The organism is Caulobacter sp. (genome assembly GCF_965279145.1).
GTDB lineage: Bacteria > Pseudomonadota > Alphaproteobacteria > Caulobacterales > Caulobacteraceae > Caulobacter.
Window position 1 is genome coordinate 3013223 of sequence record NZ_OZ257139.1, and the last position, 895992, is coordinate 3909214.

The 895992-nt window shown below is 66.7% G+C and carries 826 protein-coding genes, 11 tRNA genes, 1 other RNA gene, 13 pseudogenes and 2 riboswitches (2 of these 853 only partly in view); of the genes and pseudogenes, 490 read left to right on the top strand and 361 right to left on the bottom strand.

Translation table 11 applies throughout. The annotated features are described in order from the left end of the window. Positions 1 to 393: the end of a 2-hydroxyacid dehydrogenase gene (locus tag ACQY9P_RS13970; protein WP_421738678.1), read on the top strand. Its footprint begins 567 nt before the window's first position; 393 of the gene's 960 nt are visible here — the last part of the coding sequence; its start codon lies off the left edge, out of view; its stop codon occupies positions 391 to 393. On the opposite strand, the pseudogene ACQY9P_RS13975 reads toward ACQY9P_RS13970, so the two are convergent. Both ACQY9P_RS13975 and ACQY9P_RS13980 read right to left on the bottom strand, forming a co-directional pair. Then, a pseudogene (locus ACQY9P_RS13975) lies at positions 390 to 688 on the bottom strand (hypothetical protein). The gene ACQY9P_RS13970 and the pseudogene ACQY9P_RS13975 sit on opposite strands and share 4 nt — an antisense overlap. Next, a pseudogene (locus tag ACQY9P_RS13980) lies at positions 651 to 935 on the bottom strand (carboxymuconolactone decarboxylase family protein); the annotation flags it as partial. The pseudogenes ACQY9P_RS13975 and ACQY9P_RS13980, both read right to left, overlap by 38 nt. A 31-nt stretch (positions 936 to 966) precedes the next feature. Between ACQY9P_RS13980 and ACQY9P_RS13985 the strand changes: the two are divergent. The 10 genes from ACQY9P_RS13985 (at position 967) to ACQY9P_RS14030 (ending at position 12632) form a co-directional block, all read left to right on the top strand. Next, a complete protein-coding gene (locus tag ACQY9P_RS13985) occupies positions 967 to 1326 on the top strand; it encodes a winged helix-turn-helix transcriptional regulator (RefSeq protein ID WP_421738677.1) in 360 nt (119 codons plus the stop codon). A gap of 2 nt (positions 1327 to 1328) precedes the next feature. After that, the gene (locus ACQY9P_RS13990) at positions 1329 to 1706 is read left to right on the top strand and encodes a VOC family protein (protein WP_421738676.1); all 378 of its coding nucleotides are present in this window, start codon (positions 1329 to 1331) and stop codon (positions 1704 to 1706) included. 43 nt (positions 1707 to 1749) lie between these two features. Then, a complete protein-coding gene (locus tag ACQY9P_RS13995; protein ID WP_421738675.1) occupies positions 1750 to 2727 on the top strand; it encodes a metalloregulator ArsR/SmtB family transcription factor in 978 nt (325 codons plus the stop codon). Beyond that, positions 2724 to 3683: a methylenetetrahydrofolate reductase [NAD(P)H] gene (gene metF / locus ACQY9P_RS14000; protein WP_421738674.1), complete on the top strand. Its 960-nt coding sequence runs from the start codon at positions 2724 to 2726 to the stop codon at positions 3681 to 3683. Before ACQY9P_RS13995 ends, metF begins: the two co-directional genes overlap by 4 nt. Next, the gene (bla, locus tag ACQY9P_RS14005) at positions 3680 to 4549 is read left to right on the top strand and encodes a subclass B3 metallo-beta-lactamase (RefSeq protein WP_421738673.1); all 870 of its coding nucleotides are present in this window, start codon (positions 3680 to 3682) and stop codon (positions 4547 to 4549) included. Before metF ends, bla begins: the two co-directional genes overlap by 4 nt. Then, complete coding sequence (locus tag ACQY9P_RS14010; protein WP_421738672.1) at positions 4546 to 5625, top strand: homocysteine S-methyltransferase family protein; 1080 nt, start codon at positions 4546 to 4548, stop codon at positions 5623 to 5625. The genes bla and ACQY9P_RS14010 overlap by 4 nt, the downstream gene beginning before the upstream one ends. 2 nt (positions 5626 to 5627) lie before the next feature. Further along, positions 5628 to 6029 (top strand): DUF4259 domain-containing protein, encoded by a 402-nt coding sequence (locus ACQY9P_RS14015; RefSeq protein ID WP_421738671.1) that lies wholly within the window; start codon positions 5628 to 5630, stop codon positions 6027 to 6029. Next, positions 6026 to 8695, top strand: coding sequence for a methionine synthase (gene metH / locus ACQY9P_RS14020; RefSeq protein WP_421738670.1), 2670 nt, complete (start codon positions 6026 to 6028; stop codon positions 8693 to 8695). Before ACQY9P_RS14015 ends, metH begins: the two co-directional genes overlap by 4 nt. Positions 8696 to 8864: 169 nt before the next feature. Beyond that, positions 8865 to 11096, top strand: a complete 2232-nt coding sequence (locus ACQY9P_RS14025) for a putative bifunctional diguanylate cyclase/phosphodiesterase (RefSeq protein WP_421738669.1) — start codon at positions 8865 to 8867, stop codon at positions 11094 to 11096. Between the two features lie 93 nt (positions 11097 to 11189). Then, a complete protein-coding gene (locus ACQY9P_RS14030) occupies positions 11190 to 12632 on the top strand; it encodes a GH1 family beta-glucosidase (protein ID WP_421738668.1) in 1443 nt (480 codons plus the stop codon). A 15-nt stretch (positions 12633 to 12647) separates the two neighbouring features. Here the strand turns inward: ACQY9P_RS14030 and ACQY9P_RS14035 are convergent, their stop codons facing one another. Then, positions 12648 to 13427: a hypothetical protein gene (locus ACQY9P_RS14035; protein WP_421738667.1), complete on the bottom strand. Its 780-nt coding sequence runs from the start codon at positions 13425 to 13427 to the stop codon at positions 12648 to 12650. A gap of 277 nt (positions 13428 to 13704) precedes the next feature. On the opposite strand from ACQY9P_RS14035, the gene ACQY9P_RS14040 reads away from it, so the two are divergent. The 5 genes from ACQY9P_RS14040 to ACQY9P_RS14060 all read left to right on the top strand — a co-directional run bounded on the left by ACQY9P_RS14040 (position 13705) and on the right by ACQY9P_RS14060 (position 17749). Then, entirely contained in the window at positions 13705 to 14400 is a 696-nt protein-coding gene (locus ACQY9P_RS14040) for a TerB family tellurite resistance protein (protein WP_421738666.1), read from the top strand. 149 nt (positions 14401 to 14549) lie between these two features. Continuing rightward, complete coding sequence (locus tag ACQY9P_RS14045; RefSeq protein WP_421738665.1) at positions 14550 to 14843, top strand: hypothetical protein; 294 nt, start codon at positions 14550 to 14552, stop codon at positions 14841 to 14843. A 96-nt stretch (positions 14844 to 14939) separates the two neighbouring features. Further along, positions 14940 to 15230: a putative quinol monooxygenase gene (locus tag ACQY9P_RS14050; RefSeq protein WP_421738664.1), complete on the top strand. Its 291-nt coding sequence runs from the start codon at positions 14940 to 14942 to the stop codon at positions 15228 to 15230. 5 nt (positions 15231 to 15235) lie between these two features. Next, entirely contained in the window at positions 15236 to 16447 is a 1212-nt protein-coding gene (locus ACQY9P_RS14055; RefSeq protein WP_421738663.1) for an acyl-CoA dehydrogenase family protein, read from the top strand. A gap of 210 nt (positions 16448 to 16657) precedes the next feature. Continuing rightward, positions 16658 to 17749 (top strand): NADH:flavin oxidoreductase, encoded by a 1092-nt coding sequence (locus ACQY9P_RS14060; protein ID WP_421738662.1) that lies wholly within the window; start codon positions 16658 to 16660, stop codon positions 17747 to 17749. 37 nt (positions 17750 to 17786) lie between these two features. On the opposite strand, the gene ACQY9P_RS14065 is transcribed toward ACQY9P_RS14060, so the two are convergent. From ACQY9P_RS14065 to ACQY9P_RS14075, 3 genes are all read right to left on the bottom strand, one after another. Beyond that, the gene (locus ACQY9P_RS14065) at positions 17787 to 18698 is read right to left on the bottom strand and encodes an SMP-30/gluconolactonase/LRE family protein (RefSeq protein ID WP_421738661.1); all 912 of its coding nucleotides are present in this window, start codon (positions 18696 to 18698) and stop codon (positions 17787 to 17789) included. A 73-nt stretch (positions 18699 to 18771) separates the two neighbouring features. Further along, positions 18772 to 19191, bottom strand: coding sequence for a VOC family protein (locus ACQY9P_RS14070; protein ID WP_421738660.1), 420 nt, complete (start codon positions 19189 to 19191; stop codon positions 18772 to 18774). Between the two features lie 85 nt (positions 19192 to 19276). Next, on the bottom strand, positions 19277 to 19789 hold the full coding sequence (locus ACQY9P_RS14075) for a dihydrofolate reductase (RefSeq protein WP_421738659.1): 513 nt from the start codon (positions 19787 to 19789) through the stop codon (positions 19277 to 19279). 94 nt (positions 19790 to 19883) lie between these two features. Between ACQY9P_RS14075 and ACQY9P_RS14080 the strand changes: the two genes are divergently transcribed. After that, complete coding sequence (locus tag ACQY9P_RS14080) at positions 19884 to 20906, top strand: zinc-binding dehydrogenase (protein ID WP_421738658.1); 1023 nt, start codon at positions 19884 to 19886, stop codon at positions 20904 to 20906. Here the strand turns inward: ACQY9P_RS14080 and ACQY9P_RS14085 are convergent. The 4 genes from ACQY9P_RS14085 to ACQY9P_RS14100 all read right to left on the bottom strand — a co-directional run bounded on the left by ACQY9P_RS14085 (position 20903) and on the right by ACQY9P_RS14100 (position 23841). Continuing rightward, positions 20903 to 21334 (bottom strand): PaaI family thioesterase, encoded by a 432-nt coding sequence (locus ACQY9P_RS14085; protein WP_428151661.1) that lies wholly within the window; start codon positions 21332 to 21334, stop codon positions 20903 to 20905. The two genes, ACQY9P_RS14080 and ACQY9P_RS14085, sit on opposite strands and share 4 nt — an antisense overlap. Continuing rightward, on the bottom strand, positions 21331 to 22173 hold the full coding sequence (locus tag ACQY9P_RS14090) for a thymidylate synthase (protein WP_421738657.1): 843 nt from the start codon (positions 22171 to 22173) through the stop codon (positions 21331 to 21333). Before ACQY9P_RS14090 ends, ACQY9P_RS14085 begins: the two co-directional genes overlap by 4 nt. Before the next feature lie 97 nt (positions 22174 to 22270). After that, positions 22271 to 23221, bottom strand: coding sequence for an SH3 domain-containing protein (locus ACQY9P_RS14095; protein ID WP_421738656.1), 951 nt, complete (start codon positions 23219 to 23221; stop codon positions 22271 to 22273). Positions 23222 to 23286: 65 nt separating this feature from the next. Beyond that, positions 23287 to 23841, bottom strand: coding sequence for a DUF924 family protein (locus tag ACQY9P_RS14100; RefSeq protein ID WP_421738655.1), 555 nt, complete (start codon positions 23839 to 23841; stop codon positions 23287 to 23289). Positions 23842 to 23946: 105 nt separating this feature from the next. Between ACQY9P_RS14100 and ACQY9P_RS14105 the strand changes: the two genes are divergently transcribed. The 3 genes from ACQY9P_RS14105 (at position 23947) to ACQY9P_RS14115 (ending at position 26892) form a co-directional block, all read left to right on the top strand. Further along, a complete protein-coding gene (locus tag ACQY9P_RS14105; RefSeq protein WP_421738654.1) occupies positions 23947 to 24891 on the top strand; it encodes an RcnB family protein in 945 nt (314 codons plus the stop codon). 253 nt (positions 24892 to 25144) lie between these two features. After that, the gene (gene ilvC, locus ACQY9P_RS14110; RefSeq protein WP_421738653.1) at positions 25145 to 26164 is read left to right on the top strand and encodes a ketol-acid reductoisomerase; all 1020 of its coding nucleotides are present in this window, start codon (positions 25145 to 25147) and stop codon (positions 26162 to 26164) included. 134 nt (positions 26165 to 26298) lie between these two features. After that, the gene (locus ACQY9P_RS14115; protein WP_421738652.1) at positions 26299 to 26892 is read left to right on the top strand and encodes a YceI family protein; all 594 of its coding nucleotides are present in this window, start codon (positions 26299 to 26301) and stop codon (positions 26890 to 26892) included. Between the two features lies 1 nt (position 26893). Here the strand turns inward: ACQY9P_RS14115 and ACQY9P_RS14120 are convergent, their stop codons facing one another. Further along, entirely contained in the window at positions 26894 to 27691 is a 798-nt protein-coding gene (locus ACQY9P_RS14120) for a CAP domain-containing protein (protein WP_421738651.1), read from the bottom strand. Between the two features lie 54 nt (positions 27692 to 27745). On the opposite strand from ACQY9P_RS14120, the gene ACQY9P_RS14125 reads away from it, so the two are divergent. Continuing rightward, the gene (locus ACQY9P_RS14125; protein ID WP_421738650.1) at positions 27746 to 28309 is read left to right on the top strand and encodes a nucleoside 2-deoxyribosyltransferase; all 564 of its coding nucleotides are present in this window, start codon (positions 27746 to 27748) and stop codon (positions 28307 to 28309) included. 6 nt (positions 28310 to 28315) lie between these two features. Here ACQY9P_RS14125 and ACQY9P_RS14130 read toward each other — a convergent pair whose 3' ends face one another. Beyond that, complete coding sequence (locus ACQY9P_RS14130; RefSeq protein WP_421740092.1) at positions 28316 to 28975, bottom strand: tRNA1(Val) (adenine(37)-N6)-methyltransferase; 660 nt, start codon at positions 28973 to 28975, stop codon at positions 28316 to 28318. A gap of 213 nt (positions 28976 to 29188) precedes the next feature. Between ACQY9P_RS14130 and ACQY9P_RS14135 the strand changes: the two genes are divergently transcribed. The 3 genes from ACQY9P_RS14135 (at position 29189) to ACQY9P_RS14145 (ending at position 31296) form a co-directional block, all read left to right on the top strand. Further along, entirely contained in the window at positions 29189 to 30199 is a 1011-nt protein-coding gene (locus ACQY9P_RS14135) for a polyprenyl synthetase family protein (protein ID WP_421738649.1), read from the top strand. Further along, entirely contained in the window at positions 30199 to 30786 is a 588-nt protein-coding gene (locus tag ACQY9P_RS14140) for a hypothetical protein (protein ID WP_421738648.1), read from the top strand. The genes ACQY9P_RS14135 and ACQY9P_RS14140 overlap by 1 nt, the downstream gene beginning before the upstream one ends. A 105-nt stretch (positions 30787 to 30891) precedes the next feature. After that, entirely contained in the window at positions 30892 to 31296 is a 405-nt protein-coding gene (locus ACQY9P_RS14145) for a YccF domain-containing protein (protein WP_421738647.1), read from the top strand. A 7-nt stretch (positions 31297 to 31303) separates the two neighbouring features. On the opposite strand, the gene ACQY9P_RS14150 is transcribed toward ACQY9P_RS14145, so the two are convergent. From ACQY9P_RS14150 to fumC, 5 genes are all read right to left on the bottom strand, one after another. Next, complete coding sequence (locus ACQY9P_RS14150) at positions 31304 to 31612, bottom strand: CcdB family protein (RefSeq protein ID WP_421738646.1); 309 nt, start codon at positions 31610 to 31612, stop codon at positions 31304 to 31306. A 1-nt stretch (position 31613) separates the two neighbouring features. Continuing rightward, complete coding sequence (locus ACQY9P_RS14155; RefSeq protein ID WP_421738645.1) at positions 31614 to 31856, bottom strand: type II toxin-antitoxin system CcdA family antitoxin; 243 nt, start codon at positions 31854 to 31856, stop codon at positions 31614 to 31616. Between the two features lie 14 nt (positions 31857 to 31870). Further along, complete coding sequence (locus ACQY9P_RS14160) at positions 31871 to 32611, bottom strand: AAA family ATPase (protein ID WP_421738644.1); 741 nt, start codon at positions 32609 to 32611, stop codon at positions 31871 to 31873. 172 nt (positions 32612 to 32783) lie between these two features. Continuing rightward, positions 32784 to 33233, bottom strand: a complete 450-nt coding sequence (locus ACQY9P_RS14165; RefSeq protein ID WP_421738643.1) for a GNAT family N-acetyltransferase — start codon at positions 33231 to 33233, stop codon at positions 32784 to 32786. Further along, the gene (gene fumC / locus ACQY9P_RS14170) at positions 33233 to 34624 is read right to left on the bottom strand and encodes a class II fumarate hydratase (RefSeq protein ID WP_421738642.1); all 1392 of its coding nucleotides are present in this window, start codon (positions 34622 to 34624) and stop codon (positions 33233 to 33235) included. Before fumC ends, ACQY9P_RS14165 begins: the two co-directional genes overlap by 1 nt. Before the next feature lie 114 nt (positions 34625 to 34738). On the opposite strand from fumC, the gene ACQY9P_RS14175 reads away from it, so the two are divergent. The 3 genes from ACQY9P_RS14175 to ACQY9P_RS14185 are packed head-to-tail and all read left to right on the top strand — an operon-like array spanning position 34739 to position 36000. Then, a complete protein-coding gene (locus ACQY9P_RS14175) occupies positions 34739 to 35059 on the top strand; it encodes a YbjQ family protein (protein ID WP_421738641.1) in 321 nt (106 codons plus the stop codon). A 3-nt stretch (positions 35060 to 35062) separates the two neighbouring features. Beyond that, positions 35063 to 35602 carry a DUF1697 domain-containing protein gene (locus ACQY9P_RS14180; protein ID WP_421738640.1) on the top strand — a complete coding sequence of 180 codons (540 nt, stop codon included), beginning with the start codon at positions 35063 to 35065 and terminating at the stop codon, positions 35600 to 35602. Next, positions 35599 to 36000, top strand: coding sequence for a RusA family crossover junction endodeoxyribonuclease (locus tag ACQY9P_RS14185; protein WP_421738639.1), 402 nt, complete (start codon positions 35599 to 35601; stop codon positions 35998 to 36000). The genes ACQY9P_RS14180 and ACQY9P_RS14185 overlap by 4 nt, the downstream gene beginning before the upstream one ends. Here ACQY9P_RS14185 and ACQY9P_RS14190 read toward each other — a convergent pair. The 7 genes from ACQY9P_RS14190 to ACQY9P_RS14220 all read right to left on the bottom strand — a co-directional run bounded on the left by ACQY9P_RS14190 (position 35968) and on the right by ACQY9P_RS14220 (position 41383). Next, positions 35968 to 36354: a hypothetical protein gene (locus ACQY9P_RS14190; RefSeq protein WP_421738638.1), complete on the bottom strand. Its 387-nt coding sequence runs from the start codon at positions 36352 to 36354 to the stop codon at positions 35968 to 35970. The genes ACQY9P_RS14185 and ACQY9P_RS14190 overlap by 33 nt on opposite strands. A 67-nt stretch (positions 36355 to 36421) precedes the next feature. Further along, positions 36422 to 38530 carry a serine hydrolase domain-containing protein gene (locus ACQY9P_RS14195; protein WP_421738637.1) on the bottom strand — a complete coding sequence of 703 codons (2109 nt, stop codon included), beginning with the start codon at positions 38528 to 38530 and terminating at the stop codon, positions 36422 to 36424. A 138-nt stretch (positions 38531 to 38668) separates the two neighbouring features. Continuing rightward, complete coding sequence (locus ACQY9P_RS14200; protein ID WP_421738636.1) at positions 38669 to 39451, bottom strand: C13 family peptidase; 783 nt, start codon at positions 39449 to 39451, stop codon at positions 38669 to 38671. A 9-nt stretch (positions 39452 to 39460) separates the two neighbouring features. Continuing rightward, positions 39461 to 39931, bottom strand: coding sequence for a PaaI family thioesterase (locus ACQY9P_RS14205; protein ID WP_421738635.1), 471 nt, complete (start codon positions 39929 to 39931; stop codon positions 39461 to 39463). Between the two features lie 3 nt (positions 39932 to 39934). Next, a complete protein-coding gene (locus ACQY9P_RS14210) occupies positions 39935 to 40414 on the bottom strand; it encodes an SspB family protein (RefSeq protein WP_421738634.1) in 480 nt (159 codons plus the stop codon). Positions 40415 to 40775: 361 nt separating this feature from the next. After that, positions 40776 to 41141, bottom strand: a transfer-messenger RNA (tmRNA) gene (ssrA, locus tag ACQY9P_RS14215). Next, positions 41120 to 41383, bottom strand: a complete 264-nt coding sequence (locus tag ACQY9P_RS14220) for an Atu4866 domain-containing protein (RefSeq protein ID WP_421738633.1) — start codon at positions 41381 to 41383, stop codon at positions 41120 to 41122. Before ACQY9P_RS14220 ends, ssrA begins: the two co-directional genes overlap by 22 nt. Before the next feature lie 335 nt (positions 41384 to 41718). Between ACQY9P_RS14220 and ACQY9P_RS14225 the strand changes: the two genes are divergently transcribed. Next, positions 41719 to 42630, top strand: coding sequence for an AraC family transcriptional regulator (locus ACQY9P_RS14225; protein WP_421738632.1), 912 nt, complete (start codon positions 41719 to 41721; stop codon positions 42628 to 42630). Here ACQY9P_RS14225 and ACQY9P_RS14230 read toward each other — a convergent pair. From ACQY9P_RS14230 to miaA, 5 genes are all read right to left on the bottom strand, one after another. Next, positions 42627 to 43496, bottom strand: coding sequence for a hypothetical protein (locus ACQY9P_RS14230; RefSeq protein WP_421738631.1), 870 nt, complete (start codon positions 43494 to 43496; stop codon positions 42627 to 42629). The genes ACQY9P_RS14225 and ACQY9P_RS14230 overlap by 4 nt on opposite strands. A 12-nt stretch (positions 43497 to 43508) precedes the next feature. Beyond that, complete coding sequence (gene ilvN / locus ACQY9P_RS14235; RefSeq protein ID WP_421738630.1) at positions 43509 to 44060, bottom strand: acetolactate synthase small subunit; 552 nt, start codon at positions 44058 to 44060, stop codon at positions 43509 to 43511. A gap of 40 nt (positions 44061 to 44100) precedes the next feature. Continuing rightward, entirely contained in the window at positions 44101 to 45906 is a 1806-nt protein-coding gene (locus ACQY9P_RS14240) for an acetolactate synthase 3 large subunit (RefSeq protein ID WP_421738629.1), read from the bottom strand. Between the two features lie 258 nt (positions 45907 to 46164). Further along, complete coding sequence (locus ACQY9P_RS14245; RefSeq protein WP_421738628.1) at positions 46165 to 46650, bottom strand: CinA family protein; 486 nt, start codon at positions 46648 to 46650, stop codon at positions 46165 to 46167. Positions 46651 to 46659: 9 nt separating this feature from the next. Next, the gene (gene miaA / locus ACQY9P_RS14250) at positions 46660 to 47550 is read right to left on the bottom strand and encodes a tRNA (adenosine(37)-N6)-dimethylallyltransferase MiaA (RefSeq protein WP_421738627.1); all 891 of its coding nucleotides are present in this window, start codon (positions 47548 to 47550) and stop codon (positions 46660 to 46662) included. A 172-nt stretch (positions 47551 to 47722) separates the two neighbouring features. Here miaA and serB point away from each other — a divergent pair, with 172 nt between their 5' ends. Together serB and ACQY9P_RS14260 are read left to right on the top strand one after the other, a co-directional pair. Continuing rightward, a complete protein-coding gene (serB, locus tag ACQY9P_RS14255) occupies positions 47723 to 48583 on the top strand; it encodes a phosphoserine phosphatase SerB (protein WP_421738626.1) in 861 nt (286 codons plus the stop codon). Further along, complete coding sequence (locus tag ACQY9P_RS14260; protein ID WP_421738625.1) at positions 48580 to 49245, top strand: HAD family hydrolase; 666 nt, start codon at positions 48580 to 48582, stop codon at positions 49243 to 49245. The genes serB and ACQY9P_RS14260 overlap by 4 nt, the downstream gene beginning before the upstream one ends. Positions 49246 to 49387: 142 nt before the next feature. Here the strand turns inward: ACQY9P_RS14260 and ACQY9P_RS14265 are convergent, their stop codons facing one another. Together ACQY9P_RS14265 and ACQY9P_RS14270 are read right to left on the bottom strand one after the other, a co-directional pair. After that, complete coding sequence (locus ACQY9P_RS14265) at positions 49388 to 51745, bottom strand: putative bifunctional diguanylate cyclase/phosphodiesterase (protein WP_421738624.1); 2358 nt, start codon at positions 51743 to 51745, stop codon at positions 49388 to 49390. Positions 51746 to 51753: 8 nt separating this feature from the next. Continuing rightward, a complete protein-coding gene (locus ACQY9P_RS14270; RefSeq protein ID WP_421738623.1) occupies positions 51754 to 52344 on the bottom strand; it encodes a methylamine utilization protein in 591 nt (196 codons plus the stop codon). A 186-nt stretch (positions 52345 to 52530) separates the two neighbouring features. On the opposite strand from ACQY9P_RS14270, the gene ACQY9P_RS14275 reads away from it, so the two are divergent. Next, positions 52531 to 53421, top strand: a complete 891-nt coding sequence (locus ACQY9P_RS14275; protein ID WP_421738622.1) for a DUF3034 family protein — start codon at positions 52531 to 52533, stop codon at positions 53419 to 53421. Positions 53422 to 53432: 11 nt separating this feature from the next. Beyond that, positions 53433 to 53936: a group I truncated hemoglobin gene (locus ACQY9P_RS14280; RefSeq protein ID WP_421738621.1), complete on the top strand. Its 504-nt coding sequence runs from the start codon at positions 53433 to 53435 to the stop codon at positions 53934 to 53936. A gap of 24 nt (positions 53937 to 53960) precedes the next feature. On the opposite strand, the gene ACQY9P_RS14285 is transcribed toward ACQY9P_RS14280, so the two are convergent. The 3 genes from ACQY9P_RS14285 to hflK are packed head-to-tail and all read right to left on the bottom strand — an operon-like array spanning position 53961 to position 56996. Beyond that, positions 53961 to 55001, bottom strand: a complete 1041-nt coding sequence (locus ACQY9P_RS14285; protein WP_421738620.1) for a purine nucleoside permease — start codon at positions 54999 to 55001, stop codon at positions 53961 to 53963. 58 nt (positions 55002 to 55059) lie between these two features. After that, positions 55060 to 55908 (bottom strand): protease modulator HflC, encoded by an 849-nt coding sequence (gene hflC, locus ACQY9P_RS14290; RefSeq protein ID WP_421738619.1) that lies wholly within the window; start codon positions 55906 to 55908, stop codon positions 55060 to 55062. Continuing rightward, positions 55905 to 56996 (bottom strand): FtsH protease activity modulator HflK, encoded by a 1092-nt coding sequence (gene hflK, locus ACQY9P_RS14295; protein ID WP_421738618.1) that lies wholly within the window; start codon positions 56994 to 56996, stop codon positions 55905 to 55907. The genes hflC and hflK overlap by 4 nt, the downstream gene beginning before the upstream one ends. A 100-nt stretch (positions 56997 to 57096) precedes the next feature. Here hflK and ACQY9P_RS14300 point away from each other — a divergent pair, with 100 nt between their 5' ends. Beyond that, on the top strand, positions 57097 to 58209 hold the full coding sequence (locus ACQY9P_RS14300) for a P-loop NTPase (protein WP_421738617.1): 1113 nt from the start codon (positions 57097 to 57099) through the stop codon (positions 58207 to 58209). Between the two features lie 97 nt (positions 58210 to 58306). On the opposite strand, the gene ACQY9P_RS14305 is transcribed toward ACQY9P_RS14300, so the two are convergent. The 3 genes from ACQY9P_RS14305 to ACQY9P_RS14315 all read right to left on the bottom strand — a co-directional run bounded on the left by ACQY9P_RS14305 (position 58307) and on the right by ACQY9P_RS14315 (position 61097). Beyond that, on the bottom strand, positions 58307 to 59608 hold the full coding sequence (locus tag ACQY9P_RS14305; RefSeq protein WP_421738616.1) for an OmpP1/FadL family transporter: 1302 nt from the start codon (positions 59606 to 59608) through the stop codon (positions 58307 to 58309). 232 nt (positions 59609 to 59840) lie between these two features. Continuing rightward, positions 59841 to 60746, bottom strand: coding sequence for an SDR family NAD(P)-dependent oxidoreductase (locus tag ACQY9P_RS14310; RefSeq protein WP_421738615.1), 906 nt, complete (start codon positions 60744 to 60746; stop codon positions 59841 to 59843). Between the two features lie 75 nt (positions 60747 to 60821). Then, positions 60822 to 61097 (bottom strand): metal-sensitive transcriptional regulator, encoded by a 276-nt coding sequence (locus tag ACQY9P_RS14315; RefSeq protein WP_421738614.1) that lies wholly within the window; start codon positions 61095 to 61097, stop codon positions 60822 to 60824. Positions 61098 to 61173: 76 nt separating this feature from the next. Between ACQY9P_RS14315 and ACQY9P_RS14320 the strand changes: the two genes are divergently transcribed. Further along, on the top strand, positions 61174 to 63522 hold the full coding sequence (locus ACQY9P_RS14320) for a heavy metal translocating P-type ATPase (RefSeq protein ID WP_421738613.1): 2349 nt from the start codon (positions 61174 to 61176) through the stop codon (positions 63520 to 63522). A gap of 61 nt (positions 63523 to 63583) precedes the next feature. Here ACQY9P_RS14320 and ACQY9P_RS14325 read toward each other — a convergent pair whose 3' ends face one another. From ACQY9P_RS14325 to ACQY9P_RS14335, 3 genes are read right to left on the bottom strand one after another with little or no spacing between them, the layout of a single operon-like run. After that, on the bottom strand, positions 63584 to 64588 hold the full coding sequence (locus tag ACQY9P_RS14325; protein WP_421738612.1) for an HlyD family secretion protein: 1005 nt from the start codon (positions 64586 to 64588) through the stop codon (positions 63584 to 63586). Between the two features lie 18 nt (positions 64589 to 64606). Further along, on the bottom strand, positions 64607 to 65356 hold the full coding sequence (locus ACQY9P_RS14330; RefSeq protein ID WP_421738611.1) for an ABC transporter ATP-binding protein: 750 nt from the start codon (positions 65354 to 65356) through the stop codon (positions 64607 to 64609). Continuing rightward, the gene (locus ACQY9P_RS14335; protein ID WP_421738610.1) at positions 65353 to 66546 is read right to left on the bottom strand and encodes an ABC transporter permease; all 1194 of its coding nucleotides are present in this window, start codon (positions 66544 to 66546) and stop codon (positions 65353 to 65355) included. Before ACQY9P_RS14335 ends, ACQY9P_RS14330 begins: the two co-directional genes overlap by 4 nt. A gap of 311 nt (positions 66547 to 66857) precedes the next feature. Between ACQY9P_RS14335 and ACQY9P_RS14340 the strand changes: the two genes are divergently transcribed. From ACQY9P_RS14340 to ACQY9P_RS14350, 3 genes are all read left to right on the top strand, one after another. Beyond that, positions 66858 to 67748: an EF-hand domain-containing protein gene (locus ACQY9P_RS14340; protein ID WP_421738609.1), complete on the top strand. Its 891-nt coding sequence runs from the start codon at positions 66858 to 66860 to the stop codon at positions 67746 to 67748. A 330-nt stretch (positions 67749 to 68078) separates the two neighbouring features. Further along, positions 68079 to 69359 carry a NupC/NupG family nucleoside CNT transporter gene (locus ACQY9P_RS14345; protein ID WP_421738608.1) on the top strand — a complete coding sequence of 427 codons (1281 nt, stop codon included), beginning with the start codon at positions 68079 to 68081 and terminating at the stop codon, positions 69357 to 69359. Between the two features lie 194 nt (positions 69360 to 69553). Then, entirely contained in the window at positions 69554 to 70171 is a 618-nt protein-coding gene (locus tag ACQY9P_RS14350; protein ID WP_421738607.1) for a glutathione S-transferase family protein, read from the top strand. A gap of 156 nt (positions 70172 to 70327) precedes the next feature. Here the strand turns inward: ACQY9P_RS14350 and ACQY9P_RS14355 are convergent, their stop codons facing one another. Next, positions 70328 to 70780, bottom strand: coding sequence for a PaaI family thioesterase (locus ACQY9P_RS14355; protein WP_421738606.1), 453 nt, complete (start codon positions 70778 to 70780; stop codon positions 70328 to 70330). Between the two features lie 103 nt (positions 70781 to 70883). Here ACQY9P_RS14355 and ACQY9P_RS14360 point away from each other — a divergent pair, with 103 nt between their 5' ends. The 6 genes from ACQY9P_RS14360 to ACQY9P_RS14385 all read left to right on the top strand — a co-directional run bounded on the left by ACQY9P_RS14360 (position 70884) and on the right by ACQY9P_RS14385 (position 75165). Further along, positions 70884 to 71189 carry a DUF3253 domain-containing protein gene (locus ACQY9P_RS14360; protein ID WP_421738605.1) on the top strand — a complete coding sequence of 102 codons (306 nt, stop codon included), beginning with the start codon at positions 70884 to 70886 and terminating at the stop codon, positions 71187 to 71189. 79 nt (positions 71190 to 71268) lie between these two features. Next, positions 71269 to 71901, top strand: a complete 633-nt coding sequence (locus ACQY9P_RS14365; protein ID WP_421738604.1) for a glutathione S-transferase family protein — start codon at positions 71269 to 71271, stop codon at positions 71899 to 71901. 60 nt (positions 71902 to 71961) lie between these two features. Then, positions 71962 to 72546, top strand: a complete 585-nt coding sequence (locus ACQY9P_RS14370; RefSeq protein ID WP_421738603.1) for a uracil-DNA glycosylase family protein — start codon at positions 71962 to 71964, stop codon at positions 72544 to 72546. Then, positions 72543 to 73580: an alpha/beta hydrolase gene (locus ACQY9P_RS14375; protein WP_421738602.1), complete on the top strand. Its 1038-nt coding sequence runs from the start codon at positions 72543 to 72545 to the stop codon at positions 73578 to 73580. The genes ACQY9P_RS14370 and ACQY9P_RS14375 overlap by 4 nt, the downstream gene beginning before the upstream one ends. Before the next feature lie 60 nt (positions 73581 to 73640). Continuing rightward, entirely contained in the window at positions 73641 to 74702 is a 1062-nt protein-coding gene (locus ACQY9P_RS14380; RefSeq protein WP_421738601.1) for a Leu/Phe/Val dehydrogenase, read from the top strand. Between the two features lie 166 nt (positions 74703 to 74868). Further along, the gene (locus ACQY9P_RS14385) at positions 74869 to 75165 is read left to right on the top strand and encodes a UvrB/UvrC motif-containing protein (RefSeq protein WP_421738600.1); all 297 of its coding nucleotides are present in this window, start codon (positions 74869 to 74871) and stop codon (positions 75163 to 75165) included. On the opposite strand, the gene ACQY9P_RS14390 is transcribed toward ACQY9P_RS14385, so the two are convergent. From ACQY9P_RS14390 to ACQY9P_RS14410, 5 genes are all read right to left on the bottom strand, one after another. Beyond that, entirely contained in the window at positions 75162 to 75782 is a 621-nt protein-coding gene (locus ACQY9P_RS14390; RefSeq protein WP_421738599.1) for an MFS transporter, read from the bottom strand. The genes ACQY9P_RS14385 and ACQY9P_RS14390 overlap by 4 nt on opposite strands. A gap of 10 nt (positions 75783 to 75792) precedes the next feature. Further along, positions 75793 to 76515 (bottom strand): MFS transporter, encoded by a 723-nt coding sequence (locus tag ACQY9P_RS14395; RefSeq protein ID WP_428150319.1) that lies wholly within the window; start codon positions 76513 to 76515, stop codon positions 75793 to 75795. 116 nt (positions 76516 to 76631) lie between these two features. Then, positions 76632 to 77453, bottom strand: coding sequence for a hypothetical protein (locus tag ACQY9P_RS14400; RefSeq protein WP_421738597.1), 822 nt, complete (start codon positions 77451 to 77453; stop codon positions 76632 to 76634). 141 nt (positions 77454 to 77594) lie between these two features. Next, positions 77595 to 77741 (bottom strand): hypothetical protein, encoded by a 147-nt coding sequence (locus tag ACQY9P_RS14405; protein ID WP_421738596.1) that lies wholly within the window; start codon positions 77739 to 77741, stop codon positions 77595 to 77597. Positions 77742 to 77772: 31 nt separating this feature from the next. After that, positions 77773 to 78651 carry a transglutaminase family protein gene (locus ACQY9P_RS14410; protein ID WP_421738595.1) on the bottom strand — a complete coding sequence of 293 codons (879 nt, stop codon included), beginning with the start codon at positions 78649 to 78651 and terminating at the stop codon, positions 77773 to 77775. Between the two features lie 94 nt (positions 78652 to 78745). On the opposite strand from ACQY9P_RS14410, the gene ACQY9P_RS14415 reads away from it, so the two are divergent. The 3 genes and pseudogenes from ACQY9P_RS14415 to ACQY9P_RS14425 form a co-directional block, all read left to right on the top strand. Beyond that, complete coding sequence (locus tag ACQY9P_RS14415) at positions 78746 to 79966, top strand: putative DNA modification/repair radical SAM protein (protein WP_421738594.1); 1221 nt, start codon at positions 78746 to 78748, stop codon at positions 79964 to 79966. Further along, positions 79966 to 81468, top strand: a complete 1503-nt coding sequence (locus ACQY9P_RS14420; RefSeq protein ID WP_421738593.1) for a UdgX family uracil-DNA binding protein — start codon at positions 79966 to 79968, stop codon at positions 81466 to 81468. The genes ACQY9P_RS14415 and ACQY9P_RS14420 overlap by 1 nt, the downstream gene beginning before the upstream one ends. Beyond that, positions 81465 to 81563, top strand: a pseudogene (locus ACQY9P_RS14425) (hypothetical protein); the annotation flags it as partial. The gene ACQY9P_RS14420 and the pseudogene ACQY9P_RS14425, both read left to right, overlap by 4 nt. Positions 81564 to 81597: 34 nt before the next feature. On the opposite strand, the gene ACQY9P_RS14430 reads toward ACQY9P_RS14425, so the two are convergent. Further along, positions 81598 to 82347 (bottom strand): FkbM family methyltransferase, encoded by a 750-nt coding sequence (locus ACQY9P_RS14430; protein ID WP_421738592.1) that lies wholly within the window; start codon positions 82345 to 82347, stop codon positions 81598 to 81600. An 81-nt stretch (positions 82348 to 82428) separates the two neighbouring features. After that, complete coding sequence (locus tag ACQY9P_RS14435) at positions 82429 to 83097, bottom strand: TetR/AcrR family transcriptional regulator (RefSeq protein ID WP_421738591.1); 669 nt, start codon at positions 83095 to 83097, stop codon at positions 82429 to 82431. A 183-nt stretch (positions 83098 to 83280) separates the two neighbouring features. On the opposite strand from ACQY9P_RS14435, the gene ACQY9P_RS14440 reads away from it, so the two are divergent. Beyond that, positions 83281 to 83799: a surface-adhesin E family protein gene (locus ACQY9P_RS14440; RefSeq protein ID WP_421738590.1), complete on the top strand. Its 519-nt coding sequence runs from the start codon at positions 83281 to 83283 to the stop codon at positions 83797 to 83799. Here the strand turns inward: ACQY9P_RS14440 and ACQY9P_RS14445 are convergent. Together ACQY9P_RS14445 and ACQY9P_RS14450 are read right to left on the bottom strand one after the other, a co-directional pair. After that, positions 83796 to 84302: a hypothetical protein gene (locus ACQY9P_RS14445; RefSeq protein WP_421738589.1), complete on the bottom strand. Its 507-nt coding sequence runs from the start codon at positions 84300 to 84302 to the stop codon at positions 83796 to 83798. The two genes, ACQY9P_RS14440 and ACQY9P_RS14445, sit on opposite strands and share 4 nt — an antisense overlap. A 56-nt stretch (positions 84303 to 84358) precedes the next feature. Continuing rightward, positions 84359 to 85354: a glycosyltransferase gene (locus ACQY9P_RS14450; RefSeq protein ID WP_421738588.1), complete on the bottom strand. Its 996-nt coding sequence runs from the start codon at positions 85352 to 85354 to the stop codon at positions 84359 to 84361. A gap of 160 nt (positions 85355 to 85514) precedes the next feature. Here ACQY9P_RS14450 and ACQY9P_RS14455 point away from each other — a divergent pair, with 160 nt between their 5' ends. Both ACQY9P_RS14455 and ACQY9P_RS14460 read left to right on the top strand, forming a co-directional pair. Further along, positions 85515 to 85865 carry a helix-turn-helix domain-containing protein gene (locus tag ACQY9P_RS14455; protein WP_421738587.1) on the top strand — a complete coding sequence of 117 codons (351 nt, stop codon included), beginning with the start codon at positions 85515 to 85517 and terminating at the stop codon, positions 85863 to 85865. 13 nt (positions 85866 to 85878) lie between these two features. Beyond that, positions 85879 to 87273, top strand: coding sequence for a calcium-binding protein (locus tag ACQY9P_RS14460; protein ID WP_421738586.1), 1395 nt, complete (start codon positions 85879 to 85881; stop codon positions 87271 to 87273). A gap of 687 nt (positions 87274 to 87960) precedes the next feature. On the opposite strand, the gene ACQY9P_RS14465 is transcribed toward ACQY9P_RS14460, so the two are convergent. Together ACQY9P_RS14465 and ACQY9P_RS14470 are read right to left on the bottom strand one after the other, a co-directional pair. After that, complete coding sequence (locus ACQY9P_RS14465) at positions 87961 to 89139, bottom strand: vWA domain-containing protein (protein WP_421738585.1); 1179 nt, start codon at positions 89137 to 89139, stop codon at positions 87961 to 87963. 166 nt (positions 89140 to 89305) lie between these two features. After that, positions 89306 to 89824 (bottom strand): GNAT family N-acetyltransferase, encoded by a 519-nt coding sequence (locus ACQY9P_RS14470; RefSeq protein WP_421738584.1) that lies wholly within the window; start codon positions 89822 to 89824, stop codon positions 89306 to 89308. Positions 89825 to 89886: 62 nt separating this feature from the next. Between ACQY9P_RS14470 and ACQY9P_RS14475 the strand changes: the two genes are divergently transcribed. From ACQY9P_RS14475 to dxs, 6 genes are all read left to right on the top strand, one after another. Beyond that, entirely contained in the window at positions 89887 to 90807 is a 921-nt protein-coding gene (locus tag ACQY9P_RS14475; RefSeq protein ID WP_421738583.1) for a histone deacetylase family protein, read from the top strand. Positions 90808 to 90844: 37 nt separating this feature from the next. Then, complete coding sequence (locus ACQY9P_RS14480; RefSeq protein WP_421738582.1) at positions 90845 to 91468, top strand: histidine phosphatase family protein; 624 nt, start codon at positions 90845 to 90847, stop codon at positions 91466 to 91468. A gap of 118 nt (positions 91469 to 91586) precedes the next feature. Continuing rightward, positions 91587 to 91844, top strand: a complete 258-nt coding sequence (locus tag ACQY9P_RS14485) for an exodeoxyribonuclease VII small subunit (protein WP_421738581.1) — start codon at positions 91587 to 91589, stop codon at positions 91842 to 91844. Next, positions 91844 to 92188, top strand: coding sequence for a tRNA-binding protein (locus ACQY9P_RS14490; protein ID WP_421738580.1), 345 nt, complete (start codon positions 91844 to 91846; stop codon positions 92186 to 92188). The genes ACQY9P_RS14485 and ACQY9P_RS14490 overlap by 1 nt, the downstream gene beginning before the upstream one ends. Continuing rightward, the gene (locus tag ACQY9P_RS14495; protein WP_421738579.1) at positions 92185 to 93069 is read left to right on the top strand and encodes a polyprenyl synthetase family protein; all 885 of its coding nucleotides are present in this window, start codon (positions 92185 to 92187) and stop codon (positions 93067 to 93069) included. Before ACQY9P_RS14490 ends, ACQY9P_RS14495 begins: the two co-directional genes overlap by 4 nt. 17 nt (positions 93070 to 93086) lie before the next feature. Then, entirely contained in the window at positions 93087 to 95006 is a 1920-nt protein-coding gene (gene dxs, locus ACQY9P_RS14500) for a 1-deoxy-D-xylulose-5-phosphate synthase (protein WP_421738578.1), read from the top strand. On the opposite strand, the gene ACQY9P_RS14505 is transcribed toward dxs, so the two are convergent. The 5 genes from ACQY9P_RS14505 to flgF all read right to left on the bottom strand — a co-directional run bounded on the left by ACQY9P_RS14505 (position 95007) and on the right by flgF (position 98656). Continuing rightward, positions 95007 to 95477: a hypothetical protein gene (locus tag ACQY9P_RS14505; protein ID WP_421738577.1), complete on the bottom strand. Its 471-nt coding sequence runs from the start codon at positions 95475 to 95477 to the stop codon at positions 95007 to 95009. A gap of 144 nt (positions 95478 to 95621) precedes the next feature. After that, on the bottom strand, positions 95622 to 96356 hold the full coding sequence (gene flgH, locus ACQY9P_RS14510; protein WP_421738576.1) for a flagellar basal body L-ring protein FlgH: 735 nt from the start codon (positions 96354 to 96356) through the stop codon (positions 95622 to 95624). Positions 96357 to 96368: 12 nt separating this feature from the next. Next, positions 96369 to 97112, bottom strand: a complete 744-nt coding sequence (gene flgA, locus ACQY9P_RS14515; protein WP_421738575.1) for a flagellar basal body P-ring formation chaperone FlgA — start codon at positions 97110 to 97112, stop codon at positions 96369 to 96371. A gap of 4 nt (positions 97113 to 97116) precedes the next feature. Then, positions 97117 to 97905, bottom strand: a complete 789-nt coding sequence (gene flgG, locus ACQY9P_RS14520) for a flagellar basal-body rod protein FlgG (RefSeq protein WP_421738574.1) — start codon at positions 97903 to 97905, stop codon at positions 97117 to 97119. 13 nt (positions 97906 to 97918) lie between these two features. Continuing rightward, positions 97919 to 98656 (bottom strand): flagellar basal-body rod protein FlgF, encoded by a 738-nt coding sequence (gene flgF, locus ACQY9P_RS14525; RefSeq protein WP_421738573.1) that lies wholly within the window; start codon positions 98654 to 98656, stop codon positions 97919 to 97921. 224 nt (positions 98657 to 98880) lie between these two features. Here flgF and fliL point away from each other — a divergent pair, with 224 nt between their 5' ends. The 12 genes from fliL to pyk all read left to right on the top strand — a co-directional run bounded on the left by fliL (position 98881) and on the right by pyk (position 115536). Beyond that, positions 98881 to 99504, top strand: coding sequence for a flagellar basal body-associated protein FliL (gene fliL, locus ACQY9P_RS14530; RefSeq protein WP_421738572.1), 624 nt, complete (start codon positions 98881 to 98883; stop codon positions 99502 to 99504). A 30-nt stretch (positions 99505 to 99534) separates the two neighbouring features. Continuing rightward, positions 99535 to 100695: a flagellar motor switch protein FliM gene (gene fliM / locus ACQY9P_RS14535; RefSeq protein ID WP_421738571.1), complete on the top strand. Its 1161-nt coding sequence runs from the start codon at positions 99535 to 99537 to the stop codon at positions 100693 to 100695. Then, entirely contained in the window at positions 100692 to 101237 is a 546-nt protein-coding gene (locus tag ACQY9P_RS14540; RefSeq protein WP_421738570.1) for a DUF6468 domain-containing protein, read from the top strand. The genes fliM and ACQY9P_RS14540 overlap by 4 nt, the downstream gene beginning before the upstream one ends. Further along, complete coding sequence (locus tag ACQY9P_RS14545) at positions 101234 to 102037, top strand: hypothetical protein (protein ID WP_421738569.1); 804 nt, start codon at positions 101234 to 101236, stop codon at positions 102035 to 102037. The genes ACQY9P_RS14540 and ACQY9P_RS14545 overlap by 4 nt, the downstream gene beginning before the upstream one ends. A 7-nt stretch (positions 102038 to 102044) precedes the next feature. Further along, entirely contained in the window at positions 102045 to 104915 is a 2871-nt protein-coding gene (locus ACQY9P_RS14550; RefSeq protein ID WP_421738568.1) for a tetratricopeptide repeat protein, read from the top strand. 244 nt (positions 104916 to 105159) lie between these two features. After that, a complete protein-coding gene (gene zwf, locus ACQY9P_RS14555) occupies positions 105160 to 106614 on the top strand; it encodes a glucose-6-phosphate dehydrogenase (RefSeq protein WP_421738567.1) in 1455 nt (484 codons plus the stop codon). A gap of 2 nt (positions 106615 to 106616) precedes the next feature. Next, the gene (gene pgl, locus ACQY9P_RS14560; RefSeq protein ID WP_421738566.1) at positions 106617 to 107309 is read left to right on the top strand and encodes a 6-phosphogluconolactonase; all 693 of its coding nucleotides are present in this window, start codon (positions 106617 to 106619) and stop codon (positions 107307 to 107309) included. A 5-nt stretch (positions 107310 to 107314) separates the two neighbouring features. After that, positions 107315 to 109126: a phosphogluconate dehydratase gene (edd, locus tag ACQY9P_RS14565; protein ID WP_421738565.1), complete on the top strand. Its 1812-nt coding sequence runs from the start codon at positions 107315 to 107317 to the stop codon at positions 109124 to 109126. A gap of 13 nt (positions 109127 to 109139) precedes the next feature. Further along, complete coding sequence (gene glk / locus ACQY9P_RS14570) at positions 109140 to 110129, top strand: glucokinase (RefSeq protein WP_421738564.1); 990 nt, start codon at positions 109140 to 109142, stop codon at positions 110127 to 110129. Positions 110130 to 110315: 186 nt separating this feature from the next. Next, positions 110316 to 111338: a LacI family DNA-binding transcriptional regulator gene (locus ACQY9P_RS14575; RefSeq protein ID WP_421738563.1), complete on the top strand. Its 1023-nt coding sequence runs from the start codon at positions 110316 to 110318 to the stop codon at positions 111336 to 111338. Between the two features lie 276 nt (positions 111339 to 111614). After that, entirely contained in the window at positions 111615 to 114083 is a 2469-nt protein-coding gene (locus ACQY9P_RS14580; protein WP_421738562.1) for a glycoside hydrolase family 3 protein, read from the top strand. A 22-nt stretch (positions 114084 to 114105) separates the two neighbouring features. Then, on the top strand, positions 114106 to 115536 hold the full coding sequence (pyk, locus tag ACQY9P_RS14585) for a pyruvate kinase (RefSeq protein ID WP_421738561.1): 1431 nt from the start codon (positions 114106 to 114108) through the stop codon (positions 115534 to 115536). Here pyk and ACQY9P_RS14590 read toward each other — a convergent pair. The 5 genes from ACQY9P_RS14590 to ACQY9P_RS14610 all read right to left on the bottom strand — a co-directional run bounded on the left by ACQY9P_RS14590 (position 115533) and on the right by ACQY9P_RS14610 (position 120136). After that, entirely contained in the window at positions 115533 to 116228 is a 696-nt protein-coding gene (locus tag ACQY9P_RS14590; protein ID WP_421738560.1) for a Crp/Fnr family transcriptional regulator, read from the bottom strand. The two genes, pyk and ACQY9P_RS14590, sit on opposite strands and share 4 nt — an antisense overlap. Positions 116229 to 116532: 304 nt before the next feature. Next, complete coding sequence (locus ACQY9P_RS14595) at positions 116533 to 117036, bottom strand: pyridoxamine 5'-phosphate oxidase family protein (RefSeq protein ID WP_421738559.1); 504 nt, start codon at positions 117034 to 117036, stop codon at positions 116533 to 116535. A gap of 138 nt (positions 117037 to 117174) precedes the next feature. Further along, the gene (locus ACQY9P_RS14600; protein ID WP_421738558.1) at positions 117175 to 118314 is read right to left on the bottom strand and encodes an acyl-CoA dehydrogenase family protein; all 1140 of its coding nucleotides are present in this window, start codon (positions 118312 to 118314) and stop codon (positions 117175 to 117177) included. Position 118315: 1 nt separating this feature from the next. Beyond that, complete coding sequence (locus ACQY9P_RS14605; RefSeq protein ID WP_421738557.1) at positions 118316 to 118927, bottom strand: 2-hydroxychromene-2-carboxylate isomerase; 612 nt, start codon at positions 118925 to 118927, stop codon at positions 118316 to 118318. A gap of 3 nt (positions 118928 to 118930) precedes the next feature. Further along, positions 118931 to 120136 carry an acyl-CoA dehydrogenase family protein gene (locus ACQY9P_RS14610; protein ID WP_421738556.1) on the bottom strand — a complete coding sequence of 402 codons (1206 nt, stop codon included), beginning with the start codon at positions 120134 to 120136 and terminating at the stop codon, positions 118931 to 118933. A gap of 194 nt (positions 120137 to 120330) precedes the next feature. Here ACQY9P_RS14610 and ACQY9P_RS14615 point away from each other — a divergent pair, with 194 nt between their 5' ends. Continuing rightward, complete coding sequence (locus ACQY9P_RS14615; protein ID WP_421738555.1) at positions 120331 to 121980, top strand: phosphatidylglycerol lysyltransferase domain-containing protein; 1650 nt, start codon at positions 120331 to 120333, stop codon at positions 121978 to 121980. Here ACQY9P_RS14615 and ACQY9P_RS14620 read toward each other — a convergent pair. Next, on the bottom strand, positions 121977 to 122192 hold the full coding sequence (locus ACQY9P_RS14620) for a hypothetical protein (protein WP_421738554.1): 216 nt from the start codon (positions 122190 to 122192) through the stop codon (positions 121977 to 121979). The two genes, ACQY9P_RS14615 and ACQY9P_RS14620, sit on opposite strands and share 4 nt — an antisense overlap. Before the next feature lie 209 nt (positions 122193 to 122401). Here ACQY9P_RS14620 and ACQY9P_RS14625 point away from each other — a divergent pair, with 209 nt between their 5' ends. The 4 genes from ACQY9P_RS14625 to ACQY9P_RS14640 are packed head-to-tail and all read left to right on the top strand — an operon-like array spanning position 122402 to position 127553. Then, positions 122402 to 125350: a peptidoglycan-binding protein gene (locus ACQY9P_RS14625; protein ID WP_421738553.1), complete on the top strand. Its 2949-nt coding sequence runs from the start codon at positions 122402 to 122404 to the stop codon at positions 125348 to 125350. A gap of 59 nt (positions 125351 to 125409) precedes the next feature. Beyond that, a complete protein-coding gene (locus ACQY9P_RS14630) occupies positions 125410 to 126333 on the top strand; it encodes a sulfite exporter TauE/SafE family protein (protein ID WP_421738552.1) in 924 nt (307 codons plus the stop codon). Beyond that, a complete protein-coding gene (locus ACQY9P_RS14635; protein WP_421738551.1) occupies positions 126330 to 127088 on the top strand; it encodes a TIGR02186 family protein in 759 nt (252 codons plus the stop codon). Before ACQY9P_RS14630 ends, ACQY9P_RS14635 begins: the two co-directional genes overlap by 4 nt. A gap of 3 nt (positions 127089 to 127091) precedes the next feature. After that, the gene (locus ACQY9P_RS14640) at positions 127092 to 127553 is read left to right on the top strand and encodes a DUF3429 domain-containing protein (protein ID WP_421738550.1); all 462 of its coding nucleotides are present in this window, start codon (positions 127092 to 127094) and stop codon (positions 127551 to 127553) included. 51 nt (positions 127554 to 127604) lie between these two features. On the opposite strand, the gene pdeM is transcribed toward ACQY9P_RS14640, so the two are convergent. Beyond that, the gene (pdeM, locus tag ACQY9P_RS14645; RefSeq protein WP_421738549.1) at positions 127605 to 128312 is read right to left on the bottom strand and encodes a ligase-associated DNA damage response endonuclease PdeM; all 708 of its coding nucleotides are present in this window, start codon (positions 128310 to 128312) and stop codon (positions 127605 to 127607) included. Beyond that, positions 128309 to 130873: pseudogene (locus tag ACQY9P_RS14650) on the bottom strand (ligase-associated DNA damage response DEXH box helicase). Before ACQY9P_RS14650 ends, pdeM begins: the two are co-directional and overlap by 4 nt. Before the next feature lie 146 nt (positions 130874 to 131019). Between ACQY9P_RS14650 and ACQY9P_RS14655 the strand changes: the two are divergent. From ACQY9P_RS14655 to ACQY9P_RS14665, 3 genes are all read left to right on the top strand, one after another. After that, positions 131020 to 132006: a tetratricopeptide repeat protein gene (locus tag ACQY9P_RS14655; protein ID WP_421738548.1), complete on the top strand. Its 987-nt coding sequence runs from the start codon at positions 131020 to 131022 to the stop codon at positions 132004 to 132006. Between the two features lie 45 nt (positions 132007 to 132051). Next, positions 132052 to 134865 carry an ATP-dependent DNA helicase gene (locus ACQY9P_RS14660; protein ID WP_421738547.1) on the top strand — a complete coding sequence of 938 codons (2814 nt, stop codon included), beginning with the start codon at positions 132052 to 132054 and terminating at the stop codon, positions 134863 to 134865. Positions 134866 to 135015: 150 nt separating this feature from the next. Then, positions 135016 to 135288, top strand: a complete 273-nt coding sequence (locus ACQY9P_RS14665) for a helix-turn-helix domain-containing protein (protein WP_421738546.1) — start codon at positions 135016 to 135018, stop codon at positions 135286 to 135288. An 82-nt stretch (positions 135289 to 135370) separates the two neighbouring features. On the opposite strand, the gene ACQY9P_RS14670 is transcribed toward ACQY9P_RS14665, so the two are convergent. The 3 genes from ACQY9P_RS14670 to ACQY9P_RS14680 all read right to left on the bottom strand — a co-directional run bounded on the left by ACQY9P_RS14670 (position 135371) and on the right by ACQY9P_RS14680 (position 138151). Then, positions 135371 to 135745, bottom strand: a complete 375-nt coding sequence (locus ACQY9P_RS14670) for a VOC family protein (RefSeq protein WP_421738545.1) — start codon at positions 135743 to 135745, stop codon at positions 135371 to 135373. Between the two features lie 72 nt (positions 135746 to 135817). Next, entirely contained in the window at positions 135818 to 137581 is a 1764-nt protein-coding gene (locus ACQY9P_RS14675) for a response regulator (protein ID WP_421738544.1), read from the bottom strand. A gap of 138 nt (positions 137582 to 137719) precedes the next feature. After that, positions 137720 to 138151 carry a MarR family winged helix-turn-helix transcriptional regulator gene (locus tag ACQY9P_RS14680; protein WP_421738543.1) on the bottom strand — a complete coding sequence of 144 codons (432 nt, stop codon included), beginning with the start codon at positions 138149 to 138151 and terminating at the stop codon, positions 137720 to 137722. A 75-nt stretch (positions 138152 to 138226) separates the two neighbouring features. On the opposite strand from ACQY9P_RS14680, the gene ACQY9P_RS14685 reads away from it, so the two are divergent. Both ACQY9P_RS14685 and ACQY9P_RS14690 read left to right on the top strand, forming a co-directional pair. Beyond that, the gene (locus tag ACQY9P_RS14685; protein WP_421738542.1) at positions 138227 to 139351 is read left to right on the top strand and encodes a PLP-dependent aminotransferase family protein; all 1125 of its coding nucleotides are present in this window, start codon (positions 138227 to 138229) and stop codon (positions 139349 to 139351) included. 335 nt (positions 139352 to 139686) lie between these two features. Beyond that, positions 139687 to 140457, top strand: coding sequence for a hypothetical protein (locus tag ACQY9P_RS14690; protein WP_421738541.1), 771 nt, complete (start codon positions 139687 to 139689; stop codon positions 140455 to 140457). Here ACQY9P_RS14690 and ACQY9P_RS14695 read toward each other — a convergent pair. Further along, on the bottom strand, positions 140454 to 142091 hold the full coding sequence (locus tag ACQY9P_RS14695; RefSeq protein ID WP_421740091.1) for a pectate lyase: 1638 nt from the start codon (positions 142089 to 142091) through the stop codon (positions 140454 to 140456). The two genes, ACQY9P_RS14690 and ACQY9P_RS14695, sit on opposite strands and share 4 nt — an antisense overlap. A 488-nt stretch (positions 142092 to 142579) precedes the next feature. Here ACQY9P_RS14695 and ACQY9P_RS14700 point away from each other — a divergent pair, with 488 nt between their 5' ends. Then, the gene (locus ACQY9P_RS14700; RefSeq protein ID WP_421738540.1) at positions 142580 to 142759 is read left to right on the top strand and encodes a hypothetical protein; all 180 of its coding nucleotides are present in this window, start codon (positions 142580 to 142582) and stop codon (positions 142757 to 142759) included. A gap of 1 nt (position 142760) precedes the next feature. Here the strand turns inward: ACQY9P_RS14700 and ACQY9P_RS14705 are convergent, their stop codons facing one another. From ACQY9P_RS14705 to ACQY9P_RS14715, 3 genes are all read right to left on the bottom strand, one after another. After that, positions 142761 to 143435, bottom strand: a complete 675-nt coding sequence (locus ACQY9P_RS14705; protein WP_421738539.1) for an aspartate/glutamate racemase family protein — start codon at positions 143433 to 143435, stop codon at positions 142761 to 142763. Between the two features lie 11 nt (positions 143436 to 143446). Further along, complete coding sequence (locus ACQY9P_RS14710; RefSeq protein WP_421738538.1) at positions 143447 to 144448, bottom strand: D-cysteine desulfhydrase; 1002 nt, start codon at positions 144446 to 144448, stop codon at positions 143447 to 143449. A 67-nt stretch (positions 144449 to 144515) separates the two neighbouring features. Beyond that, positions 144516 to 144953 carry a hypothetical protein gene (locus ACQY9P_RS14715; protein ID WP_421738537.1) on the bottom strand — a complete coding sequence of 146 codons (438 nt, stop codon included), beginning with the start codon at positions 144951 to 144953 and terminating at the stop codon, positions 144516 to 144518. 239 nt (positions 144954 to 145192) lie between these two features. On the opposite strand from ACQY9P_RS14715, the gene ACQY9P_RS14720 reads away from it, so the two are divergent. The 8 genes from ACQY9P_RS14720 (at position 145193) to ACQY9P_RS14755 (ending at position 151602) form a co-directional block, all read left to right on the top strand. Next, on the top strand, positions 145193 to 145753 hold the full coding sequence (locus ACQY9P_RS14720) for a tetratricopeptide repeat protein (RefSeq protein ID WP_421738536.1): 561 nt from the start codon (positions 145193 to 145195) through the stop codon (positions 145751 to 145753). A 40-nt stretch (positions 145754 to 145793) separates the two neighbouring features. Then, complete coding sequence (locus tag ACQY9P_RS14725; RefSeq protein ID WP_421738535.1) at positions 145794 to 146201, top strand: hypothetical protein; 408 nt, start codon at positions 145794 to 145796, stop codon at positions 146199 to 146201. A gap of 18 nt (positions 146202 to 146219) precedes the next feature. Next, complete coding sequence (gene ypfJ, locus ACQY9P_RS14730; RefSeq protein ID WP_421738534.1) at positions 146220 to 147068, top strand: KPN_02809 family neutral zinc metallopeptidase; 849 nt, start codon at positions 146220 to 146222, stop codon at positions 147066 to 147068. Between the two features lie 183 nt (positions 147069 to 147251). Then, a riboswitch (TPP riboswitch) is annotated at positions 147252 to 147357 on the top strand. Positions 147358 to 147429: 72 nt separating this feature from the next. Then, entirely contained in the window at positions 147430 to 149271 is a 1842-nt protein-coding gene (gene thiC / locus ACQY9P_RS14735) for a phosphomethylpyrimidine synthase ThiC (protein ID WP_421738533.1), read from the top strand. An 81-nt stretch (positions 149272 to 149352) separates the two neighbouring features. Continuing rightward, positions 149353 to 150429, top strand: coding sequence for an Acg family FMN-binding oxidoreductase (locus ACQY9P_RS14740; protein WP_421738532.1), 1077 nt, complete (start codon positions 149353 to 149355; stop codon positions 150427 to 150429). Between the two features lie 94 nt (positions 150430 to 150523). Next, positions 150524 to 150877, top strand: a complete 354-nt coding sequence (locus ACQY9P_RS14745; RefSeq protein WP_421738531.1) for a DUF1428 domain-containing protein — start codon at positions 150524 to 150526, stop codon at positions 150875 to 150877. A gap of 56 nt (positions 150878 to 150933) precedes the next feature. Continuing rightward, a complete protein-coding gene (locus ACQY9P_RS14750; protein WP_421738530.1) occupies positions 150934 to 151335 on the top strand; it encodes an AAA family ATPase in 402 nt (133 codons plus the stop codon). Positions 151336 to 151437: 102 nt separating this feature from the next. Then, a complete protein-coding gene (locus tag ACQY9P_RS14755; RefSeq protein ID WP_421738529.1) occupies positions 151438 to 151602 on the top strand; it encodes a hypothetical protein in 165 nt (54 codons plus the stop codon). 19 nt (positions 151603 to 151621) lie between these two features. Here the strand turns inward: ACQY9P_RS14755 and ACQY9P_RS14760 are convergent, their stop codons facing one another. Beyond that, entirely contained in the window at positions 151622 to 151975 is a 354-nt protein-coding gene (locus ACQY9P_RS14760; RefSeq protein WP_421738528.1) for a SnoaL-like domain-containing protein, read from the bottom strand. Positions 151976 to 152131: 156 nt separating this feature from the next. Here ACQY9P_RS14760 and ACQY9P_RS14765 point away from each other — a divergent pair, with 156 nt between their 5' ends. The 4 genes from ACQY9P_RS14765 (at position 152132) to ACQY9P_RS14780 (ending at position 154397) form a co-directional block, all read left to right on the top strand. After that, positions 152132 to 152917, top strand: a complete 786-nt coding sequence (locus ACQY9P_RS14765; protein ID WP_421738527.1) for a DUF2461 domain-containing protein — start codon at positions 152132 to 152134, stop codon at positions 152915 to 152917. A gap of 129 nt (positions 152918 to 153046) precedes the next feature. Further along, entirely contained in the window at positions 153047 to 153445 is a 399-nt protein-coding gene (locus tag ACQY9P_RS14770; RefSeq protein WP_421738526.1) for a hypothetical protein, read from the top strand. A 71-nt stretch (positions 153446 to 153516) separates the two neighbouring features. Continuing rightward, complete coding sequence (locus ACQY9P_RS14775; RefSeq protein ID WP_421738525.1) at positions 153517 to 153855, top strand: GIY-YIG nuclease family protein; 339 nt, start codon at positions 153517 to 153519, stop codon at positions 153853 to 153855. Continuing rightward, positions 153852 to 154397, top strand: a complete 546-nt coding sequence (locus ACQY9P_RS14780; RefSeq protein WP_421738524.1) for a DUF2239 family protein — start codon at positions 153852 to 153854, stop codon at positions 154395 to 154397. The genes ACQY9P_RS14775 and ACQY9P_RS14780 overlap by 4 nt, the downstream gene beginning before the upstream one ends. On the opposite strand, the gene ACQY9P_RS14785 is transcribed toward ACQY9P_RS14780, so the two are convergent. Then, positions 154394 to 154795: a VOC family protein gene (locus tag ACQY9P_RS14785; protein WP_421738523.1), complete on the bottom strand. Its 402-nt coding sequence runs from the start codon at positions 154793 to 154795 to the stop codon at positions 154394 to 154396. The two genes, ACQY9P_RS14780 and ACQY9P_RS14785, sit on opposite strands and share 4 nt — an antisense overlap. 48 nt (positions 154796 to 154843) lie before the next feature. Then, complete coding sequence (locus ACQY9P_RS14790) at positions 154844 to 155677, bottom strand: flagellin (RefSeq protein WP_421738522.1); 834 nt, start codon at positions 155675 to 155677, stop codon at positions 154844 to 154846. Positions 155678 to 155941: 264 nt separating this feature from the next. On the opposite strand from ACQY9P_RS14790, the gene ACQY9P_RS14795 reads away from it, so the two are divergent. Next, positions 155942 to 157315 carry an MATE family efflux transporter gene (locus ACQY9P_RS14795; protein WP_421738521.1) on the top strand — a complete coding sequence of 458 codons (1374 nt, stop codon included), beginning with the start codon at positions 155942 to 155944 and terminating at the stop codon, positions 157313 to 157315. A gap of 116 nt (positions 157316 to 157431) precedes the next feature. Here ACQY9P_RS14795 and ACQY9P_RS14800 read toward each other — a convergent pair whose 3' ends face one another. Continuing rightward, positions 157432 to 158328: a cobalamin biosynthesis protein CbiG gene (locus tag ACQY9P_RS14800; RefSeq protein WP_421738520.1), complete on the bottom strand. Its 897-nt coding sequence runs from the start codon at positions 158326 to 158328 to the stop codon at positions 157432 to 157434. Between the two features lie 96 nt (positions 158329 to 158424). Continuing rightward, the gene (mdoH, locus tag ACQY9P_RS14805) at positions 158425 to 160428 is read right to left on the bottom strand and encodes a glucans biosynthesis glucosyltransferase MdoH (protein WP_421738519.1); all 2004 of its coding nucleotides are present in this window, start codon (positions 160426 to 160428) and stop codon (positions 158425 to 158427) included. 290 nt (positions 160429 to 160718) lie between these two features. Here mdoH and ACQY9P_RS14810 point away from each other — a divergent pair, with 290 nt between their 5' ends. Next, positions 160719 to 161063, top strand: coding sequence for a copper-binding protein (locus ACQY9P_RS14810; protein WP_421738518.1), 345 nt, complete (start codon positions 160719 to 160721; stop codon positions 161061 to 161063). 156 nt (positions 161064 to 161219) lie between these two features. Here ACQY9P_RS14810 and ACQY9P_RS14815 read toward each other — a convergent pair whose 3' ends face one another. Further along, a complete protein-coding gene (locus tag ACQY9P_RS14815) occupies positions 161220 to 162245 on the bottom strand; it encodes an NADP-dependent oxidoreductase (RefSeq protein WP_421738517.1) in 1026 nt (341 codons plus the stop codon). 118 nt (positions 162246 to 162363) lie between these two features. Between ACQY9P_RS14815 and ACQY9P_RS14820 the strand changes: the two genes are divergently transcribed. The 4 genes from ACQY9P_RS14820 (at position 162364) to ACQY9P_RS14835 (ending at position 167886) form a co-directional block, all read left to right on the top strand. After that, positions 162364 to 163317, top strand: coding sequence for a Gfo/Idh/MocA family protein (locus ACQY9P_RS14820; protein ID WP_421738516.1), 954 nt, complete (start codon positions 162364 to 162366; stop codon positions 163315 to 163317). Between the two features lie 153 nt (positions 163318 to 163470). After that, a complete protein-coding gene (locus tag ACQY9P_RS14825) occupies positions 163471 to 164526 on the top strand; it encodes a sensor histidine kinase (protein ID WP_421738515.1) in 1056 nt (351 codons plus the stop codon). A 964-nt stretch (positions 164527 to 165490) separates the two neighbouring features. Beyond that, positions 165491 to 167227, top strand: coding sequence for a dihydroxy-acid dehydratase (gene ilvD, locus ACQY9P_RS14830; protein ID WP_421738514.1), 1737 nt, complete (start codon positions 165491 to 165493; stop codon positions 167225 to 167227). An 11-nt stretch (positions 167228 to 167238) separates the two neighbouring features. Next, a complete protein-coding gene (locus tag ACQY9P_RS14835; RefSeq protein ID WP_421738513.1) occupies positions 167239 to 167886 on the top strand; it encodes a LysE family translocator in 648 nt (215 codons plus the stop codon). Positions 167887 to 167919: 33 nt separating this feature from the next. Here the strand turns inward: ACQY9P_RS14835 and ACQY9P_RS14840 are convergent, their stop codons facing one another. From ACQY9P_RS14840 to xth, 3 genes are read right to left on the bottom strand one after another with little or no spacing between them, the layout of a single operon-like run. Next, positions 167920 to 168714, bottom strand: a complete 795-nt coding sequence (locus ACQY9P_RS14840) for a hypothetical protein (RefSeq protein ID WP_421738512.1) — start codon at positions 168712 to 168714, stop codon at positions 167920 to 167922. Positions 168715 to 168754: 40 nt separating this feature from the next. Then, positions 168755 to 169303, bottom strand: coding sequence for a hypothetical protein (locus tag ACQY9P_RS14845; RefSeq protein ID WP_421738511.1), 549 nt, complete (start codon positions 169301 to 169303; stop codon positions 168755 to 168757). Between the two features lie 54 nt (positions 169304 to 169357). Continuing rightward, a complete protein-coding gene (gene xth, locus ACQY9P_RS14850) occupies positions 169358 to 170146 on the bottom strand; it encodes an exodeoxyribonuclease III (protein WP_421738510.1) in 789 nt (262 codons plus the stop codon). 36 nt (positions 170147 to 170182) lie between these two features. Between xth and ACQY9P_RS14855 the strand changes: the two genes are divergently transcribed. Further along, entirely contained in the window at positions 170183 to 170524 is a 342-nt protein-coding gene (locus ACQY9P_RS14855) for a hypothetical protein (RefSeq protein WP_421738509.1), read from the top strand. On the opposite strand, the gene erpA is transcribed toward ACQY9P_RS14855, so the two are convergent. Further along, a complete protein-coding gene (erpA, locus tag ACQY9P_RS14860; protein ID WP_421738508.1) occupies positions 170517 to 170849 on the bottom strand; it encodes an iron-sulfur cluster insertion protein ErpA in 333 nt (110 codons plus the stop codon). The two genes, ACQY9P_RS14855 and erpA, sit on opposite strands and share 8 nt — an antisense overlap. A gap of 77 nt (positions 170850 to 170926) precedes the next feature. Here erpA and ACQY9P_RS14865 point away from each other — a divergent pair, with 77 nt between their 5' ends. The 8 genes from ACQY9P_RS14865 (at position 170927) to tatC (ending at position 177520) form a co-directional block, all read left to right on the top strand. Further along, complete coding sequence (locus tag ACQY9P_RS14865) at positions 170927 to 172111, top strand: deoxyguanosinetriphosphate triphosphohydrolase (protein WP_421738507.1); 1185 nt, start codon at positions 170927 to 170929, stop codon at positions 172109 to 172111. Positions 172112 to 172281: 170 nt separating this feature from the next. Further along, positions 172282 to 173097, top strand: a complete 816-nt coding sequence (locus tag ACQY9P_RS14870) for an SPOR domain-containing protein (protein ID WP_421738506.1) — start codon at positions 172282 to 172284, stop codon at positions 173095 to 173097. Continuing rightward, on the top strand, positions 173094 to 174119 hold the full coding sequence (gene nagZ / locus ACQY9P_RS14875; protein ID WP_421738505.1) for a beta-N-acetylhexosaminidase: 1026 nt from the start codon (positions 173094 to 173096) through the stop codon (positions 174117 to 174119). The genes ACQY9P_RS14870 and nagZ overlap by 4 nt, the downstream gene beginning before the upstream one ends. Beyond that, positions 174116 to 174952 carry a segregation and condensation protein A gene (locus ACQY9P_RS14880; RefSeq protein ID WP_421738504.1) on the top strand — a complete coding sequence of 279 codons (837 nt, stop codon included), beginning with the start codon at positions 174116 to 174118 and terminating at the stop codon, positions 174950 to 174952. Before nagZ ends, ACQY9P_RS14880 begins: the two co-directional genes overlap by 4 nt. Then, positions 174949 to 175602: an SMC-Scp complex subunit ScpB gene (scpB, locus tag ACQY9P_RS14885; protein WP_421738503.1), complete on the top strand. Its 654-nt coding sequence runs from the start codon at positions 174949 to 174951 to the stop codon at positions 175600 to 175602. The genes ACQY9P_RS14880 and scpB overlap by 4 nt, the downstream gene beginning before the upstream one ends. Before the next feature lie 115 nt (positions 175603 to 175717). Beyond that, positions 175718 to 175942, top strand: a complete 225-nt coding sequence (locus ACQY9P_RS14890) for a twin-arginine translocase TatA/TatE family subunit (RefSeq protein ID WP_421738502.1) — start codon at positions 175718 to 175720, stop codon at positions 175940 to 175942. 91 nt (positions 175943 to 176033) lie between these two features. Further along, positions 176034 to 176624 carry a Sec-independent protein translocase protein TatB gene (gene tatB, locus ACQY9P_RS14895; protein WP_421738501.1) on the top strand — a complete coding sequence of 197 codons (591 nt, stop codon included), beginning with the start codon at positions 176034 to 176036 and terminating at the stop codon, positions 176622 to 176624. Beyond that, complete coding sequence (gene tatC / locus ACQY9P_RS14900) at positions 176621 to 177520, top strand: twin-arginine translocase subunit TatC (protein ID WP_421738500.1); 900 nt, start codon at positions 176621 to 176623, stop codon at positions 177518 to 177520. Before tatB ends, tatC begins: the two co-directional genes overlap by 4 nt. A gap of 95 nt (positions 177521 to 177615) precedes the next feature. Here tatC and ACQY9P_RS14905 read toward each other — a convergent pair whose 3' ends face one another. After that, entirely contained in the window at positions 177616 to 178086 is a 471-nt protein-coding gene (locus ACQY9P_RS14905) for a hypothetical protein (RefSeq protein ID WP_421738499.1), read from the bottom strand. A 359-nt stretch (positions 178087 to 178445) separates the two neighbouring features. Between ACQY9P_RS14905 and serS the strand changes: the two genes are divergently transcribed. From serS to ACQY9P_RS14925, 4 genes are all read left to right on the top strand, one after another. Then, positions 178446 to 179741 (top strand): serine--tRNA ligase, encoded by a 1296-nt coding sequence (gene serS / locus ACQY9P_RS14910; protein WP_421738498.1) that lies wholly within the window; start codon positions 178446 to 178448, stop codon positions 179739 to 179741. 5 nt (positions 179742 to 179746) lie between these two features. Further along, on the top strand, positions 179747 to 180541 hold the full coding sequence (gene surE, locus ACQY9P_RS14915; RefSeq protein WP_421738497.1) for a 5'/3'-nucleotidase SurE: 795 nt from the start codon (positions 179747 to 179749) through the stop codon (positions 180539 to 180541). Continuing rightward, complete coding sequence (locus ACQY9P_RS14920; protein ID WP_421738496.1) at positions 180538 to 181197, top strand: protein-L-isoaspartate(D-aspartate) O-methyltransferase; 660 nt, start codon at positions 180538 to 180540, stop codon at positions 181195 to 181197. The genes surE and ACQY9P_RS14920 overlap by 4 nt, the downstream gene beginning before the upstream one ends. Positions 181198 to 181295: 98 nt before the next feature. Continuing rightward, the gene (locus ACQY9P_RS14925) at positions 181296 to 183209 is read left to right on the top strand and encodes a LysM peptidoglycan-binding domain-containing protein (RefSeq protein WP_421738495.1); all 1914 of its coding nucleotides are present in this window, start codon (positions 181296 to 181298) and stop codon (positions 183207 to 183209) included. Between the two features lie 42 nt (positions 183210 to 183251). Here ACQY9P_RS14925 and ACQY9P_RS14930 read toward each other — a convergent pair whose 3' ends face one another. Then, the gene (locus ACQY9P_RS14930; RefSeq protein ID WP_421738494.1) at positions 183252 to 183425 is read right to left on the bottom strand and encodes a hypothetical protein; all 174 of its coding nucleotides are present in this window, start codon (positions 183423 to 183425) and stop codon (positions 183252 to 183254) included. A 257-nt stretch (positions 183426 to 183682) separates the two neighbouring features. Next, the gene (locus ACQY9P_RS14935) at positions 183683 to 184522 is read right to left on the bottom strand and encodes an ATP-binding protein (RefSeq protein WP_421738493.1); all 840 of its coding nucleotides are present in this window, start codon (positions 184520 to 184522) and stop codon (positions 183683 to 183685) included. Positions 184523 to 184638: 116 nt separating this feature from the next. Between ACQY9P_RS14935 and yajC the strand changes: the two genes are divergently transcribed. The 6 genes from yajC (at position 184639) to ACQY9P_RS14965 (ending at position 189405) form a co-directional block, all read left to right on the top strand. Then, on the top strand, positions 184639 to 184947 hold the full coding sequence (gene yajC / locus ACQY9P_RS14940; protein ID WP_421738492.1) for a preprotein translocase subunit YajC: 309 nt from the start codon (positions 184639 to 184641) through the stop codon (positions 184945 to 184947). Between the two features lie 59 nt (positions 184948 to 185006). Next, positions 185007 to 186605 (top strand): protein translocase subunit SecD, encoded by a 1599-nt coding sequence (secD, locus tag ACQY9P_RS14945; RefSeq protein WP_421738491.1) that lies wholly within the window; start codon positions 185007 to 185009, stop codon positions 186603 to 186605. Between the two features lie 11 nt (positions 186606 to 186616). Next, positions 186617 to 187564: a protein translocase subunit SecF gene (gene secF, locus ACQY9P_RS14950; protein WP_421738490.1), complete on the top strand. Its 948-nt coding sequence runs from the start codon at positions 186617 to 186619 to the stop codon at positions 187562 to 187564. After that, positions 187564 to 187926: an Mth938-like domain-containing protein gene (locus ACQY9P_RS14955; RefSeq protein WP_421738489.1), complete on the top strand. Its 363-nt coding sequence runs from the start codon at positions 187564 to 187566 to the stop codon at positions 187924 to 187926. Before secF ends, ACQY9P_RS14955 begins: the two co-directional genes overlap by 1 nt. 85 nt (positions 187927 to 188011) lie before the next feature. After that, entirely contained in the window at positions 188012 to 188623 is a 612-nt protein-coding gene (locus ACQY9P_RS14960; protein ID WP_421738488.1) for a urate hydroxylase PuuD, read from the top strand. Positions 188624 to 188691: 68 nt separating this feature from the next. Then, the gene (locus tag ACQY9P_RS14965; protein ID WP_421738487.1) at positions 188692 to 189405 is read left to right on the top strand and encodes a squalene/phytoene synthase family protein; all 714 of its coding nucleotides are present in this window, start codon (positions 188692 to 188694) and stop codon (positions 189403 to 189405) included. 135 nt (positions 189406 to 189540) lie between these two features. Here ACQY9P_RS14965 and ACQY9P_RS14970 read toward each other — a convergent pair whose 3' ends face one another. Then, positions 189541 to 191625 carry a prolyl oligopeptidase family serine peptidase gene (locus ACQY9P_RS14970; RefSeq protein ID WP_421738486.1) on the bottom strand — a complete coding sequence of 695 codons (2085 nt, stop codon included), beginning with the start codon at positions 191623 to 191625 and terminating at the stop codon, positions 189541 to 189543. 287 nt (positions 191626 to 191912) lie between these two features. Between ACQY9P_RS14970 and lpxC the strand changes: the two genes are divergently transcribed. From lpxC to ACQY9P_RS14990, 4 genes are all read left to right on the top strand, one after another. After that, the gene (gene lpxC / locus ACQY9P_RS14975; protein WP_421738485.1) at positions 191913 to 192809 is read left to right on the top strand and encodes a UDP-3-O-acyl-N-acetylglucosamine deacetylase; all 897 of its coding nucleotides are present in this window, start codon (positions 191913 to 191915) and stop codon (positions 192807 to 192809) included. Positions 192810 to 192912: 103 nt separating this feature from the next. Next, positions 192913 to 193830: an outer membrane protein assembly factor BamD gene (locus tag ACQY9P_RS14980; RefSeq protein WP_421738484.1), complete on the top strand. Its 918-nt coding sequence runs from the start codon at positions 192913 to 192915 to the stop codon at positions 193828 to 193830. A 92-nt stretch (positions 193831 to 193922) separates the two neighbouring features. Further along, complete coding sequence (gene recN, locus ACQY9P_RS14985; RefSeq protein ID WP_421738483.1) at positions 193923 to 195620, top strand: DNA repair protein RecN; 1698 nt, start codon at positions 193923 to 193925, stop codon at positions 195618 to 195620. Positions 195621 to 195724: 104 nt separating this feature from the next. Next, a complete protein-coding gene (locus ACQY9P_RS14990) occupies positions 195725 to 196993 on the top strand; it encodes an NRAMP family divalent metal transporter (protein WP_421738482.1) in 1269 nt (422 codons plus the stop codon). Between the two features lie 684 nt (positions 196994 to 197677). On the opposite strand, the gene lysA is transcribed toward ACQY9P_RS14990, so the two are convergent. The 3 genes from lysA to argH form a co-directional block, all read right to left on the bottom strand. After that, positions 197678 to 198943 (bottom strand): diaminopimelate decarboxylase, encoded by a 1266-nt coding sequence (gene lysA / locus ACQY9P_RS14995; RefSeq protein WP_421738481.1) that lies wholly within the window; start codon positions 198941 to 198943, stop codon positions 197678 to 197680. Between the two features lie 163 nt (positions 198944 to 199106). Continuing rightward, positions 199107 to 199424 carry a hypothetical protein gene (locus tag ACQY9P_RS15000; protein ID WP_421738480.1) on the bottom strand — a complete coding sequence of 106 codons (318 nt, stop codon included), beginning with the start codon at positions 199422 to 199424 and terminating at the stop codon, positions 199107 to 199109. Next, positions 199421 to 200845: an argininosuccinate lyase gene (gene argH, locus ACQY9P_RS15005; protein WP_421738479.1), complete on the bottom strand. Its 1425-nt coding sequence runs from the start codon at positions 200843 to 200845 to the stop codon at positions 199421 to 199423. Before argH ends, ACQY9P_RS15000 begins: the two co-directional genes overlap by 4 nt. Here argH and ACQY9P_RS15010 point away from each other — a divergent pair, their 5' ends adjacent. Together ACQY9P_RS15010 and ACQY9P_RS15015 are read left to right on the top strand one after the other, a co-directional pair. Beyond that, entirely contained in the window at positions 200846 to 201478 is a 633-nt protein-coding gene (locus tag ACQY9P_RS15010; RefSeq protein WP_421738478.1) for a TlpA family protein disulfide reductase, read from the top strand. Between the two features lie 2 nt (positions 201479 to 201480). After that, on the top strand, positions 201481 to 202224 hold the full coding sequence (locus tag ACQY9P_RS15015; protein ID WP_421738477.1) for a GNAT family N-acetyltransferase: 744 nt from the start codon (positions 201481 to 201483) through the stop codon (positions 202222 to 202224). A gap of 2 nt (positions 202225 to 202226) precedes the next feature. Here the strand turns inward: ACQY9P_RS15015 and gluQRS are convergent, their stop codons facing one another. Further along, a complete protein-coding gene (gluQRS, locus tag ACQY9P_RS15020; protein ID WP_421738476.1) occupies positions 202227 to 203069 on the bottom strand; it encodes a tRNA glutamyl-Q(34) synthetase GluQRS in 843 nt (280 codons plus the stop codon). 3 nt (positions 203070 to 203072) lie between these two features. After that, entirely contained in the window at positions 203073 to 203693 is a 621-nt protein-coding gene (locus tag ACQY9P_RS15025) for a TetR/AcrR family transcriptional regulator (RefSeq protein WP_421738475.1), read from the bottom strand. 156 nt (positions 203694 to 203849) lie between these two features. On the opposite strand from ACQY9P_RS15025, the gene ACQY9P_RS15030 reads away from it, so the two are divergent. The 4 genes from ACQY9P_RS15030 (at position 203850) to ACQY9P_RS15045 (ending at position 206077) form a co-directional block, all read left to right on the top strand. After that, positions 203850 to 203960, top strand: a complete 111-nt coding sequence (locus ACQY9P_RS15030; RefSeq protein WP_421738474.1) for a hypothetical protein — start codon at positions 203850 to 203852, stop codon at positions 203958 to 203960. A gap of 214 nt (positions 203961 to 204174) precedes the next feature. After that, positions 204175 to 204654, top strand: a complete 480-nt coding sequence (greA, locus tag ACQY9P_RS15035; protein ID WP_421738473.1) for a transcription elongation factor GreA — start codon at positions 204175 to 204177, stop codon at positions 204652 to 204654. A 48-nt stretch (positions 204655 to 204702) separates the two neighbouring features. Next, a complete protein-coding gene (locus ACQY9P_RS15040) occupies positions 204703 to 205350 on the top strand; it encodes a DNA-3-methyladenine glycosylase family protein (RefSeq protein WP_428150375.1) in 648 nt (215 codons plus the stop codon). 163 nt (positions 205351 to 205513) lie between these two features. Further along, positions 205514 to 206077, top strand: a complete 564-nt coding sequence (locus tag ACQY9P_RS15045; protein ID WP_421740090.1) for an HNH endonuclease — start codon at positions 205514 to 205516, stop codon at positions 206075 to 206077. Positions 206078 to 206101: 24 nt separating this feature from the next. On the opposite strand, the gene ACQY9P_RS15050 is transcribed toward ACQY9P_RS15045, so the two are convergent. Next, positions 206102 to 206410, bottom strand: coding sequence for a hypothetical protein (locus tag ACQY9P_RS15050; RefSeq protein WP_421738472.1), 309 nt, complete (start codon positions 206408 to 206410; stop codon positions 206102 to 206104). A 112-nt stretch (positions 206411 to 206522) separates the two neighbouring features. On the opposite strand from ACQY9P_RS15050, the gene ACQY9P_RS15055 reads away from it, so the two are divergent. Further along, positions 206523 to 206741, top strand: coding sequence for a hypothetical protein (locus ACQY9P_RS15055; protein ID WP_421738471.1), 219 nt, complete (start codon positions 206523 to 206525; stop codon positions 206739 to 206741). Further along, on the top strand, positions 206742 to 206930 hold the full coding sequence (locus tag ACQY9P_RS15060) for a hypothetical protein (protein WP_421738470.1): 189 nt from the start codon (positions 206742 to 206744) through the stop codon (positions 206928 to 206930). It abuts the gene before it with no gap. A gap of 54 nt (positions 206931 to 206984) precedes the next feature. Here ACQY9P_RS15060 and ACQY9P_RS15065 read toward each other — a convergent pair whose 3' ends face one another. From ACQY9P_RS15065 to ACQY9P_RS15085, 5 genes are all read right to left on the bottom strand, one after another. Next, a complete protein-coding gene (locus ACQY9P_RS15065) occupies positions 206985 to 207509 on the bottom strand; it encodes a VanZ family protein (RefSeq protein ID WP_421738469.1) in 525 nt (174 codons plus the stop codon). Positions 207510 to 207607: 98 nt separating this feature from the next. Next, positions 207608 to 209395 (bottom strand): M1 family metallopeptidase, encoded by a 1788-nt coding sequence (locus tag ACQY9P_RS15070; RefSeq protein ID WP_421738468.1) that lies wholly within the window; start codon positions 209393 to 209395, stop codon positions 207608 to 207610. An 84-nt stretch (positions 209396 to 209479) separates the two neighbouring features. Next, the gene (locus tag ACQY9P_RS15075) at positions 209480 to 210040 is read right to left on the bottom strand and encodes a demethoxyubiquinone hydroxylase family protein (protein ID WP_421738467.1); all 561 of its coding nucleotides are present in this window, start codon (positions 210038 to 210040) and stop codon (positions 209480 to 209482) included. Beyond that, positions 210037 to 210663 carry a disulfide bond formation protein B gene (locus tag ACQY9P_RS15080; RefSeq protein WP_421738466.1) on the bottom strand — a complete coding sequence of 209 codons (627 nt, stop codon included), beginning with the start codon at positions 210661 to 210663 and terminating at the stop codon, positions 210037 to 210039. The genes ACQY9P_RS15075 and ACQY9P_RS15080 overlap by 4 nt, the downstream gene beginning before the upstream one ends. Beyond that, positions 210660 to 211265 carry a YqaA family protein gene (locus ACQY9P_RS15085; RefSeq protein ID WP_421738465.1) on the bottom strand — a complete coding sequence of 202 codons (606 nt, stop codon included), beginning with the start codon at positions 211263 to 211265 and terminating at the stop codon, positions 210660 to 210662. Before ACQY9P_RS15085 ends, ACQY9P_RS15080 begins: the two co-directional genes overlap by 4 nt. Before the next feature lie 245 nt (positions 211266 to 211510). Here ACQY9P_RS15085 and ACQY9P_RS15090 point away from each other — a divergent pair, with 245 nt between their 5' ends. Together ACQY9P_RS15090 and ACQY9P_RS15095 are read left to right on the top strand one after the other, a co-directional pair. Beyond that, positions 211511 to 211765, top strand: coding sequence for a DUF3297 family protein (locus tag ACQY9P_RS15090; protein WP_421738464.1), 255 nt, complete (start codon positions 211511 to 211513; stop codon positions 211763 to 211765). A 5-nt stretch (positions 211766 to 211770) separates the two neighbouring features. Further along, positions 211771 to 212199, top strand: coding sequence for a hypothetical protein (locus ACQY9P_RS15095; protein WP_421738463.1), 429 nt, complete (start codon positions 211771 to 211773; stop codon positions 212197 to 212199). On the opposite strand, the gene ACQY9P_RS15100 is transcribed toward ACQY9P_RS15095, so the two are convergent. Next, positions 212196 to 212378 (bottom strand): DUF3606 domain-containing protein, encoded by a 183-nt coding sequence (locus ACQY9P_RS15100; RefSeq protein ID WP_421738462.1) that lies wholly within the window; start codon positions 212376 to 212378, stop codon positions 212196 to 212198. The two genes, ACQY9P_RS15095 and ACQY9P_RS15100, sit on opposite strands and share 4 nt — an antisense overlap. Positions 212379 to 212486: 108 nt before the next feature. Between ACQY9P_RS15100 and ACQY9P_RS15105 the strand changes: the two genes are divergently transcribed. From ACQY9P_RS15105 to ACQY9P_RS15115, 3 genes are all read left to right on the top strand, one after another. Next, positions 212487 to 212753 (top strand): hypothetical protein, encoded by a 267-nt coding sequence (locus ACQY9P_RS15105; RefSeq protein WP_421738461.1) that lies wholly within the window; start codon positions 212487 to 212489, stop codon positions 212751 to 212753. Between the two features lie 84 nt (positions 212754 to 212837). Continuing rightward, positions 212838 to 213638, top strand: coding sequence for a hypothetical protein (locus tag ACQY9P_RS15110; RefSeq protein WP_421738460.1), 801 nt, complete (start codon positions 212838 to 212840; stop codon positions 213636 to 213638). Positions 213639 to 213877: 239 nt separating this feature from the next. Then, the gene (locus ACQY9P_RS15115; RefSeq protein ID WP_421738459.1) at positions 213878 to 214384 is read left to right on the top strand and encodes a MarR family winged helix-turn-helix transcriptional regulator; all 507 of its coding nucleotides are present in this window, start codon (positions 213878 to 213880) and stop codon (positions 214382 to 214384) included. On the opposite strand, the gene ACQY9P_RS15120 is transcribed toward ACQY9P_RS15115, so the two are convergent. Further along, positions 214371 to 215375 carry a P1 family peptidase gene (locus ACQY9P_RS15120; protein WP_421738458.1) on the bottom strand — a complete coding sequence of 335 codons (1005 nt, stop codon included), beginning with the start codon at positions 215373 to 215375 and terminating at the stop codon, positions 214371 to 214373. The genes ACQY9P_RS15115 and ACQY9P_RS15120 overlap by 14 nt on opposite strands. Positions 215376 to 215478: 103 nt before the next feature. On the opposite strand from ACQY9P_RS15120, the gene ACQY9P_RS15125 reads away from it, so the two are divergent. Both ACQY9P_RS15125 and ACQY9P_RS15130 read left to right on the top strand, forming a co-directional pair. Beyond that, positions 215479 to 215563: transfer RNA gene (locus tag ACQY9P_RS15125), tRNA-Leu, on the top strand. A 538-nt stretch (positions 215564 to 216101) separates the two neighbouring features. Then, the gene (locus ACQY9P_RS15130) at positions 216102 to 218480 is read left to right on the top strand and encodes a TonB-dependent receptor (RefSeq protein ID WP_421738457.1); all 2379 of its coding nucleotides are present in this window, start codon (positions 216102 to 216104) and stop codon (positions 218478 to 218480) included. A gap of 6 nt (positions 218481 to 218486) precedes the next feature. On the opposite strand, the gene ACQY9P_RS15135 is transcribed toward ACQY9P_RS15130, so the two are convergent. Then, positions 218487 to 219122 (bottom strand): alpha/beta hydrolase, encoded by a 636-nt coding sequence (locus tag ACQY9P_RS15135; protein ID WP_421738456.1) that lies wholly within the window; start codon positions 219120 to 219122, stop codon positions 218487 to 218489. 107 nt (positions 219123 to 219229) lie between these two features. After that, positions 219230 to 219712, bottom strand: a complete 483-nt coding sequence (gene msrB / locus ACQY9P_RS15140) for a peptide-methionine (R)-S-oxide reductase MsrB (RefSeq protein WP_421738455.1) — start codon at positions 219710 to 219712, stop codon at positions 219230 to 219232. Positions 219713 to 219793: 81 nt separating this feature from the next. Here msrB and ACQY9P_RS15145 point away from each other — a divergent pair, with 81 nt between their 5' ends. Continuing rightward, positions 219794 to 220372: a DJ-1/PfpI family protein gene (locus ACQY9P_RS15145; RefSeq protein ID WP_421738454.1), complete on the top strand. Its 579-nt coding sequence runs from the start codon at positions 219794 to 219796 to the stop codon at positions 220370 to 220372. A 62-nt stretch (positions 220373 to 220434) separates the two neighbouring features. On the opposite strand, the gene ACQY9P_RS15150 is transcribed toward ACQY9P_RS15145, so the two are convergent. Then, complete coding sequence (locus ACQY9P_RS15150) at positions 220435 to 220938, bottom strand: GlcG/HbpS family heme-binding protein (RefSeq protein ID WP_421738453.1); 504 nt, start codon at positions 220936 to 220938, stop codon at positions 220435 to 220437. Positions 220939 to 220958: 20 nt separating this feature from the next. Further along, positions 220959 to 224878: pseudogene (locus ACQY9P_RS15155) on the bottom strand (LamG-like jellyroll fold domain-containing protein). A 21-nt stretch (positions 224879 to 224899) separates the two neighbouring features. Between ACQY9P_RS15155 and ACQY9P_RS15160 the strand changes: the two are divergent. The 3 genes from ACQY9P_RS15160 to ACQY9P_RS15170 are packed head-to-tail and all read left to right on the top strand — an operon-like array spanning position 224900 to position 227885. Beyond that, positions 224900 to 226894 (top strand): acetyl-CoA carboxylase biotin carboxylase subunit, encoded by a 1995-nt coding sequence (locus tag ACQY9P_RS15160; RefSeq protein ID WP_421738452.1) that lies wholly within the window; start codon positions 224900 to 224902, stop codon positions 226892 to 226894. Between the two features lie 42 nt (positions 226895 to 226936). Next, positions 226937 to 227440 carry a DUF805 domain-containing protein gene (locus ACQY9P_RS15165; protein WP_421738451.1) on the top strand — a complete coding sequence of 168 codons (504 nt, stop codon included), beginning with the start codon at positions 226937 to 226939 and terminating at the stop codon, positions 227438 to 227440. Positions 227441 to 227480: 40 nt separating this feature from the next. After that, positions 227481 to 227885 carry a DUF805 domain-containing protein gene (locus ACQY9P_RS15170; protein ID WP_421738450.1) on the top strand — a complete coding sequence of 135 codons (405 nt, stop codon included), beginning with the start codon at positions 227481 to 227483 and terminating at the stop codon, positions 227883 to 227885. Between the two features lie 110 nt (positions 227886 to 227995). Here ACQY9P_RS15170 and lipB read toward each other — a convergent pair whose 3' ends face one another. Continuing rightward, entirely contained in the window at positions 227996 to 228721 is a 726-nt protein-coding gene (lipB, locus tag ACQY9P_RS15175; protein ID WP_421738449.1) for a lipoyl(octanoyl) transferase LipB, read from the bottom strand. A 70-nt stretch (positions 228722 to 228791) separates the two neighbouring features. On the opposite strand from lipB, the gene ACQY9P_RS15180 reads away from it, so the two are divergent. The 5 genes from ACQY9P_RS15180 (at position 228792) to ACQY9P_RS15200 (ending at position 233440) form a co-directional block, all read left to right on the top strand. Continuing rightward, positions 228792 to 229043: a FliM/FliN family flagellar motor switch protein gene (locus ACQY9P_RS15180; protein ID WP_007670373.1), complete on the top strand. Its 252-nt coding sequence runs from the start codon at positions 228792 to 228794 to the stop codon at positions 229041 to 229043. 82 nt (positions 229044 to 229125) lie between these two features. Beyond that, positions 229126 to 229212 (top strand) — tRNA-Leu (locus ACQY9P_RS15185). Positions 229213 to 229370: 158 nt separating this feature from the next. Then, the gene (mgtE, locus tag ACQY9P_RS15190) at positions 229371 to 230825 is read left to right on the top strand and encodes a magnesium transporter (protein WP_421738448.1); all 1455 of its coding nucleotides are present in this window, start codon (positions 229371 to 229373) and stop codon (positions 230823 to 230825) included. A gap of 103 nt (positions 230826 to 230928) precedes the next feature. Beyond that, entirely contained in the window at positions 230929 to 232206 is a 1278-nt protein-coding gene (gene spmX, locus ACQY9P_RS15195) for a lysozyme-family localization factor SpmX (protein WP_421738447.1), read from the top strand. A 79-nt stretch (positions 232207 to 232285) separates the two neighbouring features. Next, positions 232286 to 233440, top strand: coding sequence for an isovaleryl-CoA dehydrogenase (locus ACQY9P_RS15200; RefSeq protein ID WP_421738446.1), 1155 nt, complete (start codon positions 232286 to 232288; stop codon positions 233438 to 233440). Positions 233441 to 233586: 146 nt separating this feature from the next. Here the strand turns inward: ACQY9P_RS15200 and ACQY9P_RS15205 are convergent. The 3 genes and pseudogenes from ACQY9P_RS15205 to ACQY9P_RS15215 all read right to left on the bottom strand — a co-directional run bounded on the left by ACQY9P_RS15205 (position 233587) and on the right by ACQY9P_RS15215 (position 235903). Next, positions 233587 to 233672 (bottom strand): annotated as a pseudogene (locus ACQY9P_RS15205) (hypothetical protein). Positions 233673 to 233765: 93 nt separating this feature from the next. After that, entirely contained in the window at positions 233766 to 233933 is a 168-nt protein-coding gene (locus ACQY9P_RS15210) for a hypothetical protein (protein ID WP_421738445.1), read from the bottom strand. A 188-nt stretch (positions 233934 to 234121) separates the two neighbouring features. Next, the gene (locus ACQY9P_RS15215; RefSeq protein ID WP_421738444.1) at positions 234122 to 235903 is read right to left on the bottom strand and encodes a patatin-like phospholipase family protein; all 1782 of its coding nucleotides are present in this window, start codon (positions 235901 to 235903) and stop codon (positions 234122 to 234124) included. 166 nt (positions 235904 to 236069) lie between these two features. Here ACQY9P_RS15215 and ACQY9P_RS15220 point away from each other — a divergent pair, with 166 nt between their 5' ends. Genes ACQY9P_RS15220 through ACQY9P_RS15245 form a run of 6 tightly spaced genes read left to right on the top strand, consistent with a single transcriptional unit; the run spans position 236070 to position 242761 of the window. Next, a complete protein-coding gene (locus ACQY9P_RS15220; RefSeq protein ID WP_421738443.1) occupies positions 236070 to 237662 on the top strand; it encodes a carboxyl transferase domain-containing protein in 1593 nt (530 codons plus the stop codon). Positions 237663 to 237664: 2 nt separating this feature from the next. After that, a complete protein-coding gene (locus ACQY9P_RS15225; RefSeq protein WP_421738442.1) occupies positions 237665 to 238207 on the top strand; it encodes a GNAT family N-acetyltransferase in 543 nt (180 codons plus the stop codon). Continuing rightward, positions 238204 to 239043 carry an enoyl-CoA hydratase-related protein gene (locus ACQY9P_RS15230; protein WP_421738441.1) on the top strand — a complete coding sequence of 280 codons (840 nt, stop codon included), beginning with the start codon at positions 238204 to 238206 and terminating at the stop codon, positions 239041 to 239043. Before ACQY9P_RS15225 ends, ACQY9P_RS15230 begins: the two co-directional genes overlap by 4 nt. 36 nt (positions 239044 to 239079) lie before the next feature. Continuing rightward, a complete protein-coding gene (locus ACQY9P_RS15235; RefSeq protein ID WP_421738440.1) occupies positions 239080 to 240381 on the top strand; it encodes a DUF3667 domain-containing protein in 1302 nt (433 codons plus the stop codon). 9 nt (positions 240382 to 240390) lie between these two features. After that, positions 240391 to 242352: an acetyl/propionyl/methylcrotonyl-CoA carboxylase subunit alpha gene (locus ACQY9P_RS15240; RefSeq protein ID WP_421738439.1), complete on the top strand. Its 1962-nt coding sequence runs from the start codon at positions 240391 to 240393 to the stop codon at positions 242350 to 242352. A 10-nt stretch (positions 242353 to 242362) separates the two neighbouring features. Next, positions 242363 to 242761 carry a DUF1489 family protein gene (locus ACQY9P_RS15245; RefSeq protein ID WP_421738438.1) on the top strand — a complete coding sequence of 133 codons (399 nt, stop codon included), beginning with the start codon at positions 242363 to 242365 and terminating at the stop codon, positions 242759 to 242761. A gap of 1 nt (position 242762) precedes the next feature. Here the strand turns inward: ACQY9P_RS15245 and panC are convergent, their stop codons facing one another. Beyond that, positions 242763 to 243623 (bottom strand): pantoate--beta-alanine ligase, encoded by an 861-nt coding sequence (gene panC, locus ACQY9P_RS15250; RefSeq protein WP_421738437.1) that lies wholly within the window; start codon positions 243621 to 243623, stop codon positions 242763 to 242765. Positions 243624 to 243826: 203 nt separating this feature from the next. Between panC and ACQY9P_RS15255 the strand changes: the two genes are divergently transcribed. Together ACQY9P_RS15255 and ACQY9P_RS15260 are read left to right on the top strand one after the other, a co-directional pair. Next, positions 243827 to 244663, top strand: coding sequence for a division plane positioning ATPase MipZ (locus tag ACQY9P_RS15255; RefSeq protein WP_421738436.1), 837 nt, complete (start codon positions 243827 to 243829; stop codon positions 244661 to 244663). A gap of 43 nt (positions 244664 to 244706) precedes the next feature. Beyond that, positions 244707 to 245132 (top strand): J domain-containing protein, encoded by a 426-nt coding sequence (locus ACQY9P_RS15260; RefSeq protein WP_421738435.1) that lies wholly within the window; start codon positions 244707 to 244709, stop codon positions 245130 to 245132. 190 nt (positions 245133 to 245322) lie between these two features. Here ACQY9P_RS15260 and ACQY9P_RS15265 read toward each other — a convergent pair whose 3' ends face one another. Continuing rightward, positions 245323 to 246615, bottom strand: a complete 1293-nt coding sequence (locus ACQY9P_RS15265; protein WP_421740089.1) for a serine hydrolase — start codon at positions 246613 to 246615, stop codon at positions 245323 to 245325. Positions 246616 to 246902: 287 nt separating this feature from the next. Between ACQY9P_RS15265 and ACQY9P_RS15270 the strand changes: the two genes are divergently transcribed. The 4 genes from ACQY9P_RS15270 (at position 246903) to ACQY9P_RS15285 (ending at position 249869) form a co-directional block, all read left to right on the top strand. Next, positions 246903 to 247337: a phasin family protein gene (locus ACQY9P_RS15270; protein ID WP_421738434.1), complete on the top strand. Its 435-nt coding sequence runs from the start codon at positions 246903 to 246905 to the stop codon at positions 247335 to 247337. 137 nt (positions 247338 to 247474) lie between these two features. Beyond that, a complete protein-coding gene (locus ACQY9P_RS15275) occupies positions 247475 to 247936 on the top strand; it encodes a RidA family protein (protein WP_421738433.1) in 462 nt (153 codons plus the stop codon). After that, positions 247936 to 248709 (top strand): glycerophosphodiester phosphodiesterase, encoded by a 774-nt coding sequence (locus ACQY9P_RS15280; protein WP_421738432.1) that lies wholly within the window; start codon positions 247936 to 247938, stop codon positions 248707 to 248709. Before ACQY9P_RS15275 ends, ACQY9P_RS15280 begins: the two co-directional genes overlap by 1 nt. Beyond that, entirely contained in the window at positions 248706 to 249869 is a 1164-nt protein-coding gene (locus ACQY9P_RS15285; protein ID WP_421738431.1) for a GNAT family N-acetyltransferase, read from the top strand. The genes ACQY9P_RS15280 and ACQY9P_RS15285 overlap by 4 nt, the downstream gene beginning before the upstream one ends. Here the strand turns inward: ACQY9P_RS15285 and ACQY9P_RS15290 are convergent. Beyond that, positions 249866 to 250354: a pyridoxamine 5'-phosphate oxidase family protein gene (locus tag ACQY9P_RS15290; RefSeq protein WP_421738430.1), complete on the bottom strand. Its 489-nt coding sequence runs from the start codon at positions 250352 to 250354 to the stop codon at positions 249866 to 249868. The two genes, ACQY9P_RS15285 and ACQY9P_RS15290, sit on opposite strands and share 4 nt — an antisense overlap. A 51-nt stretch (positions 250355 to 250405) precedes the next feature. Beyond that, positions 250406 to 250999: a DUF4287 domain-containing protein gene (locus ACQY9P_RS15295; RefSeq protein ID WP_421738429.1), complete on the bottom strand. Its 594-nt coding sequence runs from the start codon at positions 250997 to 250999 to the stop codon at positions 250406 to 250408. 53 nt (positions 251000 to 251052) lie between these two features. Here ACQY9P_RS15295 and ACQY9P_RS15300 point away from each other — a divergent pair, with 53 nt between their 5' ends. Beyond that, on the top strand, positions 251053 to 251484 hold the full coding sequence (locus ACQY9P_RS15300) for an HIT domain-containing protein (protein WP_421738428.1): 432 nt from the start codon (positions 251053 to 251055) through the stop codon (positions 251482 to 251484). Between the two features lie 6 nt (positions 251485 to 251490). On the opposite strand, the gene ACQY9P_RS15305 is transcribed toward ACQY9P_RS15300, so the two are convergent. The 5 genes from ACQY9P_RS15305 to ACQY9P_RS15325 all read right to left on the bottom strand — a co-directional run bounded on the left by ACQY9P_RS15305 (position 251491) and on the right by ACQY9P_RS15325 (position 256596). After that, entirely contained in the window at positions 251491 to 251958 is a 468-nt protein-coding gene (locus ACQY9P_RS15305; RefSeq protein WP_421738427.1) for an SRPBCC family protein, read from the bottom strand. 17 nt (positions 251959 to 251975) lie between these two features. After that, positions 251976 to 252308, bottom strand: coding sequence for an ArsR/SmtB family transcription factor (locus ACQY9P_RS15310; protein WP_421738426.1), 333 nt, complete (start codon positions 252306 to 252308; stop codon positions 251976 to 251978). A gap of 93 nt (positions 252309 to 252401) precedes the next feature. Beyond that, a complete protein-coding gene (gene clpA, locus ACQY9P_RS15315; RefSeq protein ID WP_421738425.1) occupies positions 252402 to 254738 on the bottom strand; it encodes an ATP-dependent Clp protease ATP-binding subunit ClpA in 2337 nt (778 codons plus the stop codon). A 13-nt stretch (positions 254739 to 254751) separates the two neighbouring features. Beyond that, entirely contained in the window at positions 254752 to 255081 is a 330-nt protein-coding gene (gene clpS / locus ACQY9P_RS15320; protein ID WP_421738424.1) for an ATP-dependent Clp protease adapter ClpS, read from the bottom strand. A gap of 258 nt (positions 255082 to 255339) precedes the next feature. Then, positions 255340 to 256596: a DNA polymerase IV gene (locus tag ACQY9P_RS15325; protein WP_421738423.1), complete on the bottom strand. Its 1257-nt coding sequence runs from the start codon at positions 256594 to 256596 to the stop codon at positions 255340 to 255342. Between the two features lie 102 nt (positions 256597 to 256698). On the opposite strand from ACQY9P_RS15325, the gene ACQY9P_RS15330 reads away from it, so the two are divergent. After that, entirely contained in the window at positions 256699 to 257961 is a 1263-nt protein-coding gene (locus tag ACQY9P_RS15330; protein ID WP_421738422.1) for an FkbM family methyltransferase, read from the top strand. A 15-nt stretch (positions 257962 to 257976) separates the two neighbouring features. Here the strand turns inward: ACQY9P_RS15330 and ACQY9P_RS15335 are convergent, their stop codons facing one another. Then, positions 257977 to 258864, bottom strand: a complete 888-nt coding sequence (locus tag ACQY9P_RS15335) for an ROK family protein (protein WP_421738421.1) — start codon at positions 258862 to 258864, stop codon at positions 257977 to 257979. Further along, positions 258861 to 259508 (bottom strand): hypothetical protein, encoded by a 648-nt coding sequence (locus ACQY9P_RS15340; RefSeq protein ID WP_421738420.1) that lies wholly within the window; start codon positions 259506 to 259508, stop codon positions 258861 to 258863. The genes ACQY9P_RS15335 and ACQY9P_RS15340 overlap by 4 nt, the downstream gene beginning before the upstream one ends. A gap of 121 nt (positions 259509 to 259629) precedes the next feature. Here ACQY9P_RS15340 and ACQY9P_RS15345 point away from each other — a divergent pair, with 121 nt between their 5' ends. The 3 genes from ACQY9P_RS15345 (at position 259630) to ACQY9P_RS15355 (ending at position 263138) form a co-directional block, all read left to right on the top strand. Beyond that, a complete protein-coding gene (locus ACQY9P_RS15345) occupies positions 259630 to 260007 on the top strand; it encodes a response regulator (RefSeq protein WP_421738419.1) in 378 nt (125 codons plus the stop codon). Beyond that, complete coding sequence (locus ACQY9P_RS15350) at positions 260004 to 261368, top strand: PleD family two-component system response regulator (protein ID WP_421738418.1); 1365 nt, start codon at positions 260004 to 260006, stop codon at positions 261366 to 261368. The genes ACQY9P_RS15345 and ACQY9P_RS15350 overlap by 4 nt, the downstream gene beginning before the upstream one ends. 84 nt (positions 261369 to 261452) lie before the next feature. Next, positions 261453 to 263138: an alkaline phosphatase family protein gene (locus ACQY9P_RS15355; protein ID WP_421738417.1), complete on the top strand. Its 1686-nt coding sequence runs from the start codon at positions 261453 to 261455 to the stop codon at positions 263136 to 263138. Between the two features lie 192 nt (positions 263139 to 263330). Here ACQY9P_RS15355 and rpmG read toward each other — a convergent pair whose 3' ends face one another. From rpmG to ACQY9P_RS15370, 3 genes are all read right to left on the bottom strand, one after another. Then, positions 263331 to 263498: a 50S ribosomal protein L33 gene (gene rpmG / locus ACQY9P_RS15360; protein ID WP_007673017.1), complete on the bottom strand. Its 168-nt coding sequence runs from the start codon at positions 263496 to 263498 to the stop codon at positions 263331 to 263333. 81 nt (positions 263499 to 263579) lie between these two features. Further along, positions 263580 to 264041 carry a DUF6265 family protein gene (locus ACQY9P_RS15365; protein ID WP_421738416.1) on the bottom strand — a complete coding sequence of 154 codons (462 nt, stop codon included), beginning with the start codon at positions 264039 to 264041 and terminating at the stop codon, positions 263580 to 263582. Between the two features lie 26 nt (positions 264042 to 264067). Further along, positions 264068 to 264796 (bottom strand): NUDIX hydrolase, encoded by a 729-nt coding sequence (locus tag ACQY9P_RS15370; RefSeq protein ID WP_421738415.1) that lies wholly within the window; start codon positions 264794 to 264796, stop codon positions 264068 to 264070. 111 nt (positions 264797 to 264907) lie between these two features. Between ACQY9P_RS15370 and ACQY9P_RS15375 the strand changes: the two genes are divergently transcribed. Together ACQY9P_RS15375 and ACQY9P_RS15380 are read left to right on the top strand one after the other, a co-directional pair. Then, a complete protein-coding gene (locus ACQY9P_RS15375; RefSeq protein WP_421738414.1) occupies positions 264908 to 266203 on the top strand; it encodes an amidohydrolase in 1296 nt (431 codons plus the stop codon). 201 nt (positions 266204 to 266404) lie between these two features. Continuing rightward, positions 266405 to 266899 (top strand): ion channel, encoded by a 495-nt coding sequence (locus ACQY9P_RS15380; RefSeq protein WP_421738413.1) that lies wholly within the window; start codon positions 266405 to 266407, stop codon positions 266897 to 266899. Here ACQY9P_RS15380 and ACQY9P_RS15385 read toward each other — a convergent pair. Then, positions 266796 to 267953, bottom strand: a complete 1158-nt coding sequence (locus tag ACQY9P_RS15385; RefSeq protein WP_421738412.1) for a pyridoxal phosphate-dependent aminotransferase — start codon at positions 267951 to 267953, stop codon at positions 266796 to 266798. The two genes, ACQY9P_RS15380 and ACQY9P_RS15385, sit on opposite strands and share 104 nt — an antisense overlap. A gap of 66 nt (positions 267954 to 268019) precedes the next feature. On the opposite strand from ACQY9P_RS15385, the gene ACQY9P_RS15390 reads away from it, so the two are divergent. Then, complete coding sequence (locus tag ACQY9P_RS15390) at positions 268020 to 269078, top strand: SGNH/GDSL hydrolase family protein (protein WP_421738411.1); 1059 nt, start codon at positions 268020 to 268022, stop codon at positions 269076 to 269078. Positions 269079 to 269225: 147 nt separating this feature from the next. On the opposite strand, the gene rnr is transcribed toward ACQY9P_RS15390, so the two are convergent. Together rnr and ACQY9P_RS15400 are read right to left on the bottom strand one after the other, a co-directional pair. After that, the gene (gene rnr / locus ACQY9P_RS15395) at positions 269226 to 271541 is read right to left on the bottom strand and encodes a ribonuclease R (RefSeq protein WP_421738410.1); all 2316 of its coding nucleotides are present in this window, start codon (positions 271539 to 271541) and stop codon (positions 269226 to 269228) included. A 118-nt stretch (positions 271542 to 271659) separates the two neighbouring features. Beyond that, positions 271660 to 271923 (bottom strand): hypothetical protein, encoded by a 264-nt coding sequence (locus ACQY9P_RS15400; protein ID WP_421738409.1) that lies wholly within the window; start codon positions 271921 to 271923, stop codon positions 271660 to 271662. A 171-nt stretch (positions 271924 to 272094) separates the two neighbouring features. Here ACQY9P_RS15400 and ACQY9P_RS15405 point away from each other — a divergent pair, with 171 nt between their 5' ends. Further along, entirely contained in the window at positions 272095 to 272433 is a 339-nt protein-coding gene (locus ACQY9P_RS15405) for a hypothetical protein (protein ID WP_421738408.1), read from the top strand. 124 nt (positions 272434 to 272557) lie between these two features. Here the strand turns inward: ACQY9P_RS15405 and ACQY9P_RS15410 are convergent, their stop codons facing one another. After that, a complete protein-coding gene (locus ACQY9P_RS15410) occupies positions 272558 to 272923 on the bottom strand; it encodes a hypothetical protein (RefSeq protein WP_421738407.1) in 366 nt (121 codons plus the stop codon). 39 nt (positions 272924 to 272962) lie between these two features. Beyond that, on the bottom strand, positions 272963 to 275665 hold the full coding sequence (gene topA, locus ACQY9P_RS15415; protein ID WP_421738406.1) for a type I DNA topoisomerase: 2703 nt from the start codon (positions 275663 to 275665) through the stop codon (positions 272963 to 272965). A gap of 183 nt (positions 275666 to 275848) precedes the next feature. Here topA and ACQY9P_RS15420 point away from each other — a divergent pair, with 183 nt between their 5' ends. Continuing rightward, entirely contained in the window at positions 275849 to 276019 is a 171-nt protein-coding gene (locus ACQY9P_RS15420; protein ID WP_421738405.1) for a hypothetical protein, read from the top strand. Here the strand turns inward: ACQY9P_RS15420 and ACQY9P_RS15425 are convergent. The 9 genes from ACQY9P_RS15425 to ruvX form a co-directional block, all read right to left on the bottom strand. Beyond that, positions 276016 to 277203 (bottom strand): methyltransferase domain-containing protein, encoded by a 1188-nt coding sequence (locus tag ACQY9P_RS15425; protein WP_421738404.1) that lies wholly within the window; start codon positions 277201 to 277203, stop codon positions 276016 to 276018. The genes ACQY9P_RS15420 and ACQY9P_RS15425 overlap by 4 nt on opposite strands. 75 nt (positions 277204 to 277278) lie before the next feature. Next, positions 277279 to 277902, bottom strand: coding sequence for a hypothetical protein (locus tag ACQY9P_RS15430; protein ID WP_421738403.1), 624 nt, complete (start codon positions 277900 to 277902; stop codon positions 277279 to 277281). Between the two features lie 69 nt (positions 277903 to 277971). Continuing rightward, the gene (gene dprA, locus ACQY9P_RS15435) at positions 277972 to 279069 is read right to left on the bottom strand and encodes a DNA-processing protein DprA (RefSeq protein WP_421738402.1); all 1098 of its coding nucleotides are present in this window, start codon (positions 279067 to 279069) and stop codon (positions 277972 to 277974) included. A 13-nt stretch (positions 279070 to 279082) separates the two neighbouring features. Next, positions 279083 to 279730 (bottom strand): glycerol-3-phosphate 1-O-acyltransferase PlsY, encoded by a 648-nt coding sequence (plsY, locus tag ACQY9P_RS15440; RefSeq protein ID WP_421738401.1) that lies wholly within the window; start codon positions 279728 to 279730, stop codon positions 279083 to 279085. Positions 279731 to 279840: 110 nt separating this feature from the next. Then, complete coding sequence (locus ACQY9P_RS15445) at positions 279841 to 280122, bottom strand: type II toxin-antitoxin system RelE/ParE family toxin (protein ID WP_421738400.1); 282 nt, start codon at positions 280120 to 280122, stop codon at positions 279841 to 279843. Beyond that, positions 280112 to 280366: a type II toxin-antitoxin system ParD family antitoxin gene (locus ACQY9P_RS15450; protein ID WP_421738399.1), complete on the bottom strand. Its 255-nt coding sequence runs from the start codon at positions 280364 to 280366 to the stop codon at positions 280112 to 280114. Before ACQY9P_RS15450 ends, ACQY9P_RS15445 begins: the two co-directional genes overlap by 11 nt. A 63-nt stretch (positions 280367 to 280429) precedes the next feature. Next, the gene (gene pyrC / locus ACQY9P_RS15455; RefSeq protein ID WP_421738398.1) at positions 280430 to 281731 is read right to left on the bottom strand and encodes a dihydroorotase; all 1302 of its coding nucleotides are present in this window, start codon (positions 281729 to 281731) and stop codon (positions 280430 to 280432) included. Continuing rightward, positions 281728 to 282723: an aspartate carbamoyltransferase catalytic subunit gene (locus tag ACQY9P_RS15460; RefSeq protein WP_421738397.1), complete on the bottom strand. Its 996-nt coding sequence runs from the start codon at positions 282721 to 282723 to the stop codon at positions 281728 to 281730. The genes pyrC and ACQY9P_RS15460 overlap by 4 nt, the downstream gene beginning before the upstream one ends. A gap of 821 nt (positions 282724 to 283544) precedes the next feature. Next, positions 283545 to 284036, bottom strand: coding sequence for a Holliday junction resolvase RuvX (gene ruvX, locus ACQY9P_RS15465; protein ID WP_421738396.1), 492 nt, complete (start codon positions 284034 to 284036; stop codon positions 283545 to 283547). Positions 284037 to 284117: 81 nt separating this feature from the next. Here ruvX and gatC point away from each other — a divergent pair, with 81 nt between their 5' ends. Then, positions 284118 to 284405: an Asp-tRNA(Asn)/Glu-tRNA(Gln) amidotransferase subunit GatC gene (gene gatC / locus ACQY9P_RS15470; RefSeq protein WP_421738395.1), complete on the top strand. Its 288-nt coding sequence runs from the start codon at positions 284118 to 284120 to the stop codon at positions 284403 to 284405. Then, a complete protein-coding gene (gatA, locus tag ACQY9P_RS15475) occupies positions 284405 to 285877 on the top strand; it encodes an Asp-tRNA(Asn)/Glu-tRNA(Gln) amidotransferase subunit GatA (protein WP_421738394.1) in 1473 nt (490 codons plus the stop codon). Before gatC ends, gatA begins: the two co-directional genes overlap by 1 nt. 69 nt (positions 285878 to 285946) lie before the next feature. Here the strand turns inward: gatA and ACQY9P_RS15480 are convergent, their stop codons facing one another. Further along, entirely contained in the window at positions 285947 to 286561 is a 615-nt protein-coding gene (locus ACQY9P_RS15480; protein WP_421738393.1) for a hypothetical protein, read from the bottom strand. Between the two features lie 288 nt (positions 286562 to 286849). Between ACQY9P_RS15480 and gatB the strand changes: the two genes are divergently transcribed. Further along, a complete protein-coding gene (gatB, locus tag ACQY9P_RS15485) occupies positions 286850 to 288343 on the top strand; it encodes an Asp-tRNA(Asn)/Glu-tRNA(Gln) amidotransferase subunit GatB (protein ID WP_421738392.1) in 1494 nt (497 codons plus the stop codon). Positions 288344 to 288415: 72 nt separating this feature from the next. Here gatB and ACQY9P_RS15490 read toward each other — a convergent pair whose 3' ends face one another. Both ACQY9P_RS15490 and ACQY9P_RS15495 read right to left on the bottom strand, forming a co-directional pair. After that, on the bottom strand, positions 288416 to 288754 hold the full coding sequence (locus ACQY9P_RS15490) for a proteophosphoglycan 5 (RefSeq protein ID WP_421738391.1): 339 nt from the start codon (positions 288752 to 288754) through the stop codon (positions 288416 to 288418). Positions 288755 to 288946: 192 nt separating this feature from the next. Next, the gene (locus ACQY9P_RS15495; RefSeq protein WP_421738390.1) at positions 288947 to 289456 is read right to left on the bottom strand and encodes an RcnB family protein; all 510 of its coding nucleotides are present in this window, start codon (positions 289454 to 289456) and stop codon (positions 288947 to 288949) included. Positions 289457 to 290046: 590 nt separating this feature from the next. On the opposite strand from ACQY9P_RS15495, the gene ACQY9P_RS15500 reads away from it, so the two are divergent. Next, positions 290047 to 290322, top strand: a complete 276-nt coding sequence (locus ACQY9P_RS15500; protein ID WP_421738389.1) for a sel1 repeat family protein — start codon at positions 290047 to 290049, stop codon at positions 290320 to 290322. 44 nt (positions 290323 to 290366) lie between these two features. Here the strand turns inward: ACQY9P_RS15500 and ACQY9P_RS15505 are convergent, their stop codons facing one another. After that, entirely contained in the window at positions 290367 to 291110 is a 744-nt protein-coding gene (locus ACQY9P_RS15505) for a polysaccharide biosynthesis/export family protein (protein WP_421738388.1), read from the bottom strand. Positions 291111 to 291195: 85 nt separating this feature from the next. Between ACQY9P_RS15505 and ACQY9P_RS15510 the strand changes: the two genes are divergently transcribed. The 4 genes from ACQY9P_RS15510 (at position 291196) to ACQY9P_RS15525 (ending at position 295929) form a co-directional block, all read left to right on the top strand. After that, positions 291196 to 292695 carry a GumC family protein gene (locus tag ACQY9P_RS15510; RefSeq protein WP_421738387.1) on the top strand — a complete coding sequence of 500 codons (1500 nt, stop codon included), beginning with the start codon at positions 291196 to 291198 and terminating at the stop codon, positions 292693 to 292695. A gap of 88 nt (positions 292696 to 292783) precedes the next feature. Next, positions 292784 to 293485 carry a sugar kinase gene (locus ACQY9P_RS15515; RefSeq protein ID WP_421738386.1) on the top strand — a complete coding sequence of 234 codons (702 nt, stop codon included), beginning with the start codon at positions 292784 to 292786 and terminating at the stop codon, positions 293483 to 293485. Then, a complete protein-coding gene (locus tag ACQY9P_RS15520; RefSeq protein ID WP_428150421.1) occupies positions 293482 to 294726 on the top strand; it encodes an O-antigen ligase family protein in 1245 nt (414 codons plus the stop codon). Before ACQY9P_RS15515 ends, ACQY9P_RS15520 begins: the two co-directional genes overlap by 4 nt. Positions 294727 to 294807: 81 nt before the next feature. Continuing rightward, complete coding sequence (locus ACQY9P_RS15525) at positions 294808 to 295929, top strand: sterol desaturase family protein (protein ID WP_421738384.1); 1122 nt, start codon at positions 294808 to 294810, stop codon at positions 295927 to 295929. Here the strand turns inward: ACQY9P_RS15525 and ACQY9P_RS15530 are convergent. From ACQY9P_RS15530 to ACQY9P_RS15545, 4 genes are read right to left on the bottom strand one after another with little or no spacing between them, the layout of a single operon-like run. Continuing rightward, complete coding sequence (locus ACQY9P_RS15530) at positions 295926 to 296699, bottom strand: polysaccharide deacetylase family protein (RefSeq protein WP_421738383.1); 774 nt, start codon at positions 296697 to 296699, stop codon at positions 295926 to 295928. The genes ACQY9P_RS15525 and ACQY9P_RS15530 overlap by 4 nt on opposite strands. After that, complete coding sequence (locus tag ACQY9P_RS15535; protein ID WP_421738382.1) at positions 296699 to 297631, bottom strand: glycosyltransferase family 2 protein; 933 nt, start codon at positions 297629 to 297631, stop codon at positions 296699 to 296701. The genes ACQY9P_RS15530 and ACQY9P_RS15535 overlap by 1 nt, the downstream gene beginning before the upstream one ends. Further along, positions 297628 to 299070 (bottom strand): lipopolysaccharide biosynthesis protein, encoded by a 1443-nt coding sequence (locus ACQY9P_RS15540; protein WP_421738381.1) that lies wholly within the window; start codon positions 299068 to 299070, stop codon positions 297628 to 297630. The genes ACQY9P_RS15535 and ACQY9P_RS15540 overlap by 4 nt, the downstream gene beginning before the upstream one ends. Positions 299071 to 299078: 8 nt before the next feature. Next, positions 299079 to 300557: an exopolysaccharide biosynthesis polyprenyl glycosylphosphotransferase gene (locus ACQY9P_RS15545; RefSeq protein WP_421740088.1), complete on the bottom strand. Its 1479-nt coding sequence runs from the start codon at positions 300555 to 300557 to the stop codon at positions 299079 to 299081. A gap of 215 nt (positions 300558 to 300772) precedes the next feature. Between ACQY9P_RS15545 and ACQY9P_RS15550 the strand changes: the two genes are divergently transcribed. From ACQY9P_RS15550 to terL, 3 genes are all read left to right on the top strand, one after another. Next, positions 300773 to 300863: transfer RNA gene (locus ACQY9P_RS15550), tRNA-Ser, on the top strand. Between the two features lie 484 nt (positions 300864 to 301347). Then, complete coding sequence (locus ACQY9P_RS15555) at positions 301348 to 301794, top strand: DUF5681 domain-containing protein (RefSeq protein WP_421738380.1); 447 nt, start codon at positions 301348 to 301350, stop codon at positions 301792 to 301794. Continuing rightward, positions 301794 to 303266 (top strand): phage terminase large subunit, encoded by a 1473-nt coding sequence (gene terL, locus ACQY9P_RS15560; protein WP_421738379.1) that lies wholly within the window; start codon positions 301794 to 301796, stop codon positions 303264 to 303266. The genes ACQY9P_RS15555 and terL overlap by 1 nt, the downstream gene beginning before the upstream one ends. On the opposite strand, the gene ACQY9P_RS15565 is transcribed toward terL, so the two are convergent. The 3 genes from ACQY9P_RS15565 to dndA all read right to left on the bottom strand — a co-directional run bounded on the left by ACQY9P_RS15565 (position 303263) and on the right by dndA (position 306196). Beyond that, positions 303263 to 304096: a hypothetical protein gene (locus ACQY9P_RS15565; protein WP_421738378.1), complete on the bottom strand. Its 834-nt coding sequence runs from the start codon at positions 304094 to 304096 to the stop codon at positions 303263 to 303265. The genes terL and ACQY9P_RS15565 overlap by 4 nt on opposite strands. Positions 304097 to 304182: 86 nt before the next feature. Further along, positions 304183 to 304875 carry an IS6 family transposase gene (locus ACQY9P_RS15570; protein ID WP_421738377.1) on the bottom strand — a complete coding sequence of 231 codons (693 nt, stop codon included), beginning with the start codon at positions 304873 to 304875 and terminating at the stop codon, positions 304183 to 304185. 172 nt (positions 304876 to 305047) lie between these two features. Then, positions 305048 to 306196, bottom strand: a complete 1149-nt coding sequence (gene dndA, locus ACQY9P_RS15575) for a cysteine desulfurase DndA (protein ID WP_421738376.1) — start codon at positions 306194 to 306196, stop codon at positions 305048 to 305050. A 113-nt stretch (positions 306197 to 306309) separates the two neighbouring features. On the opposite strand from dndA, the gene dndB reads away from it, so the two are divergent. From dndB to ACQY9P_RS15600, 5 genes are read left to right on the top strand one after another with little or no spacing between them, the layout of a single operon-like run. Beyond that, positions 306310 to 307401 carry a DNA sulfur modification protein DndB gene (dndB, locus tag ACQY9P_RS15580; RefSeq protein ID WP_421738375.1) on the top strand — a complete coding sequence of 364 codons (1092 nt, stop codon included), beginning with the start codon at positions 306310 to 306312 and terminating at the stop codon, positions 307399 to 307401. After that, positions 307388 to 308962 carry a DNA phosphorothioation system sulfurtransferase DndC gene (dndC, locus tag ACQY9P_RS15585; RefSeq protein WP_421738374.1) on the top strand — a complete coding sequence of 525 codons (1575 nt, stop codon included), beginning with the start codon at positions 307388 to 307390 and terminating at the stop codon, positions 308960 to 308962. The genes dndB and dndC overlap by 14 nt, the downstream gene beginning before the upstream one ends. After that, entirely contained in the window at positions 308959 to 310953 is a 1995-nt protein-coding gene (gene dndD / locus ACQY9P_RS15590; RefSeq protein WP_421738373.1) for a DNA sulfur modification protein DndD, read from the top strand. The genes dndC and dndD overlap by 4 nt, the downstream gene beginning before the upstream one ends. Beyond that, the gene (dndE, locus tag ACQY9P_RS15595) at positions 310953 to 311339 is read left to right on the top strand and encodes a DNA sulfur modification protein DndE (protein ID WP_421738372.1); all 387 of its coding nucleotides are present in this window, start codon (positions 310953 to 310955) and stop codon (positions 311337 to 311339) included. Before dndD ends, dndE begins: the two co-directional genes overlap by 1 nt. A 5-nt stretch (positions 311340 to 311344) precedes the next feature. Then, entirely contained in the window at positions 311345 to 311902 is a 558-nt protein-coding gene (locus ACQY9P_RS15600) for a hypothetical protein (protein ID WP_421738371.1), read from the top strand. Here ACQY9P_RS15600 and ACQY9P_RS15605 read toward each other — a convergent pair. After that, positions 311899 to 313824, bottom strand: a complete 1926-nt coding sequence (locus tag ACQY9P_RS15605; protein ID WP_421738370.1) for a DNA phosphorothioation-associated putative methyltransferase — start codon at positions 313822 to 313824, stop codon at positions 311899 to 311901. The genes ACQY9P_RS15600 and ACQY9P_RS15605 overlap by 4 nt on opposite strands. A gap of 194 nt (positions 313825 to 314018) precedes the next feature. On the opposite strand from ACQY9P_RS15605, the gene ACQY9P_RS15610 reads away from it, so the two are divergent. The 5 genes from ACQY9P_RS15610 to ACQY9P_RS15630 all read left to right on the top strand — a co-directional run bounded on the left by ACQY9P_RS15610 (position 314019) and on the right by ACQY9P_RS15630 (position 319090). Next, positions 314019 to 315101 carry a class I SAM-dependent methyltransferase gene (locus ACQY9P_RS15610; RefSeq protein WP_421738369.1) on the top strand — a complete coding sequence of 361 codons (1083 nt, stop codon included), beginning with the start codon at positions 314019 to 314021 and terminating at the stop codon, positions 315099 to 315101. A 39-nt stretch (positions 315102 to 315140) separates the two neighbouring features. After that, complete coding sequence (locus ACQY9P_RS15615; RefSeq protein WP_421738368.1) at positions 315141 to 316184, top strand: hypothetical protein; 1044 nt, start codon at positions 315141 to 315143, stop codon at positions 316182 to 316184. A gap of 164 nt (positions 316185 to 316348) precedes the next feature. Further along, a complete protein-coding gene (locus ACQY9P_RS15620) occupies positions 316349 to 317230 on the top strand; it encodes an HNH endonuclease (protein ID WP_421738367.1) in 882 nt (293 codons plus the stop codon). Between the two features lie 27 nt (positions 317231 to 317257). After that, positions 317258 to 318616 carry a hypothetical protein gene (locus tag ACQY9P_RS15625; RefSeq protein WP_421738366.1) on the top strand — a complete coding sequence of 453 codons (1359 nt, stop codon included), beginning with the start codon at positions 317258 to 317260 and terminating at the stop codon, positions 318614 to 318616. A 39-nt stretch (positions 318617 to 318655) separates the two neighbouring features. After that, positions 318656 to 319090, top strand: coding sequence for a hypothetical protein (locus ACQY9P_RS15630; RefSeq protein ID WP_421738365.1), 435 nt, complete (start codon positions 318656 to 318658; stop codon positions 319088 to 319090). Here the strand turns inward: ACQY9P_RS15630 and ACQY9P_RS15635 are convergent. Together ACQY9P_RS15635 and ACQY9P_RS15640 are read right to left on the bottom strand one after the other, a co-directional pair. Next, positions 319087 to 320298, bottom strand: a complete 1212-nt coding sequence (locus ACQY9P_RS15635; RefSeq protein WP_421738364.1) for a DNA phosphorothioation-associated DGQHR protein 1 — start codon at positions 320296 to 320298, stop codon at positions 319087 to 319089. The genes ACQY9P_RS15630 and ACQY9P_RS15635 overlap by 4 nt on opposite strands. An 8-nt stretch (positions 320299 to 320306) precedes the next feature. Continuing rightward, complete coding sequence (locus tag ACQY9P_RS15640) at positions 320307 to 320798, bottom strand: hypothetical protein (protein WP_421738363.1); 492 nt, start codon at positions 320796 to 320798, stop codon at positions 320307 to 320309. Positions 320799 to 321013: 215 nt separating this feature from the next. Between ACQY9P_RS15640 and ACQY9P_RS15645 the strand changes: the two genes are divergently transcribed. The 4 genes from ACQY9P_RS15645 to ACQY9P_RS15660 all read left to right on the top strand — a co-directional run bounded on the left by ACQY9P_RS15645 (position 321014) and on the right by ACQY9P_RS15660 (position 324047). Continuing rightward, the gene (locus ACQY9P_RS15645; protein ID WP_421738362.1) at positions 321014 to 322084 is read left to right on the top strand and encodes a hypothetical protein; all 1071 of its coding nucleotides are present in this window, start codon (positions 321014 to 321016) and stop codon (positions 322082 to 322084) included. A gap of 91 nt (positions 322085 to 322175) precedes the next feature. Further along, positions 322176 to 322637, top strand: a complete 462-nt coding sequence (locus ACQY9P_RS15650) for a hypothetical protein (protein WP_421738361.1) — start codon at positions 322176 to 322178, stop codon at positions 322635 to 322637. Between the two features lie 105 nt (positions 322638 to 322742). Next, positions 322743 to 323507: a DUF4365 domain-containing protein gene (locus ACQY9P_RS15655; RefSeq protein WP_421738360.1), complete on the top strand. Its 765-nt coding sequence runs from the start codon at positions 322743 to 322745 to the stop codon at positions 323505 to 323507. Positions 323508 to 323519: 12 nt separating this feature from the next. After that, on the top strand, positions 323520 to 324047 hold the full coding sequence (locus ACQY9P_RS15660; protein WP_421738359.1) for a DUF4238 domain-containing protein: 528 nt from the start codon (positions 323520 to 323522) through the stop codon (positions 324045 to 324047). Here ACQY9P_RS15660 and ACQY9P_RS15665 read toward each other — a convergent pair. The 3 genes from ACQY9P_RS15665 to ACQY9P_RS15675 form a co-directional block, all read right to left on the bottom strand. After that, entirely contained in the window at positions 323989 to 324681 is a 693-nt protein-coding gene (locus ACQY9P_RS15665) for an IS6 family transposase (RefSeq protein WP_421738358.1), read from the bottom strand. The two genes, ACQY9P_RS15660 and ACQY9P_RS15665, sit on opposite strands and share 59 nt — an antisense overlap. Positions 324682 to 324792: 111 nt before the next feature. Continuing rightward, positions 324793 to 325485: an IS6 family transposase gene (locus ACQY9P_RS15670; protein ID WP_421738357.1), complete on the bottom strand. Its 693-nt coding sequence runs from the start codon at positions 325483 to 325485 to the stop codon at positions 324793 to 324795. A 285-nt stretch (positions 325486 to 325770) separates the two neighbouring features. Beyond that, a complete protein-coding gene (locus tag ACQY9P_RS15675; RefSeq protein ID WP_421738356.1) occupies positions 325771 to 326463 on the bottom strand; it encodes an IS6 family transposase in 693 nt (230 codons plus the stop codon). 122 nt (positions 326464 to 326585) lie between these two features. Here ACQY9P_RS15675 and ACQY9P_RS15680 point away from each other — a divergent pair, with 122 nt between their 5' ends. The 15 genes from ACQY9P_RS15680 to adhP all read left to right on the top strand — a co-directional run bounded on the left by ACQY9P_RS15680 (position 326586) and on the right by adhP (position 353583). Continuing rightward, positions 326586 to 327881: a TetR family transcriptional regulator gene (locus ACQY9P_RS15680; RefSeq protein WP_421738355.1), complete on the top strand. Its 1296-nt coding sequence runs from the start codon at positions 326586 to 326588 to the stop codon at positions 327879 to 327881. Between the two features lie 170 nt (positions 327882 to 328051). Next, positions 328052 to 330316, top strand: coding sequence for a TonB-dependent receptor (locus tag ACQY9P_RS15685; RefSeq protein WP_421738354.1), 2265 nt, complete (start codon positions 328052 to 328054; stop codon positions 330314 to 330316). A gap of 191 nt (positions 330317 to 330507) precedes the next feature. After that, the gene (locus ACQY9P_RS15690; RefSeq protein ID WP_421738353.1) at positions 330508 to 332115 is read left to right on the top strand and encodes an alkaline phosphatase D family protein; all 1608 of its coding nucleotides are present in this window, start codon (positions 330508 to 330510) and stop codon (positions 332113 to 332115) included. Between the two features lie 8 nt (positions 332116 to 332123). After that, positions 332124 to 333695, top strand: a complete 1572-nt coding sequence (locus ACQY9P_RS15695) for an alkaline phosphatase D family protein (protein ID WP_421738352.1) — start codon at positions 332124 to 332126, stop codon at positions 333693 to 333695. 577 nt (positions 333696 to 334272) lie between these two features. Beyond that, entirely contained in the window at positions 334273 to 335313 is a 1041-nt protein-coding gene (locus ACQY9P_RS15700; RefSeq protein WP_421738351.1) for a LacI family DNA-binding transcriptional regulator, read from the top strand. Between the two features lie 145 nt (positions 335314 to 335458). Then, complete coding sequence (locus ACQY9P_RS15705; RefSeq protein WP_421738350.1) at positions 335459 to 338311, top strand: TonB-dependent receptor; 2853 nt, start codon at positions 335459 to 335461, stop codon at positions 338309 to 338311. 112 nt (positions 338312 to 338423) lie between these two features. Beyond that, positions 338424 to 339953: a tryptophan halogenase family protein gene (locus ACQY9P_RS15710; protein WP_421738349.1), complete on the top strand. Its 1530-nt coding sequence runs from the start codon at positions 338424 to 338426 to the stop codon at positions 339951 to 339953. 23 nt (positions 339954 to 339976) lie between these two features. Further along, positions 339977 to 342265, top strand: coding sequence for a beta-glucosidase (locus ACQY9P_RS15715; RefSeq protein ID WP_421738348.1), 2289 nt, complete (start codon positions 339977 to 339979; stop codon positions 342263 to 342265). Next, positions 342265 to 343686: a glycoside hydrolase family 30 protein gene (locus tag ACQY9P_RS15720; RefSeq protein ID WP_421738347.1), complete on the top strand. Its 1422-nt coding sequence runs from the start codon at positions 342265 to 342267 to the stop codon at positions 343684 to 343686. Before ACQY9P_RS15715 ends, ACQY9P_RS15720 begins: the two co-directional genes overlap by 1 nt. Before the next feature lie 294 nt (positions 343687 to 343980). Continuing rightward, positions 343981 to 344472 carry an RNA polymerase sigma factor gene (locus ACQY9P_RS15725; protein WP_421738346.1) on the top strand — a complete coding sequence of 164 codons (492 nt, stop codon included), beginning with the start codon at positions 343981 to 343983 and terminating at the stop codon, positions 344470 to 344472. Beyond that, entirely contained in the window at positions 344459 to 345490 is a 1032-nt protein-coding gene (locus ACQY9P_RS15730) for a FecR family protein (RefSeq protein WP_421738345.1), read from the top strand. The genes ACQY9P_RS15725 and ACQY9P_RS15730 overlap by 14 nt, the downstream gene beginning before the upstream one ends. Positions 345491 to 345560: 70 nt before the next feature. Next, the gene (locus ACQY9P_RS15735) at positions 345561 to 348380 is read left to right on the top strand and encodes a TonB-dependent receptor (RefSeq protein WP_421738344.1); all 2820 of its coding nucleotides are present in this window, start codon (positions 345561 to 345563) and stop codon (positions 348378 to 348380) included. A gap of 9 nt (positions 348381 to 348389) precedes the next feature. Continuing rightward, positions 348390 to 350432, top strand: coding sequence for a phosphocholine-specific phospholipase C (locus tag ACQY9P_RS15740; protein WP_421738343.1), 2043 nt, complete (start codon positions 348390 to 348392; stop codon positions 350430 to 350432). A 672-nt stretch (positions 350433 to 351104) separates the two neighbouring features. Next, positions 351105 to 352496: an NAD-dependent succinate-semialdehyde dehydrogenase gene (locus ACQY9P_RS15745; protein ID WP_421738342.1), complete on the top strand. Its 1392-nt coding sequence runs from the start codon at positions 351105 to 351107 to the stop codon at positions 352494 to 352496. 58 nt (positions 352497 to 352554) lie between these two features. Then, positions 352555 to 353583: an alcohol dehydrogenase AdhP gene (gene adhP / locus ACQY9P_RS15750; protein WP_421738341.1), complete on the top strand. Its 1029-nt coding sequence runs from the start codon at positions 352555 to 352557 to the stop codon at positions 353581 to 353583. A 318-nt stretch (positions 353584 to 353901) separates the two neighbouring features. On the opposite strand, the pseudogene ACQY9P_RS15755 reads toward adhP, so the two are convergent. From ACQY9P_RS15755 to rfbD, 3 genes and pseudogenes are all read right to left on the bottom strand, one after another. Next, positions 353902 to 354575: pseudogene (locus ACQY9P_RS15755) on the bottom strand (IS6 family transposase). Between the two features lie 78 nt (positions 354576 to 354653). Further along, positions 354654 to 355556, bottom strand: a complete 903-nt coding sequence (gene rfbA / locus ACQY9P_RS15760) for a glucose-1-phosphate thymidylyltransferase RfbA (RefSeq protein ID WP_421738340.1) — start codon at positions 355554 to 355556, stop codon at positions 354654 to 354656. Then, a complete protein-coding gene (gene rfbD / locus ACQY9P_RS15765; RefSeq protein WP_421738339.1) occupies positions 355553 to 356440 on the bottom strand; it encodes a dTDP-4-dehydrorhamnose reductase in 888 nt (295 codons plus the stop codon). The genes rfbA and rfbD overlap by 4 nt, the downstream gene beginning before the upstream one ends. 520 nt (positions 356441 to 356960) lie before the next feature. Between rfbD and ACQY9P_RS15770 the strand changes: the two genes are divergently transcribed. Both ACQY9P_RS15770 and ACQY9P_RS15775 read left to right on the top strand, forming a co-directional pair. Then, positions 356961 to 358631: an amidohydrolase family protein gene (locus tag ACQY9P_RS15770; protein WP_421738338.1), complete on the top strand. Its 1671-nt coding sequence runs from the start codon at positions 356961 to 356963 to the stop codon at positions 358629 to 358631. Positions 358632 to 358803: 172 nt separating this feature from the next. Continuing rightward, positions 358804 to 361818, top strand: a complete 3015-nt coding sequence (locus ACQY9P_RS15775; protein WP_421738337.1) for a TonB-dependent receptor plug domain-containing protein — start codon at positions 358804 to 358806, stop codon at positions 361816 to 361818. Positions 361819 to 362090: 272 nt separating this feature from the next. On the opposite strand, the gene ACQY9P_RS15780 is transcribed toward ACQY9P_RS15775, so the two are convergent. Then, positions 362091 to 362164, bottom strand: a tRNA-Cys gene (locus ACQY9P_RS15780). Between the two features lie 383 nt (positions 362165 to 362547). Here ACQY9P_RS15780 and ACQY9P_RS15785 point away from each other — a divergent pair. The 6 genes from ACQY9P_RS15785 (at position 362548) to ACQY9P_RS15810 (ending at position 370290) form a co-directional block, all read left to right on the top strand. After that, entirely contained in the window at positions 362548 to 364944 is a 2397-nt protein-coding gene (locus ACQY9P_RS15785) for a TonB-dependent siderophore receptor (protein WP_421738336.1), read from the top strand. A gap of 70 nt (positions 364945 to 365014) precedes the next feature. Next, entirely contained in the window at positions 365015 to 366319 is a 1305-nt protein-coding gene (locus tag ACQY9P_RS15790; RefSeq protein ID WP_421738335.1) for a CynX/NimT family MFS transporter, read from the top strand. 10 nt (positions 366320 to 366329) lie between these two features. Further along, positions 366330 to 367394, top strand: a complete 1065-nt coding sequence (locus ACQY9P_RS15795; protein ID WP_421738334.1) for an LLM class flavin-dependent oxidoreductase — start codon at positions 366330 to 366332, stop codon at positions 367392 to 367394. Beyond that, complete coding sequence (locus ACQY9P_RS15800) at positions 367391 to 368053, top strand: cysteine hydrolase family protein (protein ID WP_421738333.1); 663 nt, start codon at positions 367391 to 367393, stop codon at positions 368051 to 368053. The genes ACQY9P_RS15795 and ACQY9P_RS15800 overlap by 4 nt, the downstream gene beginning before the upstream one ends. 3 nt (positions 368054 to 368056) lie before the next feature. Further along, complete coding sequence (locus ACQY9P_RS15805; RefSeq protein ID WP_421738332.1) at positions 368057 to 369442, top strand: peptidase M20; 1386 nt, start codon at positions 368057 to 368059, stop codon at positions 369440 to 369442. A gap of 35 nt (positions 369443 to 369477) precedes the next feature. Further along, positions 369478 to 370290 (top strand): TauD/TfdA dioxygenase family protein, encoded by an 813-nt coding sequence (locus ACQY9P_RS15810; protein WP_421738331.1) that lies wholly within the window; start codon positions 369478 to 369480, stop codon positions 370288 to 370290. A gap of 42 nt (positions 370291 to 370332) precedes the next feature. Here the strand turns inward: ACQY9P_RS15810 and ACQY9P_RS15815 are convergent, their stop codons facing one another. From ACQY9P_RS15815 to ACQY9P_RS15825, 3 genes are read right to left on the bottom strand one after another with little or no spacing between them, the layout of a single operon-like run. Beyond that, positions 370333 to 370824 carry a VOC family protein gene (locus tag ACQY9P_RS15815; protein ID WP_421738330.1) on the bottom strand — a complete coding sequence of 164 codons (492 nt, stop codon included), beginning with the start codon at positions 370822 to 370824 and terminating at the stop codon, positions 370333 to 370335. 23 nt (positions 370825 to 370847) lie between these two features. After that, positions 370848 to 371681 carry an oxidoreductase gene (locus tag ACQY9P_RS15820; protein WP_421738329.1) on the bottom strand — a complete coding sequence of 278 codons (834 nt, stop codon included), beginning with the start codon at positions 371679 to 371681 and terminating at the stop codon, positions 370848 to 370850. Between the two features lie 9 nt (positions 371682 to 371690). Next, positions 371691 to 372548: a TauD/TfdA dioxygenase family protein gene (locus ACQY9P_RS15825; protein ID WP_421738328.1), complete on the bottom strand. Its 858-nt coding sequence runs from the start codon at positions 372546 to 372548 to the stop codon at positions 371691 to 371693. Between the two features lie 268 nt (positions 372549 to 372816). On the opposite strand from ACQY9P_RS15825, the gene ACQY9P_RS15830 reads away from it, so the two are divergent. Genes ACQY9P_RS15830 through ACQY9P_RS15840 form a run of 3 tightly spaced genes read left to right on the top strand, consistent with a single transcriptional unit; the run spans position 372817 to position 375714 of the window. Further along, on the top strand, positions 372817 to 374025 hold the full coding sequence (locus tag ACQY9P_RS15830) for an aromatic ring-hydroxylating oxygenase subunit alpha (protein WP_421738327.1): 1209 nt from the start codon (positions 372817 to 372819) through the stop codon (positions 374023 to 374025). Beyond that, complete coding sequence (ygiD, locus tag ACQY9P_RS15835; protein WP_421738326.1) at positions 374022 to 374819, top strand: 4,5-DOPA dioxygenase extradiol; 798 nt, start codon at positions 374022 to 374024, stop codon at positions 374817 to 374819. The genes ACQY9P_RS15830 and ygiD overlap by 4 nt, the downstream gene beginning before the upstream one ends. Before the next feature lie 19 nt (positions 374820 to 374838). Beyond that, positions 374839 to 375714, top strand: a complete 876-nt coding sequence (locus tag ACQY9P_RS15840) for an acetamidase/formamidase family protein (protein ID WP_421738325.1) — start codon at positions 374839 to 374841, stop codon at positions 375712 to 375714. 201 nt (positions 375715 to 375915) lie between these two features. On the opposite strand, the gene xerC (ACQY9P_RS15845) is transcribed toward ACQY9P_RS15840, so the two are convergent. Beyond that, the gene (gene xerC, locus ACQY9P_RS15845; RefSeq protein WP_421738323.1) at positions 375916 to 376947 is read right to left on the bottom strand and encodes a site-specific tyrosine recombinase XerC; all 1032 of its coding nucleotides are present in this window, start codon (positions 376945 to 376947) and stop codon (positions 375916 to 375918) included. Further along, positions 376947 to 380006, bottom strand: a complete 3060-nt coding sequence (locus tag ACQY9P_RS15850) for a CHC2 zinc finger domain-containing protein (RefSeq protein ID WP_421738324.1) — start codon at positions 380004 to 380006, stop codon at positions 376947 to 376949. Before ACQY9P_RS15850 ends, xerC (ACQY9P_RS15845) begins: the two co-directional genes overlap by 1 nt. 135 nt (positions 380007 to 380141) lie before the next feature. Here ACQY9P_RS15850 and ACQY9P_RS15855 point away from each other — a divergent pair, with 135 nt between their 5' ends. Further along, positions 380142 to 380480, top strand: coding sequence for a helix-turn-helix domain-containing protein (locus tag ACQY9P_RS15855; protein WP_421738245.1), 339 nt, complete (start codon positions 380142 to 380144; stop codon positions 380478 to 380480). 757 nt (positions 380481 to 381237) lie between these two features. On the opposite strand, the gene ACQY9P_RS15860 is transcribed toward ACQY9P_RS15855, so the two are convergent. From ACQY9P_RS15860 to ACQY9P_RS15875, 4 genes are all read right to left on the bottom strand, one after another. Next, complete coding sequence (locus tag ACQY9P_RS15860) at positions 381238 to 381591, bottom strand: DUF2293 domain-containing protein (protein WP_421738244.1); 354 nt, start codon at positions 381589 to 381591, stop codon at positions 381238 to 381240. A 979-nt stretch (positions 381592 to 382570) separates the two neighbouring features. Continuing rightward, positions 382571 to 382735, bottom strand: coding sequence for a hypothetical protein (locus tag ACQY9P_RS15865; protein WP_421738243.1), 165 nt, complete (start codon positions 382733 to 382735; stop codon positions 382571 to 382573). Between the two features lie 1300 nt (positions 382736 to 384035). Beyond that, entirely contained in the window at positions 384036 to 385067 is a 1032-nt protein-coding gene (xerC, locus tag ACQY9P_RS15870) for a site-specific tyrosine recombinase XerC (protein ID WP_421738323.1), read from the bottom strand. Then, a complete protein-coding gene (locus ACQY9P_RS15875) occupies positions 385067 to 388126 on the bottom strand; it encodes a CHC2 zinc finger domain-containing protein (RefSeq protein ID WP_421738324.1) in 3060 nt (1019 codons plus the stop codon). Before ACQY9P_RS15875 ends, xerC (ACQY9P_RS15870) begins: the two co-directional genes overlap by 1 nt. A gap of 135 nt (positions 388127 to 388261) precedes the next feature. On the opposite strand from ACQY9P_RS15875, the gene ACQY9P_RS15880 reads away from it, so the two are divergent. Continuing rightward, a complete protein-coding gene (locus tag ACQY9P_RS15880) occupies positions 388262 to 388600 on the top strand; it encodes a helix-turn-helix domain-containing protein (protein WP_421738245.1) in 339 nt (112 codons plus the stop codon). A gap of 757 nt (positions 388601 to 389357) precedes the next feature. Here ACQY9P_RS15880 and ACQY9P_RS15885 read toward each other — a convergent pair. From ACQY9P_RS15885 to ACQY9P_RS15895, 3 genes and pseudogenes are all read right to left on the bottom strand, one after another. Next, a complete protein-coding gene (locus tag ACQY9P_RS15885; protein WP_421738244.1) occupies positions 389358 to 389711 on the bottom strand; it encodes a DUF2293 domain-containing protein in 354 nt (117 codons plus the stop codon). A 979-nt stretch (positions 389712 to 390690) separates the two neighbouring features. Then, a complete protein-coding gene (locus ACQY9P_RS15890; protein WP_421738243.1) occupies positions 390691 to 390855 on the bottom strand; it encodes a hypothetical protein in 165 nt (54 codons plus the stop codon). Between the two features lie 440 nt (positions 390856 to 391295). Beyond that, a pseudogene (locus tag ACQY9P_RS15895) lies at positions 391296 to 391883 on the bottom strand (hypothetical protein); the annotation flags it as partial. A 92-nt stretch (positions 391884 to 391975) separates the two neighbouring features. Here ACQY9P_RS15895 and ACQY9P_RS15900 point away from each other — a divergent pair. The 3 genes from ACQY9P_RS15900 (at position 391976) to egtB (ending at position 395493) form a co-directional block, all read left to right on the top strand. Beyond that, positions 391976 to 392155, top strand: coding sequence for a hypothetical protein (locus ACQY9P_RS15900; protein WP_421738242.1), 180 nt, complete (start codon positions 391976 to 391978; stop codon positions 392153 to 392155). 7 nt (positions 392156 to 392162) lie between these two features. Further along, positions 392163 to 393167 carry a helix-turn-helix domain-containing protein gene (locus ACQY9P_RS15905; protein ID WP_421738241.1) on the top strand — a complete coding sequence of 335 codons (1005 nt, stop codon included), beginning with the start codon at positions 392163 to 392165 and terminating at the stop codon, positions 393165 to 393167. A 154-nt stretch (positions 393168 to 393321) separates the two neighbouring features. Continuing rightward, on the top strand, positions 393322 to 395493 hold the full coding sequence (gene egtB / locus ACQY9P_RS15910) for an ergothioneine biosynthesis protein EgtB (protein WP_421738240.1): 2172 nt from the start codon (positions 393322 to 393324) through the stop codon (positions 395491 to 395493). A 73-nt stretch (positions 395494 to 395566) separates the two neighbouring features. Here egtB and ACQY9P_RS15915 read toward each other — a convergent pair whose 3' ends face one another. Next, the gene (locus ACQY9P_RS15915; RefSeq protein ID WP_421738239.1) at positions 395567 to 395776 is read right to left on the bottom strand and encodes a general stress protein; all 210 of its coding nucleotides are present in this window, start codon (positions 395774 to 395776) and stop codon (positions 395567 to 395569) included. A gap of 332 nt (positions 395777 to 396108) precedes the next feature. Between ACQY9P_RS15915 and ACQY9P_RS15920 the strand changes: the two genes are divergently transcribed. Both ACQY9P_RS15920 and ACQY9P_RS15925 read left to right on the top strand, forming a co-directional pair. Beyond that, positions 396109 to 396747 (top strand): DUF1345 domain-containing protein, encoded by a 639-nt coding sequence (locus ACQY9P_RS15920; RefSeq protein ID WP_421738238.1) that lies wholly within the window; start codon positions 396109 to 396111, stop codon positions 396745 to 396747. A 47-nt stretch (positions 396748 to 396794) separates the two neighbouring features. After that, on the top strand, positions 396795 to 396965 hold the full coding sequence (locus ACQY9P_RS15925; protein ID WP_421738237.1) for a hypothetical protein: 171 nt from the start codon (positions 396795 to 396797) through the stop codon (positions 396963 to 396965). Between the two features lie 662 nt (positions 396966 to 397627). Here the strand turns inward: ACQY9P_RS15925 and ACQY9P_RS15930 are convergent. Beyond that, the gene (locus ACQY9P_RS15930) at positions 397628 to 399094 is read right to left on the bottom strand and encodes an ATP-binding protein (RefSeq protein WP_421738236.1); all 1467 of its coding nucleotides are present in this window, start codon (positions 399092 to 399094) and stop codon (positions 397628 to 397630) included. After that, complete coding sequence (locus ACQY9P_RS15935; protein ID WP_421738235.1) at positions 399091 to 399855, bottom strand: response regulator; 765 nt, start codon at positions 399853 to 399855, stop codon at positions 399091 to 399093. The genes ACQY9P_RS15930 and ACQY9P_RS15935 overlap by 4 nt, the downstream gene beginning before the upstream one ends. A gap of 223 nt (positions 399856 to 400078) precedes the next feature. Here ACQY9P_RS15935 and ACQY9P_RS15940 point away from each other — a divergent pair, with 223 nt between their 5' ends. Continuing rightward, positions 400079 to 400324 carry a hypothetical protein gene (locus ACQY9P_RS15940; RefSeq protein WP_421738234.1) on the top strand — a complete coding sequence of 82 codons (246 nt, stop codon included), beginning with the start codon at positions 400079 to 400081 and terminating at the stop codon, positions 400322 to 400324. A gap of 3 nt (positions 400325 to 400327) precedes the next feature. On the opposite strand, the gene ACQY9P_RS15945 is transcribed toward ACQY9P_RS15940, so the two are convergent. Together ACQY9P_RS15945 and ACQY9P_RS15950 are read right to left on the bottom strand one after the other, a co-directional pair. Continuing rightward, entirely contained in the window at positions 400328 to 401044 is a 717-nt protein-coding gene (locus ACQY9P_RS15945) for an MBL fold metallo-hydrolase (protein ID WP_421738233.1), read from the bottom strand. Positions 401045 to 401117: 73 nt separating this feature from the next. After that, positions 401118 to 402683: an amino acid permease gene (locus ACQY9P_RS15950; RefSeq protein ID WP_421738232.1), complete on the bottom strand. Its 1566-nt coding sequence runs from the start codon at positions 402681 to 402683 to the stop codon at positions 401118 to 401120. Between the two features lie 181 nt (positions 402684 to 402864). Between ACQY9P_RS15950 and hrpB the strand changes: the two genes are divergently transcribed. Together hrpB and ACQY9P_RS15960 are read left to right on the top strand one after the other, a co-directional pair. Beyond that, positions 402865 to 405309, top strand: a complete 2445-nt coding sequence (hrpB, locus tag ACQY9P_RS15955; RefSeq protein ID WP_421738231.1) for an ATP-dependent helicase HrpB — start codon at positions 402865 to 402867, stop codon at positions 405307 to 405309. A 94-nt stretch (positions 405310 to 405403) separates the two neighbouring features. Then, positions 405404 to 405892: a hypothetical protein gene (locus tag ACQY9P_RS15960; protein WP_421738230.1), complete on the top strand. Its 489-nt coding sequence runs from the start codon at positions 405404 to 405406 to the stop codon at positions 405890 to 405892. A gap of 24 nt (positions 405893 to 405916) precedes the next feature. On the opposite strand, the gene ACQY9P_RS15965 is transcribed toward ACQY9P_RS15960, so the two are convergent. Genes ACQY9P_RS15965 through ACQY9P_RS15975 form a run of 3 tightly spaced genes read right to left on the bottom strand, consistent with a single transcriptional unit; the run spans position 405917 to position 409086 of the window. Beyond that, positions 405917 to 406717, bottom strand: a complete 801-nt coding sequence (locus tag ACQY9P_RS15965) for a TrmH family RNA methyltransferase (protein ID WP_421738229.1) — start codon at positions 406715 to 406717, stop codon at positions 405917 to 405919. Positions 406718 to 406722: 5 nt separating this feature from the next. Beyond that, entirely contained in the window at positions 406723 to 407634 is a 912-nt protein-coding gene (locus ACQY9P_RS15970; RefSeq protein WP_421738228.1) for a class I SAM-dependent methyltransferase, read from the bottom strand. A gap of 18 nt (positions 407635 to 407652) precedes the next feature. Next, on the bottom strand, positions 407653 to 409086 hold the full coding sequence (locus ACQY9P_RS15975) for a glycosyltransferase family 2 protein (protein ID WP_421738227.1): 1434 nt from the start codon (positions 409084 to 409086) through the stop codon (positions 407653 to 407655). Between the two features lie 165 nt (positions 409087 to 409251). Between ACQY9P_RS15975 and ACQY9P_RS15980 the strand changes: the two genes are divergently transcribed. The 4 genes from ACQY9P_RS15980 to ACQY9P_RS15995 are packed head-to-tail and all read left to right on the top strand — an operon-like array spanning position 409252 to position 412448. Beyond that, entirely contained in the window at positions 409252 to 409887 is a 636-nt protein-coding gene (locus tag ACQY9P_RS15980) for a TetR/AcrR family transcriptional regulator (protein ID WP_421738226.1), read from the top strand. Between the two features lie 4 nt (positions 409888 to 409891). Next, complete coding sequence (locus ACQY9P_RS15985) at positions 409892 to 410713, top strand: ABC transporter substrate-binding protein (RefSeq protein ID WP_421738225.1); 822 nt, start codon at positions 409892 to 409894, stop codon at positions 410711 to 410713. Further along, positions 410650 to 411696, top strand: coding sequence for a FecCD family ABC transporter permease (locus tag ACQY9P_RS15990; protein ID WP_421738224.1), 1047 nt, complete (start codon positions 410650 to 410652; stop codon positions 411694 to 411696). Before ACQY9P_RS15985 ends, ACQY9P_RS15990 begins: the two co-directional genes overlap by 64 nt. After that, positions 411693 to 412448 carry an ABC transporter ATP-binding protein gene (locus ACQY9P_RS15995; protein ID WP_421738223.1) on the top strand — a complete coding sequence of 252 codons (756 nt, stop codon included), beginning with the start codon at positions 411693 to 411695 and terminating at the stop codon, positions 412446 to 412448. Before ACQY9P_RS15990 ends, ACQY9P_RS15995 begins: the two co-directional genes overlap by 4 nt. A 1-nt stretch (position 412449) precedes the next feature. Here the strand turns inward: ACQY9P_RS15995 and ACQY9P_RS16000 are convergent, their stop codons facing one another. Beyond that, positions 412450 to 414561, bottom strand: coding sequence for a transglycosylase SLT domain-containing protein (locus ACQY9P_RS16000; protein ID WP_421738222.1), 2112 nt, complete (start codon positions 414559 to 414561; stop codon positions 412450 to 412452). A 240-nt stretch (positions 414562 to 414801) separates the two neighbouring features. Between ACQY9P_RS16000 and dapA the strand changes: the two genes are divergently transcribed. Both dapA and smpB read left to right on the top strand, forming a co-directional pair. Further along, positions 414802 to 415686, top strand: coding sequence for a 4-hydroxy-tetrahydrodipicolinate synthase (dapA, locus tag ACQY9P_RS16005; RefSeq protein WP_421738221.1), 885 nt, complete (start codon positions 414802 to 414804; stop codon positions 415684 to 415686). Next, the gene (gene smpB, locus ACQY9P_RS16010) at positions 415686 to 416144 is read left to right on the top strand and encodes an SsrA-binding protein SmpB (RefSeq protein WP_421738220.1); all 459 of its coding nucleotides are present in this window, start codon (positions 415686 to 415688) and stop codon (positions 416142 to 416144) included. Before dapA ends, smpB begins: the two co-directional genes overlap by 1 nt. Before the next feature lie 102 nt (positions 416145 to 416246). On the opposite strand, the gene ACQY9P_RS16015 is transcribed toward smpB, so the two are convergent. The 5 genes from ACQY9P_RS16015 to ACQY9P_RS16035 all read right to left on the bottom strand — a co-directional run bounded on the left by ACQY9P_RS16015 (position 416247) and on the right by ACQY9P_RS16035 (position 419565). Next, a complete protein-coding gene (locus tag ACQY9P_RS16015) occupies positions 416247 to 416579 on the bottom strand; it encodes a hypothetical protein (protein ID WP_421738219.1) in 333 nt (110 codons plus the stop codon). Positions 416580 to 416587: 8 nt separating this feature from the next. Further along, the gene (locus ACQY9P_RS16020; RefSeq protein WP_421738218.1) at positions 416588 to 416791 is read right to left on the bottom strand and encodes a hypothetical protein; all 204 of its coding nucleotides are present in this window, start codon (positions 416789 to 416791) and stop codon (positions 416588 to 416590) included. A 143-nt stretch (positions 416792 to 416934) separates the two neighbouring features. Then, entirely contained in the window at positions 416935 to 417960 is a 1026-nt protein-coding gene (locus ACQY9P_RS16025; protein WP_421738217.1) for a DUF2891 domain-containing protein, read from the bottom strand. Next, complete coding sequence (locus ACQY9P_RS16030) at positions 417938 to 418894, bottom strand: DUF979 domain-containing protein (RefSeq protein ID WP_421738216.1); 957 nt, start codon at positions 418892 to 418894, stop codon at positions 417938 to 417940. Before ACQY9P_RS16030 ends, ACQY9P_RS16025 begins: the two co-directional genes overlap by 23 nt. Continuing rightward, positions 418891 to 419565, bottom strand: a complete 675-nt coding sequence (locus ACQY9P_RS16035) for a DUF969 domain-containing protein (protein ID WP_421738215.1) — start codon at positions 419563 to 419565, stop codon at positions 418891 to 418893. Before ACQY9P_RS16035 ends, ACQY9P_RS16030 begins: the two co-directional genes overlap by 4 nt. 150 nt (positions 419566 to 419715) lie before the next feature. Between ACQY9P_RS16035 and ACQY9P_RS16040 the strand changes: the two genes are divergently transcribed. From ACQY9P_RS16040 to ACQY9P_RS16060, 5 genes are all read left to right on the top strand, one after another. Then, the gene (locus tag ACQY9P_RS16040) at positions 419716 to 420492 is read left to right on the top strand and encodes a class II aldolase/adducin family protein (RefSeq protein WP_421738214.1); all 777 of its coding nucleotides are present in this window, start codon (positions 419716 to 419718) and stop codon (positions 420490 to 420492) included. A gap of 119 nt (positions 420493 to 420611) precedes the next feature. Then, the gene (locus tag ACQY9P_RS16045) at positions 420612 to 421280 is read left to right on the top strand and encodes a hypothetical protein (protein WP_421738213.1); all 669 of its coding nucleotides are present in this window, start codon (positions 420612 to 420614) and stop codon (positions 421278 to 421280) included. Between the two features lie 121 nt (positions 421281 to 421401). Continuing rightward, a complete protein-coding gene (locus ACQY9P_RS16050; protein WP_421738212.1) occupies positions 421402 to 422532 on the top strand; it encodes an efflux RND transporter periplasmic adaptor subunit in 1131 nt (376 codons plus the stop codon). Continuing rightward, positions 422532 to 425669, top strand: a complete 3138-nt coding sequence (locus ACQY9P_RS16055; protein ID WP_421738211.1) for an efflux RND transporter permease subunit — start codon at positions 422532 to 422534, stop codon at positions 425667 to 425669. The genes ACQY9P_RS16050 and ACQY9P_RS16055 overlap by 1 nt, the downstream gene beginning before the upstream one ends. A gap of 14 nt (positions 425670 to 425683) precedes the next feature. After that, a complete protein-coding gene (locus ACQY9P_RS16060; RefSeq protein WP_421738210.1) occupies positions 425684 to 428041 on the top strand; it encodes a transketolase in 2358 nt (785 codons plus the stop codon). On the opposite strand, the gene ACQY9P_RS16065 is transcribed toward ACQY9P_RS16060, so the two are convergent. The 3 genes from ACQY9P_RS16065 to ACQY9P_RS16075 form a co-directional block, all read right to left on the bottom strand. After that, positions 428038 to 428391 carry a nuclear transport factor 2 family protein gene (locus ACQY9P_RS16065; RefSeq protein ID WP_428150467.1) on the bottom strand — a complete coding sequence of 118 codons (354 nt, stop codon included), beginning with the start codon at positions 428389 to 428391 and terminating at the stop codon, positions 428038 to 428040. The genes ACQY9P_RS16060 and ACQY9P_RS16065 overlap by 4 nt on opposite strands. A gap of 2 nt (positions 428392 to 428393) precedes the next feature. Beyond that, positions 428394 to 429128, bottom strand: a complete 735-nt coding sequence (locus tag ACQY9P_RS16070) for a nuclear transport factor 2 family protein (protein ID WP_421738208.1) — start codon at positions 429126 to 429128, stop codon at positions 428394 to 428396. Positions 429129 to 429341: 213 nt separating this feature from the next. Continuing rightward, positions 429342 to 429878, bottom strand: a complete 537-nt coding sequence (locus tag ACQY9P_RS16075; protein ID WP_421738207.1) for a c-type cytochrome — start codon at positions 429876 to 429878, stop codon at positions 429342 to 429344. Between the two features lie 288 nt (positions 429879 to 430166). On the opposite strand from ACQY9P_RS16075, the gene ACQY9P_RS16080 reads away from it, so the two are divergent. The 3 genes from ACQY9P_RS16080 to ACQY9P_RS16090 all read left to right on the top strand — a co-directional run bounded on the left by ACQY9P_RS16080 (position 430167) and on the right by ACQY9P_RS16090 (position 431631). Next, a complete protein-coding gene (locus ACQY9P_RS16080) occupies positions 430167 to 430676 on the top strand; it encodes a GcrA family cell cycle regulator (protein WP_421738206.1) in 510 nt (169 codons plus the stop codon). A gap of 49 nt (positions 430677 to 430725) precedes the next feature. Continuing rightward, positions 430726 to 430938, top strand: coding sequence for a hypothetical protein (locus tag ACQY9P_RS16085; RefSeq protein WP_421738205.1), 213 nt, complete (start codon positions 430726 to 430728; stop codon positions 430936 to 430938). 177 nt (positions 430939 to 431115) lie between these two features. Then, positions 431116 to 431631 carry a MarR family winged helix-turn-helix transcriptional regulator gene (locus ACQY9P_RS16090; protein WP_421738204.1) on the top strand — a complete coding sequence of 172 codons (516 nt, stop codon included), beginning with the start codon at positions 431116 to 431118 and terminating at the stop codon, positions 431629 to 431631. On the opposite strand, the gene arfB is transcribed toward ACQY9P_RS16090, so the two are convergent. The 8 genes from arfB to ACQY9P_RS16130 form a co-directional block, all read right to left on the bottom strand. Then, complete coding sequence (gene arfB / locus ACQY9P_RS16095) at positions 431628 to 432050, bottom strand: alternative ribosome rescue aminoacyl-tRNA hydrolase ArfB (RefSeq protein WP_421738203.1); 423 nt, start codon at positions 432048 to 432050, stop codon at positions 431628 to 431630. The two genes, ACQY9P_RS16090 and arfB, sit on opposite strands and share 4 nt — an antisense overlap. Beyond that, on the bottom strand, positions 432047 to 432496 hold the full coding sequence (locus ACQY9P_RS16100; RefSeq protein ID WP_421738320.1) for a YaiI/YqxD family protein: 450 nt from the start codon (positions 432494 to 432496) through the stop codon (positions 432047 to 432049). Before ACQY9P_RS16100 ends, arfB begins: the two co-directional genes overlap by 4 nt. Positions 432497 to 432577: 81 nt before the next feature. Further along, positions 432578 to 433054 carry a DUF6481 family protein gene (locus ACQY9P_RS16105; RefSeq protein ID WP_421738202.1) on the bottom strand — a complete coding sequence of 159 codons (477 nt, stop codon included), beginning with the start codon at positions 433052 to 433054 and terminating at the stop codon, positions 432578 to 432580. Between the two features lie 56 nt (positions 433055 to 433110). Beyond that, positions 433111 to 433320: a cold-shock protein gene (locus tag ACQY9P_RS16110; protein WP_421738201.1), complete on the bottom strand. Its 210-nt coding sequence runs from the start codon at positions 433318 to 433320 to the stop codon at positions 433111 to 433113. A gap of 306 nt (positions 433321 to 433626) precedes the next feature. Beyond that, positions 433627 to 433962, bottom strand: coding sequence for a hypothetical protein (locus ACQY9P_RS16115; RefSeq protein ID WP_421738200.1), 336 nt, complete (start codon positions 433960 to 433962; stop codon positions 433627 to 433629). Further along, positions 433959 to 435497, bottom strand: coding sequence for a GMC oxidoreductase (locus ACQY9P_RS16120; protein WP_421738199.1), 1539 nt, complete (start codon positions 435495 to 435497; stop codon positions 433959 to 433961). The genes ACQY9P_RS16115 and ACQY9P_RS16120 overlap by 4 nt, the downstream gene beginning before the upstream one ends. A 43-nt stretch (positions 435498 to 435540) precedes the next feature. Continuing rightward, positions 435541 to 437505 (bottom strand): ankyrin repeat domain-containing protein, encoded by a 1965-nt coding sequence (locus tag ACQY9P_RS16125; RefSeq protein ID WP_421738198.1) that lies wholly within the window; start codon positions 437503 to 437505, stop codon positions 435541 to 435543. Continuing rightward, on the bottom strand, positions 437495 to 437863 hold the full coding sequence (locus ACQY9P_RS16130; protein ID WP_421738197.1) for a BlaI/MecI/CopY family transcriptional regulator: 369 nt from the start codon (positions 437861 to 437863) through the stop codon (positions 437495 to 437497). Before ACQY9P_RS16130 ends, ACQY9P_RS16125 begins: the two co-directional genes overlap by 11 nt. Positions 437864 to 438039: 176 nt before the next feature. Between ACQY9P_RS16130 and ACQY9P_RS16135 the strand changes: the two genes are divergently transcribed. Then, on the top strand, positions 438040 to 438498 hold the full coding sequence (locus ACQY9P_RS16135) for a MarR family winged helix-turn-helix transcriptional regulator (protein WP_421738196.1): 459 nt from the start codon (positions 438040 to 438042) through the stop codon (positions 438496 to 438498). A gap of 138 nt (positions 438499 to 438636) precedes the next feature. Here the strand turns inward: ACQY9P_RS16135 and ACQY9P_RS16140 are convergent, their stop codons facing one another. Then, complete coding sequence (locus ACQY9P_RS16140; RefSeq protein WP_421738195.1) at positions 438637 to 438897, bottom strand: hypothetical protein; 261 nt, start codon at positions 438895 to 438897, stop codon at positions 438637 to 438639. 121 nt (positions 438898 to 439018) lie between these two features. On the opposite strand from ACQY9P_RS16140, the gene ccoN reads away from it, so the two are divergent. The 10 genes from ccoN (at position 439019) to ACQY9P_RS16190 (ending at position 449207) form a co-directional block, all read left to right on the top strand. Then, positions 439019 to 440671 (top strand): cytochrome-c oxidase, cbb3-type subunit I, encoded by a 1653-nt coding sequence (gene ccoN, locus ACQY9P_RS16145; RefSeq protein ID WP_421738194.1) that lies wholly within the window; start codon positions 439019 to 439021, stop codon positions 440669 to 440671. 8 nt (positions 440672 to 440679) lie between these two features. After that, on the top strand, positions 440680 to 441423 hold the full coding sequence (ccoO, locus tag ACQY9P_RS16150) for a cytochrome-c oxidase, cbb3-type subunit II (protein ID WP_421738193.1): 744 nt from the start codon (positions 440680 to 440682) through the stop codon (positions 441421 to 441423). Continuing rightward, positions 441420 to 441587, top strand: coding sequence for a cbb3-type cytochrome c oxidase subunit 3 (locus ACQY9P_RS16155; protein ID WP_421738192.1), 168 nt, complete (start codon positions 441420 to 441422; stop codon positions 441585 to 441587). The genes ccoO and ACQY9P_RS16155 overlap by 4 nt, the downstream gene beginning before the upstream one ends. Continuing rightward, positions 441587 to 442456 carry a cytochrome-c oxidase, cbb3-type subunit III gene (ccoP, locus tag ACQY9P_RS16160; RefSeq protein ID WP_421738191.1) on the top strand — a complete coding sequence of 290 codons (870 nt, stop codon included), beginning with the start codon at positions 441587 to 441589 and terminating at the stop codon, positions 442454 to 442456. The genes ACQY9P_RS16155 and ccoP overlap by 1 nt, the downstream gene beginning before the upstream one ends. A gap of 5 nt (positions 442457 to 442461) precedes the next feature. Beyond that, on the top strand, positions 442462 to 443958 hold the full coding sequence (ccoG, locus tag ACQY9P_RS16165; protein ID WP_421738190.1) for a cytochrome c oxidase accessory protein CcoG: 1497 nt from the start codon (positions 442462 to 442464) through the stop codon (positions 443956 to 443958). Next, complete coding sequence (locus tag ACQY9P_RS16170) at positions 443955 to 444461, top strand: FixH family protein (RefSeq protein ID WP_421738189.1); 507 nt, start codon at positions 443955 to 443957, stop codon at positions 444459 to 444461. Before ccoG ends, ACQY9P_RS16170 begins: the two co-directional genes overlap by 4 nt. Next, positions 444458 to 446629, top strand: coding sequence for a heavy metal translocating P-type ATPase (locus ACQY9P_RS16175; protein ID WP_421738188.1), 2172 nt, complete (start codon positions 444458 to 444460; stop codon positions 446627 to 446629). Before ACQY9P_RS16170 ends, ACQY9P_RS16175 begins: the two co-directional genes overlap by 4 nt. Then, positions 446626 to 446796, top strand: a complete 171-nt coding sequence (gene ccoS, locus ACQY9P_RS16180; protein ID WP_421738187.1) for a cbb3-type cytochrome oxidase assembly protein CcoS — start codon at positions 446626 to 446628, stop codon at positions 446794 to 446796. The genes ACQY9P_RS16175 and ccoS overlap by 4 nt, the downstream gene beginning before the upstream one ends. A gap of 63 nt (positions 446797 to 446859) precedes the next feature. After that, entirely contained in the window at positions 446860 to 448254 is a 1395-nt protein-coding gene (hemN, locus tag ACQY9P_RS16185) for an oxygen-independent coproporphyrinogen III oxidase (RefSeq protein ID WP_421738186.1), read from the top strand. Positions 448255 to 448535: 281 nt separating this feature from the next. Then, a complete protein-coding gene (locus tag ACQY9P_RS16190) occupies positions 448536 to 449207 on the top strand; it encodes a helix-turn-helix domain-containing protein (protein WP_421738185.1) in 672 nt (223 codons plus the stop codon). A 29-nt stretch (positions 449208 to 449236) separates the two neighbouring features. On the opposite strand, the gene ACQY9P_RS16195 is transcribed toward ACQY9P_RS16190, so the two are convergent. Both ACQY9P_RS16195 and ACQY9P_RS16200 read right to left on the bottom strand, forming a co-directional pair. Next, positions 449237 to 449312: transfer RNA gene (locus ACQY9P_RS16195), tRNA-Thr, on the bottom strand. A 286-nt stretch (positions 449313 to 449598) separates the two neighbouring features. Beyond that, a pseudogene (locus ACQY9P_RS16200) lies at positions 449599 to 449711 on the bottom strand (hypothetical protein); the annotation flags it as partial. A gap of 536 nt (positions 449712 to 450247) precedes the next feature. Between ACQY9P_RS16200 and metG the strand changes: the two are divergent. Together metG and ACQY9P_RS16210 are read left to right on the top strand one after the other, a co-directional pair. Then, positions 450248 to 451963: a methionine--tRNA ligase gene (gene metG, locus ACQY9P_RS16205; RefSeq protein ID WP_421738184.1), complete on the top strand. Its 1716-nt coding sequence runs from the start codon at positions 450248 to 450250 to the stop codon at positions 451961 to 451963. A 31-nt stretch (positions 451964 to 451994) separates the two neighbouring features. Beyond that, positions 451995 to 453161, top strand: a complete 1167-nt coding sequence (locus ACQY9P_RS16210) for an MFS transporter (protein ID WP_421738183.1) — start codon at positions 451995 to 451997, stop codon at positions 453159 to 453161. Here the strand turns inward: ACQY9P_RS16210 and cysN are convergent. Beyond that, positions 453149 to 455062, bottom strand: a complete 1914-nt coding sequence (gene cysN, locus ACQY9P_RS16215; protein WP_421738182.1) for a sulfate adenylyltransferase subunit CysN — start codon at positions 455060 to 455062, stop codon at positions 453149 to 453151. The two genes, ACQY9P_RS16210 and cysN, sit on opposite strands and share 13 nt — an antisense overlap. Continuing rightward, positions 455063 to 455980, bottom strand: coding sequence for a sulfate adenylyltransferase subunit CysD (gene cysD, locus ACQY9P_RS16220; protein WP_421738181.1), 918 nt, complete (start codon positions 455978 to 455980; stop codon positions 455063 to 455065). Positions 455981 to 456621: 641 nt separating this feature from the next. Here cysD and ACQY9P_RS16225 point away from each other — a divergent pair. Then, positions 456622 to 459273, top strand: coding sequence for a polar localization protein TipN (locus tag ACQY9P_RS16225; protein ID WP_421738180.1), 2652 nt, complete (start codon positions 456622 to 456624; stop codon positions 459271 to 459273). Between the two features lie 12 nt (positions 459274 to 459285). Further along, positions 459286 to 459846, top strand: a complete 561-nt coding sequence (locus ACQY9P_RS16230) for a sugar transferase (protein ID WP_421738319.1) — start codon at positions 459286 to 459288, stop codon at positions 459844 to 459846. On the opposite strand, the gene ACQY9P_RS16235 is transcribed toward ACQY9P_RS16230, so the two are convergent. Both ACQY9P_RS16235 and ACQY9P_RS16240 read right to left on the bottom strand, forming a co-directional pair. Further along, the gene (locus tag ACQY9P_RS16235; protein WP_421738179.1) at positions 459843 to 461279 is read right to left on the bottom strand and encodes a mannitol dehydrogenase family protein; all 1437 of its coding nucleotides are present in this window, start codon (positions 461277 to 461279) and stop codon (positions 459843 to 459845) included. The two genes, ACQY9P_RS16230 and ACQY9P_RS16235, sit on opposite strands and share 4 nt — an antisense overlap. A gap of 11 nt (positions 461280 to 461290) precedes the next feature. Then, positions 461291 to 462799: a UxaA family hydrolase gene (locus ACQY9P_RS16240; RefSeq protein ID WP_421738178.1), complete on the bottom strand. Its 1509-nt coding sequence runs from the start codon at positions 462797 to 462799 to the stop codon at positions 461291 to 461293. Between the two features lie 160 nt (positions 462800 to 462959). Here ACQY9P_RS16240 and ACQY9P_RS16245 point away from each other — a divergent pair, with 160 nt between their 5' ends. The 9 genes from ACQY9P_RS16245 (at position 462960) to ACQY9P_RS16285 (ending at position 475909) form a co-directional block, all read left to right on the top strand. Further along, positions 462960 to 464042, top strand: coding sequence for a LacI family DNA-binding transcriptional regulator (locus ACQY9P_RS16245; protein ID WP_421738177.1), 1083 nt, complete (start codon positions 462960 to 462962; stop codon positions 464040 to 464042). Positions 464043 to 464150: 108 nt separating this feature from the next. Continuing rightward, positions 464151 to 465605: a glucuronate isomerase gene (uxaC, locus tag ACQY9P_RS16250; protein WP_421738176.1), complete on the top strand. Its 1455-nt coding sequence runs from the start codon at positions 464151 to 464153 to the stop codon at positions 465603 to 465605. 17 nt (positions 465606 to 465622) lie between these two features. Beyond that, positions 465623 to 466471 carry a 5-dehydro-4-deoxy-D-glucuronate isomerase gene (kduI, locus tag ACQY9P_RS16255; RefSeq protein ID WP_421738175.1) on the top strand — a complete coding sequence of 283 codons (849 nt, stop codon included), beginning with the start codon at positions 465623 to 465625 and terminating at the stop codon, positions 466469 to 466471. A 135-nt stretch (positions 466472 to 466606) separates the two neighbouring features. Further along, positions 466607 to 467377: a 2-dehydro-3-deoxy-D-gluconate 5-dehydrogenase KduD gene (gene kduD, locus ACQY9P_RS16260; RefSeq protein ID WP_421738174.1), complete on the top strand. Its 771-nt coding sequence runs from the start codon at positions 466607 to 466609 to the stop codon at positions 467375 to 467377. A gap of 165 nt (positions 467378 to 467542) precedes the next feature. Next, positions 467543 to 470269, top strand: coding sequence for a phosphoenolpyruvate carboxylase (ppc, locus tag ACQY9P_RS16265; protein ID WP_421738173.1), 2727 nt, complete (start codon positions 467543 to 467545; stop codon positions 470267 to 470269). A 618-nt stretch (positions 470270 to 470887) separates the two neighbouring features. Further along, a complete protein-coding gene (locus tag ACQY9P_RS16270) occupies positions 470888 to 471562 on the top strand; it encodes a bifunctional 4-hydroxy-2-oxoglutarate aldolase/2-dehydro-3-deoxy-phosphogluconate aldolase (RefSeq protein ID WP_421738172.1) in 675 nt (224 codons plus the stop codon). Continuing rightward, a complete protein-coding gene (locus ACQY9P_RS16275) occupies positions 471563 to 472669 on the top strand; it encodes a PfkB family carbohydrate kinase (RefSeq protein ID WP_421738171.1) in 1107 nt (368 codons plus the stop codon). It abuts the gene before it with no gap. Between the two features lie 835 nt (positions 472670 to 473504). Beyond that, positions 473505 to 475529 carry an ATP-binding protein gene (locus ACQY9P_RS16280; protein ID WP_421738170.1) on the top strand — a complete coding sequence of 675 codons (2025 nt, stop codon included), beginning with the start codon at positions 473505 to 473507 and terminating at the stop codon, positions 475527 to 475529. A gap of 71 nt (positions 475530 to 475600) precedes the next feature. Further along, positions 475601 to 475909, top strand: coding sequence for a hypothetical protein (locus ACQY9P_RS16285; RefSeq protein ID WP_421738169.1), 309 nt, complete (start codon positions 475601 to 475603; stop codon positions 475907 to 475909). A 14-nt stretch (positions 475910 to 475923) separates the two neighbouring features. Here ACQY9P_RS16285 and ACQY9P_RS16290 read toward each other — a convergent pair whose 3' ends face one another. From ACQY9P_RS16290 to ACQY9P_RS16300, 3 genes are all read right to left on the bottom strand, one after another. After that, positions 475924 to 476961, bottom strand: a complete 1038-nt coding sequence (locus ACQY9P_RS16290; protein ID WP_421738168.1) for an oxidoreductase — start codon at positions 476959 to 476961, stop codon at positions 475924 to 475926. Between the two features lie 114 nt (positions 476962 to 477075). After that, a complete protein-coding gene (locus ACQY9P_RS16295) occupies positions 477076 to 478350 on the bottom strand; it encodes an MFS transporter (protein WP_421738167.1) in 1275 nt (424 codons plus the stop codon). A gap of 40 nt (positions 478351 to 478390) precedes the next feature. After that, positions 478391 to 479209 (bottom strand): 2-keto-4-pentenoate hydratase, encoded by an 819-nt coding sequence (locus tag ACQY9P_RS16300; protein WP_421738166.1) that lies wholly within the window; start codon positions 479207 to 479209, stop codon positions 478391 to 478393. Between the two features lie 315 nt (positions 479210 to 479524). On the opposite strand from ACQY9P_RS16300, the gene ACQY9P_RS16305 reads away from it, so the two are divergent. Continuing rightward, on the top strand, positions 479525 to 479893 hold the full coding sequence (locus ACQY9P_RS16305; protein ID WP_421738165.1) for a BlaI/MecI/CopY family transcriptional regulator: 369 nt from the start codon (positions 479525 to 479527) through the stop codon (positions 479891 to 479893). A gap of 30 nt (positions 479894 to 479923) precedes the next feature. Here the strand turns inward: ACQY9P_RS16305 and ACQY9P_RS16310 are convergent, their stop codons facing one another. From ACQY9P_RS16310 to ACQY9P_RS16320, 3 genes are all read right to left on the bottom strand, one after another. After that, on the bottom strand, positions 479924 to 481405 hold the full coding sequence (locus ACQY9P_RS16310; RefSeq protein ID WP_421738164.1) for an alpha,alpha-trehalose-phosphate synthase (UDP-forming): 1482 nt from the start codon (positions 481403 to 481405) through the stop codon (positions 479924 to 479926). Further along, positions 481402 to 482181, bottom strand: a complete 780-nt coding sequence (gene otsB / locus ACQY9P_RS16315; protein ID WP_421738163.1) for a trehalose-phosphatase — start codon at positions 482179 to 482181, stop codon at positions 481402 to 481404. The genes ACQY9P_RS16310 and otsB overlap by 4 nt, the downstream gene beginning before the upstream one ends. Before the next feature lie 63 nt (positions 482182 to 482244). After that, a complete protein-coding gene (locus tag ACQY9P_RS16320) occupies positions 482245 to 484041 on the bottom strand; it encodes a glycoside hydrolase family 15 protein (RefSeq protein ID WP_421738162.1) in 1797 nt (598 codons plus the stop codon). 212 nt (positions 484042 to 484253) lie between these two features. On the opposite strand from ACQY9P_RS16320, the gene ACQY9P_RS16325 reads away from it, so the two are divergent. The 3 genes from ACQY9P_RS16325 to ACQY9P_RS16335 are packed head-to-tail and all read left to right on the top strand — an operon-like array spanning position 484254 to position 486804. Further along, a complete protein-coding gene (locus tag ACQY9P_RS16325; RefSeq protein ID WP_421738161.1) occupies positions 484254 to 485765 on the top strand; it encodes a L,D-transpeptidase family protein in 1512 nt (503 codons plus the stop codon). Positions 485766 to 485820: 55 nt separating this feature from the next. After that, complete coding sequence (locus ACQY9P_RS16330; RefSeq protein ID WP_421738160.1) at positions 485821 to 486435, top strand: DUF882 domain-containing protein; 615 nt, start codon at positions 485821 to 485823, stop codon at positions 486433 to 486435. A 24-nt stretch (positions 486436 to 486459) separates the two neighbouring features. After that, positions 486460 to 486804: a hypothetical protein gene (locus ACQY9P_RS16335; protein ID WP_421738159.1), complete on the top strand. Its 345-nt coding sequence runs from the start codon at positions 486460 to 486462 to the stop codon at positions 486802 to 486804. 75 nt (positions 486805 to 486879) lie between these two features. On the opposite strand, the gene ACQY9P_RS16340 is transcribed toward ACQY9P_RS16335, so the two are convergent. From ACQY9P_RS16340 to ACQY9P_RS16360, 5 genes are all read right to left on the bottom strand, one after another. Continuing rightward, the gene (locus ACQY9P_RS16340; protein ID WP_421738158.1) at positions 486880 to 487920 is read right to left on the bottom strand and encodes a substrate-binding domain-containing protein; all 1041 of its coding nucleotides are present in this window, start codon (positions 487918 to 487920) and stop codon (positions 486880 to 486882) included. Between the two features lie 127 nt (positions 487921 to 488047). After that, the gene (gene arsC / locus ACQY9P_RS16345; protein WP_421738157.1) at positions 488048 to 488473 is read right to left on the bottom strand and encodes an arsenate reductase (glutaredoxin); all 426 of its coding nucleotides are present in this window, start codon (positions 488471 to 488473) and stop codon (positions 488048 to 488050) included. Positions 488474 to 488476: 3 nt separating this feature from the next. Continuing rightward, on the bottom strand, positions 488477 to 489556 hold the full coding sequence (gene arsB / locus ACQY9P_RS16350) for an ACR3 family arsenite efflux transporter (protein ID WP_421738156.1): 1080 nt from the start codon (positions 489554 to 489556) through the stop codon (positions 488477 to 488479). A 24-nt stretch (positions 489557 to 489580) separates the two neighbouring features. Beyond that, complete coding sequence (locus ACQY9P_RS16355) at positions 489581 to 490117, bottom strand: arsenate reductase ArsC (RefSeq protein WP_421738155.1); 537 nt, start codon at positions 490115 to 490117, stop codon at positions 489581 to 489583. Then, the gene (locus ACQY9P_RS16360; RefSeq protein WP_421738154.1) at positions 490114 to 490485 is read right to left on the bottom strand and encodes an ArsR/SmtB family transcription factor; all 372 of its coding nucleotides are present in this window, start codon (positions 490483 to 490485) and stop codon (positions 490114 to 490116) included. Before ACQY9P_RS16360 ends, ACQY9P_RS16355 begins: the two co-directional genes overlap by 4 nt. Before the next feature lie 64 nt (positions 490486 to 490549). On the opposite strand from ACQY9P_RS16360, the gene arsH reads away from it, so the two are divergent. Then, a complete protein-coding gene (arsH, locus tag ACQY9P_RS16365) occupies positions 490550 to 491269 on the top strand; it encodes an arsenical resistance protein ArsH (RefSeq protein WP_421738153.1) in 720 nt (239 codons plus the stop codon). 120 nt (positions 491270 to 491389) lie between these two features. After that, positions 491390 to 492145 (top strand): NTP transferase domain-containing protein, encoded by a 756-nt coding sequence (locus tag ACQY9P_RS16370; protein WP_421738152.1) that lies wholly within the window; start codon positions 491390 to 491392, stop codon positions 492143 to 492145. Between the two features lie 53 nt (positions 492146 to 492198). Here the strand turns inward: ACQY9P_RS16370 and ACQY9P_RS16375 are convergent, their stop codons facing one another. From ACQY9P_RS16375 to ACQY9P_RS16395, 5 genes are read right to left on the bottom strand one after another with little or no spacing between them, the layout of a single operon-like run. Beyond that, positions 492199 to 492954 (bottom strand): nucleotidyltransferase family protein, encoded by a 756-nt coding sequence (locus ACQY9P_RS16375; RefSeq protein WP_421738151.1) that lies wholly within the window; start codon positions 492952 to 492954, stop codon positions 492199 to 492201. Then, on the bottom strand, positions 492951 to 494102 hold the full coding sequence (locus tag ACQY9P_RS16380; RefSeq protein ID WP_421738150.1) for a dATP pyrophosphohydrolase: 1152 nt from the start codon (positions 494100 to 494102) through the stop codon (positions 492951 to 492953). The genes ACQY9P_RS16375 and ACQY9P_RS16380 overlap by 4 nt, the downstream gene beginning before the upstream one ends. Next, positions 494102 to 495163, bottom strand: a complete 1062-nt coding sequence (locus tag ACQY9P_RS16385; RefSeq protein ID WP_421738149.1) for an LptF/LptG family permease — start codon at positions 495161 to 495163, stop codon at positions 494102 to 494104. Before ACQY9P_RS16385 ends, ACQY9P_RS16380 begins: the two co-directional genes overlap by 1 nt. Then, positions 495163 to 496326, bottom strand: coding sequence for an LptF/LptG family permease (locus ACQY9P_RS16390; RefSeq protein WP_421738318.1), 1164 nt, complete (start codon positions 496324 to 496326; stop codon positions 495163 to 495165). Before ACQY9P_RS16390 ends, ACQY9P_RS16385 begins: the two co-directional genes overlap by 1 nt. Before the next feature lie 38 nt (positions 496327 to 496364). After that, positions 496365 to 496802 carry an HIT family protein gene (locus tag ACQY9P_RS16395; protein ID WP_421738148.1) on the bottom strand — a complete coding sequence of 146 codons (438 nt, stop codon included), beginning with the start codon at positions 496800 to 496802 and terminating at the stop codon, positions 496365 to 496367. On the opposite strand from ACQY9P_RS16395, the gene ACQY9P_RS16400 reads away from it, so the two are divergent. Then, the gene (locus ACQY9P_RS16400) at positions 496801 to 497337 is read left to right on the top strand and encodes a DUF2141 domain-containing protein (RefSeq protein ID WP_421738147.1); all 537 of its coding nucleotides are present in this window, start codon (positions 496801 to 496803) and stop codon (positions 497335 to 497337) included. The two genes, ACQY9P_RS16395 and ACQY9P_RS16400, sit on opposite strands and share 2 nt — an antisense overlap. Positions 497338 to 497339: 2 nt before the next feature. On the opposite strand, the gene ACQY9P_RS16405 is transcribed toward ACQY9P_RS16400, so the two are convergent. Further along, positions 497340 to 498233 carry a metallophosphoesterase family protein gene (locus ACQY9P_RS16405; RefSeq protein WP_421738146.1) on the bottom strand — a complete coding sequence of 298 codons (894 nt, stop codon included), beginning with the start codon at positions 498231 to 498233 and terminating at the stop codon, positions 497340 to 497342. A gap of 158 nt (positions 498234 to 498391) precedes the next feature. Between ACQY9P_RS16405 and ACQY9P_RS16410 the strand changes: the two genes are divergently transcribed. From ACQY9P_RS16410 to ACQY9P_RS16420, 3 genes are read left to right on the top strand one after another with little or no spacing between them, the layout of a single operon-like run. Beyond that, the gene (locus ACQY9P_RS16410; RefSeq protein ID WP_421738317.1) at positions 498392 to 499447 is read left to right on the top strand and encodes a CDP-alcohol phosphatidyltransferase family protein; all 1056 of its coding nucleotides are present in this window, start codon (positions 498392 to 498394) and stop codon (positions 499445 to 499447) included. Beyond that, a complete protein-coding gene (locus ACQY9P_RS16415; RefSeq protein ID WP_421738145.1) occupies positions 499447 to 500364 on the top strand; it encodes a diacylglycerol/lipid kinase family protein in 918 nt (305 codons plus the stop codon). Before ACQY9P_RS16410 ends, ACQY9P_RS16415 begins: the two co-directional genes overlap by 1 nt. Next, positions 500361 to 501293, top strand: coding sequence for a hypothetical protein (locus ACQY9P_RS16420; protein WP_421738144.1), 933 nt, complete (start codon positions 500361 to 500363; stop codon positions 501291 to 501293). Before ACQY9P_RS16415 ends, ACQY9P_RS16420 begins: the two co-directional genes overlap by 4 nt. Before the next feature lie 18 nt (positions 501294 to 501311). Here the strand turns inward: ACQY9P_RS16420 and spt are convergent, their stop codons facing one another. From spt to ACQY9P_RS16460, 8 genes are all read right to left on the bottom strand, one after another. Beyond that, positions 501312 to 502529, bottom strand: a complete 1218-nt coding sequence (spt, locus tag ACQY9P_RS16425) for a serine palmitoyltransferase (protein ID WP_421738143.1) — start codon at positions 502527 to 502529, stop codon at positions 501312 to 501314. 2 nt (positions 502530 to 502531) lie between these two features. Beyond that, the gene (locus ACQY9P_RS16430) at positions 502532 to 502783 is read right to left on the bottom strand and encodes an acyl carrier protein (RefSeq protein ID WP_421738142.1); all 252 of its coding nucleotides are present in this window, start codon (positions 502781 to 502783) and stop codon (positions 502532 to 502534) included. Positions 502784 to 502880: 97 nt separating this feature from the next. Next, positions 502881 to 503819 carry an NAD-dependent epimerase/dehydratase family protein gene (locus tag ACQY9P_RS16435; RefSeq protein WP_421738141.1) on the bottom strand — a complete coding sequence of 313 codons (939 nt, stop codon included), beginning with the start codon at positions 503817 to 503819 and terminating at the stop codon, positions 502881 to 502883. A gap of 2 nt (positions 503820 to 503821) precedes the next feature. Then, positions 503822 to 505525 (bottom strand): fatty acyl-AMP ligase, encoded by a 1704-nt coding sequence (locus tag ACQY9P_RS16440; protein WP_421738140.1) that lies wholly within the window; start codon positions 505523 to 505525, stop codon positions 503822 to 503824. Next, entirely contained in the window at positions 505525 to 506883 is a 1359-nt protein-coding gene (locus tag ACQY9P_RS16445; RefSeq protein ID WP_421738139.1) for a lipopolysaccharide biosynthesis protein, read from the bottom strand. The genes ACQY9P_RS16440 and ACQY9P_RS16445 overlap by 1 nt, the downstream gene beginning before the upstream one ends. Continuing rightward, entirely contained in the window at positions 506880 to 508031 is a 1152-nt protein-coding gene (locus ACQY9P_RS16450) for a glycerophosphotransferase (protein ID WP_421738138.1), read from the bottom strand. Before ACQY9P_RS16450 ends, ACQY9P_RS16445 begins: the two co-directional genes overlap by 4 nt. A 19-nt stretch (positions 508032 to 508050) precedes the next feature. Then, positions 508051 to 508602 carry an LPS export ABC transporter periplasmic protein LptC gene (gene lptC, locus ACQY9P_RS16455; protein WP_421738137.1) on the bottom strand — a complete coding sequence of 184 codons (552 nt, stop codon included), beginning with the start codon at positions 508600 to 508602 and terminating at the stop codon, positions 508051 to 508053. 180 nt (positions 508603 to 508782) lie between these two features. Then, positions 508783 to 509544 (bottom strand): FadR/GntR family transcriptional regulator, encoded by a 762-nt coding sequence (locus ACQY9P_RS16460; protein ID WP_421738136.1) that lies wholly within the window; start codon positions 509542 to 509544, stop codon positions 508783 to 508785. Between the two features lie 143 nt (positions 509545 to 509687). Between ACQY9P_RS16460 and manD the strand changes: the two genes are divergently transcribed. After that, positions 509688 to 510899 (top strand): D-mannonate dehydratase ManD, encoded by a 1212-nt coding sequence (gene manD / locus ACQY9P_RS16465; RefSeq protein ID WP_421738135.1) that lies wholly within the window; start codon positions 509688 to 509690, stop codon positions 510897 to 510899. Between the two features lie 267 nt (positions 510900 to 511166). Here manD and ACQY9P_RS16470 read toward each other — a convergent pair whose 3' ends face one another. Continuing rightward, the gene (locus ACQY9P_RS16470) at positions 511167 to 511445 is read right to left on the bottom strand and encodes an HU family DNA-binding protein (RefSeq protein ID WP_035046230.1); all 279 of its coding nucleotides are present in this window, start codon (positions 511443 to 511445) and stop codon (positions 511167 to 511169) included. 222 nt (positions 511446 to 511667) lie between these two features. On the opposite strand from ACQY9P_RS16470, the gene ACQY9P_RS16475 reads away from it, so the two are divergent. Beyond that, the gene (locus tag ACQY9P_RS16475; RefSeq protein WP_421738134.1) at positions 511668 to 513335 is read left to right on the top strand and encodes an MFS transporter; all 1668 of its coding nucleotides are present in this window, start codon (positions 511668 to 511670) and stop codon (positions 513333 to 513335) included. Between the two features lie 104 nt (positions 513336 to 513439). Further along, positions 513440 to 514186, top strand: coding sequence for a FadR/GntR family transcriptional regulator (locus ACQY9P_RS16480; RefSeq protein WP_421738133.1), 747 nt, complete (start codon positions 513440 to 513442; stop codon positions 514184 to 514186). Positions 514187 to 514196: 10 nt separating this feature from the next. On the opposite strand, the gene araD1 is transcribed toward ACQY9P_RS16480, so the two are convergent. Further along, positions 514197 to 515195, bottom strand: a complete 999-nt coding sequence (gene araD1, locus ACQY9P_RS16485) for an AraD1 family protein (protein ID WP_421738132.1) — start codon at positions 515193 to 515195, stop codon at positions 514197 to 514199. A gap of 294 nt (positions 515196 to 515489) precedes the next feature. Here araD1 and ACQY9P_RS16490 point away from each other — a divergent pair, with 294 nt between their 5' ends. Further along, entirely contained in the window at positions 515490 to 517292 is a 1803-nt protein-coding gene (locus ACQY9P_RS16490) for an IlvD/Edd family dehydratase (protein ID WP_421738131.1), read from the top strand. A 14-nt stretch (positions 517293 to 517306) separates the two neighbouring features. On the opposite strand, the gene ACQY9P_RS16495 is transcribed toward ACQY9P_RS16490, so the two are convergent. After that, on the bottom strand, positions 517307 to 518455 hold the full coding sequence (locus ACQY9P_RS16495; RefSeq protein ID WP_421738130.1) for an aldose epimerase family protein: 1149 nt from the start codon (positions 518453 to 518455) through the stop codon (positions 517307 to 517309). A 285-nt stretch (positions 518456 to 518740) separates the two neighbouring features. On the opposite strand from ACQY9P_RS16495, the gene ACQY9P_RS16500 reads away from it, so the two are divergent. Continuing rightward, positions 518741 to 520342 (top strand): MBL fold metallo-hydrolase RNA specificity domain-containing protein, encoded by a 1602-nt coding sequence (locus ACQY9P_RS16500; RefSeq protein WP_421738129.1) that lies wholly within the window; start codon positions 518741 to 518743, stop codon positions 520340 to 520342. 121 nt (positions 520343 to 520463) lie between these two features. Beyond that, complete coding sequence (locus ACQY9P_RS16505; protein ID WP_421738128.1) at positions 520464 to 520826, top strand: acyl carrier protein; 363 nt, start codon at positions 520464 to 520466, stop codon at positions 520824 to 520826. Between the two features lie 51 nt (positions 520827 to 520877). Here the strand turns inward: ACQY9P_RS16505 and ACQY9P_RS16510 are convergent, their stop codons facing one another. From ACQY9P_RS16510 to ACQY9P_RS16520, 3 genes are all read right to left on the bottom strand, one after another. Then, positions 520878 to 523262, bottom strand: a complete 2385-nt coding sequence (locus ACQY9P_RS16510; RefSeq protein ID WP_421738127.1) for a TonB-dependent receptor domain-containing protein — start codon at positions 523260 to 523262, stop codon at positions 520878 to 520880. 59 nt (positions 523263 to 523321) lie between these two features. After that, positions 523322 to 524296 (bottom strand): FecR family protein, encoded by a 975-nt coding sequence (locus ACQY9P_RS16515; RefSeq protein WP_421738126.1) that lies wholly within the window; start codon positions 524294 to 524296, stop codon positions 523322 to 523324. A gap of 100 nt (positions 524297 to 524396) precedes the next feature. Beyond that, positions 524397 to 524918: an RNA polymerase sigma factor gene (locus ACQY9P_RS16520; RefSeq protein ID WP_421738125.1), complete on the bottom strand. Its 522-nt coding sequence runs from the start codon at positions 524916 to 524918 to the stop codon at positions 524397 to 524399. A gap of 185 nt (positions 524919 to 525103) precedes the next feature. On the opposite strand from ACQY9P_RS16520, the gene ACQY9P_RS16525 reads away from it, so the two are divergent. The 7 genes from ACQY9P_RS16525 (at position 525104) to ACQY9P_RS16555 (ending at position 532982) form a co-directional block, all read left to right on the top strand. Next, positions 525104 to 525820, top strand: a complete 717-nt coding sequence (locus tag ACQY9P_RS16525; protein WP_421738316.1) for a thermostable hemolysin — start codon at positions 525104 to 525106, stop codon at positions 525818 to 525820. Then, positions 525817 to 527265: an AMP-binding protein gene (locus tag ACQY9P_RS16530; RefSeq protein WP_421738124.1), complete on the top strand. Its 1449-nt coding sequence runs from the start codon at positions 525817 to 525819 to the stop codon at positions 527263 to 527265. The genes ACQY9P_RS16525 and ACQY9P_RS16530 overlap by 4 nt, the downstream gene beginning before the upstream one ends. 16 nt (positions 527266 to 527281) lie before the next feature. Continuing rightward, the gene (locus tag ACQY9P_RS16535) at positions 527282 to 527950 is read left to right on the top strand and encodes a TenA family transcriptional regulator (RefSeq protein WP_421738123.1); all 669 of its coding nucleotides are present in this window, start codon (positions 527282 to 527284) and stop codon (positions 527948 to 527950) included. Next, the gene (locus tag ACQY9P_RS16540) at positions 527943 to 528695 is read left to right on the top strand and encodes an SDR family NAD(P)-dependent oxidoreductase (protein ID WP_421738122.1); all 753 of its coding nucleotides are present in this window, start codon (positions 527943 to 527945) and stop codon (positions 528693 to 528695) included. The genes ACQY9P_RS16535 and ACQY9P_RS16540 overlap by 8 nt, the downstream gene beginning before the upstream one ends. Positions 528696 to 528709: 14 nt before the next feature. Beyond that, positions 528710 to 529372, top strand: coding sequence for a tetratricopeptide repeat protein (locus tag ACQY9P_RS16545; protein ID WP_421738121.1), 663 nt, complete (start codon positions 528710 to 528712; stop codon positions 529370 to 529372). Between the two features lie 377 nt (positions 529373 to 529749). Continuing rightward, entirely contained in the window at positions 529750 to 531594 is a 1845-nt protein-coding gene (locus ACQY9P_RS16550) for an ATP-binding protein (RefSeq protein WP_421738120.1), read from the top strand. Positions 531595 to 531875: 281 nt separating this feature from the next. Beyond that, on the top strand, positions 531876 to 532982 hold the full coding sequence (locus ACQY9P_RS16555; RefSeq protein WP_421738119.1) for a hypothetical protein: 1107 nt from the start codon (positions 531876 to 531878) through the stop codon (positions 532980 to 532982). Between the two features lie 210 nt (positions 532983 to 533192). Here ACQY9P_RS16555 and ACQY9P_RS16560 read toward each other — a convergent pair whose 3' ends face one another. Together ACQY9P_RS16560 and ACQY9P_RS16565 are read right to left on the bottom strand one after the other, a co-directional pair. Further along, positions 533193 to 533699 (bottom strand): hypothetical protein, encoded by a 507-nt coding sequence (locus ACQY9P_RS16560; RefSeq protein WP_421738118.1) that lies wholly within the window; start codon positions 533697 to 533699, stop codon positions 533193 to 533195. Then, complete coding sequence (locus ACQY9P_RS16565) at positions 533696 to 534859, bottom strand: hypothetical protein (protein ID WP_421738117.1); 1164 nt, start codon at positions 534857 to 534859, stop codon at positions 533696 to 533698. The genes ACQY9P_RS16560 and ACQY9P_RS16565 overlap by 4 nt, the downstream gene beginning before the upstream one ends. Positions 534860 to 535036: 177 nt before the next feature. Between ACQY9P_RS16565 and ACQY9P_RS16570 the strand changes: the two genes are divergently transcribed. From ACQY9P_RS16570 to ACQY9P_RS16580, 3 genes are all read left to right on the top strand, one after another. Next, positions 535037 to 536626 (top strand): toll/interleukin-1 receptor domain-containing protein, encoded by a 1590-nt coding sequence (locus tag ACQY9P_RS16570; protein WP_421738116.1) that lies wholly within the window; start codon positions 535037 to 535039, stop codon positions 536624 to 536626. After that, positions 536623 to 537258: a nucleotide synthetase gene (locus ACQY9P_RS16575; protein WP_421738115.1), complete on the top strand. Its 636-nt coding sequence runs from the start codon at positions 536623 to 536625 to the stop codon at positions 537256 to 537258. The genes ACQY9P_RS16570 and ACQY9P_RS16575 overlap by 4 nt, the downstream gene beginning before the upstream one ends. Positions 537259 to 537333: 75 nt before the next feature. Further along, positions 537334 to 538902 (top strand): tetratricopeptide repeat-containing protein, encoded by a 1569-nt coding sequence (locus ACQY9P_RS16580; protein ID WP_421738114.1) that lies wholly within the window; start codon positions 537334 to 537336, stop codon positions 538900 to 538902. Between the two features lie 69 nt (positions 538903 to 538971). On the opposite strand, the gene ACQY9P_RS16585 is transcribed toward ACQY9P_RS16580, so the two are convergent. Beyond that, positions 538972 to 539643, bottom strand: a complete 672-nt coding sequence (locus ACQY9P_RS16585; RefSeq protein WP_421738113.1) for a Crp/Fnr family transcriptional regulator — start codon at positions 539641 to 539643, stop codon at positions 538972 to 538974. Positions 539644 to 540310: 667 nt separating this feature from the next. Here ACQY9P_RS16585 and ACQY9P_RS16590 point away from each other — a divergent pair. Beyond that, positions 540311 to 541168, top strand: a complete 858-nt coding sequence (locus tag ACQY9P_RS16590) for a DEAD/DEAH box helicase family protein (protein ID WP_421738112.1) — start codon at positions 540311 to 540313, stop codon at positions 541166 to 541168. Then, positions 541168 to 541668 carry a glycerophosphodiester phosphodiesterase family protein gene (locus ACQY9P_RS16595; protein ID WP_428150513.1) on the top strand — a complete coding sequence of 167 codons (501 nt, stop codon included), beginning with the start codon at positions 541168 to 541170 and terminating at the stop codon, positions 541666 to 541668. Before ACQY9P_RS16590 ends, ACQY9P_RS16595 begins: the two co-directional genes overlap by 1 nt. 267 nt (positions 541669 to 541935) lie before the next feature. Here the strand turns inward: ACQY9P_RS16595 and ACQY9P_RS16600 are convergent, their stop codons facing one another. The 3 genes from ACQY9P_RS16600 to ACQY9P_RS16610 form a co-directional block, all read right to left on the bottom strand. Beyond that, positions 541936 to 544719 (bottom strand): TonB-dependent receptor domain-containing protein, encoded by a 2784-nt coding sequence (locus ACQY9P_RS16600; RefSeq protein WP_421738110.1) that lies wholly within the window; start codon positions 544717 to 544719, stop codon positions 541936 to 541938. Between the two features lie 24 nt (positions 544720 to 544743). After that, positions 544744 to 545688, bottom strand: coding sequence for a FecR family protein (locus ACQY9P_RS16605; protein ID WP_428150517.1), 945 nt, complete (start codon positions 545686 to 545688; stop codon positions 544744 to 544746). A gap of 69 nt (positions 545689 to 545757) precedes the next feature. Further along, complete coding sequence (locus tag ACQY9P_RS16610) at positions 545758 to 546321, bottom strand: RNA polymerase sigma factor (RefSeq protein ID WP_421738108.1); 564 nt, start codon at positions 546319 to 546321, stop codon at positions 545758 to 545760. Positions 546322 to 546578: 257 nt separating this feature from the next. On the opposite strand from ACQY9P_RS16610, the gene ACQY9P_RS16615 reads away from it, so the two are divergent. Both ACQY9P_RS16615 and ACQY9P_RS16620 read left to right on the top strand, forming a co-directional pair. Next, entirely contained in the window at positions 546579 to 549461 is a 2883-nt protein-coding gene (locus tag ACQY9P_RS16615) for a TonB-dependent receptor plug domain-containing protein (protein ID WP_421738107.1), read from the top strand. Positions 549462 to 549523: 62 nt separating this feature from the next. Continuing rightward, complete coding sequence (locus ACQY9P_RS16620) at positions 549524 to 550468, top strand: glycerophosphodiester phosphodiesterase family protein (protein ID WP_421738106.1); 945 nt, start codon at positions 549524 to 549526, stop codon at positions 550466 to 550468. A gap of 135 nt (positions 550469 to 550603) precedes the next feature. Here ACQY9P_RS16620 and leuD (ACQY9P_RS16625) read toward each other — a convergent pair whose 3' ends face one another. Genes leuD (ACQY9P_RS16625) through ACQY9P_RS16645 form a run of 5 tightly spaced genes read right to left on the bottom strand, consistent with a single transcriptional unit; the run spans position 550604 to position 555631 of the window. Further along, the gene (leuD, locus tag ACQY9P_RS16625) at positions 550604 to 551212 is read right to left on the bottom strand and encodes a 3-isopropylmalate dehydratase small subunit (RefSeq protein WP_421738105.1); all 609 of its coding nucleotides are present in this window, start codon (positions 551210 to 551212) and stop codon (positions 550604 to 550606) included. After that, on the bottom strand, positions 551212 to 552648 hold the full coding sequence (gene leuC, locus ACQY9P_RS16630) for a 3-isopropylmalate dehydratase large subunit (RefSeq protein WP_421738315.1): 1437 nt from the start codon (positions 552646 to 552648) through the stop codon (positions 551212 to 551214). The genes leuD (ACQY9P_RS16625) and leuC overlap by 1 nt, the downstream gene beginning before the upstream one ends. Before the next feature lie 23 nt (positions 552649 to 552671). Continuing rightward, entirely contained in the window at positions 552672 to 554072 is a 1401-nt protein-coding gene (locus ACQY9P_RS16635) for an FAD-dependent oxidoreductase (protein ID WP_421738104.1), read from the bottom strand. Between the two features lie 9 nt (positions 554073 to 554081). After that, entirely contained in the window at positions 554082 to 555299 is a 1218-nt protein-coding gene (locus ACQY9P_RS16640) for an FAD-dependent oxidoreductase (protein WP_421738103.1), read from the bottom strand. Between the two features lie 44 nt (positions 555300 to 555343). After that, positions 555344 to 555631, bottom strand: coding sequence for a DUF1330 domain-containing protein (locus tag ACQY9P_RS16645; RefSeq protein WP_421738102.1), 288 nt, complete (start codon positions 555629 to 555631; stop codon positions 555344 to 555346). 184 nt (positions 555632 to 555815) lie between these two features. Here ACQY9P_RS16645 and ACQY9P_RS16650 point away from each other — a divergent pair, with 184 nt between their 5' ends. The 10 genes from ACQY9P_RS16650 to ACQY9P_RS16695 all read left to right on the top strand — a co-directional run bounded on the left by ACQY9P_RS16650 (position 555816) and on the right by ACQY9P_RS16695 (position 565806). Then, positions 555816 to 556562: a maleate cis-trans isomerase family protein gene (locus tag ACQY9P_RS16650; protein ID WP_421738101.1), complete on the top strand. Its 747-nt coding sequence runs from the start codon at positions 555816 to 555818 to the stop codon at positions 556560 to 556562. Positions 556563 to 556575: 13 nt separating this feature from the next. Beyond that, the gene (locus tag ACQY9P_RS16655) at positions 556576 to 557490 is read left to right on the top strand and encodes a hypothetical protein (protein ID WP_421738100.1); all 915 of its coding nucleotides are present in this window, start codon (positions 556576 to 556578) and stop codon (positions 557488 to 557490) included. Between the two features lie 71 nt (positions 557491 to 557561). After that, positions 557562 to 558386: an isocitrate lyase/PEP mutase family protein gene (locus ACQY9P_RS16660; protein ID WP_421738314.1), complete on the top strand. Its 825-nt coding sequence runs from the start codon at positions 557562 to 557564 to the stop codon at positions 558384 to 558386. Then, complete coding sequence (locus ACQY9P_RS16665) at positions 558383 to 559030, top strand: isochorismatase family protein (RefSeq protein WP_421738099.1); 648 nt, start codon at positions 558383 to 558385, stop codon at positions 559028 to 559030. The genes ACQY9P_RS16660 and ACQY9P_RS16665 overlap by 4 nt, the downstream gene beginning before the upstream one ends. 156 nt (positions 559031 to 559186) lie before the next feature. Beyond that, on the top strand, positions 559187 to 560287 hold the full coding sequence (locus ACQY9P_RS16670; RefSeq protein ID WP_421738098.1) for a serine hydrolase domain-containing protein: 1101 nt from the start codon (positions 559187 to 559189) through the stop codon (positions 560285 to 560287). A 59-nt stretch (positions 560288 to 560346) separates the two neighbouring features. Continuing rightward, the gene (locus ACQY9P_RS16675) at positions 560347 to 561519 is read left to right on the top strand and encodes a serine hydrolase domain-containing protein (protein ID WP_421738097.1); all 1173 of its coding nucleotides are present in this window, start codon (positions 560347 to 560349) and stop codon (positions 561517 to 561519) included. Between the two features lie 87 nt (positions 561520 to 561606). After that, a complete protein-coding gene (locus ACQY9P_RS16680) occupies positions 561607 to 563016 on the top strand; it encodes a 3-isopropylmalate dehydratase large subunit (protein WP_421738096.1) in 1410 nt (469 codons plus the stop codon). Further along, the gene (leuD, locus tag ACQY9P_RS16685) at positions 563016 to 563669 is read left to right on the top strand and encodes a 3-isopropylmalate dehydratase small subunit (protein WP_421738095.1); all 654 of its coding nucleotides are present in this window, start codon (positions 563016 to 563018) and stop codon (positions 563667 to 563669) included. Before ACQY9P_RS16680 ends, leuD (ACQY9P_RS16685) begins: the two co-directional genes overlap by 1 nt. Then, the gene (locus tag ACQY9P_RS16690; protein WP_421738094.1) at positions 563666 to 564859 is read left to right on the top strand and encodes a CaiB/BaiF CoA transferase family protein; all 1194 of its coding nucleotides are present in this window, start codon (positions 563666 to 563668) and stop codon (positions 564857 to 564859) included. Before leuD (ACQY9P_RS16685) ends, ACQY9P_RS16690 begins: the two co-directional genes overlap by 4 nt. Continuing rightward, positions 564856 to 565806: a hydroxymethylglutaryl-CoA lyase gene (locus ACQY9P_RS16695; protein WP_421738093.1), complete on the top strand. Its 951-nt coding sequence runs from the start codon at positions 564856 to 564858 to the stop codon at positions 565804 to 565806. The genes ACQY9P_RS16690 and ACQY9P_RS16695 overlap by 4 nt, the downstream gene beginning before the upstream one ends. A gap of 6 nt (positions 565807 to 565812) precedes the next feature. Here the strand turns inward: ACQY9P_RS16695 and ACQY9P_RS16700 are convergent, their stop codons facing one another. The 9 genes from ACQY9P_RS16700 to ACQY9P_RS16740 form a co-directional block, all read right to left on the bottom strand. After that, entirely contained in the window at positions 565813 to 567327 is a 1515-nt protein-coding gene (locus ACQY9P_RS16700; protein WP_428150527.1) for a carboxylesterase/lipase family protein, read from the bottom strand. Between the two features lie 220 nt (positions 567328 to 567547). Beyond that, a complete protein-coding gene (locus ACQY9P_RS16705) occupies positions 567548 to 569908 on the bottom strand; it encodes a TonB-dependent receptor (RefSeq protein WP_421738091.1) in 2361 nt (786 codons plus the stop codon). Positions 569909 to 570162: 254 nt separating this feature from the next. Then, a complete protein-coding gene (locus ACQY9P_RS16710) occupies positions 570163 to 571620 on the bottom strand; it encodes an aldehyde dehydrogenase family protein (RefSeq protein ID WP_421738090.1) in 1458 nt (485 codons plus the stop codon). Further along, entirely contained in the window at positions 571613 to 572974 is a 1362-nt protein-coding gene (locus tag ACQY9P_RS16715) for an MFS transporter (RefSeq protein ID WP_421738089.1), read from the bottom strand. The genes ACQY9P_RS16710 and ACQY9P_RS16715 overlap by 8 nt, the downstream gene beginning before the upstream one ends. A gap of 120 nt (positions 572975 to 573094) precedes the next feature. Beyond that, positions 573095 to 573997: a LysR family transcriptional regulator gene (locus tag ACQY9P_RS16720; RefSeq protein ID WP_421738088.1), complete on the bottom strand. Its 903-nt coding sequence runs from the start codon at positions 573995 to 573997 to the stop codon at positions 573095 to 573097. 18 nt (positions 573998 to 574015) lie between these two features. Continuing rightward, positions 574016 to 575104 (bottom strand): class I SAM-dependent methyltransferase, encoded by a 1089-nt coding sequence (locus ACQY9P_RS16725; protein WP_421738087.1) that lies wholly within the window; start codon positions 575102 to 575104, stop codon positions 574016 to 574018. Positions 575105 to 575125: 21 nt separating this feature from the next. Then, complete coding sequence (locus tag ACQY9P_RS16730) at positions 575126 to 575437, bottom strand: hypothetical protein (protein ID WP_421738086.1); 312 nt, start codon at positions 575435 to 575437, stop codon at positions 575126 to 575128. Next, a complete protein-coding gene (locus tag ACQY9P_RS16735) occupies positions 575437 to 576573 on the bottom strand; it encodes a methyltransferase domain-containing protein (RefSeq protein ID WP_421738085.1) in 1137 nt (378 codons plus the stop codon). The genes ACQY9P_RS16730 and ACQY9P_RS16735 overlap by 1 nt, the downstream gene beginning before the upstream one ends. Before the next feature lie 114 nt (positions 576574 to 576687). Beyond that, a complete protein-coding gene (locus ACQY9P_RS16740) occupies positions 576688 to 577905 on the bottom strand; it encodes an FAD-dependent oxidoreductase (RefSeq protein ID WP_421738084.1) in 1218 nt (405 codons plus the stop codon). Positions 577906 to 578081: 176 nt separating this feature from the next. On the opposite strand from ACQY9P_RS16740, the gene ACQY9P_RS16745 reads away from it, so the two are divergent. Further along, positions 578082 to 578780 carry an isochorismatase family protein gene (locus ACQY9P_RS16745; RefSeq protein WP_421738083.1) on the top strand — a complete coding sequence of 233 codons (699 nt, stop codon included), beginning with the start codon at positions 578082 to 578084 and terminating at the stop codon, positions 578778 to 578780. Positions 578781 to 578854: 74 nt separating this feature from the next. Here the strand turns inward: ACQY9P_RS16745 and ACQY9P_RS16750 are convergent, their stop codons facing one another. Both ACQY9P_RS16750 and ACQY9P_RS16755 read right to left on the bottom strand, forming a co-directional pair. Continuing rightward, entirely contained in the window at positions 578855 to 579769 is a 915-nt protein-coding gene (locus ACQY9P_RS16750) for a polysaccharide deacetylase family protein (protein WP_421738082.1), read from the bottom strand. Next, positions 579769 to 580719: a polysaccharide deacetylase family protein gene (locus ACQY9P_RS16755; RefSeq protein ID WP_428150534.1), complete on the bottom strand. Its 951-nt coding sequence runs from the start codon at positions 580717 to 580719 to the stop codon at positions 579769 to 579771. The genes ACQY9P_RS16750 and ACQY9P_RS16755 overlap by 1 nt, the downstream gene beginning before the upstream one ends. A 325-nt stretch (positions 580720 to 581044) precedes the next feature. On the opposite strand from ACQY9P_RS16755, the gene ACQY9P_RS16760 reads away from it, so the two are divergent. Continuing rightward, positions 581045 to 581848, top strand: coding sequence for a helix-turn-helix domain-containing protein (locus tag ACQY9P_RS16760; protein ID WP_421738080.1), 804 nt, complete (start codon positions 581045 to 581047; stop codon positions 581846 to 581848). Between the two features lie 7 nt (positions 581849 to 581855). Here ACQY9P_RS16760 and ACQY9P_RS16765 read toward each other — a convergent pair whose 3' ends face one another. Both ACQY9P_RS16765 and ACQY9P_RS16770 read right to left on the bottom strand, forming a co-directional pair. Then, complete coding sequence (locus ACQY9P_RS16765; RefSeq protein ID WP_421738079.1) at positions 581856 to 582116, bottom strand: hypothetical protein; 261 nt, start codon at positions 582114 to 582116, stop codon at positions 581856 to 581858. Beyond that, positions 582113 to 583180, bottom strand: a complete 1068-nt coding sequence (locus tag ACQY9P_RS16770; RefSeq protein WP_421738078.1) for a class I SAM-dependent methyltransferase — start codon at positions 583178 to 583180, stop codon at positions 582113 to 582115. Before ACQY9P_RS16770 ends, ACQY9P_RS16765 begins: the two co-directional genes overlap by 4 nt. Before the next feature lie 322 nt (positions 583181 to 583502). On the opposite strand from ACQY9P_RS16770, the pseudogene ACQY9P_RS16775 reads away from it, so the two are divergent. Beyond that, positions 583503 to 583969, top strand: a pseudogene (locus tag ACQY9P_RS16775) (IS5 family transposase); the annotation flags it as partial. A gap of 6 nt (positions 583970 to 583975) precedes the next feature. Here the strand turns inward: ACQY9P_RS16775 and ACQY9P_RS16780 are convergent. The 3 genes from ACQY9P_RS16780 to ACQY9P_RS16790 all read right to left on the bottom strand — a co-directional run bounded on the left by ACQY9P_RS16780 (position 583976) and on the right by ACQY9P_RS16790 (position 588226). Continuing rightward, complete coding sequence (locus tag ACQY9P_RS16780) at positions 583976 to 584398, bottom strand: MerR family transcriptional regulator (protein ID WP_421738077.1); 423 nt, start codon at positions 584396 to 584398, stop codon at positions 583976 to 583978. Next, positions 584398 to 586392, bottom strand: coding sequence for an acetyl-CoA carboxylase biotin carboxylase subunit (locus tag ACQY9P_RS16785; protein ID WP_421738076.1), 1995 nt, complete (start codon positions 586390 to 586392; stop codon positions 584398 to 584400). Before ACQY9P_RS16785 ends, ACQY9P_RS16780 begins: the two co-directional genes overlap by 1 nt. Before the next feature lie 301 nt (positions 586393 to 586693). Further along, positions 586694 to 588226 (bottom strand): acyl-CoA carboxylase subunit beta, encoded by a 1533-nt coding sequence (locus ACQY9P_RS16790; RefSeq protein ID WP_421738075.1) that lies wholly within the window; start codon positions 588224 to 588226, stop codon positions 586694 to 586696. Positions 588227 to 588434: 208 nt separating this feature from the next. On the opposite strand from ACQY9P_RS16790, the gene ACQY9P_RS16795 reads away from it, so the two are divergent. The 9 genes from ACQY9P_RS16795 (at position 588435) to ACQY9P_RS16835 (ending at position 598447) form a co-directional block, all read left to right on the top strand. Then, positions 588435 to 589871, top strand: a complete 1437-nt coding sequence (locus tag ACQY9P_RS16795; RefSeq protein ID WP_421738074.1) for a helix-turn-helix domain-containing protein — start codon at positions 588435 to 588437, stop codon at positions 589869 to 589871. A gap of 103 nt (positions 589872 to 589974) precedes the next feature. Further along, the gene (locus tag ACQY9P_RS16800) at positions 589975 to 590622 is read left to right on the top strand and encodes a TetR family transcriptional regulator (protein ID WP_421738073.1); all 648 of its coding nucleotides are present in this window, start codon (positions 589975 to 589977) and stop codon (positions 590620 to 590622) included. Positions 590623 to 590730: 108 nt separating this feature from the next. Next, complete coding sequence (locus ACQY9P_RS16805; protein WP_421738072.1) at positions 590731 to 591126, top strand: Zn-ribbon domain-containing OB-fold protein; 396 nt, start codon at positions 590731 to 590733, stop codon at positions 591124 to 591126. Then, the gene (locus tag ACQY9P_RS16810; protein ID WP_421738071.1) at positions 591123 to 592289 is read left to right on the top strand and encodes a thiolase C-terminal domain-containing protein; all 1167 of its coding nucleotides are present in this window, start codon (positions 591123 to 591125) and stop codon (positions 592287 to 592289) included. The genes ACQY9P_RS16805 and ACQY9P_RS16810 overlap by 4 nt, the downstream gene beginning before the upstream one ends. 41 nt (positions 592290 to 592330) lie before the next feature. Beyond that, positions 592331 to 593182 carry an alpha/beta fold hydrolase gene (locus ACQY9P_RS16815; RefSeq protein ID WP_421738070.1) on the top strand — a complete coding sequence of 284 codons (852 nt, stop codon included), beginning with the start codon at positions 592331 to 592333 and terminating at the stop codon, positions 593180 to 593182. Between the two features lie 22 nt (positions 593183 to 593204). Next, positions 593205 to 594440 carry an NAD(P)/FAD-dependent oxidoreductase gene (locus ACQY9P_RS16820; RefSeq protein ID WP_421738069.1) on the top strand — a complete coding sequence of 412 codons (1236 nt, stop codon included), beginning with the start codon at positions 593205 to 593207 and terminating at the stop codon, positions 594438 to 594440. 63 nt (positions 594441 to 594503) lie between these two features. Continuing rightward, on the top strand, positions 594504 to 595685 hold the full coding sequence (locus tag ACQY9P_RS16825) for an aromatic ring-hydroxylating oxygenase subunit alpha (protein WP_421738068.1): 1182 nt from the start codon (positions 594504 to 594506) through the stop codon (positions 595683 to 595685). Positions 595686 to 595718: 33 nt separating this feature from the next. Continuing rightward, a complete protein-coding gene (locus ACQY9P_RS16830; protein WP_421738067.1) occupies positions 595719 to 597218 on the top strand; it encodes a class I adenylate-forming enzyme family protein in 1500 nt (499 codons plus the stop codon). Between the two features lie 11 nt (positions 597219 to 597229). Then, a complete protein-coding gene (locus ACQY9P_RS16835; protein WP_421738066.1) occupies positions 597230 to 598447 on the top strand; it encodes a cytochrome P450 in 1218 nt (405 codons plus the stop codon). A 73-nt stretch (positions 598448 to 598520) separates the two neighbouring features. Here the strand turns inward: ACQY9P_RS16835 and ACQY9P_RS16840 are convergent, their stop codons facing one another. Continuing rightward, positions 598521 to 599279: a TetR/AcrR family transcriptional regulator gene (locus ACQY9P_RS16840; RefSeq protein ID WP_421738065.1), complete on the bottom strand. Its 759-nt coding sequence runs from the start codon at positions 599277 to 599279 to the stop codon at positions 598521 to 598523. A 171-nt stretch (positions 599280 to 599450) separates the two neighbouring features. Here ACQY9P_RS16840 and ACQY9P_RS16845 point away from each other — a divergent pair, with 171 nt between their 5' ends. From ACQY9P_RS16845 to ACQY9P_RS16860, 4 genes are all read left to right on the top strand, one after another. Next, a complete protein-coding gene (locus tag ACQY9P_RS16845; RefSeq protein WP_421738064.1) occupies positions 599451 to 601898 on the top strand; it encodes a TonB-dependent receptor in 2448 nt (815 codons plus the stop codon). Between the two features lie 63 nt (positions 601899 to 601961). Continuing rightward, positions 601962 to 602279 carry a 2Fe-2S iron-sulfur cluster-binding protein gene (locus ACQY9P_RS16850; RefSeq protein ID WP_421738063.1) on the top strand — a complete coding sequence of 106 codons (318 nt, stop codon included), beginning with the start codon at positions 601962 to 601964 and terminating at the stop codon, positions 602277 to 602279. A 71-nt stretch (positions 602280 to 602350) separates the two neighbouring features. Next, positions 602351 to 603970: a GMC family oxidoreductase gene (locus ACQY9P_RS16855; protein WP_421738062.1), complete on the top strand. Its 1620-nt coding sequence runs from the start codon at positions 602351 to 602353 to the stop codon at positions 603968 to 603970. Continuing rightward, entirely contained in the window at positions 603967 to 604995 is a 1029-nt protein-coding gene (locus tag ACQY9P_RS16860; RefSeq protein ID WP_421738061.1) for an acyl-CoA dehydrogenase family protein, read from the top strand. Before ACQY9P_RS16855 ends, ACQY9P_RS16860 begins: the two co-directional genes overlap by 4 nt. On the opposite strand, the gene ACQY9P_RS16865 is transcribed toward ACQY9P_RS16860, so the two are convergent. Further along, a complete protein-coding gene (locus ACQY9P_RS16865; protein WP_421738060.1) occupies positions 604992 to 606203 on the bottom strand; it encodes an acyl-CoA dehydrogenase family protein in 1212 nt (403 codons plus the stop codon). The two genes, ACQY9P_RS16860 and ACQY9P_RS16865, sit on opposite strands and share 4 nt — an antisense overlap. Beyond that, positions 606200 to 607636 carry an aldehyde dehydrogenase family protein gene (locus tag ACQY9P_RS16870; RefSeq protein WP_421738059.1) on the bottom strand — a complete coding sequence of 479 codons (1437 nt, stop codon included), beginning with the start codon at positions 607634 to 607636 and terminating at the stop codon, positions 606200 to 606202. Before ACQY9P_RS16870 ends, ACQY9P_RS16865 begins: the two co-directional genes overlap by 4 nt. Positions 607637 to 607766: 130 nt before the next feature. On the opposite strand from ACQY9P_RS16870, the gene ACQY9P_RS16875 reads away from it, so the two are divergent. From ACQY9P_RS16875 to ACQY9P_RS16925, 11 genes are all read left to right on the top strand, one after another. Further along, entirely contained in the window at positions 607767 to 608192 is a 426-nt protein-coding gene (locus ACQY9P_RS16875; RefSeq protein ID WP_421738058.1) for a GFA family protein, read from the top strand. Further along, on the top strand, positions 608189 to 610462 hold the full coding sequence (locus ACQY9P_RS16880) for a CoA transferase (protein ID WP_421738057.1): 2274 nt from the start codon (positions 608189 to 608191) through the stop codon (positions 610460 to 610462). Before ACQY9P_RS16875 ends, ACQY9P_RS16880 begins: the two co-directional genes overlap by 4 nt. A 78-nt stretch (positions 610463 to 610540) precedes the next feature. Next, the gene (locus ACQY9P_RS16885) at positions 610541 to 611800 is read left to right on the top strand and encodes an acetyl-CoA C-acetyltransferase (RefSeq protein ID WP_421738056.1); all 1260 of its coding nucleotides are present in this window, start codon (positions 610541 to 610543) and stop codon (positions 611798 to 611800) included. 18 nt (positions 611801 to 611818) lie between these two features. Then, positions 611819 to 612601 (top strand): SDR family NAD(P)-dependent oxidoreductase, encoded by a 783-nt coding sequence (locus ACQY9P_RS16890; RefSeq protein WP_421738055.1) that lies wholly within the window; start codon positions 611819 to 611821, stop codon positions 612599 to 612601. 56 nt (positions 612602 to 612657) lie between these two features. Further along, positions 612658 to 613773 carry an acyl-CoA dehydrogenase family protein gene (locus ACQY9P_RS16895; protein WP_421738054.1) on the top strand — a complete coding sequence of 372 codons (1116 nt, stop codon included), beginning with the start codon at positions 612658 to 612660 and terminating at the stop codon, positions 613771 to 613773. Between the two features lie 4 nt (positions 613774 to 613777). Next, positions 613778 to 614563, top strand: coding sequence for a crotonase/enoyl-CoA hydratase family protein (locus ACQY9P_RS16900; protein WP_421738053.1), 786 nt, complete (start codon positions 613778 to 613780; stop codon positions 614561 to 614563). A 9-nt stretch (positions 614564 to 614572) separates the two neighbouring features. Continuing rightward, a complete protein-coding gene (locus tag ACQY9P_RS16905; protein ID WP_421738052.1) occupies positions 614573 to 615361 on the top strand; it encodes an enoyl-CoA hydratase-related protein in 789 nt (262 codons plus the stop codon). Between the two features lie 2 nt (positions 615362 to 615363). Then, complete coding sequence (locus ACQY9P_RS16910; RefSeq protein WP_421738051.1) at positions 615364 to 616122, top strand: SDR family NAD(P)-dependent oxidoreductase; 759 nt, start codon at positions 615364 to 615366, stop codon at positions 616120 to 616122. Beyond that, positions 616119 to 617027: a crotonase/enoyl-CoA hydratase family protein gene (locus ACQY9P_RS16915; protein WP_421738050.1), complete on the top strand. Its 909-nt coding sequence runs from the start codon at positions 616119 to 616121 to the stop codon at positions 617025 to 617027. Before ACQY9P_RS16910 ends, ACQY9P_RS16915 begins: the two co-directional genes overlap by 4 nt. A gap of 25 nt (positions 617028 to 617052) precedes the next feature. Next, a complete protein-coding gene (locus ACQY9P_RS16920; protein WP_421738049.1) occupies positions 617053 to 618219 on the top strand; it encodes an acyl-CoA dehydrogenase family protein in 1167 nt (388 codons plus the stop codon). Then, entirely contained in the window at positions 618216 to 619271 is a 1056-nt protein-coding gene (locus ACQY9P_RS16925) for a phosphotransferase family protein (protein ID WP_421738048.1), read from the top strand. The genes ACQY9P_RS16920 and ACQY9P_RS16925 overlap by 4 nt, the downstream gene beginning before the upstream one ends. 16 nt (positions 619272 to 619287) lie before the next feature. On the opposite strand, the gene ACQY9P_RS16930 is transcribed toward ACQY9P_RS16925, so the two are convergent. The 3 genes from ACQY9P_RS16930 to ACQY9P_RS16940 all read right to left on the bottom strand — a co-directional run bounded on the left by ACQY9P_RS16930 (position 619288) and on the right by ACQY9P_RS16940 (position 623589). Next, positions 619288 to 620265 carry an NAD(P)H-dependent flavin oxidoreductase gene (locus ACQY9P_RS16930; RefSeq protein ID WP_421738047.1) on the bottom strand — a complete coding sequence of 326 codons (978 nt, stop codon included), beginning with the start codon at positions 620263 to 620265 and terminating at the stop codon, positions 619288 to 619290. Between the two features lie 3 nt (positions 620266 to 620268). Continuing rightward, positions 620269 to 622593 carry an enoyl-CoA hydratase-related protein gene (locus tag ACQY9P_RS16935; RefSeq protein ID WP_421738046.1) on the bottom strand — a complete coding sequence of 775 codons (2325 nt, stop codon included), beginning with the start codon at positions 622591 to 622593 and terminating at the stop codon, positions 620269 to 620271. Positions 622594 to 622911: 318 nt separating this feature from the next. Further along, positions 622912 to 623589: a TetR/AcrR family transcriptional regulator gene (locus tag ACQY9P_RS16940; RefSeq protein ID WP_421738313.1), complete on the bottom strand. Its 678-nt coding sequence runs from the start codon at positions 623587 to 623589 to the stop codon at positions 622912 to 622914. Between the two features lie 139 nt (positions 623590 to 623728). Between ACQY9P_RS16940 and phbB the strand changes: the two genes are divergently transcribed. The 7 genes from phbB to ACQY9P_RS16975 all read left to right on the top strand — a co-directional run bounded on the left by phbB (position 623729) and on the right by ACQY9P_RS16975 (position 631967). After that, complete coding sequence (gene phbB, locus ACQY9P_RS16945; protein ID WP_421738045.1) at positions 623729 to 624457, top strand: acetoacetyl-CoA reductase; 729 nt, start codon at positions 623729 to 623731, stop codon at positions 624455 to 624457. 149 nt (positions 624458 to 624606) lie between these two features. Beyond that, a complete protein-coding gene (locus ACQY9P_RS16950; protein ID WP_421738044.1) occupies positions 624607 to 624966 on the top strand; it encodes a hypothetical protein in 360 nt (119 codons plus the stop codon). A gap of 26 nt (positions 624967 to 624992) precedes the next feature. After that, positions 624993 to 626462 carry an efflux transporter outer membrane subunit gene (locus ACQY9P_RS16955; protein ID WP_421738043.1) on the top strand — a complete coding sequence of 490 codons (1470 nt, stop codon included), beginning with the start codon at positions 624993 to 624995 and terminating at the stop codon, positions 626460 to 626462. Beyond that, complete coding sequence (locus ACQY9P_RS16960; RefSeq protein WP_421738042.1) at positions 626459 to 627529, top strand: HlyD family secretion protein; 1071 nt, start codon at positions 626459 to 626461, stop codon at positions 627527 to 627529. The genes ACQY9P_RS16955 and ACQY9P_RS16960 overlap by 4 nt, the downstream gene beginning before the upstream one ends. Then, positions 627526 to 630306: a ribosome-associated ATPase/putative transporter RbbA gene (gene rbbA, locus ACQY9P_RS16965; RefSeq protein WP_421738041.1), complete on the top strand. Its 2781-nt coding sequence runs from the start codon at positions 627526 to 627528 to the stop codon at positions 630304 to 630306. The genes ACQY9P_RS16960 and rbbA overlap by 4 nt, the downstream gene beginning before the upstream one ends. Before the next feature lies 1 nt (position 630307). After that, positions 630308 to 631429, top strand: a complete 1122-nt coding sequence (locus ACQY9P_RS16970) for an ABC transporter permease (protein ID WP_421738040.1) — start codon at positions 630308 to 630310, stop codon at positions 631427 to 631429. A gap of 97 nt (positions 631430 to 631526) precedes the next feature. Beyond that, entirely contained in the window at positions 631527 to 631967 is a 441-nt protein-coding gene (locus ACQY9P_RS16975; protein WP_421738039.1) for a hypothetical protein, read from the top strand. A gap of 53 nt (positions 631968 to 632020) precedes the next feature. Here ACQY9P_RS16975 and ACQY9P_RS16980 read toward each other — a convergent pair whose 3' ends face one another. From ACQY9P_RS16980 to ACQY9P_RS16995, 4 genes are all read right to left on the bottom strand, one after another. Then, positions 632021 to 633208: a thiolase family protein gene (locus tag ACQY9P_RS16980; RefSeq protein ID WP_428150558.1), complete on the bottom strand. Its 1188-nt coding sequence runs from the start codon at positions 633206 to 633208 to the stop codon at positions 632021 to 632023. 132 nt (positions 633209 to 633340) lie between these two features. Further along, positions 633341 to 634543 (bottom strand): acetate/propionate family kinase, encoded by a 1203-nt coding sequence (locus ACQY9P_RS16985; RefSeq protein ID WP_421738038.1) that lies wholly within the window; start codon positions 634541 to 634543, stop codon positions 633341 to 633343. Position 634544: 1 nt separating this feature from the next. Next, on the bottom strand, positions 634545 to 635963 hold the full coding sequence (locus ACQY9P_RS16990) for a bifunctional enoyl-CoA hydratase/phosphate acetyltransferase (RefSeq protein ID WP_421738037.1): 1419 nt from the start codon (positions 635961 to 635963) through the stop codon (positions 634545 to 634547). A 3-nt stretch (positions 635964 to 635966) separates the two neighbouring features. Further along, positions 635967 to 637727, bottom strand: coding sequence for a PHA/PHB synthase family protein (locus ACQY9P_RS16995; RefSeq protein WP_421738036.1), 1761 nt, complete (start codon positions 637725 to 637727; stop codon positions 635967 to 635969). Positions 637728 to 637985: 258 nt separating this feature from the next. On the opposite strand from ACQY9P_RS16995, the gene ACQY9P_RS17000 reads away from it, so the two are divergent. Next, complete coding sequence (locus ACQY9P_RS17000) at positions 637986 to 639050, top strand: AI-2E family transporter (protein ID WP_421738035.1); 1065 nt, start codon at positions 637986 to 637988, stop codon at positions 639048 to 639050. A gap of 102 nt (positions 639051 to 639152) precedes the next feature. On the opposite strand, the gene ACQY9P_RS17005 is transcribed toward ACQY9P_RS17000, so the two are convergent. The 9 genes from ACQY9P_RS17005 to ACQY9P_RS17045 all read right to left on the bottom strand — a co-directional run bounded on the left by ACQY9P_RS17005 (position 639153) and on the right by ACQY9P_RS17045 (position 646459). Then, on the bottom strand, positions 639153 to 639908 hold the full coding sequence (locus ACQY9P_RS17005) for an SDR family NAD(P)-dependent oxidoreductase (protein ID WP_421738034.1): 756 nt from the start codon (positions 639906 to 639908) through the stop codon (positions 639153 to 639155). A 74-nt stretch (positions 639909 to 639982) separates the two neighbouring features. Then, a complete protein-coding gene (locus tag ACQY9P_RS17010; RefSeq protein ID WP_421738033.1) occupies positions 639983 to 640375 on the bottom strand; it encodes a hypothetical protein in 393 nt (130 codons plus the stop codon). Between the two features lie 204 nt (positions 640376 to 640579). Beyond that, the gene (locus ACQY9P_RS17015; RefSeq protein ID WP_421738032.1) at positions 640580 to 641041 is read right to left on the bottom strand and encodes a CsbD family protein; all 462 of its coding nucleotides are present in this window, start codon (positions 641039 to 641041) and stop codon (positions 640580 to 640582) included. A gap of 420 nt (positions 641042 to 641461) precedes the next feature. Next, entirely contained in the window at positions 641462 to 642058 is a 597-nt protein-coding gene (locus tag ACQY9P_RS17020) for a sigma-70 family RNA polymerase sigma factor (protein ID WP_421738031.1), read from the bottom strand. A 193-nt stretch (positions 642059 to 642251) separates the two neighbouring features. After that, positions 642252 to 643340, bottom strand: a complete 1089-nt coding sequence (locus ACQY9P_RS17025) for a patatin-like phospholipase family protein (RefSeq protein ID WP_421738030.1) — start codon at positions 643338 to 643340, stop codon at positions 642252 to 642254. Between the two features lie 379 nt (positions 643341 to 643719). Beyond that, complete coding sequence (locus tag ACQY9P_RS17030) at positions 643720 to 644319, bottom strand: HdeD family acid-resistance protein (protein ID WP_428150564.1); 600 nt, start codon at positions 644317 to 644319, stop codon at positions 643720 to 643722. Positions 644320 to 644498: 179 nt separating this feature from the next. Further along, positions 644499 to 645155: a hypothetical protein gene (locus ACQY9P_RS17035; RefSeq protein ID WP_421738028.1), complete on the bottom strand. Its 657-nt coding sequence runs from the start codon at positions 645153 to 645155 to the stop codon at positions 644499 to 644501. A gap of 543 nt (positions 645156 to 645698) precedes the next feature. Next, positions 645699 to 645959 (bottom strand): helix-turn-helix domain-containing protein, encoded by a 261-nt coding sequence (locus ACQY9P_RS17040; protein ID WP_421738027.1) that lies wholly within the window; start codon positions 645957 to 645959, stop codon positions 645699 to 645701. Between the two features lie 212 nt (positions 645960 to 646171). Further along, positions 646172 to 646459: a DNA -binding domain-containing protein gene (locus tag ACQY9P_RS17045; RefSeq protein WP_421738026.1), complete on the bottom strand. Its 288-nt coding sequence runs from the start codon at positions 646457 to 646459 to the stop codon at positions 646172 to 646174. Positions 646460 to 646644: 185 nt separating this feature from the next. Here ACQY9P_RS17045 and ACQY9P_RS17050 point away from each other — a divergent pair, with 185 nt between their 5' ends. Then, the gene (locus ACQY9P_RS17050) at positions 646645 to 647466 is read left to right on the top strand and encodes a DUF2285 domain-containing protein (RefSeq protein ID WP_421738025.1); all 822 of its coding nucleotides are present in this window, start codon (positions 646645 to 646647) and stop codon (positions 647464 to 647466) included. A 223-nt stretch (positions 647467 to 647689) separates the two neighbouring features. Next, positions 647690 to 648118, top strand: a complete 429-nt coding sequence (locus ACQY9P_RS17055) for a transcriptional regulator domain-containing protein (protein ID WP_421738024.1) — start codon at positions 647690 to 647692, stop codon at positions 648116 to 648118. Here the strand turns inward: ACQY9P_RS17055 and ACQY9P_RS17060 are convergent. Next, on the bottom strand, positions 648012 to 648491 hold the full coding sequence (locus tag ACQY9P_RS17060; protein WP_421738023.1) for a helix-turn-helix domain-containing protein: 480 nt from the start codon (positions 648489 to 648491) through the stop codon (positions 648012 to 648014). The genes ACQY9P_RS17055 and ACQY9P_RS17060 overlap by 107 nt on opposite strands. A gap of 331 nt (positions 648492 to 648822) precedes the next feature. Between ACQY9P_RS17060 and ACQY9P_RS17065 the strand changes: the two genes are divergently transcribed. The 3 genes from ACQY9P_RS17065 (at position 648823) to ACQY9P_RS17075 (ending at position 652362) form a co-directional block, all read left to right on the top strand. Beyond that, complete coding sequence (locus tag ACQY9P_RS17065; protein WP_421738022.1) at positions 648823 to 649482, top strand: GntR family transcriptional regulator; 660 nt, start codon at positions 648823 to 648825, stop codon at positions 649480 to 649482. A 456-nt stretch (positions 649483 to 649938) separates the two neighbouring features. Then, positions 649939 to 650580: a lasso peptide biosynthesis B2 protein gene (locus tag ACQY9P_RS17070; RefSeq protein ID WP_421738021.1), complete on the top strand. Its 642-nt coding sequence runs from the start codon at positions 649939 to 649941 to the stop codon at positions 650578 to 650580. Positions 650581 to 650583: 3 nt separating this feature from the next. Further along, positions 650584 to 652362, top strand: coding sequence for an asparagine synthase-related protein (locus ACQY9P_RS17075; protein WP_421738020.1), 1779 nt, complete (start codon positions 650584 to 650586; stop codon positions 652360 to 652362). On the opposite strand, the gene ACQY9P_RS17080 is transcribed toward ACQY9P_RS17075, so the two are convergent. From ACQY9P_RS17080 to ACQY9P_RS17095, 4 genes are all read right to left on the bottom strand, one after another. Continuing rightward, on the bottom strand, positions 652315 to 654756 hold the full coding sequence (locus ACQY9P_RS17080) for a prolyl oligopeptidase family serine peptidase (protein WP_421738019.1): 2442 nt from the start codon (positions 654754 to 654756) through the stop codon (positions 652315 to 652317). The two genes, ACQY9P_RS17075 and ACQY9P_RS17080, sit on opposite strands and share 48 nt — an antisense overlap. Positions 654757 to 654807: 51 nt before the next feature. Next, positions 654808 to 657858, bottom strand: coding sequence for a TonB-dependent receptor (locus tag ACQY9P_RS17085; RefSeq protein ID WP_421738018.1), 3051 nt, complete (start codon positions 657856 to 657858; stop codon positions 654808 to 654810). A 195-nt stretch (positions 657859 to 658053) separates the two neighbouring features. Further along, positions 658054 to 659085 (bottom strand): FecR family protein, encoded by a 1032-nt coding sequence (locus tag ACQY9P_RS17090; protein WP_421738017.1) that lies wholly within the window; start codon positions 659083 to 659085, stop codon positions 658054 to 658056. A gap of 13 nt (positions 659086 to 659098) precedes the next feature. Then, positions 659099 to 659635 (bottom strand): RNA polymerase sigma factor, encoded by a 537-nt coding sequence (locus tag ACQY9P_RS17095; protein WP_421738016.1) that lies wholly within the window; start codon positions 659633 to 659635, stop codon positions 659099 to 659101. Positions 659636 to 659746: 111 nt separating this feature from the next. Between ACQY9P_RS17095 and ACQY9P_RS17100 the strand changes: the two genes are divergently transcribed. Together ACQY9P_RS17100 and ACQY9P_RS17105 are read left to right on the top strand one after the other, a co-directional pair. Then, positions 659747 to 659998 carry a helix-turn-helix domain-containing protein gene (locus tag ACQY9P_RS17100; protein ID WP_421738015.1) on the top strand — a complete coding sequence of 84 codons (252 nt, stop codon included), beginning with the start codon at positions 659747 to 659749 and terminating at the stop codon, positions 659996 to 659998. Positions 659999 to 660077: 79 nt separating this feature from the next. Further along, positions 660078 to 660335 (top strand): helix-turn-helix domain-containing protein, encoded by a 258-nt coding sequence (locus ACQY9P_RS17105; RefSeq protein WP_421738014.1) that lies wholly within the window; start codon positions 660078 to 660080, stop codon positions 660333 to 660335. Between the two features lie 282 nt (positions 660336 to 660617). On the opposite strand, the gene ACQY9P_RS17110 is transcribed toward ACQY9P_RS17105, so the two are convergent. The 5 genes from ACQY9P_RS17110 to ACQY9P_RS17130 form a co-directional block, all read right to left on the bottom strand. After that, the gene (locus ACQY9P_RS17110; RefSeq protein WP_421738013.1) at positions 660618 to 660824 is read right to left on the bottom strand and encodes a hypothetical protein; all 207 of its coding nucleotides are present in this window, start codon (positions 660822 to 660824) and stop codon (positions 660618 to 660620) included. 12 nt (positions 660825 to 660836) lie between these two features. Continuing rightward, positions 660837 to 661658, bottom strand: coding sequence for an SDH family Clp fold serine proteinase (locus tag ACQY9P_RS17115; protein ID WP_421738012.1), 822 nt, complete (start codon positions 661656 to 661658; stop codon positions 660837 to 660839). A 128-nt stretch (positions 661659 to 661786) separates the two neighbouring features. Beyond that, positions 661787 to 662146 (bottom strand): DUF6527 family protein, encoded by a 360-nt coding sequence (locus tag ACQY9P_RS17120; protein ID WP_421738011.1) that lies wholly within the window; start codon positions 662144 to 662146, stop codon positions 661787 to 661789. A gap of 2 nt (positions 662147 to 662148) precedes the next feature. Next, positions 662149 to 663528 (bottom strand): ThiF family adenylyltransferase, encoded by a 1380-nt coding sequence (locus tag ACQY9P_RS17125; protein WP_421738010.1) that lies wholly within the window; start codon positions 663526 to 663528, stop codon positions 662149 to 662151. Beyond that, complete coding sequence (locus ACQY9P_RS17130; protein WP_421738009.1) at positions 663525 to 664625, bottom strand: multiubiquitin domain-containing protein; 1101 nt, start codon at positions 664623 to 664625, stop codon at positions 663525 to 663527. Before ACQY9P_RS17130 ends, ACQY9P_RS17125 begins: the two co-directional genes overlap by 4 nt. Before the next feature lie 96 nt (positions 664626 to 664721). Here ACQY9P_RS17130 and ACQY9P_RS17135 point away from each other — a divergent pair, with 96 nt between their 5' ends. Genes ACQY9P_RS17135 through ACQY9P_RS17145 form a run of 3 tightly spaced genes read left to right on the top strand, consistent with a single transcriptional unit; the run spans position 664722 to position 665872 of the window. After that, positions 664722 to 665081: a helix-turn-helix domain-containing protein gene (locus ACQY9P_RS17135; RefSeq protein ID WP_421738008.1), complete on the top strand. Its 360-nt coding sequence runs from the start codon at positions 664722 to 664724 to the stop codon at positions 665079 to 665081. Between the two features lie 9 nt (positions 665082 to 665090). Continuing rightward, positions 665091 to 665258 carry a hypothetical protein gene (locus ACQY9P_RS17140; RefSeq protein WP_421738007.1) on the top strand — a complete coding sequence of 56 codons (168 nt, stop codon included), beginning with the start codon at positions 665091 to 665093 and terminating at the stop codon, positions 665256 to 665258. Then, positions 665255 to 665872: a hypothetical protein gene (locus tag ACQY9P_RS17145; RefSeq protein ID WP_421738006.1), complete on the top strand. Its 618-nt coding sequence runs from the start codon at positions 665255 to 665257 to the stop codon at positions 665870 to 665872. The genes ACQY9P_RS17140 and ACQY9P_RS17145 overlap by 4 nt, the downstream gene beginning before the upstream one ends. On the opposite strand, the gene ACQY9P_RS17150 is transcribed toward ACQY9P_RS17145, so the two are convergent. Next, positions 665841 to 666041, bottom strand: coding sequence for a hypothetical protein (locus ACQY9P_RS17150; RefSeq protein ID WP_421738005.1), 201 nt, complete (start codon positions 666039 to 666041; stop codon positions 665841 to 665843). The two genes, ACQY9P_RS17145 and ACQY9P_RS17150, sit on opposite strands and share 32 nt — an antisense overlap. Beyond that, positions 666034 to 667299, bottom strand: coding sequence for a hypothetical protein (locus ACQY9P_RS17155; RefSeq protein WP_421738004.1), 1266 nt, complete (start codon positions 667297 to 667299; stop codon positions 666034 to 666036). The genes ACQY9P_RS17150 and ACQY9P_RS17155 overlap by 8 nt, the downstream gene beginning before the upstream one ends. 150 nt (positions 667300 to 667449) lie before the next feature. Here ACQY9P_RS17155 and ACQY9P_RS17160 point away from each other — a divergent pair, with 150 nt between their 5' ends. The 10 genes from ACQY9P_RS17160 (at position 667450) to ACQY9P_RS17205 (ending at position 680976) form a co-directional block, all read left to right on the top strand. Next, positions 667450 to 668991: a helix-turn-helix domain-containing protein gene (locus ACQY9P_RS17160; RefSeq protein ID WP_421738003.1), complete on the top strand. Its 1542-nt coding sequence runs from the start codon at positions 667450 to 667452 to the stop codon at positions 668989 to 668991. Positions 668992 to 669110: 119 nt separating this feature from the next. Continuing rightward, entirely contained in the window at positions 669111 to 670133 is a 1023-nt protein-coding gene (locus tag ACQY9P_RS17165; RefSeq protein ID WP_421736430.1) for an IS110 family transposase, read from the top strand. A 539-nt stretch (positions 670134 to 670672) separates the two neighbouring features. Continuing rightward, entirely contained in the window at positions 670673 to 671734 is a 1062-nt protein-coding gene (locus ACQY9P_RS17170) for an ArdC family protein (RefSeq protein ID WP_421738002.1), read from the top strand. A 138-nt stretch (positions 671735 to 671872) separates the two neighbouring features. Continuing rightward, on the top strand, positions 671873 to 673699 hold the full coding sequence (locus ACQY9P_RS17175) for a ParB/RepB/Spo0J family partition protein (RefSeq protein WP_421738001.1): 1827 nt from the start codon (positions 671873 to 671875) through the stop codon (positions 673697 to 673699). A 689-nt stretch (positions 673700 to 674388) separates the two neighbouring features. Beyond that, positions 674389 to 674709, top strand: coding sequence for a hypothetical protein (locus ACQY9P_RS17180; protein WP_428150580.1), 321 nt, complete (start codon positions 674389 to 674391; stop codon positions 674707 to 674709). Between the two features lie 211 nt (positions 674710 to 674920). After that, positions 674921 to 675184 carry a helix-turn-helix domain-containing protein gene (locus tag ACQY9P_RS17185; protein WP_421737999.1) on the top strand — a complete coding sequence of 88 codons (264 nt, stop codon included), beginning with the start codon at positions 674921 to 674923 and terminating at the stop codon, positions 675182 to 675184. Next, positions 675177 to 675698, top strand: a complete 522-nt coding sequence (locus tag ACQY9P_RS17190) for a S26 family signal peptidase (protein ID WP_421737998.1) — start codon at positions 675177 to 675179, stop codon at positions 675696 to 675698. Before ACQY9P_RS17185 ends, ACQY9P_RS17190 begins: the two co-directional genes overlap by 8 nt. Then, the gene (locus ACQY9P_RS17195) at positions 675686 to 676318 is read left to right on the top strand and encodes a lytic transglycosylase domain-containing protein (RefSeq protein WP_421737997.1); all 633 of its coding nucleotides are present in this window, start codon (positions 675686 to 675688) and stop codon (positions 676316 to 676318) included. Before ACQY9P_RS17190 ends, ACQY9P_RS17195 begins: the two co-directional genes overlap by 13 nt. Positions 676319 to 676570: 252 nt before the next feature. Then, positions 676571 to 678559, top strand: a complete 1989-nt coding sequence (gene rlxS, locus ACQY9P_RS17200; RefSeq protein ID WP_421737996.1) for a relaxase/mobilization nuclease RlxS — start codon at positions 676571 to 676573, stop codon at positions 678557 to 678559. 122 nt (positions 678560 to 678681) lie between these two features. After that, entirely contained in the window at positions 678682 to 680976 is a 2295-nt protein-coding gene (locus ACQY9P_RS17205) for a hypothetical protein (RefSeq protein ID WP_421737995.1), read from the top strand. A gap of 243 nt (positions 680977 to 681219) precedes the next feature. Here ACQY9P_RS17205 and ACQY9P_RS17210 read toward each other — a convergent pair whose 3' ends face one another. Then, on the bottom strand, positions 681220 to 682281 hold the full coding sequence (locus ACQY9P_RS17210) for a nucleotidyl transferase AbiEii/AbiGii toxin family protein (protein WP_421737994.1): 1062 nt from the start codon (positions 682279 to 682281) through the stop codon (positions 681220 to 681222). Beyond that, complete coding sequence (locus ACQY9P_RS17215) at positions 682274 to 682867, bottom strand: DUF6088 family protein (RefSeq protein WP_421737993.1); 594 nt, start codon at positions 682865 to 682867, stop codon at positions 682274 to 682276. The genes ACQY9P_RS17210 and ACQY9P_RS17215 overlap by 8 nt, the downstream gene beginning before the upstream one ends. A gap of 312 nt (positions 682868 to 683179) precedes the next feature. On the opposite strand from ACQY9P_RS17215, the gene ACQY9P_RS17220 reads away from it, so the two are divergent. The 15 genes from ACQY9P_RS17220 (at position 683180) to ACQY9P_RS17290 (ending at position 696263) form a co-directional block, all read left to right on the top strand. Continuing rightward, positions 683180 to 685216 (top strand): conjugal transfer protein TraG, encoded by a 2037-nt coding sequence (locus ACQY9P_RS17220; RefSeq protein WP_421737992.1) that lies wholly within the window; start codon positions 683180 to 683182, stop codon positions 685214 to 685216. Between the two features lie 11 nt (positions 685217 to 685227). Further along, positions 685228 to 685638 (top strand): CopG family transcriptional regulator, encoded by a 411-nt coding sequence (locus tag ACQY9P_RS17225; protein ID WP_421737991.1) that lies wholly within the window; start codon positions 685228 to 685230, stop codon positions 685636 to 685638. Then, complete coding sequence (gene trbB, locus ACQY9P_RS17230; protein WP_421737990.1) at positions 685635 to 686636, top strand: P-type conjugative transfer ATPase TrbB; 1002 nt, start codon at positions 685635 to 685637, stop codon at positions 686634 to 686636. The genes ACQY9P_RS17225 and trbB overlap by 4 nt, the downstream gene beginning before the upstream one ends. A gap of 2 nt (positions 686637 to 686638) precedes the next feature. After that, positions 686639 to 686977: a TrbC/VirB2 family protein gene (locus tag ACQY9P_RS17235; RefSeq protein WP_421737989.1), complete on the top strand. Its 339-nt coding sequence runs from the start codon at positions 686639 to 686641 to the stop codon at positions 686975 to 686977. Then, the gene (locus ACQY9P_RS17240; RefSeq protein ID WP_421737988.1) at positions 686974 to 687258 is read left to right on the top strand and encodes a VirB3 family type IV secretion system protein; all 285 of its coding nucleotides are present in this window, start codon (positions 686974 to 686976) and stop codon (positions 687256 to 687258) included. The genes ACQY9P_RS17235 and ACQY9P_RS17240 overlap by 4 nt, the downstream gene beginning before the upstream one ends. Beyond that, a complete protein-coding gene (trbE, locus tag ACQY9P_RS17245) occupies positions 687252 to 689693 on the top strand; it encodes a conjugal transfer protein TrbE (RefSeq protein WP_421737987.1) in 2442 nt (813 codons plus the stop codon). The genes ACQY9P_RS17240 and trbE overlap by 7 nt, the downstream gene beginning before the upstream one ends. Beyond that, a complete protein-coding gene (trbJ, locus tag ACQY9P_RS17250; protein ID WP_421737986.1) occupies positions 689690 to 690418 on the top strand; it encodes a P-type conjugative transfer protein TrbJ in 729 nt (242 codons plus the stop codon). The genes trbE and trbJ overlap by 4 nt, the downstream gene beginning before the upstream one ends. Positions 690419 to 690452: 34 nt before the next feature. Next, entirely contained in the window at positions 690453 to 691802 is a 1350-nt protein-coding gene (gene trbL, locus ACQY9P_RS17255) for a P-type conjugative transfer protein TrbL (protein ID WP_421737985.1), read from the top strand. Positions 691803 to 691805: 3 nt separating this feature from the next. Next, positions 691806 to 692594: a conjugal transfer protein TrbF gene (gene trbF / locus ACQY9P_RS17260; protein WP_421737984.1), complete on the top strand. Its 789-nt coding sequence runs from the start codon at positions 691806 to 691808 to the stop codon at positions 692592 to 692594. Beyond that, positions 692591 to 693574, top strand: coding sequence for a P-type conjugative transfer protein TrbG (trbG, locus tag ACQY9P_RS17265; protein WP_421737983.1), 984 nt, complete (start codon positions 692591 to 692593; stop codon positions 693572 to 693574). The genes trbF and trbG overlap by 4 nt, the downstream gene beginning before the upstream one ends. Then, positions 693571 to 694770 carry a TrbI/VirB10 family protein gene (locus ACQY9P_RS17270; RefSeq protein WP_421737982.1) on the top strand — a complete coding sequence of 400 codons (1200 nt, stop codon included), beginning with the start codon at positions 693571 to 693573 and terminating at the stop codon, positions 694768 to 694770. The genes trbG and ACQY9P_RS17270 overlap by 4 nt, the downstream gene beginning before the upstream one ends. Positions 694771 to 694783: 13 nt before the next feature. After that, positions 694784 to 695005, top strand: coding sequence for a DUF2274 domain-containing protein (locus ACQY9P_RS17275; RefSeq protein WP_421737981.1), 222 nt, complete (start codon positions 694784 to 694786; stop codon positions 695003 to 695005). A gap of 2 nt (positions 695006 to 695007) precedes the next feature. Further along, positions 695008 to 695415 (top strand): DUF736 domain-containing protein, encoded by a 408-nt coding sequence (locus ACQY9P_RS17280; RefSeq protein WP_421737980.1) that lies wholly within the window; start codon positions 695008 to 695010, stop codon positions 695413 to 695415. An 89-nt stretch (positions 695416 to 695504) separates the two neighbouring features. Further along, positions 695505 to 695735, top strand: coding sequence for a helix-turn-helix transcriptional regulator (locus ACQY9P_RS17285; protein ID WP_421737979.1), 231 nt, complete (start codon positions 695505 to 695507; stop codon positions 695733 to 695735). Between the two features lie 27 nt (positions 695736 to 695762). Continuing rightward, positions 695763 to 696263 (top strand): hypothetical protein, encoded by a 501-nt coding sequence (locus ACQY9P_RS17290; protein WP_421737978.1) that lies wholly within the window; start codon positions 695763 to 695765, stop codon positions 696261 to 696263. On the opposite strand, the gene ACQY9P_RS17295 is transcribed toward ACQY9P_RS17290, so the two are convergent. After that, on the bottom strand, positions 696260 to 697339 hold the full coding sequence (locus ACQY9P_RS17295) for a site-specific integrase (RefSeq protein ID WP_421737977.1): 1080 nt from the start codon (positions 697337 to 697339) through the stop codon (positions 696260 to 696262). The genes ACQY9P_RS17290 and ACQY9P_RS17295 overlap by 4 nt on opposite strands. 116 nt (positions 697340 to 697455) lie before the next feature. On the opposite strand from ACQY9P_RS17295, the gene dusA reads away from it, so the two are divergent. Then, positions 697456 to 698472, top strand: coding sequence for a tRNA dihydrouridine(20/20a) synthase DusA (dusA, locus tag ACQY9P_RS17300; protein ID WP_421737976.1), 1017 nt, complete (start codon positions 697456 to 697458; stop codon positions 698470 to 698472). On the opposite strand, the gene ACQY9P_RS17305 is transcribed toward dusA, so the two are convergent. Next, a complete protein-coding gene (locus ACQY9P_RS17305) occupies positions 698469 to 698984 on the bottom strand; it encodes a TIGR02281 family clan AA aspartic protease (RefSeq protein WP_421737975.1) in 516 nt (171 codons plus the stop codon). The two genes, dusA and ACQY9P_RS17305, sit on opposite strands and share 4 nt — an antisense overlap. 258 nt (positions 698985 to 699242) lie before the next feature. Here ACQY9P_RS17305 and ACQY9P_RS17310 point away from each other — a divergent pair, with 258 nt between their 5' ends. Continuing rightward, positions 699243 to 699566 carry a hypothetical protein gene (locus ACQY9P_RS17310; protein WP_421737974.1) on the top strand — a complete coding sequence of 108 codons (324 nt, stop codon included), beginning with the start codon at positions 699243 to 699245 and terminating at the stop codon, positions 699564 to 699566. 2 nt (positions 699567 to 699568) lie between these two features. Here ACQY9P_RS17310 and ACQY9P_RS17315 read toward each other — a convergent pair whose 3' ends face one another. Next, positions 699569 to 699784, bottom strand: a complete 216-nt coding sequence (locus tag ACQY9P_RS17315) for a DUF1289 domain-containing protein (RefSeq protein WP_421737973.1) — start codon at positions 699782 to 699784, stop codon at positions 699569 to 699571. An 85-nt stretch (positions 699785 to 699869) separates the two neighbouring features. Between ACQY9P_RS17315 and ACQY9P_RS17320 the strand changes: the two genes are divergently transcribed. From ACQY9P_RS17320 to ACQY9P_RS17340, 5 genes are all read left to right on the top strand, one after another. Beyond that, positions 699870 to 700208 carry a hypothetical protein gene (locus ACQY9P_RS17320; protein WP_421737972.1) on the top strand — a complete coding sequence of 113 codons (339 nt, stop codon included), beginning with the start codon at positions 699870 to 699872 and terminating at the stop codon, positions 700206 to 700208. A gap of 38 nt (positions 700209 to 700246) precedes the next feature. Further along, positions 700247 to 701128, top strand: a complete 882-nt coding sequence (locus tag ACQY9P_RS17325; RefSeq protein WP_421737971.1) for a nicotinate-nucleotide--dimethylbenzimidazole phosphoribosyltransferase — start codon at positions 700247 to 700249, stop codon at positions 701126 to 701128. Positions 701129 to 701276: 148 nt separating this feature from the next. Next, positions 701277 to 702491, top strand: a complete 1215-nt coding sequence (locus ACQY9P_RS17330) for an acyl-CoA dehydrogenase family protein (RefSeq protein WP_421737970.1) — start codon at positions 701277 to 701279, stop codon at positions 702489 to 702491. A gap of 130 nt (positions 702492 to 702621) precedes the next feature. Next, complete coding sequence (locus tag ACQY9P_RS17335) at positions 702622 to 703767, top strand: acyl-CoA dehydrogenase family protein (protein ID WP_421737969.1); 1146 nt, start codon at positions 702622 to 702624, stop codon at positions 703765 to 703767. 364 nt (positions 703768 to 704131) lie between these two features. Then, positions 704132 to 704269: a hypothetical protein gene (locus ACQY9P_RS17340; protein ID WP_421738311.1), complete on the top strand. Its 138-nt coding sequence runs from the start codon at positions 704132 to 704134 to the stop codon at positions 704267 to 704269. Positions 704270 to 704330: 61 nt separating this feature from the next. Here the strand turns inward: ACQY9P_RS17340 and ACQY9P_RS17345 are convergent, their stop codons facing one another. Together ACQY9P_RS17345 and ACQY9P_RS17350 are read right to left on the bottom strand one after the other, a co-directional pair. Beyond that, positions 704331 to 704630 (bottom strand): CC_3452 family protein, encoded by a 300-nt coding sequence (locus ACQY9P_RS17345; RefSeq protein ID WP_421737968.1) that lies wholly within the window; start codon positions 704628 to 704630, stop codon positions 704331 to 704333. A gap of 69 nt (positions 704631 to 704699) precedes the next feature. Further along, on the bottom strand, positions 704700 to 705308 hold the full coding sequence (locus tag ACQY9P_RS17350; RefSeq protein ID WP_421737967.1) for a TIGR00730 family Rossman fold protein: 609 nt from the start codon (positions 705306 to 705308) through the stop codon (positions 704700 to 704702). A 92-nt stretch (positions 705309 to 705400) separates the two neighbouring features. Here ACQY9P_RS17350 and ACQY9P_RS17355 point away from each other — a divergent pair, with 92 nt between their 5' ends. From ACQY9P_RS17355 to ACQY9P_RS17365, 3 genes are all read left to right on the top strand, one after another. Then, the gene (locus ACQY9P_RS17355; protein WP_421737966.1) at positions 705401 to 706243 is read left to right on the top strand and encodes a hypothetical protein; all 843 of its coding nucleotides are present in this window, start codon (positions 705401 to 705403) and stop codon (positions 706241 to 706243) included. Next, positions 706171 to 708099: an ABCB family ABC transporter ATP-binding protein/permease gene (locus tag ACQY9P_RS17360; protein ID WP_421738310.1), complete on the top strand. Its 1929-nt coding sequence runs from the start codon at positions 706171 to 706173 to the stop codon at positions 708097 to 708099. Before ACQY9P_RS17355 ends, ACQY9P_RS17360 begins: the two co-directional genes overlap by 73 nt. Before the next feature lie 65 nt (positions 708100 to 708164). Then, complete coding sequence (locus tag ACQY9P_RS17365) at positions 708165 to 708602, top strand: VOC family protein (protein ID WP_421737965.1); 438 nt, start codon at positions 708165 to 708167, stop codon at positions 708600 to 708602. 3 nt (positions 708603 to 708605) lie between these two features. On the opposite strand, the gene ACQY9P_RS17370 is transcribed toward ACQY9P_RS17365, so the two are convergent. Both ACQY9P_RS17370 and ACQY9P_RS17375 read right to left on the bottom strand, forming a co-directional pair. Beyond that, complete coding sequence (locus ACQY9P_RS17370; protein WP_421737964.1) at positions 708606 to 708998, bottom strand: hypothetical protein; 393 nt, start codon at positions 708996 to 708998, stop codon at positions 708606 to 708608. A 332-nt stretch (positions 708999 to 709330) separates the two neighbouring features. Then, positions 709331 to 709405 (bottom strand) — tRNA-Asn (locus tag ACQY9P_RS17375). A 314-nt stretch (positions 709406 to 709719) separates the two neighbouring features. Here ACQY9P_RS17375 and ACQY9P_RS17380 point away from each other — a divergent pair. The 6 genes from ACQY9P_RS17380 (at position 709720) to ACQY9P_RS17405 (ending at position 718207) form a co-directional block, all read left to right on the top strand. Further along, positions 709720 to 710292, top strand: a complete 573-nt coding sequence (locus tag ACQY9P_RS17380) for a protein-L-isoaspartate O-methyltransferase family protein (RefSeq protein ID WP_421737963.1) — start codon at positions 709720 to 709722, stop codon at positions 710290 to 710292. A 148-nt stretch (positions 710293 to 710440) separates the two neighbouring features. Next, a complete protein-coding gene (locus tag ACQY9P_RS17385) occupies positions 710441 to 711913 on the top strand; it encodes a TolC family outer membrane protein (RefSeq protein WP_421737962.1) in 1473 nt (490 codons plus the stop codon). A gap of 128 nt (positions 711914 to 712041) precedes the next feature. After that, on the top strand, positions 712042 to 712587 hold the full coding sequence (locus ACQY9P_RS17390) for a DUF2497 domain-containing protein (protein WP_421737961.1): 546 nt from the start codon (positions 712042 to 712044) through the stop codon (positions 712585 to 712587). A gap of 150 nt (positions 712588 to 712737) precedes the next feature. Next, positions 712738 to 715461, top strand: coding sequence for a valine--tRNA ligase (locus ACQY9P_RS17395; RefSeq protein WP_421737960.1), 2724 nt, complete (start codon positions 712738 to 712740; stop codon positions 715459 to 715461). Between the two features lie 609 nt (positions 715462 to 716070). Continuing rightward, on the top strand, positions 716071 to 717822 hold the full coding sequence (locus ACQY9P_RS17400; protein ID WP_421737959.1) for a class I adenylate-forming enzyme family protein: 1752 nt from the start codon (positions 716071 to 716073) through the stop codon (positions 717820 to 717822). Between the two features lie 19 nt (positions 717823 to 717841). After that, on the top strand, positions 717842 to 718207 hold the full coding sequence (locus ACQY9P_RS17405; protein WP_421737958.1) for an iron chaperone: 366 nt from the start codon (positions 717842 to 717844) through the stop codon (positions 718205 to 718207). Between the two features lie 22 nt (positions 718208 to 718229). Here the strand turns inward: ACQY9P_RS17405 and ACQY9P_RS17410 are convergent, their stop codons facing one another. Further along, a complete protein-coding gene (locus ACQY9P_RS17410) occupies positions 718230 to 719717 on the bottom strand; it encodes an amidase (protein WP_421737957.1) in 1488 nt (495 codons plus the stop codon). Positions 719718 to 719816: 99 nt separating this feature from the next. On the opposite strand from ACQY9P_RS17410, the gene ACQY9P_RS17415 reads away from it, so the two are divergent. Further along, positions 719817 to 720548 carry a TlyA family RNA methyltransferase gene (locus tag ACQY9P_RS17415; RefSeq protein WP_421737956.1) on the top strand — a complete coding sequence of 244 codons (732 nt, stop codon included), beginning with the start codon at positions 719817 to 719819 and terminating at the stop codon, positions 720546 to 720548. Positions 720549 to 720634: 86 nt separating this feature from the next. On the opposite strand, the gene ACQY9P_RS17420 is transcribed toward ACQY9P_RS17415, so the two are convergent. Continuing rightward, a complete protein-coding gene (locus tag ACQY9P_RS17420) occupies positions 720635 to 721255 on the bottom strand; it encodes a glycine zipper 2TM domain-containing protein (protein WP_421737955.1) in 621 nt (206 codons plus the stop codon). Between the two features lie 255 nt (positions 721256 to 721510). Between ACQY9P_RS17420 and ACQY9P_RS17425 the strand changes: the two genes are divergently transcribed. The 5 genes from ACQY9P_RS17425 (at position 721511) to ACQY9P_RS17445 (ending at position 726583) form a co-directional block, all read left to right on the top strand. Next, the gene (locus ACQY9P_RS17425) at positions 721511 to 722743 is read left to right on the top strand and encodes a class I SAM-dependent RNA methyltransferase (protein WP_421737954.1); all 1233 of its coding nucleotides are present in this window, start codon (positions 721511 to 721513) and stop codon (positions 722741 to 722743) included. A 7-nt stretch (positions 722744 to 722750) separates the two neighbouring features. Further along, the gene (locus tag ACQY9P_RS17430) at positions 722751 to 723815 is read left to right on the top strand and encodes a class I SAM-dependent methyltransferase (RefSeq protein WP_421737953.1); all 1065 of its coding nucleotides are present in this window, start codon (positions 722751 to 722753) and stop codon (positions 723813 to 723815) included. Positions 723816 to 723872: 57 nt separating this feature from the next. Further along, positions 723873 to 724892, top strand: coding sequence for an acyltransferase family protein (locus ACQY9P_RS17435; RefSeq protein ID WP_421737952.1), 1020 nt, complete (start codon positions 723873 to 723875; stop codon positions 724890 to 724892). A gap of 72 nt (positions 724893 to 724964) precedes the next feature. Beyond that, complete coding sequence (locus tag ACQY9P_RS17440; RefSeq protein WP_421737951.1) at positions 724965 to 725336, top strand: YciI family protein; 372 nt, start codon at positions 724965 to 724967, stop codon at positions 725334 to 725336. After that, positions 725333 to 726583 carry an RNA polymerase sigma factor gene (locus ACQY9P_RS17445; RefSeq protein WP_421737950.1) on the top strand — a complete coding sequence of 417 codons (1251 nt, stop codon included), beginning with the start codon at positions 725333 to 725335 and terminating at the stop codon, positions 726581 to 726583. The genes ACQY9P_RS17440 and ACQY9P_RS17445 overlap by 4 nt, the downstream gene beginning before the upstream one ends. A 52-nt stretch (positions 726584 to 726635) precedes the next feature. Here the strand turns inward: ACQY9P_RS17445 and ACQY9P_RS17450 are convergent, their stop codons facing one another. Together ACQY9P_RS17450 and ACQY9P_RS17455 are read right to left on the bottom strand one after the other, a co-directional pair. Then, positions 726636 to 727187 carry an SRPBCC family protein gene (locus tag ACQY9P_RS17450; protein ID WP_421737949.1) on the bottom strand — a complete coding sequence of 184 codons (552 nt, stop codon included), beginning with the start codon at positions 727185 to 727187 and terminating at the stop codon, positions 726636 to 726638. Between the two features lies 1 nt (position 727188). Further along, entirely contained in the window at positions 727189 to 728274 is a 1086-nt protein-coding gene (locus ACQY9P_RS17455) for a PA0069 family radical SAM protein (protein ID WP_421737948.1), read from the bottom strand. Positions 728275 to 728353: 79 nt separating this feature from the next. Here ACQY9P_RS17455 and ACQY9P_RS17460 point away from each other — a divergent pair, with 79 nt between their 5' ends. Then, entirely contained in the window at positions 728354 to 728845 is a 492-nt protein-coding gene (locus ACQY9P_RS17460; protein WP_421737947.1) for a glycosyltransferase, read from the top strand. A 1-nt stretch (position 728846) separates the two neighbouring features. On the opposite strand, the gene ACQY9P_RS17465 is transcribed toward ACQY9P_RS17460, so the two are convergent. Further along, on the bottom strand, positions 728847 to 730400 hold the full coding sequence (locus ACQY9P_RS17465) for a lytic transglycosylase domain-containing protein (protein WP_421737946.1): 1554 nt from the start codon (positions 730398 to 730400) through the stop codon (positions 728847 to 728849). A 60-nt stretch (positions 730401 to 730460) separates the two neighbouring features. Continuing rightward, positions 730461 to 731279 carry a uracil-DNA glycosylase gene (locus ACQY9P_RS17470; protein WP_421737945.1) on the bottom strand — a complete coding sequence of 273 codons (819 nt, stop codon included), beginning with the start codon at positions 731277 to 731279 and terminating at the stop codon, positions 730461 to 730463. A gap of 166 nt (positions 731280 to 731445) precedes the next feature. Here ACQY9P_RS17470 and ACQY9P_RS17475 point away from each other — a divergent pair, with 166 nt between their 5' ends. From ACQY9P_RS17475 to ACQY9P_RS17490, 4 genes are read left to right on the top strand one after another with little or no spacing between them, the layout of a single operon-like run. After that, a complete protein-coding gene (locus tag ACQY9P_RS17475) occupies positions 731446 to 733119 on the top strand; it encodes an electron transfer flavoprotein-ubiquinone oxidoreductase (RefSeq protein ID WP_421737944.1) in 1674 nt (557 codons plus the stop codon). Between the two features lie 58 nt (positions 733120 to 733177). Continuing rightward, positions 733178 to 734905, top strand: a complete 1728-nt coding sequence (locus ACQY9P_RS17480; protein ID WP_421737943.1) for a tetratricopeptide repeat protein — start codon at positions 733178 to 733180, stop codon at positions 734903 to 734905. Positions 734906 to 734949: 44 nt separating this feature from the next. Further along, positions 734950 to 735837, top strand: coding sequence for a 4-(cytidine 5'-diphospho)-2-C-methyl-D-erythritol kinase (locus ACQY9P_RS17485; RefSeq protein WP_421737942.1), 888 nt, complete (start codon positions 734950 to 734952; stop codon positions 735835 to 735837). Between the two features lies 1 nt (position 735838). Further along, positions 735839 to 736519 (top strand): peptidylprolyl isomerase, encoded by a 681-nt coding sequence (locus tag ACQY9P_RS17490; protein ID WP_421737941.1) that lies wholly within the window; start codon positions 735839 to 735841, stop codon positions 736517 to 736519. 78 nt (positions 736520 to 736597) lie between these two features. Here ACQY9P_RS17490 and ACQY9P_RS17495 read toward each other — a convergent pair whose 3' ends face one another. Together ACQY9P_RS17495 and ACQY9P_RS17500 are read right to left on the bottom strand one after the other, a co-directional pair. Beyond that, complete coding sequence (locus ACQY9P_RS17495; RefSeq protein WP_421737940.1) at positions 736598 to 738124, bottom strand: ammonium transporter; 1527 nt, start codon at positions 738122 to 738124, stop codon at positions 736598 to 736600. A 29-nt stretch (positions 738125 to 738153) separates the two neighbouring features. Further along, positions 738154 to 738492: a P-II family nitrogen regulator gene (locus ACQY9P_RS17500; protein ID WP_035046383.1), complete on the bottom strand. Its 339-nt coding sequence runs from the start codon at positions 738490 to 738492 to the stop codon at positions 738154 to 738156. Here ACQY9P_RS17500 and ACQY9P_RS17505 point away from each other — a divergent pair. From ACQY9P_RS17505 to glyS, 5 genes are all read left to right on the top strand, one after another. Then, entirely contained in the window at positions 738479 to 738772 is a 294-nt protein-coding gene (locus tag ACQY9P_RS17505; protein WP_421737939.1) for a hypothetical protein, read from the top strand. The genes ACQY9P_RS17500 and ACQY9P_RS17505 overlap by 14 nt on opposite strands. Positions 738773 to 738818: 46 nt before the next feature. Beyond that, positions 738819 to 739169: a DMT family protein gene (locus ACQY9P_RS17510; RefSeq protein WP_421737938.1), complete on the top strand. Its 351-nt coding sequence runs from the start codon at positions 738819 to 738821 to the stop codon at positions 739167 to 739169. An 84-nt stretch (positions 739170 to 739253) separates the two neighbouring features. After that, positions 739254 to 739691, top strand: coding sequence for a hypothetical protein (locus tag ACQY9P_RS17515; RefSeq protein WP_421737937.1), 438 nt, complete (start codon positions 739254 to 739256; stop codon positions 739689 to 739691). 86 nt (positions 739692 to 739777) lie between these two features. Further along, on the top strand, positions 739778 to 740677 hold the full coding sequence (locus ACQY9P_RS17520) for a glycine--tRNA ligase subunit alpha (protein WP_421737936.1): 900 nt from the start codon (positions 739778 to 739780) through the stop codon (positions 740675 to 740677). Positions 740678 to 740682: 5 nt separating this feature from the next. After that, a complete protein-coding gene (gene glyS, locus ACQY9P_RS17525; protein ID WP_421737935.1) occupies positions 740683 to 742830 on the top strand; it encodes a glycine--tRNA ligase subunit beta in 2148 nt (715 codons plus the stop codon). 148 nt (positions 742831 to 742978) lie between these two features. On the opposite strand, the gene ACQY9P_RS17530 is transcribed toward glyS, so the two are convergent. From ACQY9P_RS17530 to ACQY9P_RS17550, 5 genes are all read right to left on the bottom strand, one after another. Continuing rightward, positions 742979 to 743710: a DUF2334 domain-containing protein gene (locus ACQY9P_RS17530; RefSeq protein ID WP_421737934.1), complete on the bottom strand. Its 732-nt coding sequence runs from the start codon at positions 743708 to 743710 to the stop codon at positions 742979 to 742981. 11 nt (positions 743711 to 743721) lie between these two features. Further along, positions 743722 to 744567: a glycosyltransferase family 2 protein gene (locus ACQY9P_RS17535; protein WP_421737933.1), complete on the bottom strand. Its 846-nt coding sequence runs from the start codon at positions 744565 to 744567 to the stop codon at positions 743722 to 743724. Between the two features lie 98 nt (positions 744568 to 744665). Then, positions 744666 to 747128, bottom strand: a complete 2463-nt coding sequence (locus tag ACQY9P_RS17540; RefSeq protein WP_421737932.1) for a TonB-dependent receptor — start codon at positions 747126 to 747128, stop codon at positions 744666 to 744668. A 71-nt stretch (positions 747129 to 747199) separates the two neighbouring features. Then, positions 747200 to 748180 (bottom strand): FecR family protein, encoded by a 981-nt coding sequence (locus tag ACQY9P_RS17545; protein ID WP_421737931.1) that lies wholly within the window; start codon positions 748178 to 748180, stop codon positions 747200 to 747202. 97 nt (positions 748181 to 748277) lie between these two features. Next, a complete protein-coding gene (locus ACQY9P_RS17550) occupies positions 748278 to 748826 on the bottom strand; it encodes an RNA polymerase sigma factor (protein ID WP_428151670.1) in 549 nt (182 codons plus the stop codon). A gap of 424 nt (positions 748827 to 749250) precedes the next feature. On the opposite strand from ACQY9P_RS17550, the gene ppdK reads away from it, so the two are divergent. Continuing rightward, positions 749251 to 751935: a pyruvate, phosphate dikinase gene (ppdK, locus tag ACQY9P_RS17555; protein ID WP_421737930.1), complete on the top strand. Its 2685-nt coding sequence runs from the start codon at positions 749251 to 749253 to the stop codon at positions 751933 to 751935. Positions 751936 to 752007: 72 nt separating this feature from the next. Here the strand turns inward: ppdK and wrbA are convergent, their stop codons facing one another. Both wrbA and ACQY9P_RS17565 read right to left on the bottom strand, forming a co-directional pair. Beyond that, the gene (gene wrbA, locus ACQY9P_RS17560; protein WP_421737929.1) at positions 752008 to 752607 is read right to left on the bottom strand and encodes an NAD(P)H:quinone oxidoreductase; all 600 of its coding nucleotides are present in this window, start codon (positions 752605 to 752607) and stop codon (positions 752008 to 752010) included. An 88-nt stretch (positions 752608 to 752695) separates the two neighbouring features. Further along, entirely contained in the window at positions 752696 to 753394 is a 699-nt protein-coding gene (locus ACQY9P_RS17565) for a pirin family protein (protein WP_421737928.1), read from the bottom strand. A 113-nt stretch (positions 753395 to 753507) separates the two neighbouring features. On the opposite strand from ACQY9P_RS17565, the gene ACQY9P_RS17570 reads away from it, so the two are divergent. After that, entirely contained in the window at positions 753508 to 754413 is a 906-nt protein-coding gene (locus ACQY9P_RS17570) for a LysR substrate-binding domain-containing protein (protein ID WP_421737927.1), read from the top strand. Here ACQY9P_RS17570 and ACQY9P_RS17575 read toward each other — a convergent pair. The 5 genes from ACQY9P_RS17575 to ACQY9P_RS17595 form a co-directional block, all read right to left on the bottom strand. Next, complete coding sequence (locus ACQY9P_RS17575) at positions 754410 to 754934, bottom strand: hypothetical protein (RefSeq protein ID WP_421737926.1); 525 nt, start codon at positions 754932 to 754934, stop codon at positions 754410 to 754412. The two genes, ACQY9P_RS17570 and ACQY9P_RS17575, sit on opposite strands and share 4 nt — an antisense overlap. 154 nt (positions 754935 to 755088) lie before the next feature. After that, the gene (locus ACQY9P_RS17580; protein ID WP_421737925.1) at positions 755089 to 756687 is read right to left on the bottom strand and encodes an ice nucleation protein; all 1599 of its coding nucleotides are present in this window, start codon (positions 756685 to 756687) and stop codon (positions 755089 to 755091) included. Between the two features lie 176 nt (positions 756688 to 756863). Beyond that, on the bottom strand, positions 756864 to 758210 hold the full coding sequence (locus ACQY9P_RS17585; RefSeq protein ID WP_421737924.1) for an Hsp70 family protein: 1347 nt from the start codon (positions 758208 to 758210) through the stop codon (positions 756864 to 756866). A gap of 86 nt (positions 758211 to 758296) precedes the next feature. Then, positions 758297 to 758581: a type II toxin-antitoxin system RelE/ParE family toxin gene (locus ACQY9P_RS17590; protein ID WP_421737923.1), complete on the bottom strand. Its 285-nt coding sequence runs from the start codon at positions 758579 to 758581 to the stop codon at positions 758297 to 758299. Continuing rightward, positions 758578 to 758850: a hypothetical protein gene (locus ACQY9P_RS17595; protein ID WP_421737922.1), complete on the bottom strand. Its 273-nt coding sequence runs from the start codon at positions 758848 to 758850 to the stop codon at positions 758578 to 758580. Before ACQY9P_RS17595 ends, ACQY9P_RS17590 begins: the two co-directional genes overlap by 4 nt. Before the next feature lie 78 nt (positions 758851 to 758928). Between ACQY9P_RS17595 and ACQY9P_RS17600 the strand changes: the two genes are divergently transcribed. Next, entirely contained in the window at positions 758929 to 760110 is a 1182-nt protein-coding gene (locus tag ACQY9P_RS17600) for an NAD(P)/FAD-dependent oxidoreductase (RefSeq protein WP_421737921.1), read from the top strand. 135 nt (positions 760111 to 760245) lie between these two features. On the opposite strand, the gene ACQY9P_RS17605 is transcribed toward ACQY9P_RS17600, so the two are convergent. From ACQY9P_RS17605 to ACQY9P_RS17625, 5 genes and pseudogenes are all read right to left on the bottom strand, one after another. After that, positions 760246 to 762513 carry a DEAD/DEAH box helicase gene (locus ACQY9P_RS17605; RefSeq protein WP_421737920.1) on the bottom strand — a complete coding sequence of 756 codons (2268 nt, stop codon included), beginning with the start codon at positions 762511 to 762513 and terminating at the stop codon, positions 760246 to 760248. A 755-nt stretch (positions 762514 to 763268) separates the two neighbouring features. Further along, positions 763269 to 763363: pseudogene (locus ACQY9P_RS17610) on the bottom strand (hypothetical protein); the annotation flags it as partial. A 203-nt stretch (positions 763364 to 763566) separates the two neighbouring features. Beyond that, the gene (gene parE, locus ACQY9P_RS17615) at positions 763567 to 765669 is read right to left on the bottom strand and encodes a DNA topoisomerase IV subunit B (RefSeq protein ID WP_421737919.1); all 2103 of its coding nucleotides are present in this window, start codon (positions 765667 to 765669) and stop codon (positions 763567 to 763569) included. A 227-nt stretch (positions 765670 to 765896) separates the two neighbouring features. Then, on the bottom strand, positions 765897 to 767249 hold the full coding sequence (locus tag ACQY9P_RS17620) for an amidohydrolase family protein (RefSeq protein ID WP_421737918.1): 1353 nt from the start codon (positions 767247 to 767249) through the stop codon (positions 765897 to 765899). Next, complete coding sequence (locus ACQY9P_RS17625) at positions 767249 to 768718, bottom strand: amidohydrolase (RefSeq protein ID WP_421737917.1); 1470 nt, start codon at positions 768716 to 768718, stop codon at positions 767249 to 767251. The genes ACQY9P_RS17620 and ACQY9P_RS17625 overlap by 1 nt, the downstream gene beginning before the upstream one ends. Positions 768719 to 769007: 289 nt before the next feature. Between ACQY9P_RS17625 and ACQY9P_RS17630 the strand changes: the two genes are divergently transcribed. Together ACQY9P_RS17630 and ACQY9P_RS17635 are read left to right on the top strand one after the other, a co-directional pair. Then, positions 769008 to 769238 (top strand): Kazal-type serine protease inhibitor domain-containing protein, encoded by a 231-nt coding sequence (locus ACQY9P_RS17630; protein ID WP_428151672.1) that lies wholly within the window; start codon positions 769008 to 769010, stop codon positions 769236 to 769238. A 111-nt stretch (positions 769239 to 769349) separates the two neighbouring features. Beyond that, on the top strand, positions 769350 to 769649 hold the full coding sequence (locus ACQY9P_RS17635) for a putative quinol monooxygenase (protein WP_421737916.1): 300 nt from the start codon (positions 769350 to 769352) through the stop codon (positions 769647 to 769649). Between the two features lie 58 nt (positions 769650 to 769707). Here the strand turns inward: ACQY9P_RS17635 and ACQY9P_RS17640 are convergent, their stop codons facing one another. The 3 genes from ACQY9P_RS17640 to ACQY9P_RS17650 form a co-directional block, all read right to left on the bottom strand. Further along, a complete protein-coding gene (locus ACQY9P_RS17640) occupies positions 769708 to 771885 on the bottom strand; it encodes a TonB-dependent receptor (RefSeq protein WP_421737915.1) in 2178 nt (725 codons plus the stop codon). Positions 771886 to 772182: 297 nt separating this feature from the next. Continuing rightward, positions 772183 to 773592 (bottom strand): type I glutamate--ammonia ligase, encoded by a 1410-nt coding sequence (gene glnA / locus ACQY9P_RS17645; protein ID WP_421737914.1) that lies wholly within the window; start codon positions 773590 to 773592, stop codon positions 772183 to 772185. A gap of 45 nt (positions 773593 to 773637) precedes the next feature. After that, positions 773638 to 773976, bottom strand: coding sequence for a P-II family nitrogen regulator (locus tag ACQY9P_RS17650; RefSeq protein ID WP_035046431.1), 339 nt, complete (start codon positions 773974 to 773976; stop codon positions 773638 to 773640). A gap of 236 nt (positions 773977 to 774212) precedes the next feature. On the opposite strand from ACQY9P_RS17650, the gene ACQY9P_RS17655 reads away from it, so the two are divergent. From ACQY9P_RS17655 to ACQY9P_RS17680, 6 genes are all read left to right on the top strand, one after another. Next, complete coding sequence (locus ACQY9P_RS17655) at positions 774213 to 775763, top strand: acetyl-CoA acetyltransferase (RefSeq protein ID WP_421737913.1); 1551 nt, start codon at positions 774213 to 774215, stop codon at positions 775761 to 775763. Positions 775764 to 775767: 4 nt separating this feature from the next. Continuing rightward, the gene (locus tag ACQY9P_RS17660) at positions 775768 to 776337 is read left to right on the top strand and encodes a histidine phosphatase family protein (RefSeq protein WP_421738307.1); all 570 of its coding nucleotides are present in this window, start codon (positions 775768 to 775770) and stop codon (positions 776335 to 776337) included. Positions 776338 to 776347: 10 nt separating this feature from the next. Then, complete coding sequence (locus ACQY9P_RS17665) at positions 776348 to 777805, top strand: NAD(P)H-hydrate dehydratase (RefSeq protein WP_421737912.1); 1458 nt, start codon at positions 776348 to 776350, stop codon at positions 777803 to 777805. Between the two features lie 83 nt (positions 777806 to 777888). Continuing rightward, positions 777889 to 777973: transfer RNA gene (locus ACQY9P_RS17670), tRNA-Leu, on the top strand. Positions 777974 to 778163: 190 nt separating this feature from the next. Beyond that, positions 778164 to 779522, top strand: coding sequence for a trigger factor (tig, locus tag ACQY9P_RS17675; RefSeq protein WP_421738306.1), 1359 nt, complete (start codon positions 778164 to 778166; stop codon positions 779520 to 779522). 172 nt (positions 779523 to 779694) lie between these two features. Then, entirely contained in the window at positions 779695 to 780321 is a 627-nt protein-coding gene (locus tag ACQY9P_RS17680; protein ID WP_421737911.1) for an ATP-dependent Clp protease proteolytic subunit, read from the top strand. Positions 780322 to 780395: 74 nt separating this feature from the next. Here ACQY9P_RS17680 and ACQY9P_RS17685 read toward each other — a convergent pair whose 3' ends face one another. Then, on the bottom strand, positions 780396 to 781067 hold the full coding sequence (locus ACQY9P_RS17685; protein WP_421737910.1) for an HAD-IB family hydrolase: 672 nt from the start codon (positions 781065 to 781067) through the stop codon (positions 780396 to 780398). A 349-nt stretch (positions 781068 to 781416) separates the two neighbouring features. Between ACQY9P_RS17685 and clpX the strand changes: the two genes are divergently transcribed. The 4 genes from clpX (at position 781417) to ACQY9P_RS17705 (ending at position 786097) form a co-directional block, all read left to right on the top strand. After that, positions 781417 to 782679: an ATP-dependent protease ATP-binding subunit ClpX gene (gene clpX, locus ACQY9P_RS17690; protein WP_421737909.1), complete on the top strand. Its 1263-nt coding sequence runs from the start codon at positions 781417 to 781419 to the stop codon at positions 782677 to 782679. Positions 782680 to 783070: 391 nt separating this feature from the next. Beyond that, entirely contained in the window at positions 783071 to 785470 is a 2400-nt protein-coding gene (gene lon, locus ACQY9P_RS17695; protein WP_421737908.1) for an endopeptidase La, read from the top strand. A 149-nt stretch (positions 785471 to 785619) separates the two neighbouring features. Further along, positions 785620 to 785898, top strand: coding sequence for an HU family DNA-binding protein (locus ACQY9P_RS17700; protein ID WP_421737907.1), 279 nt, complete (start codon positions 785620 to 785622; stop codon positions 785896 to 785898). Positions 785899 to 786022: 124 nt separating this feature from the next. Next, positions 786023 to 786097: transfer RNA gene (locus tag ACQY9P_RS17705), tRNA-Val, on the top strand. A 3-nt stretch (positions 786098 to 786100) separates the two neighbouring features. Here ACQY9P_RS17705 and ACQY9P_RS17710 read toward each other — a convergent pair. Together ACQY9P_RS17710 and ACQY9P_RS17715 are read right to left on the bottom strand one after the other, a co-directional pair. Further along, on the bottom strand, positions 786101 to 786559 hold the full coding sequence (locus tag ACQY9P_RS17710) for a low affinity iron permease family protein (protein WP_421737906.1): 459 nt from the start codon (positions 786557 to 786559) through the stop codon (positions 786101 to 786103). An 88-nt stretch (positions 786560 to 786647) separates the two neighbouring features. Continuing rightward, positions 786648 to 787898, bottom strand: coding sequence for a glycosyltransferase (locus ACQY9P_RS17715; RefSeq protein ID WP_421737905.1), 1251 nt, complete (start codon positions 787896 to 787898; stop codon positions 786648 to 786650). Between the two features lie 102 nt (positions 787899 to 788000). Here ACQY9P_RS17715 and ACQY9P_RS17720 point away from each other — a divergent pair, with 102 nt between their 5' ends. From ACQY9P_RS17720 to ACQY9P_RS17730, 3 genes and pseudogenes are all read left to right on the top strand, one after another. Further along, entirely contained in the window at positions 788001 to 788891 is an 891-nt protein-coding gene (locus ACQY9P_RS17720; protein WP_421737904.1) for an SPFH domain-containing protein, read from the top strand. A 54-nt stretch (positions 788892 to 788945) separates the two neighbouring features. Beyond that, positions 788946 to 789101: a hypothetical protein gene (locus ACQY9P_RS17725; RefSeq protein WP_421737903.1), complete on the top strand. Its 156-nt coding sequence runs from the start codon at positions 788946 to 788948 to the stop codon at positions 789099 to 789101. A 136-nt stretch (positions 789102 to 789237) separates the two neighbouring features. Next, positions 789238 to 790380: pseudogene (locus tag ACQY9P_RS17730) on the top strand (glycosyltransferase family 4 protein); the annotation flags it as partial. Here ACQY9P_RS17730 and ACQY9P_RS17735 read toward each other — a convergent pair. The 3 genes from ACQY9P_RS17735 to ACQY9P_RS17745 form a co-directional block, all read right to left on the bottom strand. Continuing rightward, entirely contained in the window at positions 790377 to 791381 is a 1005-nt protein-coding gene (locus ACQY9P_RS17735; RefSeq protein WP_421737902.1) for an LLM class flavin-dependent oxidoreductase, read from the bottom strand. The pseudogene ACQY9P_RS17730 and the gene ACQY9P_RS17735 overlap by 4 nt on opposite strands. Positions 791382 to 791493: 112 nt before the next feature. Further along, positions 791494 to 791570, bottom strand: a tRNA-Asp gene (locus ACQY9P_RS17740). A 70-nt stretch (positions 791571 to 791640) separates the two neighbouring features. Then, positions 791641 to 791717, bottom strand: a tRNA-Asp gene (locus ACQY9P_RS17745). A 200-nt stretch (positions 791718 to 791917) separates the two neighbouring features. Between ACQY9P_RS17745 and ACQY9P_RS17750 the strand changes: the two genes are divergently transcribed. The 26 genes from ACQY9P_RS17750 to ACQY9P_RS17875 all read left to right on the top strand — a co-directional run bounded on the left by ACQY9P_RS17750 (position 791918) and on the right by ACQY9P_RS17875 (position 815031). Next, entirely contained in the window at positions 791918 to 792295 is a 378-nt protein-coding gene (locus tag ACQY9P_RS17750; protein ID WP_421737901.1) for an NADH-quinone oxidoreductase subunit A, read from the top strand. After that, positions 792265 to 792870, top strand: a complete 606-nt coding sequence (locus ACQY9P_RS17755; RefSeq protein WP_421737900.1) for a NuoB/complex I 20 kDa subunit family protein — start codon at positions 792265 to 792267, stop codon at positions 792868 to 792870. The genes ACQY9P_RS17750 and ACQY9P_RS17755 overlap by 31 nt, the downstream gene beginning before the upstream one ends. Then, positions 792867 to 793466: an NADH-quinone oxidoreductase subunit C gene (locus ACQY9P_RS17760; protein WP_421737899.1), complete on the top strand. Its 600-nt coding sequence runs from the start codon at positions 792867 to 792869 to the stop codon at positions 793464 to 793466. The genes ACQY9P_RS17755 and ACQY9P_RS17760 overlap by 4 nt, the downstream gene beginning before the upstream one ends. Continuing rightward, a complete protein-coding gene (locus ACQY9P_RS17765; protein ID WP_421737898.1) occupies positions 793466 to 794680 on the top strand; it encodes an NADH-quinone oxidoreductase subunit D in 1215 nt (404 codons plus the stop codon). Before ACQY9P_RS17760 ends, ACQY9P_RS17765 begins: the two co-directional genes overlap by 1 nt. Then, a complete protein-coding gene (locus tag ACQY9P_RS17770; protein WP_421737897.1) occupies positions 794677 to 795012 on the top strand; it encodes a nuclear transport factor 2 family protein in 336 nt (111 codons plus the stop codon). The genes ACQY9P_RS17765 and ACQY9P_RS17770 overlap by 4 nt, the downstream gene beginning before the upstream one ends. 3 nt (positions 795013 to 795015) lie before the next feature. After that, a complete protein-coding gene (gene nuoE, locus ACQY9P_RS17775; RefSeq protein ID WP_421737896.1) occupies positions 795016 to 795702 on the top strand; it encodes an NADH-quinone oxidoreductase subunit NuoE in 687 nt (228 codons plus the stop codon). Continuing rightward, positions 795702 to 795929, top strand: a complete 228-nt coding sequence (locus ACQY9P_RS17780) for a hypothetical protein (RefSeq protein ID WP_421737895.1) — start codon at positions 795702 to 795704, stop codon at positions 795927 to 795929. The genes nuoE and ACQY9P_RS17780 overlap by 1 nt, the downstream gene beginning before the upstream one ends. Beyond that, a complete protein-coding gene (locus tag ACQY9P_RS17785) occupies positions 795926 to 796192 on the top strand; it encodes a hypothetical protein (protein WP_421737894.1) in 267 nt (88 codons plus the stop codon). Before ACQY9P_RS17780 ends, ACQY9P_RS17785 begins: the two co-directional genes overlap by 4 nt. Positions 796193 to 796195: 3 nt before the next feature. Continuing rightward, positions 796196 to 797515: an NADH-quinone oxidoreductase subunit NuoF gene (nuoF, locus tag ACQY9P_RS17790; protein WP_421737893.1), complete on the top strand. Its 1320-nt coding sequence runs from the start codon at positions 796196 to 796198 to the stop codon at positions 797513 to 797515. Positions 797516 to 797520: 5 nt separating this feature from the next. Continuing rightward, positions 797521 to 799581: an NADH-quinone oxidoreductase subunit NuoG gene (nuoG, locus tag ACQY9P_RS17795; protein ID WP_421737892.1), complete on the top strand. Its 2061-nt coding sequence runs from the start codon at positions 797521 to 797523 to the stop codon at positions 799579 to 799581. A gap of 4 nt (positions 799582 to 799585) precedes the next feature. Further along, positions 799586 to 800653 carry an NADH-quinone oxidoreductase subunit NuoH gene (nuoH, locus tag ACQY9P_RS17800; protein WP_421737891.1) on the top strand — a complete coding sequence of 356 codons (1068 nt, stop codon included), beginning with the start codon at positions 799586 to 799588 and terminating at the stop codon, positions 800651 to 800653. Continuing rightward, entirely contained in the window at positions 800653 to 800892 is a 240-nt protein-coding gene (locus ACQY9P_RS17805; protein WP_421737890.1) for a hypothetical protein, read from the top strand. Before nuoH ends, ACQY9P_RS17805 begins: the two co-directional genes overlap by 1 nt. 5 nt (positions 800893 to 800897) lie before the next feature. Then, on the top strand, positions 800898 to 801389 hold the full coding sequence (gene nuoI / locus ACQY9P_RS17810; RefSeq protein WP_421737889.1) for an NADH-quinone oxidoreductase subunit NuoI: 492 nt from the start codon (positions 800898 to 800900) through the stop codon (positions 801387 to 801389). An 83-nt stretch (positions 801390 to 801472) separates the two neighbouring features. Beyond that, positions 801473 to 802090 carry an NADH-quinone oxidoreductase subunit J gene (locus tag ACQY9P_RS17815; RefSeq protein WP_421737888.1) on the top strand — a complete coding sequence of 206 codons (618 nt, stop codon included), beginning with the start codon at positions 801473 to 801475 and terminating at the stop codon, positions 802088 to 802090. Next, positions 802087 to 802392 (top strand): NADH-quinone oxidoreductase subunit NuoK, encoded by a 306-nt coding sequence (gene nuoK, locus ACQY9P_RS17820; protein WP_421737887.1) that lies wholly within the window; start codon positions 802087 to 802089, stop codon positions 802390 to 802392. Before ACQY9P_RS17815 ends, nuoK begins: the two co-directional genes overlap by 4 nt. Positions 802393 to 802400: 8 nt before the next feature. Continuing rightward, positions 802401 to 804449 (top strand): NADH-quinone oxidoreductase subunit L, encoded by a 2049-nt coding sequence (nuoL, locus tag ACQY9P_RS17825; protein WP_421737886.1) that lies wholly within the window; start codon positions 802401 to 802403, stop codon positions 804447 to 804449. Beyond that, on the top strand, positions 804446 to 805948 hold the full coding sequence (locus ACQY9P_RS17830; protein ID WP_421737885.1) for an NADH-quinone oxidoreductase subunit M: 1503 nt from the start codon (positions 804446 to 804448) through the stop codon (positions 805946 to 805948). Before nuoL ends, ACQY9P_RS17830 begins: the two co-directional genes overlap by 4 nt. A gap of 7 nt (positions 805949 to 805955) precedes the next feature. Then, positions 805956 to 807395: an NADH-quinone oxidoreductase subunit NuoN gene (gene nuoN, locus ACQY9P_RS17835; protein ID WP_421737884.1), complete on the top strand. Its 1440-nt coding sequence runs from the start codon at positions 805956 to 805958 to the stop codon at positions 807393 to 807395. 1 nt (position 807396) lies between these two features. After that, positions 807397 to 808158 carry a biotin--[acetyl-CoA-carboxylase] ligase gene (locus tag ACQY9P_RS17840; RefSeq protein ID WP_421737883.1) on the top strand — a complete coding sequence of 254 codons (762 nt, stop codon included), beginning with the start codon at positions 807397 to 807399 and terminating at the stop codon, positions 808156 to 808158. Continuing rightward, positions 808155 to 808940: a type III pantothenate kinase gene (locus tag ACQY9P_RS17845; RefSeq protein ID WP_421738305.1), complete on the top strand. Its 786-nt coding sequence runs from the start codon at positions 808155 to 808157 to the stop codon at positions 808938 to 808940. Before ACQY9P_RS17840 ends, ACQY9P_RS17845 begins: the two co-directional genes overlap by 4 nt. Next, positions 808940 to 810619 (top strand): ribonuclease J, encoded by a 1680-nt coding sequence (locus ACQY9P_RS17850; protein WP_421737882.1) that lies wholly within the window; start codon positions 808940 to 808942, stop codon positions 810617 to 810619. The genes ACQY9P_RS17845 and ACQY9P_RS17850 overlap by 1 nt, the downstream gene beginning before the upstream one ends. Before the next feature lie 113 nt (positions 810620 to 810732). Further along, positions 810733 to 811152: a methylmalonyl-CoA epimerase gene (mce, locus tag ACQY9P_RS17855; protein ID WP_421737881.1), complete on the top strand. Its 420-nt coding sequence runs from the start codon at positions 810733 to 810735 to the stop codon at positions 811150 to 811152. Further along, on the top strand, positions 811152 to 811412 hold the full coding sequence (locus ACQY9P_RS17860) for a DUF1467 family protein (RefSeq protein WP_421737880.1): 261 nt from the start codon (positions 811152 to 811154) through the stop codon (positions 811410 to 811412). The genes mce and ACQY9P_RS17860 overlap by 1 nt, the downstream gene beginning before the upstream one ends. 331 nt (positions 811413 to 811743) lie before the next feature. Beyond that, positions 811744 to 813072, top strand: coding sequence for a proline--tRNA ligase (proS, locus tag ACQY9P_RS17865; protein ID WP_421737879.1), 1329 nt, complete (start codon positions 811744 to 811746; stop codon positions 813070 to 813072). Beyond that, complete coding sequence (locus ACQY9P_RS17870) at positions 813072 to 814352, top strand: lipoprotein-releasing ABC transporter permease subunit (protein WP_421737878.1); 1281 nt, start codon at positions 813072 to 813074, stop codon at positions 814350 to 814352. Before proS ends, ACQY9P_RS17870 begins: the two co-directional genes overlap by 1 nt. After that, entirely contained in the window at positions 814345 to 815031 is a 687-nt protein-coding gene (locus ACQY9P_RS17875; protein WP_421737877.1) for an ABC transporter ATP-binding protein, read from the top strand. The genes ACQY9P_RS17870 and ACQY9P_RS17875 overlap by 8 nt, the downstream gene beginning before the upstream one ends. Before the next feature lie 18 nt (positions 815032 to 815049). Here ACQY9P_RS17875 and ACQY9P_RS17880 read toward each other — a convergent pair whose 3' ends face one another. Both ACQY9P_RS17880 and ACQY9P_RS17885 read right to left on the bottom strand, forming a co-directional pair. Then, entirely contained in the window at positions 815050 to 816291 is a 1242-nt protein-coding gene (locus ACQY9P_RS17880; RefSeq protein ID WP_421737876.1) for a hypothetical protein, read from the bottom strand. 44 nt (positions 816292 to 816335) lie between these two features. Then, complete coding sequence (locus ACQY9P_RS17885) at positions 816336 to 817295, bottom strand: nucleoside hydrolase (protein WP_421738304.1); 960 nt, start codon at positions 817293 to 817295, stop codon at positions 816336 to 816338. A 165-nt stretch (positions 817296 to 817460) separates the two neighbouring features. Between ACQY9P_RS17885 and sidA the strand changes: the two genes are divergently transcribed. The 19 genes and pseudogenes from sidA (at position 817461) to lpxB (ending at position 837078) form a co-directional block, all read left to right on the top strand. After that, positions 817461 to 817550 carry a cell division inhibitor SidA gene (sidA, locus tag ACQY9P_RS17890; protein ID WP_156111316.1) on the top strand — a complete coding sequence of 30 codons (90 nt, stop codon included), beginning with the start codon at positions 817461 to 817463 and terminating at the stop codon, positions 817548 to 817550. Positions 817551 to 817574: 24 nt separating this feature from the next. Then, positions 817575 to 821006, top strand: coding sequence for a DNA polymerase III subunit alpha (dnaE, locus tag ACQY9P_RS17895; protein ID WP_421737875.1), 3432 nt, complete (start codon positions 817575 to 817577; stop codon positions 821004 to 821006). Between the two features lie 16 nt (positions 821007 to 821022). Continuing rightward, positions 821023 to 821373 carry a GFA family protein gene (locus tag ACQY9P_RS17900; RefSeq protein WP_421737874.1) on the top strand — a complete coding sequence of 117 codons (351 nt, stop codon included), beginning with the start codon at positions 821023 to 821025 and terminating at the stop codon, positions 821371 to 821373. A 109-nt stretch (positions 821374 to 821482) separates the two neighbouring features. Further along, positions 821483 to 821848, top strand: coding sequence for a DUF5076 domain-containing protein (locus ACQY9P_RS17905; protein ID WP_421737873.1), 366 nt, complete (start codon positions 821483 to 821485; stop codon positions 821846 to 821848). Between the two features lie 334 nt (positions 821849 to 822182). After that, entirely contained in the window at positions 822183 to 823037 is an 855-nt protein-coding gene (gene rpsB, locus ACQY9P_RS17910) for a 30S ribosomal protein S2 (protein ID WP_421737872.1), read from the top strand. A 95-nt stretch (positions 823038 to 823132) separates the two neighbouring features. Beyond that, a complete protein-coding gene (gene tsf / locus ACQY9P_RS17915; RefSeq protein ID WP_421737871.1) occupies positions 823133 to 824071 on the top strand; it encodes a translation elongation factor Ts in 939 nt (312 codons plus the stop codon). Positions 824072 to 824285: 214 nt separating this feature from the next. Next, on the top strand, positions 824286 to 825023 hold the full coding sequence (gene pyrH, locus ACQY9P_RS17920) for a UMP kinase (protein ID WP_421737870.1): 738 nt from the start codon (positions 824286 to 824288) through the stop codon (positions 825021 to 825023). Positions 825024 to 825046: 23 nt separating this feature from the next. Then, positions 825047 to 825613 (top strand): ribosome recycling factor, encoded by a 567-nt coding sequence (gene frr / locus ACQY9P_RS17925; protein ID WP_421737869.1) that lies wholly within the window; start codon positions 825047 to 825049, stop codon positions 825611 to 825613. A gap of 48 nt (positions 825614 to 825661) precedes the next feature. Then, positions 825662 to 826441, top strand: coding sequence for a polyprenyl diphosphate synthase (gene uppS / locus ACQY9P_RS17930; RefSeq protein WP_421737868.1), 780 nt, complete (start codon positions 825662 to 825664; stop codon positions 826439 to 826441). Further along, the gene (locus ACQY9P_RS17935) at positions 826419 to 827267 is read left to right on the top strand and encodes a phosphatidate cytidylyltransferase (protein WP_421737867.1); all 849 of its coding nucleotides are present in this window, start codon (positions 826419 to 826421) and stop codon (positions 827265 to 827267) included. Before uppS ends, ACQY9P_RS17935 begins: the two co-directional genes overlap by 23 nt. Beyond that, on the top strand, positions 827255 to 828454 hold the full coding sequence (gene dxr / locus ACQY9P_RS17940; protein WP_421737866.1) for a 1-deoxy-D-xylulose-5-phosphate reductoisomerase: 1200 nt from the start codon (positions 827255 to 827257) through the stop codon (positions 828452 to 828454). Before ACQY9P_RS17935 ends, dxr begins: the two co-directional genes overlap by 13 nt. Before the next feature lie 19 nt (positions 828455 to 828473). After that, positions 828474 to 829670, top strand: a complete 1197-nt coding sequence (locus ACQY9P_RS17945) for a M50 family metallopeptidase (RefSeq protein WP_421737865.1) — start codon at positions 828474 to 828476, stop codon at positions 829668 to 829670. 17 nt (positions 829671 to 829687) lie between these two features. Next, positions 829688 to 832053 (top strand): annotated as a pseudogene (gene bamA / locus ACQY9P_RS17950) (outer membrane protein assembly factor BamA). Between the two features lie 2 nt (positions 832054 to 832055). After that, positions 832056 to 832694: an OmpH family outer membrane protein gene (locus tag ACQY9P_RS17955; RefSeq protein WP_421738303.1), complete on the top strand. Its 639-nt coding sequence runs from the start codon at positions 832056 to 832058 to the stop codon at positions 832692 to 832694. A gap of 46 nt (positions 832695 to 832740) precedes the next feature. Next, entirely contained in the window at positions 832741 to 833760 is a 1020-nt protein-coding gene (gene lpxD / locus ACQY9P_RS17960; RefSeq protein ID WP_421737863.1) for a UDP-3-O-(3-hydroxymyristoyl)glucosamine N-acyltransferase, read from the top strand. A gap of 2 nt (positions 833761 to 833762) precedes the next feature. Continuing rightward, a complete protein-coding gene (gene fabZ, locus ACQY9P_RS17965) occupies positions 833763 to 834239 on the top strand; it encodes a 3-hydroxyacyl-ACP dehydratase FabZ (protein WP_421737862.1) in 477 nt (158 codons plus the stop codon). Beyond that, a complete protein-coding gene (gene lpxA / locus ACQY9P_RS17970; RefSeq protein ID WP_421737861.1) occupies positions 834236 to 835030 on the top strand; it encodes an acyl-ACP--UDP-N-acetylglucosamine O-acyltransferase in 795 nt (264 codons plus the stop codon). Before fabZ ends, lpxA begins: the two co-directional genes overlap by 4 nt. Before the next feature lie 9 nt (positions 835031 to 835039). Next, a complete protein-coding gene (gene lpxI / locus ACQY9P_RS17975) occupies positions 835040 to 835882 on the top strand; it encodes a UDP-2,3-diacylglucosamine diphosphatase (RefSeq protein WP_421737860.1) in 843 nt (280 codons plus the stop codon). Further along, positions 835879 to 837078, top strand: a complete 1200-nt coding sequence (gene lpxB / locus ACQY9P_RS17980) for a lipid-A-disaccharide synthase (protein ID WP_421737859.1) — start codon at positions 835879 to 835881, stop codon at positions 837076 to 837078. Before lpxI ends, lpxB begins: the two co-directional genes overlap by 4 nt. Here the strand turns inward: lpxB and ACQY9P_RS17985 are convergent. Next, the gene (locus ACQY9P_RS17985; protein WP_421737858.1) at positions 837053 to 838711 is read right to left on the bottom strand and encodes an ATP-binding protein; all 1659 of its coding nucleotides are present in this window, start codon (positions 838709 to 838711) and stop codon (positions 837053 to 837055) included. The genes lpxB and ACQY9P_RS17985 overlap by 26 nt on opposite strands. Positions 838712 to 839041: 330 nt before the next feature. Between ACQY9P_RS17985 and ACQY9P_RS17990 the strand changes: the two genes are divergently transcribed. Both ACQY9P_RS17990 and ACQY9P_RS17995 read left to right on the top strand, forming a co-directional pair. Continuing rightward, positions 839042 to 840679, top strand: a complete 1638-nt coding sequence (locus tag ACQY9P_RS17990; RefSeq protein ID WP_421737857.1) for a flagellar hook-length control protein FliK — start codon at positions 839042 to 839044, stop codon at positions 840677 to 840679. Then, complete coding sequence (locus ACQY9P_RS17995; RefSeq protein ID WP_421737856.1) at positions 840676 to 840942, top strand: EscU/YscU/HrcU family type III secretion system export apparatus switch protein; 267 nt, start codon at positions 840676 to 840678, stop codon at positions 840940 to 840942. The genes ACQY9P_RS17990 and ACQY9P_RS17995 overlap by 4 nt, the downstream gene beginning before the upstream one ends. 59 nt (positions 840943 to 841001) lie before the next feature. Here the strand turns inward: ACQY9P_RS17995 and gltA are convergent, their stop codons facing one another. Together gltA and gltX are read right to left on the bottom strand one after the other, a co-directional pair. Further along, positions 841002 to 842282 carry a citrate synthase gene (gltA, locus tag ACQY9P_RS18000; protein WP_421737855.1) on the bottom strand — a complete coding sequence of 427 codons (1281 nt, stop codon included), beginning with the start codon at positions 842280 to 842282 and terminating at the stop codon, positions 841002 to 841004. Between the two features lie 66 nt (positions 842283 to 842348). Beyond that, entirely contained in the window at positions 842349 to 843770 is a 1422-nt protein-coding gene (gene gltX / locus ACQY9P_RS18005; RefSeq protein ID WP_421737854.1) for a glutamate--tRNA ligase, read from the bottom strand. Between the two features lie 115 nt (positions 843771 to 843885). On the opposite strand from gltX, the gene ACQY9P_RS18010 reads away from it, so the two are divergent. Further along, a complete protein-coding gene (locus tag ACQY9P_RS18010; protein WP_421738302.1) occupies positions 843886 to 845958 on the top strand; it encodes a ComEC/Rec2 family competence protein in 2073 nt (690 codons plus the stop codon). 61 nt (positions 845959 to 846019) lie between these two features. Beyond that, on the top strand, positions 846020 to 846781 hold the full coding sequence (locus tag ACQY9P_RS18015) for an isocitrate lyase/PEP mutase family protein (RefSeq protein ID WP_421737853.1): 762 nt from the start codon (positions 846020 to 846022) through the stop codon (positions 846779 to 846781). A 4-nt stretch (positions 846782 to 846785) separates the two neighbouring features. On the opposite strand, the gene ACQY9P_RS18020 is transcribed toward ACQY9P_RS18015, so the two are convergent. Together ACQY9P_RS18020 and ACQY9P_RS18025 are read right to left on the bottom strand one after the other, a co-directional pair. After that, on the bottom strand, positions 846786 to 847430 hold the full coding sequence (locus tag ACQY9P_RS18020) for a DsbA family oxidoreductase (RefSeq protein WP_421737852.1): 645 nt from the start codon (positions 847428 to 847430) through the stop codon (positions 846786 to 846788). An 8-nt stretch (positions 847431 to 847438) separates the two neighbouring features. Beyond that, the gene (locus ACQY9P_RS18025) at positions 847439 to 848761 is read right to left on the bottom strand and encodes a diguanylate cyclase domain-containing protein (protein WP_421737851.1); all 1323 of its coding nucleotides are present in this window, start codon (positions 848759 to 848761) and stop codon (positions 847439 to 847441) included. 1006 nt (positions 848762 to 849767) lie between these two features. On the opposite strand from ACQY9P_RS18025, the gene ACQY9P_RS18030 reads away from it, so the two are divergent. Together ACQY9P_RS18030 and ACQY9P_RS18035 are read left to right on the top strand one after the other, a co-directional pair. After that, complete coding sequence (locus ACQY9P_RS18030; RefSeq protein WP_421737850.1) at positions 849768 to 850895, top strand: CaiB/BaiF CoA transferase family protein; 1128 nt, start codon at positions 849768 to 849770, stop codon at positions 850893 to 850895. A 229-nt stretch (positions 850896 to 851124) separates the two neighbouring features. Continuing rightward, complete coding sequence (locus tag ACQY9P_RS18035) at positions 851125 to 852072, top strand: YihY/virulence factor BrkB family protein (RefSeq protein ID WP_421737849.1); 948 nt, start codon at positions 851125 to 851127, stop codon at positions 852070 to 852072. Here ACQY9P_RS18035 and ACQY9P_RS18040 read toward each other — a convergent pair. The 4 genes from ACQY9P_RS18040 to ACQY9P_RS18055 all read right to left on the bottom strand — a co-directional run bounded on the left by ACQY9P_RS18040 (position 852044) and on the right by ACQY9P_RS18055 (position 854073). Beyond that, the gene (locus ACQY9P_RS18040; RefSeq protein ID WP_421737848.1) at positions 852044 to 852277 is read right to left on the bottom strand and encodes a sulfurtransferase TusA family protein; all 234 of its coding nucleotides are present in this window, start codon (positions 852275 to 852277) and stop codon (positions 852044 to 852046) included. The genes ACQY9P_RS18035 and ACQY9P_RS18040 overlap by 29 nt on opposite strands. Further along, the gene (locus ACQY9P_RS18045) at positions 852270 to 853010 is read right to left on the bottom strand and encodes a pseudouridine synthase (RefSeq protein ID WP_421737847.1); all 741 of its coding nucleotides are present in this window, start codon (positions 853008 to 853010) and stop codon (positions 852270 to 852272) included. Before ACQY9P_RS18045 ends, ACQY9P_RS18040 begins: the two co-directional genes overlap by 8 nt. After that, entirely contained in the window at positions 853007 to 853918 is a 912-nt protein-coding gene (locus tag ACQY9P_RS18050) for a class I SAM-dependent methyltransferase (protein WP_421737846.1), read from the bottom strand. The genes ACQY9P_RS18045 and ACQY9P_RS18050 overlap by 4 nt, the downstream gene beginning before the upstream one ends. 65 nt (positions 853919 to 853983) lie before the next feature. Then, a tRNA-Ser gene (locus ACQY9P_RS18055) sits at positions 853984 to 854073 on the bottom strand. Between the two features lie 54 nt (positions 854074 to 854127). Between ACQY9P_RS18055 and ACQY9P_RS18060 the strand changes: the two genes are divergently transcribed. From ACQY9P_RS18060 to ACQY9P_RS18080, 5 genes are read left to right on the top strand one after another with little or no spacing between them, the layout of a single operon-like run. Then, positions 854128 to 855123 (top strand): septal ring lytic transglycosylase RlpA family protein, encoded by a 996-nt coding sequence (locus ACQY9P_RS18060; RefSeq protein ID WP_421737845.1) that lies wholly within the window; start codon positions 854128 to 854130, stop codon positions 855121 to 855123. 54 nt (positions 855124 to 855177) lie between these two features. After that, positions 855178 to 855804, top strand: a complete 627-nt coding sequence (gene tmk, locus ACQY9P_RS18065) for a dTMP kinase (protein WP_421738301.1) — start codon at positions 855178 to 855180, stop codon at positions 855802 to 855804. Beyond that, positions 855805 to 856809: a DNA polymerase III subunit delta' gene (locus tag ACQY9P_RS18070; RefSeq protein WP_421737844.1), complete on the top strand. Its 1005-nt coding sequence runs from the start codon at positions 855805 to 855807 to the stop codon at positions 856807 to 856809. It begins immediately after the preceding gene. After that, positions 856806 to 857594: a TatD family hydrolase gene (locus ACQY9P_RS18075; protein ID WP_421737843.1), complete on the top strand. Its 789-nt coding sequence runs from the start codon at positions 856806 to 856808 to the stop codon at positions 857592 to 857594. Before ACQY9P_RS18070 ends, ACQY9P_RS18075 begins: the two co-directional genes overlap by 4 nt. Further along, on the top strand, positions 857591 to 858397 hold the full coding sequence (locus tag ACQY9P_RS18080; protein ID WP_421737842.1) for an MBL fold metallo-hydrolase: 807 nt from the start codon (positions 857591 to 857593) through the stop codon (positions 858395 to 858397). The genes ACQY9P_RS18075 and ACQY9P_RS18080 overlap by 4 nt, the downstream gene beginning before the upstream one ends. Here the strand turns inward: ACQY9P_RS18080 and ACQY9P_RS18085 are convergent. From ACQY9P_RS18085 to ACQY9P_RS18100, 4 genes are all read right to left on the bottom strand, one after another. Further along, on the bottom strand, positions 858387 to 859313 hold the full coding sequence (locus tag ACQY9P_RS18085; RefSeq protein WP_421737841.1) for a LysR family transcriptional regulator: 927 nt from the start codon (positions 859311 to 859313) through the stop codon (positions 858387 to 858389). The genes ACQY9P_RS18080 and ACQY9P_RS18085 overlap by 11 nt on opposite strands. Then, positions 859294 to 861231: a CocE/NonD family hydrolase gene (locus ACQY9P_RS18090; protein WP_421737840.1), complete on the bottom strand. Its 1938-nt coding sequence runs from the start codon at positions 861229 to 861231 to the stop codon at positions 859294 to 859296. The genes ACQY9P_RS18085 and ACQY9P_RS18090 overlap by 20 nt, the downstream gene beginning before the upstream one ends. Before the next feature lie 100 nt (positions 861232 to 861331). Then, positions 861332 to 864208 carry a TonB-dependent receptor gene (locus ACQY9P_RS18095; RefSeq protein ID WP_421737839.1) on the bottom strand — a complete coding sequence of 959 codons (2877 nt, stop codon included), beginning with the start codon at positions 864206 to 864208 and terminating at the stop codon, positions 861332 to 861334. 247 nt (positions 864209 to 864455) lie between these two features. Continuing rightward, complete coding sequence (locus ACQY9P_RS18100) at positions 864456 to 866039, bottom strand: AbgT family transporter (protein ID WP_421737838.1); 1584 nt, start codon at positions 866037 to 866039, stop codon at positions 864456 to 864458. Positions 866040 to 866185: 146 nt separating this feature from the next. Here ACQY9P_RS18100 and ACQY9P_RS18105 point away from each other — a divergent pair, with 146 nt between their 5' ends. Then, positions 866186 to 867286 carry a CapA family protein gene (locus ACQY9P_RS18105; protein ID WP_421737837.1) on the top strand — a complete coding sequence of 367 codons (1101 nt, stop codon included), beginning with the start codon at positions 866186 to 866188 and terminating at the stop codon, positions 867284 to 867286. 44 nt (positions 867287 to 867330) lie between these two features. On the opposite strand, the gene ACQY9P_RS18110 is transcribed toward ACQY9P_RS18105, so the two are convergent. The 3 genes from ACQY9P_RS18110 to ACQY9P_RS18120 form a co-directional block, all read right to left on the bottom strand. Further along, positions 867331 to 869181 (bottom strand): phosphoenolpyruvate carboxykinase (GTP), encoded by a 1851-nt coding sequence (locus ACQY9P_RS18110; protein ID WP_421737836.1) that lies wholly within the window; start codon positions 869179 to 869181, stop codon positions 867331 to 867333. Between the two features lie 256 nt (positions 869182 to 869437). Beyond that, positions 869438 to 870901 carry a cobyric acid synthase gene (locus tag ACQY9P_RS18115; protein ID WP_421737835.1) on the bottom strand — a complete coding sequence of 488 codons (1464 nt, stop codon included), beginning with the start codon at positions 870899 to 870901 and terminating at the stop codon, positions 869438 to 869440. Positions 870902 to 871040: 139 nt separating this feature from the next. Continuing rightward, the gene (locus ACQY9P_RS18120) at positions 871041 to 872993 is read right to left on the bottom strand and encodes a TonB-dependent receptor plug domain-containing protein (RefSeq protein WP_421737834.1); all 1953 of its coding nucleotides are present in this window, start codon (positions 872991 to 872993) and stop codon (positions 871041 to 871043) included. 139 nt (positions 872994 to 873132) lie between these two features. Then, positions 873133 to 873320, bottom strand: a riboswitch (cobalamin riboswitch). A gap of 251 nt (positions 873321 to 873571) precedes the next feature. Here ACQY9P_RS18120 and nhaA point away from each other — a divergent pair. From nhaA to mazG, 4 genes are all read left to right on the top strand, one after another. Further along, positions 873572 to 874765, top strand: a complete 1194-nt coding sequence (gene nhaA, locus ACQY9P_RS18125) for a Na+/H+ antiporter NhaA (RefSeq protein ID WP_421737833.1) — start codon at positions 873572 to 873574, stop codon at positions 874763 to 874765. Positions 874766 to 874835: 70 nt separating this feature from the next. Beyond that, positions 874836 to 875333: a hypothetical protein gene (locus ACQY9P_RS18130; RefSeq protein WP_421737832.1), complete on the top strand. Its 498-nt coding sequence runs from the start codon at positions 874836 to 874838 to the stop codon at positions 875331 to 875333. A 56-nt stretch (positions 875334 to 875389) separates the two neighbouring features. Continuing rightward, positions 875390 to 876772 (top strand): MFS transporter, encoded by a 1383-nt coding sequence (locus tag ACQY9P_RS18135; protein ID WP_421737831.1) that lies wholly within the window; start codon positions 875390 to 875392, stop codon positions 876770 to 876772. After that, positions 876744 to 877562: a nucleoside triphosphate pyrophosphohydrolase gene (mazG, locus tag ACQY9P_RS18140; protein ID WP_421737830.1), complete on the top strand. Its 819-nt coding sequence runs from the start codon at positions 876744 to 876746 to the stop codon at positions 877560 to 877562. Before ACQY9P_RS18135 ends, mazG begins: the two co-directional genes overlap by 29 nt. Positions 877563 to 877571: 9 nt before the next feature. Here the strand turns inward: mazG and hflX are convergent, their stop codons facing one another. The 8 genes from hflX to dusB form a co-directional block, all read right to left on the bottom strand. Then, a complete protein-coding gene (hflX, locus tag ACQY9P_RS18145; RefSeq protein ID WP_421737829.1) occupies positions 877572 to 878906 on the bottom strand; it encodes a GTPase HflX in 1335 nt (444 codons plus the stop codon). 11 nt (positions 878907 to 878917) lie between these two features. Beyond that, the gene (gene hfq / locus ACQY9P_RS18150; RefSeq protein WP_013079113.1) at positions 878918 to 879166 is read right to left on the bottom strand and encodes an RNA chaperone Hfq; all 249 of its coding nucleotides are present in this window, start codon (positions 879164 to 879166) and stop codon (positions 878918 to 878920) included. Positions 879167 to 879333: 167 nt separating this feature from the next. After that, positions 879334 to 880197 carry a D-amino-acid transaminase gene (locus tag ACQY9P_RS18155; RefSeq protein ID WP_421737828.1) on the bottom strand — a complete coding sequence of 288 codons (864 nt, stop codon included), beginning with the start codon at positions 880195 to 880197 and terminating at the stop codon, positions 879334 to 879336. Beyond that, positions 880198 to 881586: a sigma-54-dependent transcriptional regulator gene (locus ACQY9P_RS18160; protein ID WP_421737827.1), complete on the bottom strand. Its 1389-nt coding sequence runs from the start codon at positions 881584 to 881586 to the stop codon at positions 880198 to 880200. Continuing rightward, positions 881583 to 883823, bottom strand: a complete 2241-nt coding sequence (locus ACQY9P_RS18165) for an ATP-binding protein (protein WP_421737826.1) — start codon at positions 883821 to 883823, stop codon at positions 881583 to 881585. Before ACQY9P_RS18165 ends, ACQY9P_RS18160 begins: the two co-directional genes overlap by 4 nt. 57 nt (positions 883824 to 883880) lie before the next feature. After that, positions 883881 to 885302, bottom strand: a complete 1422-nt coding sequence (locus ACQY9P_RS18170; RefSeq protein WP_421737825.1) for a sigma 54-interacting transcriptional regulator — start codon at positions 885300 to 885302, stop codon at positions 883881 to 883883. 2 nt (positions 885303 to 885304) lie between these two features. Next, positions 885305 to 886420, bottom strand: coding sequence for a two-component system sensor histidine kinase NtrB (locus tag ACQY9P_RS18175; protein ID WP_421737824.1), 1116 nt, complete (start codon positions 886418 to 886420; stop codon positions 885305 to 885307). Continuing rightward, entirely contained in the window at positions 886417 to 887424 is a 1008-nt protein-coding gene (dusB, locus tag ACQY9P_RS18180) for a tRNA dihydrouridine synthase DusB (protein WP_421737823.1), read from the bottom strand. The genes ACQY9P_RS18175 and dusB overlap by 4 nt, the downstream gene beginning before the upstream one ends. Before the next feature lie 99 nt (positions 887425 to 887523). On the opposite strand from dusB, the gene ACQY9P_RS18185 reads away from it, so the two are divergent. Genes ACQY9P_RS18185 through ACQY9P_RS18195 form a run of 3 tightly spaced genes read left to right on the top strand, consistent with a single transcriptional unit; the run spans position 887524 to position 890322 of the window. Next, positions 887524 to 888675, top strand: coding sequence for a bifunctional 2-C-methyl-D-erythritol 4-phosphate cytidylyltransferase/2-C-methyl-D-erythritol 2,4-cyclodiphosphate synthase (locus tag ACQY9P_RS18185; protein ID WP_421737822.1), 1152 nt, complete (start codon positions 887524 to 887526; stop codon positions 888673 to 888675). Positions 888676 to 888712: 37 nt separating this feature from the next. Further along, complete coding sequence (locus ACQY9P_RS18190; RefSeq protein WP_421737821.1) at positions 888713 to 889204, top strand: CinA family protein; 492 nt, start codon at positions 888713 to 888715, stop codon at positions 889202 to 889204. A gap of 2 nt (positions 889205 to 889206) precedes the next feature. Next, complete coding sequence (locus ACQY9P_RS18195) at positions 889207 to 890322, top strand: FUSC family protein (protein ID WP_421737820.1); 1116 nt, start codon at positions 889207 to 889209, stop codon at positions 890320 to 890322. Here the strand turns inward: ACQY9P_RS18195 and ACQY9P_RS18200 are convergent. Continuing rightward, a complete protein-coding gene (locus ACQY9P_RS18200) occupies positions 890319 to 890774 on the bottom strand; it encodes a type II toxin-antitoxin system RatA family toxin (protein WP_421737819.1) in 456 nt (151 codons plus the stop codon). The two genes, ACQY9P_RS18195 and ACQY9P_RS18200, sit on opposite strands and share 4 nt — an antisense overlap. Positions 890775 to 890776: 2 nt before the next feature. Beyond that, positions 890777 to 891754 (bottom strand): lipoyl synthase, encoded by a 978-nt coding sequence (gene lipA / locus ACQY9P_RS18205; RefSeq protein ID WP_421737818.1) that lies wholly within the window; start codon positions 891752 to 891754, stop codon positions 890777 to 890779. 82 nt (positions 891755 to 891836) lie between these two features. On the opposite strand from lipA, the gene ACQY9P_RS18210 reads away from it, so the two are divergent. Beyond that, positions 891837 to 892886, top strand: a complete 1050-nt coding sequence (locus tag ACQY9P_RS18210) for an alpha/beta fold hydrolase (RefSeq protein WP_421737817.1) — start codon at positions 891837 to 891839, stop codon at positions 892884 to 892886. A gap of 102 nt (positions 892887 to 892988) precedes the next feature. Further along, complete coding sequence (locus tag ACQY9P_RS18215; RefSeq protein WP_421737816.1) at positions 892989 to 894542, top strand: AMP-binding protein; 1554 nt, start codon at positions 892989 to 892991, stop codon at positions 894540 to 894542. Here ACQY9P_RS18215 and ACQY9P_RS18220 read toward each other — a convergent pair. After that, positions 894539 to 895992, bottom strand: the 3' portion of a protein-coding gene (locus ACQY9P_RS18220; RefSeq protein WP_421737815.1) for a DUF6880 family protein. It continues 49 nt past the right edge of the window; only the last 1454 of its 1503 coding nucleotides appear in the window; the start codon falls outside the window, past its right edge; its stop codon occupies positions 894539 to 894541. The two genes, ACQY9P_RS18215 and ACQY9P_RS18220, sit on opposite strands and share 4 nt — an antisense overlap.

An 895992-nucleotide genomic window follows, 5' to 3' on the forward strand; every position in this document is an offset into this window, starting at 1 on the left:
CGCGCCGAGAGCCTGCTGGCCCTGGCCCGAGACAGTGACGTGCTGGTGGTCTGCGCCCGGCCCGACACGTCCAACCGGCACATGATCTCCAAGGCGGTGATCGAGGCCCTGGGGCCGCAGGGCCTGCTGGTCAACGTCGCGCGAGGCTCGCTGATCGACGAGGACGCCATGATCGCGGCGCTGAAGGACGGCAGCCTGGGCATGGCGGCGCTGGATGTCTTCGAGCAGGAGCCGGCCCGGCCCGAGCGCTGGGCCGCCGTGCCGCGCACGGTGCTGACCCCCCATACGGCGGGCGCCACGCTGGACAGCATCCCGGCCATGGTTGGCCTGACGCTGGAAAACCTGCGCTGCTATTTCAATGGCGAGCCGCTGGCCTCTCCGGTCGGGGCCTAGTCGATGGGAAACGGCGCGGCGAACGGCTCGGGATCCAGACGCAGGCCGTTCACCAGCAGGCTGACGGTGCGATAGAAACCGGCCAGCATCATCAACTCGATCCGCGCCGGTTCGTCGAAGACGTCCGACAGTCGCGCCCACAGGGCGTCGTCGATGTCGGCGCGGGCGTTTACCGCGTCGCAAAAGTCGATCAGCAGCGCCTCGCGCGGCGACCAGCAGTTGGCGACGCCCGGTGCGACGGTCGCCGCCAACTGAGCGGGGTCGAGTCCTGCCTTTTCGGCGAAGATCGCGGCATGGACGCCCCACTCGTAGGTCGCGCCATTGAGGGCGCAGATGCGGTGGATCACGATTTCACGCTCGCGCAGGGAAAGGCGTCCGGGATCCAGCAGGCCGCCGCCCGTGAAGCGCGAGAACAGGCGCTCGTCGCGGGCCAGGGTGCGGAACAACGACAGGGGCTCGGCGCCCGGCGTTGTGAGCTGCTCCAAGGTTTTCTGGATAGCAGGCGGGTACGGCGCCTGGGCGGGCTGGATGCGGGCGGACATGTCCGTCTCCTTGTGCTACAGAATTTGTATCATGACGTCGGATCGAGTCGCTACAAAAAATGAAGCACCCCTGCCGGGCAGGCCGGTGCGGGGCTCATCGACGGGCCAGCCCATCATGGCGGCGCTGGACCTGCTGGGCCGGCGAGGAAGCCTGCGGATCGTCTGGGAGCTGCGCGACGGCGCCGTCCTGACCTTTCGCGCCTTGCAGGCCGCGGCAGAGCTGCCGCCGGGCACGCTGAACGTCCGCCTGGCCGAGCTGCGCGCGGCCGATGTCGTGGCCGCTGACAACGGCTATCGTCTCAGCCCTCGTGGCGTCGCGCTGTTCGAGGCTCTTGCGCCGCTGCTATCCTGGTCGCAGGCTTGGGCCAACGATCTGGCGGAGGGGGACTGATCATGGCCAGGGTGCTGGGTCTGGGCGGGATATTCTTCAAGGCGGCCGATCCGGCGGCCGTGCGCGATTGGTATGCTCGCGTGCTGGGGTTCGATATCCACGATTGGGGCGGAGCGATGTTCGATCATCCCGACGCCGGCAAGACCACCTGGTCGCCGTTTCCAGCCGACACGAAGTATTTCGAGCCGTCGCAGACGGCCTTCATGATCAACTTCATCGTCGATGATCTGGACGGCGTGCTGGCCAGGGCCGCCGCCGAGGGCGCCCTGCCAACCGGTTTGCAGGACGAGGGCGCCATGGGGCGTTTCGCCTGGCTTCTGGACCCGGCGGGGGTCAAGATTGAGCTCTGGGAGCCCGAGAAGGCCTCTCCTGAGGCATAATTTCAGCTTGCCAAATCGGACATAAAGATATCTTTATGTCCCTATGAAGCTATCAGCCGAACAGGTTGTCGAGGTGCTGCGCGCGGCCGGGGAATCCACCCGTCTGCGTCTGCTGGCGCTGCTCGCCAGCGAAGAACTTTCGGTGCTGGAGCTGTGCGGCATTCTGGACCAGAGCCAGCCCCGCGTCTCCCGCCATCTAAAGCTGCTGGCCGAGGCCGGGCTGGTGGAGCGGTTCCCCGACGGCGCCTGGGTCTTCTATCGCCTGGCGGGCAAGTCGCCGGGGCGCGGCCTGGTCGGGCAGGCGCTGGACCTCATCGACGCCGATGATCCCGCCGTGCGCGCCGACGCCGAGAAGCTGGCTCGGGTCCGGGCTGAACGCTCGACCGGCGCCCAGGCCTATTTCGCCCGCAACGCCGCCCGCTGGAACGAGATCCGGTCGCTGTATGTCGACGAGGCCGAGGTCGAGGCGGCGATCCTGCGCGCGGCGGGTGAGGGCCCCTTCGACGAACTGGTGGATCTGGGCGCCGGCGCGGGTCGCATGCTGACCCTGCTGGGCCAGCGGTCCGGTTCCGCCCTGGGGCTGGACCTCTCCCAGCAGATGCTCAACATCGCCCGCGACGAGGTGGCCAAGGCCGGCCTGCCCCGATGCGAACTGCGCCATGGTGACATCTTCGCCACCGGCCTGCCGGGCGGCTGCGCCGATCTGGTCACCGTCCATCAGGTGCTGCACTATCTGGGCGACCCCGCCGCCGCCGTGGCCGAGGCCGCTCGCTTGGTGGCCCATGGCGGGCTGCTGCTGATCGCCGACTTCGCGCCGCACGGCCACGAGTTCCTGCGCGAGGCGCACCAGCATCGCCGCCTGGGCTTCTCGGACGCCGAGATCACGCCTTGGCTCGAAGCCGCCGGCCTTGTGCTTGAAAGCAACATCGCCCTGCCGCCGTCCTCGGCCGAAGGGCTGACCGTAAAGATCTGGACGGCCCGCCGTCCGGCCGTTCGTTCCGTTGAAAGGAGCGCCGCATGACCCTTCCTCCCACGCGTCGCGTGATCGGTCCCGTCGCCCGCGCCGGCGAGCGGGGCCAAAGCCAGGGCGGTGGTCGGCCGCGCGTCTCCTTCGAGTTCTTTCCGCCCAAGACGCCGGCCATGGAGGAAAGCCTGTGGCAGGCGATCACCCGTCTGGCCCCGCTGGACCCGGCCTTTGTGTCGGTCACCTATGGCGCCGGCGGCTCGACGCGGGAGCGTACGCATCGCACCGTCAAGCGCATCCTGGACGAGACCAGCCTCAAGCCCGCCGCTCACCTGACCTGCGTCGGCGCCAGCCGCGACGAGGTCGACGAGGTGATCCGCGAATACTGGGAGACGGGGGTTCGCCACATCGTTGCGCTGCGCGGCGATCCTCCGCCGACCGAGGGCGGCATCGGCGGCGTCTATGTGCCGCGCGAAGATGGCTACGCCAACGCCACCGAACTGACCCGGGCCGTGCGCGGTATCGCGCCGTTCGAGGTGCTGGTCGGGGTCTATCCCGAGAAGCATCCGGAAAGCCCGTCGATCGCCCACGACATCGAGGTGCTGAAGGCCAAGGTCGACGCCGGCGCGACCCTGGCGATCAGCCAGTTCTTCTTCGACATCGACGCCTTCCTGCGCTTTGTCGACAAGGTGCGCGCCGCCGGGATCACCATCCCGATCGTGCCGGGCGTCATGCCCGTGACCAATTTCAACGGCCTGAAGAAGATGTCCCAGGCCTGCCAGACGGCGGTTCCGACCTGGCTGGCCAATCTGTTCGAGGGCTTGGACAATGACGCCGAGACCCGTCGCCTGATCGCCTGCTCGGTGGCCTCGGAAATGTGCGCCAAGCTGCAGGAACAGGGCTTCGAGGACTTTCACTTCTACACCCTCAACCGGGCCGACCTCGTCTACGCCATCTGCCGTGTGCTGGGCGTGCGGGAGGTTGGACCGATCTCGTCGGAGGCCGCCGCATGAAGATCCTGGCCCTGATCCTCTCGGTGGTCCTGTCCCTTGCGGCCGCGCCGGGCGCGCGCGCCGATGCCTGGCCTCCGGCCTCCTGGATGGCGCCCAACAAGCCCTATCGCGTGGTGGGCAATGTCTACTACGTCGGGTCCCAGGGGCTTTCGTCCTATCTGATCACCTCCTCGGAAGGTCATGTGCTGCTGGACGCCGGCATGTCGCCCGAGGGCGCCAAGCTGGTCGAGGCCAACATCGTCGCGCTGGGCTTCAAGCTGTCGGACGTGAAGATCCTGCTCAACACCCACGCTCACTATGATCACGCCGGCGGCCTGGCCCAGCTGAAGGCCGACACCGGGGCCAAGCTCTACGCCTCGTCGCAGGACAAGCCGGCCCTGGAGAAGGGCCGCCACTTCGGCGACAATGAGAACGGTCTGACGCCGTTTCCGGCCGTGAAGGTCGATCGCACCGTCGGCGAGGGTCAGAAGGTCAAGCTTGGCGAGACCACGCTGGTCGCGCACCTGACGCCCGGCCACACCATCGGCGGCACGACCTGGACGATGTCCGTCACCGAAAAGGGCCGTCCGCTGAACGTGGTGTTCTTCAACTCCATCTCGGTGGCCGGTAACGCCCTGGTGGGCAACAAGACCTATCCGAAGATCGTTTCGGACTATCGCGCCACCTTCGCCAAGCTGAAGCTGATGCCGGCCGATGTGTTCCTGCCCGCCCACGAAGAGCAGGGCGATCTGCTGGCCAAGCGCCAGCGGGTGCTGCGCGGCGACAACAACGCCTTCATCGATTCGACCGAGCTGGGCCGCTTCGTCGCCGCCTCTGAAGCCGCGTTCAACAAGGAGCTGGCGCGCCAGCAGGGAGCGGCCAAATGACCGACCTGACCACTCGAGCCGGCCGCATCGCCGCCCTGAAGGCCGCCGCCAAGGAGCGCGTGCTGATCCTCGACGGCTCCTGGGGCGTGATGTTCCAGAAGAAGAAGCTATCGGAAGCCGACTACCGCGCCGAACGCTTCGCCGACTATGACGGCCAGATGAAGGGCAATAACGACGTCCTGTGCCTGACCCGGCCCGACCTCGTGGCCGAGCTGCATGACGCCTATTTCGCCGCCGGCGCCGACATCTCCGAGACCAACACCTTCTCGGGCACCACCATCGCCCAGGCCGACTATCGTCTGGGCGAGAAGGACGTCTGGGATATCAATTATGAAGGCGCCCGCATCGGCCGCTCGGTCGCCGACCGCTGGCTGAAGGAGCATCCCGAAAAGCCGCGCTTCATCGCCGGCTCGATCGGGCCGTTGAACGTGATGCTGTCGATGTCGTCTGACGTGAATGATCCGGGCGCGCGGAAGGTGACCTTCGATCAGGTCTATGCGGCCTATCGCCAGCAGGTCTCGGCCCTCTACGAAGGTGGCGTCGATCTGTTCCTGATCGAGACCATCACCGACACGCTCAACTGCAAGGCCGCGATCAAGGCGATCCTGGACCTGCGCGACGAGGGCCACGAAGAGCTGCCGATCTGGATCAGCGGCACCATCACCGACCGCTCGGGCCGCACCCTGTCGGGCCAGACGGCCGAAGCGTTCTGGAACTCGATCAAGCACTGCAAGCCGTTCGCCGTGGGCTTCAACTGCGCCCTGGGCGCCGACCTGATGCGGCCGCACATCGCCGAGATGGCCCGCATCGCCGACACGCTGGTGGCGGCCTATCCCAATGCCGGCCTGCCCAACGCCATGGGCGAGTATGACGAGGAGCCGCACCAGACCGGCCACGCCCTGCACCAATGGGCGACGGACGGCCTCGTCAACATCCTGGGCGGCTGCTGCGGCACCACGCCCGACCACATCCGCCACGTGGCCGAGGCCGTCGCCGGCGTCACCCCGCGTCAGATCCCAGAGCGTCCCCGGGCCATGCGCCTGGCGGGCCTCGAACCCTTCGAACTGGTGGGCTGAAGATGACCGCCTGGGCTCCCGGACCTTTCGACAACGAAGAAGCGGCCGACTTCATCGAGGACCTGACCGAGGCGCCGGACTGGCGCATGGTCATGACGCTGATGGAGCACGCCGCCAATGTCAGCGGCTATCTGGAAGAGGCCGACGCCGAACTGGCCGTGGCCGCGGCCGCGGTGGTCGCCTCTTGCGTGGGCGCGGGGTCGGTGCTGCCCGACAACCACGCGGATCTGAAGGCCGCCCTGGGCGCGCCGCCGGAAGGCGCGGCCAACCTCGCCCGCAAGGCCCTGGCCCGCGTGGTGAGCACGGCGTCCGAACTCGACGAACTCTGGCAGGAAGGGGAAGACCACGACGCGTGGCTGACCCAGATCGCTGGTTTGCAATCCCTGTTGAACGGCCAATCATGAGACCTGTCTTCGTCAATATCGGTGAGCGCACCAACGTCACCGGCTCGGCCAAGTTCAAGAAGCTGATCGTCGAGGGCAACTACGGCGAAGCCCTGTCGGTGGCGCGCCAGCAGGTCGAGGCCGGGGCCCAGGTCATTGACGTCAACATGGACGAGGGCCTTCTGGACTCGAAGCTGGCCATGGTCACCTTCCTGAACCTGATGGCGGCCGAGCCCGACATCGCGCGGGTGCCGGTGATGATCGACAGCTCCAAGTGGGAGGTGATCGAGGCGGGCCTGAAGTGCGTGCAGGGCAAGGCCATCGTCAACTCGATCTCCATGAAGGAGGGCGAAGCCAAGTTCATCGAGCAGGCCAAGCTGTGCCTGCGCTACGGCGCGGCCGTGGTGGTGATGGCGTTCGACGAAGTGGGCCAGGCCGACACCGCCGCCCGCAAGATCGAGATCTGCGAAAAGGCCTATCGCATCCTGGTCGACAAGGTGGGCTTCCCGCCGGAAGACATCATCTTCGACCCCAATATCTTCGCCGTGGCGACGGGGATCGAGGAGCACGACAACTACGCCGTCGACTTCATCGAGGGTACGCGCGAGATCAAGAAGCGCTGTCCCTATGCCCGGATCTCGGGCGGGGTGTCGAACGTCTCGTTCAGCTTCCGGGGCAACGAGCCCGTGCGCCGGGCGATCCACTCGGTGTTCCTGTACCACGCCATCGCGGCGGGCATGGACATGGGCATCGTCAACGCCGGCGACCTGCCGGTCTATGACACGCTGGATCCCGAACTGCGCGAGGCCGTCGAGGACGTGATCCTCAACCGCCCGCAGCGGACCAACGTCTCCAATACCGAGCGCCTGGTCGACCTGGCCCCGCGCTACAAGGGCGACAAGAGCCAGGTCCAGACCGCCAATCTGGAATGGCGCAAGGGCAGCGTGGGCGAGCGCATCACCCACGCCCTGGTCAACGGAATCACCGAGTTCATCAACGAGGACACCGAAGAGGCGCGCCTGTCGGTCGAGCGGCCGCTGCACGTCATCGAAGGCCATTTGATGGATGGCATGAACGTGGTCGGCGACCTGTTCGGCTCGGGCAAGATGTTCCTGCCGCAGGTGGTGAAATCGGCTCGCGTCATGAAGCAGGCCGTGGCCTGGCTGGAGCCGTTCATGGAGGCCGAGAAGGCCGGCAAGCCGCGCGAGCAGGCCGGCCGCATCCTGATGGCGACGGTCAAGGGCGACGTCCACGACATCGGCAAGAACATCGTCGGCGTGGTGCTGCAGTGTAACAATTACGAGGTCATCGACCTGGGCGTGATGGTCCCGGCCGATCGCATCCTGGACGAGGCGCGCAAACACAAGGTCGACATGATCGGCCTGTCGGGCCTGATCACCCCGTCGCTGGACGAGATGGTGTTCGTGGCCTCCGAGATGGAGCGCCAGGGCTTCACCATCCCGCTGCTGATCGGCGGGGCCACCACCAGCCGCACCCATACGGCGGTCAAGATCGAGCCGGCCTATTCCAAGGGCTCGACCACCTATGTGCTGGACGCCAGCCGCGCCGTCGGCGTGGTCTCGGGCCTGCTGTCGGCCAGCGAGCGCGACCGCCTGCAGGCCGAGACGCGGGCCGAATATATCCGCATCCGCGAGCAATATGCCCGGGGCCAGACGGCCAAGGCCCGCACCAGCATCGCGGAAGCTCGCCAGAAGAGGTTCGCCATCGACTGGGCAGGCTATACGCCGCCCAAGCCGGCCTTCATCGGCACGCGCGCGTTCGAGCCCTCGCTGGAAGAGCTGGTCCCGTTCATCGACTGGTCGCCATTCTTCGCCAGCTGGGAGCTGATCGGCCGCTTCCCGCAGATCCTCGAGGACGACGTGGTGGGCGAGGCCGCCACCGAGCTCTATCGCGAAGCCCGCGAGATGCTCGACAAGGTGGTCGCCGAGAAATGGTTCGGCGCCAAGGGCGTGATCGGCTTCTGGCCGGCCCAGGCCCAGGGCGACGACATCGTTCTCTATACGGACGACACCCGCACCGCCGAGCTGTCGCGCCTGCACACCCTGCGCCAGCAGATGGACAAGGGGGCCGGCAAGACCAACGCCGCGTTGTCAGACTTCGTCGCGCCGATCGGGCAGGGGGCGGACTATATCGGCGCCTTCGCCGTCACCGCCGGCCACGGCGAGGACGAGATCGTCAAGCGCTTCAAGGACGCCGGCGACGACTACAGCGCCATCATGGCCTCGGCGCTCGCGGATCGCCTGGCCGAGGCCTTCGCCGAGTGGCTGCACTACAAGGCTCGCGTCGAGCTTTGGGGCTATGCGCCCGACGAGACGGGGGACGCCGACCACATGATCGCCGAGACCTATCAGGGCATCCGCCCCGCGCCCGGCTATCCGGCCCAGCCCGATCACACCGAAAAGGGCACGCTGTTTGCCCTGCTCGACGCCACCGAGCAGACCGGCATGATCCTGACCGAGAGCTTCGCCATGAGCCCCGGCGCGGCGGTCAGCGGCCTCTATTTCAGCCATCCCAAGAGCCACTATTTCGGCGTTGGCAAGGTGGATCTGGATCAGGTCGAGGACTATGCGGCCCGCAAGGGCTGGGACCTGGCCAAGGCCGAGAAATGGCTGGCGCCGATCCTCAACTATGATCCCGGCGCGAAGGCGCGGGAGGCCGCGGCATAGAAAGCGGGCAGCCGACTCCATCGTCGGCGCGCCCCGATCCTGGATGTCCACGGGTGAACGAAAATACCGCCAGATCGCGCGGTGATCGGCCAGCGCATCTCTTTTGGCGAACAATGTGCGCCAATACGTCCAGAAACGCCGCTCGGTAAGGAATTCATCAAGAGGTGGTGTGAACGATACGTCCGTCTTCTGGGACGTCCGTATGAACCGCAACAATATCGAGCTGAAGATCTTCGGCCTGATCGTCTGCATGGCGACGGGCATGATCCTGCTTGCCGCCGGCCTGCTGTTCACCGCCACGCGTCAGGCCGACCTGCGCGAACGCCAGTATGAGCAGACCCTGGTCGGCAACGGACTTCGCCAGCGCGGCCGGGAGGTTCAGACCGCCCTCAATCCCTATGTCATCTGGGATGAGGCGATCCACAAGCTCGACAACAATTTCGATCTGGAATGGGCCAGCCAGAATGTGGGCGCCTCGATCGGCGGGGCGCTGGGCTACAGCGTCGTGTTCGTGCTGGACGCCAACAACCAGCCCATCTACGGCCATATCAACGGCACGGACGTCGATCCTAGGTCGTTCGGCGTCTATGCCGCCCAGACCCAGCGCCTGATCGACCAGGTTCGCGCCATCGAGGCCGATCCCGTCAAGGTGGCCAAGCTTCGCGCCGTCCATAAGGGCCGGGTCGAACTGATCGGCGAGGAGCCGGTCATGATCACCGTCTCGCTGGTGCGCCCCGATCTGAAGGCCAAGACTCTTGGGCCGCGCGGACCGCTGATCGTCTCGGGCCTGCCGGTGGCCAGCAGCATCGTGAAGGCGTTTTCAGAGCGCTTTCTGCTGAAGGACGCGCGCATCGAGGTCGTGCCCGCCAGTGAGATCAAGGGCGAAAACGCTCAGGCCCTCATGGGCCGGGCGCCGGACGGCCGCGGCATCGTGCTGCGCTGGACGCCCCGCAAGCCGGGCGGTGACCTGCTGCGGCAGGCTACGCCGATCCTTTGTCTGGCCTTCCTCGCCGCCGCCACTGGTCTGGTCCTGCTGTTCCGGGTCACGCGCCGCGCGGCCAAGAAGCTGCTGCTGAGCGAGGCCGAGGCCAAGCATCTGGCCCTGCACGATCCGCTGACGGGTCTGGCCAACCGCACGCTGTTCACCGACCGTCTGGTCCACGCCCACGCCCTGCTGCGGCGCAAGCCCGGCTATCTGGGCGTGCTGTGCATCGACCTGGACCGCTTCAAGGAAGTCAACGACAGCTACGGCCACGACGCCGGCGATCAGGTCATCCGCGAGGTCGCGCGGCGGCTGAAGCAGATCTGCCGCGAGACCGACACCATCTGTCGCCTGGGGGGCGACGAGTTCGCCATCATCCAGCCCGACACCACCCCGGCTGGCTGCGCCACCCTGGCCCAGCGCGTGGTCGAGGGCCTGTCGGGCGAGCTGGACCTGACCATCGGCCGCGCCGAGCTGTCTTGCTCGGTCGGGGTCGCCGTGGTCTCCGACGCCGAACAGGGCCAGGCCGAGATGCTGCGTCAGGCCGACGTGGCCCTGTATCGCGCCAAGGAAGCCGGTCGCGGCCGCTACTGCTTCTTCGAGCCCGAGATGGACGCGGCCCTGCGCCTGCGCAAGATGCTGGAGCGCGACCTGCGCGCCGCCATCGAGCAGGAACGTCTGACCGTCGCCTACCAGCCGCTGACCGACGCCCGCGGCGTGATCACCGGGGTTGAGGCCCTGGCCCGCTGGCACGATCCGGAGCGCGGCGACATCTCGCCGGCCATCTTCATTCCGTTGGCCGAGGCGACGGGCCTGATCGCCGCCATCGGCCGCTTGGTGTTCCGGCGCGCCTGCTATGACAGCCTGCGCTGGTCGGGGCTGGAGGTGTCGGTCAATGTCTCGGCGCTACAATTGAGCGCCGCGGGCTTCGTCGACGAGGTCGAGGGGATCCTGGCCGAAACCGGGGCTCAGGCCGCGAGCATCGTGCTGGAGATCACCGAGACGGCCCTGCTCAAGGACAGTGACGGCGTCCATGAGGCCCTGCGTCGTCTCAAGCGCCTGGGCTTCCGCCTGGCCCTGGACGATTTTGGCACCGGCTACGCCAGCCTGGCCTATCTGCGCCGTCATCCGATCGACAAGCTGAAGATCGACCGCTCGTTCGTCTCCAACCTCACGCCAGACAGCGAAGCGGCCTCGGTGGCCGCCGCGATCATCAGCCTGGCCCGCTCGCTGGGCCTGAAGACCACGGCCGAAGGTGTCGAGACCCAGGCCCAGTTCGACATTCTGGTGAAGCTGGGCTGTGTCGAGTTCCAGGGCTTCCTGCTCGGACGTCCCATGCCGGCCGACGCCATCGCCGGCGTTCGCGAGCAGCGCTCCAAGCCCAGTCGCGAAGCCGTCTCGACCAAGGCCCGCCGCTAGACTCTACGGCGGGGTAGGGCTGGTCAATCGGCCGTTTCCCACGGCATGCTCGCCTCAACGGAGGCGACGACCTCCGATCGGGAGGAACGTCACGTGGATCATCAAGGCATTAGCCGTCGAGGCCTCGCGGGGCTGGCGCTGGGTGGAGCGGCGCTTGGCCTCAGCGGCTGCGAGGGCAAGCCCGATACGGAGCTTCATCCCCGGTCGCGGCAATTTCCGAAAGACTTCGTCTGGGGCGTGGCCAGCGCCGCCTTCCAGACCGAGGGGGCGCTCGACGTGGATGGGCGCGGGCCCAGCGTATGGGACACCTTTGAGAAGAAACCCGGCGTCATCGTGGACGGATCCGACGCCAGCGTCGCCACCGACAGCTATCGCCGCTACGCCGATGACATCGACCTGATCGCCGGCGCCGGTCTGGACGCCTATCGCTTCTCGATCAGCTGGTCGCGGGTGCTGCCCAGCGGGGAGGGGGCGATCAACTCCGCCGGCCTGGATCACTATTCGCGGATGGTCGATGGCCTGCTGGCCAAGGGGATCACACCTTACGCCACGCTGTTCCACTGGGACCTGCCTCAGGCCCTGCAGGACAAGGGCGGCTGGAAGAACCGCGACACGGCCTATCGCCTGGCCGACTACGCCCACGCGGTGGTCGACAGGCTGGGCGACCGGCTCAAGCGCTACATCATTCTCAACGAGGCGGCGGTGCACACCGTGTTCGGCCATGTGCTGGGCGAGCAGGCTCCGGGCCTGAAGGACATCGGTCAACTGGGGCCGGTGACCCACCACATGAACCTGGGGCAGGGGCTGGCGATCCAGGCGCTGCGGGCGGCGCGAAGCGACCTGAGCGTCGGCACCACCATGGCCCTGCAGCCGTGTCGGCCGGCGGGCGGCGCGCTCTGGAACCGCCTGGCTTCGGACGGGCTGGACGCGTTGTGGAACCGCGCCTGGCTGGATCCCCTGTTCAAGGGCGCCTACCCCGGAGCGATGGACGATTTCCTCAAGGGTGTTGTTCGCGATGGCGACTTGGCGATCACACGCCAGAAGGTCGACTTCCTGGGGGTGAACTACTACGCGCCGGCCTATGTGCGGCTGGATCTGGCTTCAGCCAGCCATATCGCGCCGGCTCAGCCGCCGAAGGGCGCTGAACTGGACGCCTTTGGTCGCCACATCGACCCCTCGGGCCTGTTCGAGGTGCTGGAGATGGTGCGTCGCTACTACGGCAACCCGCCGGTCATGATCACCGAAAACGGCGCGTCGGACCCTTTCGGCAAGGGCCCCGCGATCATCGACGACACTTTCCGGATAAACTACCTGCGCCGGCATCTGGAGGCCGTGCTGGCCGCCCGGGAGGCCGGCTCGCCCATCGGGGGCTATTTCTGTTGGACCCTGCTCGACAATTTCGAGTGGGACTTGGGCTACACCTCGAAGTTTGGCCTTGTGTCGCATGACCGCGCGACGGGCGTGAGGACGCAGAAGGCCTCCTACGCGTGGTTCAAGGCTTTGGCCGCCAGCGGGGCGCTGCCGTCCTCCCCCTGAAGGAGGAGGACACAGTCAGTCCGGCTTGCAGACCAGAACGTCCTTGCCGCCCCGCTTGGCGGGTTCGAGGCGACCGGCGCAGGGCTTGGGATCGGCGAGGTCGATGATGATCTCGGCCTTTGCCGCTGGGGCTTTGATCGGCTTGGGCGCGGGGGCCTTGGCCATCGGCTTGGCCACGGGGGCGGGTTTGGGCGTTTCCGCGACCGGCGGAGCGGCCTGTTCGATCGGGGCCGGGGCGACGGGCTCGGGCGCCGGCTGCGGGGCGGTGTCTGGCGCGGGAGCCGGAGCGGGCGCGGCGTTGTAGATCAGCGCCTTGCCCAGCACGTTGGAGCGTTTCTCAAGGGTCTTGGCGCGGGTCTCGCAGTCGCCCGGCGGAGACCAGCTCATCCACACCTGGGCCAGACGCGCCTTGTTGGTGGCGTCCGAACCCGCCCAGACCGAGCGGCCCTTGTTGATGGCGAGGCGGCCATATTCGGAGATCGGACGCGGGCTGGCCTTTTCGGCGGCGGTGATCGCGGCGGTGTAGGTCTTCAGGTCCATGCGGGCTTGGGCGCGCATTTCCGGATAGACCTTCAGCGAGGCTTCGACGCCCCCCGGGCTGGGGAAGGCCTTCTCGATGCGGGTGACTTCCGGCATCACCTTGTCATAGAGGTCCACATAGCCGCCCAGCGCCCCATAGCACCACGAGACATAGCCGTAGTCGTCAGTCGGCGCCGACGCGGCCGAGGTCGGCGGCGCCGCGGTGGCTGGAGCTTGTCCCATCAGGGCCAGGGCGAGAAGGAGGGCGTTCCCCATGCGGGCGGAAGTCCTTGTGCAGAGCAGTGACGCGTTGAGTAGAGCATTTCGAGGTCGAATGGGACCACAGGATGGCGCCCGGTCGCCCCGAAGCTGCGCCATAACGACTGGCGCGCCGAAAGGCTCCGGTATGAATTCGAGTTCATTCTGCCCCGGGCGGGGTGGGGGTTGCGGCGGAATATGTTAGAAAGCGCCATGGAAGCGTGATCCGTATCGCGCCGCCGCGCGTATCTGCCTTGTCATAACTTAGCCACGCTTCTGGACTTTTCCGCCTTTCATGACCTTCTGGCGCAACATCGCAAGCATCGCCGCGCGCCGGCTCGATCTGGCCGACTGCACGGATTGTCCTTCCGGATTGCCGGGTGAGGATCCGGCGTTCTCGACGGCTGTGACCGCGCTGGGCGCCAAGCTGGCCAAGGCCGACGGCCGCGCCGACGGACACGAGTTCGCGGCCTTCACCGAGGTGTTCCAGCCCGATCCGGCCTCGGAAGGCAATATCCACAGGCTCTACGACCTGGCCCGCCAGACCACGCATGGCTTCGAAAGCTATGCCAAGCGCCTGGCCAAGCGCTATCGAACCTGCCCGATGATCCTCGAGGACGTCGTCGATGGCCTGTTCCACATCGCCAAGGCCGACGGCGTGGTGACCCAGGACGAGCTGGACTATGTCGAGCGGGTCGCCGATCTGTTCGGTCTCTCGCCCTTGGTGTTCCGTCGCCTGCGGGCGGTGCATATGGGCGCGGGTCCCGACGATCCGTACACGATCCTGGACGTTCCCGCCGACGCGGACGACGCCACCGTGCGCAGCGCATGGAAGACGGCTCTGTCGTCGGCTCACCCCGATCGGGCGCGGGCGCGGGGTCTTCCCAATGAGTTCATCGAGGTGGCCGAGGCCAAGTCGGCCGCGATCAACGCCGCCTTCACCACGGTGATGCGCGAGCGTCGCGACCTGGGTCTGGCGACGGCCGGCTAGGCTACTCAAAACCCAGAGACGATATGTCTCGGGCGAAATGGGCTTTTCAGATCGTTCACGCGGGTGTTGAGTTGACCTTCGGCATCCGAGAACCAACCTTGTTGACCATACGTGCTGCTGTGAGGCCTTAGGCCCGGAAGGGACGATCGATGACGGGTTCGACAACGATGGCCGGTGGTTCGGCTCTGCGTAGCCTGGCTTGGCTTGCCGGCGCGCTGGCGACGTCCGCCGCCGTGGTGATCGGCTCGGTGCTCGCCGTCGTCTTCGCCGCCACCGTCGTGGTCATCGGTTTCATGGGCAGCGCGCTGTTCGGCCTTGTGGCCTTGGCCCTTCGGGCGCGTCGCACGGTCAAGGCCAAGACCAGCGATGATCCGACCCTGATCGAGGCCCGCAACGTCGGCGGCCATTCCTGGGTCGCCTACGGCTGGAACGAGCGGCCCTAGCCACCCACACCTGATTTTGACGCTTCCCCAACGTCGCCCTTGCGGCGCGCGTCCGCGTGGTCGATGCTGCTTTCAAACAAGCGTTGGGAGGCGAGCATGATCGGTGTAGTGGCGACCTTGAAGGTCCAGGTCGACAAGACCTCTGAATTCGAAGCGGTGTTCCTGGATCTGGCGGCCAAGGTGAAGGCCAATGAGCCGGGCTGCCTGCTGTACCAGCTGACCAAGTCCAAGACCGAAGCCGGCGTCTACAAGGTGCTGGAACTGTACGCCTCCATGGACGACCTGAAGGCTCACGGCGGCACGGACTATTTCAAGGCCGGCGGCGCGGCGATGGGGCCGTTCATGGCCGGGCGTCCCGAGATCGAATATCTGGACGCGGTGGAGTAGCAGACATGGATCTCGCCTTTTCACCCGAGGATCTGGCCTTCCAGCAGGAAGTCCGCGACTGGATCGCCACCGCCTATGACGACGATCTGCGCCGGCAGATGAGCCAGTCCAAGAACGGCTATCTGGACAAGGCTGGCCAGGTGAAATGGCAGAAGAAGCTGTACGAGCGCGGTTGGGCCGCGCCCGACTGGCCGGTGGAGTGGGGCGGCTGCGGCTTCTCGCCGTCGCAGCGCTACATCTTCAACATGGAGCTGAGCCTGGCGGGCACGCCCAATCCTTCGCCCATGGGCCTGAAGATGTGCGCGCCGGTCATTCTGGCGTTCGGCACCGAGGCGCAGAAAAAGCAGCACCTGCCGCCGATCCTGTCGTCCGACATCTGGTGGTGCCAGGGCTATTCCGAGCCCGGCTCGGGATCGGATCTGGCCAGCCTGCAGATGAAGGCCGAGCGCGATGGCGACGACTATGTGCTGAACGGCTCGAAGATCTGGACCACCCAGGCCCAGTGGGCCGACTGGATGTTCTGCCTGGTGCGCACCTCGACCGAGGGCAAGCCCCAGAACGGCATCAGCTTCCTGCTGCTGCGCATGGACAGCCCTGGCATCCAGATCAAGCCGCTGCCCACCCTGGACGGTCCCGCCGAGGGCGAGCAGGAGATCAATCAGGTCTTCTTCGACAATGTCCGCGTGCCGATCGCCAATCGTATCGGCGAGGAGAACAAGGGCTGGACCTACGCCAAGTACCTGCTCGAGTTCGAGCGCGGCAACGCCTATGCGCCGGGCCTGATGAACATGATCCACAAGGTGCGCAAGATCGCGACGCTGGAACTGGCCGATGACGGCGGCCGCCTGATCGACGATCCGGACTTCCGCTCCAAGATCTCCAACCTGGAGATCTCGGTCGAGGCCCTGAACGCGGCCGAACTGCGGATCTTCTCGGGCAAGAGCGCGGGCAAGGCCGTGGGACCGGCTTCGTCTATGCTGAAGTGCGCGGGCTCGGAGGCCCAGCAGGCGATCACAGAACTGACCCTCGAAGCGGTCGGAAACTATGCCGCCCCGTTTGTTCGCGACACCTGGGCGCCCAGCAATGAGGGCCGCGCGGGCCCCGACTACGCCGCGCCCGCCGCGCCCAGCTATTTCAGCTACCGCAAGGCCTCGATCTATGCCGGGTCCAACGAGATCCAGCGCAACATCATGGCCAAGATGGTTCTGGGGCTTTAGGCCCCGCGTCCTTCGAGGCTCGCCAAGGGCTCGCACCTCAGGATGAGGAAGTTCTGTTCTGATTTCCTCATCCTGAGGCGCCTGCGAAGCGGGCCTCGAAGGACGCACTGCTTCTCAACCCGGCACAGGCTCGGTTGCAGATTTTCTGCATAGTCCACAATCGCAACCCGCCTCATAACATTCCCAACACCGACCTCCTTCGGAGCGCCCATGGCCCTCGACGCCCTCTTCAAGCCGTTTGAATTCAAGTCGCTGAAAATGCCCAACCGGGTGGTGATGGCGCCGATGACCCGGTCGTTCTCGCCAGGCGGCGTGGCGACGGATGACGTTGCCGCCTACTACCGTCGGCGCGCCGAGAACCAGGTCGGCCTGATCATCACCGAAGGCACGGGCGTGGCCCGCGACGCTTCGCTGAACGACGCCAATGTCCCGCGCTTCCATGGCGAGAAGGAACTGGCGGCCTGGAAGAAGGTGGTCGACGAGGTCCACGACGCCGGCGGCCTGATCGCCCCGCAGCTGTGGCATGTGGGCGCCGCCAAGGGCAAGGACGTGCTGGGCAAGATCGATAGCCCCTCGGGACTGTCGAAGCGGGGCGGAACGCCCTTCACCGAGCCGATGACCGATGCCGACATCGCCGACACCATCGCCGCGTTCGCCTCGGCCGCCGCCGACGCCAAGCGCCTGGGCTTTGACGCGGTGGAACTGCACGGCGCCCATGGCTATCTGATCGACCAGTTCTTCTGGGACGGCACCAATGTCCGCACCGACGCCTTCGGCGGTCCGACCATCGGCGAGCGTGGTAAGTTCGCCGCCGAGATTCTCAAGGCTGTTCGCGCCGCCGTCGGCCCTGATTATCCCGTGATCATCCGCCTGTCGCAGTGGAAGCAGCAGGAATATACGGCCCGCCTGGCGACCACGCCCAAGGAAATGGAAGCCTGGCTTCAGCCGCTGGCCGACGCCGGCGCGGATATCTTCCACTGCTCGCAACGCCGCTTCTGGGAGCCGGAATTCGAGGGCAGCGACCTGAACTTCGCCGGCTGGGCCAAGAAGCTGACCGGCGCCCCGACCATCACCGTGGGCTCGGTGGGGCTGTCGGGCGAGTTCATCGCGGCCTTCGGCGGCGAAGGTAGCCAGCCGGCCTCGATCGATGGTCTGCTGGAACGCCTCGATCGCGGCGAGTTCGACCTCGTCGGCGTGGGCCGCGCCCTGCTGCAGGATCCGGAGTGGGTCGTGAAGATCCGCGAGGGCCGCAACGACGAACTGAAGAACTTCGAACGCGAAGCCCTGGGCGTTCTCTACTAGGCTTTCAGTCCTCCCCCTGAAGGGGGAGGACTTTTTGCTAACCGTTGAAGTTCAGCTTCAGCCCGGGCCTCGGCCACCGGGCCTTGTAGAGCTTGCCGGTTCCCGACGCGGTGATCCACGCGTCGCGCATGTCGGCGCCGCCAAAGCAGATGTTGGTGACGATCACGTCCGGGAAGGCGAAATGCTCGGTCGAACCGTCGGGATCAAAGGCGGTGATCCCGCCATTGATGATGGTCGCCACGCAGACCTTGCCACCGGCCTCGACCGCCAGGCTGTCCAGCAGCTGATAGCCCGGCAGGTTGCAGACCACATTGCCGGGCGCGAAGCCGGCGACGGGCGCCAGCTCGCCGGGCGCGGCGATGTCGAACGACCACAGGCGCCCCAGGGTGGTGTCGGCCATGTAGACGGTCTTCTCGTCGGGCGAGAGGCCCACGCCATTGGGCGAGACGAAGTGGTCGCGCCAGCGGGTGATCTTCGAGCCGTCAGTGAGGGCGTAATAGAGCGCGCCGAACTTGCGGCCGTCGGGCGTCGAGCAGCCGTGGTCGGTGAACCAGAACCCGCCCTGCCTGTCGAACACCAGGTCGTTGGGACCGACCAGCGGCTTGCCGTCGCATTCTGTGTAGAGCGTGGTGACCGCGCCGGTCGCGACGTCCACCCGCTGGATCGAGCCGCCGGTGTGGCTGGGCGGCGTGGGACCGGGCACGTTCAGGCCGCCCATGTCGATGAACTGGAAACTGCCGCCATTGTTGGTGACATAGATCGCGCCGTCCGGACCGATGGCCGCGCCATTGGGCCCGCCGCCGGTGTCCGCCACCGTCTCGCGCTTGCCGTCAGGCGTGATGCGGCTCAGCCGCTGGCCCTGAATCTCGGTGAGGATCACCGAGCCGTCGGCCATGGCGATCGGGCCCTCCGGAAACAGCAGGCCTTCGGCGACCAGTTGGATGTCCATGCGTCTCTCCCAAACCGCCTCTGACGGGCGGATGAGAGAGACTATAAACGCGCGTTTGAATGCCGCTAGCGGTTTACGCCTTGGGCGTCGCGCCGATCGACCACACGAAGCCGAACGGGTCCTTCAGCACGCCGTAGCGGTCGCCCCAGAACATCAACTGCACCGGCATGGTCGCTTCGCAGCCGGCCTCGATGGCGCGGTTGAACCAGGCGTCGGCGTCATCGACCTGCAGATGCAGGGTCACGGCGGCGGGCGGCTGGGCGGGGTGGCCATGCTCGGGAAAGCCGTCGCTAAACAGCAGGTCGTCGCGATTGATCGTCACGGCGCAGTGCATCAGCCGCTTGCCGTCCTGGGCCGGTATGCGGCTCTTCTCCTCGGCCGCGAAGGCCTTCTGGTAGAAGGTCGAGGCCGCCGCCGCGCCGGCGCCGCCAACACAGAGATAGGGAGTCAGGCCGCCCGTCGGCCCGCGTTGTTCGGGACTGATGTCTGTCATGGCTATGTCCTCCTGCGGGCCTGCCTTGGCCTTCGCGCCATAGGACGCGCGAGCCTTGGCCGCGCCGACATCGCACTCTGAATTTTTAGCGCCGCTCCAGCACGCGGAAGACGAAGGCGTGATCATCGTCCGGGCCGGCGGGGTGCTCTTCCCGGCGGACTTCGGTCCAGGCGGCTTCGTCGAAGTCGGGGAAGGTGACATCGCCCGCGACCTCGGCGTCCACCTCGGTCAGGTACAGCCGCTTGGCTTTGGGCAGGGCCGCCTCGAACAGGCTGCGGCCCCCGATGACGCAGACCTCGTCGACGCCATCGTCCTCGGCCTGCTCGCGGGCCATCTGCACGGCTTCCATGAAGCTCTCGCAGACCACAGCCTGGGCGGGCTCGAACGAGCCGTCGCGCGACAGCACCACGTTCATGCGGCCGGGCAGGGGCTTGCGGGGCAGGCTGTCCCAGGTCTTGCGACCCATGATGATCGGTTTGCCCAGGGTGTTGGCCTTGAACAGGGCCAGGTCTGACTTCAACCGCCACGGCAGGTCGCCGTCACGACCGATGACGCCGTTGGCGGCGCGAGCGACGACGATGGAAAGGATCGGGATCATGGCTCCTGCTTAGCCTCGCCCTTTGACGGACGCCAGACAAGAGACCTTGCCAGTTATCTGAACGTCGTTAACTTGCGGGTGGGGAGACACCAACATGGCGATATCAGCCTTCGAGATGCACATGGCCCGCACGGGCGGCGTCGAGGTGTTGCAGGGGCGCTCCGTCGTCCTGGATCCGCCCGGCCCGGGCGAGGCGCGGGTGGCGATCGAGGCGGCCGGCGTCGCCTTCGCCGACATCGTCATGCGCACGGGGCTTTATCCGGGCGTCAAGGCGCCGGTGACGCCAGGCTATGATCTGGTCGGCCGGATCGAGGCCCTGGGGCCGGGCGTCGCGGGCTTCTCGGTGGGCCAGCGCGTGGCGGCCCTGACGGTGACGGGCTCCTACGCCGATCGTCGCAATGTTTCGGCCAGCCATCTTGTCGCCGCCCCCGAGGGCGTCGCGGCCGAGGCGTTGGTGGCCGGCGTCCTGAACGGCCTGACGGCCTGGCAGATGTTCCACCGCGTCGCCTCGGCCCAGCCCGGCGAATGGGTTCTGGTCCATGGCGCCGCCGGCGGCGTCGGCGGGCTGCTGCTGGACCTGGCCCGTCTGGTCGGGGTGCGGGCGATCGGCACGGCCTCGGCGGGCAAGCGGGCGGTGGTGGAGGCCAAGGGCGGGGTTTATGTCGACTATCGCGCCGAGCCGGTGGCCGAGCGGGCCAGGGCGCTGTCCGGCGGCGGAGTCGTCGCGGCCTTTGACCATGTCGGTGGCCCGCACCTGAAGACCGCCTCGATCGCCGCCCTGCGCGACGGCGGCACGGCGGTGCTCTATGGCGGCTATGACGCCACGCGTGGCGGCAAGATGCGGCCGGCTGCGATGATCCGCATGCTGCTGGCCGATCGCCTGTCGGCGCTGAAGCTGTTTTCGTCGAGCCAGGGCGTGGTGGGCTACAACGTCACCTCCTGGCGTGACGCGCGTCCCGAGGCCTATCGCCAGGATCTGGCGGCCGTGCTGGCTCTGATCGGCGCGGGCCAGCTCAAGCCTCAGATCGGCGCGACCTTCCCCTTGGCCGAGGCGGCCAAGGCGCAGGACCTGCTGCAGTCGACCGGAGTGGCCGGGAAGATCGTCCTGAAGCCTTAGGGCTGGCCGAATGGAACAATGATCTGCTGCGCACTGGCGCGCGCGATCAGTTCGCCATCGGGCCGGAAAAAGTCGGCCTCGACGTGGATGATCGACTTCGTCTTGGCCACGACCCGGCCCTCGAGACGAAGCGGTTCGGCCTTGCCCACCCGTATGAAGTCGATCTTCAGGTTGCTGGTGCGGAACATCGCGTCCGCCGGCGCCGCGGTCATGGCCGCGAAGGCCAGGATCTGGTCGGCCAGCGCCGCCAGATAGCCACCAAACAGCGAGCCGTCGCTGTTGAGAAGCTCTGGCGAGGGGGTCCAGGTCTTTCTGGCCCACCCCGGGCCCCAGTCATCCAGTCCGCCCAGTTTCAGGGTCTCGACAACAGGCGGCAGGGCCGTGTCGCCGGCCTTCAGCTGATCCAGGCGATCGGTAGCCCAGGTCAGACCGAAACCTCGGCCTTGATGTGCGGGTGGGCCTCATAGCCCTCCAGCTTGAAGTCTTCGTACTCAAACCCGAACAGGTCGCGCTTGTCGGCGATGGTCAGGGTGGGGAAGGGGAACGGCTCGCGGGTCAGTTGCTCGCGGGCCTGGTCCAGATGGTTCAGATAGAGGTGGGCGTCGCCAAAGGTATGGACGAACTCGCCCGGCTCCAGTCCCACCACCTTGGCGACCATCAGGGTCAGCAGGGCATAGGAGGCGATGTTGAACGGCACGCCCAGAAAGACGTCGGCGCTGCGCTGGTAGAGCTGGCAGCTGAGTTTTCCGTCCGCGACGAAGAACTGGAACAGGCAGTGGCAGGGGGGCAGGGCCATGTCCTCGACATCGGCCGGGTTCCAGGCGCTGACGATGTGGCGGCGGCTGTTGGGATTGGTCTTCAGGCCTTCGATCAGGTTCTGGATCTGATCGATGGACTGCCCGTTCGGCGCCGCCCACGAGCGCCATTGCTTGCCGTAGACCGGGCCCAGATCGCCGTTCTCGTCGGCCCACTCATCCCAGATGCGGACGCCGTTTTCCTTCAGCCAGGCGATGTTGGTGTCGCCCTTCAGGAACCACAGCAGCTCGATGAAGATCGAGCGCAGGTGCAGCTTCTTGGTGGTCAGGACGGGGAAGCCCTTGGACAGGTCAAAGCGGATCTGCCGGCCGAACACGCCCCTTGTGCCCGTGCCCGTGCGATCGCCGCGCTCGACGCCGTTATCCAGGATGTCGGCGAGCAGGTTCAGGTACTGCCGCTCGGGATGGTCGGCGGGGGCGGCTTGGGCGAGGATGGGCGAGACGGCGTTCATGGCGACACTGTCCTACGCGAATCGACGTCCTGGCCAATCACAAAAACGCCCCGCAGGAGGGTTCCTGCGGGGCGTTTCGTCGCGCGTGGGATGGAGCCTATTTCGCGGGCTCCAGCCCGGCGTTCAGAACCCAGCCGACGTTGTCGTTCTCGTCGGCCACTTCCCACCACATGTCCTGCTTCTTGCCGGTGGGATAGACGATCGAGCCGGCCGGCAGCGCGCGCAGAAGCTTTCCGCCAGCCACAGGCGTTGCGCGCAGATTGACGACCCGTGTGGCCACGAAGGTCTTCGACGGGGCGGCCTGGGCGGCCGGGACGTCAGATGACAGAAGGCCAAGATCGGTGACGAGCTTGGTGTAGCTGTTGATGAACGAAAGGGTGACGATCCGCCCGATCTCTGTGTCTTCGTAGCCGCCGCCGACAGCGCCGGCGAAGCCGATGCCGCCTCCGACGCCCCAGCCGATGTCGTTCTTCACGGCATAGCCTTCCTGCACGGCCACGGTCTCGGTGGTGCGCACATTGGTCAGCGACAGGACGGTGTTGGCTTCGAGCTTCTTGGTCTTGATGCCTCCGACCAGACCGCCGACGCGGCCGCCGATCAGGCCGCCGATGGCCCCGGCTACGGCGCCGCCGCCGGCGTTGCTGTCACTGGCCTGAACCTCAGCGACCAGCACGTAGTCGGCGGCCTTGATCTGGCCCTGGCCGACATTGGAGCCGCGCTGCAGGCCCAGGTTGCCGCCGATGTTGCGCTCGGTCTGGGCGGCGTTGAGGCCCGCGCCCCGATCGACCAGATTGAAGCAGCCCGACTTCTGGACCATGGCCTTGAGCAGCTTTTGCGGCGAGGCCAGATTGTACTGCATCCAGCCGCGCGTATCGTCGCCGTCGATGATCGACAGGGTGCCCAGCTTGCGCGCGCAGTGCGGGATCTCGGCGACCGCCTGGGTTTGCATCTGCTGGGCCTTGCTGGCCTTGGCCTGGGAGAACGCTTGCGCCGGCGCGATGACCGAAAGGGCGACGCCTAGGGCGGCCAGGCCAGACAGATATTTCATTTTCCAAAGCCCCTGCTGTGTAGCTTCAACCGTACATGGATCGACACGCACGGCCAAGATTTCGATCACCCCGCGAAGCCGCCCTCGTCGAGGAACACCTGCTCCTCGGGCGTCGTCTCTCGGCCCAGCACCGCGTTGCGATGGGGGAAACGGCCGAACCTGGCGATGATGTCGCGATGCTCGAGGGCCCACTTGATGGTGTTTTCGTCGCCGCTGTCGGCCTGCAGGGTGGCGCACAGCTCGACGCAGAATTCCTGGTCGGCCAGCGACTCAGAGTGCTCGAACGGCAGGTAGAAAAAGGGCCGCAGCAGGGGTTCTGTCGCTTGGTCGTGCCCGGCGGCCAGGGCGGCGTGGGCGAACATGCGGGCCAGGGGATCGGTGGCGAAGGCATGGGCCGTGCCGCGATAGAGATTGCGGGGGAACTGATCCAGCAGGATCAGTAGTGCCAGGGCTCCCTCCGGAGTCTGAGCCCATTGGTCATAGCGGCGCTGTGATGCTCTGTAGTGCGTCTGCTCGAACTTCAGGGCGATGATCGAATCGAAGCCGGCGTCCTTGGCGAACCACTTGCGGGGACCGGCCGAGCGCCAGAATCCGACAATATCCAAGGGGTGGGCTGGCATGACAAAGCTCTGGCGTAGTCGTTCAAACGCGGTTCATCGACGTGCGCCGATATTGCCATCAAGGGACAAAGCCGGGGCCGCGCACAAGGCCCCTTGGAGCAAGAAATGAAGCGTCTGATCTCGACCGCCATGGTCCTGTCGCTGTTGGGCGGCGCGGCGGCGGAAGCCGGATCCGCTGGCGCGGTCGCCGCCCAGCGAGACCAGCAACAAGCCCAGCAAGGGCCGCGCGGTGACCGAGGCGGCGAGCGTGGCGACCGTGGCGGCGGTGATCGCCAGGGCCAGGACCGCCAGGGCGGCGGCTGGCAGGGCGGCGACCGGGGTGATCGCGGCGGTGATCGCGGCAATCGGCCCGACTGGAACGGCGGCGGACGCCCCGCGCCGCAACCCCAGGCTCCGCCGCCCGCGCCCCAGCCGCCCCAGGCTCAGGAGCCGCGCCCTCGCGAAGGCGGCGACTGGAATCGCGGTGGACAGGACCGCGGCGGACGCCCGGACTGGAACGGCGATCGCGGCAATCAGGGGCGTCCGGACCAGAACCGGCCCAACCCGGGGCGCCCCGACCAGGGTCGTCCGGGCGGTGACCGCGATGACAATCGCGGCGGCAGGGACTGGAACCGCGACGGCAATCGCGGCGGTCGCGACTGGAACCGCGACCATGGCGGCTGGAACGGCAACACGGGCTGGAACGGCGGGCGCGACAACCCCGGCCTTGGCGACGATCGCGGGCGGCCCGGTCACGGCGGTCAGTATCGCGATCGCGACAATGGTCGGCAGCACTACGACCAGCGCCGTTACCGTCCCAGCTTCCACGCGTCGCAACGCTACCGGGTCGGCGCCTATCGCTACCCGCGCGGCTGGTACGTCAATCGCTGGTCGTTCGGCGACTATCTGCCGGGCGGCTGGTACTCCACGTCCTATTATCTGGACTGGTACCGCTATGACCTGCCGCAGCCCCCGATCGGCTGCGAGTGGGTGCGGGTCGGCGACGACGCCATCCTGGTCGACGTATGGTCCGGTCAGGTGCTGAGCGTCTATTACGACCTGTTCTGGTGATCACGTTCGCCTGATGGCGTCAAAGGGCCCCTCCTGGCGAGGGGCCCTTTTTCGTTGTGATCGCCGCTGGATCGTCCCTGTGGGCGTGGCGCCAAAGCCCCGGGCGCGCTAAAACCTTGGCCGGGTCGCGAGCCAGCGTCGCCAAGGGTGCGCCGCACCTTGACGAAACGGCAAAAAAACGCTCAAACGCCCGGCCTTTGTCGCTTCGCTGTTGCGCGGGGTGGCCAATTTGACCAGTCCTTGGAGAAAAAACATGCGCGTCTATTATGATCGCGACGCCGACCTCGCCCGCATCCTGGACAAGAAGATCGCGATCGTAGGCTATGGTTCGCAAGGTCACGCGCACGCTCTCAACCTCCGCGACTCGGGCGCCAAGAACGTCGCCGTGGCGCTCCGCGCCGGCTCGCCGACCGCCAAGAAGGCCGAAGGCGAAGGCCTGAAGGTCATGACCGTCGCCGAAGCCGCCGGCTGGGCCGACCTGATCATGATCCTGGCGCCCGATGAGCATCAGGCCGCGATCTACAAGCACGACATCGCCCCCAACATCCGCGATGGCGCGGCCCTGCTGTTCGCCCACGGCCTGAACGTCCACTTCGGTCTGATCGAGCCCAAGGACACCATCGACGTCCTGATGGTCGCCCCCAAGGGCCCCGGCCACACCGTGCGCGGCGAGTATCAAAAGGGCGGCGGCGTGCCCTGCCTGATCGCTGTCCATCACAACGCCACCGGCAATGCGCTGGACCTGGGCCTGGCCTATGCCTCGGCCATCGGCGGCGGTCGCTCGGGCATCATCGAGACCAACTTCCGCGAAGAGTGCGAGACCGACCTGTTCGGCGAACAGGCCGTCCTGTGCGGCGGCACGGTCGAGCTGATCCGTTGCGGCTTCGAAGTGCTGGTGGAAGCCGGCTACGCGCCGGAAATGGCCTATTTCGAGTGCCTGCACGAACTGAAGCTGATCGTCGACCTGATCTATGAAGGCGGCATCGCCAACATGAACTACTCGATCAGCAACACGGCCGAGTACGGCGAATATGTCACCGGCCCGCGCATCGTCACCGCCGAGACCAAGGCCGAGATGAAGCGCGTTCTGGAAGACATCCAGTCGGGCAAGTTCGTCCGCGATTTCATGCTGGAAAACGCCGTCGGCCAACCTTCGTTCAAGGCTACCCGCCGCCGCGCGGGCGAGCACCAGATCGAGGAAGTCGGCGCGCGTCTGCGCGGCATGATGCCCTGGATCGCCAAGAACAAGCTCGTCGACGTCACCAAGAACTAACGAACGGTCTCCCAAAGACCCCCAGGAAGAGCCCTCGGCCGCAAGGTCGGGGGCTTTTTCATTTCAGGGTTGCGATCGGCGATGGAGCACAGGAATGTCTGCCTGTCCCGCTTGGGGACGGGAGGGATCGTCCGATGAAGCGCCTGTTTGCCGCCCCGGTGTTCGCTGTTCTGACCGCTTGCGCCGCCCTGGGCGCCGCCGGCCCCAGCGCCGCCGCCGAAGTCGCCTATACGCTCGACCCGGCCCATACCGAGACCACCTTCGTCATCGACCGTTTCGGCTTCAACTCCGTGATCGGCATCTTCGCCAAGTCGGAAGGCACGATCTGGCTGGACGAGGCCGCGCCCGAGAAGTCGCGCGTCGAGGCCACCGTCACCGTCGACAGCCTGCTGACCGCCAACCCCACCCGTGACGAGCACCTCAAGGGCGAGCGCTGGCTGAACGCGGCCAAGAATCCGACCATGACCTTCAAGTCGACTAAGGTCGAAAAGACCGGCGCCGACACCGCCAAGGTCACGGGTGACATGACCATCATGGGCGTGACGCTGCCGGCCACCCTGGACGTCAAGCTGAACAAGATCGGCAATGCGCCCAACAACCAGAAGCGCCAGGCCGGCTTCACCATCACCGGTTCGGTCAGCCGCAAGGCCTTCGGCAGCGCCGGCGCGGCCGGCGTGATCGGCGACAACGTCGCCATCCGCATCGAGGCCCTGGCGGTGGCGCAGTAGGCTAGTCCAGAAAGAACACCGGCCCCCAGGCCACCTGGTAGCGGTGCGCGCCCGACGACAGGTGGGGGCGCAGCTGCCAGGCCCCCGGCGGCAAGACCGAAGGCGGCCGACCCTCGACATAGGTGGTGGTCAGGACGTCCGCGCCGGGCTCGGACACCGAGAACTGGGCGATGGTTGGCGTGGCGCGCGTCAGGGCGGCGGCGATCTGGTCGACCGAGCTGACGCGCAGGGGCGCGGGCCGTTCCAGGCGAGCAGCGACCTCGGCATAGGCCCCCACCGCGATCACGCGCGGGCCCTGGCGCAGAACGCCGTAGCCGGCATGGGTAAACCCCCGGGCCAGGAGGTTGGCGCGGTGGCCGGGACTGGTTCGCCACTGGTTCATGATCTGGTCGGGCGTGACGGGCCCGGATGCGTTGCGGCGCAGGGCGATGTTCTCGCCGGGAGCGCCCACCAGGTCGCGGGCCAGCAGGCCCACGCGTCCGGCCGTGGTGAAGCCGTCGGCGGTGGCATGGTCGAACACGCCGCTCCTGGCCATGTCGACGGCATGGGCCCGCGCCGCCAGCGTCAGGCCGGGGTCTGGAGCAAGCATTGTCAGGCCCTGACGGTCGCGGATCAGGGTGTTCAGGTCCAGCAGGATCTTTTCGAAATCCGCATCGAACTCGCCGCCGGCCGCGTCGTCCAGACCTGCCCGCAGCCGCCGTTCATAGGCCCTCCAGGGCGCGATCGAGGCGGCGAGGGCCGGGTGAGCCAGCAGCAACAGCGGGGCGCCCAGAAAGGCTCTTCGAAGGATTTGCGGCATCGCGGCTCTTAACAGTGATTGACAGGAACCCCCGGGACCCAGCTCTAAGACCTCATGCGTCCCGTGCGTTCCATATGGCTGGCCGGCCCTGAGGTCTGGCTTCCCGATTTCGAGATCCAGGCCTCGCGTCAGCGCGCCCTGTGTCTCGACTCGGGCTTTACCGGTCTGACCCCCGACCCCATCCCGCGCGGCGCGGGCGAGGTGGGGGAGCTGGAAGCGCGGGAACTCTATGCCGCCCGGATGGCGCGATTGCGTCAGGCCGACGCCGGCGTGGTCAACCTGACTCCGTGGCGCGGGCCCTCCGTCGAGACCGGGGCGGCGTTCGAGGCCGGGGTCCTGGCGGGCCTGGGGCGGCCAATCTTTGGCTATTTGAACGTGGCCGACGAGAGTCAGGCCGAATATGTCGACCGCGTCGAATCCGGGGTCGGCGCCCAGCGCGATGAGGCCGGCGTCTGGCGCGATGGCGAGGGCTGCGTGGTCGAGAACTTCGGCCTGCCTGAAACCGTGATGCTGTGGGCCGAGGTCCGGCGGCTGTTCGTGATCATCACGCCCGACCTGACGCACGACCTGACCGGTCTGGAGCTGTGCCTGGACGCCCTGGCGCTCTACGCGGAATAGGGCGGGTCACCACCCCAGATCCGCGTCCCCCCTCAGGATCGCTTCGGCGGCCGCCGAATGCTGTCCGCCATCCCGGTCGTGCAGCACCAGCGCCGGCAGTAGCACCAGCGGCGCTTTGCCGGTCTTGATCGCCCGCACGATCACCCGCTTGGCCGGCGCGTCGGCGAAGGGCTGGACGGGTCTGATTCTAAAGGAGCCGGCCTTGGGCGCCAGCAGGGCCAGGATATCGGCCAGACGGTCGGCGCGGTGGATCATCGTGATGGTCCCGCCCTCTCGAACGGCCTTCAGCAGAAAACCCGTCCAGGCCCCCAGGCCGCCGTCCGCCATCCATGCGCCGGACTTGGCGGGGGCGGGGGCTCGCAGGGTCTCCGGGTCGTCGAAAAAGGGCGGGTTGGACATCGCCGCGTCGAAGACGGGCAGGTCGAGGGCGCGAAAGCCGGCCTGGACGTCGCCGGTGGTGATCTCGACCCGATCGGTCATGGCGTTGAGCGCGACATTGCCCCGCGCCAGGTCCGCGGCCTCGGGATCGCGCTCCAGCCCGTGAAAGAGGGCGCCCGGCCGCCGGGCCGCCGCCGCCAGCAGCGCGCCGCCGACTCCGCAGCCCGCCTCGAAAACTCGGTCGCCCGGGCCCGCGTCACAGGCGGCCGCCAAGAGCGCCGCGTCCATGCCCGCGCGGTATCCGCCGGCCTTCTGGCGCAGCCGGACGCGCCCATTCAGCACGTGATCTTCGGTAAGCGGAGTGTCGTCCAACGTTTCGGGCCTTGTGCTCGCCTTGACCGTGACCTATCCCGCCACCATTGTCCCTCGCAACGGCTGATCCTGCTGGAGGGCGGATGCAAGCCCGGCCGCCTTACGGCGTCGGTCAAGGAGAATACGGTTTTGGACGTAGCCACAGCGACCCTCGCCCGAGCGCCGGGATCGGTGGATCGTCTGGTTCATTTGGCCGCCGTCGACATGGCCGGCGTCGATCAGCTGATCACCGACCGGATGCAGAGCGACGTGCCGGTGATTCCGGCCCTGGCCGAGCACCTGATCGCCGCGGGCGGCAAGCGCCTGCGTCCGCTGCTGACCGTGGCCGCCGCGCGTCTGGTCGGTTCCGACAACGACGCCTGTCTCAAGCTGGCCGCCTCGGTCGAGTTCATTCACACCGCGACTCTGTTGCACGATGATGTCGTGGACGGCAGCCAGCTGCGACGCGGCAAGGTCGCGGCCCACCTGATCTGGGGCGCGGCCCAAAGCGTTCTGGTCGGCGACTTCCTGTTTGCCCGGGCCTTCGAGCTCATGGTGGAAACAGGCTCGATGAAGGCGCTGGAGATCCTGGCCCGCGCCAGCCGCGTCATCGCCGAGGGCGAAGTGCTGCAGCTGATGCGCAGCCACGACCTCAATCTCTCCCAGGCGATCTATCTGGAGATCATCCAGGCCAAGACCGCCGAGCTGTTCGCGGCCGCCTCCGAGGCCGGCGCGGTTTCGGCCGGGGTCGAGGCGGAGAAGTCCGACGCCCTGCGGGCCTACGGGATGAACCTCGGCCTTGCCTTCCAGTTGGCCGATGACGCCCTGGACTATGGCGGCGCGACCGAAACCCTGGGCAAGAACGCCGGTGACGATTTCCGCGAAGGCAAGGCCACCTTGCCGCTGCTGCTGGCGATCGCCCGATCCGGTCCGCGCGAGGCCGAGTTCTGGGAGCGGGCCATCGGCCGTCGCGAGCAGACCGAGGCCGATTTCCGCCGGGCCCGCGAGCTGATCATCGGCTCGGGCGCCCTGGACGCCACCCTGGACCTGGCCGCTGACTATGCCGACAAGGCCAAGACCGCTCTGGCGATCTTCCCGGCCAATGACTGGCGCGCGGCTCTGGAAAGCCTGGCCGATTTCGCGGTCAGCCGGAGAGCCTGATGGCGCGGCGGCAAGAGCCCCTGTTCCTGGGACTGCCCAAGACCACGGACGACCTGCCGCGTCTTGACACCGTCATCGCCACCTCGGCCGCCAATCCCAGCGGCGATCCCAATGTGCGCGCCCACCAGGCCGGTGAGGCCGCGGGCAAGGTGATCGGCGGCGGCGTGGGCGTGCTGGTCGCGCTGGTGCTGATCCTGCTGCTGTTCGGGCCTGTGCTGTGGGCGCCGGTCTGGGCCGGCCTGCGGGTCGCGCGGTGGGTTCCTGGGCCATGGCAGCCCTGGCTGGCGGGGCTGGGGGCCTTCGCGGCCGCGGGCCTTGTGCAGACCCTGCTGTTGGTCCAGCGCAGTCCTGTGCTGCGCTATCCGGTCGTGGCCCTGTTCGCGACGGCCTGGGTGGGCGGTCTGTGGCTGGAACTGACCTCGCCGCGCCATGACTGGGTGACCACGGCGCCGACGCTGCACATGCCCGGTCCTTGGGCCTGGGCCCTGATCGGCGTCGGCACGGTGATCTATGCCGGTCTCTATCTGCTGGCTCTGGGCAAGGTCGGGCAGGCGCGGTGGGCCCGCCGGTGGCAGCTGATCAAGTAGGCTGACGCCGCCCGCCGGGTGAATTCGCCGTAACGCCGGCCGCCCGGTCTCGACAATCGATGCGATCATGGCCACGTCTAGGTCTGGCTTTGGCGGACGGGCGCGATGATCCGACTGATTCTGAATATCCTGTGGTTCATCCTTGGCGGCTGGATTTCCGGTCTGCTGTGGCTGCTGGGCGGCGCGCTGCTGGCCATCACGGTTGTCGGCCTGCCCTATACCGGCGCGGCCTGGCGCATCGCGGGCTTCGCCTTCTGGCCGTTCGGCAAGGAGATCGTCAGCCGCGAGATCGTCACCGGCAGGGGCGACCTGGGCACGGGCCCTCTGGGTTTCCTGCTCAACATCATCTGGTTCATCCTGGGTGGCTGGTACATCGCCCTGAGCCACCTGATGATCGCCTTCGCCGAAGCCATCACGATCATCGGCATCCCCTTCGCCATCAAGGACTTCCAGCTGGCGATCATCGCCCTGGCGCCGATCGGCCGCGAAGTCGTGGTGGTGCGGCGCTAGCCCGGCGTCAGAAGCCGGTGAACAGCCGGTCGAGGGCGCGGCGGATCTCGTCTTCGTGGGGAAGGAGAGAGCCCGCACGTCTCCTCAGTTGGTCTGAGGAGACGCTGAACAGGTCTGAGATGACGAGCACGAGAGGCCTGCCGTCAAGTTCTACCAAAAGCTCGACAACGCCCACGGCGCGGGTGGCGTCGGATATTGCGGGCGCCACGATGACATCCGTCAGGTCGCGCAGATGGTGCGATGACAGCACCACCAGGTACGGCGCAATGTCACGGCTCGTTGCCGAGGGGTTGAGATAGGCGTCGAACTGCCGCAACTCACCACTTCCTGAAATGGTCCGAAATCAGGCCGCGTCTCTCGATGCGCGCGTTGTGGTCCTTGATCGCCTCGGCGTTCTCCTCCGCCCACCGTCGCGCGCGTTCCTCGGCGCCGGCGGGGTCGACCTTCTGCAGATGCAAGCGAAGCTGGGTCTCGCTCATGCCGGCGATCAAGACTCCCAGCCGCTGGGCCTGGGCCAGCAGTTCCGGATCTATGCCGATATCGCCTTCAGGAGCGTCCATGGGGCGGGAGATTATCATTCCTCTTCATCCTCCGACAGCAGCACGTCCAGGAAGGTCTGGCGGCGGTTGAGGAAGCTGCGGGTCACCGTGACGTGGTCGAGGTCTTCGTATTCCACACGCTCCAGCCCTCGCTCGGAGGTCTCGTAGATCCAGGCGTCGGGATAGCCCAGAATGATCGGCGAATGGGTGGCGATGATCAGCTGCGAGCGGGCCAGCACCAGCTGATGCAGCTTGGCCAGGAACGACAGCTGCCGGCTGGGCGAGAGCGCCGCCTCGGGCTCGTCGAGAATGTAGAGACCGTCGCCCTCGAAGCGGTGATCGAACAGATCGAAGAACGCCTCGCCATGCGACCGCTCATGCAGGCCCGCCTGTCCGCGTCGGCTCGTGCCCGAGGTTTCCAGATAGCTCGCGGTGGTGAAGAAGCTCTCGGCGCGCAGGAAGTAGCCGTCTCGGGCCTTAAAGGGCGCTCGGACAGGTCGAATGAAGCGGTGCAGGGGCGAATGCGACTCTCGGGTTGAATACTGATGGTCCTTCGACCCGCCCTCGGCGTTGAAACCCCAGGCGACCGCCAAGGCCTCGATCAGCGTCGATTTTCCGGAGCCGTTCTCGCCGACCAGGAACGTTACGTGGGGATGGAACTGGAGGCTGTCGAGACCGCGCAGAACCGGGAGATTGAAGGGATAGGCCTCGGCGTCCCAGCCTTCTCGCGGTTCAATGCGAGCTTCAATCCAGTAAGGGCGGTCCAGCGCGACCATCGGATGTTCCTGATATGTTCACGCCAAGATTGCATATTCGGTGATGATTGCAACCGAAAGGCTGTGATCTATCTTGAGGGTCGGAACGGCCAGTCGCTGACGCCGCTGGCCCAGAGCGGCGCCCAGATGAACAGCGGCTGCAGCAGGCGGGCGCGGCCTTGGGCGTCCCGGGTCATTCCATGGGAATGCTCCGGCGCAGGGCGTGGGTCCAGGGGCCGGTTGCGTCAGCGGTGAACCCTTGCGCCTCCCAGAACGGTCCGGCGGCCGGCGAGGCGGCGGCGTTGACCGTTAGCAGGCCGACGCTGTCGAGGCCTTCATGGATCAGGGCGGAGGCGAGGGCGGTGGCGACGCCCTGGCGGCGGAAGCGCGGAGAAACGTACAGGCGGCGCAGGCGGCGGGCGGGTTCAACCGCGCCGGTCTCGACCGACAGGCCGCCGATCCCGGCGAGCGTGCCGGCCAGGAACGCGGCGAACAGGGCCTCGCCGTCGCCTTCGAAGCGCTCGCCAGCCTGCCAGCCGTCGGCCAGCAGGGCCGGGTTGCGCACGCCTTCGCCGGAGGCTTCGGCGACGAGGTCGTCGAAGTCCTCCGGCAGGTCGTCAAAGATCCTGACGAGCTGAAGCATCAGCCCGGCGAGATCATCTTCTCCGGCCGCACATATTCGTCGAACTCTTCATTGGTCAGGTAGCCGCCGCCGACGGCTTCCTCGCGCAGGGTGGTGCCGTTCTTGTGCGCGGTCTTGGCGATCTTGGCGCAGGCGTCATAGCCCAGCTTGCCGTTCAGGGCCGTGACCAGCATCAGGCTGTTCTCGACGCCCTTCTTGATGTTGTCGATACGCGGCTCGATGCCGACCACGCAGTTGTCGGTGAAGCTGATCGCGGCGTCGGCCACCAGGCGCACCGACTGCAGGAAGTTGTAGGCCATCACCGGGTTGAAGACGTTCAGCTCGAAGTGACCCTGGCTGCCGGCGAAGGTCAGGGTCGAGTGGTTGCCGAACACCTGGGCGCAGACCTGGGTCAGGGCTTCGGACTGGGTCGGATTGACCTTGCCCGGCATGATCGACGAGCCGGGCTCGTTCTCGGGCAGGGCCAGTTCGCCCAGGCCGGCGCGCGGGCCCGAGCCCAGGAAGCGGATGTCGTTGGCGATCTTGAACAGGCTGGCGGCGACCGTGTTGATGGCGCCGTGGGTGAAGACCATGGCGTCGTGGGCGGCCAAGGCCTCGAATTTGTTGGGGGCGGTGGTGAAGGCCAGGCCGGTGACGCCGGCGATCTTTTCGGCCACCAGCTCGGCGAAGCCGACAGGGGCGTTCAGGCCGGTGCCGACGGCGGTGCCGCCCTGGGCCAGCTGCATCAGCATCGGCAGAGTCATTTCGAGGCGGGCGATGCCGTTCTCGATCTGCTGGGCGTAGCCGCCGAACTCCTGGCCAAGCGTCAGGGGCGTGGCGTCCTGGGTGTGGGTGCGGCCGATCTTGATGATGTCCTTCCACTCGGCGGCCTTGGCGGCCAGAGCCTTGTGAAGGTGTTTCAGGGCCGGGATCAGGTCGTGGACCACCTGTTCGGCGCAGGCGATGTGCATGGCCGTCGGGAAGGTGTCGTTCGACGACTGGCTCATATTGACGTGGTCGTTGGGGTGGACGGGCTTCTTGGAGCCCATCTCGCCGCCCAGCATCTCGATGGCGCGGTTGGAGATCACCTCATTGGCGTTCATGTTCGACTGGGTGCCCGAGCCGGTCTGCCAGACCACCAGCGGGAAGTGGTCGTTCAGCTTGCCGTCGATCACTTCATTGGCGGCGGCGATGATCGTCTCGGCGATCTTCGGGTCCAGCTTGCCCAGCGCCAGATTGGCCTCGGCGGCGGCGCGCTTGACGATGCCCAGGGCGCGGACGATCGGCAGCGGCTGCTTTTCCCAGCCGATCTTGAAGTTGCCGAGGCTGCGTTGGGCTTGAGCGCCCCAATAGCGGTCGGCGGCGACTTCGATCGGGCCGAAGGTGTCGGTTTCGATGCGCGTGGCGGTCATGCGGCTGGGTCCTCAAGGCTGATGGCGCGGTCTACCCCCCGAGGCGATGCTTCGCAACGGCATGGTGCGCCGCAACCGCGTTGGCTATACCGGCCTGACGCAAGGAGAAGCGCCATGCTTGTCGCCACGACCAATGATCTGCCCGGGTATCGCGTCGTCTCTCACATTGGCCTGGTGCGCGGGATCACCGTGCGATCACGAAGCGTGATCGGCAATATCGGCGGCTCTATCCAGTCGATTTTCGGCGGCAACCTGTCGATCTACACCAGCCTGGCCGAGACGGCCCGCAAGGAGGCCTATGACCTCTTAGTCCAGCACGCCCAGGAGCTGGGCGCCGACGCCGTGATCGCCATGCGCTACGACGCCAACGAGATCATGGAAGGCATCACCGAGGTCCTGGCCTACGGAACCGCCGTCAAGGTCGAGCGGCTCTAGCCCATGAGCCCGCACATCGCTCTGCTACGCTCGGTCAATGTCGGCAAGCGCAAGGTCCTCAAGGAAGACCTGCTGGGCCTGGCTAGGGACCTGGGCTTTGACGAGGCCAAGACCCTGCTGGCCAGCGGCAATCTGGTGCTGTGGGGCGATGACCCCGGCGGCGCGGCGCTTGAGCAACGCCTGGAAGACGGCCTGGAAAAGCGCATGGGCCTGCGCACCGACTTCATGGTCCGCTCGCCGGCAGAGCTGAAGGCGATCATCGAGGCTAATCCCTATCCGGAAAAGGCCGCGACCGGCCCCAATCACCTGCTGGTCAACTTCCTGAAAGCGCCGATCGCCCAGGACGATGTCGAGGTGTTGCGCGCGGCGATCACCGGACGCGAGACGGTCGAGGCCGTGGGCCGCGAGCTCTATGTCGTGTTCCCCGATGGCATTGGCGAGTCGATGCTGGATCGCGACTGGAAGAAGACCAAGCGCTATCCCACCGGCACCACGCGCAACTGGAACACCGTGGGCAAGCTGGCTGAGATGGTGGGCCTGTGAGCCTGGATCTCGACGGCGCCGACTGGACCCACCACGGCAAGGTGCGCGCGCGCGAAGGTGGGGGCGAACTGACCCTGGTGGTCGACGGCCTGACCACACAGGGCAAATACTACAAGCCGCTGATCTACGAGTTCTTCCGCAAGGTCTGGCGCGGCGCGCGGCCAGCCTGGGGCGAATTCGAGGTCGACATCTTCATGGAATATATCGGCGAGCCGCCCTGGATGGATCTGGACAATCTGGCCAAGGCGCTGCTGGATTCGATCAAGGGTTACGCCTTCCACGACGACGCCCAGGTCGGCCGGCTACTGGTCGAGCGCCGGCCGGGGGACCGCGAGCGGATCATCATCCTGGTGCGCAAGCGGGCGTCAGGCCTTTTGCGGCGGACGCTCGAAGGCTGAGGCGGCCAGGGCCACGAACAACACCGCCAGGAACGCGCCGTAGCGGCCGATGCTGACCGGGTCGGCCGTGGGCATCAGGGCCTGGAACTGTCCGATCACCAGGGCGCTGCCGACAAGGCCCGGCGCGACGAAGGCCAGCATGGGCAGCGTGCGCCTGCCGCGCCGGATCTGGCGCAGGCGCGCGGTGATGTGGAACACGAAGGTCCCGAACGCCGCCGCCAGGAAGGCGTTGATGGCGTAGAACCAGAAGGCGCTCTCCAGAACGCCGCCTCCGAACGCCGCGTAGAACAGCGTCGCGGCCAGCCACGCCCCCAGCCCGGCGCCGGCGAAAATCAAACCGTCCTGCTTTGACACGTCATCCCTCCCAAAGGACTTGCTTTGGGAGAACGCTGCAATTTCAACGCCGGTGAAAGGCGGCGATTCAGCCGCTCCAGGGCAGCAGGAAGTTCCACAGCAGCAGCAGCACCGCCAGGCCCGTATAGAGCAGGACGGTGTAGGTGAAGGCCAGCTTGCGCAGGGTGGTCCAGCTGTCCACGCGACGACCGCCGCGCCAGACCATGGGGGCCATGACCAGCGTCACCACCGTCAGCACGCTGGCCACCAGGGCGCAGGCCGAGCCGGTCACCAGCCAGCCGCTGGGCCAGCCGAAGAAGACGGCGGCGATGTCGCTGGACTTGGACGCGAACATGCCCACGCAGCCCAGGGAAATGAGCCAGAGCGCCGCCTGGGTGGTCTGCAGAAGGTTGGCGCGGGTCTGGGTGGGCGTCTGGCGGGTCTCGCGACGGTCGCGCATGAACACGCCGGCCAGGGTGGCGATCGAGGCCAGGGCGGCCAGGCTGACAAACCAGGCCAGCAGGCCGGAATTGAACGGGAAACCCACCCGCTCGAAGGCGGCGAAGCCGACGGGCGGGTAGAAGCGCGTGGCGCGGCCGTCCGCCATCTCAAAGACCAGCAGTTCAGGGCCGTTGACGGCCTTGAACACGCCGGGGCGATCGGTGGCGTTCCACAGCGTGGACTTGCTGTCGACCAGCAGGGCCAGCTGGCCGTCGGGCGTGGCGCGCACGCTGGCCGTGCGGATGATGCGGCCGATGAAGCCCTCCAGTCCGTGATAGGCGCGGCGGGTGCCCAGGTAGTCACCTTCGAAGGCCTTGGCCGCCTCGGCGCTCAGCGGCTGGGTCACCGGCACGGCCGGGGGCGGGGAATAGAAGCGCTCGATGATCGCCGACGGCAGGATCGAGGGCAGTTCGGCCCCGGTGTCGGTGTTCACGGCGATGAACACGCCAAGGCCCAGGTCGGGAACCACCACCAGGTTGGAGTGGAACCACAGGGTGTCGCCCAGGTGTCCAAAGCCCCGGCGGCCGCCAGGCAGGGGCACGTCCTGGAACCCGGCGTTCCAGCCCGCCGCTTCCGGCGCCGGGCGGTACATCGAGGTGCGGAAAGCCTGCGCGGTGCGCGGCGAATAGATGGTCTTGCCGTCGATCGTCCCGTCGCCCAGCAGAAGCATCATGTAGCGGCTCATGTCGGCGGCGGTCGAGGAGGCGCCGCCGGCGGGGGCGATCTGGCCGGTCAGTTCGGGCGCCTGTTCGCGCCAGCCCAGGGGCGTCCAGCGGAAGCCGTCCGAGCGGTTGGCGGCCAGGGCCGCGTTCATCGGCGCGGGCAGGTCATCGCGCCACGGGCGCGCGTCGCGGAACGTGGTGTGGGTCATGCCGGCCGGGAAGATGATCTCGTCGGCGACCAGCTGCTCGAACGGCTTGCCTGTGACATTGGCCAGGGCGGCGCCGGCCAGGGCCACGCCGTAGTTGGAATAGGCCGGCAGGGCGCCGGGCTCGCGCACGCGGCGCGGACGCTCCTGGCGCAGATATTCGTTCAGCGGGCGGACGCGCTTCCAGTCGCGCTCGAACAACTGGCCCAGGGCCCGATCCTCGAAACCCGGCGTGTGGGTCATCAGATGACGCAGCAGGATGGGGGCCTGGTTCTTGCCGCGGATCTGGATCGGCTCGGGCAGGTACAGATTCACCGGACCGTCGAGGCGCATCCGCCCGGCCTCGATCTCGTTCATCAGGGCGATCCAGGTGAACGTCTTGGAGATCGAGGCGATGCGGAACAGGGTCTGGTCGGGATCGACGGCGCGGCGATCCTTCAGGCTGGCGACGCCATAGCCCTTTTTCAGGATGACCTGTCCGTTCTGGACGACGGCGATGGTAGCGCCCGCGATGTGGTCTTCAGCCATGCCGCGACGCATCAGGCCGTCGACAAAGGCCTCCAGCTCGGCCGGGGGAAGGGGCGCTACGTTGCGGACCATCGGCGCGGGGACCGGAACCGCAACGACGGCTTTCGCCGCGACTGGCGCCGGGCTGGGCGTGGTGATCTGACGCGCGATCGCCGGACGCGGACGCGGGCGACGTTTCAGGGCCAGGTAGGGGCGGGGACCATCGGACGGCGAGGCCGCCGGCGCCTCGGGCGACGACGACGATGTATCCTGCGCCTGGGCGACGCCCATCGAAGTCAGGAGACCGATCAACACCGCCATCAAGGCGGCTCTGGACGAAAGGCGCGACGTCAAGGACCGACCTCTAGGAGTGAGCAGAGCTTGAGCCGAGTTCTAGGGCGCCTCGCACCGTGTTCAAAGAGCGGCGTGCGTTATCGGTGTCTATTGCTGGGGACGCCTTCAGGGCGCGCGCGATCTGGCGCGGCTGAACGCGTACAGGGGCAGGAACGGGCGCAGGGCCGGCCCGATCCAGACCTGGGGCTCGGAAGCCGGCGCGGCGCCGATGTCCTTCTCCTTGCGTGCGACGCAGGACTGCACCGCCGCGCCCAGGGCGATGAAGTCTTTTGCGCCGGGCGCGGACGACAGGAAGCAGTCATCGAAGAAGGGGTACCTGTCGCTTTCGCCGCAGCCGAACGAGGCCCGGTCCGGGCGGGCGGCGGTCAGCACCATGCGATCGGGCTTCTGCAGCGCGGGAATGAACACGCCGGAGAAGCAGGCCGAGATCACCACCACGGCCGGGCGCGAGGGGCAGGCGTCATCGATCAGGGCGGCCAGCAGCGGCGGGCGCAGGGTGAACTCGCCCAGGATCGCGCCATCCGGCCCGCCGTGGCTGCTGATATAAAACAGGCAACCGGCCCTGGCGGTCTCGGCGCTCTGCTTGAGGCTGAGATGAATGGCCCGCACGTCCGAGAGGCCCGGGGCGTCGCCGGGATAGCGCTCGGGCCGCACGGAGAACTGGTGCACGGCGGCGCGGTCGAAGCCCATGTCGGTCAGGGCGTGGGCGACGTCGCGCCGGGCGTTGTCGAAGGCCTCGGTGGGGCCACCGGAGTGGGCGCGCCAGTCGCCGGCCACGACCACGGCCGACCATTTGGCGAACGGCCCCAGGGACGCGTCCTGGGCGTGGGCCAGCGAAGCGAAGGTGAGCAGGAGAACGCCGACAAGGATGCCCGCCGCGCTCCGCATCGCCGGCTCCTATTTCTTGAACCGGGCGAAGGGCGTGGGGATGGCCGTACCGGACGCCTTGGCCAGCAGACGGCCTTCGCCGTCGTAAAGCTCGCCCTCGGTGAAGCAGACCGTTCTGCCCCACTTCACCACCCGGCCGACGCCGCGCAGGGCGCCCGGCATGGCGGGGCGCAGAAAGCTGGTCTTCATCTCGAGGGTTGGCACCACATGGGTCATGCCCGAGCTGATCATGCCGGCCACCGACATGCATTCGTCCAGCATGGCGCAGACATAGCCGCCCTGGATCTGCCCCATGGGATTGCACAGCAGGTCGGCGCGCGCCTCGAACGCCACCTCGACCTCGCGATCAGCCTGTCGCACGGCCAGCAGCTGAAAGCCCAGGGTGCGCGAGCCCGACGGCGCGTTCTTGGACGCGCGAAAGCGTTCGAGGATCGCCTCGTCGGTGAGAACCTGGGGCTCGTCCGCCGCGACGTCGCTCACGCGCTATTTCTTCCGGAACTGGTCGAGGGAAATGATCTTGGGAGCCTCTTCGCCGCCTTCGGTCGGGGCTTCGGGCTCTGGCTCGACGGTCGGTTCGGGCGGCACGATCTCGGGGGCCTCGAACTGCAGGGCGAACTGCACCGACGGGTCATAGAATCGCGTCACGGCCGCATAGGGCACCGAAAGGCGCTTGGGCTGGCCGCCGAACTTCAGGGTGACCGAGAAGAAGGTCTCGCCCGGCGCCAGGTCCCAGTACTGGTGCTGCAGGATGATGGTCATCTCGTCGGGATACTTGCCCAACAGGTCCTGCGGGCCCGAGACGCCGGCCGCCTGGGTCTTGAAGGTGATGTACAGGTGGTGCGGTTCGGGCAGGCCGCCGGGGGCCGCCGCCTTGCGCAAGGCGGCCTTGACGACGCCGCGCAGGGCGTCCTGGGCCATGGCCTCGTATTGCATAAGGTCTTCAGGCGGATTGGTGGGGGCCATGCGGTCCGTCTAGCACTGGGAACTGAAACAAGGATGTCAGCCTAGCGCGTCACGGCTCTCCGGCAAAGGTGGTGGAACCGCCTGCGCGGGCACAAATTTTGGAAAGGGTTAACGCGCCAGCTTCGGGTGAAAGTGGAGGGATTCTGTTGGCAGGCTCCCCCATTCCTTCTCGAAAGAGAGGAGGGGCCTAGGCTGCCACTTTTGGAAAGTGGAGGGATTCTGTTGGCAGGCTCCCCCATTCCTTCTCGAAAGAGAGGAGGGAGCCTCGGCTGCCACTTTTGGAAAGTGGAGGGATTCTGTTGGCAGGCTCCCCCATTCCTTCTCGAAAGAGAGGAGGGAGCCTCGGCTGCCACTTTTGGAAAGTGGAGGGATTCTGTTGGCAGGCTCCCTCCGGGCCCCGCCTAAGGATCTGAACCCCTAGGACTTAAGGCGCGAATTCACTAGCACCGCATTACGCGGCGATAGCGAACTCTTCAGCGAAGTTATCGTTCGCAGTTAGTTTAGCGGCCCGATACGGTGAGCCACGCCGAGAGAAAGCATTACACCTTTACACGTCTGTCGATGCTGATCGGCCCCATGCAGTCCCGTGATAACTCGGGAGAGTTTGGTGGAGCCGCCGGGAATCGCACCCGGGTCCAGTCCGCTTATTACGTGCGCGTTTATCCCCATAGTCCGGCCGAGACCGGACAAATCCAATATAGGGCGTTAGTGCGCCGTATGGAAGGTGCGTTCCTCCATGGCGCCGATGCTGAGGCGCCCACCGGCCAGGGTTCCGGTCACGACGGCGCCGGAATCCTCGAACAGTTTCAAGGTTTCGCCCATCAGGACATAGACCCCGGTGAACAGGTTGAAAGGCCTGGCGCGGGTTTCGACGAAGCGGCCGTCGGGGCGCAGCTCCAGGCTGATGCCGCCGTCGGGCGAGGTCCAGACGCCAGACACGGGAACGTGGGGAACCATGGTGATGTTCATGGGGCAATCCTCCAGGATGAAGGGGCAGGGGCGGGCGAGGCAGAGGGAAGCATGGCCGTGGCGACAGTCAGCGCGGCCGCGCCGCCCAGCAGGACGGCGACGAACCAGCGCGGAGCCGCCACGCCGCGTCGGGGCGTGTAGCGTCTCATCGTGGAGTCTGATTTTGGGAGTTGCCGCGTCGTGGAGCGGAACCCGGTCACTATGCGGGAGAGGGGCGTCCAGCCGGTAGATCGATGCTCCGACTTGATTGCATGATCCTCCAGAAGCGAACGTCGTCGCGTGACGCAGGATCGTGCAAGGCTTACCAATAGCCTCAAGCAAACAATGGAAATTCCATGAGCACGCGCGAGGCGCTGGCCGCCCTGATTGAACGATTCACGCCGAACGAAGGCCCGCATGACACCTGCTGCGGCCCGCGCATCGGCCTTTATCGCGTAAGTCAGCCCAGCGAACCGATGCACGCCGTGCACGAACCGGCCTTCTGCGTGCTGGCCCAGGGCCGCAAGCGGGTGCTGGTGGGCGACGTCGTGCACCACTACGACGACCGCAACTTTTTCCTGGCCTCGGTCGATGTGCCGGTGGTCGGGCAGGTGATCGAGGCCTCGCCCGAGGCTCCCTATCTCAGCTTCCGCATCACCCTGGACCCGAACATGATCAGCGAGATGATCATGGAGACGGGAATGGCTGCCCGACTGGACGCGTCCGCGCCTCTGGTCGGCGGCATGTCGGCCGGCGCGATGACGCCGGAGCTGTTCGACGCCGTCTGCCGCATGGTCCGGCTGATGGAGGCGCCCGAGCACGCGCCGGTGCTGGCGCCGCTGATCGAGCGCGAGATCCTCTATCGCCTGCTGACCGGCGAGCATGGGGCGCGTCTGGCCCAGATCGCCCGCGCCGACGGCCGGCTGCGCCAGATCAACCGCGCGATCGGCTGGATCAAGCGCAACTTCTCCCAGCCCTTCAGCATCGAGGATGTGGCCGCCGAAGCCCGGATGAGCGCCTCGGCCCTGCACCAGCACTTCAAGGCGGTGACCGCGCTCTCGCCCCTGCAGTATCAGAAGCAACTTCGCCTGCAGGAGGCGCGGCGGCTGATCCTGGTGCAGCGCCTCGACTGCGCCACGGCCGGCCACACCGTGGGCTATGACAGCCCTTCGCAGTTCAGCCGTGAATATGCCCGCCTGTTCGGCGCGCCGCCGCTGAGGGACGCCGCCCGCCTGCGCGAGCAACCGGACCAGATGGTCGGCGCCTAAGGTTTGGGGATTTCCGGAGCGGGCGCGCCTGACGCCGGGTCCCCGGTCTCGTCGTCGGGTGGCGGCGGAACGGCCGGTGGCTGCGGCCGCGCGTTGTCGCTCGGCCTCAGGCGCCCGCCAGAGGCGATCAACTGATCGTAGGCCTGCGTCTGGCGCGACAGGTTCGCGCCGCGCGGAAACACCGCGTCGAAGCGGGCGTCCCGACCGAGCGCCGCGCTCAGGGCCAGGGTCAGGGCGTCGGTGATCGAGCCGACCTCGGCGTCGTCGCAGGCCCGGCGAAGATGCCGCGCCTGTCCGGCGACCAGCAGGGTGATGTCCCACGCCACGCCATCCAGGCAGACCGCCGATACGCCGCCGCCGCCATAGTCGACGGTCACGTCACGCGGCTGGCTCCACATCGCATGGCTGGCCAGGGCCTTGAGGGCCGGGATCCGTTCGCGGGGCAGTTCGGCGTTGATGTCGACTCGCCGGTCGATCTCTGGCGCGCAGCAGCCCAGGCCGGCGCGAGCCTGGACGAAGGCGCGGCCGTCGCGACGGAGGGTGACGCGGATCACCGCCTGCCGCACGCCACGCGCGGGCCTCGCCCAGACCTCGAGGATCATTTCGCCGCGCCGGACAAGCTGGGTCTGGAGCGGCTGCAGGCCCCACAGGCGGTAGAGCAGGGTGTCGACGCCGTTGTCGATCGGTACGGGCGTCTCGTGGCGTCCCAGCCGACGGCCATACAGCGGGTCGGCTTCGGGCGACGGTCTCGGGATTTCGGGCGACCACCAGATCGCCAGATCAGGTGTCGGTGGCGCGGGCGTCACGGGCGGCGCGAGCTGCTGGCCGGCGAGAACAAGTCCCGCGATCAGACCCATCAGGCTCATCGCCGCACTCCGCTACATGCCTTCGACGCCCCGCTCGATGGAAAGCACCCCGGTGCGGGAAAGTTCCACCAGGCCCAGGGGGCGCATCAGGTCCAGGAACTTGTCGATCTTGGACGGCGCGCCCGAGATCTCGAAGACGAAGCTTTCCAGCGTGGTGTCCACCGGCTTGGCGCGAAAGATGTCGGCGATCCGCAGGGCCTCGACCCGATCGGCCCCGGAGCCGCGCACCTTGACCAGGGCCAGTTCGCGCTCGACGCCGTTGGGGTCGCGGGTCACGTCATGAACACGGCGAACGCTGACCACCTTGTGCAGCTGCGCCTCGATCTGGTCGAGGGTGTGGCGCGTGCCGCGCGTGACCACCGTGATGCGGCTGGTGTGCGCCTTGTGATCGGTCTCGGCGACCGTCAGGCTCTCGATGTTGTAGCCCCGCGCGGCGAACAGCCCGACCACTCGATGCAGCACGCCCGGCTCGTTATCGACCAGCAGGGCGAAGGTCGCCGTCTGCTCGACCTGGGAGGCGGTGGGCATGTCGTAGGCGGAGCCTGAGGCGGTTTGACTGGTCATGAATCGCTTCTATGCAAAGAGGAGCCGAAGGGCGAGGGCCTTAGACCAGCCCGGCGCCATCCTCGCCGATGACGTTGCCGATGTCCTCGACGTCGCCCATGATCATCTCGTTGTGGGCCTTCCCCGAGGGGATCATCGGCAGGCAATTCTCGTGCTTTTCGACGCGGCAGTCGAAGACCACGACCTTGTCGCTATTGATCATCTCCAGGATCTTGCCGTCCAGTTCGGCCGGATCCGAGCAGCGGATGCCGACGGCGCCATAGGCCTCGGCCAGCTTCACGAAGTCGGGCAGGCTGTCGGAATAGGAGTGGCTGTAGCGCTCGCCGTGCAGCAGCTGCTGCCACTGGCGGACCATGCCCATCCATTCGTTGTTGAGGATGAAGATCTTGACCGGCAGGTCGAACTGGATCGCCGTCGACAGTTCCTGGATGCACATCTGGATCGAGGCTTCGCCGGCGATGTCGACGACCAGGGCGCCCGGATGGGCCAACTGCACGCCCAGCGCGGCGGGCAGGCCGTAGCCCATGGTGCCCAGGCCGCCGGAAGTCATCCAGCGATTGGGTTCCTCGAAGCGGAAGAACTGCGCCGCCCACATCTGGTGCTGGCCGACTTCGGTGGTGATGTAGACGTCCTTGGCCTTGGTCAGTTCATACAGGCGCTCAATGGCGTACTGCGGCTTGATCGTGGTTTCCGAGCGCCGGTAGTTCAGGCACTGGCGGGCCCGCCAGGTGTCGATGTGGGCCCACCAGTCGGTCAGGGCGGCCTTGTTCGGCTGATGGCCGGCGGCCTTCCAGGCGGCGATCAGATCCTCGAGCACGCTGGCGGCGTCGCCGACGATCGGCAGGTCGACGCGGACGTTCTTGTTGATCGACGAGGCGTCGATATCGATGTGGATCTTCTTGCTGCCCGGCGAGAAGGCGTCCAGCCGGCCCGTGACGCGGTCGTCGAAGCGGGCGCCGACGCAGATCATCACGTCGCAATCGTGCATGGCGTTGTTGGCTTCGAACGTGCCGTGCATGCCCAGCATGCCCAGCCAGGCCGGATCGGCGGCCGGGAAGGCGCCCAGGCCCATCAGGGTCGAGGTGACCGGCGCGCCGGTCAGGGCCTGGAACTCGCGCAGCAACGCGCTGGCGCGGGGACCGGCGTTGATGACGCCGCCGCCGGTATAGAAGATCGGCCGGCGCGCCTGGGCGATCAGCTTGGCGGCTTCGGCGATGCGGCCCTGGTCGCCCTTGGTCTTGGGCGAATAGGCGTGGGTCGAGCCGACCTCGGTCGGGCCATAGTATTCGCCCTTGGCGAACTGGACGTCCTTGGGGATATCGATCAGCACCGGGCCGGGGCGGCCCGTGGTGGCGATCTTGAAGGCCTCGTGGATGATCTGCGGCAAGTCGCGGACGTCTTTGACCAGATAGTTGTGCTTGGTGCACGAGCGGGTCATGCCGACGGTGTCGGCCTCCTGGAAGGCGTCGGTGCCGATCAGGTGCGTGGGAACCTGGCCGGTGATGACGACCATCGGGATGGAGTCCATCAGGGCGTCCATGATGCCGGTAATGGCGTTGGTCGCGCCCGGGCCCGAGGTGACCAGGACCACGCCCGGCTTGCCCGAGCTGCGCGCATAGCCTTCCGCCGCGTGGGTCGCGCCCTGTTCGTGGCGAACCAGGATGTGCTGCAGGCGTGGCTCGTGGAACAGCGCGTCATAGATCGGCAGGACGGCGCCGCCCGGATAGCCGAACAGAACCTCGACGCCCTGGTCCACGAGGCCGCGAACCACGATCTCGGCGCCGGTCATGGCGCGGGAGGCGGTGTCGGCGGGGGCCGGGCTCTCGATGGTCTGGTGGGCGGTCATGGCAGTTGTCCGAAAAGGGGGCGGTCCGTAGGGGGTGCGGAAGGGCTGGGCTGAAAAGAAAAAAGGTCCCGAAGGACCTTTGCGCGCGCGACTGAACTACGACGTGACTTCAAGGTCACATCGCGGACAGCCGCTCCATAAGTACGATCATGGTTTTGCGCACGAGTCTTGCTCCAAAGCTACGGAAAGGGTGATGCCATGCGTTCGGAGGGCCGTCAAGGCAGGGTTGGCGGCAAGGATGTGCCTTTTTGTCCCGATTCAGGCTTCCAGCGTGTCGAGCAGCAGCTTCAGCGCCGCCGCCGCGAAGGCCTGCATGTTGGCGGGCCGGTCGTCGCTGCCGGTTTCCAGGGTGGCGCTGACGGCGGTGTCCTCGCCCGCGACGGCCATGCAGCAATGGCCTGGCAGGTCACCATAGCGGTTGCCGTCCGGCCCGGCCGCGCCGGTTTCCGACAGGCCCCACGTGGCCTTGAGGTTCTTGCGCGCCACACGGGCCAGCAGGGCGGCGTAGGGCTCGCTGGCCGAGCGCAGACCGTCCATCGCCTTCTGCGGAATGTCCATCAGGGTCAGGCGGGCCCGGGCCGTATAGACGACCGCCCCGCCGACATAGAACTTCGAGGCCCCCGGCACCGCCAGGAGGGCGGCCGAGATCAGGCCGCCGGCCGAGGACTCGGCGATGGCCAGGGTCTCGCCGCGTTCGGTTAGGCGGTGGGCGACGCGTTCGGCGAGGGCGTTGAGGTCGGACATTGATGTTCCTTAGGATTGCGGATCAGTCGCCGAAACCCGCGCCCAGTCCGGCGTCTGGTTCCGGAACCAGGTGAGCTGGCGCTTGGCGTAGCGGCGGGTTTCCTGCCGGGCGGCGTCCAGCGCCTGGTCCAGGGTCGTCTCGCCGCGCAGGTGAGCGGCCAGCTCGCGATAGCCGACGGCCTTGAGCGCGGGCAAGGCGCCGTTCAGCCCCCGGGCCTCCATGGCGGCCACCTCTTCCAGCGCGCCGCCCTCGACCATGGTCGAGAACCGGGCGTCGCAGCGGGCGTAGAGTTCGGCGCGCGGCAGATCCAGCACAACCCCCTTCCAGCTGCCCGGCGCCAGGGCTGGACGGGTGTCGGTCTGCCAGGCGGTCAGCGAGCGGCCGGTGGCGACGGCCACCGCGTGGGCGCGGACCAGGCGCTGGCGATCGCCGACCTCGATTCGCTCGGCGGCTTCGGGGTCCAGCCGGGCCAGGGCGTCGCGAAACTCGTGCTCGCCCTGGGCGGCGTAGAGCAGACCGGAAATCTCACGCTGGGTTTCCGAGACCGCCGGCACGTCGGCCAGGCCATGGGTCAGGGCGCGGAAATAGAGGCCGGTGCCGCCGACAATGATGGCCGGGCGTCCGCGATGGTCGATGTCGCGCAGGGCGACCATCGCCGCCTCCAGCCACTTGGCCACCGACCAGCCTTCGGCGGCGTCGACCACGCCGAACAGATGGTGCGGCGCCTGGGCCAGTTCCTCCTGTGTCGGGCCGGCCGTGAGGACGCGCAGGCCGGCATAGATCTGCATGGAGTCGGCGTTGACGATCTCGCCGCCGATCTCGCGGGCCAGCTTCAGCGCCAGGGCCGACTTGCCGCTGGCGGTGGGGCCGGCGATCAGGGTGATGGGCGGTGCGCTCATGGGCCAACCCTTCTTCGGCGAGGGGCGCGGGTCAAGCCGGGCCGCGCCGCCAGAGTCTCGTTTCGCGGCTCGGCCATCGGGTCCCTCGGGTTTCGCGCCGGGCTTGGCCTTAGCATCAATCGACGGTCCGTGAAGGTTGATCTCGACGGCGCGCCGGTCTACGCCCCGCGCCATGGTCCAGATCGTCGTCTTCGTCAGCCCCGACGCCAGCGCCCTGGCGCGCGCCGTCGCTCTCTTCGATCGTGGCCCGGGGGAGGTTCTGGGTCCGGACGCGGTCGAGATCGCGACCGATGGGGATCCCGGCGAACTGCTCGCGGCGGTCGAGGCCGCGACCGAGGGTCTGCCGGTCGATTTCGCGGTGACCTCCGGCGAGAACCGTCGCAAGCGCCTGCTGATCGCCGACATGGACTCCACCATCATCAATGTCGAATGCCTCGACGAGCTGGCCGACTTCGCGGGGGTCAAGGACAAGGTCTCCGAGATCACCGAGCGGGCCATGCGCGGCGAACTGGCCTTCGAGGGCGCGCTGCGTGAACGTGTTGGGATGCTGGCGGGCCTGTCGGTCGACGCGCTGCAGACCTGCTACGACCAGCGCGTGCGCCTCAATCCCGGGGCCAAGACCCTGGTCGAAACCATGGCCGCCCACGGCGCCCGCTGCGCCCTGGTGTCGGGCGGCTTCACCTTCTTCACCAGTCGCGTGGCGGCGGCGGCGGGCTTCCATCTGAACCGCGCCAACACCCTGATCGAAGCGGACGGCAAGCTGACCGGCCAGGTGGGCGAGCCGATCCTGGGCAAGGAGGCCAAGCTGGCGGCCCTCCGCGAAGAGACCGCCGCTCTGGGGTTGACCCCAGCCGACGCCTTGGCCGTGGGCGACGGCGCCAACGACCTGGCGATGATCGAGGTCGCCGGCCTGGGCGTCGCCTATCGCGCCAAGCCGATTGTCGCGGCCCAGGCCCACGCCAAGGTCGACCACGCCGACCTGACGGCCTTGCTCTACTTCCAGGGTTACAAGGCCTCGGAGTTTGTTTCGTGAGCTTTCCCCGCCGCGTCGAGGCGGTGGTCTTCGACATGGACGGGTTGCTGCTGGACACCGAGATCGTCTATCGCGCGGCCATGATCGAGGCCGGCGCGACGTTCGGCATCACGTTCACCGGCGAGATCTATGCGGCGATGGTGGGCAAGACCAACCCGCAAAGCGCCTTGCTTCTGCGCGACCTGTACGGTGTGGACTTCCCGGTCCAGGCCTATTTCGAGCGTGTCTGGGCCGACGTCGAGGACCTGCTGGAGGCCGAGACCAAGCTGAAGGCCGGGGTTGTCGAGATTCTCGACTATCTGGACGATATCGGCCTGCCGCGGGCCATCGCCACCTCGAATGGCATCGCCTCGGTCGAGAAGTATCTGGGCCGCTTCGACCTTCTGGGACGCTTCAACGCGGTGGTGGCCCATGCCGACGTCACCCGGCACAAGCCGCATCCAGACCCCTATCTGGAAGCCGCCCGCCGGATCGGGATCGCGCCGCTGGGCTGCCTGGCCCTGGAGGATTCCCATCCCGGCGTCCGCGCGGCCCATGCCGCCGGCATGATGACCGTGATGGTGCCCGACATCCTCGATCCAAACGAGGAGATGCACGACAAGTGCATCCACATCGCCGACAGCCTGCACGTGGTGCTTGATCTGTTGAAGGCGTCGGCCTGAACGGCTGAGTTTTCAAGCTATCAAAAAGCTTGTCATCCCGGACGGCGTAGCCGATCCGGGACCCAGGGGCAGCCGCGTTACGTTGGCTCCTGGGTCCGGGCTCTCCGCTTCGCTGCGGCCGGGATGACAAGATTGTTTTGGCTTAGATTGCTGACGAGGCTTGCTTGAGCGCGCCGCCTTCGACGTCAGCCGGCAGTTCGATCGACCAGCCGTCGAGGAAGGTCGTCAGCGCGTCCAGCGCCATCGGCCTGGCGATGCGATAACCTTGGGCGATATCGCAGCCCATCAGTTGCAGCACGGCCAAGGCCTCGCGGGTCTCGACGCCCTCGGCCGTGACCTTCATGCCCAGGCTGTGGGCCAGGTCGACGGTCGACTTGACCAGCAGGGCGTCCTTGCTTCCGGCTTGCAGCGACAGGACGAAGGCCTTGTCGATCTTCAACTCGTCGGCGCGGATCTGCTTGAGATAGGCCAGGGACGACAGGCCCGAGCCGTAGTCGTCGATCGAGACCTGGATGCCGGCGGCGTCGAAGCGTTCCAGCACGCCCAGGGCCACGTCCGGATTGCCGATCACGGCGGTCTCGGTGATCTCGAAGCAGACGCGGGCGCCCTCGCGCGCCACCTGTTCAATGGCCCGGTCGGCGAAGTCGGCGTCGTCGATCAGGCGGCCGGAGATGTTGATCGACATCAGCAGGTCCTGGCCGGCGGCGCGCAGCTGCTTCTGGTCGGCGATGGCCTGGGTCAGGACAAAGTCGGTCAGCGCGCGGATGTGGCCGGTTTCCTCGGCCATTTCCACAAACAGGTCCGGGCGCATCATGCCCCGCGTCGGATGGTTCCAGCGGACCAGCGCCTCGACGCCGGTGATCTTGCCCGTGCGCAGGTCGAGCTTGGGCTGGTGGTTCAGGAACAGGGCCCCGGTGCGGACGCCGTCCAGCATCTCGCTCATCAGCGAAAGGTTGGCGGCGGGGTCGCCATAGGCGACGGCGTCGAAGACCATGACCTTGCGGTGCGCCGCGCGGGCCTGGTCCAGGGCGATCAAGGCGCGTTCGATCAGGCGGGCCGCGTCCATCTCGTCGCGCCCCGCGGCGGCCACGCCGTGGGTCATGTGGATGTCGACCAGCTCGCCGCCGACCAGGACAGGGGGCTCCAGGGCCGGGATCAGGTCCTCGATCCGCAGCACCGCCTTGTCGGCGTCATCCACCAGCGAGATCACGCAGAGGATGGAGGTTGTCAGGCGGCCGACCATCAGTCCGGGAGAAATAGTCACCAGCCGCTCACCGATCTTGGCGATGAGGGCGGTGGCCAGCTCATAGCCAATGGCGCTGCGCACGGCGGCGAAGCGGTCCAGGCCCAGGGCCCCGATCACGACCTGACGTCCGGGCGCGACCTGAGCCAGTCGGGCGGTGATCTCGCGCTCCAGGGCCCGGCGGTTGGCGAGACCGGTTTCTTCGTCATGCAAGGCCTGGCGGATCATCGTCGCTTCGCGACCGCGGATCTCCGCGGCCATCAGGTTGAAGCTTTCGGCCAGGCGGCCGATCTCGTCCTGGGTCTGGACCTCGACCCGCACGTCCTCGCCGCGCTGCAGGCGGCGGGCGGCGTCGTCCAGGGCGGCGATGGGGCGGGCCAGGCCGCGTGACAGGGCCCAACTGCCCGCCGCCACCAGGATCGCGCCGATCAGGCCGGCGATCACCACGGCGGCGAACAACGGGCGATACGGCGCCATGGCCTGGGCCATCGGGTAGCGCAGCACGAGAGCGGCCGCGCCATCCTGGCCGAGCGCCTTCAGCGGCTTGACCAGCACCAGATTGCCCTGGCCGCCGGTCTTCAGCAGGCTGGGCTCGCGGATCTTGTCGCGCAGGGCCTTTTCGACATGGGCGCCCATCAGGTCGGGATCAAAGCCCGCGTTGTCGGTGATCCACCGGCTTCCGCGGCGATCGAAGACCTGGGCGTCGAGAGCGATGGCCGACAGGCGCTCCAGCGCCAGCATTTCGGTGTTGTCCAGCTTGGCGGCGAACACGATCCAGCTGGTCAGGGTGGGGGCCATGATCGGCGCGGAGATCACCTGGTAGGGCGCGCCGTTGACGACAAACACGCCCTGCGCGCCGTCCTGGGCGTCCAGCGCGGTCCACAGCTTCTCGACATCCAGCTGGGAGGCGTCGACGCCGACCACGTCGCCGTCCATGCCCACGATGAAGGCCAGATCCAGGCCCATGCGCCGGCGCAGATTGCTGATCGCCGACTCCACGGTCGGCACATCGTGGGTGGCGACGGCGGCGCGGAAGCCGAAGTCGCGTGACAGCAGGTCGGCGCCGTCCTGCAGGCGCTGGGTGCGCAGGGCCCAGACACGGTCGAAGACGGTGCCGCTGGCGGCCAGTTCCTGGCGCACCGCCTGCTGGGCGTTGCCCGCGATCGCCAGATAGACCGCGACCGCGACCAAGCTCAGCGCCAGGGCGAACAGCCCGGCATAGAGAACAGTCAGCTTGGTCTGCAGGCGATGGAACACGGCGATACTCAGTGCGGCGCGGGCGCGCGGATCTCGATGGAGACCGCCTCGCGGGTGTCTGGGCCGACCGAGGTCGACGACAGGGTCTTCTCGTTCTTCATGCCGCGCAGATACGGGTGCCAGACCCGCGCCACGACGGCGCCGTTGGGAATGTCGCGAAGGGTCGCCACGCCGGAGGCGTCGGTCTTGGCCGCATAGGGGGTGTCGACCACCTTGATGAAGCCCACCATCTGATCGTGGATGTTGCAGCCGATCGCCGCCACGCCGACGGCGGGCAGGGTGACGGTGCGGTTTTCCTCGTGGCCGTAGAGCTTCAGCTCGAACTTGTTGCCCGCCGAGAAGGAATAGACGTGATGGCGAACCTTATCGAGGTTCGGGAATGAGACCTCCGCGCCCGCCGGTACGATCAGCACGAACGGCGTGAACTGGATGTTCTGCTGGGCGACGCGGTAGGGCCATGGGAACTTGATCGGTCCCTTGGTGGGCTGGCCGCCCGGATAAGCCGTGACCACGGCGTCAGGCACGGGCTTGCCGTCGGCGCCGCGGACCGTCACGGTCAGGCTGCCTGCCAGGGCGTTTCCGCCCATGAGCGCAACCATGAGAAGTGTCGCGGCGAATTTCATCTCTCAGGACTAACCCGCCTCGGATGAAATCGGCGTTAACAACAGTCTTGCGCCCGTCTGCTTCAGTTGTGTGGCGCTGTTACTCACGAAAGGTTCTGTAAAGTCTTCTCATCGACTCTCCGCCGTCGGCAAGTCAGGCGCCGGGCGGGCGAAGAGGGCGAAATGGAACTTCACCTGAAACAGGCGATCGGGCTGGGCTGCGTCCTGGCCGGCGCCCTGTCGCTCGCCGGGGGCGCCCGCGCGGGCGAGATCCAGACCGGCGGCAAGCTGTTGTTGACCGGCGGGGTCAGCGCCCTGGAAGGCGGCGCGGGCGGCGGCCTTTCGACCTGGGGCGTCATCGCCGGCAACGAAACCCGCGACGGGATCGGCGGCAAGGTGCACGCCACCTCTGTTGATGTTTCAGACTACAAGCTGCGCGCCTATGGCGGCGCGGTTGGTCTCTATGACCGGGTCGAGCTGTCGGCCGCTCGCCAGGAATTCGACACCGGCCCCACGGGCGCGAAGCTTGGCCTGGGCAAGGGCTTCACCTTCAAGCAGGACGTGCTGGGCGTGAAGGTCAGGGTGCTGGGCGACGCGGTCTACGGCCAGGATAGCTGGGTTCCCCAGGTCTCGGTCGGCGCGCAGTACAAGAAGAACAATCAGGACGCCGTCATTCGCGCCGTCGGCGGCAAGAAGGACAGCGGCGTCGACTATTACGTCGCGGCCACCAAGCTTCTGCTGAACCAGAGCCTGGTGCTGAGCGGCGCGGCGCGCCTGACCAAGGCCAACCAGACCGGACTGCTGGGCTTCGGCGGCGATCGGAACGACAGCTACCAGGCCCAGTTCGAAGGCTCGGCCGGTGTGCTGCTGAGCAAGCGCCTGGTGGTCGGCGCCGAGTATCGCACCAAGCCCAGCAACCTCGGCTTCGCCAGGGAAGACGACTGGGCCGACCTGTTCGCCGCCTATGCGATCAACAAGACGGTGTCGGTGACCGCCGCCTATGTCGATCTGGGCGACATCGCCACCTTCAGGAATCAGCGGGGCCTCTACATCTCGCTGCAGGCCGGCTTCTAGGAGCGCGCAGGATGCGTCATTTCACCAAGAGCGCGGCCCTGGCGGCTGTCATGACCCTGGGCCTGTCGGGCGCCGCCCTGGCCCAGGACGTTCCGGCCGGCGAAAAGCCCGTGGATCCCTATGTGCAGTCGTCCGCCAACGCCGGCGCCGCGCCGCTGGCCGACACGGCGACCTTCGACGCCTTCCACGGCAAGGACGGCCTGGCGCGGATCGCCGCCGACCTGGTCGATCGCAGCGTGGTCGACCCGCGCATCAAGGAGATCTTCGCCACCACCGACGTCCCGCGCCTGAAGCGGACCCTGGCCGAGCAGTTCTGCTACGTGCTGGGCGGAGGCTGCGTCTACACCGGCCGCGACATGGCGGCGGTCCACAAGGACATGGGCGTCCTGAACAGGGACTTCAACGCGCTGGTCGAGAACCTGCAGTGGGCGATGGACAAGGAGAAGGTGCCCTTCTTCGCCCAGAACAGGCTGCTGGCCAAGCTGGCCCCGATGCAGCGCAAGGTCGTCGAATAGGCGTCAGACCCGCCGGTGCGCCCGCTAGCGGGTTGCCGGAACCGTATCCGCGTAGCGCGGCCAGTTCTTCGACAGCTCATCGACGACCACGCCGCCGACCTTGAAGGCCGCGTCCAGCGACGACTGCAGGGCCGGCACGCCGGTATGCTCGCCCAGCAGATTGGCCGCAGCGTCGCCGCCGGGCGGCGGGGTGGTGTAGTTGCTGGCTGTGCGCAGCACCAGCACCCGCTTGGGATCGACCCGGCCCACGCGGCCCAGGGCGTCCAGCGCCGCGATCACGCCGGTGTCTTCCATGCCCGTCATCACGAAGCCGTCCTGGTCGCCCGTCCAGTAATTGGCCCAGGCCTCGTAGTGCTTGTTCAGGATCGCGCCGTGCCAGAACGCCTGGCCGCTGACCTCGTCGCCCTTCAGCACCATCGGCGGCGTCTGGGCGCGGGGCAGGCCGGCATAAGGCGCGCGCAGGGCCTTCAGGGCGTCATTGTCGGGGATGGCCGCGCCTTGCGTCAGGTCGAACGCCCAGTCGCGCAGGCCGGTGTTCAGCGGAAACAGGTTCTCGTTGTCCGAAGGCGCGGGCCCTTCATAGGGCGCCTTGCGCTGGAAGGGGATCTGGCCGATCGCCCAGTCCCTGGGGGTCTCGCGCGGGTCGATCGCGTAGCCGAAGTCGCTGTCGATCACCGCGCCGATCCAGGCGGCCGAGCCGACCGAGCCCTGGTTGGGGTTCACCCCGGCGATGGCGGCGACCAGCCAGTAGGCCTTGGAGAGATCGAAACGCGGATCCAGGCCCAGGGCCATGGTCGAGATCGCCGCGCGATTGGTGCCCATGCTGGTCGACAGCAGCAGCGTCTTCTTGGCCGGATCATAGCGCAGGTCGCGGAAGCCCGCCTTGAACGGGATCTTCTGCGGCATGACCTGGGCCCAGGCCTGAAACTCGCCGGCCTTGTCGCCGGTGTCCTCGCCGATTTCGAAGGCGGTGACGATCACCACCCGCACCTCCCGCGGCGCGGCCAAGGCGGGGCCGGCGGTCAGGCAGGCGATAAGGCAGGCGAAGACCGCGAAGCGACGCATGGGGTGTCCTGGGCAAGAAAAAGGGCCGCGGAAGCGAATCCCGCGGCCCCTGATCCTACTAACCCTGCGGGCCCTTCTGGAAGTATTTGAAGAAGGCGCTGTCAGGCGAAAGCACCAGGGTGGTGTCTCCCTGACCCAGCGACGCCTCATAAGCCTGCATCGAGCGGTAGAAGGCCGCGAAGCTGGGATCGCGCCCGAAGCTTGAGGCGAACAGCTCGGCGCGCTTGGCGTCGCCTTCGCCCCGGATCTTCTCGGCCTCTTCGGTCGCGGTGGCGACGATCTCGCGCTTCTGCTGCTCGCCGATGGCGCGCGTCTGGGCCGCTTCCTGCTGGCGTGCGGTCTGCATGCGCTCGAACACCGCCTTCTGGTTAGCCTCGGGCAGGTCGGCGCGCTTGATCCGCACGTCGATGATCTGGACGCCCAGATTGGAGGCGCGGACCTGACGGCCGACCTCGTCGCGGATGGCGGCCATGACGAGGGCGCGCTTGCCGGCGATCACTTCTTCGGAATTGGCGCGGCCGATGGTCTGGCGCAGCGAGGCGTTGACGATCCGCTCCAGCCGGTCATGGGCCACCGTCTCGTCGCGCAGGGTCTTGTAGAACTGGCGCGGGTCGGTGATCCGGTAACGGACGAAGGCGTCGACCACCAGGCGCTCCTGGTCGGCGGCGATCACCTCTTCCTGATCGGCGTTGAGGGCGATGTTGCGGTTGTCGAACTTGATGACGCGATCCAGGAACGGGGCCTTCAGGTGCAGGCCCGGGGCGCGCACGACGCGGATCGGGTCGCCGAAGCGGACGACCAGGGCCTGCTGCCGCTGATCCACCTGATAGATGGTCGAACCCAGCAGGACGAGCAGGGCGCCGGCGGCGACGCCAAGGGTCGCGAGGCGGCTTTGCGGACGGGTCATTGGACAGCTCCGTCGACGGACTTGACGATGGTGGCCGACTTGGGTCGGAAGGCGTCGGGCGGCAGGATCACCGGGGCGCTGGCGCCCTTGTTGTCGATGATGACCTTGTTGGAGTTGGCCAGCACGCGCTGCATCGTCTCGATATAGAGGCGCTCGCGCGTCACGGCCGGCGCCAGCTTGTACTGGTCATAGACCTGGTTGAAGCGGGCGGCTTCACCGGCGGCTTCGCGCACGACCTGCTCGCGATAGCCCTTGGCCTGCTGCACGATCTGGGCGCCCTGGCCGCGCGCGACGTTGGCGGCGGACTGGGCGTTCTGGCTGGCGCGCTGCACGTCGCGGAAGGCGTCGATGACCGGCGGCGGCGGGGTGGCGGTCTGGATCTGCACGCTCTCGACGAAGACGCCGGCGTCGTAGCGATCCAGGATCTGCTGCATCAGCCGCTCGGCCTCGATCTGAAGCTGGGCGCGGCCGGTGGTCAGGATCGGGGTGAGGGCGGTCTTGCCCACCGCCTCGCGCATGGCGCTTTCGCCGACGGCGCGGATCATGGCGTCGGGGTCGCGCACGTTGAACAGGTACTTGGGGGCGTCGGAGACCCGCCACTGCACGGAGAAGGCCAGGTCGACGATGTTCTCGTCGCTGGTCAGCATCAGGCGTTCCTCGCCGCCTTCCGCGCCCGCCGCGCCGATGTCGGTGGTGCGGATCTCGGTGACGGCGACCTTCTCGACCGACTCGATCGGGAAGGGCAGGTGATAGCGAAGGCCCGGACCGGCGACGCGCGAATAGGCGCCGAAGGTCGAGACCACGCTCTGCTGGTTGGGCTGAACCACATAGACGCCCGTCAGGGCCCAAAGAGCCACAACCGCGGCGGCCGCCGTGGCGACGGCGCGCGGACGGTCGGGGCCTTGGAAATGCTGGCGCAGGCGCGCGTTCAGGTCTTCCAGGACCTGATTCAGGTCGATCGGACCCTGGTCCTTTGGACCGCCAGGCGGCCGGCGCGAGCCGGGACCCGGTCGATCAGAGTTGTCCTTGTCGCCAGTCGGCGGCGGAGAACCCCAGGGACCAGGGCCAGCATTGTCGTTCCACGGCATGGGCGGCGTCGTCTTCCCGTCGGCTTGTTTTCAGTGGGGTTGTAAAACATCCCCCACACGCGGATATGAGGACCCCCGCCGCACAAGGCAAGACATAGACATGACCGGCTCTGCTTCCCCCGCCCTCGACGACGCCCGCGCGGCGCTCGATCGCATCGTCGATCCGGTCAGCGGACAGGGTCTGGCGACCGCGGGTCTGGTCCAGGGACTGGTCGTTCGCAACGGTCGCGCCGGCTTCATGCTGGAGGTCCCGGCCGCCAAGGCCGCCGCCTATGCGCCCGTCCGGGAAGCCGCCGAAAAGGCCCTGGCCGCCCTGCCGGGGATCGACGTCGCCCAGGTGGTCCTGACCGCCCAGGCTGCCGAGGGCGCGACCCGGGTGCGCAAGGGCGCCAAGGTTTCGGAAGACCCGCAGGCCCGCATGGTCCCGCCGCCGGAAGCCGAGAAGCCGGCCCACGTGAAGCACGTGATCGCCGTGGCCTCGGGCAAGGGCGGGGTGGGCAAGTCCACCGTCGCCACCAACCTGGCCTGCGCCTTCAACGCCATGGGCCTGAAGGTCGGCCTGCTGGACGCCGACATCTATGGCCCGTCGGGGCCGCGCATGATGGGGGTCGACGGCGAGCCCAGCTTCGAGGACGGCAAGCTGCAGCCGCTCGAGGCCCACGGCATCAAGATCATGTCGATCGGTTTCCTGGTCGACGAGGGCAAGGCGATGATCTGGCGCGGGCCCATGGCCTCGTCGGCCGTCCGCCAGATGATCCACGACGTGGCCTGGGGCAGTGAAGCCCAGCCGCTGGACGTGCTGGTGGTCGACCTGCCGCCCGGCACCGGCGACGTGCAGCTGACCCTGGTGCAGAAGCTGCGCATCGACGGTGTCGTGCTGGTCACCACGCCTCAGGAGATCGCCCTGATCGACGCCCGCCGGGCCGCGATCATGTTCGGCAAGACCGCGACCCCGATCCTGGGCCTGATCGAGAACATGGCCTTCTTCGCCGACCCGACCACCGGCGCCCCGATCCCGATCTTCGGCTCCGGCGGCGGGGTGGCTGAAGCCAAGACCCTGGGCGTGCCGGTGCTGGCGGAGATTCCCATCGAACTGGCCGTCCGCGAAGGCGGCGACGGCGGCGTGCCGGTGGTGCTGGGCAAGCCCGACAGCGCGGCCGGCAGGGCGTTCACGGCGGCGGCGAAAACGCTGTGGGGCGTGGTGAAGAACTGAAGAATCCTTCCCCCTTGATGGGGGGGGGAAGGGAGCACAAGAAAAAGGCCGCCCGGAGTGATCCGGGCGGCCTCTTCATGTCTGGAAGCGATCAGACCTAGAAGCTGTAGCGGGCGCCAGCCGACAGGACGACGCCCGAGCCGGTGGCCTGGGCCTTCAGCGAGGTCGCCGTGGCCGCGGCGGTGCCGGCGTAGAAGGTGTCGTTGCGGGTGATGACGCTGTCGGCGAAGTCGATATAGGTCGCCGCGACGTCCAGCTTCAGGTTCGGCTTGGCGGCCCAGGTCGCGCCCGTCGAGTACATCATGCGGTCGCCGTCCGGAACGCGGGCGGTGCGGCCGACGTCCGGAGTCGGGGTCGGATCCTTTTGCACGCCCGTGCGCAGCGTCAGGCGCGGGCTGTACTGGTAGTCGACGCCCACTGCGATGGTCGTGACGTCCTTGTAGCCCTGCGGGATCACGGTGACGCCGGCGGCCCGGGTGACGCGGATGGCGTCGAACTCGCTCCAGCCGATGCGGCTGACCGAGGCGTTCAGAGTGGTTTTCGGCGTGACCGTCCAGCGGCCGCCGACCGAGGCGACCCAGGGGGTGGTGATCTCGGCTTCGCCGTCGAACGCGCCGTTGCTGGCGGCCAGCAGGCTCAGCAGGCCCGCGACGCCGACTTCACCCTTGAGGGTGTGCTTGATCTGCGAGCGGTAGCTGGCGCCCAGGCTGAGGGTCGAGGTCGGACGATACTGGGCGCCCACGCTCCAGCCATAGTCCCAGCCGTCGCCGGTCAGCGACTGGCGGCCGGTGTCGGGCAGCAGCGGCGAGATCTGCGGCAGCGCGTTGGTCAGGTTGGCGTCCATGTATTCGGCGCTGACGCCGACGCCCAGGTCGAGATTGTCGGTCAGGCGGTAGGCGACGGTGCCCTGGATATCGATCGAGGTCAGGCGCGACTTCAGCGCGTCGTAACGCGCGATGCTGGTCGGGCTGTACTTGGTGGTGAAGTTGAACGGCGCGGCGGTCGACAGGCCGACCACGATCTTGTCGTTCAGGCGCCAGGCGCCGCCCAGGTTGGGCAGCAGGCCGTTCAGGAGCGGATCGATGGCGTGGTTCGTGCCGGACAGGGCGGTGGTCGCCTGGCCGGGACGGGTGATGGTCGAGCCGTCGTTATTGGCGTCGGAATTGATCAGGATGCCGTGCAGGCCGCCATAGACCTCGGCGTGTTCGACGCCGGCGATGGCGGCGGGGTTCCACCACAGGCTGGCGACGCCGGTGTCGGCCACTTCGCCCGAATAGGCCCGGCCCGAGCCGCGGACGGATTGTTCCTGCAGGTAGAAGGCCGAGGCCGAGGCTTGAGTGGCGGCGACAAGCACGCCGAAGGCCACGCCGGCGGCGAGGCTGATACGCGAAATAGACATGAGACTGACGTGACCTTCTTGGGGAGGAGAAGTGCGTCGAGCGTTCATCGCGCCCGAAGTGCGCGGCCTTTAGCGCATTCAGTCAGAAACCGTTGCTATTTATTCGCATAGCGGTGAATTTTGTCGAACTGGTCAAAGAAACGGGGCCTCCAGGGCCCCGTTTCAATCACTGTTCTGTCAGTATTGGTCAGAAAGTGACGTTCAAGGTGTCACTTTCATTGCAAGACTACTGTTAGCCGCCCGCCATCTTGCGGAAGAACTTCTGGCCTTGTTCGCCGCCATTGAAATAGGCCTTCTGGCCGTCTTCGGCGGTGATCTGGGCCCAGTTGTCGCGCACTTCTTCGGCCGACAGCCCGCCTTCGCCCAGATAGACGCCTTCGGTCTCGTAGATGCGCGCCAGGGCGAACACGCCGGCTCCGGCGGTCAGGATCGCGCCCGTGGGCGCTTCGTCCGAGGCCAGATACACGACGCCGGGGGTGACATATTCCGGCTTCAGCTTTTCCAGCACCTCGGGCGGCATCAGGCCTTCGGTCATGCGCGTGGCGGCGACCGGGCTGATGGCGTTGATGTGGACGTTGTTCTTCTGGCCCTCGAGCTTGAGGGTGTTCATCAGGCCCAGCACCGCCATCTTGGCCGCGCCATAGTTGGACTGACCGAAATTGCCGTACATGCCCGACGACGATGTGGTGACGACGATACGGCCATAGCCCTGGGCCTTCATGATGTCCCAGACGGCCTTGATCGGCTTGAACGTACCGAACACGTGGACCTGCATGACCAGCTCGAAGTCGGCCAGTTCCATCTTGGTCAGGGTCTTGTCGCGCAGGATGCCGGCGTTGGCGATCAGGATGTCGATGCGACCCCAGGTGTCCATGGCCGTCTTGACCATGTTGGCGACGCCCGCGTCGTCGGTCACCGAGGCGCCGTGAGCGATGGCTTCGCCGCCGGCCGCCTTGATCTCCTCGACCACCTTCAGGGCCGCGTCGGACGAACCGCCCGAGCCATCGACGCTGCCGCCCAGGTCATTGACCACAACCTTGGCGCCGCGACGGGCCAGTTCCAGGGCGTGCTGCCGGCCAAGGCCGCCGCCCGCGCCGGTCACGATCGCCACCTTGCCGTCAAAACGGATGTCCGACATGCCTAGTCTCCCTCAAACACGTGTTTGGTTTGGCGCGTTTGTGCGGCGCGGGAGGTAAGGCGTCAAGACGTCAGCTCAGCGGCCGCTGCGGCCGAGCACCGCGATCAGCTCGGCGATCTTCTCGCGTTGGGCGTCGGGGTCGCCGCTCTGGATGGCGTGTTCGACGCAATGGGCGATGTGGTCGCGCAGGATCTCTTCCTCCACACGGCGCAGGGCGGCCTGAACCGCCGAGATCTGGGTGACCACGTCGATGCAGTAGCGGTCCTCGTCGATCATCTTGGCCAGGCCGCGCACCTGACCTTCGATCCTGTTCAGGCGTTTTATGGCCGAGGCCTTGGTGTCAGTCTGCATTTTATACCCCATGGGGGTACTTGATGGGGTACCCTAAGGGGGTATATAGCCGGGCGCGGGGTTCAGGAGAATAGTCATGCCCAGCAAAGCCACCCATCAAGGCCAGGCCTGTTGTGGCGGCGCGCACGCCAAGCCGGACGGAACGGTCAAGGATCCGGTCTGCGGGATGGACGTGAATCCAGCGACCACAGCGCACCACCATGTCCACGCCGGCGAGGACCACTGGTTCTGTTCGGCGGGGTGTCAGGCCAAGTTCGTCGCCGATCCCGAGCGCTATCTTGACGCCGCGGCCACACCGCCCGAGCCCGTCATCCCGGGTCGCTTCTACACCTGCCCGATGCACCCCGAGGTCAGGCAGGTCGGCCCGGGCGCCTGCCCGCTGTGCGGCATGGCGCTGGAGCCCGAGGCGCCCAGTCTGGACGACGCCCCCAATCCAGAGCTGCTGGACATGTCGCGGCGGTTCTGGATCGCGCTGGTCCTGACCCTGCCGGTGTTCGTCGTCGACATGGGCGGGCACCTGTTTGGCCTGACGCCGCCCTGGAGCGACCGGACCAACGCCTGGCTGCAGCTGGCCCTGACGACGCCGGTGGTGATGTGGGCCGGGTGGCCGTTCTTCCAGCGGGGCTGGGCCTCGATCCTGGCGCGCAGCCTCAACATGTTCACGCTGATCGCCCTGGGGACCGGCGCGGCCTACCTCTACTCGCTGGTCGCCACCCTGGCGCCGGATCTGTTACCGCACGGCGCCAGGGGGCATCACGGCCAGGCGCCGGTCTATTTCGAGGCCGCCGCCGTGATCATCGTACTCGTCCTGCTGGGCCAGATCCTTGAACTGAAGGCGCGGGAACGCACCGGCGGGGCCATCCGCGCCCTGCTGGATCTGGCGCCCCGCACCGCGCGCCGACTGCGGGACGACGGTGACGACGAGGAGGTCGGCATCGACGCCATCGTCGTCGGCGATCGCCTGCGCGTCCGGCCGGGTGAGAAGATCCCCGTCGACGGCGTGGTGCTGGAAGGGCGCGGTCATGTCGACGAGGCCATGGTCACCGGCGAGTCGATGCCCGTGCTCAAGGAGGCGGGCTCCAGCCTGGTGGGAGGGGCCATCAACCAGAGCGGCGGGTTCGTCATGCGGGCTGATCGGGTCGGTCGCGACACCCTGCTGTCGCGCATCGTGGCCATGGTCGCCCAGGCCCAGCGCTCGCGCGCGCCGATCCAGAGGCTGGCCGACCGGGTCGCCGCCTGGTTCGTACCGATCGTCATGGCGGCTTCGGCCCTCGCCTTCGCGGCCTGGGTCCTGGTGGGGCCCGAGCCCCGGCTGGCCAACGCCCTTGTGGCGGCCGTCGGTGTGCTGATCATCGCCTGTCCCTGCGCCCTGGGCCTGGCGACGCCGATGTCGATCATGGTCGGGGTGGGCCGGGGCGCCCAGGCCGGCATTCTGCTGAAGGACGCCCAGGCCCTGGAGCGGCTGGAAGGGGTGGACGTGCTGGTGGTCGACAAGACCGGCACCCTTACCGAAGGCCGCCCGGTCCTGAGCGCTGTGGAGGCCGTGGGGGTGAACGAGGACGAACTTCTTCGTCTGGCCGCCAGCCTCGAGCGGGGCAGCGAGCATCCCTTGGGCAAGGCCATTGTCGAGGCCGCCGAGGGGCGAAAGCTGGCGCTCGGGGCGGTCACGGACTTCGATTCTCCCGTGGGTCGGGGCGTGACGGGCCTGGTGGACGGTCGTCGCGTCGCGATCGGCGCCGAGCCCTACATGGCCGATCTGGCGATTTCGGTCGGCGCCTTGAGCCAACGGGCGGACGCCCAGAGAGGCGAGGGGGCCACGGTCGTCTTCGTCGCCCTGGACGGCGTCGTCGCCGGGCTACTGGCGATCAAGGACCCGATCCGTGAGACCAGCCGGGCCGCGATCAAGGCGCTCAAGGATCAGGGGGTCAGGGTGCTGATGATGACGGGCGACAACCGCATCACCGCCATGGCCGTGGCGCGCGCGCTGGGGATCGACGAGGTCGAGGCCGGTGTGTTGCCCGATCGCAAGGCTCTGGTCGTCGAACGGCTGAAAGCCGAGGGCGCTTCGGTGGCGATGGCGGGGGACGGGGTCAATGACGCGCCGGCCCTGGCCGCCGCCGATGTCGGGATCGCCATGGGCGGCGGCGCCGATGTGGCGCTGGAGGCGGCGGGCGTCACCCTGCTGAACGGCGACCTGATGGGGGTGGTGCGGGCGCGGTCGCTGTCCCGGGCGGTGATGCGCAACATCCGCCAGAACCTGGCTTTCGCCTTTGTCTATAACGCGGCCGGCGTCCCGATCGCGGCGGGGGTTCTGTATCCTGTCTTCGGCGTGACCTTGACCCCGCAGCTGTCGGCCCTGGCCATGGCCCTGAGCTCGGTCAGCGTCATCGGCAACGCGCTGCGGCTGCGGGCCTGGAAGGCCTAACCCAAAACGAAAACGCCGGGCGGTGTTCCGCCCGGCGTCTGATCGTTTCGCGCGACGCTGACTACTTCTTCTTCGTCATGCCGCCCGCGACGGGCTGAGCGGGCTTGTCGCGCTTCACGCCGGCCTTCTTGCCGGGCTTCATGAACTTGACCAGCACGCGCTGGCCCACCAGCAGCGGGGCGCCGTCGGCGCTGACCACCACCTCGACCACGCGCTCGTCGCTACGCTGGCTGGGATCGTCGGAGGCCAGCTTGCGGGCCCCGAACACGGCGGCGCGGCGCAGGACCTTGCCGATATAGACCTTGTCGGGATCGCTCTCGGGCGTGATCTCGACTTCCTGACCCGTGGCGACATTGGGGATGTCGGCCTCGACGATCTCGGCGCGGACGATGCGCTGGGTGTTGGGCTCAAGATCGAACATCGAGGTGACATTCAGGGTCGAGGCGCCCGAGCCGGGATTGGCGTAGCGGCGGGCGATGCGGCCGTCGGCCGGCGCGCGGATCACCGTCAGTTCCTGATTGTATTGCGCTTGCGAGAGCTGGGCGCTGGTGACGCCGATCGCGGCCCGCTGGGCGCCGATATTGGCTTCGGCCTGGGCGATCTGGTCGCGCGCGGCGTCAAGCTTCTGGGCGGCCACGAAGTTGGACGCCGCCAGGCCTTGCAGGCGCTTGTACTCGCGCTGGGCCGTGCGCAGCTGCACCTGGTACAGCGCCAGCTGGGCCTTGGCCGAGGCCAGGTTGGCCGAAGAGGTCTGCGCCGCCAGGCGGGCGTCGTCGTCCTCCTGCTTGGCCAGGGACTGACCCTTCACGACGGTTTCGCCTTCCTGCACGAAGACTTCGCGCACGATGCCTTGGCGGCGCGCGGCTACCTGGATGACCCCGCCCTCGACGTCGGCCTTGCCGTTGGCGATGGCGGCGTAGGGGCTGGGCTCTTCCTGGGCGGCGGCGGTCTCGAGCTTCTTCTTTTTCTCGGCCGCCTGGCCCTTCATGTAGAAAAAGCCGCCGCCCAGCAGGGCGATGACGACGATGACGATCCAGAACGCGGGACGGCGCAAAAAGCCGGGCATATCAGTCTTCCCCAAAAGTCAGTGGCTGAGCGGCGCGGGATTGGCGTCGGGCGTTCTACGCACGTCGTCCAGGATCCGGCCGTCTTCGATGTGGATGACGCGGTCGGCATAGGCCTCCAACCGCGGGTCGTGGGTGACGCAGATGACGGCCGCGCCGCGTTCGGTGGCGGCGGCGCGCAGCAGCTTGATGACGATCTCGCCGCTCTTGCCGTCCAGGGCCGAGGTCGGTTCGTCGGCGAAGATCAGGTTCGGGTTCTTGGCCAGGGCGCGGGCGATGGCCACGCGCTGCTTCTCGCCGCCCGACAGTTCCGAAGGCCGTTGGTTGACGCGCGGGCCCAGACCCACCGACTCCAGCGCGGCCTGGGCGCGACGCGCGGCCTCGCCAGGACCGATGCTCTGGTACTTCAGCACGGTCATCACCTGCTGCTTGGCCGTCAGGGCAGGGAACAGGTTGAAACCCTGGAAGATGAAGCCGCAGTGATCCAGGCGGAACTTGTCGATCTTGCCCGACGACAGCGACCACAGGTCGGTGGCCTCCAGCGCCGAGACTTTGCCCTCGTCGGGCTTCAGCAGACCCGACAGCGCCGCCACCAGGGTCGACTTGCCCGAGCCCGAGGGGCCCATGACCATGGTCACGTCGCCGTGCTTGGCGTCGAAGTCCACGCCCTTGAGCACCTCGATGAAGGTGCGGCCGGTCTTGAACCGCTTGACCAGGCCCTGGGCGGAAAGAGCGCTCTGGCCGCGCTTGTGGCTGTGATCGTTGCTCATCGCAGCAGGTCCGCGGGTTGGCTGTTCTTCAGGATGCCCAGCGACAGGAAGCCAGACAGGATGGCGATCAGCACCAGGAAGACGGCGACGATGATGATGAGGATCGGCGGGAAATACATCGGCACGCCGCCGGCGCTGGCCAGCAGGGTGACCAGCCAGGTCAGCAGGCCGGCCGCGCCGACGCCGACGATGCCGACCCAGAAGCTCAGTTCCATGACGATGTTGCGCAGGTCGCCCATCGACACGCCCAGGGCGCGCAGGGAGGCGAACTCCTTGATGTTGGCCATGATCGCGCCGCGCAGGGTCTGCCAGGTGATGGCGACGCCGATCAGCAGGCCCAGGAACGCCGAGAAGCCCAGCATGATGCCTATGATCTGGTCGTCCAGCATGGCGCTGGAATTGGCGTCGGCCAGTTCCTGACGGGTCCAGGCGCGAAACTTGCCGTCGGCCTTCTTGTTCAGCTGGGCGGCGACGATCTCGGCGCGGGCCGGGTCGCGGATCTCGACCATCAGCGGGCCGACGCGCTGGCCGGTGTCGGCCTCGCCCAGCATCCGCAGGGTGTCGCGCGACATCACCAGGGTGGGCTGGATGATGTTGGGATAGCCGGTGGTGACCACGGCGATCTCGATGGTCTTGCCGTTATAGAGGGCCTTGTCGCCCTTCTTGACGCCCAGGCGCTTCAGCGCGGTCTGGTCGACGGCCACGGCGTAGGGGCGACGCAGGGCCTCGACCATCGACTGGGTGTAGTCGGTGGGCACGGTGACATAGCCGGGGATGGCGTCGACCACGGTGACGTTGACGAACTCGGTCTTGCGACCGCCGCCGCCGGCGCCCTTGCCGCCCTTCTTGGCGCGGGCCTCCATCTTGGCCTGCTCCTCGGGGGACAGGATGTTCTGGAAGCGTCCGCCGGAGCCGTCGAGCGGCGCGACTTGGGTCACTTCGGGATGGCTGTAGACCAGGGGGATCATGCGGCGCGGCAGACCCGAGGGGCCGCCGAACAGCGCCTTGGCGCCGGGGCCCAGCACCATGATGTCGGCGCGCGCCCGGTCGATCTGGGCCGTGAAGCCCTTGCCGATGCCCACGAACATGCCGACCTGGGCCAGCACCAAGAGCCCCGAGAACGCCAGGGCGACGACGGCCGCCATGTATCGACGCCACTCGTATAACAACGTGGCCAAGGCCAGCGACATGCGAACTATGCTCCCCCAATCAAGGGTTGCAGCAATGAACGGCGATCGACGAACGGCCAAGTTAAATCGGGGTAAGGCTTGTTCCGCGCCGGAAAGCGCCGCTACCGGAGCGCCTTCGCTGCGATCGGCGCCAAAGGTTTCCGCCGTCTTCCATTTCTGCAACCTACTGAAATGTGGAACGTTTCTCGCTCGCTGTCGCCTGCGTCGGGCCTTCCGGCGCGGGCGTTCCAGTCCTTGGACCGGACGCCGTCACCAGAAAGGAGAGCAGGATGACCGTCTCCAGTGTCGGTTCCTCTTCGCTGACGCAGCAAATGCTTCAGCTTCAAAAGTCGATGTTCGCCACGGCGGACGCCGACAGCGACGGCTCGCTGTCGCTTAGCGAGTTCCAGTCCATTGGGCAGAATGTGCAGGGCGGCGAACAACGCCCCTCTCCGCCGCCCATGGGAGGTTCCGGCGGCCCGGGCGGAAATTTCAGCGGCGACACACTTCGCTCGTTGATGTCGGTGCAGATGCTGGGTTCGGACTCCGGTTCGATCCTGACAAGCAGCGACGCCAACAGCGACGGCCTGCTGTCGGCCGACGAGATTTCCTCGGCCCTGTCGGCCAACGCCCCCGAGGACGCCAAGGGGCTGGGCCTCGAAGAGAAGATGGCCAGCGACATGATCTCGGCGCTCGACTCCGACGACGACGGTTCGCTGTCGTCCGACGAGATCGCCGCCGGCCTGTCGGCCGCGTCATCGGCGTCCTCGGCCATGCAGGGCATGCGCGGTCCGCCGCCCGGTCCGCCGCCCTCGGGCGCGCCGCCGTCTGGCGGCGGTGAGGCGGCCTCGACCAGCGCCTCCGGGTCCAGCGGCTCCAGCGGTGTGTTCGAAGAGCTCGACACCAACCAGGACGGCACGGTCTCGGCCGCCGAGCTGGCCGCCGCCAACACCGACGACGCCGACGCCGCCTCGGCCGCCAAGGCGCTGATCTCGGCCAGCGATACCGATGGCGACGGATCCCTGTCGGGCTTCGAGTTCGCCGACATGCTGGACGCGGCCCAGTCGTCATCGACCACCAGCTCCGGCGGCGCCTCGAACCTGTCCAGCCTGCTCTCTAGCTCGACCCTCGCGTCGGACCTGATGAGCAAGCTGCTGGCGCAACTGGACAGCGCCCTGGCGTCCAAGTCGGGCTCGACCTCGACCGTCAACGCGACGGCCTAGCAGCGCTCGACCCTCAAGCGGTGTGCGTGGTCCTCGTCCTTCGACAAGCTCAGGATGAGGACCATGTCGCGGGCCTTCGCAGTAGGGGGCCTCATCCTGAGCTTGTCGAAGGACGGGGCCTTCCACCGTCGTCGGTCGTCGCCGTTCAGGGCGGGGCGATGACTGGCGTTGGTAAGCATCGCCTTACAACGCGGCATAATCGGATTCGTTAGACGTTCCTTTGAGAGCCCCCACGCAAGCCGCTTGCGTCGAAGTGTGAACTTGGTGTCAATCTCGGCCCTTGGCCGACGTCGCGGGGGCGTCGCCTAGTTCAAAGGTTCTTGTCTCTTGATGTTTCGTCCCGAGAACGTTCAGGCCCTCGCGGGCCTGGCGCTCACCCTCGGCCTTTGCTGGCTGGTCTCCGAGAATCGCAAACGCTTCCCGTGGGTGCTGGCCATCGGCGCCATCATCGTGCAGGTCGGGCTGGTGCTGCTGCTGTTCGGCCTGCCCCAGGCCCAGGCGATGATGCGCGGCGTCAACGGCGCGGTCGAAGGCCTGGCCTCGTCGACCCAGGCCGGCACTGCCTTCGTGTTCGGCTACCTGGCCGGCGGTGATCAGCCCTATGCGGTGAGCAATCCGGGCGCGGGCTTCATCTTCGCCTTCCGCGTCATGCCCGTGATCCTGGTGGTCTGCGCGCTGTCGGCGCTGCTGTGGCACTGGAAGATCCTCAAGTGGGCGGCGCGGGGCTTCGGCTTCGTGTTCCAGAAGACCCTGGGCCTGCGCGGCCCGCCCGCCCTGGCCACCGCCGCCACCATCTTCATGGGCCAGATCGAAGGCCCGATCTTCATCCGCGCCTATCTCGACAAGCTCTCCCGCTCGGAACTCTTCATGCTGATCGCCGTCGGCATGGCCTGCGTCAGCGGCTCGACCATGGTGGCCTACGCCACCATCCTGGCCGACGTGCTGCCCAACGCCGCCGCCCACGTGCTGACCGCCTCGATCATCTCGGCCCCGGCCGGCGTGCTGCTGGCCCGGATCATCGTGCCGTCCGATCCGATGGAGAAGGGCTCCGACCTCGATCTCGCCACCGAGGACAAGACCTATGGCAGCGCCATCGACGCCGTCATGAAGGGCACGACCGACGGTCTGCAGATCGCGCTGAACGTCGGCGCCACCCTGATCGTCTTCGTGGCTCTGGCCACCATGGTCGACAAGATCCTGGGCGTCATGCCCGACGTGGGCGGCCAGCCGCTGAGCATTTCGCGCGGCCTGGGCGTGATCTTCGCGCCCCTGGCCTGGTCGATGGGCATTCCCTGGAAGGAAGCGGGCACGGCCGGCGGCCTGCTGGGCGTCAAGCTGATCCTCACCGAGTTCACGGCCTTCATCCAGCTGTCCAAGACCGGCGTCACCCTGCTGGACGAGCGCACCCGGATGATCATGACCTACGCCCTGTGCGGCTTCGCCAATATCGGCTCGGTCGGCATGAACGTGGCCGGCTTCAGCGTGCTGGTGCCCGAGCGTCGCCAGGAAGTGCTGGGCCTGGTCTGGAAGGCGATGATGGCCGGCTTCCTCGCCACCTGCCTGACGGGCTCGCTGATCGGCCTGATGCCCCGGGCGCTGTTCGGGCTGTAGCTCTCTCTCTTCTCCCTTCCCCCTTGATGGGGGAAGGGCGGGGTTGGGGGTGATGCGGCGGGCGATCCCGGGCGCGGCGCTTGAGGCCCGCTCGGCGGTCACCCCCATCCCAACCCTTCCCCCATCAAGGGGGAAGGGCTTTCATTACGTAGGGAAAGCACGGCATCCTTCTGTCAAAACGGGAGGACCTCGCCATGAAGCTCTATGACAGCCGCCGCGCCCCCAATCCGCGTCGCGTACGCTGGTTCATGGCCGAGAAGGGCATCGAGGATATCGAGATCGTCGACATCGATATCTTCGGCGGGCAGCACAAGACGCCCGACTATCTGGGCAAGGCCGGCCTGCCCAACGTGCCGGCGCTGGAGATCGACGAACACACGACGATCACCGAGTCGGTGGCCATCTGCCGCTATCTCGAAAGCGTCTATCCCGAGCCGAACCTGTTTGGTCGCGACCCCCTTGAGACCGCCGTCATCGAGATGTGGACGCGGCGCGCCGAGATGCTGCTGTCGACGCCGCTGATGATGGCCGTGCGCCACGCGCATCCGGCGCTGGCGGCGATCGAGACCCAGGTCCCAGAGATCGCCGATACCAACCGCAAGGCGGCCGAGCGAGCGCTGAAGGTGTTCGACCGTCGGCTGGGCGAGAGTGAATTCATCGCCGCCGATCGCGTGACCATCGCCGACATCCTGGCGGTCACCGGCATCGACTTTGCGCGTATGGTCAAGTTCCGGCCGGATGCGGAGCTGGTGAATGTGGGGCGCTGGCTGAAGGCGATGATGGAGCGGCCGGCGGCCAAGGCTGGGGTCTAAAATCCTCCCCCTGAAGGGGGAGGCGGCCGGAGGCCGGAGGGGGAAGACCGCAGTGAGTCAGCGGCAACTTCCCCCTCCGTCGGCGGAGTTTATCCTCGGGCCGGCCGCTGGCCGGTCCCGGGGGGCGACACCTCCCCCGCCAGGGGGAGGACTTGGCTACCGCGACCGGATCTTCTTGATCACCCCGGAAAAGTTCAGCATCGGCGAACGGCCCGTCGACACCAGCCCGCGCACGAACAGCAGCGAGCCGCCGGCCTTGGTGACCTCGCCGGTCGCCGTGACCAGATCGCCCGGCCGCGCCGGGCCCAGGAACTCGCCGTTCAGACTGACCGTCACCGCGTGCTGGCCGGCCAGCGCCCGCCAGGAGATCGCGAACAGCGAGAAGTCGGCGAAGGTCATCATGCAGCCGCCGTGCATGAAGCCGCCGCCGTTCATGTGGCGGGTCTCGGCCTTGAAGGCGGTAGTCACCAGACCGGCGTCGTCTTCCCTGAAATAGAACGGTCCGGACTGGTCCTCGAACGGGTCCAGGCCCGACCAGGTGCGCCAGCCGGCCCAGTCGCCGGTCTCGACCAGGCGCGGTCCGCCGGGCGCGTCGTTGCCGCCATCCATGTGCTCGTCCCCTTCGTATTATCGTTGATCAGCTAGGACAGCCTTGAAACGCGCGCAAGCCGGACTCTCGCCTCCGCTGACAATCCGTGGCATGGGAGCGCCCATGACGACCCCGATCCAAGAGACCATCCTTTCCCAACTGGCCGGCCTGCCGGAGGGAAAGTCCATCGACCCGATGAATGTCGCCAAGGCGGTGCAGCCCGAGCGCTGGCAGCAGATCCTGGGCCATGTGCGCACCAACGCCATCGAGCTGGCCCGCGCCGGGACCATCGTGATCCTGCGCCACAACAAGCCGGTCGATCCCGAGAAATTTCGCGGCGTCTATCGCCTGCGCACCCGCCTGCCGGGCGATCCGACCAGCTTTGAGACGGCGGTCGAAGACGACGGCGCGGACGACGCCGAAGGCTGATCCGCCGGCCCTCGAAAGTGGGTCTTGAATTGAAACTCAATCGGTGAACTATGAGCTCCAACATTAGGAGAGTTCACCGATGCTCATACATGGTTCGTCGCTGTCGCCGTTCGTGCGCAAGACCATGGCCTTCGCCAACGAGAAGGGCCTGACCTTCGAGAACAAGGTCGCCCGGCCGGGCTCGCCTGATCCCGAGTTTCTGGAGATCAGCCCGTTCAAGAAAATCCCGGGCTTTCAGGACGGTGATTTCCGGATCTCCGACTCGACCGCGATCATCACCTATCTGGAAGCCAAGTATCCCGATCCCAACCTGATCCCCGCCGAGCCCCAGGCCCGGGCCAGGACGATCTGGTTCGAGGAATTCGCCGACACCATCTTCGTCGCGGCGGCCGGCAAGATCTTCTTCAACAAGATCGTCGGGCCCCGCTTCATGGGCGTCGAGGGCGACCTGGCGGCCATCGAGAAGGCCGAGACCGAAGAGATGCCGCCGGTGCTGGACTATCTGGAGAAGATCACGCCCGCGAGCGGCTATCTGATCGAGGACCGCCTGACCCTCGCCGACATCGCCGTCGCCAGCCCGTTCGCCAACCTGATCCATTCCGGCTTCGACTTTTCGCGCTGGCCCAAGGCCAAGGCCTGGGCCGACACCATCCTGGCGCGGCCGTCGTTCGAGTCGGTGATCGCCAAGGAGCGCGGCTTCCTGGGCGGCTGATCCCCCTGTCTCTGGCGCGGCGTCGCTTGGATAAGCGCCGCCGCGCCCTAGATTGCTGCGATGACACTGGACGCCATTCTCTCCGACATCGCCGCCTGCCGGGCCTGCGCGCCGTATGTGCCGCACACGCCCCGGCCGGTGACGCGCGTGCGCCAGGAGACGCGGATCCTGATCTGCGGCCAGGCGCCGGGACGTCTGGTTCATGAGACCGGCCTGCCGTTCAATGATCCGTCCGGCGTGCGCCTGCGCCAGTGGATGGGCGTCGACCGTGAGACCTTCTATGGCCGGCCCGAGATCGGGGTGGCGGCCATGGCCTTCTGCTTTCCGGGGACCAATCCCAAGGGCGGAGACTATCCGCCGCCGCCGCGCTGCGCGGCGCTGTGGCGTCCCCAGTTGCTGGCGCGGCTGCCGAACGTCGAGCTGACCCTGCTGGTCGGCAGCTACGCCCAGGCCTGGGCGCTGGAGGGACTAACCGGCAAGACCATGACCGACACCGTCGCCGCCTGGCGCACGTTCGGTCCCAACATCCTGCCGCTGCCGCACCCGTCGTGGCGCAACACGGCCTGGCTCAAGCGCAATCCGTGGTTCGAGGAAGAGGTCACGCCCTATCTTCGCCAGCGCGTGGCGGGCATTCTGGGCGCATGAACCGCCGGGCTCTCATCTTCACCGCCTCCGCCGCCACGCTTGGAGCCTGCGCGCCCTTGACCCAAAGGCTGGAACTGGGCCCGCTGGGCTTTCGCGGTCCGCGCTTCGAGGGCGACGACTTCGTCAGCTTCGACGGCGCGCGACTGGGCCTGAAGACCTGGCTGCCACAGGGGCGCGAGCCGGACTGGGTGATCGTCGGCCTGCACGGCATGAACGACTATTCCAACGCCTTCCATCTGGCGGGCGAGTGGTGGGCCGGGCAGGGGATCGCCACCTACGCCTTCGACGTGCGCGGCTTTGGCCGCTCGCCCGAGCGCGGGGTCTGGGCCCCGGTCGATCTGGTGATCGACGATGTGCGCACCTGCGTCGACCTGGTCCGTGAGCGCCACCCCGGCGCCAGGGTCGCCCTGGCGGGGGTCAGCATGGGCGGAGGTCTGGCGATCACGGCCATGACCGGCCCCAACCCGCCGGTCGTTGATCGTGTGATGCTGTTCGCCCCGGCCGTCTGGGGCTGGTCCGAGCAGCCTCTGCCCAATCGGCTGAGCCTGTGGATAACTTCGCACGTCGCCGGCGACTGGGTGGTCAAGCCGCCCGAGTGGCTGGTCAGGCACGTCATGCCCTCCGACAATCTCGACGAACTGCGCCGCATGGGCCGCGACCCGAACATGATCTGGGGCGCGCGGTCCGACACCATCTATGGCCTGGTCGGCCTGATGGAGAAGGCCTGGCGGTCGACGGGGCAGATCGCCGTTCCGACCGGCTATTTCTACGGGGCCAACGATCACATCATCCCCAAGGAGCCGACGGTCGAGGCCTCGGGCCGCCTGAAGGCCAGCGACCGCACCGCTTACTACGCCAACGGCTGGCACCTGCTGCTGGTCGATAGCCAGGCCCCTGTCGTCTGGCGTGACGCGGCCAGCTTCCTGCGCGACCCCGCCGCGCCCCTGCCGTCGGGCGCGCCGGCCATCCCCGGCAGCGTCAAGGTCATGGAGGCCATGGCCCCGAAGACACGGCAAACCGCTTCGGGGTTGTGACCGCGCGCCGGTGAGCGTACACCCCGGCGCATTCTTCCTGTCTGAGGCGAGACCTGCGGCATGACCTTGTTCGATTCCCCCGATTTCGAGGGACATGAAGGCGTCCATACCTTCTTCGACGAAAAAACCGGTCTGAAGTCGATCATCGCCATCCACTCCACCGCGCGCGGCCCCGCCGCCGGCGGCTGCCGGATGTGGGACTATGCCAGCAGCGAGGCGGCCCTGACCGACGCCCTGCGCCTGTCGCGCGGCATGTCGTTCAAGAACGCCATGGCCGACCTCGATTTCGGCGGCGGCAAGGCCGTGATCCTCGGCGATAGCCGTGAGCAGAAGACTCCGGAACTGTTCGAGGCCTTCGGCCGCGCGGTCGACAGCCTGAACGGCCAATACTGGACCGCCGAGGACGTCGGCGTCTCGCCGTCCGACCTGGAAAGCACCCGCAAGACCACCCGCTATGTCGCCGGGCTTGAGGGCCACGCCGCCGCCTCGGGCGATCCGTCGCCGGTCACCGCCGAGGGCGTGTTTCGCGGCGTGCGCCTGTGCGTCGAGAAGGCCCTGCAGCGCGACCTGACCGGCGTGCGCGTCGCGATCCAGGGCGTGGGCCATGTCGGCGCCTATCTGGCCGAGAAGCTGCATGCCGCCGGTGCGATCCTGACCATCGCCGACGTCAACCAGGCGGCCCTGAACGCGGTGGCGGCCAAGACCGGCGCGACCATCGTGCCGACCGACGCCATCTTCGATGTCGAGGCCGACGTCTTCGCGCCCTGCGCCCTGGGCGGCGCGATCTCGGCGGCGACCCTGCCGCGCCTCAAGGTCAAGGTGATCGCCGGCGGCGCCAACAACCAGCTGGCCGACGCCATGATCGGCCAGTCCGTGTTTGATCGCGGCATCCTGTATGCCCCCGACTACGTCATCAACGGCGGCGGCATCATCAATGTGGCGGCCGAGATCCGCGCGCTCGAGGCCGGCGGTTCCTTCGACGCGGAGTGGGTGGCGACCAAGCTCGACCGCCTGGCCCAGACCCTGGGCGAGGTCATCGACCAGTCGATCGCCGAGAAGCGCCCCGCCAACCTGGTGGCCGACGAGATCGCCCGGGCCCGCATCGCGGCGGCCAGGGTCTAGGCCCTCCCCCTAGCGGGGGAGGCGATCGCGAAGCGATCGGAGGGGGAAGTCCCGCAGACTCAATGCGGTCTTCCCCCACCGGCCTCCGGCCGCCTCCCCCTTCAGGGGGAGGGTCGTTCTTTCTCGGCGTTTGTGCGTTATCCTGGAGCCACACGGGAGCCGCGCCATGTCCAGCACACATCTCGACGATCTGAAGACGCAGATGGAAGCGGCGGTCGCCGCCCAGGATTTCGAGATGGCCGGCAAGCTGCGCGACCAGATCGAGAGTGTCATGCACGGCAATCTGGTGCGCGGCGTCGAGGCCCCGGCGCAGGCGTCGTACTTCCAGCGTCAGGTGCCGGGCAAGATGGGCCTGGGCACGGACCAGCAGGTCTATGCCCCGCCGCCCGGCTGGGTTCCGCCCAAGAAGCCGGACCCCATGACCGCCGGCCATTCCCGGGGCGCGCGTCGGCGAAAGACCTAGCTCTTTCCGCGCCCGCTGATGCTGGCGCCGGCGTCCTTGTCCAGGGCCAGATACAGCGGCAGGGCCAGCAGGGTCACCGCGCCGACCGCCACATAGGGCAGGGTGAAGCGGTCGGGGGTCAGGGCGCCGTCGGCGCCGCGCGCCAGATGCAGCATGGCGCCGCCAAAGCTGACGCCCAGGGCCAGGCCGACCTGCTGGGCCACGGCCGCCAGGGTCGAGGCCGCCGCGACCGAGCTTTCCGGGACATCGGCATAGGCGATGGTGTTGGCGGCGATGAACTGGTTGGAGCGCCAGAAGCCGCCCAGCGTCATCAGGATCACCATCAGCCAGACGGGGGTGGCGGCGGTGAAGAAACCCGGCGCGGCCGCGAACAGCCCGGTCAGCACCAGGGCCAGGGCCAGGGCGGTGCGAAAGCCCGAGCGTCTCAGGTTCCAGGCGGCGAAGGGGCGGGCGGCCAGCACACCCAGGCTGGAGGCGATGGTCACCAGGCTGGCGTGCAGCGGCGTCCATCCCAGCGCCACCTGCAGCAGCAGCGGCAGCAGGAACGGCCCCGCGCCCACGCCCAGCCGGACGAAGGCGCCGCCCAGCAGGCTGGCGCGATAGGTCGGGTAACGCATCAGGGACAGGTCAAGGATGGGCCTGGGTGAGCGCCTGGCGAGGCGCAGATAGGCCCAGCCGCACGCCAGGGCCAGGGCCAGGATCGACAGCTGCGCGAGCCAGGGCAGCAGGCTCAGGCCCGAGGTCTCGGCCACCACCACCAGGCCGCTGATCGCCGTGGCCGACAGGATGAAGCCCGCCCAGTCGAAGCGGATGTCGGGGGGGGGGCAGGCCCTTGGGCACGAAGCGCATCACCGCCGCCATGCCCAGCACGCCCACCGGCAGGTTCAGATAGAAGATCCATGGCCAGTCGGCGAAGGTCAGCACCAGACCGGCCAGGGGCGGACCGAGCAGAGGGCCCAGCAGGGCGGGGACGGTGAACCAGCCCATGGCGCTGATCAGCTTGTCCTTCGGCGTCGAGCCCACCACGATCAGCCGCGCCACCGGCGTCATCATCGCCCCGCCCAGCCCCTGCACGATGCGCGAAGTCACCAGCGCCTCGAGATCGCGCGACAGGCCGCACAGGGCCGAGCCCAGCAGGAAGACGGTCATCGCGGCCAGGAACACCCGCCGCGCGCCGAACCGCTCGGCCGCCCAGCCGCTGACGGGGGTGAAGACCGCCAAGGCCAGGATATAGGAGGTCAGGGCCAGCTTCAGGTGGATCGGATCGACGGCGAAGGCCCGCGCCAGGGTCGGCAAGGCGGTCGACAGCGCCGTGGCGTCGATGAATTCCATGAACAGCGCGCTGGCCACGGCGATCGCGATCAGACGCGAGGCGATGGGCGAGGGGGACGCCGTCGGGGAGGGTTCTGAGGCCGGCACGCGCCGGGCTTAAGCCCGGCTGGCCTCTGGCTCAAGTCCCGATACGGTCAGCGGCCGTTGAACGACAGGCTGACGCCGTAGACCATGTCGCGGTCGGAATAGCTCTGCGTCCGCAGGGTGCGTCGCGTGGCGCTGAGCGACACCTGCCGGCCTTTCTTGCGCCAGCCCATGCCCAGCTGGTGCGTGCCGAAGCGGGCGATGCGTTCCTCTGCCCAGCCGGCGCCGCGCCAGCCGACGATCGAATCCTTGATCACGTTCAGGCTCAGGGACTTGCCCGAGGTGGCGGCGAACAGGATCCACCGACCCTTGCGGGCGTCGCGGGAGTCGGGCCGCATCTTGCCGATCAGGTTCGAGGCGTCGACCGACACCCCCATGAAACTGGAACGGTCGCCGGGCCCCATGAAGGGACGCATCTCGATATCGTCGATCTTGGCCTTCTGGACGGGCCGCGTCATCGACCGCACCAGGCCTTGGGCCGGCGTGGCGACGCGAATTTCGGCGCCGGTCTCGAGGCGGGCGGTCGCGCGCGGACGAGGCGGGCTCAGGGTCTGGATGGCGGGCTGGGTCGAGGCTTGGGCGAACTCGACAGCCCTGACCGGCGCGGCGGCGATGGGACCACCGGCGAGCGGGGTGGTCGAGGCGCCGCCGGCCAGATCGACGGTGGCGGCGGCGGTCGCGGGACGCCGGGGCGCGTCGCCATAGCGGGCGGTGGCGATGGGGGCGTCAGGATCGACGGCGGTCTCGCCGCCGGCCAGGGTCAGGGTCTGGTCAAACGGCGCGGGCGATTGTGTCGACAAGGCGGTGGCGGCGGTCGCCACCAAGCCCAGGCCGGCCGCGGCCAGCACACATTTCAATACCAAGCCCCGCATCGACCCCATGGCTCCCCAAGTCGCGTTCCCCAACGCGAGCGCCAAGATATGCTTAACCGCGCCCGACCTGTATAGGCCACACGCGCGACGGGAATGTAAATTCAGGTATCGGTCCGGCGACGCGCTCCGGGGCGTGGGCGGTTAGTGGCCGGGCCTGGGCTCGAACGTCCGTCTTTCCTTGATCTTCAGGCATTCCTCGTCGGGCTTTCGACCGTGCTGGGCCTTGGGCTCGGATTTCGGAATGCTGTGGTTGGTCAGGGGATTCTGGTTCTGGAAGCCACTGGTCATGGCCTTTCCTCCCTTCTCTAGGCGCATTTTATCACGCCGCCTCGGTGAGGGCGTCCAGCAACTGGACGTCCACGGAGACGTGAAGACGTGACGCGCCGGGGTCTCCGAGAATGGCGCCCGACACTGGCAGCGCCTGGGCCGGCGTGCGGGTGGCGGCCACGCGGATCAGGTCCGGCGACTCGACCAGCCCGTTGGTGGGATCAAATTCCACCCAGCCCAGGTCGGGCAGGAAGACCTCGCACCAGGCATGGGTCGCCCCCGCGCCGCGCACCCCTCCGACGCCCGGCGAGTAGATGTAGCCGGTGGCGAACAGGGCCGCGTAGCCCAGGCGGCGAACGCCCTCAACCATCAGCCAGGCCAGGTCGCGGCAGGCGCCCTTGCCGCTGGCCAGGGTCTCCCGCGGGCTCTGAACGCCTTCCTCGTAGCGGTTGGTGTAGTCGAACCGCTGGTGGATCGCCGAATTGACCCGAAGCAGAAAGTCCAGCGCCGGCTCGTCCATCGCCCCGCCCAGGCCGCGCAGCCATTTCAGCACCAGGGCGTCCGGATCGTCGGTCACCGGGGCCATGAACGGCGCCAGCGTGGCGTGGTCTTCCCGGTCATAGACGATCGGCGTCAGGGTGTGGGGGTTGTCGATCCGCAGCGGCGACAGCGGGGCCGGAAAGCGGTCGATGACCAGCTCGCTGATGATGCTGAGCGAGGCGGACTGGCCGCGCGGCGAAAACAGGCACACGCAGTTGCCGTTGGCGTCATAGGTCCAGCGCGTGGGGCCGGGCGGGGTCACGTACAGCGAGGCTTCGACGATGCGCAGGGCATGGCTGTCGCGCGGCCGGATCAACAGGCGATGGGCGCCGAATCCGACGGGACGGTCATAGTCGTAGCGGGTTTCGTGGATGATCTTCAGACGCGCCATGAGGCCACTGTAACCCTTGGTGAAATGGCTTCGTTCCCTGGCGGCGCCTCGGAAAGCGTTCGACAGAACAAAAAGAGAACTCTATCGTGCCGTCATGGCTGTTCTCGATCTAAAGCGTAAACTCGCCATCCTCTCCGACGCGGCCAAGTATGACGCCTCCTGCGCCTCGTCGGGCGCGGAGAAGCGCGACTCTCTCGGGGGAAAGGGCGTCGGCTCCACCGAGGGCATGGGCATCTGCCATGCCTACGCCCCGGATGGGCGGTGCATCAGCCTGCTCAAGATCCTGCTGACCAACTTCTGCATCTACGACTGCGCCTATTGCATCAATCGCGTGTCCTCGAACACGCCGCGCGCCCGGTTCACCGTCAAGGAGGTCGTCGACCTGACGCTGAACTTCTACAAGCGCAACTATATCGAGGGCCTGTTCCTGTCGTCGGGGGTGATCCAGACGGGCGACTACACGATGGAAGAGATGGTGCGGGTGGCCAGGAGCCTGCGCCTGGACCACGATTTTCGCGGCTATATCCACCTGAAGCTGATCCCCGAGGCGTCTCCCGAACTGGCGGCGCAGGCGGGACTCTACGCCGACCGTGTGTCGATCAATATCGAGCTGCCGCAGGACGAAAGCCTGACGATCCTGGCGCCCGAGAAGGATCCCGTCGGCATCAAGCGGGCCATGGGCCGGATGCGGGTGTCGATCGAGGATCACGCCGAACCCGCCCGCAAGGCCGGCCGCCGGCGGTTCGCCACCAGCCAGTCGACCCAGCTGATCGTCGGCGCCGACGCCGCCCGCGACGGCGACATCCTGGCGCGCAGCGCCAATCTCTACGGGTCCTACAAGCTGCGCCGGGTCTATTATTCCGCCTTCAGCCCGATCCCCGACGCGGCCTCGCGCCTGCCGTCGGTCCGGCCGCCGCTGATGCGCGAGCACCGGCTGTATCAGGCCGACTGGCTGATGCGGTTCTATGGCTTCACCCAGGGCGAGATCGTCGAGCCGGGCCAGGACCTGGATCTGACCGTCGATCCCAAGACCAGCTGGGCCCTGCGCCATCGCGGCGACTTCCCGATCGACGTCAACACGGCCGATCGGGACACGCTGCTGCGCACGCCGGGCCTGGGCGCGAAAGGCGTCGATCGCATCCTGACGGCCCGTCGCCAGACCCGCCTGACCCTGGCCGACGTCAAGCGGGTCTGCGGCTCGATCAAGCGCGCCCAGCCCTTCATCGTCACCGCCGACTGGACGCCGGGCGGCCTCACCGACGCCAGCGGCCTTAAGGCCTCGCTGGTCGTTCCGGAGCAACTGAGCCTGTTCTGATGCGCGTGGTTCGTCTGGCGTCCGAGATCGATTTCGACGGCTGGCGCAAGGCCGCCCGGGCCCTGCGCGCCGAGGGCGTGGCGCCGGACGCGGTGGTGTGGACGGTGGAGTACGATCTGTTTGAAAGTGCTGTCATTCCGGCGAAAGCCGGGACCACGGCAAGCGCCGGCGTTTCCGGTGGTCCCGGCCCTACGCTGCGCTTCGGCCGGGATGACAACGGAAGGGAGAAGCCCTTCACCGTCCCAAAACCCTTCATCGACCTCGCCGAACAGGTCGTGCTGCACCGGTCGGGCGAACGCTTTGCTCTGCTCTACAAACTGCTGTGGCGGCTGGAGCGCGAGCCCGGACTGATCGACAATCCCGCCGATCCGGACATGACCCGGGCCCGCGACATGGCCAAGGGCGTCAGCCGCGCCGCCCACAAGATGAAGGCCTTCGTCCGCTTTCGCCTGGTCGAGGGCGTCGAGCCCGAAACCTATATGGCGTGGTTCGAGCCGGCCCATCGGGTGACCGAACGGGTCGCGCCCTTCTTCGCCCGACGCTTCACCGGCATGCGCTGGTCGATCCTGACGCCGGACGCCTGCGTGGCCTGGGACGGCGAGGTCCTGAAGGTCTCCGAAGGCGCCGATCCCGCCGACGCGCCGCGCGAGGATGCGCAGGAGGAGCTGTGGCGCACCTACTACGCCTCGATCTTCAACCCGGCGCGGCTGAACCCCCGGATGATGCAGCAGGAGATGCCCAAGCGCTATTGGCGCAACCTGCCCGAGGCGCGGCTCATTCCAGACCTGATCGAAACCGCCCGGCGCAGGACCGACGAAATGGTCGCAGCCCGGCCCAATCCGCCCTCGGAGCGCGTGCTAAAGGCCGCCCTGCGCCATGCCCGCGACGGCTCCTACGGCGAGAACGATCCCCTGACCCTGGAGGACGCCGCCGCCGCGCAGCAGGTCTGCCGCCGCTGCGACCTGTGGCGCGACGCCACCCAGGCCGTGCCGGGCGAGGGGCCGATGCGGGCCAGGATCATGATCGTCGGCGAACAGCCCGGCGACGAGGAAGACCTGTCAGGCCGCCCCTTCGTCGGCCCCGCCGGCCGGCTGCTGGACAAGGCGATGGCCGAGGCCGACTTCGATCGTCGGAAGGCCTTCGTCACCAACGCGGTCAAGCATTTCAAGCACGAGCCGCGCGGCAAGGCCCGCCTGCACAAGACGCCCGACCGGGGCGAGGTCCAGGCCTGCCGCTGGTGGCTGGACGCCGAGCGACGGATGGTGAAGCCCAGGGTGATCCTGGCCCTGGGCGCGACGGCGGTGATGGGCGTCACGGGCAAGTCGATGCCGATCGCGAAGTCGCGCGGCGCGCCGATAGCGCTCGACGGCGGCGTCCAGCTGGTCGTCAGCTGGCATCCGTCCTACCTGCTGCGCGTGCCCGATGCCGACGTCAAGGCGCGGGCCTATGCGCAGCTCGTGGAGGATCTGAGGCTGGCGAAGTCGCTGGGGGGAGGGGGCTGAATGACGCCCCTAAAAAATCTTGTCATCCCGGCCGCAGCGAAGCGGAGAGCCGGGACCCAGGGGCCGCCACGATGCGGTTGCCCCTGGGTCCCGGATAGCCTCTGCGAGGCGTCCGGGATGACAAGGATTTCAGACGTCCGGGATCAGGTGCGCCAATTCGTTGGGAATGCAGATGAAGTCGTCCGACAGGGCGTAGAGCTTGTAGTTCTTGGCGGTGATCTGGTCGGCCAGGCTCTGGCTGTCGGACTTTAGGTGCTCGACCAGCATCAGGGGGCGCCAGGCGTCGATCAGCGCCTCGGCGCCGCGCAGCACCTGCGGCTCCATGCCCTCGACATCGACCTTCAGGATGTCGACCCTGGGGAAGTTGTAGCTGTCGAGCGTGCGCATCTCGACGAATTCCTGCTTGTCGGGATCGCTGCCGCGTTCCTGCGACAGCCGCTCGCGTTGCTGGGCGCCGAACTCGACGCTGCCGAAGTTCAGTTGGCTGTTGTAGTCGAACTGCGGGATCTCGATCGCGCCGGCCTCTTCGCCGACGGCGATGTGGTGGCAGAAGATGTTGCTGTAGCCGTTCAGCGCCACCGATCCGGCGATCATGTTGAACAGGATCCGCTGGGCCTCGAAGCAGTGATAGACGCCGCGTCCGTCCAGCAGACTGGCCAGACCCAGCGAGAACAGTCCGAAATTGGCGCCCACATCCACGACGAAGGGCTCAGGCCCCTTCAACACGGACAGCTTGGCGATCATGTCGGTGCTGTCGTGGCCGTGGGCGCGGCCGGTCTTCAGCAGATGGTTGGTCTGATTGATGTCGTGTCGGCTGACGATCACCGGCCCATAGATGGTGGGCATGACCAGGCCATAGGGCACACGTTCCAGAAGCATGCGCCCTCCAGGCCAGCCGACTCGCCCGCCAATGGTGAGCGCGAAGCTTGTGCGTGGCTAGTGCGCCAAATCGCGCAAGACCTAGGCCGCGAACCCCGCCTCGGCGAAGGCCAGCATGCGGGCCAGCAGGGCCACGACGTCGGCTTCCTGCGTGGCGCCTTCCGACAGCACGTTCAGGCGGTCGAACTCGGCGAAGCGGTTGTTGTGCAGCATGCCCAGGGTGAAGTGCAGGCGCCAGTAGATCTCTTCCGGCGACAGGTCGGGGCGGGCCAGAAGCAGGGCGTCGGAGAAGCGGCGCAGGTGCGAGACGTCGCTCTTCAGCACCTGGCGGATGTCGTCGGTGCCCTCGCTGCGGGCGCGGATCAGGAACTGCAGCGAGATGCGGCGCTCGTGGTCGGGCGCCAGCCAGCGCAGGGGCGGGGTCAGCAGGGCGGCCAGCACCTCGCGCACCGGCGGCTTGCCGGCGTTGCGGTCGTTGGCCTCGTGCAGCATGCGCGCCCGCTCGCGGTTCAGCTCGGCCGTGCGGCGACGGAAGATCTCGAACAGCAGGGCGTCCTTGGAGCCGAAGTGATAGTTCACCGAGGCCAGGTTGACACCAGCCGCCGCCGTGATGTCGCGGACTGACACGTTCTGAAAGCCATGCAGGGCGAACAGACGCTCGGCGGCGACAAAGACCAGATTTTTGGTCGCGGCTTCAGTCTCGGCGGCCTCTGCCTCAAGCGAAGGCGCCGCGTCGGTGGTCGGACTCACTACGAAATTCCCCTTTACCCTCGGGGAAGTCTTACGGCTGTTCGAATTTGGCGCAAGCGTCAAGATGGACCGAGGCCTGATGAAATGCCGCCGCCGCCGCCGGCTTGTCCGCCGCGCGACAGCGACTTTCCTTGGCGGGCAAAGTCTCTAGGGTAGCGCTAACAGGCGACGGAGGACGCGGCGATGATCGGAATGACGACGGCCTTGATGCTGCTCACCGGCCAGGCGACCGCGCCCGCCGCCGCCAAGGCTGACGACCCGTCTAAGGTCGATTCCGTCACCGTGACCGCCAGCGGCAAGACGGTGCGCCTGCCGCCCTGGTCGCGCGAGGTGCGCGGCATCGGCTGGCCCTTCCTGGGCGTGGGTGAGGACAAGATGGTTCTGATGTTCGCCAAGACGGGCCAGACGCCGCCGGGCGCGGCCTATCAGCGGGTCTGGGTGCGCCACGAGTTCCGCCTGCCGCAGACCGAACGCGAGGTCACCCCGCACTTCACCTATCGCTCCGAGCGACTGTCCCAGGATGTCGACTGCGCCGCCCGCGCCTATCGCAGCCTGACGGCCTATCGCTATCCCGACAACAACCTGACCGGCGAGCCGGTGGCGTTTGATTTCGAGAACCGAGACTGGATCAGACCCGAGGCCGGCACCTTCGACGAGACGGTGCTGGAGGCCGCCTGCATGAAGCCCGAGGCGGGGGGCTAGCGCGCCGCGCTTGGCGCCACCGCCAAGGTCCACAGATAGACCTGCCGGGCCCGCGTGCCGGGTGACAGGCGCTTGAGCTGATCGACCTGGTCGGGGCCCAGGCGGATGCGCTGATAGCCCCGGGCCTTGAGGCAGGCGGTCAGGGCCGGTTCCAGCTGCCGGGCGACTTCGCGCCAGGTCTTGCTCATGTGCATCTGCGACTGGGCGGCATAGTCGAGCACGACACGCGGATCCAGGTTCGGATTGGTTGGATCCATCTGCGGCTGGGCGTCGGGCGAGGGGGCGTCGGTCATGAAGCTCAGATCGACCTGGGGAATGCTGACCGAGGCCTTGGTCTCGGCGTCATAGGCGCATTCAACGGCGTCGGTGCGATACTGCAGGAACGAGATCCCGGCCTTGCCCCAGCTTTCATCGCGGCGCTGGGCGGCGGCCGAGGGTGTCGAAAGCGTCGCCATCATGCCCGCGCAGGCGAGAAGGGCGGCGGTCCTGGCGGTGCGGCTCATCACGACGATCCTCTGCCCTCACGGGCGCTCACCGTCGTTCGAACCGGGCCAGATCGTCAAGATGGACGGGTGACCGAAGCCGCGCCGAAGGTCTGGTCAGGCTTGGCGTCGCCGCGTCGGTCGAGGATGTCGCGCAGCAGGGGCCGGGCCACGGCCGTGATCAGGATCAGCGGCGCCAGCACCAGGGCCAGCATCAGGCGGCTCACCGTGTCGGCGCGCTTGAGGAAATAGCGCACCAGCCCGCGGCCCTTGTGCCATTCCACCACCAGCGGGTTCTCGTCGCTGGTCGAGCCCAGGTGGGTGACCCGCGCCTGGGGCTGGAAGATCACGCTGCCGCCCAGGCGGCGGGCGCGCCAGCACAGGTCGATGTCCTCGACATGCAGGAAGAACCCTTCGTCGAAACCGCCCAGCAGACGGAAGTCATGGGCGGTCATGTAGAAGCAGGCGCCAGAGATGGTCGGCACGTCGATCGGATGAGCGGGGGCGGCCTCGTCCTCGCGGTGGATCTCGAAGCGGCGCAAGGCGGGCAGGGCGCCGGCCAGCTTGGTCAGGCTCAGCAGGGTGGTGACCGGGGTGATCTCGCCGCGCCGCGCGCCGCGTTGCTCGCTGCCGTCGACATTCAGCACCCGGGCCCCGACCACGCAGGGGTCGGGCCGGTCGCGTCCCGCCTCGCGCAGCGCGGCGATGGCGCCGGGGGCCAGGAAGGCGTCGGGGTTGAGGAACACCAGTTCCGGCGCCCGCGCGGCCGCCGCGCCCAGATTGGCGGCCCGCGCGAAGCCGATATTGCCCAGGCCCTGCAGCAGGCGGATGCGCGGCTCGCGGCTGGCCAGGTCGCGCAGCCAGGCGGCGACCAGGGCCGGCGAGCCGTTGTCCACGATGATGAACTCCTCGACCCTCGGCTCGGCCAGCACATGGCTGATGGCGTCCGTCAGGACCGGGCCGGTCATGTAGACCACCATGATCAGCGACAGCCGGGGAACCGGTGGACTGGCCACGGGCGTCGCCCGCAAGGCGTCGTCGTCGGGCAGGGGGGAACGGTTCAGGGCGTACATCGCGGAGCCTTCATGGCGGACGGCGGGGTGCGTTCAGGGTTGTTGCGTTAAAACTGTATGTGCGTCCGCTTTCATTCGCAAGACGGTTGTTGCGTTTTAATGTAACGTGTAAGAACGAAGGCGCGTTCCGCTTCGGACGGGCGTTGAGCACGGCTAGACGATGTCACGAACGGCGATGAATCCCGCCAAGGCGGCGCTTACCAAGGACCTGCGGCGCGAGGCCGGCCGGTGGCTGAAGGCCGCCCGCGAGGCGGCGGGCCTGACCCAGGCCGAATTGGCCGACAGGATCGGCCTGCGCTACTACACCTTCGTCTCGCAGGTCGAGAACGGCGTCGGCCGCGTGCCGATCGAGACCCAGGCCGCGTGGGCCGAGGCGGTGGGCGTCGAGCCCGGCCAGTTCGCGCGCGTCCTGCTGCGCCACTACGAACCCGAACTGCACCGCCTGCTGTTCAGCGGCGCCGACGATGACGCCGGGGAGAGCCCTGTCGTCGTCCTGAAGGCGCAGGCCTGAGCGGGGCGCGGCAATGAACAACGTCCTGCCCTTCACCCCGAAAGTCACGGCTGGCGACTGGACGGCGGGCGAGCGCGCGCAGCTGCTGGATCTGGCCGAGCGCCTGGCCCAGGTGCGCGGGCCGGTCGAGGGCGTGTTCGGCCAGACCGACGCGGGCGATCCCTGGTACGTGGTCACCGACGCCTGGGACGAGGTGCTGGTGCATGTCGCGCGGATCGACGGCGGGTTCGTGATCCATGACGCGGCGGTCGATGTTTTCCGTCAGGTCGGCAGCCTCTGGAGCGCCGTGCGCCAGGTTCTGGCCGGCGGCGTCGGCGAGGATCGCGGCGGTGTCGTCGTGACCCTCAATCCCCAGGGGCGCGAGGCCCAGTCCTTCCTGTCGCTGGTCATCGCCGTGGGCCTCTATCTCGAGATGCGCGGCATGGGCCTGGGCAATGCGGCGCTGTGGAGCGGCGATGACGTCCATCGCGAGGACCGTTCGGCCAGCCTGGCGCCAGTCTCGGGCCTGATCGCGGCCTTGAGCCAGGATGCCGAAGGCGCCGCGGCGCATGGCGCCGTCGCCGGACCGGTGACGCATGAACCGACGACCGCCGCCTCCGGCAAGGCGGCCCCGCCTCACGGGGTGGCCGACGCGCCGGTCGGCACGGCCGAGCCGCCGGTGATGGCGATCTTCAAGGGTGTGGCCTGGACGCCGCTCGTCCCGACCAGCGCGCCCAGCGGGGCGGTGGCTCTGCAGGCGCCCGCGCCCAGCACGCCCGGCGATGTTCCCGGACTGACGGCGACACGGACCGTGCAGGACGGCACGGCCGGCGACGACGTGCTGGTCGGCGGATCCGGCGGCGACACCCTGCGCGGCGGCGCGGGCGACGACTATCTGGACGGCGCGGGCGCCAGGCCCGGCGAAGTCGACCGGCTGGAGGGCGGCGCGGGAGACGATCGCATCGTCATGGGCGAGCGGGTCATGGCCACCGGCGGCGCCGGCGCCGACACCTTTCTGCTCGCCGCGACGGCGCCGTCGAAGGTCACGACCGCGCTCGGCGTCGTGCTCGACTTTTCGGTTCGCGAGGGCGATCGCCTGGCCTTCGACGCCAAGACCCAGGTCACGATCGTCAATGTGGCGAGCGTCGCCGATGTGCTTAGCCAGACGACGGTCACGATCGCGGCGTCCGGCCCGACCCCGGCCGGCGAGCCTCATGTCGCGGTGGCGGGGACGCGGGTCGGTTTCGATTTCGACAGCGACGGCGCCGAGGACGCCTTCATCCTGCTGGGCGGGGCGACGGTTTCGGCCTTCAGGATCGGGCCGGTGACGGCGGCGACCGACACCGCGCACGCCGGGCCGGTGGTGATCGAGCTGGTCGGGCTGGCCGGCCATGCCGCCGCGCCCGCCACGGCGAGCGATCCAACCTAGCCGCCCGCGGGCCGCGGCAACGGGGATAAACCGCGCTCGATCCCCGTGCTTTCGAGGGCAAACTTCAAGCCATTCAATGCGCTAAAAATAAAACGAGCGCGCCAATCCTCCGCGCTGAAACTGCCCGCATAATGATCTCACCCCAAGGCAAGGGAAGGGACGTCGGCCGGCGACCTGATGGGCCTGGGGTGTGGTCGAGCGGGAAGCTCAATCGATGGCGGGAGGAGTGCGTTGTGCTCTGGGCCGTCAACCTCGTTGTTCTCTGGCGGCGGTCGGCCGTGGAAAACTAAAACGACGTGACTGCGAGGGTCGTGCGAGCAGCAGGCGGGTTCGGAAGAACCCGCAGTCCGGGCGGGGGAACGCTATCCCGTCCGCCCGTCGGAGGCTTCAAGGCGGCGAGGCCCGAACAGGGCTCGAGCGCCGCGCGCTTTCGCCAGAACGGTCACGCGGAGCGGACGGCTTCGTCGAAACGGTATTTGTCTAACTCACATCCGGACGTGGTCCGGGCGCTCCGCGACCCTTCCCATCACCATCGCAGCGAAAGCGCGAGGTCGCTGACACTTGCCCCCTACGGATCGCTTCGCGATCGTCTTCCCCCGGAGGGGGAAGATGAGGTCGGCGCGTTTCATCTTCCCCCTCCGGGGGAAGACGGCTGCGTAGCAGCCCGTAGGGGGCCAGTGGGCGGGACTACCCCCGCACCAGTTCCCGCATCGCCTTGTCCAGGCCTTCGATCGTTAGCGGGAACATGCGGTCGTTCATCAGGGTCTTCATCACCCCGATCGACTGGGTGTAGTCCCAGTGCCGTTCGGGGGTCGGGTTCAGCCAGATGCAGCTCTGGTAGATGTCGGCCACGCGTTCCATCCAGATCGCGCCCGGCTCCTCGTTCCAGTGTTCGACGCTGCCGCCCGGGTAAGTGATCTCGTAGGGGCTCATCGTCGCGTCGCCGACGAAGATCACCTTGTAATCGCTGGGGAACTTGTGGAGCACGTCCCAGGTCGGGATCTTCTCGACCTGCCGGCGGCGATTGTCCTTCCAGACCGCCTCATAGAGGCAGTTGTGGAAATAGTAGAATTCGAGGTTCTTGAACTCGGTCTTGGCGGCGCTGAACAGCTCCTCGCAGAGCTTGATGTGGCCGTCCATCGAGCCGCCGATGTCGAAGAAGATCAGCACCTTGATCTTGTTGCGCCGCTCGGGGCGCAGCTGGATGTCCAGATAGCCCTTCTCAGCCGTGCCGCGGATGGTGCCGTTCAGGTCCAGCTCCTCGGCGGCGCCTTCGCGGGCGAACTTGCGCAGGCGGCGCAGGGCCACCTTGATGTTGCGGGTGCCCAGTTCGACGCTGTCGTCGAGGTTCTTGTATTCGCGCTTGTCCCAGACCTTCACGGCCCGGCCGTGCCGGCTCTTGTCCTGGCCGATGCGGACGCCTTCGGGATTGTAGCCATTGTTGCCGAACGGGCTGGTGCCGCCCGAGCCGATCATCTTGTTGCCGCCCTCGTGGCGTTCCTTCTGTTCCTTCAGGCGCTCCTGCAGGGTTTCCATCAGCTTCTCGAAACCGCCCATGGCCTCGATCGCCGCCTTCTCCTCGTCGGTCAGGAACTTCTCGGTCAGGGCTTTCAGCCACTCTTCCGGGATGTCGGAGGTGATGCCGTCGTTGACGGTTTCCAGGCCCTTGAAGACGTGGCCGAACACCCGGTCGAACTTGTCGAGGTTCTTCTCGTCCTTCACCAGGCTGGCGCGGGACAGGAAATAGAAGTCCTCGACCGAGCGGTCGATGACGTCCTTGTCCAGGGCCTCCATGAGCATCAGGTACTCGCGGAGGCTGACCGGCACCTTGGCCTGGCGGAGCTCGGAGAAGAAGCGAAGGAACATCGGCGCGGACTTTCGAACAGATGTTCGGAGTGTGGAGGGTTCTTAAACGAGACGCAACTACCTGATCCTCCCCCTGAAGGGGGAGGCGACCGAAGGTCGGTGGGGGGAGACCGCAACGCCCCAGCGGTCACTTCCCCCTCCGTCGGCTGCGCCGACGCCTCCCCCGCTAGGGGGAGGATCGCTTCAGAACAAACTCCAGATCCCGTGTCTCCCCCACCGGGAAGAAATACTCGCCCACCTTCGCAAACCCCATCCGCTCGTAAAGCCGCTGCGCCCCGAAGTTCTCCGACCAAACCCCGATCCACAGGGGGCGTGGCCCGTCTCGCTCCAGCCATTCCAGCGCCGCGTTCAGCAGCATCGAGCCCTTGCCCCCGCCCTGATGCTCTTTCAACACATAGATGCGCTTCAGTTCCCCGTCGCCCGGCCTGACCTCGTCGTGCGGCAGGTCGCAGGGACCGGCCGAGGCGTAGCCGATCGCCTCGCCGTCGTCCTCCAGCAGCCAGGTGGCCTTGTCGGGATGGGCCAGGCTGTCGCGGGTCTTCTCCAGGCCGTAGGCCGAGGCCAGGAAGGTCTCCAGATCCTGCGGCGGATAGAGATGCCGGAAGGTCTGGGCGAAGGTCCGGGCCCCCAGGCTGGAGACCGTATCGGCGTCAAGGGCGGTGGCGCGGCGGAGCAGAAGAGTCATGCCGGCTTGATAACCGCGATCGCCCGGTTTCGTCCAATGGCCGTCCGCGATAGCGTGCGGCCATGAGTGTTTCGCTGTTCACCCACGCCGACATGCTGGATCACCGACCGGACGACGGTCATGCCGAGCGACCGGAACGGCTGCGGGCCGTGATCGACGCCCTGGACGACGATCCCAACCTCGACCTGGAGACCCGCGAAGCGCCCTTGATCGATGTGGCCGATCTGGCCCTGGTGCATCCACAAGCCTTCATTGAACGGATCTTCGCTGCGGCGCCCAGCGCCGGTGAGCACGCGCTGGATCCCGACACCATCCTGACGCCGGGCAGCCTGCGGGCCGCGCGGCTGGCGGCGGGCGCCGCAGTTTCGGCGGTCCGGAGCGTGGCGGCCGGGCAGGGGACGCGGGCCTTCTGCGCGGTGCGACCGCCGGGCCATCACGCCGAACCGGCTACGGCCATGGGCTTCTGCGTGTTCTCCAATGTGGCGATCGCGGCGCGAGTGGCCCAGGCGTCGGGGCTGCGGCGGGTGGCGATCGTGGATTTCGACGTCCACCACGGCAACGGGACCCAGGCGGTGTTCGAGCACGACCCGACGGTGTTCTTCGCCTCGATCCACCAGTCGCCGCTGTATCCAGGCACCGGCGATCCGTCAGAGACGGGGCTGGGCAATATCGCCAACGCCACGGTTCCTCCAAACGCCACGGCGGCGCTGTGGCGCGCCCGGTTCGAGGGGCTGATGGATCAGGTCGACGCCTTCTGCCCCGACCTGATCCTGGTCTCGGCCGGCTTCGACGCCCATGTCCGCGATCCCCTGTCGGCGCAAAGCCTGGAGGCCGACGATTTCGCCTGGGCGACCCGGGCGATCGTCTCCGTCGCCAACGCCCGGTCGCGGGGCCGTATTGTTTCCTCGCTCGAGGGCGGCTACGACCTACATGCGCTGGGACGTTCAGCCGCCGCGCATGTGAGCGCTCTGCAGGAGGGATGAAGGGACCGCGCGGCCAGACCGTCGGTCTCTCTGGAACATGGCCGACGCAAGCAACGCCGACCACATCCTCGCCGGGGCCAGGCCTGCGCGTCCCGGGGTCATCACCCTGGCGCGCCACGGCGAGCCGGCGCTGTCGCGCAAGGTGCGATTCAATTGCGCCGCCTATGGCGAATGGTGGGAACGCTACGAGGTCGGCGGGCTCAAGCCCGGCCAGACCCCGCCCGCCGCGCTGGTCGAGACCGCGCGCCAGGCCGGCGTCGTGATCGCCTCGACCCGCCGCCGGTCGATCGAGACCGCCCAGGCCGTGTGCGGAACCCGCGCCTTCGCCACCGACCCGCTGTTCATCGAAGCCCCGCTGCCGCCGCCGCCCTGGCCGTCGTGGATCAGGATGAAGCCCAGCCATCTGGGATTCTTCGCCCGCTTCTGGTGGTGGTTCTTCAACAATCACGCCGGCCAGGAGACCAAGGCGCAGGCCGAGCTCCGCGCCGATCAGGCCGCCGACCTGCTGATCGATCTGGCCGCCAGCGGCCAGGATGTGCTGGTCCTGGCCCACGGCTTCTTCAACTGGATGATCGCCCGGTCGTTCAAGAAGAGGGGGCTGAGGATGCTGGTCGATGAGGGGCACGGCTACTGGAGCGTCAAACGCTTCACCCTGGCCTGATCCTGGCCGGAAAGTCTTCCTGCCGCCTTTCGCGCTTTCCTTAACCAACGCCTCGTTCTAGGCCGTTGCCCGCTTGTCCCCGCCCCACTAGGGTGCGGCTATTCTCCTCGGAGTTGAAATGACCGACGCCTCGAAAGCCCTGGATGGAGATCTCGCCGGTCTGAGCTTCGAGCAGGCCCTGGCCGAGCTTGAGAAGATCGTGTCGGAGCTCGAGTCCGGCCAGGCTCCGCTGGAACGGTCGATCGACATCTATGAGCGCGGCGCGGCCCTGAAGGCCCACTGCGAGAAGAAGCTGGAGGCCGCGCGCCTCAAGGTCGAGAAGATCGTGCTGGGGCAGGGCGGAGCGGTCGGCGCGGAACCGGCGGAATTCACCTGATGGGGTCGGCCGTCATCACCTATGACGCGTTCGAGAAGGTCGATATCCGTATCGGGACAGTGACCCGGGCCGAGCCGTTTCCGGAAGCGCGCAAGCCTGCCTACAAGCTGACCATCGATTTTGGCCCGGCGATCGGGATCAAGCGCTCTTCGGCCCAGGTGACCAAGCACTACGCGCTGGGTGAACTGGTGGGACGCCGGGTGGCGGCCGTGGTCAATTTTCCGCCACGCCAGATCGGTCCGGTGATGTCTGAAGTTCTATGTCTGGGCTTTCCGGACGCCGAAGGTGATGTGGTGCTGCTCAGTATTGACCGCGCGGCGCCGAACGGGGGGAAGCTGTTTTGATGGATCTGGAACGGCGCATCGTTCAGGCGGCCGACATCGTCACCGTGGCGCTCGACGAGCTGCTGCCGCGCGCCGATGGCCCCGAGAGCCGGCTGACCGAGGCCATGCGCTATGCGGCCCTGGGCCCGGGCAAGCGGCTGCGGCCGTTCTTCGCCCTGGAAACCGGCAAGATGTTCGACCTGCCGGAACGGCCGGTGCTGCGCGCCGCCTGCGCCCTGGAGTGCATCCACGCCTACAGCCTGGTGCACGATGACCTGCCCGCCATGGATGACGACGACATGCGTCGCGGACGTCCGACCGTGCACATCCAGTATGATCAGGCCACCGCGATCCTGGCCGGCGATGCCCTGCAGACCGCCGCCTTCGAGATCATGGCCCACCCGGACACCCACGATGACGGCAATGTTCGCTCCGAACTGGTGCGCAAGCTGGCCATCGCCTCGGGCGCCAAGGGCATGTGCGGCGGACAGATGATCGACCTGCTGGGCGTTCGCGACGACCTGGGCGCCGTGGCCCGGATGCAGCGACTCAAGACCGGCGCCCTGATCGCCTTCGCCTTTGAAATTCCGCTGATCATCGCCCGGGCAAAAGATTCCGAGCGCGCCGCCCTGATGGGTTTCGCCCAGGATCTTGGGCTGGCCTATCAGATCGTCGACGACATTCTGGACGCCGAAGGCGACGAAGCGGTGCTGGGCAAGGCCGCCGGCGGCAAGGACGCCGCCAAGGGCAAGGCCAACTATGTCACCCTTCTGGGCCTGGATTCGGCCAAGGAGCGCGTGACGCTTTTGGCCGCCCAAACCAAGTCGCACCTCGATATTTTCGGCGAACGCGCCGATCATCTGCGCCGCAGCGTTGATTTCGTGCTGGACCGGCGCAACTGACCGCGCTTTCTTCGGACATGCCTTCCGTGACTCCACTCCTCGACAAGATCGCTTCGCCCGCCGACACGCGCGGCCTTTCCGTGGCGGAACTCAAACAGCTGGCGACAGAAGTGCGCGCGGCGACCATCGACGCGGTCTCCGTGACCGGCGGCCACCTGGGCGCGGGCCTGGGCGTGGTCGAGCTGACGGTCGCCCTGCATCACGTCTATGAGACGCCCAAGGATATCCTGATCTGGGACGTCGGCCACCAGGCCTATCCGCACAAGATCCTCACCGGCCGGCGCGACCGCATCAAGACGCTGCGCCAGGGCGGCGGCCTGTCGGGCTTCACCAAGCGGGCCGAGAGCGAATACGATCCGTTTGGCGCGGCCCACGCGGCCACGTCGATCTCGGCGGCTCTGGGCTTCTGCGCGGCGCGCGACGCCAAGGGCGGCGACAACAAGGTCGTGGCCGTAATCGGCGACGGCTCGATGAGCGCCGGCATGGCCTATGAGGCGATGAACGCGGCGACCGACACCACCAAGCAGCTGACCGTCATCCTCAACGACAACGACATGTCGATCGCGCCCCCGGTGGGCGGGATGAGCGCCTATCTGGCCAATCTCGTCTCGGGCGGCGCTTACCGCAAGGCGCGCAAGCTGGGCAAGACGGTGGTCGAGAAGCTGCCGACGCCGATGCGCGAAGCGGCCCGCAAGGCCGAGGAATACGCACGCGGCATGGTGACGGGCGGCACCTTTTTCGAGGAGCTCGGCTTCCACTATGTCGGCCCGATCGATGGGCACGACATGGAGGCCCTGGTCTCGGTGTTGAAGAACGCCCGCAACTTCGAGGACAAGCCGGTGCTGGTCCACGTCGTCACCCAGAAGGGCAAGGGCTATGCTCCGGCCGAGGGCGCCGACGACAAGCTGCACGCCGTGGTCAAGTTCGACGTCGTGACCGGCCAGCAGCACAAGGCCGCCGCTGGCCCGCCCAGCTACACCAAGGTGTTTGCCCAGGAGCTGGTCAAGCAGGCCGAGCATGATCCGAAGATCGTGGCGATCACCGCCGCCATGCCCTCGGGAACCGGCCTGGACATCTTCCAGAAGGCGTTCCCGGAGCGCACCTTCGACGTCGGCATCGCCGAGCAGCACGCGGTGACCTTCGCCGCCGGCCTGGCCGCTGACGGCATGAAGCCCTTCGCGGCGATCTATTCGACCTTCCTGCAGCGCGGCTACGATCAGGTTGTCCACGACGTGGCCATTCAGCGCCTGCCGGTTCGCTTCGCCATGGACCGCGCCGGTCTGGTGGGCGCCGATGGACCCACCCACGCCGGCACCTTCGACGTCGGCTTCATGGGAGCCCTGCCGGGCATGGTCCTGATGGCCGCCGCCGACGAGCTGGAACTGGCCCGGATGGTCGCCACCGCCGTCGAGATCGATGACCGTCCCAGCGCCTTCCGTTATCCGCGCGGCGAAGGCCTGGGTCTCGACATGCCTGTCGGCCGCGCCGACCCGCTTGAAATCGGCAAGGGACGCATTGTTCGCGAGGGGACCAGCGTCGCCATCGTGTCGTTTGGCACGCGCCTGACCGAAAGCCTCAAGGCCGCCGACCTGCTGGGCGCGCGCGGCCTGTCCGCGACGGTCTGCGACGCCCGTTTCGCCAAGCCCCTGGATATCGACCTGCTGTTGCGGCTGGCCCGCGAGCATGAGGCGATCATCACGGTGGAGGAAGGCGCCATGGGCGGCTTCGGCGCCTTCGTGCTGCAGGCCCTGGCCGAGCATGGCGCTTTGGATCGCGGGCTCAAGATCCGCACTCTGGTCCTGCCCGACATCTTCCAGGATCAGGACAAGCCCGAAGCGATGTACGCCCAAGCCGGGCTGGACGCCGAAGGCATCATGCGCGGCGCGCTGGCGGCCCTGGGTGTCGACAATATCAGCGCGGCGGGACGCCGGGCCTGATCAGGCGGCGCAGCGTCTGAAGAACGCCTGGACCTGACCGCGATCCTCTCGCGTCACGTCCAGCCTGTGGCGTTCGCCGTGGCTCAACACCGCCAGCTGGCCCGTCAGCTGGAAGCCCGCCAAGGCCGGCGCGCTCATCTTGCCGCGCGCCTCCAGCAGTCCGCTTTCAACGAGGCCGCCCTCGGCCCTGTCGGCGGGGAAGCGGCTTTCGGCGCGATCCGAGGCCAGGACGATATCGCCGCCGCTGAGGCCCACGGCCGATATCCGGACGCTGTCAGCGCCTGGCGAGCAGCTCAGCATGAGCACCACGTCATCGCTGGCCGGCAGGCCATAGGCTAGGCGCGGCGCTTCGCCGGCGTCGCTCACGAACGCCCATCTGTACCCGTCGGTGGCGATCTTCTCGTGCGCGCAGCCCGTCAGGCCTGCGGTCAACAATCCCAGAGCGATGAGCTTGGCGGTCGGACGTCCCATGGCGTTCTCCTGTAAGGAGGAACGCAAGGGCGGCGCGGTGGTTTCGCCGCGATCCATAAACGGTTCAGGCGCGACCCCCGAGGGCGCCGCGCCTGAAAGACGTACTGGGAATGAGCGGCTCGGTCCTGAGCCGCCCGTTCAGGTTCAGAACGGCGAGAAGCGCTCGACCAGGGCCTGGCCGGCCGGGGTCTTCTGCACGCGGCTGATATCGCCTCGGCCGCCGTAGCTGATGCGGGCTTCGGCGATCTGGGTGTGCTTGATCGTGTTGGCCGAGGAGATGTCCTCCGGACGAACGATACCGGCCACGGTCAGTTGGCGCAGTTCGGCGTTGGTGCGCACTTCCTGCGTGCCCTGGATGACCATGTTGCCGTTGGGCAAGACTTGGCTGACCACGGCCGCGATCGTCAGGCTGATCTTCTCCGAACGGCTGACGCTGCCGCCGCCGGCGTTCTTGAACGTCGAGTCCGTGCCGATGGCGTTGGCGGGATCAAAGCCGCCGGGCAGAACCTTGCCCAGGCTCGATTCCAGACCCAGGAAATTGCTGACGCCCGCCTTGGTGCTGGAGGTGCGCGAGCTGGCCGTGTCGTTCTTGGTGCTGGCGCTGTCGTCGATGTCGATCTGGACGGTCAGGATGTCGCCGATCTTGCTGGCGCGCTGATCGTTGAAAAAGGCCCGCGCGCCGACCCGCCAGAGCGAATTGGCCGAGGCCGCCTGGGGCATCGTATCGCGGTTGGAGACATATTGCTGGGTCATCGGCGCCAGTTGGGCAGGGTAGCCGACGGGCGCCAGTTCGGGGCCGCGCACGGCCTCCATGGCGGTCGAGCAGGCGCCGAGCGGGGCGAGGGCGATGGCGGCGAGGGCGAGCAGGGGAAGACGCATGGCGAGTGACCTCTAGCGAGCGGCGTAGCGGATGGGGGAGCGGCTGGTCTTCAGGCGCTGGGCCTGGGGGCCGACAATGGCGGAGCCGGGGCCGGTGGCGACGGCCTCGATGATCTTCTTGGACAGCACGTTCTGGACGGTGACGCTGTCGCCGATGGCGGCGGCGCTCATCGATTTGCCCTGCAGGGTCAGGGAAATGCCCCCGTCCTCATAGGTGACGGCGACCAGGTCGCCGTTCTTGATGACCTGCGCGGCCGAGACGTCGCGCATCGAGGCCACGGCGCCTTCGCGCAGCGGGCGCTTGGCGCTCATGCCGATCACGGCGTCGGCGTCCTGCGGGGCGTCGGTCGGCGCGGCGGCGACCTTGGTCCAGATCAGGTCCTGCGGTTGCACGATCTCGCCGGCCGCCAGGCTGCGGGCGTAGGCAAGAACTTCCACATTGCCCTTGGCGCGGACCGCCGCAGGGCCGCCCTCCAGGCCCTGACGGACGATGATGCGGCGAACGCCCTGTGAATTGTTCCAGTCCAGGCCCGCGCGGCGGGCCGCCGACTGGATCTGGCCGGCGTCCAGCACCACGGTCGGGCCGGTGCGCATGGCGACCAGCACGTCCGACGCCGCGCCGGCGTCGTCGAACAGGTCGCTCAGGGTGACGCGGCCGTCGTTGTCGGTCGTGTCGTACTTCAGCGACACGGCCTGTCCGGCGAGGGCGGGCCCCGCGAGGGCCAGGGCGCAGACAGTGATCAGGAAGCGCTTCATGAGCCTATGACCTCAACTGCGAGGTGGCCTGCAGCATCTGGTCGGCCGTCGTGATGACCTTGGAGTTCATCTCGTAGGCGCGCTGGGCGACGATCAGGGCGGTGATTTCGCTGACCGAGTCGACGTTGCTGGCCTCGGTGTAGTTCTGCAGCAGGTTCCCGAAGCCGGGCTGACCGGGCGCGGCGATGTTCGCCGGGCCGGAGCCGCCGCTTTCCAGGAACAGGTTGTCGCCGATGGCTTCCAGGCCGCCTTCATTCATGAAGTTCGCCAGTTCCAGCTGGCCGATCGTCTGCGGCGCGGTCTGGCCCGACAAGGTCACCTGCACCAGACCGGTCTTGCCGATCGTGATGGCGGTGGCGTTCTGCGGGACCGTGATGCCCGGCTGAACCGTGTAGCCGTCCTCGGTGACGATCTGGCCCTGGTCGTTGGTCGAGAAGTTACCCGCCCGCGTATAGGCGGTCTCGCCCGACGGCATCAGGATCTGCAGATAGCCCTTGCCCTGGATGGCCACGTCCAGCTCGTTGTTGGTCAGGGTCGGGGTGCCCTGCTCGGTGATGCGATAGACCGAACCGGCCTTCACGCCGCCGCCGACCTGAACGCCGGTGGGAACCACGTTGCCGCTGCTGGACGACTGCGAGCCAGCCCGTTCGATGGTCTGGTACAGCAGATCCTGGAACTCGGCCCGCTGACGCTTGAAGCCAACAGTGTTCATGTTGGCGATGTTGTTGGAGATGACCTCGACGTTCAGCTGTTGGGCCGACATGCCGGACGCGGCGGTGCGCAGAGCTTGCATGACCTAGTTTCCCTTAATTGACTTTGCCGAGGCGCTCGACAGCGGAGCGCGTCAGTTCGGCGGTGTTGTCCATCATCTTGGCCATGCTCTCGTAGGCGCGCTGCACCTCGATCAGCTTGGTGATCTGGACGACGGATTGGACGTTGGAGGATTCCAGCATGCCCTGGTGGACGACGGCGTTGGGCGCCTGCTGGAGCGTGGTGTTGGAGGTATTCCGGTAGAGGTTGTCGCCGTCCTTGCTCATGACCGACAGGTCGTCGGCCCGAACAACACCAACCTTGCCAAGCTGCGCGGCGCCCTGGCTGAGCGTGCCGTCCTTGCCGATGTGGACTGGGCCAAGCTTGGGGTCGATCAGGATTTCGCCGCCGCCTTCGTCCAGCACCGGGGCACCGGCCTGGGTCACCAGCTTGCCCTCGGGGCTGGTGGTGAAGCGACCGTCGCGGGTGTAGCGCTCGCCGCCGGGGGTCTGGACCTTGAAAAATCCCTGCCCCTCGATGGCGAGATCGAAATCGCCGTCGGTCTTGGTCATCGCGCCCTGGCTGAAGTCGCGGCTCACGCCATCATCGAGCACGAACTTGACCGGGTTCGTGCCGCCCAGGGTGCGGGCCGGCTTGGCGGGCTCGGTGCGAACCATCAGGTCTTCGGCCTTGAAGCCCGTCGTGTTCGCGTTGGCGATGTTGTTGGCCACGATGTCGAGCTCGCGGCGCAGCGTCATTTGCCGTGAAAGGCCCACATACAGCGCGTTGTCCATGACGAGTTAACTCGGCGGCTGGCGCGACAAATGCGCCGCAGTCCTGATAGCAACCATCGTGCCAAGTCGAAAAGGCCAGCAAAAACAAGGAATAGGAAGGTTAACGGAGGGGTGGTGGTCGGACTCTGCCGGGTGGATTCTGCCTGCGGCGAAATGGCCTCCAAAACACATCGTTAACCATGGTCGCGCATGAGTATGCGTGTAGATTCCAAGGAAACGCGCGCGTGGCCAAGAAACCCCCAAAGGAAGCTCCCGCCCCCGAAGGCGAAGAGGGCGGAGCCGAGGGCGAAGCTCCGGCGAAAAAGAAGCCGCCGATCCTGATCATCGCGATCGCCGCGGGCGTCCTCGTGTTGGGCGGCGGCGGAGCCGCGGCCTTCTTCCTGATGAAGCCAAAGCCCGAGGCTCATGGCGAAAAGGAAGGCGAGCACGGCAAGGAAAAGAAGGAAAAGAAGAAGGAAAAGAAGGAAGGCGAGAAGAAAGAGGGCGAGGCCAAGGGCGCCGAAGGCGCGGCCGGCTCTCCCGTCATCAAGGAAGGCCCCGACGGCGTGGTGTTCTACACCCTGCCCGACATTGTCGTGAACATGCAGACCGCGGACGGCAAGTCGACCTTCCTGAAGCTGAAGCTGACCTTTGAGCTGCCCGATGAGGAAACGGCCGAGGTTCTGACGCCGAATCTGCCCAGGCTGCAGGACATGTTCCAGACCTTCCTGCGCGAACTGCGTCCGGAAGACCTGAACGGCAGTCAGGGCGCCTACCAGCTCCGCGTGGAGCTGCTGCGCCGCGTCAATCTTGTCGCGGCGCCGTCCAAGGTGAACGCTGTCCTGATCGAGGAGATGCTGATCAACTAGCGCCTTAGGGGGCTGGTTGGGCGAACCAACATGGCGGACGAACTCGACGATCAGGCCGCGATGGCCCAATGGGCCTCGCAGAACCCTCCGGGAGGGTTCGACCAGCCGGCTGGCGAGGGCGCGGCGGGAGAGTTCGGCGACTTCAGCGGCGGCATGGGCGGCGGCGGCGGCGGCTGGGACGACGGCGGCGGCGGCGACATGATGGGATCCGAACGGATCCTCAATCAGGACGAAATCGACAGCCTGCTGGGCTTCGACCTGTCTGGCGACGGCAATGACGATCGCACCGGCATCCGGGCGATCATCAATTCGGCCCTGGTCAGCTACGAGCGCCTGCCGATGCTCGAAATCGTCTTCGACCGCCTGGTGCGGTTGATGACGACCAGCCTGCGCAATTTCACCAGCGACAACGTCGAGGTCAGCCTCGACAACATCAGCTCGATCCGTTTCGGCGACTATCTGAACTCGATCCCGCTGCCGGCCATCCTGGCGGTGTTCCGGGCCGAGGAGCTGGACAACTACGGCCTGCTGACCGTGGACTCCAACCTCATCTATTCGATCGTCGACGTGCTGCTGGGCGGTCGTCGGGGCACCGCCGCGATGCGCATCGAAGGCCGCCCCTACACCACCATCGAACGCGTGCTCGTGCAGCGGATGATCGAGGTTGTGCTGGCCGACCTGAAAAGCGCTTTCGAGCCGCTTCACCCGGTCAACTTCTCGCTGGATCGCCTGGAAACCAACCCGCGGTTCGCGGCCATCGCGCGTCCCGCCAACGCGGCGATCCTCGTCAAGCTGCGGATCGACATGGAAGACCGCGGCGGCCGTGTTGAGCTGCTGCTGCCCTATGCGACGCTGGAGCCCATCCGGAAGATGCTGCTGCAGCAGTTCATGGGTGAGAAGTTTGGTCGCGACAACATCTGGGAAGGCCACTTGGCCACAGAGCTCTGGACCACGCAGATGGAGGTGCGCGCTGTGCTCGATGAGCAGCAGCTGCCGCTTTCGCGGGTTCTGAACCTGCAGGTCGGCGACACCCTGATGCTGAACTGCACGCCCGACAGCCTGGTCGAGCTTCGCGCCGGCTCCATCCCGTTGACGCGGGGGCGCATGGGGCGTCGCAATCACTCCATCGCCATTCGCGCGGAAGCGCCGCTGACCCCGGCGGCCAAGAAGGCGGTTCAAAAGCTGAAATGAGCGCCACCGCCCTGATCCTCAACGGCGTGCTCGCGGTCCTGCTGGTCGTGGCCCTGGTGTTCGGCTGGCGGCTGGAGCGCCGGCTGAAGGCCCTGCGCGACAGCCACGCCGGCTTCGCCAAGGCCGTGGCCGACCTGGACGTGGCCGCCGCGCGAGCCGAGCAGGGGCTGGCGGATCTGCGGGCCGCCACGGATGAGGCCTCCGAGGCGCTGGCCGACCGTATCGAACGGGCCACAGCCCTGGCCGCCAAGCTTGACGAGCGGCTGAACCGTCCGATGGTCACGCCGCCGCCCGCCTCGCCCGCGGCCCCCGTCGCCCGGCGGGACGAGCCGGCCGCCGCCAGGGTGGAACGCCGCCTGAAGGCCGAGGACTTCGAGCGCCTTCTGGATCGCGAGGCGCAGGTCTCGCGGCCCGTCGAATCCGGTATTCGGCCCAGTACGCCCAAGGAAACCCCGCGTTCACGGGCTCGGGTTGATGATGACCTCTTCGAGGGGCCGGCCGAACCGCCGAGTCCCGGATCCAGTTTCAGAGCACGGCGATGAAGAACATTCCCCGCATCCTGCCGCTCGTCGGCGTCGCCGTCGGCGGCGTCCTGGCCGTCAATGCGCTGGCGGGCGCCAAGTCGCTGCCCGACATGCTCAACGGGGCCAAGGCGTTCGCCGAAGGTGTCGCCAAGCCGGACGCCAAGGCCAAGCATGGCGAGGAAGCCGCTTCGGCCGAGGGCGCGGGCCAGAACGCCGCCTCGACGGCGCCGCCACCGCGCGTCTGCGCGCCTTCGGCCAACGATCTGGCCAAGGAAGCGGGTCTGTCGCCGGCTGAACTGCATATCCTGCAAAGCCTGGGCGCGCGTCGCGGCCAACTGGACCAGCGCGAGCAGGACATCGACGTGCAGCTGCAACTGCTGTCGGCGGCCGAAGCCAAGCTGGACGCCAAGGTCAAGGCGCTGAACAGCCTGAAGGGTGACATTCAGGGCCTGTTGGGCCAAGCCGACTCGCAGAAGTCGGCGGAGGTCGATCGCATGGTCACGGTGTTCTCGAGCATGAAGCCCAAGGACGCGGCCGCGCGGATGACCATCCTCGATGACGCGGTGCGTCTGCCGATCGCCGCCAAGATGAAGGAGCGCACGCTCAGCCTCATCCTGTCGAACATGGCTCCCGTCGACGCCAAGGCCCTGACCGAGCGCCTCGCCAACCGCTTCGCCAATGACGCTATCGCCAAGGGCAAGGCGGCGATCGCCGAGAACGCTCCCGCCGCGACCGATCCCGCCGCCGCCAACGCGGCGGGCAAGCAGGCCTCGGCGGCGCCGCTGGCCGGCGCGCCGGCGCCCAAGAAGGCCGGATAGACTCTCGATGAGGCTTCGCGCGATCCTGCGGTCCGGCGTCGCGGCGGCTTGCATCGCCAGCGTGGCGGCGCCGTCGGTCCAGGCCGCCGGCCCGGTCGCCGCCTCGCGCGGAAGCCTTGACGTGCGCGTCGCCCAGGCGGCGGATTTCTCGCGGCTGGAATTCCACTGGGTCGGCGGGGCCCGCATGTCGTCCAAGCGCGACGGCCAGACCCTGATCCTGCACTTCAATCGCGACGCCAATCCCAATGTCGCCGGTCTGCGCCTGGCGCCGCCGCGCTGGGTGAAGGCCTTCGATGTCCGGCATGTCGGGGGCGGTCTGGACGTTGTCCTCACCCTCACCGATGACGCCGATGTCCGTCTGGGCAACGCGGACGGCGCTGACTTCGTCAACATCTTCGCTCGAGCGGGCGCGCCCGTCAGCGCGAGCCAGCCCGTCGCGCCTGTCGCCCCGGTAGGTCGCGCCAATCCCATGCCGCCCGGCGGGGTGGTGCGCGCCAGCTATGAAAAGGCCGACGGCCAGGCCCGATTGACCTTCGACTGGGCCGCGCCCGCCGGCGCCGCCGTGTTCCGGCGGGGCGAGGCGGTCTGGGTGGTGTTCGACACCCCCGCGCGCCTCGACATCGGCAAGCTGCCGGCCTCGACCGCGCGCTACACCAAGCTCCAGGTGTTCAAGGGAGCGGACTACAGCGCGCTGCGCATCGTCACCCCGGCCGGCACGCCATACTATGCCGAAGGGCAGGGCGGTTCCTGGGCGATCAGCCTGGGCGCTGGCGCCCAGAGCACGCCGGACGCCATCAAGGTCGCCCGCGACGAGAGCGTCAGTCCCGCCACCCTGACGGCGGTTCTGGCGGGTGTCACCAAGGCCGTCTGGGTCAATGACCCGGCCGTAGGCGATCGTCTCCTGGTCGCGCCGGCCCTGGCGCCGTCCAAGGGTCTGCCGTCGCGTCGTGAATATGTCGAGATGGCGCTGCTGCCATCGGCCCAGGGCCTGGCGGCCGAGACCTATGCCAGCGATCTGATGGTCTCCACCGATGGCGACCTGCTGCGGATCGGGCGACCCAAGGGGCTGGTGCTATCGCCGTTGTCGGCCTCGACGCCGCCCGCTGAAGTGGCCGCCGGCGCGCCGCAGCCGATGTCCATGCCGGCCTTGGTCGACCTGGAGAACTGGCCCAAGACCGGCTCGGGCGGCTTCCTGGCCCGCTACAACGCCCTGCAGGGCGCCATCCCCGCCGCCAGCGAGGGCGAGGACAAGAACGGCGACATCGGCGCTCGCATGGCTCTGGCCCGTTTCCTGATCGGCTCCGGGATGTCGTACGAGGCGATCGGCGTTCTGAACGCCGCCGCCCGCAAGCACCAGACCCTGATGGGCGACGCCGAGTTTCGCGGGCTGCGCGGCGTGGCCCGTGTGATGGCTCACCGCTTCGCTGAAGCCGATACCGATTTCGCCTCGCCCGTCCTGGCCGATGAGCCCTCGTCGGCGCAGTGGCGCGGCTATATCGCCGCCCAGCAGGGCGAATGGGCCGACGCCCGGACCAAGTTCGCCGGCGGTGGTCGCGCCCTCGATCTGTTCCCGGTGATCTGGCGCGCCCGCTTCCTGCACGCTCAGGCTCAGGCCGCCCTGGGGACCGGCGATCTGGTGGGCGCCGCCCGACTGATCAGCGCCGCCCTGGCCCTGCCCAAGGTCCCCGTCGAGGATCAACTCGACATTCGCCTGACCCAGGCGAGGATGTTCGAGGCCAAGGGTGAGAAGACCCGCGCCCTGAACATGTTCCAGGCCATCGCCAAGGCGCCGATCGACCGGCTCGCGGCCCCCGCCATGTTGCACTCCACCCAGTTGCGTCTGGCCAAGGGGCAGATCGACGCGGTGAAGGCCGCCGACCAGCTCAACCAGCTGCGCTTCCGCTGGCGGGGCGACGGCGTCGAGCTTGAGACCATTCGCGGCCTGGGCAAGCTCTACATCGACCAGGGCCGCTATCGCGAAGCGCTGGAAGTGCTGCGTTCGGTCGGAAACGCACAGGCCGACCGTCCCGAGGCGATCGCCCTGCGCAATGATCTCAACAACGCCTTCCGGGCGCTTTTCCTGGATGGTCTGGCCGATGGCATGCAGCCGATTCAGGCCGTGGGCCTGTTCTACGACTTTCAGGAGCTTACGCCCCTGGGGGCGGACGGCGATCAGATGGTGCGCAACCTCGTGCGTCGTCTGGTTGATGTCGACCTGCTGGACGAGGCCGCCAAGCTGCTCAAATACCAGGTCGACAACCGCCTGAACGGCGTTCCCAAGGCCCAGGTCGCCACCGATCTGGCCTGGATCTACCTGATGAACAAGCAGCCCGAGAGCGCGCTGCAAACGATCAATGACACGCGCAGCACCGTGCTGCCGGCCGCCCTGAACGCCGAGCGTCGCCTGGCCACCGCCCGGGCCTATATGGGTCTTGGCCGCTATGACGCCGCCGAGGAAATGATCGAGGGCGACAACAGCAAGGACGCCCAGGAAATTCGCGCGGAGATCGCCTGGAAGGGTCATGTCTGGCCAGCGGCCGGCGGGCTCTATGAAAAGGCGCTGGGGGATCGCTGGAGGGCGCAGGGCGCCCTGTCGCCCGGCGACGAAGCCCGACTTCTCCGCGCCGGCGTGGCCTACAGCCTCGCTGATGACGACGCGGCGCTGGGTCGCCTGCGCCAGCGCTACTCCGGCTTCGTCGAAGGCGCGAACAATCCGGAAGGGCTGCGCGTGGCCCTGTCGGGCATGAATGTCGAATCGTTGTCGAGCGCCGATTTCGGTCGCGTGACGGCGGACAACGAAGCCTTCAGCGGTTGGGTTTCCAAGATGAAGGACCGCTTCCGCGCCGCCAGGCCGGCGGGATCTGGCGCTCGCGGATAGGCGCACGGAATTTTCCAAAACACGTCTGAGAATGGCGCTGTCTCGCAAAACCCGTGCGCGAAACCGGTCCTGGCCGCGTTCACGGACCCCTCGAAAGTCGATTGGTCTTCTGGCGGGACCTGCGCGTTTAGCCTAGTTAGTGCCGCGCCCGACATCCCGGGTGGAACGTTGGTTGACGACGGCTTGCCAAGTTCTTGCAAGCGTGCCATGACAACGTTGTCATAGGGTGGAAGATCTAGTGAATATGACCAACGACGGCGAAAATGGCCGCGAAGTTCTGGTGCTGCTGGGCGGCGCCGGCGACCTGGCGCTGCGAATGCTGCTGCCCTCGCTCTATTTTCTGGAGGTCGATCGGCTTCTGCCTCACGATCTGCGGATCATCGGCGTAGCCCGCGCCGATCATGACGCAGAGGGCTACAAGGCCCTGGTTCGCGAGCAACTCGGCAAGCGCGCGACGGTCGAGGAGGCGGTCTGGAATCGTCTGGCGGCCCGCCTGGACTATATCTCCGTCGACATCACCAAGAACGAGGGAACGGCGAAGCTGGCCGAGCGCATTGGCCCGCACGGCTCGCTCGTCATCTTCTTCTCGCTGTCGCCCAGCCTTTACGGTCCCGCCTGCGCCGCCCTGGAGGCCGCCGGCCTGACGGGTCCCGAGACCCGCCTGGTTCTTGAGAAGCCGATCGGCCGTGATCTGGAAAGCTCGCAGGCGACCAATGCCGCCGTCGGCGCGATCGTCGATGAAAGCCAGATCTTCCGCATCGACCACTATCTGGGCAAGGAAACCGTCCAGAACCTGACCGCCCTGCGGTTCGCCAATGTGCTGTTCGAGCCCCTGTGGGACCGCAACACGATCGACCACGTCCAGATCACCATCGCCGAGACCGAGAAGGTCGGCGACCGCTGGCCCTACTACGATGAGTATGGCGCGCTGCGGGACATGGTGCAGAACCACATGCTGCAGTTGCTGTGCCTGGTGGCGATGGAGGCCCCCTCGGGTTTCGATCCCGACGCGGTCCGCGACGAAAAGGTCAAGGTACTGCGATCCCTGCGGCGCTTCACCAAGGAGTCAGTGGCTCACGACACCGTCCGCGGTCAGTATGTCGCCGGCGTTGTCGAGGGCGGCGCCCGCGCCGGGTATCTGGAAGAGGTGGGAAAGCCCTCCAAGACCGAGACCTTCGTGGCCATGAAGGTGGCGATCGACAACTGGCGCTGGGACGGCGTGCCGTTCTTCCTGCGCACCGGCAAGAACCTGCCGGACCGGCGCACCCAGATCGTCGTCCAGTTCAAGTCGCTGCCGCACAACATCTTTGGCGCCGCCACCGATAGCGATCTTGCCGCCAATCGCCTGGTCATCGACCTGCAGCCCGACGAGAACATCGTACTGACCCTGATGAACAAGCGTCCGGGCCTGTCGGAAGAGGGGATACGCCTTCAATCCCTGCCGCTGTCGCTGTCGTTCAGCCAGAGCGGCGGGCGTCGGCGAATTGCCTATGAGAAGCTGTTCCTGGACGTCTTCCGCGGCGATCGCACCCTGTTTGTGCGTCGCGATGAGGTGGAGCAGGCCTGGAAGTTCATCGACGGCGTTTCGGCCGCGTGGGCTCAGGCCAATATCGAGCCCGCGCCCTATGCCGCCGGAACCTGGGGCCCGAACTCGTCGACCGGGCTGATCTCGCCCGGCGGCCGGTCCTGGAAGGCCTGATCATGAACCCGTCCAGGATCGAGGTTTTTGGCTCGCGCGACGCCCTCTATGACGCCGCCGCGTCGGTGATCGTCTCGGCCCTGACCACGGCCGTCGCCACCCATGGCCAGACCGGGTTCGCGGCGACCGGCGGCACGACGCCGGCGCCGGTCTATGACCGTCTGGCCCGGATGACCGCGCCCTGGGACAGGGTCACGGTCACCCTGACCGACGAGCGCTGGACGCCGCCGTCGCATGCCGCCAGCAACGAAGGGCTGGTTCGCCGCCACCTTCTCTCGAACCAGGCGGGCAAGGCCCAGTTCGCGCCGTTGTACTTCAAGGACATCAGTCTGGACCAGTCCGCGGCGCGAGCCGAAGCTGGCGTCGCCTCGGCCTCGCCGTTCGGCGTGGTGCTTCTGGGCGTTGGCGGGGATGGCCATTTCGCGTCCCTTTTCCCCGGCTCGCCTGTTCTGGCGGAGGGGCTGGATGCGGCGTCCGCCCGTCTGGTGCTGGCTGTGCCGGCCGGTTCGCCCGCGCCGGACATGCCGCGCCTCAGCCTGACCCTGGCCGCCCTGACCAACAGCGACCTGATCGTGCTGCTCGTGACCGGCGAAGCCAAGAAGACGCTTCTGGAAGGGCCCGTTGATCCGGCCCTTCCGATCGCGGCCATCCTCAATCAGGACCGCGCGCCGGTCCGTATCCTCTGGGCGGAGTAAGCGCCATGAGCCTCAATCCCGTTATCGCCAAGGTCACGGCCCGGATCGTCGAGCGCAGCAAGGACAGCCGCGCCGCCTATCTGGCCAATATGGACGCGGCTATCGCCAACCAGCCGGGGCGGGCCAAGCTGTCCTGCGCCAACTGGGCCCATGCCTTCGCCGCCTCGCCGGGCGTCGACAAGGTGCGGGCTCTGGACCCGAACGCGCCCAATATCGGCATCGTCTCGGCCTATAACGACATGCTGTCGGCCCACCAGCCGCTGGAAGAGTACCCGGCGCTGATCAAGGTCGCGGCGCGTGAGGTCGGGGCCACCGCCCAGTTCGCAGGCGGCGTGCCGGCCATGTGCGATGGCGTCACCCAGGGCCGTCCGGGCATGGAGCTGTCGCTGTTCTCGCGCGACGTCATCGCCATGGCCACCGGCATCGCCCTGACCCACGACGCCTTCGACAGCGCGCTGTATCTGGGCGTCTGCGACAAGATCGTCCCGGGCCTGGTGATCGGCGCCCTGACCTTCAGCCACCTGCCGGCCCTGTTCGTGCCCGCCGGTCCGATGACCTCGGGCCTGCCCAATTCGGAGAAGGCCCGGATCCGCGCGCTCTACGCCGAGGGCAAGGTGGGGCGCGCCGAACTGCTGGAAGCCGAGAGCGCCAGCTATCACGGCCCCGGCACCTGCACCTTCTACGGCACGGCCAACACCAACCAGATGCTGATGGAACTGATGGGCTTCCATCTGCCCGGCTCGGCCTTCGTGCATCCCAACACGCCGCTGCGGGAAGCGCTGGTGAAAGAGGCCGCGCGGCGCGCCGCCGCCGTGACCAACAAGGGCAATGAGTTCATTCCCGTCGGCCGCATGATCGACGAGAAGTCGGTGGTCAACGGCGTGGTCGGCCTGATGGCGACCGGCGGCTCCACCAACCTGGCCCTGCACCTGGTGGCGATGGCCCACGCCGCCGGCGTGATCCTGACGCTGGAAGACCTGGACGAGATCTCCAAGGCCACGCCGCTGCTGGCGCGCGTCTATCCCAACGGTTCGGCCGATGTGAACCACTTCCAGGCCGCCGGCGGCATGGCCTTCGTGATCCGCGAACTGCTCAAGGCCGGCCTGGCCCACGAAGACGTCCTGACCATCGCCGGCCCCGGTCTGTCGCGCTACACCCAAGAGCCCGTCCTGGTGGATGGGGAGCTGAGCTGGCGCGACGGCGCGGAAGAGTCGCTGGACACCGCCATCGTGCGTCCGGTCTCCGACGCCTTCAGCCCCGAGGGCGGCCTGCGCATGCTGGGCGGCAATATCGGGCGGGGCGTGATGAAGATCTCGGCCGTCAAGCCAGAGCACCACATCATCACCGCCCCGGCGGCGGTGTTCCAGGAACAGGAAGACTTCATCGCCGCCTTCAAGCGGGGCGAGCTTGATCGCGACGTCGTGGTGGTGATGCGCTTCCAGGGCCCCGCCGCTAACGGCATGCCCGAACTGCATAATCTGTCGCCGTCGATCTCGGTGCTGCTGGACCGGGGCTTCAAGGTGGCCCTGGTCACCGACGGCCGGATGTCGGGCGCCTCGGGCAAGACCCCGGCGGCCATCCACGTGACCCCGGAAGCCGCCAAGGGCGGGCTGCTGGCCTACGTCCAGGACGGCGACCTGATCACGGTCGACGCCACGAACGGCGAACTGAAAGTGCTGGTGGACGACGCGGTTCTTCGCGCGCGCACGCCGGCGAATGTCCCGGCGTCCAAGCCGGGCTTTGGGCGGGAATTGTTCGGCTGGATGCGCGCGGGGGTCGGCCCCGCCGACCATGGCGCCTCCGTGCTGTTTGCTTGAGGAAGCGGTCTTGATGAACGGTTTGAACGGCGTCGGGCTTGGCCTGGTCGGTGATATCGGCGGAACCAACGCACGGTTCGCCCTGGTGGAATTCGATGGCCCGGATCCGCGCCTGATCGAGCCGACCACCTACAAGGGCGAGGACTACGCCACCGCCGAGGACGCCATCGAGCACTATCTGGCCAAGGTCGGCGTGCGCCACCCGGACCAGGCGGTGGTGGCGGTGGCAGGCCCGATCGAGCACGGGTCGGTTCACATGACCAATCTGGACTGGCGGATTTCCGAGGACAGCCTGCGGCGCGCCGGCGGCTTCCGGCAAGCCACGCTGATCAACGACTTCACGGCCCAGGCCCTGGCCGCGCCTCGCCTGTCGCCCAAGGATCTGCGCCAGATCGGCCCGCTGCCGACCTCGGGTGAGGGGGATCTTGCGATCCTGGGCCCGGGAACGGGCTTTGGTGTCGCCGGCATGGCGCGACGTCATGGCGTGAATACGCCCCTGACCACCGAAGGCGGACATATCGCCTTCGCACCGACGGACGAAATCGAGATCGAGATCCTCCGAGCCCTGGTCAAGCAGTTCGGCCGTGTTTCGGTCGAACGCATTCTGTCCGGGCCCGGTATGGAAGACCTGCACATCGCCTTGGCCCAGGCCGAGGGGCGCAAGGTCGATCCCTTGCCCGCCAAGCAGATCACCGAACGCGCCGTCGAGGGCTGCGCCGACAGCTTGGCCACGGTGGATCGTTTCTGCGCCATCCTGGGTTCGACGGCGGGCGACATCGCCCTGGCTCTGGGCGCCCGGGGCGGGGTGTTCATCGCCGGCGGCATCGCCCCCCGGATCATCGACCTGCTGGAAGCCGGCCCGTTCCGCGCCCGCTTCGAGGCCAAGGGCCGGTTTGTCGACTACATGAAGTCGATCCCCAGCCACGTGATCCTGCACCCTCACACCGCTCTCATCGGGGCGGCCGTGGCGATGACCCCGGATGGGCGGGCGTCGATCTCGTAGAAGGGCCTCCACTTACGGGTGCGCGGGGGCTCGCCATGACAAGGCTGTCATGGCTTATTGCGTTCCAAGCCGAAGGAATCGGTAAGAGCGTGGCGGCCGAAACTGGATGCCGCTTTCGGCGCATGCCACGCTCCAACTATCTGATTTGGAGCCTTTTCCGAAAGGCTCCAGGCGCGAGGGGCGGAATTGAGTTCGAAGATCACGATCCACGATGTCGCCCGCGTGTCTGGCGTGTCGATCAAGACCGTTTCCCGCGTCCTGAACCGCGAGCCCAACGTCAAGGGAGACACCCGTGACCGGGTCCAGGCGGCTGTGGCGGCGCTGCGCTATCGGCCCAATATCTCGGCCCGCAGCCTGGCGGGTTCCAAGGCCTATCTGATCGGCGTCTTTTTCGACAACCCCAGCCCTGGCTACATCACCGACGTGCAACTGGGCGCCATCGCGCGGTGTCGGGAGGAGGGCTACCACCTCATCGTCGAGCCGCTGGATTCCACGGCCGACAATGTCGAGGAGCAGGTCGCGCCCATGCTGGCGACCCTGCGGATGGATGGCGTGATCCTGACCGCGCCCGTCTGCGATCACCCTGTGGTTCTGGCGGCCCTGGAGCGGGAACAGGTTCCTTATGTCCGAATTTCGCCGGGCGGCGATCTCGATCGTTCGGCTCGTGTGGGGATGGACGATCGATTGGCCGCTTACGAGATGACCAAGCACCTGATCGGGCTGGGGCATCGCGATATCGGCTTCATCATCGGCCATCCCGATCACGGTGCCTCGCACCTGCGCCACAGGGGCTTTATGGACGCCATGGCCGACAGCGGCCTGACCGTGCGGCCCGGACGGGTGGAGCAGGGCTATTTCTCTTTCCGCTCGGGGTTCGAGGCCGCCGAACGGTTGCTGTCCGGCGAAGATCGCCCGACCGCCATCTTCGCCAGCAACGATGACATGGCCCTTGGCGTGATGGCGGTGGCCAATCGTCTGCGCCTCAACGTGCCCGAGACCCTGTCGGTCGCGGGTTTCGATGACACCCCCGGGGCCAAGGTGGTGTGGCCGCAACTGAGCACGGTGCGCCAGCCCATCGCCGCCATGGCCGGGGCGGCGGCCGACATGCTGCTTACCGGAGTCTCCTGGGAGGAAGGCGAGAAGCCGCCGTTCAAGCTTCTGGACTTCGAACTTGTCGTGCGGGAATCGACCGGCCCGGCGGCTGCCTGAAGCGGTGACTGAGAGGGGAAGAAAGTTGCCGATTGACAGCGCTGTCTGATTACGCTGTCATGACGTCAACCAAGAACGCCGCCCTTGAGACGGCGTCAGGAGGAAACGGGTGATCTCGTCATTTTCAACGCCTCGCCGCGCCTGTCGCTGGCCGCGGTTCCGTCTGGAACGCGCATAGGCGTCCACGCCTTCTCGACGCGGCGAGCCTGCAAGCGCCGCGTCGAGCCTTTTCGTCTTCTCGGCCCCGTGGGCCGGGCCGCCACTACGGGAAACTTCATGTCCGCTCGCCGCCGCTTCGCCCCCGTCTCGGTTCTCGCTCTGCTGCTGGCGGGGGGGCTCGGTGGCGCGGCGCTTTCCCAGACTCCGTCGGCGGTCGCCCATCCCGAACTGTGGCCCAGGGCCGCCAGCCCCGCCGCGATCACCGACGCCAGGACAGAAGCCTTCATCACCGACCTGATGAGCAAGATGAGCCTGGAGGAAAAGGTCGGCCAGACCATCCAGGCCGATGGCGCTTCCATCACCCCGGACGACCTTCGCAAATATCCGCTGGGCTCGGTCGAGGCGGGCGGCAACACCGCGCCGGGCGGTGACGACCGCGCCGCGCCGCGCCTGTGGCTCGACTGGATCAAGGCCTATCGCGCGGTGGCGCTGGAGAAGCGGGAAGGCCACAACGCCATTCCGATCATCTTCGGTATCGACGCCGTGCACGGTCACAACAACATCGTCGGCGCCACGATCTTTCCGCACAATGTGGGCCTGGGCGCGACCCGTGATCCCGACCTGATCCGTCGTATTGGCGCGGTCACGGCCGAGGAGGTGGCGTCGACCGGCGCGGACTGGACGTTCGGGCCCACCGTGGCCGTGCCGCGCGACGAGCGTTGGGGCCGGGCCTACGAGGGCTATGCCGAGGATCCGGAGGTGGTCAAAGCCTATTCCGGCCCGATGACGCTGGGCCTGCAGGGCGAACTGAAGGCTGGGCAGCCGCTGGCTTCCAATCACGTCGTCGGTTCGGCCAAGCACTTCCTGGCGGACGGCGGCACCGCCGACGGCAAGGATCAGGGCGACGCGCAGATTTCAGAGCAGGACCTGATCCGTCTGCACGCCCAGGGCTACCCGCCCGCGATCGACGCGGGGATTCTGACGGTGATGGTGTCGTTCTCCAGCTGGAACGGGGTCAAGCACACCGGCAACAAGAGCCTGCAGACCGACGTCCTGAAAGGCCGCATGGGGTTCGAGGGCTTTGTCGTTGGCGACTGGAACGCCCACGGCCAGGTGGAGGGTTGCGCCAACACCAACTGCCCCCAGGCCTATAACGCCGGCATGGACATGGTTATGGCCCCCGACAGCTGGAAGGGTCTGTTCGACAACACCCTGGCCCAGGTCAAGGACGGTACGATCCCGATGGCCCGGCTGGATGACGCCGTGCGACGGGTGCTGCGCGTCAAGGTCAAGGCGGGTCTGTTCGCCGACAACCGTCCCCTGGAGGGCCGGTTCGAACTGCTGGGCGCTCCGTCCCATCGCGCCGTGGCGCGTGAGGCCGTCCGCAAATCGCTGGTGCTGTTGAAGAACCAGGGTGTTCTGCCGATCAAGAGTTCGGCCCGCGTTCTGGTCGCCGGCGACGGCGCCGACGATATCGGCAAGCAGGCCGGCGGCTGGACCCTGACCTGGCAGGGCACCGGCAACAAGAACAGCGACTTTCCTCTTGGCCAATCGGTCTATGCCGGCATCGCCGAGGCGGTGAAGGCCGGCGGCGGCCAGGTCGAACTGGCGCCCGGCGGCGCCTTCAAGACCAAACCCGACGTGGCCGTGGTGGTGTTCGGCGAGAACCCCTATGCCGAGTTCCAGGGCGACGTGACCAATCTGGAATATCAGCCGGGCGACAAGACAGACCTCGCCCTGATCAAGTCGCTGAAGGCCAAGGGTATTCCGGTGGTCGCGGTGTTCCTGAGCGGCCGGCCGCTGTGGACCAATCCCGAGATCAACGCGGCCGACGCCTTCGTCGCCGCCTGGCTGCCGGGCAGCGAAGGGGGCGGGGTCGCGGACGTGCTGGTCGGCGACAAGGCCGGCAAGCCGCGCCACGACTTCAGCGGCAAGCTCTCATACTCCTGGCCCCGTCGCGCCAATCAGGTTCCGCTCAATCGCGGCGACGCCGGATATGACCCGCAGTTCGCCTATGGATACGGCCTAAGCTACGCCAAGCCAGGGAAGGTGGGCGCGCTTTCGGAAGATCCCGGCGTGGTCTCGGCGGCGGTCAATGTGGATCGCTATTTTATCGCCGGCCGCGCTCCGCCGCCCTGGACCCTCAATGTCGGCGGCGCGGTCGCGGTCAAACCGATCGACGCCGGCGCCCAGGAAAACGCACGCCTGGCCGAGTGGAGCGGGCAGGGCGCGGGCGCGCTGACCGTCATGGGGCAGCCCGTCGACCTGTCTCGCCAGACCACCGGCGACATGGCGGTGATGCTCCGCTACCGCGTGGATGAAGCCCCCGGCAAGCCGGTCTCCCTGGCGATCGCCTGTGGCGAATCCTGCGGGGCGGCGCTAGACGTAACGTCAACTTTCTCTGGCGCGAAAATCGGCGAATGGCGAACGGCCAAGATCAAACTTTCCTGTTTCAAGGCCAAGGGAGCGGACATGACGCATGTTTCGTCCCCCTTCGCCTTGTCGACGTCCGGACGGTTCGCCCTGGCCTTCACCGAGATCAAGCTGGCCTCCAACGAGGGCGACGCCGTCTGTCCCTCGCAATAGCCCAAGCACAAGGAGCGGCCGCATGATCCGCGCGCGTCGTTCCCGCATCGTCGCCACCATTGGCCCGGCCAGCAGCTCGCCGGAAATGATCATCACCCTGGCCAAGGCCGGGGCTGATGTCTTTCGCCTCAATTTCAGCCACGGCGCCCACGAGACCCATGCAGCCGTCTATGCGGCGATCCGGGCGGCCGAGCCGATCGTGGGGCGTCCGCTGGGCATCCTGGCCGACCTGCAGGGGCCAAAGCTGCGCGTGGGCAAGTTCGCCAACGGTCCTGTCCAGCTTCAGGCCGGCCAGGCGTTTCGCTTCGACAGCGATCCGACGCCGGGCGACGAGACCCGCGTCTGCCTGCCGCATCCGGAGATTCTTGTGGCCATGCGCCCCGGCGCCACGCTGCTCCTGGATGACGGCAAGCTGCGGATGACGGTGACCGACGCGGGTCCAGGTTACGCCAACACGCGGGTTGTGAACGGCGGCAAGCTGTCGGAGCGCAAGGGCGTCGCTGTTCCCGACGTCGTCATTCCGATGTCGCCCCTGACGCCGAAGGATCGCGAGGACCTGGCTTTCGCCCTGCGCCTCGGGGTCGACTGGATCGCCCTGTCGTTCGTCCAGGCCCCCGAAGACATGGCCGAGCTGCGCCGCATCGTCGAAGGCCGCGCCGCTGTGCTGGCCAAGATCGAGAAGCCGCAGGCCCTGGAATGCCTGGGCGCGATCATGGATCTCTGTGACGGTGTAATGGTCGCTCGCGGCGACCTGGGCGTCGAGATGGCCCCGGAAGAGGTGCCGGTGGCTCAGAAGGTGATCCTGCGCGCGGCGCGCGAGCGGGGCATTCCGGTGATTGTCGCGACCCAGATGCTGGAGTCCATGACCAGTTCGCCGACCCCGACCCGGGCCGAGGCTTCGGACGTCGCCAACGCGGTCTATGAGGGCGCTGACGCCGTCATGCTTTCGGCCGAGTCTGCGGCTGGCGACTATCCCGAGGAATCGGTGGCGATGATGAATCGCATCATCGAGCGGGTGGAGCGCGATCCGCGCTGGCCCGAACTGATGCAGGCCGAGCAGCCGCACGACGATGACGACGCCGATGTTCTGGTGGTGGCTGCGGCCGGGGCGGCGAAGGCTGGCTCGACCAAGTGCCTGGTGGCGTTCACCACCACCGGCGCCACCGCGCGACGCCTGGCCCGCGAGCGTCCGCTGCAGCCTGTGCTGGCCCTTTCGCCCGAGATCAATGCGGTGCGCCGCATGACCCTGGTCTGGGGTGTGGAGCCGCGTGTCAGCGCTCAGCCCGACAGTCTGGAAGTGGTCACCACCGACGCCGCCAGCCGCGCGCTGGAACTGGGTCTTGTGGCGCCCGGAGAGCGTCTGCTGATCGTGGCGGGGACGCCGTTTGGCGCGCCGGGCGCGGCCAATCTGCTGCGGCTGGCTCACGCCCCGCTGCCGATCCGTAAGCGCTAGCCAAAGGGCGTGGGCAACAGCCGCTCATAGCCGCGCCTGACCGCGCCATAGCATTCGCACGCCATGGATTCGAGGCCGGCGCGGTCCAGGATGTCAACCACGCCGCGTCGATAGCGGATCAGCCCCTTGGTCTGCAGGGAGCCCGCGACGGCGGTCACGGTTGTCCGCTGGACGCCCAGCATGTCGGCCAGAAATTCCTGGGTCAGTTGGACCGTGTCGACGCTGATGCGGTCATGGCACGACAGCAGCCAGCGACAGAAGCGCGCCTCGACGGCGTGCAGGGCATTGCAGGCCACCGACTGGATGGCGTGGCCGAACAGCGCCTCGTTGTGACGGTCGATGAGGCTGCGCAGCACCGGCGCGCGGGGACAGAGATCATGCAGAGCGCCGACGCCGAGCCGCGAGGCCAGGCCGGGCGACTGAACGATCGCACGGGTCAGGGACTGACGGGCGGAGATGCCGGCCATCAGGCCCAGGGCGCCTTCGCGTCCGATGGCGGCGGATTCGATCGCCGCCCCGTTCTCCATCAAGGTCATCAGCGAGATGACGCCGTCGTGGGGGAAATAGATCGTGTCGATCCGATCGCCGGGGTCGTAGAGCAACCGTCCGCGCTCGAGCTCGACCGGCAGAAGGTGGGGCGAGAGGAGGGCGAGTTCGTCGGACGGCAACGCGAGGAGCAGACGGTTCTTCAAGGGGGTTTTTGGCCCTGTCATGGGAGTCGAACGCCGTCGCGCGGCACGGGTTGCAAGCTATAGGTTGGAAGCCAGACCCGCGCGGTCGAGTAGCCGACACAATCCAGTGGGCCGGAAAGCAAATTCAGGGTGTGAGCCCGCACGGATCTAGTTCTGAGAAGACTTCATCTGTCCGCGTTGCGTCGGGTTCCCGACGCACAATGCTTGTCCCGGCCTGCGGTCGTCACCAGGATCGGGGATGCGGAACACTGAAGGCCGCCCAGCGTGAATGGGCGGCCTCCACTGTTCTTGTGTCGTGATGAGGTCAGTTCAGGTCCAGATGAGCCTGAATGCCCAGATCGGGCGCCTTGCCATTGAGATTGGCCTTGGCGATCTCCCACGCCAGTCGCACCGCGCCGCCCTTGGAGATCCATACCTCGGCGTCGCTCACGTCAAACCGCAGCAAGGTCAGATGCGGATCGTCCTTGCCCGCAGGATACCAGGCCGCGACCATCGGGTTCCAGTAGCGGTCTATGCGAGCCTGATCGCGCGTCTCCACCAGCCGACCGTCGATACAACCCTGGAAATCCTGGTCCTTGGACTGCACGACGAACATCGCCTTGTTGTCGCCCTGAGCGACGACCTTCACCAGGTCGGTGTCATCGCTCGAGAAGAACCAGATCGCGCCCTCGTCAGGTTCGGCGAAGGCGGTCATGGGCTGGAAGTGCTGATGGCCGTTGGACAGGCCCAGCATGCCGAAGCGGGCGGCCTCGATCTCTTCCCACAGGCGGCGTTCGGCTTTTTCCTGGTCGTTGATGTCGCGCGACATTGAGTTCTTCCTTGCGATTGCGGATCGCAAGGAAGAACCGATGGTGCGTGCGGAGGTTCCTGAGCTCCAGGTTCGCCCCTTCCGGAGTCGGGTCGGCTGTGACCCTTTCCCTGACTTGAGCGGGATAGGCGCTTGAGGTCAAAAGCCCTGGAGTTTGGCGTAACGGTCGCGATGGAACGACGCGCCGCCAAACAGCGCCTCGGCGACACGAGCGCGCTTCATGTAGAGGCCGGAGTCATGGGCGTCGGTCATGCCGATGCCGCCATGCATCTGGACCATTTCATTGGACGCCAGGTGCAGAACCTCGCAGGCCTTGGCCTTGGCCAGAGAGGCGAGGGCGCGCGTGTCGCCGCCGGCGTCAAAGGCCTCCAGCGCCGCCTCGACGCACGAGCGCGTGGTCTCCAGATCGGTGAACAGCTTGGAGGCGCGGTGTTGCAGCGCCTGGAACGTGCCGATGACCTGGCCGAACTGGGTGCGGGTCTTGAGGTAGTCCAGGGTGATGTCGAAGGCCGCGTTGGCCGTGCCCAGCATCTCGGCCGCCAAGCCCGCATAGGCGCGATCCAGCGTTGGCTCCAGCACCGCCCAGCCCTTGTCGACCTCGCCCAGAACGGCGTCGGCGCCGACCGAGACGTCCTTGAAGGTGATCTGGGCCGCGCCGCGCGAGTCCGCCAGGGCCAAATGCGCCCGGGTCACGCCGGGGGCGTCGCCGGGGACCAGAAACAGGGTCAGGCCATCGGTGTCGCCGGGTTTGCCGCTGGTGCGGGCCACGACGATCAGCAGGTCGGCGGCCTCGCCGTCGATCACGAAGGTCTTGGAGCCGTTCAGGGCGAAGCCGGCGCCGGCGCCGGCGCGGGTCGCCGCCAGAGCGGCTTTGGCGGGGGCGTGGTGCGAGCCTTCATCGACGGCCAGGGTCGCCACGGCCTCGCCCAGGGCGATCTTGTCCAGCCAGGCGGTCTTTTGCGCGTCCGTTCCGGCCAGGGTCAGGGCCGAGGCCGCGATCAGGGCGGTGGAGAGCAGGGGTGAGGCCACCAGGGTGCGGCCGGTCTCTTCCAGCACCAGGCCTAGGCCCAGATAGCCGAAGGCCGAGCCGTTGTGCTCTTCCGGGATAATCACCCCGGCCCAGCCCATCTGGCCCATCTCGGCCCAGGCGGCGGGGTCAAAGCTCTTGCCCGACTTGCTGTCGCGCAGCTTGCGCAGGGCCGCGACGGGGGCGCTATCGGTGGTCCAGCCCTTGGCCGCGTCGCGCAGCATGGTCTGTTCTTCGGTCAGGACGGCCATGTCAGGCGTGCTCCCTCGATTGATGATGGGCGGCCCATTCCAGGGCCTGTTCGAGACGGTCGTTGCCCCAGAAGAGCTCGCCGTCGGCGGTGACGAAACTGGGCGCGCCGAACACGCCCTGGGCGCGGGCGTCGGCGACGTGTTGCTTGAGGCGGGCCTTGACCGGATCGCTGTGAGCGGCGGCAAGGACGTGTTCAGGCGCCGCGCCCACGGCCGCGATCAGCGGGGCCAGGACAGCGGGATCGCTGATGTCGAGGTCGTCGACGAAGTTGGCCTGATAGACCGCCTGGCTGAAGGCCGGCGTCCAGCCGTCCTCAAGACCGACGATCGCGACCCGGGCCGCCAGCAGTCCATTGCGCGGGAACTGGCTGGGGCGGACCAGTGGCAGGCCCTCCCTGTCGCAGACCCGCTGCAAGTCGCGCCACATGTAGGCCCCCTTGACGGGAAAGCTGTTGAACGGGCTGTCGGTCAGGCCCTGCTGTTCGTGAAACAGGGGGCCGATCAGCAGAGGCCGCCAAGCGACCGCCACCCCTGCCTCGGCGGCCAGTCGCTCGATGCGCATGGCCGCCGGATAGGAGTAGGTCGAGGCGAACTCGTACCAGAAGGTCAGCATCGGCTACTGGTGATCCAGCAGGCCGAGGACGCGCTTGGCGACGACGTTGAGATTGACCTCGCTGGTGCCGCCCTCGATCGAATTGCCCTTCGAGCGCAGCATGCCGCGCGTGACGTTCAGTTCGTCCTTGCTGAAGCCTTCGCCTTCCCAGCCCAGACCCTGCAGGCCCATGGCCTCGACCATCAGCTCAAAGCGCTCCTGGTTCATCTTGGCGGCGGCGTACTTGATGATCGAGACGGCGGCGCTGGGGCCCTTGCCTGTCTTCGACTCCTGTTCGGCCCGGCGGACCGTCAGGGCGAAGGCATGGGCGTCCATGCGGTGGGCGGCGATGCGGGCGCGCAGGTCGCCGTCGGCCAGGCGACCGGTCTCGTCGACGCCGATCTCCTTCTTGGCCACGTCGACCAGGTCGAGCCCGCCGCCGCCGCCAAAGCCGCTGGCCGAGATGTTCTGGCGCTCGTACTGGAGCAGCCGCTTGGCGATGTCCCAGCCGCCGTTCAGCTTGCCGACCAGCTGGTCCTTGGGAACCTTCACGTTGTCGAAGAAGGTTTCGCAGAAGGGCGAGGAGCCGCTGATCAGCTTGATCGGGCGCGGATCGACGCCTGGCGTGGTCATGTCGAACAGAACGAACGAGATGCCTTCGTGCTTCTTGGTGGTGTCGGTGCGCACCAGGCAGAAGATCCAGTCGGCCTGGTCGGCATAGCTGGTCCAGACCTTCTGGCCGTTGATCAGATAGTGATCGCCCTTGTCTTCGCACTTGGTCTGCAGGGCCGCGAGGTCAGAGCCCGCGCCGGGTTCGGAATAGCCCTGGCACCAGCGGGTCTCGCCGCGCACGATTCCGGGGATGAACTTCTTCTTCTGTTCCTCGGTGGCGTATTCCAGCAGCACCGGGCCCAGCATCCAGACGCCGAAGCTCATCAGGGCCGGCCGCGCCTTGAGGCGCCGCAGTTCCTGCTCGAGCACCTTGTTCTGGGCCTTGGAGAGGCCGCCGCCGCCATATTCCGCGGGCCACATCGGCGCGGTCCAGCCGCGCTCGGCCATGCGATCCAGCCACAGCTTCGCGTCGGGGTTCTTCCAGACCATCTTGCGACCGCCCCAGGGCGCGTCGTCCTCGCCCATCGGCTCGTGCAGCGACGGCGGATAGTTGGCTTCCAGCCAGGCGCGGGTCTCGGCGCGGAAGGCGTCGAGTTCGGTTCCACCGAAATCGGCCATGGTCGTCTCTCCCTGGGATCTCTCGTCTCGGCGCCTCCGGGACGCCGCTCGCCTCCAGACTACGCGACGGCGCGCGGCGGGCAAGTCGATTCAAACAATCGTTTATCGCAAGGCAGGCGACCCTGTCATGGTTTCGGGGGTATAGGAGCGACTGCCGAGGAATCCCGACTGGGATTCGCCGATCCGGGAACGCGATGTCCGCGCCAGAACTAAGACCCGCGGCCCTGGCGATCGCGCCGACGCTTGCCGCGATCCTCGCCGCCTCCGCCGGCGTCATGCTGCTGGCCTCCGGCGCCACGCCGTCCGAACCGACCCGTTTCGCCTTGCTGCTGGCCTTCGCGCCCGATCTGCTGATCGAGATTAGCCACTTCGTTTCGTCCATCCTGGGCCTTGTCCTGCTGCTGCTGGCGTTTGGCCTGCGCTCGCGTCTGGATGGCGCGTGGTGGGCGGCGGTGATCTCCCTGGCGGCGGCGGCGCTGCTGGCGATCTTCAAGGGTCTGAACTGGGAAGAGACGGCGCTGCTCAGCGTCTGCCTCCTGCTGATCCTGCCCTTCCACGAAGCCTTCCACCGCAAGGCCGCGCTGTTCCGGATGGAGATCACGCCCGGCTGGCTGCTCTCCGCCGCAGCGGCGCTCGCCGGCGCCGGCCTGCTGGGCTGGTGGTCGTTCGCCCATACGGAATTCGCCGACAAGTCCTGGATGAAGGTGCTGGCCGACCATGACGAGGCGGCGCGCGCCATCCGCTCGTCGGTGGCGGCGGCGATCGTCCTGCTGGCCATCGGCGTCTGGCGACTGGTCTCCACGCCCGCCATGCCGGCGGTGGTCGACGATACCGATCCCGATTTCGCCCGCGTACGAGCCATCCTGGTCACGGCCGAGGACGCCGAGCCGGGTTCGAACCTGGCGCTGCTGGGCGACAAGCGCTTCCTGTTCTCGGCCTCGGGCGAGACCTTCCTGATGTTCGGTGTGCGCGGTCGATCTTGGATCGCCCTGGGCCCGCCGGTCGGTCGCAGGGATGAGCGCATGGAGTTGTTCTGGCGGTTCCGCGAACTGGCGGACGCCCACGCGGCGCGCGCCGGGTTCTATGGCCTTGGCCCCGAGGATCTGCCCGACAGCGTCGACCTTGGCCTGGCGATCCAGAAGACCGGCGAAAGCGCCGCTGTGCCCCTGGAGGCGTTTTCGATGGCCGGCCGTCGTCGCGAAGTGCTGCGCCGAAACTGGCGCAAGGCCGGCGAGGGCGGCGCGGCGTTCGAGGTGCTGCCTGTCGGCGGCGCGCTGGCGCTGATGGACGAGTTCAAGACGATCTCGGATTCCTGGCTCAGCCACCATGCGGGGGGCGAAAAAAGCTTCTCGATGGGAGGGTTCGATCCCCGCTACGTGGCCGAGTTCCCGGTCGCCCTGGTGCGCTTCGAAGGCCAGATCGTCGCCTTCGCCACCCTGTGGACCACGGCGCACAAGGCCGCGTTCTCCATGGACCTGATGCGCTACTCCGACGACGCGCCCAAGAACGTCATGGACTATCTGTTCGTCGAGCTGCTGCAGTGGGGCAAGGACGAAGGCTACCAGGCGTTCGAGTTCGGCATGGCGCCGCTGGCCGGCCTGGAAGATCGCCCGCTGGCCCCGATCATGTCGCGCGTGGGTCGTCTGCTCTATGAGCGCGGAGAAGAGATCTACAATTTCCAGGGCGTTCGTCGCTACAAGGACAAATACGACCCTGTCTGGCAGCCGCGCTATATTGCCGCGCCGCACAAGTGGTCGATCCCTTTTCTGCTCGCCGACATCGGTCTGTTGTCTTCCGGCGGCGTCAGCGGCCTGGCCAAGCGCCCGAAACGCGCCGCGACCTAATAGCGCGTCTGGTTGCCCGTCTGCATGCCTAGAAGGTTCAGCAGATGCACGGTCAGCAGCATGATGGCGACCACGCAAAGCATCATCAGCGGACGCCACGGCATGAGGCGCGGGCCCTTTAATATGTTGGGCGGACGCGCGCCGCGCCACCCGCAGAAGACGGCGAGCGCCAGCAGGACGGCGAGGGCGGTGAGGGTGACGGGGATGTCCATGCCCCTCAATGGCCTGCGACAATCGGCCTGGCAAATCGTTAACCTGCGTTAACCCTCTTGCATTTCAGGCACGCTAAACATGGTTAAAGGTGTGTCCTGATTCCTCCACTAATGAATCGTGAACCCACTACATTTAGCGATTTGGTCGCGTTTACACCCCAGGAATCGGTGACTAGCGTTGGTCCCCAAGTGCGGGGAGAACGATTCGTATGACGGCCGCGGCGCCATGGAGCGTAAAGGGGATAGACCCCAAGGCACGTGAGGTCGCGAAAGACCTCGCGCGTCGCTCCGGCATGACGTTGGGCGAATGGCTCAACCGCATGATTATCGAAGGCGAAGGGCAGGGCGGTGACGCTTCGGCCCCGGACGCTTTCGGCGGCGGCGCCCAGGAGCGGTCCTCGCGCCCTTACCTTCATATCGCCAAGGACGATGATGCGCCGCCGCGCATCGAGATCGCCGAGCACCCCGCCGACGAGGTCAGCCGGGTGGCCCTGGCTCTGGACCGCCTGACCGACCGCATCGAGGCGGCCGAGGGCCGCTCGGCCGCCGCCATCTCGGGTATCGACCAATCGGTTCGCGGCGCGCTCAGCCGACTGGGTCAATCCGAACGCGAACAGATCGCCGTGGCCGCCCGGTTCGAGGGCGCTGTCGACGAGATCCGCAGCGAACAGATCCGTTCAGCCGAACGCCTGCGCCGCATCGAATCCGAAGCCGCCGGCCCCCGCTCGGCCGAAGCCCTGCGCGCCCTGGAAGGGGCGTTGGGCAAGGTCGCGGGTCATCTGTACGAGGGTGAAGCCCGCACCCGCGAAGCCATCGCCGCCCTGGAAGCGCGCCTCGACGCGCAACCGGCCACGGCTCAAAGCGATCCCTCGGCCGTCGTCGATGAAGTGGTGGCCCGTTTGGGGCAGCGCCTCGAAGCCGCCGAAACCCGCACCGCCGAGGCGCTGCGCGAACTTGGCGCCTCGTTCTCGGCGCTCGACGGCCGTCTGCAATCGGTCGAGGGCGCGAACCCGGCGACGGGCGTTCAGGAGCGTCTCGACCAACTGGCCGGCGATCTGACCAAGCGCATGGAAGCCGCGCGCCTGGAAATGGCGACCAAGCTGCGCGACAGCGCCGACGGCCGCTTCGATCGCATGGAAAAGAAGCTCGGCGAAATGGCCGCGCACGTGCAGGTCGCCGAGCAGCGCTCGGCCCAGGCCATCGAGCGCATGGGCCGTGAAGTCGTCGGCATGGCCGACGCCTTCAACCGCCGCGTTCAGGCCGCCGAGAGCCGCAACGCCACCGCCATCGAGCAGGTCGGCGGAGAAGTGGCCCGCATCGCCGCGACCGTCGAGCACAAGCTGAACCGCGCCGACAGTGTCCAGGCTCAGGCCCTTGAAAAGCTGGGCGCGGAAATCGCCCGCATTACCGAGAAACTGGCCGAGCGCATCGGCAACGCCGAACGTCGCAACGCCCTGGCCATCGACGATGTCGGCGAACAGGTCACCCGCGTCACCGATCGTCTGAACCAGCGTCACGAACGCTCGTCGCAGGAACTGATCGATCGTATCCGCCAGAGCGAGGAGCGCACCGCGCGCATGCTCGACGAGGCGCGCGACAAGATCGACACGCGCCTGAGCGACGCCCAGCGCAAGCTCGCCGAGCAGGCGGTCGCCCAGCCGGCCGCCGCGCCGGCGCCCGTGGTTCGCGCGCCGGCCTCGCCGTTCGAGAACAGCAACTACTCGTTCGGCAGCGAAGACCCTGTCGAGGAAGACGTCTTCAATACGCCGCCTCCGGTTACTCGCCCGCCTGTGTCATTCGAGGTCGCGGCCTTCCCGGCAGCCGACCCGGAGCCGCCCAGCTTCGACGATGAAGACTATGAGGCCGCCGACGGCTTCGTGGGTCAACAACCGTCCACGGCCGACGCGTCCTTCGCGCCCGCGTCGGATTTCGGAACCTTCGCCGCTCCCGAGGCCGAGGCCTCGCGCCCGTTGTCCACACGCGAAGTGATCGAGCAGGCCCGCGCCGCCGCCCGCGCCGCCGCCGCTGTCGACGCCAAGGTCAAGAAGGACGGCAAGAAGGAAAAGCCCGCCAAGGCGCCGCGCACGTCGCTGTTCGCCGGCTTCGGCAAGCCTTCGACCAAGGCCGCCAAGCGCCGGATGGGTTCGACCGTCGCCACCGCCCTGATGGTGTTCGGCGTCGCCGGCGCCCTGGGCGCGGGCGTTGCCGGCCTGCTGCTGCCCGATCACAGCGACACCCAGGTCCCTGACCGCGTGGCCCAGGCCATCGCCGGCCGCAAGGCCGATGTGGAGGTCAAGACCGGCGAAGCCGACACCACGCCCGGTCAGCCGCGCGCCGCCATCGCCCTCGCGCCGCAACTGATCACGCCGACCACCGTGACCCCGCCGCCGCCCCCGCCGCCGCAGGAAAACGCCCAGGCGCTCTTCGACGAAGGCGTCCGCAAGATCGAGGCAAAGGACCGTTCCGGCGTCGACATCATGAAGCAGGCCGCCAATCTTGGCCTGCCGCGCGCCCAGTTCTATCTCGGCAAGATGTACGAGATGGGCGAGGGCGGCGTGAAGAAGGACCTCGCCGAGGCCCGTCGCTGGACCGAGCGCGCCGCCGCTTCTGGCGATCCGCGCGCCATGCACAATCTGGCGCTCTTCTATTTCAAGGGCCAGGGCGGCCCCAAGAATTCGACCACCGCCGCCACCTGGTTCCGCAAGGCGGCCGACCAGGGTCTGGTCGACAGCCAGTTCAATCTCGCCCAGCTCTATGAGGGCGGTTGGGGCGTCAGCCAGAACCCGGCCGAGGCCTACAAGTGGTACGTGATCGCGGGCCGCGCCGGCGACGCCACCTCCAAGGCGCGCGCCACCGCCCTGCGGCCGCAACTGACCGCCGAGGCCCAGCGCACCGCCGACCGTTCGGCCTATGCCTTCCGCGCCCAGTCTGTGACCGCCATGGTCGCCGCCAATACGTCGACGGCGCCGGGCTCGGCGGGCCTGGGCACGGCCCAGCAGGCGCTCTCGCAACTGGGCTATTACCAGGGGCCTCGCGATGGCGTCGCCTCACCGGCCCTGCGCATGGCGATCGCCGCCTATCAGCGCGATCAGGGCCTGCAGGCGTCGGGCGCCCTGGATACCGAAACCCTGAGCCGGCTTTCGGTCTATACGCGTTGACCGCGCGGGCGGTCGGCGGCAATCAAGGGGTTCGCCCCAAGCCGTTCGGTCCCTGACGCGTGCACCTGTATCTCCCCATCGCCGAAGTGTCGGTGAACGCGCTGCTCTTGGTGGTGCTGGGAGGGCTGGTCGGCTTCATCTCTGGAATGTTCGGCATCGGCGGCGGCTTCCTGATGACGCCGGTGCTGGTGTTCATGGGCATCCCCCCGGTGGTGGCCGTGGCCAGCGAGGCCAACCATGTGGCGGCATCCTCCGTCTCCAGCGTCATCGCCTATAGCCGCAAGCGGGTCGTCGACTTTCGCATGGGCGGCGTTCTGGCCGCCGGCGGGGCTGTCGGATCGTTCGCCGGGGTCGAGATCTTCCGCTGGCTTCGCCTGATCGGGCAGGCCGACCTGGCGGTCTCGCTCTCCTATCTGGTCTTCCTGGGGATCATCGGCGGCCTGATGCTGACCGAGTCCGTCGGCGCCATCCTGCGGCGTCGTCGCGGCGAGACGCCCAAGCCCCGGCGCGAGCGGCGGCCGATGCTGCTCTACGCCCTGCCGTTCAAGGTGCGGTTCCCGCGCTCGCGGCTCTATATCAGCGTCATTCCGCCGATCCTGCTGGGCGTGTTCGTGGGCGTGCTGTCGGCGATCATGGGCGTCGGCGGCGGTTTCATCCTGGTGCCGGCGATGATCTATCTGCTGCGCATGCCCGCCCCCGTGGTGGTGGGCACCAGCCTCTTCCAGATTGTCATCACCACCTCGCTGACCAGCATATTGCAGGCGGGGCGCAACCAGACGGTCGATATCGTGTTGGCGACCCTGCTGCTGATCGGCGGCGTGGTCGGCGCCCAGTTGGGCGCGCGGGCGTCAGGTCGCTTCCGGGCCGAGGAACTTCGGGCCCTGCTGGCCCTGCTGGTGTTGCTGGTCGGCCTGCGGATGGGATTGGGCCTCTTCCTGACGCCCAGCGAGCCGTTCGTGCTGATGATGGGCGCGGCTCGATGACCCCCGTCGCCGCCACGCCGCCGCCCGCCGTCTCCGCAGCCCTGACCGAGACCGAGATCAAGGTCACTTCCGGCTTTCGCGGCGCGAGCATCGTGCTCTATGGCGCGGTCTTCGATCCGGGTTCCAGGCCCAGCGACGTCATCGTCATCGTGCGTGGCCCGGACCAGCCGATCCGTATCGCCCGAAAAAGCAAGGTCGCCGGCCTCTGGCTCAATGGCCGGCCGGTCGTCTTCGAAGGCGCGCCGGGCTTCTATCGCGTGGCGTCCACACGGCCCCTGGGCGAGATCGCCGGCTTTGGCCCCTTGCGCCGACTGGGCGCGGGCCTGGAGCATCTGGCCATCGCCGCGCCGCTGGAGCAGAGGGTCGAGACCCGTTACGGCGTCCGGGACGTCGTGGTCAGCCGACTGGGCGCCGACTATCTGGAATGGCGCCGCGCCGTGCTGCGGCTGAAGAGCCAGGCGGGCCTCTACGCCGCCGACCCCACGGGCGTGCGCTTCGTCGACAAGGGCCTGTTCCGGGCGGGCGTCGATCTGCCCGCCGAGGCCCCGATCGGCCGCTATGAAGCACGCATCATCCTCTTTCAGGATGGAAAACCTGTATCGATCCGTGACAGAAGCCTGATCGTCGAGAAGGTCGGCGCGGAACGCGCGCTCTATCTGTTCGCCAAAGATCGTCCGTGGACCTATGGGCTCGTCTCGGTAATAGTCGCCCTCGGGGCAGGGTGGGCCGCTTCGGCGGCCTTCCGGAGGAGTTGAGTCATGAGCGAGCCCGTGGCGGATCGCGTACCGGCGCCGCCGGCGGTTTGGGTGTTTGGGCTGTCGACCCTGATACCGTTTTTCGTGGCCTCGGGCCTGTTCTGCTATGGCCCGCCGGCCGCGCAGAGCGGCGCGCTGATTTCGCTGCTGGCCTATTCGACGGCGATGGTTTCGTATTTCGGCGGCGTTCGCACCGGGCTCGAGATCGAAAATCCCAGTCCCCGCTGGGTGGTGCTGGGACTTTCCCTGCTGTTTCCCCTGGCCGGTTTCGGCCTGCTGCTGGGCGAGCTTCGGTTTGAGCCCGCGTGGCAACTGTCGGGCTTTCTGCTGGTCTTCCTGCTGCAGTGGGTCTGGGATGTGAACGACCATGACGGGCCGGCCTGGCGACCCAGGATGCGAACCCTGCTGACCTCGGGCGCGGCCGTGTCGCTGGCCTTTGCCCTGGAACAAGCCCTGCACATGTAGACCGGCGTTGTCGTCGACAGCGCCGACCGACTTCGGCGGCCGCTCGAAAGGTCAGTCGGGACGCAGGGAGCGCGGCCCGATCGCGTGAACCTTCTGCTTTCCCAGGGCGGCCGCCAGCAGCGGTCCGCCGAACAGGCCTGAAAAGGCCCGATCCAGAACATTCAGGCCGCCCGTATAGGCGCCAAAGGCCGGCAGGATCAGCCGCGAGCCGTCAGTGACGAAGCAGCGCCGACGCACGCTGCCGCGCCCGCTCGACACCCGGGCCGCCGGATGCAGGTGCCCGGCGACTTCACCGGGCTGCAGCCCACCCTGAGGTTCGTGGCGCAGGACGAGGCCCAGGATCGAGGCCTCGTCTATCACCTGGCCGGGCAGACCTTTCGGGCCGTCCTCGTCATGGTTGCCGACGGCCCAGACCAGGTCGCGGCCCCGCGCGAGGCCGCGCAAGCGCTCGGCGTCGTCGGCCGCCAGCCGGCTCTCGCCGTCGCCGTCGTGAAAGCTGTCGCCCAGGAAGATCAGGCACGTCGGAGTGAGGTCGGTGATCTCGCGATCCAGCCGATCCAGGGTCTCGCGCGTGTCGTAGGGCGGCAGCATCTGGCCGTGGCGAGCGGCATAGCTGCTGCCCTTCTCGAAGTGCAGGTCGGCGACCACCAGGGTGCGTTCGGATTCCAGCCACAGGGCGCCTGACCCGCGCAGCACGACGCTGGCGCCCGACAGCTCGATCCGCAGACCGCCGCAGGCATTGGCTTCGAACCGGGTCACGCCATGGCCTCCGAGATCAGGTCTTCCTCGGCCTCGGCCAGGATCATTTCACCGGCGGCGTCGCCTGGCGCGCGCTCGCGGCCGATCTCCAGCATGATGGGGACGGCGAAGGGCGAGACGCGGTCCAGGCTGACGGCGCGGATGTGGCCCTTCACACGCGCCAGCATGTCACCCAGCCGCGCCACGTCCAGCTGACCCGTGGCGGCGTCCTGGCGGGCGCAGCGCAGCAGCAGGTGGTCGGGCTGGTGGCGGCGCAGGACGTCATAGATCAGGTCGGTCGAGAAGGTGACCTGCCGTCCGGACTTCTCCTGGCCCGGATGCCGACGCTCGATCAGGCCGGAGATCAGGGCGCAGGCCTTGAAGGCGCGCTTCATCATGAAGCTCTCTTCCAGCCAGGCTTCCAGATCATCGCCCAGCATGTCCTGGTCGAACAGCTCGTCCAGATCCAGGTCGTTCATGGGCTTCAGCGACCAGGCATTCAGGGCGTAGTCGTTGCAGACGAAGCCCAGCGGCCCGACGCCAAGCCTGTCCAGTCGGCGGGTCAGCAGCATGGCCAGGGTGGTGTGGGCGATCCGTCCCTCGAACGGATAGCAGACCATGTGGAAGCGCTTCCCGCGCGGGAAGGTCTCCAGCAGCATCTCGGTCTCGTCGGGCAGGGCCGAGCGAACCTTCTGCCAGGCCAGCCATTCCTGCACGTCGGGCGGCAGGGCCAGCCACTCGGTCTCGTCGTGCATCATCTTGCGCACCCGGCTGGCCAGATAGGTCGAGAGCGGGAATTTCGAGCCGCCCCAGCTGGGCATCTTCGGGTCGTCATTGGGCGCGGGGCTGACGAAGGCGTCGGCCCCGACCAGGCTATTGAAGCGCCAGACCTGGCCGGCGAAGATGAAGGTGTCCCCGGGCGCCAATTGCTCGAAATAGCCTTCCTCGGCCTCGCCGATCTTGCGTCCGCCCATCGGCCGCTTGCCGCCGCCGATCCTGACATTGACCGTCGCGGCCGAGACGATCGCGCCGACATTCATGCGGTGGCGTTGCACGGTCTGGGCGTCTCGCGCGCGCCACAGGCCGTCCTGGCCCGGTACGATGCGGCGGAACTTGTCATAGGATTTCAGGGCGTAGCCGCCGGTCGAGACGAAATCGACCACGCTCTCGAAGTCTTCCCATGACAGCTCCGCATAGGGGCCGGCGGTGCGGACCTCTTCGTAAAGGGCCAGCAGGGCGAAGGGCTCGGAGCAGGCGCAGCCCATGATGTGCTGGGCCAGCACGTCCAGGGTTCCGGTGCGCTCGGGCTCGCCGTCCAGATGGTTTTCCAGAATGGCGTCGGCGGCGGCGCGGCACTCCAGCATCTCGAAACGGCTGGCGGGCACGAAGAGGGCGCGGCTGGGCTCGTCCAGGCGGTGGTTGGCGCGGCCGATCCGCTGGACCATCCGCGAGGCGCCCTTGGGCGCGGCCAGCTGGATCACCAGGTCGACGTCGCCCCAGTCGATACCCATGTCGAGCGTCGAAGTGCAGACCACGGCCCGCAACGCGCCCTTGGCCATCGCCGCCTCGACCTTGCGGCGCTGCTCGGCCGACAGGCTGCCATGGTGCAGGGCGATCGGCAGGCCCTCGTCGTTCAGCTCCCAAAGCTTCTGGAAGGCGAATTCGGCCTGGAAGCGGGTGTTGACGAAGACCAGGGCGGTCTTGGAGCTCTTGATGATCTCGTAGACCTCGGCCATCGCGTGCTCGGCGGTGTGGCCCGCCCAGGGCACCCGGCCGCCGGAGACCAGCACCTCGACCACCGGCTGGGCGCCGCCGGAGCCGAGGACGAGGTCGACGGACGTCAAATCCTCCCCCTGAAGGGGGAGGCGGCGCGGAGCGCCGGAGGGGGGAGCCGTCGAGGACGAGAGAAGACTTCCCCCTCCGTCGGCTTCGCCGACACCTCCCCCGTCAGGGGGAGGATGATTCACCCCCAGCCACCGCCGCACCAGCCCCGGGTCATCGACCGTCGCCGACAATCCCACCCGCCGCATCTTCGGCGCGAAAAGCTGAAGCCGCGCCAGATGCAGGGCCAGCAGGTCGCCCCGCTTGGACGGCCAGATGGCGTGGGCCTCGTCGATGATCACGCAGGAGAGATCGGCAAAGTATTCGCGGGCGCCTTCCCAGGCGCAGAACAGGCCCAGTTGCTCGGGCGTGGTCAGCAGGATGTCCGGCGGCTTGATCCGCTGGCGGGCCTTGCGACTCTCGCCCGTGTCGCCGGTGCGACTTTCGGCGACGATCTTCAGCCCCATCTCGCGGATCGGGGTCATCAGATTGCGCTCGACATCCACGGCCAGGGCCTTGAGCGGCGAGATGTAGAGGGTGTGGACGCCGGCCGGGGTGTTGCGCGGCGCGCGTTCAGACAGCTCGATCAGGCTGGGCAGGAAGCCCGCCAGGGTCTTGCCGCCACCGGTGGGGGCGATCAGCAGGGCGCTGCGACCGGCCCGGGCCTTGGCCAGCATGTCCAGTTGATGGGCGCGCGGAGTCCAGCCGCGCGCGGCGAACCAGTCCTGAAAGCGGGGAGGTAGGGCGGAGGCCGCATGCATCGCTCGCGGATATAGCATGTTCCTGTTCCGTTTCCAGACGAACCGCGTTGGCCTTTGCTTGGGCGCCGGAACATTCGCCTCCCAGGCAGCAACGCTTGACGCTGCTCGCTCAGCGACAACAATCGCCGCTGTTGCGTGGGGATGTCATGATCTCGAAGGTGCTCGCGGTCCTTCTGGGGGTGGTCGCGCTGGTCGGGGAACTGCCCGCCCAGGCGCGCCAGGTCGCGCCGGTTTCCGCAGCCAAGACGGCCGAGGATCCCGACTTCTCCGCCCTGCTGAAGCGGGCGCGGGCCGGGGACTCATCGACCTATGTCGATGTCGCCTTTCACTATCTGGACGCCGAGGATGACAAGCGTGACGTCGACGAGGCGTCGCGCTGGCTGTCGGCCGGCGTGGCGGCGGGCGATCCCGAGGCCATGGTCGAGCTGGGCAATCTCTATTTCGACGGCGACGGCTTCCCCGAGGATCACCGAAAGGCGCTGGACCTCTACCGCCGCGCCGCCGACCTCGGAAACCTGGACGGGATCTACAATGTCGGCGTCGTTCATGAGGGCGGCGGCGGGGTGAAGGCCAACCTCGTCGAGGCCCTGCGCTGGTACCGACGCGCGGCCGATGCGGGGTCCGAGATCGGCATGTTCCAGGTCGCCAACGCCTATCAGCATGGGCGGGGCGTACGGACCGACCTGGGCCAGGCCATCCATTGGCTGCGCAAGGCGGTGGAGGCGGGCTCGGCCTCGGCCATGAACGACCTCGGCGCGCTCTATTCGGCGGGCGAGGGCGTGCCGCAGGACGATGTCGAGGCCCTGAAGCTGTTCACCGCCTCGGCGCGCAACGGCTCGGCCATCGCCATGGCCAATGTCGCGGTGGTGCATCACAACGGCGAGGGCGTGCCGGTCGACTATGTAGAGGCTATCCGCTGGTACCAGCTGGCGGCCGACAACGGCTACCTCCCGGCCTTCTATCGGCTGGGCGCCATGTGCGAGGCGGGCGAGGGCATCCGCTATGATCAGGACGTCGCGCTGGGCATGTATCGCCGCGCCGCCGAGAGCGACGATCCGGTGCTTCGGCAAAAGGCCAGGACAGCGATCGACCGGCTGGAGCACGGTGACGACGAGGATCCTCGCGCGGTGTGATCCGTTCGCATTCTGTTTCCGCCGCCAAGGTGCTAACAGACTCGCGTGACCGCCTCGCCGCCGACTCTTGATCTCGCGCCTTCACTCGTCGTCCTGCCCGGGCCCCGCGCCGGCTATGCGGATGGCGGGGGCGAAGGCCGGATGCTGCGCGCGCCCGACGCCCGCGACCTGCTGGAGCACGGCCCCGTGCTGGTCGCCCATGCGGCGATGACGGCCAAACGCCTCAACATGCACGCACCGCCTCGCGGCGGACGGTTGTTCGACGTGCTGGAGCTCTACGCCTTCGTGCGCCCGGCCACCTTCTGCGCGCCGTCGGCCGTGGGCCTGGCCATGGCGCTGGGCCTGCCCGAGCCCAAGGGCGCCGCCGAGCAGGCCGCCAGCCTTCGCGTTTCGGCCGACGCTCTTCTGCGCGAGCTGTGCCTGACGCCCCAGCCCTCGCGCGAGGAAGCCCTGGCCGTCGCCGAGACTATGGCCAAGGCGGGCTGGGCCTGGGGCCCGGCGGTGATCGGCGCGCTGCGCTCGGTTCCGGTCGGCAACCAGTTCCGTAGCTCGGGTCTGGATGTCTGGGCGCGCATCGTCGAGTGGGAAGATCAGGCCCCGGTCGGCGAATCCGGCACGCGGCCGATCGATCCCGACCGTGTGGCCGAGCGCCTGACCGAACTGCTGCAACGCTCGGGTCTGGACGAGGTGCGCGAGGCCCAGGCCACGTTCGCCCGCGAGGCGGCCTACGCCTTCCAGCCCCGCGAACGCGAGGGCGAGCCGCGCATGATGCTGGCCGAGGCGGGCACCGGCGTTGGCAAGACCCTGGGCTATCTGGCGCCGGCGTCGCTGTGGGCCGAGGCCAACGGCCCGTCGGTGTGGATCAGCACCTATACCCGCGCCCTCCAGCGCCAGATCGAGCGCGAGAGCCAGTCGATCTATCCCGACCCCGTCGTCCGGGCCCGCAAGGCCGTGGTCCGCAAGGGACGCGAGAACTATATCTGCCTGCTGAACTTCCAGGAGCAGATCAACGGCGCCCAGCTGGGCAATGGCGACCTGATCGGCCTGGCCCTGACCGCCCGCTGGGCTCGCGCCACCCGCGATGGCGACATGACGGGCGGCGATTTTCCGGCTTGGCTGCCGACCCTGTTCTCGATCGCGCCGTCTATGCAGGCCAGCCCGGCCAACCTCGTCGATCGGCGCGGCGAGTGCGTTCACGCCGGCTGCCAGCACTACCGCATCTGCTACATCGAAAAGGCCGTGCGGGCTTCCAAGCGCGCCGACATCGTCATCGCCAACCATGCTCTGGTGCTCACCCAGGCGGCGTTTGACGGCGCCCGGGCGGCGCGGGGGCTGAAGGGCGACAACGAGACCACGGTGGTCAAGCGCGTGGTCTTCGACGAAGGCCACCACCTGTTCGACGCGGCCGATAGCGCTTTTTCTGCGGCCCTGTCGGGCGCGGAAGCGGCCGAGCTGCGGCGCTGGATCCGGGGGCCAGAGGGGCGCGGGCGGCGGGGCAGGGGGCTTGAGGCCCGGCTGCTCGACATCCTGGGCGATCGCGAGGGTGCGCGTCAGGCCCTGACGGCCGTGCTTCACGCCGCCGCCGCCCTGCCGGGCGAAGGCTGGTCTGGCCGGATCGCGCCGCCGGACGGTCAGGTCAATCCCATCGGGCCGATCGAGACCTATCTGGTCGCGGTGATCGAGCAACTTCGGGCGCGATCCAGCGATCGGGGCGGCGTGGAGCAAGGCCTGCAATGCGCGGCCCGGCCCGCGGTTGATCTAGTCCGCGAGCGCGCCGGCGAGGCCGCCCGCGCCTTGGCCGGGGTCGAGGCTCCGCTGCTGGCCCTGGCCCGTCAGCTGGAAGACGTGCTCGACGAGGACGCCGAGCATCTGGGAACTTCTGAGCGGGCCCGCATCGAAGGCGCGCTTCGGGGCCTGGATCGTCGCGCCCGGATGACGCTGCCGGCCTGGCGCTCGATCCTCAAGGCGATCGACGAGGACGCCGAGGACGACCCCGACTTCGTTGACTGGTTCGAGGCCACCTTCCTCTATGGCCGGGTCGTGGACGCCGCCTGCCGCCGTCACTGGGTGGACCCGACCGAGCCCCTTCGGGCGGCCGTACTTTCGCCCGCCCACGGCGTGCTGGTGACCAGCGCCACCCTGGCCGATCCCGCCCTGGAAGATCCCTTCGCCCTGGCCGAGATGCGCACGGGCGCGGCGCGGATGCCGACCTCGCCCAAGGTGCTGCGGCTGGTCTCGCCCTTCGACTACGCCAAGAACGCCCGGGCCTTCGTGGTCACCGACGTCAACAAGGAAGACGCCCGCCAGGTCTCGGCGGCGATGCGCGAGCTGTTCCTGGCGGCCGGCGGCGGCGGGCTGGGCCTGTTCACGGCCATCCGGCGGCTGAAGGCCGTGCACGAGAAGATCGCCGCGCCGCTGGCCGATCAGGGCCTGGCCCTCTACGCCCAGCACGTCGATCCGCTGGAGGCCGGGGCCCTGGTCGATATCTTCCGGGCCGAGGAGGACGCCTGCCTGCTGGGCACCGACGCCATCCGCGATGGGGTGGATGTGCCGGGCCGCAGCCTGCGGCTGCTGGTCTTTGATCGCGTGCCGTGGCCCCGTCCCGACATCCTGCACAAGGCCCGCCGGGCGCGGTTCGGCGGCAAGGGTTATGACGACTCCACCGCGCGCGCCCGGATCAGCCAGGCCTTCGGCCGCCTGATCCGCCGTGCCGATGACCGGGGCGTGTTCGTGATGCTGGACGCGGCGGCGCCGACGCGGCTGTTTTCCGGCCTGCCGGAGGGCATCACGATCGAGCGCCTGTCCCTGGTCGAAGTGATCGAGGCCACGGCCGCATTCCTGTCCGAAGGTCCAGCTTAGGGCCGAAGAATTCAGCGTGCCCTTCGCTATCGAGGCCTGGGCGCGGACGAGGGTGACGCCGCGCAAGGTCGCCTGCTCGACTCAATGCAGTCGAAATTCCGCAACGAAGCCGGTCTAGAAGGATGCCGGGGTGAGTGACGGAGTGCTTCGATGACCAGAACCGCCCATCCGACGGATCCCGCGATCGACGAGGCCGCCGCGCCGGTCGCCGCCTATTCGGCCCGCGCCCTGGTCAGGGCGGTGCGCTGGCGAACCGGCCTTTCGCAAGGGGCGTTCGCGCGCGCCTTTCACATTGATCATGACCTGATCGTCGCGCTCGAGCATGGCGAAGCGCGCCCCGACGCCGCTCTGACCGCCTATCTGCGAGTGATCGACCACGCGCCCGAGGTGGTGCGAGAGGCCCTGGAGCGCTCCGGGCTGTAGTCGCGAGCCGTGGCTCGACCCGTGTCCGGATCACACGCCGTCGCTGAAGCGATGCGGCGTGTGATCGCGGGGTGGGTTGTGGCTAGCCGAACTTGTACCCGCAGAGCTTGTTGCCATCCAGGTCGCGGAAATAGGCGAAATAGGCGCCCGGCATGCGCTCGCCGGGGCCGCCTTCGTCGGTGGCGCCCAGTTCCAGCGCCTTGGCGTGGAAGGCCATGACCTCTTCGATGGTGTCGAAGGCGAAGCCCGCCATCGAGCCGTTGCCCACGCAAGCGGCGTTGCCGTCATAGGGGCCGAGCACGCCGAACAGGCCGGTGCCCTTGCCCCGATAGAGGCGGCCCCCCGAGGCGTGCTCGTGAACCGGGCTCATGCCGATCGACGCCATCAGGGCGTCATAGAACACCTTGGCGTCTTCCAGCTTGTTGGAGCCCACCGTGAAGTAATTGACCTTGGCCATGCGCAGTCCTCCCGCTTGTTCTTGAGGCGCGAGGCTAGCACGGGGCGGCGCGCCGACAACGCTGCCGCAAGGTCAGGTCCGGGGCCTCTCGACCACGGTCTCGGCGACCCGCGCCAGCAGGGTGAACAGAGCCGCGACATCGATCGGCTTGCGCAGCACGCCATCCGCGCCGTCGGCGAGATAGCTGGCGATGTCGTCGTCGAAGATGTTGGCGGTCAGCATCCAGATCGGCATCCGGGTTCCGGGCGGCTCGGTCCGGCGTATCTCGCGCACGGCGGCCCGGCCATCCAGCACCGGCATGTTGACGTCCATCAGGATGAGGTCGAAGGGCTGTGACCGCCAGGCGTCCAGAGCCTGGGCCCCGTCCTCCGCGAAGGTCAGGGACACCGGCGTCTCTTTCAACAGCAGCGCCAGCACCCGGCGGTTAGCCGCATTGTCTTCGGCCGCCAGGATGCGGATCTGCTCCAGATCGCGCGGCAGGGGCGTGGCGGTGATCAGAGGCGCCGACACCGGGGCGTCGAAGGCGAACCACACCGTCGCCCCGGCCACCGGATCGGAAATCTGCGCCACGACAGGATCATCAAAGCCGATCTCGCCCTCCATCAGGGCCATGTTGCGGGCGCTGATCGCCAGTCCCAGTCCGCTTCCGCCCAGGAGACGTCCGCGCGCGGTCTGGTCAAAGGCTTCGAACAGGCGCGGGCGATCCTGGGGTGGAACGGAGGGGCCGGTGTCGGTGACTTCAATCAGCACGCCGAGGGCCTCGCCCCGAGGCGTTCCGGCCAGCCGCACGGTGACGCGCCCGCCCGCGTTACAGGCGGCCATGGCGTGGGAGATCAGGTTGACCAGGGTCTGTTCGACCCGCGCCTCGTCAGCCTGGACCAGGAAGGAGAGGGTGGGGTCGGCGTCGTGGAAGACGAAGTCCACGCCGATACCCTGAGCGTGGCTCCGCCACACCCGCATCACCGAATGAATCATGCGGCGAAGGTCGATTGGAGCGGGATTTAACCTGGTCTGACCCGTGTCGACATGGGTCAGGTTCAGCATGCCGTCCAGCAGGCGCGTCAGCTGCTCTCCGCCCTCCAGCACCCCGTTGGCCAGCTCGGCCTGGTCCGGCGTCAGAGGCTCGCGATTCAGGGCCTGGGCGAAGCCGAGGACGGCGTTCAGCGGGGTGCGGATCTCGTGACTGGCGACGGCCAGAAGATCGGTCTTGGCGCGGCTGGCCGCCCTGGCCTCGTCGATCGCCTGGGTCAGGGCCGCGTTCTTGCGGGTCAGGTCGCGAAGGGTCTCGGTCAGGGTCCGATCCGTCGCCTGCTGACGCCAGGTCACGATCAGAACGGCGGCGACGAACAACGCCATGGCCAGGGTGTAGTGTTGCGGCGTCAGCGGGCTTTCCCAGTCGATCGCGATCCAGATCAGCGTCCCCGCCGGTGGGGTGACGCCCAGCACATAGCTGAACGGCGTCAGATGCACCCGAAGGGCGGCGAACAGCAGGACGCAGATGGCCAGCAGGGCGGCTTCGACCCGAGCAATCGGCGCGTCGTAGAGGCGAATCTGGATCGCCAGCCAGCAGGCGTTGCTGACCAGCAGGAACATCAGCGCGTCCGACTGCCAGCACAGCCGCTTGAAGGCCTTGATCGGATCGTGATGGCGCGCCGCCAACTCGGCGGCGACAAACAGCAGCAGGTAGAGGGCAAACTCGAGCACTCCCAGCGCTGCCATGCGCCAGGGCGTGAAGAAGGTGAGCAGGATCACAAAACAGGCGACCAAAGCCAGTCGCGACAAGGCCACGCCGCGCGAATATCGAATGTACCCGGCGAGTTGGGTCACATCCTTCATTGGCGCCAGCATCCAGGTCCCTCACCCCAGCTTCCTCTAGGGAAGTTCGCCCCCCGACAAAAGCCATAGACGGACGATTCGCGCTCCTTAGCTCGCCTTTCGCGCGACTGGGGTGTGTCGATCGCTCGGGCGCGTATCTCAGCCCTTGGCCAGCTGCGCCATGACCGCGCGCCAGCCCCGCGCGTCTTCCGGCGCGGCGCGGTCGAGCGCGGCCTGCAGGTGGCGTGTCTGTGCGCCGGTGAGCTCCGCCTCCAGCCTCTGGCCGTCGGGAGTCAGGCGCAGGTTCTTCACCCGGCGGTCCTCGGCGGCGGGAATGGCCGTGACCAGATGCATTTCCAGAAGCTGCCGGAGGGGGGCGTTGAGCGCCTGCTTGCTGACCGCCAGCAGGTCCAGCAAGCCCCGCACAGAGACATCCGGCCGTCGGCCGATGAAGTAGAGAATACGGTGATGCACCCGCCCCAGGCCCCGCCGTTCCAGGATCCGGTCCGGACGATCGGTGAAGCCGCGATAGGCGAAATAGAAGGCCTCGATCACGTCGTGCAGGTCGTCCGGGCGATCTGGGTCAAGCATGTTGACATGATAATCGCGCCGGCTTTACGGTGTCGATAGGTCAATTGGATTGACGCTATTTCGGAGTCCATCGGCATGGCGCGCTTGTCGACGCGAACGGGTGATCTGCATGCCTCGCCGGTGCGGGAGATGCTCAGCATCGCCCAGCGTCCGGGCGTGATCTCGTTCGCGGGAGGGCTGCCGTCGCCGGAGAGCTTCGCGGGTCTGGATCTGCCGCCGCCGCCGCGCGAGCTGCTGCAGTACGGCCCGACCGAGGGCGAGCCCGAGTTGCGCGCCAAGATCGCCGGGGAGTTGAGCGCCCTGGGTATCGACAGCGCGCCCGACCGGGTTCTGATCCTGTCCGGGTCGCAGCAGGGCATCGATCTGGCGGCCAAGCTGGTGGTTGATCCCGGCGCGGTGGTGGCTGTGGAGTCTCCGGCCTATCTGGCGGCCTTGCAGGTGTTTCGCTTTTTCGGCGCGCGGTTCGAGATCCTCGACCGGACCGACCCCGCGGCCACGTGGGACGCCGCGCCGCCGGCCATGGCCTATGTGACGCCCACCTTCCAGAATCCCACGGGCGGATGCTGGAGCGCGACCGAGCGCCGGGCCCTGGCCCAGGCCTGCGACGCTCACGACGTGATCCTGTTCGAGGACGATCCCTATCGCGACCTGGTCTATGAGCCCTGCGAGCGACGGCCGGTCTGCGCCGAGGTGAAGTCGGCCTCCTGGATCTATCAGGGTTCATTCTCGAAGACCGTCGCGCCGGGGCTGCGCCTGGGCTTCCTGACCGCGTCCGAGGACATTTTTCCCTTGCTGGTGCGCCTGAAGCAGGCGGCCGACCTGCATACCAACCGCCTCAGCCAGTGGATGGTGCTGCAATATCTCAACGACCCTGACCGCGCGGCTCGCATGGAACGGGTCGCCGCGCTGTACCGTGAAAAGCGCGACGTGTTCGACGAGGCCCTGACCCGCCATCTGGGCGATCTGGCGACCTGGACTGTCCCGCCCGGCGGCCTGTTCTTCTGGGTGACCCTTGGCGGGGCGATGGATCCCGAGACCCTGCTGAAAAAGGCCCTTGAACGCGGTGTGCTGTTCACGCCGGGCAGCCACTTCCTGGCCGAAGGCGGCGCCTGCCCGGCCATCAGGCTGAACTTCAGTCTGGCCACGCCCGAGGACGCCGAACGCGGGCTCAGGACGCTGGGCGAGATCCTGCGCGGCTAGACGCGGCGTTCAATGCTATTGCCAGTGCGTATCGGCGGATCATGTAATCGCGGTCCTGCTGACAATCTGAGATGACGCGAAGATGCACCGGCCGCGCGCCATGGGTGGGCGCGGCAATCGGTCTGCTTCTCCCAGCTTCGTCACGCGCTAGGCTTTTCTCCCTTGGTGATTTGGTCGGCGGGCTCGTTCGCGCGGGCCCGTTTGGGGGAGTTTCGCCGGGCAGAGCGTGTCGGCGACTTTTTTTGAGTGGGTGCGACGGAACCAGGAAGTTCGAGCGTTTATAGGTCAACCTGCGTCACGCGGGTTGGGTGAGCTACAACTTATGGACGCATTCTATGGCTGACCGGCTGTTCGTCCTGCACAACCCCAAGGCTGGCGGCACGTCGGTGGTGAGCGCTCTGCGCGCGCTCTTCAGCTATGAGCAGCAATGTCCCCGCATCGAGAACGACGCCGCTGAGCACCGTCTGCACGCCGGTCGCTACAGCGCCTATGCGGGCTACAGCTTTTATGCGGGTCACTACGGGCGCGACATCCACGATGCGGTCGGCGGGCGGACGCCCTGTGTCACCAATTTCCGCTGGCCCGTCGCCCGGATCGTTTCGCTGTATCGCTATTTCCGCCTGGTCGTCGAAATCGACGACGCCCAGATGATCGATCCGCGCTTCAGGGCCGTGGCGCTGGCCAAGACCCTCAGCCTGGATGACTTTGTCACCTGTGACGATCCCGCCGTCGAGATCCACACCCGCGACCACCATTTTCGCCAGCTGACCGCCTCGGGTTGGTCGCTGGAAAGCGACGGTGACCTGGCCTCGGTCAAGACCTTCATCGACGCCATGCCGTGGTTCTTCGTCTGCGAGCATCCGCAGGAGTCGATGATCTGGGCGAGTGCCGTGTTCCAGGGCCGGGTCGGGCCGGTGCCGCATCTGAACGAAACCGGCGCCGCCGAAGCCGCCGCGCAGCTCAGCCCCTGGGCCTATCGCGCGCTGGACGCCAAGAACCAGCGTGACCTGGCGCTCTATCGCCACGCGCTTGATGGTCTGCTGCGCGCCGTTTCACCGGCGGCCGACGCCGCCTGGGCGTCGACCGCGATGCGAATGAGCGCCTAGACGGAGCCGATATATTTGATCAGCGCGGTCATGTTCTCGATATAGCCGCCAGTCGAGATGCCGATCTTCGGCGTGTCGGTGATGTAGGGCGAGGTGTCGGTGGCGTCGCCGACCCGGGTCTGGCTGAAGTCGCCGGGCGCGGGGGTGGGCGAGCCGTCGCCGATATAGGGATTGCTGGTCGCCTTCAGCTCGGTGGGCCACCAGCCTTCGGCGTTCAGCGTGGCGATCAGGGCGGCGGCCTTGTCGGGCGCGGCCGCTCCGGCGTCGGCCTTCAGCGTGCCGACATTGAGGTCGGAAACCGAGATGTCGCCGGTGGTGAAGTATTTGGGCAGGGCCTTCAGCCCGCCCTTCAGCGGCGAGTTTTGGCTCGCGACCTCCGGCGGCGTCGCCTTGAGCTTCGCGAGCCGCTTGCGCAGGCCGTCCACGTTCACCGCGCGGAACGACGAATAGTGGATCACCGTGTCGTGCGGGTTCTGGTCGGCGAAGTATCGGCCGTTGACGACATTGCTGCCGGTGCGATGGATGTAGAGCGGCTTGCCCGTGCCGATCTCGATGAAGGTGGGGTAGGGGCGGCCCTTCTGGATTTCGGGCGTGACCTTGATGCTGTCCAGCCAGTCCAGCGCCTCGCCCAGGCGGGCCAGGAACTTGGGGTCGCCGGTCAGTTCGTAGAAGTCCATGCACGCGGCGATATTGCCGCCGGTGGTGTGGCTGGCGAAGGCTTCGGGCTCATAGGTGCGGGCGCCGGCGGGCTTCAGGTCGCTGACCTTGTGCTGCAGGCCCCAGGCGGGCTGAGGCTGCGGCTGCTGGCACAGGACGAAGCAATCCATGGCGCGGCGGATCGGCTCCAGCACGCGTTTGTCGCCCAGGGCCTGCCAGACCATGATCAGGAACTTCAGGTTCTCGCCCGCGACGTCGTCGTTGAACGTGATGTAGCCGGTGTAGTCGGCCCTGCCGTGGTGGTGGAACTCATCCTTCAGCGGGAAGCGCTGGGGCCAACCGCCGACCGGGTACTGGCTGTCCAGACCGAAGGCCAGGGCCCTGTCCAGGGCCGGTTTGAAGCGCTTGTCCTTCTTCTCGACATACAGGCGCAGCAGGAACTGCGAGCTCTCGGCCGTGCCGGCGTCGTCGAAGGTGGCGTTGCCGTAGTAGTGCTGGAATTCCTCGAGCCGCCAGCCGTTCTTGCCGATGGTGTCGTACCATTTCTTGAGCGAGGTCTCGCCCGCCAGGTCGCCCAGATAGTTCCAGCCGCCGGCCGGATGCTGGATGGCGATCAGGGCCTGGGCGGCCTTGCAGGCGGCCTCGTAGTAATAGGCGTCGCCGGTGGCGTGGTAGGCGTCTAGGAACAGGTGGCCCATCGTGGCCGTGCCGGGCGGCTGCACCCAGATCATGGTCGGGAAGGCTTCCATCTCGCCCCAGCGGCGCGAGAAGTCGGGCAGGTAACTCCAGACATAGCCGCCGTTATAGGCGGCCTTCTCGACCATGAAGGTGGTTGCCTTCTTCATCGTCTCCAGCGCGGCGGCCCTGCTGGGCGGCTCCGCGGCGAAGACCTTCAAGGGCGAAAGCGTTCCTGCCGCGGCGAAGGCGGCGGCCGAGCTGGCCATCAGGCGGCGGCGGGAGAGGGGGCTGAGCGGCATGCGGAACTCCGACGGACGATGCTCTCGCCAGGTCCGGTTGAACGCCTGGGTCTGGCTCGAAACGACCGATCGGTCATTGGCCAAGGCCTTCCAGCGTATCCTCCCCGGATCGGACGAGCCGATCTCGCCAGCTTGTCGCGGCGAATTCTTGACCTGTTGTGACACCGGTGTCACTGGTTGGCTAGGCGGTTTTCGCGCAACGATGTTCGATCGGGCCGCCGGCTGCGACACAGGAGCGTCTTGCGGGACGATCCGCGTTCGGTGAATACCGATGACGCCTTTTGAGGCGACGCCGCCGCGCCCGACCGGGATGCGGCGTGACGCCGTCCTGTTGGGGAACAGGACGACATCCCCGGGCGCGGTTGCGTCCGGGGATGTTTTCAAATTTCCGTGTTTTCCCGGCAAATACATGAAATCATTGAATAAGCAGTTGCGTGCGTCCAGCGGTCGCATGGCGGGCAATTTTTACATTCTGTAAACATTCGCCCATGCCAACCCGCACAGACCATTTGCACGAAGCCGAAAGGCTGGAACGCCAGGCCGAGATCGCCGAGAGCGCGCATGCGCGCGCCGCGCTTCGTCGGATGGCCCAGGCTTCGCGCGGCGCCGCCGCCCTTGTCGGGATGATCGAGGCCTGCGGCGACGAAGTGGTTCTCTCGCGCCTCTAGGCTAGGCGTCGTGGGCCAGGCACGCCGCCACACAGGCCCTGGCGAGGACCTCGGTGGCGTCGATGAACGGCACGGCCAGATCTTCGGCCTTCAGGACCAGCGGCGCCTCGGTGCAGCCCGCCACAATGGCGCGCGCGCCCTTGCCGACCAGGCGGTGAGCGAGGCCGGCCATGGCCTCGCGGGAGTCCTGGCCCAGGGCGCCCTTCTTGACGCGATACAGCAGCGCCATGAACTCGACCTGCTCGTGGTCGTCTAGGGTGACGACTTCCAGGCCCTGATGCGCGAACTGGTCGCGATACAGGCTGAGCGCCAGGCCCGTGCCCAGTACGCCCACCTGGGTCGCGCCCGCCGCCCTGGCCGCCTGGCCGGCCGCTTCCAGCATGTCGACCAGGGGCAGGCCGCTGGCGCGAACCTCGCTGGCATAGGCGTGGGCCGTGTTGCAGGCGATGGCCAGAACCTGGGCGCCGTTGTTTTTCAGGCCCGCCGCCATGGCGGCCAGCACCGGGCCGGGATCGCTGTCACTGACATTGCGGTCCGGAACCTTGGGGTTAATGTCGACCAGCACGCGCAGATGGTCCTGCTCGCGCTGGATCGGGGTGGCCGCCTGCAGCTTGGCCAGGAAGTCCAGGGTGGCGGCCGGGCCCATGCCGCCCAGCACGCCGAGGGTCTTGCTCATGTGGGTCACCCTCAGAGAAGCGCCGGTTCCAGCTGGGTATGGTAGCCGAACAGGCCCTGGGCGCCGCCCGTGTGGAGGAACACGACCCGCTCGCCCTTGAAGTCGCCGGCCCGCGCCCGGGCGATCAGGCCCTTCATGGCCTTGCCCGAATAGACGGGATCCAGCAGCAGGCCCTCGGTGCGGGCCGCCAGGGTCAGGGCGTCGATCACGCCCTGGTCGATCAGGCCATAGCCTTCGCCGACATAGTCGCAGTCGGCCACGACCGCCTCGCGCCTGACCCGGCCCGCCGCGCCGATGGTCTCGGCCGTGGCGACGGCCAGGTTGAAGACGTTTTCTTCCTGCTTGGCCTTGGGCGCGCGCACGCCAAAGCCCAGGATCGGCACGTCCACCGACAGGGCGGCGAAGCCGGCGACCAGACCCGCATGGGTGCCGGCGCTGCCGGTGGCGGTGACCAGGCGGTCGATCTTCAGGTCACGTTCGTCGGCCTGGACGATCAGTTCGCGGGCGCAGTCGACATAGCCCAGGGCGCCGACGGTGTTCGAGCCGCCGCCGGGGATGACGTAGGGCTTGCCGCCGCGCTGGCGCACGGCCTCGGCCGAGGCCTCCAGCTCGGCGACCATGTCGGTTCCGCCCGGCACGAAGCGGATCGAAGCCCCCATCAGGCGATCCAGCAGCACATTGCCCGAGCCGACATAGTCATGCGCCGTCGAGCCCGTGCGCTCTTCCAGGATGATCTCGGAGGCCAGGCCAAAGCGGACGCCGGCGGCGATGGTCTGCCGCACGTGGTTGGACTGCACCGCGCCCTGGGTCACCAGGGTGTCGGCGCCCTGGGCCAGCGCGTCGCCGATCAGGAATTCCAGCTTGCGGGTCTTGTTGCCGCCGCCGGCCAGGCCGGTGCAGTCATCGCGCTTGACCCACAGGTCGATGCCCAGCTCGGCGCCCAGGCGGGGCAGGGGCTCCAGAGGGGTCGGGAGGTGAGCGAAGCGGGCGCGGGGGAAACGGGCGAGGTGCATGGAGCTGTCCCTGAACAAGGTCGCCGCTCCGTTAGCACGTTCCCAGGCCTGACGAATACGCCCGGTTCTACGGCTCATTGGCGCGCGCCTGGGCCTCGGCGTCCAGGCGCGCGCCGGCGCGCGCTTCGGCCATCGCGCGGGTCTTGGGATTGCGCAGCCGCGACTTGATCAGATCGACCAGTTCATAGGGCGGAGCCTGTCCGCCGCCGGCTTCGCCACGCATCGCCGCCGTGTCACGCGCCGCTTCAAAATCATACCAGCCCCGCAAGGTCTGGCAGAGTGGCGCGCTGATGCGCGTTCCGGTCGGGGTCTTGCGCAGGCAGATGACGCGATCGGGTTCCTTGACCAGCAGGTCGTTCAGCTGATCCTCGATCACCCGGTCCGACAGCGTGGCCGAGGGCGGCGGCTTGGCCGTCGCCTGCACGGTGACCGACTCGACCTGATCAGCAAGGGGGGCGGACGGCTGCTGCAGCATCAGGGCGGCGATGAACATCATGCTGACCACGAGGACGCTCCGCTCCAGAGCTCAAGGGTTGAGCTTGCCAAACGCTACCCCAGGCTCCGTCCCGGAGCAGCTTAAACCTGTGCAATCTTCCCCGCGCGGCCGCGCCGGAATGCGTGGGGTGAAGGGCGAAACGTGATATAATCATAATGTCACAAGCACGGCCCGGCGCGGGCCGGATCAGGTCGTTCAGGCCTGACCTTTCCGCCGCCAGAAGGACCGGCTGACAATGGGAGGAAGTCATGACTCACGGGAGCCTATTCGGCGTCGCGGTTCTGGCGGCGACAGTTCTGGGCGGCGGCGCCGCCGGAGCCTCGACCCTGGTCATCGGCGGCGGCGCGGCCAAGGATTGTTCGAACGCCGCCATCGAGGGACGGGCCGACAGAAATTCGGTGATCACCTGCACGGCGGCTCTGGAAACCGAGAACCTGACCTTCCGCGACCGGGCCCGCACCTATGTGAACCGGGGCGTGCTGCAGATGCGTCAGCGCGACTTCCCCAGCGCCCGCGCCGACTTCGACGCCGCCGCCAAGATCGATCCCGAACTGGGCGAAGCCTGGGTCAATCGCGGCGCGACCTATGTGGGCGAGGAGCGCTACAGCGAGGGCCGCGAGCAGATCGACAGGGGTCTTGCTCTGGGGGTCAAGGATCCTGAAAAGGCGTGGTTCAACCGGGCCCTGGCCAATGAAGGCCTGGGTGATCTGGCCGCCGCCTATCGGGACTATTCTAAGGCCGCCGAACTCAATCCGGCCTGGGATGCGCCAAGGAGCGAACTGGCGCGTTTCACCGTCAAACGGCCCTGAGCGCCCCGCGCTCCAGGGCTTGGGTAATGGGAGCGCGCCGATGAGCAGGATGGATTGGGCGGCTGGCGTCAGCCTGATCGCCCTCGCGTCGGCCGGCGGCGCCATGGCTCAGGACGCGGGCGCCGCTTTGCGTGAACTCCGCGCCCAGAACGCCGCCGCCCAGGCGGCGGACGCCGCCCGTCAGGACCTCCTGGCGACCCAGCGCGAGATCACCGCGCGGCAGGATCAGGCGCGGACCAACCTGGTGCTGCGCGAACTCGACACGGCGCGCGCGCAACCGCCCGCCGTGGCGGGCGTTGTCGCGCCGCCAGTCGCGCCCATCCTCCCGCCGGACGCCGCCGCCAACAGTTTCGCCGCGCAGATGGACCGCATGGAGCGGCTGACGCAGGATGCGCTGGCGCGGGGTAATGCGCGAATCCGGGCCATCCGCCCCGCCAGCGAACACTAATCGGAGCAAGGTCACCCCATGGAATGGAGAGGCGCCCGCCGCGAGGGCAATATCGAGGACCGTCGAGGCCTCGGCGGTGTCGGCCTGGCGGGCGGCGGCATCGGGGCCCTGGTGCTGGCGGCGGTCGGCTATTTCGTGTTCGGCATTGATCCGCAGACCACGTTGCAGGCCACCCAGCAGATCCAGGGCCAGGCCCAGCAGGAAGGCCAGCGCGGCCAGACCAAGGACGACAACGGCCAGTTCGTCGATGCGATCGAAACGTCCAATACCGATGTCTGGGGCCCGATCCTGGCGCGGCAGGGCGTGCGCTACACGCCGCCCGAGGCGGTGGTGCTGTATGACAACGCCACCCAGACCGGATGCGGCACGGGGCAGTCGGCCATGGGGCCGTTCTATTGTCCCGCCGACCGCAGGGTCTATCTGGACCTGACCTTCTGGAACGAGCTTGAGACCAAGTTCGGGGCCAAGGGTGAATTCGCCCGCGCCTATGTGATCAGCCACGAAATCGGCCACCACGTGCAGACCCTGCTGGGAACCTCCGAAGCCGCTCGCCGCCTGGGCGCGCGCGGCGAGCAGAGCGGCTCGGTGCGGCTGGAGCTGCAGGCCGACTGCTATGCCGGCGTCTGGGCCTCGCACGCCGGCGAGACCTCGAACGGCCAGATCGTCATCAACCCCGCCGACATCGAGGACGGACTGGGCGCGGCGGCCGCCGTCGGCGATGACACCATCCAGTCGAAGACTCAGGGCCAGGTCGTGCCCGACAGCTTCACCCACGGCACCAGCGCCCAGCGCATGCGGTGGTTCACGCGCGGCTATGAACGCGGCGATCCAACGGTGTGCGACACGTTCGGGGCGTCGCGGCTGTAGTCGCTTTCCTTCTCCCCTTGCGGGAGAAGGTGTCATCCGCAGGATGACGGATGAGGGGTCGTGCAGGCTATCCGGACAGGGCTTTCGACCCCTCATCCGTCCGCTTCGCGGCCACCTTCTCCCGCAAGGGGAGAAGGAAGGGGCCAACGACTCTTGACGCAAACGTCAACACGCCTAGTGTCCACCTGTTCACCGGGGGGTCGCTTGCGCGGCTGAGATTGGGCTTTCGCCCTGACCCGTCGAACCTGATCCGGGTCATGCCGGCGAAGGGAGGGAACGCGTTCGGGGCTTTCAATCCGTCCGCACACCGACTCAAGCGAGCACGTCCGGGTCTCCTTATCGCTTGAGGAGCGCCCGAAGAATGAACGTCCAGACCACCATCAAGGCCGTCGCCGAGACCATCTCGACCGGCCCCATCCCCGGCTCGCGCAAGGTCTATCAGGCCGGCGCGCTGTTCCCCGATATCCGCGTTCCGTTCCGCGAGGTGGCCGTCCACCCCTCGGCCAACGAGCCGCCGGTGACGGTCTATGATCCGTCGGGCCCCTACAGCGATCCGACCGCGACCATCGACATCGAGAAGGGCCTGGAGCGCACGCGCGAAGCCTTCGTCGTGGCGCGCGGTGACGTCGAGATCGTGACCGAGCCCCGCGCCGTGAAACCCGAGGACAACGGCTTCGCCCAGGGCAAGCACCTGGCGCCGCAGTTCCCGGCCGTGGGGCGCACCATCTATCGCGGCAAGCCGGGCGCGCTGATCACCCAGTACGAATACGCCAACGCCGGCAAGATCACCGCCGAGATGGAATATGTGGCCATCCGCGAGAACCTGCGCCGCGAGCAGGACCGCCCGTGCGTGCGCGACGGCGACGATTTCGGCGCCAGCATTCCCGACTTCGTGACGCCCGAGTTCGTGCGCCAGGAAGTGGCCCGCGGCCGCGCCATCATCCCGGCCAACATCAACCACGGCGAACTTGAGCCGATGGCCATCGGCCGCAACTTCCTGGTCAAGATCAACGCCAATATCGGCAATTCGGCGGTGCTCAGCACCGTCGCCGACGAGGTCGACAAGCTGGTCTGGGCCACCCGCTGGGGCGCCGATACGGTCATGGACCTGTCGACCGGTCGCAACATCCACAACATCCGCGACTGGATCATCCGCAACAGCAGCGTCCCGATCGGCACCGTGCCGATCTACCAGGCGCTGGAGAAGGTCAACGGCGTCGCAGAGGACCTGAACTGGGAAGTCTTCCGCGACACCCTGATCGAGCAGGCCGAGCAGGGGGTGGACTATTTCACCATCCACGCCGGGGTGCGTCTGCCGTTCATCCCGATGACCGCCAAGCGCGTCACCGGCATCGTCTCGCGCGGCGGCTCGATCATGGCCAAGTGGTGCCTGGCGCACCACAAGGAGAACTTCCTCTACGAGCGCTTCGACGAGATCTGCGAGATCATGCGCGCCTATGACGTGTCGTTCTCGCTGGGCGACGGCCTGCGTCCGGGCTCGACCGCCGACGCCAATGACGAGGCCCAGTTCTCGGAGCTGCGCACGCTGGGCGAGCTGACCAAGGTGGCCTGGAGCAAGGGCGTGCAGGTGATGATCGAAGGGCCGGGCCACGTAGCCATGCACAAGATCAAGGCCAACATGGATGAGCAGCTCAAGCACTGCCACGAGGCCCCCTTCTACACCTTGGGCCCGTTGACCACCGACATCGCCCCTGGCTACGACCACATCACCAGCGCCATCGGGGCGGCGATGATCGGCTGGTTCGGCACGGCGATGCTCTGCTACGTCACGCCCAAGGAGCACCTGGGTCTGCCCGACCGTGACGACGTCAAGACCGGCGTCATCACCTACAAGCTGGCCGCCCACGCGGCGGATCTCGCCAAGGGTCACCCCGGCGCGGCCATGTGGGACGACGCCATCAGCCGGGCGCGGTTCGAGTTCCGCTGGGAAGACCAGTTCAACCTGGCTCTCGACCCGGAAACCGCCCGCAAGTTCCACGACGAGACCCTGCCCAAGGAGGCGCACAAGACCGCGCACTTCTGCTCGATGTGCGGACCCAAGTTCTGCTCGATGAAGATCAGCCACGAGGTCCGCGAATTCGCGGCGGCTCAGGCTCCGAACGAAGCGGCGGCGCTGGGCATGGCCGAGATGAGCGAGAAGTTCCGCGAGCAGGGCTCGGAGATCTATCTGAAGACCGAATAGGCGCATCTGGCCTGGCCTTGATTCGTCTCAAGGCCAGGCTGGGGCGTTGATCCATCATGGGATTTCTGAAGGAGCCCCGTGATGACCACCCGCCGCGCTGTTCTGGGCGCTCTACCGCTGATCGGCGTGGCCAGTTGCGGGGAGGGCGGCGACGCCTATGCCGACGCCGTGACGGCCACCTGGGCCTTGCCCCCGGCGCCGGGGGCGGGGTTGCCCGTCCAGGCGCTGGTCCATGCCGCCACCCTGGCGGCGAGCGGCCATAACACCCAGCCCTGGCGGTTCACGGCCCAGGGGCGCGACCTGATCATCCAGCCGGACCTGTCGCGGCGTACGCCGGTTGTCGATCCGGACGACCATCATCTGTTTGTCAGCCTGGGTTGCGCCGCCGAGACGCTTCTGCAGGCCGCCGCCGGCTATGGCTGGTCAGGGGAGGCCCGCTTCATTGATCCTTCCCAGGGTGTGGCCGTCAGCCTGTCGCCCCGGCGCGTCGCGGAGGGGCCCCTGTTCGCGGCGATCGCCCACCGCGCTTCCACGCGGGGTGACTACGATCCGCGTCCCGTCGCCAGCCAGACCCTGCGCGCCCTAGCCGCCACGGCCGGGCCCGACGTCGCCATCAGCCTGATCACCGATCGCGCGCGCCTCAATCAGCTGACCGACCTGATCGTGGAGGGCGACGGCGCCCAGCTGGGCGATCCGGCCTTCCGGCGTGAACTGGTGTCGTGGATTCGCTTCGACGCCGCCGAGGCCCTGGCCCGGCGCGACGGGTTGTTCACCGGCGCCTCGGGCAATCCGAACGTCCCCCGGTGGATCGGGTCGCGATTGTTCGACACGCTGTTCACGGCCAAGGGGTCGGCCGAGAAGATCGTCCGTCAGATGACCCTTACCGCCGGGGCGGCGGTGTTCACCGGCCCCTCCAATGATCCGGCCGGATGGGTCGCGGCCGGTCGCGCCTTCACCCGTTTCGCCCTGACCGCCACCGCCCTGGGGCTGAAGCTGGCCTTCCTGAACCAGCCCGTCGAGGATCGGCCCGCCCGAGGGCGACTGGCGGCCTGGCTGGGCGCGCCCGACAGACGCCCCGATCTGGTGGTGCGGTTCGGGGCGGGGGCGGCCCTGCCTCGGTCCCTGCGCCGTCCGGTTTCCGCGGTGCTCACGGTCTGAGCATGGGGCCGGCGCGGAATTTTTCGGCGCGCCTGTCGGAACGCTTCGCGCCCAGACGTTCTAGTCTCGTCAATGGAGACAGGGAGGACTTCTCATGGCGTATGTCGACGGTTTCGTGCTCGCCGTTCCGAAGGCCAATATCGAGGCCTACAAGGACATGGCTCGCCTGGGCGGCAAGGTCTGGATGGAGCACGGCGCGCTGTCCTACGTCGAGACGATCGGCGACGACACGCCCTATGGCGAGGTCACCTCGTTCCCGCGCGCCGTTCAGGCGACCGATGACGAGATCGTGGTCTTTTCGTGGATCACCTATGCGGATCGCGCCGCCCGCGATGCGGTGATGGCCAAGGTGATGGCCGACGAGCGCCTGGAATCCTACATGGAAAACATGCCCTTCGACGGCAAGCGCATGATCTTCGGCGGCTTCGAGGCTTTCGTGGATTTGTAGAACTTTCGCGCAAACTCTCGTTATGCGATAGTCGCGCTTGATTGTTGGAGCGCGCCTTGCCGGCCATACTGATCGTCGCCGGCCCAAATGGCGCGGGTAAGACAACTTTCGCGACACGCTGGATCAATACCAGCGCGCCAAACTACGTCTTTGCCAATGCCGATGAGATTGCTCGGCGTTTGACCGAACCGGCGCTCTCATCCACGGAGCGCGACATGCGCGCCGGGCGTGTCATGCTGGAAAATCTAGACGCTTACATCAGCGAACGCGCGGACATCGTTCTGGAAACAACCCTGTCCAGTCGGCGCTATGCCCGGCGCATCCCTCAATGGCGCGAGGCCCGATACAGCGTCGTACTGATCTATGTGCGACTGCCGGATGTCGAGGCGTCGATATCCCGTGTCGCGCACCGGGTCAGCATGGGCGGTCATCCCGTACCGGAGATTGACCTGCGTTGACGCTTTCAGCGCAGTCTCGCCAATCTGGAAATCTACAAGACGCTGGTCGATCGTTGGGAGGTCTGGGAAAGTGGCGACTACCTTGATCGATAGGAGTTCGTCATGACCAAGACGCCAGATCCCGAAAGCATCGCCAAGGCCATGCGAGACGCCGCCTGGATCGCGACCCATGGCACGCGTGAGGAGCGCTCCGGAAAATTCATCGCCTCCAAGCCGGTGACGGATGTCAGCCGACCCGCGAAAAGAAGCGCGGCCGCTCAGCGTTGAGTGACCGCGCTAGCCGTACTCAGTAGAAGAACCGCTCCTCGACGATCTTGCCGTCCTTGATCGTGTAGAGCCCGACCTCGTCCATGGTGACGCGCTCGCCGGTTGATTTGGGCGTGATGTCCATCTTGAAGCCGACCACGAACTGGTCGCCGTTGATGTAGGGTCCGGTGATCTCGGCGCCGTGGACCTCGTGATTGGCGGCCCACCATTCACCCTTGCCGTGGACGGCGGCCTTGCCCTGGATGCGGGCCATGTCGCCCGGCATGGCCTCCAGACTGACCACGTCATCGGCCCAGTATTTCTCGCCGGGCGTGTTGAAGTCACCGGATTTGCACAGAGCCACGAGGTCGGCGGCGATCTCTTGAATGGTCATGGGAGGCGTCCTTGAAAGGCTATCGAGGCGGCGACCATCGACCGGGGTTCAGCCGTGCACAAGTCTGGTTGTTCCCAATATGTTCCGATCCGATCAGGTTGCTGACAGCCGTTGGCAGCAGGGACGCGCGATGAGGATCCACGCTAGGATCGTTGCATGACTCACACCCCGTTCCCCGGCTTTACCGCCGCCGATCTGGCCTTCCTGACCGGCCTTGCCGCCCACAACGACCGCGAGTGGTTCACCGCCCACCGCGCGCCCTTTGACGAGGGGCTGAAGCCCACCCTCGTGGCCCTGATCCTGGCGCTGAACGAGACGCTGGAGGCCAAGGGCCTGCCGCTGGCGGGGCATCCCAAGAACACGGTGTTCCGCATCCATCGGGATGTGCGGTTCTCCAAGGATAAGAAGCCCTACAAGACCCACGTCTCGGCCACCCTGACCCGCGACGGCCAGAAGATGTCGCCGGGCATGCTGTATGTGCACATCGAGCCCGAGGGCGGTACGAAGCCGGCCTTCGATCCCGAGACCATCGACCCGCTGGACCCCACCACTTTTCCGCCGGCCGATGACGGCGACAGTGGCGGCTATGCCGGTCACGGACCCTTCGCGGCGGCGGGGTTCTATCTGTCGGAGCGACCGCACATCGACGCCTTCCGCCGGGCCATCGTCGCCGATCCCAAGGGCTGGGCGGCGGTCGAGGCGGCGCTGGGCGCCGCCGGCCTGGCGCTGGAGCCGGGCGAGCCGACCAAGCGGATGCCCAAGGGCTTCGAGGATCAGGCCGGCGGCCCGCTGGAGGCTGCCCTGAAACGCACCCGCTGGCTCGTTCGCCGGCCGCTGACCGGGGCCGAGATCGGCGACGCCGGCCTGCCCGGGATCATCACGGGCTTCGTCGCCGCCGCCCGGCCGCTGCTGGACTTCGGCTGGAAGGCGCTGCGCCCCTAAGCCGGGGGATATCGCGCGCGGGCCATGCGACGTTGACGCAAGGGGGGCGTGAACACCCTCTTAAGCTGTCGAGCGCACGCTGGCGCGCAGACCCGGTCCTTCCTGAAATCGACCGGGTGGGAGGACGCCATGTCGTCGACCGTCACATCCAGCACCCGTCGTCGGGGGCTTGACCATTTCGAACCCGAGGATGTCGATCCCCAGGTGCAGCGCCGGCTGCGCGGCACGCTGGAGCAGATCGACTATACCGCGTTCGCCTCCAACAAGGCTCTGATCGGCCAGGCCCTGGGCCATGTCGACGCCAATCAGTTCCAGCACATGGCGGTGGCGGCCGCCCAGGCCCGCGCCCAATGGGTGGCGGCGGCCGTCGCCATGACCGAGACCTCCCACACGCCCGCTCCCGAGCAGATCACGAAACTGGCTCAGATGCGCGCCGCCTATCAGGAACTGGTCGAGGCATATGAAGCGCTGCGGCGCATGGTCGAGCGCGGCTACATCACCTTCCGCCCGACGTCTCCGCCAAGCTAGCGCTATATATACCCGGATAATATTTGACTCCTGAATATATCCGGATAAAAAGCGCGCCACAGGAGGCTCCGATGAATGGACGCAAGGCGCTGGTGCGCGACTATCGAGACCGCAAGGTCCAGGCCGGGGTCTATGCCGTGCGTTGCGCGGCCAGCGGCGAGGTCTGGGTGGGCGGCACGCCCGACCTGGCCACTCGCCAGAGCGGCGTCTGGTTCACCCTTCGACACGGCTCGCACACCGAAAAGAGCCTTCAGGCCGCCTGGACGGCCCATGGCGAGGCGGCGTTCAGCTTCGAAGCCCTGGAAGTGATCGACGACGAGGATCTGGGTCCCCTGGGGCGCTCATCGCTGCTGAAGGACCGTCGCGCGGCCTGGATCCAGGATCTGGGCGCCAAGGGGCTGAACCGATGAGCGAGACCTTCGTGGTGTTCGACGGCGTCACGCGCGTCGCGGCGGGATCCAGGCTCGAGGCCGCCCTGGCGGCGCAGGCGCGGGGCGGGGCGGTGCTGATCTTTGATCCGGAAGGCCGACAGGTGGACTTCGATCTGACCGGCGGTCCGGCGGACCTGTCCGCGCGGCTTTCGCCGGCCCCTGAGCCGGAAGAGGCGCCGCGCGGCCGTGGCCGACCCAAGCTGGGCGTCACGGCGCGCGAGGTCACCCTGCTGCCTCGCCACTGGGATTGGCTGGCCGGCCAGCCGGGCGGCGCGTCGGTGGCCCTGCGCAAGCTGGTGGAGGCCGCCCGACGCGAGGGCGAGGCGCCCGACCGCATGCGGCGCGCGCGTGAGGCGACCTACCGCTTCGCCAATGCGGTGGCGGGCGATCTTCCCGACTATGAGGCGGCGATCCGCGCCCTGTTCGCGGGGCAGCGGGCGACCTTCGAGGAGGCCATCTCGGCCTGGCCTGTCGACATCGTTGACCAGATCAGGGTGTTCGCGGCGGACGCCTGGGGCTAGGACGCGGCGCGCTTCGGCTGCAGCAGGTCCCAGCGGTTGCCGTGCAGGTCCTCGAACACCGCGACGCTGCCATAGGCCTCGTGGCGCGGCTCCTCCAGGAAACGCACGCCGGCGGCGCTCATGCGGGCGTGGTCGCCGGCGAAGTCGTCGGTGTGCAGGAACAGCCAGACCCGGCCGCCGCCCTGGTCGCCGATGCGCTCGACCTGGCGCGGCTCGCTGGCCTTGGCCAGCAGCAGGCGCGATCCGGCGTCGCCGCGCGGCGCCACCACCACCCAGCGCTTGTCCGGACCCATGGCGGTGTCCTCGACCAGGGTGAAGCCCAGCTTGTCGACATAGAAGCCGATGGCCTCGTCATAGTCGGCCACCAGCAGGGAGACGAGGGCGATGGACTGGGTCATGGGGACTCGCGACGCTTGAGAGCCTTCCCATAGCACGGCGGCGGATCTCTAGCGGCCGAACAGCTTCAGCAGATAGGCGCTGCCGGAATTGGCGATGGCCAGGGACTTGATGGCCAACTGCTGCTTGATCTGCAGGGCCTGAAGCTTGGTGGATTCCCGGGCCATGTCGGCGTCGACAAGGCGTCCGACCGAGGTCTCCAGGGTGTCTTGCAGCTTGTCGACGAAGCTGATGTGGGTTTCGAGGGCGAAGGACCCCGTGCCCAGCCGGGCGAGGGCGGAGGTGACGTTCTCGATCGCCGAACCCATCGCCTTGAGGTCGCTCCCGGTGACCGGCGTCGTCAGCAGGTCCGCGCGCATCCCCGACAGGGCCGCGCCGCCGGTCGACAGGTCCACATGGTCGATGTCGACGGTATCGCTGGCGTTTGCGTTGGCCAGGGCGCGGATCTGGCCCACGGCGCCCGACGAGATCAGGTTCACGCCATTGAAGTCGGCCGACGCCACCGTGCGGTCGATCTGGCGACGCAGCGACAGGTAGTCCTGATTGAGGGCCGCCAGGCTGCTGGTCGACAGGCTGGTGTCGGCCGCCGCCAGCATCTTCTCCTTCATCTTCGAGAGAAGATCGGTGACCGTCTCGCCCGCCGACATGGCCACGTCGGTGATCGAGCGGCCGCGCTGCAGGGAGTCGCGGACGGCGTCCAGCGAACGGGCTTCGGCGCGCTGGGTCTGGGCGATGGCCCAGACGGCGGGATTGTCCTTGGGGCCGGAAATGGCCAGGCCGGTGCTGATGTGGCGCAGCGTCGTGTCGAGGTCGCGGTTGATCGCCGACAGCGATTGCAGCGCGATCATGGCCCCGGCATTGGTGTTGACGCTGTTGAGCGACATCGTAAGCGCGCTTCCGAGGGCGCGTTTTGCGCCTGGGGAGCAGGTCTAGCCCAATAGCCTTAGCACTCTGTTCACTTGCACCAGAAATTTCGCCGAGTCCGTCCAGACCATCGGTGTGTCCGCCCAAGGGCGCGCGCGATGGGTCCTCCAGGCTGAGACCGGAAAGCCACTCGCGAGAGGGCATGTTTCTGGCGAGGCGGAAGCAGCCTTGCCGCGAGCGGCGCCCTGGGTCACCTTGCCGGCCCTTTCGAAAGGCCCCTGCCCATGCCCCGCCCCGCGGCTGCTCCGGCGCCGCGCGGCGCTCTCCAAGCCGACCTGATCGAGCTGCTGCGGCTATCGGGGCCGGTGGTGCTGTCGCGCCTGGGCATCATGGTCATGGGCCTCACCGACGCCATTGTCGTCGGCCGCCATTCGGCCGAGCAGTTGGGCTTCCACGCCATGGCCTGGGCGCCGTCGTCGGTGTTCGTGACCATGACCGTCGGCCTGCTGGTCGGGGTTCAGGTGATGGCCTCGCGCGCCCTGGGCGCAGGCAGGCCGCACGAGACCGGCGCCGTGCTGCGGCGCGGCCTGGTCTATGGCCTGTGGATCGGCGCCGCCTCGGGCGTGGGCCTGGCGGTGCTGGGCCCGCCGCTGCTGCACGCGGTGCACCTGCCCAAGGCCCTGGCCGATGGCGCCACCGCGCCGCTGATCGTCTTCTCTTTGTCCCTGCCGCTGTACGCGGTGAGCGTGGTGCTGAGTTTCTGGCTGGAAGGCCTGTCGCGGCCGGGGCCGGTGACCATCGCCATGTGGGTGGCCAATCTGGTGAACCTGGCGGTCAACCTGCTGCTGGTGCCGGGGACGTTCGGCCTGCCAGCCCTGGGCGCGGTCGGCGGCGCCTGGGCGACCTTCGTGGCGCGCTTCGCCCTGGTGCTGATGCTGGGCGTCTACGTTCTGCGGCTCAAGGACGCCCGCGCCCTGGGCGTGTTCGACAAGCCGGCGCTCGACCGTCCGGCCTCGATCGAGCAACGGCGGATCGGTTACGGGGCAGGGGCCTCCAACTTCTTCGAGGTCGCGGCCTTCGCCGGCATGAGCCTGGTCGCCGGCTGGGTCGGCGGACTGTCGGTGGCGGCCTGGGCGGTGGTCATCAATGTGGCGGCGGTGATCTTCATGATCCCGCTGGGCATTTCCACGGCCACCTCGGTGCAGGTGGGCCGGGCCTTCGGCTCGCGCGACCCCGCGGGTATGACCCGCGCCGGCTGGGTGGCGTTCGGCGCGACCGCGGTGATCGGACTGATCGCCGCCGTGCTGCTGTTTCCGCTGCGCGACCTCGTCGGCGCGGCCTACACCGCCGACCCTCACGCCCTGGCGATCATCGCCCCGGCCCTGGCCCTGACCTGCCTGTTCCTGGCCCCCGACGCCGTGCAGGTGGTGGCGGCCCAGGCCCTGAGGGCCCGGGGCGAGGTCTGGATTCCGGCCATGACCCACCTGATCAGCTATGGCGCGATCATGGGTCCGCTGGCCTGGTGGCTGGCCCTGCCGATGGGCATGGGCGTCAACGGCATCGTCTGGGCGGTGGTGGTGACCAGCTTCGTCTCGATGGCGTTCCTGCTGGGACGGTTCCGGATGCTGGATTTGAGGGATCGGAGCCTGGCGGGTTAGCACTCGCCCCCTCCTGGCTGCTTCGCAGCCGTCCTCTCCCGTAGGGGGAAGACGCTCTCATCTTCCCCCTACGGGGGAGGAGCGCCGAAGGCGCGGAGGGGGCAAGTGGCTAGACGCTAAGCCCCCAGGATCCAGCCTTCTTCAGCCTGGGCCGCCTCAACCACCTCGGGCGCGGCGTCCTTGGCCGGGCCGAACTGGGCGGCCAGCTTGCCGGCCTCGTCCAGCTTGGCGAAGTGTTCGGCCAGGGCCCGCACCTGCGCCAGGTCCTTGACCTCGCCCGGGGCCGGGACGGCCTTCAGCAGGGACGGATAGACCTCGGCGATCACCAGGGCGACGCCCTCCAGGTCGGCCTCGGTCAGGGCCTTGAAGCCGGTCTCGAACGGCCAGACCCGGGCCGCGTCGCCGCGGGCGTCCTTCAGCCGGCGCGCGGCCGGGATGCCGACGATCGCCTGGCCGCCGACCGAGCCGTTGTAATAGAGCTTCCAGATCGAGTGGGCGCCCTTGGCCGCCTCGTCGGCGTAACGGTACTCGGGCAGGTCATCGGGACCGTGCTCGCGCGAGCGCTTGGGCTGCAGGGTGGTCAGGGTGTCCCGGGGCGGGCAGCCCCAGAACGGGAACGGGCCGCCGGTCAGGCGGCGGTTGATCTCAGAGCCGACGCCGAAGCGGTTGTTGGTGTTGTCGGCCTTGTCCTTGACCATCTTGGCCAGCTGGTCCCAGACCGCGCGCCACGGGTGCTCGCCCGGCAGGCTCAGCGCCTTGGCGAAGCCGCGCGGGAAGCCCAGCGGGAAGTCGAAACCCACCAGGGCCCGCTCGTTGCGCTTCTTCAGGTCGTCGAGGATGGCCGCCAGCTTGGTCTCGGCCTCCTGGCGGGTGGCCGGATTGAAGGACTCGAAATTCAGGCGGAAGCGCACGTCGCGCTTGAGCACGCCGATCCAGACGGAATCCGCGCCGGTGGTCGGCTTGGCGGCCGCGCTCCAGTCGACGATCACATAGGCGCTGAACAGGCGCGACACGGCAGGCTCCGTCGGAAACGAACGAAGCCGCGCTTCTACTCCGGTCCGACCGCCGGGGCCAGCGACCGTTCGCCTGTCGAGCGTATTAGGCCGAGGTTATCCGGCGGCCGTCTTCTCGGCGGCCTGATCAGCCTGCTGGTCCGAGCGAGCGTCGCGGGCGAACCAGCGGGCGGGCGCTTCACAGGCCGGGCCCAGGGCCGCGCGGACGATGGCCGGCGGGCGGCGCTCTTCCGGGGTCATGAACAGGCCATTGGCCTTGACCCGCAGGCCGGCGGCCTTGTGGGCGCCCAGCATGGTCAGCGGCACGGCCAGGATCAGGCCGGCCAGGATCGGCGCGGTGCCGGTCAGCAGGTCGGGCGTGAACCAGAACAGGCCGGCCAGCACGCAGCCGGTGACGGTGATCCAGCCCATGGCGCGGAAGGCTTCCTGGCCGGTCACCTTGTCGGCGTCGCGGCGCTGGGTGGCCCAGCCGCCGACCTTGCCGGCCAGGATCTCGATCAGGGCGCGGGTCTGGGTGAACATCAGCATGGGGGCGACCAGCGCCGACAGCAGCATCTCGACGCCCAGACCGGCCATGATCCGGCGACGACCGCCGAAGCCCTTGATCTCGGCGGGACGCGAGAAGACCAGGATCGAGCCCAGGATCTTGGGGCCGAACAGCAGGACGAAGGTGATGATCATCGCCCAGGCGGTGGCCTGGATCTCGCGCCAGTCGATCAGGGCGTGAGCGGCGGCCTGCAGGTCGGCCATGGTGAAGGCCGCCTTCTTCAGCGACGGCATCAGCAGGCGCGAGACGACGCCGGCCGACAGGGCCATGAACCACAGGGGCGACAGCACATAGCTCAGCACGCCGATCACCAGGTGCATCCGGCTCAGCCAGTGCAGGCCGGGCAGGGCCACCAGCGGGATGTGCTGCACATTGCCCCGGCACCAGCGGCGGTCGCGGGTGGCGAAGTCGAGCAGGTTGGAGGGGCTCTCTTCGTAGGAGCCTTCCAGATAGGGAGCCAGGTGCACGCTCCAGCCGCCGCGGCGCAGCAGGGCGCTCTCCAGGGCGTCGTGGCTCATCACCTCGCCGCCGAAGGGCTTGGGGCCGTCCAGCGAGGGCAGGCCGCAGGTCTCGGCGAAGGCGCGGGTGCGGACGATGGCGTTGTGGCCCCAGAACGAGCTTTCGCTGCCCGACCACCAGGCCAGACCCGTCCAGGCGACGCGGCCATACAGGCGCGTGGCGAACTGCAGGGTGCGGGCGAAGATCGTCTGGCCGTTGATCAGCATCGGCATGGTCTGGATCAGACCCGCGCCGGGGTGGCGTTCCATGGCGTCAGCCAGACGGACCATGGCGTCGCCGGTCATCAGGCTGTCGGCGTCCAGCACCAGCATGTGCTCGTAGGCGCTGCCCCAGCGGGCCACCCAGTCAGCGATGTTGCCGGCCTTGCGGCCCTTGTTTTCCTGGCGGACGCGGTAATAGACGGCGCTGTTGGCCTCGCGGCGGAAGCGGGCGAAGCAGGCCTGCTCGGCCAGGGCCACGGCGGCGTCGCGCGTGTCGCTGAGGATGAAGATGTCGAAGGCGCGGCTGTTGCCGGTCTCGGCGATCGAGGCGTCCATGGCGCGTAGCCGGGCGAAGACGGCGGTGGCGTCCTCGTTGTGCACCGGCATCAGGATGGCGGTGCGGGCCCGCAGCTTGGGCATGGGCTTGGCGCTGTCGATGCCCAGCGGATCCTTGGGCTTGCCCAGCAGGATCACGAAGCCGGCCACGGCGGTGCAGAACCACAGCGACAGGGCCGTGAACAGCGGAGCCAGCAGCACCAGGCAGATGAATTCCAGACGTGTGACGCCGCCCAGGGCGATGGTGTCGAACGTGGCCTTCCAGCCGGCCACGCCCATGAAGGCGGTGGCCAGGAACACGGTCCAGCGACGGGCGGTCATGTTGGCGACCACCTCGGTGGCCCGACGCGCGCCGCCCTGCCAGAACGACAGCGGCTGCACCGGCATGGCCAGCGGGGCCTCGACCGGGATTTCGACCGTGTCGCGGCGCTGGATCGTCGGATCAAAGGCGACGGTGGTCGAGGTGCGGAGGTCGAAGAGGGCGGAGCGGTCGCTCATGTCGTCATCGTCTCGATCTGTCCGGCCGCGGCCGGGCTGCTCCGACCTTATCGCCGCAGGAGGTTCGTGCTTCACGCTTGGCCGGCTGTCCGCTAGGGATCAGCGTTCGGGGCGGGTGACGAATTCATGACGGTCGATTTCCGACGTGGAGAGCCGCCGGTCTCCCTAGAGTAAAACTTCGATCACGAATTCGCTACCAGAAATCACGTCTATTTCGCGGTTGCGGCAAGAAAGCTGGGAACGGTTCTGGGAGAGCCGTGGTCGCCTGGTGCGGGAATTTTTATAACCTAATGAAAAATAACGTTATTTTGCCTATTTTTGTGGCGTTGACGCTGACGGCTTGTGGTCCGGGAAAGCCTAGCGCCGGCGTTGAAAAGCCGCACGCCGAGGCCGTCAGGCCAGCTGAAACGGGTCCTGACTACGACTCGGTCGGTGTGATTTCGTCATTGGAGGGCCGCGTTCTCACGCTCGATCACGAGGGCGCGAGCAAGGCGGGGCTGCCGGCGGGGCGCGATGGCTTCATCGCCTATGCGGATGTCCTGGCCGAGGCGCCGATCACGCCCGGGGCGCGCGTGACGTTCAGGTTTCGGCGGAGCAGCGACGGGCTGGAGCTGACGGCGCTCAAAGCCCGGTAGATCCTCCAGTTAGCCTTCAAAAATAACTTGTCATCCCGGAAGCCTCGCAGAGGCTATCCGGGACCCAGGGGCAGGCGCACTGCGGTTGCCCCTGGGGCCCGGCTCTCCGCTACGGCTGCGGCCGGGATGACAAGATTATTGTGATTGGCGAGGCGCTTAAGCCAGCTTCACCAGCATCTTGCCCATGTTCTCGCCGGCGAAGAGCTTGATGAAGGCGTCGGGCGCGCGCTCGATGCCGTCCTCGACGGTCTCCTTCCAGGTGATCTTTCCGGCCTTGATCCACTCGGCCATGTCCGTGGCGAACTGGGGGTAGAGGTCATAGTGGTTGGAGACGATGAAGCCTTCCAGCCGCAGGCTCTTGCCCACCGCCTGGATGATGTTGGAGGGGCCGGTCGGCGTTCCGGTCTCGTTGTATTGCGAGATCATCCCGCACAGCGCCATGCGGGCGAACGGCCGGGCCGAGCTTATTGCGGCTTCGAGATGCACGCCGCCGACGTTCTCGAAATAGACGTCGATGCCCTTGGGCGCGACCTTGGCCAGTTCGGCCACCACGTCGGGCGTGGCCTTGTAGTCGATGACGTGGTCGACGCCGATCGACTTCAGGAACGCCACCTTTTCGGGGCCGCCGGCCGAGCCGATCACGGTGTGGCCCTTCAGCTTGGCGATCTGGCAGACGATCGAGCCCACGGCGCCGGCGGCGGCCGAGACGAACACCACGTCGCCGTCCTTCAGGGCCGCGATGCGCAGCAGGCCGACATAGGCGGTCATGCCGGTCATGCCCAGCACGCCCAGGAAGGTCTGGGGCGGCAGGCCGTGGGTGTCGATCTTGGTCAGGGCGCCCATGCCGGCGGCGACCAGGGCCTTGGGCGAGGCATTGAACGCCTCGCGCCAGCCGAACATCGAGTTGACGATGTCGCCGACCGCATAGTCGGGATCGTTGGAGGCGGTGACCTCACCGATCGCGCCGCCCTGCATCGCCTTGCCCAGTTCGAACGGCGGCGAGTAGCTTTTGCGGTCGTACATCCGGCCGCGCATGTAGGGGTCGACCGACATCCACAGGTTCCTGACCTGCACCTCGCCCGGGCCGGGCGCGGCCACATCGACGGTCGCCAGTTCGAAGTCGCCATGGGTGGGAACGCCGACGGGGCGGTTCTTCAGGCGGATTTCACGCGATGTGGTCATGGAAGGTCTCCCTTTTCACGTACCTGGGGTACGTTTCTAATTTAAACGGTTGTTTAGCGCGTCCCGACCTCGGGCTCCAGCGCTTCCGGGCCGCGACGAAGCGGTTTAGACAGCGACCATGACCCAAGCGATCCTCAAGGCTCCCATCCTGAAGGCCGGCGTCGTCGGCGCGGGCGTGTTCGGCGGCTATCACGCCAAGAAGTATGTCGAGCTGCCCGGCGTCGAGCTGGTCGGCGTGTTCGACATCGACCTGGCCCGCGCCCGGGCGTTGGCCGAGCCGCTGGGCGCGACCGCCTATGACGACATGGCCGCCTTCCTGGCCGCCGTCGATGTGGTCACGGTCGCCACGCCCGCCGTCCATCACGCCAAGGCGGCGCTGGCGGCGCTGAAGGCGGGCAAGCCGGTCTATTCCGAAAAGCCGCTGGCGGTGACGCCGGAGGACGCCGACGCCATGGTCGCCGCGGCGATGAAGGCCGGCGTGCCGCTGGCCTGCGGCCATCAGGAACGCGTGGTGTTCCAGGCCATGGGCCTGCTGGACATTCCCGAACAGCCGCTGCGCCTGGAAGCCGTGCGACGGGGCACGCCCTCGGATCGCAATCTGGACGTCTCGGTGGTTCTGGACCTGATGATCCACGACATCGACCTGGCCCTGGCCCTGTGCGAAGCCCAGCCGATGACGGTGGACGGCGAGGGGGCCATCACCCGCTCGGACTCGCTCGCCCATTCTCCTTCGCTTGATTGGGTGAAGGTTGAGGCCATGTTCGAGAACGGCTTCACCGCCGTGTTCGACGCCTCGCGCGTCGCGCAGGCCCGCGAGCGGACCATGAAGGTGGTGTATCCCTCCGGCGAGGTCGAGATCGACTTCCTGGCCCGCACCTTCCGCAACACCACGCCGTTTCCGCTGATCGAGGACTTCAACGACACCCCGGCCGGCAAGGACCCTCTGGGCCAGAGCGTGGCCGGGTTCCTGGCGGCGGTGCGCGGCGAGAGCCCGCGGCCGGTGGTGACGGGTGAGGAGGCGGCGAGGGCCCTGGATCTGGCGCTGGCCGTGGAGCAGGCGGCGGGCGGTTAAATATCGCCTCGGACGCGGTAATATCGGCTGTGCCGCGCCACTATGTGGTATAGTTGAGAAGCTGCGCGCTGAAGTTGTTATACCTGCTGTCGCGCGCTTCCACCAATATGGCTTTCGCTGCGCGAGCCTCTTGGCGTTCCTGAAAGGCCCTTGATGGCCGAAGATTTGCTGCCCGTGTTTCCCACCGGGTCAGAACTCGCTTTCGCGCTGATCGAGTCGTCGCAGGCGGCCGCGCTGTTGCTGGATGAAAACTTGACCGTGGTGGCGGTCAGCACGTCGTTTCTGCGGGCCTTCGGGCTGAAGGTCGAGGATGTGGTGGGGCGCGCCGCCCTGGATATCGGCGCGGGCGAATGGGCCGTGCCGCAACTTCGCTCGCTGCTCAACGCCACGGCCTCGGGCGCGGCGTCGATCGACGCTTACGAAATGGATATGAAGGCGGCGGCGGGCCAGCACCGTCGCCTCGTGCTTCACGCCCAGAAACTCGAATACGGTCTGGCGGCCGCGCCGATCCGGATCCTGCTGACCATCACCGACGTCACGGCGGCGCGGGGCGTTGAAAAGCTCAAGGACCAACTGCTGCAGGACAAGGCCATCGCCTTGCAGGAGGTTCAGCACCGGGTCGCCAACAGCCTGCAGATCATCGCCAGCGTCATCCTTCAGAGCGCCCGCAAGGTGAAGTCCGAAGAGAGCCGCGACCATCTTCGCGACGCCCATAGCCGGGTGATGTCCGTGGCCGCGCTTCAGCAACAGCTGTCGACGTCGCGGATCGGGGATGTTGAGCTGCGGCCCTATTTCAAGCAGCTCTGCGACAGTCTCGGCGCCTCGATGATCCATGACCATGAGCAGTTGAGCCTGATCACCGACATCGACGACAGCGTGGTCGAGGCCAACACCTCGATCAGCCTGGGTCTGCTGGTCACCGAACTGGTGATCAACGGCCTCAAGCACGCGTTTCCGGACGGTCGAAAGGGCAAGATCGTCGTGGGCTATCATGGCGACGCCGCCGGCTGGACGCTGTGCGTCATGGACGACGGCGTCGGCATGTCCACCAAGCCGGACGCCGCCAAGCCGGGCCTGGGGACCAGCATCGTTCAGGCCCTGGCCAAGCAACTGCAGAGCGTCGTCGAGGTGGTCGACAACGCGCCGGGCACCAAGGTGTCCGTCACCTGCACGGCGGCGGATCGGCTGAAGGCCCAGCCGGCGGTCTGACGCGGGGCGGGGCTTTCACGGCCAACGCCGCAGGCCCCCTCCTGACCTGCTTCGCAGGTCGTCCTCCCCCGGGGGGGAAGATGAGTTCGCGCCCTTCATCTTCCCCCTCCGGGGGAAGACGGTCGCGCAGCGACCCGTAGGGGGCAAGTACGGGGACAGGGGTGCGTCCATCCCCGTACTTTTCAGAACAAAATCCAACCCGATCAACGGCTTGTAAAATAGTTGATCGCGCCAATCCTCCGCGCTGAAACCGCCCGCATAATGATCTCACCCAGAAGCAGGGGAAGGGACGTCGGCCGGCGACCTGATGGGCTCCTGGGGGTGATCGAGCGGGAAGCTCAATCGATGGCGGGAGGAGCGCTTTGCGCTCCGGGCCGTCAACCTCGTTGTTCTCTGGCGGCGGTCGGCCGAGGAAAACTAAAACGACGTGACTGCGAGGGTCGTGCGAGCAGCAGGCGGGTTCGGAAGAACGCGCAGTCCGGGCGGGAACGCTATCCCGTCCGCCCGTCGGAGGCTTCAAGGCGGCGAGGCCCTAACAGGGCTCGAGCGCCGCGCGCTTTCGCCAGAACGGTCACGCGGAGCGGACGGCTTCGTCGAAACGGTATTTATCTAAACTCTTCCGGGCGAGCCCGGACGCTCCGCGACCCTTCCCATCACCATCGCAGCGAAAGCGCGAGGTCGCTGACACTTGCCCCCTACGGACCGCTATCGCGGTCGTCTTCCCCCGGAGGGGGAAGATGAAACGCGCCGACCTCATCTTCCCCCTCCGGGGGAAGACGGTCGCGCAGCGACCCGTAGGGGGCCAGCGCGGGTGTGATCATGCGTCGCCGGGCCTTGTTCGCGAATGGCTCGCAATGAAATTCGGCTTCAAGCACGCGTGCGGGCAAAAATTGAGCGTCAAACCCTTCCGTCGCGCCGCCGCGTGGGCTAATCCCACCGCTCTTATTTCTAAAGGGCGTGCGCCATGACCAGGAAACCCGACGGAAGCTGGGACAAGTCCAAACTGCCGAGCCGGCACGTGACCGAAGGTCCGTCGCGCGCGCCGCACCGCTCCTATTACTATGCCATGGGCCTGGGCACGCGCGAGATTGCCCAGCCGTTCGTCGGCGTGGCCTCGTGCTGGAACGAGGCCGCGCCCTGCAACACCGCCCTGATGCGTCAGGCGCAGGCGGTGTCCAAGGGCGTCAAGGCCGCCGGCGGCACGCCGCGCGAGTTCTGCACCATCACCGTCACCGACGGCATCGCCATGGGTCACGAGGGCATGCGCTCGTCGCTGGTCAGCCGCGACTGCATCGCCGACTCGGTGGAACTGACCATGCGCGGCCACGGCTATGACGCCCTGGTCGGCGTCGCCGGCTGCGACAAGAGCCTGCCGGGCATGATGATGGCCATGCTGCGCCTCAACGTGCCCAGCGTGTTCCTGTATGGCGGCTCGATCCTGCCCGGTCGCTGGCACGGCAAGGACGTCACCGTGGTCGACGTCTTCGAGGGCGTGGGCATGCACTCGGCCGGCAAGATGACGCTGGACGACCTGTGCGATCTGGAAACCCACGCCTGTCCGTCGGACGGCGCGTGCGGCGGCCAGTTCACCGCCAACACCATGGCCTGCGTGTCGGAAGCCATCGGCCTGGCTTTGCCGCTGTCGGCCTCGCTGCCGGCCCCGTATCTGAGCCGCGACGAATATGCCGTGGCCTCGGGCGAGGCGGTGATGCGCCTGATCGAGACCAATCTGCGTCCGCGCGACATCTGCACCCGCAAGGCCTTCGAGAACGCCGCCGTCGTCGTGGCGGCCACCGGCGGCTCGACCAATGGCGGCCTGCACCTGCCGGCCATGGCCCATGAATGCGGCATCGAATTCACGCTGCGCGACGTGGCCGAGATCTTCAAGCGCACGCCCTACCTCGCCGACCTGAAGCCGGGCGGCCAGTATGTGGCCAAGGACATGGGCGAAGCCGGTGGTATGCCGGTGCTGCTCAAGACGCTGCTGGAAGGCGGCTTCATCCACGGCGACTGCATGACGGTGACCGGCAAGACCATGGCCGAGAACCTCAAGGACGTGAAATGGCGCGACGACCAGGTGGTGATCCGCCCGGTCTCCAACCCGCTGTCGCCCACCGGCGGCGTGGTGGGCCTGTGGGGCTCGCTGGCTCCCGACGGCGCGATCGTCAAGGTGGCCGGCATGCAGTCGCACCGCAGCCATCGCGGTCCGGCCCGTTGCTTCGAGGGCGAGGACGCCTGCTTCGCCGCCGTCGAGGCCGGCGACTATCAGGACGGCGACGTCCTGGTCATCCGCTATGAGGGCCCCAAGGGCGGTCCGGGCATGCGCGAGATGCTGTCGACCACGGCGGCCCTGGCCGGCCAGGGTCGCGGCGACAAGGTGGCCCTGATCACCGACGGCCGCTTCTCGGGCGGCACGCGCGGCCTGTGCATCGGTCACGTGGGTCCTGAAGCCCAGGCCGGTGGTCCGATCGCCCTGATCCAGGACGGCGACATCATCAATATCGACGCCGACGCCGGGATCCTTGATCTCGAGGTCGAGCCCGAGGAACTGGCGCGCCGCAAGGCCGCCTGGGCCCCGCGCAAGACCAACTACAACAGCGGCGCCATCTGGAAGTTCGCCCAACTCGTCGGTCCGGCCCATCTGGGCGCGACCACCCATCCGGGCGCCGATGGCGAGACCCATATCTACGCGGACCTGTAGAAGGAGGGGCCATGCCTCACGCGGCCTGGCCCGTTGATCCGGGGATGATCGTCCCGTTTCTGGCGGCGATCATCCTCATCGAACTGACCCCCGGGCCCAACATGGCCTATCTGGCGGCGCTGTCGGCCGCCCATGGCCGGCGCGCCGGTCTGCTGGCTGTGGCCGGCGTGACCTGCGGCCTGGCGGTCTACATGCTGGCCGCCGTCTTCGGCCTGACCGAGATGTTCCGGCTCTACCGGCCGCTCTATGAGCTGCTGCGCTGGATGGGCGTGGCCTATCTGGTCTGGATGGCCTGGGACGCCTGGCGAGACGGCGAAGAGGCCGAAGAAGCCGTCGACCTGACACCCGCCCCCTGGACGCTGTTCCGGCGCGGGCTTCTGGCCAATCTGCTCAATCCCAAGGCGGCCCTGTTCTATGTCAGCCTGCTGCCGGGCTTCATCAAGACCGGCCATGCCGGGCCGACGGCGCAGGCGCTGATCCTGGGGTCGGTCCACCTGCTGATCAGCATCGCGATCCATGGATCCATCGTTCTGTCAGCCGACCGTGCGGCCGGGCTGCTGGACCGCGCCCAAAGCCGGCGCTGGATCTCGCGCGGGCTGGGCGTCGCCCTGCTGGTCGTGGCGATCTGGGTCGTCTGGGAAACCCGACTGCGAACCTGAGCCCTTCCGGACCGACGCGACCGGAACAGATTTTCAGTCGTCCAGATCGAAGGGCAGGTCGTCCTGGTCGGATCGGGCTTCCCGACGCGCCTTGGAGATCGGCTTGAACACTGGCGCGGCCGGAGGATCGGGATCCCAGGGCGGCTCGTCAAAGGGCAGTTCGGTCTCGACGTCGTCGAAATCATCGTCCGGCGGCGGCAGGGGCGCCCTGGAAGACGGCGCCGGGCGAGGTTCGGGCCTCGGCTCCGGAGGGGGAGGCGGCGGCGGCGGTGGCGCGGCGGCCTCGGGTCGGGGACGCGGCGCCTGCGGACGGCGCACGATCGCCTCGCACCGCGCCAGCCAGCGATTGGCCTCCTGCACGGCGTCGGCCGGCGAGCGGCTCTCGCGGCGCTGCTCGTCGCCAGGCGCCCACAGGTCCAGATCGAAGTCGGGATGGCGCGGATCGTCGAAGATCAGGCGCAGGGTCACCTTGGCGGCCTGCGGCGCCACGTGATCGACCGCGCGGCGGGCCTCGCCTCGGAACACGCGTCCGGCCACCTGGCCGTCGACCAGCAGTTCGGCGCCCATCACCTCGTCGATGCGATAGATCAGGCACCAGGCGCCGCTGTCCCAGGCGACGGCGGCCAGGCCCGTGTCGAAGGAGAAGCCCGCGCCCCGTCCTCGGCCATGGGCCAGGATCACCACCTCGGGCGCGCCGCGCAGCACATGGCGCAGGGCCCGGCGGATGCGTCGGTCCTCGTCCATGAACCAGATGGCCGCGCTGCCCATGAACGTCACCGCCGAACCGGCGATGGCGACAAGCAGCAGGAGGCGGGGGAGTTCGCTCATGGGCCGAAAGCTAGCGAGAGTCCCGTCCGTGCGACAGGGGTCAAGGCTGCGACTCGGCGTCCCTGGCGCAGGGCGTGTTGGGCTGATCGTCCAGGGAAAGCTGAAGCGCTCGTCGCCGGCGCGCATCGGTGGTGCTCATGAACGCCGTGACCGGTCGACCGGCGATCGTGACGCAGAGAAGTTCCTGCCGGAACCTCGCCTTGCCGTCCGGCGAGACCGTCTGACTGTCGGTCAGGGGACGCAACGGCCCCTCGGCGGCCAGCAATTCCAGCACCATGGCGCGCAGCGCCTCGGCGTCACCCTGTTCGACGCTGGTGTAGCAGCCGGGACCAACGAGATGGCTGTCGGACAGGGTGACGCGGCCCGCCCCGGCCATGCGATAGATCCCGCGCTTCTTGTCGATCAACACCAGGAAATGATTGGGACTGTCGGCCAGACGCCCGCGGGCCCGCGTCGCGGCCAGACAACCGTGCGCCAGGGCGTAGCGCGCCGACTCCGTGGGCGAGACGAGGGCGGAATAGGGCGGCGTCGGACTGGGCGGCGCCTTGGGCGACGCGGCGGCGGCGATCAGAAGCGCGGCGAGGAGCATGCAAACACCTCGGTGTGAGCGTTCGCCTACTCAATCAGAGAGCGTTTGGCTCGTCTACAGGTTCAGTTCCGCCACAACGGGAACGTGGTCCGAGGGCTTTTCCTTGTCGCGCTCGTCTCGGTGGATGACCACGTTGTCCAGTTTGTCGCTGGCCTGGGGCGACAGCAGCAGATGGTCGATGCGGATGCCCAGATTGCGGGGCCAGGCGCCGGCCTGATAGTCCCAGAAGGTATAGCCGCCCGGCGCGCCGTCGGCCTGCATGTAGGCGTCGCTGAAGCCCAGGTTCTTCAGGGCCCGGAAAGCGGCCCGGCTCTCGGGCTGGAACAGGGCGTCGCCCAGCCAGGCTTCGGGATTGGCCACGTCCTCGGCTTCGGGGATGACATTGTAATCGCCCAGGATGATCAGGGGCTCTTCATAGGCCAGCAGCGTCCTGGCATGAGCGTGCAGGCGGCGCATCCACGAGAGCTTGTAGTCGAACTTTTCGGTGCCCAGCGGATTGCCGTTGGGCAGATAGATGCCGCAGACCCGGATCGGCGTGGGCGAGGCGATCACCGCCTCGATGTAGCGGGCCTGCTCATCGGTCTCGTCGTCGTTCAGGACGGGCAGGCCGCGCCGGACGTCTTCCATCGGGAACTTCGACAGCAGGGCGACGCCGTTATAGGTCTTCTGACCATGGACGGCGACATTGTAGCCCAACCGCTCGAAAGCCTCGGTCGGGAACTTTTCGTCGACGCACTTGATTTCCTGCAGAACGGCCACTTCGGGAGCCTCGGCCTCGAACCAGGCCAACACGCCTTCGAGGCGAGCATTGACGGAATTGACGTTCCAGGTGGCGATACGCATTGACGGCTCCAGACAGTGCGCGGAAGGCTAGGGCGCATGACGATCACGCTCAAGCCGCGCTTCAAGAATTCGGATCGCGGACAGCTTGTCGCGCTGGTTCTGCTGACCCTGACGTGGCTGGCGGCGGCCGTGATCGGCGCCGTCCTGGCGATCTTCTCGCCGCTGGTGTTCGACGGCGCGGGGAATCTGCGCAATCCGCTGGCGTGGCTGGGCTTCGTGCTGGGCGCGCTGTTCTGGGTCGTCTGCGTGCTCAGCCCGCTGGTCGGCTGGATCCAGTGGCGCAAGGGGCGGCGAACCGAGACCTGGGCGGCCATGGCCGCGCCCGTGGCGTGGGGCGCCGCGACCCTGACCGTCCTGCAGCTGTTGCCGACTAGATAGAGAAGCTGACGCCGCAGCCGCAGCTGGACTTGGCGTTGGGGTTTCGCACCCGGAACTCCGCGCCCGCCAGTTCATCGACGAAATCGATCTCCGAGCCCTTCAGCAGGACCATGGACATCTCGTCGATCAGGGCGGCGGCGCCGTCGCGTTCGATTTTCAGGTCGTCGGCCTCGGCGGTCTCGACCAGGTCAAAGCGATACTGGAAGCCCGAGCATCCGCCCCCGTCCACCGCGACGCGCAGCATGACCGGATGGCCCTCGGTCTGACCGATGGCGTGGATGCGGCGGGCCGCGTTCGGGGAAAGCGTTATGGTTGGTTCGGTCATGGCTGTGGAAAACTCATCCTTGGCCTATATGAGGATATCCGCGCCCCAACGGAAGGGGCGATAGCCGAGAGCCGTACATGTCGTCTTCTCCCTACCTCGTCGCGCGCGCCCCCTATGCCGAAGATCCGGCCAAGTCGCGCGGGCGTCGCTTCAAGGAAGACGAGAGCCGCACGCGCACGCCGTTCGCCCGCGACCGCGACCGCATCATCCACAATTCGGCCTTCCGCCGGCTGAAGGAAAAGACCCAGGTCTTCGTGGCGCACGAGGGCGACAACTTCCGCACCCGACTGACCCACTCGCTGGAAGTGGCGCAGGTGGCGCGCTCGCTGGCCACGGCCCTGGGGCTGGATTCCGACCTCGCCGAGACCATCGCCCTGGGTCACGACATCGGCCACCCGCCGTTCGGCCATGCGGGCGAGGACGAGCTTCAGGCCAAGATGGGCCCGTTCGGCGGCTTTGATCACAACGTCCAGACGTTCCGCGTGGTGACCGAGCTGGAGCAGCGCTATCCCAGCTTCCTGGGCCTGAACCTGACGTGGGAAACCCTGGAAGGCATCATCAAGCACAACGGCCCGGTGACCGAGAAGCTGGGCAAGCCGTCCTGGAAGGCCATCGCCAAGTACGATTCCGAATATCACCTGGGTCTCGACACCTGGGCTTCGGCCGAGGCTCAGGTCGCCGCCCTGGCCGACGACATCGCCTATAACAATCACGACGTCGACGACGGCGTGCAGGCCGGCCTGTTCACCCTGGACGAACTGATGGACGTGCCGTTGATCGGTCCCATCCTGTTCGCGGTGAGGAGCGAGTGGCCCGACCTGGACGCGCACCTGACCCGGCTTGAGGCCGTCCGGCGGATGATCGGCGCCATGGTCGACGACGTCATGGGCGAGACCCTGCAGCGGGCGGCCGCCACCGGCGTCCAGACCGCCGACCAGGTTCGCGGCCTGGATCACGCGCTGGTCGCCTTCTCGCCGGACATGGCCGAGGATCTGGCGCGGTTGCGGCAGTTCCTGCACACGCGCATGTACCGCCACTGGCGCGTCAATCGCACCCGCAGCCAGGCGCGCCGTATTCTCGCCGAGATGTTCGACTTGTTCTTGAAGGAGCCGGACGTCCTGCCAACCGTCTGGTTCGAGAAGTCGCAGAACCGCGACGAGGCCGGACGCGCGCGCGTGGTCTGCGACTACATCGCGGGCATGACCGACCGTTTCGCCATCGAGGAACACAGGAAGCTGTTCCATCTCGACGTCTGGAACTAGGGTCCGGGCTTCGGGGCGGGCGTCCATCCATCGAGACGCGAAGCTGGACGTCATCACAACTGTATCGGGGCGGATGGTTATGGCGGACCAGTCCCTTCGGTAAACTAAGGTCGCGCGCGTGTGATTCGGCGGGTCGAGCCGCGTGCGTTGTAGTCTGGAGCCTAATCGCGATGTCCGATCCTCACCGCGGCGCCTATACGCCGCCGACCGATGCGCCGCTGTCGTTCGACGCGCGTCAGCCGGTGCGCGGTTCCCGCCCGCTGCCCATGACCCTGATCATCAGCGCGGTTGTGCTGCTGACCCTTCTTGTCGCGGTGGTGATGATCTATCGCGGCGGCGTTCGCGGTCCCAACGAGCCGCCCCGCACCGTGGGTTCGCAGGTCGGCGAGCTGAAGACGGCGCCGCCGGCCGGCAGCCAGCCCAGCGATCCCGCCGCCGGTCTGCAGATCTACAAGAACGAGGAATCGGCTCCCTCGCCGACCTACGCGGCCCAGCCGGAGACGCCGCTGCCGCGTCCGGCCGCGCCGATCGACGCCCGGCCGCTGGAGACCGCCGCCCTGCCGGCCGGTCAGGCCAAGCCCGCCCAGGTCGCCACCGCCGTTCCGCCCAAGCCTGTCGCGGCCAAGCCGGCGCCCACCATCGAGACCCTGGCCACCGCCGCCATCGCGCCCCGGCCTGTCGCCGCCAAGCCGGTCGTCGTCGCCACGGCCACGACCCCGGCGCCCAAGCCCGCCGCCTCGACCGGCGGTTCGGCGATGGTGCAGATCGGCGCCCTGTCTTCGCCGGCCCTGGCCGACAAGGCCTGGAGCGACGCCGCGCGTCTGGCCCCCGGCCTGGCCGCCGGCAAGGGCAAGAAGGTCGAGGCGATCGACAAGAACGGCACCACGCTCTACCGCACCTCGGTGACGGGTTTCGCCAGCCGCGAGTCCGCCAAGGCGTTCTGCGATGCGATCTCGGCCGCGGGCAAGTCCTGCTTCGTCAAATGAGCGGCCCCTCCGCCGCGATCCTGGGCTGCGCCGGCCTGACCCTTACGCGCGAGGAAGAGGACTTCTTCCGGCATGTGAAGCCCTGGGGCTTCATCCTGTTCAAGCGCAATATCGACACGCCCGAGCAGGCCCTGGCTCTGAGCCAGGCCCTGCGCGACATCGTCGGTCGGCCCGATGCGCCGATCCTGATTGACCAGGAAGGCGGCCGCGTCGCCCGACTGCAGCCGCCGCACTGGAAACGCTATCCGCCCGGCCGCGCCTATGGCGAGCTGGTGGCCAATGATCCGCTGGTCGCCCGCGAGATCACCCGCCTGGGCGCCCGCCTGATCGCCCACGACCTGCGGGCCATCGGCGTCAATGTCGACTGCGTGCCGGTGCTGGATGTGCCCGACCCCAAGGGCCATGAGATCATCGGCGACCGTGCCTATGGCGACACCCCCGAGCAGGTGGCCACCCTGGGCCGCGCCGCCGCCGAGGGCCTGCTGGCCGGAGGCGTGCTGCCGATCATCAAGCACATCCCCGGTCATGGCCGCGCCATGAGCGACAGCCATCTGGAACTGCCGGTGGTCAAGGCCAAGCTGGCCGAGCTGGACGCCCGCGACTTCGCGCCGTTCCGCGTGCTGTCCGACATGCCGATGGCGATGACGGCCCACGTTGTCTACACCGCCATCGACCGCAAGCGTCCGGCTACCACCTCGCGCAAGGCGATCAAGAAAATCATCCGCGAATCCATCGGCTTCGACGGGCTTCTGATGAGCGACGACCTGTCGATGAAGGCGCTGTCGGGCGACTTCCGGCAGCGCGCCAAGGACAGCCTGTCGGCCGGTTGCGACGTCGTCCTGCACTGCAATGGCGACATGGCCGAGATGAAGGGCGTCATGTCCGGCGTCGGCGGCCTGTCCAAGGAAGCCCGCCGCCGGTCGCAGGCGGTGATGAACCGGCTGGTCAAGGTGGTCGAGCCCTTCGATGTCGCCGAGGCTCGCGCGAGGTTTGACGCGGCCTTCGACGGACGCTTTGCGTGACGACGGGCTTCCAGCCCACGCTCGACTTCGAGGCCGCCAACGAGGCGGCCGAAGACGGCGCGGCGCTGGTTATCGACATCGACGGCTACGAAGGGCCGCTGCACGTGCTGCTGGCCCTGGCGCGCAGCCAGAAGGTCGATCTCCTACAGCTGTCGATCACCAAGCTGGCCGAGCAGTACCTGGCCTTTGTTCAGCAGGCCCGGCGGGTGCGCTTCTCGCTGGCCGCCGACTATCTGGTGATGGCCGCCTGGCTGGCCTATCTGAAGTCCCGCCTGCTGCTGCCCAAGCCGGAACGCGCCAAGGGCGAGGAGCCTCCAGCCGAGGAAATGGCGGCGCAGCTGGCCTTCCGCCTGGCCAAGCTGGACGTCATGCGCAAGGCCGTCGAGGCCCTGAAGGAGCGCTCGGTGCTGGGCCGCGACGTCTTCATGCGGGGCGATCCCGAGGCCGTGCGGATCGTCTCGTCAACGCGGCTGGAGGGCGACCTCTATGGCCTGATGAGCGCCTACATCACCCAGCGCAAGAAAGAGCACAGCCGCCACTACGCCCCGCGCCCACCCACGGCCTATCCGCTGGAAGACGCCCGCGACCGCCTGCGATCGCTGCTGCCCAGGATGGACGACTGGATCACCCTGTCGACCATCGCGCCGATCGAACGCTATCTGGAGGTGGACGATGGTCCGTCGCCGGCTTCCTATCTGGCCTCCACCCTGTCTGCGTCGCTTGAGCTGGTGAAGGAGGGCGTGCTGGAAGCGCGGCAGATGGAGGCGTTCTCCGACATCTATCTGCGGAACCGGGCCGAGCCGCCCGAACCTGAATTCGAGCTTGAAGCGTGACGATCGATCCCCTCCACACCGAGCGCTGCATCGAGGCGCTGCTGTTCGCCGCGGCCGAGCCGCTCAGCGATGTCGATCTGGCCAAGCGCCTGCCCGAGGGCGCCGATATCCAGGCCGGGATCGCCGCGCTGGTGCAGCGCTATGCGGGCAGGGGGATCGAGCTGGTCTGTGTCGCCGGCCGCTGGCGGTTCCAGACCGCCGCCGACCTGGCCTTCCTGATGACCGAGGAGCGCGAGGAGCCCCGCCGTCTGTCGAAGGCGGCCCAGGAAACCCTGGCGATCATCGCCTATCACCAGCCCGTCACCCGGGCCGAGATCGAGGCCGTGCGCGGCGTGCAGGCCAGCCGGGGCACGATCGACGTGCTGCTGGAGCTGGGTCTGGTGCGGATGCGCGGCCGTCGCCGCACGCCGGGCCGCCCGGTGACGTTCGGCACCACCGACGCCTTCCTCGAGCACTATGGCCTGGCGACGCTGTCGGACCTGCCGGGCGTGACCGAAATGAAGGCCGCCGGCCTGCTGGAAATGAACCTGCCGCCGGGCTTCTCGGTGCCCGATCCGCTGGGCCTGCGTCCCGGCGAGGACGAGGACCCGCTGGACGACGGCGACGAGGCCCCCGAGTTCGCTCAGGACTTCCTGGGAGAGCCGGGCTGAAACAGGCGGCAGGACGCCCTTGGCTCCGCGCCTCGCGACCGCCTATATTGTATGAGAGATTGTAACGACACGCCGCAGCGGCTAATGGGCCGCTGTCGCAAGGAGCACCGTCGCTATGGGTAGCATGAGCTGGATTCACTGGGTGATCGTGATCGCGGTCGTAGCCCTGCTCTTTGGCGGTCGCGGCAAGCTGTCGGGAATCATGGGCGACGCGGCCAAGGGCATCAAGGCGTTCAAGGACGGCCTGAAGGACGAGACCTCCGACGAGGTCGCGGCCAACAAGTCGACCGGCGCCCTGCCGCGCACCAAGGCCGAAGAAGAAGACCTGCGTAAGTCGTAAGAACCCGCGGGCGCGCGGGCGGGACCCGTCGCGCGCGTCCCATCCACTTCGCGGCGACGGACCCCGGTCCGAACCGTTCTAAGGCGCGTCCATGCTTCCTGATATCGGCGGCACAGAACTTCTGGTCATCGCCGCGGTCGCCCTGATCGTGGTCGGGCCGAAGGATCTCCCGGTGCTGCTTCGCAAGCTCGGCCAGTTTGTCGCGCGGATGCGCGGCATGGCGTCTGAGTTCCGCGCCAGCTTCGACGAAATGGCCCGCCAATCCGAACTCGACGACCTGCGTCGCGAGGTCGAGGCCATGCGGTCGGGCCAGTACGCCTCGCCGCTGCGCGAAGCCGCCGACCAGGCCAAGGACGCCGGCGTCGATCAGGTGTTCGCCGACATCGACGCCAGCCTCAACAGCGGGACCGTCCAGGCCCATCCCTTTGCCGGCTATCAGCCGGAAGAGCCGTCGATCCTGCCGCCGGAAGTCTCCATCGACCGTCCCGCCGCCAAGCCGCGCAAGCCTCGCGCGCCCAAGGTCGCGGCCGAGACCGTCGTCGAGCCCGTCGCCACCAAGGCCGCGCCCCGCAAGCGCGCGGCCAAGGCCGAGGTCGTCATCGAGGCGCCCAAGGCCGCCCGGGCTCCGCGCAAGCGCACGGTCAAGGCCGGTGGCTCCACCTCTTCGGATATCGTCTCGTGACCCAAGCCATAGGACACGACCCCGAGGACGAGATCGAATCGTCGCGCGCGCCGCTGCTGGACCATCTGGTCGAACTGCGCGGTCGGCTGATCATCTGCGTGATCGCCCTGTTCCTGGGTTTCGGGATCTGCTTCGCCTTCGCCGACAAGATCTTCCTGTTCCTGGTCAATCCCTTCACGGTAGCCCAGCAACTGCTCAGCGTGCAGCAGGCCGGGGGCAAGCATGGTCCGTTCGACCTGCTGCTGGCCCTGGTGGGCCTCAAGGATATCCCGACAGGCGGCACCAAGGCCTTGGGCCTGGTCTATACGGCGGCCCTGGAATTCTTCTTCACCAAGCTGAAGCTGGCCGGTTTCGGCGCTGTCGTCCTGACCTTCCCGGTCCTGGCCTGGCAGCTCTACCGCTTCGTGGCTCCGGGCCTCTACAAGAACGAGCGTCACGCCTTCCTGCCGTTCCTGCTGGCCTCGCCGCTGATGTTCCTGCTGGGCGCGGCGCTGGTCTATTATGTGATGCTGCCGTTCGTGTTGTGGTTCTCGCTGAGCCAGCAGATCAGCACGGCCGGCATCTCGATCCAGCTGCTGCCAAAGGTCAGCGACTATCTGACCCTGGTGACGACCCTGCTGCTGGCCTTCGGCCTGTGCTTCCAATTGCCGGTGGTGGTGTCGCTGCTGGGCCTGGCCGGTATCGTGTCCAGCAAGCTGCTGCGCGAGGGGCGTCGCTACGCCATCGTCGGCGTCTTCATCGCCGCCGCCATCCTGACCCCGCCCGATCCCATCAGCCAGATGACCTTGGCCATCCCGATGTGCCTGCTCTACGAGATCAGCATCTGGTGCGTGTGGTTGATCGAACGCGGCAAGGCCAAGGACGAGAAGAAGCGCAACGAGATCGTTTCGGTCTAAGTCCGCGCTGCTTGAACGGGCCAACAAAAAACCTCCGCCCCGGAAGGAGCGGAGGTTTTTCAGTTCCAGCTGTCCCGAAGGACGGGCTGGAAGCCTTAGGCTTGTTGCTTCGAAGTCACGTTCAGGGCCTGCAGCTGGGCCTTGGCCGAGCGCACGGCGCTGCCGACGCAGGCCTGGTATTCGTTGCGGCTGTTGACGCCCTTGGTGGCCTTGCAGACCGTCTGGGCGGCGACCTTGATCTCGGCGTGGATCTGTTCGGTCGTCTTGCCCTTCAGCGAAACGCGAACCACCGAGACGGCTTCGTGGCGCGTGGCCATCGAGGCCGTGCGGCCCTTGATGATGCTGGCCAGCTGGCGGTTGGCGTCACGGAAGGTGGTCTCGACGCACTCGCGAACGCCGTTCTTTTCGGTGGCGCAGACGGCTTCGGCGGCGGCCTTGATCTCGCTGCTGATCTGGGCGTCGGACTTGCCGGCCAGCGAAACGCGGACCAGCGAGGCGGCGCTGGCGGGGGCGGCGATGGCGGCCGAGACGGTGACGATGGCGGCGAGGGCGGCGAACTTCTTCAAGGTGTAGATCCTGTAAATTGTTTTGGGAGAACGCATGATCACTGAATTGGTGCTTCTTTTTTCATCTGCGGTTTAAATCGAAGTGCAGAAACGCCATTAATCGAAATTATCCACGATCTATGCTTGATGTGCGCTGAGGAGGGGCGCGGTTTTTCGATTCAGTTTAGGGCAATACACAACTCCACGGCGGCGGGAGCGGCTTTACCGGAATAGCGCGGACCGTCATGGGCGAGGGCGCCGGCCCCCCTGGCGAGAGTCCCGGTTCACAGCGTCGTATTGCCGCCCTGAAAAGGTTGGCACCTTAGCCGACGCGCCTTAGAGAGGGCCTCTCCCTACGCATATTTCCGAGCGCTTCTGCGATGCACGACATCAAGGCCATCCGCGACAATCCCGAAGCCTTCGAAGCCGCATGGTCGGCCAAGGGCCGATCGGGCGCGGCCGCCGAGGCCGTGAAACTCGACGCCCAGCTGCGCGCCGCCCAGACGGCCCTTCAGGAATCGCAGGCCAGGCGCAACGAGGCCTCCAAGCGCATCGGCATGGCCAAGGCCAAGAAGGATGAGGTCGAAGCCCAGGCCCTGATGGCCGAGGTCGAGACCCTCAAGGCCCTGATGGCCGACGCCGCGATCCTGGAAGCCGAGGCCGGCTCCCAGCTGAAGGACCTGCTGGCCAGCCTGCCCAACATTCCCGCCGCCGACGTGCCGCCGGGCGAGGACGAGGCCGGCAATGTGGAAATCCGCCGCTGGGGCGATGCGTCGGCGCTGCCCGCCGCCCGCCTGAACGCCCCCAAGGACCACGTCGACCTGGGCGCCGCCCTGGGCGGGATGGACTTCGAGGCTGCCGCCCGCATGAGCGGCGCGCGCTTCGTGGTGCTGAAGAAGCAGATCGCGCGACTGGAGCGGGCCCTGGGCCAGTTCATGCTGGACCTGCAGACGGTGCAGCACGACTACATCGAGGTGTCGCCGCCTTTGCTGGTCAAGGACGAGGCGCTGTTCGGCACGGGGCAACTGCCCAAGTTCGCAGAAGACCTGTTTCGCACCACGGCCGATCACTGGCTGATCCCCACCGCAGAAGTCTCCCTGACCAACATCGTTCGCGAGCAGATCACCGACGAGGCCGAGCTGCCGCTGCGGATGACGGCCCTGACGCCCAGCTTCCGCTCCGAGGCCGGCGCCTCGGGACGCGACACGCGCGGCATGATCCGCCAGCACCAGTTCTACAAGGTCGAGCTGGTCTCGATCACCACGCCCGACCAGTCCGAGGCCGAGCACGAGCGCATGGTCGGCTGCGCCGAGGCGGTGCTGAAGGCCCTGAAGCTGCCGTTCCGCACCGTGCTGCTGTGCACGGGCGACATGGGCTTCGGCGCGCGTAAGACCTATGATCTGGAGGTCTGGCTGCCGTCGCAGAACACCTTCCGCGAGATCAGCTCGTGCTCCAACTGCGGTGACTTCCAGGCCCGGCGGATGGACGCCCGGTTCCGCAAGGCCGGCGAGAAGGGCACGCAGTACGTCCACACCCTGAACGGTTCGGGCCTGGCCGTCGGCCGCACCCTGGTGGCCGTGCTGGAGAACTATCAGGACGAGACCGGCGGGATCGCCGTTCCCGAGGTCCTGGTCCCCTATATGGGCGGCGTGACCTATATCGGCGGGCAGGCCTGAGCCGCATGCGCATTCTCCTCACCAACGACGACGGCATCCACGCCCCCGGCCTCGTCGCGCTTGAGAAGATCGCCCGCGCCCTGACCGACGACGTCTGGATCTGCGCGCCTGAGTACGAACAGTCGGGGGCCAGCCGGGCCCTGACCCTGGCCGATCCGCTGCGGGTGCGACGTCTGGACGACCGCCGCTTCGCCGTCGAGGGCACGCCCACCGACTGCGTGATGATGGCCGTGCAGCAACTGATCGACGGCCCCGCGCCCGACCTGGTGCTGTCGGGCGTCAATCGCGGCCAGAACCTGGCCGAGGATGTCACCCTGTCGGGCACCGTGGCCGGCGCGATCGAGGGCATGGCCCTGGGCATTCGCGCGATCGCCCTGTCCCAGGCCATGAACTACTTCCATGACGAGGTCGTCGCCCACTGGGAGACCGCCGAGACCTATGGACCGGGGATCATCCAGCGTCTGCTGGAGGTGGGCTGGCCCGCCGACGTGATCATGAACGTCAATTTCCCGCCCCTGCCGCCGGAGCAGGTGACCAGCGTCGAGGTCACGCGCCAGGGCTTCCGAGACGGACATTTGCGCCACTGGGACAAGCGCACCGACCTGCGCGGCCGCGACTATTACTGGATGGGATTCACCGCCAAGGCCCAGGCGCCCAAGGACGGCACCGACCTGAAGGCGGTCTATGACGGCAAGATCTCGGTGACGCCGCTGCACATCGACCTGACGCACAACGAGACCGTCCACGCGCTGAAGGGCGTTCTGGGCGGCGCCCCTCCCAAGGTCGGAGGGCGCGCATGAGCGGCAAGGCCAAGACCGCGCCGACCACCGATCTGCCCCGCCTGATGAAGGCGCTGCGCGACCAGGGGATCACCGATCCGCAGGTGCTGGCGGCCATCGAGAAGACCCCGCGCGACCTGTTCACGCCGGACCTGTTCAAGGAACGCTCGTGGGAGGATTCGGCCCTGCCGATCGCCTGCGGTCAGACCATCAGCCAGCCCTATATCGTGGGTCTGATGACCCAGGCCCTGACCATCGAGCCGCGCTCGCGCGTGCTGGAGATCGGCACGGGCTCGGGCTACCAGACCACCGTCCTCAGCCATGTCTCGCGGCTGGTCTATACGATCGAGCGCTACCGGACCCTGATGAAGGAGGCCGAGGCCCGCTTTCACAAGCTGGGCCTGACCAATGTCATCACCAAGTTCGGCGATGGCGGCGAGGGATGGGCCGAGCAGGCGCCGTTTGACCGCATTATGGTCACGGCCGCCGCCGAAGATGATCCCAAACGACTGCTGTCCCAGCTCAAGCCCAACGGCGTCCTCGTGGCGCCGATCGGGAAGGGGCCGGTGCAGAGCCTTCGCCGCTATGCGGGCGACGGCAAGGGTGGCTTCAAGGTCGAGGCGCTTTGCGATGTGAGGTTCGTGCCGTTGCTGGATGGCGTGGCGCGAGACCAATGACGTTTGAATCGAGGGTTCGGCTTCGTCTGGGCGCTCGCATTAATGATTGATTTACCCTGGCGGGGCCGTCTGGACGACCCGTGGGGAGAGGAGAGGCTATGAGGCAGTTGTGGACGCGAGCGGCGGTGATCGCCCTGACGGCTGGAACGCTCGCCGCCTGCGAGACGACCGGGGCCCCGCAGTATCCCGCGCGCGATGGCCTGCCGGCCGCGCCGGCGCCGCGCGCCCAGACGCCCAACTTCCCGATCACCCAGGCTCCGGTCGCCGACACCGCGCCGGCCCAGAGCGAGGTGATCCGCCGCGAACCCATCCCGGTCGAGGCCGCGCCCGCGCCGCCGACCTATAGCGAGCCGCCGGTCACCCGCACCGAGTTGCCGCCGCCCGCCGCCTACACGCCGCCTCCGCCCCCCCCGCCGCCGCCGGTTCAGACCCGTCCGGCCCCGCCTGTGGTCGTCACCAGCGTGACGGGTCCGGTGGTCGAGGTGGCCGGCAAGCCGAAGATCCGCGTGGTCGAGTCCGGCGACGCCCTCGACGCCATCGCCCGCGGCTTTGGAACCAGCCGCGCCGAACTGGTGAAGCTCAACGACCTTGAGCCGCCTTACCGCCTGAAGCTGGGCCAGAAGATCAAGGGGCCGGCCAGCGAGCAGAAGGCCTATGTGGTCCAGACCGGCGACACGATGTTCGCCATCGCCAAGCGCTTCAACGTTACCGCTTCGGCCCTGGCCGACGAGAACGACCTGAAGGCCGGCGCGGCGATCAGGAAGGGCCAGAAGCTGCTTCTGCCGGAAGGCTACAAGGACAAGGGCCCGATCAAGACCACGGTCGCGGCGCCGGCTTCCAGCGCTTCCTCCACGACCACCCAGGCCGTGGCCACGCCCGCCTATCGCCCGGTCGAGGCCCCGCGCGGCGCCACGCCCGCCACGACCCAGCCGGCGGCGTCCTCGCCGTTCGGCGCGTCGGCCAGCACGACCACCACGTCGCTCAGCGTCACCGGTTCGGTGGTCAGCGTGGCGGGGCCCCGTCAGGTCTATACGGTCAAGTCCGGCGACACCCTGACGGCCATCGCCAAACGCTTCGACATGAGCGTCAAGGAACTGGCCGACGCCAACGACCTGGACGCCGACAAGCCGCTGAAGCTGGGCCGCAGGCTCAAGGGCCCCGCGACCACGGCCAAGGCCTATGTCGCCACCAGCGGCGACACCCTCACGGCCATCGGCAAGCGCTTCAATGTCAGCGTCAAGGCGCTGGCCGCCGAGAACGACCTGAGGACCAGCGCGTCGGTCAAGAAGGGCCAGAAGATCCTTTTGCCGGATGGCTACAAGGACAAGGGCCCGATCAAGACCACGACGACGACGCCGGCCGCGCCGTCGCGGACCTATGCCGAGACCCCGACCCCGACCCCGATCCCGACCCAGCCGGCCGTGACCACGCCCGCCGCGCCGATCCCCTACAGGCCCAGCGCCCCTCAGCCCGCCGCGTCGTCGCCGCCGTCCAGCTATCCGCGCCCGACCGGCCCGGTCGCCGCCATGCCGGTCAATCCGCCGCCGGCCTCCACCGCCCGTCCGATCATCGAGAGCAGCGCCGCGCCTACCGAGGCCGAGATCATCGCCTCGGGCAAGGGTCGCTTCGGCTGGCCCCTGCGCGGCGAGATCATCTCCGACTTCGGCGCCAAGGGCACGGGCCAGCGCAATGACGGCCTGAACATCCGCGCCGCCTCGGGCACGCCCGTGGTCTCCGCCGCCGATGGCGAGATCGCCTATGCCGGCAACCAGGTCCCGACCTTCGGCAACTTGGTGCTGGTCAAGCACGCCGACGGCTGGGTCACGGCCTATGCCCATCTCGGCTCGACCGACGTGAAGATGCGTCAGACGGTGGTCAAGGGCCAGCAACTGGGCACGGTGGGCGCCACGGGCGGCGTCAACGAACCCCAGCTGCACTTCGAGATGCGCTATGCGCCGACGGTCAAGGACAAGGCCCGTCCGGTCGATCCAGGTCTGGTTCTGCCGAAATAGTTTTCTGGGAAAGGCCCGCTTCGAGAGAGGCGGGCCTTTTTGCTATTCGCCGCCCCAGCGCCAGCCCCAGGGCTTGTCGCTCTTGAGCCAGACCAGCACCACGAACCCGAAGATGACGCCCAGCTGCAGGGCGACCCAAAGCCGCGTGTGGCTGGCGTCCGTGGACGACAGGCCCGCCAGGATGGTGAAGGCGGCGAGGAACGCTAGGCTGGCCACCCAGCCTTCCCAACTGCATGGCGCTCCCGCGCCGAAACCATAACGCTTGGTCCGAAACCACGGCTTGCCCATGGGGACGCTCCGATTGTCTTCCGGCGTCATTATACGCCTCGGGCGCGGCTGCGGGAATGCGTTGAATTCCTCCCCCTAGCGGGGGAGGTGTCGCCGCAGGCGACGGAGGGGGAAGTGCTGCTGACTCGGTGCGGTCTTCCCCCGCCGGCCTCCGGCCGCCTCCCCCTTCAGGGGGAGGATCCACATCAAGCCGGCAGGCTCTTGCCCAGCTCGCCCGCCAGGTCGCGGATGAACTGCCAGGCCACCCGGCCCGAGCGCGCGCCGCGCAGCTGCGACCACTGCAGGGCCCGACGGTCGAGATTGTCGACCACCAGGTCGAAACGCTCGGCATAGGTTCGGATCGCCTCCAGATAGGTGGGCTGGTCCATCGGCGGGAAGCCGATCCACAGGCCGAAGCGGTCGGAGACGCTCATCTCCTCCTCGGCGTCCTCGGCGGCGGCGATGGCGCCATGGCTCTCGACATGGTCGCGCGGCATCAGGTGGCGGCGGTTGGAGGTGGAGACGAACAGCACGTTCTCGGGCGGACCGGCGACGCCGCCCTCCAGCGCTGACTTCAGAGCCTTGGCCGCCGCCGCGCCGTCCTCGAACGACAGGTCGTCGCACAAGACGACAAAGCGCTCGCCGCGGGCCCGCAGCAGATCGAACAGTGGGGGCAGGGCGGCGATCTCGTCGCGATCCACCTCGACCAGTTTCAGGTCGGGGTGGTCGGCGCTGACGGCCATGAAGGCGGCCTTGGTCATCGAGCTTTTCCCCGTGCCGCGCACACCCCACAGCAGGACGTGGTTGCAGGGCAGGCCGACGGCGAAGCGGGTCAGGTTCTCGACGAAGCGATCCTTCTGGCGTTCGACGCCGACCAGCAGGTCCAGCGCCATCGGATAGTCGGGCGCGGCCACGAAGGCGGCGCCGGCGCGATCATGCCGGAACAGGCGCGCGCCGCTGAAATCCGGGGGCGTCGGCGCGGCCGGCGCCAGGCGCTCCAGGGCGTCGGCGATGCGGGCGAGCAGGGCGTTTTGGTCGTCGATCATGCCCCGGTCCTAACCTCGCCGGCCGCTCATTGCAAAAGACGAGGTGAACGCATAGCTTCCGCCGACTTGGCGCGACCCCATATGGAGGGCGCGACCGCACAAATTTTGGAGTTGTCATGCCTGCTGGCTTGAACGCACAGATCCTACAGATCGCCCCCATCCTGCTGATGGTCGTTCTGTTCTACTTCATGCTGATCCGTCCGCAGCAAAAGCGGGCCAAGGAGCATCAGGTGATGCTCTCCAATCTGAAGCGTGGCGACAATATCGTTCTGTCCAGCGGCATGCTGGGCAAGATCGTCCGCGTCGAGGACAAGGAAGTCGGCGTCGAGATCGCCCAGGGCGTCACCGTCAAGGTCGTCAAGGGCATGATCACCGAAGTCCGCGCCAAGGGCGAACCCGCCCCGGCGAACGATCCGAAGAGCTGATTGACCTAACGCCTAGCTAGAACGGGGCGCCGCGAGGCGTCGTCCAGAGCCCTAAATCCATGCTGACACTGTCCCGCTGGAAGATTTTCGCCGTCACCTTGTCGGTGATCTTCGGCATCCTCTTCACCCTGCCGAACCTTCTTCCGCAGAAGACCCTCGACGCGCTGCCTGGCTGGGTTCCCCACCAGAAGCTGAACCTGGGTCTCGACCTGCAAGGCGGGTCGTACCTTCTGTACGAGGTCGACACCGACGCGCTTCGCAAGGAGCGCCTCACCAACCTGGTCGAAGACGTCCGCACCACCCTGCGCGGCGAACAGATCGAGTTCGGCGAGCTGGGCGAGGCCAACGGCGTGATCAGCGTCCGCATCGCCGATGCGGGCAAGGTCAACAACGCCGCGGCCCTGCTGCGCCGCACCGTCGGCGCGCCGCTGGTCGGCGCGATCGGCGGCCGCGACGTGTCGGTCGCCACCCGGGACAATCAGCGCCTGGAAATCACCTTCGTCGCCGAGGCCGCCAAGGCCGACGCGGCCAAGGCGGTGGAGCAGTCGATCGAGACGATCCGTCGCCGGATCGACAGCCTGGGCACCAAGGAACCGACGATCACCCGCCAGGGTACGAACCGGATCATGATCCAGGCCGCCGGCGAGAGCGACCCGGAGAAGCTGAAGAACATCATCGGCAAGACCGCCAAGCTGACCTTCCAGATGGTCGACGAGACGGTGACGCCGGAAGACATGGCCGCCGGGCGCATTCCCCCGGGTTCGGTCATGGTTCCCAGCGAGGACGGCTACACCCCGGCCTATGTGCTGCGTAAGCGGGCGCTGGTCTCGGGCGACGAGCTGACCAATTCGGCGCAGAGCTTCGACCAGAACGGCCGCCCGGCCGTGGCCTTCACCTTCAATGGCCAGGGTTCGCGCAAGTTCGGCGACGCGACGGCACGCAACGTCGGCAAGAAGTTCGCGATCGTCCTCGACAACAAGGTCATCTCGGCCCCGGTTATCAACGGCGCCATCACCGGCGGCAACGGCATCATCACCGGCAACTTCACGGTTGAGAGCGCCGCGGAGCTTTCGCTGCTGCTGCGTTCGGGCGCTCTGCCCGCGCCGCTGATCCCGGAAGACCAACGCACCGTCACCGCCGAACTGGGCGCCGACGCCGTGCGGGCCGGCACCATCTCGCTGGCGATCGGCGCCGCGGCGATGTTCGTGTTCATCATCCTGGCCTATGGCCTGTTCGGGGTGTTCGCGGCCATCGCCCTGGTCGTCAACGTGCTGATGATCATCGGCATCATGTCGATGACCCAGGCCACCCTGACCTTCCCCGGCATCGCCGGCCTGATCCTGACCCTGGCGGTCGCGGTTGACGCCAACGTGCTGATCTACGAGCGGATGCGCGACGAGGCCAATGCCGGGCGAACGCCCATGTCGGCGGCCGACACCGGCTTCCGCCTGGCCCTGGTCTCGATCCTCGACGCCAACATCACCAGCCTGATCTCTGCGCTGATCATGTTCGGCTTCGGCTCGGGGCCGGTGAAGGGCTTTGCCTGGACCCTTTCGATCGGCGTGTTCACCTCGGTGTTCACCGCCGTCATTATCACCCAAGTTCTCATCGGTTGGTGGTTCAAAGTCGCCAAGCCGAAGAAGCTGCCGATCGCATAGGAGACGCACCCGTGCGCTGGCCCCTTATCCGCTATATCCCTCGCGCCACCCACTTCCGCTTCGTGAAGTGGGCTCCGGTCGCGGCCGTCTTCTCGGCCATCCTGATCCTCGGCTCGGGCGTCTCGCTGTTCACCCAGGGCCTGAACCTGGGCATCGACTTCAAGGGCGGCGTCGCGCTTGAGATCGCCATGCCCCGGCCCGTGCCGCTGGCCGAGCTTCGCAACGAACTCGACGCCACCGGCGCCCATGACGGCCAGGTGCAGGGCTTCGGTTCGCCCAACTCGGCCATCGTCAAGTTCCTGCCGGTCAAGGGCGAGAACGTCAGCGCGGCGTCCAGGAAGGTCGAGGCCGATCTGGTCAAGAAGTTCCCCGACCTGACCGTCAAGAGCCGCTCGGAAGTCGGGGCCAAGGTCTCGGGCGAACTGCTGACCTCGGGCTTCAAGGCTCTGGGCATCGCCCTGCTGCTGATGCTGGCCTACATCTGGTTCCGCTTCCAGCTGCAGTTCGGCCTCGGCGCCGTGGCTGCGGTGCTGCACGACATCGTGCTGACCTTGGGCCTGCTGTCGGTCATGCACATCGAGTTCTCGATGACCGAGATCGCGGCCCTGCTGACCGTGATCGGCTACTCCATGAACGAGAAGGTCATCACCTTCGACCGCCTCAAGGAAAACCTGCGCAAATACAAGAAGACCCCGCTGCGCGACATCATCGACCTGTCGGAGAACGAGCGTCTGTCGCGGACCATCATCACCGGCACCACGGCCCTGCTGGCTCTGGGCGGCACGATGATCTTCGGCGGTCCCGTGCTGTTCCCGCTGGTCTTCACCATGACCTTCGGCATCATCATCGGCACCTATTCGTCGATCTATATCGCCCTGCCGCTGATCCTGGTCTGGGGTGTGAACCGCAATGACGAGGAAGCCACGCCCCAGAAGCTGGGCGCGGCCTCGCGTCCGTAATGGCCGAGCTTCGCCGTCCGCCCTCGATCGACGCCTGGGGCGGCGGCGGCTTTCGGGTCTCCGGCGACTGGCGGCCGGGTTCGCTGCTGGTCATCGACGATCAGCCACGGACCTGGTCGGCGACCGCGCTCTCGAACCTGACGCCTGAGGACTTCGCCGAGGTCTTCGCGGCCGGCGGCGCGGTGGAATTCGTGCTGCTGGGCGGCGGGCTGGTCAACGCCTTGCCCCCGCGCGAGGTTCGCGACGCCCTGAAGGCCGCCGGCATCGGTCTGGAATTCATGAGCACCGAGGCGGCGGCCCGCACCTACAACGTGCTGGCCAGCGAAGGCCGCCGACTGGCCGCCGCCCTGATCGCGGTCTGAGGATCAGTGGTTTTCGGGGCTTTGCCCGACTCCGCGAAGAGGCTTATAGCTGACTGTCAAGCTGGGACTCTTAGGGGGAACTTGGATGTCCGGACTTCTCGCCAATTTTCGTAACACCATCATTGTCAGCGTGATCCTCGCGCTGGTGATGATCGCCGGCTACTACATGCACGCCGGTGGCGGCCTCATCTTCTTCGAAGCGGTGTTCCGCTTCATGCACGTGTTCTTTGGCATCCTGTGGATCGGGCTGCTGTACTACTTCAACTTCGTGCAGATCCGCGTGATGCCGCAGATCCCGGCCGAACTGAAGCCGGCGGTCAGCAAGTATATCGCGCCGGAAGCCCTGTTCTGGTTCCGCTGGGCCGCCCTGGCTACGTGGGTCATGGGTGTGATCCTGGCCATCAGCCGTCACTATCTGCTCGAGGCCGCGACCCTGGGCGTGGCGGGCGGTTACTCGCCCGACACCGACGCCCGCTATACCTTCATCGGCGTGGGCATGTGGCTGGCGACCGTGATGTTCTTCAATGTCTGGGTCTTCATCTGGCCCAACCAGAAGATCGCCCTGGGCATCGTGGAAGCCGACGCGGACGCCAAGGCCAAGGCCGCCAAGCTGGCCATGCTGTTCTCGCGCACCAACACCCTGCTCAGCATCCCGATGCTGGCCACCATGACGATGAACCAGACGCTGTTCGGCTAAACCCCGGACAAATCGTGTAAGGGGAGGGCCCGCCGGGGAATCGGCGGGCCCTCTTTCGTTTGATGACCATGGCCGATACCGAAACCCTCGACGATCTCGTCCGCCGCGTCGATCCCGACCGCTGGCTGGCCAGCCGCTTCATCGCTGATGTGAAGGCGCGCGCCGACGTCATCGCGCTGTACGCCTTCAACTACGAGCTGGCCCGGGTTGCCGGCGGCGTTTCCAACGCCCTGATGGGCGAGATCCGCCTGACCTGGTGGCGCGAGGCCATGGAAGAGCTGGCGGCCGGCAAGACCCCGCGCAAGCATCCCAATGTCGAGGCGATCGCCGGCTCGGGCGTCGATCCCCTGGCCCTGGCCGCGATGGCCGAGGCCCGCTTCGCCGATCTGGACGATGCGCCGCCGGCCGACGAGGGCAGGGCGCTAGCCTATGTCGACGCCACCGCCGGCGCCCTGGCCGTGCTGGCCGCGCGGCGGCTGGATCCGGCCTCCGACCCGCACGCCGTCAAGGGCGCGGCGCGGGCCTATGGCCTGGCCGGGCTGTGGCGGCTGAAGCTGTCGGGCCGCTCGCGTTTGCCTGAGGACTGGACCCCATCCGACCTTGGCCGCCGTGTCGCCGATCAGTTGAAAGCGGCGAGGCGGGAGCTCAAGGGCCTGCCGGTGGCGGCCTTTCCGGCCGTGGCGCCGGCGGCTCTTGCCTCGGCCTATGCCCGGGGGCGTGATCCGAGCGAACTCGAAAAAAAGGCCCGCCTCACCTGGTCGGTGGCGACGGGCCTTCTGTAGATCTTCCGGAGACTTGCCCCCTCCTGACCGCTACGCGGTCGTCCTCCCCCGTAAGGGGAGGACGAAGTGCGCCGACCTCATCTTCCCCCGTAGGGGGAAGAGGGCCGAAGGCCCGGAGGGGGCGAGTATTAGATCCTACTGAGCCTTCTTCGGCGCGGTGTACTTGTCCAGCCAGCCCAGCACCTCGGTGTGCCACTGCACCGAGTTCTGGGGCTTCAGCACCCAGTGGTTCTCGTCGGGGAAGTAGAGGAACTTGCTCTCGATCCCCTGGCGCTGCAGGGCGGTGAAGGTTCCCAGGCCCTGGGTCAGCGGGATGCGATAGTCCTTGCCGCCCTGAACCACCAGCATCGGCTTGGTCCACGCCTTGACGTGATTGACCGGGTTGAAGCGCTCATAGTTTTCCGGCTTGTCGTAGAACGTCCCGCCGTTCTCCCACTCGGTGAACCACAGCTCTTCGGTCGAATAGCCCATGGCGCGCTGGTCGAAGACCCCGTCATGATTGACCAGGCATTTCCAGGGCTGGTTCCAGTTGCCGGCGATCCAGTTGATCATGTAGCCGCCGTACGAGGCGCCCAGGGCGCAGGCGCGGTCGGCGTCCAGGAAGCCGTACTTGCCGGTCGCGAAGGCCCAGCCCTTCTGCAGGTCTTCCAGCGGGCGGTCGCCCCAGTGCTGGCTGATCGCGTCGGTGAAGCCCTGGCCATAGCCGGTGGAGCCGTGGAAATCGACCATCACCACGGCATAGCCGGCATTGGCGTAGACCTGCGGGTTCCAGCGATAGGACCAGCTGTTGTTGAACGAGCCTTGCGGACCGCCGTGGATCAGGAAGGCCACCGGATACTTGCGAGCGGGATCGAAGTTGGCGGGCTTCAGGACGAAGCCATGGACGGTCTCATCGTTCCAGCCCTTGAAGTCGAACTGCTCGGGCTCGCCCCAGGCCACGTCCTTCAGCGCCTCGGCGTTGAGGTTGGTCAGCTGGACGGGCTTGGCGCCCTTCTTCAGGTCCAGAGCGAAGATCTGGGCCGGACCCTTGAGGCTGTCGGCGGTGTAGATCAGGCCTTGGGGGGCGACGTCGAAGGCGCTGATGTGGCCGTCGCCGGTCAACGGCGTGACCTTGCCGCTCTTGATGTCGATCGAGAAGATCTTCACCTGACCCACGTCGCCGGCCAGGGCGTAGATCGACTTGCCGTCCCGGCTGAAGGCGATGGCCTCGGCCGAGCGGTCCCAGTCGGCGGCCAGTTCGCGCACGACGCCGGTGGCCTGGTCGCGCAGCATGATCCCGAAGCGGTCGGCCTCGAACCCGGGGCGCTTCATGGCGCGATAGGCGGCCCATTTGCCGTCGGCCGAGAATACCGGGGCGGCGTCCCAGGCCTTGTTGCCGGCGGTCAGGTTCTGCAGCTTGGTCGAGCCGTCCAGCGCGGCGGCCCACAGGTCGAAATTGGTGGTCCAGGCCTCGTCCTTGCCCGCCACCTTGGCGGAGAACACGACGGTCTTGCTGTCGGGCGCGATGGTGAAGTCATCGTCGCCGCCGAACGGCTTGGTGGGCGAGTCGCCGTCGAAGCCCTGCATCAGCGACACCGGCGCGCCGGCGGCCACGCCCTTGTCATCCAGCTTCACGGCGTAGAGGTGGTTCTGCGTGCCGTCGGCCCAGGTGTCCCAGTGGCTGACGAACAGGCGGTCATGGACGACGCCGCTGTTCTTCTGGGCCTTGCGGGCGTCCAGGCGGGCGGCGGTGCAGCCCAGGTCGGGGCAATCGGGGAACACCGCCTGGCTGACCACCACGGTCTTGCCGTCCGGCGCGACCTTGTAGGCCCCGACGTCGAACGGCATGGAGGTCACCTGGACGGCGCTCTCGCCGGTCAGGTCGGTGCGGAACACCTGGTCGACGCCGCCGGCGCGACCCGAGACGAAATAGATCGCCTTGCCGTCCGCCGACCAGCGGGCCGAGCCGACGCCGCCGGTCGAGACGGCCAGCTTGCGCGGCGCGATCTTGCCCCTGGCGTCGGCGATCCAAAGGTCGTGGGCGCTCTTGTTGGCCACGAAATTGACCGTGCGAAGATCGTAGAGCACCCAGGCGCCGTCGGGCGAGACGCGGGGATCGCTCAAGCGCTCCAGGCTGGCCATGTCCTTGGCGGTGAACGTGTGAGGCGCGGCGACGGCCACGCCGGTGATGGCCGCCGAGAGGGCGATGGCCGAGGCGGCGATGCGCAAGCTGTTGATCATGAAACGCGAAATCCTGGAGGCGCTGGTCCCTTGAGGGAGCGGAGCCTAGACCTCGCTCGCGCGCGACGCCAGAGGCGAGACCGCCAGACCGCGAACCGCGTTCACCCGACGCCGGGTGTCATTTTCGTGACGGAAAAATGTCGAAAAAAGATCGCGATTACAAGGGTTTGAGTGGGTAACAATCCGAAACAGGACTTGCTTTGCCGCGCTGCGGCATAGTCCCTAAATGGTACACGGGGCGTCGAGCGGTCGAGCAGGCCGCTTGTGAGCAACGATAAGGGTTTTGAGTGTCGGCTTCGGCTTATTTTCAGCACACGGTCGCGGGACCGGTGATCTTCGCGGGGATCGGCCTGCACACGGGCGAGCACGTGCGTGTCGCCGTGCGCCCGGCGGCGATCGACGCCGGGATCGTCTTTGTGCGGACCGACATCCATGACCGCGACAACCGCGTGGCCGTGAAGGCCGAGGCGGTCTGCCAGACCCAGCTGGGCACCGTGATCAACAATGCCGACGACGTACGGGTCTCGACGATCGAGCACCTGATGGCGGCTCTGGCCGCCCTGTCGATCGACAACTGCATCGTCGAGATCGACGGCCCCGAGGTTCCGATCATGGACGGCTCGTCCGAGCCCTTCGTGCAGATCCTGGATCGCGCCGGCCGCCGCAAGCAGGAAGCCGCCCGCAAATATATCGAGATCCTGCAGCCGATCCTGGTGGAGGAGGGCGACAAGTTCGCCAGCCTGACGCCGTCCGATCGCTTCGAGGTCGCCTTCGAGATCGCGTTCGGCAGCAAGGCCATCGGCCGCCAGCGCGTCGACCTGACCGTGGACGAGGAATCGTTCCGGGCTGAGCTGTCCAACTGCCGCACCTTCGGCTTCCTGCGTGACGTCGAGGCCCTGCGCGCCATCGGCCTGGCCCGTGGCGGTTCGATGGAAAACGCGGTCGTCATCGACGGCGACCGGGTGCTGAACCCCGAAGGCCTGCGTCGTCCCGACGAGTTCGTGCGTCACAAGGCGCTGGACGCCGTCGGCGATCTCTATGTTCTGGGCGCGCCGATCATCGGCCGCTTTGAAGGCGTTCTGGCCGGTCACGGCCTCAATAACGCCGTGGTTCGGGCGTTGCTGGCTCAGCCGCGCGCCTGGCGCCTGCGCACTCATGCGCCGGTTCTGGCCCAGGCTGTCTGAAGCGCGACCATCGTCGTCAGCCTTCGCATTTGCGCCCAAAGCGGCGTGGTGTAGAAGCCTTGCACGGCGCTGGGGCGCGCGTTTGCTTCGAGGGTGAGACTCCGTGCTGCTTAAATTCCCGGGACGTTCGGCCACCACAGTCGCCGCCCTGCTTATCGCCGTCTCGATGGCGGGCTGCGCCGGCAAGGCCAAGAAGCCGACCCTGGCCTATGAAGAGCGCCCCGTTGAGCTGCTCTATTCCACCGGCGCGGACCGTCTGGACCGCGGCAACTGGAACGAGGCCGTCGACTATTTCCGCGAAGTCGAACGCCAGCACCCCTATTCGGAGTGGTCGCGCCGCTCGATCCTGATGACCGGCTTCGCCCACTACCAGGGCAACCAGTACGCCGACGCCATCGCCGACGCCGATCGCTTCACGTCGCTGTATCCCGGCAATCCGTCGGCCTCCTACGCCTACTATCTCAAGGCCGTCTGCTACTTCGAGCAGATCGTCGACGTGAACCGCGACCAGGCCGCCACCGAGCAGGCCCTGGCCGCCCTCCGCGACGTCGTCCAGCGCTACCCCAACAGCGAGTATGCGCAGGACGCCCGCCTGAAGATCGACATGGTCAACGACCAGCTGGCCGGCAAGGAAATGGCCATCGGCCGTTACTACCTGCGCCAGGGCCAGACCCTGGCCGCCATCGGTCGCTTCAAGACCGTGATCGACAAGCACCAGACCACGTCGCACACGCCCGAAGCGCTGTTCCGTCTGGTGGAATCCTACCTGACCCTGGGCCTGACCGAGGAAGCCAAGCGCAACGGCGCGGTCCTGGGCTACAACTTCCCGGGCGATCGCTGGTATTCGGACGCCTACAAGCTGCTGACCGACCAGGGCCTGCGCCCCGCCGTCGAGCCGCTGACCCCCGGCGCCAAGAAGAACCTGCTGGATCGTCTGGTCCACGAAAAGAACGCCACCCTGGCCCCTCCGGGCGCCAAGCCGGTCAAAAAGGGCGGTATCCGGGGCGTTCTGGGTCTGTAGGGCGGGGCGGTTTCGCCGCTTCGGAACACATGTGGAACATCGCCTTGTCTCGGCGCTTTGAGAAACGGTGATTCTGGGCGATTCTGCGCATCATGCTGATCGGCCTCTCCATCCGCGACGTCGTGCTCATCGAGAGCCTGGACCTGGCCATCGGGTCCGGGCTTACCGCCCTGACCGGTGAGACGGGCGCGGGCAAGTCCATCATCCTCGACGCCTTGGGCCTGGCGACCGGCGCGCGCGCCGACGCCGGCCTGGTCCGCCGCGGGGCGGCGGGCCACGCCTCGGCCACCGCGATCTTCGCCCTGCCGGCCGATCACCCCGCCTTCGCCTATCTCGACGACAAGGGCCTGGACTATCAGCGCGACGAGGATCTGGTCCTGCGTCGCCAGCTTTCGCCCGACGGCCGCTCGCGAGCCTTCGTCAACGACCAGGCCACCAGCGTCGGCGTGCTCAAGGACCTGGGCGGCCTGCTGCTGGAGGTCCATGGCCAGCACGAGACCGTCGGCCTGCTGGATCCCCGCACCCATCGCGGCCTGCTGGACGCCTTCGGCGGCGTGGCCGTTTCGGCCGTCGCCTCGGCCTGGAGCGGCTGGCGCGCGGCCCGCGAGGCGGCGCAGGCCCTGCGCGAGCTGGCCGACCGCGCCGCCGCCGAGACCGAGGAACTGACCCTTCGCCTGTCCGAGCTGGACCGCCTTGACCCGCGCGAGGGCGAGGAAACGGCCCTGGCCGAGGAACGGGCCCTGCTGGGCTCGGCCGAGAAGGCCCTGGCCGACATCGCCTCGGCCCAAGACGCCCTGGGCGGCGACGCCCTGTCGGGCAAGCTGGCCCAGGCCTTCCGCGCGCTGGAACGGGCCCGCGAGCGCGCCCTGCACGCCGGCGCGCCGGCCGACGGCGTGGCCATGACCCGGTTGACCGCCGCCTGCGACGCCGTCGACCGGGCCCTGGTCGAGGCCCAGGAAGCCAGCGCCGCCATCGACGCGGTGGCCGACAGCTTCGAGTTCGAACCCGACCGCCTGGAAAAGGCCGAGGAGCGCCTGTTCGCCCTGCGCGCCATGGCCCGCAAGCTGAACGTCGCCACAGAGAACCTGCCCGCCCTGCGCGCCGAGTTCGCCGCCCGCCTGCAGGCCATCGAGACCTCGAGCGAGGCCCTGAAGGCCGCCGAGGAGGAGGCCGCCTCGGCCCGCGACGGCTACATCTTCGCCGCCGAGGCCCTGTCGGCCGAGCGCCGCGCCGCCGGCGACCGCCTGGCCGTGGCGGTCGAGGCCGAGCTGGCGCCGCTGAAGCTGGAAAAGGCCAGGTTCCGCGTCGCCGTGGAAGCCCTGCCCGAAGATCGGGTGGGTCCGGCGGGCATGGACCGCGTGGCCTTCGAAATCTCGACCAACCCCGGCGCGCCGTTCGGGCCGATGGAGGCCATCGCCTCGGGCGGCGAACTGGCCCGCTTCGCCCTGGCGCTGAAGGCGGCTTTGGCCGGGCGCGGAACCGGACCGCAACCGCTGATGATCTTCGACGAGGTCGACCAGGGCGTCGGCGGCGCCGTGGCTGACGCCGTCGGCCTGCGCCTCAAGCGCCTGGCCGAGAACGCCCAGGTGCTGGTGGTGACCCACTCGGCCCAGGTCGCCGCGCGCGGCGACGCCCACTGGCGGATTTCCAAGTCCGGTGATGACCAGTCGACACGCACCAAGGTCGAGCCGCTATCGCCCGCCCAGCGCGAGGAAGAGATCGCCCGTATGCTGTCGGGCGCCGAGGTTACCGAGGCGGCGCGCGCGGCGGCGCGAGCCCTGATCCACTAGGCGCGACCTCCGGACGGTCTGGGGATTTCGCACGTCGCTTCAATCGGGAGCCTCGCAATGACGAAGATCAAGGCCAGGCTGTCGCGGTGCTCTAAGGCTTGGCTGTGAGCAAGACCAAACCCTCCCGACTGAGTCGGTTTTTCGCCCAGTTGGGGCCCGGGCTTGTCACCGGCGCGGCGGACGATGACCCCAGCGGCATCGGCACGCACAGTCAGGTCGGCGCGGAGTTCGGATACGGGCTGGCCTGGACCTTCGTGCTGAGCTTTCCGTTGCTGGCGGTCATTCAGCAGGTCGCCGCCGAAATCGGCCGGGTGTCCGGGGGCGGCATAGCGCGCAACCTTCGCCGCCACTATCCACGCCCGGTGCTCATTGGCGTCGTGATGCTGCTGCTGATCGCCAACATCATCAATCTTGGCGCGGATCTGAGCGCGATGGGCGCGGCCCTGTCGTTGCTCACCGGCGGGCCCAGCGCCCTCTATACGCTGCTGTTTGGCGTGTTCTGCGTCGTGGTTGAAGTTTTCCTGAACTATGCCCGCTACGCCGCTGTGTTGAAGTGGACCACCCTGTCCCTGCTCAGCTACTTCGCCGTCGTGATGGTCGCCGGGGTGCCTTGGGGCCAGGCCTTGCTGGCCCTGGTCGTTCCTGAAATTCAGTGGAACGCGGCCTATGCCACCGCCTTCGTGGCGATCCTCGGCACCACCATTAGTCCGTATCTGTTTTTCTGGCAGGCCGGCCAGGAGATCGAGGAGCAGCACCGCCATCACGCCAAGCCCCTGTGCGTCACGCCCAAGGAAGCCGGTCCCGAGCTGCGGCGCATCCGCACCGACACCCTGGTCGGCATGTCCTTCAGCACGCTGGTCTCGCTGGCGATCGTCTTCGCCACCGCCGCGACGCTTCACGCGCATGGAATCACGACGATCACGACGTCGGCCCAGGCGGCCGAGGCGCTGAAGCCCATCGCCGGACCGTTCGCGTTCGCGCTGTTCGCGGTAGGCATCATCGGTACAGGCCTGCTCGCCGTGCCGGTGCTGGCGGGATCGGCGGCCTATGCCGTGACCGAGATGGTGGGCGTGGCCGGCAGTCTCGACGCCAAGCCGATGCGCGCGCGCCTGTTCTACGCCACGATCGCGGTGACCACCCTGCTGGGGGCGTCACTCAACTACGTCGGTATCGACCCCGCTCGCGCGCTCTACTGGGCCGCCGTGGTCAACGGTGTGCTGGCCGCGCCCCTGATGGCGGTCATGATGCTGATTGTCCGTAACCCCAGGGCCATGGGCCGGCTTACCCTGTCAAACGGCGAGACGGCGCTCGGATGGGCCGCGACCGCGGTGATGACCGTCGCCACGGTGATCTTCTTTGTGACGGCTCTCTAGGTTCGGGCGGGATCCTGTTGTGGTTCCGGCGCGGAGCACGGGGGACCTGACTTCCTCTTCCCATGGGCGACCCGCAAAGCGTCCGCTTTTGACTCCAGGAGGGCGTCCATCCCCTTGCTCCCAAGAGCATAGCCGCCCCTCACGCCCAGCAAATTCAACGCCCTAAGCCCGCCAACCAGCGTCACGATGCAAAATCGACGCATCACTCCCAAAACCGGCCGCATAATGCTTCTCGCCCCGCCACTGGGGAGGCCGTCCAGCTGGCGACCTGACGGGTGGTGGGGGCGGTCGAGCGGGTCGTGCTCGCGCGCTGTTGTCCGAAGGTCCCGGCGGGATCGGTTTGCGAGGCGTGGGTGGCTCCGAGTGGGTCGTCGGGCGCTTCGGACCGTTGTTGATCCGGGAGCCCCCTTCGGCGACGGCGGCGAGCGCTCCAGGCGCGGGCTGAAATCGCTCGCGCGGTGCGGAAGGGTCGCTTCCCTTCCGCCCGCCTGGGGCCTCTCATCGGGAGCGGGTTAAAACCCCGCGCCCCGAGGGCTCATCGGACAACGATCGCGCGGAGCGCTCCGGCCACGGCCGAAAACGGTACTCCACTCTACAAACCCATCCGGGCTTGGCCTGGACGCTCCGCCGCCTCCCCAACCTTCAGCGGGTCAACCGCGTGAAGCGGCGAACCCGTGTCTGCCTTCAGACCCAGTCCGGGATCAGGTCGCGGGCCAGGATTTCCTCGTAAGAGGGCCGCGCCCTGATGACCGCGAACCTGTCGCCGTCCACCAGAACCTCGGGCACGAGCGGGCGGGTGTTGTATTCGCTGGCCATGGCCGCGCCATAGGCGCCGGCCGACATGAAGGCGACCAGATCGCCCGCCGCCAGCGGCGGCATGGACCGATCACGGGTAAAGGTGTCGCCGGTCTCGCAGATCGGGCCGACCACGTCATAGACCACCTCGCCCTCGCGCCGGGTCAGCGGGCGGATGTCGTGAAAGGCGTCGTACATGGCCGGGCGGATCAGGTCGTTCATGGCCGCGTCGATGACCAGGAACTTGCGACCCTCGGGCCGCTCGTGGACGTGCAGCACTTCGCTGACCAGCACCCCGGCGTTGGCCGCGATCACCCGGCCCGGCTCGAAGGCCAGCTTGACCGGCAGGCCTCTCGTGACCTCACCGACCATGGCCGCGAAGTCGGCGGGCGAGGGTGGGGTCGGCATGTTGAAATAGGGCACGCCCAGGCCGCCGCCCAGATCGAGGCGCTCGACCGACAGGCCTTCGCACAGCAGTTGCTCGACCAGGCCCCGCATCTTGGTGAAGGCGGCGCGCATGGGGGCCAGGTCGGTGATCTGGCTGCCGATGTGGCAGGCCACGCCGACCGGTTCGAGATTGGCGTTGTTGCTGGCGTTAGCGTAGAGGCGCGCGGCCTCGGCGAACGAGACCCCGAACTTGTTCTCGGCCTTGCCGGTGGCGATCTTGGCGTGGCCGCCGGCCGCCACATCGGGATTGACCCGGAAAGCCACCTTGGCGCGCACGCCCAGTTCGGCGGCGACCTCGGCGATCAGGTTCAGCTCGGGCTCGGACTCGACATTGATCTCGGCCACGCCGGCCTTCAGCGCGAATTCGATCTCGCGGCGGGCCTTGCCGACGCCGGAGAACACGATGCGCTCGCCGGGGATGCCGGCGGCCAGGGCGCGGCGCACCTCGCCCTCGGAGACCGTGTCTGCGCCGGCCCCCAGATCGCCCAGCACCTTGAGCACGGCGACGTTGGAATTGGCCTTCACCGCATAGGCGATCAGCGGATCGGCGACGCCGGCGATCTCCAGAGCGTCGCGGAACACGGTGAAATGCCGCTCCAGCGTGGCGCGGGAATAGACATAGACCGGCGTGCCGACCTGCGCCGCGATGCGCGCCAGAGGGACGCCTTCACAGGCCAGGCCCTCGGGGCCGTACTCGAAGTGGTTCACGGGACTCGAAGCTCTCTCATCATAAGCCCCTCATCATCCGATCTTCCCGGCGAAGGCCGGGACCCAGATTCATCCAGAGCATCAGCAGGGCTTCATCTGGATCCCGGCCTTCGCCGGGATGACGGCGTAAGCGGGCTGGGCCGATGAAGTGCGGTGGTCGCCGTCAATTCGGAGTCGCGCCGGGAAAGCCCGCCGCCGAAGGACCGCCGAACGGGTTCGGCGCCGTGCCGGCCAGGGGCGCGGCGCGGACGGTGCGGTTGCTGGACGCCGGATCCATGATCTCTTGCGTGCCGCCGACCCGCGCCGGCTTGTTGGCCGTTCCGGAGGCGGCGCGGCGCTCGGCTTCCCAGGCAGCCTTTTTCTGGGCGTCCCACATCGGCGCGGGACGTTCCAGTTCAGCCTGCTTGCCACAGGCCGACAGGCCGGCGCCGGCCAGGGCGAGGGTCGCGACGGTCAGAAGAGCGAGGGGGCGCAGGGTCATCCGAGCAGTTCCTTCCAACGCGCGATCTGGGCGCGGACCTGGGCGGGGGCGGTCCCGCCGTAGCTGATGCGGCTGGCCGCCGAGGCGGCCGGAGTGAGGACGGCATAGACCTCGGCGGTGATCTGCGGCTCGATCGCCTGGAACTGTTCCAGGGACAGATCGGCCAGATCGACGCCCAGGCCTTCGGCCGTCTTCACGGCCGAGCCTGTCACGTGGTGGGCGTCGCGGAAAGGCATGTTCAGCGTCCGCACCAGCCAATCGGCCAGATCGGTGGCGGTCGAGAAGCCCGCGCCGGCGGCGGCGGCCATCTTGTCGGTGTTGGGCGTCAGGTCGGCGATCATGCCGGCCATGGCCAGCAGGCTCAGCTCCAGCGCGTCGAAGGCCTCGAAGGTCGGGACCTTGTCTTCCTGCATGTCCTTGGAATAGGCCAGCGGCAGGCCCTTCATGACCACGGTCAGCGTGGTCAGCGAGCCCAGGATGCGGCCGACCTTGGCGCGGATCAGCTCGGCGGCGTCCGGGTTCTTCTTTTGCGGCATGATCGAGCTGCCGGTCGTGAAGGCGTCGGTCAGCTTGATGAAGCCGAACATCGGCGTGGTCCACAGCACGATCTCCTCGGCCAGGCGCGACAGGTGCGTGGCGGTGATCGAGGCGGCCGACAGGGCCTCCAGCGCGAAGTCGCGGGCCGAGACGCTGTCCAGCGAATTGGCGGTGGGGCGATCAAAGCCCAGAGCCTTGGCCGTGGCGTGGCGGTCGATGGGGAAGGGCGATCCGGCCAGGGCGGCGGCGCCCAGCGGACACTCGTTCATCCGGGCCCGGGCGTCGCGGAAGCGGCCGGCGTCGCGGCCGAACATCTCGACATAGGCCATCAGATGATGGCCGAAGGTCACGGGCTGGGCCGGCTGCAGGTGCGTGAAGCCCGGCATCAAGGCGTCGGCATAGGTCTCGGCCTGGGCCAGCAGGGCCCGCTGCAGGGCGTCCAGCTGGGCGGCCGAGCGGTCGCAGGCCTCGCGGACCCACAGGCGGAAGTCGACGGCGACCTGGTCGTTGCGCGACCGGGCGGTGTGCAGGCGGCCGGCCACCGGGCCGATCAGCTCGCGCAGCCGCGCCTCGATGTTCATGTGGATGTCTTCGTATTCGTCGCGGAACGGGAAGGCGCCCGTGGTGATTTCGTCCTCGATCCTGGCCAGACCTTCGAGGATTTCCTCGCCATCGCCACTTGCAATCACCCCTTGGGTGATCAACATCCGGGCATGGGCGCGGGAGCCCGCCAGATCCTGCGCCCACAGGCGCTTGTCGAAGCCGATGCTGACATTGATCGCCTGCATCAGCTCCGCCGGTTTGGCCGAGAACCTGCCGCCCCACATGGCTTGACCCTCTCCGCCCTTGGCGGCGTCGGGTTTCTTGGAGGCGTTGTCGGTCATATGAGCGAAATCCAGTCGAACGAGAACGGATCAGACGCTGGCAAGCGCAGTCCGCTGAAGTGGGCGATCGGCGCCGTCATGCTCGTCGGCGTCGCGGCGGTTCTATACGTCATCGTCGCCGCTTCGTTCAAATCCTCAGGCCCGGCCAACCTCAACGAATTCAAGAAGGCCTCTCTGGCCAAGCTGGACGTGCCGACCACGCCGCGCGCCGCGCCGGGCACAACCTTCTTCGACGAGACCGGAAAAGCGGTGACGCTTGCCGACTTCAAGGGGCAGGTGGTGGTGATGAACCTGTGGGCCACCTGGTGCGCGCCCTGCAAGAAAGAGATGCCGACCCTGGCCAAGCTGCAGGGCGCCTATGCGACCCAGCCGCTGAAGGTGCTGCCGATCAGCGTCGATCGGGATTCGGACCTCAACCTGGTCCAGGCCGAGATGGCGGCCAACAGTCCGCTGAAAGTCTATCGCGATCCGTCCTACAAGCTGTCCTTCGATCTCGAGCCGCGCGCCGAGGGCTATCCGACCACGGTGATCTATGACCGCCAGGGTCGCGAGCGGGCCCGCCTGCCCGGTGACGCCGACTGGTCCAGCCCCGAGGCGCGTGGGCTGGTCGAGAAGCTGCTGGCCGAGCGCTAGGCTTGAACGTCGACCCGCTTCTGCTGGAGCCGATCGCTGACCGCGCCTGGCCGGCGCGGGAACGATCGGCCCTGGGGGGCTGGCGCCTGAACGCCGCGGACGGCTGGTCGATGCGGAGCAACGCCTGCTGGCCGCTGGGCGAACCGGACCGGGGCGTCGAGGCGGCCATCGACGCGACAGAGGCGTGGTTCAAGACACGAAATCTCTCGCCGCGCTTCAAGCTGACCGACGGGGCCACCGCGCCGGACGACCTAGCCGAACGCTTGGCGCGGCGCGGCTATGTCGACCGCAAGAAGACCCTGGTGATGGTCGGATCGGCCGTGGGCCGGCTGGATCCTTCGGTCGGTCTTTCCGACACGCCGGACGCAAGCTTCGAGGCCGTGTTCACCGCTTCCGCGGGCGGCAATCTGGCGGATGCGCGTGAGCGGCTGGAGACCCTGGCCCGCCTGCCGCCGCCTGCGCGATTTGCGCGGCTGGACATCGACGGCGCGCCCGCGGCCCTGGGCGCATGCGCCGTCGAGGCTGAGTGGGCCGGGGTGTTCGGCATGCGCACCATGGCCGAGCATCGACGCAAGGGCCTGGCGCGGCGCGTCCTGGGCTCCCTGCTCTTTGAGGCCGCCGCGCTGGGCGCCCGCCAGGCCTATCTGCAGGTCGAGGCCGACAACGCCTCCGCGATCGCCCTCTATGCGGCAGAAGGGTTCAGCGCGGCCTATGCCTATCGCTATTGGGTGCGTCCGGCCGACTGAGCTCAGGTCAGTCCCATCTCGGCCCGCAAGGCTTGCGGCGTCACGCCCGCCGCCCGCAGTTCGCGCAAGGTCTGGGCCCTGTCCCGCTTGGCGTAGCGTCTGCCGTCCGGGCCCAGCAGCAGACGATGGTGGCGGTAGATCGGGGTCGGCAGGTTCAGCAGCGCCTGCAGCAGTCGCTGGATATGCGCCGCCTCGAACAGGTCCTCGCCCCGGATGACATGCGTGATCTCCTGCAGGGCGTCGTCCAGCACGACGGCAAGATGATAGGCTACGCCCACATCCTTGCGCGCCAGGACGATGTCGCCGGCGGTCTCGGGCCGTGCCAGGATTGATCCTGTCTCTCCCCCGGGTCCGGAGCCTTCCTCGGTGAAGGTCAGGGCCTCGAAGCCATCCAGGGCGTCCCTCGCCGCCTCCAGCGAGAGCCTCCAGGCGAAGGCGTCGCCGCGCGCCAAGCGCGCGCTTTCCTCGTCAGGGGGAAGGGGGGCTCCGGTGAAAGGCGCCTGGACGTCATGCGGCGCGCGGCCGATATCCAGTTCCTTGCGGGTGCGAAAGCAGCGGTAGACGAGGCCGCGCTCTCGCAGGGTCTCGATCGTCGCGTGATAGTCGGCCAGATGATCGGACTGACGACGGACGGGCTGTTCCCAGCTGACGCCCAGCCAGGCCAGATCCTCGAGAATCGCCGCCTCGTACTCCGGGCGACACCGGGTGGCGTCGATGTCCTCGATTCGCAGGACGAAGCGCCCGCCAGCGGCGCGGGACGCGTCGAAAGCGGTCAGGGCGGAAAAGGCGTGGCCGCGATGCAGGTAGCCCGTCGGCGACGGCGCGAACCGGGTGACGAAGGCCAAGGCCTAGCCCCGGTCGAACTTCGCGAACATGCCCAGATGCTCGAACACGGCGCGCAGGAAGGCGTCTTCACCGCCCAGCAGGTCCTTGAGCGGCGCGAACTGCTTGAAGCTGATCATCTCGGCCAGACCATGACCGGCGCACCAGGCGGCGATGGTCGCCAGCTCCAGGTCGATGTCCGTCACGTCGCCGCCCGACTGTTCGGAGATGGTGTCGCGCACCTGGCAATAGGCGCCTTCCTCCTTCATCGTTTCGGGCAGGGCGTCCTTGTCGCGCGAGCAGTCGTACATCACCCGATAGAGGGCGGGGTTGTCGCGCGCGAACTGAACATAGGTGACGCCGATGCTGGTCATGCGGTCGCGAGCGTTCTGCGCTGAAGCCCGCGCCGAGGTCAGCGCGCTGTCCAGCGCCACCCAGCCTTCGTGCGCGACGGCCTCCAGCAGTTGGCCCTTGTCCTTGAAGTGGTGGTACGGCGCGGCCGGACTGACGCCGGCCTCCCGCGCCACGGCCCGCAAAGACAGGGCCGCAGGCCCGTCGCTTTCCAGAATGCGACGCGCGGCATCGACCAAGGCGCGGCTGAGATCGCCGTGGTGGTAGGGGCGGGATTCTGTGGCTGCGCTGGTCATCGAACTCACTCTAGCCCCTCCTTTCTAAAATTTCATCCAAACGCTGTAAAGATTATCTTGACGGCGTTTAGATCGATGCTATCTAAGCGCTGTCCAGATTGGACGGGTCTTTGATCGGCAGACGGTCGAGGCCTTGAAACCAGAGGAATTTTCGTCATGCTTCGTTCGCTCACCGCCTTTGAAACCGCTTTCGACCGTTTGGCCGGTGGCTATTTCCTCGTGCTCGCCCTGGCTCTGGCCGGCGCTGTCTCGGGTCTGGCTCTCTAAGGTTTGCTTGTCCGCGAACGGCGGGGCTGGCGCATAGGGCGTAGGCCCCGCCGTCGTGATCGTCGTGCGCCCCAAACCTCTCGCGCTTGAACCAAGTCGCGCCTGAGGCTAGCAGGGTGAGCCGACGCGCACGGGAACAGAGACCGGCGCCGGGAACGTCCCGCCGCTCTCCGGATTTCCTGCCCATGTACAATTCAGTTCAACGACTTCAGCCATGAGTGTCGCCTTCACCAAGGAAGGCGACAGCGAGGCGTTCGCCGCCGACCTTTTGGACCGGCCGATCTCTCCCAATCCCAACCTGGTGACCGCCCGAGGCCTCGCGCAGCTGGACGCTCGCCTGGCGGAAGCCCGCGCGGCCTACAGCGCCGCCCAGGCCACCGGCGGGGTCGCGGAGGACCGCACCGCCATGGCGCGGGCCACCCGCGATCTGCGCTACTATGCGGCCCGTCGCGCAAGCGCCCAGCTGACAGAGCCAGCGGGAACTGGCGAGGTCGTGCATTTCGGTCAGGCCGTCACGTTTGTCCGCGAGGACGGCCGTCGCCAGACCTTCCGCATCGTCGGAGAGGACGAGGCGGAGCCGACAGAGGGTTCTGTGTCCTATGTTTCGCCCCTGGCCCGCGCCTTGCTTGGCAAGACGGTCGGCGACACGTCGATGGTCGCCGGCGGGGAAGTCGAGATCGTCGCCATCGCTTAGCGCAAGGATCGGGTTGCCGGTGTGGAGAGGGGATGGTCTGGTCGGGCCGTGACCTCCGACCTTTCACCCACCGCCGAGCAGATCCAGGCCGCCCGGGCGCATCTGGCGGCCGTCGATCCCGCCCTCGCGGCAATCGAGGCCGTGACCCCTGTATTCCCCTGGCGGTCCGCCGAGCCGGGTTTCGCGGGCCTTCTAAAGCTGATCGTCTACCAGCAAGTGTCGTTGGCTTCGGCCGCCGCGATCTGGAACCGGGTCGAGGCAGGGCTGGGTGAGGTTTCGCCTGGCGCGGTTCTGGCGTTGGACGACCTTGGTCTACAGGGCTTGGGCTTGTCTCGTCCCAAGGTTCGCTATGCCCGCGCCATCGCCGAAGCGCAGGTCTCGGGCGCCTGCGACCTGACTGCTCTGCGTGACTTGTCCGATGATGAAGCCTCCGCCGCCCTGATGGCGGTGAAGGGTATCGGGCGCTGGACGGCCGAGACCTATCTGATGTTCTGCGAGGGCCGGCTGGATGTCTTCCCGGGCGGCGATGTCGCCCTCCAGGAAGCCATGCGGTGGGCTGATCGGGCAGAAGTCCGCCCCAATGAAAAACAGGCCTATTCCCGGGCTGAGGCCTGGAAACCCTATCGCGGGATCGCCGCTCACCTGCTCTGGCGTTGCTATGGTGCGGTCAAGACGGGTGAAATTCCCGCTTTCTGATCGCTTTGGGACAGATGTCTTGGTTCCGTCGCGGAGTTGGATCATCCTTCTCATGCGTTCGGGAATGAATGGCGATTCCCTTTGAATGCGTAGGAAGGAGGCCCGTCTTCAGTCCGATCGCGTATCCGCTTCATGAGAGCCTGTCTGGCTCCAGAGGGAGGCCCTGATGCAGGTGCTGTCCCGTCCCCCATCCGGCATGCCGGCCCTAGTCCTCAATGCCGACTACCGGCCATTGAGCTATTATCCGCTATCCCTCTGGCCGTGGCAGGAGGTGATCAAGGCGGTGTTTCTGGAACGCGTCGACGTCGTGTCGACCTACGACCACGTCGTCCACTCTCCGTCTTTCGAGATGAAGCTGCCGAGCGTGGTGTCGCTGAAGCAGTATGTCCCCCAGGATCGACCGCCGGCCTTCACCCGCTTCAACCTGTTCCTGCGGGACAGCTTCTCCTGCCAATACTGCGGCTCGCCTGATGACCTGACCTTCGATCACGTCATTCCACGATCCCGTGGCGGACGCACGACGTGGGAGAACATCGTCACCGCCTGCGCGCCCTGCAATCTCAGCAAGGGCGGCCGAACGCCGCGCGAGGCGGGGATGAACCCGTTTCACATGGCGCGTCGGCCCAGCATGCATGAGCTGCAGGATCGTGGTCGCCGCTTTCCGCCAGGACACCTGCACGCCAGTTGGCTCGATTATCTCTACTGGGACATCGAACTGGAAGCCTGAGGCGGCGAAAAGCGGCTTGTCACCTCAGGTGATGTGCTTGGCGCTGGGGGGATCGCTGGCGGGGAAGCTCTCTTCGAGGCTTTCGTCGATCAGCGCTTCCTGACGATCCTCGGCGAGGTCGACATGCTCGGCCAGCTGGTCGTGCTTTTCGCCTTCGGGGGTCGGTTCGACCAGACGGCTGCTGGGCGTGTCTTCCTTCTGGAAGGCGTCCTTGACGTCAGTTTCGCTAACGCGGTCTTCTGGATGGCCGGGTTGGCCGAGATCCTGCGCCTGCGACCAGTCGCCCATGACGCCCGGAGCGGATTCCTCTTGCCGTTGCTTGGTATCGGTCATGATCGCGTCCTCTTGCGTGAAGCCAAACAACGTTTGCCAGCCACGCTTGTTCCGGGCGCGTTCGCTAGAACAACGTCTCGCGGTTGGAGGCGGTCTCCTGTACGGTGAGGGCATGACCAATCGTCCCACGACCTTAGAACGGGCCTTTCAACTCGCGCGTTCGGGTGAGTACTCGACCATTTCCGATATTCGGCGACAACTGAAGCAGGAGGGGTTCTCAGACGCGCCCAGCCAGATCAGCGGACCCTCCATGCTGAAACAGCTACGCAAGATCTGCGAAGCCGCCCGCCCGGAAACCGAGACCGCCGAACATGCGCTGGACGTGGGCTAGATGGCTCTCGCTGAAGGCCAGCGCACCGCGCTGAAGAATCTGGCGCGCAAGCACGCCGGAGAAGATGTCGACTGGATCAATATCGCCGACGCGCGCGCCCTGACGGATCTGGGCTATGCGCAGCGCGACCGGGTGGGATGGAAGATCACGCCCGAGGGCATCGCCGCGCTGGCGGCGCTGAACGACTGATCTGACGCCTGGCGGCCTGGCGAGCGTCGAACAGACGGGCTGACCGGCAGAGTTTCAGTCCAGGTCGCGAACAGGGAAACGCTGCGCCGCTCGATCGGCGAAACGCGGGGAGCGCTGGCCGTGCGCTGGCCGGCCGGGTTTGAAAGCCACCTTCACCCGCTTGCGGCTGCGCCGACGATCCATCTTGGAGAGGGTCGCGAAACTGACATTCCCGTTCTCTCGCGCCATCTTGCGCACGCCTTCGATGAGGCTGGAGCCGTAAACCGTCATGATGCCCGCGGCGTCCGCGGCCCAGTCGGCGACGCTAGCGCTGCGACCCGCGTCGAACATCTGAGCCACCTCGACAGCAGCGCCCATGATCAGCGCCGTGCGTACGAGATCCGCGCGCCGCATGCCGGGAAAGGCGAGGAAAGAGATCGCGGTCAGGCCGCCAAACGCCAGGGCGTGGGCGGTCTTGTCGGAGAGATTGAACATCTGCTCCATGCCCTGAAATGGGCCGAGCATCAGGACAGCCGCGACGATGGAGCCGATCAGCAGCACGGCGCGAGCCGCGAACACGATTCGGTTTGGCGTCAGCATGGTGTCGGCCCCTAGTGGAGCCGTTCCATAGCTTCGGCTTCGCATATATTTGGTGAAGGAGCACGGTCAACCAAAGATGACCGACCGCGCCGCCAGGCTCAGGGCTTGGTCGCCTTCGCCGCCTCTTCAGCCTTCTTCTTCGCTTCGGCCTCGGCCTTCGCCGCGTCGTCCTTGGCCTTTTGCCAGGCCTGGAAGGCCTCGACATAAGGCTGGCGGCGGAGGATCTTGCTGGCTGGATCGACGATCACCGGACGGGCATCGCCAACAGAAACCCGACCCGTGCCGTCTGTCATGGGCACGGTGACGATCCTGTCGCCAACCTTGACCTCGACCGGCATCGGGAATGGCTTGTCTTTGGGCGTCTTCCAGCGGAGCGCCAGATCGCCGCCCTCGCGCGTCTCCAGCAACTCCGGCGGCGCGGCCTCATAGAGATAGACGTTGAAGAACCAGCCATAGTCCTTGCCGGTGACCTGGTTCACCGTCTTCACGAAATCCTGGGTGCCGGCATAGCGCGGCGCGAAATTTCCGGGCCTTGGATCGTCCCGACCGTAGACGATGATCCTCACCACCTTGAAGAAGGCCTCGTCGCCGATCAGCGTTCGCAGCGTGTGCATCACGTTGCTGGCCTTGGCGTAGATATCGTTCCCTGGGCCGCGATCAGCATTGTAGACATCGTCTTCGCGGAGTTGCTTGCCCGAGACGATGGGCGACTTGTTCCTGATACCGGCGCGCTGGGCGTTGAGGCGCGCCATGTATTCCATGTCGCCGTGCAGCCACTGTGAGTAGAGGGGTTGCATGTAGCTGCCCAGGCCCTCGTGCAGCCACATGTCGTCGTTGTCGATGTCGGTCAGCTGGTTGCCGAACCACTCGTGCGCGAATTCGTGCTGCAACAGCCAGTCGAAACCATAGGCGTCCTTGGCGTAGTTGTTGCCGTAGGCGTTGATGGTCTGGTGTTCCATGCCGAGGTGGGGGGTCTCGACGACGCCCATCTTCTCGTCGCGGAACGGGTAGGGGCCGACCATCTCCTCGTAGAAGTCGAGCATCGGCGTGAACTCAGCGAACAGGGCCTTGGCCTTCGCCTCCCGACCTTTCAGATACCAGTATTGCATCGGGAAGCTGTCGCCGAACCGGCTTTTGTAGGTGGCCGAGAGCTCTTCGTACGGCCCGACGTCGAGGGCGATCGCGTAGGTATTGGGGGTCTTGGCGCGCCAGTTGTAGGTTCGCCAGCCGCCCTTTTCTGTCATGCCCAGGAAGACGCCATTGGCCGGGGCGATCAGGGGCGCGGGCACCGTGATGTGCAGGTCGACCAGCTTGGGCTCGCCGGTCGTATAGTCGATGCAGGGCCAGAACAGGTCGCAGCCTTCGCCCTGCACGGCGGTGGCGATCCAGGGCTCGCCGGTTTCCGTCTTGCTCCAGACAAAGCCGCCGTCCCAGGGCGCGCGCTTGGCTTCGTGCGGCGCGCCATCATAGGTGATGCCGACGACCACGGTCTGGCCCTTGGCCAGCTTGCGCGGGGGCGTGATGGTCAGGCGACCCTCCGGATTGCTCCAGGCCGACGGCTTCAGGGGCTTGCCGTCGATCGTGATCGACCGGATGGCGAACACCCGGTCCAGATCCAGCACCAGCCTGTCCAGCCTGGATCGCGTTTTCAGGGTGAGGAGCGCCTCGCCCTCGAGATACTTGCGATCCGGAATGATCTTGAATTTCAGGTCGGCGTGCTCGAACGAAAGCGCCGCCTGCTCGGCCGGGATCGCGCCGCCGGTGTCAAAGCTGAGCGCCGAGGTCTCCAGCGCCTTTGCGGGCGCGTCGGCCGCGCGCGCCGCGCCGGCGAGGATGAGCAGAGACGCGGCGCCCAAGGCGGCGAGGGTGCGTGAACGAGCGGGCAAACGAGACTCTCCCGAAACGATTTTCAGGCGGTCATCGGTAAGCGGCGACGCGAAGGACGCCAAGTGGAGAGTGACCCAACCGGGTCAGATCTTCTCGCTGATCTTGATCGCGGCGCGACAACCGGCCTGAATCACGGCGCTCAGCACGGGATAGGCCAGCGCCTCGCGCGCACCTTCCTCAATGGCCAGATCGCGATGTTCCAGCTCGTCGTCGCGGAACTGGGACAGTTCAGCGGCGAGTTCCGGGTCGCGTTCACGAAGCTCCTCGATCTGACCAGCATAATGCTTTTCGATAACGCTTTCGACGGCCTCGGTGCAGGCATGGGCGGCCTTGTCACCCAGCAGCGCGGTGCCTGCGCCCAGGGCGAAGGCCGCAGCTCGCCACAGCGGCGACATCAGGGTGGGCCGCACGCCATGCTCGGTCAGCAGTTCGTCAAAGCGGCTGAGATGGACCTGCTCGTGGCCCTCCATGTCCCGCAACTGGTTCGCCAAGCGTTCGCGGCCTGGGCTGGCGCGCATCACGGCCGCCTGTCCGCGATAGATGTGCACGGCCGCCAGCTCGCCAGCCTGATCGACCCGCAGGATCTCGGCCAGCCGCGCCCTTGCGGCGCCGGCTCCGGGGCGACGGGGTGCGGGCCCGCTCATTTTGCCACCTTCGTGTCACGGAGGCCCGCCGTCAGCGAGGCGACGGCGAAGCCCAGCGAGGCCAGAGCATTCCAGCCCGCCATCGAGAGGCCCAGGAAAACCCAAGCCGCCTTGTCGCACTGGGGAATCGCGACCTTGCCGCCCTTGAGCATGGCGACCAGATCGCCGGCCGCGGCCGCGCCGCCGCCGGTGCAGGTGGTCGGACCGGGCCACCACTTCCACTCCACGCCGGCATGGAATGCCGCCAGGCCGGCGCCATAGAGGAAGATCGCGGCCAGAAGCAGGTTGAAAGGCCGCCGAACCCGCGCCGCCAAGGGCGTGCGATCGGCCACGACGGCGAGCAGGGCGATCGTCCCGGCGACCCAATAGACCTCGCGTTGCTTCAGGCATAGATGGCACGGGGCCAGCTTGCCGAAGGTTTCGAAGGCGTGGGCCGTCGCCAGCATCGCCGCGCTGACCAGGAAGGCGATAGCCGGCCACCAGCGCAGGCCCATGTCGACAATCCAAGCCTTTGGCGCCAACTCAGTTGCTGCCGGCGAGGGCGCGCGCACCGGTTCAGCGGTCGGGATCTCTGTCGAGGCCAGGCCAATCTGCGTGGCCACGGGTGGGTTGGTGTCGGTCATGCCGCGCACGCGCCTCCGCTGTTTCCTCCCAGGAAATGGCTAGCCGCCAGGCCGATGACAAGGAGTACGAACAGGCCGCCGGCGAAAAGCGCCAGCCGACGCTCGATCACGGGCAGCAGGGTCGGGCCAAACTTCTTGACCACGAAGGCCACCAGGAAGAACCGCGCCGAGCGGGTGACCACCGAGGCGATGATGAAGGCCGGGAAGCTGAAGGCCGCGAGGCCCGAGGCGATGGTCACCAGCTTGTAGGGGATGGGGGTCAGGCCCTTGGCCAGGATCACCCAGACGCCGTACTTGGCGTACCAGCACTGGAACTCGGCCAAGCCGCCCGAATGGCCGGTGACCGACATCAGCCAGATTCCAAAGTCCTGCAGGAAGTAGCCGATCGCATAGCCCAGAATGCCGCCCAGCACGGAGGCCAGCGTGCACAGCGCCGCGTAGTGCCAGGCGCGGTCAGGGCGCGCCAGCACCATGGGAGCCAGCATCACATCCGGTGGAATGGGAAAGAACGAGCTCTCGGCGAACGAGACGGCGAACAGGCTAGTCGGGGCGTGGCGCGAGGCAGCCAGACCCATGACCCAGTCGTACAGGCGACGCAGCATGCGAGCTCCAGTGAAATGACGCCCGTTGCTAGCAGGGGAAGCGGAACTTGTCCCCGACGATGATCTCGGCGCGGGCTAGATCGTGCCTGTCGACCTTGATGACGGATGGATTGGGGCATCTGATAGGACCCGGGAGGCGCCGAAGCGGCCGCTGCGGCGCAGCGGCGCTTGGATTTACGGGCCGGGGTGGTTATCACCGCCGTTCCAAAGGGCGAGCGCCCACCGAAAATTCGAAAGCCGATCCGATGAGCGATACGCCTCCCGACCGCCTGGCCACCAATCCCGACAGCCCCTTCTACAACGCCGAACTGCTCGAGCGCGGCGTGGGCATCCGGTTCAAGGGCGTGGAGAAGACCAATGTCGACGAATACTGCGTCAGCGAGGGCTGGGTGCGGGTGACCGCCGGCAAGACACTGGACCGCAAGGGCAATCCGATGACCATCAAGCTGCAGGGCGAGGTCGTCCCTTACTTCCGCGATATCGCTGAAACCGAAGCCTGATCATTATGGCCGCGCCGCTTCGTCGTTTGATTGATCTGCCCGGTTTCGCCGACCTGGAACACCGGGCCCTGATGAAGCCGGCCTTCGCCGATCCCGAGGCGCGGCGCGAATTTCCCGAGATCGACCAGCTGGCGCGTGACACCTTCGGTCTCACGGCCGATGAGGCCGCCGTCATCCCTGACCCCGAGGGATGGGACGGGATCGACGTGCGGTCGATGCGCGAGCAGGCCGATCAGTTCGAGCGGGAAGGCTGGGACGTCACGGACGACAAGCGTCGGCCGCTACGGATCCTGGGTCATTTCAGCCACCCGCTGTGGCTGGCCCTGCGCGGCGTGGCCGGGAGCCTGCCGTTCTTCCCTGAGCCGGAAGAGGCCGATCCCGCCATGTCGTCCCTGGCGGCCGAGGCCAAGGCGTTCCAGCGGGACAAGCGCTAGCGTTTCTTTCCGAGCTCGGCGCCGATGTCCTTGATCGAATTGCCCACCTTGCGGTGAGCGGCGACGATCTGGTCCTTGGTCACGCCCCAGCGCTTCATCCAGTATTCCACCTGGTGGCGCTCTCGGGGATCCAGCCGGTCTTCGTCGCGAAAGTCGCGCTTGCCCTTGGGAATGCCCATTGTCGTCTCCTGCGTCTCAGCGCGGCCTATCCTGCGCGCGGGACGTTGTCGAGGCGACGCCGAAAACGCTCACTCTTGTTGCAATGAAGACAGGACATACGCGCATCCATGAGCGATCCGGACCTTGAAGCGATGGCGGCCGACGAACTGTCGCGCGCCATGACCCTTACTTGGCGTGATCTGTCCAAGGTCGTGCCCTGGGGCGATACGTTTGAAGGCATCTCGCCGGGCGGTCGCGATGTCGAGGTCGAACGCAACTATCTGTGGGCCGGCGACCCCGACGGCGACATCCTGTGCGAGGTCGCCGTCTATGGCGGCCAGACCCGCTATGATCAGGGCGCCCGTGTTCGCGGCGTGATTTACCGCAAGCGGTGACAACCTTCGCCGTGCAAGTGGTCTCCGGTTGCGTTAACCATAGCGCGCGCCATCATGTTGGACGCGAAGCGCGGGGAGGGGTGGGTGTACCAGTCAGAGTTTCCGGTCGACCAGCCCGTGCCGATCTTCGATCCGACGCTGTTGGTCGGATTGATCCTGGCCGCCGTGGTGATCGCCATCATGGCCTTCGCCGCTGGCCGTTTGCTCGGCCGAAAGGACAAGGGCGAGCGGTACCGCGATGTGCCCAAGACCATCCATGACGCCATCAAGGCCAAGTGCGTCGCCGCCACCAGCGCGCCGTCGGGCGAGCTGATCTCCAAGACCCAGGAACTCGTCGAGGAAATTCAACGCCGGATTGGTCCGATCGTCCAGTTTGGCGGTCCGTGCGCCAAGGCTCTGAAGGGGCTGAACGAAGCGCTCAAGGGCGAGCCGCCTCCCGAGGAGAAGGACAAGGGCGGCAAGGACGCACACGGCAAAGGACATGGACACGGCGCTGGCGGTCATGGACCGAGCGGCGACCATGGATCCCATGGCGCTCACGCGGCTCCGTCCGGCCATGGTGGGCATGATCCTGGCTGTCGGTGCGATCAGTGCTCGGTGGCGGTGCTGGAAACAGCCGCGCCGAACGTGACGATTCTCGGCCCCAGGATCGGCGGCCAGACGGTCGTGATCGCCAATCCCCCAAAGCCCCCCGAACCCCATCATGAAGAGCCGGCGGAGAAGGTCTTGGATCACAAGGACTTTTCGCGCCAGGTTCGGATGGCGGTGGTTGATTTCTCCGATTTCTGGAGCCGTGGCGACTGTCTTCTGGAGCTTGAGCGTTGTCAGAAGGCGCTTACCGAAACAGCGCCGCTTCCCAAGCTGAAAGCGCTTCAGATCGACTAGCTTCGTCTCGGCGCCGCTCTGGCGTGCGCGACGTGGCCGCTATGCACAACCGACGGGCGAAATGGCGGGTTTCTGCAGATCACGGGGCAGGATGGTTGAGGCTGTCACACGTGGCGCGCCACATCGCCTAGCGTGGAGCGAACCACTCACGACCGGTTTGTGCTAAGACGCGTAGGATTGGCGAAAAGGTCGTCCTCTAGATGGCGGCCACGCCCCGGGAGGACGAAAGGAAACGGGCCATGACCGCAACGGTCTCTCCCTTGACGACAGCGTTGCCCGATGCCGCCGAGGACGCGCTAAGTCTCGCCGACTATGTGCCCTATCGGTTGTCGACGGCCGCCAGCGCGGTCAGCCGGCTGATCGCCAGGGCCTACGAGGATCGGTTCGGACTGACGATCCCGCAATGGCGGCTGATGTCCGTGCTCGCCGAAGGCGGGCTGACCCAGAACGCGGCCGTGGCGCGCACCGCCATGGACAAGGTTCGCGTCAGCCGCGCCGCCCAGGACCTGGTGGAGCGCCGCCTGGTCAACCGCACCACCGTGCGCGCCGATCGCCGCTCTCATCGGCTGGAGCTGACGGCCGCCGGGCGACGCCTCTACGCGGAAATCGCGCCCCTCGCCCTGGCCTATGAAGCGGCGCTGCTATCGGGTCTGGCCCCCAGCGAGGTGGCGACGTTGAAGCGCCTTCTCGGGCGCCTGGAAGCTGCGGCCACCCAGTTGGCGGGCGGGGAGACTATGATTCCGTGAACGCTCGCGCTTCGTAGACCGCCCGGGCGATCGCGCGGGCCAGACAATCGGCGGCGGCCGATCCGAATCGCGAAACCTCCACCGGTCGCTGTGGTCCAGCGCCCAGCGCGATGGCGCCGGAGGCCAGCGCGAACACGACATCGCCATCAAACGCGGTATGCGCCGGTCTCACGGCGCGACCCATGCCGTCATGGGCCATGATCGCCACCCGCTTGGCTTCCGCCGTCGACAGGTCCGCCGTGACCGCGACCACGGCCAGGGTGGTATTGGCTCCAGCCCGCAACCGTCCCGCCGCGCCCAGTTTTGACTCCTGGGGCAGGGGGTCTGTCGCCGAGACCGGCCCCGTCGGAAAGCGGCCGCCGAATTCGCCGTCGATTTCGAACGGCCAGGCCCAGAATGTCTCGCCGTCGGGCATGTAGACCGAGCCGACGGGATTGGCCGCGACCAGGGCGCCCACCACCAGGCCGCCACCCAGGTCGATCGAGGCCGAGCCCAGACCGCCCTTGATCAGCCCCGCCATCGCGCCACGACCCGCGCCGACCGCACCCAGCGGGAAGTCCTGGCCGGCCGCCGCCACCGCCTTCACGCCCAGCGCGCGATAGGGCGGCTCCAGATCCCAGGCCTTGTCGCCGCCGTTGCCCAGGTCATGCAGCACCGCGCCGGGCACGATCGGGATCGCCGGCGACTGGGGCGATAGCCGGATGCCGACATTGTTCACCGACAGGGCGCTGACCACGCCGTCGGCCGCGCCAAGGCCGAAGACCGAGCCACCGGACAGGCAGATGGCGTGGGCCTTGCTGAAGCTGTTCTCGGGCGACAGGGTTTCGGTCTCGCGCACCCCCGGTCCGCCGCCGCGCACATCGACGGCCGCGCTCCAGCCCTCCGGGCACAGAACGACCGTGACGCCGGTGCGGACGTCATCGTCCTGCACGCTCCCCACCGTCAGTCCAGGAACATCGGTAATCAGGTTGCGTGGGCCCGGCCGCGGCATGTGAGAATCTCCTGCGCGCGACGACTCTAGACCTGTCGCCTCGCCACTGGAATTCGCCGCCGACGCCTGCTAGAGAGACCACCCTTCGCGATGAGCGAAGTCTGCGGGCGTGGTGAAACTGGTAGACGCGCCGGACTCAAAATCCGGTTCCGAAAGGAGTGTCGGTTCGACCCCGACCGCCCGCACCAGAAAATTATCCGATATCGGCGGCGCGGCGTGTTCGTGATCGCGCCACGGCCCTTACCGAAGTCGCAGATCATCCGCGCTTTGACGTTTCGCCTATTTTTCGCGCTTCTCCGCAAAGCAGGAAGACGCCTTTCCCGCGCTCCTCCGACGTCATGCTTTTGGCCGACGCATGGCGCGCCGGCGCTTGAGGCCTTCACGATCGTGAATCAAGTCGTTGAATAGGTTGGTAAAGCCCCTTTTGGCCTAACACCGGCAATGACTGGAAGACGGCCTTGCCGGGCCTGGTCCTAACAGGCTGAAACTTCACCTCAGCCGCACGGGTAGTTGTCGTGGCCGGGGCTGCCGGCCTTGTCGCCTAATATTGGGGCGGTCGATGCGACTGATCGGTCTCATGTCGGGCACTCAGCGGACAGTCGAGCTCCTGGCGCCTTTCCTGGTCGGCGCTTCGCCGGAAATCATCCTCTCATCCATCGTCAGTCTTAGGACCAAACAGGATCTCGCTCGACCTCCCCGTCGCGGCGAGACCAAGAGGGGATAGTCATGAACACCATGCCGAGAAGCGCTTCACGTCGCCTGAAACAGGCGCTGCTGACCGCCACGATCCTGGCCGTCGGGACGCCGGTGCTGGCTCAGCAGGCCGCGCCCGCCGACCAGGTCGATATGGTCGTCGTCACGGGCAAGCGCGTGTCGGAAGCCAGCATCGCCATTGGCACCGACCAGGCGACCGCAACGGTCTCCATCACGCGCGAGGCGCTGTTGTCGGCGCCGGCCGGCGTCACGGGCCTGAAAATGCTGGAGTCCCTGCCGGGCTTCAACGTCCAGGCCAACGACGCCCTGGGCATGTACGAGTTCGGCAACTCGGTCTCGGTGCGGGCCTTCAACTTCCAGCAGATCGGCTTCCTGCTCGACGATATTCCCATGGGCCGCAGCGACCAGTTCGGCGGCAGTCCGATCTATCGCTATGTCGACAACGAGAACCTGCTGCGGGTCACCGCCTCGGCCGGCGCCGGCGATGTGGCGCTGCCCAGCTACGCGTCGCTGGGGCCGATCGTCGACTACTTCACCCAGGCGCCCAGCCAGACCGCCGGCGGCTCGGCCAGCTACACGCGCGGCAGCGATGAACTGAAGCGCACCTTCCTGCGGCTGGAGAGCGGCAAGGTGGGTCCGTTCTCGGGCTATGTCAGCGGCTCGTGGATCAAGGGCGACCTGTGGCGCGGGCCGGGCACGATCGACCGCAAGCACTATGAGGGCAAGCTGCGCTGGGACATCGGCCCGGCGTCGAGCCTGACCTTCCAGACCGTTCACAACGACTATTTCGACTACGACTCGCCGTCGATCACCAAGGCTCAGTACAACGGCTCGGCAGGCGACATCTTTGGTCGGTCGGGTCGCGACTTCGCCTATCTGGGCTATGTGCCGGTTCCGGGCGCGGTGGGTTCGGCCGCGACGGCGACCTCGCTGCCGATGACGGTGGCCGGGGTCCCGTACTCCAACGCCAACTACAACCAGTACTACAAGTTCGCCGTGAACAAGCGGAAGGATCATCTCTACGGCCTGACCTTCAAGACCGCGATCGGCGAGAATATCAGCCTGACCAGCACGGCCTACTACGAGGACAAGGCCGGCTATGGCGTCTCGCCAGAGGCCTACGCCACGTCGCTGGCCAGCTACAACGCCGAGCGGCTGATCGTCGCCGGCCTGACCGCGCCCAAGGGCCTGCAGTACGGCCTGTCGGGGGTCGACGGAAAACGCAAGGGCGTGACAGCCAAGGGCGAATGGTACGTCGGCATCAATACCTTCGCGGCCGGCGTCTGGCTCGAGGACGATGACTATCACCGCACCCAGGCCCGCTATAACGTCGCGAACGGCGATCCGGACGGAACGCCGCTGCTCAACGAGCCGGTCCACCTGCAACGCAACTACACCTCGACGCGCCAGACGACGCAGTTCTTTCTGAAGGATACGCTTAGCCTTCTGGACGACGACCTGAAGCTGGAGGTGGGCTTCAAGACACTGGATGTTGACTACGAGATCAGCGGCTACCGTAACCCGGCCGACTACATCAACAGCCGCAAGCCGTCGATCAAGACCAACTGGTCGGACAGCTTCCTGCCGCAGGTGGGGATGGTCTATTCGGTCGGTCCGCGCGACCAGATCTTCGCGTCCTATTCGCAGAACATGGCCCTGCCGCGCGGCGCGGACGACGTGCTTTCGGCCGCCAGCCCGACCGTTACGCCGCCCGACGCCGAGACCTCGACCAATATCGAACTGGGCTACCGCGCCAACCGGCCAACGTTCAACGCCTCGTTCGTGGTCTACAAGACCGAGTTCAAGAACCGGCTGCAGCAGTTCAACACCATCGTGCCCGGCAGCACCACGGTGGAGAGCTTCTTCCAGAACGTAGGAGCCGTCGAAGCCTCGGGCGCCGAGTTCAGCGGTCAGTGGAAGCCCGAACTTCTGGCCGGCAAGGTCTATTTCAACACCAACCTGTCCTACAACAAGGCCGAGTTCCAGGATGACATCCTGAACTATCGCGCCAGCGCCACGGCCTCTCCGGCGATTCTGGCGATCAAGGGCAAGAAGCTGCCGGACTTCCCTGAATGGATCTTCCAGGGCGGCGTTACGGTCGAGCCCACCGACGGTCTGGTCTTCAACCTGTCCGGTCGCCTGATCGACAACCGCTTCACCAACTTCATCAATAACGAGAAGGCGGGCGGCTACATGATCTGGAACGCCTATGTCGACATGGGCGACGGGTTTGGCTTCGGCCCGTTCGAGCAGGTCAAGGCGCGGGTCAATGTCGATAATATCTTCGACACCGACTATCTGGGCACGATCGGGACGACGGTGAACACCGCCGCCACCTTCCGTCCGGGCTCGCACCGGACCATCCAGTTCACCCTTTCGGCGGACTTCTAGGCTCTTCTAGAACGGGGGCCGCTCGCCGCCTTCCGGCGCGCGGGCGGCCTCCACCTCCCGGATCAGGTCGGCCAGCAGGGCTCGGCCCTTGACCCACGCACCGTGGCCGGACGCCACATTGATGTGTCCGGCGCGGCCAAGATCGACGAACCTCGAACCCCAACCCCGCGCGAAGGCCTCGGCCCGCTCGATCTCGACATAGGGATCGTCGCGACTGGCCACGACCAGGCTGGGAAAGGGCAGTCGCTGGCGGGGGATCGGCGAGAAGCCGGTCAGCAAACGACCGGCCGGCCCCTCGCGATTGACGTCCGCCGGGGCCACCATCAGGGCTCCGCCGATACCCCGTCCGCCCGTGACCTGCGTCAGGTGCGCGACCAGGGCGCAGCCCAGGCTGTGGGCGACCAGGATGGCGCCTGGATTCTGACGCACCGCTTCCGCCAGACTGATGGTCCAGTCACCAAGCGCGGGACGTTCCCAGTCGGTTTGTTCGACACGCTCCGCGCCCAGGGCCCGTTCCCAATGGGTTTGCCAGTGGTCCGGCCCGGAGTTGTAAAGCCCCGGCACGATCAGGATTGGCGGACCCTCGGCGCCCTGGCGGGAGGGCGGCTCGGCGCGAAAACCAGAAGCTTCGGAATAGATCATGACGGGATGCTCGGACGCGCTGCGCGTAGGGCGACCAAAGCCCGCTCCGCGCGATCCGTTCAAACCAGATCGATTTAGTAGAATTATAGAGAAGCTGAAGCCGCCGCTCAGTCGACGGTTGGGTCGCCACGATGCAGCGGGTCGGGCAGGGGATCGCCAGCCTTCACGAACTGCAGCGACACCGAGTTGATGCAGTACCGCAGACGTGTCGGCGCGGGACCGTCAGGGAAGACATGGCCCTGATGGCTGTCACAGCGGGCGCAACGGGTCTCGATGCGGGTCATGCCGTACGAAGTGTCCTTGATCGCCTTGACGTGATCCTCGGCGAAAGGCGCGTAGAAGCTGGGCCAGCCGGTGCCGCTTTCGAACTTGGTCTGATGGCGGAAGAGGGGCAGGCCGCACAGCCGGCAGCAATAGGCGCCGGGGCTTTTTTCGCCCAGCAGGCCGCCGCAGAAGGGCGCCTCGGTGCCGTGCTGTAGCAGCACGCGGGCCTCTTCGGCCGTCAGATCGGCCTCAAGGCGTTCGCGTTCGGCCTCATTGGGGGCGGTCAGGTCGAAGCCGGTGGTCGAGCGTGTGGCGATATCGGTCATGACGACAATGTAGGACGGCTTGCGGCAATCCGGTAGACCGGGCGCCGAGAGTCACCCGTCTTGTTTCCGCAGGAGATCCCCATGACCGTCGCCGTTGCCTTCTTCCAGCCGGGCTGGGCCGACTGGGAAGCGGGATCGGTCCTGGCCCTGCTGCGCGAGCACCTGGGCGTCCAGATCGAGATCGCGACGCCGGATGGCGAGCCGCAGACCTCGATCGGCGGGGTGCTGGCCGCGGCGGACTACAAGTTCAGCGATCCCGTGCTTTCCGACGCCGACGTCTTCCTGTTGATCGGCAGCGACGCCTGGGTCGGGTTCAGGGATGAAGCGGTGTTTGGCCTGCTGCGCCAGGCCGTGGCCGACGGCAAGATCGTCGGCGCGATCTGCGCCGGCACGGTGGCGGCGGCGCGGGCTCGGCTGTTCGAGGGGCGGGCGCACACCTCCAACGGTCAGGACTGGCTGCTGGAACAGGAAGCCGGATATGCAGGCGCGGACGGCTATGTGGACACGCCCAGGGCCGTGACAGCCGGCAAGGTGGTCAGCGCGTCTGGCCTGGCGCCCATCACCTTCGCGGCGGCCATCGGTCGGCTGATCGCGCCCGAGTCAGAGCAGATGCTGGCGGGCTACGAGGCGATGTTCGCCAAGGAATTCTCGGCGGCCTAGACCTGAACAAAGCTTGTCATCCCGGCCACCGCGGGGCGTCCGGGATGACAAGAACCGGAAGGCTATTTCAGCGCGGCCACGCCGGCCCGCGCCACGATCCCGTCCTGAACGGCCGAACCGCCCGAAACGCCGATCGCGCCGACGATCTTGCCATCGACCAGCAGCAGTTCGCCGCCCTCGACCGCTGTGGCGCCGGTGAAGATCGAGTTCAGGGTCCCGGACTTCACCGCGTCCTGGAAGTATGAGGACGGGCGGCGGAAATTGGCCGAGGTCTGGGCCTTTTTCAGCGCAACCTCGTTGGAGCCGTACTGCGTGCCATCCATCTTCTCGGACAGCACCGGCTGGCCGTTCGATTCCAGCACGACAATGACCATGGTCCAGCCATTCTTGCGCGCCTCGGCCTCCGCGGCCGCCGCGATGGTCTTGGCCTCGGCCAGGGTGACGACGCGGGCTGAGTAGGGGGGCTGCACCGCCGCCGGCGCGGCCGGAGCCGGCGCTGTCTGGGCGAGAGCGCTGCCGCTGGCCAGGAAGAGGCCGGCGAGGATCGCGGCGGAGGTCTTCTTCATTGTGGTCTCCTTGAAGCGGATCATGGCAGCACGACCTCGTCATTGAGGGCGGTGTTCTGGGGCTGGGCGGTGACGATCCGAACGCGCAGGCCCATCGCCTTCAAGCCGCCCGGGATCTTTAGCTTCACCGAGGCGACCTTGGGCAGCAAGTCCGTCGGCGCCTTCAGGGCCGGTATCGGCGCGCTGTCCAGAACCTTGCCCGAGGCGTCGATCAGCTCGAGCTTGGCCGCAGCCGCGTTCTGAGCGCCCAGGCTGTGGACCTTGGCGGTGATCGCCGAACCCTTCACCGTGACATCGCCGCGACCCACGCCCAGATCGGCGCGCCTGGCCGGATCATCACCCGCCGGGGTCAGGGCCATGTCGACCACTGTCGTCTGGCGCGGAGCCAGGGTCAGGGTCACCGACCGGGTGCGCTCGAAGGCGACCGAGCGCTTTTCGCCGGCGCCGTCGATGGCGTCGTCGCCATTGGCGTCGAGGCCCTGGGTCAGGCTCCACTGGCCGGGCGAGACGCCCCAGCCGGTCATGGTGGCGACCACGGGCTTGTCGGTCAGGTTATAGGCCACGACCTTGAAGGCCTTGCCCGCGCCCTTGACCAGGATCGCGACGTCTTCGCTCCTGGCTCCGCCTTCGAACCGCCAGCTGACGGTATGGCCCGGCGTCATCTGGGCGCGCTTGTTGGCGATGCCGCCCAGGCGTGAACGCTGCAGGCTGTCGCTGGGGATCTCCACCCGATCCGACCACCAGTGGCCCTCGGTGTGCATGTACATGTGCTGCGAGGCCCACTGGATCTCGTCTGCGTACAGGGTTTCCAGGTAGGTCTTGTCGCCCGTGAGGGTCCAGGCGGCGTAGCGCTCCAGCGTCCCGCCCTTGGCCGCCGTCTTCAGGATGGCGTCCTTGTTGGCGGTGTCGAGTTTCAGGGCGGCGAGCGCGTTTTCGTTGATCTCCTGCAACGACTTGATGCCGTTCTTTGAGATCCGCCACTCGATCGGCTTCAGGTATTTGGCGTCGCCGGTCAGCTTCCAGGCCGACCAGAACACCTGGAACGGACCGCCCGCGCCAGAGCCTTGCAGCACCGTGCCGCCACGCTCGGCGTCGGTGCGCCAGTTGATCTCGTTGGGATAGGAGCCGTCCGCCTTGACGTGGGCCAGATAGCCGTCGGCGACGCCGGTAACGAGGCCGCGCGCGGTCGGGTCGTTATTGTAGTCGCCGATCAGGATCGCGGGGTGGACCACGCCGAACGAGTACGGCTTTTGCCACTCCCATGGCCCTTCGCGATAGGATAGCGCGCCGCTGTACCAGTTGGTGTTGAAGTGCATGTGGCCGGCCGGGTTCCTGTCGATGATCCGGGGCAGGGCCTTGACCGTCGTGAACAGCCGCTCGACCGCCAGCGGGTCGCCATAGTCGAGATACATCGCCTCGGCGTTCGAATTGATGCCCTCCTCGTAGGCGTGCAGTTCATCGGTCACGATGGTCGACAGGCCGTTGGTGAACATGCCGTTGCGGTACGAGGCGTCGGTCAGGCGGTTCAGCGACTCCTTCACCTTGTCGGGATCAACGCCCATCAGGGCCAGGCCCGGCCACTGCTGGGTCAGGTCGCTGTCGTCCGAGATACCGCCCCCGAAGTCGCCGTAGTCGACCTGGCGCTCGTCGATCCACCAGTTGATGAACTTGCTGACCAGCTTCAGGTCCTCGACCTGGCGGAAGGCCCACAGCGGCGTGTCGTCGGTCGGCTTGGGTTGGGCGAAGGTCGGCCAACCCTGGCTGCCATAGGTGATGTCGCCCCAGTATTCGCGGCCGATCTGGTTGTCGGGATCCACCTTCAAAAGGTCGCTGATGTCGGCGTAGAGGCGGCGATACAGGCCCTGGCGCTTGGAGGTGGTGTGCTCCTCGACCAGGAAGGCCCAGTTGTCCTTCACCTGGTTCAGCCGGTCGGCGATGTGCTCGGCCTTGGCGGCTTCGCGGTCCTTCAGCACCAGCCGGATCCTGGTCCCGTCCAGCGCCTTGGGGCCAAAGCTCGTGCTGTCGGCGGCGAGGGTCAGGTACAGGCTGTCGGGCGTCAGGATGCGGTCGCGCAGGTCGAGCCACACGGTGCGCGCCTCGCCGGGCTTCACCGAGACGCTGACGTCGATCATGTTGCGCCCAGGCCAGATCGGGTCCTTGACCTGGATGTTCAGCGGGATCAGCGCGCCGTCGGCCGCGCCGGGTAGGGCGGGTATGTCGATGGCGATCCCGTCAAGACCGTCGCGAGCGTTCTCCCAGCCATAGGCCCAGTTGCGGGCGAGCGGCTGGGCGGCGGGGGCGTCGCCGAAGCCCGACGGGATCAGCACATGGACGATCGGCAGGCCTCTGGCCTCCAGATCGCCGGCAGGGCGCTTTCGGACCGGAGCGCCCTCGGCCAAGGCCACGACCGTGGCGCGCTCGCCGGCCGGGTGGCGGCCGACGATATAGGCGTTGAGGCTGGCCAGGTTCAGATAGTCCGGCGCGGCGTCGGCGCGGACTGTATAGCTCATCTTGAACGCGTCCTTGGGCTCGGCGCCGGCGGTGACGTTATAGGCCCACAGCTCCTGGATCGGGGTTTCCTGGTCGGTGTTGGTGAAGGTCAGAACACCGCCCGTCAGGGGCTGCGCCAGAGTGTTGACGGTGCGGGCCTGACCCTTGGCGCGCGATCCGAGCTTGCTTGCCTGTCCGCCGGTCGGGGTCCACGTCAGGTCGCCATAGGCCGCGCCCTGAATTTCCAGGCGGTTGATCGGTTCGTTGGGCAAGGACAGCTTCAGCGCCTTGCCGCCCTCGACATAGGTGTTCCAGTCGGGAAGCTGAAAATAGTCGTTGCGGCCCTCCAGGCGCGAGCGGTTGTAGACCCCCGGCCAGGTGGTTTCGGGGATGCCGTCATTGGCGCGCCACATCCATTCCTTCAGGTCCTTGGCGTCGGTGAACTCGACCTTGCGGATCGAGGTCGACGGCGCTGACAGGTAGGGCGGCAGGTCCTTGTCGCGGTTCCACCCATAGCGCAGGCGCCAGGCGGCGTGGGTGGCCGGGTCGTCCAGTGTCGCGACGGGGGCGGCGGTTTCGGTGGGCGCATTCCTGGCCAGGGCCGCGATGGCGGCCGCATCGAGCGCGCGGTCGTAGATCTTCAGTTCATCCAGATCGCCGCCGCGCAGGAAGTTGTAGCGGCTCTGCACCTGATGGGGCGCGACCACGCGGGCGGCGACGCCAAATTGGTCGAGGCCCGCGTCATAGACCGCCCTGGTCTCCTTCTTGGCCGCCAGCTTGCCGTCGACGAACAGCTGGACGCCGGTGTTTTCGTCCCAGGTGAAGGCCAGGTGGGTCCAGGCGTCGGCGGCCGGCGGCTTGTCCAGCTTGAAGGATACGCGGGTGCGGGCCAGACCGTTGTCGGTGACGAAGGCGTCGAAGCCGTGGCCGTTCCAGTCGATCCGCAGGAAGGCCATGTCCCAACTGGTGTGGTCGGCATAGCCGACGCGGAAAATCACGAACGGCGCGACGCCGACCGGGTATCCCGACCGCCAGAAGAAGGAGAGGGAGCCTCGCTGGGCCTGGATGTTGCCTGGCGCGTTCCAGGACACCACGCCGTCGTCCTCGGCGTGCAGGCCCTTTCCATGGGCGCCGTTGGCGATCGGGGTCACCTTGTCGGCGAAGTTGGGGATGGGGTCGCCTCTCGCGAGGTCAGCCACGAGCCCCTTTTCGCCGGAGACGTGGAAGAGGAGCGCCGGCTCGCCGGCGGTCGCGGCATGCGCCGCGCTGGCCAGGATCAGGAAACAGGCAGAACCCAGAAACATCGCCTTGGTCACCAACGCATCTCCCTACGATCGTGTGATGGGCATTGTTCTTGGTAACCGGTGTCATGCCCTGTCCCCCGCTTTAGCGCCCTAGGGGCAAGGTTGCAAACATGCCCGGGCCTGATAACCGGTGTCCAACGAGACAATAGGCCCGCAGGGGAAATCGCATGTTCACCAAGATCCTCATCGCCAACCGAGGCGAAATCGCTGTGCGGGTCATCAAGACGTGCCGACGGCTGGGGATCGCGACGGTGGTGGTCTATTCCGACGCCGACGCCGGCAGCATGGCGGTGGAGATGGCCGACGAGACGGTGCACATCGGCCCGTCGCCCGCCAACCAGTCGTATCTGGTGGCCGACAAGATCATCGACGCCTGCAGGCAGACCGGCGCCCAGGCCGTTCACCCCGGCTTCGGCTTCTTGTCGGAGAACGCGGGCTTCGCCCAGCGCTGCGCCGACGAGGGCATTGTCTTCATCGGTCCAAACCCCGGGGCCATCTCGGCCATGGGCGACAAGATCGAGAGCAAGAAGTTCGCCCAGGCCGCCGGGGTAAGCTGCGTGCCCGGACATATCGGCGAGATCGACGACACCGCCCACGCCATCAAGATCTCGGAAGAGATCGGCTATCCGGTGATGATCAAGGCGTCGGCGGGCGGCGGCGGCAAGGGCATTCGGGTCGCCTGGACCCAGCAGGATGTCGAGGAGGGCTTCCCGGCCGTTCGCGCCGAGGCCAAGGCCAGCTTCGGCGACGACCGGATCTTCATCGAGAAGTTCATCGTCAGCCCGCGTCACATCGAGATCCAGGTGCTGGGCGACAAGCACGGCAACGTGGTTCACCTGTTCGAGCGCGAATGCTCGATCCAGCGCCGCAACCAGAAGGTCATCGAGGAAGCCCCTAGCCCCCTGCTCGACGAGGCCACTCGCAACGCCATGGGCGCCCAGGCCGTCGCCTTGGCCAAGGCGGTCAACTACGACAGCGCCGGTACGGTCGAGTTCGTGGCCGGCCAGGACAAGAGCTTCTTCTTCCTGGAGATGAACACCCGCCTGCAGGTCGAGCACCCGGTCACCGAACTGATCACGGGTCTGGATCTGGTCGAGCAGATGATCCGCAGCGCCTGGGGCGAGAAGCTGGCCTTCGAGCAGAAGGACCTGAAGATCAACGGCTGGGCCATCGAGAGCCGCATCTACGCCGAGGATCCCTACCGCAAGTTCCTGCCCAGCATCGGCCGGCTGGTGCGGTACGCGCCGCCGGCTGAAGGTCAGCATGACGGCTATGTTGTCCGCAACGACGCCGGCGTCCGCGAGGGCGACGAGATCTCGATGTTCTATGACCCGATGATCTCCAAGCTCTGCACCTGGGCCCCGACCCGCATCGCGGCGGTGGACGGCATGGGCCGGGCGCTGGAGGACTTCCACATCGAGGGCCTGGGCCAGAACATCCCGTTCCTCAACGCCGTGATGGACCAGGAGCGGTTCCGCTCGGGCAATCTGTCGACCAACTACATCAAGGACGAGTTCCCTGACGGCTTCGCCGGGACCGAGCCGACGGCGACCCAGGCCGACATCCTCACCGTGGTGGGCGCGGCCATGCAGCGGGTTTATGCGGCCCGGGCCCGCACCAATGTCGCCGGCCTCAACGGTCCGGTCCGCGACGCGTGGGTGGTCGCTGTCGGGCACGCCAAGCGCAGGGTGAAACTGGCGGGCGAAGAGACCCTCACGGTCGAACTGCTCGACGAAGGCCGCACCCTGACCCTCTCGGATATCGCCTGGCGCCCAGGCCAGCCGACCTTCCGGGGGCGTCTGGATGGACAGGCCTTCACGGTCCAGGTCGCGCCGGCCGCCGAAGGCTTCACCATCCGCCACCGCGCGGCCAAGGCCCGGGTGCTGGTGCTGACCCCGCGCTCGGCCGAGCTGCATGACAAGCTGCCCGAGAAGCAGGCCGCCGACACCTCCAAGCTGGTGCTGTCGCCGATGCCGGGCCTGGTGGTCTCGATGGACGTCACCGCCGGCCAGCAGGTCCGCGAGGGCGAGGTGGTCTGCGTGCTGGAAGCCATGAAGATGCAGAACATCATCCGCGCCGAGCGCGACGGGGTGGTCAAGGCCGTCAACGCCAAGGGCGGCGATCCTGTCGCAGCGGATGAAGTGCTGGTGGAGTTCTCTTAATTTAGGGTTGTCTGCGCCTCAAGGTTGTTCCAACCATGAGGCATGGCAAGGTTTTCGATCAAAGATGTACTAGGCGTCTATTTCAGCCTGAAGGGACGCATAGGCCGAGGCGATTTCTGGGCCTACGGCGTGGCCTTGACGGTGTTCACCTTGCTGGTCATGGCGGTGGGGCAATTGGCCTCCTCCATGGCGGGCGCGATCATTCAGATGACGGCGATCGTCTTGATGCTGTGGGCCTATATGGGCCTGTTGGTTAAGCGCGGCCATGATCGGGGCCGACCAGCTGTGTTTTCGATTGGCGTCCTGTTGCTGCGTGTCATCGCCAATTCAGTTGGCGAGGCATCGAGCCTCTCGATGTGGGCGCTGGCCGTAGAGGTCGTTCTTGGCGTGTATGTTTTCATCGACTACGCCCTCATAGCGGGCAAAGGCGGTTCCAACCGCTACGGGCCGTCGCCGTCTGGTCCGGGGGTAACTAAGCCGCTGGTTCTGGGCCCGGGCGACGCCCCTGAAAGCTCTGCTCTTCCGACCTCGCCCCCGAACGCCTAGATTGCGCCTCGCGGCGCGTTAGCCGACTCGGAGTCAGGGCATGAACGGTCGGAGTGAATGGGCGGAGTTGTTCTTCTCGTCCAATGGGCGGCTGTCGCGCACGCCGTTCCTGATCGCCGCCGCCGTGCTGATCGGTTTCGGGGTTCTCTATGACGCCGTCGCGCGGGGGCCGCTTCACCTCCTGACGGGATGGTTCGTCTATCCCGTCCTGCTGTTCTCGGGCACGTGCGTTCTGTCCAAGCGCCTGCATGACCGGGGACGGTCCGGCTGGTGGGCGATGCTGCTCATCATCGCCATAGTCGCTGTGTGGCCGCAGCCCGAGCACTTCCTCGACTTCGTGTTCTCGATCGTCATCCTGTGGGCGATGGTCGAACTGGGCGTCATGGGCGGCGAGCAGGGCGCCAATCGGTATGGGGCCAATCCGCTGAAAGCTATTTCGATCTAGTACGGTCTGTCATCCCGGCCGAAGCGCAGCGAAGAGCCGGGACTACGGCAAACGCCAGCGCTTTCGACGGTCCCGGATCGGCCCTCGGCCCTCCGGGATGACGGCAAAACCTAGACCGGCGCTTCGCCGTCTTCGACCGCCCCGAATACCCGCTGAAAGCTGGCCTTCAGCGCCGCGTCGGCTTCATCCATCGTGACGGGCAGGCCCAGGTCCACCAGGCTGGTGACGCCGTGCTCGGTCTGCCCGCAGGGCACGATACCCGAGAAGTGGGAGAGGTCGGGCTCGACGTTCAGACTGATCCCGTGGAAGCTGACCCACTTGCGCAGCTTCACGCCGATGGCGGCGATCTTGTCTTCGCGCGACCAGCCTGGGCCCTTGCGCTCGACCCAGACGCCGACCCGGCCCTCGCGCATCTCGCCGACCACGTTGAAGGCCGCCAGGGCGTCGATGATCCAGGCTTCCAGGGCCGCGACAAAGGCCCGCACGTCGCGGCCGCGCCGGGTCAGGTCCAGCATCACATAGACCACCCGCTGGCCGGGACCATGATAGGTGTATTGCCCGCCGCGCCCGCTCTCGAACACCGGGAAGCGGTCGGGCTCGATCAGGTCCGCGCCCTTGGCCGATATGCCGGCCGTGTAGAGGGGCGGATGCTCCAGAAGCCAGACCAGCTCGCCCGCCGTTCCGTCGGCGATGGCGGCCGCCCGGGCCTCCATGGCGGCAACGGCTGCCGGGTAGGGGACGTATCCGGTCGAAACCGCCCACTCAACGGACGCGTCGTCGCCGCGTCCCAGAAGGCGGTTCCCTTTATTTTCAACGCTTAACGGGCGATCAAGCATACGGCCCTATTCTTGCAAACTCGGCATGGCGACCAAGAATGGTCGAGAGTCGATTCAGGGGCCTTAGTTCGTGAGCCAGGTCAACGCCGTCAATGTCGAGATCTCCGTTCTTTTGGGGCGATCGATTCTACCCATGCAGCAACTGCTGCGCATGGGCCGCGGCGCGGTGATCCCGCTGGACGCCAAGACCAATGACGAGGTCTGGATCCTCGCCAACAATCATCCCATCGCCCGCGGCGAGATCCAGATCAGCGACGATCGCATCGCCATCCAGGTGACGCGCGCCGCCGACGTCTATGACTACATGGCCGGCGGCGTCTGATGCGCTCCAGATAGTTCGCTTTCCGGCAACTCAGCCCTTTCCAAACCAGATTCAGTTTGCTACCTGCCGCCCCTCACCACGTGCGGTCGTGGCGGAATTGGTAGACGCGCAGCGTTGAGGTCGCTGTGCCCGAAAGGGCGTGGAAGTTCGAGTCTTCTCGACCGCACCAGGTGAGATCTAGGACTAGAGCGCGTTTGGCGAAATCGGTTTCCGACTCGCTGGACGCGCTCTAATCGTTTCTGGGTCTGGTTTTGCTTGCGGAAAGCAGGCCTCGCCGCCCATCGCAACACGCCAGGACGCCGCGCCCTCAGAGCTCAGGAGGCCCCCATGACCCGGGACATCGCCGATCTGACCGAGGAACCGCTAGACGACGTCCCGTTTCCCGCGGCCGCCACGCCCGAGGATCTCGAAGACCTCGCCCTGGGCGACGACTACGCGCTCAATCCCGAATATGTGGAAATGGTCGTCGACGCGGCCGACAGTGGCAATACCGAACGGCTGCGTGAGCTGGTCGGAGCCCTCGAGCCCGCCGACGTCGCCGACCTTATGGGCTTTCTCTCGGCGGCCTACCGCGAGGAGGTGATCCCGCTCCTGGATCCCGAGGCGCTTGGCGAAATCATCGCGGAGCTGGAAGACAACATCCGCGAGGAAGTGCTGGAGGCCACCCCTTCGGTGACCCTGGCGCGCGCGCTGGAAGAGCTGGACACCGACGACGCCGCCGACGTCATCGACGACCTGGACGACACCAAGCGCTACCAGGTGCTGGCCGCCATGGGCGAGACCGACCGCGCCGCCATCGAGACGACGCTCTCCTACGAGGACGAGACGGCCGGCCGCCTGATGCAGCGCGAGTTCCTGGCCGCGCCGGAGTTCTGGAGCGTCGGCCACACGATCGACCACGTGCGCGAGGCCGGCGATGCTCTGCCCGAGCTGTTCTTCGACGTCTATGTGGTGGATCCCACCTACAAGCCGGTCGGCGCCATCCCGATAAGCCTGCTGCTGCGCAGTCGCCGCGAGACACGGCTGAGCGAGCTGATGGAGGCGGTCACCGAAATTCCGGTCGAGATGGGCCAGGAAGAGGTGGCCTATATCTTCGACAAGTATCACCTGATCAGCGCGCCGGTCATCGAGTCCGGCGGACGGCTGGTGGGCCAGATCACGGTCGACGACATCGTCGAGGTCATTCGCGACGAGGCGCAGGCCGACATCCTGGCCCTGGCTGGCGTGTCGGACGCCGGTCGTGACGCCAGCGTCGTCGATATCGTCAAGGCGCGTCTGCCGTGGCTGCTGCTCAATCTGGTCACGGCCACCGTCGCCGTCAGCGGCGTCGCGGTGTTTCAGGCCGAGATCGCCCAGTTGGTGGCCCTGGCCATCCTGATGCCGATCGTCTCGTCCCTGGGCGGCAATGCCGGCACCCAGACCCTGGCCGTCGCCGTGCGCGCTCTGGCCAGCAAGGAGCTGACCACGGCCAACGCCCGGCGGATCGTTCTGCGTGAGCTGTCCGTCGGTCTGGTCAATGGCCTGTGTCTTGCCCTGGTGATGGGGGGGGCGACCTACCTGTTCTTTGGCCCCAAGGACCATCACGAAAAGCTCGCCATCATCGTCGGCCTGGCGCTGGTGACCAACATCTTCACGGCGGCTGTCGGCGGCATCCTCGCTCCGCTGGCCCTTGAGAAGATGGGGCGCGACCCGGCGGTGTCATCGTCGATCTTCGTGACGTTCCTGACCGATTTCACGGGGTTCTTCGCGGTCCTGCTGATCGCCGCCCTGCTGCTGCACTGACAAAAGGCGTTCCCGTCTGACGGGAACATGCGGACCGGCCCCTATCTTGCGGGGAGAGAGCCAAACGCATCCGCGTCTGTCTCAAACTGGGTCATTCTTGGCGATGAAACCGCGTCATCAGGTCTCCCGCGCCGCCGTCGATCTCATCAAGAGATTCGAAGGCTACCGAATGAAAGCCGCTCAGCTGCCCGATGGGCGCTGGACGATCGGCTACGGCCATACGCTCACCGCTCGCGGTGGCGCGACCGTTTCGGAAAAAGACGCCGAAGCCCTCCTTCTGTACGATCTCATCTCGGTGGCCCACGCGGTCAACGAACAGACCTATGCGCCGCTGAATCAGAACCAGTTCGACGCGCTGGTCTGCTTCGCTTTCAACATCGGTCTCGACAACTTCATGCGCTCCGGCGTCCTGCGTCGGATCAACGAAGGCTCGCTGCTGCAAGCCGCCTGCGCCATGGAAATGTGGCGCAAGGCCGACTTCGAGGGCGAGCGCATCGTCATCGACGCGCTGGTCCGCCGCCGTTCCGCGGAGAAGGCCCTGTTTCTGACGCCGCCCGACGGCGTCTGGATCGCCGCGCCCAGTCCCGTGCTTCGACCCAAGGTCGACTACGACGCCAGCTGCGCGGTGCCCAAGCAGACTCCCGCTGCCGTCATGGCCCGGTTCGAAGGTGACCGCGCCACGGTCGAGCGCGAGGAAGGGCCCAAGCCCTTCCTGGTGGTTCCTGACGAGGACGGCCTGAGCGCCAGCGAGCAGGCCGCGGCCGCCGTGGGCGCGCGCCTCGAGGCGATATTCCCCGACGAGGACGCGCCCGCGTCATCGGCGCCGTCCGTCCCGGTTCCGGCGCGCGACGACCTGGTGCTGCCCGAACCGCCGGCCCCCGCGCCGGCCATGGCCGCGCCCGCTCCCGTGATCCACGATGAGCCCGAGGCGGCCCGCACGGCGGCTCCGTTCCAGCTGACGCCGGAACCGCCCCAGCAGTTCGCCCGCATGCCGGTTGTCGAGGTGGTCGAGCTTGGCCCGCCGCCGGCTGCCGAGCCCACCCTGTTCGAGACCGCGACGCGGACCTCGCCCTCGGTGTTCAATCTCGACGGCTTCTCGACCAGCGACGATGTCGCGCTGTCGGCTCTGGACGTGCCGTTCAGCGAATCGGAACAGCCGCGCTTCGGCAATCTCAGCCTTCTGGTGAGTTTGGGCGTGCTGGGTCTGGCCATGTTCGGCGGGGGTGTTCTCTGGATCCTCACCGTGGCCTCGGGCCCCGGCTTCTCCCAGATCAAGATGTTCGGCTACGGCGCCAGCATGATTGGCGCGATCTGTTTCGTGGTGTCGGCCTATCTGCTGCTGCGCAAGCTGGCCGGTCCCGACGAACTCGACGAAGAGTAAATCCGTTCAACCCAGTCTGGTTGGCATGAACGCCCGCGGGTCTCGTTGATCCGCGGGCGCTTGTGCTATGGGACTCGCCATGACGACAAATTCCACACCCTCCATGGACTTCGCGCTGGGCGAGACGGCCGACGCGATCCGAGACGCCACGGCCCGCTTCGCGGCCGACAAGATCGCGCCCATCGCCGCGCGGATTGATGAAACCAACGCATTCCCGCGCGAGCTTTGGGTCCCGATGGGCGACCTGGGCCTGCACGGCATCACGGTCGAGGAAGAGTTCGGCGGCCTGGGCCTCGGCTATCTCGAGCACGTGGTGGCGATGGAGGAGATCTCCCGCGCCTCGGCCTCGGTGGGCCTGTCCTACGGCGCGCACTCCAACCTTTGCGTCAACCAGATCCGCCGCTGGGGCACGCCCGAGCAGAAGCATCGCTACCTGCCCAAGCTGATCAGCGGCGAGCACGTCGGTTCGCTGGCCATGAGCGAGGCCGGCTCGGGCTCGGACGTCGTCTCGATGAAGCTGCGGGCCGAGCTGAAGGGCGATCGCTACGTGCTGAACGGCACGAAGTTCTGGATCACCAACGCCCCGCACGCCGACACCCTCGTCGTCTACGCCAAGACCAGCGATCGCGGCATCACCGCCTTCCTGATCGAGAAGGGCATGAAGGGTTTCAGCGTCAGCAAGAAGCTCGACAAGATGGGCATGCGCGGCTCCGACACCGCCGAACTGGTGTTCGAGGACTGTGAAGTCCCCGAGGAAAACGTCATGGGCCCGGTCGGCGGCGGGGTAGGGGTGCTGATGAGCGGCCTCGACTATGAGCGCGCGGTGCTTTCGGCCGGCCCCCTGGGCCTGATGCAGGCCTGCCTGGACGTGGTGTTGCCCTACGTGCGTGAACGCAAGCAGTTCGGCCAGGCGATCGGCTCGTTCCAGCTGATGCAGGGCAAGGTCGCCGACATGTACGTCGCCCTCAATTCCGCCAGGGCCTATGTCTACGCCGTGGCGCGGGCCTGCGATGCGGGCAAGACCACGCGCTTCGACGCGGCCGGCGCGATCCTGCTGGCGTCTGAAAACGCGGTGAAGACCTGTCTGGAGGCGATTCAGGCTCTGGGCGGCGCGGGCTACACCAAGGAATGGCCGGTGGAGCGCCTGCTGCGCGATGCAAAGCTCTATGACATCGGCGCGGGAACGAACGAAATCCGCCGCTTCCTGATCGGTCGGGAACTGGTCGGATCGTAGTGAGGGCTATCCCGGGTCTTGCTGTGCTCGCACGGGATAGCAGCCTTCAACGCATGAAAAAGGGCCGTCCCGGTTTCCCGGAACGGCCCTCCATCGTCGTGGCCGCAGTTCGCGGCGTGACTAGATCCTAAAGCGATTCAACGCCTTCAGGCGGATACCTCGATCTTCAGGCTCCAGGTCACGACCCGCGACCTCGGTTGGAGACAATGAGACACTGGTCACCTCCTTTCAGTTGTTGAACAACACAAGGAGAGTATGAGCGCGATTTCGACGGCGTGAAAAGCGATTTCCGTGCGACCGGGCGTCGCGCCCGCAGCGCCTGGAATCAGGACGCCAGCAGCTTGATCCCGATGACGACCGCCGCCCAGAACAGCATCGTGGCGCCGACCAGGATCGAACGCTGCAGCGAGAAGCGATGAGCGGGTGATGTGAGGATGTCCGCCGGCTTGACGCGGCGGTCCATGACCATCGTGAATTTGACGGGCTGAAACATTGGCTAGGCGTCCTTCCCTTGGGCTTCTCTATCGGAAGCCTGACTTAACTATAGGGTGAATCGAACGTTAATAAAGGTGCGATTGCACCCCGCGCGCGCTCAACCGCGCGCCATTTGTCGCACCCGTGGAGAAAGGCGCCTTCCTTGATGTCTGGCGGGGGCGCATTCTGGGTTGACCCGAAAGATCATCATCGCGCGGCGAGATTGAAAAGTCCGCGCGCGCGCTCGGCCAGGCTGGGGCGGCGGCGCAGGTCGGCAACGGGACGGTCAAGCCCGTCCAGCGCCAGGGCGGCGGCCATCTTGCCGGCTTGAACCGCGGGGGCGAAGGCTTTCCAGTCGCGGATGTCGATCTTGTCGAGCTTGGGTGTGATCAGCACGTCCGAGGCTTCGCGGCTGGCGGCCAGATCGCGGCCTGTCGACACCGTGGCGGCGCGCATCAACAGGGCGACGATCGGCGGGCCCTTGCGCCATTCGCCCGACCAGAACCAGTTCCAGAGCGACGGGGGCGTGACGACGTCCTCGCCGGTGATGCTGCGGCCGCGCGTGACGTCCACGCCGACGATCGGGCCCAGCTGCATCGAGCGCATGACGTCGGCCGGGAAGTTCTTCATCACCGCGCCGTCCACCAGAACCGCCCCGTCCAGGCAAACCGGCGGCAGTACGCCGGGTAGCGAGATGGAGGCGCGCAGGGCGCTGTGCAGCGGGCCCTGGCGATGCAGGTGATAGGAGCCCGAGGTCAGGTTGGAGGATACGCAGAAGAACGGCAGCCACAGGTCGCTGATCTCGATGTCGCCGAAATGCTCCTCCAGCCGCACGCGGACCTTGTCGCCCCGGGTCATGGCGATCATCGGAAAGGCGATGTCATCGACAGGGCTGGATTCGACGAAGGCCTTGCGGATGCGGGCCTCCATCTCGCCGTCGTCCCAGCCCATGGCCAGACCCGCCGCGATCACCGCGCCCATCGAGGCGCCACCGACGAAGTCGATGGGAATGCCGCGCTCGCGCAGGGCCTCTATGGCGCCGATATGGGCATAGGCCCTGGCGCCGCCGCCCGATAGCACCAGCCCCACCGACTGACCGGTGAGCACTCGAGCCAGGCGTTGCACGTCGGCCATGCCGTTCTCGCGCACATGGAACAGGCGCGCGGCTTGTGTGGCGGTCACCCACGCCGCCGAGCCGCTGGGCTGGCTGAGGTTGGCCGACTGCAGCAGGATCAGGTCGACCAGCCGCTGGGCCTGCAGTGGGCCAGAGGCATAGGACGGGATCGCGGCGGGCGGCGGGCGGTCGCCGCGTCCGATGCGAAATAGGCGGTCCACCTGACGGCCCACCACGTGTTTCCAGGCGGTCTCGTCGGCCTCGGCGACATAGAGGACGAAGTCGTGCTCGCGCTCCACATTGGTGAACCACTCGGTCGGGGCCAGGGCCGACTCGCTGCCTTCAACGGTGACGGAGTAGCCGAGGGCCTCCATGGCGCGGGCGATGCGTTCAACGATCGGTCGGATGGCCTGACCGGCTTCGACGGCGATGAAGCCGAAGACCGAAGGGTCGCCGATCGCCGCGTGGGTCTGGGCCTGGCGCGCGCGACGGATCATCAGCCGCGACAGTTCCAGCATCACCGTGGGGTCTTTTTCGGCCGCCGCGAAGAATTCGGCGCGGGGCAGGGCCAGGATCTCGCTGTCTCGCAAGGCCACCAGATTGGCGGAATGGGGCATGCCGCCGATCAGGGCCATCTCGCCCGCGGGTTCGCCGGGGCGGATCACGCCCAGGAATTGCGGCTCCTGGCCTTCCTCCCGGCGAAATGCGCCGAGCCGACCCGTCCGCAGAAAATAGAGCTGGTCGGCTTCCTCTCCGGGGGCGTAGAGCGTTGCGCCGCCGGGCAATGAGAACCACGTGGCGGCGCCGTCGCGTCGTTCGCGGGCGAACAGGCGCGCCAGGGCTGAGTCGTCGAAGGCGTCCAAAGGCGTTCCCACGTCCGGACGCTAGCGTGAATGGGAAGACTTGACCATCGGGGCGCGATCGGTCCGACTATCGCGCTTTCCAGCGGCGTGATCGCGGAGGGTTTTCGCGGCTTGGCGCGTTATGTGAGGCGAAAATGACCGCCTTTCGAGATTGAATGGAAAAGGCTATCCCTCGCTCATGCCGAAGCTGAACTCCGTTGTCGATCCTTCGGGCGAGACCTTCGCCCGCAACGCCGCCCACAATCGCGGCCTTGTCGAAGAGCTGCGCCAGCGGGTGGCCACGGCCGCCCTGGGGGGATCCGAAGCGACCCGTCAGCGCCATGTAGCGCGGGGCAAGCTGCTGCCGCGCCAGCGCGTCGAGCGGCTGCTGGATCCAGGTTCGCCGTTCCTCGAGATCGGCCAGCTGGCCGCGTGTGACCTCTATGATGGCGAGGCGCCCGGCGCCGGCGTGATCACCGGAATCGGCCGGGTGTCAGGCCGCGAGGTGATGATCGTCGCCAACGACGCCACGGTGAAGGGCGGCGCCTATTTCCCGATAACGGTGAAGAAGCACCTGCGCGCCCAGGAGATCGCCCAGCAGAACCGTCTGCCGTGCGTCTATCTGGTCGACAGCGGCGGCGCGAACCTGCCCCACCAGGCCGAGGTCTTCCCCGACCGCGACCACTTTGGCCGCATCTTCTTCAACCAGGCCCGGATGAGCGCGGCGGGCATCGCCCAGATCGCCTGCGTCATGGGCTCGTGCACCGCCGGCGGCGCCTATGTGCCGGCGATGAGCGACGAGACCGTCATCGTCCGCGACCAGGGCACCATCTTCCTGGCGGGGCCGCCGCTGGTGAAAGCCGCCACGGGCGAGGTCATCAGCGCCGAGGAACTGGGCGGGGCCGATACGCACGGCCGCCGGTCTGGCGTTGTCGACCACGTGGCCAATGACGATGAGCACGCGCTGGAGATCGTCCGCTCCATCGTCGCCAACCTCAACACCACTAAACCGTCCGCACTGGTGATCACCGAGACCCGGGCGCCGCTTTACGACGCCGAGGAGCTGTACGGCATCGTTCCGACCGACGTCCGCGCGCCCTACGACGTGCGCGAGGTCATCGCCCGTATCGTCGACGGCAGCGAGTTCGACGAGTTCAAGGCGCTGTACGGCACGACCCTGGTCTGCGGCTTCGCCCGCATCTGGGGGCAGCCGGTGGCGATCCTGGCCAATAACGGCGTGCTGTTCAGCGAGAGCGCCGTCAAGGGCGCGCACTTCATAGAACTGGCCTGCAAGCGCAAGATTCCACTGGTCTTTCTGCAGAACATCTCGGGCTTCATGGTCGGCGGCAAGTACGAGGCCGGCGGCATCGCCAAGGACGGGGCCAAGCTGGTCACGGCGGTCGCCTCGGCCGAGGTGCCCAAGTTCACCGTGCTGATCGGCGGCAGCTTCGGGGCCGGCAATTACGGCATGTGCGGACGGGCTTACAGCCCGCGCTTCCTGTTCACCTGGCCCAACAGCCGCATCTCGGTGATGGGGGGCGAGCAGGCCGCCAGCGTGCTGGCCACCGTTCACCGGGACGCCGCCAAGTGGAGCGACGAGGAGGCCGAAGTCTTCAAGGCGCCGATCCGCCAGAAGTACGAGGACGAGGGCAATCCCTATCACGCCACCGCGCGCCTCTGGGACGACGGCATCATTGATCCGGCGCAAACCCGCGACGTCCTGGGTCTGGCCATATCGGCCAGCCTCAACGCGCCGATTCCGGAGACGACGTTCGGCGTCTTCAGGATGTAGCCATGATTGCCGCGCCGCATCCTCGTCTGGTTCCCTGGACCGAGGCGCTTTTCCCGGCTTGGGAAGCGCTGAACCGTGATCCAGTGGTCGCCCACTGGCTGGGCGGCGCGATGAGCGCCGCCCACAGCCGCGCCACGTTCGAGCGCGTGGCGTCAGGCCTCGCCGACAACGGCTGGGGAGTCTGGGCGGTGCTGGATGAAGCGGGCGAGGCCGTGGGCGCGGCGGGGCTGCACGCCCTGGACGGCGCCCTGGGCTTTGGTGGCGTTGAAGCCCTATGGCGCCTGAGGTCCGACGCCGTGGGGCGCGGCCTGGTCTCTGGCGTCATGCCGGCGATCCTCGCCGACGGGTTCGCGCGTCTGCCCGTCGAAGAGATATTGGCGTTCACGGCCCGCTCGAACGTTCGGTCCCAGTCGGTCATGCGGCGGCTGGGTTTCCTGCGCGATGAGCCTCGGGATTTCAATCATCCGGGCCTGTCTCAGGACCACCCGCTGCGACCGCATGTGATGTACTGTCTGCCCAGAGTTCAGGAAGGCCCAGACCAATGACCAACCCTATCGCCGATCCGATTGTCGAAGTTCCCGACACCGACGCTGTGAGCCCGCTGGTTCACCTGGAGAGCACGCCCGAAGGGGCGGTGACCGTGTGGATCAATCGGCCCGAAAAGAAGAACGCCTTCGACGCGGCGACCATCGCGGCCCTGCGCGAGGCGTTCGAGACCCTGCACGGCGCCGAGGGCGTCCGGGTGGTGTTCCTGCGCGGCATGGGCGGGGCGTTCAGCGCCGGCGCCGACCTGAGCTGGATGGCCGACGCGGTGGACTGGAGCGAGGACGACAATCGCCTCGACGCCCTTGAACTGGCCCATATGCTTAAGGCCTTGCACGACGTGCCGGCCCTGACCGTGGCCCTGGTCGAAGGCCCCGCCTTCGGCGGCGGCGCCGGTCTGGTCGCGGCCTGTGATCACGCCATGGCCACGGCGGACGCGACTTTCAGCTTCTCGGAGGTCAAGCTGGGCCTGACCCCCGCGACCATCAGCCCCTATGTCATCGCGGCTCTGGGGCCGCGCACGGCCAAGCTGCTGTTCGCCACGGGCCGGGTGTTTGACGCCGATGCGGCCTGGAGCTACGGCTTGGTCGATGAAGTCTTCGACGATGTCGCCGGCCTCGAGGTGGCGCGCGACACCCTGATCGAGGAGATGGCCGCCTGCGCCCCCGGCGCGATCGGCGACGCCAAGGCGCTGGTCAACGACTTTGCTGATCAGAAACTCGACAAGGGTCTGATCGAGGAGACCGCCAAGCGCATCGCGCGCCGCCGCGTTTCCGAAGAGGGCCAAGAAGGGGTGCGCGCCTTCCTCGCGCGTCGTAAACCGGTCTGGTCAATCTAGGCGCGATTCAGAGCGCGGATTCAGGCCGGGGGCGGTATGACGGGTGAACTCGAGGCGGCGGCGGCGGACTCCATCACGGATGTCTTCCGCCCCAGAAGGAAAAAGCCGTTCGACAGGCAGGGCCAGCCCTGCGCGAACTGCGGCGCGCCGCTGGAAGGCTGGTACTGCCATTCCTGCGGCCAGAACGCCGACACTCATCACCGCTCGATCCTGCACCTGATCTGGGAAGCCATCGAGGGGATGTTCCACCTTGATGGCCGCCTGGCCAAGACCCTGCCGCTGCTGCTGTTCAGGCCCGGCGTGCTGGCCAAGGACTATATGGAAGGCCGGATCGCGCGGCACGTGCCGCCGTTCCGCACGTTCCTTGTGGCCCTGCTGTTGTTCATCTTCGCGGCAGAGCACGCGATCCATAAGATCAAGCACCACCAGGAGGTCGAGGCCGAGCACCGCGCCGCTGAGTTGGCCACGCCGCAGGGCCGCGCCAAGGAGGCCGGCAAGCTGCGCGCCGAGGCTGTCGAGACCCGCGATGAGGCCTTGAAGGAGGCCGCGATCGATCGCGACGAGGCGCTGAAGGATCCCGACCAGGACAAGGCCAAGGTCGCCGCCAGCTATGTCGAGGACGTCCAAGAGGTTCAGGACCGCTATGCGGAGAGGATCGCCAAGGCCGACGCTATCGAAAAGGACCCCAAGGTCGCGCAGGAGCTCTCGCGCAAGCTGACGGGCAAGGCGGCCGCCGACAAGATCCGCAGCCTGAAGTTCGAGGATGGGCCAGACGCCCTGGAAGCTCAGGCCCAGGCGATGGCCGAAGACAGTCCGCACGGCAGGCCCGTAACCAAGCCCGCGCTGACCTATTCCGAGACCCAGGCGCACTCCACCAACACCGTCCATTTCCAAAGCTCGGTGGTCAAAGGCAACTGGCTCAAGGAGCGCACGGCCAAGGCCGTTGAGAATCCTGACTACTACCTGCTGGTCATGTTCGGCTGGGCCCACCGCCTGGCGGTGCTGCTGCTGCCGATCATCGGGCTCAGCCTCGCGCTGGTCTATGTGAACAAGCGCCAGTATTTCATTTACGACCATCTGCTGGTGGCGACCAACCTGCTGTCGTTCTCGTTCCTGACCAACGCCGTCGGCATGGTGCTGCCCGCGCCGTTGATCGCGCCCTGGTTTGTGCTGCTGGCATTCTGGACGCCCATCAACCTCTTCCAGACCCTGCGCGGGGGCTATGGCTCCAGTATTTTTGGCGCGCTGCTCAAGACCTTTATTGTCTGGTTCATGAGCGTCACGGCCTTCACGCTCCTGGTGGTCGGCTTGATGATTTTCACCCTCTACCAAATGTAGGCCCAGCCCTTGATCTCTTCCGTCCTCATCGCCAACCGGGGTGAAATCGCCCGTCGGATTATCCGCACAGCCCGTGAGCTGGGCGTGCGGACCATCGCGGTCTATTCCGAGGCCGACGCCGACGCGCCGTTTGTGATGGAGGCCGACAGCGCCATCCTGATCGGGGCGGCCCCGGCGCGGGAGAGCTATCTGGTTCCGGAGAAGATCCTGGCGGCCGCCCGGCAGATGGGGGCCGAGGCGATCCATCCCGGCTACGGCTTCCTGTCCGAGAACGCCGACTTCGCCCAGGCGGTGCTCGACGCGGGTCTGGTGTGGATCGGCCCGCCGCCCTCGGCGATCCGGGCCATGGGCCTGAAGGATGCCGCCAAGAAGCTCATGATCGCGGCGGGCGTGCCCACCACGCCGGGCTATCTGGGCGATGACCAGTCGGTTGAGCGTCTGGGCAAGGAAGCTGACGCCATCGGCTATCCGGTGCTGATCAAGGCCGTGGCCGGCGGCGGCGGCAAGGGCATGCGCAAGGTGCTGGCCGCCGCTGACTTCGCCGAAGCCCTGGCCTCGTGTCAGCGCGAGGCCGCCGCCAGCTTTGGCGACCAGCGCGTGCTGCTGGAAAAGTATGTCACCCGTCCGCGCCACATCGAGGTGCAGGTGTTCGGCGACAGCCACGGCAATGTCGTCCACCTGTTCGAGCGCGACTGCTCGCTGCAGCGCCGCCACCAGAAGGTTATCGAGGAGGCTCCGGCCCCCGGCATGGACGAGGCCACCCGTCAGGCCGTCTGCGCCGCCGCGGTCAAGGCCGCCAAGGCCGTGAACTATGTCGGGGCCGGCACGGTGGAGTTCATCGCCGACGCCAGCGAAGGCCTGCGCGCCGACCGCATCTGGTTCATGGAGATGAACACCCGCCTGCAGGTCGAGCACCCGGTCACCGAGATGGTCACGGGCCAGGATCTGGTCGAGTGGCAGTTGCGGGTGGCCTCGGGTGAGCCCCTGCCGCTGGAGCAGGACGAGATCGAGCTGGACGGTTGGGCCATGGAGGCCCGCCTTTATGCCGAGAACCCCGTCACCGGCTTCCTGCCCAGCACGGGCAAGCTGAAGCATTTCCGCCTGCCCGAGGGCGACGTCCGTGTCGACAGCGCGGTGGAGGAGGGCGGCGAGGTTACGCCCTTCTACGACCCGATGATCGCCAAGCTGATCGCCCATGGCGTCGATCGTGAGGACGCCGCCCATCGTCTGGCCGAGGCCTGCGGCCTGGTCGAGGTGTGGCCGGTCAAGACCAACGCCGCCTTCCTGGCCAAATGCGCCAGCCATCCGGACTTCGTGGAGGGCCTCGTCGACACCGGCTTCATCGAGGCGCGGCTGGACGACTTGGTCGAGCGCACCTTTAGCGACGCCCCGACCCTGGCGGCCATCGGCCAGCGCCTGGAAGGCTTCATGGACGCCGATCAGCCCAAGGCCGATCCGTTCGTCAGCGCGCCGTCGCGTCTGCTGGGCTTCCGCATGAACGCCCCCCGCGCGGCCATGGACCTGCCGATGAGCATCGACGGCCGCAAGGTCCCGTTGCGAGTCGCCCTGGCCGGTGGTCGCGGTGATGACTGGTCCTGGGACATCACCGTCGAGGACGGCCGGGCTCTGGACGATGTCGACGTCTTGCCCGGCGCGCATGGCGATGGCCCCCTGCGGGTGTTCGAGGGCGGCGACGTTCAGGAGTTCGACTTCAGCTATCAGGGCGGCGGCGCCCATTCGGCGGCTTCGGACGGCGCGATCCTGTCGCCGATGCCGGGCAAGATCGTCTCGGTCGCCGTCGAGGCGGGCCAGAGCGTCGTGAAGGGCCAGACCCTGCTCACCCTTGAGGCCATGAAGATGGAACACGCCCTGGCCGCGCCGTTCGATGGCGTGGTGGCCGAGCTCTCGGCGACGGCCGGGGGTCAGGTCAGCGAAGGCGTGGTGCTGGCCCGACTGGAACCGGCGGCCTGATCACCCGACCATGGCTCTGCACATCATCAAGCTGGTCGTCGGCTGCGACACGATCGAAGACCTGCTCGCCTGGCACAGGACCGGCGAGCCGTGGATCATGCATACCCGCATGACGCCCAAGCGCATCGACGAGGTGCTGGACGGCGGCTCGTTGTACCGCGTGTTCAAGGGGCAGGTCCTGTGCCGCCAGAAGATCCTCGCCATCGACACGGTGGGCGAGGGCGCGGCCAAGCGCTGCGAGGTGACGGTCGATCCGCCGATCATCCGCGTGGTCCCGCAGCCGCGTCGCGCCTTCCAGGGCTGGCGCTACCTGCCGCCCGAGGATGCGCCCGCCGACCTCACCGAGAGCGAGGCGGCCGAGATGCCGCTGGATCTGGCGCGTCAGCTTCGCGAGCTGGGCGCCTGGTAGGCTAGACAGCCATGTTGTCGATCAGGCGGGTCTTGCCCAGCCAGGCGGCGACCAGGATGCGGCCTTCCGCGTCGCCGATCGGTCCGGGGCCTAGTTTCGAAAGGTCCGAGGCTTCGCGGACATCCAGATAGTCGATCTGGCCAAAGCCGGCGGCGGTCAGGGCGGCCTTGCCGGCGGCCTCGGCCTCGTCGATCCGTCCGCCTGAAGCGACCGCGTGCGCGGCGGCGCGCAGGGCGTTCGGCAGGGCCACGGCGATCTGGCGCTCCTCGGCGCTGAGATAGGCGTTGCGCGAGGACAGGGCCAGGCCGTCCTCCGCGCGGGCGGTCGGCGCCGAGACGATCTGCGTGGGGAGGTCCAGGTCGCGGGCCAGGCGCTTGATGACCTGCAGCTGCTGATAGTCCTTCTCGCCGAACACCGCGTAGTCGGCCTGGCTCTGGATCAGCAGCTTGGCCACCACGGTGGCGACGCCGCCGAAGAACTGCGGTCGGGCGGCGCCCTCCAGCGGCTCGGAGACGCCCGAGACGTTGATCGCGGTCGAGAAGCCCGGCGCGTACATCTCGGCTGCCGAGGGGGCGAACATCAGGTCGCAGCCGACCGAGGCCAGCATCTCGGCGTCGACGGCCTCGCCGCGCGGATAGGCGTCGAAGTCCTCGTGCGGCGCGAACTGTTTGGGATTCACAAAGACGCTGGCCACCGTGCGGCGGGCCTTGGTCTGGCCCAGCTTGACCAGGGTCAGGTGGCCGTCGTGCAGGGCGCCCATGGTTGGGATCAACGCCACCTGGTCGCCTTGAGCCTTCCAGGCGGCCACGTGGGCGCGCATCTCGGCGACGGTTCGGACGATGATCGGGGACGCTTGGGCCATCGGGGCCTCCTGTACCAGCAGGCGTCGGCTTATGGCCGAGGGGCGCGGCGGCGTCCACCTTGCCGCTCAGGCAGGGCGCGGGTGCGACATCCCCTGCGACAAAAGGTGCTGTGGATCAACGTGATGACCGCTCGGCTGCGCCTTGGACGCTGTGTTAACGTTTCGTTGACCGTGCGAGTCGCGGCGAGAGAAGGAGCGAGCACATGGCCGAAACGCGCGTGATCGTGGTCGGGAACGAAAAGGGCGGGGCGGGCAAGTCCACCATCGCCGTGCACCTCGTGACCGCCCTGCTTTATGGCGGCGCCAAGGTGGCGGTGATCGATCTGGACCTGCGCCAGTGCACCTCCATGCGCTTCTTCGAGAACCGCCGCGCCTGGCTCGAGAACAAGAAGCTTCCGTTGCCCGAGCCGATCCAGATTCGTCTCAGCGAGGACGACATCGCCCTGGCCGCCGCGCCGGAAGCCGAGCAGATCGAGCGTTTCGAGGTCGCCTTCGCGCGCGGCCTGGAAGAAGCCGATTTCGTGCTGATCGACACCCCCGGCGGTGACACCGCCATCTCGCGCCTGGCCCATGGCCGCGCCGACCTGATCGTCACGCCGATGAACGACAGCTTCGTCGACTTCGACATGCTGGGCCACGTCGATCCCGTGACCATGGAGCTGACCACGCCCAGCCTCTATTCCCAGTCCGTCTGGGAAGCCCGCAAGGCGCGCGCCATGAGCGGGCAGCGCCAGGCGCTGGACTGGGTGGTGCTGCGCAACCGTCTGGCCACCACCGAGGCCCGCAATCGCAAGCGTCTTGAGGATCGCCTCACGGCCCTGGCCAAGCGGGTCGGGTTCCGCATGGGACCGGGACTTCGCGACCGCGTGATCTATCGCGAACTGTTCCCGTTCGGCCTGACCATCGCCGACCTGTCGCCGCAGGTTCGCCCGGTGCCTGTGTCGCTGCAGCATCTGGCCGCGCGTCAGGAACTGCGGGCCCTGATGCATTCGCTTGGCCTTTCGGCCTATTCCGGGGAAACTCTGCTCGCTGCCCAATAGGGTCCCGCTTGGGGATTCCCGACGGGCGGTCAGCGGAACCGCGATGATCTATCTGTTGCTTGGCGCGGCCGTGCTGGCCCTGGTGTTCTGGGGCGGCAAGCGGCCGCTGGTGAAGGGGGACGGCTGGCGCGTCGGCGCGGGCGTCGCCGCTTTCGCCGCCTTCGCGGGCGCGGCTTACACCACAATTCGCGGCGGCTGGGGCACGGGCATTGTGCTGGGCGTCGTGGGGCTGTGGAGCGCTTCGGAAGCCCGGCGCCGGCCTTCGGCGCGGAAGGCCGCTCAGCCGACGGTCTCCGGCCCCAGTCTCACGGAAGCCCGCTCCATCCTGGGCGTCGGCCCCGACGCCACCGCCGAAGAGATTCGCTCGGCCCATGCCCGCCTGATCCGTCTGGCTCACCCCGACAAGGGCGGCACGGCCGGGCTGGCGGCGCAGCTCAACGCCGCCCGTGATCGTCTCTTGAAGCGCTAGGCGGCAGCGACCAAAGCTTTTTATTCCGCTCTCCCCGGCGAATGCCGGGGCCCAGATCGAACCCGGAGACGGGGTTGGTCGGGTTGAGTCGGGAGGCGCGTTATCCCCAAACGCTCAGGCTGAATCTGGGCCCCGGCATTCGCCGGGGAGAGCGGGGGTTTGGATAGGCCTGTAGACTAGGCGTCGCGCCTCAGCGCGGCGACAGCACCATGCAGGGCTGGCGCTTGGCCGAGATGGCGGCGCAGGCGCTGCGGGCCGCTTCGGCGGTCAGCCCCTGAAACTGAGCGCGGAAGGATCCGCCGGCGGCGCCTTCCACCGCGCCCTCGGCGTCGGCCACGAACTTGGCGAAGCGGCCGCGAACGATCGACAGCTGCTCCTTGGCCAGCCCCTTGGACTTGAAGGCGCCGACCTGGACGGCCCACTCGCCCTTGGGCGTCTTGGCCTGGGCGGCCTTGAAGCTGGGCGCGACCTTGACCGGCGCGGGCGCGCGCGGGCTTTCGGTAAGCACGATCTTGAGGCTGGACTGGTCGCCATCACCCTGTTCGACCGAGGGGCGCATGATCGGGCCGGCGGGCTCGTCCTCATAGAGGTTGGCGGCGATGGTGGTGCGGTCGCCGCGCGCGCGGCGCTTGAGCACCTCGAAGCCTGTCAGCAGCAGGTCTTCCATGTTGTTGTCACGCCAGGCGGTGGAGGAGCCGCCCAGGACCACGGCGATCAGGCGGCGACCGTCGCGAACGGCCGAGCCGGCGAGGTTGAAGCCCGACGCGTTGGTGTAACCGGTCTTCAGGCCGTCAAAGCCGTCCATGCTGTCGAGCAGGCGGTTGTGGCCCTTGATGTAGTTGCCGCGGAAGGTGAAGCCCTTGACGCTGAAATACGAATAATACTGCGGGAAGTCGCGCATCGTGGCGCGCGACAGGATGGCCAGATCGCGGGCGGTGCTGATCTGGCGGCTGTCGGGCAAGCCCGAGGCGTTCACGAACCGGCTGTTGCGCATGCCCAGTTCCTGACCGCGCAGGGTCATGAGCGCCGCGAAGCGCGCCTCGCTGCCGGCCAGCTTTTCGGCCATGGCGACGGCGACGTCGTTGGCCGATTTGACGGTCATGGCGCGGATGGCTTCGTCCACGGTCAGGCTGTCGCCCGCGGGCAGGCCTAGCTTGGTGGGAGCCTGGGCGGCGGCGCGGGGGGAGATTACGACACGGTCGGTGGGCTTCAGGCGGCCTTCGCTCAACGCCTCGAAGGCGAGATAGAGCGTCATCACCTTGGTCACCGAGGCGGGGTAGCGGGGGCTGTCAGCCCGTTTGTCGTAAAGAACTTCGCCCGAATTCGCGTCGATCACGATCGCCGCATATTTCGGCTCCGCGGCGTTCATCTGCAGATAGGGGATCTGGGCGGCCGCCGTCGTCGGCGCGACGGCGCCGAGGCAAGACAGAGCGAGACCAGCGACAGCGAGCAGGAAGCGGGCGGATCGAAACTTGGCGAACATGCAATGAGCGTCCGTCATTTGAACTGAGCGGTTCCGCACCGCCACACGCGTGAGCCTAGCATGAACTGACCCGCCTTTAGCCAAAGTAAACAACCGGTGAGCGATCGTGTCGCGGGTGCGGAAAAAATGTGCGCGTTGCGGCCAAGCTTCAGCTTACCCTTAGGTCATGGTGCGCTGCACAATTTTCTTGACTGCTGCACTGCAGCATGGCAAATCACCGTTGTCCCAAAGCATGGGGCTGCCTGCTCAGCTTCGCCATGCCCCGCCACATTGCCAGGAGACTCCCCATGGCCGCCGCCGAAACGATGAAGAAGACCGTCGAACAGTTCAGCACCGCTTCCAACCAAGCCTTCAAGGACGGTGTCGAGAAGTCGCTGGCCGCGCTGGCCGAAGCCAACACCCATTCCAAGAAGAACCTGGAAGCCGTCGTCGCCTCGGTGACCGCCGCCACCAAGGGCGCTGAAGCCCTGGGCGCCCAGACCTTCGCCTACTCCAAGAAGGCCGCCGAAGATCAGGTCGCCGCCGTGAAGTCGCTTGCCGCCGCCAAGAGCGTGCAGGAAGCCATGGAACTGCAGACGACCTGGGCCAAGTCGGCTCTGGAAGCCTACATCGCGCAGATGAGCAAGGCTTCGGAGATCGTCTCGGCTTCGATCAAGGACTCGATGAAGCCCCTGAACGAGCGCGCCAGCGCCGCCGTCGAAAAGTTCCAGGCCGCCCGCTAAGGCTGCTCAGGGGGGCGAGCTCTTCGCTGGCCCCCGCGGACTGAAATGAAGGCCCGAACCCGTGAGGGTTTCGGGCCTTTTTTCTTGTGCCCGCCCTTGGCGACGTTAAGCATTGCGCCTCGTGAACGGAGTGCGTGATGTCGAAGATTGAAGACCGCCTGAACGAGCTTGGCGTGGTGTTGCCGCAACCGGTCGCGCCTGTCGCGAACTATGTGCCGTTCGTCCGTTCGGGGAACCTCGTGCACATCTCCGGCCAGATCTCGCTGGACGCGTCCGGCGGCATCAAGGGCACGGTCGGTGTCGACGTCGATCTGGAAACCGCCCAGAAGGCCGCGCGCCTGTGCGGCGTCAACCTGCTGGCCCAGATGAAGGCGGCCTGTGACGGCGACCTCGATCGTGTGGTCCGCGTCGTCAAGCTTGGAGGCTTCGTCCAAGCCGGACCCGACTTCATCGACATTCCCAAGGTGGTCAACGGCTGCTCGGACCTGATGGTCGAGGTGCTGGGCGACGCCGGCCGCCACGCCCGCTCGGCGGTGGGGGTCTATCGCCTGCCTCTGGGCTTCGCGGTCGAGGTCGATGCTGTGGTGGAGATCGCCTGATGCGCCCCCACGAGCGTCCCTCCGCCGAGGTGTTTGGCGAAGCCTGGGAGCGCCTGTTCGAGCCCGCCATCGCCCATCGCGGGCTCTGGACGCCCGGCGGCGCGCCCGAGAACTCGCTCGCCGCCTTCCAGGCCGCCTGCGCCAAGGGCTATGCGATCGAACTGGACGTGCAGCTGACCGCCGACGGTCAGGCCGTGGTCTTTCATGACGACAAGCTGGATCGCCTGACCGGCGTTCAGGGCCGCTTGCGCGACCACACCGCGGCCGACCTTGGTCAGATGGCCCTGTCCGGCACCGACGAAACCATCCCCACCCTGGCCGACACCCTGACGATGATCGGTCATCGGGCCATGGTCTATATCGAGCTGAAGACTCCCTTCGGCGAGGTGGGCGAACTGGAGAAGGTGGTCTCCGAGATCCTGATCGATCACAACGGTCCGACCGCCGTGATCGGCTTCAATCCCTATTCCCACGCCTGGTTCGCCGACCATCATCCGCAAATCCTGCGGGGCCTGGATTCCTACAGCTGGAATGACGACAGCGCCCGCAAGCTGGCGCCGGAGATGCGCAAGTCGCTGGCGGCGCTGGAACAGGTCGAGATCGCGCGGCCCGACTTCCTGGCCTTGGGCCTGGACATGCTGCCCAGCGCGCGCGCCGACGTCTATCGCGCCAAGGGCATGCCGGTGATCGCCTGGACGGTGCGCTCACCCGATCAGTGGGACGCCATCAGCGATCATTGCGACAACCTGATCTTCGAGGGCTTCGAGGCGTGACCTCGGTGAAGGCGGCGGTTCGCGTCCATCGCGAGATCGCCGAGATCGGCCGCGAGGCGTGGGACGCCTGCGCCGCGCCGACCGGCGATCCGTTCGTCAGCTACGACTTCCTGTCGATCCTGGAAGAGAGCGGCTGCGTCGGGACCCGCACGGGCTGGGCGCCGCAACACCTGTCGGTCGAGGATGAGCAGGGCGGCGTCGCCGGGGTGATGCCGCTCTATCTGAAGTCCCACAGCCAGGGCGAATATGTCTTCGATCACTCTTGGGCCGACGCCTATGAGCGGGCCGGGGGGCGCTATTACCCCAAGCTTCAGTGCTCCTCGCCCTTTTCGCCGGTCACAGGCTCGCGCCTGATCGTGCGACCCGATATCGATATCGACGAGGGGCGCTCGGCCCTGCTGGGCGGGGCCCTGACCCTGTGCGAGCGCATGGGAGCGTCGTCCCTTCACGTGACCTTCCCCAAGGCCGACGAATGGGAGTGGATGGGCCAGCGCGGCATGCTGCTGCGGCAGGACCAGCAATATCACTGGGAAAACGCCAGCTACGCGACGTTCGACGATTTCCTGGCGGCCCTATCCTCGAACCGCCGCAAGACCATCCGCCGCGAGCGCCGCGACGCCCAGGCCGGGCTGGAAATCGTCGCGCTGACCGGCGACGAGATCACCGAGGCCCACTGGGACGCCTTCTTCGGCTTCTACATGGACACCGGCAGCCGCAAATGGGGGCGGCCCTATCTGAACCGGAAGTTCTATTCGCTGCTCGGCGAGCGCATGGCCGACAAGGTGATCCTGCTGATGGCGCGCCGTCCGGACGGTCCGTGGATCGCCGGGGCGCTGAACCTGCTGGGCCGCGACTGTCTGTATGGCCGCCACTGGGGCTGCACCGAGGACGTGCCGTTCCTGCATTTCGAGCTCTGCTACTACCAGGCCATCGAGCATGCGATCCGCCTGGGCCTGCCGCGTGTCGAGGCCGGCGCCCAGGGGCAGCACAAGATCGCCCGGGGCTATCTGCCCAGCGCGGTCTATTCCGCCCACTGGATCGCCGACCCCATGCTGCGCGAGCCGGTCGCCCGCTATCTGCAGCAGGAGCGCGAGGCCGTGGAACAAGACATGGAAATGCTGACCGAGGAATATTCCCCGTTCCGGCAAGAGGGGCCTTAGGTCAGTTCCACCTTGGCGACCTTGCCCTCGTAATCCTGCTTGGGATCACGGCCGAGCAGCATCTTCACGCCGGCGAACAGGCTATGCTCGTTCAGCCAGATCTGGGCATGGCCGGGATCGAAGCGCAGCAGGCGCAGCTTGGGATCGTCCTTGCCTTGATACCAGGCCGCGACGAAGGGATTCCACAGGCGCTCGACCGTCGTATGGTCGGTATCGACGGTGATCCGGCCATCGATGGTGGCGAACAGCTCGTGACCCTTTGAAACGAACTGGATCAGGCCCTCACGTTCCGCGCCGCCGATGGACTTCACCAGATCATTGTCGTCCGACGTGAAGACCCACAGCGGTCCGCTGTGGTCGCCCTCGAACTGGACGGTCATGGGTTGCCCCTTGCCGTCCGGATCGTCGGGCAGGCCCAGCATCACGGTGCGGTCGGACTTGAGCGCCTTCCAGAGCTTGGCGGCGAGTTCGGCTTCGTTCGACATGGCGTTCTCCATATGTGGAAAGCCAACGATGAAGCGGGGGCGGATGTTCCGTCAGGACTTTTCCCAGGCCGTTTTCAGCAGCGCCTTGAGGTCATCATCGACGTCGGCCGGCGAGGCCAGGGCGATCCTGGCCTTCAGCCGTTCGGACCAGCCTTCCTTGCCGGGGGCGGAGAGGCGAGGGGACGCCTCGGGCGCTGTCGCCAGCCCCAGCACGGCCGTCCCGCCCTTGACGGGTTTGAGCGCGGCGAACTGGAACTGGTTGGACCAGGCGGTGAAGCCTTTCCGCTGGCCGGTGACCAGGCCCGGGAAATCCGCCACGGCGGCTTCGACGGCTTCCAGGATCGCCGTGGCGGCGGCGTCGGTCCACAGCGCCTTGCGCAAGCCATCGGCGTCTTCCCAGCCCATCTGGGAGGGAAAGGCTTCGGACAGGATGAAGGCCGCCCGATTGGCGCCGATGCCGTGGGTGTCCTTCAGCCAGACGGCCCGGGCGCGGGGCTTGGTCTCGGGGCAGTCGCGCCGCACGATCTCCACCCAGTCAGCCAGGGGCTTGCCTGTCTCCCGTTCCAGATTGTCGCGGATCGACGCGAACCACTTCTCCTGACGTTCGGTCAGGCCCTGGGGCTTGTCGACGGGCCGGCTCGTCATGCTTGCGCGCTCCCCCTGGTTTGCTACGACGGCGTCCCGAACAGGAGACGGCCATGAGCCTTCACGGAACCTACGACCCCGACAACATCTTCGCCAAGATCATCCGGGGAGAAATGCCGGCGGTGAAGGTGTTCGAGGACGATCAGGTCCTGGCCTTCATGGACGTGTTCCCGCAGTCGCGCGGCCACATGCTGGTGATCTCCAAGACCTCCAAGGCCCGCAACCTGCTGGACGCCGAAGCTAAGACCCTGGGCCGCCTGATCGGCGCCACCCAGAAGGCCGCCGCCGCCGTGACCGCCGCCCTGAAGCCTGATGGCGTGATCGTCACCCAGTTCAACGGCGCGCCCGCCGGCCAGACCGTGTTCCACCTGCATTTCCACGTCATCCCCCGCTATGAGGGCGAGGCGCTGGGCCGGCACGGCGAGGGCATGGCGGATGTCGAAGACCTGAAGATCCTAGCCGAGAAGATCGCGGCGGCGCTTTAGAAAACTCTAGGCGCCTTTCAGCGCCAGACTTTCTGCCAGCTTGCCCAGCAGCCACTCCGTGCCTTCCTGGCGGCTGCCGGCGTCGTCGTAGCCGTCCAGGAACGCGCCCTGTTCGGTGAAGATCAGCCGGGTTCCGGCGCCCTGGGCCTTGAACTCAATGGTGGCCAGCGACACCGAGATCCGCGTCTCGCCCAACACCATGTCGTAGGTGTAGATGATGCGCTCGTCGGGGACGATGTCCTGATAGACGCAGTTGAAGATGTGGATCGGGGCGCCGGCTGGACCGCCCGAGCTGATCTCGCGCCCTCCGACCCGGAAATCGAATTCCGCCGGCCCCTTTTCCCACTCGTCAGGCCCTCCGAACCATTTGGCCTTGGCCACGGGGTCGGCGAAGGCCTTGAACACCCGGGCGGGCGAGGCGGCATAGGTTCGTTCGATGGTGAACATGGCGTGGGTGACGGAACGTTGCGTCATGGTGTTTCTCCCTCGTGTCAGTCGTCTTCGCCTCGGGCGAGATAGTCGCCCAGGCGGTCCAGCCGGCGTTCCCAGCCGATGCGGCGGTCATTGACCCAGCGTTCGACGGCCTGGAGGGCGTCGGGATCGATCCGGCAGGTCCGGACGCGGCCGACCTTCTCGGATTTCACCAGGCCGCTGCCTTCCAGGATCGCCAGATGCTGCACGACGGCCGAAAGGGTCATGTCCAGCGGCTGCGCCAATTCGCTGACCGAGGCGGCGCCCCGGCTCAGGCGTTCGACCATGGCCCGCCGGGTAGGGTCGCCCAGGGCCTGGAACATCAGATCAAGGGGCTGCTGATTGTTTAGCATAAACTAAAGTATCAAGGCGACGGGCGGACGCAAGCCTGAATCGAAAGAGGCCCGGATTGCTCCGGGCCTCTCGCTTGGTCTGGGGGTCGGGTTCTACTCGACCAGGGCCGGCTCGGCTTCGGTCTCGGTGGCGGCCGAGCCCTTGGCGGGCTTTTCCGGCGTGCTCTCGATCTCGAAGTCGATCTTGCTGTCCTTGAGGATGATCTTGACGTGGCCGCCCCGCACCAGACGTCCGAACAGGATGTCGTCGGCCAGGGGCTTCTTGATGTGCTCCTGGATGACCCGGCCCAGCGGACGGGCGCCATAGAGCTCGTCGAAGCCGTTCTTGGCCAGCCAGTCGGCCGCATCGTCGGTCAGTTCGATCGTCACGTTCCGGTCGGCCAGCTGGGCCTCCATCTGCATGACGAACTTCTGCACGACCTGACGGATGATGTCCGGCGTCAGAGGCTTGAATTGCACCACGGCGTCAAGCCGGTTGCGGAACTCCGGCGTGAACAGGCGCTTGAGGGCGGCCTCTTCCTCGCCAACCACCTTGTCGCGACCAAAGCCGATGGACTGGCGCTGGGCGTCCGAGGCACCCGCATTGGTGGTCATGATCAGGACCACGTTGCGGAAATCGACCTTCTTGCCGTTGGAGTCGGTGAGAACCCCATGATCCATGACCTGCAGCAGGATGTTGTAGACGTCCTGGTGAGCCTTCTCGATTTCGTCGAGCAGGACCACCGCGTGCGGGTGCTGGTCGACGGCGTCGGTCAGCTGGCCGCCCTGATCATAGCCGACATAGCCGGGAGGAGCGCCGATCAGGCGGCTCACGGTATGGCGTTCCATGTATTCGGACATGTCGAAGCGGATCATCTCGATGCCCAGCGTCAGGGCCAGCTGCTTGGCGGCTTCGGTCTTGCCGACGCCGGTCGGGCCGCTGAACAGGAACGAGCCGATCGGCTTGTCCGCGTCGCGAAGACCGGCGCGGGCCAGCTTCATGGCCGAGGACAGCTGCATGATCGCGTCGTCCTGACCGAACACGGCGCGCTTCAGATCCGTTTCCAGCTCCTTCAGCGCCTCGGTGTCGGACTTGGAGACCGACTTGGGCGGGATGCGGGCGATCTTGGCTACGACGGCCTCGATCTCCTTGACGCCCAGCACCTTCTTGCGACGGTTCTCGGGCAGCAGCATCTGGCCCGCGCCGGCTTCGTCGATCACGTCGATCGCCTTGTCGGGCAGCTTGCGGTCGGTGATGTATTTCGCCGACAGCTCGACGGCCACCTTGATGGCGTCGTTGGTATATTTCAGCTTGTGGAAGTCCTCGTAGTAGCTCTTCAGCCCCTTGAGGATCTTGATGGTGTCTTCCACGGTCGGTTCGTTGACGTCGATCTTCTGGAAGCGACGGACCAGGGCCCGATCCTTCTCGAAGTGCTGACGGAACTCCTTGTAGGTGGTCGAGCCCATGCAGCGCAGGCTGCCTGAAGCCAGGGCCGGCTTCAGCAGGTTCGAAGCATCCATCGCCCCGCCGCTGGTCGCGCCGGCGCCGATCACGGTGTGGATCTCGTCGATGAACAGCACCGCGTTGGGGTGGTTCTCGAGTTCCTTGACCACCTGCTTGACGCGTTCCTCGAAGTCGCCGCGATAGCGGGTGCCGGCCAGCAGCGCGCCCATGTCGAGCGAGAAGATGGTGGCTTCCGCCAGGACCTCGGGGACCTGATGGGTGATGATCTTGCGGGCCAGGCCTTCGGCGATGGCGGTCTTGCCGACGCCGGGCTCACCCACCAGCAGGGGGTTGTTCTTGGTGCGGCGGCACAGGATCTGGATCGCGCGTTCCACTTCGTTCGCGCGGCCGATCAGGGGGTCGACCTTGCCCTGGCGGGCCTTCTCGTTGAGGTCGACGCAATAGGCTTCAAGAGCCTCGCCACCGGTCTTGGTGTTGGGCTTTTCGGCGTCGTCTTCGGTCGTGCTGTTGCTGGCGCCCTTGACGGCCTTGGGCTCGGACGCGCCGGCCTTCTTGGCGATGCCATGGGCGATGAAGTTCACCGCGTCATAGCGCGTCATGTCCTGCTCTTGCAGGAAGTAGGCGGCGTGGCTTTCGCGTTCGGAGAAGATGGCGACCAGCACATTGGCGCCGGTGACTTCCTCGCGGCCCGACGACTGCACGTGGATCACGGCGCGCTGGATCACGCGCTGGAAGCCGGCGGTCGGCTTGGCGTCTTCCTCGTCGTCGACGACCAGCGAGGCCAGTTCGACGTCGAGATAGTTGGCCAGGCTCTTCTTCAGCGCGGCGAGATCGACGTCGCAGGCGCGCATCACCCCGGCGGCGTCATCGTCGTCGGTGAGGGAGAGGAGCAGATGCTCCAGGGTGGCGTACTCGTGCTTACGCTGGTTGGCGTAGGCCACGGCGCGGTGGAGGGATTCTTCGAGAGGGCGAGAAAACGAGGGCAAGGGGGGAGGCTCCTCAGTCTTTTTCCATGGTGCACTGCAAGGGATGCTGATGACGTCGCGCCGAGTCTATGACCTGCGCAACCTTCGTTTCAGCAACTTCGTAAGTATAAACGCCGCATACGCCGACACCGTGCTGGTGAACGTGCAGCATTATCCGGGTCGCATCTTCGCGCGACTTGTTGAAAAAGCGCTCGAGTACGTACACGACGAATTCCATCGGCGTGTAGTCGTCATTCAGAATCAGTACTCGATAGAGCGAAGGCTTCTGTGTCTTCGGCTTCACCTCTGTGACGACCGAAGATCCAGATCCGTTGTTTTGTCCGCCTTGCTTTCGCTCGGCCATTGACCGTTTTCTCCCGACGGGCCGAACCACCCGCCTTACTAGGATTAGATATGGAAACGCGCGGGCTTTGGAAGAGGCCGACGCGATAGTGCGCCGCTTTAACACAGGGGCGCCCTGTAAAATGACTTCACGATTGGGAGAACGGAGGCCGTGCGATGACGGTTTCCTGGGCGAGGAGCCGAAATGGTGCGCGGCGATGCGTCGCGCAAGGGGTGGGCGTGTACGGACCCGCGCCCGGGCTGGGTGGAAGGGGGCGACTCACCGGCTCTTGAGCGCGCGTCCGGTCATGACAGCTCCCGCGCCGAATTTGCCGCGCAGGACGTCGATGGTCTGTTCGTTTTTCAGCGCCCGGCGCTCATCGCTGGCGAAGAAGTCATCGGCCGCGCCCTCGGCGGGGACGAACTCGGTCAGGCCCGCGCCGATCAGGCGGTAGTAGGTCCCGCCTGGTTCGGCGGCCAGCAGCTCGCGAGCCACCTGGAACAGCGTGCGCGCCGTCTGGGTCGGCACCGCCAGGGTGCGGCGGCGGGTGTGGACCTTGAAGTCGGGCGTGCGCAGCTTCAGCGTCGCGACCCGCCCGGCCACGCCCTCGGCCCGGGCCTGACGCGCCACCCGCTCGCAGAGCGGCCAGAGTTCGTCCTCCAGATCGTCGCGCTTGAAGAGGTCGTCATTGAAGGTGGTCTCGGCGCTGATCGTCTTGCGCACCTGATCGGGATCAACCGCGCGGGCGTCCTGACCGTGGGCCAGGCGATGCAGGCGCAGGCCGCCGGAGCCCAGAACGGCGGCCAGGTGCTTGAGGTCGGCGGCGGCGATGTCGCCCACGGTGCGAAAGCCTTCGGAAGCCAGGGCTGTCACGGTGGCGGGGCCCACCCCGGGCAGGATCGAGACCGGCTTGCTGGCCAGAAAGCTCTGGGCCTCGGCCGCGCCGATGGCCGAGAAGCCGCGCGGCTTGTCCAGTTCAGAGGCGATCTTGGCCAGGAACTTGTTGGGCGCCAGGCCGATCGAGACCGTCAGGTTGATCTCACTTTCGATCTCCGCCTGAAGCCGCGCCAGCATCACCGCCGGCGGCGCGCCATGCAGCCGCTCGGTCCCCGACAGGTCGATCCAGGCCTCGTCCAGCGACAGGGGCTGGACCAGCGGGGTCAGGGCCGAGAGCTTCTCCATGATCCGCCGGCTCTCGTGCTTGTACTTGGCGAAGTTGGGCTTGATGACCACGGCCTCGGGGCACAGCTTCAGCGCCTTGTACATCGGCATGGCCGAGCGGGCGCCGCTCATGCGGGCGATGTAGCAGGCGGTGGTGACCACCCCGCGCTTGCCGCCGCCGATGATCACCGGCTTGTCGCGGATGGACGGATCGTCGCGCTTCTCGACCGAGGCGTAGAAGGCGTCGCAGTCCAGATGCGCCATCGACAGCGCGCCCAGTTCCTCATGGAAGACGACGCGTGGAGAGCCGCAGACGGGGCAGCGTCGCGCCCGGTCCTCGCCCGTCCAGAAACAATCGCGGCACAGCGCCTTCATTCTCAAGTCTGTCTCTTCGCCGGCCCGAAACGCAAGGCGAGCCTATCGCGAATCGACGCGAGAGCGTCAGCTTCGGCGGCGGCTGTCAGCGGGATAACTCCATTGGACCTCAAGCTCTTTCAACGCCTGCGTCTGCAGGGCTACATGCCGGCCACGGTGCTGGATATCGGCGCCAATGTCGGAATGTTCACCTGGTCGTTCCTGCAGGTGTTCCCGTCGTGCAAGCCGACGATGATCGAGCCCAATCCCCATTGTGAGGAGAGCCTGGCCAAGCTTCCCTTTGAACGGCACATGGTCGCCGCGTCGAACGAGAACGGGGAGGCCGAGCTTTTCCTGACCCGCGAATGGCTGCAGTCGACCGGCAGCTCGCTCTATCGAGAGAATTCGGAGCACTTCCGCGACGAGGTCGTCATTCGCGAGGCCGTGCCCAAGGTCCGTCTCGACGACTTGCTGGCCGACCGTCAGTTCGATTTCGTGAAGATCGACACCCAGGGCGCGGAACTCGACGTTCTGCAGGGCGGGCGCGAGGTCATCGCCAAGGCCGACTATGTGATGATCGAGATCTCGCTGGCCGACTACAATCCCGGGGCCGGTCGCGCCGAGGAGATCATCGAGGCGCTGGCGTCGATGGGCTTTGTCACCACCGAGACCCTGGCGCTGTTCCGCTGGCAGGGCGAGCCGGACGGCAAGGTGGTGCAGATCGACTGCATCTTCGAGCGCCGCGTGCCGCGCCCCTCGCAGGGCGGCATGTTCGCTCCAAAGGGCTCAACGGGAGAGCTCGTCGCCTTCCTGCAGGACCAGAAGCAGCGGAACTGGAACTTCAGCGTCCTGCGGATCGGCGCGGCGTCACCCGATCTGAGCGGTCTTGCGACGGTCTCGATCGGTGATCCCGAAGGCGGGGCGGCGACCCATTTCACCGGCGACCTGAACAGCGAGAGCACCTGGCGGCCGCTGCTGGATCACGTGGCCCGGCACGGGCGGTTCTCCTATGCGCTTTGCGATCACGTGATCCAGCGGATGACCGATCCCGATCTGCTGCTGCGCATGCTGCCTCTAGTCGCCGAGGCGGGCTTCCTGTCCGCGCCCGGCCGCTACACGGAGGTCAGCAGGCCCGAGGGGCCCTATCGCGGCGTCATGGATCATCGATGGATCCTGGATCAGTTCAATGGTCAGCTGACCCTGGCGCCGAAGCTGGGCCTGCTGGAATACATGGCCCTGGAGAACGAGAGCGCCTTCGCCGACTACGTGGCGTCGGAATACCAAGTGACCTGGCGCGGAGGGCTGGATGTGCGTCACCTGCTGGAGCCGGGACTGGATCGACAGGCGCTGATCGAGCGCTACAGCGCCTTTCTGGATCGCCCCTGATCTGGGTCCCTTGATCTAGGATAGCGGCCACAGCCAGGCCGCGCCGCGAACGCCGGAACTGTCGCCGTGGATCGCCTTGCGCACCGGCGTCTCGAAGGTGTCGGAAAAGACGTGCGGGGCAATGGCGGACGGCAGCCGGTCATACAGAGCCTCGACGTTCGACATGCCGCCACCCAGCACGATCACGTCCGGATCGATCAGATCGCACATCGCCGCCAGGGCGCGGCTCAGCCTGTCGACATAGCGGTCCAGCGCCGCCGCAGCCGAGGTGTCGCGGGACTCGACGGCGGCCATGGCGGCCTGACCGCTGGGGTGGCCGGCGTCGCGCGCGAAGGCCGGGCCGGCGATCCAGGTTTCCAGGCACCCCTTGCGGCCACACCAGCAGGCGGGGCCGGGATATTCCTCTGGCGCGGGCCAGGGCAGGGGCGTGTGGCCCCATTCGCCGCCGATGCCGTTGCGGCCCTCGATGATCCTGCCGTCGACCACCAGTCCGCCGCCGCAGCCGGTGCCCAGGATGGCGGCGAACACCACGCCCGCGCCGGCTCCCGCGCCGTCGGCGGCTTCCGACAGCGCCAGGCAGTTGGCGTCGTTGGCCAGCCGGACGGGGCGTTCCAGGCGAGCGGTCAGGTCCTGCTCGAAGGTCCGTCCGTTCAGATAGACGCTGTTGGCGTTGCGGATCAGGCCGGTTCGCGGCGAGATCGAGCCGGGAATACCCATGCCCAGGTGCGTCGCCTTGGCGCCGGCCATGCATTCGGCGTCGACCAGCAGGTCGGCGACCACGCTCAGGGCGTCATCATAGTTCCCGGGATTAGGCTTGCGGACGCGGGCCACGAAACAGCCATCGCCGTCCAGGGCGGCGGCTTCGATCTTGGTGCCGCCGAAATCGACGCCGAAACGGATCATGCGAACAGTCGCGCCTCGATCGCCGTCTTCAGGGTTGGCCAGTGGTCTATGCGGGTGTGGCGGTCAGGCGCGGTGGGGGCCAGCGGGCGGAGGCGCTCGTCGGTCACCATCTGGAAACGCCCGACGCCCGGGGCGCTGGCCGCCACCGATTCCAACTGCGGCAGCAGGTCGTCAATGAACACTGACGGACCGGTCGTGCGCCCCGCCAGCCCCGCAGCGGGCGGGCCTTTGGGGCCGCTGTTGATAATCAGCGGATAGTCGAAGCCGTGCGTCTTCAACCATCGGGCCCGCGCCACGCGGCCATGTTCGGGCGCGTTGGTCAGGATCACGACGCCCGCGCGGGTCGAGAGGTCGGCCAGGGCGTCGGCCGCGCCCTCGGCGGGCGCCAGGTCGTCTGCCCCGTCGCGGAAGAAGTCGTCGAACAGCACCTTGCCGGCGATCAGGTCCAGGTGATCGGTCTCGCCGGGGCGATAGATGTTCTGGAACAGGGCGAAACGGTCGACCCGAAGTTCGAAGCCGTGACGACCCACGAACGCGCCGAAGCCGCGCATGAACTGGGCGAGAACCTCGTCGACATCGACAATCACCAGCGGCGCGGCGGGATCGATGGCAAAGGCTTCACTGTCGGAGTAACTGAGTTCCATGATCTGCGATTGGCCGGTGTTAACGCGATTAGCGCGGGCTTAAGGATATTCGTGCGATCTGGAAGACAGAAGCGACGCGAATCCCTCAGGCGTCGCCACGGACCGTATGGTCGGGGTCAGGATGACGAAGAAGGTCCTCATCGTGGAGGATAATGAGCTGAACATGAAGCTCTTTCATGATCTGCTCGAAGCCCAGGGTTACGAGACCCTGCAGACCCGTGAGGGTTTGCAGGCGCTGTCGATCGCCCGGGATAACCGCCCCGACCTGATTCTCATGGATATTCAGCTGCCGGAGATCTCGGGGCTCGAGGTCACCAAGTGGCTCAAGGAAGACGAGGATCTCGCCCATATTCCCGTGGTGGCCGTCACGGCCTTCGCGATGAAGGGCGATGAGGAGCGGATTCGCGAGGGCGGCTGCGAGGCCTATATCTCCAAGCCGATCTCGGTGGCCCACTTCCTCGACACCATCAAGCGGCTGCTCGAGAAGGAGCCGGTATGAGCGCGCGGATCCTCGTCGTCGATGACATCGAGGCCAATGTCCGCCTGCTCGAGGCCAAGCTTTCGGCCGAATATTACCAGGTCACCACCGCCAACGACGGCCCCACGGCCTTGGCCATGGCGGCCAGCGATCTGCCCGACATCATCCTGCTGGACGTCATGATGCCCGGCATGGACGGTTTCACCGTCTGCAAGAAGCTCAAGGAAGACCCGACCACCCGGCACATCCCGGTGGTGCTGGTCACGGCCCTCGATGGTCGCGCCGACCGGATCCAGGGTCTGGAGGCCGGCGCTTCCGACTTCCTGACCAAGCCGATCGACGACGTGATGCTGTTCGCTCGCGTGCGCAGCCTGACCCGCCTGAAGCTGGTGATCGACGAACTGCGCCAGCGCGAGGCCTCGGGCCGTCGCATGGGCGTGATCGCCGGCGCCGCCGCGCGCCTGGACGGCCTGGGCGGCCGGGTGCTGATCGTCGACGACAATGAACGCCAGGCCCAGCGCATCGCCACCGAACTGGGCGTCGAGCACCGTCCGGTCGTCGAATCCGATCCGGAAAAGGCGCGGATCAGCGCCGGCGGACCGGTCGACCTGGTGATCATCAACGCCGCGGCCAAGACCTTCGATGGCCTGCGCTTCGCCGCATCCCTGCGGTCGGACGAGCGCACCCGCCATCTGCCGGTGCTGGCGATGGTCGATCCCGACGAGCGCCACCGGATGGTCAAGGCGCTGGAAATCGGCGTCAACGACATCCTGCCGCGCCCGATCGACCCGCAGGAGCTGTCGGCCCGGGTCAAGACCCAGATCCAGCGCAAGCGCTACACCGACTATCTGCGCAACAATCTTGACCACAGCCTGGAGCTGGCCGTCACCGACCAGCTGACCGGCCTGCACAACCGTCGCTACATGATCGGCCAGCTCGACTCGCTGGCCAAGCGCGCGGCCCTGGGCGGCGATCCGGTGGCGGCGCTGCTGATCGACATCGATCACTTCAAGAAGATCAACGACACCTTCGGCCACGACGTGGGCGACGAGGTGCTGCGCGAGTTCGCCCTGCGCCTGGCCTCCAACGTTCGGGCCATCGATCTGCCTTGCCGCTACGGCGGCGAGGAGTTCACGGTGATCATGCCCGACACCCAGCTGGCCGACGCCATGCGCATCGCCGAGCGGATCCGCATGCACGTGGCCGGCTCGCCCTTCCGGGTGGCCCAGGGCAAGGAACTGCTGACGGTGACCATCTCGATCGGCGTCTCGGCGACGATCGGCGAGCACGACACGCCCGAGGCCCTGCTCAAGCGCGCCGACGAGGGGGTCTATGAGGCCAAGGCCTCCGGCCGCAACGCGGTGGTCGGCCGCGTGGCCTGACGGCTTTTCAAGCCACCGACTCTTTCTTGCCCCTCCGAACGTCTCCGTCCTTGCACGGAGCAAATGATCGGGCATTTTGCGTCGATGAATAAGCTGCTTACTTCCGCCGCGCTGGCCTGCGCCGCGCTCGCGTTCGGCGTTTCCGCCCAGGCTGAGCCGGTCGCCCGCCCTGATCCCAAGCTGGTTGTGGTGATCTCCGTCGACCAGTTCAGCGCCAATCTGTTCGCTCAACACCGGCCGGAGTTCACCGGCGGCCTGGGCAAGCTGGCGCGGGAGGGGATCGTCTATCCCAACGGCTATCAGTCGCACGCCATGACCGAGACCTGTCCGGGACACTCCACCCTGCTGACGGGCAAACATCCCAACAAGACCGGCATCAGCGCCAACGACTGGTACGACAGGGCCACCGGCAAGCAGGTCTATTGCCTGGGCGACGACGACAGCCCGCTGGCCAATGATCCCAAGGGTCGGGCTGTCAGCCCCAAGAATCTCATGGCCAGCACCTATGGCGACTGGCTGAAGGCCGTCTCGCCGGCCAGCCGGGTATTCGGCGTCTCGGGCAAGGATCGTGGCGCGATCACCATGTCCGGCCACCATGCCGACGGCGCCTATTGGTATGTGCCCGGCTTTGGCTTCACCACCTTCGTGCCGCCGGGCGAGACCGCCGAGGCGCGGCTGAAGCCCGTCGCGGCGTTCAACGCCAGGCTGGCGGCCGACCTCAAGAAACATCCCTTCGTCTGGGGCTACGACAAGAAGCTGATCGGCGGCTCGGACAAGCGCTGCAAGGCCCTGGAGGCCGACTACAAGACCGGCGACCGCGCGTGGCGCGCGGCGCTGCCGATCCCGGTCGCGCCCGACGAGGCGGGCAAGCTGCGCGATCTCGGCTCCAGCCCCTTCATCGACCAGGTCTCGCTGGACCTGGCCGCCCAGCTTCGCGACACCTATGGCCTGGGCGACGGACCGCAGGTCGACGTGCTGACCGTCAGCCTGTCGGCCACCGACTATATCGGCCACCGCTACGGCACGCGCGGCCCGGAGATGTGCGACCAGATGGCGCGCCTCGACGCGGGTCTGGGCCAGTTCCTGGACCGTGTCGGCAAGGCCAAGGGCGGGGTCCTGGTGGTCCTGACCGCCGACCACGGCGGCGCCGACTTCGCCGAACGCCTGAACAGCGAGGGCTATGACGTCGAGCGCGTGATCGGCAAGCCTTGGCTGGCCAGGCTAAATGCGCAAGTCCGCGCCGATCTGGGCCTGTCCTGGGATCCGCTGATCGCCGACGGCGGCATCGACCAGATCTATGTCGTCGGCCCCGATCGCCGCACGCCGTCCATCACCGATCGCGCCCGCATCACCGCCGTCGCATTGGCCCTGGTCAAGCGCCAGCCCGAGGTGGCCGAGGCCTTCGACGCCAATGTCCTGCTGACCGCCGAAGCGGTGTCGGATGACGCCTCGCCCGAGGAGCTGTCGGTGGCCGAGCGCATGCGCCGCAGCGTCTATCCGGGCCGCACGGGTGACATCCTGGTGGCCTTCAAGCCCAACCTCGTGCCGGCCACGGCGGGGCCGACCTATGTCTCCACCCACGGCAGCCCCTGGGACTATGACCGCCGCGTGCCGGTCCTGTTCTGGTGGAAAGGGAGCGCGCCCCGCGAACGGGTGCTGCCGCTCGACACCGTGGACATCGCGCCGACCATCGCGGCCGTGACCGGCGTCAAGCCGCCGGCGGATGTGGACGGGCGGTGCCGGCCGCTGGGCAGCGGGCACGATTGTTAGGCGTGAGATCCTCCCCCTGAAGGGGGAGGTGGTCGCGAAGCGACCGGAGGGGGAAGTGATGCGGAGCTTCCGCTGATCCTTCCCTCTCCGTCGCCTGCGGCGACACCTCTCCCGTCAGGGAGAGGATGGAATCAAAAACGCCCGGCTATCGCTAGCCGGGCGTTTTCGTGTGTCGTACCTGTCAGGCAGATCTTACTTGATCTTGCCTTCCTTGAATTCGACGTGCTTGCGGATGACCGGATCGTACTTCTTCAGCACCATCTTTTCGGTCTTGGTGCGGGCGTTCTTCTTGGTCACGTAGAAGAAGCCGGTGTCGGCGGTCGAGTTCAGGCGGATCTTGATTGAAGCCGGTTTGGCCATGATAGAATCCCTGCGGTGTCGCGCAGGGTACCCGCGCGTTGGAAATGAGAGGCGCGGAACATACTCATCAACTCGCCAAAGTCAATTGCCGGCGGGGCAGCGCGTGTAGGGATAGTCCACCGCACGGGCCAGACCGCCGATATTCCCCTCGATCCGGGCGATCAGCGTGGTCGCATCCACGCGCTTGTACAGAATCCGCTGGGGAAAATCGTGGGTTGGGTCCTCGAACACCACCAGATCGTCGGTGACCTCCTTCAGCGGGAAGCTGGCCTCGGCCTGGCCTGAAGGCTTGGCGATGAAGGCCAGCCGACCGTCCGATCCGGGCGCGATTCGCAGGAATTCGTATTCGCGGAGCTTGCCGTCCTTCAGGGTGCGGCTCATGCCCAGCATCATGCCGCCGCCGGGCGCCAGCCATTGCTCGTCGACCCGTCCGTTGGAGCGGACCTGCATCCAGCAGCCGCTCATCCAGCCCAGACGCGCGACATCGGTTTCAGCGGAAGGCGTCGCGGCGGCCATGGACGCCGCCAGGAGCAGGGCCAGCATGTCGTTCTCCCCCGGAATGCGGCGGATCAGACGTAGGTCAGATTCCGCGCGCCGTTCAGGAAACGCATGAAGGGCGCGGGGCGTCCAGCATCCTTGAGCCGCTGGCCGATCTCCTGAACCACGAACCGCGTGATGTTGGGCAGATCCAGGGCAAGCGCCTCGGTAAAGTCCACCCAGGCGATCTCGTCCAACTCGCCGCAGTCGGGCTGGCGCTCCAGGCTCAGCAAGGCCTCGGCTGGGGCCATGAAGAAGCGGGCGTCGAAGCGGCGCGTGCGATAGGGCGGGGTGATGGCTCGGGCCACGAAGGCCAGCGGCGCCAGGTCGGGCAGGGCGCCCTGGGCCAGGAAGGGCCGCCACGCCCCGGCGGCCGGCCGTGGAGGCGTGGGGCGGGCCAGCAGCAGGCCTGTCTCCTCGAAGGTCTCCCGCACCGCCGCCATGGCCAGGGCGCGGGCTAGGGCGGCCGGGCTGGGATGGCGGGGCTGGTGGGTCAGGCGCGCGGTGACCTCCGGCGACAGTTCGGTGGCCGCCGGCGCGCGATAGTCGCCGCGATCCACCCGCCCGCCCGGAAACACCCACTTGTCGGGCATGAAGGCGTGGCCGCCCGCCCGGCGTCCCATCAGCAGGCGCGGCTTGGCCGCGTCGGTTCTGACGATGATCAGGGTCGCGGCATGGCGCGGCTTGAGTACGCCCGTGCCCGGGTCGCGCACGGCCGCGTCGTTGATCGTGTCGAATTTGGCGTCAATCGGCTCGTCCATCCCGCAAGGTTAGTCCGATTGCGCCATTCGCAAAGCCGCCCCTTACGTCAGCTTGACCGGTCTTGGGCAAGCACCCCACAGTCCGCCGGCTTTTCAGAGGGATTTACGGGCATGCTTGGACGGGTTTCGACGCTGGCGATCATGGCCGGCCTGGCTTTTGGCGCGCCGGCCCTGGCGGCCCCTTCCGCGAAGGTCGAAGCCGCCGCCAAGGCGGTGCAGCCCAAGGTCATCGCCTGGCGTCGCGACATCCACGAGCATCCCGAACTGGGCAACCAGGAGGTTCGAACCGCCGCCATCGTCGCCAAGGAGCTGAAGGCCCTTGGCTTTGAAGTCCGCGAAGGCGTGGGCAAGACCGGCGTCGTCGGCATCCTGAAGGGCGGCAAGCCGGGCAAGGTGGTCGCCCTGCGCGCCGACATGGACGCCCTGCCGGTCGAGGAAAAGACCGGCGAGCCCTTCGCCTCCAAGGTCACCGCCACCTGGGAAGGCAAGACCGTCCCGGTCATGCACGCATGCGGCCACGACACCCATGTCGCCATGCTTCTGGGAACCGCGACGGTGCTTGCCGGGATGAAGGCCGACATCAAGGGCACGGTTGTTTTGATCTTCCAGCCCGCCGAGGAGGGCCCGCAGGCCGGCGAAGAAGGCGGCGCCAAACTGATGATCCGCGACGGCGCTCTGGACCAGCCCAAGGTCGACGCCATCTTCGGCGTGCATATCGGCCCGGCCGACGCCCATGTGCTGAACTACCGGGCCGGCGGCTTCTATGCGGGGGCCGATCGCTTGACCATCACCGTCAAGGGCAAGCAGACCCATGGCGCGCGTCCCTGGGCGGGCGTCGACATGGCCAGCGTCTCGGCCGACATCATCCAGGCCATCAACCAGATCGCCGCGCGCCAGGTCGATGTCGGCGTCTCGCCCTCGGTGGTCACCATCGCCACCATCAACATGGGCCTGCGCAACAACATCATCCCCGAAGACCTGAAGATGGAAGGGACGATGCGAACCTTCACGCCCGAGCGTAAGGCCGAGCTGATCGACAAGGTCACCAAGGCTGTCACGTCGATCGGCGATCGCTATGGCGCCAAGGCCACGGCGGTGTTCAGCCAGCCCTATCCGGTGACCTACAACAATCCCGAACTGTCCAGCTGGGTGAAGGCCAGCTTGCTCAAGGCCTCGCCGGGCAAGGTGGACGATCAGGCGCCGCTGGTGACCGGGGCGGAGGATTTTTCGCTCTACGCCCTGAAGGTTCCGGCCGTGTTCGTGCAACTGGGCGGCCGCCCCAAGGGCGTCCCCGCCGCCGGCGCGCCGGCCAACCACTCGCCGTACTTCACCGTCGACGAGGACGTGCTGGAGACCGGCGTGAAGGCCGAGCTGTTCATGGCGCTGGATTATCTGGAGCGGAAGTAGCGGGAGGATCCTCCCCCTCTGGGGGAGGTGCCCCGAAGGGGCGGAGGGGGCAGCGCGGCCAAGGCCGAGAAGGCCCCCTCAGTCGCTCCGCGACAGCTCCCCCAAGAGGGGAGCATCCTGCCCCGCGATCACAGTTGGGCCTGAATGGCGCCGGCATAGGCTTTCGCGAGCGACCGGCTCGCGCGCGTGAAGGAGCAGATCATGGCGGATTTTTACGCCCTCGCCCTGGCGCTGGCGCTCATCTCCGCCGCCGTGCTGATCCACTTCCAGGCGCTCCGCGCCCTGTCGCAGGGCCAGGACCGACTGGCGGTTTCAGGTCACTTGAAGATCCTGCTGGTGATCTTCGGCCTGATCATCGCCCACGGGTTGGAGGCGGCCGTGTTCGCGGGCGGCTACGCCCTCGGCGAGCGGGTGTTGAAGTTGGGCAGCTTCGTGGGCGCCTCGTCGATGAGCGCCAGCCAGTTCTTCTATTTCTCGATCGAGACCTTCACCACCCAGGGGGTCGGCGATGTCTATGTGATCGGCCCGCTGCGCCTGATCGCCAGCCTGGAACCCCTGGCCGGCCTGATCCTGATCGGCTGGTCGGGATCCTTCACCTTCCTGGCGATGCGACTGGACTGGCGGCTTGCGCCGCAAACCACGGAACCAGCCGACGAACCGCTTCCTCGACCTCGGCCGTCGACACCGCGAAGCTGAAGCGCATGAACCGGTGGCCTTCCGCCGGGTCAAAGTCGATGCCGGGCGCGGTGGCGACGCCCGTATCGCGCAGAAGCTGCTGGCAGAACGCCATCGAGTCGTTCGTCAGGTGTCCGATGTCGGCCCAGATATAGAAGGCCCCGTCCGGCGGCGCGATGCGGGCCAGGCCCAGCGAGGGCAGGGCGTCCAGCAGCAACTGACGGTTGGTCCGATAGACCTCGACATGGCCGTCCAGCTCGTCGGCGCAGTCCATGGCCACCAGGCCCGCGTGCTGGCTCAGCGACGGAGCGGTCAGGAACAGGTTGCCCATATAGGCCCGCGCCCGGTGTACGTGGTCCATCGGCGACAGCAGCCAGCCCAGACGCCAGCCAACCATGCTGAAATATTTCGAAAAGCTGTTGACGATCAGGGCGTTGGGCTCGAACTCCAGCATCGAACGGACCGGGCCGATATAGCTGAGGCCGTGATAGATCTCGTCGCTGACGATGCGAATGTTCCGCTCGCGACAGACTGCGGCGATGGCGGCCATCTCGTCGTCGGCGATGATCGTGCCGGTCGGATTGGCCGGACTGGCGACAATGACGCCGGCCGGGGCGGGGTCCAGCGCCGCCAGATGCGCGGCGGTCAGCTGGTAGCGATCCTCGGGACCACAGGCGATCTCGACCGGAACCAGGTTCAGGGCTTTCAGCGTGTTGCGATAGGCCACATAGCCCGGGCGGGCCAGGGCCACCCGGTCGCCGGCCTCGAACGATGAGGCCAAGGCCATCACCAACGCCGGCGACGCGCCGCAGGTCAGGATGATCTGTTCCGGATCGACCTTCACGCCGTGCAGGTCGTCATAGCGCCGGGCGATGCGGGCCTTCAGCGCGGGGCTTTCCCAATAGCCCAGGCCGTCGGTGTCCAGCACGTGGTGCGCCCGTGCGATGGCGGCCTTCGGCGCGCCGGTGGAGGGCTGGCCGAACTCCATGTGGATGATCGAGCGGCCCTCGGCCTTCAGCTGATGGGCCAGGCGGCTGATGGCGATGGCGTGGAAAGGGTCGAGATCTGGGCGCATGATTTCCTGTTAGCCGGGATCGTCCGGCTATGACAGATGGGAGCAGCCTGTCCGTCGGAGTCGACCATGCGATCCATCCTTCTCGCCGCGTTGGGCGCCCTGACCCTCTCGACCGCCCCCGCCGCCGCCCAGGTCGCCGCCCAGACGGCGCTGGTCCCCCATGTGGGCGGTCGAGTCGCTCCGGCGCCGGACGGCGGCCTGGCGTTCGGTTGGCCGGGCGTCTATTTCGAGGGACGCTTTTCCGGTCCGTCGGTGACGGTGGCGGTCGACACCGGCTCCGAGCATCTGGCGGTCAGCATCGACGGCCAGGTCCGCGCCGAGCTGCGCAAGCCGGGCCTTGCCCGCCTGACCTTCGACCATCTGGCGCCCGGCGAGCACGTGGTGCGGCTGGACAAGCTGACCGAAAGCCAAACGGGCGCCGCGCGGTTCATCGGCTTCTTCGTCGGCCCCGAGGGCAAACCGCTGGCGCCGACCGCGCGGCCGCGCCGCATCGAGTTCATCGGCGATTCCTACACCGTGGCCTATGGCGTGCGCTCGACCCATCGCGACTGCACCCAGGACGAGGTCCACGACCTCACCGACACCAGCCAGTCCTTCGCGCCGATCCTGGCGGGGCGGCTCGACGCCGACTACCGCATCATCGCCTTCTCTGGTCGCGGGGTGGTGCGCAACTACAGCGGCCTGGCGCCCGGCGAGCCCTTGCCCGCCCTCTATCCGCGCCTGATCCCGGGGCAGGCCGAGCCGCATGTCGATCCGACCGAGTCCTGGAAACCCGACCTGATCGTCGTCGGCCTGGGCACCAACGATTTTTCGACGCCGCTGAAGGCCGGCGAGGCCTGGCCGGACGAAGCCGATCTGCGGGCCGACTATCGCGACGCCTATGTCGCCTTCGTCGCCGCCCTGGCGCGCCGCGATCCGCAGGCGCGGTTCCTACTGCTGGCCGGCGACACCTTCGCCGACGATGTCGCGCAGGTCGCCGGGCGGCTGAACGGCGCGACGGCGAACCTGGCGACGCCGGTGCGGGTGACCGGCATGGAGCGCACCGCCTGCCACTCCCACCCCTCCGCCGCCGACGAGCGGATGATGGCCGATCTGCTGGAGAAGGCGATCAGGGGGCTGAAATAGATGGATCTCCCCCTCTGGGGGAGGTGGCCCAGAGGGCCGGAGGGGGCAGAGCGGTGTTCGCCCAGATCGCGCCAGGTATTGCCGACGCCGGCGCTGCCCCCTCAGTCGCTCCGCGACAGCTCCCCCGGAGGGGGAGCACCTACAAAATCAGCGCCGCTTGCCGCGCCGGACGCCCTTGGGCAGGCCGCCGCGCGGCTTGACCGCCGCCTGGCGCCGCGCGCCGAGCCGGGGCAGAGGGGCCCTGGGGTCCGCCGGCAGCGGTTCGGTGATCATCTCGAACAGCAGGCCGCCGGTGACGGGCGTCGCCTCGACCAGCTTGACCTCGACCTGCAGGCCCAGCGGCCAGCGCTTGCCGGTGCGCTCGCCGACCAGGGCGTGCATCCGCTCGTCATGGACGAAGAACTCCGCGCCCAGGGTCGAGACAGGCACCAGGCCGTCGGCGCCGGTGTCGTCCAGCTTCACGAACAGGCCAAAGCGGGTGACGCCGGTGATGCGGCCGTTGAACGTCGCGCCCACCCGGTCGGACAGGAACGCGGCGATGTAGCGGTCGGTGGCGTCGCGCTCGGCGGCCATGGCCCGGCGTTCGGCATAGGTGATGGTCTCGGCCGTGTCCTTGATCTGGCTGACGTCCTGGTCGGTCAGGCCATCGTCACCCAGGCCTAGGGCGCGGATCAGGGCCCGGTGAACGATCAGGTCGGCATAGCGGCGGATCGGGCTGGTGAAGTGGGCGTACTTGGCCAAGTTCAGGCCGAAATGGCCCAGGTTGTCGGCGCTGTAGTGGGCCTGCATCTGGGTGCGCAGCACCACCTCGTTGACGATGGCGGCGTGCGGGCCGTCGCGGGTCTCGTCCAGCAGCTTGTTGAAGCGCGAGGTTTGCGGGGCCTCGCCCTTGTTCCACTTGATCTCCAGCGTCGCCAGGAATTCGGCCAGGTTCTGGACCTTCTCCTGGCTGGGTGTGTCGTGGACGCGATAGATCAGCGGCGTGCGCTTGGCTTCCAGGCTCTCGGCGGCGCTGACATTGGCCTGGATCATCATCTCCTCGATCAGCTTGTGGGCCTCGAGGCTGGCGCGGCGGTTGATCGAGGCGATCTCGCCCTCGCGGGTGATGACGATCTTGCGCTCGTCGCTTTCGATGGCCAGGGGCGAGCGGATCTCGCGGCCCTTGCCCATCAGGCGGAAGGCTTCCCACAGCGGCCGCAGGATCGCATCCAGCAGCGGCGGGGCCTTGTCGCCGTCCTGGCCGTCGGGCGGGATCACGCCGTCGATGGCGGCCTGGGCCTGCTCGTAGGAGAGCTTGGCGGCCGAGCGCATCAGGCCGCGCACGAAGCGGTGGCTCTTCTTGCGGCCGGCGCTGTCGAACACCATCCGCACCGCCAGGGTGGCGCGGTTCTCGCCTTCACGCAGGCTGCACAGGCCGTTGGACAGCACCTCGGGCAGCATCGGCTCCACCCGGTCGGGGAAGTAGACGCTGTTGCCCTTTTCGCGGGCCTCGCGGTCCAGGGCCGAGCCGGGGCGCACATAGGCGGCGACGTCGGCGATGGCCACCCACACTACCCAGCCGCCCACATTGCCGGCCTCGGGATCGGGATGGGCGTAGACGGCGTCGTCGTGGTCGCGGGCGTCCACCGGGTCGATGGTCACGAACGGCAGGTCGCGCAGGTCGTCGCGGCCTTCCAGGGTCGGCGGCTTGGCGGCGGCGGCTTCGGCCTCGGCGGCTTCGGAGAAGCCCACCGGGATGCCGTGGCTGTGGATGGCGATCAGGGAGGCGGCGCGCGGATCATCCTCGCTGCCCACCACTTCCAGCACCTTGCCCTGCTTGGGACCATAGCGGCCGGCGGGCGCGCCCACCGAGGCCAGCACCAGATCGCCTTCCTTCAGGTCCTTGGCGTCCAGTTCCGAGAGGACCAGCACTTCCTTGGACTTGCGATCGACCGGTTCAACCCGGGTTTCGCGGCGATGCTTGCGGATCACGCCCAGGATCTTGTGAGCGCTCTGGCCCAGCTTCTTGATCAGCCGGGCTTCCATCTCGCCGTTTTCGAGGCGCTCGAAGCGCACCAGCAGGCGGTCGCCCATGCCCGGCGCGCCGCCGGCGTCGGCATTGCGGGCCGGAGACAGGCGCACGATCGGCGCGTCGTCATCAGCCTTGGTCAGCTTGACGAACATGTCGCCGTCGTTGTCGCGGTCAACCACATCCACCACGCCCACGGGCGGCAGAGAGCCGGCCTCGGCGAAGCCCTTGCGGCCGCGTTTGCCCAAAGCCCCCTGGGCCTCAAGCTCGCGCAGCATTTCGCGGAGGGCCCGGCGATCGGCGCCCTTCAGGCCGAAGTGGCGGGCGATGTCGGCCTTGCCGCTCTCGCCCGCGCTGCGCAGGAAGGCGAGCAAGGTGTCGCGATCCGGCAGGCCGGCGGGCGGCTTTGCAGCGGTGGGGAACTTGGACGACTTGGGCGTGCGCGGTTTGGCCATGTGCTGGGATAACCCGGCAGCGGGGACAAAGGCCAAGGGAAAGACGATCAAACCCGCCGCGATCTGATCGGCGGGCCGCCCTCAGGCGGCAAGTCTGGCCCAAGCAGACGTCTGAAGACTATTTCGAATAGACGACCCGGCACTCACCCTCGACCGTCGTGTAGCGGCCATTGGCGGCGTCGACGAACGAGATTCGACCGCCCTCGTCATATTCGACCTTGCCGGTCGAGCGGCCGGCGAAGGTCTGCGCGCCATAGCTCCAGCAGACGATGTCCGCCGGCTTGTCGCCCCAGGTCGCCTCGCGGCTGGCGCGCTTGCTGTCGGTGCAGGCCCCCGTGGCGACCGTGGCGAGGATGATCGAGGCGGCTACGGCAAGGCGCATGGGGAGGGTCTCGGAGACAAAGGCCCGGCTGGCGGGCGGTGAAGGGGTTTGTCTCGCGCCAAACCTGGATTGGACAGGGCGCAGGTTGCGCTATATTTTCAACCTATGGTCGCTTCAACGCTCAAGGTAACATTAAGGGGTGCTCTCAGCATTCTATTGGCGCTGCCCACGATGGCCCATGCGGCCCAGGCTGAACTTCCCGAGGTCCCAGGGGCCGCCATCGAATATGCGAGCGTATCGGATGCGCGGGAAGCCTTGAAAGTCCGTCCAGGCGTCGTTTTCACCGTCATCAACGGCTGGGACATCGCGACCGACAGGGCCGCCCGGACGATCTGGTCGTTTTCGCCTGATGATTATCCGGCCTACCCAGCTGTGGTGAAGCGACAGGTCGTGAAGGATGGGGGTAAGGTCTTCGTCAAGATGAGCGTCCAGTGCGAGGCGTCAAAGGCCGTTTGCGACGACCTTGTCCGAACCTTTGCCAGCATGACGGGCCTCGCGTTGCCGCGATAGTCTGGAGGTTGTTCGCGGTCAAAGCCGAGTACGAGTCTTTCTTCCCTTGTGGGAAAAGGAGCTCAGTCCGCCATATTACCGAAGATCAGAAGGTCCGCTCTGGGCGCTGACGAGGGGCGCGGGATCAGTACAGATCCTCGATCCGCGTCGGTGGCGGGGTCGGCGCGACCTCGGGCTTCTTTTCAGCCGCCGCATCAGCGGCGGCCGGCGGCGCTTCGATCACCGCGACCGGAGCCTCGGCTTCCGGCGTTGTGACCTCGACGGCTTTGACCTTGGGCTTTTCAGGCGGCGGCGGCGCGTAGAGCGGCGCGGGGGCCGCGTCCTTGATCGGCGTCCCCGAGACCTCGGCGAGCGGCGCGGTCGAGGCGCGGACGCTCGAGCCGTTGTCCTTCAGCGCGTTGGTCAGGCCCATGGCGAAGCCGAGGCCGCTGATCAGGATCAGTCCGGCGACCACGACATGCAGGGGCAGGGGCCGTTCGAGCGTCGTCATGGGCGAAAGTCTAACCCCGGATCGCGATCATGGGTAGGGTCAGACCTCCGTCCCGGTCGGCGCCTTGGCCGGCTTCTTGGCGACGGCCTTCTTGGGCGTGGCTTTCTTGGCCGGAGCCTTCTTGGCAGGCGCCTTCTTGGCCGAAGCGTCGCCGTCGGCGGCGGCGGCCTTCGCCTTGGCGGGGGCCTTGGCCGGAGCCTTCTTGGCGGCGGCCTTTTTCGCCGGCTTCTTGCCGCCGCCCTTGGCGACGCGTTCGGCCAGCAGGACCACGGCCTCTTCCAGGGTCAGGGCCGCCGGGTCGGCGCCCTTGGGCACATTGGCGTTGGTGTCGCCGTGCTTGATATAGGGGCCAAACCGGCCCGACAGCACCTTGACCGGCTTGCCGTCCTCGGGGTGATTGCCCAACTCGGCCAGCGCCGCGGCCTGTCCGCGCTGCGGACGTCCGCCGCCCGCCCGCTTGTCGGCCAGCACCGCGACCGCGCGGTTCAGGCCGATGTCGAAGACGTCCTCGGGGTTTTCCAGATTGGCGTAGGTGCCCTCGTGCAGCACGAAGGGCCCAAAGCGGCCCAGGCCGGCGGTGATCTTCTTGCCGTCATCCGGGTGCAGTCCGACCTCGCGCGGCAGGGACAGCAGGCGCAGGGCCTTTTCCAGGTCGACGGCGGCCGGGAGCCAGCCCTTGGGCAGGCTGGATCGCTTGGGCTTGTCGCCGCTCTCGGCCGCCGGCGGCTCCTCGACATAGGGGCCAAAGCGGCCGTTCTTCAGCCACACCGAACGGCCGGTTTCCGGGTTGATCCCCAGCTCCTTGTCGGCGGCTTCCGCCTCGCCTTCGCCATCGGAAGACGTGGCGAGCTGGCGGGTGAAGCGGCATTCGGGATAGTTGCTGCAGCCGATGAAGGCGCCGAACTTGCCGACCTTCAGCGACAGCATGCCCGTCCCGCAGGTGGGACAGATGCGCGGGTTGGAACCATCGCCCTTGTCGGGGAAGATGTGCGGACCCAGGGCGTCGTTCAGAGCGTCGAGGACGTTGGTGACGCGCAGCTCGGCGATCTCGCCGACGGCGGCGGCGAAGTCCTTCCAGAAGTCGCGCAGGAACTGCTTCCAGTCCAGCTTGCCGTCCGACACCAGATCCAACTGCTCTTCGAGGCTGGCGGTGAAGTCATACTCGACATAGCGGCGGAAGAACTGCTCCAGGAAGGCGGTGACCAGACGGCCCTTGTCTTCCGGGATGAAGCGGTTCTTCTCCATCTTCACATATTCGCGGTCGCGCAGCACGGTCAGGACCGAGGCGTAGGTCGACGGACGGCCGATCCCCAGCTCTTCCATCTTCTTGACCAGGCTGGCTTCCGAATAGCGCGGGGGCGGTTCGGTGAAGTGCTGGTCGGCGCGGGCCTCGATCACCTTGGCGCTGGCGCCGTCCTCGATCATCGGCAGGCGGGCCGAATCCTCGTCGCCGTCGTCGTCGCGGCCTTCTTCATAGACCGTCAGATAGCCGGGGAAGAGCACGACCTGGCCGGTGGCGCGCAGGCCGGTCTGGCCGTCGTGGCTCTCGATATCGACCGTGGTGCGCTCGATGCGGGCGCTTTCCATCTGCGACGCGATCATCCGCTTCCAGATCAATTCGTACAGGCGGCCCAGATCCGGCTCCAGCCGCAGCGAGCCGGGATTGCGCGACAGGCTGGTGGGGCGGATGGCTTCGTGCGCCTCCTGGGCGTTCTTGGCCTTGACCTTGTAGTAGCGCGGCGTCTCGGGGACGTAGTCCTTGCCATAGACATTGCCGATCACGTCGCGGGCTTCGGCGATGCCCTCGGGGCCCACCGCCACGCCGTCGGTCCGCATGTAGGTGATCAGGCCGACGGTCTCGCCGCCGATGTCGATGCCTTCATACAGCTTCTGCGCCGCCTGCATGGTGCGTTGGGCGCTGAAGCCGAGCTTGCGCGAGGCTTCCTGCTGCAGGGTCGAGGTGGTGAAGGGCGGGGCGGGCGAGCGCTTGCCGGGTTTCTTCTCGACGCCGGCGATCTTGAACACGGCCTTTTCGACCGCCGCCTTGGCGGCCAGGGCCGAGCCCTCGTTGTTCAGGTCGAACTTGGTGAGCTTCTTGCCTTCGTGCTTGATCAGGCGGGCCGTGAACGGGTCGGCGCCGGCCGAGACGTCGGCGTCGACGCTCCAGTATTCCTGGGTCTTGAAGCGCTCGATCTCCATCTCGCGCTCGACGATCAGCCGCAGGCAGACCGATTGCACCCGGCCGGCCGAACGGCTGCCCGGCAGCTTGCGCCACAGGACGGGCGAGAGGGTGAAGCCGACCAGATAGTCCAGGGCGCGGCGGGCCAGATAGGCCTCGACCAGCTCCATGTCGATGTCGCGCGGATTGGCCATGGCCTCGAGCACCGAGGCCTTGGTGATGGCGTTGAACGTCACGCGCTGGACGGTCATGCCTTTGACCGCCTTCTTCTTCTGAAGGACTTCCAGAATGTGCCAGCTGATCGCTTCCCCTTCGCGGTCGGGGTCGGTGGCCAGGATCAGGCGGTCGGCCCCCTTCATCGCGTCAATGATGTCGGAGACGCGCTTGGAAGACTTGGCGTCGATCTCCCAACTCATCGCGAAATCGTTGTCAGGCTCCACCGAGCCGTCCTTCGACGGCAGGTCACGGATGTGGCCGTACGAGGCGAGAACCGTGTAGTCGGACCCGAGATACTTGTTGATGGTCTTGGCCTTGGCCGGGCTCTCGACGACGACGACGTTCATTAGGACTCTGTACCCAGGGGGAAGGATCGCCCGAAAGGCGAGCGCCGGAAAGTGGGGGCGTGACGGGGGGTCTGTCAACGCGGGCTGTGGAAACAGTGGCGTTTGACCTGATTTGGTAGGCGGTTGTTAAGCCTGGCTTGGCATTATTCTAGGCTCAACCCCTGACCCTCGCTGGACCCAGCCTTGGATCTGACCGTCAACAGGATCGCCACCGAGGCCTATGTTTCGCCGATCCGGCCCGTCAGGCCGATCGCGTCGAACGCCGAACGCGCGCAGATCGCTGACCAGCTCAAGCAGGCCGTGCGCGCCGCGCCGGCCCAGGGTACGGGCCTTTTGATCGACCTTTCGATCTAGGCTTTCCGCCGCATCACATACAGACCGCCCCGCGCGACGCCCGCGCCTTCGCGCCGCAGGTCCGTGATTTCGTGTTCCAGAACCTCGAAAGCCGGCGTCGCCAGGTCGCGAACATAGGCGTCGGCGTGCGCGAACCGGCCTGACGGGAGCACGGACCACCCGTCTGCGGCGACCTCGACGCTGAAGGCGAACAGGCCGCCGGGCCGCACCACGGGGCTCAGGGCCTCGAACAGGGGAGCGAGGTCGCCCAGATAGATCAGCACGTCGGCCGCCAGCACCAGGTCGAAGGTCTCGGCCCGGTCACGCAGGAAATCGACGATGTCGGCCTGGATCAGGCGGGCGTAGGCGTTGCGCTCCGCGGCCTTGGCCAGCATCCCGCCGGACAGGTCGACGCCCGTCAGCCGCGCGCCGAATCCGGCGAAGGGCTCCGCCGACAGGCCGGTGCCGCAGCCCAGGTCGAGGATCTCGGAAAACGCGGTCGCGTGGCGGGCGACCATCCCGGCCAGCAGCGAGGGGGCCTGATAGTCCAGAAGGGTCACCAACTGGTGGTCGAACTGGTCGGCGAAGCCGTCGAATTTCGCCGCGACATAGTCGGCCGGGGCGCGGCTGACCGAGGCGTCCGTCAGCACCCGCATCGCATAGGCGTGGACGACGTCGTCGGGGCTGCGCTCCGCCAGCCAGGCGCCGATCGTGCGGGCCGCGTCCAACTGCTCGAAGGCCGAAAACACGGCGAAGGCCTCGCGCGCCACCGACAGCTCTTCCTCGGGATCGGCGCTGTAGAGCGACAGGGCGTCTTCGATCAGGACGCCGTTTATGATGGCCGCCAAGGCGGCGGCCCGGGCGCGCACCTGATCGGCGTTGGCGGGCAGGGGCCCCTGGCAGGCCGCCCGGTCGAACACCTCGACCGCGCCCGAGAAATCGCCGGTCAGGTACAGCGCCTGACCCAGGCAGACCAGCCATACAGCCTCCGCCGCGGGCGACGCCGTCGCGTTGCGCAGCGGCTCGACCGACTCGTTGAAGCGGCGCGCGCCCATCAGGGTCAGCCCCAGGCCAAACTGCGCCTCGGCATGGTTGGGATCGGCGGCCAGTACGGCGCGAAAGCCGGCCTCGGCGTCTTCGCCACGCCCCTCGCCACTGGCCTGTACGGCGCTGTTGAACGTTTCGGCGACGGTCTGCTGGCTCATCTTGATTCCCGAACGTGGCGGCCCGCCGCCATTGCTGGGTATTCGCTCAGCTTGCTGGAAAGTTACAGCCAAATATCAGCGAAGGCGGGTCCGGCCGGTCCTTCTGGGGCTTTTGCCGCGCTCCTCGGTCAGGCCGAAGATCTGCATGAAGCCGACCACGGCGGGCGGCGGCGGGGCGGGCCGCGTGGTCAGGACCGCCAGCGGCGCGGGCGGCGCGACGACCTGCACCATCAGCGGCGCGATGATCCACTGGGCGGGGAACGGCCGCACCTCGGCGTCGGCCTGGGCGCGAAGATGCGGGCAGTGCTCCATCGAGTGCCGCGCGCAGGCCTCGTGCAGCGGCGGGATCGAGCCGGCGTCGATGATGATCTGGTCGTCGGGCAAGGCGGGCGGCAGGTAGCCGCCCAGGCCCTTGGCGCGAAGCGCGGCGGCGGGCTTGCGGTGGGCGATCTGGGTCCAGCGGTCGCCGTCGGGCGTCGGCTCGCCGCACATCGGACAGCGCATCTGGATCACCGCTTCCCGCTGCCGCCGGAAGTGGTTCATCGAATATTGCGGGCGTCCGAAGCCGGGACGTTCGACCTGGCAGACCGCCAGCCGTCCGCCGATGCTGGGGCAGGGACGCACGCCCAGGCCTTCCTCTTCCGACCAACTGGTCATCCAGGGCACATCGACTCCCGGCTTCAGTCTCGACTCGGGCATGGGCGTTCCTTGGCCTGGCGAAACAGCCACAACGCGCCAAACGGCCAGGCGTGGCAATGCAGCGCTGTTTCAGGCGCCCGCCACCAGACCGCCGGCCAGCAGCAGCGCCCGTTCCGCCAGGGCCAGCTCCACCAGCGCCGCCATCACGGCCGAGGTCGGCGCGCCCGTGGCCCGGACCAGTTCGTCGCGCGACACCGGCGTCGGCGACAGCAGCCCGGCGAGCCGCTCGCGCAGGGCGTCGAAATCGACATCGGCCTCGGGTTCGCCGTCATAGGCCCGGTCGCGTTCGCGCAGGTGGGTCTGGCCCGACAGCGAACGCAGCACGTCCTCGGCGCCCTCGCACAGGATGGCGCCCTGGCGGATCAGGTCGTTGGTCCCCCGGGCGCGGGGATCCAGCGGCGAGCCGGGCACGGCGAAGACGTCGCGGCCCTGTTCGGCGGCCAGGCGGGCGGTGATCAGCGAACCGGACTTCAGCTCGGCCTCGACCACCACCACGCCCAGCGACAGGCCCGAGATGATGCGGTTACGGCGGGGGAAGTCCTTGGCCTGGGCGCGGCGGTCGGGCGCGCTCTCGCTGACCACGCAGCCTTCGACGGCCAGGCGGGCGTGCAAGGAAGCATGTTCGGGCGGATAGATATCGCCGATCCCGCCGCCCAGCACGGCCACCGATCCGGTGCGCATCGAGCCCTCGTGGGCCGCGCCGTCGACACCGCGCGCCATGCCCGAGACGATGACATGGCCGGCCTCGCCCAGCTCGGCGGCCAGCTGGCGGGCGAAGCGCTGGCCGCCGGCCGAGGCGATGCGGGCCCCCACGATGGCGACGCTGGGCCGGGGCAGCAGCTCGGCGCGGCCCAGCGCCCACAGCACCGGCGGCGGCGGATCGAGGGCCGCGAGGCGGGCCGGGAAGTCGGGCTCGCAGCCGCACAGCAGCCGCGCGCCCATGGCCGCGCCGGCCTCCAGTTCGCGCTCGATGGTCTCGCGCAGGGGGATGTTCAGCGGCGTGGCGCGACCGCCCCGGCGGGAGAGGTCGGGCAGGGCGGAAAGCGCCCGCTCGGGCGTGCCGAAGCGCGCCAGCAGGTGCTCGAAGGCGACGGGGCCGACCGTCTCGGTGCGCGCCAGCCGCAGCCAGGCCAGGCGCTGGATGTCCGAGAGTCGGCCCAAGGTCATGCGAAAATGGGGGTCATGCGGCGGGAGGCGGGGTCTCCGCCGTCTTCTTCTTGCCGATCTTCGGCTCCTCGCCCTTCAGCAGGCGGGCGATGTTCTCGCGGTGGCGGATGAAGATCAGCACGGCCATGAACAGGGCCAGCAGCAGCATCGGATAGGGCTGGTCGGTGGCCAGGGCGAACGGCGCGGCCAGGGCGGCGGCGGCCAGGGCGGCCAGCGAGCTGATGCGGAACAGGGCCGCCATGGCGATCCAGGTGATCGCGGCCAGCACGCCCACGGGCCAGCAGGCGGCCAGCAGCACGCCGTAAAAGGTGGCCACGCCCTTGCCGCCCTTGAACTTCAGCCAGACGGGGAACAGGTGGCCCAGGAACGCCGCGCCGCCGGCCAGGGCGACGATAGCGGCGGTGTCATGGGTCAGCCAGCGGGCCAGCAGCACGGCCAGCACGCCCTTGCCGGCGTCGCCCAGCAGGGTGATGGCCGCCAGGTCCTTGCGGCCCGAGCGCAGCACATTGGTCGCGCCGATATTGCCCGACCCGATCTTGCGGATGTCGCCGGCCCCGCCCAGGCGGGTGGCGATCAGCCCGAACGGGATCGAGCCGAGGAGGTAGCCTCCGACGACGGTGATCGCGAGCGTGAGATAGACGGCTTGAGCGAGATCTTGCACGTTTCGACCCTAAGGCGAGTTGCGCGCGATTTCAACCGCCGCGCAAGGATTGCTTGTGGAGCTTTGTAGCAGGAGACTCGGCGGGTGAGCAAAACGCGCGGCCGGCCCCTTCAGGGAAGCCAATCCTCGGATCCATGGCGAACGCGCTGGATGAAGATGTCCGCTCCGTCGAGCCTGTAGATGATGATGTGGCTCTTGTAGGAGTGGACGCGTGACGCGCGGCCGAGTTCGGCGCGTTCAGGTGCGGCGCGCGGGAAGTCGGAGAGAAATTCGAAGGTCTGCTGCAATCCGGCGTGATAGCGCTCGGCTTGGTCTTCGCCAAACGCGCCCGCTCCGGTCAGATAGATGTCGAGGATATCCGCCTCGGCCTTGCGACTGAGCCTATAGGCCATCCGCGCTGGCCCGCAGCCGGCGACGCGCCGCGGCGAGGATGTCGTCCATGGAACTGGAGCTGACGCCGCTGTCCTCGGCTTCATCGATCAGACGCTGCATCGCGGCGATCTTTTCGGCGCGTTCCTGGTCTCGGCGGATCAGGTCGCGAACATAGTCGCTGGCATTGCTGTAGCGCCCGGTCTCGGCGCGGCCTTCCACCCAGTCCTTCATGGCGTCAGGCAGGGAAACGTTCATGGTCGCCATCATGCACCTCTGACGGCAGTGAGAGGATTTTGCCAAGGATTGTCAATCCTTGCCATTGCCGGCTTATCCCTCAGCCCGGTGCACCACACGCCCATCCACCAGCGTCATCAGCACCTGACCCTGCAGCCTGCGTCCGTCGAACGGCGAGTTCTTGGACTTCGACAGCAGCTTGGCCGCATCGACGATGATCGGGGCGTCGATGTCACACAGAACCAGGTCCGCCGGCGCGCCGGGCGCGATGCGGCCGCCGCGCAGGCCCAGAAGCTCGGCGGGGGCCAGGGTCACTGTGCGGATCATGTCGACCAGCGGCAGGCGCTCGTCATGGTACAGCGACAGCAAGGCCGGCAGCAGGGTCTCCAGACCGATGGCGCCGGGCGCCGCCTCGTCGAACGGCAGGCGCTTGTCCTCGGCCGGAGCTGGCGCGTGGGCGGACACGACGATGTCGATCAGGCCCGAAGCAAGCGCCTCGATCAGCGCCTGACGGTCGTCCTCGCCGCGCAGGGGCGGGGAGAGCTTGGCGAAGGTGCGATAGTCGCCCACGTCCAGCTCGTTGAACGACAGGTGGTTGATCGACACGCTGGCGTGCAGCCGTAGGCCCTTGGCCTTGCCGCGCGCCAGGGTTTCCAGCGCGCCGGCGCTGGTGATCTGATCCACCAGCAGGCGGCCGCCGGTGGCTTCCAGCAGGGCGATGTCGCGCTCCAGCATGATCCGCTCGGCCATCGGCGAGATCGCGGGCAGGCCAAGGCGCCCGGCGAACTCGCCGCCGATCGCCGCGCCGCCCCTGGCCAGCCACATGTCCATCGGCCGGTGGGCCAGCAGGGCGTCGAAGCCCTTGGCGTAGGTCAGGATACGCTGAAAGACCTTGCTGTCGACGATCGGGCGGTCGGCGTCGGTGATGTAGACGCAGCCGGCCTCGCGCATCAGGCCGATCTCGGCCATCTGCTCGCCCTTCAGGCCCTTGGTCGCCGCTCCGGCGCACAGGATGCGGGCGCTGTCGATGTCGCGGGCGCGGCGCAGAATGAAGTCGACCACGCTGGGATCATCGACCGCCGGATCGGTGTCGGGCTGAACCACGATCGATGTCACGCCGCCGGCGGCGGCGGCGCGCGCGGCTGACGCCAGGGTTTCCTTGGTCTCGGCCCCGGGCTCGCCGGTCTTGACCCGCAGGTCGATCAGGCCGGGGGCCAGCATGGCGCCGCCGCAGTCGACCACGCGCACGCCCTTGCCCAGCTTGCCGAACTCGCGGCCCTTGGCGACGTCGGAGATCACGCCTTCCGAGACGATGACGCCGCCGGGGCCGTCATAACCGCTCTCGGGATCGACCAGGCGGGCGTTGGTGAAGGCCAGGGGCTGGGGCGAATTCATTGGTCGGCCTCCAGCCGTGCGGCCAGGCTGGTCAGCACCGCCATTCGGGCGGCGACGCCCATCTCGACCTGGTCCTGGATCAGGCTGACGGCCGGATCATCGGCCACGTCGGAATCGATCTCCACACCCCGGTTCATCGGACCGGGATGCATGACCTTGGCCCCCGGCGCGGCGCGGGCCAGCTTTTCGCGGTCCAGGCCGTAGAAACGGAAATATTCGCGGGTCGAGGGCACGAAGCCGCCCTGCATCCGCTCCAGCTGCAGGCGCAGCATCATCACCACGTCGGCCCCGGCCAGGCCCGACTTCATGTCGTGGTGCACCGTCACGCCCCAGCGCTCGGCCTGGGCCGGCATCAGGGTGGCGGGACCCACCAGCCGCACGCTGGCGCCCAGGGTGTGCAGCAGGGAGACGTTCGAGCGCGCCACGCGGCTGTGCAGCACGTCGCCGCAGATCGCCACCGTCAGGCCCGAGACCCGGCCGAACGCGCGGCGGATCGACAGGGCGTCCAGCACGGCTTGCGTCGGATGCTCGTGCTGGCCGTCGCCGGCGTTGATCACGTGGCCGCTGACCTTCTGGCTCAGCAAGGACGCCGCGCCCGAGGAGGCGTGACGCACCACCAGCAGGTCGGGGCGCATGGCGTTCAGGGTCACGGCGGTGTCGATCAGGGTCTCGCCCTTGGTGATCGACGAGGTGCGCGGGCTCATATTGACGACGTCGGCGCCCAGGCGCTTGCCGGCGATCTCGAAGCTGGACTGGGTGCGGGTGCTGTTCTCGAAGAACAGGTTCATCAGCGTCCGGCCCTTGAGCAGGTCCAGCGACTTGGAGGTCTGGCGGTTGAAGGCGACGAACGCCTCGGCCAGGTCCAGCAGGTCGGCCGCCTGGGGGGCGTTCAGGTCGCCGGCGGACAGGAAATGGCGCTTTGGGAACGCAAAGGCGCGGGCGCGGATCGCGTCGAGGGCGACGCGGGCGGGATCATGGGGCTTGGCCGTCATGAAACGGTGTCTTAGGCGGCTTTGCCGGGAGAGGGAAGGCGCGACCACGGGGATTGCGATCGCGCCGTCCCCGGATGGGCGCGGGGATCGACGCCCCAAGTCCTCCCCCTGAAGGGGGAGGCGGTCCCCATGCAAATGGGGGGCGGCGGGGGAGCACCGCATTGATTCAGCGGAACTTCCCCCTCCGTCGGCTTTGCCGACACCTCCCCCGCTAGAGGGAGGATCGACACGGGCGTCCAGACAATCGACGCAGCCCTCTTAAAACCTGCCGCATAATCATCGCACCTCGTCGTTGGGAAGGGCGCTAGGCCAGCGACCAAGCGGCGGCGGGGTGTGATCGAGCGGGAAACGCTCTGTCCGATGGCGGGTGAAAGCCGCCAACCTCGTTGTCTCTGGCGGCGGTCGGCCGTGGAAAACTAAAACGACGTGACCTCGAGGGTCGGCAGGGGGGCAGGCGGACTGAAAGGTCCGCGTTCCGGACGGGAGTCGCTCTCCCGCCCGCCCGTCGGAGGCATGGACGAGGAGGCGCCAACACCGCCGAGCCGGAAACGCTTTCGCCAGAACGGTCACGCGGAGCGAACGGCTTCGTCGAAACGGTACTTCTCTAACTCACATCCGGACGTGGTCCGGACGCTCCGCGACCCTTCCCACCAACTCGGCGGTTTCCGCGCGAGGTCGCGAAGTCGTGCGCAACAAGTCCTCTCCCCGAGGGGAGAGGTGTCGGCGAAGCCGACGGAGAGGGAAGTGATGCAGCCTCAGCCCACTTCCCCCTCCGGTCGCTGCGCGACCACCTCCCCCTTCAGGGGGAGGATTTCAGCCGATCAAACCTTGCCCGCAGCTTCCCGTATCCCCCGCATGCGCTCCAGCGCGCCCTGCAAAATCCAGCCGGCGGCCATCTTGTCCACGACCTCGCCGCGACGCTTGCGGTTGACGTCGTGCTCCTCGATCAGCACCCGGGTCACGGCCGCCGTCGACAGCCGTTCGTCCCAGAAGGTGATCGGCACGTGCGGCTGCAGGCGCAGCAGGTTGCGGCCCAGCGCCCGGTTGGACTGGCAGCGAACGCCCTCGGTGCCGTCCATGTTCATCGGCAGGCCGATGACGATCCCGGCCGCCTTGCGGCTGCCCATCAGCTGGAACAGCGTCGCGGCGTCCTCGCTGAACTTGGTCTTCCGGATCAGGGCCAGGGGGCTGGCGACCGTCAGGGTGACGTCGGAAACGGCCACACCGATGGTCTTCTCGCCGGGGTCGAGACCGACGATCGGCAGGTAGTCGGGGAGGGCGGCGGCGAATTCTTCGATGTCGAGTACGGGCATTGCCCCTCTTATCACGGGGAACGACTTGTCAAAGCGCCCCTCGCACGGCTAACCCACGCGCTTGGAATTCAGGAGGCCCCCATGGCCATTGACGTCGCCACAGTGCGCAAGGTCGCGCGGCTCGCGCGGATCGCCGAACCCGAGGAGCGCCTGGAGGCGCTGGCTCAGGAACTGAACGGCATCATGGCGTGGATCGAACAGCTGGCCGAGGTCGACACCGACGGTGTCGAGCCGCTGACCAGCGTGGTCGGCGCCGGCGCGCCGCTGCGCGAGGATGTGGTGACCATGGGCGGCGATGTCACCGCCGTGACCTTTAACGCCCCCAAGTCGATCGACGGCTTCTTCGTCGTGCCCAAGGTTGTCGAATAATGAGCGCCCTGACCTCCCTGACCCTGAAGGGCGCGCTGGACGGCCTGAACGCCGGCGAGTTCACCTCGGTCGAGCTGACCACCGCCCATATCGAGGCGATCGAGGCGGCGCGCGCGCTGAACGCCTTCGTCGTGGAAACCCCGGAACAGGCGCTGTCGATGGCGGCCGCCTCTGACGCCCGTCGCGCCCTGGGCGTCGAAGGGCCGCTGGACGGCGTTCCGCTGGGCATCAAGGACCTGTTCTGCACCAAGGGCGTCCAGACGACGGCCTGCTCGAAGATCCTCGAAGGCTTCATTCCGCAGTACGAATCGACCGTCACCAGCCAGCTCTGGCGCGACGGCGCGGTGATGCTGGGCAAGCTGAACCTTGACCAGTTCGCCATGGGCTCGTCGAACGAGACCTCATATTTCGGTCCGGTGATCAACCCCTGGCGTTCGACCGCCAGCGACAAGGCCCTGACCCCCGGCGGTTCGTCGGGCGGCAGCGCCGCCGCCGTGGCGGCCGGCCTGTGCCTGGGCGCCACCGCCACCGACACCGGCGGATCGATCCGCCAGCCGGCGGCCTTCACCGGCACCGTGGGCATCAAGCCCACCTATGGCCGCTGCTCGCGCTGGGGCGTCGTCGCCTTCGCCAGCTCGCTGGACCAGGCCGGCCCCATCGCCAAGACCGTCGAGGACGCGGCCCTGCTGCTGACCTCGATGTGCGGCCATGACCCCAAGGACTCCACCAGCCTCGACGTCGACGTGCCAGACTTCAGCCTGTTCGTGGGCAAGTCGGTCAAGGGCCTGCGGATCGGCATTCCCAAGGAATACCGCGTCGACAACATGCCCGCCGAGATCGAGAAGCTGTGGGCCGACGGCATCGCGTGGCTGAAGGACGCCGGCTGCGAGATCGTTGAGGTCTCGCTGCCGCACACCAAGTACGCCCTGCCGGCCTACTACATCGTGGCCCCGGCCGAGGCCTCGTCGAACCTGGCCCGCTACGACGGCATGCGCTACGGCCTGCGCGAAGACGGCGCCAACCTGACCGAGATCTATGAAAACACCCGGGCGTCGGGCTTTGGCGACGAGGTCAAGCGCCGCATCCTGATCGGCACCTATGTGCTCTCGGCCGGCTATTACGACGCCTACTACCTGAAGGCCCTGAAGGTGCGTCGCCGCATCGCCGAGGACTTCGACAAGGCCTGGGAAACCTGCGACGCGCTGCTGACCCCGACCGCCCCCTCGGCGGCCTTCGGTCTGGGCGAGAACAGCAACGATCCGATCGCCATGTACCTGAACGACGTCTTCACGGTGACGACCAACCTGGCGGGTCTGCCGGGCCTGTCGCTGCCGGCCGGTCTGGACGCCAACGGCCTGCCGCTGGGTCTGCAGATCATCGGCAAGCCGCTGGACGAAGGCACCGTCTTCTCGGTCGCCGGAGCGCTGGAAAAGGCTGCCGGCTTCACGGCCAAGGCCGCGCGCTGGTGGTGACCGGCCGCTGAGCCTTTGACAAAAGAAAGGGCGGCTCCGGGAGGAGCCGCCCTTTTTCAGTTCAGGGGATTATTGCGGGACCATCGGGGTCACCGGCTCCGGCGTGGGCGCCGGGGCCACGGGGGCGGGAATGACCAGTGGCGCCGGTTCAGCCACGATCACCGTGGGCGCGGCCGGAACGGTGGCGCTCACGTTTGACGAAGCGGCGCTGGCGTCAGGCGCGGCGGCCTGAACCGGAGCGGCTCGGCGGGCTGCCTGAGCGCGGGGCGCGGCGGTCCTGACCGGGGCCGTGGCGCGCGGGGCGGGCGCTTCGACAGCGGCGGTCTCGAAGGGCGTCGGGATCGGCGCGGGCGTCGCTGCGGCCGGCGGAACCGGCGTGGTCAGCGGGGCGCTGTCGACCACGGCCATCTCGGCGGGTTGCTCCGTTCCGGCGGGCGTCTGGGCGGGGGAAGCCATCATCACCCAGGCCATGGCGCCGGCGGCGACCAGCAAAACGGGCGCGCCGACCAGAAGCGGCAGATTGTTGCTCGCCTTGCGCTTGGGCGTCCGGGCATAGACCGGCGTGTTGACGAACATGTCCGAGCCATCGCTGGCGGCCAGCGGAGCGTTGACGGCGGGACGTGCTGCGCGCGACGGGCGCGACTCAATCGGGTCGAGGTTCAAGGTTTGGTTCAGGGCGGTCATGATGTCCTCCTCAGCTTTCCTTATTCACCGAAGTAAACGAGAGGCATGCCGCGAGGTTCCGTAGAGCAAACAATGGCGCCCTTTCCGACAAGAAGGCGCCTTAATCGCCGATCGCTTAAAGCGATTGGTTCGAAGCCTTAGCGTGGCGTATCGAGCGCCCACAGAACAGTGGCTTTGCTCCGCGCAGGGTGCTGGCGCCAACAGGACCGCCCCGCTCGTCTGGCTCGACGATCAAACCCTTCGGCCTAAGGCTTTTCCGGCACGGCGCGCTCGGTGTAAGAGAGGCGCATGACGCAAGAATCCAAAACCATCCAAGGCCGCACCGGTCCGTGGGAAATCGTTCTGGGCCTGGAGATCCACGCCCAGGTCGCCAGCAAGTCCAAGCTGTTCTCCGGCGCCGCCGTCGGCTTTGGCGCGGGCCCCAATGAGCAGGTGAGCCTGGTGGACGCCGCCATGCCCGGCATGCTGCCGGTGCTGAACGGCTTCTGCGTCGAGCAGGCGGTCAAGACGGGTCTGGGCCTGAAGGCCAAGATCAATCTGAAGAGCCGCTTCGACCGCAAGAACTACTTCTACCCCGACCTGCCGCAGGGCTATCAGATCAGCCAGTTCGACCAGCCGATCGTCGGCGAGGGCGTTGTCACCGTCGAGCGCGACGATGGCACGACCTTCGACGTCGGCATCGAGCGACTGCACCTGGAACAGGACGCGGGCAAGTCGATCCACGATCTCAACCCCAACGCCACCTATGTCGACCTGAACCGGGCCGGCACGGCGCTGATGGAGATCGTCTCCAAGCCGCACATGCGCTCTTCGGAAGAAGCGGCGGCCTATGTGAAGAAGATCCGCACGATCCTCGTTTATCTGGGCACCTGCGACGGCGACATGGACAAGGGCAACCTGCGCGCCGACGTGAACGTCTCGGTCTGCCGCCCAGGCGACTATGAGAAGTTCCGCGAGACCGGCAGCTTCAGCCACCTGGGCACGCGCTGCGAGATCAAGAACGTCAACTCGTATCGCTATATCCAGCAGGCCATCGAATACGAGGCCCGTCGCCAGATCGAGATCCTGGAGGACGGCGGCAAGGTCGATCAGGAGACCCGCCTGTTCGACCCGACCAAGGTCGAGACCCGCTCGATGCGGTCGAAGGAAGAGGCGCATGACTATCGCTACTTCCCCGATCCGGACCTGCTGCCGCTGATCCTGGACTCCGAATGGGTCAAGGCGCTGGAGGCCACCCTGCCGGAGCTGCCGGACGCCAAGAAGGCGCGCCTGCAGAGCCAGTACGGCCTGTCGGCCTATGACGCCGGCGTGCTGATCATCGAGAGTGACCGGGCCGACTATTTCGAAGCCGCCGCCAAGGGACGCGACGCCAAGCTGGTGGCCAATTGGGTGACCAACGAGTTGCTGGCGCGTCTGTCGGCCCACGGCCACGAGATCGCCGCCTCGCCGCTGCCGTCTTCGGACATCGCCCAGCTGGTCGAGTTGATCGAGAACGGCACCATCTCATCGAAGATCGCCAAGGAAGTCTTCGAGCACATGTGGGCCGGCGAGGGCCGTCCTGCTGAGATCGTCGAGAAACGCGGCCTGGTGCAGATCAACGACACGGGCGCCATCGAAGCGGCGATCGACAAGCTCATCGCGGCCAATCCCGACAAGGCCGAAGCCGTGAAGGAAAAGCCCCAGGCGATTGGCTGGTTCGTCGGCCAGGTGATGAAGGAGACGGGCGGCAAGGCCAATCCGGCCACCGTCAACGATCTGTTGAAGTCCAAGCTGGGCCTCTAGGCCGCAGGGCTTTCCGCAAGGCAAAGGGCCCGTCGCTTTCGCGGCGGGCCCTTTTTCGGGGCCGGTGTCGACCTAGTTGGGCTTGGGCGCGTCAGGCGACGGCTGCTCTATCGGGCGCTTGTGCTTCTTGGCCTTGGTCTTCGCCGAGGCGTCAGCATCGGTGGCGAGCTTGCTGTCGGAAACGGTCGCGGAGGTTGGGCTCGCCGCCGTCGTGGCGCTGTCCGCCTGCGGCATCGGGGGCGGCGTCGGTTGCGTTGCGGGATCTTGCAGGGGCGCCGGCGGTGTCGGGGCCGGCATATCGGTAGTCATCGTCTGGGCGGGCGGCGGAGCGGTTTGCTGGGCAAGCGCCGCGCCGGCGTAACCGGTGAAGCCAATGACGAGAGCGGCGGCGGAGATACGAAGGGTCTTCATGGGAGCGCCTTGGATTTCTGCGGCGTCGGATTGTGACGCCAGACCTACGCTGGCCCTGGATTGCGGTCGAAATGACTTCGCAATCGGGCGCGTTGGCCAGATCCGCGGCGCTTGAGCGGCGCATGTGGCGGCAAGACGGCGTCCCAGCTATTGGCCAGGACGCCATCCCGCGATTTCAGGAAGAGGCGAGGTCTAGTAGTTGCTGATCACGTCAAAGATAAGCCCCGTGGCGATGGCCGCCAGGACGTAGTCATTGCCTGTTCTGTACCAGTAGTAGCCGCGCGGCGGGTGGCGCAGGCGATAGCGCCCATAGTCATGCACGACGTAACCGCCACCCCGATAATAGGCGGGCAGATAGGCCCCGCGACGCCAGGACTCGTAGCCCGGCCGGTAGCTTGGCCGGCCATAATAGCTGGTCGGCGGCGCGCCGTAATAGAAGCGGTTGTTGTAGTAGTAGCCGTTATGCCGCCCGCCATCCCAGCGGTCGCGGTCCCAGCGGCCTTCGTGCCGGTACCCGTAGCGGTCGTCCCGGTCGCCGCCACGATCGTGATGGTGGCTTCCACGGTCATCCCAGCGATCGTCACGGCGATCATCGCGATGGTCCCAGCGGCCCCGGTCCTGGGCGGCGGCTCCCGTTCCCATCGCGACCATGGGTCCAGCGACCGAAGCGACGGCGGCGATCGTAAGCAACAGGCGTTTCATCTTGCTACTCCTTGTTGTCGGGCGGCCTGAGCACGCCTAGTCCCTCGACCTTGAAAGCCATGCTGGCTCTGACCGGCTGAACCGCGCCTGAATGGAGATGTCAGGTGAGCAGTCTCCGAAGTCGTTCGGGCGCGTGTCCCTGCGAAGGATTGGACGAGCAAGTGGGCAAGTTTTTTATCCGCGGCCTATTGTCCATCGCCCGCTTCCCGGGCTCGTGGTCGTTTGCGCCATGAAAAAAATGCGGCATCCTTTCGACGGAATTCCAGGCGGCGGAGGTCTTGCTTGAGAGCTTGGCCGCCCGCGAAACCTTGCAAAAGGCTTTCGGCTGAAAGCGGAATCGCGGCTCTCCGGGTCTCCTGTGTTGGGAAAAGCCGCTGAAGAGGGCGGAGGGCGCTCTTTGGAAAGCGAGGGCGTTAACTCGCTGTATATAGGCGTTTACGCCTAGTAATAACCGTGAATAATCCCTGTATTCGCAGGCAAGTTCATGATGTTCTCGGGCTTAACTATATATTCAGCGGCGATGGACTTCTCTGCATCCAGACCCGGATCCGGCAGAACGCCGGTGGGGGTTTGAAAGAGGAGATGAAGCCATGATGATGAACATCGAACCGCCTCCGGCCCACGTCCTGCCGTTGCCCACCGCCGAGTCGTCGGGCGACGAACTTTTCCGCATGGGTCTGCTGTATTCGACCGGTCAAGGCGGCGCGCCGCTGGATTATGTCTCGGCCCACATGCTGTTCAACCTCGCCGCCATGCGTGGTTCGGTCGAGGCCAAGGTCTATCGCAAGGAAATCTCGCAGGAGATGGCCAGCGAGGATGTCGCCGAAGCCCAACGCGCCGCTCGCGAATGGCTGGCCCACGGCTGAACCCGATCGTCGGGTTCAGCGCTCCCGCCGATCGCGGGGCGGGCCTACTGGCCGACGCCGTTGATCGCGTAGCTGAAGCTGATGGGCAGCAGGTCACGGAAATACTGCTGCATGAATAGCCCCGTCTCCGCCGCGCCGCTGCGCGGGACGTAGACGATGTCGAACCGGCGAAGCGGGATCAGGTCCACGCCGCCGCCGGGATTGGTCAGCCCCTTCAGCAGATCCGCCGTGCGCATCATGGCGCGACCGTTGGGGCCGCGACGAATGATCACGACCTGACTGCGCTTGGATGTGCTCTTGAAGCCGCCGGCCTGGATGACCGCCCGGAGAGCGTCCACATCGCCGGGCATATCATAGACGCCCGGGTTTCCGACTTCTCCGCCAACGAACACCTTGAGCGGCGTCGCCGTCTTGACCGAAATCTGCACCTGCGGTCTCAACAGCTGGGTGGAATAGCCGGCTGTGACCGCGTCTTCCAATTCATAGATCGTGCGGTCGGCGGCCATTACCGGACCCAGCAGGGGCAGGGCGATACGCCCATCCGGCTGCACGATGGCGCTCTTGTTCAACTCGGGGGCCGACTGCACGTTCACCTCGACCTCGTCGCCTGGATAGAAGCGATAGGACGGCTCGTCGTCGCTCCAGTCGGCATAGCCGATATTCGGGAACGAGCCGGTCGGGCGAGGGGCGGGGGTCAGGGGCTCGCCGTCAACGTGGCCGCAGGCGGTCACGCCGCTGGTCAGGAGCATGAGGGCCAAAGCCGTCGAGAGATGCGTGCGCCTTTGCATGCGGCAACTCTTAACAGGAATGGGTAACGAAGCCTTAAGGGCGGGCGGACCAGTTTGAAGCCGAGATTGAACCCTTCGGATTCGCATGTCGACGACGAGCGCCTGGACCAGTGTGCCGCATGACCCGCCGTCGCAACGCGACTGGGCCACGCGTGCGCGCTACGCGCCTACCGACTTTGTCACTCTGCTGTGGCGCGAACGCGGGCTGATGCTGGCCGTCTTCCTTGTGATCCTGGCGCTGGGCGTCGGATTCTCGATGACCCAGAAGAAGAGCTACACCGCTCAATCCAGCCTCTTTGTTCGCCTGGGCCAGGAGTATGTCTACGAGCCGAAGGCCGGCGATGCTGCCCGCGGCGCCGTCCCCGACGTCGATCAGGTCATCCAGTCGGAAGCCGAGATCCTGGGCAGTGGCGAGCTGCGCGAGCGGGTGATCCGCAAGATTGGGTTCGTGAACATCTTCCCGGCTCAAGCCGGCAAGTATGCTGGCGCGACGCCCGAGGGAAAACGCAAGCTGATCGCCCTGGGGCGCGACAGCATCGCCAAGAGCCTAAAGATAGAGACCGCGCCCGACAATTCGATCATCCGGCTGGCTTACCAGCACCAAAATCCCGACATGGCCGAGAAGGTCCTCAACACCCTTCTGGAAGAATATCTGACCTATCGTCGCGGCCTGTTGATCGGCGCCGATGATCGGGTGTTGCAGCGGCAGCGGGATATCTTCGAGCAAAAGCTGGCCGAGACCGACGCCAGCTATCAGTCGTTCCTGTCGAGCAACGATATTGGCGACTTCACCTCGCAGAAGACCACGCTGACGCAGCTGCAGTCGCAGGTCGAGCAGCAGAAGTATTCGATCGAGGCCCAGCTTCAGGACCGCATCGGCCGGCTGGCCGCTGTCGAGGCGGAGCTGCGACGCACGCCGACCGAGACGGTGCTCTATCGCGACAACGACATGACGGCGCTGGCCAAGCTCACCCAGCTGAAGCTGGATCGCGAGGGGCTCCTGGCGGTCTACAAGCCAGACGCCACGCCGGTGCGCGACATCGACGCCCGGATCGCTCAACTGGAGCAGGGTGTCGCCGCCGGCCGCACCAACGGCGAAGGCGCTCGCCGCAGCGGGCCCAATCCGATCTGGCAGACCCTGCAGACCACACGAAATGACCTGAACGCCGAAGTCGCGGCCCTGCGCGAGTCCCTGGCCGAATACAGCCACCAGGTCATGGATGTGAACCAGCGGCTGATGCGGCTCTCGGAACTTGAGCCCCAGTTCAACGCTCTCACCCGTGATCGCGATGTGCTGTCGACCAACGTCCGCGACTTTACGGTCAAGGAGCAGCAGGACGAGGCTCAGCGCCGGATGTCCTCGGAAGCCAGTGACAATATCCGCATCGTCCAGCGCGCTGTGGCTCCCTCGCAGGGCAAGAGCCTGAAGAAGCCGATCCTGGCCCTGACAATCCTGTTCGCGATGTTCTCCGCAGCCTGCGCCGGTCTGGTTCGGATGTTCCTGCGCCCCGGTTTGCAGACACCCGCCTCGGCCTCCCGCACTCTGGGCCTCCCGGTTCTGGCCACTGCCGGCGTCAAGCGCTGAAGCCCTGGCAGTGAGTGGTTTGGTCGCCTTTCGCCCGTCAGGGGAATGACGCTACCCTGTAACTCTTGAACGCGCGGCGATTCGACGGATGGTGGATTTGAACGCCGAGATGGCGGAGTTGTGGAGCTCACTGGGCGCGCCAGCGCCTGGGCGCCCGCATGTCATCCAGGTGGTCGCCGCCCGGCGAGGCGAGGGGGTCTCGACCGTCGCCCGCGAACTGGCCCGTTTCACGTCCAATCGCGCGGGTCGCAAAACGTGGCTGGTCGATATGGATCTGGCGACCTCCGCTCAGTACCAGGCCATGGCCGCCGATCCCGAGCGCTTCGGCCGGCTGGGTCCCGCCGTCGCGGCCTCGCCCGATGACTCCGCCTTCTTTACGGTGCAGCCACCCGCGCCAAAGCCTGACGGCGGAGTCTGGCCTGACGCCAGGTACCTGTCCGCCCACAGCGTCGGCGGCGCCAGACTGTGGGTCACACGCTTCAATCGCGACGCCCTGCGTGGTCGCCAGAAGGTCCACGTTATCCCCGGTGCTGAATACTGGTCGGCCCTGAGGCGTCACGCCGAGATCGTGATCGTTGATAGTCCGTCGACGGATCGCTCTCAATCCGCGCTCACCGTGGCCCACCATATGGACCAGTCAATCCTGGTGGTTTCGGCTCAGCAGCCCGACGTCCGTCCGCCCGCCCAACTGCGGGACGCCCTGGCCGCGGCCGGCGGCCGATGCGCGGGTCTCTTTTTTAATCAGGCCTCGGTGCAGGCGCCGGCCTTCCTCCGGGCCATCCTGCCGTGACCCCGCAAGGGAGGGCTGGGCCCCTCCTGCCGCAGATCATGATCTTCTGCGCGGCGGTGTTCATGCTGCTGCTCTACAGCGGCGGGTGGGAAATGCCGCTGTTTGGCGAAAAGGCCGATCCTTCGGCCAGCGGCATCATGCGCGTGGCCTATCTGCCGGCCTATGCCGCCGGCTTCCTGCTGATCGCGCTCAATCCGCGTAACCTGTTCCGCGTCGCCATTCGCCAACCCTTCCTGATCTTGGTGATGACCGTCGTGGCGGCGTCCTACTTCTGGTCTATCGCTCCGGATGTCACGGCGCGACGCGGCTTCGCGGTGATCTGCACGACCATCTGCGGACTGGCTCTCGCCTCGCGCTACAAGTGGGCGCAACTGGCCGAGGTGGTGGCCACGACCTTCGCCATTCTCATCGTCGCCAGTTTCATTGTCTGTCTGGCGGTGCCGCGTATCGGTGTGATGGTCGAGCTGTTCCCTGGCGCCTGGAGAGGCCTGTGGCAGGAAAAGAATGCTCTGGGCTCTCTGATGGCTCTGGGCTTCTGTCTGTTGGCGGCGGCGGCCCTGCTGAATCCCCCGCGGGCCAAACTGTGGTGGGGCTTCGCGTTCCTCGCCCTGGTGTTGGTGCTGATGTCGACATCCAAAACCTCGCTGGTCTCGCTGATGCTGGGGGGCGGCGCGATCGTCTTCGTCCTGATCGCGCAGTCCGGCCCCGCCGCAGCCTCGGCGGTCACCTGGGCCGGGGTGACGGGGGTCATGCTTCTGACCACGTTCCTGCTCCTGGCGGCCGATGTCTTCTTCGCGCTGCTGGGGAAGGACGCCACCCTGACCGGCCGAAGCAAGATCTGGTCGGCCGTCATGACCCAGATCGAGGACCGTCCCTGGTTGGGTTACGGCTACGCCGCTGTCTGGGACAACAAGGACGCCTACAGCGCCTTTGCCTGGATCACCAAGGACGCAGGGTTTCAGGCTCACCATGCCCACAACTCGTGGCTCGAGCAGTGGCTCGGCATGGGCTTTTTTGGTTTGATCGGCTGGGGTCTCTTCTACCTGCAGACCATGACGCTGGCTCTGATCTCGGTTTTTCGCGACCGTGGGGCCTTGCTCGCCTTCCCCTTCCTGGTGGTCTACAGCCTCGTCACGCTCACCGAGAGCATAGCTGTTGTTTACAATGACTTCCGTTGGGCGCTGTTCGTGGCCTTCGCCGCCAAGCTCGCCTTCTCCGATCGCCAGCAGGACCAGGCCTAGCCGCACCAACTTTTAACCGCCGCGCTCTATCAGTAAGCCAAGGCTGACGCTGGGTGGCGTCGCGGAAGCGGAGCAACATCGGTGAAACCCGCGACTCTGCAAGGCGATACGGATGCGCGGGTTGGGGCATTCGCCGCGCCGCAAAGCGCGGGCCGGTCGCGCGGTTTTCTGGTTCGCGTGGCGGTGATCCTGAGCTTCCTGATCTATCTGGCGGTCGTCGGCGCGGCTTGGTGGACGGCGCTGAAGGTGACGCCGACCCACTTGGCGTTCACCGTGCTGGGGAGGACGCTCGACACAGACTCCACCCACGAGCATCTCAACAACATCTTCCTGATCTTCATGCTGCTGCCCTCGGCGCTTTGGATCGAGGCCGCAGCCGTCGGCTGGCCAAACTGCTCGGCGCGACAGCTTCTGACGGCGCGGACCGCCTCGCTGAACACCGACCTTGCCTGCTTCGTTCTGGGCCAGGCCCACATCACTGACATCGCCGGCCGCTTCTTGATGCTTGGCGCTTCAATGATCTCTGGCGCCTGGATCCATGACTGGTTGAAGGCGACAACGGGCGTTGCCCTGGGGCCTGCGCCGCTTCCCTTGCCGCTGCAGGTGGTGGTCTATTTCTTCGTCTACACCTTCTTTGACTATTGGACCCATCGCTTCGACCACACGCGCTATTTCTGGCCGTTGCATCGCTACCACCACTCGGCGACGGACTTTGGTGTGATCACCGCCGGTCGCCAGCATCCCGCAGCGTTTACGGGCCTTTTCCTCGTGAACTTGCCGATCGCCATTCTGGGCGCTCCGGCCGACGTGATGATCTACGTCAACGTTCTGGTCGTCGGGATTGGCTTTCTGATCCATTCGAAGATCGACGCGAACTGGGGCTGGGTCGGCCGCTATCTGATCCAGTCGCCCAATCACCATCGTCTGCACCACAAGCTCGACATGAGCCATCCGACCGGCCACTTCGCCATTGCGCCGATCTGGGACCGGTTGTTTGGGACATGGTACGGCGACGCCGACGCTTCGATCGCGATCGGTGTCGATACACCCTACAATCACGGCCTGTTCGTGCCGCGTGACATGGCGCGCGACTACTACCATTTCTGGATCGGTCTCTTCGGAGGCCGCAACGACGGGCCCCGATCCGACGTCAAGATGCCGGATTTGAAGCTGTTCGGGAACAAGACGTCGACCGAGGTCTAAAGGCCGATACGGCGAGCGCCCTCGGCGACGGTGACCACGTCAAAGCCGGCGTTGATCGCGCCGTCCACCAGCCGTTCCAGCGTTCCGATCGAACAGCCCCATTGTGACGGCGTCTCTGAAACATCGTGGGTGTACAGGATCAGCCAAGCCTTGCGGGCATGGGCGCGATCCAGCCACTTCAGAGCGACCTCTTCGCCATCCTCTCCCTCGATGCCGACGGCGGGCGCCTGGTTGAGGTCCGCGCCATTGGCGATCAGGCCGTGGTGCAGCGCGCGAACGGTCTTGAAGCGACAGGCCAGCAGGGTCTTGGCGGCCGAACCGACATCACCGAAGGGGTAGGCGAAGTTGACCGGCTTACCCGCGCCCCAGGTGGCCAAGGCCTCGGCGTTCTGGTCGATATCGGCCAGGGTCGCCTCGCGAGATGCCTGGCCGCAGTCCAGGTGCGAGAAGGTATGGCAGCCGATCTCATGACCCGCCGCATGCAGGCGAGCGGCGTCAGCACCCGTGGCGAAACGACCCATAGGACCGTCGCGCCCCGTTAGTCCCGCGGCGACGTAGTAGGTGCCGCGCAGCCCGCGCGCTTCCAGGATTTTCGCGCCGGCCTCGCAGGCGGTGGCGGGGACGTCATCGAAGCTGAACGACACCATCGGCCGCTCAAGCCGCACGCGCGCAGGACGGCGGTGCGCGAGGCGGATCAATTGCCGGCGCACCTTTCCCTTCAGGGACCGGTCAGGCTCATAGGCGTCAACCTTTTCGTGGGACGCTTGCATCAGACAGCCTCGGCATAGAGGGCGGCGCGATACAGCCGCAGGGCGAAGGCGCGAAGGGGCGTGGGCGCGGCTTCGTTGAGCGCGAAGGTCTTCAGCATGGGCCGCCAGACCTCGCGCCAAGGCAGGCGCTTGAGTATCCGGGCGACCTTGTAGCTGGGATAGGCGCTGACGATCTCACGATGGCTGGAAACGACCCGTGCGAAATTGACGGCCGATTGCTCGTATTTGGCCGCGATGGCCGCGGCGGTGTCGAGCCCCAGATGGCTGGCGGAATTGTCGATATGCAGGATGGGATACAGCTGGCCCACCCGCATGGCCCACTCCACATCTTCCCAGCCCCAACCGGTAAAGCCCTCGTCGAAATCGACGGCGTCGAAGACATCACGACGGACCAGAAGATTTGAAGTGAAGACGTGTTTCTCGGGTTCACGAGCGCGCTCTGGCGCAGGCGTGCAGTCGCCTTTCAGCGCCATGGACCGATGAACGGCGTGCTCCGGCCGCAAGGGGGTCTGGTCCAGCGTGAAGCCGCCGAACGCGACCGGACTGTCCTCGCCCTCGGCCAGGGCCGCCCATCGCGACAGGAAGCTAGGCGGGTCCGGCAGCATGTCGCTGTCCAGAAACAGGAAGTGCCGGGCGCGGGCGTGGCTGGCCAGTCGATTGCGACCCCTGGCCCGCCCCTCATTGTGCGAGAGTTTGATGAAGCGGGCAGGAACGCGCAGGCGTTCGATCCGGCGTGTGATGCGTTCGGCCAGGGCCGCATCTCCGCCGCCATCGTCGAGGACAATGATCTCGGCGCGGGCCGTCGGATCATCCAGGGCCTTGAGCAATGCGGAGGGGTCATCCCGATAGGTCGGAATCAGAACCGACAGGCGCGGTTCCGCCGATGCCCAGGCTGCGTTGTTGATCACGGTCTCGACGACGGGGGAGGTCATGCCGGGCGCGCCTTTCGACGGGCGATACTGAGAATCTTGCCGCGAAGGCCGTCTACATCGAGTCCCAGCACCACGCCGCCATAGATCGCGGCGCCGACGCCGGCCTTGAGGATCAACTCAAGAAGTCCGCCAGGCGAGGGCAGGGCCAGAACGGCGGCGGCCATCAGCAGGCAGCCGCCTCCGGCCTTGGCCAGAGTGTTCCAAGGTATTGGCAGGGGCTGGGCCGATCGACCCAGCAGACACGCCGTCAACGCGCCGACGCCATAGCTGGCGGTGGTCGCCCACAAGGCGCCGTCCAGGCCAAAGCGCGGGATGAGAAGCAGGTTCAACGCCACATTGACGAGCGCCGGAGCGGCCATGCTCGCGATCAGCAGCGGCGTACGGCGGCCCAGGGTGAAGGCCTGCAAGAGATAGTAGGTTGTTACGCCCGATAGCCAGCCGCTGGCGGCGATCCACGGCGTCACGTGCGCGGCCCCGGCATGTAGCGCTTCGCCCACCATCAGTTGGGCCAGCGGCTTTGCGACCAGGGCAAGACCCGTTGCGGCGGGTAGGGTCAGCAACGCCATCAACGAGGCTTGCTCGTGGGCCGCATCCTTCAACGCCGTCGGCCCGCCGCGCTCCAGCGCCGCGACCAGGGCTGGTCCGCCGGCCATGCCCAGCCAGATGAACACCACATCCAGGATGCGACTGCCGAGCGAGTAGCCGGCGTGATAGACGCCCACCGTCGCTTCGCCCAGATAGGCCGCCAGCAGGAACCGGTCGGTGGTCGACAGAACCAGCGCCAGGATCAGCGACAGCGATACCGGCAGGCCGTAGGCGGCATAGTCATGGGCCATGGCGCGATCAAAGTGGCCGCCTTTCATGCGCGCCAGGTCGCCGGGCAGAACGAACAGCAGGCAGATCAGCGATATCGCGCCGGCGCCCAGGAGTGGCGCCGCGCCGCCTAGCCCGATCAGCGCCAGGATCAGGCCCAGGGCGAAAGCGCCGACAGTCTGGACGATATCCATCAGCGCGGCGCCGGAAACCTCGCCGGCCGCGCGTCGGCGCTCCTGCGACAGCTTGGCCAGGCTCTTGACCAGCACCGCCGCGAAAGCCGCGCCCAACGCCAGCTTCATCGGATTGGACAGGGGAATAAGACAGAGCACCGCCGCGGCAATGACCGGCGTTCCGAGCGCGGCGAAGCCCCAGAGCCGATAGATCGTGGCGAAGTGATCGGGCAGTCGACCGTCCTCGACGCGCTTTGCATGGAAGCGGGCCATTGCGGCTTCTGTCCAAGTCAGCAGGACGGTCTGCGTCAAGCTCAGCACGGAAAAGGCCAGGGCGTAGGCGCCATAGGCTTCTGGCGATAGCACGCGCGTGAACAGGACGATGGTCAGCAGGCCGATCACGCCCTGGGCGATGTTGACCGGCAGGTAACCCAGAACGCCGCGCCAGAACATTTCCGGGCTCAACGCACCGTCGACCGATCCCCAAGCAGGCAGGGGATGGTCATGACGATGATGTAGAGGTCCAGCCAGAACGACTGACGTTCGATATAGTCGACATCGAGGGCGACGCGTTCTCTCACCAGCTCTGGAGTATCGACAGGTCCTCGCGAGCCCTTGATGGCCGCCCAGCCCGTGACGCCTGGCTTCATGCGGTGGCGATGGGCGTACTGGGCCACAAGCTTGGCGGATTCCACGTCACCGGTTTTCATCCCGATCGCGTGGGGACGGGGCCCGACGATCGACATCTCGCCGCGCAGCACATTGAACAACTGCGGCAGCTCGTCGAGACTGGTCTTCCGGATAAACTTGCCGACGCGCGTCACTCGGTCGTCATCCGCGCTGACTTGGAGCCTCAAAGCGGTGTCGGTCATGTCATGCCGCATCGAGCGAAATTTCCAGACGAGGATCTCCTCGTTGTTGAAGCCATGCCGGCGCTGACGGAAGAAAATCGGGCCGGGGCTGTCCAGGCGCACCGTAACGGCGACAATAGCCATCACGGGCGCGGCGACGACCAAGCCTGCCAACGTGACCACCAGGTCCTGCAGGCGCTTCACGAAGGCCTTGCGAGCGTCGATCTTGGCTCCGCTCAGTTCGGCGATGGCCGCATCCGCGATCCGGGAGACCGCCGCGTCGCGGTCGGCATCACGTCCGACGTCGATGAACAGGCTGAGCGGGTTTGGCAAGACTTCAAGCTTGCTGACGAGCGCCTGGACACGCGTCTCCGCGGTCGAGGTCACGGCGATCACCACGCGATCCACATAGGGCATGATCCTGTGATCGATCAAAGCCGAGGTGTCGCCCAGGACCGGTACGCCCAGGACCTCGTTCGGCGCGCGCTCCAGCCGATCGTCGAAAATGCCGAGAATGTTGATCTCGCCGGTCCGCATCGCCGCTTCCACAAGATGCTGGGCGTTCGCCGTGGCTCCGACGACGACGACATTGGGTGTGAGGCGTCCTTGGCTGCGGCCGCGAGCAATGATTGTCCACCATGCGGCGTGAAGGCCAAGGAGAACAGACGGCGCCGCCAGCAGGACCCAGAGCGTCTCGCCTTCCAACCGCCAGGAAGAATCCATGACGAGGGGCAGCGTTGTGCCGATAAGCGCCGAGGCGCCGATCGCCGCGGTAACCCGCAGGAGGTGTCTAGCGAGGGTTTCGCGATGGGTGAACGCATAGGCGTTCAGGCAATACAGCGCGAGCAACAGCACGGCGGCAGACAGGGCAAACGGGACAACGGCGCTCAGCTGGCTAGTCGTTCGAGGCGTCAGGCTTGCCGCGATCACGCAGAGCGTCGCCATGACGAGCGCATCGAACAGTCTGAAGGCTTGCGCCAGAGCGCGGGTTTCAAGGCGAGCTCTCGCGGGGATCAGTTGGCCTGGCCGGAACGGTCCTCGCTGCGGGTGCGCGCGTGGCGCGCCCGAGGAGCGGCTCTGAGCGAGCATGGCTCCCGACGCGTCGATCGCCGCCGTCGAGTCCTGTGCGGCAGTCAAATCGGCCTTAGAGTCGCGGGAACGCGTGGGTGACATGGAGCTCTGAACCAGCAAACCAGGGTTCTATCTAGCGTCGCCGTATGAGCTTCACGTTAACGCACCGAATTACGCTAACGCGTCATTGTCATGTCGCCACGAACAGGCTATCCAGCCGCTCCCTCTCAGGAGGAGACGTGGCCGAGAGGCTGAAGGCACCGCTTTGCTAAAGCGGCATACCTCAAAAGGGTATCGAGGGTTCGAATCCCTCCGTCTCCGCCACCCAGTCCAAGCAACAGGTCTCTGTTGCGTCCGGTGCCGTGTAGGCGTCGGACTTTGCGGCACTATTCCCTGAAAATCCGGACTATCGCGCTCGCAGAACAGACGAGAACGCGACCGCTTTCGCGCCAATATCGCGCCCAGTCTCTACACGCCTGGACCGCCGTCCTCTTTGGCCGGCTCGGCGCCCCAATTGCCTGTTCAACGGCGATAAACAGCGAATTTCGCCGAGAAACAGGGAAGGCGAGGGCAGCGCCAGAGCAGATTTCGTCGTCGCGACAACGCTTTGCCTGCTCCAGCGCCATTATTCCCTACACGTCGGAACAGGGAAATTAGTTGCCTGGATCAGGGAGGCACGAGCCACGATCAGCGATCATGAGTGTAATTGGCCAAGCTGCGCCTTGAACCTCAAGCACTCACCCCTATTTCCAGCCTCGCAGCAAGGACTGAGGAGAGCCGATAGAAGCTAAACTTTGGAGATTTTTCTATGTCCAGTAATACGAATTCTTCGTCAACCAAACTTCCACCGGCCAGGGTGCGTACGCGCTCTGCTCCGCAGAACGAGCCCGACTATGATGTCGGCTACGGCAAGCCTCCCAAGTCCCACCGCTTTCAAGCCGGCCGGTCCGGCAATCCAAAGGGGCGCCCCAAGGGCGCCATCACCTTGACGACCGCAGTGTTGAAGGCGCTCGATGCCCCGGTATCGGCGACGATAAATGGGCGTCGCGTGACGATGGCGCGCCGCGACGCGATTGCCACCCGGATCATAGAGAAGGCGATGGCGGGCGACTATCGCGCCGTCGCCACCGTGGCCAAAATCGATGGCGAGAGGCCTGTCGCCGATGAAGTTCAATCGTCTGGACCGGGCCTAACGCGCGAGGAGCATTTGCTGCTTCAACGCCATCTCCAGAAGCTTTCTGGAGGGGATCGATGATGAGCCGCGAGAGCCTAAACGCGCTGCTGAAAGCGAGCTTCCCCTTCTTCCTGAAGCGGGTTTTTCTGCATCTGAACCCGGCCGAAGACCTCAAAGACAACTGGCACTTGGATGCGATGTGCCATTGCCTGAGCGAGGTTCACCGGGGAAGCGTCCGCCGTCAGTTGATCACCATTCCACCTCGCCACCTCAAATCCATCACCGTCTCGGTAGCGTTTCCGGCGTGGGTGTTGGGGCGCGATCCGACGCAGCGGTTTCTGGTCGCCAGCTACGGCAGCGAACTGGCCGCAAAGCTGTCGCGAGATTTCAGATCGGTCGTCGAGGCGCCATGGTATCGCTCGGCTTTTCCCGCCTTCGGGCTGCCAGTCCGCAACGCCGATGGCGAACTGATCACACGCGCCGGCGGTGGTCGTAAGGCTGTTTCCGTGGGAGGGGCCACGACGGGCTTTGGCGCCGACTACATCATCGTCGATGACCTGATGAAGGCGGCGGACGCCAGCGCTCCCACCATGCGTGAGAACGCGATCGACTACTATCAGGGTAGCTTGATCTCTCGCCTGAACGACCAAGAGAATGGCCGGATTATCGTCATCGCCCAGCGCCTACACGAGGCGGACGTGCCTGGCCACTGCATTGAAACCGGCCTGTTTGGGCACTTGAATCTGCCCGCCATCGCCCAGGCGCAGGCCCAAATTCCGCTCGGTCAGGGGAAAATCAAAAGCGTTGAACCCGGTGAGCTTCTGTTTCCACAACACCAGTCTCGTGCTGTGCTCGATCAACTGCGCATCGAGCTTGGTCCGACCGCTTTTTCGGCTCAGTATCTGCAGGATCCAACGCCAGCCGAGAGCAACCTTGTCCGCTGGGAGGATATTCACCGTTACGACACGGCGCCGGCCCGCAACGATTTTCAGCAAGTTGTCCAGAGCTGGGATACGGCCATGGGTCCAGAGCTGACGGCGGACTATTCGGTCTGCACCACCTGGGGCTTCGATGGCGTCGCCTGGCTCCTGTTGGACGTGGAGCGCTTCCGCGCCACGTTCCCGGATCTCGTTGAGCGGGTGCGCGCCAGTCGCGGGCGATGGCGGCCCGAACTGATCCTCATCGAAGACGCCGGCTCGGGGCGGCCCTTGCTTCAGGAGCTCAGATACGAGGCCGTCGTTCGACCAAAGTCGCGCGAGCCGCTCACCTGGAGGGTCTATGGCTACCAACCTCGGGAAGACAAGACGACCCGGTTTGCGGCCCAGGCCGCCAAGCTGGCGGCAGGGCGCGCCATGTTTCCGAAGGATGCTCCCTGGTTGGAGCCGCTCCGAAAGGAGATGACCGGATTTCCCAACGCGCGGCATGACGACCAAGTCGACAGCATCTCGCAGTTCCTTGATTGGAGCGGCTGGGGACGCACCGCGCTTGGGCTTGTGCGCGACGACAGCAGACCGTCTGGGACCGAGCGCCGGAGCTTTCCACGCCTGGCCTAGAGGGCTCTGGCTCTGGGCAGGCGATAGGTGGCCTCCTGTTCGGCCCAGGCCAGCGGGAGATAGCCGACCATCAAGTTCTGCAGGGTCAGGTCTGGCAGGGCCACGCCCTCAAGGACGGCGCGCTTGAGGGCGGGTGAAAGGAAGGCCAAGCGCGTCAAGCGACGGGCGTAGCTGCGGTCGACGCCTTCGGCCGTGTGCAGCCGCTCCAAGCTGTCGGACCCCTGCGTGAAGAGGACGTGCTTCCAGGCCTCGGCCCTGACTAGGGCCTGGACCAAGGTCGGGTCCTGCTTGACGCGCTGGACGGCGGGGAGCCCCTCTGGGCCCAGCGCCAGTTTGACGCCACCGCGCGGCTGCAGCAGCGCGGCGATGGTCAGCCGCAAACCGTCGACGTCGCATTCCGCCCGATCCTCGGCCGGCAGCAGGCGGCCGAACCTTGGCAGAAGTGCGGGAGCGGGATCCCAGGCCAGATCGACGCGGACCGTATCGCGCGACACCTCGATGCGCCGGATCCGGTCTGCCAAATCCCCCTCGCGATCGTGAAGCTCTTCAAGGCGGCTCAGGCGGTCCGCGACCAGTTCCTCCAGCGCCGGCGCCGGGAACCTGGCGAGCGACCCGACTTGGTGCTTGCGACCCGTCAAAAGGGCCGCGGAAACATAGTAGCGATAGCCGTGGCCGCGTCGCTTGCTGATCACCGGCGACATGGGATTGCCGCGATCATCGAACACCCGGCCGGTAAGCTGCATCTCGGCGGTAGTCTTCAGCCGGGCGATCTTGGGCGGGGTGTTGTGCCGCAACAGCCGTTGCGCCCGATCGAAGAGCTCACGCTCCACGATAGGCTCGTGCAGACCCGGATAGCTCTGGGTCGGCGCTGTCAGGTTAACCGCCGCAAGTCGAGAAAGGCCAATACTTGGCCGATTTAGGCCGTGGCCTTCGCCCATGCGCCGTGCGCCTCGGCGCGGAAGCGCCGAAGGGTAGGGCGGCTGATCAGGTGTCGTTGGGTGTAGAAGGTGTTGTACACGGCGGCGTGGGTAGTGAGGAAACGCTGGGCGGACGACTGGCTTTTGAAGCCCTGCATTCGCCGCTCTCGCTGGCGGATGGGCAGATGAGAATTCTCCGCTCTGTTGTTTTCCCTGAGGCGACCCGCCCGATGAAGGTGCTCCAAACCCAGTTCCGCCAAGGCGGCCGGATAGGATCTAAGCCCATCGGTGGTGATCCGTTCGGGCTCGACGGGCTGACGGCATAGCAGCCTCATGAGCAGTTTCTTGGCCGCCTGGGTGTCTCGACGACGCTGGACCAGCAAGTCGAGCACCTCGCCTTCATCGTCGACGGCGCGCCATAGGTACATGCGCTTTCCGCCCACCCTGCACACCATCTCGTCCAGGTGCCAGCGTGGAGAAGGGGAGGGGCGAAGCCGCTTCAGTCGCCTGGCGATCGCCGGTCCGAACTTGTTGGCCCAGCAGCGGATGGTTTCGTAGCTGACCTCTATCCCGCGCTCGGCGAGCAACTCCTCGACGTCGCGAAGGCTCAAGCTGAAACGAAAGTAGAGCCAGACCGCTTGCTTGATGACGTCCGCCGGGAAGCGGTGGCGCTTAAACGAGAGCGGTTTCAAGTCTGGTCTCCGCAAATGGCCCGAATGCCGGGCGAAACGGAGACTTGTTAGCGTTAGACTGACAGCACCGCCGAAGGCTATGCTGTTCGTCGGTCGTCAGCGGCGATACTTTTCGCTACCGAGCGCAAGTAAGGGCCGCCACGACGATTGCCGGCTGCCGCGTCACTGCCATCTATGCGAAGGTCCGTGAAAGACTAAGGCCGCCGATGGTGTCGACCATGGCCCCCCAGTCGGGTTCTCCAGACAGATGGCTCCACGACAGCCTGACCGCGCCGCGAACGACGGGCTTGGGCAGGTCCATGGCCACCAGAACATGGCTTGGCTTGTAGCTGGCCGAGGTGCAGGCCGACCCGTTGGAGAGGGCGGCGCTCTCGCGCAGGGCCAGCATGAGACCCTCTGAATCAACGCCGGCGAAAGCCAGGGCTAGCACATGGGGTAGGGTATGGGTCTGATCGCCGATGAGGGTTGGGTCTAGCGACGCGAAGGCCGCGAGCGCGCGGCTGCGGATCGCCCGATTGGTCGCTAGGCGGCTGACCTGCTGTTCAAGGGCCGCCTGGGCGGCCGCTCCGAAGCCGGCGATCAGCGGCACGGGCAAGGTCCCGGGCCGCAGGCTGCGTTCCTGGCCGCCGCCGAACATCAAGGGCGCTAGAGGAGGGCGGTCGTAGCCCCGGCGACGGGCGATCAGGGCACCGACGCCCTTGGGGCCGTAGAGTTTGTGTGCGCTGACCGAAATCATGTCCACGCGTTTGAGGCGCAACTCGGCCAGGGCCTTGCCGAACCCTTGGGCGGCGTCGACGTGAAGATAGGCCGGATGGCCGGCCAGCCGGTCGGCGATTTCGGCGATCGGCTGCAGGACGCCGGTCTCATTGTTGGCCTGCATGACTGAGACGGCCAGGGTGTCGGGACGTAGGGCGGCGGCCAGGTCGTCGACCGACACCCGTCCGCTGGCGTTGACCGGCAGTACGGTGACCTCAAGGCCCCGTGCGGCCAGGGCCTCAAGCGGTTCGAGCACCGCCTTGTGCTCGATCGCGGTAGTAATGATGTGGCCACGCGCCTGGGCGCGGGCGAAGGGCTCGAGGCCAAGCAGAGCTAGGTTGTTGGCCTCGGTGGCGCCGGAGGTGAAGATGACCTCGGCGGGATCGGCCTCGACCACGGCGGCGACCTGGTCGCGGGCCCGCTCGACGGCCTTTTTGGCTTCGCTGCCGAAGGCGTGGGTGCGGCTGCCGGCGTTGCCGTACTCGACGTCGAAATAGTGCAGCATCGCCGCTCTGGCGCTGGGCTCCAGGGGCGTTGTGGCGTTATTGTCGAGGTAGACAGGCATGGACGAATCCGACCGGAGGTGGCAAAAGTACGTTATCTGTTTGCGATCTTATTTGACAAACAGTTTGTGGTTTTGCAGGAACCGCCGCGTTAAAATCGTGACGGATGAATTCGATGGCCGACACCTTCCATTATGTGTTCCCGGCCATTCGCGGCATCCAGGCCGGCCGGGAATATTATGTTTCGATGTGCCCCCTGCGGCTCATCCCCCGGATCTTCCTTTTCGATGAGGAGGAGCTGACCGCCGAGCTTCGCGCCCAGCGAACGCTGAACAAGGCGCGGGTGCCGGAAATGGCCCGCTACATGACTGATCATCCAGATAGCTACGTGTTCTCGGCGCTCACCGCCTCGGTCGACGCCGACTTGGTCTTCGAGCCTGCGGGGGGCGAGGAGCAGAAGCTGGGCACGCTGCGGATCCCGATGGAGGGCACCTTCATCATCAACGATGGCCAGCATCGGCGCGCCGCCATCGAGATGGCGCTGCGTCAGCGGCCGGAGATGGGTCACGAGACGATCGCCGTGGTGTTCTTCAGCGATATCGGCCTGGCCCGCTCGCAGCAGATGTTCGCCGACCTGAACCGCTATGCCATCCGCCCCTCCACCTCGATCTCGATTCTCTACGATCATCGCGACGACGCGGCTGAACTGACCCGCAGGCTGGTGGCCGAGGCGCTGCCCTTCCGAGATCTGGTCGAGACAGAGCGCAGCAATCTGTCCCTGCGTTCGCGTCGGTTGTTCACCTTCAGCGCCATCTATCACGCTACCAACGCCCTGCTGAGCGAGTGCGAGCCCGAGGACATGGACGCGGCGCTGACGGTCGCGCGCACCTTCTGGGAAACCGTGGCCAGCCAACTTCCCGAATGGGAGCAGGTGCGGCGAGGGCGTATCGCCTCCAGCGAGGTCCGCCAGGACCTGATCCACTCGCACGGCGTGGTGCTGCACGCCTTCGGTAAGGTCGGCGCCACCCTCCTGCGCGAAGACCCCGAAGGTTGGCGAAAACGCCTGGCTGTCCTGGCTGAGATCGACTGGTCGCGCAGCAACCCAGTCTGGGCCGGCCGCGCCGTTGTCCGCGGCAAGCTCTCGAAGGCCACCCAGAACGTCACCCTGACCGCGAACTACATCAAGCAGCAGCTAGGCCTGGCGCTTTCGGCCGAGGACCGCCGGGTCGAGGACAGTTTGCATCGGAATCTCAATGACGCCGCCTGATCGCCCCGCGCGCCGCACCGCCTTCGACCGCGGCCTGGCCGCCACCCTCGACGACATGGTCGCCACCATCCAGGCGCTCTACCTGTCCGACGAGATTCCCTGGGTGGTCGGCTATAGCGGCGGCAAGGACTCCACCGCCGTGTTGCAGTTGGTCTGGACGGCCCTGGCGCAATTGCCCTCGGGTAAGGCGCGCAAGGCCGTCTACGTGATCTCCACCGACACTCTTGTGGAGAACCCCGTGGTCGCCGCCTGGGTCGACCAGTCCCACAAGGTGATGGGCGAAGCCGCGAGCGCCGCCGGCCTGCCGATCTATCCGCACAAGCTGGTGCCCGACGTTCAGAACACCTTCTGGGTCAATCTGATCGGCCGAGGCTACCCGGCTCCGCGCCCGAAGTTTCGCTGGTGCACCGAGCGGATGAAGATCCGCCCCGCTGACGCCTTCATCTCCAACGTCGTCAAGCAGAACGGCGAGGCGATCGTGGTCCTGGGCGTGCGCAAGGCCGAGAGCTCGGGTCGTGCGGCGCGAATGAACGCCAATGGCGAGGGGAGCCGGCGGCAACACCTCAGCGCCCACGGTTCGCTGCCCAACGCCTTCATCTACAGTCCGATCGGCGACTGGTCGAACGACGACGTCTGGATGTATCTGCTGCAGGTCGAAAACCCCTGGGGGCACGACAACCACGACCTGCTCAACCTCTACCAGGGCGCGTCGGCCGACGCCGAATGCCCGATCGTGCTGGACACTTCCACCCCCAGCTGCGGCGACAGTCGCTTCGGGTGCTGGGTCTGCACCCTGGTGGAGAAAGACAAGTCGATGTCGGCGATGATCCGCAACGACGAGGACAAGGAGTGGATGGCCCCGCTTTTGGCCTTGCGCGACGCGTTGGATCAGCCCGACCACGACAAGCGCGACTTCCGGCGCATGAGCGGTGGTGTTCAGCTGATCCGCGAGAAGGCGGCGCACATCCCCGGGCCCTATCTGCAGGCGGTGCGTGAGGACTGGCTGCGCCAGTTGCTGGCCGCGCAAGAAGTGGTGCGCAACCACCCCAAGGCCCCGGCCAGCGTGCGCGGAATCGAGCTGATCACCCAGGATGAACTGGCCGAGATCCGCCGGTTGTGGGTGGTGGACAAGTTCGAGTTGGAAGACAGCCTCCCGACCATCCACCAGGAGGTCACCGGCCGGCCGTTCCACGGCCCCGCGCTCAATGACGCCCAGCCGTTCGGCAAGGCCGAGATGGGCCTGCTCAAGAAGGTCGCCGGCGACGACCAGGTCCATTTCGAACTGGTTCGCGAACTGCTCGAGGTCGAGCGCAGCTACCGGACGACCACGCGCCGCGCCAAGCTGTTTGACCGCCTGGAGGACGCCTTCCGTCGAGGGTTCTACGAGGACGTCGAGGACGCCACCCAACGCGCCCTGCGGCGGCGCACCCTGGGCAAGCTGCTGGACGACATCAAGGACGCGGGGGTGGACTTCAACGACGCGGCCAAGGCCACGAACAAGGCGCTCGGCGTGCAGGGAGCGGCCGAAGATGGCTCGGGCCAAGAAGGGAAAGCCTCGTGATCCTCGATGAGCTGACCCTGCACGATTTCGGGGTCTATCGCGGCGAGCAGGTCTTCCGTCTGACGCCGCAAGGCCCGGATAAGCCGATCATCTTGATCGGCGCGCGCAATGGCGGGGGCAAGACCACTTTCCTGGAAGGCCTGCAGCTGGCCTTTTTCGGTCGCCTCAGTCAGGGTTTCCGCGGCGGGGTGGCTTATGAAGAATATCTGCGCCGGACGATCAATCGCGCGGCCTCGCCCAAGGACGGCGCGGCCATCGAGGTCAAGTTTCGTCGCGTGCTGGATGGACGCGAGCAGGCCTTTCGCATTCGCCGCACCTGGTCGGTTCAGAACGCCGGGGTGCGCGAGAGCTTCGAGGTCTTCGTCGACAATGTTCATGATCGTGTGCTGACCGGTCAATGGGCTGAATATGTCGAGGAGATGCTGCCGCCGCGCATCGCGCCGCTATTCTTCTTCGACGGGGAGAAGATCGAGCAGTTCGCCGATCTGGGTCGGTCGGGCGAGATCGTCGGCACGGCGGTCAGCGCGCTGCTGGGTCTGGATATCGTCGAGCGCCTGCAGACCGATCTGGACGTGTTCGAACGTCGCAAGGCCGCCTCGAACGCCAGCATCAGTGAACAACAGGCTCTGAAGGCCGCCGCCGCCGCCGCCGACGCCGCCGACGCCAGGCTTGGCATCGAACTGACCGCCCTGAGCGGCGCGAAGCGCGATCGCGACCGGCGCATCCTACTGCTTGATCGCGCGCGCACGTCGTTGAAGAACCAGGGTGGTGATCTGTTCCAGGCCCGCCAAGAGATCTTGGCGCAGGAGGTCGAGTTGGCTGGCGCCTTGGGCGCGGTCAATCGCAGCCTGCGCGGTTGGGCCGGCGAGTTGGCGCCGTTGCTGCTGGTCGAGGACTTGTTGGGCGAGGTGGCCCAACAGGCCGAGCGTGAAAGTCAGGCCGATACCGCCAAGGCGGTTCTGGACCACCTGACCAAGCGCGATCGCCAGGTTATTCAAAAGCTGAAGTCGTCCGGCGCCAACGGGGTCATGTTGCATGAGATCGGCGCCTATCTGGACGATGACCGCAAGAAGGTCGCCGCAGAGGCCACGACCCCTCGCTATCTGGACATGCCGCGTCCGGCGCGCGCCCAGCTGGAGACGGTGATCGACCAGGGCTTGCCCGCAGCGCGCGATGTCTATCAGGCCCTGATCACCGACCTCGATGGCCTGACCGCGCGCAAGGACGATGTCGAGCGTCGCGCCGCGGCCATCCCGGCGCCCGAGACGATCGCTCCGTTGGTGGCCGCCGTCGAGGCCGAGACCGACGCCCTGCAGCAGGCCGAGGCCCAGTTCGAGCTAGCGCAACGGACCGCCGAGGCCGCCGACCGCGCCCTGGTGGCCGCCCGCGCGGCCTATAAGGACACCATGGAGCGCCAGGTGAACTCGACCCTGCAGGCCGAAGACGCCCAGCGCATGCTCGAGCATTCGGCTCGGGTGCGCGAGACCCTGGCGCGCTTCAAGGCCGAGGTCATCGGTCACCATGTCCATCGCATCGAGGCCTTGGTGCTGGAGGCTCTGACCCGGCTGCTCCGCAAGGAGGACCTGGTCACCGCGGTCACCATCGATCCCGTGACCTTCGCCATCGGCCTGAGCGGCGGCGGCTGGGACGCCCTGCCTTTCGAGCAGCTTTCGGCCGGAGAACGCCAGCTCTTCGCCATCGCCCTGCTGTGGGCTCTGGCCCAGGCCTCCGGCCAGACCGCGCCCACCGTCATCGACACCCCGTTGGGACGGTTGGATTCTGGTCACCGGCAGAGGCTCGTCGACGGTTATTTCCCCCACGCCGGACACCAGGTCATCCTGCTGTCGACCGACGAGGAGATCGACGCGCGCCACTATGCGCGGCTGGAACCCTTCATCAGCCACAGCATGACGGTGGAGTTCGACCCGGCTCTGCGGTCGAGCCGGGTGAGCGAAGGCTATGATTTCGTGCGTGTCGAGGAGGTCGCCTGATGGCCGTCGAAACCATCCGCATCGACGAGGTCGGGCGCGAGCAGCTTTCCCGGCTCAAGCGCCACACCGGCATCGAGACGATGAACGTGCTGTGTCGCTGGGCCCTGTGCGCGTCGTTGGCCGAACGCACCAAGCCCTCGCCGACGCTCAAGGGGGACACTGCCCTGGAGATCGCCTGGCGTGTCTTCGGCGGGCCTCAGCACGAACTTTATCTGGCCCTGCTCAAGGCGCGATGCCGCCGTGACGGCTACAGCATCGACGAACACACCCTGCACGAACAGCTGCGCCTGCACCTGCACCGGGGCTTGGGCTATTTGGCGTCGGACAAGTCGCTCCGTTCGATTGGCGCCCTGGCCCGCCATGTGGCGCTCGACGAGGCGGCTTAGGAGCGATGGCGCCGGTGGAGGACCTCGACGCCTGGGCGAGCGAGAGCTTCCGTTATCGCGACTTGATCGAATGCGGAGAGACCTGGGCGCGGCTGCGCCCCGACAACTGCCCGCGCCAGGCCGCGACCTATGCGGCGATCGCCTCCTTGGCGCGCGACGTGTTGGATCCCATCGCCAGGGCCCTGGGCGCGCCCGTGCTGACCTATGGCTTCGCCGGCCCGACCCTGACCCGAAACATCGGCGGCCGGATCGCGCCCAGCCTCGACCAGCACGCCGGTCACGAACTGACTGCCCGTGGGGTTCCGATTTGCCCGCGCCTGGGTCAGGCCGTTGACCTGCACGTTCCGGGTCATGACGCTCGGACCCTGGCGGCCCTGATCATCGACCAGACGCCCTTCGATCGGCTCTATCTTTATGGACCCGATCGACCCGTCCATGTCAGCCGCGGACCGCAGGAGAGCCGGTCGGTCGTTCTGATGCGGCCGCTCAGCGGTCGCCTCGTGCCCCTGCGCCTCTCGGGCGAGGCGTTACGCGTCTGGCTGCGGGAACCCGACCGTCACTAGCCGTGGTGCGGAAAGCCGGCCTGGGCCAGGTTCACGCCCAAGGCCTGGCCATTGGCATAGAGCGGCGCTTCTCCTGGCCACGCGGCGAGTAACCGTTGGTCGAAGTCGCGCTGCGCGGCCCAGTCGGCGAGGTCGACCGACATCACCCGCGAGCGCGCCAAAAGCCTCTGGTCCTGGCCGCGATGATTAAATTCTTGGATCCGCTGGCGGGCCAGATCGACCTTGATGCGCGCCGACAGCACCGGCAGCAGGGCTTCGTAGCGCTCGAAGGTCATGGCCGAGACCTTGTCGCCCAGGCGATGCAGCTTGATAAGATGGGCATCCTCCAGACCGCCGTGGTAGCGGCGTGCGCAGCCGGCCAGGCAGCGCAGAGCGGCCGGCGCATGGTCCAACAGTCGGGCGTCGAGGAACAGAGCGCCTTCCTCGTCACGCCATCCCAGCCCTTGCGCATGGGCGGCTGCGAGCGCCGCTCGCATGAGGTCGGGCCGACCCAGAGAGAACAGCAGATCGCGGCCCGCCTCGCTGGCCGGTCCGAAACCGCCGAACAGCGCCTTGACGTCCGCCTGCAGACTGGCGGGCAGATCGCGATAGGCCTGACGGCGGTTGAAGATGTTGAGCGCGAAATAGACCCGCAGATCATCTCGGCGCTGCGTTCGAGCCAGGTCGAGCTCGACCGGGTCGAGGGCCTCGAACGCCCAGCGGCAAGCTTGGCGAAAGGAAACGTTCGCTGCGTCCAGGGCCTCGATCAGGACCGGCTCGACTTCCTCGACCAGTGGCTCGCGAGCCCGGGCCAGAGCTTCGGCCGCCAGCACGTGCAGCTGAGGTTCGATCTTCGCCCGCCGCGCCTCCGCCGCGCGCCACGGCGCCAGGCGAGGACGGCCGGCTGACTGGCGCGTCTGGCGCTGAAGCAGAAAAGCCTGCTCCAGCAGCGGGTCCTTGAACACCAGGTACACGCCGGCGGCGACCCGAAAGGCTTCGCGCTGCAGGCGCGCTTCCAGAAGCGTCTGCAGCTCGGTGTCCGCGTAGAACTTCTGGAACGTGCCACGCCGTGTCACCAGCCCGTCGGCCAGGGGGCGACCGCGATCCCATTGGGCGTTGCTGGCGGTGATAACGGCGATGGCCAAGCAGCCGCGCGCCAGGGCAAAGGCCGAGTCCAGGACCTCAAGCCGTTCCCCCGGTCGCTCGATGACGTTGAGGACGAAGCCGAGATTGACCACGTCGGCGGGACTGCGCGGCGTGTCTGGCGCGTAGTAGGGATCCCAGCCGGAGGCGGCCACGCCCGCCTGGCGCAGGCCTTCGACATCGGAGCCGCGCCCGCAGCCATAGTCGAGAACGCTCGTCCCCGGCCCGATGACGCCGTGGCGTAGCAACGCTTGGATCGGCGCGGAAAACCCGTCGCGGGCGATCGCCGCCAGATGGCGTCGCACGACCGGGACGGCGTCGGATGCATCGTTGACCAGCTGGTGGTCGATGACCCTCACCCCAGCGGCGGCCAGTCGCGCGTCCCAGGCTCGGCGTGTGCCGATGAACCGGGAATCGCGCAGCAGGCCCAGGTCCTCGAGCGCGCGCGTCAGACCGCCGTATCGGGCGCGGCGCGGGTCATCGCGACGCAGGAGCAGCTCCTTGCGATGCAGGACCGGTGGGTTGGTTCGCTTCCGATAGGTTCGGCGGGTCGCCGCGCCAGCCTCCAGATCGATCGTCAGGCTCTCGAGAAGGGCGGGGAAGGGATGCTCGAAGTCTTCATAGGTGAGCAGCGACACGCGTCGCTCACCGCGCTGTAGCTTGGCCACCGACCAGGCCTGGGTCTGCGCGATGTCCTCGGCCAGGGCGAGCACGTCGCGCAGCGGCGCCTCGAGCTCATCGCGCGCGGTGCGGTGAATGTAGAGCGTCTGGCCGACGCGCTTGCCCTGGAGGTGGGCCATGGGGACTCCCGCGTCGTCGATCGCCTCGAACCGCTAGGCGGCAGTCTAAGGCCAGGACCCGGGACCGACGACCCTGGTGCCAGGAAACTCGGCCGATCGGGCTTGAACAATCCGTCGGCTCACGCTCTGCTGACCGCGCCACTCCGCGCGCCGCTAGACGAGGCGGTTCATCCGTCCGCATCGTGAGACTTCCCATGGCCCGCCGCCCCGCGCCGCCCCCTGCCGTCCCCGCGTCGCCGCCCGCCTCGCCGACCGAGCAGGACCTGGCCGTCTACGACCAGAACTCCCAGACCCTCAGGTCGCTCAATCAGCTTTTCTGGCAGATTCCGGTGATTTCGATGTCGCTGACCGGCGGTCTGTGGTTCGGCGTCGCCAAGGCCGAGACCTCGCCTTGGTTTCAGCTGGGACTGTTGGGCCTGGCGTTCGCGGGCAATGGCGTCCTGGTCTTCATCCTGCATCGTCTGCGCTACATCATGGACGAGTACCTTTCTTGGCTTGAACGGTTCGATGCGTCCGGTTTTGTCGCAGCGCCGGGCAAGAGTTGGCGTGACAAGCCCTATCTCGTTCGGACCCTGCTCCAGATCATGTTCAGCCTCGCCGCCGCCTTCAGCTTCGCGATGATGATCCCCAGCGCCCTGGACGCGGCCAAGCCGCTCACCGCCAAGGCGCGCGCCCTGGCGTTCTATGATCGCGGCGCCGAAGACCTAGTCGACCGCTACGAGGCGTTGGATTTCGGTCAGGCCCACCCCTATCTCGCCGCCAAGCTGACCGGCGTTGCGCCCTTAAGCATCCTGGACGTCGGCGCCGGCAGCGGACGCGACGCGGCCGCCATGGCCGGTCTTGGCCACCGCGTTTGGGCGGCCGAACCGTCCGATCGCATGCGCGGCCTGGGACGCGCCTTGCACGGCGCCGACAAGATCCAGTGGCTGGACACGTCCATGCCCAAGCTGCAGGCGCCGGCGCTCGCGGGGCGCCGCTTCGACCTCATCGTGCTCAGCGCGGTGTGGATGCATGTGCCGCCCCGTCAGCGGCGCGAGGCTCTGGAGCGCCTGAGCGACCTGCTGGCGCCGAGCGGAGAGATCTATTTGACCCTGCGCCTCGGCCCCGGCGACGCCGAGCGGGCTATGTATCCGGTGAGCAGCATGGAGCTGGGTCGCCTCGCGCCGCTGGCCGGCCTGGGGTATCGCGCCCTGTGCGACAAGCCGGATCTGCTGGGCCGCAAGGATATCTCCTGGCGCACCGTGGTGTTGATCAAGCCGGCTCCGCTTGCGCACTGAGGTCGCCGCGACCGCCGTCGGCGCGTCGGTCCGCCGACAATGACGACGGCGGGACGCCTGCCGCGGGCCCATCTGCGCGGCCTGCCCAAGCCTGTTCGACTGGCCCACGAATATTGCTTCTTCCTCCATGACGAGACCCTGCGCATGCTGGTCGAGTACGAGGGGGCCAGGGCGCATTTTGTGCGCCACGACTTCGCCGACGCCGAGCAGGCCCAGGCCTATGCGCGGCTCGCCGAGACGCTGCATCCGATCGAGGCTATGCGTCGCCTCGGCTTGGAGGCCCAGGCGCGACGGGTGGTCCTCAACCAGGTTGTGATGGCCATGACCTCCGACGTGTTGCACCACCTCTATGAGGGCCTGCGCTGCCTGGAGAAGCGCAAGTCCATCGTCGCGCTCAATCTGTTGCGCAAGCCGTTGATCGACAATCTGCTCTATCTGTCCTGGATGTGCGGCGACGAGGACGCCTTTTACGAGGCGTTCACGAACGGCGGGCCCCAGGCGCTGCAGCCCAAGGTCCTGGGCAATCACCGGCAGGACATTCTGGCCAAGGCCATGGCCGCCACCGAGATCGCCGGCCTGATCGATCCCGCCTACGTCCACGAGACGATCTTCGACGCCAAGAACCCCTATGGTCTCTACCGTCTGTTCCAGCACGCCGTGCATCTGGTCACCTTCGACCGGCTGGAGCTGCGCACCGAGCCGGAGAACTTCAACCTGATCTTCAAGTCGCCCAGCGACGACGATCTCTACCACGCCGTCTACGAGCAGCTGCCGACCCTGATCCTCTTCCTGGCGCATGTCCTGTCGACCTTGTTCGATCGCATGCGGCCAATGGACAAGGGGGCGCGGACGGCCTTCATGGTCCGCTCGGCGCAGGGCTACTGGCTGACCCAGGGCGGCCAGGCGGCCGAGCAGAGTCGAAGCGATCTGACCAAGATGCTCACGGCCAATTTCCGATGCGGCGACTGTGACACGCCGCTTAAGATGACCGACCACAACATGGCCCGCATCATCCTGGCCGAAACCTGCCGCTGCACGACCTGCGGGATGGTGAGCGGCTTTCCGTTCAGCTGGATTTTCTAGCGGCGAAGCTGCGCCTATGACGCTCCCTCCATGGGGCGCTAGAGTATTTGAGACGGGGGGCGGCGCTTATGGAAACTGCAAGTCCAGGGGCGAGCGTTCCGCCAAGCAAGGCGCCCAGCGCCGGCTTTCTGAGGCTGCAGGCCTTCCTCACCGGTCAAATGTCGATGAGTCACGTCTATCAGCCGCTGATGATCCGCACGATGCTGGCCGGCGGCGGAGCGGCGACCCGACGTCAGATCGCGACCGCCTTTCTAGGCGCGGATCTCAGCCAGCTGGAATATTATGAGGAGATCACCAAGGGCTATCCGCAGCAGACGCTCAAACGCCATCAGCTGATCGAGCATGAGCGCGGCGTCTACAGGCTTGCCTCGGAGGCCGCGCCGTCAAACGAATGGGAAAGGGCGGCCTTGATCGCCGTCTGCGACGCCAAGGTCGCGGACTATATCGCGCGTCGTCAAGACGCGATCTGGCGTCACAGGGCCCAGAACTTCGAGCCGATCCCGGGCACCATCCGCTACCAAGTTCTGGTCCGCGCGCGCGGTCGATGCGAGGCGTGCGGCGTTAGCAATGAAGTCCGCGCGCTGCAGGTCGACCACATCATCCCGCGCACGGCCGGCGGCTCCAACGACCTGTGGAATTTTCAAGCCCTGTGCAGCCTGTGCAACGTCCAAAAGCTCAACAAGGACGCCACCGACTTCCACGCGGCGCATCAGGCCTTCGATCATCGTCAGTCGGGCTGCATGCTCTGTGCGCCCACCGAAGGGGAGGTGTTTGAGGAAAACGAGCTGATGTTCGCCGTCCATGATCCCGACCCAGGCGCCGATCGGATCCTGATCGCTCCCAAGCGCCACGTGATCGATCGGTTCGACCTGTGGCAGCCCGAGATCAACGCCTCGTGGCAGTTGGAGAGCGCGCTAGCCACGAAACTGCGAGCGTCGGACGACTCCATCATTGGGTTCCGGATCGGGTCCGGGACCGACAGAGTCGCCGGCGTCGGTGTCCACTACCGCACGCACCTAACGCCCGTGAGGGCTGACGGCTTGTAGACGACGCGCCTAGGGGAGGGGACATCAATGGATCTCGACGTCTATCGCGATCGCGTGCGCGAGCGGGACCTCGACAATTTTCTCGTCGAGGAACTCCAGGCTTCGGATCCCTTTCGATCCTGGTTCCTGGGGCGATTGGCGGGGAAGATCGCCTGGCCGCCGCAGGCCGAGGTGCGCCTACGCAAATCTCCGCCTCGCGGCGACGGGCGTCAGACCGACGTGGAACTGGGATGGTTCGACGCCGCCGCGACGCTGGTCGCCAGTGTTCTCATCGAAAGCAAGGTCACCGCCGACTTCCAGCCGGGACAGGCCGAGGCCTATGGCGCGGAAGCGCACCGATTGCGCCAGGAACTCGGCGACTCCCGGGCTTGCTGCGTTTTGATCGCGCCGGCCGCGCGCCTGGCGGCCCTCCAGGGCGTCGGTCATTTCGACGCCTGCATCTCCCTCGAGGCGATCATCGAGACCTTGCGGGAACGTCGGATCGGCGGTGTCGGTCCCGAGGTCGATCAGCGCCTGTCGGTTCGGATCAATCTGCTGGAGGCTCTGATCGGCAAGCGGTTGGTGTCGAGCTGGACGCCGGCGACGGTGGCGCAGAAGCGGGATTTCGCTGAGGCCTACGCCGAACTCGCACGTCTGGTGGCGCCGGCCCTGTCGGTGCGGCCGTCCAGCGACGGTCCCAAGGCGTTGACCCGCTTCTTCGACGGCCTGGACAAACCCGCTGACTTTCCCTGTGCGGTGGCACTCAAGCACGAGTTCGGCAACGGCGTTGGCCGCAAGTACGCGAACCTTCAGTTCTCCGGCGCCGGCGAGAGCCTGGAACGGTTGCGAGACGCGTCGGTCGTGTTCGCGGACTGCCCCGGCGATCTGGTGACGGGCGGGAAGGCCTTGTTCGTTCGGATCGACACACCGGCCTTGGATCCCATCGGCGCGACCTTCGAAGCCCAGCGCGACAAGGTCGTGGAGGGCCTGCGCGCGGTCGAAAGTCTTGGGCGCTGGTTCGACGCCCGCAAGGGCGATCTTGCGCCCTTGCTCGCCGCCGTCGCTACGCAAGCTGTGGCGGAGCCCGTGGACAGCGCGCGGTTTGAGCGCGACTTCGAGGTCGCGATGCGCCAGCTTGCCGAGCGCTCGATACGGGAATTTGGCTATCCGCCGCATCTGTTCATCGACATGCTGAACAGGCTCGGCGGACCGGCCACCGCCCACGCCCTGTTGGCGGGCAAGCCCTCGAAGGGGTTCTTCGCCCTGTGGGAGCGGGGCGGCCTTGAGGTGACCGTCGAGGCTTTGGTGGTTCAGGAACCCTGGCGGTCCAGCACGATGTTCTCGCCCGAGGAGATCGCCATAGCCGAACGCCGCCTACACGAGGTGGGGTACGTCGGGCGGGTCTAGAAATGCATCCGCGCGAACGACAGGATCTAAGGACGGTCAATGGGCGATGAAATCGCGCAGGCGCTGATCGGCGCCGTCGGCGCCTTCGGCGGCGCGATGCTGGCGGGGTGGGTGACGTCGCAAATCACCCGCAATACCCTCCTCGTCGATACCGTCGCCACGGAGCGCGCCGAGTGGCGGGCCCCTGCGCGCGGCGGTGGCGGTTGCCAACCGTTAGGTCGTTCGCTCGTCGTCCGCGCTACGGTTTCTGCGCCAATCCAGGGTCAATCCTACACTCGCCCACCTGATGCGATTGTCAAATCGGGCTTTGCTTGTAGGCCGCCGCTAGGCCTGCCGCTCTGCTATCAGTCCCAGTTTTTTGGCTATACGACGGGTCACGGCCCGCATGGAAATCTCCCGCTCGCCGACCAGGGCGCAGGAGGGGAAGATCAGCTCGGTCTTGGTCGGAAGCGGGATGGTGACCGGTTCTTTTAGGAAGGGTTAGGCGGCAAGAGACCCATCGCCGATTCTAGGTGACGTCGGATCGTCGAGCGACCCGAGCCTGACGCGTTTTGGAATTCAACAGCGGAGAAATCGATGTCCTTTGCTGGCTCGAGTAGCCGCGTGAGCGCCGCCTCGCTGGCGTCTCCTTGGCTCAGAAGCTGTGGGACAACCTTGCGAAGGATGTCGAACAGGGCCTGGATCCCCACGGTCTTGATGATGAACGATCCTGGTCGCGCCGCGCTCCACAGCGTGTGGCTGGCCGCTTTCAAGAAGTTCAGCACGATCGCATAGAGCAGTGCGTCGTTGCCATCAATGTAAAGCGCGCGCAGGGGGGTGCGATCACGCGCCTCGGCTAGGGCTTTCCGGGTTTTGGATTTTGACGCCAGCATCGCATTAGTGTCGCGCTTGGGATTGGACGAGTAGAGTCGCATAATCCCTTCGACGATCGTGGCGGTCGACACATGCCAGGTCTGGGACTCGTTCAAGGCCTCCAATGCCCGGTCGCGCTTCGGCGCGACGAGGATGTGGCCCTTCAGGGGAGACTCGTCGCGGGTGTTAAGGCGCCGGGTGAGATAGACGGCGAGCTTGTCCGGCGTCCACCGCTCGGCGGGTTCGTCGGCAATATTATAGCCGAACAACTCGTAGGTCAGGCTCTTGTCCACTTGCTTCTGCGTCGAGTTGATCGTCGCGAAGAGTTGGGCTTGATAGGGCTTGGGCAGGTCCATGAAAACAGAGCAAATCAACTCTGTCTCGCGCCGCCGAGCGTTGCGGACGTGCTGAAAACCATCGAGCCGATGTTGGCCGTCGATAATCGCCGCGAGCTTGGCCTTCGAAGGGATGATCAGCTCCATGCAACCCGGGTGAAGCTCTACGACGCGCCAGGCCTGAGGGTTCTCACCGTCGTCGTCAGGGCTCTCGGTACTGATCAGACCCGTCGCTTGATCGAAGTTGGCCGCCAGGATGATCGAGTTAGGAAAGGCGCTGTCGTCCCGGTCAATATACTCGGCAATCTCGGCGGGGCGGCCACCCTTCTTGCCGCGCTGCGTGCCATCGACGTCATAGCCGTCCTCATCATCTATGCTGGCGCGCATGCGATCGCTGAACGTGACGTCAAGCAACACGTCGGCGGGAATGATCGCTACGTAGTAGACGCCCAGGGGCTGTTCGACTCGAAGCGCTTTGACAGTCACGGGATACATGGACGACCTCAAACCTTCATGCCGCTAAGGTCGCCGGCCAAAGCCGCGTCCGGATTGCCGCCAACGGCGTCGTCGGGGCTTGCTCCGTCGTGGAGCGAGGGGTTGTCAGCGTTGGCGATCCACCAGATCCACAAGGAAGTGAGGCACGCCACGATCGCCCAGAACCACGCCGAGGCTGACGCGGGGCGCGCGTGGGAAATCAGGGCCAAGCCCACGACCAACGACAGCATGAGCAAGCCGATTGAGAAGGCGTGCCACGGCTTGCTTTTAACCTCGAACACCATCTGTACGCACGACGATGCAATGAGGGCGGGAAAAAAGGTCACTAACGCCGTGTAGGTGTTGTTCCAGTCGCGAACCGCAGGCGCTTCGCCATTGACCTGGACCAGTTCGACCCAGCATCCGAGGCCGCCGAGGCCGAGGACGCAGACGATGAAATAAGTCCAGTACGTGAACTCGCGAGCCGGGCGTTTTGTGCGCCGCGCCAATTCATTTCGCACGAGTTGAGCGCCGCTCGTCCGGGTTGGCGCAGATTCCACAGCAGTCAACGCATACACCCCCTGGCAGTTACAAACCCAAACTTAGCCTTAATGACACGCGCGTCACTTGAAAGTTGCACGCACAGTGGCAATTCGCGTTCAGAGCGCGAAACGTTCGACCCCGACCGATCAACTCGAGGCTGGGCGCAAGCCGGGGCGCCGGTTAGCTTCGGCGCATGAGAAAAATCCTCCATGGCGTCGCCTATGACACCGAGGCGGCCGATTTCGTCGCCAGCCGGCCGCATGCCAGCCCGGTGTCCGACGCCGCCGTCTCCCTGTACCGCAAGCGCGACGGCGTGTTCTTTCAGGTCACGGCCGATCATGAGGGCGTTGGCAACGGCCTTTATCCGCTGACTCAGCGTCAGGCCCGCGTCTGGTTGGAGCGCAACGCCAACGCGCTTGTCGAGACCTATTTCGGGCCGGCCCAGGAGTCGGGCGCGCCGCGCTTCTCGCGCGGCACGCGGATCGCCGCGGTCGAGGTGCTGGAGAAAGCGGTGAACACCCACGCCGACCTGACTCGGATGTTTCAGAAGCTCGGCCGCGAGGTCGCGGCGGCCTGCGACGGCGGCAGCATCAGACCGCGCTACAACGCTCTGATCGACTATCTCGACGAGGACGAGGGCTGCACGGTCGAGGACGGCGGCTTCCTGCAGGACGCCATCGTCGAGCTGGCCGTGGCGAGGCTGCCGATCTCCTCCTACGGCGAGCCGCCCTACCATACCGAGCGCGAGGCCGCCCTCGTCCGCCGGCTCTCGCTCGACGGCTTCGTGGTGTCGGACGGGGTCGTGCACTTGGCCGCTCCCGAGGAGCTGCAGCTGCCCGAGGCCCAGGACGAGATCACTCGCTTGCTGGTTAAGCATGGCTTCGGGGTCGCCCGCGAGCACCTTAGCCAAGCGCTGGAGAACCATGGGCGGGGCAATTGGGCCTCGGCCAACAGCCAGCTGCGTTCTTTCGTGGAGGGCCTCTTTGACGCGATGGCCGCGACCCTGGCGCCGAACGGGGTGTCGCCAGGCAAGGGCGTGGCGGCGAGGGACTGGCTCGGCCGCGAGGGCTTTCTCGATCAGAGCCTCGGCGAGTGGGACCCGGCCGGCAAGAGCTTCGTCAATGGTCTGATGAAGCGCCTGCATCCGGAGGGTTCCCATCCAGGCCTCTCCAACGAGGACGACAGCACCTTCCGTCGCCATGTCGTCCTGGTGAGCGCGAAGCTTTGGCTGACCCGGTTCGACGCCGTGCGGGGGTCACCATGATTGGACAGGTATAAATATACTTTCGCCAATGTGTCTTGTCTAATGTCCTGATGTATGAGATACGATTGCGGCATCCATCGGGGAGGCTCACATGAGCGACGTCATATCGGTCCTGACCTATAAGTCGAAGGAATCGATCCTCGCGGCCGGCGGGACCCAGTCCTGGATCCTCGACCGCACGCGCGCGGCGCGCTGCGACTACGTCGTCATCTGCCGCAACGCCCAAACGCGCACGCCCGAGGGGCCAGAGCCGCACGGCTCAGCGTTCCTGGTCGGCAAGATCAAGGACATCGTGCCGTCGACCGAGACCCAGGGGCGCTGGCTTATCCAGATGAGCGACTACGCCGAGGTGGCGGTGGAGAACCAGTGGGCCGGGCGAAACCCGGTCGGCTATTGGAAGGACGAGAGCTTCAGCGAGATCGACTTCAAGGGTCTCACCTACCGGCCGGTGCGCCCCGGGCGGCGGGGCCTCACCATCGCCGAGGCCAAAGCGGGCCTGGCCGAAGGGTTCGGGGTGCCGGAGTCGGCCATCGAGATCGTCATTCGGGCGTGAAGCGGAGCCGATCCGCGCGGGCGCCATCGCGGATCGCCCGTCCTGGGCGCGCAGCAGCAACGATGTCAGGTCGGGTTCCATCCGGCCAATCCTGGCGGAGGCGACATGACTCAGTTTGATATCCGTGGCGCGACTGGTAAGGCCGGGGAGCGCGAGGTCGAGCGGTTCATCGAGAACCAGCTGGGCTACGTCTACCGCAAGATCGATTCCACCGACCTCGGCGTCGACGGGGAGATCGAGATCCTCGATCGTCGGCGCGGGGCGACTGGCGGCCTGATCAAGGTGCAGGTCAAATCGACCCGGGCCGCCGTCACGGGCTCGCGCATCCGGGTAGCGTTGGATGAGGCCCATCTGGACTATTACGCGTCCCTGACCGTGCCGGTGATCCTGGCCTATGTCAGCATGGCAGAAGGCCAGATCTGGTGGCGGCCGATCCACCACAAGTCCCGCCACCGCGGCCCCAAGGGCGGCTTTGTCTTGACCCTGAACGCGAAGAGCGACCGGCTAACCCGTTCGAGCGCCACCCTGTTGTCGTTCATCGGCAACTGTTCGAACGCCACCATGGCCAAGAGCTTGGTCGAGGACGCCGTCGAGGCGCTCGACGACATCGACAGGCACCGGGAGGAGCAAAACTACGATTTCTGCACGCTCGACATCTGGGCCGAAGAGGTCGCTGAGATGGAGAAGCACTTGGCAGAGGCGACCTGCCTGCTGAAATATGAGCGGCGCTATACCGCCCAAATCTCCAGGATCGAGGAAGCCAACGACGAGGCCAGGACCCGGGTCAGCGACCTCAAGGCCTGGTTTCGCCATATCGGATACGGCGACATCCTGGACGAGCGGCTGGGCCGCAACCAGCTGGATGACTAGGACCTCGTGCTGATGGCGCCGTCCAATCCGCCGCGTCGGCACCACTTCATGCCGGTTTTCTATCTCAAGCGTTGGGCGAGAGCGGACGGCTGCCTGGAGCAATTCCGGCGGTTTGCCGGTCGCCAGATCAAGCCTCGACGCCTCGCGCCGACCGCGACGGGATACAGTGACGATCTCTATGCCATGCCCGGGCTTTCGGCCGACCTGGCCCAACAGGTCGAAAAGCTGTTCATGCAGGAGGTCGACAGCCTGGCGGCGGCGGTGTTGCCGGCCCTGGAGTCGGGAGGGGCAATCGCTTGGACCTCCGAGACCCGCACCGCCTGGGCCCGGTTCGTGCGATCGCTGCAGCTGCGCACGCCAGCCGACGTCGCCGGCGTCAAGCAGCGCGCTCAGGACGATTGGGGGGTGTCGATCCCCTTGATCCAGGAGGGAGCTGTCAGGTTAACCGTCGCAAGTCGAGGAAGGCCAATACTTGGCCGATTCAGGCCGTGGCCTTCGCCCATGCGCCGTGCGCCTCGGCGCGGAAGCGCCGAAGGGTAGGGCGGCTGATCAGGTGTCGTTGGGTGTAGAAGGTGTTGTAGACGGCGGCGTGGGTGGTGAGAAAGCGCTGGGCGGAGGCCTGGCTTTTGAAGCCCTTCATTCGCCGCTCTCGCTGGCGGATGGGCAGATGAGAATTCTCCGCTCTGTTGTTTTCCCTGAGCCGACCCGCCCGATGAAGGTGCTCCAAACCCAGTTCCGCCAAGGCCGCCGAATAGGATCTGAGCCCGTCGGTGGTGATCAATTTGGGCTCGACGGGCTGTCGGCCTAGCAGCCTCATGAGCAATTTCTTGGCCGCCTGGGTGTCTCGACGACGCTGGACCAGCAGGTCGAGCACCTCGCCTTCATCGTCGACGGCGCGCCACAGGTACATGCGCTTTCCGCCCACCCTGCACACCATCTCGTCCAGGTGCCAGCGTGGAGAAGGGGAGGGGCGAAGTCGCTTCAGTCGCCTGGCGATCGCCGGTCCAAACTTCTTGGCCCAGCAGCGGATGGTCTCGTAGCTGACCTCTATCCCGCGCTCGGCGAGCAACTCCTCGACGTCGCGAAGGCTCAAGCTGAAACGAAAGTAGAGCCAGAGCGCATGCTTGATGACGTCCACCGGGAAGCGATGGCGCTTAAACGAGAGCGGTTTCAAGCCTGGTCTCCGCAAATGGCCCGAATGCCGGACGAAACGGAGACTTGTTAGCGTTAGACGGCGCTGTCAGGTTAACCGCCGCAAGTCGAGAAAGGCCAATACTTGGCCGATTTAAGCCGTGGCCTTCGCCCAGGCGGCGTGTGCCTCGGCGCGAAAGCGTCGGACTGTGGGGCGGCTGATCAGATGTCGCTGGGTGTAGAAGGTGTTGTAGACGGCGGCGTGGGTGGTGAGAAAGCGCTGGGCGGAGGCCTGGCTTTTGAAGCCCTGCATTCGCCGTTCTCGCTGGCGGATGGGCAGATGAGAATTCTCCGCCCTGTTGTTCTCCCTGAGTCGACCCGCCCGATGAAGGTGCTCCAAGCCCAGTTCCGCCAAGGCGGCCGGATAGGACCTGAACCCGTCGATGGCGATCCGTTCGGGCTCGACGGGCTGTCGGCCTAGCAGCCTCATGAGCAGTTTCTTGGCCGCCTGGGTGTCTCGTCGCCACTGCATCAGCAGGTCGAGCACCTCGCCCTCATCGTCTACGGCACGCCACAGGTACATGCGCCTGCCGCCCACCCCGCACACCATCTTGTCCAGGCGCCGGCGTGGAGAAGGGGCGGGGCGAAGCCGCTTCAGTCGCCTGGCGATTACCGGCCCGAACTTCTTGGCCCAGCAGCGGATGGTCTCGTAGCTGACCTCGATTCCGCGCTCGGCGAGCAGGTCCTCGACGTCGCGAAGGCTCAAGCTGAAACGAAAGTAGAGCCAGAGCGCATGCTTGATGACCTCGGTCGGGAAGCGATGGCGCTTAAACGAGAGCGGTTTCAAGCCTGGTCTCCGCAAATGGCCCGAATGCCGGACGAAACGGAGACTTGTTAGCGTTAGACTGACAGCACCGCCAACCAGTCCAAGCAACAGGTCTCTGTTGCGTCCGGTGCCGTGTACGCGTCGGACTTTGCGGCACTATTCCCTGAAAATCCGGACTATCGCGCTCGCAGAACAGACGGGAACGCGACCGCTTTCGCGCCAATATCGCGCCCAGTCTCTACACGCCTGGGCCGGGAGCTGTCAGGTTAATCGTCGCAAGTCGAGGAAGGCCAATACTTGGCCGATTTAGGCCGTGGCCTTCGCCCATGCGCCGTGCGCCTCGGCGCGGAAGCGCCGAAGGGTAGGGCGGCTGATCAGGTGTCGTTGGGTGTAGAAGGTGTTGTAGACGGCGGCGTGGGTAGTGAGGAAGCGCTGGGCGGACCACTGGCTTTTGAAGCCCTGCATTCGCCGCTCTCGCTGGCGGATGGGCAGATGAGAATTCTCCGCCCTGTTGTTCTCCCTGAGTCGACCCGCCCGATGAAGGTGCTCCAAGCCCAGTTCCGCCAAGGCGGCCGGATAGGACCTGAACCCGTCGATGGCGATCCGTTCGGGCTCGACGGGCTGTCGGCCTAGCAGCCTCATGAGCAGTTTCTTGGCCGCCTGGGTGTCTCGTCGCCACTGCATCAGCAGGTCGAGCACCTCGCCCTCATCGTCCACGGCACGCCACAGGTACATGCGCCTGCCGCCCACCCCGCACACCATCTTGTCCAGGCGCCGGCGTGGAGAAGGGGCGGGGCGAAGCCGCTTCAGTCGCCTGGCGATTACCGGCCCGAACTTCTTGGCCCAGCAGCGGATGGTCTCGTAGCTGACCTCGATTCCGCGCTCGGCGAGCAGGTCCTCGACGTCGCGAAGGCTCAAGCTGAAACGAAAGTAGAGCCAGAGCGCATGCTTGATGACCTCGGTCGGGAAGCGATGGCGCTTAAACGAGAGCGGTTTCAAGCCTGGTCTCCGCAAATGGCCCGAATGCCGGACGAAACGGAGACTTGTTAGCGTTAGACTGACAGCACCGCGGTCGGACAAGCAAGATCGCGCGACCTGCGGAATCTGGCTTACATTGCGCCATGCCCATACGATCAGACCCGCTAGCCGTCACCGCTCCGGATCGCGACGACGCCCGTGCGCGTGCGGTGGCGGCGGCCATGGAGATCGTGGCAGGGCAGGGGTTGGCGTCGCTGTCGGTTCGCGACCTCGCCGCGGCGATCGGCAAGAGCACGACGGTCATCTTCAACCTTTTCCAGTCCAAGGCCGGGGTATTGGCCGCCATGGTCGAAGCGGCCATGGAGGAGGATCTCGCATTCCACGACGCCTTCCTGTCCCAGGTCGACGGACTCGCCCTGGATCAGAGGAGGATGGTCGACATCACCGCGCGCTATGTCTTGGCGCGGGCCCAGCCCTCGGCGCGCTTCGCCCGGATCTGGGAAGAGGTTCTAATTGATCCCGAGGCCGTCCAGGCCGCGCGACAGCCGCTGGCGCGCTGGCTGGCGATGCGACGAAACAAGCTGGGTGGGCTGCTGGCCCATGACGTCCGCCTCGCGCGACTGGGCGCTGTCTATCTGCCCTATCTGTTGATGGAGGAGCTCTACGCCGCAGCCCTGGCGCGGCGGCTCGACTACGAACTGCTGCTGCGCGAGAGCCTAGAGGGGCTGATCGCCATGGCGTACGGCGAGCCGTCCGGCGGCGAGGCCAAGGTGGCGCAATGGTTCACCGACGGCCTGGTGCTGCCCGAGCCGCCGGGCAAACGGTACGCGCCGCAGTCGGTGAAGATGCGTCTGCTGGACATCGCCGCCGACCAGATCCTGGAGCGCGGCATCGGGGCGGTCACCAACCGCACCGTGACCCAGGCGGCCGGGGTCTCGACCTCGACCATCCTCTACCACTTCGCCGACATGCGCTCGTTCCTGGCCGAGGCGATCTGGCACAGCGTGTTTCGCGAGATCCCCGACTATCTGGACACTCGGAGCCCGCGCGACCGCGAACGGCCGACCGACCTGGACGGACTGGTGGCGCTGCTGGGGCCGACCCTGCGGCCGGGATTGCCCGAGGATCCGGGGCGCGCTGGCTTCTACGTGAAGTACGCCCGCCTGATCGCGCAGATCTGCCTGATCGCCCGGCGCGATCCGGCCTTCGAAAACATGGCCATGTTGCTGCGCGGGCCCGAAGGCGGCGGGACTTATGCGCGGCGCGAGGCCGTCTGGCCTCTGGCTTTTGACATGACCCGACTCGGCGCCATGCGCTTTGCGATCTGGATCAAGGGGTCGGCGCTGCTGAGCTCGGCGTTCCCCGAGAGCGAAGGGCGGGGGGCGGAGGCGCGGCTTGGCGCGGCCGCGCTGGCCCTGGTGCCCGTGGTCGCCCAATAGGTCGAGCGAACGATATTATCTCAACCGCCCCATCGACAGCGCCTCCTCCCAAAGGCAGCTGAAAGAGTTCCTTTGTCTAGGCTTCATCAAAGCGACATGGGCCGCTCCTATATCCCCCTGATGTCGAACAACTGATTTTCCGGCCGCTTGTTGTCGGAAGGAGGGGCGTGATGCGTGTACTGCCGAAAGTGAGTTTTGTGGCTCTGCTGATGGGAAGCGCCGCGATCTTCGCGGGACCGGCCATGGCGGCCGACGCGGTCGCTCCGACCACGGACGAGGCCGGCTCCACCCGTCTGGACGAGGTCACGGTGACGGCGCGACGCCGCGCGGAGTCCGAGCAAAAGGTCGCCGCCGCCCTGACCGTGGTCAGCGGCGCCGAACTGGATCGTCGAAACATCCAGACGGTCAACGACCTGGAGAACAGCATCCCGAACCTGGAGGTCACCAGCCAATTGGGCGGCGGCCAGCCGCAGTTCCGCATCCGCGGCGTCGGCCTGACCGACTACGCCGCCAACAACACCGGCACGGTCGGCGTCTATGTCGATGAGGTGGCGTATCCGTACGGCTCGATGACCCAGGGCGCGCTGTTCGACGTGGCCCGGATTGAGGTGCTGCGGGGGCCGCAAGGCATCCTCTACGGTCGCAACACGACCGGCGGCGCGGTCAGCGTCATTACCAACGCCCCGACCCGGGCCTTCGACGCGGGCTTGACCGCTTCTTACGGCCGCTTCAACGCCGCCCATGTCGACGGCTTCGTCTCGGGGCCGCTGACCGACACCCTGTCGGCCCGCCTGGCGATGACCACCGATCAGGGCGGCGCCTGGCAGTATCACCGCGACACCCACGAGGCGCTGGGCGACAAGGATCGCTTGGCCGCCCGCCTGAAGCTGGACTGGAAGCCAAGCGACGTCACCGAGATCGACGGCTCGCTGCGTTACAACCGCGACAAGTCCGACGGCCTTGGCTTGCGCCTGGTCACCCGCGCCTTCCAGTCGCACAACTACGCCCCGGTCGGTAAGCTCTACCCGATCGACACCGATCCCAGGATCACCGGCTGGGGCATCACGCCTTACTTCGCCAATCTGATCGGCGTCTCCACCAACGCCAAGCCGTTCCGCGACAACGAGGGCGTCGGCGCCAACGTCCGTCTGCGCCATGACTTCGGCTGGGCCGCCCTGACGGCCGTGGTTGGCTACGAGACCTTCAAGCGCCGCGAGTTCAACGATTGGGACGCCACGGCCTCGAACGAAGCCGGCACCTTCTTTTTCAACGACATCGACACCCTGTCGCAGGAAGTGCGCCTAGCCTCGCGTGACGATCAGAGGCTCCGCTGGCTGGCAGGCTTCTACCACTCCACGGAGTCCGTAGACGGCGGCTTCAAGTCGGACTTCTCGGAAGCCTCAACGCTGAAGAGCTGGTACTCGACCACCTACAAGCAGGACGTCGAGACCACGGGCGTCTTCTTCAACCTGGACCATGATCTGACCGACCGCCTTACCTTTTCGGGCGGCCTGCGCTGGGAGGACGAGACCCGGGAACTGAAGGGCTTCAAGACCGAGATCATTGCGCCCGCGTACAGACTGCTGGCCAACACCGACAAGGACCGCCACATGGGCGAATGGTCCGGCAAGGTCGGTGGCGAGTACCATCTGACGAAGGGCGTGCTGACCTATGCCAGCGTGGCGCGTGGCGTGAAGTCGGGCGGCTTCACCACCTACAACAGCGGTCTGCCCTCGCAATTGGACCCGTTCGATCCGGAGAAGCTCATCGCCTACGAGGCGGGCCTGCGCTCGGAATTCTTCGACCGCCGTCTGCGCGTCAACCTGGCCGCCTTCTACTACGACTACCGTGACCAGCAGCTGCAGGGCGTGCTCTACACCCAGACCGGTCGCGTCGGCCGGATCATCAACGTGCCCAAGTCGCACATCCAGGGCGGCGAGTTGGAAATCACCTGGAAGCCGACGGCGCGCCTGACGATCAGTCAGTCGCTGGGCTACAAGTACGGCCAATATGACGAATTCTTCTTCGTCAACGGCGCCGCCACCGAGGCGGCCAAGGACCCGGTCACCGGCCAGTACAACACCATCGTCTACAGCGACCGCTCGGGCGAGCGCCTGCCGTTCCCGCGCGCCGACTATAAGGGCGCTGTCAGCTACGTGATGGATGTCGGCGCCTGGCAGGTCGAGGCCGAGACCAACTATAACTACCGCAGCGACATGTTCAGCACGTCGTCAAACTCGGTGATCGGCGACTACTGGCTGTTCAACGCCAGCCTCACGGCCCGTCCGGCCAACGGCAAGTACGCGGTCGGCGTCTGGGTCAACAACGCCACTGACGACTATTTCGAAGAGACCCGCAACGCCTTCATCTCGGCGGCGACGGCTTCCCCGCACGAGCCGCGGACCTATGGCGTTCGGGTCAGCTGGCGCCACTAGACCTTACGACCTGACTGCGTCAGGCCGTAAGGTCTGGCTCTTCGTTTCACCGCATTTTCTGACGACGAACCGGCGTCCACTTCGTCTGAAAATGCTCTCGTCGACGGCCGCTTCCCCTTCGGCCATCGGCCTCGCCGCGGCGCGCGTTACGCGCCGCGGCGAGGTTTCCTCGTTCTGGATAGGAGCTTGTCATGACGGTTGATCGCAGACGGGTCGTGGGGGCGGGGCTGGCCCTGAGCGCGGCGGCGCTGGTCTCCGGCGCCGAAGCGGCCGAGACCGCTTTTCGCCACGGCGTGGCCAGCGGCGAGCCTGGCGCGGACCAGATGCTACTGTGGACGCGGGTCACGGGTTTGGGCGAAGCCGATGGCCGCTGGCGGATCGCGACGGACCCGGCCATGCGGAAGGTCGTTGAAGAGGGGCCCTTCATCGCCCTCGCCGAGCGAGACTTCACGGTCAAGGTCATTGCGCGAGGACTTAAGCCCGCGACCGACTACTGGTACCAGTTCGAGGCCGGTGGCCAGCGCTCCCCGGTCGGCCGCACCCGCACCCTGCCGGTCGGGCGGGTGGACCATCTCGACCTCGTGCTCGCCTGCTGCGCCATGTACACCATGGGCTATTTCCAGGCCTATCGCGCCATCGCCGAGCGGCCGAAGCTGGATGCGGTGCTGTTCGTGGGCGACTACATCTATGAGTACGGCGCCTCGACCTATCCGGGCCTCGACACCCTGCGGCCGGCCGATCCGCCGCGCGACACTGTCACGCTTGAGGACTATCGCCGCCGTTTCGCCCAGGCCCGGTCGGACGTCGATCTGCAGGCCGCCCACCAGCGCGCGCCGTGGATCTGCACCTGGGACGACCACGAGATCGCCAACGACGACTGGATGCACGGCGCCCAGCACCACGATCCGACCAAGGACGGCGACTGGGAAACTCGCAAGGCCGCCGCCGTCCGCGCCTATTACGAGTGGATGCCAATCCGCGATCCTGACCCGGCCGATCCCTACGCCATCCAGCGCGCGGTGGCATTTGGCGATCTGGCCACCCTGATCGTGCCCGAGACCCGGCTGAAGGCGCGCGAGGCGCAGCTGGCCCTGCCGAAGGATCTGGACCGGCTGCCCGACCAGCGCCCAGACCTTGACGGTTTCCGACGCAAGATCGCTGATCCCGAGCGCCGGATGTTGGGCCAGCAGCAGGTGGACTGGATCGCCGGCGAGATGCGCGGCTCGGTGGCCGCCGGCCGACCCTGGGTGCTGTTGGGCAGCGCCACTGTGATGGCCGACTACGTCTATCCGGACATGAGCGGTTGGACTCCAGCCTCGGGCGCCCTGAAGGGCTTCTTCGAGCTGACCAAGCTGGACCTGCCGCTGCTGAACCTCGACGCCTGGTCGGGCTACGCGGCGGAGCGACAACGGATCTATGACGCCATCCGCGCCAGCGGGGCGCGCACCGTGGTGCTGTCGGGCGACAGCCACATGGCCTTCGTCAACGAGCTGCACGACGACCAGGGGCGGGTGGCCGTGGAGCTGTCGACCAGCACCCTGACTGGTCCGTCGCTGGGCGTGGTCCTGGCCATGAAGGACGCGCCGTTCGGCGAACGGGTGGCCCAGCGCAACCGCGACATCGTCTGGTGCGATCACCTGGCGATCGGCTTCGTCGCCGTCCATGTCACGCGCGAGGCGGTCGAGGCCAGCTTCGTCAGCGTCACCAACCCGCGCGTCACGGGCTCGCCCACGCCGGTGCAGCGCCGCGTGCGCGCCGTCGCGGACGCCAAGGGCGTCAGCGGCTGGACCCAGCTCTAGGAGCCGTCATGTCTTCGCTTACCCTGCACCGCCGCGCGCTGCTGTCCGGTCTGGTCGTCGCTCCGGCCGTGCTGCGCTTTGGCCAAGCTCGGGCCGGCGGCGCCTATGTCTTCCCGCTCGGCGTAGCAAGCGGGGATCCGGCGCCAGACGGCATGGTGCTGTGGACCCGCCTTGCGAATGATCCGCTGGCCCCCGACGGTCTGGGTGGCATGGGCGCCGCCGTACACGTGCGTTGGGAGGTGGCCGCCGACGAGGCTTTCCGGCGGGTGGTCATGACCGGCGACGCCATGGCTGAGCCCGCCGCCGCCCACAGCGTTCACGTCGAGGTCGCGGGCCTGCGCCCCGACCGTCCCTATTGGTACCGCTTCACCGCGCTGGGCCAGCAAAGCCCGGTCGGCCGCACCCGCACCGCCCCGGCTCCGAACGCCGACCTCGACCGTCTGCGCCTCGCCGTGGCCTCATGCTCGCACTGGGAGCGCGGCTATTTCAGCGCCTATGGCCACATGGCCGACGAGAACCCGGACCTGACCCTTTTCCTGGGCGACTACATCTACGAATATTCGATGGGGCCGGACCGCAAGGACCAGATCGTCCGGCCCTACGGGTTGGAAGAGGCCACCAGCCTGGCAGGCTATCGCAACCGCTACGCCCTGCACCGCACCGACGCCGACCTGCAGCGCCTGCACCACGTCGCGCCCTGCCTGGCGATCTGGGACGACCACGAGATCCAGGACGACTATTCAGGGATCTGGTCCAAGACGCCCGGCGTCTCTCCGGACGCCTTCCTGCGCCGTCGCGCGGCGGGCTACCAGGCGTTCTACGAGGCCATGCCGATCCGCCGCACGCGGCTGGACGCGCGCTTGCAGATGCCGATCTACCGCCGGATCCGCTACGGCAAGCTGGCCGAGTTTTTCATGCTGGACGGCCGCCAGTACCGCTCGCGCCAGCCTTGCGCCGACGGACCCAACGGCGGCAAGGGCCAGATCGTCAGTGACGCGGCCTGTCCCGACCGTCGCGATCCGGCCCGAACGTTCCTGGGCTTCGACCAGGAGCGCTGGCTGTATGACGGCTTGGCCAATACTCAGGCGCGCTGGACGGTGCTGGGTCAGGACCTGGTGATGGCCGGTCTGCGCTTCGGCGACGGCGGACCCGACACCAAGTTCTGGACTGACACCTGGGACGGCTTCCCCGGCGCCCGCGACCGCCTGGCCCAGGCGATCACGGCGCTGAAGCCGCGCAACCCCGTGGTGCTGAGCGGCGACTACCACTCGTTCTGGACCAACGACGTCAAGCTGAACGCTGCCGATCCGGCCTCGGCCACGATAGCCACCGAGTTTGTCGGCACGTCGATCACTTCGTCGGGGCCGCCTTATGAAGGCCTGATGGCGACCATGCCCAACAATCCCCAGATCAAGTTCTTCGACAGCCGGGTGCGCGGCTACATGTCGATCGACTTGGGACGAGACCGGATGACGACCCGGTACCGGGCGATCTCGGACGTCCGCGATCCCCGCGCCACGGTCGAGACGCTGAACACTTGGGTCGTCGAGGACGGTCGCGCCGGCGCGACCAAGGTCTGAGGTTCGCTCCGAAGTTCACGACTCCTATCGGCGCTGGGAGCCGCCACGCAGGGGCTGTCAGGCAACCGCCGCAAGTCGGGAAGAGCCAATACTTGGCCGATTTAGGTTGTGGTCTTCGCCCAGGCGAGGCGAGGCGCCAACGAGGAGAAGGGGAGGGGCGAAGCGCATTGGCGATGGCCAGTCCAAACGTCTTGGTCCCGCAGCGGATAGCCTCGTGGCTGACCTCGATCCCACACTCTGCGAGCAACTCCTCGGCGGAGGGAAGGCTCAAGCTGAACCGAAAGTGGAGCCAGACCGCATGCTTTGATGACGTCGACCGGGAAGCGGCGGCGCTTAAACGAGAGCGGCTTTAAATCGCATCTCTGGAAATGGCCCGCTCACCGGACGATACGGAGACTTGTTAGCGCTAGACTGGCAGCACCTCTTCCGCCAATCGGCGCCAGACGCGCCCTCACCCGAAAAAGGCAACGGGCCAAAATCGCCGACGGCATCCGGCGGTTCGGGTTGCGTCTCGGAGGCAAGCTGTTGCAAAGCTCTTCAAGACCGGCGCCGCACCGCGCCTTCCTGGGAGAGGCGCTTGAAATCGAAGAAGCCGACCATTGACGATGTCGCCCGGGTCTCCGGCGTGGCGCGCGTCACGGTTTCGCGCGTCCTCAATGGCGGTCCCAATGTCCGCGACGAAGTGCGCGACAGGGTGATGCGGGCGGTCGAAAGCCTGGACTACAAGGTCAATCCCCAGGCGCGCAGCCTGGCGGGCGGCGCCAGCCGGCTGCTGGCCTTCGTGTTCGCGTCCGACCCCGAAAACGAGCCCAATTCCTACTATGAGTCCGCCCTGGAACTGGGCGCCCTGCGGGCCTGTCTGTCCCTGGGCTACCAGGTGCTGATCCAGAACGTCCCGCAGAATACGCCGGACCGTCAGAAACGGGTGATGGACCTGATCACCACCCAGCGATGTGAGGGCTTGATCCTCTCTCCGCCCTACAGCGACGACGTCGAACTGATCGATGCGGCGCTAGCCCAAGGCTGTCGCGTCGTGGCGGTGTCGCCTGGTGGGATGGGGCGGGGCAGGGCGGACGGCGTTGGCATCGATGACGAAGCCGGCGGCTACGACATGGCCCGCGAGCTCCTGCGGCTGGGTCATCGGCGCTTTGGTTTCATCGCGGGTCTGGAGGGGCACCTCTCGGCGGATCGACGCCTGGAAGGCTTCAAGCGGGCGCTGGCCGAGCAGGGGCTCGGGGCCGAGGCCTATGTCGCGCTGCGGGGCGATTTCACCTTCCGATCGGGCACCCGCCTAGCGCCCGAACTGCTGGACCATCCCCTGCGGCCTACGGCGCTGGTCTGCGCCAATGACGACATGGCGGCCGGTGTTCTCTCGGCCGCTCACGCCCGGGGGCTGAACATTCCCATCGACCTGTCGATCACCGGCTTCGACGACGCCCCGGTCGCCGGGATCGTCTGGCCGCCGCTGACGACGGTGAATCAGCCGGTGAAGGATCTTGGCCAGCGGGCCGTCGAGCTGCTTGTCGCCCGCCTGACCGGGGGCAATCTGGCGCCGGAGCCGGTGTTTCATCTGCTCGACCACATGGTTGTCTCCCGGCAGACAACGGCCGCATTGTAAGTTCGTCGCCCGGCGTTCTGGTTTCAAACTTGACAACGTTGTCGCTGAAACGCTTATTGGAAGCGCTTCCAATTTGCCTGAGCAGGGCGGTTGGCGCGAAAACGAGAAGAAGCGCCGCGAAACGGGCGCAGTTCAGGGGAGAGCCATGCGAAACCGCATCACGCGCCGGGCGCGTCCGTCGATCAGCCGATTCTACGCCACCGCCTCCGCCGCCGCGATCACCGTGGCTCTGGCGGCTTCCGGCGCGAATGCCCAGGAGGCCCCGACCAGTCCCGACACGGACACCGTCGAGGCCGTGGTTGTCACCGGCATCAAGGCCGGCATCCAGAACTCGATCAACATCAAGAAGAACGAGACCTCGATCGTCGAGGCGATCTCGGCCGAGGATATCGGCAAGCTGCCCGACGTGTCGATCGGCGAGTCGATCGCGCGCCTGCCAGGTCTTGCGGCCCAGCGCGTCAACGGCCGGGCCCAGGTGATCTCGATCCGGGGTCTCGCGCCTGACTTCACCACCACCCTGCTGAACGGCCGCCAGCAGGCCAGCTCGGGCGACAACCGAGCCGTCGAGTTCGACCAGTATCCGTCGGAACTGCTGTCCAGCGTCGTGATCTACAAGACGCCCGACGCCCAAGTCTCAGGCATGGGCCTTTCGGGCACCGCCGATCTGCGCACGGTGCGTCCGCTGGCCTATGGCCGCCGCGCCCTGGCCCTGAACCTGCGCGGCGAACAGACCGCCGGCAAGAAACTCAACGACGACGTCGCCAATCGCGGCGGCCGGTTCAGCGCCAGCTACATCAACCAGTTCGACGACGACACGATCGGCGTGGCCCTGGGCTATGCCCACCTGGACTCGCCCTCGCAGGTCCGGCACTACAAGGCCTACGGCTATGAAGCGTTTGGCTTCGCCGTCACGCCCGACAGCGCCGACAACGCCCTGATGCTGAACGGTCAGGAGATCTTCGTCACCTCGCGCCTGAACAAGCGCGACGCCGTCATCGGCATCTTCGAGTATCAGCCGAACGACCGCATCCACTCGACGCTCGACCTGTACTACTCGACCTTCAAGCAGAACGAGACCACGCGCGGCGCGCAGTGGTTCTCCAACGGCTGGGCCGACAACGCCACCTTCAGCAACGTCAAGACCAAGCAGCTGGGCGGCTCGAGCTTCGCCGAGAGTGGAACGCTCAACAACGGCGTCCCGATTTTGCGCAACGACTTCAACAAGCGCCAGGATCAGTTGTTCTCGGCCGGCCTGAACAACGAATTCCAGCTGAGCGAGCGCACCAGGCTGCTGGCGGATCTGTCTTACTCGTCAAACAAGCGCAAAGAACAGATCATGGAAACCTACGCCGGCTATGGCCGGGGCGTGGGTGGTGTGACGCCAGGAACTCCGGATGTCGGACGGACCTTTGACACGATCGGCTTCCAGGTGGCTGACAAGGGCTTTTCGCAATATGACGAGGGCCTGAACTACGCCGACGCCACCAAGGTCACCCTTGGCGACCGCGCCCCCTGGGGCGGCTGGGGTCATGATGGCGCGATCCGCTATCCGCACGTGAAGGAAGACGTGTCTGCCCTGGACCTGCGGCTCGAGCACGAGATGGACGGTTTCATCACCGGCGTCGATGTCGGTCTGAACTACACCAAGCGCGAAAAGACCAAGTCCGTCCTGGATAACGACCTGTTCCTCAAGAACGGTCGCCAGCAGGTCTATGTGGACGCCAGCGATCTGGTCGCCCCCACCCAGCTCGGCTTCGCCGGCTTCGGCGGCGTGCTCAGCGTCAAGATCGGGGACGTCTGGAAGAAATACTACAACGCCTCGCCCATCCTCGACGCCAACTATTTCGACAAGAACTGGGCGATTACCGAAGAGGTCACGACCGCCTTCGCCAAGGCCAACTTCCAGGTTGGCGACCTGCGCGGCAATCTGGGCGTCCAGGTGGTCAAGCAGTCGCAGGAATCCAGTGGCGTCGTGATCAACGGCCTGGAGCCAGGCAAGCCGATCGTTCCGACCAAGATCAAGGCCGGGGCCGACTACACCGACGTCCTGCCCAGCCTGAACATGATCTACGACCTGGGCGGCGGTCATCGCATCCGCTTCGCCCTGTCCAAGACCATGGCCCGTCCGCGCATGGACGACCTGCGCGCCAACGTGACGCCGGGCTTCAACTCGCTGGTCTGCAGCGGCCAGCCCTGCGCGCCCGGCACGACCGTCAATCCGTGGTCGGCCAGCGGCGGCAATCCCAACCTGAAGCCCTGGATGGCCAAGGCCGCCGACCTTGCCTACGAGTGGTATGTCAGTCCGGCGACCTATGTGTCCGTGGCGGGCTTTTACAAGAAGCTCGACACCTACATCTACCAGCAGAGCGGCAAGTTCGACTTCACCGGCATTCCGCTGCCGTCGACCGCGACGGCGATCCCGCCGGGGATCGTCATCAGCAATATCGGCCAGATCACCCTGCCGGCCAACGGCAAGGGCGGTGAGGTCAAGGGGCTGGAGTTCAGCGGCGCGGTCGATCTGGGCGAGATCATCGATCCGCTCAAGGGCTTCGGCATGCAGGGCAGCCTGTCGCTGACAAAGTCGAACCTGAACCCCACCACCAGCACCGATCCGACTCAGAAGGTCCGGATTCCGGGCCTGTCGGGCACGGTCTACAACGTCACCGGCTACTATGAGCGCGGCGGCTTCCAGGCCCGGATCAGCCAGCGGTATCGCTCGGCCTTCAAGGGCGAGGTGGTGCAGCTGTTCGCCACGCGGGGCTTCACCGAGATCCTGGCCGACAAGCAGGTCGACGCCCAGATCGGCTACACCTTCCAGGAGGGCCGCCTGGAGAACCTCGGCTTCCTGCTGCAGGTCAACAACCTGACGGACTCGCCCTATCGCACCCGGCTGGGCCTCGACGGCGGCGGCACCACCACCAGCAGCGGCGCCACCCTGCCCGAGACCTACGAGAAGTACGGCCGTCAGATCCTGTTCGGCGTAAACTATCGGTTCTAGTCCTGACGTCGCGCGGACGGCCTTTGGGCTTGGTCCGCGCGTAGGCGAGAACCGGTGAAGGTCGGAGCCGACTCCCCGCGGCCCCGACCTTCAACCTCATGGGAGGCGGGCTATGCAGCCGCTGAAGAAGATCCTGATTGCGGGCGGCGGCTCGGCCGGCTGGATGACGGCCGCTCTCTGCGCCAAGCTCTTTCAGGGACTCTACGAGATCGTCCTGATCGAATCCGAGGAGATCGGAACGGTCGGCGTGGGGGAGGCGACGATCCCCGCCATCAAGAAGTTCAACGAGCTTCTGGGGTTGGACGAGGACGAGTTCCTGCGCGGTACGCAGGGCACGTTCAAGCTGGGCATCCAGTTTAAGGATTGGTGGCGCAAGGGCGAAAGCTATATCCACGGCTTCGGCGTCATCGGCCAGGATCTGGGCTGGTTGCGTTGCCACCAGTACTGGCTGCGCATGCGGGAACTGGGCCGCGAAGGCGAGTTCTCGAATCTGTCGATCAATACCGCGGCCGCGCTGGCCGGCAGGTTCATGCGCGCGCGCCCCGACATGGGCGACTCGCCGATGGGCCATATCGCCCATGCCTTTCATTTCGATGCCGGTCTCTATGCCCGCTACCTGAGCGGCTTCGCCCAAGCGCGCGGCGTGCAGCGGCGCGAGGGCAGGATCGTCGATGTCACGCTGCGGCCCGAGGACGGCTTCGTTCAGTCAGTGACCATGAACGACGGCGAGGTCATCGCCGCCGACTTCTTCGTCGACTGTTCGGGCTTCCGGGGCCTGATCATCGAGCAGGCCCTGAAGACCGGCTATGAGGAATGGAAGCACTGGCTGCCGTGCGATCGAGCGATCGCCGTGCCGTGCGACCGCTCCGACGACTTCACGCCCTATACGCGCTCGACCGCCCGCGCGGCCGGCTGGCAATGGCGCATTCCGCTGCAGCACCGCACCGGCAACGGTCATGTCTATTCCAGCCACTATATCGACGATGATGAGGCCGAGCGCGTCCTGCTGGACAATCTCGACGGCGCCCAGCGCGCTGACCCGCTGCGCATCCGGTTCGTCACCGGCAAGCGTCGCAAGATCTGGAACAAGAACTGCGTCGCCATCGGTCTGGCCAGCGGCTTCCTGGAACCGCTGGAATCGACCAGCCTGCACCTGATCCAGTCCGCGGCCATCCGCATGGTTCGCCTGCTGCCTGACGCAGGCTTCGATCAGGCCGGGATCGACGAGTTCAATCGCCAGAGCGACTTCGAATACGAGCGCATCCGCGACTTCATCATCCTGCACTACAAGGCTACCCAGCGCGACGACACGCCGTTCTGGCGCTACTGCCGCGACATGGACGTCCCCGCCACCCTGCGGCGGAAGATGGATCTGTTCTCGGCCAATGGCCGGGTCTTCCGCGAGGACGATGAGCTCTTCACCGAGGAGAGCTGGATCCAGGTTTTCCTGGGCCAGGGCGTCATCCCACGCGGCCATGACCCGCTGGTCGGCGTCCATTCCGACGACGAGATCGCCCGCTATCTGGCGAATATCGAGACCGTCATCGGCAAGTGCGTGAACCTCATGCCCGGCCACGCCGAGTTCGTCGCCCGGACCTGTCCGGCGCCGCCGCTGGTCCAGCCCAAAGCCCTAGCCCTCTAGATCGTATGCCCCGGAGTATCGCCATGACGACCGCAGCCCAGCCCTTGTCCGCCCTGCGGATCCTGTGCCGGACCACAGCCGCCGTGGCCTTGTTGGCCCTGACGCCGGCCGCCGCGGCCATGGCTCAGGTCATGCCAACCCAGGACAGCGCCCCGCTGGCCCCGCGCGCTGAGGATCCGGCCTGGGCCCGCGCCGACGCCCTAGTCAGGCAGATGACCCTGGACGATAAGATCAGCTACCTGCACGGCCTGTTCCCGCCGATGACCAAGACGGTCGCGGCCGACATGATCCCCTCGGCCGGCTATGTGCCCGGCGTGCCGCGCCTGAAAATCCCGACCCTTCGTCAGAGCGACGCCAGCCTGGGCGTCGCCAACCAGGTCGAGCAGCGCAAGGGCGATGTGGCCACGGCCCTGCCGTCGGGCCTGGCGCTTGCGTCCACCTTCGAGCCGGACCTGGCCTATCGGGGCGGCGCCATGATCGGCGCGGAGGCGCGGGCCAAGACCTTCAACATCCTGCTGGCCGGCGGCGTCAACCTGACCCGCGACCCTTGGGCGGGGCGCAATTTCGAATATCTGGGCGAAGACCCGCTGCTGGCCGGCGAGATGGCCGGTGAGCAGATCCGGGGCGTTCAGAGCAACAATATCGTCTCGACGATCAAGCACTTCGCCCTGAACGCCCAGGAGACCGGCCGCCATGTCATGGATGCGCAGATCGACGAGGCTGACCTGCGCGAGAGCGACCTGCTGGCCTTCCAGATCGCCATCGAGAAGAGCAATCCCGCCTCGGTGATGTGCGCCTACAACAAGGTCAATGGCGACTGGGCCTGCCAGAACGACCAATTGCTGAACAAGGTGCTCAAGCGCGACTGGAACTATCCCGGCTGGGTGATGTCGGACTGGGGCGCGGTGCACAGCACGACCAAGGCGGCGCTGGCCGGGCTCGACCAGCAGTCGGGCCAGGAACTGGACACCCAGATCTTCTTCGGCGACGACCTCAAGGCCGCCGTGGCCAGGGGCGAGGTCACTCAGGCCCGTGTCGACGACATGGTCCGCCGCATCCTGCACGGGGTGATCACCTCGGGCCTGATGGACAACCCGATCTCGACGACCGCCCAGCCGATCGACTACGCCGCCCATGCCCAGGTCGCCCAGGCGGTGGCCGAGCGGGGTTCGGTGCTGCTGAAGAACGACGGCAATCTGCTGCCGCTGGCCAGGACAGCCAGGAAGATCGTGCTGATCGGCGCCCACGCCGATGTCGGCGTGATCTCGGGCGGCGGCTCGTCGCAGGTGCGGTCCGTGGGCGGCGCGCCGGTCGAGATCCCGCTGAACGGCGGGGAGGCGGCTTCGTTCGTCAGGGTGACCTGGCACGCCTCATCGCCGCTGGAGGCGATCCGCGCCGCCGCGCCGAACGCCCAGGTCACCTATGTCGACGGCAAGGATCCGGTCGCCGCAGCGGCGGCCGCCAAGGCGGCCGACGTGGCGATCGTCTTTGCCTGGCACTGGCAGACCGAAGCCCAGGATGCGCCCTCCCTCGTTCTGCCGGAAGGCCAGGACGCCCTGATCGAGGCGGTCGCGGCCGCCAACAAGAACGCGGTCGTGGTGCTTGAGACCGGCGGCCCGGTGCTGATGCCGTGGATCGACCGGGTGGGCGCGGTGCTGCAGGCCTGGTATCCCGGCCAGCGCGGCGGCCAGGCCATCGCACGCCTGCTGACGGGCGAGGTTAACCCGTCGGGCCGTCTGTCGATGACCTTCCCGAAGACCGCCGAGCAGGCGCCGCGCGCCAGCGCTCCGGGCTTCGCCGAACAGGCCGCCATCGACGACGCCCGCCGCGCCGGCCAGAAGGCCGGTCCAATCCAGGGCTTTCCCGTCAAGTACGTCGAGGGCGCCGCTGTCGGCTACCGCTGGTACGCCCAGCAGAAGCTGCGACCGCTCTACCCGTTCGGCTATGGCCTATCCTACACCCGCTTTGACTACGCCAACCTGAAGGTCGAGGACAGCGACGGCCTGAAGGTTAGCTTCGACGTGACCAACACCGGCAAGGTCGCCGGGGCCGACACGCCTCAGCTCTATGTCACGGCCGGCGCCCGCCGCCCGATGCTGCGCCTGGCCGGCTTCCAGAAGGTGGACCTTGCCCCCGGCGAAACCCGGCGGGTCACGCTCGAGGTCGAGCCCCGTATCCTGGCCGACTATGACGCGGCCCAGCCAGGCTGGAAGATCGCGGCCGGCTCATATCCGCTCTATGTCGGACGCCATGCGGGCGACGCCGCGCTGAGCGGCAAGGCGCAGCTGAAATCCTGGTCGAGGAAGCCCTGATGCGCCGCGCGGCCTGCCTTCTCGCGACTTTCGTCCTGACGATCGGCGGCTGCGCGAGCATGCCCGCCCGCGCGCCTTCCCAGGCTCGCATATGGGTGACGACGGGCGATCGGGCTCTGCTGATGGCCGAGCAGCCCCCCTTGGTCCCGTCGCGCGCGGGCGAGGTCGCGGGTCTTCCGGTGGTCACGGTCAATGCCGCCGAACGTCACCAGTCGATGGTCGGCTTCGGCGCCTCCATCACCGACGCCTCTGCCTGGTTGATCCAGACCAAGCTGACGCCGGCGCAGCGCGACGGGTTGATGACCGAGCTGTTCGGGCGCGGCGACGGCGGCCTGGGCTTCAGCTTCACCCGACTGACGATCGGGGCGTCTGACTTCTCGCTCGACCACTACAGTCTCGACCAGGCGCCCGGCGGCGCGGCCGATCCCGAGCTGAAGGCCTTTTCGGTCGAACGCCCGGCGCAGTACGTCTTCCCGACCGTTCGCCAGGCCCTGGCCATCAATCCGGATCTGAAGATCATGGCCTCGCCGTGGAGCGCGCCGGCCTGGATGAAGACCACCAATTCCCTCTTCAAGGGCCAGCTGAAGCCCGAGGCCTATCCCGTTTATGCCGACTTCTTCGCCCGCTACATCAAGGCGGCGGGCAAGGCTGGGGTGCCGACCGACTATCTCAGTGTCCAGAACGAGCCGGATTTCGAGCCCGAGAACTATCCCGGCATGCGCTGGTCGGCGGCGGACCGGGCGCGGTTCTTCGGCGACAATCTGGGCCCGGTGTTCAGGCGCGAGGCGATCAAGACCCGCGTGCTTGACTGGGACCACAACTGGGACCAGCCGCAGCAGCCGCTGACCGTGCTGGCCGACCCCAAGGCGGCGGCCGTCGTCTCGGGCGTCGCCTGGCACTGCTACGCCGGCGACGTGTCGGCCCAGGCCCAGGTGGCGGCGGCGCATCCGGACAAGGACATGTTCTTCACCGAGTGCTCGGGCGGGCAGTGGGCGCCCCAGTTCGACGAGAGCTTCGGCTGGATGATGAGCAAGTTGATCATCGGATCGACCCGGGCCGGCGCACGCGGCGTCCTGATGTGGAACCTGGCGCTGGACGAGGCCCATGGCCCGCACGCCGGCGGCTGCGGCGATTGCCGGGGTGTCGTGACCATCGACAGTCACACCGGCGCGATCGCGCGAAACCAGGAATATTACGCCTTTGGCCACGCCAGCCGGTTCGTGAAACCCGGCGCGATCCGCATCGGATCTCCCGCCCAGGTCGGCGATCTGGAGACCGTGGCGTTCCTGAACCGCGACGGCGGGCGCGTCTTGATCGTGCTCAACGCCGGACAAAGGCCATCCGTGTTCGCCATCGCGGACAGTGATCGCCTCTTCAAGGCGGCTATCCCGCCTCGAGCCGCGGCGACCTTTGTCTGGTGAAGTTGAAAGCCTGGAAGCGCCGCCATGGGTGCTCTCAGGTTAACCGCCGCAAGTCTAGACAAGCCGGTACTGCTGCTGTCGGTCTGACGCTGACAAGTCTCCGTATCGTCCGGTGATCGGGCCATTTGCACACGATCAGCGAATAATTTCCCGCGCCGCGCGGGGGATATCCGTCACGCTGCGTCTTCATACCTTGGGCGGCGCCTCTGACGGCGGGATCCCGGGGAGATGCGACGTGATTGGGGGCAGGCGTTGACGCGGACCGATCGCCAGGGCGCCCCTCTCGCGGCCTCTTTGGCGGGGCTGGCGCAGCTCTACCGCAAGCCCTTGCTGCGGTTTTTCGCCCGACGGGCGATGACGCCGGAAGCTGCCGAGGATTGCGTGCAGGACGTTTTCGTGCGCCTGGCGCGGGTGGCGGAGGCTGACGTCGAGAACACCGAGGCCTATCTTTTCAAGGTCGCCCGCCACGTCCTGATCGATCGCGCCCGCCGCGCCAGCGTCCGGCGGGAGGGACAACACGACTCGATCGCGGACGTACAACTGATCAGCCCCGAAGGGTCTCCCTCGCGGATCCTGGAAGGGCGCGAGGCGCTCGAACAGGCGGCCAAGGCTCTGCGGGAACTGCCCGAACGGACCCGCAACATCTTTCTTCTGAACCGGCTGGACGGATTGACCTACACCCAGTTGTCCGCCCGCTACGCCGTCAACATAAAGGTCATCGAACGCGAGATGGGCAAGGCTCTCAGTCACCTTCGACAACGGCTTGCTGATCATGATCAACGCTGAACGCATCGAGGGAGAGGCCGCGGCCTGGGTCGTGCGGCTGCATTCCGATCAGCGGACCCAGGCGGATCGCGAGGCCTTTAACGCCTGGCTGGACGCGGACGCGGCGCACGTGGAGGCCTTTTCGGCCCACGCGGCGATCTGGGACACCGTGGCAGCGTGGGGCGATGACCGCAAAGCGCGCGAGGTCCTGCAGTTCTCGCCGTTGTGGTCGGGCTTTGGCCGGCGGCTGGCGCAGTGGAGCGTGGGAGTGGGGGGCTTGGCCGCCGCCGCAGTGCTGGCGTTGGTACTGGCCGGCGGGCTGGGCTCCGCCCAGCACTATTCGACCGTGCCGGGCGAGTTGCGCACCATTTCGCTGAGCGATGGATCGACCTTGTTGATGAACACCGACTCAAAGGTCAGCACACGTTTCACCCGAGGCGAGCGGCGGGTGTTCATGGAGCACGGCCAGGCCTATTTTCGCGTGGCCAAGGACACCGCGCGACCCTTCCGGGTGTTCGTCGGCCATGACGAGGTCCGCGCCGTCGGCACGGCGTTCGAGGTGCGGCGGCTGGGAGACCGCGCGGAGGTGGTGCTGGAGGAGGGGAGGCTGGCTATCTTCCATGGAATCGATCCGTCCGGCGGCAAGCCTCTGTCGGCGCGATCCGCCACAGCGCCGGCGCCTAGGCCCGCACTCTATCTGTCGCCTGGGCAGTCGCTGGACCTTGATGTTGTCGCCGCGCCCGTCGTCGAGGCGGCCAACGTCATCCAGTCCAGCGCCTGGCGCTATGGCCGCGTCGTGCTGGACGACGCCCGGCTGGACGAGGCGGTGGCGGACCTCAATCGCTATGGCGGCCCCCAGATCGTGCTGGCCGACTCTCGGCTGGGCGACATCCGGATCAGCGGCGTCTTTCATACCGGGCGTCCCTACGACGTCGTCAGCGAAGTTGTCAGCACTTTCCCGGTTGTGGTGATCAAGGATGACGGAAAGCAGATCGTGCTGGGCGCGGCGGTTAGGGGTGTCGTCAAAAGTTCACGATAAGATTTCAGGGGTAAGGAGACCGCGCTGCGTCTTCTGATTTGCCGGCAAGGACCGGTCGACGGGGATGGTCATGCAGCAGAATTTCTTTCCCGCCCAGTTCATGGGCGGTTCGGCCTTGGCGATTGTCTTGGCCCTTGCGGCCCAGCCAGCCTGCGCTCAATCCCAGGCCCGGTCGTTCGAGATCACCCCGCAGGCGCTGGGCTCGGCGCTGCGCGCGTTCGCGCTGCAGAGCGGCAAGGACATCATCTTCGACCCCAATCTGGTGCGCGGCAAGAACGCCCCCTCGCTCAAAGGCCAATACCTGAACGAAGAGGCCCTGCGGCGCCTTCTGGCGGGATCGGGCCTGACGTTCGAGGGCGCGGCGACGGGCGGCTTCATCATCCGGGGCGAGGCCGCCGCCCAGGGCGGCTCGGCGACGGCGCAGGACGGGACCGATATCGGCGCGGTGGTCGTGATCGGCCGCCGCACCATCGACACGCCGCACGAGCAGATCAAGCGGCTCACTCCAGGGATCTCGGATTCAGTGACGGTCTCCGACATCGAGAACACGCCGGACACGACCCTGCCCGAGGCTCTGGACCGCGTCGTCGGCGTCAGCGCCGACAAATATTACGGCACCAGCGACGGCGGCTACGTGTCGATTCGGGCGTTCGATTCCCGCTACAACAGCATGGACATCGACGGGAACCCGATCTGGTTCAGCAGCCAGAACAATCGCGGCGCGCAGATCGGCGTCTTCCCGTCTTCGATCATCAAGGAAACCAGCGTCTACAAGACGGTGACGCCCGACCAGGACGGCAATTCGGTGGGCGGCCACGTCTCGCTGCGAACCTTGCGCGCCTTCGATGGCGGCAGCCGGCCTTACCTGTCCTTGGGCGGCCGCATCGGTCGCTACGACCAGGACAGCGTCGTCAACTCCGGACCGTCGATGCGCCTCTACGGCGCCGCGAAGACAACCTTCGGCGCTGATCATCAGTACGGCGTGGTCGTCGGCTTCAACGCCCAGCGAATGCGCAACTCCGACAAGTACGGCGGCGTCGACACCTATAGCCAAGTCAATGGCGAGGATCAGGTCAACGCCAGCAATCTCTACAGCAACAGCCTCTACGACAAGGATGTCAGGAACGCAGTCGGCTACGCCAAGGTCGAGATGCGCAAGAACGACGGGCTGTACGCCTTCGTGTCCGGCACGGTCATCGATGACTCGCGCCGCCAGTACCTGGATCGCGAGGGCACCTATATCTACAACACCATCGGCCGCACGACGAACTTCAGCAACGGCGCCGCCGACTTCAACAAGGCGATCGGCCAGACCAAGCAGTATGACTACGATATCAAGCGCAAAGCCAAGATGCTGGGCGGCGGGGTCGACTACCAGGTTGGCGCGAGTGGTGTCTTGGCGGTGCGGGCTAACTACACCGACTTCGAGAACACCATCGTCACCCGCTATCCCGAGACGTTTCAGCTGAGCAACCTGTCGGGCCACTACGACCTGAACGGCGACCTGCCGACGATCCGCTTCGACAACCCAGCGACGTACAACGACCCCGCCAACTGGATCAATCGCAACACCACGGCCTCTTACGTCCGCAATCAGAACCTGCACGACAGGGTCAGCTCGGTTAAGGCCGACTACAGCCAGAACACCTTCGCCGAGGCGCGGGGCCTTGGCTTCGCGGCTGGCGCCAACTGGACGCGGCTGGATCGATCCTACGATCAGGGCCAGGCCAACTACCTGCTGCCCAAGGGCTCGGTGCTGAAGCTGTCCGACGTCGCCGCGCCGGGCGCGACCATGGCCGGCAACGCCGCCATCCAGATGGACTGGGAAAAGTTCTGGACCTACATCTACGCCAACGGGATCAAGACCACCGACGCGGCGCCGGCCTCGGACTACGCCCTGGTCGAGGACGTGTTCGCCGGCCACGCCGAAGCCTATCTGTCGGGTGAGCGCTACCGCCTGATCGCAGGTATGCGTTACGAAACCACGCATGACCAAGACGACACCGGCGACACCGTCGGCGGCGTCTCGACCCCGTCACACCGCTCCAACCGCTACGCCAACTGGATGCCGAATATCCAGGGCAGCTATGACCTGACGGCGCGGCTCAAGCTGAAGGCGGCCTTCACCAAGACGATCGGTCGACCCGACTTCTCGGACATCGCGCCGGGTCGGTCGGTCGGGGTGGACGCCAACGGCAATCCTGTCATCAGCGGGTCCAATCCGAAGCTCGGTCCGCGCCTGTCGACAAACTACGACGCCAGCTTGGAATACTATCTCGCCGACGGCTTCGTCTCGCTGGCCCTATTCCACAAGGACCTAAGCCACGAGACCTTCAACGAGAAGACTCTGACGCTGGACAGCACGGGCGCGGTGATCTCGACCCATACCATGCCGCTCAACAGCGGGAGCGCCCGGGTCACGGGCGTGGAGGCCTCGTTCGCAAAGCGGCGGCTCGACTTTCTGCCCGCGCCGTTCAACCGCCTGGGCCTGAACGCCAACTACACCTATCTGGACAGCCGCTGGACGGTGATCCTGACCGACGGGACGGTGCGCACCATCGACTCGCTGCGCAACCAGCCCAAGTATCTCGGCAACCTGGGTCTCAGCTACGACCTGGGCCCTGTGGACCTGCACCTCGACTATCGGGCTCGCGGTCGGGCCTTCACCACCACCTTTGGCGCCGCCCCGACGGGGGACCAGTGGATCAAGCCGTCCGATCAACTAGACGCCCAGCTCAACTGGCGTGTGGTCAAGGGTCTGCAGTTGACGGTCGAGGCGCGCAATCTGACGGACAGCTACACAGTGATCACCACTGGCGCGACGGACGCCATCTACAACAGCGTCGGCGGCGGGCGGAGCTACTTCGCTGGCTTCAAGTACCGCTACTGAGGCAAGCCGATGACCGCCAAGCAAGACGACGCCTCGCGCCGCGCGTTTCTGCGCGCGGCGATGGGCCTGACCGCGACCGCCGAGCTGTGGCCTGGCGCGATCGCTCGGGCGATGGAAATCCCTGCGGCCCATCGCACGGGCACGATCATGGACGTCGAGCACGTCGTGATCTTCATGCAGGAGAACCGCTCGTTCGATCACTACTTCGGGACCCTTTCTGGGGTGTGCGGCTTTGCCGACCGCTTTCCCGGGATTCTGCCCGGCGGCGGCCCGGTCTGGCGACAGCCGGACGGCAAGGGCGGCGTGACGAGGCCCTTCAGGTTCGACACCAACGGAACCAACTTCCCGGTGATGAAAAGCCTGCGCCACGATTGGGCCACCGGCCACGCGGCCTGGAACGAGGGGCGTTACGACAACTGGGTTCCCGCCAAGGGCGGCCTGACCATGGGCTATCTGGCCCGTGAGGACATTCCCTACCACTTCGCTCTGGCCGATGCCTTCACGGTCTGCGACGCCTATTTCTCGTCGCTGCAGGGACCGACCTGTCCCAATCGCCTCTATCTGATGACGGGATGCGTCGACCATCACGCCAAGGGCGGCGGGCCGGTGATCGAGAACATCGACATCACCCAGAAGCCGGACGGCGTGGTGTTCGGTCCCGGCTGGAAAACCTATGCCGAGCGGCTGCAGGACGCTGGAATCTCCTGGCGCGTCTACCGGCAGGGGACCGATCCCGCCAGCGACGATGACAGCGACGGCGGCATGAACACCCTGATGGCGTTCGAGCGGTTCCACACCGCCCGGCCAGGCGATCCGCTGTATCACGCCGGCGCCGAGCCGCGTCGGCTGGAAGCCCTGAAAGCGGACGTCCAGAACAATCGCCTGCCAGCGGTGTCCTGGATCACGCCGCCCAGGATCTTCTGCGAACACCCGAACTGGCCACCCGCCTACGGGGTGGAATATCTGGCCCGCATCCTGGACGCCCTGACCTCGAACCCCGAGGTCTGGAGCAAGACCGTGTTCCTGGTCATGTACGACGAGAACGACGGGTTCTTCGACCACGTGGTCCCACCCGTTCCGCCGCTGAGCCGCGAGCAGGGGCTGAGCACCGTTCCGACCGCCGACGAACGCCATCCAGCGACCGGCCAGCCCTATGGCCTGGGCATGCGCGTGCCGATGCTCGTGATCTCGCCCTGGAGCCGGGGCGGGTGGGTCTGTTCGGAGGTGTTTGACCACACCTCGGTCATCCGTTTCCTCGAAGCGCGGTTCGGCGTGCGAGAGCTCAATATCAGCAAGTGGCGCCGCACGGTCTGTGGCGATCTGACGTCAGCTTTCGACTTTAAGACGCCGAACGAAGAGCCGCCGCGCAGGTTGGCCACGATCAGCGCCGACCTGGCGCTGCCCGACCAGGCGGCGTTCGACGCCTATAAGGCGGTGGTGGGCAAGCGGCCCAAGCCGGTCGTTCCTTCCACGCCGCCCGAACCAGCGGTGGAGCGCGGCCTTCGCAATTGGCGGCCATTGCCCTACCGGCTGGCAGTCGATCTTCGTTCCGTTGCAGGCGGGGTGGAACTGGCGTTCGTCAATGACGGCGTGGCGGGGGCCAGCTTCTACGTGTCCGACCGCTTGCAGCCTGAGGCGCCGCCGCGCCGGTTCACGGTCGGCGCCAGGCGATCGCTTTCCGATCTGTGGAAGACCACGCAGGGGCGTTACGCGCTGATCGTGGAGGGACCGGCCGGCTTTCATCGCTCCTTACAGGGCGACATGGGAGGTGGTGTCGAGATCCGCCTTAGGACCTCGGCGAGTGGCGGGGTGCGTTTGCATCTGCGGAACAGAAGCGGGCGTCCCCAGGAGCTCGACGTCCGCGACCACTATGGCTTCGCGTCGCAGGTCATATCACTCGCGTCGGGGGCGCGGCTGACCCGATCCATCGACCTCGGGCAAAGCGCTCAATGGTACGACCTGACGATCAAAGGCGAAGGGCTGAGCCATCAGTTGGCGGGACATGTCGAGGCTGGGCGAGCCAGCTTTAGCGATCCCGCTTCGGCCCGCTGACAAACTTGGCAAGTGAGCGATGTCTGCTTGGCAGAATGATCCTTGAGTCCGCCTCTGGCGCGGTCCAGACGGCTATGCAGATCTTCGGATCGGGAGAGAAGGGGAGGCTGGCTCACACCCGCGCCCGCGAAGAGGATCGGATTGATCGAGCGTCAGAGGCGCGAACTAGAGCGTCCGGTTCGTGAGCGCGGAAGTGTTTGGCGAACACAGGCCCCACGACGCGACGCAAAGTTCAGCTTCGCGCCATCGCGCGCGATCTGGGCATAGAAGGCCGGCTGGCCGGAGGTCAACACGCGGCGAAAGTCGAGCTCGGGCAAAGTCACCGGGCAGCGCGGACGCTCCGGGCGACAAGCCCCGAGTGCCTGCCCTTGGCCGTAGCTGCCGCCCGCGTCCGGCGGCGTTTGAAATACCTCGCGGAAACGCCGCGAGATGATCTGTATCAAGGCCGCGCGCTCCGCGAGCGCCCACGGTGACGCGGTCGGCGACGACTCCGCGCACCGCGAACGTCGCTCCTGATCAACGAGATATCGATCCGAGGAGACGTGGGGTGGGCAAGGCCGCGTTGTGATGACGCCAGCCGCCGCCAGACCGGCGCGGTGGGCGGCCGCCCTCTCGGCGACTGACCCGCTGTCTTCCGACAGCCTTGGATCGTAGTCGAGAAAGGAGCCGTTCGTGGCCTACCAAACGACAAATCCCTTCACGGGCGAGGTGCTCAAGACCTTCCCCGACGCCACGGATGCGCAGGTGTCTCAAGCGATCCAAGGCGCGCACACCGCCTTCCTGGCCTGGCGGGACACGGCTTTCACCGAGCGCGCCAGAGTGATGCGGAACGCCGCCAACCTCCTGCGCCAGGACGTCGACGTGTTCGCCGCGATCCTGACCACCGAGATGGGCAAGCTGCTGTCCGAGGCGAAGGCGGAGGTCGAGCTCTCGGCGGAGATTTTCGAGTACTATGCCGCCAACGCCCAAAAACTGCTTGCCGACGAGATCTTGCCCGTCGCTCATTCGGCCGAGGGCCAGGCGCGGGTCACGCACCAACCGCTCGGCGTGCTGCTGTGCATCGAACCCTGGAACTTCCCCTATTACCAGATCGCCCGGATCATCGCGCCGCAGCTGTCGGCCGGCAACACCATGCTGCTCAAGCATGCCTCCAATGTTCCGCAAAGCGCCGAGGCCTTCGAAAAGCTGATGAAGGCCGCGGGCCTTCCCAAGGGCGCTTTCAAGAACCTCTTCGCCACGCGCTCGCAGATTGAGCTCATCCTCAATGACCCTCGCGTACACGGCGTGGCGCTGACCGGTTCGGAGGCGGCCGGATCGATCGTGGCGGCCCAGGCCGGCAAGGCCTTGAAGAAGTCGACCCTGGAGCTGGGGGGCGCGGATGCCTTTGTCGTGCTCGCCGACGCCGATCTCCAGAAGACCGTCGACTGGGCCGTGTTCGGCCGTCACTGGAATGGCGGACAGGTTTGCGTGTCGTCCAAGCGGATGATCATCGTTGATGCGGTCTACGACGCGTTCCTGGACCGCTACCGCCAAGGCGTGGCGGGTTTGGTCGCGGGAGATCCCTTCGACTCCAAGACCACTCTAGCGCCGCTTTCCTCTCAGGGTGCCGCCAACGAGGTGAAGGAAAAGATCGCCGAGGCGATCAAGCTGGGCGCGAAGGCCGAGGCGGTTGGACCCGCAGTTCCCAACCAGGGCGCCTTCGTGCAGCCGACGATCCTCACAGAGGTCGGCGAAGATAACCCGGCGCGCTACTGGGAGTTCTTTGGGCCGGTCTCGATGCTGTTTCGGGCCAAGGACGAGGCCGACGCCATACGCATCGCCAACGATTCCCCGTTCGGGCTCGGCGGCTCGGTCTTCACCGCCGATCCCGCTCACGGCGCGGAGGTCGCCGAGAAGATTTCCACGGGCATGGTGTTCGTCAACCACCCCACCATGGTCAAGGCCGACCTCCCGTTCGGGGGCGTGCGGCGCTCGGGTTATGGGCGCGAGCTCATCGGCCTGGGCATCAAGGAGTTCGTCAACCACAAGCTCATCGACGTCGTTGATATCGACGCGCCGTTCTAACCCAACCCGTCTTTCTTCGACCGCGCGTCAGCGGCCGTTTCCGTCTCCGGAGATTTCCATGGAAAAGACCATGCAAGCGGCTGTCGTCCGCGCCTTTGGCCAGCCTTTGATCATCCAGGAGGTCGAGATTCCCAGACCAGGACGCGGGCAGGTGTTGGTGAAGGTCGCCGCTTGCGGGGTCTGTCACACCGATCTGCACGCCGCCCACGGTGACTGGCCCATCAAGCCGACGCCCCCCTTCATTCCGGGGCATGAAGGGGTCGGCACCGTCGTGGCCGTGGGGGAAGGCGTCGATCATGTGCGGGAGGGCGACCGGGTCGGCGTGCCATGGCTGTTCTCGGCCTGCGGTCATTGCGTCCACTGCCTGGGCGGCTGGGAGACCTTGTGCGAGGCCCAGCAGAACACCGGCTATTCGGTCAATGGCGCCTTCGCGCCCTATGTGGTCGCCGACGCCAACTATGTCGGCCATCTGCCCGACAATATCAGCTTTCTCGACATCGCCCCGATCCTTTGCGCTGGCGTGACCGTCTACAAGGGCCTGAAGGTCACTGACGCCAAACCTGGCGACTGGGTGGCGATCTCCGGGATCGGCGGCCTGGGGCATCTGGCCGTGCAGTACGCCAAGGCCATGGGATTCAAGGTCGCCGCGGTCGACATCGACGACGACAAGCTGGCCCTAGCCCAGCGGCTGGGGGCCTCGGTCACCGTCAACGCCCGCGACGTCGACCCGGGCCCGTTCCTGCAAAAGGAGATCGGCGGCGCCCAGGGCGTGCTGGTTACCGCCGTCTCGCCCAAGGCCTTCGACCAGGCCATGGGCATGGTGCGCCGGGGCGGCACGGTGTCGCTCAACGGCCTGCCGCCCGGCGACTTCCCGCTGTCGATCTTCAACACCGTGCTCAATGGGATCACGGTGCGCGGTTCGATCGTCGGCACGCGCCTGGACCTGCAGGAGGCCCTGGCCTTCGCCGCCGACGGTCGGGTCAAGGCCCACGTCCAAGCGGGAGCGCTGGAGGACATCAACACCATCTTCGACCGCATGCAGCGGGGCGAGATCGAAGGGCGGGTCGTCTTGGATTTTGAGCGCTAGCCCAGGCGGCGCGTTGCTCACGGTTCCCGCTCCTCAAGATCCACCGCGCGCAGTTCATGGACCCGACGGTGTCTCGGGAGGGACGTAGCGCCGCGCTGATCAATCGCGAGCTCTTCCTCTGGCCCGTGGCTGCGCGCTCAAGCTGGAGCCAGGAGCCATAGGAGAACATTGACCTAGAGCGCCGATTTTCCGATCTCAGGGACCGGCGTTGAATGTCGCGTTTCTGGAGTGTTTCTTGAGTCCGGAAAGGCGTTGTCAGGTTAACTGCGGCAAGTTGAGACGAGCTAATACTTGGCCGTTTCAGGCGGTGGCCTTTGCTCAGGCGGCATGAGCCTCGGCGCGGAAGCGCCGAAGGTTGGGTCGGCTGATCAGATGTCGCTGGATGGAGAAGGTGTTGTAGATGGCGGCGTGGGTGGACAGCAAGCGCTGGGCTGATGGCTGACTCTTGAAGCCCTGCATCCATCGTTCTCGTTGCCGGACGGGTAGGTGGGAGTTTTCGGCCCGATTGTTTTCCCGGAGACGTCCCGGCCGATGAAGGTGCTTTAAATCCAACGCTCGCAGCGCCGCCGAGTACGAAGATAGGCCATCGGTTGTGATGTTCTCAGGCCCGATGGGCTGGCGGCGTAATAGCCGTTCGAGGAATTTTCGAGCCGCCGTGGCGTCCCTGCGACGCTGCATCAACAGCTCTAGAACCTCTCCCTCGTCGTCGACCGCGCGTCAAAGATACAGATGTCTGCCGCCAATCCGGCAGACCATTTCGTCGAGGCGCCAGCGGGGCGAAGGGGAGGGGCGAAGCTTTTTCAAGCGCCTCGCGATGGGCGGACCGAACGTCTTGGTCCAGCACCGGATCGTCTCGTAACTGACCTCGATCCCGCGCTCGCGAGCAGCTCCTCGACGCCGCGAAGGCTCAAGCTGAAACGGAAATAGAGCCAGACAGCGTGTCCTATGACGTCGGCGGCGAAGCGGTGGAGCTTAGACGATAGCGGCTTCAAACTCAGTCTCCGCAAATGGCCTGGATCGCACCCTGATGCGGAGACCGGTTAGCGTGAGACTGACCGCGCCCGCTGAATTTATGGCTTTTGAGCCTTGGATACGCTTACATCCTGCAGACGATCGATAACCCTCTTCAGATAGGCGCCATAGTCGGATTTGGCGTACTTCTGCATGAGCTTTGTGGCCTCGTCATAGGTGATGAAGCCATTTGAAAAGGCGATTTCCTCCAGGCAGGCGATCTTGAAGCCTTGACGCTTTTCCAGTGTCCTGACGAACTCTGCGGCCTCAAGCAGGCTGTCGGGCGTGCCCGTGTCCAGCCAAGCATAGCCCCGTCCCATGATCTCGACCGAAAGCTCACCGCGCTCGAGGTAGGCGCGATTGACGTCGGTGATCTCGAGCTCTCCGCGAGCGGACGGTCTCAGATTGGCGGCGATATCAACCACGGCGGCGTCATAGAAATAGAGACCCGTCACCGCCCAGTTGGATTTGGGCTGGGCGGGCTTTTCCTCGATCGCCTGCGCCCGCATCGAGGCGTCGAAGGAGACGACGCCATATCGTTCCGGGTCGGTCACATGATAGGCAAAGACGGTCGCGCCATGGGTGCGGGTCGAGGCCCGTGTGAAGAGTTCGGTCGATCCGTGGCCATAGAAGATATTGTCGCCCAGGATCAGCGCCGAGGGCGAGCCGCCGACGAAATCGGCCCCGATGATGTAGGCTTCCGCCAAACCGTTGGGTTGGGGTTGCACGGCGTATTCGATGCTGCAGCCCCACTGAGAGCCGTCTCCCAGCAGCGCCTGAAACGACGGAACGTCGCGTGGGGTAGAGATGATCAGAATCTCGCGAATGCCGGCCAGCATGAGCGTCGACAGAGGGTAGTAGATCATCGGCTTGTCGTAGACAGGCATCAACTGCTTGGACATGACGAGGGTCATGGGGTGCAGCCGGGTGCCCGAGCCTCCCGCCAGGATGATGCCCTTCATGCGTCATGCCCTTGTTTCAGTTCATTCATGATCTCGCCCAGCGCTGTCTGCCAGGCGCGAGGTCGAATGCCATAGTCTCTCGTCAGCTTGGCTGTCGATAGACGTGAGTTGGCGGGCCGACGGGCTTGCGTGGGATAGTCGGCGGTCGAGATCCCTTCGACCGCCACCGAAGGGCCGCCGGCCCGTGCGTTCAGCGCGAAGATCTCGCGCGCCAGTCCGGCCCAGTTTGTCTCGCCTGAGTTGACGAAATGATAGATTCCGCCAGAGGCGTCCGGCGCGGCCATCATCTCCAGCGTTATCGTCCGCAAGGTCTCGGCGATATCGCGAGCTGAGGTGGGGCAACCGAGTTGGTCCTCGACCACCCTGAGGCTTGATCGCTCGCTCCCGAGACGCAGCATGGTCTTCAGGAAGTTGGACCCATGCGCACTGAGGACCCACGCGGTGCGCAGAACGACCGAGCGACGATTGCCGGCCCTGACCGCCAGCTCCCCCGCCAGCTTGGAGGCGCCGTAGACGTTGACTGGCCCGACTGGATCATCCTCTTGATAGGGATGTTTCGCCTCGCCATCGAAGACGTAGTCGGTGGAAACGTGAATCAGCGGGACGCCCATCGCCCGTGTCAGATCGGCGAGAATGGCGGGGCCCGCGGCGTTGGCGGCGAAAGCCGCCGCGACCTCGCCTTCGGCTCTGTCGACGGCCGTGTAGGCGCCGGCATTGATGACGGCGTCGAACGAGTGTCGCGCGAAGAACGCCTTGACCGATGGGGCGTTGGCTAGGTCGAGCTCGTGACGCCCCGGCATGTGAAGCGCCACGCCTTCGGGCCAATGGACCAGGGCGAGCTCGCGACCGACTTGCCCTGTGCCTCCCGTGACCAGAATGTTCAAAGCGTCGTCTCGTACGTCAAAGGATCTCTCCTTGGCCCTTTTCAGGGTTCGGGCAAGGGGCGCGGCGGACCCTCAGAGTTGGACCGCGTGGGCGGGCGATCTTAGTTCGATGAGGGAGCATTCATAGACGAGTCGATCCTGGCCCGACCGAAATGGGTTGGCTTCATGGGCGGAGGCCAGGCCGCGCCGCCGTTTCGATCGCGCTGACGCGGCTACCCGTAGCCTTCCTCGCTCATTGCGCCGCCTCCGGCCTGATCCGGCCCGAGGATCGCTCGCCGGCCCCCTGAATGGTCAGGCGTCGAAAAAACTGGCGGGCCGGGGGTGCGGAAACGCCGGGCTGGCGCGTCATCAAGGTATCGCCGGTTCGGCGAAGTCGGGAGATCGCATCCAAATGAAGCCTGTCCGGATAAAACTTGGCGGGGCCACGGCCTTGGCCGCGATCCTCGCTCTGAGCGCATTTGGCGCTTCCCGGGCGGCCCGACCCGAGGAGGGAAAGGCGATTGCGATTATCGGAGCCACCGTGTTCGACGCCACGGGCGCTGCTCCGCATCTCGCAAATGTGGTGATCCGGAATGGGCGCATCGCCGAGGTCGGCCCGGAGGTTAAGGCGCCTCGCGGAGCCCGGATCATCGACGCCAGGGGCGAGGCGCTGCTGCCGGGCTTCTACGACCTTCACACGCACTGGACGCCGGGTGGCGTCCCCAGCACCACGCCGCAGATCGCCAGCGCCTACGTGGCGGCGGGCGTCACAACGGTCAGCGACTTCAATGCCGCGCCGGAATCCTGGGCGCCCCGTCGCCAATGGCTCTCGACGCTTACGGCGCCGCACGTGAACTTCGCGGCCCGAATGAGCACCCCTGGCGGCCATGGCGCCGACTGGGCCGATACCGCCACCACCAAGTGGGTCAATACGCCGGAGGCCGCGCGCGCCGCAGTAAGGGCGCTGGTCCCCTACAAGCCTGACCTCATCAAGGCGTTCACCGACGGCTGGCGCTATGGCGCGGCGCCCGACAACACCAGCATGGATGAGTGGACGCTCACGGCCCTGGTCGATGAGGCGCACAAGAATGACCTGAAGGTCTTCACCCACACCGTCAGCGTCGATCGCGGCGAAGTGGCCGGTCGCGCCAAGGTCGATGTGATCACGCACAGTCTGCAAGATCGCCGCCTCGACGCCGAGGCCATCGAGATCATCAAGGCGGGCGGAACGTCCGATACGCCGACCCTCGCGGTCTATGAGCCGGTCAAGCCGGGCCAGCCGGCCCGCGATCCGGAAGATCCCAAGAACCGGCAGGGCTTTCTGAAGTTCGACAACGCTCTGCACAACGCCAAGGCGCTGTACGACGCCGGCGTGACTATCGCCCTCGGCACCGATGCGGGCATGCTTGGCGCCCCGCACGGAGTCTCTACGCTGCACGAGATGGAGCTTATGGTCCGGGCCGGCCTGACGCCCACGCAGGCCCTGATGGCGGGCACCGCCCTGAGCGCCAAGGTGATCAACCAGCTGGCTGATCGCGGCACGATCGAGAAAGGCAAGCGGGCGGACCTCGTTTTGATCAAGGGGGAGCCGTGGAAGACCATCGGCGACGTGCGCAAGACAGACCGCGTGTTCATTGACGGCAAGTTGGTGTTCGGGCCGGGCGCTCCGCCGATGACGACCAACGAAGCCACGACGATGCCCTCCCTTCCGGCCAAGGCGCAGATCGATGATTTCGAGCGGGAAGACGGCCGCTCCAGCCTGGACACCCTGCGCACCGACGACCCCGATGGCGGCCTGGACCGCACGGTGGAAATCAGCCAGGTGATCGCGCGGGGCGATCAGGGCAAGGCCCTGTCGATCAACGCCCGGATGGCCATGAAGGCCAAGCCTTCGGCCGGCGTGATCATCCCTCTCACCCGCGGGTCGATTCAGCCCGTCGACGCCCGCGCCTTCACTGGCGTTCGCTTCGAGGTGCGCGGCGATGGCGACTACGCCTTGGGCGTCAGCACGTCGGGCGGCCGCTGGGCTGCTCCATTCTCGGCCGGCTCGACCTGGAAGACGGTCGAGATTCCCTTCTCGGCCCTCAAGGGCGCCAGCGATCGCAACAAGGGCGAGTGGACCGGCGCCGACCTGACCGAAGTCGAGTTCATGGGCGGTCGAAAGGGCGGCGAAAAGCTCTGGTTGGAAGTCGATAACGTCGTTTTCTATTGAGCTGATTTATCTGGTGTCAGAATATTATGGCACAGATAGCGCCATAACAAGTCAAGGTCGGACTATAATATTTGTGTGACTGCACGTTGTATTTACCAATTTGCTGTCTAACGCGAAAACTTCAAGTGAGGGGACTATCTCTATGAGCAACTCCAGAGCGCTTCGTGCAGCTATGTTCGCTACCTCGGCGCTTTGCGCCGCTTGGGGCGGCCAAGCCTTCGCTCAGACCGCCGCCGCGCCCCAAGACGCCACGGTCGAGGAAATCGTCGTCGTCGGCTCGCGCATCGAAGGCGCCAAGGCCACCGCCGCCCTGCCAGTCACCGTGATTGACGCCAAGCAGCTGGACGCTGTCGCGGCCAGTTCGGGCGATGATCTGTTCCGCTCGATCCCGCAGATGGGCGACGTCAACTACAATTCGAGCTACCTGCCCGGCAGCAGCAACTCGGCGCGGGGCGACATCGGTTCGGTGAACCTGCGCAACCTGGGCTCCGGCAACACCCTGGTGCTCCTGAACGGCCGCCGCGTGGTCGCTCACCCGACCAGCCAGGCCGACGGTTCCAGCCTGGTTCCGACCATCACCTACAACACCAACGCCATCCCCACTTCTGGCCTCAAGCGGCTGGAAGTGCTGCGTGACGGCGCGGCCGCCATCTACGGCACCGACGCCGTCGCCGGCGTGGTCAACACCGTTCTGCAGGATAAGTACGACGGCGTTCAGGTCGAGGTTCAGCACGGCGCGGCGGCCGGCACCCACCTGAAGGAGTATGAGTTCAACGGCCTGTTCGGCCACAATTTCGAGCGCGGCAATGTCACCGCCTTCGTCAGCTACGACCAGCGCACCGCGCTGCGCACGCGCGACCAGGCCTTCACAGCCTCGGCCGACAAGCGCCCGTTGTTCACCGGCACGCGCTTTGACGGCGCGGCTTCGCTGGACGGTCGCGGCACGGTCACGCCGTGGGGCAGCTTCTCGGCGGGCACCGCCGTTCGCCTCAATGGCGTGCTGCTGACCAGCACCGCCGGCGCCTTCCACACGCAGCCGACGACCAACGCCGGCAGCCTCGTGACGCTCGGCTCGGGCGTCAGCCTTGATGACGGCGCGCCGGCGACCTCGGCCGACGACCGCAACCTGCGCTACGACGCCGCAGCCAGCGACCTGTCGCTCATGCCGGAGCTGAAGCGTCTCAACGTCTTCCTGACCGGCAACTACGAGGTCACCGACACCATTACCGCCTTTGGCGAAGTCGGCGTCTACAGCGCCAAGACCCACGCCTTCCAGGCGCCGGTCACCACGACCTCGGCTCAGGTGATCACGGCTCCGGCGTCCAACTACTGGAACCCCTTTGGCCCGACCACCTTCAACGGCGTCGCCAATCCCAACCGCATCGCGGGCACGACGGCTCCCGCCGCCGGCCTGAACGTGACCCTGACCAGCTACGACTTCGTCGACGCCGGCAAGTCGAAGGTTGACGTCACCAACAGTCAGACCCGCTTCCTGGGCGGTCTGAAGGGCGACGCACTGGGCTTCAAGTGGGAGTCGGCTCTGCTGTACTCGCAGGCCAAGGTCAAGGACGTCTCGGACGGCATCAGCGCCACGGCGGCCCAGAAGCAATTGGCCCTGTCGACGCCCGACGCCTACAACCCGTTCAACGGTGGCACGGCTGGCAACCCCAGCGTTGGCGACGCCACGCCCAGCAGCAGCGCCGCGATCGACGCGATCCGGGTAAAGTCCAAGCGCGAAAGCACCAGCTCGCTGACCTCGTGGGATTTCCGCGTCTCGAAGGCTGACCTGTTCACCCTGCCGGCCGGCGATGTCGGCATGGCTTCGGGCGTCGAGTTCCGCCGCGAAACCCAGAAGGACGACCGCGACGCTCGCGTCGACGGCACGATCACCTACACCAATTCGGTGACCGGCGTGGTCTATGGCAGCGACCTGGTCGGCACCAGCCCGTCGCCCGACACCAAGGGTTCGCGCAACGTTGGCTCGGCCTATGTCGAATTCGCCGTGCCGGTGATCTCGCCGGAAATGGGCATCCCCCTGGTGCGCAGCGTCGAGGTGCAGCTGGCCGGCCGCGCCGAGAAGTACAGCGACGTCGGTTCGGTGGCCAAGCCCAAGGTCGCCGTGGCCTGGGACCTGTTCGACGGCTTCCGTCTGCGTGGGTCGTGGGCCCAGGGCTTCAAGGCTCCCAACCTCGAACAGATCAACGCCACGGTGGTCACCCGCGCCAACACGCGCACCGACTATGTGCGTTGCGAGGCCGACCTGCGGGCCGGCCGGATCACCAGCTTCAGCAACTGCTCGCGGTCGCTCAGCGTCCAGGCTCAGCGCTCGGGCAATCCGGACCTGAAGCCGGAAAAGTCGGAAACCTCGGGCTTTGGCCTGGTGTTTGAACCCAAGTTCATCCCGGCCGACTATGGCCGTCTCACCTTCACCGCCGACTACTGGCGCGTGAAGCAGGAAGGCATCGTGGGCTTGTTCGGCGAGGGCAACGCCCTGATCGCCGACTACCTGGCTCGCCAGAGCGGCGGCAGCAATCCTGACGTCGTCCGCGCTGCGGCCACCGCCGATGATGTCGCGGCCTTCGCCGGCACCGGCCTGACCCCGGTCGGCACGGTGCTCTACGTCAAGGACCAGTATCAGAACCTGCTGCCGCAAGAGGCGCGCGGCCTGGACCTGAACCTGCTCTATCGCCTGCACGGCACGCGGTTCGGCGACTTCGACGTCAACGTCAACGGCGCCCACCTGATCAAGTTCTATCAGTCGCCGTCGCCGGCCATCGCCGCCCTGCTGGCCGCGCGCTCGGCTGGTCAGATCAATGCGGGCACCACCATCACCGGTGGCGGCAATCAAGTCCGCCAGAACGGCAGGCCGGAATGGAAGTGGACCACCTCCGTCACCTGGAACCTCAACCATGTCACGGTCGGCGCGTTCACCCAGTATATCGGGGACGTCGAAGACACCGCTCTGCTCGACTCGGCGGGCTCGGCCTGGGTCGTGGACTCCCAGGTCACCGGCAATCTTTATGGCGAGTATGAGTTCACCGAGGGCTGGGCGGCCAATACCCGCGTGAAGCTCGGTGTGCGCAACATTACCGACGAAGCGCCGCCGGTGTCGTCCGACGGTTATCTCGCCCGCCTGTACCAACCCTATGGCCGTTACTTCTACGGCAGCATCCGCAAGACGTTCTAACCAGGAGACCGCGCTCCTTTCGGGGAGCGCGGTCGTCCGACTGCGTGATCGTACATGGCTTCTTGGGCCGGGCGTCGCCTCGGCCTCCAAGGGGGGAGGGCCAGCAATGGTCTTGCCCGCAACTTTCAGGACGCCGCCGCAGGGCCATGCGCGGGGTGATCCTCGACTCAAAGGCGGCCTTTGAGGTCCCCGATCCCCTCTTCATCATCGCGCGTGATCAACGGCGCGGTTCAGCCGGGGTCGAGGCTGGGGGAACCAAGTATCTGAAAAGGTGGAGGCCCGGCCCGGAATCGAACCGGGGTGCACGGATTTGCAATCCGCTGCGTCACCACTCCGCCACCGGGCCATCCGGGTCAACGCAATCGGCGTTGGCGAAGAGGTGGGTTCGATACCGGACGGCGTCGCGCGCCGCAACCTATTCCTTCGTCGGAATGAAGACAGTTTTGGCCTCGCCATGACCGGGCCAAAGCGCCTTGGAACCTCAAGCTTGGGAGGTTCCACGGTGGCGCTTTTGACCGCTAGCCGTGCGCGCTGGATCAATTTTTTTGGTCAGCCCCGTGCGCGGCGCAGGGAAGACTGAGTAAGAAGCGAGCGGTGGAGACATTTCTCTCAAAATGTCAGTCGGCGGTCCGGTCAGGACGCCACCGAAGGGCGATGCTCGTTTTGAGGTTCCGCACCTGGGGATAACCGCCGCAGGCGGTGGGCGCGGCGACCTTCAGCGAGGACGTCATGTCTAAACAACAACTCTTGTTGGCGGGTGCTTCCGCCGTCGTGTTTCTGACCCTCTCCACGGCCGCTTTCGCCGAGGACCCATCGACCGCCGTGGCGGATACGGTCGATGAAGTCGTCGTCAAGGCCCGCGACAAGGCCGGCCTGCTCGAGAAGCAGCCGAGCAACACCGTCTTCGGCATCGACAAGCCGCTGCTGGAAACGCCACGTTCGGCCAGCTTCGTCAGCGACGTGACGCTGCAACGTTACGGGATCGAGAGCATTGACGGCCTCACCGCCGTTTCGCCCGGCACCTACACCGCCAGCTTCTACGGCGTGCCCGGGGCGCTCAACATCCGCGGCACCCTGGCGGAGAACTATTTCCGCGGCTTCAAGCGCATTGAGAACCGCGGCACCTATTCGACGCCGATCGGCGCGGCCGACCAGATCCAGATCGTACGCGGTCCGCCGACCCCCATCTATGGCTCGGGCAAGGTGGGCGGGATGCTCAACTTCATCCCGAAGTCGGGAAAGAACGAGGGCGGCTATCTGACCGAGCCGACCGGCGAGGTCACCGCGACCTACGGCTCGTACAACAAGAAGAACGCCACGGCGCAGATCGGCCTGCCGGTGAACCTGGGTCCGGTCACGGGCGGCGTCTATGCCTATGGCGAGGTCGAGGACAGCCACAGCTTCTACAAGGGCATCTATCCGCGCCGCCAGACGGGCGAGATCTCGGCGGACTTTGATCTTGGCGACGGCTGGAGCACCGCCCTTGGCGGCATGCTGTATCATTCGGACGGCGACGTTCAGACGCCGGGCTGGAATCGCCTGACCCAGAACCTGATCGACAACCAGACCTACACCACCGGCCGTGACACCTCTCTGGTCGACAGCGACAAGAACGGTCGGCTGACACCCAGCGAGATCGGCTACTACCCGTACGCGGCGGCGATGTATCTGGCCTACTACGGCTTCCCCTCGACCGACGCCAAGCACACCCTGGATACCGGCGTCGGTACGACCAAGCTCAGCCCCCGCACGGTCTATATCAGCGGCGCCGACTTCTCGAAGACGCGCACGAACACCTTCTACTACGACCTCGCCAAGGAGATTTCGCCGACCAGCGCGGTGAAGCTGCAGCTCTTCTATGACGACCAGGAGAACAAGCGCTTCGTTTCCTACGGCTATCCGGCCTGGTTCGACAGTTCTGTGTGGGAAGGCCGCGTTACCTATAATTTCGAGCATGATGCGGGCTTCATCACCTCGAAGTCGTTCGTCGGGGCCTCGTATCGCAGCTTCGAGGGCCGTCGCCGCGAGAGCTATAACAGCGGCCTGATCGCGCTGGACCGCCGCGACATCGCCTTCGGGGCCACGGCGACCGACATCATCGGCAGCCCGTTCAACGCCACCGACGGCGTGAAGTGGGAGAACGACAACAAGAGTGACTGGAACCAGATCGGCGCTTTCTTCACCACCGACATCATGGTGGGCGAGCGCCTGAACCTGATCCTGGGCGGTCGCTACGATGACTACCACGTCAAATCCAACGACACCGGCTTCCTCAGCTACACCGTGGCCGGCGAGCAAAAGGACGGCGAGGCGAGGGGCACCTATTCGGCCAGCGCCACCTACAAGGCGCCGCTGGGCGTGATGCCCTACATCACCTACGCCAAGGCCTCGGCGTTGGAGATGAGCCAGGCGGGCGATATCGCGCCAGGCCTGGTGGCCACCGACGCCTGGTTGTCGGATTCCGATCTGGCCGAAGCCGGCTTCAAGTTCCAGTGGCTGAAGGGCACGCTGGTCGGGTCGCTGGCGGGCTATCGTCAGAACCGCACCCAGCTGGTCAACGGCCCGCCGATCAGTGTGCAGGGCACGCGCGCCAAGGGCGTGGAGCTGGAAGTTCGCTGGCTGGCCAGCGAGCACTTCAGCTTCACCTTCTCGGGCAACGCGCAGCACACCACGATCAAGGGCCCCGACACCTCGTTCCAGTATATTCCGGCCTATACAGCCGGCGTTTCGGGTGCCAACGCCTATGGGGGCTCGTATGTGGTTTGGAGTTTCGCCAGCGTCCGCGGCGCCGGCGACTACGACTACACCCTGATCCCCAAGTCGGTGGTCAGCCTGTACGGCGCCTATACCAGCGACGACTACGCTTGGGGCAAGGTGGGCGGCGCGCTGGGCGTCACCCACGTGACTAAGACCTCGGGCACGGTTCCGAACGCGGTGACCTATCCGGACTATGCCGTGGTCAACGCCTCCGCCTACTACGAGAAGGGCCCGTACACCGTGACGGCCAATATCGATAACCTGTTCGACGAGCTCTATTTCACGCCCGACGCCGACTCCTACGCCAACCTCGGCGCCCTGCCGAGCAAGGGCCGGGAATGGCGCGTGACCCTCTCGCGGAAATTCTAGTTCCCATCGCCGCGCGCCGCCGCGAGAGGGCGGCGCGCGGCCAAGCTTAACGCATGGAGGCCCGACGACGATGTCGATGACCCAATGGCGATCCTGGCTGCTGCTCGGGACCTTCAGTCTGCTCCTGTTCCTGATCACCGCCTCGACGTTCTCGTCGCTCGGCGTGGTGCTGCCTTCGATGATCAAGGAGCAGCACTGGAGCTTTGCTTCGGCGTTCCTGGGCTTCACCCTGCTTGGCGCCTTCTGCGGGGCCTCGTCCTGGCTCCCGGCCATCCTCATTCGCAAGATCGGCGTGCGCGCGACCATCGTGGTCGGCTCGGCCGTAATGGTCGCCGGCTTTATTTGCCTCGCGGCGGCGCGCGGATTGCCGATCTATCTGGCGGGCACGGCGCTGCTGGGCGTGGGCTACCAGATGATGGCCCTGATCCCGGGCACTCACGTGTTGGGGATGCTGTTCAAGAAGCGCGCCCTGCCGTTCGGGATCTATTTCACCATCGGCTCGCTGGGGGGCGTCGCCGGACCGTGGATGGCGCTGGCGGGCCTCGCCGCCGCAAACGGCGCCTGGCGACCCTACTGGGCGGCCCAGGCGATCGCCGCGGCCGTGATCGGAGTGTTGTGCGCCGCGCTGGTGGGTGGGCGGGCCTGGCTTGAGGCCGCGGCGGTCGATACCGACAAGGCCGTTGCCGAAGACGCCCTGACGGCTCCGGCCAATGCTCGCGTCTATCGCACCGCCACCGACTGGACGGTGAAGGAAGCGATCCGCACCCCACAGTTCTACGTGATCCTGGCGGCCTATTTCGCGCACCTGCTGGGCGGCGTGACCGCCGTCAGCCTGGCGCCCAGCCATTTTGGAGAGATGGGGGTTGTCTCCGCCGTCGCGGTCAGCGCGCTGAGCCTGGAGTCCCTGATGCAGGTCGTGGCGCGCATGGGCGGCGGCTTGCTTGGCGACCGGGTCGATCCGCGCTGGTTGCTGGCCGGGGCGCAGGGGATGATGGCCGTGGGCCTGCTGGCCCTTGCTCATGCCGCCAGCTGGCCGATGATGATGATCTTCGCCCTGGGCGTCGGCACGGGCTTTGGCATGACGGTGCTGGCTGTCAGCATCCTGCTGCTCAACTACTATGGTCGCCGCAATAACCTGGAGATCTTCTCGCTGGTCTGTCTCGTTGGCGCTGTCTCGGCCTTGGGGCCGGTGATCGGCGGCTACATGCGTGACCAACTGGGTGGCTTCGCGCCGACTTTTCAGGCGTTCGCCGCCGTCATCGGCGTGATCTTCGTTGCGGCGCTGTTCATGCGTCCGCCGATCAAGGTCACCGCCAACGCCACCGAGGCTCCCGTTCCCGAGCAGCCTCCCGTATTGCTTCAAGACGCCGCCTGAGGAGGCCCCCATGTTCCATAGCCCGTCCAAGCACAAGGATTTCGGCGTCTTCATGCCGATGGCCAACGGCGGTTGGATCATCTCGAAGACCACGCCCACCCTCGATGGTCTGTACCCGCAGAACCGCGCGGCTGCGGTGCTCGCCGACGAGATCGGACTCGACTTCCTGATGGCCATGGGAAAGTTCCGCGGTTTCGGGGGCGAGACCAACCACTGGGGCGTGACCCTGGAGTCGGTGACGATGATGGCCGCCCTGGCCGAGGCCACCAAGAACATCCGGGTCTGGGCCACCATCCACCCCTTGCTGCAGAACCCTGCGGTGGCCGCCAAGATGATCGCCACGCTGGACCACATCAGCGGGGGACGCGCGGGCCTGAACATCGTCGCCGGCGCCTACAAGGGCGAGTTCGAGCAGATGGGCGCCTGGGATGACTCGCTGGACCATGATGGCCGCTACCGCCTGACCGAGGAGTGGACCTCGATCGTCAAGCGGCTGTGGAAGGAGGACAGCGTCGATTTCGCCGGCGAGTTCTTCACGATGAAGGACTGCCAGTCCCTGCCCAAGCCGCTCAGCCAGCCGCGTCCCAGCATCATCTGCGCGGGCATGTCCGAGCGCGGCTTCCAGTTCTCGGTGCGCGAGGCCGACGCGGTCTTCATCGGCGGTCGTACGCCCGACGAGCGCCGTGACGCCAGCCTGCGCGCCAAGGCCGCCGCCGAGCGTCTGGGCACCACCATCCGCACCTACGCCATGTGCACCATCGTGCATGGCGAGACCGATGCCGCCGCCGAGGCGACCGCGAAGCGATACGATGAGGGCGCTGACATCGACGCCGTGATCGCCATGCTGGAAAGCTGGGGCATGGGCGGCGGCGATCTGCGCGCCAAGGCCCTGTCGACTGGGGCGTTCATGACGCAGACGGCCATTGGTTCGCCCGCCACCTGCGCGCGGAAGATTCAGGAGTTCGTCGACTACGCCGAGCTGGACGGCCTGATGCTGATCTTCCCCGACTACGTCGAGGGCCTGACCATGTTCGGCTCGGAGATCCTGCCGGGGCTGCGATCGGTGTATTCGTGAACGGGCTGAGCGAGATCGTGGCGGGTGACGAGGGTCTGCGAGCGTGGATAGCGCCGACGCGGACAGCCGTGCTGGTGATCGACATGCAGGTCGACTTCGCCTCGCCGGACGGCCTGCTGGGGCAGTACGGCGTTGACATGAGCGTGGTCCAGCCCGCCCTGGCCGCCGCCGAGCGCCTGGTCTCCAGCGCCCGGTCGGCGGGGGTGCCGGTGGTTTTCGTGGGCCTGTTCACGACCCCCGAAACCGACTCGCCGGCCTGGAACGAGCGCATGCGGCGGCGGGGCGGCGATCCGGAAACGGACGCCGCGCTCTGCCGTCTGGGCGAGGCCGGATCTGAGTTCGTCGGGCCCCGTCCGGAAGCGGGCGAGGTGGTGGTGCGAAAGACCCGCTACAGCGGCTTTGTCGGCACCGATCTCCATGATCGGCTGACCGCTCTGGGAGTCGATACCCTGGTGATGGCGGGTGTGACGACCGAGTGCTGTGTCGACAGCACGGCCCGCGACGCCTTCAATCTGGACTATCACGTCTTCATCGCCGCCGACGCCTGCGCCGCCTACGAGGCCGATATCCACGCCGCGTCGCTGAAGGTGATGGAGCTCAACAGCGCGATCCTGACCGACACGGTCCAGATCGCCGACGCCTGGAAAGGGGCCGCGTAAGCCATGGCCGACGGATTTCCAAATCTGGGGGCGAGCGCGCCCTACGCCGTCACTCAGGCCGATCGCGACGCCATCGCCGCCGCGATCGGCGAGGACGAGATCGTCGAGCTGGCCCTCACGCTCGGCAATATCCCCGCGCCATCGGGCAAGGAGCTCGAGGTCGCCAACTACGTCTATGACTGGATGGCGCGTGAGGGCTTCTCGCCGCGCAAGGTCGGGGCGACGCCCGAGCGGCCCAACATCATCGGTACGCATGGCGGGAAGGGTGTGGGCAAGAACCTGCTGTTCACGGCCCACCTGGATACGGAAGCGCCCACCTGGAACCCGGATCTGGACGCCTACAAGTACGCGCCGGAGACCATCGCCAATCCCGAATGGGAGAAATGCTGGCTGGAGGACGGCAAGCTCTTTGGCTATCCGATCGCCAATGATCGCGGGCCGATGAGCTGCTTCATGATCGCGGCCAAGGCGCTGAAGACGGCGGGCTACGAGCTGGCCGGCAAGATGTACCTCACCGCGTGCCCTGGCGAGATCGGCCCTGAGCCCATCGAGGAGCACCGGGGCGTGGCCTATATGGGCAAGGATATCGGCGCCCACTACCTGTTCCACCACGGCGGCGTCGCGCCCGACTATGCCATCGCCGCCGAGGGCTGTGACTTCGGTCTGACCTGGGTGGGCTGCGGCTACGCGGTGTTCCGCTTCCAGGTCTGGGGGGAGGGCGTCTTCACCCCACTGCTCGACCACCCAGCCACGGCCGCGCAGCATCCCAACCCGATCTACAGGATCGGCAAGCTGACCGACGCCATTCACGCCTGGAGCGGGGAATGGGAGAAGAAAAGCCGCTACGACAGCCCGGGCGGCGTCGCGCAGCCGAAGTCGCAGATCGCCTCGATCCGCGGCGGCATTCCGTTCGCGTTCGGGGCGGGGACCGAGCTGGTCAACCTGTATCTTGAGGTTGGCCTCAATCCCAAACAGCGGGTGGCCGACATCCAGCACTCGCTGGAAGCCATGGTCCGCGACGCCGGCCTGGGTCGGATCGACATCGAGCCCGTCGTCGTGCGCCACGGCTTCGAGGCCGACGCCCGCGAGGTGGCGCCGCTGGTCGGCGCCGTGGACGACGCCACCAAGCTCAGCCTCGGCCATCCCGTGGCTCTGGCCAACCCGGTCTATTCGAGCATGTGGCGCGACCACAATGTCTTCAACATGCATCGGATTCCGGCGATCACCACCGGCTTCCGACGCTGGCGGCCGACGCCCAAGGACCTCGTCGACAGCGCCCTGGTGTACGCGCTCACCGCGCTTGCGGTCTGCGGCCGCGCCACGCCGGATGAGAGCGCCAAACGCCCAGCCTCGGCGGTCTATCCCGACAATCCGTTCGGCAACGAATAGCGCCCGCGCCCTGTAAAAGCTTAGGAGGAGGCCGCATGGCCTATGAAGTTCTGGACGTGAAGCCGATGACCCGCCGGATCGGCGCCGAGATCTTCGGCGTCGACCTTGGTCGTCCGATGTCCAACCGTCAGTTCGAGGAAATGCATCAGGCCCTGACCCAGTATCAGGTGCTCTTCTTCCGCGACCAGGACATGACCCACGAGGCCCACAAGGACTTCGGTCGCAAGTTTGGGGATCTGGCCATCCACTCCGGGGTCCCTGGTCTGCCCGACCACCCCGAAATCGTCGCCATCCACGCCGACGCCAACTCCAAGTTCGTGGCGGGCGAGACCTGGCATTCGGACCTGACCTGCGATCCCGAGCCGCCGCTGGGCAGCATCCTTTATATGAAGGTCCTGCCAGAATTTGGCGGCGACACCTGCTTCGCCAGCATGTACGCGGCCTATGAGACCCTCTCGGACAAGATGAAGGCCTATCTGGAAGGGCTGTCGGCGGTGCACGACGCCAATCCGGTCTACAAGGCGATTTTCCCCGATATCGACCGCAACTATAATTGCTCGACCCATCCGATCGTCCGCACGCATCCGGTCAGCGGTCGCAAGAGCCTGTTCGTCAATCCGTCCTACACCACCCACATCGCCGGTCTGCCGAAGGCCGAGAGCGCGGCGATCCTGGGCTATCTGTACCAGCATGCCGGCAACCCGGACTTTCAGGTGCGCTTCCGCTGGAAGGAAAACTCGGTGGCCTTCTGGGACAACCGCTGCACCTGGCACCAGGCGATCTGGGACTATTTCCCCGATACGCGCACCGGCTATCGGGTGACGGTCGCGGGCGACAAGCCGTTCTGAATAAAAAAGCCCAGGCGTTTGATGCGCCTGGGCTTTTTGCCACTATTCCCTTGTGAAGCTGTCGGGGATGGTCGGGTTCTGTCCCGCCTTGCCCCAGAGCACGATCTCATTGCCCCAGGGGTCGCGGAAGGCGTGGTTGTAGCCGTTGAACTCGGCCCAGTAATGGTCGCGCCACAGCAGCGTCGCGCCCAATTCAACAGCGGTTCCCAGGATGCGGTCGGCGCTGTCGTCGTCGCTGATCAGCACCCAGATGCGCGGCTTGCGGCCCTCGGTGCTGAGGGTGCGGGGCTCGACGCTGGCCGGCTCGGGATGGGGGCGGGCGTTGTCGGCCTTGAAGATCCCCAGGTGCAGGTTGCCGATCTCGCTGTCGGTCCCGTCCGGCTTGGCGAAGAAGCCGCCGGGCACCATGCGGTGATACAGGCCTTCGGGACGGGCGTCGTTCTGCCAGCCGAAGACCTTGGCGTAGAAGTCGCCGGCGGCCGACGGATCATCCGAGGCCAGGTCGACGAAGATCAGGGTGTTGGGCTTGGTCACGGTCGAAATCTCGCGGTGAAGGGTCAGGCGTCAAAGCCGATGGAGAGGGTGGTGGTCTTCCAGGCGTCGATATCGGCCTGGAGGGCGGCGGCGGCGTAGCCGGCGTATTTCAGGGCGTCCTCGCCCAGCAGCAGGTGCATCGGCGGATCATCGACGTCCGCTACCTGCAGGATGGCCTGGGCCGCCTTGGCGGGATCGCCGGGCTCATGGCCGGCGTGGTCGGCCATGATCCGTTCGGCGTCGCGGGCCAGGCCGTCATAGTCGGCGATCTTGGTCTTCACGATGGTCTTGGAGCCCCCGGCGAAGTCGGTCCGCAGACCGCCGGGCGCGACATTGACCACCTTGATCCCCAGTTCCGCCACCTCGGCGGCGAGGGTCTGGGTCAGGCCTTCCAGCGCCCACTTGCTGGCGCAGTAGACGCCGGTGCCGGCCCAGGTCGCCAGGCCCGACACGGAGGTGATGTTGATGATCCGGCCCGCGCGTCTGGCGCGCATGGCGGGCAGCACGGCCTTCAACAGGGATAGGGGACCCAGGACATTGGTCTCGAACTGGGCGCGAACCTCCTCCAGCGAAGCCTCCTCGACCGCTCCGACCAGGCCGTAGCCAGCGTTGTTGACCAGCACGTCAATCCCGTCGGTCATGGCTTCAGCCGCCGCGACGCCCAGGCGCACGGCCGCCTCGTCCGTGACGTCCAGCACCAGGGCATGGGCGCGCCCGGGCGCCATGGCTTCGAAGGCGGCAACCGCCTCGGGCTTGCGCACCGTGCCGACAACAACGTCCCCCCGCGACAGGGCGGCCCTGGCGATCTCGCGGCCGAGGCCGCCGGAGACGCCGGTGACAAGCCAGGTCTTGCTCATCGACCCGCCTCAGTAAGGCTTGTCGCCCTTGACCCACAGCCGGTGCATGGTCCGGAAGTATTTGGTGTCGTCATAGAGCGTGCCTGTGTGCAGGGTGCAGCGGTTGTCCCACATCAGCAGGTCACCGGCCTTCCACTTGTGGCGATAGACGAACTGCTCCTGGGTCATGAACTCGACCAGTTCGTCCAGCAGCGCCAGACCCGCAGGACCGGGCATGCCGATCACCTCGGTAACGGTGCCCGTCGAGGGCCACAGCGCCTTGCGGCCATCGGCGGGGTGGGTTCGGATCAGCGGGTGCTCGACATCGGGGTTGGCGGCCTCCATCTCGGGAGACAGCGTCTGCTTGTCGCCGAAAGCGCGGGTCGCCATGAAGTGCTTGTAGCTGTGGTGCAGGCTCAGGCCTTCCAGCATCGCCTGCTTGTCAGCGGGCAGGGCGTTCCAGGCGGCGCAACCATCGGCCAACAGGGTGTCGGAGCCCTCTTCCGGGACCTCCACCGCATAGAGCATGGTCAGCATGACCGGCTCGGGCTTGTAGCTGTAGTCGGTGTGCCAGCCGACGCCGTCGTTGTGGGCCCCGATAGGCTGACCCTCCACGATCCGGTTGGAGAGGATGAAGATCTTCGGATAGCCGGGCAGGGTGAAGCGGGTCTGGGTATGATCCTCGGGATCACCGAACCGGCCGATGAACCGCATCAGGTCATCCGGGGTCATCTTCTGGTCGCGCAGCACGATTGCGCCGTGTCGGTGGAACGTGGCCACCACGTCGTCGATGGCGGCGTCGGAAGCTGTGGGCAGATCAATACCCTGGATCCGTGCGCCGAAGCCGGGCTTCAGGTCCGTGATGGAGAGTTCGGCGGCGAGCGTCATGGCGTCCTCGAGCGTGATGTCGAAGCGACCCTAGAGGCGTCCGGCGACGCGGTCTTGTCTCAGCGCGCCCCATGCTTTTGCCCGCGGCAGCGCGGGGTGGCGGTTTGGCGCGCCGCTTGCGCGTCTTTTGCTCAAACGCGCCCGAGAATGCGGCGTTGATGGGCGCCAGCCCTGAAGCTGACCAACAGATCGTGCGCGCTGGTGCAAGACCGTGGAGGCGCGCCGCGCCTAGCCTGAAGGTCGAAATTCTTCAGGGAGCGCCTTCGTCATGGGCCTCAATTCACCGGCCGGCCTGCTCACCGACGCCTTCTTCGACGGGCTCTCGCGCTCGATGGAGGGGGTTGAGACGGCTCAGACCTTGCCGCCGTCCTGCTACACCGATGCGGCCTTCTACGACTTTGAGAAGGAAGCCCTGTTCAATCACGAATGGCTTTGCGTGGGCCGGGTGGACTGGGTCAAGGCGCAGGGCGACTACTTCACCACCTCGATCATCGGCGAACCGATCATCGTCACGCGCAACCGCTCCGACGAGATCAAGGCGATGTCGGCGGTGTGCCAGCATCGCGCCATGCTGGTGGCCGAGGGGCGGGGCAATACCCGAGGCTTCGTTTGCCCCTATCACCACTGGGTCTATTCCCTGAACGGTGACCTGGTGAACGCGCCCGCGATGGAGCGCACCTGCGACTTCGACAAGAAGAGCGTCAAGCTGCCGACCTTCAAGGTCGAGATCTGGCTGGGCTTCATCTTCATCAACTTCGACGCGGACGCTCCGCCCCTGGCCCCCCGCCTGGCGACTGTGGAGGCGGCCATCGCCAATTTCGATCTCTCGGCCGCCGAGGGGCTCAGTCCGCCGATGACCGGCCAGTTCGCCTGGAACTGGAAGGTGATGTTCGAGAACAACAACGACGGCTACCACGCCAACAAGCTGCATCGCGGTCCGCTGCACGACTTCATTCCCAGCGAGCTATGCAGCTTCCCCGAGGCCGGTTCCGATGACGCGGGCTTCCTGCGCTTCAACGGCACCCTGCACGCCGACGCCAGTTTCAATCCCACCCAGAAGGCGGTTCTGCCGGTCTTTCCCAAGCTGACCGATGAGGATCGCAACCGCGCCACCTTCGCCAATATTCCGCCGACGCTCTCGCTGGTGATGACCAGCGACATGGTCATCTATCTGATCCTGCGCCCGACGGGCCCCGAGACCATGGAGCAGGACACCGGCGTTCTGGTCGCGCCCGGCGCCACCGAAATTCCCGGCTTCGAGGAGCGGCTGGAGATGATCATGACCTCGGCGGGCAAGATCATCGCCCAGGACATGCACGTGGATGAACTGGTGCAGGTGGGCCTGCGGTCTCGCTTCGCCGTGCGCGGTCGCTACTCCTGGCAGGAGGGGGCCCAGGTCCAGTTCAATCGATGGCTGACGCCGCGCTACCAGAAGGCCTGGGCGACGATGAAATCCGGTTCGGAGGTCGTCGCATGAGCCGGCTTCCCGTCATCTTCTTCGGTCACGGCAGCCCGATGATCGCGCTGGAAACCAACAACACCACCGCGACGTGGCGGGCGATCGGCGATACAATTGGCAAACCCAAGGCGATCCTTTGTGTCTCCGCCCACTGGCTGACCGAGGGGGTCGGCGTCACGGCGATGTCCGCCCCGCGCACGATCCACGACTTCGGCGCCTCCTTCCCCCAGGCCCTGTTCGACGTTCAGTATCCCGCGCCCGGTTCGCCCGAGCTGGCCGAGCGCGTGAGGGCCTTGCTGTCGCCCGAGCCCGTGGTGCTGGACCAGAAGGCCTGGGGTCTGGATCACGGAACATGGTCGGTGCTGTGCAAGGTCTATCCCGACGCCGACGTGCCGGTGGTACAGCTCAGCATGGACGCCAGGAAGCCGCCGGAATGGCACTTCGACCTGGCCAGACGCCTGGCGCCCCTGCGCGACGAGGGCGTGCTGATCATCGGCACGGGCAACATCGTCCACAATCTGCCCGCCATGAACTGGGGCGAGCGCAACTGCGCGCCCTACGACTGGTCGCTGCGGTTCAATGACTACATCAAGCAGGCTGTCGTCGATGACGCGCCCGAGCGGGCGATCGATTTCGCTTCGCAGGGCCAGGACGCCACGCGCTCGGTCCCCACGCCCGACCACTACTGGCCGTTGCTTTATGTGCTGGGCGCCCGCCTGCCGGGCGACCAGCCCACCTTCGCCCCCGATCACATCGAGCATGGCTCGTTGAGCATGACCAGCATCACGCTGGCCGGCTCCGCAAGCCTCTGAAAAGCCCGGAGAAACCAAGATGCCCTTCATCTGCGAACCCGGCCAGACCCGCCCCGACGTGGCGCCCGGCGCTCTGCACACCCTGCCGGCCACGCCCAAGACCGTGCACTGGGGCTATTTCGACCCCGCCACCGCGCCCACGCTGCGGATCAAGAGCGGTGACCTGGTGCAGGCCGAGGCTATCACCCATCACGCAGGCGACGCGCCGGAGCTGATGATGGACGAGGCGGTCACCCGCATCTTCCGCGAGATCCCGGAGGAAGACCGCAATCCCGGCGTCCACATCATGACCGGCCCGATCTATGTGGAAGACGCCAAGCCCGGCGACGTGCTGGAGGTGCGCTATCTGCGCATGACGCCGCGCAACAACTACGGCTCCAACCTCGCCGCCAACTGGGGCTATCTCTACAAGGAGTTTGGCGAAAAGGAGCGGGTCACGATCTATGAGCTGGACCCCAACGCCAACACCGCCAGCGCACTCTACGCCTATGATTTCCCCGGCAAGTATCTGGTGCCGGGCACGATCACCAACTGCCCCGAGTGCGACCGTCAGTCGGCGCTGAAGGGCATTCGCATTCCCGCGCGACCGCACCTGGGCACGGCCGGCGTCGCTCCGGCGATCAATGGTCGGACCAGCACCATTCCGCCCGGCGCCCACGGCGGCAATATCGACAACTGGCGCATCGGGGCCGGGGCGACGATGTACTACCCGGTGCAGGTCGAGGGCGGGCTGTTCTCGATCGGCGATCCCCATGTCAGCCAGGGCGATGGCGAGCTTTCAGGCACCGCCATCGAGTCGTCACTGAACGTTTTGATGCAGATCGTGCTGCGCAAGGACGTCGAGACGCCGGGTCCGTTGCTGGAGACAGAGCCCCCTGACGCGGCCCCGTCGTAACTCGGACGATTTCCCCTTATGCGGCCTGGCTTTGCGGCGGCTCACGCGGGCGATGTTCACCCGGAGCGCCGTTTGGCCCTTGAGGCGGTTTTGGCGGCGCACAGGGCCGCGCGGATTCGGTTTTCAAAGATCGTGGAGACGAGCTTAGCCACGCCCTGGCGGGCGTGCATAGAGGCTGGCTGAGAGGAAGACGCGGGGCGGCTATGCCTGGTCGTCGAGCGTCGTGGCAGCGTCCAGCGCCGCGCGGAGGGCGGCGAGTTGATCGCTCTGAAGGCGGGCGCCGGGGTGAGTGGCGGCGTGGACCTCGGAGAGCTTGCCGATCATCACGCGGGTGTAGATCTGGGTGGTGTCGAGGCTCTCGTGGCCCAGCATCTCCTGGATGAACCGGATGTCGGCCCCGCCCTCCAGCATCAAGGTCGCCGCCGTGTGGCGGAACAGATGGCACGACCCGGTCTTGCCAAGCGCGGCCGCCGTCACATAGCCGCTGATCCGGTCGGAGAGCTTCTTGGGGGCGATGGCCTTGCCGCTGCTGGTCAGGAACAGGATGTCGGGATCTCGCCCGACCACCAGGTGCGGCCGGCCCTTCTCCAGATAGACCTCCACCCAGGCCTTGGCCCGCGCGCCCAAGGGCACGATGCGGTCCTTCTTGCCCTTGCCCTGGCGCACCGCCAGCACCTGGCGGGCGCGATCGACATCGTGCAGGGCGAGCCTCGTCAGCTCGGTGCGGCGGATCGCCGTGGCGTAGAACACCTCCAGCATCGCCCGGTCGCGCAAGCCCACGGGGTCGGAGAGGTCCGGCAAGGCCAGCACCACCTCCACCTCATCGGCCGTCAAGGTCGTGGCCGGCAAGCGCCGCTCCGACCTCGGCAGCTCCAGGGCGGCGGCCGGATCGGCGACGATGTGGTTTTGCGCCGCCAGCCAGGCGAAGAAGCCCTTGATCCGCGACAGCCGCCCGGCCTGCACCCGGAAGGTCAACGGCGCGCCGTCCGCGCGGTTGTGCTGATAGAGGTGGCGGCGATAGCGCTCCAGGATCGGCTTGGTCACGTCGCGCGGCTCGGCGATGCCGCGCTCGTGGCACCACAGGATGAACGTCGCCAGATCCGCCGCCCGCTGGGTGATGGTCTCGGCCGCGTAGTTCCGCACCGCCAGATCGGCCAGATAGCGGCGGCGGAACGCCGCCAAGCTGTCGCGGTCGTCCTCGCCCGGCAACGGCGGGGATTTGACGCCGCGCACTAGGCCCGACCGGCCACGGCCTGCGGGTATGGGTATGATCCCGCGCCGTTCGCCGCGCCTGGATGCGCTTGCGCGGTCTCCAGCTCGGCCGGCGGCGTCGCCAGCCTGACCACGCTGGGTTTGGCGGGGATTTCCGAGGGCCGACCGGGGGCCGACACCACCCCGACCACGCCCCGACCGGGGGCCGCCCGCTGGCCTTCCAGCCCCGCCCGGTTGTCGTCGTACTCGTGGTTTGGGGTCTGGCTCGGGGCCTTCAAGGCCTCGATGTCGATCAGGCCCATGACGAACGGCTCGCCGCCTTCGCCCTCGCGCGCCCAGGCCAGCTCATAAACGAACCGGCCGGCGTCGCGGCGCAGCAGCAGGTATTCCAGCTCCTCCAGACGGCCCAGATGCACCTTGGCCTGGGTGTCGCCCCAGCCGGTCGCCTCGCGCACCTCGCGCCGCGTGAACCGCACCTCCTGGGGCTTGATCCCCGCCGCCTGGGCGCGGGCCTCGACCATCTGGCGCACCAAGCCAAGTAGCCGGCGGGTCTGCGGCGGCAGCTCGTCCAGCGTCACCCCCAACACCGCGTGGGCCAGGTGGTTGGCGGCGGCGATGTCGTCGATCGTCGCCTCGACGTAATCGACCACCTCGCGGCCGGGCCGCACGAGTTGGCGGATCGGCCGTTGATGCTGGTGCAGCAGGGCGATGGCCCGGATCAGACCCAGATATTTGCGATGGTCGCGCCGGGTGCGGGTCTTGTCGTCCAGGAAGGTCAGTTGCTCGGCGAACGGGTTGACCACCTTCAGCGGCCGAAGGAGGCGCTGGGCGTCCTGGTGCAGGGCGACGATCACCGCGCGGTCCTCGCCGGCCGACAGACCCTCAAGGGTCTCCTCGTACCGCTGGCGCTCATGGATGGCCTTCGTCTGCTCGCGGCTTTCGTCGATGGTCAGGACCAGGCAGCGGTTCTTCAGCTCTTCGTCCAGATCGATGGCCGTGGTGGTCATCATCAGGGCCACCGGCCCCTCCACCGTATAGGTCTGGGTCACCAGCTTGCCGCTGGCCGGGTCCTTGCCCGTCGAGGCGATCGTCAGGGTCCCCTGGCTCTGCAGAAGCTTCAAGGCGTAGGAGGCGTGGCGCGCGCCTTCCTCCTCGGCGATGGCCAGGGCCTTGTGCTTGAGATCCCCCTGGCCAAGGTAGAACAGGCTCTGGCCGGTCATCGCCGAGTAGGCCACCGTCTCCTCCGGCGGGGCCAGGGCCAGCACCGCGTCCATCAAGGCGCTCTTGCCCGCCGCGCTGGTCGATTGGATCAGCACCGCCAAGGGCTTTTCCAGCTTGCGGCTGATCACCGCCAGATAGGCCACCAGGGCGTTAGCCGCCTCGCCGACCACGCCGCTGGCCGCCACGTCGGCGGCGATCTGGTCCAGCAGGTTCGGCGACCTCAGCAGCGCCAGGGCGGCGGCCTCGCGTTCGGGCGTCAGGATCGGGGCGGCCGGACCGGAGCTTTCGGCCTTGGCGGCCAAGGCGCGCTCCTCCTGCATCGTCTCGAGCTTCAGCAGGATCTGGCCGAGATCCCGCTTGACCGCCTCGGGCGCCATGTCGATCTCGGCCGCCGCTTCGGCCGCGAACGCGCCCCGGCTGCGGGCGCTGAGCAGGTCCAGGCTGTCGACGTGGAAGGCCTCGCCTCTGCGGACCAAGAGATTGATCTTCAGCGCCTCCAGCGAGACGTTGCGTTCCAGCCCGCGCACCCGCCAAGCCCGGTCGCCCAGCATGATCGTCACGTCGCGCTCGCCGACCTGGGCCTGGATCGCCGGCGACGGTCCCGGCGGGATTGGTCCGGCATGGCTCGGCTCATCCGCCACTTCCATCTTAGCGGCTAAGAGAAGATCGGGACCGGGCGCGGCCTCAACCGGCTCGCCCAGGATCACCCCGTCCTCGTCGATCACCACATGCCGGACCGCCCCGCCGGCCATCCATTCGGCGGATCTGAGCAGCGCGCCCAGGCTGGCGCCGGCCGGGGTCACGGCCAGGGCGTAGGCGTTGGCGTCCATGCCTTTGGGGAAGTTGACCCGATAGGCCCCGAGTCCGGCCGCCGCCAGCCGTTCGGCCACGGCGACGGCGCCCTTGTCGCCAGCCGCGTCGCGGTCGAAGGCGATCAGCACCCGCTTGACCCTGGCCTCGACCAAGGCCGCCAGGATCTCGTCGGTGAAGCCGCCGGCCCCGTAGGCCGAGGTGACGTTCCGATGCCCCGCGCACCAGAAGGTCAGGGCGTCGATCAGCGCCTCGGTCAGGATCACGTCGTCCGCGCCCTGGATACCCGCGCGGTTGAACACCCCGCGATGCGGCCCCGGCAGGTACAGATGCTCGGCCGTGCCCGCCCGAAGGTCGTTGCGGATCTTGCGGCCGTAGAGATTGGCCACGGCGCTTCCGTCCGTGACGGCGTCCGCGGCGGGGATCGGGATCACCAAGGATCCGCGCAGGTGTTCATGGCCGCTCTCGCGCAGCACGCCCAAGGCCTGGAGGCGGCCCCGGACCTCCGCTCCGGCCTTGCGGTTGGCCTGCGGCAGGCGATAGCCCAGGGTCCGGTCGGCGTAGCCCAGGCCGAACGTGTCGATCACGTCCGGATGGGTCAGACCCCGGCGCTCCAGATAGGCCAGGGCCTCAGGCGTGGTCTTCAGCGCGGCGTGGTAGAAGCCGGCGACCTCGCCGAGCAGCGCGGCGTCCTCGGCCGGCGTGGCCAGCGGCGCCAGCTTGGCGACCGTGCTGCGGGTCTTGGCCGGGGCCTCCCCGCTCGGCGCGTAATCGCCTTTCAGCAGCTCGACGGCGTGGCGGAAGCTGACCGCCTCGCGGCGCATCACCCAGGCGATCGGATCGCCGCCCACGTCGCAGGCTCCGAAGCACCGCCACAAGTTCTTGTCCGGCGTGATCACCAGCGAGGGGGTCTTGTCGTCGTGGAACGGGCAGCAGCCGACATGATCGGCGCCGCGCTTCTCCAGCTTCACCCCCGACGCCGCGACGATCCCCACCAGGTCCACGTCCGCCTTCAGCCGCTCGATCTCGCTGTCGGGGATACGGGCCATCGGCGGGGGTCTCGCTAAAACTTGTCAACTGCATAATCGGCCACTACTGTTCATGCGAGTCAGCCACCGATGTCAAGAACCATGATTTCACCCCCGTATGATCCGGCGCACCCCTACTGGCGCCGGATTCTGCTCATGAGCTTTCCCCAACGACTGGCCGCCGCCCGGCACGATCGCAAGCTGAGCCAAGCCCAGCTTTCGCGAGCGACCGGCATCAACCAGTCGCAGATCAAGCGCTATGAGACGGGGCTGACTCAGCCCTCCCTGGAGGCCCTGCGTAAGCTCGCCATGGCCCTGCACATCTCCATCGACGCCATGGTGTTCGATGAGGGCGAGCGAGGCCCTGACGACGATCTGAAGCTGGCCTTCGAGGCCGTCGCCACCTTCGATCCCGAGGACAAGGCGATGGCCACCCGGATCATCCAAGGGCTGATCCTTCAGCACCAGGCCAAGATCTGGTCCAAGGCGTCCTAACGCCCGCGCCGCATCCGGCGGTCACATCGCAGCGCCTACCCCCAGGATCGGCTCTCAGCCGCTCCTATGGCGGAGCCATATTGCTTTTCTAAAACCAGATTCCAGCCCGCTGGCGTCACCAAGGCGGCAGCCGTCCCAAGCGTCGAGCCCTGCGAGTAAGCCCGCGTTGTTGGCCAACAACGCATATCCTGCCTCTCTTCCCACGGCACGGAGCGGAAAGGAGTGCAAATCACCCGCGCTGGCGGCCCGATTTCGCTCCGTTCCGCCGCTTTCCGCTCCTTTCCGCCCCTAGGCGCCAGGCGGCCGTCGACCGCCCCCACAGCGAAGGCGGCGGACGCCTGGGGCCGGCCACCGCGCTGAGGTTGGCCGGGAGAGCTACCCGCTTTTAAAAACGGTCCCACCCAACATATCCTGCCCTAATCCCTCACGCCTCTGGTCGCAGGGTCAGACAGCAGTTTTGCAGCGTGCAAAAAATGTCGCCGGACAGCCCAACTTCGGCGCCCATCCGGTTACACAAAACGCTCCCACCAAACATATCCTGCCCTAATCCCATACCTTCGGTCGCGGACAGGGAGTTTTTGCAGCCTGCAAAAAACAGCCTGCAACATGCCGGCTCGATCAAGCCCTGCGCCGATGTTCCCGATATACCGATCGGGAGGCCCCACACCCTTCAAGTTCGCGGCAAACGCCAGTCCGGCCAGCGCTCTATCGGTATATCGGGAACATGCCCGGCCGCCGCCGATCGCCCCGCGACCGCCTAAAGCGCTGCCAGCCCCATGTCGTCGGCCGCCGGCTCCCCGCCCTTGCTCGCGGGCGGTGTCGCCCAACTGGCGACGATCGCCACCACCTCGGGCCTGACGATCAGCAGGGCCTCTTCGCGCGTCATGCCAGGGATGCGCAGCAGGCGGTCATAGTCGGTCATCGCGTGGCGAACGTGGGCGTGGGACACCAGCCCGAAGGCCTGGCCGATCGTCACCGGCGCGCCCCATTCCCGCGTCGCCAGAAGCTCGACGAAGTGGTCCAGCAACTCGGGCGGACAGAGGCTGTGTCGAGCCTTCAGATGCCCCTCCACCGACGCGCGCGGGAAGCTCTTGAACCGCTTGCGACCCACCCGCGCGACCTCCGCCCACACCCGTTCCGGACAGCATGTTGGCGCAGACGATTCCAGCCCGCAATCGGCTGCGCTTCACCCCGGTGCGCCAATAACCAGCAGCATAGTGGGGTGTAAGAGGCCTGTAAGAGGGCGGGCCTTTGTAAACTATGAGCTTTCAGCCCCGCTCGTAAGATAGCCCGTAAGAGGGTCGACCTTCGCGACCTGTTGATATAGTCAGATTTTCAAGCGCTTAGCTGCACATGACCATGTGCGTATGGTGTATGAGCTAGTTAAGGGCAGCAATCTGGCACTTTTGCTGACAGTCGCACAGGCCCTCCTGTGGGTCCCAACCCTCGTCGATGGCTTGCCCATCGACACACGCCAGCCGACAAGGAGACAGGCGGGCGATCTGGGGTGCAATGGGGTGCTAACGGGTGCAATTTGGGGTGCAAAAGGGTGCTAATTCGCAGCATCCCGGGTGCTAAAGGGTGCAACGGGGTGCAAAATCCCAACCGATAAACACCTAGCACGGCCTTGGATCGCTTGATTGGGTGGCGGGGCGGTTTGGGGGTATTTGGCGAGGGCTTTCTCGCCTCCCGCGCACCCTGCGACTCCCGCCCGCGCACCGCGCTTCTCCGCACCGCCGACCACGTCGATCTGCACGCCGGCCTCTCCGCCCAGCGACGCCCCACTGACGCCCGAGAGCGCCGCGACTAGCCCTCGACAATCGGTCCACGGCGGGTAGCGGAGCCGATCGCGGAGCGCGCCATCCAAGGCGCCGTAGCGAGCGATCGGCGCAGCGGATCACAGGCGCAACCTTCACCGTAGGTGTGCGTGACGTGCCCTTCCTTTCTGCTCCTGTTTGTCGGGGTCGTTTCGGAAGGCTTGGCGGGCTTTGAGATCACCGCTCAGAGCGGTCTTCCGGCACGGGGACAGCTCCCTCGGGTTGGGGCGATGGGCGACGTGTTCGGCGAGCGGATGGAGGGCGTCAGCCGGATCAGCCGGCGACGAGCGCCATGACTGCCACGCCCACCGTGGCGGCCGCCAGCAGGATCAAGACCGAACGATCCATCGCCCGGCCGATCGCCACCGTCTGCGCCTCGATGGCTGCGACGAGGCGGTCGCCAGGTTGGGGCGGGGGCGTGGTTTGCGAAGGCATCATGGGAGAGCCTTTCGTATTGAGAGCGGGCAACTCAACAACAGAGCGCCCCTTTCCCGGGTGCCGATTATTCGAGAGAGCCCAGAAAAAGAGAAATCACTTACGCTTTGATTTCATATAGTTAAGCACCAATTGGAAAGCAATTAGAACGCCCGTCGTAATCCAACCATACAATATTATATTGTGCTCACCCTGACTCACATAAACAACCGCTCCATGTGTGTCATACGGAATCGTATATCCTGAGGTCGGACTACTAATCGCTCTAGTGGTGAGTTTGTCCTTAAATGAAACGAGAAACCATGCCGTCACAACAGCAATCGCCGCCAGCACAAAATTTACGGCCCGCAACATTACAACTTCTCTCTTTCGATTAGCCTGAAATCACAAATTATAAACTTCACTTTGGAACGAGATTCTATCGATACACAGCCTTTAGACACCTATCTGTTACAGATATTAGCCGATCCGGTGTAACAGCCTCCGGTTGTTGAAGGAACTCCACGGGCCGGCGGAATAAAAGTTGTGGTCTGGCCGCCGGACACACTTGCCCCCGCTCCAGGACCCACGCTCACGGCCGTTGAAATCACATCTTGTCCCTTGGCGTTTGTGCCCGTTGATATGCTCGCACCGGTAGGACCGAGCGCTGCTGCTCCAGTGTTGAACGCGCCTTTTTGGTCATCGATGGTACCATTTGCCACCGCAACAGTAACGTGAACTCCACCGCTCGCACCAAGCGTCACGGTCGGCCCCGACACGTTAGTTATCGGCGAAACTCTTCCAGTGTTATCCACCGCAACGCCCGATTCAACTCCGCCATTTACGACACCCTTTGTTGATCCACCGGTCGTAACACTTACGGTCACACCAGGTGCGTTATTGTGTCCTGTTTGTTTAGAGAAATCATCGCGTTGCTTGACGAATTTGGCGTCCGCGTTGTTCGTGTAACAGCCGAAGGCGTTACACTCCTGGGCTTGGTTGCCCGTCGGGTCACCCCGATTCAGCGGGTCGTTGCCGACATAGGCGTACCAGTTGAGGCCGTCATCGTACCCTGTGGGGTCGGTTTGGAGAGACAGAGCCCCCTGACGCGGCCCCGTCGTAACTCGGACGATTTCCCCTTATGCGGCCTGGCTTTGCGGCGGCTCACGCGGGCGATGTTCACCCGGAGCGCCGTTTGGCCCTTGAGGCGGTTTTGGCGGCGCACAGGGCCGCGCGGATTCGGTTTTCAAAGATCGTGGAGACGAGCTTAGCCACGCCCTGGCGGGCGTGCATAGAGGCTGGCTGAGAGGAAGACGCGGGGCGGCTATGCCTGGTCGTCGAGCGTCGTGGCAGCGTCCAGCGCCGCGCGGAGGGCGGCGAGTTGATCGCTCTGAAGGCGGGCGCCGGGGTGAGTGGCGGCGTGGACCTCGGAGAGCTTGCCGATCATCACGCGGGTGTAGATCTGGGTGGTGTCGAGGCTCTCGTGGCCCAGCATCTCCTGGATGAACCGGATGTCGGCCCCGCCCTCCAGCATCAAGGTCGCCGCCGTGTGGCGGAACAGATGGCACGACCCGGTCTTGCCAAGCGCGGCCGCCGTCACATAGCCGCTGATCCGGTCGGAGAGCTTCTTGGGGGCGATGGCCTTGCCGCTGCTGGTCAGGAACAGGATGTCGGGATCTCGCCCGACCACCAGGTGCGGCCGGCCCTTCTCCAGATAGACCTCCACCCAGGCCTTGGCCCGCGCGCCCAAGGGCACGATGCGGTCCTTCTTGCCCTTGCCCTGGCGCACCGCCAGCACCTGGCGGGCGCGATCGACATCGTGCAGGGCGAGCCTCGTCAGCTCGGTGCGGCGGATCGCCGTGGCGTAGAACACCTCCAGCATCGCCCGGTCGCGCAAGCCCACGGGGTCGGAGAGGTCCGGCAAGGCCAGCACCACCTCCACCTCATCGGCCGTCAAGGTCGTGGCCGGCAAGCGCCGCTCCGACCTCGGCAGCTCCAGGGCGGCGGCCGGATCGGCGACGATGTGGTTTTGCGCCGCCAGCCAGGCGAAGAAGCCCTTGATCCGCGACAGCCGCCCGGCCTGCACCCGGAAGGTCAACGGCGCGCCGTCCGCGCGGTTGTGCTGATAGAGGTGGCGGCGATAGCGCTCCAGGATCGGCTTGGTCACGTCGCGCGGCTCGGCGATGCCGCGCTCGTGGCACCACAGGATGAACGTCGCCAGATCCGCCGCCCGCTGGGTGATGGTCTCGGCCGCGTAGTTCCGCACCGCCAGATCGGCCAGATAGCGGCGGCGGAACGCCGCCAAGCTGTCGCGGTCGTCCTCGCCCGGCAACGGCGGGGATTTGACGCCGCGCACTAGGCCCGACCGGCCACGGCCTGCGGGTATGGGTATGATCCCGCGCCGTTCGCCGCGCCTGGATGCGCTTGCGCGGTCTCCAGCTCGGCCGGCGGCGTCGCCAGCCTGACCACGCTGGGTTTGGCGGGGATTTCCGAGGGCCGACCGGGGGCCGACACCACCCCGACCACGCCCCGACCGGGGGCCGCCCGCTGGCCTTCCAGCCCCGCCCGGTTGTCGTCGTACTCGTGGTTTGGGGTCTGGCTCGGGGCCTTCAAGGCCTCGATGTCGATCAGGCCCATGACGAACGGCTCGCCGCCTTCGCCCTCGCGCGCCCAGGCCAGCTCATAAACGAACCGGCCGGCGTCGCGGCGCAGCAGCAGGTATTCCAGCTCCTCCAGACGGCCCAGATGCACCTTGGCCTGGGTGTCGCCCCAGCCGGTCGCCTCGCGCACCTCGCGCCGCGTGAACCGCACCTCCTGGGGCTTGATCCCCGCCGCCTGGGCGCGGGCCTCGACCATCTGGCGCACCAAGCCAAGTAGCCGGCGGGTCTGCGGCGGCAGCTCGTCCAGCGTCACCCCCAACACCGCGTGGGCCAGGTGGTTGGCGGCGGCGATGTCGTCGATCGTCGCCTCGACGTAATCGACCACCTCGCGGCCGGGCCGCACGAGTTGGCGGATCGGCCGTTGATGCTGGTGCAGCAGGGCGATGGCCCGGATCAGACCCAGATATTTGCGATGGTCGCGCCGGGTGCGGGTCTTGTCGTCCAGGAAGGTCAGTTGCTCGGCGAACGGGTTGACCACCTTCAGCGGCCGAAGGAGGCGCTGGGCGTCCTGGTGCAGGGCGACGATCACCGCGCGGTCCTCGCCGGCCGACAGACCCTCAAGGGTCTCCTCGTACCGCTGGCGCTCATGGATGGCCTTCGTCTGCTCGCGGCTTTCGTCGATGGTCAGGACCAGGCAGCGGTTCTTCAGCTCTTCGTCCAGATCGATGGCCGTGGTGGTCATCATCAGGGCCACCGGCCCCTCCACCGTATAGGTCTGGGTCACCAGCTTGCCGCTGGCCGGGTCCTTGCCCGTCGAGGCGATCGTCAGGGTCCCCTGGCTCTGCAGAAGCTTCAAGGCGTAGGAGGCGTGGCGCGCGCCTTCCTCCTCGGCGATGGCCAGGGCCTTGTGCTTGAGATCCCCCTGGCCAAGGTAGAACAGGCTCTGGCCGGTCATCGCCGAGTAGGCCACCGTCTCCTCCGGCGGGGCCAGGGCCAGCACCGCGTCCATCAAGGCGCTCTTGCCCGCCGCGCTGGTCGATTGGATCAGCACCGCCAAGGGCTTTTCCAGCTTGCGGCTGATCACCGCCAGATAGGCCACCAGGGCGTTAGCCGCCTCGCCGACCACGCCGCTGGCCGCCACGTCGGCGGCGATCTGGTCCAGCAGGTTCGGCGACCTCAGCAGCGCCAGGGCGGCGGCCTCGCGTTCGGGCGTCAGGATCGGGGCGGCCGGACCGGAGCTTTCGGCCTTGGCGGCCAAGGCGCGCTCCTCCTGCATCGTCTCGAGCTTCAGCAGGATCTGGCCGAGATCCCGCTTGACCGCCTCGGGCGCCATGTCGATCTCGGCCGCCGCTTCGGCCGCGAACGCGCCCCGGCTGCGGGCGCTGAGCAGGTCCAGGCTGTCGACGTGGAAGGCCTCGCCTCTGCGGACCAAGAGATTGATCTTCAGCGCCTCCAGCGAGACGTTGCGTTCCAGCCCGCGCACCCGCCAAGCCCGGTCGCCCAGCATGATCGTCACGTCGCGCTCGCCGACCTGGGCCTGGATCGCCGGCGACGGTCCCGGCGGGATTGGTCCGGCATGGCTCGGCTCATCCGCCACTTCCATCTTAGCGGCTAAGAGAAGATCGGGACCGGGCGCGGCCTCAACCGGCTCGCCCAGGATCACCCCGTCCTCGTCGATCACCACATGCCGGACCGCCCCGCCGGCCATCCATTCGGCGGATCTGAGCAGCGCGCCCAGGCTGGCGCCGGCCGGGGTCACGGCCAGGGCGTAGGCGTTGGCGTCCATGCCTTTGGGGAAGTTGACCCGATAGGCCCCGAGTCCGGCCGCCGCCAGCCGTTCGGCCACGGCGACGGCGCCCTTGTCGCCAGCCGCGTCGCGGTCGAAGGCGATCAGCACCCGCTTGACCCTGGCCTCGACCAAGGCCGCCAGGATCTCGTCGGTGAAGCCGCCGGCCCCGTAGGCCGAGGTGACGTTCCGATGCCCCGCGCACCAGAAGGTCAGGGCGTCGATCAGCGCCTCGGTCAGGATCACGTCGTCCGCGCCCTGGATACCCGCGCGGTTGAACACCCCGCGATGCGGCCCCGGCAGGTACAGATGCTCGGCCGTGCCCGCCCGAAGGTCGTTGCGGATCTTGCGGCCGTAGAGATTGGCCACGGCGCTTCCGTCCGTGACGGCGTCCGCGGCGGGGATCGGGATCACCAAGGATCCGCGCAGGTGTTCATGGCCGCTCTCGCGCAGCACGCCCAAGGCCTGGAGGCGGCCCCGGACCTCCGCTCCGGCCTTGCGGTTGGCCTGCGGCAGGCGATAGCCCAGGGTCCGGTCGGCGTAGCCCAGGCCGAACGTGTCGATCACGTCCGGATGGGTCAGACCCCGGCGCTCCAGATAGGCCAGGGCCTCAGGCGTGGTCTTCAGCGCGGCGTGGTAGAAGCCGGCGACCTCGCCGAGCAGCGCGGCGTCCTCGGCCGGCGTGGCCAGCGGCGCCAGCTTGGCGACCGTGCTGCGGGTCTTGGCCGGGGCCTCCCCGCTCGGCGCGTAATCGCCTTTCAGCAGCTCGACGGCGTGGCGGAAGCTGACCGCCTCGCGGCGCATCACCCAGGCGATCGGATCGCCGCCCACGTCGCAGGCTCCGAAGCACCGCCACAAGTTCTTGTCCGGCGTGATCACCAGCGAGGGGGTCTTGTCGTCGTGGAACGGGCAGCAGCCGACATGATCGGCGCCGCGCTTCTCCAGCTTCACCCCCGACGCCGCGACGATCCCCACCAGGTCCACGTCCGCCTTCAGCCGCTCGATCTCGCTGTCGGGGATACGGGCCATCGGCGGGGGTCTCGCTAAAACTTGTCAACTGCATAATCGGCCACTACTGTTCATGCGAGTCAGCCACCGATGTCAAGAACCATGATTTCACCCCCGTATGATCCGGCGCACCCCTACTGGCGCCGGATTCTGCTCATGAGCTTTCCCCAACGACTGGCCGCCGCCCGGCACGATCGCAAGCTGAGCCAAGCCCAGCTTTCGCGAGCGACCGGCATCAACCAGTCGCAGATCAAGCGCTATGAGACGGGGCTGACTCAGCCCTCCCTGGAGGCCCTGCGTAAGCTCGCCATGGCCCTGCACATCTCCATCGACGCCATGGTGTTCGATGAGGGCGAGCGAGGCCCTGACGACGATCTGAAGCTGGCCTTCGAGGCCGTCGCCACCTTCGATCCCGAGGACAAGGCGATGGCCACCCGGATCATCCAAGGGCTGATCCTTCAGCACCAGGCCAAGATCTGGTCCAAGGCGTCCTAACGCCCGCGCCGCATCCGGCGGTCACATCGCAGCGCCTACCCCCAGGATCGGCTCTCAGCCGCTCCTATGGCGGAGCCATATTGCTTTTCTAAAACCAGATTCCAGCCCGCTGGCGTCACCAAGGCGGCAGCCGTCCCAAGCGTCGAGCCCTGCGAGTAAGCCCGCGTTGTTGGCCAACAACGCATATCCTGCCTCTCTTCCCACGGCACGGAGCGGAAAGGAGTGCAAATCACCCGCGCTGGCGGCCCGATTTCGCTCCGTTCCGCCGCTTTCCGCTCCTTTCCGCCCCTAGGCGCCAGGCGGCCGTCGACCGCCCCCACAGCGAAGGCGGCGGACGCCTGGGGCCGGCCACCGCGCTGAGGTTGGCCGGGAGAGCTACCCGCTTTTAAAAACGGTCCCACCCAACATATCCTGCCCTAATCCCTCACGCCTCTGGTCGCAGGGTCAGACAGCAGTTTTGCAGCGTGCAAAAAATGTCGCCGGACAGCCCAACTTCGGCGCCCATCCGGTTACACAAAACGCTCCCACCAAACATATCCTGCCCTAATCCCATACCTTCGGTCGCGGACAGGGAGTTTTTGCAGCCTGCAAAAAACAGCCTGCAACATGCCGGCTCGATCAAGCCCTGCGCCGATGTTCCCGATATACCGATCGGGAGGCCCCACACCCTTCAAGTTCGCGGCAAACGCCAGTCCGGCCAGCGCTCTATCGGTATATCGGGAACATGCCCGGCCGCCGCCGATCGCCCCGCGACCGCCTAAAGCGCTGCCAGCCCCATGTCGTCGGCCGCCGGCTCCCCGCCCTTGCTCGCGGGCGGTGTCGCCCAACTGGCGACGATCGCCACCACCTCGGGCCTGACGATCAGCAGGGCCTCTTCGCGCGTCATGCCAGGGATGCGCAGCAGGCGGTCATAGTCGGTCATCGCGTGGCGAACGTGGGCGTGGGACACCAGCCCGAAGGCCTGGCCGATCGTCACCGGCGCGCCCCATTCCCGCGTCGCCAGAAGCTCGACGAAGTGGTCCAGCAACTCGGGCGGACAGAGGCTGTGTCGAGCCTTCAGATGCCCCTCCACCGACGCGCGCGGGAAGCTCTTGAACCGCTTGCGACCCACCCGCGCGACCTCCGCCCACACCCGTTCCGGACAGCATGTTGGCGCAGACGATTCCAGCCCGCAATCGGCTGCGCTTCACCCCGGTGCGCCAATAACCAGCAGCATAGTGGGGTGTAAGAGGCCTGTAAGAGGGCGGGCCTTTGTAAACTATGAGCTTTCAGCCCCGCTCGTAAGATAGCCCGTAAGAGGGTCGACCTTCGCGACCTGTTGATATAGTCAGATTTTCAAGCGCTTAGCTGCACATGACCATGTGCGTATGGTGTATGAGCTAGTTAAGGGCAGCAATCTGGCACTTTTGCTGACAGTCGCACAGGCCCTCCTGTGGGTCCCAACCCTCGTCGATGGCTTGCCCATCGACACACGCCAGCCGACAAGGAGACAGGCGGGCGATCTGGGGTGCAATGGGGTGCTAACGGGTGCAATTTGGGGTGCAAAAGGGTGCTAATTCGCAGCATCCCGGGTGCTAAAGGGTGCAACGGGGTGCAAAATCCCAACCGATAAACACCTAGCACGGCCTTGGATCGCTTGATTGGGTGGCGGGGCGGTTTGGGGGTATTTGGCGAGGGCTTTCTCGCCTCCCGCGCACCCTGCGACTCCCGCCCGCGCACCGCGCTTCTCCGCACCGCCGACCACGTCGATCTGCACGCCGGCCTCTCCGCCCAGCGACGCCCCACTGACGCCCGAGAGCGCCGCGACTAGCCCTCGACAATCGGTCCACGGCGGGTAGCGGAGCCGATCGCGGAGCGCGCCATCCAAGGCGCCGTAGCGAGCGATCGGCGCAGCGGATCACAGGCGCAACCTTCACCGTAGGTGTGCGTGACGTGCCCTTCCTTTCTGCTCCTGTTTGTCGGGGTCGTTTCGGAAGGCTTGGCGGGCTTTGAGATCACCGCTCAGAGCGGTCTTCCGGCACGGGGACAGCTCCCTCGGGTTGGGGCGATGGGCGACGTGTTCGGCGAGCGGATGGAGGGCGTCAGCCGGATCAGCCGGCGACGAGCGCCATGACTGCCACGCCCACCGTGGCGGCCGCCAGCAGGATCAAGACCGAACGATCCATCGCCCGGCCGATCGCCACCGTCTGCGCCTCGATGGCTGCGACGAGGCGGTCGCCAGGTTGGGGCGGGGGCGTGGTTTGCGAAGGCATCATGGGAGAGCCTTTCGTATTGAGAGCGGGCAACTCAACAACAGAGCGCCCCTTTCCCGGGTGCCGATTATTCGAGAGAGCCCAGAAAAAGAGAAATCACTTACGCTTTGATTTCATATAGTTAAGCACCAATTGGAAAGCAATTAGAACGCCCGTCGTAATCCAACCATACAATATTATATTGTGCTCACCCTGACTCACATAAACAACCGCTCCATGTGTGTCATACGGAATCGTATATCCTGAGGTCGGACTACTAATCGCTCTAGTGGTGAGTTTGTCCTTAAATGAAACGAGAAACCATGCCGTCACAACAGCAATCGCCGCCAGCACAAAATTTACGGCCCGCAACATTACAACTTCTCTCTTTCGATTAGCCTGAAATCACAAATTATAAACTTCACTTTGGAACGAGATTCTATCGATACACAGCCTTTAGACACCTATCTGTTACAGATATTAGCCGATCCGGTGTAACAGCCTCCGGTTGTTGAAGGAACTCCACGGGCCGGCGGAATAAAAGTTGTGGTCTGGCCGCCGGACACACTTGCCCCCGCTCCAGGACCCACGCTCACGGCCGTTGAAATCACATCTTGTCCCTTGGCGTTTGTGCCCGTTGATATGCTCGCACCGGTAGGACCGAGCGCTGCTGCTCCAGTGTTGAACGCGCCTTTTTGGTCATCGATGGTACCATTTGCCACCGCAACAGTAACGTGAACTCCACCGCTCGCACCAAGCGTCACGGTCGGCCCCGACACGTTAGTTATCGGCGAAACTCTTCCAGTGTTATCCACCGCAACGCCCGATTCAACTCCGCCATTTACGACACCCTTTGTTGATCCACCGGTCGTAACACTTACGGTCACACCAGGTGCGTTATTGTGTCCTGTTTGTTTAGAGAAATCATCGCGTTGCTTGACGAATTTGGCGTCCGCGTTGTTCGTGTAACAGCCGAAGGCGTTACACTCCTGGGCTTGGTTGCCCGTCGGGTCACCCCGATTCAGCGGGTCGTTGCCGACATAGGCGTACCAGTTGAGGCCGTCATCGTACCCTGTGGGGTCGGTTTGGAGAAACCCCCAAGTGGTGGATCGTCCATGGCTTCAACGAGGACCTCAATGTCGCCATGCGGGACGCGTCACTGAACATGCTGACCCTGCTCAGCGATCATGTCGGCCTGACCAAGAACGACGCCTATTCGCTGATGAGCGTGGCGGCGGACTTCGGCGTCACCCAAGTGGTCGATGGCAAGCAGGGTTGCCATGTGCGCATCCCGCGCGACATCTTCCCCAGGAAGGGCGGTTAGCTCCATCGTGAAGGCCTGGTCGTTCAGCACTGACAGTCACCCCCGCGCCGAACGGGCGGAAGCGTGGCACGAGGCGATGAGCCGCCTGGGCCTGCCGATCGAGGGCCTGTCCGACGCCGAGCCGGCCAGCGCCTCGGTCGTCTGCCTGACCTCGCCGCTGGGCATCGAATTCGCCCTGGTCGAGGCTGGGGCCCAGGCGATCTCCGGTCGCCGCACCGGTCAGCCCGCCGCCGTCTGGCTGGCCGTGCTGCTCAGCGGTCAGGCTCTGCTGGTCACCGAGGATCTTGCCGAGGAGCTTTCGCCTGGCGACATCGCCTATGGCCCCACGGGCGAGGCGGCCGCCCTGCGGCTGGAGACTCGCTGCCGGCTGATGTTCGTCCGCGCCCCGCGCGTGGCTCTGGATCATCGCCTGATCGCGCCGTTCAACCTGCATGTCGGCAGGCTGGACGCCGCCAAGGGCGGGGCGCACATCCTGTCGGCCCTGCTGAGGGCCACCGCCGACGGCCTCGAAGATCTGACCGTCGATCAATTGCGACCGGTCGAGCTGTCCCTGACCGAGTTCCTGGCCATTTGCCTGGTGGAGCGCGGCGCGGCCAGCGGTGAACTGGGCGGTGGCGGAGCCTCAACGGCGCATCTGCAGCGCCTCTGTCAGACCATTGAGACCCTCTTGCCTGATCCCGACCTGTCGCTGCGCCGGGTGGCTGACGAGGAGGGCGTTTCGTCTCGCTATGTCCAGAAGCTGTTCGCCTCGGTCGACGAGACCTTCAGCCACTATCTGCGCACCCGTCGGCTGGAGCGCTGTCGCACCGACCTGTCCAGCCCGCAGCACGCCCGCCTGTCGATCTCCGAAATCTGCTTCCGCTGGGGCTTCAACGGTTCGGCTCATTTCAGCCGCGCCTTCCGCGACCAGTATGGCATGTCGCCCCGCGAGTTCCGGCAGGGCGGGGAAGACGGGCGGCGCGTCGGAGAGGGCGGTATGGGCCAGGCTTCGGGTCTGGGTCTGGCGCCTTGAGCTGATCTGGGACGCCCAAGGCGCCCAAAACCGTCAGCATGCCTCGCGACGAACGAACGGTGCTATTGAAGTCATCGGTCGGAACACCCAAGCTCTAGGGACGTTGTCCTCGGCCGGGCCGTGCGACGCCCGGTCTTGGCCGTCAGGAGAACGCATGAGCCCGGACGACTTGCACGCCGCGGAAACCGTGGGAACGGTGATCGGGCAGGACCTTGAGCGCTATCGCGCTGTCCGGCGACGCACCGAGACCCTGGCCGCTCCGTTGTCGGCCGAGGATCAGGCCGCGCAGTCCATGCCAGACGCCAGCCCGACAAAGTGGCACCGCGCGCATACCACCTGGTTCTTCGAGACTTTCCTGCTGACGCCGTATCTGACGGGCTATCGCGTGTTCGATCCCCGGTTCGGCTATCTGTTCAATTCCTACTACGAGGCGCTGGGACCCCGGCAGCCGCGCCCCGCGCGGGGTTTGCTGACACGGCCCTCGGCCGCCGAGGTGACCGCCTATCGCGACCATGTCGACGCGGCGATGGCCCGCCTGCTGCAAGGCGCGCCGTCACAGTCGGTTCGCGAGCGGCTCGATCTGGGACTGGCCCATGAGGAGCAGCATCAGGAGTTGATCCTGATGGACGTGCTGCACCTGTTGGCCCAATCGCCGCTTGATCCCGCCTATCAGGCCCAGGCGCCGGAGGTCCGGAGCGACGTCGAACCCGAGCGCTTCGTGTCGTTCGAGGGAGGGCTCACCGAGATCGGCGCGGGCGAGAGCGGCTTTGCTTTCGACAACGAGCGTCCCCGCCATAGCGTCTATCTTTCGCCCTACCGGCTCAGCGACCGTCTGGTGACCAATGGCGAGTGGTTGGCCTTCATCGAAGCTGGCGGCTATGCGCGGGCCGAGTTCTGGCTCTCCGATGGCTGGGCCACGGTGGCGGAGGAAGGCTGGGAGGCTCCGCTCTATTGGCGGCGCGAGGACGAGGGCTGGTCGGTCATGACCCTGGCCGGACGGCGGCCCGTCGATCCGGCCCAGCCCGTCACCCATGTGAGCTACTATGAGGCCATGGCCTATGCGGCCTGGGCCGGCCGCCGTCTGCCGACCGAGGCGGAGTGGGAGGCTGCGGCGCGCGCGCCTGGCGCTGGAGGGCTGCGGCAGTTGCAGGGCCATGCCTGGCAGTGGACGTCGAGCGCTTACGCCGCCTATCCCGGCTTCCGCCCGGGCGCGGGCGCGCTGGGCGAGTACAACGGCAAGTTCATGGTCAACCAGATGGTCCTGCGCGGGGGCTGCGCGGCGACCCCGCCGGGTCACACGCGCGCGACCTATCGCAATTTCTTCCAGCCTTCGAAGCGATGGGCGTTTTCTGGCGTTCGACTGGCCGACGATGGCGTCGCCCCTGAAGCCGAAGAGGTCGAGACGATCGACGACGTCTTTCTGAAGGATGTGGTGGCTGGCCTGGGGGCCAGTCCAAAGACCCTGCCCAGCAAGTATTTCTACGACGCCGAAGGCTCCCGCCTGTTCGAGGCCATCTGTGATCTGCCGGAATATTATCTGACGCGCACCGAGATCGCCTTGCTTCGCGAGATCGCGCCCGACATCGCCGCGCGGATCCCCAGCGACGCCGTGCTGGTCGAGTTTGGCAGCGGGGCCAGCGTCAAGACGCGTATCCTGCTGGACGCCGCGCCACAGCTGTCAGCCTACGCGCCGATCGACATCAGCAAGAGCGCGCTCGACGAGGCCGCGGCGGCCCTTGAGGCCGATTATCCCAACCTGCGGATCGCTCCGCTGGTTGATGATTTCACGCGGGCGCTGAGATTGCCCGAGGCGGTGGTGGGGTCTGTCGCGGTCGGGTTCTTCCCGGGATCGACGATCGGAAACTTCCCGCCGGAAGACGCGACGGACTTCCTGCGCCGGGCGGGCGACCTGCTCGGCTCGGGCGCCACGATGGTGGTGGGCGCTGACGTCGCCAAGGGGGCCGATGTGCTGGTCCCCGCCTACGACGATGCCCAGGGCGTCACGGCGGCCTTCAACCTGAACGTCCTCGCCCGGATCAATCGCGAGCTTCGCGCCACGTTCGATCTGTCGGCCTTCTCCCACCGGGCCATCTGGAATGATCGGGAAAGCCGGGTCGAGATGCATCTGGTCAGCCAGCGCGCGCAAAGCGTGTCGATCGCGGGGCGTGTCTTTGATTTCGCGGCGGGAGAGGCCATCCACACCGAGAACTCCTACAAGTACCGGCCGGAGGCCTTCGAGGCGATCGCCCGCCTGGCGGGTTGGAGCGTGGCTCAACGTTGGCAGAGCGCGAAGCCGGCCTTTGGCGTCTACGTTCTGACCCGATAGAGCAGCAAACGTGCGAACGCGCGCTGGACGGGGGAATCCAGCGCGCGCGGCGCGTCGTCAGTTGCGGGTAGGGTCAGAGACCGCCGTCGCCGCGGGGGGGGATTCCACGAGACGAGGAGCCTCCCTTGCGCCCCGCATTGGCGGCGAGGTCGCGGTCCTTGGCGAAGCTTCGCTTCTCGCTGGGAACGCTGGCTCCGCCCTTTCGGGCGATCTCGCGGCGACGTTCGGGGTCCATGGCGGCGAAGCCGCGGCGGCCACGGGGCCGTTCGCTGTCGAGGTCCATATGGTGCTCCTAATCGATACTAGTGCTCACGGGCGAGACGTGCGGGGCGCGGTGTCATACGGACGTTGGTCTCCGGGATCGACCGGCGACACGGGTTCCGGCATTTCATCGGGTAGAGACCCGGGGTCATATTCCGGGGGGGCGGGCTCTACGGGGGGCGGTGCGTCTGGGTCGGTCATGACATCCTGTCCTGCGCGTTCTGAGAGGTAACCGGTGAAGCCGCGTTCGGTTCACCCCAAGGTGTCGCTAAATGCAGCCGCGACGGCGCGGGACGTGCGCAGAGATGGAGTGAAGGCTTGGCCCACAAGGGAATTTCAGCTGTCGGCGTACGGATGGGTTCTTCCCACTGGCGCCTGCTGGTCGGCGCGGCCGTCGGCGTTGCGGCCTGGGCCGGAGCGCTCTGGCTGAACGCGCCCAGAGGCGTCCACGTGCTCCTGGGCTGGGATACGGGCGCCGTGGCCTATCTGGCTCTGACCTGGCGATTGTTCCTGCGCGCCGACGAGGCCGAGGTTCGAGGGCGCGCCGCGCGCGAGGACGAGGGGCGCTCGGTCCTGCTGTTGATCGTGCTGGGCGCGATCGTGGCCAGCCTGGTCGCGGTGGTCGACGCCATGATCGCCGCCAAGACCGCTCCAGACGGCGCCAAGGCCTTCATCGCCGCCAGCGCGGGCGTGACCCTGGTGCTGTCCTGGCTGGTGCTGCAGTCGGTGTTTGTCCTGCACTACGCCCATCGCCATTTCGGCGATGGCAAGGGCAAGGGCGGCATAGAGTTTCCGGGTGAGGCGCCTAGCAGCTACATGGACTTTGCCTACCTGGCCTTCAGCGTCGGCGCGACGTTCCAGGTCTCGGACAATTCGATCCTGACGTCGCGCCTGCGCCGGCTGGTCACCGCCCACGCGGCGACGGCCTATTTCTACAACACCGCCATCCTGGCGCTGGGCATCAACATCATCGCCGGCGTCGTGGGCGGTTAGGGGCGAACCTTGGGGTCTCGTCCCCGACCGTCCCGGGGGGGCTTTGAATGGTCGCGATCCTGGACGGGTGTTCTGGGCAGGTCCTCAAGGCGCAGAACGCCATCCTTGTCCGCGTCGAGCAGCGCGAAGCGGGCCTTGCCGGCCTTAAGCGCCTCATCCCTCGAAATGCGACGATTGAAGTCCGCGTCCGCGCCCATCACGGGCTGGGGTTCCGATAGTAGCGCATAGGGCGCCGCGCCTTGCATGCCGCCACCCGCCTGACCGCCGCGACCGCCCCGCCCGTCGCCGCCAAAATCGCCAAGGCCTCCGCGGGGGCCGCCGCCCGCCGCCGTCCGGACCGCCTCCGCCCATCGCCATGCCTCCCAGGAGGATTTCAGGCGCGATCTTCTTTTCGTAGGTCGAGACCTCGAAGCCGTCGATGACCTCGTCATGATCGGCGTCGAGTACGGCGAAGAAGCGCGCGGCGTCGGCGACGAACTCGTCTCGCGACAAAGCGCCGTCGTGATTGGCGTCGGCGCCGGCGAACCAGGCGGCGACAGGGTAGGGCGCGTCTGCCGGTGCGCGGAACGGCTCGCCCGCGGGACTGATGAAAAGCTGCAGTCGCGGGCGTTGCGGGCCGGGTTCGCCCGGCGGAGGCCCGCCGCGCGCCCGACCCGGTCCTCCCGGTCCTCCCGGTCCTCCCGGCGCTCCCGGCGCTCCTGGGCCGTCTTGCGGGCCATGTCCGCAGGCGGCGAGCGACAGGGCGACCAGGGTCATTGCGGCCAGAGCGCGAGATGTCATGGAGAACTCCTTCCTCACGGCATCAAGCGCGTCTGGATTGCTTCAGAATGTCAGCCGACGGGCGTGGTCTTGCGCTGCCGCAACAAAGCGGCGCCTGACGTTAGATGGGCAGCCGGACGCACACGCGCAGGCCGCCGCCCGGACGGTTGATCAGGATCACGTCGCCACCGTGGGCGCGCGCCAGCGACCGTACGACCGCGAGGCCAAGCCCGATGCCGCCGGTCTCGCGGTTTCGAGAGGGTTCGCCGCGGAAGAAGGGCTCGAACACCCGCTCATGCTCGGCGGCGGGAATTCCAGGGCCGTCGTCGTCGATCTCGATGATGGCGGTGTCACCCTCGGCGAAGACGCTACCGCGCGCGACATGGCCGTATTTGAGCGCGTTCTCGACCAGGTTGGCGACCAGCCGCTTCAGGGCGATCGGATCGCCTTCGATGACGATCTTCTCGGCGCGCTCGACCGTGGCGGCGCCGCCGGTCTCGGCCGCTTCGTCGATCACGCTCTCCAGCAGCGACGCCAGTTCCAGCTTGGTGCGTTCCGCCGGCCGGGTGGTGTCGCGAACAAAGGCCAGCGCGGCCGATATCATCGCCTCCATCTGGTCGATATCGGCGGCCAGTTTTACGCGGACATCGTCCGGTGTGGCCTCGATGCGAAACCGCAGACGGGTCAGGGGCGTGCGCAGGTCATGCGCGATGGCGCCGATCATGGCCGTGCGGTCTTCGACGTAACGACGCAGGCGCTCCTGCATCATGTTGAAGGCCTTGGCGGCGGCGATCACCTCGGCGGAACCCGACAGCTCCAGCGGCGTGGCTCGCGGATCACGCCCCAGGCGCTCGGCGGCGTCGGCGAAGGCTGTGATCGGGCCGGCGAGCCGGCGGGCGAACAGCCAGGCCAGAGGGGAGACGGCGAGGATCGACAGCGCCAGGATCAACAGAATCCGCTGCTGCCAGCTGTCGAGGCGGAAGGTTGGCTTGGGCTCGACCACCACCCAGTGGCCGTCCGCCTGCCGCACGCCCAGTTCGAAGTCGCCAAAGATCAGGGGCTCGTCGCGAGGCGGCGAGGCGCGGGGCCCCCTATCGCCGGTCGGGGTAAGGTCTCGGGTGAAGAACTGATCACGAGGACCGCCCGGGCCACGTCCGGGGGCGCTGGCGCCGTTGGGCGGGGGAGCGCCTTCGCCAGGCGCGCCGTTCGGCTTGGCCGCCGGGCTCTGCCGCAGGCGGCGGACGAAGAACCGCGGGCCATCGTTGTCGGTGACGATCTCGATACGGGTCGGGGCGACGTCGATCGCGCGACCGATCCCGGCCTTGAAGGCCGTGCGTCGCGGGGAGTCGGGACCGCCCGATCGCATGGTCGCACGGTGCTTGATCACCAGCGCGCGGCCGTCACGGGTCTGAACGGTCTCGCCGGTCTTCAGCGCGCGGGTGATTTCCGACAGGCGATAGAATTCGGGCGGCGGCGGCGGCAGGGTGAAGATGACCGCGATGGCCACCACCTGCGCCGCCACCAGGGTCAGGATCACCAGACCCAGCGCCTGGATAAAGAGCGGCGCGCCGCGCTTGCCGTCCGTCATGGCGTGCGGATGACCTTGGCCGTGAACATGTAGCCTTCGCTGCGGATGGTGCGGATCAGCTCGCCGCCGCCTCCGTCGTCCAGCTTGCGGCGCAGACGGCTGATCTGAACGTCGATGGCGCGGTCATAGGCGTCGCTGTCGCGGCCTCGCGCCAGGTCCAGCAGCTGGTCGCGGGTCAGCACCCGTTGCGGGCGTTCGACGAAGGCGCGCAGCAGCGAGAACTCGCCGCTGGACAGGTTGACCACCACCGACTGCGGCGAGCGTAGTTCGCGGCGGACCAGATCCAGCCGCCAGCCGGCGAACTCGCAGGCCGCGCCCATGGCGTCGTCACCGCCACGCGGCTCCTGCCGCCGGCGCAACACAGCGCGGATGCGGGCCAGAAGCTCACGGGGGTTGCAGGGCTTGGGTAGGTAGTCGTCGGCGCCGAGCTCCAGGCCGACGATGCGGTCAGTCTCTTCGCCCATGGCCGACAGCATGATGATCGCCGGGCCGTCCTGGGCCGAAAGCCGGCGGCAGATGGCCAGGCCGTCTTCGCCGGGCAGCATGATGTCCAGCACCACCAGGTCGACCGGTCCCCTGGCCATGACCTGTTCCATGGTGCGCGCGTCCGAGGCGGTGTCGACGCTATAGCCGTGCCGGCCAAGGAAGTCGGAAACGACATCGCGAATGCCGGGGTCGTCATCGACGATCAGAATACGCGGCGTCGCGCCGCGCGGGGCTTCCGTATCGGTCGACAGGCTGCTGTTTTGGATAGTCTCCATGAGACGCTCCTCTCATTTCCCCGTCTCGTCCAGATTTCACGCTTGAAACAGGGACGCAACCCGTTGGCGCGATTTGGGCCGCAATCGGCCGTCGCGACCGAAATCTGGCGGCTTTCAGGGGTATTGCTCCGCGCGGCGACATTTCGGCGCAGGTTGATACGCGCCGGGCCGGGAACGAATAGCCGCCCCGGACGGTATGTCTGGACGCTTGAAGGAGACCGTCATGACCCCCGTCGACAACGATATGGAAGATCCGGATCTGGCCGAGACCTTTGACGAGGACAACCAGAACGTGGCCGGCGAGGGCGACATGAAGACCTTCGAGCAAATGCCGAGGGTTCTGGACGTGACGACGGCCGAGGGCGACGCCGATGACGACGACGCCCTGATTGCCGAAGACCTGGACGATGACGAGATCATCGCGCTCGAGCGCGAGAGCCTTGATGAGGCTGAAGACGGCGCGTCGTAAGCGCTAGCCTGGCGAAGTGTTCTTCGGGATGACGAAATCGGCGCCCTTGATGTTCTGGGCCTCGATGGCGAGGTCGCTGACGTAAGGGTTGCTGCGCCGTTCGGCCGCGAAGCTCGACATCGGGCCGTGGCCAGGCACGAACTTCACATCGCCACCCAGGGGCCAGAGCTTGGTGGTGATGGAATCCAGCAGATCCTGGTGATTGCCGCGCGGAAAGTCGGTGCGCCCGATCGAGCCCTGGAACAGCACGTCCCCCACCTGGGCGAAGCGCGCCTCGCGGTGGAAGAAGACCACATGGCCCGGCGTATGGCCCGGGCAATGCAGGACCTCGAACTGGGTCTCCCCCAGGGTGACCACGTCGCCGTCATCCAGCCAGCGATCGGGAACGAAGATCCGCGCCTCGGGAATCCCGTAGCGCTCGCCGGTCATCTGGATCTGGTCGATCCAGAACTGGTCGTCCTTGTGCGGGCCCTCGATTGGCGCGCCGGTCAGGCGCTTGAGCTCCGCGGCGCCGCCCGCATGGTCCATGTGGCCATGGGTGATCCAGATCTTCTCCAGGGTCAGACCCTGGTCAGCCAGCGCCTTCATCAGGCGTGGAACCTCGCCGCCGGGATCGATGACGGCGGCCTTCATCGTCTTGGCGCACCAGACGATCGTGCAGTTCTGCTGCAAGGGGGTGACCGGCGCGATGACGGCGCGGATTGGCGGCTGATCGCTCATCGGGCGGCTCCAAAAGAAAACGGGCGGGAACCGAGGTCCCCGCCCGTTCGAACTAAGGCTTGTCAGCCGAAGATCAAGACCGTTCCTCGGGCGAGCCCGGGGCCGGAGCGCCCGGCATCGGCGCCACGCCGGTGCCCGGCGCGTCTTCGTCCAGTTCGTGGACTTCCCCGCGCAGGCCGCGACCCACGTGGCTCTTGCGGAAGCCATAGGCGAAGTAGAACACCAGACCGATGGCGGCCCAGATCGGCAGCAACCACTTGGCCATCGGCGGCAGGAACATGAACAGCACCAGGCAGCCGATGATCGCCAGGGGCGCGACGACCCAGACGAACGGCGTCTTGAACGGACGCTTGCGGCCCGGATCCTTGATCCGCAGCATCATCACCGCGATCGCCACCATCAGGAACGCGAACAGCGTGCCCGAGTTGGAGATGTCGGCCAGCTTGCCGACCGGGAAGAAGGCCGCCGCCACCAGCACGATGCCGCCGGTGACCATGGTCACGATGTGGGGCGTCTTGTACTTCGGGTGGACCTTGCTCAGCACGCTGGGCAGCAGGCCGTCGCGCGACATCACAAAGAAGATTCGGGTCTGGCCGTAGATCATCATCAGGATGACCGAGGGCAGGGCCAGGCCGGCCGCGAGGCCCAGCAGGTTGCCGATGGCCGGATGGCCGATCTCGCGCAGCACGTGGGCGAGGGCTTCCTTCGAACACACCAGCGGCATGCCGCCGGCGGCCGTCAGGTCCTTGCATCGCGCCGCCAGTTCGACCGAGCCGGGCGACAGCACTTCGCCGGCCAGGCCGAACACCGGCTGGGCGCCGTACGAGCCGATCGCGCCAGCGGCGACCAACAGGTAGAAGATGGTGCAGATGACCAGCGAGCCGATCAGGCCGATCGGAACGTTGACCTGAGGGTTGCGGGTCTCTTCCGCCGCAGTCGAGACCGCGTCGAAGCCCACATAGGCGAAGAAGATCGACGCCCCCGCGCCGATGATTCCGGCCGTGGCCAGCGGAGCGAAGGGGTGGAAATTTTCCATCTTCATGACCGGCACGGCCAGGAAGATGAAGGCGGCCAGGGCGGTGATCTTGATGGCCACGAGGAAGCCGTTGACGGTGGCGCTTTCCTTGGTGCCCATAACCAGCAGCCAGGTGACAAGCAGCGAGATCAGCACGGCCGGCAGGTTGACGATGCCGCCGGCATACGGACCGGCGGTCAGCATGTCGGGAATGTCGATGTGCAGCAGGTGCTCGAGCAGCCCGACCACGTATCCGGACCATCCCACGGCCACGGCGGAGGCCGCCACGGCGTATTCGAGGATCAGGGCCCAACCGACCAGCCAGGCGAAGAACTCGCCCAGGACGGCGTAGGAGTAGGTGTAGGCGGAGCCGGCGACGGGAACCATCGAGGCCAGTTCGGCGTAGCAGAGGGCAGCGACGGCGCAGACGGCGCCCGCGATAACGAACGAAAGCATCATGCCAGGGCCGGCTTTCTGAGCCGCTTCGGCGGTCAGAACGAAGATGCCGGTGCCGATGATGCCGCCGATGCCGAGCAGGGTCAGCTGCACGGGTCCAAGCGACCGATGCAGCGACTTCTTCTCGGCGGTCGCTAGGATCGCATCGAGCGATTTAACGCGCCACATAGTTCCTCCTGGATACGCACGACTCCCCCCTGGGGGCCGCCCTTGGATAAATTTTGCGGACGGTGACCCTTTTATGAGCATGGGGTCAAGGCCAAGCCGCGAAGGGGCGTAAATGCTCTCCGCGCCGGGACTCGTCCAGTCTGCTTGGCTGCGAAGGCGCTGACCGCTAAAGCCGTTGGCCATGTTGCCCATTTTCCAGGCCCTTCCAGCGCTGAAAGACGCCCTGAGCGCGCGCGAGGCCGCTGTGCTGGTCGCTCCGCCGGGCGCCGGGAAGACGACGGCCGTGCCCCTGGCGCTGTTGGATGAACCGTGGGTGGACGGACGAAAGCTGATCGTTCTGGAGCCCAGGCGACTTGCGGCCCGCGCCGCCGCCGCGCGCATGGCCTCGACCCTTGGCGAATCCGTGGGCGACACCGTGGGTTTTCGTGTCCGCCTGCAGTCGAAGGTTTCGGCCCGCACCCGCATCGAGGTGGTCACCGAAGGCGTCTTCACACGGATGATTCTCGACGACCCGGGCCTGGACGGTGTCGCGGCCGTCCTGTTCGACGAGTTTCACGAGCGCAGCCTCGACGCCGACCTTGGACTGGCCTTCGCCCGCGACGTCCAGGGGCTGCTGCGCGACGACCTGCGCCTGCTGGTCATGTCGGCCACGCTCGACGGAGCCAGGGTCTCGGCGCTGCTGGGCGATGCGCCCGTGGTCGAGAGCCAGGGGCGAATGTTTCCGGTCGACACCCGCTATCTGGGTCGCGACGACCGTCTGCGGCTGGAGGAGCGCGTCGGCCGCGCCGTCGAGCGGGCGCTTGCCGAGGAAACCGGCAGCCTGCTGGTGTTCCTGCCGGGGCAGGGGGAAATTCGCCGCGCCGAGAGCTGGCTGGCCGAGCGGCTGCGCCGTCCCGACGTCGATCTGGCCCCGCTGTACGGCGCGCTGGAGCCCGGCGCCCAGGATCGCGCCATCGCGCCGGCCGCGCCGGGGCGGCGCAAGGTGGTGCTGGCGACCTCGATCGCCGAGACCAGCCTGACGATCGAGGGCGTGCGCGTCGTCATCGACTGCGGTTTGGCCCGCGTGCCGCGCTATGATCCGGCCAGCGGCATCACCCGGCTCGACACGGTTCGCGTCAGCCGCGCCGCCGCCGACCAGCGCCGGGGGCGGGCGGGGCGCACCGAGCCCGGCGTCTGCTATCGCCTGTGGGACGAGCCGGAGACCCGCTCTCTGCCCGCCTTCGCGCGGCCGGAAATCCTTGAAGCCGACCTGTCGCGTCTGGCCCTGGATCTGGCCCGCTGGGGCGCCCGCGACGCGACGGGCCTGTGCTTCATGGATCCCCCGCCCGCCGTCGCCTTCGCGGAGGCGCGCACGCTATTGCAGCGTATCCAGGCGCTGGACGGGCAGGGCGACCTGACCGCGCACGGCAAGGCCCTGGCCGAGATGCCGCTACCGCCCCGTATCGCCCACATGGTGGTTCGCGCCGCCGCCTCGGGTCAGGCGCGTCGAGGCGCCGAGATCGCGGCCCTTCTGACCGAGCAGGGCCTGGGCGGCCGCGAGATCGATCTGCGTCGCCGGCTCGAGAACCTGGGCCGGGATCGCTCGCCGCGCGCGCGCGACGCCCAGGCCCTGGCCGACCGCTGGGCGCGGGCGGCGGGCAGGCCCTCGGGCGCCGCGCCGCTCGATGAGGGCCTGATGCTGGCCGAGGCCTATCCGGAGCGCGTGGCCAGGGCGCGCGGCAAGCCCGGCGAGTTCCAGCTGGCCGGCGGCCGCGGCGTCTATATGGAGCCCACCGACCCTCTGGCCCGCGAGACCTGGCTGGCCGTCGGCGAACTGGGCGGGGGCGACAGTCGGGACCGCATCCTGCTGGCGGCGGCCGTCGACGAGGTCGCGCTGCGCGAGGCCTTCGCCGATCGTCTGACCGCCGAGGATCGGCTGGAAACCGGCGCGGGCGGCAAGGTGCGCGCCAAGCGGCTGCTGCGCCTGGGCAAGCTGGTGCTGGAGGAGCGGCTGATCGAAAAGCCGGACCCGGCGCTGATCGCCAGCGCGTTGATGGATCAGGTCCGATCCGAAGGGCTCTCGGCGCTGCGTCTCGGGGACGGCGTGCAGGGGTTGCGGGCGCGCCTCGCCTTCTTGCGCGATCTGGATGGCGAGACCTGGCCCGATCTTTCGGACGCCGCCCTGCTGGACCGCCTCGGCGACTGGCTGGAGCCGCTCCTGCACGGTCGCTCGTCTTTGTCATCGCTCGACGAAAATACGCTGGATGGAGCGGTCCGCTCGCTGATCCCGTGGGACCTGCAGCAGAAGGTCGACGCCATGTTGCCGGCCCGCTTCAAGGCCCCGACTGGCACGACCGTGGCCATCGACTATGCCGCCGAGGCCGGACCGCGCATCGACATTCGGGTGCAGGAGCTGTTTGGCCTGACCGAGCATCCCAGCATCGCCGGCGGCAAGATACCGCTGGTGCTGTCGCTGCTGTCGCCGGGCCACAAGCCGATTCAGATCACCCGCGACCTGCCCGGATTCTGGAAGGGTTCGTGGCGCGAGGTGAAGGTCGAGATGAAAGGCCGCTATCCGCGCCACGTCTGGCCGGACGATCCCGCCAACGCCGCGCCGACGACGCGGGCGAAGCCGCGTGGAACTTGAATCGATGCTGGAGCGAAAGGGCTTGCGTCCGCTCTTCTGGGTTGCATGAATGCGCCAGGGTCGAGCTTGTCGATCGAAGGTTTCAGGAGATGATATGCGTCGGATCGTGACGTCGCTGGCCCTGGTTGTCGCCTTTTCCGTTCCCGCCTCTTTCGCCAGCGCGGGTGTCTACACCGACGACATGTCCAAATGCCTGGTGCGCTCGACGACGGCCGAAGATCAGGCTGATCTGGTTGCCTGGGTGTTTGTCGCGATGAGCGCTCACCCGTCCGTCAAAGGCTATGTGAACCTGACGGAAGACCAGCGTCTCGGGAAGACCAAGGCCGCCTCCAAGCTGATGGAGCGGCTGATGCTGACCAACTGCAGGAAGGAAACGGTCGAAGCCCTCAAATACGAAGGTCCCTTGGCCATCCAACAGGCCTTCGGCGTGCTCGGGCAGGTGGCGATGCGCGGACTGATGGCCGACCCTGACGTCGCCAAGAACTTCTCGGCGCTGGGCGAGTATGTGGACGAGGCCAAGTTCGAGGAACTGGGCAAGGAAGCCGGCGTCAGCGATCTTCAGGGCTCGCCCAAGAAGAAGTGATCCGCGGGCCTCGCGAGCCTCCGCCTACCCCGTAACCGTATAGATCATGATCCCCGTCGCCACGCTGAGGTTCAGGCTGTCGGCTCGGCCGCGCATCGGGATCTTCACGTTCACATCGCAGGCCGCCGCCAGCTCGGGCGGCAGGCCCTGCTGCTCGTTGCCCATCAGGATCAGAGACGGCTTCACATAGTCGGCGCTCTTGTGATCCACCGTGGCGGTCAGCAGGGTGCCGACCACCGAGCCGGGCCAGGTCTCGCGCCAGGCCAGGAACTCCTGGATGGTGGCCTTGGCGATCTTGACCGCGAAGATCGAGCCCATGGTCGCCCGCACACCCTCGACGGAATAGGGATCGACGCAGTCGCCCACCAGGATCACCCCGCCGCAGCCGGCCGCGTCGGCGGTGCGGATCACGGTGCCAAGGTTGCCGGGGTCTCGCACAGCCTGCATGGCCACCCAGCAGGGCGCGCTTTGCGGCACGATGGCGTCCAGCGACGTGAACACCTGACGGAAGACGCCGACCACGGCCTGCGGATTGTCGCGACGCGAAACCTTCTCAAGGATTTCCCGATTGACCTCAATGACTTCGCCGCCGGCCTTCAGGCAGGCCTGCGAGGCCTTCTGCAGCATCGGATGATCGGCGGCGTCGCGGCCGTACATGATGATCTTGGGCGCGTGGCCGCAGTCGATCGCCTCGATGACGATCTTCAGGCCTTCGGCCAGGAACAGGCCGCTCTCCTCGCGCTCCTTGCGCATGTGCAGGGCGCGGACAGCCTTGACGGTGTTGTTCGACAGCGAGGTGACGGTCTTGGCTTGGGGAGCATTCATCTCTCTCACCCTTCTGACGACCAGCGGGCGAAGAACGACAGCCCGATCTGGCGGTCGCCCTTCTCCTCGACCAGCGAAAGTTCACCCCAGTCGATGACGCCGTTGCGGCCCTCGAGCACCTGGGCCAGCAGGCCCGACATCGCCGCGCCCGAGACGCGCGCCGCATAGGCGTTCATCAGCAGGAACGAGGCGTCGTCGCTGAGCAGTTGCGCGCAATTGCCTGTCAGTTCTGTCAAATCCTCGAACAGGCGCCAGACTTCGCCATCTGCGCCGCGACCGAACTTGGGCGGGTCCAGGATGATCCCGTCATAGACATTGCCGCGACGCACTTCGCGGGCCACGAACTTGCGGGCGTCCTCGACGATCCAGCGGATCGGCTTGTCGTCCAGCCCGGCGAAGGCGGCGTTCTCGCGCGCGAAGCCGACGGACTTCTTGGAGGCGTCCACATGGGTCACCGCGGCGCCGGCGGCGGCGCAAACCAGTGAGGCGACGCCCGTATAGCCGAACAGATTCAGGATCTTCGGCTGGCGACCTGACGTCTTGGCGAAAGCGCGGACGCGCTGGTCCTGCCAGGCCCAGTTGGCGGCCTGTTCGGGGAAGAAGGCCAGGTGCCGGAAGGGCGTGAACTGGCCGTGGAATTTCGCTTCGCCCCAAGCCAGGGGGAACTTCTCGATCGGCTTGCCCTTGAAGCGCCAGCGGCCCGCTTCGTCCTCGTCGGTGGGATCGAACACCGCGTCGGCGCCCTCCCAGGCCGAGGCCGGCAGGCGCGGCGACCAGAAGCATTGCGGCTCGGGGCGCACGACCGTGTAGGGGCCGTAGCGCTCAAGCTTCCTGCCATTGCCGCTGTCCAGCAGAGCGTAGTCGCTCCAGCCGGTGGTGCGCATGACAAGGGGGGCGGGGGCGATCGTCGGGGTCATCGCCTCGCCCATACGCTTTCAGGACGCGGCCCGTCCAGTGCGAGGGGCGTGCGGGGTCTTGTCCCAGCGGTAGGGATCGCACACGAACTGGACGCTGGCCCGCGCGGCCGCCAGGCTCTGCAGGGGCCAATAGATCAGGGTTCCGACCAGATCGCGCAACCGGATCGGTGATCCCGCCCGCCGCAGACCGACCAGTCCCGCCATCGCCGCCGACGCCCAGCCCAGAAGCAGCAGGCTGAGATCCAGCGGGCGCATCGCGGGCGTCTGGTCCGATGTCATCAGGTCCAACAAGCCGATCAGGCCCCAGGCGGCCAACAAGCCATGCAGGTGCGAGGACGCCACCGATAGGGCCAGGGTCAGGATCAGGGCCGTCAGGCTGGCCGGCGTCCGCACGGCCGGGCCCCGGGCGTGAACCGCCAGGGTCTGCATGTGACCTTTCACCCAGCGGGCGCGTTGCGGCAGCCAGTCCCGAAACCGCGTCGGGGCGGGTTCAAAGGTGGGCAGGCCGATGACGTCCAGTCGGCTTCCCGCAGCCGACAGGCGAAAGCCGATGTCCGCGTCCTCGGTCACATTGTACGGATCCCACCCGCCGACGGCGCGCAGGCTTGACGTTCTGAAGTGATTGCTGGTTCCGCCAAGGGGAAAAGGCAGGCCCGCCTTGGCCAGGAAGGGCAGCACAACCTCGAACTGGATGGCGTATTCCAGCGCGAACTGGGCGGGGATGAAACGCGGATCGCTTTCGATCCGCAGCGGGGCCTGGAGGCAGGCCAGATCGGGTCCGTCGGCGGCGAAGCGGGCGGCGGCTTCCCGCAGTTGGCCCGGATGTGGCGCATCCTCGGCGTCGTAGATGACCAGAAACTCGCCGCGCGCCCTCTCCAGGGCCAGGTTGCAGGCGCGCGGTTTGGTCTTGGGCGCGCCCGGCGGGGCGGTCAGCACCTGGATGAAGGCGGGCGGCTCCAGATCCCGAACGGCTTGGTGGGTCTCGTGATCGTCCTCCTCAAGTACGATCAGCGCCTGCAGGCGATCGTGCGGATAGTCCAGTCGCTCCAGCGCCGCGACCAGTTCGCCGACCACCTCGGCCTCGCGGTAGAGCGGCGCTATGACGGTGTAGATCGGCAGGTCGGAGTCATCGAGATCGCGGATGGGCCTTGGGTCCAGCGGCGTGAGCGCGCTCACGAGCTTCAGAAGTGAAGTCGCGGTGAAGCCGCATAGAAGGATGATGGAGATGACGCCCCCACCCCAGTCGCGTCCAAACGCCGTCAGAAGCAGCGCGACCGCCAGAAGTCCGACCAGAACAGCGGTCTGCTGCGGCGCCAGGCGTCGATGCGCGCCGTCACGGCCTGAAACAGCCAGCGGCGCCGCCGCAGGGTGTTCGAGCGCGTCGCTCTCTGAAAGCTGCAGCGTGGAAAGGGCGTGCGGGTGCTGTTGAAGAGTGCTGTCATCACGCGCCATACGATCCCCCCGTTGCGCATATGTTCCAGCGCGCACATAACGAATCTGCAACCCACGGGTGTCAAATGGAAAAATACGCGTTTTCCGCTTTTCCTCGATTGTTGCTACGGCTGAGTGATTCCCGTTTAGTGTCGGGATTCGGGGAAACGCAGGGGAAGCCAAGCCGTGACGCTTGCTTTGAAGAAGCCGCACAAGTCCGCTCGAAAGCCCAAGGGCGACGGGCACTTGCGTCGTGGCGAGATTCTGGCGGCCGCCGAGAAGATCTTTATCGCCGAAGGCTATGCCGGCGCCACGATCCGCAAGATCGCCGATGCGGTGGGCGTGTCTTCGACAGCCCTCTACATGCACTTTCGCGACAAGGACCAGATCCTGCTCGAGATTAGCGACGGCGCGATCGAGAGACTGCTGAACCTCAATATCGATATCGTCGGCCGGAAGATCGATCCCGTCGCGCGGGTCCGGCTGATGCTGGACGCCTACATGCGTTTCGCGCTCGAGAACCCCAACACCTATGAACTGGTGTTCTGCGGATCGGGCGCGAGCATCTCGATGGAAAAACAGGCCGGGACACTGGAGCTTGGCGATCGCTGCTTCGAGGAATTCAGCGAGCCCTTCCGCGAGATCGCCGCGGCGGGCCGCCTGCGGACGGGCACCGCGCAGAGCGCCGCCGAGGTGCTGTGGGCCGGTTGTCATGGCCTGGTGTCCCTGTTGATCACCAAGCCCAACCGGACGTGGTCATCGTCCGACGAGTTGATGGGCATGATGCTGGACGGCTTGCTGCACGGCCTAGTCACGGACTGATCCGATGGTCGTCGCCCGCGCGCTGTGCGCCGTCGCGGCGGCGATGGTCATTGTCCCGATTTCCGCTCGGGCCGAAGGTCACGCGCCACGCGTGATGTCGCTGGATTCCTGCGCCGATCAATATGTTTTGGCCTTGGCGCCGCGCGCCAGCATCGTGGGCCTGTCGTATCGCGCCGGCGCGCCGGATTCCTACATGCGCGCTGCGGCCGTCGGTCTGCCCCGACGGCGAGCCACCTTCGAGAGTCTGGTCTCGGCGCGACCGGAGGTGGTCGTGCGCCTGTGGGGCGGCGACGCCCGGCTGACGGCGGCCCTCGACCGGCGCGGCGTTCGCACGGTGCGTCTGGACGACGCCGCCGATTTCGATGGTGTCCGCGCCAATGTCCGCAGGGTCGCCCAGGCGCTGGATCGGCGAGAGGCGGGCGAGAGGCTACTGGCGCGCATGGACGGGCAGCTCAAGGCCTCGGCGGGGGCCTGGAAGGGCGAGCGCGCGCTTTACCTGACGCCGGGCGGTTATACGGCCGGCAGCGGCACCCTGATCGACGCGATGTTGAAGGCCTCGGGCCTGTCAAACGCCGCCCAGGGGCCGTTCTTCAGCCCCGTGCCCCTTGAGACCCTGGTGATGACGCCGCCGCGCGCGGTCGTGCTGGGCTTCTTCGACCTGACCCGCGCCGGATCCGATCGGTGGGGGCCGGGGCGGCACGCGGCGCTGAAGCGCGCGACCGGTGACCGGACGATCGCCTCCCTGCCGGGCGCCGTGGTGGGGTGTCCCGCCTGGTTCGTGGCCGACGCGACGGCGCAGCTGGCCGGGGCGCGGAACGCCCGATGAGCGTGGCGCGTCTCTGCCTGATCATGGTGCTGGTGTTGGCGATGGCGGCCATCGTCGCGGTGACCTTGGGCGAAACGCCGTTCGCGGCCAGCCAGTACCTCCAGGCCCTGACCCATCCCGGGTCTCCTCCGGGCGAGGTGCTGTGGACGATCCGCGCGCCGCGGGTGGCCATGGCCGCCCTGGTCGGCGCCGCCCTTGGCCTGGCGGGCGCGACCATGCAGGGCCTGTTGCGCAACCCCCTCGCAGATCCCGGCGTGTTGGGCGTCTCGGGCGCTTCAGGCCTGGGCGCCGCGCTGTGCATCGCGGGCGGTCTGGCGGCGGTTCCCGGGGCCGTTGAGCTCGGCGCTCTGGCGGGCGCCCTGCTGGCGGGCGGCGCGGTGGTGGCCATTGCGGTGCGGTTGCGCGAGCCCGAAGCCCTGATCCTGTTCGGCGTGGCGCTCTCCGCCTTCGGCGGCGCCCTGACGGCCCTGGTGTTCAACCTTTCGCCGTCGCCGGTGGCGACCGCCGAGATCCTGGCCTGGCTGATGGGTTCGGTCGAGAACCGCGACTGGACCGACAGCCTGCGGGCCATTGTACCCATGGCGCTGGGCGTCGGGCTTTGCCTGAAGGCCGGGCGAGGCCTCCGGATGTTGACCCTGGGCGAGGAAGCCGCCCGGATGTCCGGGCTCGACATGCCCCGCTTGCGCGCCTTCGCCGTGGCCGGCGCGGCGCTGCTGACGGGCGCCGCCGTCGCGGGCGCGGGCGTTATCGGCTTCGTGGGTCTGGCCGCGCCGCACATGGTGCGAGCCCTGGTCAAGGACGACCCCCGCCGCATCCTGCCGCCCTCGGCGCTCGCGGGCGCTCTGCTGCTGGTGCTGGCCGACCTGGCCGCGCGGCTGGTTCCCACCGATCAGGAGCTGAAGCTGGGCGTCGTGACGGCCCTGTTCGGCGCGCCGGCCTTCGCCCTGCTGGCCTGGCGGGCCGCCCGGAGCTGGCGCTCGTGACCGCCGCATGGACGATCAGCGCCGCGAAGGCGCGGCAGGGCGGCAAGCTGGTGCTGGACGCGGCCAGTCTCATAGCCCAGCCGGGCGAGGTCGTCGGAATTGTCGGACCCAACGGGGCGGGAAAGACCAGCCTCCTGCGCGCGGGCCTTGGCCTGCTGCCCCTGATCGACGGCGCGGCGATGCTGTCTGGCAAGCGGCTGGATCAGCTTGATGCGCCCCAACGCGCGAGCCTGGTCGGCTACCTGCCGCAGGACCGCCGGGTGGCATGGAACCTGCCGGCCGAGATGGTCGCCAGCCTTGGCGCGGTCGATCTGCCTGAAGCCGAGGCGCTGGTGGTGGCGCGGGACCGCCTGGCGAGGGTGGGCGCCGCCGATCTGGCGCAACGCGGCGTGCTCGACATGTCCGGCGGCGAGCGGGCGCGGGTTCTGTTGGCCCGGCTGCTGGCCACTCGCGCGCCTCTGCTCGTCGCCGACGAGCCCATCGCCGGCCTGGATCCGGACGCGCAGCTGCTGACCCTGGAATTGCTGCGCGCGGAGGCCGCCGCCGGCGCCGCCGTCGTCGTCACGCTGCATGACCTGACCCTGGCCGCCCGCTGCTGCGACCGCCTGGCGGTGATCGACAGCGGCCGGGTCGTGGCCGAGGGCGCGCCGGGCGTGGCCCTGTCGCCGGAGATCCTGGCGCGCGTCTTCAAGCTGGACGGCGCGCTGATCGACACCCCGGCGGGCCCGGTGCTGGCCGCCCGGCGGCTCTAGCTCAGGGTTGAGGGGGGGGCGCGTAGGCCTGGGCCACCGACGGCGTGTAGACATAGCCGCCGCGCTTGAGATCCTGCGACAGCGTCAGGGGCGCCGCGCCGCCGTTCAGACGGGCGCGATAGACCATCGTCGTTTCCAGGGTCCGCATCACATAGTTGCGGGTTTCCGAGAACGGGATGCACTCGATGAAGTCCAGCGGGTCGGTGGCCGCGCCGCGCGGGTCGCCGCATAGCGTCGCCCACTGGGCCGGACGCCCGGGGCCGGCGTTATAGGCCGCCGCCGCCATGATGTACGAGCCGCTGAAGGTGTCGACCATGCTGCCCAGATAGGTCGAGCCCAGACGCATGTTGTACGAGGCTTCCGAGAGCCGTTCGACCGAATGGCTCTCGCCCAGTTGGCGGGCGACGATCGCGGCGGTGGGCGGCATCAGTTGCATCATGCCGCGCGCGCCGACGCCCGAGCGGGCGTTGGGGTCGAAATTGCTCTCCTGGCGCGAGATCGAATAGACGAAGGCCGTCTCGGCCGCGCCGGGACCCGGGGTGAAGTGGTGGTCCAGCAGCGGATAGCCGCGCTCGGGCAGGATGAAGCCGCGCTGGGCGGCCGTGCGCACCGCGCGCATGGCCAGATCCTGGTCGCCATAGCCGCGCGCCATGTCGACCAGCAGGGCCGACTCCTCGGCGTTGGGCAGGTTGTCGTCGATGAACAGCACCAGCGAGCGGAACTGATCGCGGGCGCCGATGTCGGCCATCATCCGCGCGGCTCGAACAAGTTCTCGGCCCATGAAGCGGGCGCGGTCGGCCTGGGTGATGGTCGGGTCTCGATCGAGCCGGATTTCGGTCAGGCCCGCCTTCTCGGCCGAAAGCTGACCATAGAAGGTGGTGATGTGGCGCGCGCCCTCGGCATAGAAGGACTGGGCCGCGATCGGGTCGCCTTGCGCCTCGGCGGCGCGACCCTGCCAGTAGAGGGCCCGGCCCTTGGTGATCGGCGAGGCGCCGATGGCGGCGATGGCGGCGAAGTGCCGGGCGGCCTCGTCGGGCCGCTTGAGCTTGGCCAGGGCGATCCAGCCGGCATAGAACTCGGCCTCGGCGGCGTCGGCGCCGGCGCTGAGGCCCGTGTTGTCGGCGGCGGAATAGGCGCCGGCGCTATCGCCGGCCTTCAGGGCCGAAACCACCAGCGCCCGGCGTTCCTTCCAGACCGCGGCGGCGGCCTCGTCGGTCGGGGGCGGCGAGGGGAAATAGGGAACCAGGGCCAGCGCCTGGGTGTCCAGGCCCTTGCGGCGCAGATAGGCCGCGCGCTCGAACGACACCCCGGGCGAAGCCTGATCGGCGGGCGTCAGGGATGAGTAGAGGTCATTGGCGTTGCCGGCGTTCTGGCGGAAGGCGATCCGCGTCCGCGCGGCGGCCTGCTGGTCGACCGGGAGCAGGGCGACGAGGTCGCGCGCCGCCGGACCCTGCTGGCCATACAGCAGGATGTCGGCGCGGCGGGCGTAGTCGTCGGCGGTCAGCATGGTCCCGAAGCGGGCGGCCATGCCGCGCTGGGCGTCGGCCTCGAACACCTTGTCGCGCCAGGTGCGACGGATCAGGTCGATGGCCATCTGGTTCTGGCCCGTCGCCTGATAGGCCGAGGCCAGGGCCATGGCCCCCTCGGCCGTGGCGGGCTGGCCGCCGCTGAACCAGGCGATGATGCGGGCGGGCTCAAGGCCCGAGACGGACAGCTGCTTTTCGGCGGCGCTCTCGCGCCGACCGGCGCGCGGCCAACCGGCGAGGTCGCGGCGGGCCGAATCGAGTTCGAAGAAGCTCATCGCTTCGGCGGAGCTGTCGACCAGCGCCCAGAGAGCGATCTTTTTGGCCAGGGGGTCCTGGAGGGCGCCCATGGCCAGGCGCGCGCGGCTCACGTCGCCGCTCTTCGCCGCGGCCAGGGCCGCGCGCAGGTTCTCCGCCTCGACATCCGACACGGTCCCGGGGATCGCGGTCGGCGGCGTGGTGACCAGCGAGGGACTGGTCGAGTAGGACGGCTGGTACGGAACGGGCCCGTTTGTCTGGGCGTCCGCGACGCCGCAGACCAGCGCGATGCTGGCGCTTCCGAGCACTATCCGACGCAACACTGAAGCCAAAACGCGGTCTCCTTAACTCACTACCGAATCGAACCGATGATCTTGCGATCCAGTAGGTTCGACGACACCTAAGGAACGGTTGTGGCGGCCTTGGGGCTTGACCCCCGCGCCTTGGCCCATCAAACCGCTGCCTGCTTCGACGCACCGGTTGCGGGGCGCCGGGGCGGCGACATACATATGTCCGCCCCAATCGTCCGGCCGCAACCTTCGCGGCGTCCTTCTCACGGCAAATTGCAAGTTATGGTCCATTCTCCGTTCAAGGGCGTCATTCCGGCCCTGGTCACGCCCTTCCGCGACGGCGCGGTGGACGAAGCGGCCTTTGTCGCCCTTGTCGAGCGCCAGATCGCGGGCGGCGTGCATGGCGTGGTGCCGGTCGGCACCACGGGCGAAACTTCCACGCTGAGCCATGATGAACACAAGCGCGTGGTCGAGCTTTGCGTGCAGACGGTCAAAGGCCGCGTGCCGGTGATCGCCGGCGCGGGGTCTAATTCGACCGACGAGGCCATCGAGCTGGCCGCTCACGCCAAGGCCGTCGGCGCCGACGCCGCGCTGGTGGTGACCCCCTATTACAATCGTCCGAGCCAGGAAGGCCTGTATCGCCACTACGAGGCGATCAACAACGCCGTTCAACTGCCTGTTCTCGTCTACAACGTGCCCAGCCGCGCCAGCGTCGACATCTCCAACGAGACCCTGGCGCGCCTGTCTAAGCTGCCCAACATCGTCGGCGTCAAGGACGCGACCGGCGATCTGGTTCGCGCCAGCATGCAACGCATCCAGTGCGGACCGGACTGGGTGATGCTGTCGGGCGATGACCCCACCGCGCTGGGCTACATGGCGCATGGCGGCCACGGGGTGATCTCGGTGACGTGCAATGTCGCGCCCGAAGCCTGCTCGGCCTTCATCAACGCCTGCCTGAACGGCGAGTGGGAGACCGCGCTCTACGGTCAGGACCGTCTGGTCAAGCTGCACAAGGCCCTGTTCCTGGATTCCTCGCCGGCGCCGACCAAGTTCGCCATGGCCCATCTGGGCCTGTGCGAGCCGGACGTGCGCCTGCCGATCGCGCCCTGCGCCGACGCGGTGAAGCCCGCGATCCTGGAGGCCATGCGCGAGGCGGGTCTGGTCTGATGACCAAGCCGATCGCGGAGAACCGGCGGGCCCGGTACGACTACTTCATCGAAGAGACCTTCGAGGCCGGCATCATGCTGACGGGCACCGAGGTCAAATCCTTGCGGGTAGGGCGCGCCAACATCGCCGAGTCCTACGCCTCGGTCGAAGGGCGCACGATCAAGCTGATCAACGCCGACATTCCGCCCTATGGCCACGCCAACCGGTTCAACCACGAGCCGCGCCGCCACCGCACGCTGCTGCTGCACAAGAAGCAGATCGAGAAGCTGATCGGCGCCGTCCAGCGCGACGGCCGGACCATGATCCCGCTCAAGCTCTACTGGAACGAAAAGGGCCTGGCCAAGCTGGAGATCGGCCTGGCCAAGGGCAAGAAGAACCACGACAAGCGCGAGACCGAAGCGGCCCGCGACTGGGCGCGCGACAAGGCGCGCCTGATGAAGGGCGACCGGGGCGACTAAGGTCGCTGGAGAAGCGCCAGACCCAGCGCCAAGCCGAGGGCGAAGGCGCTCGCGGCCAGCAGCAGCACGGCACGCAGGGTGCGAGGGGCGCTGGAGCGGGCCTCAGGCATCGGTCTGTCGCCGCATGTGCCGACTGAAAAAGGCGAGGGCGTCCGGCGCGAGCGCCCAGGTGTCGCCCGCCTGAGCGAGGGCGGGCTCCAGGTCCGCGCCGACGGCGTACTGGCAATGAAGACTTAGGGCGAGGCGCAACTCGCACAGCAAGGCCGGCGAGGCCCGCGGTTCCCCCCGGCGTCGGGCGATCCGGTCGGCGACCTGTTGCCGATCGGCCTCGCCGCCCAGCTCCACCAGAGCTTCGACGATCTCGCCGACGAGGGGCGAGGCCAGGCCATGACGCCTTGAACGGAACCCGCTCGCAAGGCCCAGTTGATCGGTCATCGCGGCGCCTAGCCTTGATGCATCGCGGTCTGGCTCACCCGCGAGGGGATACCCCGTTCGAAAAGTTGGGCGCAGATCGCCAGGGCGGTCTTGTAGGCGATCTCCTCGCTTTCAAAACGGCCCGTGACCTTGCCGGCTTCGGCCACTGTCCAGCCGCTCGGCGCGGGGATGACCTGGATGTCCTGATAAGCCTTGGAGATGTCGCTGTTCATCGGGGGCGCCGCTTTGAGGTTCACTTCCAAGCGTGAACGGAATCGAACGCGGCTTGAAACACGGGTTAACCTTAGTCCGTGGACTGCCGGTTCCAATGTTAACGATTGCAAACTCTCCCGCGGCGCGATTTTTGGCCGCGATGCTACCCGTTCGTGAGTGCCAGCATGGCGAAGGTCGCCAGCCAGTGCTCACCCATATAGTCGCCGGAAACGTGTGGTACGGCGGCTGAGAGATGGTTGAGGGCCGCGTTGACGGCCAGGGGCTTGGCAGGGTCGATCTCGGGCAGGGCGCCGGCCAGGGTCCGCCAGCACCAGGCGCGCGACAGGTTCAGGCCGTCCAGGTGTGCGATCTTGCCGTCGGTGCGATCGCTGACACGGGCGGGGGTGAACAGCGTCGACGGCTGCTTGCGGGCCAGATCGGGCAGGAAGCGCACGAACCAGACGTCGAAGGTGTCCTTGGGCAGCAGCCTCCGCATGGCCTCGGCCTCGATCAGGGCCGGCGACAGGAAGTCGTCGCCCGAAGGCTCCCACGCCTGGCAGGCGGCGTCCTGGCCGTACCAGATGATGGCCCGGGTGGTCAGAAGCTGACGGAACACCGCGTTGCCGGTCATGTCGGCATATTCGCTGGCCAGCACCAGGGCGAAGGCGGTGTTGGTGTGGACGCCGGCGCGCACCGGATAGTCGGCCAGGGGCAGGAAGGCCTCGAAGCGCTCGACGAAGGCGCGGGCCAGGGGCGCGTGGCGCGCGGCCCAGGGGCGATCCCTGTGCCGCATCAGTTCGGCCTGCAGCATCAGGCTCCAGGCCCAGCCATAGGGTCGCTCGAAGCCTCGGCTTTCCGGGCGGTCCAGATAGGCGAGTTCGCCTCCGACCTTGGCGTCGGTGAAGGCGTCGTCGAAGAGGGCGATGATCGCTTCGGCCTCGGGCATGTCAGGGCGGATGCGCAGCAGGGTGGCCAGCAGCCAGTAGCCGTGGACGCACGAGTGCCAGTCGAAGCTGCCGAAGAAGATCGGGTGCAGGTCTCGGGGCGTGCGCGCGTCGCCGTCGCCGCCCATCACATGGTCCAGCTTGTTGGGATATTCGCGGGCGATATGGCCCAGGGCGATCCTGGCGAACCGCGAGGCGGTCGAGCGCGCCAGGCTGGGGGCGCTAGACCCTGAAGGCGAGGACATTCATCAGGACCACGTTGACGACCAGCATGAGGACGGCGGTCGGCGCCTGGGCGCGGATCACGCCGTAGCGGTCCTTCAATTGCAACAAGGCCGCCGGCACAAGGTTGAAGTTGGCGGCCAGAGGCGTCAGCAGGGTTCCGCAGAAGCCCGACAGCATGCCGATCGCGCACACCACGGCCGGATCGCCGCCGAAACGGTGGATCACCAGGGGCAGGGCGATGCCGGCCGTCATCACCGGAAAGGCGGCGAAGGCGTTGCCCATCAGGATGGTGAAGCCGGCCATGCCCAGGCAGTAGGCTGCGACCACGGCGAAGCGGCTGTCGACGGGCGTCCAGGCCGCGGCCAACTCGCCGATGGTCTTGCCGACACCCGCGACGGCGAACACCGCGCCCAGCGCCGCCAGCATTTGCGGCAGCAGGGCGGCCCAGCCGACCAGGTCCATCAGACGGCGACCTTCCTGCAACGGCGCGGCGGCTGGTTGCCGAAACAGCGCCTGGGCCAGGATCGCGGCGACCACGGCGGCGAGGGCCAGCGCGATCAGTGTCGCGTTCTTGGCCTCGACCAGCGGCGCGCCGTGGATCGTCACGGCCTTGAACACGACCGTGCCGATCAGTGTGACGACAGGAATGACCAGGGCGGGCAGGAACAGCCGCGCGCCCAGGCTCCGGGCCATTTCGCGACGCTCATCCGGGGCGGTGGTCGCGGGCGCGCCGACGCCCAGCCGTCCCGTCCCGGCCAGAAGGGCCAGGCCAAGCACCAGAAAGCCGTTTCCCAGGTCGCCCAGATGGTCGCCCGCCAGGAAGCTGATCGCCACCAGGCCCCAGAAGGCGGCGTTGCCCCAGCGTTTGGCGTTGCTTCTGTCGGTGGCGCTGAATACCGCGAAGGCGGCGAACATCGCGCCGGCGATCAGATAGACCAGCGGCAGGCCGATCATGCTCCGGTCTCCGTGCTGGCGGCGGCCAGCCCGCGGTCGAACAGCAGCAGCCGCGCGCCGTGCACCAGGAAGGCGCAGATCGCGCTCGGAATGGCCCAGACCGACAGGTGCAGGGGCTCGACGGTGATGCCGCTCTGATCCAGGAAGCCGACGATCAGCAGGATCGAGCCGATGGCCATGAAGATGTCCTCGCCAAAGAACAGGCCGACATTGTCGGTGGCGGCGGCCATCGCCTTGACCCGTTCGCGGTCAGCCTCGTCCAGCGGCCCAGCGCCCTCGGCGGCGGCCTCGGCCATCGGCGCGACGAGTGGGCGGACCGTCTGGGCCTGTCCGGCGACAGATGTCAGGCCCAGGGCGGCGGTCAGCTGGCGCAGGACCAGATAGGCGATCAGGATCCGCCCGGCCGTCGCCGCCTTCAGGCCCTGGATGGTCATGCGGGCCTTTTCCTGCAGGCCGCAACGTTCCAGCACGCCGATGGCCGGCAGGACCAGCCAGGCGATGGTGACATAGCGGTTGGTGTTGAAGGCCTTGCCGAAGGCGGCCAGCACCTCGAGCGGCGACAGGCCGGCCGCCAGGCCGGACGTCAGGGCGGCCGCGACGACGACCAGCAGAGGATTGAAGCGCAGGGCGAAACCCAGGACGATCACCGCCACGCCCAGAAGGGTCAGCATGCCTGAAGTCTCCCACCCGACGATTCCCCGCAGACCGTCGGGGGTGCGGAGGCGACTGGCAAGGCCCGGGTTCCGTAAAGACGCGGACTTGACGCTCGACGCCCCCGGCGCGACCCTCAACTCAACAACGATAACTTAGGGAGGCCTCCCATGGCCGACGGATCCACGTCCATCAGCACCACCCTCAAGGGTAAGGTCAGCGAAGCCGAGTGGAAGGCCCGCGTTGATCTGGCCGCCCTGTATCGGCTCGTCGCCGTTCACGGCTGGGATGACATGATCTTCACCCACATCTCCGCCCGCGTACCGGGGCCGGAGCATCACTTCCTGATCAACCCTTACGGCATGTTCTTTGGCGAAATGACCGCCTCGTGCCTCGTGAAGGTCGATCTGGACGGCAACGTCATCGACAAGACGCCGTACTTCATCAATCCGGCGGGTTTCACGATCCACTCGGCCGTTCACGCCGCGCGTGAAGACGCTCACTACGTCATGCACCTGCATACCGACCAGGGCGTGGCGGTCTCGACCCATAAGGAAGGTCTGCTGCCGCTGGCGCAACAGGCGCTAATCGTCTTGCCTCAACTCGCCTATCACGATTATGAAGGCATTGCGCTCAATCTTGACGAGCGGGAGCGGCTGGTGGCCGATCTCGGCGACAAGAAGCTGATGATGCTGCGCAACCACGGAACCTTGTCGGCGGGGGCGACGGCGGCGGAATGCTGGATGGGAATGTTCTTCCTGGAGCGGGCCTGCGCCCAACAGGTGATGGCCCTGTCGGCGGGGCGCGACAATGTGATGATGGCGCCGGATCACGCCCAGGCCGAGGTGCGCGGCCAGACGGGCGGTGGTTTGGGCATGATCGCGGGCCTGGCCTGGCCGGGCTGTCTGCGCCTGCTGGATCGTCAGTCGCCGGGCTACGACGACTGACGCCAGGACAGGGTCGAAGATCAGCCGCCGCGATCCCGGTGATCGCGGCGGCTTTCTTTTGCGCTGTCGGCGACGAGGCCCTGGCCGGCGCCTGGCCGATGCCCAGGGGGCGGACCCAGATGATCGGCAAGGTCGAGGCGCAATCGGCGGACCAGCGGTTCGGTGACGATGGCGCGACCGGGGAGATCGAACGACGCGAGGAGAAGACCGCTTCGATCTTCGTCGAGCATGGCGTGACCGATCGCCTGACCCTGCAGGCCAAAGCCGGACTGACCCGCGGCCGGGATGGGTCCTCGCGCTACGAGGGGCGCGGTCCGGTTGAGCTTGGACTGCGCTATGCGGTGCTGAAGCGACCCCGAACCGTCGCGGCGATCTATCTTGGCGCGGCCGAGGCGGGAGACGGTCGCAACGCCGGCTATGCGGCGCCGGGGCAGGGCGAGCTCGATCTGGAGGCGCGGCTGCTTCTGGGGCGATCAGCGACAACCCGCTGGGGAGAAATCTTCTCTGATCTGCAACTGGCCCGTTTGCGGCGATCGGGTCTCGCCGACGAGACACGGATGGACGCGACGCTGGGCTTTCGCCCCGCCCGCGACTGGCTGGTGATGGCCCAGACCTATGCCGGCGAGGCGGACGCCCGGCCTCGAAAATCCAGTTGGGTAAAGGCCGAACTGTCTCTTGTCCGGAACTTCGGCGCCTGGAGCCTCCAGGTCGGATGGCGGGAAACGATCACCGGCCGGGAGATTGCCAGGGATCGCGGCGCGGTATTGGGCATCTGGCGCGGTTTTTGAGTGTTGCAGGACTGAAATGGTCCGTCATCCTGCTGTCACTGGACGCGGCTTTAGGGGGGCGGCATATGTCCCCGCACCTTGTCCCGTCCGCCGAATCCCTTCGGCGATTGGAGTCGCTTCCTTGATCCGCAGGCATTTCTTCCTCCTGGCGGCGCTGGCCGCTGTCGTGCTCATGCTCGTTGTCGGGGGCATGAAGCTGGCGTTCGGCCAAAAGGCCGCTGGTCAGGGTGGTCCCGGCGGGGGCGGCGGCGGACGGGCCACGAGCGTCTCTCAGACGGTCGTCTCGACCAAGACCTTCACCGATCGCATCGAGGTGCTGGGCGCGGCCAAGGGGCTGAAGTCGGTTACGATCACGTCCAACACCGCCGAGATGATCACGGCCGTGCACTTCAGCGACGGCCAGGCCGTTTCGCGCGGCCAGGTTCTGGTCGAGCTGAAGGCCGACTCCGAGGACGCGGGCATCGCCGAGGCCAAGGTTCGCCAGGCCCAGGCCGAGCGCGACTATCAACGCTGGAAGACTCTGGCCGATCGGGGCGTCGCGCCCCGCGTCACGGCCGAGCAGTATCTGGCCGCCCTTGAGACGGCGAAGGCCGGTGTCGCTTCGGCCCAGGCCCAGAAGCTGGACCGGGTGATCCGCGCGCCGTTCTCCGGCCGCGTGGGTATTTCCGATGTCGCGCCCGGCGCCCTGATCAGCCCAGGCACGGCCATCGTCAGCCTTGACGACGTTTCAGTGATCCGCGTCGATTTCTCGGTCCCTGACCGCTATCTGACGACCCTGCGCGAAGGCCTGCCGATTTCGGCGCGGCCTGACTCCCTGCCGGGCGAGACCTTCCAGGGCCGTATCGCCCAGATCGACACCCGCATCGATCCCACCACCCGCGCCGTGAAGGCCCGCGCCGAGTTCCCCAATCCGGGCGGTCGCCTGAAGCCGGGCATGCTGGTCAAGGTTTCGATCGATCAGGGCGTGCGCACGGCGCCCGCCGTGCCCGAGGCCGCCGTTCAGTTCGAAGGCACCCAGGCCTCGGTCTTCCTGATCGCCAAGGGACCAAAGGGCCAGGTCGCGCGTCGCACCAATGTCGAGACAGGGCTGGCCTCAGGCGGCTTTGTCGAAATTACCTCGGGCGTGAAGCCCGGGGACAAGATCGTGGCTGACGGCCTCAACCGCGTGCAGGACGGCGCGCCGATCGGCGGCGGTCCGGGCGGCAAGAAGCCTGGCCAGGGCGCCGGCGCTGCTGGTCGCAAGGCGAACTGATGATTTCGGATCTTTCCGTCCGCCGCCCGGTTTTCGCCGCCGTCGCGGCGATCATCCTGTGCGTCATCGGTCTGGCCGCCTTCACGGGCCTGCCGATCCGCGAGTTGCCCAATGTCGATCCGCCGGTGGTGTCGGTCTCGACCGCCTATCGCGGCGCCTCGGCCGAGGTGATCGAAGAGCGCATCACCCAGGTGATCGAGCGCCAGGTCTCGGGCATCCAGGGCATCGACCGGGTCAATTCCTCGTCGCGCGACGGCCGCTCGCAGATCAGCATCACCTTCACGCTCGACCGTGACCTGGACGACGCCGCCAACGATGTGCGCGACGCTGTCAGTCGGGTGTCGGCCAACCTGCCGGACCAGGCCGATCCCCCGCAGATCGCCAAGGCCACCGCCGACAGCTCGCCGATCATCATCCTGAACCTGACCTCGACCAGCCTGTCGCCGCTGGAGCTGGCCGACTATGCCGACCGCTATCTGGTCGAGCGGATGTCGACGGTGCCCGGCGTGGCCCAGGCCGGCCTGAACGGCCAGCTCTACGCCATGCGCATCTGGCTCAATCCCGACGCCATGGCCGCCCGCGGCGTGACCGTGGATGACGTCGAGAACGCCCTCAACAGCCAGAACGTCGAACTGCCCGCGGGGTCGCTGGAGAGCGACAGCAAGGACTTCACCATCCGGGTGACGCGCAGCTATTCCAAGCCCGAGGACTTCGCCAATCTGCCGCTGCGCGCGGCCAACGCCAGTGGCTTCGTGGTCAAGCTGGGCGACGTCGCGCGCGTGGAGGAGGGGTCCAACGAGCGCCGCAAGATCTTCCGCGGCAATACGGTCAATCAGGTCGGCATCTTCCTGACCCGCCAGTCCCAGGCCAATGACGTCGCCATCTCCAAGGTGGTCGACGCCGAGATCGCGGAAATCAACAAGACGCTGCCGGCCGGCACGAAGCTGATCAAGGCCGTCGACAACTCGATCTTCACCGCCGAGGCGATCCACGAGGTGTGGGTCACCATGGGCATCTCGATCGCCCTGGTCGCGATGGTCAACCTGCTGTTCCTGGGCAGTTGGCGCGCCGCCCTGATCCCCTCGATCATCGCGCCGATCTGTATCCTGTCGACCTTCATCGTCCTGGCGCCGATGGGCTTTTCGCTGAACCTGCTGACGCTGCTGGCCCTGGTGCTGGCCGTGGGCCTGGTGGTCGATGACGCCATCGTCGTGGTCGAAAACATCCAGCGCCGGGTCGACGAGGGCGAGCCGGCGCCGGTGGCCGCCCTGCGGGGCACGCGCCAGGTGTTTTTCGCTGTAGTCGCCACCACCGTCGTGCTGATCTCGGTGTTCGCGCCGCTGATGTTCCTGCCGGGCTATACGGGCCGTCTGTTCGTCGAGCTGGCCGTGGCCATCGCGGCGGCCGTGGCCTTCTCGGCCCTGCTGGCCTTCACCCTGTCGCCCATGCTGGCCTCCAAGCTGCTGCGCCCGGCGGGCACGGGCGGCTGGCTGGCCCGCAAGGTCGACTGGGCGATGGACAAGCTGAAGGACAGCTATCGGCACTCGCTGGAAGGCCTGCTGGCCACTCGATCCGCCAGCTGGGCGACCGGCGCGGTCGTGATTGTCCTGGCCGTGGCGGCTGGCGGTCTTTTTGTGATGCTGCCCAAGGAAATGGTCCCGGCCGAGGACCGCGGCCGCGTCGACATCAACATCAACGGACCCGAGGGCGCGGGCTTTGACTACACCGTCAAGGCGGCCAACGAGGTCGAGCGTCAGCTGGAAAAGTATCGCGCCGACGGCGTTGCGGAACGGACGATCATCTCGGTGCCGCGCTTTGGCCAGAGCCAGTTCAACACCGGCAACGGCGTGCTGGTGCTCAAGGACTGGGGCAAGCGTAAAAAGACCGCTGATGAAGTGGCCGCTGAACTCAACAAGACCCTGAGCAAGATCACCGGCGTCCGCGCCGTGGCCAGCGTGCGCGGCGCCTTCCAGCGCGGCGGCGGTGGCGGCGGCGGCACCAATGTCGACCTGATCGCGGTCGGCAATGACTATGTGGAGCTGGCCAACTGGCTCAAGCCGATGCTGGAAGCCGCCCAGGACAACCCGGGCCTGTCGCGTCCGCGCATCGACTACGAGCCGACCTCGCCCCGCCTGTCGGTGCAGATCGACCGTGACAAGGCCGCCAGCCTGGGCATCTCGGCCCAGTCCATCGGCCGGGCGCTGGAGACCATGTTCGGGTCGCGGCGCGCCACGACCTACATCAAGAATGGCCAGGAATACGACGTCATCCTGCAGTCCACCCTGGAGCAACGCCGCAGCGTCGCCGACCTGGACCAGCTGCAGGTGCGCACCCAGTCGGGAACCCTGGTGCCGCTGTCGACCGTGGTGACCACCCAGCTGCGTGGCGACACGCCTGATCGTCCCCGCGTGGACCGCCTCCGGGCGGTGACCCTGACCACGCAACTGGCGCCCGGCTACACCGTCGAGGACGCCGTGAAGTTCCTGCAGGAACAAGCCGCGTCGCGGCCGACCCCCGGCGTCAGCATCAAGTGGGGCGGCCAGGCCAAGGACTATCTGGAAGCGTCCGGCGCCGTGGGCATCGCGTTCGGCCTGGCCCTGCTGCTGGTCTTCCTGGTGCTGGCCGCGCAGTTCGAAAGCTGGATCCACCCGGCCGTCATCATGATGACCGTGCCGCTGGCGGTTCTGGGCGGGCTGTTTGGCCTGCTGATGACCGGCTCGACCATCAACACTTACAGCCAGATCGGCCTGATCATCCTGGTCGGCATCGCCGCCAAGAACGGCATCCTGATCGTCGAGTTCGCCAACCAGCTGCGCGACGAGGGCCTGAAGGTGAAAGAGGCTGTGATCGAGGCCGCCGCCCTGCGCCTGCGGCCGATCATCATGACCTCGATCGCCACCGCCATGGGCGCCCTGCCGCTGGTGCTGTGGACCGGCGCGGGCGCCGGCAGCCGCAAGACCATCGGGGCCGTGATCTTCATGGGCGCGATCTTCGCCACCCTGCTGACCCTGTTCGTCGTCCCGGTGTTCTACAACCTGCTGGCCCGCTTCACGAAGTCTCCGGAGTGGACGGCGCGGCAGATCGAGGACTATGAAGCCCGGGAACAAAGCGGTGAGGGGAAATCCTCACCGGCATAAACCGGTGAGGAAGCATGCCTGACGGCTCAATGACCGCGAAGCGGCAGGAGATTGCGCTCCTTCGCCGTATCGAGGAACGCATTCTCTGGCTGGCCTCGTGGACGATCCACAACGCCAACCATCTGCGTGAGAGCCGGGACGGTTTGAAGGTCGGCGGTCACCAGGCCTCCTGCGCCTCGATGACCACCCTGATGACGGCGCTCTACATGAAGGCGCTTCGGCCCAGGGACCGGGTGGCGGTCAAGCCGCACGCCAGCCCGGTCTTCCACGCCATTCAGCACCTCTTTGGCCGCCAGAGCCTGGACAACCTCAAGCGCTTCCGCGCGCTGGGCGGCGCGCAGTCCTATCCGTCGCGCACCAAGGATGTCGACGACGTCGACTTTTCCACCGGCTCGGTGGGCCTGGGCGTGGCCATGACCGCTTTCGCCTCGCTGGCCCAGGACTATCTGGCCGCGCGCGGGGCGGTGAAGCCGCAGGACATGGGCCGGATGATCTCGCTGCTGGGCGACGCCGAGCTGGACGAGGGCAACATCTACGAAGCCCTGATCGAGGCCTGCAAGCACGACGTTCGCAACACCTGGTGGATCGTCGACTACAATCGCCAGAGCCTGGACGCGACCACCCAGGACCGGATGTTCACCCGCTATGGCGAGATCTTCGAGGCCGCCGGCTGGAAGGTCGAGACGCTGAAATGGTCCAAGCGCCAGCGCGAGGCCTTCGCCCGTCCTGGCGGCGAGGCCCTGAAGACCTGGATCGAGACCGCTCCCAACGACCTCTATTCGGCTCTGACCTATCAGGGCGGCGCGGCCTGGCGTGAGCGGCTGTCGGCCGACCTGGCCGGCGACGCCGACGCCCTCAGGCTCATCCGCGCTTACAAGGACGTCGACCTCGCCGAACTGATGACCGAGCTGGGCGGGCACTGCCTGGAGACCCTGCTGGAGGCGTTCGAAAGCGCCAGCCAGGACGACGCCCCGCGCTTTTTCATCGCCTACACCGTCAAGGGCCTGCGCCTGCCGTTCCAGGGGCACAAGGACAACCATTCGGGCCTGATGACGCCGACCCAGATCGCCGAGCTGCGCGACCGCCTGGGCGTGGTCGAGGGCGAGGAATGGGATCCGCTGTCGGGTCTGTCGGCCGCCGAACGCACGGCCCTGAAGGGTCTGATCGCCCGGGCGCCGTTCGCCGCCGATGTGGACCGCCGACCCGTCGCGCCGGCCATCGTGACGCCCCGGGCCGATGACCTTCTCGAGGCCGTGGCGGGGGGCGGCGAGCAATCGACCCAAGCCGCGTTCGGCAAGGTGATGTTCGAGATCGCCCGTCGCACCGACGAGTTCTCGGGTCGGGTGGTCACCACCTCGCCGGACGTCACCGTCTCGACCAACCTGGGCGGCTTCGTGAACCGGCGCGGAGTCTTCCATCGCCGCGCGCACGAGGACGTCTTCAAGCGCCGTCGCATTCCCTCGGCCCAGGTCTGGTCAATGGTCGAGACCGGCCAGCATGTCGAGCTGGGCATCGCCGAGAACAACCTCTTCATCGTGCTGGCGGCCCTGGGCCTGACCGCGCCGCTGTTCGGCGAGCGGCTGTTTCCGGTGGGCACGCTGTATGACCCCTTCATCGCCCGCGGCCTCGATGCCCTGAACTATGCCTGCTACCAGGACGCCCGCTTCCTGCTGGTCGCCACGCCCAGCGGCCTGACCCTGGCCCCGGAGGGCGGCGCGCACCAGTCGATCAACGGGCCGGTGATCGGCATGGCCCAGCCGGGCCTGGACACTTACGAGCCGGCCTATGCCGATGAAACGGCCGTGCTGATGGCTCACGCCTTCGACCGGATCCAGGCGCCCGACGGCGCTTCGACCTATCTGCGGCTGTCGACCCGCGTGATGTCTCAGCCCGAGCGCGCCGACGATGCCTGGCGGCAGGGCACGATCGACGGCGCCTACTGGCTCAAGGCGCCCGCGCCGGGCGCGAGGCTGGCCCTGGTCTTCAGCGGCGCCCTGGCTCCCGAGGCCCTGGCGGCGTTCGAGGCCCTGTCGGAAGACATGCCCGAGGTCGGTCTCCTGGCGGTGACGTCCGCCGACGTGCTGCATCGCGACTGGACCGCCTCAGGCCGTTCGCGCTGGACAGGGGAGGGCGTTCGCGCGCCATCCACCATCGAGACGCTGCTGGCCCCTCTGGATCGCGACGCGGGCCTGGTCACCCTGACCGACGGCGCGCCCCTGGCCCTGTCCTGGCTGGGTTCCGTGCGCGGGCAGCGTGTGAGGGCGCTCGGGCTGGAGGTCTTCGGCCAGTCGGGCGACCTGCCGGATCTCTATGGCCGATACCGCCTGGACGCCGACGCTGTGCTGGACGCCTGCGCCGACCTTCTGACCTAGAATCCGTCGATCGGCGTCATGCCCACGATCAACCCGTCGCGAAAGTCGTAGGCCAGGGTCGCGCGAGTGTCGGACCAGAGTTTGCCCTTCAGGCCCCGGACGGCATATTGCAGCTCGGCGATCAGGCGCGCGGGCGGCTCGCTCCGCACCTTGATCAGCCTGGCGTCGGGAACCATCACCTCGAGCTGTCGGGCAAAATAGTCGAGCACGGCCGCCCGGCCGGAGACGACGCCACCCTCAAGGATATCGGGCCACTCGACGTCGGGGTGCAGCGTCAAGGCCATCGCGGCCAGATCGCGACGATTGAACGCCTCGTAGGCTTTGGTGAGCACAGCCCTTTCCGCGCGCAAGTCTAGCCTCCTCGCGCCAGGGGTTCGGCGACATCCATCTCGGCGATCTGCCCGTCCTGGATGCGATAGTCCACCCGCACCGGGCCCTCCCACCAGAAACCACCATCGACGCCGCGCACCTGCACCTGTGAGATCGCCTCGTAGCGGTCCTCCGTCAGGCGTTGCAGCCACAGCAGCGAAGCGGCGACACGTATGGTCTCGAACTGGCGAAGATAGTAGGCCCGAATTTCCTCGCGCCCCGTCATGGTCCTGTGTTCGAGATGGTCCGGGATCGTCGCCCTCGGATGGAACACGGCCATGACCGCTTCGATATCCTGCCGTTCGGTGGCCTCGTCGAGGCGGGTCAGAAGGAGCCCTGGCGGACTGGTCAGTTCGGCCCCGCCGCCGCCCTGCTCGGCGTCCAGGCGCGAGACCAGGCCATCCTTCAACTGGAAGACATGCCGCGCCCGGGTCTTGGACCAGACCGAGCCGTCATGGGTGCTGGTGATGACCTGCTGGACGATCACCGCCACCCTGTCCTCGCTCAGCGCGCGCACGCAGAGGGGCGTATAGGCGGCCCGCAGCGAGGCGGTGTCGTGCAGGATGTAGGCGCGGATGGCGTCCTTGCCGATCAGACGCGTATTGTCCATGTCGTTCGGCCAGTCGGCGTCGGGCGCCAGCCGATCGAAGAAGTCGTCGAAATCCCGACCATTGAAGGCGTCATAGAGCGCCATGATGCGGGCTTCCGCGGACGTCATGATGCGAGGTCCTGCTCCTCGAAGATGTGACATCCATGCGCGAGACGAGCGCGTCGCGCAGCGTGTAAAACTGCCGCACCCAGAGGTTTGCCCCTTGGGCCGGTGGGTCCGCGCGCCATCAGTCTGGCGCGCGGACCTGAGCCGACCACCGCGAGGTCGCGGCGATCATCGGCGTATGGAAGGTCGGTCAGCGGAGTCTCCGCTCGGGCCATGTCAGGGCGCGGGCTTGTAGCCCGTCTCGACCTTCAGATAGGCGATCAGATCGATCCGGTCCTTGGGGTTCTTCAGGCCGGCGAATGACATCTTGGTGCCGGGCATGAAGCCGCGCGGATCGGCCAGCCATTTGTCCAGGTGCTCGCCGTCCCAGATGAAGCCGGCGGCCTTGACCGGCTCGGAATAGGCGTAGCCGGCCTTGGTCCCGACCTTGCGGCCGAACACGCCATACAGATTGGGGCCGGTCATGTCGGGGCCGCCGTCCGTGATCGTGTGACACGAACGGCATAGAGCGAATTTGGCCTGGCCGTTGGCGATGTCGCCCGTGTTGTAGGGCGCGGGCAGGGCGGCCAGGGCGGCGGCCTTCTCGGCGTCCGTCGGCCCCGTGGCGGCGACGGGCGCGGCGGGCGTCTCCTGCGCGGCGGTCGCCTCGGGCGCGGCCGCTGTCGAGGACTTCCCGGCGGTGTCATCGCCCTTCGAGCAGGCGGCCAAAACGATGCAGAGCGCCGCGGCGGCGGCGTAGTTCAGATCACGCATGAAAGGCCCTCAAGCGACGTTTGGACGCAAGCTATGCGACGCCGCGCCACATTCAATTTCAGCCCCGGATCAGGGCCGAAAAAATCTCGTATGGCGATCCTGCGGCGTCAACCTTCGCCACCCGGATTGGGAAACCCCCTGCGACAATTGTTGGTATCTCCGCGATTCAAAACATGAAAGGTGAAATCGCGAACCGTGGGTATGCACATAAATATTTGACGGCTGTTAACCATGATCCTACCCCAGAGAGGCGGGGGGGCTGCCCCGTTCAAGGGTTGGGAAAACGTCATGGACTGGAACGAAGAGCGGACCGCGGTTCTGAAGAAGCTCTGGCTCGAGGGCATGAGCGCCAGCCAGGTGGCCAGGCAGCTGGGCGGCGTCAGCCGCAGCGCCGTCATCGGCAAGGTCCACCGCCTGGGCATCACCGTTCGCGAGACGCCGGTCCGTCAACGGACCCCATCGGTCCGCTCGCCCAGCCGCCTCCAGGTGCGGGCCCGCACGGCCCGTGAGACGATCGCCCTGGCCCCGCGCATCGCCCCGCCGCGCATCGCGCGTCCGATGGACGATCTGGCGCCGACCGCCAGCATCCTGGGTCTTGAGACCCACTCCTGCCGCTGGCCGATCGGCAACCCCGACCAGAATGACTTCGGTTTCTGCGGCCGTGAAAAGACCTCGCGCGGGTCCTATTGCGACCAGCACGCCCAGGGCGCCTTCCGCCGCTTCCAGACGGCCGCCGAGGTGGAGACCTGGAGCCGCCAGACCATCCCGGAAAAGCGGATTCAGCACCGTCTCGCCTGAGACTCGTTCGCCGTCATCAAGTCATCAACGCCTGTTTGAGTAGACTCCCATGAACATGGTCCTCATCGAGAACACCGCCGGCAGCAGCCAGGTGATCACCATCATCGAAGAGTTCGCCGGCCATTCGGTCTCGCGCGATCTGAACCCCGGGGACGCCGCGCGCATCCCGGTCAGCCAGTTCAAGTCGATCACCGTACGCGAGACCTATCCCGACGACTGGCTCAGCCGCGCCCGGGCCCGCAGGGCTTCCGGCGACGCCTGATCGTCCCGTCTTCCGAGACCAAAAAAACCCCGCGAGAGCCGTCTCGCGGGGCTTTTTGCCGCCCGCCATCCGGGGCCAGTGCAAGCGCGCTCAATTTTACGTCGCGACCCCAGCGGGACGATTGCGCGGGCCCGGACCTCATGACATGAAGACGCCCAACGCTGGCCGGGGGGCGAAATGCGGATCCAGGAAACCGGGGAAGACTTCACCTTGCCGCTGCCCAGCTACCTCAGCTACCTGCTCTATCAGACCGAACAGCATCGCCGCGCTTTGGCCGCCGATTGCATCGCGCGGCACGGCCTGAGCTTCCCAAAATGGGTCGCCATGGTCTCGCTGCGCCGTTTCGGCGACTGCTCGATGACCCGGCTGGCCAAGCTGTCGGCCAGCGACCGCACCACCCTGACCCGCTCGATCGACGGCCTGATCCGCGATGGCCTGGTGGCCCGCGAGACCTCGCCCACCGACCGCCGCATCGTGGTGGTGCGCCTGACCCAGGCCGGTCACGATCTCCTGACCGCGATCCGCACCGATATCCGGCCGCTAAACGAGGAAGTCTGCGGCGAACTCACCGCCGAGGAACAGGCCAACATGACCCGCTATCTGCGCAAGATGCTGGGCGGCCTGATCGAGGAGCCTGAATACAAGCAGGACGTCCTGGCGTTCAGCGCCAGGGCCGAGGCGATGACGGCCTAGTCATCGCCCTTGGGCCGACCGCGCAGCGACTTGACGTTGGCGCGCTTTCCCTTGGTTTCCAGCCGCTTGAGCTTGCTGGAATAGGTCGGCTTGGTCGGCCGGCGCGCCTTGGGGCGTTCGGTGGCCTTTCGGATCAGCTCGACCAGGCGGTCGCGCGCCTCCTGCCGGTTCATCTCCTGCGAGCGGCTGCCCTGGGCGAACAGCACCAGCACGCCGTCGAGAGTCATCCGGCTGCCGCCCAACGTCTCCAGCCGCGCCTTGACGTCTTCGGGCAGGGTGGGGGAATTGCGCACGTCAAACCGCAGTTCGATGGCGGTCGAGGTCTTGTTGACGTGCTGGCCGCCGGGCCCCGAGGCGCGCGTCGCCTTCTCGATGATCTCGTCGTCGTCGATCCGCAGCCAGGAGGTGATCTCGATCATCGTCGGCCTCGCGTGGCTTTCACCACCACGGTGTCGAGCGCCTGGAGGAACTTGCTGCGGTCGTTGGGTCCAAAGGCCTTGGGGCCGCCGGTGATCTCGCCCATCGAGCGCAGGTGCTCACCGATCGAGCGCGAGGCCAGGGCCGAGCCGATCATGTCTGGCGTGAAGATCCGGCCGTTGGGCGCGAGCGCCGCGGCGCCGGCCTTCAGCACCCGGTCGGCGAGGGGAATGTCGTTGGTGACGGCCACGTCGCCCGGCTGGGCGCGTTCGGCGATCCAGTCGTCGGCGATGTCGGGGCCGGCGTCGACCACCACCTGCTCGACGGCAGGGGTCAAAGGCACGCGGATCCAGCTGTTGGAGACCACGAAGGTCTTCAGGCCGTAACGGGCGGCGACCTTGTACACCTCGTCCTTCACCGGACAGGCGTCGGCGTCGATGAAGATCACGGGCGGGCGGGGGGCGGTGTCGGTCACGTCCTGCCGATAGCACGGCGGCGGCGGGGTTCAACCCCGCCTCCAGCCTCGGTGCTAGTTGCGGCTCTTGCGGGCCGCGTACTTGGCGTCGCGCTTGGCCTTGGCTTCGGCGGCGCTGAGGGCCTTGCGTTCCTTGCGCTCGCCGCGCTTGGCGGTGAGGGCGTCGAGGTCGAGGGCGGCCTGGGCGGCCAGCTTGGCTTCTTCGCTGTCGGCGATGGCCTGCTTGGCGTCGGCGCGGGCCTGGCTGCGATCAGCACGGACCTGGGCGAGTTCGGCGGCCTTCATCGCTTCACGTTCCGCGAACAGCGGGTCGGTGGCGGCAGCCTTGGGGCGTAGCTTGTCGAGCAGAAGCTTCTTGGCGGCGGCGGCCGTTTCGAGGCGTTTGGAAAAGTTCGTGTCGTGTGGTGCGTTCATGGAGCCTTCGGTAGCGTAGAGGAGAATTTCGGGGCGGGAATGCTGGGCTTCGGAAATCCCGAACCCCGACCCGCACAGGAGAAGCTCCTCGCGCGCCGTCGCACCTTGGGCGCTCATCGGAGCGCCATAGAAAAAGGGCCGGGTAGCTTTCGCCGCCCGGCCCTCTTTAGTCTTTAAGCAGCGGTCAGCTGGCCAGCGGACATCTTGCCGCTGCGCTGGTCGCGCTCGAGTTCGTAGTTGAGCTTCTGACCTTCGTCGAGCGAGCCGAGGCTCGAACGTTCAACGGCCGAGATGTGCACGAACACATCGGCGCCGCCGTCGTCGGGTTGAATGAAGCCAAAGCCCTTGGTGGAGTTGAACCACTTCACGGTGCCGGTAGCCATGTTTTGTATCTTTCAGATCAGGTACGCGCGGACCCGAGATTGGGCCACGAGATCAAATTGTCGGAGAGGATCGTTGGAGGTCCGGAGCTCGATCCGAAGAGCAAGCGAGGAGAGCAGCCGAGCCAGTTCGATATTCAATAAAAATGCTTATGCGCCTCGAATTCGAGAAATGCAATGCAATTCGAAAATTTGGCTCCAAGCTCAGCAATATATGAGCAGAGCGAGGAATAATTTCCGACGGCGTCAGAGTTATTTCGGGAAAAGGCGTCGCATGACAGGACGCGACGCCATTTTATTTTTCGACGTTTAGATCTCCAGCGTCAGCAACGCGAAAAGCGCGCCTTCGGTTTCGGACAACCGCCAGCCGAGATGCACGAACACCGCGCCCGCGCGAAAGTCCCCCGCAACGCGCTGGCGCAGGTCCGGCAGGGTTTCGGGACCGCGTCCGCCGGGGAAAAGGCGCCTGGCCAGGGTCGGGGCGTTGATTCCCGGGTTGAGAGCCAGCCAGGCGCGGCCGATGCGCTCCACCGCGGCCGTATCCAGATCGTCGAAGCCAGTCGTCGGCGCTGCCCTGGCCTGGGCGGGCGCGGCCGCGAGGACGACGAGGGCGGCCAGCAGATCGCGGCGGGCGAGAAGGCTCATCGCGAGACTCCCATCTCAAGCTTCAGATGATCGGCCAGGCGCATGACCAGGGCCAGGATGGTCAGGGTGGGATTGGCGATGCCGGAGGTGGGGAACACCGAACTGCCGGCGATATAGAGGTTGCCTGCGCCATGAACCCGACTGTCGACGTCGACCACGCCCTTTTTCGGATCGGCGTTCATCCGCGTCGTTCCCATGTGATGGCGTGACGCGCTGAAGATCTTCAGATAGTCGGGCCGCTGGATCGGCCAGCACAGCCGTCCTTGTCCGGACGCGCCCAGGGCGTCTCCCAGGCCCGCCGTGCTGCGCTCGAAGCTCTCCCAATCCCGGGCGGAATAGGTCCATTCCAGTCGGATGCGCGGCACGCCCAATGGATCCAGGCGCTCGGTGTCCAGGGTCACGCGGCTGTCGGGATTGGGGAAGTGCTCGCTCATGGCGAAGCAGCCCAGAAGCTGGCCGTCGGTCTGGACGCCGTCGATGCGGGTCGCGGTCTGGCGGATAGCCCTGGTCTCGGCCTGGGTCGGCGAGCCCGATCCCGGCGGGCCGCCGCTATAGAGCGTGAGAGTGAAGTTGCCGGTCTTCATCCGGTCCTGCGCCGGCAGGCCGCCGCCGATCACGCAGTGGGCGCTGGTGCGGCCGGCGTTGAGATACAGGCCCATCGGCTCGGTCCGCGAGACGTTGATCGCCGATCCTTCCGTCTCGGCGTCGCCGTCCATCGAATAGGTCGCGTGCCCCTGGAAGAAACGTCCGACCAGATCACTCTGATTGCCGATCCCGCCGGAGGCCAGCAGCAGGCGCACATTCTCTATCCCGCCCGTGGCCAGCACATAGGTCTTGCCTCGGGCGGTGTGGCGTTTGCCGTTCAGGCAGCCGACATCCAGATCCTCGACCGCGTCGCCCTTGGCGTTCAGTCGGATCCTGGTGACGTTGGCGTTCAGATAGACGGTGATGTTGGGGGCGCTGGTGAAATCGGTGCGGAAGGCGTCGAACGCCGTCTTGTCCCCACCGCCGGAAAAGCGGGTGAACACGCGCGGAGCCGGAAAGAAGCCGTCGCGCGGATCCAGGTCCAGCGGCTTGCGGGCCGGATCGGCGGGCAGGGCGTTGTCGGGGCCAAACCGGGGGATTTCCAGCAGGTCGCAGGCCCGGTCATAGAAGGACTGCATCTGCGCGCGACTCATCGGCCAGCCGCTATGGGGCGCCCAGTCGCGGGCGGCGAAGTCGGCGGGATCCAGCGGCGCGCACTTGCCGCCCCAGACGTGACCCGAGCCGCCATAGGCGCGGATGCGGGACTGGACGGGATAGTCGTCGAACGGCTTGTCGGCATTGCCCGGCGCCCGGACCACGGCCGAGCCGGCGTACAGGGCCTGATTCTCCGTGTCGATTTCCAGGCCGCCGCTTTCCAGGATGGCGACCTTGATCGGCCCACCGGCCAACTCCCTGGCCAGGGTTATGCCCGCCAGGCCGCCGCCGATGATCACCAGATCGGCCTCGATCCGGCTGGCGTCAGGCAAGGTTTTGGCGTCGATGAAAGCCATCGTGTTTCCTGTCTGATTGTCGGGAGGCGGTGAGGGCGCGCGGCTAGGCGCGCGCGCCCTTGGCTTTCAGGTAGGCGACCACCGCGCCGTGGCCGCGCCGTTCGGCCTCGCCCAGGGGGGAGCGGGTCTCGCCGCGATTGGCCGGGACGGCGCGGTTCACGTCGGCGCCCTTGTCGACCAGATAGGCGACGGTCGCCAGGTCGCCGGACTGGGCGGCGTTGATCAGCGGGGTCTCGTCGCCGGGCACGAACGACTCCACCGCGGCGCCGTTCTCGACCAGCACCTTGACGAGATCCAGGCGTCCGCTGCCGGCGGCGGTGATCAGCGGATTGCCGTCGCCGACCACGGACTGGTTCACGTTCGCGCCGTTCTTGATCAACTGGCGAACCGTCGGGAGGTCGCCCGAGCGCACCGCGTTCATCAGCGGATCGCCATCGCCGCGCGCGGCCAGATTGGCGTCCGCGCCATTGTTCAGCAGCAGTTCGACCAGGTCTGTGCGGCCCGCCTGGGCGGCGGCGATCAGGGGCGTGCCGTCGCCGGTGGCGACGCGATTGGTGTCCGCGCCGTTATTGATGAGGAGCTGGACGGTCTTGAGGTCGCCGGAGCGCACGGCGTTGATCAGGGGATCGCCGTCGCCGTGCGCGGCGAGGTTAGCATCCGCGCCGTTGTTCAGCAGGAGCTCGACAAGGTCGGCTCGGCCGGCGCGGGCGGCGGCGATCAGCGGGGTGCCCTCGCCGGGGACCGCGCGGTCCACGTCCGCGCCGTTGTTGATCAGCAGGGCGACGATCGCCAGATTGCCGGAGCGTACGGCGCTGATCAGCGGCGTCGCGTCGCCTTGGGCGGTGGCTTCGACCGAAGCGCCGTCCGCGATCAGCGCCTTTACGGTTTCAAGGCGTCCCGCCGCCGCCGCGAGGACCAGCGGGGGGCTCTTGCTGTTGGCTGCATCATTGACGTCGCCGGCCGCGATCAGGGCGCGAACCTTGGCCGCGTCGCCCTGGCGGATCGCCTGGACCAGGGCGTGGCGATGGTCGTCGCGCGCCTCCTGAACCACGCGCGCCGGCTGGGCGGCCCAGGCGGCGAAGCTCGCGCCCAGGGCCAGGGCGGCGATGGCGCCGCCGCCGGCGAGGCGACGGGCGCGGCTGTGGCGATGTTCCTTCAGCATGACGAACCGCTCCTTGAGTTGGGTGTTGGCCGAGGCTGGCCAGTGGCAGCCGAGCGGCGGCGCGTGGGGCGCCAGTTGGGTCTTCAGCATCGCCTCGCCATAGGCGCGGCGGGCCTCCGGAAAGCGGATCAGGACAGCGGCGTCGCAGGCGATCTCCTGATCGACACGCAGACGGTTGGCGCCCAGGTGGACCAGCGGGTTGAACCAGAACAGGCACTGCAGGACCGTGGTCAGCGCGTTGATCTGGGCGTCGCCGGTCGACAGGTGCGTGCGTTCATGGGCCAGGATCAGGGCCTGTTCCTCGGCGGTGAAGCGCTGGGTGAAATCGGCGGGCAACACCACCTTGGGCGCGAAAGCGCCGATCACGGCCGGACCGACGCCGGCGTGCTGGGCGTGGAAGAGTCCATCCTCACCGCGCAGGCGGCCCAGTGACTTCAGGAACCGCCGCTGACGCTCGGCCTGCGCGCCGATCGCCAGCAGGGCGATGAGCCCCCAGATGATGACGAGGGTGTCGCCAAGGCGCGGGGGCCGAAAGGGCTCAGTGAGCGTGTCGGTGAGCAGGGTTGGCGTGGGGAAGCCCGGTGTTGGTCTCGGCTCTGGCCGAGGCGTCGGCATCGGGGTCGGCGGCGTGCTCGCGGCGATCGTTGGAGGCGACGAAGCGATCATGACGACGCGCGCGGGCAGCAGCACGGCCACGATCGCCAGCGGCGCGACAAGCCAAAGTCCATAGGCGGCGCGCGCGCCGAACAGCGCCCGCACCGGGCGGCGCAGGGTCATGACCAGAACGACGGCGGCGGCCAGCGCCAGGTTCGTGCGAACCAGCAGGGCCAGGATGTCACTTGCCATCGTCGAGGCGCTCCAGCAGGCGGCGCAGTTCGGCCACGTCTTCGTTGCTCAGCTTTTCCCGTTGCGAGAAATGGGCGACCAGCGGCGCCAGTCGACCGTCGAACAGGCGGTCCAGTAGGCCCTGGCTCTCGGCGTGCACATAGTCGCCCTGGGCCACCAGCGGGCGATACAGGAAGCGGCGACCGTCGCGCTCGGCGGCGATGGCTTCCTTCTTCAGCAGCCTGTTCAGCAAGGTCTTCACCGTGGCGTCCGCCCAGTCCTGACCGGCGGGCAGGGCGGCGATGATCTCCTCGGCGCTGAGCGGGCTCCTGGCCCACAACGCCTTCATCACCTGACTTTCAGCCGTACTGATCCGCATGGGAGTTCTCCGTGTCGGACTAACGTTTACGTGCGTAATCGATCGGGTCAATCGACGATTACGGATGTAAACGAAATGTAATGTCCGACGACATCGCCGCGTCTCGGCAGGTCTCCCGCTTGAAAATATTTCGATAGGATGTCATCTAAAAAAGATAGCAACCTATCTATTGGAAAATGTCCCAGTCCCGAATTCGCGATGAAGGCGCCTTCACCGGCTCGCTCCTGCGCCTCGCGCGGGTCTATCGCCGAGAGGTCAACCGCGCCCTGGCCGAGCACGGCATGTCCGACGCCCGGGCCCTTCCGGTGCTGCATCTGGCCCGGGCCGGCGGTGGACTGCGCCAGGGCGTGCTGGCCGAGGCGCTGGGCGTGGAGGGGCCGTCGCTGGTGCGCATCCTCGACCAGCTGTGCGCCGCCAATCTGGTCGAGCGGCGCGTCGATCCCCAGGATGGTCGGGCCAGGACCCTGCACCTGACGGCCGAGGGCGAGACCCTGGCCAAGGTCGTCGAGGATGTGTTGCAGGCGGTGCGGTCGCGGGTCCTGTCCGGTGTCAGCGACGTCAATCTGGCCACGACCCTGCGCGCCTTCACGGCCTTCGAGGCCGCGCTAGCGGCGGTCGCCGCCCAGGCAAGCTAGACGACCCTTCAGGTCAGGCTGGACGGGGACCGGGCGGCGGACCTGGTGATCCGTGGAGTGATCCGGGCGGCCATTCGCGAATCACCGCGACATAACGTCCCCGATTTGGGGCCTGCCGCGTGCGCGGCCCTCAGAGACTCAGCGCGCGCGTTGGCGGGCGAGGACGCCCGTGCGCGCGGCGATGGTCAGTCGGGCCAGGAAGGCCAGGGTCAGGAAGGCGGCGACAAAGCAGGCCGGGCAGTGCCCCGCCAGGGAAAAGGCGTCCTGCGGGCTGCTGCACAGCGGGCCCGCCAGCAGTCTGGGCAAGGCCTGCCATAGCGCGACGCCCCAACTGGCGAGCGCCGCGACAGCGAGGCCCAGCGTGATCTGGTGTTGAGGGCGTTTGAAGGGGATCGACATGCAAAGCTCCCGCGAGATGCGTCATGTTCCGCTAATTGACCCAGCTTGGCTTTGACAAGGATCAAGGTGGCCTTCGGTCAAGCGTGGGACCCAACGGCAAGGTTCGCCGAACGGAGTCCGAATGTCCGCCCCGCCCAACACTACTAACGCCGGCCCTCCCGCGGGAGCTGCCGTGCTTCTCGTGGTCTCCGTGATCGGAGCCTTTCTCGCGATTATGGGGGCTGGTCTGACGACCGATCCCATCTTCCGCCTGCAGGCCGAGACGGTGGCCCTGGCTGGCGTCATCGCCGCCTTCGCCCTCAACGCAGGTCTCTCCAGCGGGAGTCTGGTTGATCATCCCGACCGCTATTCCGATGGCGTGATCAAGGCCGGCGTTATCGCCACGCTGTTCTGGGCGGCCGCCGGCCTGCTCGTCGGCGTGGTCATCGCCGCCCAGCTGTCGTGGCCGAGGATTTTCTATTTCCCCGAGTTCGGCTTTCTGAACTTCGGCCGGTTGCGACCGCTCCACACCTCGGCGGTGATCTTCGCCTTCGGCGGCAACGCGCTGATCGCGACGTCGTTCTGGGTCGTGCAGCGCACCTGCAAGGCCAAGCTGGCCGGCGGCATCGCGCCGTGGTTCGTGTTCTGGGGCTACCAGCTGTTCATCGTCATGGCCGCAACCGGCTATCTGATGGGCGCGACCCAGGGCAAGGAATACGCCGAGCCCGAATGGTACACCGACATCTGGCTGACGATCGTCTGGGTGTCCTATCTGCTGGTCTTCCTGGGCACGATCTGGAAGCGCAAGGAGCCGCACATCTATGTGGCCAACTGGTTCTACCTGGCCTTCATCGTCACGGTCGCCCTGCTGCATCTGGTCAACAACGCCGCCGTTCCGGTCGGCCTGCTGAACCACAAGTCCTACGGCGTCTTCGCGGGCGTCCAGGACGCGCTCACCCAGTGGTGGTACGGCCACAACGCCGTCGGCTTCTTCCTGACCGCCGGCTTCCTGGCCATGATGTACTACTTCGTGCCCAAGCGCGTTGAGCGCCCGGTCTACAGCTATCGCCTGTCGATCGTGCACTTCTGGGCCCTGATCTTCATCTACATCTGGGCCGGCCCGCACCACCTGCACTACACGGCGCTGCCGCAGTGGGCCCAGACCCTGGGCATGACCTTCTCGATCATGCTGTGGATGCCGTCCTGGGGCGGCATGATCAACGGCCTGATGACGCTCTCGGGCGCCTGGGACAAGCTGCGCACCGACCCCGTGGTCCGGATGATGGTCGTCTCGATCGCCTTCTACGGCATGAGCACCTTCGAAGGTCCTGTGATGTCGATCCGCGCGGTCAACGCGCTGAGCCACTACACTGACTGGACCATCGGCCACGTGCACTCCGGCGCTCTGGGCTGGGTCGGCTTCATCAGCTTCGGCGCCATCTACTGCATGGTTCCGTGGCTGTGGAAGAAGACCGCCATGTACTCGAACAAGCTGATCGAGTGGCACTTCTGGATCGCGACCACCGGGATCCTGCTCTACATCGCCGCGATGTGGGTGTCGGGCATCATGGAAGGCCTGATGTGGCGCGAATACACGCCCCAAGGCTTCCTGGCCTACAGCTTCATCGAGACGGTTTCCGCCAAGCACATCGAGAACGTCATCCGCACGGTCGGCGGCCTGATGTACCTGAGCGGCGCCCTGATCATGATCGTCAATGTCTGGCGCACGATCCAGATGCCGTCCGAAGCCGCGTCCGAGCAGACGCCGGCCACTCTCGCTCCCGCGATCGTCTGAGGTCCCCGATGTCTGTCTGGAAGCATCACGCCAAGTTCGAGCGGCATTCACTGCTCCTCGTCATCGGTATCCTGGTTGTCGTCTCGATCGGCGGCCTCGTGGAAATCGCCCCGCTGTTCTGGCTGCAGAGCACGATCGAGAAGGTGGACGGCATGCGGCCGTACACCCCGCTCGAACTGGCCGGGCGCGACATCTATGTCCGCGAGGGCTGCTATCTCTGCCACTCGCAGATGATCCGCCCGCTGCGCGACGAGGTCGAGCGCTATGGCCACTACAGCCTGGCGGCCGAGAGCATGTACGACCACCCGTTCCAGTGGGGGTCCAAGCGCACCGGTCCCGACCTGGCCCGGGTGGGCGGCAAGTATTCCGACTCGTGGCACCGCGACCACCTGACCGATCCCCGGTCGGTCGTGCCTGAGTCCGTCATGCCGCCCTACAAGTTCCTGGCCAAGAAGGAGCTGGATTACAGCGACATCGCCGACAAGATGAAGGCTCAGCACACGGTCGGCGTGCCCTACACCAAGGACGAGATCGCCAACGCCAAGAAGGATCTCGAGGCCCAGGCCGATCCCTTCTCGACGGACGCGGTCGGCCTGCGGGCGCGCTACGGCGCCAAGGTGGTCAATCGCGACTTCGACGGTGATCCCGACAAGATCACCGAAATGGATGCCGCCATCGCCTACCTGCAGATGCTCGGCACCCTGGTCGACTTCAACTCCTACAAGGCCCAGGCCCCGGAGAATCAGCGATGAGCGGTCTCACCTACGAAACCGTGGCGCGGTTCGCCCAACAAGGCGGACTGATCTACTTCGGCCTGATCTTTCTGGCCGGCGTCGCCTATGCCCTGAGGCCTTCCAAGAAGGCTGAATTCCAACACGCCGCGCGCATGCCGCTGGAAGACGAGGAGCTGCTCTGATGGCGCTCGAACGCGAAACCGACGACGTCACCGGCGTCGAAACCACCGGGCATGAGTGGGATGGCATCCGTGAGCTCGACAACCCGCTGCCACGCTGGTGGCTATGGACCTGGTATGCCTGCATCGCCTTCGCGATCGGCTACTGGGTGCTGATGCCGGCCTGGCCGGGCCTGCATGGCTACACCAAGGGCATGCTGCACAAGTCCGACCGGGTCGAGGTCGCCACCGAGCTCAAGGCCCTGGATCTCCAGCGCGGGTCGGGCGCGGCCATGATGCGCAAGGCCAGCCTGACCCAGATCGAACAGGACCCCAAGCTGCAGGCCTACGCCCAGCAGGTTGGCCAGTCGGTCTTCGGCGACAACTGCGCCACCTGCCATGGCATCGGCGGCACGGGCGGCAAGGGCTATCCCAACCTGCGCGACGACGTTTGGCTGTGGGGCGGTACGCTGGAGGACATCCAGCACACCATCACCGTCGGCATCCGTTCCGGGCACCCCGGCGCGCGTCTCTCGCAGATGCCCGCCTTCGGTCGCGACGAACTGCTGGCGCCGGCCCAGATCAGCGACCTGACGGAATATGTCGTGAAGCTGTCGGGCCGTCCGGCCGACGCCGCCGCGGTCGCTCGCGCCGCGCCGGTGTTCGCCGTCCAGTGCGTGGCCTGCCACAACGCCGACGGCCGCGGAAACCAGGAGCTTGGCGCGCCCAACCTGACGGACTCCGATTGGCTCTATGGTTCCGATCGCGCCGCCATCAGCGGTCAGATCTTCGCCGGCAATGGCGGGGTCATGCCCACCTGGGGCGGTCGTCTCAGCCCTGAGACCATCAAGGCCCTGGCCGTCTATGTTCACGCCAACGCGGGTGGTCAATAAGGGCCATGCCCACCCTCATTGACAACACCCGTCCCAAGTCTGACTCCCGGGCGACGGTCTCGGCCGCCGCCCGGGCCAAGGGCAAGGGAGACGCCAAGGGCGGCCTCTACAAGCCGCGCGAGCCGATCTATCCCAAGCTGGTCCATGGCCGCTGGCGCACGGTGAAATGGGCGCTGCTCATCCTCACCCTCGCCGTCTACTACATCACGCCCTGGATCCGCTGGGCCCGGCCCGGCGATCTGCCGCAGCAGGCGGTGCTGGTGGATTTCGCCGGTCGCCGCTTCTACTTCTTCGATATCCAGCTGTGGCCGCAGGAAGTCTATATCTTCACCGGCCTTCTGGTTCTGTCGGCTCTGGCGCTGTTCCTGGTCACCGCGCTGTTTGGTCGCCTGTGGTGCGGCTATGCCTGTCCTCAGACCGTCTGGACCGATCTCTATATCGCGGTCGAGCGCCTGTTCGAGGGCGACCGTAATGCCCGCATGCGCCTGGACGCCCAGCCGATGTCGTTCGACAAGGCTTGGCGCAAGACCGGCAAGCACTTGGTGTGGCTGGGCATCGCCTTCGGCACCGGCGGCGCCTGGATCTTCTACTTCCATGACGCGCCGACCCTGATCCGCACCTTCTGGATCGGGCAGGGGGCCATCACGGCCTATGTCTCCTGCGCCCTGCTGACGGCGACCACCTACATCTTCGCCGGCTGGATGCGCGAGCAGGTCTGCACCTACATGTGTCCCTGGCCCCGGATCCAGGGCGCGATGCTGGACGAGCATTCGCTGCAGGTCGCCTATCTGCACGACCGCGGCGAACCGCGGGGAGCGCACAAGAAGGGCCAGTCCTGGGAGGGACGGGGCGAATGCATCGACTGTCACCAGTGCGTCGTCGTGTGCCCGATGGGCATCGACATCCGCGAGGGCAGCCAGTTGGAGTGCATCAACTGCGGCCTCTGTGTCGACGCCTGCGACGACATTCTCGGACGCCTGGGCCGCCCGACCGGTCTGATCGCCTATGACACCGACTCGGCCGTCGCCGCCCGCGCCTGCGGTCAGAAGGCGACCTACAAGTTCGTCCGTCCGCGCACGATCTACTACGCTGTGGCCCTGGCCCTCGTCTCGGGCCTGACCCTCTGGTCGCTGGTCAGCCGGCCCAAGGCCGATGTCCATGTCATCCGCGACCGCAACCCGATCTTCGTGCGCATGCACGATGGCGCGGTGCGTGACGGCTATACCTTGAAGATCGCCAACCGCACCTTTGAGGATCGTCGCTTCGAGGTCGCGTTCGCGGGCCTGGACGGCGCGCGCCTCAGCCAGCCCGGACACCCGGCCGGCTCCAGCGTGAGCATCCTGGTTCCCGCCGACCAGGTCGTGGCCATGCGGGTCTTCGTCACCGGTCCGCCGGACGCCGACCGACCCTCCAGCCTGCCGGGTCGCTTCGTGATCCGGTCGGGTGATATCCAGACCGAAGCCAAGACCGTCTTCCTTTCCGGAGCCGCGAACCCGCAATGACCCTGGCCGCACCTTCTCCGTCCGTTCCGGTCCCGCCCCCGGAAAAGGGGCGGATCACCGGCTGGCACGTGCTGTTCGCCGTGGTGGCTTTCTTCGCCGTCGTGATCGGGGTGGACACCTTCTTCATGATCAAGGCCTACGGCACCTTCTCCGGTGAGGTCGCTTCCAACCCTTACGAGGCGGGGCTGGCCTTCAACCGCACCCTGGCCCTGCGCCAGAAGGAGGCGGCCCTGGGCTGGACGGCCACGGTCGAAACGCCCCGGCCCGGCGTCGTCGCCCTGCGGATGAAGGACAAGGCCGGCCAGCCGCTGACCACGCTGTCGCTGACCGGAACCCTGGAGCGCCCCGCCACCGAGACGGGGCGTCAGGTTCTTGACTTCAAGCCGACGGGCGACGGCTGGTATCAGGCCAGCGCCAAGCTGGACGGCGCCTGGGACCTGCGGGCCACGGCCCGCAACGCCAGGGACCAGTTCGAGATCGAGACGCGACTGGTGGCGCCATGAACTCGAGCCTGGCCATCCCGCGTGATCTCGAGGCCTTTGTCCGGCGCGACGCGGCGGGCAAGGGTCGTCTTGAGCTTCTGGTCAACGGCGCCCGCTGCGCCGGCTGCATCAGCAAGATCGAGAAGGCCGTGCGGGCTCTGCCGGGCGTCGAAGGCGCGCGCCTGAACCTGACGACGGGCAAGCTGGCCGTCGAACTCCAGGCCACCTCCGCCAATCCGGATCGGGTGGTCGAGGTTGTCGAGGGACTGGGCTATCGCGCCTGCCTGTTCGATCCCACCGAGGCCGCCGCCGCGCAGGACCGCGAGGGCCGCGATCTGGCCATCGCCCTGGGCGTGGCCGGCTTCGGCGCCGGCAACGTCATGATGTTCACGGTGCCCGCCTGGGCCGGGCTGTTTGGCCAGGAGCTGAACGCCTCGACCCTGACGGTGATGTACTGGATGGCGGCCATCGTCGCGACGCCGTGTGCGCTGTTCGCGGGGCGGCCGTTTTTCCGGTCGGCCTGGGCGTCGCTGCGGCGGGGCAAGGCCAACATGGACGTGCCGATCTCGATCGGCGTGATCCTGACCCTGATCGTCAGCTTCTCCGAGACCATCCTGGGCGGGAAACACGCCTATTTCGACGCTGCTGTGACGCTGCTGTTCCTGCTGCTGATCGGCCGCTATCTGGACCATCGCCTGCGCGCCAACGCCCGCTCGGCGGCGCGGGACCTGCTGGCCCTGCAGTCGCCCGTGGCCATGCGCCTCGAAGGCGGGGTCGAGCACGGCGTGCCCGTGGCCGAGGTGCGGGTCGGCGACCGTCTGGTGGTGGCGCCCGGCGACCGCGTACCCGTCGACGGCCGGGTCGAGGCCGGGGTCTCCGAACTGGACAACGCCCTGATCACCGGCGAGACCGCCGTGGCGCCCGTCGGGATCGGCTCGGCGCTGCACGCCGGCGCGCTGAACCTCACCGGCCGCCTGATCATCGCCGTCACGGCGCGCAGCGAGGATTCCACGCTCGCGGCGATCGCGCGTCTGATGGAGGCCGGCGCGCAGAGCCGCTCGGCCTATGTGCGTCTGGCCGACAAGGCCGCCGCCCTCTACGTCCCGGTCGTCCACACGGCCGCCCTGGTCACCTTCTTCGGCGGCTGGGCGCTGGGCCTTGGCCCGCGCGAGGCCCTGCTGCGCGCCGCCGCCGTCCTGATCGTCACCTGCCCCTGCGCCCTGGGCCTGGCCGTTCCCGCCGTGCAGATCGCCGCCAGCAGCCGACTGTTCCGCAAGGGCGTCCTGGTCAAGTCGGGCGCCGCGCTCGAGCGCCTGGCCGAGGTCGATCACGTGGTCTTCGACAAGACCGGCGTGCTGACCGAGGGACAGCCCCGGCTGATCGACGCCCCGCGTCACCTGATCGCCATGGCCGCGCCGCTGGCCCGCGCCTCGCGCCATCCGCTGGCCCGCGCCCTGGCGACAGAGGCCGGCATCGGTCTGGTCGCCGACGACTGCGTCGAAACCCCCGGACAAGGGGTGGAGGGCGTCATCGACGGTCGCCGCGCGCGGCTTGGCCGGGCGGCCTTCGTCGGGGTTCGCGCCGACGGCGCGCGCGAGACCGAACTGTGGTTCGGCTTCGTCGACGACGTGAAGATCCGTTTCACCTTCGAGGACCAGCCGCGTCCCGACGCCGCGGCCACCGTCGCGACCCTTCGGCGGATGGGCCTGGGCGTCGAGATCCTGTCCGGCGACCTGGACGAACCTGTCGGGCGTATCGCGCGCGACGTCGGGCTGGGCGACTCCTGGCGGGCGGGACTGACCCCGTTCGAAAAGGCCGACGTCATCGATCGCCTGAAGGCCGAGGGACGCAAGGTGCTGATGGTCGGCGACGGCCTCAATGACGCCGCCGCCCTGGCCCGGGCCCATGCCTCCATGGCGCCGGGAGCGGCCGTGGACGCGGCGCAGAACGCCGCCGACCTGGTCTTCACCGGACAGGGTCTGGGCGCCGTGACCCAGGCGATCGTCGTCGCCCGCACCGCACGCCGTCGCGCCCTGGAGAACTTCGGGTTCTCGGCGCTCTACAACCTCGTCGCCGCCCCGGCGGCCATGTTTGGCCTGATCAATCCGTTCATCGCGGCCCTGGCCATGTCAGGCTCCTCGATCGTCGTCCTGCTGAACGCCATCCGTCCGGACTGGAGACGCCCGTGACCATCCTGCTGTTCCTGGCGCCCGCCTCGGTCGCCCTCGGCGCCCTGGGGCTGGCGGCCTTCCTGTGGACCATGAAGGCCGGACAGTACGACGACCCCAAGGGCGACGCCGAACGGGTCCTGTACGACCATCTCGAAGATCTTCCCCCGGCGGCCAAGCCGGATTGATCCAGATCAGGGGCAGGCGTCCCGGATCGACAGACAATGCTCCGCCTTCCAGGAGCAAACGCCATGACCGTCGCCCCGGCCCTCGCGCTCGACGCCAATCCCGCCGCCGCCTCCCTGCGCGAGCTGCTGAGCCGTTACGACAGTCGCGCCCCGCGCTACACCAGCTATCCAACGGCCCTGCAGTTTTCCAGCGAGGTCACCGGCGAGCTCTATGGCGACTGGCTGTCGGCGCTGGCCCCGCGCGAGCCCGTTTCGCTGTATGTCCACATCCCGTTCTGCAACCGCCTGTGCTGGTACTGCGGCTGCAACACCCGGGTCGTGAAGAAGCACAGCCTGATCAGCGAATATGTCGATTACCTCATCGCGGAGCTGGCCCTGGTCGAGGCCCGGCTTCCGGGCAAGCTGAAGGCGGGCGCCGTGCACCTGGGCGGCGGCACGCCCAACATGCTGTCGCTGGACGACATGGTTCGGCTGTTCGGCGCCCTGCGCCATGTCTTCCCATTCTCGCCCGGCGTCGAGATCTCGGCGGAGCTGGATCCGGCCATCCTGACCGAGGCCTGGGTCAAGGCCGCCGCCTTTCACGGCCTGACGCGCGCCAGCCTGGGTGTTCAGGACCTGGCGCCGCACGTCCAGGAAGCGGTCAACCGGATCGAGCCCTTCGAGGTGGTGGCCCGCGCCGTGGGCTGGCTGCGCGAGGCGGGGATCGCCTCGATCAATCTGGACCTGATGTACGGCCTGCCGCGCCAGACGGTCGATGACGTGGTCTCGACCCTCGATGCGATCCTCACCCTGCGCCCCGAGCGCATCGCCCTGTTCGGCTATGCCCATGTGCCGTGGGCCAGGCCGCATCAACGGCTGCTGAACGAAGCCGAGCTTCCGGACGCCCAGGCGAGGCTGGCGCAAAGCCAGGCCGCCGCCGAGCGTCTGCTGCGGGCGGGCTATGTGGCCATCGGCCTGGATCACTTCGCCCTGCCGGAGGACGGCCTGGGAACCGGCGCGACCGCCGGAACGCTGCGGCGGAACTTCCAGGGCTACACCACCGATCCTCACCCGACCCTGATCGGGCTGGGCGCCTCGTCGATCGGTCGACTGCCGCAAGGCTTTGTCCAGAACGTCTCGAGCGAGGTGGCCTGGCGCGCGGCGATCAGCGAGGGACGCCTGCCCGTCGCGCGCGGCGTCGCCCTGACCGACGATGACCGCCTGCGCGGCGACGTCATCGAGCGCCTGATGTGCGACTTCACCGTCGATCTGGGAGAGGTCGCGGCCCGTCACGGCGTCGAGCCGTCGGTCTTCGCCGACGACAAGGCGCGCCTGGCGACCCTGGCCGCCGACGGGTTGATCGATCTGGACGGAGATCGCATCACCGTGACGCCGACGGGACGGGCGTTCGTGCGTGTGGCCGCTCGTGTCTTCGATCGCCGGTCCAAGGAAGACGACGGCTTCTCCCGCATCGTCTAGGGCGGATCGACATTCATTTGAGACGTCTGATTTTCAGATCAGAGTGGCCCAAAACACCGCTCATCCCCGCGCAAGCGGGGACCCAAGCTGAGTCTCAGGACAGCCCCGCGCCGTTCTAAAATCTGTAAGCCCCGTTTGGGTCCCCGCTTTCGCGGGGATGAGCGGTGAGACGTATGCCGACCCGCTGAATGTCGATCCCTCCTAGGGCGGCTGCTTGGTCCGGGCGAAGCTTGATCAAGGTCAAGGCGACGCCGTGTTCCAGGCCACAGCATCCCGCCTGCATGACCGATGACGCCGACATAAACCGATTGAGCGCCGTGCCGCTGTTTTCGCCGATGGACGCCACGGCGCTGTCGGCGCTGGGCGAGGCCGGGGAGACGCGCGCCTTCGCCAAGGGGCGGGAGATCGACGTTTACGAGGATGATCGACTGATCGTTCTGCTGAGCGGCGCCGTGGCCCTGAGCGTGCGGGAGGCCGATCGCGTGGCGATCCTGTCGACCGTTCGTGGGCCCCAGTCCCTGAACCTGGCCTGCGTGATGGCGCGGGCCGGCTGCCAGATTCGCTGGCGCGCCCTGGAAGACAGCACCGTGCTGTTGCTGCCCGCCGTCCTGTTCCGGGAAGCCGTGTCCCGCGACCCCGGTCTAGCGGCGAGGGCCTATGCGGAGCTGGCCGTCGCGCATCAGCAATTGCTGTCCGGCGCGGCCGAGCAGCGCCTGCAGAGCACCCAACGCCGTCTGGCCGGCTATCTGCTGTCTTTGGTTCCGCGTCGCAGCGGCCGGGCCAGGGTGCAGTTGCCCTACGAAAAACATCTGCTGGCTTCCCTGCTGGGCATGACCCCCGAGAACTTCTCCCGCGCGCTGGGCCGGCTTTCCGACTACGGCGTGTCGGTCCAGGGTCCGGACGTCGACATCGACAGGGTCGAACGCCTCAGGGCCCGGCTGGACGCGATGTAGGCCGCCGGGCGGCGATCCGTGTGGGGAGGTGGTGCCGGTTGCAGGAATCGAACCCGCGACCTTCGGTTTACAAAACCGCTGCTCTACCAGCTGAGCTAAACCGGCCAATCCATCTCGACATGCGAGCGGGCGCTTTCCTTAGCGTTCGGCCCGCGAACGGGCAATGGGGTAGGGCGCGTTTGACACAGAACGGGGATTGGGATCGCGCTGTCCTCGGATGGGGACGGGGATAGACGCCTCAAGTCCTCCCCCTGAAGGGGGAGGCGGCCGGAGGCCGGTGGGGGAACACCGCATTGAGTCTGCAGCACTTCCCCCTCCGATCGCTACGCGATCGCCTCCCCCGCTAGGGGGAGGACCTGTACGAGCGTCCAGACAATCGACGCAGCCGCGCTCAAACCTCCCGTATTCTGTAGTCACCTCGTCGCGAGGAAAGGGCGCAAGGCCAGCGACCATTGCGGCGGCGGGGTGTGATCGAGCGGGAAGCTCAATCGATGGCGGGAGGGGCGCTTTGCGCTCCAGGCCGTCAACCTCGTTGTTCTCTGGCGGCGGTCGGCCGTGGAAAACAAAAACGACGTGACTTCGAGGGTCGAACGAGCAGCAGGCGGGTCCGGGAGGATCGGCAGTCCGGGCGGGGAGCGCTATCCCGTCCGCCCGTCGGAGGCTTCAAGGCGGCGAGGCCCCAACAGGGCTCGAGCGCCGCGCGCTTTCGCTAGAACGGTCACGCGGAGCGGACGGCTTCGTCGAAACGGTATTTATCTAACTCTTCCGGGCGAGCCCGGACGCTCCGCGACCCTTTCCATCGCCATCGCAGCGAAAGCGCGAGGTCGCGAAGCTGTGCGTCCTTCGAGGCCCGCTGCGCGGGCGCCTCAGGATGAGGGGCTTTGTTCTGATTTCCTCATCCTGAGGTGCGAGCCAGCGGCGAGCCTCGAAGGACGCACGGCTCCACCCGGGACCCACACCGCCGCTTTTGTTTGCGCGTCCGGCCTTCTATATGCGAACGCCTCTGCTCTGATCCCTGACTCCCCGGAAGACCCCGCCTCATGGCTCGTATCCTGATCACCTCCGCCCTGCCGTACATCAACGGCATCAAGCACCTGGGCAATCTGGCGGGATCGATGTTGCCGGCCGATGTCTATGCGCGGTTCCAGCGGGCGCGGGGCAACGAGACCCTGTATATCTGCGCCACCGACGAGCATGGCACGCCGGCCGAGCTGGCCGCCGCCGCCGCCGGCCAGGATGTCGAGACCTACTGCGCCGAGCAGCACATCCTGCAGCGCGATGTCGCGGCGGCCTTTGGCCTGTCGTGGGACTGGTTTGGCCGCTCGTCGTCGCCGCAGAACCGCAAGCTGACCCAGCACTTCGCCGAGGTGCTGGAGGCCAACGGCCTGATCGAGGAACGCGTCGATCAGATGGTCTATTCCATCGACGACAAGCGCTTCCTGCCCGACCGCTATATCGAGGGCACCTGCCCGCACTGCGGCTTCGACAAGGCGCGCGGCGACCAGTGCGACAACTGCGGCAACCTGCTGGATCCGACCGACCTGAAGAACGCCTATTCGGTGATCTCCGGCTCGCGGAACCTGGAGGTGCGCGACACCCGCCACCTCTATCTCCTTCAGACCAAGATGGCCGACAAGATCCGCGCCTGGGTCGACACCCATGGCGACTGGCCCGTCCTGGCCAGGTCGATCGCCTACAAGTTCCTGGATGAAGGCCTGATCGATCGCGGCATCACCCGCGACCTCGCCTGGGGCGTGCCGGTGGTCAAGGACGGCGCGCCGCGTCCGGGCATGGAAGGCAAGGTCTTCTACGTCTGGTTCGACGCCCCGATCGAATATATCGCCGCCACCCAGGAATGGGCTGACGCGCAAGAGGGCCGCGACTGGAAGCGCTGGTGGCGCACCGACGCCGGCGCCGACGACGTCCGCTATGTCGAGTTCATGGGCAAGGACAACGTCGCCTTTCACACCGTCAGCTTCCCCGCGACCATCCTGGGCTCGGAAGAGCCGTGGAAGAGCGTCGACATGCTCAAGGCCTTCAATTGGCTCAACTGGTATGGCGGCAAGTTCTCGACCAGCAACAAGCGCGGCGTGTTCATGGACGCGGCGCTGGAAATCCTGCCGCCCGACTTCTGGCGCTGGTACCTGACGTCGAACGCGCCCGAGAGCAGCGACACCGCCTTCACCTGGGAGATGTTCGCCAGTTCGGTGAACCGCGACCTGGCCGACGTGCTGGGCAACTTCATCAACCGCATCCTGAAGTTCACCGAAGGCAAGTTCGACGGCGTCGTGCCGGATGGCGGCGAGCCGGGTCCGCTGGAAGAGAAGCTGTTCGCCGACGTCTCGGCCCGTCTGGCGGACCTCGCCGAACAGATGGACGCTATCGAGGTGCGCAAGAGCGCCCAGGCGCTTCGAGCCCTGTGGGTGGTCGGCAACGAATATCTGCAGGAAGCCGCGCCGTGGACCGCGATCAAGACCGATCGCGACCGCGCGGCCGTCATCGTCCGCACGGCCCTGAACCTGGCGGCGCTGTACGCCAAGATCTCGGCGCCGTTCATTCCGTTCGCGGCCGGGGAGATCGCCAAGGCCTTCTCTCTGGACGCGCCGGCGGCCTGGCCATCGAACGAGGCGGCGGTCGAGCTCGACAAGCTGCCAGTCGGCCTGTCGGTTCGCGCCCCCGAGGTGCTGTTCAAGAAGATCGACGAGGACATGATCGCCGAATGGACGGCCCGCTTCGGCGGCGCGGAAGAGGCGTGATCCGGGGGCGCGTCAGGCGCGGGCGGCGGCGATGAGCAGCCTGACGCGCCTGAGCGTCTTCTACGTCTCGATCTATCTGGGGACCGGCGTCAGCCTGCCCTATATCGCCACCTTCCTGCGCGATCGCGGCATGAGCGGCGCGGCGATCGGCCTGATCCTGGCCATTCCGATGCTGGCCCGGCCGTTCACCGGCCCGGCCCTGGCCGTGTGGGCCGATGGCTTCACCCTACGCCGCACGCCGATGGTGCTGTTGTCGCTGGGGGCGGGACTGGGCTACGCGGCCCTGCTGATCGCTCCGGGCGCGCTGGGTCTGGCCCTGGCCTGGCTGATCGGCCAGACCCTGTTGTCGACCGTCTCGCCGCTGGTCGATGTGATCACCCTGCGCCGGGCGCGGTCGGAGGGCTTCAACTACGGCCTGCCGCGCGGCACGGGCTCGGCGGCCTTCATCGTCGCCAACCTGATCATGGGCGTGGTCCTGACCTTCGCCGCGCCGAAGATCATTCCGATCTGGATCGCCCTGGCGGCCGTGCTCGCGGCCCTCGCCGCCGCCGTCTTCGTACCGCCCGAGCGGGTCCACGCCGAGGGCGCCAAGCCGCGGGGGGCCGAACGCTGGAAGGGGCTGGGCGTCCTGCTGCGCGACCGCACCTTCATGCTGGCCGTGGCCACCGCCGGCCTGATCCAGGGCGCGCACGCCTTCTACTACGGCTTTTCGGCCATCCTCTGGCGCAAGCAGGGGATTTCCGAGCCGATGATCGGCGTCCTGTGGGGCGTCGGGGTGGCGGCCGAGGTCGGCTTCATGTGGTTCATGGAGCCCTGGCGGCGCAAGATGGGCCCCGAGAAGCTGATGGTGCTGGGCGCTGGGGCGGCCGCGCTGCGCTGGGCGGCCTATGCCTTCTCGCCGCCGCTATGGATGCTGTTTCCGCTGCAGGCCCTGCACGCCCTGACCTTCGCGGCCAGTTTCCTGGCCTCGCTGCGCCTGATCGAAAAACTGACCCCGCCCGCCAACGCCTCGGCGGCGCAGGCGATCAATTCGGCCCTGTCCGGTGGGTTCACCTTGGGCGTGGCGACCCTGTGCGCCGGACCCCTGTTCGACGCGTTCGGGCCCCACGGCTACTGGGCGATGACGGTGATGGCGGCCCTGGGCCTGGCCGGAGCCATCGCCCTGAACCGCCGCACCGGCCATGTTCAGATGTCGTAGTCGATCTCCTGGCCTTCCAGCCAGGCCACGATCTGCTCGGCCGCCTCGACCGGGGTCACGGTCGTGGTGTCGATCCGCAGTTCCGGCGCCTCGGGCGCCTCATAGGGGCTGTCGATGCCGGTGAAGTTCTTCAGCTGCCCTGACCGGGCCTTGGCGTAGAGGCCCTTGACGTCGCGCTGCTCGGCCACGGCCAGCGGGGTGTCGACGAAGACCTCGATGAACTCGCCGTCCTCAAGGATCTCGCGGGCCATGCGCCGCTCGGCGCGGAACGGCGAGATGAAGGCGGTCAGCACGATCAGGCCCGCGTCGACCATCAGCTTGGCCACCTCGGCGACCCGGCGGATGTTCTCGACCCGGTCCTCCTCGGTGAAGCCGAGATTCTTGTTGAGGCCATGACGGACATTGTCGCCGTCCAGCAGATAGGTGTGGCGACCCAGGGCGTGCAGGCGCTTCTCGACCAGATTGGCGATGGTCGATTTCCCGGCTCCCGACAGGCCGGTCAGCCACACGACCTGACCGCGCTGGCTCTTCAGCGCGGCGCGGGATTGCTTCGTGACGTCCGTATGTTGCCAGTGGATGTTGTCGGCCCGCCGCAGGGCGAAGTTCAGCATCCCGGCCCCAACGGTGCGGTTGCTGATCCGGTCGATCAGGATGAAGCCGCCCAGTTCTCGGTTGTCGGCATAGGCCTCGAACGGCACGGGCTGGTCGAGCGAGAGGTTCACGAGTCCGATCTCGTTCAGCTCCAGCCGCTTGGCCGCCGTGCGCTCCAGCGTGTTGACGTTCACCCGGTGCTTGATCTCGGTGACGCTGGCCCCGACGGTCCGGGCGCCAATCTTCAGCAGATAGGCGCGGCCAGGGGGCAGGGGCTCGTCGTCCATCCAGACGACGGTGGCCTCGAACTGGCCGGCGACCGGACTGGGCGCATCGGCGGCGACGATCAGGTCGCCGCGCGAGATGTCGATCTCGTCGGTCAGGGTGAGGGTCACCGACTGGCCGGCCACGGCCTGGGGCAGGTCGTCGGGCAGGGTGACGATGCGGTCCACCTTGCTCTCGCGCCCTGACGGCAGGACGCGGATGCGGTCGCCCGGCTTGACCACGCCCGAGGCGATCAGGCCGGAGAAGCCCCGGAAGTCGAGATTGGGCCGGTTGACCCACTGCACCGGCATGCGGAACGGCTGGGCCTGCAGGTCGTCCTCGACCTGAACCGTCTCCAGCCAGTCCATCAGGATCGGGCCGTCGTACCAGGGCGAGGCCTGGCTCTTGCTGGCCATGTTGTCGCCGCCCAGGCCCGAGATCGGGATCGGCGTGAAGACCGACAGGCCGATCTGGTCGGCGAAGGCGCGATAGTCGGCGACGATGCGGTCAAACACCGTCTGGTCCCAGCCGACCAGATCCATCTTGTTCACGGCCAGCACCACGTGACGGATGCCCAGCAGGCTGACGAGATAGCTGTGACGACGCGTCTGGGTCAGCACGCCCTTGCGGGCGTCGATCAGGATCACGGCCGCGTCGGCCGTCGAGGCGCCGGTGACCATGTTGCGGGTGTATTGCTCGTGGCCGGGGGTGTCGGCGACGATGAACTTGCGCTTGTCGGTGGCGAAGAAGCGGTAGGCGACGTCGATAGTGATGCCTTGCTCGCGCTCGGCGGCCAGGCCGTCGACCAGCAGGGCGAAATCGATCGCGCCGCCCTGCGTGCCGACCCGCCTGGAGTCGGCCTCGAGGGCCGCCATCTGGTCCTCGAAGATCATCTTGCTGTCGTATAGCAGCCGGCCAATCAGGGTCGACTTGCCGTCGTCCACCGAGCCGCAGGTGATGAAGCGCAGCAGAGACTTGTGCTGGTGGGCGACCAGATAGGCGTCGATGTCTTCGGCGATCAGGTCGGAGGGCTTGTAGACGGTCATCTAGAAATAGCCCTCCTGCTTCTTCTTCTCCATCGAGGCGGACTGGTCATGGTCGATGACCCGGCCCTGCCGCTCGCTGCTGGTGGCCAGCAGCATCTCCTGGATGATCTGGGGCAGGGTGGACGCCGTGCTCTCGACGGCGCCAGTCAGCGGATAGCAGCCCAGGGTGCGGAAACGGACGCTCTTCATCTGCGGGACTTCGCCCGGTCGCAGGCGGAAGCGATCATCGTCGACCATGATCAGGCTGCCGTCGCGCTCGACCACCGGCCGCTCGGCCGCGAAGTAGAGCGGCACGATCGGGATGTTTTCCAGGTGGATGTATTGCCAGACGTCCAGCTCGGTCCAGTTCGAGATCGGGAACACCCGCAGACTTTCGCCAGGGTGCTTGCGGGTGTTGTAGAGCTTCCACAGTTCCGGTCGCTGGTTCTTGGGATCCCAGCGCTGCTCGGCCGATCGGAACGAGATGATCCGCTCCTTGGCGCGGCTCTTTTCCTCATCGCGGCGCGCGCCGCCGAAGGCCGCATCGAAGCCGTACTTGGAAAGAGCCTGCTTGAGGCCCTCGGTCTTCCACATGTCCGTGTGCAGGGCGCTGCCGTGGTCGAAGGGGTTGATGCCCTTGGCCTCGGCTTCCGGGTTTTTGTGGACCAGCAGGTCGAACCCGAGATCGGCGGCGACCTTGTCGCGCAGATCGTACATGGCCCGGAATTTCCAGGTGGTGTCGACATGCAGAAGCGGGAAGGGCGGGCGTGACGGAAAGAACGCCTTGGCCGCCAGGTGCAGCATCACCGCGCTGTCCTTGCCGATCGAATACAGCATGACCGGCCGCTCGCACTCAGCCGCCACCTCCCGCAGGATGTGGATGCTCTCGGCCTCCAGGCGCTGGAGGTGGGTCAGGCGGGCCGGCGTGAGGTCGGTCATGAACGGTTCCGGCGGGGCGCTGGGCGCGATCGATGCGAGTTGGGTAGGGGCCAAAACAGGGCTCCGCAAACAGAAAAGGTCCTGATCGTCGCCAAGGTTGGCGGAGCCGGGCCGTGTACCGGCGACCTAGTCAGGGCGGGGCGCGACGGCAACCGTCGGAATTCTGGAGGCGCTGTCAGCTTGGGTGGCGCCGCGCGTTTGATCATGACCAAAAGTTCACTCGGCTTGGATGCGAGTTTGTCGCATAACGCCGCTATCGCATTGTGGGTCGGCCCATGAACTTCCTGGCAGAAATTCTCGCCGTCATGGTTGTCTGGTTGTCCTCCTTGGCGCTGGGCCAGTTTGGCATCGCCGTCGATAAACACGCCCCGCCCAAGCCCGCTCACGAACGTACGGTTTCTCGCTCGCCTCGCGGCTCGGTTCAGCCTCCCGTCGCGGCGGTTCCTCGGTCAACATCCGCGCCGACGGCCTAGGCGGGCGACGATAACGCCCTGCGGCGACGTGAAGCCCTTAAAACTCGCCGGAAGCCGCTTTGCGCGCGAGCTTTTCGCCGCTAGGTTCATTCTCTACGCGAGATTGGGGCAAACGCGCGTTGACTGTTTTCTTGCCCCTCGCTGACCGCCTTGGGACCTTGGCTGTGTATGAAGCCTAAGAAGCGCCAACCGCTCGATTTCTCCACCGTCCCCGTGGAGTCGCCCGCTGAGGAAGCCGTCGCCACGTCCGAAGCCTCGATGTTCGGGGATGACGCGGACATGGAGCCGACCGTGACCGTCAGTCCGCCACGCAGCGAACCCGATTTCGATCTCGATATCGCCGCGCCGGAGCTCTCGTCGCCCCGGGCGCGAGCCGCGTCGCGCCGCAGCCGCGCGGCGGAGCCTGAGGCAAGCGTCTTCGAGCCGCCGCCCATCAGCGCAAGGTCGCTGGCCACCAGCGCCGCGCAACCGCCCGCTCCCGTGCTCGAACCCGAACGCGAGGTCGCGCCAGCGCCGTCCGAGACGCGGGACACGACACCGGACGTCCGTCGCGCCAACGAGGCTTTCGAGCTCCCGACGACCGCTGAACGCGGTCCGATGCCGGCCCTGATGTTCTGGACCTTCGCGGTCGCCGCGGCGTCCCTCTGGGCGTTGGCGCCGATCGCCTTCGCGCTTGGCTATGCGCGCGACGTTCCGGCCTTGAAGGTCGAGGGCTTTGCGCTCGCCGTTTTCATCGGCATGGCCGTTGGCCCGGCCTTGATGACCCTGCTGGGCGCCTATCTCTTGCGTCAGGCTCAGGGCGTTTCGGCCGAGCTCAGGCGCAGTAGAACGCTCACGGATCGTCTGGTCACACCTGCGGCCCTGGCCGCCGCCGGCGCCTCTGGGGCCGTCGAGGCTGTTCGTCACCAGATCGACAATGCAACCGCCGCCGCGGAAGAGGCGCGAGAGCGAATCCTCTCGCTGCGCCAGTCGCTGGCCGAGGAAACCGCCCGGCTCGCCGAGGCGGCGGCGGACTCGGCCCGCATGGCCAATCAACTGGCTCAGGGGCTTGGGCACGAGCGTCAGGCGCTGGAAACCCTGTCCCTGACCCTCGACACGCGGTCCACCGCCGTGGTGGACGCCATCGGCAGCCAGGCCCGAATGGTCGCCGAGGCGTCCGATCTCGCCGAAACCCAGTTGCGCGAAGCCGAAGCCGCCCTGGCCGCTCGCGCCGCCGATCTCGCGGCGGCCGCCGCCGAAGCCTCCGACGCCGCCCGCGTTGGCGCCGAGGACATCTCTCGCCAGATCGCCCGCCTCGAAACGGCGGGGCAGGGTCTGGGCGACCAGATGAACTCGGTTGAAAAGAACCTGGCCCAGCAGCGCGCCGCCCTGGTCGCCGCCAGCCAGACCTTGCGGTCCGAGCAGGAAGACTTCGCCGCCGAGACCGAAACACGGACCGCGCAGCTCACCGAATTCGTCTCCTATACGCGGGTCGGCGCCACCGAACTGAGCGACGTGGCGGCGATGGGCGCCGAGGTGCTGCGCGGCCTGATCGCGGCGGCGTCCGAGCAGTTCAAGGACGTGGCCGAGAGCGCCAAGGCTGAGCGCGAGCGCCTGACCGAGGAGACCGCCAAGGTGCTTACGGCCATCTCTGACGCGGCTGCGGGCCAGCGCGAGGGGCTGGAGATCGAACTCAAACAGGCCATGGAAGCCTTGGCCGAGTCCGCCTTGAAGGCCACGGAAGGCGTGGAGGCGCGCGTCGCCTCCGCCCGCAGCCGTGTGGATCAGTTGAACGAGATCGCCTTCGCCGCGGGGCAGAAGGCCGACACCGTCTTCGAGGCGCGGATGGAGGAGGCTCGCGATCTGATCGAGCAATCCGCCCAGATGGTCGAGCAGGCCGGCGCGCGCACCGCTCAAAAGCTCGCCGACGCTGTGCTGACGGCGCGCGGCACGCTGGGCGAGCTCGAGGCCATGCTCGACGAGGTCGGCCAGCGCACCGCCGACATGCCGGCCGAAGCGCTGCAGAAGGCGCTGGAGGTCCGCGCCTCCATCGAAACGGGCATTCAGGAGATGATGGCCGCCGCCCGTCGGACGGCTGAGGAGACCGCGGCGATCGACCAGGCGTTCCAGGATCGCATGCGCCGCAACTATGACGCCCTGAGCGAAGCCGCCAATTCCATGGGTGGCCCAACGCCGGCGCGGCCGCAACCGGCGATCCCTCGCTCTCGGTTGACGCCTCCGATAGCCCCGCCGCCGGAGCCGCCGCCCGAGGAGCCGGATGACGATCTGCTGGCGGAGGAGCCGGGACCGCGGCCGCGCCTGCGTCTGACTCCGACGGCGACCGATGATGAGTTCCGCTCGGTGTTTGACACGGCGGGCGGCCGTGTTGCTTCGCCTAGCCCGGAGGGCGTTGACGGGCCGGGCAGCGCGGGCTGGTCCTGGCGTTCCCTGCTATCCGGCATCGAGAACAGTTCGCCCGGCGACGCGGCTCTCGGCGAGAAGCTGGCCGCCGAAATCTCGGCCATGGGCATTGATCCCCACGCCCTGCTGCCGCGCGGTCGGATCGATGAGATCGCCGCCGCCATCCAGACGCGTGACGCCTCCGGCGCTCGCGAGGTCGTCAAGCGGCTGGCTCCGGCCGCGATCCGCCGTCTGGTGCGACGCCTGTTCTCGGACGCCGCCTTGCGGGCCAACACAGAGCGTTTCCTCAAGCGCTATGCGGGCATGATCGAGGAGGCCGGCGGACAGGATCGCGAAGGGTTCCTGGTGGCGGCCCTGCTGTCGTCGGACGCCGGGCGCGCCTATTTGCTGCTGGACGCCGCCACCGGCGATCTGGCCTGAGCGTAGGCGATGCTGAAACGCGCTTTCGACCTCGCCGCCGCCGGTGGCGGGCTCCTGGCGCTGCTGGTCCCCTTGGCCGTGCTCTGGCTGGTCGTCAGGCTGACCTCGCCGGGGCCGGTGCTCTACTGGTCGCGGCGCGTGGGGCGAGGTGGGCGGCTGTTCTCGATGCCGAAGTTTCGCACCATGCGCATCGACACCCCCGAGGTCGCCACCCATCTGCTCGAGGATCCCGATCACTGGCTTACGCCGGTCGGCGCGACCCTGCGGCGCTTGAGCCTTGATGAGCTGCCGCAGCTCTGGAGCGTGCTGATCGGCGACATGAGCCTCGTCGGTCCTCGGCCAGCGCTCTTCAACCAGGATGACCTGATCGCGGCCCGCGCCCAGGCGGGTGTCGACCGGCTGCGGCCGGGCGTGACCGGATGGGCGCAGATCAACGGGCGAGACGAGCTGTCGATCACGGCCAAGGTGGCTTTGGACGCGGAATACCTTCAGCGCCGGTCCTTCGCCTTCGACCTCATGATCCTGGCCAGAACCGTCGCCCCGGTCGTCACCGGCCGGGGCGTCACGCGCTAGCTCTCGCCCAATTCGGCATAGGCCTTTTCCACCGCCGAAACGAAGATCGGGTTTGTCGCCAGGGCGGCGGGGAATACGGAACCCAGCGCCAGGAAGGCGGAGACGTCGGTCTTGGCGACGCCCGTGCAGGCGGCCGCTACGGAGACCAGCGTGTCGGCCAGGGGATCGACGATCTTCTCGCCCGTCGACACGCGCAGCCGGACAAATCGCATCCAGGCCGCCAAGGGAACGGCGAGGCGCTCGATCGGGCGTCCAGCCTCCAGAGCCTCCCTCAGCGTGCCCAGAATGCGGAACGGCAGCTTCTGGGAGCCATCCCACGCGATCTGCGCCAGGAGGTGCCGGATCTCCGGGTTGCGGAAACGCTTGAGGATGGCCTCGCCATAGGCTTGCAGGTCCAGACCTCGGGGCGCGGTCAGAGTCGGCGTGATGTCTTCGACCATCAGGTCGTGGGCCAGCTTGGCCAGGACAGGATCGCTCACCGCCTCGAAGACCGTCTCATGGCCGCGAAGGATGCCGGTATAGGCCAGGGTGGAATGGACGCCGTTGAGCAGGCGCAGCTTGGCGCGTTCGAAGCCACGCACATCGTCGGTCAGGGTGACGCCAACGCCGGCAAGGTCCGGCGCGTCTGGGCCCAGGACATCTTCGATGACCCATTGGGTGAAGGCTTCGCGCTGAATGGGCCAGGCGTCCGACAGCCCGGTGGCGGTCAGGACCCGGTCGCGCAGGGCGTCGTCGGTGGCCGGGGTTATGCTGTCGACCATGGTGCGCGGAAAGCGGCCTTCGGCCTCGATCCAGGCGGCGAGTTCGGGATCTATCTTGCTGGCGAAAGCCGTGACGGCCGCCTTCAGGCGCCAGCCATTGTCGGCGAGATTATCGCAGGCCACCACCGCATAGGGCGGCAGGCCGACCAGGAAGCGGCGACGCAGACCTTCGACCAGATAGCCGATGGCGCTGATGGGTTCGCGGGGATGGGCCAGATCGTGGACGATATCCGGGTGGCTCTCATCCAGCCCGCCCTCGCTGGACAGGCAATAGCCCTTTTCGGTCACCGTCAGGGTGACCATCCGCGTCATCGGCGCGGCCAGCCGGGCGAAGACGGCGGGCGGATCCTCGGGGGCGACCAGCACCTCGACGATCGAGCCGATGATCCGGAACGTCGTCTCCTCGTCGAGCTGGGCCAGGGTGTAGAGGCCGTCCTGGGGTTCAAGCGCGTCACGGACGCCGGGGCTCTTCAGGGATACGGCGCAGATCGCCCAGCGCGGGTCCTTGGCCAGGAGCTGGTCGAAATAGAAGGCCTGGTGCGCGCGGTGAAAGGCGCCGGGACCGAGGTGAACGACGCCCACCGTGATCCGATCCCGATCGTAGGCGGGTTGGGTGACGCCGGGCAGGGCGGCGGCGCAACTGGTCGCGCGAAGACGCAGGGCGTTTGACATGGGAAGAGCCGTCACAGGGTCACACCACTTTTCCAGATGGCGATTTCACGCTCGCCGTTGATCTCGGCCTTGGTGGCCTTTCCCGAAGCCGTCTCGACGACCAGGTCCATGAGGGCGTCGGCCGCGTCGTCCATGGACTGGCCCGACAGCACAACCCCGGCGTCGAAGTCTATCCAGCCCGGCTTGCGATCCGCGAGCGCGCTGTTGGAGGCGATCTTCAGGGTCGGCGCGGGAAAACCCAGCGGTGTGCCGCGACCCGTTGTGAACAGGATCACGGTCGCGCCGGCGGCCGTAAGGGCCGTGGACGAGACCGCGTCATTGCCGGGCGCTTCCAGCAGCGTCAGGCCGTGGGGGCCCACGCGCTCGCCGTAGCGGATCACCTCGACCAGCGTCGATCGGCCGCCCTTCTGCACCGCGCCCAGGGATTTCTCCTCCAGGGTCGTGATGCCGCCGGCGATGTTGCCGGGCGAGGGGTTCTCGTGGATGGGCTGATTGTTGTCGATGAAGTAGCGCTTGAAGTCGTCGATCACCCCGACGGCGCTATCGAACACGGCGCGGGTCGCGGCGCGATCAAGCAGCATTTGCTCGGCCCCGAAGACCTCGGGGATCTCGGTCAGCACGGGAGTGCCGCCCGCGTCCGACACCTTGTCGGCGATGCGGCCCACCAGCGGATTGGCCGTCACGCCCGAGAAGCCGTCGGAGCCGCCGCACTTGAGACCCACTACCAGATCGGCGGCCGGGCAGGGCTCTCTGCGGTCCTGTTCGGCGATGGCGATCAGGGACTCGATCGCCGCCAGGCCGTCCTCGAGTTCGTCCTCGACCATCTGCGTGGTGAAGGACCGAAGTCGCGCGGGATCCAGGTCGGGGGCGCTTTCCAGCAGCGCCTTGAGCTGATTGTTCTCGCACCCCAGGCCCAGGATCAGCACGCCGCCCGCGTTGGGATGGGCGGCGAGGCCCGCGATCAGCTTGCGCGTGTGGATCAGGTCATCGCCCAGCTGCGAACAGCCGAAAGGGTGAGGGAAGGCGTGGACGCCGTCGACGCGGCCCGCGAAGCGCGCATTGGCCTTTTCCGCGATCCGGCGCGCTGTGTTGGCGACGCAGCCGACGGTGCACAGCACCCAGATCTCGTTGCGTGTGCCGACCCGGCCGTTCGCGCGTCGATAGCCCATGAACGTCCGGGCAGGCTGCTCCGAAATAACCGCCGCGGAGGGCTGCTTCCAGACGTAGCCTTCAACGCCCGAGAGCTTGGTCTGAACATTATGGACATGGACGTGGTCGCCAATCGCGATGTCGGCGGTGGCGCGTCCGATCGGCCAGCCATATTTCAGTACATCCTCGCCGGCCAAGGCTGAGCGGATGGCGATCTTGTGACCCTTGGGAATATCGGCACGGGACAGGATCTTTCGGCCATGCAGGTCCAGGGTCTCGCCCGCCACGATGTCGCGCAGCACCGTGGCGACGTGGTCACGGGGATCGACGTCGTGAATCGATTCGTCGGGGACTGAGGTCGTTTTGATCATCTAAGCCTTCGCGTAGCGGCGCTTCGTGCCGCAATACGTTCCAAGACGCTAGGGTAACCGGTGTCAGTTTTGTTGCAAACGGCCCTTTCGCCCATTGGTGGCGAGGACCGGACGTGTAGAGTATGACAAAAGAGAGCGCTCGAAGCCGCATGGAAACGTCGTGAACCCTTCAAACCCGCCGCTGACGTCGCCTGGCGACAACGAAACCGAGAGCGGCCTGGAGGGGGGGCGCAAGCGCGCCACGATCAACGATATTGCCAGGCTCGCGGGTGTCTCGAAGAAGACCGTATCGCGGGTCATCAACCAGTCTCCCTTCGTTCGTGACGAAACCCGCGAGCGTATCGAGGCGGTCATCGCTGAGTGGGGCTATGCGCCCGATCCCCAGGCTCGCGGGCTGGCGTTCCGCCGGTCGTTCCTGATCGGCATGATCTACGACAACCCCAATCCTCAGTACGTCGTGAACATGCAGTTGGGCTTGCTGGATGGCATGAGAGGCTCGGGCTTCGAGCTGGTCGTGCATCCCTGTGATCGCTCCAGCCCGACCTTTCTGGCTGACGTTCGCAACTTCGTGGAGCGCCAAAAGCTCTACGGCGTGGTTCTGCCGCCGTCGGTTTCCGAAGACGAGCGCGTCGCCAAGCTGCTGGGCGAGATCGGCTGCGAATATATCCGCATCGCTTCGGTGCCGCTCGACAAGCCCGAGCACATGATCGTTGGTCACGACCGCCTTGGCGGCGAGGCCATGGGCGCGCACCTGATCGAGCTTGGACACAAGCAGATTGGCTTCATCAGCGGTCTGCGAAGCTTCCGCTCGTCCCATGAGCGGAGAGGCGGCTTCGAGGACGCTCTTAACAAGGCCGGCCAGCACCTGGACGACGACTATGTGGTCGAGGGCGCATACACCTTCGAATCCGGTCTGGCCTGCGCTGAGATACTGCTGGCCAAAACGCCGCGTCCGACCGCGATCTTCGCGGGTAACGACGAGATGGCCGCCGGCGTGCTGCAGGCCGCGCGCCGCGCCGGTCTTGACGTGCCCCGAGACTTGACGGTGGTCGGGTTCGACGATTTCCAGATCGCCCAGGCCGTCTGGCCGCCGCTTACCACCATCCACATCCCGACCCGTGAAGTCGGCAGGATGGCCGCCGAGAAATTGATCGGCCTGGAGACGCGCGAAAAGCGTGATCCCGCCAGCACCGTGCCTCACCTTGTCGTGCGAGAGTCATCCGGCCCCGCTCCAAAGGTCTGAGGCCGGCGCTCGGCGTCGCTTGCATATAGCCATGACACCGGTTACCAAGCGCGCGTCAAAAGCGGTGACGCCAAGCCGCTGGCTGGAGAGGAAGCAGGAGAGATCCATATGGTCAGGCCCCTGAATTTCCACGAAGATCGGCTCTTTCCGGCGGATGACCGGACTCGGTCGATCGCACGCGAACTTTATGCGACCGTGAAGGCGCTGCCGATCATCAGCCCGCACGGTCACACCGACCCCAGTTGGTTCGCGACCAATGCGCCGTTTGAAGACGCCACCGACCTGCTGCTGGCGCCTGACCACTACCTGTTTCGGATGCTCTACAGTCAGGGCGTCTCGCTCGACAGCCTGAAGGTGCGGTCCAAGTCGGGCGTCCCCGGGACCGACCCGCGCGAAGCCTGGCGTCTTCTGGCCCAGAACTTCCATCTGTTCCGCGGCACGCCATCGTGGATCTGGCTCAATCACGTGTTCAGCCAGGTGTTCGGCTTTGAGGTGTTCCTCTCGGCCGAGACCTCGGATTTCTATTTCGATGCGATCAATGAAGCCCTGGCGACCGACGCCTTCCGTCCGCGCGCCCTGTTCGACCGCTTCAACATCGAGACCCTGGCCACGACCGAAGGCCCGCATGAGACGCTGAAGCACCACCAGGCCATCCGCGACAGCGGCTGGGGCGGGCATGTGATCACCGCCTATCGTCCCGACGCCGTCATCGACTTCGAGGATGAGCGCTCGCCGCGCGCCTTCGAACGCTTCGCCGAGGTTTCGGGCCAGGACGTCCATAGCTGGCGGGGTTATCTCGAAGCTCACCGCATCCGTCGCGGCGCCTTTATCGAAGCGGGGGCCACCTCGTCGGATCATGGCCATCCGACCGCCGCCACCGCCGACCTGTCCGACGCTGACGCCGAAGCCCTGTTCCTCAGCCTGGTGAAAGGCGAGGTGACCCCAGAAAAGGCCGAACTGTTCCGCGCCCAGATGCTGACGGAAATGGCCAGGATGAGCCTGGACGACGGGCTGGTCATGCAGATCCACCCCGGCTCGCACCGCAATCACAATGTGGGGCTGCTGGCCTCGCATGGCCGCGACAAGGGCGCCGACATCCCGATCCGCACCGAGTACGTGTCGGCGCTGAAGCCGCTCCTCGGCAAATTTGGCAATGATCCGCGCCTGTCGATCATCCTGTTCACGCTGGACGAGAGCAATTACAGCCGCGAACTGGCTCCGCTGGCCGGCCACTATCCCGTGCTGAAACTGGGCCCCTCCTGGTGGTTCCACGACAGCCCCGAAGGGATGATGCGGTTCCGCGAGCAGGTCACCGAGACGGCGGGCTTCTACAACACCGTCGGCTTCAACGACGACACCCGCGCCTTCCTGTCGATCCCGGCCCGCCACGACGTGGCCCGCCGCGTCGACAGCAGCTTCCTGGCCCGCATGGTCGCCGAGCACCGCATGGACCTCGTCGAGGCCCAGGAGCTGATCGTCGACCTGACCTACAACCTGCCCAAGCGCGCCTACAAACTCGACCAACCCCGGCCGACGCCCTCGTCGGCCCAAGCCGCCCAATAGATTTCCGGAGCACCACAATGTTCAGCAAGACCTATCACGCCACCCATCCGGACATGATGTTCTCGGTCAGCAACGACGACCTGCGCGATCGTTACCTGATGGACGGCCTGTTTGAAGAAGACGGCATCGTCCTGCACTACAACCACGCCGAACGCTTCGTGATCGGCGGCGTCGCCCCGATCTCGAAGGGCGTGAAGTTGCCCGACCAGACCGAGCCCGCCTCGGCCGCCGGTCACCCCTTCCTTGAGCGTCGCGAACTGGGCGCGATCAATGTCGGCGGCGGCAAGGGCAAGGTCACGGTCGACGGCGTCGTCTACGACATCGAGCCGCGTGACGGCATCTACGTGACCATGGGCGCCAAGGACGTGGTGTTCGAAAGCCTCGACGCCGCCAACCCGGCCCGCTTCTATCTGACCAGCCTGCCGGCCCACGCCGCCTTCGAAACCAAGAAGCTGGAATTCGCCAACGCCGTTCCGCTGGAGCGCGGCGCGCTGGAGACCTCCAACGAGCGCACCATCTACCAGTACATCGTGCCGACCACCTGCAAGTCGGCCCAACTGCTGCTGGGCATGACCGTTCTGAAGCCGGGCAGCGTCTGGAACACCATGCCGCCCCACCTGCACGACCGCCGCTCGGAAGCCTATTTCTACTTCGGTCTGGGCGAGAACGACCGGGTCTTCCATTACATGGGCGAGCCGGACGAGATGCGTCACATCGTGATCGCCAACGAGGAAGCCGTGATGAGCCCGCCGTGGTCGATCCACATGGGTTCGGGCACCTCGAACTACACGTTCATCTGGGCGATGGGCGGCGAGAACCTCGACTACACCGACATGAACGTGCTGGACATCTGCCAGCTGAAGTAGGGGCTTCGGCCCACGCGCTCTTTGCCTGTCATCCCGGGCGGAGCGTAGCGCAGACCCGGGACCGCTCAAGGCGCTCGCGCTTGCGGCGGTCCCGGCTTTCGCCGGGATGACAGCATTTTCTGACAGGAACACACCATGGCCAATCCGTTCAGCCTCGAAGGCAAGGTCGCGCTCGTCACCGGCGCCAATACCGGTCTGGGTCAGGCCGTGGCCGTGGCCCTGGCCGAAGCCGGCGCCGATATCGCCGCCGCCGGCCGCAGCGAACCCGCCGAGACCAAGGCCGCTGTCGAGGCGACCGGTCGCAGGTTCCTGTCGATCAAGGCCGACTTCGGCTCGATCGAGCCCGTCCAGCGCGTGATCGACGAAACCGTCGCCGCGTTCGGCAAGGTCGACATCCTGGTCAACAACGCCGGCATCATCCGCCGCGCCGACAGCATCGAGTTCACCGAGGCCGACTGGGACGCGGTGATGGACACCAACCTGAAGGTCGTCTTCTTCCTCACCCAGGCCTTCGCCAGGCAGGCGCTGAAGCAGGGGCCGGTCGACGGCGTCGCCGGCAAGGTGATCAACATCGCCAGCCTGCTGTCGTTCCAGGGCGGCATCCGCGTGCCGTCTTACACCGCGTCGAAAAGCGGCCTCGCCGGCCTGACCAAGATCCTCGCCAACGAGTGGGCGACCAAGGGCATCAACGTCAACGCCATCGCGCCGGGCTATTTTGACACCAACAACACCGAGGCCCTGCGCAACGACGCCGACCGCAACGCCTCGATCCTGGCCCGCATCCCGGCCGCCCGCTGGGGCAAGCCCAGCGACCTGGGCGGCGCGGCCGTGTTCCTGGCCTCGCCGGCGGCGGACTACGTCCAGGGGATTACTCTGCCCGTGGATGGCGGCTGGCTGGCGCGCTAGCAGCATAAAATCGCGCAAATATTGGATGGTAGCGGAACCATCGTGCCGTCCGGGTTTTCCCGGACGGCGAAGCGCGGTAAGGGCGCCGTAACGTCAGCTCCATGGGGCAGGGCGTCCAGGTTCATCCTTCTGTAGAGGCGCCATCGGCGTCAGCGGAGCTCGCTCATGCGTAACCCGGCCCTGTCGCTCGGCGGTGATCGTCCCACCAGCCGTCACGTCCGCCAGAACGCCAACCTGCTGAGCGACCTGCTGTCCGAGGCCATCGCCTATCTCGAGGGCGAAGAGGCCGCCGCCCTGGTGACCAAGGCCCGAAAGTCCGCCGTCCGCGACGACGATGGCGGCGAGGCGCCAGGGCTCGACCATCTGTTTTCCGACCTTTCCAACGACCAGGCCGTGTTCCTGGCCCGGGCCTTCGCCAGCCATTCGCTGCTGGCCAATATCGGCGAGGACGTCGCCGGTCGCCGTCGCCACGCCGAGGCCGCCGCCCAGCCGGGCGACGAGCGTCCCCGCACCCTGGTCGATGCGGTCAAGGCGCTGAAGGCCGGTGGCAAGACGGACGCCGATATCTCCCGGATCTTCGCGGCCATGAACGTGGTGCCGGTGCTGACTGCCCATCCCACGGAGGTGCGCCGCCGCTCGATGGTTGACCGCGAGACCGAGATCTCGCGCCTGATGGCCCTGCGCCGCCACCACCTGCCGGCCGACCTGGAAAGCGACATCCGCGAGCGGCTGTTTCGCGAAATCGCCCTGATGTGGCGCACCCGGCTTTACCGACCCGAGCGGATCACCGTGAAGGACGAGATCCGCAACGCCCTGTCGATCGTCCGCACCTCGATCCTGCCGGCGATCATCGACCTCTATGGCGACTGGACCGCCCTGATCGCCCACAACGCCGAGCTGGCGCCGCTGCTGAAGATGGGCTCGTGGCTGGGCGGCGACCGCGATGGTCACCCCGGCGTCAACGGCGAGACGCTGAAGCTGGCCCTGAGCTCGCAGTCGCGGGTGATCCTGGACTGGTATGCCGGCGAAGTTCGCAAGCTGTGGTCCAACCTGGCGATCTCGACGGCCTATACGCCGGTGTCGGACGAGTTGATGGCCCTGGCCGGCCAGGCCAGGGACCCGTCGGTGCACCGCATCGACGAGCCCTATCGCCTGGTGCTGGAGCTGATCTTTGATCGCCTTTCGGCGGTGTCCCAGAAGCTGACCAACCAGTGGGTCGCCTTCGCCAACGGCCGGACGGACGTTGAGCCCTACGCCCATCCCGACGCCTTTGTCGCTGATCTGTCGGTGGTCATCGACAGCCTGGAACGCAATGGCGGCGAGCGTCTGGTCGGAACCGCGCTGCGGACCCTGGTCGAGGTGGCCAAGGCCTGCGGCTTCCACCTGATGAGCCTGGACCTGCGCCAGAACGCCGACGTCCATGAGCGCACCCTGCACGAGCTGTTCGAGCGCGCTGGCACAGGCGTTCGCTACCTGGACCTATCCGAGGCGGATCGCTGCAAGATCCTGATCGACGAGCTGTCGCACCAGCGGCCGCTGGTCTCTCCGTTCACCGCCTATGGCGAGGAGACGAGCCGCGAACTGGCCACCATGGAAGCGGCGGCCCAGGCGGTGCGCGACTATGGCCACGGCTGCCTTGGCGCCTATGTGATCTCCAAGTCGGCGACCCTGTCTGATATCCTCGAGCCGCTGGTGCTGCTCAAGCAGGTCGGTCTGGTCTGGGGCGGCGCCGCGCCGCGCGCCTCGGTCAAGATCAGTCCGCTGTTCGAGACCATCGAGGATCTGGAACAGGGCCCTCGCGTCCTGCGCCAGTGGCTGGAACTGCCGATCAGCCGCACCATCCTGGGTGACAAGCCGGTGCAGGAAATCATGCTCGGCTATTCCGACAGCAACAAGGACGGCGGCTATGTCGCCTCGCGGCGCGGGGTGGCGCGGGGGGCTTCAGCCTTGGCCTTCGAGGCCGACCGGATGGGCGTCGGCCTGCAGCTGTTCCACGGCCGGGGCGGCAGCGTCGGACGGGGCGGCGGCCCCGCCGCCGAGGCGGTGATGGCCCAGCCGGCCGGCACCGTGCAGGGCCGCATCCGCATGACCGAGCAGGGCGAGATGATCGCCCGCCGCTTCGGCGACCAGCCCACCGCCCGCCGCAATCTGGATGGACTGGCCGCGGCCGTGCTGATGGCCAGCGATCGTCCCGTCGTTCGACCTGACCCCAAGGTCGAGGCGGCGATGACCGCCCTGGCCCAGGCCTCGTTCGAGGGCTATCGGGCGCTGGTCTATGATGATCCCGCCTTTGAGGACTTCTTCTGGTCGGCCACGCCGATCGGCGAGATTGTCGGCCTCAACATCGGTTCGCGCCCCGCCAGTCGCACCGCCAGCCGCAGGATCGAGGACTTGCGCGCCATTCCGTGGGTGTTCAGCTGGTCGCAGTCGCGCTTCATGCTGCCGGGCTGGTACGGCTTCGCCTCGGGCGTCGAGCGGGCAGGGCTGTCGGTTGGGCAACTGCAGGATCTGGCCGGAGGGTTCGACTTCTTCGCCTCGCTGCTGTCGAACATGGAGCTGGCCCTGGCCCAGAGTCATATGGACATCGCCGCCCGCTATGTGGCCCTGTCCGCCGATCCCGCCAACGCCAACCGGATCTTCGAGACCATCCAGCGCGAGCATGACGCCGCGCGTCGTCTGGCGCTCGACATTCGCGCCGGGACCAGCCTGCTCGACAACCAGCCGGAGCTGTCGGAGTCGGTGGCGCTGGCTGGCCTGTCGGTTGATCCGCTCAATCACCTGCAGCTTGAACTGCTGTCGCGTCGGCGGGCAGGGGACCAGGACGAGAATGTCCGGTTGGCGATTCAGCTGACCGTGGCCGGGATCGCGGCGGGTCTGCGCAACACGGGCTGAGTCCTCCCTCATTCCGCTCTCCCCGGCGAAGGCTGGGGCCCGGATTCAGCCTGAGCATTTGGGGATGACGCGCCTTCGGTTTCGCTAAGTTCGACACCTCTCTGGGCTCGATCTGGCCCCCGGCCTTCGCCGGGAAGAGCGGGTGTGGGGATGATGTTGTTCATCAGAATACGAATTTCCTTCAATTCCATAGGCTTAAGTCGGAAATTTCTGGCCCCTAGGACGCTTGCCTAAACCGAGGGTTTCTGGTTATCTGCGCAATGACACCGGTGGCATCACGAGCCACTCTCTCAATGACACCGGTATCATCACGTTTCGGAACGACCTGGTCGGCCCGTCTCGTTGCGGCTCTTTTTGAGCTCGCTCCTGCGCAAACTTCGGGGCGTCGAGCCTGGCTCGACGCCCCCACTTTTACGAGGGCGGGTGACAAGGAGGACATTGGGGAAGGAAACAAGGCGGCGCGAACGCGCCTTTGTTTGACGTAGCGGCAGCCACCCAGTGGCGTCGGCTTGCGACGCGGTCTAAACGATCGCCCTGAGCCAATACCGGCGAAATCTTCCACGCGACGGCCTCGCTTAGCGAGCTGGCGCAAGAACGATCCTTTGGGAGGACTATGTGATGGTGAAAGATCGTATGGCGGTTCTGACCGCCATGATGGACCAGGGTGTGATCCCGGTTTTCTATCACCCCGACGCCGAGGTCTGCAAAAAGGTCATCCAGGCCTGCGCCGACGGCGGCGCGCCCTGCATCGAATTCACCAACCGCGGCGACTTCGCCAGCCACGTCTTCTACGAAGTGACCAAGCACTTCGCCACGGCCGATGAGCGCGTGATCATGGGCGTGGGCTCGATCGTCGATGCGCCGACCGCCGGCATCTACATTGCCAACGGCGCGAAGTTCGTGGTCGGCCCGATCCTCAACGCCGACGTCGCCAAGGTCTGCAACCGTCGCAAGATCCCGTATTCGCCGGGCTGCGGTTCGGCCTCGGAAATCTCCTACGCCGAAGAGCTGGGCTGCGAGATCGTCAAGGTGTTCCCCGGCTCGTCGGTCGGCGGCCCGGACTTCGTCAAGGCCGTCCTGGGCCCGATGCCCTGGACCCGCATCATGCCGACGGGCGGCGTCGATCCCGACGAAGCCTCGGTCAAGAAGTGGTTCGGCGCGGGCATCGTCGCCGCCGGCATGGGCTCCAAGCTGATCACTCAGGAACTGCTCGACGCGGGCGACTATGCGGGCATCACCGCCAAGGTCCGCGAGACGGTTGAACTCATCAAGAAGGTTCGTGGGAAGGCCTAAATGACCGACAACATCCTCAACATCCGCCCGGCTTCGGAAACGAAGTGGGATTGCGCGTCCTTCGGTGAAGTGATGCTGCGCTTCGACCCCGGCTTTGGCCGGGTTCGCAACGCCCGCCAGTTCAATGTCTGGGAAGGCGGCGGCGAATACAACGTCGCCCGCGCCTTCAAGAAGTGCTGGGGCAAGCGCTCGACCGCCGTCACCGCCCTGCCGGTGAACGACCTGGGCTGGCTGGTTGAGGACCTGATGATGCAGGGCGGTGTCGACACCTCCCACATCATCTGGCGCGATTTCGACGGCCTGGGCCGCAATACGCGCGTGGGCTTGAACTTCACCGAGAAGGGCTTCGGCGTTCGCCCGGCCCTGGGCTGCAGCGACCGGGGTCACTCGGCCGCCTCGCAGATCCGCCCCGGTGAAGTGAACTGGGAAAAGCTGTTTGGCGAGGAAGGCGTTCGCTGGTTCCACACCGGCGGCATCTTCGCGGCCCTGGCCAGCAACACCGCCGAAGCCGTGATCGAAGCGGTCGAAGTGGCCCGCAAGTACGGCACCGTCATCTCCTACGACCTGAACTACCGCGCCTCGCTGTGGAAGTCGCAGGGCGGCAAGGAAGGGGCCCAGAAGGTCAACCGCCACATCGCCCAGTATGTGGACGTGATGATCGGCAACGAAGAAGACTTCACCGCCTGCTTGGGCTTTGAAGTCGAAGGCCTGGACGAGCACATCAGCGCGATCGATCCGGCCAACTTCAAGAAGATGATCGAGACCGCCGTAAAGCAGTTCCCGAACTTCAAGGTCGCCGCTACCACCCTGCGCAACGCCAAGACCGCCTCGGTCAATGACTGGTCGGCGATCCTGTACGCCGGCGGCGAGTTCTACGCCTCGATGATGCGCGAGAACCTCGAGATCTATGACCGCGTCGGCGGCGGCGACGGCTTCGCTTCCGGGCTCGCGTTTGGCTTCATGGAAGGCAAGGGCCCCCAGGCCGCCGTCGAGTACGGCGCGGCTCACGGCGCCCTGGCCATGACCACCCCGGGCGACACCTCGATGGTGCGCCAGGCGGAAGTCGAAGCCGTGATGAAGGGCAAGGGCGCGCGGGTCATCCGCTAGTCCGTCAAGGCTGTCCTGAAGAGCCCCCGATCGCAGGATCGGGGGCTTTTTCATGGGCGCGCCTCTAGATCCTCCCCCTAGCGGGGGAGGTGTCGCCGCAGGCGACGGAGGGGGAAGTGACTGCTGACCCACTGCGGTCTTCCCCCGCCGGCCTCCGGCCGCCTCCCCCTTCAGGGGGAGGACCTGTCGCGCTGTATCCTCCGCGCTTAGCGAATCGAACTGAGCGAATTCAATCACTTCCAACTTTCTCGCGCTTGCGTATCCCCCGCTCCCAAAACGGGTGGATACTTCTCCTTGTCCCCGTCGCAAGGGGAGGGCGCCTGGTACCGGCCCAAAGCGGCGACGGGTGATGAAGCTGAGCGGGGCCGCGACGCCCTGGGCGGCGGGTCGAAGCGGGCGGACTGTCTCAGAAGGACGGACCGCACGCCGAGGGGCCTGTCGGCCGGGTGAGCGCGGGTCGAAGAGGGCGGGGATCAGAGTCCGCCTATCGCACATCGTCGGCGTCGAGACGGATTAGCCGATCGACAAGATGCGCGCCCGTCCGGGGGCTAGTTGGGAATCAGAGCTGAAACCGACGCTCGTGTGCCCCGATCCTCACGGTCAAGAACAGCTTGGCGAAGCGGACAGGTCGAGCCGAAACGCACAAAACACATCACGGTCATCCGGGTTCGCCCCGGCCGCTTCGCGCCTCCCCACACCAACTCAGCGAGTGATCTCGCTTGAGGCAGAGAGCCCGTGTCCGCCAGACTTGCCGCGCGGTCTTGTCGCACCCCGGATTAACCGCGCCGTAGGCGCGCTCTGACACGCTTACCGACTGTGCATGAGGAGTAGCGTGGTGGGAACTGAACTGGCTCGACTGCGGGCGCTGCTCGACTATCGCGTGCTGGACACCGCGCCCGAGGCCGCCTTCGATCGCCTGACCGCGCTGGCCGCCGACCTGTTCGACGTCCCGATCGCCCTGGTGTCGCTCATTGACACCGAGCGGCAATGGTTCAAGTCGCGGCACGGACTGGATGTTTGTGAGGCTCCGCGCGACCACGCCTTCTGCACCCATGCGATCGCCCTTGAACCGGGCTCGGTCATGGTGGTCGAGGACGCCGCACTCGACCCGCGTTTCGCCACCAATCCGTTGGTGACCGGCGCGCCACATATTCGCTTCTACGCCGGCGCCGTGCTGACCAGCCCCGGCGGTGAGAACCTTGGCACGTTGTGCATTGTCGACACCAAGCCGCGCCGCGAGGGTCTGTCTCTTAGGGAGACGGCTCGACTCCGGGCTCTGGCCGGGGCGGTGATTGACGCCCTGGAGACCACGCGCGCTGGCCGGGAGAGCGCCGAGCAGAGTCGTCTGCTTTCCCTGGCCGAGTCGGTCTCGGGTGTTGGGCACTGGCGCTATGTGATCAAGACGGGTGAGCTTCGTTGGTCCGACGAGGTCTATAGAATCCACGGCGTGTCGCGAGACAGCTTTGACCCGGCCTATAATGACGCGATCGAGTTCTTTGGCCCCGAAGGGCGGGAGACGATCAACGCCTTGGTCAAGCAGTCGCTGGCCACGGGCGACGGCTATCACTTCGAGATGGAACTGCGCCGCGCCGACGGCGAGACGCGGATCGTTGTTTCTCGGGCGGTGTGCGAACTGGACGAGACCGGCGCGGTCGAAGCGATGTTCGGCGTGTTTCAGGATGTCACCGTCCATGTCGAGGCCCTGCGCCAGGCCGAGGCGGCGGCCGTGGCCAAGGCGGAGTTTCTGGCCAATATGAGCCACGAGCTGCGCACGCCCCTGACCAGCATCATCGGCTTCTCCGGCCTGCTCAAGCAGAGCGGGAGTCTGGCTCCGGACGAGCGTCGCTATGCCGACCGCATACAGACGGCAAGCGAGGCCCTGCTGTCGGTCATCAACGACATTCTCGACGTCTCCAAGCTGGAAGCCGGCGGTGTCGAACTGGATCCGCGCCCGTTCTCGGTAATGGATCTGTCGCGTGAGGCGATGGACCTGATCGAGCCCCAGGCTCTCAAGAAGGGGCTGGTCCTGAACATCACGGGCGGGGAGGGCCTGGACAGGCTGCTGCTCGGTGATGGTCCGCGCCTGCGTCAGGTTATGCTGAACTTCCTGAGCAACGCCGCCAAGTTCACGGCCCACGGCTCCATCACCCTGGACGTTCGGGGCGAACCTGATGAAACGGGCGGCGTTTGTCTGGCGGTGACGGTCACCGATACGGGCGTCGGCTTCGCGCCAGAGCAGGCCGAGCGTCTATTCGACCGCTTCGTGCAGGCCGACGGCTCGACCGCCCGCGATCATGGCGGCACCGGGCTGGGTCTGACGATTTCACAACGGCTGATCCAGCTGATGGGTGGCCAGATCGGCGCCATAGGCCGGCCCGGCAAGGGCGCGGCCTTCTGGTTCACGGTTCCGCTGAGTCCCGTGACGACCCTGGTCGCGCCGCCGACCTCGGTCTCGGCTCCATTCTTCGGTTCCGGCCGGGTCCTGCTGGCGGACGACGCCGCCGCCAATCGGGAATTGGTCAGCACGGTGCTGGGACAGTTGGGCCTGCGCGTCGAGACCGTCGAGGATGGCGCGGCGGCGGTGGACGCCGTCTCGCGCGGGACGTTCGATCTGGTGCTGATGGATATCCAGATGCCGGGCATGGACGGTCTGGCCGCGACGCGCGCGATCCGGGGGCTGGGCGGTGATTTCGCTCATCTGCCGATCGTGGCGTTGACGGCCAACGTGCAGCCGGCGCATCTGGCGGCCTATCGGGTCGCGGGTCTGGACGCCCATATCGCCAAGCCCATCGACTTCGCCGCCCTGATCGCGCTTCTGGACGAGTACCTGCCGACAGCCCGCCTGGAGCAATGCGCCTGAGCTCCAAGCTTCACGGTTCGCTCACCACATTCGCCAACTGTTCCTAGACGTCTGCGGCTTAGCTTGGCCGCATGTCGATCGTGGAAAACTATCTCAAACCTCCCGTCGAGCGCCGCGCGGAAAGCCGGCGGGCCTGCCTGCTGCGCGGCGACCTGCTGCAGGCGGGAGGGCGGGCCGAGCCGGTGGCCGTGCTGGATCTGACCGCCGACGGCGCGCGGGTGGCGATGAGACGCTCGCTCTTGCTGCCCACCCGGCTGGTCCTGCGCCTGACCCTGCTGGACGGCTATGTCACCTACGACGCCGAGCTGTTGTGGCGACGCGGGCTGGACGCGGGCCTGGCGCTGTCGGGGCGTCGCGAGCTGGCCGGCGCGGCCCACTAGCGCCGGTCTCCCGGCTAAAGCGCGATCTCCCGTCGCTGCTCGGCGCTGCGCTGGGCCGCGTCGATGACCTCCATGACCCGCAGCGCTTCCTGGGGCGAGACCGGATTGGGCGCTCCGGCGGTGATCGCGTCCCGGATGCCGGCGTAATAGGCGCGATAGTCGGCCGGCAGGGGCTGCACGGCGGTGCTGACCGGCTCGTCGTCTTCCAGCTGGATCAGGACGCCCGGGCGCGGATCCTCGCCATAGCCCGGCGCGCCCGGTTTCATGCCGGCCTTCAGGTGCGCTTCCTGGGCGTCGAGCCCGCTCTTGATGAAGCTGCCGCCGGTTCCGTGAACGGCCATGCGAAGGTTGGTCGCCTGGGTCATCTGGCTGGCGTGCAGCAGCACCCGCAGGCGCGGATAGCGCAGCAGCAGGTGGAAATAGTCGCCGGCCACGCCGCCGTCCTTCTGGACGGCGATGTCGGCATAGACCGCTTGCGGCATGCCAAACAGCACCAGGGCCTGGTCGATCAGGTGTGGCCCCAGGTCCAGCAGCACCCCGGCGCCGGGCTTCTCCCGCCAACGGTCACGGACCAGCGGGCGGAAGCGGTCGAAGTGACTTTCGTATTGCACCACCTGGCCCAGATGGCCTCGATCGATCAGCGCCTGCAGCGTGAGGAAGTCGCTGTCCCAGCGGCGGTTCTGGAACACGCTTAGCAGCAGGCCAGTCTTTTCGGCATGGGCCGTCACCGCGCGGGCCTCCTCAAGGGTGACGGTGAACGGCTTGTCGATCACCACGTGCTTGCCGGCGTCCAGGGCGGCGTGGGCCTGCGGAGCGTGCAGGGCGTCCGGAGTGGCGATCACCACCAGATCTATCGCCGGATCGGCCAGGGCCCGGATCAGGTCGGCGGCGACGACCGGAACGTCGGGAAAGTCCGCCCGCACCTTGGTCGCGTCGCTGGAGACCACCGTGTGCAACTCAAGGCCCGGCGTGGCGGCGATGAGGGGCGCGTGGAAGGTCTTGCCGACGTAGCCATAGCCGACCAGGGCGACCTTCAACGGGGCGGGGGACATGGGCGAACTCCTCGAAGACAGGCTCTGGAAATAGGCCCTGGCCGGAGTGCGGGCCAGAAAAAAGCCCCCGCCGCGAAAGGCGGCGGGGGCTTGGTCGTCAGAAACAGTGAAAACCTAGATTTTCACCGGCTCCATCTTGGGAGTCAGGATGTGGATGACCAGCAGGGCGATCAGATAGGCGCTGCCGGCGACCAGGAAGATCGGTGTGTAGGTGCCGATCTGATCCAGGACCTTGCCGATATATTTCGAGAACACCATGCCCCCGAAGGCGCCCAGCATCCCGCCGATGCCGACCACGGATCCGACCGCGCCCCGCGGGAAGACGTCCGACGGCAGGGTGTAGAGGTTGGCCGAAAAGCCCTGGTGGGCCGCGGTGGCGACGCCGATGATCAGGACGGCCAGCCAGAGGTTGTCGACATTGGCCGCGAAGATGACCGGAACGGCCAGCAGGGCGCAGATCAGCATGGTGGTCTTGCGGGCGCGATTGATCGTCCAGCCCATCTTCATGAACCGCGACGACAGCCAGCCGCCGCCGACACTGCCGACGTCGCTGAGCAGATAGATGGCGATCAGCGGCGGACCGAAGCTCTTGAGGTCCAGGCCATAGCGCTTGCCCAGGAAGTCGGGCAGCCAGAACAGGAACATCCACCAGATCGGGTCGATCAGGAACTTGCCCAAGGCGAAGGCCCAGGTCTCGCGCTTGGTCAGCAGCTTGGCCCAGCCGATCTTCTCGACAGGATCGGCCGGGTCCTGCTCGATGTGCGCCAGTTCGGCGGCCCCGACGCGCTTCTGTTCACGCGGACGGCGATAGACCAGCAGCCAGATCGGCAGCCAGATCAGGCCGGCCAGACCGGTGACGATGAAGGCCATCTGCCAGCCGAAGGCCAGCACGATGCCCGGCACCACCAGCGGGGTGACGATGGCGCCGATATTGGTGCCGGCGTTGAAGATGCCGGTGGCGAAGGCGCGTTCCTTCTTGGGGAACCATTCGGCCACGGCCTTGATGCCGCCCGGGAAGCCGCCGGCTTCACCGATGCCCAGTCCCATCCGAGCCACCGCGAAGCCGGTGAAGCCCCGCGCCAGGGCGTGGCCGATATGGGCCATCTGCCAGATGAAGAACGCGATGCCGAAGCCCCAGCGGGCTCCGATTTTGTCCATGATCTTGCCCCAGGCCAGATAGGCCACGGCGTAGGCAAGCTGGAAGTAGAACACCAAGTCGGCGTAGTGGGTCTCGTCCCAACCGAACTCGGTCGACAGGTCATGCTTGAGCAGGCCGATCGTCTGCCGGTCGACGTAGTTGATGACCATCGCCGCGAACAGCAAGCTGACGATCACCCACCGGTAGCGACCGATCTTCTCGGACACAGCGGGGGTTTTGGGGATGTCCATGGACACGTCTTCCTTGCCCTGAGTTTCTTGCTTGTTGTTCTTACCTGGCCGGGACGGCGACGCACTCCACCTGTCCCAGGGCGCCGAAGCTAACCGTTGCGGTGTCCCCCGCAACCACATCGTGGATGCCGGTGCTGGCGCCGGTCGTGACCAGCATGCCCTTCTTCAGCGGGCGGCCGCGCGAGGCGACGTGGCCCAGCAGGAAGGCGAGGGCGGCGAGCGGCGATCCGGGAATCGAGGCGGCGGTGCCCTTACCGACACTGACGCCGTTGATGATGGTCTCGACGCCCATGTCCTCCCAGGCGATGTCGCGCCAGTTGGCGAGCACCGGGCCCAGGATTTGGCCGTCATTGTTGCCGAAGTCCGACGCCACGACGGGCGGACCCAGGGCGTTGATGGTGGCCAGTGGGCTGCCGGCGATCTCGACGCCCAGAATCAGCTCGCCCACATAGTCGGCGGCTTCCTCGGCGGTCCAGTCGGTCTTGCCCTCGGGTGCGTCCTTGCCCAGGCGGATGATGAACTCGGCCTCGACGGCGGTGAAGCCGCCGCTGATCGACCGGAAGGGCGTCGGCGTCGCGCCGGCGTCCCAGAGGTTTTTCCTGAAGATGCAGCCAGCCAGTCGCTCGGCGCCAAGGCGCTCGCGGTGCTGCGGCGGCACAAGGCCCACCTTCCAGCCGACCAGTTCGTCTGGCCAGCTGTCGATGGCGATTTCCTGAACGGCGTAGCCCTGCGCCATGGTGGTTGGGATCACGCCGCCCGGGTAGCCGGGGACGGAAACGCCGGCCAGGCGGGCCTGAACGAATTGGGGAGCGATGAACGCCGGTGCGAACGTATCGCTCTCGGCCTCAGAAACGGTCACGCCGCTAGTCCTCCCTCGTGCAGCCACAGCCCGTTTAACGGGTTTGGGTCGTCTCTAATGGAAACCGGTGTCATTGACAATGACGACCCGAGACACCGGTGGACATTCATTGTGTCGCCATTTCGGCGCCTGAGGCAGATCTGCCTGAAAGCTCATCAGAGCGGGCGACGTCCTCGCCTCGGGCGGCGCTGGCGAGCCGGATCTATCGCCAGTCGTTGTCGGCGGTCGCGGCGCGTGGCGAGACGCGTGTTGGCCTTCGCTTGACAGCGGCCCGGACCGGTATAGCGTCAGGCTGTATTACGGATGTAATGAGCCATGCATATCACCTCGGCCGAAAGTCACGTCATGGAGGCCCTCTGGCGTCGTGAGCCACTGACCGCCGACGAACTGGTCGCCGAAGTCGGGTCGGCCCAGTCCTGGGGCGAGGCTACCGTCAAGACGCTGATCAATCGTCTTCTGAAGAAGAAGGCCATCAAGTCCGAACGCGCCGACGGCAAGCACGGCTATCGCCCCCTGATCGAGCGCAGCGCCTACGTGCATTCCGAGAGCCAGGGACTGCTCGACCGGCTGTTTGAGGGGCAGCTGGCCCCGATGATCAGCCACTTCGCCCAGCACCGCGAGCTCAAGGCCGAGGAGATCGCCCGCCTGAAGCGCCTCATCGAAGATCTGGAACGCGGCGACTGAGGCAGGCCTTCGATCCGTCGGCTCTTCGCTCTAGGCTCGGATCTCGCGCGCCAGCGAACTCAGGGCCTTGGCGCCGCGCTCTCCGGCCTCAAGGGGCCGTGCGGCCGGCTTCTCCTCCTGATCCGGTCTTTCCGACGTCAGGGCGCTGACGAAATCATCGCGCCAGGCGGTGACATCGCGGGTCTGGACATTGTCGAACAGCGCCTCCCAGCGACGCTTGCGTTCCGGAAGGTCCATGGCCAGGGAGCGACTGAGGGCGTCCGAAATCTCCTCGGGACTGTTGGGGTTGATGATCAGCGCGTCCTTCAGCTGTCGCGCCGCGCCGGCGAAACGCGACAGGATCAGCACGCCCGGATCCTCGGGATCCTGCGACGCGACATACTCCTTGGCCACCAGGTTCATGCCGTCGCGCAGGGGGGTGACTAGGCCCACCTTCGCGGCGCGATAGATCCCGGCCAGCTCGTCGCGGCGGTAGCTTCGGTTGACGTAGCGTATGGGGGTGAAGTCCATCTCGGCATAGGCGCCGTTGATCCGGCCAATCAGGCCGTCGAGGCGTGAGCGGAGATCCTGATAGGCCTCGACCTCGTCGCGCGACAGGGGGGCGATCTGCAGCAGCATGACCTCGCGACGCATGCCGGGATTGTCGTGCAGGAACCGTTCGAAGCCGATCAGGCGCTCTTCCAGGCCCTTGGAGTAATCCAGCCGGTCCACACCGACGACCATCTTGCGAAACACGCTGTGGGCCAGCATGCGGTCATACACCTTGCTGGCGCGGGGACTGTCCTTAATGCGGGCGAAATCGTCTGCGTCGATGCCGATCGGGAAGGCGGCCGCGCGGGTGGTCTTGCCGAACGCCTTCAACTCGCCGCCCTTGGTGCGGCTGCCAGAGACCTCCGACAGCACATAGCCCTCGAAGGCCTGTAGCGACTCCTCCGTCTGGAAGCCCAGCAGGTCGTAGTCGAACATCGCCTCCACCAGCGGCCGGTGGCGGGGAAGGGTGACCACCAGCTGATGGGCTGGCCAGGGGATGTGCAGGAAGAAGCCGATGCGGTTGGTCACGCCCATGCGCCGCAGTTCGCGCGCCATCGGGATCAGGTGATAGTCGTGCACCCAGATGACGTCGTCTGGCTCGATCAGCGGCCGCAGGGTCTCGGCGAAGCGCTTGTTGACCCGGTCATAGCCCTCGCCGAATGAGCGGTCATAGGCGGTCAGGTCCACGCGATAGTGGAACAGCGGCCATAGGGTCTTGTTGGCGTACCCGTTGTAGTATTCCTGATAGTCGCCCTCTTCGAGATCAACCGTCGCCGTCGTGACGCCATCGACCCGTTGCATCGACAGCTGGCCGGTGAACTTTTCGGTGGTCTTGCCGCTCCAGCCGAACCAGATGCCGGAATATTCACGCAGAGCCGCCGCCAGAGCCATGGCGAGGCCGCCGACGCTGCTCTCGCCATCGCCCTGCTCAGGGCTGGGGGGCGGATTGACGCGATTGGAAACAACGATCAGCCGGCTCATGCGGGCGTCAGCGTCACGACGCTCTCCAGCCAGTCGGTGACGGCAGCGGGGTTGTCGAGCCGGTATGACGCCGCCGTTGGGCGCATGGGGCCAACCAGCACGCCATAGCCGCCCAGGCGCGCGGCGGCCGTAAAGCCGTCTTCGTCGGTCAGATCATCGCCGACGAAAATCGGCACGGCGCCGAAGAAGGGCCGTTCGCGCAGGAAAGCCGCGACCGACTGACCCTTGTCCTGTCCTGGCGTACGCAGTTCGACCACCATGTCGCCCAGTTGCAGGACCAGACCGGTGATGACAGCGATACGTTGGGCGGCCTCGACCACCGCCTCTCCCGCGCCGGGCGCGTTGCGATAGTGCAGAGCGACGCTGACCTGCTTGTCCTCGAACTGCAGACCCTTGTCGCAGCGCGCCAAGTCTCGGAGCAGCAGTCGCGCGTCGGCCACGCCGTGGTGAGGCGTCGCCATCGTCACATGGCCCTCGGCGTCGCGCCGCACCAGACCGTGCACGGCGGCGATGGGTGTGACCGCGTGCTCCAGAATGCGATCAAGGTCATCGAGCGCCCGCCCGCTGACCACCGCCACCCGTCCATCCAGGGTGGCGGCGAGGCGCTTCATGAGCATCGCCCGCCTGCGGTCTGGGCCCACCTGCTCGGGGCGGGGCATGATCGGCGCCAGGGTGCCGTCGAGGTCCAGAAAGAGCGCAGCGGAAAGCGGCGGGAACGCTGGAGGCGGCGGTAGATGCTCTGGCGATGGGCTCGCACCTGACCCTTGCTTTGCCATGACAAGACGCCCCTGTTCAAATCGGTACATGAACGCAGAAACGCGTCCGCGCGGGTTTCGATCCTAGCGAACCGACGTCCAGGGTCGGCTCAGCAGCACCGCGCAGTTGATCAGCCCGACAAGCGAATAGGTTTGCGGATAGTTGCCCCACAGTTCGCCATCCGAGAAACCGATGTCTTCCGACAGCAGTCCGGCCGCTGTGCGGCGTGCCAGCATGTCCTCGAACAGGGCGCGGGCTTCTTCGCCCCGTCCTGCCAGATGCATGGCCTCGATCAGCCAGAAGGTGCAGATGTTGAAGGCTGTCTTCGGCTCGCCGAAATCATCGGGAATGGCGTAGCGCAGCAGGTAGGATCCCTTGCGCAGACCTTCCTCGACCGCCGCCACGGTGGCGATGTTGCGGGGGTCGTTGGCGCAGATGAAGCGAAGGTCCACCAGTTGCAGGAGACTGGCGTCCAGTTCGTCGCCGCCGAAGGTCGCCGCGAACCGGCCAAGCCCGGCGTTCCAGGCGCTCTCGTCGATGGTGGCGCGCACCTTCGCGGCTCGGCCGTTCCAGAAGGCGGCGCGTTGGGTCAGGCCCAGCTTTTCCGCCGCGTTGCCCAGCCGGTCGCAGGCCGCCCAGCACATGACCGCCGAATAGGTGTGGACATTGGCCCGGCCCCGGAATTCCCACAGGCTGGCGTCGGGGGTGTCGTGAAGCTGGAACGCCCGCTCGCCCACCGGCTCCAGGGCCTCGAAGTCGGCGATGGTGGCAGGCCGCAGCAGGCGCTCGTCGAAGAAGGCCTGCGTCGTCGACAGCACGATCTGGCCGTAGACGTCATGTTGCTGATGCTCGAAGGCCTGGTTGCCGATCCGCACCGGGCCCATGCCGCGATAGCCGGGCAGGTCGGGGGCGAGGCGCTCGGTCAGCTGCGGCTCGAACCCGACTCCGAACAGCGGCTGGATGTGGCCGCCGGCCGCGCGGTCGACGATGTTGCGCAGATAGCCCAGATAGTTCTCCAGAATGTCGACCGCGCCCAAGCGGTTGAGGGCCTGAACCACATAATATGCGTCGCGCAGCCAGCAGTACCGGTAGTCCCAGTTGCGGCCGCTATCGGCGTGTTCGGGGATCGAGGTGGTCAGGGCCGCCACGATCGCGCCGGTCTCTTCATGCACGCAGAGCTTCAGGGTGATCGCCGCGCGGATCACCGCCGACTGCCACTCCAGGGGGATGGCCAGGCCCCGCACCCATGTCATCCAGTAGACGGTGGTCTCGGTCAGCATACGATCGCAGGTCGAACGGATATCGGCCTCGAAGCCTTCATCAGGGCCCAGGAACAGGGCGATGGGCTGTTCCAGGCGAAAGGCGCGTTCCTCCAGAATATGTGAGACCGGGCAACTGGTGCTGAGCCGCATGGTCAGGTCCGAGCACAGATAGCGAATATGGTTGGAGCCCGAGGTCTTCTCTGCGGATCGCGCGCCCCACTGGGCGGTTGGCCGCAGGCGCACGGTGATCCTCGCCGTTCCCGCCACCGGACGGATCAGGCGAATGAAGGCGGTCGGGCGGAAAATTCGGCCAAATTGCTGGTAGCGGGGAGCGAAGTCGATGATCTCGATCTTCGCGCCGTCGGCGTCGGTGATCTCGGTGCGCAGTATGGGGGTGTTGCGGAGGTAGGCCTGTTCCACCGAGACGGCGCCATCGACGACCACGTCCCAAAGGCCCCGCGCCTCGCCGCTCGCCGGATCGGCATCGCTGAGAAGGGCGCTGAACACCGGATCGGAGTCGACGCGGGGCGCGCAGGCCCACACAAAACGGCCGCTGCGATCGATGAGCGCGCTGACCGCGCAATTGCCGATGGGAAAGAGGTCCAGGGTCTGAGGCACGCCGTCTCCATGTCGAGGCGAGACCTGATCGCCGCCTCGCGCCTGTGTCCAAACCGCCAGTGTGGCTTCACGGTTCCTGCCTGACCGAAAAGAACGGTCCGCGCGCGGCCTTGGCTCGCCTTTCGCGATACTCGCGTTGACGATGGGGGGCGCAACCGGCCATTTGGGGGCGCGCGGTTCACTCGCGCGTGGTCGGACGAGATCCACAAGACGTGAGCGGCTTTTCGAGACGATCTTTTGGGCTGGCCGGTGGCGCGCTGTGGGTCCTTGCCGGCGCGGCCAGGGCGCAGTCTCAGCGTCCGGCGCTGTCAGGTGCGCGACCGGTACAGGTTCCGACCCAGGTCTATGCGCCGCCCGTCGACCCCTATGCCGTGGCCCTGCGCGCCGATCAGGTGGACGTGTTGCGCGGCGTGCTGACCGACGCCCCGACGCACGGCTTCGAACTGGATGCCTTCGTTCCCGACCAGGCCGTCGGCCTGCTGGGCTCCCGAGATGTCGCGGTGCGCCAGACCGGCCAGAACCAACTGATCGCCCTCACCCTGGCCTATGCCAGGGCCGTGCGCTCTGGCCGTCTGCCAGCCGCCAGCTTTCTGACCGACTGGGGGCTGCGCCCGGCGGACTATGATCCTGGCGCCGACTTCGTCCAGGCCGTGGACCAGGACCGCCTGGGGCCGTGGCTGGAAACGCTGCCGCCACCTTACACCGGCTACCAGACGCTGCGTCGCGGCCTGGCCACCTATCGCGCCCTCGCGGTCAATGGGGGCTGGGCCATGCTGCCGGCCGGTCCCGACCTGAAGCTTGGCGCGACCGGCCCGCGCGTCGTCGCCCTCGAAGCGCGCCTGGCCGTCGAGGATCCCACGGTGGCGGTCGATGGCGTCGCCCTGTTCGACGAAGCCTTGGTCCAGGCCCTGATGCGGGCCCAGAAGCGTTTTGGCCTCAATCCCAACGGGGTGCTTGACAAGAAAACCCTGGACGCCCTGAACACCCCGATCGAGCTGCGGCTGGACCAGATCGTCGCCAACATGGAGCGCTGGCGGTGGTTGCCGCAGGAGCTGCCCGCCGACCGCATCCAGGTGAACATCGCCGCCGCCGTGCTGTCGGTGTTTCACCACGACGTTCCGACCCTGACCATGCGCGCCGTCACCGGTCGTCCGGGCGACGAGACGCCGATGCTGTCGTCCAAAATCCACAGCATTGTGCTCAATCCGCCCTGGAACGTGCCGTCCTCGATCGCCGCCCGCGAGCTATGGCCCAAGGAAAAGGCCAATCCGGGCTATCTGGCGCGCAACGACTTCATCGTCATTCCCACCGGCGATGGCGGCTCGCGCCTGCAGCAGAAGGCCGGTCCCAAGGCCGCTCTGGGCCTGATCAAGTTCGACTTCGCCAACCCCTATGGCGTGTATCTTCACGATACGCCCAGCCGCGCCCGTTTCGCCAGCTTCAGCCGTTTGGCCAGCCACGGTTGCGTGCGCCTGGAAAAGCCGCTCGACCTCGCGCGCTCGGTGATGGAGGGCGATCCGGTCTGGACCCCTCAGGCGATCGACGACGCCATCGCCAGCGGCAAGACCGTGCGGGCCCAACTGCCGCAACAGATCGCGGTCTTCCTGCTCTACTGGACGGCCTATGTGACGCCGGACGGACAGGTCAATTTCCGCGACGATCCCTATGGCTGGGATCGTGTCCTGGTGCAGCGTATCGCCGCAGTCCGGACCGGCTCAGCTTGACCTTCCGCCTCGCGTGGGGTGTCCTCCCCGCCGTAGCGTATCGGGGTAGAGCGTCATGATCGCGAGACGGAAGCTGTTTCACCTGGGCTTGGGCGCCGTGGGCGCGGGCCTGCTTGGCCCCTCGGCCTATGCCGGGCCCTCAATCACGACCCGTCCGGTCGTTCAGGTCGCGCCGGAGCCAGAGGCCGACATCATCGGGGCCATCCTGTCGGCGCCGGAGCCGAAATGGCTGGCGCTGCACAACGTCCACACCGAGGAAAAGCTCGAAGCCGTCTACTGGGAGAATGGCGCCTATGTGCCCGACGCGCTGGAAGCCCTGAACAAGGTGCTGCGCGATTACCGGACGGGCGAGGAGCGGGCGATGGACCCGCAACTGTTTGACCTGCTGGGCGCTATCCAAGGCAAGACCGGAACGCGCCAGCCGTTCCAGGTGATCTCGGGTTATCGCTCGCCCGCCACCAACGCGATGCTGCATGAACGCAGTGGCGAGGTGGCCAAGCGGAGCCTGCACATGGACGGCAAGGCGATGGATATCTATCTGGAGGATGTCGCGCTTGATCGACTCCGCGCCGCGGCGCTGGCGATCGGTGGCGGCGGTGTCGGGTACTATCCCGACACCAGGTTTGTGCACGTCGATGTCGGACCTGTCCGGCGCTGGCAGGGATCTTAGCCCGCGAGGGCAGGGGAGCAGGGAATGAGCGCTGAACGTCGCGGCAATCCATTCGGATGGATCCTGCTGGGCTTCGTCGTGGGCGTCCTGGCCACCTTTGGCGCCATTCTGTTCCTGACCGCGGGTATGAGCGGCTATGACGACGGCCCCGAGATGCGGTCCGCCGCCGATGACGCCGCCTCGGCGGCCATGGCGACGCCGAGTTCCACCGCGCAGACGCCTCATCAGGTCGACAGGGTCGAGGTGCCGGTAGAGCCTGCTCCGCCCCCCGCGACCGCATCTCCCGATCGCGCCACACCGCCGATCGACGCCCAGATGGCCGACGACGCGGCCGCGGCCGGCATGACCTCGCGCGCAACCCCGAACTAGGTCGGTTGCTTCACCGTCAGAAAGGCTCCTTCACCCCGGGCGATCTCGCGACCGCCCGGAGGAAGAAGCTTGTGGCTACGACTTCGGAGCCGGCATGGGCGGAGCCGACTGAGCCCTGGCCTTCATGTCCATGTGCAGCTTGGGCGGCAGCGGGATCAGGCCGCGACCCTGCAGGTAACCGCCCCGGCCGGTGGCCGCGTCGGACACGAACTCGGACATGAATTCCTTCAGGCCAGGCGTCACGCCGATCTGGCTCTTCTTGACGTAGATGTAGAGCGAGCGGGACAGCGGATAGGCGCCGCTGGCGATGGCCTGTGCGGTGGGCTTCACGCCGTTGACGCTGGCGGCCTTGATGCTGTTGGCGTTCTCTTCGAGGAAGGAATAGCCGAACACGCCCAAGGCGTTGGGCGTCTTCTGGATGGTGCCGACGATGGCGTTGTCGTTCTCACCCGCGTCGACCCAGCCGCCGTCGGTGCGCATCGGCGAGACCTTGGCCTTGAAGCCGGCCTCGTCGCTGGCCTTCATCTTGGCCAGGGTCGGCAGCTTGGACGCGCCGCCGTCGATTGCCAGCTCGACCCAGGCGTCACGCGTGCCCGAGGTGGGCGGCGGCCCGTAGACCAGGATGCGGGTCTTGGGCAGGCCAGGGCCGACTTCGTTCCAGGTCTTGTAGGGGTTCTTGACCAACTGCGTTCCGCGCAGGCTGTTGTCGGCCAGGCCCAGATACAGCTGCTCGAGCTTGAAATTGTAGTCGGGCGACTTCTTGTCCATGGCCACGACGATGCCGTCGAAGCCGATCTTCAGCTCCACGATGTCCTTCACACCGGCCTTCTGGCAGGCTTGGAACTCGGACTTCTTCATCGGCCGCGAGGCGTTGGCGATGTCGGGATACTTCTCGCCGGCGCCGCCGCAGAACATCTTGATGCCCCCGCCGGTGCCCAGGCTCTCGATCTTGGGCGACTTCTTGCCGGTCTTCTTGGCGTAGTTTTCGGCCACCCGCGTCGAGAACGGAAACACGGTGGAAGAGCCAGCAGCCCAGACATAGTCGCGGGCGGCGTAGGCGTTATCGGCGGCGGCCAGCAGCCCGATAGCGGCGGCGGCTCCAAGGAGCTTGTTCATGAGGCGTGGTCCGGATGTTGGTGCAGGTGTCGAGGGAACGCGTTGAGCGGCAACCCGTTCAGGCGACTTTTATCAAGTTTTCGCGACAGCGCAGGCATGAAATTCTGTGTACGGAGCGGGTCTCGATCTAGATCCGCCGCTCGCTGGAAACCACCTCGCCATCCTCCTTGGTGAAACTGTCCGGAACCTTGTCCAGCAAGGGGAAGACTCTTTCAGACGGGCGGCAGAGGGCGACACCCTTGGGCGTGACCACGATCGGGCGATTGACCAGGATCGGGTGCTCGACCATGGCGTTGAGGATCTGCTCGTCGGTGGCCTCAGGCGCAAGCAGGCCCAGCTCGGTAGCCGGCGTACCCTTGTCGCGCATCAGGTCCCGGAGGGTGACCCCGGCTTCGCGGGCGAGGTCCAGCAGTTGGTCGTGGGTCCATCCAGCCTTCAAGTACTCGATGACCGTGGGGGCGTAGCCTGCGGCCTGCGCGATGGCGACCACGTTACGGGATGTGCCGCAGGCGGGATTGTGGAAGATCACCACGGGAAAGTCGGTGTCGGTCATGTTTCAGTGGTCCAAGGAGGCGGGAAGAGGTCGGCGTTTGGCGGCCACCTTGCGAACGGCCCCGCCGCGCTCATACCAGCCCCGGCTGGCATTCACGATGGCGACGACCGACAGCATGACAGGCACCTCGATCAGAACGCCGACCACCGTGGCCAGCGCGGCGCCGGACTGGAAGCCGAAGATGCTGATCGCCGCCGCCACGGCCAGTTCGAAGAAGTTGCTGGCGCCGATCAGGGCCGAGGGGCCGGCGACGCAATGGGCCTCGCCCGTGAGGCGATTGAGCAGATAGGCCAGTCCGGAGTTGAAATAGACCTGGATAAGGATTGGCACGGCCAGAAGCGCGATGATCATCGGCTGTCTGATGATCTGGTCGCCCTGGAAGCCGAACAGCAGCACCAGGGTCGCCAGCAGGGCGACGATCGACAGCGGCTGCAGCTTGGTCATCAGGGCGTCCAGCGCGGCCTGTCCGCCCGACGCCATCATCGCCTTGCGGATCAATTGAGCGATGATCACCGGAACGACAATATAGAGGCCCACCGACAGGGTCAGGGTCGACCACGGCACGGTAATAGCCGACAGGCCCAGCAGCAGGCCGACGATGGGCGCGAAGGCCACCACCATGATGGTGTCGTTCAGCGCCACCTGGCTGAGCGTGAAGTTCGGCTCGCCCCGGGTCAGGTTGCTCCAGACGAAGACCATGGCCGTGCAGGGCGCCGCCGCCAGGAGGATTAGGCCGGCGATGTAGCTGTCGATCTGGTCGGCCGGCAGCCACGGGCGAAAAAGGTGGGCTATGAAGATCCAGCCTAGGGCCGCCATGCCGAACGGCTTGACCGCCCAGTTGATGAACAGGGTCACGCCGATGCCGCGCCAGTGGTTGCGGACCTCGCCCAGGGCCGCGAAGTCGACCTTGATCAGCATGGGGATGATCATCAGCCAGATCAGGCCGGCCATCGGCAGGTTGACCCTGGCGATCTCGGCCGAACCGATCAGCTTGAAGACCGGAGCGGCCATGTGGCCCAGGGCCACGCCGATGACGATGCATAGCGCCACCCAGAGGGTCAGGTAGCGTTCAAAGATGGACATTCTGATCTCGGACGGGAGGAGGGGTCAGGTGGCGGCGTCTTCGGGCGCGAACGACTTGCCGATCTCGTCTAGGTGTCTCTGCAGCGACAGCCTGTCGATCGAGGCCATCGGCAGGGCGCAGAACAAGGTGATGCGAGCGTTCAGCTGCCGGTAGGCCTCGGCGAAGGCCAGGGCGATTTCGGCGTCCGTACCGGTCGCCGCCGACGGGTCGGGAATACCCCAGTGGGCGGTCATCGGCTGACCAGGCCAGACCGGACAGACCTCGCCCGCGGCATTGTCGCAGACGGTGAAGACGAAATCGAGATCCGGCGCGTCTGGATTGCTGGCCTTTGAGAATTCATCCCAGGGCTTGGAGCGCAGGTCGTCGGTCTTGTAGTTGAGGTGCTGCAAAAGATGGATGGCGTGCGGGTTGATCGTCCCGCTGGGCGTCGATCCGGCCGAATAGGCCTTGAAGCGCCCCGCGCCCACACGGTTCATGATCGACTCGGCCATGATCGAGCGGGCCGAGTTGTGGGTGCAGAGGAAGAGGACGTTCAACGGACGCCGGGCTTGGTCGCTCATGCGGTCTCCAGTTCGGTCAGGCAGGTTCCATCGCAGTGCGCGGCCTTGGAGAGCATGTCGCTCAGCGGGCGGCAGATCTCCGGCGCGCCGTTGCAGCAGTCCTCCAGCAGGAAGCCCAGCAGCCGCTGCATCGCGTCATAGTCGGCGGTGTAGATGATCGAGCGGCCCTCGCGCCGCGCATGCGCCAGTCCGGCTTGGTCCAGGATGGCCAGGTGGCTGGACAGGGTGTTGGGCAGGATGTCCAGTCGGCGGGCGATCTCGCCGGCGGGCAGACCTTGGCTCCCCGCCTGAACCAGCAGACGGAAGGCCGACAGCCGCCCGACGTGGGCCAGGGCGGAAAGGGTTGCAACGGCGGGATATATTTCCATATTTCGAATATAATCGAAATATGCGACGTCGCAATGACGTCTCGCCCGTCGCCCAGGAGTTTCCGTGAACGATCTGCCCGCGCTCGACGCCGCCTATCTGCCTTCGCCCCAGCTTCAAAGATTAGCGCCCGGCGGACCGGACCACGCGCCGCGTATCCTGCTGCTGTATGGCTCTCTGCGGGAGCGTTCGTTCAGCCGCCTGCTGGTCGAGGAAGCCGCGCGGATTCTCCAGCATCTTGGCGCCGAAACCCAAATCTTCGACCCGCGCGGCCTGCCGCTGCCAGACTCGGAGGACGCTGCCCACCCCAAGGTTCAGGAACTGCGGGCGCTGTCGTTATGGTCGGAAGGGCAGGTCTGGTGCAGCCCGGAGCGGCACGGCGCCATCACGGGGGTCTTCAAAAGCCAGATCGACTGGCTGCCGCTGGAGCTGGGCAGCGTTCGTCCCACCCAGGGGCGGACCCTGGCCGTGATGCAGGTCAGCGGCGGTTCCCAGTCGTTCAACGCGGTCAACACCCTGCGCCTGCTGGGCCGCTGGATGCGGATGATCACCATTCCCAACCAGTCATCGGTGGCCATGGCCTGGAAGGAGTTCGAGGACAACGGCCGCATGAAGCCCTCGTCGTATTACGATCGGGTCGTCGATGTGATGGAGGAACTGGTCAAGTTCACCCTGCTGACGCGCGGCCACGCCGACCATCTCGTGGACCGCTACAGCGAGCGAAAGGCCCGAGGAGAGGCTACGCCTTTGAACGAACCCGCTGCCGCCGTGGCGCGGGGCGCATAATGCGACGTCTCGCCCCTCGCCGGGCGAGTGCTGTGGCCCTATATGAGCGCGGCTGTATCCTGTAGTTTCCTGTTCTGAATCAGACGCCGACGCGTGCGGCCAGAAGTGAATCGAGTCGCCGTGGCGCATCCGACCAAAGCCATCATCCTCAGCGCGGGCCAGGGCAAGCGCCTGTCGCCGCTGACGGACACCCGTCCCAAGTGCCTGGTGGAGCTGTCGGGACGCACGGTGCTGCACTGGCAGCTGCGCCACCTGCGTCAGGCTGGTATCACCGAAGCTGTCGTGGTCACCGGCTTCGCGGCCGACACCGTCGAGGCCGAGATCGCCAGCCTGGACCTGCCCGGCATGGCCGTGCGGACCCTGTTCAACCCGTTCTTTGGCCTGACCGACAATCTGGCAACCTGCTGGCTGGCGCGGGGCGAGATGGTCGGCGACTTCCTGCTGCTGAACGGCGACACCCTGTTCGAACCCGCCATCGCCGAGCGCCTGATCGCCGCGCCCGCGGCCCCGATCACCGTCACTATCGACCGCAAGGACGGCTACGACGCTGACGACATGAAGGTGCTGACCGAAGGCCTGTCGCTGCGCGCCATCGGCAAGACGATCGAGGCCTATGACGCCGAGTCGATCGGCTTCCTGCGCTTCGATGCGGAAGGCGCGGCCCTGTTTACCAGCATTGTCGAGGCGGCCCTGCGCACGCCCGAGGGCCTGAAGCGCTGGTATCTCAGCGTCATCAACCAGATCGCCCAGGAGCATGATGTGGTCCGGGTGCAGTCGATCCAGGGTCTGGACTGGGCGGAGATGGACTTCCCCGAGGACCTGCCGCGCAATCGCGAACTGGCGGCGTCGTGGGTTAAGGAACTGGTGGAGGCTTAGGTCTTTTAAAATCCGCTCTTCCCGGCCTTCGCCGGGGAAGAGCGGACAATAGGTTAGGCCGCCTCGACCAGGCTGCGCACCAGATCCAGATCCGCGGGCTTGTCGACATCCACCGCCGCCAGACCATAGCACGACCGCACCACCGCCGCCTTGACGCCGGCCGCGCGGCCCAGCCGCTCAAGCGTCTCGTCCAGGGTCATCAGCCCCAGCGCATAGCGAACCAGCATCACCGGCCCCAGCATGGCCGCGATGCGCCACGGCTGCTTGCGCAAGCTTTCGGCCTTTCGCCAGAAGGCGACGGCGTTCAGGGCGCGCTCGTTCTTCAGCAGGAACAGGTTGCAGCCCGAATAGCCGCCGTCCCTGAACCGCCAGTAGGTGCGCTTGGTCTCCGGCGCGGCGGCGCGGACCACGGCTTCCGGGGCCATCAGCACGGCGATGTCGCAGTCCGCCGGGGCCTTGGCGATGAACTCGGTGATCCATTCCGGCTGGAGGAGGGCGTGATCTACTGTTGTGACCAGTAGCGGCGTGCCCATGATGCTGGCGCCGTCATGCACGCTCTGGCTGGGCCCACCGGCGGCGGGCAGCGGACCGGCTTTGGCCATGCTGGTCAGGGCCGCGATGATCTCGGGATCCGAGGTCGAGACTCCCACCCAGCTCGCGCCCGCCTGATCCACCGCCCGCAGCACCCGCGTCAGCAGGGTCTCGCCGCCCAGGACGATCAGGCCCTTGTGGCGTACGCCGGCATAGTCCGCGACGGGATCGACCCCGCCGCGAGAGCCGGCCAAGACAAGCGCCTGAAAGGCGCTCAAAGCGCCTTCTCGTAGATGCGATAGGTCTTGTAAATCTCAGCGCCCATGGCCTCGGAGATCCGGCGCATCGGCATGTTCTCTTCCAGCACCCACGAGAACTCGAACTTGGTGTAGCCCAGCGCCAGGGACGCATCGCGGCCGGCGTTCATCAGGTGGAACGGAAGCAACTGCCCGCGCATGGTGTCGGCGAACTTGCGCTTTACGCCCATCAGCGGCACCCGCGCCGACTTCAGGCCCCTGACCTTCAACCGCCACAGCAGCTTGGCCCAACCGAACGGCAGAAGCTTGCCCTTCAGGTCGCGGATCGCTTCGTTGATATTGGGCAGGAGCACGATGAAGCCCGCGGGCTCGCCGTCGATCTCGGCGAACAGGGTCATCTTCTTTTCGATGACGGGTTTGAGGGCCTTGGCCAACTGGGCCGTCTCGGCCTCGGTGGTGGGCACGAAACCCCAGTTGCCAGCCCAGGCGTCGTTAAGGATCTCGGTCAGAGACACCACTTCCTGGTCGTAGCGGCTCATGTCCAGCTCGCGCAGGGTGACGCCTGCGGGCAGGCCACGGCGGACGCGACGCACCACCACGGTCGGCAGGTCGGCGGTCGGGTCGCAAAGATAGGCGTAGACGTCCTTGGCCTTGGCGTAGCCCTGCTCCTCGACCCTCTGGCCCGTATAGGCGGGGTCGTGGCCCATCATCACCATCGGCGGGGTGTCGAAGCCGTCCACCAGCAGGCCGACCTCCTCGTTGATCGACAGGTTGAAAGGACCAAGCGCCCGGGTGCATTGGCGGTCGCGCAGCCAATCCTCGGCGGCGCGGAACAGGATCTTGAAGATCTCCGGATCGTTCTCGGCCGCGATCAGTCCGAAATTGCCGGTTTTCTGGCCTTCCGCCTGGGGGGCCAGGGCGTCGATCTGGGCGCTGATCCGGCCCACGTCCCGCCCGCCGCGTACGGCCAGCCAAAGCTGCACCTCGGCGTGCTCGAAGAACGGATTGGTCTTGGGCGACAGCGCCTCCGAACGCTCCATCGTCAAGGGCGTGATCCAGTTGGGATCGCGGGCGTTGAGGCGCGCGGGCAGGGCGATGAACCGCCGCATTTCGGCCGGGGTCCTGACGGGAATGACCGTGAGGTCGGCGTTCTGAGCGTCGAAAGGCATTAGCCCTCCAGGGAAACGAGAGCGGTGATGGCCAGAGCCCCGAAGATCACGGGGCCGCCCCACACCGCCAGAAGGGGCGAGATCGCGCCGCTTTCGCCCAAGGCCGACAGCAGGCCATCGGCGACCAGGAAGATCAGGCCCGAGGCGAGGCCGGTGGTGAGCAGCACCGCGCCCTGGCTGCTGCGGAAGTTGGCCAGGGCCACGGGCGCGCTCAGCAGCAACATGATCAGCGCCCCGAACGGGCCGGCGAAGGCCCCCAGCAGGCGCGTCTCGTAATAGCTGGCCGGACGGTCAGTGCCGCCATTCAGCAGGGCGCGACGGGCCGAGCCGGCGGACGGCGCGGGATTGTCGGAAAACAGGGCTTGCACGTCGACGGGGCGCAGGGGCGAGGTCCAGGTCATCTGGCTGGCGCTGACGGTGTCGGTGCGCTCGCCGGTGAACCGGGCGGTGACGGGGTCGCGCAGTTCCCAGCCCTTGGCGCCCAGGGTCGCCGAAGACGCCTCAATGCGTTCGATTAGGCGGCTGGTCTTGTCGCGGCGATAGATCTTCACTGCGGTCAGGGCGCGGCCGTCGGGCGTGCTGGCGCCAGCGATGACCAGGTCGTCGCCGACCCGGAAGCTGCGCGGGCCTTCGGCCTTCCTGTCGGCAGCCGGCGTGGTGGCTTGCCACCAGGCGTTCAGGATCGGATCGGTGCGAGGAGCGATCACCTGCGCGCAGGCGAAGTCCAACAGCATCACGGCCAACGCGGCGGGCGCAGCCATGGCCACGATGCGATAGGCCGAGATCCCGGCGGCGCGCATGGCGATCACCGCGCTTTCGCGGGCCAGTTGCGAGAACGCGAACAGGCCGCCGGCAAGCACACTGATCGGCGCGATCTGCTCCACCAGGCGCGGCGCGCGCAGGGCGGCGTAGTACAGCACCCCGCCCATGCCCAGACCCCGGTCGAGGATGTCGGTGGTCACTTCCAGCAGGTCCAGGATCTGCAGGATGCTCATCAGAATGACCGCGGCGCCGAGAATGCGCGTCGCGACGACGGTCAGGACATAACGCTGAAGCCTCATCACGCGGCCTGCTTGCTGGGAAGAACCATGCGGACGCAGCGCTTGATCGTGTCGCCGATCGCCCGCACCAGACGGGTGACGGGGGTGTCGCCTGGACGCTTGCGACTGCCCAGGAACATCCAGACGCTGAAGCCCGTGAACACCAGGAACGGCGTCCAGATCGCCACGGCCGGATTGGCCTTGCCGGCCTCGGCCAGGCTCTGACCCAGCTGCAGGGAGTGCTGGAACGCCAGCAGCAGGACGCCGGCGACGATCAGGCCAGGGGTGCGGTTGCCGCGTTTGGCCGCGAGGCCCAGCGGGAAGGCCAGAAGGGGCAGGAACGGCAGGAAGGCGGCGCGGGCCAGACGGCCGTAGAGCTCGGCCAGCAGGGTCGCCCTGGGCAGCACGGAATGGCCCGAGGCCGCCTGCCGGGCCAGTTCGCCCAGGGTCAGCTCGCGCTCGTCGCCGCCGCGCGCGCGCAGCAGGGTCGCCGCGCCGGCCAGCGGCATCTCGGTGACGAACTGGTCGAAGACCAGGGTGCGATAGCCGCCGGCGGCGTCAGCGCCGATCCTCTGGCCGCGCCTCAGCAACAGGGTGACCTTGTCGCCGGCCGCGTCGGCCTGGAGGTCGGCGGTGGCCGCGGTGATCACCTCTTCGCGGCCCTTGGCGTCCAGCCGCCTGATGAAGACGCGGGTCAGGCTCTGGCCGGCCGGATCGGCGTCGTCGGCGGTCATCAGCAGGTTGTCTTCGTCGATGAAGGCCCCGCCCGACAGTCGGCCGTTCCAGCCGGCGTTGACCGCCGCGTGCATCACCGAGCGATAGGCATAGCGGCTGTAGGGCTGGCTGTAGCCGAACAGGGCGACGCTGAAGGCGGTCAGCAGAAGGCCGACACAGACAAACGGAACCGCGATTCGGCTCAGCGACTGGCCGCTGGCCAGCAGAGCGTCGATCTCGGAACCGTCCGACAGCTTGGTGATCACGATGAACAGCGCGACGAAGAAGGCCACGGGCAGGGCCAAGCCCAGATAGTGCGGCACCAGGTTGGCGGCCAGTTCGGTGACATAGCCAAAACGGGCGCTGCTCTGGGACAGGGCGTCCAGCAGTCGCAGGATGCGCTCCAGCAGCAGGGCTACGACGGTGACACCCAGGCAACCGACCATCGGCCAGGCCACCAGCTTGAGCATATAACGATCGATGAGACGCAGGTTGGGCACTGGACTGCTCACACCGCCGTCCATTCCCGGGCCAGCATTCCCGCCAGAGCGGCCGCCGACCCGGCGTCCAGGTCGACGGTCGAGCCAAGAGCCGGCGCAGCGGGCCAGCCGGCGTCCGTGAACGTGCGACCCTCATGGACACGGTCGCCTTCGTAGCGGGGGATGACGTGGAAGTGCACGTCGCGGTCGACCATCATCAGCATCAGGTAGTTGATCTTCTCATAGGCCACGACCTTGCCCAGCAATCGCTCGATTCCGTCGATCGCGACCTTCAAATCGGCAAAGGCGGGGGTGCTCAATTGCGAGAACGCCTCTGCCTTTTCCTTGCATATAAGGACCAGTGATCCAAATGTCGGTTGTTTGGGACGAACCAGAACGAGCCAGTGGTCGGTTTCGGCCACCCTGGTTTGGGGATAGCCAAACGTCGCGGCGGTTGGATTGGTCATGAACAGGCTCGCCTCGTGGCGTTGTCCGCCGCCGATTCACAATAGGGACCCGGCCTTTTTCATGGAAGCAAGATCGGCGTTGTTTGTCGCGGCGCTGGCGGGGCTGCTCGTATCGGCCTCATCCGCGACAGCCGAGGAAGACTGCGCGGGTCGTGACGGCGCGAGCCGGCTCTCTGTCCAGATATCCCAGGTGGCTTCGACCGAGGGGGACGTGGTCGTGACGGTCTATCCGTCAGATCCGCGCCGGTTCCTGGCCCCGCGCGGAAAGCTTCTTCGCCTGCGGGCCAAGGCCAGCGCGCCGACGATGCGAGTCTGTTTCAACCTGCCCGGGCCGGACGTCTACGCCGTGGCCGTCTATCACGACGCTAACGGCAACAGTGACTTTGACCGCAATCGCCTGGGCTTGCCGACCGAGGGATTTGGGTTCTCCAACGACGCCGCGACCAAGTTCGGCGTGCCGTCGTTCGACGCGGTGCGGTTCGCCGTAAAGGCCGGAGAGAACGCTCTGCGCGTGAGGATGCGCTACGGGCGGTGAGATCAGGCCAGCACGTAGCGACCCAGTTCCGTGACCTGTCCCGTCCGCGAATCCAGCCCGCGCGCGATGACGCGAACCACGGTCGCTCCAGCGTCGTCCCGGTCGATCTCGATCGCGTGCCAGCGCGCCGCCGGGTGCTTGCCGCCCCCCATGGCGGAGGCCGAGGGAGCGCCCAGGACCGGGATCGCGGCGCCGGCCGGGCCCGGCATGGTCGACACCAGGCCTTCGTGAGCGTGGCCGTGCAGCACCAGATCGCCGCCGCGTCGCGCCAGGACCTCGCGCAGGGCGTCCTGGTCGTCCAAGGACTTGCGCCTGGAAACCGCCCCCCGGATCGGCGGGTGATGGATCAGCACGACACGGAAGTGATCGCGATGGGCCGGATCGGCCAGCAGGGCGTCCAGGCGCGCCAGTTGAGCCTGACCCAGCCGGCCGGTGGCCAGATGCGGCGCGGTCGGTACGGCCGAGCACAGGTTGAAGATCGCCACCTGTCCCCGCAGGCGCACTTGCGGAAAGGCGGTCGCTCGATCGTCGCCCAGCCAGTCCGACCAGGGCGCGAATCGTTCCGGTCCGGGGCCTTTGACAAGCGCGTCGTGGTTGCCGGGGCTCAGAGTGATCCTATCTGAAGCGCCAAGGGAGCTTAGCCAAAGGCGCGCGGCCTCGACTTCGACGGTCGAGGCGAAATTGGTCAGGTCACCGGTGAGGGCGATGTGGTCGGGCGCATAGGCCTTGATGTCTGCGACGATCGCGGCCAGCACGTCGGGCTGGTGTTCCTTGTGTTTGCGACGCCAGGCAATGCGACTCAGAAGGCGCTTGGACGCGATGTCCCGCCAGCCGAAAGCGCCCTTGGGCGGCGGCAGGTGCGGATCGGACAGGTGAGCAATGCGGAATATCGACAAGTCTCGGTCGCGGATTCTGGTCATAGGCCCGCGAAGCTGCTTATCAATCGCCACGGGTTTCAAGGGGTTCTTGCACATTGACCGGCGGAAGTAATCAAGGCGGCGACGCCAGCCTGGCGGCGGTGACCGTCGGCGAGGCGACGACGCGTATCTGGGGCATGACCTCGGCCCAGCGCCTGTCGCGCATCTATGGCCGCGTTGGCCTCACGGAAGCCGCCGCGCCCAGTGGCTCCGACGCGGTCGTGGTCAACGCCGGCTGGGTGTTCGACGAATCGCTGATCCGCGCCCTTGCCGGACGGCGCGGCGTTGCTCTCGTCGACGGCGAGGGGCGGGTGGTGGCCTATAACCTGCCCCGCGATCGCGCCACCGCCGGCATGGGGGTTTTGGCCGAGGGCAAGGACCTTTCGGTCGTGCTGGGCGACGCCCCGCGCCTGACCGCGATGGAACTGGGCTCGGCCTACAACAGCGAACTGCGCAAGCGCGAGCCGCCGGTGCTGGAGCGCCTGACGCCGGACACGGTGGACGCCGTCGAAAAGCGACTGTTCAAGGGCTCGTATAAGGGCGTCACCGACCTTGTGACCAAGTACGTCTGGCCCGCGCCGGCCCGCGTGGTCACGCGCTGGTGCGCCCTGGCCGGGCTGACGCCCAACATGGTGACCTTCGCCAGTTTCCTGATGGTGCTGGCCGCCTTCTACCTGTTCTGGACGGGTCAATACGGCGCCGGCCTAGTCTGCGCCTGGATCATGACCTTCCTGGACACCGTCGACGGCAAGCTGGCCCGGGTGACCCTGACCTCGTCCAAGTGGGGGAACGTCTTCGATCACAGCATCGACCTGATCCACCCGCCGTTCTGGTGGTGGGCCTGGTTCGTTGGTCTGGGCGCGCTGGGCCTGACCGTGCCGAATGGCGGGCTGCTGCTGGCGATCATTGTCGGCGGCTATGTGGCCCAGCGGATCGAGGAGGGGATCTTCCTGGCCCTCTTCAAGGTGGAAATGCACGCCTGGCGGCCGTTCGACAGCTTCTTCAGGCTGATCACCGCGCGCCGGAACCCCAACCTGCTGTTCCTGACCGCCACGACACTGGTTGGCCGGCCGGATATCGGTTTCGGGCTGGTGGCGGCCTGGACGGCGATCTGTCTGGTGGTGCACGCGGCGCAGATCCTGCAGGCCCTGGTCGCGCCCAGGGGCTCCGTCACCTCCTGGCTGTCGCGCTGATGAAGGTCGGCGTCGTCCATAATCCGCGCAGTCACGCCAATATGGGACGGGATGCGGAGTACTGGGCCCCCGATGACGTGATGCTGGTCAAGCCGGCCACGCGCGAGGCGCTGGAAGTCGATCTTCGGGCCTTCGCGGCGCGCGGTGTCGAGTTGCTGGTGATCGACGGCGGGGATGGCACGATCCGCGATGTCCTCAGTCTGCTGTCGCGCGCCTTTGGTGACCGGCCACCCCTGATCGCCATCCTGCCCTCGGGCAAGACCAACGTCCTGGCCATCGACCTGGGCGTGGCGCGCGACTGGACCTTGCGGGAGACCTTGATCGCCGCGCGCTCGCCCGGGGCGGTGATCAAGAATCGCGCGCCGCTGGAAGTGTCCTGGGACGACAGCCGCCCGACCCTGCGCGGTTTCGTGTTCGGTCTGGGCGCCTTCGTGCGGGCCACCCGGATGTCCAAGAGCGTCAACCGCATGGGGGCCTTTCAGGGGCTGTCCGTCGGTCTGACCCTGGCCGGCGCGGCGGCGGGCGCGTTGTTTGGAGGGGCGCGAGACCACTGGCGCGAGGGCGTGCCGGTCGATCTGTCGATAGACGGCGAACCGGCGCCGAAGGGCCCCCGCTTCCTGTTAATGGCTACGACGCTGAAGCGCCTGCCTTTGGGGATCAAGCCTTTCGGCCCCCCGCGCGAGGGGCTCAAGGCGCTGGACGTCGACGCCCAGCCCAAGCGCCTGCTCAAGGCCCTGGTGACCCTGCTGAGCGGCGGTGACGCCCCCTGGCTGGCGCGGCGCGGTTATCGCCGGGGTGACGCCAGCATCCTGCGGATAGAGACCAGCGAATCCTTCGTGCTGGATGGCGAGATCTACGAAGGGACCGGCGGCATGACCGTCTCGCTGGGGCCCACCCTGCGGTTCCTGGCGTCATGACCAGCGCGGTTACGGCGATGATCGAGGCCGAACTGCGTGCTCCGGCGCCGCCGCACGCGGTGGCGTTCGCCGCCGCTCTGGTCGAAGCCTTCGAGAATCCCGTGGCGGTGCTGTTCTACGGTTCGGTGCTCAGAACCGGTGACCTCGACGGGGTCATGGACTTCTACGTGCTTACGGACGGGCCCCGCCGCGGCTGGCGGGGAGTGCTGGGGCGCACGCTCTGGCCGGATGTCAGCTACCACGAAGCCGAACACCAGGGCCGCACCCTGCGCGCCAAGGTCGCCTCGATGACGCTGGCCCAGTTCGCGCTGGCCGCGCGGGGGCGCGAAATCGACACCACCATCTGGACCCGCTTCGTGCAGCCTTCGGCCCTGGTCTGGTCTTCCGGCGTCGAGGTCGAGCCGGTCGTGATCAACGCCGTCGCCGAGGCCGCCCACTCGGCAGCGCGGTTTGCGGCGGCGCTTGGCCCCGCCGAAGGGGCATCCCAGGCCTATTGGTCGACGCTGTTCCAGCAGACCTACAAGGCCGAGTTCCGGGTCGAGCGGGGCGGTCGCGAACAGTCCATCCTGGCCTTCGACGCCGCGCGCTACGACCTGCTTCTGATCCGGTGCTGGCGTGAACAGGGCCTGCTCGACCTCCTCGCGCCGGGATCGGTCCAGCCCAATCTGACCGAAGAGGCGCGAGCCCGCTTCGCCAGGGCCTGGCGGGTGCGGCGGAGGCTGGGCAAGTCGCTGAACGTCGCCCGTCTGGTCAAGGCCGCCTTCACCTTCGAGGGCGCGGCCCGCTACGCGGCGTGGAAGATCGAACGCCACACAGGCATCGCCGTGCCACTGACGCCGTGGCGCGAGAAGCACCCGGTCCTGGCGGCCCCGGGGGTGTTGTGGCGATTGTGGCGCGTGCAGCGCGCGCGTCGCAAGGCCGAGGCCTGAGGCCTCGGCCCGCGCATATCAGGCCGAAGCGCGCTGACGCTGGTTGTCGATCAGGCCCAGCGCCGCGCCGACTTCCGCGAACACGGCCAGGACCTTGTCGATCTGCTCGTCGGTGTGAGCGGCGCTGACGCTGGTGCGCAGCAGCGGACGGCTGTCGGGCGTAGCAGGCGGCAGGGCCAGGTTCAGATAGACGCCGTTGTGGAGCAGGGTGTTCCACATGCTGATGGCGCTTTCCTGGCTGGGCATGGTGATCGCCACGATCGGGCTGGCGGTCGGACCGGTCTGGAAGCCCAGTTTGGTCAGGCCGTCATAGAGGCGGCGGGCGTTGGCCATCAGGCGATGGCGCAGTTCCGGCGCTTCTTCCAGGCGGCGCAGCGCGACGATGGTCGAGCTGACCACGGCCGGCGGCAGCGACGCGGTGAACATGTAGGGGCGGCAGACGACGCGCATGACGTCGAAGTCGTCCAGGTTGGAGACGCAGAAGCCGCCGATGGCGCCCAGGCTCTTTGAGAAGGTGCCGACCACGAAGTCGACATCGTCCTCGACGCCTTCCAGCTCGGCCAGACCGCGACCGTGTTCGCCCAGAACGCCCATCGAGTGGGCTTCGTCGACCAGCAGATAGCCGCCAAGCTCGCGTTTGACGGCCGCGATTTCCTTGAGCGGCGCGGTGTCGCCCATCATCGAATAGATACCCTCGACCACGATGAGGCGCTCGCCGGGCACATCCTTCATGCGGCGCAGACGCTTGTAGAGGTCCTCGGGGTCGTTGTGGCGGAAGCGGATGACCTCGGCGTGGCCGAGGCGTGAGCCGTCATAGATGCTGGCGTGGCTATCGGCGTCCAGAATCAGGTGGTCGCCGCGACCGACCAGAGTCGACAGCACGCCCAGATTGGCCTGGTAGCCGGTGGTGAACACCATGGCGTGTTTGCGGCGATAGAACTTGGCCAGGGCCTGTTCCAGTTCGACGTGCGCCTCGAAGCTGCCATTGGCGATTCGCGAGCCTGTGGTGCCGGTGCCGCGTTCCTGGACGGCTTTCACCGATGCGGCGATCGCTTCGGCGTCGAAGGTGAGGCCCAGATAGTTGTTGGTGCCCAACAGGATCGTGGGACGGCCATCGATCACGCCTTCGGTCGGCGACATGACGGCGTCGAAACGGACATTGAAGGGATCGGCCCCGGCTGCGCGGATGGCCTGATAGGCGTCGCGGTAGGCGAGGTGCTTGTCGAACAGCCCCATGGTTATCCCTTGTTCCGAAGGTCTTTGATCAAATCAGACAGGTCGCCCGCCGTCTCGACCGAGGCCAGACGATCAAGCGGGATCGAGATGTCGAACGCGTCTTCCAGTTCCATGATGATGTTCATCAGGGCCAGGGAATCGACCTGCAGGTCACGGCTGATATGTGTTTCATCGGAAACCTCCACGGTGCGCCCCAGTACCGTGGACGCAGCGAGACCGATTTCACGCAAGGTAAGATCCGTAACCGCTTTCATGCCGACTCGCCGATACCCCCGTTAGCGGGCCCAATTAACGCACTTAGTAACAGGCCTCTTGTCGGATTCCTGTCAAAATTGAATGCTACTGTCATGTTCACGCAACCAAAAACCCGTTCGTGCGATACCAATGCACGCTGTGGGCGAACCCGGATTCGATCCCGTATCGCGTCGCGATAGTTACGGGCAGCGTTTCGCTGGGCGAAAGACTCCAATCCAAATGGAGCATTTCTCGCGCTTTTCCAGATGTGAAGATCGAAATGTTACCGGTTATCGCCGCGAAATGCTGTGAGAGCCAGGCCAGCCCCCTCAGAATCGACGGTGAAATTCTCATGAGGCGGGGCGTTCGATCCACCGCCCGAGAGACTGCTTCCATGACTTCAGACCAGCTGTAGCCGTCCGTTCGATCGTCCGACAGGGCAAAGACGCCCGGGATATGTTGGCCGGCGGCGGCGGTGATCTGGGCGGCGGCGTCCTCGACGTGGATCATCGCGATCCGGGCGGCGGGATCCAGAACCGGCAGAAAGGGCGCCGTTTGGGCGGCCTTGAACAGCTCCAGCGTTTCCATGTCGCCCGGTCCGTAGATGGCCGGCGGCCGGATAATGGTGAGAGCCTCACCGAACGCCTTGCGCGCCGCGTCCTCGCCAGCCCGTTTGCTGGCGGCGTAGTCCGACAGCGACGGCTCGCGGGCCGTCAGGCTGGACACCACGATCAGTCGCGCGCTCGCTGCCCGGGCCGCCAGGGCGATGCCGCGCGCGCCATCCACATTGGTGCGGTCGAAATCGGCCCGCGAGCGCGCCTTGATCAGTCCGGCCACGTGGATGACGACGGTCGCGCCGGCGCACAGGGTCTGGACCGCCCGCTGGTCCGACAGGCCGCCGATCACGAGCTGGGGTTCGATGTCGGCCCAGTGCGGATCGACGATATCGCGGCGGGCCAGAACGCGCACGGTCCATCCGTCCCTCGCCAGGGCGCTCACCAGCCGCCGACCAAGGAAGCCGGTGCCGCCGGTCACAGCGACGACGCCCTTGGTCATGCTCAGGCGCGTTCGGCGTAGGCGCCAGCCAGGAAGGCGGCCTTGGCCTTGCTGCGGCTCAGCTTGCCCGACGAGGTCTGGGGCAGGGCGTGGGCGCCGACCAGATGCACCTGGGTCTCGACGCTGTGACGCAGGCGCAGGACGGCGGCGACCTGCTCGGCCAGGGCCTTGCGGGTCTCGGGATCGCCGCCGCGCGCTTGCACCAGCACGACCACGACCTCTTCGCCCTCACCGGGTGTCGAGAAGGCCGCGACGTCGCCGCTGCGCAGCGATTCGATCTCGGCCTCGGCGGTCCATTCCAGGTCCTGCGGCCAGATGTTGCGGCCGTTGAGGATGATCAGGTCCTTGCCGCGACCGGTGATGACGATCTCGCCATCGACCAGGTAGCCCAGATCGCCGGTGTCCAGCCAGCCATCGGCTGACAGCACGCGGGCGGTCTCTTCCGGCTGTTCGAAATATTCCCGCATCAGGCTGGGTCCGCGGGCATAGATCCGGCCAACGCCGCGTTCAGGCAGGATCGCGCCCGTCTCGTCGCGGACCTGCAGTTCGTGGCCGGGCAGGACCGGGCCGTTGCGGGCGAAGTCGCGGGCGCGGTCAGCGTCGCTGGTGATGACCGCAAGACCCTGCTCCAGTTGCTCGACGTCCAGCGTCTCGACCTTCAGGCCCTGACCCAGCGGCGACATCGACAGGGCCAGGGTCGCCTCGGCCATGCCGTAGCTGGCGACAAAGGCGGTGTCGGAGAAGCCCACGGCCTTGAACCGGTCGGCGAAAGCCCGCAACGGGCCCGTACGGATCATGTCGCCGCCCAGGCCGGCGCTGCGCCAGCGCGAGAGGTCAAGGTGTTCGATCGAGGCGGCTTCCGCCCGGCGGGCGCACAGTTCATAGCCGAAGGTGGGGCTGTAGCTGATAGTGCCGCCGTTCTTCGTCATCAGGTCCAACCACATCAGCGGCCGGCGCACGAAGGCTCCCGTGGGCATCAGGTCGACCGACATCTGGCTGGTCATGGGGCTGAGCAGGAAGCCGATCAGGCCCATGTCGTGATAGAGCGGCAACCACGAGATCGCCCGATCATCGGGACGCACCTTCAGGCCGTCGCGGGTGATGGCCACGGCATTGGCCATCAAGGCCCGGTGGGTGACCAGCACCCCGGTCGGGAAGCGCGTGCTGCCAGACGAGAACTGCAGGTAGCAGGTGCGGTCAGGCTCGATCACCGGCAGTTCGGCGCCGGCGGCTTCCGGCAGGTCGGCCAGGGTTCCGGCGAAGCTCAGCGTGGTCTTGGCGGCGATCTCAGGTAGCCAGGCCGCCATGGAGGCGGGACCGATCAGCACCGAGGCCTTGGCCGAGGCCAGCATCCGGGCGATCTGCTCGATATAGGCCTCGCGGCCGCCCAGCGGCGCGGGCAGGGGCAGGGGCGCGGGCGGCAGGCCCGCATATTGGCAGGCGAAGAAGGCGCGGACGAAATCGGCGTCGGTCTCGGCGATCAAGCCGACGCTGTCGCCAGGCGTGGCGCCGGCCGCCAGCAGCCTCTGGGCCAGTTCCAGCGCCTGCTCGCGCAGTGTCGCATAGGGCAGCGCCTCGACCAGTTCGCCGCGCAGGGAATACAGGTTCACGCCCGTCTCGCCCTTGGCCGCGAAATCAAGCGCGGCGGTCAGGGTGGGGAAATCGGCGAAGCGTACGGTTCGCGCGGAGCCAGTCGGAGTCATCATCACCTGTCGCCTTTGGCGTCGTTTGCCTCGTCGGCGCAAGAGGGTTCGTTGTCTCTGAGCACTGACGATCGCGCAAGTGTCGTGCGAAGAGTCAGGAACATGCCGATGGCCATGGCCAGGGCGGCGCCGACCAGGGCCGCGCCGGCGCCGGTCAGACCGAAGGTCATCACCAGCGGCGTTGCAGCGAGCAGGAAGGCGGCGCTGACCATCACCCGCACGCGCAGGGCGGCGCCAGCGGCGCGCATCGAGACCAGCATCGGTTCCAGGGGCAGGGCCAGGATGCCGATCGCGGCCGCCGCGACCTGCCAGGTCATCACGCCCGAAGCCGCGCCGGAAGACTTGCCGACGATCAGGATCAACAGCGGCTTGCCGATCAGGGCGGTCAACAGCAGCAGCCCCCCCGCCACAGCGCCGCCCAGCATGGAAATCTGGAGCGCCAGTTTGCGCATGGCGGCGTCACCGCCCTGGGCCCGCATCTTGGCCAGTTCCGGATAAAGCGCCGGAATCATCAGCCGGGCTGGCTTGGCCATGCCGTCGGCGACCTGACGGCCCACCTTCCAGAACCCGGCGTCTGCGGGGCCCAGCAGGCGACCGACCATCAGGGTGATGACGTGGGTGAACGCCACGTCGAGCGTGCTGTTGAAATTGGTCGCCCAGGCGAACTTCCAGACGCCGGGCAGGCCCGCGCCCAGCGGCCCGATCACCCTGAATTCCTCCAGAAGCCTGCGCTGGAGCAGCTCTCGCCACGCGATTGTCGAGATGTAGAGGAACGAGGCCATGGGGCCGGCGGCCCAGGCGATCAGGTAGACCCATAGCGGCGCGTGCGTCAGGAAGGCGATGCCCGATCCGATCAGCCGGACGGTGGAGTTTATCGCCTGCTCGGCGGCGAGGTAGCGGAAGCGGTCGAACAGCCGCAGCAGGCCCACCGAGGTGGCCGAGGTGGTGAAGATCACGGTCAGGGCATAGAGGGCGGCGGCTGGATCGAGCTCGCGCGGCCAACCCAAAAACCAGCCAAACAGCAGGGCTCCGCCCACGCCCAGCAGCAGGCCGATCAGGCTGCTGGACAGGTCCAGGAACAGGGACAGCCGCACCACCTGCTGGAACAGCGTACGGTCGCCCTCCAGCAGGGGTTTGGCGCCGTATTGCAGGATAGTCTGCCAGGATTGAAACTTGACCACCTCCGTCAGGAACTGGGTGAAGGTGGTGATCATCACCAGCAGGCCCAGCCCCTTGTCGCCCAGGCCGTGGGCGGTCAGACCGATATAGCCCAGGCTGACCACGGCGTTGACCGTGCGACCGCCCAGCAGGGTTCCGGCATTGGCCAGCACGCGGCCCAGGACGGATGTCTCGGCGTTCATGCGGCGCGTAGCAGGCGGTCGGCGATGGCGCGGGCGGCGCGTTCCGACGACGGCGTGGCCGTCAGGTCGAAGCTTTCGGCGAAGCCGGTCTTCTGGGCCTGGATATAGTCGCCATGGCCGGCGCGGGCGGCCTCGATCTGGTCGATCAGGCCGTCGACCTCGGTCAGCACCGGCCCGTACAGCCAGTGATGGAAGCTCTCGTCGCCTCGCCAGGCCGCGTGGGTCGGGTTGAGGAACAGGCAAGGCTTGGGCGTGCGCAGGAACTCGTAGACCTGACTGCTGACGTCGCCCAGATAGATGTCGGCCGCGCGGGTATAGGTCATGTCGATGGCGGCCGGACCGCCCAGGTCGATGTGGATGCGCGGGTGGTCGCGGAAGGGTTTGAGGGCGTTCAGCATGACTGGGCTGGCCCCATCGAACAGCCGGATGTGCGGGGCGAAGATCAGGTTGAAGCGGTCGTCCGCAGCAAACTGTTCCAGCACCCTGACACCGAAGCTGGGCCACGAGCCCAAGGTCGCGTGGAAATGTGGATTATAGACGACGATCGGCTTGGCGTCCGGGAAGGTCGGCAGCGGCGAGCCTGGCAGGGCGTCGATAATGTCGAACTTGGGATAGCCGACCATGGCGCAGTTCTCCGGCTTCACCCAGCCGCCCTCGACCATGCGGTCGCGCTGCTTGGGGCCGGCGGCCATGACCAGATCGAACTGACGCAGGCGCGGCTCGAACACGCCGCCCCGATCGCCGGCGCCGTGCTGGGTATAGACCAGCATCGGCTTGCGAACGCCCAGCTTGCGCAGCATGGCGGTGGTGCGTTCGGGTGTGACGATGGCGTCCATCCGGCCCAGGGCCACGGCGTTGGCGGCCAGCATCAGCGCCTTCGGCGGAGTCGAGGCCGCCTTCAGCCTCATGCCGCGCAGCCAGGCCGGCGGCAGCAGGCGCGAGGTGATCGGCGCGCCGCCGAGGGCCGCCAGAAGTTGGCGGGCGTAGTCCAGATGTTCCTGGGTGGTCGCTGCGATCTCGACCTCAAGCCCGGGCCAGCCACGCGCCAGTGCGACGGCGATCGGCAGGCTGTGCAGGATCTGATGCGTCTGGGCGATGTAGAGGAAGCAAACCTTGGGCCGGGATTGGCGGGGCGTCGACGGGATCATGAGCGGGGCGCCGTTCCGCTCAGTGGCCGGGGTTGAGGCGTGAACGCACTCGCCCCTTGAAAACCACCCGGTCGCCCTTGTCGGTGACCGAATAGCTGTCGGCCTGGACCTTGTTGCCTGACACGCCCGAGCCCTGAACACCCGCGTCGCCCATGACCTGGCCGGTTCGGGTATCGATCACGGCCTTTTCCGTGGAGAAGGCGTAGCCCTCGCCATTGTTGATGCGCACGTCGCCGGTCAACAGCAGCGAGCCCTTGGCCTCGTCATAGACGCCTTGCCTGGACACGACCTGGGTCGGAGCGTCGGAGCCATAGCCCCGGGTCAGTTGAGGAGCCTCAAGCGAGACCTTGTTGGGGTCGATCCTGTCGCGGGTCGCGGCCGAGGCGACGATCAGGAATTCACGCCCATCCTTCATGGCTCCCGTGAAGCGTGGATTTTCCATGCGCAGGGACGCGGCGGCGGCGACCGGGCGGGACGACCTGGCCTCGGTCGCGCGCAGGACCGCCTGGGTGATTATGGACACGGTGACCAGACCTGCCAGAGCGGGCAGGACGAGCCGCAACGCGCTCACGGACTTGCGTCGGCGGGGGCGGGTTTTACGCCTTACAGGGGCGGAGGAGGCGGCGATCCGGAGCATGGCGACCAGGGCAGACGGCGTCGGGCCACCGGCTTAATCCGGTCCGGGCCATCTCCCAAGAGATATTCGGAAGCCGTCCGCCACGGCCGATTGGTCAGGCGCAGGGCCTTGAGCCTAGATCCGTGAGCGGCGGATCATTTCCACGCGGCGAGCCGCGACCTCGCTGCGGGCCTGCTCCAGGGCATCGATCTCCGTGGCTGTAAGCAGGTTGTCGATAACCCGGCCCAGGTGCTCGCGCATGGCGTTGCGGGCCGCCTTGGGATCCCGGGCCTGGAGGGCCAGCAAGATTTCCTGGTGGTCATCGATCAGCGGTTGCACGCCCACCTGGCGCGCGCGTTCCAGCATGGCCCGGCAGAGGGGTGACTTGTAGCGCAGGTCCCAGAGGTTCTCGACCACGGTGACCATGGCGCTGTTGCGGGTGGCTTGAGCGATGGCGACGTGGAAACGCCTGTCGGCCAACTCGCCCTTCACGTGGCGATCGTTCTCCTCGACCATGTCGTCCATGATCGCCGCCAGCTGCTTCAACTCGGCGTCAGTGATCGTGGTGGCGGCCAGGGCGCAGCTTTCGCCCTCGATCAGTCGCCGCGCCTCGGTCAGCTCGAACGCGCCGATATCAAGTTCCGGCGCCGTGATCTCGGGCTGGGGGGCCTGGGTGACATAGACGCCGGAGCCATGGCGTGCCTCCACCAGACCGCGGATCTCCAGCGCGATCATGGCTTCGCGCACCGTGGGGCGACTGACCTTGTAATCCTCGGCCAGATCCCGTTCCGAAGGCAGGCGCTGGCCGGGCATGTACTGGCCTTCGCGGATCGACTCGGCGATCGCATTGGCGACTTGCTGGTAGAGCTTGCGGGTTTCAGCGGTCGAAGTGGTCATGGGACTCTTTTGCCTGACTGGCAGGACCGGGGCGAGCGCAAAAATAGTGCGGCAAAAGGGGCTGCGCTATGGCCAAAGGTCTAGCCTTGGTGGTTCGGCCTGCCTAAAGTGGTAAGGCCAATTATCAGCCAACGTTCAGGTTCATGCTCAAGATCATCGACGCCAAGGTCATCGTCACGTGCCCCGGCCGTAACTTCGTCACCGTGAAGATCACCACCTCCGACGGGGTCTATGGGATTGGCGACGCTACCCTGAACGGGCGGGAGCTGGCCGTCGTCAGCTATCTGCAGGACCATATGCTGCCCTGCCTGATCGGGCGCGACGCGCACCGGATCGAGGATATCTGGCAGTTCTTCTATCGGGGTTCCTACTGGCGCGGCGGCCCCGTGGCGATGACCGCCCTGGCGGCGGTCGACATGGCGCTGTGGGATATCAAGGGTAAGGTCGCGGGTCTGCCGGTCTACCAGCTGATGGGCGGCGCCTGCCGCGAGGGCGTTACCGTCTATGGCCACGCCAACGGCGAGACGATCGACGACACGATCCAGGAAGCCCTGAAATACAAGGCGATGGGCTACAAGGCCATCCGCCTGCAGACCGGGGTGCCTGGATTGGCCAGCACCTATGGCGTGTCGGGCGACAAGCTGTTCTACGAGCCCGCCGACGCGGACCTGCCGACCGAGAATCTGTGGTCGACGTCGAAATATCTGAACCACGCGCCCAAGCTGTTCGAGGCCGCGCGCGAGGCCCTGGGCTGGGACGTGCACCTGCTTCACGACGTTCATCACCGGCTGACCCCGATCGAGGCTGCGCGTCTGGGCAAGGACCTGGAGCCATACCGCCTGTTCTGGCTGGAGGACGCCGTGCCGGCCGAGAACCAGGCAGGCTTCCGCCTCATTCGCCAGCACACGACCACGCCGCTCGCCGTGGGCGAGATCTTCAGCCATGTCTGGGACGCCAATATCCTGATCCAGGAACAGCTGATCGACTATCTGCGCGCCACGGTCCTGCACGCCGGCGGCATCACGAACCTGAAGAAGATCGCGGCCTTCGCCGACATGCATCATGTGAAGACGGGATGCCATGGCGCCACCGACCTCTCGCCGGTGACCATGGCGGCGGCGCTGCACTTTGACATGTCGATCCCGAACTTCGGCCTGCAGGAATATATGCGCCACACGCCGGAGACGGACGCCGTGTTCCCGCATGCCTACACCTTCGCCGACGGGATGTTGCACCCGAACGACGCGCCGGGCCTGGGCGTCGATATCGATGAGGCGCTGGCCGAGAAATATCCGTACCGGCGCGCCTACCTGCCTGTGAACCGTCTCGAGGACGGCACGATGTTCAACTGGTAGTCGGGGAGGGCATCAGGTCGACGCGAAGCGTGGCTTGATGTCTCTTTCACATCCACATCTTTGATCGAAACTGGCCTGACCAAATTTCGACTGTCGCTCTGCGGGGCGTGGACGATGAGCCCGTTTCAGGCGTGGCACTGTCGCGGCTTTCCTGACGAACCGGGAGCGCGAGCCCCTGGCGCCGTACTGACCACTGGCCTTGGTATAGCAGACAAGAGAACGGCCGGCGGACCTTGAGCCCGCCGGCCGCCTCACATCCCGAAAGGATTAGCCGTTGACGGCGTCCTTCAGTTGCTTCGCCGGCGTGAACGCGACCTTCTTGGAGGCGGCGATCTCGATGGCGGCGCCCGTGGCCGGGTTGCGGCCGGTGCGGGCCGGCTTGGCCTGGACCTTGAACTTGCCGAAGCCGGGGATCGAGACTTCTTCGCCCTTCACGGCGGCTTCCGTCAGCGACTTGAAGACGCCGTCGATGATCGACTTGGCCTGAGCCTTGGTCAGCTTGTCGTCAGCAGCAACGGCGGCGTCGACGAGATCCGAAACGTTCATGATGTTAGCTCATCTCAAGTGGAATCAAGGAGCCTAGACCCTGACGAACCGGGAAGGATTTGTCACGTCACTCCAGCAAATTGGGGCATTTCTCGATCGTTTGGGGCATGGTCGACCTTCAAACGGCCGTCAGGGTTCGCAAAAATGCCGAACGATCTGATTGTGACCCCTCGTGACGCTCAACTCATGCCATGGTAGCGATAACGAAAACGGGGGAAATGCATGGCCAACGCCAAGAATCTGGGTGCGAAGGACGGTGTGGTGGTCGGCCGCAAGGACGGACTCGTCATTGGCGCGGCGTCGGTGGGCACCGTTTTCGAGTGGTATGACTTCTACCTGTACGGCTCGCTGGCCACCTATATCACCCACCATTTCTTCTCCGGCGTGAACGAAACGACGGGCTACATATTCGCCCTGCTGGCCTTTGCGGCCGGCTTCGCGGTTCGTCCGTTCGGGGCTCTGGTGTTTGGCCGACTGGGCGACCTGTGGGGACGCAAGAACACCTTCCTGGTCACCATGCTGCTGATGGGCCTGTCGACCTTCGTGGTTGGTCTGCTGCCCAGCTATGAGAAGATCGGAATCATCGCGCCCGTGGCGCTGGTGATCATGCGCCTGATCCAGGGACTGGCCCTCGGCGGCGAATATGGCGGCGCCGCGACCTATGTGGCCGAGCACGCCCCGGCCAACCGGCGTGGCCTCTACACCAGCTTCATCCAGATCACGGCCACCTTCGGCCTGTTCCTGAGCCTGATCGTCATCCTGCTGACGCGCAACGTCGTCGGCGAGGACGCCTTCAAGGAGTTCGGCTGGCGGATCCCCTTCCTGATTTCGGTTCTGCTGCTGGGCGTTTCGCTATGGATCCGCCTGCAACTGGCCGAAAGCCCCTCGTTCCTGAAGATGGTCGATGAGGGCAAGGGCAGCAAGCAGCCGCTGACCGACTCCTTCGCCAAGTGGGGAAACCTGAAGATCGTGATCCTGGCCCTGGTGGGCCTGACCGCAGGCCAGGCCGTGGTTTGGTACACCGGCCAGTTCTACGCCCTGTTCTTCCTGGAGAAGATGCTCAAGGTCGATGGCGGGCTGACCAATGGACTGGTGGCGATCTCGCTCCTCATCGGCACGCCGTTCTTCGTGTTCTTCGGCTGGCTTTCGGACAAGATCGGCCGCAAGTGGATCATCATGGCCGGCTGCGTCCTGGCCTGTCTCACCTACTTCCCGCTGTTCAAGACCTTGACCGTCGCCGCCAATCCGCGACTGGCCGCCGCCGTCGCCGGCTCGCCGGTCACGGTGGTCGCCGATCCCGCGGACTGCTCCTTCCAGTTCGATCCTATCGGCAAGACGGTGTTCAATACCTCCTGCGATCTGGCCAAGTCGTATCTGGCCAAGGCCGGCGTGACCTATGCAAACGCCGCCGCGCCCGCCGGATCCGTCGCCGAGGTCCGGATCGGCGCGACGGTGCTGCCCTCCTTCGCCGGGGCCTCGCTCGACAAGGCCACTTTCAAGGCTCGCAAGGCGGCCTGGGAGGCCCAGTTGGGCGCGGCGCTGAAGACCGCCGGATATCCCGCCAAGGCGGACAGCGCCCTGGTCAACAAGCCGCTGGTGGTCGGCATCCTGGCCTTGCTGGTGATCTATGTGACCATGGTCTACGGGCCGATCGCCGCCATGCTGGTCGAGATGTTCCCGACCAATATCCGCTACACCTCGATGAGCCTGCCCTACCATATCGGCAATGGCTGGTTCGGCGGCTTCCTGCCCACAACGGCCTTCGCCATGGTCGCCGCAACGGGAAACATCTACTACGGTCTCTGGTACCCGATCGTCGTCGCCGGCGTCACCGCCGTGATCGGCATCCTGTTTCTGAAGGAAACCAAGGACGTGGATATCGAAGCCTAGACCTGGCGGGCGGCTGGCCGTTGCGCCAGTCGCCAGAGCCTGCCAAACACGGGTGATGATCGGTCACCTGTTGGCCATGGCGATCGCCCGAGGATCCTGAGCGAGTGTCGAAACGAACGAGCGACAGCCTTGAAGGCGACGCCGCGCGAGACGGTCGAACCTCTGTTCGCCTGCACGGGACGATCGCCCGCGATCTCGGCGTGGAGATCGTTTCTGGCCGTTACGCTCCGGGTCATGTGCTGGCCAATGAGGTCGAGGCCAGCGTGCAGTTGGGGGTCTCGCGCAGCGCCTATCGCGAGGCGATCCGCATCCTGGCCGCAAAGGGGCTGGTCGACAGTCGTCCCAAGACCGGCACCCGCGTCAACGCCAGGAGCCGCTGGAACCTGCTGGATCCCGAGGTGCTGGCCTGGATCTTCGAGACCGAGCCCAGTGACGAGTTTCTCAAGGGCCTTTTCGAGCTGCGGATGATCGTCGAACCCTCGGCCGCCGCTTTCGCGGCCGAGCGCCGCAGCGAACAACAGGTTGAGCGCATGCGCCAGGCCCTCATCGCCATGCAGCAGCACACCCTGGCCACCGAGCCGGGCAGGGCGGCGGATCGCGACTTCCATGACTCCGTGCTCGAAGCGACGGGCAATGACGCCCTGATCAGTCTGTCCAGCAGCATCGGCGCGGCCGTGCGCTGGACCACGATCTTCAAGCAGCGCAAGAGCGAACTGGCCCGCGACCCGATGCCCGAACACTGGAAGGTGTTCGACGCCATCGTCGCCCAGCGTCCGCAGGAGGCGCGTCAGGCCATGGAGCGTCTGGTGGGCCTGGCGCTGGAAGACACGCGCGCCGTGCTGAACCGCTAAGGGCCGGCCCTCACAGGCTAGCGATACGAACCTCGACTTTCGCTTCAGCCGCGCCAACGGCGTTGCGCAGCGGATAGTGAAACGGCGCGGCTTCGATCTCGAATACATCGCCGACCTGGGTCTTTACACCGTCGCTGAACGACAGGGTCGCCGTGCCGAAGAAGTGCACATGCACGTCTCCCGGTCGGCGGAACAGATCGTACTTGAAGTGGTGGTGTTCCAGATTGGCGATGGTGTGGCTCATATTGGCCTCGCCCGACAGGAATGGCTTTTCCCACATCACCTTGCCGTCCCGCAGGATCCGGCTTGAGCCGCGCACGTCGGCGGGCAGGGGACCGGTCAGCAGCTCGGGTCCCAGGGCCGCGCGGCGCAGCTTGGAATGCGCCAGCCACAGATAGTTACCCCGTTCAATGACATGGTCCGAGAACTCGTTGGCCAGGCAGAAGCCCAGGCGGTGTGGGGCGCCGTCCGGCCCGATCAGATAGATTCCGGCGATCTCTGGCTCTTCGCCGCCGTCCAGCGCGAAGGCGGGCGAGATCAGCGGTTGACCGGAGGCCACCACATGACCGCCGTCGCCCTTGTAGAACCATTCAGGCTGGACGCCGGTCTCCCCGGGAGCGGGCTTGCCGCCCTCGACGCCCATCAGAAACATCCGCATGGAGTCGGTGGGCTTGTCAGTGGCCTGGGCGGCCTTGTGCATCTTGTCGCGGCCCTCGGCCGAGCCCAGGTGGGTCAGGCCGGTGCCGCTGAGCACCAGGTGCGCCGGATCCGGATGGTCGATCGGGGCCATGATGCGTCCGTCGGCGATGGCGGCGGGCAGGTCGATCTCGTCGCCCAACGGATGGGACTGGGCGCTTTCCGTCAGCGTGCATCCCGCTGCCAGGGCCGCCTGAGCAAGGCTCAGGAGGGTATCTGCGGTCGTGATGCGTCTGGCCTGGCCCGCGTCATTGACGCCCGCCAGCATCCGGTCGCCGTCTTCGCCGCGCAATTGAACGAACCGCATCACCATGGCCGAGCCTCTCGTCGCGGGGAGATATCCGCTTTCACTCGGACAAATATCCGCTGGACCTGACCTGTCAAACCAAAACGCAGACAATTCGAGACGGCTGGAGCCCCGGCAATCGCCACGCGGGCGGCAATGATCCAAACCTTCCGAGCGAAATCCCTTTGCCATGCGTCGTCGAGCTTCGATCACTAAAACTCAGACAAGAGTTCATTTGTGGTAGCAATGGGCGTCGGGGCGCTCTAATTTCCGGTTCGACCACGCTTCGCCGCCCCTTCGGATTTTGAGCTCCAGACCGCCATGACTTCGTCCGCCTCCCAGCCGCCGCGTCTTCGTTCCCGCGCCTGGTTCGACAATCCCGACAATGTCGACATGACCGCGCTCTATCTGGAGCGCTATCTGAACTACGGCCTGTCGCTGGAGGAGCTGCAGTCGGGCAAACCGATCATCGGCATCGCCCAGACGGGCTCTGATCTTTCGCCCTGCAACCGCCATCACCTGGTCCTGGCCGAGCGCGTGCGCGAAGGCATCCGCACCGCGGGCGGCATCGCGCTGGAGTTTCCGGTCCATCCGATCCAGGAAACCGGCAAGCGGCCGACGGCGGGCCTTGACCGCAACCTCTCCTATCTGGGTCTGGTGGAGACGCTGTACGGCTATCCGATCGACGGCGTGGTGCTGACCATCGGCTGCGACAAGACCACGCCCGCCTGCCTGATGGCCGCGGCGACGGTGAACATCCCGGCCATCGCGCTGTCGGTCGGTCCGATGCTGAACGGCTGGCACAAGGGCGAGCGCACCGGCTCTGGCACCATCGTCTGGAAGGCCCGCGAAATGCTGGCCGCTGGCGAGATCGACAAGGCCGGATTCATCAAGTTGGTGGCCAGTTCGGCGCCCTCGACCGGCTATTGCAACACCATGGGCACGGCTACGACCATGAACTCGCTGACCGAGGCCCTGGGCATGTCGCTGCCCGGGTCGGCCGCCATTCCCGCGCCCTATCGCGACCGTCAGCAGAACGCCTACGAGACCGGCTTGCGCATCGTCGAGATGGTGGCCGAAGACCTCAAGCCGTCGGACATCCTGACGCGCGAGGCCTTCCTGAACGCCATCGTCGTGAATTCCGCGATCGGGGGCTCGACCAACGCTCCGATCCATCTCAATGCCCTGGCCCGCCATATCGGCGCGGACTTGGCGCTGGACGACTGGCAGACCCACGGCGAGGAGGTGCCTCTGCTGGTCAACCTTCAGCCCGCCGGAGAGTATTTGGGCGAAGACTATTATCGCGCCGGCGGCGTGCCGGCCGTGTTCGGCCAGCTGATCGGCCAGGGCCTGATCCACGAGGACGCCCGCGCCGTCTCGGGCAAGACGATCGGCGAGCAGTATCGCGGCGTGGAGATCGAGGACGAGGCGGTGATCCGCCCGTTCGACAGGCCGCTGGTTGAACGGGCCGGCTTCGTGGTCATGCGCGGCAACCTGTTCAACTCGGCGATCATGAAGACCAGCGTGATCTCCAAGGAGTTCCGCGACCGCTATCTGTCCAATCCCGACGATCCGGAAGCCTTCGAAGGCGACGCCGTGGTGTTCGATGGCCCCGAGGACTACCACCACCGGATCGACGATCCCTCGGTGGGCATCACGGTCAACTCGATCCTGTTCATGCGGGGCGCGGGGCCGATCGGCTATCCAGGCGCGGCCGAGGTCGTGAACATGCGGGCGCCCGACTATCTTCTGAAGCAGGGCGTGCACGTGCTGCCCTGCCTGGGTGACGGGCGACAGTCAGGCACCTCGGGTTCGCCTTCGATCCTCAACGCCTCCCCCGAGGCGGCGGCGGGCGGCGGACTGGCCCTGCTGAAGAGCGGCGACCGGGTGCGCATCGATCTTCGCAAGTCGCGCGTCGATGTGCTGATCACGCCGCTGGAAATTTCCGAACGTCGCAAGGCGCTCGAGGCCGCTGGCGGCTACGCCTATCCGGAAAGCCAGACGCCCTGGCAGGAAATCCAGCGCGCCGTGGTCGGTCAGCTGGAAACCGGAGCGGTGATCGAGCCGGCCATCAAGTACCAGAGGATCGCCCAGACCAAGGGACTGCCGCGCGACAATCACTGACGCGCGGCCATCGCCTATTTCTCGGTCGTGAGGCGGAAAACCATCGTGTTGCTGTAGGTCTTGCCGGGATCGAGGCGCACCGGCGCGAACTGCGGCTTGTTGGGCGCGTCGGGGAAGTGCTGCGGCTCCAGGGCGATGCCGTCGCCCTGACGATAGATCTTGCCGGCCTTGCCTGAAGTCGTGCCGTCGAGGAAGTTGCCGGCATAGAACTGGATGCCCGGCTGGTCGGTGAGGATTTCCAGGACCCGCCCGCTCTTGGGATCAGACAGTCGCGCGCCCAGTCGCGGCGCGGCGCCTGACTTGCCGTTCAGGACGTAGTTGTGGTCATAGCCCCGGCCCACGACGATCTGCGGATCGCTGGCGTCGCGGATGCGGTCGCCCACGATCCGGGGCTTGCGGAAGTCAAAGGCGCCGCTGGCCACAGGCGTCGTCGCGCCCGTGGGGATCAGTTCCGCGTCGACTGGCGAATAGCCGTCTGCGGCGATCATCAGCACGTTGCCCATGGCCCCGTCGGACGAGCCTTCGCCGGCCATGTTGAACAGGGCGTGGTTGGTCATGTTGATGATCGTCGGCTTGTCGGTCGTGGCGCCATAGGTGACCGTCAGCTGGTTCTGCTCGTCCAGGGCGTAGGTCGCCGTGGCGGTCAGGGTTCCGGGATAGCCTTCCTCGCCGTCGGGGCTGAGATGGGTGAAGGTGACCGAGGCCACGGGGCCCTTCTTGAGGTCGGCGACCTTCCAGATCACCTTGTCGAAGCCTTTGACGCCGCCATGCAGGGCCGCGACGCCGTTGTTGTTGAGCGCCAGCTGATAGGTCTTGCCGTCCAGCGTGAAGCGACCCTTGCCGATGCGGTTAGCGAAACGGCCGACCGATGCGCCAAAATAGCTGGCGTTCTTCACATAGGCGGCGGCGTCGCTGTAGCCGAGCACGATGTCGGCCCTCTTCCCGGCCTTGTCGGGCGCGATCAGGGCCTGCAGCGTCGCGCCGTAGGTGATCACGGTGGCGCTGACGCCATGGCCATTGGTCAGGGTTATGGCCTCGACCTCAGCCCCGTCGGGCGTCTTGCCGAACGATGCGCGCGCATAGTCCGCAGCCAGGGCGGAGACAGGCAGGCAGGCGGTGGCGAGGAGCAAGCAGCCAAGCGAGATACGGAGTCGATAACCCATGGCGTTTCCTCTTGCAGTCGCGCTGGCCAGCGTTCGTGGCTTCTGCGCTCTGATATACTCTGACAATTAAAGTCGTTGCAATCCGGGAGGAGTCCTGGGCCGTCTGGACCGCCGCGCGGGGGGGATTGATCCAGATCACGGTGCGCGACGCACGGATCACGCTCTTGTTTCCGGGCGGCTGTTCGGGCCCGCGCTCGTCATTGCAGTAGCGCCGCTCGGGTCAAGGCTGGACGGCGCGGGCGCGGCGACTTCATTCTCTCGATTAGACAAGAAGAAAGAGATCCCATGGCCGTCAGTCTCACCTTTCACGGCGCGGCCGAATGCGTGACGGGCTTCTGCGCCCGTCTGAGCGGCGAAGGCTTCAGCATCCTCATCGACTGCGGGATGTTTCAGGGCTCCAAGACCCTCAAGGCGCTCAACTACGATCCCTTTCCCTTCGATGTCGACGCCATCGACGCGGTGCTGCTGACCCATGCCCATATCGACCACTCTGGCATGCTGCCCAAGCTCATGCGCGCCGGCTATTCCGGCCCGATCTACGCGACCGCGCCGACCCGGGCGCTGTGCGAGGTGATGCTGGCCGACGCGGGTGAGATCCAGGAGAGCGAGGTCTTCCACCTCAATCGTCGCAATCAGCAACGCGGTCGCCCGCTCGTCGAAGCCGTCTACACCGCCAGGGACGCCGCAAAGACGATGGACCTGTTCGAGACGGTCAAGCTCGACCAGATCGTCGACATCGCTCCGGGCGTCAGGGCCCGGTACTGGAACGCCGGCCACATGCTGGGCGCGTGCTCCGTCGAGGTGATCCTGGGTCCTGACGACGACGCGGAACGGATCCTGTTTTCGGGCGACCTCGGCGCGGGCGGTCAGGATTATCTGCCCGAGCCCACGGGGGCGGCGGGCGTCGATCATCTGGTGCTGGAATCCACCTACGGCAACCGGGAGCGCCAAAGGGTCGACACCCGCGAGCGGCGCCGACTTCTGGCCGAGGAACTGCGTCAGGCTCACGCCGCCGGCGGGCCGCTGTTGATGCCGACCTTCGCGGTCGGCCGCGCCCAGGAACTGCTGCTCGATATCCTGGCGGTCATGGAATCCGGCGACGCGCCGCGCGGTGAGATCTTCCTGGATTCGCCTCTCGCCATCGAAGCGACTGACGTCTTCCTGGCGCGAGGGTGGAACCGCGACACTGAGGCCAACCCCTTCACCAGCCTGCGGCACGCCCCCAACCTTCACCTCTTGATGAAGCCTCAGGAGAGCGATCAGCTGGAAAAGCTGCGAGACTGGCACATCATCCTGGCGGGCAGCGGCATGTGCGACGCGGGGCGTATCCGTCGCCACCTCAAGCGCTTGCTATGGCGCTCGGAGGTGACGGTGCTGATCTCGGGATTCCAGGCGGCCGGAACGCTGGGGCGGTTGCTGGTGGATGGCAAGAAGCTGGTGCGCATCCAGGGCGACGACTTTCAGGTCAAGGCGCGGATTCGCGTGCTGGACGTATATTCGGCCCATGCCGACGCCAACGGCCTGGTGCGTTGGGCGATGGCGCGCCAACCGATCAGGGGGCAGGTCTTCCTGGCGCATGGCGAACCCGAAGCGCTGGCGGGCCTTGCGGAACGGCTCGAGACGGCGGGCTTTCCGGCGGGGCGCATCACCACGCCGGCCTTGGACGACACCTTTGAATTGACCCGTTCCGAGGCGCGCCAGGTCGCGGGGCGGGCGCCCAGACTGGAGCCGGGAAAGGCCTCGGCGCTGGACTGGCATAACCAGCGCGCCGACCTTTTTGCTCGCCTCAACGCCAGGATCCAGGAGGCTCCGACCGAAGAGGCGAGGTCGCGGCTGCTGCGGGCGCTGGAGGCGGCCCTGGACGAGGCAGACGGGTCCACGACCTGATCCGCCGATCACCTCCGCAGCAAGGGGGCGGTGGGCGGATTTCACCATTTTCGCCACTGCCCGCGATCTTCGTTGAGGGCGTTGCTTCAGCTTGTCGTCGTTGGCTCAGGAGGATCTCACCATGGCTCCAGCGCACGACTTCATCTCGGAAAAGACCCTGCTCACCTTCGCGGCCCGAGCGATCGGACCGCTCGGAGACGGGATATGCAGGACGCATCGGCTAGACGCGCTTGATATCTCGACATTCGACTTCATGGCGCTGGTGGGCGCTCTGGAGGATCGATGTGGCGTCGTTCTGGCCGACTGCGAACTCGCGCGTTGCGAGACGCTGGGCGACCTTATCGAACGCTTGCGGGCGCTGGCCGCGCCGAGCGGTCCGGCGCCGCGTGACCCGGTCCAGGCCTGGAGGGTCAAGCGCGTCACGTCGCGCCAGGCCGGCTCTCGGCCGGCCCTGTCCAGCGATCAGGCAGGTTCGGCACTGTGACACGGCTCAGGCGCGAGTGGGCCCCTGAATGGCCGCCGCGACTGCGCCGCCTCAGTAGGTGACGCGGACCCCGAGCGAGAGGGTCCGAGGCCGCAGAGGTGTGACCTGATCGGTTGTCCGCAGCGAGAAGGGATTGCCGTAGGCGAAGGTGTCGCCGCGCGCATTGGTGGGATTGTCCACGGCCAGGGTCGCGCGCCAGCGGGTCGTGGAGAGACCCAGCGCCAGGCGCCCCGTCCCGTAGCCGCCCATGGAGGGCGCGGTCGTCGCATCGAAGGTCAGTCGCGAGTGGCCCACATAGGCGTAGCGACCGTCGAACTCCAGGGTGAGGTCTCGGCCCAACGGCCTTTCGTAGTGCGCCGTCACACCGCCGGCGCGATGGGGCACGCCGGCGAGGGTCACGTCCTTGCGGGCCGGGAAGGCGAGGTTGACCTTTTCAAGTTCGGGCGCGTCGAAGAGCAGGTTCGCGCCCAGCTTCAGCTCGCCCAGGCGATAGGCGCCCTCGATCTCCAGTCCAAGGTTGCGCCCGTCACCGATATTGGCGGTGAAGGGCAAGCCCGAGGGGAGAAGCTCGTCGCTCTGGATGTCCTTCCAGCGAACCTGGAAGGCGGCGGCGCGCAGGCGTAGCCGGCCATCCAGCAACGAAACCTTGCCGCCGGCCTCCAGACTCCAGAGCTCGTCGGCGTCATAGCGGCGGCGCGGTTCGGTCTGACCACTGGCCGAGAAGATCTGTCCGCGTGGTCCGGTCGTGTTGAAGCCGCCGGCCCTGTAACCCTCGGCCGCCTGGACGTAGATCAACGCGGTCGGCGATAGCGTGTAGGACAGCACGATCTTGGGCGCGAAGCCCGACTTTTCCAGGCCGCCCGAGAACGGCGCGACCGCGCCGTCCGCGGACTTGATCTGGCTGGTCACGCGCGTCTTGGACGTGAACAGCCGACCGCCCAGGGTGACGTCGAGCGCCCGCCCGATCGGCGCGGTCGCTTCCCCATAGAGCGCCGCCTCATCGAGTTTGTCCCGTCGGGTTTCGGACAAGGCGTGGGCGGGCGAGTCCGCCAGGCGCGTCAGGGCCAGGTCGATATCCTGATGGGTGCGGGCCAGGAATGCGCCGACCAGCCATCGCACGCGGGCGTCCGCCGGCGAGCTCAAGGAGCCCTCGGTGACCAGGCTGTGGGTGCGATCGTTATCGTCATAGGCCGCTGGCCCCGACGCGAGGGCGGTGGGCGGCGCCGAGGTGGCGTCGTAGCGGCTGGTAATATCGTGATCGACGGCCGAGATCGTCCAGCGCGCCTGGATCCGGCCGATCTCGCCCTTGAGATTCAGGTGGGCCTCGGCGAAATCGTTGTCGTGTGGCTCACGAACCTGGTTGCGGCGGGTGTAGGGAGCTTCGGTGGCCAGGGCGTACTGACTGTCGTCGGAATTGATGAACTGCGCGGCCCCGCCGCCGGTCAGGGTCCAGCCGTCGCCCAGGTCGACCTTCACGTTCAGCCGGACGCCCGAGCGAAGGGAGCGGTTGACGTTCTGGAGGCCCAGGCCGCCGTCGTCGATATAGCCGCCCTGCTGGTCGTGATAGAGCACCGCGCGCGCGGCGCCCCGGCCCTTGAGGATCGGCAGGTTGACCATGCCCGACACGCCCTTCGAGGCATCGCCGCCCTGCGTCGCGCCGACAGTGCTCCCAATCCAGGCCTCGAAGCGGTCGGCTTGCGGAGGCTCGGTGATCAGGTGCAGGACCCCGCCAAGCGAGCCGGAGCCGTACAGCGCGCCCTGCGGCCCCCGCAGGATCTCGACCTGGGCCATGTCGATCAGCAGCAGGTCAGGATCCGGGGCGTTGTAGGTCAGTCGGGTGTCGTCGAGATAGAGGCCGACCATAGACTGGGTTCGACCCGTCAGCGGGCCGTCGGAGAGGCCGCGCAGCATGATCTTGTCACGGCCCGGACCCAGATTGGTGACCGTCATGCCGGGCACGGCGAGCGCGAGGTCATTGGCGTCTCGCAGGCCCTGTCCCGAGATCGCGGCGCTATCGATCGCGCTGACGGCGTAGGCCAGACGATCGGCGGGGGTAGGACGACGGGTCGCGACCACGATCAGCTCGTCGAGCGGGTTCGAGGGGGCCGGGTCGTCTTGGGCTGGCCGCTGACCGGCAGGCTTGGCGGGCGGCAGGCGGACGATCTCGATGGCGCCCGCGTCGATCAGACGAAAGCCGCAACCGGTTCCCGCCAGCAGCCGCGTCAGTCCTTCGCGGGGGGAGAGGCGTCCACGAAGCGGGCGGCTTGTCGGCGCGCAGCCGGCGGCGGCCTGGGTGCTGATCGAGACGCCGGCCTGAACGGCGAAGTCCACCAGCGCCGCCTTCAGCGGCTTGCTCGGAATGTCGAAGGTCACGGGGCGTTGCGCCGCCTGCGCGACGCCGCTCCATCCGACGACGCCTGCGAAGCTGGCAGTCATCGCCCAGCGCCGCCATGCGTCAGCTCGCAACGAAACACCCTCCGACCTTCAGAATGGCGTTACCGTAGTTCGATTTGGCGGTCGGTGCGATGCACGGATGCGGAAAAGTAGCCAGCTAGGCGCTGGACCACCACAGTCTCGTCGCCCAGCTCGATCACGCCTGAGAAGCGTTTGCCGGCCAGGGCGGGCGAGACCTTGATCGGGACCGGATAGCGACGGTTCAGATAGGCCACCATGTCGCCCAGGGTCTCGTTGTCGCAGACCAGCCGGTTCTGGGTCCAGGCGAAGGCGGGGTCGGGATCGGTCGCGGCCTGGATCGAGCGAGTCTCGCCAACCACGTGGCTCAGGCTCTGACCGGCGACGAGGCGCGCGACGGGCGCCGGCCCCTGGTCGGGCTGGCGCACCTCGACGATTCCCCGCCGTACGGTCACCCGCAGGGTTCCGTCGTAGTGGCGGATGTTGAATTCGGTGCCGACCACCCGGACCTGCTGGTCGCCGACCGAAATCAGGAAGGGACGGCCTGGATCCTTGGCGACGTCGAAGGTCGCCTGAGCCTCTGCCATCTCGACGCGACGGGCGCGCCAGCCCAGCCGGACCTTCAGGGTCGAGGCCGCGTCCATGCGGATGCGCGTGCCATCGGCCAGGGCCACGTCGCGGGTTTCGCCGGGCCCAGTCCGGTAGGTCGTGGGCGTTCCCTGATAGCCGCGCCAGACCATCGGGCCGACGACGAGTGCGACCGCGGCCGCCGCCGCGGCGGCGGACCAGACAGGCAGAGCGACGCGGCGTCTGAGCGGTACGATGCGCGGCGCCGTCGTCTTCAGCGCGGGCGCGATCTCGGCGGCGCGTTCGGTCAGTTCAGCGGCGACACTCTCAACCTCTTCAAAGGCGGCCAGATGGTCGCCGGAGGCTTCGAGCCACAGGGTCAAGGCGGCCCAGTCGTCGGCGGTGGCCTGGTCCGACTGGACGCGGACCAGCCACGCGACGGCGTCGTCGCGCAGGCCTGCATTCGCCATCATGCCGTCCACGCCGCTCATGGGTGCTCACCGTTCCCCGAGGCCCAGGCCTCGCTGCTTGCCCCAATGACGCCACAAAGGCCCAGGCGCCTCCAAGCTTTCTTCAAAATAGTTTCGGGCGTCATCGGCCCACCTTGGCGATGATGCGCTTGAGGCTGGTCATGATGTACTTCTCGACGCTGGACCGCGAAACGCCCATGGCCGCCGCTGTCTCGGCGTGGTTGAGGCCTTCCAGCTTGTGAAGGCGAAACGCCTGCTGCACGGCGGGCGGCAGGTCGTTCACGATCTCGACGATCTGCGCCAGGCGCTGGCGGGCGGCCAGGGCGTCGTCGGCCCGGGGCTCGTCGGCTGTATCCCAGTCGATGGCGCTGGCGCCGCCTGCGCCGCGCCACTGGGCGTCACGCTGGCCTGCGCGCCTCTGGGTCTTTATCCGGTCCAGCATCAGGTTCGAGCCCAGCCGGTAGAGATAGGCCGCGGGGTTGTCGATCGGCGTCTCGGGCGGCGGGGTGATCTTCAGATAGATGTCCTGCACCAGATCCTGGGCGGCTTCCTCCGACCGCAGCCGGACGCGGAAATAGCGCACCAGCTCATTCCGCCGTTCCAGGTAGCAGGCGAGCAGGGGATGGACGGTGCTGTCGTCCAAGGACTCGATCGAGGCTCCGGCCGGCAATACGGCGCATCGTCGGGAATCCGACGACCTTCCCAGTGTTTCGTAAGCGATCCCCGGGCGCAATCGCAATCCCTTGAGGAGGTTTGGCGGGCGCGTCGTCTTGGCTGTCGAAGGGCGTCGAGACGCTCGCCAGAGTTCGGAGATCGGTCTTGCTTGAAGTGATGATGCTCGACGACGGCGCGCCGCGCGGCAGCCTCCGGTTCGACGCTGATCGCGTGCGGCGCTTCACCTCGGTGGAGCCCCGGGTGATCTCCATTCACCACCTGATGCAGCCTGAACGTCGCCGGGTGGAAGCCTATATCGAGTCCGCCTACGCCTCGGCCTTCAACGGCACGATCCGGGCGCACTATCCCACCCTGATGAGCGTGCAGGACGGCCAGGGCCGTATCCATGGCGCCGTGGGCTTCCGTCTGGCCGACGATGGCGCGCTGTTTCTGGAGCAGTATCTCGACGAGGCCATCGAGGCGGCCATTGAGCGCAAGTCAGGCGAAGCGGTAGACCGCTCCGCCCTCGCCGAGATCGGCAGCCTGGCGTCGGAAAGCGCCGGCGCCTCGCTGTTTCTGTTCCTGGCCTTGGCGCGTCATCTTCACCAGAAGGGCTGCACCCACGCCGCCGCCACCGCCACCCGCCAGCTGCGGCGCAGCTTCGCCCGGGTCGGTTTCGCCACCCAGGCCCTGACCCGCGCCGAGCCGAGCCGGCTGGGCGAGGGCGCCGCCGACTGGGGTGGCTACTACAACCGCGATCCCGAGGTGATGGTCGGGGCCATCGCGCCGGCCCTGCCGGCCTTGGCCCAGATGCTGATGGTCGAGCCGCCGGAAGTCGCTGACATCCGCCCAAGATTGCATCCCGCCTGGCCTTCGGAGCTGGCGCGATGAGCCGGGTTCTCGACGCCGTCGCCCGGCACGCTGTCGACAAGCCCGCCGCCATCGCCCTGAGCACGCGCAGCCTGTCGCTGACCTATGCGGAGCTCGAGGCCGAGATCCAGCACGCGGCGACGGCGCTCTTCGCTTTCGCGCCGCTGATCCGCCCTGGCGCCCCGGTGGCGGTGCGGCTGGCCAATGGTCCGGCCTGGGTGGTGCTGGACCTTGCCCTGATGCGTCTGGGCTGGCCCAGCCTGCCGTTGCCCGGCTTCTTCACGCCGGCCCAGCGCGAGCACGCCCTGGCCGACGCCGGCGCCGCCCTGGTGGTGGAAGAGGCCGAAGGAAACAGCGCGTTCGAGATTCTGGGCACGGCGATCGCCGTCACCCCCGTCGCGACGGCGCCCGTGGCCCTGCCGACCGGCACGGCGAAGATCACCTACACCTCCGGCTCGACCGGCCAGCCCAAGGGCGTGTGCCTGTCGCTGGAGCAGATGGAGGCCACGGCCGCCGCCCTGGTCGAGGCCATCGGCGCCGACTATGCCGGCCGCCACCTGCCGCTGCTGCCGCTGTCGATCCTGCTGGAGAACGTCGCCGGGCTCTATACGACCCTGCTGGCCGGCGGGCGCTATCACGTCCTGCCCGCCGCCGAACTAGGCCTGGACAACCCCTTCCGCCCGGATCTGGCCGCTCTAGCCGGCGCCATCGCCGCCGAGCACGCCACCAGCCTGATCGTCGTGCCCGAACTGCTGCGGGCCCTGTTGATGGTGATGACCTTCACCGGCGCCCGCTTCCCCGACCTGAACCTGGTGGCGGTGGGCGGCGCCAAGGTGTCGTCGCAACTGCTGAGCCAGGCCGACGGCTTGGGGCTGCCGGTGTATGAGGGCTATGGTCTGAGCGAATGCGCTTCGGTCGTGGCGCTCAACACCCCGTCTGCCCGCAAGGCCGGGGCGGTGGGCAAGCCCCTGTCTCACCTGTCGGTGACCATTGACGGCGAGGGCGAGATCATCGTCTCGCCCCAGCCTTTCCTTGGCTATGCCGGCCGCGAACCGCACCAGGGCGCTGTCCATACCGGCGATCTGGGCAGCCTCGACGCCGACGGCTTCCTGCGCATCGAAGGCCGGCGGACCAACACCATCATCACCGCCTTTGGCCGCAATGTCGCGCCCGAGTGGGTGGAGAGCGAGCTCCTGGCCCAGCCCGAAATCCGCCAGGCGGTTGTCTTCGGCGAAGCCCAGGCCGAGCTCGGCGCGCTGATCGTGCCGCTGATCCCCGACATGGACGAGGCCGCCATCGCCCAGGCCGTGGCCCGGGCCAACCTGGCCTTGCCCGACTACGCCCAGGTCAAGCGCTGGCAGGTCCGCGCCCCCTTCGACCCCGCCCGGGGCGAACTCACCAACAATGGCCGTCCCCGCCGGGCGGTCCTGTTGTCGCGTCACAGCGACTTCATCCAAGCCTCTTGAGCAGGAGCCTTAAGCCTTGACGTTCTTTCCCAAACTGGTCGCCGCCACCGTCGAGGGTCAGCAGACCCTGGCCAGCGTGCCGCAGATCCAGGACGGCCTGACCGGCCAGATCTCGCGCGAGACCTACATCGCCTATCTGACCGAGGCCTATCACCACGTGAAGCACACCGTGCCGCTGATGCAGGCGGCCAAGGCGCGCCTCGACGACGCCCACGACCGCTACCGCCATGCGCTGGACGAATACATCGCCGAGGAGACCGGCCACGAGGCCTGGATCCTCGATGACATCCGCAACTGCGGCGGCGACGCCGAGGCGGTGCGCAACGGCCAACCGCGCGAGGCCACCCAGCGCATGGTCGACTTTGCCTACGACTACATCGCCAAGGTCAATCCGATGGGCTTCTTCGGCATGGTCTTCGTGCTGGAAGGCACCAGCGTTCGCCTGGCCACCCAGGGCGCGGAGGCCGTCGCCAGGAACCTGAACCTGGGTCCGGAATGCTTCAGCTATCTGACCTCGCATGGCTCGCTGGACATGGAGCACCTGGTCTTCTTCCAGAAGCTGATGGACGAGGTCGAGGATCCTGCCGACCAAGCGGCGATCATCGAGGTGGCCTCGGCGATCTTCGAGCGTTTCGCCAACGTCTTCCGCGCCATTCCGCATGACCGGGCGGTGGCCCATGTTTAACGACAAGACCATCCTTCTCACCGGCGGTTCCGGCGGCCTGGGCTCGCTGATCGGCGCGCGACTGATGTCCGAGGGCGCGCGCGTCATCGTGCTGGACCGCGCGCCGCCGGCCGCGTGTTCGGGCTTTCTGCAGCACGACATCTCCACCGCCGAGGGCGTCGAGGCCGCCGCCGCCGCGATCGCCGTTCGGGACTGGGACATCGTCATCAACCTGGCGGGCATCCAGCATTTCGGGCCCTTCGAGTGGCAGGGGCCGGAACATCTGATGGCCAGCTACATGGTCAATCTGATCGCGCCGGTTCGGCTGACTCAGGCTGTTCTGCCCGGCATGAAGGCGCGGGGAAGCGGCCAGATCGTCAATGTGGGTTCGATCTTCGGCTCGATCAACTTCGCCCACTTCGTCACCTATTCCAGCGCCAAGGCCGGGCTTCGCGGTTTCAGCCAGGCCCTGCGGCGCGAGCTGACGGGCACGGGCCTCGACGTCACCTATGTGGCGCCGCGCGCGGTCAAGACGGCGCTGAATACGCCGGCGGTGATGGAATTCGCCAAGCTGACCCAGATGAACATGGATCCGCCCGAAGAGATCGCTCATCGGATCGTCGAGGCCATCCGCGGGCGAAAGAAGGATGTCTATTTCGGCTTCCCCGAGAGCCTGTTCGTCCGCCTCAACGCCATCTTCCCGCAACTGATCGACCGCGCCCTGTCGGCCAACGACCGCAAGGCCGCGGGGCTGTTCGCCAACTGACTGCCGGAGTTTCCATGAAAACGCTTTCGATGCTCGCCCTGGCCGCCGCGGTCAGCGCCCTGGCCCTGCCGGCCTTCGCCGGTGACCCCGCCTTTGACGGACGGGTGGACGGCCTGGCCCGGACCTGGGCCCACGTGAATTACGAGATCAAGGACAAGGCGGCCCAGGCCGCCGAGGCCGCCAGGCTGGCGGCAGAAGCCGACGCCCTGGCCAAGCAATATCCCAACCGCGCCGAGCCTCTGGTCTGGGAGGCGATCTCGACCGCGACCGAAGCCGGCGCCAAGGGCGGCATGGGCGGCCTGGCCCTGGCCAAGAGCGCGCGGGGCATGCTGGAGCGCGCCGAAAAGATCAATCCGAACGCGCTCGGCGACGGCTCGGTCTATACGAGCCTGGGTTCGCTCTATGCCCAGGTGCCGGGTTTCCCGATCGGCTTCGGCGATCCGGGAAAGGCGCGCGCCTATCTCACCAAGGCCGTGGCGATCAGTCCGAACGGCGTCGACTCCAATTTCTTCTACGGTGATTTCCTGATGCGTCAGGGTGACTATGCCGGGGCCGAGGCGGCGCTTCAGCGCGCGCTCAACGCGCCGGCGCGCCCCGGCCGCGATCTGGCCGATCGAGGGCGCAAGGCGCAGGCGGCCGCGCTTCTGGCGACGGCGCGACAGAAGGCCCACGGCTAGGGTCCAGCTCGGTCGCCACCTTCATGCGCAGGCCGGGCGATAGGCGTCACGTGTCGACGCCATGAGGGTGGCTCGCCGGGCTAGGGCGGTCTCCGGCCCTGGTCTGCGCCGCCGTCATGGAGCGCTGGCGTTCAGCGGGCGGTCGGAGACAGGATTACTCAAAACGGGCAGGTAGAGGCGAAGTGTCGCATCTATGATTTCTGCCGCGTTAACAAGTTCACGCAACATTTATTCTGCTCATAGTGGGGAGGTGTGCGCGTGGCGGTAAGGATCAGTGCGACGGCCGCGAGCGGCGCCCCCCGCAAGGAGGCCTTGCAAGGTCCGTGGCGAATCCAGGGGTTCGAGACCCGATGGCGCCAGGTCGAGCGCAGAGCCGCGTGACCAGCAAGCCGGACAATCCGCGGCGTATCCGAGCCGGCGGGGCGTCTCCCGCCCGGCCTGCGTCGGTGGCGATCGCCGCCGCCTATCGCCCGATCGTGCGCGGGTATTTCCTGGCGGCCAGTCTCTACTACGCCTTCATCGGCGCCTCGCATCCCTTCTACGAACAGGGATCTTCACTGCTGGTGTTCGAGGCCCTGGCGATCGCCGCCTGCTTGTCAGGGCTCTATTTCTGGTGGTCGTTCGGCCGGGAAGCGAGAACCGAGCGCTGGCGCCTTGAGCTGGCCGTTCTCTGCATCAACGGGCTCTTCATGGCCAATGTGCTGGCCTACCAGCTGGTCCATTTCGAAGCCCCGAAACTTGTCTATTTCGTGCTCATGGCGCTGGTGTTCGGGACGTCCGCCCCAAGCCTTCGCGTCGCCTATGTCAGCACGGCTTCGGCGATCATCGGCCTGGTGGTCATGGCCCAGCGCGCGCCGCAGGATTTTATTGGCCAGTATGTCTTCATCGGCGTCGCCGCGACGTTCGCCGCCATCGGCATGGCCACCCTGATGCGGGGGGCGATCTATCGCGAACTGAGCGCGCGCCTGGCCTCCGAGGCCCTCAATCGGGACCTGGAGCTCAAGTTGACGGAAATCGAGCGCCTGCGCGCCGAAGCCCAGGCCTTGGCCTCCGAGGCCCAGGCGCTCGCGATCAAGGCCCAAGCCGCCGATCGGTCCAAGTCGGAGTTCCTGGCCACCATGAGCCACGAGATCCGAACCCCGCTGAATGGCATACTGGGCATGGTCGAGGTGATGGACCGCTCGCCATTGCCCCTGAAGCAGAAGGAGCGCCTGACGATCGTCAAGTCGTCCGCCCGATCCCTGCTGCAGATCATCAATGCCGTGCTCGACATCTCGAAGATCGAATCCGGCCGGATGGATCTGGCGCCCTCCGTCTTCAGTCTGGCGGCCCTCACCGATGGGCTCGACCAGCTCTATTCGGGCCTGGCCGCCGAGAAGGGCCTGTCCTTCAGTCTGGTCCGGGAGCCTGATCTGGCCGACAGCCGTTTCGGCGACGAGGTGCGGCTGCGGCAGATCATCAGCAACCTGACGTCCAACGCGCTGAAATTCACGGACACTGGCGGCGTCTCCATCGAGATCCGTGGTGACGCGGAGACGCTGACCGTTCGGGTTCGCGATACCGGACCCGGCATTCCCGAAGCGCTACGCGACCAGGTCTTCGAACGGTTCGTCCAGGTCGACAGCTCCAGTACGCGTCGCAGCGGCGGCTCCGGTCTGGGCCTGGCGATCTGCCGCGAGCTTGTGGGCCTGATGGGCGGATGGATCAGGCTGCTCCCCCCCGACGGAGAGGTTGGAAGCTGCTTTGAATTCCAGGTCAGCGCTCCGGCGGTGGCTGACGCGTGCGGTGCGGTCGAGGCCACGCCCGCCGAGCGACTGACAGCCGATCAGGCGCTGAGGGTCCTGGTCGTCGATGACAACGCCACCAACAGGATGGTGCTCGCCGCGCTGCTGAGTGAGCTGGGCGTCACCGCCTCGCTGGCCTGCGATGGCGTCGAGGCTGTTGACGCCTTCAGGACGCAGCCGTGGGATGTGATCCTGATGGACATCCACATGCCGCGGATGGATGGCCTCCAGGCCTGCCGTGCTATCCGCGACTGCGAGTCCGCCGAAGAGCGCCGCCGAACCCCGATCGTGGCGGTGACGGCCAGCGCGCTGGCCCATGAGACGGAGCAGTATCGAGCGGCGGGCATGGACGGTTGCATTCCCAAACCCATAGACATTCAGAACCTCGTTGTCGGGCTGCAGGCCGCACTGACAAGTCGTGGGCGGAGCGCCGCTTGAAGGGGGCTCCGTCGCCAGGAGCATTTCGGCGTCTGGCCGGAACCGCCGTCGCCGCAGCCCGTCAGCGCGGGGCAGGGCGTTTTTGGTGATCTATGAAGTGTATGCCGTTTCAGGTATTCAGTAATGATTGTATCTGTTGTCCATTGCTTGCATCTATACTCAATATGAGTTCAATATCAATGTATTGGTAATATTTGCAATTCAGGAATTGCATTATGGGTGGCATGGCATGTCTGAGAATCTGTATTGAGCATGGCGCGCGGGAACCCTCTGTTGACGGCGTGACACCAAGTAAGATCGATCGCACCGCCGCTCTCTATGTCGAATCCCGCTGGCCCCCGCCTCGACGGTTTGGTCAGGTCGCGCCCGGCGCCTATGTTCTGGTCGATCCCAACGCCGAGTTTCTTGACGGCGAAGAGCTCAAGCAGATCGCCTCGGAACTTCAGCTTCGATTGTTCGGCACTCAAGGCCGTGATGACCTGTGCATGATCACCTATGAGGGTGACGAGACCGAGGTCCTGCGCTTCTCAAGTCTTCCCGAGACCGAGTTGCTGGCCATGCGAGGCGGAGAGCCGCCACCGCCCGTCGGGCGCACGCGCGTGGTCACCCGCGACGGCGTGCGGGAACTGGCGCCTTGGGGCTCGACGCCCCGCACCGTCGCCAGCGCCTCGACGGGTCCCGCCGAGGGGCCGCGACTGGGATGGCGGGGGGTCTACAACCCGGTGGCCGAGCGCTTCGAGGCCAGCCAGCCGCAGTTCATGCTGCGCGAGCCCGAAAGAACGGTTTTGGAGGACAGCGACTACATGCGGTCGGATGTGACCATGCTGGACGCGTGCGTCGCCGCGCTCGGACGCCGGCCAGACCTCCATGTGCAAGCCGATTTCCGCATGTGGAGCATGGTCCGGGCCAGTCTGCGGGATGCCTATCAGGCCAAGCTGGCGTCCCTGCCGGCGATGGCGGTGAAGCAGTTGAGCGCCCAAGTCTATGACGTGCCTCGCGACTTACCGTTCTCGGCCATCGCCCCACTGCGCGAAATACTCCGGCCGGTGTTTGGTCGTATCGAGCTTCGAACCCACGATCCGGTTTTCAACGTCCAGGCCTTGCCCGCCAATCTGGTGGACGGGGTGGTGCTGCAGTTGTCGGGTCAGGATGAACTTCAGCGCCTGTTGAACCTTCGGCGGTTCCTGTCGATGCGTCGGCTGTATCTGGATCGCAAATTGCGCCAGAGCGTGGCGGGTCTGCGCTCGCGTCGTGAGTTCGAGCTGTGTCGCGAGCTGAGACTGTCTTCGGTGACCGGTCCGATCGTCAGCGCGCCGTATGAAGAGCCGCTCCAGGAAGTCGCGTTCGCCCAGTCGGAACTGCCGCTCAGGACCGTGCTGTCCTCTTAGTCATCGAAGCGCCGCGCCGGGCGGGTGGCGCTTCGACCGCGTCTGCGCCGGTCACCGCCTTGCGGTCGGCCTCCGCCCGCGCCGCCGCCGCCAGCTGTTCGCTGACGGGCGAGGCCGCGTTCGCCCGGACGATACGCGCACCGTGGTGATCTAGAAAAACCTCTTCGTCTCGTTGCATGAGGAGGACGGGAGAGATCGGTCGGCGGTGTGTCAGGGGCGCTTGAGGCCCAAAACGCGGTCGATCAGGGAAAGGACGGTGGAGACGCTCAGCGCGCTGAACGCGATCAGGCCGCCCCATTCCTTCAGGACCTGAGGGTCGTTCACGACGCCCTGGATCGACAGGGCCCAGACCAGGAAGGCGATGCAGGACGCGATCGGCGGCCAGGGATGCGGCCTGAAGGGTTGCGGAGCCTGGCCGGCCTCGATCTCCGCTTCCCGCTGCTTGATGTAGGACAGCGCGAGGAACAGAACGGGCGTCAGGACCGCGAACGTCGCGTACATCACCCATCCCTGTCGCCCATGTCCCCAGGCGGGCACGGCCTTGGGCAGGGAGGCCACGCCGGCCATGGCCGCCGCGAACAGGGTGATGGTCTCGGTCGGCAGATAGCGTGACAGGATATCGAACGGATCTTGTCTGCTGGGCGCCTCCGCGCCCGGCGCGCGCGTGAGGGCGACGGCCCGCGCGGCCTGCTCGGCGGAAAGGGTCAGAAGGCTCATCGCGACGCCGCCATCTCTTTGGTCGTCACGTCACAGCCGGCGACGGCGATCTTTCCGGAGTGGACCGCTTTCATGGTCGTGTGCGCGGTGCGGCAAATCAGTTCGCCGGACGCCAGCACCTTGCCGTTGGAAGGGTCGCTCAGCAGGTAGCCGGCGACGATTCCGCCCGTCAGGGTGATGCTGTTGAAGCCCACCGCCGTCCACACGGTGTTGCGCTTGACCAGGCTGCCGCCGACATGGTCGAGCCCCACGCGCAGCACCAAGGGATTGCCGGCGGACATCGCCTCCATCTGGTAAGCGCGGGCGAGCAGGCTGGGCGCCCCGAGGCTGACCTTGGAGACCTCACCGGTGAACGCGTCGATCTGGGCGAGGCCGCGGTCGAGATTGGCGACACTGGCCTTGGTGGCGTCGGTCTGTTTCTGTCCGGCGACCGCGGCGCGACAGTCGGACAGGCGGGTCTGGGCGCTCTTAAGCCCTGCCCAGGAGGCGGCCAGGGAGCCCGGCGCCGGGGAGGTCTGGCGAGTGATCCGCGTGGCTTCCGACGGTACGATGACCGCGCGGCTGCTCGTGGCGAGCCTGGCCGCCAGGGCGTTGACGAGGACGCGATCATTCAGCGAGACGCTGACGCCCTGCACCTCCGTGTCGACCTTGAGCGCGCCGATCACCGCGCCGAGAACCGGTGCGATCGCGGCCAGGCTCCTGGTTCCGACCTCGGCCTTTGTCGCAGGCGCGCAGGCATTGGCGGAAGTTCGGGTCGCGGCGCCGGCCAGGTCGTCCATATAGGCCGCCAGCGAAACGGGCAGGCTAAGGTTCACCGTCTCGGCGTTCGCGACCAGGATGATCGTGCTGTCCGTTTTGATCCTGGCCGCGATCGCGTCGGCCACCGCATTGGCGGCGGCGGCGGACAGCATCGCGGCTTCCAGGACACCGGCGGTCTCGCCCAGCTTGGTCTCGCCCTTGGTCGCCGGCAGGTTCAGGGCGTCCGCCCGCGCCTTGATCTTCGCCGTCTGGGCGTTGGTGTAGTCGGTTTCGGCCTTCAACTGCTCGGTCCGCGCCTTGACCGCAGCATTGGGATCGGGCGTGTCCTCGGCGTGGGCAAGCGAGGCGTTGGTCAGGGCGCTGGCCAACGCCAGGCCGAGGATGAAGTTGCGATTTTTCATGGTCGTGCTCCAGAGCCACCCCCTGTGGCGGCGCTGAAACTAGGCCCGCGGCGTCTCGTCGCCGCGTGACGGCCGTCACGCGAGGCGAGATGGGCGGGAACACACACGATTACGTTGTATGGGGCGCCAAGCTCTGCCACGCTGCTCGATGAACATTGTTATGCGTGGGGTGGGGCGATGGAACGCGGCGGGGAGCAGGGCGCGACGCGCTACCGCGCTTTCATCAGCTACAATCACAGGGACGCGTTGATCGGCCGTCGGCTGCATCGTCGGCTCGAACGCTACACGCTGCCTGGACGGCTGATTGGTCGCCTGACCGGAAGGGGGACGGTTCCGCGTCGCATCGCGCCGATTTTCCGAGACCGCGAAGAGCTGGCCGCCGCCCACGATCTCACGGCCGAGGTTCGCGCCGCGCTTGCCGCGTCCGCAGCGCTGATCGTCGTGTGCTCGCCCAACGCGGCGGCTTCTCCCTGGGTCGCGCGCGAAGTGGAGCTCTTCCGCGCCCTGCACCCGGATCGACCCATACTGGCGGCCCTCTTCGACGGCGAGCCTGATGCAGCCTTTCCTCCGCCCCTGCGCGAGGCCGGTGACCCGCTGGCCGCGGACTTCCGGCGCGGCGGCGACGGCGAACGTCTGGCCTTCCTCAAGCTGGTGGCGGGCGTGGTCGGCGTGGGCCTGGACGAGATCGTCCAGCGCGACGCCCAAAGGCGCTACCGCGCCGTGATGGCCGTCACGGCCGCCGCCCTGACGGCGGTGCTAGCGATGGGATTGCTCACGGCCTTCGCTCTGAGGGCCAGCGCCGAAGCCGGGCGCCAGCAGGAGCAGTCGGAGTCACTGGTGGATTTCATGCAGACCGATCTGCGCGAGACTCTGAGGGGCGAGGAGCGCCTGGCGGTGCTGGCCAAGGTCAGTCGCCGCGCCCTGCAATATTACGAGCAGCAGGACGTCGAACGTCTGCCGCCGTCGTCGCGCCGTCGCTACGCGCGGGTGCTGCACGCCATCGGCGAGGACGACGAAAGCCGAGGTCATCTGGACCGGGCGATCACCCGTTTCAAAGCGGCCGATCGCGTGACCGGCGCCCTGCTGGCGGCCGATCCGGACAATCCCGACAACATCCTCAACCAGGCGCAGAGTGAATACTGGCTGGGCTATGCCGATTATCGACGGGACCGCTTCGAGTCCGCCAGGGCGCGGTTCACACGCTATCGGGATCTGGCCCAGGCGCTGACGCGGCGGGCTCCAGGGAACGCGGGCTATCTTCGGGAGCTGGCCTATGCCGAGGGCAGCCTCTGCACGGCGGTGCTCAGCCCGCCGGTCGATTCCGGCGCGGCGCTGCGTCACTGCGCTTCGGCCCTGGCGGCGATGGAGACGGCCGCGCGCGGATTGAAGGACGACCCCAGGATCGGGTCGGACCTCATCAACCGGCACGCCTGGATGGCCGACGCCTACGACGCGGCGGGCGATCCTCGACGCGCGCTCGACGAACGGCTGGAGCAGGAGCGTCAACTCGAGGCGTTGATCGCGACCCAGCCCTCCGACGCGGGACGCAAGGCCGACTGGGTCGCCCTTCAGCGCGCGCTGGCCAGCCTGCTGGTGAAGTCCGGCGACGAGGCGGCGGCGCTGGAGCGCCTGCGCAAGGCCAGGGTCGCCGCCGAGAAACTGTCCGAGTTCGATCCCGAAGACGCCCGCGTGGTCCGCATGCTCGACGGGATCAACAAGAGTGTCGCGTACCTGGAAACCCCACCCGCCCAGAGGAGGCGCAAATGAACATTCAAACGCCGATTACGGAGACCCAAACGCTCTCCAGCTTCCGCAACGAGTTCGCGGCGATGCCGCGGGATTCCGCGCCGGCCGACAAGTTCAATCCCCAGTCGATTCTCCATGTGTTGCTGAAGATCGATACGAGCGCCGCGCCCAGGTTGCGGTTCGTGGCCTTGCCGTCGGTGGTTCCGGATCCGCCCGGCGAGATCGAGAGCTACGCCAAGAAGGTCGCGGCGACGGTGGCGTTCCATTCGCAGAGCACGCTGCTGCCTTCCCCGTTCGACGTCTTGGTCACGCAACAATGCTGGCTGATGGTCGAGCTGGATCGCTCCGCGAACTGGCAGTTCACGGAAGGCGAGCTGGGTTGCACCACCAAGGGGAAGACCAGCACCAATAATTTCGGACTTCGGCATGCCTATGCCGATGGAACGCTGGGAGAGCTCGATGAGCCCGTCACGAAGCCGGGGTGCCGCGTGGTGTATTTCGGCGTGGCGCGGCGTGCCGCGGGCAGGCCCGGCCCAGGCAATCCCGGAAGCGAGTTCATGAACTTCCACGTGCAGTTCCTCGCCGACAACGGTGAGCGGCTGAGCGTGATCTTCGATCCCGACATCAAGAACGAGGGGCCCTCCATCCCCTGAGGCCCGGCCAGATCCCGACTTCGTTTCCGTCTATCGAGAGCGTCTTTTGTCCAATCCGTCTATCGAGAGCGTCTTTTGTCCAAGTCACCCGTTCTTTTGCATATCGCCGCCCTCGCGCGGGCGGGCGCCGCCGACCATGCCTGGGAAGTCTTTCAGGCTTCGGGCCTGGCGGCGTCCGCGGCGCCCGCCGACCTCAGCCTCAAGGGACGGCTGCTCAAGGAACTGGGTCGGCGCGCCGAAGGGGATGAGCGGCGGAATTTCTACCACCGGTCAGCCGAGGCCTATCGGTTGGCCGCGCAGCGCGGCGGCGGCGCCTATCCTCTGATCAACGCCGCCACCCTGTCTCTGCTGGCGGGCGACGAGACTTCGGCGCGGCTCCACGCGCTGGCCGCGCTGGCCGCGCCGGAAGAGCAGCACGAAACCCCATACTATCAGGTGGCCACCCGCGCCGAGGCGCTGCTCGTTCTACGCCGATCCCCCGAAGCCCGCGACGCCCTGGCCCAGGCCGTATCCCTGGCGCCGGAGGCCTGGGAGGATCATGCGATTACGCTTAGGCAGTTCGCGCTGGTGCTGGAGACGCTGGGCGAGGACGCCGAGTGGCTGAATGTCTTCAGGCCGCCGCGCACGCTGCATTTCGCGGGCCTGATCGGACTTTCCCCCCACGACGAGGCTCTGGTTCAAGCCGTGGCCCGCGTCGTGGCCGAAGAGAAGGTGGGCTTTGGTTACGGGGCCCTGGCCGCCGGGGCGGACATCGTCATCGCCGAGGCCCTGGCCGCCGCCGGCGCTGAACTTCATGTGGTCCTTCCCGTCGATCCGGTCGCTTTTCGCGCACGCTCCGTGCAGCCCTATGGCGAGGCCTGGGCGTCGCGGTTCGATGCGCTCATGAAGACGGTGGGCGATCGTGTCAGCGTGGTCGCGCCCGGGTGCGGGCCAGCCGATCCCGCCGCCTTGCGGCTCGCGGCCGAGACGGCGATGGGGCTGGCGGTCATGAAGGCGGCCGCGCTTGCCACCGAGCCCCTGCAACTGCTCATCCTGGAAGGCGGAGATCTTGCGACGGCGCCGCCGGGTCTCAGTGTTCAGGCCGGGAAGCTCTGGGCCGCGTGTCACCGTCGCCAGCGGTCGCTGTCGGCCTCGCGCGTCTCGACGGTGGGCGGGCGGATGCATGCCGGCGCGACCACGCGATTGGCGGCTTTCCTGTGCGTCGAGTTCGAGATCGACATCGGGGCCTCGGATCCCGACGGTCTGTTGAGGCATGTCGCCGGGCTCCTTCCTGAAGACGCCGCGCGCCTCGCGCCCCCCGTATGGCTGGGGCGAACGCTGTGGCTTGCCTATGGCGATCTCGAAGCCGCGTCACGGGCTTCACGGGCCATTCTGTCCGCGGGCGGCGACGGTGTTCGGTTGGCGGGGCACTATGGTCTGGCCGTCGCGACGCGGAACCCGTTTGGACCCGGAGCGATCCTGCTGGGACCGGAAGTCGAACGAGCGCGAAGCATCCTCCCCTCCGTTCCTCCGGGTGCGATGCACGGCAGCCTCTGCTTCGCCGCGGCGCTGGTCGCCAGCGGAGCCGCCGTGAGCACGGAGCGCGTGGGCGATCTGACAAGCGCTGACGGAGCCATGGGGCTCTATGCGCTGGGATTCAGCTGACCGGGGTCGTTTTTCATCCTCACCGCGTAGGGCTGGAGCGCCAGATCATCGCGTTGTCTCGACGGCGCTCTAGGCGATCAGGTCCTCAAGGCGATGGGGCGCGATGATCGTCAACGCCTCGCTGGTCCGGCGAACGATGCCGCGTCGCTCCAGGGCGTTGACCGCGCGGGAGACGGTCTCGCGCGTCGTCTGTACGTCGAGCGCCAGGAGCGAGAGGACCGGCGCCGGGCTGATGACGTAGCCGTCGCCCAATTCAGCCAGCCGCAGAAGTTCTGCATGGACGCGCCCGACGGCGCTGAGCGTCGTGCGTTCGACCATGCGCTCGGTGGCCGCGCGCAGCTGTCGCAGCAGCATGCGAGAGAGGGCCAGACCGATACAGCTGTGCCGGTCCATCATGCGCAGGAAGTCAGCCGCCAGGAGCGTGGCGGTGCGTACCCGTTCAAGGGCGACGATGTCGGCGAGGCTGGCGTCCCCGGTCGGATGCGCGGTTGAGCCGAACATGTCGCCAGGAGAAAAGTTCTGCAGCACGACCACCCGTCCGTCGCGGCCGAACGCCAGGGCGCGAGCCCGACCCAGCAGCATCAGGTAGGTCTCGTTTGGCGTGTCGCCCTGCCGCAGGATGACGGCGCCGGCGTCGAAGGCGCGATCGGCGGCGGCGGTCGCGATGGCCAGGGCGACATCGTCGGGGCACGCGAAGACTTCGCGCACCAGGGCTTGCAGACTGGCGCTATCGCTCGACACGGCCGCGGTCCCCGATCCGACGGTTCGGCCGCCATTGTTCGGCCGTCCGGCCTTCGGGCGCAAGGGTGCTGGTGTCAGGGCTTTGCGGGGAAGAACAGCAAAGCAGGCCGTCCGTCCTCGCTCGAAAGGAAGGTTTCGCCTATATGCAGGCGCCCGCGCCGATCAACGGGCGCCAGGCTGACGCGACCTTCACGACCGCCCGGCCTGTATTGGCTGACTGTGCGAAGACAGTCGGCGCAAATCTGAACAGGGTGGCGTATCACGTCGCAAATCGTGCGCGCACCGCCGTCCAACTCTGAAGCCATTGGAAAATGCAACAATTTCAGCCGCATAGATTTTCCGTCGCGCCGATGATGGACTGGTCGGAAGTTTCATAAAAATCAATTGGTTATGACGGCGCGTGTGCGAATTGTGTGCACACGAGTGCGCGTTCTTTTCCGCTTTCGTTCATGCGAAGGCGTTCGCTACGATCGCCGTGCATGCGTGTTGCCTCGCTCAACTCACCAAGGGCATGACCGCGTTCGATACCCTGCGCATTGGCGCTCTCGGTGCGCGGCCTTGAGACTCGCATGCGTGCACCGTAGAACGGAGGCTCTGCAATTCCAGGTAGCGAGCGCGGGGGCGTGAGATGTCCAGGGACTATTCACGCGTTGCGACGCTCGGCGCCTTGATCAGAGAAGGCGAGGGCGGTCACGCCTCTATCGACCTGCCTCCGGCTGCGCGCGGCGAGGTGGCCGAGGCTTATCGAGGCCGGATCGCCGAATTCGAGAAGCGGCCGTTCTGGACGGTGGGCGAGGCGGACTATCGACCCGAGCGGGGGTTGCGATGGCCCCAGCGTCGGGCCATCGCCTTCGCCCAAGCCTACCTGGCCGCTCGCGGCGTTGCCGGTAACGGCGCGGACAAGGAAGCCGCGCTGATCAAGATGCCGACTGGCACGGGGAAGTCGGGAGTAATCGCCGCCCTGGCCTGCGCCTCGCCAGGCGTCGGCAAGACGCTGATCTTGACGCCACGCACCAGCTTGGTGCGCCAGATGGGCGAAGACCTGACGACGCGGTTCTGGAGCAAGCTTGGTGCCCGCTACACCCAGACGGGCCTGGAAGAGGGACTCGATCCCGACGACCTCGCCGAGCTGCCTCCCGAGCCTGCGGACCTGGCGAGCCGACCGGTCCGACGACTCGTCGCCGAGCAGTATGCCCACATCATGAGTGAGGCGGGCAGGGATCGGCAGATATGGGTCGGCACATTCAACGCCCTGCACCTGATACTCGGGATCAAGCCGCCGGCTCACCGCGAGTTCTATCGCCGAGAGGAGCGGGCGCCCGGCGCGACCTTTTCAGAGGGCAAGGATGGCGAGCCAGGCCTCGACCTGGAAGCGTTCCGTGACCTGCTCAAATCGGTCGACCTGGTGATCGTCGATGAAGGTCACCACGAACCGGCCTTTTCCTGGGCTCAGGCCGTCCGCGAGCTGGACAAGCCCACGATCATCTTCACCGCCACGCCCAGTCGTTCTGGCCCTCGACCCTGATGATGTTGCGCAAACTGACGCCGATCAAGCTGATGTTCCTGGTCAACAGCCAGGCGCCGCCCGCCTCGGTTATGGCCGCCAACCACATCGCCAATTGGTCGGACGTCTGGTCGTCCGATGGCCTGAAGCGGATCGCCGCCTTCGCTGATATCGTCGGGCCCGAGACACAAATCATCCTGCCGCGCGACACGGACGGCCGCGGTCTCCCGCCGAGCGCCTTTGTGGCCAACGCCCATGCGGCGGGCTTGTTGGTCCACGTCTGGAGCGTCAATCCCGAGAACCAGGATCTGCCGCTCGACCTGCGCTGCGGCGATCCGGCGGCGCCCACCTTCCCGCACCAGCTTGGCGACGTCGCGACCCAGGCCCGCCGTCTCTTCGCCCTGGGCGTTGACGGCGCGTTCAGCGACGCGCCCGAGGTCCTGGTCAAGGTGCGGTCCGAGGGGGCCTCCGCGTGGGCGACCAGCCCAGGTTCGCCCGGATCGTGCCCATCAGTGCGCTGAGATCTAGGTCAATTCAAACCTCAGCGCAGCGCTCTGCTTGGCCAAGCCCATCAGGATTCGAGCAGATTCACCTGCTGCGAGCAAATTTTCGGCTGTCCGCGACAGGGGCGATTGTCGCCGATGGGTCTTGTCCGAGAGGTCCGGCTTCTGAAGCGATCCCAAGGTCGATCTCGGATGCTGCCTTTTGCGGAAGACGCGACCCGCGTTGCGAAGCGGGGGGCGGATGTTCGACAACCTGGCGACGGAGACGCGCGAGAAGCGTCTGACCTATTGGGCGGAGATATGTCTCGCGCCACTCACTATACGCAAAGACAGCCCCCAGAGACGCGACGTCCCCGGCGCCGATGCTGTGAATCCAAAGCTCTCGCCGATGAAGCCGGCTTCCCGCAGATAGCGCCGATCCAGGAGATTGGTGACGAAGGCGCCCGCGCTCCAGTTCGCGGCGCGTGGCTGGTAGTTCACCCGCAGATCCAGCAGATCATAGCCGCCTTGCACCTCGTCCTGCACCAGATCGCGCATCAATCCGCGGGAGAGTTCGGGGCGATCATTGTCGTCGGAAAAGAAGACCTTCGACTGCCAGCTCCAGGCCGGTAGGACCGTGATCGTTCCGCTCGGAGCGGCGTAGGTCAGTTCTAGATTCAGCGAGACCTTGTGATCCGGGGCAAGGCGAAACTGGTCGCCAGCGAAGGCCCCGCTACGAAGCCTGGAATGGTTGTAGCCGTAAGCGGCGAGCAGGCGGGCCGAGCGCGATAGTTCAAGCTGAGCCTCGGCCTCAAGCCCGGTCGCGTCGGCCCGGCCGGCGTTCAGGGTCTGCAACTGGCCATCGACCAGCTTGGTGGTCTGGAAGTTGACATAGCGGTAGGCGTAGGCCGCCAGGTCCAGGGTCAGGCGTCGATCGAGGCCAACGCCGCGGGTTCCGATTTCCACGGAGTCGATCGTTTCGGCGGGCACGACGCCAAACCGCGCCGGACCCTCGGCCGCCAGCGGCGGCCCGGCGACCAGCACGCTGGGGCGCCGCCCCCGGGCATAGGAGCCATAGGCGCTGAAGGTCGACGACGGGGTGTAGCGCGCCACCAGTCGCCCGCTCCAGCCATCGTCTGACAAGGTGTTGGCGAACTTTTCGCCGTTACCAAAGGTCGGTTGAAACACCAGCGCGTAGTTGGGCCACTGACGGGGCGCGGCGGCGCTGGCGCCGGCGCCGATCGCGCTCAAGGCAGCCAGCAGGCTGGCCCGCTGCGCCGGATAGAGGCCAAAGGCCTGAGCCGCTCCGGCCAGGATCGACGGACCAGCGGGCAGGGCGGTGGCCACGGCGCTGCCCTTGTCGTTGTGGCTGTAGCGCAGGCCCGCCGACAACGCCCAACCTGGACCGGGCGCGAAGGTGACGTCACCGAAGAGATCGACGGCGGTCGTCCGGGCAAAGTTCTGGTTACGCTCGACATAGGCCCCCTTGAGGTTGCCAGCCAGGCCCAGGGCCACGTCCCCCGGGAGGTCGAAGCCGCGCCGCGCGGCCAATTGGCGTAGCGTGTCGGCGACGAGGTCTGGCCGGGTCAAGGTGTCGAGGCCCTGCGGGACCGGCGCGCTCAGGTCGTCGACAAGGCGCGCCAAGAGCAGGCGCTCGTCGATCGTGAAATAGGCCAGCTGGGTGCCGCTTTCGTGGAACAGGCTGACGCCGGCAAAGCCCCGCCAGCGCTCGCCAGCGTCATAGGCCAGGCGCAGATCGGCGTTGTACTGGACGCCCCGGGTCTGCTCTAAAACGCTGATCACCGGCAGGGACAGGCCATCGCCGTCCTGGCGCTCGTCGGCGTAGAAGCGGCGATAGCCCAGGGACGCGCTCAGCTTCAGACCAGGGCTCAGCCGGCGCGCCGCCAGGACTGCGACCGAACCCAGGGTGCGGTCCAGGCCGAGCGCCGCAGGCCTTCCGGTCTCGTCGACGGCGCTCAAGGCCGGCGGGGTGTAGCGGTCAAGATCGCCCAGGGCCGCGCCCGTGACCGGGTCGGTGGGCGCGAAGGTGAAGGACTTGAGCGGCCGGCCGGTGGGACGATCCCGCTGGTAGTTGACGATCAGGTCAAGCCGTTCGTCATCGCTGGCAAGCCAGGTCAGGGAAACCCGGGCGGCGTCGGTGGCGACGGAGTCCAGGCCGTCGCCACCAGCCAGGTTGGGCGTCAGGCCAGCTCGCCCCCGCGAGCGGGCGGCGACACGCACCGCCAGGTCCTGGCCGATCGGCTGGTTGATCATGGCTTCCAGAAGGCCCTGGCCCTGGTCGCCAACCTCGCCATGAAGGTTCCAGGCCGAGGCCCGCGGATCGGCCTTGTGTTGGATGACGTCGAGCGCCCCGGCCATCGCCCCGCGGCCATAGAGGGTGGGCTGGGGACCTTTGGCGATGTCGATGCGATCAAGATCAAAGAGTTCGAAATAGGCGCCGCGCTCCTTGGACGCCGGCATGCCGTCTTGCAGCACCGCCATCCTCGGCTCGCGGCTGGCGTCCCCCGAGGCCTGGGTGATGCCCCGCATCGAGAAGGCCGCCGCGGCCGGGGAGAGGTTGACGACATTGAGGCCCGGCGTCAGCCGTCCGACCTGATCCATGCCAACCACGCCCAGTTGCTCCAGGCGCGCGCCGCTCAGCGTGGTCAGGGCGACAGGCGGCAGGATGCGGGGGGCGGTGACCGTCACGCCCGCCATCTCCGCAGCGGCTTGGGCGGCGGGCGGGCTGGGGCTGAGCCCAGGGGCCCCCGGCGGCCGGTCAGGCAGGATCATCAGGACGCCTCGGCCGGTGCGCTCGGCATGCAGGCCCGATCCGGTCAGCATGCGCGCCAAGGCCTGGCTGGCGGTGTACTGACCGCGCACCGGGCGCGAGACGCGGCCGACCAGCAGGTCGCGCGAGACGATGACCTGGGCGCCGGTCACCAGGTTGAAGGCCAGCAACGCCTGGCCCAGCGGCGCGGCTTTTAGATCAAAGGCGCGGCGCGGTTCGGCGGCGCGGGCCAGGTTCGGCGCCGTCGCCAGAAGCGCCGTCGCGCAGATCCCGTGGGCCGTGACGCGCAAGAACCTCATGCCAAGCGCTCCTCGCGGCGACGGCTAGTCCCCGGCGGGGCGGTGAACCAGCGCGGTGCGCCCGTCGGAGTCGCGTTGCGCCGCAATCGGGAGATAGGCGGTGATCGCATCGACGAAGGCGGCGTTGTCTCCGGACGTGAACACCCCGCTCACCCGTAAGCGGGCCAGGGCTTCGTCGCCCACGCGAAGATTGGCGCCATAACGATTGACCCGCTCGACGGCCTCGGCGAGTGGCGTGTCGTCGAAGATCAATCGCCCGGTCCTCCAGGCCGCAGCCGAACGCACATCGGCCGTCTGGCGCAGGGGCGGGCTTCCAGGGCGCAGCACGGCTTGCTCTCCCGGCGCCAGAGCCACGGTTGGACCCTCGCCCTGGACCGGATGGATGATGACCCGTCCCTCCAACAGGCTGACGATGGAGCGCTGGCTCAGCCGATCGATATTGAACATCGTCCCGGTGGCCACCACGACCTGGTCGCCAACAGTGACCGCGAAGGGCCGCGCCTGGTCGTGCGCGACCTCGAAGCGGGCCTGGCCGCGGGTGAGTTCAAGGTTCCTGGCGTGACGGCCAAACCGCACCGCAACCGCGCCGCCGCCCTCGATTGACAGCCGCGAGCCGTCGGCCAGGGTGAACTCGGCCGGGCCTCCCGTCGGCGCGGTGTAGATCCGTGCGGGTTCGGGGCGGCTCAGCACCGCAAGGCCCGCGAGGCCCGCGGCCAGCGCGCCCGCGCCGATCATCCAGGCGCGCCGCGAAGGGCGCGAGGACGAACGTCGCGCGCCGCCAAGGGGGACAGCGCTAACTTGGCGCTGTTGGCGCAAAGCTTGGAGCTCGGCCGCGTCGTCCTGATCATCGAATGCGGCCATCGCCTTCAGCACCTGGCCGTGGGCGTCCGCGTGGCGCATATCCGCCGCCAGCCAGGCATGCAACCCGGCTTCGTCGGCGTCGGTCCAATCGTCGGAGATCTGGCGCATCCACCAGGCGGCGGCGGCCTCGTGAACGTCTTCGAACGGTGGAGTAGGGGTGGGGAAATTTGTCAAAGTCTACCTGAACCGCCGCGCCAGATGGGCCACGGCCCGAACAACATGTTTTTCCACGGCGCTGACCGAAACGCCCAGACGGGCGGCGATTTCGGTCTGGCGGAGGCGCTCGACCCGAAACAGGATGAAGATCTCCCGGGTGCGGTCGGGCAGTTCGGCCAGGGCGTCGAGGGTTCTTCGAAGTTTCTCCTTACCCATCAGGACGCGGTCGGCTGGCAAATCCTCAGCGGCCAGTTGCAGGGGCTCGGCGGCGGTCTCGCCATCGCCCTGCGGATAGAGGCTGATGTGGCGGTTGGCCTGTCGGGTGATGCGCTTTCTGGCGCGGTCGCGCAGCAGGTTGGAGGCGATGGTGAAGACAAAGCCGTCGGGAGTCTCGATCGCCTCGCCGGCTCCGGCGCGCAACGCCCGCAGGAGCGCCTCTTGGGTCAGGTCCTCAGCTTCGGCGTAGTCGCCGGTGTGACGCAGGAAATAGGTCATCAGCGGCCGGCGATAGGCGTGGCTGATCTGTTCGGGCGGTGGCAGGCGAGGGCGCGCGTTGGCCCGATGGGCGTCGTCCTTCAAGGTCACAAGAGGCTTCCCGAACATGCACAGCGGCGCTGGACGAAGGAACAGTCCGCGACCGAGCGCGCGTCTTCTTCCCACGGATTTGCGACAGTTTTTCTTTCCGAGCGCCGTCGGAAAAAAGGGGTGAGGATCGCGAGGGGGACCACGTCCTAACCCCTTAGACGCCCTCCGCGACAGAGCGGAGGTCACCGTTCAAGGGGATCTAAGTTCCTATGCAGTCAAGAATTTTCGCGCTCTTTGGCGCCGCGTCGACGCTCGCCTTGAGTCTGGCTCACGCCGGGGTCGCCAACGCCCAAGCCTCATCGCCAACGGTGGACGCCGCCACCTCGGTCGAAGAGGTCGTGGTCACCGGATCGCGCATCGCGCGCCAAGACTACACCGCCCAAAGCCCGATCGTCACGATCGGCAAGGCGGTGCTCCAGGCTCAGGGGCCAACCTCGATCGAAAACACCCTCAACCAGCTGCCGCAGTTCGCCGCGACCTCCGGCTCGACCTCGGCCAGTCAGGCCGGCGGCGGGCGGGCCAACGCCAACCTGCGCGGCCTGGGCACGCCCCGCACCCTGGTGCTGCTGGACGGCCGCCGGCTGCAGCCGTCCGACCCGCTGGGCGCCATCGACCTCAACACCCTGGCGCCCAGCCTGATCGACTCGGTCGAGGTGATCACCGGCGGCGCCTCGGCGATCTACGGTTCCGACGCTATCGCCGGCGTCGTCAACTTCAAGCTCAAGCACAATTTCCAGGGCCTGGAGATCGACGCGCAATACGGCCAGACCGAGCGCAGCGATGGCGAGACCGCCGATCTGAGCGCCACGGTCGGCGGCGCCTTCGCCGACGACAAGGGTCACATGATGCTGTCGGCGTCCTACATGGATCGCCAGCGGGTCAACCGAAATTCCCGCGCCTTCTTCAAGGACGGCGGCATCACCTCGGTGCTGCCCAGCGGCCTGATCTACGCCGACGCGGCCAACCTGCCGACCCAGGCGGCGATCAACGGCGTCTTCGCCAAATACGGCGTGACCACCAACGTGCCGCGTAACGCCACCTACAGCCAGAACCTCGACGGCACGCTGTTCACCATCTCCGCGCCGATCCTCAACTACCGCTTCCCCACCGACGGCCCCTACACCATCACCAGCAACGGCCAGGTCGCCGTGCCGCTGGGCGAGGCTGCGCCCCTGCAGCAGCCGCTCAAGCGCCAGACCCTGTTTGGCCAGGTCAACTACCAGCTCAACGACGCCGTCGAGGCCTACGGGCAGTTCAACTACGCCCACTATGTCTCCAACCAGAGCGGCTATGGCCGCAACCAGGCGATCACCCGCGACGTCTACCTGCCGGTCACCAACCCCTTCCTACCCGCCGACCTCAAGGCGATCGCCGCCTCGCGGCCCAACCCGACCGCGCCCCTGCTGTTCTATTTCAACACCGGCCGCTACTCGCCCGACATCGCCCAGCAGACCTATAATGTCGCCCAGGCCCTGGGCGGGCTGAAGGGCCGGTTCGATGTGATCGACGGGACCTGGGACGTGTTCGCCTCCTATGGCCGCACCGAGCAGAACGCCTTGTTGGGCGGCTATATCGACAGGGCCTCGTTCCTGTCGCTGGTCAATGCGGCCGATGGCGGCAAGAGCCTCTGCGACGGCGGCCTGAACCCGCTGGCCCTGTCCGCACCCTCAAAATCGTGCCTGACCTATCTCCTGCGCGAGATGCACGAAACCACGACGTTGCGGCAGACTAACGCCGAGGCCAACGTCCAGGGCCGGGTGCTGACCCTGCCGGCCGGCGACCTGCGGTTCGCCGCGGGCCTCAGCTATCGCAAGAACAGCTACGCCTATTCGCCGGACGCCGCGCGCCTCACCGGTACGGTCCTGACGACGGGTCTGAGCAAATCGACGGACGGGGAGACCCGTTCGAAGGAGGCCTTCCTCGAACTGGCGGTCCCGCTGTTGAAGGACCTACCCTTCATGCGCAAGCTCGACCTGGATTTGGCCTATCGCTACTCCGACTACGACACGGTCGGCGGCGTCCACACCTACAAGGCCAGCGCCGCCTGGGAGATCAACGACGCGGTCAGCCTGCGCGGCGGATACCAGCACGCCATCCGCGCCCCGTCGGTAGGCGAACTGTTCCGACCCTCCGAACAGAGCGGCACCACCGTCGGACGCATTTCCGCCGGCCTGGGCGATCCCTGTGACATCGCCAGCGCCTATCGCACCGGTCCCAACGCCGCCCAGGTCCGCGCCCTGTGCATCGCCAACGGCGTCCCGCTCAGCGTGATCGACGCCCACAAGTTCGCCGGCACCTCGGTGCAGTCGGACGTCGCGGGCAACCCCGATCTGAAGGAGGAAACGTCCGATACCTACACCGCCGGCCTGGTCTGGCGCTCGCGTTTCGAGGCGCCGTTGCTGCGGCGGCTGTCGGCCTCGATCGACTATTATGACATCAAGCTGACCGATGCGATCGGCCTGATCACCGGCGACGTCATCGCCCAGCGTTGCTTCAACGGCCAGGGGGCCGCTAACCCGACCTATGACGCCAACAACTACTACTGCAAGCTGATCCATCGCGGGGCGTCAGGCGGCTTCGCCAGCATCACCACGCCGCTGCTCAATCTCGCAGGCTACCACACCTCGGGCGTCGATCTGCAGGTCGATTGGGGCGCCGATCTGGCGGCGTTCGGTGCGTCCGAGCGGGCGGGAGCGATCACTCTGAATCTCCTGATCTCGAAGATGGACAAGTACGAGATCCAGACCTTGGCCGGCGCGTCCTTCGTCAACTACGCCGGCACAATCGGCAACGGCCAGATCAGCTCCGACGCCATCTCTCACCCCAAATGGAAGGCCATGGCCAGCCTGGGCTATCATATCGGCCCAGCCGATCTGAGCCTGCGCTGGCGCTGGGTCGAGGCGATGGGCAACGCGTCCAATGTCGGATCGGCCACCGCCACCGCCCGTGGCGTTAAGGCCATGGACTATTTCGACCTGAGCGGACGCTACCGGCTGAACGAGACCGTCGAACTACGGGCCGGCGCCCTCAATCTCGCCGACCGCCAGCCGCCAGCCTGGACCGGCGAGAGCGCCACCGACACCGCCCTCTACGACATGCTGGGCCGCCGCTACTTCCTGGGCGTCAACGTCAAGTTCTGACCCCGCCCGCCTTCCCCGGCGCGGGTCGACCGACCCGCGCCACCTTCAAAGAAAGCGCAAAGATGACCAAGATCCTGCTCCGGGCGCTGCTGGCCAGCGCCGCCCTGTTGGCCGCCTCGCCGACGCTGGCCGCCGCCCCGACCTCCGCCGACATGCTGACCGCCGCCAAGGGCCGACTGCCGCAACTGCTGACCTGCCTGCGCCAGCAGAAGGTGGCCCTGGTTGGCGCTCACCGCGGCGGCCCCCTGCCGGAGTTTCCTGAGAACGTCGTCGCCACGATGCAGCGCACGACCGCCCTGGTTCCGGCCTTCATCGAGACCGACGTTCAGCAGACCTCTGACGGCGTGCTGTTCCAGAACCACGATGACGTCCTGGATCGCAACACCACCGGCAAGGGCGCGATCCGCACCCAGACCTGGGCCGAGATTTCCAAGCTGAAGGTGCGCGACACTACCGCCTATCCGACTACCTACGCCCCCGCGTTGCTGTCAGAGGTGCTGGGTTGGGCCGACGGCAAAGCCCTGATCTTGCTCGATGTCAAGCCGCAGACCGATCCCGATCTCCTGATGGCCGAGGTGGACAAGGCCAAGGCCGGCGACCGGGTGTTCTTCCTGTCCTACACGGTCGCTCAGGCCCTGGGGCAACGCCAGCGCCGGCCTGACGCCGTCATCGCCCTGCCGGTGTTCGACCGCGACATGCTGGCCAAGGCCAAGGCCGCCGGCCTGCTCAACGACCACCTCATCGCCATGGTGCGGCCTGGCAAGATGGACGCCGCCTTCATTCCCGAGCTTGAGGCGATGGGCGTAACGGTGATGTCGGGAACCTATGGCGGTCCTGAGACGCCGGACGCGGTCTACCGCACGCCCGCCGACGCCGGGGCTTTCCAGGCGCTGGCTAAGGCCGGTCCGCGGATGATCGTCTCCAATCGTCCGGTCGAAGCCGCCACGGCCCTGCTGGCCGATCCGACCTATGCCCGCAAACTCAAGGCCTGCGGTGTCGGTCACTAGGGGAAAGGTGAAGGGTCGGCGTTAGCCGGCCCTTCGAGCAGGATCATGAACTCAGGTTTGAGCGTCGGGACGCGGCGAAGTGACAGGCCAATCGGCTCAAACCGCGGGCGCATGCGGAACTGGGGGAGGGCTTGGCTAAAGCGCCAGCCAAGGCTGCGCGATCGCCCGCTTGCTTTCATACAGGTCGATATCCGCCCCGTGCATCATCGTCTCGCCGATGGCGTCCAGGCCGCGCAGCATCTTGTCCTTGCGGACCGGGTCGATCTGGAACCCGAAGGTCTTGCCCGACGGCGAGATCACCGTCTGGGCCTCCAGGTCGATGCTGACCATGTGGTTGCCGCCCTTGGCCTCGTCCATCAGGACGGCGATTTCCTCGGGGGCCAGCACCACGGGCAGCAGGCCGTTGTTGAAGCAGTTGTTGTTGAAGATGTCGGCGAAGCTGGTCGAGATCACGCACAGGATCCCGAAGTCCATCAGGGCCCAGGGTGCGTGCTCGCGGCTCGAGCCGCAGCCGAAATTGTCGCCGGCGATCAGCACGCTGGCGCCCTTGTATTCCGGCCGGTTGAGCACGAAGTCGCTGATCTCGTTGCCCTCGCCGTCGAAGCGGAAGTCGTAGAACAGGCCCTTGGCCAGCCCCTCGCGCTCGACGGTCTTGAGGAACTGTTTGGGGATGATCTGGTCGGTGTCGATATTGGCCAGCGACAGCGGGACGGCGCGGCCGTCGAGGCGGGTGAAGGCCTGCATCAGACGGTCTCCTCAAGGAAGGTGCGCACATCGACGAGGTGGCCGGCGATCGCCGCCGCCGCCGCCATGGCCGGCGAGACCAGGTGGGTCCGCCCGGCGCGGCCCTGGCGGCCCTCGAAGTTGCGGTTGCTGGTCGAGGCGCAGCGCTCGCCCGGCGCCAGCTTGTCGGGGTTCATGGCCAGGCACATCGAGCAGCCGGGTTCCCGCCAGTCAAAGCCCGAGGCCTTGAAGATGGCGTCCAGGCCTTCTTCCTCGGCCTGTTCCTTGACCAGGCCTGAGCCCGGCACGACCATGGCCTTGACGTGCGGGGCCACCAGACGTCCGTGCAGGAAGGCTTCCTGCACCACGGCGGCGGCGGCGCGCATGTCCTCGATCCGGCTGTTGGTGCACGAGCCGATGAAGACGCGGTCGATGCGGGCCTCGGAGATCGGCTGGCCGGCGGTCAGGCCCATATAGTCCAGCGCCCGGTGGGCGGCCGAGCGCTTGTCGGGGGTGGCGAAGCTTTCCGGATCGGGCACATTGCCGGTCACCGGGATGACGTCCTCGGGGCTGGCGCCCCAGGTGACCATCGGGACCAGGGTCGAGGCGTCGATCGTCACGGTGCGGTCGAAGACTGCGTCCGGATCGGTGAAGAAGGTCTTCCAGTGGCTTTTGGCCATGTCCCAGGCCGCGCCCTTCGGGGCGGCGGGCTTGCCCTGGATATAGGCGTAGGTCTTGTCGTCGGGCGCGATCAGCCCGGCCTTGGCGCCGCCCTCGATGGTCAGGTTGCACAGGGTCATGCGGCCTTCCATCGACAGGGCCGAGATGGCCTCGCCGGCGAACTCGATGACATAGCCGGCGCCGCCGGCGGCGCCGATCTCGCCGATCACGGCCAGGGCGATGTCCTTGCCGGTAACGCCGGGGCTTAAGCGGCCGTCGACGCGGACCAGCATGTTCTTCGACTTCTTCTGGCGCAGGGTCTGGGTGGCCAGGACGTGCTCGACCTCGGAGGTGCCGATGCCGTGGGCCAGGGCCCCGAAGGCGCCGTGGGTCGAGGTGTGGCTGTCGCCGCAGACGATGGTCATGCCCGGCTGGGTGCGGCCCTGCTCGGGGCCCACCACGTGGACGATGCCGTTGCGGATATCGCCCATCGGGAAGAACTGGATGCCGTTGTCGGCGACGTTGCGGGCCAGGGTCTGCAGCTGCAGCCGCGCTTCCTCGTCGGCCACGGCGTCGACGCCCAGGGCCTGGCCCTCGGTCGGGATATTGTGGTCGGCCACGGCCAGGGTGCGGTCGGGACGGCGCACCTTGCGACCGGCCGCGCGCAGGCCGGCGAAGGCCTGCGGGGTGGTGACCTCATGGATCAGGTGCAGGTCGATATAGAGGATGGCCTCGCCGTCAGCCTCGCTGACGACGTGGGCGTCCCAGATCTTGTCGCAAAGGGTCTTGGCGGACATGCTGTCGCGCGGGAAGGGCGTCGTCATGATCCCGACGTGACTTGATGGGCGGCCGCGCGGCCCGCGAGCTTGCCGAGGGTGGTGGCGGTGAGCAGACCGTTGCCCGCGAGATAGCCCGCCGGACCTGGACCCGATAAGCCGCGCGCCGCGCCGCCGCCGGCGAAGAGGTTCGGAAACACGCCTCCGCCAAGTTTCTTGACCCGAGCGTCGGCGTTCACCGCCAGTCCGCCTTGCGTGTGAAAGAGCGCACCCGTCACCTTGGCGATCCGATAAGGCGCGCACAGTAGGGGCTTGCCGGTGAAGTCTCGTCCGAAGATATCGGCGACCTCGCCGAGCACGCAGGACTCGACGTTGGTCAGGGTTTGAGCCACGGCTTCCGGCGGCGCTCCAATGATCGCGGCGATCGCTGCGGCGTCGGCGGCTTCCTGCACCGCGCCGGCCCGCACGGCGTCTTGATAGTCCTCAAAACCCATCATCAGGTCATGCAGTCGGCCATCGGAGATCGTCCAGGCCACACGCCCCGGTTGGCCGTTCACCTCGCGGGCCTGCTCTGAATAGCCTGCCGCCTCGTTGGAGAAGCGCTGGCCATGGGCGTTGATCTGAAAGCCGCCTTCCATGATCTGGGGCCAGAGGATGGGCACACCGAAACCGGCGGCCAGGCCGCCGTGACCCTGGTAGCCGGACATGTCGGCGAGCTCTGCGCCCAGGGCCTGGCCCCACTTCACGGCGTCGCCCCGGTTACCGGGATGGCCATGATAGACGGCCTCGGCCATCTCCGGGATGTGGGTCGCAACCATTTCCGGGTCGCCGCCATAGCCGCAGCACGCGAGAATCAGTGATTGGCAACCAATACGCTCAAAGTCGCCATCGGGTCGCTCAACGCGGACACCGACCACAACCTCGCCATCGACATAGAGATCACGCACCGTGGCGTTGGTCAGCAGACTGGCGTCGGTGCGGCCCAATGCGGCCTCCAGCGCGCCTTGCAGTTCGCTGCCGGACCGATTGGGCGTACCGTACATCCGCATCCGGCTATGGCCGGGATAGAGGAAGCCATCGACGAATTGCAAAGGCGCCGCGTGCGTATCGCGCAGCCAGGCGATGGTCTCGGCGGACTCTTGCGCGACGTGAAGAGCCAGGTTGGGATCGGCCCGCCCCTTGGTCTTCAGGGCGATGTCTTCGGCGAAGCGCTCGGCGCTGTCGTCGATATTTCGGGCGGCCTGTTCCGGCGTGCCTGCGGCGGGAATCAGACCCGTGGACATGCTGGTCGAGCCCAGGGGGGTGGCGTCGCGCTCCAGAACCAAGACCTCGGCCCCTGCGTCGCTGGCGGCCAGGGCCGCGCTGATGCCGCAGGCCCCAGCCCCGATCACCAGGACCTGGATGGTGAAGTCAAAAGAAGGAATGTCGCCGCGAAGAATGCTCATCGCTTGGTCCTAGAGGATTTGTGCTTCGCGTTGTCGCGAGGGGTACATGGCCTGGGTCAGGATATGTTGTCGGCGCGCGTCAGGATTGGCGGCGATGGCGTGGAGTTCGGCCTGGTGGCGGGTGCGATTGTCGGCTTGGGAGGCCTCCATGGCCTTCTTGTTCTTGATGGTCTGGGCCTGAACGAACTCGTGCATGACGGTGCGGCGCTGGCGGTCGTAGCGGGCCAGCAGGGGTTGGGCGGCTTGGCCCTCAAGCAGGATCTGGCGCAGCTTGTCGGTCAGGTTCCAGACGTCGTGAACGCCCGAGTTCATGCCAAATCCGCCCAGGGGGTTATTGAGGTGAGCCGCGTCGCCGGTCAGCAGCACCCGGCCGTGGGCGTACTGGTCGGCGACCCGCTGGTGAACCTTGTAGATGGTGCGGTGATGGGTGAGGACCTGGGCGCCGGCGCCGCCGGTCAGACCATCGAACACCGCGGTCTTCTTGGCGTCGGCGGTCAGCGCCGCGTCGGGCACGTCCTCGCGGGCCGGCACCAGCACCCGCCAGAAGTCCGGCACCTTCAGCAGCACGCACCATTCCTCGGCGTCGGCCACGTAGTTGACGCGGGCCAGATCGTCGAAGAACGGTTCCAGGGGCTGGGCGGTCGACAGGGTCAGGAACTTCTCGGGATAGGTAAAGCCCGAGAACGCCACGCCCAGCCACTTGCGCACCAGACTGTTGGCCCCGTCGGCGGCGATCAGGTAGTCGGCCCGGACGGTCTCCAGACCAACCGGGGTCTCGATATTGACCGTCACCCCGCCTTCGTCCTGCTCGAAGTGGACGACCTTGCGGTTGAACATCACCCGGCCGTGGGGGTGGCCCTCGAGCTTGGCGGCGATCAGCCGTGTCAGCTTGAATTGCTCGCACTGCAGCCGGTAGGGGTGGGGGCTGACGTCGGCGATCTCACCCATGTCGAAGGCGATGACTTCGCCCGTGGCCCGGTTGCGGTACTGATAGACCGGGGCGCGTAGACCCACCGCCTCAAGGTCGTCCAGCAGGCCCAGTTCGGCCATCATCTCCAGGGTCGGCGGATGGAAGGTCGAGGCGCGCATGTCCTCGGGCAGCTCGTCGCGGCTCTCCAGCAGCAGGACGTCAATCCCCGCCTGGGCCAGGCGGTAGGCCGCCACCGAGCCCACCGGACCCGCTCCGGCAATCACAACTTGCACCCGGCTCACAGGGTTCACGGACATCGAATTTACTCTGGATTTTGTGGGAGGGGGCGTCTTGGGGCAGATCAGTCGATCAGCAGGCGCATCACGACCTCGGCCGCGCCCTCGCGCTGTGCGCGGGCGGCCTGATACTGCGCCGACGCGATATAGGCGCGGGCGGCGTCAGCGTCGGGAAAGCGCGAAACAACCACCCGCTCGCCGACGAGGCCTTCGCCTTCCAGCACTTCGGCGACAGGCCCCTTCACCACGGCTTGGCCGCCATGCTGCTCGCTCAGGCCGGCGATCACCTTGCCATATTCGGCGAAGCGGGCGGGGTCTGTGATGCGGACCGTGGCGACGATATAGGCGGCCATGTTGGAAGCTCCAGCGTGCGACTTGAGGCGACCATAGGGCGCGTGCTCGCCAGCGGCCCCAACCGCCCGTCGAATGATCGCTGTGCGAATACAGCCCCCGCAAAGCCTTGGACGACAGGGGCGGCGGCGCGAGTGTCGGGCCGAACACGGCCCAACCGGGCCGCGCAAGATGGAGAGTGTGTCGATGGTGGATTCGCTAGGCTCACGCCTGAAGTTCGCGGTGGTGGCCCCCTCGACCAACACCAGTGTTCAGCCCGAGTACGACGACATGCGGCCGCGCAACGTCACCAACCATTTCTGTCGCATCCCGATCCCCGACACCAGGGTCAGCACCGACGAAGGCTTTCTGGAGATGTTGCAGAACATCCGCGACGCCACGCTCGACTCCATCGACGTGGCCATGAGCATGGAGCCTGGCGCACTGATTATGGGCATGTCGGCGGAGACCTTTTGGGACGGCGCCGAGGGCGCGGCCCGACTTCAAGCCAGGGTGCTGGAGCGCACCAAGGGCGTGCCGGTGATTATGGGCTCAACAGCCGTCGACGCGGCGCTGAAGGCCTATGGTGGTGTCAAGAAGATCGGCGTCGTCACGCCGTACATGCCGGTGGGCGACGCCCAGGTTCGCAAGTTCTTCGAAGACCTGGGCTATGATGTCGTCAATCTGGTCGGGCTGAAGTCGCCGTCGCCCATGCTGATCGCCCATGAGTCGCCCCAGACCCTTAAGCGCGCCGCCATCGAAGTGTCGGACGGCGTCGATGCCGTCGTTCAGTGCGGCACCAACCTGGCGTTCGGGAAGGTCGCCGCTATGGCCGAGTTTTGGCTTGAAAAGCCGGTGGTGGCCATCAATACCGCCACCTATTGGCATGCGCTGAGAACCATGGGCATCCCCGACAAGGTCGATGGCTACGGCTCGCTGCTGCTCGACTACTGAACAAGGGTCCCTCATGGAATACGACTATGTGCCGCTTCCCAAGCGCCAGCCCCTGCAGTGGCCCAACGGCGCTCGCGTCGCGCTGATCCTGACCTTCAATCTTGAGACCTGGGACCTGACCAAACCCACGGACAAGCCGTACTACGCCGGCGGCCCGGCCATTCTGCCTGACGTTCTGCCTGGCGATACGCCAGACTTCCCCAACTACACCTGGCGCGAGTACGGCCAGCGTGTGGGCATCTGGCGCCTGTTCGATCTGTTCGACGAGCTGGGCGTCAAGGCGTCGTGCACGACCAACGCCGTGACGTTCGAGCGCCGCAAGGAAATGACCGACGCGGTGCTGGAGCGGGGTTGGGAACTGCTGGCCCACAATTGGGAGCAGGGCGAGCTGCTAAGCTCGTTCTCCAAGAAGCCGGAGGAAGAGCGCGACATCATCCTGCGCTCCCTGGCCCAGTACGAGAAGTTCACGGGCCGCAAGGCCAAGGGCTGGTTGTCGTCCTCATTGCGCGGCACATTGCAGACCGCCGACATCCTCAAGGAATATGGCTGCACCTTCTACTGTGACATCATGAACGACGATCAGCCGTACCTGCTGCGCACGCCGCACGGGCCGATCGTCTCGACGCCGTACTCCAACGAGATCAATGACTTCACTTTCATCACCCGCAAGAACTTTACGACTGACCAGTTCCGCGACGCGCTGATCGAGGAACTGGACGTGCTCTATGAGGAGGGCGCTAAGACCGGGCGGATCATGAACGTCGGCCTGCATCCCCATGTCAGCGGCCGGGCGCATCGGGTACGGGCGATCCGTCAGTTCATCGAGCATGCCAAGTCGCTGCCAGGCGTCTGGTGGGCGACCCGTGAGGAGATCGCCGACTGGTACATGGCCAATCATGAGCGTCACATCCCCGGTCAACTGGGTTGAGCGCGGTCCCGTCCCATATCGACGGGCTCAAGCGGGCGCTCGCCGGTCGGGATGCCGATGGCGGGCGGCGGCTGGTCAGCGCGCCTGGCTGCTGGGATGGGCTATCGGCCCTGTTGATTGAACAGGCCGCCTTTCAGGCCGCCTTCCTGACCGGGGGCGGCCTGGCGATGGCCCGTTTCGGCCGGCCCGACATGGGCTTGGTCGACGCCGGTGAGGTCGAGCAGACGATCGCCATCATCCGTGATCGCGTGGCCCTGCCGCTGATCGTCGATGGCGATACGGGTTTTGGCAACGCCCTGAACATGCAGCGCACCGTCCGCCGCTTCGAGCGGGCCGGTGCGAGCGCCATCCAGATCGAGGATCAATTGGCGCCAAAGCGCTGCGGCCACATGGCCGGCAAGGCCATGGTTTCCAAGGCCGAGGCGGTGGGCAAGCTGAACGCGGCGCTGGACGCGCGCGAGCACGCGCTGATCATCGCCCGCACCGATGCTGTGTCGGTCGAGGGTTTCGACGCAGCCATCGATCGGGCCGAAGCCTATCTCGAGGCGGGCGCCGACCTCATCTTCGTCGAGGGGCCGCGCACGCTGGCCGACACCGCGGCGCTGGGCTCACGGTTTGGCCAGCGGGTTCCGCTGGTGCACAATCTCGTTGAAGGCGGGACCACCGCCGTCCGCGGCGGACCCGCCCTGCAAGCCCTGGGTTTCGCCATCGCCCTGCATCCGCTGCTGCTGCTGCACGGCTTCGCCAAGGCCGCGCCGGGCTGGCTGGCCACGTTGCGCGACACCGGCTCGACCGATGCGATCGCCGACCAGTTGGCCGACTTGTCGGCGATGAACATCCTGACCGGAGCGCCTGACTTGCTGGCCGCCGCGCAACGCTATGGAGACGGCGCGTGAGTCCTGCCGACTTGAACAGCGACTACGCCCATGCCGGTTTTGGAGGCCAGCTTGCCTTCGGTCTGCGCCCAGCGCTGCTGATCATCGACGTGGTCACGGCCTATCTCGATCCCGCCTCGCCACTGTACGCGGGGGCGGAAGACGCCCTGGCCTCCAACGTCCGTCTGGCCGCTGCGGCCCGCGCGGCGGGATTGCCGGTGATCTTCACCAACGTGCTCTACGAGCCCGGCGGCCGCGACGGTGGGATATTCTTTAAAAAGGTGCCAGCCCTCAAGGCCTTCGTTGTGGGCTCGCCGCTAGGCGCTTTCCACGCCGACCTGACGCCGCAGGAGGGGGACATGGTAGTGTCCAAGCAATACCCTTCGGCCTTCTTCGGCACGCCCTTGGCCTCGACCCTGCGGGCCCTGAACATCGATACGGTGCTGGTCACCGGCTTCTCGACCTCGGGCTGCGTGCGGGCCTCGGCCTTGGACGCCCTGCAGAATGGCTTCGCCCCGTTCGTGGTCGAGGAGGCGTGCGCCGATCGCGATCCGGCTGTTCAGGCCGCCAACCTGTTCGACATCCGCCAGAAGATTGGCGAGGTGATTGACGAGGCTCAAGCTCTGAAGCTGGTGTCCCAGTTCGCCGCCCGACCCAATCCCTAGCCAGCGCTCCGAGGCCCCCGTTCGCGCGCGCTATACGACGCTGGGCGGGTGAGGGGCAAACCCTTCGGTCTGATCGCCTGCCGATCGAACGACCAAGCGTCGCCGCCATCCTGTGCGTTCCGCATTAGGCTCGAACGACGAGCCGGGAGCTGTTGCATGCTGTTGTCGCGAAGGGCGTGGTTGAGTCAGGCCGGCGCCAGCCTGGCGGCCAGCGGCGCGCAAGCTCAAACGGTCGTGATTGACGGCGTCGAACGTCCGCGCGATCTGGCGCGATCGCGGCCCGGCGGGGTGTCGGCCGCCGCCCTGGCGCAAGCTCAGGGGATTTCCGATCGTTTTGACGGCACGTCGTTGCTGGTCTGGCGTGCGGGCCGGATGGTCTGCGAAACCTACGCGCCCGGCTTTTCAGCGCTGTCGCCGCTGACCACCTATTCGATGGCGAAGTCGGTGCTGGGCTTGGTCTATGGCCTGGCGTTGCAGGATGAGGTGATCGGATCACTGGACGCGCCGGTCGGCGACTATCTCGACGAATGGCGGGACGATCCGCGCGCCGCGATCACCCTGCGACAGCTGCTGCAAATGCGCAGCGGCTTGAAGCTGTATTCGCTGGCTCAAAAGGACGAACGCGCCCTGGCCCTGCTGTCGGGGGCGCGGGTCACGCAAACGGCCTTGGCTACGCCGCTGGAGCGGACGCCTGGCGCAGTGTTCGAATATGCCAACGTCAACAGCCAGTTGGCCGGCACAGCGCTTGATCGCGCCCTGAAGCGAAAGGGATTGGGCGGCTATCACCCCTATATGGCGCGGCGATTGTGGCGGCCCCTGGGCCAGGCCAGCGCGACGCAAGGCGTGGAGTTCGTCGGCGGCGAGCCGCGCTTCTTCGCCAATCTCGACGCCACGGCCCGCGATTGGCTGCGGTTGGGAATCTTGCTGGCCGATGATGGCCGCTTCGAGGGCCGCCGCATCGTGCCGGGCGCATGGATCGCCGAGATGCGCAAGCCTTCGCCCAATCCAAATTACGGCCTGCAGATATGGCTGGGCTCGCCCTGGACCGCCCAGCGGTCCTATGGTCCGAACGCGCCGCAGACCGTGGCCTGCGAAGAACCCTATCTGGCGCCCGACATGGTGTTCTTCGACGGTTCGGGCGGCCAGCGGGTCTATATCTCCGCAGCCCTGCGCCTGGTCATCGTCCGCACTGGCAAGGCGTCGTGGGCGTGGGAAGACTCCGCCTTGCCCAACACCATCATCAGGGGGCTGGCCTGATGCGCCGGTGCGCGGGAAGGAGCCTCCGCCGCTCGCCGCGGCGCGGCCTGGCGTTGGCCGTGGCCGCCGGCCTTCTGGCGGTGGCGTCGAGCGGTCGGGCCGCCGAGGATGACGAAGCTGTCTATCTGCGGCGGTTCTCGGAGTTCGGAAGCAGCGCCCGCGACTCCTACGACACCCTGGAGGCGACCCTGGGCGCCAAGCGTCTCAAGCCTCTGCCGCTGGCCGCGCGGCCCTCGATCTCCAGACCGGCCCTGGAACAGGCCCGCGCCTATGCCGCGGCGAACAACTCCAAGGCCTTGTTGATCTGGCGAGATGGGGTGTTGGAGGACGCATCCTATTTCGACGGCGCCACGGCCGCCACGCCGCTGGTGTCGCGCTCGATGGCCAAGCCGCTGGCGGCCATCGCCGTCGGACGCGCAATCCAGATGGGCAAGATCAAGTCCCTGGACCAGCCGGTGAGCGACTTCATCACCGAGTGGAAAGGCGCCCCCAAGGCGGCGGTCAAGGTGCGTCACCTGCTGGACATGACCGCCGGCTTCCTGGGGCAGGGCTTCAGCGCCGATCCCGCCAACATCTGGAGTCGGTCCTATCTGCATCCGCGCCACGACAGGATCCTGATCGACGACTACCCGCTCATCGACACGCCGGGGGCGACATACAACTATGCCAACGCCACCGCCGACATGGTGGCCCTGGTGATCGAGCGGGCGACGGGCATGCGCTACGGCCAGTTTGTCTCGCGCCAGGTGCTGGTCCCGCTGGGCGCGGCGGGCGGCCAGATCTGGATCGATCGGCCAGGCGGCCTGGCGCACTCGGGGTGCTGCATTCTGTTGCCCGCGGAGTCCTGGCTGCGTCTAGGTCTGCTGCTGATCGACGACGGGATTTGGAAGCGCCGCCGCCTGCTGCCCGCCGGTTATGTGGAGGCCATGCGCACGCCGACACTGGCCAATCCGCATTTCGGTCTGGGCGTGTGGGCGGGGCCCTATGCGCCCCGGCGCGGCTTTGGCCGGCCTGGCCAGGGCCTGGGGGCGGTGCTGCACGGCGAGCCGTATATGGCCGAAGACCTGTTCCTGTTCGACGGCAATGCCAATCAGGTTCTGTACATCGTGCCGTCGCGGCGGCTGGCCATCCTGCGGATGGGCGGCCCGCCGCCGAAGTCGCCGGAGTGGGACAACGCGATCCTGCCCAACCTTGTCCTGCGCGACCTGATGTCTCGCCCCGCCGCCAAATGATCGCCAGGCGGGCGTTGAGGGCAGGGCCGAATGGCCCGCGACCGGCGCGGCGCTAGGTATCGGGTCTGTGATTTTGGAGATGCGACCTTGGGTTCGACCCTGATCGAGAAGATCTGGCGCCGCCATGAGGTGGCCGTGCTGCCGGACGGCGCGAGCCTGCTCTATATCGACCGCGTTCTGCTGCACGAGCGCACGGGCTCGATCGCCCTCAAGAGCCTGGCCGAGGCTGGCCGGGTGGTCCACGCCCCCGATCAGGCGCTGGTCTGCATGGACCATATCATCGACACCTTTCCCGGGCGGACCGACCAGACCCTGATGCCCGGCGGCACGGCCTTCATCCAGGAGACGCGCGCCAGCGCCCGGGCGGCCGGTATCGAGGTGCTCGACATCGGTGATCCGCGCCAGGGGATCGTCCACGTGGCCTCGCCTGAGCTGGGCGTTGCGCAGCCGGGGGTGACACTAGTCTGTCCCGACAGCCACACCTGCACGCAAGGCGCGCTGGGAGCGCTGGCCTGGGGCATCGGCTCCAGCGACGCCGAGCACGCCTTGGCCACCCAGACCCTGGTGGTGCGCAAGCCCCGGATGATGCGGGTGCGCTTCGAGGGTGCGCCAACCGCGGGCGTCACCGCCAAGGACATGATCCTGCACCTGATCGGCCGTCACGGCGCCAGCGGTGGTGCGGGTCACGCGGTCGAATTCAGCGGCCCGGCGGTCGAGGCCTTGTCGATCGAGGCCCGCATGACCCTGTGCAACATGGCCGTGGAGTTCGCCGCCTGGACCGGGATCATCGCGCCCGACGCCAAGACCATCGCCTATGTCGAGGGCAGACCGTTCGCGCCGACCAGGGCGCAATGGCCTGCGGCCCTGGCCGACTGGGCCGACCTGCATAGCGACTCCGACGCGGTGTTCGACACCGAGATCGTCATCGACGCCGCCGACATCGCGCCGACCCTGACCTGGGGCGTCAGCCCGCAGCACGCCCTGCCGGTGACTGGTATGACGCCCGACCCCGTCGCCCAGGAGGATGCGACGGTTCGCGCCGCGATGGAGCGGGCGCTGGCCTATATGGGGCTGGAGGCCGGGCAGGCGCTGGAAGGGCTGCCCATCGACGCGGCCTTCATCGGCAGTTGCACCAACAGCCGGCTATCGGACCTGCGGGCCGCCGCCGCTATCCTCAAGGGCCGCAAGGTCGCCCCCGGTGTGCGCGCCGTCTGCGTTCCGGGTTCTACCCAGGTCAAGGCTGCGGCCGAGGCGGAAGGTCTGGACGGGGTGTTCCGCGACGCCGGCTTCGAGTGGCGCGAGGCGGGCTGCTCGATGTGCTTCTTCGCCGGCGGCGAGCACTTTTCCAGCCAGCAACGGGTCGTGACCACCACCAACCGCAATTTCGAGAACCGGCAGGGCCCAGGCGTGCGATCGCACCTGGCCAGCCCGGCCACCGTCGCGGCTTCGGCGATCGCCGGAGCCATCGCCGATCCTCGCAAGCTGGGAGCGGCCTGATGGACAGGTTCACCACCCTGACCGCCGTTGCCGCGCCGCTGCTGCGGCCCAATATCGACACCGATGCCATCATCCCCTCGCGTGAGATGAAGGCCGTGGCCAAGACCGGCCTGTCGGGCGGGCTGTTCGCCAACTGGCGCTACACCGAGGTCGACGCTCGGGTCGAGAACCCCGACTTCGTGCTGAACCAGGCGGCTTTCCGCAAGGCGCCGATCCTGTTGTCCGGGCCAAACTTCGGCTGCGGCTCGTCGCGCGAGCATGCGGTCTGGGCGCTGCACGAATACGGCGTCCGGGCGATCATCGCCCCGTCGTTCGGCGCGATCTTCCAGGGTAACTGCATCCGCAATGGCATCCTGCCGGTGGTGCTGCCCGAGACCGTCGTGGCCGCCCTGGCCGCCGGGGCCGAGGCCGGCAGCGCGCGGCTGACCGTCGATCTGGTCGAGCAGGCGGTGGTGGCCGCAGACGGGACGCGCCACGCGTTCAGCGTTGATCCGGCCGATCGCCTGATGCTGCTGGAAGGCCTGGACGCGGTGGGTCTGACCCTCAAGCGCCTCGACACCATCCGCAGGTTCGAAACCGACCACAAGTCCGCCCGGCCCTGGCTGTTCATCCGGCCGGCCGACGCCCAAACCACATCTGGATCCGCTCCATGAACGCTCCCAACCTTCCGCTGGCCGGGCTCAAGGTCGTCGAATTCACCCATATGGTCATGGGGCCGACCGTCGGTCTGGTGCTGGGAGACCTGGGGGCCGAGGTCATCAAGATCGAGCCCCTGGGCGGCGACAACACCCGCCGCCTGAAGGGCTCGGGCGCGGGCTATTTCCCCATGTATTCGCGTAACAAGAAGAGCCTGTGCGTCGACCTGAAGTCAGCCGAAGGCAAGCAGGTCGCGCTGGATCTGATCGCCGGCGCCGACGTGCTGATCGAGAACTTCCGCCCCGGGGCCATGGACGCCCTTGGCTTCGGGGCCGAGGCCCTGGCTGAGCTCAATCCGCGCCTGATCTACTGCTCGGCCAAGGGCTTTCTCAGCGGCCCCTACGAGCACCGCGCCGCCCTGGACGAGGTGGCGCAGATGATGGGAGGCCTCGCCTACATGACGGGTCCGCCCGGGCGGCCGCTGCGGGCCGGCTCCTCGGTGATCGACGTGATGGGCGGGCTGTTCGGCGTCATCGGCGTGCTGGCGGCCCTCGCCCAGCGCCAGGCGACCGGGACGGGGCAGACCGTCAAGAGCGCCCTGTTCGAGAACTGCCTGTTCCTGGTGGGCCAGCACATGGCCCAGTACGCCGTGACGGGTCAGGCCGCCCGTCCAATGCCGGTTCGGGTCTCGGCCTGGGCGATCTACGACCTGTTCCAGACCCAGGACGACGACCAGGTGTTCGTCGGCGTGGTCACCGACGGCCAGTGGCGGGCGTTTTGCGCCGCGTTCGATCTGGATGATTTTGCCGCCGACGAAACCTATGCCGCCAACAATGGCCGCGTGGCGGCCCGCGACGTGATCATCCCTCGCGTCCAGGCGCTGTTCTCCACCTTTACCAAGGCCGAACTGCTGCCTCGTCTGGAAGCGATCGGTCTGCCGTTCGCGCCGGTCGCCCGGCCCGAGGACCTGTTCGAGGATCCTCACATGGTGCAGAGCGGCGGTCTGTCGGCGATCACCCTGCCGGGCGGCGGAGAAACCCGTCTGCCGGCCCTGCCGATCGAGATGGGCGGCCAGCGGTTCAACCAAGCCCACGTCACGCCGGAGGCGGGCGCCGACACCCGGACGATCCTGGCCGCCGCCGGCTATGGGGAAGACCTGATCCTGGATCTGATCGCGCGCGGCGTGGTCGCGGAGGCCGTGGCATGAGCAAGACCCACATAGAGATCAGCGAAGTCGGACCGCGCGACGGCCTGCAGAGCATCACGCCGATCATGTCGACCGCCGACAAGAAGGCCTGGATCGCCGCCGAGGCGGCGGCCGGCGTGCGCGAGATCGAGGTGGGCTCGTTCGTGCCGGCCCGGATCCTGCCGCAGCTGGCCGACACCGCCGAGCTGGTCGCCTTCGCCCGCACGATCCCCGGCCTGACGGTCGCCGTGCTGGTCCCCAACTTCAAGGGCGCCGCCGCGGCCGTCGAGGCGGGCGCTCACAAGATCACCATCCCGCTGTCGGTCAGCGAGACCCACAGCCTGCGCAACGTCAACCGCACCCACGCTCAGATGCTGGAGGAGACGGCCAGGATCGCCGAGCTGATTATGGGCCGGCCCGAAGCCGAGCGGCCCAAGTTCGAGGGCGGGCTGTCGACGGCGTTCGGCTGCACCCTGGAAGGCGCGATCCCCGACGCCACGCTGTTGCGTCTGGCCGAAGGGCTGATGGCCGCCGGCTGCGATGAGGTCGGGCTGTCGGACACCACCGGCTATGCCAACCCCGCCCAGGTCAAGCGCCTCATCCGCCTGGTGCGGGGCGCGGTCGGCGAGGCTGCGGTGACCGGCGTTCACCTGCACAACACCCGGGGTCTTGGACTGGCCAACGTCCTGGCCGCGCTGGACGAGGGCATTGTCACGGTCGACGCGTCGCTGGGCGGTATCGGCGGCTGTCCATTCGCGCCGGGCGCCAGCGGCAACATCGTCACCGAAGACCTGGCCTTCATGCTCGAAGCCATGGGTTATGAGACCGGCGTCGACCTGGAAGCCTTGATCGCCGTGCGCCAGCAGGTGCAGGCGGCGCTGCCTGCCGTGGAGCTGTACGGCTTCACCCCGGAGTCGGGACTGCCCCTGGGCTTCGCGCAGGGGCAGGGCTGGGGCGCGAGTGTCTAGAACAGGTCAGACACCGGCCACCGCCGCGCGTTCGACCGAGTCGTCGTCGGCCAGGCGCGACCGGTCGTCCAGCGCCATGGTCGGCGCCGTGGTCGGCGTTACCGCCGGCCAGGCGGGCAGGGCGGCGTGGGTCGGCTTGCCGTGCCGAGCGAAGGCGATCCAGGTATCGGCCATCAGGTCGGCCATGGTCTCGGCCCGGGGACCGCCGCCGGTCGAGGTGGCGCACAGTTGGGCATTGTGGAAGACCAGCGGAATTTCGGCGCAGTGATAGGCGCCGGGCGTCGCGTCCAGCACCGGGGTCTGCCAGTCGAAGCGATAGAGCCAGGCCTGGCCGCCGGCCCTGGCGTGAAGCTGGGCCTGCTCGACGGCGTTGGCGCGGTTGAAGCCAGCCGAGCTGATGATCGCCGAAAGCCGGGCCGGGGCTTCGTAGGGATGGCGTTCCCGGAACAGTTTCAGGATGCTGTCGGCCCGGCCGCCATAGCTGCGGGTGAGGGCGGCCAGAAGATCGGCGTCTGTCGCGGGCGCCAGTTTGGGCATGAAGACCGCCGGATTGAACTCATGCTGCGTCGAGCCGATGAGTAGCGCCGCATCAACGACGGGCGGGCCGTCATGGGTGTCGCGCGGAATGCTGGTTCCGTCGATCGAGGGCGCCCAACCCACGGTGGTCCACAGCGCCTGGCCGGAAAGGGGGAAGCGCATGATCTTGGCGCGCGCCACGGCCTCGGCCGCCATCAGCTGTTCGATCGGCGCCGTTTTCAGCACCGACAGGTCGCGCCCGGAAATCCCCATCGCCTTGAGGAACTCGGCCGCCACGCGCTCGGTGTCCGCCGCCTTGAAGACGTGGGGCTGAGATCCGCTCTGAACGATACCTTTGTGAAACAGCCCCCGGGCGGCCGGCATGGCCATCAGGACGCTGATCTTCAGGCCGCCGCCGGACTGGCCAAAAAGGGTGACGTTGCCGGGATCGCCGCCGAACGCTGTGATGTTGTCGCGCACCCATTCCAGGGCCGCGATAATATCGAGCATGCCTGCATTGGGATGGGCGAAGTCCTTGTCGTCGGTCAGCCCCAAGGCGTTCAGATAGCCCAGCACGTTGAGGCGGTGATTGAGCGACACCACAACCGCGTCGCCGCGCCGGGCCAAAGCTTCGCCATCCTGGCTGCGGTGCGCCTGGCTGGAACCGGCCGAATATTGCCCGCCGTGGATCCAGACCATCACCGGGCGGCGGCGGATGTCGGCGGCGGGTGTCCAAACGTTGAGGCGCAGGCAGTCCTCGCCGTGAACGCCGTCGTCCTTGGGCATCAGGAAGCTGGCGATCTGGCTTTCGGCGCCGGTTTGGCGTTCCTGCGGGCAGATCGGGCCATAGCTGACGGCCAGACGCGCGTCGGCCCACGGCATGGGTGGCTTGGGCGGCAGGAAGCGGGCCTGGCCGCCGGTGTCGGCGCCGTAGGGTATGCCCTTGAAGATGCTGATCCCGCTGGAGCGATAGCCCCGGACCTTTCCCGAAATCGTCGGCGCCACCAGGTCGCCGGGTGTGCTCACCAAGGCCTGGGACGCGGACGCCGCTGAAGCCGTTGGCGAGGCGAAGGCGACCGCAGAAGCTGTTGCCAGCCCCACGCCGCCCGTGAACACTGCGCGCCGCGACACGCCCTTGAGATTTGAGGGTCCGATCAAGGCTGAACTCCAAGAAAAAGGCCGCCGGAGGACCGGCGGCCGCAGTTTCCGAGGGGGGAGGAGAACCTTAGAAGCTGGCCGAGACCGTCATGCCCAGCGTGCGCTTTTCACCGAAGGACGGTGCGTACTGGCGCAGGCTCAGGACGGTGAAGGCGTTCTGGATGTAATCCTCGTCGAGCAGGTTCTTGCCCCACACGAAGGCCTTCCATTGGCCGTTGTCGATGCCGAGACGACCATCCACCAGCGTATAGGCGGCGATGCTCACCAGGTTCATCGTGTCCTGATACTGCTTGTTCTGGTAGGTCACGTCGACGCCGGCGAAGTAGTTCCAGTCACCGACCAGAACGTCCTTGTATTGAGCGCCGACGGCGGCGCTGAAGCTGGGCGAGCCTTCCAGCTGCTTGCCGCTGATATCGCCGCTACGCGGACAGATCACGTTGTCGCAAACCCCGGCATAGTTCGGCGAGATCGAACCGTCGGCGTATTCGGCATGGGTCCAGTTGGCCGAGCCCGTCAGTTGCAGCTGATGGATCGGACGCCACATGCCGTCAACCTCGACGCCGTAAGCGGTCGCGTTTCCGATCGAGCGATAGATGCTAGGCGGCGTTGCGCCCAGCACGACATTGTTGATGTCGTAGCCCGAGGGGGTCGAACCTTGTTGCTTGTTGGTCCAGTCGACGTAGAAGGCGGAGGCGTTGAAGATCAGCGACCCGCCGCGGAAGGTATTCTTGCTCCCCACTTCGTAGGTCCAGTTGGATTCCTGGTCGAAGGTCTGCTCCGCTGTTGTCAGGACCGTGGTGCCCGCGACATAGCCGTTGAAGCCGCCGGCCTTAACGCCCTTGGCCGCCGAGGCGTACAGCATGTTGACGCCGCTCAGCTTGTACTCGGCCGTCACGCGGGGCGTGAAGTCCTTGAAGCTGTTGGTCAGGATCGGCCGGGTGGTGACCGCAGCGCGGCCCAGGATGTCGTTGAAGCTGACATCGGTCTTCGAATAGCGACCTTCAGCCGAGATCGTGGCGCGATCTTCGAGGAACTTGAACGAACCGCGGGCGAACACCGCGTTGACGTCGTAGTTGGCGTCATAGCGGTTGTAGGCGATGATCCCGGTGCGCGAGAGCGGATTGGTCGACAGTCGGGTCAGGGCAACGCCCGGGGCCACCAGGCGGATGCCGAATAGGAACTGGTCCTTGGCTTCCGAGTGGAAGTAGCCGATGTCGCCCTTGAACGGGCTGTCGGCGGGCTCGAACGACAGTCGCAGGTCGTGGCTGGCATAGGCCAGCTTGCCGCCTTCGTGCTGCTGCGAGATCGTTGTCTTGCCGGTCGGGTTGTAGGTGTTGCTGAAGAACGAGAAGTCTTCGATCGCTTGACCGCGAGCCGAACCGAACAGGTAGTGAAGACCGAAGGTCTCGTTCATCTGGTAGTCGGCGCTGATCTTGATCAGCTTGGTCGAGCTGATCGCCGGTGGTTGTTCGGCGGCGAACAGGCCCTTTGGCGGCGTGCCGACGCCCGAGCGTAGCGAGGCCGGGTTGACAGGCAGCGTACCGCAGAACATCGAGCCTTGGGGGTTGACCGCATTGGGCACGCCGCAGTTGGTGCGGTCTTCGACGAAGGTGCCGTCGACCTCATAATAGGGGCGCAGGTATTCGGTGCGATTGACCTCGCTATAGTAGCCGTTGATCGTCAGCTTGTCGGTCGGCGTGAATCGCAGGGCACCCGACCAGGCGTCGCGCTCGGAGGCGCCGAACTTCTTGTACTTGCCCGACACGCCCGGAAGCTTGTTGTTCCAGGTGCCGTCGTAGCTCGATTTGGCGATGAACACGCGACCCGACAGGATGCCGTCGATGATAGGGCCGCCAACAGCAACCTGCGCCGACTTGTCGGCGCTGCCGGCGGTGACCAGCAGATTGCCCGCGAACTCATTGGTCGGGGCTTTGGTGACGTAGTTGATCGCGCCCGAGAAGGTGTTGGCGCCGTAGAGCGCGCTCTGAGGGCCCTTGACCACTTCGATGCGGTCCCAATCGCCCAGCGAGGTGTTCACCATATAGCCGCGCTGGAGATAGACGCCGTCGATGAACACGCCGACATTACCGACCGCGTTCTGGACGTTGGACTGGGCTAGGCCGCGCAGCGTCGCGCTGCCGTTGAAGCTGGTGACGAAGTCCTTGAACTGCAGGCCCGGCGTATAGCGCGAGACACCTTGCAGGTCGGCCACGCCGCGTTCGGCCAGCAGGGCGCCGCTCTGGGCGGTGATGGCCAGAGGCACGTCTTGCAGGCGTTCGGACGCGCGACGAGAGGTCACGACGATCTCTTCAAGGGCGATACCGTCGTCGCTGGGCGCCGCGGTCTGGGCCAGGGCGGCCGTGGACAGCATGGCGGCGGTAAGTGCGCCGATGGAGACGCTGGACAAGGTGTTTGGACGCAAACGCATTAGGAACCCCTCTTTGTTGTTGCGTTGATCCTGCCAGCGATCCGTCCGCCAAAGCGGCTCATCGATCAAAGTATTCGCCTGTCGGATGGTGTTCAATAAATTCGCTTTCTGGTGACTTTTGCGGCCGATTTTTGATCAATGTCATTGAGTGTGAGTAAATTGACGGGCCATGAGGATTGCGCATGCCTTGGATATCTCATCCCGCGCGCGATTGCGTCGATGAATAATGGCAACTATTGGTAGTTTTGGGTGAATTAGGCGGCGTTGATCAGCATGGCGCGGCTATGCTCGGCGATGCCGAACTCCGCATAGTCCATGCCCAAGCCTGACTGGCGGGCAAAGGGCATGGGCAGGGCGGCGCTGAACGCGCCGTGCTGGTTGATCCAGGCTGTGCCCACTTCCAACTCGCGCGCCAGGGCGACACCCGCGTTGATGTCGCGAGTCCAGACCGATCCGCCCAAGCCGTATTCGTCCTGGTTGGCCATGGCCAAAGCATCTTCAGGTCGCGAGAACCTAATCAACGGCAGGGCGGGGCCGAACTGCTCCTCATCGACCAAGCGTGCGCCATGGGTCAGGCCCTCGACAATGGCGGGGCGCAGGAAGAAGCCCGGTCCGTGGTTCAGCGGGCCGCCAGTCAGAATCCTGCCGCCGGCCTGGCGGGCGTCATCCAGCAGCCCGACGATCCGGGCGTACTGGGCGCCGTTCTGGACGGGCCCCATGTCGGTGGCCGCGTCCCAGCCGGCGCCCACCTTGGTGGCTTCGGCCAGGGCGACCATGCGATCGCGGACTTCGTCGTGGATCGCGTCATGTACATAGAGGCGCTTGATCCCGGCGCAAAACTGGCCCGCGCCGGCGAACGCGATGGCGAAGATGAACGGCGTGGCGCGATCCAGGTCCGCGTCGGGCAGCACGATGGCCGCGTCGTTGCCGCCCAACTCCAGGGTCAGTCGCTTCAGGGTCGGGGCGGCGGCTGCGGCGATGGCGCGGCCGGTTGCCGTCGATCCGGTGAACGAGACCTTGGCCACCATCGGATGGCTGGTCAGCACGACGCCGACGTCTGCGTCGCCAGCCACGACGTTGAATACGCCAGCCGGAAAATGGCCACGCGCCAGTTGACCCATATAGAGAGCGGTCAGCGGGGTGAACGGCGAGGGTTTAAGGACCAGGGTGTCGCCGGCCAGGAGGGCGTTGGCGATCTTGGCCAAGGCCAACACGACAGGCCCGTTCCAGGGCGCGATCGCTGCGACCACGCCCAGCGGGCGATGCTCCAGACGCGCGACGCCGCCGCCGGCCTTGATGTAATCGCGGTCGGGCAGGGTCTGGGCGGCGATGGTCCGCACATAGTCGATGCCAGCCAGAACCTCTGACAGGGCGCGCCGCAGCGGCTTGCCCGTCTCACAGGTCAGCAGGATCGACAGGGTCTGCTGTTGCTCTTCCAGGGCCTTGGCGAAGGCTTCGAGCCGCTCGCGGCGATCTTGCCAGGGGGTGCGGGCCCAGGCGGGAAAGGCGGCGTGGGCCGCCCGCACCGCCTGTTCAGCGCCGGCCGCATCGACGATCGGGGCTTGGGCGACAAGGGTCTCGCTGACCGGGTCCAGGATGTCCAAATGACTGGCGGCGGCGGCGTCCGCGCCATCAATGGTCATGGCCAGGGATAGGCGAGCGACCCAGGCCGCTGGATCGCGGGGCGCGGCGGCGTAGAGCGCGTCAGGCATTGTCGGTCTCGGTAGTGAGTTTGACGCTGTCGCGTGGATAGAAGTGGAGGAAGATCGAGCTCATCGCGAGGAAGGCGATCGAACCGATCATGCACAGATAGATGCCGAAAATCGCACTGGGCGGCTGCTCGACCGGACCGCTCTTAGAGGCGATGTAGCCCATGGCCCCCAGGATGACGCCCGTCAGAGAGGCGGCCAGGGCGAAGGAGGCCCGTTCAACCACGGTGTAGACACCGGCGAACACCCCTTCGCGACGCAGACCCGTGCGGCGAAAATCCTGTTCGATCGCGTCTGGCAGCAGCGCCTGGCCGATCAGCAACACGCCGCCCGAGGCCAATCCGTTGAGCACGCCAATCAGCATGATGGTCGACGTCCCGGTCTGCGGGCCGCAGAACGCCCAGGGAATGGTTGTCGCGGCCAGGCCAAGGCAGCCTGCATAGTAGGTGGCGGCGCGCCCATGGCGATTGGTGATCTTCACCCACAGCGGCTGAGCCGCCAACATGGCCACGGACTTCACCAGGAAGAAGTAGCCCAGCACCTTGTAGTTCTTGTGGAGAATCTGGGTGAACAGGAACGGCGTCAGGACCGTGGTGACCGCCACATACAGTAGGCTGGTCATCTTGATACCCATCAGGATCGAGAAGTGGCGATTTTGGAAGGCGGTGCGAAACTGCGAGACCAAGCCGTGGGAATGGCTCTCGACCCGGGTCGTAAACTTGGCCTTACCCGTCGAGGCGAAGCATGTGAAGCCGGTGATCAGCACCACCACGGCGACGATGATCGACATCGTGGCGTGGCCGGCCAATCCGCCGCCTCCGCCGGCGATGATCAGCGGCGCGACGAATGAGCCCATGATCTGGCCCAGACTGGTCGCGCCCACACGATAGGCCATCAGCTTGGTGCGCTGGGCCCTGTCGTTGGTCATCTCGGCGGGCATGGCCAGATAGGGGATAACGAAGAGGGCGTATCCTGTGGCGTTGGCCAGCAGCGCGACCCCCGCGAAGGCGATCAGGGCCGCGCCGCTCAGGCTGCTGGGGATGCTGAACAGCATCCAGAATGACAGGGCCGCCACGATGGTGCCGAGCAGCATGAACGGACGGCGACGGCCAAAACGGCTTTTGGTCTTGTCGCTGAGGATGCCAATGAACGGATCAACGACGGCGTCATAGAGTTTGGACGCGCCGAACAGCAAGCCCGCGACGCTGGCCGCCAGGCCGACGTGATTGACGAGATAGCCCAGCAGCAGCACGCTGCTGGCCGAGTAGATGGTGGCCATGGCGAAAGTGCCGATCGCCCAGCCGAGACTGAGTGACAGCGACAGGCTGTCCGGTTCGGACGACGGTTGGCGGGCCATGGGCCACTCCTGAACTACGAGATCACGGAAGCTAGGCGGCGGCGGCGTCGTCGCGCTAGACAAGCGGAATTGTATCCGACAGGCGGTCACGCTCCATGGGCGACCATGTCGCGGCGCCTGTTATTGAACCGAGATTCGGCGTCCCACGACGCGCAGGTGCTCCAGCATCGCTTGGCCAGCGGCGCTATGGGCAGCGTCAGCGCGATAGATGAGGCCGCCGCGAGGGCGCCCTGCCGGGGTCTCGACGGCCAGGCGGACCATGCGTTCGGCGATCAGCGGCGACTGGACCACAGCGTCGGGCAGGATGGTCAAGGCGTCGCGGCCCGCGGCCAAGCTGACGGCCAGGGGAATCGAAGCGCAGCGCGCCAGGCGTCGCGGGACCTTAGTATGGCGGTCGTTGAAGTACTGTTCGAAGGCTATTGCCAGGGCCTCGGCGCCGGCCAGCACCCACTCGGCGGCGCTTAGGTCCTCGATCGACACCCGAGGACGCCCCAGCAGCGGATGATCTGCCCGAACATGGACGCTGCAAGGCAGCTCCAGCAGGGTCTCATAGACGAGGCCAGGTTCGCGCCGGGTGTCGAACAGCGCGAAGGCCATGTCAGCCCGACCTTCCAGCACCTTGCTGCTGAGGTCTGGTTCATCGCCGGTCGAAACCCGCAGTTCGATGTCAGGGTGCGCCGTCATGAAGGCGTCCAGCGCCTCGGCGCCGAAGGCGAAAGTGAAGGTGTTGTGCAAGCAAAGTTCAATGCGGCCCGCCCGTAAGCTCTGCAGCGCTTTCATCTCGGCGATGGCGCGCAGCCGTTCGTTCCAGACGCGTTGGGCCAAGGGCAGGAAGGCGCGCCCCTCAGCGGTCATGGCCACGCCGCGCGCGCTTCGCTCGAACAGCGCCACGCCCAAGTGACCTTCAAGGGCCAGCAGGCTGCGGCTGACGCCCGATTGCGACAGATTCAGTTCCTCGCCCGCCGCGCCCAAACTGCCGGTGCGGGCGATGGTCAGGAAATGGCGGAGCTGTTGCATTTCCATGGCCGGGGCTCCGAGGGGTTAGCTGAGAGGCTTGCGCGCCCGCGTCACCCACGGATAGCCGCCATCGGCCAGGGCATAGGCCTCAGCGTTCTCATAGCCCAGTTCGCCCAGCACCTGAGTCCAGTCTGTCAGGCCCGCCTGAGTAAAGAACGGCTCGTCGCGATGTTCGGTCTCCCAGTTCAGCAGCACGGCGCTGAACGGATCGACGGCGCGGAACGGTGGCGGGTCGGAGATCACGATGTCGCCGCCTGGCTTGAGGATGCGCAGCATCTCCTTGAGCAAGGCGCGATTGTCTTCAACCGGCAGTTCGTGATGCAGGGCATAGGTGACCACGGCGTCGAAGCTGGCGTCCGGCTCGCCGGTTCGCAGGGCGTCGCGGCGCTTGAGTGTCACATTCAGGCCCAGCTTCTCGGCCAGTCGCGCGCCGCCGCGCAGCATCGACGGGCTCAGGTCGCAACCGACCAGCTCGGCCTTGGGAAACGCCTCGGCCAGCGCCGACAAGGTCGGCACGCCGCCGCAGCCGGGCTCGAAGATACGGTCGTAGTGGGCCTTGGGCAGTTGGGCGATCACGTCGCGGCGTTGCTGGCGGATGTTCTCGCCGACCGGCACGGCGGCATAGCCACCCAGCCGGAAAACCAATGGCGCCAGCGCCAGGCCGCCGACATAAGGATAGAGGTCGTAGCCGTCCCAGCCACCCGGGCGCAGGTGCCATTCCACTTCGCCGTGGTAGGCCGGCCCCTTGTCGTCGAGCAAAAGGTCCAGATTGGCCGGCTCGTCGGCGGCGGGTGAGGCCAGGCGATCTCGACGGGTCTCGACGGCGATGATGCCGCGATCATAGATCTGCTCGGCCACGTAACGCTGGTGGAAGCGCTCCAGTCGGTAGATCCGATCACTTTCGGCGGCCCACGTCGCGGCGGTCAGGTCGTCCTCGATCTTGTTGGGGGAGCCGCGCATGCCGCCCTCGCGCAGCAAGCGCTCCCCGACAGGACTGGCCTCGAAGCGGGCCTTGGCTGCAGGTCGAAGCAGGCTGGCGGCGGCTTTCTGGGCCGAACCCAGCATTTCCATGCCAGCGCGACCGTGCTGGGCCAGGGTGGGGGTGGCGCTCATGACGATCTCCTGTCCAGGATTTCAGGCGGTGACGGGGTGTGGGCGGGTCAGGCCGGCGCGAGCCAGGATCTGGTCGACGCCGCGTTCCTCGGCGGCGATCGGCGCGCCGACCACGGCATTGGCCATGCGGTCGCGCAGGGTCTCTAGCTGGACGGCGAAGGCGCCGGTCGGGACATAGTCATCGACCTCGTCGGCGGTCAGGCCGCCGCGATCGATCAGCAGCTGTTCCAGCACCGCCACCCGATCACGCACGATCCATAGCTCGGCCAGCAGGGCCATGGTCATGCGGCCCAGGTCGTCGACATTCTCTGCGGTCAGATAGGTCTTGCTCATCATGCGTTTTCCGGTTTGCGGGCGCGGGTGATCCAGGGATAGCCGTCGGCGCCGAGGGGATAGGCCTCGACATCGGTGAAGCCGATATCACTCATCATCGCACCCCAGTCTTCAAGGCAGGCCGCCGAGAAGAACGGCTCGGCGCGATGGTGGGTGTCCCAGTCCAGCACCGCGGCGTGGAACGGCTCGACGGCGCGGAAGGGTGGGGGATCTGACAGCACAATGTCGCCGCCGGGCTCGAGAATCCGGAACATCTCCTCGAACAGAGCCTGGTTGTCCTTGGGCGGCAGCTCATGGTGGAGGGCGTAGGTGACCACGGCGTCGATGCTGGCGTCCGGCTCTCCGGTGTCGCGGGCGTCGCGCTGCTTGAGGGTGACGGGCAGGCCGCGCTTCTCGGCCAGCATGTGGCCGTTGCGCAGCAACAGCTCTGACAGATCGCAGCCGATCAGTTCGGCCTCAGGGAAGACCTCGTGCAGGGCTCCCAAGGTGGAGACGCCGCCGCAGCCCGGCTCGTAGATCCGCCGATAGCTGGCCTTGGGCAATTGGCGCACCGCATCGACACGCTGCCGGCTGATGTCAGCGCCGAGACCAACGGCGGCGTATCCGCCATGGCGGAACACCAAGGGGCCGACGCCGAACGCAAACAGTGGGCCGTACAGATCGTAGCCGTCCCAACCGCCGGGTTCCAGATGCCAGTCGGTGGCGCTGTAATATTTGGGGCCCTGGATGGTGGAATCCAGTTCCAGCATGCCGGCCTTGGCCTCGACAGGAACCCCGAAATAGGCCTCGAACTGGGCGCGGCGCTCCTCGACGGCCGGGATGCCGCGGCCGAAGTTTTCTTCGGCCACGTAGCGTTGCAGGAAGCGTTCCAGTCGATAGTGCGGGTCGCTCTCGGCCTGGGTGGTGGCGCGGGCGACGCGCTGCCGCACGGCGGTCGGGCTCTGGTCGCCTTGGTGTTGCTGGGCGAGAGTAGCGCCTTCGCCGGAGGCGCGAAAGCGGGCCCGCGCCCGTGCGCGCAGCGGCCCCGATGAAACCTTCTGGATCGAGCCCAGGATTTCCAAACCCGATCGGCCATGCTGGCTGAGTCCGAAGCTGGGGCGGACGGCGTCGGGCGTGGTGTTAGTGAAGAAGGTCATGAAGGTCCTGAAGATCTTCGGGTGATCGGTGCAGGGAATGCTAGGCGCCGCGGGGGAGGCGTACAAACTGGAAAATCACAGGCATCCGTGCGCTTTGCGCATGGCTCGGCGGTCCTAGAGGATTTGTGCTTCGCGTTGTCGCGAGGGGTACATGGCCTGGGTCAGGATGTGTTGTCGACGCGCGTCGGGATTGGCGGCGATGGCGTGGAGTTCGGCTTGGTGGCGGGTGCGATTGTCGGCTTGGGAGGCCTCCATGGCCTTCTTGTTCTTGATGGTCTGGGCCTGAACGAACTCGTGCATGACGGTGCGGCGCTGGCGGTCGTAGCGGGCCAGCAGGGGTTGGGCGGCCTGGCCCTCAAGCAGGATCTGGCGCAGCTTGTCGGTCAGGTTCCAGGCGTCGTGGACGCCCGAGTTCATGCCAAATCCGCCCAGGGGGTTGTTGAGGTGAGCCGCGTCGCCCGTCAGCAACACCCGGCCGTGGGCGTACTGGTCGGCGACCCGCTGGTGAACCTTGTAGATGGTGCGGTGATGGGTAAGGATCTGAGCGCCGGCGCCGCCGGTCAGACCGTCGAACACCGCGGTCTTCTTGGCGTCGGCGGTCAGCACCGCGTCGGGCACGTCCTCGCGGGCTGGCACCAGCACCCGCCAGAAGTCCGGCACCTTCAGCAGCACGCACCATTCCTCGGCGTCGGCCACGTAGTTGACGCCGGCCAGATCGTCGAAGAACGGCTCCAGGGGCTGGGCGGTCGACAGGGTCAGGAACTTCTCGGGATAGGTGAAGCCCGAGAACGCCACGCCCAGCCACTTGCGCACCAGACTGTTGGCCCCGTCGGCGGCGATCAGGTAGTCGGCGCGGACGGTCTCCAGACCAACCGGGGTCTCGATATTGACCGTCACCCCGCCTTCGTCCTGCTCGAAGTGGACGACCTTGCGGTTGAACATCACCCGGCCGTGGGGGTGGCCCTCGAGCTTGGCGGCGATCAGCCGTGTCAGCTTGAATTGCTCGCACTGCAGCCGGTAGGGGTGGGGGCTGACGTCGGCGATCTCACCCATGTCGAAGGCGATGACTTCGCCCGTGGCCCGGTTGCGGTACTGATAGACCGGGGCGCGTAGACCCACCGCCTCAAGGTCGTCCAGCAGGCCCAGTTCGGCCATCATCTCCAGGGTCGGCGGATGGAAGGTCGAGGCGCGCATGTCCTCGGGCAGCTCGTCGCGGCTCTCCAGCAGCAGGACGTCAATCCCCGCCTGGGCCAGGCGGTAGGCCGCCACCGAGCCCACCGGACCCGCTCCGGCAATCACAACTTGCACCCGGCTCACAGGGTTCACGGACATGTACGCTTCGCTCTTCGAAATGACGCTGCTCTGTTGCCGTCAGATACGCACACGCCGAAGGCCTTCGCCGTCAGATGAGCCAGCGGTGTTCGCTCTTCGGTCAAATCCATGCTCGAGCAGCCTCGCGCGCGAGACGCGCGCTAAGGCTGCCGGAGCCGACAAGCGTGGAGAGATTGATGCCCGAGCTGAAATTCGCCTCGACGATGGTGCGCGAGGACAAGACCGCGCGGGAACTCTACGACGAGGTCAAGGCGAACCCAGCGCGAGCGCGTTTCGGGTTCGGCAACAAGCTGGCCGTGGTCAATATCGACTTCCAGCAAGCCTATACGCGGCCCGACCTGTTCCCCAAGAGCGCCTATGTCACCGACCCCGACCAGATCGACTGGACCAATCGGATCTCGGCGCTGGCCCGGTCGGTCGGCATGCCGGTGATCTGGAGCCATGTCGCCTACAAGGCCGACGGCGGTGACGCGGGGGTCTGGGGCACGCGCACCAACACGCCCGACAGCCTGCAGAATATCAAGTACGATAGTGAGCGGCACGCCTTCGATCCGCGCGTCGAGATCGATGAGGCGGTGGACCTGATCTATACGAAGCGGATGCCAAGCGCCTTTTTTGAAACCCCGCTGCGCAGCTACCTGACCTGGCACCAGGTCGACACCGTGGTGATCACCGGGGGATCGACCTCGGGCTGCGTGCGCGCCACCGCCGTCGACAGCCTCAGTCACGGCTTCCGCACCATCGTCCCCGAGCAGTGCACGGCCGACAAGCACGAGAGCTACCATTTCGCCAACCTGACGGACCTGGCGCTGAAATACGCCGATGTGGTCGATGCCGGCGAGGTCACGGCCTGGCTGGAGGCGGCGGCAAAATAGGCGGGGCTTTCCATGGCGAAAGGGGCGGCCGACACGTGTCGGCCGCCCCATTTTTGTTTTCGGCCCCCGCCGGGTCAGCCCCGGGCGGCCACGTCGGCGATCTGGCTGGCGGTGGCGACCCAGGCGTCGTCCTTGGCCAGGCCGGCGAGGATCTCGCGCACGGCGTGGATCCGGAACGGCTGGCCGGCGACATAGGGCGTCAGGGTGAAGCCCAGTACCTGGCCGCCGTAGCGCGGGGCCTCCGCCTTGAGGCAGGCTGCGGCCTCCAGCACCTGACCGGACCAGTCGTCTTCGGTCTGGCGGCGATCGATCAGCAGTGTGCGGTCGTCCAGTTCATTGGACACCGGCAGGGCGACGACCGGGCCGTGGACAGTGCGCATGGCCAATGGAACGCTGTCCTGCTCCCAGTCGAGACACAGGTCGAAGCCGGCCTTGGCGATCAGGTCCAGGGTGGCGAACGACTGCTGGCGGGCCGGGCTGAGCCAGGCGCGGGGCTTGAGGTCGGCTGCGTCGAAGGCAGTGCGAACCTGGTCAACCCAGCCGGCCTCATCGGCCGGATCCAGGCCGCCCCAGTGGATGTGGTCTGTCGACAGCCCGTAGGCGGCGATCTCGTGGCCGTCGAGCAAGATCGCTTCGATCAGGGGCTTCAGTCGCTCCAACTGGTTGGCGTTGACCGGGAAGGTCGCTTTCAGATCGCGCGCCTTCAGAGCGTCGAGGAGGCGATAGACGCCCACCCGGTTGCCGTAGTCGCGCGTGGTGTAGTGGCGAAGGTCGGGATAGGGCGTGACCATGGCGCCGGGATGCTTGAACGGCTTGCCTGCGGGGTTCAGGGGGTGGTGCTCGATCGGCACGACGATCATCGCCGCCACCGCCGCACCTGTCGGCCAGGCCAGTCTCGGCCGATCGGCCGAGACGCGCCAGTCATAGCGGTCCTGGTCCATGCCATAGGCGCGCTTGGGATAGGTCAGGTAGTCGTCAGGCATGCTCATCAGAGGCCTCCCGTCTCGCCGAAACTGGTCCCGCCGGTCGCCAGACCGCGTCGCGCGATGTCATCGACTGCCTGATCCCAGTAATTGTCGCGATAGTGGCCGGCGATCTCGGCGGCTGTGGTGAACCAGACGTCGTCGGCATGGCCGGCGATGTGTCTGAGCGCGTCCTCGAAGGGGCGGATGCGATGGCTTTGGCTGACAAGATAGGCGTGCAGCGGAATGCACATCACCGTGCCCGAGGTCTCGGCCTCTTCCAGGAGCTGGTCGAAATGGCGTTTGAGCACGTCGGCGTAGCGCCAAGGGCTCATGCCCATGGCCCCGTAGGTGATGACGTCGTTGACCTCGAGCGAATAAGGCATCGAGACTAGCTTGCCCGTCTTGGTCTTGATCGGCTGGGGCTGATCGTCCTGGAACAGGTCGCATGTGTACCAGAAGTCGCTTTCGGCGATCAGATCGAAGGTCTTTTCGGTGTGGGTCAGGGCCGGAGCCAGATAGCCGCGGATGCGCTGCCCCGTGGCCGCCTCGACCGACCGGATGGAGTCAGCCAGCACCGCCCGCTCCTGGGCCTCATCCAGTCCGTAGGAGTAGCGGGTGTTGTAAATGCCGTGACTGAAGAACTCCCAGTGTCGCGCCACGCAGGCCTCGATGATTTCGGGATGATGATCGATCAGCCCGATCGACAGCGAGATCGAGCCGCGCAAGCCGTACCTGTCGAGCAACTCCATCAACCGCCAGTGGCCGATCCGGTTGCCCCAGTCGCGCTGGGAATAGCCGACCACGTCCGGCGACGGCTTGGGCCAGCCGGGGCGCTGCGGGTTTCTGGGCGGATCGTATTCGTAATATTCGATGTTGGGCGCGATCCAGAAGGCCAGCTTCTTGCCGCCGGGCCAGACGATCTTGGGCCGCTCGCGATAGGGCCAATAGTCGTAGAGATTGGGATCTGGGCGCATGGCGTGGCCTTGAGCTGGTCCTGGAGGTTTCGATTCGGGCTCGCTGCGGTCGCGTTGGCGCGGGGCGTCGGCCAGATTCAAGTGTCTGCGTTCCAGACCCAACCGGCCGACGTCGCGAGCCCTCTCCGACGCAGTATCCGACAGGCGGATAAAACTGACGCCCAGCGGCCCCGCGACCAATTGCGCTGTGCGCGCGCGCTCCAGGTGGCTTAAGTTTCAGGCAGACAGAGCCGAGACGAGGCGCTGGGTCGAGATTCTTCAACAGGATCAAGGGCCAGTGCTGTAGCTGAGTTTCGTGACAGAGCTTCTGCGAGTGAGGAGGACCATGGAAAAGGGCGTACCAATCCGTTCGATCAGCCGTAGCATCGCGGTGATGCAGGCGATCAATCGCGATGGGCCGTTGTCGATGATGGACATCGCCAACGCCTCCCACGTGCCGTACCCGACGGCTTGCCGTATTGTGCAGACCCTCCTCTATGAGGGGCTCATCGAGCGTGAGCCGGCCCGCAAGCGCTACCGGCCCACCGCTTTGGTCCAGAGCCTGTCATACGGCTACCAATCGCACGATGAACTGGTCACCCGGGCGCGGCCGCATATCGTGGGTCTGACCAAGAGCGTTGGCTGGCCGGTGTCGCTGGTCACCCGCGTGGGGCAGTGCATGATCGTTCGCGACTCCACCCACGCCCTGACCTCGATGACCCTCAACAACTACTATCCGGGCTACGCCCTGCCATTGTTGGAATGCGCCTCGGGCTTGGCCCATCTTGCGTTCTGTTCGGCGGAGGAGCGGCGCGCGCTGCTGGCCGGAATTCGCGAGAGCGACGTACCGGTCAACCACAACACGATGCAACTGCTTGAGGGCGGTCAGTTGGTCGATGAAATACGCCGTGAGGGAATCGCCACTAACGGTCGCAATCGACACACTCTCAATCCCGGCAAAACCTCCTCGATCGCCGCGCCGGTCTTCGCCAACGGCCAGGTGGCCGGGGTGATGACGCTGATCTTCTTCGCCTCGGCCATCAAGATGACCGAGGCTGTTCGCACCTATGCGCCGATGCTCAAACGTGTGGCCGCCGATATCGGCCTTGAGCTGGAAAGCGGCCAGCCGGTTGATCTACGCGCTGCCTGAAATGGCTTCAGCTCTTGAGCGCGGCCTCAACGGCGCTGATGAGCGATTGGCGTCGTGTGGTTAGCCGCGCCTCGACGGCTGCGTCGGGACGGTAGGTCTCGATCTCGTCCTGGGTCAGGCCGCCCCTGGCCTCCAGCACCGCCTCGACGATCGTCAGACGGTCGGTCAATACCCAGACCTCACGGGTTAGGACCAGTAGCGCTTCGGCCAACTGGTCCATCTGGCCAGGTCGCAGCAACGGGCGGGACGGGGGAGCGGAGGGCGTCATGCTGGCGTCTCGGTCTTGGTCTGGGCCCGGGGTTTGCGCGCAGTGATGCAGTAGGCCTTTGATGGCCCCACTGACTGGGTCTGGATGTTGACAAAGCCTGCGGTCGCGGCGCTCTGGGCGAAGTCCAGAGCCGCGGTGACCCGCCAGTAGGGCTCGCCGCCCCACTTGGCCGACCAATCGAATGACCAGGCCTGCATGCGGTCGAGTTCGGCCGTACGGGTGACGTCGGCCATAATCAAATCGCCCCCGGGCTTGAGGACGCGCATGGCTTCGCGGAAGAAGGCGTCGATGATGCGGGGTGGGATCTCGTGATGCACGGCATAACTCGTGACCAGATCGAAGGAGGCGTCTTCGAATGGCAGGTTCTCGCCGACGCCGACGAACAGCTTCCAGGCCTGGCCGGCCTCGTTGCCCACGCGCTGGGCTTGGTCGAGCATGGCGCGGGAAGGATCGATCCCCCAGATCTCGGCCTGGGGAAACTCCTCGGCAAGCACCTTGGTGTAGTGGCCCGACGAGGTCCCGATCTCGAGAATCTTGCCGTAGTCCCGGCGCGGGGCCAGGTCGGTGACTTGTTTGCGCACGGCATAGACGTCGCCGGGGAAGACCTTGGCGACATACTTCTTATGGACAAGCTCACCGTGAATGAAGCCCATCAGCGGATCGCCGTCCCAGCCGCCATGCGTGCGGTGAAACCATACCTTGGAATAGTATGAAGGGGGCTCGAAGCCAGGCGTCTCGGTGACGGTGCTCGCGCCGACGTTAAGGGCCAGAATTTTCGGCTCAAGCTCGCTGCGCACCTCCGCGAAAGCTTCATGGCAGGCCAGTCCGTGGTGCTTGGCGCACCATTCGCCCAGCAATACTCGAGTCCCATAGAGGTTGGAGCTGTCGAGGGCGGCCTCGATCACGGCATGCCGCTCTTCCAGGTCTTCCGGCAGGTGATCGGCGTCCAGACCCCGCTCAGAAAGCAACGCCTCCACGTCACGATGCAGGCGTGAGGCGGCCTGGCGAGCGGAGACCTCGAAATCGATCAGGGCGCGTCCACGCTGTTTGAGCTGGAAATCCATCATCAACCTCCATTTATCGATCGATGATCGCAAGGTCTTGGCGAGCCGCAATCCCCCTTCTTGGATTTCTCCGCTGAGCGACCAACTGGCGGCTTTCGCGCCGAAGGCCCGGCGTGGCGGGGACGGACCCACCACTTCCTTTCCGAGCGCGGTGGCCTCGCAAGACGATCGCCTCACAGAGGCAATTGACCCCCGGGGCGCGTTCGTCAGCCTGGCTAAGTCGTTGGCGGCGGGCAGGGCAGCCCTCGCAGAGGGTTGAACAGGCGTGGACGACCCAGCGTCCGCTCAATCTCGAATACTTGGCTGATCTAGGTCGTGGCGCCAGAGCGTCGAAACCACCGAAAGCGCTGGGCCTTGGGGCTATGACGCAGGCAAGAAGATCAAAGGCCGCAAGCGTCACATCCTCACCGACGCCGGCGGTTTGCGGGTCATGGCCCGGGTCCATACAGCCGATATCCAGGATCGCGACGGCGCGCCCGACGTCTTGATGCGATCCGATCCAGCTTCCCCTGGCCGCGCCACGTCTTCGTCGGCGGCGGCTATGCCGGCGACAAGCTGCGCCGCGCCATGGCTGGACGCAGCGACTGAATCATCGAGATCCTCAAACGATCAGACACGGCCAAGGATTTCGTGCTGCTGCCGCGCCGATGGGTCGTGGAGCGTATCTTTGCTTGGCTCGGGCGAAACCGACGCTTGGCCAAGGACTTCGAGAAGACCATTGAGAGCTCAGCGACCTGGCTCTTCATGGCCTCGGTCCAGCTGATGACCCGAGGGCTCGCAACCCTCTGATCACCTTCAGAAACAATACGAGTCAGCTTCTTGCGAATCCAGATGTTTGATCAAGTTTTCAATGAAACCCACATATTGAAGGTGTTTTAGGAGCGCGGAGCCGAGCAGATCCTGCAGTGCTTGCCGATAGGAAACCTGATCTACACGCCGCAGCATAACCGAGCGAATCTGGGCGATGGGCACGCCGATTCGTCGCAATAGGCTGACCATTTCAAGCATCTCGATGGTGTCGCGATCATAGAGTCGAAGGCTGCGCTTGCCCCGGTGCGACGAGATAAGGCCTATCGCCTCGTAGTGCCGCAGCGCCCGCGCGGTAATTCCAAGACGCGCAGCCACGGTGGCTATGGGCGTGAGCACATCTGGCGCTTGAAGGCGTGCGCCGCGTTCGGTCGATGCGGGCGCATGCAGGGGTTTTACTAAGAGCGTCATCACGCGAACTCCACCAGCACCTCGTCCGCCGCGACAGGATCGCCGCCCTTGGCGTTGACGGCCTTGACCACGCCGTCGCGCTCGGCGCGGATGATGTTCTGCATCTTCATGGCCTCGAGCACGCAGACCACCTCGCCCTCGCGGACCTGCTGGCCGGCCGTGACGTCCATCGAGACCACCAGGCCAGGCATCGGCGAGAGCACAAGCTTGGACGTGTCGGCGGCCTGCTTCTCGGGCAGCTTGTCGTGCAGATCGGCCGAGCGCGGGGTCAGGACCAGCACCCGGGCCTTGGCGGCGCGGTGGCGGATGGTGAAGCCTTCGGCCGCCGGTGCGACCTGGACGGTGAAAGCCGCCCCGCCCAGCACGCCGCGGAACACCGGCTTGCCCGGCCGCCAGACAATGTCGCTCAGGATCAGAGAGCGGCCCTCGTCGAGCAGTTCGACGGTCATATCCTCGTCGCCCGACAGCTTCATGCGGCGCTTGGCGTGGCCGACGGCCACCACCCACTCGTCGCGCACAGACCCGTTGAGGCCCGCCACATTGGTGCGCGCCCGCGCGGCATAAACCCGCTGCATGGCCGCGCCGACGGCGGTCAGGATGTCGATCTGGGCCGGTGTCGGCTCTGTGCCGCCGAAGCCGTCGGGGAACTCGTCCTTGATGTAGTTGGTCGACAGCTGGCCCGAGCGGAACCGCTCCTGGTCCATCACCGCATTGAGGAACGGGATGTTCTGGCCCAGGCCCTCGATGTGGAAGTCCTCCAGCGCCCGGCCCATGCCGTCGACGGCCGCGATGCGGGTCGGCGCCCACGTGCAGAGCTTGGAGATCATCGGGTCGTAGAACATCGAGATCTCGTCGCCCTCGCGGACGCCGGCGTCGTTGCGGACGATGTAGCCGTCGTGTTGGCCTTCTTCTGGCGGGTCATACCGGACCAGGCGGCCGATGCTGGGCAGGAACTTGCGGTAGGGATCCTCGGCGTAGATGCGGCTCTCGATGGCCCAGCCGTTGATCTTCAGGTCCTTCTGTTCGAAGGCCAGCTTCTCGCCCCAGGCGCTGCGGATCATCTGCTCGACCAGATCCAGGCCGGTGATCAGCTCGGTGACCGGGTGTTCGACCTGCAGGCGGGTGTTCATCTCCAGGAAGAAGAAGCTCTTGTCCTGCCCGGCCACGAACTCGACCGTGCCGGCGGAGTCGTAGTTCACGGCCTTGGACAGGGCCACGGCCTGGGCGCCCATGGCGTTGCGGGTGGCCTCGTCGAGCAGCGGGCTCGGGGCCTCCTCGATGACCTTCTGGTTGCGACGCTGGATCGAGCATTCGCGCTCGAACAGGTGGACGACATTGCCGTGCTTGTCGCCCAGCACCTGGATCTCGATGTGGCGTGGCGAGACGATGAACTTCTCGATGAAGATGCGGTCATCGCCAAAGCTGGCCTTGGCCTCGGCGCGAACGGCCGGGAAGCCCTCTTCGACGTCCTGACGGGTCCAGGCGACGCGGATGCCCTTGCCGCCACCGCCGGCCGAAGCCTTGATCATCACCGGATAGCCGATCTCCTCGGAGATCTTCACGGCATGGGCGGTGTCGTCGATCTCACCGATATGGCCGGGCACGCACGAGACGCCGGCGGCCTGGGCGAACTTCTTGCTCTCGATCTTGTCGCCCATGGCGCGGATGGCGCCGGGGTTGGGACCGATGAAGGCGATGCCCTCGTCGGCGCAGCGCTGGGCGAAGCTGGCGTTCTCCGACAGGAAGCCAAAGCCCGGATGCACGGCCTGGGCCCCGGTCTGCTTGCAGGCGTCGATGATCTTGTCGGCCACGAGGTAGGACTGGTTGGCCGGCGACGGGCCGATATGCACCGTCTCGTCGGCCATCTCGACGGCCATGCTGCCCGCGTCGGCGTCGGAATAGACCACCACCGTCGCGATCCCCAGACGGCGACACGTCTTGATGACGCGAACGGCGATTTCGCCCCGGTTGGCGATAAGGATTTTCGAAAACATCAGCGACGCCGTCCCCAACTGGCCAAGGACGCCAAACGGGTCCCCGACGTACGGCGTGTTGTCGAGAGGTCCCGAACGCCGCCAAATTCATCCGTCAACAGAATGCGCCGGTCGGCGATCACCGTCCCGTGGTCGACGACCCGGACCCAGACCGGGCGACGCGCGCCTTGTGTTTGCAGCCACCGTCCGATGCGCCACAGTATGGCCGCTCGCGATCCGCCGACCTCAAGCGGGTCGCCGTCGAACCCCAGGTGAAGGCAGGTCTCGGCCGGCGGATCGGTCGCGGACTTCATCGCGGCCATCACAGCGGGATGTTGTCATGCTTGCGCCAGGGGTTGGACAGTTCCTTGCCCTTGAGGCTCTTGAGGCCCCGGACGATCCGGCGACGGGTGCCGTGCGGCATGATCACGTCGTCGATATAGCCGCGCGAGGCGGCCACGAACGGATTGGCGAAGGCGGCCTTGTACTCGGCTTCACGGGCGGCCAGGGCCACCGGGTCCTTGGCCTCGGCGCGGAAGATGATCTCGACGGCCCCCTTGGCGCCCATCACCGCGATCTCGGCGGTGGGCCAGGCATAGTTGAGGTCGCCGCGCAGGTGCTTGGAGCTCATCACGTCATAGGCGCCGCCATAGGCCTTGCGGGTGATGACCGTGATCTTGGGCACCGTGGCCTCGGCATAGGCGAACAGCAGCTTGGCGCCGTGTTTGATCAGGCCGCCATATTCCTGCTTGGTGCCCGGCATGAAGCCCGGGACGTCGACCAGGGTGACGATCGGGATGTTGAAGGCGTCGCAGAAGCGCACGAAGCGCGCGGCCTTGCGGCTGGAGTCGATGTCCAGCACGCCGGCCAGCACCTGGGGCTGATTGGCGACGATGCCGACGCTCTCCCCGTCCATGCGGGCGAAACCGCAGATGATGTTCTTGGCCCACTCGCTGGAGATCTCGAAGAAATCGGCCTCGTCGACGATCTTGAGGATCAGCTCCTTCATGTCGTAGGGCTTGCCCGGATCGCTGGGGATCAGCGTGTCCAGGCTCATCTCCTCGCGCAGCGGCTCATCGAAGCTCTCGCGCTCCGGGGCCGGCTCGCGGTTGGAGCTGGGCAGGAAATCGACCAGGCGACGCACCTGGGTCATGGCTTCCAGGTCGTTCTCGAACGCGCCCTCGGCCACGCCCGACTTGGCCGCATGAACACGGGCCCCGCCCAGTTCCTCGGCGGTGACCACCTCGTTGGTGACGGTCTTGACCACGTCAGGACCGGTCACGAACATGTAGCTGGTGTCCTTCACCATGAAGATGAAGTCGGTCATGGCCGGCGAATAGACGTCGCCGCCGGCGCAGGGGCCCATGATCACGCTGATCTGCGGCACGACGCCCGAGGCCAGTACGTTTTCCATGAAGATGTCGGCGTAGCCGGCCAGGCTGTCGACACCCTCCTGGATGCGCGCGCCGCCCGCGTCGAACAGGCCGATCACCGGCGCGCCGACCTTCATGGCCTGGCGCTGCACCTTGACGATCTTGGCCGCGTGGGCGCCCGACAGCGAACCGCCGAACACCGTGAAATCCTTGGAGAAGACATAGACGACCTTGCCGTTGATCGTGCCCCAGCCGGTGACCACGCCGTCGCCGGGGATCTTCTGGTCCTGCATGCCGAAGTCGGCGCTGCGGTGTTCGACGAACATGTCGAACTCCTCGAAGCTGCCTTCGTCGAGGAGCAGGTCGATGCGTTCACGCGCCGTCAGCTTGCCCTTGGCGTGCTGCGCCGCGACGCGTTTGTCGCCGCCGCCGCCCTTGGCCTGCTCGCGACGACGATCCAGTTCCTCGAGAATATGCTGCACGGATGCGCTCCCCTGAAAGCTTCGAAGGAGGCCGCCAGTCGAGCAAGCCTCCTGGCGGCCAAGTTTCGACCTCGCGGGAGAGCGAGGTTGTTGCCGAGGTCATTACAAAACGTGAGATTTGTGTTGATATACAAGTCTTGTCTGGCTGCTATCGAGCGGTGTAGCGCGTGTTGTGAGAGTGGATCTTGTAAAGTAGGAAAGTTGTAAAGTGCGAGAGAAGCTGTTCGTTGGGCCCAAGGTCAAGCGCCTGCGCCAGGAGCGCGGTTGGAAGCTGGAGCCCTGCGCGGCCTTGCTGGGTCTGTCCGGCAGCTATCTGTCGCAGATCGAGGCCAACCAGCGTCCGGTGACCGCGCGGGTGCTGCTGGACCTGATGCGGGTGTTCGAGGTTGACGCCTCGGCGCTGGACGCCAGCGACGACGCGCGTCTGATCGCCGACCTGCGCGAGGCCAGCGCCGATCCGCTGGATCACGCCCATGCGCCGGGCCTGAGCGAGCTCAAACAGGCCGTGGCGAGCACGCCCAACCTGGCGCGCTCCTATTTGGCGCTGCATCAAGCCTATCGCCGCCTGGATGAGCGGTTGAAGCAGACGGAAGAGGCCGTCTCGCTGGACGAGCGCGGCGCGGCCAGCGCCTTGCTGCCCTATGAGGAGGTGCGTGACTTCTTCCACTACAAGAACAACTACATCCATAGCCTGGACATGGCGTCCGAGGCCCTGACCTCGAGTCTGGGGCTAGATGGCGGCGAGCCGGTCGAGTGGACGCTGGAGCGTCATCTGCGCGACGCGATGGGCGTGCGGGTGGAGCGCTCGGCCGAGCCTGATCTGCTGCGCCGCTACGACCAGGCGGCGGGGGTTCTGGTGCTGGGCGCGTCCCAGACCTCGGCGACGCGCTGTTTCCAGATGGCCTATCAGATCGTGGCGGCGGCGCTGTCGGATCTGGTCGAGGCCGAACTGGCCCTGGCCGGCTTTCGCAGTGAGAGCGCATCCAAGGTTTGCCGCACGGGGTTGCTGAACTACGCCGCCGGTGCGTTGCTGCTACCCTATGAACGCTTTCGCGAGGCGGCGCGCGCGACCCGGCACGATGTCGAGCGGCTGGGCCTGATCTTCCAAACCAGCCTTGAGCAGGTCTTCCACCGGCTCAGCACATTGCAGCGCCCCGGTGTGCGCGGAGTGCCGTTCTACTTTGTGCGCCTGGACCAGGCCGGCAACATCACCAAGCGCCACAGCGCTACGCGGCTGCAGTTTGCGCGGTTCGGCGGCACGTGCCCGCTGTGGAACGTCCACGACGCCTTCGCGCGGCCGGACGCCTGGCTGGTGCAATTGGCGGAGATGCCGGACGAGGTGCGCTATGTCAGCCTCGCCAAGGGCGTGGTCAAGCCGTCCGGCTCGTATCTGCAGCCGGATCGGCGCTATGCCCTGGGGCTGGGATGCGAGGTGAAATATGCGGAAAACCTGGTCTATGCCGCCGGTTTGGACCTGGCCGGCCCGGCGACCCGCATCGGCGTCAGCTGCCGGATCTGCGAGCGGGACGATTGTCACCAGCGCGCCTTCCCGCCCGTCGATCGGGATTTCGACGTGTCGCTGACCGAGCGACGAACCGTGCCGTTTGTTCTGGATCAAGGCCGAGGGCGGGCCGGTCAGGCCTAAAATCCGCCGTCGGAGCCGCTCGTCGGCGCTCAGTGAACAAATTACATTGACGATTTTCTTCAAGCGATTAGCTACGGAGTGATAGTCAAGCCTGGAAGACACCATGACGCGAGCCAAGGCCAAGGGCGCGATCGCTGAACGCCGTGACTCCAAGACGATCCTGCTGGACGCCACCGCCGCCGTTCTGTCCGAGCGATCCAATATAGATGTTTCGTTGAGCGAGATCGCGCAGCGTTCGGGCCTGAATTCGGCGCTGATCAAGTACTATTTCGGCAGCAAGGACGGGTTGCTCCTGGCGCTTCTGGAGCGCGTGGCCGAGAAGTCGATGGCCGATCTCAGCAGTCTCGTGAAGATGGATATTTCCGCCGAGCAGAAACTGCGCATCCATATTGGCGGCATCATCAACACCTATTATCGTTCGCCCTATATCAACCGGCTGATCAACTACATGATCGCCCAGGGGGACCGGGCGTCGAGCGAGCGCGTGGCGAAGATATTTGTCGAGCCCATGGTCGCGGCCTATAGATCCATCGTTTCCCAAGGTGTCGCGGCGGGGGCCTTCAGGGATCTGGATCCTGGCATGCTGTATTACAGCGTGGTCGGAGCCTGCGAACATATCTTCTACGCCGGCTATTCTCTGCCGACGACGATGAATGCCTCCGAACTGACCGAGGACCTCAAGCAGCGCTATGTCCAGCATGTGCTGGATCTCTGCTTCCACGGCGTTCTGGCGCGCCCTGCTGAGGCCTGACGCTGGTCGCGGCGGGCGCCGATGCGCCGGGTTGATCTTTAAACCTAATGTCATTAAGCGATCAACTAGGACGTCTCGAGCAAGGGGCGCCAGTCAGGGAGATCGCTCGTGAAAGGGCTCGGCGCCGATAAACGCTACTGGGAGGCTCTGTCCGACGGGCGCCTGGAGCTTCCGCAATGCGCCGCCTGCGGGCGCTGGCGCTGGCCGGCCCCGTTTCGGTGTGGCGACTGCGGCGGCTGGGACTTCAACTGGCAGACCGTTGAGATGCGCGGCGAGATCTATTCGTGGACGCGCACCTGGCACCCCTTCGAGGGGACTGAACATCTCGGCTCGCCGTTCGTGACCTTGTCGGTGGCGCTGCCGCGAGCCGGCGGCGTTCGCCTGATGGGCCTGCTAGACGGGGAGGTCGAGCCCGCCATCGGCGCGATCGTGACGGGCAAGGGCGCGGTCAGCCATGTCTATGGCCGCGACATTCCGGCCATCCGCTGGCAGGTGTCGCAATGAGCGCCTCGGCCTTGCCGGGCGCGACGGCCGTGGTCGGCCTGGGTCTGCGCCAGTACAAGCGCGGCGCGGCGCCGCTGCCCGAACAGGGCGTGCTGATCGGCGCGATCATCGACGCCTGCCAGGACGCCGGGATCGATCCCGCCGACCTCGACGGCTTCGTCTCGTACGGCGACGACAAGAACGAGCCGGTGCGGCTGATGCCCGACCTGGGCATGCGCGAGCTGGCCTGGTCGGCCCAGGTGTTCGGCGGCGGCGGCGGCGGGATCGCCGGCGCATTCGGCCTGGCGGCGGCGGCCATCATCAGCGGCCAGGCCAAGACCGTCGCGGTGTTCCGGGCCCTGGTCCAGGGCGACAGCGGGCGCCTGTCGGGTGCGGTGATGGCCCACCATCTCAACGACCACATCATGGCCGCCGGCAATATCGCACCAGCCGTCGAGTGCGCCATGCGCGCCCAGCGGATGGTCAAGCATCATGGCGTGCCGTTACAGTGCATGGAGGACCTGGTGCGGGCATCCTACTATCACGGCGCCCGCAATCCCAAGGCGGTCAGCTACGGCAAGGAGCTCGACGTCGAGGCCTATCGCGCCTCGCGGATGATCTGCGAACCGTTTCATCTGTTCGACTGCAGCCGTGAGAACGACGGCGCCGGCGTGCTGATCCTCACCTCGGCCGAACGGGCGCGCGACCTGAAGCAGAAGCCGGTCTATCTGAAGGGCGTGGCCCAAGGCGCGGCGCGCGGCTGGGGTGACCTGCTGCAGAATGACACCCACTACGCCTCGGCCGGCTTCGAGTTCGTGGCCCGTCGCCTGTGGGCCCAGACCGGCCTGACGCCGGCCGACATCGATGTGGTGCAGCTCTACGAGAACTTCAGCGCCCAGGGCATCGCCTCTCTGATCGATCATGGCTTCTGCACCTATGAGAGCGTCGCCCAGGTGGTGCGTTACGACAACCTGATCGCCCCCACCGGCAAGCTGCCGGTCAACACCTCGGGCGGCAATCTGGCCCAGGGCTTCATCCACGGCATTGGCATGGCCGTCGAGGCGGTGGAGCAACTGCGCGGAACCTCGGCCAACCCTGTGCCGAACGCGCGTTACTGCCTGCTGGCCGGCGGGCCGGGCGCGCCGACCGTGAGCTCGGCGATCTTCGCCTCGGAGCGCGACTGAGGTGGCGCGGTCAGCTCACAAACACGGCGGGGTCTGAGGCCTTGGCGCGGGTCGAGATCCGGGCCTGCGACCTGACGTTGGTCGCGGACATCGAAGGACCGGAAGGCGCTCCAACCGTCGTGCTGCTGCATGGCGGCGGCCAGACGCGTCACAGCTGGGCGGACGCGATGCGGGCGCTCGCGGCGCGCGGCTATCGCGTGATCAGCTACGATGCGCGCGGGCATGGCGACAGCGGCTGGTCGGCGGCGGGGGCATACCGTCTGGACGATCGCGCTGAGGATCTCGCGGCGGTGCTTCACGGGACCCGGGCGTCGTTCGCCCTGGTCGGTGCGTCACTGGGCGGGGCCACGGCGATCCAGGCCGCGGCGCGGGGGCTGCGGCCCGCCGCGCTGGCGCTGGTCGACATCGTTCCTGACGCTGAACCGCAAGGCGTGGCGCGCATCGTCAACTTCATGCGGGGGAATCCCGGCGGCTTTGCCTCACTGAAGGAGGCGGTTGACGCGGTGGCCGCCTATAATCCCGAGCGTCCCCGGCCGTCCGACCCGACGGGCCTGATGCGCAACCTGCGGCGAGGCGACGATGGTCGGCTGCGCTGGCATTGGGACCCGCGCATCGTCGAAGCCGAGCCCCAGGTCCATCATGACGAGGTGCGGCGTTCGGCTCGGATCCTGTCCGAGGAGACCACGTTGCCGGTCCTGCTGGTGCGAGGCCTGCGCAGTGATGTTGTCAGCGACGCCGGGGTCGAGGCCTTTCGTCGGATGATGCCTCGGCTGGCGGTCGATGACGTGGCGGGCGCCGGCCACATGGTCGCCGGAGATCGCAACGACGCCTTCAACGCTAGCGTCTTGAAGTTTCTCGATCGGCACATGCCGGTTCCGGGCGTGCGCGCCTAGTTCAGTCTGAGGGGAGGGGCGCATGCAGCGCTATGACGTCTTGATCGTGGGCGCGGGCCACGGCGGCGCTCAGGCGGCGATCGCACTGCGCCAAGAGGGCTTCGCCGGCTCGATCGGCCTGCTGGGCGCCGAGTTCGAGCCGCCCTATGAGCGTCCGCCGTTGTCCAAGGACTATCTGGCCGGCGACAAGACCTTCGAGCGCCTGCTGCTTCGCCCGCTCGCTTTCTGGAGCGAGCGACAGATCGACCTGCTGCTGGGCCAGACTGTCGTCGCCGTGGACCCCGTCGCGCACGGCGTGACGACCGCCGACGGCGCGGTCATAGGGTACGGCAAGCTGGTCTGGGCGACCGGCGCCGCGCCCAGACGGCTAGGTTGCGCCGGGTATGATCTGGCCGGCGTCCATTCGGTGCGCACGCGGGCTGACGTCGACCGCATGAAGGCCGAGATGGAAGCCGTTGAGCGGGCGGTGGTGATCGGCGGCGGCTATATCGGCCTGGAGGCTGCGGCGGTGCTCGCCAAGTTCGGTAAGCGCGTCACACTGCTGGAGGCCCAGGATCGGGTGCTGGCGCGGGTGGCGGGCGAGGCGCTGTCGCGCTTTTACGAACAGGAGCATCGCGCCCATGGCGTTGATCTGCGTCTGGGCGTGGGCGTCGCCTGCATCGAGGAGAAGGACGGGCGGGCGAGCGGCGTGCGGTTGCTGGACGGCTCGGTGATCGCGGCCCAGATGGTGATCGTCGGCATCGGCGTGGAGCCGGCCGTCGCGCCGCTGATCGCCGCTGGCGCGGAAGGCGCGAACGGCGTGAAGGTCGATCGCCAGTGCCGGACCAGCCTTCCCGACGTGTTCGCGATCGGCGATTGCGCGCTGCACGCCAACCGGTTTGCTGACGGGGCGGTGATCCGGTTGGAATCCGTCCAGAACGCCAACGATCAGGCCAATGTCGCGGCGCGCGCGATCCAGGGCGGCCAAGCGGCCTATGACGCGGTCCCGTGGTTCTGGTCCAACCAATATGACCTGAAGCTCCAGACAGTTGGCCTGTCGACCGGACATGACGCGGCGGTGCTGCGCGGCGACCCGGCGAGGCGCTCGTTCTCGGTGGTCTACCTGCGCCGGGGGCGGGTGGTGGCGCTCGACTGCGTCAATGCCGTCAAGGATTACGTTCAGGGCCGCAAGCTGGTGGCCGAGGGCGTGCGAGCCGAGGTCTCGATCCTGGCGGACGCCTCGTTTCCACTGAAGGAGATTCTCGAAAAGCCGCACTAAAACTATTGTCATTAGGTTTTTGCGTGATACGCTCTTGTCAACGAAAAGGGAGGCGCGCTGGTCATGAACTACGTCGCGGATGTGAAACCGGCGGAGCGCAAGGTGACGACGCTCGCCGCGCTTAATGCCAATCAGCAAGCGGCCATCCGCCGCATTCCAGCCGAGGTCGACGCGGTGGTCGAACCGCTGGAGGCCACGCGGCCAAACGCCATTTTCACTGGCCAGGAGCGTTTCGACGCAGAACAGGCCAAGATCTTTCGCCGCTATCCCGTACCGGTGACCGTATCAGCTCTGCTGCCCGAGCCAGGCATGGTGGTCGCACACGACGGTTACGGCGTGCCACTGCTGATCTCTCGGATCCGCTCGGGGGAGGTCAAGGCGTTCATCAACGCCTGTCAGCACAAGGGTTCCAAGCTGCTGGAGGACTGTGAGGTCCACAAGCGCGGTCGCGTGACCTGCCCCTATCACGCCTGGACCTACGGCATCGACGGCAAGCTGATCGGCGTGGCGCGCAACGACGCCTTCCTGAACCTGGACAAGGCCCAGCGTGGCCTGGTCGAGCTGCCCGCCCGCGAATGGGGCGGCGTCATCTATGTCCATCTCAATCGCAACGTGGAGCCAGACTGGTCGCAGTTGCATGACCAGATCGCCGACGATTTCACCGCCCTGGGGATTCCCGAGGCCTTCGTCTACGGCCGCAAGACCTTCGATCTGAAGGCCAACTGGAAAGTGATCCTGGAGCCCTTCCTGGAGGGCTATCACGTTCAGCGCCTGCACGCGGCCTCGATCGGCGATCTGTTCCAGGACGCGCCCAACATCGTCGACATGTTCGGCGCCAACATTCGGCAGGTGTCGGGCCGCATCGGCTACATCCCCGAGATGCTTGACGAAGATCCTTCGCAGAACGTCCACAAGCTGGTGACGCATGCCTATACGGCCTTCCCCAACTGCGTGGTCGTGACCAGCCAGTACTACACCAGCGTTATGATCTTGATGCCGCGCGCGCCGGATCGGACGACGGTGGAATATTTCATGCTGACCCCCGGCGCGCCGGTCACCGACAAGGCCAGGGAAGTGTTTGAGCGGTCGTTCAAGCTGATCCTCGATGTGTTCGGCGGCGAGGACTTCCGCGCCGCCGAGATAAGCCAGGTCGGCCTGGCCGCCGGCGTGCCCGAGACCACCGTCTATTGCGGGCTGGAGGGCAACATCGTCCGCTATTACGAGGCGCTTGAAGCGCTGCTTTGACGAGAGCCGGCGCAGACCGGCCTGGGAGGAAATATGGCGCAGACCCTGTCGGGCGTGAACGCATGGTGGGCCCGGATGCGGCCCGACCAGCCGGCGATCGTCCTGGGCGGCGATACGCTGACCTACGGCGGCTATAAGGACTGGTCTGATCGCGTCGCGGCGCTGCTGATCGCCGAAGGTCTTGAGCCCGGCGAGCGTGTGGCGATCTGCGCGCTCAACAGCCTGGCCTACTGCGCCCTGATCATGGGCGTGATCAGGGCTGGCGGCATCGTCAATCCGGTCAATTTTCGCTATACGGCGCGCGAGATTCGCGAGCTGTGCGAGGACACCGAGCCGCGCTTCGCCTTCGCTGATCAGGCCTTCGTCGACAAGATGCAGGTGGCGGGGCCGCCCGTGCGGGCGATGGCGGACATCGAGGCGTTGCGCCATGGGCCGCTCGCGACCATCGCGCGCGATGTCGATCCCGACGCCTCCGTGGTGATCATCGCCACCTCGGGTTCCACCGCCAGGCCCAAGGGGGTGGTCTTCACCAACCGCTCAATGACGACTTACGCCGCCAACTGGGCGTTGGAGGAGACCTCCAGCGCGCCCGGGTCGCGCATCATCAGCCTGGCCCCGCTGAACACTTCGGCCGGCTTCGTGCAACTGATGCACTACACCACGCAAGGCTGCACGATCTTCATGGTGCCCCAGTTCGTGCCCGCCGATACGCTGAAGCTGATCCAGGACCAGAAGATCACCTGCTTTGCGGCCGTGCCGGTGTTCTTCGAGGCCATCGCGGCCCTGCCCGAGTTCGACGCGGCCGACCTGTCCTCGATCAAGCTGGCCACGGTGGGCGGCGCGCGGGTGACCAAGGCCCTGCAGGAGCGCTATCTGTCCAAGGGCATCGTCCTGCGCCAGATCTACGGCCAGACTGAGGTGGGCGGTAACGCCACCATCATGCCCGAGCACCTGGCCTTGGCGACGCCCGACAAGTGCGGCTGGGGTGGGGCGTTCATTGACCTGCGGGTCGTGCGCCCAGATGGCGTCGACTGCGATCCCGGTGAGGCCGGCGAGATCCTGATGCGCTCGCCTGGCATGATGAAGGAGTACTGGCGCAATCCCGAGGCCACGGCCCAGGCGATCCGCGACGGCTGGCTCTATTCGGGCGACATCGGATTGCTCGACGAGCGCGGCATGCTGACCTTCGTCGACCGCCTGAAGGACCTGATCATTTCCGGCGGGCTCAACATCTCGGCCGCCGAGGTCGAGCGGGTGGTCTGCGAGTTCGGCGGCGTGGTTGAGGCTCTGGCGATCGCTGCGCCCGATCCGAAGTTCGGGGAGACGCCGCTGGTGGTCTATCACGGTCCGGTCGAGGTCGATGTCACGGCGCTGATCGCCCACTGCAACCTCAATCTCTCCAACTACAAAGTACCGCGCTACATCGTCTATTCGGCCGAGCCATTGCCGCGCCTGGCCACTGGCAAGCTCTCCAAGCCCGCCGTGCGTGAGGCCTATGCCGTCGCCCACCAAACCCTCGCCCGCGTCCGCTGAAGGGACCCCGCATGAACGCTCCCGCTGCCATTGCCGCCAACCACCCCGCGCACGTGCCAGATCACATGGTGTTCGACTTCGACATCTACGCCGACCCTCGGATCGGCCAGGACGTCCAGGCCAGCTACGCCGCAGTGCTGTCGGAGGCTCCGGACATCTTCTGGACCACCCGAAACGGGGGGCACTGGATCGTCAAGGGTTTCGACGCCATTACCGCGGTGGTCACCGATCCCGAACATTTCTCGGTGCGCGAGATGCAGATTCCGCGCGTGGAGAACCCGCCGTTCTTCATACCGCTTAGCCTCGATCCGCCCGAAAGCCTTCCCTACCGCCGGGCGATGATGCCGATGTTCGGGCCCCTGGCCGTCAAGGCGTTGGAGCCGAGGATCCGGGAGTGGGCCGCGCAGATCGTCGATCGCGTGGCCGCCAAGGGCGCCTGCGACTTCCAGCTGGAGGTCTCGAAGATCTTCCCGGTCACGGTGTTCATGGAGCTGATGGGCATGGACCTGTCGCGGCTCCAGGAGTTCCGTCATCTGGCCGAGGGCTTCTTCGAGGTCCAGAACGACGCCGCCGAAATGGGGCGGCTGAGCGGCCTGATCCTGGGCACGCTGAAGGCGCTGATCGATGAGAAGCGCGCCCATCCCGACGACAAGCTGATGAGCCACTTCATCACCGTCGACATCGACGGCCGCACCATGAGCGAGGACGAGATCCTGGCCATGAGCTTCGTGCTGTTCCTGGGCGGCATGGACACCGTCACAAACGTCACGGGCTTCGCCTACCAGCAGTTGGCCCAGATGCCCGACGTCCAGGCCCGTCTGGCCGCTGATCCATCGGCCATCGCGTCTTTCGTCGACGAGGCCATCCGACTCCATGGCGTGATCAATACGCCGCGTCTGGTGGTCAAGGATCGCGACATTGGCGAAGCGCGCTTCCGCGCGGGTGAAATGGTTCTCAACATCCTGTGCGTTGGCAGCCGCGATCCTCGCAAGTTCGACACGCCCAACGCTTTCGACCTTGATCGCAAGCGCACCGCCCACCTGACCTTCTCGTCGGGACCGCACATCTGCGTCGGCCATGTCCTGGCCCGCGCCGAGCTTCGGATCCTGACCGAGGAATGGATCAAGCGCATTCCCGTCTTCGCCGCCGTGCCGGGCGCAAGCCACGGTTTCCGGACCGGCACGGTGATGGCGCTGGAAACCCTGCCGCTCGAATGGGCGACGGCCTAAGGCCTCTTTGGCCGAAATCTCTCCCATTTCGGCTGTCACGCTTTGGGCGCGACTGTGTCCTGACCCTTTGGGGTCAGGACACCTTTGTGCGTTTGGGCGCGGGCTGCGTCGATCCCGCCTCGCGATCCAGCCGTTCGCTGTCGCTGACCGGCTGGCCAAGGGCGCCGCGCCGATGGCGCTCGGCCACGCCGGTGAAAAACATCCGCAGCGTCTCGACGAACAGCGCCTCCTCATCCTCGAACGGGTTGCTGTCCAGGGCGCGAGCCAGCCTTGGCAGGGCCACGGGATCGACGGACGGCATCGGGGGGATGCCACGCGCCTGGGCGGCCGCAGCGAACAGCGCCGAGCCAAAGGTGAGTTTCTCGGTGCCTTCGATGACGGCCATGTGGAACTCCGGCGGGTAGGGGTCTCCCGCCGCCGCTGCATCATAGGCCTCCAGGAGAAGATGGCGCGGGAAGAACTGCAGCATTAGCAACGCCGCGTTGGGATGGTTCAGCAGCGAGCGGCGCGCCGACACGCACAACTTGACGATGCGCTCCTCATAGGGGAGGTCGGTCTCCTCCAGGCCCGGCAGGTTCAGCAGCAGGATCCGCGCGACCTCCTCCAGCAACTCGGCCTTGTCCTTGAAGTGGTGGTAGAGCGAGGGTGGTTGCACGCCAAGCTTCGACGCCACTCGGGCCAGGCTGAGATTGGCCAATCCCGTCTCGTCAATCACGGCCAGGGCCGCCTGCGCGGCGTTCTTGCGGGAGATCAACGGTGAAGACGGGCGCGCCAAGAGTCGTCCTTGCTTGAGGTTGGTTTGTAGCTTCGCATCCGCGTTCGCGCCGCTCAAGCAATCGTTGTCGACGGCGCCATTCCAGGCTGTGGGTCGACCCCGGCATCCGCGGTCCAACCTCCTAATCAATCGATGAAGTAAAGTTCCGAATTCTATTGACCCTCAATCTATCAGCATTAGGATTAGCGTCAGGTCCCGTCAGTGGGCCATGGGAGAGGGAGCTTCCTGATGGAAGGAAATTCATATCGCGCAGGCCTTTTGGGGACCTGCGCCACGTTCGCCTTGGGTGTTGGCTTGGTGTTCGGGTCCGAAGCGGTCGCCCAGACAGCGGCCGCGCCGGCTCCGCTGGTCGCGGCCAGAGCAGCTCCCGTTTCCGCGGTTGACGAGATCATCGTCACAGCCCGCCGTCGGGACGAGCGCCTGATCGATGCGCCCGTGGCCATTTCCGCGATCGGCGGTCAGGCCCTGGCCAATTATTCCGTCACGCGCGTGTCCGACCTAGCGACCATGGTCCCCACCCTGATCGCCGGCAAGGCCGCCTCGGGCTCTTCGGCCAGCATCTTCCTGCGCGGGGTGGGCTCGACGGCCCTCAGCGCCGGCTTTGACCAGTCGGTGTCATTCGTCATGGACGGTCTGCCGATGAGCCGGGGCCGCGAGCTGAGCCTGCCGCAATATGACATCCAGCGCGTCGAGGTGCTCAAGGGCCCGCAAGCGCTGTTCTATGGCAAAAACACCACCGGCGGTCTGATCAGCATCGTCACCAATGGCCCCACCGACACGCCCGAAGCCGGGATCAAGGCCGGTTACGGCTTCAAGGCCAAGGAAAAGTATGTCGAGGCCTTCGCCTCCGGCCCGCTGAGCGACACCTTCAAGGCTCGCGTCGCCGGTCGCTATTCAAACTCGGATGGCGCGTTCAAGAACAGCGCGGCCGAGACCTACACCGATCCGCTGGGCATGCAGCGCCATCGCAACTCCGATCGTCGCGGCGGGCAAGAAACCTACAGCGGCCGCCTGTCGCTGGAATGGGACGCCACCCCCACCTTCAACCTGGCGCTCAAGACCGGCCTGACAGGCCTCAAGGATGGCGGCCCGACCGACGTGCTGGAGCGCATCTGCGGCGGTGGTCGCAGCGTGCCGTTCACCGCCAACGGCATCCCGCCCAGCCCGAATGCGGACTGTAAGATCAATGGCGTGGCCGACAGCTCGTCGCTCCCGACCCAGGTCGCCCAGGCCAACTACCGTTACGCTCGCGACGGCAAGATGTACGCGGACTTCACGTCGCAGTTCGCGGCCCTGACTGGCAACGTCACCACCGATCCGTTCAACATCACATCGATCACGTCGTACTATCACTTCAAGCAGACCGACCTGAACAACGTCGCGGGCGAGGCCTATCCTGCCTCGTTCTCGCAGCTGGCCGAGTTCGACCAGTTCGCCGAGGAAATCCGCTTCCAGTCGAAGTTAGAAGGGCCGTTCAATGTGCTGTTCGGCGCGTTCTATTCGACAGGCGATTTCACCTTCAACACCGACGCCTATATCTTCCCGGTGCCGCTGGATCCGTCGACAGGCACCTACACGACCTTCAAGCGCGACAACGGCTTCAAGAGCGAGTCCTATTCGGTGTTCGGCGAAGGCACGTTGAGCCTGGCCAAGCAGTTTGAGTTGGCGGCCGGCGCGCGCTGGTCGCATGAATCGCGCGACTCCTATCAGCGCGCCCTGCCGGCCCATGTTGCCTTCTCAGGCGCGTTCCCGGGCAATATCCAGTTCACCGACAAGTTCAGTGACGAGAACGTCTCGCCGCAGGTGACCGTGCGCTACAAGCCCGAAGCCGACACCACGCTCTATGTCGCCTACAAGCAGGGCTTCAAGACCGGCGGGTTCAATATCTCGCAGGCCCTGAGCCCGGCCGCCAGCATCGACGCCGGACGGTTCGGCAGCGAAACCGCCGAGGGCGGGGAGGTCGGCCTGCGGACGATTCAGTTCGATCACGACGTCCAGTTCAACGTCACCGCGTTCACCTACACCTACAAGGATCTCCAGGTTCAGACCTTCGATCCGCAGACAGTGTCGTTGATCGCGGGCAACGCCGGCAAGCTGCGCACGCGCGGCGTCGAAGCAGACATCAACTGGCGTGTCTCGGCGGTTCCAGGGCTCAGCCTGCGGGGCGCGGCGTCCTATAACGATGTGCAGTACCTGGATTATGTCGGCCAGTGCTACAGCGGCCAGACCATCGCCGGCGGCTGCAATCAGCAACTGGTGGCGGGCGCTTTCACCGCCCAGAACTATGATGGCCGCACGCCGCCCAAGGCTCCCAAGTCCGCCAGCCGCGTGGGCGCGACCTACGAACACACCCTGGTGTCGGACGTGATGGTGCGGCTATCGGGCGATGTCAGCCACACCGCCAAATACAACTTCACCGACACGCTGCGCCCCGATGGCGTGCAGCCGGCCTTCACAAAGGTCGACGCCTCGATCAGCCTCAACGCGGCGGATCAAAGCTGGAGCCTGGCGCTGATCGGCAAGAACCTGACCAACGAGTACGTGGTCACCTCGGCTAACGACATCCCTTTCGCGGGTGGTACGGGCACCGGGACCACGACGGGCGTGCTGGCCGACATGTCGGCCTTCGTCGAGAACCCCCGTGAGATCATCCTCGAACTCTCGCTCAAATTCTGACCCACGGCGGGCGGCGGGATCGCCCGCCGCCCGCTGATGATCCGCGAAGGAAGCCTCGTCGCCGTGCCAAGTTTGACTGTGATTACCCGAGACAATGTCCGGCGCGAGATCGACGCCGAAGTCGGCCTCAGCGTCATGGAGCTGATCCGACGGGCGGGTTTCGACGAACTGGTGGCGCTGTGCGGCGGCTGCTGCTCGTGCGCGACCTGCCACGTTTATGTCGCGCCCGACCAGATGGAGCGTCTCCAGCCGATGGCGGGCGACGAGAACGACCTGCTCGACAGTTCCGAATATCGACAACCTCAGTCGCGCCTGTCCTGCCAACTGACCTTCGAGGCTTCGATGGACGGCCTAGAAGTGGCGATCGCGCCCGAGGAATGAGCGACGGGCCTCCGCGGTTTCGTCCCGGTGGCCGATCCAGCAAGGCCTCGCTTTCGAGGCGGGAGAAGACCATGGCCGCCTATGACTATGTGATTGCCGGAGCTGGAGCCGCTGGCTGCGTGCTGGCCTATCGGCTCAGCCAGGACCCGTCGATCCGCGTGGCCCTGGTCGAAGCCGGCCCCCGCGACAACCACCCCTTCATCTCCATGCCCAAAGGCCTGGCCAAGGTGATGCAGGACCCCAAGCACTTGTGGGTGCACGCCAGCAAGCCCGACGCCTCCACCGCCGGCCAGTCCGAGATGTGGGTGCGCGGTCGGGTGCTGGGCGGGTCCACCTCGGTCAACGGCATGATGTATGTTCGTGGGCAGCCGGCCGATTTCGACGCCATCGCCGAACTGTCCAGCGACGACTGGCGCTGGGATCATATCCAGGAGGCCTATCGCGCTCTTGAGGACCATGAGTTGGGCGCCAGTCCGGCCCGTGGGGCCGGCGGGCCGCTGAAGGTGTCGATGCCGACTCTGCGCGACAAGCTTTCCGAGGCGCAGGTCGCGGCGGGCGAGGCCATGGGCTGGCGGCGCAAGGCGGACGTTAACGAGCCCGACAATGATGTCGGGGTCGGCTACGCGCCGCGCACCATCCACAAGGGCAAGCGTCAGAGCGCCGCCACCGCCTTCCTGCGCCCGATCGAGGGCCGCTCCAACTTGACCATCCTGACCGAGCGAACGGTCAATCGCGTGCTGTTCGAGGGACGGCGCGCCATCGGCGTCGAGGTGCTGCGCAATGGCGCGGCCGAGACGATCCTGGCCCATCGCGAAGTGATCGTCTGCGGCGGGGCGATGGCCAGTCCCGGCATTCTGGAACGCTCGGGTGTGGGCGACGTCGCGCGCTTGGAGACGCTGGGCATCCCGGTCGTCAGCCACAATCCCGAGGTCGGGGAGGGGCTGATCGAGCATCGCGGCTTCATCATGCAGTGGAAGCTGAAGACCTCGCTGTCCCAGAACCGCGAGTTCTCCGGCTGGCGCCTGCTGCGGGCCACGGCCCGTTACTATTTGACGGGCGGCGGGCCGATGGCTTCGGCAGCCTATGAGCTGGGTGGATGGTTCAAGACCCAGCCGGGCCTGAACCGTCCCGACGCCCAGATGCTGATCGCGCCCTACAGCTTCGACATGGCCAAGCACCGCACGGCGCTGGAGCCGTTCCCAGGCATGAACGCGGTGGTCTATCCGCTGCGGCCGACCTCGCGCGGCAGCATCCACATCGAGACCCTCGATCCCGAAGCCGCCGCCGCCTTCACACCAAACTACCGCGCCACCCAGGCCGACCGCGAGGCGATGATCGGCGCGATCCGGGTCATGCGCCAGTACGCCGCCCAGTCGCCCTTGGCGCAGATGATCGCCGAGGAGACCCTGCCGGGCCCTGCCTGTACGACGGACGCCCAGATCCTGGAGGCCTATGACCGTCTGGGCACCTGCGGCTACCACGCCGTCGGCAGCTGCCGGATGGGCGCGGACGCGGCCTCGGTGGTCGACCCGGCGCTGCGGGTGCGCGGCGTCACCGGCCTGCGGGTGATGGACACCTCGATCATGCCGACCATCCCCTCGGGCAACACCAACGGGCCGACCATGGCCATGGCCTGGCGCGCCGCCGACCTGATCCTGCGCGACGCCAAGCTGACCGTGGAGGCCGCATGACCTCGGATCGCGCCCAACTGCGCCACGCGCTGATCGGACGCCTGGCCCAGGCGCGTACGCCCTGGACCGCGCTGCACGAGGCCGGCGTCCTGGGGCTGCGCGCGCCCGAGGCGCTGGGCGGGCTGGGGCTTCCGTTCGCCGAGGCCGAGCCGGTGCTGGATGTGCTGGGCGAGCTATGCCTGGGCGTTCCGTTCCTGGAGACCAGCATCGTGGCCGCCGGCCTGCTGGCGCGGGCCGCGACCCCGGCCAGCGAAGCCCTGCTGGCGCGCATCGCCCAGGACGGCGTGGTCGTCGCCGTCGCGGGCCTTGAGCCGACGGGTGTTTTGACGGCCGTGGCCGAAGGCGAAGGCTGGCGTCTGGAATGCGTGGCTCGGATCGTTGTCGATGCGGCGCGGGCTGTGGCCTTGGTGGTGCTCGCCACGACTCCAGACAGTCGGCTAGACGGGTTCGTGGTTCAGGCCGATGCCGAGGGCCTGGCCCTGCGACCGGTTCCCACCATCGACGGCCGCATGGCCGCGGACATCGCCTTCGTCGGCGTGCGGGTCTCGCAAGCCGCGCGGCTGGGCCTTTCGGCCGACGCCATCGACGTCGTTCTGGACGAGGCGGTCGCCGCTCTCTGTGTCGAGGCCTCTGGGCTGATGCGCCGGCTGGTCAGCGACACCACGGCCTATGTCAAAGGCCGCGAACAGTTCGGCCAGCCGCTGGGCGCCTTCCAGGTGGTGCAGCATCGCCTGGTCGACATGAACATCCAGGCCCGCCGCGCCTCGGCTATCGCACGACGGGCGCTGGAGGCGATCGACGCCGACCCCGCAGCGCGCGGCCGCGCGGTCAGCGCCGCCAAGGTCACCGTCTGCCGGGCCGGCCGCTTCGTGGGTCAGAACGCCGTGCAGCTGCATGGCGGCATGGGCATGACCGAGGAGATGCCGATCGGCCGCTACTTCAAGCGGCTGACCGTCATCGAAGCCCAGCTGGGCGGCGCCGATCATCATCTCCGGCGCTTCGCGGCGCTGGCCGGGGCCGCCTAGAGCCCCAGCTCCGCCTTCGCGAGGATCCCGCGCTGGATCTCGTTGGCGCCGGCATAGATCGTGCCGGCCCGTTCGTTCAGATAGCGCAGCGGCGCGATCGCCTGCCAAGGCTGGCCGCTGCAATAGTCGTCCAACACGATCGGATAGCCGACGATCGGACCGCCCGGAACGGCGACGCCGGGCTGATAGGCGCGCGCCATCGGGCCAGCGGCGTCCAGGGCCAACTCGGTGACGCGCTGCTGCAGTTCGGTGCCCAGGATCTTCATCATCGAGGCGTCCGCGCCGATGGCTCGGTCGTCGCCGAGGGCCGCGAGGATCTCGGCCTCCATGGCGTCCAGCACCTCGACCTCGATCTCGGTCTCGGCCAGGCGCGCCGTGAACAGCGGATCGTCGAGCAGGGCGTCGCCCGCCAGATTGCGGCGGATGGCGTCCAGCTTGACCTGCAGCTCAGCGGCGTAGGCCGTGCCGCCGCGCTCGTATTCCAGCAGGTACTTGGCGACGGTCCAGCCGTCGTCGATGTGGCCGACGATATTGGCCAGCGGCACACGAACCTCGTCGAAGAAGATCTGGTTCTGCACCCACTCACCCGACGACATGACGATGGGCTTCACGTCGATGCCGGGGCTGTCCATGTCGATCAGCAGGAAGGTGATGCCCTGCTGCCGTCGCGGCCCCGTGGTGGTTCGCACCAGGCAGAACATCCAGTTGGCGACATTGGCGTGGGTGGTCCAGATCTTCGTGCCGGTGCAGACCAGATCGTCGCCGTCGCGCACCGCCCGCATGGCCAGGGCCGCCAGGTCCGACCCGGCCTGGGGCTCGGAATAGCCCTGGCACCAGAAGTGCTCGCCGGTCAGCATCCTGGGCAGGAAGAACGCCTTCTGGGCGTCGTTCCCAAACCGCATGATCGCCGGCCCGACCATGTTGATGCCCAGCGGTGAGGTCGGCGCGCCCGCCAGCAGACGCTCGCGCGTGAAGATGTAGCGCTGTATCACCGACCAGTCGCAGCCGCCGTGCTCGGTCGGCCAAGACGGCGCAGCCCAGCCCCGCCTATGTAGCAGGGCCTGCCACTCCAGCTGGGCGTCATGATCGCAATAGACGCTGGTCATCAGCGTCCCGGCGCGCCGCAGCTTCGGCGTCAGGGCGCTGTCGAGAAACGCCCTGACTTCATCACGAAAGGCCGCGTCCTGCGGAGACAGCCCCAGGTTCATTCGGCGGCCGCCTGGACCTTGGGGATGTAGATCGCCTTGGGACGTGTGAACTCCAGCAGGCCGGGCAGGCCGTTTTCTTGGCCAAAGCCCGACTGCTTGGCGCCGGCCAGCGGGGTGAACGGCGTCGACTGCAGGTTCTGATTGATCCACACCGTGCCGGTGTCGAGGCGGTGGGCGATGGCCGTGGCCTGGGCGATGTCGGCCGACCACACCGCGCCGGCCAGGCCGTATTCGGTATCGTTGGCGCGGGCCACCACCTCGTCGACGTCGCTGAACTTCAGCAGCGGCAGCACCGGGCCGAAGGCTTCCTCAGACACCACCCGCGCGTCATCCGGCGGATTGTCGACCAGGGTCAGGGGAATGAAATAGCCCTTCTTGGGCACCGCGCCGCCTTCCAGCAGCGTCAGGCCATTGGCGCGGGCCTCGTCGATCATTTGCATGACGCGGCGATACTGCGGTTCGTTCTGCACGGGGCCGTAACGCACGCCCTGCTGGGCGCCATCACCGACAGGCAGGTCCTTGGCCAACTGGTGCAGGCGGTCGCGCAGGCGGTCGTAGATGTCTTCGTGGATGAACAACCGCTTAGTCGCCACACAGACCTGGGCGGTGTTGTGGAAGGCGCCTTCGAACAGCTGGGCGGCCACCGCGTCGACATCGACATCGGGCATGACGATAGCGGCGTCGTTGCCGCCGAGCTCTAGGGTGATGCGCTTGAGGTCCTTGGCGGCGGTCTCCATCACCCGGCGGCCCGTGGCGGTGGAGCCGGTGAAGGAGATCTTGGCGAAACCTTTGTGCGCCGTCATCAGCGGACCCAGGGCGTCGTCGCCGCAGAGGATGTTCAGCACGCCCGGCGGGAAGGCGTCGCGCACCAGCTCGCCGATCCGCAGCGTGGTCAGCGGCGTGAAGGGCGAGGGCTTCAGGATGATGGTGTTGCCGGCCATCAGGGCCGGGCCAATCTTCCAGATCGCCAGCAGCACCGGGAAGTTCCACGGCACGATGCCGCAGACCACGCCCAGCGGCACGTGATGCACCTCGATGCGACGGGTGGCGGTGTCCTCGGTGACGTCGACAGGGATGTCCAGCATGGTGCCGGCCTTCAGCCACATGGCCGAGCCCTTGATCTCGGCCATGGCGCCGGGGAGGGGGCGCCCCTGCTCCTGGGTGAACAGCGCAGCCAGTTCGTCGGCGTTGGCGTCGATGATCGCGGCGGCCTTGATCAGGCAGGCCTTGCGTTCCGCGAGGGGAGTGGCGCTCCAACTTTTGAAGGCCCGCGTCGCGGCGTCCACGGCGTGGTCCAGATCGGCCGCGTCAGCCGCGGGAGCCTGTGCGAACACCTCGCCGGTAGCCGGGTTTCGAACGTCCAGGGTGGCGGCGGTCGAAACCGCCCGTCCGTCGATGGTCATGGTTGGGGTGTCGCGATCTTGCGTCGCCATGGGCTCTCCTCCTCGCCTTGTCGCGCCGCCTGGGGCGCTGGGCGCTGCGGCTTGCTTGTCGATTTACAACCTAATGACATTAGATAAATATGCAATCCAAGACGGCGAACCGCCGCTGGAGGAAATGAAAATGACGGATCTGGGCCCCTCGCTGACTGGCGGCTGCAACTGTGGCGCGGTGCGCTATGCGATCACCGGCGCGCCCATGGCGGTGGCCGCCTGCCACTGCACCAGCTGTCGCAAGCAGTCGGGCGCGGCCTTCTCGGTGAACCTGATCGTCCGGGCCAGCACGATGTCGGTCGAGGGCGAGCTGGCCAGCTATCTGGACCCCGACACCGAGAGCGGCGCGCCGATCGACCGCCAGTTCTGCGCCGCCTGCGGCTCGCCGATCCGCTCGATCCCGACGGCGGCGATCAAGGTGATCGCGGTGAAGGCCGGCGGCCTGGACGACCCGGCCCCGTTCGCGCCGCAGATGCACATCTGGACCCGCTCGGCCTTGCCCTGGGTGACGATTCCCGAGGGCTTGCCGCGTCTCGAAAAGGGACCACAGGCGTGACGCTGGGCCAGCCCCAGACCGACCGTCCGCTAAGGGGGATAAAGGTCGCCGACCTGGTGCGCGGCCCCCTGGCGCCGATCACCCGCTATCTGGCCGAACTGGGCGCCGAGGTGACGCGGCTGGTCGATCCCTCCGGCGACCCGCTGGAAGACCTGGCGGCCAACATCGGCAAGGCTCGCGCGCCTGATGGGGCGCAAGCCGTTCTCGATGCGGCCGACCTGATCGTTGCTGACGCCGGCCAGACGATTGACATGGCGGCCCTGCGCGCTGGCAAGCCCTCGCTCGTCACCATGACGGTCAGCGACTTTGGCGGACGAGGCGCATGCGCGGGCTGGCAGGGCAGCGACCTGGTGCTGCACGCCCTGTCGGCCGAGCTGTCGCGCTCGGGCATCCGGGGGCGCCCGCCACTGCCGCCGCCGGGCGACCTGGCCTATCAATGCGCCGCGGCCCAGGCCGCCTACGCGCTGACGGTGTCGCTGTACCATGCGCTGCGCGCCGGCGTGGGCGACCATATCGATTTCTCGGCGCTGGACGGCGCGGTCCAGGCCCTGGATCCCGGCTACGGCATCGCCGGCAGCGCGACCCTCGGCAAGCCGGCCCACCTACTGTCGCGCGACCGGCCGGCCAAGGGCTTCCAGTATCCGATTCTGCGCTGCGCCGATGGCCATGTGCGGATCTGCCTGCTGGCCAGGCGTCAGTGGCAGGGCATGTTCCGCTGGATGGGAGAGCCCGCCGCCTTCGCCTCGCCGGAGTTCGAGAAGACCGCCATCCGCTACAAGTCGCCTGAGCTGCTGCCGGCCATCGCCGCCTTCTTCGCCACCCGCACTCGAGAGGATTTGGAGGCCGAGGGACAGAGGCACGGCGTGCCGATCTCCGCGGTGCTGACGCTGGAGGAGTTCATGGCCAGCGACCATGTCGCCGAACGCAACGCGCTGATCGAGGTTCGCTTGCCCGACGGCGAGGTGGTGCGGCTGCCTAACGGCGTGGCCACCATCGACGGCGCGCGGATGGGGCCGGGCGGGTTCGAAGGTGAAAAGGTCCGGTTCCCTACGCCTGACGCCACGCTTGGCCGGCACGCGTTCGAAGGCCTGAAAGTCCTGGACCTGGGCGTCATTGTGGTCGGCGCCGAGCAGGGGAGATTGTTGGCGGACCAAGGCGCGGACGTCGTCAAGGTCGAGAGCCAGGCCTTTCCCGACGGCAATCGTCAGTCTTACCTGTCGTACGGCCTGTCGGTCAGCTTCGCGGCGGGTCATCGCAACAAACGCAGCCTGGGCCTTAATCTGCGCGACCCGCGCGGCCGGTCGCTGTTCTTGGAGTTAGCGGCCAAGGCGGACATCATCCTGTCCAATTTCAAGCCGGGCACGCTGGAGAGTCTGGGCATCGATCACGCCGCGATCTCCAGGCTCAATCCCCGCATCATCATGGCCGACAGTTCGGCCTTTGGCGCGTCAGGACCGTGGGCCGGACGGATGGGCTATGGACCGCTGGTCCGCGCCGCCACAGGCCTGACCCTGGCCTGGCGCTATCTCGACGATCCCGAGAGCTTCAGCGACTCGATCACCATCTATCCCGACCATGTGGCGGGTCGGATCGGCGCCATGGCGGTGATCGCCTTGCTGATCCGTCGGTTGCGCACCGGGCGGGGCGGCTGCGCCAGCGTCGCGCAATCCGAGGTGATGCTGAGCCAGTTCGCCGCCGAGGTGGCGCGTGCCTCGCTGGGGCGGCGGCGGAGCGGGCCGGGCGAGTGGCCGCAAGGTGTCTATGCCGCCGCCGGCGACGACGACTGGTGCGCGGTGACGGTGCGGGATCGGCGGGACTGGCTGGCGTTGTGCGAGGTCATCGGTATCGGCGGCGAGCTTGCGCGAGACGAAGCGGAGGCGCGTCTGACCACGTGGGTGGGCGAGCGATCGGCCGACGAGGCCATGCGGACGCTGCAAGCCCGGGGCGTGCCGGCGGGGCGGATGCTACGCGTCGCCGATCAGCCGGCGTTCGAACCCTATCGGGAACGCGGTTTCTATCGCATCGAGCGCCATCCCTATTTGGAAGAGCAGGTCGTGGCCGAGCGGGTTCATGCCCAAGGAGCGGCGCTGGCGGACCCCCCGACCCGTCCCGCGCCGCTGGCCGGCGAACAAACCCTGGAGGTCGTCGGACAATGGCTGGGACTTCATGCCGGCGACCTGTCCCACCTCATTGCCGACGGTGTGCTGGAGCCGACTGAAGAGCGCGTGCTGCTGGAGGCCAGAGCGGCCGTCCTGGCCTCCGCTTCATAAAACAGGCGTACGAATGTCTTGACGCTGTTTAACCGACCAATTAACTCTCGCGGCAACGAACAAGAATTGGAGAGGAAGATGGCCGAGGCATTGATCATCGACGCCGTGCGCACGCCGCGCGGCGTCGGCAAGGCAGGCAAGGGCGCCCTGGCCCACCTGCATCCCCAGCATCTGGCCGCCACAGTGTTGAAGGCGATCGCCGAGCGCAACAAGCTCGACACCGCCGACATCGACGACGTGATCTGGTCGACCTCGAACCAGAAGGGCAAGCAGGGCGGCGACCTGGGCCGGATGGCCGCGCTGGACGCCGGCTACGACATCAAGGCCTCGGGGATGACGCTGGACCGCTTCTGCGGCGGCGGCATCACCACGGTCAGCCTGGCGGCCGCCCAGATCATGAGCGGCATGGAGGACCTGATCGTCGCCGGCGGCGTCGAGATGATGAGCCTGACCGCGACCATGGCGGCCCAAGAACAGGCGGCGGGCTTCGCGCCGGCCTTGATGGGCTCGGGCAACGCGCACTTGGACGTCCTGCACCCGCAGTCGCACCAGGGCGTCTGCGGCGACGCCATCGCCACCCTGGAAGGCATCGACCGTCAGGCGCTGGACGCCTTCGGCCTGGAAAGCCAGAAGCGCGCGGCCAGGGCCATCGCCGAGGGGCGCTTCGACAAGTCGATCGTGCCGGTGCTGGACGAGGCGGGGCAGGTGGTGCTGGCCAAGGACGAATATCCGCGCCCCGAGACGACCGCCGAGGGCCTGGCCCAGCTGAAGCCGGCGTTCCAGGGCCTGGCCGACTGGGCCTATGACGAGAGCGGCGCGACCTTCCGCCAACAGATCAACCGTCGCTATCCTGACCTGGACATCCAGGCCATGCACCACGCGGGCAACTCGTCCGGCGTGGTCGACGGTGCCGCCGCCGTGCTGCTGGCCTCGCGCGACTATGCCGACAAGCATGGCCTCAAGGCTCGCGGCCGGGTCGTGGCCACCGCCAATGTCGGCGACGACCCGACCCTGATGCTGAACGCGCCCGTGCCCGCCGCTCACAAGGTGCTGGCCAAGGCCGGCTTGAGCGTGGCCGACATCGACCTGTGGGAGATCAACGAGGCGTTCGCGGTGGTGGCCGAGAAGTTCATCCGCGACCTGGATCTCGATCGCTCGAAGGTCAACGTCAACGGCGGCTCCATCGCCCTGGGCCACCCGATCGGCGCCACCGGCGCGATCCTCATCGGCACCGTGCTGGACGAGCTGGAGCGCACCGGCGGCCGCTATGGCCTGGTCACGATGTGCGCGGCGGGCGGCATGGCCCCAGCCATCATCATCGAACGCATCGAAGCCTAGACCTAGAGAAACACGATCATGAAACTCGACAACTCAGTCGCCGCCGTCGTCACCGGCGGCGCTTCGGGCCTGGGCGAAGCCACCGCCCGCGCCCTGGCCGCGCACGGCGTCAAGGTCGCCCTGTTCGACATGAACGAGGCCAAGGGCGAGGAGGTCGCCAAGGCCATCGGCGGCGTCTTCTGCAAGGTCGATGTGACGTCGGACGCCGACGTCGACGCCGGCTTCGAGAAGGCCCGCGCCGCCCACGGCCAGGAACGCATCCTGGTCAACTGCGCCGGCACCGGCAACGCCGTGAAGACCGCCAGTCGCGACAAGGCCACCGGAGAGACCAGGCATTTCCCGCTCGATGCGTTCGACAAGATCATCCAGATCAACCTGGTCGGCACCTTCCGTTGTCTGGCCAAGTCGGCGAAGGGCATGCTGGACCTAGAGCCGCTGGAGCACGGCGAACGCGGCGCGATCGTCAACACCGCCAGCGTCGCGGCGGAAGACGGCCAGATGGGCCAGGCCGCCTACTCGGCGTCCAAGGGCGGCGTGGTCGGCATGACCCTGCCGATCGCCCGCGACCTGATGGGCGAGGGCATTCGCGTCAACACCATCCTGCCCGGCATCTTCAACACCCCGTTGCTGGCCGCCGCCCCCGAAGCGGTGAAGGCCGGCCTGGCGGCCAGCGTGCCGTTCCCCAAGCGCTTGGGCGATCCCGCCGAGTACGCGCAACTGGCCCTGACCATGATCACCAACGGCTATTTCAACGGCGAGGACGTTCGCCTGGACGGCGGCATCCGCATGGCCCCGCGCTGATCGGCATGACCGGCGTCTTTTCCGCCGCCGCCCGTTGGATGGACGAGGAGCTCGTCATGTTCGACGACTCCCTGGCCCGGCTGCTGGCCGACCGCTTTCCGCCCGACCGCCTGGCCGGCTGGCGGGACGCCGGCGTCGTCGAGCGCGCGGCCTGGGACGAGATGGCTAAGGCCGGCCTGCTGGGCCTGTCGGTGTCGGCCGACCACGGCGGGGCCGGCGGCGACTTTCGCCACGAGGCGGTGCTGCTGCGCCGGCTGGGCCTGATCGGCGCAGAGGGCTGGGGCGTGCCGCTGCACAACGCCATCTGCGCGGCCTATATCGAGAAGTACGGCGCCGAAGAGCAGCGCCGGCGCTGGCTGCCCCGCATCGTTTCGGGCCAGCTGATCTGCGCCATCGCCATGACCGAGCCGGGCGCCGGGTCGGACCTGCAGGGCATCCGCACCCGCGCGCGCCGCGACGGCGATGATTATGTGATCAGCGGCCAGAAGACCTTCATCACCAATGGCCAGCTGGCCGACCTGATCATCGTGGTGGCCAAGACCGACCCGGACGCCGGCAGCAAAGGGATCTCGCTGATCGTGGTCGAGACCGCCGGGGCCGAGGGTTTCCGGCGCGGCCGCAACCTGGACAAGGTGGGCCTGGAGATGGGCGACACCTCCGAGCTGTTCTTCGACGAGGTGCGGGTTCCGGCCGACAACCTGATCGGCGGCGAGCCGGGCCAGGGCCTGTATCAGCTGATGAAGGAGCTGCCTAAGGAGCGGCTGATCATCGCCATCGAGAGTCTGGCCCTGATCGAGTCCGCGCTGGACCACACCCTGGCCTATGTCCGCGAGCGCAAGGCGTTCGGCAAGCGGCTGCTGGACTTCCAGAACACGCAGTTCGTGCTGGCCGAGTGCAAGACCGAGGCGACGGTGGCGCGCAGCTTCGTCGACGATTGCATCGAGCGCTACATGGCCGGGACGCTCGATGCGGCGACGGCCAGCATGGCCAAGTACTGGGTCTCCGAACGCGCCCAGCACATCGTCGACGCCTGTCTGCAGATGTTCGGCGGCTATGGTTTCATGAACGACTATCCGATCGCCCAGATGTACCGCGACGTGCGGGTCAAGCGGATCTACGGCGGAACGACCGAGATCATGAAGCTGCTGATCGCTCGCACGCTGGAGGCCTGAGCCGATGGCCGTTCTCCGCATCGACTGGCTGGACCACGTGGCGCATGTCGTGCTGTCGCGCCCCGAGCGGATCAACGCGCTGAACGCCGAGCTGATCGACGCTATCGTCGCGGCGGCCCGGTCGGTAAGCGAGCGCCGCGATTGCCGCGCGGTGGTGCTATCGGGCGAGGGACGGGGCTTCTGCTCGGGCATCGATCTGGGCAGTTTGAAGGGCGCGTCCAGCGGTGACGAGCGGGCGATCGACATCGTCACGCCCGTAGCCGGCGCCGCCAACATCGCCCAGCACGCGGTGCTGCAGTGGCGATCGCTGCCCATGCCGGTGATCGCGGCGGTGCATGGCGTGGCGTTCGGCGGCGGGCTGCAGCTGGCGCTGGGCGCCGACATCCGCATCGTCCATCCGCAGGCGCGTCTGAGCCTGATGGAGACCAGGTGGGGCTTGATCCCCGACATGGCCGGCATGGTCCAGGCGCCCGCACTGGCGCGGCCGGACGTACTGGCCGAACTGTTGTTCTCCGCCCGGGTGTTCGACGGCGTCGAGGCTGTGGCCGCGGGCCTGGCCACCCAGGTTTCCGAAAAGCCGGTCGAGGCCGCCCTGGCCTTGGCGCGCACGATCGCCAGCCTTAGCCCAGACGCCATCCGCGCCGCCAAGCGCCTGCTGAACCATGCCGGCGACCGCGACAGTCTGCTGAGGGCGGAGGCGACCGAGCAGGCGGCGCTGTTCGGGCGACCCAACCAGCGCGAGGCGGTCGAGGCCGGCATGGCCAGTCGCACGCCAATTTTTCAGGATTGAGGGCTTACAATGACCACCTCCGCCTTGTCGCTAGAGTGGACCGGCGACGTCGCCACGATCCGCATGAACGATCCGCCGTCATTAAATGCGGTTACCCTGGAAATGATCGAAGCCTTCGACCGGGCGCTGGACGAGGTAAGGAGCCGGGCTCGCGCGATGATCCTGACCGGCGCCGGCAAAGCCTTCTGCTCGGGCGCTAATCTGTCGGGCGGCATGGGCGGCGACGATGCCGATCCGGAAACCTTCGACGCGGGCTCCTCGCTGGACAGTCACATCAACCCGCTGATGACCCGGCTGCGCGACCTGCCCGTGCCGTGGATCAGCGCGGTGCGCGGCGCGGCGGCGGGTGTCGGCGCCTCGCTGGCTCTGGCCGGCGATCTGATCATCGCCAGCGACACCGCCTTCTTCCTGCAGGCCTTCTCGCGCATCGGCCTTGTGCCCGACGGCGGCTCCTCGCACCTGCTGGTCCGCACCATCGGCCGGCCGCGCGCCATGGAGCTGATGTTGCTGGGCGACCGCCTGCCGGCCAGGACCGCGCTGGAGTGGGGTCTGATCAATCGCATGGTCCCCGACGACCAGCTGGACGCCGCCGCCATGGAGCTGGCCCAGCGCCTGGCCGGCGGCGCGCGCTCCCTGAGCCTGATCCGTCAGCTGGCCTGGACGGCCGTGGACGGCGACTGGTCGGCGGCGCTGGCGAGCGAGCGGCAGCTGCAACGCGCCGCCGGCCGCACCGCCGATCACCGCGAAGGCGTGGCCGCGTTCCTCGACAAGCGCGCCGCCAAGTTCGAGGGACGCTGAGCATGGCCGGAAGACTGGCGGGACGAACCGTCCTGATCACCGGCGCCTCGTCGGGCATCGGCGCGCGCTTCGCCCTGGTCGCGGCGGGCGAGGGCGCGGCGGTGGTGCTGGCGGCTCGACGCGCCGATCGGTTGGCGGCGTTGTGCGATGAGATCGTCCAAGCCGGAGGCCGCGCCCTCGCCGTGACCATGGACGTGTCCGACGAAGCCTCGGTGATCGCCGCCTATGACGCCGCCGAGGCGACGTTTGGGCCAGTGACCAGCGTCGTGGCCAATGCCGGCGTCCAAGCCGAGGGCCAGGCGATGGATCTAGACGTCGCCGCCTTCGACCAGCTGTTCGCGGTCAATGTGCGCGGTGTCTTCCTGACCGCCCGGGAGGGCGCGCGTCGCATGCGGACCGCCGGGGTCGCCGAGCAGGGACGCATCGTCCTGATCTCGTCGATCACCGCGCAGATGCGCACCACCGGCACGGTGGCCTACAGCGCCTCGAAGGCGGCGGTCACCCACATGGGCAAGCTGATGGCCCGCGAATGGGTGCGCTCGGGCCCCAACGTCACCATCCTGTCGCCCGGCTACATCCAGTCGGAGCTGGCCGGCGACTGGTTCGAGACCGAGGGCGGCAAGAAGCACATGGCCACCTGGCCGCGCCGCCGGATGCTGGACGAGGACGCCTTGGATTCGACGCTGGTCTACCTGCTGTCGGACGAGAGCAAGGGCGTGACGGGCTCGGACTTCGTCATCGACGATGGCCAATCGCTATGAGTTCCGGAGGGGCAGCCTTGACCTACGACGCGCTGGACTATGCGGTGGAGGACGGGATCGCGACCATCACCCTGTCGCGGCCCGACAAGCTGAACGCCTTCACCGTGGGGATGATGGACGAGATGCTCGACGTCCTCGACCGCATCGACGCCGACGACGCGGTGCGGGCGGTGATCGTCACCGGCGCGGGCCGGGCCTTCTGCGCCGGAGCCGACCTGTCGGCGGGCGCTGACGCCTTCGTCCTGGAAGGTGACGGCGATCCGGTGCTCCGAGCGGACGGAACCTTGAACTACGCCTCCGAGGCCGCCCGCGACGGCGGCGGACGGGTGACGCTGCGGCTGTTCAAGCTGCTCAAGCCGATCATCGCCGCCATCAATGGTCCGGCCGTCGGCATCGGCGCGACCATGACCCTGGCCATGGACGTGCGACTGGCCAGCCAGACCGCGCGGATCGGTTTCGTGTTCTCGCGGCGCGGCATCGTGCCGGAGGCGGCTTCATCGTTCTTCCTGCCCCGGATCGTCGGGATCTCCCAGGCCTTGGACTGGTGCTACAGCGGGCGGGTGTTCGACGCCGCCGAGGCGCTGGCGGGCGGGCTGGTCAAGGCGGTCCATGCGCCGGAAGACCTGCTGCCCGCCGCGCGGGCCCTGGCGAGGTCCTATGCCGACAACACCGCGCCGGTCTCGGTCGCCCTGATCCGCCAGATGATGTGGCGCGGGCTTGGCATGTCCGATCCGATGGAGGCTCACCGCCTCGACAGCCGGGGCATCCTGTCGCGCGGCCGCAGCGCGGACGTCGCCGAGGGCGTGACCGCCTTCCTCGACAAGCGCCCCGCCGTCTTCCCCGACCGCGTGTCGCGCGACCTGCCGGACTTCTTCCCGTGGTGGGAAGAGCCGGGCTACGCATGATCTTGTTCAAATCGGAGCTTGGCTGATGGACGTCGTACACGGACAGGGCGCCCAGATCGCCGAACGCGTCGAGGCCTTCGTGCGCGATATCGTGGCTCCCTATGAGCGCGATCCGCGCCTGGGCGCGCACGGGCCGTCCGACGCGCTGGTCGGGGAACTTCGCGCCAAGGCTCAGGCGCATGGCGTCCTGACGCCGCATGTCCTGGCCGACGGCCGCCACCTGTCGCATCTGGACACCGCCAAGGTGCTGCGCGCCGCCGGCCTGTCGCCCCTGGGCCCGCCGGCCGTCAATGTCGCCGCGCCGGACGAAGGCAATATGTTCCTGCTGGGCCGGATGGCGACGTCGGCCCAGCGCGAGAGGTTCCTGGATCCGCTGGTCGCGGGTCGGGCGCGCTCGGCCTTCTTCATGACCGAACCGGCCGACGAGGGCGGGGCGGGTTCGGATCCGTCGATGATGCGCACCACGGCGCGGCGCGACGGCGACGGCTGGATCATCGACGGCCGCAAGGCCTTCATCACCGGCGCCGTGGGCGCTGGCGTCGGCATCGTCATGGCCAAGGCTCAAGAGGGCGCGACCCTGTTCCTGGTCGACCTGCCCGACCCGGCCGTGCGGATCGAGCGGGTGCTGGACACCATCGACAGCTCCATGCCCGGCGGCCATTCGATCGTCGCCATCGAGGGCCTGCGGGTGTCGGACGACCAGGTGCTGGGCGAGCCCGGCGACGGCTTCAAGCTGGCCCAGGTGCGCTTGGCGCCGGCGCGCCTGACCCACTGCATGCGCTGGCTGGGCGCCTGCACGCGGGCCCATGAAATCGCCACCGACTATGCGGTGCGCCGCCAGGCCTTTGGCAAGCAACTGATCGACCATGAGGGCGTCGGCTTCATGCTGGCCGAAAACATGATCGAGCTGAAGCAGGCCGAGCTGATGATCGACTGGTGCGCCGGCGTGCTCGACACCGGCGCGGCGGGCATCGTCGAAAGCTCGATGACCAAGGTCTCGGTCAGCGAGTCGCTGATGCGCATCGCAGACCGCTGTGTGCAGGTGATGGGCGGGACCGGCGTCAGCGGCGACACCATCGTCGAGCAGGTGTTCCGCGAGGTTCGCGCCTTCCGGATCTATGACGGGCCCACCGAGGTCCACAAATGGAGCCTGGCCAAGAAGATCAAGCGCGACGCGATGGCCCGGCCATGAGCGCCGGCGCCATCGAGGTTCGCGACAACGCCCGGTTCGACTCCGCCGCGCTGGAGCGCTGGATGGCGGCTAGTATCGCGGGGTTCGCGGGACCCGTGAGCGTCGCCCAGTTCAGCGGCGGCCAGTCCAACCCGACCTTCAAGCTGACCACGCCGGAGCGGACCTATGTCGTGCGCCGCAAGCCGCCCGGCCAGTTGTTGAAGGGCGCCCACGCGGTCGATCGCGAGGCGCGGGTGATGCAGGCGCTGGAGGGGGCGGGCTTCCCCGTGCCTCACGTGCGCGGCGTGTGCCTGGACGACGCCGTCATCGGCTCGTGGTTCTACGTCATGGACATGGTCGAGGGCCGCATCTTCTGGGACGGCGACTTTCCGGGCGTGCCAGCGGCCGAAAAGGCCGCGCATCTGGACGCGCTCAACGCCACCCAGGCGGCGCTGCACAGCCTGGATCCGGCGGCCGTCGGCCTGGCCGACTATGGCCGTCCGGAAGGCTATATGGCCCGCCAGATCGCGCGGTGGTCGCGGCAGTATCTGGAGGACGAGGCCGCCGGGCGCACCGCCGACATGGACTTCCTGGTCGAATGGCTGCCGGCCCACGCGCCGACGGCCGACGAGACGCGGGTGGTGCATGGGGACTTTCGCATCGACAACGTGATCTTCCATCCCGAGCGGGCCGAAGTGATCGCGGTGCTGGACTGGGAGCTGTCGACCCTGGGCCATCCCCTGGTCGATTTCGCCTATCACCTGATGATGTACCGTGTGCCCGCCGACATGCCCTGGGGCCTGGCGGGGCGCGATCTGGCGGCGCTGGGCCTGCCGTCCGAGGCCGACTATGTCGCCGCCTATTGCCGGCGCACGGGGCGGGAGACCCTTCCGCACCTGGACGTCTACGTGGCCTTCAACCTGTTCCGTCTGGCGGCGATCATCCACGGCATCAAGGGGCGGATGATCCGCGGCACCGCCGCCTCGGCCGACGCCGGAGCCATGGTGGCGCACCTGGACCTGCTGGCCGCGACGGCGCGGCGGGTGGCGCTGGGCGTCGCCAGCGACGCCTGAGGCGCCGCCGTTCCCTTCAGTGTGAGGCGATCATCGAGGCCAGGCGATCATTGATGATCGCCTCGGCGTCGGCCACCAGGCGGTCGATCAGTTGCTTCACCGTCGGCACGTCGTGGATCAGGCCCTGGACCATGCCGGCGGTCCAGACGCCGTGTTCGGCGTCGCCGCTGATCAGGCCCTCGCGGCCGCGCGCACCCTTGACCAGATGGGCGATGGCCTCGAACGGCTGACCCTCGCGCTCGATGCGCACGGCCTCCATCGCCACCTGGTTCTTGGCCACCCGCGCGGTGTTGCGATAGCTGCGGAACAGCAGCTCGGTGGCCCGCTCGTCATTGGCGACGATGGCCTGCTTGATGCCGTCGTGGATCGGCGCTTCCTGGGTGGCGCAAAAGCGCGTGCCCATGTTGATGCCGTCCGCGCCCAGGGCCAGGGCGGCGACCAGTCCGCGGCCGTCGCCGAAGCCGCCGCTGGCCAGCATCGGAACCTTCACCTTGTCGGCGGCGGCGGGGATCAGCACCAGGCCGGGGATGTCGTCCTCGCCCGGATGGCCCGCGCATTCGAAGCCGTCGATCGAGATGGCGTCCACGCCCATCCGCTCGGCCGACAGGGCGTGGCGCACGGCGGTGCACTTGTGGATCACCTTGACGCCGTGGGCCTTGAAGGCGTCGACATGCTCCTGCGGCTTGTAGCCGGCGGTCTCGACGATCTTGACGCCGCTCTCGATGATCGCTTGGCGGTACTCGGCATAGGGCGGCGGGGTGATCGACGGCAGGATGGTCAGGTTCACGCCGAACGGCTTGTCTGTCATGCCGCGCGTGCGGACGATCTCGGCGGCCAGGGCTTCGGGCGTCGGTTGAGTCAGGGCGGTCAGAAAGCCCAGCGCGCCGGCGTTGGCCACCGCCGCGACCAGCTCGGCCGTGCCGACCCACTGCATGCCGCCCTGGGCGATCGGGTGCTCGACGCCGAACAGTTCGGTGAAACGTGTGCGGATCACCGTCTAGCGCCCCGTCCATTTGGGTTTGCGTTTTTGGGCGAAGGCCAGCGGGCCTTCGCGGACATCGGCCGAGCGGAACAGGGCCTTCACGGCGGGGTAGGCTGACTGGCCCTTGTAGGCGTCGGCCAGAGAGGGCTCGTCCAGGCCGCGATGCACGGTCTGCTTGGAGGCGCGGATCGACATCGGGCTGTTGGCGGCGATCTCTTCAGCCCAGCGCCGGGCGACGCTCATCACCTCGGCGGCCGGGGCCACCTCGTTGACGAAGCCGAACGCCAGGCCCTCCTGGGCCGAAACTCGGCGGCCGGTCAGGATCATGCCCATGGCGCGTTTGAGGCCGATCAGGCGAGGCAGACGATGCAGACCGCCGGCCAGAGCCGCCAGACCGACCTTGGGTTCGGGCAGGGCGAACACCGCGTCTTCCGAGGCGATGATCAGGTCGCAGGCCAGGGCGATCTCGAACCCGCCGCCCATGGCCAGGCCGTTGACGGCGGCGATCACCGGTTTGTCCAGATCGAACCGCGAGGTCAGGCCGCCGAAGCCCGCCAGCGGCGGATCAATAGACTCGCCGCGCGCCATGGCTTCGGCGGTGTATTTGAGGTCGTTGCCGGCCGAGAAGGCCTTGTCGCCGGCCCCGGTCAGGATCGCCACCCACTGGTCCGGATCGGCCGCGAACGCGTCGAAGATCTCTGCCAGTTCGGCGTTGGCGGCGGGATGCACCGCGTTCATCACCTCAGGCCGGTTGATGGTGACGATGGTCAGGTGGTCGATGCGCTCGACCTTGGCGAATTTCCACTCACGGGCCGACCGGTCACGCTTGGGGCCGGCCTCCCAGACCAGCTTGCCGAACACGTCGGTGCGGACATGACCCGAGGTTCCGATCGCCGAGCTTTCCATGGATTGCAGCAAGGCCATCGATGCGGCGTCGTCGGCCTCGACCAGGGCCATCAGGCGTTCGCCCTTCGGCGTGCGGGCGACGACGACGCCGTCCTGGGCCAAGCCGTCACGCGCGAACCGCACCGTGTAGGTCTCGACCGTCGCCTCGCCGTCGTAGCGTTCGAGCAGCGGCGGCACGGGTCCGCGCTGGGCGTCGGCCTTGGCCTGGACCGAATAGTCCGAGGCCAGGTCGGCGGGCGGCGGGGCGGCGCTGACCACCAGGGCGTGGTGCTTGTTGACGTAACCGCCCTGGCCATACAGCAGACCAAGCTCGCCGGGATTGTCCCGCAGCTTGCGAACCATCGCGACCACGGCGTGGCTCATATAGTTGTTCAGCGGCGCGCCGAAGAAGGTCAGCCCGCCGGTCACCGTGGGGGCGACTTGCGTGTCATTCAGGCCCAGCGTGCGCAAGGCCATCTTCGGCACCACGGGGAAGCAGCTGTAGAGCTCCAGGTGGGCGAACCGCTCGGCGCCGCCCACCGATACGGCGGCGGACTCCAGCACGGCCTGCTGGGCGGTGCTGTGGGCGAAGCTGTCGCGCAGCATGTAGTCTTCTGGCTCGCTGGCCGCCGCGCCGCCCCAGATGTGGATGATGCGGTCCTTGGGCACGCCGGCCTCGCGGGCGAGGGCCAGGCTGGTGACCAGGACCGCCGCGGCCTGGTTCACGGTCGGATTGGCGGTCATCAGCTTGGGGTAAGGCCAGTTGATCATCCGGTTGCGTTCGGAGACCTCGGCGATCTGGTCGGCGCTGGGCGCGGTGCGGATCCAGGCGTTCTCGGCCTGGGCCGCGACGGCGGCGTAACGCGCCCACAGCGCCGCGGACTCCGCCTGCGCCGTAGCCGGCGACTGGCCCCAGCCGTGCTGGGCCGCCATCTCGTACAACGGATAGATCTGCGCCGGATCGTGCATGCCCAGCGCCTGGGCGGCCTTGCTCAGAGCATAGCGGCTCGAGGGAAAACGAACCGCTTCGTCGCGGCCGGCCAGGGGCGTCCAGTTCAGCGGCGTCTTGGTCATGCGCGCGCTTGAGGCGCTGTGCATGGCTTCGCCGCCGACGATGGCCGCCGCGCGCTGTTCGCCCGCCGCGATCCGCAAGCCCGCCTCATGGATCAAGCGCACGGGCGTCTCGCCGCCCATGCTGGCGTTGGTCTTCCTCGCGGGTGAAATGCCGAGCGCTTGGGCGAGCAGGGCGACCGGGTCGACATATCGCCAGGACACCAGACCGATCAGGTCCAGCGAATCCAGCTGGTCCAGCAGTCGGGCTCCAAAATCGCTTTCGGCGTTCCGCAGCGCTTGGGACATCAGCGCCACAGGTTCAAGCGCCTGGCTCAGGTCAGTTGGCCGATCCACGGCCTCGCCGACGCCGACGATCACGGGAACGAACTTGGGATCGCGCATGTGAATCTATCTCCCCACGGTCCGCTCTGAGGCGGATTCCATCTCAACGCCGAAGTCTTTAATCGATCAGCTAAATGGTGGCGAGGCCTTTTCCTATGCGATACGACATCTGCCAAGGGTGCGGCTTTGTTACGCTTCGATTGGCTGCGTCCCTGCGCAAGGGCAGAGGCGCGCCGTGTCCGGCGCCTTTACTTGAAGGGCGCCGACGGCCTGAGCAATCTGAACACACATCCCGTGCATCCCGTTCAGCTCCGACTAAATTTCGTGGATGACAGGGATAGGCTGGGGACTTGGGCGGCGCCGCCTTGGTGATCTTTATCAATCTGACCGAGGCGAAAGGCCGGTGAGGATCAGATCGATAGCACTTTGCAGGTAGGCGCGTTTGGCCGCCTTTGTGTCGTCAAGTCTCATGCTGACGACGATTCGATCTCGAGGCACGGTGACCAGCGCGTCTAGCACAAAGGCGGCGGTGAACGTCTTGTCTTTCAGGACCACCTCACCTTGGCGGGCGCCATCTTCGAGAATTTGCTCCACGATGGCGATCGCCATAGCTATACCGCGTTCGTGCACCACCTCGCGCAAGGTCGGCTGTTCATTCGCGATCCATGTCACCAAGGCCTCCATCCCGATGACTTCCGGCTTGAGGGCCAGGTCTAGAAATCTTGCGCCTACGTCCAGAAGCCGCTCATGCAGGGAGCCCCCGCCGCCGCGGCTTGAGAGTGGGTTCAGGTGCTTGGCCACGCCATATTCGATGCTCGCGACGAGCAAGTCCATCTTCGAGCCGAAACGCGCATAAAGCGTCCGCTTCGAAACGCTCGCGGCCGAGGCGATGGCCTCCATGCTAGTGGCCTCAACCCCTTGGCGGATGAACTGCTCCAGCGCCGCGTCGAGAATGTGGGCGCCGAGCTTGGCCGCGACGCTTCGGGGCGGCCGCCCCCCCTTGGGGTCTCTTGGTGGGAGCCTGCTTTTGCCGCTTCGCGACGTCGTTTTGATCATCAACTTAGCATAACCCAATCTTCGGGCAGGTCTAGACAACGGGGTTGATCTAAGTCAAACGGGCGCCATAACGAAACCGATAAGGGTACATCCATGGGGGCGGCAGTTGGTCGTTTCCGCTTTGGTCGAGGAGTGGCGCATGAGTAACGTGGCCTTGGTGAGCGGCGGAACCCGAGGCATAGGCGCGGCCGTGGCGCGCGCGCTTGCGGCCGAAGGCCGCCGCGTCGCGGTGACGTATCACGGCGATGAAGCCGCCGCCGTGCGGTTCAAGCAGGAAGCCGGCATTCCTGTGTATCGCTGGGATGTCGCGGACGAGAGCGCCTGCCGCGCCGGGATTGAACAGGTCGAGGCCGATCTTGGGCCGGTGTCCATCCTCGTCAACAATGCCGGCATCACCCGCGACGGCATGTTCCATCGCATGACCTGGGACCAGTGGCGCGCGGTCCTGAGCACCAATCTGGACTCGATGTTCGCCATGACCCGGGTGGTCATCGAGGGCATGCGCGAGCGCCGCTTTGGACGCATCGTCAATATTTCCTCGATCAATGGCCAGAAGGGCCAGGTCGGCCAGACCAACTATTCGGCCGCCAAGGCTGGCGTGATCGGTTTCACCAAGGCTCTGGCGCTCGAAAACGCCTCGCGCGGCGTGACGGTCAACGCCGTGTGCCCAGGCTACGTCAATACCGACATGGTCGCGGCGGTGGCCGAGGAGGTGCGGGCGGGCATTGTCGCGGGCATTCCCCTGGGTCGCCTTGGGGATGTCGAAGAGATCGCCCAAGCCGTCTGCTATCTGACCTCGGAGAAGGCCGCCTTCTGCACGGGCTCTGTCCTTACCATCAACGGCGGGCAGTACATCGCCAACGGATGACGGCGCGTGCCATCACCTTGGGCCGCGGCATCCGGCAAATCTCGATTGTTTCCTAGCAAGCCATGACCCTTAGAAGGAAAACCCAGATGAGCGGCTCTCTCGACCAAGTGACGAACATGATGGAAGCCAACCTGCGGCTGACGCGGACCTTGGCCGAGGTCACCCAGGCCAGCAGCGAAACCAATATGCGGCTAGGAGCCCAGGCCGCGACGCGTTTCGCTGAGCAGGCTCGCCAGCTGGCGAGCGGCGAGATGAGCGGCCTTTTCGCTGACGCATCGCCGCTTGTCGCGGAGTTTCAGCGCGATCGCGAAGCCGCCGCCAAGAAGGCCGCTGCGGCCTTCGCCGACTGGCAGAAGGCCTGGACCCAGGCCTGGAGCGCGACGCTGGACCAGAAGGCCGCGACCAAAGCCTTTCAGGGCCTTCTTCAACCCTGGAGCGTGTTCAAGCCTGCGGCGGCCGAAGGGGCGAAATCCGATGTGCGCGCGGCTAAGGCCAAGGCTGCCGATTGATGGATCAACGAGCGGCGCGACACGCCATGGATCAAATCAAATCCGTATCCGCCGCCGCTCCGGGCCGGGGCGGCGGCGCGGTTCTTGTCGCCGTGTCGCTGATCCTGGCGGGGTGCGCCTCGACGGCGTCCTTCGCCCCGCCACCGCTTCCGACACCGCAGACCTTCTCCGGGCAACCGGAGGCCAAGGGTTCGGTCGGGGCGGTGGGCTGGCGGGATTTCTTCCAGGATCCGCAATTGCGGGGCCTGATCGAGACGGCGCTGGCGGATAATCGCGACGTCCGCATCGCGGCGGCTCGGCTGGACGAGGCGCGCGCCGCCCTTCGCATCGAGAGCGCGGCGCTCTATCCGAGCCTTGACGGCGTGGCGACATCGACCCGTGGACGCACCCCCGCCGACCTGTCGATCACGGGGCGGGCTCAGACGGGCGGCGAATACCGTTCGGTTCTCAGCGCCGGTTGGGAGATCGATTTCTGGGGCCGTCTGCGCGCTTCGCGCCAGGCGGCCTTGCAACAATATCTGGCCACCGATGAAGCCCGCCACGCCGTGGCGACGAGCCTGATCGCGCAGGTGGCGGGCCGCTATCTGCTGGAACGGGAATATGAGGAACGCATCGCCCTGGCCCGCCGCACGGTCGCCTCACGCGAGGAGTCCTTGCGCATCCTGCGCCGTCGCTACGAGGTGGGGGCGGGCTCCAAGCTGGAGATGACCCAGGCCCAGACGCTGCTGGCCCAGGCGCGAACGGCGGTCGAAGCGCTCGATCAGGACCAGGCGGTCAACCGACACGCCCTCGCCGTTCTGGTGGGACGGCCGGTGGAGATGGCTTCTGGCCCGCTGCAATTGTCCGAGGTGGGCCCCGATCTGCCGCTTCCCGCCGGCTTGCCCTCCGAGCTGCTCGTCAATCGTCCCGACGTCATCGCCGCCGAGCACCGCCTGCGGGCGGCCAACGCCAATATCGCCGCGGCCCGCGCGGCGTTCTTTCCCAACATCACCCTGACCGCCGCCGGTGGGACCGCCAGCGCGCAGCTGGATGGCCTGTTCAAGGGCGGCAGTCAGGCCTGGAGCTTCACGCCCAGCCTGGATCTGCCGATCTTCGACGGCGGTCGTCGCGACGCCAATCTCGATCTGAGCCTGGCGCGACGCGATATCGCGGTGGCGGACTACGAACGGACCGTTCAGGGCGCGTTCCGCGACGTCGCCGATGCGCTGGTCCAACGCCGGCAACTCGCGGCGCGGATCGCCGATGCGCGGGACATGCTCGCGGCTCTACAGGAGCGCGCGCGGCTCGCCGATCTGCGCTTCGCCAATGGCCGCTCGACCTATCTGGAGGTGCAGGACGCCCAGCGCGACCTGTTCGAGACCGAGCAGGCCCTGGTCCAGTTGCGTCGCGGCTATCTGACCAGCGGCGTTGCGCTCTATGCCGCGCTCGGCGGCGGGGCCGGCGACGACGCCTCTTTCCCACCTCCCCACCAAACCCTCAAGGAACCGGCGCGATGAAGGCCACAAGCAGACAATGGCTCGTGCGCGGCGGGGTCGTCGCGGCAGTGGTCGTCGTCGCGTTCCTCGGCTGGCGACTGTTGCGTCCGCCAGCGCTGCCCGAGGGCGTTGTCAGCGGCAACGGCCGGATCGAGGCGGTCGAGATCGACGTGGCGGCCAAGACCCCCGGCCGGGTCCGCGACGTCCTGGTCGACGAGGGCGCCTATGTGAAGGCGGGCCAGATCGTCGCCCATATGGACACCGACGTGCTGCAAGCCCAGCGCGCCGAGGCCGAGGCGCAGCATCAGCAAGCCCTCAACGCCATCGAGATCGCCAACAGCCAGGTGATCCAGCGCCAGAGCGAGCGCGCCGCCGCGTTCGCGGGGACCCGACAACGCCAGGCCGAACTGGACGCGGCGCGCCGTCGGCTGGCGCGATCAGACACCCTGGCGCGCGAAGGCGCGACCGCCATGCAGGAACGGGATGACGATCAGGCGCGGGTCGAGGGCGCGCAGGCGGCGCTCGAGGCCTCCAGGGCTCAGATGGCCGCCGTCGACGCGGCCATCGCCACGGCCCGTTCGCAGGTGATCGGCGCGCGCTCGAACGTCGACGCCGTGCTGGCCGCTTTGCGCCGGCTGGACGCCGACATCGCCGATAGCGCGCTGAAGGCGCCCCGCGACGGGCGGGTCCAGTTCCGAGTGGCTCAGCCGGGCGAGGTGGTGGCCGGTGGAGGGCGGGTGCTCAACCTGGTCGACCTGTCGGACGTCTACATGACCTTCTTCCTCCCAGAGACCGTGGCGGGGCGGGTGGGGCTCGGCACGGAGGTGCGGATCATCCTGGACGCCGCGCCTGACTATATCGTGCCCGCCAAGGTGTCGTTCGTCGCCGACGTCGCCCAGTTCACGCCCAAGACCGTGGAGACCCAGAGCGAGCGGCAGAAGCTGATGTTCAGGGTCAAGGCGCGGATCGATCCAGACCTCCTGCGGCGGCACATCCGTCAGGTGAAGACCGGCCTGCCGGGCATGGCCTATGTGCGGATCGATCCAAAGACCCCCTGGCCGGCCAAGCTTGAGCTCAAGACGCCATGACGGCCCAACCCGGCCCGGACGCTCCTGGACCCGGCGCGACGCCTCCGGTCGTCCGGCTTGCAGGGGTCAGTCTCGACTATCGGGGCACGCAGGCCCTGGACAACATCGATCTGGACATCCCGGCGGGCCGGATGGTGGCGCTGATCGGCCCCGACGGGGTGGGCAAGTCGACGCTGTTCTCGCTGATCGCTGGCGCGCGGGTCATTCCCTCGGGCACGGTGGAGGTGCTCGGCGGCGACATGGCCGACCGTCGACACCGCGAGACGGTATGCCCTCGCATCGCCTACATGCCCCAGGGGCTGGGCAAGAACCTCTATCCGACGCTGTCGGTCTTCGAGAACCTGGACTTCTTCGGCCGGCTGTTTGGCCAGGACGGGGCGGAGCGTGAGCGCCGGATCACCGACCTGCTGGACAGCACCGGTCTCGCGCCCTTCAGGGACCGGCCCGCCGGCAAGCTGTCCGGCGGCATGAAGCAGAAGCTGGGCCTGTGCTGCGCCCTGATCCACGATCCCGACTTCCTGTTGCTCGATGAGCCGACGACGGGGGTCGATCCGCTATCGCGGTCGCAGTTCTGGGATCTCATCGACCGCATCCGCGCCGCGCGGCCCAGCATGAGCGTGCTGGTGGCCACCGCCTATATGGAGGAGGCGGCGCGGTTTGACTGGCTGATCGCCATGGACGCCGGCAAGGTCCTGGCGACCGGCTCTCCCGACGCGCTCTATCAACGCACCGGCACGACCGATCTCGAACAGACCTTCATCGCGCTGCTGCCCGAGGAGCGCCGGCGCGGGGCCCAGCCCGTGACCATACCGCCGCGTCTGCATGCGGGCGAGGGCGACATCGCCATCGAGGCCAAGGGCCTGACCATGCGGTTTGGCGATTTTACCGCCGTCGACCAGGTGGATTTCCAGATCGAGCGCGGCGAGATCTTCGGGTTCCTGGGGTCGAACGGCTGCGGCAAGACCACCACGATGAAGATGCTGACCGGCTTGCTGCCCGCCACCGCCGGCGAGGCGCATCTGTTTGGCCGCCTGGTGAACGCGGGCGACATCCAGACCCGTCGGCGGGTTGGCTACATGTCTCAGGGCTTCTCGCTGTATTCGGAACTGACCGTCGCGCAAAACCTGGAGCTCCACGCGCAGCTGTTCGGGATGGAGGCGCGAGACATCCCGGATCGGATGGCCGAGATGGTCGAGCGCTTTGGACTGGCCGACCTGATGGACGCGCTACCGGACGCTCTGCCCCTGGGCCAGCGCCAGCGTCTCTCGCTGGCCGTCGCCATGATCCATAAGCCGGAAATCCTGATCCTCGACGAGCCGACCTCTGGCGTCGACCCCATCGCCCGCGACCAGTTCTGGCAGAGTATGATCGACCTGTCGCGGCGGGACGGGGTGACGATCTTCATCTCCACCCACTTCATGAACGAGGCGGCGCGCTGTGATCGCATCTCGCTGATGCACGCGGGCAAGGTGCTGGTCAGCGATGCGCCGGCGCGCATCGTTGAGCAGCAGGGCGCCAAGTCCCTGGAGGAGGCTTTCATCAGCTATCTGAAGGCGGCCGGGGGGGACGACGCCCCGCCGCCCGCGCCTGCGTCTCCCCCCAGCGATACGGTCGCTCAGCCGTCGCGCCCGCGGCGCGGCTGGCTGGGCGGCTTCAGTCCTCGGCGGATGATGAGCTATTCGCGGCGCGAGGCGCTAGAGCTGCGCCGCGACCCGATCCGGGCGACTCTGGCCCTGCTGGGCAGTGTCATCCTGATGTTCATCATGGGCTACGGCATCAGCATGGACGTCAAGGACCTGCCGTTCGCCGTGCTGGACCGCGACGGGACGACCACGAGCCAGGACTACGCGCTCAACATCGCCGGCTCGCCCTATTTCGTCGAGCGACGGCCGATCTTGGACTATGGCGAACTGGATCGGCGGATGCGGTCGGGCGAACTGAGCGTGGCGATCGAGATTCCACCCGGCTTCGCCCGGGATCTGCGCCGGGGCGACACTGTGGCGCTGGGCGTGTGGATCGACGGGGCCATGCCCCAGCGCGCCGAAACCGTGCGGGGCTACATCCAGGCGCTGCACGCCCAGTGGTTGAGCGACATGTCCGTTCGAGAGCTTGGGGTGCGGCCATCGACCGGCTTGATCAACATCGAAACCCGCTATCGCTACAATCCCGACGTCAAGAGCCTGGTGGCGATCGCGCCCGCGGTCATCCCCGTGTTGCTGCTGCTGTTTCCGGCCATACTGACGGCGCTGAGCGTCGTGCGGGAAAAGGAGCTGGGCTCGATCATCAACTTTTACGTCACCCCGGTTACGGCGGTGGAATTTCTGCTGGGCAAGCAGATGCCCTATGTGGCGCTAGCGATGCTGAACTACGTCCTGTTGGTCCTGCTGTCGCTGTCGACCTTCCGCGTGCCGATCACCGGTGATCTCATGGCGATGACCGTGGGGGCCTTGCTCTATGTCCTATCCTCGACGGCGCTCGGCTTGCTGTTCTCGATCTTCATGCGCAGCCAGATCGCCGCATTGTTCGCCACCGCCATCGGCACGATCCTGCCGGCCGTGCAGTTTTCGGGACTGATCAATCCGGTCTCGTCGCTGGAGGGCGCCGGGGCGGTCATTGGCCGCGTCTTCCCGACCAGTCATTTCGTCACCATCTGCCGCGGCGTGTTCTCCAAGGGACTGGGGTTTTCCGATCTCCAGCCGGAACTGCTGAGCCTGGCGGTCACCTTCCCGCTGCTGCTGGCCGCCTGCGTCATGTTGCTCAAGAAACAGGAACAATAGGGTGCGCGGGGCCAACATCCTGAGATTGGGCGTCAAGGAACTGCGCAGCGTCGGGCGTGATCCGATGATGCTGGTCCTGATCGTCTTCTCCTTCTCGTTCTCCATCTACATGGCGGCGACGGGCATCCCCGAGTCCTTGCACAAGGCGCCGATCGCGATCGTCGACGAGGATCATTCCCAGCTCTCCGATCGCATGGTCGGCGCGTTCTATCCGCCTTATTTCACGCCGCCGGCCGTGGTCAGTCAGGACGCGGTCGATGGCGGCATGGATGCGGGCGAATACACCTTCGCGGTCGATATCCCTCCCGATCTTCAGCGCGACGTGCTGGCCGGCCGCCGACCGACGGTGCAGGTCAATGTCGACGCCACGCGGATGAGCCAAGCGTTCAGCGGCGCTGGCTACATCCAGCAGATCCTCGGCGCGGAGGTCCTGGAGTTCGTCCAGCGTCATCGCGGCGTGACCGAGCCGCCCGTCACTCTGGCCCTGCGCGCTCGCTTCAATCCAACCCTGACCGAGGCGTGGTTCGGCTCGGTGATGGAGGTGATCAACAATGTCACCATGCTGTCGATCATCCTGACCGGCGCGGCCCTGATCCGCGAGCGCGAGCACGGCACGATCGAGCACCTGCTTGTTATGCCGGTCACCCCGCTGGAGATCATGGTCAGCAAGGTCTGGTCGATGGGGCTGGTGGTGCTGGTCGCTTGCGGTCTGTCGTTGCTGATCATGGTCGAGGGGGTGCTGGGCGTGCCGATCGAGGGCTCGGTGGCGCTGTTTCTGTGCGGCGCCGCCCTGCACCTGTTCGCCACCACCTCGATCGGCATCTTCATGGGCACCATCGCCCGTTCGATGCCGCAGTTTGGGCTGCTGCTGATGCTGGTCCTGCTGCCGCTGCAGATGCTTTCGGGCGGCATGACGCCGCGCGAAAGCATGCCGTCATTCGTTCAGACCGTCATGCTGGCCGCGCCGACCACCCATTTCGTCAAGCTCGCCCAGGCCATCCTATACCGAGGCGCGGGTCTGGAGGTGGTCTGGCCGCAGTTCCTGGCCATCGCGACCATTGGCGCGGTGTTCTTTGTCGTGGCCCTGACCCGCTTTCGCAAGGCGATCGGTACGATGGCCTAGGCTGGGACGGCGCGATCAAGGCGGGGCGCTATCGGCGCGCCGCCCTCTCTTTTCCGCCGTCACTCGGTTCCGGGGGCGCCTCAATTGGAGTTATGAGATGAAGCCTTTCAACATCGCTATGGCGGCCGTCGTCGTGTTGGCTGGCCCGGCGACCCTGGCTGCGGCCGCGCCGCGCGCCCAGCCCTCGGCGACCGCGCGATTGTCGGGGGATTCGGTCGCCTTGGGTGTCGGCTATGGCTGGGGAAGGGGTGTATTGTACTTTCAGGGCCGCAACACGCCCTTCACGCTCACCGGCGTGACCCTGATCGAGGCTGGCGCCGATCGCGTCGAGGGTGAGGCGGAGATCTACAATCTCAAACGCGTGGAGGACTTTCCTGGCCTCTACGCCGTCGCCGGCCGGAGCGGAGCGTTCGTGACCATGGGCGGCGGGACAGCCGTTCTGCGCAACGCCAAAGGCGTCGAAATCAGGCTCCACACCCAGAGCCAGGGCCTGAAGATCGCCCTGGCCGCAGGCGGTGTGAGCATCGCCCTGCGCTGAGCTCAAGGACGCGCCCGTGACGGCCCAAGGGGGCTTTACGGGCGCGCCAATTTTCAGGCGAGCGTTTCGAGCGCCAGGGCGACGCCCTGGCCGCCGCCGATACAGAGGGTGACGACGCCGCGCCTTAGCCCGTCACGCTTCATGGCGTGCAACAGGCGCGTCGTCAGGATCGCCCCGGTGGCGCCGATCGGATGGCCATGGGCGATGGCGCCGCCTTCGACATTGACGATGTCCTCGGCAAGCCCAAGCTCGCGCGTGACCGCGAGCGCGATGGCGGCGAAGGCCTCGTTGATCTCGATCCGCTCGATGTCGCCGACCGTCCACCCGGCCCGCGCCAAGGCCTGCCTGACCGCAGGGACGGGGCCGATGCCGAACAGGCCGGGCTCGACCGCCGCCACGCCATAGGAGACCAGTCTGGCCATGGGCGTTAGGCCGTGGGCCTCGGCAAAGGCGCGTTCGGCGACGATCATCGCCGCCGCTCCAGTATTGAGGCCGGGCGCGTTGCCCGCCGTGATGGTTCCATCTGTCCGGAAGGCGGGCCTTAGCTTGGCCAAGCTCTCAAGCGTGGTGTCGGGGCGATTGTGCTCGTCGCGCGAAAACGGCTCGGGCCCCTTTTTGCCCTTGATATCGACGGCGACAATCTCAGCATCGAATCTCCCCGCCGCCTGCGCCTGCGAAAAGCGCTGCTGCGAGCCCGCCGCCCAGCGGTCCTGGTCGTCGCGACTGATTTGATATTTCGTGACCAGATCCTCGGTATGCCACCCCGAATGCTGATTGGAAAAGGCGTCGTTGAGTCCGTCATGGAGCATAGCGTCGTAGATCTGGGCGTCTCCCATTCGGTAGCCCCAGCGGCCGCTCGTCATCAGGTAGGGGGCGGCGTCCATGTTCTCCATGCCGCCTGCGACGCCCGCTTCGACCAAGCCAAGCAAGACCTCTTGCGCCAGGGAAACGATCGCCTGGGCCCCCGATCCGCAAACCCGGTTGACCGTCATGGCGGGAACCTCGACCGGCGCGCCGCCAAGTATGGCAGCCTGACGGGCAGGGTTCATCCTGTTGCCGGCCTGAACGACATTACCCATGACCACGCTCTGCAGGCGGTTGGGATCGAGCTTGGACCGCTTGAGCGTTTCGCGCAGAACCGTTGCGCCAAGCTCGACGGCCGGGACGGACTTCAGGCTGCCGTTATAGGTTCCTATGGCGGTCCGGACAGGATCGCAGAGCACCACTTCTCGTCTAGCCACGTTTCACCTCTTTGCTGTTGACGTCATGATCTAGAATTTCCTCCTTGCGCCAAGCAGGCCTCCCGTCGCCGCAGCTTAAGGTCACATCGCCAAGCCAGACCCCGGGCGATGCAAGCCGCCGAGATCGGAGGACTAAGGCGCTCGGCCTTGCGCGTTCAAACCCAAGGTGCTGATCGTCTGGAGGGCGATCATGCGCTCCTCGTCGGTTGCAATGACCCGCACGGCGACCTTGCTGGCCGGTGTGCTGATCAGCGGGGCGTTGGCTTGGTTAGCGGCGGGCTCGATCACGATCCCCGCCCAGGCCAGCCGCTGGCAGATCAGCGCGCGGATGGCCGGATCGTTCTCGCCGATGCCGGCCGTAAACACCAAGCCGTCGAGTCCGGCCAGCGAGGAGATCAGGCCGCCGACTTCCCGCGCCACGCGCCAGGCGAAGAGGTCGATGGCTTCGGCGGCGCGCGGATCCTGGCTCTGGTGAAGCGTGCGCATGTCGCTCGAAACGCCGGAAACGCCCAGCAGACCACTCTGGGTGTAGAGCAGCCGTTCGACCTCGGCGACGCTCATGCCCTTTTGCGAGAGCAGATGCAGCACTACGCCCGGGTCGATCGCGCCGCAGCGCGTGCCCATCACCAGACCATCCAGCGCGGTGAAGCCCATCGTGGTGTCCAGGCTTTCGCCGTTCCGCATCGCGCACAGGCTCGCGCCACTGCCCAGATGGGCCATGATCACCCGGCCGCGGGCAAGGTCCGGATCGATATGGCCAAGCGCGCGGGCGATATAGTCGTAGGACAGGCCGTGGAAGCCGTAGCGGCGCACTCCCTCGTCATGCAGCGCGCGGGGCAGGGCGAACCGCGTGGCGATCTCGGGCGTCTGATGGTGAAAGGCGGTGTCGAAGCAGGCCACCTGCGGCAGGTCCGGCGCCAGGGTCTGGATGGCGCGGATGGCGGCCAGGTTGTGCGGCTGGTGCAGCGGCGCCAGGGAGCGGAAGGCGTCCAGTGCGGTCAGGACCTGATCATCGACCCGCACGGGAGCGGTAAACCGTCCGCCGCCATGCACGACCCGGTGTCCCAGCCCGACGATCTCGCGGCCTTCCAGGTGGGCGCCGGCCCAGGCGAAGAGATCCTGCAGCAGGGCCTCATGATCGAGGTCCGCGCCACCGTCCCAGGTGCGATCGACCAGGACGTCGCCGTTCAGATCGCGGGCTGCCAGATGGGGCGCCGTGCCGATGCCCTCCAGCTTGCCGGCCGCCACGCGGCTTGGGCCATCGCCTGTCAGGACGAACAGGGCGAACTTGATGCTCGACGAGCCGGCATTGAGGCTGACGATGGCGCGGCTCATGTCAGGCGCCCGCCGTCAGGCCCGGCGCCGCCTTGGTCGCGGCCCGAGCCATCAGCACGGCGACCGCGCAGGAGGCCAGGCGTGTGCGCAGGCTGTCGGCGCGGCTGGTGAGGATGATCGGCACGCGTGCGCCGAGCACGACCCCCGCCGCGTCAGCGCCGCCCAGAAAGGTCAGTTGCTTGGCCAGCATGTTGCCGGCCTCGAGGTTGGGAACGACAAGGATTTCCGCCCGCCCGGCGACCGGGGAGACGATCCCCTTTTCCTTGGCCGCCGCCTCGCTGATGGCGTTGTCGAAGGCCAGCGGGCCGTCCAGCAGGCCGCCGGTGATCTGCCCCCGGTCGGCCATCTTGCACAGCGCCGCCGCATCCAGGGTCGAGCGGATGGTCGGGGTCACCGTTTCCACCGCCGAGAGGATCGCGACCTTGGGCTGCTCGATGCCGATGACATGGGCCAGGTCGATCGCGTTGCGGATGATATCGGCCTTGTCCTCCAGAGTGGGCTCGATGTTGATCGCCGCGTCGGTGATGATCAGCAGCGTCGGGTGGCCCGGGACGTCCATCACATAGGCATGGCTGATGCGTCGCTCGGTTCGCAGGCCGGTCGCTGACGGGACGACCGCGCCCATCAGTTCATCGGTGTGCAGCGATCCCTTCATCAGCAGTTGGGCCTCGCCCGAGCGCACCAGCGCCACCGCCTGGGCCGCCGCCGCGTGGCTGTGCGGCGCCGCGACGATGCGATAGGCCGTGATGTCCTTGCCGGCCGCCTCGGCGGCCGATCGGATCTTGGCCTCCGGACCCACCAGGATCGGCGCGATGAGTCCAGCCTCCGCCGCCTCCACGGCGGCGGTGATCGCCGCGGCGCTGCAGGGATGGGCGATGGCGGTGGGCACGGGCTGGTGTCCCGTCGTCAGCGCCATCAATTGGCGATAGGCGTCGTGATCGGAAAGCTGGACATCGGGCAGAACGACGCGGGGACGGCGCACCTTCTCCGTCGGAGCGACCACCTCAGCCTGGCCCGTGATGACGTCCTGGCCATTCTGATTGGTGCAACGACAGTCGAGCCTGACGCGATGATGCTCCGCCAGTTTTTCGACCACCGTCACCGTCGCGGTGATGGTGTCGCCCAGGCCGACGGGATGCACGAACTTCAGGCTTTGGCTGAGATAGATCGCGCCGGGGCCGGGAAGTTCGGTGCCCAGCACCGCCGAGATCAAGCCGCCGCCCCACAGTCCATGGGCGATCACGCGGTGGAACATGTCGGTCGCGGCGTAGGCGGGGTCGAGATGGGCCGGATTGACGTCGCCGGACATCAGGGCGAACAACTGGATGTCCCGGTCGGCGAAGGTTCTCACGACGCTGGCAGTGTCACCGACGGCGATCTCGTCGAAGGTGCGGTTCTCGATGATGTCCGAAGCGCTCATGGGTCAGTGTTCCAGGACGTACTGGCCCGGAGCGTTCTCCAGCGGGGCGTAGCCCTTGTCCGCCGCGCCCATTGGCGGGGGCGAGACCAGGGCGCTGGAATGTTCATCCAGCCACGTGCCCCAGGCGGTCCACCACGAACCCTCCTGAAGCGGCGCCCGGGCGGCCCATTCCTCCGGATCAAGGGCCGCCCCGCCGGCTTCGCGGGTCAGCAACCGGTACGAACGGTGTGCGTGGCCCGGCTCGGAGACGATCCCAGCATTGTGTCCGCCGCTGGTCAGCGCGAAGCAGATCTCGGCGCCGCACAGACCGTGAATCTTGTGGACCGACCGCCAGGGGGCGACGTGATCACGCTCGGTGCCAACCACGAACATCGGCCCGCGCAAGGCCGATAGCGAGATGCTTCGGCCACCGACCTTGTAATGGCCCTCGGCCAGGTCGTCCTCCAGGAACAGATGGCGCAGATACTGGCTGTGCATGGCGTAGGGCATGCGCGTGCCATCGGCGTTCCAGGCCATCAGATCCGACATCGGCTCGCGCTCGCCCATCAGATAGGTGCTCAGCACCCGAGACCAGAGCAGGTCGTTGGAGCGCAGGATCTGGAAGGCGCCGCCCATCTGTGAACTGTCCAGATAGCCCCGGGTCCACATCATGTTCTCGAGCAAATTGAGCTGGGCCTCGTCGATGAACAGGCCAAGCTCGCCCGGTTCGCTAAATTCGGTCTGGGCGGCCAGCAGGGTCAGGCTAGCCAGGCGCTCATCGCCGTCGCGCGCCATCGCCGCCGCCGCGATCGACAGCAGGGTGCCGCCAAGGCAATAACCGACGCCGTGAACGGCGCTTGCCCCGGTGATGGCGCAGACGGCGTCGAGCGCCGCCATCGGTCCCAGGCGGCGATAGGCCTCCATGTCGAGGTTGCGATCCTCGCTTCCGGGATTGCGCCACGAGATCATGAACACCGTATAGCCTTGGCCCAGCAACCAGCGGACCAGCGAGTTCTCCGGCCGCAGGTCGAGGATGTAGTACTTCATGATCCAGGCCGGCGTGATCAGCACCGGCTGGGGCCTCACCAGCTTGGTGCTGGGCTCGTATTGGATCAGTTCGATCAGGTCGTTGCGATAGACGACCTTGCCGGGCGTCGTCGCCAGCGCCTCGCCGACGCCGAAGGCTTCGGTCCCTACAGGAGGCTCCCCCCGAACCATCCGCTGCATGTCTTCGAGCAGGTGCTTGCCGCCTTCGACCAGGCATTGGCCTCCAGACTCGATGATCCGCTTCTGCAGTACGGGATTGGTGAGGGGGTTGTTGGTCGGGGCGAAGACATCCAGGATTTGCCGGGTCGTGAACTGGACGACGTCCTGATGGTGGCGGCTGACGCCCGCCACGCCGGTGGTCGCGGCATGCCACCATTGCTGGTTTAGCAGAAAGCCCTGAGCCAGGAGGTTGAACGGAGCCTGATTCCAGGCGGGATCGTCGAACCGGTGATCCTGGGGCAGGGGGGCGATCGCGGGCGTGGCGGTCGGTTCGCTTGCGGACCGCAGCGCATAGTCGCCAAGGCGCGCGTACTTGCGCCCAGCCTTGGCCGCCAGTTGCATCTGCTTGCCCGGCGCTAGCGCCAGATGCACCGCCCAATCCGAGAAGGACTGCATCATCGTCGCTGGCGAAAGGCCGTGGAACGTTTGGGCCAGGGTCGCCGTGGCGGCCCGGTCGAGCATCTCGGCGATACCGTCGAGGGGGTCTGGGGGCGGCAGGGGGGCGAGGGCGGCGGTCATGGCCAAACTCCTGATCGGTTACCTTGGAGCGCGACCGCGAGCGGCGCGCGCCCATCCTTGCATCCGTTGATGACGACCCGGCGGCGCCCTCAATTTTCTAGCTGACGTCGCTCCCGTACCTGTAAGGTAACGGTAATGGTTAGGGAAGTTATTTGGGCCCCGACGCCCTCCCGTTTATCCCTTAAGGAGCGAGGGATATCGCCACCGTCGTCGGCCGGGCACACGCATCGACCGGCCGCCTTATCGTCTGGAGCACGCATGAAAGTCGCCCCCTTGCCGGTCGCCCTCAATGTCACCGGCGTAGCGGCGACCATGGCGCTGCTCTATGTCTTCAGGGCCTTGTTGTGGCCGCTGGCCATGGCTTTCGTGTTGGCGATCCTGATAAACGCCTTGGTCAGGGTGATCGTTCGCGCTTGGCCCTCGGCCGGCCGGTTGACGGTCATGGTGCTGGCCAGCGCGGTTGTCGCCGGCTTGCTCATGGTCGGCGTCGTCGCCGTTGTCAGCGGCGCGGCCGAGTTGGCCGGTCAACTGCCGCAGTTGGCGGTTCGTCTCAACGCCCTGTTCGAGCGGGCCGGCCAGTTGGTGAAGCTGGAGGGGGTGAGCTTGACGAGCCTGGCCTCCGGCCTGGATCTGCCGTCCCTCGCCGCCAGGGTCCTGGGCAGCCTGCAAGGCGCGGTTTCGGGGATGCTGCTGACGGTCCTGTTCCTGATCTTTATCCTCACCTCACGACATCTGATCCGAAACAAGATGCAGATCATCGCCAGCTTCCGACGCCCAACGGGAATGCCCTCGGTGTTGGAACGAACGGTAAAGGGTGTCGAGACCTATGTCTGGATCCAGACGGTAACCGGCTTGATGATCGCCGCCGCCTCGGGGGCGATCATGGCGCTGGCGGGCCTGGACAATGCGCTATTCTGGACCTTGGCGCTCTTTATGCTCTCCTACATACCGGTGCTGGGCGTAGGCGTCGGCAGCCTCGCGCCAGCCCTATTCGCATTGCTGCAGTTTCCCACAGTGTGGCCGGCGCTCGCCATCTTCCTGGGGATACAGGCTGTCTCATTCCTGGTCGGCAATCTCGTCCTGCCCAAGATGCAGGCCGCCAGCCAGAATATCGACCCGACCATCGGCCTCTTGGCTGTCGGGGTGTGGAGCGTTCTTTGGGGCATTCCAGGCGCCTTCCTGGCCATTCCGCTGACCTTGGCTCTGATGCTGCAGTTGGCGCAGTTCGAGAGCCTGCGCTGGATCGCCGTCCTGATCTCCAACGACGGTCATCCGATCAGCGACACCTTGGCCGTGGAAGTCGGGAGCCGGACTGTCCCATAGGGCGCGGCGTGAGCTCGGCTTGGCCAGACGGCCCGCAAGCGCCGCCGTCGGCCAGGGGGCAGAACGCGCGCTGACATAGCAATTTGCCTTATGGCGAAGAGTCTAGCCGGCCGCCCAGCCCCCGTCCGAAGGCAGGACGACGCCATTGATGTTTTCGGCCTCGTCGCTCAACAGCCAGAGAATATTGGCGGCCAGCGAGGCTGGCTCCGCCACGGGCGGCGCTTGGGCCTCCAGAAGCGGAGCGATCCGCGACCATCCATGGTCAGACCGACTGGCGCCGTTGATCGAGGTCCGCACGGGCCCCGGCGCGATAGCGTTTACCCTCACCCCCTTGGGCCCGTACATGAAGGCGGTGCTCTTGGTGAACCCTACCAGGGCATGTTTGGACGCGGTGTAGGCCACGCCCGCCGCCGAGCCGCGGAGCGAGGCCTCGGAGGCGACATTGACGATGGCGCCGCCGCCGGCGACGAGCATCACCGGAAGGGCGGCTCGGGTCAGTCGCATGACGGCCGTGACATTGACGGCGAAAACCCGCTCCCAGGTCGCGTCATCGACTTCCGCCGCGGGCAGGAAGCCGTCCATGACGCCGGCGACATTGGCCAGCCCATCAACGCGCGCCTCGCACGCGGCGAGGATGCGCTGCACGGTTTCTTCACGGGAGATGTCTCCGGCGATCGTCACGAGCGCGCTTGAGGACGTGGCGGCCGTCAAAGCCGCCAGCCGGCCTTCGGCCACGTCGCTGGCGATGACGCGCGCCCCTTCCTCCAAAAGCCGGGAGGCGGTGGCCCAGCCGATCCCAGCTCCCGCGCCCGTGACAATGACGGTCTTGCCGGCGAACCGGCCTTGGATGGGCGTCATGATTGATCTCCTTGATCATCCGCGCGATCGGGGCTCGAGCTCCGATCGCGCGGATGGTCCCTTGCGACCCGCCCTTAGAGTATTCGATCTTTTCGGGGCGATGGCGGCGATGCCTTGGCCGGCGTGCAATCGACCTTGGCGCAAAACCGCCGCTCCACGTCGGCGGCGACTTGCGGGGCCACGTCATACACCGCCTTTTCGAGCACCGGCAGCATGATCACGCGACCTTTTTCGAGCCACGCCTTGCCGGACGAACTGACATAGAAGCGATTAATGTCTTCCAGTTCCAGCTTGGTGAAGGTCAGGGCGCAGGCTTCGACCAGCTTGCCGATGATCGGAGCCTTGGCGGCCAGGAGAGCGCCCGACAGGGCGTCTCGATAGGCCGTCACCGCCGCGTCGCCCGGAGGCGACACGGCGATGAGCCGATCATAGGTTTCCTCGACCGCTTCGTTGATCTGCTTGTCCATATCGCCTTCCAGGCCTGACAAGCTCACCGACTGGGCGCAGAGCGACCGGCGTGCGGCAAGATCGGCTGGCGAGGGGGTCTGGGCCCGCGCCGCCCCGCTGCTGACGGCGAGGAGAGCAAGCGCGCCCAGCGAAAGGCGAGCGCTGATTAAGCTAAATCGAGACACTGGGTTTTCCTGTCTGGATGAGAGAAGCGCAGATCGGGGTCAGGACTTCGAGGGGCGGTTGGCTTCGATCCAGCGGCGCGCATCGTCGAGCCACGCCTGGACTTGAGCGGCGGCCTCTTCCTTGCTGATTTGGTAGCGCGCCTCCAAATCGGTGATCAGATCCCCGACGTTCGCCTCAACCACTTCGCGCAAATCTTCCGCCTTGGCGCGGCCGTCCTGCAAGCGGACGCGCAGGTTGGTCCAGCGATCCTGCAGGACATCGTTGAAGCGCAGCCACTGCGCTTCGATCAGGGCCTGGGGTTGAGCATCCGCACGCCAGCGGTCGAGTTGTTTGTTCGCCTCGTCGAGCGTCAGGCCGAACTCGCGCTGCAGGAGGCCAGCGATTTCGGTGAGCTCGCCCTTGATCGCGCCTTCCTTGTCATTGAAAGCCTCCGACCAGAGTTGGTGAATGCGGCCCGAGATGATCTTCCACTGGCCTTCGATCTCATGCTTGTTGACCATTTTGTGCTCCTGGAGTTGCGGTGAGGGCGTTTGCGGGCCGGTCAAGCTTCAAGGCCGACCGCGGATAAATCGATCGGCGGGCGACGCGGTGGTCATGATCCGTCCGTGCTCGTGAAGATCATGGCGCGTGGCAGGGCGCGCCGAGTCGCTGCGCCGCAGTCACCGCTCACGCCGCGAAGCGGCGGGGCGGCGACTGCGGCGCCCTCGGGGGGAGGTGGTGAACTTGTAGGATAACGGTAACGAATAGGGAAGTTATTTAGGGGCCTGGGCGGCTCAAATTCTCCCTTAAGGACATTCGAGGGGCGCCGAGGCGAAGCCGAGACGGAAAGCGCGCAGGGCAGAGCCAAGACAATCACGACGGAGGCGGCGGCGCCGCCTTCCGCTCGCCCGGGGGCGGCCATGTTGGTCGCGAGCCGCCCCTCAAAGGCGGCGGGGGCTGCGCGGGGCGAGGTAGCCTTCGACCTCCTGGAAGATGGCGGCCATGGCGGTGTGCGCGGGTTCCCCGTCGGTGTCGATGGCGCCCTGAGCCAACACCAGCGCCAAGCGATCACGTGCACGGCTGACACGGCTCTTTATGGCGCCAAGTCTCGCGCCGGTCACCTTGACCAGTTCCTCGTAGGACAGGCCCGCGCCAATCAAGATCAGCACTTCTCGATGCTCGGGACTTAACATGTTCAAGGCCCTGCGCAGTTCGTCCAATTCCAGCCGCGCCGTGGGATTGGATGTGAAGATGAGCGTCCGCTCCGCGACCTCGGGGTCCAGCGGCCGCGAGCGCCAAGACCGTCGCTTGAGCGAGTAGAACTGGTTGCGAAGGATCATATAGGTCCACCCCCTCATGTTGGTGCCGGGCGTATAGGAGCCGCGCGATGCGAGGGCCTTGGCCAGCGTGTCCTGCGCCAGGTCATCGCCCAGCACTGGATCATGGCTTAGCGCGCGTCCAAAGGCGCGCAGGTGGGGAACAAGAGCGACAAGCTCGCGGTCGAACGCGGCTTCATCGGGGGCGGACGCGACAGCCATTCTCGACCTCAGTTCACTTTAACGGTACTATCTGGTTTCGTATTGGATCTGGTGATTGTTTACAATGGCCGCTGCTGCTTCGGCGTCTCCACGGGTCGAAGACCGCTATCGGCATCCGGCCCGAAACCAGACCCTATATCGCGACCAAAGGGCGTACCGGTGTCGGCGGCCGCACCCCCCGGTTTCGCCGCCGTCAGGGGACGGCGCGGGCGGGTGGCGTCGCTGACGGTCCCCGCGCCGATGGCGACGGCGATGAAGGCTCTGCGAGATTGGCGACCGAGCGCCAAGCTTGCCCGGACATCCCGCTGTTGCGGCCGGCCTCGAACAAGGCGCGCATGGCGTTCTGGTTGAAATCGAGGCTGCTGGCCTGCAGGTCGCTGGGTATCGACGCCACGTAGATCGCCATGCCGTTGCGTTTGGCGAAGGCGACGTTGACGGCCAAGTGGGCGCGAAGCGACGCCTTGCTGCCGCTGTCGTAGCTGCGCTTGAGAATATCAGGCAAGCGCCCGCGGGTGATCTGCCGGTCAGGCGTGACCTTGCTGTTGACCAGGACATAGAGGCCGCTACCGGCGGCCAACGAGCTTGGCGCGGTCCACAGCAGTAGACCCTCGGGCACGGCGAGGAAGGGCGTGTTGACGCCGCCGTCGACATGCATCTCGCCGACCACGCGGCCGTCCGACGATCGGGCGCCGATGATCACCGGCGGGAAAACCCCCGGAATGCTCGCCGACGCCAGCAGCACATCGCGAAAAAGGCGAAGACCCTGGGGGCCGCCTTGAGTGGCGATCAGGCCCATGTCCCAGATGATGGTCTCTTCCGTGTCGAGATTGGTGGTGACCACCAGCAAACGCCGTCCCTTTGCGTGCTCGGCGGCGATCTGCGACAACATCTGCGGCGTCACGCTGTGCTGGATCAAGTCGCGCAGGGTGGTCGGGCTGTAGATGCTGGGCGCCACCAGCGCGGCCAAGCGCCGCCAGTTCAGGAGCTGATGCGCTTGTCCGCCAGCATAGGCTGCTGCGAGTTCGTCGTCCCATTCAGGGCCCAGGAAGGCGAAGGGCGCCGTCAATGCGCCCGTGCTCACACCGGTGACAATGGGAAATGAGGGTCGATCGCCTGTCTTCGTCCAGCCAACGATGACGCCCGCGCCGTAGGCCCCGTTGGCGCCGCCTCCCGAAATCGACAGGATCGACGCGTCTCCAGAGGCCGACATCCGGCCGGAAATCTCGCCCTCCAGAGCCCGCAGACGCACGCCGTCCCTGGCGTTGATGCGCGGATCGGCCACCGCCCTCAGCGGGACCGGCGCCCGCAGGACGCCATCTTCCGGTCGAGAGATCGTTCCGCAGGCCGCCAACCCCAGCGACACCGTCGCCAGCGTTAGGGCGAGCCAAGTCGATGTCCATTTCATCACTTACCTCGTTGCAATGGCGTTGGAGGCAATTTGATTGTCGCCAACGCCTTTGGATGTGACGAGGCCGAACTTGACCGCGCGCCTCGAAGCGAAATCTGCGCTGGCCGGAGACGTCTGCACGCCGGGGCGGGGGCGCCAGCGATATGACGTTTTAGCCCGCTGAGCCACGGCGCGACGAAGGGGCGATGCCTTACCGCACCGCGCGCTGGCGGGTGATCGCCCGGTTCCCCATCAAGCCGTCGAGCGCTCGCGCCTATTTGGCGATGGCGCGCAGCCGGATCCCGAGCGCCACCAAGGCGAAGCCAAACACCAAGGCGTATGTGCCGATAGCGCCAAGAATGGCCAAAGCTCCAAGGCCCGGAATCAGGATCATGCCAATCCCCAGGACGATAGACAGGACGCCGGCCGTAGCCAGAAGCCATTCATTGTGGATGACCCTGCGCAGCGAAACCGCGCCGATGATCTCCAGTACCCCGCGGACGATTGCCCAGATCCCGATCAGGATGACGATCGCGACCGTAGTGACGTCCGGCCACAGCAGGGCCGCGGCGCCCGCCAGAATATTGACCAGACCCGCGCCGCCGAGCCACCAAGTCGACCGGCGGGCGCCGCCCCGAAGGGCGGCGATCAGACACAAGACCCCGTCGAAGATCGCGTAGGCCGCGTAGGCGGCGACAAGCACAAACAACGAGATGCCCGGCCAGGTGAAGGTCATCACGCCGAATAGGATCGCGGCGACGCCCCGCAGGAGGATCGGCCACCAAGTCTGACGCACCGCCAACTTCAGGGGCGGGGCGATCACAGGATGGTCTAAGGTCGGCGGCATGTGCAGGGTCTCCAAAAAGCGGGACAACGAACTCGCTTCCCTCGGCAAGGTCCTGCCGCTCGGCATTGCGGGCCCTTGGCGACAAAGGCGCCTGCGAGGCTAGAGCTCGATCTTGGGTCGCTGGCCATTAACGACATCGAGCGTCTGGATCGCTAACGAGCTATCTGCCTTCTATGATAACGGTAATCAATAGGGAAGTTATTTGATCACTTCGACGCTGTCGCTTGCCCTTCAACCTCGCATCCGTCGATGGTCAACGCGACCGCCAGGCCTTTGGCCGAATGCCGGGTGCGCAAGACGGCCAGGTCTTGTTCTCGCGCCGTGGAGATCAGCCCCAGATCGAGGCCTTCGAAGCCGGCCTCCAGCACCATGTCGGTCGCGCCGCTGTCGACCCGCAGCCGCAGCGTCTGAAGTCCGACATGGCGCTGGCTGAGGGACACCAGGCGCAGCGACCGCACACCGAGGCGAAGTTCGTCGGCCTCGACGTATCGGCACTCCGTCGAGACGAGCCCCCGCCGCAGGTGCAGGATCATCCGATGGTCGGAGATCTCATCGGGGTCGTGGGCGATGGGCCCCGACGATGTCGCAAGGCGAATACGCAACCAGTCGGGACCCGGCGCGCGCGCCGATACCGAGTGGGGCGGTGATGCGGTGTCGAAGAGGCCCGCGACATAGGTGCGGCCCGGCCGATGCGCCCCTCGCCGCGCGTCAAGGCGCGCACGCCCCGCACGCCCAGGAAGCCGTTGGAGATAGTCAGGCGGGTTTCCCGACTGCTCTGGCGAAGGGGGGCGTACCCCGTTTCGGTCAGTAGCCTGATCCGGAGGCTCCAGTGGATCGGTGTTCAGGGGACTATCGTACTGCACCCGTCAACCGGCCGCGCAAGAGGGGCGCGCAGATCACAGGGTCAGGCGCGATCGCGCGGGATCAGGCTGAGGCGGAGCTTGAGCCCGGGGGCGTGCCTGAGTTTCAAACCGGGTGACTGCGCGCAACGGCTCGGGTGGGGGGACTCCCCACCATTTAACAAGCGTGATTTGCCGCCGCGGATACCGGCGAGGCGCTCACCCAGGGTGTGAACAAGGTCTGGGTTTTGAGCATGGCGCTTGGACCGCCCAGAAGCGATCCGCACGCGCTTTGTTGGATCTTGGATCTTGGATCTTGGATCTTGGATCTTGGATCTTGGATCTTGGATCTTGGATCGGTTGGGGCGGGCACCTCGGGCGCCGCGCGGGCGACCGCGCTCTACGGCGCCGGCTTGGCCGGACGCCGCCAAGCCCGCTTCGCGGTCTTGGCCCATGCGGGTGACGATCGCGGGCGCGAGCGGCTCCAGGCGCCGCGCTCGCTTGACCAAACATCGACGAGGCCGAAAAGCGCCTTGTGACGCCGGAGGGGAGAGAGCGGGCCGCGCGCTAGCGGAAGGGGCGGTGTTCCTGCAGGCCATCGTTGCTTCTGTCTCGCCGACGACCAATGATCTTGGCGTCGTCGCAGCTGACCAGACTCCGGCGATCCCAAGCGTCCAGTTCCTCCACGGGATAGAGCACCGCCTTGCCGATCTTCACGAACGGCGGACCGATGCGTTGCGCGCGCCAGTTCTCCAGGGTGCCGACCGAGACCAGGTTTCGGTAGCGTTCGGCGACCTCGTCGGTGGCCAGGTACTTCGCATCGGCCATTTGCCTGCTTCCGCGTTAGGGCGTCCCGCCGCCGGCCAGGCGCTTTTCTTCCGCGGCGCCGACCGTCGGTCAGGTCCGAAGCTTGGGGTTTGCGCCGATCGTGGCAAGAGGCGCGCGGCCGCAACGCGGCCAAAGCGTGCTTGGCCGGGGCCTGGGCGAGGAAAGCCCTCGCTCCCCCGCGAAGACGAGCGCGAGGCCCTGGCTTGTCGCCCTCAGCCGGGGCCGCCGTCAGCCGCGCCGGAGGCTAGCAGGTCGCGGTATCCGGTCTGGGTCATCCATCGGGCGCGGGCCAGGTGGCTTTCCCAGCACCGATGGCAAAGATCCGGCGCCGTCTCGGGATCGCGTCCCAGGACCAGCCGTGTCGCCTCGCGCCAGTCGGCGCCGTCCTGGTCGGCGTCAAGCAGCCGCAGATAGGTCACCAAGTGACGCTTGTCGTAGTCGGTGAGCGTCTCCGACAACGGCGCCTCGTCGGCCACGGGATGTTCGAGCTGGGACGTCAACCTAAAGCCTCTGCGTACGGGTGCGACGGCGCGTCAGCCTATCAGGCGCGTCCTCTAAGGCCCTAGTCTCAAGCCGCCGACGGCGTCCATGGCAAACTTCACACGGGCGCTTGCCGGGCGGCCAAGGCTCGACAGGCCGCGCGCCGTGAGAAAAACTTTTCCCGTGAGAACGACGAGCGGCCGACATGGACGATGTCCAAGCCTGCGCGCCTGACTGGAGAGACGCGCAAACCTACGAGGGGCTCCTGGGCGCCGAACTGGCGGTCTGGGCCTGGGAGTTCGCGCGGCGCGGGTTTGAACAGTCCGGCGGCGCGGCCGCGCTCGCGCCGCAAGCGGGCAGGGCGCCTGAGCTGTGCTTTGTCGGCGACGGGCCGCCCGGCGATCCCCTGCCCATCGCCCTGTGGCGGTGGCAGGCGGACGGCTCGGCGCCGGTCTTCAGTGTCGAGCCGGCCGGCGCGCACGACCCGGACGCCATCAACCTCAAGGGTCTGGACGTCGCGACCTTGGTGGTGCGCACGGCCGACGGCGACCAGCACGTCCTGGTCAGCGACGGCGCGCGCCGCCTGCGTTTGGCGGTGGTCCAGGGCGATGTTCTGGCCGGTCCGTCGGCCTTTCGCTTTCATTTGCCGGCCTTGGCCCTGGGTGTCGGATCGCTTGACGGCCTGCGCCGGCTGGTCGCTTTGCGCGACACCGGGCGCCTGGAGCCGGGGGGCGCGCCGGCGCCGGGCAAGGCCCCCCGCTGGCTGCAAATCCTGCGGGCCCATGACGCGCGCCGCGACGGCGCCAGCCACCGCGACATCGCCGTGTCCCTGTTCGGGGAGGCCCGGGTTCGTGAGGATTGGGGACCCGGCTCGGACTACATGCGCATGCGCGTTCAGCGTCTGGTGCGGGCGGCGGAACGGACGGTGTCCGGTGGCTACCGGGCGCTGTTTGGCCTGCGCCGCACGGGGCTGGAACCGTCCCGCGTGGTCGAGGTTTGGCGCTCGCCCCGATGGCTGGGGACGTAGCCGCGACGGCTTCTTTGCGTCGTCACTTTCCTGGGGACATCTTCTTCGCCACTTCAATCGCGGCACGACTTGCGCCAGCTTTCGGGAATGCCGTGCCAAAATTCGGTTGGGCTCTCCCGGACTATGGCGTTGCCCCCGTCCGCGCCAAGAAAATCGTGATCTGGGCTGGTCTGGAAAGGCGACGCCAATTCCAGCCCGACGTCATCAGGCGCTCAATGGAGCCATGGCCCAGTCCCGCGTCGCTCGTTGCCGCCCCGACCCGCCCGCCTTGCCGCGCGCCCCGGCGCCGCCGGATGCGATCGACCCGCGCCAGGCGGCGCTGGCCTGGGAGTTCCTGCGCCGCAATCCGGAGTACCGGGCCGACTACCGTCGCTGGCGGGCTGGCGCCCGGATCGGCCTGGCCGAACGCTGGGGCCTGCGCGCGCCGCTCGACCCGGACCTGAGAGACATCGACGCCGAGGCGATCTGGTCCGCCGACCCGTGCGATCGGGACGGCGCGGACCGGGAGGCGCGCGCGCCGGAACACAGCGCCCAGGAAACTCGCCCTACGGGTCGTCCGGCGGGACCTTGGGCATGTTCTCCGCCAGCCAGCGCTCGGCGCCGCGGTCGGTCTTGTCCTTGTGTTCTTCTAGGCTGTCATAGGCCCGCGTGAAGGCCTCGATGAAGAACTGCGGCTGGATGTTGATCATGCTGTCGCCGACCTTCTGTTCGAACCGACGGAAGGCGGCCAGCTTGATCGAGGCGGCCTGGTTTTCGGCGCAGCGCAGGGCGTGGTCCACCGAGCCGAGCATCAGGGCCTCCAGGATGCTGACCGGGTCGGTGCTCGTGGCGTCGCCGAACCGGAAGATCCTGGCGATATCCAGGGCGCCGGACCCGGACTCGAAGTTGTAGTAGGTGCGCAGCGGCAGGCCCATGGCGTCGGCGACCTGCCGCGCCGACAGGCGCCGCAGCTCGCGAAGTTTCTTCAGGATTTGGGACAGGAGCTGGCCCTGGCGTCTCAGCTCCTCGGATGCGCGTTTGACCAAAGCGTTACTCGGCACTTGCTGAGTCTATCAGGCGACAAAGCGAACATCACGTCAAAGCACAACCCTGCGTGTCGTTGGAAAAAGTACCCGTTGGGGACCGTTTCGCGCGGCTAGCCGCAGAGGCCCCCCCGTGAGGCGCGCCACGATACGGGAACGGTTTCCCGACTTTTGGCGCGGGCCATGCCGCGTAACGGTTTGCGGCGTCTGCAAGTTGGCGTTCGAAGGCGGAAAGCCGGCGAATACCAATCCGATGACGGACGAAGCGCGATGCCTGGGCGGCGGGGGCGCAACGTCAGGTGATAGTGGCGCCTTCCTCGTTCGAGTCCGTGCCTTGCCTCCGAAACGCGACGCCTTCGCCCTGGCCCTGGGCGCCCTACGACGCCGGCTTCGGCAAGGGATCGACGCGCCCGGCGACGCCCTGCCGATCCAGCTGGTCGCCTCGGAGCTGCGCCTGTCCACGACCCCGGTGCGAGAGGTCCTGTCGCGTCTGGCCGGCGAACACCTCGTCGAGAAGCGCGGCCCGGTCTACACGCGGCCGCATCTGGACGGGGCGACCCTGGCGGAGCTCTACGCTCTGCGCGCCCTTCTCCTGGAAACCGCGATGGCTCCCGACGCCGGGCGGCGCGCCAGGCGGCGAACCTTTCCCGAGCGCCCGGTGCTGTCCCTGGGCGACGCGCTCGCGGCGGTCGGCCAGACACCCGCCGATCTCGTGACGACCCTGTTCTTCGAACTGGTTCTGGCGGCGGGGGATCTGATCCTGGCCCAGGCCTACCAAGCGGCCACCGAGCGCTTAGCGTCGTATCAGCCGCTTGAGGCCCAGGTGTTTTCCGATCTGGACGCCGAGGCCTTGGGCCTGATCGCCGCGTTCGAAGCCCAGGAACCTCGGGCTTTGCTCCTGGGCGCCAAGGCCTATCACCGCCGACGCATCGCCGCGGCCGGGGCGATCTCCAGCCTCGCCCTGGGTGAAAAATATCGAACGGATATGGTTTGAATATCGAACATCCGGGGCGCCCCCTTGAGAGGCCGCGATTGGCGGCGATCTCTACAAGGAGCCTGTCATGACCCCGATCAACACCGCGTTCCGCCTGCTGCGCTTCGGCTCGGCCAAGACCCTGACCCAGGCCGGCCTGCCGTTCGGCAAGCAGGAAGCCAGCGACATCAGCGACCGCTACGTCTGATCCGCCAGGCCGCGCGCCGTCGGCGTCGGTGACGCCGGCGGCGTCGTCCTTCACCTCCCTCCATCAAGGACTTCGTCCCATGACCAAGATCTTCCAATTCCGCCTCCTGACCCTCGGCTCCGCCAAGGCCCTGACCCAGGCCCAACAGCCGTCCGGCCTGCAGGAAGGCGTCGACATCACCGACTGCTGGGGCTGAGCCGAAAGGCCGGACGTCCCAGCGATGTCCGGCCCGATCATCGGCAATGAGGCCTGGGCCAAGGAGCGAGGCGATGAAGATTTGGCTTGGGGAGCAGGTTCACGCCGCGCAGGTCGAGACCGACGTCGTCTTTCTCGACATCGCCTCGGACGCCTATTTCTGTCTGGTGGGGGCGAGGGACCATCTTGGTCTCGGCCCAGGCCGGCAGGTTCAGGCCAGGCCGCCGCAGATTGCTGAAGACCTGCTCGCTGCGGGACTTCTGACGGCCGCGCCGTCCAGCGCGGTCGATCGCCGCCCACCCGCTGTCACGCGCGGTCTGGAGGGTGAGACCAAGGCCGTCACGCCTGGGGCCTTTCTCGACGCGGCGACCGCCAACCTCCGCGCCGCCCGGGCGATCGCCAAGCTTCCCTTTCGCGAGGTCCTGGCCCTGGCCGGGCCGTCGGCGCCGAGCGCCTTCGAGCCGCCGGACGCCAGCCTCCTGGCCGAGGCCGGGCGGTTTGATCGTCTGTCGCCGTGGCTGCCCCGGGCGGGCCTTTGCCTGATGCGCAGCCTGCAACAGCGCCTCTATCTCGAGCGACGAGGCCATCACGCCGCGTGGGTGTTCGGGGTGCGCACCTGGCCGTTCGAGGCCCATTGCTGGCTGCAGGCCGGGACGGTGGTGCTCGACGACCGGCCAGACCACGTCGCCGGCTTCACGCCCATCCTGGTGGTTTGAACCATGCGCGACTATCTGGTCATCGAAGTCGACGCCGGCGCCGATCCATCCGCTTGGCGCGCCGCCGAAGCTCTGGTCCTGGAGACCGGCGCCTGGACCAAGGTCACCGAGCGTCGCCGCTTCTCGATCTTTCTGGAGGCGGAGCGGCCGCCGTCCTACCGGCACCTGCCCAACATCGCCGGCGGCCTGATCGGCGATGTCTTCGACGCCGACGCCGCCCGCCAGGGTCTGGGGCGCGACTTCGAGCTGCTGGGCGTCGGCGGCGACCCGCGAGAGATCGCCGATCGTCTGGTCGACCGGGCCTTCGGCCGCTACGTCGCGATCCTGGGCGACGATCAAGGATCGGCGCGCGTGTTGCGCGATCCGCTGGGCGTGATGGATGCGATCGGCTGGCGGCGGGGCAACTTGCGCTTCGTCGCCTCGCGCCTGCCCGAACTGCCGGCCCTGTGGCCGCAGACCCTGGCCATTGATTGGGACGGCCTGGCCGCCATCCTGCGCCAGAAGAATCTCGCCAGCTTGATCTGCCCGCTGGTCGGGGTGACCAGCTATCCGCCCGGCGTTCTGGCGGGCCCAGACGGCGTGGGGCCGCGCCTTTGGTCGCCGTCGCGTTTCGCGCGTCGGACCAGGCGCAACGCCGACCCTGGCGAACTGCGCCACCTCATTGATGGCGTGGTCGCCGCCTGGGCGCTGGGGCGCCAGAGCGTCTTTTGTGAAATCTCCGGCGGACTGGACTCGGCCATTGTCGCCGCCAGCCTGACGCAGGTCGGCGCGCCCCTGGTCTATGGCGTCAACCACGGCTTTCCGAGGGACGAGAGCGACGAGCGTCTCTATGCGCGGGCGGTGGCCGATCAGATCGGCGTGCCGCTTGAGGTGGTCGATCGCCAGAGGCTGATCGTCACCCCGGAGAAGCTGGCCGGGGCCGCCGGCGGGCCGCGTCCCAACTATGTCGGCGGCGATCCCGACCATGACGCCGACCTGGCCGCGCGTCTGGCGGCGCCGGGCATGGACGCGATGTTCACCGGCCGGGGCGGAGACGGGATGCTCTATCAGATGGCCCATCCGGCTCTGGTTCGCGACGTTCTGCGCGGCGCCTCCATGGGCGGGCGGCGGCGCGGCCTGTCGTGGCTGGCCCGGCGCAACGCCACGACGGTTTGGGACCTGCTGCGACGCGGGCTGTCGGCCAAGGACCTGACCGGCGGTCTCGGCGTCCGGGCCTTTCTGTCGGACGCCGCCGCCGCGCCGCCGCCGGCGCGGCATCCCTGGCTGGAGGAGGCCCGGGTCCTGGATCCGGCCAAGCAGCTGCAGGTCCTGGCGCTAGTCAACGGCCTCAGTTCGTTCGGCGAGAGCCAGCGGCACCGGGCCGGCGACGTCATCGACCCGCTGATTAGCCAGCCGGTCGTCGAGTTCTGCCTATCGGTGGCGGCCGGGCGGCTGGCGGTCGGCGACAACGACCGGCCGTTCGCCCGCGCCGCCTTCGCCCACCGCCTGCCGCCCCTGGTGCGCAACCGGCGCGGCAAGGGCGACCTGACGACCTATTTCGCGCAGAGCCTGCGCGACAGCTTGCAGGCTTTGCGGCCCTATCTGCTCGACGGGCGACTGGCGGCGGCGGGCCTGCTTGATCGCGCGCGGCTCGACGCCGCCTTGAGCCCCGAGCGCCTGGTCTGGACCAACATTTCCTCGGAAGTGTTCGTGATCCTTGCCCTGGAGGCCTGGGCTCGGTGCTGGAGCGACCGTCTAGCCGCCCTTTCCGGCGCCGGCGCGCGGCAGGCGAGGGCTTCCTGAGTTTTCGCCCACCGTGCGATCGAGCAGGTCGAAGACCCGCTGGATATAGTCGCGGATATTGCCGGGCGAATAGAAGACGTGGCCCTCGCCGCGATAGGTCACGAAGACCGCATCCTTGTTCTGGCGATAGAGGGCGCCGAACAGGGCGGCCGACTGGTCCAGGCCCTTGTCGTTGTCGCCGTGAAAGATCGCCACCGGCGCGGTGATCCTGTCGACGAAGGTGATCGGGCTGTTGCGCAGGTAGAGCTGCGGGTCCTTCCAGGGCGGCACGCCCATCCGCGCCTGACCGCTTTCCTGCCAGCCGGTCGAGGCCAAGATCGTCAGCCCGTCCTCGGGAACGGCGTAGACCACCGGACCCAGCCGCCCATAGGCGCTGGCCAGATTGACGGTCGGGGCAGTGGCGATCACCGCCTTGAACCGGGTGCTCTGGGTCGCCGCGGCGATCACCCCATAGCCGCCATAGCTGTGGCCCCAGATCGCCACGCGGCCGGGATCGACCAGGCCCTGGGCGGCGGCGGCGTCAACCGGGGCCAGCATCTGGTCGGCTAGGCCTTCGATCGGCTCACGGCCCGACAGATAGGGCATGGCCGGGACGATGGCGGCGTAGCCGCGCGCGGCCAGGATCTGGGCGTTGACCGTCGGACTGAACACGCCAGGTCCCTGGGCGCGCGGCGGGCTGGCCGAGGCCGCGCCCGGATAGGGCAGGACCACCACCGGCGGCCGCCCGCCGGCCGGCAGGTCCGGCGGCAGATAGAGCCAGCTGGTCAGATCCTTGCCGCCCGGCCCCTGGTGATGGACGGCGACCGGCGGCGCGAAGTCGACGTCGGCCAGGGGTGCGTTGACCGTGAGCAGCACCTTGGGCGCTTCGCCGGGCGTGACGAGCCGCACGGTCTCCACGCCATGGCGGTCTTGGGCGACCTCGACCCGGGCCCGCGGGGCGACGTCGGTGATGCGGATTTCGGCGAGCGGGGCGGGGAGGCGCTGGCCGGGCCAGGGCAAGGCGGGACGGACCGCCGGATCGGCCAGGGCCAGGTCCTTCAGGGCGGCCACGACGTTCTGCTCGCCCCGGAACCCTGGCGTCGACGGACCGAAGGCGCGCACGGCGCCCTGGGCCAGGCCCCAGGATTGGGCGGACTTGGTCGTCACCCGCCAGACCTGTCCTCCGGCCGCCACGGCCCAGACATGGGCGTCCGTGCCGATCGCCCGGCTTTCGGCCGGCAGGCGGGCCGTCAGATTGATGCGATGGTCGCCGTCCAGGCGCCAGTAGTCGGCCCGGCCGCCGGCCGCCGGGCGGGCATAGACCACCGGCGCGCCGTCCAGCCAGCCGCCGAGCGGCAGGCCGGCGGTGTCGTAGGTCTCGCCGAACGCGGGCCTTAGATCGCCCAGGTCCAGGGGCGCGCCGGGACCGGCCGTCGGCATGCGCCAGAAGCGCCCACGCGAGAAACCGACCTCGCCCTGGCGGGCATAGACCAGCAGGTCGCGGCCGTCGTCGGACCAGGCCAGGAAGCGGGCCATCAGATCGCAGTCAGGGCAGGGCGTCGTCGTTTTCCCGCTGTCGAGATCGACCATGACCAGATGCTTGATCGTGGCCTCGGAGGCCGGCGTCGTCGGCTCCGCCAGCGGGTATTGGATATCCTCCCCCTCGACGATCGCCGCCGCCGTGCGTCCGTCCGGTGAGAGGCTGAGGTCGCGGACATTTCCCGGCGTCAGAATGCGCTGCTGGCCGGTCTTCAGCTGGACCTGGACCAGGCCGACGACCGGCGCCTGGGGGCGAAGGCCGCGATACTGGCCGCTGCCCAGTATGCTGGCGCCGGTGTCTCCCTTGGCGGTGGCCGCCCACTGCTGGATCAGCCTTTGATAGCCAAAGAAGCCAAAGCCCATGATCGGGTCGGGAAAGTCCGCTGGCCGCGCCGCCACCAGCAGCTCATCGTCCGAGCGCCAGACCACGCTGGGCCCCCAGACCTCCTGACGGGGGCTGAGGCCCAGCCAGCGCGCCTGGCCGCTTTCCAGTTCGACCACGCCCAACTCGTAGGCATGGCCCGTCAGCCGCGCCACGGCCAACCGCCGTCCGCCCGGCGAAACCCCCAGCGCGACGTAGCCAGGACCTGCCGGCAGATCGAGTTTCTGTTCGATCCCGCCCTGGGCGACGTCGAAGACCTGGATCCGCCCCAAGCCCAGCTTGGTGTTGAAATCCAGGTCGTAGCGCGGGGCGTGGTCCCAGCGCGCGGTCCGCTGAACCACCAGCCAGCGTCGGCTCGGATCGAGACGGGCCGAGACCAGCTGCTCGACCGCCAGCAGCCGGTCGACGGTGTAGGGGGCGGCCCAGGCCGTGAGAGGCGGGGCGAGGGGGGCGATCAGCGCGCAGCCGACCGCGAGCGCCGCGAAGCGTCGCATGGGTATGGTCTCCAGGCAGAAAGGGTGTGGGGAGGGGGCTTAAGCCCCGGGCTACCAGGCCTTGGTCAGCGTCAGGCTGACCACACGGCCGAGCGGGTCGGCGTTGACCGGGTCGTAGCCGACCGCCAACGGGTTGTCGTAGAAGGGCGGGTCCCGGTCGAACAGGTTCTGGATGTTCAGCGTCACCGCCAGGCCGTCGACCGCCAGGATCCTGCCTTGCCAGCGCCCTTGCAGGTCGAAGGTCGTCCAGGGATGGATGCGTCGGCCGGTGTCGGCATAGCTGTCGCCGACATGGTTGAGCCCGGTGGTCACCGACGCGGGGCCATGGGTCCAGGTCGCCGAGACCCGGGCGCGCAGGTCGGCCGGGTATCCGGCCTGGCCGGCCAGTTCGGTGCGCGCCGAGGTCGGGGTCAGCTTGCGCTTATAGTGGGTCAGCCACGACAGGCTGGCGTTGAGGACCAGCGGGTCGCCGCGCAGGCTGGTCTTGTAGCCGGCGGTGGCGTCCAGGCCCTCGACCTCGAGGCTGCCGGTATTGACCTCGCGGGCGTCGATGATCGCGCCATAGGTGTCGGTGTCGTAGGCGCTGGTTCCCGAGGCGTTGGGGTCGGCGATCACCGCCAGCACCTTGGCGCGGTCGGCGGGGTTGGTCGCCGGACTGACCCTGGTGCGGAACGCGGCGTATTCGTCCGAGGTCAGGGCCTGGTTGATCACCACCGGCTGGCCGACCCGGTTCTTGAACAGGATCCGGTAGAGGTTGAGGCCGAGGGTCAGGTCGGGCGCGGCGGTCGGCGTGTAGCTGACGCCCGCCGTCCAGGAGGTGGCGGTCTCCGGCTTGAGGTCCGGATTGCCGCCTTGGTAGACGAGAGCCGGCAGCAGGCCGCCCTGATAGGTCACCGGGATCGGGGTGATGGTGTAGGGCAGGTGCAGCTCGTAGAGCGACGGCGCCCGGAACGACGTCCCGTAGCTGGCCTTGAAGGTCAGGCTCGTGCTGGGGGCCCAGATCAGCCCGACCTTGGGGTTTCGGGTCGAGCCGGTGTCGTCATAGTCCTCGATCCGTCCGGCCAGTGATAGCTCCAGGCGTTGGACGAACGGCAGGGCGTTGTCGGGGCCGACCAGGGGCGCGTTCAGCTCGGCATAGACGGCCTTGACGTCGCGGCTGTAGCGGGTGGTCGCCTTTTCGATGGCCGAGTAGCCGGACAGCAGCCGCGCGCCGCCCGTACGCACCTCCTCGCGGCGGACCTGGCCGCCGACCGCCAGCCGCAGCGTGCCGCCGGGCAGTCGCAGGAGCGGGCCTTCGAAGTCGAGATTGGCCGACTTGAATTCGCTGCGGGTCTTGGTCAGGTCCCAGCCCGACAGGATGAAGTCGAGCACGGCGGCCGGGTTGGAATAGCCCGCCCCGATATAGGGATTGAAATAGCCGTCGCGGGCGGCGCTGAAGGACGTCAACGGACTGTCGGCGGTGAGGCCCGCCGCCTCGCTGAGCTTGGTGGCGTTGAGCTGGCCGCGCGTGCGGCTGATCCCCAGTTCCTGGGCGTAGGTGCCCGAAAGGTCGGCGGTCCAGTCGGCGCCCAGCTCGGTCTTGGCGCCGAGCGCCGCGCCCAGGCTTTCCGACGTGCCCCAGTTCTTCACCCCGCCGCGCTCGTTGAGGAATGAATAGGCGATCCGCTCGGAGGCCTGGCCGGTGGGCGAGACGTAGTAGGGATTGGCCGCGTTGAGGATCAGGGTCGTGGTCGGGGCCACGTTGCGGGCGAAGATCTCGCGATGGGCGAACCGCAAATCGCCCGACAGCGCCACGGGACCGACCGATTGGCCCACAGAGACCACCGCGCTGTGGCGGGTTGAGGCCGGGATGATGTCGTAGGCCGCCTTCTGGTTTTGATAGTTGACGGTCCCGAGCACGAAATCGCCGGGCTTCAGGCCGACGCCGTTCTGACCGGCCGGCACGGCGTAGGTCGAGACATAGGCGCCCGCCGCGTTGAGGCGCAGGATGTTGGCCGGCTGGCTGGCCGTCGCGCTGCGGCGATCCGTGCCGCCCAAAGACCGCAGGTCGGCGTTGCCGGTATAGGGCCGGTCCAGGCCGTGCAGGGCGTCATTGCGGGTGTATTCGTAAGCGGCCAGGATGTGACCGCCCGACCAGGTCTTGCCGAACGCCTGGCTGGCCAGATACCGCCCGTAGCCGCCTTGGGTCGCCTTTCCGGTCGAGAGCCGGGTCTCGCCGCCGTCCAGATCGGTGCGCAGGCGGATGTCGATCACGCCGCCGACCGCGTCGGAGCCATAGAGCGCCGAGGCCCCGTCCAGCAGGACCTCCACCCGGCCGACCGCCGCGTAGGGAATCGACGAGATGTCGGAGAAGTCGCCATAGAGGCCCGCGCCGGCCAGGCGCTTGCCGTTGAACAGCACCAGGGTGGCGTCCGCGCCCAGACCGCGCAGATCCACGCCCGTGCCGCGCAGGGTGTTGTTGAAGTTGGCATCGGCCCCGGTCGCCAGGCTGTCCTCGCTGGCCGAGCCGCCCGAGGCCTGGGGCAGGGCGGTCAGGGCTTCGGCGACGCTGGCATAGCCGGCCCGGTCGATCTCCTCACGGCCCAGGACGACCACCGGCGAAGCGCTGTCCTTGACGCCGCGGATGCGGCTGCCGACCACGATTTCCGACAGCATCGTGGCGTCGTTGGCGGTCTGGACGGGCGGGGCCGCCTCGACCGGATCGGTGGGCGGCGAGGCCAGGAGATCGGGCGCCAACGGCGAGATCGCCGATGCGGGAACCAGGTTGGCGCGTGGCCGGATGACCAGAACCGTGGGACCCGCGCGCTGGGCTTCCAGGTCGCTGCCGGCCAGCAGGCGGCTGAGCGCCTCGTCGAGGCTGAACGGACCGTTCAGGGCTGGGGCCTGGCGGCCTTCGACCGCCCGGCTGGTGAAGATGATCTGCACCCCGGTCTGGCGGCCCAGGGCCAGCAAGGCGGCCTTGAGCGGCCCCTTGGGCGTGCGCACCGCCGAGACGGTGGCCGGCGCCGAGGGCGCCTGGGCGGCCTGGACCGGGCCGGCGAGCGCGGTGGTCAGGGCCAGAAGGGACAGGCCGACGAGGCCCGGGCGGAACGCTGCAACCATGGCGTCAATAATCCCCCAAGGCGCGCCGGGTTCGTCGTGGTGACGAACGTCTTTTCGAGGGCGCCTGGAGTGGAGACCCGCCAGGGGGTGGCTGGCCTTACCGGCTTGTGAAAAAAATATGACGTAGGTCGTCGAACGTCGGTGTCGTGGGCCGGGAGGAGGCCCGGCGCGCGTCGACGCGGGCCTTGTCCGATGTCAGGACGCGGCGCCCGCGTGATCGGGACCGGTCAGTTCGATCGCCCCGTCGTCGCGGGCGGTGGTCTTCAGGTCCAGCGAGGCGGCCACGCCCTTGACGAAGGCGGTGGTGTCGCCGGCGTTGAAGATCCCGTTGACCCGCTCGTCGGCCGGAACGCCGGGGCCCAGCACCACCTTCTTGCGGCTGTAGCGATTGACCTCGGCCACCGCCTCCTCCAGCGGCGCGTCCTGGAACGTCAGGCGGCCGTCCGTCCAGCCGGTGGCGGCGGCGACGTCGATGGCGACCGGACGGGTAGGGGTCTTGCCTGCGACATCCAGCCGGGTCCCGGCCCGCATCATCGTCGGGGCAGGGACGTGGGCCTGGGTCACCGACACTTGGCCCTCGGCCAGGATCACCCGCACCGCAGCCCCGGTCCTATAGACCTCGAACCGGGTGCCCACCGCCCGCACGGCGGTGTCGCCGGCCGTGACGATGAACGGACGCGCCTTATCGTGGGCCACGGCGAACAGGGCCTGGCCCTTGTCAAGGCTGATGGCGCGCCGCTCCCGCGACAGTCGCACGCGCACCTGGCTGTCGGTGTTCAGATCGATCGTCGAGCCGTCGGCCAGGGCCACCACCCGCCGCTCGCCCACCGCCGTGCGATAGGTCTGGCCGAAGGGCTGGGTGGTGAGCAGGACGCCGGCCAGGACGGCGGCCGCCGCCAGGCCCAGCCCCGTGATCCAGGGACCGGGGCGGGCCTTGAGCCGGGCCGGGGCGTCGCCGCGCCGTCGCCGCCGCGCCTGAAGATCCTGGCCGATGGCCTGGATGCGGGGATCGCCGGCGACCTCGCGCACCCCTTGCGTCAAGGCTTCGATCTGGCTGTAGGCCGCGTCGTTGAGGCTGTCGGCGCGCCAGGCGAAGAACGTCGTCACCTCGCGGTGCGTCACCCTGCCGTGCATCTTGGCGTACCAGGCCGCGGCCTCGTCGCGCGCCCGCTTGCGCTCGGCGGCCGTCGGGCTAGCGGCTCTGGCTTGGGTCTGGTGATCGCTCATGGGCGTGGTCCGCCTAGTTCCCGATGAAGTCGGCGCATTTAGCGACGGCCTGTCTCATCCGCTTTTCCACCGCGCCCAGCGAGATCCCCAGCAGCGCCGCGATCTCCGCGTAGGTCTTTTGCTCGACATGGGTCAGGTAGAAAACATCGCGCAACTTTGGCGGTAAGGCGAGCAACATCTGTTCAAAAATCACCGCCGCGTCCTGGTCGCCCTCCGCGCCGCGTCGATCGAAGGTCCAGTCGGCCGGATCGGTGATCACCTCGCGCGCCGCCTTGCGCCGATGATTGGACGCCAGGTTCAGGGCGATGCGCATCAGCATCGACTTGGGACGGCGGATCGGCGCGGGCGGGACATAGCCGCGGACCCGCAGCCAGGTGTCCTGGGCGATGTCGTCGGCGGCGTCCGAGCCATAGCGCCGCGTCAGCGCCGCCGTCAGCCAGGCGCGATGGCGCAGGTACTCGTCGGCCAGGGGCGGCTGGGGAGCCGCTGGCTGGGAGGGGGGCGGGGCGTCGTCGTCGGGGGCGACAAGCTGAGCGTTGAGCGGAGGCATGAGCCGCGTTCCAAGCCGGTGGGGGCGGGACGGAATCGTATTGAAATACTGGAAAAATGGATATCGGAATTTTCCGTATAGCTGGTTTGCTGATCAATTCGTGGTCGGCGGATGCCAAGCTCGATATTCGACAGCGCGCACATAGTCCTGGTCGAGCTTCTGATTGAGGCTCGAAAGAGCCTTGGTCTGAATCAGACGCAACTCGGAGCGCGGGTCGGGCGCGGCCAGGGCTTTATTTCGCTCATCGAGCGAGGGCAGCGTCGTATCGATATCATCGAATTTGTTGCTCTAGCTCGGGCGCTGGAAAAGGATCCTCAGTCCATGTTCTCGAAGCTTTTGTCGCCAGACGAGAGAGGTAGCTGAGATCAAATTACAGAAAATATAAGTATGCGGATTTTCCATATATTTGGTCCGCCGGTCCTAATTCCTGTGGTCGGCGTTCATGTCCAAGACGATCTTCGAGGGCGCGCATGCGCAGCTTATCGATATCATGATCGCGGCGCGGAAGAGGTCTGGCCTGACCCAGGTCGAACTCGCCGCGAAGGTCGGTCGGGATCAAGCCATGATCTCTCTGATCGAGACCTCCCAGCGCCGGGTCGATGTGCTGGAATTCATCGCGCTGGCGCGGGCGATGGGAGAGGACCCTCAACGGCTATTCGCCGAAGTGATCGCCACAGTCCCAACGTCCTTTAAAATCTGAAGTCAGTCTTGGGCGTCTCGCGCGCGCGCGCGACCGCGCTCTACGGCGCCGGACGCGGCAAGCCGCGCCGGCCGCCGCCGAGCCCGCTACGCGGTCTCGGCCCATTCGGGTGACGATCGCTGACGCGGCCGGCAAAGCGGCTTTAGTTGATGGATTTGGCCCGAACGTGACTCATTGCCGAAGTTGGGAAGGTCCGCTTTCGGCCACGCGGCTAGCCGCTGCCATTGCACTAGCGCTGGCTCATTAGCGGCTCAGGCCGCTAGCAGTCCATCGCTGTGGATGTTACCGAGAGTATACGGTTCGCAGGTCACCAAGCCCATGCCGAGGCGCCGGCGCGGTCTTTCCTCCGAACGAAGGCGCGAGATCATATTCACCCGCAGCAAAGCCAGCTTCCCGGAGCTGTTCGACGGCCTGAAAGGCTGCACGCAGCGCCGCAGCTTCGCGCGCGGCCTTCGGGTTGTTGCGGATTTGGGCTTCGAGCTCGTCCATGGTGTGACTCCCTCACATTGCCAAAAAGCCATCGCGTGTTTGTAGCGCGATGGTGTGGCCCTTGCCCGACATGTGATCTTGCAGGAGCCGATAGTACGAACGCACCTTCTTGTTCAACTCCGGATCGTCGCCGAAGTTCGCTATCAAGAGGTTGAGATCCGATTTTATAACGCTCATCGATAGGCCACGGCCGTGTGAACGCCACCTCTTTGTATCGTTAAGGGCCTTTGCGATCTCTGATGCCCGCGCTTCACGCATTTTCGCGGTGACGGCTTTTTTGCCGGTTTCGGTCTTCTTCCAGTTTTTAAATTTGTACTGAACAAGCCACTTTTTCAGCAGATCAACGGAATGGTCGCGCGCTTGTTCGAACCGATGAATTTGCGCGGGATCAAATTTTTGAATCAGGAATGCCAACTCCGCAGCCGACAAGCTGCCGCGGTTTGAGCGCCTGATGAGTTCGTCGTACTTCTCAAGGTAGCCGAGAGCCGGAACAAACTGGCCGTCGCGGTTCCTAACCTGAGGGTCAATCGGGCCCAGGATGGAGTAGTAGTCCATGTGGATGTTGTCGCCGGACATCACCAAGACCGTACCGGCGGACATGGCGAAGTTAGGAACGAGGAAGTTGACCTCATTGGGGTAGTGGTGGCGAAAGACGTCCGCAATCCGTTCGGCCGTCTCGATGGATCCGCCATTGGTCTCGAGAATGACGAGCAATTTCGCTCGACGCCCTTGGATGTCTTCAATCGAGTCTCGGATCAGATCGTCCATCGGCTGGCTGATCGGGTGGATGCACGTGATGACGTCGCAATCGAGGTGCTCCTCGATAGTCTTCAAGCGTCTCGTGAGTTCGGACTCAACGTATTTCGTAGTGTGAGTAAGCTCATCGCCGTCCACGCGTTTCCCCCACGGTGCCCAACTTTGTGGCGAACCGTAGGGTGAATCGAAAGGGCGTCATAGCGCTGTTATCTTTCCGGGCCGCACCATTGAACCAAGCCATCACGCAGCCAGAAATGTGACTGGCAGCCGTCCTTGACCCAAACCGATGGATGGAGGGTCGGCAAGCCGCGGGGGTTGAGGCGCAGATCCCAACGCGGCTTGACGCCTTCCAACAACATCACTTCCAGCCGCCGGCCGCAACCGCACGGGCACACCATACCGGCGGACCACAAGGTCGCGTCCTCGCGGGCCACAACCAGTCGTCCCGCCGGAAGCGTCGCCGGAAGCTCGTCGCCTTCGATGAACTGCACCCGCAGGGGGCGAGGACCAAAGAGACCCTGCAGCCAGGCGATCAGCCCGGCGAACAGTCTTGCAATCATCGACATGGTCAGGCTCCCAGCGCGGGCAGGCCAAGAAGGGGCTCTACGGCCCCCGTTCCCGGTTGGCTGCTGGCGGTGAAGTTGTCTTCCGAATAGAGATCCTCGTCCCCGTCGGCCAGGGCGAAGATCGTCCTGGCCTGGCGCCGATTGGGCTGGTGGCGGAACGGGAACGCGCGGGCGATGAACTCTAGCATCGCCGCGCTGGCCGCGCGCATGTTCAGGGAGATGACGGACGGGGCCTGGTCGGGGGCACCTTTGATGTAGCCGGCCTCGCGCTCGGCGGCGAAGGCCTCGGGCGCGACGCGGGCCAGGTATTCGGCGCGGAGCAGGGCCGGGGTGTAGACACCGCGATCACCCAGCGTCGCGCCGCCCGGCTGAACATAGTCCAGCCGACCGGACACCTCTGCCACCACGGCCTCGCCGGTAGGCGTGCGCCGGGTCGGGATCGAGACCCCCATGTCGAACAGCGGGATCATGAAGGCTTGGGCGATCAGGTCGGCGATCTGCCGGCCTTCGGCGGTGTCGACGCAGGAAAAAAGCACGTCCGCGCCCGCCGCCGCCAGGACCGCCTCGCGCGTGGCGATGCTCTGGGCCAGCGCCAGCACCTCCAGATCCGGCCGGTGGCGACCGACGGCGTCGGCGAACATCTCGACCTTGAGCCGGCAGCTTCGTGCATCCTCGCTCGTCGAGTTCAAAATCCGATTGAGGTTTTTAGCTTCCACATGATCGAAATCGATCAGGGTAAGTGCCCCAAAGCCCAGACGCGCCACTTGCTCGGCGATGATCGAACCGGTCCCGGAGACGCCGATCACGCAGGCCCGCAGGTGTCCAAGCTTGCGCGTCATGCCAGTGGAGAAAGCCATGGGGTGATCGTCCCGGTCGCCGTGGGCCCAGAAGCACAGATCATCGCCGGCCACCGCGATGAGGCCGACGGGAATGGGCGAAAGCTCAGGCCCGTAAAGGCGGGCGATGAGGCGTCCGTCGGGCGTCATGACCGCACTGCCGTGGCCAGCCGCAGGCAAGGGCCCGGACCAACCGCCAAATATGGCCGCCATGGTTGCCGCGTCGCTCCGATCGTCGGTCTGGGAAAAATCCAGCCAGCCGCCGGGATGAGAGTGGGCCAGGATGATCGACAGGCCCAGATCCTCAGCCTCGTCGATCGCCGCGCTCAGCGCCTGCCCGGGCCAGACCAAGGCGTCGCGCTCCCTTTGGCATTGCGTGTGCTCGACCGGACGGACGGCCACGACCATCAGCTTGAGGCGCGCGGGTAGAGTGTGGCGGCATAGCAGGATGGCGGCCGCCTCCTTCCCGTCGCCCGGGAAGAGGTGGGTCTGCAGCTGCGCGTGGGCCTGGCCGCTGATCACCAGATCGAAGGCCGAGGCCGTCACTGTTCGACCTCGCGCAGAAGAGCCGCCTCGATCAGGGCCAGATGGGTGATGACGTTGTCATGGCCCGGGCGCCAGGGCGCGATCGCGCCGCGATGGCGCGACCAGCGCTGGAACAGGCGACCCTCGATCGGCTCCTGCACTTGGGTCTGGGGGATCTCCAGGCCGTCGATCCGGGCCAACGCCGGAGCGCAATAGAACATGTCGAGCTCGGCGGCCGGATAGGCGCTGGGGACTTCGACAGCGATCGTCGCGCGCGCAGTCGAATAGCCGGCCGGCAGCTCCACGTCGTGGAGCAGCAGCCAGCGCCGGCCGCCTTCCACGACCGTCTCCCAGCGCTGGGCGCGCTGGGCCAGGCCGGTCTCGTCGATCGGCAGAAGGCCAAAGGCGCGCCTGGGGATCGAGGCCTCGCCATTGTTGATTTCACGCGGGGTCAGGCGCAGCTTCTCGATGCCCGGGGCCCGCAGGTCGATGACTTCGTCCAGGCCGACCTGACGTTTGGCGTCGGCCGTCTTGAGGACGATGATCCAGCCCTGATCGGGATCGAAACCCGCCTTAACCAGGGCGTCGCGCACTATGATCGTCGGCTGAGGCGAATCGACGGTCACGCCTTGGACATTGAGCTTCCAGATCGCGGCCTTTGCATAGACCACTTCCACGCCCAGGTCGCCGAGCGCGAGCGTCCCGCCGGCCGGGATCGGAGCATCGACCTCTTCCTCCCGCCGTACGTAGAGGATCTGGTCTTCGGCGATCTTGCCCAAGGTGCGCAGCGCCGCTTCGGTGATGTCGCGCTCGGGCCAGCTCAGCGAGCGATCGTTCAGCACTAGCCGAAACAGGCGGTCGCTACTGGAGACGATAAACTTGGCGCCGGAGGCGGCGCGCACGTCTACGACCTCGTCCTCACGCAGTTCCTCGATGTCGCCGTTGGCCAGCCACTGGAGAACCACATAGTCCTCCCGCGGGGTGGCGTCGCAAAACGACAAGATCTGGCGACCGGTCAGGGTAGCGTCCGAGACGCCCAGCTGGCGGAATTGAAGGTCGGTGTCGGCAACCTCGATGAAGAGGCCGCCGAAAGCTTCGGTAGTCGGATTGGCGCTCATGGCGGGCTCCGTTTGCGTTAGTGGTTCGTAATTGCTAGTATGCAATCACAAGGTCCATATGCGGCGCCGGCGCGTCGATTGCAAGAGTGAAATTGAATGCCGAAAGCGGAATTCAAGGGCGGCGCGTTCTATCGGTCTCTGGACAGCGCGCGCGCGGCCAAGGGCCTTAACTGGAAGCAGGTCGCCGAAGAGTCAGGTGTCAGCGCTTCCACGCTCACGCGCATGGCTCAGGGCAAACGTCCCGACGTCGATAGTCTGGCCGCGCTGGTGCAATGGTCCGGGCTGAGCGCCGACACGTTCGTGGGCGGCTCCAGCCTGAGTTATGACGCGGAGCCGCTCAGCCAAATCACCACGATGCTGCAGTCGGATCCCCGCCTGCCGGCCGAGGGGCGCGATGCCATGATCGACATGATCACCGCTGCCTATGTCCGCCTACGTAAACCCCTAGCGGGATAGGAGGAACCGATGACGGAAGCCGAACGTATCGCGATCCGGGAAATGCTTCGGCGTCGTGCTGAAGAACGCACCCAGACGCCGGAAATGGCGCGCCAATGGCTAATCGAAGAGGGGCTCTATGACGGCGACGGCGCTCTGCGGCCTCAATATGGCGGCGCGCCGGCTCGGGACGAATGAGCCGACTGAGAACCAGCTTTGTTCTCGGGTTTCACGGTTGCTCCCAGAAGATCGCTGAGGAACTGCTCCAGGGCGGCGTGTTTCGCTTGAGCCAGGAAGATCACGATTGGCTAGGCCCGGGAGTCTATTTCTGGGAGGGTGACCCTCTGCGGGCGCTAGAGTGGGCTCAGTCGAAGGTCACCAGAGGCAGCTATGCCGACGCCGCGGTCATCGGCGCCGTCATCGAATTGGGTAATTGCCTGGACCTGACGACTCGCACCGATCTGTCTTTGCTCGAAGACGCCTATCAATCGTTCGAGCAAGCCCGTTCATCAGCGGGTTTGGCTATGCCGCAGAACCGAGATCCTCGGGGCGTGGCGGAGGGCGACAAGCTGCTGCGCTTCCTAGATTGCGCGGTGATCAAGCACCTGCACGAGAACATCGAGGATGAGGCGACCGCCGCGACCGCGCGCGGGCAAATCCCCGCCATCGCGCCCTTCGATACGGTCCGGGGCCTCTTCGTGGAGGGCGGCGCGGTGTACCCGGGAGGCGGCTTCTACAGTCGCACGCACACCCAGATCGCCGTACGCACCATTGGCTCGATCAAGGGCGTTTTCCTGCCGCGCTCCGCCTGACCGCCGGCTTCTCGCTTGCCTGACGCATGATCTTGGCCAGATCCTCAGCGAAGGCGTCGGACACTTGGCGAACGATGTCCTCGATGGTGTCGCCTTCTATAAACGCGCGCAACTGGTCATCCGTGGGGGGGAACGGGTCAATGCCGCGCCGAAACCGGTGGTCATCCATGACGTGTGCTCCCTGAGAGGGACTGCATGTACCTTGGGTTTAGTTTCGTATCGAAATAATGCTTTCGGCGAACCCAGATGAAGCCCTCGTTGCGCGTCAGGATGGCGACGTCGATTGGGCCGCCTACCGTCTCCATGTCGCTGGAGTAGCGGCGTTTGCGTGACGTCAGTTCCACGAGCGAGTAGGCGACTTCACCCAGTTCTTTTTTGGAGAGATGATTGACCACGGAATTGAGATTGTGAGCGTTTTTCTTCTTGAGGCGTTCCACGCCGTCCCGAAATTGTTTGGTGGCCGCCGCCTTGATCAGGTCGCCGCGCCCGTTGCGGAACGCGCGTTTGTTCTGATCAATCACCTGACCGACTAGATTCCCGGCGATGTCTTCCAGCGCCTTTTCGAACTCGCGATCGATTCCCAGGATAAACCGCTCAGGCATGTCCTTCTGGGCGAACGGCACGACCGCTGCCGTCTCGCCCCGGCGGTCAATATCGATCAGCTTTGTGTCCAGAATTCGAAAGCGATCGAAATAGACGCCGTCTACTTCGACCGCGTGCAATGTCGGGAACAGCTCGTCGCTTCCGAAGCCGGCGAACACGAAGCCGGTAAAAGCGGTCGAGCGCGTATTGGACTTGATCACGGCGAACATCATCGCGCGTATCGCCGATTGAACGGCTTCCGTCAGTTCACTTAGCGGGATGATCTTCGCGGTGATCTCCCCCAGCGTTTTGCCGTACCGCTCGGTGAAGTGCTCCAGGGTGAACTCGTCGAACGCGTCGTTCGGAAGCGGCGAATCCTCGGCTTCCCGCTGACGTTCCAGGCAGCGCCGTAGCAGGACATCTTCGCCAGTCTCCGTCCCTTTGCGGCGACGCTTGCCCAGCGACTCGATCATGTGATTGAACAGCTTGGCCTGAAGAAAATGCAGCTCAGAAACTGCAAAGCTTTGAAGGTGATCAAGCTCATCGTCGATCTCGTGCTTGAATCCGAGTAGAAACTTCTCGAACGCTGGCCACACTTGAACCAGTTCTTTAAACTGGTTTGTCGTAAGGGTTTCGCGATAACGTCGGATGATAATCTCAAGGGGCGCATTCATAAACTGCGCATTGTTGTAAATCATCAAGGCGATCGGCTGAAAGCGCGACAACTCAAAGATTTTCTCGGCGGAATCATAGGTTTTGGGGCGAAGGCCGCCAGCCAGCGTCACGATGCTGTCCGCTGCAAGCGCGACGGCCGTGCGGTTTAGAATCGCGATTTCCGCCGTCATGTCCGCCCCTGAGTCCCTTGGAACAAGGGTGCATGACCGCGACGATCGCTACAAGCGTTCGGTGGCTGATGTCGCGTTCTTGGAGGTGTTCCCTGGGGCGGCTCTTGGCGCTTACTCATCTTCAGGACCGCATGGCGGTGAGAGTCGCGTATGGCGAGCGGTCAAGCTACGCTGCGCGAAAAGCGCGAGGGACGAATGGGGCGCAGTGTATCCGACGAGGAGATTGGCCTGATTAGGGCCATGCTCGCGCGCGACATGAAAAACCGCGACATCCAGTTCTATTTCAATCGCCAAGATCGGCCGGTCAATTCGGGACGCATCACAGGTATCCGACAAGACGGCTATGGGGCGGGCATCCCGGCAGCGAGCGACGAGGCGCTGGACGCCTTTCTGGCCAAGTTCAAGGCTGGACCTATCCAGGGGCCGGGCGGACCGGTGGCTCCGCCCACCGACGATGGGCGCATCGCGGCGCTGTTCTCGAGTAAAAAAGACAACGAGTGGCGTTTGACGTCGGGGGAGACCGACGAAATCGAGTGCAAGCGCGAGGTCGATGTAAAGAAACTGGCGCCGGTGGTGCGGGCGATTGCCGGGATGGCCAACAACAAAGGCGGGGTGATTCTGCTGGGCGTGGAGGACAAGTCTGGCAGAGTCGTCGGCTTAACTAGCGATGATTTTGCCAAGCTGGATCTGGTTAAGTTGACCTCCGCAGTGAAGGCCCACCTTCAGCCAACACCCAGCTTCCGAAAGGGCGTGATCGAGGTCGGAGGACTGCAGGTCGGCTATGTCTGCGTCGAACCCCTTGTCGATAAACCGGTCATCGTTCACCGGCCCGGCGACCGACTTGACGACGGCGCGATCCTGTTTCGCTATCCGGCTGAGAGCGCGCCGATCAAGTTCGGGGATTTGCGCACCTTGCTGGACGCGCGCGACGCCAGACGATTGCGCGCCCTCGTTGATGTGACTCGTAAGATCGCCGACATCGGCGTGGAAAATTCCGCCGTCCTCAATGTCGCCGACGGGTCCTTGGAGGTCGCCGGGCGTCCGATGCAGATCGATCAGGCCCTCGTCGACCAGATCAATTTCATCAAGGAAGGCCAGTTTGACGAAGTAGCTGGCGCGCCCACCCTCAAGCTACTAGGCGAAATCACCGCCGCTGGCGGAGAGAAAGTGCCCGGCGGGCGGCGACTGATCACCGACGACGACGTACTGCGCAACTTCCTGGACCAAGAGTCGGTTCTCGTCCCATTCGAATACATTCGTTTCGCGGTAGCTGGCACTAACCGCGACTGGGTTCCGATCTTCTATTTCGGCAACCAGGCCAAGCTGTCCCGCGCCGAAATGGCCGGTCTATTGGAAGGGGTTGCGACCACCAAGATCAAGGCGAAGGCCAAGATGATCGACCGCGCGCTGGGCAAGCAATCCGCGCTGGCTAACCATACCGGCACGCCGGCCAAGCTTCTGGCGGCGATCCTGGCCGGTGACCGCGAGGAACCCGCAGACGCCAAGGCGGCAGGCAATATCGCCCTAGCCCTTCAGGGGATCCCGGCCGAGGGCGCGCCATCAAAGGAAGAAATGCTAGCTCTGCTCAAGGTTTGCGTGACCACACTGGTGGAGGCCGGCCAGGTAGCGGCCATGAGCAGTGTCTATCGCGCGGCTGGCCGACTGGACGAAGTCTACTTCGCGCCCGCCTAGTCGGTCACGTTAGGGAGCGTCTTGTTTCCGGAGCGGTCGTTGAGTCCGCTCATGATGCTGTGGACGGCTCTCCACCCCACCGGCAGCCTTGGCTTCCGGTTAGAGCTGGAGGAAAGGCCATGGGTCAGGTTGTCACGATCGGTTTGGACATCGCCAAGTCGGTGTTCCAGGTGCACGGCGTCGACGCGGAGGGCGCCGTCGTCATTCGGCAGAAGCTCCCGCGAGCGCGTCTGCTGTCGTTCTTCGCCAAGTTGGAGCCCTGCCTCGTCGGTATCGAGGCGTGCGGCGCATCCCATCACTGGGCGCGCGAGCTCACCAGGCTAGGCCATGAGGCTCGGCTGATGCCGCCCAGTTACGTGAAGCCCTATTTGAAGCGCCAGAAGAACGACATGGCCGACGCGGAGGCTATCTGCGAGGCGGTGACCCGCCCAACGATGCGGTTCGTGCCGGTGAAGTCGCCTGAGCAGCAGGGCGTGATGGTGCTGCATCGGACACGGCTGGTCATGACGCGCCAACGCACCCAGCTCTCCAACGCGATCCGGGGTCACATGGCCGAGTTCGGCCTGACCGCCGCGATCGGTCGAGAAGGGCTGGGCAAGTTGATCGCGGTGATCCTCGATGGCGCGGACGAACGGGTGACGCGAGAAGCGCGCGTGTGCCTCACCATGCTGGTCGATCAGCTTCGGTTGGTGAACCTGCAGATCCTCGAGAACGATCGGCTGATCCGGACCAATGCCCGCGCGACCGAAGTTGGCCGCCGATTGATGGAAATCCCTGGGGTCGGGCCGCTGCTGGCCAGCGCCATGGTCGCCGCCGTGGCCGATCCTGCAGCCTTCAAGACCGGACGCAATCTGGCGGCCTGGATCGGCCTGGTCCCTCGACAGAACTCCAGCGGCGGCAAGGAGCGGCTGGGCGGCATCACCAAGCAGGGCGATCGATACCTGCGACAGCTGCTGGTGGTCGGCGCACTGGCCGTCGTTCGCTACGCGCAACGCAACGGCACGCGTCGGCCGTGGTTGGTGCAACTGCTGGCCCGACGAACGCCGAAGGTCGCGGCGGTCGCGCTCGCCAACAAGAACGCCCGAATGATCTGGGCGATCATGACCAGCGGCGAACGCTACAGGGAGCCGCAGCCGGCTTAGAAGACAGGCTCGGCGCCACGCCGCGGCCGACGAACTTGGGAAGGGCGGACGAGATGTAATGCAACAGCCGGTCGATACCGGAAGGCGGGAAAACCCATCTGCGCCAGCGCGCCTCGAGCGCGTGCTTATGGTCGGGACCCATCTTCGCGAAAGGCATTATGGCCAGCGGTCATGCGTACCGCACTAACAGGTCGAACACATGGCCGCACCGACCAAGCCTAGCAGAACATCAGATCAACCCTTGCCAACGGGGAGCCGTCCACACATGGCGCTTGTAGGTCATTGGTCAGAACCAAGCGGTCATCGCGCTTCGCGCGATGGCTCTTTTGCTTGCCTTTCCCCAGAAAGCGGGGTGGGCGGCGCGCCGGTATAGGCCCGCCAGGGTCGGCGGCAAGCCGGCCAAGGGGCCGGCTCCTCCACTGCGTTGCGGCCCTTCGGGTGCCGCCGCCCCTTGCGGCGGGCCTAACCGGCTTCTTCGCCGCCCACCCCCCTTTCCGGGGAAAGGATGTGGGGTTTTGGGGCGGTGAAGGAGCATCCTCATGCGCCCCACCGGTCAACGCCCCAAGGGCAAGCGCCAAAGGTCCGCCGCCCAGGCCGCGCCCTTGTCGGCCGACGCCTCGTCCGCCGCCGTCACGCCCTCCCGGCGGGTGGAAGTCAGCCTCTATGACGAGGTCACCACCAAGATCATCGCCCAGCTGGAGGCCGGGCGTCTGCCCTGGGTCCAGCCTTGGGGCCGGGCAGGGGGCGCGGCCCTCTCCCTGCCGCGCAACGGGATCACCGGGCGCCGCTATTCGGGCGTCAACATCCTGCTCCTCTGGGGCGCCGTCATCGAGCACGGCTATCCCTCGCAAGGCTGGCTGACCTTCAAGCAGGCCCTGGCGGCCGGGGGTTGCGTGCGCAAGGGCGAGCGCGGCACGACCGTGGTCTATGCCGACCGCTTCACGCCGCGCGCCGAGCAGGAGCGCGCCGCCCAGACCGGCGAGGAGCCGGGCAAGGTCGCCTTTCTCAAGCGCTTCACCGTCTTCAATCTCGCCCAATGCGAGGGGCTGGGGGGCGTCGATCCCGAGCCCGCGCCGCTCCCCGAGCGGCAGGCCGTGCCCATCGGCGAGGCGCTGATCGCTGCGACAGGCGCGGATTTCCGGATCGGCGGGCCGCGCGCCTACTACGACCCGCTGTTCGATTACGTACAGGTCCCGCCGCAACCGGCTTTCGGCGACCAGATCAACTATTACCGCACCGCCTTCCACGAACTGTCGCACTGGACGGGGCACGGCTCGCGCCTGGATCGCGACCAGTCGGGCGTGCGCGGCGGCAAGGCCTATGCCCGCGAGGAGCTGGTCGCCGAAATGGGCGCCGCCTTCGTCTGCGCCAGCCTCGGCATCGTCCCCACCGTCCGCCATGCCGACTACCTCGGGTCGTGGCTGGGGGTCTTGAAGGAGGACAATCGTGCCATCTTCCGCGCCGCCTCCCAGGCCTCCAAGGCGGCCGATTTCCTGCTGGCCTTTGCGGCCGCGCCGCCACCGGAGCCGGTCGCCGGTTTCGAGACCGACGCCCCGACCGCGCCTCAACCGGCCCCGCCGCAGCCAAGCATGGCCGCCTGATCTCGCCCTTCCGCGCGCCGGGATTATCCCGGCGCCGGATCACCCGCGCCAATCCCGGCGCATCCCCGACCCCGCCCGCGCCTTGGACAGCATCACGGACGGGGTCGGTTCCCCCCCTGAAAAACAGGAGCGTTTGTTATGAGACTTGCTTTTGCCGATCCCCGCAACATGACGATTTCGCCGCTCAACATGCACTATGGGCGGCCCAAGCCAGACGTGTCCGACATTCGGCCGTCGATCGGGCAGCGTGGCGTCCTCGTGCCCATGCTGGTCCAGGAGAAGTTCGCCGACGGCGTCGTCATCCCCGGTGCGTTCGCGGTCGTGGCCGGGGCGCGCCGCCTGACGGCGGCCCAGGCCGAGATCGCAGCCGGGGTCGAAATCGATCCCGTGCCGATCTGTATCCTGGACCCCGGCGACGACGCCGCCGCCATCGAGGCCTCGCTGATCGAGAACCTCAATCGTCTGCCGCCCGACGAGGTCTCGACCTGGGAGACCTTCGCCAAGCTGATCAAGGAAGGGCGCACGCCCCAGGAGATCGCCGTCACCTTCTTCATGACCGAGGCGGTGGTCAACCGCACCCTGGCGCTGGGCAATCTCCTGCCGCGACTTCGCAAGCTCTATCGCGACGAGAAGATCAACATCGGCGCCATCCGCCTGCTGACCCTGGCCACGAAGACCCAGCAAAAGGACTGGTTGGCGATCTACGACGATCCCGACCAGCCCACGCCCCTGGGTCAGGGCCTGAAGAACTGGCTGTTCGGCGGCGCCGCGATCCCGACCCAGCACGCCCTGTTCAGCCTGGACGACTACCCCGGCGCCATCATCGCCGACCTTTTCGGCGAGGACAGCTATTTCACCGATCCGGGCCTGTTCTGGACCCACCAGAACGCGGCCTTGGCGGCCAAGCGCGAGGCCCTGCTCGCCGAAGGTTGGACCGCCGTGGAGGTGCTGGAGACCGGGCGTTCGTTCGACAGCTGGAAACACGAGCGCGTCGGCAAGGCCAAGGGCGGCAAGGTCTATGTGTCGGTCAGCCATCGCGGCGAGGTCACGCTTCATGAAGGGTTCCTGACCGCCAAGGAAGCCCGGCGCGCCCAGGCCGCCGCCGTCAAGGCGGCGCGCGGCGAGAGCGGCGAGGCCGATCCGAAGACGGATCGCGCCGAGGTCACCGGCAACCAGCAGAGCTATATCGACCTGCATCGTCATGCCGCCGTCCGCGCGGTGCTGACCGATCACGCCGATGTCGCCTTGCGGCTGCTGCTCGCCCACGCGGTGGCCGGAACCGCCCTGTGGCGGGTCGAACCCGACCCGCGCCGGGCGGGCGTCGAGGCCGTGGCCCAGAGCGCGGAGGCCAGCCCCGCCGAGGCCAGCTTTCAGGCCAAGCGCAAGGCCGCCTGCGACCTGCTGGGCGCCGATCCCGAGCGCGATCTGGTCGGCCAGCAGGTCGCAGGCGGCGCGGCGGGCGTCTTCGCCAAGCTGCTGTCCTTGCCCGACGCCGACGTCCTGGCGGTCGCCGCCGTGGTCATCGGGGAAACCCTGGCCGCCGGGAGCGCCGAGGTCGAGGCGGCGGGGGCCTACCTAAAGGTCGACATGGGCGAGTTCTGGACGCCCGACGACGCCTTCTTCGACCTGATGCGCGACCGCGAGGCCGTCAACGCCATGCTCAAGGAGGTGGGCGGCAAGAAGGTCGCGGACGGCAATCTGACCGAGAAGATCAAGACCCAGAAGGCGATCCTGCGCGACTTCCTGGACGGGACCAACGACCGTCCCAAGGTCGCCAAATGGACGCCCAAATGGTTGACCTTCCCGGCCGGCGCCTACACGCGCAGGCCGTTCGCCACCGCCCAGCGGAGTAAGGCCGTCGCGCCGCTGCTGCGCGGCGTGCGCTTGCCCGCGCCCGCCAACGTCGCGCCCCCGGCGATCACCTTGGCGGCCGATCCCAACCCGGCGATCCTGGCGGCTGAATAGAGCCTCCACGCGACTTGAGCCTTGCCCCCGGGTCTTGCGATCCGGGGGCTTTTCGTCGTGGCGCGTGGTTCGTGGACAGCGCCGCGCAAGGGGGCAAGCCTTTAGGCCTGGAGCCTCCAGATCCTGCGATAGGCCTCCGGCAAGGCGGTCTCGGGGACATGCAACACCGTGATCTTGAGACGCTTGGGGAGGCACGGCGGTTGGGCGACATGCAGGACGATGTCGGATAGCCCGACACGTCGCCCACCTGGGTGGAGCCGCCGCCGATGACCGGGGCGACCGCACCACCTGATAGTCGGACCGGCCCGGCAGGAAGCTGTCATGCGGCCTCAGCGGAGGCGCGGCGCACCGGCCGAAGGCCTGGACTTGGCCACAAAGCGCTTCGTCGGACGCGCGGGCGCGCGACACGCGCTCGCTCATCAGAGGCCTCCTGGAGGTCCAGCGCCGGGTCGATCCCGCGACGTAGGCCCAAACCCTATGGCGCTTCCGTCCCGTCCTGAACCATCGCGTCGATTTTTTTCCCCGCCACGCCCAGGGGCGCGGCTCATCGCGGCGCTTCGCTGCAAAAAAGCTCGTCGCTCCGGTCCTTCGCTGCGCTGCGGCCCTTCGGGTCAGGGCGAGACGGCCGCGCCATGCGGGGGGCCATCGCCGGGGATCGGCCCCGGCGCAGGACCTCCAGGAGACCCCTGATGATCGAGCTCGGCTTTCTCACCCGCGCCCCCGACGAAACCCTTTCCGGCCAAATCCAGACCTTCGGCCAGTGCGCCGACATCCAGGTCGTGCCGCATGACAGCTTTCTGCCCGACCAGTTCGACTATCAGGTGCTGTGGTCCGGCCTGGTCATCGGCAGCGGCTCCACCCAGGTGGACGACATGTCGGGCTATCAATCCATCGTGCTGCATGTCGCCCAACCGCAATGGAGTCCCAAGCCCCTCAAGATCACGGTGCTGCATGTCCCCGAGACCTTCTCGCCGGAGGTCTATCGCATGATCTGGAGGCCCCCGGCCTGACGGATTGGCCCCCCGCCTGTTGGCGAGGGGCTTCTCCCCGTGAGCCGGCTTTCGCCGGGGGCCACCGCCCGCCCAGGAAAGGCTGAAGGAAGATAGGGGGAACGAAAATCAGGGGCGCGTTTGCGTTCGTCCCGCCGACGCGATCCTCGGGGCTTGCTCGCCCCAGCGCGGCCCACCGCTTCCCTCCATCGCCGCGGTCAGGAGCACGGCGATGACGGATGACGACGACGCGAACAGACGGGCGGCCCGCGCCAAAAAGGGCAGCCCGTTCCTCAACACCGCCCAGGCCGCCCACTATCTGGGGCTGTCGCAACGGACCTTGGTGGACTGGCGCGGCGAGGGCGCGGGACCCACGCCCCGGCGTCATGGCCGGTTCGTGCGCTATCACATCGACGACCTGGACGCCTGGTCCAAGGGCGAGCGATCGACCTTCGATCCCGACCGTCTCCAGGCCGCGGAGCCGCGCCATGTTTAGCCGCGTGCTCACCCCGCGCGGCCAGGCCATGGCCGTCGCGGCCGGGCTCGCCCTGGTGGGGCTCGCCGCGCCGCTCGCGCTCGATCCGGTCCCGCGCCTGGTGTGGAACGCCAGCGCCAGCGCGCCCATCGGCCTGTGGCGGATCAGGCCCGGCGCGCCCGTTTCCGTGGGCGACAGCGTGCTGGTCGAGCCGCCGCCCGCCGCCCGCCGTCTCGCCGCCCAGCGTCATTATCTCCCGGCCAATGTGCCGATGATCAAGACTATCGCCGCCATCTCGGGCGCCACGGTCTGCGCGCGCGAGACGGCCATCACCATCGATGGCCGCCTCGTCGCCGTGCGGCGTCTCGCCGATCACCAGGGCCGAAATCTGCCCTGGTGGCGCGGGTGCCTGCGCTTGTCCGACGGCCAGGTGATGCTGCTCAACAGCGCCCCGGACTCGTTCGACGGCCGCTATTTTGGGCCGGTCGAAAGGGGCGCGATCATCGGCAAGGCGACCCCGCTATGGCTGCGCTGATCGGTCCGCCGCCGGTGGTCGCTAGTGTCCCGGAGCCGCCGTCGAACACCGCCGCGCGCGTGGCCCAATGGCGGCCGTGGATCGCCGAGGCGTCGCGGCGTTTCGACATTCCGCAGGCCTGGATCGAGGCTGTGATCGCCGCCGAAAGTGGAGGGCGCACACATCTCAACGGCGCGCCCATCACCTCGCGCGCCGGGGCCATGGGGCTGATGCAACTGATGCCCCGGACCTACCGGGACCTCGCCAAGACCCATGGTCTTGGCCTCGATCCCTACGATCCGCGCGACAATATCCTGGCGGGGACGGCCTATCTTTCGGCCATGCGCGCGCGGTTCGGCTATCCCGGATTGTTCGGAGCCTACAACGCCGGACCGACCCGTTTTGAAGCCCATCTTCGCACCGGCGCGGCGCTTCCAGCCGAGACGGAGGCCTATATCCGGGTGCTCGCCAGGGCGCCGGGTTCGGCCAGTCTTCCGCCCGCCGTGCTGTCGGGGACGCGGCTGTTCTTCCATCTGGACTCCGCTGCCGTCACGGCACGTCCGAGCGCGACGCCCGCGCCTTCGGGCGGGCTGTTCGCGCCGGTCAGGGGCGGATCAGGGCAGGGCGATGGACCGGGTTGAGGGAAGCTTGAGCGTTGGGAGAGGGAAGCGCGAAAGGCAAGATGAAAGCACTGGCGCCACGCCCTTCGGTCCTGTCCGCGCAAGTGTTTGTCTGCACATCGGTTTTTGGGTTGCGGCCGGTGGCGCCATACCCCGCCATGCGGCGAGGGGTAGTGCTAGGTCATGGCTAAGGGGTTGAAATTTCGTGGAATTTCATGACGCCAGTTCCGCACCGGCGGAAAGGCGCCCAGTTTGCTGACAGGGAGGCCGGCGATGGCTCAGGACGACGATTTCGAACCCCGCCTGGGCAAGCTTCGGGCGATCGGCGGGAAGCCCAAGAGCTATCTGTCGCGCGTGCTGCGTTCGGCGATGCTGGCCAGCGGCGGGACCTTCGGCAGGGCGCCGCGGCGGACGGGGTTCACCGGCGCGCGGATCGGCAAGGGCGCGGGCGTGGGGCGGGTGCTGGCGGCGCGCGATCACTTCGCCGCCTATCGATCGCGCCGGGTGATCGTGAAGTTCTCGATCCCCAAGCTGGCGGGGAAGGGGATCGCCGCGGCCCGGGCCCACATGCGCTATGTCCAGCGCGACGGCGTCACCCGCGAGGGCGCGCCCGGCCAGCTCTATGGCGCCGACACCGACAAGGCCGACGGGCGGGCCTTCATCGACCGCGCCGAAGCCGGCGACGACGCCCGGCAGTTTCGTTTCATCGTCTCGGCCGAGGATGGCGCGGAGTACGAGGACCTCAAGCCCCTGACCCGCCGGCTGATGGCGCAGATGGAAAAGGATCTCGACACCAAGCTCGACTGGGTGGCGGTCGATCACCACAACACCGGCCATCCGCACACCCACATCATCGTGCGCGGGCGCAATGATCGGGGCGCTGATCTCGTCATCGCCAAGGAATACCTGACCCAGGGCCTGCGTGAGCGCGCGGCCGAGTTGGTGTCGCTGGACCTGGGACCGCGCGGCGATCTGGAGATCGAGGGCCGGCTTCGTCGGGAGGTCGGTCAGGAGCGGCTGACCAGCTTGGACCGGGGGTTGCTGCGCGACCTCGCCGAGGACGGGCTGGTCTCGCCGCGTCATGTCGATCCGCGCCTCTATGCCTTGCGCGCCGGACGTCTGCAGACCCTGGCGCGTTTGGGCCTGGCCCAGGAGGAGGCGCCCACCCGGTGGCGCCTGGCCGAGGGGGTGGAGGACACCCTGCGGCGGATGGGCGAACGCGGCGACATCCAGAAGACCCTTTACCGGGCGCTGACGCAGGGCGGGGTCGAACGCGACCGCGCCGACCAGGTGATCTATCAGCCCACGGCAGAGGACGCCCGCCCGCTGGTCGGCCGCCTGGTGGCGCGAGGCCTGTCGGATGAACTGAAGGACCGCCACTACCTGGTCGTCGATGGCGTCGATGGCCGCGCCCATTATGTCGAGATAGGGCGCAGCCTGGCGACCGACCCGATCCCCGAGGGCGCGGTGATCCGGGTCGAGCCGCGCTCGACGCAAGCCCGGGCCGTCGACCACACCGTCGCCGCGATCGCCCAGGCCAATGAGGGGCGCTACAGTATCGATCTACATTTGGCGGCAGATCCCACGGCCTCGGCCGGCTTCGCCGAGGCCCACGTCCGACGGCTGGAGGCGATGCGGCGCGGCCGCGCGTCCGTCGAGCGCCAGGACGACGGGACCTGGATCATCGGCGCCGACCATGTTGAGCAGGCCGCCGCCTTCGAAAGGCGGCAGGCGGAGTCCGCACCGGTGGTGGTCACGACCCTCAGCGGCCGGCCGCTTGACCAGCAGGTCGGCGCGGCCGGCGTGACCTGGCTTGATCGCGAGCTGATCGCTGAGGCACCCGAACCTCTGCGCGACGCGGGCTTTGGCTGGGAGGCCCGTCAGGCCCTGGCCGCGCGACGTCAGTGGCTGCTTGACCAGGGCCTGGCCCGTCAGGACGAGAACCAGGTGATCTATCGCGCCGGTCTGCTGACTCGCCTACAGCGGCGCGACCTGATTACCGCCGCCGAAGGCCTGGCGCGCGAGACGGGGCTGAACTTCTCCGAGGCGCGCCCCGGCCAACGGATCGAGGGCGTTTACCGGCGGTCGGTGGACCTGGCCAGCGGCCGGTTCGCGGTGATCGAGCGCAGCCGGGATTTCACGCTGGTGCCGTGGAAGCGGGCGCTGGAGGGGCAGGAGGGGCGCGCTGTGTCCGGCGTGCTGCGCGAGGCAGGCGTCAGCTGGACGATCGGGCGCGGCCGGGGTGGCCCTTCGGTGTCGTGACGCCAAGATCGGCGCGAAGGAAATAGTCGCGCGAGGACGTCGGTTCGCTCATGCTCACGACAAGGGAGGACGATGTGTCGTCGATGTTTGGCCAAGTCTGCAGTTCAGGGGAGCGGGGCTAGATGCTTCCGGCGGCCAACCATCTCGCGCTCGAGGAATTGGGCTGGGCCTCGTTTCAGGATTTGGCGATCGCTTACGCCGAGGATCTCTTCGGCGCGCCGGTGATCTCCTACGCCAAGACCTGGGACGGCGGTGTCGACGGCGAGCATGCGTGCTTCACGTTCCAGGGCGTCAAGTCTCCGTGGACATGGGCTATCCAGGCCAAACACACCGCCCGTCAGCAATCGCTGACCGAGGCCAGCCTCGTCGAAGAATTTAAGAAGCTGCCGGCGCTCATCGCGGAGGGGTTTGACGCCTACCTGCTGGTCACCAATCACGGCGTCTCCCGTGTCGCGGTCAACGCCATCCGGAAGCGCGTACTCGCCGCCGGCTTCAAATCCTGTCACGTGCATGGACGCGAGCATCTGGTGCGGCGCATTCGAAGCTCGCCCAACCTTCGGGTCCTAGCGCCGCGTGTGTATGGGATCGGCGATCTCTCCCTGATCCTTGACGGGCGCCGGGCCGAACAGACCCAGGCGTTGCTGGAGGCGTCCCGCGCCGATCTCGACAGGTTCGTCGCGACCGATCCTTATCGCGCCGCCGTCCGCGCCCTCCTCAGCGACGGCGTCGTGGTGCTGCTGGGTGAGCCAGCTGCGGGCAAGTCCACCATCGCCCGGGCACTCTCGGTGGCCTCGGTCGACGCCTTCAAGGCCGAGCCCTATGAGCTGAGCGGCCTGGATCAGCTCGATGGGCACTGGCTTCCGCGTGAGCCGCGACTGTTCTGGATCGACGACGTCTTCGGGCCAACCCAGGCGGACTACTTCGCGGCGGACACCTTCAACCGCAAGCTCCCAGCCCTGATCGCCGCCTTGGCCAAGGGCAATCGGTTCGTCCTGACCTCCCGGACATACATCTGGCGCGCCGTACAGCCGCGCCTGAAGCTCTCGACCGCGCCGGGACTCAGCAAGGGTATCGTCGAGGTCAAGGTCGAGGATTTCAGCGCGCGGGATCGCGCTCTGATCCTTGCCAATCACGTCAAGCTTGGCGACCACAGCCGCGCCTGGAAGTCAGGCTTCAAACCGTTGGCACCAGCGGTGTCGCGCCACCCGCGTTTCAATCCGGAGGTGGCGCGCCGGCTGGGATTGGAGGCGATCACCGGCGAGATGGAGCTGACCGCCCATGCCTTGGAGCGCTATGTCGATAATCCCGACGAGTACTTGGAAGAGGTGATTGGCGGATTGGCGCCGGCGGGCCAGGCGGCGCTTGCCCTGTTGTTCATGCTGGGCGGCGAGTTGCCGGTGACGCTGCCACGCGACGAGGCGCTCGACGTCGTTCTGGATGCCTTCCCAGTTTCAGCGCCGGAAATCGCCGGCGAGCTAGTGGCTATGGAAGGGGCGTTCTGCGTTCGTCGTGTCGAGGAGGGAGAGCCGGTTTGGCGGTTCCGCCATCCCACCGTCGGCGAGGCCTTTGCGTCCTTCACGACGCGCTCGTCGGTCCTGCTCGATGTCTACCTGCGCGGCGCGCCGCCTGAACGCATTCTCGAAGAGGTCGTCTGTGCGGGCGTGGCGGTCAAGGGCGCGAAGATCGAGGTCGGCGTCGGTCACTTCGACCGCCTGATCGCCCGTATGAAGGCTCACCGTTGGGGGCGGCTAACGCGGCTGCCGCGATGGTTCCTGATTGTGAAAGCAACCCCGGAGTTTCGGCGGCGGTACTTCACCGCGCCTCTGGCCATCAACCACCCGGTCCTCGACGACGGCCGTCGCCTCGAACACCAGACGCTCGCGCTGGCGGCCGTGCTGTTACCGGAGGGACTGGTCTCGCCCGAGCACCTGGAGCATTTGCGCAATCGCATCGTCAAAGGCCTGACTGAACTGGGCCTACGAACCTGCCTGAGCACATCGGCCCGCGAACTGCTCGGCGCCGAAAGGTTCGACGAGCTGCTCCAAGACGTGCTCGCTGAGCTGCGCGACAGCGGGTCAAGCTACATCGCCTATTACGAGCCGAGCCGTGATTTCGAGGGATCGCCCACCGAAGCCTTCGCCGAACTGATCGCCTTCGTCGATGAGCTGGCGGGATGGGTTGATGAGGATGAGGCCGCCGAGGTTCTGGAGATCGTCAAGAGGCGCGTCGCCCAGCGTGTCGGCGAGCTTGAGGAAGAGGCCGAGCGGGAGGACGACTGGCAACGAGAGGAGGAATATTACTACGCCAGCCAAGCCGGGGGTGGTCGCGAGGCCGGGTCGACGACCCGTCAGAGCCCGTTCTCGTTCACAGCGGCCGCCGATCCGCTGGCCGATGTGTTCTCCGATCTGGACGACTAGGCTTGGCTTTCCCGGCCGGTGGGGGCCTGAGCCTCAGCCGTGTGGACGCACTGTGAACAAGGCAGCGGCTCCAAGCCCGACCGCGAGCACGAGGACCACGATGCCCCAGAGCCGGGCGCTATTGCGCCGGCGTAGGCGCGCCGATCTTGAAGCGGGAAGAAACTGCAGAACCATGACGTCACTATGAGGCGGCTGACGTCGGCACGCCAGCCTTCAGGCTCCCGCGCGCGCGACGAGGTCGGGTCAAGTCGGCGGGTCGAGCAAAAGATTTAAGCCCTCGCTCGGCGCAGGCGCGGCGGCGTTTGCCTTGTCCTGCAGGGTTTGGCATCGCGCCATCAATGCGTCGAAGGGTTCGACGGCCCCGTCCAGATAGCCGGCCTCGGTCATGGCTTGGTAGTCGGCTTCGAGCACGGCGCGAGCCTCGCCCTCAGGGACCAGCCTTAGGCCTCCCGTAACGGCTGCCGCATAGTCGATGACCTGTCCGGCGGAATCGGATTCGATGAAGAACTTGGCCTTGTGGTCCGCCACGGCCATGGCCAGGCCTGGATCGGCGATGGCTTGGTCGGCGACGCCCGCCAGGTCCAGTCGCGCCAGATCGTAACAGTGTCGCGCAAAGCCCGCTCCGCCCTTGAAGCGGCCCTGAGCGCAAAAAACGTGAACCGCCGTGGCCTTCTCCCAGAAGGTCCGTTCGGCGGTCATCACGCTGGGAGCGGCGGCGGGAAACTCCAGCTCCGCAAAGGCCTTGGCCAGGTAGCATTCGACCGGCCGGGTCGTGGCCGGCTGACCCGTGGCGCGGGCGCCAAATTCCAATTTCACCCGGGGGCGCACATAGCCGGGGTAATCGGCGGCCGTCTCGTAGACGACGAGCAGGTCCTGGCCGTCCTGCTCGATGCGGGCCAACAGGCCGTCCGCCGCCAGGCGCTCGGCAAGATACGGCGCGACCGTGTCGCGGATGAAACGCGGCAAGAGCCGCTCGCGCACGCGTCGCGAGATGGTCTTTGCCTCGTCAGGCGTCAATTGGGTTGGCTCGCCGAAGCGTGTGTCGCCGGTCAGTTTGCCGATGTCGTAGGTCAGGTCGACGTCTTCGGAGAACCGGTCGATGACGTTGTAGGCCTTGGACAGCGACGTGCCGCCCTTGAACACCAGGCCGTCGGCGAACGGGGCAGCGAAAAGCGCCTCCAGCGTCCAGACGACCCAGACGTCCTTTTCGAGCAGATAGGGCGCGCGCTCGAGGCCGCGTCCGGGCGCGGCCTCGAGGACGTCGCGGCGATCGGCCTGGGAAAGGCTCAGGAACCGATCAGCCACGCGCCAGGCTCGAAACTTCTTGGGCCAGCCATGTGGGAAGGCGTCCCCGCAGGCTCAGCAGGGTTTGCATGGCCTCGGCCGGCAGCCGGCGCTTGAGGGCCTTGAGCGTTTCGGCGGCGCGTTCGGGGCCGGCCCAGGACAGGGCGCGGACCGCGTCGCCGGCCGGCTGGCCGGGCAACAGCAACTCCCAGTCCCGCGCATGGCGAAGTTCGAGCTGTTGCCCGCCGATCTTCAAGCCCCGGCTTTTGCCCGAGGTGAGGTAGATCGCTTTCATCGGCGTTTGGGTGGTCAGGCCCAGGGCGTTGGCGGCCGCCGCCCCGTGGCTGGCGATGACCTCGCCGGTCGTGCTGGCGAGCGCCTGCACGACCTTGGCGGGGGAGGGCGTGCGCGGCCCGTATTTTCCTTGGCGGGGCCGAAGATACACACCGCGCCCGATCCGGCTCAGCGCGCCCGAACGCTCCAGGCGGACGAGGGCCTGATCGACGGCGGCGCGCGATCCCAGATGCAGCAGTTCCTTGGCGCGAAGCGCCGCCCCTTCGGGCGAGGCTTCGGCATAGGCGAGGATGTGATCTGCGAGCGCGGGCATGAGGCGTCTCCTTGTCAGAAACTATGGCATGATTTCTGACAAAAGCAAGATCGTGAGCCTCCCGGGGTTGCCGATAGGCGGCCGAACCGACGGTGCTCCTGCCGCGCGACGATCGGCGGCTACGCGCACCAAACGCCGCAATCGCGCAACCAAAACCAGATCGCGCGATCTCGCCGGCTCGGGGCCCAGCGCACGAGTTGCGCCAGAACCGGATCTGCAGCGGGTTTAACCGCCATAAGCGATTTTCGGCCTGCGCCAGAGTCTTGCCAGGCCCCGCGCCGCATGCCGCGACCCGGGTGCGGGACCCGGCGCATGACGCCCACCAAACTCCTCATCGGTCAGATCCTCGCGGTCTTCGCGATCATGATCCTGGGTGTCTGGGCATCGACCCAGTGGGCCGCCGCCATGCTGGGCTACCAGGCGCAGCTAGGGGCGCCTTGGGCAACGTTGCTGGGCCAGCCGGTCTACCGACCCTGGCAACTGTTCGACTGGTGGTATCACTACGAGGCCTATGCGCCGCTGGTCTTCGACAAGGCCGGTCTTCTGGCCGGCGCCAGCGGGTTCCTGGGCTGCGCCTGCGCTATCGCCGGCTCGCTGTGGAGGGCCCGCCAGAGCGGCCAGGTCACCACTTACGGGTCGTCGCGGTGGGCCACGACCACTGAGGCCGCCGCCGCAGGGCTCTTCAAGGATGATGGCGTCTTCCTCGGCCGTCTTGGCGCCAGCTATCTGCGCCACGCCGGTCCCGAGCACGTCATGGCCTTTGCCCCGACGCGATCGGGCAAAGGCGTGGGCCTGGTGGTGCCGAGCCTGCTGTCCTGGACGGGCAGCGCCGTCGTCCACGACATCAAGGGCGAGAACTGGACTCTGACCGCCGGTTGGCGGGCGCGGTTCTCCCACTGCCTGCTGTTCAATCCGACCGACGCGCGATCGGCGCGATACAATCCACTGCTGGAAGTGCGCAAAGGCCCCGACGAGGTCCGCGACGTTCAGAATATCGCCGACGTGCTCGTCGATCCGGAAGGGGCTCTGGAGCGCCGGTCGCACTGGGAAAAAACCAGCCACAGCCTGCTGGTCGGCGCGATCCTTCACGTCCTCTACGCGGAGGAGGAAAAGACCCTCGCGCGGGTCGCCACGTTCCTCTCCGATCCCCAGCGCTCCTTCGCCCACACGCTGCGGCGGATGATGGCCACCAACCATCTGGGTACGCCCGAGGCGCCCAAGGTTCATCCCGTGGTGGCAAGCGCGGCCCGGGAGGTCCTGAACAAGTCGGAGAACGAACGCAGCGGCGTGCTCTCCACCGCCATGTCGTTCCTCGGGCTCTATCGGGACCCGACCGTCGCCCTGACGACTTCGGCCTGCGACTGGCGGATCGCCGATCTCGTCGACGCCCCGTCGCCGGTCACCCTCTATCTGGTCATCCCGCCGTCCGACATCTCTCGCACCAAGCCCCTGGTGCGGCTGGTGCTCAATCAGATCGGCCGCCGCCTGACCGAGCGCCTGGAGGGCGATCCGGCCAAGAGCCGCAAGCATCAGCTGCTGATGATGCTCGACGAGTTTCCAGCGCTTGGACGGTTGGACTTCTTCGAGACGGCCCTGGCCTTCATGGCCGGCTACGGCATCCGCGCCTACCTGATCGCCCAGTCCCTCAACCAGATCTCCAAGGCCTACGGCGAGAACAACGCCATCCTGGACAATTGCCATGTCCGGATCGCGTTCTCCTCCAACGACGAGCGCACGGCCAAGCGGATCTCCGACGCTTTGGGCACGGCGACAGAGCAGAGGGCGCAGCGCAACTACGCGGGCCATCGGCTCTCGCCCTGGCTCAGCCACGTCATGGTCAGCCGCCAGGAAACGGCCCGGCCGCTGCTGACCCCGGGCGAGGTCATGCAGTTGCCGCCCGCCGACGCCCTCGTGCTGGTCTCGGGCCTGGCGCCGATCCGCGCCAAGAAGCTGCGCTACTACGAGGACCGCAACTTCACCGGCCGCGTGGCACCGCCGCCGACCCTTGTGGACGGCCCCTATCCCGACTGCCCGCCGTCGCGCGGTGACGACTGGGGCGGCCAGGTGCGCGGGCCTCATGCCGGCCTGGCCGCCGCCGACGATGCGCTCGACGCCGAAACCGATGGCGGCCTGCAGCAGGAGCGTCATCCCGGGTTGTTCGACGAGATCGTCGCCCAAACGCCCGCTGACGAGGCCGAACTCGGCCTTGGTCTGGCCGATGACGACGGCGACGTGGTCGCCGACCGCCAGGCCGTTGATCGCGCCCGTATGGGCCAAGCGGTCACCCGCGCCCACGCCATGAACGAGGGGAGTGATCGCGGCGACGACGACCTCCTCCCGGCCTTCTGAGGGGCGTTGGGATGAAGCCTCGCCATCACCTCTATCTCGACGACGCCCTGACCGAGCAGTTGGACCGGCTCGGCGGCAAGCCCGGGACCTCCAAGTCGGCCATCGTCGCCGACGCCCTGCGCGCCTATCTCGACCGCCGCGCTGCCAGCGAACTCGACGCCCTGTTCAAGGTCCGGCTCGACCGCATGAGCCGGCAGCTGGGACGCATTGAGCGCGACCAGAAGATCCTGCTTGAGAGCTTGGCGCTGTTCGTCCGCTACCAGCTGACCGTCACCGCGCCGTTGCCGGAGGCCGACAAGGCCGCTCAAGCGGTCGGGCGCGAACGCTTCCAACGCTTCGTCGATCAGGTTGGCCGCCAACTGGCGAGCGGCCGCCAGACCCTAGGCGCCGAAGACCTCGATGGCGGGGAGGGCGCGCGATGAGCCTCGTCCAGCCCGAAACCTTCGAGCGCCGCCGCACCATGCTGCGCACCGCCATGGGGCCGGCGATCCAGGCGGCCCTGGCCGACCCTGCCGTCGTCGAGGTGATGGTCAATCCCGACGGTGTCCTGCGCCTGGACCGGCTGGGCGAAGGGCGCGTTGATACCGGCGTGGTGTTGGCGGCCGCCGAGGTCGAGCGGATCATCCGCCTGGTCGCCAGCCATGTCCGCGCCGAGGTTCACGCCGGCGCCCCGATCATCAGCGGTGACCTGCCGCCGCGTGGCGCGGCCCTGACCGGCGAGCGGTTCGAGGGCGTGTTGCCGCCGGTGTCGGCCGGCCCATGCTTTTCAATCCGCAAGCCGGCCAGCCGCATCCACACCCTGGAGGACTATGTCGCCGACGGGGTTCTGGCGCCGATCCAGGCCGATCTCTTGCGCCAGGCCGTCAGCGATCGGCTCAACATTCTGATCGTCGGCGCGACCTCGGCCGGCAAGACCACCCTGGCCAACGCCCTCTTGGCCGAGGTCGCGCGTCAGGACGAGCGGGTGGTCATCCTGCAGGACGTGCCTGAATTGCAATGCGCCGCGCCCGACTGCGTGGCCCTGCGCACCCGTCCGGGCGTGGTCAGCATGACCGATCTGGTGCGCTCGACCTTGCGCCTGCGGCCCGACCGCATCGTGGTCGGCGAGGTGCGCGGCGGCGAGGCGCTCGATCTGCTCAAGGCCTGGAACACCGGCCACCCCGGCGGTCTCTCCACCCTCCACGCCAACTCCGCCCGCTCGGCCCTCTACCGGCTGGAGCAGCTGGTCCAGGAGAGCGTGGTCGCCGTGCCGCGCCGGCTCATCGCCGAGGCGGTCGATCTCCTGGTCTTCATACGTGGCCGGGGAACCGGCCGACGTGTCGAGAGCCTCGCCCGGGTCACGGGCCTCGACCCAGCCGGCGACTATCTCGTCGCTGACCTCGACCCCCCTCAGCTCAAAACCCTCAGACACGGAGATTGAAGATGTTTCGTCGCGCTTTGGCGCGTGCGCAGCTTGATCGGCGCCCGCTGTTTCTCACCACCACCCTGACCCTGTTGGTCGCCGCTCAGGCCCAGGCCGCCGGCTCGGGCATGCCCTGGGAAGAACCGCTGCAGCAGGTCCTGGAGTCCGTGCAAGGGCCGGTCGCCAAGATCATCGCCGTCCTGGTGATCATCAGCACCGGTCTGGCCCTGGCCTTCGGCGAGACCAGCGGCGGCTTTCGCAAGCTGATCCAGATCGTCTTCGGGCTCAGCATCGCCTTTGCCGCTTCCAGCTTCTTCCTGTCGTTCTTCAGCTTCGGCGGCGGGGCCCTGATCGCATGACCGGGCCGGCCACCTCTTCGGGCGCTGGGATCTCGGGCTTCGAGATCCCGCTGCATCGGGCGCTGACCGCCCCGATCCTGCTGGGCGGCGCGCCGCGGTCGATCGCCATCCTCAACGGCACCCTCGCGGGAGCCTTGGGCCTGGGTCTCCAGCAATGGATCCCAGGTCTGGTGGTGTGGGTGATCGGCCATAGCCTGGCGGTGTTCGCCGCCAAGCGGGATCCGGACTTCGCGCCGGTCCTGATGCGCCACCTGCGCCAGAAGGGGTGGCTGCGATGCTGAACCTTCGCGAATACCGCGACACGGCCGATCGCCTGGCCGATCACCTGCCTTGGGCGGCGCTGGTCGCCCCCGGCGTCGTGCTCAACAAGGACGGCGGCTTCCAGCGGACCTTCCGGTTTCGCGGTCCAGACCTCGAAAGCGCCACCGAGGCCGAGCTGGTCGCCGTCTGCGCCCGGGCCAACAACGCCCTCAAGCGCCTGGGCAGCGGCTGGGCGCTGTTCTTCGACGCCGATCGCACAACTGCCTTGGGTTATCCGGACAGCGACTTTCCGGACGCCGCCTCCTGGCTGGTGGATGAGGAGCGGCGCGGCGGCTTTGACGGGCGGCGGGGTGAGCTTTTTGAGACCCGCTGCCACCTGACCTTCTTCTATCTGCCGCCGGCCGACCAGGTCAGTCGGGCCGAGCGCGCCCTGATCGAGCGCGAGGCCGACCGCCAGGGGCGCGATTGGCGCCAGGAATTGCGGGCCTTCATCGCCCAGACCGACAGGATCCTGGATCTGCTGTCGGGCTTCATGCCGCTGATCCGTCCGCTGGACGACGCCGAGACCCTGACCTTCCTGCACGCGGCGATCTCGACCAAACGCCATCGCGTCGCCGTCCCCGAGACGCCGATGTACCTGGACGGCCTTCTGGTCGACACCCCGTTCAGCGGCGGGATCGAACCGCGGCTGGGCGACCAGCATCTGCGAACGGTGACGGTGCTGGGTTTTCCCAACACCACGCGGCCAGGGCTGCTCGACGCCCTGAACCACCAGGGCTTAGCCTATCGCTGGACCACCCGGTTCATCGCCCTGGACAAGCCCGACGCGGCCAAGGCCCTGGGGCGCATCCGCCGCCAGTGGTTCAACAAGCGAAAATCCGTCGTCCAGATCCTGCGCGAGGTGATCAGCAACGAGCCCGTGCCGCTGACCGACAGCGACGCGGACAACCAGCTGGCCGACGCCGACCTGGCTTTGCAAGAGCTAGGCGGGGACTTGGTCGCCTTTGGCTACCTGACCACGACCATCACCGTGATGGACGCCGATCGCGAGGCCGCCGAGGAGAAGGTGCGCCAGGTCGAACGCATCCTGGGCGGCCTTGGCTTCACCGCCATGCGCGAGCAGGTCAATGCGGTCGAGGCCTGGCTGGGCTCGCTGCCAGGCCAGGTCTACGCCAATGTGCGCCAGCCGCTGGTCCACACGCTGAACCTGGCTCACCTGATGCCGCTGTCGTCGGTCTGGGCGGGGCAGGCGGGCAACGCCCATCTCAAGGGCCCGCCGACCTTCTATGCCGTGACCAGCGGTTCGACGCCGTTTCGCTATTCGACCCATCTGGAAGATGTCGGCCACCAACTACACGCCGGTCCTACGGGCGCGGGCAAGTCGGTGTTGCTGGCGCTGCTGGAGTTTCAGTTTCGGCGCTACCCCGGCGCCCAGGTCTACGTCTTCGACAAGCGCTTCTCCTCGCGCGCGGCGGTGCTGGCTATGGGCGGGCGTCACCATGGCCTTGCGGCGGACGCGGGCCTTGCCTTCCAGCCGCTTCGGCAGATCGACGATCCGGGCGAACGGGCTTGGGCGATCGAGTGGCTGTGCGATCTGATCGCCAACGAGAACGTCCTCGTCACGCCCGCGATCAAGGAGACGCTCTGGTCGGCGTTGGGAAGCCTGGCCAGCGCCCCGCCCGCCGAGCGGACCCTGACCGGCCTGTCGATGCTGTTGCAGTCGAACGACCTGAAAATGGCCCTGGCGCCGTACACGCTCGATGGACCGTTCGGCCGGCTCTTGGACGCGGCCGAGGACGGTTTGGATCTTAGCGACGTCCAGTGCTTCGAGACTGACACACTGATCAAGACGCCGACGGTCGTCGCGCCGGTCCTGACCTACCTCTTCCATCGGCTAGAGGCGCGGTTCGATGGCCGTCCCACCCTGATGGTGCTCGACGAGGCGTGGAAATTTCTGGACACGCCCCTGTTCGCCGCCCGCATCCGCGAATGGCTCAAGGAACTGCGCAAGCGCAACGTCGCGGTGATCTTCGCCACCCAGTCGCTGGCCGACATCGTCGACAGTCCGATCATGCCGGCGATCATCGATGGCTGCCCGCAGCGCATCTTCTTGGCCAACGACCGGGCGATCGAGCCGTTGTCGCGCAAGGTCTACGAGGGTTTGGGCCTCAATGAGCGCCAGATCGAGCTGATCGCCCGCGCGACGCCCAAGCGCCACTACTACCTGCAATCGCGCCTAGGCAATCGCCTGTTCGAGCTGGGTCTCGGGCCCGTGGCCCTGGCGCTGTGTGGCGCGTCTGACCCCTCGGTGCAGGCCCAGATCGACCAGGTCCTGGCCGAGCATGGTGAGGCCGGCTTCGCGGCAGGCTTCCTGGCCGCCCGGGGTCTGCCCTGGGCCAGCGCCCTAGTCGCCCAATTCGTCCTTCCAACCCCCTCAAAGGAGATCACGCCATGACCCGGCGTCCCTTCACCACGCTCGTCTGCGTCGCGGGCCTCGCTATCGCGCCGCTCGCGGGCCTGACCCCGCCGGCCAGCGCTCAGCTGACCGTCTATGATCCGGCCAACTACGTGCAAAATCTGCTGACGGCGGCGCGGACCCTCCAGCAGGTCAACAACCAGATCCAGGCCCTGCAGAACCAGGCGACGATGCTGCAGAACATGGCTCGCCAGCTGAAGTCGCTCGACTACAACTCGTTGACCTCGATCACCACGGCGCTCAAGCGCATCGACGGCTTGATGGGCCAAGCCCAGGGCATGGCCTTCACCCTGACCTCGACACAAGGCGTGCTGGCCTCGGTGTTTCCCTCGGTTCTTGCCGCCGACGCCACCACCGGCCAGCGCCTGCTTGACGCCCAGGCTCAAGCCAAGCTGGCGCTGGACGGCTACCGCCAGGCCCTGCAGGTCCAGGCCCAGGTCGTCGAGAACGTCCAGGCCGACGGCGATTTGATCAGCGCGCTGGTCGGCCAAAGCCAGGGCGCGACGGGACAGCTGCAGGCTCAGCAGGCCGCCAACCAGCTCCAGGCCCTGGCGGTTAAGCAGGACCAGCAGTTGCAGACCCTGATCGCCGCCCAGTACCGCGCCGACGCCCTGGAGCGCGCCCGCCAAGCCCAGGCCCTGCAGTCCGGTCAGATGGCCACGCGCCAGTTCATCGGCTCGGCCTCGGCCTACACGCCGCAATAGCGGTCCTCCCAACCTCTAACGAAAGGCCGCCGCCGTGGACGTCGCGCCCGACCTCAACATCATCGACCGCATGATGGCGGCCTTCATCGCCTACATCGACAGCGGCTTTGGGCTGCTGGGGCCGCACGTCAATTCGATGTCCTCGGTGCTGATCGCCCTGGACGTCACCCTGGCTGCGCTCTGGTGGGCGCTGGAAGGCGACGACAACGTTCTGGGGCGGCTGATCAAAAAGGTCCTCTATGTCGGGGCCTTCGCCTTCATCCTGGGCAACTTCAAATCGCTCAGCGAGGCGATCTTCAAGTCGTTCGCCCAACTCGGCGTGACGGCTGGGGGCGGCGGCATCTCGACCGAGGATCTGCTGCGTCCGGGCAAGCTGGCCAGTGTCGGCTTCAGCGCCGCCCATCCGTTGCTGGACAAGGCCAGCCAGTTGATGGGCTTTCCGGAGTTCTTCGCCAACGCCCTGACGATCTTCGTGCTGCTGCTGGCCTGGGTGCTGGTGGTTCTGGCCTTCTTCGTCATGGCCATCCAGCTGCTGGTCACCGTCCTGGAGTTCAAGCTGACCTGCCTGGCCGGCTTTTCGCTGGTTCCGTTCGCCTTCTGGAACAAGTCCAGTTTCCTGGCCGAGCGCGTGCTGGGCAACGTTATCTCCAGCGGCGTCAAGATCATGGTCTTGGGCGTGATTGTCGGCATCGGCGCCGGCTTCTTCGACACCTTCCTATCCTCGCTCGGCTCCGATCCGGACCTCTCTGCCGCCATGACCCTGGTGCTGGGCGCCCTGACCTTGGCCGGCCTGTCGATCTTCGGCCCGGCGATCGCCTCGGGCCTGGTCTCCGGCGCGCCTCAACTGGGCGCGGGCGCTGCGGTCGGCACCGCGGCCGGCGCGGCCATGCTCGGCGGCGGCGCGGCCATGCTCGGCGCCCGGGCGCTCGGCATGGCCGGAGCCGGCGGCCTGGCGGCGGTGCGTGCGGGCGCTTCGATGGGTGCGGGCGCCAGCGCCGCCTACCAGCTTCGCCAAGCGACCTCCGGCGCCACCGGCATGGCGGGCGTCGCGTCCGGCCTCAGCGGCGTTGGCCGCGCGGTCGGGGGCGCGGCGATCAATGGCGCGCGCGACAGGGCCGGCCGCGCCGGCGCGGCATTGCAGGAGAGCGCCCAGGGCGGCCGCGCCGCGGCCTGGAAGGCCACGGGCGGCACGAGCCCTGTGTCGGGCGGCGGCGAGGCGGCAGCTTCCGGCGCCCAGGCGTCGTCCGCGTCGACCCCGCCCGCCTGGGCCAAGAACCTGCGCCCCAACCATGCCGGCATGGGGCACCACGCCGCCGTTCAAACCCTCAAGGAGGGCGACCGTCCCGGCGCCCCCGCCAACCCCGATCTCAGCCAGGAGGATTGAGCCATGCGCTTTTCGCGCACGCTGCAACGCTATGGGGTAACGCCGCCGCCCGAGACGCCCTACCAGGCCGCTGGCCAGCTCTGGGACCAGCGCATCGGCTCCGCGCGCGTCCAGGCTCACAACTGGCGGCTGGCCTTCTTCGGCATGTTCGCGCTCAGCTGTGGGCTGGCCGGCGGCAACGTCCTGCAGGCCACGCAAAGCAAGATCACCCCCTATGTCGTCGAGGTCGACCGGCTGGGTGAGGTCAGGGCCGTCGGCCCAGCCGAGCAGGACTACCAGCCCAGCGACGCGGAGATCGCCCGCGACCTTCGCCAGTTCATCGTCAATGTCCGGTCCCTGTCCTCCGACGGCGTGGTCGTGCGCGAGCGTTGGAACCAGGCCTACGACTACGCCACCAAGACCGGCCAGGCGTTCCTGGACACCTATGCCCGGGGCGTGCAGCCGCTTCAGGGCTTTGGCCAGAAGACTGTTCTGGTTCAGCCGACCAGCGTGGTGCGGGCCACCAAGACCTCGTTCCAGGTGCGGTGGACCGAGCAGACCTTCGAGCGCGGGGCGCTGTCCAAGACCGAGCGCTGGACCGCGATCCTGACCCTCAAGCGCCAGAAGCCCAAGACCCGGGCCCAGCTCGAGCGCAATCCGCTCGGTCTCTATGTCGATGGCGTCGATTGGGCCCAGGAGGCCGACGGCACGCCCGCGGCACCCGCGCCGCCTTCCTCGCCAGCCTTTGCGACGACAACGGCCGCTCCAACGCCATCGCCGCTTCCCACCATCCCAGGAGAGCCCCAGCCATGACCGCCAAGACCATGCTTGCGTTGGCGTGCGCCTGCGCCTTGAGCGCCTGCGTCCATCCCAAGTCCCCGCCGCCCGCCATTGTCTACGACGCGGCGGCTTTCCTCCCGGCCAAGGTCGCGCCCGAGCCGCCCAAGCCCGTGATGATTGTCGAGGTGCCCAAGCCGCTGCCTTTGCCGGGTCAGCTCTTGCCGCCGCCGACCGTGCGCTCGGAAGCGGTATCGCCGCGCTGTCGGATCGACGCGGCCAATCGCGCCGCGACCCAGGAGCCGACAACGGCGGGCTACATCAATGCGGTCCAAGTCTATCCCTGGACCGAGGGGGCGCTCTACCGGCTGTACACCGCGCCCGAACGGGTCAGCGACGTCGCGCTCGAACCCGGTGAGCAGTTGGTCGCCGTCTCGGCGGGCGACACCGTCCGCTGGATCATCGGCGACACCACGAGCGGGGCCGGGGAGACGCGGCAGGTCCACCTGCTGGTCAAGCCCTTCGCCGTCGGCCTGACCACCAACATGGTGATCACCACCGATCGCCGGACCTATCATTTGGCCCTGAGCAGCACTGACGCCACGGCGATGGCGGCGGTCTCCTGGACCTATCCTCAGGATCGCTTGTTGGCGCTGAAGCGGCAAAACGCGGCCGCCGAAGCCGCCGCGCCGGCCGCCGACAATGTCGCCGTCGAGCAGCTTCGATTCCGCTACGCCATCACCGGCGATACGCCGCCCTGGCGGCCGGTGCGGGTCTTCGACGACGGCCAAAAGGTCTATATCGAGTTTCCCGCTCGGCTGGACCAGGGCGAAGCGCCGCCGCTGTTCGTGGTCGGCCCCTTGGGCGAGAGCCAGCTCGTCAATTATCGGGTTCGCGGCAACCGCTACATCGTCGACAGGCTGTTCGCCGCCGCCGAACTGCGTTTGGGCCAGGCGCCCCAGCAGGTGGTTCGCATCAGTCGCACCGATGCGCCCAACGCGGGAGCCAAGTCATGAACACGCCGCGCGAAGACGGTGTGGCTGCGGCTCCCGAGAGCCACAAGGCGCCGCCGGAGACCCTGACCCTGCGGGCCAAGCCCCGGTCTGTGGTGAAGTTCCGCCGTGGGCTGGTGATCGGCACGGCCGCTGTGGGCGCCCTGGCCCTCGCGGGCTTCGGATGGATGGCGCTGAGCGCCAAGGCGGTTCACCTCGGTAGGCCCGCAGACGATCCGTCCGTCGAAGATCGAGCCTCATCGCGCGACGCGGTCGCCGCCTTGCCAAAGGATTACACGGCGCCCAAGCTCGGTCCGCCCTTGCCGGGCGATCTGGGACGCGCCGTGCTCGACCAGCAGCGCCGGGATCGCGTCGAAGTCTCGCCGCCCGTCAGTTCGACGTCCACGCCGGCAGATCAGGCTGCCGAGGCGGAACGTCAGCGCCTTGCGGCCCAGGCCCATCAGGCGCGGGAGTCCGGCGTCATGGTGCAAGCGACCGCGCGGGGAGCAGGGGAGACGGCGAGCGCCGGCGCTGTCGCCGCCACGCCGGTCACGGCGCCCTCATCCCCTGGCGGCGAGGCGCAGGGCAAGCAAGCCTTCGTCGAGAAAGCCGGACCGGCCGAGATCCACAACGCTCACCAGTTGGAAGGCCCGCGTTCGCCCTATCAGCTCATGGCCGGGAGCATCATCGCCGCCAGCTTGATCACCGGCCTAGACTCCGACCTTCCGGGCCAAGTCATCGCCCAGGTCACCGAGCCGGTCTACGACACCGCCACAGGCGCATATCTGCTCATCCCACAGGGGGCGCGGCTGATTGGCGTCTATGACAGTGTCGTGGCTTTCGGCCAGACCCGGGCGCTGCTGGTCTGGCAGCGTCTGATCCTCCCCGATGGCTACTCGATCCAGCTGGACAACCTGCCGGCTACCGACGCGGCCGGTTATGCGGGCCTAGCCGACAAGGTCGATTTTCATACCTGGCAGCTTCTCAAGGGCGTGGGCCTATCGACCCTCCTGGGCGTGGGCACGGAAATCAGCTTCGGCGACGACGAGAGTGATCTGGTCCGCGCCATCCGCCAGTCGACCCAGCAGAGCGCCTCCCAGGCTGGTCAGCAGGTCGTGTCCAAGCAGCTCGATGTGCAGCCAACCATCCGAGTTCGGCCAGGCTGGCCTCTGCGCGTCATCGTCCACAAGGACCTAACCCTGCGCCCCTGGCGCGCTTGAAGGAGACGGGGCCATGAAGCTCGCGAAACTTCCAGATCGAAATCCGGTGAGACTGACCATCAGTGTGTTGCCGGACCTGAATGCGCGGCTCGCCGCCTATGCCGAGGCTTACAAGGCCACGTATGGCGAGGCCGCCAGCGTGACCGATCTCATCCCTGCCATGCTTGAGCTCTTTCTTGACAGTGATCGCACCGTCGCGACCGGCCGCAAGGCCGAAGCCAAGGCGAGGGCCTGAAGATGGCGGTCATCGGCGAGTTTAAGCCCAGCAGGACAGGCGGGTGGGAAGGTGACATCCGAACGCTGTGCGCCAACGCCAAAGTCCGTCTGGAGCCCAACGACAATCGCAGCCACCCCAACGCGCCGGCGTTTCGGGTCATGACCGGTTCGGCGCATTTGGGTGATGCCTGGGAACATCGTTCCCGAGGCGACGCGCCCAGGACCTACTACCGCGTCAGTCTGGATGACCCGTTTCTCGACGCCCCGATTTGGGCGACGCTTTTCCTCGACGCCGAGGGTTTGAACGCCCAGCTGGTTTGGACGCGGCCGCCCAAGCCCAAGGAGCGGAGTCCGTCGGACTCGAAGGTCGATGACCCCACGCCAAAGGCATCGCTTCAGGCGGAGGTCTCTGAACACATTCAATCATGAAATCAGCCGCTAGGGCGGCCTTCTTCACCTGATCGCGGCCAGGCCCAGAAGCGCTTGGACCGCCCAACCCCAATCTCCAGAGGTGGATCATGCCGGATACAGAATTTGCCCGCTACGTTGATACCCGCGAGGCCGCGCACCTGATTGGTCTGTCGCCCCGCACCCTTGAAAAGTATCGGACTTGCGGAGCCGGTCCGGCCTATCGCAAGATCGGCGGGCGCGTGGTCTATCGCCAGGCTGATCTGGAGGCCTGGGCCGAACAGGGCGCGCGGCGCACCACGCATGACGCCGACAGGACCGCAATTTCTCACCATGGCTAAGGGCGTTCAGGAGGCGGTCTTGAGTTCTTGCAGCGCCCTTTTGCCGACCGGCCAGCGTTGACCGGCGCAGGCGATCGAGAGTGGTCAGCTTATAACGGCTGGAGAAATGGCGCCTATGTACCGCCCGACCAGATGCGATACGCTCAGGGAATGGTTGACCGAGATCCCCATCTTGACGCCTGGGCCATCGAGCAGATCCAGCAAACCCAGGCGCGCGCTGAGCACAAGACCTGGGGTCTTGGGCTGCCGGAAGACGAGCCTTGGCCTGGCGCAGGCGCCGTTTCGATCGAGGCCGAGGACAACCGGCAGGGCAAGCGCGCTCTGTTTTTGACGGCGCGGCCCGTTCGTCTAGGCCAAGTCGAGCTCATCGCCGAACTGACCACCCAGGCGGCGGGCAAGGATCGCCAGCATCGTAAACTCGTAAACCTGACGGCCTCGCCTGATGCGCTACGCGATTTCGCGCGCATGCTTCTTGAGGCTGCCGACGAGGGGGATCGAAATCGGCCTCGCCCCAAGTCCGTGCGCTAGTCTTCCGGATCCTCGTCTCGCTTTAGGCGCGCCGCCGCCTTGTGCACCGAAGCGGCCTTGATGTGGGTGTAGCGCCGCAGCATTTTCCAGTCCTTGTGGCCAGTGATCAGGGCGACTTGCTCGATCTTCAGACCGGCTTCGAAGAAGCGGCTGGTGCCCTCGTGGCGCATGTCATGGAAGACGAGGTCTTCGATCTCCAACTTGGCCGTGGTTCGCGTGAACGCGGCGCTTACGGACTTGCCATTGTAGGGAAAGATCCGGTCGTCGAAGTTGCTGCGGAACGCGCGCTGCTCCTCGATCAATGCGATCGGATCGTAGCCGCTCAGGTCGATCAGCGGGATGCGCTGGTTGTTGCCGTACTTGTCTCGCGGGTCTTTGCGATCCCGGATGAGAACCGTCTTGGCGCGAGCATCGTAGTCGCTCCAGGTAATCCGGCAGATCTCGTCCTGGCGCATGGCGGTGGCGATCGCGAACTTGATGATCCGGCTCATCGGGTTCTGCTGCCAGGGATTTTCGTCGAAGCTCTTGAAGAGCGTCTCCAGCTCTTCTTCCGTGGGCCGGCGATCGCGCTCCTGGCTTTTGCCGACTAGGCCCAGGTGCTTGAGCGCCTGGCGACCCATTTCGATCGGCTCGATCTTGGTCTCTATCTCATGGACGGCGGACGCGTGGACGAGCACGAGCTTGATGGCGCCGATATACATACTGAGGGTGACGGGGCCAGCGCCGCCTCGCGCACGCTCGCGACCGAAGTCGATAATGAACTTGCGATCGAGCTCGGCGAACTTGCGATGCCCCATGGCGCGCCGGAGCAGGAGGAGGGTGTCCAGCTTGGTGCGCCCGATCGGTTTGCCCACCTCTCTGAGATCGTCCAGGTGCAGGTCGATCAGGTGCGCGAACGTCGTCTTGTTGGCGATGTGCGTCTTCTTGGGCGCGGCGCCCTTGTCGATGGCGCTCTCCTGAGCCGTAGCCCAGCGCCTCGCGTCATCGCGAAATTTGAATGTCTCGCTTATATAGCGACCCTTCCGACGGATAATGGCTCGCCAAGATCCCGAGGGCAGATTCACAAAGGTGGCCATTTTCGTGTACGCCAAGTGAACAGTGAGGCGTCGTATCGTAGAGAAAAACTGCGTAGGGATGCGTATTCCTGGCGGTTTTCAAAACGATCTAACTCGTTGATTGTGTGATAAAAAATATGGAATTTCAAGCACATAGATTTTCTATTGCGCCAATGATGGACTGGAGCGACCGGCATTGCCGGTCGTTGCATCGCGCCCTGTCGGGACGGGCGCTGCTGTATTCCGAAATGGTGACCAGCGGCGCGGTGGTTCATGGCGATCGGGAAAAGCTGCTTGGCTTCGATGCGGACCAGCATCCGGTCGCGCTGCAACTGGGCGGATCCGATCCGTCAGAGTTGGCCCTCGCCGCGAAGATCGGGGAGGATTTCGGCTACGACGAGATCAATCTGAATGTCGGCTGTCCGTCCGATCGGGTGCAGAGCGGCCGGTTCGGCGCCTGCCTGATGCGCGAACCGCGACTGGTCGCCGACTGCATGGCGGCGATCAGGGACGCCGTCGCGGTTCCGGCGACGGTGAAGTGTCGCATCGGCGTCGACGACCAGGATCCGGAAGAGAGCCTGTTCGCCCTGGTCGACGCCAGCGCCGCCGCCGGGATCGACAGCTTCGTGGTCCACGCCCGCAAGGCCTGGCTGAAGGGGCTGTCGCCCAAGGAGAACCGCGACATTCCGCCGCTGGATTATGAACTTGTCTACCGGCTCAAGCGCGAGCGTCCGGCCCTGACCATCGTGATCAACGGCGGCATCACCGATCTCGACGCCGCCGAGGCCCACCTTGAGCATGTGGAAGGCGTGATGCTGGGCCGCTCGGCCTATCATGAGCCCGGCCTGCTGGGGGCCGTGGATCGCCGGATCTTCGGGGAGGGCGTCGCCGACGTCTCGGAGTTCGAGGCGGTGGAGCGCTTCAAGCCCTATATCGCCGAGAAGCTGGCGGCGGGCGTGCATCTGGCGGCGATGAGCCGCCACATGCTGGGCCTTTTCCATGGCCTGCCCGGCGCGCGGGCGTGGCGCCGCATCCTGACCGTCGAGGGCGTGCCCGCAGGCGCCGGGCTCGAGGTCGTCGACCGTGCGCTGGACGCTGTGCGTCAGGCGCTGGAAGCCCGGGAAGCCAGAGCCGTGGAGGCCGCTTCCGCCTAGGGGTGCAGGATCAGGGCGCGGGGCGTGGCTTCAAAGCGCGACAGGCGGCCCAGATAGCTCATGCCCAGCAATGAAGTCTCGAGGCCCTTCTCGATAACCAGGGCGTCGACATCGCGAACCCGGGCGCCGGCGATGGCGACGCTGGCCAACTTGACCGAGGCGGCGCGGGTGCGGCCGTCCGCGGTGATGACGCTGTAGTCATAGGTCAGTTTGCTGGTGTCGATGCCCAGGCGCTGGGCGTCGGCCATGCTGAGCGAGACGGCTGTCGCGCCGGTGTCGACCAGGAACCGCACGGCCTTGCCGTCAACCGACGCCTCGGCCCAGAAGTGACCGTCGGCGTCCTTGTTGATCTGGGCCGCGCCGTCGGATCCGCCCAAGGTCGCGCTCGCGGCCGTCGGCGCGCGGAATTCCGGATGACGCAGATCATCCAGGGACACCACGGCCTTGGCGGCGCCAACCGCTGAAAGCGCGCCTACCATCGCGATCGCCGCGAACTTGAACATCGAAGACACCCCGCCATACAGGCTTTGTGACCGTTTCTTCGGTCGTTGAGATCGACCATAGCGGCGCAGGCGTTTTCAAGCCGTGAATCAGGCTCTTGAATTTTCAACTGGGTTAATCAACATATAATGGTGGTCTCCAGTTGCTAAGGGGATTGAATATTAAACTATTTTAATGCGTTTCATGTCTTGGATTTAACTTCAAGATTGCTGTGCGCAGCGGTATCCCTCCGGCCAGAAACACAAAGTGGCTTATCGAGGGAACACGCCATGAAAATGCTCACTATCGCCGTCGTCGCGGTGTCGGCGCTGGCCGGCGCTGCTCAGGCCGCGCCCATCACCAACCTGCAATACCTGCAAGCCGCGCGCTGCCGGGGCCTCGCCGCCTCGGAAGGTCTTGGCAAGCTGGACACCGCCGCGATCGACGCCTTCCTGAGGACCGAGGGCTCGGCGCGCGATCTCGCCGTGCGGACTTCCGCCGTCAACAGGATGACCTCGGCCATGAACGAGGCCAACAAGGCCGAAGGCGGCAAGAAGGAAAAGCTGCTGGCCGAGCGCGGCTCGCAATGCGGCGAGTGGCTGGCCGCCCGATAGCCTCAGGACTGGTCGGCCGTCAGGCTGGCCAACGGGTCGGGGCGATCGGGCAGGGCGGCCATGATGTCCGCTCTCTCCTGGTCGCCCAACTTCGCCCAGCCGGCGATCTCCGGCAGGGTGCGGCGGCAGCCGAGACAGTATCCGGTGCGGCCGTCCACGGCGCAGACCTTCACGCAGGGCGTGACGATCGGGCGGGGCGGTTGAGCGGCGGAGTTCATCGTTTCCAATCTTCTTCGTTCGGTCGGCGGGACGCAAGTCTCGGCGAGACGGCGGAGTCATGTCTCAAACCCAGGAGAGACCGTCATGCGCAAGCTTATTCTATCGGCCGTCGCCGCTTCGGCCGCCTTGGCCGCCAGCGTCGCCCCGGCCTTCGCGGCCGACGCCCGCTGGACCGACGCCCAGTATCTTCGCGCCAGCCGTTGCGTCGGCCTGGCCCAGTCCGAGGCGCTGGGCGCGGTCGATGCGTCGGTCCTGGTCAACGCGCTCAAGGTCCAGGCGCGCGGCCGCGAGAGCTCGATCACCGATCGCGGCGCCTCGCTGCGCGCCGACGCCCTCCGTCAGGGCAAGACCAAGGACGAGGCGCGGAAGGCCTCGCTGCTGGCCGAGCGCGCGGACGCCTGCGGGACCTATCTGGCCAGCTGATCTAGCAATTGGGCGCGGGCCTCTTTAAGTCCGCGCCCATGACCGCTTCTCCGTTCGACGACATCCGCGCCCTGGCCTACGCTCCTCCGGCGCCCGACGCGACGCCCGCCCTGGCTCAGGCTGATAGGCTGGGCGAGATCTCGGCCTGGCTGACGGCCTGGACGGGCAAGACCCCGCCAGTCGTCAATCGTCCGGTCATCGCGCTGTATGCGGGCGCGCGGCAGGGTGTCGGGCCGCGCGGCTATGCGCGAGATCGCCTGGAGGCCGTGGCCTCTGGCGGCGCCACGGTTTGCCGTCTGGCCGGCGCGCAGGGCGCGGGCCTGGAAGCCTTCGATCTCGCCGTTGATCGTCCCACGCCCAACGCCGTCGACAAGGCCGCGATGAGCGAGAAGGAATGCGCCGCCACCATGGCCTTCGGCATGGAGGCCCTGGCCAAGCAGCCCGACCTGCTGGTCCCCGGCGTCATCGCCGCAGAGAGCGACATGATCGCCTCCAGCCTCGCCCTGGCCCTGTTCGGCGGCGACGCGAGCGATTGGACCGAAGCGCCAGACCTGGTGGTCGCCGCCGTCGAGAGGGCGCGAGAAGAGGGCGGTCTCGATGACCCCCTGCAGGTCCTGCGGCAGTTGGGCGGACGGGAGACCGCCGCCGTCGCCGGCGCCATCCTGGCCGCGCGCGTACAGAAGATTCCGGTGCTGCTGGACGGCTACGCCGCCTGCGCCGCCGCCGCCGTGCTGGCCCGTGTCGATCCCGACCTGATCTCGCACTGCCTGGCCGCCCATGTCGGCGCCGCGAAAGGTCATGCTCGCCTGCTGCGGGCCCTCGACAAGCGCCCGGTTCTGGCGCTCGATATCGTCGACGAGGAAGGGGTGGGCGGCGCCAGCGCCCTGGCTCTCGTCAGGCTGGCTTGCGAGGCTCGCTAGGGCGGGCGGGGCGCGGTAACTGAACGCGGATCATATTCGCTTCCGTTGACGCTAACGTCATCTTTCCAAACGCTCGTTCGACATCTATCGTGGCGCCCGACACAACAAATCGGCCCTCCTCAAAAGAGGCCGAAACCGGGAGCCCGCCATGAATCTCGATTTCTCGCCCGAGGACGTCGCCTTCCGCGACGAAGTCCGCGCCTTCATCGCCGAGAACTATCCGGCCGGCCTGCGTGAAAAGCAGGAAGAGGGCGAGGAAATGGCCAAGGAGGACTTCCTGGCCTGGCACAAGGTGCTGGCCAAGAAGGGCTGGGTCGCTCCCGCCTGGCCCGAAAAGTTCGGCGGTCCGGGCTGGACCTCGGTTCAGCGCTACATCTGGTCGGAAGAGACCGCCCGCGCCGACTGCGTGCCGATCCTGCCTTTCGGCATCAACATGGTCGGGCCGGTGATCTACACCTTCGCCACGCCCGAGCAGAAGGAGCGGTTCCTGCCGCAGACCCTGTCGGGCGACATCTGGTGGTGCCAGGGCTATTCCGAGCCGGGCGCGGGTTCCGACCTGGCCAGCCTCAAGACCAAGGCCGAGCGCTTCACCGGCGACGACGGCAAGGAATACTATCTGGTCAATGGCCAGAAGACCTGGACCACCCTGGCCCAGCACGCCGACTGGATCTTCTGCCTGGTCCGCACCGACCCCACCGCCAAGATCCAGGAAGGCATTTCGTTCCTGCTGATCGACATGAAGTCGCCGGGCGTCACCGTGCGTCCGATCATCACCCTGGGCGGCGAGCACGAGGTCAACGAAGTCTGGCTCGAGAACGTCAAGGTGCCGGTCGAGAACCGCATCTTCGACGAGAACAAGGGCTGGACCTGCGCCAAGTTCCTGCTGGCCCACGAGCGTTCCGGCATCGCCGGCGTCGCGCGCTCCAAGCGCGGCATCGAGCGCATCCGCGCCATCGCCTCGACGGAACTGTCGGACGAAGGCGACAGCCTGCTGGCCGATCCGGCGTTCAAGCGCAAGGTCGCCGAGCTCGAGATCGACCTCACGGCGCTGGAGTTCACCGAACTGCGCACCCTGGCGGGTGAAGCGGCCGGCAAGGGCCCCGGCCCGGAGTCGAGCGTCCTGAAGATCAAGGGCACCGAGATCCAGCAGCGCATCACCGAACTGGTGCTGGAAGCGGCCGGGCACTATGGCGCGCCTTATTTCCGGGGCTTCCCGAACGATGGCGACAACGCCCATCCGATCGGTCCGGAGTTCAGCCACCGCGCCGCGCCGACCTATTTCAACGTCCGCAAGACGTCGATCTACGGCGGGTCCAACGAGATCCAGCGCAACATCATCGCCAAGATGGTGCTGGGGCTCTAGCCAAAAAGCCTGTCATCCCGGACGCGCCGATGGCGCGATCCGGGATCGCCCAATTCACAGACCTTGAAGGTCCCGGCTCTCCGCTCCGCTGCGGCCGGGATGACAAAGAAAAAAGAACGGAAACCCTGGGATGGATTTCAACTTCACCGAAGAGCAGTCGATGGTCCGCGATACGGTCGCGAGCTTCCTGCAGGACAAGTACGACTTCGAGACCCGCCGCAAGATCGTGGCCTCCGAGGCCGGCTGGCGCGCCGATCACTGGAAAGCCTTCGCCGAGGAGCTGGGCATCCTGGGCGCCTCGTTCAGCGAAGAGCTGGGCGGCCTGGGCGGCGGCGCCGTCGACAACATGATCATCATGGAAGAGTTCGGCAAAGCCCTGGTCATCGAGCCCTATCTGGGCACGGTTGTGATCGGCGGCGGCTTCATGAAGCACTCGGGCTATGCCGGCGCGTCTAGCGTCATCGAGGGCATCATCGGCGGCACGACCACCATCGCCTTCGCCTATGCCGAACCGCAGGGCCGCTACACCTGGCGTGACCTGAAGACGACCGCCAAGAAGGACGGCTCGGGCTACATTCTCAACGGCCACAAGGCCGTCGTGGTCGGCGCACCGTTCGCCACCCACCTGATCGTCACCGCCCGCACCGGCGGCGCCCAGCGCGACGCCGGCGGCGTCTCGGTGTTCCTGGTCGACAAGAGCCTGCCGGGCATCGTCACCCGCGACTATCCGACCGTCGATGGCAACCGCGCCTCGGAAGTCTATTTCGAGAACGTCTCGATCCCGGCCGACGCCCTGATCGGCGGCGAGGGCGAAGGTCTGCCGCTGGTGGACAAGGTGATCGACGAGGCCACGGCCGCCGTCGGCGCCGAGGCGACCGGCGTGCTGCGCAAGCTGCATGAAAACACGCTGGACTATGCTCGCCAGCGCAAGCAGTTCGGCACCGCCATCGCCAACTTCCAGGTGCTGCAGCACCGGATGGTCGACATGTTCATCAATGTCGAGCAGGCGGTTTCGATGACCTACATGGCCACCATCAAGATCGACGAGGATGACGCCACGCGCGCCAAGGCCGTCTCGGCCATGAAGGTCCAGATCGGTCGGGCCTGCAAGTTCGTCGGGCAGAACGCCATCCAGATCCATGGCGGCATGGGCATGACCGACGAGCTGGCCATCGGCCACTATTTCAAGCGCGCCTCGATCATCGAGGGCCTGTTCGGCTCGGTGGACCACCACCTGAAGCGCTACGAAGGCCTGTCCTTCGACGCGGCCGCATAGGGCGCGGGAGCCGTCTGGGCGACTTCGCCCACGGAACATCGGTTCGGAACAAGGAAATCGCCTGCGTCATCCCGACGCAGGCGATTTTTCTTTGTCGGCCTGGCTCGGGGCGATTGAGCGTTGGGTTGCGTAACCCCTTGCCCCCAAGGGCCTTATCGCAAAGCGAAAACGCCAATAACATCTGTATAAAGATAAAATTACAGATGAAATTCTGCCGATTGTCCGCAGGCTGATACCATCCTTATACGGACTAAAAGATGCTTGCGAGGCCCACAATTTGGCGCATGCTTTCCCATGACGCGCTGACGACTAGGAGGGGAACGCCCCTGTAAGCCGCGCGCGTCTCCTGGTCCCACTGGCCTGTCTGGGAGACGCCGCCATGACTGTATCGAAGATGAACCACGCCATGCTTTCGTTCGCCCTGCTGGGCGGCATGTTGGTCGGAGGGCGCTCGACGCCGAAGCCGCCGGCTTCGCCGTCGCGGCCTTCAAGGCAGAAATAGTTCAAGTCGCCATAGCGTAGAGGAGGGGCGGTCCGCATCGCGCGGACCGCCCCTTGTCGTATCAGGGCTTGGCGGCCGTGTTGCAGTCGGCGATTCCGGCGTCGTCCAGTGCTTCGCCGCGGTAGTTGAAGGACACCACGGCGCCGAGTTCCGCGGCAACCTTGCGGCAGGCGCGACCGATCGGCAGCGACTTGACCTGCGGCGAGGCGCAAATATCGCCATTGCAGCGCCATATGGCGCCATCCTGGATCAGGCTGGGAACCTTGGCGGGCGCCTTGAGCTTGAGAACCGCGCCTTCAGCGGCGAAAGCGCCGGTCGACAGGGCGGAGGCCGCGACGAGCGCGGTGAGAAAGATACGCATGACAGTTTCCTTTATCCCCTTGGTCGACGGGGAGGTCGACCAAGTCAGAAAGTGCATTGCGTTTGGAAACTAAGTCAACAGGCGAACGCTTGTTTGAGGCCCGCTTTGATAGAATTCCGCGTCCCATGACAAGAGGGCCGGGATGACATCTTCTGCGGTCTCGACGGAACGCCAGGTCTGCGCCAGCGCCGGCGGCGTCAGCCCCTCGTCGATGGTGTGCTGAAGCAGGGTGAACAGCGGATTCCAGAAGCCCCGCGGATTGTGGAAGACGATCGGCTTCTGATGCAGGTCCAGGCGCCGCCAGGACAGAAGCTCGATGATCTCCTCCAGCGTGCCGATGCCGCCGGGCAGCACGACGAAGGCGTCGGCCCGTTCGAACATCAGCATCTTCCGCTCGTGCATGTTGGCGACGACAATTGTCTCGACGTCGTCGAAGGGCTGCTCCCGACCGGTCAGGAACTGGGGGATGATGCCCAGCACCCGGCCGCCGGCCTCATGAGCGCCGCGCGCGGTCGCCCCCATCAGGCCCACGCCGCCGCCGCCATAGATCAGCTTCAGGCCCGCCTGGGCGAAGCTGGCGCCGATCTCGCCGGCGGCGGCGATGAAGGCGGGGTCGGCGTCATTGGAGGAACCACAATAGACGCAGACGGAGTCCAGGCGCCTAGACTCATCGGGCATCGTCGTTCACTCCAGCAAAAGAAAAGGCGCGCCTTGGTCGCGCGCCGCCTATGTACAGCCGGCGCGGTCCGTCGCGCCGACATGAGCGCCGTATGATCAGGATTCGCACCGCCCGTTTCAAGTCGATGGTCGTCCCCGGCTTCCTGGCCGGGATATTGATCGGTTCGGCGAGCATCCTTTCAGGCTGCGATAGCTCCAGCAAGGATGAGTGGCGGCCGAAGACGCCGTCCGCGTCGACCCAGGCCGACGCGGCCGAGGCTGGCTATGTGGCGCCGCCGCGAGTCGAGCAGGTGGCGCGCGAGGCTTCGGGCCTGCTGCTCACGGGCGCCGGCGCGCCGGACGCCAGCGTGCGCTTGGGCGCGCCTACCGGTGAGATCGTCACCGGCAAGGCCGACGCCAAGGGACGCTGGAGCCTGAAGGTGCCCTACAGCCCCAGCGTTCGCCTTTACGGCCTGTCGATGACGCGGGGTGATCGAACGGTTCAGGCCGAGGGCTATGTGATGGTCACGCCCGAAGGATCCGTGGCCCTGCTGCGCGCGGGGTCTGGCGCCTGGCGTCTGTCGCAGCCCTCCGCCTCGCCGCGGATCCTGGCGGTGGACGTCGACCCAGAGGGCGGCGCGGTGATTTCGGGCATCGCCACGCCGGGCGCGGGCCTCAGCGCGCGCATCGACCGCACGCCCCGGGCGGAAGGCCTGGTCGGCGAGGATGGCCGGTTCTTCCTGTCCCTGAGCGAGCCGCTCGGTCCGGGCGCGCACGATATCCAGGTCAGCGGCGAGGGCGGTGAGCAGAAGATCACGATCGTCGTCTCGCCCGCCGCGCCCCTGACCAACGGTCCGGTCCGGGCCCAGCGCACTCCGGCCGGCTGGCGCGCCGACTGGATGACTCCAGGCGGTGGGGTCCAGACCACGCTGCTGACACAGGCGGCGTCCCGATGAGGGGCTTCGGCTCGGCGCCGTCAAGCCGCGAAGCGGTGGCCGGCGCGGTCGCGCCCCCCGCGGCGAAGGTGCGATTCTGGGGCGCGATGGGCGATCTGTTCAGGCTGGTTCTGCGCTCGAACGCGCCGGGCTTGCGCTGGCGCGTCAGTCTGGCCCTGGTCTTTACCCTCGTCGGCAAGGCCCTGGGCGTGCTGGCGCCTCTGCTGCTGGGCGCGGCGGTCAACAAGCTGGCGGCCGGCCACGGCGCGGTCGGCGCGGTCACCTGGGCCTTCGCCGGCCTGGCGGCGGGCTGGGCGCTGATCCGTTTCATCTCGGCGGCGGCGCCCCAGGCGCGGGACGCGGTCTTCACCCCCGTGGCCCAGGCCGCCCAGAACCGGGCGGCGGTCGAGACCTTCGCCCATGCCCTGTCGCTGTCGATCGACTTCCACCAGTCCAAGCGCACGGGGTCGTTGTCGCGCGTGATCGATCGGGGCGCCCGGTCGATGGATTTCCTGCTGCGCAGCCTGGTTTTCAACCTGGCGCCGACCGCCATCGAACTGATCATGGCCGCCGTCGTCCTGGCCAAGGCCTATGACTGGCGGTTCGCCGCCATCGCCCTTCTGACCGTCGGGGTCTATGGCTACATCACCTTCGCCATCTCCGACTGGCGCATCGGCCACCGGCGCGCGCTCAATGAAGCCGACGCGGAGGCCGCCGGCCGCGCCGTCGACGCCCTGATCAACTACGAAACCGTCAAGTCGTTCGGCGGCGAGGGCAGGGCGGTTGGCGGCTATCAGAGCGCGCTCGACATCTATGGCCGCGCCCAGATCCAGGCCACCAACTCCCTGACCCTGCTCAACGTCGTCCAGTCGGCCGTGATGAGCCTTGGCCTGGGCGTCATGGCGGTGCTGGCGGGGACCGAGGCTTCGGCGGGGCGGATGGGACCGGGCGACGTCACCGCCGCCGTGCTGATCCTGATCAACCTCTATGCCCCGCTGAACATCCTTGGCTTTGCCTATCGCGAGATCCGCCAGTCCTTCATCGACATGGAGGCCATGCTCGATCTGCGTCGGCAGAGCGCGGACGTGGCCGACGCGCCGGACGCCATCGACCTGCCGCCCTGCGCGGACCAGCGCGGCGGAGAGGTCGTGTTCGAGGCGGTGTCATTTCGTCATGGCGCGCGGTCGGAAGGCCTGGACCAGGTCTCCTTCGCGGTTCGCCCCGGAACCACGGTCGCCATCGTGGGGCCGTCCGGCGCCGGCAAGACCACGCTTGTACGCCTGGCCCTGAGGATGATCGACCCGCAGTCGGGCCGCGTCACCCTGGACGGCCATGACCTGCGCGATCTGCGCCAGGCCTCGCTGCGCCGCGCCGTGGCGCTGGTGCCGCAGGACGTCGCGCTGTTCAACGACACCCTGCTGGGCAACCTGATCTTCGCCCGTCCCGAGGCGACCGAGGCCGAGGTCTGGGCCGCCGCCGAGGCCGCCGAGCTGGGCGAATTCATCCGCAACCTGCCTGACGGCATGGCCACCAAGGTCGGTGAACGCGGGCTCAAGCTGTCCGGCGGCGAGCGTCAGCGCGTCGGCATCGCCCGGGCCCTGCTGGCCCAGCCCCGCGTCCTGATCCTGGATGAGGCCACCAGCGCCCTGGACAGCCGCACCGAGGCCGCCATCCAGGAGACGCTGCGCAAGGCCAGGGCAGGGCGCACGACGCTGGTTGTCGCCCACCGCCTATCGACCATCGCCGACGCCGACGAGATCGTCGTGCTGCGGCGGGGCAAGATCGTCGAGCGCGGCGCCCACGCGGCCCTGCTGGAAGCCGGCGGCGAATATGCGGCGCTGTGGCGGCGACAGACCCGGGAGAAGGCTCCGGCCTGATCGGCCTTTCGCTCTGCGGCGCCGAGGCGCTATATCCCTCCCGCACGCCGGTCAGGAGTTTCGCCTTGCGCTATCTGCACACCATGGTTCGCGTTCGCGATCTCGACGCCTCGCTGCGGTTCTATTGCGAGGGCCTGGGCCTGACCGAGATGTACCGGATGGAAAACGACAAGGGCCGGTTCACCCTGGTGTTCCTGGCCGCGCCGGAAGACGTCGAGCTGGCCAAGGCGCGACAGGCTCCGCTGGTCGAGCTGACCTACAACTGGGATCCGGAAGACTATCAGGGCGGTCGCAATTTCGGCCACCTGGCCTATCGGGTCGACGACATCTACGAGACCTGCCAGCGCCTGATGGACATGGGCGTGACCATCAACCGTCCGCCGCGCGACGGCCACATGGCGTTCGTGCGCTCGCCGGACAACATCTCGGTCGAACTGCTGCAGGACGGCGCCCTGCCGGCCGCCGAGCCTTGGGCTTCGATGCCCAATGTCGGCGCCTGGTAGGCGTCAGGCGCGCATTCCCGCCAGTTCCTCGAGGCGGCGACGCGGGTAGTCCTTGATGGCTTCCCACATCAGGCCTTCGAGTTTCACGCGGTAGGCTGTCTCATAGCCCATCGTCAGCGGCGACTGGGCGTCAGCGGCCAGCGCGCGCGCGAGGGTCTTGCGGGTGATGACCGCCTCGCGATTCACCGGCGACTCGATGCGTTCCTTGGCGACCCAGTCGTCGATTTCGATCGTGGCGCGCATGGCGGTCTGAATCAGCGCCGGCAGGGACTCGACGTCGTGCCGCATCTCGATCGCCATGACCGGCGCGACAGCCTTGGGGTCCTTCACCCTGAATTGCAGCGCTGCGACAACACGTTGCAGGGTGGCGGGCCAGTGGTCGTCAGCGGTGATCATGGTTAAGCCATAGCGCCGACTACGGCATCGGTGAAGCGCCGCGTAGCGCTGTTCGCCCAGACGTCAAAGTCGACGGTGATCCGCAAGGGACCCCGGATGCTCAAAACGGGTAAGCTTGGCCGTGGCGTAGGCGCCGCCGCCGGGCTTCTGACCCCGAACAGATCGTCGGATCAGGCGTGGGGATGCATACACGCCGCGTGCGCGGGTCTTCGCGGGCATGGCGAAGCGCGCGCCGAGGAACGCTTGAGTAAGACTGTCAGGATTGTCGGGATCTAACTTGGCGGAAAGCGCGACCTCCGCTTTGGGCGAAGGTCGCTGCTCTTAGCCAGAGGTGGCTCCGCGGGTAGGATTCGAACCTACGACCAGCCGGTTAACAGCCGGCTGCTCTACCACTGAGCTACCGCGGAACAGGTCGCCTCAGGAAGAGGCCGGGTGATAGCCGCCTCGATGACTCGACGCAAGCGTCTTCGGATAAAAAAACAGCCCGGCTTGTGACCGGGCTGTGGAAAGTCAGTGATGGTGGGTGCCTTCTAAGAAGACACCCCAAAACTGCGCGTTTATGGTTAATTGAATCCTAATTCCGGCCGGCGCCAAAAGGTCGCGGCGGCCGTCGATGGCGCAAAGACTCAGCGCATGGTCCGCATCCGTTGCGTTCGCATTGCCTTGAGGCGAGGGGCGGACCTATAAGCCTGATCGAATGTCCAGTCCGTCGAGGGATTCCATGAGCACCGATTTCGCCGCCGCGCGGCTGAACATGGTGGAAAGCCAGATTCGCACCGCCGACGTGACCGATCTGCCGTTGCAGGACGCGCTGCGGGTGGTCGCTCGCGAAACCGTCGCGCCCGGCATCAAGGCTCACCTGGCCTATGCCGAGACCGAGGTCGAATACGCGCCGGGTCGCTGGCTGCTGCGTCCGCGCGACGTGGGCAAGCTGCTGCAGTTCCTGAAGCCGCGCGAAGGCGAGAAGGCGCTGGCGATCGCCGCGCCCTACGCCGCCGCCGTGCTCGAGACCATGGGCCTTTCGGTGACCCGCCTGGATGGCGATGACCTGACCGCCGTGGCCGGCGCGGACTATGATGTGATCATCTGCGAAGGCGCTGTGACCGCAGCCCCGGCGGCCTGGACCAAGGCCCTGGCGATCGGCGGTCGTCTGGGCGTGGTCGAGCGCAGCGGCCCGGTCGGGCGCGCCACGATCTATGTGCATGCCGAGGATGGCGTCGGCCGTCGGCCGGTGTTTGACTCGACGCCGCCGGTGCTTTCGGGCTTTTCCGCCGAGCCCGGCTTCGCGTTCTAGGCTGAGCCCGCCAGGCTCGTTTGTCGCTTTGGAAACAAGCGCGCAACGTGAGCGTGAAAAAAGCTTAACTGGCGGCGACTGGCGGTGAGCCCTACACGCGCTCATATGTTTCGGGCGCGAGCTTCGCGTGTCTTGGGGATAGAACTTGATGTCGAATAGCCGCCGGGCCGGATTGTTGGCCGCCGCTTGCAGCCTGGGCCTGATGGCCGGCTTCGTGTCCGCCGCTCAGGCCGAGACGCTGACCGACGCGATCACCCTGGCCTATCAGACCAATCCCACGCTGCAGCAGCAGCGGGCGTCGCAGCGCGCGACGGACGAAGGCGTCGTTCAGGCCAAGACGGCCTTCCGCCCTTCGGCCAGCGTATCGGCGGACGTGACCGGCTCGCGCGTCGACTACGCCAATGATCTGGTCTCCACGGTGAACGGCGTCGTCGTCCGCCGCGACCACAGCACGTCCGGCGGCAGCGGCGCGACCCTGTCGCTCAGCCAGCCGCTCTATACGGGCGGTCGCGCCAGCGCCAACCTGACCGCCGCCGAAGCCGATGTGCTGTCGGCCCGTGAAGGCCTGCGCGGTGTCGAGCAGGGCGTACTGATCGGCGTCATCCAGGCCTATGTGGATGTTCGTCGTGACCAGGAACGCCTGCGGATCTCGCAGGAGAACGTGGCCGTCCTCAAGCGCCAGCTGGACGAATCCAACGCGCGCTTCGAAGTGGGCGAGATCACCCGCACCGACGTGGCGCAGTCGCAGGCCCGCCTGGCCGCCGCCGAGGCCGGCCTGGCGTCCGCCCAGGCCCAGCTGTCGATCAGCCGCGCCGCCTACACCGCCGTCGTCGGCCAGAACCCCGCCGACCTCGCCGCCGAGCCGTCGCTGGCCTCGCTGCTGCCGGCCACGGTCGAGCAGGCCTTCGACGCCGCCGAGAACAACAATCCGCAGGTGCTGGCCGCCCGCTACAGCGAAAGCGCCGCGGCGGCCCGTGTCGCCTCGGCCCGCGCTGGCTATCGCCCCACCGTCTCGGCCCGCGCCTCGCTGGGCTATGACGCCGGCAAGAGCAACGGCGTCGGCGACCAGTTCGGCGACTACGACCGCTCGGTCACCGGCGCGGTCACCGCTTCGATCCCGCTGTTCACCGGCGGCCTGACCACCTCGCAGGTGCGCGCCGCCGCCGAGCGCGAGAACGCCGCGCGAATCGCTGTAGAAGGCGCCAAGCGCACGGCCCTGCAGTCGGTGTCGAACGCTTGGAGCAACCTGCTGGCCTCGCGCTCGAACCTGATCTCGAACGAGGAACAGGTCCGCGCCACGCGCATCGCCTTCGAGGGCGTCCGTCAGGAGCAGCAGGTCGGTCTGCGCACCACCCTGGACGTCCTGAACGCCCAGCAGGAACTGCGCTCGGCCGAACTGGCCCTGGTCTCGGCCCGACGCGACGAATATGTCGCCAGCGCTTCGGTGCTGCAGGCGATGGGCGCGCTGAACATCGCGGCCCTGGCCCCGAGCGTCGAGCGCTACGACCCCAAGACCTCGTATGATCGCGTCAACCACGCCGTCGGCTGGGTTCCCTGGGAGCCCATGGTGCAGGTGATCGACAAGGTCGGCGCGGCGCCGACCACGCCCGCCAAGAAGTAGCTCTCGCCGCGTCGATTTAGCCCACCTGGAATCCTTGCGCTTGCTTAAGGCGCGCAAGTCTGCACCATCGGCGCCACGCGCCCCTTGGTGCGCGCAAGGATTCGTACCTCTTTCCGACGGCCCCGCACATGTCCGACCAGAGCTCTCAAGAACCGACGATGGAGGAGATCCTCGCCTCCATCCGGCGCATCATCTCCGAAGATGACGCGCCGGCGGAGCCCGAGGCCGCCGCGCCGCCGCCCCCGCCCGAGCCGGAGCCCGAGCCCGTCTTCGAAGCTCCCGAAGAAGACGATGTTCTCGAACTGACCGAGCCGATGGAGCCCGAGCCGTCGTACGAGCCGGAGCCGCTGGAAAGCGTCGGGGACCTGGACGTCTACTCGCCGCCCGCGCCCGAGCCGGAACCGTCGTACACGCCGCCGTCGTCGCCGTCGTTCAATCGCGACGAAGTGGCTGACAACCTGGTTGGCGATCACGCCGCCAGCCTGGCCGCCAGCGCTTTCGGCAGCCTGAGCTCGGCCCTGCTGATGCCCAAGGACGGTCGCACGCTGGAAGACGTGGTGCGCGAGCTGCTGCGCCCGCTGCTCAAGGAATGGCTCGACCAGAACCTGCCGCGCATCGTCGAGGCCAAGGTCGAGGAAGAAGTCCACCGCATCGCCCGCGGTCGCGGCGTATAATATCGGGTCTCGCCCTGGCCTCTGCCGGGCGCGGACCTCGAAACCTGAAGAGGCGGTCGCCGTGGCGGCCGCCTTTTTCCGTTCAAATTCTTCCTGAATCCAGGTCGCCCGGTTTCGCGCGGCGGCCGCAGATGGCATACCCGCACCGCCATGCTTGACAAGACCTTCGATCCCAAAGCCGTCGAACCCCGCCTGTACGCCGCCTGGGAGGCCTCCGGGGCCTTCAAGCCGAGCGAGGACCCGAACGCCGAGCCGTTCGTGATCGTCATCCCGCCGCCGAACGTGACGGGCTCGCTGCACATCGGCCACGCGCTGAACAACACGCTGCAGGACGTGATGACGCGTTTCCACCGCATGCGCGGCAAGGCCGCCCTGTGGCTGCCGGGCACCGACCACGCGGGCATCGCCACCCAGATGGTGGTCGAGCGCCAGCTGGCCGCCGCCGGCAATATCGGTCGCCGCGACCTGGGTCGCGAGGCCTTCGTCGAGAAGATCTGGGAATGGAAGGCCGAGAGCGGCGGCACGATCGTCGAGCAGCTGCGTCGCCTGGGCGCCAGCTGCGACTGGTCGCGCGAGCGCTTCACCCTGGACGAGGGCCTGTCGGCCGCCGTTCGCAAGGTGTTCGTGCAGCTCTACAAGGAAAAGCTGCTCTATCGCGACAAGCGCCTGGTCAACTGGGACCCGCAGTTCCAGACCGCCATCTCCGACCTCGAGGTCGAGCAGAAGGAGGTCGACGGCGCCTACTGGCACTTCGCCTATCCGCTGGCCGACGGCGTCACCTTCCAGTACCCGGTCGCCTTCGACGAAGACGGCAAGGCCACGGAATTCGAGACCCGAGATTATATCGTCGTGGCCACCACGCGTCCGGAGACCATGCTGGGCGACACCGGCGTCGCGGTTCACCCGACGGATGAGCGCTACAAGGACCTGGTCGGCAAGTTCGTGACCCTGCCGATCGTCGGCCGTCGCATTCCGATCGTCGCCGACGACTATGCCGACCCGACCAAGGGCTCGGGCGCGGTCAAGATCACCCCGGCCCATGACTTCAACGACTTCGGCGTCGGCAAGCGGGCAGGGCTTGAGGTCATCAATATCCTGACCGTCGAGGCCAAGCTGAACGAGGCTGTGCCGGCCGAGTATGTCGGCATGGATCGCTTTGTCGCGCGCAAGGCCATCGTCGCCCGCGCCGAGGAAGAGGGCTGGCTGAAGGAAATTGAGAAGACCAAGCACATGGTCCCGCACGGCGACCGTTCGGGCGTGGTCATCGAGCCCTTCCTGACCGACCAGTGGTATGTCGACGCCAAGACCCTGGCCCAGCCGGCCCTGAAGGCGGTCGAGAACGGCGACACCGTCTTCGAGCCCCGTCACTGGGAAAAGACCTACTTCGAATGGCTGCGCAACATCGAGCCCTGGTGCGTCTCGCGCCAGCTGTGGTGGGGGCACCGGATTCCGGCATGGTTCGGTGAAGACGGCCACATCTTCGTCGAGGAGACGGAGGAGGAAGCCCTGGCCGCCGCCATCCTGCACTACGGCGATGAAGCGCCGGTGCTGAAGCGCGACGAAGACGTTCTCGACACCTGGTTCAGCTCGGCCCTGTGGCCGTTCTCGACCCTCGGCTGGCCCGAAAAGACCGAGGATCTGGCCCGCTTCTACCCGACCAGCACCCTGGTCACCGGCTTTGACATCATCTTCTTCTGGGTCGCCCGGATGATGATGATGGGCATCCACTTCATGGGCGAAGTCCCGTTCAAGCAGGTGTTCATCAACGCCCTCGTCCGTGACGAGAAGGGCGCCAAGATGAGCAAGTCCAAGGGCAATGTCCTGGACCCGCTGGTCCTGATCGACGAGCTGGGCTGCGACGCGGTGCGCTTCACCATGACGGCGATGTCGGGCCAGGCGCGCGACATCAAGCTGTCCAAGCAGCGCATCGAGGGCTATCGCAACTTCGGCACCAAGCTGTGGAACGCCTCGCGCTTCGCCCAGATGAACGAGTGCGTCCGTGTCGAGGGCTTTGATCCGTCGACCGTGCAGCAGCCGATCAACAAGTGGATCCGCGGCGAGACGGTCAAGACCGTCGCCGAGGTCACGCGCGCCCTTGAGGCGCCGGCCTTCGATGCGGCGGCCAGCGCGCTCTACAAGTTCATCTGGAACGTTTTCTGCGACTGGTATCTGGAGCTGGCTAAGCCTATCCTGAACGGCGACGACGCCGCCGCCAAGGCCGAGACCCGCGCCACCGCCGCCTGGGCTCTCGACGTGATCCTCAAGGTGCTGCACCCGGTGATGCCGTTCATCACCGAGGAGCTGTGGGACAAGACCGCCGTGTTCGGTCCCAAGCGCGACGGCATGCTGATCGTCGAAAAGTGGCCGGAGTTTCCGGAAAGCTGGATCGACGCCGATGCCGAGGTCGAGATCGGCTGGCTGGTCGACACCGTCAGCGAGATCCGCTCGGTCCGCGCCGAGATGAACGTGCCGCCGGGCGCCAAGCCGCCGCTGACGGTGATCGGCGCCAGCGGCGAGACCAAGGCGCGCCTGGCCCGTCACCGCGACCTGCTGCTGACCCTGGCGCGCCTGGACAGCGCCCGCGAGGCCGAAGCCCCGCCGAGCGGCGCGGTGCCCTTCGTGCTGGGCGAGGCGACCGGCGCACTGGCCATCGCCGAGTTCATCGACCTGGCGGCCGAGAAGGCGCGCCTGACCAAGGAAATCGCCGGCCACGCCGTCGATATCGAAAAGGCCGCCAAGAAGCTGGGCAATCCCGACTTTCTGGCCCGCGCCAAGGAAGAGGCGATCACCGAAAACCGCGAACGGCTGGCCGAGGCCGAAGCCGCCAAGGCCAAGCTGGAAGCGGCGCTGGGGCGGCTGGCGGCGGTGGGCTGAGGGACCAGAACAGGCTCTATCCCCGCTTTTCATGGGGATAGAGCCGCCTCGCGCCCAACCAATTCAAACGCTTGCGATTTTCTCGCTTTTTTCCGTCCCCCGCGTCCTGGGTGGCCCGATAATGCTTCTCACCTGAAGGCACGGGGAGGGCGCACGTACGGCGACCGAGGCGGCTTTCGGGTGTGGTCGAGCGGGATCAAGGCGCGGGCTGAAATCGCCCGCGCGGTCCGGAGGGCGCCAACCCTCCGCCCGCCGGGGGCCTCATTCGGGGCGGGTTAAAACCCCGCGATCCGAAGGCTTCCGTCTGAAGGCCGCGCGAAGCGCCAGACTTCGTCGAAACGGTACTTTATTCCGCAAATCCTCCGGGCGGAGCCCGGGCGCTTCGCACCCTCCCCATCGACTCAGCGGCTGAGCCGCGTGAGGCCGCGTCGCCATGCCTTGGAGCTGCCCCCAGGATTGGCAAGGGGGCGGAAGTTCCCTTCCGGAAGCCCTATAACTTATCATTGTTCCCTTACGTTCGAACGGACGTTTGCATCGCGTCGTCTGCTGTGCTTTCTCGCAATCGAACGCGCTCATTGAATAAGGCGCGACCACACCGGGAGAGTAACGATGACCCAGGCCGCCCCCGCCTCCAAGCCTTGGCCCGCCATGTCGGTGCAGCAGGCCTATGCCCTGATCACCCAGCCCGGGACGCCCGGCGAGATGGAAGAGGTCGAGATCCGGGGCGTGAAGACCCGGGTTTGGAAGAACGCGCCGCCGACCCTGCGCGACACGCTGATGATGGGGCGGACCCACGGCGACAAGCTCTTCATGGTGCATGAGGACGAGCGGGTCAGCTTCGAGGCCTTCTACCGGGCCGTCACCGTGTTCGCGGCGGAACTCGCGGCCAAGGGCGTGCAGAAGGGCGACCGCGTCGCCATCGTCATGCGCAACCTGCCAGAATGGCCGGTGGCCTTCTACGCGGCCCTGTCGATCGGTGCGATCGTCACCCCGCTGAACGCCTGGTGGACGGGCGCCGAGCTGGAATACGGCCTGCTGGATTCCGGCGCCAAGACCCTGGTGGTCGATGTCGAGCGCTATGAGCGCCTGACCGAGCACCTGCATAACTGCCCCGAGCTGCAATGCGTCTATGTGAGCCGGTCTCCCGAGGAGATCAGCCACCCCTATGTGACGCACCTTGAGGCGGTGATCGGCGGCCCCAATGACTGGGCCGCGCTCGAGGAAAAGCCGCTGTCGACCACACCGCTGGCGGCCGATGACGACGCGACGATCTTCTACACCTCCGGCACCACGGGAAAGCCCAAGGGCGCCATCGGCACCCATCGCAACATCAACAGCAATATCTTCGCGGCCGCCGCGGCCGGCGCGCGCAGCTATCTGCGTCGCGGTGAGGCCCCGCCCGAGCCCGATCCCAGCCTGCCGCAGAAGGGCTCGCTGATCTCCGTGCCGTTCTTCCACGCCACGGGCTGTTTCGCGGTGCTGAACCCCTCGCTGTTCGGCGGCGCCAAGCTGGCCATGATCCGCAAGTGGGATCCCGACAAGGCCATGCAGCTGATCCAGGATGAGCGCCTGACCTCGGTGGGCGGCGTGCCCACCATCGCCTGGCAGATCATCGAGCATCCCAATCGCGAAAGCTATGACCTGTCCTCGATCGAGGCCGTGGCCTATGGCGGCGCGCCCTCGGCTCCCGAACTGGTGCGCAAGATCAAGGAAGTCTGGCCCAAGGCCGCGCCCGGCAACGGCTGGGGCATGACCGAGACCTCGGCCACCGCCACCAGCAACTCGGCCGAGGACTACGAAAACCGTCCCGACAGCTGCGGCCCGGCCGTGCCGGTCACCGACCTGAAGATCATGTCCGTCGAGGAGCCCCATCGCGAGCTGCCGATCGGCGAGGTGGGCGAGCTGTGGTGCCGCGGCCCGCAAGTCGTGCGCGGCTACTGGAACAAGCCGGAAGCCACCGCCCAGACCTTCATCGACGGCTGGGTGAAGACCGGCGATCTGGCGCGTCTCGACGCCGAGGGCTTCTGCTTCATCATCGACCGCGCCAAGGACATGCTGATCCGCGGCGGCGAGAACATCTACTGCATCGAGGTCGAGAACTGCCTGTATGACCATCCGGCCGTGATGGACGCGGCCCTGGTCGGCATCGAGCACAAGACCCTGGGCGAGGAACCGGCGGCCGTCGTCACCCTCAAGCCCGGCGCCGAGGCTACCGAGGCCGAACTGCGGGCCTTCGTCGCCGAACGCCTGGCCGCCTTCAAGGTGCCGGTCAAGGTGGTGTTCTGGCACGAGACCTTGCCCCGCAACGCCAACGGCAAGATCATGAAGAACGAGCTCAAGAAGGTTTTCGTCGAGGGGTAAGCCCTCTCCGGAGGCGATGATGGTCCAGTCGACGGCGGCGAGCGTGGATGACTTCCTGCGGGAGGTCGACCTCGAACGCCGCCCGGCGCTGGACCGCCTTCGATCGCTGTGCCGCGAGACCTTCGGCGCCGACAGCGAGCTGATGGCTTTCGGCATGCCGGCCTACGGCGATCCCAAGGCGCCCTGGATCGCGTTCAACAGCCAGAAACAGCATATCGCCCTCTATGCGGGGCAGGGGGCGATCGAGCGCTTCGGCGATCGCCTGGGTGCGGCCAGCTGCGGCAAGGGCTGCATACGCTGGCGCAGGCCGGACAGGATGGACTTCGACGTCATCGCCGACATCCTGGCCGACGTGAAGGCGCGCAAGGCGAGCGGGTGCGCCTGATGGTCCCGCTCGCCCCGGCCGCCTAGAGCGAGGTCGGCGGCCTGCGGTGCGCCCAGGGTTGGGCGGCCTCCAGCTGATAGGCCAGTTCGAGCAGGGTCTTTTCCGCCCCGATCCGCGCGCAGAAGTGAACACCGACCGGCAGGCCGTCGGCCGTCCAGTGCAGCGGCACGCTCATGGCCGGCGCGCCGGCCACGTTCTGCACCGGGGTGTAGCCGACATAGTCCATCAGGCGCGCCTGCAGGGTCTCGAACGGCACGTCGCCGCTGACAAAGCCCAGTTCCACCGGCGGGCTGCCCAGCACGGGCGACAGGATCACGTCATAGCGGGTGAGCCAGGCGTCATAGGCCTGCGAGGCGGCCTTCAGGCGGCCGACGGCGGCTTCCAGGTCGCCCGGCTTGAGGGCCGAGACCAGCTCGGCCATGCCCAGGCTGAAGGGCTCCAGCACGCTGGCGTCAGCCTTGCGGCCCATGGCCTTGCCGACCCCGGCCGCCAGCTCCGCCGCGCCGGTCGACCACAGGGCCGTGAAGTCCCGTCCGAACTGCGCGCCGTCCATCGGCCAATGGGTCGGCTCGACATGGTGACCCAGGCTGGCCATCAGCTTGGCGGCGCCTTCCACGGCCGCGACGACTTCCGGGTCGGGGCGCTTGCCCGTGCCGGTTTCCAGCAGCAGGCCCACCCTGAGGCGCTTCTTGGTCTGCGTCGTGACGACGCCGATCGGAGCGAACGGCGAGCCGGCTTCGGTGCGCTCGCTGATCGCGAACAGGGCGGCCGAGTCGCGGACGCTGTGGGCGACGCAGTGGGCGACCGACAGGTCGATGCCCTTGCTGCTGGGCCGCCCCTCGATCATCCGTCCGCGCGAGGGCTTCAGGCCAAAGAGGCCGCAGTTGGCGGAGGGGATGCGGATCGAGCCGCCGCCATCGCTGGCGTGGGCGAACGGCACCATGCCCGAGGCCGTGGCCGCCGCCGCGCCGCCCGAGGATCCGCCGGACGAGTGCTTCAGGTTCCACGGGTTGCGCGTCGGCAGGAAACCCATCGGCTCGGTGGTCGGCAGGAAGCCGTATTCAGGCGTGGCCGACTTTCCGATCACGATCAGGCCGGCCCGGTCATAGGCGTCGATGAAGGTGGTCTGCTCCTTGGCGGGCCGCGCGCCGAGCGAACTGCGCGAACCATAGCGGGTGGGCAGGCCCTTGTAGGGATCCAGGTCCTTGATCAGGAACGGCACGCCGGCGAAGGGGCCCGCCTGCTGGCCGCTCCGGGCCCTGTCCATCGCCCGGTCGAAATCGGAGGTCACCAGGGCCCCGACCTTGGGCTGCAGGGCCTCGGCCTTGCGGATGGCGTCCTCGACCACCTCGGCGGCGGTCACCTCCTTGCGGCGGATGCGGCCGGCCAGTTCCGTGGCGTCGGGCGTCCAGGCGGGCGGCGCGGCGGATGTCCTGGGCTTGGCGTCGGCGGACGAGGCGGCGGCGATCGCGGCGGATGCGGCCAACAGGCCACGGCGGCTGAAATTCATGAGGTTACTCCCTGGCGACCGGCGTCTTGGCGCGCCGGTTAACAATGTTCAGTTGAACCCGAAGCGACCTTGGCCGCAAGTCCATGCTAAACCCCGTCCATGACCCGTAGACGTGTTGATGTTCTGATGATGGAGCGCGGCCTGTTCGACAGCCGCGCCAAGGCCCGTGAAGCCATCGAGGCCGGGCTTGTCCGCGCCGATGGCGTGCTCGTGCTCAAGCCCTCCGAGATGGTGGAAGAGCACGTATCGATTCGCGCTTCCCTGGCTCACCCCTGGGTCGGTCGCGGCGCGCTGAAGCTGGTTCATGCCCTGGATCTCTGGCCGATCGCCGTCGAAGGCAAGGTCGCCATCGATGTCGGCGCCTCGACGGGCGGCTTCACCGAGGTGCTGCTGAAGCGCGGCGCGGCCAAGGTCTATGCCGTCGATGTCGGCCGCGAGCAGTTGCACCACAGTCTGGTCGATCACGAGCGGGTCGTGGACCTGTCAGGCACAGACGCCCGCATCCTCGACACCAGCTGGATCGAGGAAGATCCGGAACTGATCGTCAGCGACGTCAGCTTCATCTCGATGACCAAGGCCCTGCCGGCCGCCATGGATCTGGCGGCGTCGGGCGCGGACATCGTCGCTTTGGTCAAGCCGCAGTTCGAAGCCGGGCGCGAGCACGTGGGCAAGGGCGGACTGGTCAAGGATCCAGAGACCATCGCCCGGGTGCATCGCGAGATCGTTGAATTTTTCGAGGACTCCGGCTGGACCGTGATGGGCCAGGCGGAAAGCCCGATCACGGGCGGCGATGGTCAGGTCGAAGGCCTGATCTGGGCGCGCCGCCAATAGAAAACGGCCGCTCGCGGATGCGAACGGCCGTCTGCTGCCGGATCGACGGGTCGGCGCACCCAGAGCGCCGGCCCGTCTTTCAGGGACTAGTCTACAACCTGATAGCGGCCCTGGGCGTCGGGGCAGACGCGCACGAAGCGCTTCTGGACGCGACCGTCGGGCAGGTAGATCGGGCTTTCGGCCAGGGTGCAGCCGTTGATGTCGGCCGAGCGCTCGGTGACCCGATAGGAATCGCGGCGATAGGCGTCACGATCCGCGTCTCGGCGCGCATCCTCGTAGCGCGCATCCCGAGAGTCGCGGGCGTCTTCATAGCTGTTGTCATAGGTGTTGTAGGCCGAAGGTGGGGGCGGAGGCGGCGGGGGAACCGCGCCCGGCGTGCAGGCGGCCGAGTTCTTGCCGATGTTCGAGCCGATCACCGCGCCGAGCAGGCCGCCCAGCACCGCGCCTTCGGTCCGGGCGCCGTTGCCCGAAATGCCGCTGCCGATCGCCGCGCCGATGCCCGCGCCGGCCAGACCACCGCCCGTGCCGCGCTGCGTCGTGCTGCGGCGGCAGGGATCGTAATAGGTCCCGCTGTTGTCATAGGCGCCGCGATAGCTGGGCTGGCCGTAGGCCTGGGCGCTGGCGAAGGTGGGCGCGAAAGCGCCGGCGGCGATCGCCGCGACGGCGGCGCAAAGAGCGAACTTCATGGTCGGCGTCCTGTTGGTCATGCGACTTTCTCAAACCCGCGGATGGCTTTTTTAGGTCAGCCGAAAGCACGCCCGACCACCCGATGAGGCCACCATGGTCGCGCGAACATGAACGGTCCTTGAGTGGGGTGTTCATCTTCGTTCATGCCAAGCGGCGCGATTGAGGGTATGGACACCGCGAGAGGCCATTGCGCCTCGGCGTCGCGCGGCCAACTCGGCCGCGGGCTTGAAAGGGTTGGAACCGTTGAAGGTTCCCGCCGCGAGAATGGATACGGAATGCGTGAAGTGATCATCGACGCGGTCGGCGCCCAGGGCGACGGCCTCGTCCGACAAGGCCCGGTATTCGTCCCCCTGACCCTGCCGGGCGAGCGGGTGACGGTGAAGATGGACGGCTTGCGCGGCGAGCTGGTCGACATTCTCGACGCCAGCCCCGATCGCGTGACGCCGCCGTGCAAGCACTTCGGCGAATGCGGCGGCTGCACCAGCCAGCACTGGGCCCAGCAGCCCTATCTGGACTGGAAGGCGGATCTTGTCCGCCTCCAGCTGTCGCACGAGGGCCTTGAGACCGAAATCCTGCCGACCTTCGCGGCTCCTGCGGGATCGCGTCGACGGGTGGCCCTGCACGCCCGGGGCGGGAAGGGCGGCGTGCGCCTGGGCTTCAAGGAGCGCCGCTCCTGGAACCTGGTCAAGATCGAGGAATGCCCGGTCGCCGATCCGCGCCTCGTCGCGGCTTTCCCGGCTCTGGCCCGTCTGGCCCAGCCGTTCCTGGAGCATCCCAAGTCCGCGCCGACCCTGCATGTCACCCTGACGGCCACCGGCCTCGACATCGATATCACCGGCGTTGAAGCCAAGAGCGGCGGCCTGTCGGCCGACGCGCGGATGGTGGCGGCCATGGCGGCCAGCGAGGGCGATTTCGCCCGCGTCACCCTGGCCGGCGAAGTCGTCTACATGGCCCGCCAGCCGATGGTGAAGCTGGGTCCTGCCGTGGTGGCTCTGTCGCCCGGCTCGTTCCTGCAGGCCGTGCCCCAGGCCGAGAAGGCCATGGTCGCCTTCGCCGTCGAGGCCGCCCAGGGCGCGACGCGGATCGCCGACCTCTATTGCGGCGCCGGCACCTTCACGTTCCGCCTGGCCGAGATCGCCGCGGTCCATGCCGCCGACTCCGCCGCGCCGGCCATCGCCGCGCTGAAGGCCGCCATCGGCGGCGCGCCGGGCCTGAAGCCGATCACCGCCGAGGCCCGCGATCTGGTGCGCCGTCCCGTGCTGACCATGGAACTGGCCAAGACCGACGTGGTCGTGATCGATCCGCCGCGCGCCGGCGCGTTCGAACAGACCGTCGAGATCGCCAAGTCCAAGGTGGCCAGGGTGGTGAGCGTCTCCTGCAATCCCGCCACCTTCGCCCGCGATGCGCGCATGCTGGTGGACGCCGGGTTCAGGCTGGAAAAGGTGCTGCCTGTGGACCAGTTCGTCTGGTCACCCCATATTGAACTGGTCGGGGTGTTCTCGCGATGAGGTCGGCATGGACAACAACGCTCCCACTCGGCGCGAGCGAAGCGCCTTCGCGCTAGACGCGGTCGGCCAGCGCGCCAGGGCCGCGGCCAAGGCGGCCTGGTGGACCGCGACGGGTGGTCTGGCCCGCGCCATCACGCGCCCAACCCAGGGCGAGGCGGCCCAGACGTTCAAGCCGCAAGGCGCGCCCGTGTCGAAAGAGCGGTTGCGCCGGGTCTATCTGGAGGCGTTCGAGAAGGACGCCCGCGACGTCGCCGACGGCCTCTATCCCGCCATGGAGGATGCGCCGGCCCGCCCGGTGAAGTCGCTGTTGCAGGTCCTGGACTTCCTGACGGACGCGCTAGCCGTCGATCAACGCCGTCGCCGGGGTGACGGCGTTGAGGTCAGGTCCGAGCCTGAAACGGAAGCCTATCCAAACTATTACCGGCAGAACTTCCATTATCAATCCGGCGGCTGGTTCACCGACGAGAGTGCTCGCCGCTACGACGCCCAGGTCGAAGCCCTGTTCGCGGGCACGGCCGGCGCGATGCGGCGGCGGGGGCTGTCGCTGCTGGCGAAACACTGGCGCGGCCGCGATCAGCGCGACCTGCGGATCATCGACGCGGCCTGCGGCTCGGGCGCCTTCCTGCGCGACCTGAGGGCCACCTTTCCCCGCGCCGCGATCGCGGGACTTGACCTGTCCTCGGCCTATCTGGCCAAGGCGCGCAAGCGCACGGGCCTGGGCGCGGTGCAGGCTAACGCTGAGGCCATGCCGTTCGCCGACGGATCGCTGGACGCGGTGACCTGTGTCTATCTGTTCCACGAGCTGCCGCCCCGCGTTCGACCCGTCGTGGCCGCCGCCATCGCGCGGACGCTGAAGCCCGGCGGTGTTCTGGTCTTCGTCGACTCGGTGCAGCCGCGTGACGAGCCGGATCTGGAGCGTTTGCTGGAGGCCTTTCCGGCCTATTTCCACGAGCCCTACTACTCGACCTACGCCCAGGCCGATCTGTCGGCGCTGTTCAGCGCCGCGGGCCTGCATCTGGTCGGCGAGGACCGCGCCTTCCTGACCAAGGCCATGCTGTTCGAGAAGCGCTAGGCTGGACGTCGGCCGCGACGCCCGGCACTAAGCGGCGGGGCGAGGGGCGAAGCAGGCTTGGGACGATCAATCCAACACGGACGGCGCTACGAAGCCCTGGACGGCCTGCGCGGCGTCGCGGCGATGGGCGTGCTGCTGTACCATCTGGGCGGCTGGACCAGTCGCCCCTGGCTGATGGCTCATGGCTATCTGTCCGTGGATTTCTTCTTCTGCCTGAGCGGCTTCGTGCTGGCCCACGCCTATGGCGATCGCTCGCTCGGCTGGCTGGCCTTCATGCGCGCGCGCCTCGTCCGCGTCTGGCCGCTGATGGCGCTGTCGATGATCGCCGGCGCCCTGGTGATGATCGGGCACCGCTCCAGCATCCTCCAATGCCTGGTGATGGGGCTTGTGCTGCTGCCCAGGATCTGGGTCACGCACGAGGATAGTTTCTCGCCGCTTTTCCCATTGAATCCGCCGGCTTGGTCGCTTTTTCTGGAGTTGCTGGCCGGGGCGCTGTGGCTGCCTGTCCGACGTGTGTCGACGCTTTGGCTGGTGCTGATCATCGTGGTGTCGGGCGGGGTTCTGATCCCCATCGCCTATGGCATGGGCGGGGTGCAGACCGGCTGGGATCGCGCCACCTACTGGATCGGCGTGATCCGTACGATCTTCCCGTTCGCCCTGGGATGGGCCTGCTACCGGATGCAGGCCTATGTGCGAGTGAGCGTTCCCGCCGGGCTGCTGGCGCTGGCGCTGCTGGCCGTTCTGGCCGTGCCGCCGCTGGACTACACCGCCACCTATGACCTGGTTTGTGTGGCCGTGGTGTTTCCCCTGATCGTGCTGCTGGGACACCGCGACCCGACCGGCCGCGCCGCCGTGATCTGCCGGTTCAGCGGCGAGGTGTCCTATCCGCTCTACGCGCTGCACTGGGTGCTGTGGGAGCTCCTGTTGCGCCTGTTTCGCGCCGTCGGCGGCCAGGGCTACCCCGCCGCCTTCATCGCCAGCGCGGTCGTGCTGATCGTGTTTGGCGCCTGGATGATGCTGAAGATCTACGACATCCCGGTCCGGCGCTGGCTGAAGGCGCGTCTCGCCACCGCCTGAAATTTTTGGCGCGCGGGCTGTCGGAGCGCGGCATGCTGGTTCGTCCTGGGACCAGACGAGGAAAGCCCGCCCATGCTTTACGCCATCCTTTGCTATCACGACGAAGACACCGTCTGCGCCTGGTCGCAGGAGCACAACGACAAGGTGATGGCCGATCTCGGCGTGGTCGAGGAAAGGCTGGCCCGGGCCGGTCGCCTGGGGCCCGTGGCTCGCCTGATGCCGACCACGGCGGCCACCACCCTGCGCAAGGACCGCGAACCGCCGTTGGTGCTGGACGGCCCGTTCGCCGAGACCAAGGAGCAACTTCTGGGTTTCTTCGTGATCGAATGCGTCGACCTGGACCAGGCCATCGAGACCGCCAAGGAACTGGGCGTCGCCAATCCCGGCGGCTCTTATGAGATCCGTCCGATGGCTCTGATGCGCCCCGGATCGCTGCCCGCATGACCGATCCCGCCTGGCTCGACGCGACGCTCGCCGCCGCCCGTCCCCAGGCGGTGGCCGCCCTCTTGCGCTACTTCCGTGATCTCGACGCGGCCGAGGAGGCGTTTCAGGACGCCTGCCTGCGCGCCCTGCGCAACTGGCCGACCAAGGGACCGCCACGTGATCCCACCGCCTGGCTGATCCTGGTCGGGCGCAACGCCGCGATTGACGCCAGCCGACGGCGCAGTCGCCATCAGTCGCTGCCGCCCGAGGAACTGCTGTCGAACCTCGAGGACGCCGAGACCGATCTGGCCGAACGGCTGGACGGGTCGCACTACCGCGATGACGTCCTGCGCCTGCTGTTCATCTGCTGCCATCCGGACCTGCCGGCCACCCAGCAGATCGCCCTGGCCCTGCGCGTGATCTCGGGCCTGTCGGTCAGGCAGATCGCCAGGGCCTTCCTGGTCACCGAAGTCGCCATGGAGCAGCGTATCACCCGCGCCAAGGCCCGTGTGGCCGGCGGAGACGCGGCCTTCGAGACGCCGGGCCCGATCGAGCGCGCCGAGCGCCTCGCGGCCGTGGCGGCGATGCTCTACCTGGTCTTCAATGAGGGCTACTCGGCCAGCGGCGCGGCCGTGGAGGCGAGGGGGCCGCTATGCGACGAGGCCATTCGCCTGGCGCGCCTGCTGCTGCGCCTGTTCCCGGCCGAGCCCGAGATCATGGGCCTGACCGCCCTGATGCTGCTTCAGCACGCGCGGTCGGCCGCGCGGTTCGACGAGCAGGGCGTGGCTGTCTTGCTGGACGATCAGGATCGCGGACTTTGGAGCAGGCGCATGATCGATGAGGGGCTGGCCCTGATCGACAAGGCGATGCGACGGCGTCAGCCGGGCCCGTATCAGGTTCAGGCGGCGATCGCGGCCCTGCACGCCCGCGCGGCGACGCCCGAGGACACCGACTGGGGCGGCATCGACCGACTGTACGCCACGCTGGAGCGCATGCAGCCTTCGCCGGTGGTGACGCTGAATCGCGCCGTGGCGGTGGCCAAGGTGCGCGGACCCGAGGCCGCCCTGGCCATGGTCGAGCCGCTGGAGCAGCGTCTGGGCGGCTACTTCCACTTCCACGGCGCGCGTGGGGCGTTCCTGTTGCAGATGGGGCGCGACGACGAGGCCCGGATCGCCTTCGACCGCGCCATCGCCCTGGCCGGCACGGCCGCCGAGGCGGCCCATATTCGCCAGACCCTCGACCGCCTGGCGCGCGTTGGCCAACCTTAAGCCTGTCGCTGAAGCCTAACTGTTTCAGGAGTTTGGCGGAATTTTCTAAGCCTTATCGATCCAGCGCCTCGGCCAATTGGTGGAGCAGCCGCCGCCATCCGGTCTTGCGTCTTTCCGGTCCGTCGGCGTTCTCAAAGAACGCGCCCTGATGCGTGCAGGTCAGCCGGGTTCCCTCCGTCGTGGGGGCGAACGAGAGGGTGACCAGCGAGGCTGAAAGGCGCACGCCCGCCATGGCCAGGATCGAGGCGATCACGATCCGCCGGCCCGGCTGGATGTCCAGATAGGTTCCGTCGCTGGACAGGACGACGCCCGCGAACCGGCCGCTCGGTCTGACTCGGTAGCGACTGATCTCGACGCCCCCAACCTGGAAGTCCATCTCGAAGCGTTCGAGGTCGTGGTTGTGGCCTTCCGCGAACCAGGCCCGCTTTGCCTCAGGATTGGCGAAGGCGGCGAACACCCGCTCCGGAGAGACCGGGTAGTCGCGCTCGAGCACGAAGGTGTCGTGGACAACAGCGGGATCGCCCATCGGCCTGTTCCGGATCAGCAAGGCAATGACTTCGCCAATGCGCTCGATCGGCGCGGCGTCGAGAGCGCAGGCGGCCATCTCAAAACAGGCTCAGCTGGTCGCCGGCCTTGGCCGGGACCCTGAACGCTCCGACGTCCATCCTCTGGACCGGCGCATCCAGCCCGAAGCGTCGGCGGGCGACCTCGAAGCGCTGGCTCATCACCTCGGCCACCGGTCCCTCGCCGGTCATGCGGGTTCCCCATTCGGAAGCATAGGCCGCGCCGCCGCGCATCTGGCGCACCAGCGACATCACCCGCTTGGCGCGATCAGGATGATCGGTCGCCAGCCACTGCTGGAAGAGGTCGTTGATCTCCAGGGGCAGGCGCAACGCCACATAGCCGGCCGAGGTGGCTCCAGCCTCGGCGGCGCGTTGCAGGATCGCTTCCATCTCGTGGTCGTTCAGCGACGGGATCGAGGGCGCGAACATCACGGTGACCGGTATTCCGGCGGCGGCCAGCTGGCGGATGGCGTCGATGCGTCGCTCCGGCGTGGCGGCGCGGGGCTCCATGCTGCGGGCCAGCCGGCGATCCAGGGTGGTCACCGACACCGCCGCCCGCGCCAGCCCGGCCTTGCCCATGGCCCCCAGGATGTCGAGGTCGCGGGTGATCAAGGCTGACTTGGTGATGATCGTGAAGGGATGGTTGAACCGGCTCAGAGTCTCGATCACCGCCCGGGTGACGCGCAGGGTCTTTTCCTGCGGCTGATAGGGATCGGTGTCGCCGCCGATGTGGATGACCTGGGGCTTGTAGGTCGGTTTGGAGAGCTCCCGCTCCAGCAGCCTGCCAGCCTCGGGCTTGAAGAACAGCCGGGACTCGAAGTCGAGGCCTGGCGACAGCCCCAGATAGGCGTGCGCCGGGCGGGCGTAACAGTAGATGCAGCCGTGCTCGCAGCCCCGGTAGGGATTGATCGAGCGGTTGAAGCTGATGTCGGGGCTGTCGTTCTTGGCGATGATGGTCTTGGACTTCATCGGCTGGATGGTCGTGACCAGCGGTCGCGCGGCCTCGTCCTCCTCGGTCCAGCCATCCTCGAAGGCTTCGGAGCGGAAACTCTCGAAGCGACCGCTGTCGTTGGTCCGCGCGCCGCGACCTTTCAGGGCGACACGATTGAGGTGGGCGGGAGCGGGCATGAACAAACCTTAGTCTCGAAATGAGAACATAACAAGAACCAGGCTTGACCGATCCCTCTGACGCGCTGAAGCAGGGATCATGCTCACCGTCGTCATCCCCACCCAGGACAGCGCCCATCTCATCGGGGCGTGTCTGGCCAGCCTCGTGCCGGCGGCCGTCGACGGTCTGGTGCGCGAGGTGGTGTTGGCCGATGGCGGTTCGACCGATGACACCCTGGCCATCGCGGAGGATTGCGGGGCGCGGGTCGTGACGCGGCGCGGCGATGTCGGCGAACGGCTGGCGGCGGCTTGCGTTGGTCCGCGGGGCGACTGGCTGCTGATCCTGAGGGCCGACGCGGTCTTGCCCGAGGGTTGGCGCGCGGCGGTGGAGAAGCAGCTCAACAGCGGCTGGGACAGGGCCGCCTGGCTGCCGCGTCCGGGGCTTTCATGGTTTCAGCGTCTGCCGTCGCCGCCGTCACAGGGGCTGCTGCTGTCGGTGCGTCGCTACGACGCCATCGGCGGCTTTCGGGCGGGCGAGGGCGATCTGGCGCGACTGGCCCGAGCGGTCGGCGCCAAGCGGCTCGTCTACTGACCTACAGGTCCAGTCGGAAATCGGCCTCGCGGGCCCCGCTGGCGATGGCGTCCAGGGTGCGGGTCTCGGCGCCCATCAGTCGGCGATAGGTCCAGTACGAGGCCACGACCTTCTCGACATAGTTCCGGGTCTCGACGGCGGGCAGGCTCTCGATCAGCAGCAGGCTGTCGCAATCGGCGCCCAGCTGGGCCTGGGTCTTCAGCAGGGTGCCCGGTCCGCCGTTATAGGCCGCCACGGCGCGCAGCATGTCGTTGCTCTGCAGGCCGCGATCCATCAGCCAGGTGAAATAGTCCTGACCGACCCGCAAGTTGAATGCCGGGTCCAGCAGCGGCGTATTGTCGGCCAGCAGCTTGTCGTCGCCGGCGGCGCGGGCGGCGGCGATCGGCATCAGCTGCATGAGGCCCATCGCCCCGGTGCCCGAAACCGCCATCGGATCGAAGCGGCTTTCCTGGCGCACCAGCGCATAGACCATCGCTTTGTGGATCGTGAAGCCGCCCTTGGGCTCCAGCGGGGGCAGGGGATATTCCTCCGAGCCGAGGCGCGCCACGGGCCGCCCCGCGTTCAGCGGCGCGCGGGCGTTCAGGGCCAGGGTCAGGGCCATCCAGTCGCCCCGCAGCTTCTCGGTCTGCGCCAGAGACAGGCCGACGCGCAGCTCCTGGCCGGCCTCTGCCCAGCGACCGATCTGGGCCAGGGCGGCGGCGCGGCGGGCGCGCTCGTCGCTGGTCAGCAGATGGCCCAGCGACTCGACGTCGGGTCCGTCATAGTTGAAGCGGCTGATCAGGGTGGCGATCGGATCGTCGGGATCGTCCTGCACGGCGACCCCGGCCAGGGCCAACTGGCGCGCGGCGATCATGCCGTAAAAGGTGTTGGGCGCGTGAGCGGCCTGGATCATGAACGTGCGGGCGTCGCCGCTTCGCCCGGCCAGGCTGGCGGCTCGCGCGGCCCAGAAGGATCCGGCGGCGCGCAGCCAGTCATCCTGGCCTTCGTCGCGCGCCACCTGGTTGAAATAGTCCTGCGCCTGGGTGTGCTGACCCAGTCGATACGACGCCAGGCCGGCGATCCATCGCTCGCCGCTGGCCTTGGCCAGCTGCAGGGCCTTGGCGACGTCGCCGGAATAATAGGCTTCTCGGGCGCCTCGGGCCTTGTCGGCCGGCGGCGGCCCCTTGTCGGAAGCGACGAACAGAACCGGCGCCCTGGGCGGGGCGGCCTTTGCAGGCTTGCGCTTGACGGCCAGGGCGTAGACCCGGTCGGCGCCCGCCTCGTCGCCATGCGCCTTCAGCCAGTCGGTCAGTTCGTCATAGGCGGCGGTGTAGGCGCGCGGGTGCATGACCTTGGCATAGGTCAGGCGGCCTTCCAGGCTCTTGTCGCGGGTATTGGCGAAAGCGGCCTCGGCGGCGTCGAAGTCACCGCGGTCGGTGGCGGCGAAGGCGGCGCGGTAAAAGCGGACATCGTCCTTGGACAGCGGCTCAAGGCTGGCGGCGCGCACGCCGAAGGCGGCGAACAGGCACAGGGCGACGGCCGACAAGACGGCCAGAGGGCGAGCGATGAGCTGCAATGCGTATCCGCGCGTCCCCGAGAGTCGCGCGTCCCCGTTCCGACTGGTCGGTGGAGAGTCCTAGTGGGGACGGTCCGGGCGATCAAGTCTTTCGGTCAGGGTCAGCAGGTCCTGCCAGGCCCGCTTCTTGTTCGCCGGCTGTCTGAGCAGGAAGGCGGGATGCAGTGTGGGCAGGGCGGGTAGTTCCAGTCCGCCGTCGGCCGAGGTCCATTCGAACCAGCGGCCACGCAGCGACAGAATGCCTTCGTCGCGCTTCAGCAGGGCCTTGGCCGAGGCTCCGCCGATCAGCAGCAGCATCCTGGGGCTCACCAGGGCGATGGCGCGCTCCACGAAGGGCGCGCAGACGGCCTGTTCCTGCGGGGTCGGCGTGCGGTTGCCGGGCGGACGCCAGAAGACGGTGTTGGTGATGAAGGCGCGATCGGTCAGGCCGGCCGCCTTCAGCATGCGGTCGAGAAGCTGGCCCGCGCGCCCCACGAAAGGCTGCCCCTGCGCGTCTTCGTCGGCGCCGGGGCCTTCGCCGATGATCATCAGCGGCGCGTCGCCCGGGCCGCGCGAGAACACGGCCTGGCGAGCGCCTTGCGACTTCAGCGGGCAGCCGTCGAAGGCGGCGATGGCGGCGGCCAGGGCGTCAAGATCCTGACAGGCGGCGGCCGCAGCGCGCGCCTGGGCGACCGCCGCCGAGACGTCGGCCGATCCGCCCGCGACCAGAACCGGACGAGCCGGGGCGGCGACGGGTTGCGGCTGGCTCCTGGCCCGCAGCAGGGCCGCGCCTTCGGCCAGACGGTCGATCGGCGCGTCCGCATAGGCGGCGTCGACACCCGCATCCGCCCAGAAGGCAAGCAGGCTTTCGACGGCGCGCGGATCGACGGCGGGGCTCATGATGGCATCCTTAGCGCGATCTTCACCGGCTCTCCACGCTGCGCCGCAACAAAAGTCGGTTCTTTATCCTTGACCGCCACTGCGTCACGTTCGGATAAGGTCAGATTCAAACAGTCATAAGACGGGCTCCATCAAAGCAAGCGATGGGCCCGGGGCGGGAGATCCCATGAGCGAAGTCCTCGAACGCGAGTCGATGGAGTACGACGTCGTCATCGTCGGCGGCGGTCCCGCCGGCCTGTCGGCCGCCATCCGGCTCAAGCAACTGGCGGCCGAGGCCGGGACCGAGGTTTCCGTCGCCCTGCTGGAAAAGGGCTCGGAGGTCGGCGCGCACATCCTGTCGGGCGCCGTGATCGACCCCAAGGCCCTGAGCGAGCTCTTCCCCAACTGGAAGGAAGAAGGCGCGCCGCTTGAGACGCCGGTCACGAAGGACCGCTTCCTGATCCTGGGCCCCCAGGGCGAGGTGTCCCTGCCGATGTTCGCCCTGCCGCCGTTCATGCACAATCACGGCTGCTACATCGCCTCGCTGGGCAACCTCACGCGCTGGCTGGCGGGCAAGGCCGAGGAACTGGGCGTCGAGATCTATCCGGGCTTCGCCGCCTCCGACATGGTCTGGAACGACGATGGCTCGCTGAAGGGCGTCGTGGTCGGGGTGGTCGGCATCGCCAAGGACGGCGAGCACAAGCCCGATTATCAGCCCGGCATGGAACTGCACGGCAAGTACGTGTTCATCGCCGAGGGCGTGCGCGGCTCGCTGGCCAAGCAACTGATCGCCAAGTTCGACCTGCAGGCCGGCAAGTCGCCGCAGAAGTACGGCATCGGCATCAAGGAACTGTGGCAGGTGCCGCCCGAGAAGCATCAGCCGGGCCTGGCCGAGCACACCACCGGCTGGCCGCTGGACGACAAGACCGGCGGCGGCAGCTTCATGTACCACTTCGGCGATAACTACGTGTCGATCGGCTATGTGGTGCACCTGAACTACAAGAACCCGTGGCTGTCGCCGTTCGACGAGTTCCAGCGCTTCAAGCACCATCCGTCGGTCAAGCCGCACCTGGAAGGCGGGCGCCGCATCTCCTATGGCGCGCGGGCCATCACCGAAGGCGGCTACCAGTCGATCCCCAAGCTGACCTTCCCGGGCGGCGCGCTGATCGGCTGCTCGGCCGGCTTCGTCAACGTGCCCCGCATCAAGGGCAGCCACAACGCCATGAAGACCGGCATGCTGGCCGCCGAACAGGCCTTCAAGGCCCTGGGCGCCGGCCGCGCCAGCGACGAACTGGTCGAGTATCAGGCCGCCTTCGAAAAGAGCTGGGTCGCCAAGGAGCTCAAGGTCGTCCGCAACGCCAAGCCGCTGCTGGGCAAGCTGGGCACCTTCTTCGGCGGCGCCGCCGGCATGTTCGACATGTGGGTCACCCACCTGACCGGCGGCTTCTCGTTCTTCGGCACGATGAAGCACGACAAGACCGACGCCGCCTCGACCGGCCTGGCCAAGGACTACAAGCCGATCGTCTATCCCAAGCCTGACGGCGTGATCAGCTTCGACAAGCTGTCTTCGGTGTTCCTGTCGGCGACCAATCACGAGGAAGATCAGCCCGCTCACCTGAGGCTGAAGGATCCTTCGATCCCCATCTCGGTGAACCTGCCCAAGTACGGCGAACCGGCGCGGCTCTACTGCCCGGCCGGCGTCTATGAGGTGCTCTACAACGAGCAGGGGACCGATCCGCGCTTCCAGATCAACGCTCAGAACTGCGTCCACTGCAAAACCTGCGACATCAAGGATCCGTCGCAGAACATCGTCTGGACCACGCCCGAAGGCGGCGGCGGCCCCAACTATCCGAACATGTAGACCGCTTCGACGCGCGCTGCCGCTTGCGGCGCGCGTCGAAACCCAACAGGGTGGCGGGATGCGTTTCAAAGTCCTTCTCGCCGCCGCATCCCTCCTGACCCTGACGGCCTGCGCCACCAGCCCCAATAGTTCGGCTCTGCGCGGCCCGGTCTCGACCGGCTATTCCCCCTTCGACACGCGAACCTCGTACGGCCAGTTCCTGGCCGGGCAGGCGGCGCTGCGCGACGGGCGCACGCGTGAGGCGGCCGACTATTTCGGCGTGGCCGGCGTGCTGGATGAGGAACCCGGCGTCATCAACGAGCGCACGTTCACCGCCCTGCTGCTTTCGGGCGAAGTCACCCGCGCCGCCCAGCTCGCGCCGCGGGGCGAAGACACCCCCGAGGCGATCAAACGCCTGGGCGCCCTGACCCGGGTGGTCGAGTTCCTGGCCTCGGGCAAGGGCAAGGACGCCCAGGCCCTGCTGAAGGCCGAGCCGATCGGTTTCCCGCATCGGCAGATCAGCGCCCTTCTGGGGCCCTGGGCCGCCGCAGCGGCGGGCGACGCCGAGGGCGCGACGGTGCAGCCGGTTCTGCAGAACGACCGCCTGGTGCAGTATTTCGGTCAACTGGGCCAGGCGCGTCTCTACGAGCGGGCCAAGCGCTATGACGAGGCCGAGACCGACTACAAGGCGCTGACGACCACCTCGGCCACCGGCGGGCTGTTCACGTTGGACTACGGCGGGTTCCTGGAGCGTCGCAAGCGTCAGGCCGACGCGATCGCGCTGTATGATCAGGCCCTGGCCAGCGATCCCGACGATGTCGCCCTGCGCCGGGCCCGCGCCCGGGCCGCCGCCAAGGGCGCTCCGCCGGCGGCGCCGACGATCAAGCAGGGCGCGGCCCAGAACCTGATCGCCTGCGCCGCGACCTTCGCGGGCGAACGCCAGAGTCAGTTCGCCCTGGCCTATCTGCGCATGGCGCTTCGACTGGATCCTGATCGCGACGAGGCCTGGTTGCTGCTGGGCGACCTGCTGAACCAGGCCGATGATCACCGTGGCGCGATCGAGGCCTTTGGCCACATCCCGGCCAGCTCGGCTCAATACCAGACGGCCCAGGGCAAGCTGGCCTGGACGTATCAGGAGAGCGGCGACAAGACCCGGGCGCTGGAAATCGCCCACGCCTCCCTGGTCTCCGCTCCCGGCGATCGCGACGCCCAGATCGCCCTGGCTGACCTTCTCAGGGCCAATGAGCGCTGGGATGAATCGGCCGCCGTTCTGGACAAGCTGATCGCCCAGGAAGCCGGCCGGCCCGACTGGCGGGTTCTGTATCTGCGGGGCATCGCCCTGGAGCGGGCCGGACGCTGGTCAGAGGCCGAGCGTGACCTGGGCGCGGCCCTGAAGCTCAACCCCGATGAGCCGGAACTGCTGAACTTCCTGGGCTATTCCTGGATCGACCGCAATGAGCGCCTCCCTGAGGCCTTGGCCATGGTGCAGAAGGCCGTGGACGCCCGTCCGCAGTCGGGCGCCATGCTCGACTCCCTGGGCTGGGCCTACTACCGGCTGGGCGACTACAAGACCGCTGTGGAAAAGCTGGAAGCGGCGGTCGAGCTGGAGCCCGGCGACCCGGACGTCAATGGCCACCTTGGCGACGCCTATTGGCGCGCGGGCCGGCAGATCGAGGCCCGTTTCCAGTGGCGTCGGGTGCTGTCGCTAGAACCCGGCGACAAGCAGAAGGCCGAGTCCGAGGCCAAGCTGAAGGACGGGCTGGGCGCGACGGTTCCCGCGGCGGCGTCGACCATCGCTCATAACTGAGCTATCGGACGGGCTAGCGTTCACCATTGGGACCGGGGCCCGTCATGCGCCTTTCCGCCTTCGCCCCAGCCAAGGTCAACCTGTTCCTCCATGTCGGGGGTCCGGACTTTGAGGGCTATCATCCGGTCTCCAGCCTGATGGTCTTTGCCGACGTCGGCGACGGCCTGTCGATCCAGGCCGCCGACGCGCCCGGTTTCGAGACCACGGGACTGTTCGGCGCCGCCATCCCGGCGGGCGACGACAATCTGGTGATGCGGGCGGCCCGGGCCTTCCATGCCGCCGCCCGGACGCCGCTGCCGCCGTTCCGCCTGCTGCTGGACAAGCGCTTGCCCATAGCCGCCGGCCTGGGCGGTGGCTCCAGCGACGCCGGCGCGGCCCTGCGGCTGCTGCGAGACGCCCTGGCGCCGAACCTGTCTGACGACGCGCTCGAGGCCATGGCCGCGAGCCTCGGCGCCGATGGGGCGGCATGCCTTTGGGGTCGAGCGGTGATGGCCGAGGGGCGGGGAGAGCGCCTGTCGCCCGCGCCGGGGCTCCCTGTGCTGCACGCGGTCCTCGTCAATCCGCTGGTTCCGTCGCCGACGGGCGCGGTCTATCGCGCCTATGACGCGGCGGTGGCGCCCGAGGGCGAGGCCCGGCCCTGGATGCCGGAAGCCTTCGAGAGCGCCGAGGAGGTCGCCGCCTGGCTGTCGGTCGCCACCCGCAACGATCTGGAAGCCCCCGCCGTGGCGCTGGAGCCGCGCATCGGCGAGGTGCTGGACGTCCTACGCGACGAACCTGAAAGTCTGATGGCCCGGATGTCGGGCTCGGGCGCCACCTGCTTCGCGCTCTGCGCCGGCGATATCGAGGCCGAGGGGCTTGTCGAGCGGCTGGAGAGCATGCGTCCCGACTGGTGGGTGCGGCGCTGCCGGCTGGGCGATGGAAAGGGAGATTGAGATGATCAAGCGACGGGATCTGATCGCGGGCGCGCTGAGCCTTACCGCCGCGCCGACTCTGGCCCAGACGGCGGCTACGGCGCCTACGGCCGTTGCGCCGCCGGTCGGCCCGCCTCCGCCGGCGCCGGGCGTCGTGCGGGTCAATCTCGACACCAGCCTGGGTCGGATCGTCATCGACCTGGAACTGGCCAAGGCCCCGATCACGGCCGGCAACTTCCTGCGCTATGTCGATCAGAAGCGCTATGACGGCGCGCATTTCTTCCGCGCCTCCCGGGCCCCCAATTCCGTGGACTATGGCCTGATCCAGGGCGGGGTGCAGAACGATCCCGCCAAGGTGCTCAAGCCGATCCCGCACGAGCCGACCACCAAGACGGGGCTCAAGCATACCGACGGAACGCTCTCGATCGGCCGCAACGCGCCCGGCACAGCGACCTCGGACTTCTTCATCTGCGTTGGCGACGCCCCCTATCTGGACGCCGATCCGGCCGCGCCGGGCGACAACCTGGGCTTCGCGGCTTTCGGCCATGTGGTCGAGGGCATGGATGTGGTGCGGAAGATCCTGGTGCTGCCCACGCCGGGCAAGGCGATCAACCCGGTGATGAAGGGCCAGATCCTGGATCCGCCCGTGCCGATCCTGCGGGCCCGCCGCGCGCCCGTCGTCGCGGCGGCCACGGCGCCCTGATCCCGAGGTTTGACCCAGAGAAAAGGGCGCGGAAGCCAAAGCCTCCGCGCCCCATCTGTATCGGCTGAGCCCTGAGGCTTAACTGTGGTAGGCGCGTTCGCCGTGCTCGGAGATGTCCAGACCTTCTTCTTCGGCTTCAGGCGCGGCCTTCAGGCCGATGATCAGCTTGATGATGAAGAAGACGATGGCGCTGGCGATTGCCGACCAGATGATGGTCACGCCGACGGCCTTCACCTGGGCCATGACCTGGGTGGCCAGGCTGTAGACGGCCGTGTCGCAGGTCGACAGGTCGCCGTCCTTGGCGCAGCTGGTGTAGTCGACGACGCCGGCGCCGCCCCAGGCGGGGTTGACCAGCAGGCCGGTGGAGATGGCGCCGACGATGCCGCCGATGCCGTGGATGCCGAAGGCGTCCAGGCTGTCATCGTACTTCAGCGCGTTCTTCACGACCGAGCAGAAGAAGATGCAGATCGGCGAGACGACCAGACCCAGGATGATCGAGCCCATCGGGCCGGCGAAACCGGCGGCCGGGGTGACGGCCACCAGGCCGGCGACCAGACCCGAAGCCAGGCCAAGGGCCGAAGGCTTCTTGCGGGTGACCCATTCCACGGCGATCCACGAGATGCCCGCCATTGCGGTGGCCAGGAAGGTGTTGATCATCGCCAGCGAGGCGTAGCCGTTGGATTCCAGGTTCGAGCCGGCGTTGAAGCCGAACCAGCCCACCCACAGCAGACCAGCGCCCACGAGGGTCAGGGTCAGGGAGTGCGGCGGCATGGGTTCCTTGCCATAGCCTTGGCGCTTGCCGAGGATCAGGGCGCCGACCAGGGCGGCGATACCGGCGTTGATGTGAACCACGGTGCCGCCGGCGAAGTCGAGGGCGCCGAAGGTCCAGCTCAGACCGGCCCTGATCGGAGCGGTCGGGTTCAGGGCGATGGCGTCGGGGCCAGGCCACCACCAGACCATGTGGGCGATCGGGTAGTAGGAGAGCAGCGGCCACAGAACCGCGAACACCACCACGGCCGAGAACTTGATGCGCTCAACCAGCGAGCCGATGACCAGGGCGGCGGTGATGGCCGCGAAGGTCGACTGGAACGCGATGAAGGTGAATTCGGGGATGACCACGCCGGTCGAGAACGTCGCGACGTTGCTGGCCGGGGTGACGTCCTTGAGGAACAGTCGGCTCAGGCCGCCGACGAAGCTGTCCCAGCTGCCACCGTCCGTGAACGCCAGGCTATAGCCCCACAGCGCCCAGGTGATGATGCCGATGATGCCGACGGTCGACACCTGCATCATGACCGACAGCATGTTCTTGGAACGGACCAGACCGCCGTAGAACAGCGCCAGACCCGGCAGGATCATCAGCAGGACCAGCAGGGTGGACGTGAGCATCCAGGCGTTGTCGCCCTTGTCCACGGTGTCGGTGATGGTCGGCGCGGCGGGCGCGGCTTCAGCCGGCGCGGCGACCGGAGCCGGAGCGGCCTCGGCGGGCGCTGCGGCGGCGGGCGCGGGCGCGGCGGCGTCCTGGGCGAAGGCCGTGGCCCCAAGCGGGGCTCCGGCCAGTGTCGCGGCGAGCACAAGCCCGGCCAGCGGTTTGAAGGTCAATTTCATCGTCGGTTATCCCCTGTTCCCGATGAGCACTAAAGAGCGGCCGGGCCGGTTTCGCCGGTCCGGATGCGCACGGCTTCTTCCACGTTGAGGACGAAGATCTTGCCGTCGCCGATCTTGCCCGTGGCCGCCGCGGCTTTCACCGCCTCGACCGCCTTGGCTGCCGAAGCGTCGTCCACGACCGCTTCCAGCTTCACCTTGGGAACGAAGTTCACTTGGTACTCCGCGCCCCGATAGATCTCGGTCTGGCCCTTCTGGCGGCCGTAGCCCTTGACTTCGGACACCGTCAGACCTTCGACGCCAGCCGCGACGAGCGCCTCGCGGACCTCGTCCAGCTTGAAGGGTTTGACGACCGCTATGATCAGTTTCATCCGCCTTGCTCCGGCCCGCCGTTGTCGCGGGCTCCCCTTGCTTGGTTGGCGGGCGCTTCGCGCCCGTTTGATCACCGCCGACGCCGCCATCACGCGCTGCATCGTTTTCCCCGGCGCTGGTCACGCTATCGGGCGAGGGTCGTGGCGTGCGGACGGCTATCAAGGAATTGGAAAGGAAACGGGCGCGGCGCTCAATATTCAGGCAACGGTCGCCATCTTTGCATCAAAAATCAGCGATATCGCCGCCGGGGTCCGCCTATGCGTTCGCCTGGGGACTTGATTGGAGCGGCTGTCACACCAGTTCGTTCTGCCACGAGGTTTTTCACATGCCCGCCACCTGGATGAAGTTCGCGCCCTGGCTGATGCTGATCGCCTCGAACGTGTTCATGACCTTCGCGTGGTACGGCCATCTGAAAAACAAGAGCCTGACGCTGCCTCTGGCCATTGTCAGCAGTTGGCTGATCGCCTTGCCGGAATATATGTTGGCTGTTCCCGCTAATCGTCTGGGGCATCAAGTCTATTCGACAGCGCAGTTGAAGACCGGCCAAGAAGCCATAACCCTGATCGTCTTCACGCTGTTTTCGTATTTCTATCTGGGTGAGGCCTTGAAGTGGACGACCTTTCTGGGTTTCGCCCTGATCGTGGCCGGCGCCGCCCTGGTTTTCTTCTTCAAGTAGCGGAATGGGTGATCACGAGCCCGTGATCCCGGAACCCACCCCGCATCTCAGGCGTAGTCCCTGCCAAGGAACAGGAGCTCCGCCATGATTATCCGCCTTCTCTCCGCAGCCGCCGTCGCCGCCCTGATGTCCGGCGCCGCCATGGCCCAGACGGCCCCGTCCACCATGGACCAGGCTCCGGCCGCCGCCGCGGCAAGCACGAACACAGCCGCCAGCCAGCCGCAGGCTGCTCCCGCCTCGCCGCCTGTAGCGCCCAATCCAGCGGCTCCGCCGGCCGCCGTCAATGATCCCAGCACGCTGAGCCCCAATCCGGCTGTCGCGCCTTCGGCCGCGAGCACCGGGACCGACACCGCCGGCGTGATTCCGATGTCGTCGCAAACGCCGGAAGCCCAGGCCTTGCTGAAGGCCGGCGACGCCAATGTCGTGACCAACGGCCCGGTGGCCGACACGCCAGAGAACCGCGCCAAGTACGGCAAGCCGATGAGCAATGCCGGCAAGCGCAGCGCGCCCAAGGGCAACTAGGCCCTTCCACGTCCCAACTTTGCTTGAAGCACCTGTCGGCGGGCCCTATGGTCCGCCGACTTTTTTCTGGCCCTGTTCGGACACTGATGTCGCGCCCCAAGCCCACCTCGTTTCAAGCCCTGATCCTGACGCTCCATAACTATTGGAGCGAACACGGCTGCGCGATCCTGCAGCCGCACGACATCGAGGTGGGGGCCGGCACCCTGCACCCGGCCACGGTGCTGCGCGCTCTCGGTCCCAAGCCGTGGAACGCGGCCTATGTGCAGCCCTCGCGCCGTCCGGGCGACGGGCGCTATGGCGAGAACCCCAACCGCCTGCAGCACTATTACCAGTACCAGGTGATCCTGAAGCCCAATCCGCCCAACATGCAGGACCTGTATCTGGGGTCGCTGGAAGCGATCGGCCTGGACCTGCGCCTGCACGACATCCGCTTTGTCGAGGACGACTGGGAAAACCCCACCGTCGGCGCCTGGGGCCTGGGCTGGGAAGTCTGGTGCGACGGCATGGAGGTCAGCCAGTACACCTACTTCCAGCAGGTGGGCGGCCTGGACGTCTCGCCGGTGGCCGGCGAGCTGACCTACGGCCTGGAACGCCTGGCGATGTACGTGTTCGGCGTCGACAACGTCTATGACCTGCCGTTCAACGACCCGGACTCGCCGCTGGGCGCGATGACCTATGGCGACGTGTTCCTGGAGAACGAGCGCCAGCACTCGGAAGCCAACTTCCACGGCTATGACGTGGCCGTGCTGAAGGGCCAGTTCGAGGACATGGAGCGCCAAGTCCCGCTGATGCTGGCCCGCGAATACCAGGGCAAGGCGCTTGTCCTGCCCGCCTACGACATGGTCCTCAAGGCCAGCCACCTTTTCAACCTGATGAACGCCCGCGGCGCGATCGCCGTCGCCGAGCGCGCCAGCTACATCGGACGCATCCGCGACCTTTGTAAGATGTGCGCCAGCGCTTGGGTCGCTCAACAGGAAGCCGCGTAAGTCACATGCCCCAGCTTCTCCTCGAACTGTTCTCCGAAGAAATCCCCGCGCGCATGCAGGCAAACGCCGCGCGCGACCTCGAGCGCATGGCGCGCGAGCATCTCGCCGCCGCCGGCTTCCTGCCCGAGGCCCTTAAGACCTTCGCCGGTCCGCGCCGCCTGACCCTGGTGGTCGAGGGCCTGCCGATCGCCCAGGCCGACCGCAAGGAAGAGCTGAAGGGCCCGCGCGTCGGCGCGCCGCCGCAGGCCATGGAAGGCTTCCTGCGCAAGGCCGGCCTGACCCAGGACCAGCTGGTCGAGCGCGACGGCGTCTATATGGCCTTCATCGAGAAGACCGGCCGCCCGACCACCGAGATCATCGCCGAGATGGTCGAGGCCATCGTGCGCGGCTTCGCCTGGCCCAAGTCGATGACCTGGGGCACGTGCAAGCTGCGCTGGGTGCGGCCGCTGAAGCGCATCCTGTGCGTGTTCGACCGCGAGGTCGTGCCGTTCAGCATCGAGGGCATCGAGAGCGGCGACATCTCCGAAGGCCACCGGTTCATGGGTGACGCCCAGCCGTTCCGCGTCCGCGACTTCGACGAATACGCCAAGGGCCTGAACGACCACTTCGTCGTGCTGGACGTCGAGGAGCGCAAGGCGCGCATCCTGGAAGGCTGCAAGACCCTGTGCTTCGCCCGCAATCTGGAACTGGTCGAAGACCTGGGCCTGCTGGAAGAAGTCGCGGGCCTGGCCGAATGGCCGACCCCGGTGCTGGGCGACATGGATCCGTCATTCCTGGATTTGCCGGCCGAGGCGATCCGCACCTCGATGCGGACCCACCAGAAGTATTTCGCCGTCCGCGATCCGGCGCGCGAGGGCCTGGCCCCGCACTTCATCACCATCGCCAACATCGCGGCCGCCGACGGCGGCAAGGTGATCGCCGCCGGCAACGCCAAGGTGCTGTCGGCCCGCCTGTCCGACGCCCGCTTCTTCTGGGACGAGGACCGCAAGGCCGGCAACTTTGATGAGTGGCTGGAAAAGCTGAACGGCGTCACCTTCCACGCCAAGCTGGGCACGATGGCCGAGCGCGTGAAGCGTATCGAGGCCCTGGCCCGCGAGATCGCGCCGCTGGTTGGCGCTGACGTGGAAAAGGCCGGCACGGCCGCGCGCTTGGCCAAGGCTGATCTGAGCTCGCTGATGGTCGGCGAGTTCCCCGAACTCCAGGGCCTGATGGGCGGCTACTACGCCCGCGAAGCCAAGATGGACCCCGAGATCGCCGACGCCATCCGCGACCACTACAAGCCGCAGGGCCCGGCCGACGCCGTCCCGACCGCGCCGCTGAGCGTGGCTGTGGCTCTGGCGGACAAGCTGGATACGCTGGTTGGGTTCTTCGCGATCGACGAGAAGCCGACGGGGTCGAAGGACCCCTATGCGTTGCGTCGAGCGGCGTTGGGGGTTGTTCGCATCATCCTATCCAGCAACGTCCGCTTCGATCGGAAGATCGAAGATCAGAATGGCGGCGTTTGGTTTGAGACGTTTGAGACCCTGCTTGGACGAGCGATGGGGCGTCTCGTAGCCGCCGATGCTGCGCCGCCAGCGGATTTTATGGCGAAGATCGCCTTCCAGAACGCCTTGGCGGAAGCGGGGAGCAGGCTTGGGCTTCGTAGCTTCATCAATGATCGCCTCAAGGTCATCCTGCGTGAGCAAGGTGTGCGGCACGACGTGATCGATGCTGTGTTGAGCGATTGGGACGGAGCCGAACTGAGTACGAACGTCGCCCGGGTCGAGGCTCTGGACGGCTTCCTGAAGACCGACGACGGCAAGAACCTGCTGGCCGGCTACAAGCGCGCCTCCAACATCCTCAAGGCCGAGGAGAAGAAGGGCTGGAAGGCCGAGGGCGAACGCGGCCTGCTGGACGACGCCTCGGCGCCGGAAGTGCAACTGCACGACGCCCTGCGCATGGTCGAGCCGGCCCTCGCGGCGGCGCTGGCCAAGGAAGACTTCACCGGCGCGATGCAGGAACTGGCCGGCCTTCGAGGCCCTGTCGACGCCTTCCTCGACGGCGTGTTCGTCAATTCCGAGGTTCCGGCCGAACGCGACAACCGCCTCAAGACCCTGGCCGCCGTGCGCGACGCCATGGGGCAGGTGGCGGACTTCTCGCTGGTGGCGGGCTAATAAAACGCCGCTCTCCCCGGCGAAAGCCGGGGCCCAGATTCAGCCTGAGCTTTTGGGGATGACGCGCCTTCGGCTTCGCCGGAAGTGCAGCCTCTCCGGGTTCGATCTGGGCCCCGGCCTTCGCCGGGGAAACGGATTAAAGTACGGCCTAAAGCCCCCGCCGGCTCACCGGCGTGAACCGCGCCAGAAACGCCTCGAGGAACGTCCAGCTGGCCTCGTCATGATCCAGATGATGGGTCAGCAGGCCGATCGGATCGTCCCACAGGCCGCGCACCCGGCGCTCGACCAGCAGGCGTCTCGCCCGCAACAGGAACCGCCGCGCGCCGCGAAAGCGCGCCGTCGGCTTCCATCGCATCACATCCAGATGGGCGTCGATACGGGGCGGGGCGGCGCCCGGCGCGCGAAGCTCGCCGTAGCGCGACACCACCAGGCCGTGGCGCACCAGAGCGGCGTCCAGCGTGGGGTGGGCGTTGTTCCAGGGCGGCACGAACAGCTCGGCCTCGACGCCGGCGCGCGCGAACACGGCGATGGCGGCCTCGACCTCCGCCGCCACCCCTTCGAGGCTGTCCTGATCATTGACCTCGCCCGAAGGCTGGCCTGCCGGAGCGCGGTTCTCGTGGCGAAAGCCGTGGATGGCCAGCTCGACACCCGGCGTGCTGGCGCAGACCTGTGCGAGGGCCGGCAGGTCGCCATCGGGCACGGCGGCGAGGGTGATCGGCGCCCCGAAGCGGCGCGAGAGCTCCAAAAGTCGATCCAGCGCCGGGCTGGGCCGGCGCGCGTCATCGTCGCGCCACCAGAACACCGGCGCGTGGCCTGCGGCTTTCCAGCGCGCGAGTTCAGGGCCCAGCAGGGCCGTGATCAGAAGTCCGTGAAACGTCATGCCCGGCGGGTTTAGCCCGAATGGCCCAGCCGGACATCCTCCATGGTCAGGCCCAGGCCGACGACCGACGCGCTCATCGCGGGATTGGGGTCCCGGCGGCCCAGATACAGGAACTCGCGCGCCCGCAGGTTCGACAGCAGCGGATACAGCCCGGCCATGATGGCGATCAGGAAGCCCAGGTCGCCCTCGCGATAGCCCTTGCGCGACACGTAGCACTTGAAGAACCGCCGCACGCCGCGGAACAGGTCGTCCCACAGGCTCTTGATCTTGCCGCTGTCGGCCAGGTCCTGGCCGCGCAGGGCGGTGTAGCGGTTCAGGCGCTGCACCATGTCGGCGATGTCGTCATCGACCTTGTGCAGGATCGGATTGTTCAGGCGGCCGCCGTACTGGCCGGTGAAGTTGGCGCCCGGATGCACCCGTTCGGTCTTCCAGGTCTTGCAGCCCTTGCGAAACAGGCGGGCGACCGACGAGGCGCCGAACGAGCCGCCCCAGCCGTGGCGAACGAGACGGTCGCCGACGAAGTTGTCCACCGGCACCTGGTACCAGTCCCCCGAGGCGGAGGCGTCGATGGCTTTGCGAACTTCGTCGGCGAGTTCGGGAGGGACGGCTTCATCAGCGTCGAGCTCGAAAATCCATTCGCCTCGACAGGCGGCCACGCCTGCGGTCTTGCGGACGCCCTCGACCGGGAAGATCCCCGAGATGACCCGGGCCCCCATCTGCCTGGCGATAGCTTCCGTTCGGTCCGTACAGCGGTCGGCCACCACGACGATTTCATCGCAGAAGGACAGGCGCGCAAGGCACTCGGCGATGCGAGTTTCTTCGTTGTGCGCGCAAACAAGCCCCGATAGCACCGACATCCGTCTTCCCCTGACTCCAGCCAAAGGCTGGCCCGTCATTGGGTAGACGGCGCCGCGAGACGGCTCCCTCATGAAAAATTAATCAGCAGGCGAACGGATCAGAACGCGCGGGAGATATCCAGGTTCCAGGTTCTGGGCCGCAGGGGCGTGACCTGGCGAACCTGGCCGAAGCTGAAGGGGTTGCCATAGGCGAAGGTGTCGCTGGAGGCGTTGGCCGGGTTTGTCACCGCGAGCGCCACGCGCCAGGGGCCGGACGTGACCTGCGCGCCCAGCCGGCCCGTGACATAGCCTCCCATCGACGGCGAGTAGCGGCGGTCAAAGGTCAGGCGCGAGCGGCCGATATAGCCCAGCTGCGCGGTCAGGATCAGGTTGGCGGTGTCGCTCAGCGGGCGCTCGTGGCGGATCAGCATGCCCGCCGAGAGGTCGGGAACGCCGGGCAGGGCGCTCTGGGCGGCCGAGGCGAAGGTCGGATCCACCTTGGTCAGGCGCGGGCGATTGAACAGGGCGTTGGCCGAGAGCGTCAGTCGGGCCGTGGGATGCAGGACGCTCTCGATCTCCAGCCCGGTGTTGCGGCCGTTGCCGACATTGGCGGTGTAGGACAGGCCCGAGCTCAGATACTGGTCGGTCTGAATATCGGTCCAGACGTCGTGAAACAGGGCGGCGCGCACGGTCATCCGACCCAGGAAGGGCTCGGCGCTGGCCCCAATCTCGTAGTTGCGCAGGTGGTCGGGCTTGAACGAGGAGCGCAGGGCCGACAGCGCCGTCGTGCCCCCGGAGTTGAACCCGCCCGAGCGATAGCCCTCCGAACTCAGCAGATAGATCATGCCGTTTTCGCCCCACGCGTGCTGCAGGGTCAGCTTGGGCGAGACGCCGGTGAAGGAGGCGGAGCGCTCCGATGACCGCGACTGGCCGGGCGGTGAGGCCAGGATATGGGATGTCGTGCGGATGTGGGTGCTGAAAGCCCGGCCGCCGAGGCTGACCGACCAGCCCCACACCAGGTCGTAGGTCGCCTCGCCATAGGCGGCCAGTTCGCGCCGGTGGTCGCGGCGGTCCTCCAGGTAGACGAGGCGCGAGGGGTCGGCGGTCGTCCGGACGCGCAGTTCGCCGGTGCTGTCCTCGCGACTCAATAGTCCATACAGACCCACCAGCCATCGAAGACGGCCGGTGTCGGGCGATGACAGCACGGCGTCCTCGGCCAGCAGCTTGATGTGGCTGGACTCGTCGAACAGGCCCAGCTCAATGGCGTCGGGGCTGTCGGCGGCCAGGGCGGCGGTGGCGTCGAAGCGGCTGGCGAACCGGTGATCGACATAGCCGGTCGAGGACTGAAACCGACCCCAGGGACCTTCGCCGGCCACGGTCAGGGCGCCCTGGCTGAACTGGTTGCTATGGGTCTCGCGCACCTGATTGGCGCGCCTCTGACCGCCCAGGGCGGGCGTGGTGTATTGGGTGTCGGTCGAGCGCAACTCCTGGCGCGCGACCGAAAGGGTCACCAGCCACGACGGGTCGACCTGGAACGCCAGCGCCGCCCGGCCGCCCAGGCGCGTGGTGCGATCCACGTTCGACAGGCGCAGATTGACGTCGTCGACATAGCCGCCATCCACGTCGCTGTAGGCGGCGACGCGCAGGGCGCCCCGCCTGGCGAGGATGGGCAGATTGACGACCGCCTCAAGCTTCTGGCTGGGCGAGCCGGATTCCGTGGCCGCGATACTGCCCAGCATCGAGCCCGAGGCGTTCTCGAGGTCGGGTTTACGGCTGACGATCCGATAGACGCCGCTGAGCGATCCGCTGCCATACAGCGATCCCTGGGGGCCGCGCAGCACCTCGACCCGCTCCACGTCGATCAGCCGAAGGTCGGGGTCGGGGGCGTTGTAGGTGAGGGGAACATTATCGAGATAGGTGGCGACGGTCTGCTGCGTGCGGCCTGTGAAGGTGCCGTCCGAGAGCCCGCGCAGCATGATCTTGTTGCGCGCCGCGCCCAGGTTGGTGGTGAAGAAGCCGGCCGTCTGCTGCGAGATGCTGGTGGTGGCGACCGCGCCGGTGTCGTTCAGTCGCGCGGCGCCGACCACGCTGATGGCCCCCGGGGCCGAGCGCAGGCTGGTCTGGCGCTTGGTCGCCGTCACCAGCACCTCGTCCAGGGCCAGGATCTCGCGCCCGCCGGGCGTCGGCGCGACGACCTGCGCCGGAGCGGGCTTGACCGCCACGATGCGGACGGTGGAGCCGTCGAGGATCTCGAACCGGCATGGCGCGCCCGCGGTAAGCCGGGTCAGGGCCTGCCTCAGGGTCATCAGTCCGAAGACCGCCGGGCCCTTGCCGGGGCAGGTCGATGCGCCGCCCAGCGTCACCCGGGCCTGGACGCCCAGGTCGATCAGGGCTTCGGATCGCGCCTTGGCGGCGATGTGGATGGCATGGCGCGTGGGCGCCGCGGCCGACGCGGCCGAAGCGAGGGCCAGCGACGAGGTCAGGGTTAGCAGGACGGCGGGCGCGCAGAGGCGCGCACGGACGGGCGGTCCATGAAAAACTGTGGATCGGCGGAGAAACGGGAAGCCCGCGTTCGAGATCATGCGCTCCAGCTCTGGAACCCTAGAGCCGTCGCCTCGCCGCCTGGAACGATCCCGTTCGCATCAACTAGGCTCTAGCGCGCCCTGATCACGACCGCGTCTTGAGTGGTCGTCGCCCGGACGGGAAGCAGATTAGACAGTCGCCCAATCATCGCATCCTGCCGATCCACGATCAACACACCGGAAAGTCGCATGCTCGCGGCGCGCGCATCGCCCAGCTTCACGGGACGGTCGAACAGGCGGTTCATGTCGCCGGCGATCTCGGACAGCGGCCGATCACGATAGATCAGTCGCCCTTCACGCCAGCTGGTGATTTCGCCGGTCTCGACCGCCGCAACGCGGGCGCCCGCCTTGCCTTCCACGTGCGAAAGGCCCTGGCCGGGCTTCAGACGGTAGGGAGCGGCGGCGCGATCCGTCGTGGGGCGCACCTCGACCAGGCCGCGCTGGACGGCGACAGCCACCGAGCCGTCGCGGCGCCGAACGTCGAACGCCGTGCCCACAACCCGCACCCGGGTGTCGCCGGCGTCAATCAGGAAGGGGCGCTTGGGATCCTTGGCCACGTCGAAGAAGGCCTGGGAATCGCCCATGACGACGTGTCTTTCGCCCCGCGTGAACCGCACGCTGATTCGCGAGGCGGCGTTCAGGTCGATCCGGGTGCCGTCCTCGAGGGCGACGGTCTTCCGTTCGCCGACGCCGGTCGAATAGACCGTCTCGCGGGCGGCGCCCGGACCGTACATCGGAACGAGAATCGCGCCGGCCACGAAGGCGGCCGCGAGGGCGGTTCCCGTCGACCAGAGCCAGGCCCGGCGGGCCGGGCGGAAGGGAATGACGAGCGCGTCATGGTCAGGTCGGGCGGCGACAACGGGCTCGATCGACCGGCTCAGCGGTCCAAACTCCAGATCGAAAACCAGGACCTTGTCGTAAGCGTCGGCGTTCTCGGGCGAGACAGACAGCCAGGCGTCGAATTCAGCCCAGTCGGCGTCACTGACCGACGGGCCCTGCAGGCGGACCAGCCAGTCAATAGCCGCGTCGATGTCGTTGCCAGCCCGCGTCATGCCGCCTTGTCCTGACGCCCGTGCGCGCCCCTACACGAGGAATACGTCGCCGAACGCCCACCCCCTCCGGATTTTCCGCCAAAGATATAAATATTCGTCAAGGCAGCCTGCCCATCAATGCCTTCAGCGCGGCGCTGACATGTTTCTCAACGGCGCTGCGGCTGATTCCCATCGCCGCAGCCGTCTCCGCGTGGCTCAGGCCATCCAGCTTGTGCAGCGAAAACGCCCTGGCTGCCTTGGGAGGCAGCGCTTCGAGGGTTTTCATCATGGCGGCCAGCCTCTGACGGCCCGCCACCACATCCTCCGCGGACGGGGAATCGGCGACCTGGTCGCCGCCGACCGTCGTGGTCTGGCTGTCGCGCCACCTTTCGTCGCGCGCGCTGGCCCGGGTCTGGCCCCGCAGGCGATCCAGCATCAGGTTGTTGGCCATGCGAAACAGCAGGGCTGATCCGTCGTCGCGAACCTCAAGCTCATCAAGTGCTTGAATTTTCAGAAAAAGATCCTGCACCAGGTCCTCGGCCTCGGCCACCGACCGCAGACGCGCCGCGAACAGGCGCACCAGATTGGCGCGCTTCTCGTCATAGAGGCGAGCGAGCGAAACCGTTGTCGCGGAGGGGGATCGAGGCGGCGACCCGGACAGAAACAGCCTCCGACGGTTACGGCGACACGATGATTGCCATCCATACTAGGAGACGGCGATCATCGGGTCCAGCCAAGCGGGATGGAGCGTCCGAAACCCATGGGTTTCAAAGTGGGACAAAAAGAGGCGCCGCAAGCGTCCGCTGTCGCAAGACGGCGGCGCGCCCCAAGGCGAATGTAGAATTCCAGAGATCACGCCGGGATCTCAGCTGGCGAAAATCCAATCAAGACAACGTTGTCATTGGAAATATTTGCCAAATTTGTGGACGCTTTAGCGGAACGCAAAGCGCCGGTGGACGCGTTCTTCGCCGAGATGCTAGTGAACGCCCGGATATTGCAGTGCGGGATCACGGTTCCACGCTTTGTCCCAAGGCAAGACGATCACGCAGAGGGTCGCGGCCTGTTTCACTTATCGCAGGGTGAATTCAAAAATGCCGGTTGAGACGCTGACCAAGTCACGTTGGGTTTACTCGTTCGGAGGGGGCGGCGCCGATGGCGACGCCTCGATGAAGAACCTGCTGGGGGGCAAGGGCGCCAACCTGGCTGAGATGTCGTCGCTGGGCTTGCCGGTGCCGCCAGGCTTCACGGTGACCACCGAGGCCTGCGTGCACTACTATGCCAACGGCAAGCAGTACCCGGCTGAACTGGCTCAGCAGGTCAATGACGGCCTTGCCATGGTCGAGAAGATCACCGGCAAGACCTTCGGCGACGTGGCCAACCCGTTGCTGGTCTCGGTGCGCTCCGGCGCGCGGGCCTCGATGCCGGGCATGATGGACACCGTTCTCAACCTGGGTCTCAACGACGAGACCGTCGAAGGGCTGGCCAGGCTGTCGGGCGACCGGCGCTTCGCCTATGACAGCTATCGTCGCTTCATCCAGATGTACTCGAACGTCGTGCTCGATCTGGAGCACCACATGTTCGAGGAGATTCTCGACGATCACAAGGAACGCCTGGACATCCATGTCGACACCGGCCTCACGGCCGACGACTGGGCCGGCGTGATCAAGGACTACAAGGCCGCGGTGTCGCGCGAGTTGGGCAAGCCCTTCCCGCAGGACGCCCAGGAGCAGCTTTGGGGCGCCATCGGCGCGGTGTTCGCCAGCTGGATGAACGACCGGGCCAAGTTCTATCGCCGCATGCACGACATCCCCGAGGCCTGGGGCACCGCCGTCAACATCCAGTCGATGGTGTTCGGCAACATGGGCGAGACCTCGGCCACCGGCGTCGCTTTCACCCGCAACCCGTCCAATGGCGACAACCGTCTCTACGGCGAGTTCCTGATCAACGCCCAGGGCGAGGACGTCGTCGCCGGCATCCGCACGCCGCAGTCGCTGACCAAGATCGCTCGCGAAGAGATGGGCGATCCCACGCCGTCGATGGAAGAGGCGATGCCGACCGTCTTCCAGCAGTTCAAGACCGTGGTCGAGACGCTGGAGCGCCACTATCGCGACATGCAGGACATCGAGTTCACGGTGGAGCAGGGCGTGCTCTACATGCTGCAGACTCGCAACGGCAAGCGCACCGCCAAGGCCGCGCTGAAGATCGCCGTCGACATGGCGGCCGAAGGGGTGATCTCCAAGACCGAGGCGATCAACCGCGTCGAGCCGGCCTCGCTGGACCAGCTGCTTCACCCGACCATCGATCCGACTGCCCATCGCGACGTGATCGCCACCGGCCTGCCGGCCTCGCCCGGCGCGGCGACCGGCAAGATCGTGTTCGACAGCGACGCCGCCGAGAAGGCCGCCGCCGCCGGTGAGGCTGTGATCCTGGTGCGCGAGGAAACCTCGCCAGAGGACATTCACGGCATGCACGCGGCGCGTGGCATCATCACGGCGCGCGGGGGCATGACCAGCCACGCCGCCGTCGTGGCGCGCGGCATGGGCCGGGCCTGCGTCTCGGGCGCGGGCGACGTTGCGATCTTCCCCAAGGAAGGCCTGTTCCGGGTTCGCGGTCGTGAGTTCAAGGCCGGCGAGATCATCACCATCGACGGCTCGACCGGAGAAATCCTGGTCGGCGCGCCCAAGATGATCGAGCCCGAGCTGACCGGCGATTTCGCCACCCTGATGGGCTGGGCCGACGAGGTCCGCCGCCTGAAGGTGCGGGCCAACGCCGAGACGCCGCTGGACGCCAAGACCGCGCGCGGTTTCGGCGCCGAGGGCATCGGCCTGTGCCGGACCGAGCACATGTTCTTCGATGACACCCGGATCGCCGCCGTGCGCGAGATGATCCTGGCCGACGACGAAGTCGGCCGCCGTACGGCCCTGGCCAAGATCGCGCCCTTCCAGAAGGCCGACTTCGTCGAGCTGTTCACGATCATGGAAGGCCTGCCGGTCACCATCCGCCTGCTCGACCCGCCGCTGCACGAGTTCCTGCCCCACACCGAGGAGGAAGTCGCGGCCGTGGCTCAGGCGACGGGGCTGGACGCGGACAAGCTGCTGCGCCGGGCCAAGGAACTGCACGAGACCAACCCCATGCTAGGCCACCGCGGCTGCCGCCTGGGCGTCTCTTATCCCGAGATCTACGAGATGCAGGTTCGGGCGATCATCGAGGCCGCCTGCGACATCGCCAAGTCCGGCAAGGCCGCGCCGATCCCCGAGATCATGCATCCGCTGGTCGCCAAGGGCGAGGAGATGAAATACCTGCGCGACCTGACCGACCGCACCGCAAAGGCCGTGCTGGAAGAGCAGGGGATCACGATCGAATATACGGTCGGCACCATGATCGAGCTGCCCCGCGCCGCCCTGCGGGCCGGCGACCTGGCCGCCAACGCCGAGTTCTTCAGCTTCGGCACCAACGACCTGACCCAGACGACGTTCGGCATCAGCCGCGACGACGCCGGCAAGTTCCTGGGCGCCTATATCGACAAGGGCATCTTCGACAAGGACCCCTTCGTCAGCCTCGACCAGGAAGGCGTGGGTGACCTCATCCGCATCGCCGCCGAGCGCGGTCGCGCGGCCCGCCCGGGCGTCAAGCTGGGCATCTGCGGCGAACACGGCGGCGACCCGGCCTCGATCACGTTCTGCGAAAGCGTCGGCCTCGACTACGTGTCGTGCTCGCCCTATCGCGTGCCGATCGCCCGGCTGGCGGCGGCCCAGGCGGCGCTGAACGCCAAGTAGGCCTGGCCTTTGAACTGAACAGAAACGCCCCGAAGCCTGATGGCCTCGGGGCGTTTTTTTGCGCGTGAGCGCCTAGCCGTGCAGTTTGATCGCGGTCTCGGCGATCTTGCGGCCCTGATAGCGGGCGCCGACCAGTTCGTTCTCGCTGGGCTGACGCGATCCGTCGCCGCCGGCGATCGTGGTGGCGCCATAGGGGCTGCCGCCGGTGACTTCATCGATCGTCATCTGGCCGGCGTGGCCATAGTCGAGGCCGACGATCACCATGCCAAAGTGCAGCAGGTTGGTGATGATCGAGAACAGCGTCGTTTCCTGGCCGCCGTGCTGGGTGGCCGTCGAGGTGAAGGCGCCGCCGACCTTGCCGTTCAGCGCGCCGCGGGCCCACAGGCCGCCGGCCTGGTCGAGGAAGCTGGCCATCTGCGAGGTCATGCGGCCAAAGCGCGTGCCCGTGCCGATGATCACCGCGTCATAGTCGGCCAGCTCGGCGACGGTGGCGACGGGCGCTTCCTGGTCCAGCTTGAAGTGGGCGGACTTCGCCACGTCCAGCGGAGCGGTCTCCGGAACGCGCTTGATGTCGACCGTCGCGCCGGCTTCGCGGGCGCCTTCGGCCACGGCCTTGGCCATGGTTTCGATGTGGCCGTAGGACGAATAGTAGAGGACGAGAACCTTGGCCATGATGGCCTCCTTGGGTTGGGAATTGAGGTTTTGGGCGGGGGAGAGTTGAAGCCTCGTCCCGCCCGGGGATTGAAGAAAGCGGCCGCGCCTAGGCTGCGTCGACCAGAACCAGCTCGGCGTCCTCGAGGGCGGTGACGGTGATCACGTCCTCGTTGGCGATGGCGGCGCCGTCACGGGCGTCCAGCTGGACACCGTTGACCGTGACCGACCCAACGGCCGGCACCAGATAGGCGTGACGGCTCTTGCCCAGGTCGTAGGTCGTGCTTTCGCCGGCCTTCAGCGTGGCGCCCAGGACGCGGGCGTCGGTGCGGATCGGCAAGACGTCGCCGTCATCGTCGAAACCGCTGGCCAGGGTCACGAACTTGCCCGAACGGTCGCCCTTGGGGAAAGGCTTGGCGCCCCAGGACGGCGCGCCGCCCGAACGGTTGGGCTCGATCCAGATCTGGAAGATGCGGGTGGTGTCGCCTTCCAGATTGTACTCCGAGTGGCGGATGCCCGTGCCGGCGCTCATCACCTGAACGTCGCCCGCTTCGGTGCGGCCCTTATTGCCCAGGTTGTCCTGGTGGGTGATCGCGCCGCTGCGGACATAGGTGATGATCTCCATGTCGGAGTGGGGGTGCGGCGGGAAGCCGGTATTGGGGGCGATCTCGTCGTCGTTCCACACCCGCAGCGCGCCCCAGTTCATGTTCTTGGGGTCGTAGTAGCTGGCGAACGAAAAGTGATGCTTGGCCTTGAGCCAACCGTGGTCGGCGCCGCCAAGCTTGTCGAACGGTCTGCGATCGATCATGGCCTGAACCCTTGATTTTCCTCGGCGCCGACATCGGCGTCGCTTGCTTGAGGTGAAGATAGCGATCAGGATCACGATCGAAATAGAAACTATTGAAACCCATTGTTTCCAAAATGAGCAAATTGCCTGATCTCGAAGGCCTGGCGATCTTCGCCAAGGTCGTGGAACTGCGGTCCTTCGCAGCCGCGGCCGACGAACTGGCCCTGTCCAAGGCGACGGTGTCCAAGGCCGTCACCCGTCTGGAAATGCGACTGGGCGCCCGGTTGTTCAATCGCACCTCGCGTCGCCTGGCCCTGACCGACGCCGGCCAGAGCCTGGTCGAGCCGGCCACGCGGGTGCTGGCCCAAGGCGAGGAGGCCGAGAACACGGCCCTGGCCCAGTCGGCCGCGCCGCGCGGACTGGTCCGGCTGGCCGCGCCGATGTCGTTTGGCCTGTCGGACGTCGCGCCGGTGCTGCCGCAATTCCTGGCCCTGTATCCCGAGGTCACCGTTGATCTGCATCTCAGCGACGCCACGATCGATCTGGTCGGCATGGGCTTTGACGCCGCCCTTCGTATCGCGGCCCTGCCGGATTCCTCGCTGGTGGCCCGACGGTTGCGACCGGTGAAGCGCTATGTGGTGGGCGCGCCGTCCTATCTGGCCCGACAAGGACGCCCGACCCATCCAGGTCACCTGGCCGAGCACAGCTGTCTTGGTTACGCCTACATGCCGACGCCTGACACCTGGCGGTTCGTGAACGCGGCCGGCGAGGAGGCTTCGATCCGCCCGGCCGGTCCGCTGCGGGTCAACAACGCCGACGCCCTGATGCCGGCCCTGATCGCGGGCCAGGGTCTTGCCGTGATGCCCGACTTCATCGCGGGCGCCGCCCTGGCGGACGGTCGGCTGGAAGCGGTGATGCCCGACTGGAGCCCGCCACCGATCGCCCTGCATCTGGTCATGCCCCCCGGCGGCCCGAGGCCGGCGCGGGTCGAGGCGCTGACGGCGTTTCTGACCGCGACGCTGAGCGGCAAGACCCGCTAGCGCGTCGTGGTGGGCTGGCTGGACTTGATCCGGCGGAAGGTCAGCGACTGATCGGGCGGGCCGGGCTGGCCATCGACGTCCTGCTCGACCCGGATGGTGTCGGGGTCGGCCAGCCACACCTTCATCGACTGGCGGCGTCCGGACTTGCCTTGGGTGACGACCACCACGCCATTACGACCCTCGCGGGTCACGCTGATCTCGACCAGGGCCATGTTGGCCACCGCCCGCGTGGCGCGACCGTCCAGCGGCGCGTCGGCGAACTGGATCGCGGCGACGCCTTCCGCGTCCTCCTCGACCAGGGTCCAGGCCAGGGCCGCGCCGGTGTCCTTGGTGACATCAAGCTCCGCCGCCGTTGGAGCCGCGCCGGTCAGGGCCTCGTTGAACCGCGAAGCCGACAGATCCAGCGTCCAGCGTCCCAGGGCGCCGATCGGAGCCGCCTGCCGCGCCTGGGCCGCAGGCGCGGTGACGGCCGTCGCCAGCACGAGGGTGAGCGGGATTGCCTTGAGCATCGCGGACTTCATGGACGGCCTCCTGACGGCGCGAACGAAAGATAGGGCCGTCCTGGCTGATCATAAAGGGGCGGCGCGCCCGGTCGCTTCCGCGATGACCCGCGCCCTGTTCCGTCGCGCGGGCGATGCTGACTCATCCGTCGCCTTGGACGACCCGGACGCGTCGTTACAGGCTTTCCACCTGGGCCGGCGTGAAGGCGCCGACCTGGATCGGGCTCATCGCCGCGATATTGGTGCTCGACAGCCAGTCAAGCTGGCTGATGGTCAGGCCCGGGATCTGGGCGGGCGTAAGGTAGCCCACCTGGGTGGTGCTGAGTCCGCTGATCACGGTCGTCGACAGGGCCCCGATCTGCGAAGCGACCAGGGCGCCGACCTGGGTGCTGGTCAGTTCGTTGAAGACGTCCAGGCTGAGGCTGCGCATCTGGTAGGCCGAAAGACCCTTGATCGCCGTGCCGGTCAGCGCGCCGACCTGGGTGGTGTCCAGCGCGGCCAGATTGGTCACCGACAGGGCACCAAGCTGGGTCGCCGTCAGGGTGGCGACCTGGGTGGTCGAGAATTCGCCGATATCGGTGGTGGAAAGCCCCCTCAGCTGGGTCGAGGTCAGGCCGGTGACCTGGGTGGTCGACAGGGCCTGGAACTGGGTCGAGGTCAGCCCCGACAGATTGCTGGCCGATATACCGCTGACCTGGGTCGCCGACAGACCGATCATCTGGGTGGTCGAGAGTTCGGCGAAGTCGCCGGCGCCCATCCCGCCCAGCTGGGTCGCGTTCAGTCCGGCGAACTGCGTGCTGCTGAGGGCGGCGATCTGCGTGGCGGTGAGGGCGTTGATGTTGGTGGTCGAAAGACCGCTCAGCTGGGTCGCCGTCAGGCCGGCCACCTGGGTCGCGGACAGTTCGGCGAAGTCTGTCGCGTTCAGGCTCTGGATCTGGGTGACGCTGAGCCCGGCCACCTGGGTGGCGCTCAAGCCGGCCATTTCCGCGCCGTTCAGGGCCGACAGGCCCGTCGCGCTGAGACCGCCCAGCTGCGTTGCCGTCAGGCTCAGCACCTGGGTGTTGCTGAGGGCGGTCACCTGCGTTTCGCTCAGCGCCGCAACCTGGCCGGCTGAAAACGCGGAGAGCTGGGTGGTGTCGAACCCGCTGACCTGGGCGGCGCTCATGGACTCGATCTGGGCGCCGCTGAAGCCTTTCATCTGTGTGGATGACAGGGCGTCCAACTGGTCGAGCGAGAGGGAGGCGACGGCCGTGGTCGAGAGGGCGCCCAGTTGCTCTGCGCCCAGGGCCGCCACATGGGTGGTCGAGAGTTCGCCGATATCCGTCACCGTCAGGGCGGACATCTGGGTGACGGTGAGGCCCTTGACCTGGGTCGCGTCCAGCGAAGCCACCTGGGTGGCGTCCAGGCGCGAGAAGCTGGTCTCCGACAGGGCGCCGATCTGGGTGGCGCTGAAAGCATCCAGGCGCGCGGCGTCGAGGGCGGCCAGCTGGGTCGAGGTCAGGGCCTCGACCAGTTCGCTGCTGAACGTCGCCAACTGGGCCGCGTTGAACGCCACATTGGCCCCGAAGCTGGGGATCTGGGTGGCCGACAGACCCTTGACCTGGGTGGCCGACAGGGCCTCGACCTGGGTCGCGTCGAGCACGGCGACAGAGCTGGCGTTGAGCGCGCCAAGCTGTGTGCTGCTCAGCGTGGCCAGCTTGGTGGTCGACAGGTCGTCGAAGATCTGCGCCGACAGGGCGGAGATCTGGGCGGCCGAGAGATAGGCGATCGGCAAGGCGTTCGTCCTGATCGAAGGGAGGGGACGACCGTGACGACGGCCGAAACCCCGTTCCGAAGCATTCTGAAATCACCCTAGGCAGATCTCAAGATTCGGTCCACGCGACATAGTAGACCCAGGACGGGGGCCATAGACTTGCCCGGCCTAGCATGACGGCGAGAGCCGTCCTGTCCTTAGCTGACCTTGCCGCTCCAGAGATCCAGATCGTCTTCGCGCCCGATCAGGGCCAGGCCCGAGGCGATCGATTCGAACTCGCCGCCGCTCTCGATGCGGTCGGTCGCGAACCGCCGGTGGAAGATGTCGCGGACGGCGGGCACGAACGAACTGCCTCCGGTCAGGAACACCCTGTCCACGGCTTCGGGCGCCAGATTGGCGCGCGCCAGCGCCTGGTCCACGGCCGTTTCGATGGCTGTCAGTTCCGGCGCGATCCAGCCCTCGAAGGTCGAGCGTTCGACCTCCTGCTCGATCAGGATCGAGCCAGCCTCGAAGCGGAACGTGGCGCGTTCGTGGGCCGACAGCGCCTCCTTCAGGGCCGACACCGAGCGGTAGAGGGCATAGCCGTGATTGTCGTCCAGCACCTCGATCAGGCGGCTGATCTTCTCGGGCTCCATCGCGGTCTTTTCCAGCGAGCGGATGTCGCGCATGTCGCGCGAAGCGCGCAGCAGGGCCAGCTGATCCCAGCGGGCGAAGGCGGTGTAGTAGCGCTGGGGAATGGGCAGGCGGTTGTCGAAGGCCCGGTACAGCGAGCCCTTGCCCAGGGCCGGCGACACCAGCTGGTCGATGATCCGGTAGTCGAACGCATCGCCCGCCACGCCGACGCCCGAATGGCTGAGCGGCGTCGAGGCCAGCGAGCCGTCGGCCTTGCGCTCGAACCGCACGAGCGAGAAGTCGCTGGTGCCGCCGCCGAAGTCGGCGACCAGGACGGTGGCGTCCTGCTTCAGTTGGCGGGCGAAGAAGAAGGCCGCGCCGACCGGCTCATAGGCATAGCGGATGTCGGTGAAGCCCAGGCGCGCGAAGGCGGCCTCATAGCGCCGCAGGGCCAGGGCCTCGTCGGGATTGCCGCCGGCGAAGGTGACCGGCCGGCCGACGATCACCCGCGGCGGCAGGTCCGACATGGCGTCGCCCGCATGCTCGCGCACCTTCAGCAGGAAGGCGGCCAGCAGGTCCTCGAACAGATAGCGCTTGTTGAGGATGCGGGTCTCGGTGAAGGCGGCGCTGGCGGCGAAGCTCTTGAACGACTGGATGAACCGCGTCTCCAGCGGATCCTCGACATAGGCCTCGATGGCCCAGGGGCCGGCCTCGACCACCCGCTCATTGGCCTCGCCGCCCTGGCCCTGGAGGTTGTGGAAGCTCAGCGCCGAGCGGAAGGCGAACAGGTCGCCCTCGCCGGTCGGGAAGCGGACCAGGCGCGCGGGTCCGTCGCCGTTCGTCATCGAGACGACGGTGTTGGTGGTGCCGAAATCGATGCCGATCGTAGGCTGGGCGACGGGCGTCTTTGGGGACGTCTTTGGGGACGTCATGGGCGGGACCAGTTCGCTGGAGTGAGGGGCGTGCGTGGTAGCCCCTGGAACGGACAGGTTCAAGGGTGCGGCGGCAGGTTCCCCTCTTAACGCCGCTCCCGCGCATGTTTGATGCGCGCCACGATTATGGACAAGGCTTGGACCCGATACTGGATGATGTAGCCGGAGTCGCCGAAGGGTACGGCGATCTGTCGAAGGTTCGCCGCCGGCCCCATAAAGCCGCGCTCGGCGTGTTCGGCCAGCGACAGCACAGCGTCGGTGATCGCGGCAGCGGCGCGCAGGCTTGCGTCGGGGTTCTTGTCGGCCAGAAAGTCTTGCAGTCGCTGGAGGTCGTTCTCCGCCTTGGCGGTCAGCCGAACGTCTCGCTTCACGACCGGCGGGCGTTCAGGCGTTGGGTCAGGCCTTCCTGGAACTGGCGAAGGGCGTCTTCAGCGGCAACCGAGTGACCCGTCCTGTCGAACTCTTCGAGGGCGGCGATAGCCTCGGCCCAGTCGTCGTCCATCGCTCGATCCAGCGCCTTGAGGGCGTAGTCTTCGAGAGACAGCCCCGCGACTTCCGCGGCCGCCTTCAGCCGTTCCGTGCGCGTAGCGTCCAGATGAATGTCTGTCCCGTCAGCCATGTCGCGAAGGTCGCCCAGCATGTTCCGCGCGTCAATGCAGGCTTGATTGACATTTGTGTCGTCTCATCGCCCTTAACGCGCTTTGCCGGAAAGACAGTCTTGGAACAGTTCGACGTCGTGGTAGTCGGAGCCGGCGCGGCCGGCATGATGTGCGCCATCGAGGCCGGCAAGCGCGGGCGCTCGGTGCTGGTGATCGACCACGCCAAGGATCCAGGCGAGAAGATCCGCATCAGCGGCGGCGGGCGCTGCAACTTCACCAATATCCACGCGGCGCCGGCCAATTTCCTGTCGGCCAACCCCAAGTTCTGTGTCTCGGCCCTGCGCCGCTATCGGCCCAGCGACTTCATCGCCCTGGTCCAGAAGCATGGCATCGCCTTCCACGAGAAGACGCTGGGCCAACTGTTCTGTGACGGCTCGGCCAAGCAGATCATCACCATGCTGCTGGCCGAGATGCAGGCCGCGCATTGCGAGCTGCGGCTCGAGACCGGCGTCGACCGCGTCTCACGCGAGGGGGAGGGCTTCGAGCTGGCCCTGTCCACCGGCGCCAATGTCCGCTGCCAGTCCCTGGTGATCGCGACGGGCGGCAAGTCGATCCCGAAGATGGGCGCGACGGGCTTTGGCTATGAGATCGCCCGGCAGTTCGGCCTGGGCGTTGTCGAGACCCGCCCGGCGCTGGTGCCGCTGACCTTCGAGGTCAAGACCCTGGAACGGCTGGTCCCGCTGTCAGGCGTGGCGCTGGACGCCGTGGTCGCCCACGGCAAGACGAAGTTCCAGGAAGGCATGCTGTTCACCCACCGGGGTCTGTCGGGCCCCTCGATCCTGCAGATCTCTTCCTACTGGCGGGAAGGCGACGAGATCCGGGTCGACATGGCGCCGGGCGTCGACGCCCTGGCTGCCCTGAAAGCGGCGCGCACCGCCACGCCGCGCCGGGCGGTGTCGACCGTCCTGGCCACCCTGCTGCCGCAGCGCGTGGCGCAGATCGTCTCCGATGACGAGGGCGCGCAGGGCAATATCGCCGATTGTTCGGACAAGACGCTGGGCCGGCTGGCCGCGTCGGTCAATGCCTGGACCTTCAAGCCGGTCGGCTCGGAAGGTTATCGCACGGCGGAAGTGACGCTGGGCGGCGTCGACACCAACGACCTGGATTCGCGGACCCTGCAGGCCAAGGAGGTCCCTGGTCTCTATTTCATCGGCGAGGTGGTGGACGTCACCGGCTGGCTGGGCGGTTTCAATTTCCAGTGGGCCTGGGCGTCGGGCTGGAGCGCCGGGCAGGCGGTCTAAGAAAAGTCCTCTCCCTGAAGGGGGAGGCGGCCCGAAAGGGCCGGAGGGGGTAGTCGGCCGTGCGCCAACAGAACTTCCCCCTCCGTCCGCTTCGCGGACACCTCCCCCGTGAGGGGGAGGATTTGCTATCCGGAACTACTTCTTCTTGAACGGCTTACCGGCCGGCTTGCCGCCGTCGAAGCCCTTGGCCTTGAAGGGCTTGGGGCCCTTGAACGGCTTGGCGGGACCTTCGCCTCGCGGCTTGGGCACATAGGCGCCCTTGGGCGCGCCGTCGCCGAACGCCTTGGGCGCGCCGCGGGGCTTGAAGTCGCGCGGCGGAGCGTCGCGGCTTTCGGTGCGGGGCTTGTAGGCGCGCTTGGCGCCGCCTTCGGAGTCGGCCGGCGAGTAGGGGCGAGGCGCGTCATCACGCGGCGCGCGGGGCTTGAAGTCGCGCGGAGCGTCGTCACGCTTGAACTCGGTGCGCGGCTTGAAGTCGCGCGGCGCGGCGTTGTCGCGGTCGCGGGGTGGGCGAGCCTTGTAGTCGCCCTTGGGCTCCTCGCCCTTGCCGTAGGGCTTGGCGTTGCTGAAGCCGTCGTCGCCATAGGTCGATGGACGCGGGGTGTGGTCGCGGGAGCCCGGGGCGTTGGCGCGCGGCGAGCGGGGAGCGTCGTCGCGAGGCGGGCGCGGCTTGAACTCGCGCGGCGCGTCGTTGTCACGCGGCGGGCGCGGGGCGAAATCCTTGCGCGGACCGGCTTCGCGGGCGGCCGGGGCCGCCGTCGGGGTGATGGCGACGTCGTCACGGACGGTGGCCTGAACGGCCGCGCCGAACTTCACCGCGGCTTCGGCCGAGATCTCGAACTTGGTGTCGTAGTCGAAGATCCGGATCGAGCCGATGTCCTTCTTGGTCACGTGACCCAGGCGGCAGATCAGCGGGATCAGCCACTTGGGGTCGGCGTTGTTGCGGCGACCGGTGTTCAGGCGGAACCACTCGGCGCCGCTCATGTCGGCGCGCGGCTCGCGCTCGGGACGGTCACCGCCGAAGTCGCGGTCGCCGCCGAATTCGCGGGGTTCACGCGGCTCGCGGCCGCGCGGGCCCGGATCGGCGCCGTGGCGCGGATCGTCATAGATTTCTTCCGGCGCCGGCAGCTTGGCGCGACGGGTGCGGATCAGGGCCGAGGCCAGTTCCAGCGGCGTGCGCTTTTCCAGCATCACTTCGGCGAGGGCGGTGTCTTCCTCGGTCGAGACCTCGGAGAAGATCGGATCGTCCAGCAGGCGCTCGGTGTCCTTGACGCGGATCTCGTCGGCGGTCGGGGCGCCGCCCCAGTGGCCTTCGACGCCGGCGGCCATCAGCAACTGCTCGGCCTTGCGGCGACGGGTATAGGGCACGACCAGGGCCGAGACGCCCTTCTTGCCGGCCCGGCCGGTGCGGCCCGAACGGTGAAGCAGGGTGGCCTTGTTGACCGGCAGTTCGGCGTGAATGACCAGGCCAAGGTCCGGCAGGTCAAGACCGCGCGCGGCGACGTCGGTGGCGACGCAGACGCGGGCGTGGCCGTCGCGCAGGGCTTGCAGCGCGTCGGCGCGTTCACGTTGCGACAGCTCGCCCGACAGGCCGACGACCGCGAAGCCGCGCTCGCGCAGCTTGCTGTGCATGGCGCGGACGCTTTCACGGGTGTTGCAGAACACCAGGGCGCCGGGGCTTTCGAAATAGCGCAGCAGGTTGACGATCGCGTGCTCGATCTCGTTGGGCGCGACCCGCACGGCGCGATATTCAATGTCGCGGTGCGGCTCGTTGCGGCCGACGGTGTCGATGCGCAGGGCGTCGTTCTGATAGCTCTTGGCCAGCTGCACGATCTCGCGCGCCAGGGTGGCCGAGAACAGCAGGGTGCGGCGTTCGGCCGGGGCGGCGTCGAGGATGAATTCCAGGTCTTCGCGGAAGCCCATGTCGAGCATCTCGTCGGCCTCGTCGAGGACGGCGACCTTCAGCTCCGACAGGTCCAGGTGCCCGCGCTCGATGTGGTCGCGCAGACGGCCGGGCGTGCCGACGACGATGTGGGCGCCCCAGTTCAGGGCCCGTTGCTCGCGGCGAGCATCCATGCCGCCCACGCAGTTGACGACCACGGCGCCGGCGTCGGCGTACAGCCACGTCAGCTCGCGATTGACCTGGATGGCCAGCTCGCGGGTCGGGGCGATGACCAGGCACATGGGCGGGCCGGCCTTGGCGAACTTTTCGGCGTCGCCCAGCAGGGTGGTCGCGGCGGCCAGGCCAAAGGCGACGGTCTTGCCCGAGCCGGTCTGGGCGCTGACCAAGAGGTCGCGGCCTTCGGCGTCGGCTTCCAGCACGGCGGCCTGGACGGGGGTGGGTTCGGCGTAACCTTGAGCAGCAAGAGCCCGCTCAAGAGCGGGGTGGGAGGCGGGGAAGGGCATATAGGTCCAATTCGGTTCAAGCGGACGGCACACACACACGTGCGGCCCGCGCCACGACCAAATACGACCCCCAAATGGACCGTGTTCTTGGTCTTATCTCATGAAATATAGACCTGTTTGGTCGCCTTGCCGATGAGGCGCGGGCGAAAAGAGGTCCGATGGGCCGCTTAAGGAGGCTAAACTGGTCGGGATTGCAAGGGCGCGCGGGAAATTCTGACGGTGTGCGGCGGATTCGCCGCATCGTATGGTGAACGCCGTGGAGCTCGTTTGGACCCGTGTTTCACTTGGCCCACGGCGCTGGCCCCCTCTGCGGGACGCTCGCGGGGTATGGGGATAGCGATCGCGCCATCCCCGAATGGGCACGGGGATTGACGCCCCAAGTCCTCCCCCTGAAGGGGGAGGCGGCCGGAGGCCGGTGGGGGAGCACCGCATTGATTCAGCAGCACTTCCCCTCCGATCGCTACGCGATCGCCTCCCCCGCTAGGGGGAGGACCTGTACGAGCACCCGGACAATCGACGCAGCCGCGCTCAAACCTCCCGTATTCTGTAGCCACCTCGTCGCGAGGAAAGGGCGCAAGGTCAGCGACCATGGCGGCGGCGGGGGGTGATCGAGCGGGGCTGGGCTTCAGGGGGTTACTGAAGCGCGTCCGGGGATCCTGGCGTTGCAGGACCCGCCCGCCGTCGGCGTGGACGAAGAGACACACGGGAGACGCCTTCGGCCCTCGTGCTTCGACCGCCGGGCTGCTTTGGAAACAGGGCGGTTCGGTTTCTGCTAAGGCCTCAACAGGGCCGCCTGGCGGGACGCTGGCGGATAACGATGACGCGGAGCGCCCGGCTTCGTCGAAACGGTTATTCTAATTCATTCCGGGCGAGCCCGGACGCTCCGCGACCCTTCCCGATAACTCAGCGAGATTTCGCGTGAGGTCGCGAACCTGTAGCGGCTCCCCCTCTGGGGGAGCTGTCGCGGAGCGATTGAGGGGGCCATCGCCGCCATTTCAGAGCGAGCCCCCTCCGGCCCTCCGGGCCACCTCCCCCGGCGGGGGAGGATCGAGATCAGACGTCCAGGTCCGCCACCGCGAACTCGGCGTTTTCCTGGATGAAGCGGAAGCGCAGTTCGGGCTTGCGACCCATCAGGGTCTCGACCAGCGACTCCACGGCCTCTTCCGAGCGCGGCAGGGTGATCTTGGCCAGGGTGCGCACGGCGGGGTCCATGGTGGTCTCCTTCAGCTGGGAGGCCATCATCTCGCCCAGACCCTTGAAGCGGCCAATCTCGGGCTTCTTGTTCTTGAAGACGGTGGCCAGAAGCTCGTCCTTGTGGGCGTCGTCGCGGGCATATTCGGTCTTGCCGCCATGGCTGATGCGGTACAGCGGCGGCAGGGCCAGAAACAGGTGCCCGCCGCGGATCAGGTCGGGCATGGTGCGATAGAAGAAGGTGATCAGCAGCGAGGCGATGTGGGCGCCGTCGACGTCGGCGTCGGTCATGATGATGATCCGCTCGTAGCGCAGATCTTCTTCCTTGTAGCGATTGCCGCCCTGGGCCCCCAGGGCCAGCATCAGGTCGGAGAGCTCCTTGTTGGCGCTCATCTTGTCGCCGGTGGCAGACGCGACATTGAGGATCTTGCCGCGCAGGGGCAGGATCGCCTGGTTCTTGCGGTTGCGGGCCTGTTTGGCCGAGCCGCCGGCGCTGTCGCCTTCGACGATGAACAGCTCTGCGCCGTCGACGGCGCCGCCGGCGCAGTCGGCCAGCTTGCCGGGCAGGCGCAGCTTGCGGGTCGCCGAGGCGCGGGACACTTCCTTGTCCTTGCGGCGCTTGAGGCGCTCCTCGGCCCGGTCGATGACGAAGTCGAGCAGGGCCTGGGCGTTCTTGGGCGAGGCGGTCAGCCAGTGGTCGAACGGGTCGCGCAGCGCGGCTTCCACGAAGCGCTGGGCTTCGCTCGACGACAGCTTTTCCTTGGTCTGCCCCTGGAATTCCGGGTTGCGGATGAACACCGAGATCAGGGCCCCGGCCTGGGCGATGACGTCGTCTGCGGTGATTATCGCCGCGCGCTTCTCGTTCTTCAGCTCGGCATAGGCCTTGAGGCCCCGGGTCAGGGCGGCGCGCAGGCCGCTTTCGTGGGTGCCGCCTTCGGGGGTGGGCACGGTGTTGCAGTACGACTGCATGAAGCCGTCGTGCTCACCGAACCCGCGAGGGGTCCAGGCAATGGCCCATTCGACGGCGCCGGCTTCGCCCTGGCGCTCGATGCGGCCCGAGAAGCTGTCGGGGGTGACCGTTTCCAGGCCCTTGGTGCGCTCGGCCAGGAAGTCGGCCAGGCCGTTGGGGAAGTGGAAGACGGCCTCGGCGGGCGTCTGGTCGTGGATACGTTCCTGGGCGCAGGACCATTTGATCTGCACGCCGCGGAACAGATAGGCCTTGGAGCGGGCCATGCGGTACAGGCGCGCCGGCTTGAAGGCCACGCCCTCGCCGAAGATCTGTTCGTCGGGGATGAAGCGCACCATGGTGCCGCGCTTCTTGCTGGGGCCGATCTTCTCGACGGGACCCAGCGGCTTGCCGCGCGAGAACACCTGCAGGTGCTCGAAGCCGTCGCGCCAGACGGTGACCTCGACCCGCTCGGACAGGGCGTTGACGACGGATGCGCCGACGCCGTGCAGACCGCCGGAGGTCTCGTAGGCCTTGCCGCTGAACTTACCGCCCGCGTGCAGGACGGTCATGATCACTTCCAGGGCCGACTTGCCCGGATGCTTGGGGTGCGGGTCGACGGGCATGCCCCGGCCGTCGTCCTTGACCGACAGGTAGCCGTCGGCGTCGAGCTTGACCTCGATGGTCTTGGCGAAGCCGGCCACGGCCTCGTCCATCGAGTTGTCGAGCACTTCGGCGAACAGATGGTGCAGGGCCCGCTCGTCGGTGCCGCCGATATACATGCCGGGGCGTTTGCGGACCGGCTCCAGGCCTTCCAGCACCTCGATGTCGCTGGCGGTGTAGCCGCCGGACGACGGGGGCGAGGCGGCGGGTGCGACGGTCGGAGGCGGTGGCGCGGCGGCGCGGGCGGGCGCTTCGACGTGCGGCTCACGAGCCGGCAGCGGCGCGGCGGGCGGCGGCGACAGGGCGTCGTCGCCAAAGAGCGAGAACAGGGAGTTGGGATCGTCTTTGGAGGACATTACGGGAACATGCGTCGATTCTGTGGAAGCTCCGTATGGGCTTCCCGGAGTCCGGTGAAAAGAGGCGTGTCGTCGCGCTTCGTGGATTTGTTGGGGAACAAGGTCCTCCCCCCAGCGGGGGAGGAGGCCCGAAGGGCCGGAGGGGGAAGGGCGCAATGAAGCCCAGAATTTCCCCCTCCGTCGCCTGCGGCGACACCTCCCCCATCAGGGGGAGGATTTTGAAGCCTCTACCGGTAGGCCGGCGGCATCCCGTTGTCGGGCGCCGCATAGCGGTCGCGCAGCTGCGTCTGGCGGCTGTCCCTGGGTTGCTCGACGCCGGAGATAAACACCTTGTCGGCCCAGGTCGTGGCCTCCAGCGGGTCGCCGGTCCACAGGACCACGTCGGCGGCCTTGCCGACCTCCAGCGAGCCGATCTTGCCGGCCTGACCCCAGATCTTGGCGGGGTTGAGCGTGATCGAGGCCAGACCCGCCGCATAGGGCAGGCCGTTGGCCACGGCCAAGCCTGCGTTCAGGCGTTCCTGGCGAAGATTGGCCAGATCGCGCGATCCGTTGATCGCCACCATCACGCCGGCCGCGTTCAGGCGCGCGGCGTTGTCGAGGCGCGACCCCAGGGTCTCGAAGCTTTCGGGCAGATCGGCCTGGGCGTCGACGATCACCGGCACGCCGGCCTTGGCGATCTCGGGGGCCACGATCCAGCCTTCCTCGACGCCTTCCAGGATGATCTTGATCTTTTCCTCGGCCGCCAGCTTCAACGCTTGGCGGATGTCGGACGCGCGATGGACGCTGATCAGCAGAGGCGTCTTGCCTTGCACCACCGGGACCAGGGCCTGCAGGTCGATCCGAGACAGACCGTACTCCCGCGTTGCGCCTTGCTCGAAGGCGGCGCGGTTACGGGCGAAGGCGCGGGCGTCTTCGAGCGCCGACTTGATCAGCACGATCGAGGCCCCGCGCGAACCGCCGGCGGCGCGCGCCCCGGATTCGCCCAGCGACACCGTGACGGCCAGCTTCGAGCCCTCGACCATGTCGGCGTCGCCGTCCTGCAGTCGAACGAACGCCGCCTGGCCGCCGAACAGGGGCGGATCGCCCGAGCCCGAAGCGCCGGCGGTCATCTCCTCGACCACCCCATCATCGGCATGCTCGTTTGCGCCGCCGCCAGCGCCCGACAGAACCGGGGTGACGGCCGAGGCGGTGAGGCCGCCATCGCGGGCCAGGCCGATCTTCGGCGAGGCGGGATTGACGCTGTAGGCGATGTCAAAGCCGGCCGAGAGCGCGCTGCCGGTGCCGTCGTCGCGGGTTTCCCGAACGCCGCCGATCTCGGACGCGGTCAGGTTGGAGGACGGCGCGACCAGGCCGGGGGTGACCACCCCGCCCTTGGCGTCGATCACCGTCGCCCCGGCCGGAGCCGTGACGCCGGCGCCAAGCGCGACGATCTTGCCGTCACGCATGACGATCGTGCCCGACGCGATGGCCGGGCCGCTGATCGGTTCCAGCCGGGCATTGGTGATGGCGATCGTCTGGGCGGCGGCCGGAGCCGCCAGGGCGGCGCACGCTGCGCCCGTCAGGAGGAAGGACCGGATCATCAGTTGAACGCTCCCTGGCCGGTTTGGCCAAGTTCGAAGTCGGACTTGGGCTGGTAGCGCGGATCATGACGATCATAGGTCAGGGCGCCGTCGATATAGACCTGCTCGGCCTGGGCGTAGACGCTGAACGGATCGCGGCTCCAGATCACCAGGTCGGCGGCCTTGCCGGGCTCGATCGAGCCGGTCTTGTCGCCGATGCCCATGGCCTTGGCCGGGTTGGCGGTGATCCACTTGATCGCCTCGGCCCGGCTGATGCCGTAGCCCAGCTTGTTGCCGGCCGTCATGGCGATGGCGGCTTCCTGATTCAGGCGCTGGGTCATGATCGGATCGTCGGAGTGGATGACCACGCAGGCGCCGGCCTTCCACAGGATGGCGGCGTTGGCGTCGATGCCATCCAGGCTTTCCATCTTGAAGCCGGTCCACGAGGCCCAGGTGGCCGAGCAGATGCCTTCCTTGGCCAGCAGGGGCGCGATCTTGTAGCTTTCGATCGCGTGGTGGAACATCGTGATCTTGTAGCCAAACTCGCGGGCGATATCGATCATCACCGCTTCTTCGTCCGCGCGGTAGCAGTGGTTCTGCACCAGGATCTCGCCCTTCAGGACGCCCGACAGGGTTTCAAGCTGAAGGTCGCGCTTGGGGGGATCGGCCTTCTCGCCCTTCTGGACCTTGGCGCGGTAATCGTCCCATTTGCGGGTGTAATCTGCCGCGTCGATCCAGGCCTTGCGATAGCCGAAGACGTTGCCCATCGCCGTCGAGGGCGAACGACCCTTGCCGCCATAGACCCGCTTGGGGTTTTCGCCGCAGGCCATCTTCAGGCCATAGGGCGCGTCCGGAAACTTCATGCCCTGCATGGTCAGGGACGGCACGTTCTTCAGCGTCACCGAACGACCGCCGAACAGGTTGGCCGAGCCGGGCAGGATCTGGAGCGTGGTCACGCCGCCAGCACGGGCCCGGTTGAAGCCCGGATCCTGCGGCCAGACGGAGTGCTCGGACCAGACCTGGGCCGTGTTGGGATCGGTGGCTTCGTTGCCGTCCGACTTGGCCTGAACGCCGGGCGAGGGATAGACGCCCAGGTGGCTGTGGGCGTCGATGACGCCGGGGGTCAGCCACTTGCCCTTGGCGTCGATCACCTTGATGTCGGCCGGGATCGCCGTGCCGGGTCCGCCGACCGCGACGATCTTGCCGCCCGACATGAAGACGACGCCGTTGTCGATCTGCTGGCCGGTTGCGGTGAGCACCGTCGCGCCGACGATGGCCGTCGCCGAGGAGGGCAGGGGCTTGTAGGTCGACGGATAGCCGGTCGAGGTCGAGCCATCCAGCCCCTTGGGCAGCGGCTTGTTTTCCACCTTTTCGGCCGGCTTGGCCGGTGTGGCGCCGGGCTTGGCGCCGGCTCCCGTCGTCGTCGCGCAGGCCGTAAGACCCAGTGCGAGCAAGCTTACGGCCGCAGCCGTGCAGCGCCATCCCATCATGAAAAACCCCGACTCCCGAACAGGCGGGCAGGACAAACGAAAAGATCCCGCCAGGCAAGAGAGGCGGCGCCCCGGATCACGCGATCCGCGAAATTTATCTGTCGTCTGATCCTGGTTGCGGCATCATGCGTTCGGTTCGACGCCCCAGACCACCGGAGATGCCCCCTTGGCTTTGCATTCCCTGATGCTGGCCCTCGCCACAGTGCTTTTGCTGGCTTGCGAAAGCCCTGGCGCGGGTGCGCCTCGGGCGGCGCCGCCGATGTCGCGGGCGCCCGTCGCCGAAGGGGGCATGTGTGGCGGCATAGCGGGATTTCAGTGCGCCGACGGACTCTCCTGCCAGTTTCAGGCAGGTCAGTGCCGTACGGTCGCCGATGCTGCGGGTATCTGTCGCAAGCGACCGACGATCTGTACGCGAGAATACCGGCCGGTGTGCGGCTGCGACGGCAAGACCTATGGCAACGCCTGCATTGCGGGGGCCGCCGGAGCGAGCGTCGCCGCGCCGGGTGAATGCAAGTCGTAGGAGATGGGATTGAAGGATTTTGGGATCGAGCGGCGCACGGTTCTGACGACCGGCGCCGCTATCGCGGTTGTCGGCGCGCCGCCAACAGCGTCAAGCAAGGAGCAGGCGGGAATGTACGGATTGATCGGCCAGATGATCGCCACCTCGGGCAAGCGGGATGAGCTGATCACGATCCTGAGCGAAGGTACGGGGCAGATGCCGGGATGCCTGAGCTATATCGTGGCCAAGGATGCCGCGAACGCAGACGCTATTTGGATCACCGAGGTCTGGACCGACGCCGCCAGCCACGCCGGCTCGCTGAAGTTGCCGGCCGTCCAGGCGGCGATCACCAAGGCGCGTCCGATCATCGCCGGCTTTGGCCAGAGGTTTGAAACCGTCCCTGTCGGAGGCGTAGGGCTGGCCAGGACCTGACAGCAAAAAGGCCGTGGATCGCTCCACGGCCTTTCCGGTCTCTTGATCCGAGGATCGACTACATCTTCACGTTCAGCGACACGCCGACGATACGCGGTTCGTTGACGAAGGAGGTCAGGTTGTTGAAGTCGATCGCGCCCTTGAGGTTGTCCTCGTCGGTGATGTTGCGCGCGAAGACCGCGGCTTCCCAGGCGCCGTCCAGCTTGGCGTAGCCGAGCTTGAGGCCGCCTTCGAAGTCACCCTTGCTGTAGAACTCCTTGGACTCATAGAGGAAGAAGTTCGTCAGGCCCTGCACCTTCCAGTCGGTGAAGGCGAAGAGTTCGCCGTCGGCGCCGAAGGGCACGCTGTAGCGGGCGGTGAAGTCCAGCGTGTATTCCGGAGCGTTGGGGAACGGGTTGCCGTTGACCAGGGCCTGGCCGGCGGCGTTCTTCGCATCGGTGACCGTGCACTGGGCGCAAACGGCCACGGCCAGCGTCGAGTCCTTGATCTCTGTGTGGCTGTAGCTGTAGCCGGCGGTCAGGACGAGGTTCGGCGAGACCACGAATTCACCGTCCAGCTCAACGCCATAGGCTTCGCCCTTCTTGGCGTTGATCAGGCGGTTGGAGTTGGAGCCGCCGCCGACCGCGCTGAACTGCGGATCGTCGATGGTGTAGGTGAACACCGCGCCGTTGAGGCGAACGCGGCGATCAAGCAGTTCGCTCTTCAGGCCCAGCTCATAAGACATGATGGTTTCGGACTTCGCCGTCGAGGCGGGCGAGAAGTAGGCGATGTCGCGGCCCTGGATCGACGGACCACGGAAGCCTGAAGCGACCTTGCCGTAGACGCTGACGTTGTCGGCGACGTTGTAGAACGCGCTCAGGTCCCAGCTGACCTTCTCGTCGGAAACCGAGACGGCGGCGGCGGGATTGGGGCCGGAGACGACCTTCATGTCCTTGTCGTCGCTGGTGTAGCGCAGCCCGCCGGTCAGGGTCAGCGCTTCCGTGGCCTTATAGGAGGCCTGGCCGAAGACGGCCCACGCCGTGTTCTTCTGTTCCAGCGTGGTGGCCGGGGCGAAGCCCGGATCGGTGCGGATCTGGTAGCTGGCGTCGAAATAGTAGCCACCGACCTGCCAGCTCAGCGGACCGTCGGTGTCGCTGGCCAGGCGGATTTCCTGGGTGACCTGATCCAGCTTCTTGATGCCGTCGGTGCTTTCCGAGGGGAAGGGGATGAAGCCCGGTCCGCTCAGGTTGCCGCCGTCGATGTCGCCCCGGCTCGAGCCATGGGTTTCTTCATAGGCCGTGATCGAGGTCAGCGTGACGTCGCCGAAGTCGTAGCCGATGTTGGCCGAAGTGCCCCAGCCCTTGTACTTTTGCGGGTTGTTGCCGCCGGCGTCGAAATAGACCGTCTTGCGATCGTAGTTGGCGTTGAGCTTGTTGGAGCCCTTGGTGAGGATGTTGGCGCGGAAGACCGCCGCCGTGCCGTCCAGATCGCGGCCGTGAACGTTGAACAGAGCGCTCAACGCTTCGGTCGGCGTGAACAGCACCTGCAGGCGGGCGGCGCGTTCGTCGAAGCCGCCCAAGGCGTCCTTCTGCTTGGTGAAGGCGTTGTTGATCCAGTTGTCGCGATGCTGCACGAGCAGCGAAGCACGGCCCGCGACCTTGCCGGGAACGATGGCGCCACCGACGCCACCGTCGAAGGTCAGGGTGTTGTAGCTGCCATAGGTGGCTGCGGCGCGGCCCTTGACCTCTTCACTTGGCTTGACCGTATCGAACTTGACGATGCCCGCCGTGGTGTTGCGACCAAAGAGCGTGCCCTGCGGCCCGCGCAGGACTTCTACCTGGTCGAGGTCATAGATCGGCGAGCTCTTCAGCACGACGTTTTCCAGAACCACATCGTCCTGGATGATCGAAACCGGTTGCGAGGCGGCCAGGTCGAAGTCGCTGTTGCCCAGGCCGCGGATGTAGAAGCGCGGCGCGGCGCGGCCGTTGGAGGACTCGGCATAGAGACCCGGCGCCTTCGCCGAGAGGGCCAGGATGTCGTCGCCGGCGGCGAAGGTCGACTGCAGCTTTTCACCGGCGAGGGCGACCACCGAGACCGGCACGTCCTGCAGGTTTTCGGCGCGCTTCTGTGCGGTGACGATGACGTCGCTGACCGTGGTGTCCTGCGCGAAGGCGGCCGGCGCGGCCGCGATGGCGATGCTCAGCGCGGCGAAGCCGCAAGACAGGCTGAGCGCGTTACGACGAGTGGAGGGATGCATGGAGAGATCCTGTGCTGACCAAGCTTCGCGCCGCCGACTCTGTTGGGGCGTGCGCGTTGCTTCCGTTGTGATGCGTTAAGCTTAGTTGGCGCCGCGGGGATATCTCGCGCCACGGGATTTCAGCCGGCTCCGTCGGATTGCGTCGGTTATGTTGCGGAGTTGCGACAATTTTGCTCAACCGGCGCCCATAAGTAAGAAGTCATTCCCGGGCTGGCCTGGCGGCAGGGGCGCGGTTCAATGAAAAAGGGCCGGAGATTGCTCTCCGGCCCCGCTCTCTAGTACTCGGCGTCGTTCAGCCTAGCACTTGTAGTACATGTCGAATTCGACGGGGTGCGGATGCAGTTGCAGACGCATCACTTCTTCCATCTTCAGCTCGATGTAGCTGTCGATGAAATCGTCGTCCATGACGCCGCCGGCCTTCAGGAAGGCGCGGTCCTTGTCGAGGTTCTCGAGAGCCTCGCGGAGCGAGCCGCAGACTTCCGGGATCTTCTTCTGCTCGCGCGGGGGAAGATCATAGAGGTTCTTGTCGGCGGGCGCGCCCGGATCGATCTTGTTGTTGATGCCGTCGAGGCCGGCCATCAGCAGCGCGACGAACGTCAGATAGGGGTTGCCCATCGGGTCGGGGAAGCGGGCTTCCAGACGCTTGGCCTTCGGCGAGTCGACGTGCGGGATGCGGATCGAGGCCGAGCGGTTGCGGGCCGAATAGGCCAGCTTCACCGGGGCTTCATAGCCGGGCACCAGGCGCTTGTACGAGTTCGTCGTGGAGTTCGAGAACGCGTTGATCGCCTTGGCGTGCTTGATGATGCCGCCGATGTACCACAGGCACATGTCCGACAGGCCGGCGTACTTGTCGCCGGCGAACAGCGGCTTGCCGTCCTGCCAGATCGACTGGTGAACGTGCATGCCCGAGCCGTTGTCGCCGAACATCGGCTTGGCCATGAAGGTGGCGGTCTTGCCGTAGGCGTGGGCCACGTTGTGGATCACGTACTTGTAGAGCTGCAGACGGTCGGCCATCACGACCATGGTGTCGAACTTCAGACCCAGTTCGTGCTGGGCGGGCGCCACTTCGTGGTGGTGCTTTTCAGGCTTCATGCCCAGCTCGCCCATGACGGCCAGCATTTCGCCGCGCAGGTCCTGAGCCGAGTCGATCGGGTTGACCGGGAAGTAGCCGCCCTTGGGACCCGGGCGGTGGCCCATGTTGCCTTCGGGATAGGTCTTCGCCGAGTTGCCGGGCAGTTCAACGGAGTCGAACGAGTAGCTGGTGTCGTTCGGCGCGGTGTTCCACTTCACGTCGTCGAAGATGAAGAACTCGGCCTCGGGGCCGAAGAACACGGTGTCGCCGATACCGGCCGACTTCACGTAGTTCAGGGCGGCCTTGGCGATCGAGCGCGGGTCGCGGTTGTAGGGGGTGCCCGTGTCAGGGTTCACGACGTCGCAGAAGAGCGCCAGGGTCGTCTGCTGGTAGAACGGATCGATGATGGCGGTCGACAGGTCCGGACGCAGCTTCATGTCCGACTCGTTGATCGCCTTCCAGCCGGCGATCGACGAGCCGTCGAACATGGTGCCGTCATTGAGGAAGTCGTCGTCGACGAGATCGATGTCGAACGTGACGTGCTGCATCTTGCCGCGAACGTCGGTGAAGCGGACGTCGACATACTTGACGTCCTTTTCCTTGATCAGGTTCAGGATTTCCTTGGCGGTGCTCATTCCGTATCCCCTTCTTGAGCCTCGTAAGCGATTGACGGTCCGCGCCTAGACGGCGGCGGGGCCGCTTTCTCCGGTTCGGATGCGGATGACTTCCGCGATCTCCGAGACGAAAATCTTGCCGTCGCCGATGCGCCCGGTCCGGGCGGCCCGGGTGATGGCTTCCAGTGCGGGTTCCAGCTGGCTGTCCTCGACGACCACCTCCACCTTGATCTTGGGGAGGAAGTCCACGACGTACTCGGCGCCGCGATAGAGTTCGGTGTGGCCCTTTTGACGGCCATAGCCCTTGGCTTCGAGCACGGTCATGCCCTGGACGCCCATCTCCTGAAGGGCCTCCTTCACCTCATCCAGCTTGAACGGCTTGATGATGGCTTCAATTTTTTTCATCGGTTCCACTTCCGGGCCCGCTGGCGCATCGCGCCGTTGATGGCGGCACCGATCACGCAAGCCGGGTGGCTCGCAAGGTCGCGCCGGGGCTAAATGCGCCTCGCCCGCACACCTGTGAGCGGAATGGTCAAATATTGAGCATGGTGAGTGCGAAAATTAGACATGGTGCGTTTGCCGCTCAAACGGCCTTGCGACGTGTGATTTCGCGCATAGGATCGCGCCCAACGAGCGTTTGAATGGGGGTGAAGATGCGCGATGACACGCCGGTTTTGATCGGGGCAGGCCAGTTCACCTATCGCGGGAAGGCCGAAAATTCGCCGTCTCCGCTGGAACTGCTGAAGATTGCGGCGGAGCGCGCCGTCGAGGATGCAGGGCTCTTGGGGTCGGTTCTTGCCGAACTCGACGCCCTGGCGGTAATCGCATTCAGTATAGACGCTCCAGGAGGTCTTTCGAAGCTTCCGCTCCCGCGTTTGATCAACCCGCCCGCGAGCCTGGCCCGCGCCCTTGGCGCCGCCCCGGCGTGGAGCGTCTACACCGAGACGGGCGGCAATAGCCCCCAGCAGGCGGTCAACGTCGTTTGCGAACGCATCGCCAAGGGCGAGGCCGAGTTTGCCCTTGTGACGGGCGCGGAGTTTCTCGGTTCGCTGATGAAGCGTCTGAAGGGCGGTGTCGGCTTCGAGGGTTGGGGAGACGACATCGCCGAGGTTCCCGAGCGCATAGGCGACCCGCGTCCAGGTGTGACGTCTCAGGAGGCCGCTCACGGTCTCGGCTATCCGGTCAACACCTATCCCTTGTTCGAGAATGCGTTGCGCGCGCGGGATGGTCGCTCCATCGCCGACCACCAGGCTCGACTGGGTGCGCTGTTTTCGCCGTTCAGCAAGGTCGCGGCCGGTAACCCGGAAGCCTGGTTTCCGGTTGAACGGTCCGCCGAGGAGTTGGTCACGGTCACCGATCGCAACCGGATGATCAGCTTCCCCTATCCGAAGTATCTCAACGCCATCATGGAGGTGGACCAGTCGGCCGCCGTCATCATCGCCAGCGTGCGCAAGGCGAGGGAATTGGGTGTGCCCGAAGACCGCTGGGTGTTCCTGCATGGCTGCGCCGATGCGGCGGATCTTTGGTATCCGCTGGAGCGGCAGAACTTCCACTCCAGTCCCGCGATCCGACAGACGGGCGAGCGAGCCTTTGAAATGGCCGGAATCGAACTGGCCGACATCGACATCATCGATCTCTATTCTTGTTTTCCATCCGCGGTTCAGGTGGCGGCCGAGGAACTGGGCCTGGCGCTGGACGATCCCCGGGGGCTGACGGTGACGGGCGGACTTCCGTATTTTGGCGGTCCCGGCAACAACTACGCGCTCCATTCGATCGCGGAGATGATGGGGCGGCTGAGAGCGCGCCCCGGAGCCTATGGTCTTTGCACGGCGAACGGCTGGTTTCTGACCAAGCAGTCGATCGGGATCTATTCCACCAGGCCGGTCGACGGTGACTGGACGCGAGAAGCGCCCTCGATCATCCAGGCTCGCATTGACGCCCTGCCGCATCCGGAAATCGTTGATCGCCCCTCCGGTCCCGCGACCATCGAGACCTACACCGTCGTTCATGCCCGTGAAGGCGTGCGCATGGGCATCGTGATCGGGCGGGACTCCGAGGGCAGGCGTTTCGTCGCCCAAACCCCCGACGATCCCGACACCCTGCTTGACCTTGAGGCGCGCGAAGGTGTCGGTCGAACCGGAGTGGTTGGGCCGCATCCTGATGGTGTCCGCAACCTCTTCGTTCCGGATTGATCGCATGAGCCGTGTCTATGTGATCCGTCATGGCCGACCGGCCTCGACCTGGGGCGGCGCTGAGGATGATCCGGGCCTGGATGACCTGGGGCGCGAACAGGCCGCCGCCGCGATGAGGTGGCTGATGGCACTGCCGGAGGGGGAACGTCCCCGACAGGTCGTGTCTTCGCCGCTTCGGCGGTGTCGAGAAACAGCGGAACCCATGGCCCGGGCCCTGGGTCTGGAGGCGCTGATCGATGCGCGCGTCGGCGAGATTCCGACCCCTTCAGCGATACCGGCGGCTGATCGTCCGGCGTGGTTGCGGGAAGCCTTCGGCGGCGACTGGCGCGATGTCCAGGGCGACCTGGACTATCAGGCCTGGGCGGAAAGTGTGGCCTCCGCGGTCGCCGAGTATCCTGGCGCGGCGATCTTCAGCCACTTCGTGGCGCTGAACGCGGCTGTCAGCGTGGCCAGCGGCGAGGCGAGGGTGGCGGCTTTCCGTCCGGATCATTGTTCCATCACCATCTTTGATGCGCGTGATGGACGCTTGATCCTGAGCGAGAAAGGACGCGAAGCTCAAAGCCAAGTGCTCTGAAGGAGGCGTCGTGCCGCGTGAAATCATGACCGTCGCGGAAATGACGGCGGCGGATCACGCCGCTGTCGCCCGGGGCGTGCCCGTAACGACGTTGATGGAGCGGGCAGGGGGCGCCGTCGCCGAGGCCGTTCGTGCCCGTTTTCCGAAAGGATCGGTCGTGATCTGGTGCGGCCCGGGTGACAATGGCGGCGATGGCTACGTCGCCGCCCGGCATCTGCGTCGAAAGGGTTGGTCTGTCCGCGTCGAGATTTTCGGGCCTCCCGCGACCGACGCCGCGCGCTGGGCCGCTGATCGCTGGAGAGGGGATACCGCGCCCCTGTCGCCCGAACCGCCTCCCGCCGATCTCTATATAGACGCCTTGTTCGGCGCGGGACTTTCGCGACCTCTGGACGGCGACGTGGCCAGGCTGGCGCGCGCGGTGCAATCGCTGGAGCGCCCGGTGGTCGCGATCGACGTTCCCAGCGGCATCCTGGGCGATACGGGGAAGCCTCTGGACGATACGGCGTTCCGAGCCGATCTCACGGTGACCTTCCATCGAAGAAAGCTGGCCCATGTCCTGATCGAAGGTCGCCGGGCGTGCGGTGAGGTGATCGTCGCCGACATTGGGCTGGAGTCGTCTTCAGAGGCCTTTTGCTTGCACGAAAATACGCCCGATCTTTGGGGTGAACGTTTTCCCTGGCCGGCCATGGATGCCTACAAGCATCGCCGGGGGCGAATGAAGGTGGTCAGCGGTGACGCCTGGAATACAGGCGCGGCGCGATTGACGGCCAGAGGGGGGCTGCGGATCGGCGCAGGGGTCGTCACGGTGCTCTCGCCACCCGGCGCCCTGGCGGTCAACGCCTCGCACCTGGAAGCGATCATGCTGGCGCCGTTCGAGAGTGACGTCGATCTGGAGCGGGCGGGTGAAGCCGCCGACGTGGTGGTGATTGGACCCGCCGCGGGGGTGGGGGATGTCACAGCGCGCAATCTTTTCGCCCTGGCGCGCACCGGCGCGGTCCTGGTGGTCGACGCCGACGCCCTGAGCAGCTTTCGTCATGATCCGTCGGCGCTGTTTTCCGCCCTCGATCGCGACGATGTGCTGACGCCGCACGCCGGCGAGTTCGAGCGCGTGTTCCCGGGTCTGCTGGCGGCCTCGCCAGAGCGTGTTTCGGCAGCTCGCGACGCGGCCCGCCAGGCTGGGGCCGTCGTGTTGTTGAAAGGGCCCGACACCGTCGTGGCGGCTCCGGATGGGCGGGCGGCGGTGTCGCTCAATGGCTCCCCATGGCTGGCCACGGCCGGTTCGGGTGATGTGCTCGCGGGCTTCATCGCTGGCTTGATCGCCCAAGGTCTCGATAGTTTCGAAGCCGCGTGCGCCGGCGCCTGGATCCACGCGGAATGCGCAACAATCCATGGTCCCGGATTGATCGCGGAGGATCTGCCGGGCCTGGCGCCGATGGTGCTCGCTCGGCTGTTCGCCGCCCGGGCTTAGAGTCTGTTGTTCACTTGCCCACCGGACGTGAATGGCCTTTCACGGTTGCGTCGGTCGGATGAAATTCGTAAGGCCTGCGCCACGCGGATGTGGCGGAATTGGTAGACGCACTGGATTTAGGTTCCAGCGCCGAGAGGCGTGGAGGTTCGAGTCCTCTCATCCGCACCAGACTTAAGCCAACGTTCCCGCCCTCGAGAAGGCGGTCGCGACTTTTGACTTCACCGCTCTTGGATGGTCGCGCACGTCGTGACATAAGAGCGCTCTTTCGCCGCCCCGGCCTCGCGGGCGGCGTCGATGTTTTGGACCCCAGGGCGAACCCCCGACGTGTGCGTCGCAGGTTCGAGAATTTAACATGTCGATGCAGATCGTTGAAAAGTCGGGCGAAGGCCTCAGCCGCGTTTATGGAGTGACCGTGCCGGCGGCCGAGCTGGCCACGCGCCTCGATGCGCGGATCGCGGAAGTCGCGCCGCAGATGAACGTCAAGGGCTTCCGCCCCGGCAAGGTCCCCGCCGCCCACGTTCGCCGCCTCTATGGCAAGGCGCTGATGGGCGAAGTCGTTGAGCAGGCGCTCAATGAAACCACCCAGAAGGTTCTGGACGACAACAAGCTGCGCCCGGCCGGCCAGCCGGACCTCAAGCCATCCTCGGACATGGACAAGGTTATCGCCGGTGGCGAAGACCTGTCGTTCGAACTGGCCGTCGAGGTCATGCCTGACTTCGAGCCGATCGATCCCGCCAGCATCTCGCTGACCAAGCCGGTCTACAAGGTGAGCGAAGCCGAGGTCGATGAAGCCCTGGCCGAGCTGGCCAAGCAGGCCCGCACCTATGAGCCCCGCAAGGGCAAGAGCCTGAAGTCCAAGGACGGCGATCAACTGCTGATCGACTTCGTCGGCACTGTTGACGGCGTCGAATTCGCCGGCGGCAAGGCCGAGGGCGCGGAATTGGTTCTGGGTTCGGGTCAGTTCATCCCGGGCTTTGAAGAGCAACTGGTCGGCGCCAAGCCGGGCGACGAAATCGTCGTGAAGGTCACGTTCCCGGAAGACTATCAGGCCAAGGATCTGGCCGGTAAGGCCGCCGAGTTCGCCACCAAGGTGACGGAAGTCCGCGCTCCGGTCGACGCCGAAGCCGACGACGAACTGGCCAAGCGCCTGGGTCTGTCCGATCTGGCCGCGCTGAAGGAACTGCTGAAGTCCAACCTGTCGGGCCGCTACGACAATTCCTCGCGCTTCAAGCTGAAGCGCGCGCTGCTGGACGTTCTGGACACCAGCCATGACTTCCCGCTTCCGCCGCGCATGGTCGAGGCCGAGTTCGCCGGCATCTGGCAACAGGTCCAGGCCGACAAGACCCAGGGCGGCCTGCCGCCGGAAGACGCCGACAAGAGCGAAGACCAGTTGAAGGACGAGTACCGCAAGATCGCAGAGCGCCGCGTGCGCCTGGGTCTGGTGCTCGCCGAGATCGGCCGTAAGAACGACGTGGCCGTCACCGACCAGGAACTGTCCGACGCCATCATGCGCGAAGCTCGCCAATACGGCGCGCAAGCCCAGCAGGTGTTCGACATGTACCGTCAGCGCAGCGACCTGCAGGCCTCCCTGCGCGCGCCGATCTACGAGGACAAGGTGGTCGATCTGATCTTCGGCAAGGCCAAGATCGATGAAAAGGAAGTCTCGAAGGAAGAGCTTCTGGAAGAAGACGACCTGCCGGAAGGCTACGGCGGCTAAGGCTGTCGTCAGACGATGAGACAAGGCGCGGCTCGCGAGGGCCGCGCCTTTTTCTTTGCGCCATGCGGAGCCCCGGCTCCTTGCAACCTGTTAAGGCCCACGCGATATGCGTTAGCGACGCCGCGTGAGGTCTGATTCGCGCGGCCCTAAAACGCGAAAAAGGGCGAACCCTATGTACGATCCGGTTGCAACGGCGATGAACCTCGTGCCGATGGTGGTTGAACAGACCAGCCGCGGCGAGCGGGCGTTCGACATCTTCTCCCGTCTGCTGAAAGAGCGGATCATCTTCCTGACCGGCCCCGTCGAGGACGGCATGGCCAGCCTGATCTGCGCCCAGCTGCTCTTCCTGGAGTCCGAGAACCCCAAGAAGGAAATCGCCATGTACATCAACTCGCCGGGCGGCGTGGTGACGGCTGGCCTCGCGATCTACGACACCATGCAATACATCAAGAGCCCCGTTTCGACGGTTTGCATGGGCATGGCGGCTTCGATGGGCAGCCTGCTGCTCTGCGCCGGCGCGCCCGGTCAGCGCATCTCTCTGCCGAACTCGCGCATCATGGTGCACCAGCCCTCGGGCGGCTTCCGCGGTCAGGCCTCGGATATCGAGCGCCACGCCGAGGACATCATCAAGACCAAGCGTCGCCTGAACGAGATCTACGTCAAGCATTGCGGCCGGACGTACGAAGAAGTCGAGCGGACCCTGGATCGCGACCACTTCATGAGCGCCGAGGAAGCTCTTGCCTGGGGTCTGATCGACCACATCAACGAGACCCGCGACGAGAGCGACGCCAAGGCCTGAGGCCAGGGTTTGCTCTAGTTGAACGAGCCGCCGACCGTAGGGTCGGCGGCTTTTTCGTGCGCGAAGAGCGGGCGCTAGGCCGGCTTGCCCCTGAAGACGCGGTAGCCGCGCTCGTCGGCGATCGCCAGCATCTCGGTGTCTCCCGAGGTGTCGCCATAGGCGGCCGTCAGACGAACATCCTCGCCGAAGGCCTCCTTGAGTCGTACGACCTTTTCCTTGGCGCGGCAATTGGGGCCGGCCAGGGCGCCGAGCGCGCGGTCATTGGCGTCAAAGGCCAGGCGGGTTCCGATCAGAAGGTCCGCGCCCAGTCCGCGAGCGAACGGCGCCACCGTAATGTCGGGCGAAGCGGTGACGATGACCAGCTTGGCGCCCTTCGCCCGCCAGCGGCGCCAGACGGCCAGGGCGTCGGGCCGGAAGAGGGATGGGGCGTACAGCTCGGCGAACGCGCGGGCGTCCGCCTCCAGCTTGGCCTGGCTGACGCCCTTGAGAAATTCTCGGACCGCGGCGGCCTTCAGTTTGCCCCGATTGCGATTGAACACATAGGCGACAAGGGCGGGGGTCAGGCGGATGACGCCCGTCGTCCAGCGACGTGGTCCCGCCCGCCACTTCAGAAAGGCGTTGAAGCTGTCGCGAACCGTCAGGGTGCCGTCGAAGTCGAAGGCCACCAGCGCCGGCGCGTCCATGAGGTCGCCAGTCATCGGCATCGAGGCCGTCAGGCCCTTGGCCATCAGTGAGCGCTTCGCCATCTGTCTCCGCGCGCATTTGGCGCGCTCCGTTGTATGAGCGGTCGTTCGACCACGATTCCCGTGCCGATTCTAAAGCGTTCCATGCCTTGGCGCGCTCCAGGTTCCGGATCTAGCGGTTGCGCCACCGGCCGCGGCCCCCATTTTAGACGCTAAGGTCATGACTCGACACGGGGCATTCTCCCGCCAAGCGCTCGAAATGGGCCGCAAGGCTTGTGAACCGCGTCCGGATCGGGGAATGTCAAGGATTAGACAACTCCCGGCATGTAGGCTGCCTTATCGGCGGTGGCGTGTAAGCCAGGAGCGGGCGTTCACGGCAATAGCCGTCGCCGCCATAGCGTGAGAAGCGACCATGACGAAAGCCGCGAGCGGCGATACCAAGAGCACCCTGTATTGTTCTTTCTGCGGAAAGAGCCAGCATGAGGTGCGCAAGCTCATCGCGGGACCGACGGTGTTCATCTGTGATGAATGCGTCGAGCTCTGCATGGATATCATTCGCGAAGAGCACAAGATCGCCTTTGTGAAGTCCAAGGACGGCGTTCCGACGCCTCGCGAGATCTGCGAAGTCCTGGATGATTACGTGATCGGCCAAGGTCACGCCAAAAAGGTGCTCGCTGTCGCGGTGCACAATCACTACAAGCGCCTCAACCACGCGTCGAAGAACAACGACGTCGAACTGGCCAAATCCAACATCCTGCTGGTCGGTCCGACCGGCACCGGCAAGACGCTTCTGGCCCAGACCCTGGCCCGAATCATCGACGTGCCGTTCACGATGGCCGACGCCACGACCCTGACCGAAGCCGGCTATGTCGGTGAAGACGTCGAAAACATCGTGCTGAAGCTTCTGCAAGCCGCCGACTACAACGTCGAGCGGGCTCAGCGCGGCATCGTCTACATCGACGAAATCGACAAGATCAGCCGCAAGTCGGACAATCCCTCGATCACTCGCGACGTCTCGGGCGAGGGTGTGCAGCAGGCCCTGCTGAAGATCATGGAAGGCACCGTCGCCTCCGTGCCGCCCCAGGGCGGGCGCAAGCATCCCCAGCAGGAGTTCCTGCAGGTCGACACCACGAACATCCTGTTCATCTGCGGCGGCGCTTTCGCGGGCCTCGAACGGATCATCTCCGCGCGCGGCCAAGGCAAGTCGATCGGCTTCGGCGCCAAGGTGGCCGATCCGGAAGAGCGTCGCACGGGCGAGATCCTGCGCGGCGTGGAGCCTGACGATCTGCAACGCTTCGGTCTGATCCCGGAGTTCATCGGCCGTCTGCCGGTGGTCGCGACCCTGGAGGACCTCGACGAGGTCGCCCTGGTCAAGATCCTGACCGAACCGAAGAACGCCTTCGTCAAGCAGTACCAGCGTCTGTTCGAGATGGAGAACATCGGCCTGACCTTCACGGAAGACGCCCTGCATGGCGTCGCCACGAAGGCCATCGCGCGCAAGACCGGCGCGCGCGGCCTGCGCTCGATCATGGAAGGCATCCTGCTGGAGACCATGTTCGAACTGCCCAACTACGAGGGCGTCGAGGAAGTGGTCGTCAACGCCGAGGTGGTTGAAGGTCGAGCCCAGCCTCTGCTGATCTATGCTGAAAAGAAGGGTGGCGCCGCGTCAGCCTGACGCCAGTCACCGTCGAACGATCAAGGCGCGTTCCCTTGGAACGCGCCTTTTTCATGGGCTGGCGACTTTTTTAGTCTTTCAGCGGGATTGATGCGGCGGCGCCACAGGCTGTCCAGGGTGTGTTGCCTTGTCGCAAGACGCTGATCGGCAACGAAATTGCGCCTATCGCGACTTTGGGGGCATATCCCCTTCAGCTTGACCACTTACACGCGACCTGTCGCCGCTATCAGGCGACTCGGCTTGAACGCTGTTGCGAAACGTCCACATAAATAGGGACCATTCCGTCCAGTCCCGGGCGGACGGGCCGATCGACCCAGGCGCATCGCCTGGTGTGACGGCGGCCCGCGTGGCCGAGCGCGGAGGCCCGCGACGGCCGGGAGTAAAGAGCATCATGTCCGAACTTCGTACGCTTCCAGTCTTGCCCCTTCGGGATATCGTTGTCTTCCCGCACATGGTGGTGCCGCTTTTCGTCGGGCGCGACAAATCCGTCCGCGCGCTTGAAGAGGTGATGCGCGGCGACAAGCAGATCCTTCTGGTGACCCAGAAGAACTCGGCGGATGACGATCCTTCGCCGAGCGACATCTATGATGTCGGCGTTCTGGCCACCGTTCTTCAGCTTCTGAAACTGCCCGACGGCACGGTGAAGGTGCTGGTCGAGGGCAAGGGCCGCGCCGCCGTCGTCAAGTTCACTGATCAGGAGTCTTACTACGAGGCCCAGATCGGCGAGGTCAGCGAGGACGAGGGCGTTGGTCCCGAGGCCGAAGCCCTGTCTCGCGCCGTGGTCGAGCAGTTCGAGAACTACGTCAAACTCAACAAGAAGGTGCCGCCGGAAGCCCTGGCGTCTATCCCGCAGATCGCCGAGCCGGGCAAGCTGGCCGACAGCATCGCCGCGCACCTGTCGGTGAAGATCGGCGACAAGCAGCACCTGCTGGAAATCTTCGACATCGTCAAACGCCTGGAAAAGGTCTTCGCCCTGATGGAAGGCGAGATCAGCGTCCTGCAGGTCGAGAAGAAGATCCGCTCGCGCGTGAAGCGCCAGATGGAGAAGACCCAGCGCGAATACTATCTCAACGAGCAGATGAAGGCGATCCAGCGCGAACTGGGCGATCCCGACGATCAGCGCGACGAGCTCATCGATCTCGAAAAGCGCATCAAGCGGACCAAGCTGTCCAAGGAAGCCCGCACCAAGGCCGAGGGCGAGCTGAAGAAGCTGCGCAACATGAGCCCGATGTCGGCCGAGAGCACGGTCGTGCGCAACTATCTCGACTGGATGCTGTCGATCCCGTGGGGCAAGGCCAAGACCAAGAAGATCGACCTCAACGAGGCCGAAGCGATCCTTGATGAGGACCACTACGGCCTGGAGAAGGTCAAGGAGCGCATTCTCGAGTATCTGGCTGTCCAGGCGCGAACCAATTCGCTGAAGGGGCCGATCCTCTGCCTGGTGGGCCCGCCCGGCGTCGGCAAGACCTCGCTGGGCAAGTCGCTGGCCAAGGCCACCGGCCGGGAATTCGTGCGCATGAGCCTCGGCGGTGTGCGCGATGAGGCCGAGATCCGCGGTCACCGTCGCACCTATATCGGCTCGATGCCCGGCAAGGTCATCCAGTCGATGAAGAAGGCCAAGACGACGAACGCCTTCGTGTTGCTGGATGAAATCGACAAGATGGGCAGCGACTATCGCGGCGATCCCGCGTCGGCGCTTCTGGAGGTGCTCGATCCGGCGCAGAATTCAGCGTTCGGCGATCACTATCTGGAGGTCGACTACGACCTGTCGCAAGTGATGTTCGTCACCACGGCCAACAGCCTCAACATGCCCCAGCCCCTGCTGGACCGCATGGAGATCATTCGCATCGCCGGCTACACCGAAGATGAGAAGCTGGAGATCGCCAAGCGCCACGTCCTGCCCAAGCTGATCAAGGACCATGGCCTGAAGGAGTCCGAGTTCGTGGTGCCTGAAAAGGCGATCCGCGACCTGATCCGCTACTACACCCGGGAAGCCGGCGTGCGGTCGCTGGAGCGGGAACTGGGCGCCCTGGCGCGCAAGACCGTTCGGGACCTGGCGCGGGAAAAGGTCACCTCGATCACGATCGATGATGAGCGGCTGGCCAAGTACGCGGGCGTCAAGAAGTACCGCTACGGCGAGACCGACGAAGTCGATCAGGTCGGCATTGTCACGGGCTTGGCCTGGACCGAGTTCGGCGGCGACATCCTGACCATCGAAGCCGTGAAGATGCCGGGCAAGGGCCGCATGACGGTCACCGGCAACCTCAAGGATGTGATGAAGGAGTCGATCTCGGCGGCCCAGTCCTACGTCCGCTCGCGCGCCCTGCATTTCGGGGTCAAGCCGCCGATCTTCGAGAAGACCGACGTGCACATCCACGTGCCTGACGGCGCGACGCCCAAGGACGGTCCCTCGGCCGGCGCCGCCATGGCGGTCGCGATGGTCTCGGTTCTGACGGGAATCCCGATCCGCAAGGACATCGCCATGACCGGCGAGATCACCCTTCGCGGCCGGGTCACCGCCATCGGCGGCCTCAAGGAAAAGTTGCTGGCGGCTCTCCGTTCCGGCGTGACCACCGTCCTTATCCCGCAGGAAAACGAGAAGGATCTCGTGGACGTGCCTCAGTCGGTCAAGGATGGTCTGGAGATCATTCCAGTCTCTACTGTCGATGACGTGCTGAAACACGCCCTGACCGGCCCATTGACCGCAATCGAGTGGACTGAGGCCGATGAGCCGATTGCTGCAACTGCGAAGGTCGATGAGGTTGATGCTGACGCAATATTAACCCACTGATCGTAACTTATTGTTGATAACTTAAGCGGCGCGGGACATTCCCGCGCCGCCTTCGTTTGACGGGGCTTTTTCTGCCGCCATAATCCCGGCCGAGCGAAGTGGCGTCTGCTTTTGCTAAGCGCCGCCGCTTTTTTGGCTGGGAGAAAAACATGACCACAAAAGCCGAACTCGTCACGGCGATCGCCGAGAAGGCGGGCATCAATAAAAATCAGGCCAAGGACGCGCTGGAAGCCTTTATCGATTCCGTGACCGACTCGCTGAAGGCGGGCAATGACGTGCGCCTCGTTGGCTTTGGCACGTTCAAGGCCGTCGCTCGCGCCGCCGGCACCGCCCGCAACCCGCGCACTGGCGAGACTGTGAATCGTCCGGCCTCGAAGACCGCGCGGTTCCAGGTCGGCGAGGGCCTGAAGACCTCGCTGAACGGCTAGACAGGTTCCAGACTGGGATGGGGCGGGGCGCCTGATTGGCGTCTCGCCCTTTTTCATTTCGCGGCTCTTCCGTTTCTCGCTAGGCGCGCGGCGCGTCGGCGGCTAGAAGGCCCGACGCGATTTGGGGCGGTTAGCTCAGCGGTAGAGCGTCTCGTTTACACCGAGAGGGTCGGGGGTTCGATCCCCTCACCGCCCACCATGTCTACGACGCCGGCTTCGCTCTGGCTGTGCGACTACGAGGCGGAGCTTTCGCCGACGCGGGCTTTCGACGCTTCTCCCGTTCGCTCTGGGCTTTTTCCAGCCACGCCTGGCTCTTCTTGGCCTGTGTGGCGCAATGGGCGTGAAGGGCGGCCAGCTCCTTGTCGGTCAGCTTTTCGATGCCAATGAACTGGTTCTCCGCGGAGGAGGCCAGGATGAGTTCGTCCAGCTTGGTCTGCAGCGCCGCGCCATCCCGATTCTGGGTGTTCTGGATCAGAAACACCATCAGAAACGTGACGATGGTGGTGCCGGTGTTGATCACCAGCTGCCAAGTCTCCGAGAATTTGAAGACGGGTCCGACGCTGGCCCAGATGACCACCGAAGCCACACAGATCAGGAAGGCGAGCGGGCTGCCCGTCGCCCTGGCCGTCGCGTTGGCGAATTTCGCGAACAGTTTTTCCATTTCCGCTGTTTCCCGGCGATAGCTCGGCCGATGGCCATGTCATCGCCGGAACGCCAGGAAGATGCCGATGTTCCGGCGCGGAGGTTGGTTAGACGATGGCCTCGATTTCTCGCGCCGCCGAACGCGCCCGGGCGTCTTGGAGGACCTTCTGGCCCAAAATCGCCGCCGCGTTTCGATAGTCGCTGGTCGCCACCAACTCGGAGATCGCCGCCGCGATTTTGTCGGCTCCGGCGTCGGGCGCCAGGCGCAGCCCCGCGCCGCGCGCCAGAACACGCGCGGCGTTGTCGTTCTGATCGCGCCCCATCGGCAGGCACAGCAGGGGCGCGCCAGCCATCAGCGGCCGCAGGGTCGAGCCATGGCCGGCGTGGGTGATGAAGAGCGCGGTCTGGGGCAGCAAGGCGTCGTGCGCCGCGCTGCGAACCACGCTGACGTTGTCAGGGGCGGGGAACTCGGCCGGATCGAGGGTGGGGCCGGTCGTTACAAGGGCCCTGACCGGAAGGCGACCCAGAGCGGCGATGACATCGCGCAGAACGGTCTCCTGGGCCTGGTAGAGGCTTGAGAACGAGACCAGCACCAAGGGGGAGTCACCGGCGGGCGCTGGGGTTGGTTCCGCCCACGCCGGGTCGGCGAGATAGGGGCCGACATAGACGAATGGCGGGGCCAGGGTCGCCGGGGCGAAGTCGAAAGCCTTGCTGGTGCCCAGCAGAATTTTGCGCGCGGTGTCGAGTTGCCCGAACAGGTCTTCGAGCGGCTCAAGCGCAAGTTCGGCGCGCGCGGCGTTGAGCGTGGGAAGGCCTGCCTGGAAAAAGCCGCGGCTCATCTGGGTGACCATGGCGTGCATGCCGCGCTCCTCGTCGGAGGTCGCGGCCGGCATGCCCGCGCCGAAGGGCGGCACACCCGCAAGCGTGGGCAGGGACCAGATATTGGCCGCGAACAGCGCCAGGGGCAGGGCTCGCGCCTCGGCGGCCATCATGACGCCCAGCAGCAATTCCTGACTCACGACAGCGTCTGGCCTGAACGCGTCGATCGCGGCGAGCGTGTCGCGGGCGTAGGCAAGTGCGGGGCCGGCCATGACGCGGTCGAGCAGTCGGTGGATCACTTCCAGCGGATTGTCGGCCTCATGATCCTTCAGGCGGTCATCTTCCCGCGATTTGCCAGTCTGACTGGGCGCTGTCGTCCAGGCGCGAAAGGGAAGGTCCAGAGGCGCCGCGTCGGCCTCGTTGCACGCGTCGCTGAGGATCAGCACCGCATGTCCGCGAGCCCGCAGCTCCTGCGCGACGAGAAGCAGGGGCTGCACGTGTCCGCCGCCCTCCCAGGTAGTGAAGAGAAAACGCGCCATATAGCCCTCGCCGAACCAGACGGAGGGATTACGCGATCGGGGTTGATCTTGCCAACAGCGATCGAAATGATATCACTTTAATATCAAATCTGGAGAGGCGCCGTGACTGAAGTTCACACCATCAATCGTTCGGCGGAGCGAATCCGGGGAGGCGCGGGCGGAGGGCTTCCTCTTCTGGCTTTGCCTTTCCTGGTCGGTGTCGCGATCTGGGCGTTCGTCAACGCCGAGGCTTTTGGCGACGGGTTGCGGGCTCTTGGTGCGCTGCTGATCGTACTGGCGTCGCTGATGAGCGCCGGATTCTATTCGATGCAGCCCAACGAAGCTTATGTGCTGACGCTGTTTGGTTCGTATGTCGGCACGGATCGCACGACGGGCCTGCGTTGGGTGCTGCCCTGGTATGGGCGCAAGAAGATCAGCCTTCGCGTCCGCAATGTCACCAGCGAGATGCTCAAGGTGAACGACAGGCGCGGCAATCCCATTGAGATCGCGGCCAACATCGTCTGGCGTGTGGCGGATTCCGCTCAGGCGATGTTCGACGTCGATGACTACGTTGCGTTCGTGAATATCCAGATCGAGACCGGGCTGCGCGAAGTGGCTTCGCACTACGCCTATGATCACGCCGAGGAAGGCGAGCCCACGCTGCGCGCCAACGCCGAGGAGGTCGGCGCTAGGCTGAGGGCTGATCTGCAGTCGCGCATCGCCGTCGCGGGCGTGGCGATCGACGAGGCGCACCTGATGCACCTGGCCTATGCGCCCGAGATCGCGGGGTCGATGCTGAAGCGGCAACAGGCCGAGGCTGTCCTGGCCGCGCGCAGAACGATCGTGGCGGGCGCCGTCGGCATGGTCGAGAACGCCCTGAACCAGCTCAGTGATCGGGGTGTGGTCACCCTGGATGAAGAGCGCAAGGCCGCCATGGTGTCCAACCTGCTGGTCGTGCTCTGCGCTGACCGTGAGGTTCAGCCCGTGGTCAACGCCGGCACGCTTTACGGCTAGGCCGTGGCTGGCGATCCCACTCAGGGCGGCAAGGGCGGACGTCGCGCGTTTCTGATGCGAGTCCGCCCCGAGGTCCTGGCCGCCGTTGAACGGTTGGCCAGCGCGGAACTGCGGAGCGTCAACGCCCAGGTCGAGATGCTGCTGCGCGAAGCCTTGGCGCGCCGGGGCGCGGGCGGCAGATCCGTCACCGGGGATGAAGAGGAACCCTAGTTGTCGTCAAAGCTTTATCGTTCCAAGGTCCAATGGGCGATCTTGGGGGTGATAGGGACTCGGCGTGAACGACCTGAGCGCGGATCTATCGATCGACAATCTTCTGGTGCGAGAGACCGCGCGAGCGGCCCCCACGGAAGATGTGCGGTTGATCGACACAACCATGCTGTACGCGCCGCGTAGCGGCGGTGTGCGGCGCTACCTCAATTCCAAGCGAACCTGGCTTACCGCCAATCGGCCTAGCGTGCGGCACACATTGGTCGTGCCGGGTGCGCGCGACGCCTATGATGGCCAAGGTCGCGTCTCGATTTATGCCGCGCCTCTGCCGTTTGGAGACGGCTATCGATGGCCCGTGGTCAAGCAGGCCTGGATGGAGCGACTGGTCCGGCACCGGCCCGACATCATCGAGGCGGGAGATCCCTATACGCCCGGGTTGGCGGCCTTGCGCGCAGGCGATGCTCTCGGCATTCCCGTGGTCGGCTTCTGCCACACGGACTTGGGCGCGCTGGCGGCGCTGCACATTGGCGAATGGGCCGAGAAGCCCGTTCAGCGGCGTTGGGCGGCGATCTATCGCCAGTTTGATCAGGCGGTGGCCCCCAGTCGGTTCATAGCCGGCCGTCTCATCGAGGCTGGCGTGTCCAACGCCATTGGATTGCCGTTGGGCGTTGATGTGGACATCTTCAATCCCACCTGGGGAAATACAGCTGACCTGCGGGCTCAACTGGGGTTATCGGCGCGTCATCGTATCCTCGTCTTCGCGGGACGCCCGGCCCGGGAAAAGCGGCTCGATGTCCTGGTGGAAGCCGTCGAGCGGCTCGGCGATCCCTATGTCCTGCTCTTGGTCGGCGCTGGATCTGGGGCGCCGGTCAGCGATCGTGTGATCTGCATGGACTATCAGCGCGATCCAGCCGCCCTGGCCCGGATCCTGGCCAGTTGCGACGCCTTCGTTCACGCCAACGACAATGAGCCCTTCGGACTGGTTGTGCTGGAGGCCATGGCCTGCGGCCTCCCTGTCATCGGCGTGGCGGCGGGTGGTGTCGCAGAATCGGTGGATTCCGCCGTTGGCGCGCTGGCCACGGCCTCGGAAGCGCGCGCCATGGCCGAAGCGATAGAAGACGTGTTCCAGCGCGGAGCTTCAGCCCTGGGACAGGCCGCGCGACAGCGCGCCGAAGATCGACACGGCTGGGACGCGGTCTTTGGGACGCTGTGCGCGATCTATGGGGGGCTGACAGGCCATCCCGGGTTCATGGGGCCCATGCCCCTGCGCTCGCCGCACTAGATCAGCTGGGCCCTCACTTCGGCGAGAAGCTCGTAGCTTCGGACGCGTGCGCCGTGGTCATGGATCTGCGAGGCGGCCATCACTTCGTCGGCGCCGGTCAGTTCCAGCACTGCTTCGATCTTGCGCTTCACCGTTTCGGGCGATCCGATCGCTGAATAGCGGAAGGTATGGTCCAGGCCGGCCAGTTCGGCGGGGGACGCAATCTGGGTGATGTCGTCCACGGGTGGCGGGAGCAGGCCAGGGTGGCCGCGGCGAAGGGCCAGGAACTGCTGCTGGGTCGAGGACGACAGGCGCTTGGCCTCCGCGTCGGTCTCGGCCGCGCACACGCCGATACACACCATGACGTACGGCGAGGCCAGGGCATCGGACGGCTTGAAATGACGTCGATACAGCGTCACCGCGTCCATCAATTGATCCGGCGCGAAGTGGGCGGCGAAAGCGAACGGCAGCCCAAGAGCGGCGGCGAGCTGGGCGCTGTACGTGCTGGAACCCAGGAGCCACAGGGGCACATCCTGGCCTTCACCCGGAATGGCTCGAACGGACTGTCCCGGCTGGGCGGGTTTGAACCAAGTCTGCAGCTCGACGACGTCCTGGGCAAACGAATCAACCGCGCCCATGTAGCGGCGAAGAGCCCTCATGGTGGCCTGATCGGTGCCCGGCGCGCGTCCCAAACCCAGATCGATGCGACCAGGATGGAGCGCGGCGAGCGTGCCGAACGCCTCGGCGACCATCAGCGGCGCATGATTTGGCAGCATGATCCCGCCGGATCCGACCCGAATCGTTTCGGTGCCGGCGGCGATGTGACCGATCAGCACCGCCGTGGCGGCGCTGGCGATTCCCGGCATGTTGTGATGTTCGGCCAACCAGTAGCGGTGGAATCCCAGCCTTTCGGCGTTTCGCGCGAGGTCGAGGCTGTTGCGAAGCGCATCCCCGACGGAGGAGCCCATGGGCACGGGCGCGAGGTCGAGAACGGAAAACACGGGGGAGGGCGCTTTGGACATCGACGCTACATCGTGTCGCAGGGCACCAAGCTCAAGGCTTTAACCCGATATGAGGCGTCAATGCCGAAGTCTCGACGCTATAGCTTGAATTTTCCGGGAAACCACCGGACGGTGGCGCGAATGACGGGACTTGAACCCGCGACCTCCGGCGTGACAGGCCGGCGCTCTAACCAACTGAGCTACATCCGCGTCGTGCGCCAGGGCGCGACGGTCGTCCGTATAGCCGAAAGGCGAGGGAAGCATAACCACCCTGGAAGGGTGGCGCGAATGACGGGACTTGAACCCGCGACCTCCGGCGTGACAGGCCGGCGCTCTAACCAACTGAGCTACATCCGCATTAGGCCTTCGCCGAAGCGAAAGTGCGACCCGCCCTGCGGCGAGGGGCGTCTGATATGTCGGTCGCGGACTCGTGTCAACGGCCATGTCGTCGAACCCGTGGATCAGGACTAGTTGCGACCGTTTCTCAATGTGTCGCAGGCGTTTGAAGCGGCGCCAACACTGGGCTACAACCCGCTCGATTCAAGCCAAGGGCTGTCATGAACGCCTTCCTTCTCCAGTACCTGCCGATCGTGATCTTTCTAGGGATCGCGACGGTGATCGGGACCGCCTTCCTCCTGGCCGCGGCGGTGCTTGCACCCCGGGCGCCGGACCCGGAAAAGCTGTCCGCGTACGAATGCGGCTTCAACGCGTTCGACGATGCGCGCATGAAGTTCGACGTCAGATTCTATCTGGTCTCGATCCTCTTCATCATCTTCGACCTGGAAGTCGCGTTCCTGTTTCCCTGGGCGGTCAGCCTGATGAAACTTCCGCATGACGTCGCGGCGTTCGCCTTCTGGTCGATGATGACGTTCCTTGGCGTCCTGACCGTCGGCTTCATCTACGAATGGAAGAAGGGCGCCCTCGAATGGGAGTGATCGTTCCCGCCAACAGCTCGCCCCTCGTTCCCGCCGGCGCCGCCGGTCGTTCGACGGTGCAGGGCTATGATCCCAAGCTGCACGATCCGTTTTTCGACGGCATCTCGGGTCAACTGGCTGACAAGGGCTTCATCACGGCCGCCGCCGACGATCTCATTACCTGGGCCCGCACCGGCTCGCTGATGTGGATGACGTTCGGCCTGGCCTGCTGCGCCGTGGAAATGATGCAGGCGTCGATGCCGCGTTATGACCTGGAGCGCTACGGCTTCGCGCCGCGCGCCAGCCCGCGCCAGAGCGACGTGATGATCGTCGCCGGAACGCTGACCAACAAGATGGCTCCGGCTCTGCGCAAGGTCTACGACCAGATGCCCGAGCCGCGCTACGTCATCTCGATGGGCAGCTGCGCCAATGGCGGCGGCTACTATTATTACAGCTACAGCGTGGTGCGCGGCTGCGATCGGGTCGTGCCGGTGGACATCTATGTCCCGGGCTGCCCGCCGACCGCTGAGGCTCTGGTCTATGGCGTGCTGCAGCTGCAGAAGAAGATCCGTCGCACGGGGACGATCGAGCGATGAGCGAAGCCCTCGAACTTCTCGGCCAGGACATCGTCGCCCGCGCCCCTGGCGTGCTGGGCCACTCGGTGGCCTTCGGTGAGCTGACCATTGTCGCCCGTTCGGCCACGATCTGCGACACGCTGATCTTCCTGCGCGACGACAGCGCCTGTCGGTTCCACCAGCTGATCGACCTGACGGGCGTGGACTATCCCGAGCGGGCCGCGCGTTTCGACGTCGTCTATCATCTGCTGTCGCTGGTGAAGAACCATCGCCTTCGCCTGAAGGTGTCGACCGACGAAGACACGCCCGTCCCGACGATCACCCCGGTGTTCGAAGTCGCCAACTGGTTCGAGCGCGAAGCGTTCGACATGTACGGCATCTTCTTCGACGGCCACCCGGACCTGCGTCGCATCCTCACGGACTACGGCTTCCACGGCCATCCGCTGCGGAAGGACTTCCCGATGACGGGCTATGTCGAGGTTCGTTATGACGACGAGCTGAAGCGGGTGGTCTACGAGCCGGTGAAGATCACCGAATTCCGCGCCTTCGATTTCCTTTCCCCATGGGAAGGGGCCAAGTACGCCCTGCCGGGCGATGAAAAAGCGGAGGCCAAGTGATGGCTGACGACGCTTCCATCGTACCCGCGATCCCGGAAACCCCGGTTCGCAAGTTCAACATCAACTTCGGGCCTCAACACCCGGCCGCGCACGGCGTGCTGCGTCTGGTGCTGGAGCTCGACGGCGAGATCGTCGAGCGCGTCGATCCGCACATCGGTCTGCTGCATCGCGGCACCGAGAAGCTGATGGAGGCGCGCACCTACCTCCAGAACATCCCGTACTTCGACCGCCTCGACTATGTGGCGCCGATGAACCAGGAGCATGCCTTCTGCCTGGCCATCGAGAAGCTGCTGGGCGTCGAGGTGCCGCGTCGCGGCTCGTTGATCCGGGTGCTCTATTCCGAAATCGGCCGGATCCTGAATCACCTGCTGAACGTGACGACCCAGGCCATGGACGTCGGTGCCCTGACGCCGCCGCTGTGGGGCTTCGAGGAGCGCGAGAAGCTGATGGTGTTCTACGAGCGCGCCTGCGGCGCTCGCCTGCACTCCAACTACTTCCGTCCGGGCGGCGTCCATCAGGACCTGCCGCCGCAGCTGATCGAAGACATCGACACCTGGGCCAAGGCCTTCCCGAAGATCTGCGACGATATCGAGGGCCTGATCACCGACAACCGCATCTTCAAGCAACGCAACGTCGATATCGGCGTGGTGACGCGTGAGGAAGCGATCGAGTGGGGCTTCTCGGGCGTGATGGTGCGGGGTTCGGGCATCGCCTGGGATCTGCGTCGCAACCAGCCCTACGAGTGCTACAACGAGTTCGAGTTCGACATCCCGCTGGGCAAGAACGGCGACTGCTACGATCGCTATCTGTGCCGCATGCAGGAGATGCGCGAGTCGACGAAGATCATCCGCCAGGCCTGCGAGATGCTTCGCAACACGCCAGGCCCGGTGATGACCGAGGACAACAAGGTCAGCCCGCCGCGCCGCGCCGAGATGAAGCGCTCGATGGAAGCCCTGATCCATCACTTCAAGCTCTACACTGAAGGCTTCCGCACGCCGGCCGGCGAAGTCTATGCCTGCGTCGAAGCCCCCAAGGGCGAGTTCGGCGTGTTCGTGGTCTCGGACGGCACCAACAAGCCTTATCGTTGCAAGATCCGCGCACCGGGCTTCCCGCACCTGGCGGCGATGGACTGGATGAATCGTGGCCACATGCTGGCTGACGTTTCGGCTATCCTGGGCTCGCTGGATATCGTGTTCGGGGAGATCGACCGGTGACCTTCGCCGCCGTCGCTCAAGCCCAGCTGGACGCCTACAACGCCCAGGACGTCGATGCGCTATGCCGGCACTTCGTCGACGACATGGCCGTCGCCGATCTGAACGCCGAGCCCAACCTGCACGGCGTCGAAGCCTTTCGCGAGCGCCACCTTGGCCTGTTCGCCCAGTTTCCCGAGAACCGCGCCGAGCTGCTGTCGCGCGTGGTGATCGGCAACAAGGTCATCGACCATGAGCGGGTCTTCCGTTCGCCCGACGCGACGCCTTTCGAGGTCGCCGCCATCTACACCTTCGCCGGCGACAAGATCGCCCGCGTCGATTTCGTGAAAGCCTGACGCATGTCCGTTCGTCGTCTCGCCAAGGAACAGCCCGCCAGCTTCGCCTTCTCGAAGGACAGCCAGGCCAAGGCCGACTGGTGGAAAGCCAAGTACCCCGCCGAGCGCAAGCAGTCGGCGGTGATCCCGATGCTCTGGCTGGCCCAGAAGCAGGAGGGCTGGGTTTCCGAGCCCGCGATCCAGGAGATCGCCCGGCAACTGGCCATGCCCGTCATTCGCGTTCTGGAAGTCGCGACCTTCTACGTGATGTTCCAGCTGCAGCCGGTCGGCAAGGTGGCCTTCGTCCAGCTGTGCGGCACCACGCCGTGCCAGCTGCGCGGCGCGCTGGACCTGAAGGCGGTGCTCAAGGACAAGATCGGCGAGGCCAACCACGTTTCCGCTGACGGCAAGTTCAGCTGGGAAGAGGTCGAGTGCCTTGGCGCCTGCTGCAACGCCCCGATGGCCGCCATCAATGACTATTACTACGAAGACCTGACGCCGGAGAGCCTGGCGCGGATCCTCGACGACTTCGCCGCCGGCAAGTCGCCCCAGCCGGGCAGCTATGATGGCCGTGGCGCGTCGGAACCCAAGGATTCGATCAAGACCCTGACCGATCCGAAGCTGTACGACGGCTCGCTGGCCAAGAAGATCAAGATCCCGAACCTGCCCGAGAAGCCCAAGAAGGCCCCGAAGGCGGAGCCTGCCGCCTGATGACCTCTGACGCCGCCCTCCAGAAGAAGCGACTGACCGCGATGCTCGCCATCGATGCGGTCTGCTTCCTGCTGGCCGGCGCGGCGATCGTCGGTCACGTGGCCATGGGGATCGGCTGGCTTCTGCCGGCCTTCCTGGTTCTGGTCGCCACGGGCCTTGGCGCGCAGATCTGGTTCGTCCTGGGCTGGATGCGCGCCTTGAAGGCGGAAGAGGGGGCTTCGTCATGATCGACGACAGCGCCCTCAACACCCGCCGCGCGGCCTATGCCGATACGATTCGGAGCCTTGGCCGCCGTGAACGCGGTATCGGCTTCGCGGCCTGCCTGCTCGGCGCTCTGCTCCTGATCTGGGGCAGAACCGTCGTCGGCGCGCCGCAGTGGGCCGTTGTCGCCGGTCTTGTTACGATTGCGGCCGGTTGGCTGCTTTTCGCCTATGTCATCGTCCGTCGGACACGCTATGTCCGCGCCCACCCTTTCGATCCGCAAAGCTGAGTCATGGTCGGTATCCTCGAAGACAAGGACCGCATCTTCACGAACCTCTACGGTCTCCATGATTGGGGCCTGGAAGGCGCGAAGAAGCGCGGCTGCTGGAATGGCACCAAGGACATCCTGGACGCGGGTCGCGACTGGATCATCGACAACATGAAGAACTCCGGCCTGCGCGGCCGGGGCGGGGCGGGCTTCGGCACCGGCCTGAAGTGGTCGTTCATGCCCAAGGAAGTGAAGGACGGTCGTCCGCACTATTTGGTCGTCAACGCCGACGAATCCGAGCCGGGCACCTGCAAGGACCGGGAGATCATGCGGCACGATCCGCACCTCCTGATCGAAGGCTGCCTGATCGCCTCGCGCGCCATGCTGGCCCACGCCTGCTACATCTATATTCGCGGCGAATATGTCCGTGAGCGCGAAGTGCTGGAAGCCGCCATCAAGCAGGCCTACGAGGCCAAGCTGATCGGCAAGAACAACATCCACGGCTGGGATTTCGATCTCTACGTCCACCACGGCGCCGGCGCCTATATCTGCGGCGAAGAGACGGCCCTGCTGGAAAGCCTGGAAGGCAAGAAGGGCCAGCCGCGCCTGAAGCCGCCGTTCCCGGCCGGCGCGGGCCTCTATGGCATGCCCACCACGGTCAACAACGTCGAGAGCATCGCCGTCGCCGGCACGATCCTGCGTCGCGGCGCGGCTTGGTTCGCCGGTTTTGGCCGCCCCAACAACAGCGGAACCAAGCTCTTCTGCGTCAGCGGGCACGTGAACACGCCCTGCAACGTCGAAGAGGCGATGAGCATTCCCTTCCGCCAGCTGATGGAAGACCACTGCGGCGGCATTCGCGGCGGCTGGGGCAACCTGAAGGCCGTCATCCCGGGCGGCTCGTCCGTGCCGATGATCCCGGCCGAGCAATGCGAAGACCTGCCAATGGACTTCGACGCCCTGCGCAACCTGCGCTCGGGCCTCGGCACCGCGGCCGTCATCGTCATGGACAAGTCGACCGACCTGGTCCGCGCCATCGCCCGTCTGTCGTACTTCTACAAGCACGAGAGCTGCGGCCAGTGCACGCCATGCCGCGAAGGCACCGGCTGGATGTGGCGGGTCATGGAGCGCATGGCCACCGGCGAGGCTGATCCCAAAGAGATCGACACGCTGCTGGACGTCACGACCCAGGTCGAAGGTCACACCATCTGCGCCCTGGGCGATGCGGCCGCCTGGCCGATCCAGGGCCTGTTCCGTCACTTCCGCCACGAGGTGGAGGACCGGATCGCATCCTATCGTAGCGGTCGCCTGCACGTGCAGGGCGCCAAGCTGATCGCGGCGGAGTAACAAGAATGGCTATCGCCAAGGTCAACGGCGTCGAGGTCGAGTTCGATCCCGGCATGACGGTTCTGCAGGTCGCGGAACTGGCCGGGGAAGAGATCCCGCGCTTCTGCTATCACGAGCGTCTCAGCATCGCCGGCAACTGCCGGATGTGCCTGGTCGAGGTGAAGCCCGGTCCGCCCAAGCCGCAGGCGTCCTGCGCCCTGCCGGCCGCCGAGGGCCAGGAGATCTTCACCAAGACCCCGATGGTCAAGAAGGCCCGCGAAGGGGTGATGGAGTTCCTGCTCATCAACCACCCGCTGGATTGCCCGATCTGCGACCAGGGCGGCGAGTGCGATCTGCAGGATCAGGCCATGGGCTATGGCCGCGACGACAGCCGTTACGAAGAGAACAAGCGCGCGGTCGAAGAAAAGGCCATGGGCCCGCTCATCAAGACCGTGATGACCCGCTGCATCCAGTGCACGCGCTGCGTCCGCTTCATCACCGAAGTGGCGGGATCGCCGGAGATCGGCCTGATCTCGCGCGGCGAAGACGTTGAGATCACGACCTATCTGGGCGCGGCGGTGACGTCGGAGCTGTCGGCCAATGTCATCGACCTCTGTCCGGTCGGCGCCCTGACGTCCAAGCCCTACGCCTTCGAGGCGCGGCCCTGGGAGCTGAAGAAGACCGAGAGCATCGACGTCATGGACGCGCTGGGCTCGGCCATCCGCGTCGACAGCCGCGCGGCCGCAGTGCTCCGTGTGCTGCCGCGCGTCAACGAGGACGTCAACGAGGAGTGGATCTCCGACAAGACGCGCTACGCCGTCGATGGCCTGCAGCGTCAGCGTCTGGACCGTCCTTACGTGCGCGTCGGCGGCCGTCTGCAGCCGGCGACCTGGGGGCAGGCCTTCGCGGCCGTGGCCGAGAAGATCAAGGCGGCCAAGCCGGAACGCATCGGCGTCATTGCCGGCGACCTGCAGGACGCCGAAAGCCTGAAGGCCACCAAGGACCTCTTCGCCGCCCTGGGCGTGAAGAACCTCGACGCCCGCCAGGACGGCGTGGCGCTGGGCGGCGGTCCGCGCGAGAGCTGGCTGTTCAATTCGACGATCGCCGGCCTCGAGAACGCCGACGTCGTGCTGCTGGTTGGTACGAACCCGCGCGTCGAGGCCCCGGTGCTCAACACCCGCCTGCGCAAGCAGTGGCTGGCCGGCAAGGTTCGGATCGGCGTGATCGGCGAGCAGGGCGACCTGACCTACGATTACGACTATCTCGGCGCGGGCTCCAAGACCCTGTCGGGTCTGACCAAGAGCAAGTCCGACTTCGTCACGGCCCTCAAGAACGCCGAACGTCCGGCCATCATCATCGGCCAGGGCGCGCTCACCCGCGCCGACGGCGCTGTGGTGCTGAAGGCTGCGGCCGGCGTGGCCAAGGCGTTCAACGTCGTGAAGGCCGGCTGGAACGGCTGGAACGTCCTGCACACCGCCGCCGCGCGCGTCGCCGGGCTCGACATGGGCTTCCTTCCCACCGAGGGCGGTCTGACGACCGGCCAGATGCTGAAGCCGGGCGCGCTGGACGTTCTATTCCTGCTGGGCGCCGACGAGTGCGAGACGGCGGCCTCGGACGCCTTCAAGATCTATCTGGGCACGCACGGCGACAATGGCGCGCACAAGGCGGACGTGATCCTGCCGGGCGCGGCCTACACCGAAAAGAACGGCCTCTATGTGAACACCGAAGGCCGCGTCCAGATGGGCGAGCGGGCGGTGTTCCCGAAGGGGGAGGCCAAGGAAGACTGGTCGATCCTGCGGGCGCTCTCCGAGATCCTGGGCCACAAGCTGCCTTATGACAGCCTGGACCAGCTGCGCGCCAAGCTGTTCGCCGACCACCCGACCTTCGGCCAGATCGACTATGCGCCGGGCTCGACCCCGACCGTGTTCGACGTGTCGGCCCTGGGTCTAGCCGGTGATCTGTCGGATGCGCCGTTCGAGAGCACGGTGAAGGCTTTCCACCTGACCAATCCCATCGCGCGCGCCAGCGTGACCATGGCCGAATGCGCGGCCGTCGTCTCCGGCGCCGCCAAGATCGCGGCGGAGTAGGCCGATGAGCGCTTTCTTCTCCAACCCCGCCGTGACCTGGACCCTTCTGACGACGGGCGGCATCCTGCTGGTCGTGATCTGGGTGCTGCTGAGCCTGGCGTTCCTGCTGCTGGCCGACCGCAAGATCTGGGCCGGCGTTCAGATGCGCAAGGGACCCAACGTGGTGGGCCCGTTCGGCCTGCTGCAGTCCTTCGCCGACTTCTTCAAGTTCGTGCTCAAGGAAATCATCATCCCGGCCGGCGCCGACAAGGTGATCTTCATCCTGGCGCCGCTGCTGAGCCTGGTTCTGGCCTTCGTCGGTTGGGCGGCCATTCCGTTCGCGCCGGGCTGGGTCGTCTCCAACCTGAACGTCGGCATCCTCTACCTGCTGGCGATGAGCTCGCTGGGCGTCTACGGCATCATCATGGGCGGTTGGGCTTCGAACTCGAAGTACCCGTTCCTGGGCGCGCTGCGTTCGGCGGCGCAGATGGTCTCGTACGAAGTTTCGATCGGCCTGATCATCATCACGGTGATCCTGCTGGCCGGGTCGATGAACCTGTCGACCATTGTTCAGGCGCAGTCCGGCTGGTTCTGGAACTGGAACGTCTTCGGCGGTGGCTTGAAGAACATCGTCCTGCTGCCGGTCATGGTGATGGCGATGGGCATGTTCTACATCTCGGCCCTGGCCGAGACGAACCGCCCTCCGTTCGATCTTCCCGAAGCCGAATCCGAACTCGTGGCCGGCTATCAGGTCGAATACAGCTCGACCCCGTACCTGTTGTTCATGGTCGCCGAATATTCGAACATCGTCCTGATGTGCGCGATGATCAGCGTGCTGTTCTTCGGGGGCTGGAATCCTGGTTTCCCGACGGCGTTCCTCGAGAGCTGGGGCTGGTGGGGCAATCTGTTCCTGGCCTTGGTGTTCTTCGCCAAGATCTGTTTCTGGTTCTTCATGATCGCCATGGCCAAGGCCATCGTGCCTCGCTACCGCTATGACCAACTGATGCGTCTGGGTTGGAAGGTGTTCCTGCCGACCTCGCTGGTTCTGGTCGCGCTGGTCGCCGCGTGGCGCGTGTTTGGTCCGGCCGCCTGATGAACCGCGCTTTCGCCCTGGCCCTGACAGGTCTTGCCCTCGCATCACTGGCGGCCTGCGCCACCGATGATGCTTCGGGCAAGTCCTACTCGCTGGGACGGGGCATCGTGAACTATGACGAACTCCGCCGGGCCGGCGACAAGTGCAAGGCCGATGGCGGGGTGCTGCAAGCCAAGCAGGACGGGGGAGATCCCGCCCAGCTTTCAAACTACACCTGCGTCATTCCGAAGGGTGATTGACGGCCATGATGCAACGCATTTCCCAGGCGATTAAGGGCGCGGCCCTTCTCGACTTCGCCAACGCCTTCGGCCTGGCCATGAAATACATGGTCGCGCCGAAGAAGACGGTCATCTATCCGAACGAGCGCAACCCGCAGTCGCCGCGCTTCCGGGGCGAGCACGCCCTGCGCCGCTATCCGTCGGGTGAGGAACGCTGCATCGCGTGCAAGCTGTGCGAGGCCATCTGCCCCGCCCAGGCGATCACCATCGAGGCCGAACCGCGCGAGGACGGCAGCCGCCGCACGACCCGCTACGACATCGACATGGTCAAGTGCATCTACTGCGGCCTGTGCCAGGAGGCCTGCCCGGTGGACGCCATCGTGGAAGGCCCGAACACCGAGTTCGCGACCGAAACGCGCGAAGAGCTCTATTACGACAAGGAACGTCTTCTCGATAATGGCGACCGCTGGGAACGCCTCATCGCGAAGAATCTGGAGTTGGACGCGCCCTACCGCTAAAGACGGGCGGCGAATCCGAAGGGGGCGGCGCGCCACACGGCGATGTCGTCATGGATGTAGTTTTCAGGGGAGCACCTGGGCCAATGGCCTTGCAGGCGATCGCTTTCTATTTGCTGGGTTTCACAACGCTGGCGGCGGGTCTTCTCGTCGTGTCGGCGCGCAACCCCGTGCACTCGGTGCTCTTCCTGATCACCGCCTTCTTCTCGGCCGCGGGCCTCTTCGTCCTGCTGGGCGCGGAGTTCCTCGCGATGCTGCTGATCGTCGTCTATGTGGGCGCGGTCGCGGTGTTGTTCCTGTTCGTCGTCATGATGCTGGACGTCGACTTCGAGGAACTTCGCAAGGGCTTCGCCCAGTACCTGCCGATCGGCGGGCTTGTGGCCGGCGTGCTGACGCTGGAGATGATCTTCGTCGCCGCCACGGTCGCCACCAACGGCGCCGCCGGCAAGAACGCCGCGCCGATGGCTTCGCCCGAGGGCGTGAGCAACACCGAGGCGATCGGCCGGGTGCTCTACACCGACTACGTCTTCTTCTTCCAGATGGCGGGCCTTGTCCTGCTGGTCGCCATGATCGGGGCCATCGTTCTGACCCTGCGCCACAAGCCGGGTGTCAAGCGCCAGGACATCGGCAAGCAAGTCGCCCGTTCGCCCAAGACCGGGATGGAACTGGTTCAGATCAAGCCGGGTGAGGGGATCTCCGAATGATCGGCCTGTCGCACTATCTCGTGGTCGCCGCGATCCTGTTCACGATCGGGGTCTTCGGCATCTTCGTGAACCGCAAGAACATCATCGTCATCCTGATGTCGATCGAACTGATCCTGCTGGCGGTGAACATCAATCTGGTCGCCTTTTCGGTCTATCTGCACGACGTGGTCGGCCAGATCTTCGCGATGTTCGTGCTGACCGTCGCCGCCGCCGAGGCGGCCGTCGGCCTGGCCATTCTCGTCACCTTCTTCCGAAACCGCGGCGACATCGCGGTTGACGACGCCAGCATGATGAAGGGCTAAGCGACGTCATGCAGACTCTCGTCACCATCATCCTCTTCGCCCCGCTCGTCGCGGCGATCATCGCGGGCCTGTTTGGCCGTCGCATCGGCGATGTCGCCTCGCAGGCGATCACCACCGGCGGCCTGCTGCTGGCCTGCGGCCTGAGCTGGTACACCTTCAGCCAGTGGACCTGGGGGCACATGGAGGCCTTCACCGTCCACCTGCTGCCGTTCATCAGCATCGGCGACTTCCAGGCCAACTGGTCGATCCGCATCGACGCCCTGTCGGCGGTGATGCTGATCGTGGTCACGACGGTGTCGGCGCTCGTGCACATCTATTCCTGGGGCTACATGGCCGAGGACGACAGCAAGCCGCGCTTCTTCGCCTATCTGTCGCTGTTCACCTTCGCCATGCTGTCGCTGGTCACGGCCGCCGACTTCATGCAGCTGTTCTTCGGCTGGGAAGGCGTGGGTCTGGCCTCGTATCTGCTGATCGGCTTCTGGTTCAAGAAGCCCTCGGCCAGCGCCGCCGCCATCAAGGCCTTCGTGGTCAACCGCGTCGGCGACTTCGGTTTCGCCCTGGGCATCATGACCACCTACTGGGCGTTCGGTTCGATCCAGTTCGCGGAGATCTTCCCGCAGGTCGCCGCCAACGCCGGTCGCAGCTGGGAATTCGCGGGTCACATGTTCCCGCTGATGGATATCGCCTGCTTCCTGCTGTTCATCGGCGCGATGGGCAAGTCGGCGCAGTTCTTCCTGCACACCTGGCTCCCGGACGCCATGGAAGGCCCGACCCCGGTCTCGGCCCTGATCCACGCGGCGACCATGGTCACCGCGGGCGTCTACATGCTGTGCCTGCTGTCGCCGATGTTCGAATACGCGCCCGTCGCCAAGAACATCGTCACGGTGATCGGCGCGATCACGGCCCTGTTCGCCGCGACGGTCGGTCTGACCCAGAACGACATCAAGCGCGTGATCGCCTATTCGACCTGTTCGCAGCTGGGCTATATGTTCTTCGCGGCCGGTGTCGGCGCCTATCAGGCGGCGATGTTCCACCTGTTCACCCACGCCTTCTTCAAGGCGCTGCTGTTCCTGGGCGCCGGTTCGGTGATCCACGGCATGCACCACGAACAGGACATGCGGAAGTATGGCTCCCTGGCCAAGCTGTTGCCGGTGACCTTCATCGCCATGACCATCGGCACCATCGCCATCACGGGTCTCGGCTTCCCGCCGCTGCACCTGGGCTTCGCCGGCTTCTATTCCAAGGACACCATCATCGAGGCGGCCTTCGCGGCCGGCGGCGAGAACTCCATCGCCATGTTCGCCTGGGTGATCGGCGTGCTGGTGGCGGGTTTGACCTCGTTCTACTCGTGGCGTCTGGCGTTCTTCACCTTCAACGGCCAGGCTCGCTGGGGGCATGACGCCCACGCGCACGATGACCATGGTCATGACGCTCACGCCGCCCATGACGATCATGCGCACGACGATCACGGCCACGGCCATGATCACAAGCCGCACGAGAGCCCGTGGGTGATGCTGCTGCCGCTGGTCGTGCTGTCGATCGGCGCGGTGCTGGCCGGCTTCGTGTTCGTCGACTACTTCGTCGGCCACCATCAGGAAGAGTTCTGGCGCGGCGCGATCTACAACGCCCCGACCAACCACGTTCTGCACGAAGCCCATGAAGTGGCCGAGTGGGTGAAATGGAGCCCGCTTATCGCCTCGATCATCGGCCTGATGATCGCGATCTATGTCTACCTGATCAAGGGCAACGAGCGTCTGGGCGCCAAGCTCGCGGCCCGCAACGGCCCGCTGTATGTGTTCTTCTACAACAAGTGGTTCTTCGACGAGCTCTATCAGGCCACCTTCGTGCGCCTGACCAAGTTCCTCGGCGACCTGTTCTGGAAGGGCGGGGATCAGAAGCTCATCGACGGCCTCGGGCCAGACGGCGTCAGCGCCGTCAGCTATGAGGTCGGCCGCCGGACCGGCAAGCTCCAGACCGGCTATGTCTATCACTACGCGTTTGTCATGCTGCTCGGCGTCGCCGGCCTGCTGACCTTCGCCCTGTACGCATTCCGTTGAGGGGGACGGAGCTTATGAGCGGCCTTCTCAGCCTCACCACCTTCGCCCCGCTCGCCGGCGTCGCCATTCTTCTGGCGGTCCGCGCGATCAAGGGCGACAACGCCTCGACCGACAATCTGGCCAAGTGGATCGCCCTGGCGACCACACTGGTCACCTTCGCGCTGTCGATCCTGCTTGTCGCCCAGTTCGACGCCAAGAACCCCGGCTTCCAGTTCGTGGAAGACGTGGCCTGGTTCGCGGGCCTGCACTACCGCATGGGCGTGGATGGGATCTCGATCCTGTTCGTGCTGCTGACCGCGTTCCTGCTGCCGATCTGCGTGATCGCCAGCTGGAAGTCGATCGACAAGCGGATCGTGGAATACATGATCTGCTTCCTGGTGCTGGAGACCCTGGTCATCGGCGTGTTCTGCGCGCTGGACCTGATCCTCTTCTACCTGTTCTTCGAAGGCGGCCTGGTGCCCATGTTCCTGATTATCGGGATCTGGGGCGGCAAGCGTCGCGTCTACGCCGCCTACAAGTTCTTCCTCTACACGCTGCTCGGCTCGGTGCTGATGCTGGCGGCGATCCTGGCGATGATCTCGATCTCGGGCACCTCGTCGATCCCCGACCTGATGCACTACAAGTTCGCGCCGTGGCTCCAGACCTGGCTGTGGCTGGCCTTCTTCGCCTCGTTCGCGGTGAAGATGCCGATGTGGCCGGTCCACACCTGGCTGCCCGACGCCCACGTCGAGGCGCCGACGGCCGGTTCGGTCATCCTGGCGGGTATCCTGCTGAAGATGGGCGGCTACGGCTTCATGCGCTTCAGCCTGCCGATGTTCCCCAACGCCTCGGAGCTGTTCCAGCCGCTGGTGTTCGCGATGTCGGTGATCGCCATCGTCTACACCTCGCTGGTCGCCTTCCGTCAGACCGACATCAAGAAGCTGATCGCCTATTCGTCGGTGGCCCACATGGGCTTCGTGACCATGGGTATCTTCTCGGGCAATGTGGCGGGCGAGCAGGGCGCGATCTTCCAGATGCTGAGCCACGGGGTCATCTCCGGCGCGCTCTTCCTTTGCGTCGGCGTGGTCTACGACCGCATGCACACCCGCGAGATCGCCTTCTACGGCGGCCTGACCAACCGCATGCCGTGGTACGCAGCGACCTTCATGCTGTTCACCATGGGCAATGTGGGCCTGCCGGGCACCTCGGGCTTCGTCGGTGAAATCCTGACCATGACCGGCGCCTACAAGGCCTCGACCTGGACCGCGCTGGTCGCCGCCAGCGGCGTGATCTTCTCGGCGGTCTACGCTCTGAACCTGTATCGCCGGGTCATGTTCGGCGAGATCGTCAATCCGGAGCTCAAGACGATCACCGATCTCGACAAGCGCGAGATCCTGATCTTCGCACCGCTGATCATCTCGACCCTGGTCCTGGGGATCTATCCGAATTTCGTGTTTAACCTGACCGCGTCGTCCGTCGACGCGCTGGTTGGCGCCTGGCGCGCCGCCGTGGGCGGGTGAGGGACTGATGACGTTTTCAGCCAATTTTTCGCTGATCCTGCCCGAGTTCATCCTCGCGGTCTCAGCCCTCGTCCTGCTGGTCTGGGGCGCCTTCCAGGGTAAGGTCACGCCGGCCTTCACGCTGGCCAGCGTCGCGGCGCTGGTCGCGGCGGCCGTGGCTTCGGTGATCGGTCCGCATGGGCATGCCTTCAACGGCGTCTATTCGGCCGACGCCGCGGCGACCTACGCCAAGGTGGCGATCTTCATCTCCAGCGCCGTCGGCATCGTGCTGGGCGACCGCTGGCTGGCCCAGCGCAATGATCAGAAGTTCGAATATGCGGTGCTGGTGATCCTGGCCGCGCTGGGCATGGGCGTCACCGCCTCGGCCGGCGACCTGATCAGCCTCTATATGGGCGTCGAGCTGCAATCCCTGGCGCTGTACGTCCTGGCGGCCTTCCGCCGCGACGACGCCAAGGCCTCGGAAGCCGGCCTGAAGTATTTCGTGCTGGGCGCCCTGTCGTCGGGACTGCTGCTGTACGGCTCGTCGCTGATCTACGGCTTCGCCGGCTCGACCCGTTTCTCGGAGATCGCCGCCGCGGCCCATGGGACGCACGGCGTGGGCCTGCTGTTTGGCCTGGTGTTCCTGATCTGCGGCCTGGCCTTCAAGGTCTCGGCCGCGCCGTTCCACATGTGGACGCCGGACGTCTATGAAGGCGCCCCGACCCCTGTGGTCGGCTTCTTCGCCGCCGCGCCGAAGCTGGCGGCCATGATGATGTTCGCCCGCGTTCTGGGCGACGCCTTCCCGGACTCCGTCGCCCAATGGCGTCAGATCCTGATCATCGCCTCGCTGATCTCGGTCTTCGTCGGCGCGTTCGCCGGTCTGGCCCAGAGCAATCTGAAGCGCCTGTGGGCCTATAGCTCGATCGCCAATGTCGGCTACGCCCTGCTGGGCGTCGCCACCGGCGGCGAAGTGGGCCTGCACGCCATGCTGGTCTTCATGATCCTCTACATGGTCGACGTCACCGGCTTCTTCGCCTGCCTGCAGGCCCTGACCCGCGACGGCAAGCCGCTGGAGACCATCGAAGACATGGCCGGCCTGGTGAAGGAACGTCCGGGCGTGGCCGTGGCCATGACGGCGTTCTCGCTGTCGGCCCTGGGCCTGCCGCCGTTCTCGGGCTTCTGGTCGAAGTTTTACGTCTTCAAGGCGGCGCTCGGCACGGGCGACGTGATGATGCAGTGGGCGGCCGTGCTTGGCCTGGTCGGCAGCGTCGTCGCGGCCTTCTATTACCTGCGCCTGATCAAGACGATGTGGTTCGATGCGCCCACCGGCCCGGTCGACGCACCCGCTCCGGCCGCCCGCGCCGTTGGCTTCGCCGCCGCGGCTTTCTCCTTCCCTGTGGTGCTGATCGCGCTGATCTGGCTCGACCCGGCCGCCAAGGCCGCCGCAGCGGCCTTTGGCCACGCGTGACGTGACGGGCGTCCCCCCGGGCTCAAAGGGGGCGCCCGTCGTCGTTCTCGACGAGATCGACTCGACCAACGCCGAAGCTCGCCGCCGCGCCGAAGCCGGCGAGGTTGGGCCTGTCTGGCTTGTTGGTCTGCGTCAGACCGCGGGCCGTGGTCGTCGAGGTCGCGCCTGGGAGACCGGAGCGGGCAACCTCGCCGCCACCCTGCTGTTCACCACGGACAAGCCGCCGGCAGAGGCCGCCCAGGTGTCGTTCGTCGCCGCGCTGGCGGTGGCGGACCTTTTGGCCGCCTATGTGCCAGCCTCGCTGATCAGCTTGAAATGGCCCAACGACCCGATGCTGGGCGGCATGAAGGTCAGTGGGATTCTTATCGAATCGGGAGCGCGTCCCACGGGCGGGCTTTGGATCGCCGCCGGCGTCGGCGTCAATCTGGCCCGCAAGCCGCTCGACAGCGAACGCCCCGCCACCGCCCTGACGACCTATCGCGCCGCGCCGCCGCCGTCGCCGATCGAAGCGATCGAGGTGCTGGCCGAAGCGTTCGAGCGTTGGTCGGCCGTTTGGCTGTCGCTGGGTTTCCCGGCGATCGCCGACGCCTGGACGGCGCGCGCGCACGGCCTGGGCGAGCCGTGCGTCGCCCGCCTTGGAACCGAGACGGTGCAGGGCATAGCCGAAGGGCTCGATGGCGATGGCGCTCTGAGGCTTCGGTTGCCTGACGGGTGCTTGCGGCGCATCACGGCCGGCGACGTCTTCTTCGGTGAGTCTTCCTGATGCTGCTGGCTATCGAGCAGGGCAATACCAACACGATGTTCGCCATCCATGATGGCCAGAACTGGATCGCCCAGTGGCGCTCGGCCACCGAGAGCACGCGGACGGCCGACGAGTATGTGGTGTGGCTGTCGCAACTGCTGTCGATGCAGGGCCTGGGTTTCCGGGCGATCGACGCCTGCATCATCTCCAGCGTGGTGCCGCAGTCGATCTTCAACCTGCGCAACCTCTCGCGCCGCTATTTCAACGTCGAGCCGCTGGTGATCGGCGAGAACGCCAAATTGGGCGTCGATGTGCGGATCGACAAGCCCTCGGAGGCCGGCGCCGACCGTCTGGTCAACGCCGTCGGGGCGCACATGGTCTATCCTGGTCCGCTGATCGTCATCGACAGCGGCACGGCCACCACCTTTGATATCGTCGCCGCCGATGGCGCGTTCGAAGGCGGCATCATCGCGCCGGGCATCAATCTTTCCATGCAGGCGCTGCATGAGGCAGCCGCAAAGCTGCCCCGGATCGCCATTCAACGCCCGGCCCGCAACCGCGTTGTGGGAACTGACACCGTCAGCGCCATGCAGTCTGGCGTGTTTTGGGGCTATATCTCTTTGATCGAAGGGCTTGTGACGCGCATCAAGGCTGAGCGCGCCCAGCCCATGACCGTGGTCGCCACCGGCGGGGTCGCCTCGTTGTTCGAAGGCGCCACGGACTGCATCGATCACTTCGATTCGGATCTGACGATCCGCGGACTACTCGAAATTCACCGTCGCAACACCATCTCAGAGACCTGATGACAAAATCCTCCCAAGACGAACTCGTCTTCCTGCCGCTCGGCGGGTCGAACGAGATCGGCATGAACTTCAACCTGTACGGCTTTGGCCCGGCTCACGATCGCAAGTGGATCGTGGTGGATCTGGGCGTGACCTTCGGCGATCAGACGACGCCTGGCGTCGAGATCATCCTGCCCGATCCGGAATATATCGAGGCCTACGCCAAGGACATCCTGGGCATCGTGCTGACCCACGCCCACGAAGATCACCTGGGCGCTGTGCACTGGCTGTGGCCGCGGCTGAAGGCGCCGGTCTACGCCACACCCTTCACGGCGTTCCTGCTGCGCGAGAAGCTGCGCGACGCGCGTCTGCTGGACGAGGTGCCGATCACCGAGATCCCGTTGGGCGGCCAGTTCAAGATCGGTCCCTTCGATCTGGAAATGATCACCCTGACCCACTCGATCCCCGAGCCGAACGGTCTGGCGATCAAGACGCCGCTGGGTACGATCCTTCACACCGGCGACTGGAAGATCGATCCGAACCCGCAGCTGGGTGAGGCCACCGATATCGAAGGCCTGCGTCGCCTGGGCGACGCCGGCGTTCTGGCCATGGTCTGCGACTCGACCAACGTCTTCGTCGACGGCGAGGCCGGCTCTGAGGCCGACGTCCGTGTGGCGATGAACAAGCTGATCTCCGGCCTGACCGGCAAGATCGCGGTCGCCTGCTTCGCCTCGAACGTCGCGCGGATGGACACCGTGATCCGCGCCGCTCAGGCCGCCGGCCGCAAGGTCTGCCTGGCCGGCCGCTCGATGCACCGCATGGCCGCCGCCGCCCGTTCGGTAGGGTTCCTGGCGGGGCTTGAGCCCTTTGTCACCGACGATCAGGCCAAGTACCTGCCCGAGAACGAGATCCTGTTCCTGTGCACCGGCAGCCAGGGTGAGGCGAGGGCGGCCCTGTCGCGGATCGCCGAGGGCAACCACCCGCATGTGAAGCTGTCGCAGGGCGACCACGTGGTCTTCAGTTCGCGGGTCATCCCGGGCAACGAGATCCCGATCCGCAATCTGCAGAACAAGCTGGCCGACCGCGGCGTGCGTCTGCACACCGAGCGCGACACGCCCGGCATCCACGTCAGCGGTCACCCCTGCCGCGACGAACTCAAGCAGATGTACCAGTGGGTGCGCCCCGAGATCGCCGTGCCGACCCATGGCGAGCGCCGCCACCTGATCGAACACGCCGCCTTCGCCAAGGACCTCCAGGTTCCGCACGCCATCTCGCCGCGTAACGGCGACATGGTGCGCCTGGCCCCGGGTCATCCCGAGATCATCGATGAGGTTCCCGCCGGGCGCCTCTATGTCGACGGGGGCGTGGTCACGCCCGAGAACGGTCAGGCCCTGCGCGAGCGTCGCCACGCGGCGTTCAATGGCATGCTGGCGGTCTCGATCGTGATCGACGGCAAGAACCGCATCGTCTCGGGCCCGCAGGTGCGGGGCCTGGGCCTGGCGGGCGACAACGACTATCCGCTGGACGAAGCCATGGACGACCTGGCCGAGGAAGCCGAGACCGCCTTCAAGCGGCTTGGCGGCAACGACAAGGACAACGACGAAGCCATCGAGAACGCCATCTCGCGGGCCGTGAAAAAGGCCGCGTTCCGGATCTGGGAACGCAAGCCTGTCGTCGAGACCACGGTTCTGCGCACCTGACCTAGGGGGAGGGCCCGCCCGCCGTCCTTTTGCCACGGCGGGCGGGCCTTTTCGCGCTGCAGCACAGGTGTTAGGCCTTCGCGCAAACAACAATACGCGCGGGAGCAATGATCATGATCGGCAAGCTGAACCACGTCGGCGTCGCCACGCCGTCCATCGACGAGTCGCTGAAGATGTATCGCGACCTGCTGGGCGCGACGTCCGTCACCGAGAAATGGGCGATGCCGGAGCAGGGCGTGTGGGTGTGCTTCGTCAACCTGCCCAACAGCCAGATCGAGCTGATCGAACCCTATGGGGAAAAGTCGCCGATCCATGCCTTCCTGGCCAAGAACCCCAAGGGCGGTCAGCACCACATCTGTTTCGAGGTCGAGAATATCTACGAAGCGCGCGACGCCCTGGTCGCCAAGGGCGCCACGGTGCTGGGCGAACCGCGCATCGGAGCGCATGGCACCTTGATCATTTTCGTTCACCCCAAGGACATGGGCGGCCTGTTGGTCGAACTCATGGAGACGCCCAAGGAGGCGCACCACTGATGAGCGTGCTCACGTCCATTTCCGTCTTCTTCGTCATCTGGTGGACGGTTCTGTTCGCCGTGCTGCCGATCGGCTCGCGCAGCTATCATGAGATGGGCCTCAAGCCGCCCGGCGGCGGTGATCCCGGCGCTCCGGTGAACCCGAATCTGAAGCGCAAGTTCATCACCACCACCTGGATCGCCTTGGTGGTGTTTTCGGTGGTGTGGCTGGTCATTCGCTTCCATCTGATCAGCCTGCCGCCGATGCGTTCGACCTTTTAGGTATGGCTGGGCGCCCAACGCTTGGGCGTAGCGCGGTGTTTTTGCCTGCGATCGCTCAAGGCTTGGGCGAAACGCCCAAATGCGCCGTGAGGTCCGCACGCGCATGCCCCAACAAATGTTCGAAGGCCTAAGGTGTCCCTACGAGATCGGCCGTTGCCGGTCTCACTCTGTGGCGTCTTCCCCGACGATGAACTTGCAAGGCCGCGCGAGGATCGCGCGGCCTTCTTTTCGTTCTCGACCTCGCGATAGCCATCTTTTCGCCCCGCGCGTTGCCAAGCTGACGGGCAAGAGGCTATCTCAGGCCCTCGCATTCCCCGGAGACGTCTTTCTGATGCGCCTGTCGCGCTATTTCCTGCCCGTGTTGAAGGAAGCCCCGTCCGACGCCCAGATCGTGTCGCACCAACTGATGCTGCGCGCCGGCATGATCCGCCAGGAGGCGGCGGGCATCTACGCCTGGCTGCCGCTGGGCCTGCGGGTGCTGAACCGCATCGAGCAGATCGTCCGCGAGGAGATGGATCGCGCCGGAGCCATCGAGCTGTTGATGCCGACGATCCAGCTGGCCGAGCTGTGGCGCGAGAGCGGCCGCTACGACGACTACGGCGACGAGATGCTGCGCATCACCGACCGCCACAAGCGCGAACTGCTCTACGGCCCCACGGCCGAGGAAGTCGTCACCGACATCTTCCGGGCCTCGGTCAAGAGCTACAAGGACCTGCCCAAGAACCTCTACAACATCCAGTGGAAGTTCCGGGATGAGCGCCGTCCGCGCTTTGGCGTGATGCGCGGCCGTGAGTTCCTGATGAAGGACGCCTACAGCTTCGACCTCGACGCCGAGGGCGCGCGCAAGTCCTACAACCGCATGTTCGTGGCCTATCTGAACCTGTTCTCGCGCATGGGTCTGAAGGCCGTGCCGATGCGCGCCGACACCGGTCCGATCGGCGGCGATCTGAGCCACGAGTTCATCGTCCTGGCCGACACGGGCGAGAGCGCCGTGTTCTGCCACAAGGACCTGGTGGAGATGGGCGCGCCCGGTCCCGACGTCGACTGGGACGGCGACCTGCAGCATCTGGTCGACCAACGCACCGCGCTCTACGCGGCGACCGAGGAAATGCACGACGAGGCCGCTTTCGCCGCGGTCGCCGAGGGCGACCGCCTGTCCGCGCGCGGGATCGAGGTCGGCCACATCTTCTCGTTCGGGACCAAGTATTCCGCGCCGATGAAGGCCCTGGTGACGGGTCCGGACGGTAAGGATGTCCCCGCGCAAATGGGCTCCTACGGTGTGGGCGTCTCGCGCCTGCTGGGCGCGATCATCGAGGCCAGCCACGACGACGCAGGGATCATCTGGCCGGAGTCGGTGGCGCCGTTCGATGTGGGCGTCATCAACATGCGCCAGGGCGACGCGGCGTGCGACGCGGCGTGCGACACCGCCTACAAGGCGCTGACGGCGGCCGGCAAGACGGTGCTTTACGACGACACCGACACCCGCGGCGGCGCCAAGTTCGCCACCATGGACCTGATCGGCCTGCCCTGGCAGCTGATCATCGGCCCCAAGGGCATCGCCGAAGGCGTTGTCGAGATCAAGAACCGGGCGACCGGCGAGCGTTCGACGGCTTCGCTGGAGTCTGTGTTGAACGGTCTGACGCAAAGCAAGGTGGGCTAATGAGCGATCTCAGGGCCGCCGGTCCGTTCAGCCGCTGGGAGCGGTCCGTCGCTTGGCGCTACCTGCTGGCCAAGCGCAAGAACGGCGGCGTGGCCCTGATTTCGGTGATCTCGTTCTGCGCCGTGATGCTGGCGGTCTTCGCCCTGATCACCGTGATGAGCGTGATGAACGGTTTCCGAGCCGAGCTTTTGGGCCGAATCCTCGGTTTCAACGGCCATCTCTACGCCCAGTCCCCGTTGATCAACGGTCCCGACCGCGAGGGCGTGATCAGTCGCATTCGCGCCGTGCCCGGCGTGATCCAGGCCGTGCCGATGGTCGAAGCCCAGGCTATGGTCATCGGCCCCAGCCAGGTCACGGGGGCGATTGTGCGCGGGGTCACGCCTCGCGACCTGCGAAGCCTGAAGATCATCGCGGACAACATCAAGAAGGGCTCGTTGTCAGGCTTCGGCCAGGGCGAGTACGGCGGCGACATCATCCTGATCGGCGACCGGATGGCCGCCAATCTGGGCGTCGTTCCCGGCGACGCGATCACCCTGATCTCTCCGTCCGGCCCGGCTACCGCCTTTGGGACCTCGACGCGGGAGAAGGACTATATCGTCGGCGGCGTTTTCAGCGTGGGCATGAGCCAGTTCGATGAAGCCTATGTCTACATGCCGCTTGAGCAGTCCCAGCTGTTCTTCGGTCGCGACACCTCGGTCGACTATGTGGAGATCAAGGTCGATGACCCGGACGAGGCCAAGGCGCTGAAACCCGCCGTCGAGGCCGCCAGCGGTCCAGGAGCGCTGGTCGCCGACTGGATGGACAAGAACCACAGCTACTTCACCGCGCTGCAGGTCGAGCGAAAGGTGATGCGGCTGATCCTGTTCTGCATCGTGGCCATCGCCACCCTCAACATCATCTCCAGCCTGGTGATGCTGGTGAAGAACAAGGGCAAGGACATCGCCATTCTCCGCACCATCGGGGCGGGGCAGGGGTCGATCCTGCGGATATTCGTGATGGCGGGCGCCTCGATCGGTGTGGCGGGCACCCTCGCGGGGCTGCTGCTGGGCGTGCTGTTCTGCGCCAATATCACGGCTATCCAGAATTTCGTGGAGTGGGTCACGGGCACGGCGGTGTTCAGCGCCGACGTCTACATGCTGTCCCATATCCCGGCCAAGATCGACTGGTCGGAGGTCGGCGGCATTGTCGGGCTGTCGGCCCTGATGAGCATCGTTGCGACCCTGCCGCCCGCCTGGCGCGCCTCGCGTCTCGATCCCGTGGAGGCGCTTCGCTATGAGTAGTCCCGTCCTGTCGCTGCGTGGCGTTGAGCGCGTCTACAAGACCGAGGCCGGCGATCTTCCGGTTCTCCGGGGCGTGGATCTCGACGTCTATCCCGGCGAAGTGGTCGGCCTGATTGGTCCCTCCGGCTCCGGCAAGTCATCGCTGTTACATTCGGCGGGCCTGTTGGAACGTCCCGACGCCGGTCTTGTCGCCCTGGGTGGCCGGGATTGCTCCAAACTGTCGGAGCGAGTGCGGACGCGTATTCGACTGGGCACTGTGGGCTTCGTCTATCAGTTCCACCATCTGCTGCCCGAGTTCACCGCGCTGGAAAATGTCGCCATGCCCGGCATGATCGCCGGCCGCAGTCGCGCCGAGGCCAATGCTCGCGCCGAAGATCTGCTCGGCGAGCTGGGCCTGACCGCGCGGCTTCTTCACCAGCCCGCCCAGATGTCCGGTGGCGAGCAGCAGCGCGTGGCGATCGCCCGCGCCCTGGCCAACCGGCCGCAACTGCTGCTGGCCGATGAGCCGACCGGCAATCTCGATCCGGCGACTTCGGCGGCGGTGTTCCAGTCGCTTTACAGTCTGGCGCGAGGGCAGGGCGTCGCGGCCCTGATCGCAACGCACAACATGGATCTGGCCCGCTACATGGACCGTGTCTTCGCCCTCAAGGACGGTCACCTGGAAGCCCAGACCTTCTAGATTGTAGTGCCCGCGAGGTCAGAACTGGCGTCGATAGGCGGTCTGCAAAACGGCCTGATCGTAGTCAGGGGCCAGCCCTAGTTGTCTTCTCGAAGGGCGGCCGCCCTGTATCGTCATGGCCTCGAAGACGATCTGGGTGTCGGGTCTCAGGTCCCAGCGATAGGCCGCCAGCGCCGACCAGCCGTGTTCGGCGGTATTGTCGACAGCCTTGTTGGTTCGGTCGCTGATCGAGAAGTGATCCAGTCGCGCCGTCGCGCTACCCGGCCCCCAAGAACGGGTTGCGGACACATAGGCCGCCTCGAAGCCGGTATCGACCCAGACGCCATTGGCGTTTGAGTATCCCATCAGGGTTTCGCCCCGCATGACCTGCGCTCGAAGCTGCGTGCGGCCCAGATCCAGTCTCGCGCCGAGGTTCCAGAAGCGGGTCTCCCACGACCACTCGAGGTCCTCGACGCTGATCCTGTCGCCTCCGTTGTCATAGCCGAAGAGATCGAGTGTCAGCCTGGAGTCGGGGCGCCATTCCAGACGACCATACACCCCGCGCTTGCCGTCGATTTCCCGAAGCGGGGTGGTCGAGCGCGCCTGTCGGCGCGCCATGAAAGCGCTGAGCGGCGGCAAGGGAAAGCGACCGGTCGCCGGCGACTTGAGATCGTGCAGGGCCCACCCCCGGAACGCCAGAAGGGTGCCGGAGGTGTCGCCATGGGTGAACAGGCCGGCCGTGGCAGACAGGCCCTGGCCAAGGACCGCGCCCCGCGCGGTGGCCTCGAACGCCACCACCTTGGTCTCTTCCGCCACCCAGGTATTGATGGCCGAGGGCGTGATGGTGTCGGGCACGGTCCAGTCCAGACCGTCATGTTCCAGCGAGATCTGGGGGTAGAACGCGCCGGCTCGACCAGACACGCGCCAGGCGCCGCCGCTGGGTCCGCGATAGGCCAGATAGGCCTCTCCCAGATCCACGATGTGGTCCTGACCATCCTGGCTCTCGCCCACAAACACCGCCGAGAGTGAGTCCGAGAACCTCGGGTTCCAGACGACGGCGGCCTCGCCCAGGCGCAGGCCCCCGCGGTTCGAGCCAAAGCGGCTCTTGGCCAGGCCGTTGTCGATCCACGATGTCGCGCCGCTCGCCGTGGCAAGGCGCAGATCGACGACGCCGGAGACGGTGTCGCGGGAGAAGAGGTCGGGCTCGGCGCGCGCCGGAGTCGCCGCCGCGCCCGTGATGGCGACCAAAATCCCCAAAGCTGAAGCCGGCCCGCGTTTCATGGTCCTAGCTTAGCGCCGAACCTCTTAGGCGCCGGTTAAGCGCGTCAGAGCAGCGCCGCGCGCATGGCGTTGAAAAAGCCGGCCTGATCGATCTTCTTGATGACCCGGGCGTTGGGCGGGCGACGTTTCAGGGCGGGGTCGGCGATCTCGATATCGGGGAGGATCGCGTGCGAGACGCTGAGATAGCCGCGCGTCAGTTCGCCGAGCGTCTCGACATCGACGACCGCCTCTTCCGCCTCGAGGATCAGGCTTTCGTCCAGGGCGACCGCGCAGGTCAGGGCGTCGGGATGCAGGCTGCCATTCAGCCCCTCCGTCTCGCGCGCGAAGGCCAGCGAGGCGCGGTTGACGTCGGTGAAGAACCGGGCGCGCGGCGTCGCCAGAGCCTCGAGTTCGGCCAGTTGGGCCATATCGAGCAACCCGTCCCGAAGGGTTTCGGTCCAGGTCACGATCGACAGGTTGAAGCCGGCGTTGATAACGATCTTGGCGGCTTCCGGATCGACGTAGAAATTGTACTCGGCCGCCGGCGTGACATTCCCGACGCCATTGTCCGTGCCGCCCATGACCCAGAGGTGCTTCAGGGCCTTGGCGATGCGGGGCTCGCGCAGATAGGCGAGGGCGATGTTGGTCAGCGGCGCCTGCGCGATCAGGGTGATTTCGCCAGGCGCGGCCATGATGCGGCGTACGATCTCGTCCACCGCATGGCCTTGCTCCGGGCGCTGCGGGGTTGGCGGGAACCCGCTGTCGCTCATGCCGTCGGCGCCGAAAACATAGGCGGCGTCGAGCGGCGCGCGCGAGAACGGCGCCTGGGTTCCAAGATAGACGGGGACGGTTCCGGCCTTGCCGCACGCTTCCAGAGTAACCAGCGCGTTCTCGGCGTGCTGGATGAAGCCGACATTACCGTGGGCGATCGTGATGGCCTCAACGGTCACGCCCGGGCGGGTGAGTGCGAGCATGAGGGAGAACACGTCGTCCCCGGCGGTGTCGGTGTCGATGATCAGGCGCATGGCCTGATCTGGCCTGATCCGTGGCCAAGAACCAGCCCCAAGCGTCGATTGAAAAGGCGAGGGAAATGACTCGCCGAAAGAAAATGCGGTGGATGGTCGCGGAACATCTTGTGAACAGAACGAAAGGGGAATATGGAACAAACAAGAAACGTTGTGGAGGTTCCGATGATCCGTATCGCGCGTGAGTCTTTGGCGCTTGTATCCGTCGCCAGCTTCGTCTGGATGATGTGCTCGGTCGCCCAGTTGGTGGCCTGAGTCGATTGAGCGGAGGCGTGGGTCATGGCGGATGGCGAAGGACAGGGATTTGTCCACCTTCGGGTTCGCTCGGCCTATTCCCTGCTGGAAGGCGCGATCAAGGCCGATGTGATCGGCAAGATGACCGAGGCGGCCGGTATGCCGGCCGCGGGGTTGACCGACCGGGCTAACCTGTTTGGCGCGCTGGAGTATTCGTCCTACGCCAAGGACGCTGGCATTCAGCCCATTATTGGCTGCGCCTTGCCGGTGTCGGGCATCGGGGCTGGACCTACGGAACGCTGGGCGCGCGCGCCCACGATCACGCTGCTGGCCCAGAACGAGCGTGGCTATCTCAACCTCTCGGAACTGTCGTCGATCGCCTATCTCGAAAGCGGCGAACTGGCGGAGCCGATCGTGCCCTGGGCGAGGGTTGTCAAGCACGCCGAGGGACTGATCCTGCTGTCTGGCGGGACCGACGGTCCGGTGGATGCTCTGTTTGCTGGCGGCAAGGCCGCTGAGGCTTCGCAGGCCCTGGCGGAAATGAGCCGGGTCTTCGGCGATCGGTTTTATGTCGAACTGCAACGGCACGGTTTGCCGAGGCAGGCGGCCGCCGAGCCGGGCCTGGTCAACTGGGCCTATGAGAACGACGTTCCGTTGGTCGCCACCAACGACGTCTACTACGCCAAGCGCGAGCTCTACGACGCCCACGACGCCCTGCTGTGCATCTCGGACGGCGCGTTCGTCGGCCAGGATGAGCGGCGGCGGGTGACGCCCGAGCACTGGTTCAAGCCGGCCGCCGACATGCGCAAGCTGTTCGCGGACCTGCCCGAGGCTTGCGACAACACCATCGACATCGCGCGGCGCTGCGCGTTTCTGGTCAAGAAGCGCGACCCGATCCTTCCCAGCTTCCCGACCAGCGGTGGCCGCAGCGAGCCCGAGGAACTGGAACACCAGGCCCGAGAAGGTCTGAGGATGCGTCTCGACGGCCTGGAACTGGCGGTCGAGGAACAGGTCTATTGGGACCGGCTGGATTTCGAGCTCGGCATCATCAAGAAGATGGGCTTCCCGGGCTACTTCCTGATCGTGTCGGACTTCATCAAGTGGGCCAAGTCGCACGGTATTCCCGTCGGCCCCGGACGGGGTTCGGGCGCCGGCTCGCTGGTCGCCTGGGTGTTGACCATCACCGATCTTGATCCGTTGCGGTTTGGCCTGCTGTTCGAGCGGTTCCTCAATCCCGAACGGGTCTCGATGCCCGACTTCGATATCGACTTCTGTCAGGAGCGACGCGAAGAGGTCATCGTCTACGTTCAGGAAAAATACGGCCGCGACCGCGTGGCCCAGATCATTACCTTCGGCAGCCTGCAGGCCCGCGCCGTGCTGCGCGACGTTGGGCGGGTGATGCAGCTGCCGCTCGGTCTGGTCGACCGGCTCTGCAAGATGGTGCCCAACAACCCGGCCGCGCCGGTGACCCTGGCCCAGGCCATCGAGCTGGAGCCCCGACTCAAGCAGGCCAAGAAGGAAGACGGCAACGTTTCGGCCTGTCTGGACGTGGCCCTGCAGCTCGAGGGGCTGTTCCGAAACGCCTCGACCCACGCCGCCGGCGTGGTGATCGGCGACCGGCCGCTGACCCAGCTGACGCCGCTCTACAAGGATCCGCGCTCGGATCTTCCCGCCACCCAGTTCAACATGAAGTGGGTCGAGAGCGCGGGCCTGGTGAAGTTCGACTTCCTGGGCCTGAAGACCCTGACCGTGCTGGACCGCGCGGTGAAGCACCTGAAGAAGCGCGGCGCCGAGGTTGATCTGGGGCGACTGCCCTTCGACGACACCAAGACCTATGAACTTCTCGCCTCGGGCCAGACGGTCGGTGTGTTCCAGCTGGAAAGCCAGGGCATGCGCGACACGCTGCGCAAGATGCGCTGCGGTTCGATCGAGGAGATCACCGCCCTTATCTCGCTCTATCGGCCGGGCCCGATGGACAACATCGACACCTTCGTCGACTGCAAGTTCGGCCGCAAACCGGTCGACACCCTGCATCCCTCCCTGGAGGGCGTGCTGAAGGAGACCTACGGCGTCATCGTCTATCAGGAACAGGTGATGCAGATCGCCCAGATCCTGGCGGGCTATAGCCTGGGCGAGGCCGACCTTCTGCGCCGGGCGATGGGCAAGAAGAAGAAAGAGGAAATGGATCTGCAGAAGATCCGTTTCGTCGACGGCGCCAAGGAAAAGAACGTTCCCGCCGAGCAGTCCGGCTCGATCTTCGAACTGGTGGCCAAGTTCGCCGGCTACGGCTTCAACAAGAGCCACGCCGCCGCCTATGCCCTGATCGCCTACCAGACGGCATGGTTGAAGGCCAATACGCCGGTCGAGTTCCTGGCCGCGTCGATGAGCCTGGATATTTCCAACACCGACAAGCTGGCGGTGTTCCACCAGGATGCGCGGCGGTTCGACATCACGGTGCGCGCCCCGGACGTGAACCGGTCGGGCGCCGACTTCGAGGTCGAGAACGGCGAGGTGCTCTACGCCCTCGGCGCGGTGCGCAATGTCGGCCTGGAAGCGATGAAGCATCTGGTCGCCGTGCGCGAAGAGGGCGGCCCGTTCCGCGACATCTTCGATTTCGTCGAGCGGGTGGATCCCAAGCAGGTCAACAAGCGCGCCATTGAAAACCTGGCGCGGGCGGGAGCCTTTGACTCCTTTCACAAGAACCGGGCCCAGATCCTGGCCTCGTCCGACGTCCTGATCGCCCACAGCCAGAGCATCGCCGCCGATCGACAGGGCGGCCAGCACGCGCTGTTCGGCGGCGACCCCGCCGCGGGCCGTCCCCGATTGAAGAAGATCGATCCCTGGAACCAGGTGGATCTGCTGGACGAAGAGTTGGCCGCTGTCGGCTTCTACCTGACGGGTCACCCGCTGGAGGACATGGTCGGCATGCTGCGTCGTCGGCGCACCGCCATGCTGACCGAGGTGATCCCTCAGGCCGAAGCCGGCATGGAGGCCTTCCGCATGTGCGGCGTCGTGCGGCGTCGCCAGGAGCGGGCTTCGCAGAGCGGCGAGCGCTTTGCCTTCGTCTCGCTGTCGGATCCGACCGGAGAATACGAAGTGCTGTTTCCGCCCGAAGCCCTGCGCAAGTGCCGGGACGTGCTGGAGCCCGGCAAGTCGGTGGCCATCAAGGTGCGCGCCAAGGCGCGCGACGGAGAAGTGCGGTTCTTCGGCGACGACGCCGAGCCTATCGAGAAGGCCATCGAAAACGTCGTGGCGGGCTTGCGGGTTCACCTTTCGCCATCCGCCACCGAAGTCGAGGCTTTGAGGAAGCGGCTGGAGCCGGCGGTGTCCCAGAAGGGCGGCGAAATCAGCTTCATCGCCGCGATCGGCGGTGGCCGCGAGATCGAGTTGAAGCTGCCGGGACGCTATACTCTGGATGCTTCCCTACGCGGGGCGTTGAAGACCGCGCCTGGGGTCGCCTTGCTCGAGGACGTCTGAGGCGGGAGATGCGGTTGTGAGCAGACATCAGGGCGGTTGCCAGTGCGGCAAGGTGCGGTTCGAGGTTGAGGTCGGTCTTGAAGACCTCATCACCTGTAACTGCTCGCGCTGCGGCAAGCTGGGCTCTGTCCTGGCCTTCGCGGCCGAGGATGACTTCACGCTGCTGCGAGGTCAGGACGTCCTGACCGAATATCGGTTCAACACGCACAAGATCGCCCACCTGTTCTGCTCGGAATGCGGCATCGAGTCCTTTGGGCGCGGGGAGGGGCCCGGCGGCGTGCGCATGGCGGCGATCAATGTGCGCTGTCTGGACGGCATCGACGTCTTCGCCCTGAAGCCGGTCGAGGTGAACGGCAAGGCGTTCTGACGAAAGGCGTCAGTCGAGCCCTCGGCCAGAAGCCTTCGCGCCATTGAGCGGGGCGAGGCGGTCAGTCGGTGTCGGCGGCGGCTGAACGGCGGCGGATCCTTCAGCCTGAATGCCGCGCCATCCGTCGCCTGTAAGATCAACGTCTGGAGGTCAGGATGGACGCACGCGCAATTCCCCCCGCGGCGCTTCGCGACGACAGGCTGTCGAACTCGCTCGCATTTGGATCGCCGAGCAGGGACTGCATTGTTCGCTAAAGGTTGGCTTGTACGCCGAGCACGGCGTGGCCCGGGAGACGTCGGCGTGGGGGATCATCCTGGCTGACCTCGCGGGTCATGTCGCTGACGCGCTCAGCGCCGATGGCATGGCCCCCAAAGCCGACCTGTTCGACGCGATCGTCGAGGCCTTCAACGCGGAAGTCGACGCGCCGTCCTCCGAACGCACCGGCGGTCCTGGATCCGGGGCTGGCTTGCGATGACAGGGCGATGCGCATTCCCGCTTCACTGATTCGGTCTATGCCGCGCCGGATGGCTGCCGCCAGACAGCGGCGATCTTCCACTGGACGCCATCCGGAAGGTTGAAAGCGCCCCGATGTGAGCGCGCTTGAGGCCGTCATTGGCAGGCCAAGTCACGCGACTGGGCCGACAGGACTTGCATTTTGATCCGTTCGCGCCTATCTGCCGCGCCATTCCACACGTGGACGTTCGGTTGCCTTGGGGAGAAATCCCGAGGTCGCCGTTCCGGTCCCGCTCCGAAATCGTTCGGAACGGGGGTGTCCGCGGAGGTTCAACCGGAAAAAGGATACAGGCCCGATGGCTCTTCCCGAATTCTCCATGCGTCAGCTCCTGGAAGCTGGCGCCCACTTCGGCCACCAGACGCACCGCTGGAACCCGAAGATGGATCGCTACATCTTTGGTTCGCGCTCGAACATCCACATCATCGACCTGTCGCAGTCGATTCCGCTCCTGCACCAAGCCCTGGTGAAGGTGCGTGAAGTCGCCGCCGCCGGCGGTCGCGTGCTGTTCGTCGGCACCAAGCGCCAGGCTTCGGATCCCGTCGCCACCGCCGCCAAGCGCTGCGCCCAGTACTATGTCAATCACCGCTGGCTCGGCGGCACCCTGACCAACTGGCGCACCGTCTCGGGCTCGATCGCGCGTCTGCGCGAGCTGGAAGGCGTTCTCGCCGGCGAAGGCGCTGGCCGTTCCAAGAAGGAACTGCTGCAGCTGACCCGCGAGCGCGACAAGCTTGAGCTGTCGCTGGGCGGCATCAAGGACATGGGCGGCATCCCCGACATCATGTTCGTGATCGACACCAACAAGGAAGCGATCGCGATCCTTGAAGCCCGCAAGCTGAACATCCCGGTCATCGCGATCCTGGACACCAACTGCGATCCGGACGGCATCACCTATCCGATCCCGGGTAACGACGACGCCGCTCGCGCCCTGCAGCTGTACTGCGACCTGATCGCCGACGCCGTCCTCGACGGTCTGGCCGCCGGCCAGGCCTCGTCGGGCGTCGACCTGGGCGCTTCGGTCGCTCCGATGGAACCGACCCTGGCTCGCGAACTGACCCCCGAGCCGGTGGCTGAAGCCGCTGCTCCGGAGGCCGCTCAAGAAGCGACCGCCGAGGCGATCGAAGCCGTCGCCGAAGAGCCGGCCGCGAGCTGATTTTCCAGCGGTCGCCTTCGGGCGGCTGTTGCGACCCTGACATGCGACCGGGCTATCAAGCCCGGTCGCTAACCGTTTGAATATGGAGATTTTCCATGGCTGAGATCACGGCTGCGCTGGTTAAGGAACTGCGCGAAAAGTCCGGCGTCGGCATGATGGACTGCAAGAAGGCGCTGCAGGAGAACGCGGGCGACATCGAAGCGTCCATCGACTGGCTGCGCTCCAAGGGCCTCTCGAAGGCCGCCAAGAAGGCCGACCGCGTCGCCGCCGAAGGTCTGGTGGGCATCGCCGTCCGCAATGACGGCGCCGGCATGACGGCCGCCGCCGTCGAAGTGAACGCCGAGACCGACTTCCTGTCGCGCAACGAGCTGTTCCAGAACGCCGTCCGCAAGATCGCGGCCGTTGGCCTGGACAACGAAGGCGTCGAAGCCATCAGCGCCGGCAAGACCGTCGACGGCGAAGTCGTCGCCGACGTCCTGACCAACCTGATCGCCACCATCGGCGAGAACATGGTCGCCCGTCGCTCGGCGCGCTTCACCGTCGCCCAGGGCGCGGTGTCGTCCTACATCCACAACGCGACCGCGCCGGACCTGGGCCGGATCGGCGTGCTGGTTGCCATCGAAGGCGAAGGCGACCAGGCCAAGATCCTGGAACTGGGCCGCAAGATCGCCATGCACGTGGCGGCCACCGCCCCGCTGTCGCTCTCGCCGGATGACCTGGATCAGGCCGCCATCGAGAAGGAACGCGCGATCTTCACCGAGCAGGCCCTGGAATCGGGCAAGCCGCCCGCCGTGGTCGAGAAGATGGTCGAAGGCCGTATCCGCAAGTTCCTGGAAGAAGTCGTGCTGCTGAAGCAGGCCTTCGTCATGAACCCGGATCAGACCGTCGAGCAACTGGTCGCCGAAACCGGCAAGGAACTGGGCTCGCCGCTCACCGTGAAGGGCTTTGTTCGTCTGGCCCTGGGTGAAGGCGTCGAAAAGGCTCCGGCCGGCGATTTCGCCGCTGAAGTCGCCGCCATGGCCGGCCAAGGCTAAGATATCGAGGTCCGGTCGTGCGCTTCTGGCGCGCGGACGGCTTCATGTCCTTGAGGGCGCGGCGCGTTTGATGCGCGCCGCGCCCTTATCGCGCCTGTCTCCGGTCATGTGTGGGCCAATCGCTCTCGCTTTGCCTTCGGGCGCGCAAAACCAATCCCACTTTTGACGAACGCGCACTATGTTGCGTGCCGACGACTCAGGAAGAGCCCGGTCCATGTCCGAACCCACCATGCCCAAGCCCTTCCGCCGCGTGCTCCTGAAGGTGTCCGGAGAGGTGCTGATGGGCGACACGCCCTACGGCATCGACACCAACACCGTGCAGTCGGTGGCCGAGGACATCGCCCAGATCGTCAAGTCCGGCGTCGAGCTCTGCATCGTGATTGGCGGCGGCAACATCTTCCGCGGCATGGCCGGCGCGGCCAAGGGCATGGAGCGGTCCAGCGCCGACTATATGGGCATGCTGGCCACGGTCATGAACGCCCTGGCGATGCAGGATGCGCTTGAGCGCATCGGCGTATCGACGCGGGTCCAGTCGGCCATCCCCATGGCCACGGTCTGCGAGCCCTACATCCGCCGCCGCGCCCAGCGCCACCTCGAAAAGGGGCGGGTGGTGATCTTCGCGGCAGGCACAGGCAACCCGTTCTTCACCACCGACACCGCCGCGGCCCTGCGCGCCGCCGAGATGCAGTGCGACGCCCTGTTCAAGGGCACCAGCGTCGATGGCGTCTACACCGCCGATCCCAAGAAGGACGCCACGGCGCAGCGCTATGACCGCCTGACCTACATGGATGTTCTGGCCAAGGACCTGCGGGTCATGGACGCCTCCGCCGTCGCCCTGATGCGCGACAGCAACATCCCGATCGTGGTGTTCTCCATCAAGGGACGCGGCAATCTGCTAAACGTCCTGCGGGGCGAGGGCACCTTTACCGTCGTCGCCCAAGACGCCGCCTAGACACAGCGAAGAGAGCCCAAGCCATGGCCGCCGCCGAAAAGCCCGTTCTGTCCCGCTACAAGGACCGCATGGACAAGTCTGTCCTTGCCCTCAAAGAAGATTTCGCCGGTCTGCGCACCGGCCGCGCCTCTTCGAACTTGCTCGACCAGATCGTGGTCAACGCCTATGGCTCGATGGTGCAGCTCAATACCGTCGCCTCGATCAGCGTCCCCGAGCCCCGGCAGATCAACGTCAATATCTGGGACAAGGGCGTTGTCTCGGCCGTGGAAAAGGCGATCCGCAATTCGGATCTTGGCCTCAATCCGGTGGTCGAAGGCAACAATTTGCGCATCCCCATTCCGCCGCTGACGGAAGAGCGCCGCAAGGATCTGACCAAGATCGCCGGCAAGTACGCCGAGGCCCAGAAGGTCGCGGTGCGCAATATCCGCCGCGACGCCAATGACGACCTCAAGAAGGCCGAGAAGGCCAGCGTCATCAGCGAGGACGATCTGAAGAAGATGGAAACCGAGGTCCAGAAGATGACCGACGAGGCCATCAAGCGGATCGACGAGGCCTTGAAAATCAAAGAACAAGAGATCATGCAGGTTTAATCGCCTCCCTTGGAGTATCGGGGGACGATCATGGAAGGCTTGAAGCGAATGTCGCCGACGACCGGCCCGCAGGATGTTTCGACGCGCGCTGGGGGCGATGCGTCGGGTCGGCCCCTGCACGTGGCCATCATCATGGATGGGAATGGTCGCTGGGCCAATCGGCGTGGCATGCCGCGCGCGCTTGGGCATCGCGCGGGCGTGGCGGCGCTGAAGCGCACCGTCGAGGCCGCGCCGACCCTGGACGTCGGCGTTCTGACCGTCTTCGGCTTCTCGACCGAGAACTGGAGCCGACCCGCCCACGAGGTCTCCGAGTTGATGGGCCTGCTCAAGGCCTATGTCGAATCCGACCTTGAACGTCTCGCGCGTGAGGGTGTCCGTGTAAGGATTATCGGACGGCGCACGGGGCTGGCGCCCGACATCCTGCAGATCATCGAGCGGGCGGAGCGTCGCACCGCTCACAATACGCGGTTCATATTGCAGGTCGCGTTCAACTATGGCGGCCGCGCGGATATCACCGACGCCGCCCGCGCGTTCGCCGAAGCGGTGGAGCGGGGCGAGGCCAAGGCCGCTGACCTCGACGAAGCGGTGTTCGAGCGGCGCCTGTCGACCTCGTCGGCTCCGGCTCCGGACCTGATCGTACGCACGAGCGGCGAGCGTCGAATCTCGAATTTCCTGCTCTGGGAATGCGCCTATGCCGAGCTCGTCTTCCAGGACGTTCTCTGGCCCGACTATGGACCTGAGGCGCTTTCGGCGGCCATCGCGGAATACCGCGGGCGCGATCGGCGCTATGGAGGCATTGCTGCCGATGACGTCGCCGTCGCCGGCTAAGCGCTTTAACTGGATCAATCTTCGGGTGCGGGTGCTCTCAGCCACCGTGCTCGTGCCTACAGTCGTGGCCGCCGTGTGGTTTGGCGGCGTTTGGTACCTGGCCCTGATCGCCGTCTGCGTCGCGCTGCTGGCGCGCGAATGGGGTATGATGAGCGCCCCCAAGGCGCCGATCGGCGTGGCCCTGGCCATCGGCGCGGCCAGCCTGGTGGCGCTGGTGGCCGCGTTTCTCGGCCATTATTACCTGACCGGTCCGCTGCTGGTTGTCGGCGCGATCCTGGCTGGCCTTCTGGCGCGCGGCGCTGTCGAGCGCCGGGCCGACGCCGCCTATGGCGTGATCTATATCGCGCCCTCCTGCATCGCGCTGATCTGGCTGCGCCTGCTGGATGCGGGTTTGAGCTGGACGCTGCTGCTGTTCGCGGTGACCTGGTTCGCCGACATCTTCGCCTTCGTGGCCGGCAGCATCCTGAAAGGCCCCAAGCTGTGGCCGAAGTTTTCGCCCAACAAGACCTGGTCCGGCTTCTTTGGCGGGCTCGTGGCTTCGTCCCTGGCCGCGATCGGTATCGACGCCCTGGCCGTAGGGCTGCCGGCCCTGCCAGACATGAACCTGACCTGGCCGGTCGCCGCCTTGATTGGCCTGCTTGGAGGCCTGGCCACAATGATGGGCGATCTTTGGGAATCGATGCTCAAGCGCCGGTTCGGCGTGAAGGATTCCGGTGACCTCATCCCCGGCCACGGCGGCATGCTGGATCGGGTGGACGGCCTGATGTTCGCCGCGATCGTCATCGCCGGCGTGCGCCTGATCTATCTGGCCGGATGGGCCCATTGACCCGTCTTCGCAAGGTGGTCGTCCTGGGATCGACGGGTTCGATCGGCGTTTCGACGCTGAGCCTGTTCGAGGCTTCGAAGGCGCCGGTCGAGATCCTGGCCCTGACGGCGGGGCGCAATGTCCAGCGCCTGATCGAACAAGCGATACAATGGCGTCCCCTCGTGGCGGTGATCGACGACGAGAGCTGCCTGGAAGCCCTGCGCGCCGGGCTGGAAGGCACGGGCGTCCGCGCGGCCGCCGGCGCCGCAGCTGTCGTCGAGGCGGCCGCCATGGGCGCTGACTGGGTGATGTCGGCCATCGTTGGAGCCGCAGGCCTGGCGCCGACCCTGTCGGCCGCGCGGACGGGGGCGGTGATCGCTCTGGCCAACAAGGAAAGTCTGGTCTGCGCGGGCCCGGCCCTGCTGCGAATCGCCCGCGAAGCCGGCGGATCGGTGATCCCGGTCGATTCGGAACATTCGGCCATCTTTCAGGTCTTGCAGCCGGCTTGCATCTCGCGGGTCTCGCGCTTGATCCTGACGGCCTCGGGCGGACCTTTTCGCACCTGGACGCGCGAGCAGATGGCGCTCGCCACACCTGAACAGGCCGTCGCCCACCCCAACTGGTCGATGGGCGCCAAGATTTCGGTCGATTCCGCCTCCATGATGAACAAGGGCCTCGAGATGATCGAGGCGTCCTACCTGTTCGACACCCCGGAAGAGCGCATCGACGTCGTGATCCACCCGCAGTCCGTGATTCACAGCCTGGTGGAATACGCCGATGGGTCCACCCTGGCTCAGCTGGGTCCGCCGGACATGCGCGCGCCCATCGCCTGCGCCTTTTCCTGGCCCGACCGGCTGCCATGGCCGGCCCCGAGACTCGACCTTGCGGCCTATGGCCAACTGACCTTCGAGGCCCCGGACCTGGAACGTTTTCCGTCGATCGCCATCGCCCGCGAGGCGATGCGGCTAGGCGGCGGCGCTCCGGCTGCTATGAACGCGGCCAACGAGATGGCCGTGGCGGCCTTCCTTGACCGCCAGATCGGCTTTCTGGATATTGCCGCCTCGGTGGCGGGGACCCTTGATCGCATGAACAGTCTCGGGACCCTGGAAGACGCCTCTACCGATCCGCTTGAGAGCGCGATGATGACGGACGCCAGCGCCCGCCGCATTGCGGCCGAGGTTGTCGCGCAGAAGCGTCAACGGAACTGACGCGGAGACCGCTGCCTTCATGATCGACGTCTTGATCTTTGTCGTATCCACGGTGTTCGTGCTGTCGATCGTCGTGACGATCCACGAGCTCGGACACTTCTGGGCGGCGCGCGCCTGTGGCGTTGCGATCGACTGTTTTTCCCTGGGTTTCGGGCCCGCCCTGGCCTCCTGGCGCGACAAGTCCGGCGTCGAGTGGCGTCTGGCCGCGATTCCGCTCGGCGGCTATGTGCGGTTCTCGGGCGACGAGAACGCCGCCAGCGTTCCCGACCAGAACGATCTGGCGGCCATGAAGCGCTCGATTGTCGCCCACGAAGGGGAGGAGGCGGTCCACCGCTACTTCCATTTCAAGCCCATCTGGCAGCGCGCGATCATCGCGGCGGCTGGGCCGATGGCCAATTTCGCCCTGGCGATCGTGATCTTCACAATCCTGTTCGCCACCTATGGCCAGATCACCAATCCCGCGCGCGTTGATCGCGTGATCCCGGGCGGCGCCGCCGAGGCCGCCGGCTTCCAGGCGGGCGATCTGATCGTTCGGGCCGACAGCAAGCGTATCGGTTCGTTCCAGGACCTGCAGCAATACACCACCCTTCGCGCCGACGTGCCGATCCGCTTCACGGTCGAGCGCGGCGCCCAATCGGTCGTGCTGACGGCCACGCCGCGCCTGGTCGAGCGCGTCGACAAGATTTCCGGCCGCGTGAAGGTCGGCGCCCTGGGGCTGGAGAGCCGCTCGCGCCCGACCCTGGTCAAGCCGACGATCTTCGAAGCCGTCCCGGCCGCCTGCGACGCGGTGTGGGATATGCTTAAGACCATCGCCTACTATCTGGGACGCCTGGTGCGCGGTCAGGTGCCCGCCGACCAGATCAGCGGCCTGATAGGCATCGGACATACGGCGGGCGCGGTGGCCAAGGCCGGCGCCGCCGGCGCGCCTGATCTGGCGTCGCAACTGCTGGGCGGCATGGTCGGCCTGACGGTCCTGATCGGCAGCCTGTCGGTCAGCATCGGCTTCATGAACCTGCTGCCTATTCCCGTCCTCGATGGCGGTCACCTGCTGATGTATGCTTATGAGGCCATCGCCAAACGTCCCCTGCGCGCCGATTTCCAGGCCGCTGGTTTCCGGGCGGGGCTTGCGCTGATCCTGGGTTTCATGCTGTTCGCGGCGTGGAACGACCTCAACCGCTACGACGTGTTCAAATTCATCGGCGGCCTGTTCACGTGAACGCCCGCTCTTCGTCCATGAATGGTCCCATGAACAATCTTCGCGCCCATAGCGCCGCGTTCGCCACCGGTCTGGCGCTTCTCTTCGGCTCCAGCGCGCTGGTCGCGCCCGAAGCGGCCTTCGCGCAGGCGGCGGCGCAGTCCGGCGTCGTGCAACGGATCGTGATCCAGGGCAACGAGCGGATCGAGCAGGGCACGGTGATGTCCTATCTGCCGATCCAGCCGGGCGACACGGTTGACGCTGCGCGACTTGACCTTGCCCTCAAGACCCTGGCGCGCACCGACCTCTTCGCCGACGTGAAGATCGAGATGCTGTCGGGCGACCTGATCGTCAAGGTCGTCGAAAACCCGATCATCAATCAGGTGGTCTTCGAGGGGAATTCGTCCCTGAAGGAAGACAAGCTGAAGGACGAAGTGCAGATCCGCCCGCGCGGCATCTTCACCCGCGCCAAGGTTCAGGCCGACGTTCAGCGCATCATCGAACTCTATCGCCGTTCGGGCCGCATCTCGGCGACCGTGACCCCCAAGGTCGTGGAACTGCCGCAGAAGCGCGTCGATCTGGTGTTCGAGATCAACGAAGGTCCCAAGAGCGGCGTTCTGGGGATCAACTTCCTGGGCAATTCCGAGTTCTCGGACAACGACCTGCGCGACGTGGTCGTGACCAAGGAGTCGCACTGGTACAAGTTCCTGACCAGCAACGACAACTATGACCCTGACCGGATCGAGTACGACCGCGAACAGCTGCGCAAGCACTATCGCAACCGCGGATATTTCGACTTCCGTGTCATCTCGTCGGTGGCCGAACTGGCGCCCGACAAGAATGGCTTCGCCGTCACCTACACCCTGGAAGAGGGTCCGAAGTACAAGTTCGGCAAGATCACGGTCGAGACTGAACTGAAGAAACTTGACGGTACGCTGCTGGCCCAGATCCTGCCGATCCGCGCCGGCCAGCTGTACGAAGACGAACGCATCGAGCAGGCGACCGACGCCTGACCTTCGCGGCCGGCGCCGCCGGCTTCGCCTTCGTCGACGTGCGCCCGCGCTATGTGCCCAACCGCGAGACCAACACCGTGGACGTGGTGTTCCAGGTTCGCGAAGGACCGCGCGTCTATGTCGACCGCATCGACATCGTCGGCAACACCCGCACGCTGGACTACGTCCTGCGCCGCGAACTCGAAGTGGCCGAAGGCGACGCCTATAACCGCGTTCTGGTCGACCGTTCGAAGAACAACATCCGTCGTCTCGGCTTCTTCAAGGAAGTCGACATCGAGGAAATTCCGGGTTCCGCGCCCGACCGCACCGCCCTGCGCGTTAAGGTCGAGGAGCAACCCACCGGCGAGCTGTCGTTCAGCGCCGGCTACAGCTCGGTCGACAAGCTGGTCCTGGACGTTGGCATCACCGAACGGAACTTCCGCGGTCGCGGCCAGAACATGCGGGGCCGGATCTCGGTCGGTTCGCTGCGTCAGCAAGTCGACTTCGCCTTCACCGAGCCGCGCTTCCTGAACCGCAACCTGGTGGCGGGCGTCGATCTGTATTCCTTCCGATACGATCTGAGCGACTACGCCGCCTATGACACCAGCTCGGTTGGCGGCAATATTCGCGTCGGCTTCCCGCTGACCCAGAACGCCTCGATGAGCATGCGCTACACCCTGCGCCGCGACGAGGTGAGCGTCTCTGACGGGCTGTGCAGCAGCGGCTCGGTGTCACAGATCCTGTGCCTGCAGCGCGGCGCCTACATGACCTCGCTGGTCGGCTACGGACTGCGGATCGACAAGCGTAACGACCCGATCCAGCCGACGCGTGGCTGGTTCGCCGACCTGAACCAGGATCTGGCGGGCTTCGGCGGCGACGTGAAGTACCTGAGGACCGAGACCGACGCCGGTTGGTACTGGGGCTTCAACAAGGACTTCATCTTCAGCGCGACCGGTTCGGCCGGCTATATCGAGGGCTGGGGCGGCGACAACGTCCGCATCAACGACCGCTTCTACAAGGGTGGCACCAATTTCCGCGGCTTCGAGACGGCCGGTATCGGTCCGCGCGATATCTCGACCACCACCAACTCGATGGGCGCGAAGCTCTACGCCATCGGTACGTTCGAGCTGACCGTTCCGACCCTGCTGCCCGAGCAGTACGGCATCAAGGCCGCCGTCTTCAGTGATTTCGGCACCGCCGGCCTGCTCGACGACGTCGACCGTCAGTCCTCGACGGGCGTCTTCGACCCCAATATCCGCGACAATCTCGCCCTTCGCGCTTCGGCGGGTCTCAGCATCGACTGGAAGTCGCCCATGGGCCCGATCCGGTTCGACTTCAGCAAGATCCTCGCCAAGGAAAACTACGACCGGACCGAAACTTTCCGGTTCTCCACCTCCACAAGGTTCCAATGATCATGACCTCCAAGTTCCTGTTCGCGGCCGCTTCGAGCGTCGTCGCCATCGCCATCTCGACCAGCGCCATGGCGCAGACGGCTCCGGCCGCGCCCGCCGCCCCGGCGATCTCGCACGGTGCCGCCATTCCCGGCGTCTGCATCTTCTCGAGCCAGCGCGCCGTCGGCGCCTCGCAGGTCGGCGCGGCCGTGGATGCGCGTCTGAAGACGATCATCCAGCAAGTGAACGCCGAACTGACCGGCGAACGCACCGCGATCGACGCCGAAGCCAAGTCGCTTGACGCCAAGAAGGCGACCATGGCCCAGGACGCCCTCGAGGCCCAGGCGGCAACCCTGCAAGCCAAGGCCAATGCCTGGCAGCGCAAGGGCCAACTGCGCCAGAAGGAAGTCGAGGCCACCGAGCAGAAGGCGCTGGCCCGCGTCTATCAAGAGCTCGATCCGGCCATCAAGCAGGTCTACCAACAGCGCACCTGCGGCATGCTGGTCGATCGCGAGTCGGTCCTGCTGGCCAATCCGGCCATGGACATCACCGACGCCGTCGTGGCCGCCCTGAACGCCCGCATCAAGACGCTGACCTTCGATCGCGAACGTCTGGACCAAGCGGTTCCGGGCGCTCAAGCTCTCCAGCCGACCAATAAGTAAGCGAGTCGGCCCGGGCCTCGCCCGGGCCGTCCGCCGAGAGGACTAGATGCCGGACCCACGCTTCTTCGATGACCTGGGTCCGGCGCCGCTCTCAGAACTGGCGCGCCTTGGCGGCGCGGTGATCTCCGATCCCGCTTTCGCCGGGCGTCTGGTGGGTCATGTCGCGCCGCTGGACGCCGCTGATGACGGCGCGATCACCTTCTTCTCCGACGCCAAGCGGCGCGACATAGCGGCGTCCACCCGAGCGGCGGCGTGTTTCGTGCGCGCTGAACACCAGGAATTCCTGGCCCCGGGCTGTGTGGCGCTGCTGACGCCGCATCCGCAGGCGGCCTGGGCCGCGGCGGCAGGCCGGCTGCACGCGCCGCGTCGTCACGAGCCGCGCGCCCCCGCGATCCATCCCGACTGCGAACTCGAGGCCGGCGTCCAGCTGTCGCCCGGTGTCGTGATCGGGCAGGGCGCGCGGATCGGACGGGGCACGCGCCTGTCGCCGGGCGCCGTGATCGGTCCGGGTGTCACGATCGGGCGCGACGGCCTGATCGGCGCCAATGCCGTCGTGGGCTTCGCCATCATCGGTGACCGCGTCAGCATCCACGCGGGCGCGGTGATCGGCGAAGCTGGGTTCGGCGCCGCGGGGGGCCCAAAGGGTGTCGTCGACCTGCCGCAACTGGGGCGGGTGGTGATCCAGGACGGCGTCACGATCGGGGCCAACAGCTGCGTGGATCGGGGCGCCTTCGGCGATACGACGATCGGCGAGAACACCAAGATCGACAATCTGGTGCATGTCGCCCACAACGTCCGTCTGGGTCGTAATTGTGTCCTGGCGGCCTATACAGGGCTGTCGGGAAGCACGGTCGTCGGAGACGGCGTGGCGTTCGGCGGCAAGGCCGGCGTCGCGGATCATTTGACCATCGGCTCGGGCGCGAGCATTGGCGCATCGGCGTCAGTGTTCAAGAACGTGCCCGAAGGCGAAACATGGACAGGATTTCCGGCGCGGCCGCTCAAGCGGTGGCTCCGGGAGACCGCATGGCTGTCACGCATGGCGGGCGGCCGGGGAACAAGGGGCTAAGTATGGGCCGAGACGTCGCCGAACCGGCGCAAGCCGCGATCGACATTGCCGAGATCCTCGCCAGGATTCCGCATCGCTATCCGTTCCTTCTGGTGGATCGCGCCGAGGACTATCGCCCGCATCAGTCCATTGTCGGCATCAAGTGCGTGACGATGAACGAGCCGTATTTCCAGGGCCACTTCCCGGGCAATCCGGTCATGCCCGGCGTGCTGATCGTCGAGGCCATGGCCCAGACCGGCGCGGTGCTGATGAGCAAGTCGCTGGAAGTCGACACCGAAGGCAAGACCATCTTCTTCATGTCGATCGACGGCGTGCGCTTCCGCAACCCGGTGCGCCCCGGCGACGTGATCCGCATGGAAGTCGAGGTCACGCGCGCGCGGTCCAGCATCTTCAAGTTCAAGGGTGTGGCCAAGGTAGGCGACAAGGTGGCCGCCGAGGCTGAATTCGCCGCCATGGTCGTGGAGACGCCGACCAAATGACCCAGGTTCACCCGACCGCCCTGGTCGATCCCGGCGCCCGTCTGGCTGACGACGTCGAGATCGGGCCCTTCTGCATCGTGGGCCCGGACGTCACGCTCGGCGCCGGCACCCGCCTGATGTCCCATGTGGTGATCGACGGCGTCACGACCCTTGGCGTCGGCTGCGCCGTGTATCCGTTCACCACGCTGGGCGGTCCGCCGCAACACCTGGGCTACAAGGGCGAGAAGACGGAACTGGTCATCGGTGATCGCAACATCATCCGCGAACACGTGACGATGAACACCGGCACCGCGTCCGGTCGCGGCGTCACCCAGGTGGGCCATGACGGCTTCTACATGGCCGAGGCGCACGTGGCGCACGACTGCGTGGTCGGCGATCACGTGGTGCTGGCCAAGGGCGCGACCCTGGGCGGCCACGTCGACGTCGGGGACTTCGTCTTCGTGGGCGGCCTGGCCGCCGCGCACCAGTTCACCCGCATCGGCCGCTACAGCTTCATCGGCGGCCTGGCCGCCGTGACCAAGGACGTCATCCCCTATGGCTCGGTGTGGGGCAACCACGCCCACCTCGAGGGCCTGAACCTGGTCGGGCTCAAGCGCCGGGGCTTCAGCCGCGAGGCGATCAACGCCCTGCGCGCGGCCTATCGCCTGCTGTTCGCCGACGAAGGCACGTTCCAGGAGCGCCTGGAGGATGTGGCCGAGATCCATGCTGGCAACGCCGAGGTGATGGAGATCGTCGACTTCATCCGCGCCGACGGCAACCGTCCGCTTTGCCTGCCCGAGCGCGAGGTCTAGGCTCGTTCCATGCGCAAGCTTGGTCTGATCGCCGGCGGGGGCGCGCTTCCCGTCGAACTGGCCGCCCATTGCGAGACGGCCGGCCGGCCTTTCGCCGTGATGCGCCTGCGCAGCTTCGCCGAGGCGTCTCTCTCACGGTATCCGGGCGCCGAGGTCGGGCTGGGTGAGTTCGGCAAGATCTTCAGGGTCCTGAAGGCCGAGGGCTGCGAGGTCGTTTGTTTCGCCGGCATCGTCAGCCGTCCCGATTGGGCGGCCCTGCTGCCCGACCTGCGCGGCGTGAAGGTTCTTCCGGCCCTGATCAAGGCGGCTCGCCAGGGCGATGACGCCCTGCTTCGCCGCGTGCTGGACGAATTCGAGAAGGAAGGCTTCGACATCGAGGGCGCCCATGAGGTGCGAGGGGAAATGACCCTTCCATCCGGCGTGCTCGGCGCCTGCTCGCCCCGACCGGAAGACCAGCACGACATCGAACGCGCGCTGCTGGTGGCGCGCGAGATCGGCAAGCTGGACGTGGGGCAGGGCGCTGTCGTCTGCGACGGCCTGGTGCTGGCGGTCGAGGCCCAGGAGGGCACCGACGCCATGCTCCGGCGCGTGGCCGAGCTTCCACAAGCCCTTCGCGGTACGGCCGAGCGTCGTCGCGGCGTCCTGGCCAAGGCGCCCAAGCCGATCCAGGAGACACGGGTCGATCTGCCCACGATCGGCGTCGCCACCCTGCAGCGCGCCGCGCGAGCGGGCCTGTCGGGCATCGTCGGTGAAGCGGGCGGCCTGCTGGTGGTCGACCGTGAAGCGGTGATCGCCTGCGCCGACGATCTGGGCCTGTTCGTCCTGGGGGTCGATCCTCGGAGCCCGGGATGAGCCGCCCCCTGACCGTGATGCTGGTCGCCGCCGAGGCCTCAGGCGACGCCCTGGGCGCCGGCCTGGCCAGGGCGCTGAAACAGAAGCTCGGCGCTGGGGCCGTGCGGTTCGTCGGCGTCGGCGGCGCCAAGATGGCGGACGAGGGCGTCGACAGCCCCTTCGACATCGCCCAGCTATCGATCATCGGCATCGTCGAGAGCCTGCGGGCCTATCCCCGGGCCATGGCGCGGCTGAAGGACACGCTGGCGCTGGCGGAGCGCGAAAAGCCCGACGTGGCCGTGCTGATCGATTCCTGGGGCTTCAACATTCGGCTGGCCCAGGCGCTGCGTCGCCAGACCCCGGCCCTGCCGCTGGTGAAGTACGTCGCGCCCCAGGTCTGGGCGTATCGGCCGGGGCGGGCGAGGGGACTGGCCAAGGCCGTCGACTTCCTGCTGTCGATCCAGCCGATGGACAAGCCGTTCTTCGACCGCGCCGGCCTGGAGAGCGTCTTCGTCGGCAATTCAGCCCTGGCCAAGAATTTCAGCCGGGCCGATCCGGCGCGCCTGCGCGCCGCCATCGGCGTGTCGGCGGAAGAGCCTATTCTTCTGGTCCTGCCGGGCAGTCGCCCGTCGGAGATCGAGCGGGTGATGCCGGCCTTCGAGGACGCGGTGCGACGCCTGAAGGCCGAACGTCCCGATCTGGTCGTCGTCGTGCCGACGGCCTTTACGGTGGCCGAGGCGGTCAAGGCGCGCGTCGCGGGATGGCCCGTCCGGGCCCACGTCATCGAGGACGAGGCGCTCAAGGACGACGCCATGGTCGCCGGGACCGTCGCCCTAGCCTGCAGCGGCACCGTCACCACCGAGCTGGCCCTGGCCGGCTGTCCGATGGTGGTGGGCTATCGCACCGGCGCGATCACCTATGGCCTGCTGAAGATGCTGTTCAAGCCGCGCTGGGTGACGCTGTTCAACATCGCCGCCGATAAGGCGATCGCGCCGGAATATCTTCAGAAAGACCTTGATGGTCAGGCGCTGGCTGAGGCCCTGGCCCAGCGGCTCGACAGTCCGAGCTTGCGCGCGACCCAGGTGGCCGAGCAGAACGCCGCGCTGGAGCGGATGGGAAGAGGCATGCCCGATCCCTCGGAAGCGGCCGCCAGCGCGCTGCTGGGGTTTCTCGAACGCTCTGGACGTGGGCCTAGCGGATCTGAACCCGCTCGCTGATCGCCCGATCCAGCGCCTCGAACAATTGCGTCACATCGATGGGCTTGCTGACATGACCGTCCATGCCCGCGTCGAGCAGTTCGGCGACCTGATGGCTCATGGCGTTGGCGGTTAGCGCGATAATGGGCGTGCGGCCAAGTCCCGCCTGGATTTCCTGACGACGGATCTCGGCCAGCGCCGTCAGGCCATCCATCACCGGCATATGGATGTCCATGAGCACGGCGTCCCAATCACCGTCGCGCCAGGCTTGCACGGCCTGCGCGCCATCCTCGACGATCAGCGGGTCGATGCCCGCCTGCTGGAGCATCGCGCGGAGGACGATCTGATTGGTGCGGTTGTCCTCGGCCGCCAGCACGCGAAGGGCGGACCGAGCGGCGGGAACCTCCGCGCCGCCGTGCGACGGCGCCTCCAGGCTCGGGGTTACCTGGACGAGGGGCAGGTCGATGATGAAGGTCGCGCCCTGGCCTACCTGACTGTCGACGCTGATCGTTCCGCCCATCAGGTCGCAAAGTTCCCGGCAGATCGCCAGGCCCAGACCCGCGCCGCCGTGCCGACGGGTGGTTGAAGCATCCAGCTGGACAAATCGCCCGAACAGCTTGTCGTGATCATGAGCCGCGAAGCCAGGTCCGCTGTCTGCGACGGAGATCCGGACACCGTCGCGCCGACGGTGGGCGCTGACCTTGACCGTTCCAGCGGGCGTGAACTTCACGGCGTTGGACAGCAGATTGTGAACGACCTGCCGCACGCGTCCTGGATCCCCGCGATAGATTCCGTGGGCGTCGGCGTCGACGAGCAGTTCCTGTGAGAGACCCTTCTCGGCCGCTCGCATCGCGAAGGTCTGGCAACTGGCCCTTAGCAGGTCACGCAGATCGAATTCGATGGTCTCCAGCTCAACTTTTCCAGCCTCGATCTTGGAGAGGTCCAGAACATCGTTGAGAATCGCGGTCAGAGCCTCGCCGGATTCGCGCACGATCCGCAGACGGTCGCGCTGGCCCTCCGACAGGGCGTCCAGTTCCATGACCTGCACCATGCCCAGAACGCCGTTCAGCGGCGTGCGGATCTCGTGGCTCATGGTGGCCAGAAATATGGTCTTGGCCTCATTGGCGGCTTCGGCCTCGGCCTCCTTGTCGCGCGCCAGATCCAGCGCCGCCGCCATCTCGCGCGCGGCGCGTTCGCGCTGCATCGCATGCTGCAGCACGTAGGCCAGGAAGGCGACCGAGGCCACGATGGCCAACATACTCTGGTCCATAGGCGTCCCGCCGTTCGCCAGAACCGCGGAGGCCAGGCTGATCAGCAAGAGGGCCAGGAGCGAGGCGGCGCCGATCAGGCGCGAGATCACGAACTCGGCCGTGCTGCTCAGCGCTATGGCGCCCAGCATCGCGGCTCCGGCCAGCACCGAGGTCCTGGAACCGTGCATCACCAGAGCCATGGGCAGCGCGCCATAAAGTACGGTGTAGGCCAGCGTGAAACCCGCCAGGAGGGCTTCGTATGCGGAGGATTCGTGACCGCGTCTGGCGATCCAGCGGCACAGGAGGTAGTTGACCGAGATCAGCAGGGACACGCTGGCCAGCCAGGCCATGGGCGGTCTCGGGCCCAGCCAGATCGCGCTGCCGCCCGCGGCCAGCAAGGTCATCGGAACAATCGATACCAGATCGCGGCGTCGATGGTCGACGATCTCTGTCCAGCGTCGGGATCTGCCGCGCCTGCTCAAACTGAACGCCCCTGTTGGTGGCGCAGATTGGTGCGAGTACCGTTACCGAACCATGAAACCACGGACGCGGGCGTCAAGGTTAACGCTCGCTTTACCCGTATTAACTACCTTTGAGTCGAATCTTCTCGGTGCGCACGCGACGGGAGACCTCACGTCATGGCGATAGAGCCCAAAGCGCCTGTCACGTCAGTGCTCGCGGTTTCGCCGCCCGGGGGCGCCGCGGATGCGTCCAAGGTCCTGCTGGCGCTGTCCATGGCCCGAATCGCGGCCGTGAACGCCGGCGCCGTTCTTGGGGAGATAGTCAGCGCAACAGACGGGGCGTCGGTCGAGGCCGTGCAGACCTCCACCGCACCGGCGGACCATCACACGCGGGCGGAGGCGTCGCTCGCCGACACCCGGCGTCTGGCTGAACCCACCGTCGCGGAGCGGATGGTGGCGGCGGTTCGCACGGCCGCCGCTCAGGCCGCGTCCAGACAGTCGGGTCTGGCGCCGATGATGGCCGATCTGGACGTCGCCTTGCAGCGCTCTGACCTGCCCGAGCCGGTACGCCAGGCGGCTCGGGCCTTGTTGGGAAAGGCCGTGCCGATCCAGAACCCGGTGACCGCCGGGACCCTGCGCGACGCCGTGAAAGGATCTGGCGTGTTCCTGGAAGCGCGCCTGGCCCGGGCCGTCCAGGCTCCGCACGGGCAGGCATCTCATCCTTCAGGCCCTGCCGATATCGCGGGACGGGACATGAAGGCCGCGCTGGTGGTCTTCAAGGCCGTGGTGGGCGCGTGGCTCGCCGAGACGCCCGCCGCCGCCCAACCGGGCGGGGAGGGCGGTTCGGCCACGTTGAAGACGGCGCCGCCGTCCCAGGCGCCTTACACCGCGGCGTCAGCCGGCGGTCTTCAGGGCTCGCACGCGTCGGAGGCTTCAAACGCCCACAGCGCCTCCTTCGTTCAGGCGCCGGCAATCGAGCCCGCCGCGACGGGCGAGCCGTCGATCGCGCCTCACGACACCGGGGCGCTCCTGGAATCCCCATCAACGGTCCCTGGTGCTCCAGCATCAAAGCCAGCCGCCGTCGAAGGGGGGCTGGAAGAAGAGACGCCCCCCTCAGAGTTCGCGGCGGAAAGCGACACGCCGCCCGTGCAACAGCAGGCCCAACCCCGCCCGCCGCCGGTCGCCGCCGCCCGGCCCCTGTTGATGGTGGGGCTGATCGAAGAGGACATGATCGAGGCGCCGCCAACGGACGCCCCTCCGTCGGAGGACGACGCGCGTGGCAGCGTTTCGCGGGAGCGGGCCGCTTACGCCGCATCCGGTCCCGCCCCGCCAAGACCGCCACCGCCCTATGCGGGCGGTCCTACGGCGGCTCAGGCCGCCAAGCCCTCGGACCTTCCGCCCAACCTTGCGCCCGCCGAGTTGGCGCGCCGCCTGCTGAAGGACGCGGACGGCGCCCTGGCCCGTCAAGAACTGTTGCAGATCGCTTCCTTGCCCGAGGGCCGGGGAGACGCCGGGGCGCCGGTTGAAACCCGGTCGCAGCGCTGGGTCTTCGACCTGCCGTTCCAGACCCCCCAGGGTGTCGCCGTGGCGCAGTTCGAGGTCAGTCGCGATGGCGGCGGCGGCGGCGGAGCCGATGGCGGCCCGACGATCGAAAAGACCTGGCGCGCGCGGTTCTCGATCGATGTGGAGCCGCTGGGCCCGGTGCACGTCCATGTGGCGTTGACGGGCGCGTGCGCGCGGGTCGGGCTCTGGGCCGAACGGCCCGAGACCATGCTGCGGCTCAGCGCGGGCGAAGCGTCGCTGGGCGCCGCCCTGCGCGAGGCTGAACTGATACCCGAAGTCGCCGTTCATCCGGGATCGCCCGTCACGCCGCCCGTGGAACTGGGTCATTTCGTGGATCGCGCGTCATGACCGGCGTGGTCGGCGGACCGGGCGCACGCGGCAAAATCGCTGTCGCCCTGCTCTATGAAGGCACGGACGCGCCAAAGGTGGTCGCGTCGGGCCAGGGCTGGGTGGGCGAAAAGATCGTCGAGACGGCCCGCGAACACGGTGTCCCGATCGAGGAGAACCCCGCGCTGGCGCAGGCCTTGTCGACCATCGAGATCGACGAGGAAATCCCCGAGGCGCTCTACCGCGCGGTGGCCGAGATCCTGGGTTTTCTGCTCAAGCCCTGATCCAAAGAAAAAGCCCCGCCTTGCGACGGGGCCCTTCCAGATCAAGTTGGATCGCTGACTTAGCCGCGGTTTTCCAGCGGCTTGTAGTCGCGCTGCGTGGCGCCCGTGTAGAGCTGACGCGGACGACCGATCTTGCGCGAGGGATCCTCGAACATTTCCTTCCACTGGCTGATCCAGCCGACGGTGCGGGCCAGGGCGAACAGCACGGTGAACATGTTGGTCGGGAAGCCCATCGCCCGCAGGGTGATGCCCGAATAGAAGTCGATGTTCGGGTACAGCTTGCGTTCGATGAAGTACGGGTCGCTGAGGGCGACCTTTTCCAGCTCCATGGCCACGTGCAGCAGGGGGTCGTTGATGCCCAGCTGTTCCAGGACTTCGTAGCAGGTCTTCTGCATGACCTTGGCGCGCGGGTCGAAGTTCTTGTACACGCGGTGGCCGAAGCCCATCAGCTTGTACTTCTTGTCCTTCACGCCCTGCACATAGGCGGGGATGTTCTCGACCGTGCCGATTTCCTCGAGCATCTCGAGGGCTTCCTGGTTGGCGCCGCCATGCGACGGGCCCCACAGGCAGGCGATGCCGGCGGCGATACAGGCGAACGGGTGAGCGCCCGACGAACCGGCCAGGCGAACCGTCGAGGTCGAGGCGTTCTGCTCGTGGTCGGCGTGCAGGATGAAGATGCGGTCCATGGCGCGCGTCAGGACGGGATTGGGAACCCAGTCCTCGGCCGGCACCGAGAAGCACATGCGCAGGAAGTTTTCCGAGTAGGACAGCTCGTTGCGCGGCGTCACGAACGGGCGGCCGACGCTGTACTGGAAGGCGCGTGCGGCGATCGTCGGCATCTTGGCGATCAGGCGATGAGCGCTGATCTCGCGTTGCTTGGGATCATCGACGTTCAGGCTGTCGGCATAGAAGGCCGACAGGGCGCCGACCGCGCCGGTCATGATCGCCATTGGGTGGGCGTCGCGGCGGAAGCCCTGGAAGAAGCTGTCGAACTGGGCGTGCAACATCGTGTGGTAGGTGATGTTGTGCTCGAACTTGGCGAATTCCTCGGCCGTCGGCAGTTCGCCGTTCAGCAGCAGGTGGCAGACTTCCAGGAACGAGGACTTCTCGGCCAGCTGGTCGATCGGATAGCCGCGGTGCAGCAAAATGCCGGCGTCGCCATCGATATAGGTGATCTTGCTCTCGCAGGACGCCGTCGAGGTGAAGCCCGGATCGAACGTGAAGTGGTCGCTATCGCCGTAGAACTTGCGGACGTCGACGACGTCCGGACCCGTGCTGCCCTTGAGGATCGGCAGGTCGTAGCTCTTGTCGCCGATCGTCAGTGTGGCTTTATCGGTCATGCGGGAGACCCCTTCTTGGATGGAACGAGTAGTCCAAGTTTCATTTCGCGGCTGCGTTATAGCGCCTCATGCGCGCGTAGCTAGCGCGTCGTCAAGACGGCCAAGTGTCTCGTCGCGACCGATGGCGGCCATGATCTTGTTCAGGTCAGGCGCCTGCGAGCCGCCGGTCAGAATGCCGCGCAGCGACGGACCGAATTTGCCAAAGCCGACGCCTTCGGATTCCGCGAAGGATTTCAACAACGTCCCCAGGTCTTCGACCTCCCATACCGGAGTCTGGGCCAGGCGGTCGCGCAGGCGACGCAGGCGCTCGACCGTCTCTTCGGTCAGCTGTTTGGCGGTTTTTTCCTCAAGCGCGAACGGACGGATTTTCAGCGCGAACGCGCAATGTTCGGCCAGTTCAAGGATGGTCTTGGCGCCTTCCTTGACCTGCGGGACAACCGCCAGCAGACGCGCGGCCGCGTCAGACGGCAGGCTGGCTCCCTGGGCGATCAGCGCCTTGAGGACCAGGTCGGCCAGGCGGGCGTCATCGGCCAGGCGCAGGTGCTGGCTGTTGATGTGGTTGAGCTTGGCCCAGTCCAGGCGCGCCGGCGCCTTGACCACGTCCTTGACGTCGAACCACTCGATCGCCTGGGCGTCGGTGAACACCTCGTCGTCGCCATGGCCCCAGCCCAGGCGAGCCAGGTAGTTGCGCAGGCCTTCGGGGATGTAGCCCATGTCGGCGAATTCGCCGACGGCCTGTGCGCCGTGGCGCTTTGACAGCTTGGCGCCGTCCGGCCCGTGGATCAGCGGGATGTGGGCGAAGGCCGGCAACTCCCAGTCCATCGCCTGATAGATCAGGGTCTGGCGGGCGGCGTTGTTGAGGTGGTCATCGCCCCGGATCACGTGGGTGACGCCCATGTCGTGGTCGTCAACGACGACGGCGAGGTTATAGGTCGGCGCGCCGTCGGCGCGCAGCAGCACCAGATCGTCGAGGTCGGTGTTCTTGAACGTCACCGGACCCTTGACCAGGTCGTCGACCAGGGTCTCGCCGTCGGCGGGGCCCTTGAAGCGGATCACGTGCGGGGCGGACGGATCGGCCGGCGGCGGGGCGTCGCGCCAGGGCGAGCGGATGGCGTGGCCTTCGGCGCGGGCCTTTTCGCGCGCGACTTCCAGTTCCTCGACCGTCATCCAGCAGCGATAGGCGCGGCCGCGCTCCAGCAGTTGCTGCACAACCTCGGCGTGGCGCGGCGCGCGGGTGTGCTGGAACACCGGCTCTTCGTCGGACTTCAGGCCCAGCCAGTCCAGCCCCTCGAAGATCGCCGCGACGGCGGCTTCGGTCGAGCGCTCGCGATCGGTGTCCTCGACGCGAAGAAGGAACTTTCCACCCGTATGGCGTGCATATAACCAGTTGAACAGCGCCGTGCGCGCGCCGCCGATGTGCAGGAAGCCGGTGGGCGAGGGGGCGAAGCGGGTGACGACGCCGCGAGCGGTGGAGGAGGGGTTCGACATCGAACTCAATGCTGAAAGGCTGGACGCCGCCGAGACGGCCGGGATCTCGCGCCGGAGCGCGGCGTGGGCGGCGCGTCTTAGCACGGCCGTTCGCGCATGGCCTAGCCCGACGGCGATGTTCCGGGCCGTCCGTGACGAGACGGAGGTCAACCTCGATCGCTGGGTGCTTTGGAGCCCTGTCGGGTTTGGCCTGGGCGCGGCCGGCTATCTGGAATTGCCGATCGAGCCGCCCTTCTTGGCTCTGGCCGCGTTGACGGCCGTCTGCGCCGCGACATGGGCGTTCGTCAGCCGTTTTTCTCCGCGCGGCGTGGCCGTGATTCTCGCGCTCCTAACCTTCGCCGCGGCCGGGGCCCTGGCGGGCAAGGTCCGGAGCGACCGGGTGTCCGCCCCGGTCATCAATGGCGAGCGCGCCCCGCGCTGGGTGGAAGGCTTTGTCGTCGATGTCGTCAGTCCCGGCGCCGGCGGGCCCCGCCTGCTGATCGCCCCCGTCCAGATCTCCGGCCTCGCGCCGCGCGACACCCCCACTCGAATCCGCGTGACCATCGACGCCGCCGACGTTCCCGAACCGGGGGCGAGCCTGAGGCTACGCGCGATCCTGGGGCCCCCGCCGTCGCCCGCCGCGCCCGGCTCCTATGATTTCGCCCGCGACGCCTGGTTCGATTCCGTCGGCGCCGTGGGTTTCACGCTCGGTCAGATCCGGACGATCCAGCTGGAGCCTGCCCCGTTGCGGTTGCGGGCCGGCATGGCGATCAACACCTTCCGCTGGCGACTGGGAAGGCGGATCCTGGAGCACATGGGCCCCGCCAGCGGCGGCATCGGCGCGGCCATGGTCACGGGTCACGAGGCCTGGATCACGCCCGAGCAGACCGAGGCCATGCGGGCTTCGGGCCTGGCGCATATCCTGTCGATCTCGGGCCTGCACATGGCCATCGTCGGCGGCTTCGTGTTTGGCTTGGCCAGGCTGGGGATCGCGGCTTGGCCGTGGTTGGCCCTGCGCGCGCCGGGCAAGAAGATTGCCGCCGTGGCGGGCCTGCTGGCGGTCACGGGCTATCTGGTGATCTCGGGCGCGCCGCCGCCCGCCGAGCGCGCCGCGATCACGGCCAGCGTGGCCTTCGCCGCCATCCTGTTCGATCGCCAGGCCGTGACCTTGCACGGACTGGCCCTGGCGGCCCTGCTGATCCTGCTGTTGCAGCCCGAAGCGGCCGGCGCGCCGGGGTTCCAGATGTCGTTCGCGGCCACGGCGGCGCTGATCGCCCTGGCGGAGGCCTGGCCAAGGCCGGTGCGGGAAATATCCGTCCCCTGGCCCATCCGGATGATCCAGGGCGTCGTCGCCTGGCTGGCCGTCAGCATCGGCGCCAGTTTCGTGGCCGGGCTGGCGACCGGGCCCTTCGCCATGCAGCACTTCAACCGGGTCGCCGTCTGGGGGCTGCCGGCCAACCTGATCGTCGCCCCGCTGTCGTCGTTCGTGATCATGCCCTTCCTGGCCGTGGGCACCGCGCTGGAGGGCCTGGACTGGGGCGAACCGTTTCTGCGCGTGGCGGGCTGGGGCGTGGAGGCGATGGTCGCGGTCGCCCAGAGGTTCGAAGCGCTGGGCGGCCAGGCCGTCGTGGCCAGCGGACCGCCCTTCACCCTGGTCATCGCCTTTCTGGGTGTGATGCTGCTGTGCCTGTGGAGCGGCCGGCTGCGCTGGGTCGGCGCGCCCATGGCCCTGGCCGTCGCCCTGTGGCCCCGGCCGCCCGCGCCCGACATCTGGATCGCCTCGGATGGATCGACCGCCGCCGTGCGCCAGGACCAGGCCGCCCTTGTGCTACGGCCGGACGTGCGCCGGTTCGGCGTGGATCTGTGGGCGCGACGGCGCGGCCTGACGCCAATGACCGCTGGAGGTTTTCTCTGCGACCACTGGAGCTGCCGGCCAGACAGCGATGCGCCAACGCCCTTGGCCCTGTCCTGGACACGCAGAAGCCCCGAAGGTGAGGCTCTGGCCCTGCTGTGTCGCGACGCGGAGGTGGTGGTGCTTAGAGGTCCCGCGCCGCCGGCCTCGCCCGGCGACTGCCAGGGCAGGGTCATGCTGACCGCCGAGGACTTCAGGGCGGGCGGCGCCGCCGAGCTCTATCGGCGGGGCGACGGCTGGTGGATCGTCTGGGCCCAGCCCCTGCGCGGGCGACGCCCCTGGTCCATCCCGCGATGAGGCTGTTGCCACGATCGGGCGCCGGGCGTGACTATTGAGAGGGACCTTGCTGGAGAACGCCATGTCATCGACTGACTTCACCGCCCGTCGCGCCGCGTTCCGCGCCCTGCACGCCGAGGGCTGTTTCGTGCTGCCCAACCCCTGGGACGCCGGCAGCGCGGTGCGGCTGAAAAAGCTTGGCTTCAAGGCCCTGGCCTCGACTAGCGCCGGCGCGGCCTGGGCGCTGGGGTCCGATGACGGCGGCCTCACCCGGGACCAGGTCCTCGACCATCTGCGGATGCTCTGCGCCGCCACCGATCTGCCGGTGAACGCCGATTTCGAGGCCGGCTTCGCCGACGCCCCCGAAGGTGTGGCGGACAACGTGCGTCTGGCGGTCGAGACCGGTGTGGCGGGCTTATCGATCGAGGATCGCGTGGGACGGGATCTCTATGAACCGTCCCTTGCCGTCGAGCGGATCAGGGCGGCGCGGGCGGCTATCGACGGCTCGGCCCAGGACGTGGTGCTGGTGGGGCGCACGGAGGGCTTCCTGATCGGGCGCAAGGACCTGACGGCGACGATTGATCGCCTGACAGCCTATGCGGAGGCGGGCGCCGACTGCCTGTATGCGCCGGGCGTGATCGAGGTCGCGGCCGTTGAGCAGATCGTCAGAGCGGTCTCGCCCAAACCCGTCAACGTGCTGATGGCCTCGCCGGGCCAGAGCGTCGCTCCCCTGGCCGAGGTCGGCGTGCGTCGTGTCAGCGTGGGCGGGGCCCTGGCGGCGGCGGCCTGGGCGGGGTTCGACGCCGCCGCCCGTCTGCTGGCCGAGGAGGGGCGGCTGTCCTAGCTTTTCAGGCGCCCGCGCCGGAGGCCTGGTCAATGGCCTCCAGGATGCGTTCGGGCGTCTCGGCGCCGACGACCGCCACCTTGCCCGCGAAAATGGCGAAGGGCACGCCCGTCACGCCGCCCTGCACCGCCATGCTGTGCTCGCGCGTCACGGACTCCTTGTCCGCGCCTTCCGAAAGCAGCTGCAGCACCACAAGGCGCTCCATGCCCGCGCGCTCGGCGATGTCTGCCAACACCATGGGATCGCCGATGTCGCGACCGTGCGTGAAATAGGCCTCGAACAGAGCCTCGACCACGGCGTCCTGAACCCCGGCGGTCAGGGCCCAGCGGATCAGGCGATGGGCCGCGTTGGTGTTGGGCGACTTTTCGATGACGCCGAAATTGAAGACGATGCCGTCTTCCGCGCCGCCCGCGACCAGGGCGTCGTGCGAGGCCTTCAGCCGCTCCGGATCCTTGAACTTGGCGGCCATGTAGGCCTTGCGATCGACGCCGTCCTCGGGAAGCGTCGGATCCAGCTGATAGGGCCGCCAGACGACGGTCGCCTTCAGGTCGGGCCGCATCGCCAGAGCCGTCTTGATCCGCCGCCAGCCCAGATAGCACCAGGGGCAGACCACATCGGCGACCACGTCCACGATCATCGGCTGGTCCATGGCCGTCCTCAGCTGGCTTCGCGTTGCAGAGCCCGGGCCGCCGCCCGTTCAAGGGCCTTCACGGCGCCTTCGCCCCCTTCGATCTGGGCCACGCCGATGTCGAACTCGCAGACGAACGGCGGGCGGTCCTCGCCGGCGTCAAAGGCGGTGCAGCCGATCACGGCGGCGATCCGCTCGGCGGCGGCGCGGGCGGCGTTCTGGTTGGTGGCGGGCAGGGCCAGGGCGAAGACCTCTGGCGCCAGGCGGGCGGCGGTGTCTTCCACCCGGACCAGGCGACCGACCATCGAGCCGATCTGCGGAATGGCGCGGTCCAGCCAGCCGTTCTGACGGGCCCAGACGGTCTCGGGCTTGTCGGCGACCCGCAGCACGCAGATCGATAGGGGCCGGGCTCGCTCGCGCGCGGCGCTGGTCAGGCGCGCCAGGTGGGCGGCGAACAGGTCGCGGGTGAAGAGGCCGGTGGCGGCGTCCATCAGGCCCGAACTGCGCGCCTTCTCCAGCGCGCCGCGAATCGATTCGCCGCGCCGATAGTTGCGGGCCAGCTCCATCACCCGGCGGGCGGTCTCGACCTCGGGCGTTTCGGGCGAGGCCACGTCCGACACCCCGCGATGGAAGGCCTCCGACATGGTCACATAGCTCTCAGCCTTCAGATACAGCATGGCCGGGATGTGGAAGAGGCGGGTGTTGCGGCGCATGCCGGCCGCGATCGACAGGGCTTCCTGCTGGTTGTCGCCGGCCCACAGCACGACCGAGTCAAAGGCCCGCTCGTGCAGATAGTCGAAGGCCGTGTAGGCCGTGAAGGCGCCCACCACCTCGGCGCCGCTGCGCTTGAGGGCGTTGGACAGGGCCAGGAACTGTGGCGCGGGTTCGCCGACGGCCAGGATCCGGAAGGGCGAGGGCTGGGGCTCGGGCAGATCCATGCGTCGGCCGCGCTCGCCGAAGGTTTCCAGCCGTAGCTCGAACTCCTCCTCGGCGATGGCGGTGCGCACCAGCGATTCCAGACGCAGCGCGGCCTGGGCGGGATGCAGCGGCGGCGACAGCGTCAGGTCGAAGGCCTGCATCTGGGCGCCGTCCGGCTCGCCTATGGCGATGACGGGCAGGCGGCGCGGCGCGACAGCCGCTTTCAGGCGACGGGCCAGGGACTGGGTGTCGGGCCCTGCGCTGGCCAGGTCGACGATCACCGCCTCGATCGGCAGGTCGCCCAGGGCCGCGAGGGCGGCATAGGGGCCGCGCGCGGTGATGGTTCGCCAGCCAAGACGGTCCAGTCCCTCAGCCAGGGGACCGGCACGAAGATCGTCACGCGCCACGATTAGGATCCGGGCGTCTACCGCCACACTTACCTCCGACCCGAAACCTGCCGAACCCGATCGACATCGACCACCAGATTCGACGCCGCAACATAGCAGAGGCTTGGGCCGGTGATAGGGATGGAACGCCGCAGGCGCGTGACAGTCTCATCATCCTCTGAGCCCACGTGCTGGCCGGCGTTCTACGTCCTTCGAGGCTCGCCGCTGGCACTCACCTAAGGATAAGGAAATCAGTAAAAGAGCACCTCATCCTAAGGCGCCCGCGCAGCGGGCCTCGAAGGACGCAAGGCCTGTCCAGCCCGCACATAACCCAACCTCGGCTGGTCTCCTCCAGATGACGCGCCGAGCGCCCCGCGCGACAGACCATGGGGATAGACGGCGCTGGATCCCCGTGCCTTGCGGTACGGACATCAATGAAATCAACGCGCTAAAAATAAACTGAGCGCGCCAATCCTCCGCGCTCAAACCGCCCGCATAATCAATCTCACCTGACAGCACGGGAAGGGCGTCCGGCCGGCGACCAGAGGCGGCTGTCAGGGGTGATCGAGCGGAGCCACCGGAGTCGCGTGAGCGGGACCGGGCTGGGCTTAAAGGAAGGCGGGTGACGTAAACCCGCCTATCGGGGACCTCTCGTCGGAGATCCCCGCCCGTCCGAAGGTTCGTTCCGGGTCCTCCGGAATCGGCGAGGCTGCAGCCCAAGGCTGGGTCCGTCGCGAGGAGGGCAACCCGGATGGGGGTGAAGGGTTGAACGAGACCCGCGCGCCCCGGCCAGAGGGATAACGGTCACGCGGAGCGTTCGTCTTCGTCGAAACGGTACTTAGAACTCACACATTCCGGGCGAGGCCCGGACGCTCCGCGACCCTTCCCATCAACTCGGCGGTTTCCGCGCGAGGTCGAGAAGTCGTGTCCGCGTGCTTGCCGCCGCCGGGCGCCCGGCGACCCTCCGCCCTGATCTAATCCTTGCATGACCGAACGTCAGGGCCGTTCTAAGTCGGTCGAACGACCGCGTTGAAAGGTCGATACGGAGGACGCCATGGGCCAGGGGCCGCTTTCAGGACTGAAGATCGTCGAGTTCGCCGGCATCGGCCCCGGACCCTTCTGCGGCATGCTGCTGTCCGACCTCGGCGCCGACGTGGTGCGCATCGACCGGAAGGGCGCGGGCCGGGGTTCGCCCGCCGACGTGACCGCGCGGGGGCGCCGGTCGGTGGCGCTGGACCTGAAGAATCCCGCCTCCATCGAGACCTGCCTGAAGCTGCTGGAAAGCGCCGACGGCCTGATCGAGGGCTTCCGGCCCGGCGTGATGGAACGGCTGGGCCTGGGCCCCGACGTGGCCCTGAAGCGCAACCCCAAGCTCGTCTATGGCCGCATGACCGGCTGGGGCCAGTTTGGGCCCTACGCCAAGGCCGCCGGCCACGACATGAACTATATCGCCATCACCGGCGCGCTGGACGCCATCGGCACCACCGACAAGCCCGTCCCGCCGCTGAACCTGGTGGGCGATTTCGGGGGCGGGGCGCTGTATCTGGCCTTTGGCCTGCTGGCGGGGGTGATCCACGCCCGGGCCAGCGGCCAGGGGCAGGTGATCGACTGCGCGATGAGCGACGGCGCGGCCTCGCTGATGGCGATGTTCTACGGCTTCAAGGCCGGCGGCATGTGGAACGAAGGGCGGCGCACCAACCTGCTGGATGGCGGCGCGCACTTCTACGACACCTATCAATGTAGCGACGGCAAGTGGATCTCTATCGGTTCGATCGAACCGCAGTTCTACCTGCTTCTGCTGGAAAAGACGGGCATTTCCGATCCGCAGTTCCAGCATCAGATGAGCCGCGACGAGTGGCCGGAGCTTCGCGGCAAGCTGGCCGCCGTGATCGCCGCCAAGACTCGCGACGAATGGTGCGCGTTGATGGACGGCACCGATGTCTGCTTCGCGCCGGTCCTGAGCATGGACGAAGCGCCGAACCACCCGCACAACGCGGCCCGCGAGACCTTCGTCGAGGTGGGCGGCGTGATCCAGCCCGCGCCGGCGCCGCGCTTCTCGGCCACCCCCGGTAAGATCCAGGGCCCGCCGCCCCGGATCGGCGGCGACAACGACGCGGCCCTGACCGACTGGGGCTTCTCCGCCGACGCCATCGCCGACCTGAAGGCCGGCGGCGCGCTCTGACCATGACCGAAAAGCCCGCATCGCCGTTCAGGCTGGGTTCAGCCGGCGGGCTCTAGCTTGGTCCCATGCCGGCCGTCGCGCCATCCGTCCCTCGATGCGGCGGCCGGTTTCAGGCCCGTCCTGCGGAGACGCGCCGCCTTCCCTGAGGCGGCGCGTCTTTGGCGTTGCGAAACGCCGATATGCCGGACCTGGGTTGCGCCGGGGACCGGGCGCGGGCAGTTTCCGGCCGATGCAAGACCACAATCCCATTCGATGGCGTGACCTGGACCTGGATCCGATCCACTGGGCGCGCGAGATCCTGCGTGTCCTGGGTCTGGCGCTGCAGCGCATCTGGGGCCGCGACGTGATGCTGTATGTCGGCGGCGTATCCTTCTTCGTGCTGCTGGCCGTGTTTCCGGGGCTGGCGATCCTGATCGGGACGTACAGCCTGCTGCTGACGCCGCAACAGGCCGCGGCCCAGGCCGACAACCTGGCCGACTTGTTGCCCTATCAGGCCCGGTCGCTGTTCGAGGACGAGTTCTCGCGGCTGGCCCATGCGCCGGAACAGACGGTCTCGGCCCAGAGCGCCGTCGTCCTGGTGATTGGCGTCTATGCCGCTCATCGCGGCTTCAAGGCCCTGCTGGCGGGCCTCTCGTTCATCCACGACGAGGAAGATCAGCGCGGGTTTGTCGGCTTCAATCTGATGGCGCTGTTTGTCCTGATCGCGGCCTTTGGCCTGCTGTTCGTGATGTCGGGCGTCTTCCTGACGCTCCGCCTGCTGGGCAGCGCGCTGGATATCCAGCCTCTGGCCGGCGTGTCCTGGATCCAGAGCGAATGGACCTGGGCCAGCCTGGGCGTGGTGATCGGCATGACGCTGGTCTATCGCTACGCCATGTCGCGCGTCCCGGTCGGCTGGCGCGCGTCGATCGCCGGCGGCGTCGCCGCGGCGGTCCTGTGCCTGTTCATGTCCTGGGCTTCGGCCTTCTATGTCGAGAAGGTCGCCCATCTGGGCGCGACCTACGGCTCGATCTCGGCCGTGATCATCTTCCTGATCTGGCTGTCGTGGAGCGTGAACGCCATCTTCCTGGGCGGCGCCCTGGCCACCGAGGTCGAGATCGCCCTGGACGAACGGCCGCGCGCTTTGGTCGAAGGCCCTCGCGCCGTGACGCTCAAGGCGCCTTCGACACCAGAAAGCTGATCGCGCCGCCGGGTTCATCGGTGATCGAGATCACGGTCGCCCCGGCGCTGGCCGAAAAATGCGGAACATCGATACGCGCCAGGGGATCGTCAGAGATCAGGCGCACCTGGCTCCCCGGCTCAGCTGCTTCCAGCGCCCGCCGCAGTCGCAGGGTCGGCACCGGACAGCGGTGGCCGCGCGCATCCACCAGGATCGGCTCAGCCATCGCCGAACACCTGCTCTGCGACAGCGGCCGGAAGTATCCTGTACTGGCTGGGCTCGAGATCACCCGGCAGGGTCAGGCCGCCAATGGTCTCGCGATGCAGGGCGTTCACGTGGTTGCCGGTCGCCGCGAACATCCGTCGGACCTGATGGTAGCGGCCTTCGGTGATGGTCAGGCGGGCGTGTAGCGGGTCGATGACGTCGAGCGTCGCCGGCAGCAGCGGCTTTTCCTCGCCCTCCAGCATCAGTTCGCCCGCCGCGAACAGCGCGGCCTCGGAGCCATTCAAAGGCCGGTCGAGGGTGGCCAGATAGGTCTTGGGCACGTGGCGCTTGGGCGAAATCACCCGGTGCAGATAGTCGCCGTCATCGGTGATCAGGATCAGGCCCGAGGTGTCTTTGTCGAGCCGGCCAACGGTCGACAGGCCCGGATCGCGGATCCGCCAGCGCTTTGGCAGCAGGTCATAGATCCGCTCGCCGTCCTCCTTGTGCGAGCACACCACGCCCAGCGGCTTGTGCATGATCAGCACCAGCGGCGCGGGCGGATCGACCGGCGCGCCCCGGATGGTCATGCGTTCGGGGAGATCGGCGGTGACGGCGACCTTGGTCCCGACATCCTTCAGGATCTTGCCGTCCAGCACGACCTTGCCGCCGGAGATCAGCGCCTGGACGTCCTTGCGACTGCCGTAGCCCAGATTGGCCAGCAGCCGGTCGAGGCGCGCCATCAGCGCCTTGGTCACTTGCGGGCCTCATAGACCTTGTAGCCATTGGTTTCGCCGGCGAGACGAACCTTGGCGAAATGCTCGTTGAGGATGGCCTCGTAGGGAAGGTGCCGATTGGCCACCAGCCACAGGTCGCCGCCCTTGCGCAGCGATGCGGCGGCCACGCGGATGAAGCCCTGGCCCAGAGACCGGTCCTCACCGCCCGTTTCGTGGAATGGGGGGTTGGTGACCACGAAATCCAGGGCTCCAAGCGTCGGGGCGGCCTGACGGACGTCATCCCATAGGAAGGAGGCGCGCGGATCATCGATATTGCGGCAGGCCGCATCCACCGCCCGGCGGTCCAGATCGACCAGGGCCAGCTTGGTCACCTTGGGCGAGGCCAGGATCGCTTTCGAAAGCCAGCCGATGCCGCATCCGAAATCCGCGCCCGTTCCGGACAGGGCGGGCAGGGTCTTCAGCAGAAGAGCCGTGCCGGGGTCCAGCCGGTCCCAGCTGAAGACGCCGGGCTGGGTCCAGAGGCCATCAGCGCCCTGACGGGGCGCGCCGGCCTCAATGGCTTCGGTCAGGCCCACAGGCTCAGCCGGCCGCAGGGCGACGCAGATCCGGTTGTGCTTCTTGGAGCTTTCGCCGACGACACAGCCGAAGGCTTCAAGTTCCTTGCGCAGTCGCAGACCGCCGCGGTCCTTGGGGCCGAACACCGTCAGGCGACCTTCAACGGCCAGGGCGCGAAGCGCGTGGGCCAGAACGAAGCGACGTTCGACCACGCCGGCCGGCGCGCGAATCGCCATGGCGTCCAGCGACCCGTCATCCAGGGAGGTCAGATCCGTCGCGCCGGCGATCAGCGGTGAAACCTGGACGGCGTCCGCCGCGACTGGCGCCAGATCGTGATCGGCCTGGCCATAGAGCGCGGTACGGAGAATGGGCATGGGAATCCTGGGAATATCTCGTCGCGGATCGGGGCGGCCGGGCCCGCGCGACGTTGAAAAAGGTGTGGCGGACAGAGTGGGATTCGAACCCACGGTAGACTTTCACCTACGGCGGTTTTCAAGACCGCTGCCTTAAACCACTCGGCCATCTGTCCGGAGCGGCGGCTATATCAGCGCGTCCGCGCCTTAACCAGACTTCAAAACAACTGATGCATGATGAAGGCTCGGAAGGGCGCGACCGCGCCGGAAAGACCTGGGCCATGGCTGTAGGCGGTGATCTTTGGCGCGGAATGCGCGGCGTGGGCCTGATGGCGCTCGCTGCCGCAAGCCTGACGGCATGCGCAACGCCCAAGCCGAAGCTGGATATCGGCCACGGTTACGGCTCTTCGCCGCGCGGCCCCATGGTCTCGCCCTCCGGAAAGCCCTTGAGGGGGACCGAGAAGCCCTATCAGATCAAGGGTGTCTGGTACTATCCTCAGGCCGATCCCGACTACGACGCCAAGGGTGTCGGCTCGTGGTACGGCGAGCAGTTCCACAATCGGCGCACGGCCAATGGCGAGATTTTCGACATGGACGTGCCGTCGGCCGCGCACAAGACCTTGCCTTTGCCCAGCCTGGTGGAGGTGACCAACCTCGACAACGGCCGAAAGATGGTGGTGCGGGTCAATGACCGGGGGCCGTTCGTCGGCGATCGGGTAATCGACCTGTCCAAGGCCGCCGCCGATCAGCTGGGCTATCGCCGGCAGGGCGTGGCCCGGGTCCGGGTGCGCTATGTCGGCCCAGCGCCCAAGACCGCCTTCGACACGCGTCAATATGTCGAGGCCGCCCCGCCCTCCGCCCCGTCGCGTTGGGAGAGCCGCGAGGACGCGCCGATCGTCTGGCCCGCAGAGCCGCCTCCGGTGCGCACCCAGATCATCCCCTCCCGCGAGACCGCGACGCCGAAGCCGCTTCGCGAGGACATCGTTCCCGTGCGGTCGTCGGGTTTCCGCGTCCAGGCGGGCGCCTTCGCCAATCGCGAGAACGCCGAGCGGGCCGTGGCCCAGTTGAAGACCGCCGGATCGGCCATGATCGAGCCGCTGGAGAGGTCGGGCGGCACGCTGTATCGCGTCCTGGTCTCCGCCGGCGAGGATGAGGGCGTGGCCTGGTCCGTGCGCGATCAGGTCGCCGCGCTGGGCTATTCCGGCGCGACGGTCCTGCGCCCCTGACGGGCAACCGCGAGTCCTCTGGACAAGCGACGCGATACGGTCGAATTGAAGCCGGTGACACGCGGCGCATTCATCAGTTTCGAAGGCGGGGAGGGGGCTGGAAAGTCGACCCAGATTCGTCGCTTGGCCGATCGCCTGACGGCGTCGGGCTTCGATGTGGTCCTGACCCGTGAGCCTGGCGGCAGTCCCGGCGCGGAGAGCATCCGCGACCTGCTGGTCAATGGCCCCGCGGATCGCTGGTCGTCGATCACCGAGACCTTGCTGATGTACGCCGCGCGCCGCGATCATCTTGAGCGAGTCATTCGACCAGCCCTGGACCGGGGAGCCATGGTGCTCTGCGACCGGTTCGCCGATTCGACCCGCGCCTATCAGGGCGCCGGTGGCGATGCGCCGGCCTCGCTGATCGCCGCGCTGGAGGATCACGTCCTGTCGGGTTCGGTTCCGGACCTGACCCTGATCTTCGACATTCCCGCCGTGATCGGCCTCGACCGCGCCGCCTCGCGAGGGGGCGCGGCGCGCTTTGAGTCCAAGGGCCTGGATTTCCACGAACGCCTGCGCGCCGGCTTTCTGGCCATCGCCCAGCGTGAGCCGGAGCGTTGCGTGGTGATCGAGGCCAATGCGACGCCTGACGCGGTCTTCGAAACGGTCTGGGGCGTGGTTTCGGCGCGGCTTGATCTCTAGATGGATGCGCCTCCCCATCCTCGCGATGTTCACGATCTGGAAGGTCTCGGCGCGGCGGAGGCGTCGTTTCTGGACGCGCTCGGTCGCGGACGCCTGCACCATGCCTGGCTGCTGACCGGACCGGAGGGCGTTGGCAAGGCGACGCTGGCCTATCGAATGGCGCGGCGGTTGCTCGGCGCGCGTCCCGATCCGTCGCATGGCGTGCTGGGGACCTCGCCGTCGGACGTGGTCAGTCGACAGGTCTCGGCGCGATCGCATCCTGATCTCATGGTGCTTGAGCGCGCCACCGATGATGGCAAGGCGCGCAAGTCCATTCCGGTTGATGAAGCCCGTCGGCTGCCGGAATTCTTCGCCAACTCGCCTGCGATTTCCCCCTATCGCGTGGCGATCATCGATGCGGCCGACGACCTTAACGTCAACGCCGCCAACGCCGTTCTCAAGACCCTGGAAGAGCCGCCCCCACGCGGCGTGATCCTGCTGATCAGCAACGCGCCAGGAAAGCTGCTGCCCACCATTCGCTCGCGCTGCCGCCGTCTGGTCGTGCCCGCCCCGGGCGTTGAGATGGCCGCCAGCATGGTCGAACGGCAGTCAGGCCTGGATCACCGCGACGCCGAGCGGCTGGCTCGCATGGCGCATGGCGCGCCGGGACGGGCGCTGCAACTGGCCTCCTCGGGCGCGCTGGCCATGGACGACGCCGCCAGCGAGATCCTGCGTGGACTTCCCGCTTTGGACGAGGCGGCGCTCTTGGCGATGGCCGACACCTTCCGTGGAGGCGAAGGCGCCGCGCGCTTTGAGCTGCTGTTCGAGCGTCTGGCTGACCAGGTTCACGCCATGACCACGCGCCTGGCCAAGACCGGATCTTCACCAGCCCTGGATCGCTGGGCGACGGTCTGGGAGCGCCTTACGCGTTGGCCCGGCGAGGCCGAGGCGATCAATCTGGATCGGGCCGATGTCTTCTGGAGCGCCATCTCGGACTTGCGCGCGGCGGCCAAGACAGCGATGTGAGCCCCATGCTCATAGACAGCCACGTCAATCTTCACGCCCACCAGTATGACGAAGACCGCGACGCCGTGATCGCTCGGGCGCGTGACGCCGGAATCGGGCTGATGGTCACCATCTGCGACAAGGTCTCATCGTTTGAGGCCGTCCACGCGATCGCCATGGCCGAGCGCGACATCTGGTGCACGGTCGGCACGCACCCCCACGAGGCCAAGGAAGACCCGGACCTCTCGCCCCAGACCTTGATTGATCTGGCCGCTCGACCGCGTGTGATCGGGATCGGCGAATGCGGTCTGGATTTCCATTACGATCTCTCGCCGCGCGACGTTCAGGCCAATGTCTTCCGCGCCCATGCCGCCGCCGCTCGCGAGACAGGCCTGCCGCTGGTGGTTCACACCCGCGAAGCTGACGATACGATGGCGGAGATCCTTGAGGAGGAGCACGCCCGGGGGGCGTTCAAGTTCCTGATGCACTGCTACACCAGCGGTCCGGAACTGGCCAAGCGCGCTGCGGCGCTGGGCGCCTGGTTCTCGGTTTCGGGCATCGCCACCTTCAAGGCGGCCGAGGAGGTCAGGGCGATCATCCGCGACATGCCCGCCGACAGGATCATCGTCGAGACCGACTGCCCCTATCTGGCGCCCGTTCCCATGCGAGGCCGCCGCAATGAGCCGGCGTATCTGCCGCACATCGTCGACAAGCTGGGCGAGATTCGGGGCTGGACACGGGCCGATACCGAGGCCCGCACAGAGGACGCCTTCTTCGGCCTGTTCGACCGGATACCGCGTCCATGACCGGGCCGCTGGAGTTCACGATCCTGGGGTCGGGCTCATCGGGCGGCGTGCCCCGAGCGGACGGCAATTGGGGAGATTGCGATCCCTCCGATCCCCGCAACCTGCGCACCCGCTGCTCGATCCTCGTGCGCCGGAAGGGAGAGGGTGGGCCGCTCGCGGAAACCACCGTCGTGGTCGATACGTCTCCCGATTTTCGTCTGCAATCGGTGGCCGCGGGCGCAAGGCGTATCGACGCCGCCCTGTTCACGCACGACCACGCGGATCAGGCCCATGGCATCGATGACCTGCGGCCGTTCTTCCTGAACCAGCGTCGCCCCATCCCCGCTCACATGGACGAGGCGACACGAGCGGGTCTGACGCATCGCTTCGAATACATCTTCGAGTCAAAGGGCGGGTATCCGGCGATCTGTCGCCCGGTCTCGTTGCCGCCACATGGTGAGAGGTGGAGCATAGACGGACCGAGCGGCGAAATTTCGGTCGAGGGTTTCGACTTGGATCACGGAGAGATCCGGTCGGTCGGCTTCCGGTTTGGCGATGTGGCCTACACACCCGACGTTCTGGCCATTCCCGAAGAGAGCTGGCCGGCGCTGGAGGGACTGGACGTTTGGATCGTCGATGCGCTGCGTTGGACGCCGCACCCGACCCACGCCCATGTCGACCTCACCCTGGAATGGATCGCCAAGGTCAAGCCGCGTCGGGCGATCCTGACCAACCTGCATATCGATCTCGATTTCGAGACCTTGGCGCGAAAACTTCCCGCAGGTGTCGAGCCAGCCTACGACGGGATGCGTTTCATACGCTGATGAGAGCCGGGCTCTGCGCTTCCTCGGCCTGTTCCCGAAAATAGGTCTGGGCCTCCTCCAGCAGCGCCGCCGCGAGCCGGTTCATGGGTCCAAGGGCCGAGGCCATGAAGGCGTATTCGTGCAGGATCTGGGGCCGGAAGACCCGGATCACCGTGCCGCTGCGGACAAAGTTGCGGGCCATCAAGGCGTTGACGATGGCGATGCCGATGCCCTCGGCGGCGAAGGCGCAGGCCGAGCCGACAGTGTGGGTTTCCATCTTCACATCCGGGCGAACACCGCGCTCCCGGAAGGCGTCGTCGATCTGTCGGCGCGACCATGTGCCGAAACCCAGCAGCACCAGCGGCTCGGCCCGCAGCAGTTCTGGGGTCAGGTATTCGTGCCGCGCCAGTGGGTGCGTGGTTGGCAGGACGCACACCGTCTCGCTGGTCGACAGGGTAAAGGTTGAGATGTCGGCGCGATCCAGGGGGAGCTTCACGAACCCACAGTCGGCCGTGCGATTGGCGACCATGTTGCGCGCCGTTTCGGTGCTGCGGGAATCGATGCTCACCCTGACCTTGGGGAATCGATCGAGGAACCGGGTCAGGATCGTTGAAAGCACACCTTCGGACAGACTGGGTGGCGCCACGATCTTCAAAAGGCCTGCGTTGAAGGTGGCGATGTCGCGAACCAGCGCGTCGATCCGCTCCAGCCCTCCGAAAGCCAAGTCGACTTCCTCATAGATCATGAGGGCTTCCGGTGTGGGGCTCAGACGTCCCTTTTCGCGATAGAACAGCTCGAAGCCGGCGTCCTGTTCCAACTGAGCGATCAGGCGGCTGACGGCGGGCTGGGTCAGCCCCATGCGCCCCGCCGCAGCGGTGGCCGATCCGCTCAACATGGTCTCCCGGAAGGCCTCGAGACTACGCAGGTTCAGTTTCATCGACCGCTCCGCTTCGAGGGCCAACGCCTCGCCGCGCCGTGACCGGCAGCAGCAGGCGCGATGGCCTTGTTGCGTCGACATAGATCCGATTTCGCGCTGGACGGGGAGTGCGCCCGTAGCCTTCCGGCTCTCCAGAGTTGGGATTGACGTCGAAATGCGGGAAATTGCTCGATGAGACGTCGAGGCGGATGCGATGGCCCCTCAGAAAGAGATTGGCCGTCGGGAAGGCCTCGATCTCGATCCGATAGACATCGCCCGGCGCGAAGCGTGACTCATGGTCAAAGCTCAGGCGATAGCGCGCCCGCAGAATACCGTGGGTGAGGTTCATGGCGAACCCGTCGGGATAGTCTTGGGAAGCCGGATGAACGTCGATAAGCTTGATGGTGAAATCCGTGTCTACACAATCGGATGAAACAAACAGTTCAGCGGTCACGGGGCCGACGATCTCGACGTCTTCCGCCAAGGGCTGGGTCTGGAACACCAGCACGTCATCGCGATCGGCGAGCGCCCGATAGGGCGCCTGGCATCCGAAGAAGCGCGAATCCTCTCGCTGATCGAAAGCGCCCGCTTCCATGACGGGTGCGCCAGAGGCCAGCGCGCCGCCGATGGTGGGCACAGGCGACAGCGGATCGTGAACATATTCCACGAACGCTTCGGGCTCGGTGGGAGCTGTGGTTGATAGGTCGTCGTCCAACCTCAGGAAAAAATCGGTCATAACGGAAGCTTTCGGGGGCCACGCGGTCTCATCGCGCCAACGTCCGCCGTGATCCAGTCGCCCGTCGCTGGTCTTGCGACCCGAGCCGCCGCCCATGATGAACAGCTTGACGGGTGGCAACGGGTCGATGCCGCCCGACGGCTTCAACCAGGCGTCAAACCAGGCCAGACGCAGCGCGACATAGTTCTCGGCCAAGGCTCCGTCGAGCGTTGCCTCAGGACCGAAATCAACATCACCGGCATGCGTGACGGAGCGCTGTCCGTGGGTCCAGGGGCCCAGCACCAGCTTGACGGGCGACGCTTTTCGCTCGGTCAGACCAAGATAGTTCTCGGTCGCCGTCAACGAATAGGGGTCGAACCAGCTACTCATGTGGACCATCGGGACGTCCGAATAGACATCGTAGGCGCCGCGAGCATAGAGCCCCGTCTGCGTCCAGTAGGGGCCAAAAAGGCCGTTACGCCATTGGTCCAGAAGATATTTCTCATACTCCGGCGCGGCGCTGAGCGGTGAAACTCCATCTGACCACGGCATGCGCTTGAACCAGGCCTTGAGGTCCTGGGCTTCCAGCGCCTTCCGACGGATTGGATCTGCCGCCGTGGCCGGGCTCAGGAGAGCGTGCTTGTAGGCCCAGGTCGCCTGTTTCAACTCGAACGCGCCGCCCTGGCGAATGCCGGAGTGGTAGGCGCTGGAGAAGCCGCCGGAATCGAGGAACATCGCCGCCAGTCCCGGTGGGGCCAGGCAAGCCAGAGCGCTTTGCGCATGAGCGCCATAGGAGAGCCCGAACGTTCCGACGCGACCGTCGCACCACGGCTGTTCGACTAGCCATGCGATCGTATCGAAGCCATCCTCGCCCTCGGCGAGATATTTCTCGAACACGCCCTCGGAAGCGTAGCGCCCCCGGCAGTCCTGGATGGCGACGACATAGCCGCCGCGCACGAACTCCACGGCCAGTTCGGGTTTTGAACGCGGTTCCGGATCGTCGCGGGTTCGGTCGCCGTGGTTGACACCCAGCTTGTCATAGGGCGTTCGCTCGAGCAGCACCGGCAGGGGCGACTGCAGGGGAACGCCATCTTGCGCGGGACGGTAGATGTCGGTCGCCAGGCGCACGCCGTCGCGCAGGGTCACCATGACATCGCGAGACACATGCACATCGATGGGCGGCGTGAAGGCCCTGAACCGGTCCGGCCGGGCGGTCGAACTCATGATCGTGGAACTTGTTTAGGCAAAGGGGCCATCGCGGCAATCCTTCAAGGCGGGGCTGCGATGGGAGGGAAGGGCGGTCGCTGCTTCCCTCCGCGCGATCCTAGAACTTCGCCGACACGCGGACGTACATGTAACGGCCGCGGGCGTCGTAGCTGTAGATGTCGTAGTTGATCGGGGCGTTGGCGTAGGACGCCGGCGGCGCCTCATCGAACACGTTGCTGACCCCGAGGCTGACGGCCGTGTCGTAGGTGTTGAAGGCGTAGCCGGCTTCAAGGTCATTGTAGAAGATGGAGGCGGTCTTGGCGTCCTTCACGGTATTCACGACATCGGTGCTCTCGCCGATATAGCGACCGCGCCACAGGGCGTTCCATGACCCGAGGGTCCAGGTCAGCGAGGCCTGCCCCTTCCAGTGCGGATAGGTCGAGCGCGGCTGATCACCCTTGCCGGCCCGCTCGTCGATGATCGGCGCGCCGCCGGTTGGGTTCGGGCTCGTGGTCTTGAAGGTGTCCAGGTAGGAGGTGTCGACCACGGCGGCGAAACGGCCGATATTGGTAGCGAACTCATAGCGGATCGTGGTGTCGATCCCGGAGGTCTCGATCTCGGCAAGGTTCTGCGCGCCCTGCAGCAGGTTGGTGATGGCTCCGGTCGACGCATCGCGCGCCACCAGATCGCAGAACACGCCGCCCTGCTGGGCGCAGAGGCTCAGGATCTGGGTGGCCGACTGCGAGGCGATCGCGTCTTTCACCTTGATCTCGTACCAGTCGACCGTAGCGGTGAGGCCGGGAGCGAAGCGGGGCTTCAGGGCCAGGCCAAAGCTGTAGGTGTCCGCAGTCTCGGCCTTCAGCTTCGTATTGCCCGAGATTGTGCCCGCGATCAGGCCATTCAGGTTGTAATTGGCCTGGTTGTACCCGGTCGGCACACCGACGCAGCCCGGCAGATTGGTGTGAGCCGACGCTCCGCCGTTGCAGGGGTCTGTCCCCTGGAAGCTGGTCTGCCGCCCCCCTTGGTAAAGTTCAAGGATCGAAGGAGCTCGGAAGCCCTGTGCATAGGTGCCCCGCACGAGGATATCCTCGATCGGCCGCCAGCCCACGCCGACCTTGGCGGTGCTGTCACCGCCGACGGTATCGTAGTCCGAGTAGCGGATGGCCAGGCTGAGATCGAGGCTCTTGGCGAGAACCATATCCTTCAGAAGCGGGACGGCGGCTTCGATATAGGCTTCGTTCAGACTGTACTTGCCGCGCGTGATTGACCGGGTCTGGCCTGTGGTCGTGGTGTTGCTGGCGAAGGTCGAACCCACCGCTGGCGTCGGGATATTGGTCGGTAGGGCGTTGACATACGCATCGGGGTTGTCGACCGCCTTGTTTGTACGGTGCTCCACGCCCGCGGCAATGGCCAGCGGGCCCGCCGGAAGCTGGAAGAGCTCGCCGGTGATATTGGCCGTGAAATCATAGATCGAGGTGCTGTTGGACTCGACGACCGTGTAGCGGATGTAGTCGGCCTGGGCCGCCGTCATCGTCGAGAACAGGTTGATCGGCACGCAGCCGGGCGTGTTGGAGCACGACGCGCCAAGACCCAGGGCCAGTCTGTCGTAATTGACCCCGTTCAGGGCCTGCGAATTGATCTTGTTCTTGGAATACAGGGCGTAGACGTCCCACTTCCAATCGCGTCCGAGCAGCTTGACCGAGCCGTCGAAGCCGCCGGCCACGCGCATGGTCTTGACGTCCTGAACGTTGTCGCGATTGCCGACGGCGGTCATGACTTTGCGAATGCGCCAGGCCTGGTTGGCCGCAAAGCCGACAGCGTTGGCGATCGGAACGCCGTTGGCCGTGCCGAACGGGTTGAAGGCCTGGTTGTTAGGGATCGAAAAGCCGCGGATGGTGCCCGCGGAGCCGCCAATGTCGAGCAGGACCGGCGAGAACAGCTGGTCGGATTTCCGCTCGTTGAAGAGCCCCTCGACCTTCATCCGGATGTTGTGATCAAGGTCGGCGGTGTAGCGGGCGTAGACGCCATAGCGTTCGCTGGGGCCCGCCGAATAGATGCCCTGGGCCAGTGTGTTGTAGTAGTCGCCCGGCAGGGCTGCCGTGTGGAATGCCTCATCGGCCGCAGCGCCCGCGCCGATCGTCGCGCCGGCATTGAAGGCTGCCGGACTGGCCGACGCCGCGAAGCCCGCCGCCGTGCCGAAATAGGTATTGGCCGAAAGGCCAGGCAGGATGAACAGGCCATTGGGGCTGGTGCCCACGGCGGTCGTGGGGACCAGGGTGACACGGGTCAGATCGCGATCCGCTGTGAGGATCGGCTTGTCCTTCACATAGCTCAGGGAGACCACAATGGCGGAACGGTCGAAGCGCTTGCCGAAATTGACGACGCCCGAATACTGCTGACCGTCGCCTTCGGAGCTCACGCCATATTTGGCCTGAGCCTTTACGCCATCGAAATCGCGTGCCGTCTTGATGTTCACCACGCCGGCGATGGCGTCGGATCCATAGATGGCCGAGGCTCCGTCTTTCAACACCTCAAGACCCTCGATCATGCCCAGCGGCATGGTGTTCAGATCCACGAAGTCGCGGAAGCCGCGCTGACCCACGCCATCGACCCAGCGATGGCCATCGACCAGCACCAGCACGCGGTTGCCGCTGCCCTCTGCGCCGCCGAGGTAGCGCAGGTTGATCGAGCTGGCGCCGTAGGAAGTGCCTTGCGTGCCGTTGCTGCTGAGGCTGACGCCCGCGGACGGGAGCTTTTGCAGAAGTTCGCCAACCGAACCCGCCCCCGAATTCTTGATATCGGCTTCTGTCAGGGTGGTGACGACACCCACACCGTCAGCGTCCTTGCGCTGGATGCGCGATCCCGTGACGATGATTTCCTCGACCGTATCGGATGAATTGGCGGCGGTCTGGGCGAAGACCGGCGTCGCGGCGCAGGTCAGTAGCGCCGCATAGGCGGTTCCGGCGCACAGCGCGCGCACGTTCAAGGCCTGCATGGATAACTCCCCTATGTCGCCGACTTCGCCCTGCGCCGACCGCGCATGACCCCCTGCCGACCCTTGAAGCGTGGGGGGCGGACTTTCATGGCGCAACGCCATTGCGCTTTCTGATCGGGCCATGAGCGGTTCGTATGGCTGCGCTCGTCAGCGAACACGAAAAACCCTGGCGGGGCCTATGCGGGGCCCAGCCAGGGTGCGGAACATCGGAACAGGCAGCTGAATGGACTACGGCTAGGTCGACTCATCAGGACGGCGCGTGGGTAGTCGATATCACCTGGTAGACCCCTGGAGCGCCTGGCCCCACGGGTAGCTTGAAGCCGACAAAGACGAGCACCAGCAACACACCGCCGATCATGAAGCCCAGACAGTAGGGCAGCATCAGCGCGATCATCGAGCCTACCCCGAACCTGGGTCGCCATCGCTGGCACAGGATCAGAACGAGCGGAAAGTTGGAGGCGAGGGGCGTCACGATATTGAAGATCGAGTCGCCCATCCGATAGGCGGCGGTCGTCATCTCCGGCGATATGCCTAGAAGCATCAGCATCGGCACCACCACCGGTGCCATCGCGCTCCACTTGGCCGAGGCCGACCCGATCACGAGGTCCAGTACCGCCGACATCGATAGCAGCGCCAGGAGGAGGAGAGGCTTTGGCAGCCCAACGCCCTGCAACATCTCGGCGCCCTTCACCGCCAGGACGGGGCCGAGTTTGGACCAGCTGAACATCGCCACGAAATGAGCGGCGAAGAAGGCCAGCACCAGATAGGGCGCCATCTCCTTCATGCCATGCGCCATCATGCCGACGACGTCGCGATGGGTCTTGATCGCGCCGGTGGCCGAGCCATAGGCCCAGCCACTCGCCAGGAACAGCAGCATGAAGGCGGCGATCAGCGCTTGATAGAACGGCGTCATTCGGCGCGGTCCGACGGCCGTCTGATCAATCAGCGGCGAGAAGCCGGGCCATAGCGTCAGAGCGGCGAAGAGGGCGATGACCACCAGCGCCGCCAAACCCGCGCGGCGCAGACCGCGACGTTGGGCCTCGCCGATCACGTCAAAACTTGCGCCAGCATCGGCCCCATCCGCATCCCTGGCGCTCCAGGGACCAAGCCGGGGCTCAACGACCCTGTCGGTCACCCACCAGGCGATGGGCGTGAACAGAAGTCCGATTGACAGGGTGAACCACCAGTTACCCAGCGGGTTCATCACGAAGTTCGGGTCGATCAACTGGGCGGCCGGTTCGGTGATACCCAGGATCAACACGTCGAATTGTCCGGGCAGGATATTGCCGGCGAAAGCGCCGGAAATGCCCGCATAGGCCACGGCGACGCCGGCGAGAGGATGCCGGCCGCTTTCGGCGAAGATCAGAGCCGACAGCGGGATCAGGACGACATAGGCCGCGTCGGCCGCGTGGTGCGACATGAGCCCGATCAGGAAGATCGCGGGGGTGAGGGCGCGCTTGTGCAGTTTTCGCACCGCGCCGCCGAGCAGCGCTCCAAACAGGCCGGTCCGCTCGGCCACGGCGGCGCCCAGCATGACCACCAAGACCAGGCCCAGCGGCGGGAAGCTGGTGAGAGTGTCTGGCATGTCGGCGAAAAGCTTGGAAAGGTTGGCTTCCGACAACAGGCTCTGGGTCTTCAGGTGGGCGCCCGTGACGGGGTTGGTTGCGCTCCAGCCCATGGAGCTGGCGATCACTGAAACAATGATCAGAAGCGCGATACAGCCGGCGAAGATCAAGACGGGGTCGGGGAGGGCGTCACCGATCTTCTCGATGCGATCGAGCAGCCGCGTCCCCCGGCGAGCGGACGAGCCGCGCGGATCTTCAGTCGTCATTGGAAACCTTCCCCGTTGGACCGAGCGTCGCAGGCCGATCCCAGTCCGACAACTGCATTGCGCGGCGGTATCGGGCCATGCGCAGCGCGCATGACCTAGCAGCGTATGGAGCGGCTACTTATGGTCGCCGCAACGAGGGAACATCGATGAACCGCAGGCATTTTCTGGGCGCGGGCCTTGGCGCTTGGGTGTCGCCCAGCTTGGCGGCTCCGCACGACCTCAAGCTGACGCTGCTGGGCCAGGCTCTGATTGAGCACGACGTATCTTTGGCCGCCTGGCCGGATCGTGAGCGCGTGGCCGACAGGCTCGCGAAGGCCGATGCGTGCTTCACCAATCTGGAGACAGTGATCCTGGGTTCCCGCGCTGGCGCGCCGACGCGAGAGGCGCTGACCCTGCACGCCGCTGGCCCTGAGGTGTTGGATACCCTCAAGGCGATGAACGTCCGGCTAGTGGCGACCTCGAACAATCATGCCTTTGATCTGGGCTCTGGCGGCATTCTCGACACCCTTGCGGCGTTAGATGCAGCTGGTCTGGCGACCGCGGGAACCGGCGAGGACCTTGCTCGCGCGGCAGCGCCGGGGTTTCTGCAAACACCGCATGGAACCGTCGCGCTTGTGGCCTGCGCCACCGGGAAGGTGCGGGAAGGCGGCGCGGCTACCGCCAGTCGCCCCGGCGTCAACGAGCTACGTCGCGGCCCTGACGGTCATATCGCGCCCGCTGACGAGGCCAGAGTGCTGGATGCGCTGTCGGATGCGTCGCAACGCGCTGACGTCGTGATCGCCTACCAGCACAATCATGATTGGGAGCCCGACATGGCCATGGTCCCGCCATGGCAGCGGAGGTTCGCAAAGCGCTGCGCGGAAGCTGGTGCCTCGGTGTTCGTCGGCCATGGCGCTCCGCTACTGCAGGGCATTGAAATCCATCGGGGCGCGCCGCTGTTCTTTGGGCTGGGAAATTTCCTCTTCCAGACGGAGAAGCCTCCAGGCTCCTATCCATCGGAGGCCTGGGAAAGCGTGATGGTCGATTGCGCTTTCCGCAAAGGCCGTTGCCGGTCGGCGCGTCTCGTACCCATCACGCTGAATGAGATCGGCACGGGCGGGCCAAATGACACGACAACGCGAGGGATGCCGTCCCTGGCCGGCGACGCAAGAGCCCGATCGATCCTCAAGCGCGTGGGCACGCGATCACGACCGTTCGGCGCGCACTTCAGTGATAGCTCCAAGGGCTACGCGGATCTGAGGCTCTAGCAATCGACGGGACTAGCCGATGTCCCGCTTTTGCTCACGGCCTGTCAGGCGGGTTCAAGTCGTTTCGCCGGTTGATCCAGCCTGGAGAGCCGCTGGTTGAGCGTGTCCAGTTGGGCCCAAAGCTGCGGCGGCAGTCGATCACCGAATTTGGAGTAGGCGTCCGGGATCAAGGCCGCCTCTGCGCGCCATATGACCGGGTCGACGGTGAGCAGCAGGTCAAGCTGGGCCTGGGTCAGATTCAGGCCCTCCAGGTCGAGGCCATCGCGCAACGGCAGGCGACCGATCGGGCTGTCCACGGCCTCGGCTTCACCCTCCAGACGATCGACGATCCACTTCAACACACGGCTGTTCTCGCCATAGCCGGGCCATACGAACCTGCCATGCTCATCCTTGCGGAACCAGTTGACGAAGTAGATCCGCGGCAGCTTTGCTGGATCAGCCGACGCCCCAACCTTAAGCCAATGATTGAAGTAGTCGCCCATGTTGTAGCCGCAGAACGGTAGCATGGCGAAGGGGTCGCGGCGCAGTTCGCCGATGCTGTTCTCGGCCGCCGCAGTGCCTTCGGAGGCGACATTGGAGGCCAGGAATACGCCATGCTCCCAGTCAAAAGCCTCGGTGACCAAAGGAACCGCCGAGGCGCGGCGCCCGCCGAACAGGATGGCCGAGATCGGTACGCCGGCGGGATCTTCCCATTCGTCGGCGATCACTGGGCACTGGCCGGCGGGCACGGCAAACCGCGCGTTGGGATGCGCGGCCGGCTCGCCTAGCTCAGGCGTCCAGGCGCGCCCCTTCCAGTCGGTAAGGCCCTCGGGGGGAGTCTCTGTGAGGCCTTCCCACCAGACATCACCGTCCGGTGTCAGCGCGACATTGGTGTAGATACAGTTGGAGTGCAGGGTGTCGACGGCGTTTCGGTTGGTCTTCACGCCCGTGCCGGGAGCGACGCCAAAGAAGCCCGCCTCGGGATTGATCGCGTACAGCCTTCCGTCGGCTCCGAACCGCATCCAGCAGATGTCGTCACCGATCGTCTCAGCTTTCCAGCCGGGCAGGGTAGGCCGCAGCATGGCCATGTTCGTCTTGCCGCACGCGCTAGGGAAGGCGGCGGCCACATAGCGAACCTTGCCCGCCGGCGAAGTCAGCTTGAGGATCAACATGTGCTCGGCCAGCCAACCCTCATCCCGCGCCATCACCGAAGCGATGCGCAGCGCGTAGCACTTCTTTCCAAGCAGCGCGTTCCCGCCGTAGCCTGAGCCGTAGGACCAAATCTCGCGGCTTTCGGGGAAATGGACGATATACTTGTCGTCGTTGCACGGCCACGGCACGTCAACCTGGCCTGGCGCTAACGGCGCTCCCAAGGTGTGGACGGCAGGCACAAAGAAGCCGTCGTCTCCCAGTGCGTCAAGCGCCGCCTGACCCATCCGGGTCATCACTCGCATCGAGACGGCGACGTAGGCGCTATCGGTGATTTCGACGCCCAAGGCGCTGATCGGCGATCCCACCGGACCCATTGAAAACGGCACGACGTACATGGTCCTGCCCCGCATGCAGCCGTCGAACAGGCCGTTCAACAACCCTCGCATCTCAATGGGGTCGCGCCAGTTATTAGTCGGGCCCGCGTCGATCGGGTCTTCGGAGCAGATGAAGGTACGGCTCTCGACCCGTGCGACGTCACGTGGGTCCGAGGCGGCATGGAATGAGTTCGGCCGAAGATCTGGATTCAAGCGCTTTAGCGTACCGGCTGCGATCAGTTGGTCAGTCAGAGCGGACCATTCAGCGTCCGAGCCATCGCACCAGTGAACGGCTTCCGGCTTGGTCAAGGCCGCGATCTCGTCGACCCAGGCCAGCAGGCGCGCATGTTTCGTCGAGGGCGTGTTCGCGCCCAGGGCATTATTGCTCATAGTGCCAGTCCTGCCTGCGTGAGTGACGGAGCTCTTGTCCGACTTGGGGTCACAGTATTCGGCAATAGGGCTAGGCGTCTAATTTGATAACGTTGTCATGGACTTGAAATCGACATTGGCGCTGGCCGGAAGCGCTCAGGTAAACGCCGCGAGGCGATAGCAGTCGATCTAGCGGGGTCCTGGCTCAAAGGCGCATATATTTCTGATAATATATCTTAGGCGATACAGCTTTATGCCCCGCGAACTTGACACAAGATCACATCGTTGCCCCTAGGCCCGCCAAGTCTGCCAAGCCCCGGATGTCAAATTCGCATTCCAGGGTTGCCGCGATTTCGTCCAGGGCCCTGTCCACGCGATCAGTCTGGTCCAGGGCGTTGGAAAATGCGCCAAGCGTCCGTAAAAATGCCCGTCTTGCGTCGCCCTTGTTAAATAGGCCATGGACATAACAACCCATGATCCTGCCGTCTGGAGACGTTGCGCCATCCGTCGCTCCGCTGTCGAGCGCCAGCATCGGCCGCGCCGAGACAGTCGTGCGACCGACATGCATTTCATAGCCTTCAAATCGAGCCTCAGCGGCGACGAAGCGCCCCGCCACCGACGCCAGCACCTTTGCGCCCGTCAGGGTCGTATCCACGTCCAGTAGTCCAAGACCAGCGACCGTTTCGGGCGGACCTTCCACTCCATCAGGATCGCTCAAGGTCCGCCCCAGCATCTGATACCCACCGCAAACGCCTAGCACATGCCCGCCCCTGCGTACGTGAGCGACGAGGTCAATGTCCCACCCCTGGGTTCGGAAAAAGGCCAGGTCAGCCAGTGTCGCCTTGGTGCCTGGCAGGATCACCAAATCCGCATCGCCAGGCAGTGGCTGACCAGGGGGGATGAAGTCAAAGTCCACCTCGGGCTCCGAACGAAGGGCGTCAAAGTCATCGAAATTGGCCATGCGCGACAGCATCGGAACCACGATCCTGGTCTTTCGACCGTTTCCCTTCATCGCACGGTCCAGGATCACAGCGTCTTCAGCCGGCAAGGATCGCGCCGCGGCCATCCAGGTCGCCATGCCGAAATCCGTCCAGCGTGTGCGTCGAGTGATCTCCAGGCGGCCGTCCCGGAACAGCGAGGGATCACCTCGAAACTTGTTGATCAGGAAACCCCGGATCATCGCGCGATCTTCCGCTTCAAGCACGGCATAGGCGCCGACCAGGGCCGCGATGACGTGACCTCGGTCGATGTCGCCAACCAGAACGACCGGCACGTTGGCCGCACGGGCAAAGCCCATGTTGGCGATGTCTCCCGCGCGAAGGTTGATCTCGGCGGGACTGCCAGCGCCCTCCACGATCACGAGGTCACACGTGGCCTCCAGCCTGCGAAAGCTTGTCAGGACAGTGTCGAGCAACTCGCCCTTACGCTCCTGAAAGCCCCTCGCCTCCCACGTCCCCATCATCTTGCCCAGAACGATGAGTTGAGCTCCCACATCACTCTGCGGTTTGAGGAGCACGGGATTCATGTCGACAGTCGGAGGCGTCCTGCAGGCCAGAGCTTGCAGAGCCTGGGCCCGTCCGATCTCACCACCGTCGCTCGTCACGGCGGCATTGTTGGACATGTTCTGCGGCTTGAAGGGGCGCACGGTCAGACCCCGATTGGCGAAGACTCTACACAGCCCGGCGACCAGCACGGATTTGCCTACATCCGATCCGCAGCCCTGAATCATCAACGCCGCCATGATCATCCTCCAAAGCTTGCGCCGGGCCTCCGCCCTACCCGACCCATGTCGGGCGGGTCGGGCAGAACAGCCGCAAAAACGGTGGCGCCTCGCAGAGACGGCCACCGTTTGGCAAGCCGACGGTCTGTCGGCGTCTCGGCTAGAACTTGGCGCGTACGCCGATGAAGGCGCCTCGCCCCGGTGTCCCGTAGCCCAGGATTGTCTGGTAGTGTTCGTCGAAGGCGTTTTCCACCCGGCCATAGAATTCCAGGGTCTCGTTGATCGGGTAAGAGGCCCGCAGATCCACCAGCGTGTAACCGCTGACGGCGACGGTGTTGGCGTCGTTGTTGAACGTCTTGCCGACATAGCGCGCCGCGACTGTGGTGCTCAGGCCAACTGGCCAACGATAGCTCGCCGACAGATTGGCCAGGTCCTTGGCGCGTCGGGTCAGTTGCTTGCCGGCCGCTGCGCCCGAGGCGTTCTCGGCGTCTGTGTAGGTATAGTTGCCCGATACGGTAAGCCGGCTTGTCACCTCAAGTTGACCAATCAGTTCCAGTCCCTTGGTCTCGGTCTTCTGGATGTTCTTGTAGTAGCCGTAGCGGAAGTTTCCGCCCGGCCGGCACTGGGCCTCCGTAGAGGTCGAGGAGCACGAAAAGAAACGGATCTCGTTGTCCGCGTCGCGCTTGAACACGGTGGCCGAGACCTTGGCCTTGCCTCCCAGAAAGTGCTGTTCTACGCCCGCGTCCCAGCTATCGAACTCTTCCGGACCAAGGTCCAGATTTCCGTATTCACTGTAGAGCTCGTAGAGACCCGGCGCGCGGAATCCCTGACCGAAACTAGCGCGCAGCACGGTCGCACCATCATTCAACGCCCAAGCGGCAGAGACCTGACCCAGCGTGTGGGCGCCGTAGGTATCGTGGTTTTCGTGGCGCAGGCCGCCCGTCAGCGTGAGGCCGCTAGCCACCTCCGCTTGCACCTGACCGTAAACGGTGTCGACTCCCACGCGCCCAGTCTTGAAAGCGGGGTTCGGAAGAGACGTGCTAGGCGTGCGGGTGCGCATGCGCGACCGCTCGCTCTCTGCGCCAAACGACGCCGTCACGACATCGGTAAGCGCGAATGCGCCCTGATATTCCACGCGTTTGTTCTTGCCAGCGGCATCAAAGGTCAGCGGAACGGCAGGACGGGCCGGGTTGAGGTTCTCGCGATCCGTGTCGGTGTAGCCATAGGCGACCCGGTTGTTGAAACGGCCGTCCAGCAGGCTGAAGTTCAGGCCGGTATAGACGACCAACTCCTTCGTGCGGCCAAACTCCGGCGAGTCGACGCCGAAGCCGTCAAAGTCGTTGCGACCGGCGGAGTAGACCGAGCGGACCTCAGCCGAAACTGCGTCTGTCAGCGCGACGCGTACACGACCTGACACAGCGGTATTCTGGTAGCCGTCCTTCTCCTTGCCCAGGGCGTAAGAGGAGAAGCCGTCCGTGGTGTAGTAGCTGCCTGCGAGGCGCCAGGTGACGCGGTCGCTGGCGCCGCCGGCTCCGGCGCGGATCATGCCCGTTCCGCGCGCGCCGCCTTCAACACTGGCGTTGCTCTCAAAGGGTTTGGTGGTTTCGGTGGTGACGATATTGACGACGCCGCCGATGGCCTGACTGCCCCAGAGGGTCGATTGAGCGCCGCGCAGAACTTCAATGCGCGAGACGTCACCGATCATCAGGTTTCCGGAGTTGTAGGCGCCTTGAGTCGAGGATGGATCATTCAGCTTTACGCCATCGATCAGCACGACCGTGTGCTGGGTTTCAGCACCGCGAATATAGAGGCTGGTTGCCGTTCCTGGGCCTCCGTTGCGTGCGAAGCTGACGCTTGGAGTCTGGGCCAGCAGCTCAACCGCCGATGTGGCCTGACTGGCCTTGATTGCGTCGGCTGTCAGCACGGTGATCGAAGCGCCAACCTTTTCGACCGGTTGCGGCGAGCGCGTCGCGGTAACGACGAGTTCGGCCACCGCCGTAGCGCCGGCCCGACCGGCCACGTCAATTTCAGGGGCCCGCTGCTCGTCGGCCATGGCGGCGCCGGCGATCAGGGTGGTGGAAAGCGTGCTGGAGCACAGAAGCGCTCGGATCATGGGTCTTCTTCCTTTGAACGACCCGCACGCGCCCTCCGACGCAAACGCATAGACACGCCTACGCTAGAGGCCGCGATGCGGCCTGACTGACATGTCGTTTCGCGGGAAATCCCGTTCGCTCGGCGCACCCCGGCCGGACGATGAACGACCGCGTCGGGCAGGTCTCCTGGCTCACGGGTCAATGCTTGGCGCGTCGCCTTCCCAGGACCGGAGTCCCAGTGGCATGTGACGCGCAAGCTCGCCGCTTACAGTTGCGGGGGCAGCCGGGGTTTTGAACCCCGTTCCCTATTCATCCTCTTTCGAGGAACCTGACGCGTTCGCAGCCCTATAGGCTGCACCACGCACCGTCAACGTAGAGCTTCCATGACAGTCACACGCGGTCATCGCGCGTCACCATCGGGAACGCGGCGACTTATCAAGGCGCTTGAGTCATCAGTCCCTAGAGAACTCTGCATCAAGACTTTCGAGATCAGGTTGGACGATTTGATCAACGTCTGGTCGGCGAATCCAGCAAGATATTAACGCTCGTGGCAGGGGGCGCCGTTCAACTCAGGCCATTCGGCACAGGAACTCCGCGCATGACTCTTCAGAGACCCAAAGCGGCCTTGCGGGCTTTTCTGGCCACGGAATCGGCCGGAGGGATTTTGCTGATGGCGTCGGCGGCGAGTGCGTTGGTCATCGCCAATTCACCGTTGGGCCAGCTCTATTTCCAGGGCCTGCATATCGAGATCGCAGGCCTGAGCCTGGCGCATTGGGTCAATGACGGCTTGATGTCCGTGTTCTTTCTGCTGGTCGGCCTGGAGATCAAGCGAGAGACGATCGACGGCGAGCTTTCTTCTTGGGCACGGCGGGTGCTTCCGGGCGTGGCGGCCATTGGCGGCATGCTGGTCCCGGCCCTCATCTACGTCGGGATAAATCTGCACTCCGCAGCTTCCCTGAGGGGTTGGGCGATACCTGCGGCGACCGATATCGCGTTTGCGCTTGGCGTCCTGTCGCTCATGGGGCCGCGGGTCGCGCCAGCCTCGTTGAAGATCTTTCTGGCGGCTCTCGCCATCATTGATGACCTGGGCGCGATCCTGATTATCGCGATCTTCTACACCGATCATCTTACAGCGTGGGCGTTGGGTGGCGCTGCGGCGGTGATCGCCGTCCTCGTCGGTTTGAATCGACTGAAGGTGGTCCGCCTCACGCCCTATCTGCTTCTCGGCGCCCTTCTCTGGTGGCTCCTGTTGAAGTCAGGCGTGCATGCGACGCTGTCCGGTGTGGCTCTGGCCTTGACCATTCCGATCGGAAAGACCCACGAAGGTCACGAGGATACTCACTCTCCCCTCCACCGACTGGAACATGGGCTGAACCCATGGGTGGCTTACCTCATCGTGCCGATCTTCGGGTTCGCCAATGCGGGCGTCAGCCTTGGCGCGACAGGCATCGTTGCCCTCTCTGCGCCTTCCACACTGGGCGTCGCCGCAGGCCTGTTCCTGGGCAAGCAGCTGGGTGTCTTCGGCTTCAGCGCCCTCGCGATCAAGTTTGGCGCCGCGAGCCGACCTACGGGCGCGAACTGGACACAGCTGTATGGCGTCTCGCTCTTGTGTGGCGTGGGCTTCACCATGAGCCTGTTCATCAACAATCTGGCGTTCAGATCGGCGGTCCTCCAGGACGAGACCAAGCTCGGAGTTCTGGCGGGCTCGGTTCTTTCAGCCCTTGCCGGCTGGGCCGTGCTGGCCTTCGCCGCGCGTGGAAGAAAAAACGAACAGACGTTTGGAACAGCATGAACACGCTCTGGCGTTTTCCGGGGGAAGGCTCCACAGTTTGATCCGAGGGGCCTGACCCGGAGTTCTGACGATGAAAACCGCACTCGCCGCCTTCATGATTCTGACCACCCTCGCCTGCGGCCAAGCCCTTGCGGCTCCCGACGTATCGGTCGTTCGCGTAACCATCGGCTCTGACCTCGCCAAAAAGACCGAGATCATGGACAAGCGTGAGTTCGACTACCTGACAAGCGAACTCAAGCGGACCGTCGAGAAGGCGCTGGACAAGTCCGGCGCGCTGCGGCCCGACGGGGGTGAACTTGATCTCGTGATTGAGGATGCTCGGCCCAACCGCCCTACCCTTCGGCAGATGAGCAGCCAGTCCGGTCTTTCCTATTCCAGTTTCGGCGTAGGCGGAGCCCGCATCGCGGGCGAATATCACGCCAAGTCCGGCGAGCGCGTTCCCGTAGACTACAGTTGGTACGAAACCGACATCACGCGCGCGCCCTACAGTTCCACATGGAGCGACGCAGACACAGCATTTGATCGACTGGCTGACAAGCTGGCCAAGAATGAGTTCAAGGGGCGCTAGCCCCTACTAATCACGTTCAAGGCGGGAGCCAACCCGCCCGGTGGGAGGATTTTGGAATGGTCGATCGACGATCGTCGTGGTCATTGGCTGCGTTCGCGGCCCCTTGCTTGCCCATTTCGGCGCTTGGATTGCCACTCGTGGTCTATCTTCCCGAGTTCTACGCCAGCGAGCTTGGCCTCTCACTCAGCGCCGTCGGCGCGGCCTTCCTGATAGTCCGACTGATCGACATCCTTTTTGACCCGCTGATCGGCGGGATGATGGACCGCACCCGAACGCAATGGGGACGTTTCAGGCCATGGCTGGTCGCGGGCTCGCCGTTGGTGATGATTGGCGCTTTTGCGCTCTTCATGGCCAAGCCGGGAATCGGACCGGTCTATCTATGGTTCTGGCTCGTGGTCACCTATGCAGGATATTCCATGGTGGTGCTGTCGCACACCGCGTGGGCTTCGGTGCTTTCCAGAGACTATCAGCAGCGTTCCAGAGTCTATGGCTGGTGGCAGGCGGGCAACGTGGTCGGCATGATCCTGGTGTTGACCTTGCCCCCGATTATCGCGCTCGCTTTCAAGGGAGACCACGCGGCCGGCATTCGCTCAATGGGTTGGTTTGTTGTCCTGTTGATCCCTCTTTCGGTTCTGCTGGCGACCCGTGCAGTAGGTGAACCGGCCGCTCCCGCTATTAGGCACGCATCGGGATTGCCGCAGTACCTGGATCTTTTGAAGCGCGGATCCGTCCGCAAGCTGTTGCTCGCCGACCTGCTCATGGGCTTGGCGCCCGGAATTTCCGGCGCGCTGTTCTTCTTCTTTTTTGAGCGCATCAAGCACTTCGACAAGACCCAGGCCGGCCTTCTGCTTCTTATCTACTTCGTCGCCGCCCTGGTCGGCGCGCCGATCTGGCCAGTGCTGGCCAAGCGGCTCGGAAAGCATCAGGCTCTCGCCATCGCCTCGGTGCTCTATGCAGCGGTGCAGATCTGCGCGGTGCTCACGCCAGTCGGAAATTCCTGGGCCGGAGCGTTGATCCTTGTCCTGGCGGGCCTGCCCTATTCAGCGGCTCCGCTGCTTGTCCGATCGATGATGGCCGACATCGGCGACGAAGAGCGTCTGGCCAGCGGAGCAGACCGCACCGGGCTACTCTACGCCTTGGTCAACGGCACGGTGAAGCTGGGACACGCGCTCGCTATAGGCTCTTTCCCACTTCTGGCCGTCCTGGGTTTCGACCCCAAGCTTCCGACCGCCGTGGGCGACGCCGCCCTGATCGCGCTCTATGCGGTCGTGCCGGCCGCTATGGGTCTTGTGGTCGCGGCTGTCATGCTGCGGTATCCGCTGGACGCGACTCGCGTCGCCGAGATCCAGCGCCAGCTCGCGGCGCGGGATGCGGCGACACCCTCGCCCCATAAGCCTGAGCCGGATTCTCATGTCGCCGTTGCAGCCCCAGCCGAATGATCCCGAGCATCCGCTCTTTCGTCTGATCGAGATCATGGCCCGTCTGCGTGATCCCGTAGGCGGCTGCCCCTGGGATCAGCAGCAGACCTTCGCCACCATCGCGCCCTACACCGTCGAGGAGGCCTATGAAGTCGCCGACGCCATTGAGCGCGGCGATCTGGGCGACCTGAAAGAGGAGTTGGGCGATCTTCTGCTTCAGGTCGTTTTTCATGCCCGAATGGCGCAAGAACAAGGGGTGTTCACTTTCGCCGATGTCGCGGCGGCAATTTCCGACAAGATGATCCGTCGGCACCCGCATGTGTTTGGCGATCACGCCTATGATGACCAAGCCGCCCAGACGGCGGGGTGGGAGGCGCTCAAGGCCCAGGAGCGCAAGGCCAAGGCCCAGACCGGCGTGCTCGACGACGTCCCCCCCGGCCTTCCAGCTCTGACGCGGGCCGTGAAACTGACCAAACGGGCGGCGCGTGTCGGCTTCGACTGGCCCTCCACCAAGGAAGTTCTGGACAAACTGCGCGAGGAGATCGCCGAGCTCGAAGTCGAGATCGAAGCCGGGGATCAGGCTAAGGCTCGTGAGGAGTTGGGCGACCTGCTGTTCGTCTGCGCAAATCTGGCCCGCAAGCTCGATGTCGAGCCGGAAGACGCACTGCGCGCGACCAACGCCAAGTTCGCCAGACGATTCGCCTATATCGAAGCCGCGCTGGCAAAGGACGGCCGCACGCCAGACCAGTCCGATCTCGCCGAAATGGACGCGCTGTGGGATGCCGCGAAGAGAGCGGAAAAGACGGTCTAGTCGCCGCCGTTAGGCGGCGACCATCACGAAGGCGTCTGGAAACTGGCGCTCGAAACGGCCCAGGGCCTGAGCGTCGAGGCGCGCGACGAGCAGGACACCGCCCTCGGCTTCATCCTCACGGCTGAGCACGCGGCCGTTGCGGTAGATCCAGGCCAAGGCTTCACCATCACCAGCCGTGAGACGGATTGCGATCGGCGGGGAATCGTCAATCAAGGCGCCGATGCGCTTGAGCAAGGCGTCGCAACCTTCACCGGTGACGGCCGAAACGGTGGAGGCCTCGACGCGCCGAGCGTGCCCCTCAATTTCCTCGCGCTCGTCCTCCGGCACCAAGTCGATCTTGTTCCAGACCTCGACGACGGTCTTGCCTTCATCAAAGGTAACCCCGAGTTCCTTGAGGACCGTCTCGACGTCGCGCGCCTGGGCGTCGCTGTCAGGATTGGCGACGTCGCGGACGTGCAGGACGACATCGGCCTCCTGCACTTCCTCAAGGGTGGCGCGGAACGCCTCGACCAGTTCGTGCGGCAAATCGGAGATGAAGCCGACGGTATCTGACAGGATCGCCGGACGGCCATCCGGCAGTTTCACGGTCCGCAGGGTCGGGTCCAGCGTCGCGAACAGCATGTCCTTGGCCAAGACCTCGGCCGCGGTCAGGCGGTTGAACAGCGTCGACTTGCCAGCGTTTGTGTAGCCGACCAAAGCCACGGTTGGGTACGGGACCTTCTTGCGGGCCTTGCGATGCAGGGTGCGGGTGCGGCGCACCTCTTCAAGCTCGCGCTTCAGTTTCAGGATATTGTCGGCGATCAGACGCCGATCGAGCTCGATCTGCGTCTCGCCGGGACCGCCGGTGTTACCGGTGCCGCCGCGCTGCCGCTCGAGGTGAGTCCAGGTACGGACGAGGCGCGATCTCTCGTAGTCGAGACGCGCCAGTTCGACCTGCAGCTTACCCTCCCGTGTTCGGGCACGACGGGCAAAGATTTCGAGGATCAACCCGGTTCGATCGACAACCTTGACGTTGAGGCTTCGCTCCAGGTTGCGCTGCTGCACGGGCGTAAGCTGGTCGTCAAACACCGCGACATCGATTTTCTCGACTTCGCAAATCGCCTCGAATTCCTCGATCTTGCCCTTTCCGAAAAGAGTTGCAGGCGTAACCGTCCGCAAGGGGGCGATAATCGTCTCCACCACGTCGAGATCAAGCGCCATGGCGAGGCCAACCGCTTCCTCAAGTCGTGATTTGGGATCACGCACCAAGGCTGCGGCCGGACCCCGTACGGGCCGCACCGGATGAATGACAAACGCCCTCAGAACAGGCGTCGCGTGGTCAACGGATTTTGAAGATTTGGACAAGCGTCTCTAATTCAATCGTCGGAGTCGGCGCTCGGCTCATACAGCTGGACGGGCTGGGCCGGCATGATGGTCGAGATGGCGTGCTTATAGACCAGTTGCGACTGGCCGTCGCGACGAAGCAGAACACAGAAGTTGTCAAACCAGCTGACAACGCCCTGAAGCTTGACGCCGTTGACGAGGAAGATCGTGAGCGGCGTCTTGGACTTGCGCACGCTGTTCAGGAACGTGTCCTGCAAATTTTGTTTCTTTTCGGCAGACATGGGGGTTCCCCTCTTATTGTTTCGGAAGGCAAGGCGCCCCCCACACAAACAAGCTCATGCTAGATGATTTTCCGCCGAACGCGATGATCATTCGGCGGGAAAGTGCGCGGTGCGTCGAATTCACGCTCATTTACACCAGCGTGGTCCGCCTTCTCACCCGCTGGCCGTCACACGGCCTTCTCGCGGGCGCGCTGGATATAGAGACGCCGAAGTCGTGTCGCCACCGGTCCCGGGACGCCATCGCCAACTTTTACGCCGTCGATACTGACGATCGGCAGAACGAGCGTACCGGCCCCGGTCACGAAAGCTTCGCGCGCGGCCTGCGCCTCGGCGATCGTGAAGGGCTTCTCATTGATCGGCAGCCCCGCCTCGCGGATCACATCGAACAGCGTTGAACGCGTAACACCTCGCAAGATGTTGGCGTTGGCGTCCCGCGTACGGAGATTGCCCTCGCCATCGACGATCCAGGCGTTGGAAGAGGCTCCCTCAGTGACGAGACCCAGGTCATCGACAAACCAAGCCTCGGCGGCGCCCCGCTCGCGCGCCAGCTGCTTGGCGAGCGCATTTGGCAGTAGCCCGATCGACTTGATGTCACAGCGCCCCCACCGATTTTCCGGAGTGCTGACTACGGACGCGCCTATAGCGGCTTTCGCCTCAGCCGCCACACGATCCACTGATTTGGCGGTGACAACCATCGACGGGGTCACAGCCGGGTTCGGGAAGGCGTGATCGCGCCTTGCCACGCCCCGCGTCACCTGCAGATAGACCAGCCCGTCGCGCACCTTGTTGCGGCGAACCGCTTCGCGCAGCACGAAGGTCAGGGCCGCTTGTCCCATGGGATGCGCAATGCGCAGGGAGTCGAGGCTGCGCCACAGCCGGGCAAAGTGACCTTCGGCGTCTGCCAGTTTGCCATCGAACACGGCCCAGACCTCATAGACGCCATCAGCCAGCTGATAGCCACGGTCTTCGATATGCACGGCGGCTTCGCCATGCCGGACAAAGCGGCCATTCACATAGGCGAAACGCGACATCTACTCTTCCTCGTCCGCCCGGGCGCCGGCGACGCCCAGGGACTTGAGTTTGCGATGGAGCGCAGACCGCTCCATTCCGATGAAGTTGGCGGTGCGCGAGATATTGCCCCCAAACCGCAGGATCTGGGCGTTCAGATATTCGCGTTCGAACAGTTCGCGGGCTTCGCGCAGCGGCAGGGCAATGATCCGCTCCGCGCCGATCGCTCCAGCATGACCCGCCGAAGGCTGCTCTGCCCCCGAAAGCATCTCCGCCGTGATCAGATCGCCTGGTTCGCCCGCCGCCAGGATGAGCATGCGCTCGACGTTGTTCCGCAGTTGCCTGACGTTGCCTGGCCAGGTCTGAACCTGAAGCGTGGCCAGGGCGTCGTCGCCCAGCCGGCGGCGCGGCAGGCCCGTCGCCTCGACGATACGGTCAATGAAGAAGCTGATCAGTTCAGGAATGTCCTCGCGACGCTCCGACAGTCCTGGCACGCGGACAGGCACGACATTCAGGCGGTGGAACAGGTCTTCGCGAAACCGGCCTGCAGCGATCTCGTCTCGCAGATCGCGTGAACTGGACGAGATCACCCGAACGTCAACCTGGACGTCGTTGTCACCACCGACACGCCGGAATCGCTGCTCCACCAGCACCCGCAGGATGCGGCTCTGGGTCTCGCGCGGCATGTCCGCCACTTCGTCGAGATAGAGCGTGCCGCCATGGGCGCGCTCGAATACGCCGATCTTGCGCGGTCGACCGCCCTCGCCTTCCTCGCCGAACAATTCGACATCCAGCCGTTCAGGAGCCATCCCCGCCGCGCTGACCGCCACGAATTCCTGACGCGCTCGAGCGCTGGCGCCATGGATCAAGCGCGCTACAAGTTCCTTACCCGATCCCGGGGGGCCCGAGACCAGCACCCGGCTATTGGCCGGGGCCACCTTGGCGATCATCTGCCTCAGCGTCTGGGCCGCGGCGGACTTGCCCATCAGGCCATCGGGCGCAAAGGTCTGCACGCGCAGGCGGCGGTTCTCGCGCTTCAGGCCAGCGGCCTCCAGCGCTCTCTCGACAACCAGCAACAGCCGGTCGGACTTGAACGGCTTTTCCAGGAATTCATACGCGCCGCGTTTGATCGCGCTGACGGCTGTCTCGATGTTGCCGTGTCCGGAGATCATGATGACCGGTAGGTCCGGGTCCAACGACTTTACCATGTCGAGCAACTCAAGCCCGTCCATGCCGCCGCCCTGCATCCAGATATCAAGCACCAGCAAGGCCGGCTTGCGCGCGCGCAGGGCCGCCAGGGCCTGATCCGCGTCCGCAGCCGTCCGGACGGCATAACCTTCATCCTCAAGGATGCCTGCCACCAGGTCGCGGATGTCGGCCTCGTCGTCAACGACAAGAACGTCGGCGCTCATATCATCTCCTCTACGCCACTGTGGGCCGCAGCGGACAGGCGTGCGGTCGTGGGGAATTTCAGGATTACGCGAGCGCCGGGGAGCTCCCGCGCGTCTGTCAGGACCAGGCTGCCCTCATGGTCTTCCATGATGCGCTTGACGATCGCCAGGCCTAATCCTGTGCCTTTTTCACGCGTCGTGACGTAGGGCTCGGTCAGGCGATCGCGATCGCGGGTCGGCAGGCCGACGCCATTGTCTTCGATGATCACGCAAAGATCCTCGTCGGTAGCGACGAGCGTGGCGCAGATCCGTCCGCGCGGCTCGGCCGAAACCAGCCGACGAGCCCCGACCGCCTCTCCGGCGTTCTTGAGGATGTTGGTCAGCGCCTGGCCCACCATGCGGCCGTCGCAGGTGATCAGCACATCCTCTCCCGGATCACTCATCACCACCTCGATCTCGGGATCAACAAAGCGCTGGGCGAAGACCCCTTGCCGCAACATCTCGGTGAGATTCGCCGGCTCGAAACGCGGCGCCGGCATGCGGGCAAAGGCCGAGAACTCATCGACCATGCGTCCAATATCGCCGACTTGGCGAATGATCGTATCGGTGCAGCGGTCGAAAGTCTCCAGGTCGCTGGTGATTTCCTTGCGATACTTCCGGCGAATACGTTCGGCCGAGAGTTGAATCGGCGTCAGGGGGTTTTTGATCTCGTGCGCGATCCTGCGGGCGACGTCTTTCCAGGCCGCGTTGCGCTGCGCCGCCACGAGACGGGTGATGTCATCGAAGGTCAGAACCAGGCCTTCGGCGACGTGACCGGCGCCGCGCACCCGCAGACGGCGCGTCTCGCCCTCACGCACAAGGTCCACCTCGACTTCAGCATCGGCGCGGCCTTCGAGGATCTTCTCGATAAGCACATCGAATTCCGGAGCCGCCTCGATCAGATCCATGCCGACTGCGTCTTCGCGCAGGCTCAACAGAGTGACAGCGCGGCGGTTAAGGGCCGAGATACGACCTTGGGCGTCGAGGCTCACTACCCCGGCGCTAACGCCGGACAACACCGTTTCGATGAATTGTCGACGCGTCTCGGCGTCCAGACTGGCCGCCCTGAGCGCCGCCTGCTGCACCTGGAGGTCCGTCGTCATCATGTTGAACGCAATGGACAGCGCCCGGATCTCGTCAGGACCGGCCTCGGCGTCGACGCGGGCGTCAAGATCGCCGGCCGACACGCGGCCCGCCGCCTCGACCAGGCCCGCCACGGGGCCCGCGATGGAGTTGGCCGCCGCGATCCCGACCCAGACCGCCGCGACCAGAACCAACAGCGCCGTCTCTACATAGCTAAGACCGAAAATGGCCTGGATCCGCACGCGGCTGCGCTCGGCGTCCCGATAGGAAATCAGTGAATCCTCAGTCTCGATCAGGTGACTCAGAATGCCCTTGTCGATCGGGCGAACCACATAGAGATACGCGTCGGGGAAGGCCTTGAGGCGATAGAGCGCCCGAAATAGGTCCGAGGACACGAAACGCTGGGCGATGGCCTCGCCGTTGTCGGTCCCCTGAAAGCTCGACGGAGGCGGCGCGAGGAACGGCGGGGAACCGGGCATTTCCGCGCGCGCGAGAACCCTGCCGTCGCGGTCAAGCACGTATGCGGCCGAAAAGCCGTTGTCCTCGGTCAGGGCCGACAGGAAATGCCCGAACGCGACCGGCGACTGCGACATGGCTGGAGCGGCCTGGTTCAGGTTAGCGGCCATCGGGCGGATATGCTCGCTGATATATTTGATCTGCTCAGCGACATACGAGTTGGCGACGGTGGCCGAGTTTTCGACGACCGTGCGCACGCGCTGGCTGAACCACCCCTCTACCCCGCGATTGACCAGAACGCCGAAGAAGAGCGCCACGATCACGGCCGGCGCGACGGCCGCGAAGGAGAACAGGCCCACGAACCGTAGGTGAAGACGCGCGCCGGCGTCATTGGCCCGCGCATCGATCATCTCGAACAGTCGCAGACCGACGATGGTCGCGATCGCGAGGATCAAGGCCAGGTTGAACCCGAGGACAACCAGGATGGCGGTGCTTGCGGGGCTGATCGGCCCGCTCTTTGGCGGTGATGACGCCAGCGCCACGCCTGTGACGGTAAGGATCACCGCCAAGGCATAGGCGCCGCCGATCACATAACGCGATCGCAAATGTTCTCTCCACCAAGTCCGACTGAATCGGACCGGCGGGCTATCGAACCCGGACGCGGACGTGACTGACGCCATTGCGCCAGTTTAGATGGGGGTGTGCCCCAAACTCAACAGCTATGTGCTAAATAAGCTTCAGCGTCGGCCGCGGGTCATCTCGACCCCAAGATCCTGGATCTTCTTGCGAAGGGTGTTGCGGTTCAGGCCGAGAATCTCGGCGGCCCTCACCTGATTGCCCCGGGTGGCAGACAGCGTCAGCTGGATCAGCGGGCGCTCGACTTCCTGAAGAACGCGGTCGTAAAGGCCCGCCGCCGGCACGCCATCAGGCTGGTCGGCGAAATGACCCGCCAGGTGACGCTCGACCAACATGGACAAGGTTACAGGCCCCTCATCCGATCGCGCGACTGGCGTATGATCCTGAAGCTCGCGATCGACGATACGGGCGGTAATCAGTTCCTCGGCATAGAGCGCGCACATTCGACGGATCAGGTTCTCGAGCTCCCGGACGTTGCCCGGCCAGGAGTGAGCCTTCAGACGATCCAGAGCGCTGGAATCGATGGTCTTTGCCGGCAGGCCTTCGCGGTTGGCGCGAAGAAGGAACGTACGCGCCAGGTCCGGAATGTCCTCGTCACGATCGCGCAGCGGAGGCAGACGCACGGGCGCGACATTGAGGCGGAAGAAGAGATCTTCGCGGAAGAGGCCCTGCTGGATCAGCCCGCGCAGATCTCGGTTGGTGGCCGCGATAATCCGCACATTCGGGCGCCGCCCCGTCTTCGGGTTCACAACGGGCTCGGTCCCGTCAATCACCCGCAGGAGGCGCGTTTGCGCGTCCAGTGGCATGTCGCCAATCTCATCGAGAAACAGAGTGCCGCCATCGGCTTCGATCAGCCGGCCCAAATCCCCCTCGCCGCGTCCAAACAGTTCTGTCTCGACCCGCTCGCGGGGCACGGCCGCCAGATTGATGACCACGAACTTCCCGTCTCGACGACGACCCAGTTCGTGCAGCGCGCGGGCGACCAGCTCCTTGCCGGTGCCGCTCTCCCCCAGGATCAGCACGGTCAGGTCGGCCCCAACCAGGCGAGCGATCGTACGATAGACTTCCTGCATCGGCGCGGAGCGGCCGATCAGGGGCAGGCGTTCGTCCCGCATGGCGCGAGCCTGCGCCTTGGACGCCTCTGCGTCAGCCGGGCGCGAAAGGGCTCGACGGGCCGCCGCGGTAACGTCGTCAAGATCGAAGGGCTTTGAGACATATTCGAACGCACCGGCGTCAGCAGCATTGACCGCCGTCAGCAGCGTATTCTGCGCGCTCATCACAATAATCGGCAGCTTCGGCCGTTCCTTGCGGATACGCGGCAGCACATCGAATACGTTTTCGTCGGGCATCATCACGTCAGTGACGACGAGATCGCCTTCACCATCCATGACCCACTTCAGCAGTGTCGTCGCATTGCCGGTCGCGCGCACCTGATAGCCCAGGCGGGTGAAAGCCTGGCTGAGCACCAGACGCACCGAGGAATCGTCGTCCGCGATCAGGATCTTCTTGCTGGCGGCGTTCATGCTTACGCGTCTCCGGAGGTGGATTCGGGCGCCACGGGCAGCAGCACGCGGAACACGGTGCGGCCAGGCTCGGACTCGAAATCGATCAGACCGCCGTGGGCGGTGACCAGTTTGGTGACGAGGGCGAGGCCCAGGCCGGTGCCGTTGGGCTTGGTTGTGACGAAGGGTTGGAACAGATGCTCACGAAGGCTCTGAGGGACGCCCGGACCGTTGTCCTGAACCCGAATCTCGATCGGCGCGCCGCTGGCCGCCTTGCCATCGGCTCCGCGCACGCGAACTCCTGGCCGCCACGCGGTGTTGATCGATATCGCCCCGCGACCGTCGCCGCGCATGTGGGCGGCCTCGGCGGCGTTCTTGACCAGATTCAGGAAGATCTGGATCAGGTGATCTTCGTCACCCCAAACCGGCGGTAGAGACGGGTCATAGGTTTCTCGGAGCGACAGGCCGTCGGCGACGCCATTGGCGACCAAGGCCCGGATGCGGTCCAGAACCTGGTGAATGTTGACCGCCTCGCGGGGGGTGGGCAGGTCCTCGGAGAACGCCTCCATGCGATCCACCAAGCGGCGGATTCTGTCGGTCTCATCGACGATCAGTTGGGCCAGCGGCTGGTCTGCAGCCGAGGCTCCCGTCTTGAGCAACTGAGCCGCGCCGCGAATACCCGCCAAGGGGTTCTTGATCTCGTGAGCCAGCATCTTGCCCAGGCCGACCACCGAGCGAAGGCCTGCGGCGTCAGCGCCGCGATCAACGCCCAGCACCCCCTTCACATGAAGGGTCAGCAGGACTGACCCGTCTCCCAGCGGCGCGGCGGCGCCGTCGGCCTCGAAGGGGGGCTGGCCAAAGAGATTGACCTCGACGCCATGCTCGCGAACCGGAGCACCCTCGAAAATCGCGCGATCGAGCAACGAGACCAGAACCGAACCTGGCGGCAGCGCCGCCCGGAACCGGCCCCGCGCCAGCAGTGAAAGGCCATGACCAAACAAGGCCTCCGCCGCCTCATTGACGGCGACGAGCCCGCCGTCACGATCCACGACCAGAGCCGGTTCGGGACTGAGGTCGAAAGCGGCGGCCTTCAGCGCCTCGGGCGCCTTGCCGCCGAGAACACGCGCATGGTCGCTCATGCCGCGATCCTCCGATCTTGAAGCCAAAGTCGTATCAGCCCCTGCTCCACCGCTTCAGGATCATCCAGGCGGCATAGCGTGGCGCGTGCGGCGCGGCGCTCCTCCGCGGCTTCCGGCCACGGTGCGGCATCGATGTAGGACGCCAGATGCTTGCGGAACATCTTCAGGCCCAGCGGCAGACCATAGAAATCCAAGCTGCGCCGGAAGTGGGTCAGGGCGATTGCCAGACGTTGCTCAGCATCGGGCTCGATAAACTCACGGCCCTCGAGCGCCGCTTCGATAGCGCCGGCGATCCATGGGCGGCCATAAACGCCACGCCCGATCATCACGCCGTCGGCGCCAGACTGATCAAGCGCCTTTCGAGCACTGTCACCGTCGATGATATCGCCATTGACCAGAACAGGAATGGAGACGGCGGCCTTCACATCGGCGACAGCCGTCCAGTCAGCCACGCCCTTGTAGAACTGGCTGCGGGTGCGACCGTGAACGGTGATCGCCTTGGCGCCAGCCGCTTCGGCCCGCCTCGCTATGTCCGCGGCATTGCGCGTGTTGTCGTCCCACCCAAGCCGCATCTTCACCGTAACCGGAACAGTCACGGCCTTGACGGCTGCGGCCACCAGGGCTTCCGCGAGATCTGGCTCGCGCATCAGAGCGGACCCGCACTGCTGGCCGCCTGAAACTTCCTTGGCGGGGCAACCGAAATTCAGGTCGACGATTTCAGCACCAGCCTCAGCAGCCATACGGGCGCCGCGGGCCATCAGCTCCACATCGCGACCGACAAGTTGCACGACCATCAGCGGCAGCCCATCACCCACGGCGGCGCGGCGAACGACGTCAGGCCGCCCCCGAGCGAACTCGGCGCAGGCTACCATTTCTGTCGCCACATATGGCGCGCCAAGCGCCGTGGCAGTTTCTCTAAAGGGTAGATCGGAAATGCCCGTCATGGGCGCGATCCATACGCGCCCCGGCACTACCACTCCACCGACCTCGAGCTTGGTGCTCATTTTGTAATCATCCCCAGCGCTGCCTTTTTAGGCATATTGTGCAGCGCAGTAAAGCCTTCATCGACTGGACAAGTCCCACGGCCGGACTAAACACCGCCCATGACCTTCTCCGCTGTAATCGTCGCCGCCGGTTCTGGAACCCGCGCGGGCCCTGGCCAAGCCAAGCAGTGGCGGCTTCTGGCGGGCAAGCCCGTGCTGCGTTGGTCGGTCGAGGCCTTTCTGGCGGCAGGAGCTTCAGAAATCGTGATCGTCACGTCGGAAGACGGCGAATTGGCCGTTGGCGAAACGCTCAACGGTTTGCCGGGTTGGCGAATTGCGCGGGGCGGAGCAACCCGCGCCCTATCGGTCCAAGCGGGTTTGAGCGCCCTTGCCGCTCGCCCCGGCGATGAGCACGTGCTCGTGCATGACGCCGCCCGCCCCTTTCTGAGGTCAGACACAATCGAAAGGTTGCTGACTGCCTTGCGCGGCGCCGAAGGCGCCATCCCCGCACTGCCGGTCGCTGATACGTTAAAGCGCGCTGAGGCAGGCGCTCGCTTGGCGACAACGTCTCGTGACAACCTTTGGCGCGCCCAGACACCCCAGGCCTTCCGACGCGACGTGCTTGTCTCCGCCTATTCAGCCTGGGCCAGTACAGATGAACCCACGGACGATGCCCAGGTTGTTGAGGCCGCCGGCGGTCGCGTGATGATCGCGCAAGGCGATCCGTTGTTGATGAAACTGACCTACCCGGAGGACTTCGCCATGGCCGAACGACTGGCGGGAGCGGCTCGCGTCACACGCGTCGGCCAAGGCTTCGACGCCCATCGCTGGGGCCCGGGTGACTCGGTCTGGCTGTGCGGGGTCGAGATCACCCACGACGAAACATTGATCGGTCATTCCGACGCCGACGCGGGCCTGCACGCCCTGACCGACGCTCTGCTTGGCGCGATCGGCGAAGGCGATATCGGCGATCACTTTCCGCCGACCGATCCGCAATGGAAGGGGGCCGCCTCCGACAAGTTCCTGATCCACGCCGCCGATCTGGTGCGCGCAAAAGGGGGCGTGATCATCAATGTCGATGTGACCCTGATCTGCGAGCGCCCCAAGATCAAACCGCATCGCGCCGCGATGCGTGAACGGCTGGCGGAAATCCTTTCGCTGCCGCTCGACCGGGTCAGCGTGAAGGCGACCACAACTGAGAAGATGGGCTTCACCGGTCGGGGCGAGGGTCTGGCGGCCCAGGCCGTCGTGGCGGTCGAGACTCCGGCCTGAGGAGTATAGGCTAGGGCCGAATCCGCAGGAGAGCTCCATGTTTCCGCTTGAGATCGAAACCCTGGCCCGTCTGCTGGTCGCCGAGGCGCGCGACAGGTCCCTGCGGCTCGCGACAGCCGAAAGCTGCACCGGCGGTCTTGTGGCGGGAGCGATCTGCTCGATCTCGGGGGCTTCCGATGTCTTCGAGCGTGGCTTTGTCACCTACACAAACCGGGCCAAGTCGGAGATGCTGGATGTGCCCGGCGATCTGATCGCGGATCACGGCGCGGTTTCGGAACTCGTCGCGCGCATGATGGCCGAAGGCGCGCTGGCCAATAGCAACAGTCACCTCGCGGTATCCATCACCGGAATAGCAGGACCCGGCGGTGGCACGCCGATGAAGCCGGTTGGCACCGTCCACTTCGCCGTTGCCCGCGCCAACCGTTCCGTCGTCCACCGTCACGAACAGTTTGACGGCCAGACACGGGAGGCTGTGCAGCTGGCGGCGGTACGGACGGCGCTCGAAATGCTGCGGGAGGCGGTGACCTAACCGTGCCGGAGACACCGCCTTCCGACTGGCGGCGCTTTGTGGGCGTCGGATTGTCGAAAAGCGCCTTTGCCGTCACCGCCGCGCGACGCGGTGAAATCCGTCACGCCATCCGCGTTTCCGCCGCCGTGGGAGCGGCATTCGCGCTCGCTACTCTGCTCAAGCTGCCTCAGGGTTATTGGGCGGTGTTCACTGCCGTGATCGTGGTCCAAGGCAGCTTAGGCGCGACGATCACGGCGTCGCTCGAGCGCTTTATGGGAACGGTGGTTGGCGCGCTGGCCGGCGCGGTCGCCGCCTACTTTCATGTGCGCTGGCCGCAGTTCGGCGGATTGATCCTGTGCGTGACCGTGGCGATTCTCGCGTTCATCGCCGCCATACGGCCGACCCTCAAGGTGGCGCCCGTGACTGCGGTGATCATGATGATCGGCGCCACCACGTCCATGGACCCATGGACGGCAGCGCTGTTTCGGGTCGTCGAGATCACGGTCGGAAGCCTGGTCGGGGTCGCGGCCACCCTCCTGATATTTCCAGCCAGGGCGCATGGCGCGATCGTCGAGCGGGTGAGCCAGATCGCCAAGATCAATGGCGAACTCCTCAATCACTACGCCAAGCTGTTGCGCGGCCAGGCTAGCGACCTTTCAACGGCCGCGTCGTTCGACGCCAATCGCGCTGCGATGGCCAAGCTGCAGACCGCCATGGCTGAAGCTGATCGGGAAGCGGCGACGCGCCTAAGCCTGCGCTCGGCGCCCGAGGCCCTGCCACGCACTCTGTGGCGGCAGCGAAATGACATCGTGATGATCGGTCGCGCGCTGGCAGCGCCCGTTGCAATCGCCAGGCTGGCCGAGCCGGCCGCCGCCATGCTCGATGCCGCAACCCGTTTTCTCACTCAAACCGCTGGGTTGATGGCGAATGGCGACCGCCCCGACAGGTTGGCCCTTTCCGAAGCTCACGTCGCCTTCCAGGCAACGATCGAGACTTTGCGAGCCGAGGGCGCGATCCGCGACCTGCCGTTCGACGAGGCCGCCCGTGTTTTTGGCTTGGTCTTCGCCATCGAGAACCTGCACGCCAACCTCGGCGATCTTGCCGACCGTTTGGAAGAAGGCAAGGAAAGCACCAACTAGGCCGCCGGCGCTCCGTGAAGCTGCCGGGCTCGATCTTCGAAGCAGGCGATCAGCTTGCCCGCCGCCCGATCAACATTGGCCGCAAGCATGGCGTCCAGGATCCGCGACTTGAATGCGAAGTCAATCACGAACTCCACGGTGGTTTCAGCGCCATGGGCGGTGAATCGCCATTGGTTCGCCAGCCGCTTGAACGGGCCGTAGAGCAGGCTGACATCAACGGTCAGGTGCTCAGCATCCCGACGCACCCGGGTCGCGAACTTCTCCTTCAGGAACGAGAACCCGACCTGCGCTTCGGCGTCGATGGTGCTCACCAGTCCGTCCTGACGCGCGTTCCAGGTTCGCATGGCGGTAATCCACGGCACAAAGCCGGGATAGGACTCAACGTCGCCCACCAGCGTGAACAGCTGCTCTGGCGTGTACGGAAGGACCCGCGTGACGATGTGGCGGTGCAAGCCTAGAGCGTCCGGGCTTCGAGGGCGCGACGGGCCGCCTGCAGCTTGGCGAAGTCATCTCCGGCATGGTGCGATGAACGGGTCAGTGGGCTCGCCGAGACCATCAGAAAGCCCTTGGCGCGCGCGATAGCCTCATAGGCCTTGAACTCCTCGGGCGTCACGAAGCGATCAACGGCGGCGTGTTTGCGGGTGGGCTGCAGATACTGGCCGATGGTGATGAAGTCGACGCCTGCCGACCGCATGTCATCCATGACCTGCATGACTTCTTCCTTGGCCTCACCCAGCCCAACCATCAGGCCTGACTTGGTGAACTGGGTCGGATCGCGCTCCTTGACCCGCTCCAGCAAGCGCAGGGAATTGTAGTAGCGGGCGCCCGGGCGGATCTTCAGATAGAGCCGGGGCACGGTCTCGAGATTGTGGTTGAAGACGTCTGGACGGGCGTCGATGACCACGTTTTCCGCGCGATCCTTGCGCAGGAAGTCCGGAGTCAGGATCTCGATGGTCGTACCGGGCGCTGCCGCCCGGATGGCCAGCACCACTTCCGCGAAATGCCGGGCGCCGCCGTCCGCGAGATCATCGCGGTCCACCGAGGTGATGACGACATGCTTGAGACCCATCTTGGCGACGGCTTCCGCCACGCGCCGCGGTTCATCTCCATCCAGGGCGTTGGGAAGCCCTGTTGAGACATTACAGAACGCGCAGGCCCGCGTGCAGATCTCGCCCATGATCATCATGGTCGCGTGCTTCTGGCTCCAGCACTCGCCGATATTCGGGCAAGCGGCCTCCTCGCAGACCGTCGTCAACTTGTGATCGCGGACGATGCCACGGGTCTCGTTGTAGCCAGGCGAACCGGGCGCGCGAACGCGGAGCCATTCGGGCTTGCGCAGCACCGGCGTATCCGGGCGGTTCTGCTTTTCGGGATGGCGTGTGGCCCGGTCTTCCGGGTTACGCGCCTTCAACGTGTCGATCACGGTGGCCATGGGGCCTAAATCGGACTTCTTGGCCTTCGGATCAAGCACGCGATCTTGCAAGAGACGCTAAGGCGCGAAATGACTGCACCATATGCGTCTCTGTCTTGTTGCTTTCCTGCTCTTCCTGTCCCTCGCCGGCTGCGGTGATGGCGGCGCCCGCGCGCCCTTTGCCGAGAGCCGCACTCCGCCTTCGATCGCCCCAAGGTTCTACGCGCCCGACGGCTGGGCCTGGGGTTATGTGCGGGTCGGCGACGGACCTGTCCAACGCTACGGGGTCTCGTCCACAGCGGTCGGTCCTCGAGCCACCATCCTGATACTGCCTGGCTATGCTGAGCCGGCGGAGAAATGGTTCGAGACGGCGCGGCGGCTGAATCAGGATGGCTACACCGTCTGGATCCTTGAGCGGCAAGGCCAAGGCGGTTCCCAACGTCTGACACCTTGGCGCGATCTGGGCCACGTCGAGAGTTTCGATCCCGACGTCGCCGCGGTGCGCGCCTTGGTCAATGTCGTGATCCGGCCGCGGGGCGGTACGCCGCTGGTGATCCTCGGGCATTCAGTCGGAGGACTGGTGGCGCTCCAGGCCGCCGAGAGTGGTTTGCCGAACGACGGGCTTATCTTGTCGTCACCGACATTCGCATTGCGCAACCTACCCAGCTTGCCGGCGCCGATCGGACAGGTCGCGAGCTGGGCTCGACGCCTACGGTTGGGATGGATCAAGGCCCCCGGTCAGCCAGGTTGGCGTCGTGACGGGCCGGACGGCGTCGCTGCCGGTGTCACCGGCGACAAGGATCGCGGTGCGGTTCAGCAGGCCTGGCTTACAACCAATCCGGACCTTCGGATGGGAGCGCCCAGTCTGGGCTGGCTGGCCGCCTTCTTCGAAGCATCCGACCGAGCGCAGACTGATGCTCAGAAGGTGACGTCCCCAGTCCTGATGCTCGGCGCTGGAAGGGATCGCTACGCACTCCCAGCAGCTCAGACCAAGACCTGTCTCGCGCTTCTCGATTGCCGGGAAATTAGATTCCCCGCGGGGCGCCATGAACTCCACATGGAATCGGACGGCGTGCGGGAAGCATGGTTGAGCCAGATCGAGTCCTTTATTCGCGCCCGCATCTCAGCCAAGACCCAGCCCCGCAGGGGATGATTTCACGGTTTGTGACTCTTCCTTGCAAAGCCGGACCTTCCCCGGCAGTCTCGCTCCTCAACGAACGAAAGCGATGACGCTTTTCGGGGAGGTTTCGGCGGGATGCCGGTAGTTTTTAAAGCGGAAGACGGCCAGAAGGCCCTCTTCGACGCCCTTGTCGATGCGCGCGACACCTACGGCGCAAAAAAACCGATCCTTGAAGATCAGGACCGCAACCCCCTCAGCTACACCGATCTGATCCGGGCGAGCTTTGCCCTTGGCCGCAAGATCGCGGCCATGACCAGGCCAGGCGAGAACGTCGGCGTGCTGCTGCCCTCGGGTTCGGCGGCCGTTGTCACCTTCTTCGCCCTGCACGCCTTCGGTCGCGTGCCAACCATGCTGAACTTCACGGCCGGCCTGCGAAACCTGAAGGCCGCCTGTCATCTGGCCAAGGTCACCCGCGTGCTGACCGCCCACAAGTTCATCGAGCTTGGCAATCTGCACGACATCGTCGATGCGCTGGAGGCCCAGGCGACCATCACCTATCTCGAAGACGTGCGCGGGACGATCGGCCTGGCCGACAAGTTGTTCGCCGCCGCCGCCGGCCTGTTCCCGCGTCAGTTCCGCGCGCCGGCCAAGCCGTCGGACCGGGGCGTGGTGCTGTTCACCTCCGGCAGCTTCGGCGCCCCGCGCGGCGTGGTGCTGAGCCAGGCCAACATGGTGTCGAACGCCGAACAGGTCGCGGCCCACATCGCGCTGGATCCTGACTGGGTGTTCTTCAACCCCCTGCCCGTCTTCCACTGCTTTGGCCTGACGGGCGGCGTGATCCTGCCGCTGCTCAAGGGCATGAAGGCGTTCCAATATCCCTCGCCCCTCCACACCAAGCAGATCCCGGCCCTGGTCAAGGACGTCGGCGCGTCGGTGCTGTTCGCCACAGACACCTTCCTCAACCACTATGCGCGGGCGTCGGACAGCGATGAGCTGTCGGGCCTGAAATTTATCGTCTGTGGCGCTGAAAAGGTTCGGGAAGAGACGCACAACCTCATCCACGAAAAGTTCGGCCCCGTGCCCGTGCTCGAAGGCTATGGCGCAACCGAGGCTTCGCCTGTGATCGCGGTCAACAAGCCTGACGACAACCGCCGCGGCACGGTCGGTGGCCTGCTGCCCGGCCAGGAGTTCCGCGTCGAGCCCGTCGAAGGGATTTCAGGCGGCGGCAAGCTGCTGGTGCGCGGCCCCAACATCATGCTGGGCTACTTGCGCGAAGACGGCGGTGTCGACGCTCCGGACGGCGGCTGGCACGACACCGGCGACGTCGTCTCGATGTCCGACGACAACTGGATCACCATCAAGGGCCGGGTGAAGCGCTTCGCCAAGATCGCCGGCGAGATGGTGTCGCTGACGGCTGCGGAAGACCTCGCCTCGGCGGTTTGGCCCGACGGCCGGCACGCGGTGATCTCGATGCCTGACAAGAAGAAGGGTGAGAAGCTGGTGCTCGTCACCGACCGCCACGACGCCGCTGTCTCTCAACTGGTGGCTCACGCCCAGACCATCGGCGCGCCTGAACTGGCGGTGCCGCGCAAGATCCTGAAGGTGCCGGAAGTGCCCGTGCTGGGCAGCGGCAAGACAGACTATGTCGCCATACAGCGGATGGCCGATCAGGACGCGAGGGCGGCCTAGAAGGTTCCACCCAGGGCTTCCAGCTCGGCGCGGAAGCCCTGTTTGCGGCCATGCGTGGCCCGCAGGTCGGCCATGAAGGTCTCGTGGTCCGGGAACTCGCCGAAATTGGCGATCATCGGCGCCAGGGATTCCGTCTCCAGCCATTGCTGGGCGGCGGCCCTGTAGCGGCCGGCCACGCCATAGGTCAGCACGTTGCGGATCATGGCCCGCAGCAAGAGGGTCGCGGCCAGCGGATAGGCGCCTTCAAGGCGGCGCGCAGCGGCCGTCAGCAGGTCTTCGTCCGCGCCGTTGATCGCGCCGTGACGGTTGATGATCAGTCGCGCCGCCGCGGCTAAATCGGGCCACTCGATCAGAAACGCCAGGGCGGCGTCGAAGCGCGGAAACTCGGCGGCGATCTTCTTGGCGTCATCCTCGGCGACCACGTCGTCAAAGTCCGGCAGGCCCTTCAGGAACGCCCTGAGCCTCGGTATCGACAGGGTGGCCTCGAACGCCGCCCAGCGCCGGCGCTGGGCCTCGTCCTGGCGGCCATTGGCCTGTAGCGCCTGGAGATAGACATCTTCCCAGGCGGCGCGCTCGACCGGATCGTCAGGCTCGGCGCGAACCGACAGCAGCCCTCGCGGCTTGACCGTCGCCACGGCAGCTTCCAGAGCGGCCAGCGCCTCCCCCGCCTTGCCAGCAGCCAGAAGACGACGCCCGATCTCGGCGGCGATGGCGGGAAACCGGCGCTGCGTCTCGCTGAAGGTCGCGATAAACGCCCCCACGTCGCCATTGATGTCGGCAAGGCGGCGCAAGGCGTCCCGGACCACTGACGCCTTGACGTCATAGGCGCCGGCCGACCGCGCGGGGCGCTGGGTCAAGGCGGCCTGCAGACGCTCACCCAGTCGCGCCTGACCCGCCACGCCCAGAGACGGGGCCGCGACAGAGACTAGTGGGCCGAATACGAAATGATCGTCGCACAGGATCAGCCGGGCCACCCGGTCGGCCAGATCGACCGGCGCGATCTTGGCGCTCGGGGCGATGTCGCCGACCGCATCCCGCGCCTCGGCAAATACCTCACCGATCGGCCCCTCGGGTTGACTGATGCGATCAAAGACCGAACCGGCCAGGTCCAGGAAATCCATCAGCAGCTTCAGGGCCGCCTTGGGATCGCTCTCCGTAAGGCGCTGGATCATCCGAAAGTGCAGATCCAGATCGCGCGCGAAGGCGGCGCGCTTGCGCCAGTGGATACGCGAAGTGGCCTTGGCGATGGCCGCCAGACGCTTGGAGATCTCCAGCGCCAGACCCTCGGGACTGGCCTCGGCGAACAGCTCCAGCCGCAGGGCGCGCTTGACGTAGCTGTCGACCGACAGATCCATCAGGATCGTCGCCAGCCGCTCCGCGCCCAAATCGGCGAGGTTGGCCTCAGAAAGGGTGGTCTTCGACCCCTTCCTGATCTTGGCCGCAACCTTGA

Excerpts from the sequence above, each read along its gene's own strand:
- ACQY9P_RS13985 (WP_421738677.1), top strand. The coding sequence starts at position 967 with ATGACGTCGGATCGAGTCGCTACAAAAAATGAAGCACCCCTGCCGGGC.
- ACQY9P_RS13990 (WP_421738676.1), top strand. The coding sequence starts at position 1,329 with ATGGCCAGGGTGCTGGGTCTGGGCGGGATATTCTTCAAGGCGGCCGAT.
- ACQY9P_RS13995 (WP_421738675.1), top strand. The coding sequence starts at position 1,750 with ATGAAGCTATCAGCCGAACAGGTTGTCGAGGTGCTGCGCGCGGCCGGG.
- metF (WP_421738674.1), top strand. The coding sequence starts at position 2,724 with ATGACCCTTCCTCCCACGCGTCGCGTGATCGGTCCCGTCGCCCGCGCC.
- bla (WP_421738673.1), top strand. The coding sequence starts at position 3,680 with ATGAAGATCCTGGCCCTGATCCTCTCGGTGGTCCTGTCCCTTGCGGCC.
- ACQY9P_RS14010 (WP_421738672.1), top strand. The coding sequence starts at position 4,546 with ATGACCGACCTGACCACTCGAGCCGGCCGCATCGCCGCCCTGAAGGCC.
- ACQY9P_RS14015 (WP_421738671.1), top strand. The coding sequence starts at position 5,628 with ATGACCGCCTGGGCTCCCGGACCTTTCGACAACGAAGAAGCGGCCGAC.
- metH (WP_421738670.1), top strand. The coding sequence starts at position 6,026 with ATGAGACCTGTCTTCGTCAATATCGGTGAGCGCACCAACGTCACCGGC.
- ACQY9P_RS14035 (WP_421738667.1), bottom strand. The coding sequence starts at position 13,427 with ATGGGGAACGCCCTCCTTCTCGCCCTGGCCCTGATGGGACAAGCTCCA.
- ACQY9P_RS14040 (WP_421738666.1), top strand. The coding sequence starts at position 13,705 with ATGACCTTCTGGCGCAACATCGCAAGCATCGCCGCGCGCCGGCTCGAT.
- ACQY9P_RS14045 (WP_421738665.1), top strand. The coding sequence starts at position 14,550 with ATGACGGGTTCGACAACGATGGCCGGTGGTTCGGCTCTGCGTAGCCTG.
- ACQY9P_RS14050 (WP_421738664.1), top strand. The coding sequence starts at position 14,940 with ATGATCGGTGTAGTGGCGACCTTGAAGGTCCAGGTCGACAAGACCTCT.
- ACQY9P_RS14055 (WP_421738663.1), top strand. The coding sequence starts at position 15,236 with ATGGATCTCGCCTTTTCACCCGAGGATCTGGCCTTCCAGCAGGAAGTC.
- ACQY9P_RS14060 (WP_421738662.1), top strand. The coding sequence starts at position 16,658 with ATGGCCCTCGACGCCCTCTTCAAGCCGTTTGAATTCAAGTCGCTGAAA.
- ACQY9P_RS14065 (WP_421738661.1), bottom strand. The coding sequence starts at position 18,698 with ATGGACATCCAACTGGTCGCCGAAGGCCTGCTGTTTCCGGAGGGCCCG.
- ACQY9P_RS14070 (WP_421738660.1), bottom strand. The coding sequence starts at position 19,191 with ATGACAGACATCAGTCCCGAACAACGCGGGCCGACGGGCGGCCTGACT.
- ACQY9P_RS14075 (WP_421738659.1), bottom strand. The coding sequence starts at position 19,789 with ATGATCCCGATCCTTTCCATCGTCGTCGCTCGCGCCGCCAACGGCGTC.
- ACQY9P_RS14080 (WP_421738658.1), top strand. The coding sequence starts at position 19,884 with ATGGCGATATCAGCCTTCGAGATGCACATGGCCCGCACGGGCGGCGTC.
- ACQY9P_RS14090 (WP_421738657.1), bottom strand. The coding sequence starts at position 22,173 with ATGAACGCCGTCTCGCCCATCCTCGCCCAAGCCGCCCCCGCCGACCAT.
- ACQY9P_RS14095 (WP_421738656.1), bottom strand. The coding sequence starts at position 23,221 with ATGAAATATCTGTCTGGCCTGGCCGCCCTAGGCGTCGCCCTTTCGGTC.
- ACQY9P_RS14100 (WP_421738655.1), bottom strand. The coding sequence starts at position 23,841 with ATGCCAGCCCACCCCTTGGATATTGTCGGATTCTGGCGCTCGGCCGGT.
- ACQY9P_RS14105 (WP_421738654.1), top strand. The coding sequence starts at position 23,947 with ATGAAGCGTCTGATCTCGACCGCCATGGTCCTGTCGCTGTTGGGCGGC.
- ilvC (WP_421738653.1), top strand. The coding sequence starts at position 25,145 with ATGCGCGTCTATTATGATCGCGACGCCGACCTCGCCCGCATCCTGGAC.
- ACQY9P_RS14115 (WP_421738652.1), top strand. The coding sequence starts at position 26,299 with ATGAAGCGCCTGTTTGCCGCCCCGGTGTTCGCTGTTCTGACCGCTTGC.
- ACQY9P_RS14120 (WP_421738651.1), bottom strand. The coding sequence starts at position 27,691 with ATGCCGCAAATCCTTCGAAGAGCCTTTCTGGGCGCCCCGCTGTTGCTG.
- ACQY9P_RS14125 (WP_421738650.1), top strand. The coding sequence starts at position 27,746 with ATGCGTCCCGTGCGTTCCATATGGCTGGCCGGCCCTGAGGTCTGGCTT.
- ACQY9P_RS14130 (WP_421740092.1), bottom strand. The coding sequence starts at position 28,975 with ATGGACGCGGCGCTCTTGGCGGCCGCCTGTGACGCGGGCCCGGGCGAC.
- ACQY9P_RS14140 (WP_421738648.1), top strand. The coding sequence starts at position 30,199 with ATGGCGCGGCGGCAAGAGCCCCTGTTCCTGGGACTGCCCAAGACCACG.
- ACQY9P_RS14145 (WP_421738647.1), top strand. The coding sequence starts at position 30,892 with ATGATCCGACTGATTCTGAATATCCTGTGGTTCATCCTTGGCGGCTGG.
- ACQY9P_RS14155 (WP_421738645.1), bottom strand. The coding sequence starts at position 31,856 with ATGGACGCTCCTGAAGGCGATATCGGCATAGATCCGGAACTGCTGGCC.
- ACQY9P_RS14160 (WP_421738644.1), bottom strand. The coding sequence starts at position 32,611 with ATGGTCGCGCTGGACCGCCCTTACTGGATTGAAGCTCGCATTGAACCG.
- ACQY9P_RS14165 (WP_421738643.1), bottom strand. The coding sequence starts at position 33,233 with ATGCTTCAGCTCGTCAGGATCTTTGACGACCTGCCGGAGGACTTCGAC.
- fumC (WP_421738642.1), bottom strand. The coding sequence starts at position 34,624 with ATGACCGCCACGCGCATCGAAACCGACACCTTCGGCCCGATCGAAGTC.
- ACQY9P_RS14175 (WP_421738641.1), top strand. The coding sequence starts at position 34,739 with ATGCTTGTCGCCACGACCAATGATCTGCCCGGGTATCGCGTCGTCTCT.
- ACQY9P_RS14180 (WP_421738640.1), top strand. The coding sequence starts at position 35,063 with ATGAGCCCGCACATCGCTCTGCTACGCTCGGTCAATGTCGGCAAGCGC.
- ACQY9P_RS14195 (WP_421738637.1), bottom strand. The coding sequence starts at position 38,530 with ATGGCGGTGTTGATCGGTCTCCTGACTTCGATGGGCGTCGCCCAGGCG.
- ACQY9P_RS14200 (WP_421738636.1), bottom strand. The coding sequence starts at position 39,451 with ATGCGGAGCGCGGCGGGCATCCTTGTCGGCGTTCTCCTGCTCACCTTC.
- ACQY9P_RS14210 (WP_421738634.1), bottom strand. The coding sequence starts at position 40,414 with ATGGCCCCCACCAATCCGCCTGAAGACCTTATGCAATACGAGGCCATG.
- ACQY9P_RS14220 (WP_421738633.1), bottom strand. The coding sequence starts at position 41,383 with ATGAACATCACCATGGTTCCCCACGTTCCCGTGTCTGGCGTCTGGACC.
- ACQY9P_RS14225 (WP_421738632.1), top strand. The coding sequence starts at position 41,719 with ATGAGCACGCGCGAGGCGCTGGCCGCCCTGATTGAACGATTCACGCCG.
- ACQY9P_RS14230 (WP_421738631.1), bottom strand. The coding sequence starts at position 43,496 with ATGAGCCTGATGGGTCTGATCGCGGGACTTGTTCTCGCCGGCCAGCAG.
- ilvN (WP_421738630.1), bottom strand. The coding sequence starts at position 44,060 with ATGACCAGTCAAACCGCCTCAGGCTCCGCCTACGACATGCCCACCGCC.
- ACQY9P_RS14240 (WP_421738629.1), bottom strand. The coding sequence starts at position 45,906 with ATGACCGCCCACCAGACCATCGAGAGCCCGGCCCCCGCCGACACCGCC.
- ACQY9P_RS14245 (WP_421738628.1), bottom strand. The coding sequence starts at position 46,650 with ATGTCCGACCTCAACGCCCTCGCCGAACGCGTCGCCCACCGCCTAACC.
- miaA (WP_421738627.1), bottom strand. The coding sequence starts at position 47,550 with ATGAGCGCACCGCCCATCACCCTGATCGCCGGCCCCACCGCCAGCGGC.
- serB (WP_421738626.1), top strand. The coding sequence starts at position 47,723 with ATGGTCCAGATCGTCGTCTTCGTCAGCCCCGACGCCAGCGCCCTGGCG.
- ACQY9P_RS14270 (WP_421738623.1), bottom strand. The coding sequence starts at position 52,344 with ATGGTTGCGCTCATGGGCGGAAACGCCCTGGCAGGCAGCCTGACCGTG.
- ACQY9P_RS14275 (WP_421738622.1), top strand. The coding sequence starts at position 52,531 with ATGGAACTTCACCTGAAACAGGCGATCGGGCTGGGCTGCGTCCTGGCC.
- ACQY9P_RS14280 (WP_421738621.1), top strand. The coding sequence starts at position 53,433 with ATGCGTCATTTCACCAAGAGCGCGGCCCTGGCGGCTGTCATGACCCTG.
- ACQY9P_RS14285 (WP_421738620.1), bottom strand. The coding sequence starts at position 55,001 with ATGCGTCGCTTCGCGGTCTTCGCCTGCCTTATCGCCTGCCTGACCGCC.
- hflC (WP_421738619.1), bottom strand. The coding sequence starts at position 55,908 with ATGACCCGTCCGCAAAGCCGCCTCGCGACCCTTGGCGTCGCCGCCGGC.
- hflK (WP_421738618.1), bottom strand. The coding sequence starts at position 56,996 with ATGCCGTGGAACGACAATGCTGGCCCTGGTCCCTGGGGTTCTCCGCCG.
- ACQY9P_RS14300 (WP_421738617.1), top strand. The coding sequence starts at position 57,097 with ATGACCGGCTCTGCTTCCCCCGCCCTCGACGACGCCCGCGCGGCGCTC.
- ACQY9P_RS14305 (WP_421738616.1), bottom strand. The coding sequence starts at position 59,608 with ATGTCTATTTCGCGTATCAGCCTCGCCGCCGGCGTGGCCTTCGGCGTG.
- ACQY9P_RS14310 (WP_421738615.1), bottom strand. The coding sequence starts at position 60,746 with ATGTCGGACATCCGTTTTGACGGCAAGGTGGCGATCGTGACCGGCGCG.
- ACQY9P_RS14315 (WP_421738614.1), bottom strand. The coding sequence starts at position 61,097 with ATGCAGACTGACACCAAGGCCTCGGCCATAAAACGCCTGAACAGGATC.
- ACQY9P_RS14320 (WP_421738613.1), top strand. The coding sequence starts at position 61,174 with ATGCCCAGCAAAGCCACCCATCAAGGCCAGGCCTGTTGTGGCGGCGCG.
- ACQY9P_RS14325 (WP_421738612.1), bottom strand. The coding sequence starts at position 64,588 with ATGCCCGGCTTTTTGCGCCGTCCCGCGTTCTGGATCGTCATCGTCGTC.
- ACQY9P_RS14330 (WP_421738611.1), bottom strand. The coding sequence starts at position 65,356 with ATGAGCAACGATCACAGCCACAAGCGCGGCCAGAGCGCTCTTTCCGCC.
- ACQY9P_RS14335 (WP_421738610.1), bottom strand. The coding sequence starts at position 66,546 with ATGTCGCTGGCCTTGGCCACGTTGTTATACGAGTGGCGTCGATACATG.
- ACQY9P_RS14340 (WP_421738609.1), top strand. The coding sequence starts at position 66,858 with ATGCTTCAGCTTCAAAAGTCGATGTTCGCCACGGCGGACGCCGACAGC.
- ACQY9P_RS14345 (WP_421738608.1), top strand. The coding sequence starts at position 68,079 with ATGTTTCGTCCCGAGAACGTTCAGGCCCTCGCGGGCCTGGCGCTCACC.
- ACQY9P_RS14350 (WP_421738607.1), top strand. The coding sequence starts at position 69,554 with ATGAAGCTCTATGACAGCCGCCGCGCCCCCAATCCGCGTCGCGTACGC.
- ACQY9P_RS14355 (WP_421738606.1), bottom strand. The coding sequence starts at position 70,780 with ATGGATGGCGGCAACGACGCGCCCGGCGGACCGCGCCTGGTCGAGACC.
- ACQY9P_RS14360 (WP_421738605.1), top strand. The coding sequence starts at position 70,884 with ATGACGACCCCGATCCAAGAGACCATCCTTTCCCAACTGGCCGGCCTG.
- ACQY9P_RS14365 (WP_421738604.1), top strand. The coding sequence starts at position 71,269 with ATGCTCATACATGGTTCGTCGCTGTCGCCGTTCGTGCGCAAGACCATG.
- ACQY9P_RS14370 (WP_421738603.1), top strand. The coding sequence starts at position 71,962 with ATGACACTGGACGCCATTCTCTCCGACATCGCCGCCTGCCGGGCCTGC.
- ACQY9P_RS14375 (WP_421738602.1), top strand. The coding sequence starts at position 72,543 with ATGAACCGCCGGGCTCTCATCTTCACCGCCTCCGCCGCCACGCTTGGA.
- ACQY9P_RS14380 (WP_421738601.1), top strand. The coding sequence starts at position 73,641 with ATGACCTTGTTCGATTCCCCCGATTTCGAGGGACATGAAGGCGTCCAT.
- ACQY9P_RS14385 (WP_421738600.1), top strand. The coding sequence starts at position 74,869 with ATGTCCAGCACACATCTCGACGATCTGAAGACGCAGATGGAAGCGGCG.
- ACQY9P_RS14390 (WP_421738599.1), bottom strand. The coding sequence starts at position 75,782 with ATGCGTTACCCGACCTATCGCGCCAGCCTGCTGGGCGGCGCCTTCGTC.
- ACQY9P_RS14400 (WP_421738597.1), bottom strand. The coding sequence starts at position 77,453 with ATGCGGGGCTTGGTATTGAAATGTGTGCTGGCCGCGGCCGGCCTGGGC.
- ACQY9P_RS14405 (WP_421738596.1), bottom strand. The coding sequence starts at position 77,741 with ATGACCAGTGGCTTCCAGAACCAGAATCCCCTGACCAACCACAGCATT.
- ACQY9P_RS14410 (WP_421738595.1), bottom strand. The coding sequence starts at position 78,651 with ATGGCGCGTCTGAAGATCATCCACGAAACCCGCTACGACTATGACCGT.
- ACQY9P_RS14415 (WP_421738594.1), top strand. The coding sequence starts at position 78,746 with ATGGCTGTTCTCGATCTAAAGCGTAAACTCGCCATCCTCTCCGACGCG.
- ACQY9P_RS14420 (WP_421738593.1), top strand. The coding sequence starts at position 79,966 with ATGCGCGTGGTTCGTCTGGCGTCCGAGATCGATTTCGACGGCTGGCGC.
- ACQY9P_RS14430 (WP_421738592.1), bottom strand. The coding sequence starts at position 82,347 with ATGCTTCTGGAACGTGTGCCCTATGGCCTGGTCATGCCCACCATCTAT.
- ACQY9P_RS14440 (WP_421738590.1), top strand. The coding sequence starts at position 83,281 with ATGATCGGAATGACGACGGCCTTGATGCTGCTCACCGGCCAGGCGACC.
- ACQY9P_RS14445 (WP_421738589.1), bottom strand. The coding sequence starts at position 84,302 with ATGAGCCGCACCGCCAGGACCGCCGCCCTTCTCGCCTGCGCGGGCATG.
- ACQY9P_RS14450 (WP_421738588.1), bottom strand. The coding sequence starts at position 85,354 with ATGTACGCCCTGAACCGTTCCCCCCTGCCCGACGACGACGCCTTGCGG.
- ACQY9P_RS14455 (WP_421738587.1), top strand. The coding sequence starts at position 85,515 with ATGTCACGAACGGCGATGAATCCCGCCAAGGCGGCGCTTACCAAGGAC.
- ACQY9P_RS14460 (WP_421738586.1), top strand. The coding sequence starts at position 85,879 with ATGAACAACGTCCTGCCCTTCACCCCGAAAGTCACGGCTGGCGACTGG.
- ACQY9P_RS14465 (WP_421738585.1), bottom strand. The coding sequence starts at position 89,139 with ATGTTCCTTCGCTTCTTCTCCGAGCTCCGCCAGGCCAAGGTGCCGGTC.
- ACQY9P_RS14470 (WP_421738584.1), bottom strand. The coding sequence starts at position 89,824 with ATGACTCTTCTGCTCCGCCGCGCCACCGCCCTTGACGCCGATACGGTC.
- ACQY9P_RS14475 (WP_421738583.1), top strand. The coding sequence starts at position 89,887 with ATGAGTGTTTCGCTGTTCACCCACGCCGACATGCTGGATCACCGACCG.
- ACQY9P_RS14480 (WP_421738582.1), top strand. The coding sequence starts at position 90,845 with ATGGCCGACGCAAGCAACGCCGACCACATCCTCGCCGGGGCCAGGCCT.
- ACQY9P_RS14485 (WP_421738581.1), top strand. The coding sequence starts at position 91,587 with ATGACCGACGCCTCGAAAGCCCTGGATGGAGATCTCGCCGGTCTGAGC.
- ACQY9P_RS14490 (WP_421738580.1), top strand. The coding sequence starts at position 91,844 with ATGGGGTCGGCCGTCATCACCTATGACGCGTTCGAGAAGGTCGATATC.
- dxs (WP_421738578.1), top strand. The coding sequence starts at position 93,087 with ATGCCTTCCGTGACTCCACTCCTCGACAAGATCGCTTCGCCCGCCGAC.
- ACQY9P_RS14505 (WP_421738577.1), bottom strand. The coding sequence starts at position 95,477 with ATGGGACGTCCGACCGCCAAGCTCATCGCTCTGGGATTGTTGACCGCA.
- flgH (WP_421738576.1), bottom strand. The coding sequence starts at position 96,356 with ATGCGTCTTCCCCTGCTCGCCCTCGCCGCCATCGCCCTCGCCCCGCTC.
- flgA (WP_421738575.1), bottom strand. The coding sequence starts at position 97,112 with ATGAAGCGCTTCCTGATCACTGTCTGCGCCCTGGCCCTCGCGGGGCCC.
- flgG (WP_421738574.1), bottom strand. The coding sequence starts at position 97,905 with ATGCAAGCTCTGCGCACCGCCGCGTCCGGCATGTCGGCCCAACAGCTG.
- flgF (WP_421738573.1), bottom strand. The coding sequence starts at position 98,656 with ATGGACAACGCGCTGTATGTGGGCCTTTCACGGCAAATGACGCTGCGC.
- fliM (WP_421738571.1), top strand. The coding sequence starts at position 99,535 with ATGGCGGACGAACTCGACGATCAGGCCGCGATGGCCCAATGGGCCTCG.
- ACQY9P_RS14540 (WP_421738570.1), top strand. The coding sequence starts at position 100,692 with ATGAGCGCCACCGCCCTGATCCTCAACGGCGTGCTCGCGGTCCTGCTG.
- ACQY9P_RS14545 (WP_421738569.1), top strand. The coding sequence starts at position 101,234 with ATGAAGAACATTCCCCGCATCCTGCCGCTCGTCGGCGTCGCCGTCGGC.
- ACQY9P_RS14550 (WP_421738568.1), top strand. The coding sequence starts at position 102,045 with ATGAGGCTTCGCGCGATCCTGCGGTCCGGCGTCGCGGCGGCTTGCATC.
- zwf (WP_421738567.1), top strand. The coding sequence starts at position 105,160 with ATGACCAACGACGGCGAAAATGGCCGCGAAGTTCTGGTGCTGCTGGGC.
- pgl (WP_421738566.1), top strand. The coding sequence starts at position 106,617 with ATGAACCCGTCCAGGATCGAGGTTTTTGGCTCGCGCGACGCCCTCTAT.
- edd (WP_421738565.1), top strand. The coding sequence starts at position 107,315 with ATGAGCCTCAATCCCGTTATCGCCAAGGTCACGGCCCGGATCGTCGAG.
- glk (WP_421738564.1), top strand. The coding sequence starts at position 109,140 with ATGAACGGTTTGAACGGCGTCGGGCTTGGCCTGGTCGGTGATATCGGC.
- ACQY9P_RS14580 (WP_421738562.1), top strand. The coding sequence starts at position 111,615 with ATGTCCGCTCGCCGCCGCTTCGCCCCCGTCTCGGTTCTCGCTCTGCTG.
- pyk (WP_421738561.1), top strand. The coding sequence starts at position 114,106 with ATGATCCGCGCGCGTCGTTCCCGCATCGTCGCCACCATTGGCCCGGCC.
- ACQY9P_RS14595 (WP_421738559.1), bottom strand. The coding sequence starts at position 117,036 with ATGTCGCGCGACATCAACGACCAGGAAAAAGCCGAACGCCGCCTGTGG.
- ACQY9P_RS14600 (WP_421738558.1), bottom strand. The coding sequence starts at position 118,314 with ATGGCCGTCCTGACCGAAGAACAGACCATGCTGCGCGACGCGGCCAAG.
- ACQY9P_RS14605 (WP_421738557.1), bottom strand. The coding sequence starts at position 118,927 with ATGCTGACCTTCTGGTACGAGTTCGCCTCGACCTACTCCTATCCGGCG.
- ACQY9P_RS14610 (WP_421738556.1), bottom strand. The coding sequence starts at position 120,136 with ATGGCCGATTTCGGTGGAACCGAACTCGACGCCTTCCGCGCCGAGACC.
- ACQY9P_RS14615 (WP_421738555.1), top strand. The coding sequence starts at position 120,331 with ATGTCCGCGCCAGAACTAAGACCCGCGGCCCTGGCGATCGCGCCGACG.
- ACQY9P_RS14620 (WP_421738554.1), bottom strand. The coding sequence starts at position 122,192 with ATGGACATCCCCGTCACCCTCACCGCCCTCGCCGTCCTGCTGGCGCTC.
- ACQY9P_RS14625 (WP_421738553.1), top strand. The coding sequence starts at position 122,402 with ATGACGGCCGCGGCGCCATGGAGCGTAAAGGGGATAGACCCCAAGGCA.
- ACQY9P_RS14635 (WP_421738551.1), top strand. The coding sequence starts at position 126,330 with ATGACCCCCGTCGCCGCCACGCCGCCGCCCGCCGTCTCCGCAGCCCTG.
- ACQY9P_RS14640 (WP_421738550.1), top strand. The coding sequence starts at position 127,092 with ATGAGCGAGCCCGTGGCGGATCGCGTACCGGCGCCGCCGGCGGTTTGG.
- ACQY9P_RS14655 (WP_421738548.1), top strand. The coding sequence starts at position 131,020 with ATGATCTCGAAGGTGCTCGCGGTCCTTCTGGGGGTGGTCGCGCTGGTC.
- ACQY9P_RS14665 (WP_421738546.1), top strand. The coding sequence starts at position 135,016 with ATGACCAGAACCGCCCATCCGACGGATCCCGCGATCGACGAGGCCGCC.
- ACQY9P_RS14670 (WP_421738545.1), bottom strand. The coding sequence starts at position 135,745 with ATGGCCAAGGTCAATTACTTCACGGTGGGCTCCAACAAGCTGGAAGAC.
- ACQY9P_RS14675 (WP_421738544.1), bottom strand. The coding sequence starts at position 137,581 with ATGAAGGATGTGACCCAACTCGCCGGGTACATTCGATATTCGCGCGGC.
- ACQY9P_RS14680 (WP_421738543.1), bottom strand. The coding sequence starts at position 138,151 with ATGCTTGACCCAGATCGCCCGGACGACCTGCACGACGTGATCGAGGCC.
- ACQY9P_RS14685 (WP_421738542.1), top strand. The coding sequence starts at position 138,227 with ATGGCGCGCTTGTCGACGCGAACGGGTGATCTGCATGCCTCGCCGGTG.
- ACQY9P_RS14690 (WP_421738541.1), top strand. The coding sequence starts at position 139,687 with ATGGCTGACCGGCTGTTCGTCCTGCACAACCCCAAGGCTGGCGGCACG.
- ACQY9P_RS14695 (WP_421740091.1), bottom strand. The coding sequence starts at position 142,091 with ATGCCGCTCAGCCCCCTCTCCCGCCGCCGCCTGATGGCCAGCTCGGCC.
- ACQY9P_RS14700 (WP_421738540.1), top strand. The coding sequence starts at position 142,580 with ATGCCAACCCGCACAGACCATTTGCACGAAGCCGAAAGGCTGGAACGC.
- ACQY9P_RS14705 (WP_421738539.1), bottom strand. The coding sequence starts at position 143,435 with ATGAGCAAGACCCTCGGCGTGCTGGGCGGCATGGGCCCGGCCGCCACC.
- ACQY9P_RS14710 (WP_421738538.1), bottom strand. The coding sequence starts at position 144,448 with ATGCACCTCGCCCGTTTCCCCCGCGCCCGCTTCGCTCACCTCCCGACC.
- ACQY9P_RS14720 (WP_421738536.1), top strand. The coding sequence starts at position 145,193 with ATGACTCACGGGAGCCTATTCGGCGTCGCGGTTCTGGCGGCGACAGTT.
- ACQY9P_RS14725 (WP_421738535.1), top strand. The coding sequence starts at position 145,794 with ATGAGCAGGATGGATTGGGCGGCTGGCGTCAGCCTGATCGCCCTCGCG.
- ypfJ (WP_421738534.1), top strand. The coding sequence starts at position 146,220 with ATGGAATGGAGAGGCGCCCGCCGCGAGGGCAATATCGAGGACCGTCGA.
- thiC (WP_421738533.1), top strand. The coding sequence starts at position 147,430 with ATGAACGTCCAGACCACCATCAAGGCCGTCGCCGAGACCATCTCGACC.
- ACQY9P_RS14740 (WP_421738532.1), top strand. The coding sequence starts at position 149,353 with ATGACCACCCGCCGCGCTGTTCTGGGCGCTCTACCGCTGATCGGCGTG.
- ACQY9P_RS14745 (WP_421738531.1), top strand. The coding sequence starts at position 150,524 with ATGGCGTATGTCGACGGTTTCGTGCTCGCCGTTCCGAAGGCCAATATC.
- ACQY9P_RS14755 (WP_421738529.1), top strand. The coding sequence starts at position 151,438 with ATGACCAAGACGCCAGATCCCGAAAGCATCGCCAAGGCCATGCGAGAC.
- ACQY9P_RS14760 (WP_421738528.1), bottom strand. The coding sequence starts at position 151,975 with ATGACCATTCAAGAGATCGCCGCCGACCTCGTGGCTCTGTGCAAATCC.
- ACQY9P_RS14765 (WP_421738527.1), top strand. The coding sequence starts at position 152,132 with ATGACTCACACCCCGTTCCCCGGCTTTACCGCCGCCGATCTGGCCTTC.
- ACQY9P_RS14770 (WP_421738526.1), top strand. The coding sequence starts at position 153,047 with ATGTCGTCGACCGTCACATCCAGCACCCGTCGTCGGGGGCTTGACCAT.
- ACQY9P_RS14775 (WP_421738525.1), top strand. The coding sequence starts at position 153,517 with ATGAATGGACGCAAGGCGCTGGTGCGCGACTATCGAGACCGCAAGGTC.
- ACQY9P_RS14780 (WP_421738524.1), top strand. The coding sequence starts at position 153,852 with ATGAGCGAGACCTTCGTGGTGTTCGACGGCGTCACGCGCGTCGCGGCG.
- ACQY9P_RS14785 (WP_421738523.1), bottom strand. The coding sequence starts at position 154,795 with ATGACCCAGTCCATCGCCCTCGTCTCCCTGCTGGTGGCCGACTATGAC.
- ACQY9P_RS14790 (WP_421738522.1), bottom strand. The coding sequence starts at position 155,677 with ATGTCGCTCAACAGCGTCAACACCAATGCCGGGGCCATGATCGCGCTG.
- ACQY9P_RS14795 (WP_421738521.1), top strand. The coding sequence starts at position 155,942 with ATGCCCCGCCCCGCGGCTGCTCCGGCGCCGCGCGGCGCTCTCCAAGCC.
- mdoH (WP_421738519.1), bottom strand. The coding sequence starts at position 160,428 with ATGAGCGACCGCTCCGCCCTCTTCGACCTCCGCACCTCGACCACCGTC.
- ACQY9P_RS14810 (WP_421738518.1), top strand. The coding sequence starts at position 160,719 with ATGAAAAATAACGTTATTTTGCCTATTTTTGTGGCGTTGACGCTGACG.
- ACQY9P_RS14815 (WP_421738517.1), bottom strand. The coding sequence starts at position 162,245 with ATGACCACATCGCGTGAAATCCGCCTGAAGAACCGCCCCGTCGGCGTT.
- ACQY9P_RS14820 (WP_421738516.1), top strand. The coding sequence starts at position 162,364 with ATGACCCAAGCGATCCTCAAGGCTCCCATCCTGAAGGCCGGCGTCGTC.
- ACQY9P_RS14825 (WP_421738515.1), top strand. The coding sequence starts at position 163,471 with ATGGCCGAAGATTTGCTGCCCGTGTTTCCCACCGGGTCAGAACTCGCT.
- ilvD (WP_421738514.1), top strand. The coding sequence starts at position 165,491 with ATGACCAGGAAACCCGACGGAAGCTGGGACAAGTCCAAACTGCCGAGC.
- ACQY9P_RS14835 (WP_421738513.1), top strand. The coding sequence starts at position 167,239 with ATGCCTCACGCGGCCTGGCCCGTTGATCCGGGGATGATCGTCCCGTTT.
- ACQY9P_RS14840 (WP_421738512.1), bottom strand. The coding sequence starts at position 168,714 with ATGAGCGAACTCCCCCGCCTCCTGCTGCTTGTCGCCATCGCCGGTTCG.
- ACQY9P_RS14845 (WP_421738511.1), bottom strand. The coding sequence starts at position 169,303 with ATGCTCCTCGCCGCGCTTCTGATCGCCGCCGCCGCGTCGCCCAAGGCG.
- xth (WP_421738510.1), bottom strand. The coding sequence starts at position 170,146 with ATGCGTATCGCCACCTGGAACGTCAATTCCGTCAATGCTCGCCTCGAA.
- ACQY9P_RS14855 (WP_421738509.1), top strand. The coding sequence starts at position 170,183 with ATGACGATCACGCTCAAGCCGCGCTTCAAGAATTCGGATCGCGGACAG.
- erpA (WP_421738508.1), bottom strand. The coding sequence starts at position 170,849 with ATGACCGAACCAACCATAACGCTTTCCCCGAACGCGGCCCGCCGCATC.
- ACQY9P_RS14865 (WP_421738507.1), top strand. The coding sequence starts at position 170,927 with ATGTCGTCTTCTCCCTACCTCGTCGCGCGCGCCCCCTATGCCGAAGAT.
- ACQY9P_RS14870 (WP_421738506.1), top strand. The coding sequence starts at position 172,282 with ATGTCCGATCCTCACCGCGGCGCCTATACGCCGCCGACCGATGCGCCG.
- nagZ (WP_421738505.1), top strand. The coding sequence starts at position 173,094 with ATGAGCGGCCCCTCCGCCGCGATCCTGGGCTGCGCCGGCCTGACCCTT.
- ACQY9P_RS14890 (WP_421738502.1), top strand. The coding sequence starts at position 175,718 with ATGGGTAGCATGAGCTGGATTCACTGGGTGATCGTGATCGCGGTCGTA.
- tatB (WP_421738501.1), top strand. The coding sequence starts at position 176,034 with ATGCTTCCTGATATCGGCGGCACAGAACTTCTGGTCATCGCCGCGGTC.
- serS (WP_421738498.1), top strand. The coding sequence starts at position 178,446 with ATGCACGACATCAAGGCCATCCGCGACAATCCCGAAGCCTTCGAAGCC.
- surE (WP_421738497.1), top strand. The coding sequence starts at position 179,747 with ATGCGCATTCTCCTCACCAACGACGACGGCATCCACGCCCCCGGCCTC.
- ACQY9P_RS14920 (WP_421738496.1), top strand. The coding sequence starts at position 180,538 with ATGAGCGGCAAGGCCAAGACCGCGCCGACCACCGATCTGCCCCGCCTG.
- ACQY9P_RS14925 (WP_421738495.1), top strand. The coding sequence starts at position 181,296 with ATGAGGCAGTTGTGGACGCGAGCGGCGGTGATCGCCCTGACGGCTGGA.
- ACQY9P_RS14935 (WP_421738493.1), bottom strand. The coding sequence starts at position 184,522 with ATGATCGACGACCAAAACGCCCTGCTCGCCCGCATCGCCGACGCCCTG.
- yajC (WP_421738492.1), top strand. The coding sequence starts at position 184,639 with ATGCCTGCTGGCTTGAACGCACAGATCCTACAGATCGCCCCCATCCTG.
- secD (WP_421738491.1), top strand. The coding sequence starts at position 185,007 with ATGCTGACACTGTCCCGCTGGAAGATTTTCGCCGTCACCTTGTCGGTG.
- ACQY9P_RS14955 (WP_421738489.1), top strand. The coding sequence starts at position 187,564 with ATGGCCGAGCTTCGCCGTCCGCCCTCGATCGACGCCTGGGGCGGCGGC.
- ACQY9P_RS14960 (WP_421738488.1), top strand. The coding sequence starts at position 188,012 with ATGTCCGGACTTCTCGCCAATTTTCGTAACACCATCATTGTCAGCGTG.
- ACQY9P_RS14965 (WP_421738487.1), top strand. The coding sequence starts at position 188,692 with ATGGCCGATACCGAAACCCTCGACGATCTCGTCCGCCGCGTCGATCCC.
- ACQY9P_RS14970 (WP_421738486.1), bottom strand. The coding sequence starts at position 191,625 with ATGATCAACAGCTTGCGCATCGCCGCCTCGGCCATCGCCCTCTCGGCG.
- recN (WP_421738483.1), top strand. The coding sequence starts at position 193,923 with ATGCTGATCGGCCTCTCCATCCGCGACGTCGTGCTCATCGAGAGCCTG.
- ACQY9P_RS15000 (WP_421738480.1), bottom strand. The coding sequence starts at position 199,424 with ATGACCCTGCGCCCCCTCGCTCTTCTGACCGTCGCGACCCTCGCCCTG.
- argH (WP_421738479.1), bottom strand. The coding sequence starts at position 200,845 with ATGACCGACAACGCCTCCAAGAAACCCGACGCCGCCAAGGGCGGAGAG.
- ACQY9P_RS15010 (WP_421738478.1), top strand. The coding sequence starts at position 200,846 with ATGAGCGAAATCCAGTCGAACGAGAACGGATCAGACGCTGGCAAGCGC.
- ACQY9P_RS15025 (WP_421738475.1), bottom strand. The coding sequence starts at position 203,693 with ATGACCAGCGCAGCCACAGAATCCCGCCCCTACCACCACGGCGATCTC.
- ACQY9P_RS15030 (WP_421738474.1), top strand. The coding sequence starts at position 203,850 with ATGCTTCGTTCGCTCACCGCCTTTGAAACCGCTTTCGACCGTTTGGCC.
- greA (WP_421738473.1), top strand. The coding sequence starts at position 204,175 with ATGAGTGTCGCCTTCACCAAGGAAGGCGACAGCGAGGCGTTCGCCGCC.
- ACQY9P_RS15050 (WP_421738472.1), bottom strand. The coding sequence starts at position 206,410 with ATGACCGATACCAAGCAACGGCAAGAGGAATCCGCTCCGGGCGTCATG.
- ACQY9P_RS15055 (WP_421738471.1), top strand. The coding sequence starts at position 206,523 with ATGACCAATCGTCCCACGACCTTAGAACGGGCCTTTCAACTCGCGCGT.
- ACQY9P_RS15060 (WP_421738470.1), top strand. The coding sequence starts at position 206,742 with ATGGCTCTCGCTGAAGGCCAGCGCACCGCGCTGAAGAATCTGGCGCGC.
- ACQY9P_RS15065 (WP_421738469.1), bottom strand. The coding sequence starts at position 207,509 with ATGCTGACGCCAAACCGAATCGTGTTCGCGGCTCGCGCCGTGCTGCTG.
- ACQY9P_RS15075 (WP_421738467.1), bottom strand. The coding sequence starts at position 210,040 with ATGAGCGGGCCCGCACCCCGTCGCCCCGGAGCCGGCGCCGCAAGGGCG.
- ACQY9P_RS15080 (WP_421738466.1), bottom strand. The coding sequence starts at position 210,663 with ATGACCGACACCAACCCACCCGTGGCCACGCAGATTGGCCTGGCCTCG.
- ACQY9P_RS15085 (WP_421738465.1), bottom strand. The coding sequence starts at position 211,265 with ATGCTGCGTCGCCTGTACGACTGGGTCATGGGTCTGGCTGCCTCGCGC.
- ACQY9P_RS15090 (WP_421738464.1), top strand. The coding sequence starts at position 211,511 with ATGAGCGATACGCCTCCCGACCGCCTGGCCACCAATCCCGACAGCCCC.
- ACQY9P_RS15095 (WP_421738463.1), top strand. The coding sequence starts at position 211,771 with ATGGCCGCGCCGCTTCGTCGTTTGATTGATCTGCCCGGTTTCGCCGAC.
- ACQY9P_RS15100 (WP_421738462.1), bottom strand. The coding sequence starts at position 212,378 with ATGGGCATTCCCAAGGGCAAGCGCGACTTTCGCGACGAAGACCGGCTG.
- ACQY9P_RS15105 (WP_421738461.1), top strand. The coding sequence starts at position 212,487 with ATGAGCGATCCGGACCTTGAAGCGATGGCGGCCGACGAACTGTCGCGC.
- ACQY9P_RS15115 (WP_421738459.1), top strand. The coding sequence starts at position 213,878 with ATGACCGCAACGGTCTCTCCCTTGACGACAGCGTTGCCCGATGCCGCC.
- ACQY9P_RS15120 (WP_421738458.1), bottom strand. The coding sequence starts at position 215,375 with ATGCCGCGGCCGGGCCCACGCAACCTGATTACCGATGTTCCTGGACTG.
- ACQY9P_RS15130 (WP_421738457.1), top strand. The coding sequence starts at position 216,102 with ATGAACACCATGCCGAGAAGCGCTTCACGTCGCCTGAAACAGGCGCTG.
- ACQY9P_RS15135 (WP_421738456.1), bottom strand. The coding sequence starts at position 219,122 with ATGATCTATTCCGAAGCTTCTGGTTTTCGCGCCGAGCCGCCCTCCCGC.
- msrB (WP_421738455.1), bottom strand. The coding sequence starts at position 219,712 with ATGACCGATATCGCCACACGCTCGACCACCGGCTTCGACCTGACCGCC.
- ACQY9P_RS15145 (WP_421738454.1), top strand. The coding sequence starts at position 219,794 with ATGACCGTCGCCGTTGCCTTCTTCCAGCCGGGCTGGGCCGACTGGGAA.
- ACQY9P_RS15150 (WP_421738453.1), bottom strand. The coding sequence starts at position 220,938 with ATGAAGAAGACCTCCGCCGCGATCCTCGCCGGCCTCTTCCTGGCCAGC.
- ACQY9P_RS15160 (WP_421738452.1), top strand. The coding sequence starts at position 224,900 with ATGTTCACCAAGATCCTCATCGCCAACCGAGGCGAAATCGCTGTGCGG.
- ACQY9P_RS15165 (WP_421738451.1), top strand. The coding sequence starts at position 226,937 with ATGGCAAGGTTTTCGATCAAAGATGTACTAGGCGTCTATTTCAGCCTG.
- ACQY9P_RS15170 (WP_421738450.1), top strand. The coding sequence starts at position 227,481 with ATGAACGGTCGGAGTGAATGGGCGGAGTTGTTCTTCTCGTCCAATGGG.
- lipB (WP_421738449.1), bottom strand. The coding sequence starts at position 228,721 with ATGCTTGATCGCCCGTTAAGCGTTGAAAATAAAGGGAACCGCCTTCTG.
- mgtE (WP_421738448.1), top strand. The coding sequence starts at position 229,371 with ATGACCCGGGACATCGCCGATCTGACCGAGGAACCGCTAGACGACGTC.
- spmX (WP_421738447.1), top strand. The coding sequence starts at position 230,929 with ATGAAACCGCGTCATCAGGTCTCCCGCGCCGCCGTCGATCTCATCAAG.
- ACQY9P_RS15200 (WP_421738446.1), top strand. The coding sequence starts at position 232,286 with ATGACGACAAATTCCACACCCTCCATGGACTTCGCGCTGGGCGAGACG.
- ACQY9P_RS15210 (WP_421738445.1), bottom strand. The coding sequence starts at position 233,933 with ATGTTTCAGCCCGTCAAATTCACGATGGTCATGGACCGCCGCGTCAAG.
- ACQY9P_RS15220 (WP_421738443.1), top strand. The coding sequence starts at position 236,070 with ATGCCGAAGCTGAACTCCGTTGTCGATCCTTCGGGCGAGACCTTCGCC.
- ACQY9P_RS15225 (WP_421738442.1), top strand. The coding sequence starts at position 237,665 with ATGATTGCCGCGCCGCATCCTCGTCTGGTTCCCTGGACCGAGGCGCTT.
- ACQY9P_RS15230 (WP_421738441.1), top strand. The coding sequence starts at position 238,204 with ATGACCAACCCTATCGCCGATCCGATTGTCGAAGTTCCCGACACCGAC.
- ACQY9P_RS15235 (WP_421738440.1), top strand. The coding sequence starts at position 239,080 with ATGACGGGTGAACTCGAGGCGGCGGCGGCGGACTCCATCACGGATGTC.
- ACQY9P_RS15245 (WP_421738438.1), top strand. The coding sequence starts at position 242,363 with ATGGCTCTGCACATCATCAAGCTGGTCGTCGGCTGCGACACGATCGAA.
- panC (WP_421738437.1), bottom strand. The coding sequence starts at position 243,623 with ATGGCCCAAGCGTCCCCGATCATCGTCCGAACCGTCGCCGAGATGCGC.
- ACQY9P_RS15255 (WP_421738436.1), top strand. The coding sequence starts at position 243,827 with ATGGCCGAAACGCGCGTGATCGTGGTCGGGAACGAAAAGGGCGGGGCG.
- ACQY9P_RS15260 (WP_421738435.1), top strand. The coding sequence starts at position 244,707 with ATGATCTATCTGTTGCTTGGCGCGGCCGTGCTGGCCCTGGTGTTCTGG.
- ACQY9P_RS15265 (WP_421740089.1), bottom strand. The coding sequence starts at position 246,615 with ATGTTCGCCAAGTTTCGATCCGCCCGCTTCCTGCTCGCTGTCGCTGGT.
- ACQY9P_RS15270 (WP_421738434.1), top strand. The coding sequence starts at position 246,903 with ATGGCCGCCGCCGAAACGATGAAGAAGACCGTCGAACAGTTCAGCACC.
- ACQY9P_RS15275 (WP_421738433.1), top strand. The coding sequence starts at position 247,475 with ATGTCGAAGATTGAAGACCGCCTGAACGAGCTTGGCGTGGTGTTGCCG.
- ACQY9P_RS15280 (WP_421738432.1), top strand. The coding sequence starts at position 247,936 with ATGCGCCCCCACGAGCGTCCCTCCGCCGAGGTGTTTGGCGAAGCCTGG.
- ACQY9P_RS15290 (WP_421738430.1), bottom strand. The coding sequence starts at position 250,354 with ATGTCGAACGAAGCCGAACTCGCCGCCAAGCTCTGGAAGGCGCTCAAG.
- ACQY9P_RS15295 (WP_421738429.1), bottom strand. The coding sequence starts at position 250,999 with ATGACGAGCCGGCCCGTCGACAAGCCCCAGGGCCTGACCGAACGTCAG.
- ACQY9P_RS15300 (WP_421738428.1), top strand. The coding sequence starts at position 251,053 with ATGAGCCTTCACGGAACCTACGACCCCGACAACATCTTCGCCAAGATC.
- ACQY9P_RS15305 (WP_421738427.1), bottom strand. The coding sequence starts at position 251,958 with ATGACGCAACGTTCCGTCACCCACGCCATGTTCACCATCGAACGAACC.
- ACQY9P_RS15310 (WP_421738426.1), bottom strand. The coding sequence starts at position 252,308 with ATGCTAAACAATCAGCAGCCCCTTGATCTGATGTTCCAGGCCCTGGGC.
- clpS (WP_421738424.1), bottom strand. The coding sequence starts at position 255,081 with ATGGCCGAGCGAAAGCAAGGCGGACAAAACAACGGATCTGGATCTTCG.
- ACQY9P_RS15325 (WP_421738423.1), bottom strand. The coding sequence starts at position 256,596 with ATGAAGGCGCTGTGCCGCGATTGTTTCTGGACGGGCGAGGACCGGGCG.
- ACQY9P_RS15335 (WP_421738421.1), bottom strand. The coding sequence starts at position 258,864 with ATGATCCGTTTCGGCGTCGATTTCGGCGGCACCAAGATCGAAGCCGCC.
- ACQY9P_RS15340 (WP_421738420.1), bottom strand. The coding sequence starts at position 259,508 with ATGGAACTCAGTTACTCCGACAGTGAAGCCTTTGCCATCGATCCCGCC.
- ACQY9P_RS15345 (WP_421738419.1), top strand. The coding sequence starts at position 259,630 with ATGACGAAGAAGGTCCTCATCGTGGAGGATAATGAGCTGAACATGAAG.
- ACQY9P_RS15350 (WP_421738418.1), top strand. The coding sequence starts at position 260,004 with ATGAGCGCGCGGATCCTCGTCGTCGATGACATCGAGGCCAATGTCCGC.
- ACQY9P_RS15355 (WP_421738417.1), top strand. The coding sequence starts at position 261,453 with ATGAATAAGCTGCTTACTTCCGCCGCGCTGGCCTGCGCCGCGCTCGCG.
- rpmG (WP_007673017.1), bottom strand. The coding sequence starts at position 263,498 with ATGGCCAAACCGGCTTCAATCAAGATCCGCCTGAACTCGACCGCCGAC.
- ACQY9P_RS15365 (WP_421738416.1), bottom strand. The coding sequence starts at position 264,041 with ATGCTGGCCCTGCTCCTGGCGGCGTCCATGGCCGCCGCGACGCCTTCC.
- ACQY9P_RS15370 (WP_421738415.1), bottom strand. The coding sequence starts at position 264,796 with ATGGACGAGCCGATTGACGCCAAATTCGACACGATCAACGACGCGGCC.
- ACQY9P_RS15375 (WP_421738414.1), top strand. The coding sequence starts at position 264,908 with ATGCTTGGACGGGTTTCGACGCTGGCGATCATGGCCGGCCTGGCTTTT.
- ACQY9P_RS15380 (WP_421738413.1), top strand. The coding sequence starts at position 266,405 with ATGGCGGATTTTTACGCCCTCGCCCTGGCGCTGGCGCTCATCTCCGCC.
- ACQY9P_RS15385 (WP_421738412.1), bottom strand. The coding sequence starts at position 267,953 with ATGCGCCCAGATCTCGACCCTTTCCACGCCATCGCCATCAGCCGCCTG.
- ACQY9P_RS15390 (WP_421738411.1), top strand. The coding sequence starts at position 268,020 with ATGCGATCCATCCTTCTCGCCGCGTTGGGCGCCCTGACCCTCTCGACC.
- rnr (WP_421738410.1), bottom strand. The coding sequence starts at position 271,541 with ATGGCCAAACCGCGCACGCCCAAGTCGTCCAAGTTCCCCACCGCTGCA.
- ACQY9P_RS15400 (WP_421738409.1), bottom strand. The coding sequence starts at position 271,923 with ATGCGCCTTGCCGTAGCCGCCTCGATCATCCTCGCCACGGTCGCCACG.
- ACQY9P_RS15405 (WP_421738408.1), top strand. The coding sequence starts at position 272,095 with ATGGCCCATGCGGCCCAGGCTGAACTTCCCGAGGTCCCAGGGGCCGCC.
- ACQY9P_RS15410 (WP_421738407.1), bottom strand. The coding sequence starts at position 272,923 with ATGACGACGCTCGAACGGCCCCTGCCCCTGCATGTCGTGGTCGCCGGA.
- topA (WP_421738406.1), bottom strand. The coding sequence starts at position 275,665 with ATGAACGTCGTCGTCGTCGAGAGCCCGGCCAAGGCCAAGACCATCAAC.
- ACQY9P_RS15425 (WP_421738404.1), bottom strand. The coding sequence starts at position 277,203 with ATGAGCCAGCAGACCGTCGCCGAAACGTTCAACAGCGCCGTACAGGCC.
- ACQY9P_RS15430 (WP_421738403.1), bottom strand. The coding sequence starts at position 277,902 with ATGCCCGAGTCGAGACTGAAGCCGGGAGTCGATGTGCCCTGGATGACC.
- dprA (WP_421738402.1), bottom strand. The coding sequence starts at position 279,069 with ATGACCTTGGGCCGACTCTCGGACATCCAGCGCCTGGCCTGGCTGCGG.
- ACQY9P_RS15445 (WP_421738400.1), bottom strand. The coding sequence starts at position 280,122 with ATGGCCTATAGGCTCAGTCGCAAGGCCGAGGCGGATATCCTCGACATC.
- ACQY9P_RS15450 (WP_421738399.1), bottom strand. The coding sequence starts at position 280,366 with ATGGCGACCATGAACGTTTCCCTGCCTGACGCCATGAAGGACTGGGTG.
- pyrC (WP_421738398.1), bottom strand. The coding sequence starts at position 281,731 with ATGAATTCGCCCCAGCCCCTGGCCTTCACCAACGCCCGCCTGGTCGAT.
- ACQY9P_RS15460 (WP_421738397.1), bottom strand. The coding sequence starts at position 282,723 with ATGACGGCCAAGCCCCATGATCCCGCCCGCGTCGCCCTCGACGCGATC.
- ruvX (WP_421738396.1), bottom strand. The coding sequence starts at position 284,036 with ATGCCCGTACTCGACATCGAAGAATTCGCCGCCGCCCTCCCCGACTAC.
- gatC (WP_421738395.1), top strand. The coding sequence starts at position 284,118 with ATGGCCATTGACGTCGCCACAGTGCGCAAGGTCGCGCGGCTCGCGCGG.
- gatA (WP_421738394.1), top strand. The coding sequence starts at position 284,405 with ATGAGCGCCCTGACCTCCCTGACCCTGAAGGGCGCGCTGGACGGCCTG.
- ACQY9P_RS15480 (WP_421738393.1), bottom strand. The coding sequence starts at position 286,561 with ATGACCGCCCTGAACCAAACCTTGAACCTCGACCCGATTGAGTCGCGC.
- gatB (WP_421738392.1), top strand. The coding sequence starts at position 286,850 with ATGACGCAAGAATCCAAAACCATCCAAGGCCGCACCGGTCCGTGGGAA.
- ACQY9P_RS15490 (WP_421738391.1), bottom strand. The coding sequence starts at position 288,754 with ATGAAGACCCTTCGTATCTCCGCCGCCGCTCTCGTCATTGGCTTCACC.
- ACQY9P_RS15495 (WP_421738390.1), bottom strand. The coding sequence starts at position 289,456 with ATGAAACGCCTGTTGCTTACGATCGCCGCCGTCGCTTCGGTCGCTGGA.
- ACQY9P_RS15500 (WP_421738389.1), top strand. The coding sequence starts at position 290,047 with ATGATGATGAACATCGAACCGCCTCCGGCCCACGTCCTGCCGTTGCCC.
- ACQY9P_RS15505 (WP_421738388.1), bottom strand. The coding sequence starts at position 291,110 with ATGCAAAGGCGCACGCATCTCTCGACGGCTTTGGCCCTCATGCTCCTG.
- ACQY9P_RS15510 (WP_421738387.1), top strand. The coding sequence starts at position 291,196 with ATGTCGACGACGAGCGCCTGGACCAGTGTGCCGCATGACCCGCCGTCG.
- ACQY9P_RS15515 (WP_421738386.1), top strand. The coding sequence starts at position 292,784 with ATGGTGGATTTGAACGCCGAGATGGCGGAGTTGTGGAGCTCACTGGGC.
- ACQY9P_RS15530 (WP_421738383.1), bottom strand. The coding sequence starts at position 296,699 with ATGCAAGCGTCCCACGAAAAGGTTGACGCCTATGAGCCTGACCGGTCC.
- ACQY9P_RS15535 (WP_421738382.1), bottom strand. The coding sequence starts at position 297,631 with ATGACCTCCCCCGTCGTCGAGACCGTGATCAACAACGCAGCCTGGGCA.
- ACQY9P_RS15540 (WP_421738381.1), bottom strand. The coding sequence starts at position 299,070 with ATGTTCTGGCGCGGCGTTCTGGGTTACCTGCCGGTCAACATCGCCCAG.
- ACQY9P_RS15545 (WP_421740088.1), bottom strand. The coding sequence starts at position 300,557 with ATGCTCGCTCAGAGCCGCTCCTCGGGCGCGCCACGCGCGCACCCGCAG.
- ACQY9P_RS15555 (WP_421738380.1), top strand. The coding sequence starts at position 301,348 with ATGTCCAGTAATACGAATTCTTCGTCAACCAAACTTCCACCGGCCAGG.
- terL (WP_421738379.1), top strand. The coding sequence starts at position 301,794 with ATGAGCCGCGAGAGCCTAAACGCGCTGCTGAAAGCGAGCTTCCCCTTC.
- dndA (WP_421738376.1), bottom strand. The coding sequence starts at position 306,196 with ATGCCTGTCTACCTCGACAATAACGCCACAACGCCCCTGGAGCCCAGC.
- dndB (WP_421738375.1), top strand. The coding sequence starts at position 306,310 with ATGGCCGACACCTTCCATTATGTGTTCCCGGCCATTCGCGGCATCCAG.
- dndC (WP_421738374.1), top strand. The coding sequence starts at position 307,388 with ATGACGCCGCCTGATCGCCCCGCGCGCCGCACCGCCTTCGACCGCGGC.
- dndE (WP_421738372.1), top strand. The coding sequence starts at position 310,953 with ATGGCCGTCGAAACCATCCGCATCGACGAGGTCGGGCGCGAGCAGCTT.
- ACQY9P_RS15600 (WP_421738371.1), top strand. The coding sequence starts at position 311,345 with ATGGCGCCGGTGGAGGACCTCGACGCCTGGGCGAGCGAGAGCTTCCGT.
- ACQY9P_RS15605 (WP_421738370.1), bottom strand. The coding sequence starts at position 313,824 with ATGGCCCACCTCCAGGGCAAGCGCGTCGGCCAGACGCTCTACATTCAC.
- ACQY9P_RS15610 (WP_421738369.1), top strand. The coding sequence starts at position 314,019 with ATGGCCCGCCGCCCCGCGCCGCCCCCTGCCGTCCCCGCGTCGCCGCCC.
- ACQY9P_RS15615 (WP_421738368.1), top strand. The coding sequence starts at position 315,141 with ATGACGACGGCGGGACGCCTGCCGCGGGCCCATCTGCGCGGCCTGCCC.
- ACQY9P_RS15620 (WP_421738367.1), top strand. The coding sequence starts at position 316,349 with ATGAGTCACGTCTATCAGCCGCTGATGATCCGCACGATGCTGGCCGGC.
- ACQY9P_RS15625 (WP_421738366.1), top strand. The coding sequence starts at position 317,258 with ATGGATCTCGACGTCTATCGCGATCGCGTGCGCGAGCGGGACCTCGAC.
- ACQY9P_RS15630 (WP_421738365.1), top strand. The coding sequence starts at position 318,656 with ATGGGCGATGAAATCGCGCAGGCGCTGATCGGCGCCGTCGGCGCCTTC.
- ACQY9P_RS15635 (WP_421738364.1), bottom strand. The coding sequence starts at position 320,298 with ATGTATCCCGTGACTGTCAAAGCGCTTCGAGTCGAACAGCCCCTGGGC.
- ACQY9P_RS15645 (WP_421738362.1), top strand. The coding sequence starts at position 321,014 with ATGAGAAAAATCCTCCATGGCGTCGCCTATGACACCGAGGCGGCCGAT.
- ACQY9P_RS15650 (WP_421738361.1), top strand. The coding sequence starts at position 322,176 with ATGAGCGACGTCATATCGGTCCTGACCTATAAGTCGAAGGAATCGATC.
- ACQY9P_RS15655 (WP_421738360.1), top strand. The coding sequence starts at position 322,743 with ATGACTCAGTTTGATATCCGTGGCGCGACTGGTAAGGCCGGGGAGCGC.
- ACQY9P_RS15660 (WP_421738359.1), top strand. The coding sequence starts at position 323,520 with ATGGCGCCGTCCAATCCGCCGCGTCGGCACCACTTCATGCCGGTTTTC.
- ACQY9P_RS15680 (WP_421738355.1), top strand. The coding sequence starts at position 326,586 with ATGCCCATACGATCAGACCCGCTAGCCGTCACCGCTCCGGATCGCGAC.
- ACQY9P_RS15685 (WP_421738354.1), top strand. The coding sequence starts at position 328,052 with ATGCGTGTACTGCCGAAAGTGAGTTTTGTGGCTCTGCTGATGGGAAGC.
- ACQY9P_RS15690 (WP_421738353.1), top strand. The coding sequence starts at position 330,508 with ATGACGGTTGATCGCAGACGGGTCGTGGGGGCGGGGCTGGCCCTGAGC.
- ACQY9P_RS15695 (WP_421738352.1), top strand. The coding sequence starts at position 332,124 with ATGTCTTCGCTTACCCTGCACCGCCGCGCGCTGCTGTCCGGTCTGGTC.
- ACQY9P_RS15705 (WP_421738350.1), top strand. The coding sequence starts at position 335,459 with ATGCGAAACCGCATCACGCGCCGGGCGCGTCCGTCGATCAGCCGATTC.
- ACQY9P_RS15710 (WP_421738349.1), top strand. The coding sequence starts at position 338,424 with ATGCAGCCGCTGAAGAAGATCCTGATTGCGGGCGGCGGCTCGGCCGGC.
- ACQY9P_RS15715 (WP_421738348.1), top strand. The coding sequence starts at position 339,977 with ATGACGACCGCAGCCCAGCCCTTGTCCGCCCTGCGGATCCTGTGCCGG.
- ACQY9P_RS15720 (WP_421738347.1), top strand. The coding sequence starts at position 342,265 with ATGCGCCGCGCGGCCTGCCTTCTCGCGACTTTCGTCCTGACGATCGGC.
- ACQY9P_RS15730 (WP_421738345.1), top strand. The coding sequence starts at position 344,459 with ATGATCAACGCTGAACGCATCGAGGGAGAGGCCGCGGCCTGGGTCGTG.
- ACQY9P_RS15735 (WP_421738344.1), top strand. The coding sequence starts at position 345,561 with ATGCAGCAGAATTTCTTTCCCGCCCAGTTCATGGGCGGTTCGGCCTTG.
- ACQY9P_RS15740 (WP_421738343.1), top strand. The coding sequence starts at position 348,390 with ATGACCGCCAAGCAAGACGACGCCTCGCGCCGCGCGTTTCTGCGCGCG.
- adhP (WP_421738341.1), top strand. The coding sequence starts at position 352,555 with ATGGAAAAGACCATGCAAGCGGCTGTCGTCCGCGCCTTTGGCCAGCCT.
- rfbA (WP_421738340.1), bottom strand. The coding sequence starts at position 355,556 with ATGAAGGGCATCATCCTGGCGGGAGGCTCGGGCACCCGGCTGCACCCC.
- ACQY9P_RS15775 (WP_421738337.1), top strand. The coding sequence starts at position 358,804 with ATGTTCGCTACCTCGGCGCTTTGCGCCGCTTGGGGCGGCCAAGCCTTC.
- ACQY9P_RS15785 (WP_421738336.1), top strand. The coding sequence starts at position 362,548 with ATGTCTAAACAACAACTCTTGTTGGCGGGTGCTTCCGCCGTCGTGTTT.
- ACQY9P_RS15790 (WP_421738335.1), top strand. The coding sequence starts at position 365,015 with ATGTCGATGACCCAATGGCGATCCTGGCTGCTGCTCGGGACCTTCAGT.
- ACQY9P_RS15795 (WP_421738334.1), top strand. The coding sequence starts at position 366,330 with ATGTTCCATAGCCCGTCCAAGCACAAGGATTTCGGCGTCTTCATGCCG.
- ACQY9P_RS15805 (WP_421738332.1), top strand. The coding sequence starts at position 368,057 with ATGGCCGACGGATTTCCAAATCTGGGGGCGAGCGCGCCCTACGCCGTC.
- ACQY9P_RS15810 (WP_421738331.1), top strand. The coding sequence starts at position 369,478 with ATGGCCTATGAAGTTCTGGACGTGAAGCCGATGACCCGCCGGATCGGC.
- ACQY9P_RS15820 (WP_421738329.1), bottom strand. The coding sequence starts at position 371,681 with ATGAGCAAGACCTGGCTTGTCACCGGCGTCTCCGGCGGCCTCGGCCGC.
- ACQY9P_RS15825 (WP_421738328.1), bottom strand. The coding sequence starts at position 372,548 with ATGACGCTCGCCGCCGAACTCTCCATCACGGACCTGAAGCCCGGCTTC.
- ACQY9P_RS15830 (WP_421738327.1), top strand. The coding sequence starts at position 372,817 with ATGGGCCTCAATTCACCGGCCGGCCTGCTCACCGACGCCTTCTTCGAC.
- ygiD (WP_421738326.1), top strand. The coding sequence starts at position 374,022 with ATGAGCCGGCTTCCCGTCATCTTCTTCGGTCACGGCAGCCCGATGATC.
- ACQY9P_RS15840 (WP_421738325.1), top strand. The coding sequence starts at position 374,839 with ATGCCCTTCATCTGCGAACCCGGCCAGACCCGCCCCGACGTGGCGCCC.
- ACQY9P_RS15850 (WP_421738324.1), bottom strand. The coding sequence starts at position 380,006 with ATGGCCCGTATCCCCGACAGCGAGATCGAGCGGCTGAAGGCGGACGTG.
- ACQY9P_RS15855 (WP_421738245.1), top strand. The coding sequence starts at position 380,142 with ATGAGCTTTCCCCAACGACTGGCCGCCGCCCGGCACGATCGCAAGCTG.
- ACQY9P_RS15865 (WP_421738243.1), bottom strand. The coding sequence starts at position 382,735 with ATGATGCCTTCGCAAACCACGCCCCCGCCCCAACCTGGCGACCGCCTC.
- ACQY9P_RS15875 (WP_421738324.1), bottom strand. The coding sequence starts at position 388,126 with ATGGCCCGTATCCCCGACAGCGAGATCGAGCGGCTGAAGGCGGACGTG.
- ACQY9P_RS15880 (WP_421738245.1), top strand. The coding sequence starts at position 388,262 with ATGAGCTTTCCCCAACGACTGGCCGCCGCCCGGCACGATCGCAAGCTG.
- ACQY9P_RS15890 (WP_421738243.1), bottom strand. The coding sequence starts at position 390,855 with ATGATGCCTTCGCAAACCACGCCCCCGCCCCAACCTGGCGACCGCCTC.
- ACQY9P_RS15900 (WP_421738242.1), top strand. The coding sequence starts at position 391,976 with ATGCGGGACGCGTCACTGAACATGCTGACCCTGCTCAGCGATCATGTC.
- egtB (WP_421738240.1), top strand. The coding sequence starts at position 393,322 with ATGAGCCCGGACGACTTGCACGCCGCGGAAACCGTGGGAACGGTGATC.
- ACQY9P_RS15915 (WP_421738239.1), bottom strand. The coding sequence starts at position 395,776 with ATGGACCTCGACAGCGAACGGCCCCGTGGCCGCCGCGGCTTCGCCGCC.
- ACQY9P_RS15920 (WP_421738238.1), top strand. The coding sequence starts at position 396,109 with ATGGGTTCTTCCCACTGGCGCCTGCTGGTCGGCGCGGCCGTCGGCGTT.
- ACQY9P_RS15925 (WP_421738237.1), top strand. The coding sequence starts at position 396,795 with ATGGTCGCGATCCTGGACGGGTGTTCTGGGCAGGTCCTCAAGGCGCAG.
- ACQY9P_RS15930 (WP_421738236.1), bottom strand. The coding sequence starts at position 399,094 with ATGACGGACGGCAAGCGCGGCGCGCCGCTCTTTATCCAGGCGCTGGGT.
- ACQY9P_RS15935 (WP_421738235.1), bottom strand. The coding sequence starts at position 399,855 with ATGGAGACTATCCAAAACAGCAGCCTGTCGACCGATACGGAAGCCCCG.
- ACQY9P_RS15940 (WP_421738234.1), top strand. The coding sequence starts at position 400,079 with ATGACCCCCGTCGACAACGATATGGAAGATCCGGATCTGGCCGAGACC.
- ACQY9P_RS15945 (WP_421738233.1), bottom strand. The coding sequence starts at position 401,044 with ATGAGCGATCAGCCGCCAATCCGCGCCGTCATCGCGCCGGTCACCCCC.
- ACQY9P_RS15950 (WP_421738232.1), bottom strand. The coding sequence starts at position 402,683 with ATGTGGCGCGTTAAATCGCTCGATGCGATCCTAGCGACCGCCGAGAAG.
- hrpB (WP_421738231.1), top strand. The coding sequence starts at position 402,865 with ATGTTGCCCATTTTCCAGGCCCTTCCAGCGCTGAAAGACGCCCTGAGC.
- ACQY9P_RS15960 (WP_421738230.1), top strand. The coding sequence starts at position 405,404 with ATGCGTCGGATCGTGACGTCGCTGGCCCTGGTTGTCGCCTTTTCCGTT.
- ACQY9P_RS15965 (WP_421738229.1), bottom strand. The coding sequence starts at position 406,717 with ATGAATGCTCCCCAAGCCAAGACCGTCACCTCGCTGTCGAACAACACC.
- ACQY9P_RS15970 (WP_421738228.1), bottom strand. The coding sequence starts at position 407,634 with ATGACCCCGACGATCGCCCCCGCCCCCCTTGTCATGCGCACCACCGGC.
- ACQY9P_RS15975 (WP_421738227.1), bottom strand. The coding sequence starts at position 409,086 with ATGGCGCGTGATGACAGCACTCTTCAACAGCACCCGCACGCCCTTTCC.
- ACQY9P_RS15985 (WP_421738225.1), top strand. The coding sequence starts at position 409,892 with ATGGTCGTCGCCCGCGCGCTGTGCGCCGTCGCGGCGGCGATGGTCATT.
- dapA (WP_421738221.1), top strand. The coding sequence starts at position 414,802 with ATGGTCCATTCTCCGTTCAAGGGCGTCATTCCGGCCCTGGTCACGCCC.
- smpB (WP_421738220.1), top strand. The coding sequence starts at position 415,686 with ATGACCAAGCCGATCGCGGAGAACCGGCGGGCCCGGTACGACTACTTC.
- ACQY9P_RS16015 (WP_421738219.1), bottom strand. The coding sequence starts at position 416,579 with ATGACCGATCAACTGGGCCTTGCGAGCGGGTTCCGTTCAAGGCGTCAT.
- ACQY9P_RS16020 (WP_421738218.1), bottom strand. The coding sequence starts at position 416,791 with ATGAACAGCGACATCTCCAAGGCTTATCAGGACATCCAGGTCATCCCC.
- ACQY9P_RS16025 (WP_421738217.1), bottom strand. The coding sequence starts at position 417,960 with ATGTCCTCGCCTTCAGGGTCTAGCGCCCCCAGCCTGGCGCGCTCGACC.
- ACQY9P_RS16030 (WP_421738216.1), bottom strand. The coding sequence starts at position 418,894 with ATGATCGGCCTGCCGCTGGTCTATCTGATCGCCGGCGCGATGTTCGCC.
- ACQY9P_RS16035 (WP_421738215.1), bottom strand. The coding sequence starts at position 419,565 with ATGCTGACCCTTCTGGGCGTGGCGGTGATCGTCCTGGGTTTCGCCCTG.
- ACQY9P_RS16040 (WP_421738214.1), top strand. The coding sequence starts at position 419,716 with ATGGCCGACGGATCCACGTCCATCAGCACCACCCTCAAGGGTAAGGTC.
- ACQY9P_RS16045 (WP_421738213.1), top strand. The coding sequence starts at position 420,612 with ATGATCGGCAAGGTCGAGGCGCAATCGGCGGACCAGCGGTTCGGTGAC.
- ACQY9P_RS16055 (WP_421738211.1), top strand. The coding sequence starts at position 422,532 with ATGATTTCGGATCTTTCCGTCCGCCGCCCGGTTTTCGCCGCCGTCGCG.
- ACQY9P_RS16060 (WP_421738210.1), top strand. The coding sequence starts at position 425,684 with ATGCCTGACGGCTCAATGACCGCGAAGCGGCAGGAGATTGCGCTCCTT.
- ACQY9P_RS16070 (WP_421738208.1), bottom strand. The coding sequence starts at position 429,128 with ATGACGTCCGCGGAAGCCCGCATCATGGCGCTCTATGACGCCTTCAAT.
- ACQY9P_RS16075 (WP_421738207.1), bottom strand. The coding sequence starts at position 429,878 with ATGCGTGATCTGAACTACGCCGCCGCCGCGGCGCTCTGCATCGTTTTG.
- ACQY9P_RS16080 (WP_421738206.1), top strand. The coding sequence starts at position 430,167 with ATGGACTGGAACGAAGAGCGGACCGCGGTTCTGAAGAAGCTCTGGCTC.
- ACQY9P_RS16085 (WP_421738205.1), top strand. The coding sequence starts at position 430,726 with ATGAACATGGTCCTCATCGAGAACACCGCCGGCAGCAGCCAGGTGATC.
- ACQY9P_RS16090 (WP_421738204.1), top strand. The coding sequence starts at position 431,116 with ATGCGGATCCAGGAAACCGGGGAAGACTTCACCTTGCCGCTGCCCAGC.
- arfB (WP_421738203.1), bottom strand. The coding sequence starts at position 432,050 with ATGATCGAGATCACCTCCTGGCTGCGGATCGACGACGACGAGATCATC.
- ACQY9P_RS16105 (WP_421738202.1), bottom strand. The coding sequence starts at position 433,054 with ATGAGCGCCCAAGGTGCGACGGCGCGCGAGGAGCTTCTCCTGTGCGGG.
- ACQY9P_RS16110 (WP_421738201.1), bottom strand. The coding sequence starts at position 433,320 with ATGGCTACCGGCACCGTGAAGTGGTTCAACTCCACCAAGGGCTTTGGC.
- ACQY9P_RS16115 (WP_421738200.1), bottom strand. The coding sequence starts at position 433,962 with ATGAGCCTTCTCGCCCGCCGCGATCTGCTGGCCGCCCTCGTCGTCCTC.
- ACQY9P_RS16120 (WP_421738199.1), bottom strand. The coding sequence starts at position 435,497 with ATGGCTTTCATCGACGCCAAAACCTTGCCTGACGCCAGCCGGATCGAG.
- ACQY9P_RS16125 (WP_421738198.1), bottom strand. The coding sequence starts at position 437,505 with ATGGCAAGTGACATCCTGGCCCTGCTGGTTCGCACGAACCTGGCGCTG.
- ACQY9P_RS16130 (WP_421738197.1), bottom strand. The coding sequence starts at position 437,863 with ATGCGGATCAGTACGGCTGAAAGTCAGGTGATGAAGGCGTTGTGGGCC.
- ACQY9P_RS16135 (WP_421738196.1), top strand. The coding sequence starts at position 438,040 with ATGTCCCAGTCCCGAATTCGCGATGAAGGCGCCTTCACCGGCTCGCTC.
- ACQY9P_RS16140 (WP_421738195.1), bottom strand. The coding sequence starts at position 438,897 with ATGTCGATCCCCTTCAAACGCCCTCAACACCAGATCACGCTGGGCCTC.
- ccoN (WP_421738194.1), top strand. The coding sequence starts at position 439,019 with ATGTCCGCCCCGCCCAACACTACTAACGCCGGCCCTCCCGCGGGAGCT.
- ccoO (WP_421738193.1), top strand. The coding sequence starts at position 440,680 with ATGTCTGTCTGGAAGCATCACGCCAAGTTCGAGCGGCATTCACTGCTC.
- ACQY9P_RS16155 (WP_421738192.1), top strand. The coding sequence starts at position 441,420 with ATGAGCGGTCTCACCTACGAAACCGTGGCGCGGTTCGCCCAACAAGGC.
- ccoP (WP_421738191.1), top strand. The coding sequence starts at position 441,587 with ATGGCGCTCGAACGCGAAACCGACGACGTCACCGGCGTCGAAACCACC.
- ccoG (WP_421738190.1), top strand. The coding sequence starts at position 442,462 with ATGCCCACCCTCATTGACAACACCCGTCCCAAGTCTGACTCCCGGGCG.
- ACQY9P_RS16170 (WP_421738189.1), top strand. The coding sequence starts at position 443,955 with ATGACCCTGGCCGCACCTTCTCCGTCCGTTCCGGTCCCGCCCCCGGAA.
- ACQY9P_RS16175 (WP_421738188.1), top strand. The coding sequence starts at position 444,458 with ATGAACTCGAGCCTGGCCATCCCGCGTGATCTCGAGGCCTTTGTCCGG.
- hemN (WP_421738186.1), top strand. The coding sequence starts at position 446,860 with ATGACCGTCGCCCCGGCCCTCGCGCTCGACGCCAATCCCGCCGCCGCC.
- ACQY9P_RS16190 (WP_421738185.1), top strand. The coding sequence starts at position 448,536 with ATGACCGATGACGCCGACATAAACCGATTGAGCGCCGTGCCGCTGTTT.
- metG (WP_421738184.1), top strand. The coding sequence starts at position 450,248 with ATGGCTCGTATCCTGATCACCTCCGCCCTGCCGTACATCAACGGCATC.
- ACQY9P_RS16210 (WP_421738183.1), top strand. The coding sequence starts at position 451,995 with ATGAGCAGCCTGACGCGCCTGAGCGTCTTCTACGTCTCGATCTATCTG.
- cysN (WP_421738182.1), bottom strand. The coding sequence starts at position 455,062 with ATGACCGTCTACAAGCCCTCCGACCTGATCGCCGAAGACATCGACGCC.
- cysD (WP_421738181.1), bottom strand. The coding sequence starts at position 455,980 with ATGACCGACCTCACGCCGGCCCGCCTGACCCACCTCCAGCGCCTGGAG.
- ACQY9P_RS16225 (WP_421738180.1), top strand. The coding sequence starts at position 456,622 with ATGAAGCCTAAGAAGCGCCAACCGCTCGATTTCTCCACCGTCCCCGTG.
- ACQY9P_RS16235 (WP_421738179.1), bottom strand. The coding sequence starts at position 461,279 with ATGTCAAACGCCCTGCGTCTTCGCGCGACCAGTTGCGCCGCCGCCCTG.
- ACQY9P_RS16240 (WP_421738178.1), bottom strand. The coding sequence starts at position 462,799 with ATGATCAAAACGACCTCAGTCCCCGACGAATCGATTCACGACGTCGAT.
- uxaC (WP_421738176.1), top strand. The coding sequence starts at position 464,151 with ATGGTCAGGCCCCTGAATTTCCACGAAGATCGGCTCTTTCCGGCGGAT.
- kduI (WP_421738175.1), top strand. The coding sequence starts at position 465,623 with ATGTTCAGCAAGACCTATCACGCCACCCATCCGGACATGATGTTCTCG.
- kduD (WP_421738174.1), top strand. The coding sequence starts at position 466,607 with ATGGCCAATCCGTTCAGCCTCGAAGGCAAGGTCGCGCTCGTCACCGGC.
- ppc (WP_421738173.1), top strand. The coding sequence starts at position 467,543 with ATGCGTAACCCGGCCCTGTCGCTCGGCGGTGATCGTCCCACCAGCCGT.
- ACQY9P_RS16270 (WP_421738172.1), top strand. The coding sequence starts at position 470,888 with ATGGTGAAAGATCGTATGGCGGTTCTGACCGCCATGATGGACCAGGGT.
- ACQY9P_RS16275 (WP_421738171.1), top strand. The coding sequence starts at position 471,563 with ATGACCGACAACATCCTCAACATCCGCCCGGCTTCGGAAACGAAGTGG.
- ACQY9P_RS16285 (WP_421738169.1), top strand. The coding sequence starts at position 475,601 with ATGTCGATCGTGGAAAACTATCTCAAACCTCCCGTCGAGCGCCGCGCG.
- ACQY9P_RS16290 (WP_421738168.1), bottom strand. The coding sequence starts at position 476,961 with ATGTCCCCCGCCCCGTTGAAGGTCGCCCTGGTCGGCTATGGCTACGTC.
- ACQY9P_RS16295 (WP_421738167.1), bottom strand. The coding sequence starts at position 478,350 with ATGGACATCCCCAAAACCCCCGCTGTGTCCGAGAAGATCGGTCGCTAC.
- ACQY9P_RS16305 (WP_421738165.1), top strand. The coding sequence starts at position 479,525 with ATGCATATCACCTCGGCCGAAAGTCACGTCATGGAGGCCCTCTGGCGT.
- ACQY9P_RS16310 (WP_421738164.1), bottom strand. The coding sequence starts at position 481,405 with ATGAGCCGGCTGATCGTTGTTTCCAATCGCGTCAATCCGCCCCCCAGC.
- otsB (WP_421738163.1), bottom strand. The coding sequence starts at position 482,181 with ATGGCAAAGCAAGGGTCAGGTGCGAGCCCATCGCCAGAGCATCTACCG.
- ACQY9P_RS16330 (WP_421738160.1), top strand. The coding sequence starts at position 485,821 with ATGATCGCGAGACGGAAGCTGTTTCACCTGGGCTTGGGCGCCGTGGGC.
- ACQY9P_RS16335 (WP_421738159.1), top strand. The coding sequence starts at position 486,460 with ATGAGCGCTGAACGTCGCGGCAATCCATTCGGATGGATCCTGCTGGGC.
- ACQY9P_RS16340 (WP_421738158.1), bottom strand. The coding sequence starts at position 487,920 with ATGAACAAGCTCCTTGGAGCCGCCGCCGCTATCGGGCTGCTGGCCGCC.
- arsC (WP_421738157.1), bottom strand. The coding sequence starts at position 488,473 with ATGACCGACACCGACTTTCCCGTGGTGATCTTCCACAATCCCGCCTGC.
- arsB (WP_421738156.1), bottom strand. The coding sequence starts at position 489,556 with ATGTCCATCTTTGAACGCTACCTGACCCTCTGGGTGGCGCTATGCATC.
- ACQY9P_RS16355 (WP_421738155.1), bottom strand. The coding sequence starts at position 490,117 with ATGAGCGACCAAGCCCGGCGTCCGTTGAACGTCCTCTTCCTCTGCACC.
- ACQY9P_RS16360 (WP_421738154.1), bottom strand. The coding sequence starts at position 490,485 with ATGGAAATATATCCCGCCGTTGCAACCCTTTCCGCCCTGGCCCACGTC.
- ACQY9P_RS16380 (WP_421738150.1), bottom strand. The coding sequence starts at position 494,102 with ATGCCTTTCGACGCTCAGAACGCCGACCTCACGGTCATTCCCGTCAGG.
- ACQY9P_RS16385 (WP_421738149.1), bottom strand. The coding sequence starts at position 495,163 with ATGAGGCTTCAGCGTTATGTCCTGACCGTCGTCGCGACGCGCATTCTC.
- ACQY9P_RS16390 (WP_421738318.1), bottom strand. The coding sequence starts at position 496,326 with ATGCTCAAGCTGGTGGCCTGGCCGATGGTCGGTTGCCTGGGTGTCACC.
- ACQY9P_RS16400 (WP_421738147.1), top strand. The coding sequence starts at position 496,801 with ATGAACAGGCTCGCCTCGTGGCGTTGTCCGCCGCCGATTCACAATAGG.
- ACQY9P_RS16395 (WP_421738148.1), bottom strand. The coding sequence starts at position 496,802 with ATGACCAATCCAACCGCCGCGACGTTTGGCTATCCCCAAACCAGGGTG.
- ACQY9P_RS16410 (WP_421738317.1), top strand. The coding sequence starts at position 498,392 with ATGACCTCGGCCCAGCGCCTGTCGCGCATCTATGGCCGCGTTGGCCTC.
- ACQY9P_RS16415 (WP_421738145.1), top strand. The coding sequence starts at position 499,447 with ATGAAGGTCGGCGTCGTCCATAATCCGCGCAGTCACGCCAATATGGGA.
- ACQY9P_RS16420 (WP_421738144.1), top strand. The coding sequence starts at position 500,361 with ATGACCAGCGCGGTTACGGCGATGATCGAGGCCGAACTGCGTGCTCCG.
- spt (WP_421738143.1), bottom strand. The coding sequence starts at position 502,529 with ATGGGGCTGTTCGACAAGCACCTCGCCTACCGCGACGCCTATCAGGCC.
- ACQY9P_RS16430 (WP_421738142.1), bottom strand. The coding sequence starts at position 502,783 with ATGAAAGCGGTTACGGATCTTACCTTGCGTGAAATCGGTCTCGCTGCG.
- ACQY9P_RS16435 (WP_421738141.1), bottom strand. The coding sequence starts at position 503,819 with ATGACCAAGGGCGTCGTCGCTGTGACCGGCGGCACCGGCTTCCTTGGT.
- ACQY9P_RS16440 (WP_421738140.1), bottom strand. The coding sequence starts at position 505,525 with ATGATGACTCCGACTGGCTCCGCGCGAACCGTACGCTTCGCCGATTTC.
- ACQY9P_RS16445 (WP_421738139.1), bottom strand. The coding sequence starts at position 506,883 with ATGAACGCCGAGACATCCGTCCTGGGCCGCGTGCTGGCCAATGCCGGA.
- ACQY9P_RS16450 (WP_421738138.1), bottom strand. The coding sequence starts at position 508,031 with ATGATCCCGTCGACGCCCCGCCAATCCCGGCCCAAGGTTTGCTTCCTC.
- ACQY9P_RS16460 (WP_421738136.1), bottom strand. The coding sequence starts at position 509,544 with ATGACCACTTCGACCGCTGAAACCCGCAAGCTCTACCAGCAAGTCGCC.
- manD (WP_421738135.1), top strand. The coding sequence starts at position 509,688 with ATGCTCAAGATCATCGACGCCAAGGTCATCGTCACGTGCCCCGGCCGT.
- ACQY9P_RS16470 (WP_035046230.1), bottom strand. The coding sequence starts at position 511,445 with ATGAACGTTTCGGATCTCGTCGACGCCGCCGTTGCTGCTGACGACAAG.
- ACQY9P_RS16475 (WP_421738134.1), top strand. The coding sequence starts at position 511,668 with ATGGCCAACGCCAAGAATCTGGGTGCGAAGGACGGTGTGGTGGTCGGC.
- araD1 (WP_421738132.1), bottom strand. The coding sequence starts at position 515,195 with ATGGTGATGCGGTTCGTTCAATTGCGCGGCGAAGACGGCGACCGGATG.
- ACQY9P_RS16490 (WP_421738131.1), top strand. The coding sequence starts at position 515,490 with ATGACTTCGTCCGCCTCCCAGCCGCCGCGTCTTCGTTCCCGCGCCTGG.
- ACQY9P_RS16495 (WP_421738130.1), bottom strand. The coding sequence starts at position 518,455 with ATGGGTTATCGACTCCGTATCTCGCTTGGCTGCTTGCTCCTCGCCACC.
- ACQY9P_RS16500 (WP_421738129.1), top strand. The coding sequence starts at position 518,741 with ATGGCCGTCAGTCTCACCTTTCACGGCGCGGCCGAATGCGTGACGGGC.
- ACQY9P_RS16505 (WP_421738128.1), top strand. The coding sequence starts at position 520,464 with ATGGCTCCAGCGCACGACTTCATCTCGGAAAAGACCCTGCTCACCTTC.
- ACQY9P_RS16510 (WP_421738127.1), bottom strand. The coding sequence starts at position 523,262 with ATGACTGCCAGCTTCGCAGGCGTCGTCGGATGGAGCGGCGTCGCGCAG.
- ACQY9P_RS16515 (WP_421738126.1), bottom strand. The coding sequence starts at position 524,296 with ATGAGCGGCGTGGACGGCATGATGGCGAATGCAGGCCTGCGCGACGAC.
- ACQY9P_RS16530 (WP_421738124.1), top strand. The coding sequence starts at position 525,817 with ATGAGCCGGGTTCTCGACGCCGTCGCCCGGCACGCTGTCGACAAGCCC.
- ACQY9P_RS16540 (WP_421738122.1), top strand. The coding sequence starts at position 527,943 with ATGTTTAACGACAAGACCATCCTTCTCACCGGCGGTTCCGGCGGCCTG.
- ACQY9P_RS16545 (WP_421738121.1), top strand. The coding sequence starts at position 528,710 with ATGAAAACGCTTTCGATGCTCGCCCTGGCCGCCGCGGTCAGCGCCCTG.
- ACQY9P_RS16560 (WP_421738118.1), bottom strand. The coding sequence starts at position 533,699 with ATGAGCCTTCTGACCCTTTCCGCCGAGCAGGCCGCGCGGGCCGTCGCC.
- ACQY9P_RS16565 (WP_421738117.1), bottom strand. The coding sequence starts at position 534,859 with ATGAAAAATCGCAACTTCATCCTCGGCCTGGCGTTGGCCAGCGCCCTG.
- ACQY9P_RS16570 (WP_421738116.1), top strand. The coding sequence starts at position 535,037 with ATGGAACGCGGCGGGGAGCAGGGCGCGACGCGCTACCGCGCTTTCATC.
- ACQY9P_RS16575 (WP_421738115.1), top strand. The coding sequence starts at position 536,623 with ATGAACATTCAAACGCCGATTACGGAGACCCAAACGCTCTCCAGCTTC.
- ACQY9P_RS16595 (WP_428150513.1), top strand. The coding sequence starts at position 541,168 with ATGATGTTGCGCAAACTGACGCCGATCAAGCTGATGTTCCTGGTCAAC.
- ACQY9P_RS16600 (WP_421738110.1), bottom strand. The coding sequence starts at position 544,719 with ATGAGGTTCTTGCGCGTCACGGCCCACGGGATCTGCGCGACGGCGCTT.
- ACQY9P_RS16605 (WP_428150517.1), bottom strand. The coding sequence starts at position 545,688 with ATGCGCCAGATCTCCGACGATTGGACCGACGCCGACGAAGCCGGGTTG.
- ACQY9P_RS16620 (WP_421738106.1), top strand. The coding sequence starts at position 549,524 with ATGACCAAGATCCTGCTCCGGGCGCTGCTGGCCAGCGCCGCCCTGTTG.
- leuD (WP_421738105.1), bottom strand. The coding sequence starts at position 551,212 with ATGCAGGCCTTCACCCGCCTCGACGGCCGCGCCGTCCCGCTGTCGCTG.
- leuC (WP_421738315.1), bottom strand. The coding sequence starts at position 552,648 with ATGTCCGCCAAGACCCTTTGCGACAAGATCTGGGACGCCCACGTCGTC.
- ACQY9P_RS16635 (WP_421738104.1), bottom strand. The coding sequence starts at position 554,072 with ATGAGCATTCTTCGCGGCGACATTCCTTCTTTTGACTTCACCATCCAG.
- ACQY9P_RS16640 (WP_421738103.1), bottom strand. The coding sequence starts at position 555,299 with ATGTCCGTGAACCCTGTGAGCCGGGTGCAAGTTGTGATTGCCGGAGCG.
- ACQY9P_RS16645 (WP_421738102.1), bottom strand. The coding sequence starts at position 555,631 with ATGGCCGCCTATATCGTCGCCACGGTCCGCATCACAGACCCCGCCCGC.
- ACQY9P_RS16650 (WP_421738101.1), top strand. The coding sequence starts at position 555,816 with ATGGTGGATTCGCTAGGCTCACGCCTGAAGTTCGCGGTGGTGGCCCCC.
- ACQY9P_RS16655 (WP_421738100.1), top strand. The coding sequence starts at position 556,576 with ATGGAATACGACTATGTGCCGCTTCCCAAGCGCCAGCCCCTGCAGTGG.
- ACQY9P_RS16670 (WP_421738098.1), top strand. The coding sequence starts at position 559,187 with ATGCTGTTGTCGCGAAGGGCGTGGTTGAGTCAGGCCGGCGCCAGCCTG.
- leuD (WP_421738095.1), top strand. The coding sequence starts at position 563,016 with ATGGACAGGTTCACCACCCTGACCGCCGTTGCCGCGCCGCTGCTGCGG.
- ACQY9P_RS16690 (WP_421738094.1), top strand. The coding sequence starts at position 563,666 with ATGAACGCTCCCAACCTTCCGCTGGCCGGGCTCAAGGTCGTCGAATTC.
- ACQY9P_RS16695 (WP_421738093.1), top strand. The coding sequence starts at position 564,856 with ATGAGCAAGACCCACATAGAGATCAGCGAAGTCGGACCGCGCGACGGC.
- ACQY9P_RS16705 (WP_421738091.1), bottom strand. The coding sequence starts at position 569,908 with ATGCGTTTGCGTCCAAACACCTTGTCCAGCGTCTCCATCGGCGCACTT.
- ACQY9P_RS16710 (WP_421738090.1), bottom strand. The coding sequence starts at position 571,620 with ATGCCTGACGCGCTCTACGCCGCCGCGCCCCGCGATCCAGCGGCCTGG.
- ACQY9P_RS16715 (WP_421738089.1), bottom strand. The coding sequence starts at position 572,974 with ATGGCCCGCCAACCGTCGTCCGAACCGGACAGCCTGTCGCTGTCACTC.
- ACQY9P_RS16720 (WP_421738088.1), bottom strand. The coding sequence starts at position 573,997 with ATGGAAATGCAACAGCTCCGCCATTTCCTGACCATCGCCCGCACCGGC.
- ACQY9P_RS16725 (WP_421738087.1), bottom strand. The coding sequence starts at position 575,104 with ATGAGCGCCACCCCCACCCTGGCCCAGCACGGTCGCGCTGGCATGGAA.
- ACQY9P_RS16730 (WP_421738086.1), bottom strand. The coding sequence starts at position 575,437 with ATGAGCAAGACCTATCTGACCGCAGAGAATGTCGACGACCTGGGCCGC.
- ACQY9P_RS16735 (WP_421738085.1), bottom strand. The coding sequence starts at position 576,573 with ATGACCTTCTTCACTAACACCACGCCCGACGCCGTCCGCCCCAGCTTC.
- ACQY9P_RS16740 (WP_421738084.1), bottom strand. The coding sequence starts at position 577,905 with ATGTCCGTGAACCCTGTGAGCCGGGTGCAAGTTGTGATTGCCGGAGCG.
- ACQY9P_RS16745 (WP_421738083.1), top strand. The coding sequence starts at position 578,082 with ATGCCCGAGCTGAAATTCGCCTCGACGATGGTGCGCGAGGACAAGACC.
- ACQY9P_RS16750 (WP_421738082.1), bottom strand. The coding sequence starts at position 579,769 with ATGAGCATGCCTGACGACTACCTGACCTATCCCAAGCGCGCCTATGGC.
- ACQY9P_RS16755 (WP_428150534.1), bottom strand. The coding sequence starts at position 580,719 with ATGCGCCCAGATCCCAATCTCTACGACTATTGGCCCTATCGCGAGCGG.
- ACQY9P_RS16760 (WP_421738080.1), top strand. The coding sequence starts at position 581,045 with ATGGAAAAGGGCGTACCAATCCGTTCGATCAGCCGTAGCATCGCGGTG.
- ACQY9P_RS16765 (WP_421738079.1), bottom strand. The coding sequence starts at position 582,116 with ATGACGCCCTCCGCTCCCCCGTCCCGCCCGTTGCTGCGACCTGGCCAG.
- ACQY9P_RS16770 (WP_421738078.1), bottom strand. The coding sequence starts at position 583,180 with ATGGATTTCCAGCTCAAACAGCGTGGACGCGCCCTGATCGATTTCGAG.
- ACQY9P_RS16780 (WP_421738077.1), bottom strand. The coding sequence starts at position 584,398 with ATGACGCTCTTAGTAAAACCCCTGCATGCGCCCGCATCGACCGAACGC.
- ACQY9P_RS16785 (WP_421738076.1), bottom strand. The coding sequence starts at position 586,392 with ATGTTTTCGAAAATCCTTATCGCCAACCGGGGCGAAATCGCCGTTCGC.
- ACQY9P_RS16800 (WP_421738073.1), top strand. The coding sequence starts at position 589,975 with ATGACGCGAGCCAAGGCCAAGGGCGCGATCGCTGAACGCCGTGACTCC.
- ACQY9P_RS16810 (WP_421738071.1), top strand. The coding sequence starts at position 591,123 with ATGAGCGCCTCGGCCTTGCCGGGCGCGACGGCCGTGGTCGGCCTGGGT.
- ACQY9P_RS16820 (WP_421738069.1), top strand. The coding sequence starts at position 593,205 with ATGCAGCGCTATGACGTCTTGATCGTGGGCGCGGGCCACGGCGGCGCT.
- ACQY9P_RS16825 (WP_421738068.1), top strand. The coding sequence starts at position 594,504 with ATGAACTACGTCGCGGATGTGAAACCGGCGGAGCGCAAGGTGACGACG.
- ACQY9P_RS16830 (WP_421738067.1), top strand. The coding sequence starts at position 595,719 with ATGGCGCAGACCCTGTCGGGCGTGAACGCATGGTGGGCCCGGATGCGG.
- ACQY9P_RS16835 (WP_421738066.1), top strand. The coding sequence starts at position 597,230 with ATGAACGCTCCCGCTGCCATTGCCGCCAACCACCCCGCGCACGTGCCA.
- ACQY9P_RS16845 (WP_421738064.1), top strand. The coding sequence starts at position 599,451 with ATGGAAGGAAATTCATATCGCGCAGGCCTTTTGGGGACCTGCGCCACG.
- ACQY9P_RS16855 (WP_421738062.1), top strand. The coding sequence starts at position 602,351 with ATGGCCGCCTATGACTATGTGATTGCCGGAGCTGGAGCCGCTGGCTGC.
- ACQY9P_RS16860 (WP_421738061.1), top strand. The coding sequence starts at position 603,967 with ATGACCTCGGATCGCGCCCAACTGCGCCACGCGCTGATCGGACGCCTG.
- ACQY9P_RS16865 (WP_421738060.1), bottom strand. The coding sequence starts at position 606,203 with ATGAACCTGGGGCTGTCTCCGCAGGACGCGGCCTTTCGTGATGAAGTC.
- ACQY9P_RS16870 (WP_421738059.1), bottom strand. The coding sequence starts at position 607,636 with ATGGCGACGCAAGATCGCGACACCCCAACCATGACCATCGACGGACGG.
- ACQY9P_RS16875 (WP_421738058.1), top strand. The coding sequence starts at position 607,767 with ATGACGGATCTGGGCCCCTCGCTGACTGGCGGCTGCAACTGTGGCGCG.
- ACQY9P_RS16885 (WP_421738056.1), top strand. The coding sequence starts at position 610,541 with ATGGCCGAGGCATTGATCATCGACGCCGTGCGCACGCCGCGCGGCGTC.
- ACQY9P_RS16890 (WP_421738055.1), top strand. The coding sequence starts at position 611,819 with ATGAAACTCGACAACTCAGTCGCCGCCGTCGTCACCGGCGGCGCTTCG.
- ACQY9P_RS16895 (WP_421738054.1), top strand. The coding sequence starts at position 612,658 with ATGTTCGACGACTCCCTGGCCCGGCTGCTGGCCGACCGCTTTCCGCCC.
- ACQY9P_RS16900 (WP_421738053.1), top strand. The coding sequence starts at position 613,778 with ATGGCCGTTCTCCGCATCGACTGGCTGGACCACGTGGCGCATGTCGTG.
- ACQY9P_RS16905 (WP_421738052.1), top strand. The coding sequence starts at position 614,573 with ATGACCACCTCCGCCTTGTCGCTAGAGTGGACCGGCGACGTCGCCACG.
- ACQY9P_RS16910 (WP_421738051.1), top strand. The coding sequence starts at position 615,364 with ATGGCCGGAAGACTGGCGGGACGAACCGTCCTGATCACCGGCGCCTCG.
- ACQY9P_RS16915 (WP_421738050.1), top strand. The coding sequence starts at position 616,119 with ATGAGTTCCGGAGGGGCAGCCTTGACCTACGACGCGCTGGACTATGCG.
- ACQY9P_RS16920 (WP_421738049.1), top strand. The coding sequence starts at position 617,053 with ATGGACGTCGTACACGGACAGGGCGCCCAGATCGCCGAACGCGTCGAG.
- ACQY9P_RS16925 (WP_421738048.1), top strand. The coding sequence starts at position 618,216 with ATGAGCGCCGGCGCCATCGAGGTTCGCGACAACGCCCGGTTCGACTCC.
- ACQY9P_RS16935 (WP_421738046.1), bottom strand. The coding sequence starts at position 622,593 with ATGCGCGATCCCAAGTTCGTTCCCGTGATCGTCGGCGTCGGCGAGGCC.
- ACQY9P_RS16940 (WP_421738313.1), bottom strand. The coding sequence starts at position 623,589 with ATGATCAAAACGACGTCGCGAAGCGGCAAAAGCAGGCTCCCACCAAGA.
- phbB (WP_421738045.1), top strand. The coding sequence starts at position 623,729 with ATGAGTAACGTGGCCTTGGTGAGCGGCGGAACCCGAGGCATAGGCGCG.
- ACQY9P_RS16955 (WP_421738043.1), top strand. The coding sequence starts at position 624,993 with ATGGATCAAATCAAATCCGTATCCGCCGCCGCTCCGGGCCGGGGCGGC.
- ACQY9P_RS16960 (WP_421738042.1), top strand. The coding sequence starts at position 626,459 with ATGAAGGCCACAAGCAGACAATGGCTCGTGCGCGGCGGGGTCGTCGCG.
- rbbA (WP_421738041.1), top strand. The coding sequence starts at position 627,526 with ATGACGGCCCAACCCGGCCCGGACGCTCCTGGACCCGGCGCGACGCCT.
- ACQY9P_RS16975 (WP_421738039.1), top strand. The coding sequence starts at position 631,527 with ATGAAGCCTTTCAACATCGCTATGGCGGCCGTCGTCGTGTTGGCTGGC.
- ACQY9P_RS16985 (WP_421738038.1), bottom strand. The coding sequence starts at position 634,543 with ATGAGCCGCGCCATCGTCAGCCTCAATGCCGGCTCGTCGAGCATCAAG.
- ACQY9P_RS16990 (WP_421738037.1), bottom strand. The coding sequence starts at position 635,963 with ATGAGCGCTTCGGACATCATCGAGAACCGCACCTTCGACGAGATCGCC.
- ACQY9P_RS16995 (WP_421738036.1), bottom strand. The coding sequence starts at position 637,727 with ATGACCGCCGCCCTCGCCCCCCTGCCGCCCCCAGACCCCCTCGACGGT.
- ACQY9P_RS17000 (WP_421738035.1), top strand. The coding sequence starts at position 637,986 with ATGAAAGTCGCCCCCTTGCCGGTCGCCCTCAATGTCACCGGCGTAGCG.
- ACQY9P_RS17005 (WP_421738034.1), bottom strand. The coding sequence starts at position 639,908 with ATGACGCCCATCCAAGGCCGGTTCGCCGGCAAGACCGTCATTGTCACG.
- ACQY9P_RS17010 (WP_421738033.1), bottom strand. The coding sequence starts at position 640,375 with ATGGACAAGCAGATCAACGAAGCGGTCGAGGAAACCTATGATCGGCTC.
- ACQY9P_RS17015 (WP_421738032.1), bottom strand. The coding sequence starts at position 641,041 with ATGGTCAACAAGCATGAGATCGAAGGCCAGTGGAAGATCATCTCGGGC.
- ACQY9P_RS17020 (WP_421738031.1), bottom strand. The coding sequence starts at position 642,058 with ATGGCTGTCGCGTCCGCCCCCGATGAAGCCGCGTTCGACCGCGAGCTT.
- ACQY9P_RS17040 (WP_421738027.1), bottom strand. The coding sequence starts at position 645,959 with ATGGCCGATGCGAAGTACCTGGCCACCGACGAGGTCGCCGAACGCTAC.
- ACQY9P_RS17050 (WP_421738025.1), top strand. The coding sequence starts at position 646,645 with ATGGACGATGTCCAAGCCTGCGCGCCTGACTGGAGAGACGCGCAAACC.
- ACQY9P_RS17055 (WP_421738024.1), top strand. The coding sequence starts at position 647,690 with ATGGCCCAGTCCCGCGTCGCTCGTTGCCGCCCCGACCCGCCCGCCTTG.
- ACQY9P_RS17070 (WP_421738021.1), top strand. The coding sequence starts at position 649,939 with ATGAAGATTTGGCTTGGGGAGCAGGTTCACGCCGCGCAGGTCGAGACC.
- ACQY9P_RS17075 (WP_421738020.1), top strand. The coding sequence starts at position 650,584 with ATGCGCGACTATCTGGTCATCGAAGTCGACGCCGGCGCCGATCCATCC.
- ACQY9P_RS17080 (WP_421738019.1), bottom strand. The coding sequence starts at position 654,756 with ATGCGACGCTTCGCGGCGCTCGCGGTCGGCTGCGCGCTGATCGCCCCC.
- ACQY9P_RS17085 (WP_421738018.1), bottom strand. The coding sequence starts at position 657,858 with ATGGTTGCAGCGTTCCGCCCGGGCCTCGTCGGCCTGTCCCTTCTGGCC.
- ACQY9P_RS17090 (WP_421738017.1), bottom strand. The coding sequence starts at position 659,085 with ATGAGCGATCACCAGACCCAAGCCAGAGCCGCTAGCCCGACGGCCGCC.
- ACQY9P_RS17095 (WP_421738016.1), bottom strand. The coding sequence starts at position 659,635 with ATGCCTCCGCTCAACGCTCAGCTTGTCGCCCCCGACGACGACGCCCCG.
- ACQY9P_RS17100 (WP_421738015.1), top strand. The coding sequence starts at position 659,747 with ATGCCAAGCTCGATATTCGACAGCGCGCACATAGTCCTGGTCGAGCTT.
- ACQY9P_RS17105 (WP_421738014.1), top strand. The coding sequence starts at position 660,078 with ATGTCCAAGACGATCTTCGAGGGCGCGCATGCGCAGCTTATCGATATC.
- ACQY9P_RS17110 (WP_421738013.1), bottom strand. The coding sequence starts at position 660,824 with ATGGACGAGCTCGAAGCCCAAATCCGCAACAACCCGAAGGCCGCGCGC.
- ACQY9P_RS17120 (WP_421738011.1), bottom strand. The coding sequence starts at position 662,146 with ATGTCGATGATTGCAAGACTGTTCGCCGGGCTGATCGCCTGGCTGCAG.
- ACQY9P_RS17130 (WP_421738009.1), bottom strand. The coding sequence starts at position 664,625 with ATGAGCGCCAATCCGACTACCGAAGCTTTCGGCGGCCTCTTCATCGAG.
- ACQY9P_RS17135 (WP_421738008.1), top strand. The coding sequence starts at position 664,722 with ATGCCGAAAGCGGAATTCAAGGGCGGCGCGTTCTATCGGTCTCTGGAC.
- ACQY9P_RS17140 (WP_421738007.1), top strand. The coding sequence starts at position 665,091 with ATGACGGAAGCCGAACGTATCGCGATCCGGGAAATGCTTCGGCGTCGT.
- ACQY9P_RS17145 (WP_421738006.1), top strand. The coding sequence starts at position 665,255 with ATGAGCCGACTGAGAACCAGCTTTGTTCTCGGGTTTCACGGTTGCTCC.
- ACQY9P_RS17150 (WP_421738005.1), bottom strand. The coding sequence starts at position 666,041 with ATGGATGACCACCGGTTTCGGCGCGGCATTGACCCGTTCCCCCCCACG.
- ACQY9P_RS17155 (WP_421738004.1), bottom strand. The coding sequence starts at position 667,299 with ATGACGGCGGAAATCGCGATTCTAAACCGCACGGCCGTCGCGCTTGCA.
- ACQY9P_RS17160 (WP_421738003.1), top strand. The coding sequence starts at position 667,450 with ATGGCGAGCGGTCAAGCTACGCTGCGCGAAAAGCGCGAGGGACGAATG.
- ACQY9P_RS17165 (WP_421736430.1), top strand. The coding sequence starts at position 669,111 with ATGGGTCAGGTTGTCACGATCGGTTTGGACATCGCCAAGTCGGTGTTC.
- ACQY9P_RS17170 (WP_421738002.1), top strand. The coding sequence starts at position 670,673 with ATGCGCCCCACCGGTCAACGCCCCAAGGGCAAGCGCCAAAGGTCCGCC.
- ACQY9P_RS17175 (WP_421738001.1), top strand. The coding sequence starts at position 671,873 with ATGAGACTTGCTTTTGCCGATCCCCGCAACATGACGATTTCGCCGCTC.
- ACQY9P_RS17180 (WP_428150580.1), top strand. The coding sequence starts at position 674,389 with ATGATCGAGCTCGGCTTTCTCACCCGCGCCCCCGACGAAACCCTTTCC.
- ACQY9P_RS17185 (WP_421737999.1), top strand. The coding sequence starts at position 674,921 with ATGACGGATGACGACGACGCGAACAGACGGGCGGCCCGCGCCAAAAAG.
- ACQY9P_RS17190 (WP_421737998.1), top strand. The coding sequence starts at position 675,177 with ATGTTTAGCCGCGTGCTCACCCCGCGCGGCCAGGCCATGGCCGTCGCG.
- ACQY9P_RS17195 (WP_421737997.1), top strand. The coding sequence starts at position 675,686 with ATGGCTGCGCTGATCGGTCCGCCGCCGGTGGTCGCTAGTGTCCCGGAG.
- rlxS (WP_421737996.1), top strand. The coding sequence starts at position 676,571 with ATGGCTCAGGACGACGATTTCGAACCCCGCCTGGGCAAGCTTCGGGCG.
- ACQY9P_RS17205 (WP_421737995.1), top strand. The coding sequence starts at position 678,682 with ATGCTTCCGGCGGCCAACCATCTCGCGCTCGAGGAATTGGGCTGGGCC.
- ACQY9P_RS17215 (WP_421737993.1), bottom strand. The coding sequence starts at position 682,867 with ATGCCCGCGCTCGCAGATCACATCCTCGCCTATGCCGAAGCCTCGCCC.
- ACQY9P_RS17220 (WP_421737992.1), top strand. The coding sequence starts at position 683,180 with ATGACGCCCACCAAACTCCTCATCGGTCAGATCCTCGCGGTCTTCGCG.
- ACQY9P_RS17225 (WP_421737991.1), top strand. The coding sequence starts at position 685,228 with ATGAAGCCTCGCCATCACCTCTATCTCGACGACGCCCTGACCGAGCAG.
- trbB (WP_421737990.1), top strand. The coding sequence starts at position 685,635 with ATGAGCCTCGTCCAGCCCGAAACCTTCGAGCGCCGCCGCACCATGCTG.
- ACQY9P_RS17235 (WP_421737989.1), top strand. The coding sequence starts at position 686,639 with ATGTTTCGTCGCGCTTTGGCGCGTGCGCAGCTTGATCGGCGCCCGCTG.
- ACQY9P_RS17240 (WP_421737988.1), top strand. The coding sequence starts at position 686,974 with ATGACCGGGCCGGCCACCTCTTCGGGCGCTGGGATCTCGGGCTTCGAG.
- trbE (WP_421737987.1), top strand. The coding sequence starts at position 687,252 with ATGCTGAACCTTCGCGAATACCGCGACACGGCCGATCGCCTGGCCGAT.
- trbJ (WP_421737986.1), top strand. The coding sequence starts at position 689,690 with ATGACCCGGCGTCCCTTCACCACGCTCGTCTGCGTCGCGGGCCTCGCT.
- trbF (WP_421737984.1), top strand. The coding sequence starts at position 691,806 with ATGCGCTTTTCGCGCACGCTGCAACGCTATGGGGTAACGCCGCCGCCC.
- trbG (WP_421737983.1), top strand. The coding sequence starts at position 692,591 with ATGACCGCCAAGACCATGCTTGCGTTGGCGTGCGCCTGCGCCTTGAGC.
- ACQY9P_RS17270 (WP_421737982.1), top strand. The coding sequence starts at position 693,571 with ATGAACACGCCGCGCGAAGACGGTGTGGCTGCGGCTCCCGAGAGCCAC.
- ACQY9P_RS17275 (WP_421737981.1), top strand. The coding sequence starts at position 694,784 with ATGAAGCTCGCGAAACTTCCAGATCGAAATCCGGTGAGACTGACCATC.
- ACQY9P_RS17280 (WP_421737980.1), top strand. The coding sequence starts at position 695,008 with ATGGCGGTCATCGGCGAGTTTAAGCCCAGCAGGACAGGCGGGTGGGAA.
- ACQY9P_RS17285 (WP_421737979.1), top strand. The coding sequence starts at position 695,505 with ATGCCGGATACAGAATTTGCCCGCTACGTTGATACCCGCGAGGCCGCG.
- ACQY9P_RS17295 (WP_421737977.1), bottom strand. The coding sequence starts at position 697,339 with ATGGCCACCTTTGTGAATCTGCCCTCGGGATCTTGGCGAGCCATTATC.
- dusA (WP_421737976.1), top strand. The coding sequence starts at position 697,456 with ATGGAATTTCAAGCACATAGATTTTCTATTGCGCCAATGATGGACTGG.
- ACQY9P_RS17310 (WP_421737974.1), top strand. The coding sequence starts at position 699,243 with ATGAAAATGCTCACTATCGCCGTCGTCGCGGTGTCGGCGCTGGCCGGC.
- ACQY9P_RS17315 (WP_421737973.1), bottom strand. The coding sequence starts at position 699,784 with ATGAACTCCGCCGCTCAACCGCCCCGCCCGATCGTCACGCCCTGCGTG.
- ACQY9P_RS17320 (WP_421737972.1), top strand. The coding sequence starts at position 699,870 with ATGCGCAAGCTTATTCTATCGGCCGTCGCCGCTTCGGCCGCCTTGGCC.
- ACQY9P_RS17325 (WP_421737971.1), top strand. The coding sequence starts at position 700,247 with ATGACCGCTTCTCCGTTCGACGACATCCGCGCCCTGGCCTACGCTCCT.
- ACQY9P_RS17330 (WP_421737970.1), top strand. The coding sequence starts at position 701,277 with ATGAATCTCGATTTCTCGCCCGAGGACGTCGCCTTCCGCGACGAAGTC.
- ACQY9P_RS17335 (WP_421737969.1), top strand. The coding sequence starts at position 702,622 with ATGGATTTCAACTTCACCGAAGAGCAGTCGATGGTCCGCGATACGGTC.
- ACQY9P_RS17345 (WP_421737968.1), bottom strand. The coding sequence starts at position 704,630 with ATGCGTATCTTTCTCACCGCGCTCGTCGCGGCCTCCGCCCTGTCGACC.
- ACQY9P_RS17350 (WP_421737967.1), bottom strand. The coding sequence starts at position 705,308 with ATGCCCGATGAGTCTAGGCGCCTGGACTCCGTCTGCGTCTATTGTGGT.
- ACQY9P_RS17355 (WP_421737966.1), top strand. The coding sequence starts at position 705,401 with ATGATCAGGATTCGCACCGCCCGTTTCAAGTCGATGGTCGTCCCCGGC.
- ACQY9P_RS17370 (WP_421737964.1), bottom strand. The coding sequence starts at position 708,998 with ATGATCACCGCTGACGACCACTGGCCCGCCACCCTGCAACGTGTTGTC.
- ACQY9P_RS17380 (WP_421737963.1), top strand. The coding sequence starts at position 709,720 with ATGAGCACCGATTTCGCCGCCGCGCGGCTGAACATGGTGGAAAGCCAG.
- ACQY9P_RS17385 (WP_421737962.1), top strand. The coding sequence starts at position 710,441 with ATGTCGAATAGCCGCCGGGCCGGATTGTTGGCCGCCGCTTGCAGCCTG.
- ACQY9P_RS17390 (WP_421737961.1), top strand. The coding sequence starts at position 712,042 with ATGTCCGACCAGAGCTCTCAAGAACCGACGATGGAGGAGATCCTCGCC.
- ACQY9P_RS17395 (WP_421737960.1), top strand. The coding sequence starts at position 712,738 with ATGCTTGACAAGACCTTCGATCCCAAAGCCGTCGAACCCCGCCTGTAC.
- ACQY9P_RS17400 (WP_421737959.1), top strand. The coding sequence starts at position 716,071 with ATGACCCAGGCCGCCCCCGCCTCCAAGCCTTGGCCCGCCATGTCGGTG.
- ACQY9P_RS17405 (WP_421737958.1), top strand. The coding sequence starts at position 717,842 with ATGGTCCAGTCGACGGCGGCGAGCGTGGATGACTTCCTGCGGGAGGTC.
- ACQY9P_RS17410 (WP_421737957.1), bottom strand. The coding sequence starts at position 719,717 with ATGAATTTCAGCCGCCGTGGCCTGTTGGCCGCATCCGCCGCGATCGCC.
- ACQY9P_RS17415 (WP_421737956.1), top strand. The coding sequence starts at position 719,817 with ATGACCCGTAGACGTGTTGATGTTCTGATGATGGAGCGCGGCCTGTTC.
- ACQY9P_RS17420 (WP_421737955.1), bottom strand. The coding sequence starts at position 721,255 with ATGACCAACAGGACGCCGACCATGAAGTTCGCTCTTTGCGCCGCCGTC.
- ACQY9P_RS17425 (WP_421737954.1), top strand. The coding sequence starts at position 721,511 with ATGCGTGAAGTGATCATCGACGCGGTCGGCGCCCAGGGCGACGGCCTC.
- ACQY9P_RS17430 (WP_421737953.1), top strand. The coding sequence starts at position 722,751 with ATGGACAACAACGCTCCCACTCGGCGCGAGCGAAGCGCCTTCGCGCTA.
- ACQY9P_RS17440 (WP_421737951.1), top strand. The coding sequence starts at position 724,965 with ATGCTTTACGCCATCCTTTGCTATCACGACGAAGACACCGTCTGCGCC.
- ACQY9P_RS17445 (WP_421737950.1), top strand. The coding sequence starts at position 725,333 with ATGACCGATCCCGCCTGGCTCGACGCGACGCTCGCCGCCGCCCGTCCC.
- ACQY9P_RS17450 (WP_421737949.1), bottom strand. The coding sequence starts at position 727,187 with ATGGCCGCCTGCGCTCTCGACGCCGCGCCGATCGAGCGCATTGGCGAA.
- ACQY9P_RS17455 (WP_421737948.1), bottom strand. The coding sequence starts at position 728,274 with ATGCCCGCTCCCGCCCACCTCAATCGTGTCGCCCTGAAAGGTCGCGGC.
- ACQY9P_RS17460 (WP_421737947.1), top strand. The coding sequence starts at position 728,354 with ATGCTCACCGTCGTCATCCCCACCCAGGACAGCGCCCATCTCATCGGG.
- ACQY9P_RS17470 (WP_421737945.1), bottom strand. The coding sequence starts at position 731,279 with ATGAGCCCCGCCGTCGATCCGCGCGCCGTCGAAAGCCTGCTTGCCTTC.
- ACQY9P_RS17475 (WP_421737944.1), top strand. The coding sequence starts at position 731,446 with ATGAGCGAAGTCCTCGAACGCGAGTCGATGGAGTACGACGTCGTCATC.
- ACQY9P_RS17480 (WP_421737943.1), top strand. The coding sequence starts at position 733,178 with ATGCGTTTCAAAGTCCTTCTCGCCGCCGCATCCCTCCTGACCCTGACG.
- ACQY9P_RS17485 (WP_421737942.1), top strand. The coding sequence starts at position 734,950 with ATGCGCCTTTCCGCCTTCGCCCCAGCCAAGGTCAACCTGTTCCTCCAT.
- ACQY9P_RS17490 (WP_421737941.1), top strand. The coding sequence starts at position 735,839 with ATGATCAAGCGACGGGATCTGATCGCGGGCGCGCTGAGCCTTACCGCC.
- ACQY9P_RS17495 (WP_421737940.1), bottom strand. The coding sequence starts at position 738,124 with ATGAAATTGACCTTCAAACCGCTGGCCGGGCTTGTGCTCGCCGCGACA.
- ACQY9P_RS17505 (WP_421737939.1), top strand. The coding sequence starts at position 738,479 with ATGATCAGTTTCATCCGCCTTGCTCCGGCCCGCCGTTGTCGCGGGCTC.
- ACQY9P_RS17500 (WP_035046383.1), bottom strand. The coding sequence starts at position 738,492 with ATGAAACTGATCATAGCGGTCGTCAAACCCTTCAAGCTGGACGAGGTC.
- ACQY9P_RS17510 (WP_421737938.1), top strand. The coding sequence starts at position 738,819 with ATGCCCGCCACCTGGATGAAGTTCGCGCCCTGGCTGATGCTGATCGCC.
- ACQY9P_RS17515 (WP_421737937.1), top strand. The coding sequence starts at position 739,254 with ATGATTATCCGCCTTCTCTCCGCAGCCGCCGTCGCCGCCCTGATGTCC.
- ACQY9P_RS17520 (WP_421737936.1), top strand. The coding sequence starts at position 739,778 with ATGTCGCGCCCCAAGCCCACCTCGTTTCAAGCCCTGATCCTGACGCTC.
- glyS (WP_421737935.1), top strand. The coding sequence starts at position 740,683 with ATGCCCCAGCTTCTCCTCGAACTGTTCTCCGAAGAAATCCCCGCGCGC.
- ACQY9P_RS17530 (WP_421737934.1), bottom strand. The coding sequence starts at position 743,710 with ATGACGTTTCACGGACTTCTGATCACGGCCCTGCTGGGCCCTGAACTC.
- ACQY9P_RS17535 (WP_421737933.1), bottom strand. The coding sequence starts at position 744,567 with ATGTCGGTGCTATCGGGGCTTGTTTGCGCGCACAACGAAGAAACTCGC.
- ACQY9P_RS17540 (WP_421737932.1), bottom strand. The coding sequence starts at position 747,128 with ATGATCTCGAACGCGGGCTTCCCGTTTCTCCGCCGATCCACAGTTTTT.
- ACQY9P_RS17545 (WP_421737931.1), bottom strand. The coding sequence starts at position 748,180 with ATGACGCGGGCTGGCAACGACATCGACGCGGCTATTGACTGGCTGGTC.
- ppdK (WP_421737930.1), top strand. The coding sequence starts at position 749,251 with ATGCCGGTTGAGACGCTGACCAAGTCACGTTGGGTTTACTCGTTCGGA.
- wrbA (WP_421737929.1), bottom strand. The coding sequence starts at position 752,607 with ATGGCCAAGGTTCTCGTCCTCTACTATTCGTCCTACGGCCACATCGAA.
- ACQY9P_RS17565 (WP_421737928.1), bottom strand. The coding sequence starts at position 753,394 with ATGATCGATCGCAGACCGTTCGACAAGCTTGGCGGCGCCGACCACGGT.
- ACQY9P_RS17570 (WP_421737927.1), top strand. The coding sequence starts at position 753,508 with ATGAGCAAATTGCCTGATCTCGAAGGCCTGGCGATCTTCGCCAAGGTC.
- ACQY9P_RS17575 (WP_421737926.1), bottom strand. The coding sequence starts at position 754,934 with ATGAAGTCCGCGATGCTCAAGGCAATCCCGCTCACCCTCGTGCTGGCG.
- ACQY9P_RS17585 (WP_421737924.1), bottom strand. The coding sequence starts at position 758,210 with ATGACGTCCCCAAAGACGTCCCCAAAGACGCCCGTCGCCCAGCCTACG.
- ACQY9P_RS17595 (WP_421737922.1), bottom strand. The coding sequence starts at position 758,850 with ATGCTGGGCGACCTTCGCGACATGGCTGACGGGACAGACATTCATCTG.
- ACQY9P_RS17605 (WP_421737920.1), bottom strand. The coding sequence starts at position 762,513 with ATGCCCTTCCCCGCCTCCCACCCCGCTCTTGAGCGGGCTCTTGCTGCT.
- parE (WP_421737919.1), bottom strand. The coding sequence starts at position 765,669 with ATGTCCTCCAAAGACGATCCCAACTCCCTGTTCTCGCTCTTTGGCGAC.
- ACQY9P_RS17620 (WP_421737918.1), bottom strand. The coding sequence starts at position 767,249 with ATGATCCGGTCCTTCCTCCTGACGGGCGCAGCGTGCGCCGCCCTGGCG.
- ACQY9P_RS17625 (WP_421737917.1), bottom strand. The coding sequence starts at position 768,718 with ATGATGGGATGGCGCTGCACGGCTGCGGCCGTAAGCTTGCTCGCACTG.
- ACQY9P_RS17630 (WP_428151672.1), top strand. The coding sequence starts at position 769,008 with ATGTGTGGCGGCATAGCGGGATTTCAGTGCGCCGACGGACTCTCCTGC.
- ACQY9P_RS17635 (WP_421737916.1), top strand. The coding sequence starts at position 769,350 with ATGTACGGATTGATCGGCCAGATGATCGCCACCTCGGGCAAGCGGGAT.
- ACQY9P_RS17640 (WP_421737915.1), bottom strand. The coding sequence starts at position 771,885 with ATGCATCCCTCCACTCGTCGTAACGCGCTCAGCCTGTCTTGCGGCTTC.
- glnA (WP_421737914.1), bottom strand. The coding sequence starts at position 773,592 with ATGAGCACCGCCAAGGAAATCCTGAACCTGATCAAGGAAAAGGACGTC.
- ACQY9P_RS17650 (WP_035046431.1), bottom strand. The coding sequence starts at position 773,976 with ATGAAAAAAATTGAAGCCATCATCAAGCCGTTCAAGCTGGATGAGGTG.
- ACQY9P_RS17655 (WP_421737913.1), top strand. The coding sequence starts at position 774,213 with ATGGGGGTGAAGATGCGCGATGACACGCCGGTTTTGATCGGGGCAGGC.
- ACQY9P_RS17660 (WP_421738307.1), top strand. The coding sequence starts at position 775,768 with ATGAGCCGTGTCTATGTGATCCGTCATGGCCGACCGGCCTCGACCTGG.
- tig (WP_421738306.1), top strand. The coding sequence starts at position 778,164 with ATGCAGATCGTTGAAAAGTCGGGCGAAGGCCTCAGCCGCGTTTATGGA.
- ACQY9P_RS17680 (WP_421737911.1), top strand. The coding sequence starts at position 779,695 with ATGTACGATCCGGTTGCAACGGCGATGAACCTCGTGCCGATGGTGGTT.
- ACQY9P_RS17685 (WP_421737910.1), bottom strand. The coding sequence starts at position 781,067 with ATGGCGAAGCGCTCACTGATGGCCAAGGGCCTGACGGCCTCGATGCCG.
- clpX (WP_421737909.1), top strand. The coding sequence starts at position 781,417 with ATGACGAAAGCCGCGAGCGGCGATACCAAGAGCACCCTGTATTGTTCT.
- lon (WP_421737908.1), top strand. The coding sequence starts at position 783,071 with ATGTCCGAACTTCGTACGCTTCCAGTCTTGCCCCTTCGGGATATCGTT.
- ACQY9P_RS17700 (WP_421737907.1), top strand. The coding sequence starts at position 785,620 with ATGACCACAAAAGCCGAACTCGTCACGGCGATCGCCGAGAAGGCGGGC.
- ACQY9P_RS17710 (WP_421737906.1), bottom strand. The coding sequence starts at position 786,559 with ATGGAAAAACTGTTCGCGAAATTCGCCAACGCGACGGCCAGGGCGACG.
- ACQY9P_RS17715 (WP_421737905.1), bottom strand. The coding sequence starts at position 787,898 with ATGGCGCGTTTTCTCTTCACTACCTGGGAGGGCGGCGGACACGTGCAG.
- ACQY9P_RS17725 (WP_421737903.1), top strand. The coding sequence starts at position 788,946 with ATGCGAGTCCGCCCCGAGGTCCTGGCCGCCGTTGAACGGTTGGCCAGC.
- ACQY9P_RS17735 (WP_421737902.1), bottom strand. The coding sequence starts at position 791,381 with ATGTCCAAAGCGCCCTCCCCCGTGTTTTCCGTTCTCGACCTCGCGCCC.
- ACQY9P_RS17750 (WP_421737901.1), top strand. The coding sequence starts at position 791,918 with ATGAACGCCTTCCTTCTCCAGTACCTGCCGATCGTGATCTTTCTAGGG.
- ACQY9P_RS17755 (WP_421737900.1), top strand. The coding sequence starts at position 792,265 with ATGGAAGAAGGGCGCCCTCGAATGGGAGTGATCGTTCCCGCCAACAGC.
- ACQY9P_RS17760 (WP_421737899.1), top strand. The coding sequence starts at position 792,867 with ATGAGCGAAGCCCTCGAACTTCTCGGCCAGGACATCGTCGCCCGCGCC.
- ACQY9P_RS17765 (WP_421737898.1), top strand. The coding sequence starts at position 793,466 with ATGGCTGACGACGCTTCCATCGTACCCGCGATCCCGGAAACCCCGGTT.
- nuoE (WP_421737896.1), top strand. The coding sequence starts at position 795,016 with ATGTCCGTTCGTCGTCTCGCCAAGGAACAGCCCGCCAGCTTCGCCTTC.
- ACQY9P_RS17780 (WP_421737895.1), top strand. The coding sequence starts at position 795,702 with ATGACCTCTGACGCCGCCCTCCAGAAGAAGCGACTGACCGCGATGCTC.
- ACQY9P_RS17785 (WP_421737894.1), top strand. The coding sequence starts at position 795,926 with ATGATCGACGACAGCGCCCTCAACACCCGCCGCGCGGCCTATGCCGAT.
- nuoF (WP_421737893.1), top strand. The coding sequence starts at position 796,196 with ATGGTCGGTATCCTCGAAGACAAGGACCGCATCTTCACGAACCTCTAC.
- nuoG (WP_421737892.1), top strand. The coding sequence starts at position 797,521 with ATGGCTATCGCCAAGGTCAACGGCGTCGAGGTCGAGTTCGATCCCGGC.
- nuoH (WP_421737891.1), top strand. The coding sequence starts at position 799,586 with ATGAGCGCTTTCTTCTCCAACCCCGCCGTGACCTGGACCCTTCTGACG.
- ACQY9P_RS17805 (WP_421737890.1), top strand. The coding sequence starts at position 800,653 with ATGAACCGCGCTTTCGCCCTGGCCCTGACAGGTCTTGCCCTCGCATCA.
- nuoI (WP_421737889.1), top strand. The coding sequence starts at position 800,898 with ATGATGCAACGCATTTCCCAGGCGATTAAGGGCGCGGCCCTTCTCGAC.
- ACQY9P_RS17815 (WP_421737888.1), top strand. The coding sequence starts at position 801,473 with ATGGCCTTGCAGGCGATCGCTTTCTATTTGCTGGGTTTCACAACGCTG.
- nuoK (WP_421737887.1), top strand. The coding sequence starts at position 802,087 with ATGATCGGCCTGTCGCACTATCTCGTGGTCGCCGCGATCCTGTTCACG.
- nuoL (WP_421737886.1), top strand. The coding sequence starts at position 802,401 with ATGCAGACTCTCGTCACCATCATCCTCTTCGCCCCGCTCGTCGCGGCG.
- nuoN (WP_421737884.1), top strand. The coding sequence starts at position 805,956 with ATGACGTTTTCAGCCAATTTTTCGCTGATCCTGCCCGAGTTCATCCTC.
- ACQY9P_RS17850 (WP_421737882.1), top strand. The coding sequence starts at position 808,940 with ATGACAAAATCCTCCCAAGACGAACTCGTCTTCCTGCCGCTCGGCGGG.
- mce (WP_421737881.1), top strand. The coding sequence starts at position 810,733 with ATGATCGGCAAGCTGAACCACGTCGGCGTCGCCACGCCGTCCATCGAC.
- ACQY9P_RS17860 (WP_421737880.1), top strand. The coding sequence starts at position 811,152 with ATGAGCGTGCTCACGTCCATTTCCGTCTTCTTCGTCATCTGGTGGACG.
- proS (WP_421737879.1), top strand. The coding sequence starts at position 811,744 with ATGCGCCTGTCGCGCTATTTCCTGCCCGTGTTGAAGGAAGCCCCGTCC.
- ACQY9P_RS17870 (WP_421737878.1), top strand. The coding sequence starts at position 813,072 with ATGAGCGATCTCAGGGCCGCCGGTCCGTTCAGCCGCTGGGAGCGGTCC.
- ACQY9P_RS17875 (WP_421737877.1), top strand. The coding sequence starts at position 814,345 with ATGAGTAGTCCCGTCCTGTCGCTGCGTGGCGTTGAGCGCGTCTACAAG.
- ACQY9P_RS17880 (WP_421737876.1), bottom strand. The coding sequence starts at position 816,291 with ATGAAACGCGGGCCGGCTTCAGCTTTGGGGATTTTGGTCGCCATCACG.
- ACQY9P_RS17885 (WP_421738304.1), bottom strand. The coding sequence starts at position 817,295 with ATGCGCCTGATCATCGACACCGACACCGCCGGGGACGACGTGTTCTCC.
- sidA (WP_156111316.1), top strand. The coding sequence starts at position 817,461 with ATGATCCGTATCGCGCGTGAGTCTTTGGCGCTTGTATCCGTCGCCAGC.
- dnaE (WP_421737875.1), top strand. The coding sequence starts at position 817,575 with ATGGCGGATGGCGAAGGACAGGGATTTGTCCACCTTCGGGTTCGCTCG.
- ACQY9P_RS17905 (WP_421737873.1), top strand. The coding sequence starts at position 821,483 with ATGCCGCGCCATCCGTCGCCTGTAAGATCAACGTCTGGAGGTCAGGAT.
- rpsB (WP_421737872.1), top strand. The coding sequence starts at position 822,183 with ATGGCTCTTCCCGAATTCTCCATGCGTCAGCTCCTGGAAGCTGGCGCC.
- tsf (WP_421737871.1), top strand. The coding sequence starts at position 823,133 with ATGGCTGAGATCACGGCTGCGCTGGTTAAGGAACTGCGCGAAAAGTCC.
- pyrH (WP_421737870.1), top strand. The coding sequence starts at position 824,286 with ATGTCCGAACCCACCATGCCCAAGCCCTTCCGCCGCGTGCTCCTGAAG.
- frr (WP_421737869.1), top strand. The coding sequence starts at position 825,047 with ATGGCCGCCGCCGAAAAGCCCGTTCTGTCCCGCTACAAGGACCGCATG.
- uppS (WP_421737868.1), top strand. The coding sequence starts at position 825,662 with ATGTCGCCGACGACCGGCCCGCAGGATGTTTCGACGCGCGCTGGGGGC.
- ACQY9P_RS17935 (WP_421737867.1), top strand. The coding sequence starts at position 826,419 with ATGACGTCGCCGTCGCCGGCTAAGCGCTTTAACTGGATCAATCTTCGG.
- dxr (WP_421737866.1), top strand. The coding sequence starts at position 827,255 with ATGGGCCCATTGACCCGTCTTCGCAAGGTGGTCGTCCTGGGATCGACG.
- ACQY9P_RS17945 (WP_421737865.1), top strand. The coding sequence starts at position 828,474 with ATGATCGACGTCTTGATCTTTGTCGTATCCACGGTGTTCGTGCTGTCG.
- ACQY9P_RS17955 (WP_421738303.1), top strand. The coding sequence starts at position 832,056 with ATGACCTCCAAGTTCCTGTTCGCGGCCGCTTCGAGCGTCGTCGCCATC.
- lpxD (WP_421737863.1), top strand. The coding sequence starts at position 832,741 with ATGCCGGACCCACGCTTCTTCGATGACCTGGGTCCGGCGCCGCTCTCA.
- fabZ (WP_421737862.1), top strand. The coding sequence starts at position 833,763 with ATGGGCCGAGACGTCGCCGAACCGGCGCAAGCCGCGATCGACATTGCC.
- lpxA (WP_421737861.1), top strand. The coding sequence starts at position 834,236 with ATGACCCAGGTTCACCCGACCGCCCTGGTCGATCCCGGCGCCCGTCTG.
- lpxI (WP_421737860.1), top strand. The coding sequence starts at position 835,040 with ATGCGCAAGCTTGGTCTGATCGCCGGCGGGGGCGCGCTTCCCGTCGAA.
- lpxB (WP_421737859.1), top strand. The coding sequence starts at position 835,879 with ATGAGCCGCCCCCTGACCGTGATGCTGGTCGCCGCCGAGGCCTCAGGC.
- ACQY9P_RS17985 (WP_421737858.1), bottom strand. The coding sequence starts at position 838,711 with ATGACCTTGCTGGCCGCGGGCGGCAGCGCGATCTGGCTGGGCCCGAGA.
- ACQY9P_RS17990 (WP_421737857.1), top strand. The coding sequence starts at position 839,042 with ATGGCCCGAATCGCGGCCGTGAACGCCGGCGCCGTTCTTGGGGAGATA.
- ACQY9P_RS17995 (WP_421737856.1), top strand. The coding sequence starts at position 840,676 with ATGACCGGCGTGGTCGGCGGACCGGGCGCACGCGGCAAAATCGCTGTC.
- gltA (WP_421737855.1), bottom strand. The coding sequence starts at position 842,282 with ATGACCGATAAAGCCACACTGACGATCGGCGACAAGAGCTACGACCTG.
- gltX (WP_421737854.1), bottom strand. The coding sequence starts at position 843,770 with ATGTCGAACCCCTCCTCCACCGCTCGCGGCGTCGTCACCCGCTTCGCC.
- ACQY9P_RS18010 (WP_421738302.1), top strand. The coding sequence starts at position 843,886 with ATGTTCCGGGCCGTCCGTGACGAGACGGAGGTCAACCTCGATCGCTGG.
- ACQY9P_RS18015 (WP_421737853.1), top strand. The coding sequence starts at position 846,020 with ATGTCATCGACTGACTTCACCGCCCGTCGCGCCGCGTTCCGCGCCCTG.
- ACQY9P_RS18020 (WP_421737852.1), bottom strand. The coding sequence starts at position 847,430 with ATGGACCAGCCGATGATCGTGGACGTGGTCGCCGATGTGGTCTGCCCC.
- ACQY9P_RS18030 (WP_421737850.1), top strand. The coding sequence starts at position 849,768 with ATGGGCCAGGGGCCGCTTTCAGGACTGAAGATCGTCGAGTTCGCCGGC.
- ACQY9P_RS18035 (WP_421737849.1), top strand. The coding sequence starts at position 851,125 with ATGCAAGACCACAATCCCATTCGATGGCGTGACCTGGACCTGGATCCG.
- ACQY9P_RS18040 (WP_421737848.1), bottom strand. The coding sequence starts at position 852,277 with ATGGCTGAGCCGATCCTGGTGGATGCGCGCGGCCACCGCTGTCCGGTG.
- ACQY9P_RS18050 (WP_421737846.1), bottom strand. The coding sequence starts at position 853,918 with ATGCCCATTCTCCGTACCGCGCTCTATGGCCAGGCCGATCACGATCTG.
- ACQY9P_RS18060 (WP_421737845.1), top strand. The coding sequence starts at position 854,128 with ATGCATGATGAAGGCTCGGAAGGGCGCGACCGCGCCGGAAAGACCTGG.
- ACQY9P_RS18070 (WP_421737844.1), top strand. The coding sequence starts at position 855,805 with ATGGATGCGCCTCCCCATCCTCGCGATGTTCACGATCTGGAAGGTCTC.
- ACQY9P_RS18080 (WP_421737842.1), top strand. The coding sequence starts at position 857,591 with ATGACCGGGCCGCTGGAGTTCACGATCCTGGGGTCGGGCTCATCGGGC.
- ACQY9P_RS18085 (WP_421737841.1), bottom strand. The coding sequence starts at position 859,313 with ATGAAACTGAACCTGCGTAGTCTCGAGGCCTTCCGGGAGACCATGTTG.
- ACQY9P_RS18090 (WP_421737840.1), bottom strand. The coding sequence starts at position 861,231 with ATGAGTTCGACCGCCCGGCCGGACCGGTTCAGGGCCTTCACGCCGCCC.
- ACQY9P_RS18095 (WP_421737839.1), bottom strand. The coding sequence starts at position 864,208 with ATGCAGGCCTTGAACGTGCGCGCGCTGTGCGCCGGAACCGCCTATGCG.
- ACQY9P_RS18100 (WP_421737838.1), bottom strand. The coding sequence starts at position 866,039 with ATGACGACTGAAGATCCGCGCGGCTCGTCCGCTCGCCGGGGGACGCGG.
- ACQY9P_RS18105 (WP_421737837.1), top strand. The coding sequence starts at position 866,186 with ATGAACCGCAGGCATTTTCTGGGCGCGGGCCTTGGCGCTTGGGTGTCG.
- ACQY9P_RS18110 (WP_421737836.1), bottom strand. The coding sequence starts at position 869,181 with ATGAGCAATAATGCCCTGGGCGCGAACACGCCCTCGACGAAACATGCG.
- ACQY9P_RS18115 (WP_421737835.1), bottom strand. The coding sequence starts at position 870,901 with ATGGCGGCGTTGATGATTCAGGGCTGCGGATCGGATGTAGGCAAATCC.
- ACQY9P_RS18120 (WP_421737834.1), bottom strand. The coding sequence starts at position 872,993 with ATGATCCGAGCGCTTCTGTGCTCCAGCACGCTTTCCACCACCCTGATC.
- nhaA (WP_421737833.1), top strand. The coding sequence starts at position 873,572 with ATGACTCTTCAGAGACCCAAAGCGGCCTTGCGGGCTTTTCTGGCCACG.
- ACQY9P_RS18130 (WP_421737832.1), top strand. The coding sequence starts at position 874,836 with ATGAAAACCGCACTCGCCGCCTTCATGATTCTGACCACCCTCGCCTGC.
- ACQY9P_RS18135 (WP_421737831.1), top strand. The coding sequence starts at position 875,390 with ATGGTCGATCGACGATCGTCGTGGTCATTGGCTGCGTTCGCGGCCCCT.
- mazG (WP_421737830.1), top strand. The coding sequence starts at position 876,744 with ATGTCGCCGTTGCAGCCCCAGCCGAATGATCCCGAGCATCCGCTCTTT.
- hfq (WP_013079113.1), bottom strand. The coding sequence starts at position 879,166 with ATGTCTGCCGAAAAGAAACAAAATTTGCAGGACACGTTCCTGAACAGC.
- ACQY9P_RS18155 (WP_421737828.1), bottom strand. The coding sequence starts at position 880,197 with ATGTCGCGTTTCGCCTATGTGAATGGCCGCTTTGTCCGGCATGGCGAA.
- ACQY9P_RS18160 (WP_421737827.1), bottom strand. The coding sequence starts at position 881,586 with ATGAGCGCCGACGTTCTTGTCGTTGACGACGAGGCCGACATCCGCGAC.
- ACQY9P_RS18165 (WP_421737826.1), bottom strand. The coding sequence starts at position 883,823 with ATGGCGTCAGTCACGTCCGCGTCCGGGTTCGATAGCCCGCCGGTCCGA.
- ACQY9P_RS18170 (WP_421737825.1), bottom strand. The coding sequence starts at position 885,302 with ATGAACGCCGCCAGCAAGAAGATCCTGATCGCGGACGACGATTCCTCG.
- ACQY9P_RS18175 (WP_421737824.1), bottom strand. The coding sequence starts at position 886,420 with ATGAGCGACCATGCGCGTGTTCTCGGCGGCAAGGCGCCCGAGGCGCTG.
- dusB (WP_421737823.1), bottom strand. The coding sequence starts at position 887,424 with ATGAGCACCAAGCTCGAGGTCGGTGGAGTGGTAGTGCCGGGGCGCGTA.
- ACQY9P_RS18185 (WP_421737822.1), top strand. The coding sequence starts at position 887,524 with ATGACCTTCTCCGCTGTAATCGTCGCCGCCGGTTCTGGAACCCGCGCG.
- ACQY9P_RS18190 (WP_421737821.1), top strand. The coding sequence starts at position 888,713 with ATGTTTCCGCTTGAGATCGAAACCCTGGCCCGTCTGCTGGTCGCCGAG.
- lipA (WP_421737818.1), bottom strand. The coding sequence starts at position 891,754 with ATGGCCACCGTGATCGACACGTTGAAGGCGCGTAACCCGGAAGACCGG.
- ACQY9P_RS18210 (WP_421737817.1), top strand. The coding sequence starts at position 891,837 with ATGCGTCTCTGTCTTGTTGCTTTCCTGCTCTTCCTGTCCCTCGCCGGC.
- ACQY9P_RS18215 (WP_421737816.1), top strand. The coding sequence starts at position 892,989 with ATGCCGGTAGTTTTTAAAGCGGAAGACGGCCAGAAGGCCCTCTTCGAC.